Raw genomic sequence first — 757001 nt, forward strand, 5'->3', positions numbered from 1 at the left:
AACCTGGACTTGAGGGTTTGCGACGCCCGAAGAGGCCGGGCCGTGATCAAAACGTGCGAATTCCGAGATCTGTGTGTCTTTGGGTGACCCCCCTCGCCGAGCGGGTGACAAGATGGCACACTTTGGTAAAGAATGCATCGAATAGCTAATTCATCTGAGGGATCACCAACCGCCGGGGGATGGTCGCGAATGTTCGAAGGGGACGGCCCACAGGGCCTTGATGCGCTGCCGCGTATCGAGGACAGTGGCCGCGATGGTCGGCGACCGGAATCGGTAGACCTGACCGGGGGCGAACTGCGGACGAGAGCGCTGGTCTCGGTCATCCGCCGCCTGGCGTCGCCGGCGGCCGATCAGCTCGCGTTCCTCGAGCGTCTCGATGTCGGTGTCGACGAACTTCCCCTGCAATTCTCCGAGCTCACCACCTCGATGCCGTGGGGGCTCAGCGAGGCCTGTGGTCGCGATCTGGCGTCGCTCGATCGACTCCTCGCCGAGATCTCATCCCCGGAGAACTCCCACCTGGTCTCCTGCGATGCGCTCGAATCGGCGCCGGAGTGGGCGCGGGTGCGAGCCCTCGCCGAGAACTTCCTGGCCGATCTGGCGGTCACCTCGACCGCAGACCGCTCCTGATCAGCTGATCCGGCGCAGGTCGATCGGCATGCCGTCGGTCGGATAGGGCAGCGAGAACCAGCTGAGTTGTGCGGTCCTGTCCGCGGGAACGGTCCAGCGGAAGTTCAGCAGGTAGTGGTGCAGCACCGACCGCACCTCCAGATCTGAGAAGACCTGTCCGAGGCACCGATGGGCGCCACCGCCGAACGGGTTCCAGGCGAACTTGTGCACTTTGTCCTCTTGTCGCTCGTCCGAAAAACGTTCGGGATCGAACCGCTCCGGGTTGTCCCACAGTTCGGGCAGGTGGTGGTTGTGATGCAGTCCGAGTGCGACCGGGGTGTCCTTCGGGATGTGCCGGCCCGCGATGGTGGTATCGGCGCGGGCTCGCCGCACGATCACCGGGACCGGTGTGATCAGCCGTTGGCATTCCTTGATCACGAGCGTCGCCGAATACAGCTCGCCGAGTTGGTCCGGAGTGGGGGAGTCGGTCTGGAGCGCCAGCGATTCCTGACGACACCGTTCCTGCCATTCCGGGTGCTTTCCCAGTTCGAACAGGACAGTGCTCAACGTGCTGGTGGACGTGTCGTGGGCGGCCATCATCAGGAAGATCATGTGATTGATGACGTCGCGCTCCGACAACCGCTCGCCATCGGCCTCCACCCGGCACAACACGCTGAACACGTCGTCGCCCATGCCTTCTCGCCGGGCGGGCAGATACCGCTCGAAGAATGCCTCGAGTGTGGCCCGTCCGCGGACGCCCCGACGCCAGCGGGTGAAGGGGAGCGGGTAGCGCACGATCGAGGTCGCGGCCTGGACGCAACCGATGAACGATCGATTGACGCGGTCGATCTCACCGGGCGCCAGGCCCTCGGCGCCACCCATGAACAGTTCGGTCGCGATGTCGAGGGTGAGTTCCTTGAGTGCCGGATATGCCAGGTGGTCGTTCGACGCAGGCAAGGTGCGTACGTGTTCGGCGATCGTCGGCTGCATCAGTTCGGTGTAGGCCGCCAACCGCTCCCGCGTGAACGCCTTCGCCAGGATGCGTCGGTGGCTGCGGTGTTCGTCGCCGTCGAGCAACATCAGGCCGCGGTCGAAGAACGGGCCGATCAGGGTGCGCCAACCGGCCCCGTTGACCAGTGCGCCGTCCCGGTTGATCAGGGCTTCCCCGAGTGCGTCAGGGCCGAGTATCAGCGCCCATTTCTGGCCCAGGAACGGGAGCTCCGACACCGGACCGCCGGATCGGTACTGGTTGTCCATCAACTCCAGGGGCCGGCGGAAATAGGCAAAGGCGTGCCCGAAGAACGGCACGCTCCGACTGCCGGTGATGGGTGTGGCGCCGACCGGCGCGGGGGAGGTTTTGTGGGACATCTGGATCGCTTTCTATCTGACAGGCGTGCCTTCCTGATTACGTAGCGTGCATCACATCGAGGCGGGTGTCAACATGGTGCGGTGGCGGTCTCGGAGCGGAAGTACGGTGGCGCAAGCGCACATGAGCGGGTGAGCCGCCGGCGGAGGCAATTGCTCGATGCCGCGTTGGAGGTCGTTTCTTCCGTCGGGGCGGAACGGGCGACGATGACCGCGGTCTGCCGATCGGCGGGGTTGAGTGAGCGGTATTTCTACGAGAGCTTCAGCGGGCTCGACGCGTTGATGAGCGATCTGCTCGACGAGCTCGCTGCCGAGGTCCGCGCGGCGGTCCTGGACGCATTGGCCGACGACCCGGACGCCGCGCCTGAGCAACAGATCCGTTCGGCGATAAGCGCTTTCATCGCCATCATGACCGAGGATCAGCGCAAGGGGCGAGTGGTGCTCACCGAGTCGCTGGGCTTGGCCGCCACCCGCGAACACCGCCGCGCCATCGTCAACGAATTCGCCGGGCTGCTGGCGGCCAGGATTCCGGAGATCTTCGGTGACGACGCGGTCCCGGTGCAGGACCGTCGGCCGTTGGCACTTTTGCTGGTCGGCGGTATCGCGGAACTGACCGCCGAATGGGTCTCCGGCGGCCTGAATGCGTCACCGGACCGGATCGTCGAGGTGGTCACCCGCCAGCTGTCGCTCAACCGGGTCGGCTGAACCGGGCCGCACTGCAGCGATGTGCTGAGGAGTGATGCGTCGGTGCTGAGGCGCGACACCTCCATCGTCGGCAAATCGCGACTTTGCCGACGACAACTTTCGCGCGGGCTACATTCGAAGTGCGCCGGATTTTTCATCGGAGGTCTGGAGGTGCACCGATGGCCGACAGGTACTTCCACTGGAATCTGCAAGCGATGCCGGACCAGAGTGGGCGACGGGTGATCATCACGGGTGCGAGCAGCGGGCTCGGTGCGATCATGGCCCGGGAGTTCGCGAAACGCGGGGCCGATGTCGTCGTGGCGGTACGCGACGTCGCAAAAGGGTGTCGGGTGGTGGACAAGATCCGGACCGTGCGGTCCGACGCCCGGGTTCAGGTCGGGGAGATCGAGCTGACCGACCTGCAGTCGGTGCGCGCCTTCGCCGAACACATGGCCGCCCTGGACGAGCCGGTTGATGGCCTGATCCTCAATGCGGGAGTCGGCAATCAGCCGCACCTCCTCACCGCGGACGGTATCGAGAGCACCTTCGCGGCCGACGTGGTCGGACATTTCGAGTTGACCGGCAAGCTGATGCCGCTCCTCGAACGGGCAAGCTCGGGGCGGGTGGTCAGCGTGGGCTCCAACCTCTACCGCCGGGTCAAGATGGAGGTCGACTTCAGTGACCTGACCTTCGAGCATGATCATTCGCCCCACGGCGCCTACGTCAGGGCGAAGGTGGCAACGGTGTTGTTCGCTGTCGAACTCGAGAGGCGATTACGCGAAAGTGGTTCGTCGGTACGGAGTTTCGTCGGACATCCGGGTTTCACCAAGACTCCCATGCACAACACGGTGACCGGTGTACTGCCGCGAGCGGCGATGGCGGTGGCACATGCGACCGTGGCGCGCGAGCCGGAGGAAGGTGTGCTGCCGCTGCTCTTTGCCGCAACCAGTGAGCACGCCGAGACCGACAGGTTCATCGGCTGGCACCTGCGTCGGGGTGACAAGCGGATCTGGAGCGACGAGATCAGGGGCGTCGGTCTCGATCGTGAGTTGGCGCAACAGATGTGGGAGGCCATCGAAGCGGTGACCGCGGGCCCGGCTCAGGACGGATGACGTGCCGGGTGGGGGTCGATGCCGGACAGTGGACCTCAGGCGCGTAGCCCTTTGACGAGCACCTGCACGTAGTTGTTCAGCGAGTCGCGGCCGGCGGTCCGGACGGCGAACGTGGTGCCGCAGATCAGATGTTTGATGTCGGCGGCATCGAGCGCGGCCGAGATCGCGCCTTCTTGCACACCCCGCGCGAGAACCTGCGAAATCAGCTGTCCCAGTTCGCCGAACAACTCTTTGGTGTCCGGGCAGGTGGGGCTTTCGGACGCGAGCACCGCGGCCAGGCCGGGGTCGTCGAGCTGGAGTTCGATCGCGGATCCGATCAGTTCTTCCAAGGCGTGCAGCGTGTCGGGATCCTCGGCGATCTCGCGCGCGATCACGATCAGCTTGTCAAAGGAGTCGACGGCCAGGGCCTCGAGCAGCACCTGCCGGTTGGGGAAGTGCCGGTACGCCGTCCCGACCCCGACCCCGGCGTCTTTGGCAAGTGCGTTCATCGCCAGGGTGTCATCGCCGCATGCGAGGCAGTGACGGGCCGCGGCCAGCAACGCGTCGCGATTGCGCACCGCGTCGGCGCGGAGGCCTTCGCCCGGATGTGCGTGCTGGATGTCGTCCACAGGCCGAGTGTACCGGAGGAAAAATCCATTCGGATGATCTATCCACTTCTGCTAGGTTTGTCGAAGCGGATCAATTATCCGAATCAGTTCGGTCTCGATTCCACGACCAGGAGGAGAAGTGATGGGCCAGAAAACCACCTACTGGACGCTGGATCAGATGCCCGACCAAACCGGCAGGCGCATGATCGTCACGGGAGCCGGCAGCGGCCTGGGTGCGATCGTGGCCCGAGAGTTCGCCGCACGCGGTGCAGAGGTGGTGTTGGCGGTTCGTGACCTCGACAAAGGCGAACGGGTGGCAGACGCGATCCGCGTTGCACATCCGGAAGCGCGCTGCCGGGTCGACGAACTGGATCTGGCCGACCTGGCCTCAGTCGATGCGTTCGCTGCCCGGATGCTGGATGACGACATCCCGCTGGACGTTCTCGTCCTCAACGCGGGCATCGCGAACCAGCCGCATGTGGTCACCGCGGACGGCATCGAGAGCACCTTCGCCACCAACGTCGTCGGACATTTCGTTCTGACCGACCAACTGCTGCCACTGCTCGAACGCGGTGACGATGCCCGAGTGGTCAGCGTGGGTTCGAATCTCTATCGCCGCTTCCGGGCCGACCTGGACTTCGGGGACCTGACATTCGGCCACGACCACTCACCCAGCGGGGCGTATGTGCGCTCGAAGGTTGCGACGGTGCTCTTCGCCACCGAGCTCGAGCGTCGATTGCGAGGGATGGGATCGTCTGTCCGCAGTTTCATCGCACATCCCGGCGTGAGCACCACCCCCATGCACGACACGGCAACCGGCATCCTGCAGCGGACGGTCGTGGCGCTCGCCCACGCGACCATCTCCCGGGATGCCGACGAGGGCGCCCTCCCGATCCTGTACGCCGCGACAAGCGAAGACGCGCAGGTCGGTCGTTTCATCGGGTGGCACTCGCGCCGGTCGGACAAGCGGATCTGGAGCGACGAGTTCGTCGGGGCGGGCCTGGATGTATCGCTCGCGCAGCAACTCTGGACCCGTCTGTCGGCCGTCGGAATCGATGAGGACTCACGGTCGTTGTGGACCGTATGACCCACCCTGCGCTCTTCACGCCGATCACCCTCCGCGGACTGACGATCACCAACCGGGCATGGCTGGCGCCGATGTGTCAGTACAGCTGCTCTGCCGAGGACGGCCTGCCCACCGACTGGCACCTGGTTCATCTGGGCAGCCGCGCGACCGGTGGGTTCGGTCTCATCATGACCGAGGCATCGGCCGTGACCGCGGATGGCCGGATCAGTCCGCAGGACGCCGGGATGTGGAGTAATCGGCACACCACGGCATGGCGCCGGATCGTCGACTTCGTCCACGACCAGGGGTCGGTGATCGGGATGCAGCTTGCGCACGCCGGACGTAAGGCGTCCACGTACGCACCGTTCGCACAGGCCAGTGGATCGATCTCGATTGCCGACGGCGGATGGGTGACCAGCGCCCCATCGGCGATCGCGTTCGACGGATATGACACGCCGGAGTCGTTGAGCCACAACGGGATCGAGAACCTGGTCCAGGCGTTCGCCGCGGCCGCCCGCCGCGCCGACGAGGCCGGGTTCGACGTCATCGAACTCCATGCGGCCCACGGCTATCTGATCCACCAGTTCCTCTCACCGTTGTCCAATCACCGCGACGACGTGTACGGCGGCGACTTCGCCGGACGCACCCGTTTTCTGATCGAGGTCGTCGAGGCGGTGCGCGGGGTGTGGCCGTCGGACAAGCCGCTGTTCGTCCGGCTCTCGGCCACCGACTGGACCGAGGGCGGCTGGACACCCGAGGACAGTGCAGAGCTCGCGGGGATTCTCCAGACCCGGGGCGTCGACCTGATCGACACGTCGTCGGGCGGCAACGTAGCGGCGGAGATCCCGGTCGGCCCGGACTATCAGGTCCGGTTCGCCCGGATCATTCGTGAGCACTCGGGGTTGCCGACTGCCGCGGTCGGTCTGATCACCGAGCCCGGACAGGCCGAGAAGATTCTCACCTCCGAAGCCGCCGACGCGGTCCTGCTGGGTCGTGCCGCCTTGCGTGAGCCGGCCTGGCCGCTCCGCGCTGCGCACGAACTCGGACTCGACAAAGATCAGGCGCCGTATCCGCCCCAATACATCCGGGGCGCGTGGCGGTGAGCGAGGTTCTCGTGGCGGCCTGCGATCAGCAACAGCGGCCCTGCGGATTGTTGTCCTGCGCAGCGTAACGCGCACGCCAGTAGTCACCCTCGGTCAGCGGCGGGGCGTCTGGATGCCGCGAACGGTGGTGGGCGACGTAGCGCTGATAGTCGTTGTCGCCCATCACTGATCTCACATACCAGCGCACCGCCCGCAGGCCACGCCGTGTCATCGAGGCAGCGGTGCCGGTTTCTCCTTCCGATACTCGTCCCATTCGCGTTGCACCTCCTTTTCGGTCGGCGTTGCGATCATCCCGCTCGGTGCGAAGAACTTGCTCTGCACCGGTTCGTCCTCGGTGGTGGGCAGGCCGTGACTGCGAATCGCTTTGGTGGACACGAATATCGCCGCGATGACGACGATCAGGACGAGCACCGCGAAGACGATCGACAACGTGCCCTGGATGAACGTATTGCGGATCACGGCATCGATCTCGCCGGATGTCTTGGCGGTTTTGAAGGCGGTCAGGCCGGAATCCTTCGCCTCGACGAAGTCTTGGTGCTGTTGCCAATACCCGATGGCCGGGTTGTTCGAGAAGATCTTCTGCCACGACGCGGTCATGGTCACGATCAGGTCCCAGACCAGCGGAACCCCGGGTATCCACGCCCATTTGAACAGCCCGCGTTTGAGCACGATCACCAGCACCACGGTCAATGCGATCGCGGCCAGCAACTGGTTGGCGATGCCGAACAGGGGGAACAGGGTGTTGATGCCGCCGAGGGGGTCGGTAACCCCCATCAGCAGGATGGAACCCCACAGTCCCACCACGATCACGGTGCACAACCAGGCACCGGGCCGCCACGACGGGTCCTTGAAGCGCTTGCCGCCCTTCACATTGCTCAGGCCGTCCGAGAGCATGAACCGGGCGACGCGGGTCCCGGCGTCCACGGTCGTCAGGATGAACAACGCCTCGAACATGATTGCGAAGTGATACCAGAAGGACCGCAACGATTCTCCGCCGAACGCGCTCTGCATGGTGTCTGCCATGCCCATGGCCAGCGTCGGTGCGCCACCGGTTTTCGAGATGATCGACTCCTCGCCGACCGCTCTGGCCGCCTCTTCCAGTTGCGCTGCGGTGGCCGGGTCGCCGCGTAGGCCGGGCAGACCGTTGACGTATTCCGCCGCGGTCTCCGGGGTTCCGCCGGTGACGGCGGCGGGCGCGTTCATCGCGAAGTACAGATGCTGGTTCAGGATGCAGGCGGTGATCAAGGCCATGATCGCCACAAACGATTCGGTCAGCATGCCGCCATAGCCGATGATCCGGGCCTGGCTTTCCTTTTCGAGCAGCTTCGGTGTGGTCCCCGACGCGATCAGCGCGTGAAAGCCCGAGAGTGCGCCGCACGCAATGGTGATGAACAGGAATGGGAACAACGCTCCGGCGAAGGCCGGGCCCTGCCCGTTGCTCGCGAAGTCGCTGACCGCCGGTGCCTGCATCACCGGGCGGGCGATCACGATCCCCAGTGCCAGTAGCACGATCGTGCCGACCTTCATGAAGGTCGACAGGTAGTCGCGTGGTGCCAGCAGCAGCCAGACGGGCAGCACCGCGGCAGCGAAGCCGTAGATGATGATGCACCAGCTCAGGAACATGGGAGAAAGGCTGAACAAGTCACGGCCCCAGCCTGATTCACCGACCCAGCGTCCGGAGACGATCGCCATTATCAACAGGACGAAACCGATCAGCGACACCTCCGACACCTGGCCGGGCCGCAGGAAGCGCAGATACACGCCCATGAACAGCGCGATGGGGATGGTCATGGCGATCGAGAAGACGCCCCAGGGACTGTCGGCCAACGCGTTGACGACCACCAGTGCCAGCACCGCGATCAAGATGATCATGATCGCGAAAACAGCGATCAATGCCGCGAATCCACCGACGTCCCCGAGTTCGTCTCGGGCCATCTGGCCGAGGCTTCGGCCTCGTCGGCGGGTCGAGATCGACAACACCAGATAGTCCTGGACGCATCCGGCGAACACGGCGCCGATGATGATCCAGATGGTGCCCGGCAGGTATCCCATCTGTGACGCCAGCACCGGCCCCACCAGCGGCCCGGCCCCGGCGATGGCTGCGAAGTGGTGGCCGAACAACACCCGGCGATCGGTGGGCATGTAGTCCTGGGCGTTGTCGAGGACCTCGGCGGGGGTGGCGTGGTCGTCGCGCGGACGTACCACCTTCATCTCGATCAGCCGGGCGTAGAACCGATAGCCGATGATGTACGTGCAGATCGCGGCGATCACGAACCAGACCGCGTTGACGGACTCGCCACGCACGAACGCGATGATCGCCCACGCGCACGCGCCGATGATGGCGATCACCGCGAAGGTGAGCCGTTTTCCGATGGTCATCGGACTGCGATCGATGATCGCGACCGGTGGTAGATCCGGGTCGGTCCGAATGAGCTCGATGTGTGGATCCGGCCGGCGTTCCTGGGTGTCGGTCACCGTGACTCCTGGGTGCGTGTGGGCGGTAGGAGGCTGCTTTCCAATTGTGGCGCGCGCCACCCCATGACCCACCCGGTTCGGCGATCTTGGCAACCTCCGACTGACTGCCGGGGAGCGCGGAACCTCGTGTGCGTGCCTTCCGGCTTCGGTAGGTTCTCCCTCATGGAGCGAATGGCGCCGGTCGACGCCCAGATGTACTGGATGTCGGACAAGATCCCCAACGACCAGTTCCTGCTCTATGCCTTTGCCGGTGTGCCACGCCAGATCGAAGTCGCGATCGAGGGCGCCCTGGAACGGGCTCGGGCGGTGCCGGATCTGGGCCTGCGGATCGCGGACGTGGATTGCGCGCTCGACTATCCGTACTGGGTGCACCGCAGTGTCGACCGCGACCAGGTGGTGGTCCACACAGAGGGGTCCACCGAGTGGTCCGATTGCCTGCGGGTGGTGGCCACCCTGGCCGACGACCAGCTCGATGCGCGCGAGTACACCTGGCGGCTGCATCTGTTCGAGGGTGTCGAAGGGGTACCGGACTGTGGGCTCGCGGCCACCGTCGCTGTGCTGCAGGTGAGCCATGCGCTGGCCGACGGGCGCCGCTCATCTGACCTGGCCCGCAGGATCTTTGCGCCGGGCGAGCCGCAGGAGTCGTCGGCCGCCGAGGCCGATACGCCGTATTCGGCGCTGCATGCGGCGACGCTGGCAGCTTTCCGTTTTCCCCGGCAGATCGGAGTGCTGGGTTTACGGGCAATCGAGGCCACCCGCACCCATCGTCGATTGATCGACGACGTCGCCGCCGGGGTGGTGCCCGCGGCGGCGGAAGGCCGGCCGCCGCTGTCGACCAACACCCGGCCCGACGGCGCGCGGGCGGTCCGCACCCTGGTGCTGCGGCGCGACGACTTCCCTGGCCCGACGGTGACCATCAGTGCCCTCACCGCGATTTCGCTGGCGCTGTCCGATCACCTACGGTCGGTCGGGGAGGATCCGACCGCCCTCGGCGCCGAGGTGACGATGGAGAAGTTCGGTAAGCCGATGGCGCGTAACCACTTTCGTAATGTCGGTATCGGATTGTTCTCGGGGACAGCCGCCCTCGATGATCGGACCGCACGCATCGCACAGGCGCTGGGGGAGCGGCAGCTGCGCAACGGCCATCCGGCGCTGCGTGCCTCCGACGAGGCCTTCGCGGCGATACCGGCGCCCCTACTGCGCTGGGGCGTGGCGCAATTCGATCCGACTGAGGTACCGAGTACGGTCGACGGCAACACCGTGGTGTCGAGTGTGAACCGGGGCCTGGCCGACCTGCGGTTCGGGGCTCGGCCGGTCGCGTTCACCGCGGGGTATCCGGCACTCTCGCCGGTGATGAGTGTGACGCACGGTGTGCACGGCATCGGTGACACCGTGGCGATCAGTGTTCATGCTGCCGCGTCGGCGATGGACGACATAGACAGCTACCTCGACATGTTGCAGGCCTCGATCGCCTGGAACCAGATCGTCAGGGCTTCCGGTCGCTAGTGCTGCGAGCCACGCTCTTCATGGCCGTTCTTGCTGCGCACCAATCGCTTCGGCAACCGTCCGACGAGTTCTCCGAGCGGCGCGACCGCGTCGTTGAGAGCCCCGGCCGCAATATTGAGTTCGAGAACCGTCTCCTGCAGGCTCGCGATGCTCGGGGGCAGCTGGGCGAGCATCTCGACGAGTTCGGACAGTCGGTCGATGGGACCGCCCGGGACGATGGCCCGTTCCAGGGCGCCGCCCTCACCGACGAGTTGTTCCAGCAGGCCCTCTTCGACGGTCAGCCGGTCGAGGAAACCCTCGTCCTCGGAGATCCGGTCGAGTAGACCACCCTCTTTGGTGAGTTTGGCGAGCACCCCGTCCTCGGACAGCAGGCGATCCACCGGACCACCCCGGGACAGCAGTCGGTCGAGTGGGCCGCCGGTCTCGGTCATCTGATCGAGCACTCCATCGTCGGCCAGGACGCGTTCGACCAGGCCGTCCTCGGCCAGCAGTCGATCGAGGGGTCCGCCGCGCGAGAGAATTCGTCCGAGTGAGCGGTCTTCTTCGAGCAGTTCGCCGAGCTGGTTGAGCAGCTGCAGCGGACTGCGAAATGCGGGTGTCTCCCGCATGCCCATGGTGAGGGCGATCTCGTGGTGGGCGTTCTCGACGGCCATCCGGCTGAGCGCGACCGTGGCCTCGACGGCGCTGAGTGCGGCGCCCGCCACCGCAAACCCCAACCGCGTCGGGACCTCGATCACCAATCTGGCATCCATGACTTCACCCTAGGGGTTTGGCTCAACTCGCGGACACAATCACCGGGCTCAGTCGGCCTTGGCCGCCTTGGCCGCGGCTTTTGCCTGCTTCTTGAACTCGCGGACCTCCTGCAGGCTCACGTCGTCGACGACGTCGGCGACCGACCGGCGTTCGCCCTCGTTGCCGTAGTCACCGGCGGCCTCGCGCCAGCCCTTCGGTTCCACGCCCACCTGCTTCCCGAGCAGTGCCAGGAAGATCCGGGCTTTCATGTCGCCCCAACCGGGCAGTGATTTGAGACGTTTGAGCACCGTCTTGCCGTCCGGATCACCCTCGGTCCAGATGGCCGACGGGGTGCCGTCGTAGTTGTCGACGATGAAAACGGCAAGGTCATGGATGCGTTTGGCCATCGAACCGGGGAAACGGTGGATGGCCGGGGTCTGCGAGCACAGGGCCACGAACTCGTCCGGATCGGAGGCCGCGATCTTCTGGATATCGAAGCCGTCCATCCTTTCGGCGATCTTCTGGGGGCCCTTGAACGCCGCTTCCATCGGGAACTGCTGATCCAAGGTCATGCCGACAACCAGCGCGAAGTCGTCGACGGACAGGAGCTGGTCGGCTTCTGGCTCTTGCGCGATACAGATGTGGCGGGTCATTCGGACCTCCGGTCGCCGGGGAATTCACTGCCCACCCAGCTTATCGGCAGGGCGCGCAGCAGCGTCGCAGCGTCCCTGCGAACAGGGAAGGACTCTCTTTCTCTGCCGGCCTGTCGATGTGTCCGAATGGTGATCGATTGTCTTCTACCGACTTACGGACTCGACGGGTATCAGGGGCGTAACGTCAGCTGATGGTAAACGTCTCGGAGTAGACAGCCGCCGCCCGGAAGGTAGGTGTGATCCCTATGTCCACTGGTGCCGCCAAGAGGCCGTCCTCATCGGCAGTCGGAGAAGCCCACGTGGCCAAGGTCATCGGGGTCACCGTGGCCGCTGCGGTCGGTGGGTTCCTGTTCGGTTTCGACAGCTCGGTGGTCAACGGCGCCGTCAATTCCATCGGCGACCACTTCGAGCTGAACCACTTCATGCAGGGCTTCGCGGTCGCGATCGCCCTACTTGGATGTGCGCTCGGTGCCTGGTTCGCCGGCCGGCTGGCGGACATCTGGGGTCGCAAGAAGGTGATGCTGCTCGGCTCGGCGTTGTTCATCGCGTCAGCGATCGGAACAGGTCTGGCATGGTCATTGCCGGACCTGTTGGTCTGGCGTGTGATCGGCGGCCTCGGGATCGGCATCGCGTCGGTGATCGCCCCGGCCTACATCGCGGAGATCGCCCCGGCTCGCTACCGCGGTGCACTCGGGTCGTTGCAGCAGTTGGCGATCACGATGGGCATTTTTGTCGCGCTGCTCTCGGACGCGCTGATCGCCGACGGAGCCGGTGGTGCCTCGAACGACCTGTGGTTCGGTATCGAGGCCTGGCGATGGATGTTCATCGTCGGTGTGATCCCGGCCCTCGTCTACGGCCTGTTGGCACTGCTCATCCCGGAATCACCCCGTTATCTGGTGGGTAGCAATCTCGATGAAGAGGCCGCGCGCATCCTCACCGAGGTGACGGGGGAGCCGGACCCACTGTCCCGGGTCAAAGAGATCCGGTTGACCCTCAAACGCGAATCGACGGTGTCCATCAAGGACATTCGCGGTCCGTCCTTCGGCCTGCATCCACTGGTGTGGGTGGGTATCTGGATTGCCGTGTTGCAGCAGTTCGTCGGGATCAACGCGATCTTCTACTACTCGACAACGCTGTGGCAGTCGGTGGGATTCAGTGAGAGCGAGTCATTCCGGACGTCGGTGATCACCGCGGTGATCAACGTGGTGATGACCTTCGGGGCGATCATGTTCGTCGACCGGATCGGCAGACGGCAACTATTGCTGATCGGCTCTGTTGGCATGTTCATCGGACTGGTGCTGGCGTGTGTGGCATTCACGCAGCAGATCGGTACCGGCGACGACATCTCGCTGCCCGACCCATGGGGTGTGGTCGCCCTGATCGGTGCGAACCTGTTCGTGGTGGCGTTCGCGGCCACCTGGGGTCCGGTGATGTGGGTGATGCTCGGGGAGATGTTCCCCAACCGCATCCGGGGCGTGGCACTGGGTGTCTGCACGGGCGTCAACTGGCTTGCCAACTTCACCATCTCGCTGCTCTTCCCCGAACTCAACAGCATGCTGGGCCTGGCGTGGATCTACGGGTTCTTCGCCTTCTGTGCCCTCGTCTCCTGGTTCTACGTGCACTACAAGGTGCCCGAAACCAAGGGGATGGAGCTCGAGGACATGGATTCACTCGGAGAGGTGGAGGCAGCCATCAAACAACAGAAGAAGGCACATTAGCGCCGCCCGGGCGTGAGTTCATCTGGCGGCGTGGGCGCGTCGGCTGACACTGTCCAGGCCGTCCAGGAGCAACATCTGCGCCGCGAAGTATGTCGAGAGAACCAATGCCTCGCCGACCGCGCGGAGACCGTCCCTTTTGCGCAGCAGATACCGACGATTCATCAGGATCGCATCGGAGGCCATGAACGTGATACCGCCGGCTGCCAGTCGCCGTGTCGGGTCAGTGGAATCCCCGCCGGTGAGCACCGGATCGGCCGCCGTCGCCGCCATGGTTGCCAAGGTGGCGCCGTATGTTCCCAAGACCGGCAGCAGTCGGGGCGCGTTGAAAAGCAGCAGGGTGGTGACCTCGTTCATCAGCCCGAAGCGCGCGAGCAGTCGGCGTTTGTCCGGCCGGGCTCCGTGGCGGGTGAGCAGACCGAGGTAGGACAGATGTGCGAGCCCGAACATCGTTGCGCCGGTCTGGATCTGCCGATCCTTCTCGGGACCGGTGGCGAACTCTTCGCGGTACATGAAGTAATCGCCCGCAGCAGACGTGGCGATCGCGGCGGTCAGCAGTGCGTTGTCGACCCCGGACCGCTCCCGTGCACCCCGCGCCATCCCCACGGCGAGCGCGGCCAGGGCAGCGGGCTTGGCGACGGCCACACCGGGCCGCCACTGCGCGGCGCCGGCGGCCGAAACCGCCAGCGTCGCAGCGACGAACAGTTTGCGCTCCGGGCGCTCCCAGGCCGGTAGACGCATGTGATCGCTACCGGGCGAACAGTGACGTCACGAAGGCCGACGCGTCAGGCAACGCGGCCGCTGCTGTTCCTTGTCCGTCCACCGGGTAGGTGCGGATGGTTGTCGACTGGCTCGACGTCTCCACCCGGCCCAGGAACTCGAGGGTGTACGGCAGGATCACCTGGGTATCGAGCAGCCCCTGGCCGAAGAACACCGGTTTGACGTACCCGGTGTCGGGCACTCCGAGATAGGCCTCGACGATCGGACGCAGATTCGGGATCGAGTGCACCGGCCGGCTGAACAATGCGTTCAAACTCGTTGACGCCACGGCGCTTTGCAGCTCGGCCGAACACATGGTGACCGCTTTGTCGGCCAGCGATCTGCCCTCCGCGGTCAGGTACGAGTCGAGGTTGAGCTCGGGATGAGACCCACGGATACCGGCGATGGCGTACAGCACCTCGGCGGTCAGGTCGGAAGGCAGCGGCACCGGGATGAAGTCGGGACCGGCATTGAGGACGAGTTCCCCGAGGTTGGCCGGAACGCTGGTGACGGTGGCACCGCGGAAATCGAGGTCCGGACCCTGGATCTGCGCTGCGCTGCGGGCGGTGGCCAGCGCGGCGGTTGCGCCGCTGCCGTTCCCGTTCACCACCCACTGATCCGAGAGGTCCCCGGTGATGTCGTGGGCAGCCTTCACGGCATCAACGATGTTGTGTGCCTTGATGGTTGTCTGGAGGTCGGGGAGTGCGCCCTCGACGCCGAGTCCGGCGTAGTCGGAGGCGACGACCGCGTAGCCCTTCCGCAGCCATGGCGTGATGTCGTTCCAGTGGGCCGACGATTCGGTTTTGCCCGACCACGACGGCGCGCACTTGTCTGCCAATCCAACGGTGTCGTGGGCCCAGGCCACCACCGGCCAGCCACCCTCGGGTGCTTCACCGCGGGGGAGGTAGACAGCGGCACTGCTCAACTCGGTGCGGTCGGTGGCGGCGTTCGTCCAATAGGTGAAGCGGTCGGCTGATCCCGCGCCGGTCACCCAACGATCATCGGGCAGACCGATATTGGCAAACACTTTGCCTGCGGTTCCGCCCGTCGGAACCGGGTCCGCGGTTGCGATGCCGGTGCCGCCGAGGCCGCCGGCGACCACGGCGGCCAGTGCGGTGGCGGTCAGGCTGCGAATACCGATCCGGCGTAGTGCTTGCTTGTGAACACTCTTCATGACTACTACTCCTACCAAGGTCCGCGTACGCGGACTAAACCTGCGTGATCCCGATCATCGGGAGGAAGAAACAATTTCGGTCACCGTTCTCCACGGTGCCGAATACAGCGGAAAGCACTGTGCCATTGCCGGTCTCGACCGGTGCCAGTCGTGAACCCGGCAGGCTGAAGGCATCGACCAGCGGCGTCAGGATCTTCGTGAGTTCTGCACGCGCAGTTTCGGCCACGGGGTTGGTGCCGGGGATCTGTTCGAGGATCTTGTCGACGACGGTGGTGCCCACCGGGGCCATGTCCTTGAAGCCACCCTGCAGGGTGTTGACGTTGAACCAGGCGACCTGCATGCCGGTGCCCTTGCCGTCGGCGGTGATGCCGGACGGGAAGAAGCCGAACAGCGTTTCTCCGTCGCCGACGAGTTCTGGAGTGAAGCCGGGGAAGAGCGTTTTGACGAGGGCCGGGACCGACACCCCGGGGACGACATACGGGCCGGGCGCAGCCCCGCCGACGGCAGGCACGAGTCCGAACGGGTTGTCCGCGGTTGCCTCGACGCAGTTGAACGCAACGGTCGGGTTGATGAAGGACTGGATGCCCAATTTGCGCAGTGCCTCATCGGCTGCGGCCAGCGATCCGAGGAGGTCGGTGGCGTCGGCGGCCGGCGTCGCCGCGGGATCGGTCGCCGGGGTGGACTCGATCTGTGTCGTCCCGCCCAGGAGTGCCTTCGCGGCGGCCAGGGCGGCGGGATCACCCGCTGTCTTTCCGAGCGCGGCGATCGCGGCCTTCAACGCGTCGTCGCCCGGGATCTGCTTGGGTGCGGTCAGCGAGGCCGAGTCCGGGGCGACCGGTTCTGCGACGGCAACGGCAGGGGATAGCAGGGCGGCGGACGCGACGACCGCCAGTGCGGCGGCGCTGCGACGAATCAGCGTTGAGCTGGGCATGGATCTCCTTGGACAGACGCGGGGACGCACCTGTTACGTCTGTGACAGGTGTGACCAATGGTGCTCTTGTTACACAAGATCATGGCGCGGGAGCTCAGTGCAAGTTGCGAGTTCAACCTGTGATGCAACCGCGACCGTTCCGGTGTTCGGCTGTGCATCAACAGATCTGGGATTCCGGCGCAATGTGATGCGCAACAAAAAACAGGCGCCGACCCGAAGGTCGACGCCTGCTGTGGAGAGCCGGTGGTCAGACGACGGCCAGTCCGACCGTGGGGACGATCGTGCAGCTCACGGTCTTGTCCTCGGTCTTGGTGGTCACGTTGCCGTAGATTGCCGAAATGACGCGACCCTGACCGGTTTTCACGATCGTGGTGAAGGTGCCGGGTCCGTCGGCGGCGTTGATCTTGTCGTTGCGGCGCAGGTTCTGCTGGCCGGTCGCACCGGTGTCGATGTTGACCCAGGCCACGGTCAGCGGTGCGGCATCGTTGTTCAGTGCCGGTCCGGTGCCGAGGCTGGTGTAGACGTATCCGGCCTCGCCCTTCTTGGGGCCCGGGGCCGGAGCCTGCTGCGGTCCGGCGGTCACCAATGCCGAGCCGATGGAGTTGCCACCGGGGATACATCCCTGACCGATGGTCGGGTAGAGGAACTGCTGGATGACCGGTGCACCCGGGCCGGACGGGATGTCCGGGCCGCCGCCGCCGGAGCCGTCGAGGAAGCTGACGACCTTGTCCCAGATCGCGGCGAGTTCCGGCGGGAGCGCCGAATCTGCCGCGAGCACCTTGGCGTTGGAGAGCAGGCTGGCGTCGACCTTGCCGTCGGCTCCGGGGGTGGCGGCCGACCCGATGATCGCGGGCACGAACGCACCGAGGGACTGCAGGGTCGGCTGATCGATCTCGAGGTTGGCGGGAATGGGAGGGAACGCGGCTTCGTCGGCAGATGCGACAGCGGGCAGTGTCAGCGCTGCGGTGGCGGCGATGGCAACGGCCGTCACTGCGCGGCGGACATTCCGGCCTTTCGCGGCCTTGTGGAAGCGCCCGCGGTTACGGTCTGCCTGCTGATTCAAAAGCACTGTTCTTGGTGTCCCATCTCGCGTTGAGCCCGACTGATGACGGCTCGACATGTCTATCGCCGTGCTGACGGTAACCGTTTCAATCCCCTGCCGCCAGTAGCGGCAGTGCGGAGGCGCACGGTTCGCCGTCGCCCTGGAACCGTACCGTGTTACTAGAGTGAACAGTGTTTCTGGTGATGCAATTGTTATGTCACGTTGAGGCCACGAAGATAGGGGTGAGCCGGATCCGAAAGGTGCTGTTCGGGCGATCGACGTGATCGTCGCGCTCCGACTCCGGGCGGCCGCCCTGGGCCTGCTTAGATTCACGATGACGGAACGAACACGCGTTGTACGGAACCAACCGGCTGTTCTCACTGCCCGAACACCACCTGGAGGGTCGATGCTTCGACGATCACAGCTCGCCGCGGCACTCGTCGCGCTCTCGATCGGGGCCGGTGTTCTGACGGCCTGCGGCGATTCCGGCTCGTCGGACGACGTCGTCCTGCTCACCCACGATTCCTTCGCGCTGCCGGATGAATTGCTGGCGTCGTTCGAAGACGAGACCGGACTGACCCTCAAGGTGGTCAGGGAAGCGGACGCCGGTCAATTGTCGTCGTCGATCGCCCTCACCGCCGGTTCGCCCCGCGGCGACGTCGTCTACGGCATCGACAACACCTTCGCCTCCCGGGTTCTGGGCGCCGATGCCATCGAGCCCTATACGAGTCCGGACAACAACCTCGGCCCGCAGGAATATGCGCTCGGTGAACCCGATCGGCTGACCGCGATCGACCGCGGCGACGTGTGCGTGAACGTCGACACCGAATGGTTCACCGAACGCGATCTCGCACCGCCGGCGAACTTCGAAGAGCTGACCGACCCCCGGTACAAGGGGCTGACCGTGGTGATGGACCCGGCCACCTCGTCGCCCGGTACGGCATTTCTGCTCGCCACGATCGCCGCCTATCCGGGAGACGATGCGTGGGAAGGATATTGGGAGCGCCTACGCGCCAACGGCGTGAGTGTGGCCCCGGGGTGGACCGAGGCGTACAACCAGGAGTTCACCGCGGGTGAGGGTCAGGGCAGCAAGCCCATCGTGGTCTCGTACGCGTCGTCGCCGGCCTTCCTGCCGACCACCAAGGCCCTGTTGAACACGTGCTTCGCGCAGATCGAATACGCCGGGGTCCTGCGTGGAGCCGAGAACGTCGAAGGCGCCCAGCAGGTGGTCGACTTCCTGCTCAGTGAACCGGTGCAGGCCGCGCTGCCCGAATCGATGTATGTGTACCCGGTCCGCACCGGGACGCCACTGCCTGCCGACTGGGCGCAGTTCGCGCCGCAGCCCGAGTCCGCGGTGACGATGCCGCTGGAGGTCATCGCCGAGAACCGGGAAGCCTGGCAGCAGGAGTGGCGCACCGTCATGGGCCGCTGACCCCGGTGCCCACTCGCGCAACCATCCGGCGCCCACCCACCCGGTGGGGGTCCGGCACATCCCTGGTGGCCGCCGCGGGCGTAGTGCCGTTGCTGTTCGTCGGGGTGATGTTCGGCTGGCCGTTGGTGGCCCTGGCCGTCCGCGCGTTCGGGGATGGCTCCGGCATCGACGTGATCGCATTGCTCGACGACGCCAATGCCGCACATCTGTTGTGGTTCACCGTGGCCCAGGCCGCGGCCAGCACGGTGCTCACCCTGATCGTCGGCCTGCCGGTGGCGTGGGTCCTGGCCAACTTCGAACTGCGAGGTGCGCTGGCGCTTCGGGTGATCGTCACCATTCCCTTCGTGTTGCCCACCGTCGTGGTCGGTGTCGCGTTCACCGCGCTGCTCGGTGAGCGTGGCCCGCTGGGTTGGCTCGGCATCGGATCGTCGGTGTGGGCGATCTTGTTGGCGCACATGTTCTTCAACATCGCGGTTGTGGTGCGGACCGTCGGTTCGGTCTGGGGCCAACTCGACCCGCGTGCCGAACAGGCCGCCCGGACGCTGGGCGCGGACCGTTGGCACGTGCTGCGCACCGTCACCGCACCCGCCCTGGCCCCGGCGATCGCGTCGGCGGCGTCGGTGGTGTTCCTGTTCTGCGCCACCAGCTTCGGTGTGGTCCTCATCCTCGGCGGCGGCCGGTACGACACCATCGAGACCGAGATCTACCGGCAGGCGATCGGGTTCTTCAAACTGCCTGCCGCCGTGGCCCTGTCGATGATCCAGATCCTGGTGGTCGCGGTGGTGGTCGCCATCAGCGCGGTGCTGGGCCGCCGGGCTCGGGGAGCCGGGGCGCCCCGGCGACGCCGCCGACCGCAAGGAGCGCAGCGCGTGGTCGTCGGGGCCATCGTGGCGTTCGTACTGGTGATCTTGCTGGCCCCGCCGGCGGTCCTGGTCTGGCGATCGCTGCGGCCCACGGTCGGCGGAAGCTGGAACCTGGACGGCTATCGGGCGCTGGCGGAGCCGATCAACGGTGAAACCCCTTGGGAAACAATGCAATACTCGTTGGTCAGTGCATTCTGGGCGACCCTGATCGCACTGGTGCTCGGTCTGCTCGGCGCACTGGCCATCTCTCGCGCGCGCGGCGTGTTCGGCGGTGTCGCCACCGGGATCGCGATGCTCCCGCTGGGTGTGAGCGCGGTGACGGTCGGTCTGGGATACCTGGTGATCCTGACGTCGATGCCGCGTGAGGTCGCGACCTCCCCGGCTGTTGTCCCCGCCGTGCAGGCGCTGATCGCGACACCACTGGTGATTCGCATCCTCGTGCCGGCGATGGGCCTGGTCGACCCCCGGCTGCGTCAGGCGGTGGCCACGCTCGGCGCCGGCCCACTGCGGGTCTGGTGGACCGTCGACCTCCCGATCATCAAGCGAGCACTGTGCGCGGCGACCGGCTTCGCCTTTGTGATCGCGATCGGCGAGTTCGGTGCGACCAGCTTTGTGGCCCGGCCCGACACCACCACGGTGCCGGTGCTGATCGGCACGTCCCTCTCGCGCCCGGGAGCAGGTAACTTCGGCACTGCAATGGCCTGTTCGGTGATGATGCTGGTGGTGACCGCGGTGGTGGTGGCCCTGATCGAGGTGGTCCGGCGGGACGAGGGAGGTGAGTTCTAGATGCTCGAATTGTCCTCCATCACAGTCGGTTACGGGTCTGAGATGGTCCTGACCGATCTGGATCTGGCGATCGGGACGCAGGGAGCGACCATCACGGCGCTGCTCGGCCCGTCGGGATGTGGCAAGTCGACACTGATCCGCGCCATCGCGGGGCTCGAACCGCTGTCCGCGGGAACGATCACCTTCGACGGCGTCGACCTCGCCCCGAGCCCGACCCATCGCCGCGACTTCGGCGTGGTGTTCCAGGACGGTCAGCTGCTGCCCGGCCGCACCGTTGCCGACAATGTCGGATACGGGCTGCGGGTCCGGCGCTGGCGCAAGCCCGACATCACCCGTCGGGTGGCGGAACTGCTCGACCTGGTCGACCTGCCCGGTCTCGGCGACCGGAAGGTGACCGAGTTGTCCGGCGGCCAGCAACAGCGGGTCGCGCTGGCCCGGGCGCTGGCTCCACGACCGCGACTGCTGCTCCTGGACGAGCCGCTGTCCGCACTCGACCGGCAACTTCGTGATCGCCTGGCGCTGCAGATCGCGGAGATCATCGGCGCCACCGGCACTCCGACGATCGTGGTCACCCATGACCATTCCGAGGCCGCGATGATGGCCGACCGGATCGCGGTGATGGACCACGGCCGGATCGTCCAGGACGATCATCCCGAAAAGCTTTGGCGGGCACCGCGGACCGAGCGGATCGCGCAGTTCATCGGTTGCACGACCATCTGCGGAGCCGACATCTCCGCGGGTGTTCTGCACAGCCCACTCGGCCGGGTTTCCGTCGACCTGCCCGACGGTGGGGTTCGGATCGGACTGCGTCCGGAGGCGGTTGTGGCCACGCCGGTCGCAGACGGGTCGAGCGGTGTCGTCGGTACCGTCCGCCATGTCGCATCACTGCCCGAAGGTGCCCGGGTGCGGCTGGCGGTCGCCGGTATGGAGGTCGATGCGGTCGGTGATCGACGGCTCGGCGTCGGAGACGAGGCCTCGATCACGCTGGATCGCAGCCGGATCGCCATCATCTCCGATCCACCCGTCGAGTCGGCGAGGGCGAAGGGCGAGGGAGCGGTGGGCCGGGATGCGTGAGGTCGTGGCCGGTGCGGTCATCAGCGAAGGACGACTGCTGCTGGCTCAGCGCACGTATCCGGTGGAGGTGGCGGGACTGTGGGAACTGCCCGGCGGCAAGGTCGAGCCGGGGGAGACCAGGGCTCAGGCGCTCGGGCGTGAACTCGGCGAGGAGCTCGGGATCACGGTGGCGGTGGCCGACCAGATCGGACAGCCGGTACCGCTACGGCCGGATCTGGTGTTGGTTGCGATGGCCGCGGAATTGCTCACCGGCCGGCCGCATCCGCGCGAACACTCCGGAGTCCGCTGGGTGGATGCCGACGACCTCCGCCGGATGGCCGGCGCCGGGGAACTGGTGCCTGCCGATGCCGTGTGGCTCGACGACCTCACCGCGCTGCTCGCCAACCCGGCCCGAAGGTGATCTGAGTCTCAGGCGGCGCGCGACCGCACCTTCTTGAGGGCCTTGGTCAGCTCTTTGTTCGACATCCCGGCAGAGGAGTACTTCTGCATCTTGTGGATCACCACTGGGCAGCGAAGGCAACGGGTTGAACTGCGGCAACACTTTTTCTTCGGCTTCATGTCGCAGACGTCAGCCGCCTTCTTCTTGCCCATGTATCCGCCTTCCAACAGGTCTCGCACCTAGTGGAAAGTTAGGTTAGCAGCACCTTAATTTGCGGGTTACGGCGCATGTGACGCCGCTCTCATTGCCGGAGCACGTATCCTTGAGTGGTTTGAGCACCAGGCTCGACCGTTTTGACATGCCCACTTCACGTCCGGAGAACTTCAGTGACTTCTGCCCCCAATTTCCGCAACGTTGCGATCGTTGCGCACGTCGACCACGGGAAAACGACCCTGGTCGATGCGATGCTGCGGCAATCGGGAGTGTTCGAGGAACGCGCGGAACTCGTCGACCGGGTCATGGACTCGGGCGACCTCGAGCGCGAGAAGGGCATCACCATTCTCGCGAAGAACACCGCAGTGCACCGTCGCCAGCCCGACGGCACCGAGGTTGTCATCAACGTCATCGACACCCCCGGCCACGCCGACTTCGGTGGTGAGGTCGAGCGCGGCCTGTCGATGGTCGACGGCGTCGTGTTGCTGGTCGATGCCTCTGAAGGCCCGCTGCCGCAGACCCGTTTCGTGCTGCGCAAGGCGCTCGCCGCCTCGCTGCCCGTGATCCTCGTGGTCAACAAGACCGACCGCCCCGACGCCCGCATCGCCGAGGTCGTCGAAGAGAGCCACGACCTGCTGCTCGACCTGGCGTCGGATGTCGACGACGAGGCTGCTGCGGCCGCCGAGCTCGCCCTCGATCTGCCGGTCCTCTACGCCTCGGGTCGCGCGGGTGTCGCCAGCACCGTGGCCCCCGAGAACGGCCAGGTCCCGGACGCCGAGAACCTCGACGCCCTGTTCGACGTGCTGCTGTCGTACGTGCCCGCCCCCAAGGGTGACCTCGACGCACCGCTGCAGGCCCACGTCACCAACCTCGACGCCTCGGCGTTCCTCGGCCGCCTCGCGCTGGTCCGTCTCTACGCCGGCACCCTGAAGAAGGGCCAGACCGTGGCCTGGCTGCGTGAGGTCAACGGCGAGCCCGTCACCGAGCGCGCCAAGATCACCGAGCTCCTCGTCACGGTCGGTGTCGCGCGGACGCCCGCCGAGACCGCCGTCGCCGGCGACATCGTCGCCGTGGCCGGAATGCCGGACATCATGATCGGCGACACCCTCACCGACGTCGACCACCCGGTCGCGCTGCCGCGGATCACGGTCGACGAGCCGGCCATCTCGGTGACGATCGGCACCAACACCTCGCCGCTGGTCGGCCGCGTCAAGGGTCACAAGCTCACCTCGCGCATGGTCAAGGACCGCCTCGACAGCGAGCTGATCGGTAACGTCTCACTGCGCGTCCTCGACATCGGTCGCCCGGACGCCTGGGAGGTCCAGGGCCGTGGTGAGCTCGCGCTCGCCATCCTCGTCGAGCAGATGCGCCGCGAAGGCTTCGAGTTGACCGTCGGCAAGCCGCAGGTGGTCACCAAGCAGGTCGACGGCAAGCTGCACGAGCCGTTCGAGCACCTGACCATCGACGTCCCCGAGGAGTACCTCGGCGCGGTCACGCAGCTGCTGGCCGCTCGTAAGGGCCGCATGGGCGACATGGCCAACCACGGAAGTGGCTGGGTCCGCATGGAGTTCGTCGTTCCCTCGCGAGGTCTGATCGGTTTCCGTACCGACTTCCTCACCGAAACCCGCGGAACCGGCATCGCCAACGCCGTGTTCGAGGGCTACGGCCCGTGGGCAGGAGAGATCCGGGCGCGTCACACCGGTTCGCTGGTCTCCGACCGCGCGGGAACGGTCACCCCGTTCGCGATGATCCAGCTCGCCGACCGTGGAACGTTCTTCGTCGAGCCCGGCGCCGACACCTACGAGGGCATGGTCGTGGGCATCAACCCGCGGATGGAAGACCTCGACATCAACGTCACCAAGGAGAAGAAGCTGACCAATATGCGTCAGTCCTCCGCCGACGTGATGGAGACCCTGGCCAAGCCCATCAAGCTCGAGCTCGAAGCCGCGATGGAGTTCTGTACCGACGACGAGTGTGTCGAGGTCACCCCCGAGGTGGTCCGGGTGCGCAAGGTCAATCTCGACTCCAACACCCGCGCCCGCGAGCGCTCCAAGGCGAAGTCTCGTAACCAGGGTGTGAGCTAGAAGGGACGCAATCGGCGGTCGTCACCGACCGCCGATTGCCGACTGATCGTGACCGGCGGACAGAGGAATCGAGTTTTGGGTAGACGATGGACCACCGCGACTCCGATGGCCGCGGTCGTGCTGTCCTGCCTGCTGTTGCTGACAGCATGCGTCGCTGATCCACCGCCGGCGGTGCAGCAGACGAACTCGGTGCCGCCGGAGCCCGCCGAGCCCTCGGGCCGGGTGCTGTACGTGGCAACCGACTCGATCGGCAACGGTTTCAATCCACATCTGGCCGCCGACCAGTCCGCGGTCACCACTGCGGTGGCCGCGATGACGTTGCCGAGTTCGTTCCGGCCGACCGCCCAGGACGGCCGCGTCACGTGGCTGATGGACGAGGCGCTGCTGACCAGCGCCGAGGTCTCGGGCACCGACCCGTTCGCGGTGACCTACAAGATCCACGAGGACGCGCAGTGGTCGGACGGATTGCCGATCACCGCAGAGGATTTCGTCTATCTCTGGCAGCAGATGTCCCGGCAGCCCAACGTGACCGCCCCCGCGGGCTACCGCATGATCACCGACGTCCGCAGCTCGGCGGGCGGCAAAGAGGTCACCGCGACGTTCGCCGCGCCCTACCCGGCGTGGCGTGAGCTGTTCAACGACCTGCTGCCCTCGCACGTCCTCAAGGGGGCACCCGGGGGTTTCCAGACCGGCATGGACAGCGGATTCCCGGCTTCGGGCGGTCCGTTCACGATCAGCGGTATCGACCACAGTCGTGACGAGGTCCGGCTGATCCGCAACGACCGGTTCTGGCTGACCCCGGCAGGCGTCGATCGGGTCACCCTGCGCCGCGGGGGAACCACCAGCCAACTGGCAGATTCCATGCGATCCGGCGATACCCGGGTCGTGTCGGTCAGCGCAGGCGAGGCGCTCGGCGCCACCCTCGGCAGCATCGGTGGGGTCATGACCGGTCGCGTCGCGCAGTCCCGGACCCTGGGCATGACGGTCAACACCCGCACGGAATCGATGTCGAACATCGACCTGCGCCGGGCCGTTCTGGGAACCATCGACACCGCTCTGGTGACCTTTGCCGCCGCCGACGACACCGAGGTGCTCCCGGACACCAACTCCGTGTACGCCCCGTCCGATCCGGGCTACTACCCGGTGCCGCGTCCGGCTCTGACGCCCGAACAGATCGAAGGGTGGCTGGTCGCCGCCGGTTACCGGCGCGGTCCGGCGACACCGGCACCCGCTCCGCCCACGTCGTCCGGCGCGCCGAGCACCACTGCGGTCCCCACCACCACGACAACCCCCGTCGACGGGACGTCCACGACCGCGCCGAGCGATCTGCCGACGTTGCCCGCCGGCACACAGCCGGTCGATCAGGAGGACGGGCAGCCGCTGGTGATCCGGGTCGGTTCGGTCACCGGAGATCTCCGCACGGGTGCGGCGGCGGCCAACATCGTCGATCAGCTGAACCGCGCAGGTATCCGTGCCACCAGCGTGGCGATGTCGACCGCCGACCTGTACAGCTCGAGCCTGACCGGACGCGAGGTCGACCTGGTGGTCGGCTGGAGCCGGGCCGGGGAATCACCGGCCACCGCGCTCGCGTCGAACACCGAATGCCTGAGCACCGAAGAATCCACCGAGACGAGTGCATCACCGGACTCGGGTGAGCCGTCGGCGACATCGGCCCCGGAGCCGTCGGCGACGTCGTCACCGGCGCCGACGACATCGGAAACCGAAGAATCCGAACGCAGCGAACCGCGTTACACGAGCAACGTCTCGGGCCTGTGCGACCCCGAACTGCAGGAGATCGCGACCCGCGCCATCTCGGCGGAGGATCCGACCGAGGACCTGCGCATCGCGCAGCGCCTGCTCGACGATCGATCGGTGTATCTGCCGTTCTATCAGGACGTACTGACCAACGCCGTCTCCCCACTTGTCGCCGGCGTCCCGGTCACCGGTCCGGTGCAAACCGGCATCTACGGTGACTCCGCCCTCTGGCGCCAGCAGACCGGCAACTGAAAGCGAAGCCGAAATCCCATGAATCGTTTGTTGCTCGTTCATGCCCATCCGGATGACGAGACCATCACCACCGGCGGCACCATCGCCAAGTACCTCGATGCGGGCGCCGAGGTCACCGTTGTCACCTGCACGCTGGGTGAGGAAGGTGAGGTGATCGGCGACCGATGGAGTGGACTGGTCGCCGACGGCGGTGCCGACCAACTCGGCGGGTACCGGATCATGGAGCTGACCGATGCATTGGCCGAATTGAGCCCCGATCCGTTTGCACCGGTGGAGCCGATGTTCCTCGGTGGCGCCGGACGCTGGCGGGACTCCGGGATGTCGGGGGCGCCATCGAACCATCACGAGCGCGCCTTCATCGCGGCGGGCACCGAGGCGCCCACGCAGGTCCTGGCGGATCTGATCCGGGAGCTGCGCCCGCAGGTCGTCGTCGGATACGACCCGGTGGGCAGCTACGGCCATCCCGATCACATCGGTGTCCACGCCATCAGCCATGCCGCCGTCGAGCTCGCGGCGACCGGTGAACAGGGATGGTCGGTGTCGAAGCTCTACTGGACCGTCACCGAGAAGTCCGCACTCGAGGCAGGTCTCGCGGCGGCGGGCACCCGCATACCGAAGGGCTGGCGGATGCCGGCGCCGGGGGAGTTGCCCAGTCATCCGGATGCGGAGATCACCACCGCCATCGACGTCCGCGAGGTCTACGATCGCAAGGTGCGGGCGCTCAGTGCCCACGCAACGCAGGTGACCGTGTCCGCGTCGGGCACCGAATATGCGCTGTCGAACAACATCATCCAGCCGATATTTGCCGAGGAACACTTCATGCTGGTCGCCGGGGAACAGGGCCCCACCGATGAGTCCGGGCGGGAAACAGACCTCTTCGGTGGTCTGTGATGGCCTCGGCCGTGATGAGCTCAGCTCCGATGCGCTGGGCCCTGCTGGGTCTGCTGTGGGTCGACGGTTTCCTGGTCGGCGTCCTCGCCCTGGCGTTTCTGCCGCTGCACATCGGGTCGGTGCCGTTCCCGATCAGCGCGGTGCTGGCGGCGATCGCCAACTACATCCTGCTGTGGTGCAGCGCCACCCTCGTCGAGGGTGTCGCCCGCTTCGGTGCCCTGATCGCCTTCATGATCGCTTTTTTCGTCTTGGCGGCCGGAGGCCCCGGTGGTGACATCGTGGTGCCGCAGGACCTGACGGTCTTCCTGCTCCTCGGACTCGGTCTGGTGGTCCCGGTGTTCGCCGCGTTCGCCGGCCTGCTGCCCGACCCCGGGTCGGACGCCGCAATCGGTTCGAAGCAGGTGGTGAAGGGGTCGGGGGAATGATCCGTCCCCGATGACGCATTATCTAAGGGGTGACCTCCAAGATCCCCGAAGTTCTCGCTGCCACATCGGATCGGACGCTGCTGCCTGATCCGGCGATGCCGCCGCGCGTCACCGGAGCCACGCAGGCGCGTCCTGACAACGACGCGGTCCGGCAGGTACTGGCCCGGTTGCACGAGGATGTCGCCCTCGACGTCGAGGCGGCCGCGATCTTGCTCGCGGCCCGCGGGGACGAACTGGCCGAGCTCTGCGCGATCGCGGCGGGGATTCGGGACGCCGGACTGATCGCCGAAGGGCGCGAACGTCAGATCACCTACTCGCGCAAGGTATTCATCCCGCTCACGAGGCTGTGCCGGGACCGGTGCCACTACTGCACGTTCGTCACCGTGCCGGGCAAACTGGCCCGCGACGGCCACGGCATGTACCTGGAGATCGAGGAAGTACTCGAGATCGCCCGCAGTGGTGCCGAGATGGGTTGCAAAGAAGCGTTGTTCACGCTCGGCGACCGTCCGGAGGAGCGTTGGCCGGAAGCCCGGCAATGGCTCACCGAGCGTGGGTACACATCGACCTTGGATTATGTTCGGGCCGCGTCGATCCGGGTCCTGGAGGAGACCGGCCTGCTGCCGCATCTCAATCCCGGTGTGATGAGCGCCGACGAGATGGCGCTGCTGAAGCCGGTGGCCCCTTCGATGGGCATGATGCTCGAGACCACCGCGCGTCGGTTGTTCACCGACAAGGGCAATGCGCACTACGGCAGCCCCGACAAGGATCCCGAGGTCCGCAAGCAGGTGCTCGTCGACGCTGGTCGTCTTTCCGTCCCGTTCACCACGGGCATCCTGGTCGGCATCGGGGAGAACCTCACCGAACGGGCCGATTCGCTGATCGAATTGCACAAGGTGCAAAAGACTTTCGGCAATATCCAGGAAGTGATCGTCCAGAACTTCCGGGCCAAACCCGATACCGCGATGCGCGGGGTCGCCGATGCCGAGTTCGACGAGTTCCTGGCCGCGGTGGCCGTGGCCCGGATCATCCTGGGCCCTGCGATGCGGATTCAGGCCCCACCGAACCTGGTGTCGCCGGCCGAATGTGCTGCGCTGGTCGGCGCCGGCGTGGACGACTGGGGCGGGGTCTCGCCATTGACCCCCGACCACGTCAACCCCGAACGGCCCTGGCCGCACCTGGATTCACTGGCCACGATCACCGCCGAGACCGGCTACGTGCTGACCGAACGTGTTGCGGCCCAACCCAGATACGTGCTGGCCGGCGCCCCGTGGATCGATGAGCGGATCAGTCCTCACGTGTGGGCACTGGCCGACCCGGTGACCGGACTGGCTGCCGACGTACTCCCGATCGGCCGCCCCTGGAACGAATCGGGCGAGGGTCGGTACACCGCATGAGGATTCCGCTGCCGCCGGCCAAAGCGCTGTCCGACGACGACGTTGCGCGGATGCTCTATCAGGCCACCGGCGTGATCGATCTGCTCCTCGACGCGGTCGACAGTGACCCGCTCGGCATCAAAGGACGGACGTTCGAGGGTGCCGAGCGTCGGTCCGGCGGACCCGACGACGCGCTGGCCGCCAAGGTCATCGGCGCCATCGACGGACCCCTGGTGTGGGCGGCCGACACCACCGGGCTGCCGGGTACCGCGAAGTGGGCCGACTGGAAGCCTGAGCAACGTCGCGACTGGTGGATCGAGCGGGTCGGGGCCATCACCACCGTCGGAGTGGCATATCCGGGTGTCTTCGGTGCCCTGGTGAACCGTCTGCCGATCCAGACCGTGCTCGGATTCGGTCACCAGGCGATCCTGCTGTGTGCGGTGGCCCGTGCCTACGGCATCGACGACCGCTACCGGCAGACCGATCTGCTGGCCGAGGTGCTGTGCCGCCGGACCCTGAGTTCGCGGACGCTGCTCACCGGTGAGTCCGAAGACGGCGAGAGCAGCGCCGAAAACGACGCGCTGGTGAAACAGATGTGGACCGGCATCGGGAGATCGCGTGCGGTCCTGGGTGAGCTGGGGCGGCGGCCCTCGCCGAAACAGCCGTGGCGCATGCTGTCCGGGCTCCCGCTGGTCGGAGCCCTCGCCAGTTACATCGGGGAGACGGGCGCACTACGCCGGTCGGCCGATGCCGTTGTCCGAGAGGTTGTTTGACTGTCCTAGGCGGAGGTGCCGTCGATGCCGGCGGCGACCAGCGCATCGTAGCCGCCGATCACGTCGGTGGCGCGGTGCAGTCCGAGTAGTTGCAGCGACGCCGCGGCCAGACTCGAGGTGTAGCCCTGCGAACAGATCACGACCCACGGGACGTCGTGGTCGATCGCCTCCGGGATCCGCGCATCGGATGCCGGGTCGAGTCGCCACTCGAGGACGTTGCGCTCGATCACCAGTGCGCCGTCGAACTCACCTTCGGCGGCCCGCTGCGCCGCCGGCCGGATGTCGACGACCAGGGCGCCACCGGCCAGCGCGGCCGGCAGGTCTGATGCGCTGATCCGGTCGAGACCCGAACGGGCCTGGAGTAGAAGATCGTCGATGGTGGCCACGGTGCTCATGCTGCCCCACCGTCGGTGAGAACGGTCTTCGTCCGGCGAAGTGACTGTGCATCGGTCACCTCGTAGTAGGACATGGCCGTCAGAGGCGGGGAGTAGGCGTGGACGCTGAGGGTGGGTTCGCTGGTGACCGGGAGGTTCGGCTTGCGGACCACGTCGTGCACCCAGCCGAGCGGGAATGAGGCCTGATCGCCTTCGTCGAGTGTGCGGGCGCGGAGTTGGTTTCCGGTCCAACGGTATTCGGTCAGGGCGCCGGAGAGCACGGTCAGTGCGCCGAGGGAGCCGGCGTGGTCGTGCAGATCCGTCGACTCGTCCGGGGTCCAGCTGATCAGCCAGAGATCGACATCGTCGTCGTAGTGCAGACGTGTGGCCCACCGGTTCTCGCGATCCCAGCGGCTCGGCAAGAGATGGTCATAGGTGCCGTCGAGCACGTCGGAGGCACTCTGATCCGTCAGACGCAGCAGGTCAGCGGGTCGCAGCCGGGTCGGCAGATGATGGTTGGGTAATCCGGCAGCAGCCGGCCGGGACAGGGTGGAGGTCATGCGGTGGGTACTCCTGGACGTGGTTCGAATGAGGGGAAGAGGTTGCGGTCAGCAACAACACATTCGGTTCCACTGGAGATTCGGTGCCGCGGTCACGCCCACCACAGTGCCCTCGCGACCGTGCTCGGTCCAGATTTACGCGCTCTCTGATTTGAACCGCGCCGTCGACCGTGCCGAAATCACCGTCGAGTGTGCCGAAAACGCAGGGCAGAACTTGCCCGGCGGGCAACTTCGGCACGCTCGACGGCGATAAGGGCACGGTCGACGGGGTGGTGGTGGGGGTCGAGTTTTGACTTGAAATCGGTGTCCCGGATACTGGTGGGTGATAAGCGGGCAGCCGACGTCCATGAGGTCGGAGGGTATGCCCGCTTTTGAGCGCGTACAGCCCACGCGCACTGAACTGATGAGGAGGGGTTGTCGGTGACATACATCATCGCTGAGCCTTGCGTTGACGTCCTGGACAAGGCCTGCGTGGAGGAATGCCCCGTCGACTGCATCTACGAGGGCGAACGGATGCTCTACATCCAGCCCGATGAGTGCGTCGACTGCGGCGCCTGCGAACCGGTGTGTCCGGTCGAGGCGATCTTCTACGAAGACGATGTGCCCGACGAGTGGGAACCCTATGTGAACGCCAACGTCGACTTCTTCGATGATCTGGGTTCGCCGGGCGGTGCCAGCAAACTGGGCAAGGTCGCCTACGACTCGCCGTTCGTGAAGGCTCTGCCCCCGATGAACACCGAGGAATGACAGCCGCATGACGTCGATGCGTGGCCGGACCTCAGTGTCGTCGCGGTTGCCCGAGTTCCCCTGGGACACTCTCGCCGATGCCAAGGAGCGTGCCGCGAGGCATCCCGGCGGCATCGTCGACCTCTCGGTGGGTACCCCGGTCGATCCGGTGGCACCGCTGATTCGTGATGCGTTGTATGAGGCCTCGGATTTCCCGGGCTACCCGGTCACGATCGGTACGGCCACGCTCCGCACGGCGGCCTGTGCATCGTTGGCGCGTCGGCACGGCATCACCGGCCTCGACAACTCGATGATCCTGCCGGTGATCGGCACCAAAGAGGTCATCGCCGGACTGCCCGCCACCCTCGGGATCGGCGCCGGTGACGACGTCGTGATCCCGGAGATCGCTTATCCGACATACGAAGTCGGTGCGTTGCTGGCCGGTGCACGACCGGTTCGGGCCGATTCCCTGACCCAGCTCGGACCGAGCACTCCGGCGCTCATCTATCTGAACTCACCGTCCAACCCCACCGGTAAGGTGCTGCCCGTCGAGCATCTGCGCAAGGTGGTGCAGTGGGCACGTGACCGCGGCACGATCGTGGTTTCCGACGAGTGCTACCTGGGTCTGGCGTGGGATGAAGAGCCGGTGTCGATCCTCGATCCGAGGGTGACCGACGGCGATTTCACCGGGTTGCTGGCGGTTCATTCGTTGTCGAAGACCTCGAATCTGGCCAGCTATCGGGCCGGTTTCCTCGCCGGTGATCCGGCCCTGATCGGTGAACTGCTCGCGGTCCGCAAGCACGCCGGACTGATCGTTCCGTTCCCCGTGCAGGGCGCGATGACGGCGGCGCTGAGCGATGACACCCATACCGCGCAGCAGCGTGAGCGCTACCGGGCGCGACGCGAGGTCCTGCGTGGGGCAGTGGTGGCTGCCGGTCTGCGCATCGACGAATCGGCTGCCGGCCTGTACCTGTGGGCAACCCGTGATGAAGACAGTCGGGCCACCGTCGACTGGCTCGCCGACCGCGGCATCCTGGCGGCGCCGGGTGAGTTCTACGGTCCCCGCGGAACCCGCCATGTGCGGCTGGCGCTCACCGCGACCGACGAGCGGATCGCGGCGGCGGCCGAACGACTGTCCGCCTGACCCCGCCCTTCCCGAATCTGCGGCCACACCCACCTGAATTCACTGCGCCCACCGGCAATTGCCGGTGGGCGCAGCTGATTCAGGTGGGGGGCGATCAGTTGGCGTGCAGGATGGCGTTGAGCTCGATGCCGTCGCCCTTCCAGGGCACGACCTCGACGGCACCGGTGGTGCTGTTGCGGCGGAACAGCAGGTTGCTCTTGCCGGACAGGTCGCGGGCCTTGATGACCGTTCCGTCCGGACCGGTGACCTTGGTGCCTGCGGTGACGTAGAGGCCGGCCTCGATGACGCAGTCGTCGCCCAGGGCGATGCCGCAGCCGGAGTTGGCGCCGAGCAGGCAGCGCTTGCCCAGGGTGATGATCTCTTTGCCGCCACCGGACAGGGTGCCCATGGTGGAGGCGCCGCCACCGACGTCCGAGCCGTCGCCGACGATGACACCGGCCGAGATGCGGCCCTCGATCATCGACGCGCCCAGGGTGCCGGCGTTGAAGTTCACGAAGCCCTCATGCATGACGGTGGTGCCCTCGGCGAGATGGGCTCCGAGCCGGACACGGCCGGCATCGGCGATCCGAACTCCGCTCGGCACAACGTAATCGACCATGCGGGGGAACTTGTCGATGCCGTTCACGGTCACCTGGCCACGGGCCTTGAGCTTGGCGCGGGTCACCTCGAACCCCTCGACGGCGCACGGACCGAAGTTGGTCCACACGACATTCGACAGTTTCCCGAAGACACCGTCCATGTTGAGGCCGTGGGGGATGACCAGCCGGTGCGAGAGCAGGTGCAGACGCAGGTAGGCGTCGTGGGCGTCGGCCGGGGCGTCGGCGAGCACGATCGAGGTGCGGACGGCGACGGTCCGCACGCCACGGTCGGCGTCGGTGCCGACCAGCGAGATCAGTTCGGCGGGGGTCTCGTCGGCGGCGAGCTCGGTGGTCCCGGACGTGGCCTGCTCACCCAACTCGGGTGCGGGATACCAGGTGTCGAGTACTGCGCCCGAGTCGGTGATGGTGGCGATGCCGATTGCGGAGGCTCCAGATGCATTGGTCACCTGCAGAAGTTTACGCGTGGCAGTTTCACCAGGAACAATGCGCGGGTGACATCTACCGTGACCTACGCCGAGCGACGGTCGCGGAAGCGGAAATCTTGCCTGACGGCTGCATGGTTCTGCTCTGGACTCCCGACGGTTTGATCGTGGCGGACCCGGATATTTCGCCGGTGTGACTGCGCACATGTTCCGTGAGTTCCGGGCGGTGACGAACCGGTCACCCGCCGAGTTCGGGGATCAGCCGAGCGCGGCGTAGAAGTCGACGCCGTTGCCGTTCGGGTCGAGGACGCCGGCGTACCGCTGCCCCCAGAAGGCGTCGAACGGTTCGAGTTCGCCGACGTGACCGGCCGAGGTCAGCGCGGCGTATCGGGCGTCGACCTCCGCGGTTCCGGAGCATTCGAAGGCCAGGGAGATGCGCTGCCCACCGGCCGCAGCGGTCCAGCCGGGGTTGAACGTGGCCACGCTGGCCGCGGTGTCGAAGAGGATCCGGAAGCCGCCGGCGGCAGTGGTCTCGGCATGCGGGGCGTCATCGGCGTCATCGGGGAACTCGAGACCGCAGGCGCGATAGAACGCCAGTGTCGCGGCCATGTCGTCGACAACGATGGAGATGGCATTGAGGGTGGGCACGGGTGATGTGGAAGGCGTCATGGCGTCGATGCTATTTGCGACATGGACGATGATGATGAACATTTCGGACATCGGGGGGCTCGTGAGCGTCATCGGTCGGCGACTACGGTGTTCACCGTGACCACCACCGCTCTGGACCTGCATGCCGACCCGATCGACCTGACGGCAGCGCTCGTCGACATCGCCAGTGAGAGCCACGACGAGGTTGCGATCGCCGACGCCGTCGAGGCGGCGCTGCGAGCGCAGACCACCGGTTTCGAGATCGTGCGCCACGGCAACAATGTGCTGGCGCGAACCAACCGCGGTCTCGATCGGCGGGTGATCCTGGCGGGACATCTGGACACCGTGCCCATCGCCGACAACGTGCCGAGCCGGCGCGAACGCGACAGCCCCGAAGGCGATGTGCTCCATGGTTGCGGAACAGTCGACATGAAATCCGGCGACGCGGTTTTCTTGCATCTGGCGGCCACCCTCGACGAACCGACCGCCGATCTCACCCTGGTCTTCTACGACTGCGAGGAGATCGCGGCCAAGTACAACGGACTGGGGTTCATCGAACGCGATCTGCCCGACTGGCTGTCCGGCGATGTCGCGATCCTCGGTGAGCCGACGGCCGGCCAGATCGAGGCAGGCTGCCAGGGCACCTTGCGCGCCCGGCTGACCGCCGCGGGCACCCGAGCGCATTCGGCCCGTTCGTGGTTGGGGGACAACGCCATCCACAAACTCGGCGCGGTGTTGCAGACGATGGCCGACTACACCCCTCGCCGGGTCGACATCGACGGTTGCGAATATCGCGAGGGGCTGTCCGCGGTCCGCATCGACGGCGGCGTCGCCGGAAATGTGGTGCCCGACGCGGCGAGCGTGGACGTCAACTTCCGATTCGCACCGGACCGCTCGGTCGAACAGGCCACCGCGCACGTGCGTGAAGTCTTCGCCGCCGCAATCGATTCCGGTGAGGTCACGTTCGAGATCACCGACGCGGCAGGCGGTGCGCTGCCAGGTCTGTCGAACCCGGCTGCCGCGAAGCTGGTCGACGCGGCCGGTGGCCGGTTCCGGGCGAAGTACGGATGGACCGATGTCTCGAGGTTTTCCGCGCTGGGTATCCCGGCGGTCAATCTGGGCCCCGGCGACCCGAACCTCGCACACAAACGTGACGAGCGGGTGCCCACGGCGCAGATCACCGAGGTGACCGACATCCTGCGGCGGTACCTGCTCGGCTGAGGTCTCCTTGCCTCGGGCTTGCCTGTCGGACGCGATGCATTGCACATTGCTAGCGTCTTGGGCATGGCACCTCCCGAACGCGACACCCGGCTGAGTTATCGCGGCGCAGCGCGGATCCGCGAAGACCCACACACACTGACCCAGACCACCGACCAGCGTTTGCTCAGGTCAGCGGACTCGGCCAGGGATCCCTGGCGGGTGCTGCGGATCCAGTCCGAGTTCGTCGAGGGATTCGACAACATGTCGACCGTGCCGCCGGCCGTCACGGTGTTCGGGTCGGCGCGCACCGCGCGCGACACCCCGTACTACAATTTGGGCCGCGAACTCGGTGCCGCGCTGGCCGAGGCCGGATATCCGGTGATCACCGGCGGTGGTCCGGGATTGATGGAGGCGGTCAACCGGGGTGCCTGTGAGAGCGGTGGACAATCCATCGGCCTGGGCATCGAGCTCCCGTTCGAGCAGGTGCTGAACGAGTGGGTCGATCTCGGGGTCAACTTCCGGTACTTCTTCGTCCGCAAGACGATGTTCGTGAAGTACGCGAAGGCGTTCGTCTGCCTGCCGGGCGGTTTCGGCACCCTCGACGAGCTGTTCGAGGCGCTGACCCTGGTGCAGACGCGGAAGGTCACCCAGTTCCCGATCGTGTTGCTGGGCACCGAGTTCTGGGCGCCACTGCTCGACTGGATCAAGGGGACGCTGACCGAACAGGGGTTCGTGTCAGCGGCCGACGTCGAGCTGCTGCAGGTGACCGACTCCGTCGCCGAGGCAGTGGAGATCATCAAGCTCTCGCGGCAGCGCGAGCACGACGTGCAGAAGCAGGCCGGAAAACCGGAGGATCAGGCATGACCGCGATCTGCGTGTACTGCGCGTCGGGCCCGGTCGCCGATCATCATCTGGCGCTGGCCGCCGAACTGGGCACCGCACTCGGTGCCGGCGGGCACACCCTGGTCTCCGGTGGTGGCAACGTGTCGATGATGGGCGCGGTCGCCCACGCCACCCGCGCGGCCGGCGGCCACACCATCGGGATCATCCCAAAGGCGTTGGTGGCCAGGGAAGTAGCGGACATCGACGCCGACGAACTGGTGATCACCGACACGATGCGGCAGCGCAAGCAGCTGATGGAGGACAAGGCGGACGCCTTCATCACCCTGCCCGGCGGTATCGGCACGCTGGAAGAGTTGTTCGAGACCTGGACCGCCGGGTACCTCGGAATGCACAGCAAACCGGTGGTACTCCTCGACCCCGACGGGCACTACGCGCCGCTGCTCGACTGGCTGGAGACGATGATCGAACCGGGTTTTGTCTCGAGATCGGCGTTGGACCGGTTGGTGCAGACGAGCACGGTGACCGAAGCCCTCGCGGGGTGTGGGGTCTATCTGTGATTATCGGTAACCTTGCCAGTCGGGGGCTTTACCGTGATAGTTCATCGAGCCCCCGATAGGTTGGGCCAAGGGACAACTCACGAGCATCGGAGCTTATGTGGTCAGCGAGAACCGGACCAGTGTTGGACTACTCGACGTGGCCAGGGGGGCACTGGCGATGGTCCCGGATCTTCCGGGAGTCATCCGGCATGCGCCGGGACTGGTACTGCGGAGGCCGAAGGCGCAGGACACCATCGGGTCGGTCTTCAACAAGGTGGTCGCCAAGCATCCGCAGCGCCCCTTCATCCGGTTCGAAGGCGTGTCGATCACCTACGGCGAGGCAAACCGCCAGATCAACCGCTATGCCGACTTCTTCGCCCGTAAGGGTGTCGGCCCGGGCGATGTGGTCGGCGTGCTGGCCAAGAATCATCCGCAGACACTGCTGGTGATGCTCGCGACGGTGAAGCTCGGTGCCGTGGCCGGGATGCTCAACTACAACCAGCGCGGACAGGTCTTGTCCCACAGTGTGAGCATCCTCGACGCGGTGGTGCTGGTGGTCGACCCGGAGGCCGCCGAGGCCCTCGAATCCATCGACAAGACGGAACTGCCCTCCGTCACAGTCGACTTCGTCGAACTCGACGCGCAGGCCGAGGGTTTGAGCGAGAATAACCCCGAGATCACCGCGAAGCTGCCGGCATCGACCAAGGCCTTTTACATCTTCACCTCCGGCACAACAGGTTTGCCGAAGGCCAGCATCATGTCGCACTACCGCTGGATGACCAGCATGGACGGTATCGGCGGGATGGGCGTGCGTCTGCGGCACACCGACACCATGTATTCGCCGCTACCGCTCTATCACAACAATGCGCTGACCGTGGCGCTGTCCTCGGTGCTGGCCTCGGGTGCGTGTCTGGCCATCGGCAAGTCGTTCTCGGCCTCGCGGTTCTGGGACGACGTCGAAATCAACCGGGCCACCGCGTTCTGCTACATCGGAGAGTTGTGCCGCTACCTGCTGGCCCAACCGGAGCAGCCCACCGATGCCACCAACGGGATCAAGACGATCGTCGGCAACGGCATGCGGGCCGAGATCTGGGACGACTTCGCCGAGCGTTTCGGGATCGAGCGGGTTGTCGAGTTCTACGGCGCCTCCGAGCTGAACCTGGCGTTCATCAATGTCTTCAACATCGACCGGACAGCCGGGTTCTGCCCGCTGCCGTTCAAGATCGTCGAATACGACCACGAGACCGGCGAGCCCGCGCGGGATGCCAAGGGCCGGCTGAGGAGGGTTCCCAAAGGTGAAGCAGGCCTGCTGATCTCGGAGATCTCGTCCAAGGTGCCGTTCGACGGGTACACCGACTCGGATGCCTCGAACAAGAAGATCATCACCGATGCCTTCAAGTCCGGCGACCGCTGGTTCAACTCCGGTGACCTGGTCCGCGACCTCGGGATGAACCACATCGCCTTTGTCGACCGTCTCGGTGACACCTTCCGCTGGAAAGGCGAGAATGTGGCAACCACCCAGGTCGAGGCAGAGCTCGGTGGTGTCGAGTCGATCGAGCACGTGGTGGTCTACGGCGTCGAGGTACCCGGCGCCGACGGCAAGGCCGGCATGGCTGCGATCACCCTGCGCGAGGGCGCGGAGCTCGACCCCAAGGAGTTGGGCGGCTACCTGTACGAGCAGCTGCCCTCGTATGCGATTCCGCTGTTCCTGCGGGTCGTGCCGGAACTGGAACAGACGTCGACCTTCAAGAACCGCAAGGTCGAGCTACGCGATCAGGGATTCACCGACGTGGGCGATGACGATCTCTATGTTTTGACCGGACGTGGCGAAGGGTATGTCAAGTTCTACGATGACTATCCAAATGATGTCGCCGGAGCGAAAGTACCCAGAGGCTGACTTGGCACCCACTCTGTGTGGCCGACCGGTTGCCACGGATCGGGCGTTGGTGATGGCCATCGTCAACCGCACCCCGGACTCGTTCTATGACCGCGGTGTGAGTTTCTCGGACGAAGCCGCGAAATCGCGGGTGGACCAGGCGGTCGCCGAGGGAGCCGACATCGTCGACATCGGCGGCGTCAAGGCCGGTCCGGGCGACATCGTGGATGCCGCGGAAGAGATCCGGCGGGTGTTACCGATGATCGCCTGGATCCGCGAGCGACACCCGGGCCTCATCATCAGCGTCGATACGTGGCGGGCCGATGTGGCCCGCGAGGCGGTGGCCGTCGGCGCCGACCTGATCAACGACACGTGGGCCGGGGCCGACCCAGACCTGGTGTCGGTGGCCGCGGAGCTGTCGGTCGGCATCGTCTGCTCGCACACCGGTGGTGCGGTTCCACGCACCCGCCCGCACCGCGTGCGGTACCCCGATGTGGTGGCCGACGTCGTCGCCGAGGTGACCGGGGCGGCCGCTCGCGCACTCGCGGCCGGTGTGGATCGCGATTCGATCCTTATTGATCCGACCCACGATTTTGGGAAAAATACCCATCACGGGCTGGCTTTGTTACGCCACGTAAAAGTTCTCGTTAACACCGGTTGGCCGGTCCTGATGGCGCTCAGCAACAAGGATTTCGTAGGGGAGACTTTGGGGGTAGGCCTGGAAGATCGGTTGGAGGGGACTCTGGCCGCGACGGCACTCGCAGCCTCTTCGGGGGCCCGGGTCTTTCGCGTACACGAGGTAGCCGCCACACGAAGGGTGGTCGACATGGTGGCCGCGATTGTGGGCACCAGGCCACCTGCCCGAACAGTAAGGGGTTTGGCATGACCGCTGGGAAGCAAGTCACCGGAAGAACCGAACGTGCATGGGCGCCGATCGCATCGGCTCCGCAGGAGTCACCCGCGGCCCATTGGGCTGCGGATCACAGTTGGGACCGTCCTGACTGGACTGTCGAGGAGCTCGTCGCGGCCAAGAACGGCCGGACCGTGTCGGTGGTGTTGCCGGCATTGAACGAAGAAGACACCGTCGCGGACGTGATCGCCTCGATCCGTCCGCTTGTCGGCACCCTCGTCGACGAGCTGATCGTGCTCGACTCGGGGTCCACCGACGCCACCGCCGAGCGGGCCACCGCCGCCGGTGCCCGGGTGATCAGCCGAGAAGAGGCTGTCCCGGAGGTCGAGCCCGTCCGTGGCAAGGGTGAGGTCCTCTGGCGCTCGCTTGCCGCGACCACCGGCGACCTGATCGCATTTGTCGACTCCGACCTGATCGATCCCGATCCGATGTTCGTGCCCAAGTTGCTCGGACCACTGCTCATCAACCCCGAGATCCATCTGGTCAAGGGCTTCTACCGTCGTCCGCTGCGCACCGGACAGGGCGAGGACGCCAACGGCGGCGGCCGGGTCACCGAACTCGTCGCCCGACCGTTGCTGGCCTCGTTCAAGCCCGAACTCACCGCGGTTCTGCAGCCGCTGGGCGGGGAGTACGCCGGCACTCGCGAGCTGTTGTGTGCGGTGCCGTTCGCCCCGGGTTACGGCGTGGAGATCGGCCTGCTGGTCGACACGTACGACCGCTACGGCCTGGCCGGGATCGGCCAGGTCAACCTGGGCGTCCGGACCCACCGCAACCGTCCGTTGGTGGAGCTCGGGGTGATGAGCCGTCAGATCGTCGGCACCCTGATGGGCCGCTGCGGGATCGTCGATTCCGGGGTCGGACTCACCCAGTTCAAGATCCAGCCCGATGGCACGTTCCTGCCGAAAACGACCGAGGTTCATCTCACCGACCGGCCGGCGATGAACACGCTGCGCCCGCCGGTACCCGCGCGACGTCGCCGAGCCTCATAGCACCACCCCAAACGAGCCGGTAATACGAAGACGAGCCACATACATGTGGCTCGTCTTCGTATATCCGGCGCGTTTGGGGGCAGGGGCAGCTACCGTAGTTAGAACATGTTCTAGTTCTACGGGGAGTGGGTAGATGTCGGATTCGATGGTGGGTAAGTCAGTTCTGGTCACCGGTGGTGGCAGCGGGATCGGGGAGGGGATTGCGGCACTGCTCTGTGAGCGGGGCGCGCAGGTCACCATCGTCGGTCGCGGCGCCGAGCGACTCGAGAAGGTCGCCGCCGGACTCAACGCGGGCACCGGAAAGGGTGCCGTGTACGCGCACGCCGCGGACATCACCTCCGAGGAGCAGGTCGCAGGCGCGGTGGCCGCAGCGACGGAACGCACCGGCCGACTCGACGGCATCGTCGCCTGTGCCGGCGGCAGCGAGACCATCGGGCCGATCACCCAGATGGACACCGAGGCCTGGAAGCGGACCGTCGATCTCAATCTGAACGGCACGATGTTCACAATCAAACATGGTGCGCGCGAACTCGTTCGAGGTGGCGGCGGTTCCATCGTGGCGATCTCGTCGATCGCTGCGAGCAATACGCACCGGTGGTTCGGTGCCTACGGTGTCACCAAATCCGGGGTCGATCACCTGGTCGCCTTGGCGGCAGACGAATTGGGCGCGAGCAACGTTCGCGTCAACGGGATCCGTCCGGGATTGACGCGCACCGAACTCGTCGACCTCGTCGTGCAGGATCCCGCGCTCAGCGAGGACTATCGCGTCAGTACACCGCTGCAGCGCGTGGGCGAGGTCGAGGACGTCGCGGGTCTGGCACTGTTCCTGCTCGGCGCCGAATCGACCTGGATCACCGGGCAGGTCATCAATGTCGACGGTGGCCAGATGCTGCGCCGCGGGCCCGACTTCAGTTCGATGCTCGAACCACTGTTCGGCACTGAGGGTTTGCGCGGGGTAGTTGCCTCGGAAGATGCGGTGACGTCATGACCGCACACGAGGTTCTCGGAACCGAGGTGCAGATGCCGGTCCGGATTCGCCATGCGAGTTGTTTTGTGGCCGGTTTCACGGCGTCGGCCGCTGCGGCACAGGAGATGATCGCCGACACCGGACTGCGGGTGATGCAGGTCAGGCCGGGTAGGACGATGTGCATGCTGGTCTTCGTCGATTATGTGGACGGAGATCTCGGCCCTTACAACGAGTTTGGGGTGTGTGTGCTGCTCGAAGATCCCGACACGCCCGGGCGGTCGACCATTTTGGGAAATCTTCGCGCGCTGGCGACCGGGCAGGCCCGCGCCCTGGTGCATCGTCTGCCGGTCGATGGCGACTTCACGCTCGCCGCAGGCCGCGGGATCTGGGGTTTTCCGAAAACGTTGGCGGACTTCGACGTCGACCACTCGTCGGCAACGAAGCGGGGCGTCGTGAGCGAAGGCGGAAAATTGATTGTCGCGCTCACCGTTCGCCCGGGGATCAAGGTTCCCGATTCCGATGCGACTGCGGTGCTTCGGGCCTACTCGTATCTGGACGGGGTCACGCGCGAGACGCCCTGGGTCCTCAACCGGACCGCTGACACGCGAACCCGGCCCGGGGGAGCGAGCCTGCAGCTCGGATCACATCCGATCGCCGAGGAGCTACGTCGGCTTCGACTCGGCCGGTACGCGCTGATGACGTCGTCGGTCGGGCACATCGAGATGACCTTCGAGGATGCCCAGGTGCGCAGCGCCGGGTAACAGCACCTCAGCCGACCTGGAATAGTGGATGACGTGCTGACACTTCTGCTCTACCTGCTGATCATGGTCGCGGTGATCGGTGTGGTGTTCGCCGTGGTCTGGTTGGTCTTCGGTCGTTCGGAGGATCTTCCCCCGCTCGAGCGCGGAACCACCCTGACGCGTCTGCCCCGCGCCGGGATCACCGGTGAAGACGTGCGGTCACTGCGCTTCGCACAGGTGACCCGTGGCTACAAAGCAAGTGAGGTCGACTGGGCGCTCGAGAAACTCGCCCGCGAAATCGACGAGTTGCGGAATGCACTACACGATCTTCAAGCTCGTGAAGAGGCCGAAAGCCCTGCGCAACGGGAAGAATAACCGGTCGGCGGTCCGTAGTATGGAGCGCGACCACGCAGCACCGAAACGTGCGGTGTCAGCAAACGCTGGCATCGACCTAATAAGATCAGACTTCGACGCCGACTGAGGCAGCGAATCTGAAGGGAGCAGAGATGGCGGCGATGAAGCCACGGACCGGGGACGGTCCCCTTGAAGCAACCAAGGAGGGGCGAGGAATCGTTGTTCGCATCCCCATCGAGGGCGGTGGCCGACTGGTTGTCGAGCTGACCTCGGACGAGGCGGCAGCATTGGGTGAAGAATTGCGCGGGGTGACCGCCTGAGTACCACGCCGTAAGGGCAACTGAAGGAGACGATCGAACGCGTGCTGACCACTGTGGTCGATCTGTTGCGTTGCCCGGTGTGCCGAGGATCGCTGGAACTCGCCGACCGCACCCTGTGGTGCCCGGCGGGCCATGGCTTCGACCTCGCCCGGCAGGGGTACGTAACCCTGTTGGGCGGGGCCGGAAGCAACTTTCGTTCAGACACCGCCGACATGCTGGCCGCCCGAACCAGATTCCTCGAGCGCGGGTTCTTTGATCCGATCATGTCGGCCGTCTCACGGCAATGCCCTCCGGCGGCAACGATTCTCGATGTCGGTGCCGGGACCGGACACTATCTCGCGGCCGCCGTCGAAGCGTGTGGCGGACGCGGTGTGGGCCTTGACCTTTCCAAGATCGCCGCTCGACAGGTGAGTCGGTTGTCGGACTCCATCGGGGCCGTTGTGGCCGACGGATGGCAGCCGTTTCCGATCGCCGACGACGCCATCGACGTTGCGTTGTCCATCTTTTCGCCCCGCAACGTCTCCGAGTTCGCGCGGGTGCTACGTCCCGGCAGGACCCTGGTGGTCGTGTCCCCGACGCCGCGACACCTGGCCGAACTGGTGTCGGAGGTCGGGATGATCGGCGTCGACAAAGACAAGTCGGAACGCATCGGCAACAGCATGTCCGGGCACTTCGTCCGCACCGAACGAACGCTGGTGGAATACCCGATAGAGCTCACCCACGACGACGTGGCGGACGTCGTCCTCATGGGCCCCTCGGCATTTCACCTATCCAAGGCCGAGGTCGACGCGAAATCGGCCTCCCTGCCTGATCCGGTGACCGTCACCGCATCGGTGACCGTCGCGGTGTATCAGACCGGCTTGCAGACGGATTCGTAGATCCGCAACGTTTGCTCGGCGATGGAATCCCAGGAGAAGTCGGCAATCGCCCGAGCCCGACCCGCCGCACCCATCGACCGGGCCAGCTCCGGATCGGCAATGACCCGGTTGACCGCCTGGGCGAGGTCGTGTTCGAAGTCGCGGGTCCGGTTTTCGTCGTAGTGCACCAGAAGTCCGGTGATCTCGTCGCGCACGACCTCGGGAATGCCGCCGACGTCCGAGGCGACCACGGCCGTGCCGCAGGCCATCGCCTCCAGATTCACGATGCCCAGCGGTTCGTAAATCGACGGGCAGATAAAAACTGTTGCGGCGGAGAGTATTTCGCGGATCCGGTCGGTGGGTAGCATCTCCCGGATCCAGAACACCCCGGACCGCGTCTGGGAGAGCTGTTCCACCGCCGCGGCGATCTCGGCCCCGATCTCGGGGGTGTCGGGCGCTCCGGCGCACAATACGAGCTGCAGATCGGGGTCCATGTGATGGGCCGCCGCGATCAGATGGCGCACGCCCTTCTGTCGCGTGATCCGGCCCACGAACGCCGCGATCGGACGACGCGGGTCCACCCCCAATGCGGTCAGTGCGGCATCGGCTTCCGCCGGATCGACCGGGTGCCAGGTCTGGGTGTCGACGCCGTTGCGGACCACGTGCACCTTCTCCGGATCCAGGCGGGGATAGGCATCGCAGACATCGATGCGCATGCCGGAACTGACCGCGATCACCGCGTCGGCGTATTCGATGGCGTTCTTCTCCACCCAGCTCGACACCCGGTAGCCGCCACCGAGCTGTTCGGCCTTCCAGGGCCGCCGCGGTTCGAGTGAATGTGCGGTCAATACGTGCGGGATGCCGTGCAGTTGCGCGGCTAGGTGCCCGGCTAGGCCGGTGTACCAGGTGTGCGAGTGGGCGACCTGGGCGCCTTCGGCCGCCACTGCCATCCGCAGATCCGACGACAGCGTGGTGATGGCCGGATTGGCGCCGATCAATGCCGGATCGACGCCGTGGACCTCGGCACCGGGGCGCTCGGCACCCATGCAATGGACGTCGACGGTGGCCAGTGTGCGCATGTGCCGTACCAGTTCGGTGACGTGAACCCCGGCCCCGCCGTAAACCTCTGGCGGATATTCCCTGGTCATCATTGCCACGCGCATGACCTTGACGCTAGCCGGGTGTGGCGGGCTGTGCCAACGGGGGTCGAAAAGATCACAGCGTTCGGGCCGTCAGGTTAATCGGCTGGGGCCAAGCGATTTCGAAAGATCTGCACCCGTCTATGGCCGCGGACTCGGATGGCGGATAGGTTGAAGGAGTGATTTCACAGCGCCATGTCCTTGGGATCGTTCTTGCCGGCGGCGAGGGGAAACGACTCTTTCCCCTGACGATGGACCGCGCCAAGCCGGCCGTCCCATTCGGTGGCGGATACCGCCTGATCGACTTCGTGCTCAGCAACCTCGTCAACGCCGGCTACTCACGTCTGTGTGTGCTCACCCAGTACAAGTCCCATTCACTCGACCGGCACATCTCGCAGACGTGGCGGCCGTCGGGCTTCAACGGTGAATACATCACCCCGGTCCCGGCGCAGCAAAGGCTCGGCCCACGCTGGTACACCGGTAGCGCCGACGCGATCTTCCAGTCGCTTAACCTGGTCTACGACGAGCAGCCCGCCTACATCGTGGTCTTCGGCGCCGACCACGTCTACCGGATGGACCCGGAGCAGATGGTGGAGGCGCACATCGCCTCAGGCGCCGAATGCACGGTGGCCGGCATCCGCGTCCCGCGCAGCGAGGCCACCGCCTTCGGTTGCATCGATGCCGATGACAGCGGCAGGATCACCCAGTTCCTCGAGAAGCCCGCCGATCCGCCCGGCACCCCCGACGACCCCGATGCCACCTTCGCGTCGATGGGCAACTACGTCTTCACCGCAGATGCCCTCGTGCGGGCCATCACACTCGACGCCGACAACAGCGACTCCGACCACGACATGGGCGGCGACATCATCCCGGCGTTCGTCGAGCGGGGCGAGGCGTTCGTCTACGACTTCAAGGACAACCAGGTCCCCGGCGCCACCGACCGCGACCGCGGTTACTGGCGCGACGTCGGCACGTTGGACGCCTTCTACGACGCCCATATGGATCTGGTCTCGGTGCACCCGATCTTCAACCTGTACAACCGGCGCTGGCCCATCCACGGCTCGGCCGACTATCTCGTGGCGCCGGCGAAGTTCGTCAAAGGTGGACTCGCACAGGAATCGATGGTGGGGGCGGGCAGCATCATCTCCGCGGCCACCGTCCGCAACTCGGTGGTCAGTTCCAACGTGATCATCGAGGACGGTGCCACCGTCGAAGGCAGTGTGCTGATGCCCGGTGTCCGGGTCGGTAAAGGCGCAGTGGTCCGAAAGGCCATCTTGGACAAGAACGTTGTGGTCACCGACGGCGAGATCGTCGGCGTCGACGAACAACGCGACCGCGAACGTTTCGCGTTCAGCGCCGGCGGCGTGGTCGCGATCGGAAAAGGTATCCGGGTCTGAGCCGCGGGCCGCGGTCGAGCGGTCAGAACCGGTTGAGGGCTGCGGTGATCAGGTCCGGGATCGCCGGGTGTTCGGTGTTGTCGGGCAGCGCGTCGATCGGCCACCAGGCCAGATCGACCGACTCGTCGCTGCGAACGAACTCGGGCAGTGAGCCGTTCGGCAGGTCGTCGGCGACTGCGGCGAATCTCAGATCGAGGTGCCGGGTCGGGACGCCCAGTGAGCAGGTGATCGGGTGGGTGTGGACCTGGACCAGTTCGCCGGTGATCCGCAGGTCGGCGATACCGGATTCTTCTTGGGCCTCGCGGGTTGCCGCGTCGGCGATCGTGGTGTCGCTCTCCTCGCAGTGACCACCGAGCTGAATCCACTTGCCGACCCTGGGGTGCAGCGTCAGCAACACATGGGTGCGTGCCGAGTTGAAGACGATCGTCGATGCGGTGATGTGGCCGGCGGCCGATTCACGCAGACACCCGTTCGGGGCGGCGGCCAGAAAGGCCAGCATCGTGTGACGCAGTGAATCCTGGTGTGGATCAGGGGTTTGCCACCGGGTGAGCAGGTCGCTCGCCGACTCGTGCAGGCTGCTTGCGCTCACAGTTCGACCACCAGTGAGTCAATGCTCGCAGCCGGCCGGGGCCGGTCGGTCGGTTCGGCGGGATAGCCGATCGCCACCGCGCCCAACGGCTCCCAGTCCGCAGGCAGGTCGAGTTCGCTGCGGACGAGTTCGGGAGCGAAGATCGTCGACCCCACCCAGCAGCTACCCACCGATCGGGTGGCGAGCGCGACCAGCAGACCCTGGACCGCGGCGCCGCCGGCCACGGTGAACATGGTGCGTTCGGCGGCTGTCCGCTCCGCGTCGGGATAGTCGTGGCGGCCATCGCCGGTCAGCACGGGGATCACCATTTCGGGTGCGGTGTAGAGCAATTGGCCGCGGGCCACGCGTTTTCCGATCGACTCGTCGGTTTTTCCGTCGCCGGTCAGGTGTTCTCTCCAGCGGCGCGCCATCGCATCGAGCAGTGCGACGCGGCGAGCGTGCCCACGCAGCCAGATGAACCGCACCGGGTGACTGTGGTGCGGAGCCGGCGCGGTCAGTGCGTCGGCAAAAGCGGCCCGCATGATCTCTTCGGGAACCCGCTCGCCGGTGTAGCTGCGCACGGACCGTCGCATCAGCAATGCCTGTCGACGGCCGAGCTCGAGCGACTCGGCAGTGCCGAGCCAGAACAGGTCTTCCTCGCCGGGACGTACGAGATCTCTTGCCGTGGTGCCGTTTTCGCGAGGCTGCAGTCCGCGGACGACGGCCACCGGGATTTCTCCGAGCTTGCCCTTGACCAGGTCTGCGGCAGCGGCCAGTTCATCGGCGACCGCGATCTCGCTGACGATCAGTGGGTTGCCGTACTCGTCGACGGTCCCCTCGTAGGGGTGCGTCACTGCGATTCCTGCGGCCCCGATCGCGGCATCGGTCTGTCCGATGCGCCAAGCGCGTCCCATCGTGTCCGTGATCAACACAGCCACCTCTACGCCCAGACGTGCACGTAGGGACGCCCGCAGGGTCGCCGCACTGGCATCGGGATCGACCGGGAGCAACGCCAATTCGTCGCTGCCGACATTCGAGCCGTCGACACCGGAGGCGGCCTGGACGATGCCGAGTTTGTTCTCGGTGATCAGCGTGCGGTTCTTGCGCGCCACCACCCGGACGGCTTCGGAGTCGACCAAGGCCCGGCGGGCCGCATCGCGTTCGTCGGGATCGGTGGGGGCCGGGACCATCCGGCCCTCGATCTTGGAGATGATCTTGCTTGTGACGACGAGGATGTCGTCGTCGCGGATCCATCCGGCTGCGTCGGCGAGCGCCGCGGCGAGATCGTCACCGGGGTTGAACCGGGGCAGGCCCGGGATCGGGATGATCTCGATGCTGCCCGCAGCGGCATGGTCCTGCGGGGCGGGCGGCGCGGACTCGTTCGCCGATCCGGACTCACTCATAGGACACGCCCACCAGATCGCAGGCGTCGCGGACCATCTGGGCGGTGGCGGCGGGATCGGTCATCAACAGCGGCACCGAGGCGACCTTCACACCGGGGATGTCGGCGGTGTCGCCGGGCGCGATGAGCCAGCCGTCGAGTACGCCGTTGGCGCTGCGGGCACCGTAGTGCCTGCCGACGGCCTCGGCGGTCGTCTCCACGTCGATCACCGAGAGGCACTCATCGGCCATCCCGCGCAGCGGGCTGGTGCCGATGATGGGGGAGATGCCGACGACCGGCGCCGATGCGGTGCGCAGGGCCCCGCGGATACCGGGAACCGAGAGGATGGCACCGACGCTGACCACCGGATTCGACGGGGCGAACAGGATGATGTCGGCCTCGGCGATCGCCTCGAGCACCCCGGGGCCGGCTTTGGCGTCGTCTGAACCCACCTGTGCGAAACCGTGTGTCGGGATCTGGGCGCGGTGACGAACCCACCATTCCTGGAAGTGGATCGCCACCTTCTCCTCGGTCACCTCGGTTCCGATCGCGCTGGTGCGCGTGACCACCACATGGGTCTCGTGCCGGTCGTCGGTGGCGGGCAACAGCCGGACACCGGGATCCCACCGCCGGCTCAGCGCCGCGGTGATGTCGCTGAGCCGGTATCCGGCGTCGAGCATCTGGGTGCGGATCAGATGGGTGGCGAGGTCGCGGTCACCGAGTCCGAACCAGTCGGGGTCGGCGCCATAGGCGGCCAGTTCTTCTTTGGCATGCCAGGTCTCGCCGCGGCGGCCCCACCCGCGTTCGGTGTCGATGCCGTCACCGAGCGTGTACATACAGGTGTCGAGATCGGGGCAGATGCGTACGCCGTGCATCCAGGCGTCGTCGCCGACATTGACCACCGCCGTCACCTCGTGCTCGGCGGGCGGACGACCCTCCGCCAGGACGTCGGGGAACGACGTGTGTCCAAGGAGTTCGCGAACACCCTGCAAAAATCGGGCGCCACCGACGCCACCAACAAGAACGGTCACCTTCACAAGGGACCAGCCTAGTGCCGGGTGGGGCGGGCTCAGGTCCGGCCCACTATCGCACTCGCGTCATCGGCGGGGACACGTAGCATCGAGGGGTCGGTCACAACCGGCTGTGCGGTGTTCGAACTGTTCGAATCGCGGCGGGTGTCTTTTTGGTCATCAAGGCCGTGTCGAGACTCCGGAATCACCCGATGGGGTGGTAAAGCAAATTTGCCCTGCGGCTTGACCTGGACCCCCGAAACCGTGTCTAATCACATCAGTGTCATTCCCAGTTTTGACAACGAGAATTGTTGTGGGGCATGGGGATCGATCACTTGTTCGAATACGACTGACCACCTGCACAATTCGAAGTCCAGATGAGGAGGCGGGGCGATGGCTCTGGAACACATGGCTACCAACAGCCTTGAACCGCAAGTCGATTCGCAATTGAACGCACCCGAAGACCCTCAGAACGAACGCCCCAGACTCAGCTTGGTCACCACCGCCTTCGACGACCTGTTCGACCTCGTCGAGGATCAGTGGCAGGACCGGGCACTGTGTGCCCAGACCGATCCTGAAGCATTCTTCCCGGAAAAGGGAGGCTCGACCCGCGAGGCAAAGCGGATCTGCCAGGGATGTGAGGTACGCGCCGAATGTCTCGAGTATGCGCTGCACAAGGACGAGCGGTTCGGTATCTGGGGTGGCTTGTCGGAGCGCGAGCGTCGTCGCATCAAGCGCGGCATCGTCTGAGTCGGGAAAGTTCTCTCACCGCGCGTCGGTGATGTATCACAAGGTGACATCGGGGGATGGCCGCGCAGTTTGAACTGTTGCGGCGTAACGCTTTTCGACAAATACCTTTGGCAAGACCATTTGTACATCGCGACTTCGGGTCGCGGTTACGGCACTTGGCGACCCGTCTGCCCTATTGGGGCGGCGGGTCGATTGTGTCTTCGTCGACACCCAGGTGGGCGGCCACCTGCTGGACGAGTACCTCGTGGACCAGGTCCAACAGGTCTGCGCCCTTCTTGGCCCGACTCTCGAGCGGTCGCCGGAACAGCAGGATGCGGGCCTTGGTCGCCCGGCCGTCCGCGTCCATACCCGGCGGGATGAGGCGGGCCAGCGGGATCGGCCCGTCGGCGGTGACCTCGGCGGGCCACTGCACGGTGTCGGGATCCCGAGGGAGCATTCGCGGCACCTCGTCGACCGCGATGTCCAGGCCGGTGAGCCGATCGTGCCAACGGGCATCGATCTCGGCGAAGGCTTCCAGGACGACTGCGTCGAACGACTGCGACCGGCTGGTCCAGGCCGGCACGTGGACCGGGAGCAGGGATGATCGCAGGCCGCGGCCCCGACGATCGCGGACTCGGGGAACACCTCGAACCGATCGTCGACGCCGTGGTCGGACCAGCGGAGGACGAATGGGTGCCATAAGTCGCAAGTCTAAGCAGGTCTGTGCGGTGTGTCCTACTTCGACCCGCCGGTAGATAGGGATAATCTTCCACCCGTGAGGCTTCCACGTCAGTGTTCCAGGCCCGGCTGCGCCAACCCGGCGGTCGCAACGCTGACTTTCGTGTACGCAGATTCGACCGCCGTGGTCGGGCCGTTGGCGACGTCTGCAGAACCGCATTCGTGGGATCTGTGCGATACCCACGCAACCCGGATCACCGTTCCGCGGGGCTGGGAGATGCTGCGGAGTGCAGGCGGGTTCGCGGCACCCACGCGCGACGAGGACGATCTGACGGCGCTGGCCGAGGCCGTACGCGAAGCCACCGGCGGCGGCTCCCTGGTCTCGCATGTGACCTCGGTACCCAGCGCCGAGTCTGCGCCCCACCTGAGCAGGGCGCAGACCCAGGTCAGCGGTCCCGACCCGCTTCCGCGCCCGCGACCGGGTCGACGTGGACACCTTCGAGTGTTGCCTGATCCCGTGGACTGAATCCGACCGTCACCGGTTCGGCTACAGCGGGTTCGATGCTGCTCTCCGGGTCGCGCCCTTTGCGCTTGCTCCAGGCCTTTTCGCCGTAGTTGCAGATCACCATCACCAGCGCGGCCAGACCCCATCCCAGGATCAGATCGATCACGTAGTGCTCGGCCGAGTACACGAGAGTGAACGCCATCACCAGCGCATAGCCGGTGAAGATGGTCCGTCCGAGCGCTCTGGTCCGGCCCCACATGAACATGGCGAGCAACGCGGTGACCCCGGCGTGCAGCGACGGGATGGCGGCGACCTGGTTGGACTTGTCCTGGCCGACCTCGATCACGTCCCGCACCGGACCGATGTGCAGCACGTCCCAGCCGCGGCTGGAGATCCGCTCGATGTAGGGGGCGGCACCTTCGTGTTCGGGTGCCACCTGGCCGAGGATGTTGTCGGGCACGACCTGTTCGGGTGTGGTGATGCAGTGCGGGAAGGCCGGTCCGCCGACCAGTTCGGCCGAGGTGCACTTTGCGGCCGCCCACGGGGGAGCTGCGGGAACCAGGACGTAACCGATGAGTCCCAGGAAGAAGATCATGATGAGCCGCACCGCGAACCGACGCCACTGCACCCGGTCGCGGAGCCAGATGAACCCGAGGACGGCGTAGGGAACGATGAAATAGGACATGTACACAAAGCTCGTGAACACCTCCCACCACTGGGCGTCGGCCATCTTGAGTTGTTCCTGCAACCAGACGGTCGGCACCACGTGGAACATCCAGCGATCGGCGTCGACGGCGAAATGCCACTGGGTGGGCATGCCGAGGAACGCGGCCAGACCGCGCGTGGAGTCGTACACCGCGAGCAGGACGCCGAAGGGCAGCCAGTCACGGACCACCGACAGCACATTGCGTCGACCGATGGACATCGCGGCGAGGCCGAGTCCCAGCGCGACAAGGACGTAGGAACGGCCAAAGGACATGGTCCGGGTGGCCAGTAACACGAGCACGGTCAGTGCCCAGATCGTCACGGTCACACGCCGGATGAGCGTGAGGTTCAACCGCTCCGCACCGAGGCGGGCGACTTTGAACTCGGCGAACCGCAGCCGTGAGTACCAAGATGTAGGAGGGGCGTCGGTCTTCGGGGTCTGTAGATCGGTCATGATTAGGCGTTGACCCCGTTGTCTGCCGATCCGTTCGACGGCATGTTCTGATCGCCGTGGAACGGCCGGGCCGGCGCGTGTGTGCATGCAAGTTCGTGGTGCTTTACCGACAGAGAAGGAGCCAATCCGTGGATCGTCCCGCGCAACTCTTCAGCCAAGAGCTGGTGAGTGCCGTCATCAAGGCCTACGACGTACGAGGACTTGTCGGAGAGCAGATCGATGCCCCGTTCGTCCGCGCGGTGGGTGGTTCGTTCGCGCGTCTGATGAAGAGCGAGGGGCAGTCGGCGCTGGTGGTCGGACACGACATGCGGGAATCGTCTCCGGAGCTCGCCGCGGCGTTTGCCGACGGTGCCCTGGACGAGGGACTCGACGTGACCCTGATCGGGCTGGCCTCCACCGACCAGCTCTACTTCGCCTCCGGCGATCTCGACCGGCCGGGCGCGATGTTCACCGCAAGCCACAATCCGGCGAGTTACAACGGCATCAAGATGTGCCGGGCCGGTGCGAAACCGGTGGGCCAGGACAGCGGTCTGGCGACCATTTCGCGTGAGTTGGTCGAGGGACCCGCCACCACTGGCGATGCCGGCGCGCCCGTCGTCAGAGGGTCGCTGGACGAACGCGACGTGTTGGAGGACTATGCGGCGTTTCTGCACAAGCTCGTCGATCTTTCCGGTCTGCGGCACTTGACAGTCGCCGTCGATGCGGGCAATGGCATGGGTGGTCACACAGTTCCGGTGGTCCTGGGTGGTTCCGAGGGGTTCACCGTGCGTTCACTCTACTTCGAGCTCGATGGAACTTTCCCCAACCATGAGGCCAATCCGCTCGATCCCAAGAATCTGGTCGATCTGCAGGCTTATGTGAGGGAGACCGGAGCCGACATCGGCCTGGCCTTCGACGGCGACGCCGACCGCTGCTTTGTGGTCGACGAACTGGGAGATCCGGTGTCCCCGTCGGCAGTGACCGCATTGGTGGCCGAGCGCGAACTCGCGAAGCACCCGGGAGGCACTGTCATCCACAACCTGATCACCTCCCGGGCAGTCCCCGAACTCGTCCGGGAGCTGGGCGGTGAACCACTGGTGACCAGGGTCGGCCATTCGTTCATCAAGGCGCAGATGGCGGAGACCGGTGCGATTTTCGGCGGCGAGCATTCGGCCCACTACTACTTCCGCGATTTCTGGGGTGCTGATTCGGGCCTGCTCGCGGCCATGCACGTGCTCGCGGCTCTCGGAGCGTCGGATCAGCCGTTGTCGAAAATGATGGCGCGGTACGAGCGCTACGCCAGTTCCGGTGAGATCAACTCCACGGTCGACGATCAGGCCGCCCGCACCGCAGCGGTGCTGGCGGATTTCGCCGACGAGCTCACCGGTACGACGGAGATGGACGGTGTGACGGTCGATCTCGCCGACGGCTCCTGGTTCAACCTGAGGGCGTCGAACACCGAACCACTGCTGCGGCTCAATGTCGAGGCCGCGACCACCGAACGGGTGAATGCACTGACCGAACGAATCCTGGCGGTCGTTCGGGGCTGATGCACAAACCCGCCACGAGCCGAAAGTCCGTCTGCTGTCTCCGGCGTTCGACCGGATACCTGCAAGAAACTTTCGACTCGCGGCACTAGGCTGGACCCATGTTGACCGGAGCGCCTGAAATCGACGACGTCGCCGCGCTGCTGGACGCCGACATCGATGGCCTGCTGCCGGCGTCGGCGTTGGCCGGCGCCCAGTGCCGCGCGATGGCCGCGGCCGGGTCGGAAGGTGTACTCGAACCGCTCGAGCGGCTCCTGCCCCGTGCGGTGGTGGTGGTGTGCGGCGACGGCACGTCCGCGCAGGCCGTGGATCTGGTGATCGCACTGGCGGGCCCGCACATCGATGTCCCGTTGATCAAGTGCCGTGCCGTGCCGTCGTGGATCGGGCCCCTGGACGTGGTCGTGATCGCCGGTGACGACGCCGGGGATCCCCGACTGTCCGACGCGGCGACCAGGGCCGGGCGGCGCCGGGCCGAGGTCGTGGTCGCCGGACCGGTCGAGGGGCCGCTTCGGGAGGCTTTGGCCGGTCCAGTGGTGGATTTGTCGCCGCGCGTACATGTTCCCGCGCCGTATCGGTTCGCGCACTATGTGGCGGCGATGTTCGCGGTGCTCGACGGCTTGCGTGCGGTCCGGTTCGAAGGTCGGCATCCGGATCTGTCGGCGATGGCCGATGAGTTGGATACCGAAGCCGCCGGCAATCATCCCGGGCATGAGTTGTTCCACAACGCGGCCAAAGAATTGGCAGTTCGTGTTGCAGATCGTAGAACCGTGTGGACAGGGGATACGGAGGCCGGGATGGTGGTCGCGGTACATGCGTCCCGGACGGTTTTCGCTGGTGCCGGAGTGGTCAGTACCGCAACGGATCTGGGTGATGTCATGGCTGCGGGGGCATTGCTCGCGGGGTACGGTGACTCCATGCCGGCAGACTACGATCCCATATTTCACGACGCTGCGATCGACGGTCCGATACCGACAGAACCTGTTCGCGTGCAGTTGCTGACCACCCCGGATCGGGAGTGGCTGGTCCGTCGGCGCACCGCCGCGCTGGCCGATGTCGACATCCGGACGAGCGGTCCGGCAGAACAGCCAACCGCCGAGCCGACGGGCCGCGGTGGCGGTATGGAAGATCTTGTGCCGCTGATGATCCTCGCGTTGCGCGCCGACATGGCCGGCGCGTACCTGCGGCTGGTCGGCAGCCACTGATGCACCTGCTCGACGGTGTGGTCAGGCCTTACGCCTGGGGTTCACGAACAGCGCTGGCCGAATTGCGTGGGTTGCCGACGCCGAGCCCCCATCCCGAGGCCGAATTGTGGTTCGGTGCGCACCCGGCGGCCCCGGCACCGGTCGACAGTGGGGCGCAGGGGCAGACCCTGCTCGATGTGGTCGATGCCGATCCGCGGGGTCAGCTCGGTCAGGCGTGTGCGGACAGGTACCGGGGGCGTTTACCGTTCCTGGTGAAAATCCTTGCGGCAGAAGAGCCTTTGTCGTTGCAGGCGCATCCCAGTCTGGAGCAGGCCAAAGACGGGTTCGCGCGGGAGAACGCCCAGGGGATCGAGATCGGTGCCCCGCACCGCAATTATCGCGACGACAACCACAAGCCCGAGCTGGTCGTGGCCATCACCGAGTTCGAGGCGCTGGCCGGATTTCGTGATGTCACCGAAACCGTCGACCTACTGCGGGCACTGCAGGTGCCCGAGCTCGATACATACCTGGGAATGCTGGCCGGAGAACCCGATTCGCAGGGATTGCGCGCCCTGTTCACCACCTGGATCACGCTTCCGGAATCGGCGCTGACCACCCTGATCCCGGCGGTCCTCGACGGCGCCATCCGCTATCTGTCAGACGGGAACGGTCACTTCGCGGCCGAGGTCCGGACACTGCTGGAGATCGGTGAGAGCTACCCGGCCGACTCCGGTGTATTGGCGGTCCTGCTGCTCAATCGGATCTCACTGCGCCCGGGCGAGGGACTGTTCCTGCCGGCCGGCAATCTGCACGCCTACCTCGGCGGTACTGCCGTCGAAGTGATGGCCAACTCCGACAACGTGCTCCGCGGTGGATTGACGCCCAAGCACGTGGACGTGCCCGAATTGCTCCGGGTACTCGATTTCACGCCGGTGGCGGCGTCCGACGTCACGCCCACGCTCCGCACCCTCAATGCCGAATTGATCTATCAAACACCGATCTCGGAGTTCCGGTTGTCGATGGTGGAACTCGACGGCACCGGTATCCACAAACCGTCATCGATCCTGTTCGATGTGCCCGGGCCGCAGATCCTGCTGTGCACGTCCGGGGCCATCGAGTTGAGGGGTGCGGACGCCAGTTTGCTGGTCCCACAGGGCCATGCGGTGTGGCTTGCCGACTGTGATCCCGATGTGGTGGTGCATGCGGCCAGCGCGCGGAGCGTCTTCTTCCGCGCCCTCGTCCCCGGTCAGTAGGGCGCCGAAGCCCCTGTGACGACGGGCCGTCCCGGATCATCCTGGGCGCCGTTGGTCGAGGGCAGGCTGCTGCCGATGAAACCGATCTCATCGCCGGTGGCCACCATGGTGACCATGGCCGACCCCCCGGGGGTCGAGATCCAGATATCTTGCGGCGCAGCATGATTCTGGATAAGCCGGACGTCGGCTGCTTCCGTGCTGGTGCCGGGGGACGTCAGTGAGATGACCGTCGATGCATCAACGGTGGTCGGGGTGAGGCCGTCGAACAGTGCCACCGTGAAATGACCTGGGAACACTCGGCCCCCGGCCAGCGCCACCAGCCCGGGATCGCCCACCGCGGTGACGAACTGCTGCCAGTGCCCCGGGCGGTCGCTGTAGATCAGCACCCGGGCGCCGACACCGATGGCGCGCAACAGTACCTGCTGGGCCAGGTGCAACCCACCGGCGATGACGACGCGATGCGGACGGCCTCCGAGTAGATCGACCGCCACCGCACGTCCACTGTGGTCGGCTCCGATGAGTTGGCCGCACCCGGCCGCGGCGAGGAAGATCTGGGCCAGTTCGTCACCGGAGATGGTGTGCTCCCCGATCGGGGGCAGGCGATCGGCGGCGCCCACCGGCAGGCCGGCGGCCAGGGCAGCTCGCTGGCGACCGTGGAGGGGGAGCAGCCCGTCGATCCGGGGTGGGTCGGGGTTCAGGGTGTTGAATCTGACCAGCGTCCGCAGGGACGTGTCTCCGTCGGGTGTCGACCGGAACCGTGACGTGACGGTCGTCGACACCGACGGGACCGCCCATACCGCCGCAAGAGCGGACGCTAGATGATCGGGTGAGATCGCGAACGTCGACATCTGTAGCCGACCGGCCGACACCGACCTCCAGCTCTCGGACACCTCCGTGCTGCCGGCGCCGTGGGCGAGTTGTGTTGTGGCCGCGGTGATCTCTGCCGCGGTCAACGCGGTTGCGGACAGCCCGCGACCACCGATCCGGTTGGCCACCCGGCGGGTGGCGACCAGAGCGGTGCGCAGCGCACCCTCGGATCCGCCGCCACGACGGGCCACCGCCTCCGGGCACCGGGACGGATCGAGTCGAAGGACGACCAGAACCGATCGGTAAGCCGTCGCCGGCAGTGGGCCCAACGTGCGCAGATAGACCTGTGCCACCCGGCCGGTGCCGTGCGACCGGATGCCATGACTGATGACGTCGATCGATTCGAGCTCGATGTCGAACTGGCGAACGCTCTCGGCCAGGGCCGACAGCGGGATGCCGGGGATCCCGGTGCATCCGTGGGGATCGAGCAGTCCGATCGCGGGCGGTGGTGTGTCGATCCGGAGAACGGTGATCAGGGAGGTGCCGTCCCACCGTGCGCCGATGGGCGTCCCGTCGGGTATCGGGATGTCGAACGGCGCCTGATCCGGCTTCGACCCGTCCGGTTCGGAGCCGGGCAGCAGACGGCGACGCCAGAGCCCGAGCCGCAACGTCAACAGGCGTGCCACCGATGTCCGGCCGGGCAAGGCGACCAGCAGCGCCGACAACACAACGGCGCAGGTCAGCGCAATCCACCACAGCGCGCCGTTGTCATAGGACAGCACCAGCGCACCGGCGATCAACAACTCGATCGCGACCACAACAATCATGAATCCCCCCACCGCCATCGGCCCCGATCCAATGGTCGAACTCTGGGCGTACCCCGGCGCCCAATGCTGCTATACGCTACACGGCGGGAGGATGGGGGGGAATGTTTTGCCTGCTCAATTGACGACAAAAGCTCAGGTCAACGGCTATCGCTTTCTGCTGCGGCGGCTCGAACACGCGCTGATCCGGCGCGACGTGAGGATGTTGCACGACCCGATGCGGTCACAGGCCCGTTCGCTGCTGGTCGGTTTGGTGATCGCGTTGTTGGTACTGGCCGGATTCGGGGTCTACGGACTCATCAAACCGCAAGGCACCGTGGGTGATTCGAAGATCATCGTGAGCAAGAAGGCCGGCGCGATGTATGTCGTTGTCGACGGCACGTTGCATCCGGTTCTCAATCTCGCCTCCGCGCGCTTGATCAGCGACAGCGACGAATCGCCGAAGTCGATCGCCGAGAAGAAGCTCACCGGGTACCCGCGGGGTCCGTTGCTCGGGATCCCCGGTGCGCCGGTGGCGTTACCGGGCCCACGGTCGACCGACACCTCGCAATGGACCGTCTGCGACACCGTATCCGGTGATGATGTGGTCACCACCGTCGTGGCCGGCGAACCCGTACTCGGCGACCGGGTCCGGGAGGCGGGCGTGAGTGATGCGTCCCTGGCCATCGCCGGGGAGGAGACCTACCTCATCTTCGAGGGGAAGCGGGCGCGGGTCGATCTGGACAGCGTTCCGGTGCAGCGCGCCCTGGGCATCGACGGGGTGCCGGTACGGGCCGTGAGCCCCGGTCTGCTCAACGCGATCCCGGAGGTCGAACCCCTTGTCGTTCCGGCCATCTCGCAGGCAGGGGAGCCGTCGGCGCTGGGGTCGGAAACACCCGTCGGGTCGGTGTTCAAGGTGGCCGGGCTGTCCGGTGGGACGACCTATTACGTCGCCCTGCCGACGGGAGTCCAACAGATCGGAGAGGTCGCCGCGGAGGTGATCAGGCAGGCCGACACCGACGGCGGCGGCAGTGTCGCGACGATGGGCCCCGGTGCACTGACCGGTGTCGACACCATCGACGAATTGCCGGTGGGCGACTTCCCCACGGTGACACCGGTCCTGACCGATGTGGACGCGGACCCGGTGTTGTGCAGCACGTGGTCGCGGACGAAGGACGATCATCAGGCGGTCCGCGGTGCGCTGCTCGGATCGGCGTTGCCGCTCGGTTCGAAAGCGGCGCCGGTCGTGCTCGCCGGCGCCGACGGCCCCGGTCCCGGACTCGATGCGGTATTCGTCGAACCGGGACGTGGGCATTACATCCGGGTCACCGGCCCGGAGCCGGACAGCACCCGCGCCGAATCCCTGTTCTACGTGAGTGATTCGGGTGTTCGGTTCGGTATCCCGGACCACAAGGCCGCGGTCGCACTCGGGCTGGGGCAGAGTCCGGTACCGGCGCCCTGGACGGTCATCTCGCTGCTGGCCGCGGGCCCGACCCTCTCGCGGAGCAATGCGCTGGTCTCGCACGACGGGATGTCACCGGATCTCGCCGGGGCCAGGATCGGGCCGCCCGAGAACTGAGCGCCAACCCCGCGGCGCGGGCGTCAGGACTGCGGCGGTTTCAGTGATCGGACCAGTGACTCCCACTGATCTGCGATCTGTTCGAACGACATGTGCCGGTGGTTGTGCAGATGGTGGATCGCCGGCGGGTCGAGCGGTGCGAGCACCGCGATGCACATCAACTCGAGGTCGCCGGAAAAGCCCATGGCCTCGAGCAGCGTTCGGGTGTGGATGACCGACACCGTGCGGGTGGGATGCAGGAATCGTTGTGGTCCGGTGTCTTCGGCTTCGAGCAGGACGTCGAGGTGCGCGGCTGTCGTCGCCAGTCGAGCCCGCCCGTAGGCGATGAGTCGGTCGAGGGGGTCGATCTTGTCGCCGGGTGCGCCGGGCCCGAGCGGCGGCGGCCCACTCATGAACGCCTGCTGTAGCGCCGATTCCGAATGATCGAGCAGAGCGATCATCAGGCCCGACCGATTGCCGAAGCGGCGGAAGACGGTGCCTTTGCCGACCCCGGCCTCGCGGGCCACGGCGTCCATCGTGACCGCGGATGCGCCATGACGATCGATCAGGCGGGTCGCGGCCTCCAATAGGAGTTGACGATTGCGGGCGGCGTCCGCGCGTTCGGATTCGGCGGGTGCCACGAGGGACATCGGCATCGAGAGGGCAGGTGGGGGCGCTGTGGACGTGGTCAGGAGCGATAGCTCGGCGTCAGCTGTGCCGGTTCGCGACTGGCCTTCACTCGGAGCCGAGTGCGCAGGGGACTTGGACACAGCCATGACTGTAACGGTAGCCACATCGGGAATATGTTCGGACCGGGGTCCGGTTAAATGAGACAGACTTGGCAATTAGTGATGCGAAACAATAAGGAGTGACCTTGACCGGTACAGCTACGGGCACGAACGAGACGTCTGGCGCCACCGCGAAGATCCTGGTCCTGGTGGGGAGCCTGCGACGCGAGTCCACCAACCGGGTGCTCGCCGAGGTCGCGGCCGACAATGCCCCCCAGGGCGTTGAGGTTACGGTGTACAGCGGACTGGAGAAGTTGCCCTTCTACAACGAAGACCTCGACACCGATCAGGTCGACGAGTCCGTGACCGGGCTGCGTGCGGCGGTCACCGATGTGGACGCCCTTCTCATCGCGACGCCCGAATACAACGGCACCATTCCCGCCGTCCTCAAGAATGCGATCGACTGGCTCTCGCGTCCCTACGGCTCCGGCGCGATCAGCGGCAAGCCGGTGGGTGTGATCGGTGTGGCGATGGGTCAGTACGGCGGCAAGTGGTCGCACGACGACACCGCCCGCGCGGTCGGCATCGCCGGCGGCAAGGTGGTCGAGGACGTGGAACTGCACCTGTCGACCGGGAGCCTCGGTGGCAAGGCCATCGCCGACGCCCCCGAGGTCGTCGAGATCCTGCGCGCGGCTGTGGCCGTGCTGGTCGACCAGGCGGCGACCACCAACGCCTGAGGTTTTTTCGACCTGAACAAGAGCACACGCCCCGGTCGGTTGCACCCGTTGTAACAGGTGCCTCTGACCGGGGCGTGTGTTTTTGTGCGTGGGGCCGGCAGGCGTGACTCGTGTGGCTGGTGAGAGACACGCCCGACGCGCCGAGACACGCCGAAATTCAGGCTGGTGCAGATCCCGTGACCTGGGACTTTCATGAATGTCATTCGCAACGTCTTGTGTCGGTACCGTTTGTCAGACACTAGGTGTAGTGTTTGGAACACCGAACAGCACTACGGCGTTGGAACGAAAGCGCAACGAAGTTCTTCACCGCAGAGCCGCCGGGATAACTATCTGAAAGTCAAGTCGTACCGCTATCCGGTGCTGGTGTGGGTAGCAACCATCGGTTCCGTCACGAAGGAGTTCTGGGGAATTATGACCACTGCGACAACCGCCACGATCACCGTCTACACCAAGCCTGCTTGCGTTCAGTGCAACGCCACGTACAAGGCACTGGACAAGAACGGCCTCGACTACGACATCGTCGACATCACCGAGGACTCCGAGGCCCGCGACTACGTCATGGCGCTCGGTTACCTGCAGGCTCCGGTTGTCGTCACCGGCGACAGCCACTGGTCGGGATTCCGCCCGGACCGCATCAAGGCCCTGGTTGCAGCGGCTGCCTGATCTACCCGGACCCCGTCCGCGAAGGCGGTCCGAAGAGTTCTAGTTGGTTCAAGCGTCACCTGTCAGCAATTCGTGGAGGTCGGGACATGGGGAAGGTTCCCGAACATGCCGCCACGGCCGAGCTCGCTGTTGCTGAGTTCTCCGAGACCCCGCTGATCGTCTACTTCTCGAGCGTCTCGGAGAACACGCACCGATTTGTCGAAAAGCTCGGGATGCGGGCACGACGAATCCCATTGATCGATCACGACGGCACCTTCACCGTCGACGAGCCGTACATCCTGATCAGTCCCACCTATGGTGGGGGCAAGGCATCGGACGGCGCGGAGGTCGGCCAACCCGGGCGTAACTCCGGGTTCGTCCCGAAGCAGGTCATCAAGTTCCTCAACAACAAACACAATCGTTCGTTGATCCGCGGTGTCATCGCTGCGGGCAACACCAATTTCGGCGAAGAGTTCTGTTACGCCGGAGACATTATTTCCAACAAATGCCAGGTGCCCTATCTGTATCGGTTCGAACTGATGGGTGACGCGGACGATGTCGATCGCGTACGTGCCGGGCTCCACGAATTTGCGCAATCACAGGAGTTTTCACAGTGTCGCCAACCGCAACCCCAGTAACCGCAGCCCGCTCCGGCGCCTCGGCCAGTCAGTCGGGCGTCCACGCCGATCCGTCCGGACACGAGCCGGCGGAGATGGACTTCCACTCGCTCAACGCGATGCTGAACCTGTACGACGCCGACGGCAAGATCCAGTTCGAGAAGGACCGCGAAGCGGCCAACCAGTACTTCCTTCAGCACGTCAACCAGAACACCGTCTTCTTCCACAACCTGGACGAGAAGCTCGACTATCTGGTGAAGGAAAACTATTACGAGCCAGAGGTTCTCGAGAAGTACGACCGCGGGTTCGTGAAGGGTCTGTTCGACCACGCTTACAGCAAGAAGTTCCGGTTCCCGACCTTCCTGGGTGCGTTCAAGTACTACACCTCGTACACGCTCAAGACTTTTGACGGCAAGCGGTACCTCGAGCGCTTCGAGGATCGGGTCTCGATGGTCGCGCTCACGCTGGCCGACGGCGACACCATCCTGGCGCGGGCACTGGTCGACGAGATCATCGACGGACGGTTCCAGCCGGCCACCCCGACCTTCCTCAACTCGGGTAAGAAGCAGCGTGGCGAGCCGGTGTCCTGCTTCCTGCTGCGCATCGAGGACAACATGGAGTCGATCGGCCGTTCCATCAACTCCGCGCTGCAGCTGTCCAAGCGCGGCGGCGGTGTTGCCTTGCTGCTGACCAACATTCGTGAACACGGTGCACCGATCAAGAAGATCGAGAACCAGAGTTCCGGTGTCATCCCGATCATGAAGCTGCTCGAGGATTCGTTCAGCTACGCCAACCAGCTCGGTGCTCGTCAGGGTGCCGGCGCGGTGTACCTGCACGCTCACCACCCCGACATCTACCGCTTCCTCGACACCAAGCGTGAGAACGCGGACGAGAAGATCCGGATCAAGACACTCTCGCTGGGCGTGGTCATCCCGGACATCACGTTCGAGCTGGCCAAGAAGAACGACGACATGTACCTGTTCAGTCCGTACGACGTCGAGCGCATCTACGGAGTGCCGTTCGCCGACATCAACGTGACCGAGAAGTACCACGAGATGGTCGAGGATCGTCGGATCCGCAAGACCAAGATCAAGGCGCGCGAGTTCTTCCAGACCCTCGCCGAGCTGCAGTTCGAGTCGGGCTACCCGTACATCATGTTCGAGGACACGGTGAACAACGCCAACCCGATCGACGGCAAGATCACGCACTCCAACCTGTGCTCGGAGATCCTGCAGGTCTCGACCGCCTCGACGTTCAACGACGACCTCTCGTACGAGCACATCGGTAAAGACATCTCGTGCAACCTCGGTTCGCTCAACATTGCCAAGACGATGGATTCGCCGGATATCGCGCAGACCATCGAGACCGCGATCCGCGGACTGACCGCGGTGTCGGATCAGACCGCCATCACCTCGGTACCCTCGATTCAGAAGGGCAACGACGACTCGCATGCGATCGGTCTCGGGCAGATGAACCTGCACGGGTACCTGGCCCGTGAGCGCGTCTACTACGGCTCCGAAGAGGGCATCGACTTCACGAACATCTACTTCTACACGGTGCTGTTCTACGCATTGCGCGCCTCGAACCGGATCGCCAAGGAGCGCGGCAAGGCGTTCGGCGGCTTCGAGCGTTCGAAGTACGCGACCGGTGAGTTCTTCGACAAGTACACCGAGAAGGTGTGGGAGCCGGAGACCGCCAAGGTCCGAGAGTTGTTCGCGCAGTCCGGGATCACGATCCCGACGCAGGCCGACTGGGTCGAGTTGAAGGCGAGCGTGCAGGAGCACGGCATCTACAACCAGAACCTGCAGGCCGTCCCGCCGACCGGTTCGATCAGCTACATCAACCACTCGACGAGCTCGATCCACCCCGTTGCGGCGAAGATCGAGATCCGCAAAGAGGGCAAGATCGGCCGCGTCTACTACCCGGCGCCGTTCATGGACAACGACAACCTGGACTACTACCAGGATGCGTACGAGATCGGCTACGAGAAGATCATCGACACCTACGCCGCGGCGACGCAGCATGTCGACCAGGGTCTGAGCCTGACGCTGTTCTTCAAGGACACCGCCACCACCCGCGACGTGAACCGCGCGCAGATCTACGCATGGCGCAAGGGCATCAAGACGCTGTACTACATCCGGTTGCGGCAGATGGCCCTCGAAGGCACCGAGGTCGAGGGTTGTGTCTCATGCATGCTGTAAATATTTGTGACACAACACTTTCGGCTACTTCACTTTCGAACATCAGGGGAGCACGATGACGTCCACCCATACCCCCGCAGACGGCGCGCCCATCAAGTTGGTCAGCCGGGTCTCGGCGATCAACTGGAACCGGGTGCCCGACGAGAAGGATGCCGAGGTCTGGGATCGCCTGACCGGTAACTTCTGGCTGCCCGAGAAGGTGCCGGTGTCCAACGACATCCCGTCGTGGGGCACTCTCACTGAGCTGGAAAAGCAGCTCACCATGCGTGTGTTCACCGGCCTGACGCTCCTCGACACCATCCAGGGCACGGTCGGCGCCGTCAGCCTGATCCCCGATGCGAGCACCCCGCATGAAGAGGCGGTGCTGACGAACATCGCGTTCATGGAGTCGGTGCACGCCAAGAGTTACAGCTCGATCTTCTCCACGTTGTGCTCCACCAAGGAGATCGACGAGGCGTTCCGCTGGTCGGAGGAGAACGAACAGCTCCAGGCCAAGGCCCGGATCGTCATGGACTACTACCGAGGCGAAGACCCGCTCAAGCGGAAGATCGCCTCGACCCTGCTCGAGTCGTTCCTGTTCTACAGCGGCTTCTATCTGCCGATGTACTGGTCATCTCGGGCAAAGCTCACCAACACCGCGGACCTGATCCGGCTGATCATCCGCGACGAGGCCGTGCACGGTTACTACATCGGGTACAAGTACCAGCGGGCGCTGGAGACGGAGACACCCGAGCGCCGGCAGGAGCTCAAGGATTACACCTTCGAGCTGCTGTTCGAGCTCTACGACAACGAAATCGATTACACCGAAGCGCTCTACGACGACGTCGGCCTGACCGAAGACGTCAAGAAGTTCCTGCGGTACAACGCAAACAAGGCCCTGATGAACCTGGGCTATGAGGCGATGTTCCCGCGGGACGAGACCGACGTGAACCCGGCGATCCTCTCGGCACTCTCACCCAACGCCGACGAGAACCACGACTTCTTCTCGGGGTCGGGCAGCTCGTACGTCATCGGCAAGGCAGTCAACACCGAAGACGACGACTGGGACTTCTGAGAAGTCTGCATAACCTGAAGACAAACCAACCTTCGCACCGGCTCCGTCGGTGCGGAGGTTGGTCTTTCTCCGCCGAGCGGGCCGAAATCACCGCCGAGCGTGCCTTCGTTTCCATCGAGTGGGCCGACGATCAGTCGTATGGTGGGGATCGGAGGTGGTCACGATGGCGACCATGATGCGGCAACATCTGATGGCGGCACTCGGGAGTCTGCGGTACGAACCCACGACCAAGATGGTGACGGTGTCCTCGGCCGATCAGGGCGTCGCACGTACCGAGAAGGCCATCCTGGTCTGGGAACCGCATCGCATCGTCCCGTCGTACGCCGTCCCGGTCGCGGAGCTGCTCTTGCCGCTGGAAGACATCCACCCGTTCACCGTCGAGGTGACGCCCACCGGACTGCTCGATCCGAGCAACGATTTCGGGCAACACACCTGTGCAGGCCGCACGGCGGTCGTGCGTGGCGAGGCCGGTCCGGGTGAGGCGTTCTTACCCGACGGTCTCGACGGGTACGCCGTGCTCGACTTCCCCGCCTTCGATTGGTTCGAAGAAGACGAGCGGATATTCGGTCACCCCCGGGATCCCTTCTCCCGCATCGATATCCGGCACAGCGCCCGGGTGGTCCACGTGGTGTCAGGGGGCGACATCCTCGCCGAATCCGGACATCCGCTGATGCTGTTCGAGACGCACCTGCCGCCGCGGTTCTACCTCTCACCGGGGGATGTGCTGGCGGATCTGGTGCGCAGCGATACGTCGACCACCTGTGCGTACAAGGGGGAGGCCACCCACTGGTCGGTGCCAGACCTGGGTGACGCCGGTATCGACATCGCGTGGAGCTATGAGAATCCGCCCCCGGAGATGCATCAGATCACCGGGCGCATCTGCTTCTACCAGGAGAAGGTCGACTTCGTCGTCGATGGTGTCCGGAGTGAGCGGCCGCAGACGCCGTGGTCGCGGTGAGGCCACCCGCGACACCTCGGAGTGACCACTCCCAGGCGCGGCACCTGACCTGCCGTCGACCGTGCCGATATCACCGTCGAGCGTGCCCAACCGACCGCCGACCGTGCCAAAGCTGCTCTGCTCCATGCAGTTTCGGCACGGTCAACGGTGATATCGGCACGCTCGGCGGTTGGTTGGGCACGCTCGGCGGGTTGTCAGGCGGTGGCCGCGGCGCCGTCGATGGCGGAGACCACCAGGTTGCTCTTGGGCAACTCGGTGCCGGCGGTGACGGCCTCGGTCCACGCAGCAGTGCTGCCGACGGCGGCAAAGTTGGACTGCAGCAACACCATCAACGTGTTGTGCAGGTCTTCGGCGGACACCTTGCCCGCCTCGTTCGCGAGATTGATTGCACCGCTGGCATCGGAGAGAATCTCGGCGGCAAAGCCCAGGCCCTCGGCTTCCACGGCTGATGCCAGATCGCAATTGTTGGTCATGAACCCGACCAGGGTGACCGTGTCGATGCCGTTGTCCCGCAACCATGATGCGAGATCGGTTCCGGCAAAAACGCTGCCGAACTGCTTGTGGACCGCTTTCCGTGGCCCGCTGCCTGCCGCTTCGATGTCCGGGTGAAGCGACCAACCCGGTGTCCCTTCGACAAAGACCGGGGCGCCCGCAGGCATGTGGTGTTGAACGATGACCACCGGGATTTCGTGCGCGTCGGCGACCTCGATCGCGCCGAGGATGTTCGCAAGGCACTCCTCGCGCGGCGGGTACTGGACCTGCAGGGGTCCGTCGAAGTACTCCTGCTGGACGTCGACAACAACAAGGGCGCGGCGGGGTGAGGTCATGGTTACTCCTGAAATGGATCGCGGTGTCGGGGTGGACGCTTTTGATTGTTGCGCCGATCCGGTAGCACCTGTGAGTGGCATAGATGCATAATTTCGATGAGTTCAGGCCAACCTAGGGAGTGCACGTGCGGATCGCGATCTACGCTTTCGACGGCATCACGATGTTCCACCTCGCCGCACCGTTGATGGTGTTCGGCGAACTCGGACGTCTCGGACTGGCATCGGACTGGGAAACGAGACTGTGGTCCGACGAGGCCGGGTCGGTGCGGACGGCCGAGGGCTATTCGGTGGGGGACGTGGCGGATCCGAGTACGGTCGCCTGGGCCGACATCGTGATCATTCCGTCGTGGCCGCTGCCGTTGCAACCGCTCACCGACAGTTTTCGAGGCGAAGTGGTGCGGGCTCACGGGCGTGGCGCACTCGTCGCCGGGCTGTGTCTCGGGGCGTTCGCGATTGCCGATGCCGGTGTGCTCCAGGGGCGTTCGGCGGTGACGCACTGGGAGATGATGCCGGAGATGGCGCAGCGCAGCCCCGGTAGCCAAATCGACGCCTCGGTGCTCTACATCGATCACGGTGATGTGATGACGTCGGCGGGTACGGCGTCGTCGATCGATGCCTGCCTGCATCTGGTTCGCCGGTATCTCGGGTCGGCGGTCGCGACACGTGTCGCCCGCAGTCTGGTGGTCGCTCCGCACCGCGACGGCGGGCAGGCGCAATACATCGAGCGGCCCCTCGCGCGAGCCGCCGAGGACACGGCGATATCGGTTGTGCAGGAGTGGGCACTGGGACGACTCGACGAGACGCTGACCGTCGACCGTCTCGCCGAGCAGGCCCGGATGAGTAGGCGGAGTTTCGTGCGGCAGTTCCAGAAGGCGACCGGAACCACCCCCGCGCGCTGGGTGCTCGAGCAGCGACTCAACGAAGCCCGCGTGCTGCTCGAGACCACCGATTGGGGCATCGACGAGATCGCATCGGCGTGTGGATTCGGCAGCGGTGTCACTTTTCGGCAGAACTTCGGATCCGCCTACGCCACAACACCAACGGCCTACCGTCGGCAGTTCGCAAATATCGGTCGGTGATTCCGACGAGCCGACTCGGATTTGCACTCTCGCGGTTGTCCTGGACGGGTCTGTCGCCTTTCCGATATTGACCGCGTCTGGCTGCAATACTTGACTGTGACCGAAGGTACAGCGAGGTGCTGAGATGACGATTGCTCCGGTTTCCGTGGACCCACGCGTCGGCCGCGACTCCCGGGCGCGTGTTTCCCGGCGCGAACTGGGGCAGTGGGACCCTGCCAAACGCGGGCACGATGCACTGGCAACCATTTTGGCGCAGAGCGACATTCGCGCCCCGGATCTGCTGCCGATCCGGCACGGACGGATGAGTCACTCGCCATGGACCTACTACCGCGGCGCGGCGGCGGTGATGGCCGCTGATCTGGCTTCCGCACCGCACACCGGGATCATGGTCCAGATGTGCGGGGACGCCCATATTCTCAACTACGGGATGTGGATCTCGCCCGAGCGGCATCTGGTCTTCGACCTCCGCGACTTCGACGAGACCCTGCCGGGGCCGTTCGAATGGGATCTCAAGCGCTACCTGGCCAGTGTGATCGTGTTGGCCCGCGACAACGGGGTGACGGAATCGGTTGCCCAACAAGCAGTTCGACGAGCTTATCGGAGCTATCAGAAGAACATCAAACGCTATGCCGCGATGCCGCAGATCGACGTCTGGTACGACCGGATCGAGGTCCAGCAGTTACACCGGTATGCGAAAAAGGAGAACGAGGAGGCGCTCGATCAACTGATCGAGAGCCGGGCGCGCAAGCGCACCAGTCGGGGTGCATCGAAAAAGCTCCTCATGACGGTGGAAGGTCGGCGACGGATCACCGAAGATCCCCCGTACCGCACCCACCGCCTCGGCGACGCCGCCGAGGAGATTCTGCGGAGCGTGCTCGCCGAATATCACAAGTCGGTCCCGGACCACCTCGAAAGCCTCCTCGCCCGATATGACGCGGTCGACGCCGCGCGGCAGGTGGTCGGCGTCGGCAGCGTCGGTATGCGGGTGTTCTTGACACTGCTCGAAGAGCAGCGCACCGGGGATCCGTTGTTCCTCCAGATCAAACAAGCCGGACCGTCGGTATACGAGCAGTTCCTCGGCAAGAGCAGGTACGAGAATCACGGTGCCCGAGTTGTACAGGGGCAGCGTCTGATTCAGAGCGCGACCGACATGTTTGTGGGATGGACGTCGTTCCGCTATCCCGAGCTGAACTTGGATCTGGATTTCTACGTCCGGCAATACCGGGACGGCAAGGTCATCCCGAAAGGCGAAGGTGTTGCCCCGGTCCTACCGCGATTCGCCGCTGCCTGCGGACATGCTCTGGCGCGGGCACACGCCCGCAGCGGGGACGCGTCGGCGATAGCGAATTACCTCGGTGGCAGCAACAAGGCAGAGGACGCGCTCGTCGTCTTCGCCGGCGCCTACGCCGACCAGAATGCCGCCGACCATGCCCAGTTGGCCCGGGCGGTCGAGAACGGCGACATTGCGTCGGAGAAGGGTTGGCCGGACATCCCCTGAACGTGGGGTCGGCGTCAGCGGGTGACCTCGTCGAGTTTGCCGGTGGCGACATCGAAGACGAAGCCGCGCAACGAGGTTGTCTTGGTGATGAACGGCGAGTTCTCGATCCGGGCGAGTGACTGTTGGACGTCCTCGTCCAGGTCGGGGAAGGACTCGGCCGACCACGGTGGCTTGACACCGATCTCGTCCTGGATGCCCCGTTTGAACTCGTCGTCGGTGAAAGTCAGCATGCCGCAGTCGGTGTGGTGGATGAGGATGATCTCGGTGGTCCCGAGTAGGCGCTGGCTGATGGACAGGGAGCGGATCTCGTCATCGGTCACCACGCCGCCGGCGTTGCGGATGACGTGGGCTTCGCCGGCCCCGAGTCCGAGGATGCGGTAGACGTCGAGCCTGGCATCCATGCACGCGAGCACCGCGACATGGCGACTCGGTGGCAGCGGTAGTGGGCCGGTGAAGGTCTGCGCGTACGCGCGGTTGTTCTCCAGGTATTCGTCGGTGACGGTCATGCACTCATGCTGGTCGCCGGGCCGGTGGCGCACAAGGTTGCGGTCACCGTGATCGCAACTGCCTTCATGGCGCTGACCTGTGGAAACCACGTTCGCCGACGGGCCGGTGGGGGAGGCTCAGAGGGAGTCGCGGAGGTTGAGCAGGACGATGTTCGCGGCGCAGAGTCCGCCGGTGCCGAACCAGACCTGATCTTCGACGATCCGCGTGCGACCCCAGGCGGGCGCACCCATGTCGAGCCAGCGATCGGTCTCGAGGACCGACGTACCGCGGTCCTGTCCGTCGGGACCGTCGAAGCCGATGTAGACGATGTCGCCGTCGGCGATCTCGAAGTTCTTGTCGTCGAGGACCGTTGGCCCGGGTTCCCGCTGGCCCGGCGGACGCTGTGCACCGACGTCGGCCAGCACCCGCGCGGCGAACGTGTCGGTGCCCATGACGATCGTGGAATCCGCGGTGAACTGCACCAGGGACACCTGGGTGAATCGAGCGCCGTTGCGTTTCCCGATGGCGGCGGCGGTGTCGAGATATCCCTGGAGTCGCTCGTCCCCGGCCTCGGTCCGTCCGACCGCGGCCGCGACTGCGACGAACCGCTGTTTCCAGTCCGCGGCCGGATCGATGCTCACGTCGGGGACATCACCGAGTGCGACGGTCAGAGGGGAGTTCCCAAGGGTCAGCACAAGATCGGCGTCGGCGTCGGCGGCCTTGGTGGTATCGGGGTCTTCGGTGTCGCCGATGGTGGGCAGTGAATGCACCGCATCGCCCAGGTAAGTCGGCAGCGTGCCGCCAACGGTTGTCGTCGCGACCACACGGTCCTGGAGGCCGAGCGCGCACAGCGCGTCGAGCAGACTCGGATCGGCAACGAGGATCCGCAGCGGGTCGGGTGCGCCGGGGTCGAGCGGGGCAGTCGGCTGACACGTCGTGTTGGCGTCCCGGTCGGGGTTGACCAGATTGACCGCCGCCACGCGCGAGGTGGTCCGCTCGACCGACCCTTCGCCGCCGGGCACCGTCGAGTCGATACAGCCGGTCACGCCGAGGCCGACCAACGCTGCCAATGCCAACACCGCCATGCCGCGCCGAGGGCGGATCACATCGCTCACTGCCACTCTTTCGATGTTGTCTGGAGGGGGGGTCGAATTCCCGACCAAACTAGCACTGTCCCGGCTGACACCGGTTCCCCCTCGGTGCCTCGGATCGGGTGCGCCGAATTCGAATACGACACTTCGTAGGAGGCCCGCGCGGACCCTTCGCAAGGGAGGGTTTACGATCTTCACAGCGCACATTCATCGCCGTGCCCTCATGTCGTGAGCGGAAGTTTTCTCGCCGCGGCGGACCGGAGTGGCCACGCAGGTAGGAGGATCAGTGACCGCGGTAGACCAGCCCACCAAGCAGGTGGTTCCGGTGAGGCCTTACCCCGAGCGCACGGGGCCAAAGGGGTCGTTCATCTACAAGATGCTGACGACGACTGATCACAAGATGCTCGGCATCATGTATTTGGTTGTCTGTTTTGCCTTCTTCCTCATCGGTGGCCTGATGGCCCTGCTGATGCGAAGTGAGCTTTCCGCTCCGGGCTTGCAGTTCTTGTCGACAGAGCAGTTCAACCAGTTGTTCACGATGCACGGCACCGTGATGCTTCTGATGTATGCGACCCCGATCGTCATCGGCTTTGCCAATGTTGTTCTTCCGCTGCAGATCGGTGCTCCGGACGTTGCGTTCCCGCGATTGAATGCGTTCAGCTTCTGGCTGTTCCTGTTCGGATCGACGGTCGCCCTGATGGGCTTCGTCACTCCCGGTGGTGCAGCCGACTTCGGTTGGACGGCCTACACGCCGCTGACCGACGCGGTGCATTCGCCCGGCGCCGGCGCCGACCTGTGGATCCTCGGACTCGGTGTGTCCGGCCTGGGCACCATCCTCGGCGCGGTCAACATGATCACCACCGTGGTCTGCCTCCGCGCACCCGGTATGACCATGTTCCGCATGCCGATCTTCACCTGGAACATCCTGGTGACCAGCGTCCTGATCCTGCTGGCGTTCCCGCTGCTGACCGCAGCCCTGATGGGTCTGGAAGTCGACCGTCAGTTCGGTGCGAACCTGTACGACCCTGCCAACGGTGGTGTGATCCTCTGGCAGCATCTGTTCTGGTTCTTCGGGCATCCCGAGGTGTACATCATCGCGCTGCCGTTCTTCGGCATCGTCTCGGAGATCTTCCCGGTCTTCAGCCGTAAACCGATCTTCGGTTACAGCGGCCTGGTCTACGCCACGCTCTCGATCGCTGCACTGTCTGTCGCCGTGTGGGCTCACCACATGTACGCCACCGGCGCTGTGCTGTTGCCGTTCTTCTCGTTCATGACATTCCTCATCGCAGTGCCAACCGGTGTGAAGTTCTTCAACTGGATCGGCACGATGTGGAAGGGTCATATGACCTTTGAATCACCGATGCTGTTCTCGGTCGGCTTCATCATCACGTTCTTGTTCGGTGGTCTGACCGGTGTGCTGCTCGCCAGCCCGCCGCTCGACTTCCACCTCTCGGACAGCTACTTCGTGGTCGCACACTTCCACTACGTGCTCTTCGGAACGATCGTGTTCGCCACCTACGCCGGCATCTACTTCTGGTTCCCGAAGATGACCGGACGCATGCTGGACGAGCGACTGGGCAAGATCCACTTCTGGCTGACCATGATCGGCTTCCACATGACCTTCCTGGTCCAGCACTGGCTGGGCAACGAGGGCATGCCGCGCCGCTACGCCGACTATCTGAGTACGGACGGGTTCACCACACTCAACGTGATCTCGACGGTGGGTGCGTTCATCCTCGGTGCCTCGACCCTGCCGTTCCTGTGGAACGTCTTCCGTAGCTACCGCTATGGCGAGGTCGTCACGGTCGACGACCCGTGGGGATTCGGTAACTCGCTCGAATGGGCCACCAGTTGCCCGCCACCGCGCCACAACTTCACCGAGCTTCCCCGGATTCGTTCGGAGCGGCCTGCGTTCGAGCTGCATTACCCGCACATGATCGATCGCATGCGCGACGAGGCACATGTCGGACCCGGACACGGGAAGGCCAGCGACCACGCAGAGAAGGCGCGACGTGATCCACTGACGGTCGGAAGCCACGAATCTTCCACCGACGCGGATCCCAGCTGACCTAGGTTTTCAGCAACGAGAAAAGCCGGTCATCTCCTACGACAAGTAGGAGATGACCGGCTTCTGTCGTCGTTTGGGTTTACGATCAGATCCAGATCATGCCGAGCTCTTCAATCGTGGTCACTGATGGATGGTTTTTGGTGACGTCGTGACCGACCTTTGCAGGTAGGGGGATCCCGTGACCGCGGTAGACAAGCCCAAGACTCTGATTGCGCCGGTACGGCCTTACCCCCAGCGCACGGGGCTCAAAGGTTCGTTCATCTACAAGATGCTGACGACCACGGACCACAAACTGCTCGGCATCATGTATCTGGTCGCCTGTTTCGCGTTCTTCCTCATCGGCGGTCTGATGGCGCTGCTGATGCGCGCCGAGCTGACGGTGCCCGGTCTGCAGTTCCTCTCGACCGAGCAGTACAACCAGCTCTTCACGATGCATGGCACCGTCATGTTGCTGATGTACGCGACCCCGATCGTGATCGGCTTCGCCAACGTGGTGCTGCCGTTGCAGATCGGCGCGCCTGACGTCGCGTTCCCGCGGCTCAACGCGTTCAGCTTCTGGCTGTTCGTGTTCGGATCGACCGTCGCACTGGCGGGCTTCATCACCCCCGGTGGTGCAGCTGACTTCGGCTGGACCGCGTACACCCCGCTGACCGATTCGATTCACTCGCCCGGGCCGGGCGGAGACATGTGGATCCTGGGGCTGGGTGTTTCGGGGCTGGGCACCATCCTCGGCGCGGTCAACATGGTGACCACCGTGGCCTGCCTGCGTGCTCCGGGCATGACGATGTTCCGGATGCCGATCTTCACCTGGAACATATTGGTGACCAGCGTCCTGATCCTGATGGCGTTCCCGCTGCTGACCGCGGCGCTGATGGGTCTGTTCGTCGACCGACAATTCGATGCGAATCTGTACGACCCGGCCAATGGCGGGGTGATCTTGTGGCAGCACCTGTTCTGGTTCTTCGGGCATCCCGAGGTGTACATCATCGCGCTGCCGTTCTTCGGCATCGTCTCGGAGATCTTCCCGGTCTTCAGCCGCAAGCCGATCTTCGGGTACTCGACACTGATATATGCGACCCTCGCGATCGCGGCGCTCTCGGTGGCGGTGTGGGCGCACCACATGTACGCCACCGGCGCGGTGATGTTGCCGTTCTTCTCGTTCATGACATTTGTGATCGCGGTTCCCACGGGTGTGAAGTTCTTCAACTGGATCGGCACGATGTGGAAAGGTCACCTGACCTTCGAGACGCCGATGCTGTTCGCGGTCGGCTTCGTCATCACATTTCTGTTCGGTGGACTGACCGGTGTGATCCTGGCGAGCCCGCCGCTCGACTTCCACCTCACGGACAGCTACTTCGTGGTGGCGCATTTCCACTATGTGTTGTTCGGCACCATCGTGTTCGCGACGTATGCCGGTATCTACTTCTGGTTCCCGAAGATGACCGGCCGCCTGCTCGACGAGCGCCTGGGCAAGATCCATTTCTGGCTGACGTTCATCGGCTTCCACATGACGTTCCTGGTGCAGCACTGGCTGGGCGGTGAGGGCATGCCACGTCGCTACGCCGACTATCTGAGTTCGGACGGGTTCACCGAGCTCAACGTGGTCTCGACCATCGGCGCCTTCATCCTCGGTGTATCGGCGTTGCCGTTCTTGTGGAACGTGTTCCGCAGCTACCGCTACGGCGAGGTGGTCACGGTCGACGACCCGTGGGGATTCGGCAACTCGCTCGAATGGGCCACGACATGTCCGCCGCCGCGACACAACTTCACCGAGCTCCCACGCATCAGGTCGGAGCGGCCTGCATTCGAGTTGCACTACCCGCATATGGTTGAACGCATGCGCGACGAAGCCCATGTGGGTCACATCAGTGAGAAAGCCGAAGCAGCGAAGCACGGACCGCTCGAGGTCGGCAGCCACGAATCCTCCACAGAATCCGATCAGAACTGACGTGACCAGCAACATCAACCCCGGTGCCACCGTGCCCGCGGGTTCCGAAGGAACCACTGTCCTCATCACTGTCACCGGACACGACAAACCGGGCGTCAGCTCGGTGCTGTTCGGGGCCTTGTCGGCCCGGCAGGTGAGCATTCTCGACGTCGAACAGGTTGTGATCCGGGCGCGCCTGACGCTCGGTGTCCTGGTGAAATGCTTCGGCGACAGCGAAGAACTCCAAGAGGTCATCGAGCAGGCGATGGATTCGGTGGGGATCGACGTCACCGTCGAGGTCGGCGCCGACAACGCAACCCGCCGGCTCTCCACCCACGCCGTGGTCGTTCTCGGAAGTCCGGTCAGTGCAAAGGGTTTCAGTGCACTGGCCGGCGAGTTGGCCCGCCAGGGCGGCAACATCGACTCGATCCGCGGAATCGCCGACTACCCGGTCACCGGGCTCGAACTCCTGATCAGCGTCGACCGTGACAGCGTCGCCGCAGACGCCGCGCTCCGCAAGGGTCTGGCCGGTGTCGCCAGCCAGTACGGCATCGACGTGGCCGTCGAACGCGGTGGCCTGGCCAGGCGTGCAAAGCGGCTGATCGTCTTCGATGTCGACTCGACGCTGATCCAGGGCGAGGTCATCGAGATGCTCGCCGCCCGGGCCGGGCGTGAAGCCGAGGTCGCCGCGGTGACCGAGGCCGCCATGCGTGGTGAACTCGACTTCGCCGAGTCGTTGCATCAGCGGGTCGCGGCGCTCGAGGGGCTGGACGTGTCCGTCCTCGATGAGGTCGCGAACGAACTCGAACTGACGCCGGGCGCCCGCACCACCATTCGCACACTGCACCGGATGGGCTACCACTGTGGCGTGGTCTCGGGTGGATTCCGTCAGGTCATCGAGCCGTTGGCGCACGAACTCGAACTCGACTTCGTGAAGGCGAACACCCTCGACATCGCCGATGGCAAATTGACCGGCCGCGTGATCGGCGAGATCGTCGACCGGGCCGGGAAGGCCACGGCGTTGCGGGCCTTCGCCGACAGCGTGGGTGTGCCGATGGAGCAGACCATCGCCGTCGGCGACGGGGCCAACGACATCGACATGCTGACGGTCGCCGGATTGGGGATCGCGTTCAACGCCAAGCCGGCACTGAAGGAAGTTGCCGACGCGGCGCTGTCCCATCCGTTCCTCGATGCGGTGCTCTTCATCCTGGGTGTCACGCGCGATGAGATCGAGGCGGCTGACGCCGTCGACGGTGTCCTGCGTCGCGTTCCACTGAATTGACGATGGAACCCGAAGCGGCAGAGGATCCGGACGCCGCCCCGCGTCCGGACACTTTTGAGCAGCGCTACCAACGCCTGGTCGGATACGTCGGCGGACACAGCGATCCGGGCGACCCCGCGCAGGTGTTGGCGATGCAGATGGTGTTGCACATCCCGAAGTCGGAGCCGGTCGACCGGATCGACCTGCTCACCGCGGCCGCATCCGCGGTGGCGCTGCTGTGTCTCGATGAGCGCAGCGGGGCGGGTGGGCCGTGGGCGACGGCGATGGACAACTGGTGCGATGCCAGGATCCGGAAAATCGCCCGTCGTGCCCGCGGCGCGCATTGGGAAGCGGCTCAGGATGTCCCAGGAGTCACCGCCACGTGCGGGTCGGCGCAGGCCAGGGCGATCGTGCCGGGCCCGGTGGGGCAGACCGATCGCCGGATCGCACGACTGCAGATCGGCGGGACCGAGGTCGACGATCGCGGCGATGACACCCCGGCATCCGAGGTCGACGTCGACACTGCTGCCATCCGTCCGACGCTGTGGGTGAATCCGACGCTGGAGATGTCGCTGGGGAAACTGGCGGCGCAGGTCGGTCACGCGTCGATGCTGGCGGTGAAACTGATGGATCTCGGGCAAGCGGCGCAATGGTTTTCTGACGGGTGCCCGGTGCGGGTTCGGATGTCGTCGACATCGGGGTGGGAACGGCTGCTGTCCGCGGATGCGAACGGAATGGCGGTTGCGGTGCGCGATGCCGGGTTCACCGAGATCGCACCGGGTTCGGTGACCGTGATCGCGGAGACCGGCAGGATTTAGCGCGGGCCCATGTCCCCGGGGCTGATGTCCCGGGCCGGCGTCATCGTCTGGTTGCCAAGGGCCGCGAGCAGTTCGAGCTGTTCGAACGCGGTTGTGCTCGGTGCCGCCGAGCAGACGGCGATGCGCAGGTCACTGCCGGGGACGGTCAGGGTGTCGCAGTCGAGGGTGATCGGACCCAGGTCGGGGTGATGGATGGTCTTGACGTCCGAGAGGTGGACGCCGACGACATGAGACGTCCACAGCTCGTCGAATCTGATGCTGGCGCTGCGGATCTGGGAGATCAGTAGCGCCAGCGCCCGATCGTGGGGGTATCGACCCGTCGACGAGCGCAGGTCGGAGACCAGGGCTGTTTCGAAACGGTCCTGCTGAGGTGGCGTATGGGCGACCCGGCTGGGGAGGTTGGCAAAATGTCGCCAGGCGACGTTGCGTTCGACCCCTCGCCAGGACGACGGATCGCCGGTCAGTGCAGCCCACATGGGATTCCATGAGATGAGGTTCCACGCGGCGTCGTGGACGCTGAGTGGAGTATGCCGCAGTTGATCGAGCAGGCGCCCCACACTGGGCGGAATGTGTGCCGAGATCTGCCCAGCAGTCGGAGTGCTCTGACCGGCAAGGGTGTACAGGTGGTCACGTTCAAGGTTGCTCAGGCGTAGGGCGCGGGCGATCGCGGCAAGTACCTGGACCGAGGGGGTGGTGGCGCGGCCGCGCTCCAGTCGCACGATGTAGTCCACCGACAGACCGGCCAGCAATGCGAGTTCCTCGCGTCGCAATCCGGGCGCTCGCCGGACACCGCCGGACGGCAGGCCGACGTCAGCGGGGTTGGTGCGGTCACGCCAGTGGCGCAAGGCGTTGCCGAGTGTCGCGGTGTCGTTCACTGCACCAGTCTTCCGTAATGCGACGAAATCAGCCTGGTACTGGCGCACCCCCCGCTGATGAGGGCTCTGTCTGTCTCGGGATCTGCCCGGCAGGCTGGGGTCATGACAACTTTTGTGATCACCGGGGCGAACAAGGGCCTTGGCTTCGAAACTGCCCGCGGCCTGATCGATCTGGGCCACACCGTATTTCTCGGGGCGCGGGATCGGCAGCGGGGTTCGATCGCCGCGAAGACACTCGGTGCCCGGCCGTTGCTGATCGATATCACCGACGACTCGTCGGTGTCCGCTGCGGCGGATGCTGTGCGGGCCGAGGTCGGGCACATCGATGTGCTGATCAACAACGCCGGTATCGCCGGCCCGAACGCAGCGACCGGGGACATGACCGCGGCAGACCTTCGAGAAGTGTTCGACACCAACGTCTTCGGTGCTGTCCGCACCACCCGCGCGTTCCTGCCGCTGTTGCAGGCCTCGGAGGCGCCGGCCGTGGTCAATGTCAGCAGCAGTCTGGGCTCGCTGACCATCAACTCCGATCCTGCGGCGTACACGCACATCCTCGAAGCCTGGGCGCCGCTGCTGGCGTACAACTCGTCGAAAGCGGCATTGAACATGCTGACCATCCTGTATGCGCAGGCTTATCCGCAGCTCACCGTCGCCGCGGTCGATCCGGGTTTTACAGCCACCGATCTGAACGGCCACCAGGGTGCGCAGAGCGTCGAAGAAGGTGCGGCGGCGATCGTGGCCGCTGCAACAGCCGGACCGGCCGCCCGGACTGCCACTTTTGCCGGAACATCCGGACCGATCCCGTGGTGAGCGCTGGGCCCTGCGCTCTTCTGGCCGGCTTCTCGATATCGCAGGCTGCGGCATGCGCCGCGGTTGATTAGTCTCGGGCCATGACCGAACTCCCGGACTGGGCGGCGTCCCTCGACCTGGCACCTCACCCGGAAGGCGGTTTCTACCGTCAGACCTGGATCAGTGATCTGGCCATCCCGAAATCGGTGCTACCGCAGGGATATCCCGCAGGGCGGCCCGGCGCCACTGCCATCCTGTTCCTGCTCATGCCCGGACAACAATCGGCGTGGCATACCGTGCGCGGCGCCGAGATCTGGTTGCATCACCGCGGTGCTCCGGTCGCGCTTGGCCTGGGAGGGCTGGGCCCCGCGCCGGAGGGTGAACATACGGTGTATGTCGGATCCGATGTACTTGCCGGTCAACATCCCCAGTATGTGGTGATACCCGGTGAATGGCAGCGCGCTTCACCGCACGGCGACGAGGCGTCGCTGGTGAGTTGTATTGTGGTGCCCGGCTTCGACTTTGCTGATTTTGCGATGGTCGAACCCGATTCCGGGCAGAACTGATTTTCGTTTCATTTCCCGACACTCCAACCTGGGCGTCCGGTGATCCGGTGCCGTGCGGCACGATAGGGGGGTGCGTGAAACGGATCCAGACCTGCTGATCGACTTTGAAGATGTGGTGCTGCGACGTGAGGGAAACAACCTCGTCGGGCCCATCACCTGGAAGGTGGAGCTCGACGAACGGTGGGTGATCCTCGGACCCAACGGCGCGGGCAAGACCTCGCTGATGCGGATGGCCTCTGCCGAAACCCACCCGAGCAGCGGAAGTGCGTTCCTGCTCGGTGAGCCGGTCGGACGCACCGAGGTGCGGGAGCTGACCGCGCGGATCGGCGTCACGTCGGCCATGCTCGCCGATCGCATCCCCGCCGACGAGGTGGTCAGTGATCTGGTCGTCTCGGCCGGTTACGCGGTGCTGGGTCGCTGGAAAGAGGTCTACGACCAGGTCGATCGTGATCAGGCGCTGGAGATGCTCGAGTCGATGGGTGCCGAGCACCTGGCGAACCGGAAGTTCGGCACGCTGTCCGAAGGCGAACGCAAGCGGGTGCTGGTCGCGCGGGCGCTGATGATCAACCCCGAGCTGCTCCTGCTGGACGAACCGGCGGCCGGACTCGACCTCGGTGGTCGTGAAGAACTCGTGGCCCGCCTGGAGGTGCTGGCCGCCGACCCCGATGCCCCCGCGACCGTTCTGGTGACACACCACGTCGAAGAGATCCCCAACGGGTTCACCCACGCGATGCTGTTGAAGGAGGGCGTGGTGGTGGCCCAGGGATTGATGGAAGACGTGGTGACCTCGGCGAATCTGTCGGAGGCGTTCAGCCAGTCGATCGTCCTGTCCAAGTCGGGAGGCCGGTACTTCGCCAGGCGATCGCGCCGCGCGGGTGGACATCGAAGGCGCGCCGAATGAGTTTCACGATGGCGGAGAATCCCGAGTCGGTCCCGATCCGCGGTGCCGCAACGGTGGTGCTGATCCGCGAGAACCCGCAACCGCAGACACCGATCGACGTGTTCTTGATGCGCCGGGTGAAGGCGATGGACTTCGCCGGCGGCGTGACCGTGTTTCCCGGTGGCGGTGTCGATGCCCGTGACGCCGAAGCCGACCTCGCCTGGGTCGGTCCGGATGAGGACTGGTGGGCCGAGCAGTTCCACACCGATGCCGCCACCGCGCAATCCTTGGTGTGCGCAGTGGTCCGTGAGCTGTTCGAAGAGTGCGGCGTGTTGCTGGCCGCCGACGCCGACGGGACATTTCCCGACACCTCGGCGCTGAGCGCGGAGCGGGCGGCGCTGGTCGACAAGTCTTTGTCGTTTGCCCAGTTCCTCCGCGACCACCAGTTGCTGTTGCGGGCTGATCTGCTGCGTCCGATGGCGCACTGGATCACCCCGCTGGGGGAGCGGCGGCGCTACGACACCCGGTTCTTCCTCGCGGTGCTCCCACAGGGACAGCACGCCGACGGTGAGACCACCGAGGCGTCCGAGAGCGGCTGGAGCACACCGCAGGCCGCCCTGGCGGACTGGGAAGCGGGCAACACCTTGTTGCTGCCCCCGACCTGGGCGCAGCTACGCGACCTGACCGAATGTGGCAGCGTCGATGAGGCACTGACCCGTGAGCGCCGCATCGAGGCCATCGAGCCCACCCTCGTTTCCACCGGCGAACACGTCCGGATCGTGTTCGACGAAGAAGACGTCTACGGAGTCGAGCGCACGTTCCTGAAGTGACCCCCCGTCGACCGTGCCGATAACGCCGTTGACCGTGCCCTTATCGCCGTCGAGTGGGCCGAAAATGCGCCCGTTGTCGGTCAGTCGGTGTCCGGGTCCGGTGTGGGTTCGGCGCCCTCGCGTTCGTCGCGGTCGGCCCATTCCAGCAGGGTGTCCAAGCGGTAGGCCTTGTCGTCGATTTCGGCATGCAGGTCGCCGAGTTCGGCGAACCGGGCCGGGACGGTGGCAATCGTGAACTCCCGGGGGTCGACGTCGTCGATCTCGTCCCAGGCGATCGGTGTCGAGACGGTGGCCTCGGGATTGCCGCGCACCGAGTACGCGCCGGCGATGGTGTGATCGCGGGTGTTCTGGTTGTAATCGACGAAAACGGTTGTCGGGTCGCGGTCTTTGCGCCACCACGTGGTGGTGACCTCGTCGGGTGCGCGGCGCTCGACCTCACGGGCGAACGCGTGCGCTGCCCGCCGGACATCGGCGAAACCCCACTCGGGTTCGATGCGGACGTAGATATGCAGGCCCGAGCCGCCGGACGTCTTGGGGAAACCGCGCATCCCGAGGTCGTCGAGGACCTCGTGGGCGACGTGTGCGCTGCGGCGGACCCGGTCGAACGAACAGTCCGGCATCGGATCGAGGTCGATCCGCCACTCGTCGGGCTTCTCGGTGTCGAAGCGGCGGGAGTTCCATGGGTGGAACTCGACGGTTGACATCTGCACAGCCCAGATCACGCTGCCCAGTTCGGTCACACAGACCTCGTCTGCGGTCCGGCCGAAGCGGGGGAAGTAGATGTTGACGGTTTCGAGCCAGTCGGGGGCACCGGAGGGGATTCGTTTCTGGTGGACCTTCTGGCCGGCCACACCCTTCGGATACCGGTGCAGCATGCAGGGACGATCCCGCAACGCGCGGACGATGCCGTCGCCCACGGAAAGGTAATAGTGGACAAGGTCGAGCTTGGTTTCACCGCGGGCCGGAAAGTACACGCGCTGGGGACTCGAGACGCGGACGAGGCGTTGGCCGACCTGGACCTCGACCGGCTCGCCGTGCGAGCTTGTTGCCATTACCCGACAGTAGGGTATCGGCGGTCGACCCGGTAGCCTGCCAGGCATGCCTGAGTTCGTATCGCTGCAGACCTCTGAGGAATTTCCCGGGGTCGGAACCATCCTCCTGAATCGCCCGCCGATGAACGCGCTGAGCCGTCAGGTCCAGACCGAATTGGCGCAGGCCGCCCGCGAGGCGACCCTGCGCGACGACATCAAATCCGTGGTTGTCTACGGCGGACCCAAGGTCCTCGCGGCCGGTGCCGACATCAAAGAGATGAACGACATGGACTACGCCGAGATGCGGAAGGTGGCCGGCCGGCTGCAGAGCGACATCGGTTCGATCTCGACCATCCCGAAGCCCACGGTCGCGGCCATCACCGGCTACGCGCTCGGCGGCGGACTCGAAGTGGTGCTCGGCGCGGACCGCCGGATCGCCGGCGACAACGCGAAGCTCGGCGTACCCGAGGTCCTGCTCGGCCTGATCCCCGGCGGCGGTGGCACACAACGCCTGGCCCGTCTGATCGGACCGGCCAAGGCCAAGGACCTCGTCTTCACCGGACGTTTCGTCGGTGCCGCCGAGGCCCTCGAGATCGGTCTGGTCGACGAGGTCGTCGCACCCGACGAGGTCTACAACGCCGCCCTCAAATGGGCCTCGCAGTTCAGCGGTGCCGCCAGTGTTGCGATCGCGGCGGCCAAGGCCGCCATCGACGAGGGCCTGGACACCGACCTGACCACCGGCCTGAAGATCGAAGAGCACGTCTTCGCAGCGCTGTTCGCCACCGAGGACCGCAAGATCGGGATGGCCTCGTTCATCGAGAACGGGCCGGGCAAAGCCAAGTTCGTCGGCAAATAAACACTTCGGTAAACAAGCACATCGATGCGAAAGTAGTTGTAGAGCGTATGACTTCGTCTCCCAACGATCCCGCACCCAACCCGCACGCAACCGCGGACGAGGTGCAGGCGGCACTGCACGACAGCAAGCTCGCCCAGGTGCTCTACCACGACTGGGAAGCCGAGTCGTATGACGACAAATGGTCGATCAGCTACGACGAGCGCTGCATCGACTACGCCCGCGGCCGTTTCGACGCGGTGGCGGGCGACGAGCCGCTGCCGTACGAGCGCGCACTCGAATTGGGCTGTGGCACCGGATTCTTCCTGCTGAACCTGATGCAGGGTGGCATTGCCAAGAAGGGTTCTGTCACCGACCTGTCGCCGGGCATGGTCAAGGTGGCGCTGCGCAACGCCGAGAACCTGGGCCTGGACGTCGACGGGCGGGTCGCCGACGCCGAGACGATCCCGTACGAGGACAACACGTTTGATCTGGTGGTCGGGCACGCTGTGCTGCACCATATCCCGGACGTCGAGAAGTCTTTGCGCGAGGTCATCCGGGTGCTCAAGCCGGGCGGCCGGTTCATCTTCGCCGGTGAACCGTCGACCATCGGTGACTTCTACGCGCGCTGGCTGTCCCGCGCCACCTGGGCCGCGACCACCACCGTCACCAAGTTCGGTCCGCTGCAGAGCTGGCGCCGACCGCAGGCCGAGCTCGACGAATCGTCGCGGGCCGCAGCGCTCGAGGCGGTTGTCGACATCCACACCTTCGATCCGAGTGATCTCGAGGAGATGTCACGATCCGCCGGTGCGGTGAACGTCAAGACCGCTACCGAAGAGTTCGCAGCAGCAATGCTGGGATGGCCGGTGCGTACGTTCGAGGCAGCGGTCCCGCCCGGAAAGCTCGGTTGGGGTTGGGCACGGTTTGCTTTCGGCGGTTGGAAGAACCTCACCTGGCTGGACGAAAATGTCCTGCGGAAAGTGGTTCCGCCGAAGTTCTTCTACAACGTGATCATCACCGGCACCAAGCCCGAGTAGGGGCCGAAGTGGTGGGTTCTGGTCAAAGCGCTGTTCGCTCACCAGAACCCACCGACTACGGGCTCAGCAGGTGGCCAAGATCTGGGTCATCGCTTCCTTTTCGGCGGCGGTGACCCAGACGCCGTATTTGGCCTTCACGTCGATCTGGCGCGCAACATATGTGCACCGGTACGCCTTGTTCGGTGGCAGCCAAGTGGCCGCGTCGCCCGCGCCCTTGCGGGAATTGGTCGGTCCGTCGGTGGCCTGCAGGTTGATCGGGTCGTTGGCGAAGTCTGTTCGCTTGGGCTCGTCCCACTGTGCGGCACCCTTTTGCCAGGCATCCGACATCGCCACGACGTGGTCGATTTGCACTGCGGTCGAGGTCTTTTCGCCGCGGACGAAGTTGATGGTCTTGCCTGTGTACGGATCGGCGAGCACTCCGGTCAGGATCACACAATCGCGGGTGCCCGGTCTGGCGGTGACCTCGGTGAGGTCACGACGAAGCACGTCGTTGCGGGTGTCACATCCGTTGTGGCCGAAATCCACATTCACGTCGTCGGTCCACGATTGCCCGAACTCGTCACGGGCGTAACCGGTCTTCGGTGCCCGACCCTTGACCGCCAACGTCTCCAAACGGACACGGGCGGCGTCGAAGTCGCTCGATACCTGCGCGACGGCTTCTGTGGGGGTGGTCAGCTGCGGATTGGCTGAGGGTGGGGCTGATACGAGGGTGTCACCGGATATTTCCGAACAGGCGACTCCTCCGATCACAGCCGCGACCACAACTGCCAGGATTCCCGCGCCCCGAGATCTACTACTCACAATTTCCTCGAATACGACATCGTTACAGTTATACCCGTGGGCTACGACTTCTCGATCGACGACGTTGCATATCTGCGTTCCGACGCCGGGCGCAGTGCACTGGCGTTTGCTGATTCGCTTGTGCTGCAACCGGACACGATGCTCGGTGACATCGAGAAACTGGCCCGGAGGTACTCGCCACATCAGGCCGCGCTCGTCGAGACGGTCACGTTGCGGCGCAAGGCTGTTGGCAAACTCCGTGATCCAGGGACACTGCTGCTGACCGAGGACGCGTTGCAGCAGGCGACCGCCTATCCGGTGGCCGATCATCGGGCAGCCGAACTGGCAGCGCGCTATCCGGGAGCCACCGTCCACGATGTCACCTGTTCCATCGGTGCGGACCTGTCCGCATTGGCTCGCCAGGACGGCCTCGGCGACGTCATCGGCAGCGACCTCGACGAGGTGCGGCTGGCGATGGCGCAGAACAATGTCCCCGAGGCGAGCTTGTACCGGGCAGATGCCTTGGTGCTCAGCAGTGATGCCGACGTGGTCATCGCCGATCCGGCCCGGCGTAGCGGTGGCCGCCGCAGCTTCCGTTTCGAGGACACCGAGCCTCCTTTGCTCAGTGTTCTCGACGTCTATGCGGGCAAGCCACTGGTGGTGAAGTCGGCACCCGGGCTGGACTACGACCTGCTTCGGGAACGCCACGGATTCACCGGTGAGGTGCAAGTGGTTTCGCTCGACGGGGGCGTCCGCGAGGCCTGTCTGTGGTCCGAGCCGACCCCGGGTGTCACGCGCCGCGCCACCGTGATCCGCACGGATGGCAGCGGCTTCGAGATCACCGACGCCGCCGACGACAGCGCGGGTGTCGACGATGCCGGCACCTGGATCATGGATCCCGACGGTGCGGTGGTGCGTGCGGGCCTGGTGCGGCACTATGCCAAGGCGCATGATCTGTGGCAGCTCGATCCGAAGATCGCTTATCTCAGTGGTGACGAACTACCGGTCGGGGAGCGGGGCTGGCGGGTGCTGGAGCAGCTGACCTATTCCGAGAAGCAGCTCAAACGCCGGCTGGCCGAACTCGATTGCGGCGCAGTGGAGATCCTGGTGCGCGGCATCGACGTCGACCCCGACGCACTGCGAAAGAGGCTGAAGCTCAAGGGTTCACGAGCGCTGGCGGTGGTGATCACCCGCATCGGCCGTCGCGGCGTCATGTTCGTCTGCGAGGCCGGCGTCCGCCGCACGTGAGGATCCGGCAACAAACGAGCCACCTATACGAAGACGAGCCACAAATATGTGGCTCGTCTTCGTATAGGTGGCTCGTTTGCGGGGTGCGGGGGTCAGTTCTTGGGGGAGTCGAAGAAGAAGACCTCACCGAGATGGGTGGCCACGGCCACCTGCCCCGACGCGGAAACCGCGACACCGGTGGTGAAACCGACGGCGCCGGGGATCTCGAGCGTGCGTTTGGTGGCGCCGTCGACGGAGTTCAGCTCGGTCAGGGTGAGGTTGTCTTCACCGGGTTCCCGAACGACGGTCCACGCGGTTCCCGAGTTGGTCAGCGTTGCCAGGCTCGCCGATCGGAGGTCGGTGCGCTCCCACACCGGAACCGCCTTGTCGCCCTCGTCGCGGAACGCCCGGACCGGGGAGTTGAGCGGTCCGGTCGGGATGAACAGTCCATCCGGGGCCACCGTCATCGTGGCGAAGCCGAAACTGCCGATGTTGTAATCCCACTTCCGTTCACCGGTCGTGGCGTCCAGGGCGTAGACACTGCCGAGGCGATTGAACACGTACAGCGTGGAACGGTCGATCGACAGGGTCGGCGGCCCGATGACGCCACCGGGGATGTCGGTGTTCCAGGCTTCGCGGATCGAACGGCTGCCGTCGACCTCGCCGTAGTCGAAAGCCCGGACACCGGAGGCGATTTCGCCCTTCGGCCAGAAGTTGAGGTAGAAGCGGTCACGGTTGTCGTCGACGGCGGGTGGTGCCTGCACCGGGCAGGCCGGTCCGCCAGTGATGCAGTCGCCGAGCCCCTCCAGCGGTTTGGCGGGGTCGACGCCAGGCACCAGTGCGATCCCGGGGGCCTGCAGTTTTCCGGTCTGCGAGTCGAACAGCAGCACCTGTCCGAGGTGGCTGACCATCAGCACCGAACCGGGGCCCGCGAACTTGGCCGACACCGGGACCCCGACCACACCGAACTGCCACCTGGTGTCGCCGCTGCCGGTCAGGCCGACGAACGTCCCGGCCCGTCCGATGTAGATGTTCTCGTATTGATCGACGAGCATCGAATTCAGATCGACCCCGTCGCCGAGGAATTTGCAGAAGTTCTTGCGGCCGGCGCGCTGATCGAACTGGAAGGTGTTGCAGCCGCCGTCGGTGGTGGCCGTGACGTTGACATTCGAGCGTCCCGAGATCGTCAGGGGCGCGCTGATCTCGCCGCCGACCGGACGCGACCAGGACAACGCCAGGTCGCTGCGGACCTCGGGGTAGGCGAAGTTGGAGTTCTGCGCATTGCCGCCGTAGCTCGACCAGCCCGCGCTCGCCACGGACCGGACATCGTCGACGCCGTCCGAGCAGGAGCTCAGCAGGACGGCGAGGATCGGCACCAGCACCGCAGCCGCCCGCGCACCCGCCCGGCGCCCGGACCTCCGGATGGTCGAGCTCCGCTGCGTCTCCATCAACCTCATCGCGACTCTTGCGTCCCTTCGCCTTGATCGGGCCTGAGCCTATCGCGCGGGACCCACGACCCCGGGGAGCGGCGTCCCCCGTTAGTCTTCCTAGCCATGACGAGCATGTGGAATGCGCCACTGCGCCGCCGGTGGCGGGCAGGTCTGCGCGGCGGCGATGACGGTCAGGCCCGCTTCCTGACCCGGGATTCGCTGCGCTGGGTGGTGCAGAACAGGGCCTATACCCCGTGGTACCTGGTCCGGTACTTCCGGTTGCTCCGATTCAAGATGGCCAATCCGCACATCATCCTGCGGGGCATGGTGTTCCTCGGAAAGAACGTCGAGATCCATTCGACCCCCGAGCTCGCCCGGATGGAGATCGGCCGTTGGGTCCACATCGGCGACGGCAATTCCATCCGCTGCCACGAGGGTTCGCTGCGGATCGGTGACAAGGTCGTCTTCGGTCAGAACAACGTGGTCAACGCCTACCTCGACATCGAGATCGGCGCCTCCACGCTGGTTGCCGACTGGGTGTACATCTGCGACTTCGACCACAAGATGGATGACATCACCGTGGCGATCAAGGATCAGGGCATCGTCAAGGGCCCGGTGCGCGTCGGCCCGGACACCTGGATCGCGACCAAGGTCTCCGTGCTGCGCAACACGATCGTCGGACGCGGCTGCGTTCTGGGAGCCCACGCGGTGGTGAAGGGCACGATCCCGGACTTCTCCATCGCGGTCGGGTCGCCGGCCCGGGTGGTCAAGAACCGCAAAGACGATTGGGCCTCGAACGCACAGGAGCGCGCCGAACTCGAGCGCGCCCTGGCCGACATCGAACGCAAGAAGGCTGCCGCGCAGGCGGCCCGGAAACAGTAGTCGAAACAGGCGCCCCACGATCGGGGCGAACCCCCGTGTCAGTCGGCCGGCAGGTGCACGACCACCGGGACAGCCGGGTCGCGTTCGGGCAGTGGGCGTTCGACGATGTCGGGCCGGCCCAGCGGGCGCCGGATGCGACGTTTTGCACCGAGGTAGACCCCGGCGGTACGTTCGGCGACCTGGTTCCAGGCAAAGCCGTCGGTCACCCGGGCGCGGGCGGTGATCGCACGTTGCTGTGCGGCGGCCGGATCGCCGAGGACGCCTCGGATCGCGGCCGTCAGCCCCGCCACATCGGCGGGTGCGAAACTCAGCCCGGTCACACCGTCGGTGACGGCTTCGCCGAGTCCGCCCGCGGTCGAGGTGACCAGTGGGATGCCGGTGGCGGCCGCCTCGAGCGCGATCAGTCCGAACGGCTCGTATCGGCTGGGCAGGACGATCGCGTCGCAGTCGTGCATCAGCGTGGTCAGGCCGACGCGGTCGACGCTGCCGACCCATCGGATGGCCCGTGACACCCGGTGTTTGCGCGCGACCTCCTGGAGCCAGTCGAGTTGTGTGCCGTCGCCGGCAACGGTCAGTGTGGTGCCGGGGAACGTCCGGCGGATGCGGGCCAGGGCGGCAATCGCGTCCTGCAAACCCTTTTCGTATTCCAGGCGTCCGGCGTAGAGCAGGCTCGGCGGCCCACTGTGGGGGACGCGCTTCGCGAACGGCCAGGCCTCGACGTCGATGCCGTTGTTGATGGTGTGGATCTCGGCGAGTTCCGGCCCGAACAACCGGTTCACCTCGTCGTGCATCGACTGCGAGCAGGCGATCAGTGCATCGGATTCGGCGGCGAGCCACCATTCGACCGAGTGGACCTGCCGGTTCACCCGGCCACTGACCCAACCGCTGTGGCGGCCGGCCTCGGTGGCATGAATGGTGCTGACCAGCGGGACATCGAAGTGCTCGGCCAGCGCGATCGCCGGGTGGGCGACCAGCCAGTCGTGGGCGTGGACCACGTCGGGAATCCACGGGCCCTCGGCGGCAAGGTTTTTCGAGTCGCCCAGTTTGAGCCCGGCGCGCAGCAGGGAGTGCCCCATGGCCAGGGTCCAGGCCATCATGTCCTCGCCGAAGACGAAGTGCGGCGGGTCCTCGGCCACCGCGATCACCCGAACGCCCTCGTTCTCGGCGTCGGTGCCGGGGTGGGTGAGCCCGTCGCTGCCACCGGGCTGCCGCGACAGCACCACCACCTCGTGGCCGGCGCGGGCGAGTTCGACGGCGAGGTGATGCACGTGACGGCCCAGACCCCCGACCACCACGGGCGGGTATTCCCACGACACGATCAGAACCCTCATGCTGCCCCCGCCATCCGAATCTCGTGCACGCTCATGGTCATTCCCGCCCCGTGAAGTTCAATCGACGTGCATCGAGCCCGGGGAAGAGGTTGTCCGCCCGATTCCATTGCGAGGCCAGTTGTGCGGCAATCGATTCCCGCCCTCGGTCGGCGGCGTCGCAGATCTCCCGGGTGGCGTGGGCGTGGGTGTAGAGCCGATTGCGGGCGTAGTCGGCGGCGGTCTGTTTGGACACCATGAACGGCCAGTCCGACGAGAGGGTCATCAGCGTCTCGCGCAGGATCTGATCGCCGACCCGATCGCGCATGGGCTGCTGATCACGACGCTTCTGGACGGTGGTCAACGCCGCCGACACCACCTCGGCATTGATCCGGACCAGGTCTTCGACGACCGGACCGTTCCACACCCGCCAGTCCTTGCCCGACCCCCACGACGACTCGCTGAGCTCCGCCGGCGCACCGACATAGCCTTCGTCGCGCGCGGTTTTCAGTGTGCCGACGGTGATCCCGGCCTCCGGCAGGGCGCGCAGGACGGCCTCGAGCCATTGCGGTCCCTCGTGCCACCAGTGACCGAACAGTTCGGTGTCGAACGCGGCGACCACATGCGCCGGCCGGCCGATGCGGTCGCTCTCGCTGATCAGTCGTTCGCGGATACACATGACGAAGTCGTCGACGTGGCGACGCAGCGCGGCCTGTGCGCGGGCCGGTTCATAGGGCTTCTTGTCCGGGCCGGCGACCGTGCGGCGGGTGACCCGTGCCGGTTTGAGACCGAATTGGTGATCGTACGTATGGAAGTCGCGGTAGGCGCTGTTGCCGGGGTAGCCCGACTTCGGTGACCACACCCGATACGAGACCTGCAGGTCGCGGCCGAAGGCGACGACCTCACTCTCACCGACGGTGCGACCCAGGCTGGTCTCACCGTGCAGGGCCGGGCCGTCGACCATGAAGTGCCGGACCCCGGCGGCCTGATAATCCGACTCCATGCCCGGCGCGTAGGCGCATTCCGGTGCCCAGATCCCTTCTGGGCGAGTGCCGAACCGTAGTTGCGCATCGGACAGACCTTCGCGGAGTGAGAAGTCGCGCAGTCGGGGATCGAGGAGGGGCGCAAACGGATGGGCCAGCGGTCCGCCGAGCAATTCGATGGTGCCGGAGTCGACCATCGAGCGGATCAGTGCGGAACCGCCATGGCGCCAATGGGTTTCGAAATCGGCCAATGCGGCTGCAGCGCTGCGGTATTCGCGGTTGCCGAGCTCGTTGACCGATGCGGTGGGACGAGCTGCACTGCCGGTGTCGGCGCGGGAGATCGCTGCCTCGGCGCCACGGAGCTGCCAGTCGGCGAGCCACTCGTACATCGATGTCAGGCAATGCGGATCATCGAGCTGGGCGGCCAGGACCGGGGTGACACCCAGCGTCAGCTGGTCGGTGAAGCCCTCGGCGGCGAGCCGTCGGAGCGCGGCGAACACCGGCTGGTACGACGCGGCCCACGATTGATACAGCCACTCCTCGCCGACCGGCCACCGACCGTGATTGGCCAGCCAGGGCAGATGTGAATGCAGCACCAGGCTGAACATGCCCGGTACCGGACTCGCCTCGCGCAAGGCGTTGTGGCTCAAGGCTTCACCGCGATGAACAACAGGTCGAGGCTCGCATCGAGGTCGGTGTCGGTGATGTCGAAGTCACCGGTCCCGACCCCGGCGACGTCGTCGGTGAGCTCCGGCGGCCACGGCTGCCCGGACAGGGCGCGTTCGATCTGGGCGTCGATGAAGGAGCCGCCCCACTTGGCGTCGAGGGCGCGCATCCCGGCGCCGTGGAAGACCCCGAGTGTTTCGGTGACCGTGAAGCCGGCGTCTTCGAGGAGCTCGCGGAGCTCGGCGGGGTTCAGTTCGCGGGTGTGGAACGGATTGAGGGGGGTGTCGCGACCGGGGGAGAAGGTGATTCGGTTGGGGGTCGAGATCAGCAGTTCGCCGCCTCGGCGCAGGACCCGCAGGCACTCGGCGATGAAGGCGGGCTGATCCCAGAGGTGCTCGATGACCTGGAAGTTCACGACCGTGTCGACCGATTCGGCGGCGATGGGAAGGTCTATCAGATTGGCCTGGTGGATGGTCAGCTGCGGATAGCGGGCACGGGTGTGCTGTACCGCGGACAGGTCGTAGTCGACGCAGGTGACACCGGTGGCCACCGTCGAGATCAGGTCGGCGCCGTAGCCCTCGCCGGAACCGGCTTCGAGGACGTCTTTGCCGCCGCAACGTTGCAGTATGAATTCATAGGCCACCTCGTGACGGCGGAACCAGTAGTTCTCCTCGGCGATCCCGGGAACCGTTCGTTCGCCGGTCAGGGCAAGCGTGGGCGTCCCGGATCCACCCGTGTCGGGCTGGGTGACGGTGTCCTGCGATCCACGCGTGCGGTTGGCCATCTAGGGGAGCCTAGTGGTCGCGGTGTCGGAGCTGAAGGGCGACTTGGAACCCGAGTACAGATCTTCGCCGGGAATCGGCGGTGACCGTCGGAATGTGACGGAGGTCATTGTGACAGAATCGGGTGGTCAACGTCCTCTTGGTGCGCGCTAAGGTGGTACAGAACAAGGCGTACTTACCGACGGGTAAGTTGTCCAGAACCCTACGCAGGAGGTCGACGAAGACCCATGACAAATATTGTCGTTCTGATCAAGCAGGTCCCTGACACCTACTCCGAGCGCAAGCTCAGCGACGGCGATTACACGCTGGACCGCGAAGCTGCCGATGCCGTACTCGACGAGATCAACGAGAAGGCCGTCGAAGAGGCCCTCAAGATCAAAGAGGCCGGCGAGGGTGAGGTGACCGTGCTGGCTGTCGGTCCTGCCCGCACCACCGATGCCATTCGCAAGGCTCTGTCGATGGGCGCCGACAAGGCGATCCACGTCCTGGACGATGCGATGCACGGCAGCGATGCCATCCAGACCGCATGGGTTCTCGCTCGGGCACTGGGCACCGTCGAAGGCGTCGAACTGGTCATCGCGGGTAACGAGGCCACCGACGGTCGCGTCGGCGCAGTGCCGGCCATCATCGCCGAGTACCTCGAGCTCCCGCACCTGACCCACATGCGCAAGCTGGTCGTCGAGGGCGAGAAGATCTCGGGCGAGCGTGAGACCGACGATGGCATCTTCCATCTCGAGTCCTCGTTGCCGGCCATCGTGAGCGTCGGCGAGAAGATCAACGAGCCGCGCTTCCCGTCCTTCAAGGGCATCATGGCCGCGAAGAAGAAAGAGGTCCAGGTTCTTTCGCTGGCCGATATCGGCGTCGAGCCCGAAGAAGTCGGTCTGGCGAACGCCGGATCGACGGTCACCGCCTCGACCCCGAAGCCGCCGAAGACCGCGGGCGAGAAGGTCGTCGATGAGGGTGACGGTGGCACGAAGGTCGCCGAGTACCTGGTCGGCCAGAAGATCATCTGATCGCGCCGACCTCACACACCACCTCGACCCCTCCAAGGAGTAAAAACCATGGCTGAAGTACTTGTCCTCGCTGAGCTGGACGCCGAGGGTGCCCTGAAGAAGGTCACCTCTGAGCTCATCACCGCCGCCCGCGCGCTGGGCAGCCCGTCGGTGGTCGTCGCCGCGAAGCCGGGCACCGCCGACGCGATCGCCGACGCGCTGAAAGAGGCCGGCGCCGAAAAGATCTATGTCGCCGAGTCCGATTCGGTCGACGGCTATCTCATCACCCCCAAGGTCGACATCCTCGGCACCCTGGTGGAGCAGGCCGCACCGGCCGGCGTCATCGTGGCCGCCACGGTTGACGGCAAGGAGATCGCCGGTCGTCTGGCCGCCCGTCTCGGTTCGGGTGTGCTCGCCGACGTCATCGACGTGAAAGAGGGCGGCATCGGCGTCCACTCGATCTTCGGTGGCGCCTACACCGTCGACGCGCAGGCCGGCGGCGACGTCCCCGTGTTCTCCGTGCGTCCCGGTGGCGTCGAGGCAGCCCCGTCGCCCGGCGCCGGTGAGCGTGTCGACGTCGAGGTTCCCGAGGTGCCCGAGAACGCCGTCAAGATCACCAAGGTCGAGCCGAACGTCGGCGGCGACCGCCCCGAGCTGACCGAGGCCACCATCGTGGTCTCCGGTGGCCGTGGCGTCGGTAGTGCCGAGAAGTTCTCCGTCGTCGAAGAACTCGCCGATTCGCTGGGTGCCGCTGTCGGCGCTTCGCGTGCGGCGGTCGACTCCGGTTACTACCCGGGACAGTTCCAGGTCGGTCAGACCGGCAAGACCGTCTCGCCCCAGCTCTACGTGGCACTGGGCATCTCCGGCGCCATCCAGCACCGGGCCGGCATGCAGACCTCGAAGACGATCGTCGCCGTCAACAAGGACGAAGAGGCACCCATCTTCGAGATCGCCGACTTCGGCATCGTCGGCGACCTGTTCAACGTCGCCCCGCAGCTGACCGAGGCAGTCAAGGCGCGCAAGTGAGCGCATGGCGCCACCGCACCTCGTAACGAACAGACGACCCTCCACCTTCGGGTGGGGGGTCGTTTGCTGTGCGCTGCGGTTCGTGCCGACCGTCGGTGAGTTTCCCCACATCGACAGGGTCGATTCTGCGGGGCGGCGCCGCCACCTGCGGCGTCAGGCGCCGGTCACCGTGAAAAACACGGCGTTCATCGCGTCCTGGCGGGCCGGATCGGGCAGTCCGATGGCGAGGAGTCCGGGCGTGGAAATACCGAGGGCGCCGATGCGGTTATCCTTGATTGGTTATGTTCTCCGCTGATCGCACGCCCATCTACCTCGACCACGCCGCGTCGACCGTCATGGTCCCCGCCGCCGTCGTGGCGATGAACGAACTCTTGGGGATCGCGGGCAACGCGTCATCGCTGCACGGATCGGGCCGTCGGGCCCGGCGTCGCCTGGAGGAATCGCGGGAATCGATCGCGGCCTCACTGGGTGCGCGGCCCTCCGAGGTGATCTTCACCGGTGGTGGCACCGAGAGCGACAACCTCGCCATCAAAGGCATTTTCTGGGCGCGCAACAAGAATCCGGAAACCCCGCGCAAGCGAATCATCGCCTCGTCGATCGAACACCACGCGATCCTCGATCCGGTGCTCTGGCTCGCCGATTCCGAGGGCGCGGAGATCACCTGGCTCCCGGTTGATGCCCAGGGTCTGGTGGATCCGGCCGTCCTGCGCGCGGAACTGTCGTCCCATGCCGAACAGACCGCACTGGTCAGCGTGATGTGGGCCAACAACGAGATCGGTGCCATCGAGCCCATCGCGGAGCTGGCCGCCATCTGTCGCGAGTTCGGTGTGCCGATGCATTCCGACGCGATCCAGGCTGCCGGACATCTGCCCATCGACTTCGGTGCCAGTGGCCTGTCGGCGATGAGCGTCACCGGTCACAAGTTCGGTGGCCCACACGGAGTCGGTGCGCTGCTCCTGGGCCGCGACGTCGACTGTGTGCCGCTACTGCACGGTGGTGGGCACGAACGCGACGTCCGCTCCGGCACCCCCGACGTACCCGCTGCGGTGGGTATGGCTGTGGCGCTGGAGGTTTCGGTGCGAGAGCTCGACCTTACGATGCCCGCCGTGGCGGCGCTGCGTGATCGGCTGTTCGCGGTGCTCGCAGAGTCGGGCACCGGATGCGTCATCAATGGACCGGTCGGGCCGAGGCGACTTCCCGGAAATGTACATGTTTCTTTCCCCGGCTGTGAAGGTGATTCGCTGTTGATGTTGCTCGACGCCAACGGTATTGAATGTTCGACCGGTTCGGCCTGCACCGCCGGTGTGGCCCGGGCGAGCCACGTGCTGACCGCGATGGGTGTGTCCACCGCCGATGCCCGCAGCTCCCTGCGCTTCTCGCTGGCACCGTCGACGACGGCCGATGAGATCGAGGCGGTCGGTGCGGTGATCGGTGAGGTCGTCGCCCGCGCGCAGGCTGCCGGGATGGCGACCGCCATGGCGGGTGATCGCTGATGCGGGTACTTGCTGCGATGAGCGGTGGCGTCGACTCGGCAGTTGCCGCAGCCCGCGCCGTCGAGGCCGGCCACGAGGTCGTCGGGGTGCACCTGGCGTTGTCGACTGCGCCCGGTGCGTTGCGGACCGGTTCGCGCGGATGTTGTTCGCGTGAGGACGCCGCCGATGCGCGCCGCGCGGCCGATGTCCTCGGGATCCCGTTCTATGTCTGGGACTTCGCAGATCGGTTCAAGGACGACGTCATCGACGAGTTCGTTGCCGCCTATGCCGCCGGACAGACACCCAACCCCTGCTTGACCTGCAACGAGAAGATCAAGTTCTCCGCGTTGTCCGAGCGGGCCATCGCATTGGGTTTCGACGCGGTGGCCACCGGCCATTACGCACGGCTCGAGAACGGGCAGCTGCGGCGGGCCGTCGATGACGACAAAGATCAGTCCTACGTACTGGCAGTGCTGACCGCAGAACAGCTTTCGCATGCGATGTTCCCGGTGGGGGACACCCCGAAGGACCAGATCCGCGCCGAGGCCGCGGCCAAGAACCTGTCGGTGGCCGACAAGCCGGACTCACACGACATCTGCTTCATCCCCACCGGAGACACCCGGGCCTTCCTCGGCGCCACCATCGGCGTGCGGCCGGGCAAGGTGGTCGACGCCGATTCCGGCGCCGAACTCGCCGACCACGACGGCGTCCACGGATTCACGATCGGTCAGCGAAAAGGCCTCGGAATCGAGGCGCCCGCCACCGACGGCAAGCCCCGCTACGTCACCGAGATCGACCCGGATTCGGGCACCGTCACGGTCGGTTCCTCCGAACACCTCCAGGTGTGGAGCATCACCGCGGGCCGCGCGATCTGGACCTCCGGCGAGACGCCGACCGGGCCGTTCGAGGCGATGGTCCAGGTGCGGGCGCACGGCGGTCTGGCGCCGGCGACGGTCGAGGCGATCGACGACGGCACCGACGGTGTAGAGGGTCCGGGCATCCGGATCCGGCTGCACGCGCCATTGACCGGTGTGGCCCGGGGGCAGGCGGCGGTGGTCTATCTGCCGGACTCGGTCAACGGCGACCTGGTGGTCGGCAGTGGTCGCATCGTGGTGACCGGTTCGGTTCCCGGCGACCTGGTCAGCAGTTCGCACACGTGAGCACCCTGCCGGTCGGATCGGGCACGGGCGTCGGCTCGATGCCGGGTATCGATCCACGAGTTGCCGCCGAGATCAGTGTCGGCGAAACAGAGTTCGCATTCCTCCCGGAATTGCCTGCTCGCGGGTTGGGCGCCGACATGGTCGGCCGGGCCGCGGTCCTACTGGTGGACATGCCCATGGACGTCGCGCCTTCGGGCTATCGACTCTCGGGACGACCGTCGGGTCTGAGTCGCCGGGCCCGGGACTTCCTGGCCGCCGATCTCGATGCCTTCGAAGAAGCCTGGGAGCGAGCGGGTCTGACCGGTACCGACCGCACCGTCAAAGTGCAGGCGTGCGGACCGTTCACCCTGGCCGCATCGGTTGAACTCGCCGGTGGCCACAAGATCCTCCGCGACGAGGGAGCCTGGTCCGATCTCGTCGAATCGATGGCCGAAGGCCTGCGGGTCCATGCCAACGATGTCAGCAGGCGTACGGGCTCAAAGGTTGTCGTCCAGGTGGACGAGCCGCTCATCGGCCGGGTGATCGAGGGATCGATCAAGCCGCTGACCCGGTTCAACATCATCAACCCGATCCCGGTGCAGACCGTTGCCGAGCACTACGACAACTTCATCTCCGTGGTGGACCGACCGGTGATCATGCACGACTGCTCGTCCGGTGTGCAGTGGGATCTACTGGCCCGCAGCCGCTTTGCCGCGATCAGTGTTGACCTTGCGCAGATCCGGACCGCAGATCTCGACGGTATCGGGTTGTTGCTCGACGAAGGTCGCGAGGTGGTGCTGGGCGCAGTACCCGCCACCGCCCCGGGCAAGGAACTCGCGGCCGAGCAGGTGGCCGCCGACTGCGCCGAACTGATCGACCGAATCGGGTTGTCCCGCAAGGTGTTGGCCGAGCAGATCGTCATCAGTCCCGGATGTGGTCTGGCCGGGGCCGACGCGGACTGGGCGCAGGCTGCGCTCGCGTTGTGTGGCAAGGCCGCTGCCGGTCTGCACGCAGATCCCACATCTGTCTGAACCGCAGACCCCCGAACGATCGGGAACTTTCCCCGTCGACCGCGGCTCTGATCTACATGAGCAATCACAACGCCGGCGTGTGTGAGCACCCCACGCGCCTCGACCCACGCAGACGTAGATCAGGCCGTGCGCTTGCGCGCCCACAGCTGCCACCCGGCGGTCACGATCAGGGCGCCGACCAGCGATCCGATGATGCCGCTGAGGTGAAACTGGATCCCGTGGCCCGTGACCAGGCTGATCAGCAATCCGCCGACGAATGATCCGACCAGGCCGGCGATGATCGCCAGGGTCCAGTCGATGCCCCCGGATGGCCTACCGAGGATGAGCTGGGCTCCGGCGCCGATGAGCATGCCGAACAGGATGATTCCGATGAGAAGCATGTGCGGAGTATATGCAGTGCAGTGACGCAGATCTCACAATCGGCGTGCTTTGGTCCCTCGCATCCGGGTGGCACCCGACGCCCGTCTCAGCCCAGTTCGGCCGGTCGTTCCCCGTTGTCGAGGCGGGTGACGAGTTTCTTCGGGGCGATCATCCGATAACTGGCGTCGAGTAGTTCGGCCACCTCGGTCCAATTGGGCTTCTTCGACAGGTCGAGACCGAGCCATCCGTACGGACCCACATAGGCCGGATAGAAGAACCGGGGATCTTGTTCCAGCGCGTCACGTTCGGATTCGTCGGCCTTGAAGAGGATCGACGCATCGAACCTCGGCCCGCCTTTGACGCTTCCGCCGTACATGCCGAACATCTTTCCGCCCCGAAATGTGGGCCGGCCGTGGGCGACGACCTCGGTGGCGTCGGGAAACGCCAGGGCGACAGTGCGCAGCCGATTCAGAACCGGATCGTCGTCGGAGAACATGATCGGGTGCGGCATGGCGTCCAGCTTAGGACGGACGGATGTTCGGCTTTCGGGTTTCGGTTCGCCCGTGGTCGGATGGTGGAAACCATCACAGAGGAACCCTCGGTCGCAGTAGAGTAATCCTCATGCCGGATCTTCGCGGTACCGATGCACGCAGCCGTCTGCTGAAATCGGCGCGCAGGCGCTTTGCGGCCGATGGGGCGCTGCGTCCCTCTCTCGATGAGGTGCGACGGGAGGCCGAGGTCAGTGTCGGGGCGCTCTACCACCACTTTCCCGACAAGCAGGCGCTGGCGGCGGCGGTCTTCGCGCAGCTGATCGGCGAGTACCAAACCGGTTTCGTGCGGGTGCTCGTGATGGAACCCACCGCGGAGAGCGGGATCCGGGCCGGGGTGAGATATCACCTGCGGTGGGTCGTGGAGAACCGGACCGAAGCCGCGTTGCTGCTCGGTGATCGGCTCGAGAGCAAGGAATTGCACGACTCGAATCGGGAGTTCTTCCGGTCCGTCGGGGATTGGTGGCGTCCGCATCACGCGTATGGCCTCCTGCGTCCGATGGAGCCCGGGATCACGGCGGCCCTCTGGCTGGGGCCCGCGCAGGAATACAGCAGGCAATGGATTTCGGGCCGGGACCCGTCGATTGCCGACACCACCATCGAGACGTTCGCGTCGGCGGCATGGGCGGCGCTGCGGGAGGAGTGAAACGGTCATGGGTGCAAGTGATTCGCTGTACCGGAGGATTCTCGCCGAGGGCGACGACCCGGAGGCGCCGGTACGTGTTCAAGTCGAACGTCGCGACGACCGGGCAGTGGTCACACTCGACGAGCCCGATCGGCTCAATGTGTTGTCGGCCCCGTTGGTGCGTCAACTGCGCCGTGCCCTGACAGCTCTCGTCGACGATGTCGATGTGCGCACGGTGGTGCTGACCGGCGCCGACCCCGGGTTCAGCGCGGGCGGTGACCTCGAGATGATGAAGACCGCCGTCGACCATCTCGATGCTCCCGAGGGCGTCACCGACATCTGGCGATGGATTCGGCGTGAGTTCGGCGGCATCGCCCGGACCATCGCGGGGTCGGACACGATCTTCATCGCAGCGATCAACGGTCCGGCTGCCGGTGTCGGCCTGGCCTGGGCGCTCACCTGCGACATCGTGCTCGCCAGCGATCGTGCCGTCCTGGTGCCCGCGTTCGGACGGCTCGGCCTGATCCCGGAAGTCGGTACGAGCTGGGCGCTGACCCATCGACTCGGGTACCAGGGTGCCCTGGCGTTCCAGCTGCGCGGTGAGCACCTCGATGCCGAAGCAGCGCGAGCGCTCGGGTTGGTGCAGGAGGTGGTGGAACATGACCGACTCCTGGACTCGGCCGACGAATGGTGTTCCCGCGTAGCCCATCTACCGCCGCACATGGTCGCGATGACCAAGTCGTTGCTCCGCTCCTCGGCCGACGCCGGATGGAACGCATCGCTGACCAACGAGGAGTTCGCCGAGCCGAGTTGTTTCTCGACCGCCGCGTTCGCGGACAATGTCGCGAACATGCTCGGACGGTGAGCAGTCGCTTTTGGTTGAGCACCTGGACCTCTTTCGGACCAGGGACCACAGGTCGCAACGGAGCGTCGGTGGTCTGCACTATCTTTTGATGGTGACCGAAAGTGCAGATATCGAAGAGCCGACGCCCGCGGACCCCACCCCCTCGGAGGCGCGCGAGCAGTGGTCGCAACTGGCCGAAGAGGTACGTGAGCACCAGTTTCGCTACTACGTCAAAGATGCCCCGATCATCACCGACGGTGAGTTCGACGCCCTCCTCCACAAACTGCAGCACCTGGAGGAGCAGTACCCGGAGCTGGCGGTGGCCGACTCGCCGACCAAGCTCGTCGGTGGTGGATTCGCGACCGAGTTCAAGGCGGTCGACCACCTCGAACGGATGATGTCGCTCGACAACGTCTTCGATGCCGAGGAGATGCGCGCCTGGGTCGGACGCGTCGAGGCCGATGCCGGCATGGGTCTGGAGTACCTCTGCGAGCTGAAGATCGACGGTGTGGCGCTGAGCCTGGTCTACGAAAAGGGCGTGCTGGTGCGCGGCACCACCCGTGGCGACGGGCGGACCGGTGAGGACGTCACCCTGAACGCGAAAACCATCAACGACGTCCCGCATCGCCTGACCGAATCAGAAAAATACCCGATCCCGGACCTGCTCGAGGTCCGCGGCGAGGTGTTCTTCCGGGTGAAGGACTTCGAAGCCCTCAACGCGTCGCTGGTGGAGGCAGGCAAGGCTCCGTTCGCCAATCCACGGAACTCGGCGGCGGGTTCGCTCCGCCAGAAGAATCCGCAGATCACCGCACGCCGTCGGCTGGGCATGATCTGCCACGGGCTCGGCCGGGTCGAGGGAGCCACATTCAAGACCCTCCACGACGCGTATCTGGCGCTGGGCGAGTGGGGCCTGCCGGTGTCGAAACACACCACGAAACTTGTTGGCGCCGACGCGATCCTGGAGAAGATCGACTATTGGGGCGTGCATCGCCACGACGTCGAACACGAGATCGACGGCATCGTGGTCAAGGTCGACGACTTCGGATTGCAGCGTCGTCTCGGCTCCACCTCCCGCGCGCCGCGCTGGGCCATCGCCTACAAGTACCCGCCGGAAGAGGCGACCACCAAGCTGCTCGACATCCTGGTGAACGTCGGCCGGACGGGCCGGGTCACGCCGTTCGCGTCGATGACACCGGTACTGGTGGCCGGGTCGACCGTGGCGATGGCGACGCTGCACAACGCGTCCGAGGTCAAGCGCAAGGGTGTGCTGATCGGCGACACGGTGACCATCCGGAAGGCCGGGGACGTGATCCCCGAGGTCCTCGGGCCGGTGGTCGATCTGCGTGATGGCACCGAGCGTGAGTTCGTGATGCCCACCCATTGCCCCGAATGCGGGACCGAACTGGCACCGCAGAAAGAGGGCGACGCCGACATCCGGTGTCCGAACAGCCGCTCGTGCCCGGCGCAGTTGCGGGAGCGGCTGTTCCACCTCGCCGGTCGGGGAGCCTTCGACATCGAGGCACTGGGCTACGAGGCGGCCACTGCGCTGCTGAGCTCCGGTGTCTTGGAGAACGAAGGCGATCTGTTCGGCCTCACTGCCGACGACCTGCTCGAGACCGACCTGTTCACCACCAAGGGTGGGGCGTTGTCGGCCAACGGCAAGCGGCTGCTGGCGAACCTCGACGCGGCCAAGAAGGTCCCGTTGTGGCGGGTGTTGGTGGCGCTGTCGATCAGGCATGTGGGACCGAGTGCGGCACGTGCACTGGCCACCGAGTTCGGCACCCTCGAAGCGATCCAGGCGGCCTCGGTCGAGCAACTCGCCGGCGTCGAAGGTATGGGAAACACATTGGCGCAGAGCGTCGTCGACTGGTTTGCCGTCGACTGGCATCGGGAGATCGTCGACAAGTGGCGGTCCGCGGGTGTCCAGATGGAGGACGAGCGCGACGAGTCGATCCCACGCAATCTCGAGGGTCTGAGCATCGTGGTCACCGGCTCACTGCAGGACTTCTCCCGCGACGGCGCCAAAGAAGCGATCCTGGTCCGCGGCGGCAAGGCCTCGGGATCGGTGTCGAAGAAGACCGCGTTCGTGGTGATCGGCGACGCACCCGGCACGAAAGCGGCCAAGGCCGAACAACTCGGTGTCCCGATCCTCGACGAGGACGGATTCAAGAAACTGCTGACCGAAGGCCCGCCTGCGGCCGACGACACCGACACCGACACCGGCGCCGCCGGTGCCGACGAGGTCGGGACAGCCGACTCCGACTAGACGGCAAAACGCCCGCGCATCACCCATCTCGGGTGATGCGCGCGGCGCCGACGGCACCGATGCTGGTGGCCGGGCGCGTTGTGCGCGCGGTGGCATACCGACCGATTCGGGGGTTCGACATCGATATCCGCGGCTCGGTGTGTGATCGGCGACTGGCCGGCGCGTGGTGTCGGGGTGCGCGGTCATGAGCGATCACCAGGAGACCATCCATTCGGCGGTTCCGCTGGTCCTCGTCGGTTCGGTGTTCGTCTATTCGATCGTCTCGGCACGACTGGATCGGGCGCGGATCAGTGCGCCGATGGTGTTCGTGGCGATCGGGGTACTGATCGGGGCCTCGGGTCTCGGTCTCGTCCGGGTCGATCCGGGTGGCCATTGGTTGTTGACGGTCGCCGAGTTGACCCTTGCCCTGCTGCTGTTCTCGGACGCCTCCCACTTGCGGTTGCGCGATGTGGAAGGTGATTCGGGGCCGCCGACCCGGTTGTTGCTGATCGGGTTGCCGCTCACCCTGCTGGCCGGCACCCTGCTCGCATTCTGGATGTTCCCCGATCGCGGCTGGGTGGTGGCCGCCCTGATCGCCGCGCTGCTCGCGCCGACCGACGCCGCACTCGGTGCCGTGGTGGTCAGTGACACCCGGATCCCCGCCCGGATCCGCCGGATGCTGAACGTGGAAAGCGGACTGAACGACGGCATGGCCACGCCGGTGGTGATGGTCCTGATCACGGTGGTCGCCTCGGAGGCGGGCAAGCTCGGTTCACTCAACTGGGTCGTCGAGGCGGCCTGGGCGATGTCGGTGGCCGTGGTCGTCGCGGTTGTCGCCGGCGGGGGTGGTGGCCGAGTGCTGCGGTGGTGTCGCGGCCGGGGGTGGACCTCACCGTTGTCGGAGCAGGTGGCCGTCCTGACGATTGCGCTGCTCTGTTACCTGGCCGCCACGGAGATCGACGGCAACGGGTTCGTCGCGGCGTTCCTGGGCGGGATGTTCTTCGGGTTCGCGGTGCCGCCGTCACTGCGGGTGCGGTCCGAGTTCACCGAGACGATGGGTTTGCTCGCGTCCTACGTGGTGTGGGTGGCGTTCGGCGCCACCATGGTCGGCAGGGCCTTGGAGCACGCCACCGTGCGCACCGTGGTGGTGGCGGTCGGTGCGCTGACGGTGGCCCGGATGGTCCCGGTGGCCCTGGCGTTGGCCGGTGGCCGGTGGGGCCGGCAGACGATTCTGTTCGTCGGATGGTTCGGACCGCGGGGGCTGGCGACGGTGATCTTCGTGATGATCGCGGCGCAGGAACTGGGGACGACCGCGGTCTCCGATCATCTCGTCGAAGTCGCCTCGCTGACGGTGGTGCTGTCCATCCTCGCGCACGGACTCAGTGCATTCCCGTTGTCGGGGCGATACGGGCGCTGGGCGGCGTCCCTGCCCGACGACGCACCGGAACGGGTGGCAGTGACCTCGGTGTCGACTCGACGGGTGATGTTGCACCTCGCCCCGCACAATGCCCACCGCGGTTCACCCTCGGACCAACCGTGACGAACGGGTCGGCTGGGTCGGATTCACGACATGAATATTGTCATTTACTCGACATAAAGCATCTCAAATGTTGCCATGGAGGCGCGATGAAATAACAAAGACATTTCAGGATGGTGAAGCTCATGACATCTGCCCGGAGAGGATTCGTGGTTCTGGCCGCGACTCTCACCGCGTTTACTGCACTTCTGGCGTCTACGGCAATTGCACCGCCGGCCGCCGAGGCCGAACCCGGAGCCTCGTCCGATGCATTCCTCGCGGCTGATCCGATCGGCCGGTACATCGTGGTCCTCGGTGCGCGCATGGAACCGCGCGGGGCCCCGCCGCCGATCTTGCAGGAACGTCTTGACCGGGCGGCGGCGCTCGCTCGCACGCACCCGTTCAACCGGATCATCGTCACCGGCGGGAACACCTGGAGCCTGCCGATATCGGAGGCCACCTTCATGCATCTTCAGCTCGTCGAACGCGGAGTTGCGCCCTGGCAGGTCATCGACGAACACACCGCCATGAGTACCAACGAGAACGCGATCCGAGTTGTCGCGATGCTCAGAGGCCTCGGCGCCACCGGCGCGGTCATCGTGACCAACGGCTTTCATATGCCTCGCGCCATGCGAGCGTTCAGAACGCAAGTGGCAGAGCAGAATGCAAATATCTCGATCGAGCCCGCGTACGCGTGATGGGCGTCAGCTCTGCGAGAGCACCGTGGTGACGATCTTCGCCAGGTAGCCGATTCGCGCGATTTCGGACGGCCGGAAGTCCGGGCCGCCCGGTCGTCCGAGCAGCAGTGCCTTGCCGGGCGTGCCGATCGGGGCGGCGGCGAGCCGGATGTCCATGTCCCGCCACGACTGTGGGACCCAGGGGGCTTCCGGATTGAGTTCGGCGGTCTCGGCGATGGGCAGCCAGCCGGCATCGGTGAGCTGGGTTTCGGGAGCGCTGGAGCTGCCGAACAACTGGATCGCACCACCGCCACCGCCTGCGGTGATGATGGTCGCCCAGTCGACTCGGAGCACGCGGGGCGCGGAATCGACCAATACCTGCAGGCGGTCCCGGCCCGCCCCGGCGATGTCGTTGACCAATTCGAGTTCGCGATGTGTCTCGAGCAAGCCGGTATACGGCCGGATCGAGTCGACGCGAACCCCGTCGACCTTCTCCGCTGCGGTGATCAGGGTATCGGGCAGCGCACCGCGGGGGACCTCGACAACGATGTCGTCGACCGCGTAACCCTCGCCGCGCTCGACGACGTCGAGGGAGAGGATGTCGGCGCCGACCGAGCCGAGTGACACGGCCAGCAGACCGAGTGAGCCGGGACGATCTTGCAGGTAGACGCGCAGCAGATAGGACACGCCGGTCATTGTCCCATCGCAGTTGGTCCGGCGCTGTTCAGGCGGCCGACATGTGAGGTCGGTCGCCGCCCACCATCGACTTGAACCCGGCGCCGATGTTCGATCCGAGATGGCGCGAACGAACGGTCAACCCGAAACACTCGCCGATGGTGTTGGCGATCCGGTACCCCGGAATATCGTTAGAGGTGACAATGATCATGTGATGAACCTAACCGATATTGGTGCAGCAGACGAGATTTGAGAGTTCAGGCGCCGGCGGCGGGAGGGTGAGAGGACGTCCGTGCTGATCGTCGGTATGTGCCGACTACTCTGGCCAGAGGGTTCGGCGCACAGTTTCGTGGCCGACCCACCGACAAGAAAGGGTGCATCTGCGTGTCTGCCATCTCGCGTGATGAAGTAGCGCATCTGGCCCGGCTGTCCCGGCTGGCGCTGACCGACGACGAACTCGACCACTACGCTGGTCAGCTCGATTCGATCCTGTCGCACGTCGCGAACATCTCCGAGGTCGCCGCTGCCGACGTTCCCGGCACCGCGCATCCCGCGGACCTGGCCAATGTGCTGCGTCCGGATGTCGTCGTGCCCGGGCTCACCCCCGCGCAAGCCCTCTCCGGTGCGCCCGCAGTGGAGCAGCAGCGGTTTGCCGTCCCCCAGATCCTCGGAGAAGAGCAGTGAGCGCCCCCACCAGAGAGTCCGGTGTGATCACCGGACAGTCCGCTGCCGACCTCGCCGCGAAGATCCACGCCGGTGAGCTGTCCGCGGTCGAGGTCACCCAGGCCCATCTCGACCGGATCGAGGCGGTCGACGGTGAGCTCAATGCCTTCCTCCACGTCGGTGCCGAGCAGGCGCTGGCGACCGCGGCCGAGGTCGACAAGGCCGTCGCCGCGGGTCAGGCCCCGGCCTCCCCGCTGGCCGGTGTTCCGGTGGCGCTCAAGGACGTGTTCACCACGACCGACGCTCCGACGACCTGCGGTTCGAAGATGCTCGAAGGTTGGGTCCCGCCGTACGACGCCACCGTCACCGCCAAGTTGCGCGCGGCCGGTATCCCGATCCTGGGCAAGACCAACATGGACGAGTTCGCGATGGGCTCGTCCACGGAGAACTCTGCCTACGGTGTGACCCGGAATCCGTGGGACACCACCAAGATCCCCGGCGGTTCCGGTGGTGGCAGTGCCGCTGCGCTCGCATCGTTCCAGGCTCCGCTCGCCATCGGTACCGACACCGGTGGTTCGGTGCGGCAGCCGGCTTCGGTCACCGGCACCGTCGGCGTCAAACCGACATACGGCACGGTGTCGCGGTACGGGCTGGTCGCCTGCGCCTCCTCGCTCGATCAGGGCGGGCCCTGCGCCCGAACGGTTCTCGACACCGCACTGCTGCACCAGGTGATCGCCGGACACGACCCGCGTGACTCGACGTCGATCAACAAACCCATCGCCGACATGGTTGCCGCTGCCAAAGCCGGTGCCGCCGAAGATCTTTCGGGTGTGCGGATCGGTATCGTCACCGAACTCCAGGGTGACGGCTACCAGGCCGGTGTGCTCGAATCGTTCAACGCCGCGGTGACAACGCTGAAGGAGCGCGGCGCCGAGATCGTCGAGGTCTCCTGCCCGCACTTCAGCTATGCGCTGGGCGCGTACTACCTGATCCTGCCGTCGGAGGTGTCGAGCAACCTCGCTCGCTTCGACGCGATGCGTTACGGATTGCGGGTCGGCGACGACGGCTCCCACAGTGCCGACCAGGTGATGGCGATGACCCGCGACGCCGGATTCGGCGCAGAGGTCAAGCGCCGCATCATGATCGGCACCTACGCCCTGTCGTCGGGGTACTACGACGCGTACTACGGTCAGGCACAAAAGGTTCGGACCCTCATCGCCCGGGACTTCGCCAAGGCCTATGAATCGGTCGATGTACTGATCTCGCCGACCACCCCGACCACCGCGTTCGCGATCGGTGAGAAGGTCGACGATCCGCTGGCGATGTACCTGTTCGACCTGTGCACCCTGCCGGTCAACCTGGCGGGCAACTGCGCGATGTCGGTGCCGTCGGGCCTGTCGGCGGACGACGGACTACCCGTCGGTCTACAGATCATGGCGCCGTCGATGGCCGACGAACGTCTCTACCGTGTCGGTGCCGCCTACGAAGCCGCCCGAGGCCCCATCGTCTAACCCGATAATGTGCCCTTTTGGCGAACAAAACCCCAGGTGGGCGCCGCCAGAAGGGCACATCATCGGTGGCACGCAGGCGCTGGTAGGCCCTGTTCGGTGCCGTATTGGTGGCCGTAGCCGGCCGGGAACGACAGGGCTCCGATGAGGTCGGCGCTGGTCTGGATGAAACTTGCGACCGGGATCCATGGTGCCCGGGGCATGTCCGAGGCCAGGTGGGGCGGAAGCCGCGGTGGTTCCCAGAGCAGTCGCGGCGACCATCGGATGACGGGATCAGAACTGTTGCCCAGCACCGTGGTGTCGGGTGCGGTCACCGTCGTCGACCCTTCCGGCGCGCCGGCGAGAACCGTGTGGCAGATCGTGTCGGATGCGGTGTCGAGGAGTCGGCGCCGGGCGGCGTCGGCACCGATCGCGCCCAGGCTCTGACCGTAGAGGTAGATCGCCGGACGCTCATGGGCCGGAGATCGCTCGACGGATCGAACCACCGCCTCGGTCAGTGCCATCGCACTGTCCCGGGCCGGTTGTGGCGACGAGGCGAACGCCTGCCACGACGGAATATTGCTGTACTGCAACGCAATCAGGCCGACATCGCCGCCGAACCGGCTCTCGAATCCGCTGATCGCATCGGGGTCCACCCATCCTGAACCGGTGGGTATCGCAATCACCACCGCCTGCCGCCGCAAACCGCCGGACGCCTGCCAGCGCCGCACCGTCTCGGTCGCTCGAATCCCCACATCACGGTCGTCCAGCTCGCCATAGATCCGCAGCGACGAGGAGGTGGACTTCGCGCTGATGAATTCGTCCGCCCGGCTCTGGGTGGGACCGGCGGCGCCCGCGGGTGAGGGCATCACCGGCAGTATCGCCGCCGCGGCCAGTGCTGCAACGATCGCCCGCGTCCGGGGCCGGGCGTAACAGATGGCCGCAACCAGCGCCGACGGACCCAGGGTGCCGAGCATCCACCAGAGGTCGATCGGTGCCATGTCCAGGTGTTCACGTAACCCGTTCTGCCACCAGAGCATCTGGACGAACAATCCGGCGGCCAGGGCCGCGCAGATCCACCCGGTGCGAAACCTGGTCCGAACGTTGCCCGCCCACCGCAGTCCGGCGGCCCGGCCGATCAACGCCCCCAGTGTGCCGAAGCCGGCCAGGACCAGTCCGGCAACCAGCGCGCCGTGGGGCAGCGACGCCGGCGCAAGAGCCGGCGCGGCACCCATCATGGCTCCGATGCTGGTCAGCGGACGTGGCCAGGTAGGCGACTTCAGGTGCGGGGTCCTCATCGCAACCCCACCAACGCGGCGAGTGATTGGCCGCCGCGTACAACGGAGGTCAGCACGATGGATGACATCGGTTCCTTGCTCACGGGTGCGCCGGCATGCTGGCGCCAGGTGTTGAACGCCAAGCCGATTCGCGCCAGGTCTGCAGCCCAGTGGCAGGTCGGGTTGCTGCAGGAGTGGTGCATCGACTCGATCAGCATGCGGTCCAACGACGTTCGCGCCCAGGGGCCCAACGGCTGACCGTGGCGCTGCGCGTATCGCAGTAGGTCGTAGCCGAAATCGTGTGTCTTGCAGAGGTCCCCGAACTGCTCGGGCAGGGGGATGGGCGACGAGCATGCCCCGTCGGGGTTGCTGGGCAGGCCATCGGTCAGCTGCGGGTGATAGCCGAGCAGCGCCCGGAAATCGTCGGGCAGCACCTGCATCGCCTGCTGGGGGTCGGGCCCGGTGAGGGCGGCGACAACGCGTCCGGCGGCGCTGTCGCGTTCGGACATCTCGGTTGCCGGCATACCCGCCGGGGCGGAGGTGGCACCGGCTGCGGCGGGCCACATACCCACCGCGACCACTGTGCTGATCACCATGCCGGACAGGAAGATTCGACTTACGGCGGCTCGCATGGCATCAAGGTAGGAACCGCAGGCACCGGGGCACATCGGTCGACCGGGGTGTATGTGGCACATGTGTTCGGGTGAGTTGGACTGCGGACCCCGCCACTGCAGGGCTGCCCCGATCTCACTCTCAGGTATGAGGACCGACGAGGGTCCGGGCACTAGCGTTGGAGTGGTGAAACTGTGGACAGTGGCCACCGACTACGTCGCCGACGAGGTCAAGAAACTACCGATCACCGTGGATCCCGCGGTGGCGCGGTTCCTTGGGCACCGGATCAACATCTTTCTGACGCTCGTGGCCCTGATCATGTATTCGATCGCCTGGCCCACGCTGCCGCAAACCCACGACGTCACACCCGCAGTGATGCCGATCGTGGCGGCATTTGCCGCATTCCCGATCATGCTCGGATGGTTCAATCCGACGCTCGGCTGGGCGATTTCTGTGGTGTCGGCACAGCTCATCGGACTGACGATGGATACGGTCAGCGGCTGGAATCACACGATTCAGGTGGTACATCTGATCGAGATCTTGGTGCTGACCGTGCTGGCGTACCTGCGGGCTCCGTTGCGGTTGCTGCCGATCTTCTGGGGTGTGTCGTCATTTGTCATGTATCAGGCCACCCCATCGGAAGCCCGGGCCGGCTGGGTGGTCGGCCTCACTATCGCGGCCATCATCTGCGTCCTGATCCGGATCATCGTCCGATCGCGGGTTGCGTTGGCGCGGCAGACGGTGCTGAAGGACACCGAGAAGTCCAAGAATGCCGTGCTCTCCGAACGGACACGCATCGCCCGCGACCTCCACGACGTTGTCGCACACCGGATGTCGGTGGTGGTGGTGCAGGCACAGACTGCGAAGTATCGGGTGGACGGAGTCGGGGAGGAGGCAGCCGCCGAATTCGACGCCATCGCCGATGTCGCGCGCGAAGCCCTCGACGAGGTACGGATGATGTTGGGAGTGCTTCGGCTGGAAGATGATTCGCCGGGCGCCGAGGCATGTGCGCGCAATCCGAACCCCGGACTGGAACAGATCGACGGGATCGTCGCGGCCACCCGCGGTGCCGGCGTCGATGTCACCTATCAGCCGTTGTCGACCGGTGAGCAGGTCGGGGACACCTGCGCGCTGGTTGCGTACCGCATCGTTCAGGAATCACTGGCCAACACCACCAGATACGCCGTCGGCGCCCGGGTGACCGTCGAATTGTCGGTGGTCGACGACGATCTGAACATCACCGTCGCCAACACGGCGTCCACGGGAGCGCCGATCAACCTGGAGTCGTCCGGCGGGCTGGGGATTCCCGGGATGATCGAACGGGCAAAGGCGGTCGGTGGGGTGTTGTCGGCAGCGCCGCAGCCCGGTGGTGGGTTCGTGGTCCGTGCTGCTCTGCCGCTCCGAGCGGTCACTGCGCCGGAACTTCCCCGGTCGGACAACTCCTGAAAGTAGGGTTGGCCGGGTGTCCATCACGGTGTTCATCGCAGACGATCAAGCAATGGTGCGTCAGGGTTTTGGTGCGCTGCTGGCTGCGCAGCCCGACATCTCGGTGGTGGGGGACGCCCCTGACGGCCGGGCCGCGGTGACAGGTGTCCGGGCATTGCATCCCGACGTGGTGTTGATGGATGTCCGCATGCCGATCCTGGACGGGCTGGCCGCGGCCGAAGAACTACTCACCGGGCCACTACGGGTGCCGAGCAAGATTCTGATGCTCACCACCTTCGACATCGACGACTACGTGTATCAGGCGTTGCGGATAGGGGCTTCGGGTTTCATGCTCAAGGACGCCCCGGCCGAGGAGCTGGTGCGCGCGGTGCGGGTGGTTGCTGCCGGTGAGGCATTGCTCGCGCCGTCTGTGACGCGTCGTCTGATCGCGGAGGTGACCAGTCGACATCGGCCGCGCAGAGCCGAACCGGGGGCGTTGGCGGCCCTGACACCCCGCGAACGGGAGGTGCTCGAGCAGGTGGCCGAGGGCAAGTCGAATGCCGAGATCGCCGGAGCGCTGTTCGTCGCCGAACAGACCGTCAAGACCCACGTCAGCAATGTGCTCTCGAAGCTGCATCTGCGTGACCGGGCGCAGGCGGTCGTCTACGCCTTCGAGAACGGGGTGCGCTGACCTCGATCGATGGACGAGGTGACCCGTACCTCAGCCAGACTCGACGATCGGTTGCACAATTGAGGGTGGCGGGCATGCGCCCACCGAGATGGCGCGGGAACGACGACTGCCAGACGAGGAGCGGGACATCTGATGCGCATTGGAGTGCTTACCGGCGGCGGCGACTGCCCGGGATTGAACGCGGTCATCCGTGCGGTGGTCCGCACCAGCGAGGTCCGATACGGTTCGGCGGTTGTCGGGTTTCTCGACGGCTGGCGTGGACTACTCGAAGACCGGCGGATCCACCTCGCCGCCGACGACCGCAACGATCGTCTGCTGGCCAAGGGCGGCACCATGCTCGGCACCGCCCGTACCCACCCCGACAAGTTGCGCGCCGGACTCGATCAGATTCGGCAGACGTTGGACGACAACGGGATCGACGTCCTCATTCCCATCGGCGGCGAGGGCACACTGACCGCCGCGAGCTGGCTCTCCGACGAAGGTGTGCCGGTGGTGGGTGTCCCGAAGACCATCGACAACGACATCAATTGCACCGACGTCACATTCGGTTTCGACACCGCGCTGACCGTGGCCACCGACGCCATCGACCGTCTGCACAGCACGGCCGAATCGCACCAGCGGGTGATGCTCGTCGAGGTGATGGGCCGGCATGCCGGATGGATCGCGCTGCATTCCGGAATCGCCTCGGGTGCGCACATGATCCTCATCCCCGAACAGCCCTTTGACGTCGAAGAGGTCTGCCGCCTGGTGAAACGCCGGTTCCAACGCGGTGACTCGCACTTCATCTGCGTGGTCGCCGAAGGTGCCAAACCCCGAGAAGGGGGCTCATTCTCGATGATCAAGGGCGGGACCGACGAGTTCGGTCACGAACGCTTCACCGGCGTCGCGCAGCAGTTGGCCGTCGAGATCGAACGCCGGATCAGCAAAGAGGTCCGGACCACGGTCCTGGGCCACGTGCAGCGCGGCGGCAAACCGACCCCCTTCGATCGGGTCCTCGCGACGCGGTTCGGGGTCAACGCCTCCGACGCCGCGCACAACGGCGACACCGGACAGATGGTGAGCCTGCAGGGCCAGAACATCGGACTCGTACCGCTCGGCGACGCGGTCAAAGAACTCAAACTCGTCCCCCAGAACCGCTACGAGGACGCCGCAGCCTTCTTCGGCTGACCCTCCCTGCGCCACCCCGATGATGTGCCCTTTTGGCGGTGCTGACCTGGGCTTTTGCTCGCTAAAAGGGCACATCATCGGGGGTGGGCGGGGGCGTTCAGAGGCGGGGTTCGAAAAGACGGGCGGTGGCGTTGAAACGGACTGTGGGGGAGTCGAATTCGGTCGCGATCGTGCCGTCTTCGACCAGTTGATCGGCAGTCGCGGCCACCAGGTTTCCGTCGCGGCGGGCGAGCCAGACCGGCCCGACGATCCGCAGGGCGACCTCGACGTCGTGCGTTGACATCACCACCACGATGCCGGTCTCGGCGGCCAGTTTCCGTAGCACCAAGAGCAATTCGGTGCGGGCGGCGACATCGAGAAAGGAACTCGGCTCGTCGAGGATGAGTAGTTGCGGTTCCTGGGCCAGCGCGCGGGCGATCAGCACCCGCTGGCGTTGCCCGTCGGACAGTTCGCCGATTCGGCGGTCGGCAAACGCCGCGGCACCCATCCGGGCGAGCGCTTCGTCGACGATGGATGCGGCCGGTGATGATCGGCCCGGAATCCACGAGTGGTACGGCGTGCGCCCGAGGTCGACGAGTGCCCGGGCGGTCAGCAGGCCGCTGTCGTCGACGCGGTCGGTGAGCACCACCGCAACCTCGCGGGCCCGGGATGCCGGGCTCATCGTCAGCAGTTGGTGGTCGCCGAGTGTGGCCGTGCCGCCCAGAACCGGCTGCAGTCCGGCGAGGGTCCGCAGCAGCGTCGACTTACCGGTGCCGTTGGCGCCGATCACCGCGGTCACCACACCGGGTTCGGCGGTGATGTCGGCGGCCTGCAGGATCTGTTTGTCCTCGCCGCCGAACCGGTGTCTGCGATAGCCGACCCGCAGCTTCGTCAATTCGAGCGACGTCATCGCGTTGCCCCCGATCGCAGTGATCGGACCAGCACCAGGACCACGATCGGTGCGCCGAAGAATGCGGTCAGCACGTTGATCGGCAGGATGCCGTCGCGGCCCGGCATGGTGGTCAGCGCGGCGCAGATCAGGGCGATGACGATGCCCACCAGTGCGGCGACCGGTAGGACCACCCGGTGGTCGGACTTGCCGAGCGCGATCCGCGCGACGTGAGGCGCCGCGATACCGATGAAGGCGATCGGCCCGCAGTAGGCGGTGACCGACCCCGCCAGCAGCGCGGTGGCGACCACTGCGCCCACCCGGGTCAGGTTCATCCGGATGCCCATGGTCCGCGCGTAGGACTCGCCGAGCAGCAGCGCATTGAGCGCCGGGATCATGGCGATCGTCACGACGGCGCCGACGGCCACGACCGGGGCCAGGATCTGCAGGTCTTCCCACAACACACCGGAGAATGATCCGAGCCCCCACATCACGAACTCGCGAATGTCGCCGGGGCTGGCGTAGGCGAGCATGAACGACACGATCGAACTCACCACAGAACCCAGCATGACGCCGGTGATCAGCAGCCACGATGACGACGTGATCCATTGGGAGAGAATCACAACCACACCCATCACGGCGGCGGCGCCGAGTGCGGCGGCGACCGTCACCGAGGTCTGATGGTCGTCGGCGACGGTGAGGAACGCGCCACCGGCCCCGAGCGTCACCACCGCGACACCGAAACTCGCACCGGCCGAGACGCCCAGAATGTACGGCTCGGCAAGGGGATTGGCGAAGATTGCCTGCATCAGTAGACCGGCCAGGGCCATCGCCAGACCGGCCAGGATCGCGGTCACGATCCGTGGCATCCGGAACTCGTGCAACAGCGTCGTGTACTCGGCGGCGCCGGCGTCCCCGGTGAACAGATACTGAAAACAGTTGCCGATCGGGATGATCGTCGACCCGATCGACATCGCCGCGATCAACGCGGCAACCACCGCCAGCACCAGGCCGGCGATGGTCCAGGAGGTCCGGCTCAACTCAGCTGCTTGTAGAACGTGAAGGTGTGGTCGGGCGCCAGCTCCGGGTGTGCGATCGCGATCAGGTCGGCGAGTGTGAGATCCGGCCGGATGGCGCCGAGTTCGAAGTAGTTGTTGGCGCCGGCGTCGTTGACCTGTGCGGACGCCGACCACGCGTTGCCCTCGCGGTACGCGGCGAACTGCGCGATCCGCGGATCGGTGGCGATGGCGTCGGCCAGTGTCGCGGTGCTCTCACTGCTCAGGGCCAGCGGCGCGGTGCCGGCGCGCGAGTACACGGTGTCGATGTCTTCGGAGATGCTGCCGGTGGAGGGATTGTCGGCCCAGGCGTAGGTGATCCCGGCCGCCTTCATCAGCGTCGCTCCGTAGCTACCGCCGCCGGGGATGTACCAGGTGCCCTGATAGGGCAGACCGAGCACGGCGTCCACCGGAGCCACGCCCTCGACCTTTGCCTTGATGTCGTTGTAGCTGTCGGCGACCCGATCGAAGAAGTCGTTGGCCGCTTCTTCGGTATTGGTCAGTGCCGCAAACAGTTTGATCCACTCCGCGCGGCCCAGCGGATCGACCTCGAGCCAGTCGCTGTTGATCATCACCGGTACTCCGGCCTTTTCGATCTGTTCCAGCGAACGGTCGGTCGGATAGTCGGTGATCAGCAGTTGCGGCTTGGCAGTGACCACCATTTCGGGATCGATCTCACCGGTCGGTGCGTATTGCGGAAGTGAGGCAACAGCTTTGTTCTCGGCCTCGCCGTAGACATAGTCGCTGCTGGCGAAACCGGTCACCACGTCGAGTCGGTCGAGCTCGGCCAGCGCGGCGAGCTGTGTGGTCGATCCGAGGAACAGTTCGGTCGCCGGCGCGTCGACGACGGTGGCGCCGGTGAGGTCTCCGGTCAGTTCCGGGGTGGGCGCGCCGCACTTGGCGAACACGAACGTGTCCTGCTGCCCCGGGTTGGTCCCGTTGACCCTCGCGACGACGTAGGAGTTGCGGTAGTCCAGGTCGAAGTTGTCGGCGTAGTCGATCGACAACTTCTCCGGGTAGTAGTCGGTATCGGCGTCGAAGTCGACGATGCAATCGCGCTCGGCCCCGGCCTGTTCATCATCGCCACCACCGTCCGAGCAGGCGGTGAGCAGTGTCGCGACGAGGGCGGCGACACCGACAAGAGCCAGCGGCCCCCTGCGGTTACCTGCGCTGCGCGCAGACGATGAGGCGGATCGAAATGGTGATGGCACAGGCACGGCGTCTCCTCTGCGGGATATCGCGTCCCGCTCTCGATGGATATCTACCGTGCTGCGGTGTTCTGACTCATCACCTCTTCGGTGATCTCACAGTGGCGCGACCGTCCCGGATTGAAACCGGATTTCCCACTCGCACGGCGAACCGACTATAACCTGCAGGTTCGAGCCGGTTTAAACTACGTGTCATGACTGCTGTGACCACCGAACTGCTCGACTACGACGACGTCATCGCCGACTTCGACCCGGTGATGGGTATGGAGGTGCACGTCGAGCTGGGTACCGAGACCAAGATGTTCTGTGGCTGCCCCACAGCCTTCGGTGCCGAACCCAATACGCAGGTGTGCCCGGTGTGCATCGGTCTGCCGGGTGCACTGCCGGTCGTCAACGAAAAGGCCATCGAATCGGCCATCCGGATCGGCCTGGCGCTCAACTGCTCCATCCGGCCCTCGAGCACCTTCGCCCGGAAGAACTACTTCTACCCGGATCAGCCGAAGAACTACCAGATCTCGCAGTACGACGACCCGATCGCCTATGACGGCTACCTCGACGTCGTGCTCGACGACGGCACCACCTGGCGGGTCGAGATCGAGCGCGCCCACATGGAGGAAGACACCGGCAAGTCGCTGCACGTCGGCGGCACCGGACGCATCTCCGGCGCCAGCCACTCGCTGCTCGACTACAACCGGGCGGGCGTGCCGCTGATCGAGGTCGTGTCCAAGACCATCGAAGGTGCCGGTGCCCGGGCACCCGAGGTGGCCCGCGCCTATGTCACCGCCCTGCGTGATCTGCTCAAGTCGCTGGATGTCTCGGACGTCCGGATGGACCAGGGCTCGATGCGCTGCGACGCCAACCTCTCGCTGATGCCCAAGGGTGCCACCGAGTTCGGAACTCGCACCGAGACCAAGAACGTCAACTCGCTCAAGAGCGTCGAGGTGGCGGTGCGCTACGAGATGCGCCGTCAGGCCGCGCTGCTCAAGGCCGGCGTGGAGATCATCCAGGAGACCCGGCACTTCCAGGAAGGCGACGGGACGACGTCGGCCGGTCGCCGCAAGGAGACCGCCGAGGACTACCGCTACTTCCCGGAACCGGATCTGCCTCCGGTGCAACCGGATTCCGCCTGGATCGAGGAGATCCGGGCCACTTTGCCGGAGCTTCCGTGGTTGCGCCGGGCGCGGATCCAGGAAGAGTGGGGTGTCTCCGACGCGGTGATGCGTGACCTCGTCAATGTCGGTGCCGTGGACCTGATCATCGCGACCGTCGACGCCGGAGCGCCGGTCGACGCAGCCCGCAGCTGGTGGGTGTCGTTCCTGGCGCAGCAGGCCAACTCCCGTGGCACCGACCTGGCAGATCTGTCGATCAGCCCGGCGCAGGTCGCCACGATCATCAAGCTCGTCGAGGATGGCAAGCTGACCAACAAACTGGCCCAGCAGGTGATGACGGCGGTTCTCGAAGGTGAAGGTGAGCCCGAACAGATCGTCGCCGATCGTGGCCTCGAGGTCGTCCGGGACGATTCGGCGTTGCAGAAGGCGGTCGACGAGGCACTGGCCAACAACCCCGACATCGCCGACAAGATCCGCAGCGGCAAGGTCGCGGCGGCCGGAAAGATCGTCGGCGACGTGATGAAGGCCACCCGTGGCCAGGCCGACGCCGGCCGGGTCAAAGAACTGGTGCTCGCCGCCTGCCAGTAGATCTCTGACGGTCCAAGCGAGAACGGGCCCGGCCCGGGGCGACGAACTCCCCGGGCCGGGCCCTTTCAGATGGTGGCGTCTTCCTCACATATTGGTATCTGCCGCGCCGGCAGGCAGCGGGACGATCACGACGCGGTCGTCGGTCGGACCGGCCGTCCCGGTTTGCTTGTTCACCGTTCCGACCTGGAGCAGTCCGGCCGGGACCGCGGTGAGACGGCCGAGGGCCCCGTACTTCTTGTCCAGGAAGGTCGTCGGTGCCTCGATGCCCGGCTTCTCCTCGGTCGGTGCGTTCAAGAACTGCAGTGCCTGCGTTCTGGTCTGCGACACCACGATCATGCCGCCGACGGCGGCGCAGCCCGCGGTCTCCGGCTTGTCCGGCCACGTCCACAACGTCCGTCCGACACCGGTGGGACTGATGATCTGCAAGCGGTCCTCGGCGGGCGCGCGGTCGGAGAGATACAGCGCGCCGGTGACGACATCGGGGCACAGCGCCGGGTTGGCGCCGAGTCCGGAGGTCAGTACGCGTGGCTGTGTGGTGCCGCCCGATGACAGGTCGGTGACCGAGAGTAGTTTTCCGGCAAGCGAATTGGGGTCGGCTGCCGACTCCGGATCGCCCGCGTCACCGGTCGCGACCAGCAGTTCGGTGGGGCTCTTGAAGTAGATCGTGCCCATATTTCCGGTGGGACCCTTGGGGATACCGACCACGATCGGCTTGGGGATGTCGCCCTCGGCGATCCGGACGACCCGATTGTCGGTTGCCGTGGTGATGTAGGCGTAGACCAACTGGTCTTGCGCGTAGTCGGGGGAGGGCGCGAAGTCGAGCAGACCGCCATCGCCGGAGGCATCGACGTCCAACGACGCGATCTCCGTCGTCGGGCCACCGCGTTTGGTCCGCACGATCCTGCCGGTGACCCGCTCGGCGACCACGGTCGAGGTGGCATCGGCACTGGCCGCGAGGACCCCACTGGTGGCGTCGAGACACGTCGCGATGACCGCCGGGTCGGGGTCGGGACACGGGCCGGGATCGGCGCCCGGGTCGGTCGAGGGGACGCTGGGCTGGGTTTGGGAGGGCTGCTGCATCTGCGGGTTCTGATTTGCCGAGAAATCACCGGCCTCACGGTTGCGGTCCTGCTCGGCGAAACCGTCGTTGCAGCCGGTCACGACCAGGGCCGCCGCCGCGAGCGAGACCACGAGGCGGGCAAGCGCAGGCCGGTGGCGCAGAGTCATGGCGTCCACCCTACTGATTGCGCCCGAACCGGTTGACCGCGAACTGGTCGGCCGTGATGGGCCCGGTGAGCACATCCTTCCGGCGCACAACCCTTAAGGTCGTCTGTGTGACCGAACGAGATTCCGACGGCCAAGGGTCGAGCCCATACGACGAGCCGACCGAGCAGATCGAGTTGCCCCTGACCCGGGCACACGACCCTCGCAGGACGAAGGCCCAGGGGGATACCGGCGAGTACGGCTATGAGCCCTACCGCTCAGCCGGTTTCTCCGACAGTGAGGCCGAGCTCGAGGAAACCGAGCAGATCCCCACCATGCGCAAACGCCAGGCAAACGATCCCTTCCCGGCCGGTATCGCCGACCAGGACACAGATGTGGTGGTGGCCCCGTCGGCCGATGCGCCGTCGTCCAACGCGACAACACGCATCCCGGCCGCGGCGATCGACCGGGACGACTTCCACCGGGAACACGGCCCGCAGCCGCGCTACGACGACGATGACGACTTCGCCACCGGCGGTCCGGCCGAACCGGAACCGGTGGCGCCGCTGGTGACCGAGCTGCCGGCACGTCGCGGCACGCTCGATCTCGGGCTGCTGCTGCTGCGGCTCGGGGTCGGCCTGATCGCGATGGCGCACGGCAGCCAGAAGTTGTTCGGGTGGTGGAACGGACCACGTCTGTCCGGGTTCGAGGACTACCTGATCAACGCGCCGGACACCTCGATCGGCTTCAATTCCGACGCGGCCAAATACCTCGCGGTCCTCGGCGCACTGTCCGAGACCATCGGCGGCCTGATGCTGGTGCTGGGTCTGCTGACACCGGTCGCGGGGTCGGCGGTGCTGGGCGTGATGCTGGTGGCCTCGGCCTACAAGGCAACTCTTGCCGGTGGCGTCTGGTTCTTCGCCTCGGACCCCGACTACGCCGGTGGTGGCATCGAGTTCGAGTTGTTCCTCGCGCTGGCCGCTGCAGCGATCATCCTGACCGGTCCCGGCCGCATCTCCCTCGACTTCGGTCGAGGCTGGGCCACCCGGCCGTTCATCGGTTCGGTGGCGTGGTTGCTCATCGGCATCGCCGTCCCGATCGCCATCTGGTTCGTCTTCAACGGCACCAACCCGTTCGAGTCCCCGGGTAACCCCACCCCCTGACAGCCCGGTCTCAGACCCCCGACGACCGCAAACGAGCCACCTACACGAAGACGAGCCACAAATTTGTGGCTCGTCTTCGTATAGGTGGCTCGTTTGGTGAACCCAGGGGAAAGAAGTGGGGTAGTCGACTACTCCATTCGGGCCGGCGACGGTGGCCGAGACTGTCGGGGGATCGACGAACGGTGGAACAGATGACCACAGAAACCGAACTCTCCGACGCAACCGGCGACACTGTAGAGACGTTTCTCTCGCCGGGGGTGGCCGATCGACTGACCGCGTCGATCGTCGGCACCGGACCGCACGTATCCACGTATTCTCCGGCCACCGGGGAGCATCTGGCGACATTTGCGTTGTCCACTGCCTCAGACGTGGCGACCGCCTTCGCCAGTGCCCGGGCGGCGCAGAAGCGATGGGCACAGAGCTCGGCGCGGGATCGGGTCGCGCCGTTTTCGAGGCTGCATGACCTGGTGCTCGCGAACGCCGACCTCCTCGACATTGTCCAGGCCGAAACCGGCAAATCACGCCTGAGTGCATTCGAAGAAACCGGTGATGTGGCGGGAGTGAGCCTGTACTACGTACGCCACGCTCCCGGATTCCTGGCACCGCGCAAACGCGCCGGGGCCATCGCGGGTGCGACGCGGACCGTCGAACTCCACCAGCCCAAAGGCGTGGTCGGGATGATCGCGCCCTGGAACTATCCACTCGCGCTGTCGATCAGTGACGCGATGCCGGCATTGATCGCGGGCAATGCAGTGGTCCTCAAACCTGACACCCAGACGGCGCGGCAGCGCCCTGCGGGCCCGGGAACTGTTGATCGAATGTGGCCTCGACGGCGAGCTGTTGCAGATCGTGGTCGGCGACCCCGAGACGATCGGGCAGCCCATGATCGACGCCTGCGACCACATCATGTTCACCGGTTCGAGCGCTGCGGGCAGCCGGATCGCCGAAGCTGCCGGCCGTCGACTGATCGGTTGCACGCTCGAACTGGGCGGGAAGAACCCGATGCTCGTGTTGGCCGACGCGGACCTGGACAAAGCGGCCAGAGGTTCTGCGCGAGCGTGCTTTTCGACCGCCGGACAACTGTGCCTGTCCACGGAGCGGTTGTTTGTGTCCGCCGAGGTCTACGACGACTTCATCGCGAAATTGGTCGCCCGGACCGGCCAACTGGTACTCGGCAAAGGTCCGGGATTCGACTACGATGTCGGTTCCCTGATCTCCCAACGTCAACTCGACACCGTCGTCCGGCACGTGGCCGATGCAACAGAGCGGGGAGCGACCATCCTGGTCGGTGGGCATGCACGCCCTGATCTGGGTCCGTACTTCTACGAGCCGACCGTCCTCGAGGGAGTGACACTGGAGATGGAGGTTTATGCCGCGGAGACCTTCGGGCCCGTGGTGTCGGTGTACAAGGTGTCGGACGACGACGAGGCCATCCGACGGGCAAACGACTCGGACTACGGGCTCAATGCCAGTGTGTGGACCAGGGATGCGGAAAAGGGGCGCCGGATCGGCGCCGAAATCCACTGTGGGCTGGTCAATATCAACGAGGGGTACGCCTCGGCTCATGCGTCCAACGATGCCCCGATGGGCGGGATGAAGAAGTCGGGTCAGGGCCGACGACACGGTGAGGTCGGCCTTCTCGAGTTCACCGAACCGCAGACGATCGCCAGTCAGCACTTCATCGAATTCGACCGTCCGCCGCAGATGAGCCCTGAGCGATACATGGCCTTCATCACCCTGGTCTACCGCCTGATGAAGAGGCTGCACCTGAAGTGACCCACGGTCCCCATCGCAAACGAGCCACCTACACGAAGACGAGCCACAAATTTGTGGCTCGTCTTCGTATAGGTGGCTCGTTTGCGGTTTGTGGGGACGCCGCAGGGGGGTCAGTCGACCTTGCGGACCGCGCCTTTGTCGGCCGATGTCGCGAGTTTGGCGTAGGCGCGCAGTGCGGTGGTGACCCTGCGCTCGCGGACCTCACGGGGCTGCCACGGACGTTCGGAGGCGTCCATCTTGGCGCGACGCACGGCCAGGGTCTCGTCGTCGACGAGGACCTCGATCTTGCGGGTCTTGACGTCGATCAGGATCTGGTCGCCGTCCTCGATGAGTCCGATCACGCCACCGGAGGCGGCTTCGGGTGAGATGTGCCCGATCGACAGACCCGAGGATCCGCCGGAGAACCGACCGTCGGTGATCAGGGCGCACTTCTTGCCCATGCCGGTGCCCTTCATGAAGGCCGTCGGGTGGAGCATCTCCTGCATTCCCGGTCCACCGGCGGGACCTTCGTAGCGGACCACCAGGACGTCACCGGCCTGGATCGTCTTGCTCAGGATGGCCTGGACAGCGTCTTCCTGGGATTCGACCACACGCGCCGGGCCCTGGAAGTGCCAGAGGTCTTCGTCGATGCCCGCGGTTTTGAGGATGGCGCCGTCTTCGGCGAGGTTGCCCCGCAGCACGCAGAGTCCACCCTCGACGGTGTAGGCGTGGGCGAGATCACGGATACAACCGCCGGCCGCGTCGGTGTCGAGTGAACTCCACCGGTTGGCCGTCGAGAACGGAGTGGTGGTGCGCACGCCACCGGGGGCGGCATGGAACAGTTCGAAGGCTTCGTCGATGGCCTTGCCGCCGCGGATGTCCCAGTCGTCGAGGAAGGTTCCGATGGTGGGGGAGTGGACCGTGCTCGCGGTGTCATCGATGAGCCCGGCGCGGCGCAATTCGCCCAGGATGGCGGCGATTCCGCCGGCCCGGTGCACGTCTTCCATGTGGTAATCGGAGTTCGGGGAGACCTTCGACAGGCAGGGGACCTTACGGCTGATCTCGTCGATGACACTGAGATCGAAACCGTCGACCTCACCCTCCTGGGCGGCGGCCAGCACGTGCAGAACCGTGTTGGTGGATCCGCCCATGGCGACATCGAGGGCCATTGCGTTGCGGAATGCGGTGGGAGTGGCGATGTTTCGCGGCAGCACCGATTCGTCCTCTTCGTGGTAGTACCGCTTGGCGGCCTCCACGACGACGGTTCCGGCGCGGGTGAACAGGGCGTGCCGTGCCTCGTGTGTGGCCAGCGTCGAGCCATTGCCGGGCAGTGCCAGGCCCAAGGCCTCGGTCAGGCAGTTCATCGAGTTCGCGGTGAACATGCCCGAGCACGAACCGCAGGTCGGGCACGCGGCGAGTTCGACCTCGCGCAGTGCGTCGTCGTCCACGGCATCGTTGGCCGAGGCGGAGATCGAGGTGATCAGGTCGGACGACGGGTGAACCGTGTCTCCGACGACGACGGCCTTGCCTGCCTCCATCGGCCCGCCGGAGACGAACACGGTGGGGATGTTCAAACGCATCGCGGCGTTGAGCATGCCGGGAGTGATCTTGTCGCAGTTCGAGATACACACCAATGCGTCGGCGGTGTGCGCGTTGACCATGTATTCGACCGAATCGGCGATGATCTCGCGGCTCGGCAGGGAGTAGAGCATGCCGTCGTGGCCCATCGCGATCCCGTCGTCGACGGCGATCGTGTGGAATTCGCGGGGCACGCCACCGGCAGCGCGGACGGCCGCGGCGACGATCTCACCGACGTCCTTGAGGTGGACGTGGCCGGGGACGAACTGGGTATACGAATTGGCAATGGCGACAATCGGTTTACCGAAGTCGTCGTCGGTCATGCCGGTGGCGCGCCAGAGTGAGCGTGCGCCCGAGGCGTTGCGTCCGATGGTGGTTGTACGTGACCTCAACTGCGGCATGACTATTGGTTCCTCGCCTATCGACCAGCTCCGACCGGGGCTGCGGTACGGAGAGTTGCGCGGTTCACGCTACTCCGCTGCGCGGCACCGTTTCAAAACGGTGGTCAGGAGGCGTTTTCGTCCGAGCGGCTCTGGTCGGCGGCCGCAGAGTCCGACGCCGCGTACGGGTCCGGGATGCGGCCTCGACTGGCGGCGGACAGTCGGGGCAGGTCCCGGAAGCTGATCGCGGGCAGGGTCAACGTCGATTCGTCCTGCAGTACCGCTCGCACCGCGCCCCACCGCGGGAACTGCAGTCCGGTGATCTGATCCCACGTCGCGCTGTGCGCTCCGCGCAGTGTCCGCGTGATCAGTCCGTCCTCGGTGACGATCGTGCGCAGACGGTGTACCCACACGGCGACGACGACCGGTACCAGCAACGTCCAGCCGAGGTAGGTAAATGAAACCCCGGCCATCACGAGTGCGGAAACGCCCATCATGAAGACGGCGAAATAAGAGATGGGGTGGATGCGGAACTCCGCGGGCAACTCGATTGCTTCTGGCTCAGACACACCTCCATTGTTCCATCACTTGGGAGTGGCCTTCGACGGTCCGCTCCCACCACCGCATCGGTGGCTGCCGGCTGAGCACCTGATCTCATCATGTGGGATCGATCTGGCATGAGTTTGACTCCTCGAACCTGCAGTTCTAGCCTCGTTAATTGTGATGCAGAAACAGATTCTCGTACTCGGCCGGCGCGTCTCCGCCTGACCGGGTACACGAAGTACTCACAAAGCATCGACGCGCCACCCTCGCACAGCACCGCTGTCGGGGGTTTTTTGTTGTCCACCGACGTTGCCGCCCAAGAGTTGCAACGTCTGAGCAGAGGGAAAGTGCAGTGAGCGCACCAACAGCACGCACCCAGCCGGGGCCAGGCCCCCGCGGAACGGGATCGCGCAACACGGGCATCGGCGCACCGGCCGTACCGGCGTCGCAGCAGCGACGTACGGTCGCGCCTGAGCGTGTCAGTGGGGCGCAGGCAGTAGTGCGCTCGCTCGAGGAACTCGGCGTCACGTCGGTCTTCGGCATTCCCGGTGGGGCCGTGCTCCCCGTCTACGACCCGCTGTTCGACTCCAAGCAGGTCCGCCACATCCTCGTCCGCCACGAGCAGGGCGCAGGACACGCCGCCACCGGATATGCGCAGGCCACCGGCCGCGTCGGTGTCTGCATCGCGACCTCGGGTCCCGGCGCCACCAACCTGGTGACCCCGCTGGCCGACGCGCAGATGGACTCGGTTCCGGTGGTCGCCATCACCGGCCAGGTCGGCCGCTCGCTGATCGGTACCGACGCGTTCCAGGAAGCCGACATCTCCGGCATCACCATGCCGATCACGAAGCACAACTTCCTGGTCAGCAGTGGCACCGAGATCGCCAAGGTGATGGCCGAGGCCTTCTACATCGCCGAGAGCGGTCGTCCGGGCGCAGTCCTGGTCGACATCCCCAAGGACATCCTGCAGGCGCAGACCACGTTCTCGTGGCCGCCGCAGATCGACCTGCCCGGCTACCGTCCGGTCACCAAGCCGCACGGCAAGCAGGTTCGGGAGGCCGCGCGGATGATCGCCGCGGCCCAGGCGCCGGTGCTGTACGTCGGCGGCGGCGTCATCAAGGCAAACGCATCTGCCGAACTGCTCGAATTGGCAGAACTGACCGGCGTTCCCGTGGTCACCACCCTGATGGCCCGCGGCGCTTTCCCGGACAGCCACAAGCAGCACCTGGGAATGCCCGGAATGCACGGCACCGTCGCGGCGGTTGCCGGTTTGCAGCGCAGCGATCTGCTGATCACCCTCGGCGCTCGCTTCGATGACCGGGTCACCGGCATGCTCGACTCGTTTGCGCCGGACGCCAAGGTGATCCATGCCGACATCGATCCGGCGGAGATCGGCAAGAACCGTCATGCGGACGTCCCCATCGTGGGCGACTGCAAGTCGGTCATCACCGAACTGATCGAGGCGGTCCGCGACGAGCGTGCCACCACGACCGAGGCGCCGGATCTGAGCACCTGGTGGCGCTACCTCGACGGGGTTCGTCGCACGTACCCGCTGAGCTATGACCGGCCGTCGGACGGCTCGATGTCGCCCGAGTTCGTGATCTCGGCGATCGGCAAAACGGCCGGACCCGACGCGATCTACTGCGCCGGTGTCGGTCAGCACCAGATGTGGGCGGCACAGTTCATCTCGTACGAGAACCCGCGTACCTGGCTGAACTCGGGCGGTCTGGGCACCATGGGCTACGCCGTCCCGGCTGCGATGGGCGCAAAGCAGGGCATGCCCGACGCAGAGGTGTGGGCCATCGACGGTGACGGCTGCTTCCAGATGACCAATCAGGAACTGGCCACGTGTGCCATCGAAGGCATCCCCATCAAGGTGGCCGTGATCAACAACGGCAACCTGGGTATGGTCCGGCAGTGGCAGACCCTCTTCTATGAGGAGCGGTACTCGAACACGAACCTGTCGACCCACAATGCCGATCCGTCACAACGGATCCCGGACTTCGTCAAACTGGCGGACGCCCTCGGTTGTGTCGGACTTCGTTGTGAGCGTGAGGAAGACGTCGACGCCGTGCTGGCGCAGGCGCGTGCGATCAACGACCGGCCGGTTGTGATCGACTTCATCGTCGGCGCCGACGCGCAGGTGTGGCCGATGGTCGCTGCCGGCACCGGCAACGACCAGATCATGGCGGCCCGGGGCATTCGTCCACTGTTCGACGACGACGAGGCCGCATCCACCCATCCCGATGAGATCCACCAGGCGATGAACCGCAGCGTCGAGAAGGGCGAGCAGAAATGACCACCCACCACACGCTCAGCGTGCTTGTCGAAGACCGTCCCGGCGTACTGGCCCGGGTGGCGTCGCTGTTCTCGCGTCGCGGTTTCAACATCGAGTCGCTGGCCGTCGGTGCCACCGAACTCAAGGGTGTCTCGCGGATGACCATCATGGTCTCCGTCGAGGACTTCCCGCTCGAGCAGGTGACCAAGCAGCTCAACAAGCTGATCAACGTCATCAAGATCGTCGAGCAGGACCCCGGCACCTCGGTGGCCCGTGAGCTCCTGATGGTCAAGGTGCGCGCCGACGCATCGGCGCGCGGAGAGGTGATCGAAGTCGTGAACCTGTTCCGCGCCAAGGTGATCGACGTTTCACCCGACTCGATCACCGTCGAGGCGACCGGTACGCAGGACAAGCTCGACGCGCTGTTGAAAATGCTCGATCCGTACGGCATCAGGGAGATCGCCCAGTCGGGCATCGTCGCCCTTGGCCGTGGCCCCAAGAGCATGTCCGCGGCTCGCTGACACAATCTAGACAAACAGAACTGATCCCTGGCCAATGATGGCCGGGAGATTCACCGAAGAAGGGAAGTCAAGTGGCAGTCGAGATGTTCTACGACGACGATGCCGACCTGTCGATCATCCAGGGCCGCAAGGTTGCGGTCATCGGATACGGCAGCCAGGGTCACGCGCACTCATTGAGCCTGCGCGACTCGGGTGTTGAGGTCCGAATCGGCCTCAAAGAAGGCTCGAAGTCTCGTGCCAAGGCCGAGGAAGCCGGCCTGACCGTCGGTACGCCGGCCGAGGTCTCCGAGTGGGCCGACGTCATCATGGTGCTCGCACCGGATACCGCTCAGGCAAGCATCTTCACCAACGACATCGAGCCCAACCTCAAGGATGGCGACGCGCTGTTCTTCGGTCACGGCCTGAACATCCACTTCGACCTGATCAAGGCCCCGGAGTTCGTCACCGTCGGCATGGTTGCGCCGAAGGGCCCCGGCCACCTCGTGCGTCGTCAGTTCGTCGACGGCAAGGGTGTCCCCGCGCTCATCGCGGTCGATCAGGATCCCAAGGGTGAGGGACAGGCTCTGGCGCTGTCGTACGCCAAGGGCATCGGTGGCACCCGCGCGGGCGTCATCAAGACCACCTTCAAAGAAGAGACCGAAACGGACCTCTTCGGCGAGCAGGCCGTGCTCTGCGGCGGCACCGAAGAACTCGTCAAGGTGGGCTTCGAGGTGATGGTCGAGGCCGGTTACGCGCCCGAGATGGCGTACTTCGAGGTGCTTCACGAGCTCAAGCTCATCGTCGACCTCATGTACGAGGGTGGCATCGCCCGCATGAACTACTCGGTGTCCGACACCGCAGAGTTCGGTGGCTACGTCTCGGGCCCGCGGGTCATCGACGCCGGCACCAAGGAGCGCATGCAGGCCATCCTCAAGGACATCCAGGACGGCACCTTCGTCAAGCGCCTGGTCGCCAACGTCGAGGGCGGCAACAAGGAGCTCGAGGCGCTGCGCAAGCAGAACGCCGAGCACCCAATCGAGGTCACCGGCCAGAAGCTGCGCGACCTGATGAGCTGGGTTGATCGCCCGATCACCGAAACCGCCTGATATTCAAGCGAATTCATAGAGAGGCCCCGAACCGTCGGTTCGGGGCCTTTCTGTTGACGTGGGGGCGATTTGTCTGACCCGGACCAGTTGCGCCGGGGCCCGGGGAGTGGGTCAGTAGACCCGGAATCCGTTGACCCCGCGCAGGGGCAGGTCGTCGAGGATCGGCTTGATGTTGGTGCCCGTCTCGGGTCCGATGCAGCCGACGTAGTAGTACGCGTTCACCATGCCGACGAGGCGGTCGCCGACGACGACCGGGCTGCCGGAGTCGCCTTCGAGGACGCAGATCTGGCTGATGTGTTCGACGCCGTCGGCGAACCAGGTGATGCCGCAGGTGTTGCCGGTGGTGCGGCCTTCCTTGCACGCGATCTCCGGGAACTGCGGGGGCGTGGTCTGCACGCTGCGGATGGTCACGTTGCCGACCGTGCGGGTCGGGACGACCTTCTCCGGATCGAAGGCGATGATCGCGTAGTCGAGTCTGTGATTGGAGAATGTGATCCGGCCCAGGACGCCACGGTTCTGGAACTGCTCGGAGGCGACCCGTTGCCCACCTTCGCCGCAATGGCCCGCGGTCAATCCGTAGAGCGCACCGGTGTTGTCGGTGCCGATGGTGGTCAGCGTGCACGCCGACGCGCTGTTACCGCCCTTGAGGATCAGGATTCCCGAGCCTCCGCCCAAGGCCACTTTCGCCGGAGCGGCGACCGCTGCGCCGCCCCCTGTCACCAGAAGTGCAGCCGACGCCAGCGCCACCAGGGCAACCAGCAGTTTCTTCAGCATCAGGTTCCCCAATCATCGGCATGGTTCATCCCGGTTTGTCTCCCCCGAGGCCGTAAATGCCCTACAAGAAACATAGACGTATTCGATCTCTGGGGCGGCATTTCCCTGGTCATTCGGCGGACTGATCCGATTCGTGCAGGTCCGCGCCGGGTTCGTCCTTATACCCGGGGACGGAACGCTGTGGGAGGCAACTAAGCTGGTCGCTGGAGTTGCCACTTTCGCTGGCTCCCGGTATGCGCCGGGCGCTACCCGACCCCAGGAGAAATTACTGTGAGCCCCACCGGCCGCCCAGTCGTCTTGATCGCCGACAAATTGGCACAGTCCACGGTTGCTGCCCTCGGCGAAGATGTCGAGGTGCGCTGGGTCGACGGCCCCGACCGCCCGAAGTTGCTCGAGGCAGTCAAGGACGCCGACGCCATTCTCGTGCGTTCGGCCACCCAGGTCGATGCCGAGGTCCTTGCCGCCGGACCCAACCTGAAGATCATCGCCCGTGCCGGCGTGGGACTCGACAACGTCGATGTCGCAGCTGCCACCGAGCGGGGCGTGATGGTGGTCAACGCACCCACGTCCAACATCCACACCGCCGCCGAGCACGCCGTCAGCCTGTTGCTGTCCGCTGCCCGCCAGATCCCGGCCGCCGATGCCACCTTGCGCCGGCACGAGTGGAAGCGCTCGAAGTTCAACGGTGTCGAGATCTTCGGCAAGACCGTCGGTGTGGTCGGACTCGGCCGGATCGGGCAGCTGTTCGCACAGCGCCTGGCCGCCTTCGAGACCAACATCATCGCCTACGACCCCTATGTGTCCCCGGCTCGCGCCGCGCAGTTGGGTATCGAGCTGGTCACCCTGGACGAGCTTCTCGAGCGCGCCGACATGTTCTCGGTGCACCTGCCCAAGACCCCGGAGACCCTCGGCCTCATCGGTGCCGACGAACTCGCCCGGACCAAGAAGGGTGTCATCGTCGTCAATGCCGCCCGCGGTGGACTGATCGACGAGCAGGCCCTGGCCGATGCCATCAAGACCGGGCATGTGTTCGCCGCCGGCCTCGACGTCTACGCCACCGAGCCGTGCACCGACTCGCCGCTGTTCGAGCTGCCGCAGGTTGTCGTGACCCCGCACCTGGGGGCCTCCACCTCCGAGGCGCAGGACCGCGCAGGCACCGACGTCGCCAAGAGCGTGCGGCTGGCGCTGGCCGGACACTTCGTCCCCGACGCCGTGAACATCACCGGTGGTGCCGTGGACGACGAGGTCGCACCGTGGCTCGAACTCGTCCGCAAGCTCGGTGTCCTCGTCGGCGCCCTGTCGGGTCAGGTTCCGGCCAACCTCAGCGTCGACGTCCGCGGTGAGATCGCCGCGCGCAGCGTCGATGTCCTGGGACTGTCCGCGTTGCGTGGTCTGTTCTCCGCCGTCATCGAGGAGCCGGTCACATTCGTGAACGCTCCCGCGCTGGCCGCCGAGCGTGGCGTCACCTCTGAGGTGACCACCGCGTCGGAGAGCCCGAATCACCGCAATCTGGTGGATGTGCGTGCGGTGTTCGGCGACGGCACCGTGCTCAACGTCGGCGGCACCCTATCGGGTCCGGCCGAGGTCGAGAAGATCGTGAACATCAACGGGCGCAACTTCGACCTGCGTGCCGAGGGCCTGAATCTTGTTGTCTCCTATGGAGATCAGCCGGGTTCGTTGGGCAAGATCGGAACCCTGCTCGGTAATGCCGGCATCGACATCCAGGCCGCCGGTCTGTCGCAGGACGCCGAGGGCGAAGGCGCGACCATCTTGCTGCGCGTGAGCCAGTCGATCCCTGAGACCGTACTCACCGCCATCGGTGAGGCCGTCGGCGCGACCCTCATCAAGCAGGTCGACCTGTCATGAAACTCGCTGTCATTGCCGGCGACGGAATCGGACCTGAGGTCATCTCCGAAGCGCTGGCCGTTCTGGACCACGTCCTGCCGGGAGTCGAGACCACCGAGTTCGATCTCGGCGCCAATCGCTACCACCGCACCGGTGAACTGCTGACCGATGAGGACCTGACCGCGATTCGCGGCCACGACGCAATTCTGTTGGGCGCGATCGGCGATCCGTCGGTCACGCCGGGGATCCTCGAGCGTGGTCTGTTGCTGAACATGCGCTTTGCGCTCGATCATCACGTGAACCTGCGTCCGAGCAAGCTCTACCCCGGAGTCACGTCGCCGCTCGCAGGCAATCCCGACATCGACTTCGTGGTGGTCCGTGAAGGCACCGAGGGTCCGTACACGGGCAACGGTGGTGCCATCCGCGTCGGCACCCCGAACGAGGTCGCCACCGAGGTCAGCGTCAACACCCGGTTCGGCATCGAACGTGTTGTGCGCGACGCGTTCAAGCGCGCACAGGCCCGGCGTAAGCACCTGACGCTGATCCACAAGACAAACGTGCTCACGTTTGCCGGTTCGATGTGGAAGCGCACTGTCGATGAGGTCGCGGTGGAGTACCCCGAGGTCACCGTCGACTACAACCACATCGATGCGGCGACCATCTACATGGTCACCAACCCGGGTCGCTATGACGTCATCGTCACCGACAACCTGTTCGGCGACATCATCACCGACATCGCCGGCGCGGTCAGCGGTGGCATCGGCCTGGCGGCATCGGGCAACATCGACGCCACCGGTACCAACCCGTCGATGTTCGAACCGGTCCACGGCAGTGCCCCGGATATCGCCGGGAAGGGCATCGCCGATCCGACGGCCGCCATCTTGTCGGTGGAGCTCCTGCTGCGACACCTCGGCCACGACGCCGAGGCCGACCGGATCTCCCAGGCGGTCGCCGCCGACCTGGCCAGCCGCGGCGAACTGCCGGTCGACACCAAGGAGATCGGTACCCGGATCCGCGCAGCCCTCGGCTGATCCCGCCCACCCCGAACTCGCTCCGCTTCCCGGCGTTCGCTCCTGTTGCAACAACTGGAGCAGTCGCCGGAAGCGGAGCGAGTTTGCGTTGGGGGGTTATTCGGGTGTCGAGACCGACGGTGTGCGTTCCTCGTCGGGGGGAACCAATCCGATCGCGGCGGCGGGCGCTGCGGCCGCGAGCAGGAATGCGGCCGGATACCCGAACGCCGCGATGGCCATGCCGAACAGTGGCGTGGACGCGGCCATCCAGAGGTATTGACCGGTGTTCTGGACCGCCAGGGCGCGGCCGCTCCACTCCGGCCCCGAGAACTCGGCGATGGCGGTGAACGCCAAACCGTTGTCGGCCACCGTGATCACGCTCGCGATCACCATGATGGCAGCGGCAGCGGGACTGTTGCACCAGTCGGAGAACGCGAGCAGGCCCATCGATGCGGTGGCGCCGATCGAGATCAACCGGATCGGTTTGGTGCGTGTGCCCCAGACGTCGGACCATCGGCCGGCGCCGATGCGACCGGCGGCGCCCAGGAGCTGACTGATCGTCACCAGGACGCCCGCGGTCATCGGTGACCAATCGTGCGCAACGATCAGCCAGGCCGGCACAAAGGTCCACAGCATGCCCTGGGGGACGCACAGCAGAATGCTCACTCCGTGAATGCGCGGCAGGAACTGGCTACCGCGATACGGATTCGACGACATGGCGACGGAGGTGCCGGAGGTCGATGGCCGATTCGGGTCGGCGACCACAACCAGGACGAGCACGGCCGCGATGATCGTGACAATCAGAGGAATCACCAGTCCGGTTGTGACGCCGAACTTTTCGGACAGGACCGGGATGGTCAGGGCGCAGACACCGATGCCCAGTGGTTGCGCCGTCTGCCGGATACCCATTGCGGTGCCGCGTTTCTCGGGTGAGAACCATCCGACGACGATGCGGCCGCCGGCGCCGTTGGTTGCGGCCGAAGTGATACCGGCGACCAACAGTGCCAGGCCCAGGACGGACTTGGGCGCATCCCACATGTTGGCCAGGCAGGCCGCGGTCATGGCGACGACGGTGGAGGTCAGTGACAGCAGCAGGATGCGGCGTTCGCCGAACCGGTCGAGGGCGATACCCCAGGCGTAGGTCGACAACAGGAGTCCGAAGGTTGGGGCCGCGGCCAAGGTTGACGCCTCGGTCAGCGACATCCCTTCGGAGCGGTGCAGTTCCGGGATGAGAAATGCGACACCGCTGACGACGCAGGTGGTTGCCATCGCGGACAAGAGGGAGGCGCAGAGCATCGCCCAGCGGCGGGCATCGGTGGGCATTGCGCGACCTCCTCGCGATGGTCTCAGTATATGAAACCGAGCGTCCACATAGTAGAACCGCGACTTTGTTGTTGCCAACCGCGACTCCCGACAGTTGGGACGGTTCCGGTGCGATAGTCTGGCGGTCATGCGACTAGGTCGAATTGCCAGCCCTGATGGGGTTGCTTTTGTCAGTATCGAAGGCGACGGCGACGCCGCCACAGCTCGTGAGATTGCCGAACATCCCTTCGGCACGCCCACGTTCACCGGCCGCAGTTGGCCGCTCGCCGATACCCGCCTGCTGGCGCCGATCCTGGCGAGCAAGGTGATCTGTATCGGTAAAAACTATATGGCGCATGTGCAGGAAATGGCCGGAGACGAAGCGCAGCGGAGCTCGACCAGTTCGGTTGTGGAGGCACCGGAGAATCCGGTGATCTTCATCAAGCCGAACACCTCCATCATCGGACCCGGTGTGCCGATCCTGCGTCCGAAATCGTCGGACCGGGTGGACTTCGAGGGTGAACTCGCGATCGTGATCGGCCGACCGTGCCGCGATGTGAAGGCGGCTGCGGCGAAGGACGTCATCCTCGGCTACACGATCGGCAACGACGTGACCGCCCGCGATCAGCAGAAGGCCGATGGGCAGTGGACGCGCGGCAAGGGCCACGACACGTTCTGTCCGCTCGGCCCGTGGATCGAAACCGACATCGATCCCGCCGATCTCGAGATCCGCACCGAACTCAACGGTGAGGTCAAGCAGCGCAGTCGCACCAGTCTGATGCTGCACGACGTCGGGGACATCGTCGAGTGGATCAGCGCCGTGATGACCCTGTTGCCCGGCGACGTGATTCTCACCGGCACGCCCGAAGGCATCGGTCCGATGGTCGCCGGCGACACGGTCAGTGTGACCGTCGAAGGCCTCGGTACGTTGACCAACCCGGTCGCCGATCGGGGCTAGCAGATGCGTCCGCAGCCGAAAACAGCTCAGGTCAACGGAATCTCGCTCAGTTACGAGGACTCGGGAACGGGTCCGCTGGTAGTCATGGTGATGGGCAGTGGCAGCCCGGGCCGGGTCTGGAAAGCTCATCAGCAGCCGGCGCTGGTCAAGGCGGGTTACCGCGTCGTCACGTTCGACAATCGCGGCATCGCACCGTCGAGCGAATGCGCCGAAGGATTCACCATCGACGACATGGTGGCCGACACCGCCGCACTGATCGAGTTCCTCGGCGGTGGGCCGGCGGCCGTGATCGGCACCTCTCTCGGTGCGAAAGTGACCCAGGAACTGGCGTTGGCGCGTCCGGATCTCGTCCGGTGCGCGGTGATGATCGCGACATACGGTCGCAGTGGGCCACTGCAGCAATGGATTTCCGAGGGGGAGCGGGCGCTCTACGATCAGAAGATCACCCTGCCCTCCCACTTCCATGCGGCGATCACCGCCCACCTCAATCTTTCTCGGCACACACTCGACAACGACACCGCGGTGCGGGACTGGCTCGACGTGATCGAGTTCTCGGGCCAGACGGTGACCCCGGGCATGCGGGCACAGCTCGGCCTGCACGACGGCGAGAGCGATCGGCTGGCCGCGTATGCCGGGATCAGCCGTCCGTCGTTGGTGATCGGATTCGCCGACGACCGTACGTTGCCACCGCATCTGGCTCGTGAGGTCGCCGACGCGATACCCGGTGCGCGGTATGAAGAAGTGGCGAAGGCCGGGCATTACGGTTACCTCGAGCAACCAGGTGAGGTCAATGCACTCCTGGTCGAGTTCCTGGGGCAGCGCAGCGCCTGAGGGTGAGGGGTAACAGCGACGCTGTTACCCCCGCGTAATCTGGGCGTATGAGTCAATCGCAGGTCCGCGTCCGTTTTTGTCCATCTCCGACCGGCACCCCACATGTCGGGTTGGTGCGTACCGCGTTGTTCAACTACGCCTACGCCCGACACAACGGTGGTGCGTTCGTGTTCCGGATCGAGGACACCGATGCCGCGCGGGACAGCGAGGAATCGTATGCCGCGATCCTCGACGCGCTGCGCTGGCTGGGATTGAACTGGGATGAGGGCCCGGAGGTCGGTGGCCCGCATGAGCCCTATCGCCAGTCGCAACGCAAACCGCTGCATCTGGATGCGGTCGCCAAACTCCTCGACGCCGGTGAGGCGTACGAGGCGTTCTCGACTGCCGAGGAGGTCGAGGCGCGGCACAAGGCGGCCGGCCGCGATCCCAAGCTGGGCTACGACAACTTCGATCGCGATCTCACCGAGGAACAGAAGCAGGCCTACCGCGACGAGGGTCGGACCGCCGTCGTCCGCCTCAAGATGCCCGACCGCGACATCTCGTGGGACGACCTGGTTCGCGGAACCACCACCATTCCGGCTGGGACGGTGCCGGACTTCGCACTGACCCGTGGCAACGGAGATCCGTTGTACACCTTGGTCAATCCGGTCGACGACGCGCTGATGGACATCACCCACGTCCTGCGTGGTGAGGACCTGCTGTCGTCGACGCCGCGTCAGATCGCGCTGTACGAGGCTCTCATCCGCGTCGGAATCGCAAGCCGGACACCCGAATTCGGTCACCTCCCGTTTGTGATGGGGGAGGGCAACAAGAAGCTGTCGAAGCGCGATCCGCAGTCGAGTCTGTTCCACCACCGCGACCGCGGATTCATTCCGGAGGGCCTGCTGAACTACCTGGCACTGCTGGGCTGGGGCATCGCCGACGATCACGACATCTTCACCCTCGACGAGATGATCGCCGCATTCGACATCTCGAAGGTGAACTCGAACCCCGCGCGTTTCGACCAGAAGAAGGCCGACTCGATCAACGCCGAGCACATCCGCCGGCTTGCACCGGAGGACTTCGCGCAGCGGTTGCGCGACTTCCTCGTCCACCACGGTCAGTTGAGCGAACCGGTGGACGAGGCCCAGTGGGCCGTGGTCGCCGATCTGGTCCAGACCCGCATCCAGGTCCTCGGGGACGCCTGGGGGCTCATCGCATTCCTCTACGTGTCGGATGACGATTTCACGATCGACGAAGCGGCGGCCCGTAAGAACCTCGGAGCCGATGCGGCCCCCGTTCTGGACGCGACCATCGAATCGCTGTCGGCATTGCCTCAGTGGACGACTGAGGCCATCGAAAGCGCCCTCAAGGAAGCGTTGGTGGAACGGCTCGAGCTCAAACCGCGTAAGGCATTCGGTCCGGTTCGGGTCGCCGTGACGGGGTCGCACATCAGTCCGCCACTGTTCGAGTCGATGGAGCTCCTCGGCGCCGAGCGGAGCCTGGCCCGGCTGCGGGCAGCACGCGCGACAATCGCCTAAAAAAGTGCCTCTGACCTGGCGATTACAGGTTGAGGCAAATGGTTTGATAATCTCTTTCTCGTTGCTTTTCCAGCCGCCACAAGCGACTGGGAGAGCAGCGAATGGGGTATGGTGTAATTGGCAACACAGCGGTTTCTGGTACCGCCATTCTAGGTTCGAGTCCTGGTACCCCAGCGACAACAGAGTTAAAAAACTGTGTCAGTTCTGGCCCCGTCGTCTAGCGGCCTAGGACGCCGCCCTCTCAAGGCGGTAGCGCGGGTTCGAATCCCGTCGGGGCTACAACAAGATCAACCCTTCTCCTGCATTGCAGGGGGAGGGTTTTTCTCTGTCCGGACCTCGACCCCGGGGTTGGACACTCCGGGAGTCGACGGGCAGCATGGACCGATGACCAAGAAGACGACGAAGAACGAGTTGCTCGCCGATCTGGACCTCGAGATCGAGTCGGTGTCACCCGATATGCCGTCGCCCGAATCGCAGCCCGCCAGTGCCGCGCAGGGCCGGGAACGGCATCGCACACTGACCGAGTGGCGGGAACGGGTGGCGGCCGCAGCCGAGGGCGACCCGATCATCGAGGAGATCGCAGCGCAGCTCGACAGCTGACGCCCACCGACCGCCCGCGGACGACGAAGAGCAACGGCCCCCACATCCGATCGGATGTGGGGGCCGTTGCCCGTTCGGAACTTCAGGAACCGGTCTCGCTCACGAACCCTGCTCGCTCAGGAATGCCGCCGTGGTCCCGGCGAGCGGTACTTCGGGTAGTCCGAGCTTGCGGTGGTCCCAGCTGCGTACGCGGTCGGTCTTCACGCGGATCGCCACCCGCTTGTTCATCATCTGGTCGACGTACGGCCGCATCTCTTCGGTGTAGGGGCCGTTGTACCGTTCCCACACACTGATACCGCACATCAGGATGGAGTCCGGATCGTCGAGGATCTCGGCGGTCCCGTCGATCGACACACCGCGCAGCTCGTTGTACGTGAGACCGGCCTCGATCATCACGGTGCAGACCGGATTGCGGCGGATGTTCACGGCTTTCTGTGATTTCGCCTTTGTCTCGAACCAGATCTCGCCGTCGATGACGCCGTACCACATGGCCACCAGATGGGGACGTCCCGCGGCGGACACCGTTGCCATCGTGGCGGTGCGGTTGCGGACGATGAAGTCGTCGATCTCATCGTCGCTCATCACGATCTTGCTGCGCTCGTTCGTTCCCATCGGCTACCTTTCGCGTTTCCTGCCGGGAGCCGCGAAGGCCGGGCAGGTCACTGTCTTTCGGTGATGTGACTTTCGATACCCCACCCTAGAGCCGTTTGTTGATTGCCTCTGCCGCGGCCAACAGATCCGCCGCCCACCGTGAACCCGGACGTCGTCCCATCCGGTCGATCGGACCGGAGACGGAGATGGCCGCGATGACCTCGCCCGCGTTGTCGCGGACCGGGGCCGAGATGCTCGCCACACCCGGCTCGCGTTCCCCGATGCTCTGTGCCCATCCACGGCGGCGGACCTCGAGCAGTGTCCGTTCGCTGAAGCCGTTCTCACCCAGCAGGAGCCGGGCGGTGGCCGGGTCGGCCCAGGCGAGCAGGACCTTGGCCCCGGATCCGGCGTTCATCGGCAGGCGGGCACCGACCGGGACGGTGTCCCGGAGTCCGGAGGGCGGTTCGATGGCGGCGACGCAGATGCGGTCGGCGCCCTCTCGGCGATAGAGCTGCACACTTTCGCCGGTGATCTCCCGCAGTCGGGGCAGAATGAGTGCGGCGGCCTCGCGCACCGTGTCGGTCGCTCCGGCGGCGAGCTCACCGAGTGCCGGGCCCGGGCACCACAATCCGGAAGTGTTGCGCGCCAACAGGCGGTGGGTTTCGAGTCCGACGGCGAGGCGGTGCGCGGTCGCACGCGGCAATCCGGTCCGTATGCACAGCTGGTTCAGGTTGCACGGCCCCTCGGCGACGGCGTGCAGAACGGCGACGGATTTGTCCAGAACACCGATCCCACTGGCTACTGCCGATGCGGTATCATTTCTCACAGGTCGATACTATGCTCTCGCATACTGAGATGCCAGCCCATCTCATCGGAAGAAGAAACTTGGTGATCATGATGACCGAACGTCCAATGACCTTGGCCGAAAAGGTTTGGGAAGAACATGTTGTGGTGCGCGGCGAAGGAGAAGGTGTGGGCCGCAAGCCCGACCTGATCTACATCGATCTGCATCTCGTCCACGAGGTGACCAGTCCTCAGGCATTCGACGGCCTGCGACTGGCGGGTCGTCCGGTGCGACGCCCCGACCTGACGATCGCGACCGAAGACCACAACGTGCCCACGATGGACATCGACAAGGTGATCGCCGATCCCATCTCGCGTCTGCAGGTCGACACGTTGCGCAGGAATTGCGAAGAATTCGGAATCCGGTTGCATTCCATGGGGGATGCCAGTCAGGGCATCGTCCACATCATCGGGCCGGAACTCGGTCTGACGCTGCCGGGTATGACCGTCGTCTGTGGTGACAGTCATACCGCCACCCATGGTGCTTTCGGCTCTATCGCCATGGGCATCGGTACATCTGAGGTCGAACACGTGTTGGCGACCCAGACGCTTTCGCTGCGGCCGTTCAAGACGATGGCCATCAATGTGGACGGTGAATTGCCGCCCGGTGTCACTGCCAAAGACCTCATCTTGGCGGTCATCGCACAGATCGGAACCGGCGGCGGCCAGGGTTATGTGCTCGAATACCGCGGCCCGGCCATCGAGAAGCTGTCGATGGAGTCCCGAATGACCGTGTGCAACATGTCGATTGAAGCCGGTGCTCGCGCCGGACTTATTGCACCCGATGACATAACCTTCGAATACGTCAAGGGTCGCCCGCATGCACCGACCGGCGCCGACTGGGATGCCGCTGTGGAGAACTGGCGTCGGCTCCGCACCGACGAGGGCGCGGTCTTCGACGCAGAGGTTCATATCGACGCGAGCAAGCTGACTCCTTTTGTCACCTGGGGAACCAACCCGGGGCAGGGTCTGCCCCTGGGTGCTTCGGTGCCCGACCCGACCAAGATGGCCGATGCCGCAGAGGCAGAGGCGACCGAGAAGGCTCTGCGGTACATGGATTTGACGCCGGGCACGCCGCTGCGGGAGGTCGAGGTCGACACCGTGTTCGTCGGCTCGTGCACCAACGGGCGGATCGAGGATCTGCGTGCAGTTGCCGAGGTCCTGTCCGGTCGTCACGTGGCCGAGGGCATTCGGATGCTGATCGTGCCCGGGTCGGCGCGCGTGCGCCTACAGGCCGAAGCAGAGGGACTCGGCGACATCTTCGAGGCGGCCGGCGCGGAGTGGCGGCAGCCCGGTTGCTCGATGTGTTTGGGAATGAACCCCGATCAGCTCGCACCCGGCGGACGGTCCGCGTCGACCTCGAACCGCAATTTTGAAGGGCGGCAGGGCAAAGGAGGCCGAACTCACCTCGTCTCACCGGCAGTGGCTGCCGCCACTGCGATTCGAGGACGCCTCAGCGCCCCGACCGACCTGACCGATTCAGTTCCCGCGGTCTGAGCGCGGACGAGAAGGAGTATTGAACATGGAACCGATCAGCATCCACACCGGAATCGGCGTTCCGCTTCGCCAGGGCAACGTCGACACAGATCAGATCATCCCGGCGGAGTTCCTGAAGAGGGTGACTCGCACCGGATTTGAGGACGGCCTGTTCGCCGGCTGGCGCGCGGACCCGGGCTTCATCCTGAATGTGGAGCCGTACAACCACGGATCGGTCCTGGTGGCAGGCCCCGACTTCGGTACCGGATCGTCCCGCGAGCATGCGGTCTGGGCGTTATCGGACTTCGGTTTTCGGGTCGTGATCTCGTCCCGGTTCGCCGACATCTTCCGCGGCAATGCCGGAAAAGCCGGGTTGGTGGCCGCGCAGGTGGACCAGTCGGACGTCGAACTGATCTGGAAGCGCCTCGAGGAGCAGCCCGGGCTGGAACTGACGGTGAGCCTTGAAGATCAGACGGTCACGGCAGCGGACCTAGTGGTGCCCTTCGCAATTGATGAGTACACGCGGTGGCGTCTGATGGAGGGTCTGGACGACATCGGATTGACATTGCGGCAGGTGGAGGCCATTTCCGAGTATGAAAAGGCAAGGCCCGTATGGAAACCGAAGACCCTGCCGGAGCCCGTGTCGGGGCGCTGACGGAGGGTGCGGCTGTAACCTGTTAGACGGCTTACCTTTCGCCACGCCGGGCGAATTTGGCGTGGATCGTGGACCTTTTGCGATTTGACGTTTACCGTGTTCATTTAGATGGCCCAAAGTGGGTCAACAGTTTGCGGAGGTTGAATCCATGAACAAGGCAGAGCTCATCGAAGAACTAACAAAGAAGTTGGGGACCGATCGCCGTACGGCTACTGACGCCGTCGAGCACATCGTCGACACAATCGTGCGGGCGGTGAACAAAGGTGAGAGCGTGACGATCACCGGTTTCGGTGTCTTCGAAAAACGGCGTCGCGCCGCTCGGGTTGCTCGCAACCCGCGCACCGGCGAAACCGTCAAGGTCAAACCGACTTGGGTGCCGGCATTCCGCCCGGGCGCACAGTTCAAACTCGTTGTGTCCGGCAAGCAGAAGCTGAGCGCATCGGGCCCGGCCGTCAAGCGCGGCAGTGCAACTGTCGCAGCGCCGGCCAAGAAGACCGCAGCCAAGAAGGCGGCTCCGGCGAAGAAGGCCGCACCCGCCAAGAAGGCTGCTCCGGCCAAGAAGGCCGCACCTGCCAAGAAGGTTGCAGCCAAGAAGGCGGCTCCGGCCAAGAAGGCGGCTCCGGCGAAGAAGGCCGCACCCGCCAAGAAGGCTGCTCCGGCCAAGAAGGCCGCACCTGCCAAGAAGGTTGCAGCCAAGAAGGCGGCTCCGGCCAAGAAGGCCGCACCCGCCAAGAAGGCTCCAGCGAAGAAGGCTCCGGCCAAAAAGCGCTGACGTACACAAACTAAACCCCGGTGGACCTTCCCTCCACCGGGGTTTGTTTTGCGTTCAAGGCATTTCGGTTACCGACGGCTAACCCATCGGGCTGTCGACGTGGTAGGCGTCGACAAGTTTCCCGTTGTGCAGTGAGAGCACCCAGAAACTTCCCTTCCGGTTTCGCGATGCCGGGAGCTTCAGCTCGTCCTGTGCAGCCCACCATTTCAGTAGCGGGGGAATCACCTTGCCCTGACTGCACACGACGTGAGTACCGCTCGACTGGGCGATCTCTCGTATTCGCCTGCGCCCACTCTTCGGGTCATCGGCGAACGACTCTTCCGACAGCGACGGCTCGGCCTCGATGTGGATGTCGAGTTCGCCGGCCAGTGGTGCGACGGTCTGGACACATCGCACCCGGTCCGCTGAATGGACATCGGTGGGGCCGAACAACACCAGTTGTGACACCAGTGCCTGCGCCTGTGCCAGACCCACCTTGTCCAACGGACGTAACCGGTCGTCGCCCTTGTACCGGGACTTGCGGCCGGCCTTGGCGTGCCTGACCAGCAGAAGGACATCGAGCTTTGCCGGCAGGTTCTGAAAGGACTTCAGAACCTTCCTGTCCAGGTGGTAGGAGATCGTGGACTGTGCCGATTCCACTGAAAGCCAACGCAAGTCGTCAACCTCATCATTGGGCGTGAAATCACCGGAGACAACTTCTGCCGACCAGTAGTGAACGTGCTTGCGGCCGGGACCGCGAAGGTCGTAGCTGACCATCCGCACATGCCTGCCGAGTCGAACGCGGTAGCCCGTCTCCTCACCGATCTCACGGACCGCCGCGCTGAGGAACGTTTCCCCGGGTTCGACCTTGCCCTTGGGCAGGGTCCAGTCGTCGTAGCGGGGACGGTGGACGATCGCGACCTCGATCTCCCCGTCCGGATTCTCGCGCCATACAACGCCACCGGCCGCGTAGACGACCGCGCCGTTGCCGCTTGCCGACTTGCTCACTGGCTCAGGTCGGCCCGACGACGGTTGCGGCGCATCATCTGACGCTGATGATCGCGAACCTCTTCACCCGCTGCGGGTGAAGCCGTCCAGCTGCCATTCGGCCCGAGCACCCAACAGCGGGTGGTCGGGTCCATCGCAGAGGCGAAGATGTCGTCGAGTTCGCGGGTCAGTCTCGGGTCGCGAACCTGCGCCATCACCTCGACGCGTCGGTCGAGGTTGCGGTGCATCATGTCCGCGCTGCCGAACCAGAACTCGTTGATCGACTGGAAGTGGAACACTCGCGAATGCTCCAGGAACTGTCCGAGGATCGACCGCACCGTGATGTTCTCGCTGAGGCCGGGCACCCCGGGACGAAGAGCGCAGATACCGCGCACGACCACATCGACCGGGACACCGGCCTGTGATGCCCGGTACAGCGCATCGATGACCTGCTCGTCGACAAGCGCATTGGCCTTCAATCGGATTCGGACATCGGCGTGTCCGCTCAGCGCTCGCTCGATCTCGGCGCCGATGCGGTCGATGATCCCGGCCCGGACACCATGTGGTGCCACGAGGAGGTTGCGGTACTCGACCTTGCGCGAGTAGCCGGTGAGCGTGTTGAACAGGTCGGTCAGGTCCGCACCGATATCCGGCGCGGCGGTGAACAAACCGATGTCTTCGTAGAGCCGTGCGGTTTTGGGGTTGTAGTTGCCCGTTCCGATGTGGCAGTAGCGCCGGATCGTCGAGCCCTCACGCCGAACAACCAGGCAGGTCTTGCAGTGGGTCTTCAGTCCGACGAGCCCGTAGACCACGTGCACGCCGGCCTGCTCGAGCTGCCTGGCCCACTTGATGTTTGCGTGCTCGTCGAAGCGCGCCTTGATCTCGACCAACGCCACCACCTGTTTGCCCGCTGCCGCGGCGTCGATGAGGGCGTTGACGATAGGGGAGTCGCCGGAGGTTCGGTAGAGGGTCTGTTTGATGGCCAGGACATCGGGATCGGCGGCCGCCTGCTCGATGAACCGTTGCACGCTGGTGGAGAACGAGTCGTACGGGTGATGCACCAGGACATCTCCCTCGCGCAGCGTGGCGAAGATGCTCTTCGGCGTTTCACGTTCACCGAAGGCCGGGTGGGTGGCCGGGACGAACGGTGGGTCCTTGAGCGCGGGGCGATCGATCCCGGCGACCTGGAACAGGCTCGACAGGTCGAGCAACCCGGGCACCTCGATCACGTCGGCCGGATCGACATCGAGTTCGCGCAGCAGCAGTTCGAGCATGTGCTCGGTCATGTCGCCGGCGATCTCCAGCCGGACCGGTGAACCGAAGCGTCGGCGCGCGAGTTCGCGTTCGAGGGCCTGGAGCAGGTCTTCGTCGCGGTCTTCCTCGACCTCGAAGTCGGCATTACGCGTGATCCGGAAGGCATGGTGCTCAACGATCTCCATACCCGGGAACAGATGGTCGAGATGTGCCGAGATCAGATACTCCAGCGGAAGGAGGATCGATTTGGCCGGTGCGGTATCGGTTTTCGCATACAGGTGGCGGAACTGGGCCGGCATCAAATGGTCCACCCGGACAAAACGGTCGACGTTGTCGGGGACTTTGACGCGGGCGAAATGCTCGCCGCCCTTGCCGACGTCCTTCACCGTCACGGCCAGGTTCAGGCTCAGACCCGAGATGTAGGGGAACGGATGAGCGGGGTCGACGGCCAGTGGCGTGAGCACGGGGAAGACCACTTCATGGAAATACTCGCTCATCCGGCGCCGCTCGTCGTCCGAGAGCACTTCCCAGGTGACGATGTGAATGTTGTTGTCCGCCAGCGCCGGTTGTACCGAGTCGAGGAAGACCCGGGCATGCCGGTCGGCCAGCACCTGGGTGCGTTGGGCGATCAGCGCCAACTGTTCACGGGGCGACAGACCGTCGGCCGAACGAACCGACAATCCCGTCTCGTGGCGGCGTTTGAGCCCGGCGACCCGGACCATGAAGAACTCATCGAGATTGGAAGCGAAGATCGCCAGGAACTTGGCACGTTCGAGCAGCGGTAGCGATGTGTCCTCGGCCAGCGCCAGCACCCGGGCGTTGAAATCGAGCCAACTCAGTTCCCGGTTGAGATAACGATCTTCGGGAAGGTCGGCTGTGCTGGTCGGCAGAGCGGTCGCCGCCGGTGGTGCTGTCGGCATCGAGGGAGGGTTCGACGACTGGCGCGTCGTATCTGCTGTGCTCACGTGACCATCATGGCGCATCGGGCCGGACTGTGGAATCGCGAGTTTGTGATTGTTCACTCAGATGCAGGCGGGTCACGATCGCCGAGGTCGCCCGACCGAGACCGAACTGCGCGGCGGTGCGCAGATCGTCGATGGTGTCGACATCGATCCGCAGGTCCGGCCAGCGGTCGGAATCGTCGACGAGATCGACGGCGCCGTGGTCGGAATGACGCTGCGCGGAGTCCGCGCCGAAACGCAGGAAGTCGGTGGTGTGTGGGCCTTCTAGGTCGAGAAACAGTGCGGTGGTTCCGGTCCCGGCGTGATCGGGAATGTACGAGGAGGTCAGGGGCGCAGACTCGGCGATGGCCGCAATCAGGCTGGCCGGAGTCGCGGCGGGCAGATCGGCCTGCAGCACCAGGATTCGGCTGCCGGGCCATCGCGACAGTGCGTGGTCGATACCCATCGCGAACGCCCGGTTGAGGACGTCACCCCGGTCGACGACCGTTTCGGCGCCGAACGCGCCGGCGGTGGTGGCCACGGCCTGGTCGGGGGACACCACGACGACCCGGTCGAGCCCGGTGTCGGCCACTGCGGTGAGCGTGTCCTCGAGCATCGCGAGAACCAGGGCGCGGCGTCCATCGTGGTCGATGGCCGGAGCCAGCCGCGTTTTGGCGCCGCTGAGTTCTTTGACCGCAATGACGACTGCGATCGGCCGCGTTTCCATGGGGTCCATCATGGTCGCCGCCCTCACCGGGGTGAAAAGGTACCCCGCCTTGGCACCGACCTCTAGGCTTGGAGCGTCGCGGAGAGACCGCACACAGTCGAGGAGACGAAGTGGTGGGTGGCGTTATGCGGGCGGTCGTCATGGGCTCGGGTTCATGGGGCACGGCGATGGCCAAGGTCTTGGTGGAGGCCGGTACCGAGACGATCCTGTGGTCGCGCCGGCCGGAGTTGGCCGACGCGATCAATCAGACGCACACCAACCCCGACTACCTCCAGGACGTGACGCTGCCGCCGGAGCTGCGCGCCAGTGCCGATCTGGCAGAGGCGCTCGATGGTGCGGATCTGGTTGTGTGCGCGGTGCCGTCCCAATCGCTGCGCACGAGTATGCAGACCTGGCTACCGCATCTGAGTGATACGGCAACACTGATGTCCTTGGCCAAGGGCATCGAGACCGGCACCCTGCTGCGGATGAGTGAGGTCATCACCGAGGTGAGCGGGGCGTCCGCGGATCGGGTTGCCGTGTTGTCGGGACCGAACCTGGCCGGGGAGATCGCCATCGGACAGCCGGCGGCCACCGTCGTGGCATGCGCGGACGAGGTCCGCGCCCGCGAGATTCAAAAAGCCTGCAGCACCAAGTATTTTCGCCCGTACACCAACACCGACGTGGTCGGCTGTGAGGTCGGTGGGGCCGTCAAGAACGTCATCGCACTGGCCTGCGGCATGGCCTCGGGGGTCGGACTGGGCGACAACACCCGCGCCTCGATCATCACCAGGGGGCTGGCCGAGACCATTCGCCTCGGGGTCGCCCTGGGGGCGCGCCCGGAGACGTTGGCGGGTCTGGCCGGCATCGGTGACCTGGTGGCCACCTGCTCGTCACCGCTCTCGCGCAACCGGACCTTCGGCAGCCGCCTCGGCGAAGGCAAGACACTCGCCGAGGCGCAGGAGGCGACCCACGGTCAGGTCGCCGAAGGCGTCAAATCATGTTCGTCGGTACGTGCGCTCGCGCAGAAGCACGATGTCGACATGCCGTTGACCGACGCGGTCCACCAGGTGTGTCACGAGGGTCTGACCGTCACCGACGCCATCTATTCGCTGCTCGGCCGGCGCACCAAACCCGAGTGACTCCGTCACGCCAAACCCGAGTGACTCCGTCACGCCAAACCCGAGTGACTCCGTCACGCCAAACCCGAGTGACTCCGTCACGCCGAACTCGGAGTTGAAGGACTAGTTGCCGAGATCGATCGGGGCGGTGGGCAGGTATTCGTCGATCAACTGTGAAAACTGTTGAATCGGAGCATTTCCCACATTCTCGGGAAGCCAGATCGCCACGTAGGGGCGATGGTCGACGGCGTACCAGAGGAACCCTGGTGCCTCGGTGGTCGCCGACACCAGGAACCACTGCACCGGATCGACCACCTGCAGGCCCGAGGTGGGGGACAGTGACTCGGGTCGATCGACGCCGCAGCGCAGTTGGACCGGTCCGGGTACCTGTTCTCCCGGCGGCCAACTGACCATGCCGTCGTCGGACACCGTCTTCTTGCCGAATCCGTCGAATGTCTCCGGCAGCGCGGCGACGAGCGCCGCGCAGTCCGGTGAGGACTGCTCGGGTGCCGCCATCGACTTGAGAGGCGTATCGGCAGAGGTGTTGTCGTCGGTCTTGATGACCGCGTAGGTGATGAAGGCCACGATCACCATGACCGGGATCGTGATGATGGTGGCGATGACCGCCGGGTGCAGGCGACCTGCGCGGCTCGGGGCTGACTCGCTCACACCAGCCTCGGGGTGCCGGTCACGACAGGACATGTCAGGGTTCGGGTGATCCCATCGACCTGCTGGATCTTCGGGACCACCTCTTCGGTGAGGTGGGCCGCGTTGGCCGCGTCGACCCGCGCGATGACGTCGTACGGTCCGCTGACCTCCTCGGACGAGGCAACGCCGGCGATATCCGAGATCGCTGCTGCGGCCACCGCAGCCTTGCCGACCTCGGTCTGGATCAGTATGTAAGCCTGAACCACGGCGTTCCTTTCGTTCACGACGATGATCAGCGGAGCGGCTGACCCAAATAGACTGGCACATATTGTCACCGACAACGGCGCCGAGTCGCCAATCAAGCAGGCCGACATCCAAACGAAAGGCGCGGTGAGAACGCTGTCACCCGATCCGGTTCCCACGGTCAGTGAGGTCGGCGAGCAAGTGCTGATCGATCTGTTCACGACCCCCGACGACGACGCCAGAGGCGATCACATGGTCCTGGTCGGTCCCGGCGACGACGCCGCCGTGCTCGCCGGTGGCGGCCCGGTGGTCGTCAGCACCGACGCGCTTGTCGACGGTCGGCACTTCCGCATGGACTGGAGCAGTCCGGAGCAGATCGGGTTCAAGGCTGTGGTCGCGAACGCGGCGGACGTCATCTCGATGGGCGGCCGGGTCACCGGCTTTCTCGCATCGGTGACCTGTCCGAAAGACATTCCGGTCGCCACTCTGGTGGGCCTGCGCGACGGAATGCGCGAGGCTGCCCGGCGGTACGGCGCGAACGTCGTCGGCGGTGATCTGACGGCCGGCGATCAGCTGGTGCTCGCGGTGACCGCGATCGGGGCCATGGATGCCCGTACCCCGGTGCGGTTGTCGACGGCGCAGGTCGGTGACGTGGTCGCGGTGTCGGGACCGCTGGGGTCTTCTGCTGCCGGCATGGAGTTGTTGTCGGCCGGGATCGGCGATTTCACCGACTTGGTGCGCGCACACTGTGCGCCGGAACCGCACCTGGAACTCGGTGTCGCTGCTGCGGAGGCGGGCGTTCATTCGATGACCGACATCTCCGATGGCCTGATGCGGGAGCTCCACACGATGTCGCGGGCCGCCGGGCTGCGGATCGAGATCGATGCTGCGGCCATCCCGGTGGTGCCCGAATTGCCGGCTGCCGCAGCCCGGCTCGGCGTCGACATGAACCGCTGGACGACAACCGGTGGTGAAGATCATGAGTTGCTGGCCACCTTTGCTGCGGGGGAGCTTCCGGTCGGGTGGACGGCGATCGGTTCGGTGCACGCCGGCCCCGCCGAGCCCCCGGTCACCGTGCGTGGCATGGACGCGGTCGACCTCGAAGCGGGTTGGCATACGTTCTAAAGGGGTGCAGGTGCTGTTCGGCACTACCCGATACTGTGACGTTCATGGCTATTTACGCACTTGATGATCGGGAACCCGAACTGGGCGAAGGCGCCTACGTACACCCGGATGCCGTGGTGATCGGCGCGGTGACCCTCGCGGCCGGCGTGTCCGTGTGGCCGGGCGCTGTGTTGCGCGGTGACTACGGGACGATCCACATCGGTGAGAAGACGAACATCCAGGACGGCACCGTAATCCACTGCACACCCGTGCATCCGACGGTGATCGGTGCTGGTTGCGTGGTCGGGCACAACGCACACATCGAGGGTGCGACCATCGGCGATGGTTGCCTGATCGCATCCGGATCGGTGGTACTCAACGGTTCCCAGATCGGGGCCGGGTCGATCGTCGGCGCCGGCGCGGTGGTTGCATACGGCTTCGAACTCCCCGAACGCTCGATGGCACTGGGGGTCCCGGCGAAGATCCGTGAGGGTTACGTGGTCGCCGAGGGGCACATCGAGATGAGCGTAGAGAACTACGCGGCGAATGCTGCGTACTATCGCACCGCGCTGCGTCGGCTGGACTAGCCGGCAATGTCTGACGCACAACCACTTTCGGAACTGGTGGATCCGGGTTGGGCCAGTGCGCTCGCGCCGGTCGCCGACGACGTAGCCCGGATGGGAGATTTCCTGCGGGCCGAACTGGCTGCGGGCCGGACGTATCTGCCCGAGAGCGGAAATGTCCTGCGCGCCTTCACGAATCCTCTGGACCAGGTTCGTGTTCTGATCGTCGGGCAGGACCCCTACCCGACACCGGGCCACGCCGTCGGCCTGAGCTTTTCGGTGGCACCCGAGGTGAAACCGGTACCGCGGAGCCTGGGCAACATCTATACCGAATACACCGACGACCTCGGATTTCCGCGGCCGTCGAACGGCGATCTGACACCGTGGAGCAAGCAGGGGGTTCTGCTGCTCAACAGGGTGCTCACCGTGGCGCCGGGGTCGGCCGGGAGTCATCGCGGGAAGGGCTGGGAGGCGGTCACCGAGTGCGCCATCAAAGCGTTGGCGGCCCGAGATCAACCGCTGGTGGCCATCTTGTGGGGCAAGGATGCGGCGTCGTTGCAGGCGTGGCTACCGGGGGTCGCGACGATCGTCTCGCCGCACCCGTCGCCGCTCTCGGCCCGTCGGGGATTCTTCGGTTCCAAGCCGTTCTCGCGTGCCAATGCCGCATTGGTGGAGCAGGGCGGCGCCGAAATCGACTGGCGCCTACCTTGATCGGACACTGAACTCACAGCCGGGGAATACAAAAAAATGGCCACCCGCGAAAGCGGGTGGCCATTTTCAGGTTTGAATATGCGATCGACGACTCAGCGCTCGGCGTTCACGGCCGCGTAGTCCGGTTTGGTCTTGCCGACAAATGCGTTGACACCTTCGATGCCGTCCGGAAGGGCCGACAGCGCGGCGATCGACTCTGCCTCGGCGTCGAGCTGCTCGGTGAGCGAGCGGGTCGCCGATGCGTTCAGGAGCTTGCGCGTCGCGGTGAGCGTGCGCCACGGGCCGGCCGCGATCGAAGCTGCAGCAGCCTCGGCGGTGATCAGCACCTGATCGTCTTCGACCACTCGTGAGACCAGTCCGAGGTCGAGTGCCTCGGCGGAATCGATCGCGCGGTTGGTCAAGATGATCTCGCGTGCACGTGCGGCGCCGATGACCCGCGGCAGCGACCAGGTGAGGCCACCGTCGGGGGACAGTCCGATGCCGAGATACGCCGGACGGAGCTTTGTCGAGGTACCGGCGATGGCAACGTCACAGTGCGTGACGATGCTCATTCCGGCGCCCGCGGCCCAGCCGTGCACAGCCGCGACGACGGGTACGTTCGCAGCGGTCAGTGCCCGGATGAAGTCGTGGAAGTCTCCGGCCAGTCCGGCCAGGAACTCGGCACGATCGTCGGCAGCAGCGAAGTCGCGGACGTTGCCGCCCGCGCAAAAATTCGCTCCGGTGCCGACGAGCAGTACCGCGCCCGCCTTGATCTCGCCGCGTGCCAACTGACGCAGCGCAACAGCGCCACGATCGAAGTAGGCCCGGTCCAGCGAGTTACCGGCCTTGTCCGAGGCGATGGCGATGCGGAGCACACCATCGGTGAGTTGAACTGAGTCGAAATCGGTCGAGGACGACCGCAACTCGGTCACACTCAGCCCCGAACGACTTTGCCGGCCTTCAGGCAGGAGGTGCAAACGTTGATCCGCTTGCGGTTTCCGGGGGCGACCTGCGCACGCACGGACTGGATGTTGGGATTCCAGCGCCGGTTTGTACGCCGGTGTGAGTGCGAGACCGACTTACCGAAGCCGGGGCCCTTGGCGCATACGTCGCAGACGGCAGCCATCGTCGAACTCCTTCATGAGAAATTAGGTGGTCATCGGCCCAGAGGAGCCGACACGGGTGTCGACACCCAAAGGGCAACCCTGCAAGCTTAGCCGCCACGGGGTCTGTGATCCAAATGGTGGTCGAAGGCCTGACCAGAGATGGTCGTGAACGACGTGTCGGCCTCTCAGATTAGTCTGTGGGTCAGACCACAAGAAGGAGGTGCGGCACGTGGTGGATCAGGTCGGGGCACCGGCGATGGACCCGGGTGTATTGCGGGACTGGATCCACGGTGCCGTGACCAGTCTTGATCTGGTGCGCGCCGAGATCAATGACCTGAACGTCTTCCCGATCCCGGACTCCGACACCGGCAGCAACATGCTGCACACCATGAAGGTGGCCGCCGAGGCGGTGGACGCACTCGACGACAACGCGGACACTCCGGCGGTCGCCCGGGCCATGGCCGAGGGTGCCGTCGCCAAGGCCCGCGGCAACTCCGGGATCATCCTCTCGCAGGTCCTCGTCGGCCTGGCCGATGCGGCCGAGATCAATGCCGTCGAACGTCGCGTCTCCTTCAACAGTCTGTGGGTTGCCGGCCTGAGGCTGGGATCGCTCGCCGCGACGCGGGCCGTCAGCGAACCCCGTGAGGGTACGGTGCTGACGCTGCTGCGGCGGGCGGCCGAGAACGCCGCCGACCACGCGGCGTCTACCCCCGCCGACCTGGCCCGCGCCATCGCCGACGGTTGCGCCGAGGACCTCGACCTCACCCAGTCCCAGCTCGATGTCCTGGCCCAGGCCGGAGTGGTCGACGCCGGTGGCCGAGGGCTGCTGGTGATCTTCGACGAACTGGTCAAAGTGCTCACCGGTGTGTCCGCTCGCCGCCGGCGGTACCAGGGCGCACTGGTCGGAGGCGGGGATCGGATCGGGCACCGGATCGGCGAGTCGTGTGACAGCGACAACGAGATGGACTTCGAGGTGATGTACCTGCTGGGCGGTGCGGCCGCCGACAAGATCTCGACACTGCGCACCAATCTCGGTGAGATCGGCGATGCCGTGGTGATCGTCGGGGACAGCGCGGACGACGGTGTCGGCGAACGTTTTTCCGTCCACGTCCACACCTGTGAGCCAGGTGCCGTAATCGAGGCGGGCGTGGCCCTCGGTCGAGTGAGCGACATCAGGATCAGCTGCTTCCTCCTCGACGCCCACCGCGGACAAGACGACAAGGCCTCGCGTCCGCCCCGGCGCAATCGCGCTGTCGTTGCCGTTGTCACCGGTGACGAGGCCGCGGAGTTGTTCGAGCAGGAAGGCGCGGTGGTTGTTCGGGCCGATACCGGCGGCGAGGGCGAGTTGGATGCCGAGGTGCTGGCGAAGGCGATCATCGATGTCGACAGCGCACACGTGATCCTGATGGGTAACGGAGCCCTGCCGGCCCAGGACCTGGTCGCCGTGGCGGCGGCCGCGCGCTCGCGCGAACGTTCGGTGGTGATCCTGCCGGGTGGTTCGATGGTCCAGAGCCTGGCGGCGATGGCGGTTCACGACCCGGGGCAACTGCCCGACGACGATGCGTACGCGATGGCCGACGCCGCCGCGGCCACCCGGTTCGGTGCCGTGGTCACGGCCACCGAACGCACCCTGACGTTTGCCGGAACCTGTGAACCGGGTGATCACCTGGGACTCATCGGTGACGGTGTACTCGTCATCCATCGCGAGATCATCGGCGCTGCAGCGGGTTTGGTAGACCTGCTGCTGAGCACCGGTGGCGAGATGGTCAGTGTGCTGGCCGGGCGTAATCTTGATCCCGCGGTGCTCGAACAACTCGAGCATCACGTGAACACCGTGCACCCGGGGGTCGAGTTCGTGAGCTTTCCAGGTGGGCAGGTGGGCGAACTGCTTCAGGTGGGAGTCGAATAGCAGTGGTGGCATTGTCGGAGTCGCTCGATGTCGTGTTGGGAGCGAAGGCTGCCGATCTGCTGGCCGAGCAGATCAACGTGACCACCGTCGGCGAGTTGTTGCGGTACGTGCCGGATCGCTACGTCAAGCAAGGTGATCTGTCGGGGGAGCGCAAACCCGAGCCGGGCGAGCGGTTGACGGTGGTGGCCAGGGTCGAGGACAGCAAGACCATCCCGATCCGGAACTCGCGCCGCAAGATGACCAAACTTGTTGTGTTCGACGGCAATTTCCGCATCTCGGTGACGTTCTTCAACTCGCCCTGGATCGCGTCGAAGCTCCCCAAGGGCTCCCGCGTGATGATGGCCGGTGAGGTGAAGTACTTCAACAAGGAGCTGCAGCTCACGCACCCCAACTGGCTGAAGCTCCCCGAGGACGGTACGTCGATCGAAGCGGACGACGCGGTGGGTTCGGCCCTGATGCAGGGGATCGCGAAGGCGCTTGCGACCGACGCCGGCAGCGGTGAAAAGGTCGATGGCACAATAGATTTCTCCGAGTTCCTGCGCGATGTCATCCCGGTCTACCGGGCCACGGCCAAGCTGCAGGCCTGGACCATCTGGCAGTGTGTGCGCGCCGTACTGGGTTACCTCGACCCGATCGAGGATCCGTTGCCGGACGACGAACGCAAGGCCCGCGGACTGATCGGCGCCGACGAGGCGCTGCGCAAGATCCACATTCCCGAGGGACAGAACGACATCGATCAGGCGTCGGCGCGGCTGAAGTTCGATGAGGCGCTGGCGCTGCAACTGGCGTTGGCGCAACGCAGGTATGTCGATCGCGGCGCCCAGGGACCGTCCTGCCCGCATGTCGACGGTGGTCTCGAAGACCGATTCATGAAGCGCCTGCCGTTCACGCTCACCGAAGGCCAGAACGAGGTCATCGGCGAGATCACCGCGGATATGGCCCGGCCGGAAACGGACGGGCAGACGAAGGTCGCGCCGATGAGCCGGCTGCTGCAGGGTGAGGTCGGATCGGGTAAGACCCTGGTGGCGTTGCTGGCCATGCTGCGGGTCATCGACAACGGTTACCAGTGCGCGCTGCTTGCGCCCACCGAAGTGCTTGCTGCGCAGCACTTCCGGACGCTGGAGAACATGCTGGGCGGATTGGCCAAGGAGGGTGAACTCGAAGGAGAAGAGGGTGCCACCCGGATCGCTCTGATCACCGGGTCGATGAAAACCGCGGCCAAACGCACCGCGCTGCTCGAGACGGTCACCGGGCAGGTGGGCATCCTCATCGGGACGCACGCGTTGCTGCAGGAGCATGTCGATTTCTTCAACCTGGGCTTTGTTGTTGTCGATGAGCAGCACCGGTTCGGTGTGGAACAACGGGATACGCTCCGCTCGCGGGGACGCGACGACATCGTGCCGCACCTGCTGGTGATGACCGCGACCCCGATCCCGCGCACGGTCGCGATGACCGTCTTCGGTGATCTGGAGACGTCGACGCTGCGGGAACTGCCGCGCGGCCGTCAGCCGATCACCACCAGCGTGGTGCCCAAGGGCAACCCGAAATGGGTGCAGCGGGCCTGGGAACGGGTTGACGAGGAAGTGCAGGCCGGACGCCAGGTCTATGTGGTGTGCGCCCGGATCGGTGACGACGGCACGGCGGCCGGCCAGAAGTCGGCACAGAAATCGTCCGAGGCGGGTGGCGAACCGGCCATCGCAGCGGTCGACATGTTCAACACGCTGTCCACCGGGCCGCTGGGCAAACATCGGATCGAACTGCTGCACGGGCGGCTCCATGCCGATGACAAAGCCCAGGTGATGGCCGACTTCACGGCGGGCAATATCGACATCCTGGTCTCCACCACGGTGATCGAGGTCGGTGTCGATGTTCCCAATGCCACCACGATGGTGATCGTCGACGCCGAGCGGTTCGGCGTGAGCCAGTTGCATCAGCTGCGTGGTCGTGTCGGTCGAGGCGGGTTGCCGGGTCTGTGTCTGCTGATGACCGGAGCGGCAGATATGTCACCGGCGATGGAACGACTGCGGGCTGTTGCGGCGTCCAATGACGGGTTCGAATTGTCGCTCGTGGATCTGGCTCAGCGGAGGGAGGGTGATCTGCTTGGCTCGCTCCAGTCCGGTCAGACGTCCTCGCTCCGGTTCCTTTCGCTCCTCACCGACGCCGACCTCATCGACGACACGAGGGCGTTGGCCGACGAGGTCGTCAGCTCCGACCTCACCCTGGTCGAGCACAAACCGATGGCCGCACTTGTCGATTCGATCCTGGGCCCGGTTCGGCTCGCGTTTTTGGACAAGTCCTAGCGGAGGTCGGCTTCCGGTCCGGATATGGGCCGGGCTGATCGCTTTTGCTGTCTCGGCTGTGCTGGTGGCCGGCGTCGGTGTTGCGATCAACCGACCGCATGACATCTCACCTGACGCGCAGCGGCTGTTGGGTGAGTTGACGCTGATCCCGGCGCTGGCCGGGCGTCCGGATGCGCCGGACTACGACCGCAGCGCCTTCGGTACCGCGTGGACGGACAACACCGATGCTGTTGGTTCAGGCAACGGATGCGACACCCGTAACGACATCCTTGACCGCGACCTGCAGGACAAGACGTTTGCGGTGATGACCAGTTGTGGGCGGGCCGTGGCCACCGGCGAGTTCCGTAGTCCTTACAGCGGTCGGTGGGTGGTTTTCCGAAGGGGGCAGGGGACCGGAGCCAAAGTTCAGATCGACCACATCGTGCCGCTCTCGTTCGCCTGGGATATGGGTGCCCGGAATTGGAATTCGACAGTGCGACAACGCTTCGCGAACGATCCGGCCAACCTCGTCGCGGTCGACGGAGATGCCAATCAGGACAAGGGTGACAAACAGCCGTCGCGGTGGATGCCGGCGAACAAGTCGTTTCACTGCCAATACGCGGCGCAATTCGTGATGGTGATGCGGACGTACGGGCTCTATCTCGATACGTCGTCGGTACCGGTGCTGCGGTCGGCGCTGCGCCGTTGCTGACGTAAGTCCCTAGAACCAAGTCATATAGACCACGTATCCAACCGTCGCAAGGGCGCATCCGATGACTATTCCCAGCCCTGCGTTCCGCGCTCTTCCTCCCGTCGCTATTCCCACGAATCCCAAGGCAATTGCGACACTCAGCGGATCCCCGTCGAGCGTGCCGATATCCCCGTCGAGTGGGCCTTTATTACCGTCGATCGTGCCGAAAATGCCTGTGGTTACGTAGTTTTCGTGGTTTGTCGGTGGGTGTTGATAGAACTGTGTCATGGCATCGGGGGTGGCAGATCTGATCGACCGTATCGAGGGCATGGCCCTGGCTGCGGAAGAGATCGTTGCTGTCCGTGAGGTGTTGTCCGGCAGGCTTGTTGAGGTGTCGCTGGCGAACTTGTCCGACAAAGAGACTGTGGAACCGGCCCAAGTGGTGGAGTTGCAGACCCGCCGGGACGAGTTGGTGAAGGTACGGGTCGCCGTCGAGTTGCGGGAGCGGTCCGTGGCTGCGAAACAGGGATTGAAGCACAACAAGTTCCTGCGGCATCATCTGCGGATTTCCGCGGCCCAGGCCAGTGCCCGGTCCAGAGGGGCTGAACGCGTCGGCCACTGGCACGCCCCCACCGGTGAGGTGATCGCCCCGACCTATCCCCATACTGCCGCGGCAATGCGTGATGGGGCGATCGGGGTGGGCCTGCACCTGCATGCGCATCTGAACCCCGACGGGGAGTTCGACGACACCGACCGCGCCCAGAAACGGGAGTTGTCGGTGTCCAAGCAGGGCGTCGACCATATGGCCGGGATCAAAGGCACGTTGGATCCGGCGACCAAAGCACTGTGGGATGTGGTGGCGGCCAAGGGGATGAACAACCCGAACGATCCGGACTCACCGACGGGCACCGCCGACAAGGCGGAGAAAGAGGCCCTACGTGCGGCGGCCGAGCGCGATACCCGTACTCCTGGGCAGCGTAATCATGATGCGTTCAAGAAGTTGATGGAGATGGTGGTCGGGCAAGGCAAACTCGGTACCCACCGCGGGCTACCGGCATAGGTCATCGTGACGATGACGTTGGAGCAGCTCGAACAGGAAACCGGCCTGGCCACCACCGCATCCGGTGGGGTGTTGGCCGTCAAGGACGCCTTGAAACTGGCCGGGGTGAGCCGCAAGTTTCTGGCATTGCTCGACGACAAACACCGCCCGCTGTATCTGGGGCGGGAACAACGTTTGGCCACTGCAGATCAGCGTTTGGCGTTGATTGCCGCCGAGCGGGGTTGTTCACGGCCGGGCTGTGATGCCCCGGCCTCAGAATGCGCGGCCCAACGCCGCATAGCAAGCACCCCGATGATGTGGTCCTTTGGTGACCAAAAGCCCAGGTGGGCACCGCTAAAAGGGCACATCATCGGGGTGGGGAAGCGGATCAGACTCCGGTGGTCACAAACGGAACCGCTGCTTCGCCCGTGTACACGAGGAATGTGAAGGACTCCTGGAAATACAGGTTGACGCCGGTGGCGTCATGGGAGTCGTAGCCGATCGAAACATCTTGTCCGATGGTGAGATCGAAGTCGCCGCCACGGGTACTCAGCAGGAACGCAGAGTCGATCGCCGGTGCCCAGATGATGTCGCCGTCGATGACGCGCTGCAGATGCTGGATGATCGGGTAGCCATGGTTGGAGGTCTCGTTGACCTTCAGCCACACGTCGGCGCTCAGTGCGAGCGAGTACGGACCGCTCACCGACGACAGGCGAAGCCGGCTCAACGCCTGGCTGATTGCCTCGGGGTATTCGCGAACATCGCTGGGAAGCTGGATCGGATCGCCCGGGGCCTGGCTGCGGATGCCCGCGATGCCCGCAGCGGAATAGCCTTCGAAGATGGCGCGGTCCTCGGCCTGGGCAAGACTGCGCGCAGCCTCGATGACCGGATCCCAATCGGAATCCTGTGCGCCGCGGTCGACGTCGTCGACGGCCTGCCGGCTGACCGTGAACGGCACCTTCAATTCGATGATCGACTGCGATGTGCGGGCACTGGCCTCGATACCGGGGCGCGGTGCATCGATGGGAAGCCGACGTCCCGTGGTGACCGCGGCGAGTTCCAGCCCGTGCGGACCGTTGACATCCACGAGCCGGCGACCGGCGCTGTTGCGCTTGAAGGTTCGCGTCGCCTCCTCCTCGATCTCCTTCCAGGCCGCAGCCGAGATCGGTGCGAGTTCGCGGTGCAGGTTGTTCATTTTTCCTCCGTGGTCAGCTGCCGGCGCCGGGAGAGGTCGCCGATCCGAAGGGACCCCGAATCGGGGACCGTGTCGGTGGTGATCGTTTCGGGTTCGTTCGTTTCAGGTGTTTCGGACGCGCGGTCCGGGAGCGCCGGTGGATCGTCGAGAAAATCGATCGTGGGCGCGAAATAGCGACTGCCGGTGACAGCGGTGGAGAAGTCGAGGAGCCGGTCGTAATTGCCCTCCGGTTTGCCGATGAACATGTTGCGCAACATCTCGTCGGTGACCTCGGGACCGGCCGAGTAACCGAGGAAATACGTCCCGAACTCGTCCTGGCCGACCCTGCCGAACGGCATGTTGTCGCGCATGATCTGCACTTGCTCACCGGTCTCGTCCTCGATGACGGTCAGTGCGGTGTGTGAATTGGACGGTTTGGTGTCGTCGTCCATTTCGATGTTGTCCCACTTGGTACGTCCGAAGACCTGTTCCTGCTCATCGGTGCTCGTGGCGTTCCACGCAGTCATGTTGTGCAGATACTTCTGGATCAACACGTAACTTCCGCCGGCGAAGTCGGGGTCATCGTCGGCGTCGACGGTCACTGCCCGTTCGGCGGCCGGGCCGTCGGGATTCTCTGTCCCATCGACGAATCCGACCATCGAGCGCATGTCGAACAACCGGAATCCGTGGACCTCGTCGACGATCGTCACCGCGCCCTGCAGGGCAAAGGTGATCTGGGTGGCGATCTCGAAGCAGGCGTCCATGGTCCGGGCGCGGATGTGGAAGAGCAGGTCGCCTTCTGTTGCCGGTGCCGTGTGCACGGCGCCTTGCAGCGGGATGAAGGGCGCCAGGCCCGCCGGCCGGGGACCGGTGAAGAGCCGGTCCCAGGCATCGGAGCCGATGCCGACCACACAGAGCAGCCGAGAATCGGGGACTCGTGAGGCGACCGATCGGATGAGACCGGTGACCCCGGAAAGGAAATCCCAGACAGCCTCTTCGGCGCCCTCGTTGACGGTGGCCACCAGAAAGATTGCGGCCTCGGGCAGCCGCGCCAGGATGGGTTGCGGTGTGGGGCCTTCGGAACCGGTGATGATCGTTGCCTTCCGCCGCTGATGGGTATATCCGAATCACGTTAGCGTTACCCGGAGCCGTTGGGTGCGTTGACACCCCGCCGGACAATTGTGTGCAGACTTGCGCCGCGAACACATGAGTCGAATGTCCCGGTTCGGGACGGCGCGCAAAAATATCGTTAGAACTTGATGCACGATGTATTCAAGCCGCCGGCCGATGCGTAGAACGAAATACGTGAGACCACTTCAAAAACAGCGTCCCGGTACAGAATTCGATCCCGACCCACTCCAGCAGGTGGGTCTGTGACACTCACGTCGATCTTGCCGACCCTGCGCGCGAGCATCCCAGACCCGCTCAACGACTCTTTATGGCCCGACAACACAACCACCACCGTGACGGACGTTCTCGTCGACGGACTCTCGATGACACACCTCATCGAATTGTCGGGAACGCCCGCGGTGTATCCGAGCCGCACTCCGGGGCGAGGCGTGGTGATGATGCGGGTGACCGAAGCCCGCGACGTCGGTCCACGCCGGCGGATCATCGCCGTCGACTTCGACGCCGAACGAGTGCAGCTCATCTGGTCCGAGGCGCGCCTGATCGGGCGTATCTCCACCGCCCGAGTGGCGTCGACCGACATCGGTCCGAAGGGGCGAGACGCCGCGATCACCGCCCCACGCCCGGCGGACATCGTGCCCGGCGACGTGCTGGCCGCACCCTGCGTGATGCCTCTGCACCTGTGGCTGCCGAACCGGCCCGCCGAAGTTGCCGCAGCGGGGCGGGTGCATGGGGTCTTTTCGCCGACCACCTGACCGGCTAGGTTCGACGGTAACCGACCTCGGGAGGTGGCCGCCGATGACTACTCCACCGACATCCACGACGGTGAACGTGGACCGCGACGGCCCGGTCACCATGATCAGCATCAACCGGCCGCAGGTGCGTAACGCCGTCGACGCCGTGACCGCGCAAGCGCTGGCCGATGCATTCCGCGAGTTCGACGCCGATCCAGACGCGTCGGTGGCGGTCTTGCACGGCGAGGGCGGAACATTCTGCGCCGGTGCCGATCTCAAGGCCGTGGCGTCCGGCCGCAACATGAATCGGATAGCGGCCGAGGGCGACGGCCCGATGGGCCCGACTCGAATGCGATTGTCCAAGCCCGTGATCGCGGCCATCGCCGGGCACGCGGTGGCCGGCGGTCTGGAACTCGCGTTGTGGGCCGACCTCCGGGTCGCCGACGAGGACGCCGTCCTCGGAGTGTTCTGCCGCCGATGGGGTGTGCCACTCATCGACGGTGGCACCGTGCGGCTACCTCAATTGATCGGTACGTCGCGGGCGATGGACCTGATCCTGACCGGCCGGCCGGTGTCGGCGGGTGAGGCCGGACAGATGGGGCTGGTCAACCGGGTGGTGCCGGCCGGTGAAGCGGTGTCGGCAGCCCGGGAGCTCGCCCACGAACTGGCAGCGTTCCCGCAGACCTGCATGCGCCAGGACCGGCTCTCGGTCCTCGAACAAGAAGGGCTGTACGAAGAGGACGCCATCTTCAACGAGTACGTCCACGGCCTGACGTCGCTGTCGGCCGACACGGTGGCGGGCGCGACCCGTTTCGCCGGGGGAGAAGGCAGACACGGGACGTTCGACAACGGGTCGGGCAAACGGCACGGGCCCTCAGACGAGGATCGGGGCCGCTGAGGCGTCGGTCGGCGAGAACGTCGATCTCATCGCCACCTATTCTGGATGAATGAGTGCCACCACCACGACTCCGGCCGACATCGAACAGATCGTGCGCGCGCAGGCGACCGCCGCGAAAGCCGCATCTCGCGTGCTCGCGGGCCTGACGACCGATCAGAAGAACCGGGTTCTGCACGACGCCGCCGAGGCGTTGCTGACCCAGTCCGATGCGGTCCTGGCCGCCAACGCCGAGGACGTCGCCCGGGCCGAGGCCGCCGGGACCGAGGCCAGCCTGATCGACCGGCTGCGTTTGACGGCCGACCGGATCGAGGGCATCGCCACCGGACTGCGACAGGTGGCCGGACTGCCCGATCCGATCGGTGACGTGATCGCCGGCAAGACGTTGCCCAACGGGATGCAGCTCCGGCAGGTCCGGGTGCCGCTCGGCGTGGTCGGCATGGTCTACGAAGCCCGGCCGAACGTCACGGTCGACGCCTTCGGCATCGCACTGAAGTCGGGCAATGTGGCGCTGCTGCGTGGCTCGTCGTCGGCCGCGAGTTCCAACGCCGAACTCGTCCGGATCCTGCGCGAGACCCTCACCGCCGCGGGTCTGCCCGCCGACGCGGTGCAGTTGCTGCCGTCGGAGGACAGGTCGAGCGTCACCCATCTCATCCGGGCCCGCGGGCTCGTCGACGTGGTGATCCCCCGCGGCGGGGCCGGATTGATCAAGGCAGTGGTCGAGAACGCGACCGTACCGACCATCGAGACCGGAACCGGCAACTGCCACATCTACATCCACTCGGCGGCCGATCTCGACATGGCGGAAGACCTGGTCCTCAATTCCAAGACCCGTCGGCCCAGCGTCTGCAACACCGCCGAGACGCTCCTCATCGATCAGGCGATCGCCGCGACCGCGCTGCCGCGCCTGACCCAGGCACTGCAGAGCGCCGGGGTGGTCATCCACGGCGACGAAGCGGGCATGACCCCGGCCACCGAAACCGATTGGTCCGACGAGTACCTGACACTCGACATCGCGGTGAAGGTCGTCGCGGGTATCGACGAGGCCGTCGACCACATCGACCGGTACGGCACCAGCCACACCGAGGCGATCGTCACCGCGGATCTGGCCGCGGCCACCGAGTTCACCCAGCGCGTCGACGCCGCAGCTGTCATGGTGAATGCCTCCACCGCGTTCACCGATGGCGAGCAGTTCGGGTTCGGTGCCGAGATCGGCATCTCCACCCAGAAGTTGCACGCCCGTGGCCCGATGGGGCTCCCCGAACTGACGTCCACCAAGTGGATCGCCTGGGGCAACGGCCAGACCCGACCCCGCTAACCCCGAGCCGCCCGGTCCGGATCCAGCTGCCCGTCCAACCACATACCCAGGAGCAACAACGATGGCCGTAGAGCCCAGTTTCACCGACGTGCCCGGCGTACGCCAGACGCTTGCCGGCGTCGGGTATCTGGCCGACGAGGCAACCTCGACGTCGGTGTTCCTGGCAGACCGGCTGGGTAAACCTCTGCTCGTCGAAGGCCCCGCCGGTGTAGGCAAAACCGAGTTGGCGCGCGCGATCTCGCAGTCCACCGACGCCGATCTGGTGCGACTGCAGTGCTACGAGGGGATCGACGAGGCCCGCGCGCTCTACGAGTGGAACCACGCCAAGCAGATCTTGGCGATCCAGGCGACCGGTCAGCGTGGCTGGGACGAGACCAAGGCAGACATCTTCTCCGAGGAGTTCCTGCTGGCGCGTCCGCTGCTCAAGGCCATCACCGCGCCCGGACGGACCGTGTTGCTCATCGACGAGGTCGACAAGGCCGATGTCGACATCGAAGGCCTGCTCCTCGAGGTCCTCAGCGATTTCGCGATCACGATCCCCGAGATGGGCACGGTCACCGCCACCCGCCGCCCGATCGTGCTGTTGACGTCCAACGCCACCCGGGAATTGTCCGAGGCCCTCAAACGCCGCTGCCTGTACCTCTTCATCGACTTCCCCGACGCGGCGCGCGAGCGGGAGATCCTGGCCAGCCGGGTACCGCAGCTCGCCGAGTCGGTTGCAAAAGAACTCGTCCGCATCATCGGGGTCCTGCGCACCCTCGACATCCGCAAGAAGCCGTCGGTGGCCGAGACGATCGACTGGGCCCACACGCTGCTGGCTCTCGGTGTCGGTGAGAAGCCGGGGACCGACATCGACAACGCGTTGATCGCCCAGACCCTGGGGGTCGTCCTCAAGCACCGTCCGGACGTGGCCACGGCCCTCAAGGAACTGAAGCTGAGCTGAGCGCGCCGTGCCCACCCCCATTGCGACTGCCCCCTTCATCACCCAGCTGACCGGGTTCGTCGACGACCTCCGGGCTCGCGGGATCGTGGTCGGGCCGGCGAACCTGATCGATGCCGGGGAGGCGGCCACGGTCCTCGACCTCCTCGACCGGGAAAGCTTCCGCGAGGGGATGGCCTGCACGCTGCTCCACGACAACGGACACCGCCGGGTCTTCGACTCGGTCTTCGATCTGTGGTTCCCACTCGGCGCCGGTGACCGCAGTGGCGACCTGGACGCCGCGTTCGCCCGGGATGCCGACGGCAAGATCGACACCGAGGCCGTGCGGTCCCGTCTCGCCGAACTCCTGGCCGACGATTCGCCGGAGTCCGACGCGGAGTTGGCCCGGTTCGCGGCGATGGTCGTTGCGGAGATGGGCAAATATCAGGCGACCCGGGATTCGGCGTACTCCACGTATCAGGCGATGTCGACGATCGATCCGCAGACGCTGATCGCCCGGATCGCCGCGGCCATGGCCGTCGGCGGCGGCGGTACCGAGGTCGACGGTAGGGATCCGCTCTTCCGCAAGGCCGCCGCCGACCGGGTCCGGAAGTTCCGGACCCTGATCGACGGTGAGACCAAACGCCGGATGGCCGAACGCAACGGACGCGAACGGGTCTCGCAGTACGCGGTGCCGAACCTGCCAGAACGCATCAACTTCCTGTCCGCAGGCGCGGCCGAGATCGCCGAGGTCCGTCGCACGGTCGCACCCCTGGCACGACTGCTGGCATCACGCCTGGAGATCCGCAGGCGACGCGCACACCGCGGCGCCATCGACGTCCGCAAGACACTGCGCGCCTCGATGTCGACCGGGGGTGTGCCGATCGATCTGGTGCGCCGCAAGCCGCGTCCCGGCCGTCCCGAACTGGTTGTCCTCTGTGATGTATCGGGGTCGGTCGCCGGTTTCTCCCAGTTCACCCTTCAGCTCGTCTATGCGTTGCGGCAACAGTTTTCGAAGGTCCGGGTCTTCGCGTTCGTCGACACCGTGGACGAGGTGACCGAGTTCTTCGACGGTCCCGACCTCGACGTCGCCGACGCGATCGGGGACATGATCAAGAATGCCAAGCTGATCACCCGCGACGGTCACTCCGACTACGGCCACGCGTTCGCGGGCTTCGCCGAGGAGCATCTGGACGCCCTGACACGACGCGGCGCCCTGCTGATCCTGGGCGACGGGCGTAACAACTATCGCGACCCGAAGCTCGACGCGCTGACCAAGATGGTCGACCACACCAGGCACGCCTACTGGCTCAATCCGGAGGCCGGGGTCAACTGGGATTCGGGTGACTCGATTGCCGCCACCTACTCCGATGTGATTGACATGCACGAATGCCGAAACGCCTCACAGCTGGCAAAGGTGATCGCCAACCTGCTGCCCGTATGAGCTGATCAGTAGACTCAATCCTCATGCCCGAAACGACACCTGACTCCCGCGCCTCCACAGGGCGGAAGATCGGCGTCATGGGCGGCACCTTCGACCCCGTCCACAACGGCCACCTGGTCGCTGCGAGCGAGGTCGCGGACCGCTTTGGTCTCGATGAGGTCATCTTCGTCCCCACCGGCCGGCCCTGGCAGAAGTTCCAGGCCGACGCCGGGGTCAGCCCACCCGAAGACCGCTACCTGATGACCGTGATCGCAACCGCGTCAAACCCACGGTTCTCGGTGAGCAGGGTGGACCTCGACCGCGAAGGTGACACCTACACGGTCGACACGCTACGTGACCTGCGTCGCATGAACCCCGACGCGGAATTGTTCTTCATCACGGGTGCGGACGCGTTGGCATCGATCTTGTCTTGGCAGGACTGGGAAGTGTTGTTCGAGTTGTCGAGCTTTGTCGGGGTCTCCCGGCCCGGCTACGAACTCGGCGCAGCACATCTCGACAGGCATCTGCAGAAGCTTCCTCCCGATACCCTCCATCTGATGGAGATACCGGCATTGGCGATCTCGTCCACGGACTGCCGCGCCCGCGCGGCGGCCGGACGGCCGGTCTGGTACCTGGTACCGGACGGAGTGGTGCAGTACATCAGTAAGCGAAAGCTCTACCAATCGAAAGGCACTCTGTGACAGCGTCACCCGAAGCGGTCGCCATGGCCACCGTCGCCGCCCACGCGGCCGCCGACAAACTGGCCGCCAATGTGATCGTTCTCGATGTTTCCGAGCAGTTGGTCATCACCGACTGTTTCGTCATCGCATCGGCGGACAACGAACGACAGGTCAGCGCCATCGTTGACGAGGTCGAGGAAAAACTGCGCGAAGCCGGCCACAAGCCGGTCCGGCGTGAAGGCACCCGTGAAGGGCGCTGGACCCTGCTCGACTACATCGACGTGGTCATCCACGTTCTCCATGAAGAGGAGCGGGAGTTCTACGCTCTCGAACGTCTGTGGAAGGACTGCCCGGTCCTGGACATCCCCGGGCTCGAAACCCCCGTGATCGCGACCGGCGGTGACGACGAAGAGCCCGAGAGCCCTGACGATGAATGAGTTGTTGCGTCCGGACGGACACGACTCGAGCGTTGAACGGATGACGCCGGTCGTGCGCCGGCTCGTGCTGCTTCGGCACGGGCAGACCGACTACAACGCAACGAGCCGCATGCAGGGACAGCTCGACACCGATCTGTCCGAGCTGGGTGTGCACCAGGCTGCGGCGGCGGCGGAGGTGCTTGCCGCCAGGGAACCGCGGCTGATCATCTCCTCGGACCTGCGGCGGGCGCGGGACACCGCGGCCGCACTGGCCGAGCAGGTCGGCCTCGAGGTCGGGCTGGACCAGCGACTGCGCGAGACCCATCTCGGCGAGTGGCAGGGGCTGACCCATCATGAGGTCGATGCACTGCTGCCCGGGGCCCGCCGCATCTGGCGCGATGACGCCACCTGGACGCCACCCGGTGGCGAGAGTCGCGTCGACGTGGCCCGCCGAAGCATGCCGGTGGTAGAGGAACTCGTTGCCGGACTTGGTGATTGGGGCCGCGGTGACAACGCTGACTCACCCGTTGTCCTGGTGGCGCACGGTGGGGCGATCGCCGCCCTGACCGCAGGCCTGCTCGGACTTCCGATCAGCCACTGGCCGGTCTTCGGCGGACTGGCCAACACCAGTTGGGTACAGCTCAGCGGGCACGGCGAGGACGACGACACCACCTGGCGACTCGACGTGTGGAATGCGTCCGCCGAGGTCTCCGACCTGGCCGTCCAGTGAGTGCGATGTCATGAGCCAAGACCTCGTGCCGGCCGCTGATCCGCTCGGAACAGGGGGGCGGGGCAGTCTGCTGGTGCTCTCGGATTCACTGGCCTACTACGGACCCAAGGGCGGGCTGCCCGCCAACGATCCGCGGATCTGGCCGACCTTGGTCGCGGAGGAACTCGGGCTCGAGCTCGAACTGTTCGGGCGGATCGGCTGGACCAGCCGCGATGTCTGGTGGGCCCTGACCCAGGATCCGAACATCTGGGCTGCCGTCCCGCGCGCCAGCGCGGTGGTTTTTGCTTTCGGTGGGATGGACTCGCTGCCGTCGCCGCTGCCCACCGCACTGCGGGAACAGATCCGCTACGTGCGGCCACCGCGGTTGCGACAGTATGTCCGCGACACCTACGGATGGCTGCAGCCGCGGCTGGCCCGGACCGGCTGGCCGCTGGCACTGCCACCGGCGCTGACGGCCGACTATCTCGGCAAGATCCACGAGGCGCTGATCGCGATCCGGCCCGATTTGCCCGTGGTCGCCTGCCTGCCGTCGACGCACCGCAGTCCCTACTACGGCAACGTGCACAAGGGACGACCGCAGACGGTGGCCGCGATGACCGAGTGGGCCCGGGCCGCGCAGGTTCCACTCGTCGACCTGATGCCGCCGACCGCGGCACACTTCGACCGCGGCGAAGGCAATCCGGACGGTATTCACTGGGGCTTCGGTTGTCACCGTGAGGTCGCCGATCTGGTGCAGGCCGCGGTGTCCGGCGCCCTGACGACTTCCGGCCCGTCGACGACTAACGTGTCCCTGTGACCGTTGTCATCGTGACCGACTCCTCGGCGCGCCTGCCGGAGGCACTGCGCCGGCGGTACCGCATCAGACAGGTGCCGTTGCATGTCCTCTCGGGTGAGCTGGATCTGCGTGAGGACGTCGACGAGATCGGTCCGGACATCTACAACAACCCGCAGACGACCACCTCGGGTGTGACACCGGCAGACCTCGAGGCCGCGTACGCCCAGGCCGTGGACGAAAGCGACGGCGACGGAGTGGTCGCGGTCCACCTGTCCCGGCGGTTCAGCGGGACCTGGGGGTCGGCGCGCGTGGTCGCCGAGAAGTTCCAGGGCCACATCCGAGTGGTCGATTCACGGACCGTGGGGCTCGGAGTCGGGTTCTCGACTCTTGCCGCAGCACAGCATGCCGAGGCCGGTGCCGACATGGACCGCGTGTACGAGGCGGCGATCCGTGTCGGGTCGACCACGGAATGTCTGCTGTGTGTGCAGCAGTTGGAGAATCTGCGGTCGAGCGGACGCATCGGCGCCACCACCAGATTGTTTGCCTCGGCACTCGCGATCAAGCCGATCCTGCGCGTGGTCGACGGGACGTTGGCGCTCAAGGAAAAGCAGCGGACCACGTCCAAGGCCATCGCCAAGATCATCGATTCCGCCGTTGAGATAGCCGACCAGCGCCCGGTGACCCTTGGGGTACAGCATTGTGAGGCACCGGATCTCGCGAACCAGATCATCGAAGCGCTCCAGTCCAAGCTGACCATCACCTCGCTGGTGCAAGCCGACTTCGGTCCGGTCTTGTCTCGGCACGTGGGCAGTGGAGCCGTCGGTATCGCCGTGACAACCTCACTGGACCCGATCGATCTTTCCTGAGTCCACCGCACACGAGCCACTTATACGAGGACGAGCCACAAATTTGCGGCTCGTCGTCGTATAAGTGGCTCGTGTGGTGGTTGTCCACAGTTCGCTGCTGCGCCCACAGGATCGGCGTCGCGGCACCTCTGTGCCGGTGAACTGGCGGGCCGGTTTCCTACAGTTCGGCCATGAGAAGCAATCTCGATCGCTTGGCGGAACCGGGTTCACCGGAGCCGCCCGAACCACCGCAATCGTCATGGGCGCAGGCCGAACCGGTGCAATCAGAAGCGGCGCAATTCGGTGTCCCGGCCGAACCTGCTGCGCCTGACTGGTTGGGATCGGCGCAGTGGTTGCACGGCACCACGACGCACGAATCCGAACGTGTTCGTCCGGCTGCTGCCGCTGACCCCGATGATCCCGACGACGGATACCGTCCGCGGTGGGCAGAGGACGACCCTGAACCCGAGGGCCCATTGAAGCGTCGGTGGCGCTCCACTCCGGCGGCCGCCATCGCACTGGTGGCAGTGGGATTGTGCGCCACTGCCATAGCCCTGTACACAGCGTTCGCCAGTGGCGGTACGGGCCCGCAGGTGCCGGTGAACTTTCCGACCACCGCCGGGGCGGCCGCGCCGAGCACCGCAGTGAGTGCGGGTGGGCCGGTTCCGGAAAGCGCCTCACCTCCAGCCGAACTCGTCATCAGTGTGGTCGGTCTGGTGCACCGGCCCGGGCTTGTCCGCCTGCCGCCGCAGGCTCGGGTGGCCGATGCCATCAGCAGCGCCGGCGGCGCGAAGAACGGCGCGGATCTGTTGTCGCTGAACATGGCCCAGCCGCTTCGCGACGGTGATCAGATCCTGGTGGGTTTCGCCGATCCGGCCGGCGGGGTCCAGATGCGCAGTGCGGTGGTGCCGGTCGACGGCTCAGGGGGTGCGGGCGCCACGACAGCGGCGCCAACCGGTTCCGCGTCGGCCGCACCCGTATCCGGGGGACTGGTCAACATCAACACCGCAACCGACATCGAGTTGGACACCTTGCCCGGTGTGGGACCGGTGACCGCGGCGTCGATCATCGCCTGGCGGCAGGCCAACGGCAACTTCGCCTCCGTCGATCAGTTGGCGGAGGTCGACGGGATCGGGCCCGGTCGTCTGGAGAAGCTCCGGGACAAGGTCACGGTGTGACGGCTTTGGCAACGTCGACCGGTCACGGGCGCACCCGGCTTGACATGCGACTGGTGCCCGCGGCGGCCGCGAGTTGGTTCATTTCGACTCTGGGGGTACTCAGTTCGATCCCGGTCACCGCCGCAGCGGCCGGCACGGCGTCGCTGAGCACGGTCGTGATGATCGTCGCGATGATTCGTGGGTCGCGAATTGTCATGTTGCCGTTGCTGATCGGATTCGCCGGAACCCTGGCCGGGTTCGGGTGGGCGATGGTCCTGCGGCAGCATCACATCGCGTCGAATCCGTTGGCGGACCCCGGGCTGCGGGGGAGTAAGGCAACCGCCACGGTGCGGATCTCCGACGACCCGAAGATCATCGCGCGCACCGACCGGGTGGTGGTGGCGGTGACGGTGGTGGGCGTACGCGGTCGTTCGGTCCCGAACGTGGGAGCCACAGTCTTGGCCCCGGTCGACGGATGGCTCGAACTGATTCCGGGACAACAGGTATCTGCGGTGTTCACGGTGACCGACCCGCGAAGGCCGGATCTGACGGTGGCCACACTCACAACCTCCGGCGCACCGAAGAAAGTCCGTGGCCCACCGGCCCATCAGCGGTGGGCGGGCACGGTGCGAGCGCAGTTTCAGCAGGTGTCGTCGCAGGCGCTGGGCGAGCCGGAGTCGGGCTTGCTGCCGGGGTTGGTGCTGGGGGACACCTCGGCACTGAGCGACGATCTCAAAGACAGCTTCCGGGCCTGTGGACTGACCCATCTGACCGCGGTATCCGGCGCCAACTTCGCGATCATCATCGGGGCACTGCTCCTGGTGGTCCGCTGGCTCGGCGCCGGTCCTCGTCTTGCGGTAGCTCTGACCGCTGTCGCCATCGTGGTGTTCGTGATCCTGGTCCGGCCGAGCCCGAGCGTCGTCCGTGCGGCGGTGATGGGTGGTGTGGGGTTGTCGGCGCTGTTGATCCGTCGACGTTCACAGGCCATGCCGGCACTGTGTGCGGCGATCATGACACTGCTGATGATCTGGCCGGCGTTCGCGGTGCGGCCGGGGTTCGGTCTGTCGGTGATCGCCACTGCCGGGCTCATCGTCCTCGCGCCGGTTGTCGCGGAATGGCTTCGGGATCATCATGTTCCGTTCGGTGTCGCGGAGTTGCTCGCGGTGGCCGTGGTCGCACAGGTGGTGACCACGCCGGCCGTCCTGCTGATCAGCGGACAGATCAGCTTTGTTGCGATCGTGGCCAATCTCGCGGTGGCGCTGGTGGTGGCACCGATCACCGTGCTGGGAACCAGCGCGGCGGTGGTGGCGATGATGTGGTCACCAGTTGCGGTGGTCCTGGCCCGGTTCACCGGCCCGGAACTTTGGTGGATGGTGTGGGTGGCCGAACACCTCAGTCGCGTTCCGTTTGCCACGGTGAGCCTGTGGTGATCAACCCGAACAGCGCCGGGGGACGGGAAGGCAGGAGGTGTCGCGGTTGTCTGGCACGATGACCATGTGAACAGCGTGCATCTGATCCTCGGGGATGACGAATTCCTTGCCGAACGCGCGACGTCCGCGGTGATCGCCGAAGTCCGCGGCACCGTCGACAACCCCGAGGACATCCCGATCACGCGGCTGCGGGCCGGGGATGCGACGGCACCGGAACTCGCCGAGCTGCTCAGTCCTTCACTGTTCGCCGAAGACCGGATCATCATCCTGGACGCTGCCGGTGAGGCCGGCAAAGAACCGGCGAAGCTGGTCACCGAGGTAGGTGAGAATCCGCCGGAGGGAGTCACGCTCATCGTCTGCCATTCCGGGGGTGGACGCGCCAAGTCGATGGCGTTGGCGCTGCGCAAAGCCGGGGCCGAGGTCCACGAATGTGGCAAGCTGCCGCCGTGGGAGATGGGCACGTTTGTGCGCAGCGAGTTCCTCCGGCTCGGCGTGAAGGCCAACCGCAACGTCGTCGACAAACTGGTCGAGTCGGTGCGCGCCAACCTGCGGGACCTGGCGGCGGCATGTGCGCAGTTGGTCGCCGACACCGGCGGCAAGGTGACTGTCGACTCCGTGACGCGTTATTACTCGGGTCGTCCGGAGATCAAGGGCTTCGACGTCGCGGATCTGGCGGTCAGCGGCGACCGGGCCGGAGCGTTGGAGGCCTTGCAGTGGGCGCACCATCACGGCGTGGCCCACGTACTCGTGGCCGACGCGCTCGGTGAATCGATCCACGGCATCGCCCGGGTGTACGGGATGGGCAAGCCCAATCCGCAGGCCATCGCGTCCGAGTTGGGGATGACGCCGGGCCGGGCCAAGCGCGTCCAGGCGCAAGCCATCGGATGGGATGCACCGTCGATCGCGCGTGCAATGTCGGTGGTCGCCACGCTGAACGGCGAAGTGAAAGGTCAAGCTGCCGACGCCGATTTCAGTCTGCAGCGGGCCGTGGCCGCGATTGCTGATCTGCGACCGTCGCCGCGCCGCTAGCGCGTCCACGCCGCAGCCGCTCCACCACACACGGGCCTGCCATGTCAGTGCCTGTGAAGCACACGACTTTCGCATACAACAAACACCCCGGCGACTGCGTGGGAGCCGCCAGGGTGAGCGCGTCTAACGTGAAGTTATGGGGCCCGGTGACGGGCGGGGCAGATCAGAGCTTGTTCAGCGCCAATGCCATGGCCGACTTCTTGTTGGCGGCCTGGTTCGAGTGGATGACACCCTTGGTGGCAGCCTTGTCCAGCTTCTTGCCGGTGGCAACCAGGAGCTCGGAAGCCTTGTCCTTCTCGCCGGACGCAACGGCCTCGCGGAATGAACGGATCGCGGTACGCAGGGCCGACTTGGTCGACTGGTTACGCAGTCGTGCAGCTTCGTTGGTCTTGTTCCGCTTGATCTGAGACTTGATGTTTGCCACGCGTGTATTTTCCTTAGCTCAAAGATGGTCGTTTCGGTGTCAGCACCAGCGAGCCACATTACCAGCCGGGTCACTGTGACCCAAATTGCCGACCGGGCCGCAAGATGTGGTGCAGTCAATACCGCGTGGTGGTCAGCCGATATCGGTCACTTACGGCACCATGTGTCAGATGACGGCGGCAACAGCAGCAGGTTCGAAACGTGCGGGAGCACCTCGGGGAAACGGAACCAAGCCTTCGGCGGGGGACCCTCCAACAGGCAAGAAGTCCGCGAAAGTGACGGGTACAGGCGCGCCGCGCGACAAGGCCGCCAAGAAGTCGACCGCGGCCAAACCGGCGAACGGCGCGGTCGGGATCTTCGAGGGATACGAGGCCGGTCCGTACGGCGGTGCCTTCGACGAGATGTTCGACGGCTACGACACCGCCGAGGTCCGCGGCCCGTACAAGGGCATTCACAAGGCGCTCGGCAGCTATGACGGAGCCGATCTGGAGACCCGGGTCGAGGCGCTGGGCCGGGCATTCATCGACCAGGGCATCACGTTCTCGCACTCGGGTCAGGAGCGACCCTTCCCGCTCGACGTGGTTCCCCGGGTCATCTCGGCCGGCGAGTGGGCGAAACTCGAACGCGGGATCACCCAGCGCGTCAAGGCGCTGGAGATGTTCCTCGACGACATCTACGGCGACCAGGCCATCCTGCGTGACGGCGTGGTGCCGAAGCGGCTCATCACCTCCTGTGAACACTTTCACCGTCAGGCCGTGGGCATCCGGCCGCCCAACGGCGTGCGAATCCATGTCGCGGGAATCGACCTGATCCGCGACGAGCACGGCGACTTCCGAGTGCTCGAGGACAACCTGCGCTCACCCTCGGGGGTGTCGTATGTGATGGAGAACCGTCGCACGATGGCCCGGGTGTTCCCGGACCTGTTCGCTTCCCATCGGGTGCGCGCGGTCGGCGACTATGCGTCGCACCTGCTGCGGGCCCTGCGGGCGTCGGCGGCGTTCAACGAGGCCGATCCAAATGTTGTGGTCCTGACCCCCGGTGTGGCCAATTCGGCGTACTTCGAACACTCGTTGCTCGCTCGCCAGATGGGTGTCGAGCTCGTCGAAGGTCGAGACCTGTTCTGCCGCGACAACATTGTCTACATGCGCACCACTGAAGGTGAGCAGCGCGTGGATGTCATCTATCGTCGCATCGACGACGACTTCCTCGATCCCATGCAGTTCCGCCCCGATTCGATGCTCGGTGTGGCCGGGTTGTTGAATGCCGCGCGGGCCGGCAACGTCGTCATCTCCAGCGCCGTCGGCAACGGAGTGGGTGACGACAAGCTGACCTACACCTACGTCCCCGAGATCATCGAGTATTACCTGGGGGAGAAGCCGAGTCTGGGCAATGTCGACACATTGCGTTGCTGGCTCGAAGACGAGTGCGAAGAGGTCCTCGACCGGATCGATGAACTCGTGGTCAAACCTGTCGAGGGTTCAGGTGGTTACGGCATCGTGTTCGGACCGGACGCCACAGCGGAGGAATTGAACGTGTTGGCGCGCAAGGTTCGTCAGGATCCGCGCGGCTGGATCGCGCAGCCTGTTGTTCAGCTCTCGACCGTTCCCACCAAGATCGGGGGACAGTTGGCGCCCAGGCATGTGGATCTGCGTCCGTTCGCGGTGAACGACGGCGAATCGGTGTGGGTGCTGCCCGGTGGGTTGACCCGGGTTGCCTTGCCGGAGGGCTCACTGGTGGTCAACTCCAGCCAGGGCGGCGGGTCGAAGGACACCTGGGTGCTCGCCTCACGTACCTCGGCCGAAGAGCGGGAACTCGCCGGCGACGAATTGGTCAGCCGCTCGGGGGCAACGGCACAGAGCACACCCACCGAACAGGGCCCGGACATCGCATCGCAGCAGGAACAACAACAGCAGCAACAGCAACAACAACAACAGTTCGGTGGTGACCGCTGATGATGCTCGCTCGAAATGCCGAGTCGCTCTACTGGATCGGTCGCTACGTCGAACGCGCTGATGACATCGCCCGGATCCTTGACGTGGCAGTCCATCAGCTTCTCGAGGACACCACCGTCGACCCCGATGCCCGGTGTCGGCTGGTGCTCGAAGTCCTGGGTATGGAGTTGCCCCCGAAAAACGAGCCACTCGACGCGTGGTCGCTGACCGAGCGGGTCGCGTATTCGAAGACACTGCCCGGTTCGATCGTCGACAGTGTCGGGCACGCCCGTGAGAATGCCAGGGGCGCGCGAGAAGTCACCTCCAGTGAGATGTGGGAATGCCTGAACACCACGTACAACGGACTCGGTGACGCAGAACGGGTCGCCCGGAAGCTGGGCCCCTACGAGTTTCTCTCCTATGTGAAGAACCGCGCCGCGATGTTCGCCGGGCTGGCCGATGCGACCCTGAGTCACGACGACGGATATCGCTATCTACTGCTCGGGCGTTCCGTGGAGCGGGTCGACATGACCGTCCGAATGCTGTTGTCGCGAGCCGGAGACCGTTCGGGCTCACCGGCCTGGGTCACCGTATTGCGTTCGGCGGGTGCGCATGACACGTATCTGCGGACCTACCGCGGAGCGCTCGACGCGACCCGGGTCGTCGAGTTCATGCTGCTCGACCGACTGTTCCCGCGATCGGTGTTCCACGCCATCAGTCTCGCGGAGCAGCAGCTTCTCGAACTCGACAATCGGCCCAGCCGCGTCGGGGCCCGCGCCGAGGCGCAGCGACTTCTGGGCCGGGCGCGTAGCGGCCTGGAGTTCATGCAGCCGGGAATCTTGTTGCAGGACCTGCAACCTCGACTGAAGGAACTGCAGGAGACGTGCCGGGAAGTGAGTGAGGCCGTGACGGCGCAGTACTTCCACGTCTCGCCCTATGTCGCGTGGGCCGGGGTTTCGGCCAGCGATTCCGTTGATCGCTTCATCGAGGAGAGTGAACTGTGAGCTGGCGCCTGCGGGTTGTGCATTCGACGGGTTTTGCCTACAACGCCCCGGTCACGTCGTCCTACAACGAGGCTCGGCTCACGCCTCGAAGCGACACTCGGCAGAACGTGATCATCAACCGCGTCGAGACGATCCCGGCGACTCGTTCATACCGCTACACCGACTACTGGGGTACCGCGGTCACCGCGTTCGACCTGCACGCTCCGCACGAGGAGCTGGAGGTCTCGGGAATGTCGGTGGTCGAGACCGAATCCGACGAAATACCCTCCGAAGAAGAACAGCTCGGGTGGGAAGATCTGCACTCGTACAGCGTTGTCGACCGCTATGACGAGCTGCTCAGCAACACCGGCTACGTCCCGGGCAGTCGTCAGCTGGCGCAGATCGCAAAGCGATTGGCCAAGGGGTTGACTCCGCACGAAGCGGTACTCGCGGTGTGCCAGTGGGTCAATGCGGAGATGGAGTATGTGCCGGGCACCACCGGCGTGCACACCTCGGCCGTCGACGCCTGGAAGGAAAAGAAAGGCGTCTGCCAGGACTACGCGCACCTGTGTCTGGTGATGTTGCGCAGCCTGGGTATCCCGTCGCGCTACGTGTCCGGGTACCTGCATCCGAATCGGAAGGCGGCGATCAACCGCACCGTCGAAGGCCAGTCCCACGCCTGGATCGAGTCGTGGACCGGCCGATGGTGGGGCTACGACCCGACCAACGATGTGACGATCACCGAGCGTCACGTGTCGGTCGGTGTTGGTCGCGACTACTCCGACGTCACCCCGCTCAAGGGCATCTACACCGGCGCCGGCGCGAAAGACCTCGAAGTCAAGGTCGAGATCACCCGGTTGGCCTGATCGATATCAGTTCGTCGCCCTGAAAACTGTGCGATAGCGGGCGTCCGAGGGCATATTGCACTCGGCGCCTGCCCATCTGACAGTTTTCAGGGCCTTTGCTTTCAAAGGTGCGGTCAGTGCCAGCCGTATCGGCTGCGCAGGACCGCGGCCACCTGATCGAACTGCGCGCGGGGCACGATGGCGCCTTCGCGGCGGATCCCGTTCTCGGCGATGTCGAGGACGCGGTCGAGCCGGATGAAGCTCTCCCGGTGCTCCCTGTCCCAGGACCCGGTACCGATGCTGACCCAATCCCGGTCGTCGCGACGATGCTCCTGGCTCGAGAGCATCAGTCCGAGCAGGGTGTTGCCGTCGCGGCCGACGACCAGCACTGGCCGGTCCTTGCCCTGCGACGGATCGTCCTCGAATTCGACCCAGGTCCAAACGATTTCGCCGGGGTCGGCGTTGCCGTCGGCCGCGGGGGAGTACTCGAGCTTCCTGGCCCGCTGCTCGGTGGGGCGGGTGGGAGTCGGTCCGGTTCGAGCACCGGGCCGCGCTGCGGACCCTGTTGTGGACCGAGCTGCGGGCGAGGACTTCGTGCCCGACGACTTGGTCAGTTCGCGGAGCAGTCTCGGGCCGTGTTGCCGGACCAGCGACATCGCCAGTCGGCTGAATTTTCCTGCCATCGGTTCAGCCTATTGGCCGCCCTCGATCGCGAAGAACTCGAACATCGCATCGACGGCGAGCCGGGGTGAGCCCGAGCGGTCCGGCTTGAGGTCGTGCCCGACCTTCGGTAGGTCGATGAGCCGGGTGGGTGCCGGGATCAGATCGAGCGCGGCGGTGAGTTCGTCGGTCGTGGCAAAGGGATCACTCGCGCCGTGGACCACCATGACCGGCCGCGTGATCGATGGCAGGTGTTCCGTGCGCAGCCGGTCGGGTTTGCCCGGCGGATGCAGGGGATAGGACGTCAACACCAGTCCGTCGGCGACGGCCGGGTCGTCGGCCACGACCATCGAGGCCTGCCGTCCGCCGTAGGAGTGTCCACCGACGAGCAACGGTCCGGCCGATTCGCTCCGAAACGCGGTGCACGCGGCGACGATCCCGGCGCGGTCTGCGGCGGCGCCGGACGGGCTCGGTGGACCCTTGGGTCGCTTCTGCCGGTACGGGAGGTCGATGCGGGCCACCGCGACATCGCGTTCGCAGAGCAGTTCGGCCATCGCGCGCAGCATCGGCGAATTGTGGTTTCCGCCGGCTCCGTGCGCGAGAATCACCGCCGCGAGCGCGGTCCCGGAGGGGCGGTGCAGGGCCCCGACGACACCGTCGGAATCCCAGTCGATGACAGTCATGAGCTCACGCTAGCCGCTGCCGAGCGCACCGAATGCCGACCCGGCGGCCCGGCCATGAGAAACTGGAGGTCACACGTGTGCCCAAATGCCGACAGAGCTCGGTCGGGGCTCGACCAGCATCACCCGCGTCACCCAAGGAGTGAGTTCAATTCCCAGGCTTTCCGACACCACGTTCACTGATCCTTCCAAGATCAGGAACTTCTGCATCATCGCGCACATCGACCACGGCAAGTCGACGCTTGCCGACCGGATGTTGCAGGTCACCGGAGTTGTCGAAGGTCGCGACATGCGCGCGCAGTACCTCGACCGGATGGACATCGAGCGGGAACGCGGCATCACCATCAAGGCGCAGAACGTGCGGCTGCCGTGGAATGTCGACGGCACCGACTACGTGATGCACCTGATCGACACACCCGGCCACGTCGACTTCACCTATGAGGTCTCACGTGCGCTCGAGGCGTGTGAGGGTGCGGTGCTGTTGGTGGACGCCGCGCAGGGCATCGAGGCGCAGACGCTCGCCAACCTGTACCTGGCGCTCGACAAGGATCTGACCATCATCCCGGTGCTGAACAAGATCGACCTGCCCGCCGCCGACCCCGATCGGTATGCCGCGGAGATCGCGCACATCATCGGCTGCGAGCCCGGCGACGTGCTGCGGGTCTCGGGCAAGACCGGTGTCGGTGTCACCGAGTTGCTCGACGAAGTCGTGAAGCTGATCCCGGCCCCGGTCGGCGATCCGGACGCCCCGGCCCGCGCGATGATCTTCGACTCGGTCTACGACACCTACCGCGGTGTGGTGACTTATGTGCGTGTGGTCGACGGCAAGATCGTCCCCCGCGAGAAGATCAAGATGATGTCCACCGGGACCACCCACGAGCTCCTCGAGGTCGGCATCGTCTCGCCGGACCCGAAGCCCTCGAAGGGTCTTGGGGTCGGCGAGGTCGGCTACCTCATCACCGGTGTCAAGGATGTCCGTCAGTCGAAGGTCGGTGACACGATCACCCTGGCGCGCAACGGTGCCACCGAGCCGCTCACCGGCTATCGCGAACCCCGACCGATGGTCTACTCGGGGCTCTATCCGGTGGACGGGTCGGATTACCCGGTTCTGCGTGAAGCGCTGGACAAGCTGCAACTCAACGACGCCGCACTCACGTACGAGCCGGAGACCTCGGTGGCCCTGGGTTTCGGTTTCCGCTGTGGCTTCCTCGGACTGCTGCACATGGAGATCAGCCGGGAACGCCTCGAGCGCGAGTTCGGCCTGAACCTGATCTCCACCGCGCCCAACGTGGTCTACCGCGTCGAGATGGAAGACGGCACCGAGCACGTCGTGACCAACCCGTCCGACTGGCCAGACGGCAAGGCCCGCAACATCTACGAGCCGATCGTGAAGACCACGATCATCTCGCCCAGTGAGTTCATCGGTTCGATCATGGAGCTGTGCCAGTCACGGCGCGGTGAGCTCGGTGGCATGGACTATCTGTCGGAGACCCGTGTCGAACTCCGTTACACGCTGCCGATGGCGGAGATCATCTTCGACTTCTTCGATTTGCTCAAGTCGCGGACCCGCGGCTACGCCAGCCTTGACTACGAGGAGTCCGGCGAGCAGATTTCGCAGCTGGTCAAGGTCGACATCCTGTTGCAGGGCGAGGCGGTGGATGCGTTCAGTGCGATCGTCCACAAGGACGGTGCCGCGGCGTACGCCACGAAGATGACCACCAAGCTCAAAGAGCTGATCCCGCGTCAGCAGTTCGAGGTGCCGATCCAGGCTGCCATCGGGTCGAAGATCATTGCGCGCGAGAACATCCGGGCCATCCGCAAGGACGTGCTGGCCAAGTGCTACGGCGGTGACATCAGTCGTAAACGCAAGCTCCTCGAGAAGCAAAAAGAGGGCAAGAAACGGATGAAGACGATCGGTCGCGTCGAGGTGCCGCAGGAGGCATTTGTGGCAGCACTGTCGTCGGACGACCCAAGCGACAAGAAGGGCAAGTAGCGGGAGACTTCGGGCGCGCGACACTACGATCGGTCCATGGCATCGAATCCTGTCCTGGTCCCCAGTCCGCACCTGCATGGTCTGCCCGACTTCCCTTCGATCAGCGACGACGATTTTCTGCCTGCTTTCGAAGAGGCGATGGCCGAGCATCTGCGTGAGGTCGAGAAGATCGCCGGGCAGAAGGCCTCGCCGACGTTCGCCAACACCGTCGAAGCGCTCGAACGCAGTGGTCAGGCGCTGGCCAGGGCGGCCGGGATCTTCTACAACCTCACCGGTGCCGACACCAACCCGCAGCGCAACGCGATGTCCACGGAGCTCGCGCCGAAGCTGACGGCACACGCCAACACCATCGCGCTGAACCCGGGACTGTTCGCCCGGATCAACCAGCTGTTCGAGACCCGGACGAGTCTGGATCTGGACGAACCGTCGATGCGGTTGCTCGAGAAGCGTCATCGGGAGGCGATCCGGGCCGGCGCCGGACTCGACGTCGACCAGCAACCGCGGATGCGTGAGATCTCGGAGCGACTTTCCACCCTGACCACCGAGTTCGGGCAACGTGTTCTCGAGGGCAGCAACGAGGCAGCGGTGCTGGTCGACACCGAGGACGAGCTCGCGGGTCTGTCCGCTGGGCAGATCGCGGCGGCTCGTCGCGCAGCGAAGGACGCGGGCCATCCGTCGGGTTATCTGCTGGCCATCGAGTTGCCGACGAGCCAGTCCGCGGTTGCCTCCCTGGAGGATTCAGAAACCCGGCGCCGGGTGTTCGAGGCCTCGGTGACGCGGTGCGCCCTCGGGGGCCCCAACGACACCCGCGACATCGTCTTGGAGATCGTCAGGTTGCGCGCCGAACGCGCGAGGATGCTCGGCTACCGCGATCACGCGGAGTTCGTGATCGCCGAGGAGACCGCGCCCGGTCCGGAGGCTGTCGAAGACCTGTTGTCCGACCTGGTGGCCTCGGCCATGCGCGCCGGTGGACGTGAGCTGACCGAGCTATCCGCCGAGCACGGTACGGAGATCGGCGCCGCCGACCTCACCTACTTGCTGGCCAAAGCCGATCAGCAGCGGGCCGCGGTGCCGCTGGATACGTTCTCGGACTATCTCGAACTCGACTCGGTGCTGACGAAGGGTGTGTTCTACGCCGCCGGTCAGCTCTACGGGTTGTCGTTCCGGGAGCGCACGGATCTGCCCGTCTACCACCCCGATGTACGTGTGTGGGAGGTGCTCGACCGAGCCAATACGTCCATTGGATTGTTCCTCGGCGACTTCTACGCCCGGCCCAGCAAGCGCGGCGGGGCGTGGATGAACAACTTCGTCGACCAGAGTTACCTGCTCGACAAACGGCCGGTGGTGGTCAACGTCCTCAACCTCACCAGACCCGAAGAGGGACAGCCCGCTTTGCTGACGATGGATCAGTTGACAACGTTGTTCCATGAGTTCGGCCACGCCCTGCACGGGTTGCTGTCGGCGGTCAGGTATCCGTCGCAGTCGGGAACATCGGTGCCCCGGGACTTCGTGGAGTTCCCCTCCCAGGTGAACGAGATGTGGGCGCTGCACCCGAAGGTGCTCGACAACTACGCGACGCACCACAAGACCGGTGCGCCGATCCCACCGGAGCTGGCGGACGCGGCCCGCGCCAATGCCGACGTCGAATCCGTCCACGGCACGATCGAATACCTGGCGGCAGCCGTTCTCGACATGGCCTGGCATCGGGTCACGGTCGAGGATGAGATCACCGATGTGGAGACCTTCGAGAAGGCCGCATTGGTGAAGGCGGGTGCGTCGTCGGACCTGATCCCGCCGCGATACCGCAGTGCGTACTTCAACCACATCTTCGGTGGCGGGTACTCGGCTGGCTATTACTCCTACATCTGGTCCGAGGTGCTCGACGCCGAGACCGAGCAATGGTTCCTCGACGGCGGTGGGCTCTCCGCCGAACGCGGTGCCGGCTTCGTGGCGACCACGTTGTCCCGCGGCGACAGCACCGACCCGATCAAGGCGCATCAGGAACTCCTGGGCCGCCCGGCCGAGATCGATCCGCTCCTGCGTCGCCGAGGACTTCTCCCGACCTGACCCGCCGATCCGCCGACCGTGCCGAAATCACCGTCGAGCGTGCCGAAGTTGTTGGCAGTCTGGCGTTTTCGGCACGGTCAACGGCGATAAAGGCACGGTCGACGGTGATTTCGGCACGGTCGACGGAGGGTGGGCTGGTCAGTTGGCGGGGATGAAGGTGTTGTGGCCCTGGGCTTCTTCGGCCCGGATCACGTGCATCACGGCGTTGATCAACGCCAGATGGGTGAAGGCCTGCGGGAAGTTGCCCAGGTGCCGGCCGGTGTGTGGCTCGATCTCTTCGGCGTAGAGCTTGAGCGGGCTGGCGTAGTTCAGCAGACGCTCACACAGCGTCTTGGCCCGCGGCAGTTCACCGATCTCCACGAGCGCCGACACGAGCCAGAACGAGCAGATCGTGAACGAACCCTCTTCGCCGGACAGGCCGTCGTCGGTCTCTTCGACGCGATACCGGAGGACGAGTCCGTCCTCGCTGAGCTCGTCCGCGATCGCGATCACGGTGTTGCGCACACGGGGATCGTCGGAGGGCAGGAATCGCAACAGCGGGACCAACAGCAGCGAGGCGTCGAGGGCGTCGCTGCCGTAGCGCTGGGTGAAGATGCCGCGCTCGTTCACACCGAACTCGAGGATGTCGGCCTTGATCTCGTCGGCGATCTCATTCCAGGTCTTCGCGTAGGACTTCTCGCCGTGGATGGCCGCGAGTTTGGCACCACGGTCCAGGGCAATCCAGCACATCACCTTCGACGAGGTGAAATGCTGTGGTTCGCCGCGTACTTCCCAGATGCCGCGGTCGGGTTTGCGCCAGTGCTTGACCGCTTCCTCGACCTGAGCTTTCAGGACCGGCCACAACGTCTCGGACACCGTTTCGGTGGCCTTTGTGTTGAGGTACACCGAGTCGAGCATGGTGCCCCAGATGTCGTGCTGGCTCTGGTTGTAGGCACCGTTGCCGATGCGGACGGGCCGGGCACCGTCGTAGCCGGAGAGGTGATTGAGTTCGGCTTCCTCGAGTGTGCGTTCGCCGCCGACGCCGTACATCACCTGCAGCGGATGATGCTCACCGTTGGTGGTGCCGGAGACATCGGCGATGAAGGAGAAGAAATCGCTGGCCTCGCGGTCGAGTCCCAGGGTGTACAGACCCCACAGGGCAAAGGTCGAGTCGCGCACCCATGCGTAGCGGTAGTCCCAATTACGTTCCCCGTGAGGGGTTTCCGGCAACGAGGTGGTGGCCGCGGCCAGCAGTGCGCCGGTGGGCGAGTAGGTCAGGCCCTTGAGGGTCAGGGCGCTGCGCTGCAGGTAGTTGCGCCACGGGTGGTCTGGGAAGGTGCCGATGTTGATCCATTGCCGCCAGCTCTCGGAGGTCTCCCACATCATCTGGGCGGCCTCCTCCCAGTCCTGCGGAGGTGGCTGACTGCCCCAGCTCATGGCGACGAAGTGGTTGTCGCCTTCCACCATTCGGGTACGCGCACGGGCCTCGCGTCCCTCGAGCCCGAGTTTGAGGCTGGTGGTCAGTTTCAATGACGGCACGTCGTCTGCCACGACACCGGTCGCGGTGGCGATCGCCTCGCTGTACGCCGGCCCGGCGTACTCCCACTTGGTGCCGCCGCGGTGATAGTCGAAGGCGGGTTCGCAGCTCATCGCCAACTCCACGGTGCCGTTGACGCAACGGACCGTGCGGAGCAGGACGTGCTTGGCATCCCAGTCGGTCGGGGTACGTCGATGTGTCCGGGAGCGGGCCTCGTTGTCGTGCCACGGGCCCATCACCAGGGCGTCGCGGACGATGAGCCATCCGGTGTCGGTCTGCCAGGTCGTCTCGACCATCAGGCTGCCGGGCAGGTAACGGCGGTCGACCGGGACGTTCACACCGTAGGGCGCCAGTCTGAAGTGACCCGCGCTGCGGTCCAGGACGGCACCGAACACGCTGGGGGAGTCCGGGCGGGGGACACACATCCATTCCACCGAACCGTTGCGGGCGATCAGACAGTTGCACTCGCAATCGGACAGGAACGCGTAGTCGCCGATCGGGGGGAATGCATTCTGCGGCAGTCCGGGAGACGCGGTGGGCATGGGTGAGCTCAGCGCGGAATGCGTGGTCTTGTGGACCACGCCGGGAGGTCCGGCCGGGCCGGTGGCGGTGAGGCCAGAGGTGCTGCTGTCCTCGGATGTGGTTGTCATGGATCCATCATGGTGGCGGCGGAACTCCACTGCCACCGGGGCAGGGATTTCGCTCGGTGACGGGTATGGGCGTCCCAGGACCCCTGGTGATGGCCCCCGGCGACTTTTAATCACGGTGATCAAAAATAGAGGGGATAGGGTGGTCCGGTGGATTCATTGACCCGATGGTGGGATGGCGTCGAAGAGTGGCTGACGTCGTTGTCGTTCGTGCCGCAGATACTCGTCTGCGTGGCGATCGTCATCCCGCTCGCCGTTGGCATCGCGGTGTTGATGAATGTGCTGGTAGATGCATCGTTTCGGCTCTTTGACCGTCGCGATTCCGCTGACGTAGATGGAGGGGAACGGTAATGCCGCGCTCGAAGGTGACTATTGCATTGATCGCTCTGGTTGTTCTGGTTGTCGTCGCCTGGTTTCTTTTGCGCTGAGTTGTGGTGATCGGTCCGGCGAGGTGGTCGGATTCACATGCGGAATTCTGGTGCTAGTGTTCCGCCTATGTCTGCAGCCAGTGGTTACCGCGTGCGCCATACGTTGGCGCTTTTCGCGGTCGACTATCGCTGTGTTTTCGACGCTCACTGTCGTTGAACTCCGTCTTGTTCAGGCCCTGAGCCCACCGACTCGCTCTTCCATCACCTTCTGACCGTGAAACAAGGGGACACAACTATGCTTTTCCGATTCTCGCGCCATGCGCGGCCACGGGGGCGAAAGCGCCGGACAGACCTGTCCGTCGCCGGTTCGCTCACCGTTGCGGTCGTATCGGCGCTGGTGTTGTCGGGCTGCGGGGGCGGCTCGACGGACGAACCCGGAGGCCAGGACATCTCCAGCGGTTCGCGACATCTGAATCTCTATGCCTACGCGGTGCCGAAGATCGGCTTCGACGCGATCATCCCGGCGTTCCGGGATACGCCGGAAGGCGACGGCATCGGATTCTCGGCCTCCTACGGGGCGTCAGGCGACCAGTCGCGCAAGGTCGCCCGCCGGGTACCGGCTGATGTGGTCAACTTCTCGGTCGCGCCGGACATCACCCGACTGGTGAAAGCCGGTGTGGTGGACAAGGATTGGGCTGAGTTGTATCCCAACGGGAGCACCCCGTTCGGTTCGGTGGTGGCGTTGGTGGTCCGTGAGGGCAACCCCAAGAACATTCAGACCTGGGACGACCTGCTCAAGCCGGGCATCCAGGTCGTGACACCGAATCCGGGCAGTTCGGGTTCGGCGAAGTGGAATCTGCTGGCACCGTTCGCCGCCAAGAGCAACGGCGGCGTCGATGAGCAGGCCGGCCTCGACTACGTCGCGGAACTGGTCCGCGATCACACCCGGATCCAGCCGAAGTCCGGACGCGAGGCGACCACGGCCTTCGAGCAGGGCCAAGGCGATGTGCTGATCAGCTACGAGAACGAAGCGATCTTCCTCAAGAACCAGAACGCGACGGCCGAGCCCAGCCAACGGGTCGACTACGTGATCCCGTCCGAGACCTTCAAGATCGAGAACCCGGTCGCGGTGGTGAACTCCAGCGAGGAGAAGGATGCGGCCAACGCGTTCGTCAAGTATCTGTTCACCCCTGCGGCGCAACGGATCTGGGCAGAGAACGGATTCCGCCCGGTTGATGAGTCGGTGACCGAGGAGACCAGGTCGCTGTTCCCGGGTGACATCGCCAAACTCTGGACGATCAAGGAGTTGGGTGCGGTCCTCGGTGAGGGGACCGCCGCCAAGAACGACGGCAAGGATCTCAAGGGCTGGTCCGCGGTGGACAAGGCGCTGTTCGGTACATCCGGCGCGATCACCGAGATCTACAACGCCGGAGGCAAGGTATGACCAGCACTGAAGTAACAGCAGTGAAGCCGCCCCCGGCCGCCAGGCCCACCAAGCGCACCTGGGGCAGCGTCGGACCGCTCAGCGTCGGTGTTGCGATGCTGTGGCTCACGGTGATCGTGCTCCTGCCGCTCGCCGCCATCACCAGCGAGGCGTTCGACGACGGGTGGAGCGGCTTCTGGGACGCCTTCACCGCCGAAGGCGCTCTCGACACCCTCAAGATCACGGTTCTGGTCTCACTGGTCGTCGCCCTGATCAATGTGGTGATGGGCACGATCATCGCCTGGGTGCTGGTCCGCGACGAGTTCCCGGGCAAGCGCTTCGTCAACGCCCTGATCGATCTTCCGTTCGCCCTGCCGACGATCGTCGCGAGCCTCGTGCTGCTCTCGCTCTACGGCCCGAACAGTCCGATCGACATCGAACTCAACGCCACCAAGCCCGCGCTGGTCATCGCGCTGGCCTTCGTGACCCTCCCGTTCGTGGTGCGTCAGGTACAGCCGGTGCTGATCGAGATCGACAAAGAGGTCGAGGAGGCCGCCGCGTCGCTGGGCGCCAACAACTGGGTGATCTGGTGGAAGATCATCTTCCCGGCCCTGGCCCCGGCAGTCCTGTCCGGAGCCGGCCTCGCCTTCACCCGCGCCATCGGTGAGTTCGGATCCGTCGTCTTGATCGGCGGCAACATCCCGGGCGATACGCAGGTTGCGTCCCAGTACATCCAGCAGCAGATCGAGATCGACGCACCCGTCGACGCTGCGACGGTCTCGGTGATGTTGCTGCTGATCGCGTTCGTGGTGCTGCTGGTACTACGCGTTGCGGGTCGTCGGACCTCACGCCGTGAGGAGCTGAACTCATGAAACTGTCTGCCTTTCCTCGCATTTCGTTGCGCATCATCGCGCTGCTCTACCTCTTCTTCCTGCTGGTGATCCCGGTCGGGCTCATCTTCTGGCGGTCCTTTGAACACGGCCTCGGCCAGTTCTGGGACTGGATCACCACCCCGGCCGCGATCTCGGCGCTCCAGTTGAGTTTGCTGATCGTCGCGATTGTGGTGCCGCTCAACGTGATCTTCGGTGTGTTCACCGCACTGGCCCTGGTCCGCGGGCGTTTTCGCGGACGCGGCGTGATGGAAGCGATCGTCGACCTGCCGTTCGCCGTGTCTCCGATCGTTGTCGGTGTGGCCCTGATCCTGTTGTGGGGCTACGGCGGTTGGTTCGGCGGATTGGAGAGTCTGGGATTCCGGGTGATCTTCGGCCTGCCGGGCATGGTGCTCGCGACGCTGTTCGTGACGTTGCCGTTCGTGGTCCGTGAGGTCGAGCCGGTGCTGCGTGAGATCGGGACCGAGCAAGAAGAGGCCGCAGCCACACTCGGTGCCAGCGGATGGCAGACGTTCTGGCGGATCACCCTGCCGGCCATCCGGTGGGGCCTGTCGTACGGCATCGTGTTGACCATCGCCCGCGCATTGGGTGAGTACGGCGCCGTCATCATGGTCTCGTCCAACCTGCCGGGTGTTTCGCAGACACTGACATTGTTGGTGTCGTCGCGGTACACCGACGACTACAACGAGTACGGCGCCTACGCGGCCGCGACTCTGTTGATGATCATCGCGATCATCGTGTTGCTGCTGATGACCTTGGTCGGGCAGAGAACCGAAACCAATCGAATACCCCGCCGACGCGCGCGCGAAGAGGCCGACGCGGCCGCTGCCCCGGCTCCCACCAGCCCGATAGCCCAGGAGAGTGAACTGGTATGACCATCTCGGTGATTGACGCGAACAAGCGCTACGGAGATTTCGCCGCGCTCGACAACGTATCGATCGACATCCCGGTCGGCTCGCTGACCGCCCTGCTGGGACCGTCGGGGTCGGGTAAGTCGACCCTCCTGCGGGCGATCGCCGGTCTCGACCAGCTCGACTCGGGAACCGTGATCATCAACGGCGACGACGTCACCCGGGTGTCGCCGCAGAACCGCGACATCGGTTTCGTGTTCCAGCATTACGCCGCCTTCAAGCACATGACGGTGCGCGACAACGTGGCATTCGGGTTGAAGATCCGTAAGCGGCCGAAGGCCGAGGTCAACAAGAAGGTCGACGAGTTGCTCGAGGTTGTCGGGCTGGCGGGTTTCCAAACCCGCTATCCGGCTCAGCTCTCTGGTGGTCAGCGTCAGCGGATGGCGTTGGCCCGCGCACTTGCCGTCGACCCGAAGGTGTTGCTGCTCGACGAGCCCTTCGGTGCGCTCGACGCCAAGGTCCGAGAAGACCTGCGGGCCTGGCTTCGTCGTCTGCATGACGAGGTGCACGTGACCACCGTCCTGGTGACCCACGATCAGCAGGAAGCGCTCGACGTCGCCGACCGGATCGCAATACTCAACAAGGGTCGCATCGAGCAGATCGGTTCGCCGGCGGATCTCTACGATCGTCCGGAGAATCATTTCGTGATGTCGTTCCTCGGTTCGGTGGCCAAGCTCAACGGAGTTCTGGTGCGTCCCCACGACATCAGGGTTGGACGCACACCTGATCTGGCGTTGGAGACTGCCGACAAGGCGGCTGCGGAGACGGGCGTGCTCAAGGCCCGGGTCAAGCGTGTCGTGTACCTCGGCTTCGAGGTCCGGGTGGAGTTCGAGAACCTCGCCACCAGAGAGGATTTCCACGCCCAGATCACCCGCGGTGACGCGGCGGCGTTGGGCCTGAACGACGGCGATGAGGTGTACGTGCGGGCCACGTATGTGCCTGAGGCCGCGCTCGCCTGACCGCCACCGCAAACGAGCCAGAAATACAAAGACGAGCCACAAATTTGTGGCTCGTCTTCGTATTTCCGGCTCGTTTGCGGGTCGGGGAGCCGGCGGCGGTCGGGGTTGTCAGGTGGTCTGGAGGAACTCGGTGATGAGTTCGGCGGTGCGTTCGGGTTGATCGAGCATGATCAGGACGTAGGCGTCATCGATCTCGACGAGTCGCCCCTGCGGGAGCAGGTCGACGAGTCGGCGCCCGTGATCGCGCGGCATCACCTTGGTCTCCGGTGCCCACAGCACCAACGCGGGACCGGTGAACTGACGCAACTTCTCGGTGTTGGCGATCAGGGCGGCTTTGCCATAGTCGGTTCCGCGGCCGTAGGTGAGTACATCGCGGCGGACACCGGCCGAGGCGAGTCCCGGATCGGTCCACGCCGTGATGATGTCGTCGGGGATCGGCTTCTTGGCCATCAGTCCCAGCACCATCGGGGTTCTGCGGAGGATCCGGCTACGGAACTGAAGAAGCGCGAACTTGATTCCTCCCGGTACCGAGGCCGCCAGGACGGCCATCTTTCCCGGGAATCCGGGCGGGAAGTTGTCGAATGCCTCGGCGGGGCAGATCACCAGCCGGCTCACCCGCTGCCCGGTCTGCAGCTCGGGTAGGAACAGTGGCCCACCCCAGTCGCTGACCACCAGAGTTGCGTCCCGGAGATCGAGCGCGGACAGGAAGTCGGACAGGATGGCGACCATCCCGGGCATCTTGAGGTCTGCCTCGGGGCGCATCGGGTTCCGATGGCCGCCCAGTGGTAGCACCGGCAGCAGATACCGAAATGTCTTGGGCAACAGTGGTAATACCAGGTCCCACTGATGGTCGTTCATGAGCAGACCGTGGAGGAGCACCACCGGCGGCCCGTGGGGATCGCCGGCTTCCCGGTATTCGATGGTGCCGGCGGTCAGTTCGACGTTCTCCATCTGAATCTCCTCGAAGCCTACTAGAGCGTTCGTTCTAGAGCAGTTGTTCTAGTATGTGATGCAGGAGGTTGGATGGCAAGGGGTACCCGCGAGACAATTTTGACGGCCGCGATCGAACTCATGCGCGTCCACGGTTACGCGGCGCTGAGCATGAAACAGATCGTGGCGTCGTCGGGTGCTCCGATCGGTTCGATCTACCACCACTTTCCGGAGGGCAAGGCTCAGATCGCGCGAGAAGCGCTGGTCAATGCCGGTGTTGCATACGCGGCGGTCCTACCCATGGTGATGGCCGACCAATCCGAATTGGGTGCCGGGATCCGGGCGGCGTTCAGCCAAGCCGCCGATGACATGGAACTGACCGGTTACGCCAACATGTGTCCGGTCTCGACCGTTGCCGGAGAGGTCGCGAACGCCGACGAATCGTTGCGGATGGCGGCGGCGTCGGTCTTCGGTGATTGGATCATGCTCGGGCGCAGCTATTTTCAGAGTCGCGGCCTGGACAAAGATCTCGCCGAAGAAGTTGTCACCGCGATCGTGTGCTCGCTCGAGGGTGCGTTTGTGATGGCGCGGACGCTTCGCAGCAAGGCGCCGCTGCTCGCGGCCGGTCGGGCGCTGTCGGGGACGTACGAGGGCATCGCGCTCGGGCCCGTGCCCGCGATCAGACACTAGGGATGGGTTCAGATCCGGTGGTGCTCGATCTGCCGTTCCGCGGACGCTGGATGGCCCGCAACAGTCCTGCCCGCCGGATACCCAGTCACGGAACACATCTGTTCGGCACCACCTACGCCATCGATTTCATCGCGGTGGATGGGGCCGGACGACCGGCGCCACGGACGTGGCGGACCGCGCTGTCGGTCGAGCGTCCCGAGTTGTTCGTCGGATTCGGTCAACCGGTGTTGGCGCCCGGTGCCGGAACTGTGGTGATCGTCCACGACGGTGAGGTCGACCATGCCGCGCGCCGCTCACAGCTTGCGCTGTTGCCGTACGCGATCGGTCAGGCTGGTCGAGTTGGGCAGGGCTCCAATGCGATTGCCGGGAATCATGTGGTGATCGATCTGGGTTTCGGTGGTCCATATGTCTTACTGGCACATCTGCGTCGTGGATCGATTGCCGTGGCGGTGGGGGATGTCGTCGCGGCCGGCGATCACATTGCCGACTGCGGTAACTCCGGGAACAGCACCCAGCCGCACGTCCACATCCAGGTCACCGATTCACTGGATTGGCCCACGACCCGAGGTCTGCCGATGGCGTTCCGTCGGGCGGGCACAGGCGTTTTCATGCCGGGGGAGTCCCAGATCGTCCACGGCTAACCGCCAAACGAGCCACCTATACGAAGACGAGCCACAAATTTGTGGCTCGTCTTCGTATAGGTGGCTCGTTTGCGGGAGGGAGTCGGGTGGGCGCGCGTCAGGCGGAGACGGGAAGTGCGGCGCGGTAGCGGTCGCAGACGACGTCGATGAGAGCCGGGTGGGCTCCGAGTGGTCCGGCGATCTGGGCACCGGGGGCGAGGGCGTCGACGGCGGTGTCGACACGCTCGGTCAGCAGCCCGGCCGACAGGAAGTACGGGCTCACGACGATGCGCCGGGCACATTCGCGGCGGAGCCGTCCGATGGCTGAGCGCAGGTTGCGGTTGTCCTCGCCCAGCCGGGTGGCGAACACGAGTTGCACCAGCGGCGTGCCGATTTCGAGCGCCAACTCCGTGGCTCTGCGACGGACCGCGTCGTCGGCCGCGGCATCGCTGGATCCGACCGCGGTCATCAGGACACCGTCGGTGGGCCGCAGGCCGACCTGGTCGAGTCGCTGGATCAGGGCGGTGATGATCCGGGGGTCCCCGCCCAGGGTCGGCAACTGCCGAACCGTCAGGGTCGGATTCGCGGCGCAGGCCTGATCGACGAGCGCGGGCAGGTCGATCTTGCTGTGAAACGCCTCCGACAGCAGCAGCGGCGCCAATAAAACCTCACCGCGGCAGTCGGCCAGGACCTGCGACACCGTGGGGGTGTTCAGGTCGAGGTAGGCCAGTCGGACATCCACGTCGCGTAGGCGAGCGCGGACGGCTGCAGTGATCCGTTCCACGGTGGCCGCGAACCGGGGGTCGCGGCTACCGTGGGCGGCGAGAACCAGTGTTGTCACACAAGCTCTTTCAGGTGCAACGTCGACAGGGCGTCGCCCACCAGGCCGGCGCCGAGAGTGTTACCACCCTGCGGATCGATCAGCAGGAAGCTGCCGGTCTCGCGGTTGGTGTTGTAGTCGTCGGCGCTGACCGGCTGTGCGGTCTGCACCGAGATACGGCCGATCTGGTTCAGTTCCAGCGCATCCGGGGACTCCCGCAAGACCAGTTCCTGCTCGTCGAAGAGGACCTCGAGTCCGCCGACGATGGCCTGAGTGGTCCGGGCCCCGTGCTTGAGCAGCAGGCGGGCGCCGGGACGCAACGGCTTGTCACCGAGCCAGCAGACGGTTGCGCTGAACTGCGAGATCGGTTCGGGTGCATCGGCCACCGCGGCGATGACATCACCGCGGGACACGTCGACGTCCTCAGCGAGGATGAGAGTGATGCTGCGGCCGGTGTGTGCCGATTCGAGCGAACCGTCCGCGGTGTCGATCCGTTCGACCGTGGTGCGGGTACTTGAGGGCAGGATCACCACCTCGTCGCCGACGGTCACGCGGCCGGCGGCAACCTGGCCGGCGTAGCCACGGTAATCCGGGTATTCCGCTGTGCGCGGCCGGATCACGTACTGGACCGGGAACCGGAAGCCGACCGGCTTGCGGTCTTCACCGGCAGGTACCGATTCGAGGTGCTCGATCAGGGTGGGGCCGTTGTAGAACGGGGTCTTGTCCGACCGGATCGCCACGTTGTCGCCGTGCAGCGCGGACACCGGGATGGACACGACACGTTCGGCGCTCCAGCCGAGCGACGTCGTCATGTCGGTGAACTCGGTGCGGATCTCGTTGAAGACCTTCTCGGGATCGTCGACGAGGTCGATCTTGTTGACGGCCAACACCAGACGAGGCACGCCGAGCAGCGCCATCACCGCGGCGTGGCGACGGGTCTGCGAGATGACACCCTTACGGGCATCGACCAGCAGGATCACCAGGCCGGCGGTGGAGGCACCGGAAACCGTGTTGCGGGTGTACTGCACGTGTCCGGGGGTGTCGGCCAGGACGAACGACCGCGTCGGGGTGGCGAAGTAGCGGTAGGCCACATCGATGGTGATGCCCTGCTCGCGTTCGGCGCGCAGTCCGTCGACCAGCAGCGACAGGTCGGGCTGGTCGAGGCCGCGGTCCACCGAGGCGCGGGTGACGGCGTCGATCTGGTCGGCCAGAACCGATTTGGTGTCGTAGAGCAACCGGCCCACCAGGGTGGACTTGCCGTCGTCGACGCTGCCGGCCGTGGCCAGTCGGAGAAGATCGGGGGCGTGATTCATCAGAAATAACCTTCTCGTTTGCGGTCTTCCATGGCGGCCTCGGACACTCGGTCGTCGCCGCGGGTGGCACCGCGTTCGGTGAGTCGGGATGCGGCGACCTCGGCCAGCACGGCTTCGTTGTCGGCCGCATCGGAGAGGACCGCGCCGGTGGTGGAGCCGTCGCCCACGGTCCGGTAACGGACCGAAAGGGTCTGCAACTCTTCGCCTTCGGCGGGGCCGCCCCAGACACCGGGGGTCATCCACATGCCGTCGCGGGAGTAGACCTCACGCTGATGGGCGTAGTAGATCGACGGCAGGAGTACCTGCTCGCGGGCGATGTAGCGCCAGACGTCGAGCTCGGTCCAGTTGGACAGCGGGAACACGCGGACGTGCTCACCCGGCGCATGCTTGCCGTTGTAGAGGTTCCACAGTTCGGGGCGCTGACGCTTGGGGTCCCACTGGCCGAATGCGTTGCGCAGCGAGAAGATCCGCTCCTTGGCGCGGGAGCGTTCCTCGTCGCGCCGGGCGCCGCCGAAGACCGCGTCGAAACGGTTCTCGGTGATGCCGTCGAGCAGCGGGACCGTCTGCAGCGGGTTGCGGATGCCGTCGGGCCGCTCGGTGAGTCGGCCGTCGGCGAGGTAGTCCTCGACCTTGGCGACATGCAGCCGCAGGTTGTGGCGGGCCACCACGTCGTCGCGGAACGCCAAGACCTCGGGCAGGTTGTGCCCGGTGTCGACGTGCAACAGCGAGAACGGCAGCGGTGCCGGCCAGAACGCCTTCAGCGCAACGTGCAGCAGGACGGTGGAGTCCTTACCGCCGGAGAAGAGGATCACCGGGCGCTCGAACTCTCCGGCGACCTCACGGAAGATGTGGATCGCCTCGGACTCGAGGGCGTCGAGAGTGGTGAACTCGTCGGCGGTGTCGACGGGCAGGGTGTCTGCCGGTAGGGCGTTGGTGCTCTGTTGGATGGTCATGAGGCGTGCAACCCGCATTCTGTTTTGGCAAGGCCGGCCCAGCGGCCGCTTCGTGGATCGGCACCGGCAATCGGCTTGCTGGTGCAGGGCGCGCATCCGATCGACGGATAGCCCTCGTCGACGAGGGGATTGACGAGCACGCCATTGGCGTCGATGTAGTCCTGGAACTGCTCGTCGGTCCAGGCGGCCAGCGGATTGATCTTCACCAGACCGAAGGCGTCGTCGAACGAGATCAGCGGGGCATCGGCCCGGGTGGGGGATTCGACCCGGCGGATCCCGCTGACCCAGGCCCGGTAGCCGGACAGTTCGCGCTTGAGTGGGACCACCTTGCGCAACCGGCAGCATTCACCGGGGTTGGTGGCGAACAGGTTTCGGCCGACTGTCGCATCTTGCCCGGCCACACTCTGCTCGGCTTCGGCGGTGACGATCTCCACGCCGTAGACCTGCTCGACCGCGTCGCGGGTACCGATGGTCTCGGCGAAGTGGTAGCCGGTGTCGAGGAAGAGCACCTTGAGCTTGTTGCCGCCGAGTTGCTCCGAGCTGATAGCGCCCGTCGCGACATCGATCAGAACCGCGTCCTGCATGTTCGAGGCGACCAGGAAGTCGCTGCCGAATGTGTCGGCGGTCCACCGGAACAGATCCTGTGCGGACGCGTCCGGTCCGAGCTGTGCGGCGCCGGCCGTGGCCAGCTCACGCAATTGCGCTTCATCGCGAACTGCGGTACTCATCGCAAATCCTCCTCATCGGCGCGAATCGCCCACTGGGCGAAGCGTTCCCCTTCATTGCGTTCCTTGACGAAGTTGCGGACAACCCGCTCCATGTAGTCGCCGATGTCGGTCGAGAGCACCTTGTGCTGACGCAGCTTTCGGCCGAAGGCGGAATCCTGTCCGAGGCTGCCACCGAGGTGAACCTGGAAACCCTCGACGGTCTTGCCCTCGTCGTCCTCGACGAGCATGCCCTTGAAGCCGATGTCGGCGATCTGGGCGCGGGCGCAGGAGTTGGGGCAGCCGTTGATGTTGACCGTGATCGGCACGTCGAGCTGATCGTTGATGTCGGCCAGGCGCTGTTCGAGTTCGGGAACCAGGACCTGTGATCGCTTGCGGGTCTCGGTGAACGAGAGCTTGCAGAACTCGATGCCCGAGCAGGCCATCAGGTTGCGGCGCCACGGTGACGGACGGGCCTCGAGACCGTGCTTCGAGACCTCTTCGATGAGCTGCTCGACCTTGTCGTCCGGGACGTCGAGGACAACCAGCTTCTGGTACGGCGTGAACCGGACGCGGTCGGATCCGGCGCGCTGAGCGGCATCGGCGACAGCGGTCAGCTTCGTACCGGAGACGCGGCCGGCGATGGCGGCGAACCCGACGGAGTTCAGGCCGTTCTTGAGTCGCTGAACGCCGATGTGATCGCGCGGCGCGGTCAGTGGGGCGGGCGCCGGTCCGTCGATCAGCTTGCGGCCCAGGTACTCGTCTTCGAGGACCTGGCGGAACTTCTCGATGCCCCAGTCCTTGATCAGGAACTTCAGGCGGGCCTTGGTGCGAAGCCGGCGGTAACCGTAGTCGCGGAAGACCGAGACGACGGCCTCCCAGACATCGGGGACCTCGTCGAGCGGGATCCAGGCACCGACCCGCTGCGCGAGCATCGGGTTGGTCGAGAGGCCACCGCCGACCCAGAGGTCGAGTCCGGGGCCGTGCTCGGGATGGTTGACGCCGATGAACGCGACGTCGTTGATCTCGTGGGCGACGTCCTGCAGGCCGGAGATCGCGGTCTTGAACTTGCGGGGCAGGTTCGAGTACTTCGGGTCACCGATGTAGCGGCGGACGATCTCGTCGATCGCGGGAGTGGGGTCGAGGACCTCGTCGAGGGCCTCACCGGCCAGCGGCGATCCCAGGATGATGCGGGGGCAGTCGCCGCAGGCTTCGGTGGTCTTGAGTCCGACGGCCTCGAGGCGGCTGAAGATCTCCGGGACGTTGCGGATGTCGATCCAGTGGTACTGGACGTTCTCGCGGTCGGAGAGATCGGCGGTGTCGCGACCGAACTCGGTCGAGAGCTGACCGACGGTGCGCAGCTGCTCGGTGGTCAGGGCGCCCCCGTCGCACCGCACCCGGAGCATGAAGTGCTTGGCCTCGAGGATGTCGATGTTGTCGTCACCGGTCCAGGTGCCGTCGTAGCCCTCGGCGCGCTGGGTGTAGAGCCCCCACCAGCGCATCCGGCCACGCAGATCCTGCTTGTCGATGGAGTCGAAGCCCTGCTTGGAGTAGATGTTCTCGATCCGGGCCCGGACGTTGAGCGGGTTGTCGTCTTTCTTGACCTGCTCGTTGGGGTTCTGCGGTTCGCGGTAGCCGAGCGCCCACTGACCTTCTGCCCGGCGTTTGGGGGGACGCGCGCGGCGCTGCGGCGGCTTTCCGGGGGCGTCGGTCGTCGACGTCATGATGCTCCTGTCTGACGGATCCATCCAGGGCAGCGCTGGGCATGTGCCGACGGCACCCGAATGATCCTGCGAAATGAAGTGAGGGGGAGGCAGTGAGTGGCACGTATGAGAACCCGGTGCGATCCCGGGCTGCGGGTCGCGAAGCGGACGTGCTGGTTACATGCGACACAGCGCGCTGCATGCGCGCTTGAGATCAATGTGCCGCCGCATTGCGAGCCACACCCCTTGAGAAGTCACGTCGCCCATAGTGCCACGGCCCCCCTCGATGCGTCTACTTGGGCTTACTTCGACTCATCCTGAGTGGAAGTCGGCCGGTTGGATTATTTCGCCTTCAATTCAGAGACAACAACCTGCGCGGAGGAGTCATTCCGAGGTGGACGATTTCCCGTTGCGGATGTCGCGGCTCCATTTCACCGCCGCCAGGATCACCTTGATCCCCACCCCGACAACGATGAGATTGAGCACCATCTGGACGCTGACCACGGCACGGGAGGTATCGACGGCAGCGGTGATGTCACCGAAGCCCACGGTCGCGAAGACCGAGAGGGTGAAGTAGAGCGAACTCATCAAGGACAGCGGCTCGTTGAACTGGTCGGGGTTGTTGTCCGACAACATGAAGTAGCCGAGTGAAAAGGCCAGTAGGTAGATCGGCACGATGATCGCCAGGGCTTCGATGGCGTGCACGGCCGGGTAGGGCGATCTCAGTATCTTGCCGACCTGCCAGATCGCGGTCACTGTTGCGACGGCCAGGAAGCCGACGACGATTGCCAGAGCCGTCCAGTCGCTGAACCTGTCCCAGGGAAACACGAAGTAGGCGACGAGATAGACCACCACGGTGATCACCGATCGCACCAGCGCCCACACGAGCAGCGTTGTCGGCCATTCGGGTTTGGTGGCCTCGTGCGTACCGCCTTCACCAGTGGCCACCCCATGTGTGCCCGGCCCGCCTGTGTCCGACTCGTCTGTGGCTGGCATGGCATGACCCCTGTCGCGTGAAGTCGTCCTGAGTTTGTTGTGACCAGCGTGCCTGGGATGATCGATTTACGATGGAAAACTTTCTGATTCCGCAGTCCAGCAGCAACACGCCGCTGGGGCTCTACATCCACGTGCCGTTCTGTGCCACGCGGTGCGGGTACTGCGACTTCAACACCTATACGCCCGGCGAGCTGGGCAGTGCCTCGTCGCCGGACCAGTGGATGACCGCACTCGACGGGGAACTGGCGATGGCTGCCCGGCAGCTGACCCCGGTGCGGCCGGTCTCGACGATCTTCGTCGGTGGCGGTACGCCGTCGTTGCTCGGTGCCGAGGGGCTGGGGCAGGTGCTGACGTCGGTGCGGAAGTACTTCGACATCGCAGACGGCGCCGAGATCACCACCGAGTCCAATCCGGAGTCGACATCACCGGAGTTCTTTGCCGGCATCGTGGGAGCCGGCTTCAATCGGGTCTCACTCGGAATGCAATCCGCCGCAAGCCATGTGCTCGCCGTCCTCGACCGCACCCATACCCCCGGCCGGGCGGTGACCGCGGCGTTGGAAGCGCGCGCCGCCGGGATCGAGCACGTCAACCTCGACCTGATCTACGGCACGCCGGGTGAGCGCGATGAGGACCTGGCGCTGTCGTTGGACGCCGTCCTCGAGGCAGGCGTCGATCACGTCTCTGCCTACGCGCTCATCGTCGAGGACGGCACGGCACTGGCCCGGCGGATCCGGCGGGGAGATCTGCCCGCCCCCGACGATGATGTGCTGGCCGCTCGCTACGAGATGATCGACGCCCGGCTCACCGCGGCGGGGATGCGGTGGTACGAGGTGTCGAACTGGGCGCGACCCGATGTTCCCGGCGCCGAGTGCCGTCACAACCTCGGCTATTGGGACAGTGCGGACTGGTGGGGCGCCGGGCCCGGGGCCCATTCACACGTGGCCGGGGTCCGATGGTGGAACCACAAGCATCCGGCCAGGTACGCGGCCGCGGTGGCCGCCGGCGACCTGCCCGTGGCCGGAAGTGAAGAACTCACCACCGAGGATCGGCACACCGAAACGGTGATGCTGACCGTTCGGCGATCGAGCGGGCTGCCGTGGGACGAACTGGACGCCGGTGAGCAGGCGCGGGCCCGTCAGAGCATTGCCGATGGACTCACCGAATTGGTCGGCGATGACCTGGTTCTGACCAACCGTGGTCGGCTGCTGGCGGACGGCGTCGTCCGAAACCTTTTGGCGGGGTAGGCAGATCGTTCGTGCTGTCGATGTTCTCCGGGTTCGCCGACGCTGCCGAGAGGTGGTCGAGGTCGAGGAGCCGGGCATGGATGACGTTCCGGTTCCGCAGCGCCGACCGTACCGCCCGGTGTAATCCGTCCTCGAGGTAGATCTCGCCGTGCCATTGCACGGCGTGGGCGAACAGGTCGCCGTAGAAGGTCGAGTCCTCGGACAACAGCTTGTCCAGCGCGAGCACGGTGGTGACGGTGGTCAGCTGATCGAGCCGGAGCTGCCGCGGTGGGATCTTGGCCCAGTCGCGGATCGAGAGCTGATGGTCCGGATAAGGTTTGCCGTCGCGGACGCCCTTGAAAATCACCGGTTCACCGTAACCGGTATCTCTCGCCGTAGACTGGTCAAACGCCGTGAGGGCGACAACGTCCCTCACTGAACACGCAATCGCCATCGTGAGGGCTGGAGGTGACCGCTCGTGTCGAGCACAGACGACCGTCGTTTCGAAGTTCTACGCGCCATAGTTACCGACTACGTCGCCACGCAGGAACCGATCGGATCCAAGGCGCTGGTGGACCGCCACCACCTCGGGGTGTCGAGTGCCACCGTCCGAAACGACATGGCGGTACTCGAGGCCGAGGGTTACATCACGCAACCCCACACGAGTTCGGGGCGAGTGCCCACGGACAAGGGCTATCGGTTGTTCGTCGACCGGATCAGTGAGGTCAAACCGATCTCCAAGGTGGAGCGCCGCGCGATCCTGAGCTTCCTCGATTCCGGCGTCGACCTCGACGACGTGCTGCGGCGTTCGGTGCAGTTGCTGGCGCAGCTGACCCGTCAGGTCGCGGTGATCCAGTATCCGGTGCTCTCGTCGTCTGCGGTCCGCCATCTCGAGGTGGTCGCGCTGACACCGTCGCGGTTGTTGCTGGTGGTGATCACCGACACCGGGCGTGTGGAGCAGCGCATCGTCGATCTCGGTGAGGACCTGGGCGACCATGAGATCACCCAGCTGCGGGACATGTTCTCCGCGGCGCTGAACGGACAACGACTCGAGGTCGCCTCCCATGCGGTGGCCGAGCTCGCCAACCAGGCGCCCGACGGTCTTCGTCAGCCGTTCATCCGGGTTGCCACGGTGCTCGTGGAGACCCTGGTGGAACGGTCCGCCGACCGACTGGTGCTCGGTGGTACATCGAACCTGACCCGCGCCGCCGCCGACTTCGCCCCGATGGCAGGGGCGATGGGTTCGGTGCTCGAGGCACTGGAGGAGCAGGTGGTGGTTCTCAAGTTGCTGGCCGCCACCCAGAACACCGGAACGGTGACGGTTCAGATCGGCGAAGAGACCCGCGAGGAGAACCTGCGGGGTACGGCGGTGGTTTCGACCGGGTACGGTGCCTCGGGAACAGTCTTCGGTGGGCTGGGCGTGCTGGGCCCCACCCGGATGGACTATCCGGGAACCATTGCCTCGGTCGCAGCCGTTGCCAGATATGTCGGTGAGGTTCTCGCCGACCGATGATGTGCGATGAAGCACATCGACCAACGAACAGAGATTATCCGGACACCAACTGGGTGAACATCCGGAACTGAAGAGAGAACGGATAACGCATCGCCGTGGCACGTGATTACTACGGGATTCTGGGCGTCGAACGGGGCGCCACTGATCAGGAGATCAAGCGCGCGTACCGCAAATTGGCACGCGAGCTGCACCCCGACGTCAATCCCGACGAGTCCGCCCAAGCCCGATTCCAGGACATTTCGGCAGCCTATGAGGTGCTGACCGATCCGGAGAAGCGTCGCATCGTCGACGCCGGCGGAGACCCGCTGGCCTCGGCCGGTGCCGGTGGCTACGGCGGCTTCGGCAACGGAGGTTTCAGCGGCGGCCTCGGCGACGTGTTCGAGGCGTTCTTCGGCAACGCCGGTGGCGGGTCGGGACGCGGGCCACGCGGCCGGGTGCAGGCCGGGTCGGATGCACTGCTGCGGATGAAGCTCGACCTCGACGAGTGCGCGGCCGGTGTCAGCAAAGAGGTCAACGTCGACACCGCGGTGCTGTGTGACGTGTGCACCGGCTCGGGCACCAATGGTGACAGCAAGCCGGTCACCTGTGCGACCTGCCAGGGTGCCGGCGAGATCCAGTCGGTTCAGCGCTCGTTCCTCGGTCAGGTCATGACTTCGCGACCATGCCCGACCTGCAACGGTGCCGGCGAGACCATTCCGGATCCCTGCCACAAGTGTGGCGGCGACGGACGTGTCCGGGCCCGGCGCAAGCTGACGGTGAAGATCCCGGCCGGTGTCGGCGACGGTATGCGCGTGCGGCTGGTCGGCCAGGGCGAGGTCGGACCTGGTGGTGGACCTGCCGGTGACCTGTACGTCGAGGTCGTCGAGATTCCGCACAGTGTGTTCGTCCGCGACGGCGACGATCTGCACTGCACCGTGCGCGTGCCGATGGTCGATGCGGCCCTGGGAGGCGAAGTGGAGATCGACACGGTCCTGGGTGGCTCCACCAAGGTGATCATCGAACCGGGCACGCAGCCCGGTCAGGTCTCGAAGGTTCGCGGCCAGGGCATGCCCCATCTGCACACCGGCGTCCGCGGCGCACTGCACGTACATCTCGATGTCGTGGTGCCCACGCGCCTCGACGCGCAGCAGACCGCGAAACTCAAGGAATACCGGAAGCTCTCGGACAACGATCAGATCGAGCTCGTGAACAGCGAGTCGTCCAACACCGGCGGTCTGTTCTCACGCCTGCGCAACGCATTCGCCGGGCGCTGACACCGCCGCGATGAGCCCACCGCTGTTCTGGGTCGACCACGTGCCGGACGCCGGCAACGACGCCCGGCTCGACGGGGACGAAGGGCGGCATGCCGTCACCGTCACCAGAGTTGTTGTCGGCGAACGGATCATCCTCGGCGACGGCGCCGGTCGGACCGGCTTGTGCGAGGTGACCGCCACCGAGGGCAAGTCGGTTCTGTGTGCCCGGGTCCTCGAATCCGTTGCCACCCCGTCACCTGTTCCGCGGGTGACGGTGGTGCAGGCGCTACCCAAATCCGAACGGTCCGAACTCGCCGTCGACCTCGCCACCGAGGCCGGGGCCGACGCGATCGTGCCCTGGCAGAGTGCCCGGTGCGTCGCCAAGTGGGTCGGGCCGAAGGCGGACAAGGGCGTGGCCAAGTGGCGTTCGGCAGCAATGGCCGCCGCCAAGCAGAGTCGTCGCGCGCACATTCCGGACATCGCGCCGCTCGCGCGCACCAGCGACGTGCGAACGATGGCCTCCGACGTGGTCGTCCGCGGGGGAGTGGTTGCGGTACTCCATGAATCGGCGACCACCAGCCTGCGTTCGCTGGATCTCGATGTTCCGGAGATCATGCTCGTGGTGGGTCCCGAAGGCGGACTCGATGATTCCGAGATCGACGATCTGTCCGCCGTGGGCGCCACCGCGGTGATGCTCGGCCCCGAGGTATTGCGCACATCGAGTGCGGCCGCGGTCGCACTCGGTGCGATCGGCGCGCTCACCCCGCGGTGGGAGGTGCGTCCCCGGTGGTGACCGCCGTCAAACGTGTGAAAGTTGCTTACGGTGAACGTAATTCGCAGTTCGGTCACGTCTACCTGCCGAAGGTTGCGGGAGCCGGACCCGTTCCGGTGATCGTGCTCGTCCATGGTGGCTTCTGGAGCACCGAGTTTGCTCTGACCATCGAGACCGCGATCGCGCGGGACCTGGCCGCCCGGGGCGCAGTGGTCTGGAACATCGAGTATCGCCGCGTCGGCGAGGACGGCGGCGGCTGGCCCCGCACGGGCAACGACGTGGTCGCGGCGATCTCCGCCCTCGATGCGCCGGTCCGCTACGCACTGCCCGAGGAGATCTTGAGCCGGGTCGACTGGTCGAAGGTCAGCGTCATCGGGCACTCGGCGGGCGGGCAACTGGCCGTCTGGGCGACCGCGCGGCTCGGCGCCCGGACCGAGAAGTCGGCCATCTCCACGGTCATCGCCCAGGCCGCACCGCTGGACCTGCAGGCCCGCGAACGCACGTCCCGGCCGTCCCTGCGGGCGCTGATGGACGGGTCGATCACGGAGGTCCCGGACCGGTACGCCGACGCCTCACCGGTGGACCAGCCGGTCTTCTCGGCACACGTGGTGGCCATCCACGGAACCGAGGACACCGCCGTCCCGATCGAGGTCAGCCGCGAGTACGTACGTCGCGCCGGTGCGGCCGGCCAATCGGCCGAACTGATCGAAGTCGCAGGTGAGGGGCACGACGTGTTCGTCGATCCGCGGAGCCGGGGCCATCGCGAGACGGTCCGGGTACTCGGGATATGAGGGTCTTGGCAACGTCCGAAATATTGATGTGAGTCGCGGCGTTTCATGGACGTAGAATCAAAGGACCGACAAATCTGGCAGAGCAGGAGAAATACTTTTCGTGAGTGATGACAACAGCGCGACCCGGGCGCGAAGCGGCGCGGCCGGAAGCAAGGCGCCTGGCGCGGTGATCTCGACAATCGAAGTGTCGCCCGATGTCATCTTCGGACTGCTCGGTGCCGGTGACCAGAACCTCAAAGAACTCGAATCGCATCTCGCCGCCGACATCCATGTGCGGGGCAACGCCGTCACCCTGACCGGCATCTCCGCCGACATCGCGCTCGCCGAGCGGGTGCTCTCGGAGCTGGTGTCGGTGGTTCGCCGCGGCACCCAGCTGAACCCTGACCTGGTGCGGCACAGCGTGCGGATGCTGACCGACGGGTCCGGGCAGTCGCCCGCCGAGGTGCTCAGCCTCGACATCATCTCGCGGCGTGGCAAGACGATCCGCCCGAAGACCCTCAATCAGAAGCACTACGTCGACGCCATCGACAAGAACACGATCGTGTTCGGGATGGGGCCTGCCGGTACCGGCAAGACGTACCTGGCGATGGCCAAGGCCGTGCAGTCGTTGCAGAACAAAGAGGTCAGTCGGATCATCCTGACCCGGCCAGCGGTCGAGGCCGGGGAGCGGCTGGGATTCCTGCCCGGCACCCTGCACGAGAAGATCGACCCGTATCTGCGCCCGTTGCACGACGCGTTGCACGACATGATGGACCCCGAGGCCATTCCCAAGTTGATGGAAGCCGGCGTCATCGAGGTCGCGCCGCTGGCGTACATGCGTGGCCGCACCCTCAATGACGCGTTCATCATTCTCGACGAGGCCCAGAACACCACGGCCGAGCAGATGAAGATGTTCCTGACCCGCCTCGGATTCGGATCCAAGATCGTGGTGACCGGTGATACGACGCAGGTCGACCTCCCCAGCGGAGGTTCCGAGAGCGGATTGCGTGCCGCGGCCCGCATCCTCGAAGGCATCGACGACATCCACTTCTCGCAGCTGACCAGCGCCGACGTGGTCCGGCACCGCCTGGTCTCCGACATCGTCGACGCGTACGGACGCGCCGAGGCCGCCAACGAATTGCACGGAAACCGCGCCCAGCGCCGCGCCGGGAACGGACGACACCGATGAAGGACCCGGCTTTGAGTTTGCCAGCTGAGACGAGGAGACGGCGTTGAGTATCGAGGTGGCCAACGAGTCCGGTATCGAGGTACCGGAAGAAATGCTGATCGACGTTGCGACGTTCGCGCTCGGCCGCATGGACGTCCACCCGGCAGCGGAGCTGTCGATGGTGCTGGTGGACAACGAGACGATGGCAGAACTGCACATGCGGTGGATGGACCTGCCCGGTCCCACCGACGTGATGAGTTTTCCGATGGACGAACTCAGTCCGGGCGGACGTCCCGATACCGCCGGGCCCGGTCCGTCGATGCTCGGCGACATCGTGCTCTGCCCCGAGTTCGCTGCCGAGCAGGCCGCCACCGCGCGGCACTCCACCGACCACGAGTTGTCGGTGCTCACCGTGCACGGCGTGCTGCATCTCCTCGGGTTCGATCATGCCGAGCCGGAGGAAGAAAAAGTGATGTTCGGACTCCAGGGTCAGATCATCGAGGAGTGGTACGACGACCGCCGGTCGCGTGCGCGGGCCGCCCGCGTTGCCGAGCGCGACGCAAAGCTGTTGAACAACATCGGGTTCGGAGACGACAAACCGGCCGGGGAGAGCTGATCACCGGTGCTTTCTGACTTGTTGCCGCTACTCGCTGCGGTGGCGCTGGTGCCCATAGGCGGCCTTTTTGCCGCTGTCGACAATGCTCTGATGACGGTGTCCCCGGCCCGGGTGGACGACCTGGTGAAGGACGGCAGGCCCGGCGCGCTGCGGTTGCGGAACGTGCTGGCCGCCCGGCCGAAGTACATGGCGTTGACCGTGCTGCTGCGTATCACGGCCGAGACCGCCGCCACGGTGGCTGCGGCCGTTTTCGCGATGGACAAACTCGGAACCGCGTGGGGTGTGGTGGTCGCCATCGCAGGTATGGCGGTGATCAATTACGTGGTGGTCGGTGTCGGACCGCGGACCCTCGGCGCGCAGCACGCCTATTCGATCGCGGTCAACTCCGCGGCCGTGCTGCAGGCCATCGGTGTACTCCTGACCCCGCTGACCAGACTTCTCATCACGCTCGGTAACGCGATCACGCCCGGTAAGGGATTCCGTAACGGACCGTTCGCGACCGAGGTCGAATTGCGCGAAGTGGTCGACATGGCCGAACTCACCGGTGTGGTCGCCGCCGGGGAACGCAAGATGATCCAGTCGGTCTTCGACCTCGGTGACACCAGTGCTCGCGAGGTGATGGTCCCGCGCGGCGAGATGGTGTGGATCGAATCCACCAAATCGGCCGCGCAGGCGATTTCGTTGGCCGTGCGTTCGGGTCATTCCCGCCTGCCGGTCATCGGTGAGAACCCGGACGACGTACTCGGCGTGGTGTATCTCAAAGACCTTGTCCAGCGACTGCTTCCGCCGGCTCAGCCGTCCGCGGTCGAGGTCGGGGAGTTGATGCGTCCGCCGGAGTTCATCCCCGATTCCAAGCCCCTCGACAAGGTGCTCGCCGACATGCAGCGCAGCCACAATCACATGGCGGTACTCGTCGACGAATACGGCGGCGTCGCCGGTCTGCTGACCATCGAGGATGTGCTCGAAGAGATCGTCGGTGAGATCAACGACGAATACGACAGCGACGAGGTACCGCCCATCGAGCCGCTCGACGACGGCTCCGGCGGCTACCGGGTGTCGTCACGGCTGCCCGTCCAAGATCTCGCGGAACTACTCGATGTCGAGATCGATGAGGACGACGTCGAAACCGTCGGTGGTCTGTTCGGGCTCGTGCTCGGCCGGGTGCCGCTGCCCGGCGCAACTGTCGAATTGCACGGTCTGCGCTTGGTTGCCGAAGGCGGGCCCAACCGGCAAGGTCGCGTTCGCATCGTCTCGGTCGTGGTCCACAGGATCCCCGAGAAAGAGCTCGAAAAGAAGAAGAAGCGGAAGAAGAAGCGGGACACCGCACCTGATTCCGAGGAGTCCGGCGCGAACGAGGTCGAGCGCGACGACGATTCGACGGAGATCGCAGAAGATTCCGATCGGCACGAGGAGGCCTCATGACATCCGACGCGGTGGTGCCCGGTTCGCCGCTCGATGCCGAAGACGACAAGCTGCTGACCCTGGCCCGCGGAGCGATGGCCCGGACCGGGGCCACCTCCGGGGCCGCGGTCCGCGACGCCGACGGGCGAACCTACGCGGCCGGGCCGGTCGACCTTGCCGCACTACAACTCTCGGCATTGCAGGTGGCCGTCGCGATGGCGATCGCCAGCGGTGCAGAGGGACTCGAGGCGGGGCTGCTTGTCGGCGGTCCCGCGACCACCGGGGACCGTGCAGACACGGACCCGGGTTTGGCGGCGCTGACTGAGGTGAGCTCGTCGGCGTACGCGATCGTCGCGGATGCACAAGGCGGGAACCCGCGTCGATTGGATCAACAGTGATGGATCAGTCCGAAGACTTCCGTTCCGGCTTCGTGTGTTTTGTGGGCAGGCCCAACACCGGCAAGTCGACATTGACCAACGCCCTGGTGGGCGAGAAGATCGCGATCACCTCCAGCCGCCCACAGACCACCCGCCACACCATCCGCGGCATCGTCAATCGTGACGACACCCAGCTGATCCTGGTGGACACCCCCGGTCTGCACCGCCCGCGGACGCTGCTCGGCAAACGCCTCAACGATCTGGTGCGCGACACCTACTCCGAAGTCGACGCGATCGGCTTCTGCGTCCCGGCCGACGAGAAGATCGGACCCGGCGACCGGTGGATCGCACAGCAACTCAAGGAGATGGCTCCCAAGACGCCGGTGGTGGGTCTGGTCACCAAGATCGACAAGGTCAAGCCCGAACGCGTTGCGCAGCAACTGATGGCGCTCTCGGAGCTCCTCGGACCCGACAGCGAGATCGTTCCGATCTCGGCGACCAAGGGCAAACAACTCGACGTGCTCGTCGACGTCCTTCGTGGATTGATGCAGCCGGGTCCGGCGTTCTATCCCGACGGTGAACTCACCGACGAGCCGGAGACCGTCCTGATGGCCGAGTTCATCAGAGAGGCGGCGCTCGAGGGCGTCCACGACGAACTGCCGCACTCCCTGGCGGTGGTGATCGAGGAGATCATCGAACGTGAACGCCGCGACGACCAGATCCCGATGGTCGACGTGCACGCGATTCTCTACGTCGAGCGGGACAGCCAAAAAGGCATCATCATCGGCAAACAGGGTGCCCGGCTCAAAGACGTCGGCACGGTGGCCCGGAAGCAGATCGAGAAGCTGCTCGGCGCCAAGGTCTACCTCGATCTCCACGTGAAGGTGGCCAAGGACTGGCAGCGCGATCCCAAACAGTTGGGCCGCTTGGGCTTCTGACCGCATCGCCGATTCGCGGGCACGATCTGGTGCGGGCAGGGTTGAATTGGCGGTATGACGGAGCCCGGACAGCCGGAAGGCAAACACGAACTTCCGCCAGGGGTACTCGACCCCAGTCTTGCGGCGGAGTTGCGGTCGTGGAAGCTGTGGACCTTTCCGGTAGCTGTGGTGGTGCTGGTGATGGGCCTGCTGGGCTTCATGTACATGGCGCCGGTGGTCAATCCGGAAAAGTATCTCGACGATTTTCCGATCGTGGTGGTCGACGCCGACGCCGGGGCCCTGCAACCCGGAACCACCGATGACATGCAATATCTGGGCAAAGAGGTGATCGACGGCCTCAAGGCCGGGGTCGATGAGCAGTATCCGGGCAAGTTCGACCTGCAGGTGGTCGACCGCCAGACCGCGCTCGATCGGCTCGACAACGCGCAGGCCTACGGCGCGATACTCGTACCCGCCGACTTCAGTGCGGCCAGTTTTGCGTTTCTCGGTTCGGCGATCGGTGATACCGAGGTCCCACCGCCGGTGATCGAGGTGTTGACGAACCCGGGTGCGGGCGCGTTCACCGTCCAGATCGCCACGCTGTTCTTCGATCGGGCGATGGAACAGGTGAACACCCAGTTCGGCGACCGGCTCACGGCCGCGCTCGTCCAGCAGACCGAGGCCGCCGGCCTCAAGGTCACCGGCGCCGGTCTGACCGCCATCAGCAAGCCGATCGACATCAAGGCCTCGGAGGCAAACCCGTTGCCGGACTCTGCCGGCAGAGGGCTGACCGCCTTCTATCTGGGGTTGCTACTGATCCTGGCCGGGTTCACCGGATCGATGATCGTCCACACCATCGTCGACAGCCGGCTCGGCTTCGCGCCACTCGAGATCGGTCCGATCTATCTGATGCGCGCACGATTACCGTCCTCGCGGTTGGGGACGATGGTGATCAAGTGGTGGGCGATGTTCCTTGTCGCGATCGTCGTCTCGGGGCTCTACGTACTGATCTGCGAATGGGTGGGCATGTACACACCCAACAAGATGGCCCTGTGGATGTTCGGGGTCCTGGTGATCACCGGCATCGGCGTGGTCGCCAATGCGATCCTGGCGATCTTCGGCAACGCCGGCCTGATCGTCAACCTGATCTACTTCGTCATCCTCGGCATACCCTCCTCCGGAGGCACGGTGCCGTTGGAGGCGGTGCCCGGGTTCGTCCGCGATTTTGCCGTGATCGAGCCGTTGCACCAGGCGTTCATGGGATTGCGGTCGATCCTGTACTTCGATGCCAATGTCGACGCCGGCCTGTTCGACGCCGTGGTCATGTTCGTGATCTTCACCCTCGTCGGACTGATCATCGGGCCGATCGCCTGCATCTTGTATGACCGCAAGGGTCTGATCCGTCGTCCACCGGAGCCGGTCGACCACCCGGGCGTCCACGAAGCGGTGTGATCGGAAAATCCGGGGCAGGCATGTCGCGGTGCGCTTGGTCGGTGGTCAGTGGAAGACTGATCAGGTGAGGTTGTATCGCGATGAGGCCGTTGTCCTCCGCCAGCACAAGCTGGGGGAGGCCGACCGAATCATCACGTTGCTGACCAAGGAGCACGGGCTGGTCCGGGCGGTTGCCAAAGGGGTACGGCGCACCCGGTCGAAGTTCGGTGCCCGGCTCGAACCCTTTGCGCATGTCGATCTGCTGCTGCATCCGGGCCGCAACCTCGACATCGTCACCCAGGTCCACAGCCTCGATACCTTTGCCTCGGCCATCGTGTCCGATTACGGCCGGTACACCACGGCCTGCGCGGTCCTGGAGACAGCGGAACGTCTGGCCGGCGAAGAGCGGGCTCCGGCCGACCGCCTGCAACGGCTGACCGTGGGTGCCCTGCGGGCCATCGCGGACGGGCAGCGTCCCAAAGAGCTGATCCTCGACGCGTTCCTGCTGCGGGCGATGGATTTCGCCGGATGGATGCCGGCCCTGGAACATTGCGCGCGGTGCGGAGATCCGGGACCACACCGGGCTTTTCACGTCGCGGTGGGTGGCTCGGTGTGTGTGCACTGCCGACCGGCCGGATCGGCGACGCCCTCACCCGGCGTCCTGGATCTGATGGATGCGCTCTACCGTGGCCAATGGGAACACACCACCGAGGCGACCGAATCGACTCGGCGGCAGGTCAGCGGATTGACCGCGGCGCACCTGCAGTGGCATCTCGAACGTCAGCTGCGCACGTTGCCGCTGATCGAGCGCGAGGCCCCTCATCGCGGTCTGACGACCGCCGGTGCGAATGCCGACACCGGCAGGAAGGACACACGTGATCGCGCGACGGCGCAACACAACGCAGCAGGCTGAACCGGTAAAAGGGGTCCGGCCACCGGACCCACATCCCTCCGGAGCCCGTCCGCCGGCGATTCCCCCGCAGTTCGTGCCCAAGCACGTCGCCCTGGTGATGGACGGCAACGGGCGGTGGGCCACTGATCGGGGACTGCCCCGGACCGAGGGCCACAAGCGTGGCGAGGCCGTGCTGATGGACGCCGTCTGCGGTTGCATCGAGATGGGTGTCGGCTGGCTGTCGGCGTACGCGTTCTCCACCGAGAACTGGAGTCGCAGCCCGGACGAGGTGAAGTTCCTGATGGGCTTCAACCGCGACGTCATCCGTCGTCGCCGCGACGAGATGAACGAGATGGGTGTGCGGGTCCGGTGGGCCGGGCGTCGACCACGGTTGTGGCGCAGCGTCATCCGCGAACTCGAGACCGCCGAGGAACTCACCAAGGACAACACGGTGATGACGTTGACGATGTGCGTCAACTACGGCGGGCGGGCCGAGATCGCGGACGCGGCCAAAGAGATAGCTCGTCGTGCGGCCGCCGGGACGCTCGATCCGGAACGGATCACCGAGGCGTCGTTCGCCAAGTATCTCGACGAGCCGGACATGCCCGATGTGGATCTGTTCCTGCGCCCGTCGGGGGAGCAGCGGATCTCCAACTTCCTGCTCTGGCAATCTGCGTACGCCGAAATGGTGTACCAGCACAAGCTCTTTCCCGATTTCGACCGTCGCGACCTGTGGGATGCCTGTGTGGAGTACGCGAGCCGGGACCGGCGTTTCGGCGGAGTACCGGGGTCGACCGGTGCCTGAGAACACCGGGGAACCAGACCTCATCGAGCGGACCGCGCGGCTGCTGGCCCCGGAGATGTCGGTGCAGCGCGGCGAGGACGATTCGCTGACCGTCTACCACCAGGGGACCGTGGTCTCGATGAGGGCGCTCGCGCTGGCGCCAGGTCTGGATGTGCTGTCACTGACGCAGGTGCTGGCGTGGGATCTGCCGGTCACCGAACAGTTGCGCACCGATGTGGAAAAGGCCTCCGGTGCGTCCAACTTCGGCACCGTCAAGTTGGCGGTCCACGAGGTGACCGCGGATGTGCTGCTGCACTACACGTTTCCGGCCGGAACCCTGGGCGATGATGCGCTGCGCACCATGCTGCTGATGGTGCTCGGGACCGGCGCGGACGTCGGCGTCACCATCCGCGGCTGACTCCTCGGGCGGTGGCCGGGAAGTCAGCCGCAGCCCTGGCAGCGACCGAAGATCTCGACGGTGTGGCTGATGTCGGTGAAGCCGTGCTGGGCGGCGACGTCGGTGGCCCACTGCTCCACGCTGTCGGCCTGTATCTCCACGGTGTTGCCGCATTCCCGGCAGACGAGGTGATGGTGATGATGCGCCGACGAACAGAACCGATAGACCGACTCGCCGTTGTCGGTGCGCAGTACGTCGACCTGGCCGGCGTCGGCCAGTGCCTGCAGATTCCGGTAGACGGTGGTCAGTCCGATGGACTGGCCGGCGGCCTTGAGCTGGTCGTGCAGATATTGCGCCGAGCGGAACTCCTCGCTGCCCGAGAGGAGTTCGGCGATCGCACTGCGTTGACGCGTGGAGCGGACGCCGGTGACCGGACGCTGTTCGGTTCCCGAACTCATGAATCGCTCTCCTCGGTTGCGTGGGCGAGGGCATCGGTGACGATGTGCGCGAGATGGTCGTCGACCAGGGCGTAGACGACTTCGCGACCGGTCCGTTCGCCGTGGACCACACCCGCCGACTTGAGAACCCGCAGATGCTGGCTGATCAGCGGCTGGGGTACCGATAGAGCACCGACCAGTTCGTGGACGCACCGACCACCGCCGAGCAGTTGCAGCACGATGGCGATCCGGACCGGGGCGGACAGGGCCCGCAGCAATTCGCCGGCAGCGTCCAACGCCTTCTTGTCGTGGGCGGTCGGAGCCGTGGTTGCATGCTGACTTGTCACAGGGCACTTCCGTTGCTGCGGGGGGATATCGGGCGGCTGTTGGAAACCATTTTCATATGCGTGGGTGGCCATGTCAAACAATGACTTTCCGACGCGGTTCGTCCACCCGATGTGGCGGGCGTCAGGTGCCCCGCGCCGCCCGATAGGCTGGTCCCCGTGGCAGGCAAAACCAATCTCGTGGAAACCGTAGTCAACCTCTGTAAACGCCGGGGGTTGGTGTATCCGTGTGGAGAGATCTACGGCGGCACCAAATCGGCGTGGGACTACGGGCCCCTGGGTGTTGAACTCAAGGACAACATCAAGAAGCAGTGGTGGCGCAACATGGTCACCTCCCGCGACGACGTCGTCGGACTCGATTCGTCGGTGATCCTCCCGCGCAAGGTGTGGGAGGCGTCGGGCCACGTCGAGACGTTCAGTGATCCGCTCGTCGAGTCGCTGCACACGCACAAGCGTTACCGCGCCGATCACCTGATCGAGGCATACGAGAACAAGCACGGACATCTGCCGCCCAACGGCCTGGCCGACATCAACGATCCGGAGACCGGTCAGCCCGGTGCGTGGACCGAACCCCGCGCATTCTCCGGTCTGATGAAGACCTACCTCGGACCCGTCGACGACGAGGCCGGACTGCACTACCTGCGTCCCGAGACCGCTCAGGGCATCTTCATCAACTTCAAGAACGTGATGACGACGTCCCGGAAGAAGCCGCCGTTCGGCATCGGCCAGATCGGCAAGAGCTTCCGCAACGAGATCACGCCCGGAAACTTCATCTTCCGCACGCGCGAGTTCGAGCAGATGGAGATGGAGTTCTTCGTCAAGCCGGGCGAGGACGAGCAGTGGCACCAGTATTGGATCGACCACCGGATGAAGTGGTACACCGATCTCGGCATCGATCCGGAGAACCTCCGACTGTTCGACCACCCCAAAGAAAAGCTCTCGCACTATTCCAAGGGCACCGTCGACGTCGAATACCGATTCGGATTCGCCGGCGGGGAATGGGGCGAGCTCGAGGGCATCGCCAACCGCACCGACTTCGACCTCAGCACACACATCAAGCACTCCGGTGAGGACCTGTCGTTCTTCGATCAGGCCACCGGTGAGCGCTACACGCCGTACGTGATCGAGCCGGCCGCCGGCCTGACGCGTTCGCTGATGGCGTTCCTGTGTGACGCGTACACCGAAGAGCAGGTACCGAATGCCAAGGGCGGCACCGACACCCGCACCGTACTGAAGATCGACCGCCGGCTCGCGCCGGTCAAGGTCGCGGTGCTCCCGCTCTCGCGTAACGAGCAGCTCTCGCCCAAGGCGAAGGCACTGGCCGCAGAACTCCGCCAGAACTGGAACGTCGAGTTCGACGACGCCCAGGGCATCGGCAAGCGTTACCGCCGTCAGGACGAGATCGGTACGCCGTTCTGTGTCACGGTCGACTTCGACACGCTCGACGATCAGGCGGTCACCGTGCGTGAGCGCGACACCATGACGCAGGAACGCGTCGCCCTGGACAAGGTGGTCGACTACCTGGCAGTCCGGCTGATCGGCTGCTGAGACCGGCTTCGGCTGCCTATGATTCACAGGCGGTGACGAGGCCGGAGCAGGAGGTCGGAGCGGATATGAACAAGAAGATCCTCAGGACGCTGTCGGAAGAGGAATACCGGCTGGTCCGAACGACCAAGCGTAAGAACTTGGCGGAACTCGACGAAGACGCTCTGATCAAACTGCACACGCGTACCCAGCGGGCACGCAACAAGCACGTCAAGAACTACCGGCAGGCGGGCGCCGCCAAGGTCCAGAACAAGGGGAGCCGCGGCGCCGCCCGTCCTGCCAATACTCACCATGCCGCCCGCGCGGAGGTTTTCGAGAAGGCGTTGGCGCGGGTGAGCCGTCAGCTCGGTGTGGTGGCCAGGCAAAGCGCTGCGGACCTCAAGGATTCCCGTCTGGCAAAAGCCAAGGGCAAGGGCAACGGCAAGGGTAAGAGCAAAGACCCGGCGTTGGACCCCGCACTTGTCGGCGGCAAGGGCAAGGTCATCTCGGCGGGCAAAGACCGCGTCGATGCGACCCGTAAATCGCCCGGCCGCAAAAAACAAGAGGCGTCGTCGAAGGCCGCAGGTAAGCGCCGGCAGGTGAAGAAAGACAGTCGCTGACCGCCGTGTGTCACTTTCCCGCTCGGATTCCGGCCCCGGTGGCCGGTTGGGTGTGTGAACCCTCCGGTATCTGAGATACTGAAGGTTGGGCAAGCCGTTCGGCCCCACATGGGGTGGGGTCGGTATATGCGGCCAGAGAGTGGGTTAAACCGTGTCTGTGAGTGGAAAAATCGTTCATTTCGACGCCAACAAAGGCTTCGGGTTCTTGGCGCCTGATGCCGGCGGCTCGGATGTCTTCCTGCATATCAACGACATCGACATCGACGAGAATTCGCTTAAACCGGGCGCCGAGGTCGAGTTCGACATCGAAGAGACCGACCGTGGTTCCAAGGCGGTCAATCTCGTGGTGACCGGGGCTGCACCTGCCGGTGCCGCACCTGAGCGTCCGCGTCGCGAGGAGCGCCCGCGTCCGGATCGTCGCCATGACGACAGCCGTGGCGCCGGTCGTGACGATCGTCGTCGGCCTGCGCGCAGCGATTCCGCGACGCTCGATTCGGGCGCGTTCTCGGAGGAGATCACCGAGCTGCTGCTCGACGCCTCCGGAACCTTGACCGCGACCCAGATCCTGGCGATCCGGCAGCGTGTCACCGATTTCGCGATCGCTCGCGGCTGGGTGCTTGACTGACTTGTCGGCGGATACGACACCGCCACCGGTCCTGCGTGCCGACTACGGCGAATCCGACGTAGAGCGGCCGATTCCGGAGGGCTTGAAGGTAGCTGGGCTGACCGGCACCCGCAATGACTATCGCAGTGCGTTCGCCCGCGACCGCGCTCGCGTACTGCATTGTGCGGCGCTGCGCCGGTTGGCCGACAAGACCCAGGTCGTCGGTCCGCACGAGGGTGATACCCCGCGTACCCGTCTGACCCACTCACTGGAAGTGGGTCAGATCGGGCGGGGTATCGCCATCGGTATCGGTTGTGATCCGGACCTGGTCGAACTGGCCGGACTGGCGCACGACATCGGCCATCCGCCTTACGGTCACAACGGTGAACGGGCGCTGGACGAGGTCGCCAGCGTGTACGGCGGGTTCGAGGGCAACGCACAGAACCTGCGTATCCTCACCCGGCTCGAACCGAAACTCCTTGACGCGCAGGGCCGCAGCGTCGGACTGAACCTGACACGGGCGTCGCTCGACGCGACGTTGAAGTATCCGTGGACCCGCAAGAAGCCCGGCGGCAAGTTCGGTGCGTACGAGGACGACGCGGCCGCGCTCGCGTGGATCCGGAACGGTCGTACCGATACCAGGCAGTCGCTCGAATGCCAGGTGATGGACTGGTCCGACGATGTGGCGTACTCGGTGCACGACGTCGAAGACGGTGTGATGGCCGGGCGTATCGATCTGCGCAGCCTCGGTGACCCCACCGAGCAGCGTGACCTGGCGGCGGTGGGTCTCAAGGAATTTCCCGACCTGGAAGAAAACGTTCTCATCGAGGCCGCAGCGCGACTGTGGTCGATGGAGATCGTGCAGGATGTCGGCGCCTATGACGGCACCATGACCCGGTTGGTGGCGCTCAAACGCCTCACCAGTGAGCTCGTGGGCCGGTTCGCGTCGGCGGCCATCACCACCACCCGCCGCGAAGCGTCCGAGCGTGCGGTCTGCCGCTATCAGGCCGACCTCGTCGTGCCGCCGATCGTCGCCGCCGAGGTCGCGATGCTCAAGACGTTGGCGCTGCGCTTCATCTTCTCGGATCCGCGGCACCGGTCTCATCAGGCCCGCCAGCGTGACCGCATCCATCGGGTGGCGAACTGGCTCCTGCATGCCGCACCCGGCGGACTCGATCCGTTGCTGGTACCGGCCTGGAACGACGCGGCCGACGACGCCGCGCGGGTCCGGGTCGTCGTCGACCAGATCGCCTCGATGACCGAAGGTCGCCTCGAGCGGATGGACCGGCAGAACATGGGCGCCTCCGCGCACCTGGGCTAACCCGATGATGTGCCCTTTTTGCGAACGTTTTCCCAGGTGGACGCCGCCAAAACGGCACATCATCGGGGGTGGGCGGACGCGTGACGAGTTCCGCCTAGACTGATCTGCGTGGCAGGCCGAATTCCCGATCGTGACATCACGGCAATCCGTGAGAGTACGCACATCGAGGACATCGTCGGCGACTACGTCGCGCTGCGTAAGGCGGGCGCCGATTCATTGAAGGGGCTCTGCCCTTTCCACGACGAGAAGTCGCCGTCGTTCCATGTGCGTCCCAACCATGGACACTTCCACTGCTTCGGCTGTGGTGAGGGCGGCGACGTCTATTCGTTCCTGCAGAAGGTCGAACACGTCAGCTTCGTCGAGGCCGTGGAGCAGCTGGCCGACCGGATCGGCTACCAGATCAGCTACGAGGGCGGTGGCACCAGCGTCGCCCGCGACCGCGGTACCCGCGCCCGCCTGGTGGCAGCCAACGCGGCCGCGCAGAAGTTCTATGCCGAGCAGCTGAAGTCGCCCGAGGCGCAGAAGGCCCGCGACTATCTCACCGAACGGGCCTTCGACGGCGCCACGGCCCTGCAGTTCGGCTGCGGCTATGCACCCGCCGGCTGGGACACGATGACCAAGGCGCTGATGGCGCAGGGGTTCGAGTTCGCCGAACTCGAGGCGGCCGGTCTGTCCAAGCAAGGGCAGCGCGGACCGATCGACCGGTTCCACCGTCGCCTGCTGTGGCCCATCAAGAACCTGGGCGGCGACATCATCGGCTTCGGTGCCCGCAAGTTGTTCGACGACGACAACATGGGCAAATACATGAACACGCCAGAGACCATGCTGTACAAGAAGTCTCAGGTCTTGTTCGGTCTCGACCACGCCAAGAAGAACATCGCCAAGGGTCACCAGGCCGTGGTGGTCGAGGGATACACCGACGTCATGGCCATGCATCTGGCCGGCGTGACCACCGCGATCGCCTCGTGTGGAACCGCCTTCGGTGAAGATCATCTGGCGTTGTTGCGACGGCTGATGATGGACGACAGCTACTTCCGCGGTGAGGTGATCTACACCTTCGACGGCGACGACGCGGGGAAAGCCGCGGCATTGAAGGCATTTGAAGGCGAACAGAGCATCGCCGGGCAGACCTTCGTGGCGGTGGCACCCGATGGTATGGATCCGTGCGAGCTGCGCCAGAACCATGGCGACGCCGCAGTCCGGGACCTGATCGCCCGTCGCATCCCGATGTTCGAGTTCGCCGTCAAGGCGCTGCTGTGCACGTACGACCTCGACACCGCGGAGGGCCGCGTCCACGCGCTGCGGGAGGCGGTACCGGTCGTCGCCCGGATTCGCGATGTGGCGCTGCGCGACGAGTACGCCCGACAACTGGCCGGCTGGGTCGGCTGGGAAGAAGTACCCCAGGTGTTGCGCCGCGTGCGCGAGGAGGCGGTCAGGCAGGCCAAGGCCGCGCGCTCCGGCGTGAAGGACACCTCGAAGTCGCGGGACCGCAGGGTGCAGTCGGCCCCACCGGTACCAGGACCCGATACCGACTCGAAGAACCCGACGGTGGTGCGGCCGCGGCCGTCCGATCCGCAATTGTGGGCGCAGCGGGAAGCTCTCAAGTCGGCGCTGCAGTATCCGGCGATAGCCGGGACCGTCTTCGACTCGCTGCCCGAGGAGTGCTTCACCGAGCCCGCGTACGAGATCATCCGGACGGCGATCAAGGCAGCCGGTGGTACCGGTGCGTCCCATGGGGGAGCGCAGTGGGTCGAGACCATCGCCCAGTCCGTGGACGGCACGGTATTGGAGTCGTTGGTCACAGAACTTGCCGTCGAGGCGATGTCCGTGTCCGAGAACATGATCCCGAAATACATCGGAAGCGTGCTCGCGCGGCTCCAGGAAGTCTGGGTCGGCTCTCAGATCGCCGATCTGAAGTCGAAACTGCGCCGGATGTCACCGGGGGACGACCCGGACGCCTACAACGCCTTGTTCGGCGATCTGGTGGCCCTGGAGGCCTATCGACGGAGCCTGCTGGAGCTGGCCGTGGGACCGGACGAGAACACCGCCTAGTTCGGCGCGGTGTTCGTCGTTCTCAGTTGTTCCGGTATTCCTCGGGGCCGAGCACGGTTGTGTCCTCGTCGATGGTCCGCAATTCGGTCAGCTTCGGCTGCGTGCTGATCTTCTCGGAGAGCTTCTGCCTGCCGACGTCGACGGCCTTCTTGGTGGCCGGGGACTCGGCGATGGTGCGGTAAGCGCGGTTGATCTGCTCGTAGCGCTTCCGACCGGCCTTGGCCCCGAGGACGTAGCCGACGCCGAGTGCAGCGAGAAATCGAACCATAGGTGCTCAGTCCTCCGTGGTACGTGCGCAGCGGACGCGTTCGGTGCGTCCGCAGGGGGTTGGGTCTCCATCCTGCCTGATCGAGTCCGGGGTGGGGGAATCTGGCCGCGTGAAGCCGTCAGAAAAGGCCGCCACCAGCACGATTTGGTATGCGACCACCCCTATGCGCTAAAGTCTTTTTCGGCCCCAGGGCCAAGATATTCCCCCATAGCTCAATTGGCAGAGCATTCGACTGTTAATCGAAGGGTTACTGGTTCAAGTCCAGTTGGGGGAGCGCAAAGGTCCAGGTCACTCGGTTTCCGCCGAGAGATCTGGACCTTTTTTGCACCAGTGGTGCAAACGATGAGCCGAGTTTTGGCGTTCGCGATCATTGGCCATGGTTGAGGCACACTTCGACGCCGTCAGGTCCGTGCCTCGCGCCGAGGGGCGGGTTGCGCGAAGACGATGCCGACTCGGTAGCATCAGCGAGGTTTGTGGCGGTGTTTCGTCACACTTGGGGCGGTAGCTCAGTTGGTTAGAGCCGTGGACTCATAATCCATAGGTCGCGGGTTCGAGCCCCGCCCGCCCCACCAGTACCCACCGAACAACGATGGCAGGTACCGGCCGTGGCGTCCGGCGAACCCGTCGGACAACAGGCCCACCACATCCGGGCCCGCTTCCCCCGAATTGCCCGTGGCCGTCACGTTGGCCCCAGCTGAATGTGGGCCCCATACACCGAACGCGACAGCTCTGCCCTTGCCGCGGAGGATGGAGTTCATGGTGGACAACGTGGCAGGGGAGGACACATGGTCCACCGCCCGAAGAAGCGTCGCTATTCGGATTGTCCGATGTCACACTCCGGAGAGGGTGGATTGGGCAACGCCCGGCGCCTCGCAGGTGGAGTATTTACAACAAATTCGACGCCTGTGAGCAGATCAGTTTTGTGACAAAGGAGTTTGCTAATTCGCTGCGTGCCAGTCGATTTGATCCAAACGTCCGTAGATGTTAATTGAATGATGTTGTGCTGCAGGGCAATATGAAACAACGGCGGTCAATTATGTGAGGATAATAAGGGAAATCGCCGAGATCGGTATGTCATCACCGCGCCGAAAAGCTCGGCAATCATGAAGTGTGACCTGTGCAATATGCGGCCGTGACCGTGACTTCGCCGATGGTGCCGGCGGCAGAGGTCGCAGATCGTCGGTGGGGAGGAATTGGCCCCTGAAAATGCGCCTGCCCCGACCCTGTGGGGTCGGGGCAGGCGTGCTCCGGCTTGTCTGCGCAGATGATCCGTGCCCTATTTGAGGGTAAATGGAGCTTGGATCAGGCCATGGTCAGTGCGCTTCGTCGTAGGCTTCGATGATCGCGCCCGGGATTCGTCCGCGGTCGCTGATCTCGTAACCCTCTTCCTTGGCCCACTCCCGAATCGCTTGTGTGGGTGCCTTTTCGGCCTTTTCAGCCACCCGGCCGCCCTGGCGGGAGTTGTTGATCCGCCGCGAGGCGCTCAGGTATTTGGCGAGTGCGCGGCGGAATTGTTCGGCGTGCTTGGGGGACGTGTCGAACTCGTATTGTTTGCCGTCGAGTCCCCAGCGCACGGTCTCGAATTCCTCGAGAACCTTTCCGTCGAGGTCGTCGATGAACTCTACTACTTGCTTCTTGGCCACTTCTGGACTCTCCACTCATTGTTTTTTGCGCCCGACGAACACGAACTCGAGTCTGATGGGAAGTCAATCATAACAACTTGACCTGTGAAGAAGGCAAAAGATCGCAATAGCTGGTCCGCTGTGAAGACCATCCGCGATCCCGGACCGCACAACTTGGGCGGACAACGTCGGTGGTCGTGCATCCGGACAACTATCGAAAGGCGGAAGATCACCGCTGACTTGTCCGTATTGCGTGACCCGTGCCGCATCGAATCCGATCAAGAGATGTCGGTTGATCCCGCACATTCTTGAACAAGGCCGCGGGTTCGACCACGTCCATCTTCTCCGGGGAATAGCCGGTGAGTTCGGTCGTGTTGTCGACGACCCCGAAGAGCCGGCCCGCCATGTCATGACGCCCGCGTCGGAAAAGCGTGATGTGAGCATCGATTTGCCGATCAGCGCGGTCAGTTCCGGGCGGAGAATGCGGGCCCGGCCACCTGCTTGGCCTTCGATTGCGGCGTGCATTGTGGCGTGCCGCTTGTTGGTCCGAGGTCGGCCGCGGAGGATCTCGAATCGTTCGTCGAGCATGTCGATGATTTGACGGACCGGGATCGTAGCCGATTGGCCCGCGGCGAGCTCGAATCGCCAATGGCGTGTGATCGACTGCAGCGCAAATGGTTTCGATCGGCCAGTCATGGGACGTCGGCATCTTTGCATTCTCGGGCCACCTGGAGTGCGGCACGGGTTTTGCCCATGCCGCCCCACAGTGCGTCCGCACCGGCCTTTGCTCAGTCCTTGGTTGCCGCGCCGGGGCCGCCGGGTTCGTCTGTCCACAACCCGATGGATTCGAGATGACGGGTCAGCCGCTCGGCGCCGTCGGTGAACTGGCGCCGGGTCTGTGCGATCACCTCGTCGCGATCGCCCTTGCGATAGGCGTCGATCAGTTTCGCGTGGCTCTCACAGGCGACCGCGCCCCACTGCGGATCGTTGGCGTACAGGTCATGCGGTGTGTAGCGGGTGGCGTTGAGCAGGAACCAGGCCAGTTTGCCGCCGTCAGCGATGCGGTTGTGAACGCGATGGAACTCGAACTCGGCAGCGGTGACGTCCTCGGGCCGTCCGGATTCGACCGCGGTCCGCAGTTCGTTGTTGAGCTCGGTCAGCTCGTCGAGTTGGTCCGGGGTCACAGTTTTCGCGATCCGGACTGCAAGCTCCACGGCGAGAACACCCTGGAGCCAGAAGATGTCCTCGACGTCCTGGCGCGTCAGGTCGGCGACCACATATCCGCGATGCGGCGCCAGGTTGACCATCCCCTCACCGCGCAGGGTGAGCAGCGCCTCACGCACCGGGGTCACACTGACCTGCAGGTCGACGGCGGTTTCGTCCATCCGGATGAACTCGCCCGGGCGGATGGCGCCGGTCATGATGAGATGACGAAGATGACCGGCGACCTCCTCGGAGAGTTGAGGTCGCCGGCGCAGCGAGGATCGGGATGTGGTCGCCCGAGGTGTGGTCATCAGAGCAAGTTACAGACCGTAGGTCTTGCCGATGATGTCGCGTTGGATCTCATTGGTTCCGCCATACACGGTGGAAATGATCGCACCCCGCATCAAACGCTCCGCATCGAACTCCGTTGCGTACCCGTATCCACCCATCATCTGCATGCCGTCGATGGTCATCGCCTTGGAGACCTCGGTGGCCTTGAGCTTGGCCATCGACGCCTCGCGCGGCAGCATCTTCTTCGGATTCGCATCCGACTGTGCGGCCACACTGTAGACGAGCAGCTTGGTGCATTCGATCTCGGTGGCGTGGTCTGCCAGGCGGTGCCGCAGCGCCTGGAAGGTACCCACCGGGCGACCGAATTGCTTGCGCTCACTGACGAACTCGAGGGTACTGGCGAATGCACGTTCGGCGACGCCGAGTTGCATCGCGGCCAGGATGAGGCGTTCGGTGTTGAGTCCGCTCATGAGCTGGTTCCAGCCGTTGCCGACCTCACCGACCACCGCGCTGTCCGGCACGCGCACGTTGGTGAAGTAGAGGTCGTTGACCTCGCGGCCGCCGAGCGTGTCGATGCCGCTGATCTCCAGGCCTTCGGTACCCGCGGGAATGTGGAACTGGGTCAGGCCCTCGTGTTTCTTGCCGGTGCGATCCGTCCGGGCGACGAGCAGGATGCTCTTGGCGAAGTGTGCGTTGGAGCACCAGGTCTTCTGGCCGTTGATGACCCAGCCGCCATCGACCTTCTCGGCCCGGCAGGTGAGCGCGGCGACGTCGGAGCCCGCCTCGGGTTCGGACATCGAGATCGAGAGCGATTCGCCGGCAACAACATCGGCGAGAACTTCTTTTTTCATCGGCTCGTCGGCGAACTTCTGGTAGGCCGCAGCGGTGATCAGGGTCGGGCCGATGCCACCGATCGGGGCGTTGCCTCGCATTGCCTCCTCGAGCAGGATGCACATCTCCATGTTTCCGGCACCGGCGCCGCCGTACTCTTCGGGCACCAGGATTCCGGCCCATCCGAGGTCCGCCATCTTCTTGTAGAGCTCCACCGAGTGCAGCTCTGCGCCGCCGGCGGTCAGAGCGTCGCGCTGTTCGCGGGTGCCGGCCTCCCGGGCGCAGAAGTCTGCGACCGATTTGGCGAAATCGGCCTGTTCGGGCGTGAAAGTGGTCATGACGATGCTCCTGAAATAGGGTTCGACTCACGCTGAAAGTAACACATCACATATATGTGATGGAATACCTGCATTCCGGCGCGATGTGAGCGAGCGGTGGTGTGGTGCCGGTCGCAGGAGGGCTTACATTGGCGGCATGAGTCCGAAAGCGAAGGTTGATCGAAACGCCGAACCCGGTGACTCGCCCAAGCCTGAACCCGCGACGACCGCGGCTACCGGGGTCGATCGCGAGATCGCGGCGACCGACATCGATTCGGAGGTCCGGGCGGATCCGTCGCCGTTCGATTCGGAGGAGTTCCTCGAGACGAATCGTCGCAACCGCGAGAAGATGCGCGCTGTCGCCGAGGCAAAGCGGGCCAGGGAGGCGGCCCGCGAACAGCGGCGGTCCGCTCGGGGACGTGGCGCCGGGCCGACGTCGGGGAAGATCGGCGATGAGCCGGTCCGCCGGCGAGTGGGCTGGGCCGTCCCGGTGCTCTCGATCCTGTTGGTCGCCGCACTGGTCGCCACCGGGGTGCTGGCCCATCTGTATCGCGAGGCCGACAACCGGGCCGCCGGTGGTGATCGACTCGATGAATTGCGACCCGGCGCGGTCACGGCCGCGGGTGAGTATGCCGCCGCACTGCTGACCTACGACTCCGCGAACTTCGCCGAGCTCGATTCCCGGATCACCGATATTTCGACTCCGGCGTTCGCGAAGGACTTCATCGAGGGCTCGAGGCAGGCTCGCGAAGGCAGTGCCGGCGTGCAGGCGGTTGCGTCGGCGTCCGCCAAAGATGCTGCACTGCAATCGATTTCACCGACGACGGCGGTGGTGTTGGTGGCGATGGATCAGACGGTCAAGTCGCCACAGACAGATGCCCAACTGCCCGAGGGGATCCGATACGAGTCGATGGTCAAGGTGACGCTCGAACTGGTGGACGGCAAGTGGCTGATCAAGGACTTCGAGGTGGTCTGACGGACGATCCGGGCGGCGCTCAGGTGTGCGGGCGCAGGATCGTGGTCATCACGGCCTCGATCCGGCGTTTGGTGGCCGGGCGGGGGTCGTAACGCACCCAGTTACCGAGGTCGAGGACGGTGTTGAACGCGGCGTGCACCAGGTACCGGGCCTCAACGGGATTGAGGCCCGGCCGGACCTGGCCGACCAGTTGGGCCCACTCCTCGACGTTGCGACGCTGCTGATCGCGGAGTTCGACACGCTGCGGTTCGGGCACGCTGCCGATCTCGGACAGGTAGAGATTGAGCAGGTCGCTGTTCGCGAACGAGAGGTCCACGTATCTGCGGACCAGCTTGTCGACGGCTTCGTCCGGGGTTGCCGACTCGGCGAGGGCGTCGCTGATCCCCGCGGTGATGCGGTCACTGGCCCGCGCGAAGGCGGTCGAGAGCATGGCGACCTTGGTATCGAAGTGCCGGTACACGCCCGATTGGTTCATGCCGACCGCAGCGCCGATCTCCTCCATCGTCACGTCGTGGAATCCGCGGGCGCTCATCAACCGGATCGCCTCGGTCAACAAGGCCTCCCGCTTGGACGCCATCGGCAGGCCCACCGACACCGCCGGTCGTGTGGTCGAGGGGGCCGGATCATTCGGTGGCAGGTCGGTGCGGGCCACATTCATCGCGGCGTCGAGGATCACCGCCTCGATCCGCTTGCGAGGTAACGATGCCCGGTGCGTGGTGATCGATCCGATGACGCTGAGCACCGCGCCGCTGAGGTACTGCGCGTCGGTGCCGAGACGACCCGGCTGGGGTTCGCCGCCGGCCGACAGCTCCGGGTGTATCTGATCGAGAAGCGCAGCGAAGCGGGCGTGCAGCCGGCCGACCAGCCGGCCGAGGTCCCGGCGGTCTTCAGGATTGAGGTATCGCGCCTCCCACCGGTAGAGCGCCCCGCGCGATCGGTTTTCGATGGTGGTCCGGGTGAGTTCGGTGATGAGCAGATGCAACTCGCGTTCGGGCTCGCCGGGCAGGACCGGTACCTGCGCCATCGCACTGTCCAGGTCGGCGCCCAGAGTGCGGACGGTCTCGGAGAACAGCGCATATTTGTTGGGGAAGTGGCGGTACAGGGCCGGGCCGCTGATGCCCACCTTTCCGGCGATCTGATCGACACCCGTCGCGAAATAACCCTGTTCGCTGAAGGACTCGGCAGCCACCCGAACTATCTGTTCCCGACGGTCCTTCGGTCGCTGCCGAGTTCTCGGGGCGACGGCAGCGGGTGCGAGGGCGTCGTTGACGCGTCCGTTGGCGGAAGCCATTTATCCATGTTAGCGGCAGGTACAGACCTTCTGCAGCAGAGGGGGTGAGTCCCGCCGACCAGCGAGGAAGGGCGACGGGCCAACACTTGACGCGTCTGGCGAAGATCTGGCAAGTTAATGTGGATTCACGTGATCTACATCGCAATCGTGATTATTTGAGCTTAGGGTGGCGAGCATGCCAGGGGACAAGGGTCTGATCACGTCGGTCGACGACCGGGGTGTTGCGCGCGTTCTGATCAACCGGCCCACCCGGAAGAATTCGATCGATTCGGCGGCCAATCAGGAACTGATCGACGTGTTGGGGACGTGGGCGGACGACGCCTCGATCCGGGTCGTGGTCATCGGGGCGCCGGGCCAGGATTTCTGTACCGGTGCCGACCTCATCGAGATGGCGACGGCGCCGCCACCGGCCACTGAGGACGAGGCCCGCGCACGCGCCGAGCGGACGATCAATGCCGGTTCCGATGTCGTCCGGGCAGTCCGGGCGCTGCAGGTTCCGGTTGTCGCGGTGGTCGACGGAGCAGCAGTCGGTATCGGCGCTTCGATCGCGTTCGCCTCAGACCTGATCTACGCCTCCCAGAACGCGTACTTCTTGCTCGCCTTTGTCGACATCGGACTGATGCCGGATGGGGCGGCGACGGCAACAGTCGCCGCGGCGGTCGGTCGCGCCCGGGCCAACGAACTGGCACTGCTCGGTGAGCGGTTGCCGGCGGCCCAGGCGTTCGCCGACGGTTTGGTGACCGCGGTCCTGGCGCCAGAAGCGTTGTCGCCGAAGGTTGATCAGGTGGTCGACAAACTGCTGGCCGCCTCACCACGGGCGCTGACGTTGACCAAGAAGGCCATCGACGCGCAGACCATGACCGGCTTCGATCTGGCGTTGGAGCTCGAGACCGAGGGACAGACAGAGCTCTTGCAATCACCCGAGTTCGCGGCGCTCATCACCGCATTCGCGCGTGGCAAAAAGGCGAAACCGACAGCGGCATCTCAGTAGCAATCGAATCATCATCGTCGGGGGTCGATTTCGGCGAATGGTCACACGACAAGGAAGTGGAAAATGACGAGCACCACGTTGCCCCAATCGGACCATCTCGTCGAGGAACCATTCCGGTCCCGGCGCAACAACTGGAACACCCATGTCCGTCGCCATGCGGAGATGAAGCCCGACGCGGTCGCCTTGCGCTTCGCCGGGCAGGACACCTCGTGGAAGCAACTGAACGAGCGGTCCACCGCATTCGCCGCTGCATTGCACCGTCGCGGCGTCCGCTTCGGTGATCGTGTCCTGGTGCTCATGCTCAACCGCAGCGAATACGTCGAGGTGATCTTCGGGGCAAACCTGATCGGTGCGATCGCGGTGCCGGTCAACATCCGGATGACACCGCCCGAGATCGGGTTCCTGATCGCCGATTCCGGTGCCACCGTGGTCGTCACCGAGTCGCTGCTCGCTCCACTGGCGGATGCGGTCCGGAAGAGCACGCCCGGGGTGGGGCACCTGATCATCGTCGGACCCTCCGACGTGGAGAACGCTCTGGACTTCGAGACGCTCGTCGCCGAGGATTCATCCGACCTGCCGGCGATCGATGTGCCGGAGAACTCCACCGCGATGATCATGTACACCTCGGGGACAACGGGTAAACCCAAGGGCGCCATGCTTTCCCACGCAAACATGCAGGCGCAGGCGGTGACCTGTATCTCTGCGCTGCAGATCCGGACCGACGACATCGGCTCGTGCGTGGCGCCGATGTTCCACATCGCGGCGATGGGTGCGATGGCACCGCTGTTCTACATGGGTGTGCCCACGGTGATCCATCCGCTCGGTGCGTTCGACCCCGAGGCGTTGCTCGATGTGCTGGAGGCAGAACAGATCACCTCGATCTTCCTGGTGCCTGCGCAGTGGCAGGTGGTGTGTGCGGTACAGCAGGCCACGCCGCGCAACCTCAAACTCCGGGTCATCTCGTGGGGTGCGGCGCCGGCCTCGGACACCGTGTTGCGCGCGATGTCCGACACCTTCCCGGATGCGGTGAACGTCGCGGTGTTCGGGCAGACCGAGATGTCGCCGATCACCTGTGTGCTCGAAGGCAAGGATGCGTTACGCAAACTCGGTTCGGTCGGTCAGGTGATCCCTGCCGTGCAGGCGCGGGTGGTCGATGCGGAGATGAACGATGTCCCGGTGGGAGAGGTCGGCGAGATCGTCTACCGCGGACCGACGATGATGGAAGGCTACTGGCAGAACCCGCAGGGGACGGCGGATGCGTTTGCCGGTGGCTGGTTCCACTCCGGTGATCTGGTGCGAATGGACGAAGAGGGGTTCGTCTACGTCGTCGACCGTAAGAAAGACATGATCATCTCCGGCGGCGAGAACATCTACTGTGCCGAGGTCGAGAATGCGCTCTTTGCGCATCCGAAGATCCTCGAGGCCGCGGTGGTCGGCCGGGCCGATGATCGCTGGGGCGAGGTGCCGGTGGCGATCGTCGTCCTGAAGCCGGAGCAGACGCTCGAGTTCGATGAGCTGATCGAGTTCCTGAACGAACACCTCGCGCGATTCAAGCAGCCCAAGGAAATGATCATCATCGATGAGTTGCCGCGCAACGCATCCGGCAAGGTCGTCAAGCCGTCGCTTCGTAAGGAGTACGGCGGCAAGGATGCCGGACTGCACTGACACGTCGCCCAACTGGCGCTGGCGGCAAAACTGAAACACGTTACACTTTTCCCAAGACCGTGATTGCGGTCACTGTTCTGTTCGAAGTTGCTCTCCGGCCCTGGCTGGGTGCGGCGGCTTGTAGGCACCCGTGCGTGCCGCGATTGAGAGGGTTCGATGAAGACAAAAGGTGCATTGCTCAGGAACTTCAATGAGAAGTGGGCGATCGAAGAGATCGAGATCGGCGACCCGCGGCCCAGTGAGGTCAAGATCCGGATGGAAGCCGCGGGCATGTGCCACTCCGATCACCATCTGGTGACCGGAGGCATCCCGATGGGTGGGTTCCCCGTGCTCGGCGGGCACGAGGGTGCCGGTGTGATCGAGCAGGTCGGTGAGGGTGTCACCGATTTCGAGGTCGGCGACCACGTGGTGCTGTCCTTCATCCCGTCGTGTGGCAAATGTCCGTCGTGCCGATCGGGCCAGAGCAATCTGTGCGATTTCGGCGCAATGCTCCTCCAGGGCGAGGCGGTGTCGGATCATACGTTCCGAATCCAGACCGCCGCAGGGGAGAACGTCTACCCGATGACCCTGCTCGGCACCTTCTCGCCGTACATGGTGGTGCACGAGACATCCGTCGTGAAGATCGACCCGTCGATCCCGTTCGAGGTCGCCTGTCTCGTCGGTTGCGGTGTGCCGACCGGGTACGGATCGGCCACTCATAGCGCCAATGTGAAGCCGGGAGAAGACGTCGCGATCATCGGCTGTGGAGGTGTTGGTATCGCTGCGCTCCAGGGCGCAGTGATCTCAGGCGCCCGCAACGTCTTCGCCATCGACCCGGTGGAGTGGAAGCGCGAACAGGCCATGAAGTTCGGCGCGACCCACGCGTTCGCCAGCGTTGAAGAGGCCGCGATGACGATTGCCGAGGTGACTGCCGGAGGCATGGCCAAGAAGGTCATCGTCACCGTCGGTGAAGTGCACGGCAAGGATGTCGACCTGTGGATGGGCATCACGGCCAAGGCCGGCACCTGCGTGCTGACCGGTATGGGCAACATGATGGAGACCGAGGTGACGCTCAACCTCGCGATGCTGACCCTGCTCCAGAAGAATCTGCAGGGAAGCATCTTCGGTGGTGGTAGCCCGAAGATCGATATCCCGCAGCTGCTCTCGCTGTACAAGATGGGCAAGCTCAATCTCGATGACATGGTCACGCGCCAGTACCGCCTCGATCAGATCAATGAGGGTTACCAGGACATGCTGGACGGCAAGAACATTCGCGGCGTGATTCGTTTCACCGACGAGGACCGCACCGTCTGATCGCTCGGCTTTGAGATGGCCACGGGCCGGTGAGTGGCAACAACCACTCACCGGCCCGAGTCAGTTGCCGCGCACGCACCCGGCGTGATGGCATTGGCACCATGCTCAAACAACTCGACAGCTGGCCCGTGGATCACGTCTCGGCGGCGGTGGTGTCCGGTGGACAGGTGATCGAACAACACGGTGACACCACGCAGGTGTTCGCGCTCGCGTCGGTCACCAAACTGCTTGCGGCGCACGCGGCGCTGGTCGCGGTCGAGGAGGGGGCGGTCGAACTCGACCAGCCGGCCGGCCCGCCCGGCTCCACTGTGAGGCATCTGCTGGCGCACGCCTCGGGCCTGGACTTCGGCACCCGCGAAGTGGTTGCCGGGGTGGGGGAGCAGCGCATCTACTCGAGCGCCGGTTTCGAGGTGATGGCCGAGCTGATCGAAACCGAGGCCGACATCGCTTTCCCGGAATATCTCGAGCAGGCCGTCTGTGAACCCCTCGGGATGACCTCGACCGGCCTGGCGGGTTCGGCCGGTCACGGCGCGCGTTCCACGGTCGCGGACCTGGCCGCGTTCGCCGCGGAACTGCTCGCACCCGAGCTGGTCTCCGCGGATCTGTTCCGCGAGGCGACATCGGTGCAGTTCCCGGGCCTGGACGGATTCGTCCCGGGATACGGCAAGCACCGCCCCTGCGACTGGGGACTGGGTTACGAGCTGCGGTCGCACAAGAGCCCGCACTGGACGGGGAGCCGGAACAGCCCGGAGACCTTTGGTCACTTCGGTCAGTCGGGGACGTTCCTGTGGGTGGACCCGGCGCTGTCGGCGGCATGCGTGGTTCTCACCGATCGGGCCTTCGGTGCCTGGGCGAAACCGCTGTGGAGCGAGTTCAACGATTCCCTGGTGTCAGTTCTTTCCGATTGAAAACTATTTTCACTCAATACCCATGGGACACTAGCGCAACACGGGTCACATGAGGCACAATAAATAACAAGTGTGTGGTATCTACCGTGGTTTCGCCAGGCGTTGGGGAAGACGTTCCTCGTCGAAACCGGAGGTGGAAAGTGCGCAACCTTAATCAGTTTGCGGACGTAACGGCAGGTGTGGTTTTTATACATTCCGCACCGGTCGCGTTGTGCCCGCATGTCGAGTGGGCGCTCTCGTCGACTCTTGATGCCCGCGCGAATCTGAAGTGGTCGGCACAGGAAGCCAGCCCAGGTCTGCAGCGGGCCACCGTCGATTGGCAGGGACCGGTGGGTACCGGTGCGCGCCTGGCCAACGCTCTGCGCGAGTGGTCGGCCCTGCGTTTCGAGATCACCGAGAACGCCAGCGAGGGTGTGGACGGCGAACGGTTCTGCTTCGTCCCCGGACTCGGTCTGTGGCGGGGGTCGATGAGCGCCAACGGTGACGTGATCGTCGGTGAGTTGCAGTTGCGCTCACTGATGGCATCGCATGCCGACGGGATGGAACTCGCCGGTGCGCTCGATGCCGCGCTGGGCACGGCCTGGGATGAGGCGTTGGAGCCCTTCCGCATGGGTGGCGCGGGCGCCGAGGTCACCTGGTTGCACCAGCGCGTCGGCTGATCCGCACAACGCCGGCACACGACACCATCACGAAAGCGGGCCCGGACTTTTCAGTCCGGGCCCGCTTTCATGTGTCTTTGTCAGATCACCGCGTCAGATCACAAGGGGATGTTCTTGTGGCGTCCGCGGCGAGCCGGTGCCGAAGCGAGTGCCTCGGCGATGATGCTGCGGGTCTTGGCCGGGTCGATGATCTCGTCGACCACGCCGATCGACTGCGCACGGCCAACGCCACCGGCGATGGCTTCGTGCTCGACAGCCAGGCGATCGTGCAGTGCCTCGCGCTCGTCGTCGGGTGCGGCGGCCAGTGCCTTCTTGTGCAGGATGCCGACCGCGGCCTTGGCGCCCATCACGGCGACCTCGGAACCGGGCCACGCGAAGACTGCCGTGGCGCCCAGGGCCCGCGAGTTCATCGCGATGTAGGCGCCACCGTAGATCTTGCGGGTGACCAGGGTGACGCGAGGGACCGAGCATTCGGCGAACGCGTGCAGCAGCTTGGCGCCGCGACGCACAACGCCGTCCCATTCCTGGCCGACACCGGGCAGGTAGCCCGGGACGTCGGTCATCACGATCAGCGGAACGCCGAACGCGTCACAGAGACGGACGAACCGAGCGGCCTTCTCAGCACTCTCGGAGTTGAGGCAGCCACCCATACGCAGCGGGTTGTTGGCGATGACGCCGACACTGCGTCCGGAGAGCCTGCCGAAACCGATCGTGATGTTCGGTGCCCACTTTGCCTGCAGCTCTTCGAAACTCGAGATCTCGGTTTCGCCGTCCGCAGCCACGTCCGTGTCGAGCAGGGCCCGCACGATCGGATGGACGTCGTATGCACGACGGTTCGATTCGGGCATCAGGGCCCGCAGGTCGGTATCGCCGGCCTCGGCCTTCTGCCGACTGAAATGTCCCTGCTGACCGAAGGTTCCGATCAGGCGACGGGCACGCCAGTAGGCGTCGGGTTCGGAGTCTGCGGTGATGTGCGAGACGCCCGACTTCTTGCCGTGGGTGAGCGGCCCGCCGAGCGACTCCATGTCGACGACCTCGCCGGTGACGCTCTTGACGACGTCCGGGCCGGTGACGAACACGCGGCCGGCCGGCGCCATGATGACGACGTCGGTCAGTGCCGGGCCGTAGGCCGCGCCGCCGGCGGCGAAGCCGACGACGATCGAGATCTGCGGGATGTATCCGGACGCCCGGACCATCGCCTCGAACACCTGGCCGACGGCATGAAGGGCTTCGACGCCCTCGGCCAGTCGGGCACCACCGGAATGCCAGATCCCGACAACCGGGGCCTGCTCGGCGATGGCGGTATCGATGGAGTTGACGATGTGCTTGCAGCCCACCACCCCCATGGCCCCGCCCATTACGGTGCCGTCGGTGCAGTAGGCGACGGTGCGGACACCGTTCACCCGCCCGACGGCGGCCTGCACACCCGACTTGTCGCGGGGGTGCAGCAACGACATGGATGCTTCGTCGAAGAAATTGGTCAACCGCAGCAAGGGATCCCGAGGATCAATGGATTCCTCTTGCTGTGTGATCGGGGCCATGGTGGTCATGAGTCTCCTTAGATCTTCAGCGCCCGCCAGAGAACTGGCTCAGGGGCGGTGGGTTCAGTAGCGCCCAAAGGCGAGCGCAACGTTGTGCCCACCGAATCCGAACGAGTTGTTGATGGCGTAGTCGATCTGTCCGTAACGGGGCTCGCCGTGAACGACGTCGATGTCACACTCGGGATCCTGATTGTCGAGATTGAGCGTCGGAGGAATGACACCATCCTCAACGGCCTTGACCGTCAGGATCGACTCCAGCGCACCCACTGCGCCGATGGAATGCCCGAGGGCAGACTTCGGTGCGTACACCGCTGCGTGGTTGCCCACCGCGATGTTGATCGCCAGGGCCTCGGCGGTGTCACCGACCGACGTGGACGTGGCGTGCGCGTTCACGTGCGTGATGTCGGACTTGCCGAGTCCTGCGGTCTGGAGTGCGCGCGTCATCGCGCGAGCGGCGCCGGTGCCCTCCGGATCAGGTGCGACCAGGTGATACCCATCGGAGGTGATCCCGGCACCGAGTAGCCGCGCATGGATGTGCGCGCCCCGGGCGATGGCGTGATCTTCGCGTTCGATGACCATCATGGCCGCGGCCTCACCGAAGACGAAGCCGTCCCGGTCCTTGTCGAACGGACGAGACGCAGACGCCGGATCCTCATTGCGGGTGCTCATCGCACGCATCATCGCGAAGCTGGCGATGGGCACCGAGTCGATATGACCCTCCACGCCACCGGTGACGACCATGTCGGCGTCACCCATGACGATCTGACGCCAGGCGTGCGCGATCGCTTCGGAACCCGAGGAGCAGGCCGAGACGGGTGTGATCACACCGGCCTTGGCGCCGATCTCGAGTCCGACCACCGCGGCCGGGCCGTTGGGCATGGCCATCGGTACGGCGAGCGGGGAGACCTTGCGGTAGTTGCCGGTGGTGTGCATCGAGTTGTAGGCCTCGATGAGCGCGTCAGCGCCGCCCTGGCCGGTACCGATGACAACGCCGAGGCGCTCTTTGTCGACATCGGGTTCGCCGGCCTGGGCCCACAGACGCTTACCCATGACATAGGCGACCCGCTCGACGTAGGCCATGCGACGGGCCTGGACCCGTGAGACCTCCGTCGACGGATCCTTCACCAGACGCCCACCGAACCGGACGGGAAGCTCGTACTCCTCGACCCAGTCATCGGTGAGGGTTTTGATGCCACTCTCTCCGGCGAGAAGACCCTTCCACGTCGAATCGAGGTCTTCGCCGATGGAGGTGGTCGCGACCATGGAGGTCACAACCACGTTCGGGAAATTCCCGCCGAGGGTGGAGTAATCGCGAAGAGAGTTAGTCACAGTCTGTCACTCACCGGTGTTCTTGTCGGAGTCGAGCTTTGCGCGGATGGCGTCGGCGGCATCGGCGTTCTCGGCTTCGAGCTTCTGGATGTAGTTGACGGCGTCACCGACGGTGCGCAGTCCGGCGAGATCCTCATCGGGGATCTTGACGCCGTACTTGTCTTCGGTCTGCACTGCGATTTCGACCATCGACAGAGAATCGATATCGAGGTCGTCGACGAACGACTTCTCCACAGTCACCTCAGAGGGTTCAATGCCGGTGACCTCCTCGATGATCTCAGCGAGTCCGGCAATGATTTCTTCCTGGGCGGCGGCCACTGTGTGGCTCCCTTCATATTCGTGTTGCGAGTGTTTTTCCGGAGAACAGTGCTGATGCGCTGCTTTGGACGGATGTGGCGAGCAACTGTGCTCTCCTACATCTCCCGGGGACGACGGCACAGGCGTGCCGCCGTCGCTATCCAAGTTCGGTGATGCCCGCGAGGTCGTCGGGGGTCTTGAGCGCGAGGGTCGGTGTTCCCTTCAGCTCACGCTTCGCGATGCCGGCAAGTGTTCCGGCTGGGGGCAGCTCGATCAATCCGGTGGTGGAGAGCTCGCGCATGGTCTGCGAGCACAGGTCCCACCGCACGGGCCGGGTGACCTGAGCAACGAGTTTATCGAGTGCGTCACGGCCGTCCTTGACCGGTGCCCCGTCGGAGTTGGAGAGCAGCGGTCGGGTCGGCTGTGACGGCGTGATGCCGGCTGCGGCACGTGCCACGGCGTCCTGGGCCGGAGCCATGTACCGCGTGTGGAATGCGCCGGCGACGGCGAGCTTGCGGATACGGGCCTTCTCCGGCGGGTTGGCGATCAATTCATCGATCGCGTCTACGGCTCCGGCGGCCACGATCTGCCCGGCCGCGTTGCGGTTGGCGGGAACCAGGTCGAGTTCTTCGAGGCGGGCCAGCACGGTTGCCTCATCGCCACCGAGGACGGCGGCCATGGTGGTGGGCTCGAGGGCGCAGGCCTTGGCCATCTCGGCTCCGCGGATCGCGGCCAGTGACACGGCCTCATCGGCGGTCAGCACGCCGGCGATGGCGGCGGCGGCCAACTCTCCGACGGAATGGCCGGCGACCAGGGTGTCCGAGGGCAACGCAGAGCGCTTGCTGATCTCCTCGTAGGCGAGCAGTGCCGAGACCACAACCAGCGGCTGTGTGACTGCGGTGTCGGTGATCTCGTCGGCCGTGGCGGTGGTTCCGAGGCGTTCGATGTCAAGGCTCGTCAGCTTCGACCAGGACGCAACCTGGTCGCGTGCGCCGGGCAGCTCAAGCCAAGGCGTGAGCATTCCGACGGTCTGAGAGCCCTGTCCGGGCGCAAGCAAGGTGAGCACCTGATCAGAGAACACCCTATTCGCCCTCGATGAAGGTGCTGGACGCAATGAACCTTCGGCGACGCCTTTGTGGGAACTCCACAAAAGTGCACAACAGCGTGCCTGCATCGTCACCTCACCGATATCCGTTACATCGATGTGAATTGATGCACAACCGTAGTTTTTACTCGTTCGAACCTGTGGCTGGTGTGACTGTAGGGAAAATTGTGCGCATGTCGTGTCTGACCCGTGCCAATCTGCCCACAGTTGTTGCGACTCTCAGAACGTAAGCATCACGGGGGTTCATCGGATCGCGACCAGTAATGTCCGAAATTCTTTTTAGTCGATATCTCACAGTATTGGGATGAACGAATAGTTGACGCGCACACGACTCGACGGATCCTCCGGAATCGAGGTAGGCGTCAAGGGTGGCGGTCAGGGTGTCACCGCCCTTGGCGAGTGGCTTGACCAGAGCATCGCTCAATGTGGTCATCGCGGCCTGATCGCCGAGCAGTGCGCGTTCGGGCAGGAGCTCGAGGGAGTGAACGGGACGGGGCGCACTGGGCCAACCGGCCACCGCCTCGATGCCGGCCAGGGCGTCGATGGCACTGGCGTGGGCGGCCCCCAGGTTGGGCCTGGTGGGACCGATGACCACCGGGCCGTCGGCGAAAAGGAGGAGCAGATCGGTGATGAAAGGGTCGTCCAGCGGCACCGGGCCGCTGACGATCGCGACGAGGAGACTGCCCTGAACCACCGATAGTGCGGCGCGGCCGTGTTGACGTGCGGTGTTGTGCACGGCCAGGGGTACCGAGACGTTCCGCTCGGGTGGCGGCATCCCCACGACGACGGTGGCGGTGGCCTCGGTGTCCCAGTTGAGTGCCGCCGCCCGGGACAGCAGGGTCGGGCCGGTGTCACCGCGGACCACGGCGTCGACGACCAGCGCCTCGAGTCGAGAGTCCCAGGCGCCGCGGGATTCGGCGGCGGATGCATAGATCGAGGCGGCGGCGAACCCGATCTCACGGCCGTAGCGCAGGACGGCCTCGGTCAGGGCGCGGAGCTGGGCGTCGTTGCGGGCCAGAAGTGGCAGCCACTTCTCGAAGAACTCCATCGCCACGCGGACCATCTCGACGGTCTGCAGCAGGCTGATCCGGCGGGCGAGGTCCTGGGGGACCACCTGGAAGGCCTGCACCGTGAACTTGACGTTGCCCTCGGGATCCTGGAGCCATTCGACAAAGTTCACCACCGCGGTCTGGACCACGAGCTGGACACTGGCCCGTTGACCCGCCTCGAGATCCTCGAAATAGGGCAACTGTTCCTGCATCGAGTGAACGGCTTCGGTGGCCAGTCGTCCGCTGTACTGCTTCACCCGGCGGAGGAGGGTATCCGGCAGGGCGTCGTGAACATTCGCCGGTGCCGGGACGTGGGCGCCACGCGGGCCGAAGAGATCGCCTACGGGCTGATCACCCGTACGGGACTCAGTCATGGCTTCAATCTATGTCAGAGGCGCGCCCGATTGGGAAACATGACGACCGCAACCGCCGACCGCCCACCCGTCGGGTGACGGATGGGCGGTCGGTGGGGGGTGCGGAACGATCAGGCGCCGGGACCCGGATCGCTGGTCTGCTTCGGAGCAGCCAGTACATCTTCGATCTGATACTTCTCGGCAGCCTCGGCGGCAACCTTGATGTCGATATGGCCGTCGCGCGCCAGTGCCGAGAGGACACCGACCGCGATGGACTCACCATCGACGTTGAAGTAGCGGCGAGCGGCCGGTCGGGTGTCGGAGAATCCGAAACCGTCGGTTCCCAGGGTGAGGTACGTGCCCGGGACCCAGGCACGGATCAGTTCCGGCACACCCCGCATGTAGTCGGTCGCCGCAACGAACGGTCCGTCGGTATCGGCAAGGACCTCCGTGGCGAAGGGTTGCGGATGACTGCCGGCAGGTTCACGCAACGCTGCTTTCTCGTACTCGACCCCGTCCCGGGCCAGCTCGCCCCACGACGTCACCGAGTAGATGCTCGCCCCGACGTTCCACTCGTCGGCCAGCAACTGCTGTGCCTTCAGAGCGCTCGGCATCGTGACACCCGAGACCAGGATGTTGGCCGGGTACTGCTTGCCCTCGGGGGCATCGGCGAACTTGTAGATGCCCTTGAGAAGGCCTGCGATATCAAGGTTTTCGGGCTGCGCAGGCTGGGTGATCGGCTCGTTGTAGATGGTGATGTAGTAGAAGATGTTCTCGGGATCTTCGCCGTACATCCGCCGCAGGCCGTCGGAGATGATGTGTGCCAGCTCGTAACCGAACGCGGGGTCGTAGGCCACCGCGGCCGGGTTGGTCGAGGCCAGCACCAGTGAATGACCGTCGGCGTGCTGCAGACCCTCACCGGTCAGGGTGGTGCGACCGGCAGTGGCGCCGAGCACGAATCCGCGGGCCATCTGGTCCGCGGCGGCCCATAGGCCGTCGCCCGTGCGCTGGAACCCGAACATCGAATAGAAGATGTACAGCGGGATCATCGGCTCATCGTGGGTGGCATACGAGGTACCGACCGCGGTGAACGACGCCGTGGATCCGGCTTCGTTGATGCCCTCGTGCAGGATCTGGCCCTCGGGGCTCTCCTTGTAGGCGAGCATCAGCTCGGCGTCGACCGAGGTGTACAGCTGGCCGTTGCGGTTGTAGATCTTGAGCGTCGGGAACCAGGAGTCCATCCCGAACGTACGGGCCTCGTCCGGGATGATCGGCACGAGTCGCTTGCCGATCTCCTTGTCGCGCATCAGTTCCTTGAAGATGCGCACGATGGCCATCGTCGTGGCGACCTGCTGCTTGCCCGAACCCTTGGCCGCGAGTTTGATGGCGCCGCTGGTGTCGGGCTTGAGCACCTTGCTCTTGGTGCGCCGCGCAGGCAGGAACCCGCCCAGTTGCTTGCGGCGATCGAGCATGTACTGGATCTCGGGGGAGTCGGCCCCGGGGTGGTAGTACGGCGGCAGGTACGGGTCTTTTTCGAGCTCGGCATCGCTGATCGGGATGCGGGTGCTGTCCCGGAAGTCCTTGAGATCGTCGAGTGTCAGCTTCTTCATCTGGTGCGTGGCGTTGCGGCCCTCGAAGTGCTTGCCGAGCGTGTAGCCCTTGATCGTGTGGGCCAGGATGACCGTCGGCTGTCCCTTGTGGGCCAGTGCCGATGCGTACGCCGCATGCACCTTGCGGTAGTCGTGACCACCGCGCTTGAGGCGCCAGATCTCGGCGTCGCTCAGGTCTTTGACGAGCTCCTTGGTGCGCGGATCGCGCCCGAAGAAGTGCTCGCGCACGAATGCGCCGTCGTTGGCCTTGTAGGTCTGGTAGTCGCCGTCGGGGGTGCTGTTCATCAGATTGACCAGCGCACCGTCGCGGTCCTTCTGAAGCAGCGAGTCCCACTCGCGGCCCCAGATCACCTTGATGACGTTCCAGCCGGCACCGCGGAAGAACGACTCGAGTTCCTGGATGATCTTGCCGTTGCCACGGACCGGGCCGTCGAGACGCTGCAGGTTGCAGTTCACCACGAACGTCAGGTTGTCGAGACCCTCGGTGGCCGCGACATGCGCCAGGCCGCGCGACTCGGGTTCGTCCATCTCACCGTCGCCGAGGAATGCCCAGACGTGCTGATCCTCTGTGTTCTTGATACCCCGGTCGTTCAGGTAGTGGTTGAAGCGCGCCTGGTAGATGGCGTTCATGGGACCCAGGCCCATGGAAACCGTTGGGAATTGCCAGAAATCGGGCATCAAGCGTGGATGCGGGTACGACGGCAGGCCGCCGCCGGCGTGGGAATGCTCCTGGCGGAAGCCGTCCATGCGGGATTCGTCGATGCGGCCTTCGAGGAAGGCGCGGGCGTAGATACCGGGGGAGGCGTGGCCCTGGATGAAGATCTGGTCGCCGCCACCGGGGTGGTCCTGGCCGCGGAAGAAGTGGTTGAAGCCGACCTCGTACAGCGCCGCGGACGACGCGTAGGTGGAGATGTGCCCGCCGACGCCGACGCCGGGACGCTGGGCGCGGTGCACCATGACCGCGGCGTTCCACCGGATGAATGAGCGGAAGCGGCGCTCGACCTCTTCGTCGCCCGGGAACCAGGGTTCGTTCTCGGTCGGGATCGTATTGACGTAGTCGGTGGAGGTGAGCGCCGGAATCGACACCCGTTTCTCGCCGGCGCGTTCGAGCAGACGCAGCAGGAGATACCGTGCGCGGCCGGGCCCGGCGTGCTCGAGGAGACCATCGAATGAATCGAGCCATTCATCGGTCTCGGTCGGGTCGATGTCGGGCAGGTACGACGCGACACCTTCCCGGATCACCCGAACACGGGCCTGATTCTTTGGGGCGTTACTGCTGTCAGTCACTGCGTGCTCTTTCTCCTCGAGTCACTCGGCAGCGGTGGCCGCCGTCAACGGGATTGACCCGCCGGAACCGGGGTGTGGTTTCGACGTTGTCTTAATCGTGCCGCAACTGATGAGTAAAGGCACCGGTGCGCGGCAAAGTAACCCTACCCACGGGCGTTTCGTCGCCTTATTGCGCGCACGTCGGGCAGTATCTGGTCTGTGAGAGTTTGGGGTGTGGCCGTCTGTGCGGTTGTCGGGTTGGGCGTGACCGGGTGCGCGGCCACGATCGACGGCGCGAGTTCTGTCGACGGGCGCCAGGTGTCGGCGTACCGGAGTGAGCAGTCAGTGGCAGCGGCGCAGTCACGGGCCGCCGACTCGGCGCGGCGCGCGCAAGCCGCCAGAAATCTCACGCTGGAATTGTGCTCGCAGTTCACCACCACCGTGGTGACGATGCTCGGCAACTACAACGACTTCGTGACCAAACTCAATGAAGTGCAGTCGTATTCGGCGATCGGTGGCGCCGCACAGGTCGCGATCGATCAGCTCAACGCCGGTGAGCAGGTGATCAAGGCCAAATTGGTGCCTGACGTCGACGCTTCGTTGAGCCGACTTGTCAGCGCATTTTTCGTCCGGAACCAGGAGCTGGTGCGGGCGATAGAGGGCCAAAATCAGTCCGGCCTCAACGAACCGGCGGGGCAGTGGATCGAGGCGCGGAACAAGGTGGTGGACGTTTGCGGGGGGCTTTCCGATTGAAAAACCGGCATTCGGCTTGCAACTTGGGGGTTTACCCTGTTCGCTTGAGTGATCTAAGTGGGCACGAAACCGTGTTCACCCATTTTTTGACAGGAGGTCGTCGCGTTGGTTGCCGCTTCAGATGGTGATCGCGCCCAGAAGCTGGGAGTGACAGCGGGCATGATCGTGCAGGAGCTGGGGTGGGATGAGGACACCGACGACGACCTGCGCGGCCTCATCGAAGACACCATCGACGCTGAGATGGTCGATGAGGATTCGGACGAGGTCGTCGACATGGTCGTGCTGTGGTGGCGCGACGGTGACGGGGACCTGGTCGATACATTGATGGACGCCATCGGACCACTTGCCGATGACGGATTCGTCTGGGTGTTGTCGCCGAAAACCGGCAACGAGGGATACGTCGACCCCACCGAGGTCGCCGAGGCCGCCCCGACAGCAGGTCTCACCCAGACCAGCGCCGTGAGTTTCGGCGAATGGCTGGGATCGCGCTTGGTCCAACCGAAGACGCGGGTCGGCAAGAGAGCATGACTTCCTCTCTCGGTCGGGAGCTCCAGGTGGGAACCGAGGCTCCCGGCTTCAGCCTGCGTGACCAAAACAATCAAGTGGTCAGTCTCGCCGACTACCACGGCAAGAAGAACGTTCTGCTGGTGTTCTTTCCACTGGCGTTCACCGGAACCTGCGAGGGCGAACTGAGCATGGTCCGGGATCGGCTGCCCCTGTTCTCGAACGAGAATTCCGAGTTCGTCGCCGTATCGGTGGGTAGTTCACCCACGCACAAGGTGTGGTCGTCGGCTCAGGGGTACCTGTTCCCGATCCTGGCGGACTTCTGGCCGCACGGTGAGGTGTCGGAGGCCTATGGCGTCTTGAACCACGACAAGGGCTATCCGAACCGCGGAACGTTCGTCATCGACAAGAACGGGCTCATCACTTTTTCGGAGATGATGGATCCCGGTCAGGTCCGTGACCAGTCGCTTTGGGAGAAAGCTCTGGCCACGCTAAATTCTTGAGTGTGTCCGGCACCTTCGGGTGATCGGATGGGCGGCGAGTCCGAATGTTTTCTCTCGCCGTCGCGGCTGGCGAACTCGCCTTCGTTCAGCCGCCTTGCGCGTATAGCTCAGCGGTAGAGCTCTGGTCTTACACACCAGCGGTCGGGGGTTCAAATCCCTCTGCGCGCACCGACATCGAACAATGGACAGGCCTGCTCACAGTTCTCACACCCGCTCGCTCTGTAGCGCGAGCGAATGTGAGAAACGCGAGCGGAGTCAGCTTTCTTCTGTTTTCTGACCGAATCGGCCTTGCACGGTATCGAGGATCGACATCCCCTGTGCGACGACGTTGGTCGCGAGTTCGTTGACACCCTGTGCCCCGTTGAACACGGTCAGATTCGCGCCGGCCAAACCCTTGGACACCGCTTCGACGAGCTCGGGCAGCTGCTCGATCAGCAGCTGGTCGAGTGAGATGCGGTCGTTCTCGGCGGCGGCAGCGGCCTGGATCCTGATGGCGGCGGCCTCGGCCTCGGCCAGGATGCGCGTGCGCTGTGCCTCGGCCTCCGCGGGTTTGATCACCTCGGACAGAAGTTGGCGCTCGCGCAGCTCTGCCGTGGTCTGCGCCAATTTGGTCTGCTCCGTGGTGATCTCCTGGTTCACGCGGGCCTGGGCCAGTGGACCGGCCTGCGCGGCTTCGGCGTTGGCCTTGTCGGTCTGGGATTTGATCTCGGCCCGCTTGAGGGCGGTCTCGCGCTCGTAGTCCGCCTGTGCCCGTGCAGATTTCTGCTGGGCTTCCACAGCTTGCTGCTCGGCAGCTGCCTGGGCGACGGCGGCATCACGCTGCACCCGGGCGACCTCGGGCGCGGCGAGGGACTTGATGTAACCCGAACCGAGATCGTCGATCGACTGGATCTGGAAGGAGTCGACCTTCAGGCCGATCAGGGTCAGCTCACGCTTGGACGCATCGAGGACCTGCCGGGCGAGGGTGTCGCGTTCACGAATGATCTGCTCGACGGTCATGGACCCGACGATGGAGCGCAGGTGGCCCGAAAAGATCTGGCCGGTCAGCTGATTCATCTCGTTTGACTGTTCGGAGATGAATCGTTGTCCGGCATTGACAATGGACTCGGTGTCCGACCCCACCTTGTGCGCGATCACCGCGCGGACCTTGAGTTGGATGCCCTGCGTGGTCACACACGTCTCTTCGATGGCGGCCTCGTGCATCGCCAGGGACAGATAGCTGACGCGGCGGAAGAACGGCATCACCCACTTGCCATGGCCGATGATCACCAGGAATGGCGCATTCTCGTCGTGTGACTTTTTTCCGGAGATGATCATGGCTTCGTCGGGATCGGGCACGTGATAGCCGAGCATCAATCGTCCTGCTTTCAGTTGGTGGTGCTATTTCTGCCGGCGCGCAATCACTTCGGGGACGGAAACCATTTCTCGACAACCAGGCTTCCGTCATCGGTCCGGTCGATCACCAAGATGTCGTCGCCACGGGCGATGTCGACCGACGACGTCGCCACAAACGTTTGACTCGCGCCGCTCACGGTGAGGACCACCTCACCATATCCACCGGCCTCGATCGAAAGGTATGCGGTACCGAGCTTGCCGACCATCGGATCCACGGGAGCCGCGCCCCTTCAGCGGTTCTGGCGCAGTTTGTAGAGCTTGATCCCGTTGGCGATCTCCACAATGATCAGAAGATTTCTGGTGAGCGCGTAATTCTTTGCGGAATCGGTGGTGATCACCGGTCGAATATAGCCGGGGTGCGCACTTCATTCGAGGTGAATTGTGGGGGTGACCCTGACATCTGTGTTCAGCGAATTGGCGATGTAGCATCCGTGGTGGGCCTGTTCGACAAGGGCCAGAACCTGATCGGTGTCGGTGCCCGGCGCCACCCGGATGGTGGGTGAGAGATCGATGGTGTCGATGCGAGCCGGCGTGGAAGCGTCGCTCATTGCCCCGCAGGCATCGTCCTCGTAGCCCAGAACATCGATTCCGGCGCGAGCGGCAACGGCGAGGAATGACAGAAGTTGACATGAACTGGCCGCCAGCACAACGAGTTGTTCGGGATTCATCAACTGGTCGTTGCCCCGGAAATGCGGATCGGCACTCAGTCCGATCTCGTCGAGCGCCGGTGGCGTCACGCCCCGGTGGTGGCGCGAATACGCGCGATACCCGCCGCCGGTCGAACCTTCCCAGACGAGGTGTGAGAAATACGTGTGAGTCGCCATGAGACACCGCAACTTCTGCCCACCCCCAACAGGAGTGGTTGTGTTGTGGTCGTGGAGAACATCGTGAGAGGCCAGGGCGACCGGCTCGGGCTCTGGGAGAAGCGCACCGAGCGGCCGCTGGGATCCTGGAGGCCGAGTGGTCACATGCCGACGCGGGCATACAGTCGTTCGGTGAGGCGCTCTGGTGGTCGATCACCACTGTCACGAGTGGCGACTGCGGCGCACATAGACCTGCTCCGGAGCGAGGTCGCTGAACTCAAGGCAATGCTGACAGCAGCCGGGTCGGTGCCATTGCCGGGCGACAATGCTCCAGCCGACTCGACTTCTGATCAGGCATTGCGATAACGCTCGGCAGTCTTGATGTGGAAGTCTGCGACGATACGGCATTCCGTGCGTAGTTCCGCGGGAGAGATGATCGTGAAGTCGGCGTCGAATGCGTACAGCCACCGGGCAATCGACGTCAGCGACTTGCCGAAGAGCGCGACCTCGCAGCTGTTGGCATCACCACTCTCGACCTCACCCCAGGCGGAATCGACCATCTCCGCGACCTGTTGGAGGGGGCGGTGGATCCGCACCCGGGCAGTGGACTGCCGGTACACGGACCCGATGCTGGCGGCGATGAACGCGGCGGCACCACCTTCTGGAAGTTCGCGTGGGGTGAACCTGGGGCCGGTCGGGATCTTCGGGGTCAGGCGATCGACGCGGAAGGAACGCCAGTCGTCCCGACCGAGGTCCCAGGCGAGCAGGTACCAGCGTAATCCGCTGCGCACCAAACGATATGGCTCCACTTCGCGGCGGGTTTCGGCGCCGTCGCGGGCCCGGTAGTCGAACCGCAGGCGTTCGTGCCGGTGGCAGACCGCCGCCACATCGGACAGCACGGTCGCTTCGACCTGGGATACGGCCGCGTGCATCGGGGTGGCGTCGATCTGGAGGGAATCGAGCCGGTGACGCAGTCGGGACGGCATCACCTGCCGCAACTTCGACATCGCCCGCACCCCGGCTTCGTCGAGCCCGGTGACCGACGCCGTGGCACCGGCTCCGAGCCCGAGGGCCACCGCGAGGACCTCCTGATCGTCGAGGAGCAGCGGAGGCATCTCCGCGCCGGCGCCGAGTTGGTAGCCGCCGCCCACCCCGACCGTGCCGTCCACCGGATAGCCGAGTTCGCGGAGTCGGTCGATGTCGCGCCGGACCGTGCGGGTGGTGATGTTGAGCCGTTCGGCCAAGTCGGCGCCCGACCATTCTTTCCGGGTCTGCAACAGGCTCAGGAGGCGGAGCAGTCGCGCCGACGTGTCCAACATGCGTATCACTTTGCCAGAAAATGCGGACCGATTCTGTCCTCATTGCGTCATAGCTTCAAGTCAATGCAGTTCACGGGCAACTTCTGGAGGCACAAGATGACACTGGGTACCGACAAGGCCGCGCCGGCGATCGAGGTCGCGGCATTGACCAAGACATTCAAACAGGGAAAGAACACGGTCGAGGCGGTCAAGGGAATAGACCTGACCGTGGCGGAAGGGGAGTTGCTGGCGCTGCTCGGTCCGAACGGTGCCGGGAAGTCGACGACCCTGCGCATGATCACCACACTGCTGCGTCCGACCTCGGGCTCGGCCTGGGTCGCCGGGCAGAACATCGCCGACGACCCCGACGCGGTCCGGCGACAGATCGGTTATGTCGGTCAGGGCGACGGTGGTGGCAACAATCAGCGCGTCCGTGAGGAACTCGTGACCCAAGGACTGTGCTATGGCATCAAGAAATCCGAAAGTGTCTCCCGCGCCGACGAATTGATCACCGCACTCGACCTGACGGGCATGGAGAACCGGAAAGTCAGCACGCTCTCCGGTGGGCAGCGTCGCCGACTCGACATCGCACTGGGCATTGTTCATCGCCCTCCGGTGATCTTCCTCGACGAACCGACCACCGGGATGGATCCGCAGAGCCGGGCCAACCTGTGGACGCACATCGGGCGACTGCGCACCGACACCGGGGCGACCATCGTGCTGACCACGCACTATCTCGAAGAGGCTGACGCGATGGCCGAACGGGTGGTGGTCATCGACAAGGGCACGGTGATCGCGGACGATTCTGCGGCGGTGCTGAAAGACCGGCTGGCAGGGGACCGCATCGAGTTCACCCTCGACTCGAGCGCTGACGCGGACGAATTGGCCCGGCTGGCAACCGGATTCGATCGGGTCCGCGGCGTGGCGGTCGATGCTCTGACCGTCGGTCTCGAGGTGGAAGGTGCCGACGTGATGCTGCCGACATTGATCGCAGCGGCCACCGAGCGGGCGATCACCATACGCACGGCACAAGCGACCCGTCCGACCCTCGACGATGTCTTCCTCTCACTCACCGGGCGCAGCTTGCGCGAATCCGCAGCCGCCTGACCCACTGCATCCAAGGAGAACTCTGATGACAACAAACCTCATGCGAGACAGTTCGATCGTCCTGGTTCGTGAACTACGGCCCACCGTCCGTGACCCGTTCACGGTGATCTTCAGCCTCGTTCAGCCGCTGATCCTGCTGGCCCTGTTCGGACCGCTGTTGAAAGGTGTTCCGGGGGCGGCGGATTCGGGCAACGTCTGGAATTGGTTCATCCCGGGTGTTCTAGCGATGATCGCAATCTTCGGAACCTCGATGACCGGCGCGAACCTGCTGGACGAGATGCACAGCGGCAGTCACGAACGGATGCTCGTGACCCCGCTGAGTCGCAGTTCACTGCTACTGGGCCGCGCTTTGAAAGAGATGGTCCCGCTGGCGGCGCAGGCGGTTGTCATCCTGTTGATCGGATTGCCGCTGGGCTTCGACATCAACATCGGGGGAGCGGCCATCGGGATCGGAATCCTGGCCGTCTTCGGGGTCGGTCTGGGGTCGCTCTCGTACAGTCTGGCTCTGGCTGTCCGCGAACAGGATTGGGTGTTCTGGACCGTACAACAGACTTTGATGTTCCCGCTGCTGATCCTGTCGGGAACGATGCTGCCGCTCGATGATGCGCCCGGCTGGATGAGATTCCTGGTGAACATCAATCCGTTGCACTACGTCGTCGAAGCCGAAAGAGCGCTCTTTGTCGGCGACTTCGACTTCTCGGTGATCGGCGCCGGCGCATTGGCCGCGGCGTTGATGGCATGCGGTGGTCTGGCCGTGGGCATCCGGGCGATGGGCGCGGCGTCCCGAGCCTGACCCCGCCCCCCGAAACTGTGCCCTTTTGGCGAACAAAACCCCAGGTGGGGCCCGCCAAAAGGGCACAGTTTCGGGGTGGCTCGGGCCGGGGTGGGGAGGGGGCGGGTGCCTCAGGTCAGGATGTTCGCGGCCTTCGCGGCGCGGAGCCAGTCGGGGAATTCGGAGAGCAGTCGCTGATACAGCTCATCGTCGGAGACATTGTCGATATCGTCGAGCGCGAAGAAGCCGGCGTTGTCGACGACCCGGCCCTCCATCTCGTCGAGTTGTTCGAGGACGCCGTAGTTCGCCTTGCCGATGCCCACGAACTGCCAGAAGACAGGGGCACTCGACGCCGCTCGCATGAGGGCGCTGATCGGGCCCTTCTTGCGGAATCCGCCGTCGGTGAAGAACAGGACGAGTACCGGACACCCGGGTGTCACCGAACCCAGGATTTCGTTCATGATCGGCAGTTCTTCGTTGGTGGCGCCGATTTTGTCGTAGTCGAATCCGCCGTGCTTGCCGTAGATGTGGAGGTATTCGCCGGTCCACGACTCGACGTTGTCCACGCTGATGTCCGGTACCCGCAGGAAGGACTTGGCGTACATGTACGGCTCGAGTTGTCCGTCGTCGTCGATCTGGGTGGCCACGGCCAGCATGCGCTCGACGACCCGGTGGATCACCTTCTTGGAATACTGCTGGGCCATGCTTCCGGTCTTGTCGATGACGATGACAACCCGGGCCCGCACGCCGGCGGCGTTCTTGGACAGCAGCACCTTGTGCACTTCGCGCTTGCGCATGTCGAGACGCTGACGCTTTTCGAGCGAGAGTTTCTCTTCTCCCGCAACATTTCTCACGTCGATTTCGCTTGTCGGCGGTGCGGCCGGAGCCTCGTCGACGCTCACCCCGTGTTCACGGACGAGGTCGGCGAACCCGCGGTCCCATCCGGCGCTGACGTTGCGGACCTTCCATAGCCCGTTGCGGCGATAGATCTCGCCGAGTACGGCCGCCCGCTCGGTCGTGAGTCCGGCGGCCGGTAACTCCACCGCGACGCCGGCCCCACTGACAGCGACGGCGAGACCGGGAAGGGAGGCCAGCGCGGCGGTGCAACCCTCGTCGCAGGCGACCGCGATGGCAACGGTCTCGATGTCGGCGGGGATCCGCGCGAGGTCGATCGACAGTGTGGCGGTCCCGGACAGGACAACCGCACCTTCCGGGGAGCTCGGCTGATTGAAGAAGACGAAGTCGCCGTCGGTGCGGGTCTTGCGATCGCCGGCCAGTTGGAAGGCCATCACATCGACCATGCCGGGTTGGGCTCCGGAGACCTCAACCGTCACCGGGCCGGTGTTGATGGAGGTGTTGGCGCCACGCGTCAAGGAGACCATCGGCCCATTATCTACAGTGCCCGGCGGTTCTTGCGCGGGGGACGGCCAACCCTTCAGGCGGCGGGCAGGCCGGCGAGCGGTTGGGTTGTGCGGGCCATGCCGTAGTGAGCGCTCCACGGGTATTCGCCGGCGGCATCGGGCCACACCAACTGCCAGGCCGCCACCTCGCCGTAGACCGCCCGGGCGACCCGCAGGTCGCTGGTGGTCAATGCTTCGATCACCATGAGGTCGAGATCGTCGTCGATGAATCCGGAGAGACGTTCACCTGCAGCGAGTTTGCCGCCGGCCCGCGCGACCCGGTGGCCGACGGTGTTGAGGATCGACCCGGCGATGCCGGGATCGAGTCCGTAGACGATCAGCTCGGGATGACCGAGCGAGGTCAGCCCGGTGGTGTAGGCGTGCGACGGGAAGCCGGCTGCGGGATTGGCGCGAACCGCGGTGACGGTCCAGTACCGCTTGGCGATGGCTCGGTGGGCGAAGTCGACGGGATCGGACTGCAGACGCATCGTGTCCTCCTGTGGCGGTGCGATCTTCGGAGCCGATCGCGTATGCGGAGCACCCTAACGGGCGGCTCCGACAATCGGATCGGCGAAGCCATGGCCGGCCTCTGGGGGGACGGATAGAGTTCGCGGATGCGTGATGTGGCGGTGGTGGTCGGTGTCCTTGCGCTGATCAACGGGCTTGCCCACTTCACGTTCGACCATGCGATCACGTTGTTCGTCCCCCTCGGGGCACTCGGCCTGCTCGTCTACGCCCGGTGGCGGGGATACAGCTGGAATGAGCTGGGGCTGGCCCGCAGTCAACACCGCAGGGGGCTCAAATGGGCTGCGGCGATCCTGGTCCCGGTCGCGGTGATCGCGATCGGCGGCGCCCTGCTGCCGTGGACCCGGTCGCTGTACCTGTCAGACCACTACGACAACGTATCGGTGGCGCTGTGGGGTGCGTTCGTGATCATTCCGCTGCAGACGGTGATCCCCGAGGAACTCCTCTTCCGGGGTGTGCTCAATGCGGCCCTGGTCCGGGCCGCACCGGTGTGGGTGGTTTACGTCGCCGGTGCCGGATTGTTCGGTCTCTGGCACGTCTCGTCCTCCCTCGGGCTGACCGAGGGCAACGGCGGGCTGACCGATCTGCTCGGGGCAGGTGTGCTCGCACAGATCGCCGGCGTGGCCGGGGCCGTCATCGTGACCGGTACCTCCGGGTTGATCTTCATCTGGCTACGACTACGAAGCGACAGTCTGTTGGCGCCGATGGCTTTTCACTGGGCGGTCAACGGCACCGGTGCACTCGGTGCCGCACTCGCGTGGCAACTCGCCTGAAATCTGCGCAGAGCAACGGTGTGCCCGGCGGGACCCGGACGAAGTGCCGTCGGCGAATTACCCGGGAGGTAATCGACGTGCTTCTACGACTCGCCCACACTCGAATACAACCCGGCAGAAAAGACAGACAGGAGCCCCAGCCATGAGCGAGAGCTACGCGGTCGCCGTCCTCGACGACGTCTCCATGGGAGACGACATCACCGAATACCTGCGACGTATCGACGACACCCTGGCGCCGTTCGACGGCCGGTTCCTCATCCATGGCGCTCGGCCGAACGTCCGCGAGGGGACCTGGCCCGGCGACCTCATCGTCGTACGGTTCCCGAGCTCAGACGGCGCGCAACGCTGGTATGACTCCGATGCCTACCAGGTCATCGCCCCGCTCCGCACCAACAACTCGAAGGGCACGGTCGCACTGTTCGAAGGTGTCGACGCCGACCACCGGGCGACCGACATCCTGGCTGATCGACCTCAGCCCGGCTCGCCGTCCGCCGCGGCCTCGTCCGGATACCAGCGTGCATAGACGTCCGGATGGGCCCGGGTGCGGCTTTTCCAGGTGTTCTCGCCGTAGGTCGAATAGAGCGGATTGGCCGGGTCCTGCTCGACGCCTCGGGCCTTGGCCGCGAGTTCGGCGGGCAGATCGACCGTCGGTATCACCGCGTCGAGAGCCGGGCTGAAGAAGTAGGGGATCGATACGCGTTCACCCGCCCCCGGAGGCGTCAGAACCCGATGCCTGGTGGCCCGCAGATAGCCGTGGGTTGCCACTTCCAGCATCTCGCCGATATTGACGACAAACGCCCCGGGCAGGGGCGGCGCGTCGATCCAGTTCCCGTCCGACGTCTCCACCTGCAGGCCGGAGGACCCCTCCTCGATCAGCAGTAGCGTCAGCACACCGGAATCCTTGTGCGCACCGACACCCTGATCACCGGCCACCGTTGCGGCCGGACGGGCCGGGTAACGCACCAGCTTGATCAGGGTCGCCGGGGCATGGGCGAAGGCGTCGTCGAACAAGCCCGGATCGGCCGAAAGCCCCGCGGCCCAATGACGCAGCAGGCGAAGCGATACCTCGGAGAGTGCGGCATCGTAATCGGTGATCGCCGAGCGCAGCTCGGGTAGAGCCGCCGGCCACTGGTTGTGCCCCTGTAGGCGCAGGTAACCGGTTGCGTGATCGAGCGGGTCGCGATCGGGGCCGATATCGATCTGTTCGCGCCAATCGACCTCGCCGTTGGTGAACTCGCCACCGAGGCGGTTGTAGCCACGGAAGTGAGGACTGTTGATCATCGAGACCGCCGATTTGTCCTCGTCCGGGAGTGCGAAGAAGGCGCGGGCCGTGGACTGGACGCGGTGGATGAGTTGCGGATCCACCCCGTGGCCCACGAGGTAGAAGACACCGACCTCGTGGGTGACGGCACGGAGCTCATGCCGGCCGGCGGTGGTCTCGAGTTCGGCCAGATCGATCACGGGGAGCACACCGCCAACGGTAGCCCGTCCCGCGCCTGTCGCCACCGATGGATTCAGGCCGATCCGAGTACTTGTTGCAAGACGGATCGGCACATGGGGTTTCGTGGTGACCAAGATGGGGTAATTCGGCTCACAGCCCACATTCGTGTGGTCTCCGAGAGCAGTGTGGAACTGCATGACCAGCACCATGAGAGGTAGACAATGGCAGCCAGGGAACCAGAGGAATTCCGCGAGACGGAGGTCCCATCCGAAAATACCGACAGTGAAGTGTTGGCCCCCGCGACGCCCGGAGCAGAGGTCTTGGGTGTCGATACGGAAGACGAAGAGACACAAGCCGAATAGAACCGTGCCAAGACCCCGACTTCGAGTGAATCGAGGTCGGGGTCTTGTCGTATTCGCATCTCTCAATCGCGGCCTTGTCGAAATGCAATGTCCGAATACGTCCCGGGAATGGTGGGCTCGAGGGTACGGTTCAGTCACTGGCTTCACGAGAGCACAAGCCAGTCGTCGATATCCCTTGGTGACTTCGGAACCCTTGTTCCACACCACGATTGGCGAATACTCATCCCCGCGAACCGCTGCGAAGTTCGTTTGGACTCGTGGCACCGGATGCTGCCTTGCCCCGCTCACCCGACTCGAGAGGTCGACAGTGCCCCGAAACAGACGTATGCCCAGGATTGCCGCGTCATCGCTTTCCGTTGTGCTGATCCTATTGTTGGCCGCGTGCGGTGGAGGCAGTACCTCGAATGGCAATGGTGCGTCCGAAGGCGAAGGCACACCGGTGGCGGGAGGTTCCGCGCGGATATTGCAGAGCGGCGAACCACGCTCTCTCGATCCCGCGGCGTTGACGAATACCTGGTCACACCAACCGGTCCTGGGTAACGCGCTGTATGGCGCATTGATGGTCAACAATGGCGAATCGCTCGCGATCGAGTACAAGATGGCCACCGACTTCTCCAGCTCCGACGGAGGCGTCACGTTCAATCTCGCCTTGCGCCCGGGACTGACGTTCACCGACGACACACCGCTCGATGCCGCAGCGGTCAAGTTCAATTGGGATCGCCTGAAAGATCCGGCGCTGGGCTCGACGTCGATCCGACAGGCAACGCAGGTGGCCGCCACCGAGGTGATCGACCCGCAGAACCTCAAGGTGACCATGACGACCGCCAATCCGCATTTTGCTCAATCGCTGCTCAGCGGGTCGATGAACTGGATTGCTTCTCCCACCGCACTGGCCAAGGGGACGAAAGCTTTTGACGAAAATCCGGTCGGCGCAGGGCCGTTCGTGCTGTCCAACTGGGCTCGTCAGGATGCGATCGACCTGACCAAGAATCCGGGGTTCTGGGACGCGCCCAAACCGTATCTGGACCAGATCACCATCACCACCGTGCCCGACAGCAATCAGAGAATCAACGTGATGACCACCGGCGGAGCCGATCTCGCCTCCGAAACAAATTGGGCGAACATTCACAAGGCCGAAAAGGCGGGCCTGACCGGTCAGGTCGTCGCCACCAGCGGCGGCCAGATCGTGGGCATGAACTTCCGCCGGGCCCCGTTCAACGACATCCGCGCCCGCGAAGCCATTGCGCTCGCCGTGGACCGCGATGCACTGAACACCGTTGTCTACAACAACGAAGCAGAGGTCCCGGCAACGCTACTCGCCAAAGAGTCACCGTTCTTCAGCGATGTTCAGATTCGATCAGCCGACAAGGCGCGAGCGCAGGAACTGTTCGATGAGTTGGCCGCAGAAGGAAAACCGGTCTCCTTCACATTCCTTTCCTATCCCACCACCGAGAGCAAAGCGGTTGCCGAAGGTGTTCAGACGCAATTGAGTGCATTCGACAATGTCGACGTCGAGGTCGAGGTCGTGGACTATGCAGCGGCCACCGCGCGTGCCGGTCAGCGTGATTTCGACATGACGATCACCGCATCACTCTTCGAAGACCCGGACGCCGGCCTGTGGCCGTCATTCCATTCGACGTCGTCGGGCAACTTCCTGGGTGTCAACGATCCTGAGTTGGATCAGGCGCTGGATCTCGGTCGAACCGCGTCGACACCAGAGGAACGCACCCAAGCCTACGAAACCGTCCAGAAGCGTTTGGCAGAGATTTATCCCGGCGTCTGGTACGTCAGGGCCCTGCCCAGCGTCATCTTCGGGGCGAACGTCCACGGGGTCGATCTGTACACCCTGGGATCACCGCTACCCGAGGATATCTGGCTGAACTGACGGGTCGCGCAACACCTTTCCGGCCGCGGCGAACTCGCGAACCCTGGTGTTGTCCCAGATCTGCGCGGGCACGCCGCCGCCGAGGAGCGCGCGGGTCAGCGCAGGGGAGCGGCCGATCTCGGTGTCGCTGCCCGCGATCACGATGTTGCCGTAGCGGCGGCCCTTGAGCATGGCCGGATCGGCGATGATCACCATGTGTTCGAAGATGGTTCCCATGGTGGCGGCCTCGGCGCGCGCCAAGGTCAGATCGCGGGTGTCTCCGCAGTTCACGACATAGATGCCGCCGGGCGCCAACACCCGTCGCACCTGGTTGACGAACTCCAGCGTGGTCAGCTCCGGCGGCGTGACGACCCCGGAGAACACGTCGCGGATGATCAGATCCCGGGTTGTGTCGGTGAGCGACTCGGTGACCTCCCGCGCATCGCCCGCACGAAGTCGCAGAAGCGGCGCGCGGGGCAGGTTGAACCACTCGCGGACCAGTTCGGTCAGCCGCTTGTCGATGTCGACGGCGACCTGCCTCGCGTCGGGATAGGTGGCTGCGAGATAGCGCGCCATCGAACACGCGCCGGCGCCCAGATGCAGGGCGCGCAGCCGCTCGGTGGTGGGCCAATGGTCACCGATCAACTCGGCCATCCACTGCATGTACTCGAAATCGAGCATGGTCGGATCGGCCAGGTTGATATGCGAGCTCTGCGCACCGTTGACGGTGATCATCCAGCCGTCGGTCAGGTGATCGCGGACGAGCTCACACGTACCCGTGTCGATGGGGTAGATGCCCGGCTTCGGCCCGTCGTCCTCGCGGGCCGGCGTGGACCTGCGGGACTGGGTGTTCTTACGCGATTTGGCCATCGACGTCAGTACACGTCACGGAGATAACGCTTTTCGCGTTTGAGGGTGTTCACGAAATCCTCGGCGGCGTCGGCGTCGAGGCCGCCGTGTTCGGCGACCACATCATGCAGTGCGGCGTCGACGTCCTTGGCCATCTGCGATGCGTCGCCGCAGACGTAGAGGTGCGCTCCATCGCGGAGCCAGCGGAACAGTTCGTCACCGTTCTCACGCATCCGGTCCTGGACGTAGATCTTGTGCTCCTGGTCGCGGGAGAAGGCCAGGTCGAGGCGGGTGAGGATGCCGTCGCGCTGGAACTGGACGATCTCGTCCTCGTACATGAAATCGGTGGCCCGGTGATGATCACCGAAGAACAACCAGTTGCGGCCGCGCGCGCCGCGGGCCTTGCGTTCGTAGAGGAACGACCGGAAGGGTGCCACGCCGGTGCCGGGACCGATCATGATCACCGGAACCGAGTCGTCGGCCGGCAACCGAAACGACTTGTTCTTCGAGAGGAAGACTCCTGCGGTTCCGCCGGCCTTGATCCGGTCGGCCAGATACGTCGAGCACTGTCCGCGTCGGTCACGCTCGCCCGAACGGTGACGCACCGCGGCAACCGTCAGATGGACCATGCCGCGGTGGGTCAGCGGGCTCGACGAGATCGAATAGACGCGGTGGGCGAGGGGCCGCAGCAGGTCGATGAGTTCGGCGGCGGAGATCTGCAGGGTCGGCTCGAGGTCGAGGAGGTCGAGGACATCTTTGCCCCACAACCAACCCTCGAGCGCTTCGCGGTCTTCCGTCGAGAGGATGTGGACGAGTTCGGCGTCGCCGGAGTGATCGGCCATGTGGTTGATCAGCTCCCGCGTCGGCAGCGAGATCTCGTACTCGAAGGTGAGCAGGTCGCGAAGTGTCGACTCGCCGGCGCGCGTGGTGATCATCTCGTCGGGGTCGGCGCCGATGCGCTCGATCAGCGCGGCCACCAACGCCGGATCGTTGACCGGCTTGATGCCCAGCCCGTCGCCGGCCTCATAGTCGATGTCGCTGTCACCGAGGTCGAACACCACGTGACGGACGTCCTTGCGGGATTCAGATCCCCGCAGCGGACGGTTCGCGACGAGCGTCGCGCCGTACGGGTTCTTGCGGGTCCAGGGGGAGCGCTTCGGTTTGTCCGCCCGTGGCAGAGAAGGGGTTTCGGTGGTGGCGGTCACAGCGTGCAAAATCTCCGGTGCATCAGTTGTCGTATCCAGGTCACGTAACGCGATCAGGGCGCGGGCGAGGACGTCCTCGCGGGAGGCGACGATGGTCCCGGACGCCGATCCGGTGTCGTAGCCGGCAAGGAAGCCGGACAACCACAGCCGCTCATCTCCGGTGAACTGGGCGTCATCGGGCAGGTTGGACGTTTTCATGGCCTGATTGCTCTCCGAAGTCTGCGCGCGTGCGTGTACCTGCGTCGGGTACCGCTGCTCCATTGAAGCGGCACCAGACGGTGCTGAGGGTACCCTCAGCTGGTGGTGTCGGCCGATCGCATGGATCTGGATCACATGGACCTAGGATGTGGCCGGTGAGGTCATCGGGAGCGCACCGGACAGCAGGGTTGGCGATCGGCTATCTCCTCGATCGTAGGTTCGGCGATCCGCGGCGACTGCATCCGGTGGCCGGGATGGGGATCTCTGCGGGCAGACTAGAACGGCTCCTGTATTGCGATTCGCGGTCGGCCGGAGTGGCCTTCACCGCGGTCTGTGTGGGCACTGCGCTCGGTGCCGGGCTCATCGGTCGACGCGGCGGTGTGGTCGGTGTGGCGTTGGCCACGTGGGTTGCGCTGGGCGGATCGTCATTGGCGGACGTCGGCGACCGGTTGGCCGATGAGTTGGAAGCCGGTCACGTCGACGGAGCCCGCGGGCTCATCCCGAGTCTGTGCGGTCGTGATCCGAACAGCCTCGACGAATCCGGGATGGCGCGTGCGGCGGTGGAATCAGTGGCAGAGAACACATCTGATGCGGCGGTGGCGCCGCTGCTGTGGGGGTTCGTGGCGGGCGTTCCCGGGCTGCTGGCCTACCGGATGATCAACACCCTCGACGCGATGGTCGGCTACCGCAACGAGCGATACGAGAACTTCGGCTGGGCCAGTGCCCGGCTCGACGATGTTGCGAACTATCTGCCGGCACGTCTGACCGGGGCGCTGGTGATCGCCCTCGGGCCGAATCGGCGAGGCGCGGTGGCCGCGGTCCGGCGTGATGCCCGGGCTCATCCCAGTCCGAATGCGGGTGTGGTCGAGGCTGCGTTCGCAGGGGCGCTCGGGGTGTCGATCGGCGGACGGACCGTCTATCGCCACCGGATCGAGGATCGGCCGGTCCTCGGCCGGGGTCCGGCACCGGCCGCGCAGGACGTACGTCGGACAGCTCAGCTGTCCCGACGAGTTCAGGTCGGAGCGTTAGCGGCCGTAGCGGTCGGACAGCTTGTCGCTGCTGCCCTGATCGGCCTTCGGACCCGAACCGATCACCCCACCGCGAACCTCTGAACCGGCGCCCCCGGTCGACGACGCCGCCAGCGCTTCCCGGGTCTCGCGCCCGCGCTCGCGGGGCTTCTTCGGGATCGTCCCGTCCTTGGCGGCACGGCGTTGCTTGTATTCGGACCAGGCGAAGTAGCCCAATCCCAGCGGGGCCATCACGCCGAACGCGATCCATTGCAATCCGTACGACAGGTACGGACCCGAATCGAGCTGGGGCAGACCCATCACGCCGAGACCGCCGGGCTGACCCTCATCGAGCTGGAGGTATCCGTTGGTCAGTGGGAGATCGACGGCAGCACCCAGGACCGTGGGGTCGATCGAATACACCTGCAGGGCACCGGCTTCGACGCGTGGTTCTCGGCCGGGACTGGTGCCTTCGGCCGAACGGATCCGAGCCTCGACCGTGACCTCGCCGGTCGGTGGTGCCGCGATAGGTGGCAGCGACGTGCCCTGCAGCGGTGTCACATATCCACGATTGACGAGATAGGTGGCGCCGTCGGTGCTCTGCAGCGGTGTGAGCACCTCGTACGCCGGCTGCCCATCGATATGGCGGAGGCGGACGACAGCCTGCTGCTCGGGGAGATAGGTGCCGGTCACCAGGACCTTGCGCCATTCGGCGTCCTTGACAGGTTGCCCGTCGTCGTACAGATCTGCGATCGGCACCGGGTCCGTGGTCTCGGCCTTGCGGAGCAAATCGTTCTGGTGTTCATTGTCCGAGTTCTTGCCCAGTTGCCAGGGCGCGAGGAGCCAGAAGCACGCCACCGCGAAAGCGACCACAACGACAGCGAGCAGAAGCCAGCCGGGCCGAAGGAAACTACGGAGGATGCGCACCCCTATACGGTACCGAGCTGCTCGATGTGTCCCCCGACTCCCCATACACACGTGCGGCGAATCCTGCCGACCGACCTCGGCCTGGTTACTCTTGGCGAGGTTGGCGGGCGGACGGCCCGCCACGTGTTGGGGAGGCTCGAATGCGCGATCTGGTGTGTCGTAAATGTGGACAGAAGTTGTCCTTCGAGAACACGCTGTGCTTGAGCTGCAGTAGCCCGTTGGGGTTTCATCTGCCGTCGCGCACCATGTTCACGCTGGACGAGGAGGCGACCACCGAGATCGACGGCGACGTTCTCGTCCGGTGTGCCAACTTCGAACTGATCTCGTGCAACTGGTTGGTGCCCCCGGTCGAGCCGGGTGCAAGCAGCCCCGAAGGAGAGCCGGATCCGTCGGCGCTCTGTGAATCGTGCCGCCTGACGCGGACCCGTCCGGCCGACAAGGACGTCGATGCGATCGCGGCGTTCGGTACCGCCGAGACCAACAAGCGGCGCGTGATCCTCGAACTCAGTGAGTTGGGCCTGCCGATCGAAGGCCGGGACGTCGATCCGCAGACCGGGCTGGCCTTCGATCTGCTCTCGAGTGCCAAGACGAAGGTGATCACCGGTCATGCCGACGGGGTGATCACCCTGGACCTGGCCGAGGGCGACGACGTGCACCGAGAACAGTTGCGGGTGTCGATGGACGAGCCCTACCGGACCCTGATCGGGCACTTCCGCCACGAGATCGGGCACTACTACCAGATGGTGCTGGTCGGGACCGGTGAGCATCGGCCCCGGTTCGAAGAACTCTTCGGCAACCCCGACGACGACTATCAGGCGGCGCTCGACCGGCACTACAGCCAGGGTCCGCCCGATGACTGGAAACAGGATTACGTCTCGTCCTACGCGACGATGCATCCCGCCGAGGACTGGGCCGAGACGTTCGCGCATTATCTCCACATCCGCGACACCCTCGACACCGCCGCCGCGTTCGCGATGGCACCTGCCGGCGCAACGCTCGACAGCGTGCTGGTCGGGGATGTGGGGTTCGATCAGATCATCGACCTGTGGTTACCGCTGACCTGGGCGCTGAACCAGATCAACCGGTCGATGGGGCATCGGGATCTCTACCCGTTCGTGCTGCCGCCGAAGGTGCTCGAGAAGATGCGGTTCATCCATGGACTGATCGCCCCGGCAGCCCTCTGATCCGAAAGAACGCCGGAGATCTACACCCGCGTGCGCACCCAATCGAGAAGTCCGGGCATGGCGGCCTCGATCTGGGTGCGCACGGTCGTGAAGTCTTTGTCGCTGCCGTAGTACGGGTCGGCGATCTCGACGTCGTCGGCGTCGGGATCGAAACTGCGCAGCAGCCGGGTCCGGTCGCCGGCGCCCATCTTGTGCAGGGCTGCGTCGTGGCTGCTGTCCATTGCGATCAGCAGGTCGGCGTCCAGATGCTCGGGGCCCACTTTTGCAGCGGTGTGTTCGTCGTCGTATCCCGCAGCAGTCAGTTCGGTGCGCGCACGGGCGTCGGCGGGATCGCCGACGTGCCAGCCGCCGGTACCGGCGCTCGTCACGCGGACCTTGCCGTCCAGGCCGGAGTCTTCGAGTGCGCGCCGAAAGATGTTCTGCGCCATCGGTGACCGGCAGATGTTGCCGGTGCAGACAAACGTGACGTGTAGTGGTTCAGCCATGGATCAGCTTCCTCAACCGGTCCACCGAGTCCATCGTCCAGGCGGCGTCGGCGCCCTCGTCACCGACCGCGTACCCCCAGTCGACGAAGATCGCCGGGATCCCGTACTGCGCCGAACCGTGGACGTCGTGGGACCGGTCGCCGATCATGACGATCGGATGATCTGCGGCGTCGGCGATGCCGAGTTCGCTCAGGGCGTGTCCGATCACGTCGGACTTGCTGCGCCTGCTGCCGTCGCCGGAGGCCCCGGCGATGTACTTGAAATGCGAGGCGAGACCGAAATGTTCGAGGATCGCCCGGGCGGTGTCCTGGTTCTTGGAGGTCGCGACGGCCATCAGCCGACCGGACTGCGTCAGGTCGGCCAGCAGGTCGGCCATGCCGTCGAAGACCGAGTTCTCCAGCCATCCGGTCTCGACGTAACGCTGCCGATAGGCGGCCATGGCGGCCTCGACGTCGGCGTCGTCGAGGTCCATGCCGCGCAGGCTGTCGATCATCGGTGGTCCGGCGAGTCCGGCGACGAGCGCCGGGTCAGGTTCGGGTGCGCCGACCGCGGCGAGCGCGTGGCGGAAACTCTTCTCGATGCCCTCGAACGAATCGGTGATCGTGCCGTCGAGGTCGAACAGCAGAATGGTCGCCGGATCGGCCGGGTCCGGAAGGTCAGGCCTGTTGATCGAACTCACCACTCCATCCTGCCCGTAGGCTCGACAACTGTGAAATCGGACGAGCTGACCGACCTGGGGCGCCACGGCGACGCGGACGCCCAACCAGGCCTGATCGACTTCGCGGTCAATGTCCGCGGCAACACCCCACAGTTCGTTCTCGACGCACTGGCAGCGCGCCTCGGTGACCTGGCGGCCTATCCCGGCGCCGGCGATCAGCAGCGCGCCACCATGGCGATCGCGCGGCGTCATCACCGGGATCCGTCCGAGGTGTTGTTGCTCGCCGGTGCCGCCGAGGGTTTTGCTCTGCTGCCGGAGTTGGCCCCCCGCCGGGCAGCGCTGATCCAACCGTCGTTCACCGAACCCGAGCGGGCATTGCGTGCGGCAGGCATCGACATCGAGCAGGTGGTGCTGCCGCCGCCCTGGACATTGGACCCGCAGTCGGTGCCCGAGGATGCGGACCTGGTGGTCCTGGGCAATCCCACGAATCCGACGTCGGTGCTGCATCCCCGGCAGACGATCGAGGCATTGCGTCGGCCCGGCCGGGTCATCGTGGTCGACGAGGCATTCGCGGACGTGGTGCCGGGCGAGCCGCAGACGCTGTCGGGGTACCGCGGCGACGACATCCTTGTCCTGCGCAGCATCACGAAAACATTTGCGCTGGCGGGTCTGCGGGCCGGCTACTTCCTGGGATCGCCCGAGCTGCTCGAACGGCTGGGGCGCCGGCGACCACACTGGCCGCTGGGTACCTTGCAACTGGCGGCGCTGGAACTCTGTGCCGGCGAGCAGGCAGCCGACTACGCCCGCGCCGAAGCGCTTTCGGTTGTGGAGCAACGTGATTGGCTGATCGAGGCGTTGTCCACCGTGGGGGTGCGGGTGGTCGGCGAACCGGCGGCGTCCTTTGTGACGATCTCGGTGGCCGACGGGACCGCTCTGAAAGAGGCTCTGCGGGGACATGGTTACGCGGTCCGCAGCTGCGCCAACTTCGTCGGGATGGACGCGAACCATCTGCGGCTCGCGGTCCGGGACCGCGCAACCGTCGACGGATTGGTCGACACGATCAGAAAGGTGCTCTGATGACGGGTATGACCACTGTGGCCGATGTGATCGGGATCCTCGAACGCGCATATCCGACCCGGCTGGCGGAGAGCTGGGATTCGGTGGGCCTGGTCTGCGGTGACCCCGGCGACGCCGTCACCTCGGTACTCTGTTGTGTCGACGTCACCGATGCGGTGGTCGACCAGGCACTGGAATCCGGGGTGGATCTGATTGTGGCCCACCATCCTCTGCTCCTGCGTGGTGTCGACACCGTCGGTGCCCACACCCCGAAGGGGCGGATCGTGCACCGCCTGATCAGGGGCGGGTGCGCTCTCTATACCGCGCACACCAACGCCGATTCGGCCAACCCGGGTGTCTCTGATGCCCTGGGTGCGCTGCTCGGGCTCACCGACCTCCGGCCCCTCGACCCGAAACCTGCAGAGGCGATGGACAAGTGGTCCGTGTTCGTCCCGGCCGACGACGTGGCGTCCGTCCGGGAGGCGATGTTCGATGCCGGCGCCGGTGAGATCGGTGACTACAGCCACTGCTGCTGGAGCACGTCCGGCACCGGCCAGTTCCGGCCCGGCGCGGCTGCCGCCCCGGCGATCGGCGAGCGCGGCGAGGTGACGAGGGTGGCCGAGGAACGCGTCGAGATGGTGTCGGGTCGCCGCGTGCGCTCGGGTGTCCTGACCGCGCTGCGCAGCGCCCATCCTTATGAAGAGCCGGCCTTCGACCTCATCGAGTTGGTACCGGCCCGCGGCGACGAGGGCCTCGGACGCGTTGGTGAGCTGCCCGAATCGATGAGTCTGGCGGCGTTCACGGAACTGGTCGCGCGGGCCTTGCCGGCCTCGGCCGTGGGAATCCGCGCCGCCGGTGACCCGGAGGCGACCATCACGACCGTCGCGGTCTGTGGCGGTGCCGGTGATTCGATGCTGGCCACGGCCCGCGCGGTGGGCGCGGACGTCTACGTCACCGGCGACCTACGGCATCACCCGGTGGACGAACATCTGCGAGGTGGTGGTCCGGCGCTGATCGACGCCGGGCATTGGAGTACCGAGTTCCCCTGGTGCACGCAGGTCGCGGGTCTTCTCGCCGATGCCGCCCCCGGGCTCGGGACCGGCGTTTTCGCCACCCCGACAGATCCATGGACAATTCATCGGAGCGGCCACTGACACGCGTGACCGCGTACGGTTGCAAAAATGTCATCACCGGCGCCGGGCGGCGCCGCACGACTTGTTGATCCGGCCCGTTGGACCGGACAGTAGAGGAATGAAGGAACACTGGTGAAAGCAGATCCGGCCGACCAACGCTTGATGTTGGACATTGCCGATGTCGATGCGGAGTTGCATCGAGTCGAACACCGGCGGTCCACGTTGCCCGAGATCGCCGAACTGGCCCGACTCGAAGAGCAGCTGAACACCCAGCGGGACGAGGCCGTGCGGGCTCAGATCGCCGCCGAGGACCTGCTCCGCGAGGCCCGGCGACTCGACAACGAGATCACGTCGATGACGATGCGTGAGGAGAAGGACAACCAGCAGTTGGCCGCAGGCAACCTGCCGGCCAAGCAGCTGAGCGAATTGGAGCACGAGGTGACCGGATTGATCCGCCGCCGTGGACTGCTCGAAGACGAGATGCTCGAGGTGATGGAACAGCAGGAAGCCGTCGGCGCGGACGAACAGCGCGCATCGGCGATGACCAACCACACGCTGCGGCAGATCGAGGAGGCCACGGCCCGGCGCGACGCCGCCCTGGCGAAGATCGACGAAGATGCGGCCGCCATCGCCGAGAAGCGCGCCGCGCTGACCGCCAACGTCAACCCGGATCTGATGGCCATCTACGACAAGCAGGTGTCGTCGGGACGGGTGGGTGCCGGACTCCTGCGGGCCGCACGGTGCGGTGCCTGCCGGATGGAACTCGATCGGGGACTGCTCAGCCGGATCAACTCGACCCCCACCGACGAGGTCGTCCGATGCGACGAATGCGGCGCCATCCTGGTGCGCACGCACGAGTCGGGATTGGCTTCTTCGTGAGAGTTGTTGTCGAGGCCGACGGCGGTTCGCGGGGCAACCCCGGACCGGCGGGCTACGGCGCGGTCGTGTTCGACGCCGACCGGGCCGCGGTCCTGGCCGAACGCAAAGAGGCCCTCGGTATCGCGACCAACAACGTCGCCGAGTACCGCGGGCTGATCGCCGGTCTGACCGCGGCGCAGGAGGTGGGCGCCGACGAGGTGTCCGTCCGGATGGATTCAAAGCTGGTCGTCGAGCAGATGTCCGGCCGGTGGAAGATCAAGCATCCGGACATGATTCCGCTGGCCGCGCGGGCGAAGTCGCTGGCGTCGGGATTCTCGAACGTCGACTACACCTGGATTCCGCGGCATCAGAACTCACACGCCGATCGTCTGGCCAACGAGGCCATGGATGCCGCGGCCGCCGGTGAGGAGGTCGCCGCGGTGACCGGGCAACCGAGTAAGGAACCGCTCAAGCCCGCGCCGAGGGCGCCGGGCTGGAACGGTGCGATGGGCAATCCCACGCGAATGTTGTTGTTGCGGCACGGGCAGACCCCGTTGTCGGTGGAGCGGCGCTACTCCGGGCGCGGGAATCCGCAACTGACCGAATTGGGTCGCGATCAGGCGGCAAGGGCAGCCAAACGCCTGGCGGCCCGGGCGCAGACCGCCGCCGAACCGGACGGTATCTCGGCAGTGGTCTGTTCCCCGCTGGGGCGCGCCCGCGACACCGCCGAGGCCGCTGCGGCGGCGCTGGGTCTGTCGGTCGTCGTGCACGACGGGCTGATCGAAACCGATTTCGGCGACTGGGAAGGATTGACCTTCGCCGAGGCGGCGGCCCAGGATCCCGAGCTCCACAAGGCCTGGATCGGCGACACGAGCATCGCGCCTCCCGGCGGCGAGAGCTTCGACACCGCCACCATCCGAATCCTCAAGGCGCAGGCGGAGATCATCGATCAGTACGGCCCCGGCGAGGTGCTGGTGGTGTCCCACGTGACACCCATCAAGGTGCTCCTGCGGGAAGCGCTCGGTGTGGGGTCGTCGATTCTCTACCGGATGCACCTCGACCTGGCATCTCTGAGCATCGCCGAGTTCTATCCCGACGGTGGTGCGTCGGTGCGGTTGGTCAACGACACGAACCACCTGGGCGGGATCTGATCTCTCCCAGGTGGTTCGGGGCGCACTACCGGTGCGCGATCAACTCGCGCGGGATTGTTGCTGCGGGACGGCCGCGGCGCGGCGGCGGTCGACCTGCTCGAACCCCGGCCGCTTGCTGCCGATGAACGCGTAGAGCCACGATGCGATGGCGGCAAAGCGGTTGCGGAAGCCGATCAGGTAGAACAGGTGCACCGCCAGCCAGGTGATCCAGGCGAACATGCCCCGGAATCGGATCTTCTCGTTGATGGCGACCACGGCGCTGAACCGGCTGATCACCGACATGCTGCCCTTGTCGCGGTACTTGAACGGTGTGCCCGGCAGCTTCTTCCGGCTGATGACGTCGGCGGCGTGACGGGCTTCCTGCATGGCCACCGGGCTCTGGCCCGGGTAGCCGTTGAGGGAGGTCATGTCACCGATCGCGTAGACGTTGGCGTAGCCGCCCACGGTCAGGTCCTGATTGATGAGGATGCGTCCGGCGCGATCGGTCTGCGCTCCGGTTGCCTCCGCCAGCACTGCGGTGAACGGGCTGGCCTGCACACCGGCCGACCAGATGATCGTGTCGGCCGCGATCTTGCGGGTGGCCGCTCCGGAACCGATCTTGACGGTGACGCCCTCGGAATCCATATCGGTGACAAGCGAATTGAGCAACAGCTCCACGCCGCCGGCCTCGAGCGACTTCTTCGCGTACGCCGAGAGGGAGCCGCCGTAGACGGGCAGCGCGTCCCCGGCACCCTCGACGAGGTAGACCGATACGTCGTCACGCTTGTAGTAGCGGGTGGCCAGTTCCCGGATCTGACCGGCGACCTCGACACCGGTGGGCCCGGCGCCGACGATCACGAAGCTCAGCAGGCGGCGGCGAAGATCGTCGTCGGTGGTCTGGGCGGCCCGTTCGAAGTTCTGGCGGATCTGGGTGCGCAGCTTGGTCGCATCCTCGATGGTCTTGAGCGCGTAGGAGTACTGCGCGAACTCGTTGCGTCCGAAGTAGGACTGCGTGGCACCGGTGGCCGCGATCAGGTAGCGGAACCGAACCGTCTCGGTACCGCTCTCGTGGCGGAAATGCAGGACGCCGGCGTCGGGATCGACATCGGTGACCGTGCCCAGGCGGACCTCGATGTTGCGGTGCTTGCGCAGGATGCCGGCGATGTCGGGAGCGATCTCTTCGCTGGAGAGCACGCCGGTTGCGACCTGGTAGAGCAGGGGCTGGAAAAGGTGTTCGGGGGTGCTGGAGATCAACACGACGCGCAGTCCGGTTTTGGCCAGCCGCTGTGCGGCGGTCAGTCCACCGAATCCCGAACCCACGATGGCCACATCGGCCTCGAGTTGGGTGGGAACGCTGTGCGGTGTGGGCATGGGTTGGTGATCCTTTTATCTACTTGATGGCAACTACTTCCATGTATAGCGCAATTAACTGGGGTGAAAATCCCTAATCAGGCCTATATCCAACCTGTTCTGAAGATAGAACTTATCTGCATCCCTCATATAAGCTGGTCGCATGGAACTTCGCCAGCTGACGTACTTCGTGGCCGTCGCCGAGGAGTTGAGTTTCAGCCGGGCCGCCGCCCGCTGCTTCATCTCGCAATCGGCGATCAGCCACCAGGTCGCCCGACTCGAACACGAACTGGGCTCGAAATTGATCGCCCGGTCGACGCGGACGGTGCGCCTGACCGACCTCGGCGCCCAGGTGCTGCCACTGGCTCAGCAGATGATCCGACTCGAATCGATGATCACCGCGACCGCACGCGCACCCGGCGGACGGGTCCGGATGGCGGCCAACATGTCGTTCGCGCAGCAGTCCCTGGCCGCGATCGCCAAGCTGCGCACCGAGCACCTCGATGTCGAGATCGAGTTCATCATCAAGAGCTTCGATCAGCGGATCGACGCGGTCCTCGGCGGCGACGTCGACCTGGCCCTGATCCGCGGTGGCCTCGAGCGCCCGGGCCTGGCCATCGAACACCTGTGGGTCGACGACCTGGTGGTGGCGATGTCGCAGCGGCACCCACTGGCCGGAGCTGCCGAAGTCGGGCTGGAACAGCTCGGCAAGTACCCGTTGCTGCTGCCGTCGGCGCGTGATCAGGTGCTGTTGCACAACGTGATCCGGGAGGCGTTCGATCGCCACGGACTCGACCGTCCCCGCCAGGCGCCGCCACTGCCGGTGGATCACACCGCGACCATGGAGCTGCTCAACCACCCCGAGGAGTGGACGGTGCTCTACGAGCGCACACCGCTGGCCGGCATCGCCTTCACCCGGGATGCCGAACGCGCACTGCGGGTTCCGGTGTCCGCGGTGGTGCGCGCGCCGACCGGACAATCCGAGATCGTCAACGACCTGATCGCCGCGCTGAGGTCGGTGCGCGCGGATCTGGCCGGGGGAGACGGCGCCTCCGGCTAGGTGTTGGAGAGAGAATCGCCTCCGGCTAGGTGACCAGCCACAGTGCGAACACCGATGACAACAGGGTCAACGGGACGGTCACCAGGCCCACCTTGGTGAACTCGGCGACCTTCACCCGGTGGCCGCGGACGTTGACCAGGTTGCGCCACAGCAGGTTTGCCAGCGAGCCGAGGTAGGTCAGGCTGGGGCCGATGTTGACCCCGAGCAGCATCGCCAGGATCAGTGCCGCCGGGGCACCGCTGCCCAGTGCGGCGAGCATCAGCAAGGTGGCCGGGATGTTGTTGATCACGTTTGATGCGATGGCCGCGACCACGGCGACGATGAGCAGGTCGAGCAGTCCGGTCCCGTTCGGCAGGAGGTCCGCGAGCCACCCCCCGATCTCGCCGTCGGAGATCCCGGTCACCAAGACCGCCAGCGCACAGACGAACAACAGGAAGCCCGGTTGCGCCGACATCGCCAGCGCGCCGGGACCACAGGCACGTCCGCGCAATGCCAGGTACGCCATCGCGACCGCGCCGGCCACGGCGCACCACACCGGTTCGATGCCGACCAGTGAACTCACCCCGAACGCGATCAGGGTTGCGGTGAGAACGACGAGCGGGGCCCGTGGCGCCGGGCCGGGCTCGTCGAGCACATCCGGGCCGGGCGCGACCTCGAGGTCGCTGCGAAACCACCAGCAGAACAACGCGAACTCGACCGCAAGGGTGACCAGCCAGGGAAGCGCCATCAGCAGGGTGAACTCGATGAAGCCCAGACCCGTTGCGGCGAAGGCGAGCAGATTCGTCAGATTCGAGACCGGCATCAGGGTCGAGGCCGAATTGGCAAGGGTGACCGTGGCGTAACTGTGTGGACGGGCCGGTACCCGGAGCGCCGAGGTCATCGACAGCAGCACGGGTGTCAACAGCAACACGGTGGCGTCGAGACTGAGTGCGGCGGTGGTGATCGCGGCGGCGGCGAACACCAATCCGAAGAGCCGGCGCCCGGATCGGTGCCCGGCACCCTCGGCCGGGGACGCGCGGTGCGCGATCACCCGGGCCACCCATTCGAATACGCCCAGTACCGAACAGGCGTAGGAGATCACCAGCAGTGCCGCCAGGAACAGCACGGTGGACGACAACTCCCGCAACTCGTCCCAGGCCCGGTCGGGCTCCACGGCACCCACGACCATGGCGAGCGCGGCTGCCGGGACCGCGACCGCCGCCTCCGACAGGCCGCGCGGACGCCACACGGCCAGTCCCAGCGCTGCCACCATCAGAACCACCGCGACAACATCCACGGCGCAATGTTCCCCGACGTCCCGGCAGCGCACCAATCAGGCATCGTCCGGAAGGATGCGTGGATCCGGTCCCGGAGAACGTACAGTGATGATGCGAACGAGCCGGCTGGGCGGCCGCGGTCGCGGGGACAGTCGCTTGTGCGGCGAGCCCGAGATCGAGGAAAGTCCGGACTCCACAGAGCAGGGTGGTTGCCAACAGCAACCCGAGGTGACTCGCGGGACAGTGCCACAGAAAACAGACCGCCGGCGCAAGCCGGTGAGGGTGAAAAGGTGCGGTAAGAGCGCACCAGCATCACGGGTGACCGTGATGGCTCGGTAAACCCCACCCGGAGCAAGGTCGAAGGTTGCACCAGGTGACTGGTGTGGCTGCGCAGGTGTTCGAGGGCTGCTCGCCCGAGCCTGCGGGTGGACCGCTCGAGGTACCCGGCGACGGTGTGCCCAGATGGATGGCCGCTGCCGACCCTTGTGGTCGGTACAGGATCCGGCTTACAGGCCGGCTCGTTCGCCCCGCAACGTGGCCTCACACCGATTACCCCGGTGTGGAGGTCACTGCCCGCTAGTGTTGGTGCGGTGCAACGGATACTTCGCGCCGCCGACATAGATTTCGGTGCCATCCGCACCGACCTCGGTCTGTCCGAGGAGTTCGGTGCCGCCGCCCAGACCGAAGCGGAGACGGCGTCGGATCGCTACGCCGAGGATCGTGTCGACCGGACCGACCTGCCCCTGGTCACCATCGATCCGCCCGGCTCGGTGGATCTCGATCAAGCCGTCCACATCGTCCGCGACGGCACCGGTTTTGTGGTGAACTACGCGATCGCCGACGTCGCGGCGCTGGTTCGGCCCGGTGGTCCGCTCGACCTCGAGACCCGCAGACGAGGGCAGACGATCTACTTCCCGGACGGCAATGTGCCGCTGCATCCGCGGGCGTTGTCGGAAGACCGCGGATCGTTGCTGCCCGATCGGCTTCGTCCGGCCGCACTGTGGCGGATCGCCGTCGACGGACACGGACACCCGACCTCGGTCGACGTTCAACGCGCGCTGGTGCGGTCGGTGGCCCGGCTGGACTATGAAACCGTGCAGGCCGACGCCGACGCCGGGAGACTGCATCCGTCCATCGAGGCGCTCCCTGACTTCGGTGAGCTCCGGCAGCGTCTGGCGATCGAGCGGGGCGCGGTGGATCTGGGTCTGCCCGAACAGGACGTGCTGCACGACGGGGCGGCCGGATGGCAGCTGGTGGTGCAACCGCGGACCCGGGCCGACATGTGGAACTCACAGATCTCACTGCTCACGGGTATGTGCGCCGGGCAGATGATGCTGGACAACAAGGTCGGGTTGCTGCGGACGCTACCGGCGGCGACCGACGATGCGGTGAAGGTGTTCCGGGCCTCCGCCGCCGCGCTGGATGTGCCCTGGCCGGAGGGAGTTTCACCGGGTGCGTTCCTGGCCGGACTGGATCCGCAGTCCCCGCTGACCCTGGCGGTGATGTCGGATGCGACGACGTTGCTGCGGGGAAGTGACTACCTGCCGATGCTGGGTGTGATCCCGGACGATGCGGTGACAACGCATGGCGGTATCGCCGGGGTCTACGCCCACGTGACCGCACCACTGCGCCGGTTGGCGGACCGCTTCGCCACCGAGACCTGCCTGGCGCTGGCTGCCGGTGAACCGGTGCCCGACTGGGTGTGCAGCGCTCTGCCGATCCTGCCCGAGGTGATGAAGAGTTCGAGTTCGGTTGCCGGCAGAGCAGATCGGTCGAGTCTGGACATGGCCGAGGCGGTCCTGCTGGCCGACCGGGTCGGCGAGACGTTCACCGCCACCGTGTTGCACGCCGCACGCGGCAAGCGGCCCGCACAGATCTTCATCGCAGATCCCGCGGTGTTCGCCACGTGCGGTGGTGATCCGGCGGAGGGGCAGCAGGTGCAGGTCAAACTGATGGACGCCGATCCGCGCACACCTCAGGTGACGTTCATGCCGGTGTAGGCGGTCGGTGCGGGCTACACCGGCCGGTACGTCGCGAGGTCGCGTGCCGCGGCAGCCTCTTCCCGGGCGTCGAGGCGCCCGTACACGTATGCGTCGGCGACGGTGACGCCCGAACCCATCGCCAGGACCGCAATATGGCTGCGGCTGATGACCGCGTCGTGGAAGTCCCCGAGAGCACTCTGGGCCCGCTTGGCAATCTTGCCGAGTTTGCGGTACTTGTCGGTGCCGAGCCGCTCGCCGGAATCGATGGTGTACCGCAACTGTTTCGCGCGTTTGCGTACGGTGTGCAGCTGCTCGACCCAGTCGGCTGAACCCTTGGCCAGGGCGTCGGCCTTCTTCTGGGCCCTGCGGACACGTTTGGTGCTGTGGGCGACGGCCTTGTCGAAGATCTCGCGGGCCGGTGCCTCGGCGTCGTCACCGGGCTGCGGTTCTGCGATGGTCCGGTCGAGCTCATCGAGCAGATCGAAATACCGCTTGGAATGCAGGAAGTCGGTGGCGGCGGCCAGCGTGATGTGCTGTGTTTCGACCTGCCCATGGATCAGGGCCTGCAAGACATGAGAGGATGCCGCTTCGCCCTTGAGCAGGTGACGATTTCGCTCCAACTGGACTTCCGCATCACGGGCGTCGCCCAATATGCCTGCCAGATACTTCAATTCACCTTCGAGCTCCTCGACACCCGTGCCCCGCAGGACGTTCGGGAACGACTGCAGGACGCTGCGTGCCCGCCGCGTCGCGACCCGCATCTGGTGGACGGCGTCGGGAGCGTTGCACCGGACCTGTGGGTCATGGGCGATGAGGTGGTCGCGGTGGTCGGCGAGCTCGGCGACCACCAGTTCCAGCGCGGTGGCCTTCTTGCCCAGGGTGGACTTCTTCGGGTGGTGCCGATCGGAACCGTCATGGGTGGTCGGGGTGGTACCGATGGCGCGCGCGAGCTTGGACGCACTGGAGGCGGTGCGGGCACCGTTGGCGCGCAACACCTTGTCGGCGGCGTAGAGGAGGTCGGTATCGCCGGTCACCAACTCGAGTTCCCATTCGCGCCAGCTCTGGGCGACACCGCCGGGGAGCAGGGATTGCGCGGCGACCGAGTCCTCGCACAACACCGCGAGCACTGCCCCCTCACCGTCGTGGAGTTCGGTGATGCGGCGAATCGTCGAGACCGTTGCGATGGGTGCCAGGTGTCGGCCGCGGATGTGGACCTGGACGGGGTCGGTCAGTTCTGCCGGCACCGCGACCTCGGCGAACGGATCGGTCGCGGTCTGCAGCGGCACGTGCATCTCGCGTCGGCCCAGGGGAGTGCCGATGCCGGGCCGTTTGAGGTGCCAGCCCTCGTCGTGGCCCCCTTCTCGCCGTCGGAGGGTGATCTTGTTGCCCGCGAGATCGAGTGCGTCGGTGTCGTAGTAGGTCGCGTCCAGGTGTTCGATCACCGGTCCCGACAGCGACTGCACAGCAGGCAACACCGTGAGGTCGGGAACGGTCGCATTGGCGTCGAGGTCGTATTTGAGCTCGACTTCGGTTGTTTCCTGGGCGCTCACCGTGCGTCCTTCCCACTGCTCTGGTCACCGACTCCGGCAAAACGATCCGTCGCCTCGATCAGATGATGCCGGATTCCGGGTTCGAACGATGCGTGTCCGGCATCGGCGACGATGTTCAGCTGCGCGGTCGGCCAGGCGCGGTGCAGATCCCAGGCGCTTCGGGCCGGGCACACCACGTCGTAGCGGCCTTGCACGATCACGCCGGGGATGTCGGCGATCAGGTGCGCGTCGGCCAGTAGCTGACCGTCTTCGAGGAAACCACCGTTCATGAAGTAGTGGTTCTCGATACCGGCGAACGCGAGGGCATACCGGGCCGGATCGCTGTCTTTGTCGTCCTCGGCCTGGGGCAGGAGATGACTCGTGGTCTGTTCCCAGGTGGTCCAGGCGAGCGCGGCCTCGACCGCCTTCTCCTGGTCGTCGCCGGTCAGGAGCCGGTGATAGGCGGCCACGAGATCACCGTCGCGCTCGTCGGCGGGGATCGGTTCGAGGTATCCCTCCCACCGGTCGGGGAAGATGTTGGCCGCGCCCCCGTTGTAGTACCAGTCGATCTCGCTGCGGCGGAGCAGGAAGATCCCGCGCAGCACCAATTCGGTCACCCGATCGGGGTGGCGCTGGGCATAGGCCAGCCCGAGTGTCGACCCCCACGAGCCGCCGAACACCTGCCACTGCTCGATCCCGAACTCTTCGCGCAGTGATTCCATGTCGGCGATCAGGTGGTCGGTGGTGTTCACCGACAGGTCGCCGCCGTCCGCGATGTGCGGTGTCGACCGGCCGCAGCCGCGCTGATCGAACAGGATGATGCGATACGCGTCCGGGTTGAAGAACTGCCGTTGTGACGGGGTGGTTCCGCCACCGGGTCCACCGTGGACAAAGATCGCCGGCTTGCCCGTGGGATTACCGCTCTGTTCCCAATAGATCCGTTGTCCGTCACCGACATCGAGATGTCCGGTGGCGTAGGGCTCGATCGGAGGGTAGAAGTCGCGCATCCCCCCACTATGCCGGTTGAGGTCAGTACGCGTGCTCGGGGCCGGGGAACTGGCCGCGACGAACCTCGTCGGCGTACTGCTCTGCCGCGCGGCGCAATTCGCCGCCGACATCGGCGTACCGCTTGACGAACCTGGCGGTCTTGCCGTGGGTGAACCCGGCCATGTCCTGCCAGACGAGAACCTGGGCGTCGGTCTCGTTGCCTGCGCCGATACCCACCGTGGGGATGGTCAACTTGCGGGTGATCTGTCCGGCGAGGTCGGCGGGAACCATCTCCATGACAACGGCGAAGGCGCCGGCTTCCTGGACGGCGATCGCGTCGGCGATGAGCTGGTCGGCACCGTCGCCGCGGCCCTGCACGCGGAATCCGCCGAGCCCGTTGACGCTCTGCGGGGTGAATCCGATGTGCGCCATGACCGGGATGCCCGCTGCAACCAGCGTCGCGATCTGGTCGGCGACCCGTTCACCGCCTTCGAGCTTGACCGCGTGCGCGCCGCCTTCCTTGAAGAAGCGGATCGACGATTCGAGTGCCTGTTGCGAGCCGGCCTCGTAGCTACCGAACGGCAGGTCGGCGACGACCAACGCGTGCGGGGCGCCCTTCACGACACCGCGGACCAGCGGGAGCAGCTCATCGATGGTGACCGGGATGGTGGTGTCGTATCCGTACACCACATTGGCTGCCGAGTCGCCGACCAGCAGGACCGGGATCTGTGCGTCGTCGAAGATGCGCGCACTGGAGTAGTCGTATGCGGTGAGCATCGACCATTTGTCGCCCTCGGACTTCATCTGGGCCAGATGGTGCACGCGCGTCGCGCGGCGGCGTGGAGAAGAAGGATCAGCTGCGGCCGCAGAAGAGGAGGGCGCAGCGCCATATACCGAAGTGTCGGACATCATTGTCTCTTTCGTGCCTCGAGTCCTGCATCCGCAGGTACCCGGGTTGGTGGATGACCACACCAGTGTGGCACCGCGGGTCGGGCAGGGAAATGCCTGGTGGTGTGCAATTTGTCACAACAGTTCGGATATTTCGGTCCCGCTCGGGCCCGTCGGTGCGCCGATACCGGCGTGGCACGATGGAACCGGTGAAGACACGAGCACGGGGTGGCCGGGGAATCCTGTGCGGGGTGACCGCCATCGCGGCGGTGGCCCTGGTGGCCGGCGGTTGCAGTACCGAGCTCGAGGGTTCCGCCGAGTCGGCGACGTTCAGCTCGGGTGTCGCGCCGACGCCGGCGTTGGACCCCTTCTACGGGCAGCGACTCCATTGGGAACCCTGCGACGAATATGCCGATCAGGAGTCGTTCGGATATCCCGAGGACCGGACGGACTGCACCACCGTGACGGTCCCGGTCGACTACGACGATCCTGACGGGGATGCTGCGAAGATCGCGATACTGCGGGTACGTGCCGGCGGCGAGAAGGTCGGTTCGTTGCTGATGAATCCGGGCGGCCCGGGCGGATCGGGCGTGGACTTCCTGGCCGGGCAGGCCTCGGCTTTCTCCGACCTCGAACTCGCAGAGCGTTTCGACCTGATCGGTTTCGATCCCCGGGGCGTCGGGAAGTCGACCCCGCAGATCCGTTGCCTCACCGACTCCGAGCGGGACGAGCAGCGGGCGCAGACACTGGTCGACATGACCCCGGCCGGCATCGCGGAGCAGGAACGCGAAGCCAGGGAGACCGCCGAGAAATGCGAGCAGCGGATGGGTGTCGGGTACCTGGCACATGTCGGGACGGTCGACGTGGTCAAAGACCTCGATGTGCTGCGCGCGGTGCTCGGAGACGACAAGCTCAACTATCTCGGCTATTCCTACGGCACCCGGATCGGGGCCGCCTACGCCGAACAGTTCCCGTCCAGGGTTCGGGCGATGGTCAATGACGGCGCGGTCGATCCGGCGGCAGATCCGGTGGAGGACATCATCAAACAGATGGCCGGGTTCCAGTCCGCATTCGAGGCTTTCGCCGCAGACTGCGCAGAGCGTGGTGGTTGCCCGCTGGGCGACGACCCGGCTCAGGCAACGGCCCGTTTCCAGGAGCTCACCCGACCGCTGATCGATCGGCCCGCGACGACGGGTCTGGGTCGGCCCCTGTCGTACGACGACGCGATGACCGGCGTGATCCAGGCGCTGTACAGCGATGCGCTGTGGGATCCGCTGCGCGAGGGGCTGGACCAGCTGGCCGAGGGCAACGGCGACACCCTGCTCCGGCTCGCCGACCTCTATGAGGGGCGCGACGAGAACGGTCGCTACAACAACACGGCCGACGCGTTCACCGCGATCCGGTGCATCGACGACCCGCCGATCACCGACCAGGCCACGATCGATCGGCTCGACACGGAGGCGCGTCGGGCGGCGCCGTTCACCGACGACGGTCGGGGGACCGGTGTCGGTGCCCGGGATGTCTGTGCGTTCTGGCCGATCCCACCCACCAGCACACCGCATGAGCTGAACGTCGAGGGTCTGCCGACGACGGTTGTCATCTCCACGACAAACGACCCGGCGACGCCGTATGAAGCCGGTGTTGCCCTCGCGAAAGAGCTCGGCGCCAGACTCATCACGTTCGAGGGCGACCAGCACACGGCATCGCTCGAGGGGAAGGACTGTGTCGACGATGCGGTCACCGCGTACTTCGTTGATCTCACATTGCCGGATGAAGGCCTCATATGTTGAGAATTTTGGACGAAATCCCCAGGATATTCTGGTTGATGCGCGTCTGTAACATGCATTTAACAGGGCACTCCTAGGCTCGTTTGTCATGGATCGCCAAAAAGAATTCGTGCTCCGAACCCTCGAAGAGCGCGACATTCGCTTTGTCCGCCTCTGGTTCACCGACGTACTGGGCTACCTGAAGTCGGTTGCCATTGCGCCCGCTGAGCTAGAAGGTGCTTTTGCCGAGGGAATCGGCTTCGACGGATCGGCGATCGAGGGCTTTTCGCGGGTGTCCGAAGCCGACACCATCGCCAAGCCCGATCCCTCCACATTCCAGGTCCTGCCGTGGACCACCAGCGCCGGCCGGCCGCACTCCGCCCGCATGTTCTGCGACATCGTGATGCCCGACGGCGAGCCGTCGTGGGCCGATTCGCGGCATGTGTTGCGTCGCCAGCTGAACAAGGCAGCCGATCAGGGCTTCAGCTGCTACGTCCATCCCGAGATCGAGTTCTTCCTGCTGAAGAACCCGCCCGCGCTCGACGGCTCGGTCCCCATCCCCGCCGACAACGGTGGGTACTTCGACCAGGCCGTGCACGACTCGGCACCCAACTTTCGCCGCCACGCCATCGACGCCCTTGAATCCATGGGCATCTCGGTCGAGTTCTCGCACCACGAGGGAGCACCGGGCCAGCAGGAGATCGACCTGCGGTACGCGGACGCCCTGTCGATGGCCGACAACGTCATGACGTTCCGTTACGTCGTCAAAGAGGTCGCGATCTCGGAGAACGTGTGGGCCACGTTCATGCCCAAGCCGTTCAGTCAGCACGCCGGTTCGGCGATGCACACCCACATGAGCTTGTTCGAGGGCGACACGAACGCCTTCCACAACCCCGACGATCCGATGCAGCTGTCGACCACCGGCAAGCAGTTCATCGCCGGCATCCTGCACCACGCCGACGAGATCAGCGCGATCACCAACCAGTGGGTCAACAGCTACAAGCGACTCATCCACGGCGGCGAAGCGCCGACCGCTGCGAGCTGGGGAGCGGCCAACCGCTCGGCGCTCGTCCGGTTGCCGCTCTACACACCGAACAAAGCGTCGTCCCGGCGTATCGAGGTTCGTAGCCCCGACTCGGCCTGTAACCCGTACTTGACGTTTGCCGTCCTGCTGGCCGCCGGCCTCAAAGGCATCAAGGAAGGCTACGAGCTGCCGGACCACGCCGAGGACGACGTGTTCTCGCTGACTCCCGCCGAGCGCCGGGCCATGGGCTACAAGGAGTTGCCGGGGTCGTTGGCCGAAGCACTCACGAAGATGGAGAAGTCCGAACTGGTTGCCGAGGCCGTCGGCGAGCACGTCTTCGAGTACTTCCTGCGCAACAAATGGGCGGAGTGGACGAACTACCGCAGTCAGGTGACTCCATTTGAACTGCAGAACTATTTGTCGCTCTGACGCCGGTCGCGGGCTCCGGGTGGGCTCGTGGTGTGACCAGGGCCTCGCCCAGTACGGTTTACCTCTGTGACACCACCTGCGTCCAGATCACGAGTTCCCAGCGTCGGCCGGCTCGGTCTGCTCGAACCGACGGCCACCTCGGACCTGGCCGAACTCGGCTGGGGCGACGAAGCGAGCATCGACCTGCTGTGGGCGTTGTCGCGCGCACCGAGCGCCGACATCGCCCTGCGCGCCCTGGTGCGTCTGCACAGTGCGGTCGAGTCGGAGTGGGCCGAGATCGACCGACTCCTGCGCACCGACCGGTGTTTCCGCGGGCGGTTGTTCGCGGTTCTGGGTTCGTCCACCGCGCTCGGTGATCACCTGGTCTCAGAGCCGCAGACCTGGCGACTGCTGACGCGCCCGGACCTACCCGGTCCCGATGAGGTCAGGCAGTTGATGCTGGACGCGGTCGGCGCCGAGCCGGAGCCGGGCTACAACGGCCACGAAACCGGCGCCACCGACGGGAATCTCGTCTTCCGTGCGCAGCTCACCGGCCCCAAGGCCGTTCCCGCGCTTCGGTTGGCCTATCGCAACCTGTTGGTGCAGTTGGCTGCTCGCGACCTGGCACCGACTGTCGAGGACGAGCCGGTCATGCGGTTCCGTGATGTGGGCGCTTACCTTGCCGACCTCGCCGACGCGGCTCTGACCGCGGCACTCGCGGTGGGGGTTGCGGAAGTCTGCGGCGACAAGCCGATGACATCGCGGATCGCGGTTGTGGCGATGGGCAAATGTGGTGCGCGAGAGCTGAACTACGTCAGCGATGTCGATGTCATCTTCGTCAGCGAGCCCGCCGATGCCGAGTCGAGCCGGATCGCGGGGGAGATGATGCGGGTCGGTTCCCTGGCCTTCTTCGAGGTCGATGCCGCCCTCCGTCCCGAAGGCAAGGCCGGTGCGCTGACCCGGACCCTCGAATCGCATCTGACCTATTACCGACGCTGGGCGAAGACCTGGGAGTTCCAGGCCCTGCTCAAGGCCCGGCCGATGACCGGCGACATGGAGCTCGGGCGTGACTACGTCGACGCCGTCAGCCCCATGGTCTGGGAGGCGTCGGAACGCGAGGACTTCGTTGTCGACGTGCAGGCGATGCGCCGTCGGGTGGAAGCCCAGCTACCCGAAGAGCTGCGGGTGCGTGAGATCAAGCTCGGTCGGGGCGGGCTGCGGGACGTGGAGTTCGCGGTCCAGTTGCTCCAGATGGTGCACGGACGCGTGGACGAATCGCTTCGGGTCAAGAGCACTGTCGAGGCGCTGACCGTTCTTCGAGATGGTGGCTACGTCGGTCGTGATGACGGCGCCAATCTCATTGCGTCGTATGAGTTCTTGCGGTTGCTGGAGCATTGCCTGCAGTTGCAGCGTCTCAAGCGGACCCACACCTTGCCGGAGTTCGAGGACTACGAGGCGATGCGCTGGCTCGCCCGGGCCGCCCACATCCGGCCCGAAGGCGACCTCGACGCCGGCGGCACACTGCGCGAGGAGATTCGCCGGCAGTCCTATCGGGTGCGCAAGCTGCACGAGAAGCTCTTCTATCGTCCGTTGCTCGAAGCGGTCACCCGTTTCGAAAAGGACGAGTTGCGGCTGTCGACCAGTTCGGCGGTCCGCCGACTCGCCGCTCTGGGGTACGGCAAACCCGAGAACGCCCTCGGGCACCTCAAGGCACTGGTCTCCACGGCCGGCCGGAAGGGCCAGATCCAGGAATTGCTCCTGCCGACGCTGCTCGAATGGCTCAGCCGCACACCCGATCCCGATGCCGGCCTGTTGAACTACCGGCGGTTGTGCGACGCGGCCGCGGACCGGGACTGGTTCCTGCGGCTACTCCGCGACGAAGGGGTTGTCGCCGAGCGCCTGATGACGGTGCTCGGTACCTCGGTGTATGCCGCGGAGTTGCTGATGCGGACGCCCGATGTCATCCGGCTCTACGCGGACGGGGCCAGTGGTCCCAAGCTGACCGAGGTCGACTCCGAGGATGTGGTGGCCGGCATGATCGCCTCGGCGACCCGCCACCGCGACGTCAAGATGGCGATCTCGGTCGCCCGTTCCCATCGCCGCGGGGAGCTCGCCCGGATCGCCTCGGCGGACCTCCTCGGAATGTATGACGTCCCACAGGTCTGTCGGGCGCTGTCGCTGGTGTGGGCCGGTGTGCTCAATGCCGCACTGCAGGTTGTCGTGAAAGCCTCTGTGGCCGAGCGTGGTTCGCCCGCCCCCGCGCGTATCGCCGTAATCGGGATGGGGCGACTCGGCGGAGGCGAACTCGGTTACGGATCCGACGCCGATGTGCTGTTCGTCTGTGAACCCGAAGAGGGCGTCGACGACGCCGAGGCGGTGCGGTGGGCCAACAGTGTCGCGGACAAGGTGCGGTCACTGCTCGGCACGCCCAGCGCCGACCCGCCACTGGAGGTCGACACCGGTTTGCGGCCGGAGGGGCGCAACGGTCCGGTGGTCCGTACGCTCGCGGCCTACGCGGCCTACTACGAGCAGTGGGCACAGGCCTGGGAGGTCCAGGCACTGCTGCGGGCCCACCAGGTGGCCGGTGACGAACAACTCGGTATCGCTTTCCTGCACATGGCCGACAAGATCCGTTACCCGTCCGGTGGTGTCTCGTCCGACGCGGTGAAGGAGATCCGCCGGATCAAGGCCCGCGTCGACGCCGAGCGGCTGCCACGCGGTGCCGATCCCGCGACCCACACGAAGCTCGGACGCGGCGGCCTGGCCGACGTCGAATGGACGGTGCAGCTGCTCCAGTTGCGGCATGCGCACCGGATCCCGGCGTTGCACAACACGTCGACCCTGGAGTGTCTCGACGCGATCGGTGCTGCCGAATTGCTCTCCGAAGAAGACGTGACACTCCTCAAACAGGCCTGGCTCACCGCGACAAAGGCGCGTAATGCGTTGGTGCTCGTGCGCGGCAAGGCCGTCGACCAGCTTCCCGGACCGGGAAAAGCATTGCGTGCGGTCGCTTTTGCCGCAGGCTGGCATGACGACGACTCCGGGGTGTTCCTGGACAACTACTTGCGGGTCACGCGCCGGGCCAAAGCCGTGGTGCTGAAAGTCTTCGGCGGGTGAGGCGGACTTCGGAACGACTTGCCGAGCGTGGTCCGGTGTTCAAGGTTCTGTACCTGGTTGCCGTGCTCCTCGGCTGGGCGTTGCTCGGCGCCGTGGTCGCGGCGATCTGGCTGCACTTCTATCCGGGCAAGGGGCGCGTTTCCACGGCCTTCGCCAGTGCGGTGCCGTGGCTCCTGCTCGCCGGCATCCCGGCGACCATCATCCTGGCCGTGACCAGACGCTGGCTCACCACGGCGCTGACGGTGATCCTGCTCGGGGTCGGTATCTGGACGCAGGCGCCGCTGTTCGTCGCCTCGGACGCACCGTCCGGCGAGCGCACGGTGGTGGTTCAGTCCAACATCACGCTCGGTGCGGCCAACGTCTCGGAGCTGGTGGCAAAGGTGCGGGCCAGTAAGGCGCATCTGCTCACGGTCGAGGAATTGACACCCGAAGCGCTCGAACGGATCGAGAAGACCGATTTGCGGAGTCTGTTGCCGTACGAGTTCGTCGTCCCCGGCGAAGGCGGCGTGGGCACCGGGATCTTCAGCCGGTATCCATTGCGAAACACCGCGGAGCTCAGCGACTTCGGGCTCAACAATCTGCGAGCCGAGGTCGACCTGCCGGGGGCTGCCAACACCACGGTGTTCGCCGTGCATCCGATTCCGCCCTATCCGCACGAACCGTGGCGCTGGGTCGAGGAGATGAAGCGTCTACGCGGGATCATCGGGTCGACGACCACCGAACGGGTGATCGTCAGCGGTGACTTCAACGCGACCTGGGACCACAAGCAGTTCCGGGAGTTGTTGACCGACGGATTCGCCGACGCCACCGATCAATCCGGAGCCGGATGGAAGATGACCTACCCGGCCGACCGGAGCTATCCGGCCCTGATCGGGATCGACCACGTGATCTCCCGCGGATTCACTGCGGTGGAGCTGGACAGTTTTGGGATCGAAGGTGCCGACCATCGCGGCCTGGTGGTATCACTTATACCTAACTGAGGTTGACCTAACTCCGGGATGTTCAACCGGTCGGCTCGAAAGAGGGGACGCGATGACTGAAACACCTGTTGCAGCGGGGACGACGATGGATCGGCTCCGTGCCGCAACGGCCAGTGCGCACACGCGTGCCGAAGGCGCAGCGTTCATCGGAAACCTCATGGAGGGTGAGCTCGACGTCGACGCCTACCGGGCGATGGCGGCACAGCAGTACTTCATCTACGAGGCGCTGGAATCGGTGTGTGATCAGCTGGTCGACGATCCCATCGCCGGTGCGGTGATGGACGAACGACTGCGCCGACTGCCGCGGCTCGCCGCCGATCTCGACGCGCTCGGGATCTCGGTGCCCGACATCGAGATGTTGCCTTCGACGGCGCAGTACGTGGCCTGCATCCGGGACGCTGCCGCGGATCCGGTTGCCTTTCTGGCACATCACTACACGCGGTACCTGGGCGACCTCTCGGGCGGTCAGATCGTGCGGAGCCGGCTGAAGCTGCACTACGGGATGACCGACGAGGTGCTGAGCTTCTACAACTTCGACATCGACAAACTGAAGCGGTTCAAGGATGCCTACGCCGAGTCGATCGACCGGTTGGACCTCGATGAGGAATCGGTGACGCGACTTCTCGATGAGGCAGTGCGGGCCTTCGGTTTCAACGAGGCGTTGTTCGCCGAACTGGGTGTGCACACCGGCTGAAGCGCCGATGATTTCCCGCCGATGATTTTCTCCGGGTGTGGTTGTCGATATGAGGGAAGTTCATTCGACGTGGGTGTAGGAATCACTCAACCGTGATTGTCGAACCACTCAACAAGGAGAATCACCATGCGCACCCTGATCGTCACTGCTTTTGTCTCGCTGGACGGAGTCATGGAGGCCCCGGGCGGCGAAGCGGGCTACCGGAACGCCGGCTGGACCTTCAAGGACGTCGAGTTCGACCCGGCGGCCTACGAGATCAAGGGCGCTGAACAGCAGGAGACCACCGCCCTGTTGCTGGGCCGGACCTCGTACGAGGCGTTTGCGCCGGTATGGCCCACGATGGACGACTTCGCCGGGTACAACGCGATGCCCCGGTACGTGGTCTCCACCACGCTGGAATCGGACGATGAGCGCTGGCCGGCCACGATTCTGAGGTCGGTCGATGAGGTGGCCGCGCTCAAGGAAACCGAGGGCGGGCCGATTGCGGTGCACGGCAGCGCGACTCTCGGTCGCAGCCTCGCCGACGCCGGCCTGGTCGACCGGTACCACCTGCTGGTGTTCCCGCTGCTACTCGGCGCGGGCAAGCGTCTGTTCAGCGATGCCGACAAGGACGCGACCAAGCTGAAGCTCACCGATCACGAGGTGTATGGCAACGGCATCAGCAAGCAGGTTTTCGAGGTCTTGCACTGAGCATCCGCACTGAGGGGAACCGGATCACCGGCCGTCGACGAGGATCGCGAACAATGCGCGGATGTCCTCGCTGGTCGGTGTCGGGAGGCTGGCGTGGCCGTGGATGAACCCGATGCCCGCATAGACAAGTAGACCGGCGCGCAATCGCGCGTCCTCTTCGCTGAGGTTCAGTTCGATCAGTGCTTCGCGAACGAGGTCGAAGATCCGGCGATCGAGTTCACGGACAGACTTGGCAACCTCGTCGTTCCGGAGCGCCCATTCCCTGATCGCGGCCTCTACCGACCAGTTGCGTTCGACCAGCATGCCGGCCATCTGCTCGAGCCTTTGATCAGCGGGGATGTTTTCGATGTCGGCCAGGCCGCGCAGGGCCTCGACCTGAGTGGTCTTCCAGTGATCGGCGAGCGCGTTCATCAGTGCGTTGATGTCCTCGAAGTGCCAGTAGAAACTGCCCTTCGTCACGCGGAGTTCTTCGCAGAGGCGGCTGATCTTGACCTGACCCACACCTTCGCGGATGAGGAGATCAAGGGCGGCCGCGAGCCAGTCCTGCATCGAGAGCCGTGAGCTCGTATCCCGCTTCGGTCCGGTGGCCAATTACCGCGCCTGCCAATCGCATCCAGCAGAGATGTCGTGATTCGGGAGCATGAATTCGATCATACGGCGATAGTTCGGCGGGCGACTTCGCCCATACCATGCAGTAGGGTGGTGTGACGGCCGCCTCAATCGGGGCGGATCGGAGGTCGGGTGAATTTGAGCAAGCAGATCGATCGCCGTACCGCACTACGAGGTGCGGCAGTCGCGGCCGCAGCAGGCTTCGTTGCGACCCGCACAGGCGTTGCCGGTGCGGCGCCGCCGATTCCGGATCCGCCATTCGACAGCCCGCTTCTCTTTCATTCGCCGCCGATGCGCAAGTTTGTCGACGAGATGCCTCGACCTCCGGTGATCAGTGGCAGCGAATTGCACCTGACAGCCAGGACCACGCGCGCCAAGTTCCACGCCGATCTGCCCGCCTCGCCGGCTTTCGGGTTCAACGACATGCCGTATCTGGGCCCGACGATTGAGGCGCACGTTGATGAGCCGGGTGTCGTCACCCTCACAAATGCCATTGAGGGCCATCCTTTTGGCGTCGATCTGGATACATCGCTTCACGGTGTCGCCGAGTCGTGGCGAACGCGTCCGCCGACGAACCTTCATCTCCACGGAGGGGTCAGCGCACCCGACAGCGATGGACATCCGCAGCGAGTCTTGCTGCCGGGTGGCGGGACGGCAACTCACTTCTTCCCGCATCGACAGGAAGCCGGCCACCTCTGGTACCACGACCACGCGATGGGCATCACGCGTGCCAACGTGGCTGCGGGACTGGCCGGTATGTACTTTTTGCGAGACGGCTACGACACCGGCCGGGAGAACAACCCGCTGGGTCTTCCCGCCGGAGACCACGAGATGCCACTGATCCTGCAGGAGAAGCTGTTCGGCGCGGACGGGTTCCAGAGCCTTCGCTCGACTCTGTTTGTGCCGGAGGGTGGTTGGGAGGGTGGTGCGGTCGGCGACGTCGGTCTGGTCAATGGCAAGGCCTGGCCGCAATTGGAAGTCGATCGTGGGCTCTATCGCTTCCGGCTCATCAATGCCGCATCCTTCAGTGTGTGGAATCTGTTCTTCTCCAACAAGATGCAGTTCTGGGTGATCGGCAACGACCATGGGCTGTTGGGCGCTCCGGAACCTGTCCGCTCGATCAAAGTCGCCCCGGCCGAACGCTTTGACCTGTTGGTCGACTTCTCCGGAATGTCTGCTGGCGAAACCGTGGACCTCTGCAATGACGAGGCGCCGCCATTCCAGGCCAAGATCCTGGGCGCTGTGGCAATGCCCGTGTTCTGCCGCTTCAAGTCCACTGGCAGGGCGGGTTTCACCCAGCCGGTTCCGACGGAACTCCGTGGTGGGTATGGCCTGCCAGAGGCGTTGCCGCCGTTGGCAAAGCCGACATCGCAGCGCACTGTCACGGTCAGCCAGCCCTACGCGCTCCGAAATCCGCCTGCCATCATGTCGCTCAACAACCTTCGGTTCTCGGATCCGCAGATCGAGGCGCCGAAGCAGGGGACCACCGAGATCTGGAACATTGTGAACATCACCGATGATCCGCATCCGATCCATATCCACCTGGTGACGTTCCGCATTCTCGGCCGCACCCCGCTGCGGACCGTCGAATATCAGGCGGCACATCCGCAGCCGGCAATCGGCGTGAAGTGGACACCCGATCCGGCCGGCTTCCTCGCCGGCCCGATGGTGGTACCTGCGCGATGGGAAGCCGGCTGGAAAGACACCGTACGGGTCGATCCGGGAACCGTGACCAGGATCGTTGTCCGCTTCCCGACCGCCGAAGAACTCCAATTCGATCCCGATGCGACCTTCTCTTCCGACCCGACCGCTTTGCCGGTGAATCTCCCTGTCGCTGGGCCCCCCGTTGTGGATGATCCTGTTGCCGTGGAGGAAGGACCGGCCCTTCCTGCTCCGGCTCCTGCTCCGGCTGCGCCCTCGCATCATCAGCACTCCGATGAGCACGGCGGCACACCGGCGATGCTGCAAGGCTATGTCTGGCACTGCCACCTTCTCGATCACGAAGATCACGACATGATGCTCAGGTTCCGGACGGTCGAATAACCGTTGCAATTGCCTAGCGTCAGAACGTCGGCGGTGGTTCGTTCCTTCCTCGTCCTTCGCGGCGTTCCCGGTTGAGTTGCTCTGCCTGTTCGCGCTGGCGGCGGTTGGCGAGTCGTTCTTGTTGCCGGCGTGCATGTTTGGCAGCAGTGCGCGGCTGAGATCTTGGCGGTGATGTTGGCGGCGATGTTTTCGGTGAGCCGCGTTGGTTGTCGAAGACGATGAACCTCAGTGTCGGGAACAGGTCGTCGCCGGTCCAGCCCGGACCGTGATAGTGCCGGCGTTCGGGTGTGGTGAAGATCAGCCGGGTCCGTCCGGTCTTGGGGTCGGGGTACTGGTCGTCGAGCCAGTCGGAGTAGGTCTTGAGCAGGTGGTGAAAACGGCAGAGCGCCTTCATCTCTGAGGGATGGGTGCAGCCACCGGTATCGGGGTCGTTGTGGTTGTACTCGCAGGTGTGGTCCAGGTCCGCGCCCCAGGCCTTGTGCTCACAGCCGGGCCACATGCAGTAGACGTCGCGGATCCGGAGGAAACTGTCGAGCACAGCTGACGGCCGGTACTGGTCACCGGGTTGGGTGGCCGGCAGCGGAATCACCTGCGGGAACGGCGCCGCGACGATCGCGCTGTCGTTGCTGCCGGCGGGAAGGTTTTCGGCAGGTGGGTTCTGCGGTCCACGCATGTACACGGTCGGCCGCTTCGGCTTCGGCGTCTCCGGCTCGGGCTGCGCCGGAGCCGGCGCAGGTTTGTTGCCCATCGGCCGCTGCACCGTTTCCGGGCGAGCCGCGATATCACGAACATGATCGCCGGAGACGACACCGTGTCCGTCCATGAAGCCTGGATTCTCGGCGCGACCATCGACGGTGGCCTGATCAGCGATCACATGCAGCACGATCTTCACATCCACACCCGTAACCCACCTGTCCGGCAGGAACGGTGATGATCTCAGCGGTGCACGGATGCTTCGGATCATTCGGGCATTCACACATGAACTCGCGGCCCATCACCGTGGCGAACAACGCATCCGCCATCCGATCAGACTTGCGCCGCGGATCAGCCTTACAGGTGGCCATCGCCAGCTTTTCCAACCTGGCCATGATCAACGTCAATTCCTCAGCGGTGGAATGCGCATCCAAAACCGCCATGCCATGTTCAGTGTTGTTGGCCCACACCCCGCGATTGTTTTTCGCATCCTCCCGGTTCTTACGAACCAGATCCGGATCCCGGCGAAAGATGATCGCATCGACCATGTCCCGCATCCGGGACTTCGACCACGACCCCCGCCGACCCAGCGCCTCGGCGATCCCACGATCGATATCAGCCATATGGGCTGAGCCCTCGATCAACTCCGTGCGGGCGATGATGTCAGGAATATGGTGCGCGGCGATCCGGCCGGCCTTCAGCAACGCATTGACCGCAGGCAAGCGATCGCGCAACGCCACCCCACGATTGATCTGCAACTCCGCAGTCCGCTGCGTCAACCCCTGTGCGGCAGACAATCTCGCCGCACACTGCGCGAACGGATCAAGGGCGCGCATCTCCGCCTCAGACCCGGCAGTGGGCTCGACGAGATGTCGGTGCAGCATTGCCGCAGCGGCGTACCGCTCCCACTCCATCCGCGACTGCTGGGCCATCGCGAGCTCGGTGTTACGCAACAACTCATTGACACCCAGCGACTCGACAGGGCCGATTTCATCGTCCCCACCTGAGTCTTCGATCTCCCCCTCGAACATACATTTGATTCTAGACGGGGGGTATGACAGACGACGGAGTTTTGAATACGGGGGTTGGCGTGGAGGTCACCTCGGCGAGGTCGCTTGTAGCCGGAAGCCTGACGCTGGAGTCATTGCGGCGCGCCATAACTCAGGCGACGACCGTCAAGGTCGACTTCGGTAAAGCTCTGACTTCTTGTCGGAGTCGATCATCGGGTCCGACTCCACGTGGTGGATGTGTTCGTTGCCAGCGCTCAAGAACATACCCTGCGGTATGGTACGGTCACGAAATGTGATCTGGATCGCACATGCGATTGAGTTTCCCGATCACCAGTTGTGCCACGCCGAAACAGGAAGTGAGCCCAGGGTTGACGATCGGTGACAGTTTTCAGCGAATACCGTTCGAACCCGCCACGGATGGGCGGGTGGAGAGTCATTCGGGGCTGACCCGTCACTATCCGACATTGCCCGCCAATTTTGTGGCACCAGAAGGTCACTCGAAGCGGGTGGGTCTGATCATGGCTCATCCCGCGTCCAACTTCCTGACCCACTTTCTACTCCGCGGGTTTGCTGAGGCCGGCGTCCCGATCATGGGGATCAATACGCGCTACAGCACCAATGAGCCCGCCTTGATCATGGAACGGGCCGCTCTGGACCTCGGTTGTGGTGTGCGGTGGATGCGCGAAGAGCTGGGCTTCGAGAAAGTTGTCATCCTCGGATTCAGCGGCGGGGGATCGTTGGCTGCGTTCTACCAGGCCCAAGCGCTGGACAACGATGTCACGCAGACGCCTGCGGGCGATCCGGTCGACCTGTCCGGGCTCGTGCCCGCTGACGGTCTTGTCCTGATCGGAGCGCACCCGGGCCGGGCGCGGGTGCTGCGACACTGGATCGATGGTTCCGTGGTCGACGAGGCGAATCCCTTTGAGACAGACGAGCACCTGAATCTCTACAACCCGGCACGGACGGCTCCGCTGGATCCGGACTGGGTGGCGGAATACCGCGACGCACAGCTTCGCCGGATCCGCCGGATCGATGCGTGGGCACTCGACCAGCTCGCGGTGCTCGACCGGAATGGCGCTGCCGATCGGGCATTTGTTGTTCATCGCACCGTAGGCGACCCGCGATTTGTCGACCTTACGATCGATCCCAGCGACCGGGCGACCGGGAGTATGTACGGCGACCCCGCCTCAGCGAACATGGCGGCCGGTGGCTTGGCCCGGTTCAGCACCGTCCGATCATGGCTGAGCACTTGGAGTTTCGATCGCACCAACGCCGATGCGCTGCGCAACCTGAAGACTGTCACGACGCCGACCACGGTTGTGTGTCTGCGCGCCGATCAGGCTGCATTCGTCAGTGACTCGCGGGACATGTACGAGGCGTCGGCGGATCCGCAAGCGTCGCTGGTGGAGCTCGACAACCTCAACCATTACCTCGTCGATCAACCCGGTGGCCTGCCGATGATCGTCGAAGACCTCAAAGCCTGGCTCATCAAGCGTGAACTTGCAGAGGGGTTCGACGGAAAGGGGTTCGAATCATGACCATCGACGAAACCGTCACTGCAGCTGCTGTATCCGCCCTCGCCAACGGAAGGCATCCGACGGCGTTCCGCTACGAGGAGGGGATGAACTCGCCGGGTGTCCGGCGGGCGCAGGCGGTGGTACGCAGGCTCTTCCGGGCCGAGATGTTCCCGACGCAGCAACAGATCCACGACATCTGTGAGGACATGTTCACGGCGGATCCCGTCGCGGAACGTTTTGTCGACGAGGTGTTCTACGGAGAGATCGGACCCGCCCGCGGACGGGCGATGCTGCAACAGGCCTTGGCCGAGGGCATTTCGGCGGTCACTGATCCGCCGGAGTCGATGGTGGCCCTGTTCGACGAGTTCGAGCACGTGCCGGACTGGGTGGATCCTGAAATCGTCGAACGGGGTGCGGCGATCTGGCGGCGTTGGGGCACAATGCTGTTCAGTGTTGCCGGCGGGATAACTCTCGAGATGTACACCGAATCGTCGGTGGCGACCCCGCTGTCGCTGGCCGGTGGGTACGCCGGTGACAACGCGTTGCGCAGATTCCTCGAGACGGCTCGGTTCTGGATCGACGTCTCGGAACCGCACGCGTTGCTGACCCGCGGCAGCAAAGGCCGGGAGACGGCAATGCTGGTGCGGGTGATGCACGTGTCGGTGCGCCGGCGGGTGGCGGAACATCCGGAATGGGACACCGCGAAGTGGGGGATCCCGATCAGTCAGACCTACATGCTGCTGACCCTGCTCGGCGGCAGCGTGGCACCGGCTCTCGCCCTGCGGCTGGTCGGAATACAGACGCCGGCAAGAGAGATACGCGACCTGATCCACTTCCAGAAGTACATGGGTCACGTGCTCGGTGTGCGGACCAGATGGCACCCGGAGACCATTGCCGACTCGTTGCGACTCCTTCTGCTGGTCGCAGTGTCGCGCAGTGACGATGCGGGTGAGCACGGTGCCGAGCTCATCGAATCGTTCCCCAGAGCGTTCGCGCCGCGATATGGGCATACCGGAGTGAAGAAGCTCCGGGAGCAGTACAACGGCATGATCTATTCGGCGTATTCAGCAGTCTTCATGATGCCGTGGACGCGAAAGAAGTACGACATGCCCAGTGCGGTCCCTGGACTACTGTGGCTGGTCGCGCGGCTACCGGCGGTGACGGTCTACGAACTCCTGCGACGACTGATTCCCCCGTTGGCCCGGCACCACGAAAAGCTCATGCGCCGTCATCGGGAGAACTGGTATCGCGCACAGATGGACGGCCGGGAATCAGAGTTCGACGCCTCGGGGGCGCTGCGCCGATGACTGCGTCGAACATCAGGCCAGAACTGCAGTACCTGACCGGTTTCGGCAATGAGCACTGGTCCGAGGCGATACCCGGTGCGCTGGTCACCGGCCAGAACTCGCCACAACGCGCGCCGATGGGGCTGTACGCGGAACAGATCTCGGGCACCGCGTTCACCGAGCCCCGAACGATCAACCGGCGCACGTGGATGTACCGGATCATGCCGAGCGCAGCGCACCGCCCGTTCACCCGTGTCGACGACGGCAGAATGCGTAGTGCGCCGATCAGCGAACCTGCTGACCCGAACCGGCTGCGTTGGGATCCGTTGCCGGCGCCGACCGGGCCGGTCGATTTCCTCGATGGCATCCATACCGTCGCTGCCAACGGTGATGTGTTGACACGCAACGGAATCGCTGTGCATCTGTACTCGGCAACGACGTCGATGACCGACCGCTACTTCTCGAACGCCGACGGTGAACTGCTGATCGTGCCGCAATCCGGTGAACTGACGGTCCGCACCGAACTCGGGGTGCTCGGCGTCGGTCCGGGTGAGATCGTGGTCATCGGACGGGGCATCAAGTTCTCCGTCGACATCGCCGACGACCTGGTATCGGGGTACATCTGCGAGAACTACGGCGCCTACTTCGAACTGCCGGAGATGGGGCCGATCGGTGCCAATGGTCTGGCCCATGCGCGGCACTTCCATCATCCCGTTGCCGCTTTCGAGGACGTCGCGCGCAATGTGCAGTGGGTCAACAAGTTCGGTGGGCATCTGTGGGCCACCGACCTGGATCATTCGCCGCTGGACGTGGTGGCGTGGCACGGCAGCCACGGCGTCTACAAATATGACCTGTCGCAGTTCAACGTGATGGGGACGCTCGGCTGGGACCATCCCGACCCGTCGATCTTCACGGTCCTGACGTCGGTGTCAGAACGGCCCGGGCAGGCGAACGTCGATTTCGTGGCCTTCCCGCCGCGCTGGGTGGTGGGGGAGCACACGTTCCGGCCGCCGCACTTTCATCGCAACGTGATGACCGAGTTCATGGGGCTCATCCACGGCGTTCACGATTCGAAGGCAGAGGGCTTCGTCCCCGGTGGATCGAGTCTGCACAACATGTTCGCCGCGCACGGACCAGACCTGCAGACCTTCGAAGCCGGAAGCAATGCGGAACTCGCACCGCAAAAGTTCGACAACTCATTGGCTTTCATGTTCGAGACCCGGTGGCCGCTGGTCGTCACCGAGTTCGCCATGGCGGCCGCACATCGGCAGAACGACTACGACGGCGTCTGGTCCGGTCTGCGCCGCAACTTTCAACCATCGACAAGGGAGTCCTCATGACAGCTGCAGCAGTCCGGCCGAAATCACCCGTGCTCCCCGAGGCGGGGCTGCGGATCGGGGGACAGGTACGTCCGTCATCCGGTGGACAGACCTATCAATCCATCAATCCGGCCGATGAGTCACTGGTTGTCGAACTCCCGGCGGGCAATGCCGCTGATATCGACGAGGCCGTCGGTGTTGCCCGCGCACAGTTCGAAGAGGGGCCGTGGGCAACCATGCCCGCGCATGAGCGGGGCCGGGTGCTGACCCGGGTGGCGGACCTCATCGAGGCCGATGCAGAGAACATCTCGGCGCTGGAATCGATCGAGATGGGCAAGCTGTACGTGGATACGGTGAACGGGGACGTGCCGGCCGCGGCCGCCGTCTTCCGGCATTTCGCGGGGTGGGCCGACAAGATCGGCGGATCCACTGCGCAGCTGCCGGACATCGCCGGGCAGCACCGGTTCGGCTTCACCCTGCGACAGCCGGTGGGCGTGGTCGGTGCGATCACCCCCTGGAACAACCCGCTGGTCATCGCCGCGTGGAAGCTGGCTCCGGCCCTGGCCGCCGGGTGTACCGCGGTCGTCAAGCCCGCCGAGGACGCGTCGCTGTCGACCATTCGCCTGGCCGAATTGTTCAGCGAGGCAGGACTTCCGGATGGTGTACTCAACGTGGTCACCGGACTCGGTGACGAAGCCGGTGCTGCGCTCGCCGGACACGCCGGTATCGACAAGATCTCGTTCACCGGGTCGGCGCGGGTCGGCAAACAGATCCAGCCGCTGGCCGGTGACAAGTTCCGCAAGATGACATTGGAGCTCGGTGGGAAATCGCCGCAGCTCATCTTCGCGGACGCCGATCTGGACGCCTCGATGTTCTGGATCGCGATGGGCAACTTCTACCACCAGGGGCAGGTGTGCGCGGCCGGTACCCGGGTCCTGGTCCACGAGTCGATCGCCGACCAGGTCGTCGAGGGATTGACCGCAGCAGCGCGCGCTGCGGTGATCGGCGACCCGATGGACCCGTCGAGCACGATGGGAACGATCGTGAACGAAAAGCAACTCAACCGGGTGATGGGTTACATCGAGAAGGGTAAGCAGGAAGCGGAGCTGATCACCGGCGGCAACCGGATCGACGGTCCGGGCTTCTTCGTCGAACCGACCGTGTTCCGCGGTACCAACGACCTGACGATCGCCCGCGAGGAAATCTTCGGCCCGGTTGCCATGGTCATCACCTTCCGCGACACCGATGAGGCTGTGCGCCTTGCCAATGCAACCAAGTACGGGCTCAACGCGATGATCTACACCTCGAGCCTGTCCACCGCACACTCGGTGATCCCGCGGCTCCGGGTGGGCATGGTGTGGGTGAACGGCTGGGGCGTGCCGGAGCCGCAGCTTCCGTGGGGTGGTCGCGAGGCCAGCGGCTATGGCCGCGAACTCGGCCAGGCCGGTCTGCTGGCACATACCGAAGAAAAGACCGTCCACCTGGCGTTCTGATCCGGGTCAAAATCGGTCAGAAACACGATCAATACCAACAACGGAGTGAGATCATGGCAACCGTGGACATCGTCGAAGCCTGGAACGGCCCCGGCCGCAAGGACGGGGTGATCACCGACGCATCACCGAAAAACAATGCAGTACACCTCAGTTCAGGTGGCGAGGCATTCGAGCACTGGTATTTCGACGCCCAATTGGACGACGGTCACACCGTGGTCGCGTTCCTGAACAAGCGGCGGCCCGAGGACCCGCCCAAATGCCGGCCGTGGGTCGAGATCATCATCTACGCCCCGGACGGCACCCGGCAGGAGATCGCCAAGAAATACCCACGCGGGGAGTCGTTCTTCTCCGAAGAGAAGTGCGATGTGCGGATCGGCAAGAACACTGCGCGCGTGAGCTTCCCAGAAGATGGTGGGTTACCGAGCTACCACGTCTTCATCCAGGAAGAGGACGTGACGTTCGACCTCACCTTCACCAATGAGTTGCAGCCATGGATGCCGGGACGTGGTGAAACACATTTCGGTGCAAAGCATTCCTTCGGCTGGATGGTCGGCGCACCCCGGGCAAGCGTCACCGGAACCGTGAAGCTGGGTGCTACGACCATCGACGCGACCGGGCGCGGCTACGCCGACCACAACTGGGGCATCGGCGACATGAAACGGGTCATCGACTGCTGGCACTGGGGCCGGCTCTACGTCGACGACTACTCCCTGCTGTACGCATCGGTGAAGACCCAGGAGAAGTTCGGATCGCACGCGATCCAGCCACTGATGCTCGCGCACAACGATTCCATCGTCCTGAGCACAGGGGAGGTCGAGTTCACCACCGGGCCGGCTGCGTTCGACGAGGTGGCCAATCGCAGCTATCCCACCTGGATTTCGCTGGTGGTGCCCGGCAGTCTGGAACTTCGCCTCGATGTCCAGCGCGTACTACACGCCCACGACTTCCTGGACGACATCCCGGTGGTCGGCAGCAAACTGCTGCGCCCGCTCGCATATCGGCTGATCGGGCATCCGGGGTATTTCCGATTCCAATCGAGGTTCGACCTGACGATCATCGACGGAGACCAGACCCACCATCGCACCGGGACGACCCTCCACGAACTAGTCGCCCTGCGCTGACCACACCCGCGTTAGGGGTTTGGGGTCAGCCGGTGACGTCGAGGATCTTGATGGCGAAGATCAGGGTGTCGTCGCCCTCGATGCCGGCGCGCGGGTTCCCGGTGGCGCCGTAGCCGTCGTCGGGGGTCATCGCCACGGCGACGGTGGAGCCGACCTTCTGCCCGGCGATGGCCTTCTGGAAGCCCTTGACGACACCGGTCAGCGGGAACTCGACCGGTGCGCCGCGCTCATAGCTGCTGTCGAAGACGGTGCCGTCGCGGCCGTTGACGCCCATGTAGCAAACCGACACCTCGGCGGTCTCGGCGACAATGGCGCCGTTGCCCTCGGTCAGGGTCTGCACAGTGGTTGCGTCCACCGAGAATGGCTCGGTAACAGTCACTTCGGGGGCAGCGTCGTCTGTCGACCCGGTGACCTCCACCGAACCGGTGGTGCCGTCGAAGGTCCACTCCGACGCGACGTTGCCGGCCGCCGGTGCGGTGGGGCAGGACGTGGTGTTGTCGGACGAGCTGTCGTCGTCGGAACCGCAGGCGGTCAGCAGCAGTAGTGATGACGAGGCCACGAGGGCCATGGCGAGGCGCTTGGAGAACATGGGGTGAACTTAACAGCCCCGCCTGACGCTTCGGTCGGACGGTGGACAAGCCAACTCGCACCTGGTTACTGTTAAGGCAACCGCAAGGCTGACGGTATCGCTTTGTGAATCGAACCCTTCAGTGGAGGTGCACGGTGACGAGGGTTTCTGAGGCTCGGCAAGGCAGCGAGATTTCCTACGATCGCCCGGTTGACTGTGACAACCACTATTACGAGAAGATCGACGCCTTCACCCGTCATCTCGACCCGAAGTACAAGAGGCGGGGCATCGAGATCATCACGCGGGGCACCCACACCGAACTGCTCGCCGGTGGAAAGCTGTTCGAGTTCGTGCCCAACCCCACGTTTGATCCGGTGATCGTTCCGGGCTGCCTGGACGCGTTGTTCCGTGGTGAGATCCCGGAGGGGGTGGATCCTCGGAGTCTGTCGAAGGTCGAACCGCTCAATCCTGCGTATCAGGACCGGGACCTGCGGCTGGAGATGATCGAGAAGCAACAGATGTCGGGTGTGATTCTTCTGCCCACTCTGGCATGCGGTGTCGAGGAAGCGCTCAAGCACGACATACCGGCGACGATGGCGAGCATCACCGCCTTCAATCGCTGGCTGGACGAGGACTGGGGATATGCGTATCAGGGCCGGATCTTCGCGACGCCGATGCTGTCGTTCGCCGACCCCGATGGGGCGCTCGAAGAGATCGATCGCCTGATCGAGCGCGATGTCCGCATCGTCTCGGTGCGTCCGGCGCCGATACCGGCCGGTCACGGAACGTCCAAGGCGTTCGGTGATCCGCGATATGACAAGGTCTGGGCCAAACTCGCCGAAGCCGACATCCCGGTCGCGTTCCATCTCAGCGACAGTGGGTACACCGAGTTCCTGGGTGCGGCCTGGGGTGGACCACCGAAGTTTGCACCGTTTCGCTACAACGATCCACTGGCCTCGCTGGTGGTCTCGGATCGGGCGATCCACGACACGATCGCGAGCCTCGTCGTCGGTGGTGTGTTCACCCGGCATCCGACGCTGCGGGTGGCGAGCATCGAGAATGGTTCGGACTGGGTGCATGTGCTGCTCAAGCGCTTGCGCAAGCTCGCCAACCAGGCGCCGTGGCTGTTCACCGAGGATCCCGGGGACACCCTGCGCAGGCACCTGTGGGTCTCGCCGTACTACGAGGACGACGTTCCGAAACTCGTCGAGGTGATGGGGGCCGACCGGGTGATGTTCGGCTCGGACTGGCCCCATGGCGAGGGGCTGGAGACGCCCCTCGAGTTCATCCACGAACTCGAGGGCTTCAGTGAGGTCGAGGTCGACCAGATCATGCGAACCAACGTGCTCGATCTGATGGGCATCGACCACTGACCCGGCCGGCGGTTGCCGAAATCTCCTGAAACTCTTGCATTTTCGGCACGCTCGACGGTGATTTCGGCACGGTCGACGGAAGGGTTCCGCCGAGCGTGCCGAAATCACCGTTGACCGTGCCGAAATCGCACGTATCGCAGTTGGGCTTACCGTATGGTTGCGCCCATGAGCGGAACATTTGCCGGCAAAGTTGCGATTGTCACCGGCGGTGGGTCCGGAATCGGTGCCGCTCTGACCCGCGCTCTCGTTGCCGCCGGTGCTGACGTGACCTGTACCGACATCGATCCGGATGCGGCCCGCGCGGTGGCGACATCGGCGGTGGGCGACGGAACGGCGCGTGCCGAACGGTTGGACGTTACGGATGCCGACGCTGTCCGGGCGGTTGTCGACGACGTCGTCGAGCGCTGCGGCCGCCTGGATCTGATGTTCAACAATGCCGGGATCCTCTTCGGCGGTGACACCGAGCTACTGACTCTGGACCAGTGGAATGCCATCATCGACATCAACATCCGCGGTGTCGTGCATGGTGTTTCGGCTGCGTACCCGGTGATGATCCACCAGCGCAGCGGCCACATCATCAACACCGCCTCGATGGCGGGGCTGGCGGCGACCGGTCAGATCACCAGCTACGTGATGACCAAGCACGCAGTGGTCGGACTCTCACTCGCCCTGCGCACCGAGGCGGCCGCACATGGCATCGGAGTTCTGGCGATCTGTCCCGGTGCGGTGGAGACGCCGATCATCGAGAAGGGCGCGGTCGGCGACTTCGACGGACGCGACTTCTTCCGGCAGGGACAGGGAACCAAGAACTTTCACGATCCGGATCGACTCGCCCGCGATACATTGCGCGCCATCGAACGGAACCGCGCCCTGCTGGTGACACCGGCACGCTCACGGATGGCCTGGAGGTTCGCGCGACTCGCTCCGGGGCTGATGCAGAAGATGTCCATTCGTTTTGTGGCGCAGTCCCGCTCCGCGCACGGCAACAACAGCCTGCAGAAGTGACCACCGAAGGAAACGCCCATGAGCGCGACGCTGTCGATCCCGCGGTTCCCTTCCGACGTCACCAACACCTGGCTGTCGGGAGTATTGAGTGCCGGACGTGCGCCGGTGACGGTGGACGAGGTGACGGTCAGTCCGATCGGCACCGGACAGACCGCCGCGACGTACCGCATCAACGCGACGTACGGCTCCGGCCGCAGCGACCTGCCTGACAGCTTCGTGCTGAAACTTCCGGCTCAGGACGACGGCGTGCGCGACGGTCTGGTGCTGGGGTACGTCAGCGAATGTGCGTTCTACGAGACGGTGGCAGAACTGGTCAGGATTCCGATCCCGCAGTGCTACCACAACGACATCGCCGACGGCGGAAAGAACTTCGCCCTCCTGCTCGGTGATGAGGCGGACGCCGTACAAGGTGATCAAATCGGTGGTTGTGGGCAGGAACAGGCCTTGTCGGTCGCGCGGGCGCTCGCCGGACTCCATGGACCGACCTGGTGTGATCCGGCCTGGCACGACTTCGCCGGACTGGCCTTTGCAACGAAGGAGGCATCGGCGATCTCGGGGCTGAGTGACGTGGCAAAACTGAGTGCCGCGATGACCATCGACAAACTCGGCGACCGCTTGTCATCGGGCGACCGCGAGACCCTCACCGTCGCAATGGACCTGGTCACGCCGTGGCTGAGCGATTCGCCGGAGCGTTTTGCTCTCATGCACGGCGACTTCCGGCTGGACAACATGCTGTTCGGTTCGGGCGGCAAACTGACCGTGGTCGACTGGCAGACACTCGGTGTGGGCTTACCGGCCCGCGATCTGGCATATTTTGTCGGAACCAGCGTGGAGTCAGACCTGCGAGCGGTGATCGAAGAGAAAGTCGTCGAGACCTATCACCGGGCTCTGCTCGACTTCGGTATTGCCGAGTACTCATTCGAAACCTGTTGGCGTGATTACCGGTTCGGCATGTTGCAGACCTTGCTGATCACCTCACTGGGGTGCGCGTTCGCGACCGGCACCGACCGCGGAGAACGGCTGTTCGAGGTGATGCTGCAGCGTGGGTGCCAGGCGATCCGCGACCTGGGCAGTCTGGAACTCGTCGCGGCGACGGCCTGAACCCTATCCGGGGTTCGGTGACCCGGCGGCGGTGGCCAGCAGTTCACGGAGCTGCGGCGCCGGGACCTTGCCGGTGCCCCCCCGGGGGATGTCGTCGTCGGAATCGACCAGGAGCCAGACGCTGGGTACCTTGAACGAACTCAGTGCGGCGGCCGCAGCGGCCCGCAATTGTTCGACCGAGGTGGTGGCGGTGTCGCACACGACCGCGGCGCCGACCTGCTGTGTACCGTCGACCGGCACATCGGTCACGTACGCCGCCTGGACGCCCTCGATTCCGCGGAGGGCCTTCTCGACCTCGCCGGGATAGACCGAGGCGCCACTGACCTTGAACATGTCGTCGGATCGGCCGTGGTAGAACAGGAATCCGTCGTCATCGAGGTGGCCGAGGTCGCCGGTGGGGTAGAAGCCGTCGGGAGTGAAGATGTCGTCGCGGCCACGCCGGCAGATCCCGCGCAGGACATGTGGACCGCGGACCTGGATTTCTCCGGGCGATCCGGTTGGTACCGGGCCGGCCTCGGACATGATCCGAACCTCCATGCCGGCGAACGGTTTTCCGCAGCTGCCCCACGCCAATCGGGGCAGGTCGGTGTCCGCCGGGTATCCGCAGTAGGGACCGAAGGTCTCCGTCATGCCGAACAGACGGGCGCGGGCGCCGGGCGCCGCCCGTTGGCCGGCCGGTAGCAGGGCATCCAGACTGCCGACGACGAGCGAGGACAGGTCGGCCCCGACGGTCTGCTGATGACGCGCGAGTGCCTCGGCCTGATCGGGCCACCCACGGAACAGGGTGACCCGTTCACGTTCGAGCAGGCGCAGCGTGGCCCGGGGCCGGGGGATCTGCTCGGTCACCAGCGTTGCACCGGCTAGCAGTGTCGTCAGGACACCGCTCCCGACTCCGCCGACCCAGAAGAACGGCATCGGAACGTACAGGCGGGTGTCGGCGGTGATGCAGCGAGCGGCGAGTCCGGACGCCACCGCACCGAGCGCGCCGCCGTGGGAATGCAGAACGCCCTTGGGGATTCCGCTGCTCCCGGAGGTGAAGATGATCATCAGCGGATCGTCGGGATGCACGGAACCGGAAACCGCGTCGACCATCTGCCGCATCGCCGACACCGCCGTTGCCCGGGGTGGTCCGTCGTCGGACCAGACCCGACGAAGCGAGGGGAGTGCGGGGTGGTAGAGCACCTGATCGGTGAGATCGCCGGAGTCCAGTGACGCCTGTAGATCGTCGATATACCGATGTCCGCGGAACTCGCGCACGCTGATCAGGTACTCGACCGATGCGATATCGCACTGCGCCAGCAGTTCTCGCGATGACAGCAGGGTGCTCAACGGGACCAGCACTGCTCCGACCCGGGTGAGCGAGAGCGCGATCTGCACCCAGCGGGCACTGTTGGGCATGATCAGCCCGACGCGAGAACCCTTTCCCACCCCGGCCTCGATGAAGCCGGCGGCCAACTCCCGGGTCGTTGCGTCGAGTTCGCGGTAGGTGATCCGGACCTCGGGATCGATGACCGCCGGTTTGTCGGGGTGGTGGGCGGCGCCGGATTTCACCACCTGCTCGATGGTCGGTGCGGTGCCATGGCGGTCAGGCATGTGCACCGCCGACGTCGAAGTGGCGGCGGACGGCCCCGAGATCGGCCTTGCCGGAGGGGGTTCGGGGTATCTCGTCGACGACGGCGATCTCGGTGGGAATCTCGTAGCGGGCCAGGATTTTCTGGAGATACCCAGACAGTGCCTCGGCGTCGACAGATTCACCCGGACGCAGTTCGACCATGGCCACCGGGGTCTGGCCCAGGCGCGGGTCTTCGCGTCCGACCACGGCGGCGCCGGCGATCGCGGGATGACGCTCGAGCGCCGGCCTCACATCGTCGGGCATCACCTTGAATCCGCCGCGGATGATCGCCTGATCGGCCCGGCCCAGGATCCACACAAAACCGTCCGCGTCGATGCGACCGAGGTCGGTGGTACGAAGCCAGGGTGCGCAGGCGCCCATCTGCCCCGGTTTGACCTCGAGTACCCCGGATTCGTCGGGGCCGAGTGGGATCCCGTTGCCATCGACCACCCGCAGTTGTGCGCCCCCGGACGCTCGCCCCACGCTGCCTCGTTTGCTCTCCCAGTACCGCTGGTGGTCGGGCAGTGTCCAGCCGGCCACTCCGCCACCGAATTCGGTTGCTGCGTAGGAGGTCAGGACCGGGATACCGAATCTGTCGGTGAATGCCTCAGCGTCCTCGACCGACAGCGGCGCGGTACCCGAGGTGACCGCCCGAATGCTGCACAGGTCGTCGCGGGTCAGGTCGGAATGCAGGACCATCCGCAAGGCGGTGGGGACGAGGGAGACCGCGCGCGGCCGGTGGGTGCGAACGGCTTCGGACCAGCGGTCGAGATCAAAGCGGGGCAGCAGAACGAAGGACCGGCCCTCGCTGACACATTGGAGTACGCGGTAGATACCGCCGATGTGCACCAGCGGGGCATTGACGATGGCCACCCCGTTGCGCAGCTCGGTGGGCGACGACGACCAGGTCGGGTCGGCACCCATCACACTGCGCGCCAACATGTCATAGGTGATGTCCACCCGCTTCGGCGGACCGGTGGTGCCGCTGGTCAGCATGTGCACGGCAACATCGCCGGCGTCCCCGGGCGCTGAGGTGCTGATCCGACCGGCCTCGCGCAACACCGGTGGGCTGGTGAGGTCGGAGATGGTCGCGACGGTCGAATCCGGCGTCAGTGCAACCAGTGTGGTGATGTCATCGGCAGTCCCGATGATCAGCGGCAGGTCCAAGGCAGTGGTCTCGGCCCGCGTGCGGTCGTCCCCGCGGGATGGATTGATGACGACCACACTGCCCCCGGCCATCAATACGCCCAGGAGCGTGGCCACGTGTGCCGGTTGATTGCGAAGGAGGATCCCGACCCGGCCGGCGGCGCCCGAGCGATGGACCAGGGCGCCGACCCGTTCGGCGAGTGTGTTGAGGTCACCCCACGTCGACCACGTGCCGTCGTGTTCGATCGCACGGGCATCGGGCGCCAGGGCAAGGACATCGGTGATCCGCCGGCCCAATGGGTGCCGCGCCACGACGCCGGTCGGTTCGGTCATCAGCGAATCCTCGGTGTCTGCTTGGTCAATGGTCTGGCGGCGAGTTCTTCTTTACCGATCGGATTGCCCAGCCGGGTGTAGATCAGGCCCTGGTCCATGGCCGCTCGATACGGTTTGTCGAGCGATTCCCAGACGGCTTTCACCGTGCCCTGGGTCGCGGTGGGTGGTTTGGCCGCGATGGATGTGGCGATTGTGTGGGCTCGGCTCCAGAGTTCCTCTGCCGGGACCACTTCGGTGACCAACCGGATGTCCAGGGCCGTCTGCGCGCTGACCCGTTCGTCGTTGCCCATCAGCGCCATCCGCAGGGTGTCGGCCAGGCCGACCCGCCGCATCAGGCCGATGGGTTCGAGAGCCGACACCAGTCCGACCGAGACGTGCGAGTCGAAGAAAGTGGCATCGGAGGAGCAGATGACGACGTCGGCCTCGTTCACGAAGTACAGGGCCCCGGCGGTGCACATGCCCTGGACCGCACAGACCACCGGCTTCCACACCTTCTGCCATTTCGGGCTGAGCAACTCACCGGGGTCTTCGTGATTCCAGACGATGTCGGGTTGGTCGTACCCCGATTTCACGTCGAGGCCGGCACTGAACGCGCGGGTCCCGGCCGATCTCAGGACCACCGCGTTGACCCGGTCGTCGGCTTTGATCCGCTGCCAGATCTCGGCCATCTCATGGCACATCGTCCGGTTGAACGTGTTGAGTTGGTCGGGCCGGTCGAGGGTGATGGTGGCAACCCGGTCGGTCGGGTCGACCTCGAACAGAAGGGTGTCGAATGACCTGCTCATCGGCACTGCCAGTCAGGCGCGCGCTTTTCGGTGAAGGCGCGTGGCCCCTCCAGTGCATCCGCGGTTCTGGTGACCCGTTCGCGGAACGATTCGGCCAGCATCTCGGCCTCGTGGAGTGGCAGATCGAGACCCTTGATGATCGCCAGTCGGGTACCCCGAACCGCCAGCGGCGCATTCGAGTTCACCACTGCGGCGATCTCATGAGCCCGTTCGAGGAGCCGGTCGTGGTCGACGACCTCACTGATCATCCCGAGTTCGTAGGCCCGCTGCGCACTCATCCGCTCGTGTTTGCCCATCAGAGCCATCCTCAGGGCGACCGATCTGGGCAGCACCCGGGCCAGGCGGACCGTTTCACGGCCGGCGACGAGGCCGATACTGACGTGTGGGTCGAAGAAGGTCGCCTGATCGGAGGCGATCACGATGTCGCCGGTGGTGACCCAGTCGAGCCCGGCGCCACAACATAATCCGTTGACCGCGACCACTATCGGCTTGGCCATGGTGCGAAACGGTGGAGTGCCCTCCTGCGGTGCTTCCCACTGTTCGTAGGTCGACAGGTAGGGACGTTCATTGATGACCTTGCCGTCTCCGGGGATCTCCTTGACGTCGGCTCCGGTGCAGAATGCCCGGCCGGTCGCCGTGACGATGATCAGCCACACGTTGTCGTCGTTCTCGGCCTCGTCGTAGGCCGCGCGCAACTCGGTGATCATGTGGGGACTGAGCGCGTTGAGCGCTTCCGGGCGGTTCAGGGTCACAGTGGCCGTGTGACCGTCGACCTCGTATTTGATGCAGTCGAACGACATCGGACTCCCTTCGGTGGGGGACATGGTCATCGACCATCGAACTTCGGGGTCCGTCGCTCTGCGAATGCCGACAGTCCTTCTTTGAAATCGCTTGTTCTGCAAGCCAGTTCCAGGGCCGAGAGTTCGTGGTTCATCGTTTCGGTGAGTGATGCGCCCTGGCCGACATTGATCGACGCCTTGGCCAGGCCGATCGCGATGGTGGGTCCGCCGGCGAGGCGGTCGACCAGATCGGCGGAGATCTTGTCGATCTCGGTGGCGCCGACGGCCCGATGGATCATGCCCCACTCCTGCGCCTGGGCTCCGGACACCTTTTCCCCGAGGAGGAGCATTTCCTTGGCCCGGGCGATGCCGATCAGCCGCGGTAGCAGCCAGGTGGCACCGGAGTCGGGCGTGAAGCCCCTGGCCATGAACGGTTCCCAGAAGACGGCGTGTTCGTCGGCCACGGTGAAGTCGGCGGCCAGTGCCAGGCTGCAGCCCAGGCCGGTCGCCCAGCCCCGAACGCTGCAGACCACGGGAAGGTGCATGGTGGTGACCAATTCGATCACCCGGTGCGCGGTATGCGGTATCCGGCGGATGAGATTGCCTGCGCGGGGACGCTGTTCGGTCCTGTTCGTCGCCACCCAGTCCGATCCGGCACAGAAATCGCCGCCGGCACCACGGATGTGGACAACACGCAGTGAGTCATCGGTCGCGGCATCGGTCAACGTATCGACAAATGTGCCGATCATGGCGTGCGTCATGGCATTTCGCCGGGAGGGACGGTCGATCACGATGCGCAGGACGCCGCCTTCTGCAGAGACCGCCAGTTCGCCGGCGGCCGGATCCGGCGGGTTCACGTCGCCCATGGTGTAGTCCGCATCTCTCTGCTGTGCCGCCCCGACAGAAGCCGTCGGTCCGGGGTTCCGAATAAGCATACTGTTACACCTACGGTAGATGCTACGATTTGGTCTCGCCGCTTGTGAACATCACGCTGCGCCCGTGTGCGGGGACGCGGCCCGAGAGCCCGAGGTTGGAAAATGCCCAGACCCGTCATCGTTGGTGCAGCCAGGACAGCGATCGGCCGATCGTTCAAAGGTTCCCTCGTCAACACACCTGCCGAGACACTCGCCACCGCCGTCCTGCCCGAGGTGGTTCGCCGCGCGGGTATCGACCCCGCAGCGGTCGACGACGTGATCTTTGCCGAGTCCCACTACGGCGGTGGTGACCTGGCGCGATACGCCGCGGTCGCCGCCGGCATGGAATCCGTGCCCGGGCAAGCGGTGAACCGGCACTGCGCAGGCAGTCTCACCGCCATCGGCAATGCATCGGCGCAGGTCGGCTTCGGGATGGAGCGCGTGGTGGTCGCCGGTGGCGTGCAGTCGCTGTCGACGGGTCCGGCGATGAAGTGGCGGATCCCCGGTCCGGAGCCGGCGTTCAAGGAGGGCTGGATGCCCCCGAGTCACCCGGAAACGCCGGACGCACCGACTCTCGACATGTCGATCACGGTCGGCTGGAACACCGCGAAGTCGGTTGGCATCAGCCGCGCGGAAATGGATGCCTGGGCACTGCGCTCGCATCAGCGTGCGATCGCCGCGATCGACGCCGGAAAGTTTGTCGACGAGATCTACCCGCTGAAGATCGAACTCCCGGACGGCACCGTTGTCGACTTCAGCGTCGATGAACATCCCCGGCGAAACAGCAGTCTGGAGCGGTTGGCGGCGCTGCCCGTCCTCCATCCCGAGATCGAGGGCTTCTCGATCACCGCGGGCAACAGCAGCGGTGTCAACGACGCCGCGGCCGCCGTGGTCGTCGTGGACGAGGACCATGCGCGCGCAGAGCGTCTGGACGTCCTCGGCTCCGTAAAGGCCTGGGCTGCTTCAGCGGTCGCACCGCGCGATACCGGCCTGGGTGCGGTCGCGGTGATCGGGAAGGTGCTCGATCGCGCGGGTTTGTCGGCCGGGGACGTCGACCTGTGGGAGATCAACGAGGCGTTCTGCTCGGTGCCGATCGCCGCGGTGCGCGAGTACGGGCTCGATGAGGAACGGGTCAACTTCTCCGGAAGCGGCGCGAGCCTGGGCCATCCCATCGCCGCGTCCGGCGCACGAATGGTGACCACGCTGCTCTACGAACTCCGGCGTCGGGGCGGCGGTATCGGCGTCGCGGCCATGTGCGCCGGCGGTGGACAGGGCGGCGCCGTTGTCATCGAGGTCTGAGTTCTTCTATCGCGCTCTGAAATACACATATTCAACGAGGGGGAGTAAGGCATGTCAGACGAGGTCCTTGTCGAGCGCCGTGGGCGTGCGCTGGTCATCACCATCAACCGTCCGGACGCACGAAATGCGGTGAACCTGGCTGTCAGTCAGGGGCTGGCCGATGCGGTCGACGAGCTCGACAGCAGTCCGGAACTGTCTGTTGCGGTGCTGACCGGAGCGGGTGGAAACTTCTGCGCGGGTATGGATCTGAAGGCTTTTGCCGCCGGGGAAATGGTGTCGATCAAGGGTCGGGGGATGGGTTTCACCGAGAAGCCACCTGCCAAGCCGATCATCGCGGCCGTGGAGGGTTACGCACTGGCGGGTGGAACCGAACTCGTGTTGGCCACAGACCTGGTGGTGGCATCGAAGACGGCAAAGTTCGGTATCCCGGAGGTCAAGCGGGGTCTGGTGGCGGCGGGCGGCGGACTACTGCGGCTGCCTGATCGCATCCCCTACCAGAAAGCCCTGGAACTGGCGCTGACCGGCGACAGCTTCACCGCCGAGGAGGCCGCCGGCTACGGGTTCGTGAACGTCGTCGCCGAACCGGGTGAGGCACTGGACAAAGCACTGGAACTCGCCGAGAAGATCACCGCCAACGGACCGCTCGCGGTCGCCACCACCAAAGAGATCATCGTGAGGTCTCGTGGTTGGAGCGAACAAGAGTTGTGGGACAAGCAGATGGAGCTGATCATTCCGGTCTTCGGGTCCAAAGACGCACAGGAAGGCGCGGTCGCCTTCGCGGAGAAGCGCAAGCCCAACTGGACCGGCGAATAGTCATCCCACCTGCGTCAGCAAGGACGATGCAACAGCTCACTTCTAGGAGACAACCGTGTCATTTGAAGGTCAGTCAGTACTTGTCACCGGAGGCGCGGGAGGCCTCGGCGCGGCCACCGTCCGCAAACTCCACAGCGAGGGTGCCGCCGTTGTCATCGCCGATCTGGCCGACGACAAGGCGCTGGCTTTGGCAGAGGAACTGGGCAACAAGGTCGCCTACGTCCGCACCGATGTGCTCGACGACGACGCGGTGCTCGCCGCCATCGCCAAAGCCGAAGAGCTGGGTGACTTCCGGTCCGTGGTCATCGCGCACGGCGGCTTCGGGGTCCTGGAAAAGGTGGTCAACCGCGACGGCACCCCGCACACCAAAAAGGGTTTCACCGATACGATCGCGCTGTACCTGACCGGCACCTACAACGTGCTGCGGCTGGCGGCGGCCAACATCGCCACCCGGGAGCCCAAGGCCGACGGTGCCCGTGGCGCGATCGTGATGACCAGTTCGATCGCCGGGTATGAGGGCCAGATCGGACAATCCGCCTATGCCGCAGCAAAAGGCGGCGTGATCTCGTTGACGCTGACCGCCGCCCGAGACCTCAGCGCCGTGGGTATTCGGGTGAACAGCATCGCCCCCGGGACCATGCGGACCCCGCTGATGGAATTGCTAGGTGAAGAAGGGCTGGCGAAGTTCGCCGCGTCGGTGCCCTTCCCGAAGCGGCTGGGCCAACCCGACGAGTTCGCTGGGCTGGCGCACTATCTGTTGGAGAACACCTACATCAACGGCGAGGTCGTCCGCATCGACGGCGCCCAGCGATTCGGGCCGAAGTAGGCACGCCACAGCACCGGGATCGAGAATCATGGAGCTGGGATTGGGCGGTGCCACCGCAGTGGTGGCGGGCGGTAGCCGGGGCATGGGTCTGGCCGTCGCCCGCTGCCTTGCCGAAGAGGGTGCGCGGGTGGCCGTCCTGGCCCGGACGCCTTCCGACCTCGAGCGCGCCGTCGCCGAGCTCATCGCATCAGGTAGCCCGGATGCGGTCGGCGTGGTCGCAGATGTCCGCGATCAGGCGAGAGTGATCGAGGTCTTCGTCGAGCTGGGGCAGCGGTGGGATGGCCGACTCAACGTGCTGGTCAACGCTGCGGGCCCGAACGTCCAGGGCGACTTCGAGACACTGACTGACGAGCAGTGGCAAGCCGGTTTCGATGACGGGGTGATGGGGATGGTCCACACCGTCCGGGCGGCGCTCCCGCTTCTGCGACAAGCCGACTGGGCGCGGGTGGTGAACTTCTCGGCCGGTTCGACCCAGCGGCAGAGTGTACGGCTGCCGGCCTACACGGCGGCCAAAGCGATGGTGACCAGCATCTCCAAGAACCTGTCGCTGTACCTGGCACCGGACGAGATCATGGTCAACGTGATCTCGCCCGGCAGCGTGGCGTCGGATTCACTGATCGCGTGGGCGAAATCGGTGGGCGTCGACAGCGACGACCCCTATCAGCTGATGGCGGCGATCGACACACACTTCGGGCATCCGGCGCATCTGCCCCGGGCCGGACTTCCCGAGGAGATCGCCCGGGTTGCAACCTTTTTGGCCTCGCGCGCGAATTCCTACATGACCGGGGCAAACGTGAACGTCGACGGTGGCACCGATTTCACCTGACCGGCGTCAATCGACGATCGTGATGGCCTGACGGGGGCATTGACGCACAGCTTCTTTGACCAGCGCCAGTTTCTCGGGCGTGACCTCGGGGTCGAGGACGGTGAGCATGTCGTCGTCACCGAGTTCGAACACCTCCGGGAGCACGGCCATGCAGAAGCCGTTGCTCTCGCAGAGCCCGAAGTCGACCTGCACCCTCATCGGATCACCCGGACGGGTACGTTGCTCCATCCGGCCACGTTCTGCATGGTCACCCGCTTGCAGCGATCGGCGTCGACCGTGAACTTCGGCATGAAATCGAGCAGGCGATCGATCGCGATGGTGCTCTCCATCCGGGCGAGCGCGGCACCGAGGCAGCTGTGGATGCCGTAGCCGAAGGCGAGGTTTTGCGCCTCGCTGCGGTCGCGGTCGATGTCGAAGGTGTCGGGGTCGGTGAAGGCCTCGGGATCGCGATTCGCCGAGCCGCCGAGCAGGAACACCGGCTTGCCCGCCGGGATGGTCACACCGTGCAGTTCCACCTCTTTGAGGGAGTACCGCACGTTGTACTGTGCTGGGGCCTCATAGCGCAGCAGCTCTTCGATCGCCGCCGGGATCTTGCTGCGATCTTGCCGCAGCATCTCCCACTGCTCTGGATGCTGGGCGAAGAGTACGCCCACGTTGCCGATGAGCTTGGCGACGGTCTCGGCACCGGCACCGCCCAACAATGTTGTGAAGCTGGCGATTTCGATGTTGTCGAGGCCGGTCACGCTGCCGTCTTCCCGCTCGATCTCGGCGTTGACGAGCTTGGTGAGCATGTCGTCGCGGGGTTCGGCGCGGCGCTCCTGGGCGAGCCCGTAGTAGAGCATCGCCGTGTCGATGGCGCACTGCAGGCCGGCCTCCGACATCTCGACCTGGCCGGGATTGCGATGGAGCATCTCGTCGACCCACAGCCGGATCTGTTGCCGGCGATCGGCAGGCACACCGAGCATCCGGGTGATGACCTCCACCGGGAAATACACCGAGAAGTCCTGAACGAGATCGAATTCATTGGGATCGACCTCGCCGAGGAAGCGATCGACCTGTTCGGTGACCATCGGTGCCAGTGCGTTGATCGCCCGGGGCGTGAACACCTTGCTGAGCAGTCCGCGCATATGGCGGTGATCCGGGGGATCCATCACGATGATCGACTTGAACTTCTCGGCGCCGCCGACGCGGACCTGCGCGAGGTCCACCCCGCGTGCTGATGAGTAGGTGGCGAAATCGGTGAGGCCGTGTGCCACATCGGCATGCCTGCTGAGCGCGTAGAAGTCGTATTCTTCGCTGTAGTAGACCGGTGCTTCTTCACGCATCCGCCGGTACGTCTCATATGCACCGTCGAAGAACTCCTGCGAGAACGGATCGAATTCGAGTTTCGCCCCGAACGTGGTTCGCCCGGCTTCGAACTTGGTCATACTTCCTCCACCGCTGTGCCGCACCACATGCTCGCCGCGACCGCCCACTGTTGCCTTATACCGTAAGCCATACTATATCTGTTTCGCGTGCGAGCCAAGAAGCCTGCGTGTATTGCCCGGCTCGACCAATGAGTTTACTGTTGCCCTTACAGTCAATCGTACGATGACGGGTGTTGTGGGCGACATGAGCGGTGGAGAACAGCGCAGGGTGGTGGTTGTGGGAGCCGGATCGGGGATCGGCGCGGCCACCGCCGCCCACTTCCACTCACGAGGGGATCACGTTCTCGCCGTGGACCTCAAGCCAAACGCGACGCCGGCGTCAGAACATCTTCAGGTCGATCTGCGTGATCCGGCGGCGATCGCCGCGTTACTCGACGACATCGGTTCCGGTTGGGATCTGCTGGCGCACGTGGCCGGCGTACCCGGGACGGCTCCCGCCGACGACGTGTTGCTGGTCAACTATCTCGGGATGCGTTTGATGACCACCGGGATGCTGCCACTGCTGAACACCGGCGGCGCGGTGGTGGTGGTGGCATCGGTGGCGGCGCTGGGTTGGGAGCAGCGCGCCGCCGACCTCGCCGGACTACTCGATGCGACCGAGCCCGCGGCGGTCGTGGCCTGGCAGGCCACCCAGGATCCGGACTATCCGGTGTACAGCACCTCCAAACAGGCCGCGATCCTGTTCGCGAAACGGATTGCGGGCCCGGCGCTGTCGAAATACGGGGTGCGGATCAACATCGTCAGTCCGGGGCCGACCGAGACCCCGATCCTGACCGACTTCGAGGCGTCGATGGGCAAGGACGTGCTCGATACGGTGAAGGCCACCGTGGGCAGGCATGCCGACGTCGGCGACATAGTCCCGGTCATCGACTTCGTCGGCTCGCCCGCAGCCGGCTGGATCGTGGGACAGGACATCCACGTCGACGGCGGGTTCGTCTCATCGATGATGGCCGGGCCGCCGATCGTGCTGTAGCCGGCCGTCAGCGCCTGCCGGGACTCTTCAAAGTTTCAGCCAACCAACACAATCCAGGGGTTTCGATGACGATCGACAGTGCGCCGGTTTCGCCACATCCATATCATTCGCTCGACATCTCGGCCGAGAACTTCTGGAAAGCCGGGAACTTCCGTACGCGTGACGACGCGTTTGCGCAGCTCCGCGCCGAGGAGGGACTGAGCTGGCATGCCCCCGTGTCAGCGGTCTTTCCACACGAGGAGACCGGTTACTGGGCGCTGACCCGGCACTCGGACATCCGAGAGGTCAGCCAGAACAACGCCGTCTTCGGTTCCAGTCTGGGGGTGTCGCTGGATCCGATGCCGGCCGAGATCCAGCGCATGACAACCTATTTCCTGGCAATGGATCCACCGGATCACACGCGGCACCGAAAGCTGATCAGTTCGGCCTTCACGCCGCGACAGGTCAAGCGGATCGAGGATCAGATCCGGACCAATGCCCGGGTGGTGGTGGACGAGTTCCTGACGCAGCTGCGTTCCGGCGACGAGTTCGACTTCGTCTCGTCGTGCTCGACGAAGCTTCCGATGAAGACGATCTCCGACATGATCGGTATCGAGCCGGAGAGTCAGGAAGCCGTCGCGTACGCCGCCGAAAGCCTGTTCGGCGGAAGCGATGACGAGTACGCGTCCCTCGAGGAACGGGCGATGCATGTGATGGGTCAACTCGGGATCCTCCAAAATGCCGGCGTCGAACTCGCTGCGCGCCGACGCATCGATCCTCGTGAGGACCTGATGACCAACATCATCAACGCCGAGGTCGACGGTCACCGGGTCTCGGACACCGACATCGGTTCGTTCATGGTGCTGCTCGGTTCGGCGGGCAACGACACCACCAAACAGACAACAACCCACGTGTTCAAGGCGCTGACCGAAAACCCGGACCAAAAGGCCTGGCTGCTAGAAGATTTCGACGGTCGGATCAACACTGCCGTCGACGAGTTCGTCCGCTGGTCGACACCGGTCGTCTCGTTTGCGCGGCACGCCCTGGTCGACACCGAGCTGGGCGGCACACAGATCGCGGCCGGTGAAAAGTTGGGCCTGTTCTACTGCTCGGGTAACCGCGACGAATCAGTCTTCGACCGTCCACACGAGTTCGACATCACCCGCGACCCCAATCCCCACGTCGGCTTCGGCGGTGGAGGAGCACACTACTGCCTGGGAGCCCAACTCGCGAAAATGGAACTCCGGCACCTCTTCTACGAGCTGCTGACCCGGGTTCCCGAGGTCACGCTCGGGGACCCGGAGTACCTCCAGAGCACCTTCGTCCACGGCGTCAAACGGATGTCGGTCAGCCTCGCCTAGCGCCGCCCCACCCCAGACGAGCCGGAAATACGAAGACGAGCCACAAATTTGTGGCTCGTCTTCGTATTTCCGGCTCGTCTGCGGGGGAGAGGGTGGGAGGCTAGGTGGTCAGAATGGTGGCGCCTGCGGTGCCGGGGGCCCCGTAGAGCTGGGCGAAACCCACCGTCGGATTTCCGCCGACCTGGCGGTCGCCGGCCTCGCCGCGGAGTTGGCGGACCAGCTCGTGGATCTGGCGGATGCCCGATGCCCCGATCGGCTCACCGTTGGCGATGAGCCCGCCGTCGGTGTTGACCGGCATCGAACCGCTGATCTCGGTCAGCCCCTCGGCGAGCAACTTCTCCTGGTCTCCGTGGGCGCAGAAGCCCGCCTCGGCCATGTGGATGAGCTCGGCTCCGGCATCGGTGTCCTGCAGCTGGATCACGTCGACGTCTTCGGGGGAGACACCGGCCGCTTCGAACGCCGCTCGTGATGCGTAGACGGTCGGCGCCACATCCTCGTCCACGGGCCCATAGGTGGTGTTGACCTCGTAGGCACCGTAGCTGCGGGTCCGCAGTTCGACGGCCCTGACGAAGACCGGCTTGGTCTCGAAGCGATGGGCGATGTCGGCGTTGCACATGATCACCGCGGCGGCACCTTCGTCGGGTGCGCAGAACATGTAGTGCGTCAACGGATAGTTGAGCATCGGGGAACCCAGGATCTCTTCTTCGGAGATCGGCTTGCGGCGGAAGGCATTTGGATTCAGGGCACCGTTGCGGTAGTTCTTGGCGGCGACTCTCGCCAGCGTCTGCTGCGAGATGTTGTGATCGTGGAGATAGCGATTGGCCTTCATGCCGAAGAACTGGGTGGTCAGGTACTGCCCGTTCTCGGCGTACCACCTCGGCATACCCACCAATGTCGGGTCTTCGGTGAACGCACCGCGCGGATGCTTGTCCAGGCCGATCGCGATCCCGATGTCATGGCGGCCGACCCGGATGGTGTCGGCGCACAACTGGGTTGCGCTCGCGCCGGTGGCGCAGGCGTTGAACACGTTGGTGAAAGGTATGCCGGTGAGACCCAGCATCCCGACAATGTTGTCGGGATTGGCGACGGTCCAGCTGCCGCCGACACCGAACTGGATGTCTTTCCATTCCAGGCCGGCGTCTTTGAGCGCATAGCGGACGGCGTCGACGCCCATCTCCATGGCGGACTTGCCCTCGAACCGGCCGAACGGGTGCAGTCCGACCCCGATGATCGCGACCTCTGTCATCTTCAAACCTTTCTGGTGGTCGGTGAGCGCGGTGTCAGATGGACTGGAAGGCGAACGTCACGATCTCGTTGCCGTCGTCATCGGCCGTGAACGGGATCATCGTCAGTTCGACGTTCATCCCGAAATGCAGTTTGTCGATGTCACCTTCGGTCAGCCGGCCCTCGACCCGCACGACATCACCGAGCTGGACCAGGCCGACCGCGAACGGTGTGAAGGTCTTGATGGTCTCGCGTCCGGCGTAGGGAGGTCCCGGCAGAAACCCCTGGGTGGTCCACGCGACCAGGGTTCCGCGCCGCGGCAGAAGCGCCGTCGAGACCTGATCGCTGCTGCAGCGTGGGCAGAGTCTGTGTTCGGGAAATACGGTGGCCTCGCAGTCGCCACAACGACTTCCGATGAGCTGGGGATCGGTGCTCGGCCAGGTGGATGTCTCCGGTGCCAAGGCCTTCTGCATCAAGCACTCCGTTCGTGGGGTTTGCGGAAGAAGGGATACGGTCAGTCGCCGGTGGCCGCCTGTTGCCGGGCCCACCGATAGTCGGCCTTGCCCACCGGACTTCGCTGGATCTCGGACCGGAACAGGACGGCCTTGGGCAGCTTGTACCGGGCCAGGGATTTGCCGGCATGCTCGACGATCTCGTCCGAATGTGCGGTGGCACCGTCGATCAGCGACACCACCGCAACAACCTCCTCACCCCAGCGCTCACTGGGGCGACCGGCCACGACCACATCGCTCACGGCGGGATGGGAGGCGATGGCCATCTCGACCTCTTCGACGAAGACCTTCTCGCCGCCGGAGTTGATGGTCACCGAATCTCGGCCGAGCAGGGCAACGTTGCCATCGGAGAGCAGTCGCGCGCGGTCGCCGGGCAGTGAGTAGCGGATGCCCGCGACGGTGGGAAACGATCTGGCGGATTTGGCCTCATCACCCTTGTAGCCCAGCGGTACGTGGCCGCGCTGAGCCAGCCAGCCGATGCCGTCGTGTCCGGGCTCGAGGACCGCCTCGAGATCCTCCGAGAGGACATAGGTGTCCGGCCCGGGATTGAAAGTGCCCGTGGAAACCGCGTCGGCGGTGGACAAGTGGGTCATCTGTGCGCCCGTCTCCGACGAGCCGACACCGTCGATCACGATGGCATTGGGGAGGGCGTCGATCAGCCGTTGTTTGATGGTCGGGGTCAGGATCGCGCCCCCGTTCGCCACGGCGAACAGGGAGCTCAGGTCTGCGGAGGTCTCTTCCAGCGCGGTGAGCAGGGGCCGCGCCACGGCGTCGCCGACCAGCATCACCACCCCGGCCTTCTCTCGTTCGATCGCGGCCACGATGTCATGGGGGTCGAGATGGTCGACGACGGTGGGGAACACCAGGGACTGGCCCGTACTCAATGCCTGCATGGCGGCCCACTGGGCGGCGCCGTGCATCAGCGGTGGCAACACCACGATCTTGATCCCGGGGTTGTCGACCACGCGGGCGGCGATGTCGTCATAGGAATGCGCCAGCTCCCCGGTGGCGAGATTGCGTCCACCGAAAGCGGCCACGAAGATGTCGTGCTGACGCCACAGCACACCCTTGGGCATACCGGTGGTCCCGCCGGTGTAGAGAACGTAGAGGTCATCGGGCGATGGCTCGACGGGCGGTGATTCGGGGGAGCTGTCGGCGATGACGGTCTCGTAGTCCACCGCGCCGGGCAGCAGGCTGTTCCCGGAGCTGTCGGCGATCTGGATGAGCACCCGCAGGTGTGGGAGATCGGGCAGCACCGCGGCGAGTTGTGGTGCAAATGCGGCGTGATAGATCAGCGCGCTCGCGCCGGCGTCGGAAAGCAGGTATCGAAGCTCGTCGCTGACGTACCGGTAGTTCACATTGAACGGCGCGACCCGGGACCGGAAGGCGCCGAGCAGCGCCTCGATGTATTCGTTGCCGTTGTAGGCGTAGATGCCGAGCAGGTCCTGTCCGGTCTCGTGGCCGCCGAGCGAATCACGTTCGGTATGCGCACCGAGCCCACACGAATGTAGATAGGAGGCAAGGCGTTTGGAGCGATCCGCGACCTGGGCGTGGGTGTAATGATCGTCGCCCTGGGAGATGAAGACGCGGTCACCGATCGCGGCGGCGACGACGTCGGCAGCCGCTCCGACGGTGAACTCTGTGGTTGTCGGCTGGGCTCCGGTCTCCGTGTTGGACACTATTGCTCCTCGATGGCGGTTTCTCGACCACAGACGGTCGGATGTCCACTACTGTAAGGTATACCGGAATGCCTGCGGCTGTGTTTCGCGACAAGTAATCCGAAGGAGTGGGGGGCCATGGTGTCGGACGACCAGGTGACCTCGGGAGCGAGTGCCAGACCCAGCTACGGAGAGGTGCCCCTGGAGCAGACGGTCGCCGCCGCCGCGGCCATCCGCCGGCTGATCGAGGTGACGCTCTCCCTCGAGCACGAGCACCCCACGATTGACGCGATCGTCACCCAGTGCGAGCAGTGGGAACGCGAACTCGCACCGTCGGTACCCCCGAATCCGGCCCCGCGTTTCGGTGACGATCTCGGCGCGGATCGACGGATCTATCTCGACCACGCTTTTGACGTCGGTGCCTTCAATCCGTGTTTCCCGCAGTACGAGTTCGATCACCTCGACGCCGATACCGCATCGGGAACGGTCGAGTTCGGGTTGTCGTACGAGGGGCCACCGGGTCTGGTGCACGGGGGATTTCTGGGCGTCTTCTTCGACTGTGTTGTGCAGCAACAGAATTGTGCGGTACGACTGTCGGGCAAGACCCGCACTCTGGACATTTCTTACCGTCGGCCGACACCGGTGCTGACCCCGCTGCGGTTCGAGGTCGACCGGACACGCGAGGGTCGCGAACTCATCTCGACGGCGCGACTATTACTCGGCGAGACCGTGTTGTGCGGCGCACGGGTCACCGCGGTGGCGCTACCTCCGGAACAGTTGACCGGCTCACGCCACGGTAGACGCCGGATTTCGAACTGATGCGCAAGACCACACGCACGCCGTGCGAACCGATGAGGAGTTTGGCAGATGACATCGTCGACTGTTGGAAGTGACCGGGTCCTGTTCGACGTGGATCGCCAGACCCGGATCGCCACGATCACGCTGAACAATCCGCAGCGCCGGAACTCCTATGACGCGGCCATGCGCGATGATCTGGCCCGGTGCCTCGATGCGGTCGCCGATGACGACGACGTGACGGTCGCACTGTTGCGCGGCGCGGAAGGCGTGTTCAGCACCGGTGCCGACATGAACAACGCCTACGGCTGGTACGGCGAGGAGGAGGGTTCCGGGAACAGCGATGCGGCAGCGGCGAAGAATCGTCGGCCGAGTCAGCGTCGACGACTCAATGTGGACCGCAAGTCATTTGGCTTCTATCACGAGTTCCTCGGCTTCCCGAAGGTCACCGTCGGCGAGATCGGTGGGTACGCACTGGGCGGCGGATTCGAGATGGCGCTCATGTGCGACATCTCGGTCATCGCCCGGGATACCAAGATCGGGATGCCCGCAACCCGATTCCTGGGTCCGGCCCTGGGTAGCCTGCACATGTTCTTCCACCGTCTCGGTCCGGTGCTCGCGAGGCGGATGCTGTTGACCGGCGACATCATCGCGGCCGGGGAGGTGGAGCATCTGGGTGTCTTCACCGAGACCTGCGACCCGCAGTCGCTGACCGCTTCTGCGCGTTACTGGGCCCGCAAGGCGGCCAAGATGCCGGCCGACGGCGTGGTGATCGCCAAAGAGGCGTTTCGGATGGTGGAGCAGAGTCAGGCGTATCAGGGCGAGGAGGTGGCGAGTTACCTCTTCCACGCCTTCGGGACGAACCTGCAATTCGCGCCGGGGGAGTTCAACTTTGTCAAGACGCGGGCCGAACACGGCACCCGGGAAGCATTCCGGTTGCGCGACGAGCACTTTCGCGTCGAACGAGAGGACATCAAGAACCTCTGAGACCCGCGTCGGTGGTCAGGGCCCGGGTCAGGAACCTCACCTGATGCGCGAGCACCGACTCATGCCAGGGTTTGCCCGGGTATACGTCGAAGTGGTCGCAGGGATAGTGCCGAACCTGGGCGCGGGCCCGTACCGCGGTCTTGATCGCGGCATCGACCGACACGCAGCGGTCGAAGTCCGCGATCTGGAACAGGGTGTGGCAGTGGACCCGGCCGGCGAACCGATCGGGCCGGTGGCGGATGGCCTCGACCGCTATCGAGGCGCTCACCTCGTTTCGCCAGGTGGGGCCGGCTATGGACGTGTAGTCGTCGAGCGTGCCGGAGGTGTCCAGCAGTGCGCCCGACCCCGGCGTTCCGACCGCGGGCACCATGATCCTGGACCGGCCGAGTGCGCCGGCGGCCTTGTCTCGAAGCCCCTGTGTCAGAAGCTTTGTCACCCGAAGCGCCCGGTGATCGGGGCGACTGGCCACCAGGGGTGTGAGCGAGATCAGCCCGACGATGTCGCTGCGACCGGCCGCAACCTCCAGGATGGTGCCGCCCGCCAAGGAGACACCCCAGAGCACCATACGTTGGGGATCGACTTCGGGGAGCAACGCGGCCTGGCGGAGCGCGGCGCGGTAGTCCTGCACCTGCCCGGGCAGGGAGATGACCTGACGTGGCTGCCCGGCGCTGGCACCGAAACCCCGATAGTCGAATGCGATCACGTCGAGTCCGGCAGCGGCCAGACTCCGTGCGAAGGGTTCGAGCCCAGAGTCTTTGGTGCCCGCGAAGCCGTGCGCCATCACGGCAACGGGCCTACCGGTCGCGTCTGCGAGCCGGTTGTCGGCTGCGGGGAAGTGCCAGGCATCGATATCGACACCGCCGGAGGGGAAGACGAGGTGATTCTTCACTGCGTGACACCTGCCCGTCGGCGACCCCGCGGGAGTTCCTGCAATCGAGACGGGGAGGCGATGTTGTGGCCGGTGCAGCGTGACCCGGCGGATCCGGACCCAGTAGCGATGCCCATTCGATCTCATCTCAGCCGAAATGTTGTCGTATGCCTTGTCCATCAGGCCACTTCGTTGAGTTTGGTTCGTATCCGCCGTGTTCGCAGGCGGTTGGCTAACTCGCTTCAGGAGTCTTTCCGTTGCGGCGTTGCGATGCCGATGATTTCTTCGCTCCCGACGCAGTGGACTCGATCAGCCGGCTCGCATGATCGAGGATGCATTCGAGACCGAAGGCGAAGTTCTTGTCGTCGGGCGCGCCGATGCTGTGCCCGCGACCGACGCCTTCGGAGAGCAGAGGTGTCGTCTCGGGGGTGATGATCAGGTGTTCGTAGTAGGCGCGGGCCTCCGGGTCGGCAGCCTTCTGCTTCTGCTGCAGCCGCGCCAGGACAACCGAGCCGCGGACGTGGAGCTGGACTGCGGAATACGTGTCGAATGCGTCATCGAGGGACAGTCCGGCCTTGACCAGATTGGCGACGGCCATCTCGATCAGTTGGGCGCCGGGCTGTGCAGCCCGCGGACTCATCGACGCCCGGATCAGGATCAGATCGCAGAGGATCGGATTGGCGAGAAAGGTCTCCCGCATCTGGTACGCGTGTTCGCTGAGCGTCTCGCGCCACGGCCGGTTCTCCGGAAAAGGGGTTTCGACGGTGAACCGGTTGAATGCACGGTCGGTCATCGCGTTGAGCAGGTCATCCTTCTTGCGGAAGTACCAGTAGATGCTCGTGACCCCGACGCCGAGGTGTTTGCCGAGCAGCGGCATGCTCAAGTTGTCGATCGAGACCTCTTCGGCCAGTTCAAAGGCACCCTTGATGATGTCGTTGGGATCGATGGATCCACGCTCTCGCCGTTGCCGCTTCACTGGAGCGCTCTGCTTCGCCATTCGCAACCACTTCCGTCACCACTCGTCTGTCGACGAGCGCGTCCGCCGTCGTGCTTGATCGTCCCCGTAAACGTTACCGAAGACCGTGCAGTATCCACCGCTGTCATGCCTGTGAGCTGGGTCTCCGTCTGCCGGTGCGGTAGCCGGATCGGCGTATGCGCCGGGCGGCTCCCACGGCCTGCGCAAACCCTTGTGGAATGCACTACCGATAGGTATACAGTAATGGTGCCAGAGGGTCCTCGGAGCCGTTTTCCCAATCCAGGAGGTGCCGCCGTGTCCGAGGCGGATGTCGATCAGCCGGTTCTGTATTCAGAGACCGAAGCCGGGGTCGCCGTACTGACGCTGAATCGTCCCGATCGGATGAACGCGTGGGGCATCGACATGGCAAATGCCTTCTACGAGTGGGTCGATCGCGCCGAAGCAGCCCCGCATATCCGCGTCCTGGTCGTCACCGGCGGCGGTGGTGCGTTCTGCGCCGGTGCGCATCTGGGGTCGTCGGAGACCATCGGTGACTCGCTCGAGCGCGCCGGCGACGTCGACATCAGCAAGATCATCGGGGACCGGCCGGTGTCGTTCCTGACCGGTCTGCGCAAACCCGTGGTCGCGGCCATCGACGGCCCCTGCGTCGGCATCGGTCTGGTGCTGGCCCTGATGTGTGATGTCCGTTTCGCCACCACCGGCGCAAAATTCGCCGCACCGTTCGCCAAGCGGGGCCTGGTCGCCGAGAACGGCATCTCGTGGATCCTGCCGCGGCTGGTCGGTTGGGGTGTGGCCATGGATCTGCTGCTCAGCGGTCGCACCTTCTATGCCGATGAGGCAGCGGATCTCCATCTGATCAAAGAGGTCGTCGCCACCGAGGTGCTCATGGAGACGGTGCTCGAATACGCCGAAGGTATTGCGCTGCAATGTGCGCCGAGCTCGCTGGCGTACATCAAGGCGCAGGCGTACCGGGATTCGACCGGAGACGTGGACGAAGCCGGTTCGCGCGCCGGGGTGTTGATGGGTAAGTCGCTGACCCGGCCGGACTTCGCCGAAGGCATCTTGGCCTTCTTCGAAAAACGAAAGCCGAACTTCCCGCCGCTGCAGTGAGCGCTCCACTGCGCGGCAACGGCAGTTTCGAACAACACCCAAGTCCCCGCTCGCCGGATCGAAAGGACCGTCAATGCCGAAACTTCCGTACCAGGCGATTGATGTCGACAATCACTACTACGAGCCGCTCGACGCCTTTACGCGCCACCTGGACAAGAAGTTTCGCCGCCGGGGTGTGCAGTTCGCCGACAACGGACGGCACACCATGGCGATCATCGGTGACCGGGTGAACCGATTCATCCCCAACCCGTCCTTCGACCCGATCATCGTGCCGGGCTGCCTCGACCTGATGTTCCGGGGCCAGATCCCCGACGGGGTCGACCCGGCTTCCCTGATGCAGGTCGAGAGTATCGAGATGCGTCCGGAGTATCGCGACCGCAGTGCGCGGGTGGCAATCCTCGACGAGCAGGAGATCGAGACGATCTTGATGTTCCCCACGTTCGGGTGCGGTGTCGAGGAGGCATTGACCCACGACATACCCGCGACGATGGCATCCCTGCACGCATTCAATCTGTGGCTGGATGAGGATTGGGGCTTCGCCCGACCGGACAACCGGATCATCACGGCCCCGATCATCTCCTTCGCCGATCCGGAAGCTGCTGCCGCAGAGGTCGATTCAGTCATCGAAAAGGGTGCCCAGCTGGTCTGCGTCCGGCCTGCGCCGGTACCGGGGATCCCGAAGCCGCGGTCGCTGGGGGACCGTCTGCACGATCCGGTGTGGGCACGACTGGCCGAAGCCGGTGTGCCGGTGACCTTCCACCTCAGTGACAGCGGATACCTCAGCATCGCCGCGATGTGGGGTGGCAAGGCGAACTTCGAAGGATTCGGCACCACCGACCCGTTCGACAAGATCGTCGTCGACGACCGGGCGATCCACGACACCATCGCCTCGCTGATCGTCCACGGTGTGTTCGACCGTCATCCCACGCTTCGGGTGGCCAGCATCGAGAACGGTACGGACTGGATGCACCGGTTGGCCAAACGGCTGGCCAAGCTCGCCAACCAATTCCCCCGGTCGTTCCCCGTGGATCCGGTCGAGACGCTGCGCAACCACGTGTGGGCGGCCCCGTACTACGAAGAGGACATGACGGCACTGGCAGAGCTGATCGGCGTCGAACGCATTCTCTTCGGTTCGGATTGGCCGCACGGTGAGGGGTTGGAGACACCGGTGTCCTTTGTCGACGACCTGGCCGATTTCGGTGACGCGGATGTCCGGAAGATCATGCGCGACAACGCATTGGATCTACTGGGTCGTTCACCGGTGGTGGTCGGCGCGGGTCCGGGCGAGAAGGCCGGCCGATGAGGGAGTGGTCGATCGGGGATGTGCTCGACGAGGTGGCGTCTGCGGTACCGGACCGGGTGATGACGATCTGCGGCTCCCGGCGCAGCACTTTCGGCGAGTCCGCGGTCCGGACGCGCCGGCTGGCCAATTATCTGGCTGATCAGGGGCTCGGCGCCCACACCCCGCAATCCGAACACCCGCGCTGGGAATGCGGGCAGGACCGGGTCGCGCTGATCATGCGCAACGACCTCTACCCCGATGCCATGATCGGCTGTCTGAAGGCCCGCGTGGTCCCGGTGAACGTCAACTACAACTACACGGCCCGCGAGATCACTGAACTCCTCGAGTACGTTCGTCCGCGCGCGGTCATCTACCACCGCTCATTCGGACCGGAGTTCGCCGCGGCGCTGACCGGCGAGGGCATCGACCTCCTGATCGAGGTCGACGGCGGAAGCGATGCACCGAGGGTCGCGGGTGCGGTGTCCTTTGACGATGCGGTGGCACATGGTGATTCGGACCGGGAACTGCCATCGTCGCCCGATGACATGGTCATGCAATGCACCGGCGGAACAACCGGACGGCCCAAAGGGGTGATGTGGCGGCAGAGTGATCTCTATGTGTCGTCACTGGCCGGCAACGACTACGAGTCCGCCACCGACCTCCACAACATTGCACTGACCGGCGGGCAGGTCTGGTTCGCGGTGTCGCCGCTGGTGCATGCGGCAGGTATCTGGACGGCGTTCTCGGGGCTGCTGACCGGGCAGACCGTGGTGCTCTTCGACGACCGCGACCACTTTGATCCCCGCGCGGTCCTGGAAACGGCGGAGCGGGAGAAGGTCTCGCTCATGACGATGGTCGGGGACGCCTATGCGGCGCCGATCGCCGCAGAGCTGGGGCGCAAGAGCTACGACCTGTCATCGATGTACGCCATCGCCTCTGGCGGCGCGGCCACCAACCCGATCCACAAGACCGCACTGCTCGAAGCGCTGCCGCATGTGCTGGTGATCGACGGATACGGTTCATCGGAAACCGGCGGCCTGGGTTTCTACACGAGCCAGAAGGGCGCGCTGGGAGAGACTTTCGGCTTGCGGCCCGGCGGCGCCGTGGTGTCCGCCGATCGCAGCAGGCTCCTCGAGCCGGGCTCTGGCGAGATCGGCTGGACGGCTCGGGTCGGCCGGGTTCCGCTGGGCTACTTCCGGGATCGAGCCGCGACCGAGAGCACGTTCCCGGTGCTCGACGGGGTGCGGGTGTCGATTCCCGGTGACCGGGCGACGCTCGACGCCGACGGCACCGTCCGCCTCCTCGGACGGGATTCGCTGGTGGTCAACACCGGCGGTGAAAAGGTCTTCGTGGAAGAGGTCGAAGCCGTCCTGCGCCGGCAGTCGGGTGTCGCCGATGCGCTGGTGATCGGCCGGGCGAGCGACCGCTGGGGCCAGGAGGTGGTGGCGCTGGTGGCGCTCCAACCCGGTTCCGGGGAGACCACGGAGAGCTTACAGGCGCTGTGCAAGGGGGATCTGGCCGGTTTCAAGGCCCCCAAGGCGGTGATCTTCGTCGACCACGTGAAACGCCTCGGCAACGGAAAGCCCGATTACCGATGGGCGAAGGTCGCGGTGGAATCAGCCGGCGACACCGCCCGTCCCGCGACCTCGACACTGTAGAAACGGATTCGCCCAGATGCCAACAGAAGTAGCTGCCACACCGGCAATCGACTGCCTGGTCAACGTCCACTTCGGTGAGACCGCGCAGCAACCGGGCTGGATGCTGAAGGTTCGAGACGACTACTTCAAGGGGCCCAAGTCGACGTTCGAGCCGGTGGACATGGCCGAACTGCTCGACGAGATGGACGCCCACGGCGTCCGCAAGGCGATCCTGATGGACAACCTCGCAACCCCGTCGACCACGGCACGTAAGTTCGTCGAGGCCGAACCCGGCCGTTTCACGCTCGCGATGGGCGGTATCAACCTGCTGAAACCGATGCCGTCGCTCCGCGAGCTCAGTGCTGTGGTCCGGGACCTGCCGGTGACGTATGCGGTGGTGGGGCCGAGCTTTTGGGGCGATGGGATGTACCCGGCCAGTGACGCGGTCTACTACCCGCTCTACACCAGGTGCGTGGACCTGGACCTGCCGCTGTGTATCAACACCGGCATACCCGGGCCGCCGATACCCGGGGAAGTGCAGCATCCGATCCATCTCGATCGGGTGTGCGTCCGTTTTCCCGAACTGCGGCTGTGCATGATCCATGGGGCGGACCCGTGGTGGGATGTGGCGATCCGACTGTTGGTGAAGTACAGCAATCTGCGGTTGATGACGTCGGCCTGGTCGCCAAAGCGTCTGCCCGAGAGCCTCTTGCACTACATGCGCACGCGCGGTCGGGACAAGATCATCTTCGGTTCGGACTGGCCGGTGCTGCCGATGCGTCGCGTCCTGCCGGAGGCGGCAGCGCTCGATCTGCCTGTCGACGTACTCGAGAACTACCTCTACAACAACGCGCAGGATTTCTTCTTCGCCGGCCCGAAACAGGAGCAATGAACATGGACCGCTACGAATTGCGCAGGCTGGACTACACCCTCTCGCCGGACCAGCTCGACCTGCAGGCCGCGTACTCGAAGTTCTTCAACACCCATTGCTCCATCGACGTGGTGCGGGCCGCCGAACCGGACGGCTTCGACAGGAATCTCTGGGAACGCCTGTGCAGCACGGGTGCCACCTCGATGGCGGTGCCGGAGTCCACCGGTGGTGACGGCGCCACGCTGGTCGACCTCACCATCGTGGCCGAGGAAATCGGGAAGTCGATCGCACCGGTGCCCTGGATCGATCACGTCTGCTCGACCCGGTTGCTGGGGAGAATCGGTGCACTGAAGGATGATTCGCCGTTCGCTCAGGACGTTGTCGCCGGTCGGCAGTTGGCCACCCTGGACCCGCATGGCGACGAGGTGGAAGGGCCCCGCCTGGTGGCCGCCGCTTCGGTGGCCGATCACATCATCCTGCGTGACGGCGACAACATCGTCAGGTTGACCGCGGACACCCGCCCGGCCCGGGTGAACAACATCGGACATCTGCCGATGGCCTGGGTGGACCCGTCCGGCGCAGAGCATCGCACGGTTCTGGCCGGCGGCCCCGAGGCGATCGCCGAATACGAACTGGCCCTGGACGAATGGCGTGTGCTGACGGCGGCCGCGCTGGTCGGTCTGGTCGAGAAGACCATGCAGATCGCCGCCGAGTTCGCCAAGAACCGGTACACGATGGGTGTTCCGATCTCGACGCTGCAGGGCATTTCGCATCCGTTGGCCAATATGGCGATCGTGGTGGAGTCGGGTCGCAATCTGTCGCGGCGGGCGGCCTGGTTCCTCGACAACGAGCCGGAAGAACGCCGGGAACTGTCTGCGGCAGCGTTTGTGTACATGGCCGAGGAAGCCGCCCGTTCGGCGGCCGGCGCGGTCCACATCCAGGGCGGTCTAGGTGTCACCACCGAAGCGGCGGCCACCGGATACCTCGTGCGGGCCAGGGGATGGCCGCTGGCGGGCGGAGATCCGGCGGTCAGTGCGCGGCGGGTGGCTCAGATCATCGGTGCTCGCGAAAGCGCGCCGGACGCGGCTCGGACGCCGACGCCGGTGACGGTCTAGGAGGGGATGAGAAGGACATGGATTTCTCGAAGGTTGAACTGGCAGCGGCAGATCAGGCGTTTCTCGACGAGGTGCGCGGATTCTTGGGGACACACGTCACGGATGAGGTGATCCGCCGAGATCGCGAATCCGGTGACAACTTCGACGAGGCGGTGCACCTGGCGATGGGTGCGGCGGGCTATCTCGCGGCGGAGTTCCACAGCGAGGAGGAGGGCGGCTGGGGCCGGATCCAGCGACGGATCTGGCAACTGGAGAAACGGCGATTCCACGCCCCGTGGGTGACCTGGGGGACCACGGCGATCGTGGCGCGGTCGGTGCTGACGTTCGGCTCGCCGGAGCTCCGGGACGAGGTCCTGCCCGGTGTGTTCAGCGGGCACGTCCGGATGTGCCTGGGCTACACCGAGCCCGAAGGTGGCTCGGACATCGCGACCTCCAAGACCCGGGCCGTGCGTGACGGCGGACGCTGGATCATCAACGGGTCCAAGATGTTCACCACCGGCGCCCACAACTGCAAGTACGTCTTCCTGATCACCAACACCGATCCCGACGCCAAGAAGCACAAGAGCCTGACGATGTTCCTGGTGCCCCTGGATTCGCCGGGTATCGAGATCCAGGGCATCCGCACAGTCGACGGGGACCGCACCAACATCGTCTACTACAGCGACGTCGAGGTCGACGACCGGTATCGCCTCGGCGAGGTGAACGGCGGATGGGCCGTGCTGATGGGGCCGCTCAGCGTCGAGCACGGCGTGACAGAGCGCAAGCCCGACGGCCTGGACGACATCGCGATCATGATGCACCAGGGCCTGTACATGGCGACGACGGTCGACAAGGTCGCGGCCGCGGTGGCGCGTGAGACGCCGTCCGGCAAAAGAGCTCTCGATGACTCCTCGGTGGCCTACCGACTCGGTCGCAGTGCCGCGCGGATGGAGGCGTCACTCTCGGCGCCGAGCATGTTCGGGCGCGTCGCCATCGCCCAGGCGATGCGCGAGCTCGCGCCGGATCTGATGGACATCCTCGGCACCGCATCGACCCTGCCGATCGAGACGGACGGCGCCGCCGACGACGGTGCGTCGGAATACCTGTACCGCTGGGCGCCGCTGTGCGGCATCTATGGCGGCACCCTGGAGGTGTTCCGCAACATGATCGCTCAGCACGCTCTGGGGCTCGGGCGTCCCGACTACTCGCCGGCCAAAGCCAAAGCCAAAGCGGGGTAGTGGTCGGTCGGTCCGTCACCTGTGTGGCACAACCATTTTGACAACAAGGAGTGCGCAACCATGCCGTCGCGAAAAGTCAGCTTCCCGGTGTTCGATTCCGACAGTCACATGTACGAGACGCAGGAGGCGCTGACCAAGTTCCTCCCGGAGCATGCCAAGGGCACGATCCGCTACGTCGACATCGATGGGCGCACCAAGATCGTCGTCCGCGACACGATCAGCGAATTCATCCCCAACCCGACCTTCTCGGTGGTCGCCGCACCCGGCGCGCAGGAAGACTACTTCCGCAACGGCAATCCGGACGGCAAGAGTGCCCGCGAGATCATGGGTAAGGCGATGAAGTCGATCCCCGCGTTCCGCGAACCGGCGGCCCGGCTGGAGAAGATGGACGAACTGGGTGTCGACTACGCGTTGATGTTCCCGACGCTCGCGTCCCTGGTCGAGGAACGTCTCAAGGACGATCCGGAATTGACGCACGACGTGATCCACGCTCTCAACGAGTGGATGTTCGAGCAATGGTCGTTCAACTACGAGGACAGGATCTTTGCGACCCCGGTCATCACGCTCCCGATCGTGGACCGGGCCATCGAGGAGTTGCACTGGGCCATCGAACGCGGCGCCCGCACGGTGCTGGTGCGCCCGGCCCCGGTCCCGGGGTTCAAGGGTTCGCGCTCCTTCGGTTTCGAGGAGTTCGACCCGTTCTGGCAGGCCTGTGTCGATGCAGACATCCCGGTCTCGATGCATGCCTCGGACAGCGGCTACTCCGAGGTGCTCAACATCTGGGAACCCGCGTCGGAGTTCAAACCGTTCGCCCCGACCACCGGCTTCCGGACGGCGGCGATGGGCAGCCGTGCCATCGAGGATGCGATGACCGCGTTGATCTGTCACGGAACCCTGTCGCGGGTGCCGGATCTCAAGCTCCTGTTGATCGAGAACGGGGCCGACTGGCTGCCGACGTTGTTCCGCAACCTCGAGAACACATACAAGAAGCTGCCACAGTTGTTCTTGGAGAACCCGATCGAGGCCTTCAAACGTTGTGTGTACGTCAACCCGTTCTGGGAGGACAGCTATGCCGAGGTGGTCGATCTCCTCGGGGCCGATCATGTTCTCTTCGGCTCCGACTGGCCGCATCCGGAAGGACTCCGGGACCCGTTGAGTCTGATCGACAGCAAACTTGCCGGCCTGTCCGATGAGGACACCCGAAAGATCATGGGTGGCAACATGTCCAGGCTGCTCGGTATCGAGGCGAGGATTCGTTTCGATTGATCGCCCGGTCGCGGATCCGAAGGTCAGATGATCGCGCCGGATTCCTTTGCGGCGATGATCTGGTCCCAGTCCAAACCGAGTTCGAGAAGGATGGTCTCGGTGTGCTCACCGTATTCGGGGGCCCGGGCGCCGTCAGGGGCGATGTTGTTGAATTGGATTGGCGCACCGACGGTGTAAAAGTCGACACCGTCGTCGTCTGTTGCGGTCAGGAGGTAACCATTGGCGGCGACCTGGGGGTCGTCGAGCACTTCGCGCGGCGTGGCCAGGCTGGCCCAGACGCCGGGCTCGTCGGCGAGGACCTTGCACCATTCCGCCAGATCCCGTTCGGCGAAGGTCTTTCGCAGCTCGGCGGTGGCGACGTCTCTGTTGGCGATCAGGTTCGCGATGGGCGTGAACCGTTCGTCGGCCGCGAGTTCCGGGCGTCCGATCCGATCACAGAAACCGGCCCAGTAGCGGTCCGCCTGCAGGAACACCAGCTGCAGCCAGCGGTTGTCGCGGGTCTTGTACCGATTGACCACCGGATTGGGAGCCTCGCCCGGCGGGTAGGCGGGAATGCGATCGATCCCGTAGTGGTCGGCGGCGATGATGTCCGGGGCGACGGCCCACATGCCCTGTGCGAGTAGGGAACCGTCGACGATGTCGGGTTCACCGGTGCGCTCGCGGTGGAACAGTGCGGCGGCGATGCCACCGGCCAGCGTGCTGCCGCCCTGCAGATCGCCGAAGGCCGGACCCTGGGCGAACGGGAACTCGCTGCCGTCCGGTGTCAGTGCGTAGGCGACGCCGGCACGAGCGGTGTACCCGGAGGCATCGAAACCTCCCTTGTCGCGGTCGGGGCCACGTGACCCCTGGCCGCTGCCGCGGGCGATGATGAGTTTCGGGTTCAGTTCGCGAAGCGCGTCGACCGTGAGACCGGCGCGTTCGAGCGGACCCGGCAACCAGTTGGTCAGGAAGACATCCGCCCCGGCTATCAACTTCCCGAAGATCGCCTTGCCTTCAGTGGTTTTGACGTCCATGCCGATGCTGCGTTTACCCCGATTGCCGATCTCCATCATGAAGTTGACCTTGACTCGCGAGTCCTGAGGTTGCAGGCCACCGACGGTGAGCTGACGACAGGGGTCGCCCCCACGGGTGTCCTCGATCTTGATCACATCGGCGCCCCAATCACGCAGGATGACCCCCGCGCTCGGGACGTACGTCCATGAAGCCAGCTCGACCACGGTGACACCGCTCAGCAATGAGGACATCCGCACTCGCCTTTCCAACCGTTTGACGGACTGTTGTTCGAGCCTACTGTAAGAACTACAGTTAGTCAGCCCGGTTCCCGGACACCCTTTTTGCCCCTTCGGTGGGTCGTCTCCCACACCACCGGGCTGTTGAGCACACTGGCCACACTGAAGGCGGAGTACGCCGCCGGGCCCGAGCTGATCGATGCACCCGTCAGCGGATCGGCAGACGACATCCTCGCCGGATCGCTGACCGTCTTGCCGGCCGGGCCGGAAGCGGTGCGCGATCGCGTCCGGCCGGTGCCGGCCGCATACGCCGGCCCGATCGTCGACACCGGGGACGTGGGAAGTGCGCTGTCGCTCAAGCTCATCAACAATGTGCTGTGCGCCGCCAACGCGCAAATGGTCGCCTCGGCAATCCAGCTCGGCGAGAAGCTCGGCGTCGACGAGACACAGCTGCTCGAGGCGCTTGCCGTGTGCAGCGGTGCGAGTAAAGCGGCGTAATCGTTGCAGCTGATCGGTGGACTGCAGGGATTCACCGATCTGGCCGGCCGGTACATCGCGAAAGATGTGGCGGCCTGCTTCGCCTCGGCCGAGGAGTCCGATGTTGACCTCGGACTTCTGCGGACCGTGGTCGAGACCGGACCGATGAACATCACGGACCGCGGATCTTCTGGATATGCAACAGGTGCGGTGGTGGACCCGTCGCAGGCTGAGGTCTCGAGGCGCGGCGAGGTCTACCCTCACGAGGAGGTGCCGACCGCCTCGGTGGGCGGGACGTCGTAGAACTGTGTCGCCCACTTGCGCATCGCCCGAAATGGCGGCGCATCAACCCGGGACAGCGGTGGATGCTCGACATACTCCTGATGACGCCAGATGCTCAGATCTTCGAAAACCGTGACCAGGAACTGCTTTTCGACCTTCTCCTGGACGTCGTCGGGCGGGATGTCGGAGGGATCACCGGGATTGCGCGGCCACCAGATGGAATAGAACAGGTCGGAGTAGCCGTCCTCGACCGGTGTGCAGGCGAAAATCAGGCGATAGTTGGTGGCCCCCTCGAAAGCACTGATGGCAAAGCCCAGTCCCGAGAAGTGACTGTGGATGAACAGCGCCATCTTGTCGGGGTCGCCGCTGCGGACATCGGGCCAGCCGGTGAGGAATCTCCATTCGTTGTCGACGACTTACCAGTTCAATCCGACCGGGGTGACGGTGGCATTGTGGACGTACCGGAAATGCGCGCTGTCCGGCCCGTTTTCGGCAACGATCTGCGGGTGGACGGGTTCATGCTCTGACTTGCGGGCGAACTCGGGATACGGCCGGTAGTAGGCGTCTGCATCGGTTGGGAACTGCGGGAACTTCTCGAACAGGTCCGGCAGTTCCCACCTCGGTGGCTCGCCGTGGGGGTGGTGCCACATGAACACCAGACCGTATTGCTCCCGGACGGGAAAGGTGCGCAATGTCAGCAGTTTGTTGGGCCGGTCGGGTTCGTCCGGCCGGAACTTGTTGACCCCGTCCGGACCCCAGCGCCAGCCGTGAAAGGGACATTCGACGCAGTCGCCCACCACCTTTCCGCCATGCCCGAGGTGGGCACCGAGATGCCGGCAGCGGGCCGATGTCACGTGCATGTCCCCGGACTCACCGCGATAGGCGACAAGGTCTTCACCGAAGTACCTGAGCGGCTTGGCCTCGCCGGCCGGATACTCTTGCGACCATCCGATCACGAACCAGCCGGTGACCTTCCACGTGAACGGAACCTTCATCGGGGGTATACCTCTCAGGGGGTGATGGTTGTTCGCGTGACCGGTTGGGCCGCGGCCTGTCGTCCGCGCAGTGCGCGTTCGAGCGAGGTGAGCAGTGCGTTGCGCGTCTCGGTGGGATCGATCAGCTCGTCGAAACCGAGGTGTCCGGCCGACCGGTAGGACGCCTCGAGTTCCATTTCGCGAAGCACCGTACTCATGTCCTCCTCGGCGCCCGACGCCCGGCTCAATGCGGCGGCACTCATCGCGCCCATGGTTGCCCCGGGGAAGGCGAATGTGGCTGCCTGGCTGTCGAATCCGATCAGGGACATGACCATAGAGCCGAACCCGTAGGCCTTACGTAGGGTGACATGCAACTTGATGGTGGTCGCGCCGGTCTGGGCCGCGAACATCCGTGCCCCGCTGCGAAGGACACCGTTGCGCTCGGACTCGCTACCCGGGAGCATCCCGGGGTTGTCGGCCAGGAAGATCAGTGGAAGATGGAACGAATCGGCCACGTTGACGAAATGGGCGGCCTTGTCGGCGGCGTCGGAATTGATGGAACCGGCCATCACCTGAGGCTGGTTGGCCACGACCGCAACCGGATGGCCACCGAGATGTGCGAGCGCACAGATGATCGCCGGACCGAAGGTCGGCTGAACCTCGAAGTAGTCGGGGCGGTCGAAGACGACGTCGAGCACGTCGTGCATGTCGTAGACCCGCCGGCTGTCCCGCGCGATGACGTCGAGAAGTTCTGCGGTGGGCCGTTGTTCGTTGTCATCGTCGTCGCCCGCTGCCAACGATGGCGGATACGACCAGGCGCTCGACGGGAAATAGCTCAGATATCGGCGTAGGTCGTCGAGGGCGGCCTCGTCGTCGTCCGCGAGGTTGTGGATGACGCCGCTGGCGATCGCGGTCGCCGGTCCGCCGAGGTCTTCCTTGGAGATGGTCTCTCCGGTCGACTCCTTGACCACCGGGGGGCCTGCGGTGAAGATCGCGCCCTGTTCTGACATGACGGTGAAATCGGAGATGGGCGCGACCAGGGCGCCGTGCCCGGCCGACGACCCGAGGACCGCGGTGACCAGCGGGACCTGTCCGGAACACCGTGCCTGCGCCAACAGGTCGGTGGGGGTGCGGCCGTAGGCGTGGGCAGTGGCACGGAAACCGGCGCCTTCGAGCATCATGACGAGTGGGATCTTGTTGCGCACAGCCAGTTCGGCGATGCGGTAGCGCTTGGAGTTGCTGCCCGGTGCGATGGTGCCGGCCATGGTGGTGAAGTCTTCTGCGCCCACCATCACCGGACTCCCATTGACCAGACCCGAGCCGACCACGATGCCGTCGGACGCGATCTCGCCGCCGACCAGGGTACCGAACTCCTGGAAGCTACCCGGGTCAAGAAACCGTGTAATCCGTTGCCGGGCATCGAGTTTACCCTTCGCATGATGTTTGGCAACCCGGTCGGGTCCGCCCATCGCGTGCGCGTGCTGACGGCGGTCCTCGAGGTCGGAGAGCGTTTCCTTCCAGCCGCGTGCGTTTGTCATGAGCCTCGTTCCTCGTCAAAGTGCTGGGGCCGGGTGGAAAGTGCTGCTCCCCGTTTCGATGGACATACAGTATGGCTTTCAATTTAGCGCGGATCGGGGTGCTTGGAAAGTCGTTTCAGTCCCGGGAAAATGGGCTACCGTACGACTTACAGTCAGATGCCGTGATCGACGGGCGACGAGTATTGTCCGGCCTCAACAGAAGTGATGGGGGGTATTACGTATGACGGTTCCGAGTATCGACGACGCGGCCAGAATGCTGGCCGACCCATCGGCGTACACCGACGACGCGCGGTTGCACACCGCACTGACCCATCTGCGGGCCACGGCGCCGGTCTGCATGGTGACGGAGCCGAAGTACCGGCCCTTCTGGGCGATCACCAAACATGAAGACATCATTGCGATTTCGCGCAACAACGCCCTGTTCACCAACTTTCCGCGCCCGGTTCTGATCAAATCCATGCAAGAGGAGATGGACATCGCGAGCCAGGTGAAGACGTTGATCCACATGGACGATCCCGAACACAAGGTGGTGCGGGCGATCGCGGGGGACTGGTTCCGGCCCAAGGCGATGAAGGCGATGAAAGCCCGGGTCGCCGACCTGGCCACGATCTACGTCGACAAGATGCGTGCGATGGAGGGCGACTGCGACTTCGTCCAGGAGGTCGCGGTGAATTATCCGCTGTACGTGATCATGTCGCTGCTCGGCGTACCCGAGGCCGACTTCCCCCTGATGCTCAAGCTGACCCAGGAGTTGCTCGGCAGTGAGGAGCCGGAGTACCACCGCGGTGACACCCAGGAAGATCGCACCATGGCGCTGATGGAGATGTTCGAATACTTCAATGCCGTGACCGCCGCCCGCCGTGAGCATCCCACCGACGATCTGGCGTCGGCGATCGCCAACGCAACAATCGACGGTGAGCCGCTCGATGACATCGAGACGGTGTCGTACTACCTGATCATCGCCACCGCCGGCCACGACACCACCAGCGCGACCATCGCCGGTGGAATGCAGGCGCTCATCGAGAACCCGGCAGAGCGAGCGCGTCTGGTTACCGATCCCGGCTTGATGCCGTCGGCCGCCGAAGAGATGATCCGGTGGACCACGCCGGTCAAGGCCTTCATGCGGACCGCCGCGCAGGACACCGAGGTTCGCGGGGTGCCGATCGCGCAAGGGGAGTCGCTGCTGTTGTCTTATGTGTCGGGCAACCGGGACCAAGACGTCTTCGACGACCCGTTCCGGTTCGACGTCGGCCGCAGTCCCAACAACCATGTTGCGTTCGGCTACGGGGTCCACTTCTGTCTCGGGGCGGCGCTGGCCCGCATGGAGGTGAGCAGCTTCTATTCGGAGCTGCTGCCCAGGCTGCGGTCGGTGGAGCTGACCGGCGACCCCGAACTGATCGCCACCACCTTTGTCGGTGGCCTCAAGCACCTGCCGATCAGGGCGCAGGTGGTGTGACAAGACAAATCCGCCCGCCCGGCTGATGCCGGGCGGGCGGATTGTTGTCTTACTTCAGACACACGTCACATCGTCGGAGACGATCACACGTCACATCGTCGGAGACGATCACACGTCGTAGTAGAGCGAGAACTCGTACGGGTGCGGACGGATCTGGACGGGCTCGATCTCGTTCTCACGCTTGTAGCTGACCCAGGTCTCGATGAGATCCTCGGTGAACACGCCACCCTCGGTGAGGTAGTCGTGATCCTCTTCGAGGCGGTCGATGACGGCGCTGAGCGAGGTCGGGGCCTGCGGGATGCCCTTGGCCTCCTCCGGCGGGAGCTCGTAGAGGTCCTTGTCGACGGGCTCGTGCGGCTCGATCTTGTTCTTGATGCCGTCGAGGCCGGCCATCATCATGGCGGCGAACGCGAGGTACGGGTTGCCCGAGCTGTCGGGGCAACGGAACTCGAGGCGCTTGGCCTTCGGGTTGTTGCCCGTGATCGGGATACGCACACAGGCGCTGCGGTTGCGCTGGCTGTAGACCAGGTTGATCGGGGCCTCGTAACCCGGGACCAGACGCTTGTAGGAGTTCACCGTGGGGTTGGTGAACGCCAGCAGCGACGGTGCGTGGTGCAGGATGCCGCCGATGTAGTGGCGAGCCAGGTCGGACAGACCCGCGTAGCCGGCCTCGTCGTGGAAGAGCGGCTTTCCGTCTTTCCACAGGGACTGGTGGGCGTGCATGCCCGATCCGTTGTCGCCGAACAGCGGTTTCGGCATGAAGGTGACGGACTTGCCGTTCTGCCATGCGGTGTTCTTCACGATGTACTTGAACAGCTGAACGTCGTCAGCGGCCTGCAGCAGCGTGTTGAACTTGTAGTTGATCTCGGTCTGTCCGCCGGTGCCGACCTCGTGGTGACCGCGCTCGAGGATGAACCCGGCGTTGGTCAGGTTGGTCGAGATCTCATCGCGCAGGTCGACGTAGTGGTCATACGGCGCGACCGGGAAGTAGCCGCCCTTTTGGCGAACCTTGTAGCCGAGGTTCGGTGAGCCGTCCGGGTTCTGCTGCGACACGGTGTTCCACCAGCCCGACTCCGACTCCACGTTGTAGTGGGTGCCGTTGACCTCGGAGCTGAACGAAACCGAGTCGAAGATGTAGAACTCGGCCTCGGCACCGAAGAAGCAGGTGTCGGCGATGCCGGTGCTGACCAAGTAATCCTCGGCCTTGCGGGCGACGTTGCGCGGGTCGCGGCTGTAGGACTCACGGGTGAACGGGTCGTGCACGAAGAAGGTCACGTTCATCGTCTTCGCCTTGCGGAAAGGATCGATGCGCGCGCTCGTCGGGTCGGGGAGGAGCATCATGTCCGACTCGTCGATCGACTGGAAGCCGCGGACCGAAGATCCGTCGAATGCCAGACCGTCTTCGAAGACGCTCTCGTCGAAGGCCGTGGCCGGGATCGAGAAGTGCTGCATCGTTCCTGGGAGATCACAGAACCGGATGTCGACGTATTCGACGCCTTCGGACTTGATGCCCTCGAGCAGTTCTTCTTTTGTGTTGTACACCTGCGGGTGACTCCTTCACTCGTGCCAATTGCTGCCAGCACCCCAAATTGATGGATGTTGCAAGGCCTGGCGATTGTCCCTGTCCACTCTAGAGTGGCGGATCATCAACGCTGACCGTATTGACGTCAGGTTGCTAGCCAGATACTTCGGTGTTTCGCCCGTGTTACACGAGCCATTCCAGGGCGAAACGTGGTGTGAGATGGGCCGCATAATGCTTGGTGAGACTGTTCTCCCAGCACATCTATGATTGTGGCCATGGGACGTATTACCGGATCGTGGCTTTCTGGCCCGCAGGCAGCACTCGGAGACAATGTCGATGTAGGCGCCTACCGCGGCGAAAAGCTGGGTCTGGCCGAGTCCGGCCCGAACTCGCTGGCATCTTCCTGGCATCGCTGCCTGGGGTTGTTCGCAGACTGGGTGATGTCCGGTGGTGTGGCGATGATCTTCGTCCAAGACCTGCAGTCGCCGGTTCTCTCGAACGTGGTCTTGCTCGTCTGGTTCGTCGTCGGCGTCGGTTCGGTGACCGTATTCGGATTCACCCCGGGACAATTCCTCACCGGCATGCGCGTCGCCCGCGTCGACGGGGGAGCACGAGTCGGCTTCGTCCGTGCCCTGGTCCGGCAGATCCTGATCGTGTTCCTGGTCCCACCGCTGATCAACGACCACGACGGACGCGGCATGCACGACCGGGCAACCGGCACCGCGTTGATCCGCACCCGCTGAGCGGTTCGGCCTAACAAAAAAACCACCCGTCAAGACGGGTGGTTTTTTGTTGCCCGGATATCGGGGGCAGGAGATCAGCGACGACGCGCGGTGCGCTGGATGCTGCGCATCTTGGCGCCGGCGGGCATCGGACCCTTGGGCATGCCCGGACCGGGCTGCTTGCCACCGAGTGCGGCAAGGCGTGACTCGAGCGCGTCGATGCGCTTCTTGTCGATGTTCTTCGGCAGTTTGTTCAGGTGCTTCTCGAGGTTCTTGAGCGGAACCTGACCCTCATCGTTACCGACGGTGATGTCGTAGATCGGGGTGTCGCCGACGATGCGGGCGACTCGCTTCTTCTCCTGGGCCAGCAACGGCTTGGTACGACTCGGGGCACCCTCGGCGACCAGGATCACACCCGGTTTGCCGATCACGCGGTGGATGGCATCGAGGTGGGCGGTGCCGGTGACGGCCTGCTTGACCCGCCACTGCCCGCGCATGTTGTCCAGCGCCCAGGCCGCGGCACCGGCCTGACCGTCCGCCTTGCGGAAGACGGTCTTCTGTACCCGGCGTCCGAAGATGATGAACGCGATCAGCACGCCGAGCAGGATGCCCATCGGGAGGACGAAGACCAGACCGCCGACGAAGATGCCGATCAGAACCGCGATCACCGTCGCGCCGACGATCGCGCCGATCATCAGGGGCAGCAGCAGCTTGTCTTCTTTGCGCTGCATCTGGAACGCTTGCCACAGTTGTTTGCGGCGAGCTCGCGACGCTTCCTTACGGGCAGCCTTCGCAGCTGCCTTTGCTTCTTTTGTCGCCTTTGTTGCCTTCGCCATGCTCACCAGGATACTGGCCTGCGCCAGGCATCCGGTCAACCCGGTACCCCGGCAATCGGATGTCGGGGAAAACTGGTCGGCGGCCGGCGCCGATCAGACCTCAGCGGGCGAGACGGGCCATCAACGACGAGGCTTCCTGGCTGGCGCTTCCACCGTCGGTCAGATGTGACATCGCCTCGGGAAGTTCACGGCCGTGATGCTTCATCGCCTGGGCGTACAGCCGACCGGCCCGGTACGACGAGCGGACCAGCGGTCCGGCCATGACACCGGCATAACCGAGGTCTTCGGCGAACTTCGAATGCTCGACGAACTCCTCGGGCTTGACCCAGCGGTCCACCGGGTGATGCCGCGGCGACGGACGCAGGTACTGCGTGATGGTCAGGATGTCGCAGCCGGCCTCGTGTAGGTCGACCATCGCCTCGGTGACCTCTTCGGGGGTTTCGCCCATCCCGAGGATCAGGTTCGACTTGGTCACCAGACCGGCATCGCGGGCAGCGGTGATGACGTCGAGGCTGCGCTGGTACCGGAACGCCGGACGAATCCGCTTGAAGATTCGCGGGACCGTTTCGACGTTGTGCGCCAACACCTCTGGGCGTGAGGCGAAGACCTCGGCCAGCTGGTCGGGATCGGCGTTGAAGTCGGGGATGAGCAGCTCGACACCGGTGGTCGGGTTGAGTTGCTTGATGTACCGCACGGTTTCGGCGTAGAGCCAGGCCCCGCCGTCGGGCAGGTCGTCGCGGGCGACACCGGTCACCGTCGAGTAACGCAGACCCATGGTGGCCACGCTCTCGGCCACCCGCCGAGGCTCGTCGCGGTCGAGATCGGCGGGCTTGCCGGTGTCGATCTGGCAGAAGTCGCAGCGGCGGGTGCACTGCTCACCACCGATCAGGAAGGTGGCCTCGCGGTCTTCCCAGCACTCGTAGATGTTCGGGCATCCGGCCTCTTCACAGACCGTGTGCAGGCCCTCGCTCTTGACCAGGGACTTGAGTTCGGTGAACTCCGGACCCATCGTCGCGCGGGTCTTGATCCACGACGGTTTGCGCTCGATCGGCGTCTCGGAGTTGCGGGCCTCGAGGCGCAGGAGTTTGCGTCCGTTCGGGCCGACCGATGCCGAAGCGCTCGATTTGGCTGGTTTGTCGTGCGAAACAGTCACTGGACAGATCCTACGTGGGTTTGATTGTCACTCTGGGTGACGCTGGTTGTTGCAGTATGTGTGCTGACCGGCAACGTCCCGTCGAGGGCGTCGGCAATGGCCGCGGCGAGCAAGGGGCGAACCTCGTCGACCGTGACCGTGCGACCGAGTTCGTGGGACAGTGAACCGGCGCCGGCGTCGGGGATGCCGCAAGGGATGATCGAGCCGAAAGCGCGCAGGTCGGGATCGCAGTTCACGGCGATGCCGTGCAATGCCACCGCCCGAGCCACCCGGATGCCGATCGCGCCGATCTTGCGGTCGGGGCGGGAAGGTTTCTGATCGTCGTCCGGCTCATCGATCGCCCACACCCCGGAGCGGCCGTCGACGCGGAACGTCGGCAGGCCCAGGGTCTGACAGACATGGATCATGGCTTCTTCCAGTCGCCGGACGTAGTCGACGACGTCGACCGGACTGGCCAACGCGACGATCGGATAGGCGACCAGCTGGCCGGGACCATGCCAGGTGATCTTCCCGCCGCGGTCGACATCGATCACGGGAGAACCGTCGTTGGGACGATCGGCCTCTTCGGTACGCCGGCCCGCGGTGTAGACCGACGGATGTTCCAGCAGCAGCAGGACGTCGTGGTCGAGGATCCCGTCGGCACGTTCGTTCGCGAGCCGATGTTGCAGGTCGAAGGTCTCCTGGTAGTCGACGCGGCCGAGCCAGCGGACCTCGAGAGGTGCGTTGGACGCACGAGCACCGGGCATCAGGCGCCCTTGCCCACCGCGTAGGCGAGGGCGGAATCGATGGTGGGATGACGGAATTCGAAGCCGTTGTCGGTCAGCACCTTCGGTACAACGTTCTGACCATGCAACAACATTTCCTCGGCCATCTCACCTGCTGTTTTGGACAACACGAACGCCGGCACCGCAAAGGGGGTCGGACGACGCAACGCATGACCGAGGGCCTTGGTGAACTCGGCGTTCGTGACCGACCGGGGTGCGCACATGTTGACCGGACCGGCGATCGGCCGGGTCAGCAGGAACTCCAGCACCCGCACGGTGTCGACCAGACTGATCCAGGGCAGGTATTGCTCACCGCTACCCAATCGGCCACCCAGACCCAGACCGAACAAGCGCCGCAGTTTGCCGAGCATGCCGCCGGACGGGGACATCACCGGCGCCGTGCGGACCACTGTCACCCGGGTCGATGCCCCCGCCGACCGTGCCGAGAGAGCGGCGGCTTCCCAGTCGGTCGTCAGTTCGGCCAGGAACCCGGTACCGGCAGGATCGTCCTCGGTGACCGCCCGGGCCCCGGTGTTCCCGTAATGACCGGTTGCGCTCGAACTCACGAAGATGGGCACGCCGGCAATCCGGACTGCTTCGGCGAGCACCTGTGTCGGGATGATCCGACTGTCCCGGAGTTGCTGCTTGACGTGTCCGGACCATCGGCCGTCGGCGATACCGCGACCACAGAGATTGACCACCGCATCGACGCCCGCCAAGGCGCCGGGATCGATGCCGAACGAATCAGGCTCCCAGTGAATCTGATCCGCGGCAGTGGCGGGACGCCGAACCAGGCGGACGACCTGGTGGCCGGCCCCGGTGAGACTGTCCACCAGGGCCGAGCCGATCAGGCCGGAAGATCCCGCTATGGCGATCCGCATCGACTTCTTACAGTCCCAGCTCCGCCTCGAACGCAGCCTCTTCGAGGCGATGCTTCACGGTGCTCAGGAAGCGGCCGGCGTCGGCGCCGTCGATGAGGCGGTGATCGTAGGTGAGCGGCAGGAACGACATCGACCGCACCGCGATCGATTCCGAGCCGTCGGCACCGGTCATGACCACCGGGCGCTTGACGATGGCACCGGTACCGAGCATGGCCGCCTGCGGCGGAACCAGGATCGGGGTGTCGAAGAGCGCGCCCTGGCTACCGATGTTGGTGATGGTGAACGTGCCACCGGTCAGATCGTCGAGCTTGAGGTTGTTGCTCCGTGCCCGCGCAGCGATGTCGGCGATGGCCCGCGCCAGACCGGCGATCGACAGATCGTCGGCGTTGTGGATGACGGGGGAGAGCAGACCCTGCTCGGTGTCGACCGCGATGCCGAGGTGGACCTTGGAGTGGTACGTGATCTCCTTGGCCTCTTCGTTGATCGAGGCGTTGACGTTCGGATGCGCCTTGAGCGCCTCCACGACGGCCTTGGCGATGAACGGCAGGTAGGTCAGGTTGACACCCTCGCTGGCCTTGAAGCCGGCCTTCGCCGCTGCCCGCAGGGTGGCGATCTTCGTCATGTCGACCTCGAAGACCTGGGTGAGCTGTGCGCTCTCCTGCAGGGATTCGCGGGTCTTCTTGGCGGTGATCTGACGGATCCGGTTGATCTTCTGCGTGGTGCCGACCAGTTTGGCCAATTCCGGGCGCGGTGCTGCCGGTGCCGACTTTTCGGGTGCCGGCTTCGCCTGTGCAGCAGCCGGTTCCGGAGCGGCAGGGGCAGCCGGTGCCTTCGCGGCCTCGGCGGCGGCCAAGACGTCCTGCTTGCGGATGCGGCCACCGACGCCGGTGCCCTTGATGGCGCTCAGGTCGACGTTGTTCTCCGCCGCGAGCTTGCGGACGAGCGGGGTGACGTACGGGGTCGACTCCTGCTCGGCGGCGGGCTTGGCATCTTCCTTCGGTTCGGGCTTCTTCTCCGCAACCGGCTCTGCCTTGGGCTCCTCCTTCGGCTCCGCCTTGGGCTCTTCCTCGGGCTCGGGCTCGGGTGCGGCCTCGGGCTCCGGTTCGGGCTCGGACGGTGCGACGGTGGGCTTGGAGTCGGCAGAACCGACCACGGCCAGACGTCCGCCGACCTCGACGACATCGTCCTCGGAGGCGATGATCTCGAGCAACGTGCCGGCGACGGGAGACGGGATCTCGGTGTCGACCTTGTCGGTGGAGACCTCCAGCAGCGGTTCGTCGGCCGCGACGGAGTCACCGACTTCTTTGAGCCAGCGGGTGACGGTGCCCTCGGTCACGGACTCGCCCAATTCGGGCATCGTGACGTCGGTGCCGTCGGCGGATCCGGATCCGGATGCCGGTGCCGAGGCGGCCGGGGTCGCCGGTTCCTCGGGTTCGGGCTGCGCCTCGGGCTCAGGCTCGGCTTCGGGCTCCGGTGCGGACTCCTGCGCGGGGGCGCTGTCACCGGCGGATTCGCCGGCGTCGCCGATCTGGGCGAGCTCGCCACCGACCTCGACGACGTCATCTTCTTGCGCGACGATCTTGATCAGGACGCCGGATGTCGGTGCGGGGATCTCGGTGTCGACCTTGTCGGTCGACACCTCCAGCAACGGTTCGTCGGCCTCGACCGTGTCACCCTCCTGCTTGAGCCACCTGGTGACGGTGCCTTCGGTGACGCTTTCACCCAGGGCTGGCATTTGGACGGAGAAGGCCATCGTTGTCGACTCCTTGATTTCGAGAACCGGTGTGCGGTCTACGGTCTGGGCCAAACCACCAGTATTGGTGGCAGGCATGGAGGTGGTGATCAACCGGATGAGGCGAACCACCGTTCTAAACCCTACCTTTTGCCTCATCCTTCGGCAGCGATGTCCTCCAGTACGGCGAAGATGGTCCGCACTGGTACGCCGGTTCCGCCCTTACCGGTGTAACCCCACGGGCCGCCGGTGTTGAAGGCCGGTCCGGCGATGTCGATGTGGACCCACTGCACGTCCTTCGCCACGAACTCCCGCAGATAGATGCCCGCCGAGAGCATGCCGCCCCACCGATGGTTGGTGACGTTGGCCAGATCGGCCACCCGGGAATCGAGATCCGGACGAAGCTCTTCTGGAAAAGGCATCGGCCAACCGGACTCGCCTTCGGCCTGCGAGATCGATGCGACGCGGTCGCGGAACTCGTCGGTGCCCATGACCCCGGGGGTCCGGGTGCCCAGGGCGACCATCTGTGCGCCGGTCAGGGTGGCGGTGTCGATCAGGTAATCGGGCTCGTCCTCGCAGGCGCGGACGATGGCGTCGGCCAGGATCAACCGGCCCTCGGCGTCGGTGTTGATGACTTCCACGGTCTTGCCGCCGTACTGGGTCAGGACGTCACCGGGACGCTGTGCGGTGCTCGACGGCATGTTCTCGGCCATCGGGACCGTGGCGATGACGTTGACGCCGACATTGAGGTCGGCCGCCAGGATCATGGTCGCGATCACCGCTGCGGCGCCGCCCATGTCGGAGGTCATGTTCTCCATGCCCGCGGCGGGCTTGATCGAGATGCCGCCGGTGTCGAAGGTGATGCCCTTGCCGACAAGGGCCACGGTCTTGGCCTTCTTGCCGGCGCTGTGGCTCAGGCGGACCAGGCGCGGCGGGCGGGAGCTGCCCTTGCCGACGCCGATGATGCCGCCGTAACCGGCCTTGTCCAGCGCGGACTCGTCGAGGATCTCGACCTTGAGGCCGGCGGCCGAACCGAGGGCCTTGGCGCGGTCGGCGAACTCCTCGGGGAACAGGTGACTCGGCGGGGTGTTCACGAAGTCGCGGGCGATGGCAACCGCGCGGGCGATGGCCTCCGCGCGATCCAATTCGGCCTGGGTGCTCTTGTCCGCCGCGGGTACCAGCAGGCGAACCGCTGAGAGCGGGGCCTTCTCAGGTGGCGTCGAACGGAACTCGTCGAACCGGTAGGCGCCGAGGAAGAAGCCTTCGGCGGTGGCCGCGAGGTCGGCGGCAGGCAGACTGGTGACCGCGGTCCCCACCCCCTGCAGACTCCGGGCGGCCACACCCGCCTGGCGGCGAATGTGTTCGGCATCATCGAGCTTGTCGGGCGCGCCGAGTCCGACGGCCAGCACTGATGTGACGCCCAGGCCGGTCGGGGCGGGGAGCTTGGTCAGCTCACCGGCCGAACCCTTCGCGTCCACTGCGGCCAGTGCATCGTCGATCGTGGAGGCGGTGGCGTCGTCGAGCAGGCCCTCACCGATGACCAGACTCGGTGCCCCACCGTCTTCGTCGGCGGTGGTCAGTCCGATCACCAGGACGTCGTCGTCCTTGCCGATCCCGGTGGCCAGTGACAGTTGGGGACCCAGCTGACGTTTTGCGCTTGACTTGCTCACACTTCACTCCCACTCGTAGCCGTACCTGGTACTGGTGACCAAGCTTAGTGGTCGCATGCTGCTCGCTCACGCGGCGAGATAGCGTGGCCGCATGAGCGAAGGTGAATTGCTGGTCGGCCCCATCGAAGAATTGCATCGCGGACTCGGAGCGAGTTTTGCCGAGTTCGGTGGGTGGAACATGCCGGTGTCCTATGCGGGAACGGTTGCCGAACACACCGCGGTCCGCGAGGCGGTGGGCATCTTCGATGTGAGTCACCTGGGCAAGGCCTCGGTGACCGGGCCGGGTGCGGCCGAGTTCGTAAACCGTTGCCTGACCAACGACCTGACGAAGATCCATCCGGGCAAGGCGCAGTACACCCTGTGCGCCAACGACTCCGGTGGGGTGATCGACGACCTCATCGTCTACTGGGTCTCTGACGAGGACGTGTTCCTCGTTCCCAACGCCGCCAACACCTCGGCTGTGGTGGCAGCCCTGAAGGCCGTGGCCCCCGAGGGCGTCGAGGTCCTCGACCGGCACCGCGACTTCGGCGTCTTCGCGGTTCAGGGTCCGCAGTCGACCTCGGTGCTGTCGGGCCTGGGACTGCCGACCGACCTGGAGTACATGTCGTTCACCGACACCGAAATGGTTGTGGGGCAACAGCGTTATCCGGTCCGGGTCTGCCGGACCGGATACACCGGCGAGATCGGCTACGAGTTGTTGCCGGCGTGGGAAGACAGCGCGCCGGTGTTCACCGCGCTGTCCGCCGCGGTCATCGCCGCCGGGGGAGCGCCGGCCGGGCTCGGTGCACGTGACACGTTGCGCACCGAGATGGGCTACCCCCTGCACGGGCACGAGCTCTCCGTCGACATCAGCCCCGTCCAGGCCCGCTGCGGTTGGGCGGTCGGCTGGAACAAGCCCGAGTTCTTCGGTCGCGACGCCCTGCTCGCAGAGAAGGAAGCCGGTCCGGAGCGTCGGCTCTGGGGCCTGCGGGCGACCGGACGCGGGGTACCCAGGGCGGACCTCGCAGTCCTCGACGGCCCGGGTGGAAGCAAGATCGGCGTCACCACCTCCGGGACCTTTTCGCCGACCTTGAAGGTGGGAATCGCGCTGGCACTCATCGATTCGGCCGCGGGTGTGGCCAAGGGCGACACCGTGGTGATCGACGTCCGCGGCCGGGCGTTGGAATGCGAGGTCGTCCTGCCGCCCTTCGTGACGGCGGGCACCGGCTAGCCGCCATGTCGGGTTGGCCGGGATTGTCCGGTCCGCCGATTCGGGCAGTGTTCGAAACGGGTGCGGTCCCACCGGGGAAAATCGGCGCGGGGTCAGGCGATACGATTGGCGCATGACTTTGGAGTTCGCCCGGACCGAACACCCGCAGCCGCTCTCGGCGCAGCGCCGCGCGGAAATCCTGGCTGCACCGGGCTTCGGTAAGTACTTCACCGATCACATGGTGACCATCGACCACAGCGCCGAGCAGGGCTGGCACGATGCCAAGGTCGTTCCATACGGCCCTATCCAGCTCGATCCCTCGGCGATGGTGCTGCACTATGCGCAGGAGATCTTCGAAGGTCTCAAGGCCTACCGCCAGGCCGACGGCAGCATCTCCTCGTTCCGGCCGGACGCCAACGCTCTGCGCATGCAGCGGTCGGCGCGCCGACTGGCGATGCCGGAACTGCCCGTCGAGGACTTCATGGGTTCGCTACGTGCGCTCGTCGACGCCGACAACCTGTGGGTCCCGGAGGCCGGTGGGGAAGCGGCGCTTTATCTGCGTCCCTTCATGATTGCCACCGAGGCCGGTCTCGGCGTGCGGCCGGCGAGTGAATACCGGTACCTGCTCATCGCCTCGCCCGCCGGCGCATACTTCACGCGCGGAGTCCATCCGGTGAGCGTCTGGCTCTCGACCGAGTACGTGCGCGCCGCCCCCGGCGGCACCGGCGCGGCCAAGTTCGGTGGCAACTACGCCGCCTCGCTGCTCGCGCAGGCACAGGCCGCCGAAAAGGGTTGCGATCAGGTGGTCTGGCTCGACGCCATCGAGCGCCGATTCGTCGAAGAAATGGGTGGTATGAACCTGTTCTTCGTCTTCGGCTCCGGTGCCGACGCCAAACTCGTCACCCCGGAACTGTCCGGATCGCTGCTGCCGGGTATCACCCGTGAATCGCTCCTCCAACTCGCCGCGGACGCCGGTTTCGACGTCGTCGAACGCAAGATCAGCGTCGAAGAACTCCGTAAGGGTGTCGCCTCGGGCGAGATCACTGAGGTCTTTGCCTGCGGCACGGCCGCCGTCATCACCCCGGTGGGCCACGTCAAGGGCGAGGTCGACGACTACACCATCGGCGACGGTCAGCCCGGTGAGGTCACGATGGCGCTGCGCGACACGCTCACCGGTATCCAGCGCGGCACCTTCGCCGACATCCATGGGTGGATGGCCAAGCTCCACGGCTGAAGTATCGCCCGGTCGTCCCAGGAAAGCCCCGTCACACAGAAAGCCCCGTCACACAGAAAGCCCCGTCACTCGGAAAGCTCCGGAACTCAGGTGACCAGCAGTCCGCAGATGGCGATCAGTGCGCTCAGTTCGACGAGCGCGCCGAGTACGTCCCCATTGATGCCGGCGAACCTGCGGGAGCAGTGAAAGCTGAACCACCAGGCGAATACGACCACCGCCATCGCGGTGAACACACCTGGCAGCGGTAGCCCGGTGTCGACCGCATACCCGGCGGCAATCGCCCCGAGCGCCCAGAAGACGACCGTCAGCCGTTGTGTTCCCGCGGTCAGTGCGCCGAACTTGGATTCCTCGGTGGCGGACAGATTCACCCGGCAACCGATGACCGGGGCCACCCGACTGACAAACAGCACGAAAATGATTGCAGCCCAGTCATTCTGTTGAATCAGGGCACCGTAACCGGCCGCCTGCGCGCCCAGCACGACAACCAGTGTGGCCGCGCCGAAGGGGCCCGCGCTGCCACTGTGCATCACCTTGTGCACGCGCTCGGGAGAGCCGAAACAACCCAATCCGTCTGCGGTGTCCGACAATCCGTCGAGGTGCATGCCGCGGGTCAGGATTGCGATCGCACCGACGACGAGCAGACCCGCGAGCAACGGCGGCAACTCGGTCGCACCGAGGCCGACAGCGACCGCCGCGGTGATGACGCCGAGGACCGCGCCCACCAGCGGTGTCGAACCGATGACGGCACCGCCCAACGCGCGGTCGAAAGGACCCTTCGGTGTGGGCACCGGCAGGATCGTCAACCAGGACAGTGCCGTCTGCGGACCGCGGATTGCTGCTCGTAGATTCATCTGTGGTCAGGACGCCGCGTCCGGCGCACCACTGACCTGGGCCTCGGCGAACGTGGCCATGGACGCGAGCGTGTTCACGGCCGCCTGGACCAGCGGGAGCGCGGTGAGGGCGCCGGTGCCTTCACCCAGACGCATCGAAAGGTCCAGGAGCGGATCGAGATCGAGGTGCCGCAACGCGATCCGGTGAGCGGGCTCGGCCGATCGGTGTCCGGCCACCCACCACTCCCGGGCGCCGGGCGCCAGATCGTTGGCGACCAGTGCGGCCGCGGTGACCACCAGGCCGTCGAGGATGACCGGTGTCTTGCGCAGGGCGGCCTGCGCCAGGAACCCGGCCATCGCAGTGATTTCCGCACCGGAGACGGTGCGCAGCAGCTCGAGTGGGATCCGCGCATGGGGGCGTCCGCGTCGCATACCGTCCCGAACGGCCGCGGTCTTGCGGATCCAGCCGTCATCGTCGATACCCGTACCCCGTCCGACGACCACGACCGGCTCGGAATCGGTGAGCAGCCCGACCAGGACGGTGGCCGGGGTGGTGTTCCCGATCCCCATCTCTCCGGCGATGAGAAGGTCTGCGCCGGAATCGATCTCCTGATCCGCTATGGCGCGGCCGGCCGCAAGTGCGGCACGGGTCTGTTCGGTGGTCAGCGCATCTTCACGCGTGAGATCACCGCTGCTGCGACGCACCTTGAAACGGCTCATCGTTTCCGGTGTCTCCGCATTGACGGCCAGGTCCTCGACCCGGACACGGGCACCGTTCTGTCGTGCCAGCACATTGACGGCAGCCCCACCGGCACTGATGTTCGCAACCATCTGCGCCGTGACCTCGGGCGGGTAGGCCGAGACACCGGCCTGGGCGACGCCGTGGTCGCCCGCGAAGACCACCACCCTGGGTTCGGTGATCGGTCGAGGTGGGCACAGGCCTTGGCAGGACGCCACCCAGACGCCGAGTTCTTCGAGACGTCCGAGCGATCCGGCCGGCTTGGTCAGCTCGGCGTGACGTTCACGCGCGGCAATGGCGGCATTGCGGTCCGGCGCGGCGACGAAGTCGAATTGTTCCGGCTTCTCGAACTCGGTCACCGGTGCCGGATCGGCAACAGCCGCCGGATCGTCCACCGGCGTCGGATCTTCCACCTCGGTCGGGCCCGGTACGGCAAGCGGTGCCAGGACCGATGCGGCGAGTGGGGATGAAACCGATTCCGGGACGGCACCGTCGGTGGCCGCGCCACCGCGAAGTTCCAGGGTCTGGCCGGCAACGACCAGCACGACCCGGTCACAGACGGCGGCCACGGCCGTGTTGATGATGCCCAGCTGATCCTGGAAGAGTCGCCCGGCCGGAACCGGTGCCACCAGCGAGAGGCCGACCTCGGGGCTGATGATCACCAGGTCGCCGGTGAAATCGGCGACTGCCGCGGACAATTCGGCCGCCGTCGCCGACATGTCGAAGTTGTCGTCGTCCCAGCCGCCGACCGAGTCGATGTAGCGGCTCAGCCAACCACCGAGGTCGTCGACCAGGGTGGGCGTGGCTGTGTCGCGGCGCAGTTCGCCTGCCACGTCGCCGGATTCGACCGTGGTCCATCCGCTAGGGCGGCGGGTGCGGTGTGCTCCGATCCGGCGGGCCCAGTCCGGGTCTCCGGTCGCCGGATCCGCGGCGGTCGCCACGTACCTGACACCGTCACGAGGCAGCAGGCTCTCACCGAAAGCTGATTTGCCCGAGCGTATTCCACCAAGAACCAGGGTGCGCATCACCGATCAGACCGGGTCGCCCGGCTTGACCACGGGCCGCGGTGCGCGCATGAATCGCATCTGCATCGCACGGCTGAATCCGTACCAGGCGAGCTTGAAGCCGCCGTCGGTGGTGTTCGGGAAGCGTTCGCGCACGCGGTTGTTGATGATCCGTCCGAGCATCACACCGTCGATCACCAGGAAGATGACGAAGATGAGCATGAACAAAGTGGCGTAGACCGCCAGGGACGGGATGAACATCACGAGGATCAGCAGGATCGCGAACGGCATGAACAGCCCGGCGAAGTTGCGTCGCGAGTCGACGATGTTGCGGGCGTACCGACGGACCTCACCCTTGTCGCGGGGCATCAGGTAACGCTCGTCACCGTCCATCATCTTCTCGCGCTGGTCGGTGCGAGCCTTACGGCGTGCCTCGGACTGCGCGCGCTTCTCTTCTTTGGTCAGGCCGGCCGTCGAACCCTTGAGTTCCTTCTTGCGGGCCCGGGCCTCGGCGCGAGTCGTCGGGGCCGGAGCAACCGGGCCACGTCGCTTGCCCTCGGCGTCGCGGCGCTTGGGGGTGGGACGGCCCTTGCCCTCGGTGTATCGGCGATCGGCCGCAGCTTCTTCTGCCGTCTGCTCGACGGTCGCCGTCGTTGCGGTCGCGACCTCGGCGTCGTCGTCTTTTTTCCAGGGCAATTTCACCCCTCCAGATTATCCCGACGGCGCGTGCAGTGACTGCCGGGTCTCCGGACCCCGTCCATCAAGCGGGGTCAGCGCCTCTCGCGGATGTACTTCTGCGCACTGCCGCGGGACGGCCGCCTTCCTATACTTCGTCCATGAAGGCTCTGATCGCCCCGGATTCGTTCGGCGACACCTTGACCGCTGTTGCCGCCGCGGAGACGATCGCGGCGGGATGGGCGCAGGCCCGGCCGGACGACGAATTGATATTGGCGCCGCAGTCCGACGGCGGACCAGGATTTGTGTCGGTGCTGGCCGGCCGGTTCGGTGAGGTCCGGGAGGAGACCGTCGCCGGGCCGCTCGGCGCGCTGGTCTCGGCACACTGGCTGTTGCATCGTGAGACCGAGCACGTGACCGCCTACATCGAATGCGCACAGGCCTGCGGTCTGCATCAACTCGGTGGTCGGCCCTCGCCGCGCACCGCGATCGCCGCCGATACCTTCGGTGTGGGCCAACTCGTCGCCGCCGCGGTGGCCGCAGGTGCGGACAGGATCGTGGTGGGGCTGGGCGGCAGCGCCGGCACTGATGGCGGTCAGGGCCTGGTCGACGCACTCGGTGGGCTCGACGAGGCGGCGCACCTGCTGCGATCGGTGACCCTCGTGGCCGCCTCCGATGTGGAGAACCCGCTGCTCGGGCCGGATGGTGCGGCCACGGTTTTCGGTCCGCAGAAGGGCGCGGACCAGGACACCGTTGCCCTGCTGGAGGCGCGCATGACCGAATGGGCGCGCCGGCTCGGTGACCTTGCCGGTCGCGACATCAGCGCGCTGGACGGGGCCGGCGCGGCGGGGGGATTGGGCGCGGCACTGTTGGCACTGGGGGCCACCCGGGTCTCCGGTGCGACGGTGATCGCGGATGCGACCGGACAAGCCGACCTGATCAGCACCGTCGACCTGGTGATCACCGGTGAGGGCAAATGCGATGAACAGACACTCAAGGGCAAGGTCGTCGCGGCGCTGACCAGCGCGGCCCGCGAACACGGGATCCCGACGATCGTGCTGGCCGGACAGCTCGCGCTGACCCCGGCACAGATCGCCGAGGCCGGCATCGCCCGAGGCCACGCCATCGTCGAGGTCGCCGGATCGGTGCAGCGGGCGATGGATGACGCCCAGAACCAATTGGCCGAACTCGCTCGTCAGGTGGCCGCTTCGTGGTGACCGCCCCGGCGGTCACCTGGTGTGATAGGCAGGAATAGACCGGGCAGGAGTACGGTTGTAGCCGACGGAAGTTCGCATCCGAAACCCGGACCATTGTGGGTTCGCAGGCCGACGCCCCGCACACTGAGGAGATTTCATGACCGCATCGAACGAGACTGCTGTGCAGACCGAGACCGAGGCACCCGCGCACGGTGTGATTATGACGGAAGCTGCGTCGTCCAAGGCGAAGGCACTACGTGAGCAAGAAGGCCGCGAAGACCTGATGCTGCGCATCGCCGTCCAGCCCGGTGGCTGCGCAGGCCTGCGCTACCAGCTGTACTTCGATGACCGCAACCTCGACGGAGACCTCGTTGTCGAGTTCGACGGCGTCGGACTGGCCGTCGATCGCATGAGTGCCCCGTACGTCATGGGTGCCAGCATCGACTTCGTCGACACCATCGAGAAGCAGGGCTTCACGATCGACAACCCGAATGCGACGGGCAGCTGTGCCTGTGGCGATTCGTTCAACTGACGCCTGACCCTCTCACCGGGCCGCCAGATCCCGCAGTAAGCAAACGGCCGCATCCGAGTTCACCTCGGGTGCGGCCATTTTGTTGTTCCCGGGCCCCGGCTGTGTTCACCTGGAGAGAAGGTAGCGTTAAGCCATCATTCGTGAGTAAGAAAGGCACTCCTTCGTGGCCATTGCCATTTGTGGATCGATTGCGACCGACCATCTGATGCGCTTTCAGGGCAAGTTCTCTGAACAGCTGCTGCCAGAACACCTCAGTCACATCTCTCTGAGCTTCCTCGTCGAGGAGTTGGTGATCCGGCGCGGTGGTGTTGCCGGCAACATCGCCTACGCGATGGGTGTGCTCGGCGGTTCGCCGCTGCTGGTCGGCTCGGTCGGAAGCGACTTCGACGATTACCGGAAGTGGCTGGAGGGCAACGGCGTCGACACGCGTGGTGTCCGGGTGTCGGAGACTGCGCACACCGCGCGCTTCATGTGCACCACCGACGACGAGATGGCGCAGCTCGCAAGCTTTTACGCCGGTGCCATGAGCGAATCACGGGAGATCTCGCTGACCGCACTGGCATCCGAGCTGGGCACACCGGAGCTGGTCCTGATCGGCGCCGACGATCCCGAGGGCATGATCGTCCACAGCCGGCAATGCCGCGAACTTGGAATCCCGTTCGCCGCCGATCCGTCGCAGCAGCTGGCCCGGCTGGACGGCGAGCAGATCCGGGATCTGATCGAAGGTGCCACCTGTCTGTTCACCAACGAATACGAGTGGGGCCTGCTCCGGCAGAAGTCGGGCCTGAGTGAGGCCCAGGTCGCCGACATGGTCGGCGTGCGGGTCACCACGCTCGGTGGTGGGGGAGCGGAGATCATCGACGCCGACGGATCACGCGTCCACGTTCCGGTTGTCGCGGAAACCGCCAAGGTCGATCCGACCGGCGTCGGCGACGCGTTCCGCGCTGGGTTCCTGGTCGGCAACGCAGCCGGTCTGAGCCACGAACGCAGTGCGCAGCTGGGATCGATGGTCGCCGTGCTGGTGCTGGAGACCGTGGGCACCCAGGAATGGGTGTGGGACCGCGAGAGCGCGCTCGAGCGTTTGTCCGGTGCCTACGGGGCCGAGGCTGCTGCCGAGATCGGCGCGATCCTTCCCGCCTGATCAGCCCCAGACAACAAACACCCCGGGCAAACAAATCCGCCCGCCCCTTCTGCAGGGGCGGGCGGATTTGTTCTCACGATGTTCGCTAGAGCCGGACCGGGTACTGGTGATCTTCGATCTGGGGCACGATGGTGCCTTCGACGAAGATCCCGTGCCACACCATGAAGATGAGAACGGTCCACAGCCGACGACTGTTGTCGACCGCACCGGTGCGGTGCTCGGCCAACATCGCACGGATCGCGTCCTTGTTGAGGATGTGATCGGTCTGCGAGTTCTCGATCGTCTCCTGCGCCCAGTCGTACAGTTCCGTGCCGCGCATCCAATGTCGCACGGGCACCGGGAAACCCAGCTTCTTACGATGCAGGACGTGCGCCGGGACGATCTGCTCCAGAGCCTTGCGGAGTGCGTATTTGGTGGTGCCGTGCGAGATCTTCTCCTCGAAGGGCAGCGCCTCGGCGACCCGCATCACCTCGGGGTCGAGGAACGGCACCCGCAGTTCGAGTGAGTTCGCCATCGTCACCTTGTCGGCCTTGACGAGGATGTCGCCGCGCAGCCAGGTGAACAGATCCAGGTGCTGCATCCGGGCCACCGGATCCCAGCCGCGTGAGGTCGCGTAGATCGGGGCCGTCACGTCGGTGTGGGTCCACTCGGGACGGAAGTCCTTGAGCACGGCCCGGAGTCGGGCATCGTCGAAGCTGCGGGCGTTGCCGTAGTACCGCTCCTCGAGGGTCATCGACCCGCGATGCAGAAGACTCTTCCCGCGCTTGCCCTCTGGGATCCGATCCGACAAGCGGCCGGCAGCGGCCCGCAAACCGCGGGGCAGACGCTCGAACGGCTTGAGCGACAACGGCTCTTTGTAGATCGTGTAACCACCGAACAGCTCGTCGGCGCCTTCGCCGGACAGCACGACCTTGACGTGCTTGCGTGCTTCCTTCGCCACGAAGTACAGCGGGATGAGTGATGGGTCGGCCACCGGATCGTCCAGGTACCAGACGATTTCGGGTATCGCGGCGACGAACTCGGCCGGACTGACGACCTTCACGATGTGCTTTGCCCCGATGGCCGCGGCGGACTCCGCGGCCACGTCGACCTCCGAATAGCCTTCCCGCTCGAATCCGGTGGTGAAAGTGATCAGATCGGGGTTGTGCCGGATGGCCAGGGCGGCGATCGCCGTCGAGTCGATACCCCCGGACAGGAACGATCCGACGGTGACATCGGCACGCATGTGCTTGGCCACGGAATCGGAGAGCACCTCGGCGATCTCGTCGTAGCGGGCCTGTTCGTTGCCCTTGGTGAACGGGCGCACCGAGAATTGCGGCGTGAAGTAGCGGTAGACCTTGGGCATCTGGCCGGGCCGCAGGGTGGCGTAGCTGCCCGACTCGAGCCGCCGGATCCCGGCGTGCAGCGTCTCGGGCTCCGGGACGTACTGCAGGACGGTGTAGTGCTCGATCGCGCGGCTGTCGAGCGCATCAGAGACTCCGATCCGGTCGATCAACTCGAGCAGGCTCTTCTTCTCGCTGCCGAATATGGTTCCGCCCGAACCGGTCGCGATGAACAACGGCTTGATGCCGAACGGATCCCGAGCCAGGAACAGCGACTGAGTCTCGGTGTCCCAGATGGCAAAAGCGAACATTCCGCGCAAACGGGACACCGAATCGGGGCCCCAGTGGTGGAAGGCCGCGACAATCGCCTCGCTGTCGCCCTCGGTGCGGAACTCGACACCCTCGTCCTTGGCCAGCTGCGCCCGGATCTCGAGGTAGTTGTAGATCTCGCCGTTGAAGACGAGTGCATAACGTTCGGGGTTCTCGGGCGGACCCCATCGCAAGGGCTGGTGCGAATGCTCGATGTCGATGATCGAGAGCCGGTTGAAACCGAAGACCAGGTCGGAATCGTGCCAGGTGCCTGGTTCGTCAGGGCCTCGATGTCGCATGCAGTGCAACGCAGAGGCGACGAGATCAGCTGACTCGGCGGCCGATGCGTCGCTAGACAGCAGACCTAACAGACCACACACTAAATTGCCTCAATTCGTCCAGGGACGGCGTACAGATCACGCCCGAGTATGCCGCAATCGGCCGCACCGCCGCGTGCGCGGCCCGGGTTCGGCGTTCCGCTGACGGGACCCGGTGACACGAACCCAAACCCCGATACGAATGTGAGTCAGGGTTGGTCTACGCTGCGTAGTACACGAGTTACCAGTCGTGGTTAGCGTTGTGACTGTTTCCAGTCAGGGCAGGGTAGGAAGGCGTGAAATTGGCACACGGTGGGCAACCTCCGGCATCGACCAAGCGTCAGCACCGCGGACGTCGAATCAAGCAGATAAGCGCAGCCTTGTTCCTGGGCGTTGGCGCACTGATGCTGTCGAGCTGCAGCGCTGAAGAAGCGTTGCGATTCGGTTGGCCTAAGGGCATTACGCCCGAGGCCGAGGATATGCGGCATCTGTGGACGTGGTCGGTGATCGCGGCCCTCATCATGGGTATTTTGGTGTGGGGCCTGACGTTCTGGACCATTACGTTCCATCGTCGCAAGGCAGGACAAGACGAGTTCCCGCGGCAGACCGCGTACAACGTTCCTTTGGAGCTGACGTACACGGCGATCCCATTTGTGATCATCGCGGTCCTCTTTTACTTCACGATCATCGTGCAGAACAAGGTCGAGGCCAAGCAGCCCGATCCTGCCGTGGTGGTCGACGTGACCGCATTCCAGTGGAACTGGAAGTTCGGTTACCGGACCGTTCGTTTCGAGGACGGTCAGATCTACGACGGTGCCGAAACCGACGGGAATCCGTACGACCGTCAGGTCCCGGAGGGCGAGCACGAGGAAGAGTCGGGCGATCATCACGAGGTGCCGCTTCAGGCCCTCGAGAACGATGTCCGTTCCTACCTGAAGTACGACAAGATCGAGACGATCGGCACCTCGGACGAGATCCCGGTGCTGGTGCTCCCGACCGATCGCCGGATCGAGTTCGAGATCGCGGCAACCGATGTCGTCCACTCGTTCTGGGTCCCGGAGTTCCTCTTCAAGCGGGACGTCATGCCGTTCCCGAAGGAAAACCACTCGGACAACCGGTTCCAGGTCAGCGAGATCGACCGTGAGGGCGCATTCGTGGGTCGTTGTGCAGAAATGTGCGGCACCTATCACTCGATGATGAACTTCGAAGTTCGTGCGGTGAGCCCGGCGAAGTTCGACGAATACATCAAGTTCCGCGAAGCCAACCCCAGCGCGACCAATGCCGAGGCACTCGAAGCGATCGGTGAGGATCCATTGGCGATCAGCACCAAGCCCTTCGACACCAAGCGCGGCACGCAGACCGCGCCGAACTAAGTCACGGAGAAGCTACGAGATGCATATTGAAGCGCGGATCTTCGAGATCCTCACCGGGTTCTTTTTTGCGGTGGCAGTGGCGTACGGCTTGGCCACCGGTTTGACCAGTAAGAACGTGGAATGGGTTGGCGTCACCGGGTTGGTCATGACCGGCGGCCTGACACTGTTGGTGGGCACTTACTTCCGCTTCGTCGCTCGCCGGGTGGACATCCGCCCGGAGGACTACGAAGATGCCGAGGTATCGGACGGCGCAGGCGAGCTGGGCTTCTTCAGCGCCGGCAGCTGGTGGCCGATCATGATCGCCGCGGGCGCTGCACTCTTCGCCGTGGCACTGGCTTTCGGCCAGTTCTGGTTGGTTGCCTTCGCCGCCGTCTGCATCATCGGTGCAGTGTGCGGTCTGGTGCTCGAATACCACGTCGGGCCCGAAAAGCACTGACAACAACAAACAACACTCAGCTCCCGGGTTCGCAGCTTCAACTGCTGCACACCTGGGAGCTGAGTGCTTTCTGGCGTACGGCGATCCGCCAACTCCTCGACCGGGCCTTCGACGGCGACTTCACCGACACCGACTTCGATCACGCACTCGGGGGAGTCCACGCGATGATCACCGACGGCGACATGCTGATCGGTCACGCTGCGGTGGTCGCCCGCTCGATCGCCCACGACGGACGCGCATACCGCGTTGGATACGTCGAAGCGGTCGCAACCGACCCTGAGCGACAGCGGCAGGGCATCGGTGACCGCGTGATGAGCGCTGTGGAAGCGGTGATCGACGGTGCCTACGACTTCGGTGTCCTGGGTGCCAGCGACGCCGGTTTACGGCTGTACCGCGCACACGGTTGGCGTCCGTGGACGGGCGACCTGTCCGCGATGACGCCGGCCGGTCTGGTCAAGACCCCGGAGAGTTCCGTCCACGTCTACGGACGTTCTGCTCCCGTGTCCGGTGAGCTGACCTGTGATTGGCGCTCAGGCGAGCTCTGGTAACCCATCCGCCGAATTCGCGCCACCTACACGCATCTGCGCCGGTTGCAACCGGCGCGAACGCAGGCAACTGGCGCGAACTTAGGTGTGGGACGCTCGACGGGGGGCGCCAGGGTAGGGCGCGGGGTTGCCGCACATGTCTACGCATCCAAGGCCCCCGTGGAGCTTCTGCTTCTGTGTCGGTGAGTGGCCTCTGGTTCGGGCGTCCACCCAGTAAATCCGCTCCACCTACACGCATCTGCGCCGGTTGCAACCGGCGCGAACGCAGGCAACCGGCGCGAATTCAGCGGCTGAACATCGACACGCTCACCGAGGAGCGGGGTAGGGGAGCGGTGCGAGAAGTCGCCCACGCGATGACCACCGTCTGCACATACAAGAAGAGCCGGACCGCACATTGCGGTCCGGCTCTTCTTGTATGGCGATATCAGTCGACGAAGGGATCTCCGCCGCGCTCTTGCAGCGCGCGCAGGGCGTCCTTCTCGTCGTGATGGGCCTTCTTCTCCAGCTCGACGTTGCGAACCTGCTCTTCGGCGGGGTCGGCGACCAGCAGAGAACCGGTACCCGGTTCGCCGGCGGAGCCGAGCTTGTTCATCCGCTTCGGAAGTGCAGCACCCTCGTACGGCAACGGAATCGGATGTCCGTGCTCGTCGACAGGTCCCAGCGGCTGGTGCAGCTCGATGAACTCACCGTGCGGCAGTCGCATGATGATGCCCGTCTCGATGCCGTGCTCGAGCACCTCCCGGTCGCTGCGCTGCAGAGCCAGAGCCCAGCGGTACGCGATGTAGTAGGCGAGCGGCGGGACAACGATCAACCCGATCCGGCCCATCCACGTCGTCGCGTTCAGCGAGATGTCGAACTTGTAGGCGATGATGTCGTTCATACAAGAGACCGTGAGGATGATGTAGAACGAGAGCGCCATCGCACCCACCGCGGTCCGCACCGGCACGTCACGCGGCCGTTGCAGCAGGTTGTGGTGAGCGGTATCGCCGGTCAGCCTCTTCTCGATGAACGGATACGTGAACATGAGCCCGAACACGATCGTCAGTACAACGACGACCCAGAAGATGGCCGGGATCGTGTAGGCGTTCCCGAAGTAGATCTCCCACGCCGGCATCAGTCGGGCCAGACCATCGGTCCACATCATGTAGATGTCGGGCTGAGAACCTGCCGAGACGTGCGCCGGGTTGTACGGGCCGATCGCCCATACCGGGTTGATCTGGAACAGACCCGCGATGATCGCCAGGATGCCGAAGGTGACCGCGAAGAATGCGCCCGACTTGACTGCGAACACCGGCAGGATCCGGACGCCCACGACGTTGGTCTCGGTGCGGCCGGGGCCGGGGAACTGCGTGTGCTTCTGGTACCAGACCAGCGCCAGGTGAGCACCGATGAGCGCCAGGATGATTCCCGGGAACAACAGGATGTGCAGGACATACAGGCGCGGGATGATGATGTCGCCCGGGAACTGTCCACCGAACAGTGCCCAGTGGATCCAGGTGCCGACCACCGGGATGCCCAGGACGATGCCTGACATGGCGGCACGAACACCGGTACCCGAGAGCAGGTCGTCGGGGAGTGAGTATCCGAAGAAACCTTCGAACATCGCCAGCACGAGCAGGAAGCAACCGATGACCCAGTTCGCCTCACGTGGACGCCGGAAAGCGCCGGTGAAGAAGATGCGGGCCATGTGGATGATGATCGACGCCGCGAAGAGCAGCGCTGCCCAGTGGTGGATCTGCCGGACGAAGAGCCCGCCGCGGACCTCGAACGAGATGTCGAGGGTGGTGGCGTAGGCCTGAGTCATCATCACGCCGTTGAGCGGCTCGTAGGAACCGTTGTAAATGACCTCGGACATCGACGGATCGAAGAAGAACGTCAGGTAGACGCCCGAGATCAGCAGGATGATGAAGCTGTACAGCGCGATCTCACCGAGAAGGAACGACCAATGGGTGGGGAACACCTTGTTGATCTGGCGGCGTATGCCGGCCGCCATGTGATACCGGGAATCTGCTTCCTCGGCCTGCTGCACGATCTTGCTCATGGCTTGTCCTTCCCCTGGCCGCGTTCCCAGAACGCCGGGCCGACGGGCTCGATGAAGTCACCGGCAGCCACCATGAAGCCCTGCTCGTTGACCGAGATCGGCAGCTGCGCGAGAGCACGGGCGGCAGGACCGAAGATCGGTTTGGCGTATTCGAGAGCGTTGAACTGTGACTGGTGGCACGGGCACAAAATGCGGTTTGTTTGCTGCTCGAACAGTGAGGTCGGGCAGCCGAGATGCGAGCAGACCTTCGTGTAGGCGTAGTAGTCGCCGTAGTTGAAGCTCTCCTGGCCCTGACGCTTGATCGCTTTTTTGGCGTCGTTGGGACGCAAACGGATCAGCATGACCGGGTTGCTGACGCCACGCAGACCTTCGATCAGCTTGTGCCGCGACTCCTCGGTCTCTCCGGTTCCGTCGGAGACTCGCCACGGGAACACGGTTTCCATGCCGCCGGCGTCGAGATCCTCGGGACGAACCAGGACCACAGACATCGGGTTGCCGTTGTCGCGTCGCAGGAAGACCGTCTCGTTGGGGTCCTCAGGCGAGTTGTAGATCGGCGACCAGCCGGTGTTCCACAGCGGGGCATCCTTGCCGAGCGCCCACGGGTTCTTGATGAAGCCACCCAGCGTTGCGACCACGCCGGTCAGGGCGAACGCGCCCAGGCCGAACAGGCCGGCACGCTTGATCGCCTTGCGGCGGGGGAGGGTCGAGGTGGTCAGCGAATCGACGAACTCTGCGCCGATTGTGCGCTTGTCGACCTCGGAAGAACCACCGTCGTGGCGATCCTGAACCGAGATCTCCTCGGGGATGAACCGCTTGGTGAACTGCACCGCGCCGATACCGAGAGAGAGGATCGACAGACCGAAGGTGAAACCGATGAGCGGGGTGTTGAGGATGTACGCCCAGTAGTTGTCACCATCGGGCATCACGAATTCCCACTGGTTGAACAGGAAGATGATCAAACACGCGAGGGCCGATACCCCGGCGAGTGCGAACCAGAATGCGACAGTGCGCTCGGCCCGCTTCTCTGCCTTGGTACCCGGCACCGGGAAACGCTCGCGGCGGTGGATGATCTCCACGCCGTCGAGGTTGGTGCCGAGTTTGACCAACTCGTCCTTGCTCATTGCATCCAGCTCATCCGGGGTCGGATCTGGTTTGTGCTGGTCGGTCATCTACGTGATCCAATCCACATCGTGCCGGCGACAACTGCAACCGTGCCGACGAACCACATGAACATGCCTTCGGACACCGGGCCGAAGCCGCCGAGTCCGTAGCCGCCCGGGTCCTTCGACGTGGTGGCGTACTTGACGTAGCCGATGATGTCGCGCTTTTCGGTGTCCGTCAGCTGCCGGTCCGAGAACTTGGGCATGTTCTGAGGTCCGGTGAGCATGGCGGTATAGATTTCCTGCTCGTTCGGCGCGTCGAGGGCGGGCGCGAACTTGCCCGACGACAGCGCACCTCCACGGCCGGTGAAGTTATGGCATGAGGCGCAGTTCAAGCGGAAGAGCTCACTGCCGCGGCCGATGTTCTCGCCACGCAGTGCGCCCTGCTCGATGACCGGGTAGCCGTTTTCGAAGATGACGTTGCCGTCGGCGTCCTTGGCGTAGACGACCTGCGGGCCGCCACCGATGGACTGGATGTAGGCACCGAGCTGGTCGATCTGGGACTGGGTGAACTTGGCCGGCTTGCGGAGGATCTGGGCTTCGCCGCGGACCGCTGGCATACGGCCGGACGACACCTGGAAGTACACCGACGCATCGCCGACGCCCACCAGCGACGGACCACGCTCGGCAACGCCTTCGAGGTTCGCGCCGTGGCAGGTGATGCAGGAGGTCTCGTAGAGCTTCCTGCCGTCCTGGACCAATGCGGCAGTGGAATCGCTGTCGGCCTTGGCGACCTGGGCTTCAGGCGTGATGGCTGCGGCCAGTCCGCCGGCGACAACCAGACCTGCCAACAGAAGAAGAGCTCCGGAAGCGCGACGACGCAACTTGCGGCGCGACTTGGATTTCTTTGCGTCTGTGCGGCCGGTGCCCTCGCTGAGGGCACCTGTTTCCGAATCCCCGGGTGAGGTGGGTGGGGGAGATGAACTCATCTGTATCTCTCTGCTTAGCGGACTGACTTTGCCTGTACCAAAAGACTGTTTCGGCCGTTACCGAATGAAGTAGATGGTCGCGAAGAGTGCGATCCAGACGATGTCGACGAAGTGCCAGTAATACGAGACGACGATCGCGGCGGTGGCCTGTGCCGGCGTGAACTTGCTGAGCCGCGTACGGATCAACAAGATGACGAAGGCAACGAGGCCGCCGATCACGTGCAGGCCATGGAAGCCCGTCGTGATGTAGAAGACGGAACCATAGGCACTTGACGAGAGCGTCGTGCCCTCGTGGACCATGTGGTAGTACTCGTAGCCCTGTCCGGCGACGAAGAACGCGCCCATGATCAGGGTGATGGTGTACCACCGTCGGAGACCGAAGACGTCGCCCCGCTCGGCGGCGAAGACGCCGAGCTGACATGTCACCGAGGAGAGAATCAGAACGGCGGTCACGGGGATCGCCAGTGTCAGATTGAGCTCGGTGGGCTCCATCGGCCAATTGCCGTAGTTTCCGGCCCTTGCCACGAAATACATCGCGAACAATCCGGCAAAGAACATCAGCTCGCTCGAAAGCCACACAATGGTGCCAACGCTGACCATGTTCGGTCGGTTCAGCGAGTGCACGCGCTGGGTGATAGCTGATCCTGTGGGTGCTGCAGCGCTAGTCACCAGAGAAGTATGACGGTTCGTAGTAAGCCCTGACCACCCGGGTCCGCATTTTTTTCCACCTTGATGCGGCGGTGCTGGTAGTAGGGCTGAAACGGTTCCCTACGGCGTGTCCGTGGTGTGGTTTCAGGCCACCTGAGAGGCTGATGGGGTGGCACGTGATGTGAACGGCAATCCGATCGAGGTTTCCCGGTGGCGGCGCCTGACCGATCGGTTGGGAGTCGGTCGAAAGACCAACGGGGAGTTGTCGGTCGAAGAATCTTCTCTGGCGGTCACCGCCGAGAGTTTCGACGATGCGGAGGCGGCGTCGACCACCTTGTCGGCTTCTCTGTGGCGGGCCGAGGAGCAAGCCGTGCTGCGGCACCTCCTGGTGGTACCGCAGGACTCGGTGGAAGCGGTCATCGGACTTGCCGCACAGGACCACTATCAACGGGTGGTGGTCGACGTTCCGGAGACGGTCGACGTCGTCGCGGGTCAGGTCCTCCTGGCGTTGGCCCGGGTGCAGTTGATCGATGCGCTCCATGTGTCGCAGGAGCGCTCCCGCATGGCGGGACTCGCGCAGCGTCACGGGGGCACCGTCATTGCCTGGCAGGTGCTGCAGGCGCGTTAGGGCGGTTGTGATGCAGTGCCGGGAAGCAGCCTGCCTCTTTGTTGTGACTGCAGGTGCTGCAGGCGCGTTAGAGCGGGCATCCGCCGGGTGTCGTCGCGGTCGCGGATGCCTAGGTGGTCGCCCCGGTCGGGCAATGGATAGTCTTTTCGCGTGACCCACTCCGATGCGCAGGCCCGCAGCTGGCCTCAGGTACTTGGAGTCCTGGCCGACGGCCGGGACCTGACCACCGAGGGCGCCGGGTGGGCGATGAACGAGATCATGTCGGACAACGCGACACCCGCCCAGATTGCGGCATTCGGTGTGGCACTGAAGATCAAAGGACCGGTTGCCGCCGAGTTGCGTGGGCTCGCCGACGCGATGTTGAACCACTCGACAGTCGTGTCGACGTCCGTTCCCTGTGTCGACATCGTCGGTACCGGAGGCGACCGCTCGAACACGGTCAACATCTCGACGATGGCCGCGGTGGTGGTCGCGGCGGCCGGGGTTCCGGTGGTCAAGCACGGCAACCGGGCGGCCACCTCGAAGAGCGGCGGCGCCGATGTCCTGGAGGCGCTGGGCGTGAACATCGCGCTGACCGCCGACGGTGTGAGCCGTTGTGTTGCCGAGGCCGGCATCGGCTTCTGCTTCGCTCCGGTCTTCCATCCGGCGCTGCGCTTTGCCGCCGCACCCCGCAAGGAGATCGGTATCCCCACGGTCTTCAACGTGCTGGGGCCGCTGACCAATCCGGCGCGTCCGACGAGCGGGCTGGTCGGTTGTGCGTTCGTCGACCTGGCACCGGTGCTGGCGCAGACCTTCGTGGAGCGCGGCGATTCGGTTCTCGTCGTCCGCGGCGACGATGGTCTCGATGAGCTGACCACCACATCGACCTCCACGGTGTGGCAGGCGTTCGGCGGTTCGGTGCGCACGCAGACGGTGGATCCGACAACTCTCGGGCTGGCCCGGGTGGAGTTGTCGGCGCTGCAGGGTGGCGACGCCGAACACAACGCGACCGTCGCCCGGGAGACCTTCGCCGGTCGGCCGGGTCCGGTCCGGGATGCGGTGCTGCTCAACGCCGCCGGTGCGCTGACCGCCTACCGCCCGCAACCGGACCTCGATCTGCACGAGCAGTTGCGTGCCCACCTGGCGGTGGCTGCGGCAGCGATCGATTCGGGCGCTGCCGCAGCAGTTCTGGCCGAGTGGGTCCGGGTCAGCAACGCCTGACCCGAGCTGTCGGCCTCGATCACTCGCCGATGGAGAAGCCTGCGTCGACGTCGGCGCTGGAGTAGCTCTTGAACGCGATGTGGGTTGCGGTGTGCTTGACCCCGGGGAGTCGGCTGATCGACTCGGTCACCACGTCGGCGATCTTTTCATGGTCGCGGACCCGTAGCTTTGCGATCAGATCGACGTCGCCTGCGCACGAATAGACCTCGGTGACACCGGGGATGTCGGCGACGGCCTGGGCGGTTTCGGGGATCTGGTGGACGTCGGTCTGGATCAGGACGATCGCGGTAATCATGGTCTCAGAGTAGTGCCGGTTCAGTCGTGATCGATGTCGATGGTCCGATGTGCCGATCCGACGAGTTCGCGCCACTGGGCCCAGCGTCCGGCGCCGTGTCTGGGTAGGCTGAATCCGCTTGTGGCGCAGACGATTCGAACATCTGAACTGGTGAGCCACCGGAAGACCAGGGCGGTTTCTTCCGGCGGGGCACCGCAGAGCGGTCCGGTTTCGGGAATCACGGTCTCGGCGGATGCGGCGAGCAACTCGACGACCGGCATCGGGGGGACGCCGCGGGTCGCGACACCGGCGCTGGCCAGGCGTCCATGCCGGATGACGGCAAGGTCCCAGCCACCGCGCCCGTCGGGTGCGGCTGCGACGAGCTCGGAGATCCGGGCGAGCGCGGCCAGGCGCTGACAGCGTTCGAGGTGGGCGATGAGTTGATCGAGGCGGTCGCGCAGCCGGGCCGCGTTCTCGAACAATTCCGCCTCGGACAGGGCTGTCAGTCGATCGAGTGCGGCCAGGATGGGTGCATCGCTGCGGCCCGAGAACAGGTCGGCCACCGCCTGGGCCCGCGGGCGGTAGACGCCGGCATCGAGCGCTTCGGCGCTCGCACCGTGGCAGCCGCCGACGATCCGTCTGCCGTCCGGACCGACCTCGCAGCGGTGCACACCGGTGGCACGTAGCGGTGTGCGGCAGGTGCGCAGTTCACAGAGTTCGGCGATGAGGTCGGCGATGTCATATGCAACGGATCGGGACCGGACCGGGCCCAGGGCAGTCGTGGTGGGCGTGCGGCTCACCTTCAGCCGTGGGAACGGCTCGTCGGTGAGGCAGAGCCACCAACCACGATGGGGGAACTTGGACCGACGGTTGTATGGCGGGGCATGGGCGCCGAGCAGGCGCAGTTCGCGGACCCCGGCCTCGACGCGGTGTGCGCATTGCACGTGATCGACGCGGGTGGCCAGATCCACCATCTCCCGGATGCGGGTACGGGTCTCCGACCCGGTGAAGTAACTGCGAACCCGACGCCGTAGATCGACCGCCGTCCCGATATACAGGACTTCGTCCGACGGTCCGCGGAACAGGTAGACGCCGGGTTCGGACGGCAGGTGGTCCGACAGTGCTCTCTTGCTGCGGGTGGCCGCAGAAATTCCGGGGAGATAGTCGCGCAGTTCCCTATATGTATGGACGCCCTGGTTGCCCACCCGCTCGAACAGGCGATGCAGTACCTCCACCGTCGCGCGGGCATCGTCGAGCGCCCGGTGCGTCGGCTGCGTCTGCACGGCGAACAGGGCGGCGAGGGCGGAGAGTTTCACCGTGGGCGCCTCGTCGCGGGTCAGGACCCGTCGCGCGAGTTTCACTGTGCACAGAACCCGATGGAAGTCCCACGGGTGGCCGAGGTCGTTGGCGGCGGCGCGCAGGAAGCCGACATCGAAGCGTGCGTTGTGCGCGACGATCACCGCGTCCTGGGCGAACTCCAGGAATGCCGGCAATACCTGATCGATGGTCGGCGCCCGGTAGACCATCGCCTCGGTGATCCCGGTCAACCGGACGATGTGCGGGGGAATGCCGCGACGGGGGTCGACGAGTGTCGCGAAATCACCGAGCACTTCGCCGCCACGGATCTTGACCGCCCCGATCTCGGTGATGCGATCGTCGGTCGGGCTGCCGCCGGTGGTCTCGAGGTCGACCACGACAAACGTCGTCTCGCGGAGTGGCCGGTCGTCCGGATGCGCCAGGGTCGGGTCATCAAACGACATCTGGGCCCCGATGACCTCACTGACACCACTCACGCCACTCACGCGACGAACACTAGTTCGAGCCTCCGACAGCACTGCGTTGTCGGGGGTGGATGTTTGGGCCGCGGAAGGCCGGGTACAACATCCGAGATGTCTTGTCGGAGGGTGCCGCTAGCGTCTCGAGCGACGTAACAAAAGTCGGCCTCATCTCGTCTCCGGGTAAACCCTGAGGGCCCCGAGACCGAGATGAGAGGCCCAATGAGACGGAGATCACATTGCTCATCGAATGCAGCACCTGCCCGGGCCGTCCTGTCGAGTGTGACGGCTGCATGATGACCGTCTTCATGGGCCCCGTAGGGGTCCGGAGCAGCGAGGATGCGGAAGTTCGCTGTGATGAATTCGTTATTGATCACGAGGCCCGCATAGACGAGGCGGTCGCGATGTTCCGTGCCGCGGGCATGCTGGGCAAGTCTGAGACTCACGATCACCGCAGGCGTATTACCGCAGCTCAAGGGTACTTTTCGGACCAAAATCAGCCCCGTTTGTGGGCTGTGTGACGCAACACGCCGGACGGACCCTGTCGTCCTTCCGGTGGACATTCGCCATCACGGTTTCGTAACCTTTCTGAGACCTAACGAAAGTGTTCACTCCATCCGGAGGAATCGTCAGGTCGCCGCTTAATCACCAACACGGTGAACCGGGGAACCATCTGATGCAGACCACAAGTCCGCATTCGGGGTGAATCCCATCGAACCCTGAGGTCTCAACGACTTTGCGGGTTCACCGGGTAGGGCCATCTTCCGGCCCGAATCCGACAGCTAACTCGGTCAGCGGATAGGGAAGAAACAAGGAGATCTCGCTTCGTGGCGAAACATCGTTTGAACAAAGAAAGCCGTGGCGCCAAGAGTGCCCGCGGTGCACTCATTGCCGGTTCGATCACTCTCGGCACCCTGGGTATCGCCGCAGCGCCTGCCTTCGCCGCACCGGTGACCGTCCCCGGTGTCGGAACTTTCGACATCCCCGGTCTCACCCCGGAAATGATTCCGAATGAGCTGAAGCCGGAAAACCTCCTCCCCGGCGTCGCCGCTGCGCCCGCGCCTGTCAAGGCTGCCGGTCAGATCGCTGCGGACGCCGCAGTCAGCAAGATCGGTTCGCCGTACGTCTACGGCGCAGCCGGCCCCAGTGCTTTCGATTGCTCGGGTCTCGTCTACTGGTCGCACCAGCAGGCCGGTCAGACCATTCCCCGGGACAGCTACGGCCAGCTCGGCGGAGGCACCAGCGTCAGCGCTGCGAACGCCCTGCCCGGCGACGTCGTGATCTACAACGGTGGCGGCCATGCCGGCATCTACGTCGGCGGCGGTGAAGTCGTGCACTCCTCGACCGAGGGTGTGCCCGTCGCCCGGATGGCTCTCGACGGCATGTCGATCGTGGACATCCGCCGCTACTGAGCAACCAGAACTGAACAGCCATTGGGCGGGTCCGCAGAGTCTTGCGGTCCCGCCCGACGGCATCCGGCAGCCTTTACGGCGCTGGTGTCCGGCGATTCACATCGCCCGCCCATGCGCGCTGTGTAGCCTGGCCGGGTTGGTCAAATGCAGTGCAGGGGATAGGTCGTCGGGTGACCGCCATCGACCGGAATTGTGAACGTCGGTCAACAAGGAGTTGTCAGAGTCGTGGTGCGTGAGGGATATGCCGCCGTGATGCGGACTGTGGTCGCCGGTGTGGTCGTGGCGTTGGCCGTCGCCCTGGGGGCCGGTGCGCCGGCGGGTGCCGAACCTGCTCCGCAGAGCCCCGACGTGATGCTGGCCGACTACACCAAACTCGGGCGTGAAGCCGAACAGGCCACCGAGGCGATCCACACGGCGACCATCGAACTCGGCAAACAACGCGAGGCCGTCGCCGCTGCGACCAAGGATTCCGAGGCGGCCGTGGCCAATCTCGCCGCACTCGACAAGCAGGCCGCGGATCTGCAGGGCGCGGTCGATGCGCTCGTCACCGCGAGTTACAAAGGGGCCCGGGTCAATCGCCTCTACGCGGTGCTGGTGAGTGATTCGCCGCAGTCGCTTCTCGACCAGATGGCCGGCCTGGAGATGATCTCGCGCCAGACCGTAGCGGACGTGAAGATGTTCACCGCCGCGAAGTCGAACGCGGAGAAGGCGCAGAAGACCGCGGCCGACGCCAAACTCAAGGCCGAAGCCGCTGTTGCCACCGCCGAGAAGACCAGTGCCGACCTGCAGGCCCAGCAAAGTGAGCGCGTCTTCAAGGCGACCGAGATCCGGGCCATGTACCAGGCACTGACCGGCAAGCAACTCGCCGAACTCGCCGGTGCCAGTGTCGACTTCGACCCGAAGCTGCTGCCCGCCGGTACCGCTCCGGAGGTGGTCGCGGTTCGTGCAGCGATGACCCGGGTGGGGGATCCGTACGTCTGGGGCGCCACCGGTCCCGACCAATTCGACTGTTCCGGACTGATGGTCTGGGCCTACAAGCAGGCCGGAAAGACGTTGCCGCGGTCGAGCCAGGCCCAACTCGCCGGTGGAACCGAGGTCTCCCGCGACGACATGCGACCCGGTGACCTGATCATCTATTACCCCGACGCCACCCATGTGGGTATGTACGTCGGCAACGGGTACGTGATCCACGCGTCCACCTTTGGTGTGCCCGTGGCGGTTGTCCCGGTGGACAAGGGTGGCCCGTTCAACTCGGCCCGTCGGTACTGATCATCTCGGTGCGCAAGGGGCTCGACGCCCTCGCCCCCCGGACCCGGCGCGCAGTCTGGGCAGTACTCGCGGTGGTGCTCGTCGCCGTGGTCGCCATCGCGGCCATCGTCATAGCCCGTGACCCGTCCCAGGATTCGGCATCGGAGTCCGCCGCGCCCGCCGCGCGGCCTGCGAATCCGTATGAACAGGCGCGGACACTCGGCGTCACCCTCACCCTGCAGGCCTATACCGACGCGTTGCGGGCCGATGACCCCGACAAGGCGCTGGCGCAACTGGACCCGTCCGCTGATGCCGCTCTGCGCAGTCGGACCGAGCTCAGTGCTGGCGGCGTCCCGGATCTGCCGTTGACGACCTTCGAGTACCGGCTCGCGGACAGCCGCGACTTCGAACGCCGGGTGCCGAGTCAGATCCAGGACACCCTCGACGCTGCCGGCAGCGTCGATTCCTGGGTGGCACCGGTACAGCTGCGCTATGCGTACGCGGGTATCGACCCGAAAGTCGTGGTGGTCGACATCCCGATGGTCATGGCCCAGTACCCGGACGGATGGCGCATCGTCACCGAAGCAGCGCCACTGTTCGGCGAGGCACCGACTCCCGGCCAGGTCTGGCAGTTCCCGACTCCGGGTGCACAGAAGGTCGTGACGAGTCCTGGTGAGTCGCTGGTGCTCACCAATGGCGGTGACCGCCGATTCGCCGACGAGATTGCCGGTGAGCTTCCGGCCGCGGTGACCTCGGTGAGTCGGTTCTGGGGCACGAAATGGCCACAGAGCGTCGGCGTGATCGCCGCGGACACCGACGACGAGTTTCGTTCGATCACCGGAGCCGGTGGATCAGACGCGGAGGCCGCCGCCGCGGTGACCGTCTTCACCGAGATCGAGAGACCGGACGGGGCGGCGCCGACCGCCATCGGTCAGCGAGTGGTGTTCACTCCCCAAGCGGCACAACTCGATTCCGGTGAGCTGGGCGTGGTCCTGCGCCACGAGGTGTTCCATGTGGCGGCCCGGGCGGTCACCGCGGAGAATGCCGCCACGTGGGTCACCGAGGGGGTCGCGGAGTACGTCGGCCGTAGCGGCACCTATACGGAGCTCTCGCAGGCGGCACCGGCCCTGGCGCAGGAGATGACGACCTCGGGGCCACCGGCAGACCTGCCGAGCGATGCCGACTTCTCGCCGAGCAATCCCGACGCGGCCGTGTCGTATCAGTCGGCGTGGTCGGTGGCCGCCTTCGTCGCCGAGACGTTCGGACCGGACGAGCTCCGGAACTTCTACGTCGCCCTGGCCGGTGCGGATCAACCCGTCGACCCCGCGCTGGTGGTGGCCGCTCAGGACACCGCATCCACAGTGGTGCTGGGGATCTCCCGCGAAGAACTGGTGCGGCAATGGCGCGATTGGCTCTGGGCGCAGATACGGTGAGCTGATGCACCGGACCCTGTTGGTCACCAACGACTTTCCACCCCGGCAAGGGGGGATCCAGTCGTACCTGCAGAATCTGGTCGATCGGCTTCCGGCCGACGACATCATCGTCTACGCGCCGCGCTGGCGCGGGGACAGCCACGTCCGTTTCGATGCCCAGCAGCCGTATGAGGTGGTGCGGCACGGGACGACATTGATGTTGCCGACGCCCTTGGTCGCTCATCGGGCGGCCGAGTTGGTGCGTGCGCATCAGGTGGACACGGTGTGGTTCGGTGCGGCCGCGCCGTTGGCGACACTGGCAGGCGCGGTCCGGCGGGCCGGTGCCGACCGGGTGGTCGCCAGCACCCACGGCCATGAGGTGGGCTGGTCGATGCTGCCGGTGGCCCGCCAGACACTCGGCATGATCGGCCGCAACACCGACGTGATCACCTATGTGAGCAAGTACACCCGCGGCCGCTTCGCCGCCGCGTTCGGAGCGCACGCAGCGCTCGAACACCTACCGCCCGGCGTCGACGTCGACCGGTTCGCCCCCGATCCCGTTGCCCGCCAGGTCTTTCGGGAGCGGCTGGGGCTGGGCGATGCGCCGACCATCCTGTGTCTGTCGCGGCTCGTGCCGCGCAAGGGGCAGGACATGCTGATCCGGGCGCTGCCACAGGTCCGGGAGTCGATCGCGGGGGCAACCCTGGTGATCGTCGGTGGTGGACCCGACGCGAAACGCCTGCGCGAGCTCGCGGCCGACACGGGGATGACCGACCACGTCCTGTTCACCGGGTCGGTCCCGGCGGACGAGTTGGCGAGCTATCACAACATCGCCGATGTGTTCGCGATGCCGGCGCGCACGCGTGGTCGCGGATTGGACGTCGAAGGATTGGGCATCGTGTACCTGGAGGCGTCGGCGACCGGAGTGCCGGTGATCGCAGGTGATTCGGGTGGTGCACCCGAGACGGTGCTGCAGGGCGAGACCGGGCTCGTGGTCGACGGGCGGTCGGTGTCCCAGATCGCCGAGGCGCTGACAACTGTTCTGGGCAACCCGGAGCTGCGCGACTCGATGGGCCGTGCGGGTCGTGAATGGGTGTGTTCCCGCTGGCGGTGGGAACACATGGCCGGTCGTCTGCGGCATCTGCTGTGACCGCACGATCACCGCGCACACGGGTCAAGGCAGGGTTTGTCGTCGGGTCTGTAAGCCGATATGTGAAGCTAATGCGGTGACCAGTATTCAGGTTGCCGATCAGACATTCATCGCGGCGCCACCCGAAGCAGCAACAGCGGTGATAGCCGACCGCGCGAACTGGCGTCGCTGGTGGCCGGACCTGCGATTGACGGTTGTCGAGGATCGGGCACAGCAGGGTGTGCGGTTCAGTGTTGCGGGCCCGTTGGCCGGTACCAGCGAGCTCTGGCTCGAACCGGTGCTCGATGGCTTTGTGATGCACTACTTCCTGCATGCCGAACCGGTCGGTGAACTTCCCGCAGCGCCGCGGGCCCGCATGGACGCGGTGGCCGAGTTGAATCACCGGCGACGCGTTGCCGGGCGGGCGATGGCTTTCGAGGTCAAGGACCGGCTCGAGCGGGAGCGTCATGTCGGTGGCCCGACCGCGGCTGCGACGGTCGGAGCCGGCCCCATCGGGTCTGGACGCGCAGCCGAAGGCGGAGCCGGCCCCAACGGAAAGGCCGGCAGATGACCGACCGCACCGAGCAATCGATTGTCATCAATGCCGACGCCGGCGTCATCATGGCGGTGATCGCGGACTTCGAGAAGTACCCGCAGTGGGTGTCGGCGGCCCGTGAGGTCGAGGTCGTGAAGGCGGGAGCCGATGGTCGCGCCGAGCACGTACGGTTCGTTCTCGACGCCGGGGTCCTCAAGGACAGGTACGAGCTGAGTTACGACTGGTCCGCCAATGGGAACACGGTGACCTGGGATTTGATCACCAGCGAGCTGCAGACAGCCCAGCACGGGCGGTACTCGCTCGTTCAGCAGGCACCGGGGTCGACGAAGGTGACGTACGAGTTGACGGTGGACCTGGCGATCCCGATGATCGGGGCACTCAAGCGTCGTGCCGAGAAGGCCATCACCGACGCCGCGCTCAAGGAACTCAAGAAGAGGGTCGAAGGCTGATCGATCTAGCGCCCATCCACCTCGTCCTGGGACCGGGTGGTACCGGAACCTCCACCGTCGCCGCCGCCGGTGCGGTCGGTGAGCGGGGATCAGCCGGTGGCCGGTCCGAGGCGGGCCGGCGCGGCAAGACCCTGGTGGTGTCGCTGGACCGGTTTCATGTCGTCGCCGGCATCTTCGGGGTGTTTTCGGTTCCGGGACAAGTGATCCCGGCCTCTCGGCACGTCGACCTCCTGGAGCTCGACACCCTCGCGATGCTGGCCGATACGTGGGGCAAGATCCGGGATGCCCTGACCACCGGCGCGCTCACGGGCGCCGCGGTCCCCGGGTCGGGTGAGGTTCTGGCGGGCCTGGACCCCGAAGAGATCCTCGGCATGCCGGGGGTCGAATCCCTTCTCGCGTTGCGGCGTATCCGCGACGAGGCTGCCTCCGGGCAGTGGTCACGTGTGGTTGTCGACACCTCGGGTGCGACCGACCCGTTCGAACTGTTCCGGGTCCCGCAGATGGTGGCCGACACCATCGAGCGACTCTGGCCCCGCCATCGTCGGCTGGGTGCGGCCACCGACAGCACCCGGATCGCGCGTGTGGTCGCGATACTCGATGCCCTGATCCGGGATTGTTCCGACATCGATGACCTGTTGTTCGATTCCGCCGGTGTCAGCGCCCATCTGGTGGTCGGGGCCGACACCCACGGGGTGCTCGCCGCGCGACGCTACCAGGCCGTCTTACAGGTGATGGGTCTGCCACTGACCTCTGTTCTGGTCAACCGCCTGATGCCGGACACCGGCGACGCACAAACGTCATCGGATTGGTTCGCTCGTAAATCCGCCGAACAGCGTTCCTGCGTGGAACAGTTGCGGGAGATCGGTGGCGAGGCCGAATTGATGTGTCTGCCTTGGCTTTCCGAACCCATCGATTCGGTGGTCAGGATGCGTGAGCTTGGGGCGCAGCTGGAGTACCGGCCGATGAATCCGGTCGGCCCCCGTGCCGCCGATGTGGCGCGCGAGTCGGGGACCGGTCTGGATTCGGTGTATCGGATGCGGTGGCGGCAGTCTCTGCCCGACCCCTCCGGACTCCGGTTGGGCCGGAGCGGGGACGACCTGATGGTCACCGTCAGTGGCGTTCGGCAACGCGTCCGATTGCCCTCGGTGCTGCGCCGGTGCGTGGTTCTCGATGCCCATTGGGATGATGGGTTCATGACGGTGCGGTTCCGGCCCGATCCTGATCTGTGGCCGAGCCAGTCGTAGATACGTAAGAATGGCGGGCACCGCACAACTGTCGTGACCGATGCGTCGGTTCCAACCGAGAGAGGGCCGAGTGGACGAACAGCACGACGGCTCGTCAGGCGGGTCTCGATCCGGGGGCGACCCGGACGAGTGGCGGGTACTGCTTGTCGGGCTCCTCGAGAAAGTCGACGTCCTTGCCGCAGGTCTGCCCGGCGGCGACTCCGGTCCCCGTGCGCGTGGTGCGGCCGGTGACGGTCAGGGCGCGCCGAGCGACTTTTCGGCGCAGATCCGGACCACGCTGGAGGTCATCATCGAGGAGGCCGGTGAGCTGATCTGGGAGATGCTCGGTCAGTTGATCGCGATCCTGGAGGCCATTCAGCAGGCGCTCGAACAGGTGATGGGGTCGACGCCCGGTTCCGCGGCGGCCACGCCCACCGCTGAAGGCGGGTGGCGCGAGCATTCCTACGAACCGATCACGGTGCACTTCGACGCGCCGGACGATCCACCGACGGGCGGCGGGTGAGCGGCGGGGCGTCCGGTCCGATCCGCCACGGGGGCGCCGGCGGCGGTGAGTTGGCAATCGGGATCGACATCGGCGGCACGAGTATCAGGGCCGCGGTCGTCGATGAGCTCGGTCGGGTTCACGACACGGTCCGCGCACCGACCCCGGGCACCGAAGTGGCGCTGCAGTCGGCACTGGATCGAGCGGTCGCGGAACTGACGAGCCGCTGGAGCGTGACCGCGGTGGGCCTGGCGGTGGCGGGATTCCTGACCGCCGATCGCCAGACCATTCGGTTCTCGCCCCACCTGCCGTGGCGGGAGGCCAGGGTGGCCGAGGACATGAGCAAACGGGTCGGGTTGCCGGTCTTTCTGGAACACGACGCCAACTCGGCGGCGGTGGCCGAGTATCACTTCGGTGCGGGGCGGGGACGCAACACCGTGGTGGTCACGATCGGTACCGGCATCGGCGCAGGGTTCCTGATCGACGGTGAGATCTATCGGGGCAGCTTCGGCGTGGCACCCGAGTTGGGGCATCTGCGGGTGATGCCCGATGGCCGGCCGTGTTCGTGTGGCAAGTACGGGTGCTGGGAGAGGTATTGCAGCGGTACGGCCCTGGTCGACACCGTGGTCGAGATGATCGCCGACGCCGGTGACTGGAACAGTCAACTCGCCCGCGAGATCATGGAAGACCCGGGCTCATTGACCGGGCGCCGGATCGCGGCCGCAGCGCACGACGGCGACGCGCTGGCACTGGCGGCGTTCGCCGATTTCGCGCGCTGGCTGGGGCTGGGCCTGGCCATGGTCTGCGATGTATTCGATCCGGACCTGGTGGTGATCGCCGGCGGTGTGGGGTCCTCGGCCGGGTTGTATCTCGACGAGGCACGCGAGCACTATTCGGCATTGCTCACCGGTGCCGGACATCGCCGGATGGCACGGATCCGTGGCACGCAGCTGGGGGAGGCCGCCGGAATGATCGGCGCCGCCCAGGTGGCGCGCACCGAGACGGCCGCCATGACGCGTCCCACGTCGGGGTCTTGACGCGTCCCACGTCGGGGTCTTGACGCGTCCCGCATCGGGGTCTTGACGCGTCCCGCATCGGGGTCTTGACGCGTCCCGCATCGGGGCGGTGACGCTGCCCCGGCCGGGTGGGTAAAGTCTCCAGTCGTATTGGGTTTTCGGCAAACAGCGGCGGGGCGTTCGTGGCTCGTCAGAGAGTGGGAAGACATGTGGTACTGGGTCTTCAAATACATCCTGATGGGACCGTTCCTCCGGGTCATCGGGCGGCCGAAAGTCGAAGGCCTGGAAAATATTCCGACCAAGGGGCCGGCGATCCTGGCCAGCAATCATCTGGCCGTCGTCGACAGTTTCTACCTTCCGCTGATGGTTCCGCGCCGGATGTACTTCCTGGCCAAGAGCGAATACTTCACCGGCACGGGCGCCAAGGGCGCGTTCCAGCGCTGGTTCTTCAGCGCGTCGAGCCAGATTCCCATCGATCGCACCGGGGCCGATGCCGCGGCGGGCGCACTGTCGGCGGCCAAGCGCAAGCTCGACGCCGGTGACCTGATGGCGATGTACCCGGAGGGGACCCGGTCGCCCGACGGTCGCCTCTACAAGGGCAAGACGGGCCTGGCGCGGGTCGCGATGGCCTGTGGCGTGCCGGTGATCCCGGTGGCGATGATCGGTACCAGCGACCTCAATCCGCCCGGGACGACGGTCCCGCGTCCGGCGAGGATCACCGTGAAGATCGGCAAGCCGCTCGATTTCAGTCGTTACGAGGGCATGGAGGGCAACCGCTTCATCGAACGTGCCGTCACCGACGAGATCATGTACGAACTCATGCGTCTGGGCGGTCAGCAGTACGTCGATGTGTACGCCGCGTCCCTCAAGGACAAGCCGGCCGGTCCGCCCGCGTCCACCTTGCCGGCCGCCTGAGCCCGGCGGTGCGTTACTTCTACGACTGCGAGTTCATCGAGGACGGGCACACCATCGACCTCGTGTCGATCGGCATGGTGGCCGAAGACGGCCGTGAGTTCTACGCGGTGTCAACCGAATTCAACCCAGACAAGGCGGGCCCGTGGGTTCGGGCAAATGTGCTTCCCAAACTGCCGTCACCGGCGTCGAAGGCCTGGCGTGGACGGTCGCGGATCCGCAGCGACATCTTCGACTTCCTGACCGAGGGCGCGGGCACGATCGAGCTGTGGGCCTGGGTCGGTGCCTATGACCACGTGGCTCTCTGTCAGCTCTGGGGTCCGATGACCGCGTTGCCGCGGGAGATGCCGCGCTACACCCGCGAGTTGCGGCAGCACTGGGAGCTCAACGGCCGGCCGGAGATACCCGCTGCGCCCAAGGATGCGCACGACGCGCTCGCGGACGCGCGGCACAACCTCAACAAGTGGCTGGCCATCGAGGCATCGCTGGGTACACCGCGCGCGTGACCTCGCCGTCTGTGTCCTGAGCGCAGGGCATTAGGCTGTTGGGGTGGTGAATTGGACCGTAGATGTTCCGCTGAACGAACTTCCCGAGCTACCGCCGTTGCCCGGCGACCTGGCCGAGCGCTTTGCCGATGCGATCAGCAGACCGGCGTTGCAGCAGCCGAGCTGGCCCGAGGACAAGGCCCGCGCGATGCGGACCGTCCTGGAGAGCGTGCCCCCCATCTGCCTGCCGAACGAGGTCGAAGAGCTCAAGGCCCAGCTGGCCGAGGTGGCGCTGGGACGTGCGTTCCTGCTGCAGGGCGGTGACTGCGCCGAGACGTTCGCCGACAACACCGAACCGCACATCAAGGGCAACATCCGCACGCTGCTCCAGATGGCCGTGGTGCTGACGTACGGTGCCAGTCTGCCGGTGGTCAAGGTCGCGCGGATCGCCGGCCAATACGCCAAACCCCGTTCGTCCGACACCGATGCCCTGGGCCTGCTGTCGTACCGCGGCGACATGATCAACGGCTTCCCGCCCGATGAGGCGGTGCGTGAACACGACGCCTCCCGACTGGTCCGTGCGTACGCCAATGCCAGCGCCGCGATGAACCTGGTCCGGGCACTGTCCGGTGCCGGACATGCCGATCTGCATCGGGTGCACGACTGGAACCAGGAGTTCGTCCGGACCTCGCCTGCCGGTGCCCGCTATGAGGCACTGGCCTCCGAGATCGACCGTGGCCTCAAGTTCATGGATGCCTGCGGCGTGCGCGATTCGAATCTCGAATCGGCGAACATCTACGCCTCACACGAGGCTCTGGTGCTCGACTACGAGCGCGCTCTGCTGCGTCTGGCCGACGATCCGGCGGATCCCGAGGGCGGCAAACTGCTCTACGACCTCTCGGCACACTTCCTCTGGATCGGGGAGCGCACCCGTCAGCTCGACGGCGCGCACATCGCCTTTGCCGAGTTGCTGTCGAATCCGATCGGACTGAAGATCGGTCCGGGCACCACCCCCGAGCAGGCGGTCGAATACGTCGAGCGTCTCGACCCGCACAACGTGCCGGGCCGTCTGACCCTGGTTGCGCGGATGGGCAACTCCAAGGTCCGTGAGGTGCTGCCGGGAATCGTCGCCGCCGTCGAGGCCACCGGCCACAAGGTCATCTGGCAGTGCGATCCGATGCACGGCAACACCCATGAGGCGAGCACCGGATACAAGACCCGGCACTTCGACCGGATCGTCGACGAGGTCCAGGGATTCTTCGAGGTCCACCACGCGCTGGGCACGCACCCGGGTGGCATCCACATCGAACTGACCGGTGAAGACGTCACCGAATGCCTCGGTGGCGCCCAGGACATCTCCGATCTGGACCTGTCCGGACGTTACGAAACAGCCTGCGACCCAAGGCTCAACACCCAGCAGTCGCTGGAGCTGGCCTTCCTGGTCGCGGAGATGCTGCGCGGCTGAGCGGGCGGGGACGGGCTCCGGGATTCGACGTCGGTCAGGGGATCGATGTGATGTCGACGGTGGAGCCCGTCTTGACCCGGTTGCCGGCACCCGGGCTCTGATTCACCACAATCGATATGTTCGAACCGGTCAGCCCCCGGCTGTTCACGTCGAGTCCGGCTTCGGACAGTTTCTTCTTTGCCGTTCCGACGGTGTCCCCGGTGACGTCGGGTACCGACACCGCGTCGGAAATGAAGATCTTCACGACCGGGTTGCGGGGGTCCACGCGCGCACCGAACGAAGGGCTGGCCGTGGTGATGGTGCCCGCCTTCGCTGTTCCGTCGGTGGAGGTTCCGCCGTCCTCGGCGATCAGACCGGCGTCCTGCAGGGTCCGGCGGGCATCGGCCGGGGTCTGCCCGGACACGTCGGGCACCTTGATCGCGTCGGAGACCACGAGTGTCACCGTGCTACCGGGTTCTGCCATCGTTCCGGCCGCCGGTTCGGTGCCGATCACGTCGCCGCCGTCGACGTCCGGACTGAAACGGGTGGTGACCGAGCCGGGTTTGAGCTTGGCCCCCTTGATGAGCCGGGTCGCCTCGGCCTGATCCCGCCCGGATACGTCCGGAATCGAAACGGGTTCGGGGCCACGGCTTGTCGTGATCTGCACCGTACTGCCCACCGGGACGGTTGTTCCCGAGTTGGGGCTCAGCGACACCAGAGAACCCTTCGGGGCGCTCGCGCTGTACTGCTGCCGGGTCACCTCGGGCACCAGCGTGTGTTCGCGAAGCATCTTCTCGGCCTCGGGGAGCGAGGTGCCGGAACCGAGCTCCGGAACCTTCGGCTGTCCGACCGAATAGGCAAGTGTCACATCGGAGAACCGGCTGACCCGGGTTCCGGGTGCGGGCTCGACCGACATCACCTCGTCCACCGGGACCTCGTTGTGGAATATCGGGTCGTCCACCACGTCGAGGCCGGCGTCCTCGATGGCCTCGGTCGCGGCGACCCGGTCCATGCCGTTGGTGTCCGGCACCGTGGTGAATCGTCCCGAACCGAGCCACCAGCCGCCGACACCGAGCAGTGCGGCGATCAGCACGACGATGAGCATCCAGATCAACGTGGTGCGACGGGATTTGCGGCGACGTTCGGCGTAGTCGGCGGCGTGTGGGGCAAGCACCGCCGAGGTCGGATGGTTCTGCACCGGCTGACCCGGATCGGGCGGGGACTGCGCCGCAGCGGGCGCTCGGGTGTCGGGCGGCAACGTCTGCACGCGGGTCGGATTGCGGCCGGCCGGCGGTGCCGCGGCCGCCGACCGGATCGGGTCGGTCCGGTCGGGATCGGCGGGTGGGGCCATCTTGCGGTCGCGGAAGGCGACCATCGTGTCGCGTTCGGCGGATCGGGTCGGCGCAGGCACGGTGAACGGCGGCAGTTCCAGGTCGGCCGCGATCCCGTCGAGGACCTCACGCATGTGGATGCCGTCGCGGTACCGGTCCTGCGGGTCACGAGCGGTCGCGGTGAGAACGAACTCGTCGAACTCGGCCGGGACGCCGGCGATGAGTGAACTCGGCGGCGGAACGTCGTTGTTGAGTCGCTGGTAGGCCAGGCCGAGCGCGGTATCGCCGCTGAACGGGGTTTTGCCCGTGAGCATTTCGAAGACGAGGATGCCGGTCGAGTAGACATCCGATCGGGCATCGGCGGAGGCCGTCTCGACCTGTTCCGGGGACAGGTAGGCCGCCGTGCCGAGGATCACGCTGTTGGATGTGATGCCCGCCGCGGCGATCGCCCGGACCAGGCCGAAGTCGACGACCTTGACCTCGCCCTCGTCGGAGATCAAGACGTTCTCCGGCTTGACGTCGCGGTGGACGAGTCCGGCCCGGTGGGCCACGCCCAGCGCGCCGAGTACGGGTGCCGTCACGGCGTTGACGGCGTGCGGTGGCATCGGCCCACGCTCGCGCAGCAGTTCGCGGAGTGTGCCGCCTTCGACGAGTTCCATCACGAGAAAGGCGTAGTCACCGTCGGCGCCCTGGTCGTACACCGGGACCAGGCCGGGGTCTTTCAACCGGGCGACCGACCGGGCCTCGAACTCGAGTCGGGCGAGGAACTGCGGGTCGGCCGAGAACCGCGGGTCCATCACCTTGACGGCAACCGGCCGGTCCAGTCGCAGGTCCATGCCGAGATAGACGCTGGACATGCCACCGCGGGCGATGAGCGCATCGATTCGGTATCTGCGCTCCAGGAGCGCACCCAAAAGCACGTCGGAGGGAGCGTTCACCGTGTCGAAGCCTTTCGTGATGGTGGTGGGAAAGTCGGTGGAGAGGTCGAACCGAGTCCACATTAGCGATGTGGGATCGAGAATCGGTCACGGCGCGGTCGAGCCGAGCGGCCGGGTCTGTGATTCGACGGTTCGACCTCTTGCTCGGTACCCTCGTGACCGTGGGTTCCGTACCGCTTTCTCCTGACACTCTTCCTGATGACGTCGACGTCCTGTCCGTCTCCCAGGTTTCCTCCCGAATGGGCTTTTCCAACAGCAAAGTCCTCAACATGATCACCGCTCATGAGCTGCTCGCGGTTCGCCGCGACGGACAGGTCGCGGTCCCGGAGTTGTTCTTCGATGGCTCCGACATCGTCAAGCATCTGCCCGGACTGATCGAGGTCCTGCTCGACGGCGGCTTCAGCCGTGACGAGATCATGCGGTGGCTGTTCACCGTCCAAGAAGATCTGGGGATCACGCCGGCCGAGGCACTGCACGGGCACTCGGCCCGCGAGATGATCCGCCGCGCGCAGGCTGCAGCCTTCTGACGTAGTCACGTTCGTGCCTGCCGCCGAAAGCTGCGGGTGTGCGGGCGCGTCACCCCGGAGCCGCGAAGAGTGCGCTGACCCATGCCTCGATGCCGCCGCGTGCGGCGGCAGCCATCGCGGTCGGGTGTGCGGTGAAGCCGTGTGGCGATTGTGGGTAGATCCGGAGGTCGACGTCGTTGCCCGCGGCCGAAAGTCGGGCTCCCATCGCCAGGTTGTCCTCGAGCAGGATGTCTTGGTCGCCGACGACCAGCAGGGTCGGCGGAAGCCCGGTCAGGTCGGCGAAAATCGGGGAGATGTCCGGGATGGTCCGATCCGCGACATGGCCGACATATGCCTCGAGGAAGTACTCGTCCGCGATGAGCCGGCCGGCCGGTGTGGTTGCGCTCAGATCGTAGGTTCCGAATTGGAGTACGGCGCCGCATAATTCATCGCTGATGCCGCGGTCCCGCAGGCGTAGCACTGTTGTGGCGGTGAGTGTCGCGCCGGCGGACGCGCCCCCGATGACCAGTCTCGTCGTCCCGAATCGATCCTTGGCCCGGTCGAGCAACCACAGCGCTGCGGTTTCGCAGTCGTCCGGGGCCGCCGGCCACGGACATTCGGGAGCCAGTCGGTAGTCCACACTCACGACGACGGCACCGATCGAATCGGCGAGCTGACGGTTGCGGCCATCTGAGCGATCAGCCGAATCCATGTAGAACCCGCCCCCGTGGATATCGAGGTAGATGCCATTCGCCGCGGTGCCATGAGGGACGAAGACCCGGACCGGCACCTGCCGCCCGTCCGTTTCGGCCACGACGGTGACAGCGGCCGAGTCGGTCGCCGGGGGGTGCTCGCCGCGCCTTGCCCTGGTTTCGCGGAGTTCAGCGACGCTTTGCGGTCCACTCATCGGACCTTTCGCGGCATTGAACGCCCGGGCCTCCTCGACGTGCATTGCCAACGCGGTGTCGGTCAAACTCTCCAGATCGAAGCGCAAGGCCGAACCCTTCCCGTGCTGCCGGGAGCTGTCATCAGAACAAGGATTGGGATCGGGCGATCACGTACATCCAGGGCTCGTCGGCATCGACGTGATCGAGCAGTGCCGGTGTCCATCCGGTCCGCGCCAGAACGTCACGCAATTCCGATTCGCGCCAACAGGTGAGTTGTTGGGGCAGGCCGGATTTTGCCGTGCTCCGATCCGATCCGGTGCCCTTCTTGATCGTGAAGGCGAGCACTCCGTCCGGTGCAACCGCCGCGTTCGCCCGCCGCAGGACGTCTTCGAACTCGTCGGGACTCAGGTGCAGCAGGACGGAGGTGGCCAGGATTGCGTCGTAGGGGCCTCCGAACGCGTCCGTACGAATGTCGAGAACGTCGGCGTGGTGCCCGTCGGCGCGCATCATGTCGATGAAGATCGCCGCGGCGTCAGTGCGCCGCACCCGGAGGTACTTGTCCTCGAGATACATGGCGGCCCGGCCCGGCCCGCTGCCGAGTTCCAACAAGAAGCCGCCAGAGCCCACGGCAATGGCGACTTGGTCGAGAAACGCGGTCAGATGCTCGCCGAGCGGCGGTGTCTGTTCCACATACAGCTTGGTCGCTGCTTGGTAACTGGTCAACGTCACGTGGCCCTCTGACTTCATGTACACCTTCGTGTTTGCTGTGGTCACTTGATTGTTGCCCTTCGCGCCATTTGGGTGGGCTTGCTTGCCGTGTCGATCCGAGAGGCGTTGCATGACCGCCTCGGAGCGGGCATTGTCGGGCGATGTATACGTGAGGGGTTTTCGGCACTACTCGCACCTGAGGTACGTGATGCACTGCTGTGCGGGAACTTTCGGACGTGTGGCCGTGGCCCCATGCTACCGGAAGGAATCGCCGGTCGGCTCGAAGTGCGGACTCGGCGGGCGATCGGTTTCCGGGTGCGGCGCCACGCCCGCAGTGGCCGCCGTGGATGTTCATCTCACCGCGCACCGCTGCCGAAGTCCTTGCGGCCGAGTGACATTGTCATGAAGGTACTGTTCGGGTCGTTGGTCGGATAGGTGCCGAAGGAGCCGCACTCGCTGAATCCGGCTCGCAGGTACAGCGCCCGTGCGGGTGCGAAGAACTCCATGCTGCCGGTTTCGAGTGAGACCCGGCTGATTCCGCGGGCGGTCGCGTCGGCGAGCGCGTGATCGAGCAGCGCCCTGCCGATGCCGGAACCCCGGCGGCCCGGCGAGGTTCGCATGCTCTTGAGCTCCTCATGTCCCACCGAAACAGGGCCCAGCCCAACCGTTCCGACCAATTCTTCGTCGAGGTACGCGACCCAGAGCCGGAAACCCGGTGACGTCCTCATGGAAGCGATCGTCAGCGCGTGCTGGCTCTGCTCAGGTGCGGTGGGGGCGATGTCATCGAGATGTGCCCGAAGGAAAGCCTGCACGGCCGGATCGTCGAGGTCCGCCGGTTCGATTCTCACCATCTATCGCCCGGTCCGGCCGTCGATCTGTTCGTGAATGATGTCGAGGTGCCACGGGGTTTCGACGCCGCGGACGCCCTCAGATGGTCTAGAAAGCCCACCGGTACTTCCTTTTCGGATGAACCGGGTACGCGGGGGTGGGGTGTCTGTGGCCACATGGTCCTCTCCGTCGGCGAATGGGGTTGGACAACATTGTGCCCGGCCGGTCTGACATGTTCCGGCTGTTCTCAAACGCGCTGGTCGCGGAGTGGGGTCAGTGCCGCCGGGTGAGGGCTGCAGCGATGTGGGTCAGACGTTTGCGTCGGGGGACGGTGGCGCGCCGGGTGAGTACGCGATAGTCGTCGGCCTCGACCTCGTCGAGAATCGCCCGGTACATGGTGAGCGCCGCACGGATTCCGGGGCGGCTGGCCGGGGTCAGGTGACCGATGCCCGGCTCGGCACGGCGGTATTCGGCGCGGGTCATCGCGATCAGATGTGCCAGGGCCCGGCGTAGTTCGGGTGGGACCTGGCCGGTCCGGCGGCAACGGCGGAGCATCGATTCATCGACGCCGAACGCGGCGAGATCGTCGGTGGGGAGGTAGATCCGGCCCCGGTCGAGATCCTCGCCGAGATCACGGATGAAGTTCGTCAGCTGAAATGCATCTCCCAGCGAACGTGCCGATTCGGTGGCCTGCGACACCGGCCCCACCGTCCCCAGGATCGGCAGCATCTCGAGGCCGATCACACTGGCGGACCCGAACATGTAGTCCCGGAGTTGCTCCATGGTGCGGTAGCGGCTGACGTGAAGAGGACTCTCGGGCAGGTCCATTCGCATCGACCGCAGGAAGGCCTCGAAGTATCGGTGGTCGATCGAGTAGGTGGCCACGGTGTGTGCGACCGCGAGCACCTCGGGCCGCTGCGGCCGGTATGCCGGGTCGTTCAGGGCCGCGGAGAGGTCGGCGTCGATCTCATCGAGGCGGGTCAGCCGATCCGGCCCGGTGTCGTTGTCGACGATGTCGTCGACCATCCGGGCAAACCCGTACAACGCGTAGACGCCACTGCGCTTGTCTTTCGAAAGAATTTGGGTGCCGGCGTAATACGTGCGGCCGTGCACTTTGGTCAATTCTCGGCAGTGTTCGTAAGCGGCTCTGAGATCGTCGGTCATGACAGGTCTTCGGCGGCGCCGCCGGCCGGGACGGGTGCCGGTTTCCCACGGATCACCCGGCGCAATCGGAGCGGATCGACCCGCACAAATGACCACCCGGCCAATCCCGCCAAGACCAGCGCCAGCAGGACATCGGTGAGTTCGTACATGTAGATCTCGTCGGTGGGCCCGAAGACCTGCAACAGGAACACCGAGAACACGATGATCGCCACGATGGCCCGCCGGTCGATCGCGAAGGCAGCGGCCAGCACCAGCGCCCACGTGTAATACCAGGGCAGGGTCGACGGCTCGAGTAGCAGGACGGCGAACATCGCCCACGCCATGCCCTTGACCGCATCCCGTTCGGATCTGCGGAACCACAGCCACACGCCGACCAGCGTCAGCGCCAGGATCACCGACCCGACGGTGCGGACGACCTCGAGCACCGGCAGCAACGGCAACGCGGTGAACGGAGAAGCGGCCAGGGTGATCAGATGGGCCACCGCGGTGGGGATCGTCAGCCAGTTGATGATCTTGTCGGCCCAGGTCAATCCGAGCAGCCAACCGAATCCATGCCCGACGATCAGGGTCAGGCCGCCGAAGATCACGGCACTCAGGCCGATGATCCAGGCCAACACCCGGACCACATCGCCCACTCGCACCGGACGCTCGGCGCGGATGTGCGCCAGCCAGATCCACAGGACGAACGGGATCGCCACACCGGCGGTGATCTTGATCGCGGTGGCCACCGCCAGCACGCTCATCCCGGCGATGTGGCGCCCCTCGACCACCAGCGTGACCCCGGCGACCAGGACGCCGATCATCAACAGTTCGACGTGTGGGCCGCCGACCAGATGGATCAGGACCATCGGATTGAGGAGCACGATCCAGATGGCCATCGACGGATCGGTGCCGAACCGACGGGCGAGGCGGGGCAGTGCCCACAACGTCAGCAGCAGGCCGGGCAGCAGGACCAGTCGCATCACCAGGACACCGGCGACCGGACTGTCACCGGTCGCCTCCGTCACGGCGCGGGCGATGGCCATGAAGCCGGGACCGTAGGGCGCGGTGGTGGTCGCCCAGACCTGGGCCATCGAATCGACCAGCGGCCCCGGGTTGACGGCGGGACCGTCGGAGTAGGGATTGAAGCCGTCGCGCAGCAGCGCGCCCTGGGCGAGATAGGCGTAGACGTCACGGCTGTAGAGCGGGATGGCGATAAGCAGGGGAGCAGACCAGGCCATCGATGCCCAGCCGATGACCGCTGCGGGTGTGGCCCCGGTCTTCTGGGTGTGCAGGGTGCGGCCGATCCGGACCCAGGCGATCACCATCAACGCAACACCGAGCCAGAAGGCGATGGTGCTCAGGGTTCGTCCGTGGCCGTAGTACATCCACGACAAGTTCAGGGTCTGCAGCGAGGTGTTGTTGCGGGGGATGTCCCCGACACCGAAGCTGCCGACGGTGATCAGCACCGAACCGATGAATCCGAGGACCACGTGGTGCCCGACCTCGGTGGCGCAGAATGCGCGCAGCGTTCGGACCGAGAACCCTTGCCGCCACCGGCCGGTGGCGGTGACCGGCTCAGGGGTGGTGGCGGGTACGGACATCTCGATGATCCTAGTCACCGGTGATGGGGGCGGCGGCCGGCATCAGTACTGCCGGCGGGTCATCGCGGTCGCCAGGTCGATCAGGTCGGCCTTGGCAGCCGGGGTTGCGGTACTCGCGGTCAGGGTGGCCAGCGCACTGCTCACCAGATCCTTGATCTGCTGTTCCACCTCGGTGACGGCGCCACTCGCGGTGATGATGTCGAGCGTCTGTGCCAGTTCGTCGGCGGTCAGAGCACGCCCGACCCGTTCGCGGAGTACGTCCGCGGCCGCGTGGTCATGGGCGTCGAGGTGGCCCAGCGCGGCCGACAACAGTGCGGTCCGTTTGCCGGCGATGATGTCGTCGCCTGCCGGCTTGCCGGTGATCGAGGGATCGCCGAACACCCCGAGCAGATCATCGCGAAGCTGGAAGGCGATACCGATGTCGGTGCCGAACGACCGCAACGATGTGATCAGTCCGGGGTCGGCGCCACCGATCGCGGCGCCGAGATGCAACGGTCGTTCGACGGTATAGGCGGCGGTCTTGAACCGCATCACGCGATAGGCGGCCTCGGGGGTCTCGTCTCCGGAGGCCTCCGTGGCGATGTCGAGGAACTGACCGCCGAGGACCTCGGTGCGCATGCCGCGCCAGATCGTCGACACCGACCGGTGGGTCTCGGGGTCGAACCCGGCCTCGGCGATGAGGTCGTCGGCCCAGGCCAGTGCCAGGTCGCCGAGGAGGATCGCCACGCCTTCGCCGTAGTCGGCCGCGTCGCCGCGCCAGCCTGCCTCACGATGGCGGGCCTCGAACTCACGGTGGATCGTCGGGAACCCGCGGCGGGTGTCGGAGCGGTCGATGATGTCGTCGTGGATCAGCGCGCAGGCCTGCATCAACTCGAGGGCGGCGCAGACCGACAGCAACCGGTCGGGATCGGTGCGGGCCGGTCCGGCGGCCAGGTAGCCGGCCCAGGCAAATGTCGGTCGGACGCGTTTGCCGCCGCGGAGGACAAAAGCAGACATCGCATCCACCGCATCGCAGAACCCCGGACCGATGTCGGCTGCCGTGGATGCGCGGTCTGCAAAGACCCGCTGCAAGAGGTCGGTGGTCGCGGCGGGAACGTCGGTCACAGACTGGATTGCCACGTCAACCACCCTACGGTGGGATGTGGCGGCGGCAGGCAGGCGGTCATCCCCGGCCGTCACCTCTATACTTGCCGGGTGAGTTCGCAGATGACGCAATCGTCGATCGTGAAGCGGCTGGCCGAACCCCACTCGGGTCCGGTGCCGTTCTCGGTCGAGTTCATGCCGCCCCGAGACGAGCAGGCCGAGGCGCGCCTGTGGCGCACCGTGCGGGTTTTCGAGCGAATGAACCCGGCTTTTGTCTCGATGACCTACGGTGCCGGCGGCTCCACCCGTGATCGGACTCTGCGGATCACCGGGGAGATCGCGCGCGAGACCACGTTGCTCCCCGTCGCTCACCTGACTGCGGTGGGGCACAGCATCGAAGAGTTGCGGGCGATGGCCGGTGGCTACGCCGACCAGGGCATCACCAATATCCTTGCGCTCCGCGGCGACCCCCCGGGCGATCCGCTGGGCGAATGGGTCAAGCATCCCGACGGGCTGGAGTACGCCGAACAACTCGTGCGTCTGTTGCAGGATCTCGGCGACTTCAACATCGGTGTGGCGTCGTTCCCGGAAGGGCACCACCGGGCTCCCGATCTCGATCACGACACCAAGTACCTGGTGTCGAAATTGCGTGCCGGAGCCCAGTATTCGATCACGCAGATGTTCTTCGACGTCGATCACTACCTGCGACTGCGGGACCGCGTCAACGCCGCCGATCCGGAGCAGGGTGCCAAGCCGCTGATCCCGGGGATCATGCCGATCACCTCACTCGCCTCGGTGCGCCGCATGGTCGAACTCTCGGGTTCGGTGCTACCGCCGGCCGTCGAGAAGCGCTTGGCCGAGGCCGCCGGTGACGGACCCGAGGAGAACCGGGAATCGGTGCGTGCCGTGGGTATCGACCTGGCCACCGAAATGGCACAGCGCCTGATCGACGAGGGTGCGCCGTGCCTGCACTTCTGCAGTCTCAACTTCGCCAAGGCCACCAGCGAGGTGCTCGAGCGACTCGGGATGATCTCGATCGCCGCCTGAGACGTCCGTCGAGCGTGCCGAAATCACCGCCGAACGTGCCGAAACTGCATGTGCGCGGGCAACATTGGCACGGTCAACGGTGATTTCGGCACGGTCGACGGTCGGATGGGCACGCTCGGCGGAGGGTTGCCGATCAGTGTGAGGTGGGACTGCTGTCGGTTCCGCTGTGGCCCGAATCGCCGGCGTTCTGGCTTCCCACGGTCTGGCTTCCCACAGGCTGGTGGGTGGCGTCGCCGGGACGCTTCTGCGGTGCGCCCGGCCGTGGTGACTGGTCACGACTGACCCAGGCGAGCGCCACCACAACGACGGCAACGGCCAGCGCGATTCCGGCCATCAGGCCCGTCCAGCCGGCGAAGGCCGCGGTCCCGGGTTCGTCGTAGCGGGCTTCGGCGGTCATCGGGGTCGCCTTGCCGATCTCCGGCTTCCAGGAGACGGCGTCGTCACCGTCCTGCTGGCCGTTGGTGGCACTGATGGGTCCGGCGAACTGGACCGAGAACTCGACGTAGTCGCGCTCGGGCGTGAGCCCCTGCAAATCGGCCGTGCCGCGGAAGGTGACCGCGTCGCCGCGGCGCTGGGCCTGCAGGTCCAACGTCACCGGGGCATCGGGGTAGGCGTCGTCGACGAGTTCGCCGAGCTGGGCGAACTGGCCGAGGGTCGCCTCGGTGAACGTGGCGCGGGTACCGATGAGTCCGTCGCGCTTGAACTCGGTCGCGGTGACGACCGTCTCGAGTGACTGCGGCACCGTGATCTGCGGGCCCTTTTCCTGCCCGATGTCCTTCTCGGCGAGGACGATGGCGCCCCACAACCGGTCACCGTATTGGGCGGGCTCGTCAGAACAGGCGGCAAGTGCCGGACCCAAGAGCAGGGCCAGCACGAGCAACACCGCACTCAGGGGACCGCGACGGCGGCGGGGGCGGGTGATCTCAGGCACGCAGCTATCGTGCCATTAGCCGGACCAGTCCGTGAGGAGGGCCGCTGATCGCGTCCGGTTGATACCCGGGCGGCCGATACCTCAAGGACGTCGGCGCGACAATGCCACAGCTGCCGGCACGCCCAGGATGCCCATCCCGATCAGGCCGTACGGAACCGCCGCGGGAAGCGTCGGATCGTCGAGGAACACCAGAAACGCCAGGGCCGAGCCGAGCCAGGTCCAGGTGAACCAACCCACCGGGGCGAGCGAGATCAGCGGTGTCACCGTCTCCGATTGCCGGTCGACGAGTGAGAGCAGCACGAACATGACACACGCCACGCCCGCCCAGCCGGCGAAGTTGGTGATCGGGATCTGATCGATGCCGGGGAGCCCGGCGTCGTCGGTGGACCAGGTCCACAATCCGGCCCCGACCATCTGCGGGTCGAGATAGAGATCCCAACCGACCATCCCGATGGTCGCCAGCGCGATCCGGATCGGACGGCGGCGACTGACCAGCGCGCTGATCCACCACATGCTGTAACCGCCTGCGGTCCAGGCCAAACCGATGATCACCGGTACCTCGGCCACGGATGGCCCGATCCGATCGGTGGCGTAGGAGTAGGCGCCGAACGGAAAGCCGGTCGCGACACCGACGATTTCGGCGGTCCAACCGACACCGGCCGTGGCCGCGAAGACCGCGACCGCCCGTAGCGGTCCGAGCCGGAAGGTGGCGTGCGCGATCATCGCCGCGGCCGCGGCCACGACCACGACCACGGTGGCCCGGTCGCGCGCCACGCCGTCGACCAGGGGATAGATGATCTGTGCGGCGATTGAGCCGGCGAGCAGGATCGCCGAGGTCCACAGCAGTGGCGAACGCTGCGCGGTGAGTGTGGTCGTCATCCCCATCGACCGCGGGTGATCCGGGCCAACGGGGATCGCCGGTCGGACAGAACCGCGGTTGCCGCGATCCGGCCGCTGGCGCCGCTGACCCCACCGCCCGGATGGGTCGAGGCCCCGGCGAGCACCAGACCGGGCGCACCGGGAACCCGGTGCCGCGCCAGTTCGGGATGCGGACGCCAGATCAGCATCTGATCCAGCGACATCTCCACGTGCATGATGTTGCCGCCGGTCATCCCGATCTCGGATTCCAGGTCCGCGGGTGTCTGGACGTAGGTGTGTTCGATGGAGTCGGAGAAACCCGGTGCATGCCGGTCGAGCTCATCGATGATCTCCTGGCCCGCGGTGGCCGCGAGGTCGGACCAGCTGCGTCCACCGGAGAGCGTGTAGGGATGCCACTGGGCCCACAGACTGGTCTGGTGCCGATCGGGCGGTGCCAGGGTCGGGTCGATCGCGGAGAAACTCATCGCGATCAGCGCGGGGCGCCGCGGCAGGTCACCGGCGGTGGCGTCGGCGTGCGCCCGGGCCAGGTGTCCGCGGTCGGTCACCAGCAGACCGAGCCCGCCGTGGACCGAGGTGTCTGCGGGTAGCCCGGGATACTGCGGCAGCGCGGTGCCGCCGAGGCGGACCGCCATGCCGATGCCGCCACCGATGCGGATCTGTGAGCGCCACCGGTCGGTGGCGGTGCGGTCGAACCCACCGGCCTGCAACAGGTCCAGTGTGGTGAGGATGTGGCAGGCGCTGATCACCGAACGTGCACGATGTGAGCGGCCGTCGGCGGTACGGACCAGCCAGTGGTCGCCCTGTTTCTCGAGGGCGGTCGCGGCGGACGACAGTTCGAGTTCGCCGCCGTCGGCATGGAGTTTGCGGATGAGGGCCTCGGAGAGGGCCCCGCTGCCACCGACGGCCCGGCCCGGGGGAATGGTGTGCATCGCCGCGGCGAAGCCGACCATGGGTGCGGTCCCGGGTTCGTTCATGGGCGGACCCGACTGTGCCCCGAACCAGGCCAGCGCGGCCTTGAGGTGCTCGGATCCGAACCAGTTGTCCAGGAGCGCATTCCCGGACATCAAGAATTCCTGCGAGAGACCGAGTCCGGCCGCGGAGCCGTTGCCGGGGATGCGGGCGGGCAGGCCCCAGAACGCCTTGCCGAGCGCGAGCGGTGAGGGAGACGACGTGAACGCCGACATCATCGCGGCCGACCGCGGCGCCCAGACGGCGACGAATCGACGGTAGGCCTCGGCATCGGCGGCACCGCAGGCCGTCTCGATCGACGCGATGGTCTTCTCGAGATCGCGATGGAAGACGATCGGGGGAGCATCGTCGGTCGCGGGGCAGAAGGCCCACGGGTCGCAGTCGATGTACTGCAGCCCGTGATCGGCCAGCGACAGCTCGTCGAGGATGGGGGTGTGCCGGATCATCAGGTGGGCCGAGGACCCCCGGTCGACGCGATAGCCCGGAAACCGCTCGACGGTGGAGACGGCACCGCCGGCGACACTGTCGCGTTCGAGCACCTTGACCCGTTGGCCGGTGGCGGCCAGATAGGCGGCCGCCACGAGGCCGTTGTGTCCGGAGCCGATGACTAGCGTGTCGATCATGTGGTCCTATCGCATTGGTAGGGCGCGGCCGAGGACAGCAAACGGCCTGGGATCACCGGCGAAGGTGAAACCGCGCAGCACGTCGGCAAAACCCAACCGGCGGTACAGACGCCACGCCCGGTTGTTCTCCTCGTCTACCTCGGGTGTCGAGAGCAGCACCTGTGGTTCGGAGCGATCGGCAACCAGGCGTTGTAGCAATTGCTCGCCGATCCGCCTGCCCTGCGCAGACGGATGGACGTGCAGTTCGGTCAGCTCGAAGTAGTTGTCGGTGAGGGCGCTCACGCGCTCCCGGCTGCATCCGGCGCGGACCAGCCCGCTGCGTACCTGCTGATTCCACCACTGGTCGTGGGCGCCGCTGTATCCGTACGCGATACCGACCAGGGCTTCCCGTCCGGCCGGACCGGGGGAGTCGATCGCGGCGACGGCCTTCCACCCGGGCCGCCGGATGTGGTCGTGCCACAGGGGCGCCCGTTGCACTTCGGTGCCCGGTGGGTAGTTCATCGCGGTGACGTACACGTTCAAGGCCTCGGGCAGCCAGATCTGTGCATCGTGGGCCGAGAGTTCGGCGATCCGGATGGGCACAGAAGTTTCCGCCTTTTTTGCTTGAGGGTTGTCGGTGTCGTTAGGTATATTGAATCTGTCGAACGGGTGTTCGAGGCTTCAACCTCCGCAAAGGCGCAAGCCGCATCGTTACCCGCTTTACGACATGAGGGCGACTCGGTGGCCGACGAGGGAAGCGTAGGCCACCGGGCCGACCCCGTATAGACACCGGCAGTCGGCCGGATAAGAGGCAGCGGAGAAGGAGGACCGGGATGTCGACGATGGCACGGAATCCCGCGCGGGACTCTCGGCACCGTGGGGCGGCTTCGGCCACGCGGGTCACCAGGCTGCCCGAACCGACCCAGATCATCGCCTCCCGCGAGATGTTGGAGCGAGCCGAGTCGCGTCTGCGCGAATCGGATGTCGTCACCGACGCCGCCGAGGCGTTCAGTGCCCTGTATCAATCGGCATTGCGTGCGGCCGGTGCGGTCTTGGCCGTCTCGGAGCATCCCACCCGCCGCCGCGGGTCGCGCAGTGCCTGGGCCCGGCTGCCGCAGGCGATGCCCGAGCTCTCCGGGTGGGCCACCTACTTCGCCGGACACTCTCGCCTGCGGGCCGATACGGAAGCCGGCATCCGGTCGGTCACCGAAGAGCAGATCGCGGAGTTACGGCCGAAGGTGGATGAGTTCTTACACGTGGTCGAGAGGGAAATCCTGCGACTCGAGCGGGGCAAACCGTCGAATATGCCCGCCGGTGCTGCGTGAAGGCTCCGAAATTACTGCTAACGGACCAAATTTGACCAACTTGTGGCGGGGAATGGTGGTTGGAACTTCCAACACCTCGTATCATCAGAGTTGGGTCCACCCGAGTGGGTCCGGGCAACCGGAATTGTCTCCTCTGGAAGCTCTACCGAAACCATGTGCTGAAGGAGGGGGCGGGTGCCACTCTCAGAGCACGAGCAGCGCATGCTCGAACAGATCGAAAACGCTCTGTACGCCGAAGACCCCAAGTTTGCGTCGAACGTGCGGTCGCGTCGCTTTCGCGGGTCCACTGCGCGCCGTCGACTGCAAGCTGCCGTGTTGTTCCTCGTCGGACTCGTTCTCCTCGTCGGGGGAGTTGTCATCGAGGTTCAAATCGGTGGTTTCCCCATTGTCAGCCTCATCGGCTTCCTCGTGATGTTCGGTGCGGGGCTGATGGCGTTGTGGGGATCACGTAGCGGACCGGCTCCCGGAGGCTCTTCGGGATCGTCGCCGCGCGGTGGCTCGTCGGGCCGCGAGCAGCGACAGGGACGCAAATTTTCTGAGCGGATGGAAGAGCGGTTCAACCGCCGCTTCGAGCAGGAGTAGACGCCGCCAGGCGCCGTTGATCGTAGAAGGCCGTGCATCGCATCGCGATGCACGGCCTTTTCGTCTGTTTTGAGGGCAGCTCGCCCACTTTCCACCCAGGCCCCCACTTTCTCCCACCTCCGGCATTTCTGTGGTCGAAGCAGGCTGAAGCGGCCCTTTTGGCTCCAAAAGGCCTCCGAGACGGCCTGTGGACACCCTGACTCAGGATTTTTCCCCCACCTGTCTACACCACCTTTACCTGCGGTCTTGGTGGCCGAATGCCGAACTCCGGGCAACTTGGGGTGGAAAGTGGTGGATTGTGGGGTACAGTGGTGCTCGTTGGTGGAAGAGAACCGGATTTTTCCTACCAACCTTGGGGTTGGAGGTGACGACACATGGCCAGCGCTATGTTCTTCGGCACTTACACACCCAAGTTGGACGACAAAGGGCGGCTCACGCTGCCCGCGAAGTTCCGAGACGCACTTGCAGGAGGGGTGATGATCACAAAAGGTCAGGACCGCAGCCTCGCAGTGCACATGCGGGATGACTTCTACGAGCTGGCTCAACGAGTGATGAGCTCGCCCAAGAATGATCCTGCTGCCCGGGCTTTTCAACGTCAACTGAGCTCGGGAACCGATGAACAACGGCCAGACGGTCAGGGGCGGATAACCCTGTCCCCGGATCACCGTCGTTATGCGGGCCTGGCCAAAGAGTGTGTGGTCATCGGAAACATGAGCCACTTGGAGATCTGGGACGCGCAGACATGGCGCGATTACCAGGATGAGCACGAGGAGAACTTCTCGAGCGTGGGCTTCGACGTCCTGGACACGGCCTGAGGCCAGGGACCAGAAGAACACGTGGGTGAATCGAGGCCTTTGCCCGATCCGACCCTGACGCACTTCCCCAGCGCCAGGTTCGACAACCCGCCCCTGACGCACTTCCCCAGCGCCAGGTGCGGAGATCGGGCAGGGACCAGGATCCACCCACACACCTGCCGGCCAATTGGCGCACCCGGACCGCACGAGAGGTAGCACAGTGGATCTCGCCGATGGCCCCTTCGGGCACGTCCCGGTCATGGCCGAGCGGATGATCGAACTGCTTGCACCCGCGATCACGCGACAGAATCCAGATGGCTCCGGCGCGATCTACGTCGACGGCACTCTCGGTGCCGGTGGCCATACCGAGCTCATTGCGCAGCGATTTCCGGGTGTGTCGATCATCGGGATCGACCGCGACATCAATGCTCTGAACCTGGCCCGCGAGCGACTGGCGCCGTTCGGCGACCGGATCACGTTTGTCCACAAGCGGTACGACGAGGTCGATGACGCACTCGAACAGGCCGGTGTCAAGAAATTCGATGCCGCTCTCTATGACCTCGGCGTCTCGTCGATGCAACTCGATCAGCCCGACCGTGGGTTCGCCTATGCGGTTGATGCTCCGCTGGATATGCGGATGAACCCCGACGACCCGCTGACCGCGGCCGATGTTCTCAACACCTACGGGCACGGCGAATTGGCCCGTGTCCTATCGGAATACGGCGACGAGAGATTCGCGGGCAAGATCGCCTCTGCTGTGCTGCGTGAACGTGAGATCGAACCGTTCACCACCAGTGGCCGGCTCGTGGAACTGCTGTACCGGACCATCCCCGCGGCCACGCGACGTACCGGTGGACATCCGGCCAAACGTACATTCCAGGCCTTGCGGATCGAGGTCAACGGCGAGCTGACCTCCCTGAAGGCGGCTCTGCCCGCTGCGCTCTCTGCATTGAATGTGGGTGGGCGCCTGGCGATCATGTCGTACCAATCACTGGAGGACCGGATCGTCAAACGCGAGTTCGTCGAGCGGACCAAGTCGAAGACGCCTCCGGGACTCCCGGTCGACCTTCCTGGAACCGCACCGGATTTCGCGATGGTGACCAGGGGAGCGGAACAGGCTTCGGACGAAGAGATCGAACACAATCCGAGATCGGCATCCGTGCGGGTTCGGGTCATCGAGCGGATAGCGGGGGGTAAGAAGTGACGGTCACCGACGACAATCTCGCCACCGGGCGTCGCCGCGATGCCGACGCTTCGCGAGCCAGGGCGTCGGGTGCGAACAGGCAGCGCTCGGCCGCGGCCGAGAAGGCGCTGGAACGTCGACGCAAACGCCTTGGCACCGAGGGGCTCTCGTCGACATCACGGCATTGGCAACGTCCAGAAAGTTCGGCCGTGCCGGTGCAGAAACCGGCCTTGTGGGGACGCATGCGGAATGCGCCGGTCCAGGCGATGCGCCGGGTCCCGTTCGCGGTGGTGGTCGTCGGGATGCTGTTGGCCGGATTGGCACTGACGCTGTGGCTTTCGACCAAGTCGGCGCAGGATTCGTATCAACTCGGTGTCGAACGCGCGTACAACGAGCAGTTGTCCGACCGTCGTGACGCCCTCAAGAAGTCATACGAGTCTGGTGATTCGGCCCCCGAATTGTCGGAAAAGGCAACTGATCTGGGCATGATCCCGGCCACGGACGTGCCGCGGATGGTCGTCGGTCCCGACGGCCGGGAGTGGGTCGTAGGGGAGATCAAGCCCGCTGAGGGTGACAAGGCGCCGTCGATGAACAACGGTCCGAAGGCGACTGCGCCGAGGCCGACGGAGCGGGCCGCACCTGCCCCGACGCCACCTGGAGCCCAGGGTATTCCGATCCAGGGAACGCCGGTCACCCCGGGCGCCGACGCCGCCAACCCGTTGCCGACCGCGCCCGATGTGCCGGCCGTGGCCACTCCGGTCGAGCCACCGACGGCACCGGCCTACTCGAATGTTCTTCCATCCAATGGCGGCGCGCCGGGCGCAAATTCGCGCGAAGTCGGTTAGCGCAGCAGACAATTGACAACCATGAAGGTCTCATTTGCGATGACGGTCAGGGCGAATGGATCTGCTGACGCTCGGTGCCGCCGGTGATGCGGCCGAGGAATGCGGGCAACCCCCGCACCCGGCAGCGTCCGGTGGGCCGGGAGCGGGTCGGCCCCTCCCGGCGTCCACGGGGACGTCAGGGAACGGGGCCTGCCGGATATCGCGACGGCGACCACCCGGACAACGCACCCCGTGCCACCGCTGGACGCACCAGTTTTCCCGCCGGTGGTTCACACCACGGGAGCGACGACATGATCCGCACCGGTCGGCAGTTCCTGCGCCGGCACCGGGTGGCCACGGTGCTCATCTTCCTCGTGGTGGGAGCGGTCACGGTGAAGATGGCGATGCTGCAGATCGTCGACGGGCCGTCGTTGTCGGCCGAAGCGGCGAGTCAGCGTGCGGTCACCGAGGTGCTGCCCGCGAAACGTGGTGCCATCGAAGACCGTAACGGCAAGGCGATCGCATACACCGACGATGCGCGCGCACTGACCTTCCAGCCGGTCAAGGTGCGCAAGGAGATCGAAGAGGCGCATCAGAAGAATCCGGCACTGCCGGACCTCGACACCCGGATCGGCGAGATCGCGCGCGGGATCCGTGAGGAGCTCGGCAACGAGTTCGACGAGTCGTCGCTGCGTGAACTCCTGCGCGGTGACGAGACTTTCGTCTACCTGGCGCGCGCGGTCAGCCCGGAGTCCGCGAACAAGATCATCGACGAATTCCCTGAGGTCGGTTCGGAGCGGCAGGACGTTCGGCTGTACCCCGGTGGGGAGTTGGCCGCGAACATCGTCGGCGACGTCGACTTCGACGGAAACGGTCTGATCGGACTGGAATCGTCGATGGATTCAGTGCTTTCGGGTGCTGACGGGTCGCGCACCTATGACCGCGGCTCGGACGGAGCGGTCATCCCGGGTAGCTCTCGCAACCTGCATCCGGCCGTGGACGGCGCCACGGTGGAGCTGACCATCGACTCGGACATCCAGTGGTACGTCCAGAACCAGGTCCAGCTCGCCAAGGACCGCTCGGGAGCGGTGAACGCCTCGGCCGTGGTCATGGACGTCAAGACCGGCGAAGTTCTGGCAATGGCCAATGACAGCACCTTCAATCCTGCCAAACCCCTTGACGAGCAGGGTGATGCGCAGCTCGGTGATCTCCCGGTCACCTCGCCGTTCGAGCCCGGATCGGTCAACAAACTCGTCACCGCCGCGGCCGCGATCGAATACGGCGTCACCACCCCGGACGAAGTCCACCAGGTGCCGGGAACGATCACCATGTCCGATGCCACCGTGAAAGATGCCTGGGCGCATGACGTCGCGCCGTACACGACCACGGGCATCTTCGGTAAGTCCTCCAACGTCGGGACCCTGATGCTGGCCGAGAAGGTCGGCGAGGACCGATTCGCGGACATGCTCGCGCGTTTCGGCCTCGGACAGAGCACCGATGTCGGACTGCCCGGTGAGAGCGGTGGCGTCGTGCCCGACCGCACCCAGTGGTCCGGTGGCACCTTTGCCAACCTCCCGATCGGTCAGGGCCTGACGATGACCCTGCTGCAGATGACCGCCATGTACCAGGCGGTGGCCAACGACGGGGTGCGGATCCCGCCGCGGATCATCAGGGCGATCAACGGGGAGGGCCAGCCGGGTACGACCGAGCCACCTCCCGGGATCCGCGTGGTCAGTCCCGAGACCGCCAAGTCGGTGCGCGACATGTTCCGTTCGGTCGTGCAGAACGACCCGATGGGCGTCCAGAACGGCACCGGCGTGAAGGCCGACGTCCCGGGTTACCAGATCAGCGGCAAGACCGGTACAGCGCAGCAGGTGGATCCGAAGTGTGGTTGCTATTCCAACGAGGCGTACAACATCACGTTTGCCGGAATCGCGCCCGCCGACAAACCGCGATACGTGATCGGCATCATGCTGGACAACCCGAAACGGAGCAGTGATGGCACCGGTGGACAGAGCTCTGCGCCGCTGTTCCAGACCATCGCGTCCTGGATGCTGCAGCGCGAACAGGTACCACTGTCATCCGCCCCGACGCCGCCACTGGTCTTGCAAGCCGGGTGACCCCACGGCGGTATGTTGAGGCAATGTCTGCTCCCGATAGTTCGGTGCTGCGCCCTGCCCTGGTCACCCCGACCTCGGTCGAGGCTCTCGCGGCAACCGGCAACGCACAGATAGACCTGATCGGCGCGGCGACGGTACAGACCGCTGTGCGCGGTGTGACCCTGCGGGCTCAGGATGTCCGGCCCGGTGATCTATACGCGGCGCTACCGGGCAACCGATTCCATGGCGCGCAGTTCGCCGCGGATGCACTTGCAGCCGGTGCGTCGGCAGTGCTGACCGATCCTGCCGGCCGCGACATCGTCGCCGGTCTCGATGGATCCCACGACTGTGCGGTGCTGGTTCATCCGCAGCCACGGCAGGTCCTCGGTGACGTCAGTTCACAGATCTATGGCCACCCCTCCCGGCATCTGACACTGATCGGTATCACCGGCACCTCGGGCAAGACCACCACGAGCTACCTCACCGAGGCGGCGTTGATGGCGGACGGGCACTCGGTGGGCCTGATCGGCACCGTGGAGACCCGGATCGCCGGGATCCGGCAGCCCAGTGCATTGACGACGCCGGAAGCCCCACAGCTACAGGGACTGTTGGCCGCGATGCTCGAGCAGGGCGTGGATTCGGTGGTGATGGAGGTCTCGAGTCACGCGCTGTATCTCGGACGCGTGGACGGGAGCCGATTCGCGCTGGGTGCGTTCACCAACCTCTCGCAGGACCATCTCGATTTCCATCCGACCATGCGCGATTATTTCGACACCAAAGCGCTTCTGTTCAAGCCGGATTCGTCGGTGCATGCCGAGCAGTCGGTGATCTGCGTCGACGACGACTGGGGACGCGAGATGCTGCAGATCGCCGGACCCGGTGCGATCAGCGTCTCCACTTCGGGATCGGCGCAGGGCGTCGATTGGCACGCCGGTCCGTCCGATGTGGCGGCAGACGGCGCCCAGCACGTGACGGTGACCGGGCCGGACGGCCGGACATACGAGATGGTCGTGCCGATGCCGGGCCGATACAACGTCGCCAATGCGCTGACCGCCGTTGCGCTCGCCGCCGGTGCCGGTGTGCCGGTGGCGACGGCAATCGAGTCGATCGGTGGCGTTGCGGTGCCCGGACGCGTCGAGCGGGTGGTCCGCGGCCAATCGTTCCTGGCCGTTGTCGACTACGCCCACAAGCCCGCTGCGCTCGAGGCAGTCATCGGCACCCTTCGCGGTCAGAGCGAGGGCCGGATCGCCGTTGTCGTCGGAGCAGGCGGGGACCGCGACACCGGTAAGCGCCCGATCATGGGTGAGGTGGCCGCGCGCGGCGCCGAATTCGTTGTCGTCACCGACGACAATCCGCGCACCGAAGTCCCCGAAGAGATCAGGGCGCAAGTGGTCGCCGGAGCCGAGGCGGTACCGATGGCCGAACGCCCCACGGGTGCCGAGCCGGTCCGGGTGATCGGCGACCGAGCCGAGGCGATACGTGCCGCCGTCCGCTGGGTCAGGCCCGGCGACGTGGTGCTGGTGGCCGGCAAAGGTCACGAGGCAGGTCAAGAGATCAATGGCGTCAAACATCCTTTCGATGATCGAGTCATCCTGGCCCAGGCGATCGATGAGCTTGAAACGCAACACAATTCGACTGACACGGAGTCTTCACAGTGAGTAATACCGATAGTGGCCGGGCCGAGCAGGTGGACCGGGTCGACACCGGGGCGGTACGCGCTGCCCTGCGAGACTTGGCCGACGCGGTACACGCCGCGCCGCAGCGGCGCAGTTGGGCGGTGCTCGGTGAGATGGACATCCCGAAGGATCTCGATCCCGAAGACCGGCTTGCGATGACGCGCTGGGTGGTCTCGCACGACGAACTCGGGCGGCTGGCCGTGCGCCTGGACATCGGGCAGGTCATCTGTGTGGGAACGTCGCGGGCCGTCCACGGGCTCCACCAGGGGGCGGTCATGGAGGGCTCGTGGGGTTCGGAGGCGGTCCTGGTGTCAACGCCGCAGGAGGCGGCGGAGATACTGGACGCGCAATTCGGCGAGCACGACGTGGTGCTGGTGATGGGTGGGCGCGATCTCGGTCTCACCGAATACCTGACCGGCCGCGGCCACCGGACGCCGGGCGGCGATCCGGCATGAGTGCCTTCGATCACAGCGTTGATATTCGACAGATAGGGATGTTCAGGTGAGGCAGATCCTGATTGCGGGCGTGATCTCGCTGGCGGTGGCGATCTTGCTGACCCCGGTGTTGATCAAGGTCTTTTCGCGTCAAGGCTTCGGTCAAGAGATCCGCGTCGAGGGCCCGGCGAGCCACCAGACCAAGCGCGGCACCCCGTCGATGGGTGGCGTGGCCATCGTCGCGGCACTGTGGGCGGGCTACGGGGGATCGCATCTGTTCGGGTACATCTCGGACGGCAGTGGCCCGACGGCCTCGGGCATCCTGGTGCTGTCGCTGGCGACCACGCTGGCGCTCGTCGGCTTCCTCGACGACTTCATCAAGATCCGCAAGCAGCGCAACCTCGGGCTGAACAAGACCGCGAAGTCGGTGGGTCAGCTCATCGCTGCGTTGCTGTTCGGTGTGCTGGCACTGCAGTTCCGCAATGAAGCCGGTTACCAGCCGGCCAGCCCGAAGCTGTCCTACGTCCGCGAGATCGATGCCATCGCCATGGGCTCGGTGGTCTTCATCATCTTCGTGTGGCTGGTCGTCTCGGCCTGGTCCAACGCCGTCAACTTCACCGACGGTCTCGACGGCCTCGCCGCGGGCTCGATGGCAATGGTCCTCGGCTCCTATGTACTGATCACCTTCTGGCAATACCGCAACGCCTGCGTCGGTGGACCCAAGGCCGCCGAGCCGGGCTGCTACACGGTCCGTGATCCGCTCGACCTGGCGCTGATCGCCGTCGCCGGCGGTGGTGCCTGCCTGGGATTCCTGTGGTGGAATGCCGCCCCGGCAAAGATATTCATGGGAGACACCGGATCCCTGGCCCTCGGCGGACTGCTCGCCGGCCTGTCGATCACCACCAGCACCGAACTCCTGGCCGTCGTCGTCGGCGCCCTGTTCGTTGCCGAGATCATCTCGGTCGTCATCCAGATCGCGGTCTTCCGGACCACCGGTAGGCGGGTGTTCCGCATGGCGCCGTTCCATCACCACTTCGAACTGTCCGGGTGGGCAGAGACCACGGTGATCATCCGGTTCTGGCTGCTCACCGCCATCGCGTGTGCGCTGGGTCTGTCGCTGTTCTACAGCGAGTTCCTCAGTGCCAGTGGGGGATAGGCCAGTGGGGGATAGGCCGGTGAGGGTTGAACCGGTCGGGCCGCCGCCGTGGGGTGAGCGCGTCCTGGTCGCCGGCGCCGGGGTGGCCGGCGCGTCCGCGGCCCGGTTCCTGGTGAGCCGGGGTGTGGCGGTCACCGTCTGCGACAACCGGCCGGCGGCGCTCGAACCGCTGGTTGCCGCCGGTGCCACGGCGGTGTCCCCGGGCGCCCTGATGGCGACCTCCGATTGGACCGACGACTTCGATCTCGTCGTCGCGTCGCCGGGATTTCGGCCCGACAACCCGCTCGTGGTGGCCGCCGCGAAGGCTGGGCTACCGGTCTGGGGTGAGGTCGAATTGGCCTGGCAGGTCGACCGATCCGGCGTCACCGGGCCGCCACGACAATGGCTGGTGGTCACCGGCACCAACGGCAAGACGACCACCACCGGGATGGTCGAGTCGATCATGACCGCTGCCGGGGCCTCGGTGATGGCCTGCGGCAACATCGGCCTGCCGGTGCTCGATGCATTGGTCGCCGAGCCCCGCGTCGATGTGCTCGCCGTGGAACTGTCGTCCTTCCAGCTCTTCTGGGCGCCATCTGTGCGTCCGACCGCCGGTGTGGTGCTCAACATCGCCGAGGATCATCTCGACTGGCACGGCTCGATGGATGCCTACATCGAGGCCAAGGCGATCGCCCTGTCCGGGCCGATCGCGGTGGTCGGCCGCGACGACCCGGTGGCGCGAGACCTCACCGGTTCGGATCCGGACGGACGCACACTCGGCTTCCGCCTCGGCGCGCCGGAACCGGATGAACTGGGTGTGGTGGACGGCCGATTGGTCGACCGGGTCGACTGGGAGGCCGGTGCCGATTCCGCTCCGATCCCGTTGGCCGAGGCCGCGGTGTTGATCGACGCCGACAAGGTCCGGCCGCCGGGCCCGTCCGGGGTGCTCGATGCGCTCGCGGCCGCGGCGCTGTGCCGGGCGGTCGGGGCCGGCCCGCAGGCCGTCGCCGAAGGACTCGAATCGTTCACCGTCGCCGGGCATCGCAGCGCGCCGGTCGCCATCGTCGGGACGACCACGTTCATCGATGATTCGAAGGCGACGAACCCCCACGCCGCGCAGGCGTCGATCCTGGGTCATCGCCGGGTGGTCTGGGTTGCCGGGGGGTTGCTCAAGGGCGCTTCGGTCGACGAACTCATCATCGCCATCCGCGATCGGCTCGCCGGGGTGGTGATCATCGGAGCCGATCGCGACATCATCAGAGATGCAATGGCACGACACGCCCCTTTGGTCCCAACAGTCACACGAGTAACAGGAGAAGATGGGGCGATGAACATCGTCCCGGCTTCGACAGATCCGGCCTCCGCCGACGCGGTCATGGACAGTGCGGTGCGGGCCGCCTGGGATCTCTGCGTAGCCGATCCGGACACCCCCGATGCAGTGGTGCTGGCCCCGGCCGCGGCGTCGCTGGACATGTTCTCCGGTTACGGGGCCCGCGGCGACAGCTTCGCCGCGAGTGCCCGCGCCCTCCCGGGCGCGCAGGTGCTGGGGGCCTCCTGATGCGAAAGAACCGAATCGACGCCGACGGCGACAATGCTGATTCGGATACCGGACCCGGCGGTGTGGACGTCGAGGACGATGGTGACCTCGACGGTGTCGACGTCGGAGACGACTCCGCGAAGACAGCCTCTGAGTCGACCGGTCGCGCTCGTCGTCCGGCCGAGTCCACATCGGAGCGCCGGGTCATCACCCTGGGCGAGGGGATCGGTTCGATCCTCTCCAGGATTGCCGGTGTCCTGGGCCGGCCACTGGCGTCGTTCCATCTGGTGGTCACCCTCACCGTCCTGCTGACCGCCTTCGGGTTGGTGATGGTGCTCTCGGCCTCCTCGGTGGAGGGTTACTCCAAAACGGGCTCGTCGTACGGCATGTTCACCACCCAGCTGGTCTTCGCCGCGCTCGGTGTGCTGCTGTTCTACTTCGCCGTCCGGATGCCGGTGCGGATAATGCGGCGACTGGCCGCCCCCGCCATCATCATCACCACGATCATGCTGATGCTGGTCCTCGTGCCGGGGATCGGAACCCTCAGTCAGGGTGCTCGCCGGTGGTTCGTCGTCGGCGGGCTCTCGGTCCAGCCCTCCGAACTCGCCAAGGTCGCACTTTGTGTCTGGGGTGCGCACCTGCTGGCCTCACGTCGCCGCGACAACGCGCAACTGCGTGAGCTGCTGATCCCGCTGATCCCGGTGGCCGTGCTGATCTGTGGCCTGATCATCCTCGAGCCGAACCTCAGTACCACTGTCACCATCGCGATCATCATCGGTGCATTGCTCTGGTTCGCGGGCCTGCCGATGAAGGTCTTCGGGTTCTTCGCGCTCACCGGTGTGGTGCTGGCGGGCGTGTTCGCCATGTCGGCCGGCTATCGCAGCGCGCGGGTTCTCAGCTTCCTGGGGCAGGACAACGATCCGCAGGGTTCGGGCTATCAGGCCAGGCAGGCGCGGTACGCGCTGGCCAATGGTGGACCGTTCGGTGAGGGTCTCGGACAGAGCCGCGCCAAGTGGAACTACCTGCCCAACGCGCACAACGACTTCATCTTCGCGATCATCGGCGAAGAACTCGGGCTCGTCGGCGGCGTCATCGTGTTGCTGCTGTTCGGTCTGTTCGCCTTCGTCGGCCTGCGGATCGCGGCCCGCTCGGTGGACCCCTTCCTGCGATTGCTCACCGCAACCATCACGATCCTGATCACAGCGCAGGCGCTGATCAACATCAGTTACGTCGTCGGACTGCTGCCGGTGACGGGTATTCAGCTGCCGCTGCTGTCGGCCGGTGGCACCTCGACTCTGACGACGCTGGTCATGTTCGGGTTGCTGGCCAACGCGGCCCGGCACGAACCGGAGGCGGTCGCGGCACTGGCTTCTGGTGGCGACGGCAGGTTCGGCAGGATGCTCCGCCTACCCAACCCGGTTCCGTACGCTCAGACCCGTGCGGAGGTTCTGCGTGACCGCCTGGACCGGCGGCGGGTACAGCGCGCACCGAGTCCGGTGGGGCGGGCCCGTCGGGCCGCGGCCACCGAACCGGCGCGACGGCCGGTGCGGAAACAACAGCCCCCACGCAGCTATCCGCCGCGTGAGGACACCCGGCGCGTGCGGGTGCAGCGGCCCCAGGATTGGGGATATGACGGCACTGCAAGCCCGCCTCAGCGGAGGTCGCAGTCACTGCGTAACAATGACAGCTATGCCCATGATCGTCAGCCGCGAGATATCCGTCGCGGCAGCAATGCCTCTGCCCGACCGTACGGTGAGGACCGCCGGCGCCGCGATCCGCGACCGAGGCGGTGAGCGCACCGCCGGATGGAAATCTGGAACGGACGCACGTGGATGGGGCATGGGATCATGAGTGACTCGGCACGGCCGTTGTCGGTTGTGGTGGCAGGCGGTGGCACGGCCGGACACATCGAACCGGCCATGGCCGTCGCGGATGCGTTGATCGAGATCGATCCGACGATCACCGTCACCGCCCTGGGCACAGCGCGTGGACTCGAAACGACACTGGTGCCCGAGCGCGGTTATCGGCTCGAGCTGATCCCGCCTGTGCCCTTGCCCCGCAAGCCCAATGCCGATCTTGCGAAACTTCCACTGCGACTGCCGAAGTCGGTCGCCGCCACGCGTCGGATCCTCGACGAGGTGGAGGCCGACGTGGTCATCGGATTCGGTGGGTACGTGGCGTTACCCGCCTATCTCGCGGCCCGTCTGCGGAGCCGTCCGAGCGCGCGGATCCCGGTGCTCATCCACGAGGCCAACGCCCGTGCCGGTGTCGCGAACAAGGTCGGTGCGCGGTTGGCACAGCGGGTGCTGGCCGCGGTTCCCGGCTCCGGTCTGCAGGCCGAGGTTGTCGGAATCCCGGTGCGCGCGGCCATCTCTGATCTCGATCGTGGTGCGTTGCGCGCCGAGGCCCGAGCGTTCTTCGGACTCGATCCCGACGCCCCGACCCTGCTGGTCTTCGGTGGATCGCAAGGTGCGCAGAGCCTCAACACCGCAGTACGCGGTGCGGCACAGACATTGGCGGACAACGGTATCGGCGTCCTGCACGCCTACGGGAAGAAGAACACCATCGAGCCGTTCGACGCGACTCCGGCGTATGTCGGCCTGCCGTATGTCTCCCGGATGGACCTCGCCTACGCGGCCGCGGATCTGGCCATCTGCCGGGCCGGGGCGATGACCGTCGCCGAGGTCTCGGCGACCGGTCTGCCCGCGGTGTACGTCCCGCTTCCGCACGGCAACGGGGAGCAACGACTGAACGCCGCCCCGCTGGTCGAGGCCGGTGGGGGACTGATGGTCGACGACGCAGATCTGACGCCCGACTATGTGGCACAGACCATCCCGCCATTGCTGACCGATCCGCAACGGCTCGCGGCGATGGCGGCTGCGGCCGCCGGATCGGGTGCCAGGGGTGCCGCTCAGGCGGTTGCCGCGGCCGGCATCGAACTCGCACAGGCCCGGCGTGCGTTGGTGAGCCGATGAACGACTCGAACAACCCAAGCCCGAAACAGCCTCTGCCTGCGCAACTCTCGCGTGTGCACATGGTCGGGATCGGTGGCGCCGGGATGTCCGGGCTCGCCCGGATCCTGTTGGCGCGTGGGGGTCAGGTCTCGGGCAGTGACGCCAAGGAATCGCGCGGTGTCATCGATCTACGCACCCGGGGTGCGCAGATCCACATCGGCCATGACGGTGCGGCGCTCGACATGCTCGACGGGGGACCGACGGTGGTGGTCACCACTCTGGCCGCCATCCCCAAGGACAACCCCGAGCTGGTCGCTGCGCGCGAACGCGGGATCCCCATCCTGCTGCGGCCCGGGGTACTCGCGACCCTGATGGAAGGCCACCGCAACGTGCTGATCGCGGGCACACACGGCAAGACCTCCACCACGTCGATGACGGTGGTCGCGTTGCAGCACTGCGGCCTCAATCCGTCGTTCGCCATCGGTGGCCAGCTGAACGAATCGGGAACCAATGCCCACCACGGATCGGGCGAAGTGTTCGTGGCCGAGGCCGACGAGAGCGACGGGTCGCTCCTGGAATACACACCGAATGTGGCTGTGGTTACCAATGTCGAGTCCGATCACCTCGATTATTTCGGGACCGTGGCGGCCTATGTGCGAGTGTTCGACGACTTCGCCGATCGCATCGTCGACGGCGGCACCCTTGTGGTCTGCCTCGACGATCCGGGGTCGGCGGCGTTCGCCGGCCGGGTGACCGAACGGATGGCCGAGCGGGGCATTTCCATCCGCGGCTACGGCGAGGGTCTGCACCGCGACCTGGCGCCGGATACCCCGCTCGCGGCCGAGCTGTCGACCTGGCAGAGCCGTGCCGGCGGGGGCGTGGCACAGGTTCGGTTCACCGACCGCGACGGCGTCGTCGTCGAGCATGAGATGAAGCTGCCGGTGCCCGGTAAACACATGGCGCTCAACGCGATGGCCGCAGTGCTGGCCGGGGAAGCCGCCGGCGCGCCGCTCGCCGATGTGGTCAGGGGCGTCGAAGGTTTCACCGGTGTCCACCGCCGATTCCAGCTACGCGGCGCTGTCGGCGGGATCCGGGTGTTCGACGACTATGCCCATCACCCCACCGAGGTCCGGGCGGTGCTGACCGCGGCGCGCGACATGGTCGCGGCCGACGGTGGTCGTGTGATGGCCATCTTCCAGCCCCACCTGTACTCACGCACAGAGACATTCGCGACCGAGTTCGCCGCTGCACTCGACCTCGCCGATCAGGTCATCGTGCTCGATGTCTACGGAGCGCGCGAACAACCGATCCCGGGGATCAGCGGTGTGACGATCGCCGAACGGATCAGCAAACCCGTTGCCTTCCAGCCTGATGTCTCAGCGCTTCCGCGCCAGGTGGTCGAGCTGGCCCAGCCGCAAGACGTGATCCTCACCATCGGTGCCGGTGACGTGACCATGCAGGCCGGGGAGATCGTCAAGGCGTTGCGAGATGCCGGTCAGGTGAGCCGGGACGGCCGGCCGCCGCGGGGCGAACGGTGAACCGATCAGATGAGCCCGGACCAGGTCATCTCGGTCCGGACGAGCCCGACGCGGATGGACTCGTTGCCGGGGACCTCGGCGCGGACGAGTCCGGCGCAGCAAATTTCGGCGCCGACTTCGATGACGACGATTTCGATGACGACGGGCCCGGGGCGGCGGAGGTGGCCGCTCGGGACGACGACGACGGCGATTCGGGTGAATCTGACGAATCCGACACCGGGGGAGGGACGTCGAGGGCACGGCTGCGCCGGTTCACGCGCGGACGATTCACCCGCCGCCGGCGCAGTCGGCCCCCGATCAGCGGGATGCGGGTGCTGGTCGGCACGATCGGTGTCGTCGCGGTGGTCTTCGCGCTGTTCCTGGTTGCCTACTTCACGCCGCTGATGTCGGTGCGATCGGTCGACGTGTCCGGCAATTCCGCGGTGCCGGCGGAGGAGATCACCTCAGCGGCAGCGGTTCCCGGTGGCGAGCCGCTCCTGCAGGTGGATGCCGCGGCAGCCGCCCAGCGGGTCTCGATGATCCCGCGGATCGCCTCGGTTCGGGTCAAGCGCGAGTATCCGTCGACCATCAGTATCTCGGTGGTCGAACGCGTCGCGGTCGTCTTCACCGAGCGTGATGGACAGAAGTACTTGATGGACAAGCTGGGATTCGAGTTCGCGCAACAGGATCCGCCGCCCGGACTGGCGCAGCTGCGAACCCAGAATCCGGGTTCGGGTGACGCCTCGACGCGCGCGGCATTGACCGTGATGGCCGAGGTTCCTCCTTACGTGTCCGAACAAATCGCCGCGATCGAGGTCGGTTCCCCGGTGAATATCGTGTTGGTACTCAAGGACAACCGCACCGTGGTGTGGGGAGATGACCGTCGAAATGCGGAGAAGGCGGAGACCCTGCGCCATGTGCTGACGCAACCGGGAACCGAATACAATGTGTCCAGCCCGTCGAATCCGACGTTCAAATAGTCGATTTGGTGCAAATTCGCAGAGTTCTTTCCCGACACGCCGCGCCGGTTGCTGGCTCAGGTGTCCGAAGGTGCCTAGCGTTTCCATCAGCACACGACTACTTGACATAACTCTAAGCCTATGGTTTAGGTTGAGGGTTTTCGCGAAGCGGCCGTGCCGTAGAACCAAACTGGTTCGAAGAGACCAAAAGGAAGGCGAGCGCCATGACGCCCCCGCACAACTACCTTGCCGTGATCAAGGTCGTCGGTATTGGCGGCGGCGGAGTAAATGCCGTCAACCGCATGATCGAACAGGGACTCAAAGGTGTTGAGTTCATCGCGATCAACACCGACGCCCAGGCCCTGCTGATGAGCGACGCCGACGTCAAGCTCGATGTCGGCCGCGATTCCACCCGTGGTCTGGGCGCCGGTGCCGACCCCGAGGTGGGTCGCCGCGCAGCCGAAGACGCGAAGGACGAGATCGAGGAGCTCATCAAGGGCGCCGACATGGTCTTCGTGACCGCCGGTGAGGGTGGTGGCACCGGTACCGGTGGCGCGCCCGTCGTGGCGAGCATCGCCCGCAAACTCGGCGCGCTGACCGTCGGTGTGGTCACCCGACCCTTCTCGTTCGAGGGCAAGCGCCGCGGGGGACAGGCCGAGGTAGGCATCACCGCCCTGCGCGAATCCTGCGACACGCTCATCGTCATCCCCAACGACCGGTTGCTGCAGATGGGCGACGCCGCCGTCAGCCTGATGGATGCGTTCCGCAGCGCCGACGAGGTCCTCCTCAACGGCGTTCAGGGCATCACCGACCTGATCACCACCCCCGGATTGATCAACGTCGACTTCGCGGACGTCAAGGGCGTGATGAGCAACGCGGGCAGCGCGTTGATGGGCATCGGTTCGTCGCGTGGCGAGAACCGCGCCACCAAGGCTGCCGAATCGGCGATCAACTCCCCGCTGCTCGAGGCCTCGATGGAGGGCGCGCACGGTGTGCTGATCTCCATCGCAGGCGGCAGCGACCTGGGTCTGTTCGAGATCAACGAGGCGGCGACGCTGGTGCAGGAAGCCGCCCACATCGACGCCAACATCATCTTCGGCACCGTGATCGACGACAACCTGGGCGATGAGGTCCGTGTCACGGTGATCGCAGCCGGCTTCGACAGCGGTTCACCGGCGCGTAAGCCGGTCGAGTCGGCGGCCACCGTCGCAGCTCGCAGCGCCTCGGTCGGATCTGCCCGCGCGGGTGCATTGTCGAACGGCAGTGACCACGAACGTCGCGAGCCGCTGTTCGCCCAGGCCCCTGCCGGCGACCCCTTCTCCGATGATCGCGGCGGCCGCCCGACCTCGCGTCCCGCCCACGGGATGGACGAGGCGGACGACGAGGTGGACGTTCCACCGTTCATGAAGCGCTGAACGTGGCAGTGGGTTTTCGCGTCCGGCGGGTGACCACCTCGCGGGCCGGTGGCTTTTCGACCGGTCCCTATGCGTCCTTCAATCTCGGTGACCACGTGGGTGACGATCCGGATGCGGTGTCGCGCAATCGGGCCCGGCTCGGTGAAGAAATCGGCGTCGGTGCCTCGCGGGTGGTCTGGATGGAACAGATCCACAGCCGCAACGTTGTCACCGTCGACGGTCCGGTGTCCGAGCCGGTACCGGCCACCGATGCCCTGGTCACCACGACCAAAGACCTGGCGTTGGCGGTGCTGACGGCCGACTGTGTCCCGTTGCTGCTCAGTGACGAGGAGGCGGGTGTGATCGCGGCCGTCCACGCCGGACGGGTCGGTGCCCGCATCGGGATCGTGCCGCGGGTCCTCGCGGAGATGGAAGCGGCCGGCGCGGTCGTGAGCCGGATCGGTGCGTTCATGGGACCGGCGGCCAGTGGTCGCCGGTACGAGGTGCCCGCGCACATGCAGGCCGATGTCGAGGCCCACCTGCCCGGCAGCGCCACCACGACACTCAAGGGCACCCCGGGACTCGATCTGCGGGCCGGTATCCGGCGTCAGCTGCTCGAGGCCGGGATCAACGCGGTGGCGCAGGATCCGCGGTGCACGATCGAAGACGAGACACTGTTCAGTCACCGGCGTGGGGCGCCGACGGGACGGTTCGCCTCTGTCATCTGGATGGACAGCAGTGCCTGAGGGCTCTGACCTGTCGTCGAGGCGTGGCGAGGAACTCGCTGCGAATCTGGCTCGGGTCCGCAGTCGCGTCGACGCGGCCTGCCTCGCAGCGGGCCGGTCGGCGGCCGAGGTGCAATTGCTGCCCGTCACCAAGTTCTTTCCGGCCGATGACGTGCGCCTGCTCGTGGATGCCGGTGCCACCGAGTTCGGTGAATCGCGTGAGCCCGAGGCCGGTGACAAGGCTGCGGAGGTCCGGGCCACGACCGGTCGGAGCGATCTGCGCTTTCACATGATCGGACAGTTGCAGCGCAACAAGGCGAAGTCGGTGGCCCGGTGGGCGGACCGGGTGCATTCGGTCGACAGTCTCAAACTCGCCCAGGCGCTCGACCGCGCCGTGGGGACCGCCCGCGAGGACGGTTCGCGCCCGGGAGCGCTGGAGGTCCTCATCCAGGTCGGACTCGACGACGACGAGGCCAAGGGCCGCGGCGGCGTCCCCGCAGATGAACTGCCTGCGCTGGCCGACCACGTCGGCGAATCAGCGAATCTGGAGTTGCGCGGACTGATGGTGATTGCGCCACTTCGCGGTTCTGCGGAGCAGTGGCTGGAGCAGGCGGCCCGCATCCATCAGGAATTCGTCGCGCGATATCCGGCGGCAACCGAATTGTCGGCAGGTATGTCAGCCGATTTGGAGGTCGCTGTCAAGTACGGATCGACATGCGTGCGTGTCGGTACCGCGATCATGGGCCACCGGCCAGTAATCTCGCCCTAACGGTTAGTCACATGAGTAACACGAGCAACACGGCTAACAGAGATTGTCGAGTACAAGCTGCGGCTGAAAGAGGGAATGCGATGAGCACCATCCACAAGTTCAAGGCGTACTTCGGCATGGTTCCGCCCGGGGACTACGAAGACGACTACTTGGAGGACCCGGCACCCGCACGGGCTCGCCGTTATGAGCGCGACTACCGCGACGAGGACTACCGCGAGCCGTTCTACGGCGACGAGGTCGGTGCGGTCCGTCCGTTCCGCGCCGAGGAAGCCCGTCCGTACCGTGACGAGGTCGACGACCGCGACTACCGGGAGGCCGAGTTCGAGCGGGCCCCCGAATACGCCTACGCCGGTTCCCGTCGTCCCCAGTTCGAGTCGGTCGACCGCTACGCGGCACCGGCGCCGGCGCGTCCCACCGGACGCCTCGAGCCGCTCGGCAGCAGCCGTCCGGCGGCCACCCGTCCGACGACCGTCGGCGGCGGCACGAGCACTCGTGGGGCACTGGCTCTCGATTCGCGCGCCGAGTTGGACCGGGTCTTCGAAGAAGGCAACCCGCTCGGCAAGATCACCACGCTGCGGCCCAGCAGCTATGCCGAGGCCCGCACGATCGGCGAGCGTTTCCGCGACGGCAGTCCGGTCATCATGGACCTCGTGGACATGAGCAACGCCGATGCGAAGCGGCTGGTGGATTTCGCCGCCGGTCTGGCTTTCGCACTCCACGGCTCGTTCGACAAGGTGGCGACCAAGGTCTTCCTGTTGGCTCCCGCGGACATCGACGTCTCGGCCGAGGATCGCCGCAAGATCGCCGAGACCGGTTTCTACAACCACCAGTAGGACGGGCAACAGGCCGCCAGTGCTGGGGTTTTCCCAAACCGCCGCGAATTCGGGCAGAGTTATGGCGTGACGATCGCGCGAGAAATCATCTACTACATCCTTTTCATCTACTGGCTGCTGCTCCTGGGCCGCCTGGTGATCGAATTGGTACGTACCTTTGCCAGGGAATGGCGCCCGACCGGCGCCTCGGTTGTGGTCATCGAGGGTGTCTTCACATCCACCGATCCGCCGATCAAGACACTGCGGCGCATACTTCCGCCCATCCCGCTGGGCCCGGTCCGGTTGGACCTGTCTCTGATGATCACCATGATCCTGGTGTTGATAGCCATGACCGTCGTCGCCGGATAGTTCGGTCCCGGCGGGGGATCTGCTGCCCGATTCACCGTTCCGGCCCGGCCGTTTTGCGGTCGGTGGGGTGGGCGGGTCCGGGCAGACACTCCGCCTGAACAGGGCGATGACCCTCCGGATCACCTTGTCCCGGGTGTGACGCACTAGTATCGAGTAGGTTGATAACAAACGGGTCACGGATTCACGGCGCGCCGTTTTAAATGGTGCGTTTTGACCGCCGTTTGATTTCGACATGGCAACCATGGGGTGCAACGAACGGTTCTGGTGTGACAGGATGGACGCCAGTTACAGCCTGTGTGCATATCGTGAATAATATGAAGGACGCTCACGGTTCGGCGGACACGCTGAGCCAGCACCTGCCCGATAAGTAGAGACCGAAGTTCGACACAAGGTATAAGGGGACCGACCAATGCGGCTGACACCAGCTGATGTGCACAACGTCGCGTTCAGCAAACCGCCGATCGGCAAACGCGGCTACAACGAGGACGAGGTAGATCAGTTCCTCGACTTCGTCGAAGCCGAACTGGCGCGTCTGATCGAAGAGAACACTGACCTGAAACAACGGGTCGAAGAGCTCGAAGGCGAGGTTGCTGCGGCAAAGAACGCGCCGGCATCGACTCCAGAACCTGCAACGCAGGCATTTGCGGCGCAACCGGCGGCTCCGGCTGCCGAGCCCGCGGCTCCCGCGGCACCGCAGAGCGACGACCAGAGCGTTCGGGCTGCCCGAGTGCTGGGTCTGGCCCAAGAGACCGCTGATCGACTCACCAACAATGCTCGTAGTGAGTCCGAGTCGATGGTGGCCGACGCCCGCGCCCGCGCCGATGCGCTGGTCGGCGACGCCCGCGCAAAGTCCGAGGCGATGTTGAGCGACGCGCGTCAGCGGTCCGAGGCGATCCTCGCCGATTCGCAGACCCGCGCCGAGACGCAGACGCGTCAGGCACAGGAGAAGGCAGCTGCGCTGCAGGCGGACGCCGAGCGCAAGCACACCGAGATCATGGGCACCATCAACCAGCAGCGCACGGTGCTGGAAGGCCGGATCGAGCAGCTCAAGACCTTTGAGCGCGAGTACCGGACACGGCTCAAGACCTACCTGGAGTCGCAGCTCGAAGAGTTGCAGCAACGGGGCAGTGCGGCACCGGTGGACAATGCCCGCGGTGGTGACGCCTTCTCGTCCGATCCCGGCAACGGTGGTTTCACCAACACAGGCGGATTCTCCAAGCCGAGCAACTGACGCGACCGGGTAACCAGGACGCTTCACGTGTTGGTTTTGGCGCTGTCGGCCACCCTGGTGGGATTCGTCCTACTGGTGGCGGCTCTGCTCACGGGTGTTCTCTGGCTGGCGATCGCATGCGTGGTCGTCTGCGTCATAGGGGTCGGATTTCTCATCGGCGACCTACTCGGACTGGGGCGGAGTTCTTCTGCCCCAACTGATTCCGACGCGAACGACTCCGATCGCACCGCAGCCGATGACGACGGCAGTGATCTGAACAATGACGAGGTCGGCACCTCGGATCAGGAGCAGGCTGGGGATTGGTCCGCAACGGCGGAGCATGAGGAAGATCCCACAACCGGCGACTCGTCCGAGGGCCACACCCGCAACGGGGGCAACTTCGACGCGGCCTCCGAGGCGGAAACCGGCGAGATCCCGCGGATATCGAAGCATGATCGGCCGGACGATCCGCCGACCGAAGAATTCTTTCTGGACAAGCCACGTTAGACTTGAAGAACGCGTTGATCCGGCCATCACCGGGGAGCACCCGGAAGAACGGGACCGCGAGGTCCTCAGTAGAACCGGGCGGATTGAGGCCCGTCACAGCCTCGGCGGTTACCGGCAGCAGTGTGCCGGTCAATCGATGGAGTGGCGCCGATCCCAGGCGCAAGCGGGGTGGTACCGCGGCCGATGAACCCATCGGATCGTCCCCGTGCCGGCTAACACGCCAGAGCACGAGGAGACGGTAGTGAGTTCACAAGAATCGGCAACGCAGGACCAGACAACCGGACGGGTCTATCCGCTGGTTGATCTCACCGGCGGCACACGCAGCGGCGCGCCCTCTTTCCCCCAGGTCGAGGAGCGGGTGCTCGACTACTGGAAGTCCGACGACACCTTCCGGGCCTCGATCGAGAACCGGGCGGATGCGCCGGAGTTCGTCTTCTACGATGGCCCGCCCTTCGCCAACGGTCTGCCCCACTACGGTCATCTGCTGACCGGCTACGTCAAAGACCTCGTCCCGCGTTTCCAGACGATGCGAGGCAAGAAGGTCGACCGCCGGTTCGGCTGGGACACCCACGGTCTGCCCGCCGAGCTCGAAGCGGAGCGGCAGCTCGGCATCACCGACAAGGCCCAGATCGAGACCATGGGTGTGGCGAAGTTCAACGAGTACTGCCACTCCTCGGTGTTGCGGTACACCGACGAATGGCGTGAGTACGTCACCCGCCAGGCGCGCTGGGTCGACTTCGACAACGACTACAAGACCCTCGACATCGACTTCATGGAGTCGGTCATGTGGGCATTCAAGACACTTCACGACAAGGGCCTGGTCTACCAGGGCTATCGCGTGCTGCCGTACTCCTGGTACGAGCAGACGCCCCTGTCGAATCAGGAGAGCAAGCTCGACGACGCCTACCGGATGCGTCAGGATCCGGCGCTCACCGTGCGGATGACCTTGAACACCAAGGACTTCGGGCCGACGGAACTCGACGGTGTGAACGCTCTGATCTGGACCACGACACCGTGGACACTGCCCTCGAACCTGGCGATCGCCGTTCATCCCGACACCGAATACAGCCACGTCCGGGGCGAGGACGGACAGGAGTACCTGCTCGCCACCGCGCTGCTCGGCGGTTACGCGCGCGAGTTGGGCGCCGAGCCGGAGGTCCTGGGCACATACACCGGTTCGCAGCTCGAGAACATCCGCTATCAGCCGCCCTTCGACTTCTTCGTCGGCCACGAGGGTGCCCATCGAATCCTGCTGGGCGACTATGTCACCACCGAGAGTGGAACCGGAATCGTCCACCTGGCACCGGCTTTCGGTGAAGAGGACATGGAATTGGCCACGGCCAACGGGATCGAGGTCGTGCAGCCTCTGGACCCGGGCGGCCGCTTCACCTCGATGGTGCCGCCCTACGAGGGGCAGATGGTCTTCGATGCCAACCCGGTGATCATCAAAGACCTCAAGGCCGCAGGCAAGATCGTGCGCCACGAGACGATCGAACACTCGTACCCGCACTCGTGGCGGTCCGGAAAACCGTTGATCTACATGGCCGTTCCGTCCTGGTTTGTCGCCGTGACCACATTCCGTGACCGGATGGTGGAGCTGAACAAGCAGATCGAATGGTCGCCGGAACACATCCGGGACGGCCAGTTCGGCAAATGGCTCGAAGGTGCACGGGATTGGAACATCAGCCGAAACCGCTACTGGGGTGCGCCGATCCCGGTATGGATCTCCGATGACCCGGAGTACCCGCGCACCGATGTCTACGGCAGCCTCGACGAACTCGAACGTGACTTCGGTGTCCGCCCGGACAATCTGCACCGGCCGTTCATCGATGACCTGACCCGGCCCAACCCCGATGACCCGACCGGCAAGTCGACGATGCGCCGCGTGCCCGAGGTCCTGGACTGCTGGTTCGAATCCGGATCGATGCCGTTCGCGCAGGTGCACTACCCGTTCGAGAACACCGACTGGTTCGAGGGCACCGACACCGAACCGGGCCACAGCCCAGGCGATTTCATCGTCGAGTACAACGGTCAGACCCGCGGCTGGTTCTACAACCTGCACGTGCTCTCGACCGCACTGTTCGATCGTCCGGCATTCCGGACGGTTGCCGCGCACGGCATCGTGCTGGGTGACGACGGCCAGAAGATGTCGAAGTCCAAGCGGAACTACCCCGACGTCAACGAGGTGTTCGACCGTGATGGCAGCGATGCCATGCGGTGGTTCCTGATGGCCTCGCCGATCCTGCGGGGCGGCAACCTGGTCGTCACCGAGCGGGGGATCCGGGAAGGTGTCCGGCAGGCGTTGCTGCCGCTGTGGAATGCGTACAGCTTCTTGCAGCTGTATGCCGAGCGGCCCGCACAGTGGAGCACCGCCTCCACCAATGTGCTCGATCGGTACATCCTGGCGAAGGCTGCGGCGACCCGTGATGCGATGACTGAGCAGATGGAGACCTACGACGTCGCCGGTGCATGTGACGAGTTCCGAAACTTCTGTGAGGCCCTGACCAATTGGTATGTGCGCCGGTCGCGTTCGCGGTTCTGGGCCGGCCAGGATGAGGCTCCGGAGGCGTTCGACACCCTCTACACCGCACTGGAGGTGGCCTGCCGTCTGGCCGCGCCGTTGCTGCCGCTGACCACCGAGGCGATCTGGCGTGGGCTGACCGGCGAGCGGTCGGTGCACCTGACGGATTGGCCCGCTGACGACGAACTGCCTGCCGATCCGGAATTGGTCGCCGCGATGGACGACGTGCAGTCGGTCTGTTCGGTGGCGTCGAGCCTGCGCAAGGCCAACAAGCTGCGGGTGCGGCTTCCGTTGCCTGCGTTGACGATCGCCTCGCCCGATGCGCAGCGGCTGGCGCCGTACACCGATCTCATCGCCGATGAGATGAACGTGAAGTCGGTGAATCTGACCGAAGATGCGGACCAGTACGGGAAAGTGGAATTGTCCGTCAACGCCCGGGTGGCCGGGCCTCGACTGGGCAAGGATGTCCAGCGGGTCATCAAGGCCGTCAAGTCCGGGAATGTGAACATCACCGAGCGTGACGGCGCCGAGGTGGTCAGCGCCGACGGCATCGAACTGCTCGAAGGGGAGTTCAGCCGCAAACTTGTTGCGGTGAAACCGGAATCGACTGCCGAGCTGCCGTCCGGCAACGGACTCGTGGTCCTCGACACCACGGTCACCGAAGATCTCGAGGCCGAGGGCTGGGCCAAGGACCGGATCCGCGAACTACAGGAAACCCGACGCAGTGCCGGGCTGGATGTGTCGGACCGGATCAAGGTGGTCCTGGCGGTACCTGCCGAGCATCTGGAGTGGGCGCGGCGGCACGCCGACCTGATCGCCGGCGAGATCCTGGCCGTGGACCTGAGCGTGGTCGACGGACGCGACGAGCCCGCATCGGGGCCGTGGGTCGAACTCGGTGACGGCGTACAGGCGACGGTCACCAAGGCGGGCTAGGGAAGCGCGGGCCGGCTCGCAGCCAGTCCGATCCGATCGAGGAGCCCATCGATCTGCAGGGTGAACAGCGTCTGCATATCGGTGGGTGACTCGACGCCGAATTGCCCGAACACCTCCAGACTGGTCAGGCCGACAGTGGTGGCCCACAACGCAACTGCGCTGTGCAGGTGATCGTCGTCGAGTTCGAGGTCGAACTCCTCTCGGATGCCGTCGAAGACGGCGTCCACACCTGCCTGGTGCAACGACACCTGAGGGGTCATCCGACCTGATGCGGCGGCATCGGCGATGGCGCGCATCAGCAGTGCGGCAACACGTGTCCCCGGTTCGGTGGTCTTCTCCGCCGGTGCCTGATATCCGGGGACGGGACTGCCGTAGAGCAGTGCGTAGCGCGCGGGTTCGGCGACCGCCCAGTCATGGAACGCCAGGGCGCTGCGGCGGATCTGCTCTCTCGGATCGTCGGCCGGTGCGGTGTCGTGAGCGGTACCGACCGCGTCGGCGAGTTCGGTGTACGCGTCGACCACCAGCATGGTCAGGAGGTCGTCGCGGCTCGCGACGTAGCGGTACACCGCCGAGGACACCAGGTCGAGATCCCGGGCGATCGCCCGTAGCGACAGGGCCGCCGCGCCGTACGTCGCCAGATGCTCCCGGCCGACCTCGAGGATGCGCTGCGTCGTCTGCATCCGGGCCTGCGCACGCGGGGTCGGCTTTTTGTTCATGGTGTCATCCTGCCACAAACAAGAGCAGTGCTCTTGCAATTGGGTCGACGGTGGTGCACACTCGAGAACAAGCGAGAGCAGTGCTCTCTCAATCGAGTGAAGGAGCAGGTCATGACCGAAATCACGCACTACAACCGGCCCGGCAGGGGTGTGCATTTCTTCAACGGCATCGTCGCGTGGTTGGCGGACCGGGGAATCACACTCGCCGGGGCACGCACCTTGGAGGTGCGTGGCCGCGTCTCGGGCAATCTGCAACGTATCCCGGTCAACCCGCTGCGCATCGGGGGCCGCACCTATCTGATCGGTGCGCGGGGCGAGACGCAGTGGGCGCGCAATGTCCGTGCAGCCGGAACGTGCACGCTGCGCGGTGGCCGGACCGCCACCACGTATTCGGTCTCGGAAGTCGAGGTCGCCGACAAGCCGGCGCTGCTGCGCCCGTACCTGAAGCGCTGGGGGTGGGAGGTCGCCTCGTTGATGCCGGTCAAGATCGGCGCGGACTCCTCGCAGGAGGAACTGCTGGCCGCCGGAGGGATCATTCCGGTCTTTGAGTTGCGCGCCACTTCCTGACGCCCCGGGTCCATTCCGGTGTCGCCGCCGGGGCATACGATTGCCGATGTGCGACAACAGGGCGGGGGCAGCAGTTCCCGGTGGGTGATGCACATCGACATGGATGCATTTTTCGCCTCGGTCGAACAGCTCACCCGGCCGACGTTGCGCGGGCGACCGGTGATGGTCGGCGGTCTGGGCGGACGGGGAGTCGTTGCCGGTGCGAGCTACGAGGCTCGCGTATTCGGTGCGCGTTCGGCGATGCCGATGCATCAGGCGCGCAGGCTGGTCGGCGCCGGCGCGGTGGTGCTGCCGCCGCGGGGATCGGTGTACGGCGCGGTGAGCAGGCGGGTGTTCGGCTTGATGCGCGGGATGATCCCGGTGATCGAAACCCTCTCGTTTGACGAGGCATTCGCCGAGCCCGCCGAACTGGCCGGGGCCGATGCCGATGCCGCGGAAGAGTTCGCGCAGCGGTTGCGCAAGCGGATCGCCGACGAGGTGGGGCTGGCCGCATCGGTCGGTTTCGGCACCGGCAAACAGATCGCCAAGATCGCCTCCGGCATGGCCAAACCCGACGGTGTGGTGGTCGTCCGGCCCGACGAGCAGCGGGAGTTCCTGTCTCGGCTGTCGGTACGCAAACTGTGGGGGATCGGACCGGTCGCCGGAGAACGGCTGCAACGCTTGGGTATCGACACGATCGGAGACCTGGCGGCCATGTCGCCGATGGAGGTCTCGTCGGTACTGGGCGCCACGGTCGGTCCCGGGTTGCACCTGCTCGCACAGGGTATCGACGACCGGCCCGTCGCCGAACGGGCCTCGGCCAAACAGATCAGCGCCGAATCGACGTTCGCCGAGGACATCACGGATCTGGCAAAGCTACGCGGGGCAGTGGAACGGTCTGCGGCGTCCGCGCATCGCCGACTTCTCGCCGACGGGCGCGGATCCCGGACGGTGGTGGTCAAACTCAAGAAGTCCGACATGTCGGTACTCACCCGGTCGAGCACGCTGCCCGCGGCCACCACGGAGTTTCCGGTCCTCGCCGCCGCCGCCCAGCGTCTGGTGCTCGACCCGCAGGAGATCGGGCCGATCCGCCTGGTCGGCGTCGGATACTCCGGTCTGACGGCGGTGCAACAGTTTTCGATGTTCCCGGAGCTGGATGAATTCTCCGGGCCCGAGGCCGGCGAGGGTGATGCGTCGTCGGCGGAGCAGTCCTATCCCGGCGGCCGCACTCCGGACGCCGACCGGCTGCGCTGGACCACCGGCGACGACGTCCACCACCCGGAGCACGGATACGGCTGGGTCCAGGGCAGCGGCCATGGCCGGGTGACGATCCGGTTCGAAACCCGCGCCCGCGGACCGGGATTCGCCCGCACGTTCTCCCTCGACGATCCCGATCTGCAGAAAGCGGATCCGCTGCTCAGCCTCGACTGGCCGGAGGAGTACCTCCGCGAAGTCCCCGAGGAGGAGTAACCCGACCGGCCGCCGAGCGGGCCGAAAACACCGTCGAGCGGGCCGAAATCACCGTCGAGCGGGCCGAAATCACCGCCGACTGTGCCAAAACTGTTGAGGTAGTGGCCTGGTGCGTGCAACTTCGGCACGGTCAACGGTGATTTCGGCACGGTCGGCGGAGGGGTGGCGGCTCCGGTCGGCTCGGGTCTCAGTCGGGGGCGAAGAAGGCGGAGATTTCTTGTCGGCCACCGCCGCCGGCAAGGATCGCCTGCACCGCGACCCTTGTCTGCGAGGCGCGAAGCCACGGCGAGATCACCGCGCCGCATCTGATCAGATCGATTGCGCCACCGCCACCTCCGTAGAGTGGCACCACCTCACCGAGCGGGGCCCGCGAGCACACGACCACCGGTATGCCGCGGTCGATCACCCGGCCGGCCGCGGCCACGACATCGGGATGGGTATTGCCGGAACCGCTGGCCGACAGGACGATCGCGTCGGCACCGGCGTCGGCGGCCCACTCGAGGATCTGGGGATCGACGCCCGGATAGAGGGTCAGGATGTCCACCCGGACCCCGGCTATCGGAGCGGGTGGCAGCAGTCGTCGGGGCAGACCCGGATGAACCTGCCGGAACGGCATCGGGCTGCGGGTGTCGAACTTGGTTGCGCCACGTGCGGCGACCACCTCGCCGCCCATGGCGATCAGGACCCCGCGCCCGCGTAGGCCGGGGTCGAGGGCCAGTGCAACGGCCGCCTCGATGTTGGCCGGACCGTCGGCGTCGGGGGAGTCCGCGGGCAACTGCGCGCCGGTCACCACAACGGGTCTGGGGTCGCGATGCATCAGGTCGATGAGCATCGCGGTCTCTTCCATGGTGTCGGTGCCGTGCGTGACCACCACCCCGCGGACGTCGGGATCGCCGAGTTCGGATGCCACCGCCTGCCGGATCGCGTCCTGGTCTGCCGGGAGCAGTGCCCCGGAATCGACCTGCAGGATGTCGCGCACCCGCAGTTCGGTGGCGTCCGCGTCCGAGCGTGCGTCCGCGATGAGTTCGGCACCACCGACATCCGGACGCGCGCCGTCGGCGAAACGGCGACTGGCAATGGTCCCGCCGGTGGTGAGAATTGACACGACAGCCTGCGGGTACGCCATGATTGTCAGCTTCGACTCTGGCGGCCTCACGGGTCAAATCCGGATGCATTTGGCATAGTGGGTCGGGACCGATGCCGACTTGGCCCAAACGACCCGATTCACCTGTCACTTCCGGTGACCGGTTGTGAAATGAGAAGGACGGATTTTGAAGCTTCGTAAGTTCGTGACCGCCGGAGTCGCAGTATGCGCCTTCCTGTCCATTGCTGCCTGCTCCGACGACGACGGCGGCGGCGGATCGACCACCACCACGACCACGACGGTTGCCAGTTCTGAGTCGCCAGGCGGAGGCGGCCTGACCGATTCCAGCAAGCCGCCGACCGCAGCCGAGCTCAACACCATGCTCGAGACCGCGCTGAACCCGAACGTTCCGGCCACCGATAAGACCAAGCTGGTGCAGAACTCCGACAAGGACCCGGGCCTCTTCGACAAGCTGGTCGAAGCCGCTGAGGCGAACCCGGACCTGGAATACCAGATCGTGGCCCCCGTCCGTCCCGCAGGTAAGGACCAGGCGAAGGCCAACGTCAAGGTCAAGCTGCCCGATACCCCGGAGCAGCAGCTCGAGGCCTTGATCGTCTTCGACAACGGCACCTGGAAGCTGTCCTCGACCACGGTCTGCCTGCTCCTGTCGGCTGCCAACGAGACCAGCCCGATGTGCCCGGCCACCAGCTAGGACATCGTCCCACCTGAGTAATCGGTACCGATAACAGATCTGAACCGACACCGGCGCCGATCGCGAGTTCTTCGCGATCGGCGCCGGTGTTTCTGTCAGCTGGGGTCGTGCCGTGTTCGGTCCTACCGGCCCCAGGTCGAGTTGAAACCGAGGAGCTGACGGAACTGGGTTCCATCACCACCGACCAGTGTGCGGCCACCGGAGATGTTCATCTGACCGGAGACGGGCACACCCCGGGTCAGATCGAGGACAACGGTTCCGCCGCCGGTCATCGAATAGCTCTCGATGTTGAGGGTGCCTCCCTCGGGAAGCCGGAACACCGCGTTGTTCGGAGTCTCGTCGATGGTGAACTCGATCGTCAGCCGGTCGCCTTCACGGGCGGTCAGGGTCGCATTGATCGTCTGACGCACGCTGGCTCCGGCGTTCACGGTGCGGACGGCCTCCCACCGTGCCCCTATCCCGATGGGCTCGGTCGGCAGGGTGACGGAACGCTGGAAGGTGGACACGAGAGCTTCCTCCACCGCCTGACGCGCGTTGTCGTCGGCGTCCTCGTTCGGCAGGATCCGCAGTGAGATGGGCGCCATACCTGTGCCGATGCTCATGCCGGCGCGCGAACCGTCCTGGGCTTTGAGCGCTTGGTTCAGGGCGGTGTCCGGGGATCCGGCGGCACCGATCTGCAGGTCTATGTCGGTCGCATCGGTGCAGTTGACGCGGGCGGTCATCGGCAGGTCGACCGTGGTCGCCGACGACGCGGCACCCTCGCCGTCCGGGGACGCGAACGTCGACGTGGTCACCAGCTTGGCGGGCTGTGCGCTCGCCCGGTCGAACGCGCTCAGAGCCGCCGCGAGGGGCTGCTCACCTGCGGTTTCCAGGGTGACCTCCGCCGGCGGGACGGGAAGGAGCGCCGCGTCCGTGGCCCCGGCGGTGGTATCGGTGGCACAGCCCGTCGGTGCCGGAGGCTCGGTGTTCTTGTCGTCGGATCCACATCCCGCCAGGCCGATGGTCAGGACCAGGGCGGCGGCAAGGGATCCGACCGGCCGGGACAGACGAGGGGCACGGCGAAGGGGCAGAAATCGGACTCGGGTCGTGGACCGGAGCGGAGCAGGAGAGGACACGGCCGCCAGCGTATCGAGTCGCTCATGGATGATGGACAGGTGACAAGCGAGCCCACCCCCCGGTCAGCCGGCGATCCGACCGCTGACGTAGCCCCGCAACAGCAGGCCCGGCCCAAGGTCTGGGTGACGCTGGTGATCGTCGCGGTCGTGATCCTGATCGCCGACCTCGTGACCAAGATCATCGCGGTCGCGGTGATCGAACCCGGCGATCCGATCGAGATCATCGGTGAGACGGTCACCTTCAAACTGGTGCGCAACAGTGGTGCGGCCTTCTCGATGGCCACCGGATACACCTGGGTTCTGACGATCGTCGCGCTCGCCGTGGTGGTCGGGATCGTGCGGTACAGCAGCCGGCTCGGCTCTCTCTGGTGGGCTGTCGGCCTCGGGTTGGTCCTCGGTGGAGCCCTCGGCAACCTGATCGACCGCATGTTCCGGTCACCGGGCGTACTCCGCGGACACGTCGTGGACTTCGTGTCGGTCGGATGGTGGCCGGTGTTCAACGTCGCCGATTCGGCGGTGGTCTGTGGCGCCGTCCTCCTGGTGGGCCTGACCCTCTTCGGATTCGAGTTCGACGGAACCCGCGCCGGCGACCACCGCGACGACGACCCCCGTGACGACTCAGACAACTCGACAACAACAAAGGCAGTGAACGACAAAGTGAGCACCGAAGATCCGACAGAGAACGGCCGAGACGCATGACCAGGGAATCGCGGTCCATGCCGATCCCGGACGGCCTCGACGGGATGCGCGCAGATGCCGGCGTCGCCCGGATGCTCGGGCTGTCGCGGACAGTGGCGGCGACACTTGCCGACGACGGTGACATCAGTGTCGAGGGTTCGCCGGTGGGCAAGTCCCACAAGCTGGTCGGCGGCGAATGGCTCGAAGTGGTGTTGCCGGCACCGGCGCGGGTCCTGACGATCGAGGCGCAGCCGGTCGAGGGCATGGAGATCATCTACTCGGACGACGACATCGTGGTGGTCGACAAGCCGGTCGGGGTCGCGGCGCATGCGTCCGTCGGATGGACCGGACCGACGGTCATCGGTGGTCTGGCGGCCGCGGGATTCCGTATCTCGACTTCGGGAGCGCATGAACGTCAGGGCATCGTGCACCGTCTGGATGTGGGTACCTCGGGCGTGATGGTGGTCGCGACCTCCGAACGCGCGTACACCTCGCTCAAGCGGGCCTTCAAGCAGCGGACCGTCGACAAGCGCTATCACGCTGTGGTCCAGGGACATCCGGATCCGCGCAGTGGGACGATCGACGCCCCGATCGGCCGAAGTCGCGGCAACGACTGGAAGTTCACCGTCTCGGCGTCGGGCAAACACAGCATCACCCACTACGACACCGTCGAGATGTTCCGGTCGGCAAGCCTTCTCGATGTGCACCTGGAGACCGGCCGCACACACCAGATCCGCGTGCACTTCTCGGCCCTGCACCATCCCTGCTGCGGTGACCTGACGTACGGCGCCGATCCGGTACTCGCCGCCCGGCTCGGTCTGGAGCGGCAATGGTTGCACGCCCGGGCGTTGTCGTTCGCTCATCCGGCTGACGGTCGACTGGTGGAGTTCACGAGTCCGTATCCGGCGGATCTGCAGCATGCGCTGGACATACTCCGGGCCGGTTAGTCGTGGGTTCGGCCGTCCGTACCGCACTCGGCCTGGTGGCCGTGGTCGTGGTCCTGGTGGCCGGTCTCTATGTGGTCGGGGTGGCCAATCCGGTCCCGAAGCCGGTGGTGACCGATGACGTCCTGGGCCCCGACAACGGAGAAGAGGTCGCCGGTTATCTGACGCGGGCGCAGGAGTCGTTGTCCGGACCGGACACCGACCGGTGGGCGCTGATCTCGTTGTCCCAGGCCGATGCCCTCGACGAGGGCTGGGCGCTGGCCACGTCGTATCCGTCGATGTTGCTGTCGCAGAACATCTTCAACGTGCAGATCGACCGGGTTCAGACGCCGACGGTGCGGGCCGCGACCGGCAACACCGAGGATTCTTTCCACTGGTCGGAACAGATCGCGGCCGAGCAGGTGATCGTCCGCTCCACCGGCACCGACCGTGCCGAACAGGCCGGTGAGGTGGCCGCGGCGCGGCTGCGGGCCGGGTGCACGTGCCTGATCGGACTGGTGGTCCGTGGCCGGCTCGGGGTCCTGCAGCAGGTCGCCGGAGCTCCCGGCGTCCGGGCGGTCGAGGCGCTGCCCGAGGACGCGGGTGCGGGCATGTTCACGGTGATCCCGTTGCTGCCGTCGATGGTCGATGTCGTCGAACCGGTACCCGACGATGGACCCATTCCACCGGGCTAGCGGCGTTATATGGTGTGCCCTGGACGACGTGTGAGTTGTGGGGAGGGGACACCATGTTGCAGCCGGGGTCCTGGATCGCCGGTTACCGGGTGGAGCGTGCCCTCGGCAGCGGTGGCATGGGCGCGGTATATCTGGCCAAACATCCCGAACTGCCCCGGAGCGACGCCATCAAGGTGCTCGGCGAGCAGGTCGGGCAGGACGAGCAATTCCGTAAGAGGTTCTTGCGGGAGGCCGAGGTCGCGGCCGGGCTCGACCACCCCAATATCGTCACGATCTACAACCGGGGCCGCAGCGACGGCATGCTCTGGATTTCGATGCAGTACGTCGCGGGTACCGACTGCGCCCAGGAACTGTATCGGGCGCAGGAGAAAGCCGGTGCGCAGGTGGGTTTACCGCCGCAGCGGGTCGTCCGGATCGCCGGTGAGATCGCCCGCGGCCTCGACTACGCCCATCGCCGGGGACTGCTGCACCGTGACATCAAACCGGCCAACATCCTGCTCTCGGAGTATGAATCGAGTGGATTCGGCGACGGGATCGACCGCGGTTACGCCACCGACGCCGATGAGCAGCGGGTGTTGCTGACGGACTTCGGCGTGGCGAAGGCGGCCGACGAGAAAGAGTCGCTGACCGTGGTCGGGACGGTCCTGGCGACCTTGTCCTATGCCTCACCCGAGCAGCTCAAGGGCCTGCCGGTCGATGCCCGGACAGATCAGTATTCTTTGGCGGCCACCACATTTCACCTGATCGCCGGCCGGGTTCCGTTTCAGGGCGAGGGCACCGCGGATGTCATCGCCGGACATCTGAGCAAACCGGTGCCGCGGTTGTCGGAGCTGGTCCCCGGGGTGCCGCCGGCGGTTGATTCGGTCATCGCCAAGGCCATGGCCAAGGAGGCCGACGACAGGTTCGCCAACTGCAGACAGTTCACCGATGCGCTGCAATCGGCACTGCGACAGGGCGGCGTGTCCACCTACTCGCCGCCGGTCTCGGCCGGGCCATCGACACCGCAACCGCAGCAGCCGGCGGGGCAGGGTTTCGTCCCGCAGCGGTATCCGCAGGCGACGCCGCCCGCGCACCAGGTGCCGGTGCAGTACCCACACCGGGCACCGACGTCGCCGGCGGCAGGCGATTCCGATTCCAACGCGGTGATGATCGCCCTGCTGATCGGGTTGGTCGTGGTGGCCATGGCGATCGTCGTGGCGATCTTCCTGGTCGTATGACGGGTCACAGTGGGTTGTGTGACGGGGTCACAGTGGGCCACAACAGGCACATCCGTCACTTCCTGAAGAGGTGTCCGCCGCGCCTGTCCGGGCTCGTCGGTACCCCCGCCTAGACTGAAGGCCTTGCGCCCGCGACCCGCTCTCGGCGGCGGCGTCGGCGTGGTGTTCGAGAGTTCGAATTGAGAGGTAGCGCGTGTCGGATTCGTTTGTCCATCTGCACAACCACACTGAGTACTCGATGCTCGACGGGGCGGCCAAGGTCAAACCGATGATGACCGAGGCCACCCGGTTGGAGATGCCCGCGATCGGCATGACCGACCACGGAAACATGTTCGGCGGCAGTGAGTTCTACAACGTCGCCACCGACATGGGTATCAAGCCGATCATCGGTATCGAGGCGTACATCGCCCCGGAGTCGCGACACAACACCAAACGCGTCCTGTGGGGTAGCCGGGACCAGAAGGGCGACGACGTCTCGGGTAGCGGCGCCTACACCCACATGACGATGGTGGCCGAGAACGCCACCGGTCTGCGCAACCTGTTCAAGCTCTCGTCGAGGGCGTCGATCGAGGGACAACTCGGCAAGTGGTCCCGCATGGATGCCGAGATCATCGCCGAGCACGCCGAGGGCATCATCGCGACCACCGGCTGTCCGTCCGGTGAGGTCCAGACCCGACTGCGGCTCGGCCATGAGAAGGAGGCGCTCGAGGCCGCCGCCAAGTGGCAGGACATCTTCGGCAAAGAGAACTTCTTCCTGGAGCTGATGGAGCACGGCCTCGAGATCGAGGGCCGCGTCCGCGACGGACTGCTCGAGGTCGGTCGCAAACTGGGCATCCCGCCATTGGTCACCAACGACTGCCACTACGTCACCAAAGACCACGCCTCCAGCCACGAGGCGCTGCTGTGCGTACAGACCGGCAAGACGCTGTCCGATCCGACGCGGTTCAAGTTCGACGGCGACGGCTACTACCTCAAATCGGCCGCCGAGATGCGCGAGCTGTGGGATCAAGAGGTCCCCGGTGGCTGCGACAACACACTGCTCATCGCCGAGCGGGTACAGAGCTACGGCGAGGTCTTCGAGCACCGTGACCGGATGCCGATCTTCCCGGTGCCCGAAGGCCATACGCAGCCCAGCTTCTTGCGCCAAGAGGTCGAGCACGGTCTGCGGACTCGCCGGTTCCCGGGCCGTGAGGTCCCGCAGGAATACCTCGACCGGGCGAGCTATGAACTCGACGTCATCATCCAGATGGGTTTCCCGGCATACTTTCTCGTGGTCGGTGACCTCATCCGGCACGCCAACGAGGTCGGTATCCGCGTGGGTCCCGGTCGTGGTTCGGCGGCCGGTTCGCTGGTCGCGTGGGCTCTGGGCATCACCAACATCGATCCCATTCCGTACGGTCTGCTGTTCGAGCGATTCCTCAACCCGGAGCGCGTGTCGATGCCTGATATCGACATCGACTTCGACGATCGCCGCCGTGGTGACATGGTGCGGTATGCGACCGAACGGTGGGGCAGCGACAAGGTCGCCCAGGTCATCACCTTCGGAACCATCAAGACCAAGGCCGCGATCAAGGACTCGGCCCGCGTCCAGTTCGGCCAGCCCGGGTATGCGATCGCCGACCGCATCACCAAGGCGCTTCCGCCGCCGATCATGGCCAAGGACATCACGATCGCCGGTATCACCGATACCGGCCATGAGCGGTACAAAGAGGCCAGCGAGGTCCGCACGCTCATCGAGACGGACCCGGATGTCAAGAAGATCTACGACACCGCCCTGGGTCTCGAGGGCCTGATCCGTAACGCCGGCGTCCACGCCTGTGCGGTGATCATGTCGTCCGAGCCGCTGACCGAGGCGATCCCGGTGTGGAAGCGCGCGCAGGACGGCGCCATCATCACCGGCTGGGACTACCCGTCGTGTGAGGCGATCGGCCTGTTGAAGATGGACTTTTTGGGGTTGCGCAACCTCACGGTCATCGGCGACACGATCGACAACATCAAGCTCAACCGCGGCTTCGACCTCGACCTCGACTCGTTGCCGCTGGACGACCCGGAAACCTACGAACTGGTGGCGCGCGGCGACACGCTCGGCGTCTTCCAGCTCGACGGTGGACCCATGCGAGAGCTCCTCAAACGTATGCAGCCCACCGGGTTCGGCGACATCGTCGCCGTGCTGGCGCTGTACCGGCCCGGTCCGATGGGCATGAACGCCCACAACGATTACGCCGACCGCAAGAACAACAAGCAGCCGGTCAGCCCGATCCACCCGGAACTCGAAGAGCCGCTCAAGGAGATCCTGGGCGACACCTACGGCCTGATCGTCTACCAAGAGCAGATCATGCAGATCGCGCAGAAGGTCGCCGGATACTCGCTCGGACAGGCCGACCTGTTGCGCCGGGCCATGGGTAAGAAGAAGCTGTCCGTGCTCGAGGAGGCCTACGCGGGTTTCCGGCAGGGCATGCTGGACAACGGATTCTCCGAGGCCGCCATCAAGGCGCTGTGGGACACCATCCTGCCGTTCGCCGGATACGCGTTCAACAAGTCGCACGCGGCCGGCTACGGCCTGGTCTCGTTCTGGACCGCGTACCTCAAGGCCCATTACCCGGCCGAGTACATGGCCGGGCTGCTCACCTCGGTGGCCGACGACAAGGACAAGGCCGCCATCTATCTGGCCGACTGCCGACGCCTCGGGATCACGGTGTTGCCGCCGGATGTGAACGAGTCGCAGCAGAACTTCTCCGCTGTTGGTGAGGACATCCGGTTCGGCATGGCCGCGGTGCGCAACGTCGGCAGCGGCGTCGTCGCGTCGATCATCGAAGCGCGCGAAGAGAAGTCGAAGTTCACCAGCTTCTCGGACTACCTGGCGAAGATCAGCGTGACGGCCTGCAACAAGAAGGTCACCGAATCACTGATCAAGGCCGGGGCCTTCGATTCGCTCGGCCATCCGCGCAAGGGCTTGTTCCTGGTCCACGCCGACGCGGTCGATGCGGTTCTGGGAACCAAGAAGGCCGAGGCGATCGGACAGTTCGACCTGTTCGGCGATGCCGGTGGCGACGGCGGTGGTGGCGTCACCGACGATGCGTTCGCCGTGAAGGTCCCGGACGAGGAGTGGGATACCAAGCACAAACTCGCGCTGGAGCGAGAGATGTTGGGGCTCTACGTCTCCGGGCATCCGCTCAACGGCGTCGAGCACGTCATCTCGGCCCAGACGGACACCTCGATCAGCTCGCTGCTCGAAGGCAATGCGAAAGACGGTGCCCAGATCGTGATCGGCGGCATCATCTCGGCCGTCACCCGACGGGTCAACAAGAAGGGCGAGTCGTACGCCGTTGTCCAGATCGAGGACATGGTCGGTGGTGTCGAGGTCTACTTCTTCCCGCGGGCCTATCAGGCATTCGGCATGGACATCGCCGCCGATGCCGTGGTGTTGGTGAAGGCGCGCGTCAACCTGCGCGACGACAGCATGATGATCTCCGCGAATGACCTTGCCGTTCCTGATCTTTCGCATGTCGGAGTCGCCAAGCCGGTGTCGCTGATCATGCCGACGAGACTGTGCACCGCCGACCGGGTCAGTGCGCTCAAGCAGGTGCTGGTCCGTCATCCCGGAACGTCCGACGTCCACGTCCGGTTGACCAGCGGTTCCAAGGAGACCACTCTGAAACTTGACGATCAGCTGCGCGTCAACCCGACGTCGGCGCTGATGGGTGACCTCAAGGCGTTGCTCGGACCGTCCTGTTTGAGCGTGTAGATCCGCTGCCGGGTCGAGGAATGCCGGCCCGGCGGGGGAGATTGACCGAAGTTGTGCACGCGGTTCGTGCACATGAACACATATGGAGGATCGATGCCACTGCAGGGTGAATACGAGCCGAGTCCCACCGACTGGGCACGCAAGCAGGCCGAAGAGATCGTCGAGTCCGGCGGTACCAAGGGCACCGAGCTCAACGGTATGCCGGTCGTGGTGCTGACCACGGTGGGCAACAAGTCCGGCAAGCTCCGCAAATCGCCGCTGATGCGGGTGGAGCACGATGGCAAGTACGCGGTGGTCGCCTCGCTGGGCGGCGCACCGAAGAACCCGGTCTGGTACTACAACGTCGTTGCGCACCCGCAGGTCGAACTCCAGGACGGCCCCAAGGTGATGGACATGGTCGCCCGTGAGGTGTTCGGGGACGAGAAGGCGATCTGGTGGGAACGCGCCGTCGAGGCCTACCCGCCCTACGCCGACTACCAGAAGAAGACCGATCGCCAGATCCCGGTGTTCGTCCTCGAACCCGCGCAGTAAACCGGGCGGGTGTGGCGGCGGAAGCCTCGTTTCGGAGAAGTGAGACCATAGCTGGCGTGACTAGTGGATCTCCGACCGACAACATCATCGCCACACCGCTCGATGCCGCCGCGATCGACGCGGCGGCCGAGCGCATCCGTGACGTGGTTGTCGCCTCTCCGCTGCAGCTGTCCGAGCGTTTGTCCGCGCGCACCGGCGCAACGGTGTACCTCAAGCGGGAAGACCTGCAGTCGGTGCGCTCGTACAAGATTCGTGGCGCCTACAACGTCATGGCACAGCTCACGGGCGCCGAGCGGGACGCCGGAGTGGTCGCCGCCAGCGCGGGCAATCACGCCCAGGGTGTGGCCTACGCGGCCCGCAGCATGGGGATTCGGGCCCGGATCTACATACCGACCAATACACCCAAGCAAAAATGTGACCGGATTCGTTGGCACGGTGGCGAATTCGTTGAACTCATTGCCGTCGGAGACACTTACGACGCGGCGGCGGCCGCGGCGCTGACCGATGTCGCGGCCACCGGAGCCACCTGGATCCACGCGTTCGACGATCCGCGGACCGCGGCCGGACAGGGCACCATCGCCAAGGAGATCGTCGCCCAACTCGGCGTGATGCCCGATCTGGTGGTCGTGCCGGTCGGCGGCGGCGGCGCACTGGCCGGCATCACGACGTACCTGCGCGCACACAGCGACGAGGTCCGCATCGTCGGCGTCGAACCGACCGGGGCGATCTCACTGTCCGCGGCACTGGTCGACGGTGGTCCGGTCACCCTGAACAAGATCGATCCGTTTGTCGATGGCGCCGCCGTCCGGCGGATCGGCACCATCGGACATCAGGTCATGGTCGCCGCCGGTGCGACGGTCGCCTCGCATCCGGATCTGCCGCCGGCGAGCACGGTGCATCATGACATCGACAAGCTGCCCCTCGGCGGCTCACACATCACCCACGTCGACGAGGGTGCGATCTGCTCGGCGATGCTGGAGCTCTACCAGAACGAGGGCATCATCGCCGAACCCGCCGGCGCGTTGTCGGTGACCGCACTCGACGATCTGCCGATCGAACCGGGCTGGACCGTGGTCTGCCTTCTCTCCGGTGGCAACAACGACGTCTCGCGCTACGGCGAGGTCATCGAACGGTCCCTGGTTCATCGTGGCCTCAAGCATTACTTCCTGGTCGACTTCCCGCAGGAGCCCGGCGCCCTGCGGCGATTCCTCGACGAGGTCCTCGGTCCGGACGACGACATCACGCTGTTCGAGTACGTCAAACGCAACAACCGGGAGACCGGTGCCGCGTTGGTCGGTATCGAACTCGGATCGCCGGACGGTCTGGGCCCGCTGCTCGGCCGCATCGACAACTCCCGTCTGACGTGTGAGCGTCTCGAACCCGGATCACCGGCCTACCGCTACCTCACCTGACCCGAACCCACCACCCCAAACGAGCCGGTTGTACGAGGACGAGCCACAAATATGTGGCTCGTCCTCGTATAACCGGCTCGTTTGTGATGAGGGGGCCCCGGGGATCAGGCCCGGCGCAGAACGACGGCGTTGTGGCCGGCCATCGTGCCGTCCGCGGGCGGTTCCCACGCCAGCAACACGGTGCCGGTGAACGGCAGGGGGACGGGCTGCTCGGTGAGGGTGACGATCGTGGTGATGGCGCCACGATGCATCGCGAACCAGGTGCCGGCGGCGGCCCAGTCGGTGGTCACCGAGTCGAAGGTGTCCGCCGACAGGTCGGGTTCGCCACTGCGCAGCGCGATCAGGGAGCGATAGAAGCCGAGCACCCGGGCGTGCTCGCCGACGCCGAGCTCATCCCAGCGCAACTTTGAACGCTCAAAGGTCTGCGGGTCCTGCGGATCGGGAACCTCCTCGGCATCCCAGCCGTGTTCGGCGAACTCGGACTTGCGGCCGTTCGCGGTCGCCTCACCGAGTTCTGGCTCCGGATGCGAGGTGAAGAACTGGAATGGTGTGCTCGCCGCCCACTCCTCGCCCATGAACAGCATCGGGGTGAATGCGGAGGTGAGCACCAGCGCCGCCTTCACCGCGAGTTGTCCGGCGCTCAGATACTCGCCGGGCCGGTCGCCGATCGCGCGATTGCCGATCTGGTCGTGGTTGCAGGTGTAGACCACCAGCGAGGTGGCCTTGATCCGCGCGGGATCGATCGGCCGGCCGTGCCTGCGGCGCCGGAAGGACGAGTACGTCCCGGCATGGAAGAAGCCTTCCCGCAATACCTTCGACAGGCATTCGAGACTGCCGAAGTCGGCGTAATAGCCCTGACGTTCACCCGAGACGGCGGTGTGGATCGCGTGATGGACGTCGTCGCACCACTGCGCGGCCAGACCGTACCCGCCGAACTCGCGCGGGGTGATCAATCGGGGATCGTTGAGGTCGCTCTCGGCGATCAGCGACAGCGGCCTGCCCACCCGGGCCGAGAGTTCGTCGGTGCGGATCTGGAGTTCCTCGAGCAGGTGCAGGGCGGTCCGGTCGACGAGGGCATGGACCGCGTCGAGCCGTAGACCGTCGACATGGAACACCTCCATCCATCGCAATGCGGAGCCGAGGATGAACTCCCGGACCTCGTCGGAGTCGGCCTCGTCCAGGTTCACCGCCTGACCCCAGCTGTTCGCGCCGGACGTCATGTACGGGCCGAAGTTCGGCAGGTAATTGCCCGACGGGCCCAGGTGGTTGTAGACGGCGTCGATGATGACGCCGAGTCCGCGCCGATGGGCCGCATCCACGAACCGGACCAACGCGTCCGGGCCGCCGTAGGGTTCGTGAACCGCGTACCAGCCGACGCCGTCGTAACCCCAGTTGTGGGTGCCGTTGACGGCATTGACCGGCATCAGTTCGACGAACTCGACTCCCAGTGAGATCAGGTGATCGAGTCTGTCGATCGCCGCGTCCAGGGTTCCGGCGGGCGTGAATGTTCCGATGTGCAGTTCGTAGATGACCGCGCCGGCAACCGGCTTGCCCTCCCACCCGGAGTCGGTCCAGACCTGTTCGGCGACCTCGTGAACCTGACTGAGTCCGTGGACACCGTCCGGTTGTCGCGGCGAACGTGGATCGGGGAGCGGCTCGGTCGAGTCGTCGATCAGGTATCCGTAGCGGGCTCCGGGGGCCGCGCTGACGGGCGATTCCCACCAATCACCGGGGCGCGGCAGCATCTCGTGCGTCGTGCCGTCGACGATCACACGCATCTTCTGGGCGACAGGGGCCCACACAGGAAGAAATGTCACTCCTGAACCGTATGTCCTCTAGCCCGGGAGCGTCGCCTGTCCAGGCGCCCCAAATCGCTCCGGACCGCGGGCTAAGTTAACGAGTAATCGCACCGGGTATCGATTTTGACCGGGCGGTGGGCTGGTGTGACTTCGCACGCTGCCGGTGTTCAGGGGAATTCGGCGGAGTCCCGTATTGCATGAGTTGCTGTTTGAAACGGGCTTTTCCACCAGGCCGAGCGTGTTCGCTGGGCGGTTCGATATCCATGTGGCACTATGAGCGAACTCACACAATCCGGTTACGTGTGGCGGGGGCCGCAGACGAAGCCGAGGCGTAGCTCAACCATTCCGACGAAGGCAGGGTGTGACCACACAATCCGTGACGGCAGGCATCGGGGGAGCTGCCGCGGCGCGCAGGAGGACGGCACCGCTCACGCGGTGGTTCCGCGAGCACATCGTTGCCTCCTTCGAGACCTTCGGCCGGCAGATGACGCTCTTTCTCGAGGTCTTCAAGGTCCTCTTCGTCGACATCATCAAGCGTCGGTTCCCGTTCGGTGAGTTCATCCGCCAATGCGCGTTCATGGCAAACACTTCGGTGGTCCCCACCCTGCTGGTGGCCATCCCGGTCGGCGTGATCGTCTCCATTCAGGTCGGCAACATCGCCAACCAGATCGGCGCGACCTCGTTCTCGGGCGCGGCCACCGGCCTCGGGGTGATCCGGCAGGGCGCGCCGCTGGTGACCTCACTGCTGCTCGCCGGTGCCGTCGGTTCGGCCATCGCGGCCGATCTGGGTTCGCGGACCATTCGCGACGAGATCGACGCGATGAGGGTGATGGGCGTCAATCCGACCCAGCGACTCATCTCGCCGCGACTGCTCGCGACGATGGTCGTCAGCTTCCTGCTCTGTGGCTTCGTCTGTTTCATCGGGTTCGTCACCGGTTACGTGTTCAACGTCTACGCCCAAGGTGGGACGCCGGGTAGCTACACCGGCACATTCGCGTCGTTCGCCAGTCCCGCCGACCTCGCCTTCGCCATTCTCAAGGCGGTGATCTTCGGTGCCATCGTCGCGGTGGTCGCATGCGATCGCGGTCTCAACACCAAAGGTGGACCGTCCGGCGTCGCCAACTCGGTCAACGCCGCCGTCGTCAATTCGGTGATCCTGCTGTTCACCGTCAACGTGATCCTGACCCAGATCTTCGCCGTGCTCGTCCCGACGAGGGTGGTCTGAGATGGTTGCGTCCAAATACACGCCCCCGGCGCTGAAGCCGCTCGAGTGGGGCAAGAAGGCCTATTCGGGACCCCGCGACGTCCTGGTTCTGATCGGTCACCAGGTCACGTTCCTGGTGCGGTCGGTCGGTGCCGTCCCGATCGCGTTCAAGCACTACAGCAAAGAGATCTGGCGCCTGCTCTCCGACGTCACCTGGGGCAACGGCGCCATCGTGGTCGGCGGCGGAACGATCGGCGTGATCATCCTGCTGGGCATCATGGGCGGTGCCACGGTCGGCATCGAGGGCTACACCGCGCTGAATCTGCTCGGGATGTCCCCGGTGACCGGTGCCGTGTCGGCGTTCGCGACGACCCGCGAGCTGGGTCCGCTGCTCGCGGCCGTGGCGTTCACCGCGCAGTCGGGTTGTCGGTTCACCGCGCAACTGGGCTCGATGCGGATCAGTGAGGAGATCGACGCGCTCGAATCGATCGCGATCCGCCCGATGCCGTACCTCGTCACCACCCGGATGATCGCGGCCGTGATCTGCATCATCCCGCTCTACTCGGTCTCACTGGCCGCGAATTACATTGCCTGCCAGGTGATGTTCCAGTTGCAGAGTGGGCAGGGCAGCGGTGTCTACCTGTCGTACTTCTACCAGTTCATCCTCTCTCGCGACATGGTCTACTCGGTCATCAAGGTGGTCATCTTCGTCATGCTCACCACGTTCATCCAGTGCTACTACGGCTTCTTCGCCTCGGGTGGTCCCGAGGGTGTCGGGGTCGCCGCCGGACACGCGATCAGACTGTCGATCATCGTGCTGGTCTTCGCGAATCTCTTGCTGACCCTGGTCTTCTGGGGTCTGTCGCCCGGCATCCGGATCTCGGGGTGAAGTCATGTTCGTAGACACAACCGGGCGCAACCCGTCGGCCACCCAGTACCTGCTGCGTGGCCTCGCATTCGTGATCGTCGTGATCCTGATCCTGGCGGTGCTCGCGCTGCGGTATCAGGGCGCTTTCGACGAGAAGGTGGAGGTCACCGCCGGCCTCGAGGACATCGGGGACGGTCTGGTCACCCAGGCCGACGTGCGGTACAACGGGCTCATCGTCGGTGCGGTGACCGCGGTCGAGGTCACCGACACCAGTCTGTCGGACGTGAAGATCAACATCGTCCCCGAACAGGCGTCGGGCATTCCGGCGAACGTGACCGCCCGGACGGTCCCGAGCAACCTCTTCGGTGTGAACTCGGTCGAACTGATCCCGCCTGCCGACCCGAAGGGGCACCTGTCGAGCGGGAGCAAGATCACCGCCGACGAGTCCAAGGAGACCATCGCCCTGCAGTCGGTGCAGAACGAACTCCGCGAGTTGTTCACGGCCGTACCGCCGGAGGAGATCGGCCGCGTCCTGGCGACCATTGCCGAGGCACTGCGTGGTGGCGGCAACGTGTTCAGCGCATTCGTCGGCACACTCAACCAATACTGGAAACAGATCAACGCGCAGTTCCCTGATGGTGCGCCCCCGGGTTTCGACAACTTCAACGAGTCGATGCGGGGGATCGCGGAATCCACACCCGAACTCCTCGACGCGATGGGGCGTGCGGTGGTGCCGTCGCTGACGATCATCGAGCGCCGGCGTGAACTGGTGAGCACCCTGACCTCGGCACAGGGCATGATCGACGGCCTGCAGACGCTGTTCGCGGCCAACGGTGACGGCGGTATCCGGATCGTCAACGACCTCAACACCCTGACCGGTGCCATCGCAGTGGATGCCGACGCATTACCGCAGAGCCTGGCCGCGCTCAACGTACTCGCCGGCAAGGTCCTGACCGTGTTCACCGGCACCAATGGCAAGCCCATGCTCAACATCGGTGTCAGCTTCAGCCCGTTCCAGATGTACAAGCACCAGAACTGCCCGGTCTACAACGGCGGGGAATACGGGATGACCCGGGGGCCGGGCTGTACCGGACCCGGTACCGGTACCGGACCGACCAATTCGGGTCCGCTGGCGATCACCCCCGCCGGCTCCAGCACCCCGACGACACCCGGCGACACGACCCCCGCCTCCTCGCCGGGCGTGGTCACCACCGCGACCGACAACAAGACCCTGGAGGCCGCGCTGGAACGGAAGCCGTCCGCGGCCGAGACGTTGATGCTGGGGCCGCTGGTGCAGTCCGTCCGAGTTCAGGGAGGTGGGAGATGAGTTATCGCAAGCCGTTGATCGGGTTCTGTCTCTTCGCCGTCCTGGCCCTGGTGCTGACCTGGACCATCTGGTCGACACTGGAACGTTCGGTGTCGGGTGAGACGAACACGTACACCGCCCACTTCAACGACGTGGCAGGTCTGCACGAAGGTGACGACGTCCGAATGGCCGGTGTCCGGGTGGGCCGGGTCGCGTCGATCGAGCTCGACCGCAACCGCGCCGAGGTGGAGTTCGAGGTCCAGAACAACCAGTCGGTCTTCACCAACACCCGCGCGTCGATCAAGTATCAGAACCTCATCGGGCAGCGGTACCTCGGTTTGGAGCTGGTCGAGGATTCCGAACAGCAGCGGATGAAGCCGGGCTCGACGTTGTCGGAACCGTCGCAGGACTCGTTCGATGTATCCGCGTTGCTGGCCGGATTCCAGCCGGTGTTCGACACCCTGGAACCGGAGCAGGTCAACCAGCTCTCGGAGAGCCTGGTCCAGACCTTCCAGGGCAACGAGGTCTCGCTGAGCTACACGATTGCCCAGATCGGTGAGGTCGCCTCCGATTTCGCCAACCGCGACCAGGTGATCGCCGCCGTCATCACCAACCTCAGTGCGGTGATGGGTGACCTGAGCAAGCAGGGCGAACAGATGCAGGAGCTCGTGAGCAACCTGGCCGGTCTGATCGAGGGTCTCAATGCCAACTCGCCCGCGCTGGGCGCCGCCGTCGACAGCATCGGCAGCGCGACCGATCGTCTCGGTGGGCTGATCGGTCAGATCCGGCCCGACGTCGCGTCGATCGGCAGCGGTCTGCAGAGCACCACCAGCGAGCTGATCGGCATCGGCGCCAAGCTCGACCAGTTGGCCATCGACCTGCCGCTGTTCCTGGCGCATTTCCCGATGGTCATGGGGCAGGGCACATACCTGAACATCTATGCCTGCGATCTGGACGTGTCCATCGGCGGGGTGTTGTTCCCGCCGGGACTGATCAGTCAGATCGGCGGCAGCGAGCACTCGGTGGTGTGCCGATGAGCGTGTTCAATCGGGACCGGCTCCGAACGAGCTGGCGCAACAGCCGATTCATCTGGCTGGGTGTCCTGGGTGCGGTGGCGTTGCTGGTCGTCGTCGGGGCGACGTTTGTGTTGTCCGACTCGGGAATCGGTAAACGTGAGTACACGGCCGACTTCTCCCAGGCCGGCGGTATCCGGCCCGGTGACAAGGTCCGGGTGGCCGGCATCGATGTGGGTGAGGTGTCGTCGACCGAACTCGCCGGTGACCACGTCGAGATCGCCATGGAGGTCGAGAGAGACGTCGAGGTGATGGTGGACGGCTCGGCGGAGATCAAGCTCTCCACGCTGCTGGGACAGCGATTCATCGACCTGAAGGTCGGGGATTCGACCGAGGAGCTGAGCGGGTCGCGGATCCCCAACACCCAGGTGCCCTACGACCTGCAGAAGACCATCGAGCGCGGCACGCCGGTGCTCGCCGGTATCAACGCGGGCGAACTGGCCGACAGCGTCGACGCACTGAACAAGCAGTTGGCCGACGCACCCGGGGTCACCACGCAGACGCTGGATGCACTGACGCAGATGTCGCAGGTGATCACCGACCGCACCGACCAGATCAACCTGCTGATCCAGGACACCGAGACGGTCACCGACGTGATCAGCAGTAGCCAGTACCAGCTCTCGGTGATCGTCGGGCAGGGTCAACTGCTGGCCCAGAAGATCGCGACCAGGCAAGAAATGGTGGCACGCATGCTCGACGGCGTTGCCGAACTGTCGAACGAGATGGAGGCGCTGGCGGCGGAGAACAACAACGAGTTCGCGCCGCTGGTGATGAACCTGAACACCATCTCCGAGGGCATGGAGAAGAACCGGGACAACCTGCGGCATCTGCTCGAGGTGTTGCCGCTGACCGTGCGCGTCATCGCCAACACCACCGGTTCCGGTCCGTACGCGATGGGATATCTCCCGTGGGGTCTGTTCCCCGACAACTGGCTCTGCGCAGCAAATGTGGTGGCCGGATGCTGAATCGAATGGATTCCGCCGCCTCGGGGGCACACCTGCGCCGCACGATTGTCCTGATCGCGGTTTTGCTGACCACGGCGTTGGTGGGCTCTGGTTGCTCACTGATCCCGGAGCGGCTCAAACACGCCGCCGGGCAGTCGATCAAACTGACCGCCTACTTCGACAGCGTTGCCGGCCTATATGTCGACAACGACGTCTCGGTGCTCGGCATGCCGGTGGGCCGGGTCCTGGCGATCACCCCGCAGGGGGAACGCGTCAAGGTCGAGTTCACCGTCGACGACGACATCCCGATTCCCGTCGATGCCACCGCGGCGATCATCAACACCTCGTTGGTGACCACCCGGCACGTCGAGTTGTCGCCGCCGTATGTCGAGGGGCCCAGGCTCGAAGAGGGCGACACGCTGGCAGACGCGAAGTCGCCGGTCGAGATCGGCGCCCTGTTCGATACCGTCGACAATCTGGTGGAGGAGTTCCGATCCGACCCGGACGGCAACGGGCCACTCGGCGACATGCTGACCATCTCGGCCGGCATCTTCGGCGGCAACGGTGAGCGCATGAAAACCGCGATCGACGAGCTGGGCAAGTTCGCCCAGGTCGGTGTCGACAACGGTGACGCCCTGGTCGAGGTCATCAAGAACATGTCGGAGCTGACCACCGCACTGGTGGAGAACTACCCGAAGATGACCGCGTTCTCGGACTCGCTCACGGACGTGTCGCAGCTGCTGGGCGATCAGTCGGTCGGACTCCAGGCGACGCTCGACGCACTGAACCAGACCCTGAACAACACCGCGGTGTTCCTCGAGGCGAACACCAACACACTCGGTGGCGCGATGGGTCGGCTGGCCGGGTTGATCAGCAACCTGAGTGACTATTCGCGCCAGTTGGTCGACACCATCGATGTCGCGCCGTTGGCGTTCGAGAACCTGGCGAACTCGGTGTCGACGGAACAACGGGCCTGGCGTGCGCAGGTCCTGGTCGACAAGTCGCTGCTCGACAACGAGCTCCTCGGGACGTTCTGTGAGGCGATCAACCTGGACGCAGACGGTTGCCGGACCGGTAAGTTGACCGGCTTCGGACCGGACCTCGGTGTGTTCTCGGCGCTGGTGGAGTTGAACAAATGAGCACAGTGAAGTGGGCCGGAAAGAAGTTGCGCGCGAGTGTGATCGGGGCCGTGGCGGCAACGATGTTGCTCTCGGGATGTGGCGCGATTCCCAGCCTGACGATCGACCAGTTGCCGATGCCCGCACCCGGCGGTGTCGGTGACGGCTACGAGATCAACGGGTCGTTCGGCAACGCGCTCAACCTGCCGTCACGGGCCAAGGTGAAGCTGAACGGCAACGACGTCGGCCTGGTGGAGACGATCACCGCCAACAATTACCGGGCAGATGTCACGATGCGCGTCCGCAAGGACATCGAGTTGCCGGTCGGTACCGGAGCCCAACTCCGCCAGGCCACCCCGCTCGGCGACGTCTTCGTGGCGTTGCTGCCGCCGGAGCAGGCCACGTCGGCGGCGTTGATGGCGCCGGGCGACACCCTCACCGGCGAGATGACCGAGGCCGCCACCGTCGAGGACCTGCTGGTGACCGCGACCGCGTTCGTCGACGGTGGCGCCATCAAGAATCTGACCGAGATCATCAACGAACTGTCCGACGCGATCGGCGGCAAGTCGGAGGACCTGACCGGGGTGATCTCGGGATTGACCACCGGTGTGAGCCGTCTGGCCATGAACACCGAGGAGATCGACGCCTCGCTCGCGTCGTTGAACGCGGTGGCCACCGACCTGGCCGACGGCCGGACCGAGTTGCTGGCGTCGATCGACACGGTGGGCCCGGCACTGGATGTGGTCAACGGTCAGATCCCGTCGATCGTGACGACGATGAACAAGACCAAGGCCGTCACCGATGCGCTCAACGACTTCCTCGACAGCCAGAGTGCGAACACCGTCGAGTTGGCCAACAACCTCGCCGTGGATGTCGAGGCGTTCGGCCGCGCCGCCGGTGAGCTCGGTCCGCTGGCCGACAGGCTCCGGGTGCTGACCCCCAAATGGGTCGACGCCACACCCGGCAGCGCTGCCACCGTGTCCGCGAGGGTCTGGTACCTGTCGCCGGGATTCGGATTCGATTCCCGCAGCAGACTTCCCGAGATGGAGGACCTCACCAATGGTGTCAACAGTCTGGAACAGACGCTGACCAGGGTGCTGGCCCGCCTGACCGGTACGCGCGGATGTTGTGGGTGAGGGGCGAGCGATGACAGCCTGGTTGTACAAACACAAGATCTTGCTCTCCAACCTTGCCTTGGTGCTCGTGATGTTCGTCGGCATCGGTTACCTGAGCCTGGGCGTGCTGCGCTGGCGGCCACTCGACGACACCTACGAACTGACCGTCGAGTTCGCCAATTCCGGTGGCGTGCAGAGCACGTCCGATGTGACGTTGCGCGGGGCGCGTGTCGGTGCGGTCGATCAGATCCGGGCCACCCCGACCTCGGTCGAGGTGACGGTCGTGATCGACTCCGAGTACAAGATCAGCAAGGACTCGCATGTCGCCGCACTCGGTCTGTCCGCCGTCGGTGAGCAATACGTCGACTTCCAGCCGAGTACCGCCGACGGACCGTACTTTTCGAATGGTGACAAGATCTCGACCACACAGACGTCGTCGACCGTCGCGTTCCCGAAATTGCTCGAATCGTCACTGGACGTGGTCCGACAGATCGATGCGGAGAAACTGAGTGTCACCATCGACGAACTCGACATCGCACTCGACAGCGATGGGAAGAACCAACTGCGAGCGTTGTTCAACAGCGGCGGCGTGATCTTCGCCGACCTCTATCGGGTACTACCGGAAACGGTGACGCTGATCCAGAACACCGGAACGATCCTGGAGACGACGGCCGACATCCAGCCCGACCTGGGAACGCTGACAACCGGTATCGGTGATCTGATCGACGCCCTGGTCGCCTCGGACCAGGAGTTGCGTACCTTCCTCGGGCGGGCACCGGCGCAGCTGACCACCCTGAGCGGTTCCCTCAACCAGTTGACCGATCCGTTGTCGGGTGTACTGACGCAGTTCCTCGACATCGCGGAGCAGGGTGCGTTGCGTGCGCCGGCGCTGGTCAATCTGTTCCCGGCGATCCGCGACGGTGCGATCACCTCGCAGGCGATGTTCCACGACGGTGCCTGGTGGGCCTACGGGTCGATCTATCCACGACCGTACTGCGAGTACCCGGTGTTGCCGGAACCGCCGACCGAGATCCTCGAGGCCACGGTGCCGGTCAACCTGTACTGCGTGACCGAGGATGAGACACAACAGATCCGCGGGGCGTCCAACGCTCCACGGCCGCCCGGCGATGACACCGCCGGACCGCCCCCGAATTTCGATCCGAACGCGCGTACCGTCCCGTTGGGCTGAGCTACCGGAGCATTACGCGCCACCGTCCGACAATTGTTATGAGGTAGAAACGCCGTATGGCCGAGAACAGCAGACCCGAAACCGAAGGCGAGCCCACGGAGGGTGTCTCGATGGGCAAGAAGCCCACGGGGAAGCCGCGACGCAAAGCCGCAGGTCCGGAGGTCGACGCGCCGACAGTCGAAACCGCTGTACCGGGACCGGTCGCCGCTGAATCGAATACCAAGAGCGGCAAGCAGATCACCATCAGCCTTGCGGTCGTCGGAAAGGTTCTCGCCGGTGCGGTCGTTGTCGCACTGTTGGGTGCCGTGATCTTCTTCGGCGTCAACTGGAAGTCGGACAAGGCCGAGCTCGACGCAGCGGCGGACGCGAAGAAGGCGTCCGACTACTTCGTCACCCAACTGCTCGATTCGATGAACACCACCACCGCCGGTGAGTACGTCAACCGGATGTCGCCGTTGACCACCGGCGCGTTCCGCGACAACCTGCTCAACGAGCGGGAGAAGACCCAGACCGACATCGCCTCCATGCAACTCAAGATCACCCCCGAGATCTGGTCGTCGGGTGTGGTGTCGAACACGACCGACACGGCAACCACACTGGTGGTCGCCGAGATCACCGGCACCAGCAGCGTGGCGACCACCCCGGTCACCAACCTCGGTATGTTCCAGCTGACGATGGAGAAGCACGACGGTAAATGGCTGGTGTCCCAGATGGATCCGGGTCCGTCGAGCACCGGCATCGGTTCAGCCGACACCGGTACCGGCGCGGATCCCAACGTCACCGCACCCGCTCCGACCCCCGAGCCCGCTCCGGCGCCCGCCGGTTGATCCGTCGACCGTGCCCTAAACACCGTCGAGCGTGCCCTAAACACCGTCGAGCGTGCCAAAACTGCATGCGTGCGTGCATCTTTGGCACGCTCGACGGTCCGTTCGGCACGCTCGGCGGCGGGGGTTCGGGCTAGTCGTGGATGCGTTCGAGGATGCCGACGTCGGTTCCGAATCGTGAGAGGTGCACGGTTCCGGACATGTCGCTGCCGGTCAGGAGTTCTCGCCAGGTGCCCGGTGGCAGGTCGAGTGTGGTCTGCTCCCACCGCTCTTCGTCGAGCCGTGCGGTCCAGCGGCAGCCGGTCATGATCACCGAGATGTCCCCGTCGGGTGCGCTGCGACCGAACGCGATGACGTGTTCGGCCGCAGGACCATGCGCAGTCAGCGGGTGATGGTCGCCGTTCCCGAATACCTCGGGACGTCTGCGGCGCAGGTGTGCCGCGGTGCGCACGATCGCCACCTTGGGGTGATCGACCGACTGCGTGTAGTCGATCTGTCGCCGGTTGTCGGGATCGACCAGTGAATCGTCGAACCACTCGGTGCCCTGGTAGACGTCGGGGACTCCCGGCGTCAGCATGGCGAGCGCCTTTTGCAACAAGGCGTCGGATTCGACGTGTGATCGGACCTCGGCCAGCAGGTCGGTCAGATCCCTGGCGCAGGGGCCGTCGAATACGTTGTCGATCCACGCATGCACTGCCGACTCGAAGGCGTCATCGACCTCGGTCCACGTGGTGCCGACCCCGCCCTCGCGGATGGCCTTTGTCGCGTAGTCGTGGAAGCGGCGGCGCAGATCGTCCGTGATCACACCGTCGATCGGCCAGATGCCGAAGAGGTTCTGCCGCAGGAACAATCCGGTGACACCGTCCGGCGCCGGATTGCGTGCCTGCGACCGATCCACCAATTCCGTCCAGCGCGCGGGGACCTGGGACAGGACGCCGATACGCGCGCGGACGTCCTCGCTGCGTTTGGTGTCGTGGGTCGAGAGCGTGGTCAGGGCTCGGGGCCAGGCGCCGGCCCGTTCGACGTTGACGCGGTGAAAATCGTCGATCGAGTCGCTGAAGGTCCCCGGATCACCACCTACCTCCTGCAAACTCACCAGCCGGGCGGTTCGGTAGAAGAGGCAATCCTCGACACTCTTGGCGGTGACGGCACCGCAGAGCTGCGCCAGACGCGCCCTGGCCTCGGTGTCCCATTCGACGGCTGCGGCGATGAGGTCGAATGCCGGACCCAACGCGGGTAGTCGCTTCTTTTCCTCTGCCACCACCCGTTCCAGGGTTCCGGCGAGAACCGGGTAGTCGCTGCGGTACACCCCCAGGGAGGCGATGACCGCACCGATCGCCGACTCGATGTCCGCGGCGGCCGGTGCAGGTCCGTCGGCCACCGGATCGTCGGCCGCGTACGCCTCGAGGGTGCGCCGGAGTCGGGCGCGTTCGGCGGGGAAGGTGTCCGCCATGATCGACAACTTCAGATGCCGCTCGGTGGCCTCGATCCACCGGTGATCGCCGCGGTCGCCGGCGTAGCGCTGGTGGAGATCACCCAGTGGCTCTTCACCATTCGGGTCGACGAGTACGGCTCCGACGGTACGCAAGGTCTCGTATCCGGTGGTGCCGTCGACCGGAAGCGTCGGGTCGAGTGGTTCGCCTTTCGAGAGGATCTTCTCGACCAGCAGGATGCGGTCCGGCCCGAGGTCGTCGCGGAGGTTGCGCAGATAACCCTGCGGGTCTGCCAGGCCGTCCGGATGATCGACCCGGATCCCGTCGACCAGGTCCTCACTGATCAGCTGCCGGACCAGGGTATGGGTGGCCGCATACACAGCCGGGTCTTCCTGTCGCAATCCGGCGAGCCCGTTCACGGAGAAGAAACGGCGATACCCGATGACGCCGATGTTCCATGGCACCAACCGATATGACTGCTTCTCGTGCACCGCGCCGGCCGATTCAGGTGCCGGTGGGTCGTATGTCCCGGGAGCCAGGGGAAAGCGGTGCTCGTAGAACGCGAGTTCCGGCTCCGGACCAGAGGCGTCGATCTCCAGTGCGTCGAGGTCGTCGGGTGAACCGAGAACGGGCAGAGCAATTTTGCCGTCTGCACCGTTGTCCGGCGACCAGTCGATATCGAAGTACGTGGCGTACTCGGAGTCCGGGCCCAGCCGTAGGACGTCCCACCACCACGGGTTCTGGCGAGGGTCCTCGACGCCGGTGTGGTTGGGCACGATGTCGACGATCAACCCGATACCGCGTTCGGCGGCGGCGTGGCGCAACGTCCGAAGGCCGTCGATGCCGCCGAGTGTGGGGGAGACCTCCGGCGGCGGCACCCAGTCGTAGCCGTGCTCCGAACCCTCCTCGGCGGTCTGTACCGGCGAGAGGTAGAGATGGCTGATCCCCAGTGCCGCATAGTGATCGAGATGTTCGACGGCGTCGGCGAACGTGAAGCCACTGTTCAGCTGGAGGCGATAGGTGACGGTGGGTGGCAGGATCATCAGTGCACCTTGCGCAGGACCAGCAACGACCTTCCGGTGACCAGGACCGGGCTTCCGGCCTTGGCGATGACGGCGCTGTCACCGAGAGGATGTGCGGTGTCGAGGACGCCCTCCCACTCGTTGGCGTAGAAGGTCGTGGGGAGTTGGAACGCGATCGGCTCGTAGTGCGCGTTGAAGCACATCAGGAAGTCCTCGTCCTGCACCACGCGACCCCGGATGTCCTTTTCTGCGATGGCTGATCCGTTCAGGAACACCGCGAGCGACTTCCCGAAACCACTGTCCCAATCCTCTTCGGTCATCTCGTCGCCTGACGGTGTGAGCCAGGCGATGTCACGAGGTTCGTCGCCGGAGCGGATGGGACGTCCGGCGAAGAAACGCCGACGGCGGAACACCGGATGTTCTTTGCGGAGTTCGATGACCCTTGCCGTGAAATCGAGGAGCTCCGAATTGGTCTCTGCCAGCGCCCAATCCATCCAGGCGAGAGGGTTGTCCTGGCAGTAGACGTTGTTGTTGCCCTGTTGCGTCCGGCCGATCTCGTCGCCGTGGGCGATCATCGGGGTGCCCTGACTGAGCATCAGGGTGGCCAGGATGTTGCGCTGCTGTCGGCCCCTGAGGGTTTCGATGACCGGATCATCGGTCGGACCCTCGACGCCACAATTCCAGGACCGGTTGTGGCTTTCTCCGTCCCGGTTGTCCTCGCCGTTTGCCTCGTTGTGTTTCTCGTTGTATGACACCAGGTCTCGCAACGTGAATCCGTCGTGCGCGGTGACGAAGTTGATGCTGGCGCTCGGCCGGCGGCCGGTGGCCTCGTAGAGATCAGAGGATCCGGTGAGCCGGGAGGCGAACTCTCCCAGGGTCGCCGGCTCGCCACGCCAGTAGTCGCGGACGGTGTCGCGGTACTTGCCGTTCCATTCGGTCCACAGGGCGGGGAAGTTGCCGACCTGGTAGCCGCCTTCGCCGATATCCCACGGCTCGGCGATGAGTTTGACCTGACTGACCACCGGATCCTGTTGCACGAGATCAAAAAACGCCGACAACCTGTCCACGTCGTGCAGTTCTCGGGCCAGGGTGGAGGCGAGGTCGAAACGGAAACCGTCGACGTGCATCTCGAGGACCCAGTACCGCAGGGAGTCCATGATGAGCTGCAGGGTGTGCGGATGCCGGGCGTTGAGACTGTTGCCTGTCCCGGTGTAATCCATGTAGGCCCACGGTTCGTCGTCGACGATCCGGTAGTACGCGGCATTGTCGATGCCGCGGAAGGCGATGGTCGGGCCCATGTGATTGCCCTCGGCGGTGTGGTTGTAGACCACGTCGAGGATGACCTCGATACCCGCGTCGTGGAACGCCCGGACCATGGCCTTGAACTCGGGCACGGCGGCACCGGCCCGACGGTTCGACGCGTAGTCGGCATGTGGCGCCAGAAACCCGAAACTGTTGTAGCCCCAGTAGTTGCGCAAACCCTGATCGAGCAGCGTCTGATCCTGCAGGAACTGGTGTACCGGCATCAGTTCGATGGCCGTGACACCGAGCTTGGTCAGGTGGTCGATGATCGCCGGATGCGCCAGCCCCGCATACGTCCCGCGGAGTTGTTCCGGGACCTCCGGGTGCGTGGCGGTCATGCCCTTGACATGGGCCTCGTAGATGACGGTCTCGTAGTACGGCCGGTTGGGCGCGCGGTCGTTCTGCCAGTCGAAGAACGGATTGATCACGACCGAGGTCATGGTGTGGCCCAATGAATCCAGCCGTGGAGGATCTCCGAACAGTGGGTCGGGCTCCCCCGATTGCGGTTCCGGCTCGGGCGCGGTGTCCTCGGCTTCGGTGGCCGTGTCTGCCTCCGCGTCGCCATCGGCGAAGTCCTCGATGTCGGTCGAGGGCGCGGCCGCGGTGTCGGTGGCCGTACCTGCCTGGGTGTCGGCGGGATGGGTCTCGGCGTCGGATCCGTCGACCGCTGTGCCGTTTTCGTCCACCGCTGATTCCCCGGACGAGGATTCGAGGGCGGGGGGATCGAGTGAGATCGGATACGAGTACAGCGACGCGTCGCCGTCGAACTCTCCGTGAAACGACTTTCCATAGGGGTCGACCAGCAGCTTCGACGGGTCACATCGCAAGCCCTGACGGGGATCGTAGGGTCCGTGGACGCGGTAGCCGTAGCGCTGCCCGGGGGAGATCGTCGGCAGGTACGCGTGCCAGACGTAGCCGTCGACCTCCTCGAGTTCGATGCGTGTCTCCGTGCCGTCTTTGCTGATCAGGCACAACTCGACCTTGGTCGCGACCTCGGAGAACAGCGAGAAGTTGGTTCCGGTGCCGTCGAACGTGGCGCCGAGGGGGTAGGCCGTTCCCGGCCACACCATGAGGTCTTCGACCTCTTCGGTCAGGGCGGCACCGTTCTGGACCGGTGTTGCGGTGGGGGTGTCCGATTCTGGCGTACTCACCTCGGCGGCGACTTCTTCACCGGCGTCCTGCGTGAGCGCACCACCATCCGGCGTCGTCATCTGCACTCTCGTTTACTCATGCCCACGACCCTACTGGGATGCGGGCCGGGAGGCATTCGCAAGTAGAGCGCATCACGTCACCGCGATCTGCCGGTTACGTCCAGGGCAGGGCAGCCTGCATCTGACGTTGCAATTCCGGGATCAGGCTGCGGATGAAGGTGGCGCTGAGGTGGTGCCAGTCCTTGTAGACGGTGATGTTCCCCACGACGGCAGGACATGTCGTCTCATCGCACATTCCGTCGGTGAGGTCTATCGGATGCACGTTGGGGAACTGCTCCACGATGTCGAGCGTCGGGTCGGTGGGTGCGAAGGCCCACTCGCGGGACGTGCTGCACTCGTCGTTGGAGTTCTTCGACAGGCAGTCCGGGGTGTTGATGGCGCCGGCATCGTTGTGCGGCCAGGCACTGTCACGCATGCCCAGAACCGGGATTCCGGCCTCCGCGAACTGGCCGAAGATCGGCAGGTAGTCGTCGGGCACCCAGTCGCCGGGATCGTTGTCGCGGGGCCGCGTCGTGTTGGTGAACACCGCGTCGGGGCGGTCGGCGATGATCATCGGCAGCACCTTGTCGACCCATTCGCGGCACTGCGGGTAGGGGACTCCGGACTGCTTGGGTTCTGCTTCGGCGGTCAGCGGGCAGCCCATCTTCAGGTAGGTCCGGACCTTGAAGTGGTTCTGCTTGCCGAGGATGTCGAGCGCAGTGATCCACATCTCTGCATGCGAACCGCCCGCCAGGGCAATGGTGTTGGTGGCCTGCAGATCTCCGTACTCGCCGATGTGGACGTCGCCGTCCTCGAAGTCACTGATGTGACCGTTGAACGAGGTTGCGGGCAAGTCCATGACCACTGCCATCGGCGACGGTTGCGGATCCACGCGGGGCACGGCGACCCCGTCGAGGAATGCGGCGGCGCCGGGGTAGACGCGGGGATCGAGGTTGGTGGTGTCGACGGTCATGTGAGTGGCGTGATACTCCCAGGCCTTGAACCCGGCCGTCATCACGATGGCGCCGACCAGCAGGAGGCTGCCCGCGACCGTCGAATAGTTCAGCAGACGCCGGCGCCACGGGCTAACGGGCGTGGCGTGGGACGGCTGATGGTGCCGTGTCGGTGTTCCCTTGTGCGGCGGATTCTCTTTGTGGATCGACACCGACCGCGGTGCGCGCAGCGGTTCCTCGATGTAGCGCTTGGTCAGCCACGCCAAGGCGATCGAGAGCGCGATCAGGACGGTGCCCTCGAGGATTGTTGCGTCGTTCTTGTCGCGCCAGGTCAGGTAGAAGATGAGCAGCGGCCAGTGCCACAGGTACAGCGCGTACGAGATCGAGCCGAGCCAGACCATCTGCCGGGTGGCCAACGCGTTGCTGACCGCGGGCCGCTCGACCGACGACCCTCGTTTGACGGCGTTGTTACCGGACCAGATGATCGCCAGGGTGGAGAGCACCGGCACCAGGGCCCACGGTCCCGGGTACTGCTCGACACCGACGATCCACCAGCCGCAGCTGATGATCAGGCCGAGCGCGATGATGGCCACCAGGTTGCGGATGACGTCGGGGACCCGCCATTTCGGCATCCACACGGCGAGTAGCCCGCCGGCGAGCGGTTCCCAGGCCCGCGAAATGGTGTCGTAGTAGTTGAACTGCTGGTTCACGCCCATCCGCATGTGCGCCCAGTAGAACGACACCGCTGCGACGCCGAGGATCGCGACTCCGACGACCACGCGGATCACCGTCGGGTCGGCCAGCTTCTTGAACCCGGCCCGCACCAGAAGTTTGAGGGCGCCGGCAAGCGCCAGTGCGGTGAGCATCGTGACGATGAAGAACTGGCCCTGCACCGACATCGACCACAGGTGCTGCAACGGGCTGTTGGCCGAGCTGGCTGCGGTGTAGTCCTGGGAATTGAAGGCCAGGAACCAGTTCTGGTAGTAGAACAGGCTCGCGATGACCTCGCGCCCGGTGGCCAGCCACCGCGTCTCCGGGAGGATCAACAGCGTCCCGAGGCTGATGACGATCAGGATCGCGACCATGGCCGGCAGCAGGCGCCGGGCCAGGCGGGTGATCCGTTGGACCGGGTTGACGGTCTTGAAGAGCGTGGTCCGGTCGTCCTGGCTGACGATGGTGTGTCGCAGGAGCGAGCCGACGAAGAAATAGCCGGACAGGGTCAGGAAGACGTCCACGCCGCCGGAGACCCGGCCGAACCAGATGTGAAAGCAGGCCACCAGGACGATCGCGAGGCCACGGAGTCCGTCGAGGTCGGTGCGATAGATCGGCACCGTGTCGGCCGGAACCGTGGAGGTCCGCGTGTCAACGCTGGGCGTGGCAGTCAATGGTCTGGTGTCTCGTTTGTTCGGGGTCTGCCGCGCACTCGTTCGGATCGCAGCAATCCGTTGGATGTCCAGCCACGTAATGTACCTGCCTCAGATCAGAATCCCCGGCTCAGTTCCACCGCGCGCCCTCACTAGTGTGGGTCCGTGCCCCCGTTTCCTGACGCTTCGAACGAATCGGCTGCGCGTTGCGCGGCGGAGATCAGCAGGCTCGATTCCGAATTGATCTGGCATCCGTACGGCACCATGCCGCATCCGGCGCCGGCTCCGCGGGTGGTGCGCTCGGCCGAAGGCGTGCGGTTGACGTTTGCCGACGGGACCACGGTGGTCGACGGGATGAGCTCGTGGTGGGCAGCGATCCACGGCTATCGCAATCCGGTCCTCGACAACGCTGCGCGTACCCAGCTCGACTCGATGGCGCACGTGATGTTCGGCGGTCTCACCCATGAGCCGGCGGCCCGGCTCGCCGAGCTGCTGGTTCAGATCACCCCGGAACCATTGCGCACTGTGTTCTTCTCGGATTCGGGATCGGTGTCCGTCGAGGTCGCGGTGAAGATGGCCCTCCAGTATTGGCGGGCTCGGGGTACGGCCGGTCGAAACAGGCTCTTGACCTGGCGCGGCGGCTATCACGGTGACACGTTCACGCCGATGAGCGTCTGCGACCCCGAAGGCGGTATGCATTCGCTGTGGACCGACGTCCTGACCCGGCAGGTCTTTGCGCCGGCGCCGCCGGTGGAGTTCGAGTCGGACTACGTCGGCGAGTTCGAAGAACTGGTCATCGCGCACCGGGACGAGCTGGCCGCGGTCATCGTCGAACCGGTGGTGCAGGGCGCCGGCGGGATGCGTTTTCACGACCCGCGTTATCTCGTGGAGCTCCGCCGCATCTGCGACGAGCAGGGTGTGCTGCTCATCTTCGATGAGATCGCCACCGGATTCGGTCGGACCGGAGAGCTGTTCGCCGCCGACCACGTCGGCGTCTCGCCCGACATCATGTGCGTCGGCAAAGCGTTGACCGGCGGCTATGTGTCGATGGCAGCAACGCTGTGCACACGTGAGATTGCCGACACCATCTCGGGTTCGGCCGTCGGGGTGCTGGCACACGGCCCCACATTCATGGCCAATCCGTTGGCGTCGGCGATCGCGGTCGCCTCGACCGAACTGTTGCTCGCCTCGCCGTGGCGCGATCGGGTCGCCGGGATATCGGCGACTTTGGCAGGCGGCCTGGCGCCGCTGTCCGAGCTGCCGGGGGTGCGGGAGGTACGTGTCCTCGGGGCAATCGGGGTGGTGCAACTCGACGATCCGGTCGACATGGCCGTGGCGACGGACGCCGCTGTCGACGCCGGTGTCTGGCTGCGCCCGTTCCTCGACCTCGTCTACACGATGCCTCCGTATATCTGCACCGAATCGGACATCGATACCCTCGTGGGTGGCGTGGGCGCAGCGGTACGGGCCGCGGTGGCGGGCCATGCGACGACGTCGAGCCCTGTGAGAGGCTTCTCACAGTGAACCCGATGACGCCGAACGCCACCGATACCGAGACCGCGCTGGACTGGCTCGGTGAGGTCGCCGACGTCCGCGCCGCAGAGGGGCTGCATCGGACTCTGGTGCCACGCGGCACCGATGACGGGTTGCTGAACCTGGCGTCCAACGACTACCTCGGGTTGTCACGCCATCCCGATGTCATTGCGGCCGCCCACGAGGCACTCGACCTGTGGGGTGCCGGATCGACATCGTCGCGGTTGGTCACCGGGACCACCGAGATCCACGAATCGCTCGAGAACGACCTCGCGGACTTCCTCGGCTACGAGGCGGCGCTGGTGTTCTCGTCGGGTTATGTCGGCAACATCGCCGCTGTGTCGGCCCTGATGGGTCGCGGGGATCTGATCGTTTCGGACGGGGGCTCTCATGCCTCGCTGATCGACGGGTGCCGTCTGTCGCGGGCCCGGGTGGTGGTCGTCGACCGCGGCGACCATGCGGCGGTGCGACGCGAGTTGGAAGGACGTGGCGAACAGCGCGCGATGGTGGTCACCGACTCGGTGTACTCGATCGACGGAGCCATCGCCCCGGTCGCCGAGTTGTATGCCGCGGCCCGCGCCAATGGTGCGGTGCTGTTGGTGGATGAGGCGCATGCCTTCGGAGTTCGTGGCATCGGCGGTCGCGGGGTTCTGGACGAAGCCGGTCTGGCAGGCGCCCCCGACCTGGTCACCACGGCGGTTCTCTCGAAATCGCTTGGCTCGCAAGGTGGTGTGGTCCTCGGGTCGGCGATGGTCCGCGACCATCTCATCGACCGCGCCCGCACATTCATCTTCGACACCGGTTTGGCGCCTGCTGCGGCCGGTGCCGCGCAGGCCGCGTTGCGCGTTCTGCGTGCGCAGCCCGACCTGGCAACTCGGGTGCGCGCCAACGCCGCCCGGCTGGCGGGTCTGTGTGGTGGCACGGAATCGGAGGCGGCGGTGGTCTCGATCATCATCGGTGATCCGGCCCAGGCGTACGCGGCCGCGCAACGGTGCCGCGACCGCGGAGTGCTCGTCGGCTGCTTCCGTCCACCGTCGGTTCCGCCGGGTACGTCGCGGCTGCGCCTGACCGTCCGGGCAGATCTTTCCGACGATGACATCACCCGGGTGGCAGAGGTGGTCACAGCCGTTCTCGACGAGATCTGAGGGCGCACTGTGAGACTCGTGATCACCGGTACCTCGACCGAGGTCGGCAAGACAGTGGTGACCGCCGCGGTGGCGGCCGCGGCGATGGCGTCCGGGGCGACGGTCGCCGTCTGCAAGCCGGCGCAGACCGGGGTCGGGCCGGGGGAGCCCGGCGATGTCGACGAGGTGGTCCGGCTCGCGGGGGTCACCGCCACGTCCGAGCTCTACCGCTTCCGCGATCCGCTCGCGCCGTCTCGGGCGGCCGCACGTGAAGGTGCGCCGCCGGTGGAGTTGCAGTCGATCATCGACGGCGTCCGGGCTCTGGACGCGCATGATCTGACGCTGGTGGAAGGCGCCGGGGGAGTGCTGGTGAGGTTGGCGCCGGACATCACCCTGCTCGACGTCGCGGCCGGGATCGGGGCGCCGCTGCTGGTGGTCGCCGCGGCCGGGCTCGGCACGCTCAACCACACCGAACTCACCACGTCGGCGATCAAGGCCGCCGGACTCGAGTGCTCCGGCATCGTCATCGGCTCCTGGCCATCGCAGCCGGGCCTGGCCGAACGGTGCAACCTCGACGACCTGCCCGCGCTCACCGGTGTCCCGGTGGTCGGCCGGATTCCGGCAGGGGCCGGAAGCCTACCGCTCAGTAGTTTTACTTCGCAGGCATATGGGTGGTTTGATCCGGATTGGCTGGCGGGACTGTGACCCGCGACCACATGTCCGATTTGGGTGATGATGCACACTGAGGCACAACGTTCACGATGAAAAGGGGAGGCCACGTGACACAGGCGCCGGTACGTACAGACATACTCGACGTCGCGCGTGAGCAGGTGTTGGAACGCGGGGAAGGGCTCGACCAGGATCAGACACTGCAGGTGCTGCAGTTGTCCGACGATCGGTTGACCGACCTGCTGCAACTCGCTCATGAGGTGCGGATGAAGCATTGCGGTCCAGAGGTCGAGGTGGAAGGCATCATCTCCCTCAAAACCGGCGGCTGCCCCGAGGACTGCCATTTCTGTTCGCAGTCAGGGCTGTTCGCCTCGCCGGTGCGCAGTGCCTGGATCGACATCCCGGCGCTGGTCGAAGCGGCCAAGCAGACCGCCAAGTCCGGTGCCACCGAGTTCTGCATCGTCGCCGCCGTGCGCGGACCCGACAAGCGCCTGATGGCCCAGGTGGCCGCCGGCATCGAGGCCATCCGCGCCGAGGTCGACATCCAGATCGCCTGCAGCCTGGGCATGTTGACCCAGGAGCAGGTCGATGAGCTCAAGGCGATGGGGGTCCATCGTTACAACCACAACCTGGAGACCGCGCGGTCGCATTTCCCGAACGTGGTCACCACCCACAGCTGGGAAGAGCGTTTCGGCACGCTCAAGATGATCCGTGAGGCCGGGATGGAGATGTGCTGCGGCGGCATCCTGGGAATGGGTGAAAGCCTGGAGCAGCGCGCCGAGTTCGCCGCCGATCTGGCCGCACTCGATCCCGACGAGGTTCCGCTGAACTTCTTGAACCCGCGTCCCGGTACCCCGTTCGGCGACCTCGACGTGTTGCCGGCGGCCGAGGCGCTCAAGGCTGTTGCCGCGTTCCGGTTGGCGCTGCCGCGCACCATCCTGCGGTTCGCGGGCGGACGTGAGATCACCCTCGGTGATCTGGGTGCCAAACAGGGCATCCTGGGTGGGATCAACGCGGTCATCGTGGGTAACTACCTGACCACCCTGGGCCGTCCTGCCGAAACCGATCTGGATCTGCTCGACGAGCTGCAGATGCCGATCAAGGCACTCAACGACTCGATTTGATCAGCGATCAGACGATGAGTGACATCCCGACCCCGCTGGCCGTCCCGATGGTCTATGGCGTGTACACCGGGGTGAAGCTCGATGTGCAGGACCCCGATTCGATTCCGCGGGCGGCCCAGCTCGGGTTGGAGCCACCCCGCTACTGCGGACAGTGTGGCCGACGGATGGTTGTCCAGGTTCGCCCGGACGGCTGGTCGGCCCGCTGTTCGCGGCACGGTACCGTCGATTCGGTGGAGCTGTATAAACGTTGACCGACAGGGTTCGGTCTGCAGGTTTTGTTTCGGCGGGTGTGGTGCTCGTCGGGGTTCTGTGGGGTCTGATCTGGGGTTTTCTGACCCCGGGCATCGAAGGCCGGGTGGTCGCGCCGGATCGCGCCGTCGCCTCGGGTGACGGCACCGCCGAGTTCTCGGCCATCGGCCTGTTCTTCTCGGTGGCCCTGATCGCCGGTGTGGTCCTGGCGGTGCTCTTCTGGATGCCGCCGCGATTTCGGGGTCCGGCCGGTGTCACCGGTTTGGCGTTCGGGACGATCGCGTCCGGTGTGGTCGCGGTGTGGGTCGGCGACCTGGTGGCGCGTCTGCGTTTCCCGGGGCGCGACGGGGTGGCCATCGGCGACGGGTTCACGCAGGCACCGAGCCTGCGGATCACCGGTGCCTACCTGGACTTCGGGAGCGGGATCGGATTCTCCTGGGCCTTGTTGGTCGTCGCGCCGATGGCTGCAATGCTGACCTACGTGGTGTTCGTGGTGATGAATCGGTCCGGTGATCTGGGATTCCCGGACGAGGTGGTCCCGGTCCAGACGCCGCCCGCCCGGGTCGGATGAACCGGGCGGATAGGTGACCCGCCGCACTCGCACCAGCTGAGCAGCAGCACAATTGTCGGGTGACCTCAGCAACGGTGCTCAGTCCCCGCCGGAAGACCGCAATTCTGGTCACCTGCTGTCTGAGCTTGTTGATCGTGTCGATGGACGCGACCATCGTCAACGTGGCGATCCCGTCGATCCGTGCGGATTTCGATGCCAGTGCCTCGCAGCTGCAATGGGTGATCGACGTCTACACCCTGGTGTTGGCCAGTCTGCTGCTCCTGTCCGGCACGATGGCCGACAAGTTCGGTCGTCGCCGTGTGTTCCAGATCGGCCTGGCAACCTTTGCGCTCGGTTCACTGCTCTGCAGTCTCGCGTCCAGTATCGAGGTGCTGATCGCGGCCCGCTTCGTCCAGGCCATCGGTGGCTCGATGCTCAACCCGGTTGCGATGTCGATCATCACCAACACCTTCCCCGGGCGGGTGGAGCGGGCCCGCGCTGTCGGCGTGTGGGGTGCGGTGGTGGGCATCTCGATGGCGCTGGGGCCGATCGTCGGCGGGACCGCGATCAACCTGTTCAGCTGGGAAGCGGTCTTCTGGATCAACCTGCCGATCTGCGTCATCGCAGTCGTCGCAACCGCACTTGTTGTGCCCGAGTCGAAGTCGCAGCATGTGCGCAGTCTCGACCCGGTGGGTCAGACACTGGCGGTGGTGTTCATGGCAGGTTTGGTCTTCGGCCTGATCGAGGGTCCCTCGATGGGCTGGACCGATCCGGTGACGATCGGGATCTTTGCGATCACCGTTGGGGCGTTCGGGGCGTTCTGCCGGTACGAACTGCGGCACCACGACCCGTTCATCGACCTGCGATTCTTCCGCAGCATCCCGTTCTCGGCCGCCACGGTGACCGGTATCTGTGCGTTCGCGGCCTTTGGGGCCTTCTTGTTCGTGGTGTCGATCTACCTGCAGAGCATTCGCGGCTACAGCCCGATCGAGACCGGGCTGATGTTCCTGCCGCTGGCCGCCGGAACACTGCTCTTCTCGCCGCTGTCCGGACGACTCGTCGGGCGCTACGGCACCCGGCCCTCGCTGGTCGTGGCCGGGACGCTCCTCGCGATTGCGTCGATGCTGTTGTCCACCGTCGACGACGTCACCCCGAACTGGCAGCTGCTCATCATTTTCGGGATCTTCGGTATCGGTTTCGGAATGGTCAATGCGCCGATCACCACCGGTGCGGTCAGTGGCATGCCGCGGGACCGGGCCGGGGCCGCTTCGGCGATCGCATCCACGAGTCGGCAGATCGGCGTCAGTATCGGTGTGGCGTTGTCGGGTGCGATGGCGGGTTCGGTGATCGCGGCCGACCCGGGAACGTCGTCGGCTTCGGACATGGCGCCGCTCTGGTGGGTTGCTGCCGGCCTCGGTGTGGTCATCCTGCTGGGCGGGATCTACTCGACCACGAAGAAGTCGTTGGCGACCGCATCGAAGGTCGCCGACCTGTTCGCCGAAGCGGGGGAGAAGCCGTTGACCCGCACGGTCGGAAACTGACCCGACGCGGCAACCGTTGACCGTGCCGAAATCACCGTTGACCGTGCCGAAGTTGCTTGTGGTCCAGCATTTTCGGCACGCTCGGCGGTGTTTTCGGCACGCTCGGCGGGGGGTTATGGGGGCGGGCGCAGGGTTGCGAACTCGTCGGTGATGCGGAGTTGTTTGTCGGCAAATCGGTACAGGGCCGGCGGTCGTCCACCCGAGGGGCCGGTTCGGCCGACGGTTCCGGTCGCGGTGATCACGCCGCGCCGCGAGAGGATGCGCAGCAGATTGGTCGAGTCCACCGGATAACCGAGCGCCGCGCAGTAGATGTCGCTCAGGGCTGACATCGAGAACTCGGCGGGGGCGAGGGCGAACGCGATATTGGTGTACGACAGCTTGGCGGCCAGTCTGGAGCGCGCTCTTTCGACGATCCTGGAGTGATCAAAACTGATCTCCGGCAGGTCTGAGACCGGGTGCCAGCGGGTGTCGGGCGGCAGGTTCGGCTGCGAATCCGACGGCACCATGCCCAGGTAGGACGACGCGATCACCCGAGGGCCGGGGATGCGATCGGGTTCGGAGAACACCGACAGCTGCTCGAGGTGGGCCACCTGGCGAAGGTCGACCTTCTCGGCGAGTTGCCGCAAAGCCGACGACTTGAGGTCCTCGTTGTCCTGCAAACTGCCGCCCGGCAACGACCACGAACCGGCCTGTGGATCAAAAGCGCGCTGCCACAACAACACCGAGAGGACCGGCGGCTCGCCGACCTGGTGTTCGCGAACCTGGAACACGGCACAGAGGACTTCGTGGAAGACACTCGGCGACGGCATGGCTGCGAGTGTAGTGGGTGGGCGCGCGGGCGCCGGACCAGGCGCGAGGAGGCCATCGCGGGCCGGAGTGTGAGGGCGCGCACATGCCGGGTGCTAGGATCAGACGAGGTTTTCGATCTACAGTCGAAAACCTCTCAGCCCATAGCCCAGGCCGGCCATCGACGACCGGCGCCACGAACAGGAGGTGGTTGTCATGACAACCACGTCACTCACTCTCGGATCGACCGAACCCCTGTACACGGGGGTCGAGCCGACTCCGGAATGGTTCGCCGAGATCAAGAGTCTCGCCAAGAAGCGCAACGCCACGTTGCTGGCGCACAACTACCAGCTGCCGGCCATCCAGGACGTCGCAGATCACGTAGGAGATTCGCTCGCTCTGTCGCGGATCGCGGCAGAAGCCGAAACCGACGAGATCATCTTCTGTGGTGTGCACTTCATGGCCGAGACCGCCAAGATCCTGAGCCCGGACAAACGGGTGCTCATCCCGGACGAGCGGGCGGGCTGTTCGCTGGCCGACTCGATCACCGCCGATGACCTGCGGGCCTGGAAGGCCGAATACCCCGATGCGGTGGTCGTCTCATACGTCAACACCACCGCCGAGGTGAAGGGCCTGACCGACATCTGCTGCACCTCGTCCAACGCGGTGGACGTGGTCGCCTCGATCGATCCCGACCGGGAAGTCCTGTTCCTGCCGGACCAGTTCCTCGGCGCTCACGTCAAGCGCGAGACGGGTCGCGAGAACATGCAGATCTGGGCGGGCGAATGCCACGTTCACGCCGGCATCAACGGCGACGAACTGACCGCCAAGTCGCGGTCGCATCCCGACGCCGAACTGTTCGTCCACCCCGAATGCGGTTGCGCCACTTCCGCTCTGTACCTCGCCGGCGAGGGCTTTGTGCCTGCTGACAAGGTGAAGATCCTCTCCACCGGCGGCATGCTCGACGCCGCGCGGGCGACCGGGGCCAAGCAGGTGCTGGTGGCCACCGAGGTCGGCATGCTGCACCAGTTGCGCAAGGCTGCACCGGATGTCGACTTCCAGGCGGTCAACGACCGTGCGTCGTGCCCGTACATGAAGATGATCACGCCTGCGGCGTTGCTGCGCTGCCTGCGTGAGGGCAAAGACGAGGTCCATGTGGCCCCCGATGTGGCCGAGAAGGCGCGTCGCAGCGTTCAGCGGATGATCGAGATCGGCAACCCGGGGTCGGGGGAGTGACCGGCAATCCGGCCGGTACCGCCGAGGTCAAGGCGCTGATCGCCACCGCGCTCGATGAAGATCTGCGTTACGGACCCGATATCACCACGGCTGCAACGGTTCCCGAGGGAGCGGTGGCAACCGCGGTGCTCTCGAGCCGCCGGCCCGGTGTGCTCGCGGGTCTCGATGTGGCGCTGCAGGTGTTCGATGAGGTCATCGGCGCCGGTGACTACGAGGTCCTCGACCGTCTCGACGACGGCGCACAGCTCGAGGCCGGTTCTGCGGTCGCCACATTGCGTGGGCCGGTCGCCGGATTGCTGGTGGCCGAACGTACCGCGTTGAACCTGCTGTGCCATCTGTCCGGGATCGCCACCGCCACTGCGGTGTGGGTGTCCGGGGTCGAGGGAACGAACACCAAGGTCCGCGATTCGCGAAAGACGCTGCCGGGCATGCGGTCTCTGCAGAAGTACGCGGTGCGCTGCGGTGGTGGACAAAACCATCGGATGGGTCTCGGTGACGAGGCTCTGATCAAGGACAATCACGTGGCGGCCGCCGGGTCGGTCACCGCGGCACTCAACGCAGTACGTGCCGCAGCACCGGACATCGTCTGCGAGGTCGAGGTCGACAGCCTCGAGCAACTCGACGAAGCGCTGGCGCTGAACGCCGAACTCGTTCTGCTGGACAACTTTCCGCTCTGGCAAACCCAGATGGCCGTGCAGCGGCGCAACACCAGGTCGCCGTCCACCAAACTCGAGAGCTCTGGTGGACTGACCATCGACGTCGCCGAGGCGTACGCCCGCACCGGTGTCGACTACCTCGCCGTCGGCGGACTCACCCATTCGGTGACCGCCCTCGACATCGGGTTCGACTGGATCGGCGACTGACCGTCGACAAACCCGCGTGGGCGGGGACTGTGGTGCACGTCGCATTCGTTAGCCGAGGACATATGCGTATGTACGCTTGAATACGCGGTTCAACACCGTGATCCCCACATTCTCGGAGGTATATTTTGCCGACCATCAACGCCTACGCCGCTCCGTCCGCGAAGGGTGCGCTGGTCCCGATGACGATCGAGACCCGTGACGTGGGCCCGGCCGACGTGCGGATCGCCATCGCTTTCGCCGGTATCTGCCACTCCGACATCCACACGGTGCGCGACGAATGGGGACAGGCGCAGTATCCGGTGGTACCCGGTCACGAGATCGCGGGCACCGTCGCCGAGATCGGCTCGGAAGTGACGAAGTACAAGGTCGGCGATCATGTCGGCGTCGGTTGTTTCGTCGATTCCTGCCGCGAGTGCGAGCCCTGCTTGCAGGGAGAGGAGCAATACTGCGACAAGGGCATGATCGGCACCTATAACGCTGTCGGCCGCGACGGAAAGGTCACCACCGGCGGCTACGCCCAGGAGGTCGTGGTCGACGAGAACTATGTCCTACGCATTCCCGAGGGGCTGCCGCTGGACGTCGCGGCGCCGCTGCTGTGCGCAGGTATCACCACGTACTCACCGCTGCGTCATTGGAACGCCGGACCCGGCACGCGGGTCGCGATCATCGGACTCGGCGGCCTGGGCCACATGGGTGTGAAGATCGCCCATGCCATGGGTGCTGAGGTCAGCGTCATCTCGCAGTCGCTGAAGAAGATGGAAGACGGACTCCGGTTCGGTGCGCGGAACTACTACGCGACCGACAATCCCGCCACCTTCACCGAACTCCGTGGGAAGTTCGATCTGATCCTGAATACGGTCTCTGCCAACTTCGACATCAACAAGTACCTGTCGATGCTTGCTGTCGGCGGCACTTTGGTCGAGCTGGGCCTGCCCGAGAACCCGATTTCGGTCGGGGCCATGTCGTTGGTGTCCAAGAGGCGTTCGCTGGCCGGGTCACTGATCGGCGGGATCGCCGAGACCCAGGAGATGCTTGATTTCTGCGCCGAGCACAACCTGGGTGCCGAGATCGAGGTGATCAATGCCTCACAGATCAATGAGGCTTATGAGCGGGTGGTGGCCTCGGACGTGCGGTACCGGTTTGTGATCGACACCGCAACACTCTGACCGCACGCGAGGCCTCAACGATCCTGACGGTCGGGGACCAGTGCCCCGAGCAGGAAGTTGACGATCGAGATGACGATCGAGCCACCGACCGCGGTCCAGAATCCGTCGACGCTCAGACCGAAGTCGGTGGTCTCCGTGACCCAGGCCGTCAGCAGCAGCATCAATGCGTTGATGACCAGGGTGAACAGGCCCAACGTGAGGATCAGCAGGGGCAGTGACAGCAACTGCACAAACGGCTTGATCGCGGTGTTGACGATCGTGAAGACCAGTGCGATGAACAGCACCACCAGGATCTGAGCACCGGTGTCGCGGCCGTCGGTGGCGATCGAGATCCCGTTGATGAGAGCTGCCGCGATCCAGATGGCGACAGCGTTGATGAGGAGGCGCGCGGCGAAGACCATGATCAGATCCTAGGGGCGCTGGTAAAAACTGCTGGCCGGAACGCATATCCTTAGAAGTAAGTCCGCAGCGGCCAATCCAGGGGCGTCTGCGGATCGCCAACGATTCGTCAGGAGTTCGTGCTCATGCTTGCCCGCACCGACCTTCGCGGTGCTGATGCCACCACCGCTCAACTACGCCGGACCCTTCCGCGCGGCGCCACCGACGTCGACACGGTCTTGGGCCAGGTCAAGCCTGTGATCGACGCGATCCGCGAGCATGGTGCCTCCGCGGCGCTCGATTACGGCAAGAAGTTCGACGGGGTGGCACCGGAGACCGTACGGGTCCCCGGCGAGCAGATCGAGAAGGCCCTGGCCGAGATCGATCCCGACGTGCGCGCCGCGCTGACCGAAGCGATCGACCGGGCCCGACGGGTCCACGCCGATCAGCGTCGTACCGACGTGAGCACCGAGGTCAGCGCCGGCGGAACCGTCACCGAACGCTGGATCCCCGTCGGCCGGGTCGGGCTGTATGTGCCCGGTGGCAACGCGGTCTACCCGTCGAGCGTGGTCATGAACGTGGTGCCCGCCCAGGTCGCCGGAGTTGATTCCCTGGTGGTCTCGTCGCCGCCGCAGGCACAGTTCGACGGTCTTCCGCACCCGACGATCCTGGCGGCGTGCGCGTTGCTCGGTGTCACCGAGGTCTGGGCGGTGGGTGGCGCACAGGCCGTCGCGCTGCTGACCTACGGCGGCACCGATACCGACGGCGCCGACCTCGACCCGGTCGACCTGATCACCGGTCCGGGCAACATCTACGTCACGGCGGCAAAACGGCTGTGCCGCAGCGTCGTCGGCATCGACTCCGAGGCCGGGCCCACCGAGATCGCGATCCTGGCCGACAGCTCGGCCAGTCCGGTCAACGTGGCCGCCGACATGATCAGCCAGGCCGAACACGACGTGATGGCCGCATCTGTCCTGGTCACCGACAGCCCCGAGCTCGCCGACGCCGTCGATGCCGAGATCGAGGTCCAGGTGTCCCGGACCAAGCACGCCGACCGCGTCCGCGAAGCCCTGGCCGGCCCGCAGTCGGGAATCATCTTGGTCGACAACATCGATCAGGGTCTACAGGTGGTCAACGCCTACGCCGCCGAACACCTCGAGATCCAGACCAGGGATGCCGCTGCGGTGGCTGCCCGGGTCCGCAGTGCCGGTGCCATTTTCGTCGGCGACTACTCGCCGGTGAGCCTGGGCGATTACTGCGCCGGTTCCAATCACGTTCTGCCCACCTCGGGTTCGGCGCGATTCAGCTCCGGTCTGTCGGTTCAGACGTTCCTGCGCGGCGTCCACGTCATCGACTACGACGAGGCCGCGCTCAAGGAGGTCTCCGGGCACGTACAGACATTGGCGAAGGCGGAGGACCTGCCCGCGCACGGTGAAGCCGTCCGGCTGCGGTTCGCCGGTTCGGAGGACCTTCGGTGACTTCATCGACCCCCACCTCCTCGACCAGAAGGATCGGGCTTGAGGACCTGCCGCTGCGCGAGACACTGAAGGGCCAGTCGCCTTACGGCGCACCGCAGCTCGACGTGCCGTACCGCCTCAACACCAACGAGAACCCGCACCCGCCGTCGCAGGCATTGATCGACGACGTCGCGGCGTCGGTGCGCGAGGCCGCCGCGCAGCTGCACCGGTATCCCGACCGGGACGCGGTTGCCCTGCGCACCGATCTCGCCTCCTACCTGAGTTCGGCGACAGGCGTCGCGCTCGGTGCCGAAAACCTCTGGGCAGCAAACGGTTCCAACGAGATTCTGCAACAGTTGTTGCAGGCCTTCGGTGGTCCGGGCCGTAGTGCGATGGGATTTGTGCCGTCGTACTCGATGCACCCGATCATCTCCACCGGCACCGACACCACCTGGATCGAGGGCAAGCGCAACGCCGACTTCTCCTTCGACCTCGACGGCGCACTCTCGGCCATCGCCGAGCGCCGGCCCGATGTGGTCTTCCTGACCTCACCCAACAATCCGACCGGCGGATCAATCCCACTCGACGACGTGCGCGCCGTCGCGGCGGCGGCCCCCGGCATCGTCATCGTGGACGAGGCCTACGGGGAGTTCTCCGCGGCGCCGAGTGCGGCCGAACTGATCGAGGAGTTCCCCGCCAAGGTTGTCGTCAGCCGGACGATGAGCAAGGCGTTCGCCTTCGCGGGCGGTCGTCTGGGCTACCTCGCCGCCGATCCGGCCGTGATCGATGCGTTGTTGCTGGTACGACTGCCATATCACCTGTCGGTGGTCACCCAGGCCGCCGCCCGCGCGGCATTGCGGCATGCCGACGACACACTTGCCGGGGTCGCCGCGATCGTCGCCGAACGGGGGCGGGTCACCGCAGAACTGACCCGGCTGGGCTACTCGGTGGTCGACTCCGACGCCAACTTCATCCTGTTCGGCCCGTTCATCGACGCCACTGCGAGCTGGCAGAACTACCTCGACGGTGGCGTGTTGATCCGGGACATGAAGATCGAAGGCCATCTACGTGCCACCATCGGATTGCCCGCCGAAAACGACGCGCTGCTGGCCCGCAGCGCCGAGTTGGCCCGCACTGACCTAATAGGCCAGACAGACTTGATCGGAGAGCAGAAATGAACACACAGCCGCGCGTGGCCCGCATCGAGCGGACCACCCGGGAGTCCTCGATCGTCGTGGAGATCAATCTCGACGGCACCGGGCGCACCGACATCTCCACCGGCGTGGCGTTCTACGACCACATGCTCACCGCATTCGGTGCGCACGGCAGTTTCGACCTCATGGTGGCGGCCAAGGGCGATGTCGAGATCGAGGCCCACCACACCGTCGAGGACACCGCGATCGTGCTCGGTCAGGCCATCGCAAAGGCTCTCGGTGACAAGAAGGGCATCCGCCGTTTCGGCGACGCCTGGATCCCGATGGACGAGACCCTGGCCCAGGCCATCGTCGATGTCTCCGGTCGTCCGTACTGCGTGTTCACCGGCGAACCCGAGCACATGCTGACCACCACCATCGGCGGCAACCCCGGTGTGCCGTACCACACGGTGATCAACAAGCACGTCTTCGAGACGCTGGCGATGAACGCACAGATCGCGCTGCACGTGCGCACGATCTACGGCCGCGATCCGCACCACATCACCGAGGCCCAGTTCAAGGCCGTCGCGCGCGCACTGCGGGCGGCGACCGAATCCGATCCACGTGTCAGTGGTGTGCCGTCGACGAAGGGAGCCCTATGAGTGAGAGCAACGGAGATCGCACAGTCGCGATCCTGGACTACGGCTCGGGCAACCTGCGTTCGGCGCAGCGCGCCCTGGAGCGGACCGGTGCACAGGTCACGGTCACGTCCGACCCGGCTGTGGCATTGGAGGCCGACGGTCTCGTGGTGCCCGGCGTCGGCGCCTTCGCGACCTGCATGGAAGGTTTGCGGGCAGTCAAGGGTGACCGCATCATCGACGACCGGCTGGCCGGTGGACGCCCGGTGTTGGGCATCTGTGTCGGCATGCAGATCCTGTTCGAGCGCGGCGTCGAGTTCGGTGTCGAAGCGCAGGGCTGCGGACAGTGGCCGGGCACGGTCACTCAGCTCCAGGCCGAGGTGCTGCCGCATATGGGCTGGAACACCGTTGAGGCAGAACCTGATTCGGTGCTCTTTGCGGGCATGCCCGAAGACGAGCGTTTCTACTTCGTGCATTCGTATGCCGCGCAGAGCTGGGAGTTGCCTGCGGATGCACTGTTCAAGGCGCCCAAGTTGACCTGGGCCACCCACGGCGGACGGTTCCTCGCCGCGGTGGAGAACGGCCCGTTGTGTGCCACCCAGTTCCATCCGGAGAAGTCCGGTGATGCCGGAGCCCGGCTGCTCAACAACTGGGTCGGGTCATTGACGTGACCGTCGCGACAAGCCCTGCGCCACAATGGTGACTGCACCGCGGTTCTCGTTTGCCCGGCTGGCTCTGGCCACCGTGGGTGCCGGAGTCGTGGTGCTGGCCGTGTCGGCGGTGATCGTGATCGGACTGGCGCAGGTATCGCCGGTCGCCGCACTGATCGTTGCGCTTCTGGCGCTGATACTGGCAATTGTCGCAATGGGTATTGTTGCCAACCGGATGGTCGACCGCGTGGCCCGCGCGATGCGCGAAGAAGCAGACCAATCAGAAATCGAAGGAGATTGATCCCCAGCATGAGTGCACGACTTGAACTGCTCCCGGCGGTCGATGTGGCCGACGGCCAGGCAGTACGGCTGGTGCAGGGTGCCGCCGGCAGCGAGACCTCTTACGGTTCGCCTCGCGACGCGGCCCTGACCTGGCAGCGCGACGGCGCGGAGTGGGTGCATCTGGTCGATCTCGACGCGGCTTTCGGTCGCGGCAGCAACCGTGAACTGCTGGCCGAGGTGATCGGCGAACTCGACGTGAAGGTGGAGCTGTCGGGCGGAATCCGCAACGACGAATCCCTCAAGGCTGCGCTGGCAACCGGTTGTGCCCGGGTCAATCTCGGCACCGCCGCACTCGAAGACCCGCAGTGGTGCTCGCGTGCCATCGCCGAGTACGGCGACCGCATCGCGGTCGGCCTCGACGTTCAGCTGGTCGACGGGTCGTACCGTTTGCGGGGCCGCGGCTGGGTCTCTGACGGTGGCGATCTGTGGGACGTTCTAGAGCGCCTCGAGCGTGATGGCTGCAGCCGGTACGTGGTGACCGATGTGACCAAGGACGGCACCCTCACCGGACCCAACCTGGAACTGCTGCGCGAGGTCACCACCAAGACGAATGCGCCGGTGGTTGCCTCCGGTGGTGTCTCCGCCCTTGATGATCTTGTTGCGATCGCCGGACTGGTGGGCACGGGCGTCGAAGGAGCGATCGTCGGCAAGGCGCTCTACGCCGGACGCTTCACGCTGGTCGAGGCGCTTGCGGCGGTCGCGTCCGCGTCATGAGTTCGGCGCCCGGAGGGACCCTTCCACCCGATCTCGATCCGCAGCGGCTGCTGGCCGACGCTGCCGCGATCCTCGATCAGAGCACCGACCGGTTCCTGTCGGGTGTCGGTGCGCCCAGCGCGGTGTCCAAGGGCCACAACGACTTCGCCACCGAGTTCGATCTCGAGCTGGAACGCACGATCTCCGCGGAGTTGGAGCAGCGCACCCAGATCGCCGTCCACGGCGAGGAATTCGGTGGGCCGGAGCTGACCGAGGGCACGGTGTGGGTGGTCGATCCCATCGACGGCACCTACAACTACTCGGCCGGACTGCCGATCGCCGGCATGTTGCTGGCGCTGGTCCACGACGGCCTGCCGGTGCTCGGGTTGACGTGGCTTCCGTTGTCCGGGCTGAACTACCAGGGTTTCGTCGACGGTGAGTTGCTCTGCAACGGCGTCCCCGTGCCGCCGATGCCCGAGCAGAAGCTCAGTGAGGCGATGCTGGCGTTCGGTGCCTTCAACATCAACGGACGCGGCCGCTATCCGGGCGCGTACCGGGTCGAGATGCTCGCTGAATTGAGCCGCCGGACAGCGCGTCTGCGATTGTTCGGCAGTACCGGATTCGACCTTGCGCTCACCGCGGGCGGACAACTCGGTGGCGCGATCAGCTTTGGGCACCACGCCTGGGACAACGCAGGCGGTGCCGCACTGGTCCTGGCGGCCGGCGGTCAGATCAGCGACATCGAAGGCCGGCCATGGTCGGTCACATCGCCGTCGATCGTGGCGGCCAACGCCGGGGTCCACGACGAGCTGATCGATCTGATCGGCCGGCTGGGTGATCCCCGGGCCTTTGAACCTCCGAAGGAGAAGTACACATGACGGTCGCGGTTCGGGTCATCCCATGCCTGGATGTCGACGCCGGCCGGGTGGTCAAGGGCGTCAACTTCCAGAACCTGCGTGATGCCGGAGATCCGGTGGAACTCGCCGCTGCCTACGACAAGGCCGGTGCCGACGAACTCACCTTCCTCGACGTGACCGCGTCGAGCGGCAATCGCGGCACGATGTTGGACGTGGTCAAGCGCACCGCCGATCAGGTCTTCATCCCGCTGACCGTCGGTGGTGGCATTCGTACCGTCGCCGACGTCGACCGCCTGCTCCGCGCCGGCGCCGACAAGGTCAGCGTCAACACCGCGGCCATCGCCAATCCCGACGTGCTCGGTGAGATGAGCCGGCATTTCGGGTCGCAGTGCATCGTGCTCTCGGTCGATGCCCGCACCGTGCCGGAAGGTCAGCCCCCGACGCCGTCGGGATGGGAGGTGACCACGCACGGTGGTCGCGAGGGCACCGGTATCGACGCCGTGGAGTGGGCACTGCGTGGTCAAGACCTCGGGGTGGGGGAGATCCTGCTCAACTCGATGGATGCCGACGGCACGAAGAATGGCTTCGATCTGAAGATGATCACCGCGGTGCGCGCTGCGGTGCAGGTGCCGGTCATCGCCAGCGGCGGCGCCGGCGCGGTGGAACATTTCCCGCCCGCGGTGCGTTGCGGAGCAGATGCAGTGCTCGCGGCCTCGGTCTTCCACTTCGGTGAGCTGACCATCGGAGAGGTCAAGGACGCGCTGCGGGCCGAGGACATCCCCGTCCGTTGAGACGGGTTTTCGCCGGTTCGCACTGCACCAACAGTTTTCGTCAACGGGAGTGACAACAATGCCGCTGGACACCGGGATCGCCGAGCAGCTCAAACGCAATGCCGACGGGCTGATCTGTGCCGTGGTGCAGGAAGCCGGTACCGGGCAGGTGCTGATGGTTGCCTGGATGGACGACGACGCCCTGGCCCGCACCCTCGAAACCGGTGAGGCCACCTACTTCTCGCGGTCGCGGGGCAAACAGTGGATCAAGGGTGAGACCAGTGGCCACACCCAGAAGGTGGTCGAGCTGCGCCTGGACTGCGACGGAGACACCGTCCTGATGACGGTCGAGCAAACCGGCGCGGCCTGCCACACCGGCGACCACACCTGCTTCGACGCCAACGTGCTGTACACCGCACCTGACTGATCACCCCTCCGTCGAGCGTGCCGATATCACCGTCGAGCGTGCCGAAAATGCCTGTGGTTGACTAGTTTTCGTGGCTTGTCGGTGGGTGTTGACAGAACTGTGTCATGGCATCGGGGGTGGCGGATCTGATCGACCGTATCGAGGGCATGGCCCTGGATGCGGAAGAGATCGTTGCTGTCCGTGAGGTGTTGTCCGGCAGGCTTGTTGAGGTGTCGCTGGCGAACTTGTCCGACAAAGAGACTGTGGAACTGGCCCAGGTCGTGGAGTTGCAGACCCGCCGGGACGAGTTGGTGAAGGTACGGGTCGCGGTGGAGTTGCGGGAGCGGTCGGTCGCTGCGAAACAGGGGTTGAAGCACAACAAGTTCCTGCGGCATCATCTGCGGATTTCCGCCCCCACCGGTGAGGTGATCGCCCCGACCTATCCCCATACTGCCGCGGCAATGCGTGATGGTGCGATCGGGGTGGGCCTGCACCTGCATGCGCATCTGAACCCGGACGGGGAGTTCGACGACACCGACCGCGCCCAGAAACGGGAGTTGTCGGTCTCCAAGCAGGGCGCCGATCATATGGCCGGGTTCAAAGGCACGTTGGATCCGGCGACCAAGGCGTTGTGGGATGTGGTCGCGGCGAAGTGGGCGGCCAAGGGGATGAACAACCCGAACGATCCGGACTCACCGACCGGCACCGCCGACAAGGCGGACAAAGAGGCCCTACGCGCGGCGGCCGAGCGCGATACCCGCACGGCTGGGCAGCGTAATCATGATGCGTTCAAGAAGTTGATGGAGATGGTGGTCGGGCAAGGCAAACTCGGCACCCACCGCGGGCTACCGGCGCAGGTCATCGTGACGATGACGTTGGAGCAGCTCGAACAAGAAACCGGCCTGGCCACCACCGCATCCGGTGGGGTGTTGGCCGTCAAGGACGCCTTGAAACTGGCCGGGGTGAGCCGCAAGTTTCTGGCATTGCTCGACGACAAACACCGCCCGCTGTATCTGGGTCGGGAACAACGCCTGGCCACTGCAGATCAGCGTTTGGCGTTGATTGCCGCCGAGCGGGGCTGTTCACGGCCAGGCTGTGATGCCCCGGCCTCAGAATGCGCGGTCCACCACATCCGGGAGTGGGCCAAAGGCGGACGTACCGATATCACCGTGTTGACCCTGGTCTGCGGACCTGATCATGCCCAGGTCACCGACGGCGATACCGGATGGATCACCGAAATCATCACCGAGGGCAGCGGCCCGCCGGGCTGGCAGGGCCGGGTTGGGTGGCGTCACCGCGGAACCTTGGAACCTTTGCAGCCCAACAACACTCATTTCCCGGACAAATACTTCACCAACCCGGAAATGTGGAACCCCGACAGCGACGCCGACGCCGACTGGTTCCTGCAACACGCACGGGCAGTCTTGGAGGAAGAGACCGTCGAGGCACAGGTATTCGCCGTCGACTTCGGCTGGAAGAAGGTGACCTACCACGCTGCCTGACAGGTGTCACCGCTCGCGCCACGAGGACGATCTGTCGCACCGACCATCTCCGATGACGGCCCGGTTCGTGCACTCCGGTAACCGTGCACCGCGCGTGGCAGAGTTGTTCTTATGCCACTCATCCAGATCTCCCAGACACCCGGACTCAGTGACCGGGTCAAGCGTGAAACCATCGCCGCGGTGACCGAGGCCTACGCCCGTGCGACCGGGAAAAACCCCGATTCGGTGTGGGTGACGATCACCGAGATTCCGCGGTCGCACTGGGGTGTGGGTGGGGAGCCGCTCGGTCAGTAGCGAGAGACTGGGACAATCGGAGACGATGGCAAACAAGACCACCGCCGCAGCCACTGCAGGCGACTTCACAGACACCACAACGCTGGCCCAGTTCCTGGAGCTCGCGGCCGACCATCGGGTTGTGCCGGTGACCCGCAAGGTCCTGGCCGATTCGGAGACCCCGCTGGGTGCGTACCGGAAACTCGCCGGTGACCGGCCCGGGACCTTCCTGCTCGAGTCCGCCGAGAACGGCCGCTCCTGGTCCCGATGGTCGTTCATCGGCGCCGGCTCGCCCGCTGCGCTCACCTCGGTTGATGGTCAGGCGCAGTGGTGGGGGACCCGGCCTGCCGGCGCACCGTCGGGAGGCGACCCACTCGTCGCACTCGCCGAGTCGTTACGGATCCTGGCCACCGATCGGCTGCCGGACCTGCCGCCGCTGACCGGTGGTTTCGTGGGCTTTCTGGCCTATGACGCGGTCCGCCGCCTCGAACGATTGCCCGACACCACGGTGAACGATCTCCAATTGCCGGAGATGCTGATGCTGCTCGCGGCCGACATCGCCGCCGTCGACCACCACGAGGGCACCATCACCCTGATCGCCAACGCGGTGAACTGGGACGGCAGTGCCGATCGAGCCGACGAGGCGTACGCCGATGCGGTGGCCCGCCTCGACACGATGACGGCCGCCCTGGCCGCGCCCGCTCCGTCCACCGTCTCGACGTATCACCCCGCGGAACCGGACTTCACCGCTCAGCGCACCCGCGAGGAGTACGGGACGATCGTCACCAGCCTGGTCTCGGAGATCGAGGCCGGTGAGGCGTTCCAAGTGGTGCCGTCGATGCGATTCGAGATGCAGACCGACGCTGATCCCATCGATGTCTACCGCGTGCTGCGGACCACCAACCCGAGCCCGTACATGTACCTGCTGCGGGTTCCGGGTAACGGTGGACCGGACTTCACGATCGTCGGATCGAGTCCTGAAGCGCTTGTCACCGTGAAAGATTCGGTGGCCACCACCCATCCGATCGCGGGCACCCGCTGGCGTGGGGAGACCGAGGCGGACGACCTGCTCCTCGAAAAGGATCTCCTCGCCGACGAGAAGGAGAACTCCGAGCACCTGATGCTCGTGGACCTCGGGCGTAATGATCTCGGCCGGGTGTGTGAGCCGGGCACGGTGAAGGTGTCGGACTACCGGCACATCGAGCGCTACAGCCACGTCATGCACCTGGTGTCCACGGTCTCGGGGCAACTACAGGACGGCAAGACCGCCCTCGACGCGGTGAATGCCTGCTTCCCGGCCGGCACCCTGACCGGTGCGCCCAAGGTGCGGGCGATGGAATTGATCGACGAACACGAGAAGACGCGGCGCGGCCTTTACGGCGGCATCGTGGGTTATCTCGACTTCGCGGGCGACGCCGACACCGCCATCGCGATCCGTACCGCGGTCCTCAAAGAGGGACGTGCGTACGTGCAGGCCGGCGGCGGGGTGGTAGCCGACAGCGAGGCCGACTACGAGTACAACGAGGCCAGCAACAAAGCGCGTGCGGTCCTCAAGGCGATCGCGGCGGCCGAGACGATGACACCGATCGCGGGTACCGATGATGAGTGAGAGCAGGTCCGAAGACCAGGCCGCGACGGCCGGTCGGGGAGCGAGTGGTCGTGGCCGGCGACTGGCGGTCATCACCGTCCTGCTCGGGCTCGGTGCCCTGGCCTTCTGGGCGGCCTCCCGGATGACCTGGGCCGAACTGATCGCTGCCGACGGCATGGCGCCGCCGCGGACATTCACGGTCAAGGGCTCGGACTGGACCCCGCTGTTGACCCCGCTGGCGATCGTGTTGCTGGCCGGCATCGCGGCCGCGGCATCACTGCGCGGCTGGGCCCTGCGGATCACCGCGTTCGTCGTCGCGGCAGTCGCGATCATCGGGATCCTGCCCGCGTTGACGTTGCTCACCGGAGACGACCACGTCAGCTACGCGGTCGACGTGATCGAACTGCCGTCGCGGTACGAGGCACTCGAGGCCGACACCAACACCTTGCCGGGGCTGCTCGTGATCGCCGGAGCGCTTGCCGCTGTGCTGGGCGCTGTGGCGATGCTGCAGACCGCCTCTCGCGATGCGCCGATGTCGTCGAAGTACAAGTCGCCTGCGGCGCGTCGTGCCGAGCTCGAAGAAGAGGTCTTCGCCAAGCGCGATGCCGAACGGAAAGCAGCTGAAAGCGGCCGCGAGGACGCCGGGGCCCCGGCCCCAGGAAAGACGGGTTCGACACCGGGGGACGGCAATGAACGGATGCTGTGGGATGCCCTCGACACCGGGGACGATCCGACGATAGACCCGTCGGATCGCGAAAAGTGACGGTTCTCACTTCGGTTGGCGGTACCCCGAATCCGGCGCCTACCGGGGCGCGGCTACCCTTTGCTTACTGAAACACGAGCTGCTGGGGTCTCGCGCTACCGACAACATCCTCGTCAGTGGCGTGAGAAAGGGGTTGATCATGAGCAAGCAAACCGTCCTTGATTCGATATTGGCCGGGGTGAGGGCCGATGTGGCAGCACGCGAGTCTGTGATCGACTTCGCAGCCATCAAGGCGGCCTCCGCAGTGGCACCGGAGCCCATCGACGCAACCGCCGCGTTGCGTGAGCCCGGTATCGGTGTCATCGCCGAGGTCAAGCGCGCCAGCCCGTCGAAAGGCGACCTGGCCGACATCCTCGATCCGGCCGCGCTCGCGCAGGCCTACGAGGCCGGTGGCGCACGGATCATCAGCGTGCTCACCGAGGAGCGCCGGTTCCGCGGCTCGCTCGCGGATCTCGATGCCGTGCGCGCAGCAGTTCAGATCCCGGTCCTGCGCAAAGACTTCATCGTGGGCCCATATCAGATCCATGAGGCCCGTGCCCATGGCGCGGACGTCATCCTGCTGATCGTCGCCGCCCTGGAGCAGAACGTGCTCAGCGCACTACTCGACCGCACGGAGTCCCTGGGGATGACCGCTCTGGTCGAGGTGCACACCGAGGAAGAAGCAGATCGAGCGCTGCAGGCCGGGGCATCCGTCGTCGGCATCAACGCGCGCAATCTCAAGACCCTCGAAGTCGACCGCGACAGCTTCGCCCGGATTGCACCCGGATTGCCTTCCAAGGTCATCCGGATCGCTGAGTCCGGGGTTCGCGGAACTGCCGATCTGCTGGCGTACGCCGGCGCCGGCGCCGACGCGGTCCTGGTCGGAGAAGGCTTGGTCACCGCTGGTGACCCTCGTGCAGCCGTCTCGGAACTGGTGACCGCCGGAACCCACCCGTCCTGCCCCAAACCAGTCCGTTAGGCCCCTGCCTCCACCATGACCTCGCCGTCTGCCGCATCAGCTTCCTTCTATTCCGAACTCCCACAGGCCAGTGCCGGTCTGGTCAACAGGACATCGGTCGAACCCGATCGCGGTGGACACTTCGGTGTCTACGGCGGACGTCACGTACCCGAAGCCCTGATGGCCGTGATCGAAGAGGTCACGGTGAACTGGGAGAAGGTTCGTACCGACGACGAGTTCCTGCGTGAACTCGATCGGCTCCAGCGTGACTACAGCGGACGCCCGTCACCGCTGTACGAGGCCAAACGCCTTTCCGAGTACGCCGGTGGCGCACGGATCTTCCTCAAGCGAGAAGATCTGAACCACACCGGATCTCACAAGATCAACAACGTTCTGGGCCAGGCGCTGCTCGCCAAGAAGATGGGCAAGAAGCGCATCATCGCCGAGACCGGGGCCGGTCAGCACGGTGTGGCAACAGCCACCGCGTGTGCCATGTTCGGTCTCGAATGCATCGTCTACATGGGCCGGGTCGACACCGAACGCCAGGCACTCAACGTCGCGCGGATGCGTCTGCTCGGCGCCTCCGTTGTCGCCGTCGATACCGGTTCGTCGACGCTGAAAGACGCGATCAACGAGGCCATGCGCGACTGGGTCACCAACGCCCACAACACCTATTACTGCTTCGGCACCGCCGCCGGTCCGCACCCGTTCCCGGTGATGGTCCGCGATCTTCAGCGGGTGGTCGGTCTCGAGGCCCGTGAGCAGATCCTGCGCTCGGCCGGCCGACTGCCCGACGCGGTGGTCGCCTGTATCGGTGGCGGCTCCAACGCGATCGGCATCTTCCATCCGTTCATCGATGACAAAGACGTGCGACTGGTCGGCTACGAGGCCGCCGGTGACGGTGTCGAAACCGGGCGCCATGCCGCGACGTTCACCGGTGGAACACCGGGTGCGTTCCAGGGTGCCTACTCGTACCTGCTGCAGGACGAAGACGGCCAGACCACCGAATCCCATTCCATCTCAGCCGGTCTCGACTATCCCGGTGTCGGACCCGAGCATGCGTACCTCAAGGACATCGGTCGCGCCGAGTACCGGCCGGCCACCGACAGCGAAGCCATGGACGCACTTGCGCTGCTGAGCCGGAAAGAGGGCATCATCCCGGCGATCGAGTCGGCGCACGCGCTTGCCGGTGCGCTCCAACTCGGTGTCGAGCTGGGTCAGGGCGCGATCATCATCGTCAACCTCTCCGGGCGCGGCGACAAAGACGTTGACACCGCGGCCAAATGGTTCGGACTCCTAGACGAGGATGCAGACAATGCCTGAGGCCGAATCCCGGCTCGGACCACTGTTCGACCGTTGCCGTTCCGAAGAGCGCAGCGCGCTGATCGGGTACCTGCCCGTCGGTTACCCGGACCTGCCCGGGTCGCTGGCATCGATGCGGTCGATGGTCGAATCCGGTTGCGACATCATCGAGGTCGGGGTTCCGTACTCCGACCCGGTCATGGACGGCCCGACGATCCAGGACGCCGCCGAACAGGCGCTGCGCGCGGGGATTCGAGTGCGTGACGTGTTCACCGCGGTCGAGGCCATCGCCGACGCCGGCGGCAGTGCTGTGGTGATGACGTACTGGAATCCCGTGCTGCAGTACGGGATCGACCGCTTCGCCCGCGATCTGGCCGGTGCAGGCGGCCTGGGACTGATCACACCGAACCTCATCCCGGAGGAGGCCGACGACTGGATGGCGGCCTCCACCGAACACAAGCTCGACCGGATCTTCCTGGTCGCTCCGTCGTCCACGGAAGAGCGGCTGGCGATGACCCTCGAGGCGAGCAGTGGATTCATCTACGCCGCATCGACGATGGGGGTGACCGGCGCCCGCGACAACGTGTCGTCGATGGCTCCGGAGCTGTGTGCGCGGATCCGTACGCACTCGGACATCCCGATCGGTGTGGGTCTCGGCGTCCGTAGCAAGGCGCAGGCGGCGGAGATCGCGGAGTACGCCGATGGCGTCATCGTGGGCTCGGCACTGGTCTCGGCCGTCGCGGAGGGTGATGCCGCCCTACGCGGCCTGACCGCCGAACTGGCCGAGGGCGTGCGGGCTCGCTCCGGGGTTCGTTCGTGAACCGCGAGGTACTCGCTTACATCCCCAGTCCCTCGCAAGGGGTCTGGGATCTGGGGCCCTTCCCGGTCCGGGCGTACGCGCTCTGCATCATCGTCGGCATCATCGTGGCGATCTACTGGGGCAACAAGCGCTGGATGGCCCGCGGTGGCCGCGACGGTGAAGTCCTCGACGTGGCGATCTGGGCGGTGCCGTTCGGCCTCATCGGTGGCCGCATCTACCACGTGGCAACCGACTGGAAGACCTACTTCGGCGACGGACCCAAAGACCCGATCGACGCCCTGAAGATCTGGGACGGCGGTCTGGGCATTTGGGGTGCTGTCGCCTTCGGTGCGCTCGGCGCCTGGATCGGCGCCCGCCGGGCCGGTATCAAGTTGCCGCCCTTCGGTGATGCGGTCGCGGCCCCGATTCTGCTGGCACAGGCCATCGGCCGCCTCGGCAATTATTTCAACCAGGAACTCTACGGCGATGAGACCGACCTGCCGTGGGGCCTGAAGATCTACGATCGCGTCGACTCCTCCGGTTTCGTCAGTCCGGGTCTGGTCGACGGCAAGTCCAACGGCGTCGTCTACGCGATCGTGCAACCCACGTTCCTGTACGAGATGCTGTGGAACATCCTGATCGTGATCGCGCTGGTCGTCATCGACCGGCGGTTCCGGATCGGTCACGGTCGACTCTTCGCGCTGTATGTCGCCGGATACTGTGTCGGCCGGTTTGTGATCGAGACGATGCGCACCGATGCCGCCTCACTGATCTGGGGTGTGCGGGTCAACCTGTTCACCTCTGCCGTGGTGTTCGTCTGTGCGGCGATCTATGTGGTGATCGCTCCCAAGGGCCGCGAAACCCCGGTGGAGATCTATCACCCTGGCGCCGGACCCGATGCGGAGTCCGGACCGAGCGAGGATCCGGTCGACGGCTATGTCGAAGACGACCCGGAAGACGCGCAGTCGGGGGACCGGATGGACTCTGCCGACAAGGAACGTAAATCCAAGCCGGACACCGAAAGCGAGACCGGCGATCGTCAGGCCTGACGACAGGTGTGAATCGGCCGTCCTCCAGCACAACTGCTAGCATAGGCAGTCGCACCAACGTCAATTCTCAGGTGCGTGTTCATGCCACGGGCCAGTGACGTCCTGAGGATTGTTTGCTGGTTCCCTCGGACCCCCGAGGGCTAGGCGTGGAGGTTGGATTTGCTGTTCTCTCAGCTCCCCGAAGCCCAGGGTTTATACGACCCTGACTCAGAAGTCGACTCGTGCGGTGTTGCAATGGTCGCCGATATCCATGGGCGTCGAACCCACGAAATCGTCTCAGACGGCTTACTCGCGCTGGAGAACCTCGACCACCGCGGCGCTGCCGGAGCCGAGACCAACAGCGGCGACGGTGCCGGGATCCTGATCCAGGTGCCGCACGCATTCCTGCGCCACGTGGTCGACTTCGTCCTACCGCCCGCCGATCCGATCGCCGGCAACACTTTCGCCGTCGGCAACTGCTTCCTGCCCATCGAACCGGAGGCCCGGGCCCGCGCGGTGGCCCGGGTGGAGGCGATTGCCGCCGAAGAGAACATCACCGTCCTGGGCTGGCGGGAATCCCCGGTCGAGGTCGACGCGGCCGACATCGGCGGTACCGCACGCGCCTGCATGCCGTACATGAGCCAGTTGTTCGTCTGCGCTCCGCTGCGCGCCGACGGCACCGCGCCGGCCGGACTGGATCTCGACCGCATGGTCTACCCACTGCGCAAGCGTGCCGAACGGGTCACCCCGGAGATCGAGGCAGAGGGCAGCGGGCTGTACTTCGCGTCGCTGTCGAGCCGGACCATCGTCTACAAGGGCATGCTCACCACCAAGCAGCTGCCGCTCTTCTATCCGGACCTCCGTGACGAGCGCGTCTGCAGCGCCATCGCGATCGTGCACTCACGTTTCTCGACCAACACGTTCCCGTCCTGGCCGCTGGCGCATCCCTTCCGTTTCGTCGCCCACAACGGCGAGATCAACACCGTGCGCGGCAACCGGAATCGGATGCGGGCACGGGAGGCCATGCTTGCCACCGATCTGATCCCCGGCGACCTGACCCGTCTCTTCCCGATCTGCAGCCCCGACGCCTCGGATTCGGCATCCCTCGACGAGGTGCTCGAACTGCTGCATCTCGGCGGTCGTAGCGTTCCGCACTGCGTGATGATGATGGTCCCCGAGGCCTGGGAGAACGTCACCGACATGGACCCCAAGCGCCGGGCGTTCCTGCAGTTCCACGCCTCGCTGATGGAGGCGTGGGACGGCCCCGCGTGCGTCACCTTCACCGACGGCACGCTGGTGGGTGCCGTGCTGGATCGCAACGGTCTGCGCCCTGGCCGGTGGTGTCAGACGGCCGGCGGCAAGGTGGTGCTGGCCTCGGAGGCCGGCGTGCTCGACATCCCGAACGACGAGATCGTTGCCAAGGGACGGCTCGAGCCCGGCAAGATGTTCCTGATCGACACGGCTGCCGGACGGCTGATCCCCGACTCAGAGGTCAAGGGGCAGTTGATCGGCGAGAAACCCTATGAGGAATGGCTGCACGCCGGCCTACTGGAGCTCGCGCGCCTGCCCGAACGGCCACGGTTCGTCCCGAGCCACGAATCGGTGGTCCGCCGCCAGGTGACATTCGGGTACACCGAAGAAGAGTTGCGGGTGCTGATCACGCCGATGGCCGCCTCGGGATACGAGGCGCTCGGGTCGATGGGCACCGACACCCCGATAGCGGTGCTCTCGCAACGGTCGCGTCTGCTCTACGACTACTTCGTGGAACTCTTTGCGCAGGTGACCAATCCGCCGCTTGATGCCATCCGCGAAGAGATCGTCACCTCGATGGCCCGGGTGATGGGACCGGAGCAGAACGTGCTCGACCCCACCGCGGCCTCCTGTCGGCAGATCCTGTTGCCGTGGCCCGTTCTGAACAACGACGAGCTCGCCAAGATCGTGCACATCAACGACGAGGGCAACCACCGTGGCCTGTCGGCAAAGGTGCTGCGCGCGCACTACCCGGTGGCCGAGGGTGGCCGGGGCCTCGAACGGGCGCTGGCGGATCTGCGGGCCCGCGCCAGTGAGGCCATCGCGGCCGGATATTCCACGCTGGTGATCAGTGACCGCGAGACCACGCGGGAGAATGCGCCGATACCGTCGCTGCTGGCGACCTCCGCGGTCCATCACCACCTGGTGCGGACCAAGGAGCGGACCCGGGTGGCGCTGGTCGTCGAGACCGGCGACGCGCGCGAGGTCCACCACGTCGCCTTGCTCATCGGCTTCGGCGCCGCCGCGGTCAATCCGTATCTCGCGTTCGAGACGATCGAAGACCTTGTCGCAGAAGGTGAACTGACCGGCGTCACCCCGTCCCAGGCAGTGCGCAATTATCTGCAGGGCCTGGGCAAGGGGGTGCTCAAGGTGATGAGCAAGATGGGCATCTCGACTGTCGGTTCCTACACTGCCGCACAGTGTTTCGAAGCCGTCGGCCTCGCGGGCGATCTGGTGCAGGAATACTTCACCCGGACCAAGACGCGGATCGGCGGCATCGGTCTCGACGAGATCGCCGAAGAGGTCCGGATCCGTCATCACCGGGCCTACCCACCGAACGAGACAGAGCAGGCCTATCGCCGGCTCGAGGTCGGTGGCGAATACCAGTACCGGCGTGAAGGCGAACTCCACCTCTTCAGCCCGGAAACGGTGTTCCTGCTGCAACATGCGGCCAAGTCCGGCAAGACCGAGGTCTACCGGAAGTACACCGACGAGGTGAACCGGCTCTCCCGTGAGGGTGGCACCCTGCGTGGCCTGTTCGAGTTCGATTCCGACCGCGAACCGGTTCTGCTCGACGAGGTGGAACCGATCGAAGAGATCATGAAGCGGTTCAACACCGGTGCGATGAGCTACGGCTCGATCTCGGCCGAGGCCCACGAGACGATCGCGATCGCGATGAACACCATCGGCGGACGGTCGAACTCCGGTGAGGGTGGCGAGGACACCGACCGGCTCTATGACCCGATGCGTCGCAGCGCGGTCAAGCAGGTCGCCTCGGGGCGGTTCGGTGTCACCAGTGACTATCTGATCAACGCCACCGACATCCAGATCAAGATGGCCCAGGGCGCGAAACCCGGTGAGGGCGGGCAGCTTCCGGCGTACAAGGTGTATCCGTGGATCGCCAAGACCCGGCATTCGACGCCGGGTGTCGCGTTGATCTCGCCACCGCCGCATCACGACATCTATTCGATCGAGGATCTGGCCCAGCTGATCCACGACCTGAAGAACGCCAATTCGCAGGCGCGGATCCACGTCAAGCTGGTCAGTGCCATGGGAGTCGGCACAGTGGCCACCGGTGTCTCCAAGGCGCATGCCGATGTGGTGCTGATCTCGGGCCACGACGGTGGTACCGGTGCCTCGCCGCTGACATCGCTCAAACATGCCGGGACGCCGTGGGAGATCGGTCTGGCCGACGCCCAGCAAACCCTCATGCTCAACGGGTTGCGCGACCGCATCACCGTGCAGTGTGACGGTGCGCTGCGGACCGGCCGTGACGTGATGGTGGCCGCGCTCCTCGGCGCCGAGGAGTACGGATTCTCCACTGCGCCACTGATTGTCGCGGGTTGCATCATGATGCGCGTGTGTCACCTCGATACCTGTCCGGTGGGCGTGGCGACCCAGAATCCGAAGTTGCGCGCACGGTTCACCGGTCAGGCCGAGCACATCATCAACTTCTTCGAGTTCGTCGCCGAGGACGTCCGCGAGCATCTGGCGATGCTCGGTTTCCGTACCCTCGACGAGGCGATCGGCCATGCCGAGGCGCTGCACACCGCACCTGGTGTGGCGCACTGGAAGTCGAAGGGGCTCGATCTGTCGGCGATCTTCGCCGTGCCGGAGACGACCTCCCCGAAACGGCGGACGCGGGGTCAGGAACACGCGCTCGACAAGGCGCTGGACCAAACGCTCATCCAACTGGCCGAGGGTGCCCTCGAGGACGCCCACCGGGTGACCCTGGAGCTTCCGGTCCGCAATGTCAACCGAACCGTCGGCACGCTGCTCGGTTCAGAGGTGACCCGACGCTACGGGGCGGCCGGACTGGCGGAGGACACCATCACGGTGGCACTGTTCGGCTCAGCCGGCCAGTCGCTCGGTGCGTTCCTGCCGCCGGGCGTGACGCTGCTCCTGACCGGTGATGCGAACGACTACGTCGGAAAGGGCCTGTGCGGCGGCAAGATTGTCGTCCGGCCCGATCCGGACGCCCTGTTCATCGCCGAAGATCAGGTGATCGCGGGCAACACCATTCTCTACGGTGCCACCAGCGGGGACGTGTACCTGCGGGGCCGCGTGGGGGAGCGCTTCTCGGTCCGCAACTCGGGCGCCACCGCGGTGGTCGAAGGTGTGGGTGACCATGCCTGCGAGTACATGACCGGTGGCCGCGTGGTGATCATCGGGCCCACCGGCCGCAATCTGGCGGCCGGTATGTCCGGTGGCATCGCCTATGTCTACCAATTGGATCCGTCCAAGGTGAACACCGCGATGGTCGACCTGCAGAGCCCGGATCCCGACGACCTGCTCTTCTTGCACGAACGCATCACCACGCACGTCGAACTGACCGGTTCGTCCGTCGGGGCCTCGATGCTCGCCGACTGGCCCCGGCGCAGCCGAAAGTTCACCAAGGTGATGCCCACCGACTACCAACGCGTCCTCGACGCGGCCCGGATGGCGGAAGCCGAAGGCCGAGACGTGGATTCGGCGATCATGGAGGCAGCTCGTGGCTGATCCGCGCGGATTTCTCGAGGTCGACAAGGCCGAGACGCCAACCCGGCCGGTATACGAGCGGGTCAATGACTGGCGTGAGGTATACGCCGACAGCGACCCACTCATCGAGATCGAAAATGTCTCCGAACAGGCACGTCGGTGTATGGACTGCGGGATCCCGTTCTGCCACTCCGGGAGTGCTGGATGCCCACTGGCCAACCTCATACCGGAGTGGAACGATCTCGTGCGCAGAGGGCGGTGGGATGCGGCCAGTGATCGGTTGCACGCCACCAACAACTTCCCGGAGTTCACCGGGAAGGTCTGTCCGGCACCGTGTGAATCGGCATGTGTGCTGTCGATCTCTCATGCGACCACCGGTGGCAGCGTCACCATCAAGCGTATCGAGAAGACGATCGCCCAAGAAGCCTGGCGGGAGGGTTTCGTCCGGGCGCAGCCGGCGAAGATCACCTCGGGTAAGTCGGTCGCGGTGGTCGGGTCGGGGCCGGCCGGATTGGCCGCGGCCCAGCAGCTCACCCGGGCCGGACATGCGGTGACCGTCTACGAACGCGATGACCGCCTCGGTGGTCTGCTGCGGTACGGCATCCCCGAATACAAGTTGCAGAAGTCCGACGTCGAGCGCCGTCTGGCACAGATGCGGGATGAGGGCACCGAGTTCGTCGTCAACTGCAATGTGGGCGTCGACGTGACCGTCCCCGAGCTACGGGAGCGCCACGACGCCGTCGTGCTGGCCGTGGGTGCGCTCAAGGCCCGCGACAACACCGCGGTGCCCGGACGTGGGCTCGGTGGCGTACACCTGGCGATGGAGCACCTGGTGCCCGCCAACAAGGAGTGTGAGGGCGACGGTCCCTCGCCGATCTCGGCGCAGGGCAAGCACGTCGTGATCATCGGCGGCGGCGACACGGGTGCGGACTGCCTCGGCACGGCCCACCGACAGGGCGCGGCCTCGGTGACCCAGCTCGACTACAACCCGGAACTGCCCGAAGAGCGGGACGAGGACCTGTCCCCGTGGCCGACGTGGCCGTTGATCCTGCGTAGCTCGTCGGCACACGTCGAAGGTGGGGAGCGGCGGTACCAGGTGGCCGTACAGCGGTTCATCGGCGACGAGAACGGCAATGTGGCCGCGATGGTCCTGGCCGAGGTCACCGTCGAACGCGACCAGGACGGCCGCCGCACCATCGTCCCGGTCGGTGACGAGTTCGAATTGCCCTGCGAATTGGCGCTCTTCGCAATCGGCTTCGAAGGTGTCGAGGACATGCAGTTGCTGAGCGATCTCGAACTCGCGCCCAACCGCCGGGGCGCGCTGGGTTGCGGCAGTGACTGGCAGACCGACGCCCCCGGGGTGTTCGTCTGTGGCGATGCGCACCGCGGGGCCTCACTGGTGGTGTGGGCGATCGCCGAAGGTCGTGCGGCCGCCCGCGGTGTCGACGAGTTCCTGATGGGTGAATCCGATCTGCCGTCGCCGGTGCACCCGGCAGCCCTGCCCTTGTCGGTCCGGTGATCGCCGGATCAGTGTCCCGGTGACCGGGCTGCGGAGTTGACAGCGCGGGTGAACGGTGTGGACGCTGAGGCGTTTTGCCCGAAAACAGGCGTGTGCAGAAAACAACTCGTGACGTTCTGGTGGCTCACGTAGAGCTGTTCGACCGTGCGGTCTAGGCTTGTAGGAGTGAATCGTCGTACCAAAATCGTATGCACCCTCGGACCCGCAACCGACACCGATGAACGCGTTCAGGAGTTGGTGGAAAGCGGCATGGATGTCGCGCGACTGAACTTCAGTCACGGCAAACATGAAGACCATCTGGCGATGTACGAACGAGTACGGCGGGCCTCCGACGCCACTGGGCGTGCGGTCGGCATCCTCGCCGATCTGCAGGGTCCCAAGATCCGCCTCGGCACGTTCGCCGACGGCCCGGTGCTATGGCCTGCGGGCAAAGAGGTCCGGATCACCGTCGAGGACTGCGCCGGAACCGCGGAGCGGGTCTCGACCACCTACAAACAACTCGCGGCCGATGCACAGCCCGGTGACCGTCTGCTGGTCGACGACGGCAAGGTCGGCCTGACGGTTCTGAATGTCGAGGGCAACGACGTCATCTGCACCGTCACCGAGGGCGGACCGGTCAGCAACAACAAGGGTGTCTCCCTGCCGGGTATGAACGTCTCGGTCCCGGCGATGTCGGAAAAGGACGTGGCCGACCTCGAGTTCGCCCTGGCCCTGGGTGTCGACCTGATCGCGCTGTCGTTCGTGCGGTCGCCTGCCGACATCGAGCTGGTGCACGAGATCATGGATCGCGTCGGCCGCCGCGTCCCGGTCATCGCGAAGCTCGAGAAGCCCGAGGCCATCGACAATCTCGAAGCGGTCATCCTGGCATTCGATGCGGTGATGGTGGCCCGTGGCGACCTCGGTGTCGAACTGCCGCTCGAAGAGGTCCCGCTGGTGCAGAAGCGGGCCATCCAGATGGCCCGCGAGAACGCCAAGCCGGTGATCGTCGCCACCCAGATGCTCGAATCGATGATCGAGAACTCGCGTCCGACGCGCGCCGAGGCCTCCGACGTGGCCAACGCCGTGCTCGACGGCGCCGACGCCGTGATGCTGTCGGGAGAGACCTCGGTGGGCAAGTACGTGATAGAGACGGTCCAGACGATGGCGCGCATCGTCTCGGCGGTCGAGAACAGCCCCCGCACGGTTCCGCCGCTGTCCCACGTACCGCGGACCAAGCGGGGGATCATCTCCTATGCCGCCCGTGACATCGGTGAGCGTCTGGACGCCAAGGCCCTCGTCGCCTTCACGCAGTCCGGAGACACCGTCCGTCGGCTGGCCCGGCTGCATACGAAACTCCCGGTGATGGCATTCACGCCGCTGCCCGAGGTTCGCAGCCAGCTCTCGATGAGTTGGGGCACAGAAACCTTCATCGTTCCCGCATGCGACTCGACCGACGCGATGATCCGCCAGGTGGACAAGGCCCTCCTGGAGATCGGCCGGCTCAAGGTAGGCGATCAGGTTGTCATCGTGGCCGGTGCCCCTCCCGGCACCGTCGGCAACACCAATCTGATCCACGTCCACCGGATCGGCGAAGACGACCACTGACCCGGGTGACCGGGCGGGGCATCCTCTACAGTCTGAGCCTGTGAGTGATGCCCCGGGTACGTCGTCGGATCTGTCCAAACTGCTGTCGCTGTTCGATCTCGAGGAACCCGAGCCGGATCTGTACATCGGTGTGCATCCGACTCAGGTCGGTGCCCGGACCTTCGGCGGACAGCTCCTGAGCCAGGGTGTGATCGCCGCCGGCCGGAGTGTGCCGCGGCCGACACCGGTCCACGCGCTGCACGCGCATTTCATCCGCGGTGGTGATGTCACCAAACCGCTGGAGTATCACGTGACCCGTCTGCGCGACGGCAAGCCGTTCGCCAACCGGTTGGTGAGCGCGATGCAGGAGGGTGAAGAGATCTTCTCGATGCTCGTCGCCTTCCAGGACAACAAAGCTGGGCTCGAGCATTCGGTGCAGATCCCCGAGGTCGAGTACCCGGAGGATCTGCCGGCGCTCGGCGAGCACTTCAAGGGTTATGAGGACCGCGTCGCGACGTTCGTGAACGCGATGCATCCCATCGACATCCGCTTCGCCAACGACCCGAGCTGGAAGGCCCGCGAAACCGGGGAACGCCTCGAGCACAACCGGGTGTGGATGAAGACCGACGGCCGGATGCCCGATGACCCGCTGCTCCATATCGCGGCGATGTGTTACGCCTCCGACACCACGGTGCTGGACTCGATCATCACCACCCACGGATTGTCGTGGGGTATCGACCGGTTGTTCGCGGCGACCGTGAACCATTCGATGTGGTTCCACCGCGAGTTCCGCTTCGACGACTGGATGCTGTACGCCACCGAGTCACCCGTCGCCGCCGGATCCCGTGGGCTCGGAACCGGCCGCTTCTTCACCCGGGACGGTGTGCTGGCGACGACCGTCGTCCAAGAAGCGCTGATCAAGTACTTCCCGCCCCGCAACTGATCGACACGGACCCCACACCGCCACCGAACCGGCACCTCGATCACCGATCAGGCAGACTCGGTGCCATGCAGCCTGTGCAATCGGAGCCCCGGTATTGGCTGGATCCGGGGAGTGATCTGGAGCCGCGCAGCTGGCAGCGGCGCACCCGCGGGCCGGTCATCGTCATCAGCACGATCGCGGGCCTGCTCTTCGCGGTTCTCGGGATCGGTGCGGTCGTGATCGGTTCGCAGTCGCGAGATTTCACCGCCGAGGGTGCGGTGGTCCTCACCGCCGACCAGTACGAGGTGTCCGCGGACGACATCTGTGGTGGCACCGGTGAGTTCGAGGACATCAGAGCCGGTGCCCGGGTACGGATCCTGGACGCCGACCTGACCATCCTCGACCAGTCCTCGCTGACCACGCCGCAGTTGTCGGCCGATTACTGCCGGTTCGAATTCTCGGTCGCCGGCATCCCCGAGGACCGCGACCGCTACGTCGTCGAGATCGGCGACACCTTTCGGTACGAGACCACTGAAGACGAACTCGAACGCGGGCTCATCTTCGAACCGTGAGTCGGGCCGGTCTCAGACCTGGCGGTCCTTGAACACCGGGGTCTCCCGCTTCATACCGGCTTTACGGGCGATCGCGTGGTTCACCCCGCGCAGCAGTCGGAGCTGCAGGACCTGCTCGACGGGGAACGAGAAGCGCGGTGAACGTGACCAGGTCTTCTCGAACAGGCGCTTGGTCGAGGTCACCGAGTCCGGCGAACGGGCGGCGATCTTCTCGATCAGATCCATGGCGGCGGCGTGCGGATCGTCGGCCACACCGGTGACGAGCCCGATCTCCTTGGCCTCGGCGGCCGAGAGCATCTCGCCGGTCATGGTCAGACGTTTGGCGATGTCGATGCCGGTGAGCTGCGACAGCGATGCCGATGCCGACATGTCCGGGATCAGCCCCCACTTGGCCTCGAGAACGGAGAAGTCGGCATCCGGGGAGGCGAACCGGAAATCGGCTCCGAGTGCGATCTGCAGTCCACCGCCGTAGCAATGGCCGTGCACCACGGCGATCACCGGTACCGGAACCCGGCGCCACTGCCACGCCGGATTCTGAAATCCATTGGAACCCAACAGAATATTGGGTACGAACGTGCGGTAGATGCTCTTTTCCTTGCCGGCCAGGCTGGCGAAGTCGAGGCCGGCGCTGAACGACTTGCCGGCGCCGCTGATGACGACCGCACGCAGAGTCTTGTCCTGTGCGGCCATCTTGGCGGCCTTGGTCAGTCCGGCGAGCAGGGTGAGGGTCAGGCCGTTGTGCTTGTCGGGACGATTGAGTTGCACATGGGCGACGGGTCCGAAGGCGGTTTGTTCGACCCGGTAGGTGACCGAACCGTCCGCGGCGGGGCTCGTCGCCGGGTCGGCAGCGATGGTCAGAGGTGTCGGTCCGGACGTGGCGTCTGGAGTGGACATGACGTGCTCCTTCAGGTCTGCGGTGCGGCGGTCTGCCAGGTCTGCGGTGCGGGGGGTCTGCGCTGTCGGTTCATGCCTGTGGTGACTGCGGGCAGCGCCCACGCGTCCTATGTTACCCACGGGTAACCGCGGTCGGTGCGCACGCGGCCGACTTTGTGTCGGTAACCCGAAACCGGCGCCGTCGAGGAGTCGGCGGGGCTAGGTTTTCAGTACAGACATGTCCGACATCGCATCGCTGTATGCGGTGCAGGGTCAGCTGTCCGGTCGACCGGACCGTCAAGGAGTTCAGATGAGCGAGAACACCACAGACACCGTCTTCCAGCACGAGTCGGGGGTCGCTGTCCGCACCACAGTCGAAGCATTCCAGGAAACGGCCAAGATACACCCCGATCGGGTGGCGCTGCGCACCCCGGGAGGTATCCAGGAGATCACCTGGCGGGAATATGCCGAGCGGGTCGAAGCGATAGCGCTGGGACTGGCGCGATTGGGCGTCGGACGTGGTGACACCGTCGGCCTGATGCTGGCCAACCGGCCGGAATTCCACCTCGTCGATACCGCGATAACGCATCTGGGGGCAGTTCCGTTCTCCGTGTACAACACCAGTGCGCCAGAACAACTCTCATACCTGTTCGCCGATTCCGAGACCCGGATCGTGGTCACCGAACGGGCATTCCTGCTGGTCGTCAAACAGTCCGGCGCGAAACTCGACCACATCATCACCGTCGACGGGCCGGCCCAGGGGGCACTGGAACTACGGGAGGTCGAAGCGCGGCCCGACGAAACCTTCGATTTCCAGGCTTCCTGGCGCGCAACCGAACCCGATGATCTGGTCACGTTGATCTACACCTCGGGGACAACCGGTCCGCCCAAAGGGGTTGAGATCACCCATCGCAACGTGATCGCGGCTGCCGCGTCGGTGACCGAGGACGTCGATGCGGGATTCGACGACCGGATCATCTCGTACCTGCCCGCGGCGCACATCGCCGACCGTGTGTCGACGCACGGATCAAATCTGTTGCGCGGCGTACAGATAACGTCGGTGGCCGACCCGCGCGAGTTCGCCTCGGCTCTCCCGGATGTGCGTCCGACCATCTTCTTCGGTGTGCCGCGGGTGTGGCAGAAGATCAAGGCCGGGATCGAGGGCAAGATCGCCGAGGAGACCAGCCCGGTCAAGTCGAAACTGGCGGCGTGGGCACTGGATGTGGCAGCCCGCGCGGCCAAGGCCGATCTTGCCGGTGAGCCGCGCGGCAAGGCGCTCGATGTGCAATATCAACTCGCGGACCGGCTGGTGCTGTCCAAGGTACGGTCGGCACTCGGACTCGATGAGATCAAGGTCGCCATGTCGGGAGCGGCCTCGATACCGGTCGAGGTCATCGAATTCTTTCTCGGACTGGGCATACCGGTCACCGAGGTCTGGGGTTTGAGTGAGACCACCGGGGCGGCCACCAAAACCTCGGTCGACAATCTGAAGGTGGGGTCGGTGGGCAGGCCCGTCGGCGGGGTGGAGCTCAAGATCGCCGAGGACGGCGAGGTGCTCGTTCGGGCCCCGATCGTGATGCGGGGTTATCGCAACAATCCGGAGAAGACCGCTGAATCCATCGATGCCGACGGCTGGTTCGCGACCGGCGACGTGGGCACGATCGATGGCGACGGGAACCTGACCATCGTCGACCGCAAGAAAGAACTGATCATCAACGAGGCCGGCAAGAACATGTCGCCCAGTTCCATCGAGAACGCGGTGAAGGCCTTCTCCTCATTGGTGAGTCAGGTGGTTGCGGTCGGCGACAACAAGCCCTATGTCACCGCGCTGGTGGCACTCGATCCCGACGTGGCCGCATCACGGGCAAAGTCTCTGGGGGTCCCGGACGCACGGATCGCGGACCTGGCCAACCATCCGGCGATCATCGACGAGGTGACCGCGGCGGTCAAAACCGGCAACGCCAAGCTGTCTCGGGTCGAACAGGTCAAGCGGTTCGCGGTCGTACCGACTGCATGGGATCCCGGCGGTGACGAGCTGACCCCGACGATGAAGTTGCGGCGCAAGCCGATTGCTGATAAATATGCCGAAACCATCGTCGACCTGTATGCCGGTGAGCCGGGTCGGGGCGTCGTCGATCTGGCCGATTCCTGACCACGCGGGGCGCCCGCTCCGCACATCGGATCGGTGGTCGGGAGATGATGGACCGGTGATCGAAGCAGTGGTGTTTGACATGGACGGTGTGCTGATCGACTCCGAGCCGATCTGGGAGCAGGTCCGGCGGGGTGTGGTCGCCGAGTACGGCGGGACGTGGCTTCCGGAGGCGCAGACGGCGTTGATGGGTATGAGTACCCCGGAATGGGCCGCGTACCTCAGTGACGACCTCGGGGTGGGGAAGCCGCCGGACGAGGTGGCGCAGATCGTCATCGACCAGATGGTTGCCCGATACGAGGGGCACCTGCCGGTGCTGCCGGGTGCCGATGAGGCGGTTCGCCGATGCGCCGACCGGTGGCGACTGGGCCTGGCGAGTTCATCTCCACGCAGGTTGATCGATGCGGTCCTGCACACCGCTGGATGGACGGACCTCTTCGCGGTGACGGTCTCCACGGAAGAGCTCGATCGGGGCAAGCCGGCACCGGATGTCTATCTGCATGCGGTGACCGCGCTCGGGGCTGATCCGGCGGCTTGCGCCGCCATCGAGGACTCGTCGAACGGGATGCGTTCGGCGACCGCGGCCGGACTGGTGCTGATCGCCGCTCCTCGCCCGGAATATCCGCCCGCCGACGATGCTCTCGAGCCGGCCGCATTGGTGATCGGCGGGATCGGCGAACTCGACGTCGACGCGGTGGCGGCGTTGGGCTGATTACCTCGGTGTGATGGGTGGCATCGTCGACCAGGGGAAATTGATCCACTTGTCGGTGTGGCGCCAGGTGTAGTCGGCGTGGATGACCGATGCCGGCTTCTCGTAGAGCACCGCTGTGCGGACCTCGGACGCGTGGTCGCGACAGAAGCCGTGGACCAGTTCGAGTGTCTTTCCGCTGTCGGCGACGTCGTCGACCACCAGAACACTGAGCCCGTCGAGTTCGGTGGCATCGAGGATCGGTGGCAGGATCACCGGACTGTCCAGCGTGGTGCCCACACCCGTGTAGAACTCGACGTTCATCGTGAACAGTGCTTTGCAATCGAGGGTGTAGGCCAGTGCTCCGGCCGGGAGCAGCCCGCCGCGCGCAATCCCCAGTACGACCTCGGGGACGAACCCGGAGTCGGCAACCATCTGGGCCAGTTCGCGGCTCGCCTGCCCGAACAGTTCCCATGTCAAGACTTCTCGATCCGTCATCGAGCCATCGTTGCACGCCCGGCCCTTTTCGTGATCTGTCGGGCCCGGTTTTGAAATCGGCCACGCGTGCTTCCGGCGCCGACCACGTCCACCTGGACCAGAGGCCATCCGAAGTGGCAGTGTGCCCGGGCGAAAAGGCTTAGTGGCGCAGCGAATTGATGTCGAAGAGCTTGCCGAGGGCGACGAGTTCGGTGGTCAGGACCAGCGCGGTCGAGCACACTGCGAGCAGGGAGATCAGTACGAACAGTTGCATGACCGCGGCATCGGCCGGGGACGCGCCGCCGAGCACCATGCCGACGAACGCGCCGGGAATCGTCACCAGCCCGACGGTTCGGGTCTGGTCGATGGCCGGCACCAGCGCGGTGGCCGCCGCGGTGCGGCAGATCTCCATCCGCGCGTCGTACGTGGAGAACCCCAGGGACAGTGCGGCTTCGACTTCGCCGTGACGAGACTTCAATTCGTCGGCGGCCCGGCGCCCGGTCAGCGACGTGGTGTTCATCGCGCCACCGATCATGATGCCGGCACTGGGGATCACGGCCAACCCGGATGCCGGCAGTACCCCCACCAGGACCAGCGCGCCGACCACAACGATCGTCATCACTGCCACCGGCAGCAGGGTCCGCCAGATCTCGCGAAGGGTGGGACGGTGACCGGTGACCCGGCCGGCCGCGGTCCACGACGCGATGATCGCCATCAGGAGAACGAATCCGGCCGATGCCCACAGATTGCGCACCAGAAACCCCAGGATCAATGCCAGGATGCCCAGCTGAACCGTTGCGCGCACCGACGCCCTGGCGATTGCCCATTGCAGGCGGGTACGTCCCGCGTAGGCGACGATCATGGCGGTGACGGCCAGCAACCCGATCGCAACCATGAGCATGGGCCCGATGCGAACGACCGTTTCCGACATCAGACCTCCTGGACTTTCGACGGGATACGCCGGCGCCCGGGCCGGTCAGCGCGTTGTATCCGACCGTAGCCCCTCGTGATCCCGATGCGTCCGAGCCCCTTCGGCCGGGCCGAACTCCTCGTGAAGGTCCTATGACACTTGGCATCGGGGGCTCGACCGCAGACACTGGATGGACGAGGCTGGATACACACGCGCGAGTCACACATTGTGCTCGTCTGAAAGGTGCTGTCATGTCGCAGGTTCAGCGAATCATCGTCGGTGTCGACGGATCGGAGCATTCTCTCGAGGCGGTGCGCTGGGCCGCTTTTGACGCCGCACTTCGGGGCTTGCCTTTGACCATCGTCACGGTGATGCGGGAACGACTGCCCAGCTTGGCCGATGCGATCAATCTGAGATCTGACCGTTCGGAGATTCTCCGACGCAAGACCGAGCAGACCCTCGAAACGGCGGCTGCGGCGGCGCGGCAGGCTGCCGGTGCCGCTGATCTCGAGGTCAACACCGCGATCGAGGTGGGCGAGACCGCGGACGTGATGCGAAAACTCGGCGAGCAGCAGGTGATGCTCGTGGTCGGCTCCCGTGGGCTCGGCGAGTTCGCCGGCGGACTCATCGGATCGGTCAGTACCGAGGTCGTCACCCACGCGCGGTGCCCGATCACCGTCGTGAAGTCGGGTGACCACACCGCGCTGCCGTCGATGTTGCCGGTGGTGGTCGGAGTCGACGGCACCGACCACAGTGAGCCGGCGCTGGCCCACGCACTGACCGAGGCATCGATTCGCGGCGTCGAATTGGTTGCGGTTCATGCCCTGATCGATTTTGATCCCGCTCATGCCGGCTCGGGTGGATTGGCCGACCCGAAGCTGCCCACCGACCCCGTCGACGATGTGGTGCTCGCCGAGAGCCTGGCCGGGTGGCAGGAGCAGTTCCCGGATGTGCGGATCCGTCGGGAAACCGTGCGGGACCGACCGGTACGTCATCTGGTGCGTGAAGCCGATCAGGCGCAGTTGATCGTGATGGGAAGCCGTGGCGGTCGGGGATTGCCGACGATGCTCTTCGGTTCCACCAGTCAGGCCGTGCTCCACACAGTGCAGACGCCGGTCATGATCGTGCCCACGGCTCGATGAATGCGTTGCCGCCGGGCGGCATAGGAGGTCGATCTAGTCCTGGTGCAGCGCCGGTCGCAGCACGGCTGCGCCGGCGAATCGTCCGGCCTTGAGGTCTCGTAGCGCGGTGGGCGCCTGGTCGAGTGGGTATTCGGTTGTCTCGATCTGCAGTTCGTATTCGTCGGCGAAGTTGAGGAATTCGCGGGCGTCCGCCCGAGTGTTCGCTTCGACGCTGTGAATGTTCTTCTCGTGGAAGAGATGTCGCTGATAGTTGAGGGCGGGTGTGTCGCTCATATGGATGCCGGCCAGTGCCAGGGTTCCGCCTCGGTCGAGCGCCTCGAGCGCAGTGGGAACCATGTCGCCGACGGGAGCGAACACGATTGCGGCGTCGAGTGGTTCCGGTGGCTGGTCATAGGCGCCCTGGGCCGAGGCGGCTCCGAGTTCGAGAGCGAGGTCGCGTGCCTCCTGGCCACGGGTCATCACGTGCAGGGTCGCGCCCAGGTGCAATGCGACCTGCGCCACCAGGTGCGCGCTGCCGCCGAAACCGTATAGACCCAGACGTCCACCCGGTGGCAGTGTGGCCCGTTTCAATGCCCGGAAGCCGATGATCCCGGCACATAGCAGCGGGGCCAGTTGGGTCGCGGTGTAACCCGTGGGTAGCGCAAGGGCGTAGTCGGCGGGGGCCACCACGTACTCGGCATAACCGCCGTCGCGGTCCCACCCGGTGTACAGCGAACTCAGACAGAGATTTTCAGAACCTCGGCGACAGTAGTTGCATATCCCGCACGTGTATCGCAGCCATGGGACTCCGACCAGCTGGCCGACTCGGAAGTCGGTGGCGGTGTCGGGGGCGATCTCCACGACCCGTCCGACGATCTCGTGACCGGGGACGACGCCGGGCCGATGCACCGGTAGGTCTCCTTCGGTGACATGGAGATCGGTTCGGCAGACCCCACAGGCCTCGACCGAGAGGAGGATTTCACCGGTGATCGGGGTCGGCCGGGGCTCGTCCACCCATTCGATCGGTGAATCGTCGACAGGGCCCGGGGTTCTGACTCGCCACGCGCGCATCTGGTCTACCTCCGGCCCCGAAGGGCTTGTCGGTGGGGGAGCTACAGCTTGTCTGCGATCGTACGCGCGGCGATGTGCTGATACGACTGTGCCGCCCGGACCTCGGGAGGATCCGGGCGGCACAGCCTGCGGAGGTATATGAACAGACTTATTCGTCGCCGGTCATCACACTGGCCCACCAGTTGTCCAGAGGACTGGGATCAGGCCACACGACCGTCTGTTCGGTTGGATTCAAGTCGTCTCCTCTCAGTTGAACAGGTTTGCTTCACGACCCCCCGGAAGTTCGGGAACGCGGACTGCCCAGCGCGAGAGAGTGTCTCAGCCGGAGGACCTGGCCTCGATGGACTGTTGGGAATCCGAATGACCGATCTCGATACGGCGGGGCTTGGCCTTTTCGGCGACCGGGATCGTGAGCGAGAGGACGCCGTTGTCATAGTGTGCGGTGATGCCGGCCGCGTCGATACCGTCACCCAGAGACAGTTGGCGGCGGTAACTTCCGAAGAATCGTTCGTTCGTCAACCACTGGGTACCGTCCCCGGAACTGGCCGACCGCTGCGCCGAAAGGGTCAACACCCCGTTGTCGACGCTGACGTCGATTGATCCCGGGTCGACACCGGGAAGGTCGGCGGTCAACAGGTAATGGTCATCGATCTTGCAGAGATCCATCGGCATGAATCGTGGTGTGCGAGGCGAACCTGCCTGAGTTCCCAACAGCCCACGGGTCAATGCATCGAGATCGTTGAAAGGATCAAATCGGAGCACAGCAACCCACCTCCTACATCATCGCGGCCCGCCTCCCTGGCGGGCGTCCAAATCACTGTGCTCTTCATATTTAGCACTCGGCCCGCCAGAGTGACAAGACCCAATTTCGGCGAGTTATGTACCCGCGCACCAGGTTCGGTCCGAAGGTTTCGAAATCACCGCCGCTGGGCATCCTTCGAAACGCCGGCGGGACGCCGACGAGAAGGCACTGTTCGTCAGGAGTCAGTCGAGGAGAGTCATGAAGCCAGCTGATCTGGCCGCGCTCCCGATCAGGGTGGGCGCCGCGGCCCGCGGTGCACGGCTGTTCCACCCGCGCGGCGTGCTCGCCACGGGCACATTGGTCAGGCGTACCGATGACGATGTCGGACTTCCCCTGACGACCGGGGATGTGCTGGCTCGCATTTCGAAGGGCGTCGGAACCCCGGGTGCCCTTCCCGACGTACTCGGCTTGGCATTCCGCATGGAACCCCGTGAGGGCGACCAGTTGCCCTGGGACGTGCTTCTGGCCAGCGCCCTCGGGCGTACCGGTTGGTCGACACTCGTTCCGTTTCCGGCGCGTTCGCTGGACACCGCCGTCTTGACGACGTTGCAGCCGCTGGACCACAAGTCGGGCAGCTGGTGGCTGCGGGCGCGCGTGCAGTCGCCGGCGCCGAAACCGGAATCGGGTATGTCCCTCGACCAATATGCGGATCGGATAAACCGAGATGGCCTGGTCTTCGACATCGAACAGGCCCGATTCCGGAGCCGGTTCACGCCGCTGGCGCAGCTGACCCTGACTGCCACGGTGGACCCGGCGGCTCATCCCGATATCGGCTTCGATCCCACGGTGAACACCACGCACGGCGTGCGCCTCGGGCCCGGCTGGCTGCGGCGGCTCCGAGAAGTGGCCTATCGGCAGAGCCGGGAAGGGCGCCGGGGTCAGGACGACTGAGTGTTTTCGGGTTTGCCGTCGCCACCGGCATCGCCGTGGGTGGCGCGCAAGTGCCTTCCGCGCTCGACGAACTTCGCGTCGGTCTCGGCGTTCTTGTCGGACACGGTGGTGTCGCGGGGCGGAAGCTGGATGGATTCCTCGGCCGCCAGTCCGGCCTGCAACTGCCTGCCACGCTCGAGTTCGGCGTCGACCTCGGCTCCGAACAGCAAGGCCAGGTTGGTGATCCACAGCCACAGCAGGAAGACGATCACTCCGGCGAGTGCGCCGTAGGTCTTGTTGTAGCTGCTGAAGTTCGACACGTAGAGGGCGAAGAGCACTGAGGCGACGATCCAGGTGAGGATGGCGACCCCGGCTCCCACACTGATCCACCGGAACTTCGGCTGTTTCACGTTCGGCGTGGCGTAGTAGAGGATCGCCACCGTCAGGACGACGAACACCAGGACCACGGGCCAGCGGGCGATGTTCCAGATCGTCAACGCGGTGTCACCGAGCCCGATGGTGTCCCCGATCGCGGAAGCAACCGGACCGCTGATCGCGAGCATCAGACCAACAGCTGCCGCCATGAGCAACGCCACGAGCGTCACCAGCAAGATCCACGGCCGCAGCTTCCAGATCGGTCGTCCTTCTTCGACCTCGTACATGCGATTCATCGCCCGGCCGAACGCGCCGACATAGCCCGACGCCGACCACAGGGCACCGAGTAGACCGATGACCAACGCGAAGCCGGCGGAGGGGGCGTTGACGAGCTGCTCCACCGGACCCCGCAGCGTGTCGACCGCTGACGAGGGCCCGAGGTCATCGACCATCTGCAGGACGGAGTCGACCGTCTTCTGGCCCTGCCCGAAGATGCCGAGGAGTGAGACCATGGCCAGGAGCGCTGGGAACAGCGACAGAACCGCGTAATAGGTCAGTGCTGCCGCGAGGTCCGTGCACTGGTCCTTCGAGAACTCGCGGATCACCTTCCGCAGAACAAAGAGGAACGACGGTTTTGTCAGATCCGTCGGCGAATCCGGTTTGCGCGGATCGTCGGGATCAGGTGTCGAGGTTGCGAACGGTTCGCGATCGCGTGTGTTGGCCATGCCCACAGATACCCGCGCCGGGGGCTGATGAAACCGCGGACCCTCAGAGCAGATCGAGCTCGGTCAAGGCGGTGAACGCTTCGTCGGCGGTGAGCCACAGCGCCGTGATGGTGTTGCTTGGTCCCGGAGCTGTGGCGGGGTTCTGCAGATTCAACCCGTTGGTGAACGTCAGCACGTTGTAGCCGATGTCGGCAGCACGCAGCATCGGATCAGTCGCGACGCCTGCGCCGACGATACGGTCGAGACCTTCGCCGACGAAGTAGAACCGGAACAGGGGACCGAGGTCGGCGGCCGGTCCGTATGCCGCTGTGGTGTCGTTGACGATCGAGTCGCCGTGGATGGCGATCGTGTCGACGATGGTGAAGTAGTCGCGGGCCTGTGCCGGCGTGGAGCGTGCATCGGCAACGGCGTAGGCGAGATCCACCGTCAGGTGAGCGTTGTAACCGACCATCGCGGTTCGCGCGGGTGAGGCGGAACAGTCGCGGGTGAGGTCGAAGTAGTGCTGCCATTGGGGCGGCGCGACCGCGCCGGTGAACTCCGCGTGCAGGGCGTCGAGGAACCGGTTGAGCAATGCCAGGCTGATCACCGGTGCCCATCGGGGATGGTCGAAGGCGTTCTGGCTGTGCTGTAGCGGGGTGACGGCATCACGTTCGACGCTGTACAGCCCCACCGCGAACAGGCCCCGACGATCACCGCGCTCGGTCAGGATCTCGGTGATCGACCGGAGGTCGGCGATTGCGCCGTCCAACCGGGCCAGGGGCGTGGCCTCGTTCTGATCTGCGGTGTCGGACAGCTCCGTGATCCGGCGGATATCGTTGTCCGACAACGATTGTCCGCACGCAGTGCTCGGCGAGGCGGACGCGACGCCCGCTCCGAGTGGCATGATCGATGTCGCGACTGCAACCACAAGAGTGCTGATGGCAACGCCGAACCGTCGTGTCATGGGCTGCGCTTACCCATCTGAGATGTGGCTCAAACGTGGTGCGGTGAACGACATGAGGCGTGTCGTACCCCTGCTTTAGACTCAAATGTATGTTCGAGGGGGAGATCGAAGATGCAGGTGGAGACGACGAAATCGGTCCTGTCGAGTCGCTGGGTGTCAACGAGTTGTTGCGTAACACCGAGCTCGCGATGGTCCAGCAGTCGCGGATGGAGTGGGAACGGTACGCCGCTGCGGCGATGCTGCACCGACATCTCGTTGAGCCCACTGCCGGGACCGAGGCAGAGATGCGGGCGTTGGATCCATTCGCGCAGTGTGCGGCGAGATTATCTGCGGCACAAGGGTTGACGCAGCGGACCGCGGAGTTGCAGATCAACCGCGGGGTGGCGTTGCGCGATCGCCTGCCGGCGGTGAATGAATTGTTGAAAGCCGGCCGCATCGCTGCGCATCATATTCCTGACATCATCGCCCGGACCGAGTTGATCGAGGGCTCAGCCCACATGGCCGATATCGATCGTGGGATCGCTGAAGCGCTGGGTCGGCGGGGGTCGTGGTCGAAGTCCCGGATGCGGGACATGGTCGATGCCATCATCTTCCGTCGGGATCCGGATCTGGTTCGGAAGAACCGGGAGGATGCGAAAAACAATCGTGGGGTGTGGGCCAACAACACCGAACACGGCATGGCGGTCCTGGACGCCCATTCCACGGCCGAGGAATTGACGTTGATCATGGCGCGGCTGGAGAAGCTGGCGATGGCCACGTGTAAGGCTGATCCGCGGAGAAAATCTGATCGGATGGCTGATGCGTTGTTCGCCACGGTGATGGGCCGTGAGTTCATGTGTGAATGCCCGAATGATCCGAAGCATCCCTGCACCGCTGAGATCGTCACCGTTCCTGCCGGACAGGTGGTTACGGGTGTGGATGTGAAGATCGTCCTGCATGTGATCGCTGATCAGGCCACCGTCGATGGTCGCGCCGAGAATCCAGGCTTCATGGACGGACACGGTGTCATATCCGGCGATCATGTTCGTGACATTGCGGACCGCCCGGAAACGGTACAGCGGCCGATGGGCAACAAACCTGCACCCGCTATCGTGCAGCCCGAGCCTCAGCCCGAACCAGCGCAATCGGAACCCGAGCCGCTCGAGCCGGAGACGCCGAAGCCGAAGCGGCCGACCGTGTACATGCGTGGACCGCAGAACCCACCAGCCGGAAGCGTCGGCAATGGCAGCGCGATCGTCGCGGCGCCGTTCCCTCAGGTGATTCCGCTGCCGGCGACCCAACCCGGTGACCAGTACCGGCCCTCGGTCGTCCTGGACACCTACCTCCGGATCCGGGATGTCTATTGCATGTGGCCCGGCTGCGAGCACAAGGCCTGGGGTGCTGATCTGGACCACACCTGCGAGTACAACCACAACGACCCCGAGGCCGGTGGCTGCACCCATCCCTCAGAGATGAAGACGCTGTGCCGGTTTCACCACCTGCTCAAGACGTACAGCGACTGGCTCGATGACCAGTACCCCGACCCTCGGACGGGAAGGCCCCGGCTGATCTTCACCACACCCGAGCGCCGCAACTATCACGGCCCGGGCTGGACCGGCGACGATCTCTTTCCGACGTTGAGGTTGATCGTCTTCGACAACCAACGCGGCTCACCGAAAACATCGCCGTCAACGTCACCGCCAAGATCGCAGCCGCGCACCGCTGCCAAACACGCACGCCGACAGAACGAACGATTCGCCAACCGCCGGCAGCGCGAACTGGCAGAGCAACTCAACCGGGAACGCTGCGAAGAGCGAGGAAGGAACGAACCACCGCCGACCTACTAGGCGACGAGGGTCCGGTTTGGTCGAATCGCGATTTCGGCGTTCTATAACGCGTTACAGTTCTGCCCAGAGCTCGTACGGCCGTCCCATTCCTCGGCCGTTCGATTTCTTGCCGACCCCGAATAGCCCTGGTCAGCTGCGGTTTATCTCTGAAGGGACCTCACTTGAAAACCACACGGTCACGACGGCGCAACGTTCGCAACGTTGCCCTCTACGGCGCAGCCTCCCTACTTTTGCTGGGGTTGGTCACGGCCTGCAGCGACTCGTCATCCGGATCGACTGACGCGGATGCGGCGGCCGTTTCACTGCCGTCGAATGTGCCGGAGGGCGAGCCGATCAAACTCGGATTCATCGCGCCGGAAGGCGGCACCGTCAATCTGCCCATGGTTCGTGAGGGTGGTGAGGCCGCCGCGGAGTACCTGAACAACAACGGTGGCGGTATCGGCGGACACAAGGTCGATCTGGTCGTCTGCGAACAGGCAGAGGAGCCGGCGTCGGCGACCAAGTGCGCCAACGAGATGGTCGAGCAGAAGGTTGCCGCAGTCGTCACGCCGCTCGGTGCACAGGGGGCCGTGATGTTGCCGATCATCACCGGCGCGGGCATTCCGTACGTGGCGCAGGCCCCGGTCTCGCAGGTGGAGATGGTTTCGCCCGGTTCCTTCATGCTCTCGGGCGGGATCATCGCGGTGATGACCGGTCAGGCAACCGTCGCCGCCCAGGAAGGCGTGAAGAAATTCACCGTCTTCGTCGGCGACAGCGGCGACGCGGCTGCATCGGTGAAGGCCCTCGGCGATCCACTGTTCGGTCGGGCAGGAATCGAGTTGGACGTCGTCACGATCCCGACCGGAACCGCCGACCCCACACCGCAGATCACCGCCGGCCTGCAGAACAAGCCCGACGCCGTCACCATCCTCGGCGACTCGTCGCAGTGCATCACCGGGCTCAAAGCCCTGCAGACCGCGGCACCGACGCTGCAGAAGTACCTGATTGCCACCTGTGTCGACCAGGAGGTGACCGAAAGTGTTGGTTTGCAGACGATCACCGGGGCAAAGGCCTTCACCACCGTCAACCTGAGTTCAGATGATCCGTCGGTCACGCTCTACAAGGACGTGATGGCGAAGTACGCCCCTGAGACCGATCCCGCCGGCATCGGTTACACCGGTTACCAGGTGGTCATGTCGATGGCAGAGGTCGGCAAGTCGCTCACCGGACCGGTCACCGCCGAGCAGTTCACGGCAGCACTGGCATCGGCACAGAATCTTCCGTTCCCTGCGGCACCGGGTTTGACCTTCACCTGCGATGGGAAGGCGTTCCCGCCGCTTCGGGCGCTGTGCAGCAAGGGAATTCTCGTCAGCGACGTCACCGCTGAGGGGACATTCGAAAACACCGTCGCAGTCAACACCGGCTAGATCTAGCGGATCGGGGGTCGCGTCTGGTTCTGCGGCCCCCGATCGAGGACATCTGATGACACAGCACTTCTCGTTCCTCCTTCTCGGCCTGGGTAACGGGGCGGTTTTCGCCGCTCTGGGGCTCGCGCTCGTCATGACGTTCAAGAGTTCCGGAGTGGTCAATTTCGCCACCGGCGCGGTGGCCCTCTATGCGGCGTACACCTACGCCTTCCTGCGAAAGGGTGAGCTGCTCAACCCGATTCCGGGTCTGCCGGCAAGGATCGATCTCGGCGGTGAGTGGAGTCTGCTTCCCGCGATGGCGTTGTCGGTGGTCATCTCGGCGATTCTGGGAGTCATCCTCTACCTCATCGTGTTTCGTCAGATGCGCGCCGCGCCGGCGCTGGCAGAAGCGGTCGCGTCCATCGGCCTGATGCTGGTGATCCAGGCGTTGATCGCCCTACGCGTGGGTACCAATACACCGACCGTGGGTCCCATCTTCGAGCTCGACACACTGTCGATCGGCGACAACGTGGTCCCGACCGACCGCCTGTGGCTGGCCGTGGTGGTTGTGTCCTTGGCGGTCTGCGCCGGGCTTGTCCTGCGCTACACCAGGTTTGGACTGGAGACCGAGGCGGCGGCCGAGTCGGAGAAGGGGGCGCTGGTCACCGGACTGTCTCCGGACCGGATCGCGGTGAGCAACTGGGCCCTGTCATCGGCGGTCGCTGCGATCGGTGGTGTGGTCATCGCGCCGATCGTCCCGCTCAATCCGGTTGCCTATTCGATGTTCATCGTTCCGGCGCTCGCCGCGGCACTGGTGGGCAATTTCTCGAGTGTGGCACTGACCGTGGGCGCCGGGCTGGTGATCGGGATGGTGCAATCCGAGGCGACCAATCTCCAGGCGACGATCGACTGGTTCCCTCAGGCCGGCGTGGCCGAAGCCGTTCCGTTGCTGCTGATCCTGGTGTTCCTTCTGGTCCGCGGGCAGCCGCTACCGGGTCGGGGTGCGGTGACTCGGCAGGATCTCGGACGGTCGCCCCGTCCGCGGCGCCTGCTGCTGGGCACGGCCGCCGGTCTGGGGGCCGGCGTGATCGCGCTGCTGCTGACCTCGGGGAGCATCCGGCTGGCGGTGGTCTGTTCGATGATCTTCGGCATCATCGCGCTGTCCCAGGTGGTGATCACCGGGTATGCCGGACAGGTCTCGCTGGCGCAGCTCACCCTTGCCGGCGTCGGCGCATACAGCCTGACCCGGTTCACCACCGACCTCGACATCCCGTTTCCCATCGCCCCGATCCTCGCGGCGCTGGTCGCGATGGGCATCGGAATCGCAGTGGGGCTTCCGGCGCTCCGGGTCCGCGGCCTGCCGTTGATGGTGGCGACCCTTGCCCTTGCGGTCTTTCTCGAGGCCTTCTGGTTTCGCAATCCGACCTTCAACGGCGGTATGCAGGGCGCTGCGATCAAACCACCCACACTGTTCGGCATCGACCTCGGGATCGGGGCCGGTGAAGGCTATCCGCGGTTCGCATTCGGACTGGTCTGCCTGGTCTTCCTCGTCCTGGTTGCGCTCGGCGTCGCGAGTCTGCGGCGCAGTGGGCTCGGTGCCTCGATGCTGGCCGTCCGTGCGAATGAACGGTCGGCAGCCGCTGCGGGAATCAACGTCGGGATGACGAAGCTCCTTGCGTTCGCGGTCGCATCCTTTGTGGCCGGACTCGGTGGAGCGCTTCTGGGTTATCAGCAGACGCTGGCCACTGCGGGCAGCTTCGACGTGTTTGCCGGTATCGGTCTGTTCGCTGTCTTCTACGTGGCCGGCGTGACCTCGGTGTCGGGTGCTCTGCTCGCCGGGATCCTGGCGCCCGGTGGCCTCATGTTCTACATCTCGGACCGCTATCTGAGCTTCGGCGAGTACTACATGCTCACGAGCGGCATCTTGCTGGTGGTCGTCGTGGTGACCACACCCGACGGGCTTGCCGGGTACCTGCATCGGATCCGGATCCCTGGTTTGGCAGAGCGGGTTCCGCGGCTGCCTGCAGATGATCCCTCGTCGTCGCAGGACAAGGAGAGTGCCCTGGCACCTTCCACCCGGATCGGTGACGAGGTGGTTCTGGCGGTCGAGGGGGTGAGTGTCCAATACGGTCCGGTGCGCGCCGTCGACGACGTCGGCTTCGAACTCAGGTCTGGTGAAATCGTCGGCCTGATCGGACCAAACGGTGCCGGAAAGACCACGCTCATCGATGCCATCAGCGGATTCGCCGCTTCGCGCGGTCGAGTCACCTTGAAAGGCAATCAGATCGAACGCCTCGCGCCGCACCGCCGAAGCCGCCTCGGACTGAGTCGCACATTCCAGGACCTGGAACTCTACGACGAACTATCGGTTGCGGAGAACGTGACGGTCGGCGCGGTCCGCGGTGACGGTGACACGTCGGAGACCGTGGGCGCGGTTCTGCGGTTGCTGCAGATCGAACACCTGGCCGACGTTGCGGCGGCGGATCTCTCACAAGGCCGGCGGCAGTTGGTGTCGGTGGCCCGGGTGCTCGCCGGTCGTCCGGCCGTCGCACTGCTGGACGAGCCGGCAGCGGGGCTCGACACCACCGAGAGCAGATGGCTCGGTGAGCGTTTGCAGGCGGCTCGTGCGATGGGAGCGACGATGCTGCTTGTCGATCACGACATGGAATTGGTGCTGAGCATCTGCGATCGCGTCATCGTGCTCGACCTCGGCAAGGTCATCGCCACCGGGACGCCCGACGAGATCAGGGCTGACGATGCGGTGATTCGCGCCTACCTCGGCTCTCCGGCCGGGGAAACCGACGAATCGGTGGAGGCCCAGGGCTCGACCGCAACCGATGAGGTGTCAACATGAGCGTCCTGTCCTGTCTCGGTCTGAATGCCGGCTACGTCAGGTCGAGCCCGTGCGTGCGTGAGCTGGATCTGGTGCTGTCGGAAGGGGAGATCGTTGCTCTTCTCGGACCGAACGGTGCGGGCAAGACGACGTTGCTGATGACGTTGGCCGGGTTGTTGCCCAGACTCGGCGGCTCGGTGACGTTGGCGGACGAAGAGCTCGGGTCCGGCAATCCGCGTGCCGCGGTGCGCCGGGGAATGGTTTTGGTGCCCGATGATCGCGCGTTGTTCAAGAAGTTGTCGGTTGAGAAGAACCTGCGGCTTGCCATCCGGGAGCGGGGCCGACCGGCGAGAGCCGCCATCGATGAAGTCCTGCAATTCTTTCCGGCCCTCGAACCTCGTTTGAACCTCGCGGCAGGTCAGCTCTCGGGCGGTGAGCAGCAAATGCTCGCGATCGGCCGGGCGCTGGTGCAGCGCCCCAGGGTCCTTCTCATCGACGAGCTGAGTATGGGGTTGGCGCCCGTTGTCGTCGATTCGATACTGGCCGTCCTGCGGGACGTCGCGTCGACCCAGCGGACTGCGGTGATGCTGGTCGAACAGCATGTGCGTCTTGCACTCGGGATAGCTGATCGAGCTGTTGTCCTGGTCCATGGTCGGGTGAACCTGGAGGACGACGCCGCCGTGCTGTCACAAGATGTGGGCAGAATAGAACGGGCCTACCTCGGACAATCGCCCGCGCGGTGACTTCGGCATTCGGTGTTTGGCGCGCATCGGGGCGGGGCACTTCTCGAGTATCGGCGTCACGTCACCGTCCACCAGCCCGAGGAGATCTCACATGTCCACAGATGCAATCGTCATCCTCAAAGAGGACCACAAGGCGATCAAAAAGCTGTTCAACGACTTCCGGAATGCCGGTCCGAATGCGGCCAAGACCAAGGCCGACATTGTCTCCAAGATCATCGAGGCGCTGACGGTTCACACCTACATCGAGAACGAGGGGATGTATCCGGCGGTGCGCAAAGCGGTTCCTGATGTCGAGGACGACATCTTGGAATCGTACGAGGAGCATCATGTGGCGGATCTGTTGGTGATGGAACTGGCCGGCATGACCCCTTCAGACGAGCGATTCGACGCCAAGACGACGGTCCTCATCGAGATCGTGGAACACCACATCGAGGAAGAGGAAGACGAATGGTTTCCGGAGGTCCGAAAGGCCCTTGGACGCAAAGAATTGCAGGAGATCGGCGAGCAACTCCTCGAATTGAAGGAGAAGGCTCCTCATTCGCCTGCCCAGCCGTCCGCGCTGAAGAAGACCATCGACGCCGTGATCAAATGATGTCGTGAGCGGCCGAGCCGGCGAAAACCTTGTCAAGGACGCTCATGTCACCGGGACGTGTTTCGGCACCCCGTTGTCCATGGTGATGAGGCCGAGTTCTACGAACGCATCCAGCCAGCCCTGCATGGGCCACCAACCCCACCGGTCGTAGAAGACGGCGCCGTTGGTCAGTATGTCGTCGAGATGTTCGACCGGGGGATCGGAGACGGGGTGGTGTTGGTGCAGCGCATGGGCTCCGCCGACCCAGCACAGCGGGATCCCTTCGCGTGCAGCCAGTTGTCCGAAGTCGGTGTCCTCTGCTCCGTACCCGGCATAGCCGGTGAAGAACCCGCCGATGCGTTGCCAGGTTGCCGGGGTCACGGCGAACGACAGCGACCAGAAGAGGGTGTGATCGTCGGTCTCGATCAGTGCGCCCGGCTCGGGATCGGGGCGGGCGGGGTGGGGGCTCACGCGGGAGTCGAGTCGATCGAGACGGTAGCCTTCTGGTCCGGCCGGCGGCAGATATGTGACCGGCCCGCAGAACAGTGCACCGGTGGGGCGTCGCGTTGCCGCGGCGATGTAGTGCTCGATCATGGTGTCGACGGGCAGGCAGTCGACGTCGAGGAATATCAGGAGGTCGGCGCCGAGCGCCAGCGCGGTGGCAGCGCCCATATTGCGCGCGGCGGCGACCGGGAGGCGATGATCGGGGTCGTCGACCTGCTCGAGGTGAATCGAGTCATGTTCGGCGACAACGGCTGCCGCCGAGGGGTCGTTCATCGCCACCACCACATGGATGTCCGGCTTCACACCGCTGCGATCGAGTGCGGCGAGCTGCCGGCGTAGATGGCGTTCGCGTCCTGACACGGGAGTGATGATCGCGGTTCTCACCCGGCGCTCACCCCGTCGCCGGCACGATCGGCCACGCTGTCAATGATGTGGGCGGCTCGCCGCGCGGCGCCGCGAGTCTGCCAACGTTGCCATCTCCGAGAATCCAAACCCCTTGCCTCCGTCAGTATTTCGGACCATTCATGCGGCTCTGGCCATGATGATCTCACGAGGCCGAGTCCGTGACGTTCGATGACACCGGCGGTGGCGTCCTGCTCTCCGAACGGACGCGGCTGCGGAACGATCACTGCCGGACGACTCGCAGCGGCGATGTCGGCGATGGAGTTCTGCCCGGCGCCGGAGATCACCACCGCGGCCTCGGACAGCTGTGCCCAGGGGTTGGCGATCCATGGCGTTCCGGTGACGCCCAACGCCTGCCAACGGTGGTCGGGGTTGCGCTGTTCCCATCTCGCGACCGTGTCGATCGTCAGGTCCGAGCCACCGGCTCCGCTGAGTACCAGCGCCAGGGGACGGTCATCGGTACGCGTTTCCGGAACCGGGCAACCGTCGAATCGACTCACCCCACCGACGAAGGTGGTCTTGTGCGCATGTGGCTTCAGCCATTCGGGGACGTACAGATCTCCTGGCCAGGCGGCGATGATGTGGTCGGCAAGCCCGTACACGAGTTCATGGGGTGGGTCGGTTCGTTCCCCGGGCATGGCGATGACGATGACCGGTATGCCGAAAAGCCTTGCAAGAGTGGCAACCTCCACTGACACGTCCACAACGATGGCCGCCGGTCGACGGTCGCGTATCCAGTCGGCGAGCGTATGCATGCGCTCGGCCAAACCCCGATCGTGTAGGGGTGCCCAGTGCAGGCGTCCCCCTGCGCTCGGCCTGATCGGCGAGGGGTCGGTGTCATCCCGGGGTAGCTGCACGACATCGGTGAAGACGGGATCCGCCGGGAAAGGCATAGAGGTCAGCGCCGTGACCTCGTGTGTGATGTGTGCGGCGATGGCCCCGGCCCGGGTCAGATGGCCCCGACCATGGTGATGGATGTAGTAACCGATCATGCCGGCTGCTTCGCTTTGTCTTCGAGACCTCGGTCGGCCGCGATCATGCTTCGGTACCGGTTGATGTATGCGGTCACCATCCCATCGGCCGAGCAGTGGCGCCGGGCATGCTCCCGGACCTGGTCGCGACAGAGCCCGGTGGCCGCGGGAATGGATTCGGCCATCGCGATGACATCGTCCGAGGGAACCAACGCGCCGCAGTCCGCCGAATTCAGGATCTCGGGGACACCGCCCCTGGCAAATGCGACCACCGGTGTCCCGCAGGCCAACGACTCGGCGACGACGAGTCCATACGGTTCGTCCCACCGCGGTGTCACCAATGCAGCGGCGCTTCTACCGATCAGCTCCGCGAGTGCAGGCTGCGTCAGGTGGCCGGCGTATCGGATCGATCCGCCGAGTCGTGGCTCGATCAGGTCCCGGAAGTAACTCTCGTCTGAGATGGGCCCGGCCAGCACGAGCGGCATATGCGCTCGGCGGGCGGCCTCGATGGCAAGATGCGGGCCCTTCTCGGGCGTGATCCGGCCGAACCAGATCAGCTCGTCACCCCCGGGACCCATGGGCCAGGTGTCGAGGTCGACGCCGTTCCTGATGACGTCGACATCCCTGATGATGGGACGCCACGCGCCTGCCGTGTGATCACTGACCGCGACGAACTGGCCACCCTCCCCTCCGGTGGTGACGATCGCCGACTCCAGCCACGGCGTCGGCGGGGTATGCAGTGTCGACAGCATCGGGGTGCTCAACATCGGCGCCATGGCGATCGGGAGATAGTGCAGGCAATGATTGTGAATGACGTCGAAATGGCGGTCCCGGGCAAGTTCGATCATGAGATTCAGGTACGCGTGATGATCGGCCATGAAATAGGCGGAAGGCATCGACGGGTCAGAACGTGCAGATGGACTCAGATGCAGTTCTCGAACCCGTAGTTGTTCGGTCGGTGCCTCCCGATCGGAGCCCGGAGCGGCGAAGAGTGCCACGTCGTGGCCTCGGCTTGTCAGCGCTCGGGCCAGATGCCAGACATGGGCCTCGAGACCGCCGGCGAAAGGCTGACTGATCGGGAATCGGTTCGAGGCGATCAACGCGATCCGCAACGAGGATGAGCTCATGCCAGGACAGCTTTGTACAGGGCCGAGTGGGCATCGGCCACTTCGGTTCGTTGTGTCTGTCGACTGCTCCACGTCGCGCGGGGCATGGGCGTCCCGTCGATCCAGCGGGCATGGAGATTCTCGACCGCGGCGCGAAGAGTGTCTGCGTCGAAAACGTGCTCGTCGAAACCGAAGACCTCACATGGCTGCTGCTGGTCATAGAACCCGCAGCTGGGCGCGATGACGGCGGTTCCGAGATCATGGCAGGCCTCGAGCCAGCCGGAGTGGGTACCGAATCGGTACGGCAGTACCGACACCGTCAATGACTGGAGATAGTCCCACAATTCGTCATCAGAGAAGTACTGGTGGACGTGGACGTCGACGCCCTGCCGTTCGCCGTGGTCGAGTATCCGGCGGCCCATCTCCGGCGCGTACCAGTGGTTGTCGGGGTCGAAGATCTCGTCGTGGACGTTGATCTGCAATCGCGCCTTCGGCAGGTCACGTACTGTCTCGGCCAACACGTCCAGGACGGGCAATGGATCCATGTTGGCGCGCAGACTTTTTGCGTGAAGCCCGACGACGAACTCCTCCGACGGATCTCGGGGAGCCGCGATCCGCGGACCGTCGAGCACGTGTGGGTGGGGAAGCACAGTGGCCTCGCGGTTCCAGCGCTTCGAAATATGCTCGGCGGCACCGGGGGTCAGGGTGATCAACGCGTCGGCAGCGTTGATCAGGACATCCTGCTGTGCAATGTGCGCGTCAGGCTGGGGATGGTGGGGGTTGCGGAGATCGTGAACGGTGTAGACCAACGGGATCTCGTGCGTCTTCAACTCGTTTATGAGCGATTCGAGGGCCATGGGGTCGATGGCATCGAAACCGAAGTGAATATGGAACACGTCGAATCCCTTGTGGTTACGCGTAATCCATCCCGGATCGAGCATGAGAGGCGGCCACCAGCCGCCGGGAACCTTCCGTCCGTCGGCCGGAACGGGATCGGGTAGACGCTCGACGTCGCCCTCGGCGTTCAGGTGGGACAAATGCCGAACATAGACATGCGAGGACGGCACCGACGCGACACGCAACAACTCAAGACTCCTAGCATGGTCTTCTTGTCGGGGGTGTGGGCCCACAAGATCATCGAAAATGCGGCGTCAGCGCCGCTGACGCTGTATACCCAGATTTCACATTTGTAAGCCTGGCCTGGTCAGGTCAGGTCGGCGACTCGGGGCTCACGTGATCGTCGGGGTCCGGCGCGACTGTGGGTGTCAGCTCAGGTGATGTGGTTGTGGATGCGTTTTGTGATCCCAATCGGATCCGGTCGCCTGCTGACTGCCGGTGTGGGACTCGACGCGGCCTTGGCCCGCCGGTACCAGCGATACGATGATCGATTTCGACGTCGGACAGTTGCTCTTGAGCGCAGTGGAGTCCAGTGGTACGAGAGGGTTGGTCTCCGGGTAGTACGCCGCCGCACTGCCCCGCGGGGTGGCGTACTCCACGATCCGAAAAGAGGGTGCGCAGCGCAGCTGGTCGTCGTCTTCCCAGCGGGTGACGATGTCGACGATGTCCCCGTCGCGATAGCCGAGGGCGGAGATGTCCTCGCGATGCGCGAAGATCACCCGTCGACCGCCCTCGATACCTCGGTACCGGTCACTGAAACCGTAGATGGTCGTGTTGAACTGGTCGTGGCTACGCAGCGTCTGCAGGATCAGATGATTGGCGGGAACCTGCAGAACGTCGATCGGGGACACCGCGAACTCTCCACGGCCCGAGTCTGTCTCGAACGTGCGGGAGTCCCGGGGCGGGTGGGGGAGGATGAACCCGCCCGGCCTGCGGACGTTGACCTCGTATCCCTCACATCCGGGGACCACCCGGGAGATGTGGGCCCGGATGTTGCGGTAGTCATCGCGCATCGCGGCCCAGTCGATGCCGTGCCGATCACCGAGGGTGGCTTCGGCGATCCCGGTGAGGATGGCGACCTCGGACCGCAGGTGTGGACTGGCCGGGGTCAGCGGACCCCGTGACGAATGCACCGAACAGGTCGAGTCCTCGACCGAGATGTACTGGGGGCCACTGGCCTGGATGTCCTGCTCGGTCCGGCCCAGGGTGGGCAGGATGAGAGCGGTGTGTCCGCAGACGAGGTGGGAGCGGTTGATCTTCGTGGAGATCTGGACGGTCATCCGGGCATTGCGCAGTGCCTCGGCGGTGACATCGCTGTCGGGAGTCGCCTGAGCGAAGTTGCCGCCGAGGCCGAGGAAGAAGTGGACTTTGCCGTCCCGCATCGCCCGGATGGAGTCGACGGTGTCCAGTCCGTGCTCGCGCGGCGGGTCGAAGCCGAACTCTCGCGAAAGTGCGTCGAGAAAATGCTCCGGTACGCGTTCCCAGATACCCATCGTCCGGTCGCCCTGGACGTTGGAATGTCCGCGGACCGGAAACAGGCCTGCGCCGGGCTTGCCGATGTTGCCCTGTGCGAAGGCAACATTGGTGAGTTCCTTGATGGTCGCGACCGCGTTGCGATGCTGGGTCAGGCCCATCGCCCAGCAGAACACGGTGGCCTTCGAGTCACGCAGGAGTTCGGCGGCACCGGTGATCTGTTCCCGGGACAGTCCGGTGGTGGCGGTGACCACATCCCAGTCCACGTTTCGGACGTGATCGCGCCAGGCGTCGAATCCGGCGGTGTGCTCGTCGATGAACTCATGGTCGAGGGCATCCCATTCGACGAGCAGCGAGCCGAAGGCCTGGAACAGGGCGAGGTCGCCGTTCAGCGCGATGGGCAGATGCATGTCGGTCAGGTCGGTACCGGGTCCCACGACGCCGCGGGGTGTCTGGGGGTTCTTGAAGTTGACCGATCCGGCCTCACGGAGGGGATTGATGGACAGGATCTTGGCCCCGTTCTGCTTGGCCTTCTCGAGCGCCGAGAGCATCCGGGGATGGTTGGTGCCGGGATTCTGCCCGGCGATGACGATCAGTTCGGCCTGGTAGACGTCGTCGAGGGTGACGCTCGCCTTACCGATGCCGATGGATTCCTGCAGGGCGATCGACGTGGACTCGTGGCACATGTTCGAGCAGTCGGGCATGTTGTTGGTGCCGAAGGCGCGGGCGAACAGCTGGTACACAAAGGCCGATTCGTTCGACGCCCGCCCCGATGTGTAGAACGTGGCCTCGTCCGGTGTGGCCAGTCCGTTCAACTCCTCGGCGATGAGTGCGAACGCGTCGTCCCAGTCGATGGGTTCGTAGTGCGTTCCGCCGGGCCGTTTGACCATCGGGTGGGTGATCCGGCCCTGCTGCCCGAGCCAATGCTCGGTGCGACCGTTCAGATCATCGATGCTGTGTTCGGCGAAGAAGGCCGGCGTCGCGCGAGTGGTCGTGCCTTCTTCCGCCACGGCCTTCGCACCGTTCTCACAGAACTCGGCAGTGTGCCGGTGTCCCGGATCGGGGTCGGGCCAGGCGCAACTCATGCAGTCGAAGCCCTCGGTCTGATTCAGCTTCAGCAGGGTCTTCGCAGTCCGGACGGGCCCCATGTGGCCGAGCGCGCGCTTCATGGACACGGCGACCGCGGTCGGCCCGGCCGCGTGGGTTTTGGGCTTTTCGATGTCGAGGTTTGCCAGGTCGCGTTCGTTTTCGCGCGTGTTCTCTTCAGACATGAAAACCCTCTCCACCGACGACTCGTGCGTACCGCAGTCCGGGTACCCCGGCGGGATCGCTTTCAAGCCTGTCCGCAGATCGCGGGCTACAGGTTGCGGGCGATGACCGCCTCGGTGACGCGATCGTCGATAGACGTCACCGGGGACTCCTTCGTCACCCAATTGTCCCCGCCGAAGTAGGTCTGGAAGATCTTTTCCGCCGTACGCGTGCCGATCGCCTGGGTCGTCAGGGTTGGATTGGGGCCACCGAGGGAATTGGCCAACGCCGAGTTGTCGGCGATGTAGAGACGTTTGACCCATCGGGCCTGGGCATCGGAGGCGAGCACCGACGTGTTGGGGTCCTCGCCCATGCGCATGCTCGACTGTGAATGCAGGATGAGCGGGGGCCAATCGCACCGGTGGACTGTGTGGGCGCCTGCGGCCCGCATGAGTTCCACCGCCTTCTCGGTGCAGTACTTCCTGTTCCGTTTGGTCCGGGCCGACCGGTTGCGATGTTGCATGGTGACGCGCGGCGCCAGGCCGTTCTCGTCCGGGGGGAGGATGCCGGGTACCGAGACGGTGTTGCCGGGCTCGACGTCGTCGTCAGTGATGACCAGCGCGGCAAGCGTTCTGTTGGCGTCGCCCAAGGTGGTGAGCAGATCGCGGCCGACCAGGCGGCCATAGGTGTCGGCGCCCGCGGAATCGACCACACTGCCGGCGCGACCGTGGCCTTGGATGCCCGAGTCGCTGAAGTTCATCGCGTACGCCTGCAGGGCCGGCGGTAGGCAGATCTGTTCGATGCCGCCATAGCCCGGGAAGTCCACACGGGCGTTGGATCCTGCGCCTTTCGTCTGGCCGGTGTATTCGTCGAATACACCGAAGACACAGTCCATGTGGTGGTCGGTGATCCCCCGACCCACCCAACCGTTCGGGTTGGGGAGCAGGGACTGCAGCCACAGTCGCGGAGACTCGACACAGCCTGCGGCCAGAACGACCACCTTCGCGGTCTCCTCGTGGATCGACCCGTCCACGGTCCGGAACTGGACGCCATGAGCGGTGGTCTCACCGTTCACGTCGTGGGTCAGGATCCTGGTCACGAACGCATCTGTGATGAGCCTGGCTGCCTTGCCCCCACGGGACCACGCGTCGGCGGTGAGCATCATCGGAATGTATGAATTGTCGGTGGAGCGACGGGCTTTGAGGTTGCGAGGCGCACCTTTGGGGAGGTAACAACCCTCGTAACAGTGGCCGCACATGGTGCATCCCTGTGCTTCGGGGTAGCGCAGCCGGTTCGGGTCGCGGGTGCGTCCCGCCGTGCCACCGGGCTGCAGGATCGCGTTCTGCTGGGCCCGGTGCGCCGGTCCGGTGGTGTCGAGTGCGGTCTGGTGCGGCAGGCCCATGGCGGCGGCCCCGCGCAGGAAGACCTCTTCTTTGGCACCCATCGGGGCGGTCTGGATCGGAAGTGTTGCCTCACACCACTCGTAGTAGGGCCGGAGCTCTTCGTAGCCGAAAGGGAACAGGTGCGCCGTGTCGTACATGTTCCGGTCGGCCCCGGTGTAGTCGTTGAACACGCCGGGTGCCGATCGGGGGCAGTTGCCGAAATAGTGCAGGGTGGTGCCGCCGGCGCCGCTGACCTGCCAGACGAACGAACTCTGCGGCAGGTCTCGCAACCAGGGTCCCTTGGATCGGTCGCCGGGACCCTCGCGCAGGAAGCCGGTGATCGGATTGTTGGCGTCGTCTTCGAAGTGTGTCCACTGATTCTCCGGATCGGCATGCCGTGGACCGGCTTCCAGGACGAGCACATCCAGACCCCGGGCAGCGAGTTCCTTCGCCACCACGGGCCCGCCGCCCCCGGCACCTATCACAATGATGTCTGTCATCGATTCCCCCTCATACAGATCCGTCAATCGATGGCTGTGACCCCTTGGTAATAACCGCGGAACTCGTCCCAGCCGTCACTCACGCCCTCGTACTTGCTCAGCTCCCAGCCGACCGGGCGTCCGGTCAGTCGCTTGTTGCCGGCATCGAAGGCGGAGACCTCCGAATAGGCCGCGAACGCTGCGAGAGTGGGTATTGCATTGACCGCGAACTTGATCGGCAAACCTGGTAACAGCGGGTTGGTGTCCAGCATCTCGAAGACCTGGGCCTTTTCCCGGTGCGAGAGGTTCGCGAACGGAGCGGCGAATTGGCCACGCGCCGAACCCGGATTGAGTGTCACCGCGAAGATGTTGATCAGTGCGGCTATCGCAGCGGCACCCGGAAGTGTGATCCCGAAAGCCGGCCCGAGGACGGGGACCGGGACCGCCCGGTCGAGCGTCTTCTCCAGCGATTCGGGAATGCCCGGGGACACCCCGCCCGGCCGATCTGTCGCCATACCCTGCGCGCGAGAGTAGGGGTCATTGCCCGGGACGATGAAGGAAAGGATGCCATTGATCGTATCCCGCACGGGTGGAAGGGAATTGGCGTAGACCCGCATTTTTGACATGGCGCCGGGGAGGGTGACTGCGGCGGTCAGGCTCACGCCGACCGCACCGGCCCTGGTGAAGAACTGGCGACGACTCAGCACGCTTGGCTCCTGTCGAGGAGGGGAATCACAGCGCCGACCCTGGACTGTGGGTTGGAACACATTAACAAGGTTGGTCCCGTTCGGCAGCGATTAGACGACCTTCGGTGAACCGGCTAGTTCTGACCGTGTGCTCCGGCGCGGGACAACAGTCGACCCAGTGCGAGCGATGCCGTCTGGACGGCGGGAGCCAGGAGTTCGGGTTTGAACCGCTCTTTGGGCACGGACACCGACAACGATGCGATCGGTTCGTCGCGGATCAGCACGGTGGCCGCGACACAGCAGCTGCCTTCCGCCGCTTCTTCGCGTTCGAGCGCGACACCTCGCGCGCGGATAGCGGCCAGCTCGCGGTCGAGTGTCCGCGGATCGGTGATCGAGTTCGCGGTGTAGCGCCGCAACGGCCGCGAGAGCACCTCCGCCTGGAACTCCGCGGATTCGAATGCCAGGAGCGCCTTACCCACCGCGGTGCAGGTGAGGGGCAGCCTGCCGCCGACTTGTGAGGGCAGGGGTTGGGCGGTGTGTCCGTGCAGCTTCTCGATGTAGACCACGTCGTACTGATCGCGGACGGCGAGGTGGATGGTCTGCTCGGTGACCGCGAACAGATCCTGCATGAAGGGCATGGCCGCCACCCGGAGCCGGTGTTTGACCGAGACCCGCTCACCGAGCTCGAACAGCGTCATACCCAGTTCGAACTTGTTACCGGTGCGCTGGATCCAACCCAGGTCGGCCAGCTCGACCAGTAACCGATGGGTGGTCGAGCGGGGGATACCGGTGCGCGTGCAGACTTCGGCGAGCGTGAGCGCGGTCCCGCCGGGGAACGAATCGAGCAGAAGCGCCGACTTTTCGAGCTGCGACATATTTCCATCCCGTGACATGGGATGAATCCTAGTCAGTGGTTCGGTTGAGCAATAGGTTCGTCCACATGACAACGCAAGTGAACGTGATCGAGGCTGCGGCCGAGCGGCTGGCCACCGCGACTCGTACGGGTACACCGTGCGAGCCGGTGCGCGACCTGATCGGAAGCGACGACATCGAAGCGGCCTATCGGGTCCAGACCTTGAACATCGAGGCACTGGTGGCCTCGGGTCGCCGTATCGTCGGACGTAAGACCGGACTGACTTCGCCGGCGGTGCAGAAGCAACTCGGTGTCGACCAGCCCGATTTCGGGGTGTTGCTCGACGACATGGACTGCACCGGTGACGCCGAGATCGATTCGAACCGTCTGCTGCAGCCCAAGGTCGAGGCGGAGATCGCCTTTGTGCTGTCCCGGGACATCACCGCACCGATCACCGAAGCCGAAGCGCCGCAGTATGTCTCGGACGTCTATGCCTCGTTCGAGATCGTCGACAGCCGTATCGCCGGGTGGGACATCAGGCTCGCCGACACCGTGGCCGACAACGCCTCGTCGGGACTGTATGTCCTGGGCGATCGGTGTGACCGGAACAATGTGCCGGACCTGGCCGCCGTCGAGATGACCATGTCCGAGAACGGAGTACAGGTCTCACAGGGCAAGGGTTCGGATTGCCTGGGAAGTCCATGGAATGCCCTCGCCTGGCTGGCGAACACCGCGATCGAATACGGCACCGTGCTCTACGCGGGGGACGTTGTCCTCTCCGGCGCCCTGGGACCGATGGTCCCGGCAGTGCCCGGTTCCACCTACGTCACGACAATTTCCGGCATCGGCAGCGCAACCGCAGTTTTCAGTGCCTGACCAACCCATCCGAAAGCAGAACACAATGAGCACAATCAAGGCCGCGATCATCGGATCGGGCAACATCGGGACCGATCTGGTCATCAAACTCAAGCGGGTGGCCAAGAATGTCGAGATCGCGGTCCTGGTCGGCATCGACCCGGAATCCGACGGACTCGCTCGCGCCAAGCGGATGGGCATCAGCACCGTCCACACCGGCGTACAGGGCCTCATCGACCACCCGGACTTCGACGACATCGAGATCATCTTCGACTCGACGTCCGCCAAGGCGCACGTCGCCAACGAAGAAGCGTTGCGCCCGTACGGAAAACGTCTCATCGACCTCACCCCGGCCGCGATCGGTCCCTACGTGGTGCCCGCGGTCAACCTCGAAGAGCACCTGGATGCACCGGACGTGAACATGGTCACCTGCGGTGGGCAGGCCACGATTCCGATCGTGGCGGCTGTGTCCGCTGTGACCAAGGTTCACTACGCCGAGATCGTGGCCTCGATCGCCTCGAAGTCGGCCGGACCCGGAACCCGGGCGAATATCGACGAGTTCACCGAAACCACCTCTGAGGCAATCAAAATGGTCGGCGGCGCCGCCTACGGCAAGGCGATCATCGTGCTGAATCCGGCCGACCCGCCGCTGATCATGCGTGACACCGTGCTCACGCTGGTGACCAACCCCGATCAGGACGCGATCCGTCAATCGGTGCTCGACATGGTTGCGAAGGTGTCGGCCTACGTCCCCGGATACCGCCTCAAGCAGGAGGTCCAGTTCACCCAGCTCGATGACGCGGAGTCCGTCGCCACCCTGACCGGTGGCGTCGATGTCGGCCCGGGTCTGTGGAAGGTGTCGGTGTTCCTCGAGGTCGAGGGTGCTGCTCACTACCTGCCGGCTTACGCAGGCAACCTCGACATCATGACCTCGGCGGCACTGCAGGTGGCCGAACGCATCGCCGAAACGAAACTCAACGACTCAACAGTGGAGATGGCCCGATGACAACTGACAACAGAGCTTCCGTGGTCGATGGCGCGGCCCTGTACATCCAGGACGTGACCCTGCGGGACGGCATGCACGCCAGTCGGCACCGCATCTCACCCGAAAACGTGGCCCGGATCGCCGGCGCTCTCGATCGGGCGGGTGTCGACGCGATCGAGGTCGCCCACGGCGACGGGCTCGCCGGGCACAGCCTGACCTATGGCGCAGGCAGCAACACCGACTGGGAGTGGATCGAAGCCGCGGCATCGGTTGTTCACCGGGCCAAGCTGACGACGTTGCTGCTGCCCGGTGTCGGTACCGTTGTCGAACTCGAACGTGCGTTCAACCTCGGCGTGACGTCGGTTCGGGTCGCGACCCATTGCACCGAAGCCGATGTGGCGGCTCAGCACATCGCCAAGGCGCGTGAACTCGGGATGGATGTGTCCGGATTCTTGATGATGTCGCATCTCTCCGAGCCGGCCGCGTTGGCGCAGCAGGCGAAGCTGATGGAATCGTATGGTGCGCACTGTGTCTACGTCACCGACTCCGGTGGCCGGTTGACGATGGATGGTGTTCGGCAGCGGGTCCGTGCATACCGGGATGTGCTCGATGAGAACACCCAGATCGGTATTCACGCGCACCAGAACCTCTCGCTGTCGGTGGCCAATTCGGTTGTGGCAGTTGAAGAAGGCGTGACCCGCGTCGACGCGTCGCTCGCCGGACACGGTGCCGGAGCAGGCAACTGCCCGATCGAGCCCTTCATCGCTGTCGCGGACATCGAGGGCTGGAAGCACGGTTGCGACCTGTTCGGGTTGCAGGACGCTGCCGACGACATCGTCCGCCCGTTGCAGGACCGGCCGGTGCAGGTCGACCGCGAGACACTCACACTCGGCTACGCCGGCGTGTACTCGAGCTTCTTGCGTCATGCCGAAGCCGCGGCGAAACAATACGGACTCGACACTCGCGCGGTGCTGCTCGAAGTCGGCGCCCGCGGACTCGTCGGTGGTCAGGAAGACCTGATCACCGACATCGCACTGGATCTGGTGGCCGGCAAGAAGTAGGCCGGCCCTCGCTCCGGGGGCCTCTCGAAACCAACCCAGGCGTCCTGTGTGTGCACAAATGCACGCACGGGGCGCCTGGGTTCTTTTGTGCCATCAGAAGTCCCGGTCGCGCACGAACATGCCTGCCAGTTCTCGCATCGGCAAACGGTTCAAATAGCGGTCCTAACAGACCGGGACCAGAATTCGGACATATGTAAACATGGCGTCGGCCGGGGAGCATGGTTGTGTAAATCCCCATTGGCCGAGTGGGGATGGAGCCGAAATGTCCAATTTTGACCGGTATTCGAATTCTATTGCGGCCCAGCCAGATTCCTGTTGTTCGGGCCATGGTCTGTGCTGATATCCAATTCGTCTTCGGGTGCGGTCGGCCGGTGCGCATCACCGACGCGGCAATTCTTCGAAAGTCTTGAGGGTTGGTTGTACTTGGAATAGTGTCCGAAGTACTGCACTCCGAGGTCAGCGCTTTTTCAGGATGCGGGCCGTAACAGCAGGAAGGTCGTCGAGGCCATGAATCTGACTCCACGCGAGATGGACAAACTCGTTATCTACCAGGTTGCAGAACTCGCGCGTAGGCGACGCGACCGCGGCACCAAGCTGAATCTGAGCGAGGCGCAGGCCATGGTCTCGGAAGCGATCCTGGAAGCGGCCCGCGACGGCAAATCGGTTGCCGAGTGCATGGAACTGGGCAAGCACGTGGTGTCGGAGGCCGACTGCATGCCCGGTGTGCGGGCGCGGCTATCCCTGCTGCAGGTCGAGGCGACGTTTGTGGACGGCAGCAAACTGGTTTCGTGCCACGACCCCGTGGGCGCTTAACCATGCCGGCCGTGCGACAGGACGCAGTGGTCACCGTTCTGGTCGGCGGCCACGAGAGCGCGCACGGCGCCGATCTGATTCCACTGCTCGATGTGTTGCCCGGCGCGGTGATCACCCCGTCGGGGCGTCCGCTACACGACGCGGTGACCGAACTCCTGGCAGACGATGCCGGTCCCGTGATGGTCCTGCCGATGACCTGGGGTCGGGATCCGGTCATGGTGGCAGAGACCGCGAAGACTCTCCGGTGGTGCGCCGCCGAGGGCGATGTAGGTCGGATCGCGCTGTGTGCGGAGTTCGGGACGGCCGATCACCTGATCGCATGGCTCCGTCGAGCCGCCGCGGATACGGCACGGCAGCGACCGGGCGCGGGCTTGATCATCGCCGCGCCGGCGTCGAATCCGTTTGATGATGCCGAGTTGCACCGCATCGCCCATCTCGTGCGCACGCATGGCACCGGAATCCACGTCGAGGTGGCCTGCGTCGGGGAAAACGACGAGCTGACCCGCGCCATCGATCGGTCGCGGTTGCTCGGTACCGAGGAGGTGGTTGTCGTCCCGGCGGGCTTTGCCAGAACCGCGCCTGCCGGGCTGCCCTCCGACCACGCGAGCTTCTTCGGGCCGTTGCTCTCCGAGCAGGCGCTTCTCGATGTCGTCCGGCGACGGGTGGCCGCCGCGCGGCACGAGCTCAGTCACGGACGAGACGGGATCGCCGCCGGCCTGGTCGCCGATCACGGCCATGGTTATGCCCACTCGCACGGGTTCGAGGACGACGGATCCGGGCATCACGCACATCAGCATCCGCACCCGCACGAGACGCCGGGCAGCGGCAGTCCGTTTGACGACGAGGTCCTGACCTCGCCGCACTGAGTCATCATCGGCGACGCAGATCGCGGCGCCCACATAAATAGTGGAGGGATCAACCCCATGCTGGGCAGCCCCAAGTATCACCACCAGGACGAAGACATCGAGATCAATGCCGGCCACCAGAGTGTCACCATCCCGGTGAGCAACACCGGCGATCGCGCGGTGCAGATCGGTTCGCATTTCCACTTCTTCGAGGTCAACCGTGCGTTGCTGTTCGAGCGCGAAAAGGCCTACGGGATGCATCTCGACATCCCGGCCGGTACCGGCGTGCGGATCGAGCCGGGCGACACCCGGGATGTGACGCTCACGTCCTACTCCGGGTCGCGCCGGGTCGTGGGTTTCAACGGACTCGTCAACGGCAGCCTCGACGCGAAGCAGACGCGGCTCGACGCGCTTGCGCGGCTGGCCGAGGGTGAATTCAAGAACGGCGTACCGAAATCGGGCAATGCGTCCGAGAAAAAGGGGAAAAGCTGATGGCCATCATCTCGCGCAAGCAGTACACCGATCTCTTCGGCCCGACAACCGGAGACCGGGTACATCTGGCCGACTCGAACCTGGTCATCGAAATCGAAAAGGACTACAGCGAAGGCTATTACGGCGACGAGGTCGTGTACGGCGGTGGTAAGACCGCCCGCGACGGCATGGCCGCCGACCCCGCGGCGACCGGCCCACAGGGTGTGCTGGATCTGGTGATCACGAATGCGATCATCCTCGACCCGATCCTCGGCGTCGTCAAAGGTGACATCGGCGTCAAGGACGGAAAGATCGCCGGGATCGGCAAATCCGGTAACCCGCACCTGCAGAGCGGTGTCGACCCGCGTCTCGTGGTCGGCCCCGGAACTGAATTGCTCGCAGGTGAGCACTGCATCGCGACCGCCGGTGCCATCGACACCCACGTGCACTACATCTCGCCGCAGCAGGCGGACGCCGCGCTGTCGAACGGCATCACCACCCTGTTCGGAGGTGGCACCGGGCCCACTGATGGAACCAACGGCGTCACCACCACACCCGGTATCTGGAATCTTCACCGTCTGCTCGAGGCAGCAGAGGATGTCGGTGTGAACATGGGTATCCACGGTAAGGGCAACGGGTCGCTGCCGGAGGCGCTCATCGAGCAGATCAAGGCCGGCGCGTCATCGCTGAAGGTTCATGAGGACTTCGGAGCGACTCCGGCCGTGATCCGAAATGCCTTGTCCGTGGCCGATGACTACGACATCCAGGTCTCGATCCACACCGACAGCCTCAACGAGGCGGGCTTTGTCGAGGACACGATCTCGGCGATCGACGGACGGACGATCCACACGTACCACACCGAGGGCGCCGGCGGCGGCCACGCGCCGGACCTGATGAAGATCGCCAGTCACCCCAATGTCCTTCCGTCGTCGACCAATCCGACGCTGCCGTACACCGTCAACTCGGTCGACGAGCTGCTCGACATGGTGATGGTCTGCCATCACCTCTCGCATGACATCCCCGAAGATGTCGCGTTCGCCGACTCGCGGGTACGCGCCGAGACGATCTCGGCCGAGACGGTGCTCCACGACGAAGGTGTCCTGTCGATGTTCTCCTCCGACTCCCAGGCGATGGGACGTATAGGTGAATCGGTGACTCGCGCGTTCCAGACCGCCCACCACAACAAGGACAAGCGTGGGCCACTTCCCGAGGACTCCGACGGCCACGACAATTTCCGGGTCCTGCGTTATCTGGCGAAGGTGACCATCAATCCTGCCATCACGCAGGGGGTTTCGGACTACATCGGTTCGCTCGAGGCCGGCAAGATCGCCGACATCGTGTTGTGGAATGTCGACTCCTTCGCGGTGAAGCCGCGGCTTGTCATCAAGGGCGGCTTCATCAACTGGGCGGTCATGGGCGATCCGAATGCCTCGCTGCCCACCCCCCAGCCGGTGCTCTACCGCCCGATGTGGGGCGGATACGGCAAGGCGCGTCAGAGCACGCGGGTCAGTTTCATGTCGCAGGCGGCCATCGACCTCGGGGTGCCGGAGAAACTCGGGCTCGAAAGTCAGGTGTTGCCCGTGAAGCGTTGTCGTGGAATCGGCAAGGCGCACATGGTCCACAATGACAAGACGCCGCTGATCGACGTTGACCCCGAGACGTACAAGGTGACGTTCGACGGAAAGCCCGCCCACATCGACCCGGCACAGACCTTGCCGATGAGCCAGCTCTTCTTCCTTGCCTGAGGAAATCGATATGACGTCGACCGATGTGGGCGATCTGCTGGTCAGCCTACAACTCTCGGACTCCGCGTTCCCCAGCGGTTTCTACACGATGTCGCACGGCCTGGAGGGTTTCGCGCAGGCTCACGCGGTCGACAAGGACGGCGTCGAAGGGCTCTTGCGGGGGCTGCTGCTCCATTCCGTCGGTCCGGGTGATGCCACGGCACTCGCCCGCGCACACGAGGCGGCCCGTGAAAACGACTGGGACCGTGTGTACCTCGTGGATGAGATGTTGTTCGCCGCCAAGCTCAACGCGGAGATGCGCAGGGCATCGGTGCGCAGCGGTCACCAACTGACGGACGTCGCCCTCACGGCAATCGGGGGAGCAGAGCTCGAAGAGTGGAAACGGGCCATCGCATCCAAGCGGACCCCGGGGTGCCAGCCGATCGCGACCGCAGTGGCCTATGCCGCAGCCGGGGTGAGTACCGAAAGGGCCGTTGCGTCGGACATGTTCGCGTTCTCGGTGAGCTTTCTCGGTGCGGCGCTGCGACTCCGGCTCACCGACCATCTGCAGATGCAGGTCGGGTTGCGCGCGATCGGTCCGGTGATCGCGCAGGCCGCAGCCGAGGCGATGGGCCGCGAGCTCGAGGACATGGGGGGATGCGTACCGATGGCAGATGCCATGTCTGCCCAGCATGAGCGCGCGGACGCACGGCTCTTCGCGAGCTGAGATGCCGACATGCTTCCCCGATACCAATGAGAGAAAAGATGAGGTGATCGAATGAGCGGCAGTGTTTTGCGAATCGGGATCGGTGGGCCGGTGGGTTCGGGCAAGACGGCGCTTGCCGAAGCCCTTGTGCCGCGGCTCATTGCCGCGGGCCGGCAGCCGGCGGTCATCACAAACGACATCTATACGCAAGAGGACGCCCAGCACGTGCGCCGTGAGCTCGCCGGGGTCCTGGACCCCGAACGTGTGGTCGGTGTCGAGACCGGTGCATGTCCGCACACCGCTGTGCGCGATGACCCCACCATGAACCTCGCCGCGGGTGCCGAGATGCTCGAGCGCTTCCCGGAGGTCGACACCCTGGTGTATGAGTCGGGCGGGGACAATCTGACGCTCACGTACTCGCCCTTGCTCGCGGATGTCTTCGTCTTCGTGCTCGATACGTCCGAAGGGGAGAAGATGCCGCGCAAACGGGGCCCGGGTATCACCGAGTCGGACATCCTCGTGATCAACAAAGTCGACATCGCGCAATACGTCCGGACGAACATCGAGGTGATGGAGTCCGATGCGTGGCGGGTGCGTGACGGCAAGCCCGTGGTCCTGACCAATTCGCTGACGGGGGAGGGCGTCGATGAGTTGCAGGATCACATCCTCGCGCTCTGGAATGCCCGTCCCGCTGCGATGTCCCGGTGAGCGCGGAGACAGTCCGGGCGGCCGACACCGACCCGCCCCCTGGCACCGGACGGACCGCCGGAATCTCCGTCGTCCCACCCGCGGGCGCGCAGCCGGCACGGTACGGCGGGCATCGGCTCGACCCCAAGTACTACCAACCGGACCGCGTTCCGCGTGAGATCGCACTTCTTGCCGGGGTACCGGACACATTGCCGACCGGGAGTCCGGGCAAGGTCGGTTTGTTGGAGTTGGAATTCGGCCGGAACGAACGCGGCACGGAACTTGTCGGGCATTACCAGAAGTCGCCCCTGCAGATCATGCGGCCGCTGTACTACGACCTCGCCCGGCCCGACATGCCCTACACCTACCTCATGTCCACCGGGGCCGGGGTCATGCAGGGCGACCGGCTCCGGACCGATCTCGTCTTCGGTGACGACACGTCGGCCTATCTGACTACTGCTGCATACACGAAAGTCCTACGGATGGAGCATGACTACGCGGTCGCACAGATGAACCTGGATGTGGGTGCCGACGCGTACGTCGAGCTTCTTCCCGATCCCGTCATCGCGTTCGAGGGTGCCCGCCTGTATCAGCGCACCCGGGTGACGTTGGCACCGACGGCCACCCTCATCGCCGGTGAGACGCTCATCGCCGGACGTCTGGCGCGCGACGAGCGACATCGGTACACCGCGCTCGCATCCGACTTCGAGGTCCGTCGTCCGGGCGGGGCCATGGTCGCGCTTGACCGGGTGCGACTGACCCCGGTCGACGAGGACACGGGCGGTCTGGCGGTCCTGGCCGACCACGACGTGCTCTCGATGCTCTACGTGTTCACTCCGCGCGCAACGGTTTCCGAGATCAGTAACCTCCTGCACGACGTCCTGTCACCGTCGGCCGAGGAGGGTGTCGTCTTCGGGGTCAGCGCACTCCCCGGGGACACCGGCGTGTGGGTGCGGATGCTGGGGGACGACACGCGGGCCATCCTGCGCGCCAACACGATCGCCTGGAGTTCCCTACGTCTGCTGCTCACCGGGAGAGAGGCGCCGACAATCCGAAAATCGTGACAGTGCGATGAAGGCCGGGGGCGTCCCGTCACACGACCCGACCGAAGAACCAGGGAGATGACATGTCGACGAGCAGTACAACAGCAGCGGCACCACCGAACAGATGGGTTGAGGCGTCGGCGACGTTGCCCCGTGGCGTGTCAGAGATCTTCTTCCAGAGCAACATCTGGTGTGGCCTGCTGATCCTTCTCGGGTTCCTGGTCGCCGATTGGCAGATGGCCGTGCTCGTCGTCATCGGTACGGTGTGTAACACCGTCGCCGGAGCCCTGATGAGGGTGGGTGCCGACAACGTCCGGATGGGGATGCAGGGTTTCAACGGGGCGCTGATCGGCGCTGCGGTCTACACCGCGTTGGGTGATCAGGGCTGGTCCTATCTGGTGACCGCGATCGCCGGCATCGTGTGTGCGCCCGTCACCTGGGTCGTGGTGTGGATCTTTGCGTCAAAACCCCTTGCCCGCTTCAACCTGCCCTCGACGACGGCGCCCTTCTGCGCCACCGCCGGCGTCATGTTCGTCGTCACCAAGAGCATCCACGAGAAGGCCGCGCCCCACCATGTCGCCGACGGTACGGGTGATTCGATATTGCGGTCGCTGCTGACGAACGTTTCCGAAGTCGTTCTGGTCAACAGTGTCTGGAGCGGGGCGCTCATCCTGCTGGGACTCTTCGTCGCGTCCTGGAAGGTCGGGCTCGCCGCGGTGATGGGCAGCGTGATCGGTACGTTGTCCGCGATGGCGCTCGGCGAGACCTCCAGCACCATCGCAGAGGGGCTCGCCGGTTATTCCGGTGTGCTGACCGCGATTGCACTGGCGGTCACGTTCTTGCAGAGCACCGTGATCTCGTGGGTGTATGCCGCAGTGGGAACGGTGGTGACGGCGGTGGTCACGCTGCTCATGACCGAACACTACGGCGGTCCGCACTACACCTGGCCCTACATCCTGACCACCTGGGTGCTACTGGTGATCGCAGCGTTCATACCCGCGATGCGCCGCACCTGAACGTTGCTGCCCGAACGCTATAGCGAAGCACCCCAGCGATATCCGGCGAACGCCAGCGCCACACACACCACCAGCACGCCGAGACCGTACGCGAGGGTGAGGCCGTAACGCTTGTCGCGGACGAGCTGCACCGTCTCGTAGCTTGCCGTGCTGAATGTTGTGTAACCGCCGAGGAATCCCGTCCCGATCACTGCTCCCACATCCGTCGAGGCAATCCTGCTCGCGATCAGGCCGGTGAGGAAGCCGAGGACGAGCGAGCCGGTCATGTTGATGATCGCGGTGGGCCACGGGAACTTCGAGTTGATCTTGGAGTGGAGGAATCCGTCGAAGACGTACCGCGTCACCGCACCCACGCCGCCGGCAAAAGCCAGCAACAGGAACAGCCAGAAAGTCATGACCGCTGCTCCCCGTCTGCGCCGCGTGCTTCATGAAGCCTCGCACCCGCGGCGATGCCTGCGATGGTCGCGGCCGCGCCGATGAGGACGGTGCCGAGCGCATAGACCACTGCCATACCCCACCGCGTGTGGTCGATCAACACGGCGGTGTCCGTCGCCAGCGAGCTGTATGTGGTGAAACCGCCGCAGAATCCGGTGCCGAGCAACAGTTTGAGCTGTGAGGTCCGCGCCGGGCCGGGATCAGTGCGTGTGAGCGCCTCATAGAGATAACCGAGTAGGAAGGCGCCCACCACGTTCACCACCGTGATCACGGCCGGGACACCGTCGAGGTCGGGAACGCCCAGCGAAAGGCCCTCGCGAGCGCCTGCTCCGATGGCGCCGCCGACGAGGACCAGGGCGATGTTTGGTCCCTGCAGGTACGCGGGTCGTGTCGGCGCCGTCATCGAGTGTTCTCCTCATCCGCGCCGGCCGGCAATACGGCGATCTCCAGGACGAGCAACGGGGTGTCCATTGGTTCAGGCTAGCGATGTGAGTACTGTCATCGGGCTGGACTGGGTGAATTGACGCCGGACTTGATCGGGCATAACGGTCATTTCGCGCTCGCCGGTGAAAGTCCAGTGCTGACGTGATGGTGGGCCGGAGATAGTTCATTCCTGGGACCCGAGGGAATCGACCGGATTGTGGTGGAACACTTTCCAAGCGGTACCGGTGATCGCGCCGAAACCGAGAAGGCTGGTGACGCCGACGATGAACCCGTAAGAAGTGGGCGAGAGGCTGGGAAAGGATATGCCCGGCAGTGCGATTGCGATTCCAACCAGCGGTGGGTACGCGATGATCGTCCCGGCGACCACCGCGACCCCGACGGCAACCAGCGCTTCCCAGCGAACCATCCCGCGGACCTGCCCTGTTTGTGCGCCGATCATGCGAAACAGGGCGAACTCGCGGCGGCGCTCGGAGGTCATCAGCACCAGTGTGTTGACGACCGCGATGGACAGGAACCCGAGAAGTATCGACAGCGCAACAACATTCACCGTGTCTTGTGATCGCTGCTCCTGCCGGTCCGCGACGCCGAAACCGTTGCTGTCGTTGACCGTGAGTCCGCCGATCGATTCGATGGCAGAGCGGGTCTCGTCGATCCGCTCTGCTGCGACCGAAACCGCTATGTGGCCGACGAGTCCGGTGGTGGTGTGTTCGCGGACCTGCTGATCGGGGAGCGCGATGTCACCGAAACCCAATCCGCGGACGTAGGTGGCGATGATGGTGGGCGTGATGATCGTGCCTTCCCCCAACCTCAGTGCCACGGTGTCGCCGACTTCGGCGTCCATGGTCGCTGCGGCGTCCTCGCTGAGTGCGACTGTCCCGGTTTGCAGTTCGGTCAGTGCGCCGCGCTGGACATCGAGATCGAGGGTGGTGGCTGCCTGCTCTGGATCGATGCCCAGGACGGTGTAGACCGCGGTGGTCGGTGCTTCGGCTCTGGTGGGGGTGTAGAAGGCCTGGCTGCGGGTGACCGGATTGGCAGCTTCGACGGAGTCGATCGATGCGATCGTGCTGATCAGTGTCGGCTCGACACCTCCCGACCCGGTGACCACCAGGTCTGCCTTCATTCCTTGTTCGACCTGTTGAGCAGCCGCTGCGGTCATCGTGCTCTGGCTTCCCAGTTGGACCGACCCGAAAGCGATGACCAAAGCCAGGGGCGTGATCGCTGTTGCGAGCCGACGTCCGTGGGCATCGAGATTGATGGCGGCGAGCATCGCGGCGGCAGAGCGGCTGCGGCGCATGGGGCCACCGATGAGGCGCAGTGCCTCGGAGGCCAGTGTCGGTCCGAGAACTGCCAACGCGATGATGAACAGCAGCACCGAGACGCCGGCACCGGCAAGCGCATCCGGTCCGGGGACAACAACCGGTGAGAACGCGGTCACCACACCACCGAGGCCGATGAGGAGGCCACAGATGGTGCGGGCCCGGCTGATCGCGTCGGGTTCGGCTGCCGACTCGCGGAGGGCCTCGATCGCGTCGAGCCGGGCCGGACGACGTGCCGAGATCGCGGCGGCGAGTCGGGCAGTGATCACGGTGGTGGCGATGGCGGCCAGGGCGGGAAGTGGGCTGATGGCCAGGCCGAAGTCGGCGGGGAGTATTCCCGCCCCGGCAAACTGCTTGCGAATCACCTGGGCGAGCAGGTATCCGGGGATGACGCCCAACACCGCCGCGGTGCCGGCGATGACCCACACCTCGGATCCGATGAGCTTGTGAATCTGCCGTGGTGCGGCGCCCATGGATCGCAATAGGGCGAAGTCGCGGCGGCGTTGCGAAATGGACAGCGACACAGTGCTCGAGACCACGAACACGGCGATCATCAGTGTCACGCCGGCAAGCGCAGCGGTCAGAACCACCAGTTCGCCGCGAGCTGCCCCGACATCAAGGAATTCGGCGTCGGCGCGGTCATCGTCGATGTAGGTGGTGACATCGAGATCGTCGAGTTCGGCGTGAACCTGCGAGGCCAGCGCCGACGAGCTGACTCCGTCATGACCGAGAACGCCGATCACGGCCACCGAACCCGGATGCGGCCAGAGCTGCTGCGCACGTGCGTCTTCCAAAAATACTGTCGCCGGACGGGTCGCGGTTTCGGGGGTTGGTGCGGCGGCGACACCCACCACGGTGTAGTCGCTCCCGATTCCACCGTGGCGCAGGGTAACACGGTCGCCGAGGGTCGAAGGGTCAGTTGTCACCACCTCGCTCGGACCGGTCGGTGGATGTCCCGCCGTCAGGCTGAACGGTGCCAGGGCGGCCGAGGACCATCCGTGGGCATCGAACTGTCGTCCGCTGTCGTCGGAGAGCGGGACACTGACATCACCGACCGCCGAACGGACGTCAGGCAGGCTCTTCAGCTCATCGACGGCGGAGGAGGGCAGTAGGGCGCGCTCGATGTAGGGCTGGTCGAAGTCTTCCTTGGTGTCGAGTGTCTGTGGTGCTCCCACCACAACGTCGGTTCCGGCGAATCGATGGGGTGTCGCGCCGCCGCGAATACCTGATTCGAACAAGACTCCGAGGGCACAGACGAGCAACGTGGCGCTGAACACCGTGACGAACACGGCCACAAACCCGTTGCGGTGGCGGCGGAGGTTGGCGCGGGCGAGGATGCCCAGGTTGGTCTTCGCCATGGTCACCACTGCCCGAGGTCGGTCAGTGTCTGGGCGATGGCACTTGCTGTGGGTGCTTGCAATTGACCCGCGAAGCGTCCCTCGGCGAGAAACAACACCCGGTCGGCGTGGGCGGCGGACACCGGATCGTGGGTCACCATCACCACCGTCTGCCCGTGTTCCGTGCCGGCGCCGCGCAGGAGTGTGAGGATCTGCTGACCGGTACGGCCGTCGAGGGCGCCGGTCGGTTCGTCGGCGAACAGCACCCGGGGGCGGCTGACCAGTGCCCGCGCGATGGCGACGCGCTGCTGCTGGCCGCCGGACAGTTCTGCCGGGCGACGACGTTGCATGCCGGCGAGTCCCACCGACTCCAGGACGTGTTCGAGATGTGTGCGGTCGGCGGTACGTCCGGCCAACAGCAGGGGCAGCGTCACATTCTGTTCCACCGTCAGCGCCGACATGAGGTTGTAGGCCTGGAACACGAATCCGACGTGGTCGCGTCGAAACGTGGTCAGTTTGCGCGGCTTCAGTGCGCTGATCTCGGTGTCGCCCAGCCACACTGTGCCGCGGGTGGGTTGGTCGAGACCCGCGGCACAGTGCAAGAAAGTGCTCTTGCCCGAACCGGAAGGGCCCATGATCGCGGTGAAACCACCCGCGGGCAGGGTGAGGTTCACCGCGTTCAGCGCGGTCACCTGATCGCGGCCGGATCCGTAGGTCTTGGTGACATCATCGAGCCGGATCGCCGGCTGCGGTGTCGCGGCGACCGGTGGATGTAGCGGGGCGTAAGAGGTCATGACAGCAACGTTATGAATCGGTGGCGGCTTGAACCATCCCGCTGTCTACCGGTCGATGGTGTACTGGGCTATACCGTCATCGGCCGCGCCGTACGGCATCCTGGAGCGATGAGGCGAACCGAACGGGCGGCACATTGGTTGCGGGCATCTCGCTATTTGATGGTCGAAGGTGTGTCGGCGGTTGTGTCGTTGGCGCTGGTGATTGCCGGACTGTTCGTCGTTTCCCTGATGATCCTAATCGTCGGGTGGCTGGTGGCGCCGTTCTATTTGCGCCTGGTGCGGCTCTGGGTGGACAGGGCGCGGCTGCGCACGGGGCGGTACGCGGGAACTGTGATCCCAGAGCGGTATCCGCCCATGGTTGAGGCCGCCGGATTCGGCGATGTGCGGAAGATGCTGTGGGCGCCTTCCACGCGACGCGACCTTGCGTGGTTGGTCCTGCATGCTTTTGGGGCCTTTGTCGCCGGGGTGGTTGCCGTGGCTTTGCCGCTGGCGGCGCTGGACTCGCTGTCGTCTCCTTTCTACTGGTGGGCCATGCCCGCCGATTCTCCGGCGGGCAGTCCGTTCCCGGTTACGTCGTGGTGGCTGGCGGCCGCGATGCTGTTGGCCGGGGTCGCGTACGCAGTGCTGGCCTGGTGGCTGAATCCGATTATGGCCCGTGGGGTCGCGGCGGTGACGACATCGCTGTTGGCGCCCGGACGTGAAACCGAACTGTCCGAACGGGTTTCGGCTCTGACCGCCAGTCGCGCCGCGGCCCTCGACGCGCACTCGGCCGAGTTGCGGCGCATCGAGCGGGACCTGCACGACGGTGCGCAGAACAAGCTCGTCGGGGTTGTCATGATGTTGGGGTTGGCCGAGCGGTCCCTGCGGGTGGACCCGCAGCAAGCGCTTCCGCAACTACACCGGGCGCAGGATGCCGCGTCGGACGCCTTGTCGGAGTTGAGAACACTCGTCCATGACATCTATCCGCCGATCCTTGATGAGCTGGGCCTTGACGGCGCAGTGGCTGCGCTGGCCGGACGATGCTCGGTGACCTGCGTGCTCGACGCCCGGAACTTGCACCGCGCGCCCGCTGCGGTCGAGGCCGCCGCCTATTTTGTTGTGGCCGAGGCGTTGACGAACGTGGTCAAACACAGCGGTGCCGACACCGTGCATCTGACCATCAGCACCCGCAGCGGTGGGGCGGGCAACGTCCTGGTCATCGAAGTACTCGACGATGGCAGCGGCGGGGCCGACGAGGCGGTGGGCAGCGGATTGCGGGGTATCCGTCGTCGCGTGGCAGCATTCGAGGGAACCATGACGCTCGACAGCCCGCCGGGCGGCCCGACGAAACTGGAAGTGGAGCTGCCATGCGGATTCTGATCGCAGAAGACGACGCTCTGCTGCGCGAGGGACTTGCGCTCTTGCTGCGTAGTGTCGGCATCGAGGTGACCGCCGCGGTCGCCGATGCCGAACAGTTCTTGGACGCGTTCGACGCCGACCCGCCTGACGGCGCGGTGCTGGATGTGCGGATGCCACCCACCTTCACCAACGAGGGGCTGAAGGCCGCGATCGAGGCGCGTCGGCGGGTCCCGAACTTCCCGGTCCTCGTACTCTCTGCCTATGTGGAGGACCGCTACGCCGGAGAACTGCTCTCCGGCAGTGCGTCCGGTGTGGGGTATCTGCTCAAGGAGCGGGTCGGCAAGGTGGAGGAGTTCGTCGACGCGCTCCACCGGGTGGTGGCCGGCGGCACGGTGATGGACCCAGAGGTGATCTCGCAGTTGATGAGTCGGCGCCGCGCCGACGACCCCATCCGGTCGCTGACGCCTCGTGAATCCGAAGTGCTCCAACTGATGGCCGAAGGCGTCGGGAACGCCGAGATCGCCCGCAGACTCTTTGTCACCGACACCGCGGTGAGCAAACACATCGGCAACATCTTTTCCAAGCTGGGTCTGACGGCATCGGATACCGGACATCGGCGCGTGCTCGCGGTACTCGCACATCTGCGGTCGTAGGACTCGGCGGTGGTGAGAGCGGTTGGTGTCGTAGGCTTGCGGTTGTGGGAATTTCTGACGCGGACCTGACGTATCTGCGGCGTTGTGTCGATTTGGCGCGGGAGGCCTTGGCTGACGGCGATGAACCTTTTGGCTCGGTGCTTGTCGACAATGCCGGGGGAGTGCTCTTCGAAGACCGCAATAGGGTCAAGGGCGGCAACAACACTCGGCATCCCGAACTCGCGATCGCGTTGTGGGCGGTCGACAACATGGAGCCGGCGCAGCGCGCGAGCGCCACCGTCTACACCTCTGGCGAGCACTGCCCGATGTGTGCTGCTGCCCATGCCTGGGTGGGACTGGGCCGCATCGTCTACGCGGTGTCGTCGGCCCAATTGTCGTCGTGGTTGCAGGAGTGGGGTGCCTCATCGTCACCGGTGGCGGGTCTACCCATCAACACCGTCGCGCCGAAGCTACCGGTCGACGGTCCGGTCTCCGAGTTCGAAGAAGAAATGAAAGCGTTGTACTCGAACAAGTTCCGCGCTGTGTCCTGAGGATGTTCCCGATTGTCAACTAATGGTTGACGAATGGCACCAGGACCCACTCAGATGACCAACACCGTGCCGTCGGCGACATGCGCATTCATCAGCGGTGCGTCGTTGTTATTGAATGCCTCCCGTACGTCGTTGACGATCTGACGAATGCGTTGAGATCGGCGGGGTTCGGCGGGTCGTTCTCGGTCTCCGGGTGCATGTGTCGAACCCTAGGACTTCAACCGACACTGAAGTCAAGTGTTGAAGAAGGATTGGTCGTCAGGTTGGGGTGCCGCGACATCTCAGGTTGTTGTGACGAAACCGGATTCGTAGGCCACGATGACGGCTTGCGTCCGGTCGCGGACCCCGAGCTTTGCCAGCACCGCGCTGACGTGCGATTTGACGGTCTCGGCCCCGACAAACATATGCGTGGCGATTTCCGCGTTCGACAGACCGCGCGTCATCAACCGCAGCACGGTCGACTCCCTTTCGGTGAGACCGGCCTCCTCGAGTTGATCGCGGGCAGAAGTGTTTCCGTGGCCTGCGGCCAGTGTCCGGACAGTGGCGGGGTAGAGCAGCGAATCACCCTCGGCGACAGCGCGTACGGCGTTGACGATCTCGGCAGGGCGGGCTCGCTTGAGCAGGAATCCGTCCGCGCCCGCCCGCAGCGCCCGGTAGACGTACTCGTCGTTCTCGAATGTTGTGACGATCAGGATCTTCGGCGGTGTCGGTACCGATCGAAGGATCGCGCGCGTCGTGTCGATCCCGTCCATCAGTGGCATCCGCACATCCATGGCGATCACCGTTGGCCGCAGTTTCCGCAGCAGCGGGATGACGGCGGCTCCATCAGCGGCTTCGCCGACGACCTCGATATCCACTTGCGCGTCGAGGATTGCCCGCAAACCGGCACGGGCGAGCGGTTCGTCGTCGACAAGCAGCACAGTTATCGGCACCCGTGATCACCGGGTTCCGATGAGGGGAAGTGTCACGCGTACCTCCCAGCGGTCGTCGATGGGCCCGGTGAAGGCGTGGCCACCAAGCAGTTCCGCACGTTCATGGATACCACGCAACCCGCTGCCGGGCCGGGTGGAACGAGCGTCGACGGGGCGTGCGTTGGTGATCTTGAGTTCTAGCTGTGTGTCCTCGACTCGCACGCCGACCAGGACCGGTCCGGGACCGGCGTGCCGCAATACGTTGGTCAGCGATTCCTGGAGGATGCGGTAGCCCTCCCTGGACAGCGGTCCCGGCACGCGATCGAGCGAACCGGTGACCGATGCCTCGACGTCGGCGCCAGCGGATCGTGCGGACTTCACCAGACTTTCTGAATCGGCGAGGGTGGGACGCTGAGCCGGCCCTCCGGAATCACGGAGGACCACTAGGACTCGGTCGAGGTCATCGAGCGCGGCGCGTCCGGTTTCTTCGATGGCGCGCAGCGCGCGAGCGGTGAACTCTGGATCATCGGCCGTGCGGGCGGCCCCGGCCTGCAACACCGCCGCGGTCAGGGCATGCCCGATTGAATCGTGCAGTTCGCGGGCCAGTCGGTTGTGTTCGAGGAGCAGATCGGTGCGTTCCTCCAGTGCTTTCAGCCGTTCCGCGGGCGAGGGCCCCAGCAGCCGGCGGGCCAGGCTGGTGGCCAGTTCTCCGAGGCCGATGACCGTTGCCAGGATCACCGCCAGGGGCAGTGGGATCAGCAACGCGTACAGCCAGTGTGGTTGTTCGATCCGAAGAATGGTTTCGGCACTGGGCGGCGCTCCGGCGGCGGCGCCGATCAGATCCGCGCACAGAAATATCATTGGGACACAAATGGCGAGCAGCGCGGCGCTGAGCGCCAGACGCGCCTCGAGCCAGAGCACTGTGCGCCAGCGGTCCGACCACCGTGCCGACGGCGCGGCGCTGATGGACGGCTCAGCACCATCGGCTCCCTCGCCGGGGGTGAGGAACAGGCGCGCCTGGACGCCCTCCGCCAGGCGCATTCCCGGAATCAAACCCACCGGAACGACAAAGAGCGCGAGCATGTACGGCCGGTCGAAGTCGATGAAGAGCCAAACCGCAGCAAATGCCAGTGGCACGCACAGGTGAAGGCCCCGGGTGTAGGTGACCGGGCGGATCACCAACCGGCTGATCGCGCGGAGCATGACCTCATGGTGCCAGTAGCCGCGGTCGAATTGTCTCCCCGAAACGGGGGAGGCCGGTCCCGCCCGCGGGGGGAGACCGCGAGGGCGGCCTCGACGAGGCTGAAAGTCATGACCACCATCGAAGTTCACGAGCTCACGAAGGTATACGGATCGACCCCGGTGGTCGACCGTGTGACATTCACGGTGCGACCCGGTGTGGTGACCGGTTTCCTCGGTCCCAACGGCGCAGGCAAATCCACCACCATGCGAATGATTCTCGGCCTCAACAGGCCGACGTCCGGCACCGCGACGATCGGAGGCGCACCTTTCGCCGCGGCAGACAAGCCCTTGGCGCTCGTGGGAGCGCTTCTCGATGACTCTTCTGCCCACCCGAAACGCACCGCGCGCAATCATCTACTGGCGCTTGCTGCGAGCAACCAGCTACCCACTGCCCGCGTCGAAGCTGTACTTGAAGAGGTGGGCCTGACTGCGGACGCGGGGCGACGCGTCTCGGGTTTCTCGCTCGGCATGCGTCAGCGTCTCGGGGTCGCCGCGGCGCTGCTCGGCGACCCGCGAGTGCTGATCCTCGACGAACCGTCGAATGGCCTGGATCCGGAGGGGATCATCTGGATTCGCGAGGCGCTGCAGCGGCTGGCTCGCGAGGGGCGAACCATTCTGGTTTCCAGCCATCTGATGAGTGAGACTGCCGCCTTCGCTGATCATCTGCTGGTAGTCGGCAAAGGCCGGCTCTTGGCCGACACCGGTGTCGACGATTTCGTTCGCGCGCATGCCGAACCGCAGGTGCGCCTACGTACCCCGGTAGGCCTGTATCCACAGGAGGCGTTCGCTCGTTCCGGTTTCACGACCGTCGAAGTCGAGGGGGGTCTCTGGATGATTCGCGGTGCCCGGATCGAGGACGTCGGACCGCTACTGGTGGAGGCGGGCATACCTGTGCTCGAACTGGCCGAAGAACACGCGTCTCTCGAACAGGCCTACCTGGCTCTGACCGCGGACGCGGCCACTCACATATCCGGCACGACCACCCAGGAGGCAAAGCCATGACGTATGCGCCCGTGCTTCACTCGGAATGGATCAAGACCCGGACCCTGCCGTCACTCGGAGGGGCACTTGCACTGCTCTTCGTCGTCACCGTCGGATTCTCGCTGCTCGGCAGCGTAACCTTCGGACGAGACGAAGCGGCTGAACCAGATTTCGACCCACTGATCACCTCGTTCTTCGGCATCAACTTCGGTCAGGCCGTCGCGATCACCTTCGGCGCCCTCGTCGCGGCCGCGCAATACAAGAACAACGGGACGAGGATCTGGTTCGTCGCCGTGCCCCGCCGCAGTGTGATGTACCTGTCCAGTGTGGTTGTCGTTGCGGGACTGACCTTCCTGGTCGGCCTTGCGACGGCCGTGGCCTGCTTCTTCGGTGGACAAGGACTTCTCGGAGACGGCCGAATGGAATGGACCGACCCCGCTGGGCTTCGCGCGATGATGGGGTGCGCCATCTACCTTACCCTGATGGCGCTGTTCGCTTTCGGGGTAGCGAACCTATTGCGCAGCACCGCAGCGACATTGGGAATCCTCATCCCGGTTGTACTGTTGCTGTCCTTCATGCTCGGCAATGTCACCAGCAGTGCCGGCGTCGCCGATTATCTGCCCGACCGAGCGGGGCGTCAGGTTCTCGTCGAGAATCCGATCGGTTCCCCGGGGCCCTGGTTGGGTCTGCTGGTGACCGCAGTTTGGGCTGCTGCGGCTCTCGGATCGGGCTGGTGGGCCATGCGTCGCCGTGACGCCTGAGTCTGACACCGAATGACGAGAACGCGGTCACGGACTCGAACCGAGTGCGTGACCGCGTTCTCGGTGCGGTGTGCGAACCGGAGCGTTCCCGACATTCGCGATGTTGGCACTAAATGTTGCTGGTGCAGGCGCGAAGTGCCTCAGCGGTCAGGGTGTTCACCGGGCAAGTCAGAGATGTCCAACCGGGCTCACCGCTGTACTGGTCGCTTGTTCGGTCGATGAAGATATCGACAGTCAGAGTTTCTTCGGCGACGCGATAGTAGGTCGTGATGGGGTCGCCCTCCGTGGTGATTATCGTGACGCTGAATTCGCCGCCGCCGTCAACTCGACCGCTCATCAGGCAGTCGATGGCACTTCGGGGATATAGCTCTTCAAATGTGAAGTCGGGCCCGTCAGCCCACGTCTGTCCGCAGTCTGACAGTGGCAAACGGTCAACGAATGCTGCCGGTGGCGGTTCTGAAGTCGGTGAAGGCTCGTTCGGCGGTACTGAACAGGCGATGGTCAGCGCCGCGATACTGAAGACGAGCGAGATACCGCAGACAAACCACATGGCCGTTGACCGGACGCCTGGTTTGGAAGTGTTCATGGAGCCCTGTTCTCAGATGGGGTGGTGATCGAACCGCCGCGGGCAACTGACATCATCGCTCCTCGGCCATGTGTGTGCCCAGAACGTGAGTCAATCGCTCGATCAGTTGAGCCGGTGCGTCTTCCGGCAGTAGGTGCCCGGCGTCGTCGAACCAAGTCAGTCCCTGGTTGGGGATTCGCTCCTCGATCCAATGCCCGTATTCCGCAGGCAGGATCTGGTCATCGCGGCCCCACAGTAACGTGACCGGGATGTCGACGGCGCCGAGCAGGTGTTCGTAGTCAGCGGTGTCGTCCTGGCTCAGTTGACGGTATTGCCGGTAGTAGGCGGCTTGTCCGTCGGGGCCGCGCCATGGCTCCAGATATGTTTCGAGGACACCCGGGCGATAACCCTGACGCGTCCCGTTGCGCAGGTGCGCGGCCACCAGTGCCTCGTGGGCGTACGCCGGGAGTTGTTCGAAGACATCGTGGTGTTCGCGGATCAGCGCGAAAAGCCCGCGCTCCCACGTGCCTCCGGTTACGGCATCGAAGAGGATCAGATCAGAGTAGGAGGCCTGTTCGAGAAGTAATGCCCGTAGCGCAATCGCGCCGCCGATGTCGCAGGCAACGACGCTGGGGCGGTGCAGATTCCACCGCCGTAGCAATTCTGCGAAGTTGCGGCCCTGCGCGGCGAGGGTGAGGTCCTGGCCCTCGTGTTTGTCGGATCGGCCGTAGCCGAGGTGATCGAAAACGTACACCTCTCGACCATGTCGGGCGAGTGCAACCGCCACGTCACGCCACAGGTATGACGAGTACGGCGTGCCATGGACGAGCACAATCGGTGGGCCTTCTCCGACGGTGTCCCAGCGCACCACACCGTCCGCGAGCTCAGTGGATCTGGTCAATTCCCAGGTCATCGGGTTCCTCCTGATCGTTGCTCTCGCCGAGTACCAGCCCGACCTTTCACTTAAACGCGCCCTGCCCGGGATCTCGACTCACGCGACGATGGTGTTCTGCCGTCGCCAGATCAGCCACCGATCTGCTCGCCGGACGAACACGTAGAGAGCATTCATCTCCGGCGGATCACCATCCTGCGCGTTCTTCGGCGTGGCCCACGCGTTCTTGCGGGCCGTGATGACATCGGGGGACAAGGCCACGACGTCGGTGAGTTCGTAATAGGCGGTGGCGTCCTTCAGGAAGCCGGCGGCCAGGCCCGCTTCGGTCGACTCCGTGATGGCCGGGCGTCCGGAGAGCACCGTGCCACGGGCGTTCACCACCACGGCGTCATCGGCGATATGCGCATTCATCAACGCTGCGTCGTTGTTGTTGAAACCTTCCTGTACGTCGTTGACAATCGCGTGAATTTCTTTGAGGGCAGTTGCGTTCGGTTGAGGCATGTGGCCAACCTAGAACCTCAACTGAAGTTGAAGTCAATGTCGCCGAGGTGATCGCCATACCGCCCGCCACCTTCGTTGTTGTGGACCGCCCGTTGCCGTGGCACCGTTGAGGGTTGATCAGGAACGAGGTTATGGCATGGAGCAGGACCCGCCGTCATTGTTCGAGGTGGACGATACCTCCCGACCGCTCGCCGACAGGCTCAGGCCGAGGTCGCTCGAAGGCGTTGTCGGCCAAGACCATCTCCTCGCGCCGGACGCGCCGATCGGGCGGATGGTCGCCCAGCAGCGGCTGGTCTCGCTCATCCTGTGGGGTCCGCCAGGATGTGGCAAGACAACAATTGCCCGGCTCTTGGCGGAGCAGACAGACCTGGTGTTCGAGCCGTTGTCGGCAACGTTCTCCGGTGTCGCGGATCTGCGCAAGGTGTTCCTGGCGGCACAAAAGCGGCGAGAGGTCGGACAGGGAACGCTGCTGTTCGTCGACGAGATCCACCGATTCAACCGGGCCCAGCAGGACAGCTTTCTGCCGTATGTCGAGGACGGCACCATCGTGCTGGTCGGCGCGACGACCGAGAACCCCAGTTTCGAACTGAACGGCGCGCTCCTGTCGCGATGCCAGGTCTTTGTTCTCAGGCGACTCGATGAGCAATCTCTCGAGGCGCTCGTCAGTCGCGCCGAGCAGCTCGTCGGCAGAGCGCTACCGGTCGACGCCGCGGCCCGCACCGCACTGCTTGCGTTGGCCGACGGTGACGGCCGCTACCTGCTCAACATGTGCGAACAACTACTCGCACTCCCGGATGCGGCGCAGCCCCTGGACACCGCCGCGTTGGCCGCAGTGGTGCAAAAGCGGGCTCCGCTGTATGACAAGTCGCAGGAGGGTCACTACAACCTGATTTCGGCCCTGCACAAGTCGATGCGTGGTTCCGATCCCGACGCCGCGTTGTACTGGTTCGCCCGCATGCTCGACGGCGGTGAAGACCCGCTCTACATCGCCCGACGTCTTGTCCGGTTCGCGAACGAAGACATCGGCATCGCCGATCCGCAGGCGGTCCACCAGGCGCTGGCGGCATGGGATGTGTACGAACGCTTGGGTTCTCCGGAGGGAGAACTCGCGATCGCGCAGGCTGTGGTCTATTTGGCGACCGCACCGAAGTCCATCGCCGTCTACCGGGGTTTCGGTTCAGCCACCAAGGCGGCGAAGCAGACGGGTTCTCTCGCCCCGCCTCTCAACATCCTCAACGCGCCGACCAAGCTGATGAAGAATCTCGGCTACGGCAAGGAATACGAGTACGACCCCGACGCCGCCGACGGATTCTCCGGCGCGAACTACTTTCCGGACGGGATGGACCGGAAAACGTTCTATGCACCCACAGATCACGGTTACGAGCGGCACATCCGGGAACGTCTGAACCGATTGGCCCAACTGCGCGAGCGCCGGCAGTCATCAGGCGGGTCCGGCGACGACGCGTAGGTCTGTGGCGGAGAAACTCTCCACAGTGGCTCGGTCAATTGGTCAAGTACCGCAAAAGGTTTGGAATGACCGACCGAAATCCCCGGGAGCGGGGGTGGCGTAGTCGGACCACTCGTCGCGGCGGTCGAACGGATGTGTGACGACGTCCAAGAGCTTCTCGAACGGCCCAAGGTCGCCGTCGGTGGCCGCGCGCAGAGCGGCATCGAGGTGATGGTTGCGCGGGATGTACAGCGGATTGACGCGATCCATCGTGTCCGCGGTGTCGGCCGTGTCGCGGCCTTGTTCCGTCAACGCGGCGCGCCAGCGTTCCAGCCATGGCCCGGTCTGCTCGCGCGGCACGAGATTGTCGAGAGCCGAAGGGTTTCCGCGTAGTTCGTCGGCGAGCGCGCGGAAGGTCCCCGTCCAGTCGGTGCCGTGTTGGTTCATCAGTGCCGGCAGGTCGTCGATCAGTGCTTGGTCGACTGGTGCATCGGCCAAGCCGAGCTTTGCTGCCATGCCCGCCGCGAAGTGACCGTGGTAGCGCTCGTCGAAGGTGTCGAGAACCGCCGACACCGCGGAGATCGCGTCATCCGGCGTGGAATCGACCAGAGTCAGCAATGTTTCGGCCAAACGTGCCAGATTCCACTTCAGGACAGCGGGCTGGTTGCCGAACGCGTAGCGGCCACCGTGGTCGATCGAACTGAACACTGCGGCCGGGTCGAACGCATCGATGAAGGCACAGGGTCCGTAGTCGATGGTTTCTCCCGAAATGGTCGTGTTGTCCGTGTTCATCACCCCGTGGACGAAACCGACGAGCATCCATTGCGCCACCAATGATGCCTGTGCCTCGACCACCGCCTCGAAGAACTTCAGATAACGACCGCTGGACGGCAATTCGGTCAGGTCCGGGTAATGGCGGGCGATGGCGTAGTCGGCGAGTTGCTGCACGATCTCGCCGCGGCGGACCGCATACTCGAAGGTGCCCACCCGCAGGTGACTCGCCGCGACGCGGGCGAGCACCGCGCCGGGTTCGGCACCGGTTCGCCGAACGTGCTGACCCGTTGCGACCACCGCGAGCGCGCGCGTGGTGGGGACACCGAGCGCGTACATGGCTTCGCTGACCAGATATTCGCGCAACATCGGACCGACAACGGCAAACCCGTCGCCGCCCCGGGAGAACGGCGTCGGCCCTGAGCCTTTGAGATGCACATCCACTCGATGACCGTCACTGCTCGTCAACTCGCCGAGCAACAGGGCCCGACCGTCCCCGAGCAGCGGTGTGTATCCGCCGAATTGATGGCCGGCATAGGCCATCGCCACCGGCTTGGCTCCGGCAGGCGATGTTGATCCGGACAACACGCCGACCCCGTCTTCACTGCGCAGAGCCGCCACATCCAACCCCAGCGACGCCGCGAGTTGCTCGTTCAGGACGAGCAACGTGGGATCAGGGGCCGCGGCGCCCTGCCACGGCACGGCCAGGTCGCCCACCTCGTCGGCAAAGGTGTTCTCGAGGCCGGCCAACACTGTGTTCGTGCCTGTTGCGGAATTCGGGATTGCAGCCATGATTCGAGGGTAACCACCGCGCGGCAAGCAGGGGAGAGCAGGACGAAAGGCCGTGGTCACCGGGATCTCTATCTGTCGCTCCCACGGCTTCGACCTCTTAGACTGCATAGTGACGTGGCCGTCGCCCGTCGCCACGCCTGGGCACACATTTCGGTTCTGCATTCACCTGAACACCAGTCGAAAAGGGAAGACGATGAGCCAATACAACGGTAAGACAGCCTTGGTCACCGGCGGAGCACGCGGTATCGGTGAGGCCACCGTCCGCGCCTTGAGCGCCGTGGGAATGAACGTCGTCGTCACTGACGTCCTCGACGACGAGGGCGCGGCGGTCGCCGCATCCATCGGACCCACCGCCTGCTACGAACACCTCGATGTCACCGATGCAGAGAACTGGCGTGATGTCCTGACTCGGAGTGCAGAGCGCTTCGGCACGCTCCATGCGCTGGTGAACAATGCCGGGATCGTGGATTTCGGGAACATCGAGGAGTTCGAACCGGACCGCTTCAGGCGGATCCTCGACATCAACCTCGTCGGCCCGTACCTCGGAATGCACTACGCGGCACCCTTTTTGCGCAAGGGTGGCGGTGGTGTCATCGTGAATGTCTCGTCGACCGCCGGACTCATGGGGTATCAGAATCTGGCCGGTTACGTTGCCAGCAAATGGGGTCTGCGCGGCATGACCAAATCTGCCGCACTCGATCTCAGCGACGGCGGAATCCGGGTCTGCTCAGTACATCCCGGACCCATCGCCACCCCGATGGTCGACGGCATGGACGAGTCGACGGCCGCAGGACAGCCCATACCCCGGTTCGGCCTACCTGCCGAGGTGGCCGCGATGATCCGATTCGTGATCACCGAGGCCACCTACTCCACCGGTTCGGAGTTCATCGTCGACGGAGGTGCCGCGATGGGCAGCGCTCCGACAGTCGATGCAGATGTCACCGCGGTGGAAGTCGTCGCCGGCTGACCACTGACGCCCCGGCCGGGATCAGTGGAGTGTGTCCAGGAACTCCGCGACGGAATGGGCAACAACGGTCGCCGCTCTGTCGTTGAGATGGATCTGGTCGGTCAAGAGCACCAGGCCGTTTCGCGCGGACACCGCATCCCACGAACGCCGTAGGAGTCGGTGGCTCAGGGTGGCCCTGATGATCGGACCGGTCTTTCCTTCGTATGGCGGCGGATTGTGGTCTTCGGGCAACAGTTCGACGAGGCGTCGGTGTATCGGCAGGCATGTCAGGCCACGGGCGCTCGCCATCTCGTGGATCGCCGCGTTGTAGGTGTCGACATGTTTGTTGATCGCGCTGGCACGATCCTCCCCGAGTATCGGTATCTCCAGCACGGCTATTCGTGCGTCGGTTTCCGAGGTGAGGCGTCCGAGGATCGCATCGACGCACTCGCGGTACCAATCGAGTGTCGGAGCCTGAGGGATTCCCGCCCGGGGTGTACTTCTGGCGATCGGTCCTGTTCACGCGGCCAACAGTAGAGGTCGCGGCGTTTTCAGGGGCAGGTGAGCGCTCAGCGGCGCCGGACCCCCTCGATGGTGCACAATTTGGCATCGCGATCATCGCAGGGCGCGGCCGACTCCTGAGCCGCCGTCGACCGCTGAACAGTTGGGTGAGTGTGTGAACAAGAGGTACGCCATCATCGGCGCCGGTCCCAGTGGGCTCGCGGCGGCGCGGGCGCTGCAATCGGCCGGGATCGCGTTCACCGGCTTTGAAGCCGCCTCCGGGGTGGGCGGGTTGTGGGACATCGACAACCCGCGAAGCACCGTTTACGAGTCGGCACACCTGATCTCCTCGCGAACCACCACCGAGTTCACCGAGTTCCCGATGGAGTGCGATGTCGACTATCCGGGCCACCGTGTGTTGCAGCGCTACTTCGAGGACTACGCGCACACCTTCGGTCTCGCCGATTCCTATGAGTTCGACACCTGGGTCGAACGCGCCGAACCGGCCGACGGCCGGTGGGCGGTGACGGTCACCGGACCCGACGGCGGGCGAACCGAACTCTTCGATGGCGTCATCGCGGCCAACGGCACCTTGGCCGAACCGAATGTGCCGAAGTTTCCGGGCACATTCACCGGTGAGGTCATGCACACGAGCCAGTACAAACGCGGTTCGCAGCTGTCCGGCAAGCGGGTGCTGGTGATCGGTGCGGGCAACTCCGGTTGCGACATAACCGTCGACGCAGTGCATCACGCGGCTGCCGTCGACATGAGTGTGCGGCGCGGTTACTACTTCGTGCCGCGGTACCTGTTCGGCCGTCCGTCGGACACCCTCAACCAGGGCAAGCCGATGCCCCGCCCGATCAAACAGTTCATCGACGCGCGGCTCCTGAAGCTGTTCACCGGCGATCCGGTGAAGTTCGGTTTTCCCGAGCCGGATTACAAGATCTACGAGTCCCATCCGGTGGTGAACACACAGATCCTGCAGCATCTCGGCCAGGGCGACCTGGGTATTCGTGCCGACGTCGACCGGTTCGACGGCAGCACAGTGCATTTCCGTGACGGCCGCAGCGCCGACTATGACCTGGTCCTGCTGGCCACCGGCTACCGGCTCGACTACCCGTTTGTCGACCGCAGCGAGCTCAATTGGACCGGGGATGCCCCGGAACTGTTCCTCAACATCTTCCCGCCGGCAGTGTCCGGCCTGTTCGTGATGGGCATGGTCGAGGCGTCCGGGCTGGGCTGGCAGGGACGGTACGAGCAGGCCGAGCTGATCGCGGCCTATCTCCACGCGGTTGAACACGATCCGGGCAGCGCCGAGGCTTTCAGGCGCCGCGTCCGCGAGCAGGAATGGCCCGATCTCACTGCGGGCTACCGGTATCTCGGACTGGCCCGGATGGCCTATTACGTCAACAAGGACGCGTACCGCAGTGCGGTGCGGGAAGCCACCGCGAATCTCGCAGCGGGCCTGGGGGACAGGCGATGACCGCCCTGGCCGCCGAGATCGACGAGGTCACCGTCAACTTCTCGCAGGGTTCGCTGACGTTGCTGAGCGTGGTGCTGGCATTCATCATGCTCGGCATCGCGCTGGATACCGCACCGAAGGATTTCCGGGTCGTCGCCACTCATCCTCGACCGTTTGTGATCGCGATCGCCGCCCAATTGCTGGTGCTGCCGGCGATCACGTTTGTGCTCACGCTGATCTTGCCGGTGACCGCGTCGATGGCATTGGGCATGTTGTTGGTGGCCTGCTGCCCACCGGGCAACATCTCTCAAGTCCTCACCCATCGCGCCGGAGGCAATGTGGCGCTGTCGGTGTCGATGACGGCGGTCAGCAACCTGATCTACATCGCCGCGATGCCGCTGAGCATTTCGTTCTGGGGGTCACTGCACCCCGAGGCCAGTGACCTGCTGACCGACGTGCATCTCGAGCCGGCAAAGATGCTGGTCGAGATCGCGCTGGTGATCGGAGTGCCCTTTGCGGTGGGACTGACCCTGCGCGCCGCCTATCCGCGGATCGCGGATCGGGTGCAACCTTTCGTGAAATGGGTTGGCCTGCTGGCCTTGGTCGGTTTCATCGTGGCCGCACTGCTCGGCAACTGGAATGTCTTCGTCGCACATCTGGGCATCATCCTCGTCGTCGTGGCGATCCATGATGCGGTGGCGCTGGCCATCGGCTGGAGTACCGCCGCGGTCGGTGGGTTGGGAACCCGTGAGCGCAAGGCGATGACGTTCGAGGTGGGGATCCGCAACGCCGGTCTCGGTCTGGGCCTGGTGATGACCTTCTTCGACGGTCTGGGCGGCATGGCCGTGGTGGCCGGATGGTGGGGCGTGTGGGACATCATCGCGGGTCTGATCCTGGCGACGCTGTGGGGACGACACACTCGGCGTAAAACCGGTTCGGACAAGGGGGATGCCACCGGACGGTCCGCAAGGGAACAGCGGAGCCGGGGACTCTCGGTCGACGGTGACCCAACTGATCGGGGGGTGTCGTGATGACGCGTGTTCTGGTGACCGGTGGAGCCGGCTTTCTCGGATCGGTGGTGGTGCGTGAGCTGGCGGCCCGCGATGACGTCGAGTTGGTGGTCGCCGGCGACCTTCGGATCCCGGACCATCCACGGCCCGGCGTGCTCGACGTCCTCTGCGATGTCACCGACGCCGCGACGATCGAACCGCTCTTGCGTGAACACGAGATCGACGTCGTGGTCCATCTCGCTGCCATCGTCAATCCGGGCCGGGACACCGAGCTCGAGTACCGCGTGGATGTGATCGGCAGCCAAAACGTGGTGCGCGCCTGCCAGGCGGCGGGGGTTCGGCGCATCGTGGTGTCGAGTTCGGGGGCGGCATACGGCTATCACGCGGACAGTCCGGCCTGGATCAGTGAGGACACGCCGGTGCGCGGCAACGACGAGTTCCCGTATTCCAAGCACAAACGGATCGTCGAGGAGATGTTGGCGCAGTCCCGCGTCTCCCACCCCGAACTCGAACAGGTCGTGTTCCGGATCGGCACCATCCTGGGTCCCGACGTCGCCAACCAGATCACGTCACTGTGGGATGGGAAACGCATTCTGGCCGTGCGGGGTTCGGATTCACCGTTCGTCTTCGTCTGGGTCGACGACGTGGCCGGCGCGATGGTCCGGGCAGCCACCGATGGCCCGGCCGGTATCTACAACGTTGCCGGTGACGGTGCGCTGACCGTTGCGCAGATCGCCGCGCGACTCGGCAAGCCGCGGTTGACCCTTCCGGCGCCGGTGCTGGCGGCCGGTCTCTGGGTCGCTCGCGCACTGCGCCTGACCCCGCACGGGCCGGCCCAGGTCCGCTTTCTTCGCTATCGCCCGGTGTTGGCCAACGACAGATTGAAAGGCGTATTCGGATACACCCCGGCCCATACGTCCGCACAGTGCTTCGAGGCGTACCTGGCGTCCCATCCGGGTGTGGAGCGCGCCCATTAGCCGATCGTCGATCCTCCTTGTACACGGACCGGGGGTGATCCGGTGGGAGCAACGAAAAGTAATGTCATTCTCACGGGGGGATTCTCGGAAAGTCTTGGAGGCTGACGGATATGGCTGGCGTGCGCACACTTCGACACGTGGCGGGAGTGGTCGCTGGACTCATTCCCCTGTGGCTGGTCACGGTGACACCTCCGACGGCCATGGCGCTGGGCTCGTCGGAATCACCATCTTGCACGACGACCGCTGCCGCCCAACACGGATGGGGCGCCGCGGAGCACGCCGACGACTTCGACAGCGCCGCATCGCTGGACCGGTGGGCCCTCTACGACGGCCCGGGCCACGACAACAACGGGCGGCGTACCCCCGATGCGGTCAGTGTGTCCGGCGGAAGTCTGGTGATCACCGCCGACACCGCCGGGAATTCCGGTGGGCTGGCACCGAAGTGGGGCGGCCGTAAATACGGGCGCTGGGAAATCTGTGCGCGGTCGACGATCGCCGGTCCGGCGTGGACTGCAGCGGCACTCCTGTGGCCCGATGCGGAGGATTGGCCGGCGGGCGGCGAAGTCGACTTCATGGAGATCTCAGACGGGACGCGGCAGACGGCCAGCTACTTCCTGCACTACGGTCCTCAAAACGGGCTCGAGCAGCATCACACGATCGTGAACTCGTCGCAGTGGCACAGTTGGGCCGTCGAGTGGACGCCACAACACATCAAGGTTTTCCTGGACGGAAGGAACTGGGCCACCAGCTCCGATGTCGACCGGCTCCCGCCGCGGCCGATGCACCTGACACTGCAACTCGACAACTTCGGCGGTATCACGTTCCCGGCGGGGCAGATGTTCGTCGAGCGGGTCGCCGAGTACGGAATCTAGCTCAGCTTGTCTGGCCACTAGTCCTGTACAGCAACAGCTTTCGCGTGTTGGACGTCTCTTGGCGGAAATGTTGCAGTCAGTGGATCAGAGTGCTAAAACGGATCTTGCAGAGACTGGTCGCCCGCCAGGGTGGCGGCCCGCGAGTGATCGAGGAGGTGCCTATCGAGTCAGCTGATGGAGTCCTCGGTCCCCACCTGATCACGGGTTGGCGACCTTTCGAGACAACTACTCATACTGAGTCGCCGAGAGGCGACTGACCCGTTACCGCAGGTGGTGTCGCCCAGTTGAATTTCTAGGCGGCACCACCTTGGACTGTCACCACACGAACAATGGCTGATGTGAGTGGTGCTGAACTGCCTGCCGGTGTGGTGGATGGAGAGAGTGAGAGGAGCATGACGGCTTCATTCCGTGAGCCGACCGGTGTGACGCGGCTCAAAGGCACTCCCAACTTGTGGTTTACAGACCCGATCGCGCGGTGGCGTCCTACCGAAACGTCCGGTACAGAGGATGTGACCCGGTGGGCTTACGATGACGACGACCGCATCTGGATGACGACGGTCTCGACGCATTCCTCAGCCGAACCCGATGCCGATCCAATCGAGCGCCGACTGTACCCCGGACTGCTACTGGAGAACTCCGTGCAAGCGGTCCGAGACTCGAGTGATCATGATCCATTCCCGTGGGACGTGGCGGACGTGATAGCCAATCCTGGTCCGCCAGAAGATTATTTGCCGATACTCGGCCGCGGCCGAATGGTCGTCAACGGGCGCCTGTATCTGGGCACGACCGTCCAGGTCGATAGCAGCATCTTCGTCGCGAGTGTGGTCGACGGACTCTGGGTTGGGGCATTGCAGCCGCGCGGCCGCCACCACCCGAAGTTGAATCTCGAGCTTCCCACGGCGTGAGAAGCGTCCACCCGAAAGGAGAGAAACATGAGCCACGACCCCTCGTCGTTGCCCTGGACATCGCCAGTGCTGCACGCTGATACTCGTCTGCGCGATGAGGAGCCCGGCCCAGGGTGGATGGGATGGTTGACCGTGGTGGCGGTCCTCGCCGGGCTGGCCTCGCTGCTGATATTCGGTATACCGAACTGACCACGGCGTTCCGGATCGAGCTGACTATCGGGCGGTGGAATGGCGGCTCAGCCACGTTGCTGCCCCGATAAGACCGACCAGGAAGCCGGCTACCGGCATCAGCGGGACGAGGTAGTCGTATTGCGCGGATGGCCAGTGACCCGGTGAATTGCTGGACTTGAATTCGTGGGCTACCTGGTAGACGACCGCGGTCAGCGCCGCACCGGCGAACGTGCATACCCCGACGGCGGACGCTGCGTCGAAAACGCGCTGCTGTGGGTGGGGGACTCGTCGCCGAAGGGTCGCGAGACCGAACGCAATCACGGCACCGACGAAGCCGAAGAACACAACGATCTTGACGACGATTCCTGGATCAACGGCGAGCGTTGCATATTCGGCGTCGGAACCGCCGAGAGCGACGAAGTACTGCTCGGGTGCGCCGGGCGGGAACATGAAGTACCAGGCTGTCATGGCGGCCACGCCGGTGAGTGCTCCTGCCGCTGCGCCGCCTGCTGCCGACTGCCACCAACCCATCGCTGAATGATGTCACGTCCCTGGCATCGCGCAGTTCTATCGGCCGCCGTTCATTCTCTGCGGCACAACGCTCAGTGTTCGACCAGCCACCAGGTCAGCGTTCGGCCCGCCGACGACCAGGGGGCCAATGGCGTCGGTGCCGTCTGTTTCGACCACGCCCTCCTGACCAGCGATTTCTTGATCATGCAGGCGCGCTGTCTTTGCTGCGAATCAGTGGCCCTGTGCACCAACAGCTTTCGTGTGCGGCGTGTCCCGTGGGGGGATTGTTGCAGTCAATGGGTCAGGGTGCTAAAACGGTTCTTGTAAGTGACTGGTCGCCCGCCAGGGTGGCGGCCCGTGAGTGATATAGGAGGTGGCTTATCGAGTTCGAACCTTCGAATATTGCCAGTTCCATCGAACCCGTATCCAGCTGACGAGCGAGCGTTGACCCGCGTTACCTATGGTCATTGTCATCGAGCTCGTGTCCGAGGCTGTGGTGTTCCCGACCTTGCTGTTTGAACGATGTCGAGGAGGTGCCTATCGAGTTAGCTGATGGATTCCGTGGTCCCCACCCGATTCGTGGGTTGGAGACCTTGGAGACAACCACCGCAGAGTCGCCGAGAGGCGGCTGACCCTTGACCGCAGGTGGTGTCGCCCAGTGACTTTCCTGGGCGGCACCACCTTTGACAGCTACGACAAACGATTATTGCTGCGTCTAGGCCTCGACGAGCCGACGCCTGGCCGGATCGCCACCTCGTACCGAAGCGAAACCAAATACGCCGACATCGGGAGCGACAGCTCAATCGGGGGCGCGTTTGAGTGGTGGAGGCGCGAAGCGCCGTGTGATATCCCTCACGCAAAAAGTCTGATCATCCCTGGCCTTGCATCGTTGTTCACAAAACAAGCGATGGGTGATACCGAAAACTCTGTATCAACGTCAATTGCCGGTGCGCCAGCTGGGTACGATTGTCACAGATGAGCATTCAGATGCAAGTACTCGGCGCCGCGTTACGGCTCAAGAGGCTGTCGCGGACCGGTATTGCCGAGCAGGCTCGCCGGCACATCGACCGGCCCAAAGTCCCCGCGGAGCCGCCCGCCGCGATGTACGCCACGCATTCGGTGACGCGTCGGTGGCACGAGAACTTTCCGAGTTACTGCGTCACCGCACGCGATGTCACCTCGACCACCTCTGTGCTCTATCTCTACGGTGGGGGATATGTCAACGAGATCAGCACGCAGCATTGGCTCCTGATCCGACGCCTGGCCGACGCCGGGATGCGTGTCGAGGTACCGATCTACGGGCTGGCACCACGCTTCAACCATCACGACGCGCTTCCTTTCCTCCTGTCGGTGTACGAGCGGTGGACGACGGAGCATCCAGACACACCCCGGGCCTTGATCGGCGACTCCGCCGGCGGAGGACTGGCTTTGCTACTGGCACAGACTGTCCGGGATCGTGGCCTGTCCCCGATGAGCCGGTTGATCCTCATCTCTCCGTGGCTGGATCTGTCTCTGAGTAATCCCGATATCGCCGGCCTGGAGCGTCACGACCCGTGGCTGAACAGGATCTCGCTCGACATGGCTGCCCGGGCCTGGGTTCCCGACAGAGAACTCACCCACCCTTCGGTGAGTCCGCTCTACGGAGAGCTGGGAGGACTGGCACCGACCGAAGTGCACATCGGCACCCGCGACATGCTCTACCCCGACGCGTTACGATTTCATGCGCGGGCCACGGCCGCCGGGTCGGTGGTCGAACTGAACACCTGCCACGCGGGTCTGCACATCTATCCGTTGACGCCGACTCCCGAAGGTCGGGCGGCCACGCGTGCCATCATCGATTCCCTCCGAGCCGCATGATCGGCTTTCGGCGTAGCCACACGTAATCCGGGTTCGGTCGCACCGGACGTCCGCGCAGGCGGTTCAGCAGTGGCGACTGGTCCACCCGGCCCGCGGATATCTCGAGTTGCCGAATGACCCAGGCGCGCCAGGGCCGTACCGCAATCTGGTAGGCGCCGAGGTAGTCCGTGATCTCGTTGCTGAATGCGGTCTTGAATTGACCCACCCCGTGGCGCGGATGGGAGTCGTCGGCGATGGTCGCCGACGACGGTGTCCCATCGAGGTCGTACCGCTCGCATCCCTGCTCGCGGGCCCAGCGCATGATCTCCCATTGCAGGGCGTACGACGCTCGGCTTCCCCCCAACCCGCAGAAGTTGGGGTCACCTGGACGCTTCCGAACCGAGCCCGCGCCGAGATAGAGCGCGTTCGTGCCGAACGTTGCGACGAATGCGCCGACGACGACCTCACCGTCGTGCCGGGCAAGGAACAGTTGACCGTGACCGGAGGCCTCGTACCGTTGGAACAGGGCGGTCGAAGTCGCCAGATCAGGGATGGCGAACCGGCCTCCGCTGGTCGCGTCGAGCATCTCGTAGAGCACCCGACAATTGGCGTCGGTGGCCGGAACGCGATCCACGGTCGCACCCTCCTGGATTGCCCGCCGGATCGATTTGCGGGCCCGCTTCTTGAAACGGGCTTGAACATCCGCTTCAGAACCTCGCAAATCCACGATGACGGTGCTGTCGTCGAGCCAGGTCGGTACACGTGCAAACCCCTGTGCGCGAAGCAGTTTCTCATCGTCCGGGTTCGCTTTCAGTTGAGAACGGACCCGCACCGCGGTGATTCCGTTCCGCGCCCCGAATGCTGCCACTGCACGGGAGGCGCGAATCAGCTCGTGAACGTCGGCGACGGGGGGTCCCAACAACACCCACAGTGAGCCGGCGAACGGCACGTCCACCCGGAAGGCGGTCACCGCGAAGCGGTCAACCACCAGATAGACCGGCGTTGCGCCCTGCAGGACCATGCCATCGATGTTGGCGCTGCTGCGGTAGACGGTGCCCTCGTCCGGGCTCTGCAGGATCAGTTCGTCCCACCTACGGATCTCGTCCTCGGTGGCGAAACGCACCTCCGTTGACTCGCCGATTCGGGGTTCACGCACGGGGGGAGTCCGTCGCACGACCGTCACCGGGTCCACCTTTCCGAGCTGTCGGCAAACGTGGCCCCGTAACGGCGCGCGAGCATTTCGGCCTTGGGCGGGTGCACGTTCACCCGGGTGAGGTCGCCGTCGTAGTGCGCCAGTACGCGGGGATCCATGACCTTGCGCCACAATGGCGGGAATACAGCCAAAAGCACCATCAAGGCGTAGCCGGCAGGGAACTGCGGGGCATCGCTGCAACTGCGCAGGGTTTGGTACCGACGACCGGCGCGCGCGTGGTGGTCCGAGTGCCGCTGCAAGTTCAGCAAGACCAGGTTGCTGACCACATGATCGCCGTTCCAGCTGTGCTCAGGACGCACTTTCCCCAGCCTGCCGTCCGGGCCCGGCGCCCGCAGCAACCCGTAGTGCTCAATGTAATTCACCGCTTCGAGAACCAGCATGCCGATGAACGCCTGCAGTAAGAACCACGGCGCCACGGTCCAACCGAACACGACGACCACGGCGATGAGGAGGGTCAGGCTCACCGACCACGACTGCAGAATGTTGTTGCGCCAGTCCCAGAAACGGCGCCCTTGCCGGTTTAGTCGCGCCGCCTCCAGCTGTACTCCCGAGGTCAGGCCCCCGACCAGCGCACGTGGATAGAACTGCCACAAAGACTCGCCGAATCGCGCGCTCGCCGGGTCCATGGGCGTAGCGACCCGAACGTGGTGGCCGGCGTTGTGTTCCACGTAGAAGTGGCCGTAAAACGACGGTGCCAGCGCGATCTTCGCGAGACCCTGCTCGAGCTTCTCGTGTTTGTGGCCCAGCTCGTGCGCGACGTTTATCCCGATCGCTGCGCTCATTCCGAGTGTGATCGAAAGGCCCACACGCTCACCGGTTGTCATGGGCGCATATGCCAGGCACCAAAAGCCGAAGAACAACCCGGCGTACTGAAGTGGGACGAAAACGTACGTACACCGTCGGTAATACTTGTCCGCCGACAGCGCCCGCACAGCATTATCCGGCGGGCCATCGTGATCCGGCCCCCACAGCAAGTCGAGAAGCGGGACGACGACCAGCAGCAGGTAACCACCAAATCCCCAGAGCACACCGGACACACTGTGTGCGAGCAACCAGGCGAGGAAAGGACCCGCGGGCACAACGAGGCACAGCGGCCATAGGTAACGCTTCGAGTCCTTCCAGGGAGGAACATCCCTCACATCTGGGCCTTCGCCGTCACTGTTGTGCCGAGCGTGCGACAGCACAGAGTCGCCTCGGCTGCTGCGATCGTCACACGCATCCATCCCCGCGGATTCCTTCCGTGGCGCTGTAAAACTGACATGCGGCAACAACTCGATTTCCCAATATCAGGTATCGAGTGTGCCCGCGGGGGTCATGTTTTTCAGTCCGACTGAACCAGTTCACAAATGTATGTTCTCAATAGCCGTCGGTAACGTTACTCGGCGCTTGAGAGTTATTTCCAGTGAAAGATCGGAAGCCGGGGTATTCGGTTGTTACATTTTGCTTTTTGCGCAGCTATCGAGTAATGGAGTGAAGCGAAAAACATCAGACCATTAATAATGGCGCGGTGGCATTGGTGCAGAGTTGTGAGGGAGCGCGGTTTCAGCGTGCCGACGAGATGCTGTCGAGCCGATCTAGTTCAGGTGCAGTCAAAGTCAGGTCGGTAGATGCGAGCAGCGCATCGAGTTGTTCCGGGATGCGGGCACTGGCGATGGGTGCGACGATCGTCGGTTGCTGCCGCGTCCACGCGAGGGCAACGGTCGCGATGGCGACGTCGTGGGCCTGTGCGATGGTGTCGAGTTCGTCGACCACCGCGAGCCCGGCGGCGCTGAAGAATCGGCCGGCCAATGGCCCGCGATCGGTTCCCTCGAGGTCTGCTTCGGTTCGGTACTTGCCGGTGAGAAATCCACTGGCCAATGCCCAATAGGGAAATACGGCGAGGTCGAACTTCTCGGCGAGAGGCCTCATGCCTGCCTCGAAGCCCTCACGTGCCAGCAAACTGTAGTTGGGCTGCAGGGCAATGGGCTTGGTGAATCCGTTGTCCTCGCACACCGTCAGCCACTCGGCCACGCGCTCGGCGGAGTAATTCGAGATCCCGACATGGCGGACCTTTCCCGACTTGACCAGGGCATCAAACGCGGCGATCGTTTCGACCAGCGGTGTTTTCGGATCGTCGTAGTGCGCGAAGTAGAGGTCGATGTAGTCGGTGTTCAGGCGGGTCAGTGAGGCCTCCGCGGCCCGGGCCACGTTGTCTGGAGCCAGACCAAAGGCGTCCTCTCGCAGCCCGACTTTGGTCGCAAGTACAACGTCGTCACGCCGTTGCCGTTTCTGGAACCACTGGCCGAGGATTGTTTCCGAGTCACCGTCTGGCTTACCTGGCCGTGTGTAGCTGTCTGACGTGTCGATGAAATTGCCGCCTGCTGCAACGTAGCCGTCGAGCACCGAGAAGGAGGTTGCGGGGTCGCTGGTCCAGCCGAAGGTGTTGCCACCCAGGGTCAGTGGGTAGACATCGAGATCCGAGGTGCCGATACGCGTCATGTGTGTGTTCTCCGTTATTTGATGTGGTCGATCTGCGCGGGCATGGAGCGGGCTGCATCCAACGACTTACCGAGCTGTGCAGAGAATGGCACGCCGGCCTGCATCGCCGATCGAATGGGGTTCCGGCCTGGTAAGCGCCAAGAATTATGTTCTGAAATTTCAGAATATCATTGCCGCCAGTCGGGACATCGCGCCACACATTTGCAGCCTCGATCAAGCTGTTACCCGTCGTCGCGCGTTCCGGGGCCGGGTATTCGGGTAGCGCGCTACCCGTGACCGGGGACGGCGGCCCGAACACGATTGAGGACGCGCGTACCGCTCACGGGCGTCGCGGAAATCGAAGACGAGAGGAATGATCATGGCCAAGAAGTACAAGGTGACTTCAGGAGACACGTTGTCGGCATTGGCAAAGCGCTTCTATCGCGATGCCGGCCTGTTCGAGGTGATCGCGATCGCGAACAGCCTGCCCGATCCGGATGTCATCAGGATCGGCCAAATCCTGATGATCCCGGGACTGACCAAGAAGTACAAAGTGGTTGCCGGTGACACGCTCTCGGCATTGGCGGACACGTTCTACGGAGACAGCTCGATGTCCGAGCTGATCGCGGCAGCGAATCACATCTCCGATCGGGACTTCATCGAGGTCGGTCAAATACTCCGGATGCCGGATCTCGACCTCTGAACCGACGAGTTGCGTTCAGCTGCGAGGTGCCCGCGGTCTTCGCCGGCGGCTCTGTTCGAGGACGGTGCCCGTCAATGCGCCTCTCGGCGATAGGCCGCTCGTAGCGGCGGAGGGTAGGACCCGGGGCAATGAACCGGGCACCGTCGATTCCTTCAACTGCCGCCCCAGCACGGTTATTCCAACCGGACATGTATCGCATTTGGTGTCCTGCGTCACGGGCAGTCGAGTGCCGGCAGCCGGGCGACTGTGGTTTGCGTCCCTTCGACCCGGGGTATCGCTCGCTGATGAAACGGCTGGTTCCATCGCATACACGCTGCGTGAGCGTCTGTGGACCGGTCGACTTCAGACAGCGGACCGCACCTGCACGGGTGAGCGCGCGATGAGCCGATACGCCGGGCGTTCGGTCCCGGGTCCGGACGGCAGTGAAGGGATCACCGTGTCCGCCGTGGCCCGGTTTCTCGGTGCTGAACTGGTTGGCCGGCCGGGGGATGGTCGTGTGGTGGTTCGGGACGTCGGTGACGACTCGCGCACGCTGTCTCCGGGTGATGCCTATGTCGCCTTCAGTGGAGACCGATGGCATGGGCTGGAGTTCGAATTCGAAGCCCGGGCCGCCGGCGCGGTGGTGGTCATCAGCGATCGTCCCTCGGCGGTGCTGCCGAGTGTGATCGTGGAGGATCCGCGAGCGGTCGTCGGGCCGCTGTGTGCATGGTTTCATCACACCCGCACTGCCGACCTTCGAGTATTCGGAGTCACGGGTACCAACGGAAAGACCAGCACCGCACACTTTCTGGACGTCGGGCTCGAGGCCGCCGGAGAAACGGTCGGTTTGATCTCGGGCGCCCGGATCAGGGGACCCGGCTGCGATCTGGTCCCCGAACGCACGACACCCGAAGCGACGACACTGCACCGCACCCTGGCTCACTTTCGCCGGGAGGGAGTCACCGCCTGCGCGATGGAGATCTCTTCTCACGCCATCGATCAGCGTCGAATCGACGGCATCCGGTACCGGGCGATGGCCTTCACCAACCTGGGCCGTGACCACCTCGATTACCACGGCACGATGGAGAACTATTACGGCACCAAAGCGAGCATGTTCACTCCCGAGCGCACGGACCTCGCGGTGGTGAACGTCGATGATTCCTACGGTGCCCGCTTGGCGACCTCCGCAGCCACCGAGGTCTGGACGTGCGCGACCGGTGACCGCGCCGCTGACGTGTACGCCGACGGGATCATCTCGACCGCAACGGGTTCTGATTTCATGGCGTGGACGCCATATGGGAGGGCTCCGGTTCGGTTGCAGGCGTTGGGGCCGCATCAGGTCGGCAATGCGCTGGTCGCTCTGACCATGCTGATCGCAGAGGGCGTGGACATTGACGTTGCGGTGGAAGGCATCTCGTCGCTGCATGCGATACCCGGGCGGTGTGAGCCCGTCCACGCCGGCCAATCCTTCACCGCCATCGTCGATTACATGCACAACACTGCCGGACAACAAGCGCTGCTGCCGTATTTGAGGTCGCTGGCCACCGGTCGTCTCATCGTGGTGGCCGGCGCCACCGGGGGCCGCGATCGCGGCAAGCGGCGGCCGTTGGGCCGGTACGCCGCAAGCCAGGCCGACCTGCTCATCGTCACCGACGAAAGCCCGGAAGATGAAGACCCCGCAACCATCAGATCAGAGGTCCTGGCCGGTGCCCGCCAAGCCCATCATGCTCGCGTGGTCGAAGAACCCGACCGACGAACGGCCCTCGATCTGGCGGTGGCGGCCGCGGGGCCGGGCGATGTGCTGGTGGTGGCCGGCCGCGGGAGCGACACCATTCAACGGTTCGGCGCGAACACCGCCTATTTCGATGACCATGCGCAGCTCCACCACGCCATCGCCGGGAAGCGGTGATCCTCGAAAGATGGCTGTTTCGCACCGCTGTTTGGAGGAGAATGTCGAGAGGAACTCGGTAGCTCTACCACGATCGTGATCATCCGATAGCCACGTTCGAGCATGGGACCAGCGATGATCGTTGAAGTCATGTCGATGTTCGATGTTGCGTCGGGCGGCGAACCGCCCGGCCTGCTGCCCGCTCGTCAGCAGATGGCGGTCTCGCTGGGTTGGCACATCATTCTGGCCTGCTTCGGTGTGGCGTTTCCGTCCATGATCTACGTGGTTCACAGACGTGGCCTGGTGCGTGATGACCCGGTGGCCCTGGGCCTGGCCAAACGGTGGGCGAAGGTATCAGCGGTCCTGTTCGCCATCGGTGCGGTCTCCGGCACTGTTCTCAGTTTCGAGATGGGGTTGCTGTGGCCCGGCCTCATGGGTCGGTTCGGTGACGTTCTGGGGTTGCCATTCGCTTTCGAGGGACTCTCGTTTTTTGTGGAGGCGATCTTCCTGGGCATCTACCTCTATGGCTGGGATCGGATGCCACCACGCCGGCATTTGGCGATGCTCATCCCGATGGCGATAGCGGGCGTTGTCGGGACGTTCTGTGTTGTCTCGGTCAACGCATGGATGAACAATCCCACCGGTTTCCGGATCGTCGACGGAGTGGTCACCGACGTCAACCCGTGGCGCGCGATGTTCAATGACGGTGTTTGGCTGCAGTTCCTGCACATGTGGGTGGGCGCGTTCATGCTGGTCGGCCTGGTGGTGGCCGGTGTGTACGCCGCGGGGATGTTGCGCGGACGTACCGATCGGCACCACCGTCTGGGTTTCACGATCCCGTTCACCTTCGCGTCGGTTGCTGCGATCGCACAACCGTTCATCGGCCATTTCCTGGGTATGCGCGTCAACGACAGTCAACCGGCGAAACTTGCCGCATTCGAACTGTCGCCCACGCCCGAAGGACCCGCGCCGCTGCGCCTGGGCGGGTTGTGGATCGATGGGGAAGTGCGCTGGGCGTTGGCGATCCCGCGCCTCGGCTCGATCATCGCGCGCAATTCACTGGACGCTCCCGTCCCTGGGCTCGACCAGGTACCACCCGATGACCTGCCACCGGTCAATATCACGCACCTGGCGTTCCAGGCGATGGTTGGCATCGGAACGCTTTTGGCGCTCTCCGTGGTGCTCTACTGGCTGTTTCGCTGGCGAAAGAGCGACCTCCTCGACAACCGCTGGTTCCTGCGCTTCGCGGTGGTAGCCGGTCCGCTGTCCATCATTGCGCTCGAGTGCGGCTGGATAGCCACAGAGGTCGGTCGCCAACCGTGGACGGTATGGCAGATCCTCCGCACCACCGACGCCGCGAGTAGGAGTAGTGGGTTGTGGTGGAGTTACGGCGGAGTTCTGGTGATCTATCTCGGGATGACAATCGGCGCGTTCGTCGTCTTGCGATCGATGGCCAGACGTTGGCGGGCAGGTGAAAACGATCTGCCCAGCCCATACGGACCCGCAGTTCTGTCCGGAAGCGAAGGTGCGGACGACCCGGGCGAGGCCAAGGAAACAGTGCCGTGACACTCGCCGATGTGGTCGCTGTCGCGCTTTTCGTCGGAGTGATCGCCTACGCGCTCTTTGGTGGCGCCGACTTCGGTTCCGGCTTCTACGATCTCACCGCCGGCGGCAGTCGTGGCGGTAGCCAGTTGAGGACGTTGATCGACCACAGCATCGGACCGGTCTGGGAGGCTAACCATGTCTGGCTGATTTATGTGCTGGTGATCTGGTGGACCGCATTTCCAGCCGCGTTCGCGGATACGATGACAACACTGTTCATCCCGCTTGCTCTGGCTTTGGCGGGGATCGTGCTGCGTGGGGCGGCGTTTGCGTTCCGAAAATATGCGGAAACCCTGGCGCAGGCGCGATTGTTCGGCGCCATCTTTGCGGGCTCATCGCTGATCACCCCGTTCTTCCTCGGCGCCGTCGCCGGCAGTCTCGCCTCGGGTCGCGTACCTGCCGGTGGCTACGGGGACCGGATCAGTTCATGGGTCAATCCGACCTCGCTGATCGGCGGGGTCCTGGCCGTTACAACGTGCGCATTTCTCGCCGGTGTGTTTCTCACCGCGGACGCCGCCCGGGCTGGAATCGACGACCTCGCCGAGCAACTTCGTGCTCGGACCCTTGTGGTCGGTGTGGTCACGGGTGTGGTCGTCTTTGCCGGCCTCTATCCCATCCTGGAGGACGCGCCCACCCTCAGCGACGGACTACTCGGTGCCGCAGCACCCTTGTTGGTGTTGGCGGCCGTCGCCGGCTTGGCAACGGTGTATCTGCTCTATCGACGGAGATATTCGCTGGCCAGGCTCCCAGCTGCGTTGGCTGTCGGGTCGGTGGTCGCAGGCTGGGGTGTCGGACAATATCCGTGGATGCTCGTCGATGAGATCACCATCGACGAAGCTGCCGGTGCCGATGCCACGTTGGTCGGGCTCCTCATCGTTGTTGCGCTGGCCGCAGTCATCGTCGTACCCGCTCTCGCTTACCTGTTGTGGTTGACGCAGACACAACGTTGGACCGAACCCGAAGGCTGACACGCCGCGCGGAAGAACGGGGAGGTGGCTCTGGGCCGCGCGCCGGCGGGTTTCCTTCAACGTGGGGCTGGGTAGGAATCAGGTACGTGAAAACGCACGTGATGCCGCTCGTCCCGGTAATTCGATGCTGGAAGGTAGGGAGAGAAATTGGCTGAGAAGGACCGTGCAACACAAAGTACTGACTTGGAAAAAACGGTGGACGACCTGGAAGAAAAGCACGTCAGCGCCCCGGATCCAGAACAGAAGATAGACCCCTCATCTGCGACCCATGAGGGCACCGACGATATCGCCGACGATCGCGCCGGCAACAGCGAACCCCCGGACTGACTGCGTCCGTCGGCGGCCGATCCGGCTTGGGCTATCGCGGCCGTGCCAATACTCGATGCGCCGCAGCCTTGGCGACATCAGGTAGGACGGAATCGACGGCGGCCATGGTCTTCGACAGCAGCGAACTTGCCACGATCTTCCGCTGTCCGTCCTTGAGTGCCCGATATCCGGCTTGGGCAACCGCGGCGGGATCGTCTTTGTTGCTGCGCCCCAACAGGGTGTCGTCCAACCCGGCCCGATGGAAGAAGTTGGTCTCGGTCGGCCCGGGCATCAGGGCTGTGACCGTCACATTCGTGTCGCTGAGCTCGCTGTGGACGGCTTCGGCGAACGACTGGATGAACGACTTCGACGCGTTGTAGACGGCCTGGTAGGGCCCGGGCATCGTGGCGGAGATCGATGAGGTGATCAACAGTTCGCCTTCGTCGCGTTCGACAAAATCGTCGAGGATCAGTTTGGCGAGGTGCACCGTGGAACGGACATTGAGGTCGATGACCGACAGGAGGTCGTCGAGCTGGGCGTCGGTGAAGCTCTGACTGTGCCCGATGCCGGCGTTCAGCGCGGCAGCGGCAAGTGGTCTGCCGATCCCCTTGACGGTGCTGAACAGCTCGACGACCCCGTCTTCGGTTCGGAGATCGGCGATCACCGGCGTCACCTGGGTCGCGTCGGTTGTGAGTTGGTCGGCGGCGGTCTCGATCTTCGTGGTGTCGGACGTGATGATGAGGTCATAGCCGTCAGCAGCGAACAGTCGGGCGAGTTCGTAACCGATCCCGCTCGACGCGCCGGTGATCAGGGCCAGGGGCTTCGTGGAGCTGGTCGGCGTCATCGCGCTGCCTCCATCCGGGTCACGATGTCGGGCATACGGGACCTCCCTCGTGCTCAGGTGCAGGTGGGTTCAACCGACATACCCATAGGCGGCGAGCAGGAAACCTCTGCCCAGCCGGGACCGGCGCGAGGCACTGTGGACGCCGGACCTCCGGTGATGGCAGCTCACGTGTGACTGGTGAAGTGCGGTCTGTTGAGTTCCTTCTCGGGGGTGCGGCCCAACGCCCTCGCCGCGAATCGGCCGATGCCCAGCACCGCCCACGCCGTCACCTCATAAACAAGGAACAGCAAGTAGGACAGGGTGATGGCGACGACGGGCGTCAGCAATACCGGTAGCGCGACGACGGAGACCACCAGCACCAGCGGAGCATCGCGCCACCAACCTTCCAGCCCGCCGGTGCGGAACTGGGTGATCGAACCCCACCGCACGCCTGCCCACATCACCCAGCGATGCAGGAACGGGACGCCGTCCTCGCGCATCACGCGGCGGAATATTCCGTCGGCATCGCGCCAGGGAAAATCGGTCTTTCGTGCGCGCTCCGCCAGATGATCATGCAGAATCGCCGCCTGCGTGTAGCGACCGTAACGCGGCAAGAACCAGGCGAAAACTCTTGGTACGGAGGCAAAATCAGTCTGAAATCCGGATTCGACGCAGAAGTGCTCGCCGCGTCCACCCGTGTACTCGATGGCGCCGACCGTCTTCCAGAATTTCCAGGGATCTGAGTCGGTGATCAGCTCTCGCTCCTGGGCGGTCAGCTGACGGACCGTGATCGGCGTCGCCGGGGTCGAGGCCATGGTTCCACTGTGGCACCGTCCTTTTGTCGGCGCGGCGATTCGGTCTGATCCCGGACTCGACAAGTCTCGGTGATCGGGAACGCGGTCACGATCGGGTGCCGTCCAGTTCTACTGTCTGCGGGTGACGATCCGAAGCCAGACCTTTCCGCACCTCCTCGCACCAGGCACCATCGGCCCGATGACGGTTCCGAACCGGGTGGTTCTCCCGGCGATGGACATGAACCTGTGCGACGACGGGGAGATCGAACAGGGCGACATCGACCACTTCGTGGCCCGGGCAGCCGGCGGAACCGGGCTGATCATCACCGGCTGCTGCGCTGTTGCCTACCCGGTCGGGTGCGCGAGCACCAAGGAGCCGGGTCTGTCCGAGGATCGGTTCATTCCGGGACTCAAAGCACTGGCCGACGCCATCCATGCGACCGGCAGCAAGTTGTGTGTGCAGATGACGCACCACGGCAAGGTGGCACGAATCGACACGATCGACGAACGGCCGCTCCTGGTGGCCTCGACGCCGGATGCTCCGCGGGACATGTCCGCGTTGGCGGACAACACGCCCGAAGAGCTGAAGAAGATGGCTGCCGTATCCGGCGGCAAGCAGGCCACTTATCACGAGGCCACCCAGGACGACATCGACTGGCTGGTGCGCTGCTTCGCGGAGGCAGCGGGCCGGGTGCAGGCGGCCGGCGGTGACGCTGTCGAGATCCACTGCGCGCACGGCTACGTCCTCGGTGGGTTCTTGAGCCGCGCCGACAACAAGCGTACCGACGGCTACGGAGGGTCCCTCGAGAACCGGGCACGGTTGGCGTGCGAGGTCATTCGGGCGGTCAAGGCAGAGGTCGGGGACTCGCTGGCGATCATCGTTCGAGTTGCCGGACGAGAATTCGGTGAGGACGACGGTCTGACCACCGAGGAGGCCTCGCAGGCTTCTGCGTTGTTCGAAGCGGCAGGCGCCGACGCCATCCATGTCACCGGCTGGGGCCGTAACCCGTTCTCCAACTTCACCGATGGGCCGCTGCCGGACAAGGTGGGCGCCTACACGGACCTGGCGGGTGAGGTGAAAAAGGCCGTGTCGGTTCCGGTGATCGCCGTGGGTCGCGTGCTTCCCGAGGTCGGCGAGAAAGCGCTGGCGGACGGTAAGGCCGATTTCGCTGCGATGGGCCGACAGTTGCTGGCCGACCCGGATCTGGTGTCCAAGCTGAAGGCCGGTCTGCCCGAGCGTATCCGTCCCTGCATCAATTGTTATGTCTGCGTTCAGGAAAACTTCTGGGACGGCACGCCACTGTGTGCGGTCAACCCGGCACTGGGCAACGAGACCTTGCTCCCGTTCGTGCGAACGGCCACATCCAAGCATGTGGTTGTCGTCGGAGCGGGTCCGGGCGGCCTCGAGGTCGCCCGCGTGGCCACTGAACGTGGACACCGGGTCACGTTGCTGGACAAGTCCGATCGTCTCGGCGGAACCCTGTGGTTCTCGAGCCTGACGACGCCGGACAACCAGCGCCTGCTGAGGTGGCTGAAGGTGGAGGTAGAGCGCCTCGGCGTCGATATCCGTTTGAAGACCGAGGCCACGGTGGCGTCAATCCAGGCACTCGATCCGGACGTCGTTGTCCTGGCCACCGGCGCTGTCCGTGACCGACCCGGGGTCCCCGGCGGCGATCTGCCACACGTACATACCGGGGATACCCTGCGTGCGTTGATGACCGGGTCCGGTGACGTCTCCCAGGTGCCGTGGTTCCTGCGGACCATGGGCCGGCTGGGCAAACTTTCTGGCATCACCAAGAGCCCCGCGGCGATCAGGACCGTCACCCGCAAGATCCTGCCGATGGGCCGGGACGTCGTGGTGATCGGCGGTTCCCTGGTCGGACTGGAACTTTCGGAGTTCCTCGCCGACCGGGGCCGGAACGTCACGCTGCTCGAAGAAGGGGCACAACTGGGCGTACCGATGGCGATGCCCCGGCGTTGGACCGCTGTTCGGCACGCGAACGAAATGGGCGTGACGATCCACCGCAACGCCTCGGTACAGCGGATCACGAAGGCGTACGTCGAGTTCCGCGTCGGTGACAAGACGATGACGGCACCGGCCGACATGGTTGTCGTGGCTTCGGGCGTCTCGGCGAAGGCGCCACTTGCCGACGCACTGGTCGGTTCGGTACCTGACGTGCACGTCGTCGGTGACGCGATGAGTGTCGACTACATCGAGGGCGCGATGCACACCGCATGGAAGGTCGCGACAGCCCTGTAACCCCGATGATGTGCCCTTCTGGCGGCGCCCACCTGGGCTTTTGTTCGCCAGAAGGGCACATTTTCGGAGTCATGTCTGCGCTGAGCCTTCGTACTCCAGCTGCTCGATCAGGCCCGACTTGGAGAACGACGTGATCTCGAGATACTGCTCAGCACTGCGCGCGGCCTGCTTGTTCCAGTCCACGTTCAGACTGTCCACGGCGTAGGTCGACTGTCGTCGTCTTTGCAGCCGTGGTGGTCTTCGAGTCGTCCTCACCTCCGCCACCGACGATGCCCACGATAATCAGCAACACCACGACTCCAGCAACAATCCAGGGCCACTTCTTTGCCTTCTTCGGCGCAGACGGCGGTGGTATCAGGTAGCCGGGCTGTGAATACTCCGGCGGCGGTGGGGGCGGAGCGGGTGGCACGGACATGGCTATTCCTTCATTGAGGTTGATCGTCTCGTGTTCGAGTACGAAAGTGACCCCGCCGGCGGCACCTTGATCGGGCCGCGGCCGAAACGAGCTTGTTGCTGTGGTTTTCAGACACCGGTCAGGAGAGGTGGTGTTGACACTCTCATCGGCCTTCGATGATGCCGACAGCTTCCGTCGTGTACGAGTGAAGTTTCGTGCCGATATCCTCCGAATAGACCACAAGCGCCGAGCGCGGACCGTCTGGACTGGGACTTCTTCGGTGGTTTCTTCGGATGTGTCTGCAATCATGTGGCCATGGCACTTTTCAAGCAAGACGATCCCGAAACTGCAGCCCAAAAGGCTCGCATAAAAGCACAACGCAACGCCGATAGGCAGGCGCATGAAGCCAAAGAGGCGCAGCAGCGAAAGGATGACGCGTTCAAAGCATCTCCGCAGGGACAGGCGCGAAGCGCCTATGCGCGAGGCGATTCCCTATTCCAGCTGTCTTTGGACATCACCGACATCACCGGAACTATCGCAACAATGGCGGCGCCAGTCAGCCCTGCCGGCGCCTACAGCAGTCGGCAAGACTATTCTCCGACTGATTCGCTGAATGCGATCCACAGCGAGGGATGGAACCTGCACTCGTTTTCCACGACATTTGTGCAGACCGCAGAGGTCTCGCGAGACAAGTTCCTCTCCTCAGGTCAGCAAACCGCGATCAGCGGAAAGATTGTCGGGACGTACGTTTTCGCCCGAGTTGTTGCGCCGAGCAACTGACCTTCCGGCAGCGCTGTTACTGCCCATAGGTGTACCGCAGGTTGCGTTGATCGACGTGCCGATGCGCTGACACATGGGCCGGAACCGGCGGTCGTCGGGTGCTGGCGGCTCGACGAGCAGCGTCCACCGCAGGTTCGTCCCGCCGGCGCCGGCGGGCAAGTCGAATGCAATCTGTGCATCCGGGGCCGCTTGGGCCACAGGGATGACCAGACCACACGTGCGGGCCGGTCGGCTTCGAGCACGACGAGTGGTATCTCGTGCGTCAGGAGGTGCAGACACGATCGACACGGTTGACGGTATGGGTCGACGGGGTCGTGACCTTCGTGTTTCCGTTCATCCAGGTTCGCAGCAAATTGTTTCGCTGTAAGGGATCTAAGAAAATAACCGTCCTGCAACAGCGTCTTCGGCTTGGCACGCGATGATGCGCGGAATCGCCAGGTTCCGCCTACCTGCGGGCGCGCTGCTCGGATCCATCGCCCGGAGCGCATCGGGTTATCGATTCCGTCGCGTTGTTTCGAGTCTCGCAATTTCGCGACCGATGATTAATCGCACGCGTAGTGTCGACTCGGATCGCAAATGGTCGCCTTTCAGCAACGAGCCGAGGCCAATTTGCGTGCCGCGAAAGACCGAGGACCGGATCGGCGTCACGATCGGAGGTCGCGATGCGTTCAGACCCTGCGAGGTCGTGGCCGTCGCTGACTTCTGACCCTGGCCACGGTCTCTCATTCGCACGGTCGGTAGATCGCGGGATTCGCCCCGCTCCGAGGGGCTTTCGTTGTCATCGCACCCGTAACCCCGCTAGTTCTGATATCGCCCGAACGATTCAGTCCTATTCGCATCTTCTCGCGCACACCAGAGGTCCCCACGAACGCTGATCGACAACAGGCACACGGAGGTATGTCCGATGACATCGACGACGCTGGCCGAGGCGGCAAACATCAACAGCGGCGACACCGCGTGGGTGCTGGTGTGTGCGGCTCTCGTGCTGTTCATGACACCGGGCCTTGCTTTCTTCTATGCCGGCATGGTCAGTCGACGCAACACCTTGGTGATGCTGCAGCAGAACATGGTGGCGCTCGGTGTCATCACTCTGACCTGGTTCCTCTTCGGCTACACGCTGGCGTTCGGTAACGATCGGGCCAACGGGTTCATCGCCGACTTCAGCTTCGTCGCACTCAAGGACATCGCCGAGGCACCCGACCCGGACCTGCACGTGGTGACCACGACCGTCGCGATTCCGACCCTGGCGTTCTTTGCCTATCAGATGATGTTCGCGATCATCACTCCCATTCTGGCCACGGGTGCGGTCGCCAGTCGGCTCAAGCCCCTCGGCTGGATCGTGTTCATCGGCATCTGGTCGGTCATCGTGTATGCCCCGGTCGCCCACTGGTTGTGGGCGCCGGCGGGTTGGCTGACAAAGCGCGGGGCCCAGGACTGGGCCGGTGGCATAGTCGTTCACTCATCGGCGGGCGCGGCCGCACTGGCGTTGCTGCTCGTTCTCGGACGGCGAAAGGTGTGGCCAGACAGGGCGCCCTTGCCCCACTCGATCCCACTCGTCATCGTCGGCGCGGGCATCCTCTGGTTCGGCTGGTTCGGATTCAATGCCGGAGATGGATTGCAGGCCAACGGAGTTGCGGCTCAGGCGTTGGTCAACACGCAGGTGGCGGCGGCAGCTGCGATGGTGGTGTGGCTGGTGATGGAGCGATTCCGTGAGGGTCACGCAACTGTGCTCGGCGGAGTGACCGGTGCGGTGGGAGGCCTGGCAACCATCACGCCCGCAGCCGGTTACGTCAATACCTGGTCGGCTGCCGTCATCGGAGTGCTCGCCGGCATCATCTGTCATTTCGCACTCGGACTCAAGAAACTGATCCGCGTGGACGACGCACTCGACGTACTCGCAGTCCACTTCATCGGCGGCATCCTGGGCACTCTGCTCGTCGGGTTCTTCGGTGAGAAAGCGATCAATGCAATCGGTCGCGACGGCGTCTTCCACGGCGGCGGGTGGGGGCTTCTGGGTGAACAGGTGCTCGCCCTTGCCTCGGTCATCGCCTTCGCGTTTGTCCTCAGTCTCGTGATCGCACTTGCCGTCGACAAGACCATCGGACTGCGTGCCAACCCCGACGACGAAGAACATCTAGATGCCACCCAGCAGGGAATGTCGGCGTACACGGAGGATCCGGTCCTTCCGATCCCGACCGGTGACGCTGCCGCCCGACCGATCCCGGCGCCACCGGCCGCCGTTGCCGGCGAGGGGCTCTATCTCGTGACCGCAGTCATCACTTCGGCCGGTACCGAAGGGGTGGAGCAGGAGGTACTCGCCGCCGGGGCACGTCGAGCCGTGGTCTCGGAGGTGTTCGTCACCACGGCGGGCCCGGTCGATCACATGGTTCGGGGGCAATCCCGCCGGGTGACGATGACGCCGCGCGTCCGGGTCGAGATCTTGACACCCGCTCAGTCGCTCACCGAGGTACAGAAGTCGTTGTCGGACCTCGGTGACGGTCTCGTCGAGATGCTCGTTCTGCCGGTCTCAGATGTGCAGGGACCCGTACCTCGATGAGCAACTGATCCGGAACCGAAATTTTGTTGCGGTGACAGCGAATTCCGCAGTGGGGGAGAGATGGTCGTGGATCTGACCAAAAGAAGTTGCTTGTCCGCCATCTCGGTGGTGGTGCTCGTCGTCGCGGGTTTGCTCGTGGCGGTTCCGGGGAGCGGTGGCGCCGCGCCGCCCGCCTGGCGGTACACGATGGTGGCGTTCAGCAACACCAGCGACCGCGACTTGGACGTGTACGAATCCGGGGATGCCACCGACTTCGCACCCGTCCGAAGGTCAGCGTTTCGGCCCCCGTCCGGGGTGGTGCGTGACCCGAGCATCTTCCGGCACACCGACGGGTTGTACTACCTCACCTACACCACGATCGACGGCGCAAATATCGGTTTCGCGCGCAGCAGTGACCGCATCAACTGGACGTTCATGGCGTCCTATCCGGTCCCGTTTTGCTGCGCCCTCCTGCCGGGTACCGGAGCCGGTACCGGTCCTCCGAGCCCGCCGGGCTCCTCGGGGTCGGCCGGGTTCGAGGACGGGCCGTCGTTGTCGCCGTTCACCACGAAGGCCTGGGCTCCCGAATGGTTCGTGGACGGCGACCGGGTCAACGTCATCTTGTCGATGTCGACGGGTGGAGGGTTCGTGCCGTATCTGATGACGGCTCTGGAGCCGTCGCTCAGGTTGTGGGGCCTGCCAACCCCGATCGCGGGGATCGGGGCCGACCACGTCGACACCACCGTGGTGAAGGTGGGATCGAGCTATCACGCATTCACCAAGAACGAGACGAAGAAGGTCGTCGAACATGCAGTCGCGCCGGCGCTGGCGGGCCCGTATTCATTCGTTCGGCCCGGCGCGTGGGGCTCACGGGTGGAGGGCCCGGCCGTTGTCCGATTACCGGACGGCAACTGGCGGATCTACCTCGACGCCTATGCCGAAGGAAAGTACGTCTACTCCGACAGCGCCGATGGGCTGCAAACCTGGTCGGCGCTCAAAGAGCTTCCGGGCCTTTCCGGGGATGTACGCCATGCCGGTGTGATCAGAGAGCCGACGTGACGAGCCGTCGCCGTGATCAGCCGACGCTGACGCCGCGGTTGTCCAGCCAGACCTGGGGATCGACCTTGGTGCCGTCTTTTTCCCAGACCTCGTAATGCAGGTGCGGGCCGGTAGAATGCCCGCGATTGCCGACGGTGCCGATCTGCTCGCCGGCCCGGACCTGCTGGCCGGGCGTTACGTAGCTTTCGTCGACATGCCCGAAGACGCCGATGGTGCCGTCGTCTTGCTGGACCCGGATCCACTGTCCGAAGCCGTCTGCGGGTCCGGACTCGAGAACTGTCCCATCAGTGACCGCATAAACCGGCGTGCCGATGTCGTTGGCGATGTCCAGGCCGTAGTGGGTGGTGCCCCACCGAGCGCCGTAACCCGAGGTCACGGTACCCGTGGTCGGTGTCGAGGTGGCTCCGATGCCCGGGGTGGACAGGTGGGGCAACAGATCGCGCACGATGTCGTCGATGGGTGCCGGCAGCGCCACATCCGAGGGCAGCGCGGCCAGGGTTGCGGAAACCTCGGGCAGCGCGGCAATCGCCTCGAGGTTGATCGGGGAGGCCGGAGCCTCTGCGGCGGCGGCCTGGGAGGCTCCACCGACGCTCAGTCCGATGGCGCCGGCCACAGCCAGCGCTCCAGCTGTTGCGCTCACCGGTCCGACGGTGGTTCTGGGGGCCCGATGCTGACCACCTCGGCCGTTGTGCGACGCGGAGTCCACAAGCAGCATGGTCGCGGGCAGAGAGGAGGCCTGGGCATTCAGTCGGTGGCGGGGCACAAATATGTCCGTTTCGTAAGAGGTAACTTTTTGGTATCAGCGAGGACACGGAAAGGTTACTGGTGCCACCGGCGGTTGTCCAAAGCGGGGGTGCGAGAGGTGGGTGCCGCGAGTGCTGGGACAGCGGGTTTGTGGTCACGGCAATACGCCCCGTCCCGAACGATTCGGGACGGGGCGCGCTACCGATAGTGATCAGGAAGTAACCGCGGCTGCCAGCCGACCAAGCGTGTCGGTCAGCTGATCCTTGGTGACGAGCGGGAACTTCACCTGTTCGAGCAACTTCTTATCGGTGACCTTCGACCAATCGTAGGTATGGCGAACCAGTGTCTCGTTGGGTCCCTGAGACTCCAATTCCCACAGCCACTCCCACCCGGGAGGTTCCGTTCCTGCCGGCGCGGTCTTCCAGGCCAGCAGCTTGTCCTTCGCGTAACCGGACACGTGGTTGTCGGTTTTGTACTCACCGCCCATGTGATCGCCCTGCATGTTCATCGTGAACACGTCGCCGACCTTCTGGATCCGGTCGGCGTGTTCGACCCCGCGGATGAATCCGGAACCGTCGAGTTCCTGGTGTCGTTCGGGATTGGAGAGGACGTCGAAAACCGCGTCGACGGGCGCGTCGATGGTGCGTTCGACTGTGATCTTTGTGTTGTCACTCATCCCTCCACCCTGCCCAAAATTTGTCGTCTTGGCAACGTTGCTCCGCGCTGCCGAGGTGAATTGCCTTGTCACGCGCCGTTTATCAAGTAGAGGTGGGACGCCATGGCTGCACGATGAAGTGGTCCTGTGCGGCGAAATATGCTGCAAACCCGATATTTTGGGTGCTATGGACAAGAGCATCAGGCCGAGCGGCGACGCACCCACGTCGCTGCCGTGTGCAACACCACGCCGAATGCGAGGAGGATCCCACCGAACAACCACACCTGACCGCTCTGCTGGGTGAGAAGTAGCACGCACGAGGCCACCCCTAGTATCGGTATGACCGTCGGGACGCGAAAATGTTTGTGCTCCACTCGATCACGGCGGAGCACCAGGACGGCGATGTTCGTCGAGATGAAGACGAAGAGCAGCAGCAACACCACGGTCTCGGCCAAGGTCGACAGGTCGCCGGTGAGGGTGAGCAGCATGGCCACCAGCGTCGTCGCGGCGATCGCCGCCCATGGGGTGCGGCGGTTGGGCAAAACCTTTCCCAACATGCTGGGTAACAGCTTGTTCTCGGCCATCCCGAAGGCCAGGCGGCTCGCCATGATCATCGTGAGCAGCGCGCCGTTGGCGACCGCGATGAGCGCGATGAGGCTGAAAACCCAGTCGGGGATGTTGACCCCTGACTCTCTGACCACCGCGAGTAGGGGTCCGGAAGACGCCGACAAGTCGTTGGGCGACAGTGCGATCGAACTCGCGAGCCCGACCAGAACGTACACAAGTCCTGCCGTGGCCAGCGATCCGAACAGAGCCAGGGGATATACCCGGCTCGGGTTGCGGATCTCTTCGGCGACATTGGCAGAGGTCTCGAACCCGACGAACGAGTAGTAGGCGATGATGGCACCGCTGAGGACGGCCAGAGCGGGGGTTGACCCGTCCGGGAACTCGCCGACCCTGGATACGTCACCTTTGCCGCCGCCGAGCATGATCGCGACCACGATGATCACGATCAGCAGACCGCTGAGTTCGACGATCGTCATCACGACGTTGCTCTTCACCGACTCGCTGATACCCCGGGCATTGAGGCAGGCCACCAGCGCGAGGAACACCATGGCTGCAGGGACCGCCGGCACGTCGATGAACGTGCCCAAATACTCACCAGAGAAGGCCAGGGCGAGTCCGGCTGCGCTGGTGACCCCGGCAGCCAACATGCAGTACCCGACGAGGAACGACACGATCGGCCGTTTGAATGCCCGCGCGGCAAAAATCGCCGCGCCGCCGGCCTGCGGATATTTGGTGACCAATTCCGCGTAGGAGCCGGCGGTGAGCAGTGCGAGCAGGAGTGCGACCACGAGCGGCGCCCAGAGCGCGCCGCCCACCTCGTCGGAAAGCACCCCCATCAGCGCATAGATGCCCGCACCGAGCACGTCGCCCAAGATGAACAGAAAGAGCAGCGGACCGGTTATCTTCCGCTTCAGTTTTGAGCCGGGCTCATCGCCTGTTGCTTGTGTTCCCGAATCGGCTTCGGCCGTCATTCACATCTCCTGGTTGCAGGCCCGAAAGCACTGCTGGTCACTCCCGGAGAGGATCGTCTGTGCTTTCAGGTGTTCTTCGCCGGTAGACATAGCCAGTTGGCCGAGAATGGAAACCTCTGCCCGTGCCGCCGCCGGGAGCGCCGCGGTCCCGAATTCAGGTCGATGCGGTCAACTGTCGGCGGATGCGGACGGTCACGGTGCGCAGAAGGCGCGCCGAGCCGCGGCGGCGAGGGCGGCTTTTCGTCGTTCGTGGACCGCCGTCGGTTCGTCTGTGTCGGCGACATGAACGATCGCGGCCTGGGCCCAGGTCGCGGCGAGAGAGATGGTCATTGCCCACATGTCTTGTGGCGCGATGTCTTTGACCAACAAGCCGCGCTCTTGTGCGTCCGCGAGTGCCGCGAGGTTGTCTCGATCGTGGTCACCTCGGTGGCCGAACAGGGCACCGGTCGGAGTGCGCTCCAATCGTGCCCACGTCAGCAAGCGGACCAGGTCTGGGTCACCGAGGTACATGTCGTACAGCGCTGTCACATAGCCGGGGAGATCGGTTGCGTCGAAGGGGACGGTGGAAACGTCGACGTCGACCCGATGGTCGAAAACTGCGTCGAACAATTGCTCTTTACTGCCGAAATAGCTATAAATCTGGGCTTTGTTGATCGAAGCACCTGCTGCGATCCGGTCCACCCGTGCTCCCGCAATACCGTAGTGCGCGAACTCGGTCGTTCCTGCCGCGAGTATCCGCACTTTTGTGGCCGCTGCGTCTCCCATCTGCCCAGCGTATCGGCAAACCAACCGGTTGGTTGCATTTTATCCGGCGTCGTCTACAGTAAGTATCCAACTAGTTGGTTGGAAATGAAGGCCGAAGGAGTCGAATGAGACCGACAACCGGATATCGAGCACTTTCCGCAGGATCGTCACTGGAACGGTGGGACTTCGAGCGGCGCGAACTACGTGCACGTGACGTGGCGGTGCAGGTCACGCACTGCGGGGTGTGCCACAGCGATCTGCACGCGATGAATGATCCGGCAGGCAGTTTCCCCGTCACGCCCGGCCACGAGTTCGTTGGTGTGGTGACCGCGGTTGGCGATGCCGTCACCGGGTTCGCGATAGGCGACCCCGTGGCGGTCGGCAACATCGTCGATTCCTGCGGTCGGTGCGATATGTGCGGGGTAGGTCAAGAGAACTTCTGTCGCGAGTTTCCGACACTTACCTACGGCGGACGTGATCGCCTCGACGGAACGACCACACTCGGAGCATATTCGAGTGAATACGTCGTCGACCATCACTTCGTCTACCACCGCCCGCCCGGTCTCGATCCCGCTGCTGTCGCGCCGCTGATGTGTGCGGGGATCACGGTGTGGGAACCGTTGCGGCGCTGGGACGTCGGGCCAGGAGTACGCGTGGGCGTCGCTGGAATCGGCGGTCTCGGTCACCTCGCTGTGAAGTTCGCGCACGCACTCGGCGCCGAGGTGACGGTGTTCACGACGTCGGCAGAGAAAGCTGATCAGGCCAAGGCGCTGGGTGCGGATTCCACAGTCCTGTCCACCGACCAGAGCGCCATGGAGGCACAACTCGGGACGCTCGACCTGATTATCGACTGCATACCCGTCGCGCACGAACTTGCTCCCTACCTGAGATGCCTCGCCCTGGATGGAACGCTGTGCTCGGTTGGTTTCCTGGGACCCATCTCAGTAGACACGCTCGAACTTCTCGGAGGCCGCAAGTCGCTGAGTTCGGCCGGCAGCGGGGGACACCGGTATACCCAGGACATGCTCGACTTTTGCGGTGAGCACGACATCACCGCCGACGTCGAGGTGATGCCATCGGCCGCGGTGCAGATCGCTCTCGAACGCCTCGCAAGTGGCGACGTTCGGTATCGCTTCGTACTCGACATGAGCGACCTGCGCTGAGACCGCGGACGTCAGAAGTGCCGAAATGCACTCAACAACCGGCATTTTGATGCGTCCAGGGTGACCGCCGGCGTCACGCGTTGCTGACGTGCTGCGCTCGGGCCAGATTGAGCACGAGCTCTTCGCGGGTCTGCCCTGTGTCGTGAAAGTTCCACATCGGTGTTCCGGGTGCAGAGCGCCAGGATTCGCGCAGTGGGCTGTTGTCAACAGTGTCGAAGCCGAACTCGTCGTACAGCCGCGTGACGAGCTCAACGGCTTCGGGGTAGTCGCTGGAGACGGCCAACGCCATGCGGTCGGGGGCACCGGTGGGGCGTGCGAACTTCAGCAGGCTCGGTGCTTGGATGTGGGTGAAGGCCTTCGCGACCTTCGATGTGGGCAGCTGTTCTTGCCGCAGCTCGTGAATCGTCTTCTGACCGGAATCGATGACGGGGAAGTGGCCGTCGCGCCAGGCCATGTAGTTGTTCGTGTCCAGCACAATCTTTCCGGCGAGTTCATCGACGGGCATGTTGTTGACCAGCGTCAGCGGCACGGCGACGACGGCGAAATCGCCTGCCGCTGCGGCCTCGTCCGCGCGTGCGGCACGGGCCGCTGGTCCCAGATCGGCGATAAGATCTGTAAGCGTCTCCGGTCCACGCGAGTTGGCGATGACAACCGTGTAGCCGTGAGCGATTGCGGCGCGGGCGATCTGGCTTCCGACTTCTCCTGCGCCGATTATCCCGATGGTCGTCACAGCTGGCTCGTTACAGTGTGTTCCGCACCCGAGGCGGGCAGCCCGGCCGAAGCCAGTAGTGAAAGCTTCTCCGCAGCAGGGGAACCGGCGTCCGGGTGATACACGACCAGCATGAGGTCCTCGGTTCCGCTGATGGCGAGCCGTTCACGGTTGAGTGTCATCTCACCGACCTGGGGATGATCGATTCGGACGGGCACCCCACGCTGTCCCCGGACTTCGTGCCGGGCCCAGAGCCGGCGGAACCTCGGGCTCGCCAGCGACAGCTCGCCGGTGAGCTCGATGAACCGAGTGTCATCGACGTCGTTGCCGACGGCCTGCCGCAGGTTCGCGATGAAGCACTCTGTGACGGATTCCCATTCCGGGTGCAGGGCCTGCTCTGCGGGGTCGAGGAACATGTCTCGCAGCTGATTTCCTCCCACGGTAAGGCCGGGCGAAAGGGCTTGCGCGAGGCTGTTCGAGGCGACGATGTCGAAGTACCGATCCTCGATGAACGCGGGCTGCACCAGTGAATGCAGCAGTTTGAGTACACCGGCCGGCGGCGTCACCGAACGCTTGCGGCGCTTGCGGCGGCGCGGTACCTCCGCCACCAGCGTCATCAGGTGGGCCAGATGCTCGTCGTCGAGTTGCAGTACGCGTGCGATCGACTCGAGCACTTGTAGTGAGGGGTTGCGGTCGCGTCCTCGTTCCAGTCGCAGGTAGTAGTCGGCGCTGATGCCGGCAAGCATGGCGACTTCCTCCCGCCGCAGCCCTGGCACGCGTCGTACACCGCCGTCGGGAATGCCTGCCTGCTGGGGCGTCACCAATTCACGTCGGGCACGCAGGTACGCGCCGAGAGCATTTGTTGTTTCACTCATACGGATCAGCATAGGTCGGTGAGACACAGTCAGCGGGGGTCCTGCGACACCCTGGGCACGACGGGACTCTGGTCGAAGGACCTGTCCGCGCATAACTTTCGAGGAGTCAGTTCGGGCGGCTTGCCCGGCCTTGCTTCGCCCAGAAAGGAATCCAATGTCTTTTGACTCCCGCGAGTTCTACACGAGCTATATCGAGGCGCTCAACGCTCATCGGTTCGACCGTATGCACGAGTTCGTTCACGATCACGTGACGTTGCAGAGCGAATCGGGCTCCCGAGACGCTCTCGTCGCCGACCTGAACGGAATAGTTGGAGCTGTTCCTGACTTCCACTGGGAGGTAAGAGAACTCGTTGCCTATGGCGACCGGCTGGCTGCACGTCTGAACAACACGGGCACTCCTGTGAAGGAATGGCTCGGCGTCGCACCCACCGGAAAGTCCATCGAACTCGCCGAGTTCGCGATCTACACAATCCGCGACGGGAAGTTTCTGCACATGTCGGCGCTGCACGATGCCGGCGCTCTGCGCACCCAGCTCGCCGCCTGACCACACCACGCAACTGATATCGAAAAGGGAAAACATGACCGTCACTTTGATTACCGGCGCCAACAAGGGCATTGGGTTCGAAACCTTGATGTTCTGGTGAACAATGCGGGCATCCTGGAGACCGAGCTCGACGGATCTGCGGCACTACGAGCGTTCGACACGAACGCGGTCGGCATCGTGCGAGTGACCGAGGCGGCCCTGCCGCTACTTCGCAGGTCGTCCAACCCCACCGTGGTCACCGTATCCAGCAGCGCTGGATCGTTCTGGGCGGTGAACAACCCTGAGCGGGCGGAGTTCAACCTGCCTCTCGCGCTTTACTCGGCGTCCAAATCTGCCGCGACCATGCTGACAGTGCAATACGCCAAGTGGCAACCGGTCATCAAGTTCAATGCCGTCGAGCCGGGACCCACCGCAACGGACTTGACCGCCGCCTTCGGGATCGGGCGGCCGGCTGACGAGAGCGCAAGGGTTGTCGTGCGTTGGGCGAGACTCGGACCGGAAGGCCCTACCGGGACGTCCCAGGACGAGGCGGGCACATTGCCCTGGTAAGCCTCACGAGGAGTACATCAACTGGTAGGGCCTCGAGTACCTGCGATAGCTGTGTCAGTGAGCGGTGCGGGGCCGATCGTCCGTCGACGGGAAGCGTCCGGCTGGTTACCCCGCGCGTAGAGCGCGGTGCGGGCCCGGTCAGTCGAGGATCGCTGTGGCCTCGACTTCCACGAGTACGTCGGGTTCGAAGAGGTAGTCGACTCCGATCAATGAGGCGGGTGGCATCGGAAGTGGCAGTCCGATGTCAGCAGCGACGCGTCCGATGCCGGCCATGAGCTGGGTGATCTTTTCCGGCGTCCAGTCGGTGACATAGAACGTCAGTCTGAGTACATCGGCGAACGTGGCACCTGCGCCGGCCAGTCCGGTCGAAGTGTTGCGCAGAGCCTGCGCGACCTGTCCGGCCAGGTCGTCTGGGGCCACGGGTGTTCCATTGGCCAAGCGCGCAATCTGACCACTGACGTGCACGTGGCGCGACCCCGTACCCACCGCGACGTGGTGGTAGGGGGTGGGTTGCGTCATGCCTTCGGGGGTGGAGTAGTTGACGGACAAGCAATCCCGACCGTCACTCAGAAGTCGCTCACCGCAACATTGCGCAAGCTCGAGCGGAACGGAATCATCGAAAGGAACCTACTCAGTTCGCGCCCGGTCGCAGTTGAGTACCGGATTACCCCGCTGGGAAAGACGCTCCGGCCACCGGTCGACGTGATCCTTCAATGGGCTGCTGCGCACATGCCTGACATCGACCGAGCTCGCTCGAAGTTCGACACTGCCGAGGAGGGCAATTCGTAACGTGCGGTAACCGTTTCGCAGGAGCGGTTATCGACTTCGTGAGCGCGGCAGGTCCCTATCGGGTGGGTTGTGGGGGTGAGGGTAAGCGCTCATACCTCGGCGACGGTGCCGCAGATGCCACATTCCTCGAACTGACGACGCTTCCAGCGTGCGATCGGAACGAAGAACAGCGTGAATTGTTTGAATTGCCTCATGCGTGTCCACTGCGTGGTGTTGTGGCAGTGCGGGCACGTTCGGTTTTGACCCGGGCCGAGGTGTTGCCGCTTGATGCCGTAACCGAAGATGAAGAACACAAAGCCAGCATAGAGGTTCCGTCGGGGCCGGCATGTTGCCTGTCACAGTTCAGCCGACCGGCCGCCGCGGCGATGGCTTCCGGGGTTGGTTAATCGTTGATAGCAACGGGAGTTGGCCGTTCGGCTGGATTCGTTCGGCGGCGGATCTCGATGGTGGCCGCGATGGTGGTGGTCACGGCGACAACGTAGACGGGGAACAGCCAGTCGATAATGCGCCACGAGTCCAGGGTCAGCAACGCGATCCCTCCATTGAGTCCGGCGAGTACGTAGTAGTCCGACCTCTCGGTGTGAGGTGACCTCCAACTCTTCACGATGGTCGGCAGTGCGGCGACGGAATCTGCGACCACGACCATGACGAGCGCCATCGTGGCGTTGTCCAGTAGGAGCCATGCAGCGATGGCGGCGACCGAGATCGCGCCGCAGACCACGTCTGACGTCGTGATGCGCCAGTAGCTTTCCCGGTTGACAAATGACGAGGCAAAGACGAATGCCGGTCCCAGGCCGACGGACAGGGTGAGGACTGAGGAAAGTCCGACCCCTTCGTCGATCTGCGCGAGGAAAGCGATGACGGGCATCGCAGCCCAGAGGAACCACGAGACCCTGTTCGGACTGGCCGAGCCGCTCAGCACCGCGCGGATGTAGAAGGAACAGCCGACCAGGCTCAGCAGCGCGCCGAACAGGACGAAGTGGGGGTCAATCATCGTTGAACTCGTTTTTCGTTGGGAGGCGAAACGCGGAATCGCCGTCGCTTCGCCGGGCTTTTCGGATGTGGATCAGTCCGTTGCTGTCAGCGAGTTGAGCGCCTCGGCGGCACACGTTGCGAGTAGGCGTAGTTGCGTTCGCGGCGGGTATGTCTCGGTGTCCAAGATGGCCGTCAAAGCGAGTCCATTGACTGTGGCGGACAGCGACTTCGCAATATCTTCGACGTCGTTTTCGGTGGCGTCGGAACGCAGGTCCTGAACCAGGCCGGTGATGCGTGTGACCCATTGCCGGTGGTGGTTGATGTGGATCTCTTTGAGTTGTGGCTCCGCCAGGGCAGTTGCGGCGAAGCCTGCCCACACGCGGACCTCGTCGACGCGGTCGTGATCGAGTGGCAGCACGGCTGACAGCACGTCCACGAGCACGTCGATGCTCGGCTCGCGGCCTGCCTGGATTGCATCGGCGCGTGTGACGACGCGGCTGTACATCGTTCGGCAGGCGTGAACCAGAACTTCTGTGCGCGAACCGAAGTGGTGCATGATCAAGCCGGTGGTGCAGTCTGCGCGGATAGCTACCGCGCGTAGCGACACGTTCTCCAGACCACAGTCAGCCGCCACGGCCCAGACAGCGGCGGATATCCGGTCGACCACCGCTTGTGTTGGCCCGTCGGTCATGGGCGCTCCCGTCCGTCGATACGTAACATGCGTTATGCACAGACCGTAACACGCGTTACGTCACCGGCCGAGTTGGCAACATTGCCTCTATTCAGGTCTGGTGAAGATGCCCGTTTGTGCCCTGACCACTGATCCACCCGATGAGGGGTCGGCAGATGCCGCCGCGACGAGTGGTAGCGTGGACCGTTCGCCGGGGCTGAGCAGGACTGCGCTGACCGAACGCCCGGACTTCGCCTACTCGGTCACTTCGACACCTGCACAACATGATTGGACCAGCGAATGACGTCCCTACCGGTCGCCGAACTTCACCTCCACCTCGAGGGAACCCTCGAGCCCGAGACGGTCTTCAGGCTCGCCGAACGAAACAAGATCGCGCTGCCTTACGCCGACGTCGATGAGCTCCGGAGCCAGTTCGAGTTCGCGGATCTGCAGGAATTTCTCGATCTGTACTACGCGAACATGTCGACGTTGCGGACAGCGGCCGATTTCGCCGAGATGACCAATGCCTACCTGGCGCGGGCGGCGCTCGCCGGGGTTCGCCATGCGGAGGTGTTCCTCGACCCCCAGGCCCACCTGGTTCGGGGAGTTGCACTCGAAGAGGTGATGGAGGGAGTCGACTCGGCGCTCAGTACCTCCTTCGAGAATCACGGTGTCAGCAGCGGCCTGATCGTCTCGATGCTGCGCGACCACAGTGCCGAGTCGGCCATGACCGTCCTCGATGACGTGCTTGCGCTCGGAACCCCGATGCTCGGAATCGGACTCGACTCGGCGGAGGTCGGGCACCCGCCGTCGAAGTTCGTCGAGGTGTACGCGAAGGCGCGTGCCGAAGGTTTGCACCTCGTCGCGCATGCGGGCGAAGAAGGCCCGCCGGCATATATCTGGGAGGCATTGGACCTGCTCGGTGTCGAACGCATCGACCACGGAATCAGGTGTCTCGAGGACGAGACGCTCGTCCGACGCCTGACGCAGGACCGTGTTCCGTTGACCGCGTGCCCGCTGTCGAATGTCAGCCTGAAGGTGATTGACCAGCTCTCGGATCATCCGTTGCGGACGATGCTCCGCAAGGGCCTCAATGTGTCCGTCAACTCCGACGATCCCGCCTACTTCGGCGGATACGTCGACGACAACCTGAACGGCGTCCGCGACGCGCTGGGACTCAATGCTGAAGAACTCGTGACACTGGCGACGAACTCGGTCACTGGTTCGTTCGCGACCGACGCCCGCAAAGCCGAACTCCTGAAGGAAATTTCGGTTGCGGCGCAGACCCTCTGAGCGCGGCTACGTCGCCGGTGTACTAACCGACCATGTCGAGGACGCAGCGTGCCGGGTCGGTAGGGGCGAACACCCGGACCTGCCCGGGCCCAGCGTTGTGGGCATTGGTCACGACGTGGGCGCCTGCAGTGGAGAAGAACGTGACCGCGGACAGGTCGACGACGATGTCCATGGTCTGGACTGCGGCGTGGTCGAGGGCGTCCTGTAGCTGGGGAGCGGTCAACATGTCGACTTCTCCGCGCACGATGATGACCGCCACGCCGCTAGAAAATGAGATGGACTCGACAATCCATAGTGGGCCACGATCTTCGCCGTCAAAAACAAGAGAATTGTCAGATGTGGGGGTCATTGTTGCCCAGCCCTCGTGTTGGGGGACCAGTTGGTCCCGCGTCCCGCTCCTGGGCCTCGTGCAGGGAGCTACACAGCGGGACGCACTAACGATGACTCCGCCAGTCTAACCCAAGTTCGAAAAATAGTTCGATAAGGCAGGTAACTGCGATTTGCGTTTACGCCTCAACCTTGGGCTGCGAAAAACTCTGTCTCAGAATCGATTATGTCGACAAGTCTCGTGGGACGGTTGGACGGGAAGGGATCAGGAGCTAGCGGGCGGTGTATTCGTTGGTGCAGTCCGAGTAGCTCATCCAACCGTTGGGGGCGGTGTTGTTGACCGAGGCGACGACCGTGATGCGGCCCTTGTCGACATCCTGGATCGGCAGTGTGATCTGGGTGTAGCCGCGGTCCACCGAGCTGATGGACTCCCCGCTGCCGTTGAATCCGGTGTCCAGGTTCGCCCAGATCACAATCGCTCTTTGTTCGTAGGGCGTACGGGTGTTGGAGAGGGTATGGAACTTGAAAGTGGTCTTCCCGGGGCCGGCCGGCGTGGTCGTGACCACTGATCGCTCGGCGCGGGTCGGCTCCGCCGGATCGGGGTAGGTGATCGTGCACAAAGGGCGCGGCACCGGTAGGGCGTTGGCGCTACCTGCCATGAGCGAGGTGCAGGCCGCGGCTGCGGCAAGGGTCGTGGCCAGAAGGGGCTTGGTGTGGGTGAATCGACGCGCCATCGGAATCTCCTTCGCGTGCGGTCGGTTCCGTGCCGGCCGCAGTGTGGGCTGAGTGGTCGCCACGTCATTGTGACGTGCCTCATACGTCGGAACTCGTGCACGCTGTGTTACAACGCGAAATGTGCTGCTGAAGCAGGCTGTGGAATCGGTGGTCCACGGATTCGCGGGAGCAGTCTCCAATAAGTAACCGGCGCTTTCCTTTTGCGATCGGCAACTGGTGCTGGCCATGATCGAATTAGCCACTACTCTGACGGTCCCACCGGGAGTGTGGTGTCCATCGAACCGTGTCTGTTTGTTTGGTTTGCTCCGTGAAACTATGGCGGTTTGTCTGGGGTAGAGGTGAGGGGAAGCCGGTGGGGTCGTATCTGATGATCGCCGAATGGAAGATTGTCTACGAGGGGGAGCGATGCCGTATCTGGGTTTGATTGTGTTGGTGGTGATGATCGCGGCGTTGGTCGACATCATCGGGAGCGAGGCCGGGGTGCGTGGCTTGCCGCGGTGGGGGTGGTTGCTGTTGGTGATCGTGATGCCGCTGGTGGGTTCGATCGTGTGGTTTGTGGCCGGACGGCCGGTTGCGGGCGGGGCTTACGGTCGGCCGCGTGGCTCGGGCCGTGCCACCGCTTTGGGATTTCCCGAGTATGACGAGCCGGGTCGCTTTGAACCGCAAGACCCTGCCGCCGATGCCGAGTTCTTGCGGCAGGTGCGTGAACGGGCCGAGGCGCAGCGTCGACAGGGTGAACTGGAGCGGCGGCGGCGTCAACAGGAGGGCGAGAAGTGAGCTGTGGGCTGGGAGGCGAAGGATAGGTCGCACTCACCGCTCGGTGCTTGGCCGCAGGACTTGCGCGGGGGTCCGATTTCGTGGCAATATCTGCACCGGTTGAACACAAGCCGCCCTCACCCGCCGGCCGTGTTCCGAACACCGGCCAGCGTTCCGCCCGGTGTTTTTAGGGGTTATCCGATGCCTGTGCCGCATATTTCCGTTCCCGAGACCACTGCACATTCGTGCAATCCATCCTTCTCTGTATCCGCCGTCAGTCACGACGGATCAGCGGTGGTGACTGTGTCCGGAGACCTGGACCAACTCACTGTCGAGCAGTTGAATCTTGCGACGGCGAGGGTCCTCCGTGAACTCTCCGGTGTTCTGGTCATCGACCTGACGCCCACCACGTTTCTGTGCACCGCGGCGATGGCGTCCTTGCTGTCGGTGCATGAGCGGGTGAAGGAGATGGGTGCCGAACTCGTCGTCGTCGCGCAGGGTCCGGTGACCGCCCGCCCGCTACAGCTGACAGGTCTGGCGGACACCATCAAGATCGTCGCCTCCGTTGACAGTGTCTTCCCCCGCAGGGGTGGTTCGTGTGCCGGGACCGCGCCGGTCAGCCGTACCGCCGCACCGTCGCTCGCCGGAGTGGGTCGATGACGGCGTCGCCGGCGGACTCGCCGTCGACAACGACCGGGTTCTCTGAAACCAGTTCGCCTACAACCGAATCGAACTCATCTGCAGCCGGCCCGGACGCGGGTTCGCCGGAGCCGAGTCTGCTGGAGCGATGGTGGACACGGGCGATGGAACACGGCGAGCCGGGCCGGTAGCAACTCACGACCTATCCGCCGCGCGGGAGATCGAAGTCGTAGCGCGAGGTCGGCACCACGTCGAGGTTCCGATCGGCACCGAAACGGGCAATGCTGTTGAGCATCAGGGTCATTCGATGATCAAGTTCGTCCTGGTCACCACCGCTGCCGTAGAACGCGTGGATATCGCTGACGGCCGCCATCGGGAAGAGCTCTTCGACGATCCCGTCCACGCGGGGAGTGACGTCGAGGAGCGCCCGAGTGACGACGTTCTGGACGTAACCGAAGGTGGCCTGGGTGTCGATCGCCACCTGTGTGTGGTGTCCGAGCCAGCGCTCGAGCCACTCGTGGTGATCGAGCTCGGCGGGGCGCCGGAGGAACGCGATGTTCGACAACGCGTCGATCCGCGATCCGTCGGCGGGTAGCAGCGGGTCAAGCGGCGTGCGGTCCCGGACCTCCCAGGCCGCGATTGCCCCGTCGATGTCCTCAACGATGGCGGCGAGCAACTGGTCGGGGTCTGGGGCCCAGAATGTCACCACGGCTTGGATCGGGGGATCGAGTTCGTCGATGCGCATGGCTGGTGACACCGGCTCGTCGCTGATGTTGACCTGCACACGAGTCGCACCCGACGCGGCACACCGATCGACGAGGTCAGTGGTACTCGCCCGCGATAATCCACCACTTCGGATCGCCACGATAACCTTCGATGAAGTCACGGCGCGTGACGATACCGGTCAGAAGCGCCGTCGGTCCGCGGTTCGTGAGAAGCCGGCCCCTTCGATGGCCAGGCACCGAAGAGCTGTGTGATCGCAACGTTCGGCCGCTGACTATGGCAAGGACGCCTGTACAGACGTCCTTGCCATAGGTGAGTCAGCGTTGTTGGTCGGCAACCTTGCCGGTGGCCTGCTGTGCGTGATCCTGTACGTCCTGAACAGACGAGGTGCTCTCGTCCTTGACTGTGGAGGCGGCGTCTGTCGCGGTGTCTTTCACCGCAGCCGCTGCCTGCTGAGCGGGTTCCTGCAGGTTCTGGGCGGTCTGCTTGGCGATGTCGGTCACCTCATCGGTCAACGGTTGCGCCTTTTCCTGTAGCGCCGCCGCTGCCTGCTGCTCGCGGTCACTGGCAGGAATGAGCGCGGACACCAGCAGACCAGCGCCGAACGCGATCAGGCCGGCGGCCAGGGGATTGCCCTGGGTCTGCGCTTTGACTGCGCTCGGCGCCGACTGCACCGCACCGCCCGCGGACTGCGCGGTATCCGATATGGATCCCATCGCCGAACTCGTTGCCTGCGAGGTGCTCCCTGCAGTGTCGGAGGCCGAACCCATGACGCGCTCGCGGACGCTGCCGAGTGTTCCGGTGACCCGGCCGACTTTGCGTTTGGCCATGGTTGTCGGATTCGCCTCGTAGGCCAGGGTGTTGACGTCGGAACTCAACGTGGCCCGGGTCTGTTCGATGTCGGCGCGGATCTGGTTGGGATCGGAACTGCTGGTCATGACTCCTCCTGAGGATGCGGCGCGAGGGCGCCGGGAATTTGGGTGACGGTCTCGGCGGTTTGCGGTAAACCTTTGGCTTTGCGTAGTGCGGAGCGACCGAGAACAGTGAGAACGGCGCCGATGACGGCCCATACGAGCACCACGATCAGCGCGGACCAGCCGTGTCCGATAGCGGTGCCCACGCTCCACCACAGGGCCACCGACAGGAACAGCAACACGAAGTAACCGGCGACGGCGGCTCCGACGAGCATCCCTGACCCGGTGCCGACACGGCGTGCAGTCTGGGTGGCCTCGGCCTTGGCGAGGGCGAGCTCTTGACGGACCAGGACCGAGAGGTCTTCGCTGACATTGGATAACAACTCTCCCAGCGATGGAGGGTCACTTTCACTGTGGGCATGAGCGCTGGGAGGAGGTGGGACGGTCATCGCGCCGCACCCGGCGCCGGGGGAGTGGGACGTCCCGGTTGCGGTGCCGACGAGGGCGGCGTCGGGTACGGCGAATCGAGTGGCCCGCCGCCGCCTGCGCGATCGGCGGCGTGCTGCCCGGTCGGGTACCCCGCCGGGGGTGCCAGGGGAGCGGTCGGCGCGACATCAGCGCGTGGAGGTGCTGAGACTGTGCGAGAGCTGGGGCCAGAGTTGTTGTCGTTGCTGGTGTTCGCGGCGGTGATTCCGCGCCCAAGGCGTCCGGCGATCAACCCGGCGCCGGCGGCCAGAGCCAGAAATGTTCCGGGCTTGCGGCGCGCGAATCGGGTGACCTCATCGAGGATTTGGCCGGGTTCGCGGTCCTCGAGCCAGGATGCAACAGTATGTGCGTGCTGAGAGGCTTGACGGGTCAAATCGGTTGCAATACCGGGATTTTCGGACTTGTCAGCCATCGAACTGAACTCATTCGACAAGGCCTGCAGGCCGCCGGCGACACGTTGCTGCTGATGGGCAGCCTGGGTGGTCAGTTCGTCACGGGTCTGACCCAGCAGGTCCTGGGCCTGGTTCTTGACCTCACCGGCCACCTGCTGTGCTTGATCGCCGGCGACGTTGGCGACGTGTTTGCCCGCGTCGGCGGCAGTATCGGCGACCGCGCCGGCTTGCTGCTTGGCGACGTCGGCCGTTGAGGTTGTGCCTGCGTCCGGCGACCCGGAGGCCGGTGGGGCCGCATATTCGGGGATGGGTGCTCCACTGGAAGATGTCATGAGAAGGCTCGCATTCGTACTCGACGATGGCGGAAAGCAGGCCAGTGGCTTCGACCTTCCCGGCGAGTACCCCCAATCCGCCGAAACCAAGCACGACCACACGCGCTCAAACCATTTGACGCATGTCGGCAGTCCCCTTCGCTCACCAGGTGAGCGCAGTTGCCCATCCGGAGGTCTCCAGTGACTCTCGCGGCACCCGCCGAGCGATCAATCCGGCCAGTACGACCGCTTCCGGAGGGGTCAAATACGACGGATTTGCCATGATCGGCGCCCGGAACTGTTCACAATTCCTCAGCGTCGGCGTTGCCGCCATCACCGCCCTCGGCACATATGAGTCTTGATCGAGTCGAATCGCCTGAAACTCAACGTGCAGAGCAGATCCCGGGTCCGCCGGTTCGTCGGCGACACCGTCGCTCGTCACGCGTCCGAACTCATAGATGCCCGGATTCTTTTTCCCGGTGATCCACAGCGCGATGAGATCACCGCGACGAACGAGTGCCGGGCGCCGGGTCCGGGCACTGAGGCACCACGTCGTCTCGATGACGGAGGCCGGCATGCTGCGTGCCATGCCGAGTTCGGTGCCGACGTAGCCGGAGTTGGTTGCGCCATTGCCTTTGACGATCCAACACCCGAGGTCATCGCGATCCATACCCATGTATCTCCCGGTTCCTTCACCCCTGTGCTTCTGCTCCAGTACCCAACCCGGCGTAAACCATGCCGAAGAGAGGTCATTGACGTTGCCCGTGGCCAGGGTCAGTCTGATGGGATGGCGGTGCTGGAGGCCGACTACCTGGTGGTCGGTGCGGGCGCGATGGGGATGGCCTTTGTCGACGCCCTCATCGACAGCGCCGACGTCTCCGTGGTCATGATCGATCGGCGGCACGGAGTCGGTGGTCACTGGCTCGATGCCTATCCGTTCGTCCGACTCCACCAGGCCTCTGCTCTCTACGGGGTGGCCTCGACGCCATTGGGAGGTGGACGGATCCAGCAGCGCGGGCCCGAGGCTGGTCTGCACGAGCGGGCCACCGCGCCGGAGATCTGCGCCTACTACGAACGCATCCTGCGTGACCGCTTGCTCGCTTCCGGCAAGGTGTCGTTCCATTCGAACTGCGACTACCTCGGCGGCGGCCGGTTTGTGTCCCTGATCTCCGGGCGTCAACACGAGGTGCGGGTGCGTCGCAGCGTGGTCGATGCCCGCTATCTCGCCCCGGACATCCCCTCCTTGACGCCGCCGCCGTTCGAGGTGGCCGACGGTGCGCACGTCATACCCGTCAATGATCTGGTCGGCCTCGGTCGTGCCACATCGCAGTATGTGATCGTCGGTGCGGGCAAGACCTCGACTGACGCCTGCGTGTGGCTGATCGACAACGGGGTCGACCCGGACGCGATCTGCTGGGTGCGGCCGCGCGATCCGTGGATGCTGAACCGTGCCGTCATCCAACCTGAACCGGTGATGTTCATCGGTGCCGCGGCCGACACCGTGCAGGCCGCATCCGAGTCCACCTCTGCCGATGAGATGTTCTGCCGCCTCGAGGACTCCGGCGTCATGCTGCGGATCGACCGTTCGGTGACGCCCACGATGGCAAGGACTCCGACGATCGCGCAGTGGGAACTCGACCGGTTGCGCATGATCGAGAATGTCGTACGCCGGGGACACCTACGCGCTGTCGCGACCGGGCGCCTCACGTTCGACAAGGGAGTGGCTGCTGATGATGCGGTGGCCGTCGACCCCGACGCGGTGATCGTCCACTGTGCTGCCCGGGGGCTACGTACTGCGCCGCAGGTGCCCATCTGGGGGAACCGGACGATGACGCTGCAACCGGTACGTGCCGGGTTTCCGTTGTTCGGCGCGGCGCTGACGGGCCATGTCGAGGCGACCGTGGCTGTCGGAGTGGACGCCGAGACCGCAAATGCTGTGAAGAACGCGGTCTGCCCGTCGTCGACCTATCCCGACGGTCTTGCCGAGTGGGCGTGGATGCAGGTCACCGGTGGCCGCGCCGCTGCGGCATTCAACGCCAAACCTGACATCAAGGCTTGGGCTGATCAGGTCGCGCTGAACCCTTCGCGTACGCCACCGGACCTGATGGAGTCCGATGAACTCGCGGCTGCGGTCGAGCGATTGACGAAGTACGCGCCGCTGGGGATGAGCCGGCTGACCGAGTTCGCCGGGATGCCCGCGTAACCGGACAGTCGCTCAGCTCTCCGTGAATGGACCCCGCTGACGACGATGTCTTTCCAAACATTCTGGGCAACGCGGCGATTCGGGTAGTCGACTACTCGTGTCAGGGGTCGGTCGGGTGGCGAGAATTGTGCCATGGGAGTCGAGTTCGGCGGGTATGCCGATCCTGCTGCCGCCGGCTCCCGTAGGGCTGTAGTACTGGAGGTCGATGATGGACTGGCAGGCATTCTTCGTACTCCTGGCCGTTGGATTGCTCTATTTGGTCATAGTCTGGCTCACCTACAGCTGGATGATCGCTGCCCCGAGGCGGTGGTTGCTGAAGTCGCAGATCGCGCGATTGCGAGCTGGGATCGAGATTGCCATGCACACCGGCCTGGACACCGACAAACAGCTGGGGGCATTACTCAAAGCGGAATTGGCGGGTCTGAACGAGTCGGTGAGATTGAGCCAGCCGCCGAGGGACCAGAAAGACCAGACATGCAAAAAGGCCCATAAGAAAGCTCTGGTGAGGCGTTCGTTCCGCGCCGTCAATCTCAACGAGTTGATGGCCGCCCAGCAGACACTGAACGGTCTGAGCCGACTCCGGTCGTACCTCGTCCCTGACGACGACTTGGCATCGTTCGCGGAAACCATCTTTCTCCGACTCTCGGAATCCGACAAAATGAGCGAAAAGGCGCTAAGAGACCGGTTCAAAAGCGATTCCATCACGCCGAATGCCCGGCGAATCATCATGGCGCGCGCCGACGAACTCTGTCATGCCCGCGAGGACGCTGCGCTGCGCGCAGACTTCGACCGGCAGCGGGCCTCGCTGTGGTTGGCGCTCGTTGGACTTTGGGGCGTGATCGCCGTCGGTTCGATGCTCGGGCATGTCGAGACGCTGCTCTTGGGCGCTATCGGCGGGTTCCTTGCGCCGCTCATCGACGCTCGCCTGAGCAACGCCACTCAGACGACGTGGGGAGTCCGGGTACTCAGCCCTGTCGGTGGTGCATTGACAGCGGTCGGAGGCCTTCTCATGGTGACGTTCCTCGCGAGTGAAGACATCGGCCTGCTCGGCCAGGTCTTCCGGGATGCGTGGAACGACCCGACAACTCCAGTGGCGCTGGCGTTGGCGCTGCTGTTCGGCTTCTCCGGAAAGATGTTCTCGAACATGGCGATCACCGCCGGTTCGCAGATCGCGGGGTCTCGCCCAGCTGACGAATCAAAGCTGGTATCCGGTTCTGACCTGCGAATATGATTCGCGCAGTACGCCATACATGATGCGCGGCCCCGAGGCTCGACACACAACCGCAGGGGAGGGACCACATGGCGCACTGGAATGCAAAAGCCGCGGCTGCGTTGCACGCAGTCGAGCGGGGTGTGCGCAAAGGGAAGGTCAAGTCGACGCCGTTCGGGGAGACGAACGGAAGCGCGCCGTTCAACGCCTCGGGTGTTGTGCAAGTCGGTCCGGGCCGGTTCGTCTTCGTCGACAACCACGACCCGTCTGCGCTGTTCGAACTGGCGCTGGATGTCAGAAGCTCAGGAGTGGAACGGATTTCGCGCCGGCCGTTGGTCGACTTGAGTGAGGGGCAGCTGGGTGATCCAGAGGGGCTGGCCCGCATTGACCGCGACGGTGAGGTCTACATCGTTGCCGCGTCCTCTCTCTGTGTTGTGGACACCAAAGGGTCAGGGCGACAACATGTCAACGACGGGTTGGTGCGCGTTCGCTACACATCAAACGGTGACCTTCAGGCCGAAGCGATGCTCGGATTCCGTGACTGGTTGCTGCACCATGTGCCGTTCCTCCGGCCGGCCGGCCGGAGAAACCCCGACAAGGACGGGCTGAACATCGAAGGCCTTGGCTGGGACCCGCGTACGCCGGGGCTGCTGTTCGGCCTGCGGGAGCCGGCGGATCGCGGAAGTATCACGGTGATTCGGGTCCCGATCGACGCTGGCGTTGCCCCATGGAACACCGGGTCGCTCGCGACGCCGTCGATCGAGCACATCCGCATACCGGGAGCGACCGGGAAGCATGGCGTCCGCGACATCTCCTACGACGCACAGACCGGCGACTTCCTGATGATGCTCGGGCGGTCGACCAGCGACGGCAAGGAACCGTTTCAGCTCGGCACGTGGAAGGGCGGTCACGACGACATCGAGCTTCTCGATGTCAACTTCCATCGGTCGATGAAACCAGAAGGCGTCGTGGCATTCTCGAGCGGTGGCGAGAGGAAACTCCTGATCGTCGACGACAAAGGTGGCTACGCGATCATCGACTATCCCGTTAGCGATCAGTAGAAGTAGAGGTTGGAACCAGGAAGTTCCTGGTGCACCCTGGCCCTGCCGCCCGGAGTGAGGTCGAGCCCAAACTTCGCCATCTCGTTGGTCCGCACGCTGACGAGATTGAAATATCCGGTATAGGCGAACCGGCCCGGCGGATTGGCCGGGTCGGTGACCGGGACAGGCACGGGCGCAATCGTGAACTCTTCAGCGTGGTCCCCATTGCTGGGCGCACAGGTGTAGAGATACTTGTGCCCCTGCGGCGTGACCTGGGTGGCGCCGGCGTGCAGGACGCGGTTGTACGCCTGATTGGTCAGCGACTTTGCGGTTCCGAGGTCATCGAGGGCCCACAGATCGGCTTTGTCGTTGTCGGCTTTCATCGGTTGGTGGTAGACCTCGAAGTTGACCGGAGCGGGAATGCCTGGCGGAATGGACTCGGTATTACTCGCATGGAGACACTCCCCGGAATCGTGCTTGAGGACATGAACAGGATTTGCCGGGCCGGGAAGGCCCGTCGCGATGAACCCCGCCGACTCGGCCAGCCGTAGTTGCTGCCGCACGGACTCGATTTTGGCGACAGCATCGGGTACGCCGAATCCGACGACCAGTCTCTCCATCTGATCAATCAGGGGTTTGAGGACCGTCTGCTGATGCTCGCGGCTGAACAACGTGTCCCGATACAGCCGAATCTGGTCGAACAATTGCTTGCGGCGCGCGTCGTCATTGCGCACCAGTTGCGCGATCAAGCCATCACGGCCCAGCTTGAAGGGTTTGTTCGGCTGCAGAATCTGGTCGATGCCCCACGGGATCATCTTGAATTTGACGTTGCCCACGCCCGGAACGGCGACGGCTGCCAGGTCGTTGTAGATGTAAGTGTTGTTGGTGTTGTCGGCATAGCCGTCCCAATGCTTGAAGAGGAACTCCATCGCGTAGACCTTGAGGAATTGGTCCATGTCGAGCACCTTGTCCGCGCCCGCGAGGCCACCGGCTTTGACCTGAGCAACCGCAAACGTCAAGTCGGCTTTGTCCTCGAATGCGGAGAGGGATTCGACTCCGATGAGTTTCAGCCGCTCCTCGACGAAATCGTCATGATGCTCGAGCTCGTACAGGTTGCCTTTCAGATTGCCCTTGAAGTTCCGCTCGATGTAGCGCTTCATGATTGGTTCGGCGTTGACGTAGACGCCTGGGCCGTTGACGCCACCTACACCTTGGCCGACCAACGTTCCGTTGACGAACACCTTCGCGTAGTTGCATCGCGAATTGGGCAGCCCGGCCATGTCCAGCATCCGGTAGCCCAGTGTCTGCTTGATGTAAGACTTGTCTTGAATTGAGTTGTTGAGCGTCACGTAGCGCGACCCGATCAGGGCCTCGATCGCTTTGGCATCGCCGAACTTGCCGAAATCGACATGGAGGCAAGGCTTGTTGTTGTCTATGGAGCCGCAGAATGATTTCTTCTTGATGCCCACGTTGGTGGCCGTGGTCTTGGCGGGGAACTTCGTTCCGGATATCTCGACCGATGTCGCCTTCTGCCAGGTGTACCTGCTGCCACCGGTCCAGTCGAAGTTGCACCGGCCGCCGGCCGGCTCCTCGTTGCGCACGGCGTCCCACTTTGCCGGAGGCATGGTGATCTTGACCGTGATCACGTTGTCGAGTGCATAAAAGGTATCAAGTGCTTGTTGCTGCACACTGCTCATCGCCGTACCTCCATTGCTGCCATGCATTGCTACCGACAGTCTGTGCCGGGCGCAATGGGATGCGCACGAGTAGTCCGCTACCTGTTCGCACGAACCGGGAGAGTGACCGTGCTGGGGGCCTCCGAAAGATGGGCAAGGGTGACGCCCGGCGCCTCGGAGAGATTCTCCGCTTAAGCTGGGGGCGACGCCAGGAACTTCTTGCGTTGTTGTCGGAAGGTTCGATATGACTGAGGCGAAGACTGCGGCGCGGCGACCCCGCGCCGACGGTGAGAGAAATCGCGCCCATATCTTGGCGATCGCCGAGAAGGTGTTCTCGGAGGAGGGGATCTCGGGTTCGATCAATGAGATCGCCAAGCGCGCCGGTGTCGGTGCGGGCACCTTGTATCGACACTTTCCGTCTCGGGATGCGTTGCTTGCCGAGTTGCTTCGCAGTCGTGACGAGGAACTGGCGGCTCGTCGGGATGCTATCGAGGCTGATGAATCGGATCCTGCGACAGCTCTTCAGAAATGGCTCGACGCGGTGTTCCAGTGGTCTTCCGCTTTCGAAGGCCTGTCGAATCCCTTGCGCGAGGCGCTCACCCACAAGACCTCGCCCTTGGCCATGACCTGTGAAGGATTTGTCACCACCACGGATCATTTCCTGGGCGCAGCGCAGCGTGATGGTGCCGCGCGCATCGGCGTACGTGGCCGCGAGTTGTTCCTCGCCGTCCTTGCGATGTCATGGGTCAGTGGCGCTGCCATAGCGGACGAGTCTTCGTCCGCCGCGTTGCGGGCACTGATTCGGTCAGGATGGGATCGGTCCGGTGACGCGCGGCAGTGAGCGGGTAGGAATAATCGCCCGACCTGAGGCTTGCTAAGCGGAGAGCCTGTCCGTAACGTGGTTTCGGAGAGGTTCTCCGGATAGCGAGGTCGAACGATGGACAAGCCACAGATACTCCTGGCCATGCAGTTGGTGGGCGGGTACGGCAGTGAACCGGGCGCGTGGCGGTTGCCGGGAGTGGACTTGAACAGTCACGCCGACATGGACGCCTACGTTCGCTTCGCACGTACCGCAGAACGCGGCAAGATCCAGTTGCTGTTTTTCGCTGATACGCCGGCTTTGGACATCGATCTTGCGCGGCAACCTTCGAACTACGTGCTCGATCCGATCGTGGCGATGACAGCGATTGCGCGGGAAACCTCGCGCATCGGGTTGGTGGCGACCAGCTCGACGACCTTCACCGAACCGTTCAACCTGGCCCGGCAATACAAGGCGCTCGACGTGATCAGCCGTGGCCGCGTGGGCTGGAACGCAGTCACGACCTCGAGTCCGGAGGCCGCAGCCAACTTCGGTGCCGCGGTTCCCCCGCGGCAACAAAAGTACGAACGGGCTCACGAGGTGATCCAAATCGTCGAATCCTTGTGGGGCAGTTGGCAGCAAGACGCATTCATCGGTGATGTCGAGCGCGGTGTTTTCGCCGACCCCGACAAGGTGGGTCCGGTGAATCTGCGGGGCAAATATGTGGCTGCGCGAGGCCCTTTGGCCATCCCGCCGTCTGAACAGGGGCAGCCGGTGATCTTTCAGGCCGGTGGCGGGCGGGAGGGGATGGAGTTGGCCGGGATGTACGCCGACGGTGTCTACGCCAATCCGTACACCATCGAGAGCGCGCGTGCCCAACGGCAGGCGCTGCGCGCGTGCGCGGTCGCTGCCGGCCGTGAGGCAAGCGATGTAAAGATGTTTGCCGGCTTCATGCCGACTGTGGCCGATTCGAAGGCGGAGGCACTTGCGCGGCGTCGTCGTCTGGATGAATCGATCGACCTTGAACAACGCGTCGGGTATCTGGGAGCGATGTTGGGACTTCGGTTGAGCTACGACGATATTGATCGACCGGTTTCCGGTGCCAACTTGGCTCGTGCCGTGGCCAACCCCGGCGATCCTCGATCGGAACGGGCGCTCGAGGTGGTTCGAGAAGGGTGGTCGCTGCGGGATGTCCTGGCGCACGGCGTGATCGACTATCACCCTGTTGTCGCAGGGACGCCCGAGGATATCGCCGATCACATGCAGGAATGGTTTGAAGCCGGGGCGTGCGACGGCTTCTCGATCGCCGTAGACGGTCTTCACGACGGCGTGGGAGCTTTCGTTGATCGGGTTGTGCCGATCCTGCAGGAACGTGGAGTTTTCCACCTCGACTACGACGGTCCGACCTTGCGCGACAACCTCAAGGCCGCACCACGCTATGGGCGCGACACCCGCGTATCTTCCTGACCTACAAGAGAGCTGAGCACACATCATGACAACACTGGGAATCATCGGTAGCGGAAACATCGGCAGCGCAGTCGCACGGTTGGCGGTCGCCGCCGAAATCAACGTTGTGATCGCCAATTCGCGTGGACCCGGGACGCTTTCGGACCTCGTCGAGGAACTGGGACCTCGCGCCACCGCCGGCACCATCGAGGAGGCTGCTGATGCTGGGGATTTTGTGCTGCTAAGCATCCCGGTAGCCGCTTACCGCGTCCTGCCCGAGGGGTTGTTGAGCGGGAAAACGGTACTTGACACCGGAAACTACTATCCGTCCCGGGATGGCAGGATCGCCGAGCTGGACTCGGGACAGGTCAACCAGTTTCAGTGGAACCAGAAGCATCTGCCCGGGGCGAAATTGGTGAAGGCATTCAGCAACATTCTCGCGCACCACATTCCGCAGCTGGCGCGTCCCTCTGGTGCGCCGGACCGGAGCGCTCTTCCCATCGCCGGCGATGACCCTGACGCCGTCGCCCTCGTCGCGGGTCTCATCGACCGCCTGGGTTTTGACACCCTCGATGTTGGATCAGTGGCGGAAACATGGCGTTTCGAGCCCGAAGCGGCCGGCTACACGCAGGTCTATCTTGCAGATCCGAACGTACCGTTCGAGGATTTCATGACCGCGGCCGCGGCACCGGTCTCGAAGGAAGCGCTGCGCGCAGTACTCGACACCGCAACACCGGTAGACGTCGCCAATCGCATGTTCTGAGAGAGGTTCACGTGACGGCTCGGTGGCGTCACGATCTCTATTCCTCCAAATAGTTCGACATCAACCCAGATAGGAAGTTCTCAATGAAGATTGGCATTATCGGTGTGGGTCACATCGGAAAGACGTTGGCACAGAAGCTCAGTTCGGCGGGCCATGATGTGAAAGTCGCGAATTCGAGGGGGCCTGAGACCATCGACGCGGAGGTCCTGACCACGGGTGCTCGTGCCGTCACCGCTTCCGATGCCGTAACGGGGGTCGACGTCCTCATCTTGTCGATCCCTCTCCACCGGCTACCCGAGATCGCATCGCTGGTCACCGACCTGCCGACCGACGCGATCGTCATCGACACATCCAACTATTACCCTCTACGAGACGCCGTCATCGATGCGATCGAGGCGGGGCAGATTGAAAGCCTCTGGGTTGCAGAGGTATTAGGACGTCCAATCGTGAAGGCTTGGAATGCGATCGGATCCGATTCTCTAGCCAGCAAAGGCACTCCGGCGGGAAGCCCCGACCGCATTGCGATACCGGTGGCCGGAAACGAACGAGCTCATCGCGAACTCGGTATCGCTCTGGTCGAGGACACCGGCTTCGACGGTTTCGACGCGGGAACATTGGCGGAATCATGGCGGCAGCAGCCAGGTGCACCGTGCTACTGCACCGACCTCACCCGCGAACAGATGCAAGAGGCACTCGATCGCGCGGAGGCCTCTCGGTTGCCGCGACGGCGTGATCTCGCGGTCGAGGCCATTATGGAAAGAGTTGGGGGCTCGGAGACGAATCCGTCGGCAGATTTCGGCGTGCGGCTCGGTCGGGCGCTGTTCATGTGACCCGAAGCGGGATCAGACCAACGCTCCCGCCGAGCGGAAGGCCGCACCCGGATGCGTGTCGGGCAGCAGTTTGTTGCCCTCGCCGAACAGATGCTCGCGCAGCGTCGTGCCGGGTAGTTCGTCCTTGAGGAGGCCGCGACGTCGGAGTTCCGGCATGACTTCTCCGAAGAATGCGTCATGGTTGCCGTCCGGCTCCGGCTGAACCAGGAAGCCGTCCGCATCGGTTTCGGCGATCATGGCCTCGGCTTGGTCGACCACCTGCTCGGCGGTGCCGAGGAACGGTTTGCCCATCACGCCGTTGGCGCGGAACTCCGCGAGGACCTCGCGCACCGTCGGTGCGTCCGGTCCCAGGAAACGTTCGATGTTGGTGCGGCCGTTGTCACCGTTGGCGGCGGTCTCCGGGATCGGCTTGTCGAGATCGAAGGACAACAGGTCGATGCCGGTGAAGTACGCGTAGAGGGTCGCGGCGTGCTCCAGTGTGATCGAGGCGATCTGCTCCTGATGCTGACGGGTCGCCTCCTCCAGACTGTCCGCGACCCGGAAGGTACCGGCGATCAGACACTTGACGGCATCGCGTCCACGTCCGTTCTCCTCGGCGAGCCGGCGGATGTCGGAGATCTGTTGTGCCAGAGCTTTCGACTCCGCGGCAAGGAAGACCGCCTCGGCGTACTTCGCGGCCAGCGCGCGGCCCGGCGCGGACGCACCCGCTTGAAAGAGTGTGGGCGTCACCTGGGGACCGGGCGGCGTCACGAGCACTCCGTCGCTGCTGAAATGGGGTCCACGGTGATGGATCTCGTGCACCTTCGACGGATCCGCCCACGTTTGTGTCTGGCTGTCGTGGCGGTACGCGTCGTGCTCCCAGCAACCCTCCCAGAACTTGAGGGACAACTCGACGTGGTCGGCAGCCTTACGGTATCGCTCGTCGTGTGCCATCAGGGGCTCACCGAAGAGCAGTGCCGAACCGGCCTGCGCCGAGCCGGTGACGATGTTCCAGCCCACCCGGCCCTTGCTGAAATGATCGAGCGCGCGGTATTGCCGCGTGACGATGGGAGGCGATTCGACCTGCGTTGACACCGTCGTGACCAGGCCGAGGTTCTCGGTGACGGCGGCGAGAGCCGAGATCATCACCTGCGGATCGATGGACGAGAACTGCACATTGCGTTCGATCGCAGTGGGGATGATCGCACCGTTCATCGTCGGGTACCCGTAGGAGTCCGCGAGGAACAGGAAGTCGACCCCGGCTGCCTCGCACTTCTTGGCGAGATCCAACCAGTATTCGAGATCGGTGAAACCCAAGTCGGATTCATGTCCGGGGATCTTCCAGGCACCCCGCGCACCACTGGTCTGGAACATCCCGATCGCTAGTTTCTTGCTCATGCTTCTTCTTTCGTTGATTGGTGAGACGGGTGATGAAAGTGATGTCGTATCAGGCGAATTCAACGGCCGAGCGGCGGTATGATGCCCCCGGGTGATCCACCGGCAGGTGCGGCGACGTGCCTCCGAGCCGTTGACGCAAGGTGGTGGGCGGAGCATCGGTGACCACCAACCCACGTGCGGCCAGCTCAGGCAGCACGAGATCGATGAAGCTGTCGAAAGTGCCGGTGTGATCAGCCTGAACCAGGAACCCGTCGGCGCCGGTTGTCGCGATCACCTCTTCCGCGGCGTCGGCCACCTCGACCGGGTCGCCGATCAGGGGGCTGCCCATCACGTTGTTTCGCTGGAACTCTTCGAGGATCTCGCGAACTGTCGGTGCCTCGGGTCCCAGGAACCGCTCGACGTTGGTGCGCCCGGTCTGCGTGGTCGCGGCGCTCGGGTCGAGCTGTTTGTCGGGGTCCATCGTGGTCAGGTCCAGGCCGGTGAAGAATGAATAGGCGACCGCGGCGTCGCGAAGTGTTCGGGTCGACACCTGACGTCGACGGATCTCCAGCGCATCGGCACGGGTGGGTCCCACGATGAACGTGCCGGCGACCAGACATTTGACCGAGTCCGGATCTCGGCCGTATGTCTCTGCGCGCCTGCGGATGTCGGCAATCTGCTCGGTCATCGTGGGTACCTCGGCGGCGAGGAACACGGCTTCGGCGTACCGTGCCGCGAGATCCCGGCCGGCGCTCGAGGAGCCGGCCTGGAATAGCGTGGGCGTGCGCTGCGGTCCGGGTGGCATCGTGAGGATGCCTTTCGCCTGGAAATGGGGTCCGTGGTGTTCGATCTCCCGCACCCTGTCCGGGTCCGCGTACACGCCGGTCTCACGGTCTGCGAGCAACCCCCCGTCGTCCCAGCACCCCTCCCAGAGCTTCAGGCACAGGTCGACGTGATCGGCGGCGATCTCGTAGCGCTTGTCGTGGTCGGTCAACGGAATCCCGAACAGTCGTGCCGAGGCGTTCTGCCCAGCACCGGTCACGATGTTCCAGCCGATGCGTCCCCGCGTGAGGTGGTCGAGTGTTGCCATCTTGCGCGCCACCATCGGCGGCTTCTCCACCTGGGTCGACAGGGTGGTCACCAGACCGAGCCGTTCGGTGACCGCCGCGAGGGCACCGAGGAGCACCGTCGGGTCACCCTTGGGGAACTGGATTCCCCCGCGAAGCGCGTCCGCGGGTATGCCGTCACCGAGAACCGGATAGCCGTAGTCGTCGGCGAAGAACAGAAAGTCCACGCCCGCCGCCTCACAGCGTCGTGCCATCGTCAGCCAGTGGTCGAGGTCGACGAAGTCGGTCGATCTGTTCTCCGGGAGCCGCCACGGTCCGGTCAGTCCGGAGTGCTGGAACATCCCGATCTTCCACAGTTTCACCATGTCGAGGCACTCCATCCACTCTTTTTGAACTGAACAGTTCAAACTGTAGGTGGCTGGTGTTTCGCCGGGATTACCCCCGATTACACGTACGAGAACCTCAGTGCCTTCGGGCTGCCGCCAAGCCCTTCGGCTCGTTGCTCATCGCTCCTCGCACCTCAGTGGGCGAGGGGTGGGCGCTGCTTTTTCGGATCAGTGCGGTGCCGATGAGGACACGACCGCACGCACACCCTCCTGATAGGGCAGACGGAGCTGCGCGTGTGGGACTCCGGAGAGCAACAGCACCTGCAGCCCACGCCACAGAGCCACCACCTGGATCGCTCCGGTGCGCGCGTCCCTGTGACCGAAACCCTCGGCCTCGAGCAGCTTGCTGACTTCCGACACCCATTGCTGCCCAGCGCGTTCGGTGAACCCCTGCCACTTGCCCGGCTCTCGCATCGCGACTCCGAAACGCTGGAAGTACAGACGCAGGAACTCCAGATTGTCGGGGTGCGACAGATCGTCCCACGCACGGACCAGTCGGTCGTAGAGGTCACCCGGCTCGTTCAGCCGGACGAACAAATCACGTAGGCGTGGAAAACGATCGAACGCTTTCAGCGACGCCTCGTCGAGCAACGCCTCGCGGGAACCGAAGTAGTAGAGGAGCATCCGATTGTTCGAACCGACCTCACGCGCGATCGCACTGAGGCTGACATCAATCATCCCGCGCTCGAGAATCAGGTCGATCACTAGATTGAGCAACCGCTCGCGCTCATTGCCTGTCGCCATGCCGCCATCCTAAGGTCACTCGGAAAATGCGAACGCACCATTCACAGAGATCACTGTGAATGGTGCGTCGCCACGTCGTCAGCGCTGCGAGAACGGCGGCGCTACGACGCCAACCACGAGTCGATTCTCGCCTTCGCCTGCGACTTCACCTCATCCGGGGCCAGTGTGGTCTCGATCGACGTCCATGCGCACGCCGCGAGCTGTTCGTCGGACAACCCGATCGTGTCCCGGCACAGTTGGTATTCCGCCAAGATGTTGGGGCCGAACAGGATCGGATCATCGGCGTTGATCGAGCAGCGCACCCCCTGTTCGAGCAGGTAAGTGATCGGATGCGACGCAATGTCTTCGACGACATCGAGAAGGACATTCGATGTCGGGCACATGTCGAGTGGGATGCCGCGTTCGGCCAACTCTGCCACCAGATCCGAATCCTCCACACACCGGACGCCGTGCAGAATGCGGTCGGCACCCAGGACGTCGATCGCGTCCCGTACCGATTCGGCGCCGACCAGTTCACCGGCATGCGGTGTCACCTGCAGATCCGCGTCCTTGGCGATCTCGAACGCGTGGCGGAACCTCGATCCGGGGTGGCCCCGTTCGTCGGCGGCCAGGCCCAGCGATACGACCCCCGCCCCGGCGAACCCGGCTGCCGCCTCGGCGACCACGAATGCACGATCGGCGCCTGTCGTGCGGTCGATTGTGGGCATGAGTCCGTACGCCACACCGTGCTTCTGCGAGGCCTGCCGCGCGAGGTCGATCATCGCGCCCAGTGCGGCCGGTACCGAACCATAGACATCGGTGTACCGGTCCGGGCTGACACTGAGTTCGAGGTAGGCAACGCCTTCCGCCGCCTGGTCCTCGAAGATCTGGTCCACCAGCAAAGCGAGGTGGTCGGGATGACGCAATGTCGCCATCAGCCCTTTGTACATGGCGGAGAACGCCGAGAAGCCCTTGAACCCGCCGGTTTCGGGCAACTCGATTCCGACACGTGCGCTCAGGTCGGCGAGCGTCTCAGGACGGATGCCGGCCTCCATGTGCAGGTGCAGGTGTCCTTTGGGGAGTGCGCGCAGGTCGCGTCGGCCGGAAGCGGTTCCCGGGGCATCGATTTTTGTGCTTGTCATTGCAGGTCCTTCTACGTCAGAGTGGCGGGTAATTGGAGACTGGCGTGTTATTGGAGACTGTCGTGGGCGGCCTGCAGATAACTCATGTCGACGTACTCCTCAGGCGCTGGGAATTCCTCGTAGCCGGCCGTTCTCATCCACGAGTACATCTCCTTGTTCATGAGATCGATGTCCATCCAGAAGAGCGGACTCCCGGTGTCACCCACAAGCAGACCCTGCTGCACCTCGTTCTCCCGGATCTGCTGGGTCAGATCCAGACCGAGGTCGACTCCGTACTTCTCCACCGCGAGGTGCGCCCCGACAGCGTGGTCCTTCTCGTTCTCCTGCCACCCGCGAATCGATGCGCGCAGGAACTTGGTGACGAGATCCCCGTTCTGCTCGACGTACTCCGACTCGCCGAACATGACCCCGGCATAGGTTCTCAGACCCAGCTCGGAGTACATCGTGACGACGTAGTCACTCGGCTTCATCCCGTACTGTTCTTCCAGCGTGATCGGCTGATTCGTCACGTACGCGGTGTAGGCGACGCCCTGTTTCTCCACGAGCGGGGCGATGTCGAATCCCACGGGAACGAACTCGTAGTCGGGCTGTTCGCCGGCGACCTTGAAGGCCGCGTCGTAGCTGATCTGCGTACCCTCCTGCCCCAGTAGCTTTTTGCCGCGCATGTCGGCGACGGTCCGGACCGGGTCGCTGCTGAGCGACACGACGGCGCCGGGGGAATCCTGGAACTGGGCTCCAAAGGCCGTCCACTTGTCGCCGCTGGCGAAGGTCTGCAACCAGGAGGGCATGTTGGGCACGATGCCGATCTGTGCTTCGCCGGACGCCACGGACTGTGCGGGCGTCGGCGCGTTGGGGCCGCCGCCGATCCAGTTGACCTTCAGACCTTCCTCGGCGAAGTAACCCTTGTCGTCGGCGAGCCAGAAGCCTGCCCACTCAACGTTCTTGATCCAGCCGAGGGACACGTTCACAGTGGTGAGGGGTGAGCCGTCCGGTCCGACCTCGGTGCCGCCGTCATCGGCCGAGCAGGCTGCGACCGATGTGAGGCAGGCGGCCAACAGTGTGGTGATCGCAACCCGCATCCGACTTCGTCGAATTGTTCTGGTGAGCATAGCTTCTCCTTCTCGAGCCGGTCGTCCGTGCGTTACGGTGAACTGCTACGAACGGCAGGCAGCGGTGGCAGGGCGCCATTACGGTCGCCCTGAGGTGTTCGGGTACAGCGTGATTCGTCGTGGTCAGGTGACTCGGTCGTTGACGCGACGCTCCATACCCCGCGCCACGCCGAACACGAGAACCGACACCACCGTGGCAACCAGGGCGGTTCCCCACGCCCGGTCCATGTCCTGGTAACTGCGTGATTCGCTGAACAGTGCGCCCAGACCGTGTGCTCCCATGAGGAACTCGGCCAACATCGCCGCCAGCACGGCCATCGGCGCCGTGATCCGGAGGGAGACCATCAGATTGGGCACCGCGTTCAGCAGACCGAGCCGGCTGAGGACCTGAAACTTGCTCGCCCCCAACACCTGGAAGAGGTCGCGGCCACTGTCCGGGATGGCGCGCAGGCCTGAGAGAGTCAGAACGAATGCGGGAAAGAAGCTGATCAGTGCAGTACAGGTGAGGACGGCGACGTCACCGTAACCAACCACGCGGGCGATGATCGGGATCATCGCCGTGATCGGAACCGATCGGATGATCAGGGCGGTCGGCGTCAGCACGCCCGAGGCTGCTGCCGACCACCACACCAGTACGGCGCCGACGGTGCCGATGAGGGTGCCCCCGGCCAGCCCGCCCACGGACATCCCCATCGTGTACAGGCTCGGCCCGAGGTAGTGGCCGAATCCGGCCACCACATCGGTGATCACATGCCACGGTCGTGGGGCGACGGTGGCGGTGTAGCCGCTGGCGACCACCCAGATGTCCCACGCAACGAGGGTCAGGGCGACCGGCCACAGATGGACGAGCCCCATGCCGATGAATCGGACGCGCCTCATGTGAATCTCCTAGTTGCGATACGCTGCAGCCCCATACACGCGAGGTATGCCACCAGCGACATCACTGTCGCCGCGGCGGCCGCTGCCCAGAGCAGCGGCATCTGAAAGTTCTGCATCGCGCTGACGATGATCAATCCCAAACCCCTGGGCGCGCCGAACCATTCGCCGATCGTGGCGCCGAGGACCGCCGCGGGTGCGGCCAGCGTGAGACCGTCGAACAGGGCCGGCACAGCGTGGGGCAGCTCGAGCAGGAGTAGCCGCCGTCGTTTTCTCGTACCCAGGACCGTGAACACATCCTGGTGAGTGGATCCCACTGCGGCCAGTCCCGAGGTCATCGCCACGAACATCACGAAGCCGACGCTCAGCGCCGCCACGACCGCGGGCGTGTCTGTGCGGCCCACGGTGGTGATCAGCAACGGAGCCAAGGCGATCATCGGTATCGCATGCACGATCGCGGCCATGCGGTCGAAACCAGGGCGCAGTGGTGGTACCACCAGGGCGACGGCTGCGGCGAGGATCGCAATGATCGCTCCGGCCGCAAAGCCCTTTACGGCAGATGAGAGGGTTACCAACGTATTCCGCTGGACCAGGCTCCATCCGGTCGGGGTCGACAGGTAGTCGAAGACGTCGGTGAGGGGTGGCCATGCCCGTCCGGCGATGCCGAACCGTCCCACGAGCTCGATCAGGAGGAGAAGGCCGATACATCCGGAGACCGAGAACACAAAGTTCTTGTGGGAAGCGCTCACGCCGCGGCGCTTTCGTCATGATCGAGCATGGCGGTGAGCGTGTCGACGATGTGGTGGAACTCCGTGGTACGCGTGATCGACGCGTCGCGGGGACGCTCGAAGTCGACCTTGTGGATGGCCTGAATGGTGCCGGGACGCTTGCTCATCACGACGACGCGGTCGGCAAGCATGACCGCCTCGTCCACATCATGCGTGATGAGAAGGGTGGTGATCCGTTCCTCGGCCCAGATACGCGAGAGCTCGGAGTTCATCCGTCGGCGAGTGACGGCGTCGAGTGCACCGAAGGGCTCGTCGAGCAACAGCAGGTCCGGGTTCAATGCAAGGGCTCGGGCGATCGACACCCGCTGCCGCATGCCACCGGACAGTTGCTTGGGGCGCGCCTTCTCGAATCCGGCGAGTCCGACCAACTCGATGAGCGAATCCACCCGTGCCTGATCGACTTTCCGTCCCGCGACCCGGTAGGGGAGAGCAATGTTGGCGCGCACCGACGACCACGGAAGAAGTGCGTGCTCCTGGAAGGCCACGCCGAGACGGTGTTGTCGCGCCAGCACTTTCGGATCGTCGCCGAAGATCTCGACGCTGCCCGCGGTGGGCATGTCGAGCCCGGACAGCAACCGCAGCAGCGTCGACTTGCCACACCCTGACGGGCCAATCACCGCCACGAACTCGCCTTTGGCAATGCTGAGATCGACTGATGCGACGGCGTCGATCTTTTTGCCGCGGCCGATGGTGAAGGACTTCTCGACACCCTTGATCGAGACCGCAGTCTCGTCATCATCCAGGAGTCCGCGGGCTTCGAGGGCGAGGGCAGCAGACATGTGTGGGTTCCATTCTGAGCGGGGGAATCCTGACCGCACTCGGGTTACGGCGCTGGAAACCGAAGTCGTTAGGATGTCGTTGAACTAACCAGTTCAAAAGCTACGAGCAGCCAGTTTCGTCCGCGTTACGCATCGGTGCTGACCGTGTAAAGCCACTTCGAGTCGAGCGCGAGTCTCCGGGAATACCAGCGCCATCAGAGCCGATCGAATTTTGCTCAGGGCCAACGCAAGTGGCACCTATCAAAATGACAGAACGACGCGACGACTTCTGTTCCTCGCGTCGCCCGTGGGTACATTGCCTAGCCTGTCAGCGTCGGCCGTCGTGGTTGAGGGCGTGTCGGTCACGTACTCACCGTGCGGCGCAAGTTGGTGAGTGGATGCGGACGCCAGCAAGGTGCACTGGGAGGTCAAAGTCGACTACCAGGTTTGGAGGAGCTCGACTACGCTGCGACAATCATGATTCCGGGTTACGCCGATTATCGGCGGCCACCGCCTGCGGCGGTGTCGGAGGCATTGAACAAAGCGGCGCGGCGAGGGGCCAGGATTGCGTCCATCTGTACCGGAGCGTTCGCACTGCCTGCTGCTGGTCTGCTGGAGTTGGCTGCGCGTGTCAACCAAGTCAGGAACTTCTCGAGAAAAGACCGATCACACCATTGAGCAGGTTGCCAGCCGCTGTGGCCTTGGCAGCGCCGCGCCAACACCCTACGTGCGCGCTTCCGAGATGCGGTGGGTACCACGCCCAACGCGTACCGAAGGGCATTCAGCCAGTCCGGTGCCGCGTGGGAACCGAGGCAATAGTGATCAAGTCGATGATTCCTTAGCGGGCGAAACGGATATACAAGACGTGCCGGGAACCCGGCCCGGCTGTTCGAGAGGGAAGTAAGTACTGATGACAACCGAAGACCATCGCGACGCGCCGGTGGATGGGCGGACACGACACTACGGCGAGTTCTACGGTGTCTCCGAGGCTCCGGTGACCGACGACAGGAAGTTGCTGGTCGTCTGGGGAAATTGCCAGGCCGAAGCGTTGCGGATCGTGGTGTCCAGCTCCCCGGACCTTCCGTTCCGTACCGTTCGCGTCCCACCTGTCCACGAACTCGAGTCCTCCGACATCGCCCGGGTCGAGCACCTCGTCCGTCGTGCCGCGGTCATCGTCTCCCAACCGGTGCGTGCCGGGTACCGGGGATTGCCGATCGGCGGACCGGACCTGGCCGACATGGCGCCGGCGGCGTCCGTCATCGTGTGGCCGGTCATTCGCTATGGCGGGTTGTACCCGTTCCAGGTCATCGCCAGACATCCCGCGCAACCGTCCGCGGTGCCCGCTGCAGTTCCGTATCACGATCTCAGAACGGTCCTCGCGGTGAGGGACGGCCGCAGCCGCTTTGATGAATGGGACGTCGACGTCGCGCCCGATCGCATCCGGGAGGCAGCGCAATGGAGTGTGGACCAGCTCGCGGTCCGCGAGCGCCGGCACTGTGACATCGGGGTCTCCGACATCCTGCTCGGAGTCGGATCCGACGCCGCCCACACCATCAACCATCCCGGAAACCGGGTACTGCTCGCCCTCGGCGGCCGGATCCTCGACGCACTCGGGGCGTCGGCGCCGGTGCCACCGTCACGCGACTTGCTCGGCAACATTCGAGCGCCGTTACAACGACGGGTGATCGACGCGCTCGGTATCGAGGCATCCCCGCGGACGTCGTGGGAGGTCGACGGTGCTGTGATGACCGAAGAAGATGTTCATGATCGTCAGATGCGCTGGTACGCCGACCATCCCGAGTTCATCGATGCCGTCCTGGACCGTTACGTCGAACTCATCGAAATCTTGGGACTGTCATGACCGGACCAATAGGACATCTCATCGTCGGACCCCGGTCGCACGGTGTGGTGCGGTATGCGCAATCGGTTTTCGATGCGGTGATCGCGGAGGGCGGCGATCATCGGCTCGCGCGTATGCGCACATTCTGTGCCGGCGTTCCATCGGATCTGGCCGAGTGCGCGCTCGTGCACGTGCACGTCACCGACCGCCTGTTCGGACGTACGCCCTTACGGGCACGTGACAACCTGCTTGCACTGATCGCGGGGCTTCGCCGGCCGGTCTCGGTGACGTTGCACGATCTACCCCAGCCCTCGGACGGAAGAGCGATGCAGGCACGCATCGAGTTCTTCCGCGCGGTGGCCCGATCCTCGACGGGTGTGATCGTGTCGAGCCGGCACGAGGCGTCGCTCTTCGCCGAGTACGTCGACGCCTCGATCGACCTGGAGGTGGTACCGCTGATGTTCGATACCATCGGTGTCGAAAAGCCCTTGGAGTCAGCCGAATTGACTGTGGGTGTGTTGGGCTACCTGTATCCCGGGAAGGGGCATCTCGAGACACTCCGGGCGATGTCCGGTCTTGATCCGTCGATCGGTTTCGTGGCGCTCGGCACCCCGTCCCCCGGCCACGAGGATCTCGCCGACGACCTTGCCAAGCTCGCCGCGGATATGGGGAGACGGTGCGAGATCACCGGTTATCTGACCGACGACGAACTCCGTCGGGCATCGGCCGAAGTCACGGTTCCCGTCGCCTACCACCGGCACATGTCGGCATCTGGTTCGATCAACGCCTGGATTTCCGCCGGACGCAGGCCGTTGGTCCCGCAAACCGCGTATTCCGAGGAACTCGCTGCGCGTTCACCGGGCGTGCTGACGATGCACGCAAACAACGACGATGCACTGCGGGCCGCCATCGAGAATGCGTGCGTGCATCCAGCGGATACCTGGATCGATTCGGCGGTGGCGCCGTCGCCCTCGGCTGCCGACGTCGGCCGAACCCACGAGCGGTTGTTGCGGCGGTGGAGTGCATGACGGTCATCAGTCTCGGCGATGGTCGGATGATCGTGCCCGACAACCGCTGGGACCTTGTCAGCGGCGCCGCGTCGAGGCCGTTGGTGAGTGTCGTGATCCCGTACTACAACCAGCCCCACCAACTCGCGCTGGTGCTCGAGGCGTTGACGGCCCAGACCTACCCGCCGGATCGTCTGGAGGTGGTGGTCGCCGACGACGGTTCGGAATGCGCGCCGGACGTGAGTGCTTGGACATCCCGGCTGAACATCACCGTGGTGATGCAGGAAGACAAAGGCTTTCGGGCGGCGGCTGCGCGCAATCTGGGAGTCGCGGCGTCGAATGGCTCGGTTCTGTGTTTTCTCGACGCAGACACGGTTCCGACACCCGACTACATTCGCCACGCGGTCAGGTTGCCGGCGGCGGCGCCCGACACCCTTGTTGTCGGGCGGCGCAAACATGCAGATCTGAGTCAAGTGGCTCCGGACTCGGTGGTCGAGTGGCTGTCCGAACGACGGCATCTCGAACTGTCGCATGGCGGCGAACCCGGATGGCTGGTGGACGCGTACGACCGCACATCCAACCTGCTGACTCCGGGCTGGGACAGCTACAAATACATGATCAGCGCGGTGATGACCTGCAGCCGTGAGTTATTCGATGACGTGGGAGGCTTCGATCCCTCGTTTGTCCAGTACGGGGGAGAGGACTGGGAGCTCGCGAATCGGGCCTTCATGATGGGCGCGCTGTCCGCTCACGAACCTGACGCGATCGCGTGGCACGATGGTCCTGACTGGGCCGCCCGTTCGGTGCCCGAACGGATCTCGGAGAAGAACGCTGAAGCTCTTGCACTCGCCCCGCTCATCACCGATCCGGCGGCCAGGACCGCCGGACTGTTGTATTCGATCCCGGACATCGTGGTGCTGGTATCGACGGAGGGCCACACCGCGGCATCGCTGATGCAAACCATCGCCGGCGCGCTGCGCGGGGTGGATGGTGCTGTCTGGCTTGTCGGCGCACGCGCCGACGCACTGCTTGCCCAACTGGGAGTGCACGATTCACGAATCCGGATCGGTAGCCCGGACGCATCGACGTTGTCGCGGTGCAGGTTTGTCGTCGAGGTCGCCGGGCCCGTTGTCTTTTCTGACGGTTCACTTGCGCTACTCACAGCCCAGGTTGCGCCGGGGGAGGGCGGCCAGGTGACGGTGGATTTCGATGGGTCACCCTCGGCGACGGTGACGCTCTCGTCGTCGCGCGCAAGGCACCGGGTCCGACGGTGGTCGGCGCACACCGACTTGGGCGCCGACGAGCTCCTCAGCCAGCTGTTCGGGGTCCGGACCCTGCACCACGACCGTGTCGAGATCGCCGTCTCCGGCAGCGAACCGTCGTTGTCCTGGTGACTGTTGAGCCGGCGGCCACCGGCACGGCGCGCTCCGCGGAGCGCGGTTATGCGACCATCGGGCGGCCGCGTTGTGTAGTGCGCAACTCCCAGGCCGCGTAGAGGACTTCGGTTGTGTAGCCGAGGTCGAGCTGTCCGCCGCCAACGGGTTCGACGGCATCGGGTGCGATTGTGCTGTCAGGTAGCCATCCACTGGGAGTCTGTGTGGCAGGGGCGGTCTCGATCAGCGAGCCATCCGTGCGCTGAAATGTGAACAGCTGATGCCCGCGCGAAGTGATCCCGAATTCACCGTTGTGTAGCGCCCGATGATGGGAGGAGCACAACAGGACCAAGTTGTCCGCATCGGTGGTCCCGCCGTCCCGCCAGAACCGAACGTGATGAGCGTGTAGATGCCGGGTACGGCCGCAGCCTGGGTATCGGCAACCGCGATCCCGCTCGTACAACGCCCGAAGCAATGCCCGCGTGGGCAGGCGGCGTTTACGGCCCCACGTCATCGCCACACCCCGATTGCCCTTGGGGTGCCGGACGGTACGCGTTGATCCACCGCACGCAGCCTCGTCGACATCGGATTCGGACAACGCCGGACCACCGTCGAGATGCGGACTTGTCTCGGAGTTCTCGGTGTCGGTGTGGACCACAATTTCGGCACCGGGAGCGAACTCGGGCATGTCGATCATGGTCGCGGCGGCGTCGGCCATCGCGACGACTGCGTCGGCGATGTTCGCGGGCACGTGTCGCCACAGATCGGCTTTCACCGATGCGGTATCAGTGGTGCCTGTGTTCGTGATCTCTGTCGGCAGATCGGGATCGACGCTGGTGCGGGTGCGCTCGTACTCGCTGCGCACCACACCGGCGAGAAACCTCGCACCATCGACCGGTCTGAACCGCATGGACACTGACAAGGTCCCGTCGTCGTTCCACCGCCACTGCGCAGTGGAATCGGCTCGGTCCGTTTCGCTTTCGCTACTTCCGCGATCGATGTGTTTGATCGCCCGGACGAGTCGTTCGACTTGTGCCGCCGTCGCCGACAAGGCCACGGTCAGCAACTCCTCCTCGCGATCGACCGTGGCCACGCGAGTCAATGCGCGGACCTTCGAATACGACAGCCGCCCATCGCCGAACGCGGTGTGCAACTGCGGTAGCTCGGTGAGTGCATGCGCAATCCGCAGGTGGTCTTGGGCGGCACGCAGCGACAACCCTGTCCGCCACGAGAGCCAATGCGCGCACGAGCGGATCCCATCGCCGGACCACACGCCGCGGTTGTCGAATTCGACCAGCACGTCGAGGAACTGCGCAGTTAACGCCGCAATCTGACTGGCATACCCTACGACCCGTTCGGTGAGTTGAACATCCGACAGCCCTGCGGGACTGACCTTGTCGAAGATGGTCGACGGCCCCTCCACCAACCGGAACCGCTTTGACTCAATCGTGTTGACCGACACTTCTACCCCCGATGACCCGTGACTCGATTTGGTCGTGACGGTATCGGAGACCACCGACAATTCGGCTCTGGTGCGCTCCGCGGAGCGCGATCGAGGCGCGCGCTCAGGTACGGCTTGTGCCTGTCGATGGCTAGTCGACTAGCACTACTTCGGGTGATGCCGGCGAGACGGCGACGACTTGCTGGTCCATCCCGGACAGCCCCTGCTCTTCAGCGAGCTCGCTACACTCGAACAGGGCCTCGTCAGCACCCTGAACGATGGGGCGAGTGCGTCGAGCTTTCAAGCTGGCTAAGACGTCGTCAGGCTCGATTGCGCTGATCAGCGTGATGCAGTACGCGTTCTGTATCCAGGCTTCTTCGGTGACTCACCTGTAGTGCTCGAAAGGCGCCATACCTATCTGTACTCCATTGGCGGTGTGGAGGTGCCTCTGTGTCAAGGCGTCAGTCGTCGAATCGGACGCTTAGAACAGATAGCCCTGACTGAACCGGACCAGACTGTGTCGGGGGATGCGACGCTCAGTATGCGTGCTCAAGGTTCGTTGATCGGACTCCAGAACTCGACAGGTTCGGCGGCTATCGGTGAGATTGGCATGTTCCATGAGGAACTTACGGTCACCGGCGACCCGTGTTGAGGTCGTCTTTGACAGCTCGAACGCTAAAGCCGCTCAACGCGTCGTCGCGGATCTGCTCGACGTCTCTGACCCACTTGCTAACGACATACTCAACACCTGTGGGAGTGTGTTGTAATTGTCGCCGGTGACCCCACGCCCGACGGCGTCGTCTGTCGGTTCTCCTAGTGCGTGGGGATGCATGTGAGCCTCGATATTGAGGAAGCGATCCTCGAACAGTTCGTTTTTGGGTCGATGGCCGTCACGCAGGTCGATGGCATGCGTCGTTTGGTGCCCTTTCGCCGCGATGCTTTCGATCACTTCGTCTATCGGGCAACCCGATTCGCGGTCGGGGAGGGTACCTGGGACACGTTTGTCCTGGGTACCCAGCGGTATCTGAAGATTGTCGATGGCTGCCCAGGCGAGGTGCCGCCGCTCATCCCGCCCGACGTTGCCGAAGTAGTCGCCACGATTCTTTCGCAGTTCCGAAGGCGAGAGCCCGGCTAGCCGATCTTGGAGGGGCACCAAGAAGCTACTGGGTTTCACGAGTTGCTCGGTGAGGAACTGATGTTCGCGCTCGGTGATGATCACGGTGATGGAGTGAAAGCGGCCGGCACAAGGGCATTCAGCAAAATGATGTCGGCGCGAATCGGCGACGGATTTGTGCACCCGGTCGTCGGGGGCTATCTGTGGAGTGACCTTCCCGCGGCTCGGCAACCGGGGCCTGCCGGCGGCCGGCACATGAGAGTTCTGCCGCAAGTTGCCGCGTTCGTCGAGCAGTGGAGAACAACTGCGGCTGATCGACCACGTTGCGAGCGGCTCATCCTTGATCGGGCCCACGCCCGGGGCTGGCGAAGGATCGACCCTCCGGGCCGCGGCGATCCTTCGGCTGGGTGGTACGTGTATGCACCCAGGGACGATCAGTGAGTCCGCTGTTTCAGTGCCGGTGCCGGTCTTCCATGATCTCGAGGGTGCGGCGATTACTCGTCGCGTGATCGCTGCGAAACTGGCCGATGGGTATCGCCATGATCGAGTCGGCACCGAGTTCAGTCACGCCCAGCAGGTCGACAAGCGCTGCACGAGCAATGCTTTCGCTGTCGGCCGCAGCGATAGCGGAGAGGACATCTTGAGGTCTGGCTTGCGCGGCTACAACTGCTCTCATGAACTCGATGCGCTCGTCCTGATTCGTCTCGCCGCTTGGGCGTCGGTCACGAGGCGAGCGGACTTGGTGAACCAGTCCATCCCACACGAACAATGAGTCAGGAAGAACGTCTGGCTCGGCGAGATTGTCGACCTGGAGAAGAACCGCCCCGTCGCCGTTCGCTACACGCACCAGCAGTCCCGTGGCATCGTCGAAGGCCATGATGATTGCTTTCCCCTTGGGCGTCAGCAATCGGACTGACCAGGCGGCGCGCCCTCCGACATCGATGGCGCTCGCAGTGCCATCTGCGGTCATTCCGGCGCTCATGTTGTGCAGCAGTGAACTGGGACCCAACAGATCGAGCGGGGTGAACTGAGCACCCAGAATCGGCAGTTGGATATCGCCGTCGAGCTGCTGCATCTGATCGTCGACGCGTACGACCGCGGTCGAGTTTGCCGCGAGGTATACCGGCTGGCCATCGTGTTCGATACGCCATTTCCCGCCCGGCGCATGATGAAAGTCGAAACGCATCATTTCTGGGGATGACGTGCTGATCTCCAGTGTTCCGGTGATGCAAACAGATTCAGCGGCTGCATTGCGGCCGGCAAGCTCTACCCACGACGGTGCCCTCATAGGTGCAGGGTAGAGAACCACCGCATGACATCGTCGAGATTGCCGAGGGTTTGGTTGCTGCCCCGGAGGGGGCTTGATCGCCGACTAGAGCGTGCGCGGTCGTCGGTCTGCACATTCCACTAGTAGCTGACCCGACGGCTGCGCGTCCTGGCGAGGAGCGGCCAATCGGCGCCTGGCAATCGCGGTCACCGACTCTCAGGTAGGTGTCATCGCTCCCATGTGCGTTGCCATCCCACACTGGCGGTCCCGCTCGCTGGGCTTCCGGCGAAACAATCCCAAGCGGGAACACCTACCCGACTGGATCACGCCGAAGGTCTGGATCCTTAGCTGGTGAAGGATGGCGAACGGGGAGACGCGTCGGGGCGAACAATCAGCTAAGGAGGGGCGCCGAAAGGTCTGCCGCCGAACGCCCTAATGGGTCAGCGGGTAGGCTCACGCGATGCGGCGTATCGGAACCACCTTTGCCGCAGCAGGACTCGTAACAATCACAGCTAGTTTAAAAGACCCTGACTTCCAAGCGAACCTCTGGAACGGCCAACCCAGCGAACGAGCCGAACAACCTTCAGCCGCCGGGGCTGTTCGCAACTGATCCGAACACGGCCGCATCACCTTCACTGCTCGGTCTGGCGCTTTGCCCGCGTTGATGGCCTGTATTCCGTCGGGCTGATGCGCGCGGCAGAGCGTCATGACAGTGTGCCGATCGGAGTTTGGCGGCCTTTGTCGTCCCACACGGCGGCCCCGTCGACGAGGTTCGGTGTCATAAAGCCGCCGCTGTCGCCCCAGGGCCACGCAACGTGCGCGCGGGCGACCTGGTCTTGAACGACATAAGCAATGCACGTGAGGATGTTCTCCTCAGTGTCGTCGACCTGTGCGCCACTTCCGTCAATACCGAGGCCGTTGGGCCCACGACCAACTGCCGTGACGGCGCTCAGGAGGAACACGTATCCGGTATCCGCGTCGTATTCCGCGACCCAGTCGATCCGCTCAATGGAGCCACCGTACTGACGCACGTGCAGGTCGCGGCCAAGCCGATGTAGCGCACTGGTCCACGCATGTGGCAGATCTGAGGCCACCAGGTCGACTCCGTGCTGTTCGGTCCACGTGGCCGCCAGTACCCGCTCATCGCGATCCCGAGACATTGTTCAAGAGTGCCATTCTGGCAGTGCGAATAGGCGGATTGGCTGTCCATGCATGTCTTTCGATGCAACAGTCGTTCCCGTTGTGTTTCGTCACTGCTGGGTCGGGCCCCACGTTGACACTTCCTTCGGAGCTCAGACCAAATTGTTGCGGTGCTTCAACACGGGCTCGATGACGGGGTGGTCGCAGCTCGGACCCTCGCCGACGCTCGTTCGTAGCAGGACTTCAGAAGAAGTGATTGCCGATTGGCAACACCGTCACGAGTATTGCGATGCCGTCCTTACAGCGCCAGTGTCCGGAAAGCGCTGCGGTGGAAGACGATCGGTTCTACGCCCGATTCGGCGTGGTCGCTGTAGACCGCGTTGACCCGCATCACCACGATGGTGTGGTCGCCGGCCAGGACCTCCTGATCCACCGTCACATCCATCCAGATCCCGCAGCCCGCCACGAACAGTGCTCCACCGTCGTGGGTTTCGGTTTCGATCCCGGCGAACCGGTCGCCGTTCTTGGCCGCGAGCACGCGGGCCGCGGAATCGTGCGCGGTACTGAGCACACTGATACCGAGGTGTTGCAGTCCCGCAAGCTTAGGCCACGTGGACGAGGTGTTCTGCACGCAGAAGGAGACCAGCGGCGGATCGAGCGAAACGGGAACAAAGGTGCTGGCCGCCATGCCGATCCGTTCTGCGCCGGTGTCCGCGCAGATGGCGATAACTCCGGCGGGGATGTGCCCAAAGGTGCGACGCAGGGCGGTGCCGTCGAGAGGTTCGTTCGTCATGGTGCATCCGTTCGGACAGTCGAAAGCAGAACCGATGCCCAGCGACCGGCGTAGTCGGCGATGCGGGTATCGGTGGTGTAGGTGGAATCGATGAGATACAGACCCGGCGCGGGGCAGGTTGCGCCGAGCTCCACGAGAACTGGCTTGAGCAGCAGATCTGGGGCCATCGCGTGAGCCGGTCCGGCGCCGAGCATCAGGGGAACCGCGGTGACGTCACGCAAGCCGTCGCCGGTGGCGAACTGATCGAGGAACAGTTTGAGGATGCCCGTATAGGTGGCCTTGAATGTCGGACTCGCGAAGACTACGAGGTCTGACGATGCCACCGTCTCCACGGCCGCCGCCACCTGGGCGTCGCCCCATCCGAGTAGCCCGGGACCGAGGTCGACCACGTCGATTACGTGGTCGGGCTCGGTGCCGGTGAGCGCCTGCGCGAGCCGCGAGGCCGCGTCGAGGGTACGCGAGCCGGCTTTCGGGTTGCCGGCGAGAACTGTTGTCGTCATGGGTTCACCTTTTTCGTGAGGAAAGACGTCAAGGGGCGTCGTGGGTATCAAGTTGCCGATCGGGAGGTGGTCCGGCGGCGGACCGCACCGGAGAGCGCGACGGCCACGATCAGGGCGCCACCGTAGAACAGCTGCTGGACGAAGCTGGCCGCACCGAGCATCTGCAGACCGACCACCCCGGCGACCAGGAAGTACACCGCGAGGAGCGTGCCGAACGGATTGAAGCGGCCGGGGATGATTGCGGTTGCACCGAGGAACGCGGCCGCGAACGACGGCAGCATGAACGACTGTCCCGACGACGGGTCGGCCCCACCGAGCATGCCGGCGTAGACGATCCCGGCCAGGGCGGCGACGAGCGAGGACATGACCAGCGAGCCGCCCCGGATGCGGTCGACGTGCAATCCGCTCAGGCGGGCCACCTCGGCGCCGCGGCCGACGAACAGCAGTCGCCGTCCGATCGGCGTGTACGCGAAGACCAGGGCCATGATCACGACCAGCACCAATGCGTAATAGAACTGCAGCGACACCCCGAAGATGCGGGTGCCGACGGTGGCGTCGATGAGCGCGGACTCGACACCGGTCACCGAGGTGGAGTTCGACATCCATTGCACCACACCGAGAACCACCGTCCCGCTGCCGAGGGTCGCGATGAAGGAGTCGATGCGCAGGCCCACCACGAGGACGGCGTTGATCATCCCGACCACCAGGGTGACCAGGACCGCCACCGCGATCGCCGCGAGCAGCGACCATCCGTGCTGGACGTTGAGCACGGCGATGGTCATCGCGGACAACGACATCGTCGACACGGCGGACAAGTCGAACTCACCGGCGGTGAGCGGGATGATCAGACCGAGGGCGAGGATGAGCAGCACGGCCTGGGATCCGAGGATGTTCTGCAGGTTGCTCGTGGTCGGGTAGACCTCGGGTCGGAGCAGGCTGAACACGATGACGACGGCGACGAGTGCGAGCACCAGGGCGTACTTCTCGAAGATCGGCCCGGCGACGAGGCGACGGGTCGGGCGGGGTGGTTCCTGGGCCGCAGTGGCGGTGGTGGACTTGGTATCGACGGTGACGGACATCAGATCGGCGCTTCCTCTCGGGTGGAACCGAGGACACTGTCGGAGATGTGGTGTTTGGCCAGCAGTTCACCGGACAGTTCGGTGGCGATGCGGCCACGTGACATGACGATCACGCGGTCGCACAGCACGGACAGTTGTTCGTAATCGGAACTCGCGATGATGATTCCCGCTCCGCTGCGGGCAGTTTCGCGGAGAATCTCGAAAATGCGGGCACGGGCACCGATGTCCACACCCTGCGTCGGCTCCGCCAGGAGCACCAGCTTCGGATCGGTCTGCAACCACTTGGCGATCAATGCCTTCTGCTGGTTGCCGCCCGACAGGGACCCGTAGGCGGCGCGCGGGTCGCGGGGGCGGACGTCGTACTGCTCGGCGATCCGGGCGGCGAGCGCATCGAGCGCTCGGGGCCGCACCAGCTTGCCGAGCACCGGAAGTGTCACATTCTCGGCGACGGTGAGTTCGGGCGCACTGCCGTCGACCTTCCGATTCGGTGGCACATAGACGATCTCGGCCTCCAGGGCGTCGATCGGTGTCACCGAGTTCAGTGTCAGGGTTCGCGCACCGACGCTCAGGCTTCCTTCCCGGGCGAGCCCGGCGCCGTAGAGCGCCGGCAGGACATCGTCGTACCCTGACCCCGCGATCCCGGTGATGCCGACGATCTCACCGGGGTGCACATCGACATCGAGGCTCTCGATGGCGCCGCTCGAGAGCCCGACAACCCGGGCCAGCGGCGGGTCGCTGCGGTCGGTGACCGTACGGGGTTCACGACGTTCGGCGGCCTCGAGTGTCCGGCCGACGATCAGGTCGATGAGCGAGGCCGCGGTCAGATCGGCTGTGCGATGGGTGCCCTGGGACACCCCGTCGCGCAGCACGGTCACCCGATCGGTGTGCTCGAGGACCTCGTCGAGATCGTGTGAGACGAACAGGACCGCGGCCTTGCTGTCGGCGACGATCTCCCGGACCACCGAGAACAGCAGGTCGGTGCCCTCGCGGGGGAGGAAGACCGTCGGTTCATCGAGGACCAGCAGCGTGCGGCCGTCGCCGAGTTCGTCGACGGCACGCAGGATCGCCAGCAGTGCCCGGTCAGTGGCACCCAGCGACGACACCAGCGCATCCGGATCGATGTGCAATCCGTACCTGGCGAACAACTCTCGGGCGATCGTCTTTTCGCGACGCCACGAGATCCAGGGCTTGGACGCCGCGATGGTCGAACCGACGCGCAGGTTCTCGACCACCGAGAGGTCGGGAACGAGCGCGAGATCCTGATGGACAAAACTGATGCCGATGTCCCGGAACCCGCCGGACGCGATCGGCAGGGTGACGTCGCGTCCGCGCACCTGGAGCGCGGCACCTGGGTCCGGGGTGTGAAATCCCGCGAGCACCTTGATCAGCGTGCTCTTGCCCGACCCGTTCTCACCGAGCAGCCCGTGGACCTCACCGGCGTGCACCGTGAGACCGACGTTGGTCAGGACGGTGTTCTCGCCGAAGGTCTTTGACAGCCCGACGATGTTGACGATGGGGTCAGGGCTGGACACTGCTCCCCCAGAGTGCCTCGTATCCGGTGACATACGCGGTGCCGTAGCCCTTGTCGGGTTGCGGCGGGGTGCCGGTCTCGTCGATGTTCTCTTCGGTGATCAGCTTGAGGGGGGTCTGCTCGGCGCCGTTGGGGACCGGAGGCAATCCGAGGAGCAGGCGCCCGGCCTGATCCATGGTCGCCCAGGCCAGCCACGGGATCGATTCGCCCACGTTCATGGTGACGATGCCGTCGTCCTGCTGGATCTTGAGCACCGCCGGGGTGCCGTTGACCGACGAGATCTGCACCTGGCCTGCCTTGCCCGCGGCCTTGATCCCGGCCTGGGCGTACAGCGACATCGAATCGTAGATGGGGAGCACGAAGTTGATCGACGGGTCAGCCGACAGTGCGGTCTGGATCTCCGGCTGGATCTTGGTCGCCCACTCGGCGACCGGCACGTTGACGACCTTGTATTTGCAGTTCGGGCAATACTTTTCGATCTCGTCCTTCATGGCGGCGACCTCGGCCTTGGCAGGCGGGACCTCGTCGGAGGTGATGATGACGGCGTTGCCCTTGCCGTCGGTCCGGTCGATCATCCAGTCGACGGTGAGGCGATTGGCCTCGGCGAGAGGGGCGTCGGTGTAACCGTCGATGAGTCCGTCGAGCGTGGCGGGGATCGATTCACCGCGAAGTGTGGTGTGCGTCAACATGACCGGGATGCCCGCGGCGTCGGCTTTCTGCAGGGCGGGCTTGATGAGTGAACCATCGATACCCTGCGAGAGGATGATCAGGTCTGCCTTCTGGTTGACCGCCTGCTCGACCCCGGTCGCCCACTGGGCGGGCTTGCCCTGGTTGACGTATTCGATCCAGGTGGCCCCGTACCTCTCGGCCACTTTCCTCGACTCGTCGTCGACCGCGACGTTGTACGGGTTTTCGCTGTTGGTGGGGATCGTGAAGATCGTCTTGCCCGCGATGTCCTTCATCGGGAAGGGATCGGCCTCGAGCGTGAAGGCCGGATCTTCCGTGTACTTGGCGAGCTGGGACTGGGCGTATTCGATGCCGGCGGTGGCATCGCCGCCGGACCCACCGCCGGAACCGGAACTGCTACACGCCGAGAAGCCGAGTGCAGCGGCGAGACCGATCGCGGCGATCGAGACGCCGCGGGACAACGATGGTGCCATGAAATCTCCTGATGGGAAGACAGATCGACCGAGGGGGTGCGACCGGGGCGACGTTGCCGGAGTCGGCGAAATGCATTGTGACTTCGAATGCATTGACTGCGAATGTATCGGACCGTGTATTTCCAGAGGCATCATTCTTGGTTCGTTCGTGTTAACTAACCCGCTTGGTGGTGCCGGAGATGTGACGCAGGTAATCCTGGGCCCGGGTCAGTGGCCAGACCTCGGCCATCTTCTGCTGCATGTCGAACAGGTTGGACTCGTGGATTTCCGGATCGCGGTCGCCGACAGCATCTTCCACGACGATGGGGATGAAACCGTGTTGCATGGTGTCGAGCGTGGTCGCCCGGACGCATCCGCTGGTGGAGAGCCCGGCGATGAGTACGGTGTCCACACCCAGTGAGGTGAGGTAGGAATTCAGCGAGGTGCCGAAGAAGGCACTCGCGTACTTCTTCGTCACCAGGAGTTCGCCGTCGGCCGGGGTGAGCCCGTCGATCGGTTCCCCGAAAGGACTGCCCTCGCAGAACGCGGCAAGCGTTCCCGTCTTGCGGAAGAACACCCCGGCGTCGGCGCCGTCGGCGCGCAGACGCACCTCGGTGAACACGACCGGGATTTCGGCGGCGCGGGCCGATGCGAGCAGTGTCCGCATGGCCTCGACGTTCTCTTCCACACCGGCATAGAGGGGACAGTCGGGATCGATGTAGGCGCGGGCGGCATCGACGACCAGCAGGGCCGGGCGGGCACCTGGTTGGAGTTCTTGCCCGAAGCCGACGCGGGCGTAGTCGGTTGCCTGGACCGAGCGGCCCGCACGGTGGGAAGAGGTTGAGGTCATGCGGATTCCTTCATGGCAGTGGGGGATTGGGCGGGGAACCCGGTCGGTGGGGCGAGGACCGGTGGACGCGGTGCGGCGAGGCAGACGACGATCCCGACCACGGCGAGTGCGGTCAGCATCAGCCCGGCGGTGCGCAGATCGTCGACATACCCGCTCAGTTCGTCGCGTGATGCAGCGGCACCGATGCCGGTCGGCACGATCGCCAGCACGAGTGCGGTACTGAGCAGGTTGCCGACGTTCTGCATCGTCGACCGCATGCCGTTGGCGATCCCGCGCCGCTGCGTCGGCACGGTCAGCATCAGCGCACTCGTACTCGGGGTCATGAACAGGCCGATGCCGCACCCGACGACGAACAGGAAGGCCGAGGTGACCGCCAGGGGCGCGCCGTCGACGGTCAGTGTCAGCGTCATACCCAGCAACCCAATCGCGTTGAGCGCCATGCCGATCGCAGTGAGTGTGCGGGGCGCGATGCGGGCGACGAGGGCGCCGGCGATCAGCGCCGCGACCACCGTGCCGACTGCGACCGGGGTGACCAGCAGGCCCGCGACGAAGGGCGATGTCCCGTCGACTGCCTGCTCGAACAGCGAGATGATCAACGGGACGGAGTAGGTGGCGGCCGCGGTCAGCAGACAGGCAACGAGTACGAGACCGATTCCGCGGGTGCGGAAGAGCCGGACGTCGATCAGGGGATGGGTGCGACGGATCTGCACCGTCACGAAAACGACCGCCGTCGTGGCGGCCACACCGCCGCACAACCAGGGGAGCCAGGGCGACGTGGTCAGTCCGGGGGTCAGGGCGAGCACGATGACGGTGAGCAACACGGTCGACAACACCGCGCCGGTCAGGTCGAACGGTTCACGGCGACCAGTACTGGTCGCTGTGCGGGGGATGACCGCGATCGAGGCCGCCGCGGCGACCACGCCGATCGCCAGTGCAACCACGAACAGCCCCCGCCAGCCGATGAGCGCCGTTGCGGCGCCACCGATCACCGGACCGATCACCTGAGCGAGCGCGGCGACCGTGGCATTCCAGCCCAACGCGCGGCCGAGCAGGTGCCGGGGGAAGGTATCGGTGAGCAGCGCGGTGTTGTTGGTGATCACCGAGGCGGCCCCGACACCCTGCAGAACCCTCGCGGCGATCAGCCAACCCGCGGTGGGGGACGCGATGCACAACCCGGTGGCGACGGTGAACACCACCAGACCGGCCAGATAGAGCGGCCGGCGACCGACGATGTCGGCGAGTCGACCGAAGACCAGGATTAGCGCCGTCGTGACCACCATGTAGCCGACCAGGATCCAGGTCGCCTGGGCCGGTGACGCGTCGAGATCGGTGGCCAGCGTCGGCAGGGCGACGGTGAGCCCACTCATGCTGACGAAGACCGCGACGACACCGACGCTGGTGGCGGCGAAGACCCGCCAGGGGTGGGGATGCTGCGCCGGGACCGTGTCATCCATGAGACCGGCTATCCATGAGCCCGTCGATCGTGGTGACCGGTGAGCTGCTGAAGTGCCTGGGCGAGGCCGATGACGAGCCCGTCGGCCCAGGGACGGCCGACGATCTGGACACCGACCGGCATCCCGTCGACGAATCCGGCTGGGATCATCACCGCCGGAAGTCCGAGGTGATCGAACAGGGCAGTGTTGCGGCCGACGATCGACTGCATGGGGTGCCGGACGCCGTCGACCTCGACGGTGACATCGGACAGCCGCGGAGCGGTCGCGCCGACGCCGGGGGTGACGATCATGTCGACCCCGGCGTCGTCGAAGGCCCGCAGTGTGGCGCGCAGGGCTCCCGCCCGGCGTCGCAGGGCCCGGAGGTAATCGACCGCCGACGGTACGGTGCCGCGGGCGATCCGTATCTGCGTGCCGATGTCGAACCGAGCGAAACGGTCCAGTGCGCCTTCCTGATTCGATGCGAGCTCGGCGGTGAGCACGATTGTGAAGTCGTCGTGGAGCAGGGGCGCGTCGGGGATGTCCACAGGGACGACCTGTACGCCGTGCCGACCGAGGACGGCCAGAGTGTCCTGCCACACCGCGAGGACCGCGGCATCGCACAGTTCGGTGAACCAGCCGGTGGGGACGCCGATTCGGAGCCCGTCGAGGCGCAGTTCGCCCGAACCCACGACGGGAAGGCTCGCCCGGACGTCCTCGGTGCGCGCGGCGGGGGCCGCGCCGGGATCGAGGTCGTCCGGTCCGGCCAGCACGCCGAGCACCGCGCCGAGGTCGGCGGCGGAACGAGCCATCGGCCCGACGTGGTCGAGTGTCCACGACAACGAGGCGACACCGGTGCGTGGGATGAGCCCATAGGTGGGTTTGATGCCCGAGAGGTTGCACAGGGCGCTGGGGACCCGAATCGATCCGCCGGTGTCGGTGCCGAGGGCGAGCGGGATCAGTTCGGCGGCAAGGGCACCCGCCGAACCCGTCGATGAACCGCCGGTCCAGCGGGCCCGATCCCACGGGTTGGTGACCGGGCCGTAGCGCACGTTGTGCGGTGCACCGCAGGCGAATTCGGTGGTTGCCGTGATCAGCGCGGGGATGGCGCCGGCGTCGCGCAATCGGGCGAGAACGGTCGCATCACCGGTCGCGATGCGATCGCCGGTGACGTGCGAGCCGGCGGTGACCGGTGAGCCCGCGACGTCGATGATGTCCTTGACCCCGAAGAAGATGCCTTCGAGGGGTCGCGGTGTCCCGGCCCGCCATCGGCGGTCCGATTCGGCAGCTGCCGCGGCGACGGTCCCGACGACGGTGAGGATTGCCCCACCGGACAGCTCGGGGTCGGTCCACCGCGCGCGCAGGGCGGCGAGCACCTCGCTCGGCGACGTGACACCGCCGCGGTAGGCGGCGAGCAGATCCAGGACGCCGAGCGCGTGCAGCGCCCGGTCGGTGCGCGGCACATACGTCGGTACCGAGAAGGTCTGGGCCGGAACCGATGTCGCCGCCATCAGAAAGGCGAAGTCGGCGGGCTCGGTGCCTAGGGTGTCCGGTGCGGACGGGAGGGGCACCGATCGTGAGGATGCGATCGGCCCGCTCATGTCGGTGTGGGCCTGCGGGAGTAGATCGTCGAGGGCCAGGGCGGCGGGGGCGGTGAGGTCGGGGTAGTCGGTGCTGGTCACCGCACCGCCTCGACTGCGGCCAGTGTTGTCGCGACCGTGGCGGACCGGGACAGTGGGGCGGACCGGGACAGCGGGGCCGGCCGAACCGTGCCGTCGGCGAGCCGGGCGAGCAGGTTGATCACGTCGGGACGGCGGTCCCGGCGAAGCGGGAAGGCGGCGCGTACCGATGCGACGAGATCGAGATCGAGTGAGAAGCGCAGGGTCACACCGTTTTGGTGGGCGGGGGCCTGGGCGACGATCTTGCCGTCCGGGGCGACGATGCAGGAGAGTCCGAAGTAGTCGACGGTGACGCCGTTGAGTGTTTCCGGACCGGCGCGGTTCGCGGCGATGATCCACATCTGGGATTCGAGGGCACGCGTCTGCAATTCGGCGAGGAACAGGTCTTCTCGGCTGCCGAGCGACGACACGATCGCGAGCATCACCTCGGCGCCGAGACCGCGTGCCACAGCCCAGTTCTCGGGGAAACTGCGGTCGTAACAGATCACGCAGCCGAAGCGGGTCCCGAGTAGGTCGGCGGTGGCCGGGGAGGAGCCGGGGGCGAAATGATACTTCTCATCGATGTCGACACCGCTGACCTTGTTCGCCGGTAACGAGAGCTTGCGGTAGGCCGGGACGTGCCCGCCGTCGGGGGTGTCCCACGCGGTGATGCCGCCGTCCGGGTCGATGAGCACCACTGAGTTGTGCGTGATGTCGTCGGCGGTGCGCTCATAGGTACCGAAGGCGATCGCACATCCGAGTTCGCGCGCAATGTCGCCGAACAACTCGGTCGCCGGTCCGGGCAACGTCTGCGCCCACGCGGTCCGGTCGACGTCGTGGCTGGTGCAGAAGTAGGGCGTGGTGATCAGTTCGGGCAGAACCACCAAATCCGGTGTGGCGCCGCGGTCATCGGGTAGCGCAGCTTCACGCACGCGGGCTGCGAGTCGGGTCAGGTTGGCCGGGATGTCGTCGGTGAGTTCACCGATCTGGACGATCGCGACGTCGAGTGTGCGTGAATGCAAAGGGGGCCTCCGTCGGGCGGGTGAAGGGTGGACGGCCGGGGCCGCCCACCCACCATCGGGGGGATCAGGCAGCTGCGGACCGGAATGATTCGCGGCACTTCATGAGCGGCTGAATCCGGGTTCCGAAGTTCTCGACGCCCGCGACGAAATCGTCGAAGGTGAGCATGATGCCCTTTATCCCCTCGACTTCGGCGACCTCGTCGAGCATCTTCGCCACGGTCTCGTAGGAGCCGACGAGCGTACCCATGTTGAAGTTCACCGCACCTTCGGGAAGGGAGATGGTCTTGGCGGTCGAGGAGTCGTCGGCGTCCGCGTCAGTGGCCGATTGATCGGCCATGTAACCGAGCGCGGCGAGGTCGGCGTTGTCGTGGTAGTCCTGCCATTTCGCCTGTGCCGCTTCATCGGTTTCGTCGGCGATGATCATGAACAGGGCCATCGCGCCCACGTCGCGGCCGGTGGCGGCGGCAGCGGCGACGAGGGTGGAGGTGGCCTCGGACAGGGCTGTCGGGGTGTTGATGCCGGAGCCCATGATGAAGTTGAAATCGGCCATCTCGGCGGCGAACGCCATCCCGGTCTTCGACTGCCCGGCGGCCACGATGGGAACCGCGCCGCCGGTCGGGCGTGGAGACAGGACACAATTGTCCATGGTGTAGTGCTTGCCGGTGAAGCTGGAGACGCCGTCGGCCCACAGCTCGCGCATGATCTGCACGTACTCAGCCGCCTGTTCGTAGCGATATCCGAAATATTCTTGTCCCGGCCACATCCCCATCTGGGTGTACTCGTTAGGTGCCCACCCGGTGACGATGTTGACGCCGAAGCGGCCCGGTGCGATCGAGTCGATCGTCGAGGCCATGCGGGCGACCATGGCCGGTGGGAGGGTGAGGATCGGGGTGGAGGCGAACAGCTTGATTTTCTCGGTGACCGCGGCGAGTCCGGCCATGAGGGTGAAGGACTCGAGGTTGTGATCCCAGAACTCTGTCTCGCCGCCGAAACCCTTCAACTTGATCATCGACAGGACGAAATCGAGTCCGTGATGTTCGGCATTCTGCACGATCGTCTTGTTGAGTTCGAAGGACGGCATGTACTGCGGTGCGCTCTTGGAGATGAGCCACCCGTTGTTGCCGATGGGAATGAAGACACCGATATCCATGTCACTCCTGATGCTGCGGGATTGGTCGGGAGGAATCTGGTCAACGCATCGTCGGGTCAGCCGTGACTTCGAATGTATGCAGGGGTTCTTTCGGTCCTGTGGCGCCTTGGTAACGGGTGTGTTGCTCGGCTCAGTGAATCCGGGGACAGGGTCCGGCGCTGCCGCGCTGAACCCACTCGACCCCGAATTCGCGGTGGACCGGGGTGCCGGCGGCTCCGTCGATACGCGCGAGCAACAGTTCGGCGGCGGCGAGCGCCATGTCCTCGAGGGGCTGGCGGACGGTGGTCAGATCGAGGATCGACCATCCCGCGATGTCGAGGTCGTTGTAGCCGACGATCGAGACGTCCTCGGGGACACGGAGTCCGAGGCGTTTGGTGGCGTCGAGGGTGCCGAAGGCGACGAAGTCGGTGACGCAGAAGATCGCGGTCGGGCGGTCCTCACGGCCGAACAGTTCCAGTCCGCCGGCGAGGCCGGTGGTTGCATCGACGGCGCCGCGATGGACCAGTCCCTCGTCCAGCGGAAATCCGTGCTGCGCCAGGGCTTCTCGGAACCCACCTTCGCGGAGCTTGACGCTCGCGTTCTTCACCGGTCCCGAGATCAGGCCGATCCGGCGATGACCCATCTCGATGAGATGGTCGGCGACGAGTCGTCCACCGCCGACGTTGTCCGAGGTCACCCGGTCCACGCGCCCCGCCTCACCGCCGTCGACGTCGCGGCTGAGGATCACCAGCGGGATCTTCGAGTCGATCAGCTCCGGCACAATGGGTGAATCGAGACGCGCGGAGATGAACACGACGCCGTCCACGAGTCCGCCTCGCAGCGCGAGGATGTCCTTCTCCAGCGTTCCCTCGGTGCGGTCGCTCATGAGCAGTACGCGGTAGTCATCCAGCGCGAATCGGTCCTGCAGCGTGTTCACCAGTGTGGGGTGCGAGGGATTGCGCAGGTCGCCGCTGACGACGGCAATTGACATCGAACGCCGTGTGATGAGACTGCGTGCTGTGACGTGCGGAACGTAACCCATCTCCTTCGCCAGTGCCTGGATCGCGTAGCGCGTCTCGTTGATCACGCGCGGGTCGTCACGTAAGGCCCGCGAGACCGTCGACTGGGACACTCCGGCACGACGGGCGACGTCGTAGCTGGTGACCGGCTTGTTCCGCACGGTCCGATTGTAGGGATAAGGCCGCGCTGCCCAATGCACCCACACCCATCACCCGGTGGAGTGGTTGCGGCGAACCTCGGTTTTCGGCACACGGGCAACTTTGCCTGTGAGAAATCAGTTCAGTGGCGTGATGGGCGCGGAAGGGGGGAGCGGTACTCGCGTTTGTGGCGTTGAACCAGCACGGGCGGTTTTGGTGCTGCCGCGTACCCTCTGCGTACCGGGGTCAGTATCGCTCGACTCGACCGGCAGCCGATGGTGCAGATTACGGCAGGTTGAATCCGGGTCATGAGGAAGGCCGAGCGCGCAAGTTACTGCGGGTCGGCGAGTATCTGTTCGACCAGGATGTCGGCGTGGCCCGCGTGCCGTGCCAGCTCTTCGATCATGTGAAGTCCTATCCAATGGAATGTCACCTCGCCGCGTCGGTAGTGAACGAATCGGTCGGCCGGATTACGTCCTTGCGCGATGTGTCGGGATCGTTCAGCAACAGCTTCAAACTCCGCGATGACGTCTGCGAGCGTCTGGTCGGGACCGACTATCCAGCCGCGGTCGTCGCCCGCTGCATACCCGTCGCACTCGGCCTCGGCAAGGCCGGCGACGGTGCGTTGAAACCAGACCCTTTCCGCAGCGGCACAATGTTTGACAAGTGCAATCGGGGTGGTCAGAGAAGGCACCAAGCGAGACCGACTCTGAGCATCCGTCAAGCGGGCCACAGAGCAAATCAGGGCCGTACGGTTCGCGTCAAGGACAGCGGCAAGCTCTTCGTCGATCATCGTCAAATGCTACGACCTTGAGTCGGCAGCATGGGACGCTGGAACATTGCCTGGGATGATCTCCATGGAAGTGCGACACCGATATTCGAGGTGCGTTCCGTCGCTGGTGACGAAATGCGTTGCGTCACCACAATGATAGATATTGCGTCGGCTGGCCGAAGGGAGCGGCTGCTTCGCGTGGGGAAGGTCGACCAGACCGGCCGATCAGCGCTGGGTGATGCGGTCGACGAGTAGATCGATGATTGCCCGTTGCTCGGCTTTGTCGCCGGGATGTGTGAGTAGACCTTCGACCACGAATGCGATGATGTGGCTAGCCGGTTGCGCATCATCGGGCGGGAGATCGGCGCGGGTGAGTGCGTCGGCCATCGCGTGGAAGTTGCTGTGCCATCGATCTATTACGGGCGAGGCGGCGCGCCGCGAATGGACGGTGTCGACAAGGTTGCGCATTGCGGACAACTCGTCGACCACGAACATGATCTTGTCCGCCAGTGGACGCTGCGCCATCGGTTGGTAGCGCGCCAATGCCTCGATGAGCAGTTCTTCCAGGACGGCCACCAGTAGGTGGTCCTTGTCGTGGAAGTACCAGTAGACGGTGTTCGCGGTGACTCCGGCATCGGCGGCGATCTTGCTCAGTGCAGTGTCGTCGTAGCCGTTGTCGACAAAGAGTCGGCAAGCGGAGGTGACGATCTCGTCCCGCTTTTCTGCCCGTGCTCGTGGACGACGATTGGCGGGCATGACACCAACTTTACTTGATCAACGTTCAAGAAGACGCTATCTTCCTTGACTACCAATCAAGAAAACAGGGGGCGACCGTGTCGAGCGGCAACCAGTACACCCAGGCTGAAGAGTTCTTCTCGAGCGACGGGGTCAGGTGCGCCGCGACGGTGTATCGACCGAGCGCACCGCTGGGCCCGGTGCCGGTGGTCGTCATGGCTCATGGCTTCGCCGCGACGCGGGGGATTCGGTTACCGGCCTACGCGGAACATTTTGTGACCGCTGGGTACGCCGTGGTCTTGTTCGACTATCGCTATTTCGGCGACAGCGAGGGTGAGCCACGCCAATTGCTTGATGTCCGATCGCAACTCGACGACTGGCGGGCCGCCATCAGATTTGCCCGTTCTCTGCAGTTCGTCGATGCCGAACGTGTCGTTGCCTGGGGCACATCGTTTGCCGGAGGTCATGTGTTGACGTTGGCCGGCCATGGTGAGCGATTGGCGGCGGTCATCGCTCAGGTTCCCCACGTCAGTGGGCCGGCGGCGGTGCGCGCCACGGGTCTGCGGCAAGTGCTGCGACTGGCGCCGGTAGGTCTGGCCGACCTCGTCGGATCCTTCCTTCGGCGACCGCCTCGATACGTCGCGGCGGTCGGGCCCGAAAACGCGGTGGCAGCCCTCGCTGCCCCGGGCGCGATGGCCGCGTTTGAGCGGCTGATTGCAGAATCGAGCATTCGGCGTGGGGATTACCCGGAGACCGTGGCCGCGCGGATCCTGGTGAAGATCGGGCTTTACTCGCCGGCGCGAACTGCCCGAAAGATCAGCTGCCCGGTGCTGATCCAGGTAGCGACCTTGGACAACATCGCGCCGGCTGCGGCTGCGGTGAAAGTTGCCCGGGCCATCCCCGAGTCGACGCTGTTGCGCTATGAATGCGGCCACTTCGATCCCTACGTCGATCCCACCTTCCCCGGCGTGGTCACCGACCAACTCAAGTTTCTGGTTGAGACCGTGCCCGTCAGGTCTCGGCAGGCGTGAGGGCGATAGGTGTTGCCGACCTGCCGACTTGGGCCTGCATCGCCATCGGCGGACCGTCTCCTTACCGCCACCGATCTGCGTATCAACTCGGGAGTCGATTGGCCTCGCGGCGATCACCCCAGGCTGCATTGGCGATGACGTCGGCGAACACGGTGGCGGGTGCTCCGTTGAGCGCCTCGTTGAGGTGGCCGGGCAAGCTGAACGGTGGCGCTTTCATCGGGTTGTGCGGGTGGGCCTGGATATCGCGGGCTATTGCGTCCCCGAGTGCGTGCCCCAGACCGTGACGGGGCCAGGCGGTATTGACGCGTTCGATGAAGACCGGTGAGTGGTTTTCCATACCCATGCCGTCGACGTCGAAGGAGATCCCCGCGCCCGAGATCGCCTGCACGGTGCCGAAGCGGTGTCCCAGGCCAAGGCTGCTGTGGAGTGCGATGGATTGCCAGATCGTGGTGATGACCTGATCGTCAACGACACCGTGTTCGCGTAAGAACCGTGCCGCGGCGTCGGCGCCTTCGATCTCGAATCGTTGATCACCGCTTCCGTAGTCGGTGAGGCCGAGATCGTGCAGGAGACATGCAAGGTAGAGCGTTTCATCGTCGTAATCGACGCCGCTCCGCAAACCCCACGCTGTGGCGATCTCACGTCCGAATATATAGCTCCGGACGCAGTGGTTGGAGAGGGGCGCAGGAGAGGTGGTATTCACCAAATTGAGTGCTGATGAACAGATTTCGGAATCCGGAAGGTTCCATTCGGTTGGTTCAAGAGCATCGGTGAGAGGGGTGGATGAATCGGTCATGAGTGGGGTCCTTCGCTGTCAGTGGAGAAGGCGATGTCTTTTTGGGCGTCCAGGGCCTCTAGCCGGCCGCGCAGCGCGTCGCCGATCATCGCGTACGCGTCTGATCCCAGTGCCAGTCGGGACGGTGGGGACTTTTGATCGGTGGCAGCAATGATGGCTGACGCCACCTTGCGTGGATCGCCGCGCTGCGCTGATACCGGTACGGAGCCGGCCCGAAGCACCGTGTCGTTGTAGGACGGGTCGGCGGCCGCCACCGCAGCCGAGGTGCCCGAGAACGACGTCTTCGACATTCCGGGCTCGACCAGGATGGTTCGAATCCCAAACCCGGCCACCTCGGCCCCGAAAGACTCGAAAAACCCTTCCACCCCCCACTTGGACGCGTGATAGAGCGACATTCCGGGGTAGGCGGTCTGGCCACCCAGACTCGACAATTGCACGAATGTTCCGCCGCCCTGGGCACGTAGATGTGGAGTCACCGCCCGTGCCAGCTGGATCGGTGCCACCAAGTTGGTGGCCAACTGTCGATCGATCTCGGCGTCGTCGAGCTCCTCCGCGGCGCCGAACAGGCCGTAACCGGCGTTGGAGACCACGACGTCGATGCGGCCCATTGCTGCAAACGCAACCTCGACGGCGGTCCGCAACGCGGGGGTGTCGATGACGTCGAGAACGCTGACCCGGAGTCGATCGGGATATTGAGAGCATAACTCCTGCAATGCTTCCGGGCGACGTACCGTGGCCGTAACCCGATCACCGCGATCCAAAAGAAGCTCAGTCAACGCCCGGCCGAACCCAGACGAGGTTCCGGTGATGAACCAACTTTTTGAGGTCACTGACGTCCTTCCATTCTGGTGTATGACCGTTTGACTGTGCGCCGAGTGCGCACCGTTCGCCAGTGGCCGGAAAGACAGTGGTCGTAACATTAGGGCCATGAATGTTCATCAGGTGACCGTGTTGGCACTTGAGTCGGTGCTGCCCATCGATCTCGGAATTCCGACGCAGATCTTCAACCCACGCCCAGATACGCCCTACGCCTTGAGTATTTGCGGCATTGCACCAGGGTCCGTCCGGACGAGCGCAGGTTTCACGCTCGGTGTGACGGCGGGTCTGGAGGAACTCGATCACGCTGCGACAATCATGATTCCGGGTTACGCCGATTATCGGCGGCCACCGCCTGCGACGGTGTCGGAGGCATTGAACAAAGCGGCACGGCGAGGGGCCAGGATTGCGTCCATCTGTACCGGAGCGTTCGCACTGGCTGCTGCTGGTCTACTGGATGGTCGCACGGTCACCACACACTGGGCCAGCGCTGATGAGTTGGAGGAGCTGTTTCCCGGGATTATTGTCGAGCGCGAGGTGCTCTACATCGATGACACTCCGATACTCACCTCGGCGGGTGTCACCGCGGGGATTGATTTGTGTATGCATATGGTGCGCAACGATCTTGGTGCGCATGTCGCCAACAACATCGCCCGCGAACTCGTCGCAGCGCCGCATCGCGACGGAGGCCAGTCTCAATACATCACCAGACCGCTTCCTGACCCGAGTGCGACAACTCTGGCCGCAACCAGGGAATGGGCGGCAAGTCGTCTCCGCGAACCGCTGACTCTCGACAGTCTGGCTCAGCATGCCGGGGTCTCAAGTCGGACCCTGACCCGCCTGTGGCGCGCGGAGACCGGAGTCAGTCCACACCGGTGGCTGTTGGCTGCGCGTGTTAACCTTGCCAGGGAACTTCTCGAGAAGACCGATCACACCGTTGAGCAGGTCGCCAGCCGTTGTGGCCTTGGCAGCGCTACCAACCTACGCGCGCGCTTCCGAGATGCGGTGGGTACCACGCCCACTGCGTACCGAAGGGCATTCAGCCAGTCCTGATGCCGGCCGAACCCACGAGCGGTTTGTTGCGGCGCCTCGTCGAGGCCGTTGTGAGTGTCAGGATCCCGTACTACAACCAGATCCGGTGGCCAGGACCGCCGGACGTGCTAGTCGACCAGCACTACTTCGGGTGATGCGGGCGAGACGGCTGCGGCACTTGCCGACTGGTGCCCCCGGTCAGACTCGAACTGACACTGGACGGGTTTGAACCTGCGGAAGTGGTGTTTGCAGATGTGGCATTGTTGGTGGCTTGTGAATGATGCAGTGGCGGATCGGTATTCGTGTTCGTCCGTTGGCGAGGGTGGGTGGTTTCGGTGCTCATCGCACGGCGGACTGTCGCGCCGCAGCGAGAGCACCGCCGGTGTTCTGACTCTTCGGCGACGGTGTCAGTGGTGGGGTTGCGATGTGCTGACCAGGGGGCCTCCTGCGGCTCTCCAGTCGATGAGTCCTCTGCTGATGTTCTTGGCGTCGAAGCCCCACTCCATGAGTGAGTTGGCTGCATCGGCCGATCGCAGTTGTGAATCCTCGAGGGGCAGATGTCGGGCCCCGGGTAATGCGGGTGCGGTTCCATTCGAACGGGCGTCGCACATCGATGATGAGCGCGCCCTTCGCAGAGAGGTCGATCGCATCGGCTGCCGACACTGCCGGCGGTGACGAAGGTAGTGACGAAATCCCGTCGCTAGGAGTCCTTTACGTCTTGGGGCGCATCGGCGTGTTTAGTCGGCACGGTGGTGTGGCGGTGTTCTTGTGCGACATTGCGCATTGTCAGGGGTCCGCTGGCGACGGGTATGAGCGCGTGAATGCGTGTACGGGTGCTCAGTCCACGCCCCAGGAACGCGACCGCGGCGACGGCGAGATAGCACGCCCCGTGGACCGGTCCCAGCGCTGCTGCCAGCTCACTATTGTGGACGGTCGCAAGATTACCGAGTAGCGCCGCCACGGTGAGGGTTTCGATGAGTGAGAGAACGGCGAGGGTGCGTAGGAGGCCGTTCACGGTCAGCTCGCGCCCGGTCGGATGATCATCAGTACGACGACCGCCACCCACAGCAGATTGAACACGCCTGTGAACATCCCGATTCGGCGCAGGCGCTGTCCGGCGTCGGGGGTGCTGAGGGCCTCGCGTTGTAGCGGGGCGATCTGTAGCGCCAGCAACCCGCCCGCGACCGCGGTGAGGATCATGGCCGCAATCACCCAGGTGTCGGTAGTGCGCCCCTGAACGGCGGCGAGTATCAGTCCGATGGCCGGCACGATCAGGGCGAGGGTGCCGTAGACGCGGGTGATCCGGTACAGCACCCGCGCGATGTCAGCGCTGCCGTCATCCGATGACGTGCCGAAGGACGCAGTGACCGGGGCATAGCGCGGGAACATGCTGGTTACCACCGCAACCGGTCCGACGAACAGAATGCCCGCCACGATGTGAACGGACAGCAGAATGTCTTCCATAACCTTCAGTCTACCTGAAGGTGACAGGTCAGCGAAGGGCGTCCAAAGCCCGGATCATGTGCACGCGCAGTGCGTCGGTGAGTTCTGGGTGCTGTGAGGTGAAATCGGCGTCCACCGCTGCGACGACGTCCACTGTTGTAGTGAGCAGCGTGGTTCCCCGGTCGGTGATCTGTCCGTCGTTTACGTTGCGTCGACCGGAAGCTGGAGTTCCCGTCCCGTCGGACTGCCTTGAATGCGTTCGACGTGCTCGTTGGTTGAGTCGCATCCTGTCGTGGTTCGCCGAATGGTGATCGTTGCTCGACATGCGCCAGGGGATTGGTCGGCTGGTGTTGGTGTACTTGGCTGGCGTCTCGGTGTGGCGGACCTGTCGCCGGCTGATTCGGAGGCGGGTCTGGTGACCAGTGTCCGCCGTGTGGGCGAACCTTGGTTTTCGGCGCATGGGCAACTTTGCCCGTGGGAAATCCGTTCAGTGGCGTCATGGGCGAGGAGGGGGTCGATCCGTGCTGAGTGGCGTCGGCAGTTGGGTTAGGGCGGTCAAGGTTTGACGCTCACCAGATCGGTTGCAGCGGAGGCGAGTTCCTGGCCGTATCCGGCCCACGATGTGTGGTCGCCCCGAGGTATGGCCGCTCGCTGAATCGTAAATCCCGGCCGCCTCGGAAGCGTTGCTTGCTGAGACTCCTGCGTACCCGCACCATATCGTCACATTTAGTAGGTCTAATCACCGGTGTGACCTACGGTTTGTGCCCCCGGTCGGACTCGAACTGACACGGGACGGGTTTTGAACTTGCGGTAGTGGATGTTTGTATATCGGACGCGTTGTTGAAGGGTTGCGAATCAACCAGTGGCGGAGGATGATTCGCGTTTAACGCGCTAGATGGATTTGGACGATTTCGGGTTACTGCCTACCCTCTGCGTACCGGGACAGCATCGCTCGACAGGAAGGGTGGCCGATGGTGCGGTTGCGTCAAGTAAACCCAAAGGCGCTGTCGGACCGGTTTCTCGCTGTCTCATGCTGGTTAACGTCAATTCTTCTCTCGACCTTCGCTTATAAGCCCTATGTGGTCAAGCATTCATCGCCCAGGTTTGGTGAGCATGGTGAATGGCACCTGTTCTAGAAGTTGGGTTTGTTGAGCGCTGGGACCGCCACCGGCTCTCGATCGGCACCTTAGCGCCACGCTGCAGGATCGGCGTGGTCATGCAGCCATCTTTCCTAGGTCTCCCGAAATACGCTGCGCTGCAATTGTTATGTCTGATTTAAGATTGTGTTACATATACCTTCCGTTCCGGTTATGGGTGGGTGTGGTCGGCGGCAAGGCCGCAATGGGGGCTTCCAACAGCGCACTGTGAGAACGCTTGGACCGGCGTACCTAAGATTCCCGCGAGGAGCTCAGGGTTGCGATTGTGTCCTGAATTTAACGGGCTACCGGCTACTCCCGTCGGTAATCGAAGCTCTTCGAGATGCGCGATGTTTCACTTCGGGATACCTTGATTCCCGTCACTAAACGAACCCATTGGAAGGCGTTGACTTGCCTGACCGCAATCTGACCGCGAACATCCCACAGCTAGCGCTGAGACCGCAGGCGATGGGTCTCCCGCAACGACCAGCCCTTGCCCCGTTACGCCGTCGGCGCTTGAATCCGCCTAGCTCCAGTCCAGCGCGATCCACGAGGAGCTCACATGTCACAGCGCAATGAAATGGGCGCTATCGAAACGCGTGGAGTCGACTTCATTCCGAACGAAGAGCGAGACGGCTCGCCGTGGAATCTCTTCTGGGTAGGCATCGGCGCGCAGTTGTCATTCACCGTGATCGTGTTCGGCTGGCTCCCCATCACCTACGGGCTAGGGTGGTGGAGTAGCGTCACCGCCATCACCACCGGGTTGATTCTGGGCAGCGTAATCTATGCTCCTTTCGCACTTTTCGGACCACGTACCGGGACCAACAGCGCCGTTAGTAGTGGCGCTCACTTCGGGGTCGTTGGCCGTTTGATCGGCTCTATCTTGGCAATGATCACGGCAGTTGGGTTCTTTGCGATCAGCATCTGGACCGGCGGTGACGCACTGGTGGCCGGTGCACACAGCTTGCTCGGCACTCCCATCAACGACGCGATGTCCGTCGCCGGCTATGCCATCACCGGCCTGATAACCATTGTGATCGCCGTGTATGGCTACGCAACCGTCGTCGCCGCGCAGAAATTCATCATTCCATTCGTGGGCGGCTTGATGCTGCTGGGGTTCATCGCCCTAGCCGGAGACTTCGACCCCAACTATGCCGGTGGCGACTACATACTCGGAGGATATTGGCCTACCTGGTTGCTGGCAGTAGGAACGTCGCTGTCGCTTCCAATCTCCTACGCGCCCTTTGCCAATGACTATTCGAGGTATGTCCGTCGCGAAAAAGGGGGTGCCAAGCTGGTGTGGCTCAGCTTCGCGGGCATGATGATCGGCTGTCTGCTGGCATGCCTTTTCGGCGCCTACGTCGCAAGCATCTTCGGACCCGGTGAGAGTTCGCTTGTGAACGGCCTTATTGGGATCTCTCCCGGCTGGTACGTCATCGCGGCAGTGGTTCTGGGCCTACTCGGCGGCTTCGGGCAAGGCTCACTGTGTCTGTACGGAACCGGACTTGACACGTCATCGCTATTCCCCCGTCTCGCACGTGTCCCAGCCACGGTGATGATCAGCGCCGTGTCATTCGTGCTGGTATTCCTCGGCCGTTTCGTCTGGAACGCAGTCGATTCCGTCTCGGCGTTTGTGATCATCCTCGTCGTCATCTTGACGCCGTGGGTTGTGATCAATCTCGTCGGCTACGTCCGTCGCCGGGGCCAATACAACGCTGAGGATCTGCAGATCTACAACACCGGCGGGTCGGGTGGTGCGTACTGGTTTACCGCTGGTTGGAACTTCCGTGCGGTCGGAGCTTTCGTCCCTTCGGTTGTCGTCGGGTTGATGTTCGTCAACACCACACTGTTCAAAGGGCCCTGGGCCGATGCAGCAGGAGGAATCGACTTGAGCCTGGTCTCAGGAGCCGTGTTGTCGCTGTTTCTCTACGTCTTACTGACAACAATATTCCCGGAGAACATCTCGCTATCCTCTGCAACCGCCGAAACCCCCTCGGGCTCTGACGCCTTCGCGCACGACCCAGACCATGAGGTCCACACCACTATTGCGCTCAAACCCTCAATTAACCAGGAGACAGCATGACTGGCACGATCGAAACCGGGAACGTCGACAACGCGGTGGGGGTGCCTCGGTACGCGGAGACCTTCTCCGAGGCACTGCCTGACGACGACAAAATTGCAGCCGTGCGCGCCGAACTCGAGGAGGCGGGGGTCCAGTATGTGATCTCCTGTTGGATTGATGTGTTCGGAATGCCGAAGACCAAACCCGTTCCGATGAGCGACTTTGAGGCACTCTGCAAGGGGAAAGGGCCCCAATTCGCGGTCCATTCGGTCTCGTTCGTACCCGACCTGACACCCGCCGATTCTGATCAGGTCATGGTTCCCGACCTTGACGCGGTGTACATCTGTCCGTGGGACACGACCACGGCGGTCATTTTCGCCGACCTGTTCTGGGAAGATAAGCCGTACAACAACTGTCCACGGCAGACGTTGAAGCGCGCTATCCACAAGGCGGCTGAAGGCGGACACGTCGGATACGCCGGGATCGAACCCGAGTTCATCGCCATGCGCTGGGACGCGAATGGCCAGCCAGTGAAGGCATTCGACAACGACCCACAGCAGGTCGGGGGTTTGCGTTCGCGCCGGCAGGCGTTCGGCTACGACGTCGAACACACGATGGATTCCATGCCTTTCCTGAAGGACTTGATGGATATGCTGGCCACTTTGGACTGGGGGCTCCACGACGTGGTCGCTGAAGGGGCATACTCACAATTCGAGCTGGACTTCCACTACACCCACCTGCTGGAAATGGCGGACAGGTTCGTCTTCTTGCGCCTCGCGCTCAAGGAGATCGCCAAACGCCATGGCATGTTCATCACCTTCATGCCGAAACCGACAACTGCAGACTGGCGTTCGGGCGCCCACATCAACTTCTCGTTGCGATCGCTCGACGATCCAGCCGGGAATTTATTCGTCGACGACCAGGGGAACTGGAGTGACGAGTCCCGATTTGCGGTGGGAGGCCTACTCGCTCACGCGGAAGCCCTGACAGCGATCACGTGCCCTACCGTCAATTCCTACAATGGCCTGGTTCCTCGTGTGGGCGGCTTCGAGGGCGGCACGGTGACCTGGGCGCCGACCAACATCACCTACGGCCACAACAATCGCTCAGTGCAATTCCGGCTGCCGCAGAACCGATTCTGCATCGAGAACCGGGCAGCAGATATGTGCATGAACGTTTATCTATCGCTCGCTTGCACCCTCGCCGCGGCAGTTGATGGGATCACCCGAAAGACAGACCCGGGCGGCCCTACGGACCGCGACCTCTACTCAACGTCGGCAGAGGAGATCGACGCAGCCGGAATCCGTCGGCTTCCGCGAAATCTGTTGGAATCGATCAGTTTTTTGGAGCGAGACCCTCTGATCGCCGACGTTCTGGGGCCGACCATGCTCCGGTCCTACCTCGCCTACAAGAACGACGAGTGGGAGCGGTACCACCAAGCCGTCACCGACTGGGAAGTCAAGGAATACCTGCGGCTCTACTGACGACTCTGCGCGGTCGGGCGGGTGTATCGACCCGTCCGACCGCGACTTGCGTGAGCCGGCCCTCGAAACGACGGAGACGATGTGCCCTTCCCAGATTTTCAGACTTTCGAACTCGGTGACGTCGAACTGCTTTCCGGTGAGACACTTCGAGATACTCGCCTCGCCTACAACACGTACGGTCAACTCAACACAGCGAAAGACAATGTCGTGGTCCTGCCCACCTTCTTCACCGGAACGCACCAGAGAAACGAGGGATTCTTCGGCGACGGCAGGGCCATCGACCCTGCGAAACATTTCATAGTCTCGATCAACATGTTCGGCAACGGACTTTCAACCTCGCCCAGCTGTGCTGCCGACGGGCAGGGCGGGCCACGGTTCCCCGGGGTCACGCTCTACGACAATGTGCGTTGCCAACATCGACTTCTGGTCGAACACCTCGGCGTCAGTCGGATTGCACTCGTGGCAGGCTGGTCCATGGCCGGTTGCCAAGCCTACCAATGGGCATCACAATATCCCGACCTCGTCGAGGCGATCGTCCCGTTTTGCGCGTCCGCGAGAACATCTCCACATAACTTCGTTTTTCTCGAGGGCATCAAGGCGGCCCTGCAGGCCGACCGAGACTGGGCCGCCGGACATTACACATCACCCCCGGTCAAGGGATTGAGAGCATTTGCCCGCGTCTATGCCGGCTGGGCTTACTCGCGGACCTTTTTTCGCGACAAGCTTTACCAGAGGCTAGGTTTTCAGAGTATTGAGGAGTTGTTGGTCCGATGGGAGGAGGACCACGTCCAGAATTGGGACGCTAACGACCTCGTGGCGAAGCTATGGAGCTGGCAGCGGTTCGACATCAGTGCGAACCCCGTTTATGGAGGCGATTTTGCGGCAGCATTGCGCGCAATATCTGCGCGCGCCATCATCATCCCTTGTACGCAGGACCTCTATTTCACCCCCGAGGACAACAGACTGGAGGCACAAGATATGCCTCGCGCCGAGCTTCGACCCTATGACTCACCGCTCGGACACTGCGTGGCCAACCCAGGAAACGACGCACGATTCGAACAGTTCCTCGATAGCGCAATCTGCGACGCATTGAGGCATTGACCACGTCGATATCACCTTTACGCGTCTGGTCGATCGCCTCGACGTGTAGTCGGCAGAACGCGGTGGATAAAAAACAGTTGGCTGAGCAGCTCCCGGACCGAGTTCATTCCGTTCTTGGACTATGACGTGGAGGTGCGGCGAATCATCAGCTCTTCCAATACTATTGGGTCGATCAATGCGCTCTATCGGCGGGCGATTCGGGCTCGAGGGCATTTCGCGGCCGAGCAGGCCGCGCTCAAGTGCCTGTACTTGGTCACCCGTTCGCTCGACCCCACAGGCCGCGGTAAGGCACGATGGGCAGTGAGGTGGAAGCCAGCGCTCAACGCGTTCGCGATTACCTGCGTAGGCGTATCACCCCGACCGGTAACTAGCAGATGCCATGGTCGGATCCACCTTCAATCTGACAGACCCTCGGATACATAGTCTTCGGATGTAGAGCGCCCACCCATTTGTCTCTGAGACGGTGTTCACAAAGACATGGTGGTCGAGCTGGATTCGAGGACCCGCATATATTGCTCCATCAATAATTACGGGCGCGGCAAGCATCCGCGCAGCATCGACGGACGTCTGCGTCGCGTTGGCAGCGGACTCGATCTCAGGGGTATTGGCGCACCGGGAAAACTCGAGGCGGCGCAGTCTGAAACATCATCCCCAGCGACGCTCACAATCTACGGCTCCGGCCCAATTAGCGATCCATCGACGCCACCACACCTGGTGAAGTCACCCCGGATCATGTTGACAGGGGAATGAGGCCATACCAGGTCTGGCGACCGCAGCCCTCGGTTTCAAGGACCAACTAAAAGCCTTCCAGCACGTAAAACCGACTTGGTCGAGTGCTAAGGTGCCGAAACCTGGCTCCGATAAAACTTCTCAGCTGCGTTGATACTCAGGGCAGACTGGGAGATCACCGCCTCCGCGTCGATGGCTTCGCCAAACTTCGGGTCTGTGAAAGTCTCGATCAGTGCCTTGTTGGCAGGGTTGTTTGCGGCGTCTTTATTGATGACCAGTTGCATCCAATACTCGGGGTAGGCGGGAGCCTGTATCAGCCGCTGATCGCCACTGGCACCTGCGCTGGCAAAGGATGTCTGCCATCCGAAATGCGAGTTCGACATCATCGAGCGTTCGCGGAAGCTGGGCCAGACCGACCTTGCCGGCGGAATTGCTGGGGGTTGGCGGTGATCGACTTGATGGACTGTTCAACGTCAGGGACGTTGGGATCAAGGGTGATCAGTTTCTGGTCGGCGAGCACACGCAGCGCCTGCCCCTCGTTGGCGGCATCGTCAGGAATCGCGATCTCGGTGCCGTCGGGGAGTGCTGTGAGCGAGTCGTGCTTCTTCGAGTACGCAGCGAACTTGAAGGCGTAGACCGGCGCTATGGGGGCGAGATGCAAGCCGTTGTTCCGATCTGACTCCTCAGCCCAGAACTTGTGTTGGATGCCAGATCTACTGTCTCAAACATGAAGAACTCCCCTCAAATACCTGGCAGAGGGTGCGAAAATCGCACTGCGGCAGTGTGACCCGCTGCAGTCGAGGACGCTAGCAGCAGGAATCCGCCCTGCAACTACTTTCGCGCACGCAAAACCGAAATATGTGACCGGCTACAAGAATGTGCATCCAGGGGCAGCCAGGCCTGTTTCGCTATCGGTGAACTGCTGTGGCCGATCCTTTTGTGCAGCAACGAAAAGACACGCTACCTACCGCGCGGGGGATGCGGGAATGGGAACACTGGCCTGGCAGTCCTCTGTCGGACGGATGACTCGCTGGCCGATGGCCCAAGGACAGCGCGGCGGCACCTCGATGGCCCGGCCCAAGTGCGCGGTTCGACACTTGTCACCGGCGAACCAGCGAAAACTCGACATGGTCGAAAACGTGGCTACGCTCATTCCGTCGTCTGATCTTCTCGACCAAATCGATGTGATCGTCACGTCCGATGTCACGGTCACTTCCGGCGATCGTAGCTATGACGCAACAGAGTTGTTCTTAAGGGGGCTCCGCCGCTGAGATTGCTGTGCAAACGGTATCCGGCGATTATCCGGATGTGGGACAACGCCTGGCAAGAGTTCATTCCGTTTCTGGACTATGACACCGAGATGCTACGAGTCTTGTTCTATACCAAACTTATTGAGCGCTTATGCATGTCCCCGGGATGCTTCACAGCGTTGTCTCGACGACATACCGCATGGCGAATCGCCCCTTCCGCACCTCGATATCGCGCCGTGCGACAAGGTCGGCGGTGTCGCGCGCCATCCGATACCCGACCTCGGTGCTGCCGGGCACAACGGTGATCTCCGCGTCCGAGGCATCGTGGAGGCACAGTTGATCACGAAGACCCGCCTCCGCGACCGCGAGCGCGGCTTCGACGTCGATCTCCCCGGTATCGTCGGTCGGCCGTGCATCGACCGCGTCCGTGATCGGCACGGTGGTGTCGGTGAGCGAGCAGACCGTGCCGGCCGCATCGACGACCACACTGACTAGCCCGTCGCCGCCGACAACCACCGGTGACGAGTTGTAAAGCTGTCGATAGTGCGCGGTGAAGTCGGCGACGGCAGGCTCGGTGATCTCGCCGTCGTAGCTCGTGCCGGCGTGGAATGTCGCAGTGATGCGCTCGAGGGTCAGGTCGCCGTCGATACTGCGCACCGCTTCGTCGGCGTTCGCCCTGATCACGTCGATGTCGACCGGCTTTGCCGTCCGATCGGGTTCGGCGAGAAATACCTCGTAGTCGCCGCCGTCGAGGAGCACCAAACGTGGCTCGAACTCGATCGCCCCCTGTTCCGCCAGGGGACTGGTCGCCTCGACGAGGAACGGCCGTACACCGAAGCGTTCGGCGAGCCTCGCAGCGGTCTCCTGATCCGCGCGCCGCCGGGCCAGCCGAAGCAGCTTCGGGGGATGTGGGAGGGGGATGTCGAGGTTGATCACAATCGGCGTGGGGCCGGCCCAGCGCCACCAGTACCAGTTGTCGGACACCGCGCTGCCGTCGAAGAATCGTTCGTTCCAGAGCCGATTCTGCGCTTCCTCGGCGGTCGCCCCGCACGCGGTGGACGCTGGGCGATGGTCACGCGACAACGCCAGCCCGGCGTCCTGCCAGGCCTGGCTGAACGACTTGCCCTTGTTCCATTCGCGGAAGAAGCCGGCCCCGAGTCCGTCGAAGTCCCATGTCAGGGAATCGAATCCGAAGATCATCCGGGCGCCCCTGTTGGACTCTTGCCATGTACGCCATGGATTTTCGGCACCGTGCATGAGCAGGCTCTCGCAACCGTGCAGAAAGAGATAGCGTAGACGCTGGTCGCCGAAGCTCATGCGTGTCGAATCCGCCGTCAGCAGGTTGTCCCAGGTGCGCCCGGTCTCGGTGACGTACACACCGTCGAAGGTCCCGCTGTGGGCGTAGTTGTAGAACACGCGGACCGAGTCCATTCCGAGGCTGCCCTGCCAGTTGTCGTACTCGTGGTTGTATCGCCACTCCCGGACGTCGTCATCCTTGGCGTGAAAGTTGATGGCGTTGAACTTGGCGACGTAGTCCAGGAACCCCTTGACGTCGGAGTGTGGGGTCGAGAGCGCGGTGTTGCCAGATGGATAGACCTGGACCGACGCACCGGCGTACATATTGTCGGACATGTAATAACCTTTCGATCTGCGAGCGTATGGAGCTGTGGGTGAGATTCGATTGTTTGTCACGCGGAGTTGCGGGACACGCGTAGTGGAGTACTCGAATCGACTCGCCGCGACGCCGGGTTCATCGTGACCATTGCGGGACAGAGCCCCGACGCCGTGAATTCCACACCGGCTACGACGTTATGAGTGCCAGCACAGTGCCGGTGATCGTCGATCACGCCGCCTATCGTTCGTACCTTCCTCCGGCACTCGGGGACAGGGTGCGGTGGCAACTGTTTTGGAACGACCCTTTTGCTCGATGGTGGTCACAGCTTCGACCGCAGTGGTCACTGACCGCCCAGCTCACCGATACCGACACGGTGGCTCACATCGGTCCGGAACTTCCTGAGGGCACCGCGATGCAATCGGGGATCGGAAGTCTTGGCGACCTGGTGGTTCTACGAGCTTGCCTCGCCACCGGCCGCCCTCCACACCTATCGGCCACGTCAAGGCGGAACGGGGTTTGCAGACGAGCAACTGCGCCAGGAGCTACTACTGGTCGACCTGGCAGTGGAACAGTGACACACGGGTGGCCCTACTTCAACGATGAATGCCGACAGCATCAGACATCTTCTACTGCAGTAAAATCCAGGTGGCTGGTACATGTGCAGAATTCGACGCCTGCGATATCTTCACGAATGAGTGGTAGGTCGTACCTTCGGACCGCGTGGCTAAGGCGTGCTCTGGCATATGGGGCTGGGTGCGGTGAGTAGTGGGCAGATGACTGCTTTGCTGATCTACAGCTTTCGTCGAAGACCAGGAGCACCTGGGCCCGGTATGCCGGGGGAGGGAACCTCACCAGTTGACTCGGGACTTCCCCCACTCCAGTTGACTCGTGGGGTTGAGCGGTTCAAGCCGCGGTGGTAGGTCGCGTCGGTGGTGCTCCCATCGTTCATCCTTCGTCGGCGAGTCGGTATGGATTCCGCTCAGGCAAACTCGGCTGCGGTTATCAATTGCGTAGCCGCAGACAGCCACGCTGTGCGCCGTCGTGGCATGTCTGGGGCGGCAAGCGCATCGGCGAGTTCGGTGACCGCCTTGGCAGTGGTGGGCATGCCGATGCCGTGCAGGGTTTGCGCGGTCTGTTGAGTCATCGTCTGCGCATGCGGTCGCGGGTGCGACAGGCCCTGGTGCGCCAGATCCGCGACCACCGTGATTGCGGCGTTGATAGTGTCCACCAGGCGATCCGGCGACGGGTTTGGTGCCCGACGAAGGGTAGTAGGTCCTGACGGTTGGACGAGCTGGGGAACCACGATCGCCGTATCTGTCGCGATGGCGAGGGGTTCGATGGTGAGTTTCCCGTCACGAAGGCGGGCGTGGCCGGACACGGCAGTGGCGGACCCCAGCGTTTCTGCGATGACGCTGAGAGCGCTAGGGGCTTCAGCTCGATACTCCGACTGGACTATTGCCCGGTTTCCGAAACGGTCGTGGACCTCCACCAGCAAGGTCTGAGCGCCGGGTAGGTAGTCGGTGGCAAGCACTTTCGCGATCTCGAAGACGAAAGTCGCGTCGGTCTCCACGCGATTGCGAGCGAAGTAGGGCATTCGCTCCCGCAGGTCGGCATGAACTGTGGCGTAATCGCTCTTGTACACACGGGGCCCCAAGAGCGACCAATCCGTCGCGCCCAGCGGCAAGAGCGACGCGCGACCGATTCCGCGGTTGGCAAAGCGAATCTGGTTGCTTGCGAGTCGAACCGCCGATTCGGTGACCACGTTGGCTGCGGCCAGTGACTGGATCGTTGTTTTTAGGACGCGCTCGCCACCGATGTGCGCGGGACAGTCGCCGTCCCAAGCTCGCCGCCACATCGACACCGTGAGGGAGCTGCGATCAAAAAAGTACACGTCCACCGCCGTTGTGTCACCGCGCCGTGTCACGTGGGCACCCAGGGCGGTGAGAGTGGCCCGACCGATGGCGGTCTCGCCGGGAACGCCGACTCCGGATGCGCTGCGCGAAATCAGGGGTTGGGGGGAGGCACTCAAATGCACCCGAGCATTGACCTCGACGAGCAACTCGGTGACTCGCCGACGTGAGTGGAGACTGTGGCGCGCCCGATAGGCGCCCAGTTGCTCGATCAACTCCGCGGTCGCTGTACTCAACCACATAGCGCTACCGCCGGTCACCGTGCTCGCGATCCGATCCAGCGAGGCGAGTAGAACCGGGGTCAGGTGTGCGGTTCCTTCGGTCAATACAGTGCTGACAATCTGGCCTGCAGAAGCGATCTCCTCGGCGTCGGGGTGCAATGCTCCACCAACATGAACGATGTTGGTGCCCTTCTGGTCTGCCTCTCGCACCGCCCAGACGGCCAGCACTATGCTCACTCCCGCAGCGTGGTCGACAGCGGATGTATGTGCGTGCTCCAAACGGTGCGGGACAAGAAAGCGCACAGTCGATTGGGCCAGGTCGACCCGTACCGTCTCGTCGTATGAGTTGCTCCGGTGCACAGTGGCCGCGTACCCGACCGATCGGGTTCGCCGGGCGTGGTTGAAACTACGCGTGCCGACATGTTCCTTGAGTTGGTGGTCGCTGAATTCACCTGGCGTCCAGTTGGTGTCAGGATCGGTGACGTCGTCTCGGGAGAACTTTGCCCGATACGCCAGCACGAGGGCGACCCGGTGTCGACAAAGAGCAGCGGAACCGCACGAGCACGACGCTTCTCCCGGGGCGGCGCTGCTTGCCAGCTCAGCAATCGGGCCGCTGGGAAAGGTGGTGGTTACGCGATCTGTCGAAATATCGAGTTGTACCGTTCCGTTTTCAACCTCACGCAAGGCACGTTTGACGAGGCCGCGACTGGTCAGGATCGAAAGGACCTCCGGTGTCATGGCGAGCAGATCCTGCCTGGGACTCATCGGATGCACTCAGCCACGAACTCTGCGAGGCCGCCGGGCGTCATGGCACCGACATGAACGCCGAGCTGGGTGAGCTGCATCCCGATGTCACGGTCGAAATCCGGCTCCGCATTCTCATCGAGCGCGGCGAGGGCAAGGACGCGCACACCGTCGTCGGTGAGACGTTGCACGCTTCGAACGAACCGCGGAGCGTCGCCTTCGTAGAGGTCTGAAATGATCGCCACAATGGTGCGTCGCGGATTGGTGACGAGTTCAGCGGCATAGTTCACAGCGCGTGCACCGTCGTTCCCGCCGCCGAGTTGGACACCCATCAATAGGTCGACGGGGTCTACCACCTCCGATGTCAGGTCGACCACGTTCGTGTCATAGGCGATCAAATGGGTCCGCACGCCGGGCACATTCCAGAAGCAGGCAGCGGTGATGGCCGAGTGGATCACCGAGTCGATCATCGAGCCCGACTGATCGACCAAGAGGATAAGCTGCCACTGTTCGGCATGGCGGCGGGTTCGGGAACTGAAATATGCTCTCGCGATGGCCAGTTGACGTCTTTCCGGTGACCAGTGCTGCAGGTTTGCGCGAATCGTCGCGGTGAAGTCGAAGTTTCTGGACTGAGGGAGCAGGCTGCGCCGGCGGCTGCGAGCGCCGTGGAAACTCCGACGGATGTCGACCGACAGTTTGTTGACAAGGTCCTCAACCACTGAGCTCACGAGCTTGCGTGCCATGTCGAGAACGCCTGGATCCATCAGGTGTTTGGTGCGCAACACCGCCCGCAGAAGCGTTGCGCTGGGCGCGATCCGTTCCAGAGCGACGGGATCGGTAACCACTTCGGTGATGTCGTACTTTTCCACGGCATCGCGTTGGAGACGCTCGACCGTTTCCTTTGGGAACAGCCGGTGGATGTCATCGAGCCAGGTCACCGCCGACACTGGGGTGACACCGTCACCCGAGGGTCGGCGCGTGGGGTCCGATTGGTTGGGACTTCGCTCCGGCATCTCCACCGAGTTTCCAGGCCGGACCCCATGCTCGGCCAGGGTCTGATCGCGGGAATAGAGCCACGACAGCGCGCGGTCTTGTTCGCCGGCTGTGCCGGTCGCATCACCGAGCTCCGCGGACGATGCGTCGCCCAGGATCAGACGCCACCGGTCGTGGTTCATCGCAATCCGATCTGCTCGAGCATTGCCGTGACCCGCGCATCGAGTGCAGATCCGACCGACGACGCGGGTGCAGATGCCTCGGGACGGTGTTCTCGCGTGATGCGGCGGGCGATGGCTTCGCGTTCGCGCGGCGGGAAATGCTCGAACGCCTCGCGCAATGATGGAAGAGCGATGGCGAAGCCTGTGTCGGAGAAGCCCGATACCAGATCGTCGACAACCGTGAGGACCAGTGATCCGGACTCTGAATCAAGAAAGGTCTCGCGGGCAACGGTGACCAGCCCGATCATCCAGTCTCCAATCTGTTCCGGCGCGATGCTTCGCGCAGCGTTTGCTGTTAGCTCGAACCGCTGGGCGCGCCAACAACTTCCGAGCGCAGCGCCGCGAAGGCCGACGGGGGCGGATCGATCCGAGGCCATCATCGTCAACGCCGGCACATGGTCCTGCGTCACGACAGGGCTCGCGTGTTGTATCGCATCGGCAACGGCGGCGATGGCCTGAACATGACCCGGGTCCGGCGTGCCGTGCGCACGTAGTGTGGCGGCCAGGTTGACGGTTCGGATGGCCGCTGCGTCGATGACACGGCCGAGTAGTGGACTTTGCCTGGTGCCGTGGATGTCGTCGTGGCGCCACAGGTCCAGCGCGAGCGTCAGAAGGGTGCCCATGGCACCCATTTCAACCGATGCGCCGACTGCGCGAATGCTGTTGCGTACTGAAGATTCCAAGACGGTGTCGAGTCCACTGCGTACGACATCAAGCAGAGTGACGGTGATTGTGTCGACGGACGTGGGGGTTGCGTTGAAACGCGCGTTCAAAGCTGCGCCTGCTGCCTCGCGCAGCGTCGGGCCGAATGCGCTGGCTTCGGCGAGAGCCGCACGACGGGAGGGTGTCTCGCTGATGGTCCAGCGTTCTTGCGTCGTCGTGGCGCATGCTTGCCCGGGGGCAGCGTCCCAGAAGAAGCCAGGTATGGCCAGGGCACGTAGTTGGTGCAGGGCGTGGCTGCGTTCGCGGTCGAGTGCGTCGAGCAGATTCAGGTGTGTGTCGCCGGGCCGTAGTTCGAGGGCTGCGAGAACAGAATCGACGTGATGGACCAGTCCGGGTAGCGGGGCGTCAGGATGGAGATGTCCGACAGTATCGCCGTGCAGGATAGCGAGGCAGGCGGTGACCACCGGGTGGTCGGACTCGTTTGAAGCAGTGCGGGTGTCGGTGTTCCACGGCAGTTCGCGAGGAATGCTTTCGGAGATCAGCGTGCCGGCCGCGGCGTCGAGCAGGTCCACCCGGCCGGGTGACTCCCGGCCGCGTAGTCGAGCCAGTCCCTGGGCTTGCAAACGAAAGTTTCGGAAATCGGTCGTGGACACCCGGTGCCCGCGGCTGCGTAGGCCGGTCGCCATTGCTGTGAACGCCCGCTCGAACGCGCCAGCGGCCCCGTGAGTCCAAAGCTGCCGGTACCACCATGGTGTCGGCGATGTCATTCGTGCGAAAGAGTAAGGAACGAGGTGGATTCCGGTCTCAGAGCCGGGTGGGGGTATTGGAACCGCCGGCCAGGCCGCGTCGGTGGTGGTGTCTTCCGCCAGGAGTGTGACGACGGCCGGGCGGCGGGAACCTGCGCAGACCACGATGACGGGGCGACCGGGGGCTCGGCTGACCGCGGCGCGGATCCAGGACACGAGATACCGGTCGGCCGCGTTCGGTTCGGTGTCTCCGACAGCGTCGAAGAACGTCTCGATCCGGTGGCCGAGTTGGGTGCTCGAGTCTGTATCACAGTGCGATTCGACGAGGTGATCCCACAACCCGTCGAACGTGCCGATGCCGAGCGCACGCTGTAACGCGGCTTCACCCACGCCACTCGTCGGTGTTGCCCCGTCGGGGTGCCAAGGCGGTAGGCCGATGAAATGAATGTGCGAGCCCGTAGCAGCGGCGGTGCGTACCGCAATGACTTCCGGCGAGAACTCGGCCAGTGGTCGCCATGAGGTGTGGGTGCTGCCACTCGATCGCAGATGCGAGAACAGGGCGATCGGAAAGGTGTGGTCGAGGAGTAGCTCAGGGTGGCGGGACCCGAAATCCGCTGGCATATCGAGCAAGACGTAGGCAGGTGTTTGTCGCTTGATCGTTGCGTCGACCACGTGTGCGCATGCCGGACTCAGGGGGCGGACCCCGATCACGGTGACCGTCACGGGTCGGGAAGCAGGGAACTAGCCGCGCGCAGTTCGGTCCACCGAGGATGTGATCGTCTGATCCGATCGTTCTCGATGTAGCGGCGGAGCCGGACGAGATCTTCGGTGTTGTCCTTGGCTGCGACGCCGGCCAGGGATTCGACGAGGTCGGCGACTCCGCCGGGCTGACCGCGCAGGAACCAGCCCCGGACCCCGGTGGCGTGGGCGACAGAGACTGCTTCGGCAGTACTCATGACGGCAGACACTCGATCGATGGAGGCGCCCTCGGAGGTGTAGCCGGTCCTCAAGTCTCGAAACAGTGTTACGAGGAGGTCGATGATGTCCGGATCTTGTGCTACCGGTACTCCGGATGCCACCAGCAACGCATCGGACTCACCACGAACCAAAGCGATCTCGGTGTCCAGATCGGAGATTGGGTGCACAGTTTCGAAGTTGAATCGGCGTTTGAGCGCGGCGCTCATCTCGTTGACGCCACGATCTCGGGTGTTCGCGGTAGCGATGATGTTGAAACCTTCGCGCGCGAACACCATTGCGTCATCACCGGTGAGCTCGGGTACGGCGAGAACACGCTCGGAGAGCAGGGACAGCAGTGTGTCTTGCACCTCGAGGGGGCAGCGTGTGATTTCCTCGAATCGTACGATGTTGCCGCCGGCCATCGCTCGGTAGATCGGGGCCGGTACCAGCGATCGCGTAGACGGGCCTTCGGCCACGAGGAGTGCGTAGTTCCAGGAGTATCGGATTTGATCTTCAGTGGTCGCCGCTCCTCCTTGGATGGTCAGGGTGGAGTCACCGGTTATGGCGGCCGCGAGTAGCTCTGAGAGCAGCGATTTGGCTGTCCCCGGCTCGCCGACGAGCATCAGTCCACGCGTGGTGGCCAAAGTGACCAGGCTTCGTTCGACCAGCGACGGGTTGCCCACATATTTCGCGCTGATGCCCCGCGCCGGGTCACCCATCACGAAGGTCCGCGCGGCGGGCAACGTCATCTGCCAGCCGGGTGGGCGAGGGCCGGCGTCCTCGGATCGCAGGGTTTCCAGTTCATCGGCGTAGCGGACTTCTGCCGGGGGGCGTTGGATCTTGTTGTTCACCTGGCGAACCCCGACAAGTCTGCCAACAGCTCGGATACCGTTGCCGCGTCGATGTCAGCGAGCGTTCCCCCGCGCAGTTCGACCGAGACGAGTTTTTGATCCGGGTATCCGTCGTATGGACTGCCCACACCTAAGCCGGGGTCGAGACCGAGGAGCACCGAGACCGAATCGCTCAGTGTGTACAGCAGGCCTTGGCCCCAGCTTGCCGGGTTCTCCCATACGGGTTCCCAGCCGCGATACGTCAGGCGCAGTGCCTGACTCGGTGTGGCGGTGACGCCTGTGAACCTCGTGAGTCCCGAACCGTTGATGTCCTGGGCCTGTGGAACGTGGACTTCACGTCCGAGTTGGGCGAATGGCTGCAGGATTTCGTAATCGGCGAAGACCGATGACCAAGCGCCGATGGTGTCCGGTATATGAGCAGGGTGTACCAGGCCGATGGTGTCGCTGTCGACGCTGACCTCGTTGTCATCGGCGTCGGCGTAGGTGTTGTCCTCAGCTATCCGGAAGACCGTGACGGGCTCTCCGGCCTCGGTGAAGGATGCCCACAGCAGCCGACGGCACACGTGAATCAACAACGGATGGCCCAATAGCAGTTCCTCGAACTCGGTGCGTGTCCATCGACGACCGATGACCATAGCTCGGTTGAGACGCTTGATCTGCTCGGCAGCAACGCCTTTCGCTTCACGCTTGAGCGCGGTGAACCTGGCCTTCGACTCTTCGGCGAGCGCATGATCGTCGCCGACGGAGGGTTTGGGCAGGCTCTTCGTTCTTTTGCCTGCGGGATCGGTGACGTATGGGATGAGCGACTCGTCGAAACCCACGGTGAACTCTCGCGTGCCGTAGCTCAACGTCATGGTTCCGGACGCGGTCAGGCCCAGATCCGGGACGATCCGATCGCCGAGTTGGTCGTGACTGAGTCCCAGACTGTCGGCCAGTTCGTCCACCCGGCGGGCGGCACCGGTCTTGAGTGATTTGAACTTCATGCGCCTGGCTATGTCGTTCAACTCGGTCAGTGCTCTGCTGGTACCGATCGCGGCCAGCGCATCGAGACCCAACTGCGCTCGCGCGGTGCCATTTTCGCCGGGCCATTTACGAATGAGAGGTGCCAGGTCAGTGACGGTGGCGTCATCACCTAGCCATCCGAGCGCGAGAATCGCCCAGTTGTCCTTCGACGGTGCATCCGCGCCCCACCATCGGTCGAAGACTTCCCATGCGAGGGCTGCGAGTGAGCGTCGATCGCAGAACTCGGCGGCAACCGCTAGTCCGGGGTACGGGTTGTCGACTTTCGAGATTGCGCACATGGTGAGCACATGCTCGACGGCCGGTGCGGGCAGGCGGGCAGTGCGGTCACGCGTCAGCACCGGGGGCAAAGTGTTTGCCTCGACCCACGCGGGTGTGCGTGGAATCCGTTTGGGGAGGATGTCGAGTGGATCTTGGCTCAGGATCTTCCGGAGAGCGTCGGTGGCCTCGGTGCCGTAACTTTCTGCCATACGCACGATGTCGTCGATGTTGTGCCTGCGGGACAACCCCAGCAGTGCTGCAACCGCGTGGTCACGTGTTTGGGACGAAGAACCCAGTGCGTCAGGAACGAGGAGGACTACGGCGTCGTCAGCGTGGCGGACCAACCAGTCGAGGGCCGGTGTGCGCAAGTTCTTCCGCGTTGCGAATGCGGACGCATGCAAGCGGGCAACCTCAAGATTAACCACGGGCAACAGATACGGGGCCACGGCGCCGGGGCGAGCCTGTGCAAGTCTGAGCAGGAGCGGCACTGCATCCAGACCGTAGCGTGTGAGAACCCGAATCGGGGACTTGAGGTTCTCTCCGTTCCACCGCTGCAGAAGCGGGCGAGCGATGTCGTCGGGTGCCAGCAGGAAGATCGCCATAGCTCCGTAGTCGGTCACCGACTCCGGCTCTGTCCGGGGGATCCAGCGTTTGTACTCATCCCAGGTGGTGTAACTGTGCTCGTGGGGACTGTTCTGGAGCTTCTCGAGTTCGCCCGGCAGCCAGTCCACCCTGGAGATCGTCGGCGGCTTCAACCCGTTCACGACCGGCTGTGCGGGCCGGGCTTTCTTGTTGGTCCACGGAGGATCGACCAGTACTCGGGGAAGTCCCTGAGCCAACGGAACATTCCGTTCCAACGCATCGATCCGGTGGCGGGCCGCAGGCGATAAAGCGTCGTAGACCTCATGGCTGATGTCTGGATGGGTCAACACGTGGCGGTCGAACATCGCCGGACTCAGATCGAATAGCAGACGAAAGGCGCGGTGCGGGTATTTGGACATCGCCTCGGTGAGGGCGGGCCGAAATCCTCTGGTCTCGGCACACTTCACCAGCGCGGTGAAGGCCGAGTCACTTGGTACCTGGACGAGCAGTTCGACGATCTTCTGGCGACGTGCATTCCTCTCATCCTCTCGGTAGATGTTCGGTGACTCGAACTCGGTTTCGAGGAGTGGCACGATATCGTTGCCGAGTCCGTCGTAGACGGCGGCGACTCGCGGCGGGTCGCAGAACCAGTTTTGCGACAAGTGGCCGGCCGACAGGACATGGTTGGCGTGTTCGAGCCGGGACACCGAGACCAGCAGTGCTTCGCTCCAACGCCAGGTCAAGAGTTCCTTGTCGTCGAAGACCGGGGCAGCCCACTGGGTTTCGGTCGGGAACAAGAAGGTGGCAACAGCTCGGCGCGTCGCATTCGTTCGTATACCCGACGCTACTTCAACGGCTGCTGCGTAGTGCTCGCTCGACGCCACCGCCAGCAGTTCACGAAGCCTCGTCAGAACTTCCTGCCACGCTCCTTGGAAGTTGAGCTCTTCCAGCCGCCCATCGCGCACCAACGCGTGTCGTGTGGTGTGTGTCGGCATCCGTCCGACATCGTCCATAGTCTCGCCCAGATCCGATCTCACGATCGTCCATGTCACATGTGCCTGCGACATGGAAGCCATGAACAGATCGACGGGCACCTGTACCTCGATGGCGCGTAGGTCAGAAGCCTCGAGGACCGCCTCGACAGCGAATGACAGGCCCCCCGCGATAATCCACTCGTCCACGATGGTCTCGGTGTCGGGCTTCGCCTCCCAAGACCATCGGGTCAGGAGGCGAAAAAGCGCAGCACCTCCACGTGGAGTTCGATCACCGGTGACATACCTCCGTGCTGACGCAATGAACTCGCTAACCTCGGGGGAGTCCTGCAATTCCCACTGCGACCAGCCGCGTTCGTCCTTCATCAGTTCGAGCCAACTCTGGCCTGGCCGATCGACCGGTCGCACGTGCGCGGTCAAACCCCCACGACGCGGGTAACGCATTGGCAACCACTCTTGCGGAGCAACAAACTTCGATTCGTCGGCGACCGCCATACTCACGCGAAACCTCCCCTTCTTTCACCTGATCAATACCGACCCTAACGAGAAGGGTGTGCAGGCGCTCGACAATATGAATGCGTTGAGTGATACGCAGTGTTCAGGGCGCAATAAGGCAACCAGGGCCGACCGGAGTGGCGGGTTTGACCTCGATGACTTCCACTGGTCCACCCGCTGACGTTTGGTACGCCATGATGGCATGCTGCCCGGGGGTCGTTGGAGTCCACACGGAAAAGGCGTGATCGAATACCACGGGATTCACGAAATACGGGTCGACGGTATCCCAAATCATGTCAGACGGAAAGAATTCTGCTGCCTGGTTGTAGTCAACGAAGGAAACGCCGGCGTCACTAGGAGACCCGGGTGAGTTCGCTGTCTTTGCCACCACCAAGTACGCACAGCCACTGCCATATCCAGCGGTGGGGAAACTGATTCCGGGCACCACCGTGACATCGACGACGTCAGCTCCGGCCGACGGGCAAAAAGCTGCGGCGGCCGCCAGTGCGGCTCCTGCGATAGAGATGACACGAGTTGTTCGGAATGGCTTCATGCCTGTGAGTCGATAACACGTCGTTGTTCGTTACTCACCTGAACTGACTTGACGGAAAGCGTACTCGTCTCATTGGACCCAACAGTTTTCCAGGTAGGTCCGGCATTACTATAAAACTGTGTACGGCCGCGTCCTCTGAGGGGATGAAATATTTGCATTGTTGCATCCATAAATTGCTGCGCGCGGCGCCAACCGGCATCAAGTGGGAAGCCACTTCTTAAGGAATCTGCGCTTGCGGAAAGACTTGCCGGTGTTGGCGAGGCCAAAGCGCTTCTTTCGCAATTGGGGACTTCAGATTAGAGGCGTGTTCGATGCTGATGATGAAACGCATCGCGAGTAAGTGAACCGGCAAGGTAAGCCACATGCAGTGAGGCCAATTGTTCCCAATGACCGCTGCTGGCGAAAAGGTCTGCTGCACAGTTGGATCGGCTACTGCCAGTAGTTGCTTTCGGCGCAGATCGGCTCGGGTCGACCTTTCCTAAGCGTCAAAGGGACCCGGCGCTGAGGAGGTGGGCGGACATGATCGAAGCCGGCGGTAGGAGCTCGCCGAGCTCCTCGAGGTGTCTGGCCAGGTCCGCAGCGGACATTCTCAGCCAATCACTTCACCGCTTTGCGGCTGACCGGTGTAATTGGCTGGCGGAATTAGATGGACCGACCACTGTGAATTGAGGATCCGTGCACGGCCCGCGATCGACCGTACCTCCACCCGTGCCCGTTGTTACTCCTTATTGGTTAGGCCAGAACCCTTTTCCCTTGTGGGCACTGGCGGCCGGGGCGCGAAACCGCGGGCCCATACCTCGCGTACCGCGACGGCGACTAGCACCACACCCAGGGTTTGGGAAGTGCCGAGATGAAGGGTGTCGAGGACACCGGGAGTACCTAACAACAACAGCCCAAATGCCACACACGGTGCCGCAATCGTTACAGTCCCCCGCAATACTTGACGTGCCGATACTGCCTCAATAAAAGCAGCGATGAGCACCACAGCAATCGCAATCACAGACCATAGCTCAAGCTCGGTCCATGGGTCGTCGTACGACGACGAGCCCGTGAAGTTCGCGATGGCCACCGGCGACGTCGGGATCGGGCGGTAGGCCGCCCAATTCCCCGACCACCCGGAGAAAGAGGTGGCGCCGAGATGGCTACTGGCACCGGTCCACGTGATACCGCCCGCGAAAAGAGTCACCACTACGAAAACCCACCACGCACCATGGCCAACGATACGGGTGAGCGCGAACACGCGATGGCGGGTCATGGCTTAGTCTTACCGGAACCTCGTGATTTTCACCATGATAGCGAGGCATGGTTCGATGCAGAGTCGCCGCGATAGCGGATAGTCTGTACGCGATGTACATCCTGGATGTTGAGCGAAAAGTCCTCGCGCGGTTCTCGAACTTTGTGGCTCCCGAGGATGCTGAGGCTCTGCGTCGGCGTACGCCGATCTGGCGGGACCGGTTCGATAACTTCATTTTTGAAGCCACCCTTTGGGCGGTGGATGAGGGCGCCGCGAACTCGTTCTCGTACGCTTGCGAGCATTTCAAGGCAGCGCACCAGGAAGATGCGGCCGCCGTTGGTGAGCCAGTGCCACCTGTTCCGCCAACCGTCACCGAACACGTCGACCGCATCGTCTCGCGGTGGCGGCCTGGTCAGCACGTCCCAGGGGCTATAGACCTACCCGCAGAGGAGGCCCAGCTTCGCGATGAGCTGTATCTGAGCCTCGGTGGCGACCGTGGTGACGGGCTGGCGGCAGCGGGTAGTCGCCTGTGCAGCCGCATGTGGTCGGCACGTATCGCAGACGGCTTCGTTCACCCCGCGATCGGCGGACACATCTGGAACAGCAACGCAGGTAGCTTCGGCGGCGACGTTGCCGAATCCGGCGGCCCGCTCATCGCCGCGATCTACGCTGTCGCTGATATGACGGGACGGTGGCAGAGAGAACCGGAAAACCGTCCCGACATCGACCGCGAGATCACTGGCCTCGCACATACTTTGGGTTGGAAGCCTTAGCAGCCGATAGCGCCTCGTCGAGGGTCTCGTGCGTTGGCATACCGTCTGTCGCACAATGCATCTACTCGTCCTAGTGGACTGGTAACGAGACGTGTTGAAGTGAGACGAGTAGACCCCGCCCAGGCTAAGCGGGCCAACGGTGAGGTTGTTTCCATGTGTGGACGCCGAGACCTCGTCCTACAATCAGGGGCATGGGGGAGTTGCCGTTGCAGGTGAGTGCGATCGTCTTCGACTGTGATGGCCTCCTGCTCGATACGGAGACATGCTGGTCGCGCGCCGAGGCGTCGTTGTTCGCCGATTACGGGTACGGGTTCGGGCCTGCGGAGAAGGACCTCCTGATCGGGCGAACGCTAGAGGCTGCGTGCGCGAACATGGCTGACTACATCGGGCGACCAGGTACTGGCCCCGAGTTGCAGGCGGCCCTGTTGCCACGGGTAGAGCAAGAGCTCGCTGCCGGAGTCGAACCTATGCCCGGTGCCGTCGAGCTGTTAATCCTTCTGGCTGGCAGGGTGCCGCTCGGGGTGGCGACCAACAGTCAACGGGGCATGCTCGATGCGTCGCTCGCCGCAGCATCGATTGCCAACTTTTTCGCGGTCTCTGTGGCCGCCGACGAGGTCGCACTACCCAAGCCGAATCCGGAACTGTACCTTCGAGCGTTTGAGCAGCTGTCGGCCTCACCACAGACTGGCGTCGCACTCGAGGACTCGTCGACCGGCGTCGCAGCAGCGCGAAACGCCGGTGCTTACCTGATTACCGTTCCATCTCAGCAAGGAAAGAACCTCGACGGAGATCTCGTTGCTTCCGCACTCGATGACCCTCGTATCGTCGAGTGGGCGCTGACCGTCGACGCGATCTGACCGCGCGGGCCGGTGACTCCATTTTCCGGGCGGTGGCCGTTGGCTGAAGTGGCCGCGGAGATCGTTGCCTGAGGCTGCCGGCGTGGATATGAACGCCGGGCGCGTTCGGCGGATTAATTCACGAAATATCTAGTGAGACGAGTCCTTTCATCTGCTTGAACTCGCCCTACTTAACTGGTAACGGGACGTGTTGAAGTAGGACGAGTTGTCGCGGTCGGTACCCTCGTCAAGGTGAGTCGGTCGATTGAGCCACGCTGGAACCACAACATCCACTATCACCGGATTGTGCTTGACGCGATACCTGATTATGCGGTCTCCGCACTCGATGTCGGAACGGGTGACGGCCTCCTCGCCCGGGACCTGGCCCACCGCGTACCTGACGTCACTGGTATCGACCTCGACCGAGACGTCGTGGATTCTGCTCGCGCGGAGTTCAACGGAATCGACTTTCTCATAGGCGATGTCATGACCTACGAGTTCCGCAAGCAGTTCGACGTCGTGGGTTCAGTGGCCACGGTGCATCACCTGGACAGCTTGCCAGCTGCTCTATGTCGTCTCGCTGACCTCACCGCACCCGGCGGGGTCTTGGTGGTAATCGGGCTATCGCGATCGACGCGATTGGGCGACTTCGTTATGGATGCTGTTGGCGTGATCCAGCACCAGTGGCTGTCTTGGCGTCGCGGGCTGTGGGAGCACTCCGCACCGACAGTGTGGCCGCCGCCGCACTCGTATGCACAGGTTCATCGGGTGGCCGTCGCTGAGCTCCCAGGTGTCTCATGGAAAAGGCTTCCGCTGTTCAGATACGCGCTGGTCTGGCACAGACCCAGACTGAGTGCCGGCGAACGAAACACTCAGTGAGCCGGGACCATTCGTCTCCTTGAACTCGTCCTATTTCCGCACCGACAATAGATATTACGTCGCCTCGGAATTGGAGAACTCGCATCCCGTCAGCGCTGCCTTGAATCCGTTCGCCTCCGGTTTCGGATGTGCTTGTTGCCTCAGTCGCATTCTGTGGCGGTTCGCCGAATGGTGATCGTTGCTCCGCTTACGCTAGGGGATCGGGCGGCTGGTGTCGGATGTGCGTGGTTGCTTTCTTGGTCTCACGGACCTGTCGAGGGTTGATTTGGAGGCGGGTCGGGTGACCAGTGTTCGTCATGTGACGGACCTCGGCTTTTCGGCGCACAGGCAACTTTGCCCGTGAGAAATCCGTTCAGTGGCGTGATGGGCGCGGAGCGGGGCTCGATCCGTGCTGAGTGGCGTCGGCAGTCGGGGCACGGCGCTCAAGGTTTGCCGCTCACCAGATCGGGTGCGGCGGCGGCAATTTCCCACTTGTGTCTGGCCCAGAGGCATATTCGCCCCGAGGTTATGGCCGCTCGCTGAATCGCAGATCTGGCCGCCGAGGCAGGGTTGATTGCTGAATCTCCTGCGTACCCACTGCGTACCGGGGTGCACAGCCTTTACTTTAGCCATCCTAAGCACTGCTGGACCTGCGATTTTGGGTCCCCAGTCAGACTCACTCAGAACGGGCGTTCGTCAGATCTCCCGCATATCCACTGCATACCGGGTCTGTTAGCAGGCCTATGCACCGCTTGTGACCTGCGGTTTTGTGCCCCCGGTCAGACTCGAACTGACACTGGACGGGTTTTGAACCTGCGGTCGTGGATGTTTGCAGATTGCTGGCGTTGTTGAGGTTTAATGGATCATTCAGTGGGGGAGCAATATTCGCGTTTGTCCCATTGGGCGAGTGTGGGTGATTTCGGTGCTGCTGCGTACTCTCTGCGTACCGGGGAACTGTAATGCTCGATTGGGGCGGCGGCCGATAGCGTAGATTACGTCGGGTTACCGCTTGAGGTGGATCGGGTGTGTCTACGTGGGGGTCGACGCGCGTGGCGGTTCCGATGTCAGGATTTGCCTAGCCCAGCTCGGCGCAGCAATGACGGGCCTACGGCGGCTAGGACCGCAGTGCCGCCAGCGAGTAGGACTCCGATTCCGGCGGCTCGACGGGGGAGACCGTTGCGGGCGGCTGCTACGACTACTGCCGCATCTACGAGGTCCATCGCGATACCGGCCTGTAGTACTGCTTGCCTAACGGTCTGGTCAGGGTGGAGGGCTGCAGCGCCAATGACGATCTCGCGAACGCCGAATGCTTTGATCCAGATGCCGCGGTCTGGTCCCGGGTAGTCGACCCCGAGGGCGCGGTGAACGCGTGTTGGTGCCGGTACTGTCGTCGCACCCCATACGATGCGGCCGACGCCGATCGCGGTGGGTACTGTCCGTTCTGCGTATCTTGTCTGGTTCACGGTCTTCGTTCTTTCACTGTCCAGTTCGGAGCCATAGAAGGTTGTGCCGGGGCCGGGCCTTCCCGTCAAGTCGAACCGCAGCTCTACGTCACTGACCCGAATCATCCGCGTCTGGTCCAGCCTCGGCTCGACCGTAAACCCACCGACAAGAAAGCGGCGCAGCGCCTGCTCGACCAGTTCGCCACGTCCGGCACCAACCGGCTCGTTTGATCCTCACGCGGAGACGGCGGGAAACCTCAGGCGACGAACGCTCGGGCGTCGTCAGGGGGAGGAGGTCGTCAGGGAAAGACTCAGCTTCTGCAGAAGGCAGCTGCGACTTCGGGCGGAAGTCCGTTGAGAAGATCCTGCGCAGGCACGGCGAGGACCGGATCGTCGGCGAGCCAGCTCGCTGCCGGGCAATCGGTCAGGAGAAAGCCCGTCTCCGGGGCGGCAGGACCTCCATCGGTGAACGCACCCAGAACGTGCTCCGAAAGCTGCGCCGCAGATCCGTAAGTCGAGGCGCCCACCGAGAAGTCCGGCCCGAACGACGCGGAAGCGTTGAACGAACGATCGTCGCTCCAGCCCCACTTCGTTCCGACAACCCCCGCCAACAGTGCGGTTCCGAAGTTCTGCGCGTAGCCGTCGGCGGCCGTGTCGTAAGCCGATGACATCGCGGCGAGTACCGGCGAATTCGGGTCGGTGCGTTTCTTCGTTTCGAGATAGGTCACCATGTCGTGCGTCGAGGTGGTCCCGTTCCCCCAGTACCCGGCCACGTGCGTATCCGTGAGACCGAACTCGTCGGCGATCGTCGAGATCGCCTGCGGGTACTTCGCGTGCAGACGATTGGCGATCCCGTCGTTCGACGCCCGGATCATCTCTGTGGCGTCGGCGTGGTCGGCGGGATCGCCGTACCGGAAGACGTATTCCGCGAGATACAACTTGACGATCGACACACCCGCACGGGATTCGTGCTCGTTGACCGTTCCCGCGCGGAATCCGGTGGGCGAATGCGCGAACGAGATCTGGGTGCTGCTCGGCGCCACAATGGCCCCGTTGTCGTCGAGAACCGGTGCCGGTGCCGCCGCAGCGGTCTGGACGCCGGATGCAGCGAGCGCGGTCAGAGCGGCGACGGTCAGGGCCTGTGCAAGGGAGCGCATGAAAGCGATCGTAGTGCCTCATGAAGCTTCAGCGGGTGGGACACGGCATCAACCATCACGGCCCAGCCGTCCTCGACCTGGTCACTGGAAGAGCCTGTGGTCATGAGACCGACGAGCCGGCGCCCACCTGCGAGCAGATGGCGCAGATCTTGCTCGTCGACGGTGGGGTAGCCAACGCCGCCACGGTGTGTCCAGTCTGCGGCATTCGTGCTCCCAAGATTGTGATCGACCCGTCTGCATGTTGATCCCGATGACTTCATCGACATCTCCCAGAGTGCTTCACGCTCAGTGGTCAGCTATCTGTCTCCCAGTGAAGGACGAACCGCCACTCTCTCAACCAGTAAGCCTGACCTGTGTCCAACAAGGAATGGGCCTCCGTCGGCCCACACATCATCAATCCAGCGGAGAGGGGCTGTTAGCTCTGTACCCATCCATCGTCGTGGCGTTGCCATAGCGCCGGTTCGTCGTCGATGACGGTGACATTTCTGTTGAGCCACCAGGTGGCATCGGGATTCCAGCCGGCGAGGACGGTGGCGCCGACAATGCTGCCCAAGGGGATTGCGATGCCGGGTGTGGTGAGGTATCCGTGCAAGGTGAGATGGACACCGTCGAAGTCATTGGCTACGGCTACCCAGTCCGGGATGTGCCAGTGGCGATGTTCGCCTGTCGTGCGAAACCAGTCGTGGCGTCTGGATTCAGGGACGGCCAGGGGATAGGTGTCGACCAGATGGGCCCAGTCCGTAGGGCTTGTGATTTCGTACACCCGCGGATTGTTGCGTGCGTGCACTGCCCAGACGCGCGCTTCTCCGCACCCCATGGAGTCTTCTCGGAGCATCAGCTCCAATGAGCCGAGCCATTCGCGTGTCCGGCTGGTTGATAGTGCGCTGCTCGGGAGCGGTGTCGACCACCATTCACCGCTGACATTGACGTCTGGGTGTTCGGTTCTGCGGGTTGTGAATGCTGCTTCCCAGTCCACAGTGTGTTCGCGCCAACGGTCGAGTCCAGTCGAGTCAGGGCGGTACGGCATGGTCGATTCGGGCCACTGATCGCCCGAGCATCGGTGAACTACGAAAGCCTGGGAGTTGAGGTCGACGGGGGCGGCCCACCACGCCGCATGCGGGGATGCCAGGACCGTGATGGCTACTGGGTGTAAGGCGGCTGTGACTTCTGGCCGGGCGAAGATCACCTCTTTGTCGTCCGGTTCTTGCCAGTAGCGAGCGCAGTCCGCGGCGAGCTCCAGAGCCTCGAGTAACTCGTACTCAGATAGTGCGGGGATTGCTTGAAGATCAACCCCCTCAATGACTTCGCCGGCATCCTCGGCAGTGCGGGGCCTGCGTCCGCCGGCCACGCGCTTATCGGAGCTGCACAGGTATGCGATATTCGCGCAGAAGAAACGTCCTCGCGGCGAGGCGAGAACATGCACGACTGGAGTCATTGCGCAACTCTGCGGCAGATGGACATTCCGATGTCCGGTGAGGGCGTCAGAGATTATTCCTGGTGGCGCTGGCTGATTGCTGGCGCAGCGATGATCGGCAAACGCCCACCGTGCCCACCGTTGTGGTCGAAGTAGCGACGAAAACGTGGTTATACGCTGCAGGCGTGTCGGTGCTGAGAGCAATGTGGTGGGGAATGGCCCTGGCAGCGGTGGTGTTCACTGCCTGGTCTTCGACGTCTCCGATATCTGAAGTGTCGCTGTCGTGTTCGAAGACCGGCGACCTGGGACTCGCCGGCGACCAAGCGTCGTTTCAATGCGATGATTCGATCGTCCACGTGCTGGGTGTGTGGCCGCTGGTCCAACTTGGGCTGTTGCTGGCGGTGCCACCGGTTGTGGCGGCTCTTGCGATGCGACGCTGGGTCTCGTGGCTCGTGGTCGCAACATTCTTCGTCTTGACGTTCGTGGCTATAGCGAACTGGGCGTCATTCTGGATCCTTCTCGGGTTTGCTGTCCCGATGGCGCTCGTTGGTATGGTCGTCGCCACCGTGCAGGGGGTTTCCTCACCCAGAGTGCACTCGAAACCTAGTCTGGCGCAATAGCTTGAGCTATCCTGCCGCGCAGTCGACTACGGCGTCGGCACGTCAGTTCCGTTCTGTTGCAGTCACTTCGACGTTCTCTGGCCACGCCATGGTGGTGCCGAGCTGGACAATTCTCTCGAGTTCTCCTGAACTCGTGAGCCAGATGGTTCCGTGGTCGTCGTGCGTCAGCTCGGGTTGGGATGTGAGGACAGCCGCGGTGTGTACCGGTTGTAGGGTGGCGCGGTCGAGGATGGTCAAGAGCCAGAACTGTCCTCGGCTGCGGTCGTAGACGGTGGGACCATCCAGTGGCCACCACGAGCGACTGGTTGTGTCCGGCGGGTGGCCGATGGTCCAGATGTGATCGCCGAGGGCGCCGGCTCGGAAAAAGCGGCGCGAGATGTGCCGTGCGGCGCCGGCGGTCAGGTCAGGTGTGATGTCGGTGAACGTGTCCTCGCACGCGATCGTCAGTGGATTGCCGAGCAGGCACAGGTCGGACGCGTAGGCGTCCTTCGCGGTTGGTAGTGGCGGGCCGATCTGGCATGTGCCGGTCAGGGCGATCCGGACCAGTTGATAGCGCTGGGAGTTAGTGGTTTTGGTGTGGCGAAGGAGAACGGCGAAGGTGTCTGCGTCGGCGACGGCGGCGATTGGTGAACCTTGCGGGGTGTCGATGACTTCGATCGGGTCGCCGTCGGGTGTGTGGATGAGCCATGGCTGTGTGGTGGTGCAGGCGAGGAACGCCTCACCGTGTACGGCGCCGACAGTGGCCGGGGCTGTGCTGACCTGGCGGCCGGTCTCGGCGTTGGCATCAACCCGGTAAGTGCCATCGAGTCCGCTGATCCAGCAGCCGGTGGGTGTGGCCCAGATCGACCGGTGCGATGCCACGGCCGCGGGAAACAGATGAGTTGCGAGAACGCCGTTGCCGCTCAGACGAATGACTGTGGGAAGTGCCCGGTCCAGAACCCACACCTGGGTGCCGTTGGCCGAGATATCGCCGGCAAGCAGGCTCGGCCGAAGCGGCAGCGGGGGAACGTCATCGAGTTCGAGCGTGACCAGGACCCCGATCTCGGCGCGGGACAGCGCGGGTGGGTCGTCGTTGAACATACGCTCGTCGGAGAAGAAGCGTGGGGAGCGGTCCACCGTTCGGTAGTCGCGGCGTTCGGGTACCGGTGCCCACCGCTCGCGGGTGTCCACCCGTTCCCAGTACATGCTGATGACCTGGATGCTGGTCACGCGGCCGCGAACCCATCCGGTGGCGTCGATCCCCATCACCCCCATGAAACGCCCGGTCACCTCGACTCGCCCGGTCAACGGGCGTGAACCGCGCCAGGTGGCCGTCCACCCATCCCCACGCAGTAGCCCACTCCATTGCCAACCGTCGCGCCGTTGCATCGGTGGTCGTGGTGACGGTTCGAGCGTGCCTTGGACTGTGACCGCATCGGGCGCGGTAGCCGCGGTCTCGGTGAACAGCAGCGGGAACGACGTCACCGCCCCGACCTCGGGTGGATCGATTTGACCGTCTTCGATCGCGAGCTCATCGACCAACACGATCAATGTGCGCCGATCGGTCGTACCTTGAAATACGTTGGTGCTCATCGGGTATGCCCCGAGCGGAGGTTGGTGCGATGGAATCGGTGATCGCGGCGGCGACGTCGACCCGCTCTGGGCGGCTCGGACACCCGGCGGACAACCGGTACAACTGGCCTCGGTCACTCACCCACACCGTGGAGGATTGCGCGGTGACTGAGCGGGCATTGTCGACTCGCCAGCTGGCTTGCACTGTCAGGGTCGAGGGTTCGACGATCGAGAGTATCGGTATGCGGGGTAGTGCGCTGGCGGGATCGGTTGGTTCGGGTAGTGGCCACCAGGGTGTGATGGGGTCTGCGCTGGAGCGGTAGGTGAGAATCCAGGCGAGGTCACCGAGCGCGCCGCCGTCGACATGTCTTTTGGGTTGGTGGGTGGCTGGGCCGAGGGTGAGGTCGTGAGTGACGGTGGCGACGGCGCCGCCGTGGAACAGGCGCAGCGGGGTGCCGGCAAGAAATGGTCGCCGGCCGCGGCGGGTCGGCGTTGGGAGATTTGGTCCGCGACGGACCTGCCCGGACCGCGTGATCTGCACGAGTTGTAGTTGTCGCTTCCGAGGGGTGGCGGTGCTGAGTACGACGACGAAGTCGTCTGTCTCGCGGTTGATGCCGGCGCAGTAGAGTTCGCCGTCGGGGAGGTCGAGTGGTTGCGCAGGGAGGTCGGGCGTGTGCAATGCCCAGTGGTTGTTGCCGTCATGCGCCAGGAGTGTCTCACCGCTGACCGCTGGGGGGAAGGTAGCTCCTTGGGCGGTCCTGTAAGCGCCCGCCCCGGTGGTGATGCGATACAAGCCGTCTACGCCAGCCACCCAACATCCGGTGGGCGTCGCCGCGACCCAACGGCTCTGCGAGGCGTGCGCCGGCAGGACGTACTCGACGGCGTCGTTGCTGGTGGTGTCGAGACGGCCGACGATGGGGAGTTCGGTGTCGAGCACCCAGACTGCGTCATCGTCGACGGCCGAGAGGTGGCCGGGAATGATCTTTGGGCGCACCGTCTCTGGCGGTACATTGTCGAGATCGAGATCGATCAGGGTTGCGGTGTCTCGGTAGCAGGTGCCGTCGTTGTCGATAGTGGGGGCGCCGTCGTGGAATTGCGGCGCAGCATCGACATCGCGGTACCGGGAGGGTGTGTCGGCGATGGGCTCCCAGGTGCCGTTGTCGCCGGTGCAGTAGGCCTCGGAGATGATCCGGACACGGGTGATGCGTCCGCGGACGTGTCCTGGGTCGACATACAACGACGAGGAGAAATAGCCGGTCAACTCGACCGGACCAGTCAATGGTCGCCGACCGCGCCAGCTGGCGGCCCAACCATCACCGCGAAGAAGACCTCGCCACAACCACCAAGATCCGCCGGTACGGTCATCGCGGTATTCGTACGGTTGATTGTCTGCGAGTTCGAGCACGCCGCGCACCGTCACGAGTTCGGCGTCGCGCAGATTGTCGCTGGTAAACGGTTGGCCGGGCTCGGAGAAGGACAGTGGGAAGTCGGTGATCGCGCCGACGTGCGGTGGTGCCAGTGCTCCGTCACCGAGAGACGCCTCGACGACGCGGACCAGCAAACTACGAGGGCGCCTCATGTGCCTTTCTGCAGTCTCGACATGTCAGCACAGTAGCAAAGACAGCGCGACATGGGGCCGCGTACCGGGAGGTCTCGCCAGACGGCCTCTGGTTGGCCGTCGACAGCAGCGTCGATGGCGCGCCGTGAACGGCGGGCGTATGGCCTGAAATTGTTGTGTTGCAGTAACTCCCACGCAGATGGCCCGAGTAGGTGTGCCGTTCTTGACGCGATGGTCAAATCGATTCGGCGAGGTTTCCTGACTCGACGTATGGTGACCAGAATGGTGCTCGTACAACGATGGGGGACAATGTGTTTCGACCCTGACCGAAGGGCAGCTCGTTGGTCAGGTACTCGATGAGGTCGGACCCGTAGATGATGTCCGTTTGGTGCACCGAGAAGACCGGTGATCCGGTCGGGGAGGGTGACGCGGGGGTGAAACGGTGCTGGTAGATGGGAATCAGGGTCGGCCACGCCGCGAGTTCTCGATGCACGGTGGTGGCGACGTCGGAGGGCCTGGCGGGTAGCTCACCCCACGAGGACGGCCAGAACGGCAGACTCTGATTGAGTGCGTCGAAGATGAAGCCCTCAACGACACTGTCAAGCCAGGTGCTCAGTTCAAGGTCGCTGCTATCACGCCAGTTGGGCCAACCGTCGCCCAGCGGCAACGCTGTGGCGAGCAGACTGCGACGATCGGGGTTGAAGTGAAAGCCGAAGCGTCGGTAGATCGAATCGAACTCTGCGTCGGTGAGACCGGGGTCAAGGGTGACCTGCGCATCGTGCAGCAGAGCTGCTGCCGTCTGGCCCGGATCTTCCATTCGGAAAGGTTAGTCCAACGCGTACCGGTTGTGCAGCAAGCGTCGGCGCGGCGATGGTGGTGGGTCGACCCTCTCCGATTAGGCCGGGACGGGCCCCGACCGGCGTTGTTCGGGGAAGACTGAGTCGCGGATGATCCGGGCCACGCAGTCGGCTGACGAGGGCTGGTCGAGTTCCCAGTCTGATCGTCAGCCGATAGCTTGGTTGCTATGGGGCCTTTGAATGAGGAATCTGGGCGCGTGCAGGCTCTACGCGAGCTTCGGACGCGTAGTTCTGGATCGTTGCTGGTGCGGACTGACTTCTCCGATGACCAGGCGTGGATCGACATCCATCGTCGCGCGGCTGCTTCGGTCCTGGTCACTGGAGGCGATGAGTTCCAGGCCGACGTGCACATCATTGACGACCCGCAGTTCGAAGGTTTGGAGGCCGCGGAACTGGCTGCTGCCGGCGGCGATTGGAGCCTGGGTCACGTGGCCTTCTTGGTCGACGGGCCCGCTTTGACGCGGCCTTACCCAGTCGTGGCCGTCGAACTGAAAACAGGACAAACTTTGCGAGTCCTGCTTAACTCCCTGTGGGTTATCGAAAACAACTTGGCAGGGGGGAAACCCTTGTCTCAGTACGCCGAGAGCGCCATCGATGGCATCTACCATTGGCCCGCGGGCGGCATCTCCTTGGCACCGGACCCTTCTACGCCGGGGCAAAGCATTGACGGCTACTTCGACCCTCGCCGCTTTCCGGAGGACGATCCTAAACGTGCGCATAAGGCTCGGCACCGTCACGTTGCGCGGCTGGCCGAAGAAGTGTCCAGGCGAAGACTCGATGGGGCGCGCGTGGTCGAGGGGTTCGTAGGGTGGTTGTCCTCTCAAGGATGGACGGTCCGCACGGAGGTGAACTTCGTCGACGTCGTTGCCGAGAAGGATGGGCGCACGCTCTACGCCGAAGCCAAAGGCACCACCACTGCACCTGGCCTGGACGTCAATACAGCCATCGGACAACTAGTTACCCGGATGCCGACCGATTTCGATGAGCGTGCGTCGTTCGCGCTGGTCGTTCGTGACGAGCCTGGATCAGTCAAAGCGGCAGTGCAGGCACCCCAGCGGGTTCTCGATCTGTTGAGGATTTCGCTGTACGCGGTCGACGAGGACGGTGGAGTGCGGCAGCTGGCAGGCCGTGTATGAGTCTTGATGCACGAAATATGCAGTGAGACGAATGCTTTCAGCTGTTTTAACTCGTCCTAGGCAACCGGTAACGAGACGTGTAGAAGCGAGACGAGTGAACCACCAAAAGGGGCAACGTTCAGTAGAGGGTTTCGACTAACGTTGAAGTCTGAAACACCCGCTGCGCGTAGCTTGCGGGCCGGCGCCCGCCATAGATTGGAACGCTGTGAGTGCGAGTCCGACCGCTGAGGAATATCGCTGGCTCACCTCCGCAGCTCAATCACGCTGGTTTGAAATCGGATACTGCTTCACCTATCTGTCCGACAGTGTCCCTGCGGAGGTTCTAGATGCACTCGAGGCAGAAGGACGTTCAACCATTACAGGTCTAGACGATCTTCATGTACGTGCGGGTGATGCGTGGGATGAGCGAGGTGGCGGTCCCTTTGGGCAGACGTTAGTTGCCGCCACGGCGGTGGGGGCCGGGACCCTACTGGTAGAGAGCAACGGCTTCATCGGTGTAACGGAGGCGCTTATGAAGCCGTTGTCCCGAGGTCGCGAAATCGTTGCCAACTACTACGCGGTTGGCGGCCGATATCAATTTCTCTGGTGGATTGACGGGCAGCTCAAGTTGGGTTTCGACCCGCTCGGGCCTGGGATCAACAGGTTTGGTGCCGACCCCGATGCTCACGTCGAGGAAATGCGCGCAGCTGGGCTCGACGTCGATATGGGTCGGGATGTAACCGAAGTGCCGATTAACGAAGCTACTTTCGCTTTCGCTGAACGGATCACGCACGTGCGTATCACTCCGGCATTGTTGGGCGAAGCTTCGTGCGAACTTGGGCTGGTTCAGAACGCACACTGAGGTGCGGGTTGCCTTGATAGGCACCAGGTAGACCAGTTACGGGCAACGCGCAGATTCGAACGAAATAGCCTACAGCACAATCACTTTCACCCGTTTGGGCTCGACCTGATCCCATAAGGTAATAGATATCGTGTCAAGTAGAGCTTGACCGAAGTGTCTTCTAGTACTTGACGCATCCCGAGCGCTACCCGGATTCCCGATGGGTGGCAACGACTCACCTCGTCGATCTCATCGACACCCACAAACACGCCTACAGCGTCAGCGGCGCCGAGCTGGCCCGCCGCATCGGTGTCTCACGTTAAAACTTGAATCTCTGGCGCACTCACGGCGTGCGCGGACTGCCGGCCCGCACAACCCTCGACAGCATCGCCGCCGTCACCGGTCAGACGTACCGTGCAGTCCTCGAGGCCGCTCTGCGGGATGCGGGTTACCTCGATGATCTGCGCTAAGACCATAAACAGGCCACGCGGGCAACATCTATCAGGTGTTGTCGGGGTCGAATGCGACAACCGGACCACCGCCGAAAACGAGGACACGATGACCACTGACGGTAGCGATGATCAGCCGGCGACGTGGGCCGAATACACAGCCCGACAGCCTTCTGTCGCCGAACTAGACCGCTGGGCAGACAACCTGATCAACCGTGCCGGCCTCGTGAAACGCTTCGGGTGGGACGATTTCCGCCACACCTGGTCCAGCGGCGAAGTGACAGGAACGGCACTACTTCTGGGCGACCTGGATCTTTTGATGGCCATGAATGACACCGAACAATCCGCGCTCGACACGTGGGCGGCGAACCTCTGGGGAATCGACGGCGGACAACTCGACGCCGACAACGGCCTCGAACGCACCCGCGCCTGGTTCTACGCACTGCGGCAACGGCTCACCGAGTAACCTACCGAAAAGGGCGTCGCCTTCGCCCTGGTCGGCGACGCCGCCAGTATCCTCAGGTACTGGGGACTTTGACGCCCGAGTTGATGCTCAGGGACAGGTACCCGAGCCATTGGGCGCCAGACAACACATGCGTGAACACACCCGGTGCCGGCAGTGCTGGTCATTGATGACTTCGCGATGCGTGAGCACACCGCCACCGGATCGGACGATCTCTACGAATTGGTCTCAGACCCGGCGATTGCCGGGCAAACCGCTGATCTTGACCGGCAACCGCGCCCAGGTGCAGCGCGTTTCCGACAGGCTTGCTGAGTGTCCAGGATAGTCCGCGTTGGGGTTTCCGGACCGGACTCTGGTGGTCATTGCGAATAATTATGTTGCAAATAGATGGTTTTTGAGATCGTATTGGAAAGATTCCATGATACCCGACGTAAAATGGTCCCAACGATCGCAGGAGACTCCATCGTGAAGAAAATTATGCTCAGAACTGCGCTAACGTCTGTTGCGGCAGTGACATTGGGCCTGGCCACGACTGGAACTGCGTCCGCAGCTACGTTCACAGATCAGACGAATTATTTTGATCTATCTGTCACAGTGGCCGCCACGTCACTTAATGAGATAGCGATGACGGTCGCATATACACCGAAACCAGGTCGACCTCTCCCCATCGTTGTCAATGCGAATTGTGAGTTCACCGGGACCGCTATCTTAAATTTCCCCTTCGGCCCCAGTAGTTTCACGGCTAGCGTGCAGACGGACAACGCCACGACGGGATATGGACCGGTTGGCACTGTTGCACAGAGGCTGCAGTCAAACCAATTTTATTTAGTCGAGTGGCAATGCGCAATGGATGCTGTCTCAGTCCTCCCGGGTGCGGGCGACCCGACTGAGCAGAATCCGAATCTGGATCTTTATTACGTACAGGATGCCGATACCCAGGGGTCAACAACGGTGTTGACAGGCACAGCTAACCTTCAAGCGCCGACGCCGGGTCCATCAACTGGATGGCACGGGAGCTTCGGCAGTAGCTGACCGGAGAGCTATACCGGTTCAGCATCGAACGCGACGCGCGCTGAAATACCGACCCAGCAGGGTGGCGGAATGAACTCCCATGCGCGCCGCCTGCGATCGAGATAGCCGCGGTGCAGATATAACGCCAGCCAGTGCAATAGAGCTGCCGCGGCACCAGGCCCTCCCGAACCCGCGTCGCTCCCGCACAAACACCTAGACCAAGACAACGTCTGGGACCAACACTCCTCGAGGCCGGCCACCCCACCAGGTGGCCGGCCTTCTTTGTTTGTCCGCTGCGCGAGCACCTGTGTGGTGTCTGATCGGCGCAGAGTTGCTAGGTCACGCTCGCGCTGAATGGGTCGTAGTCGAGGTCGTACGGATATGGGGTGGGCCACATATCGATTCGGATCTGTTGCCCGAGTTCTTGTGGAGTTGGCGCGTTGTCCAGATCGATGATCGGTCCCGGTTGGCGCGTGAACGATTCCTTGATGCCTCTGGTAGTGACTTTTACGCCGTACGTGCCTTCCGAGATATCTAAATCCTGCAATGACGGCTCGATCCCAACGCTCATCGAATACCCAGCGAACAGAACAAACGGGGGTCCGTGGAACGTGACGACGGCTTCCTCCGATTGTTCCCAAGCCTCATCATCGTCCAGCGCAAACGTGGGCCGCTCTAAATGACCGACAAGCCGAACCGCAGCCCACTGCCCGCTCGCCCCGGCAGTGATTTCGAGGTGTCCATCGACTGCTGTGCGAATGAGACCAGGATCCGGCCCGTAGCCAGGGTTCGCGCCAACAGCGGTCAGAGTGATCACACCGTGATCGATGAGCACGCGGCCATACCTGTCCAGCGCTGACAATCGTTCATTGTCTTGGTGTTCCGGGAACCAAGGCTGGGGATCCACGGTCAATGACGAACCAGGTGAGGCATTAGATCTGGTGTACGTCACGCCGCGTCCGGTCGCTACGTCGTCGGTGTCGTCGTCATCGTTCGATAGGCCGGTTTCGATCGTGAACGTCTCTGTCATCAGGTGCAGGAAATCGGGCGCATCGTCGCTGAACGTTGCACATGCGTAGTGGAGTGCTTCGACCGCGGCCTTGAGTGGGTCCGGGTCAGTGGCGGCGATCAGTGCCCACACCGCCAGGTGCGGTGCCGAGACAATACGTGCGGTCACCGAGTTGTAGGGATTGCGGCGGGGTTCACTGCCGCCCATAACATTCGTGATCGCGACCGGAGATGTGCCAGATGCCACCTGGGACACATCGGGTTGGACATAGTCGTCAACCCAAGCCGACAGGACGTCGGCAGTCGGTGGCTGTTCACCGTTCAGTATCTGCCTCGGCGCAGCGGTGATAAATGGTTCGTCGTCAATACCGACCCGAGTGATGGCCTGACGCGCGCACCATAGCGCGAGGTCGCGCTGTTCCTGCGCCGATCGCGTGGCCAGAGCCGACAGAAGGCCCGGGGCCCACTTCTCCAGTCGGCCGACGCCCTCGAAATTGCTCACTCTGTCCGGAGCGGGCGATGACGCCCCCGGTCGATCGGCATGGCTTGCTGCAGGATCATCAGTCATGAGATACGCAGACGTCCTAGCCGTCGCTCACGTCGCGGACAGTGCGTGAATCTGGTTCTTGAATAGCGCTATTCGTAACCGGGTCCTCTGCAGGCCATATATCGATACGGAACTGCTGGATGAGTTCGCTCGGCGGTTTCTCGGTCTCTGATTCCATCGGAGCGTTGTCATAGATGAACTTCTCCTGAGAGTCCAACAGTCCCTTGGCCCGAACATGGAACGTGTACGTGCCCTCTTCGAGATCAAGACCATCCTGAAGAGCCCAGTCGATATCGGCACCACCACGAACGAGGGAATCTCCCACCATGAAAAACGGCGGGGCCGTGAAGGTAACCGTCACCGTGCCATCACTTTCCCAGGCCATATCGTCGTCGATCTGATCAGCCGCGGGTTCTCGGTCGTGAATGACGAGACGGACAGCCGCCATCGTTCCGTTGCTGACAACTCCGATCGCGAGATAGTTCTCGGTCGCGGCCACCAGCCCATCGTCAAGTTCGGGCCAGTCCACGTACTCACCATTGAGAATCGAAATTTGGGAATGGTCGATACGAATTCTGCCGTATGCCTCGGTCGGCCGGCCTTCGTCGGTGTTCATCACAGGACCCCACCCATCTCGTTCGCTACCGCTACCGTCACACCAATCTAGAGGCTGCGCGGTCACCCCTCCGGCTATTCGAAACACAACCGCTTCCACGGAAGCCTTAGGAATGCACCTAGCGCCGCCAGGCGGCGCTCGTCCAACGTAAAGGCAAGGGCGTTGAGAGCCCGATAGTTCCTGACTAAGTACGCCGCTGAACTCTAGGCGGTATGTTCGGCCAGGCCGGTAGGGTCGCCGGTATGAGTGCTCGGGCGATCCTGTCGTTGATGTTCGCTGTTGCGGTGCTGTGCGGGTGCACCAGCACATCTAAGAACGAGGACGACAGTTCGCCTGCGCAGTCGCCGGCGGCGAGCATGAGGCGCTGATCTATTCCGCTGTGGTCCGTCAACTCATCACCGTCGACCACACGTTCGGTGACGTGGTCTCGCGAGCTGCTTCGCCATTTCAGGCTGTGTACATCCTGGACGGTACGTCGTGAACAAGATCGGTGCACAGTGGCAGATCACGGACACCACTGGGCTGCAAAGTATCTCGTAACCGCCGCGGGGCGGTCGGAACGAGCACTAGCAGCAGCCGCTCTATTTTTGCAGACATGGCCGCGCCAGCGGACACATAGAAGGGCCGGCCACCTGGGTGTGGTGGCGAGCCATCCGGTCGTGTGGCTCCAGCTCGTCGACGCTGGGGGATCTCAATGCGGGAAGCAACTCGCCGCCAGTGCGTGCTGCCACACAAAGCTGCCTTACTTGAGGCACGCCTGTCAGCTGTCCGATTGGGCCTATGAGACCGAGCGCAGCTATGAGGTGCGGAGGTGGCTACGGTTCCTTCGTGGGATGAATTGATCGAGATGAACCGTGCGACCGCGCGTAGGACGATTCACCCAAGGTCAAGCCGTGTCCACAGGGGACTGCCCCCGGTTTGGTTGACATCTGACCTGTGAGGTTTTTCTCGCGGTGAAAGGATGTTCGTCATGCCAAAGCCGTATCCGAAGGAGTTCCGCGCCGACGTGATCGCTGTCGCTCGCAAGGGGTGAAGCACCGATCCGTCAGGTAGCCGCTGACTTCGGAATCTCGGAAACCTGTCTGCAACGGTGGCTCAGGATCGCCGACCGCGAAGACGGGATCGACCGCAGCGCGCTGCCGGCCGCGTCCGCAGTACCTGACGAGTCCGCCGAGCTGCGAGAAGCCCGCAAACGGGGGTGTCAGATGTTCTGTGTAAGTCCGTTGCTCATCAGTGAGAGGAAGATGTATGAGCATGGCGATAGAGGATCAAGAGGAGCTGAGCCTGAGTCAGGCTGGATGCCGATGCCCGCGCTGCATCATGACCGGTGATCGAAATGGGTTGTGTCGCTTAGATTGGTGTCGAAAATGGCTATACGTCTTCAGTCTTCGGCGTCGTCGAGGCGCTCTCGTTGTCGGACGCCGTAGGCCGCTTTTCTGACGGCGTCATCGTCTTCGAGTCCGGAGCCCAAGGCTCCGCCGATGGTTGCGATCGAGGCCAGTAGCCAGGACAACGTGAGGTAGTCGCCGATATCGACCGGATGCCTGAGAGTTTGGGAAAGGAGGCTCGGCGGAAGGGTGATGGAGGCCGTGAACAACATCAGGCAGAACAGGGCAATGTGAAATGCCACGACGCCGATGACCAGCGTCACGACGGTCGCGATGTTGTACAGGATCGAACGCTCGCGTTCGTCGGGGTTGTCGGGGCGCTCCCAGAGCTCGTGATCGATGATCAGCCAAAGAATCATCGCGGTGACGGACAAGATCGTTGCCGCACTCATGCGCCACGGTCCCATCAGGTCGGCGAATTGCCAGATGGTGCTGGTGGCCAACGCAATAGCGCCCGTGGCGAAAGCTCCGGCCATCGCCTTCGACAGCCCGTTGGCCAACCGCCAGGGCCGATTGGCCCGGACCATACCTGCGAGCAGACGGAACCGTCGCAGTCCTCGCGGTGCGAAGTAGCGAACACCGGTTCCGGCCGGCGCTGAGGATATTCGACGCAGCGCGTGCGGGGGTGACAGGTCAGGTTCATCGAATAGTTGCGCGACAACGAGTTCGGTGAGGATACTGACGCGTCGTTCGATGTTGATCCCGCCCAGCCCGACGATCGAAACGAGCGCAAATCGGTGGTCGGGGCTCACTTCGCCGACGATGGGCAGCGTGCCCTCGCGCCGCGGCAGATCTGTGAGATAAACAACGACATCGTCTTTTTCAGCGGCTGGGTCTACGGCGTCGATGACGTCTGCCAGCGCGGCTTGTTCATCTGCGAAGTAGGGTTTGGATCGAACAGTTGTCGTCCACAGACGCGGTCGCTCGTCGCGGCCACGCAGTCGTTGTGGGAGACGTTCAGCCATTCGGGTGGCCAGCTTGGTGGGTTCACCTGGGTCTGCGATGAGTAATATCGAGGCTGGCTCACCACCACTTTCATGACTGTTTCGTGACGATATGTCCGAGTCCATGGTGATCGCATACCCGATGACCGTAGGTTCAAACCAAGAGGCGGAGCATCCCGATCGTAGCGAGCCATTGCCGAGCGTCGTCTTCATTGTCCACGATCATCCCGCGGCTTTGGATGCGTGCGAGCTGCCCGTCGATGGAGAGGAACGGTTTCATCGGTGTGGTCACACTCTGAATATAAGTCCGGCCCGCTCCCGGAACCGGGGCGGGCCGAACGATTGAATCCATAGTACGAGGATGGCTGACATCGCCGCAAACTGGCACGTCAGGTAGCCCTAGTGGTCCGACCGGGTGACCATCCTCTGACATGACATATGTGTACTTGCGCTCGGAGTTGCCACCGCAGGGTCCCGGGTCACGCTACGGATAGATGGTGAACTCATCCACGCCTCTGATGGTCGACGTTTACTCAAGACCTTGCCTAACCCGCTGAGCATCAACGAGATTCGCAAGTTGACTGGTGTTCGAGCAGCAGCGACGCCAATGCCTTTGCCTCCACCGGCGGGGCCTCAGAGTGTGCAGCACAAAGTGCCCAAGAGTGGCCGGATCACGGTTGCGGGTCAGCGTATCCGGGTCAGCCCAACGCATGCGGGAACGATTGTGACGATCGTCGTTGACGATCACCATCTCCGTGTTCTTGATGGTCTCAAAGAGCTTTCCCCTGCACGCCCGTACCAATAGCAAACCGGTCTGGAACTTCAATGCCCACAGGCCCCACCGGCGGTAGAGATGTCTCGGGTACGAAACGTCAAACATGTGCTGAAGCCACACACGTCACATGAAGACAATCTCCCGAGGTAGCAGCGAGACCTTCACTACGGCTGCGTCACCTGCGCCGGTGCTGATCCAACTCACGTTGAGTCCCAACGTCCCATGTTTGGCTGAAATGGTTACCCACATACTCGACAAGCTTCTGTTCACGTTCGGGGACTGGAGCACCCTTGCTATGCGGTGAATCCTGCAACCGCAAGCATCCGTTCGGATTAACTAGTAAATCCGTTATTCCAGTGTGCTGCAACAATTCAGGGTGAGGATGAGGGCGTCGGCTCTGACTGCTATAAGTATGTGACGCTCCGAATCCGTTCGGTGAAATGTGCTGGTAGCAGGCACCTAACTCGGTCGCCCAGTTTCTCGAAAGGTCACTTTCTGTGTCAGACACACCACGCGGCGCCTCAACCGCCGGGCAGCCCGCCGATCTCGACAATTCGCGACTACATAGGGGTGATCCCCACTCTGGCTGCATCGCTTCTATCGTGCTCGCCGCAGGAATCGTGAAGAACCGTGCGAGGTGAGCACCAGATGCCCTTGCCCACCGATGATTACGAGGATGAGGACTTCGAAAATGAGTACATCGAGGATGACCTCGAGTCCGGCCGTCGAACAAACACATGCGCAATCATTGCGCTGTTCAGCGCGCTGATTGGACTCGCTCTTCCCGCCATCATCTTCAGCGTGATCGCACTGGTCGAAGTGCCGCGTCGGGACCACGAGACCGGCGAAGGTTTGGCGTTCGCAGCCTTTTTCCTCGGCATGCTCGAGGTGCTCGCCATGGGTTTCCTGTTCATTGGCTTCGTCGTCTACTAGCCCACGCCTGCTGATCCGATCAGAGACCCTTAGCGACTACTTACCTTGAGAAGTTCGACTCGTCTACGTCGTGTGTGAAATGTGGCTGTAAATTGCAGCCTGCGTGTTTCGACTCGACGCTGTCGAGATTTGGCGCCGACGTGTACTTGATCGCCGACGTGTACTTGATAGAGCCCTTGACTTGAATGGAGCGAGTTGTATGGCCAGCGACATTGGTTGCCCGGTAGAAGTCGAAGAGATCGAACCTACAGAGCTAGATTCAATCGACTTCACCTCTGGCGAACAGCAATACGTCTTGCTCGCCGATGACATAACTATGCCGTCGATCTTCGAGCACTCGACAGACTCCACTGGCGCCCGTGCGTGGATCCACACGGTCAACGACACGATCAAACTCAGCGTTGCGCCCGAAACCGAACCCATCGCCACCTGGGACGAGGATCAAGGTTGGATCCCCACCGCGACCGCACCGCCGGCGCGAGGCGACAACGTCGACACGAGCGGACCGGAGCCGGTCGATCTGGCGTACGACCTGCTGAGTCTTGGCTGGGAAGTCACGGCCCGAATCGAGACGCAATGCGCGACGGTGCGAGCAAAACCGCGGTTCGCGAAGACTGCTGGCATTACGACGAGGGCGTGGGAGGCACTCCGCGTCTTGCCTGGTTCGCAACTCGTCTACGTCTGGAGACGGCAAGTGGCCGGCGATGACTGGGCACTCGACGAATCTGAATCCGAATCATCGGGAATCGACCAATCGCGAGTGCTCGTCGACGAAGGCGACGCCTTCCTTTTGGCGCTGACGATCGCGCCGGATTGGCTCATGCCCCCGGAAGTGAACGACGAACCCGGGTGGCACAGCACGGGAGCAGCGGTAGCCGAAACGGAGCTCCCGAGGGACTCGTATGCTCCACTGTCTGAGCCTGATGCCGAAGAGATCGCGAAACGTAAAGCGGCACTGTCTGAATGGACAACTAAGGAAGAGATGGATGGTCCCTTCAGCGACCGCATCGCCGTCAAAGCCTTTCTCGCGTCGCGCAGCCCTGTCGGCCACTATGTTCTTGGTTTCCAAGACGGTGGTTGCTACGTCGGGGAAACGTCCAACTTCAACACACGCTTTGCCCAACACCAAAAGGCCTACCCAGGCCGCATCGAAGCGTTCTATCTCCGGTGCGATGAGAGTGCCGCCACGCTACCGCCCCGGAGTAAGCAACGAAAGCGTCGACTGCTTGGGGTGGAGCGCCAAATGATTCACGACGCACAAAAGAACAAGTTGTCCGCAAGCAATTTTCGAGAGATGGCCAACCCTCTGCACCCGTGGACCGGGTTCCTGGATCTACTGGATAAACCTGAGCAAATTGCGGACTGGTTCGTTCACCCGGACACAGCGAACCAGAATGACGTAACACCTTTCAAGCCTCTGAGTGTCCACGATTTTGGTGGCGCAGTGGACAAGATTCGGCAGTATCGAAACGACCCCGACTCTGAGCAAGTCAATCGAATCATCGAGGCGTACCTCCGCAGATGCGTGCCGTTTCCCGCGCGTACAGAGCTCGACAGCTGGGCGATCAGTTGCCTGCCGGCGGCTAAACGGGGCAAGGAGGGACCGTACAAGTGGTCTGTGATCGCATGTCTGTCGATCTCGAAGACGGAGGCACTGACGATTCTGCGTGAAGACTGGTCGCAGAAGGCAGTAGGTTTCATCGCCGTCAATGAAATAGAGGCTGGGCTCGCAAACGACGGCGGCATGATCCGGCTGGTGCGTCAGCACCCTGGCGTGAGCCTAAATATCGCCACCCATCGCGAGTTCGGGCCCGGCACGATAAACCTGCACGCGGCAAGTCTCGACAGTCTCGAGCAACTCCTCAACGACACGACGATCACTCGAGCGGCATCGACTACCGCACTACGACTGTGCAGGCTTGGTCCGTCGATCCATCGTGCCGTTCACAACCCATTCCTCGTTGACGACGCGTTGCGTACTGGGCGAACCTGGTCACGGTGAGGATGTAGTCGCCGGACTTGGATGTTGGTGGCGGCGTCCTAGCTACGCTCCGGAGGGTCTAACGTCTTCCAGTCCCTGAGCCCGCTAAATCTTACGGCTCAAGTCCGCATAGCGCGAACCATCACCCATTCAGCAACATTGCCGCGTGAACGGGGAGGGCGCTCCCGAAACGACGTTTCGCCCGGTATTCTGGCACTGCTGGGTTGAACCTGACGTCGTCAGGCTTGGCGCTTCTCCTGCTGATCGTGCTCGCGACGCTGTTCGAAATCTGTTCGCACGGTTCCGTCCTCGACGGAATTCGTAACACAGGAAGGACGGTGGTCACTATGGCCCGTAACGTTGCTGGAAGCTTGTTCACCTCATCTGCGCGCGTGCTCTCGTCGGTTACTGCCGGCGTCGCGGCCACGATCGCAGCGCCAGGTTGAGCCCAGCACCCACCTCAACGCCGTGGCTGGCAGGGTGGATACCTTACGTCTCGCCCGGGAACTAGAGTTCCCGTCCCGTTGGGGCTGCCTCGAAGACGTTCGACGTCGGTTGCAGATGTGCTCGTTGCCTCAGCTGTCCGTGGTGGCTCGACGAATCGTGATTGTCGCTCGGCGTGCGCCAGAGTACGAGCGGCTGGTCGCGGGTGTACTTGGTTGCTTTCTCGGTCTCACGGACCTGTCGAGGGCTGATTTGGAGGCGGGTCGGGTGACCAGTGTCTGTCATGTCGCCGACCTCGGCTTTTCGGCACACGGGCACTTTGCCCGTGAGAAATCCGTTCAGTGGCGTGATGGGCGCGGAGGGGGCTCGATTCGTGCTGAGTGGCGTAGGTAGTCGGGTCACGGCGCTCAAGGTGTGTCGCTCACCAGATCGGTTACGGCGGCGGCCATTTCCCAGCTGCGTCCGGCCGAGGAGGTGTATTCGCCCCGATGTATGGCCGCTCGCTGAATCGCAAATCTGGCCGCCGAGGCAGGGCTGGCTGCTGAATCTCCTGCGTACCCACTGCGTACCGGCTGCGCAGCCTTTACTTTAGCCATCCTAATCACTGCTGTGACCTGCGGCTTTGTGTCCGTGGTTAAGGCTCACTCAGAACGGGCGTTCGTCAGATTCCTGCATATTCACTGCATACCGGGTCTGTTAGCAGTCCTATGCACCGCTTGTGACCTGCGGTTTTGTGCCCCCGGTCAGACTCGAACTGACACTGGACGGGTTTTGAACCTGCGGTCGTGGATGTTTGCAGATCGTTGGCGCTGTGGGCCGTTTACGAATGATTCAGTGGGGGAGCGTGTTTCGTGTTTGTTCTGTTGGATGAGTGTGGGCGGTTTCGGTGCTGCTGCGTACCCTCTGCGTACCGGGTTGCATTTCAACGAGGCCGTATCGGGCGTGAGGGCGGCGCCCAGGCAGGTGCAGGCTTGCGGGGTGCAACGCCTGGACACGGCAGAAGGGCGAATTATCAGAGGCCACCCCACCTTGCCAGCGGTGCGCCGGTTGCAGCTCACCGATAGTTGGGCAACGTGGTTCCAGTAATCGCGATTTCTGCGACAATGGCCGCCATGGATGACAGGCGGACCAATCGCGACGAACAGCCAGAGGACCAGCATGTCTATGAATCCAGGTGGGAGACTAATGAAGGTGACTGGAACTTCATCTACATACCGCCCGTCGGGACCCCGGCGCCGCAAGTGAACACAGGTCCACCCTCGCCGACAGGCTCGATTTCGACCCAAGCATCCATTGCCCAGACTGACCCTGACGTGCCGCCTTCTCAGTCGCATTCGCCTTCACGAGTTCAAGTCGAGGTAGCTGAATATCTTCAGCGTTACGTTTATGCCTTGGTAGATCCCCGGGATGGGATTCCGTTCTACATCGGTAAGGGTACGAGCAGTCGCGTGCTACAGCACGGATTTGACGCCGCTCGCTGGGCAGAGAGCGACGACCCCGATGACATCGCGAGCGCAAAGATAGCTCGCATCAACGAGATACGAGATCTCGGCGACGAAATGGATGTCTGGATACTCCGGTCCGGGATGACCTCCAGGGAATACAGCGCTGTGGAGGCAACCATCATCGATCTACTGCGTACCTTTCCGATAGTCCCACTAGAGAGCACCGTGCCGCGCATCCCACTGCATGGTGGCACTGCATTGACCAACAAAGTTCGTGGCGCGGGTGCCGAACGCGGCATCACCCGCCTTAACGACATCATTCGAGATATGAGCGCAACCCCGCTGCAGACGAAGGTGCCGTTGCTTCTGATCACGCTCGGCCCGTGGCAGGACGGCGTCGAGGAACTTCCTGGTGGTGGGACCCGCGCCGGCCATGGATTCAAACCCGAATGGACTGACCGCAACCAGCTCACCAACGATATCGAGCTGCTGGGCGAATCAGTGTGCTGCTGGTGGAAAATCAACCCCGCGACGGTTGACCAGCAGGGGATCGGGCACATCGTCGCTCTGTATCACGGGGTCACACGTGCGCTTTTCGAAATCGCTCCCGCCAGCGCGAAGACAGTCAATGCGGTGACCTACAAGGGTAAGCCAGCTAAGCGCTCTGGTTTCGTTGTGACGCCCGTCCTTGGCGGCCCGCTGTGGGACGAAGTTATAGGACCGCATGGCCGCAGCGTGGCCAAGAAGCCTGGAGAACAAGCCCAGTTCCGCTACTGGCCATACTCATAACCTCTGAGAGTCGTTACGCGAGCGCTCGAGGTGCGTGCCTATCTGACATAAGGGCCCCTTATCGGACGGAACCGCACCGACCGGATGAAGGCGGTCGGTCGTCGGGTTTTGTGACGATCAACCACACCGAGGACGGGCGTTAGCCCCAGAAGATGTGGGTCGGGTCCTGATCGAGTTCGCCGAGCAGGGGCTCGAGGTGCGCCGAGGGCGCGAGTGGTTCATAGGCGTGGAAACGCAGGTTGCGGTCCCGCCAGTACAGGCTCCAGGTTGCGGTGGTACGGGTGTAGCGCAGCCGGGCGATGGGCAGGCTGGTCCATTCAGGCCCGAAATCCTCACGCCACGGTGCGCGGCGCTCGACGATGGTCAGATGCCGGGGGGTGACCTCGCATTCCATACGGACCTGGTGGCGGGCTTCTTTGGTTGCCTCGGCCACGGGGCGAATATACCGAGCAAGCGGTGTGGGAGGAGATCTTGTGCCGGGTCGCCGATTGGGGGCAGCCCCGCATTCCCACTGCCGTATGCCGTTCGGGGAGCAATTCAGATTGCCCAACAAACCCAGAACGGCATCGATCGCTGGGTGTACAGATGTGCGATGGGGAGTTTCCGCGAGTACCCGTGAGTCAAGAAGAATCTAGGATGCACAATGCGTACTGCGCTAGCTTGATCAGGGCGGTGGGAGGGCGAACAGCGTCCTTACGGGTCGACCGAATTGGAAACCGGTATTAATCTGCCGGACAGCTTATTTGAAGGTCCGAGGTGTTCAGGTGAATCTATGGGAGGCAGACTCCGACGTGCTGACTTGGCGATTCGCTTTGCTGGGCGACGACGCTCCGAACGATGTGCCCGATTACTGGGTTGAAGCTTTTGCGGCAGTGGGACGGGACCTGCACCAGCGGCGTTACGGCAGGAGGATTGGGCTTGACCGTCTGACCTGGGAGATGCGGCTCAACAGTGAGTACTGGGTTCTCATCGGCATCCATGCAGCTACCGGCGCCGACATTGGCGGCTGCATGATCGGGCAGGGGTTCACCCTCGCCACATCGCGGGCCCAAGCAACAGTGTGGGTGGCTGAAACGGTCCAGGATGATCTGAGCGGCTACGAGTTCGTTCAGTGGCCGTCGGATGGTTGGCGGATGTTGGCCCCCCGGCTCCGCAACACTGCAGCAGTCTGGGTCGATCCATCCACAGACGAGGTCGTGGCCCACATCGGCTCACTGGACGCGGCTGAGACGTGAGCGCTGTGGCAGACCTGACATAACTTTCGGCTATCGGGGGAGTGAGGCCAGCTTGTAGCCGCGGATGAGTGTTTTCGGATCGAGGACGGCGATCTAAAAAAGCGCCGTCGCCATGGGTTACAGTGCGGCGCATGACTATTGCTTAATGTCCCCAATAATGGGGACACCCATTCTCGACGATAGGGATTCTCGGGTTAACGCTGCTAAGATTGACTAAGCATTCAGGTGTGGGTGGTTTTAGCTATTGCACACTGTGGTTGGGGTTCCTGGATTTGTAGGGAAGAACATGGGCACAAAGCGCGTTTTGGTGCTTCTAACAGTTGGCTTTCTGGTAAGCGGGTGCGCCTCGTCGAGTCAAGGTGAGCCGCCGCGGCAGCCGGCATCACCGGCGGCGTCCCCGTCGGCGTCGGGTGAGTGGGCTCGCATAGACCCAGACGCGCTGACTGTCTCGAAAGTGCTTTCAGGGGATACGTTGCGTGTGACTGTCGACGGTGACGACGTTGAGGTTGCGATCATCGGTATAAAGGCGCCCCGCGTCGATGCGGTCGATGCGGTCGAGCAGTGTCTCGGGAGGCTGTCGACTGCGCATCTTCGGGACAAGGAGGCAGGCGGCGGAGTTCGCCTCTTCTTCGACCCAAGTCAATCGCGGACGGACGACAAAGGCAGGCGGTTTGCACACGTGCGGCTCCTGGCCACGGGCTCGCAGGCCGGGGCGGAACAGTTGCGCGCAGGCTACGCCGAAACGATTCATCGCGGCGACTACCACAAACAGGAACTCAACTACGTCAGCGACGAAAACGAAGCGAAACAGAGCCACGTAGGGATGTGGGACGAGCGCCTATGCAGATCCCCCGGCTGACCTGGGGGCACGCCACAGGGATCTCGACAGCAAATTGAGTGCGCAGTGCGATTACGTCGCCAGCCCGCGAAACCTGTTGATATGCAATATGGTTCGCGTGCCGACAAGAGATATCACGTCGCCTCGGAATTAGAGAACTCACATCCCGTCAGCGCCGCCTTGAATCCGTTCGCCTCCGGTTTCGTATGTGCTTGTTGCCTCAGTCGCATTCTGTCGCGGTTCGCCGAATGGTGATCGGTGCTCCGCTTACGCTAGGGGATCGGGCGGCTGGCGTCGGCTGTGCGTGATTACCTTCTTGGTCTCTCGGACCTGTCGAGGGCTGATTTGGAGGCGGGTCGGGTGACCAGTGTTCGTCATGTGACGGACCTCGGCTTTCGGCACACGGGCAACTTTGCCCGTGAGAAATCCGTTCAGTGGCGTGATGGGCGCGGAAGGGGGCCCGATTCGTGCTGAGTGGCGTCGGCAGTCGGGTCACGGCGATCAAGGTTCGCCCGCTCACCAGATCGGTTACGGGGGAGGCGCTTTCCCGGCTGTGTCCGGCCCAGGAGGTGTATTCGTCCCGAGGTATGGCCGCTCGCTGGATCGCAGATCTGGCCGCCGAGGCAGGGTTGACTGCTGAATCTCCTGCGTACCCACTGCGTACCGGCTGCACAGCCTTTACTTTAGCCAGTCTAAGCGCTGCTGTGGCCTGCGGCTTTGTGCCCTCACTCAGAACGGGCGTTCGTCAGATCTCCTGCATACCCACTGCATACCGGGTCTGTTAGCAGTCCTATGCACCGCTTGTGACCTGCGGTTTTGTGCCCCCGGTCAGACTCGAACTGACACTGGACGGGTTTTGAACCTGCGGTCGTGGATGTTTGCAGATCGTTGGCGCTGTTGATGGTTTGCGAATGATGCAGTAAGGCAGCGGTATTCGTGTTTGTTCCGTTGGATGAGTGTGGGCGGTTCCGGTGCTGCTGCGTACCCTCTGCGTACCGGGCAATGTCGCTCGACAGGAACAAACGCCGATAGTGCAGATTGGGTCAATGCAGTCAGATCAGCGAGTTCAGGTAATCGACCAAATCTGTTCCTGACTACACAGGCGCGCCACGCGGTTCTCGCCGGCAGCGATGCCACGTTCGGGAAGCTGGTCGGCGATAAACCGGTAACCGAACGCGGGATCGTCGGCATGGATGTCGCGGGCGGCATTAATCAGATGCGCATTGTCCCAGTCACGATGGGACACTCGGCATTTACGCCATCTCTAGAACGTTGGGTGGAGAATCCAAGCACGGCAGGTCACTGTGGCGGGAATTCCGTCGCCAGCAAGGTCGAGGACCAGCGGGTGCATCATTTTGGTTGATGTTTGGGATAGGTAGCCCATAGCCCGGCGCATTGCCTCCGCTTCCTGCTCAAGCAGTTTGATCCGTTTGCGGGCTTCCCGCAGCTCTGCCGACTCGTCACATACAGTGGAGGCAGCTGGCGGAGCGCTGCGGTCGATTCCGTCGTCGCGGTCGGCGATCCTGAGCCAGCGCTGCAGACAGGTTTCCGAGATCCCGAAATCAGTGGCAACCTGACGGATCGGTGCTTCACCCTTGCGGGCGACAGCGATCACTTCGGCGCGGAACTCCTTCGGATACGGATTTGGCATGACGAACATCCTTTCACCGCCAGAAGAAATCTCACAGGTCAGATGTCAAGCAAAGCGGGGGCAGTCCCAGCGGGGGTCAATGGGCCGTCAGTTGTTGGCCGCCGCTGCCCCGGATGTTTTGGTCGTGACCGAAGGACGCCGGGGAGTGTTGCCCGATGGTGGCATGTTGTCGCTGGCGGCGACGATTGGGGAACCTCACTACACGACCGTTGTTACAAGCTTCAGTAGCTATTGAACCATCGTCCACGTCCCGCAGCCTTCGGATGTAAAGCCTGAATCAGACTCGTAGATCGTCACCGTAAGCGACGGTGCAATAGACACGAAGTTGTTGTCCAAGATCTCACCCTGTGCATCTGAGCGCTCCCAGTAGCAGTCTGCCACCCGGCCAGCGATCGTGTAGGTACCGGGCTGCGCTTGACCTGGATCGTATCCCACAAGCTTCTTGCCATCGTAAAGTGTTGGTGGCCCTGTAGGAGTTTTGGTGGTCGGGGTAGTAATAACTCGCCCGTACTTGACCTGCTCCATTGCCGGGGAAAAGATCGGCTCGAAACGTGGGCATAAGATTTGCACTGCAGACTCGAGCACATATTCAGTGAATATATGCCTCGGATAGTACGGATCAGCATCCTTACTAATCGAGCTTGCTGTGACCACGTCCAGCGCCTGCTTGTAGGCGGCAATCGGATCGTTAGGATTGGCCTCGAAGGAAGCGCATACCTTACGGCCTGCCTCTATCATCTCGGCATCATTGTCGTAGGTCTGTCCATAGCGATCCGACTCGACAAGGAATGCTGTGTCCTCGGGACTGTGACCAGAATGCGCCCGTTTGGTTGTTGTTGTTACTGTCGACACCGAACTCGCCGACTCGATCGTTGGACGGCGTGGCTCATCGTCACCCGCGCATGCCGCCAGTGCTGGCAGCAGTGCCGCAAACAACCCTACCAGCGCAAACCGAAATCCATTCGTCCCGACCACGCTGTTCTCCTAAGATCTGTCGACTGAGAATCGGACATTAGCATCCAGCGGGGCCTTCACCTGTTCGGACGACAAAAGATCGCCACGTCCGAGACTGGCACATCACCAGCTACGGAAGAAGCCTTGCGTGAGTGGCGGTGCCACGGTACCCAGTCGTTGTTATCCACACCCGTGTCAGTGACCATTCAGTCCCCGCTGGTGGCCAGGTGAAGTTCGTTTCCGCACGCTGCAACAGTCCTCCGACAGCATTCCTTTGGCACTGTCCGACATGAGCAATTGGCGTGTCCCTGTAGATGAGTCCACGCGATGTGTTCAGCACGTTTTGGCCGTGGGTTACTGGAGCTGGATGGGTTGGGTCGAGGCCCTGAATCACCCCAGGTTTGATGCCGTTTCCTTCTGAGTTAGGAAGGATGAGTGTTAGGCCAAAGAAGATTGATCCGGAGGTCCGCGAGCGGGCGATGCGGTTGCTGCAGACCCATGGTGGTGAGTACGCGTCGTTGACCGCCGCGGCCGCGGCCGTTGCCAAGCAGGTCGGTGTCGGTAAGGAGACGGTCCGCCGGTGGGCGGTATAGGCTCAGATCGATACCGGGACCCGACCGGGGGTGACGTCGGAGGAATCGGCCGAGATCAAAAAGCTCAAGGCCGAGAATCGGCAACTGCGTGAGGATGTCGCGGTCTTGAAGGCTGCAACGACTTTCTTCGCGGGGGAACTCGACCCCCGCAATCGATGATCATCGCATTCATTGACGCGATGCGCGCTAAAGGTGTTGCAGTCGAGTCGATCTGCCGGATCCTGCGCGAGCAGGGTTGTCAGGTCGCTGCACGCACCTACCGGGCCTGGCGTGCGCGACGGCCCGCTGCGCGCACCGTGACCGATGCCCAGGCCGTCGACGCGGTCCGCGATGTCGCCTGGCGTACCGATCATCAGGGCCGGCGCCGGCTCACCCCGGAGGGGCTCTACGGGCGCGTGAAGATGCGTGCCCATCTCGGCCGCGCCAGCATGCCACGGGTGTCGTACGGGGCGGTGGACCGTCCCATGAAAGTGCTGCACCTCAATGGAATTCGTCGATCAAAAAGGCATCCGAACGACCATTCCATCGGCCGATGGTATCCGGGCTGGAGACTTGCTGAACCGCAAGTTCCGTGCCGAGGAACCCAACCAGGTCTGGGTCACCGACTTCACTTACGTCAGAACGTGGGCCGGCTGGGTGTATGTCGTGTTCATCATCGACGTGTTCTCCCGCAAAATCGTGGCCTGGCATGCCGCAACGAGCAAGGACGTCAGTTTGGTGACCATCCCGCTGCGGATGGCGCTGTGGCAACGCCAGCATGACGGCCATCCGGTCAAAGATGATGAGCTGATTCAGCATTCGGATGCCGGATCGCAGTACACGTCGACTCGTCTGACGCAGAAATTGTCGCTGGAACATATTTCTGCATCCATTGGGTCGGTGGGAGATGCCTACGACAACGCGCTGATCGAATCTGCGAACGGGCTGTACAAAACCGAATGCATTCGCACGACGATCTTCCATCAAGGGCCCTACAGGACAATCGCCGACGTCGAGTACGCCACGGCGGCGTGGGTCGACTGGTACAACTGCAGCAGGCTGCATTCGAGTATCGGCCTGGTTCCACCCAACGAGTACGAGTCCAGTTACTACGCTGGACTCATCATCGAGCAAGCCCCCACATTGGAGGCGGCACAAAACCTGGGGTGATTCATTGATGTGTTCCCCACTTTTCGGCCGTGGGTTACTGGAGTTGGAGGGTGTGGGACGAGGCCCAGAGGGCTTCGTACTGGTCGGGGCTGATGTTACCGATGTAGCTGTGAACACGGGCGGTGTTGTAGAAGGTGTCGATCCAATTGGCCATCGCCACCACCAGTTCGAACGTTGTTGCCCATCGCCTGGTGTTGAGCAATTCGGCCTGCATCCGCCCCCAGAACGCCTCGATCACCGCATTGTCGAAACAGTCGCCTACCGACCCGAACGACGGTGTCAATCCTGACCGCGTGGATTCTCACCCCAGCTCCATGAGGTGAATTGCGTTCCGTGATCAGAGTGCAAAACAGTTGCACCACAGAGCGATCGCTCCTGAACGGCTACGTTCACCGCGTTGTTCACCAACGAGGTATCGGCGATCGTAGAGAAGGACCGCCCAACGATCTTTCGAGAGAAGCAGTCCCTGAACGTAACTAGTACCTTCGGCCGTCGTTGGGAGCTGACGCTATGCGTGTTCAGCCACCGTCTTGTCGACACTTTGGGCCCGAATTGTCGACCTGATCGCCAGCAAGCGAATCAAGGGCCGGTCTAGATGCCAGGTCGAGTTTGATGTATGTGGCCTTCGTGATCGATGCCTATTCTCGTCGGATCCTCGGTGTCGGGTGGTTTCTAGGGCTGGTCGCAACACTTCTCTAGATTCTGGAGGTGTGTTGACATTGTCTCGTCGTGTGAAGAAGGGGCCGGGGCGTCGTCCGCAGTCGGCCAAGCGTCGCCGGTTCATGGAACTGCGTGCCCGCGGGTGGAGCGTCGTGGCTGCTGCCCGAGAAGTCGGCGTATCTAGGACCGCCGGAAACAACTGGTCGCGCGGGCACAAGACCTACCGCGGCGGCAAGGCTGTCGGATTCGTGCCGGCGCTGGACCGGTTGATGGTCCGCGAAGTCAGCCCTCGTTTCTTGTCGCAAGATGAGCGAATAGAGATCGCCGACCTTCGCAGGGCTGGGCACAGCATTCGGCACATCGCCACGGTCTTGGGACGGGCGCCGTCCACGATCTCGCGCGAATTACGCCGCAATGCAGCGTCTTCGGCCAAATATCAACCGTTCGAGGCTCATCGCCGGGCAACACCCGCGGCGCGAGCGTCGACACCCGAGGCGATTGGCCACCAATGAGCAACTGGGGCTGATCGTGGCTGACCTGCTTGCCCAGCGATGGAGTCCTGCGCAGATCAGCCGCCATCTGCGGGTCCGGTTCCCGCTGCGTACCGGACGTGATCATCGACGGGCCCACTCGAATATGCACAAACGTCGGCCGAGGTTTCAGCAGCCGATGTTGAGCGTGCACCAGCGCCCATTTGATCCGAAAGACCGCTCGGAGGCGGGACATTGGGAGGGCGACCTCATCGTCGGCAAAGATCAGGGGTCGGCCATCGGCACCCTGGTGGAACGGCAATCAAGGATGGTGCGGCTTTTGCACCTTCCGTGCCGACAAGGCGAAGCTCTACATGAGTCGCTGCGAGCACGGATGGCAGACCTGCCACCGACGGTGTTCCGGTCCATCACCTGGGACCAAGGAACCGAGATGGCTCGGCACATCGAAATATCGAAAAGCCTTGGCGTTCAGGTCTATTTCTGCGACTCACACTCGCCGTGGCAGCGGGGAAGCAACGAGAACACGAACGGTCTGCTGCGCGACTACTTTCCCAAAGGAACGGACTTAAGGATTCACTCTGTCGATCATCTACGGGCGGTTGAAGATGAGCTCAATAGCCGGCCGCGGTTTGTCCTCGACGGTTGCACGCCGGCCGAGCGATTCGCTGTCCTGTTAGCCTCAGGAAATCAGTCGGTGTTGCGACGTTGACTAGAACCCGCCCCGGATTTACCTGCTTAATTTTGGACCGGAGCCGACACCCAGTGGAACCCGTTTCACAAGCGGGCAGTTTCGATCAGCACAACTGGGCACTTTCGATGAGCCTCGTCACGACGTGGACTCATCTAGCGGGGACATGCCAGACGAGGCGGAGGATGTGACGTCCCAGTAGAAGCGCTCCGAGTTATTCGCAATCACCTTTCACATGGCACAAAGAACTACGACGTCGATGATCTTCGCGAGGTCGCAAGAGTGATGCACCCACTGGTTCGGGCAGAGTTCCTCCTACTACTTGGCGGCAATTCTGACCCGAAGTCGCTCGACTGGTGGCTGCGGTAGTTAGCGCAGTGCCGCAGTGCGCCACTTTCACTGCCGCCGCTGCACCTGCCGTTCGCCCCACGAGCCGACAGGCGCCAATCCACCTCGCCTGCACCCTGTTCGCCGATCGTGAGCTATGTTGCAGCGAATAAGATGTGCTTACCCGAGCCCTACCCTATTGTTGGTCGCTGGGAGTCTTCGGCCGCGAGATCTCAATGGCGTCCGCCAACGCTCGTAGGCGCAACGCAGCTGACCGTACATCTCCGAGTACATACGTTGAGAACTTCAAGTCATCATGCCGATGCACGACACGGATTGCGCCGACTGCGGTGCTTGTGACGGAGGAGAGTGCCTCCAATACCTCGTCGATGGTTGGCCGGAGATCTGTCCTTCGTCCGTCGCGTGATATGTCTCGGGCAGTTATTGCGTCTCCCGTGTCCGCCGCTTCTTCGACAAGCTGCGAGACCACGAACGAAACGACGGACAACTTCCGGCGTCGCTGTTCAATTACACGATCAAGCTCGTCGAGTCCGTTCGGAACCTTGAATAGAAGTCCCGTCGTCTCTGGGCCCAGCCCGAGCTCGGCGGCAGCCTCGACGATGCTCCCAAGCCGCGGGGCATCAACGAGCGCCCATTTCCGCGTGGCTGCCATGTTCTTGATGGTGTCGCCGGAAAATGCGGGGCCCACCACGGCGGCGAAACTTGCTTGGTGCTGGTTCTTGTGGGTTTCCAACGCGACATCGCTGATGTCTGTGTGCGTGACGTGGCCGTTCGATCGCGACTTGGCTTCGACGATCGCGACCACTTCAGTGTCCGCATCATCTCGCCATCGAACAACAATGTCAGTGTCGCCCGCTCCGCTGACGGTATCTGCGTGGAATCCTAGTGCTCGAAACGCATCGCGGGTTGCGTTCTCGAAGGCTTTACCCGAACCTCGATTGAGTGCCTGTGGTGATTGCGAGAGCATCACCAGTTCGTCTGTGTGCGAGGTCAGCGCTGCACGTGTTTGCGAGGTCAGCAGAGCACGCTCGGTCTGGGGCTGTGTATCTGAGTGGTCTTGGTCTCGATCACCAGGTGAAGGTGTCGCTGCGAGAGGAAGTTCAGCGACAAGGGCGACCCCGGACGGGGTGGTTCGGAGGCTCCCGTACCGGGGCTGCTCAATGAGGCCCGTGTCTTCGAGTAACGATGCAATCCACCGGCTCTTGTCTGTGGTGAGACCAAATTTTGCGGCTTCGCGGTACATGTCGGCACGAGTGATATCTGGTTCGACGGTCCGGAGCATTTCACCGACAAACCGCATGCGTGCATGAAGGATTCGGACGAAGTTGACGTCATCTCCCGACTCGATCCATGCTCTGGCGGGTGTCGTAGCCTGGTATATACCGAGCCCAATTTCGTGCAGAAGCCCCGCAGCACGAAGGAAGGGCATCATCGAATCGACACTGCTGCGCCGAAGCGAAAACGTTTCAGCGATGAATCCCAGAAGTTCCTCGCGATCAATCGGATCGATGGCAGCGTTAACGATGGTCCTCAGGTTCTCCACTTTATTGGGGCTTGAAGCTGGGCTTGGTACCCAGATGTTGTAGGTGCTCCGGGACTCGTGGCTGCGCTCGACCGTCGACAGTTCGTGGAGCAGGCTCTGGATCTCGTCTGGTGCTTCAGCAATCGGTTCAGCGTCAGTGGGACGAGTTGCAATGGCCAGCGGACTTACGATGGTACATAGCGAGAGCACGGTCTCGCCGATTGGAGTGATCTTCCATCGTCGGCCTCCGCTTGGTTCGATCAGGCTGAGCGCCTCAAGCCAGTCCGCTCGGTCACGAGTGCCCCCGAGGCTCTTCCACACCGTCTCGTACCGATCCCGAAGTCGGCTGTGGAGATCCTCGATCGTGGAGGGCGTTTCGGCGATTAAGGATAGCAACTCCGCCAATAGGCGATAGCGCCCCAACATTATTGAGCCAAGTCTTTCCGGCACTGGGTCTGAACGAAAGGCCTCGCCAGCGGAAGTCAACCGCATTTCTCCGTCGTCGGTCCGCGCAAGCCCAGCACTCTTTAGGAATCTGCCGTATACGCGCCAGGTAGTCGGCTCTACGAGTGGGGGCGCGCCCTTGCGTGGTTCTTGGCTGAAGACAGAAGCAGGAATGTCAGGCCGGGCTTCCATATCAACCGGTGTGCTTGCACCGATTTGCTCCACGAGCTCGCGAACCAGCGGAAACCAGGCTCGCTTCCCTCCGCGTAGGGCGGGAAATGAAGACGCCTGCCTGCGCCATAGCGCCCGCTGCTCAGCCAGTAAATTCGGGGGAAGTGTCGCAGTACCACCACCGGTGGAAGAAGTCATGGATGGAGTTTAGACCGCGGTCTAGATTCTTGGAGGGGTTGTGGCAAGAATTGTATCGGTAGTTAATAGCACCTGTACTCCATGCGAGATCGTGCGCGCCTGCCCCCTCGGGCGTGTTGGAACTTATCGGTTCTCAAAGCGCGCGCTGCTGGATTACCGGTCATTCAAGGTGCTTCGACATGTTGTGGCGTGGGTGTGGACGGTCTTGGTGCTTGCGGGTTCGCCGGCAGTTTGTCCGCAGAATCTCCATTACCTGCCACTGACGGAGGCGAGTCCTAAATTTTTTCGCGACTGAATGAGCAGGATTCCTGCGCTGTTGGGCGTCCAAACAATATTGATTTGGCCACCCAGAACGGTCGTTCACCAGAACTTCTGCATACCCACTGCATGCCGGGGTCCGTTAGCAGTCCTATGCACCTGTGACCTGAGGATTTGTGCCCCCGGTCAGACTCGAACTGACACTATACGGGTTTTGAACCTGCGGTCGTGGATGTTTGCTGATCGTTGGCGCTGTTGATGGTTTACGAATGATGCAGTGGGGGAGCGGTATTCGTGTTTGCGGTGTTGGGCCAGTGTAGGTGATTTCGTTGTTGCTGCGTACCCTCTGCGTACCGGGGGCAATATCCCTCGACAGTACCTACTGGTGGCGAGACGTGGCATTTTCAATGAGCGCCGTCCGTTATGACGATGGTCAAAACGCACGACTAAAGCCGCAGGAGGACGCTCAGCGGTTTTGGTTTCGAATCGGCAATCCTCCACGAGAAGCTGTGTATCAATCGGCAGAAAGCGCGACTCGAGGGACATCGCGTGGGGTTCCGTAACCTTGAGCGCTACATCTTGACCGGCAGCCACACCGACCCGGCCGGAATTACGTGGCCGCTGACAGTACCGGCAAGGTGTCATCTCAATCTCAATGACACTTGTCCGCCTTGCGTATGATGTCGCGCTCGGTGGTCAGCTTCTGAGTCTCGGCCAGTAATCGCAGGTTCTCCGCGCGTAGACGAGCCAACTTATTCGCAGGCGTCGGCTGGTGGTCAGCGGCAGCGTCCTTGGACCTTGACGAGGAGGTCTCCCCGCGAGTGGAGGCCTCCCCTCAAGTGTCAGCGACGGGGTGGTTTCTATCGGATCTCGGTGGAGACTGGGTCAAGTTGGAGAAGACAGGTTCTCTCCGCGAATTCTTTCACGACTGCGGTGACACGAAGGGTGTCGTTGACCCCCAGGGTATCGGGGATGTCCGGTCCGGTGAGCCGTAGATCAGACACGATGTTGACGTCCCGGAACTGGAAATTCGGCCCGCGGCCGTCGCTTTCGTCGAAATCTCTGGCACCAATCAGGATGTCGTGGCGTGTTTTGTAACTGCCATGGTTGTTCATCGCAGCGATGTGACCGTCGAACTGAATGATCCGGCCTGCATATTCGGTAGCCCAATCGGCGACTGGTTGGCCGCAGTTGTCTGTATCGTGCAGGATCCGGGCGAGATCCTCGTTGTTTTCGATGGTGAGTATCTCAGCGGTTTTAGGGGCCGCAGGTTCCGCTTCCGGTTCGGGGGAAGGCTGCGGGGAGGTTTGCTCGGTGCTCGCGGCTGCCGCGGCGTCGGTCGTGGACGCGTCGCTGTCGCCTTCCAGCAGCGCCCCGACGGTGATGATGCCCGCCAGGATGACAGCGGCACCGCCGGCTGCGGCCCACAATCGCCAGGGGGTCTTTGGCTTTGGTCGACGGAAGGTCATGGTGGTTCGCAGGCGGCCCTGCTGTTGGGTGACCAGTTCCCAGCCTTCCTGCTGCTTGCTTGTGATCGTTTTCGCCTCGGTGCCCCGGATCGCCTTGATCTCAGTGACCTCGTACCGTGTTTCCTCGCCGGTCATGTCTCTGCCCGTCCTTCGATAGGGGTGTTGTGGGTGAACCCCGTACCAAGGGCAGGGAAGCCATGTGCACGGTGGGCTGGGATGTACTTATTCCCAACGTGGTTGACGTTGCCGGAAGATTATCACCGGGGGAGGGAAGCCAAAAATATTGGACAACAGGGGCGAAGGAGGCGATGAGAGGGCGTTCTGTGCGGGGCCCGCGCGGCCGGAGCAGACGGGCCAATAAGGAACGGGCGCTTGCTGTTTGCGATCGGAAACTCACGTCGGCCACGGTCGGATCGCCGCTACCCGGACGAGTCCCCCCCGGGGTGCGCGGGCTCGCGCGTGTCCATCGAATCATGTCTATTCGTTTCGCTTAGCCCGTGAAACTATGGCGGTTTGTCCGGGGCGAGGTGAGGGGAATCCGGTGGGGTCGTATCTGATGCTGATCGGTACTCCTGCCATGCCGTCTGCGGTGGTGATCGCCGCGGTGATTGTGCTGGTGTTGGCCGCAGCCTTGATTGATGTTGTGCCGCGACGACGTGGGGGGTCCGGTTGTTGCCACGCTCGGGTTGGTTCCTGGTGGTGGTACTCATTCCGCTGGTCGGCCCGGTGGCGTGGTTTATCTGTGGTCGTCCCCGCAGGCGGGGGTGGCCGCAGTGCGCGGCGCTCGACCACCGCGAACGGGGCGCGATTCCCGGAGTATGACCGGCCGGGCCGGTTTGTGCCGCAGGACCCGGTGGCTGATGCGGAGTTCTTGCAGCGGTGCCGTGAGCGGGCGGAGCTCCAGCGTCGTGAGGCTGATGCCGAGCGTCGGCGTCGGCAGTCCTGACAAGGGCGGATCATCTGATCGCCGAAGGAATTTTGTCAATGAGGGGGAGCGATGCCGTATTTGGGTGTGATTGTGCTGGTGGTGATGATCGCGGCGTTGGTCGACATCATCGGGAGTGAGGCCGGGGTGCGCGGCTTGCCGCGGTGGGGTGGTTGCTGTTGGTGATCGTGCTGCCACTGGTGGGTTCGATCGTGTGGTTTGTGGCCGGACGGCCGGTTGCGGGCGGGGCTTATGGTCGGCCGCGTGGCTCGGGCCGTGCGACAGCTTTGGGGTTTCCCGAGTATGACGAGCCGGGTCGCTTTGAACCGCAAGACCCTGCTGCCGATGCCGAGTTTTTGCGGCAGGTGCGTGAACGGGCCGAGGAGCAGCGTCGACAGGGGGAACTGGAGCGGCGGCGGCAACAGGACGGCGAGCAGTGACCCGTGTGCTGGGATGGGGAGATCGCACTGGTCAATGAGGCTTTCAGTAGTGGAATTGGCTGGCGTTCAACACTGGTGGCGGTGAGCGGTTATGAGATTCTTTCGCCACGCATGTCGACCGACTGACGACGGGGCCGCGATTCGTACGAACTGGCGGGTGCAGACTAAGACGGCGCGCGTGCGCAGGGTGTGGTTCTGGCTTGGCTGCGGAGCCGTTGTTATCGTTCTTCTGGTGGCCGGGACGATCGTCGTGTCACGGGTGTTGCACCCCGACCCGTGCGATACCGCTATGCCCCACGCGAGGAAATTGGGACTGGTTCTTTCCGACGACGACCAGGTGCTCTCGTGTGAATGGTATCCACACTTCCTGGATTCCTCGGGAAAAATCATGGTGCGCACCGTATCCCGGGCTACGCGCGATGCCTTGTTAACGCGGTCCGGCGTCACCGAGGAGCTCGACCGATCCATGGTGAGCATCAACGACGGCCCATTCCAGGAACAGGTGCGCCGGCCGAACCTCGAGCGCAGCAGGCAGGTGTTCACAGCTAGCGAACCCGACGGCGCCCAGCTGAGCATCAGTTACGACGAGACCGTGGACGCTGGGCTCCTGCTCACGGTGGGGGTGCTGGTCTGACCTACGGCATTAACCCACGTTCCTCGAGGCCCTAGGGGGAGCGGCCATCGACCGCCTCGCGTGGCCACGTTCAGACCCACTTTGAAGCTACTGGACTGGAACGGGAGTTCCCTGACATAACTGCCGGTTATCGGGTGCGACCCTATCTAAAACTGGCCAACGTCAGGAATTTACCCGAACACTCTCGGCCCGGCCCCGCACGGGGCCGGTCCGAGTATCATCTCGACTCGCATGTCATAGGTGGCGGAAATACTGTGCGCACTCGTCGTGGCTTGCCAGGATCGGATACAACACACTTAGAAGGAAGTCCCGTTGGCGAAAACAGTGTTTTACAGCTTTCATTACGAGCGCGACGTCAAGCGCGTTCAACTAGTCCGGAATATCGACGCGCTTGAGGGGCAAACCCTGCTGAACTCCCAGGACTGGGAGACTGTCCGCGGCCGCGGAGACCAGGCAATCGAGAACTGGATCGACGAACAGATGCGCTACAAGCGCGCCGTCATCGTGCTGATCGGCAGGGAAACCGCAGAACGCCCGTGGGTCAACTACGAAATTAACAAGGCCTGGACTGATCGCCGACCGCTACTGGGCGTTCGGATCCACAGTCTCTCATCGATGGGGGAGATCGACCTCATGGGCAAAGACCCTTTTGAAGCCGCTGGATTGGGATTTGCGCGCATCCCAATCTTCGACCCGACTCGCCGGGATTGGCAACAGAAAGTGGACACACAAGCTACATACGCAGCGCTCCGCGCCAACCTCGCCTCGTGGTCAGACCAGGGTGTCAAAAGGCTATGACACTCTACACAGAGAGCTTCTTCGTAAGCCAGTCCGGGGGAGTGACCGCCTCGGCTGCAACGGCAAAGCTCGGCAGATCAATTAAGGCAGCTACCGGACCGTTCGATGTGTTCCTGAGCCACAGCATGCTCGACTCTCGTGTCATCCTCGGCGTGCGGGAGTGGCTGATCTCGAAAGAACTCAGCGTTTACGTCGATTGGATCGATGACCCCGAACTCGATCGCGCCCTGGTATCACCCGCCACCGCAGCTAGGCTGCGCACGCAGATGCAGAGCTCGCGGGCCCTAATCTACGCAACATCGCGGGCTGCTCGAGCCTCCCGGTGGATGCCCTGGGAGCTGGGATACTTCGACGGAATTAAGGGCAGCGGGCAAATCTCGATCCTGCCCATTGAGAGCGCATCCCGTGGCAATTTCGTTGGTGAGGAGTATGTAGGCCTCTACAAGCAGATTGAGCGGATACAGCGATCGGATGGTAGTTCGAGGCCGTCTGTGACGGATCTGAACGGCCAGGCCACCTCCTTGAAATCGTTCGTTCACTCCCAGCACCCTGGTCGTAGATGACCGGGCCCATCCAGCCGGGCGGCGTGGACCGCAGCGATCACCATAAGCACATGGAGTTTGTGCAAGCTGTCATCACCCGGCTGGCGAACAACTCGTTTCTGATGAAGGGTTGGGCTCTGACTCTGTCTTCAGCAATACTGGGCTTCGCTGTCACACAGCAACATGCTGGCCTGGCGGCGGCGGCCATCGTCCCGGCGGCGGCGTTCTGGGCACTCGATACGTACTACCTACGGCAAGAACGCGCGTTCCGTGCAATGTATCGGGACGTAGCGGCACAGACGGTGCGGGACTTCAAGATTGAGCCCGCGCCTTACGCGCGATTGCAGCCACGGGTTCGGACTGGGCTGTCGGTCAGCCTCAGCGTTTTTTACCTAACAATCATCATTCTGGCCGGACTGGTCGCACTGATCTTGACCGGAATGACCCACGACCCTCAGGGGGAGACGCCGCCACACAGAACTCAAACCTCGGCACCACCGGCACCCGAGACAATTCCTGCTGGCCGCTGATTACGAGCCCGCAAGAACTCGGATGTTCATGCTCTCCCCGGGGCACAGTTCATCGGGTGCTACCGCAGCGCAGAGCGCAGAGTTTCTGCCGCGGAGTCAAGAACCGCCGGCGGCCACTGCTCGTCGGTGGGCCACAGCGCCGGCATCCGATCACCAGATGTGCGTGGCACCACGTGCACATGTAGGTGAAAGACTGACTGTCCGGCTACTTTTCCGTTGGACTGGATAATGTTGAGTCCCTCGACGTTCATCGTCTCTGCCGCTGCACCCGCTACCCGACGGGTGGCATCTGAGAGGGCATAGCCGGTGGATGCGTCGAGACCCCAAATATCACGCACATGGATACGCGGAACAATTAATGTGTGACCCAGGACGGCCGGAACGTCCGGGAGAAACGCGACGACTGAGTCAGTCCGCATGACTTCGCGTGCCGGGGCACGCTGATCAGCTATGGCGCAAAAGGGGCAGTCGACCAAACTCAATTCGCCGCCACCCTCAGGCACTTCACCATGGTTCACGCCTGTCACGTTACCTGCGGTAGCAACCGCAGACCTCGAAGGACGACAACGCGAGATCGCACTGACGCCACCAACGCGCTGGGATTAATCATGACGGATGGCGTTGCAATCCATCGTCCGCTAGGCGCAGAGGTCTAGCTGCCGTGCTATCTGCATTCACCACCACACCCGAGGACTGTTGGTGCGGCATTTGGGAAGGTCAAGGCTTTCGTGGCATCGACCAGGATGGACTACTGACGAGGCTCATCGATAACGGGTCAGATTTCAGCCGCCGTTGACAACGGCGACTCCTACCGCATGACACACCGAACGGAGGTGCCACCCACCTAGAACATCCCGCACAGGGTGGGGACTTTTACCTGGCCACCAGCGGGGACATCAAACTGGCCGTTGACACAGCTCGGCATCCTGCTCGCCCACTGTCGTCGTTCCCCGAGCGGTGACGACGATAGTGCCCCTTGGCGTGGTGGACTTCGGATCAGGTTGAGCGTTAGCGCGTGATCAACGAGTCATGATGAATGCTAGGTGATTTGGTGTTGCTTCACCAGAGATTCAGTCGTGGTGGCGGTCGCTGCAGCGCGTTCCTTGTCGGCGATGACCTTTCTGAGTTCGTCCATGCTGACATCAGAGACGTAGCGTCGGGTGACCTGCCATTCGTCGTGCGCCTCGATGACCACCGCGGTCGCCAGGCGCAGGAAAGCGGCCGGGTTGGGAAAGATCTCGACGACGTCAGCTCGGCGCTTGATCTCCTTGTTCAGCCGTTCAATCGGGTTGTTCGACCAGATCTTCTGCCAGTGCGCTTTGGGGAACGCGGTGAACGCCAGGACGTCGGCTTTGGCCTCACGCATCATCTCCGAGACCTTCGGGAACGAGGGTGCGAGGGTGTCGGCGACCTGATCCCACTGGGCATGGATGGCGTCGGGTTCGGTGTGAGCGAAGATCGTTTTCACCGCCGCCATGACTGGCGGGATCTGTTTCGCGGCGACTTTGCCGTGCAGGTTACGCATGAAATGGACTCGGCATCGCTGCCACGCCGCACCAGTGAATTGTTGTACGACAGCTGCTTTCAAACCGGCGTGGGCATCGGAGATGACCAGATGCACCCCATTGAGCCCGCGGGCTTTGAGGCCGGTGAGGAACTCGCGCCAGAACTCGAACGATTCGCTGTCGCCGACGGCGGTACCCAAGACTTCGCGGGTGCCGTCGATCGAGACCCCGGTCGCCACGACCATCGCATGCGAGACCACGTGGGCGCCGACACACGGACTTTGCAGAAGGTGGCATCGAGGAAAATGTAGGGAAAAGTGGTGTGCGTCAACGTGCGTTCCCGAAACCGGGCGATCTCACCATCGAGTTGCCCGCAGATCCTCGAAACCTCCGATTTTGAGATCCCGGAGTCCACACCGAGGGCGGCGACCAGATCGTCGACGTTGCGAGTCGAGACGCCGTGGACGTAGGCCTCCATGATCACCGCATGTAGGGCTTTGTCGATCCGCCGCCGGCGCTCGAGCAGCGACGGGAAGAAGGATCCTGACCGCAGCTTGGGAATCTGCACCTCCACATCACCTGAGGTTGTCGACACGGTCTTTGGTCGGTGACCGTTGCGCTGGGTGCTTCGGCGTTCGGTGCGCTGGTAGCGGGCGGCACCGATCTTCTCGGTGGCTTCGGCCTCGATTAGCGCTTGTAGGCCGGCGCGGATCAATTCGGCGAACACGGACGCCGAATCGGCACTGGTGAGTGCATCGAGCTGGGCGAGCAAGGCAGAATGGTCGTGGGTCATCGCGTAGATCGCTTTCTCTGAGTCACTGTGGCGGTAACTCATTGATCACTACGCGATGGCCCACCCTGATCAGGTCAGCGACACACGTTTCTGCTGGTGCCGGCCTTATCTAAAGTCCACCACTCCGAGGGACTTATCCGTGACGACAGGCGTGTCCTTCTCGATCCAATTCCGCAACGAGCCTGATTGATGTCGAGCAGAGCTCGCGGTACCTCGTCGCGTCGGGTTGTCGCGTGGAGGAGCGCCAAACGTTGATTCCGCTTCAGGTCACCGGTGTGGCGGCGCCAGTGGCTGGGTCAACGTAGGCGGCTGCTGTCTGGCCTGGTCCCACTGTGGAGAGGATGACCCTGCCGTCTGGCAGGGTCGCAATGTCTGTGAAGGGATGCACCGTCCCAACGGAGGCGCCTCGGTCGATGCGTGTCACGGTGGTGGTGGTCCAGTTCGATTGGCGAGTCAAGGTAAGTTGTCGCGGCAGTCCGTCGCCGCCGATCGCGGTTACGACGATGGTGTCTGGCCGTGGGTTGTGTACTGCGATCGTTGTTTGGGCGTGCATAGTGTCGGTGTCGCGGCCGAGCGCTGCCACGGCACTCCATCCGGCGCGGGTTTGATTCAGCTGCAGAGTCCAGCGGTGCAGTCGTAGGTCGGCGCCCAGGGCAACAGTGATCAGCGTGTGGTTTGTGGCGATCAATGCGAGGTCGGCGGCGGGCAGCACCGCGTCGTTGCTGATTTCGATGGACGTCGCGGGCGGCCAGGCTAATCCCGACATCGAGCGTATGTAGGTGAGCCTGCGCATGCGGTTTACGGTCACAACGTGCAGTGCGCCGTCGGCTGGTGTCCCTACCAGCCGCCCGAACGGGTGCAGCAAGAGCTGTCCCGCCATTCGAGCTGGTGTTCCCCATGGCCCACGCGCTTGGCGGCGGGCTGTCCACAGTTCGTCGCCATCGCCAGCCCAGACCACGTGAACATCCATGGGCGTGGGCGCTGCGGCTGCTGCAGCATGTGGCAGCCGCACTGCGACCGCAGGGTGGGCGAATAGCGGCTGCACGGGCGACCATTGGCGTGCGTCCCAACGTGTGGACCCGAGTTGCCCGGTGGCTGAGATGACCATGAATTCGACTGTGGCTGCGCCGGTCACTGGGTACGCGGGGCCAGAAGGGTGGATATGCCAATCGTGCTCGACTGGGGGCTCGACCGGTCGGCTGGCTGGCACTGGCAACCGTAACGTAAGCCGACCGCGGCGGGGTTGGATTTGTCGGCCTGTGGCGTCGAAAGCGGGGTCGGTATCGTCGATTCGCGCGACCCAGGCGGCAGGACCGCTCCCAGCGACAGATACCCGTGGCGTTGCGTTTGGGTCGGTGGGGTCACGGACGATCGCGGAGTTCCAGTCCCATTTGCGCACCGGAGTGAGGTTGGCGATCGCGGTCGCCGGCAAGTCCACGTTGTTGTTGCCTTGCCATTGACGCCATACGGGCCAGCAGCCCCACCCTTGGCCGGTTAAACCTGGCGCTGGCAGGACGTGGAAGGCTCTGATCGTGGCGTCGTTGTTGTTGGGGTCTAGGCCGATTCGTCGATCGGCTCGGGTTGGGGCTCGCATGGGGGGTGGAGTAATTCTGTTTACGTTGTTGCCATAGTCGACCTCCCAGATCCACAGTTCGGGGTGGCGCGCGAGTAGTTGAGCGGCGATACGTTGGTGTGCATAGAGGCCGGGCCGATATGCAGGACCATCTGTTCCCGTTGTCGATAGCGCGTTGAAAAAGGCGGCGTAGTACTCGAATTCATGCGCCTCGAACTGCACGTCGCTGGGGTCTTCGTTGTCGAACCAGATAATCGAGCCGGGGGCTAGCCCGGCGGTGGCTGCGAGTGTTTTGGCGGTTGCCGCGTGCTGTGTGCCGCGGGCGGCCACCATGTCTCGTTTCCATCGAGCTATTTCGGTGGGGCCGAAGATCCGTTGCTCGACGGGTGGACCTCCGCCTGGGGGCCGTCGACGTACCTTGAGGACATAGGTTTCGCGGCTATCTCCGAGAAAGATGGCACCGATTCCCCATCCTTGACCACGTAATGTCGCGATGTTGCCCAGCCAGTGCCGGATTGGGGCGAACTGAAGGTATGCGCCGGCGACCCGAAATGTTGACTCGCGCAGCAGAAGTCCGAGCCATTGCGGACCGGGGGCACGCGGACTTTCGGGCATGATGTCTTTGTCGAGTCCGGCGTACACCTGGGGCCGGGTGGCGATGGTGGCGCCCGCAGCTGGGTGTGGTCGTGGCGGCGTGGGCCGGGCCGGTCGCGGGCCCGGTTGACCGGCCTGTGCGGGGGCAGTTGGCTGGTGGGGATGTGCGGGCCGCCGGGGGCGGGTGGGATGCACCATGGTTCAGGGTACTTCAGCCCAGCTGCCGTCAGCATTCTTTTGCCAGGCCGGCAGCTCTTTCTTCTCGCGCAACAGAATCAGAGTTGTCGGTACCCGGACTTCCCAGGGATCTCCCACGGGTACCTCCGTGCCCGGCGCATTCTGACGCTCCTTGATCTCATCGACGATATTCAGATAGTCCGCGCTGGTCACCAACGGTGGATCCCCGCCCTGCCAGATCTGCCCGGTCTCCAAGAAGTGCTGGACCGCGAGCTCGAATCCCGGCCGGACCGACACCACCACCCGAGCAGCACCCGCTTTCATGAACGCTCCGAATTCCAAATCGGGATCACCTAACATCGATACCTCGACCCACCGGCTCTTTTGGCCCCAGTAGTACGGGTAATACACGTACATCATCTGTTGCCACTCGAAGGCTTGCTCGAAGAACCGGATATAGGGGCCTTCGAGAGCTGCCTCGTTGAGATCGATCTGCGGTAACCCGAGCCCACCCCAGGTGATCGCGCCGAAGCTGTCGAAATGCTGGGCGGTGAACATTGAAATGACCGCCCTCTTGAGCTCTTCGCGTTGGACCTCGAGATTGAGCGCGGGGTTTCGGGGCCGAGCCTGCTCCACCGCCTCCGCTTGGGCCTTGGCGGCCTCGACTCGATCCTCATACTCCTTCAGCTGCTTGAGGTAGCCGGCGAGGATTGCCTGGTGGGTCCGGATCTGCCAGCGTTTGAGCGCCTCAGCGGTCCGGTTGCATGTGATCTCCATACTGACCGCAACGATGTTGACCCTGAAGGTGATCAGCGTGGCGGTAATCGAGCGTTCCTGGTTGTCCAGAGCCCCTTCCCGCCAGGCAGTGGAGGAGCCGAAATGAGTCCACTGTTTGGTGCCTATGCTCACCACTACGCGGTAATTGGTCTCCCAGTATGTGCTCGAAATCTGTACCCTGCCATGAACTGCGGTGTATCCGTCGGGCAGCGGAATCTCCGCCGTCTTAACGACGCTGCCACGGCTAGAGTCGTCGTCGATGCCTTCGAACACCTTCGACACCGTGATCGTGGGGGCAGGAGGTGCCTCGATTCCATCTGCCCGGTAGCGGTGAGCATAGGTGGCGTAATTGCCCACGTTGATTTGCTCTGCGTTGAGGTTGAAGGGCAGTGGCTTCGGAATTTCTTCGCCCGCGGCGGGTCGGTTTTGCAGCGTGTAGTTCACCAGGGCCGCGGGTTCGGGCACGACCACGTCGAATAGCACTCGGCTCCCGTAATTGAAGACCTGCGCCTCGTAGACCTTGTCGACCCATTGATACTGCCCGACAACATGTTCATCGCCGCGGACGTTGTCCCACTCGTGGACGTTCTCCTCTTCGAACGTTTCGACAGTACGAACTGTGACCTGTTTGCGCACTCGCTCCGTAATCTTGCTGGCGGCGCGGGCGGTGACGTCCTTACTGTAATTCTCGGCGGTCTTATGAGCTTCTTCCTTCGAGTTGGACATGCCCAGGTCGGTGGTCACCTTGAACTCAACCATCGGCCCGTACGAGCCCGACAGCGAGGCGCCGATCTTGAGGCTGTCGTCTTCCTTCTGCACCTTCGATGACTCGCGTTGCATCTGGAATCGTTCGGTGGACTGCTGGTCGCGTTCCTCTTCGGTGGTCGTCTCGCGCTCATCCACCACCGTTTCCTCGGTGGTGTGCACTCGCTTAGTGGAGGTCGACTTGTGCTCGCTCTTCAAGACGTTGTCGATGTGCGACAACTCGTGCGCTTCATAGCGTTTCAGGTGCTGCTTGACTACGAGAAGATCGCCTAAACCGACGGAAGTGACCTTGCCATGAGTGGCTGGCACACCGGGCGTCCCCTCTCCGCGAACCTCTTCACGTCGCGCCGACCTTGTCGTCGTCGAGGCGTATACGCCGCCTCCGACCACCAGAACTTTCGTACGGGGTGCCAGCTGCTCGTCGATCACCGCGTCGCGGGCGCCGATCTGGCGCAGCTCGTCGTCGAGACGTCGCATTGCCACGGCGATCGATGTCCGATCAGGCCCAGTCACGAGCTGGTTAAACATGACACGGGCGGCTTCACTGAGCTCGTTCCCGACGGTGCGGGAGAACTCGACTGCCGGCGGTCGAATACTCGCTACCGCTTCAGGCATTCCGGCCCGGCCCGGGGCGCTCGCCTCGACGCTCGCAGCCCTATGCTGCTCGTCGTCAGCTTCGCTCACATGCACCAAGCGTTCGGCAGGCACCGCAGCCAGTTCTGCGATCGTCGACTCAACAGCCGCGCGCCGCTGCTCAAGCCGCGATCGTTCAGCGACGAGTTCTCGGTGCCAGGTGTCCTGTGCGGGACGGGCACCGGCATCTTCTTGTCGCGCGTTCACCTGTCTGGGTCGTGTCGTGAGTCCTTCGAGCACGATGACACGGCGAAGAAAATCCGACGGAGGGGACGCGTTTTCTGCCGCCAGATGCTCGGCATAGGCAACAGTGCGGACCACCGCGGCCGACCCGGCAGCTGCCGAGTCGGCGCGCCCTCCGAACTTCGCGGCGGCCAGCTGGTCGATGCTGGCGGTGACAAAACGTTGGAACCGCTCGTCGACGATCAGATCGACGGGCTCCGCCCCTAAACGGGCGGCAATGGCCGCACTCGCCTCAGCGGCCGTGGTGATCACTCCTGCCGCGACGTCTTGGCTGAACCCGAGGGCCGCCTTTCGGAGTGCTATCTCTTCGTCGGAAAAGGCAGGAGCCTCTGCAGCGATCTCTCGCGCGGCCCCGCGAAGCGCACCCGAGGGCTGAGTTGCGGTTAAGGCACGAGCCAGAGTGATACGAACACCCTCTGATGGCGTAGCAACTATTGCATCCTGCTCCGGTTGCAGAGATTCGACAGGTCTTACCAACAGCAGCCTGAACAAGGTCTCCATTGGTACCTCCGCGGCTATATCACGGGATGCAAGCAGAGAGCTCGACAGCGAGGCTCAACTGGATTGATAATCGGGTCGCAAAAGCAGATCTATCGTAGCAATGCGCACTGTCGGGCGAGACGTATTCTCGCTGACGGTACAGAGGAGGTCGACAGTGGAGTGGACACGCCTAGGCCGGTCCGGCATGCAGATTATTGGCGTCGACCCGACCGATCCCTCTCGCCTCGACGTCCGCATCCAACTCGATGCCGATCCTCCACCAGAGTGGGCTGACTTCTTCGCAAACCCGCAGCGAGTCCGCCTGGATTCGGCGCTGCCTGCACCCCAGCTGAGTGGGCGCGAGATCAGACTGCGCCCGAGGGACACCGAACTCGAGGCGTGTGTCGGCCAGGTCGATGCCCGCCTCGGTGCAGCAAACATCGCATACAGAGACCGATTCGCCTCAAGCCTACGCGGGCAACCGCGTGAAGACGATGCTGCCAACCGGCGCGACGCGCGGCTTGAGACGGCTCGGATTCGCGCCGCGCAGCTCTAGATTTACCTGGCCATCAGGTTGGTTGCAGTCGGCTGATCGGTGGGAGTCCTCCGAGTGCGCTGTGGCGTCGTCGAGTGTTGTAGTACTCGAGCCAGGGTGCAAGCGCATCGGCACGTTGGATGTTGCTGGTGAAGACCTGACGGTAGGCCCACTCGGTTTGCAGGGTCGGGTTGAGGCGTTCGACCTTGCCGTTCTGCCACGGACAGTGCGGTCTGATGAACTTCTGCTTGATCCCGTGTTCGGCGCAGACTGCGCGTAGGGACCATCGGTAGGCCCAGGCGTCGTCGGTCATCAACCGCTCGATTTTCGTGATGCCGTGGTCCGCGAAGTAGTCGACCGCACGAGTCAGGAAACCCGAACAGGTGGAGCCCTTTTCGTCCAGAGAGGATCTCTGAGTAGGCGAGTCGGGAGTGGTCATCGACGAGCGAGTGGACGTAGTCGAAACCGGTCCGGGTGCTGCGGTCGCGGGCTGTCGATCCGCTGGCTCGTCCGTGTGCGCCATCCGCCACCGTCGGGGATTCTGCCGAGCTTTTTGACGTCCAAGTGCACCAGTTCGCCGGGCCGCTCACGTTCGTAGCGCACGGCGGTGGTTTTCGACGAGCGGATCACCTGACCGGTAACCGGGTCGAAGTCCGCCAGGTGTGGCACCTGGTGGCGCCGTAGGACTCGGGAGACTGTGCGGGCCGGCCTCGACGGTGCACGCCGTGTTGGTCCGATGCCGGCTCAACCGGCTTTCGCATGTCGATATCCGCACCGGAGAGGTGATCCGCCGCTACGAACACCCCCACCCCGGGTCGATGCTCCACGTCGACGTCAAGAAACTCGGCAACATCCCCGTCGGCGGCGGCTGGCGTTTCGTCGGCCGCCCCAAGGGGCGCAAGAACCGCCAGGCCACACCGGGACCCGCCGCAGCAAACACCGCAACGAACTACTCGGACATGCCTTCGTGCACACCGTCATCGACGATCATTCCCGCGTCGCCTACGCCGAGATCCACGACGACGAAACCGCCGTCACCGCAGCTGGCGTCCTCCAACGTGCCGTCGGCTGGTGCGCAGTCCGGCGTCACGGTCGAACGAGTCCTCTCCGACAAGGCTGCTACCGCTCTGCGTTGTGGAAACAAACCTGCACCGACCTCGGAATCACGGCGAAGTACACGCGCCCTTACCGGCCGCAGACAAACGGAAAGATCGAACGATTCCACCGCACGATGGCCGCCGAATGGGCATTCACCCGGCACTACCCGTCAGAACAAACCCGGCGAGCGGCGTTGCCTGGGTGGCTACACAGCTACAATCACCACCGGCAACACTCCGCCATCGGCAGGAACTGAGGCTGCCCCCTCGGAGTGGACACCCTGACATTGGTTCGCAGAAGAACCAGGAGGGATGTTCACATGGGACGTCAGTCTCAGTACACGGAAGAGTTCCGCCGGGACGCGGTTGCGTTGTATCGCGCGGCCGGTGGTGCCCGCACCTACGCGGCGGTGGCTGCGGACTTGGGTATCAGCGGCGAGACCTTGCGGACCTGGGTCCGCAAGGACAACGCCGTTGGTCGAGGTGCGGCGGACCGTGGAGCCGGCGGCGGCGAACCCCCAGCCGAGGAGTTGGCGCGCCTGCGGGCGGAGAACGCCCGGCTGCGCAGTGCGGAGAAGGAATGGCAGTTCGAACGGGAGATCCTGCGCCGGGCAGCGGCTTATTTTGCGCAGGAGATGAAGTGAAGACCTGCCGCTGGGACTTCATCTCCACCCACCGCAGCGAGTTCGGTGTGCAGCGGCTGTGCCGGGTCCTCGGCGCGTCCCGGTCCGGCTACTACCGGCATCTGGCCACCGCCGATACGCGCACCGAGCGTGCCGCAGAGGAGGCCGCGACCGTGGCGCAGATCCGCCGGATCCATACCGACTCGCGGCCGGGGCCTTCTTCGATGTCGTAGGGGATCGTGCGTCCCAGTCGTTGCGCGGCTGCGGTGAAGGTTTCCGCTTCGGTATCCCACCCGTAGCCATCGAGCCACTCGACGGGGTCGGTGACTGTCGACTTGAATCCGTACCCCGAGTTCTCTGCGGCGGCGGCCATCTCGCGGGTCTGCGCTTCGATGAGCGCGCCGGCGCCGAAGTGCACCGCGAGCAACTCGCTGCCTGGCGCACTCTGAGCGGTCACAGTTTGAATCAGTTGGGCCACAGTCTCATCCGAGAAGTAGAAAAGGACGCCTTCGATGATCCAGGCGGTCGGAGTCTTTGGGTCGAAGCCAGCGGTGGTCAGCTCACTGAGCCAGTCACCTTCGAGGTCCCCACCTCGCGGACGCCAATCAACGTCGACTGCAACCCTGTGTTCAACGAAGAGTCGCTCTTTGTACGAAATGACCTCAAGCTGGTCAATTTCGAATATGACAGTTCCGCTGGGCAATTCGAGACGTGCGGCACGGGTATCGAGTCCTGATCCAAGGATTGCGACTTGCCGAATGCCGCGGGCGATCGCAGTTACGAGTGCCCCATCGAGGAAGTGAGTCCGGACGACGTTCGATTCGAAGAGCCTCTGTCCCGTCACTTGGGCGAGCTGCAACGACGACATGTCCAACCCGGAGTACTCGACGAGTAGTGCCGCGTACGGATCTGAGATCAAGCGTTCGGTTCGCTCGGTCTCCAACGCGCGCATCTTCGCCGTGAGAATTGCTGTTGCCGAAATGTTACTGACCTGGAAGCCTTCCATGTCACCTCGCTCAAGCTCGCGGCAATTACTAGCGGATGCTAGCGACAGGTTGCAAGACGGCTTAAGACCCGGACTCTGCGGACTGGGCCTCGGCCGTGCGGTTTTGCTATAGCACAGGGAGGGTTTCTACGCGTCCTCCAAGTGCTCCGGCGACTGCTTCGCACACTGGAATCGTCTCGCAGTTGACGAGCCAATTGCCGCCTTCAACGAAGCCATACTCTCCGAGTGTCTCTCCTATGTCGCGGTACAAACCAATCTGGCTTTGCTTGTTGATGTCAGAGCTGAAGAGCATCAGTATCAGGCCACGTGATGAGCCGCTTTCCATCGCAACGTCGCAATCGCCGGAACTTGCTGCGTTTATGCTTCGGGTGTTCCGCTCAAAGTTGGTGCACACGACGCCGTTCTGTACGTCGGTGTAGAGCTGCTCTATGGATTCGTACAGCTGCAACCCTGTACGCGGGTACTCGGCTGTTGCCGTGGCCAGGTCCGCTGTTTCGGTCGATCCAGTCGTCGAAGTGTCGTTATTGCTACATCCCGCGAGGCTGGCTAGCGCGATTGATACAGCAAGTGTGGCGATGATCCGGCGCACCGAGACGCTCCGTTCGTAAGGTCCGTTTGATTGCACGAATAGTACCGTGCCAAATACGCCGCTGAACTGCCAATACGCGTCTCGAACTCTCGCCGACGGTGCATGAGACGTGTGGGCTGGATCGGCTCATGCCTGCCGAGTGGAACCGTCCGTTGATCCGAGACTACAAGCATTCGGGACGCGACCGCGCGCCGCGCCACGCTCTAGGAGCCCGCTGAATAATCGGCGCGTCTCACCGGTGTGCGCCCCTGAACTGGGACAATATGGTTATGCAGGGTGTCGAGCGGACCGATCGGGAGCTTTTGGACGCGCAGGCGTTGGTCGGGCACCTGGTGCCCGAAGGCAGTATGTTCGGATTCCTCGCTACCCATCGTCGAGATGTATTCGCTGATGGGGAGTTTGAGGATTTGTTTCCCTCGGGCGGAGACGCCCCTCGATCCCCGCATCGGTGATGGCCTCAATTTTAGTGCTACAAACGCTGCACGATCTATCTGATCGAGAGACCGCCGAAGCGGCCCGGTGCGATCTGCGGTGGAAAGTCGCGACGGGAATGGCGTTGGACCACAAAGGGTTCGATCCGTCCATGCTGGTGTTCTGGCGCAAAAGGCTGGCCAAGTCCGATCGCCCGCAGCGGATCAACGAGGCAGTCCGCAAGGTGGTGGACGCCACTAGAGTCGTACGTGGCCGCAACAAACGGGCCATGGATTCGACGATCCTGGCCGATGCGGTCGCGACCCAGGACACCATCACCCAACTGGTCTCGGCGATCCGGCGGGTCGGGCGGTTGGTACCGGGCGGGAGCGAGGCGATCGCGGCGGTGTGCACCGCACATGACTACAACCTGCCGGTAAACCGGCCATCGACTGGGACGAGCCTGGCGCGAAAGACATGCTGGTCAGCGCGCTGGTCAACGACGCGAACGCGCTGCTCGAAGTGTTCGCTGGCATCGACGACGAGAAGGGGTGGGACGAGTCTGCGCGGGCTGCGTCGGCGTTGCTGGACAAGACGTCGAACCAGCAGAGGGCTCTGATGGTGCTGACGGGCGCTGGCGCGTCGCCCGCAAAGTCGCCCCGATCGGGTGATCTCTACGATCAACCCCGACGCCCGTTATACCCGCAAGTCGCCCGAGGCACGCCGCGACGGATATCGGGCCCATGTGGTGGCCGAACCAGAGACCGGAATCATTACCGACGAAGCGCTGACCAAGGCTTCCGGGACCGACAACTCTGATCCGGGCGTGGCGGGCTCATTCCTCGACTCAGACGCCGATAGACCCTTCTTCGAGGAGCTCGGTGTCCGTGGGTGGTATGGCGATTCCGCTTACGGCACAGGCGATCTGTGTAGCAAGATCAATGATGCCAGTGATCAAGCCGTGATCAAACCCAAACTGCGGGTTAGGTGCTGTAATCCCTTCTCCATCCAAGTTGAGGGCTTCCCCGTTTATTGCACCTCGTACACTTGCCCAGATGCCCGGACGAGGTCGTTAGCGTTTTGGAGTTGCTGCAGCGCGCGCATCGATACCGCCCAGGACCGGCGGTGTCAACCGGACGGTACGTTTCTTCTGGTTGAAGCAGTGTCTTTGCGGCGGCGAGGTTCGGAGCTGTTAAGGCGGCGCTTATTCCTCGAAGTGTTAGGACGAAGAAGCTAAACTGCGTATCACTCTGAACTTTGTGTTGCAAATAGCCCGCAACGTGGCGGCGCCTGGGTCGCATGTCGCGAACTATTTTTTGAACCTCCTGTTGGGAGAATGTGCTTTTATGAGCTATCGCATTCCGTAACTTTCCGAAGTCCTTTAAGGTGGCCCTCTCTGGCTGCCGATCTAGCCTCAGGAATGGGTTTCCATCGGCGTACACACGCTTGCTAACCTTCTGGACTTCGGTGTCGTAGGGCATCCAATTGATGTAACTTTTCCCACCGAACAAGACTTGATGTGCAATCTCGCGACTAGCGAACGTGACATGCGGAACGCAGTCTTCGATACCGCTAACCCCGGTTACGGTTGAGAAGAAGAGGTCTTCCAGTAAGATCTCGAAATCGGTGTGCAATGACAAAAGTGACGAGGTAAATAGGGCATCTGTACTACGCTGACTCAGCCTGTTTTGGCGGAACAGACGCAAACCCTCGTTGGTCAAGCTCTCCGCGCGTTTCGCCCTCCGGTCAAAAGCGTCGAAAGCCTGCTTGGCTGTCAGCTCGGCTGCCATTCGGCTCTACTTCAGCGCGAGTAGATAACGCAGCCTTAACTCGCGGCTAGCTAGATCGGAGGAGGCCCCGCGAACGGCCTTTGATACTTCAGGCGGAATGCGCCCATTTTCAAACTGCCACGCCAGGTGCTGTGCTTTCTGCGCCAAAGCGGATGGCGGCAGTCTGATTTCGCTCGGAAACTTCAGACCTCCCTCGTCGGGAAGAATGGGCCCGGCGTTCTGGGCGTAGTACGAGGCGGCAAAGAACGTGTACAGCCATGACTGGGTATTTAAGTTTCTGGCTCGCTCTTCGCTGATTCGGCGGTACAAGTTATCGAGGTCGTCAAAAGCTCGGTTTATTCTTCTCTCCACCTCTGTGGCATAGTCGTACTCATCATCGAAACGTCGATAAGTGTCGTCAATGTGCTTTTTCGATTTGCTCTGCATCCCAAATAGCGTCATCATCATTAGCTCACTCATAAGCTCTACATCACGCATCTGCGCTATCGCTCTTGGGTTAAATATCTTCCAGTCAATCCATCGCTCTAGCTGTCCATAGGAAAGCCTATAAGCGGAACTCTTGAAACTGCCGTGGAATTCTGCGTTGCGTAGTTCCTGGTCGTTGAGTTTTTCGCCTGTGCTGTTGAGGCGCGCGAATAGTTGGAGCAAATGCTGATTGGACAGCGTTGAAGGAAGTACATGCACCGACAATTCGGTCCCAAGAATTTGATCTTGGGCCGAATTGGGCAAATCGCGAAATGTGTGCCGCGCGTATTCTGCATTGTGCGCGCGAAGTATTGAAAAATCATCGCGTTCGGTGAAATCGGCCAATGAATCGGGGGCGACGTAAGCCAGAATCGTGCGTAGTCTCTGTTGGCCGTCGACCACGAGCCTCATGTTGCGAAGTGAGTCGCGATCCTGCTTATTCTGCAAATAGATAATCGGTATGGGGTATCCGCGCAGTACGGTGTCGATCAAAAAACTTTTTGCTTTTGGTGTCCAAACGTCACCCCGCTGAAAATACGGTCGGAGGTCAAGCGTGCCCTGCCTCTGCCACTCGACGAAGTCCGTGACGGTATAGATCGTCTTGGTGACTGCTAAGGGGGTGTCCATCTTGTTCGGCACCGTCAGATCCTACCCAACACACACTGGATGCTTGGTCATCTGCCAACGCCCGGAGTGTGTGGGGAGTGGGCACGCCCAGGGGTGGCTACCACGAGCCCGACTGAAGGCGCTCTACCTGGGGTGATGGTGGAGCCGATGACGGGAATCGAACCCGCGTATGCAGCTTGGGAAGTTGTGTGTCGCTTTGGGAGTTCTATGTGGGTGGCAGGATGGGGTCGCAGAGGGTGGCATCGATCGAGCGAAGGGTCGTTAGGGCTTCAATGTGCCGGACAGACGCCATCTGCGCCTCCGCGCCTGGTTGCCTCTTCCTGAGCGTCAAGCCAACGCTCGATCTCGCTACGGCGGTAGAGGACTCGGGATCCGGCGCGGAATGAGGCGGGACCTTGATCCGCGTGGCGCCAATACCGCAATGTCGCGGCCGGCAGAAACGGCCACTGCTCGCTGACCTGGTTCGTTGTTAGAAATTCCTCTGACATCGCGCTCCTCCTGGCGGTAGTGGTTCGCTGATTCGACAGTGCATGACGAGTCTGTAGTGAATCAATTCGAGCGTGGCACTTGTTGGTGATGCTGTCAAGCATTACGGTGGCAAATATGAATCAAGATGAGGTTGGTGGGGGTGGCCGAACTTTCGCTGCATCGATGCGCCAAGGCCGACAGGCGCTAGGTCTGAGTCAGCGGGCCCTGTCGCAGAAGCTGACGGAACTGGGCGTCTCGATCGACCAGGCCGGCATCACACGTATGGAGAGCGGTCAGCGCGAGCCGCGGCTATCGGAAGCCGTGGTGATCGCGGAGTACCTGCAGTTCGACATTTTGCAGGTCGAGATCGACCAGCCGAACGTCAGCTACTACGGCGCGATGCAGCAAGCGACCCAGCGGTACTTCGACGCTCGCTCCGCGGTGGCGGACTATCTGCATGCGGCGAAAAATGCAGCCACGCAATACAAGTTGTGGGAACTACGCGATCCGTCGTCGGACGACGACGGCGAGTTCCTCGCGCACACGGCCACGTTGCCAGGTTCTGAGAAGGCCTACGACGCGAAGCCGGTTGACTTCAAAGACCTGGACTGGGACTGGAGCGTCCCGTATCTGACCAACCTGCTGCGTGGCCTGGCGCCGGAATCCGCCCTAGCGAAGGATCCTGGCGACAGTAGCGGCGCCGTGTGAAGACGTTGTAGGCGTGAGGATTGCCAGTGAGCGACGAAACTCTGGAGGGTGCAGCGGCGAGTGATCGAGTTGGTAGACGTTCGCGTGCCGGGCAACGCCGAGGCCGACGAGCGGGTGTGGCGGATCTGTGGCTTACGAAGGACAAGAAGACCCGAACGTCAAGATATGGCCGCGGCATGCGTTGGCGCGCTGTGTATGTCGATCCATCCGGCGCCGAGTACACGAGGGCCTTTCGAACGAAGGCTGACGCTCAGGGCTGGCTTGATAGCAACACAGCCGCCATGGTCGCCGGGACGTGGGTTGAACCAGGGAAGAGCAAGGAACGGTTCGAGACCGTCGCTGAACGATGGATGCTGAGTAAGGCCGGGCTGAAGCCGAAAACGTTTGCGGGCTATCGAAGCTTGCTTGACACCGTGGTGCTACCTCGGTGGGAAGATGAGCGACTGGTCGACATCGATTTCGCGTCCATCCAAACCTGGGTCAGTAGCCTCAGCGGCGTGGGCGGAAGCTTGAGATTCGTCGACAGGGGATTGTCTCCATCGAGGGTGATTCAGGCGCACCAAACACTCTCAGCCGTACTGAAATACGCGGTCAAGAGTGGCTTGCTGATGAGAAATCCGGCCGACGACGTCGAACTCCCTCGTCGAGGGGAAGCCGAGCATGTCTATCTCAATCACCTACAACTGCTTCAGCTGGCGGAGGAGTGTCGGCAGTTCAAGTCGCTGGTGTTGGTCCTCGGATACTGCGGTCTGAGGTTCGGCGAGGCGATAGCGCTTCGGGTCGGTGACGTCGACCTCGACAAGGGAAGAATCCGAGTCCGACGGTCGGCGACGCATGTAAGCGGACAAGGCTACGTGGAAGGTATGACCAAGAATCATTCTTCTCGAACCGTCCCGGTTCCGACGGTGGCCCTCGAGCCCCTGCGCGAGCACATCGGCAAGCGATCGGCCGGCAGTCTGGTGTGGCCGCCGACCAGCTCGACCACGTGGTTGACCATCGGCGCATTGCGGTGGGTCTTCGACCCCGCGGTGACGCGGTGTGTCGAGTCTTCGCCCGGGTTTCCAACGATCACTCCGCATCAGCTTCGCCACACCTGTGCGTCGCTGGCGATCAGTGCGGGCGCGAACGTGAAGGTGCTGCAGACGCTGCTTGGCCATAAGACGGCGACGATGACACTGGATCGTTACGGACACCTGATGCCGGACGATCTGGACGAAATTTCCAAGGCAATGGACGCTGCTGCTGAATCTGCTGCGTACCGTCTGCGTACCGGGATTGAATCGAGCGATCGTGAAGAGCAGTGAAACTACCTCTGACCTGCGCGAATGTGGTGCCCCCGGTCAGACTCGAACTGACACTGGACGGGTTTTGAATCCGTTGCCTCTGCCAATTGGGCTACGGGGGCTCGTCGCAGAAGTCACTTTAGAGGACAGGCCTCACGCCAACCAAACCGGTACTGTTGCGTCACATCGTCGCGGGGGCAGTAGCGTGTATTGCTGCTGGTCCGCGCTGGTGGCCAGGCGATTTTTCAATGTGGAGGTGGACTGATGGCGACAACGGACGCGATTGCAGCCAAGGGCGGGGAGCCGGTTGCCTCGACGTGTCGGGTTCTGGTTGCCGAGGATGACTCCTTGATCCGGATGGATCTGATCGAGATGCTCCGGGAAGAGGGGTACGACGTCGTGGGGGAGGCGCCGAACGGTCAGGTCGCAGTCGACCTCACCGAGGAACTCCGCCCCGATCTGGTGATCATGGATGTGAAGATGCCGGTGCGGGACGGCATCGACGCCGCAGCGGAGATCGCGAGCAAGCGGTTGGCCGCCGTGGTGATGCTGACGGCGTTCAGCCAGCGGGAGTTCGTCGAGAAGGCGCGTGATGCCGGGGCGATGGCGTACCTGGTCAAGCCGTTCACGAAGGCCGACCTGGTGCCGGCCATCGAGGTGGCGGTCAGTCGCTACAACGAGCTCCATGTGTTGGAGCGTGACGTCGCAGACCTGACCGAGCGGCTCGAGATCCGCAAATTGGTGGAGCGGGCGAAGGGCATTTTGATGCAGTCACACGCCTTCACCGAGCCCGAGGCGTTCAAGTGGATCCAGCGGGCGGCGATGGATCGCCGGACAACCATGAAGGCTGTCGCCGAAGTGGTCATCGAAACTCTGGGAACGAAGCCGAGCTGATCTCGTAGAGAACGACTTTCGCGATCGTGAAGTCAGATTGAACCAGCCGAGGTCTCGAATTGATCACGGCAGGCTCTCAGAGGCTGTAGTTTCACGAACGTTACTCGCGGGCAACACGTTGGCGCTAGCTTTACCCCAGCAAGCGTCGGTCGTATGCGTCGTCGATGGCGCGCCGCGCTTTGTGGATGTACCGCGAGGAGAATATTGATGGCTCATAGATATCTCTTGAGGGGAACGGTGGCGCTGGCTGTAACAGCCATGGCGCTGGCCGGATGTAGTAGCGACGATGACTCGTCGGAAGAGGCGTCGCCGAGCGGATCGGAGACCACGACCACCACTGATTGTGGCGACAACGTCCCCCAGGCCACACCTGGCCCGGTGAGCACCGCCCCCTTGAAGATCGGCACGTTGCTTCCCGCGACGGGCTCCCTGGCATTCCTCGGCCCGCCTGAGTTCGCGGGCGTGGCACTTGCCATCCAAGACATCAACGCCGCCGGCGGTGTCCTCGACAAGCCCGTCGAAGAGGTCAACGGCGATTCCGGTGACACCACCACCGACACCGCAAGCGCCACCGTCGACCGCCAGCTCGCGGCCGGCACCCAGGTGATCGTCGGTGCGGCGTCATCGTCTGTGTCGCTGAAGGTGATCGACAAGGTCGCCAGCGCCGGCGCGGTGATGTTCTCGCCGGCCAACACGTCGGACGAGTTCACCTGCTACGCCGACAAGGGCATGTACTTCCGTACGGCCCCCGCCGACACCCTGCAGGCCCAGGCCCTGGCCCAGGTCATCGCCGAAGGTGGCGTGCAGCGCGTCTCGATCCTGGCGATGAACGACCCGTACGGCACCGGCCTGGCCTCCAACACGGTCGCTGACCTGGAAGCTGCCGGCATTCCGTCCGACCAGATCCAGAAGATCATCTACGACCCCAATGCCCAGTCGTTCAACGCTGAGGTCGACCAGGTGAAGAACTTCAATCCCGATGGCATCGCCATCATCGGATTCGAGGAAAGCGCCAAGATCCTTACCCGCATGAACGAGGTGGGCATCGGACCGAAGGACAAACTGGTCTTCGGTGTCGACGGCAACATGGGTAACGCACTGGGTGAGTCGGTGGGCGCCGGAATCCTCGCGGGGATGAAGGGCACCACACCGCTGACCGAGGTCGGCCCGGACTTCGAAGGCCGCCTGCTGGCCGTCGATCCCGGCCTGATCGACTTCAACTACGCGGGTGAAAGCTATGACGCAGTGGTGATCTCGGCCCTGGCGGCGGAAATCGCCAAGTCGACCAACGGTCAGTCGATCGCTTCGGAGATCAACAACGTGACCAAGGACGGCACCAAGTGCACGACTTACGAAGAGTGCCTGGCACTCGTCCAGGCCGGCACCGACATCGACTACGACGGTGTCACAGGTGAATTGGCATTCGTCACCGCCGGTGAACCGTCGATCGGTTCGTACGGTGTCCTCGAGTTCGACGCCGACAATAAGCTGATCACCCCGGTCGCCGACTTCAAGGTGGTGTCCGACACCTGATCGCGGGTAGCGGCAGAGAAATAACCCAATAGGAAAGGGGCCCAGGTCGAAAGACCTGGGCCCCTTTCTTTGTCGCTGTCTAGAGTGGTTACTTCTTCTCGGAGCTGCCGGCCAGGGTCCCGAGGTACAGCTCGATGATCTTGGGATCATTGGCGAGATTGGTGCCGGTGTCGGTGTAGGCATTGCGACCCTGATCGAGCACATAGCCTCGGTCGCAGATCTGCAGGCAGCGACGGGCATTCTGCTCCACCAGGACCACGGATACCCCCGTGGCGTTGATCTTCTTGATCCGGATGAACACCTCGTCCTGGAACATCGGTGACAGCCCCGCCGACGGCTCGTCGAGCAGCAGCACCGACGGCTCCATCATCAGTGCGCGGCCCATGGCCACCATCTGACGTTCGCCGCCGGACAACGCACCGGCCTTGACCTTGCGCCGTTCGGAGAGAAGGGGGAACAACTCCGAGACGAAGTCGAACCGCTCGTTGAACTTCTTGGGCCGCAGATAGATTCCCATCTCGAGGTTTTCCTCGATGGTCAGCGCCGAGAACACATTCAAGGTCTGCGGTACGTAGCCGACGCCCTTGGTCACCAGCACGTGCGCCTTGGCGGACGTGATGTCGTCGCCGCGCAGGGTCACCGATCCGACGCGCACGGGGATGAGACCGAACAGCGACTTGAGGAGGGTGGATTTGCCGGCGCCGTTGGGGCCGATGATGCCGACGATCTCACCGTCGTCGAGATAGAAGTTGCAGCCTTCCAGGATGTTGATGCCCGGCAGATAACCCGCGGTGATGTCATCGGCCCGGAGCAGCGCATTCTCGGCGTCCCTGCGATGTGCCTCGGGCGTCGCGGCGAGCTCTGCGTGGGTCAACGTCCGTTCCGGCGGGGTCTCACCGGGTTTCGACATGTCCGGCCCGTTCATGGTGTGTCCTTTCGGTCCGGGTCGTCAGCTTTTTTCTCGAGCTTTTTCTCGGGTTCGGTGATGACCGGTTCGGACAGGTCGCCGCCGGCCTGCAGGGTTTCCTCGATGGCCGCCTGGACTTCTTCGGCCAGCACCGCGGTCTCACCGACAGGGTTGCCCTCGTCGTCGAACTCCAGTGCCTGATCGTGATGGCCACCGAGGTAGGCGTCCACCACCGCCGAATTGTCGCCCAGACGTCCGGGGAGCGACTCCGCGATCACCTTGCCCTGCGCCATCACCACCACCCAGTCGCTGATCTCACGGATCACGTCCATGTCGTGTTCGACGAAGACCACGCTCATGCCCTCGTCGCGCAGTGACTTGATGTGTTCGAGCAGGCTCTGGGTCAGGGCCGGATTGACGCCGGCCATCGGCTCGTCGAGCATGATGACCTCAGGATTGGTCATCAGCGCGCGGGCCATCTCCAGCAACTTGCGCTGGCCGCCGGACAACGAGCCGGCGTAGTCGTCGGCCTTTGCGTCCAGCTTGAATCGCTTGAGCAATTCGTATGCGCGCTCGGTGGTTTCGGTTTCCTGCTTGCGCCACAACCACGGTGCCAGCGCGGCGAACATGTGCTCGCCCGTTTGGTGGCGGGCGCCGAGACGGACGTTGTCGAGTACCGACAATTTCGAGAGCGCCTTGGTCAGCTGGAAGGTGCGGACCATGCCGTTGCGAGCAACCCGGTGCGGCACAACGTTTCCCATTTCCCGGCCGTTGAGCGCCCAGGTACCGGTATCGGGTTTGTCGAAACCGGTGATCAGATTGAAGAACGTGGTCTTGCCGGCACCGTTGGGGCCGATCAGACCGGTGATGCAACCCCGCTGGATCTCCAGATGTTCGACGTCGACGGCCTTGAGGCCACCGAAGGTGCGGGTGATCCCGTCGACGGTGATGATCGGGTCGGGTTTGGCCGAGCCGGGCTCGGGCGTGACCGACTCGAAGATCGCGGCGCGTTCGGCGGCCGAGAACCTCTTGAGTTCGGCGAGGGTGGCCGGAGCGGCGTCTGCGGTCAGGGTGGTCGACTCGCCTGCGGGCACATCACCGGCAGGGTCGGGCTTCAGATGGCGTCCATCAGGCATCGAGTTGCACCTCCCGCTTGTTACCCAGTATTCCCTGCGGTCTGAAGACCATCATCAGCGCAATGGCCAATCCCAACAAGACGTAGCGGATGGCACCGACCTGTTGCTGGCTCAGATCGAACCAGGCGTCCGGACCGGTGGTGACCTGGCGGAGCAGGGCATCGGGGATGGCGAGCAGGAACCAGAACAACATCGCACCGACCACCGGACCGAATACCGTTGCAGCGCCACCGAGGATCAGGGCGCCGTAGGCGAAGAACGTCTGCGCGGTGGAGTAGAAGTCGGGGTTGATCGATTGCGTTTGAATCGCGTTGTAGACACCCGCGATACCGCCGATGCATCCGCCGAGGATGAGCGCCTGCATCTTGTAGAGATAGGCGTTCTTGCCGAGCGAACGGGCGGCGTCCTCGTCCTCGCGGACCGCTTTGAGTACGCGGCCCCACGGGCTGCGGACGAGCAGCCACACCAGCAGGCAGAGCAGCAACACGATGGACCAGCCGACCACCATCGCCCACAGGTCGGTGCCCTGGAACTTGACCCCGAGGAACGAATACTGCTTGCCGTTCTCGAACGGGCTGTACTCGAAGAACCCGCCGGCATAACCGAAGATGCCGTTGGTGGAGTGGGTCAGGTCGTCAGCGGCGGTGGAGCGGAAGATCAGTCGCAGGATCTCCGATGCGGCGATGGTGACGATCGCCAGATAGTCCGCTCGCAGGCGCAGGGTGGGGAAGCCCAGGACCAGGGCCAGGACGCCGGCGGCGATGATGCCCACGAGCGCACCGATCCACAGCGGCTGATCATAGTTCTCGGCCATGATGCCGACGCCGTAGGCGCCGAGGAGGGCAAAGCCGATCTGACCGAAGTTGAGCAGTCCGGCGTAACCGAAGTGCAGGTTGAGGCCGATGGCCAAGAGCGCGTAGAAGATCGCCGATGGGCCGACCAATTGGGCAACCGAGATCTGAAGTGCCGAAATGATATCCATGTGTCAGCCGATCCTCGCTTTGGACCCGAGAATGCCCTGGGGTCGGATGGTGAGAATGACGATGAGGACCAACAGACCTCCGATGTATTTGAGGTCCGGGTCGATCCAATACGTCGAGAGCTGCACCAGCAGACCGACGATCACACAGCCCAGGAGCGCACCGTAGGCCGTGCCGAGGCCGCCGAGGGTGATGCCCGCAAACATGAGCAGCAACAGCTTGAATCCCATCTCCCATTGGACACGTCCACCGAGTTCGGACATCGCGAAGAGCACACCGCCGAGCGTTGCCAGAGCGCCGGCCAGCGACCACACGAACAGGATCACGCGGTCGACGTTGATACCGGAGGAGGCAGCGAGATCCTTGTTGTCGGCGACGGCTCGCATTGCCTTGCCGATCCGGGTCTTCTGCAACATGACCGCCACCAGGAGCAGGACGACGAGGCTGATGATGATGCACCACAGGTTGACCGGGGTGATCGCGAAAGCACCTGACCCGATCTGTTTCTGCACCTGGTAGTCGTCGAGCGGTTCGGCGCGGTCGGAGAAGAAGATCAGGATGAGGTACCGCATGATCAACGCCAGACCGATCGAGACCACCAGCATCGCGATCAGACCGGAACGTCGTCGACGCAGTGGTCTCCAGATGCCGAGCTCGTTGAGCATGCCGATCCCGATGCCGACGATGATCGCGAGGATGGTCGCCGGGATGAGGTGGATCTCCATCTTGACGTTGAAGAACCAGGCGACCACGGCTCCGAGGGTGACCAGCTCGCCGTGGGCGAAGTTGGTCAGGCCGGTGGTGCCGAAGATCAGGCTCAATCCCACCCCACAGATGGCGATGATCAGGCCGAACCGCAGACCGTCGATCGTGAGCCGGGTGAGTTCTTCGGCCGCGGAGATCTCGGTACTGGTCCGTTCTTCACCGAACAGGAAGATCACCGGTCGCGGAGAGCCTTGGGTGACGGTGACCGGCACAGTGTCCTTCTGGACCTCGACGCCACTCGGGATCGTGGTCTTCTCGATGACGACCGTGTAGGTACCCGGCGGCACGAACACTTCCCAGACGCCGGTTGCGGCGGAGACGGTGGACTCGACGGTCACACCGGACTGGTCTTTCGCATCGACTTGGACTCCGGCAACAGGTTCAGAACCGTTGCGCAGGGTGCCGAACACGCGCACGGTGTCATCGTCGGCGGGAGCCTCTGGAGCGGCCGAGGCCAGGCCGGAGCCCATCAGCCCGGCGAACATGAGTGAGATCAGCAGAGCAAGTAATGCTCCTGCACCCCATCTGGCTCCAAAGACCCTTACCCGTTGAGCAGGATGGGGCATCACGCGTGTGTCCTCCCGAAAAATGGTCAGCGCCCGGCCATGGCCGGGCGGCGGAAAGTCATCCTTGCGGACTCTATAGCCAGCGGTCGCGCTCGGCAGGCTTTAGAAGTTTCCTCGCCGTTACTGTTGAGTAACCGAGTTCGTGACCTCGACTAATGATGAAAAATTGGGAGTTTCTGGCCCGTAAGGCAAGGCCTGTCAGGGCCGCTCCATACACTTGGACCCGTGAGTCCTGCCCAAACCAGTCAGCCCGGCCGTGCAACGGCGAAGTCCCCAACCCAATCGGGTGATCGCCCGACCTTGATGTTGCTCGACGGTCATTCACTGGCGTTCCGCGCGTTCTTCGCGTTGCCGGCAGAGAACTTCAAAACCGCTTCGGGTCAGACCACCAACGCGGTATACGGATTCACCTCGATGCTCATCAACCTGTTGCGCGATGAGGCGCCGTCGCACATCGCGGCCGCATTCGACGTCTCCCGGCAGACGTTTCGTGCCGAGGTGTTCCCCGCCTACAAGGCGCAGCGCAGCTCTGCCCCCGACGAATTCCGTGGCCAGGTCGATCTGACCAAAGATGTCCTGGGCGCCATGGGGATTCCGGTCTTCGCGCAGGAGGGCTACGAAGCCGACGACATCATCGCCACCCTGACCACGCGGGCCGAGGCACTCGGGTACCGCGTGCTGGTGGTCACCGGCGACCGCGACGCGCTCCAACTCGTCAGCGACAACGTCACCGTGCTCTACCCCAAGCGCGGTGTCTCCGAGCTGACCCGTTTCACGCCGGAAGAGGTCGAGGCCAAGTACGGCCTCACGCCGGCCCAGTACCCGGACTTCGCGGCATTGCGCGGCGACCCGTCCGACAACCTGCCCGGCATCCCCGGGGTGGGGGAGAAGACGGCCACCAAGTGGATCCGTGAGTACGGCTCGCTCTCGTCACTGGTCGACAACGCGGACAAGATCAAAGGCAAAGTCGGCGAATCGTTTCGGACGCACCTGGCCAATGTTCAGATGAACCGCCAACTGACCGAACTCGTCCGCGACATGGACCTGCCCTTCGGGCCGGACGACCTGGTGCTCGCACCGTGGGATCGCGACAAGATCCATCAGCTCTTCGACGACCTCGAGTTCCGCGTCCTGCGTGACCGGCTGTTCACCACGCTGTCGTCGGCCGAGCCGGAAGCCGAATCCGGCTTCGACCTGCGCGGCACCGTGCTGGGTGCCGGTCAGGTCTCCGCCTGGCTGAACGCGCACGCCGCTCCCGGGGGCGCCCGCGCCGGACTGACCGTGCTCGGGCCGCGTCAGGTCTACGGCTCGGACGTCACCGGCATCGCGATCGCGGCCGCCGACGGGGAATCGGCCTACTTCGACCCCGCAGAAATCGGTCCCGACGACGAGAAGGCCGTCGCCGAGTGGCTGGCGGATGCCAACGTGCCCAAGGCGATTCACGAGGCGAAGTGGGCGTTCCACGCGCTGCGTGGCCGCGACTGGCAGCTCGGCGGTGTCACCAGTGACACCTCGCTGGCCGCCTACCTGGTGCGTCCGGGGCAACGCTCGTTCAACCTCGACGACCTCGCGCTGCGTTACCTCAAGCGTGAGCTCGTCGCCGATGCGGTGGCCGACGACGGGCAGATGTCTCTGCTCGACGAGGACTCCGGCGCGCAGGCCGCCGCCGACCAGGCGATGCTCCAGGCCCAGGCGGTGGCGGAGCTGGCCGATCGGTTCGACGAAGAACTGGCGAAGATCGATTCGGGTTCGTTGCTCACCGACATGGAGCTGCCGCTGCTGTTCGTGCTGGCCGAGCTCGAGGCCGCCGGAATCGCCGTCGACACCGCACATCTCGAAGAACTGGAGTCGGGTTTTGCTGCGCGGGTGCGGCAATCGGCCGATCTGGCCTATGAGGTGATCGGGAAGCAGATCAATCTGGGGTCGCCGAAGCAGCTGCAGGTCGTGCTGTTCGACGAGCTGGAGATGCCGAAGACGAAGAAGACCAAGACCGGGTACACGACCGACGCCGACGCGCTGGCCGGACTGTTCGAGAAGACCGGTCACCCGTTCCTCGAGCACCTGCTGGCCCACCGCGATGCCACCCGTCTCAAGGTCACCGTCGACGGCCTGCTCAAGACGGTTGCCGACGACGGCCGGATCCACACCACCTTCAACCAGACCGTGGCCGCGACCGGCCGGTTGTCGTCCACCGATCCGAACCTGCAGAACATCCCGGTGCGTACCGACGCCGGTCGCCAGATCCGCCAGGGCTTCGTGGTCGGCGCCGGGTACGAGAGTCTGATGACCGCCGACTACAGCCAGATCGAGATGCGGATCATGGCGCACCTGTCCGGTGACGCAGGCCTGATCGAGGCCTTCAACACGGGGGAGGACCTGCACAGCTTCGTCGGGTCGCGGGCGTTCGGTGTGCCGATCGAGGAGGTCACGCCCGACATGCGGCGGCGGGTCAAGGCGATGAGCTACGGCCTGGCCTACGGACTGAGTGCATTCGGTCTCTCGCAGCAGCTCAAGATCAGCACCGGCGAGGCCAAGGACCAGATGGAGGCGTACTTCACGCGCTTCGGTGGTGTGCGGGACTACCTGCGGGAAACGGTCGAAGAGGCCAGGCGCAACGAATACACATCCACCCTGTTCGGCCGTCGGCGGTACCTGCCCGACCTCAACAGCGACAACCGCCAGCGTCGCGATGTGGCCGAGCGTGCCGCGCTGAACGCGCCGATCCAGGGCACCGCCGCCGACATCATCAAGGTCGCGATGATCGACGTGCAGAAGGCGCTCGCGGAGCAGGGTCTGACCTCGCGGATGCTGCTGCAGGTCCACGACGAACTCGTCTTCGAGGTCGCCGCCGGTGAGCAGGACCGTCTCGAGGAGCTGGTCCGGGCCAAGATGGGTGGTGCGATCGAGCTGTCAGTACCGCTCGATGTGTCGATCGGTTACGGCCGTTCGTGGGATGACGCCGCGCACTAGGTGCAAACTATTTCTGCGGGCCTGTCGATCCGGTTGATGCTCGTTCGACGAAGGGTTGAGGGCAACCGAACCTCGAAATTCCCTACCGAATGAGGAGAAGGCAATGCGAATCATGATGATCATGCGCGACACGCAGGAAGCGATCGACGCGAGCAAAGAGGTCCCCTTCGACGAGATCATCGCGGCGATGGGGGCGTACAACGAAAAGCTGATCAAGGCCGGGGTGTTGCTGGCCGGTGAAGGTCTGACGGATCCCTCGGAGGGCCTGGTGGTCGACTTCGCCTCGGATCCGCCGGTGGTGACCGACGGACCATACGCCGAGGCCAAAGAGCTGTTCAGCGGCTTCTGGATCATCGAGGTCTCGAGTAAGGAAGAGGCCGCGCAGTGGGCCTCGCAGTGTCCGCTGGGGCCGGGTAGCAAGCTCGAGTTGCGCCGGGTGCACGGGCCCGAGGACTTCCCGCAGGACAACGAGTGGATCCAGAAGGAAGAGCGGTGGCGCGAAGAACTGGACCAGAAGTCCAGCTGAGCTGACGCCGGTGAGCCGGTCCGACGCCATCGGCCGCACCGTCGACGCGGTGTGGCGGATGGAGGCCGCGAAGATCGTCGCGACCCTGAGCCGCATGGTCGGCGACATCGGGTCGGCAGAAGACCTGGCGCAGGAAGCGCTGGTCGAAGCGCTGGCGAAGTGGCCGGAGTCAGGTGTCCCGCGCAATCCGGGCGCCTGGCTCACCACCGTTGCAAAACGCCGTGCCGTGGACGGATGGCGGCGGCAGGAGCGGTTGGATGCGAAATATGCCGCAATCGCCCGGGACCTGGACACCCGACCCGACGCCGAGCTGGGCTGGGACCCCGACAGCATCGACGACGACGTCCTGCGGTTGATCTTCGTCTCGGCCCACCCGGTCGTGGCCAGGGAAGGTCAGATCGCACTCACCCTGCGGGTCGTCGGCGGTCTGACGCCCACCGAGATCGCGCAGGCGTTCCTGACCTCGACCGCCACCATCCAGCAACGCATCGTGCGCGCGAAGAAGACACTCAAGGCGGCGAAGGTCCCGTTCGAGGTGCCACCCCGCGAGGACTACCCGAAACGGCTGTCGGCGGTGCTCAGCGTCATCTACCTGGTGTTCAACGAGGGGTATTCGGCGTCGTCCGGCGACCGGCTGATCCGGTCGGAACTGTGCACGGAGGCGCTGCGGCTCGGCCGGGTCCTGGCGGAACTGGTGCCCGGCGAGCCGGAGGTCCATTCGCTGGTGGCCCTGATGGAGTTCCAGGCGTCGCGCTTCGGTGCGCGGATCGCCGCCGACGGGACCCCGATCTTGCTGTCGGACCAGGATCGCAATACATGGGATCGGGCCCAGATAGCCCGTGGCACTGCAGCACTCGAGCGTGCCGACGCCTGCGGGCGGGGCCGCGGACCCTACGGTCTGCAGGCTGCGCTGGCCCAATGTCATGCCACCGCCGCGACCGCACAGGACACCGACTGGCATCGCATCGTTCTGCTGTACGAGGCGCTGGGAAGGTTGGCGCCGTCGCCGGTGGTCGACCTGAACCGGGCGGTGGCGGTGTCGATGGAGTCCGGGCCCGGTCCGGCTCTACAGATCGTCGACGACCTGGTCGCCGACGGTGCGCTGGCCCGGTCGCATCTGTTGCCGGCGGTGCGCGGTGAACTCCTGGCGCGTCTGGAGCGGTATCCCGAAGCGAGGGCGGAGCTGAACAAGGCTGCGGCGATGGCCGGAAACCGAAGGGAGAGCGAAGTTCTGCGAGCCAGGGCCGACTCGATGTCCGACACGTTCGGTCAAAACCGTTGACTGAATCGGTCCTGCCAGTACTGTGGTGCGTATCACAAAGGTCTTGGAGGGCAAGCCATGGCAATTGCCGAAATGAACGAACTCCATCGCAGCATCGGCGCGCTGCGGCATCACATCGTCACGCTGAAACTGCACTACGGGGATGTCGATGCCGTCCGGCGGATGACCAACGATCTGGATCGCTTGGAAATCGACCTGCACGATTTCGAACAATCCCCGCCACCCGTGCGCCGGTCGCCGGTGGGCAAGGACGACGTGGTTTATGTGCCGGACAGCAAATCAGACGAGTCCGCGTGGCTCGGCGCGCAAGACGAAGGGCTGGGCTTCCATTCGCGTGAGCGTACGAAGTGAGCGCCCCCGCGGCTGAGCGGGAGACATCCGGGGTTACTTCTCCCGGGCGGGCGCGCATCCTGGCGCGAACCCTCCGAGTGGATCGATGGTGGGTCCCGCCGCTGCTGACAGTCATCGGTCTGTCGGCGTTCGTCATCTACGCGACGATTCGATCATTTGTCCGCAGCGCCTATTGGGCTGCGGACTACCACTATCTCTCCCCGTTTTATTCGCCGTGTCTGAGCGAGTCGTGTGTCCCGGGAGCAAGTCACTTCGGGACCCCGTTCCCCGAGCTGCCGATGTGGATTCCGCTCGGTTTCGTCGTGCTGCCTTTCCTGCTCGGCTTCCGGCTGACGTGTTACTACTACCGCAAGGCCTACTACCGCTCGTTCTGGCTCTCGCCACCGGCGTGTGCGGTGGCCGAGCCGCACAACCGCTACACCGGGGAGACCCGTTTTCCGCTGATCGTCCAGAACGCCCACCGCTACTTCTTCTATGTGGCACTGATCGTTTCGCTGATCAACACCTACGATGCGGTCACCGCGTTCCACGGTGAGGGGGGTGGTTTCGGCTTCGGCCTGGGCAACATCATCCTGCTGGGCAACGTCATCCTGCTGTGGACGTACACGGTGTCGTGTCATTCGTGTCGGCACGTGACCGGCGGCCGTCTCAAGCACTTCTCGGCGCATCCGATCCGGTATTGGATCTGGACGCAGGTGTCGAAGCTCAACACCCGTCACATGCAGTACGCCTGGATCACGCTGGGCACGCTGGTCCTCACCGACTTCTACGTCATGCTCGTCGCCAGTGGCACCATCTCCGACCTTCGCTTTGTGAACTGACCTCTTCTCGCGCGCAACGGCTGTTGCGCAATCGACTTCACGCTAGGGAGCCGTTGCCAGATGACCGAAACCGAACGCCATGAATACGATGTCGTCGTGATCGGTGCCGGGGGCGCCGGCCTGCGGGCGGTCATCGAGGCCCGGGAAAAGGGCTACTCCGTCGCGGTGGTCTGCAAGTCGTTGTTCGGTAAGGCGCACACGGTCATGGCCGAAGGTGGTTGTGCCGCGTCGATGGGTAACGCCAACTCGAAGGACAACTGGCAGACGCACTTCAAGGACACGATGCGCGGCGGCAAGTTCCTCAACAACTGGCGGATGGCGGAACTGCACGCCAAGGAGGCGCCCGATCGGGTCTGGGAGCTGGAAACCTATGGCGCCCTGTTCGATCGGACTGCCGATGGACGAATTGCCCAGCGCAACTTCGGTGGTCACACCTACCCGAGGCTGGCGCATGTCGGTGACCGGACGGGCCTCGAACTGATCCGGACGATGCAACAGAAGATCGTCTCGCTGCAACAAGAGGACTACGCGGCCACCGGCGACTATGAGGCGCGGATCAAGGTGTTCGCCGAATGCACCATCACCGAACTGCTCAAGGACGGCGATGCCATCGCGGGCGCGTTCGGATACTGGCGGGAGTCCGGCCGGTTCGTGCTCTTCGAGGCCCCCGCGGTGGTGCTCGCGACCGGCGGCATCGGCAAGTCGTTCAAGGTGACGTCCAATTCGTGGGAGTACACCGGCGACGGACATGCACTGGCGCTGCGGGCCGGGGCCAGCCTGATCAACATGGAGTTCGTTCAGTTCCATCCGACCGGGATGGTCTGGCCGCCGAGCGTCAAGGGCATCCTGGTGACCGAAGGTGTTCGCGGCGACGGTGGCGTACTGAAGAACACCGACGGCAAGCGGTTCATGTTCGACTACATCCCACCGGTGTTCAAGGGGCAGTACGCCGAGACGGAAGACGAGGCCGACAAGTGGCTCGCCGACAACGACAGTGCGCGCCGCACACCCGATCTGCTGCCGCGTGACGAGGTCGCCCGCGCCATCAACGAAGAGGTGAAGGCCGGGCGCGGCACCGAACACGGCGGCGTCTACCTCGACATCGCCTCGCGGATGCCCGCCGACGAGATCATCCGCCGGCTGCCGTCGATGCATCACCAGTTCAAGGAACTCGCCGATGTCGACATCACGGCCGAACCCATGGAGGTGGGCCCGACCTGCCACTACGTGATGGGTGGCATCGAGGTCGATCCGGATACCGGGGCCGCGCGCGTCCCGGGCCTGTTCGCGGCCGGTGAATGCTCGGGCGGTATGCATGGCTCGAATCGTCTGGGCGGCAACTCCCTTTCCGACCTGCTGGTGTTCGGACGCCGGGCCGGGCTCGGTGCGGCATCGTATGTCGGATCGCTGCAGAGCCGTCCCGCAGTCTCTGCCGCAGATATCGATCGGGCCGCGGCGTTCGCACTGGCCCCGTTCGACCCGCCTGTCGAGGGCAAGCCCGAGAATCCCTACACGCTGCACACCGATCTGCAGCAGTCCATGAACGACCTCGTCGGCATCATCCGGAAAGAGGAGGAGGTGCAGGAGGCGATCAGGGTTCTCGAGGACATCCGTCGGCGGATGCCCGGCATGCAGGTCGAAGGCCATCGGCAGTTCAATCCGGGCTGGCATCTGGCCGTTGATCTGCGGAACATGCTGCTCGTCTCCGAATGCGTCGCCAAAGCGGCTCTGCTCCGCACCGAGAGCCGCGGTGGCCACACCCGCGACGACCATCCCGCGATGGACCCGACCTGGCGTAACACGCTGTTGGTCTGCACAGCCGACCCCGGCGACGATTCGCCGGTCCCGGAGGTGACGGTGGTCAAAGAAGAGCAGACCCCGATGCGCCCGGAGTTGCTGGAGCTGTTCGATTTCGACGAGATCGAGAAGTACTACACATCCGGTGAGATCGCCGGTCATCCCAACGCCGGGGGCAGCGAGGAGAACTGACATGGGCTATGACGCGAAGTTCCGGGTGTGGCGAGGTGATGCCGAGGACGGTGAGCTGCGCGACTACACCGTGCTGGCCAACGACGGTGAGGTGGTGCTCGACATCATCCACCGCCTACAGGCGACCCAGACCCCGGATCTGGCGGTGCGCTGGAACTGCAAGGCCGGTAAGTGTGGGTCGTGCTCGGCGGAGGTCAACGGTCGCCCCAAGTTGCTCTGCATGACCCGGATGTCGACCTTCACCGAAGACGAGGTCATCACCGTCACTCCGATGCGGACGTTCCCCGTGGTCCGCGACCTGGTCACCGATGTGTCCTTCAACTATGAGAAGGCCCGCGAGATCCCGGCGTTCACCCCACCGGAAGGACTGAAAGCGGGGGAGTACCGGATGAAGCAGGTCGATGTGCAGCGATCCCAGGAGTTCCGCAAGTGCATCGAGTGCTTCCTCTGCCAGGACGTCTGCCATGTGATCCGGGATCACGACGACAACAAGCAGAGCTATGCCGGCCCTCGTCACCTGATGCGGATCGCCGAACTCGACATGCATCCGCTCGATGTCGCCGAGCGGAGGGAGTCGGCGCAGTCCGAGCACGGCCTGGGGCTGTGCAACATCACCAAATGCTGCGGCGAGGTGTGTCCCGAAAACATCAAGATCACCGACAACGCACTGATCCCGCTCAAAGAGCGTGTCGTCGATCGTCAGTACGACCCGCTGGTGTGGTTGGGGAACAAGCTCTTTCGCAGGTAGTCGACCCGAAGGTGTAACAATTCTCCTCGCCGGGTACTCGCTCGCTCGACAAACCAATCGCGTGAACAGCCCGTAGGGTTGGACACGGAACATTGCCGAGCGAAGCAACCGAGGTGTGCATGCCCCTGGAGAACCAGTCGGACTCATCGCGACCGCCAGTCGACCTGTCGGAGGCTGAGCACACAGCCGACGGACACCTGGTCGAGGCACAGTCCGATGACTTCGATCACGCGAAGCCGCTGCGTGTGGACAATGAGTGGTTCAAGAAGGCCGTATTTTACGAGGTACTCGTACGGGCCTTCAACGACTCGAACAACGACGGGGTCGGAGACCTACGCGGTTTGACCGAGAAGCTCGACTACCTGGCCTGGCTGGGTGTCGATTGCCTGTGGTTACCGCCGTTCTACGATTCACCGCTGCGCGACGGCGGGTATGACATCCGTGATTTCCGGACCGTCTTACCCGAGTTCGGCACGGTGGACGACTTTGTCGAGTTGCTCGATCAAGCGCACCGTCGCGGTATCCGGATCATTACCGACCTGGTGATGAACCATACGTCGGACAGCCATCTGTGGTTCCAGGAATCACGTTCCGATCCGGACGGTCCCTACGGCGACTACTACGTCTGGGCCGACGACGATTCGGGCTATCCGAATGCCCGCATCATCTTCGTCGACACCGAGATCTCCAACTGGACGTGGGATCCGGTTCGCGGGCAATACTATTGGCACCGTTTCTTCTCCCACCAGCCCGACCTCAACTACGACAATCCCGAAGTCGCCGAAGCGATGATCGACGTGCTGCGGTTCTGGCTCGATCTCGGTATCGACGGGTTCCGGCTCGACGCCGTGCCGTACCTGTACGAGCGGGAACAGACCAACTGCGAAAACCTCAACGAGACACACCAGTTCCTCAAAAGGTGCCGCAAGGTCGTCGACGATGAATACCCCGGACGCGTCCTGCTGGCCGAGGCGAATCAGTGGCCGGCGGATGTGGTCGAGTACTTCGGTGAGCCCGAGGTCGGCGACGAATGCCACATGGCATTCCACTTTCCCTTGATGCCACGCATTTTCATGGCCGTCCGGAGGCAGAACCGGTTTCCGATCTCGGAGATCCTCGAACAGACGCCGCCCATTCCGAAGTCGGCCCAATGGGCGATCTTTCTGCGCAACCACGATGAGCTGACGCTGGAGATGGTCACCGACGAAGAGCGTGACTACATGTACGCCGAGTACGCCAAAGACCCAAGAATGAAGGCCAACATCGGGATCCGGCGCAGGCTTGCGCCACTGCTCGACAACGATCGAAACCAGTTGGAACTGTTCACCGCGTTGCTGCTGAGCCTGCCCGGATCCCCGATGCTCTACTACGGGGACGAAATCGGCATGGGCGACAACATCTGGCTCGGTGACCGCGATTCGGTGCGTACCCCCATGCAATGGACACCCGACCGCAACGCCGGCTTCTCGCGCACCGACCCGGCGAGGATGTATCTGCCGGTCATCATGGATCCGACCTATGGGTTCCAGGCGCTGAACGTCGAGGCGCAGATGAACTCGACCAACACCCTGCTGCACTGGACCCGACGCATGATCGAAGTGCGCAAACAACATCCGGCCTTCGGCCTGGGGACATTCACCGAACTCGGCAACAGCAATCCGTCGGTTCTCACCTACCTGCGGGAGCTGGCGCCGTCGGCCGAAGAGCGTCGACCCAGTGACGTCATCCTCTGTGTCAACAACCTCTCGCGCTTCCCGCAAGCGGTGATCATGGACCTGTCGATGTTCGACGGCCGGATTCCGGTGGAACTGACGGGGTCCATCCCGTTCCCCAAGATCGATTCCGCGTCGTACATGGTGACGCTGCCAGGCCACGGATTCTACTGGTTTGCGTTGCAGCCCGACCCGGCTGATGCCGGTGTCGCACAGGGGTATCCACTCAGCAGCGAAGCAGAGGCGGCGGTCCAACCATGACTGTGAAATTGCCCGACGATCAGGAAATTGCCGAGGGTCTGGCCCGGTGGCTCCCGCAGCAGCGGTGGTTCTCGGCGAAAAACCGTGAGATATCGGGGGTCCGGGTGAACACGCGGGTCCCGTTGGCGGCGGACGACGGGTACGCGGCCGAACAGGTCCTCGTGTCCGTCGGGTTCGATTCCGGTCCCGATCTGCGCTACCAAATACCCCTCGGATACCGAACCCACCTGTCGGAACCGTTGCTGGCATGGGCGGTGACCGATCCGCTTTCGGGTTCGGCGACCGCCTACGACGGCCTGCAGGATCCGGAGCTGGCCGGTCGCCTCCTGACGGCATTGGCTGCCAACGAGACCATCGGCGGACTGCGCTTCGAGACCTTGCCCGGTGGCGTCATCGACTCGGAGGCGCCCGGTCGGGTGATGAGTGCCGAGCAGTCCAACACGTCGGTGGTGTTCGGTGAATCCCTGTTGTTCAAAGTGTTTCGACAGTTGGATATCGGGATCAATCCCGATGTGGAACTGCACCGCGCCCTCAGTGAGGTCGGGTGCAAGCATGTGGCCGAGCTCCGCGGCTGGATCGAAACAGACATCGACGGTGGTCCGACGACGTTGGCCATGGCACAGGAGTTCATCGACAACGCCGCCGACGGTTGGAGCATGGCGCTGATCAGTGTGCGTGACCTGTTCACCGAGGCCGACCTACATGCGGCCGAGCTGGGAAGCGATTTCGCCGGCGACGCCGAGCGACTCGGGGCCGCGCTGGCACACGTGCACGCGGACCTGGCCCGGGGCCTGGGAGTGAGTGAGCGAAACGGCAACGGCTCGGTGATCGGAGACATGCGAGCGAGACTCGTTGCCGCGGCCGAATCGGTTCCGCAACTCGAGGAACTGCGAGAACCGGTGTCGGCGGTTTTCGACGAGGCCGCGGACGCGGGCCCGACACTCGTGCAGCGCATCCACGGCGATCTCCATCTCGGTCAGGTTCTGCGGACACCGTTGACCTGGTTGGTGATCGACTTCGAAGGGGAACCGCTCAAATCGGTGGCCGAGCGTCGGCTACCCGACAGCCCGCTGCGCGACGTGGCGGGCATGCTTCGATCGTTCGACTATGCCGGCCACCACCTGATCGGCGAGGGATCGCCGGCGCGCACCGGACAACTCGAGTTCCGCGCACGGGAATGGGTGGAACGTAATTCGGCGGCGTTCTGTGACGGATATGCCGCCGTGACCGGTGAGGATCCACGAACGCACTCCGCACTACTTCGGGCGTACGAGCTCGACAAGGCCGTCTATGAAGCGGTGTACGAGGCCCGACACCGCCCGGCCTGGTTGCCATTGCCCTTGAACGCGATCGAGCGGCTCGTCTCCGTGTGATGGTGCCACCGACGGTCGTGATTCTTCACAAGAGCTGAAACTCTTCGCGGGTTTCGCCATTCCAGCGGCGCAGGCCGGCGACGCGCGCGGTGAACATCTCCGGGTCGTCGCCGATGGCCCTCACGATGTGTCCGAGCTGACCCGGCAGCAGTCGGCGGGCGAGCGTGATGTGCGGTGTCCAGCCGCCCGGCTGGATACGCGGCAATGCCCGTCCGCCGATGTGTGGCCGGGTGGTGGCGAATACCTGGGCGTGCAGACTCAGGAGGCGTTCGGAGGCGACCACCAGTCGGGCCGCGGTACCCCGGCGACCCCAGAACAGTAGTAGGGCTCCGACATTGACGGACATCCCGACAACGTCGGGGATCCCCCGGAGCCCCTCGTCCACCGCGGCGTCGATCGAGTCCGCCGCCACCAGGGTGACGTGCGGCCGGTTGGACGTCGACCGGATGTTGCCCTGGCTCGGCAATCCGGCCTCCGCGATCTTCTGCCACTGCTGCCCGATTATCGCGTTGGTCGCCTCATCGAAGATGAGCTCGATCGAGTGCGCCATTCAGCGTCGGCTCCACTGCTTCTGGTCGTGCACGGTGACGGCGGGAACGTCGCCGCGGTAGACCTCGACCTCGACCCGGACGAGTTGTCCGGTGGATCCCTGTGACAACCGGGAGGTGCCGACGTCGCGGGTCAGGACATTCGGGTTGCCGTGGACACAACCGGCGATGTCGGGGGAGCTGTAGTCGAACCACGCCCCGGTGGACAGCTGCGCGATGTTGGGTGCGACCCGGTCGTCGATGACCGCCCCGGCCAGCATCTGAGCGGTCTGGCTGCGGACCAGGACGAGATCGCCGTCGCAGATCGACCGCGTCGCGGCGTCAGTGGGATGGAGGCGGATCGGCTCGCGGCCCTGGACTTTCGACGCGACGCTGTAGTCACCATGATCGAGTTGGCTGTGCAGTCGCGTCTTCGGATTGTTCGCGATCAGGCACAGGGGGTACGCGCCGGAACCGAGTCCCTCGGCCTCGGGCGGGGCAAGCCAGGCCGGGTGGGGCGGGCAGTCGTCGTAGCCGAACCCCTCGATGGTGTCCGAGTAGATCTCGATCCGGCCGCTGGGAGTGGGCAGCGGGTGTGCGGCCGGGTCGCAGCGAAACTCTTGGTAGAGCGAGTGTTCGGTGTCCGCGCCGGACAGCTCGAGTCGGCCCTTCTCCCAGAATTCGGCGAAGTCCTCGGTCGGGGTGTGGTGCGCCGGCGTGGCCCGACGCCAGTCCTCGTACATCTTCTCGAGCCAGCCCCGCTCATCGAGATTCTCGGTGAAGGCATCGAAGACGCCGAGACGTTTGCTGAGCTGTGCCAGGATGTCGAAGTCGCTCAACGACTCACCGACCGGCGCGGACACCTGTCGCATGGCGATCATGGACTGGTCGTACCGTCCGCAGCCGATGTCGTTGCGTTCGAGGGTGGTGGTCACCGGCAACACGATGTCGGCGTGGCGGGCAGTTGCCGTCCAGAACGGCTCGTGCACTATGACGGTCTCCGGTTGCGCGAAAGCGCGCCGGAGCCGGACCAGATCCTGGTGGTGATGGAACGGGTTGCCGCCGGCCCAATAGACCAACTTGGTGTCGGGATAGACCTTGGTCTGACCGTTGAACTCGTAACTCTCGCCGGGGTGGAGAAGCATGTCGGCAATGCGGGCGACCGGGATGAACTCATCCACCGGATTGGCGCCCTGGAAGAACGTCGGCAGTGAATAGGGGAGCTTGGCCGCACCCATGCCACCGGTCGAACCGTAACCGTGGCCGAAACCGCCTCCGGGAAGGCCGATCTGACCGAGGAATGCGGCCAGCGCGATGGAGGCCCACAGGGGCTGCTCGCCGTAGGTGGCTCTCTGCAAGGACCAGGACGTGGTCACCATCGTCCGCTTGGCTGCCATCCGCCGAGCCAGGCCGCTGATCGAATCCGGATCCATGCCGCAGATCTCTGCGGCCCACCGCGGGTCTTTCACGACACCATCGGGGGCGCCGCGCAGATAGTCGGCGAACCGTTCGAAGCCTACGCAGTAGCGGTCGAGAAAGTCGCGGTCGCAGAGGTTTTCGTCGAGGAGGACCCAGCACAGTGCCAGCATCAGCGCGGTGTCACTGGCCGGGGTGGTGACGATCCACTCGTCTTGCGCCGTCAGCGCCAGGTCGTCGGACAGCGGGCCGATCAACACGAATTGCGCACCGTTGTCGTGGGCGGCATCGATCGCACTGCGGACGATGTGTCTGCTGATGCCGCCGCCGTTGATCTGGAAGTTCTTGGCGGGGATGCCACCGAAGCAGACAAAGAGCTCGGTGTGCTTGCTCATCACCTGCCACGTGGTGGGGTTGTACAGCGGCTCTTCGCTCCCGACGATGTGGGGGAGCAGCACACTCGATGCACCGTGGCTGTAGCTGTGCACTGATCGGGTGTAGCCGCCGATGCAGTTGAGAAAACGGTGTATCTGACTCTGCGCGTGGTGAAACCGGCCCGCGCTGGCCCATCCGTAGGAACCGCCGAAGATCGCGGGATTGCCGTACGTGCCGCGGACGCGTGCCAACTCGCCGGCCGCCAGGTCGAGTGCATGATCCCACGTCACCTCGACGAAATCGTCGTCACCGCGGGTGTTGTCGGCGCCGGGTCCGTTGCTGAGCCATCGGCGGCGGACGTACGGATGCAGGATCCGGGCGCCGGTGTCGAATGATGCAGGGATGTTGGCCAGGAGCGGTGAGGGATCGGGGTCGGCGGGATCCGGCTCGACATTCAGCACGTCGCCGTCGACAGAAGCGGTGAAGACACCCCAGTGTGAGCTGTTGACCTTTGCCGACCGGTCAACCCCTGCCGATCGTTCGACGTTTGCTTCCTCAGGCATGTCCCACAGTGTTGCAGCTGTGCCGTCCGGAGGCATCGTTCAGCAGGTGGGCGTCTGTGTCGTACCGGTGAATCTGGCCGTGGTCCACGCCCGCAGATCCTTCATCATCTGAGAATCCCGGTCCAGCACGCTCATGTGGGTGCGGTCCGAATACGCCTGGAACTCGAAGCTCGCCCCGGCAGCGCACTGCTGCTCGACCCATTTCTCGGTGATGTCGAAGGGGATCACCTCGTCGGCGGTGCCCTGGCCGATGAACACCGGCTGGGTGGGGATCGTCGGAATGTTCTGCCGCAGGCGATCACCCATCGCACCGGACGACGGATCGGCGAGCGTCACCGATTGTGTTGCCGGCAGCGAGGTCACCACCGAGGCCATCAGCGAAGGGTCGGTGATGCAGCGGTCGCCCGCGGCCCGGACGTTGGCCCACGCACCGGGCCGGATATAGGCGCGTGGATCGATGTCGGGGTAGGTGCGGGCGTAGGAACGTGTGACATAGGCCGTCAGCAGGGCGCCACCGAGCATTCCCTGCATTCTCTGGGCCATGGCCACCAGATCGGTCGCCGGCGACAGCGATGCGACGCCGCGGATGTTGACGTCCGGAGCATAGTCAGGGGCCAGCATCCCGGTCCACAGCGCCGCGTGACCGCCCTGGGAATGGCCCCAGACCACAGTCTTTTCGGACACCTCGACCTCATCGAACTGACGCACTGCCCGGATCGAGTCCAGCGCGGAGTAGGCCTGGCCGTTGCCGATCAGATACGGCGCGACGCCTTCGGTGCCCATCCCGGCATAGTCGGTCGAGACGATGACCCGGCCGGCTTTCAGGACGGGCCACAGGGGCGGCATCCCGTCAAACGCGTTGGTCGCCAACGAGGGTGCGCACGGCCGCGCGACGCCGGTGGTGCCGTGAGTCCAGGCGATGACCGGGCGCGGTCCACCGGGCCGGTCGATCGCGGCGAGCACCGAAGCGGAGGCGACCGCGGGCCTGCCGTGTGAATCGGTGGTGCTGTAGAGGATCAGCCAGGCCTCCGCGCCGTCGGGAAGGTCGGCGGGAGTGAATGGCATCGACCTGATCAACGTGCCCGCCGGCCCCGGTATCGGGTCGGGCGTCGCATAGAACGGGTCGTGGCGGCTCACGTGTGCTGCGATGCTCACCGCAACCAGGACCAGACTCAGTGCCAACGCGATCGATCGGCCACCCAGGCGCAGGAACTGTCGGGGCGTCGACCGCGGCGGAGTCACACTGTGCCCGTTCTGATCCGGCGGCGGTGTGCGGTGGCGGAACACCGCGACCAGCGACGTGAGTCCAAACCAGACGACGTAGGCGCCGAACACGACGGCCACCACAAAAACGGTGACGTCGGGCCAGGACAGTGCCACCACGCCGAGCGTCACCGTCGCCAGTGCGCCGATGACACCTGCTGCGGTGTCGATGCCACCGCCGGCTGTCGAGGTCCTGACCGCATCGAAGCCGTGGACGATGCCGGCCACGACCAGCGCCACCCCCACGATCAGCGACAGGTGCTCGGTGGTCAGGAGGGGCCAGATCAAGATCACCAGGCCGACCAGCAGCCAGGCCACCCCGAGTAGGCGGCGAAAAACCGGATGATCGCCGGGCGTGGCGATCGTCGAGATCCCGACGAGGAGTGCGTTGATCCCGGCGAGGATCGTCAGCACCTCCACCGACGCGAACGGCTGGAGTCCCAGGATCACCCCGAGAACCACGCAGCCGACGGCGATCACTGCCACGAACGGGCGGGGCAGCGACCTGATCACCCTGGCGACGGCCGGCATCAATCAACCTTGTCAGACGCCGGGCCGTCCGGGCCTGCTTCAGCCGAGGTCATGGCTTTGTGCAACAGAAGATGGCCGTGCCCGGAAAATGTTGCCCGCGAAGCGGACTCCACTGGCCCCACTCCCGGTCGAACCCCTCCGGCCACTCAGGCTCGATGAGATCGTCCAGGATCAGGCCGGCCGCCCGGATCTCCCGGATCCGATCTCCGACGGTGCGGTGATGTTCGACGTACGACACCGTCCCGTCGTCCTCGGTCTCCACATACGGAGTGCGGTCGAAGTAGGACAGGATCACCGTCAGTCCGGCCGGTCCGGGATCGTCCGGAAACATCCACCGCATCGGATGGTTGACCGAGAAGACCCATCGGCCGCCGGGCTTGAGCACCCGGGCCACCTCGGCCATCACCCCCGCCGAGTCCGCGACGAAGGGCACCGCCCCGAACGCCGAGCAGACCACGTCGAACACCTCGTCGCGGAAGGGGAGTTGTTCGGCGCCGGCCTGGACCAGCGGCGGCTGCGGACCGCCGCGGGCCATCGCCATCTGACCGCGGCGCAGCATCTCCCGGGACAGGTCCAGGCCCACCGCATGGGCGCCTTGCGCGGTGAGCCACCGACTGCACGGCGCCGACCCGCAGCCGATCTCGAGAACGGCCTTTCCGGTGACGTCGCCGAGGAGGTGAACGTCGGATTCGCGGAGTCCCTCGGGACACCAGACGAAGTCGCCCGCCTCGCTGCCCGCTCCGAGGAATTCGCCGTGGCTGATGTGATATTCGTCGGCGTCGGCGTCCCACCAGCGGCGATTCGCCGCAGCGCTCGTCCGAGAGTCCACGGAGCCGCGGATCAGCGGGTGCGAACCGCCGGTATTTGCCCAGGCCACCGGGCCTGGCGTATCGTCAACCACGCGCGTGCCTGAGCTCGTGTGGTTCTACATGCCGATCACTTCGCAGTGATCCGTGTCGTTCCAGCAATATCTGCATTATCTGTCCCTACAACCCAACCTGTCCGGAGCCATCTAACATATGCCGTCCACGACCATTACCTCGCCGCAAGTAGCCATTAACGATATTGGCTCGGCTGAGGATTTTCTTGCTGCCATCGATGCAACTATCAAGTACTTCAACGATGGCGACATCGTCGAGGGCACCATCGTCAAGGTTGACCGCGACGAAGTGCTGCTCGACATCGGTTACAAAACCGAGGGAGTGATCCCGTCCCGCGAATTGTCCATCAAGCACGACGTCGACCCCAGCGAGGTCGTCAGCGTCGGTGACGTGGTGGAAGCACTGGTCCTCACCAAAGAGGACAAAGAGGGTCGGTTGATCCTGTCCAAGAAGCGCGCTCAGTACGAGCGGGCGTGGGGCACCATCGAAGAGCTCAAGGAAAAGGACGAGGCCGTCAAGGGCACCGTCATCGAGGTCGTCAAGGGCGGCCTGATCCTGGACATCGGTCTGCGTGGATTCCTCCCCGCATCGCTGGTGGAGATGCGTCGCGTGCGCGATCTGCAGCCGTACATCGGCAAGGAGATCGAAGCCAAGATCATCGAGCTGGACAAGAACCGGAACAATGTCGTCCTCTCGCGCCGTGCATGGCTCGAGCAGACCCAGTCCGAGGTCCGCAGCGAGTTCCTGCACCAGCTGCAGAAGGGCCAGGTCCGCAAGGGCGTCGTGTCCTCGATCGTCAACTTCGGCGCATTCGTCGATCTCGGCGGAGTCGACGGTCTGGTTCACGTCTCCGAGCTGTCTTGGAAGCACATCGATCACCCGTCCGAGGTTGTCGCCGTCGGCGACGAGGTCACCGTCGAGGTTCTCGACGTCGATCTGGACCGCGAGCGCGTGTCGCTGTCGCTCAAGGCCACCCAGGAAGATCCGTGGCGCCAGTTCGCTCGCACCCACGCCATCGGCCAGATCGTGCCCGGCAAGGTCACCAAGCTGGTTCCGTTCGGTGCATTCGTGCGGGTCGAAGAGGGAATCGAAGGCCTCGTCCACATCTCGGAGCTGGCCGAGCGCCACGTCGAGGTGCCGGATCAGGTTGTCGCCGTCGGTGACGACGCGATGGTCAAGGTCATCGACATCGACCTCGAGCGTCGCCGGATCTCGCTGAGCCTCAAGCAGGCCAACGAGGACTACACCGAAGAGTTCGACCCCTCGAAGTACGGCATGGCCGACAGCTACGACGAGCAGGGCAACTACATCTTCCCCGAAGGCTTCGATTCCGAGACCAACGAATGGCTCGACGGATTCGACAAGCAGCGGGAAGCGTGGGAGTCGCGCTACGCCGAGGCAGAACGTCGCCACAAGATGCACACCACCCAGATGGAGAAGTTCGCCGCTGCCGCCGAGGCCGCTGCCAACGCTCCGACGGATTACTCGTCGGATTCGGCTGACAAGGGTGGTGACGACGCTGCCACCGCATCGTCCTCGTCGTCTTCGTCGTCCGCTCCGAAGAGCGGTGGCTCGCTGGCCAGCGACGAGCAGCTCGCTGCTCTGCGCGAAAAGCTTTCGGGCAACGCCTGATAGAGCACCAACCCCAAACCGCCCCCGGCCTTTCGGTCGGGGGCGGTTTGTTTGGGTTCAGGGGTTTAGGGGTTCAGGGGTTCAGCCGCCGCCGGTGTCTTCCGCCGCATCCTCGATGTCCTCGCCGGTGTCGTCGGCAGATCCGGCGTACACGTAGGGCACGAGCGACTTGGCGACCATGGCCGCCGGCGGGAGCCCGTCGGCGGTGGGGGCCAGGTTGCCCCAGACCACCATCGTCACGTCGTTGACCGGGTCGTAGCCCATGAACGAGTTGTATCCGGGCATCTCGCCGATGTGCCCGATCAGTGGTCCCATCTGGGCGATGCCGTAGCCGTATCCCGAGCTCTCGGGGTCGTCGGGATCGGCGGGTTGGATGCTGTCCATCCGCAGCTGCTGCGTTTTTGCATCGAGCAACCGGCCGCTGCCCAGGGCCTTCACCCAGATCGCCAGGTCGTTGGCGCTGGAGACGCCCTGCCCCGCGGCCCACGTCCATGAGGGGTTGTCGTTGGTCGTCACCCTCGGCTGGACCGTGCCCGCCTCGATCGCCGCCAGGCGTTCGGGCGGAAGGGATTCCTTGCCCTCACCCAGGGTCTCGACGTTCCCGCTGTAGGAGTATCCGCTGACGTACGGGACCGGGAGCGCGGTGTCGGTGTTGGCAGGAAACGACGTGCCCGTCATGCCGAGTTGGGAGAAGAACCGATCCTCGAAGATCTGGGCGATCGGTTTGCCGTCGAGTGCCTCGGCGATCAGTCCGAGCAGGACGGTGTTCGTGTTCGAGTAGTGATATTCGGCGCCGGGAGCGGAATACGGCGGGTTCTCGAACGCAAGAGCAAGTAGCTCTTCCGGCGTCCAGACCCGTTGGGTGTCCTCGTCGAGAGCCGTGTTCAGTTCGAGTGTCTGGGTGTAGTTGTAGAGCCCGCTCCGCATGTCGAGAAGGTGGCCGATGGTGATGTTCTCCCCGTTCGGGACATCCGGCCGGTATTTGCCGACCGGGTCGTCGACCGAGATCGTGCCCTCCTGGACCATCTGCATGATGGCGGTGCCGGTCCAGGTCTTCGTATTCGAGCCGACCCGAATCCTGGTGTCGACGGTGGGTTCGTCGTCGGATTCGATTCCGAGGGTGCCCCATGCGTTGGTGTAGTCACCCGTAGGTGTTCGGATGAGCACCAGCATCCCGACTTCATGGAACCCGGTGGCGAGGTCGTCGACCACTTGGTCCATGGCGGCGGTGTCGAGCGGCAACAGTGCGCTGGTCGACGCCGAATCGCTCGTCGTCGGTGACGTGTCGACATCCGACGAGCAGGCAGCGCCCACCAGTGCGACGGTGAGCATCAGGGTGACCGCGGTGGTACGTCGCTGCAGACGGGATGGTTGATGTACGTCCCTGGTGTTCAACGGGTTCGGGGGGAACATTCTGCTCGCTTCCGATGGGTCGATCACGCCGCGGGGAGCGATCCATCTGGGAGGCAGTGGCGTTCGGACGAGCTTCGGGAGACCAGATGGGCGGCTCGGTAATCCAGCACGCGCCGATCCCGCGAGGCGGGACGCTCCGTGTGGGGGTAGTGCGACGGTACCGCTCGAGTGCGTAGGCGGGACGCGGTTACGCCAAGAAGCCGAGCCATGCACCTATTCCTTTTTGACAATGATTGTCATTAAGGCGGACCATGTGGGCGTGAAAAATACTCGTGCCGTCCAACTGATCACCGCCCTCTGTGCCGGAAGCCTGCTTGTCGCCTGTGGCGCCGACGGTGACAACACCACCTCACCCTCTGCCGGGGCCTCCGCCGAGAAAGCCGCTGCCGGTTCTGAACCCGTCGAGCAGACCTCGGCCACCAAGCGGCTGGCATTCACCCATGATGAAGGCATCGTGATCGTCGACGCGGACGATCTGGACCCGGTCGGTGAGGTTGCAACACAGGGATTCATCCGGCTGAACCCGGCCGGGGACGGACGCCACGTGTTCGTCTCGCGCCCCGGGGGATTCGGCGTCCTCGACATGGGCACCTGGACACGTCAGCACGGCGATCACCGCCACCACTACACGGCGCAACCGGCGATGACCGCGCTGGCGTTCGGCGGGGAAGAGCCGGGACATGTTGTGCCACACGATGATCGGACCACGCTGTTCTCAGATGGTACCGGTGGCATCGATGTGGTCGCACCGGCCGAACTGTCTCGGGGCAAGGCTCAGGCGGAACGACATCAGGTCCCGGCGCATCACGGTGTCGCCGTGGCGCGCGCCGACGGCACCCTGGTGACCACCGTCGGTACCGAGGAATCCCGCAGTGGCGTCCAGGTTCTCGGCCCCGACAACGCGGTACTGGCGAGCAACGATCGATGTCCCGGCGTCCACGGTGAGGCCATCGCCGCCGACGGTGTGCTCGCATTCGGATGTCAGGACGGCCTTCTGGTGGTGCAGGGCAACACAATCGAGAAGATCACCAGCCCGCACACCTACGGGCGGATCGGTAATCAAGCAGGCACCGAAACGTCACCGGTGGTGCTCGGGGACTACAAGGTGGACGCCGAGGCCGAGCTCGAACGCCCGACCCGGATCAGTTTGACCAACACGCAGACCGCCGAACTCAGACTCGTCGAGTTGGGTACCAGCTACAGCTTCCGGTCACTGGGGCGCGGACCGAACGGTGAAGCGCTGGTCCTGGGCACCGATGGCGATATCCACGTGATCGATCCTGTCTCGGGCACCACGATCAAGCGGATCGAGGTCATCGCGGACTGGGCCGAGCCGGTCGAGTGGCAGGCTCCGCGCCCGACCCTGCTTGTGATGGAGTCGACCGCCTACGTCACCGATCCGGCGAACAACAAGATCGTCGCGGTGGATCTCGGCACCGGCGACATCACCGCCGAGAATGAGTTCGCCGCGGCCCCGAACGAGCTGACCGGAGTCACCGGATAAGCCGATGGTGGGTGGATGCGGGAAGACGGCGGGCCGGTCTGCAACACTGGGTCGGTGATTCGAGTAGGCCTGACCGGCGGTATCGGCGCCGGAAAATCCACGGTGGCACGCACACTGACAGAGCGCGGCGCGTATCTCATCGACGCCGACGTCATCGCCCGGGAGGTCGTGGCGCCCGGGTCCGAGGGTCTGGCGAAGCTGGTCGAGGCGTTCGGAGCGGACATCCTGCTCGCCGACGGCGCCCTCGATCGGCCGGCGCTGGCGGCCAAGGCCTTTGTCGATGAGGAACAGCGCAAGATTCTCAACGGCATCACGCATCCGTTGGTCGGTGCCCGGGCCGCGGAACTGCTCGACGCGGCCCCGGCGGACGCGATCGTGCTGCAGGACATCCCGTTGCTGGTGGAGAATCGGACCGCGCCGTTCTTCCATCTGGTCGTCATCGTGCACGCCGACGAAGACGTCCGGCTGGCGCGGCTGACCGAACAGCGCGGCATGCCCGAAGAGGATGCGCGGGCACGGATCCGGTCGCAGGCGACCGTCGAGGAACGGCGGGCCGTCGCAGATGTCTGGCTCGACAACAGCGGCACCCCGGACGACCTCGCGGCGCTGGCGGCCACGCTCTGGGACGAGCGGCTCGTGCCGTACGAACGCGGCGTCCGCACCCGGGTCTGCGCGCCGCAACCGACGACGGAGGTCGCCTACCGGGAGCAATGGCCGGTCGATGCCACCCGGCTGGCCAATCGGCTCAGGGTGCTCGGTGCCGAGAAGATCGCCGACATACAACACGTGGGCCCCACCTCCGTGGTCGGATCCGCGGCCGTCGACGTCATCGACCTCGACATCTCGCCGGCCGCCGGGGTCTCGGCCGCAGATCTGATCGATCCGCTCTCGGACGGTGGTTTCCCGGTGAGCAGTCCCGGAGTGCATGCCAACGCCGACCCCGGGCGTGCGGTGACGATCAGGCTGGTGTGACGGTCAACTCGGTGTCACGTACACCATGACCTGAGGGTTCACCGCCCGGCCGGGGTCACTGCCAGACCAGTGTGGCGCCCTGGCCGGCGAGCCAGGCCTCGACGTCGTTGCCGTGCGCGGCTGCGCCGGTCATCGTGCGGGTGGCGATGCGGACCGCGGCCTCGGCGTGTTCGCGGGGGAGCATCCCCGCGGCGTGGGCGTCGAACAGTTCATCGACGTCCTCGAGTTCCAGGTATTCGGGGCGCTCGATCAGGTCGAGGTACCAATCCTCGGAATGCCAGCACCCTTGGGCGTCGGGGCGGGTGAACTCGCCGATGTCGAGGTAGAGGCGTTGGTCACGTTCGAACCCGGGCCGGAAGTGGAATATCGTGGCCCGGAGTCCGAAGTCGGGGAGCAGCCAGGACTGTATCCGGCTGAACTTGCGATGATCGGCCGGCCGGTCCATGTACAGGCCGAACTCGGTGGCCCGGTAGACATCCACCTGGCGGATGAACCCTTTGGGGTCGGTGTTCGTGCTCCCGGGCACGTCGAAGATCTCGTGTTTGGGCGGATGAATCGCGTCCATCGCGTCAACCTAGCCCAGTGCGATGTTCACTGTCGGCGTACGCGCCGTGTCGGAGGTCGCGTTTACTCTGATGACATGGCCTTTGCAGCAGAACATCCGATCGTTGCGCACTCGGAATTCCGCCCGGTCGGCGAGATCGAACGTTCGGGAGCCACCTTCGAGGTGGTCAGCGATCACTCACCGGCCGGTGACCAGCCGGCGGCGATCAAGGAGCTCGAGCAGCGCCTGACCAGGGGTGAAAAGGACATCGTGTTGCTCGGCGCCACCGGTACCGGTAAATCGGCGACCACCGCGTGGCTGATCGAGAAGGTCCAGCGGCCGACACTGGTGATGGCCCCCAACAAGACCCTCGCCGCGCAGCTGGCCAACGAGTTACGAGACATGTTGCCCAACAACGCCGTCGAGTATTTCGTCTCGTACTACGACTACTACCAGCCCGAGGCGTACATCGCGCAGACGGACACCTACATCGAGAAGGACTCGTCGATCAACGACGACGTCGAGAGGCTTCGTCACTCGGCGACGTCCAACCTGCTCTCGCGCCGTGACGTGGTCGTGGTGGCCTCTGTGTCGTGCATCTACGGTCTCGGTACACCGCAGTCCTACCTCGATCGCTCGGTACAACTCGAGGTCGGCCAGGAAGTCGACCGCGACGCCCTGCTGCGACTGCTCGTGGACGTCCAGTACAGCCGCAACGACGTCAGCTTCACCCGCGGCAGTTTCCGGGTGCGGGGTGACACCGTCGAGATCATCCCCTCTTACGAGGAACTGGCGATCCGCATCGAATTCTTCGGTGACGAGATCGAGGCGCTGTACTACCTCCATCCGCTCACCGGTGACGTGGTCCGGGAGGTCAAGGAGTTGCGGATCTTCCCGGCCACGCATTACGTGGCCGGTCCGGACCGGATGGAGCGCGCCATCGCCTCCATCGAGGCCGAACTCGAAGAACGGCTCGCCGAACTCGAGGGCAAGGGCAAACTGCTCGAGGCCCAGCGGCTGCGGATGCGAACCAACTACGACGTTGAGATGATGCGCCAGGTCGGTTTCTGCTCCGGCATCGAGAACTATTCACGGCATATCGACGGCCGCGGACCGGGTACGGCGCCCGCCACGCTGATCGACTACTTCCCCGAAGACTTCTTGATGGTCATCGACGAATCGCATGTCACGGTGCCGCAGATCGGCGCCATGTACGAGGGCGACATGTCGCGTAAGCGCAACCTGGTGGATTTCGGGTTCCGGTTGCCTTCGGCCGTCGACAACCGTCCGCTGACCTGGAGTGAGTTCACCGAGCGGATCGGTCAGACGGTCTACCTGTCGGCCACACCCGGCCCGTATGAGCTCGGGCAGTCGAACGGGGAGTTCGTCGAGCAGGTCATCCGGCCGACCGGTCTGGTCGACCCACACGTGGTGGTCAAACCCACCAAGGGGCAGATCGACGACCTGATCCACGAGATCCGGGAACGCACCAAGAAGGACGAGCGGGTACTGGTCACCACGCTGACCAAGAAGATGTCGGAAGACCTCACCGACTATCTGCTCGAGATGGGTATCCGGGTGCGGTATCTGCACTCGGAGGTCGACACGCTGCGCCGCGTCGAACTCCTGCGGCAGCTGCGGCTCGGTGACTACGACGTCCTGGTCGGAATCAACCTTCTGCGTGAGGGTTTGGACCTACCCGAGGTGTCGCTGGTCGCGATTCTCGACGCCGACAAAGAAGGATTCCTGCGCAGTACCACCAGCCTCATCCAGACGATCGGGCGGGCGGCCCGAAACGTCTCCGGTGAAGTGCACATGTACGCCGACAAGATCACCGACTCGATGCGCAATGCCATCGACGAGACAGACCGTCGCCGCGAGAAGCAGATCGCCTACAACAAGAAGATGGGTGTCGATCCAAAACCGTTGCGTAAGAAGATCGCCGACATTCTCGACCAGGTGTACGAGGAGGCCGAGGACTCGATCGCCATCGGTGGTTCCGGCCGCAACTCCAGTCGGGGCCGGCGCGCGCAGGGCGAACCGGGCCGGGCGTCGTCCTCGTCGGGTGTTCTCGAGGGCCGGGACGTGTCCGCGATGCCGCGTGCGGAACTGGCAGACCTCATCGCCGCGCTCACCGATCAGATGATGAACGCAGCGCGCGATCTGCAGTTCGAGCTCGCCGGTCGACTACGCGACGAAATAGCCGATCTCAAGAAAGAATTGCGCGGTATGGACGCCGCCGGCATCTCCTAGCCGAACCGCCGGCCCGCAGATACATGTGACGCGAGTGACAGTAAGTGTTGTCGCAGGTCAGCGGGCCCGGCGGTGTGCGCTTCGCCGGATACCCAATTGTGTCCCGTAGGTGTCGATATACCCTTCTCGGAAGGCAACGCCGTGGAGCGATTTCCTATGCAGGCACGTTTATTGGAGGAATGAATGAGCGCATACCAGACCGTCGTAGTGGGAACCGATGGATCTGAATCGTCGATGAAGGCAGTGGAACGAGCGGGGGCGATCAGTGGGGACGGGGCACAGTTGATCATCGCCTGTGCGTACTTCCCGACCGACGACAAAGACTTCTCTGCGGCATCCGATGTGCTCAAAGACGAGGCATACCAGGTACATGGGTCTGCGCCGACCGAAGAAATCCTTCGGACGGCCAAGGAGCGGGCGACCGCGGCCGGTGGCGTCAATATCGCCACCCGACCCGTCGTCGGCTCGCCGGTGGACGCGCTCTTGAATCTGGTGGTCGTCTCCAAGGCCGACCTGCTGGTGGTCGGCAACAAGGGCCTGAACTCGATCGCCGGGCGGTTGCTGGGATCAGTCCCGGCGGACGTCGCCCGCAAGTCGCGGTGCGACGTCCTGATCGTTCACACGGTCTGAGCGGCCTGCTGCAGAGGCTCGGGCAACTCGGCGCTGTGCACAATTGCCAACTGCTGGGTTGCCCGGGTGAGCGCGACGTACAGGTCTCCCCATCCACGTGATGACTGACGCACGATCATCGACGGTTCGATCACGATCGTGCGGTCGAATTCCAAGCCCTTGCACTGTGCCACGGTGAGCACGGACAGCTCTCCGGTGTCCTCGAGATTCTCGGTGGCACTGCGGATCTCGTCCACCAGATCATCCGGGGCGATGATCGCGGCGATACCGTCGAGAGGTTCGGTGGCGAGCCGGCCGGCGACCGCACCGAGCTTGTCGGATGACGTGTGTTCGAAGACCGGTGGCCGTCCGCTCGACCTGATCGAGGTGGGCGCCGACATCTCGCTGTCGATCTGTTCGAGGATCGGGGCGGCAACTGCCATGATCTCGGCGGGCGTGCGATAGTTGACCGTCAGGTCGAACTTGCGCCACCGCTGGGCCACATATGGGGTCAGGACCTCACCCCACGAGTTGGTCCCGGCCGGATCACCGGTCTGAGCGGTGTCCCCGATGACGGTCATCCAGCGATTCGGGATGCGGCGCATGATCATTCGCCACGCCATCGCCGACAGCTCCTGGGCCTCGTCGACGATCACATGACCGAACGTCCAGGTCCGGTCGTTGTAGGCGCGTTCGGCCGTGGTCAGGGCGACCCGATTGGTCTGGCGTGCGGCGAGTTGTTCGGCATCGATCAGGTCATACGCCATCAGGATTTCCGGGTCGAGTTCGTCCTCGAGATCCTGGGGTGCCGAACCGGTCAGGATGTCGAGTGCGTCCTGGGCATCCGAGAGCTTCTGCCGCCACTGGGCGCGTTCGCGTTCTTCATCGTCGTTGTTGTCGATGCCGATGATCTCGGCCAGTTCGTCGAGCAGCGGTGCATCGGCGGCACTGAAACCGCCACGCTCGGTCCGCAGGAGCGCGTCACGGTCGGCTTGCGACCAGCCGGGTGTGGCGGACTTGATCCGTTCGGGTGAGGTCAGCAGGTCGGTCAGGACCTCCTGCGGGGAGAGTTGCGGCCAGAAATGGGCCAGCGTCGCAGTGATATCCGGGTCTTCGCGCATCTCGTCGCGGATATCGGCGATGTCGGTGCCGCTCAACAACTGCGAACCGTCGACCACACTGGATCCGATGCGTTCGGCATGTTGCTGGGCCAGGGCATCGAACGCCGACCGCAGGAAGACCGATCGGGCGTGGTTGTGCGGTCGTCTCGATGACCGGGCCCGGCCGCGGGCGCGCTGGATCACCTTGCTGGTGATCGCGACGTCATAGCCCTCGAACTTGCGGATGATGGGCGACGTCGGCAGTTCCTGGCGGTCGCGGACCGCTTGCTTCAACACCTCCACGATGGACAGGTCGCCCTTGCGGGTCGATGCCACCGGGTTGTCGGTGACGGTGGCCCGAACCCCCGGATAGAGGTCGCCGATGGTCGAGAGCAGCACACCGCTCTCACCGAGCGACGGGAGCACCTGGCCGATGTACTTCAGGAAGGTCGTGTTCGGCCCGATGATGAGAACACCACTGCGAGCGAGGGTTTCGCGATAGGTGTACAGCAGGTAGGCGGCGCGGTGCAGGGCAACCGCGGTCTTACCGGTACCCGGTCCACCCTGGACCACCAGCACGCCGCGGTGCGGGGACCGGATGATGACGTCCTGCTCGCGCTGGATCGTTTCGACGATGTCGTTCATGTGCCCGGTGCGGGCGGCATTGAGTGCGGTGATCAGTGCCGTCTCGTTGACCACGTCACCGTGCCCGGTGCTGTCGGCGTCGGCGATCTCGGTGACGTCGAGGCGTTCGGTGTTGATCGCGGTGATCTTGCGATTGCGGGTACGGACGTGGCTGCGGACCTGGACGTCCTCCGGTGAGGCCGGGGTCGCGAGGTAGAACGGGCGGCTCAGCGGTGCCCGCCAGTCGAGCAGGAGCGTGCTGTCCTGATCGTCGTCGTCGAGGATGCCGATGCGACCGATCCGGCGGACCTCGCCGCTCTCGAGGTCGAGGCGGCCGAAGTAGAGGTTGTGTTCGGCAGCATCGAATTTCGTCAGGTCGTCGTTGTAGAGACGTTCATAGGATTCGCGTTCGGAACGCGCCTGCGGGGTACCGCCGGTGTCGCGCAGAGCAGATGCCAACCGCGTCTGGGTATTGCGGCGCATCCGGTCCAGACGACCGTATACGCGATCCAGATGGTGTTGTTCGGCCTCGAACACAGTCCTCCTCGGTTTGCTGCAGCACCGTGCCGAATCGGGTATTCGACCGCGCCATGGGCGCACAAAAATAGTGCCAAAGAATAACGCGGTGGGCCGGGTAAACGTTCCCGGCCCACCACGTGACCTGAGTATTGAGGCCTGCTAACAGCTGCGGTCCTCGTCGTTGATCAGGCGTCGAGGTCGGAGGCCACCAACTGCGCGATCTTGTCGAGGGTCGCCTGGTCTTCGCAGGTCACGGTGACCTCGGTGCCGACCGTGGCACCGAGCGTCATGATCAGCAGCGCCGAACCGGCGTCCACCGGCTCACCGCCGGCCACCGACAGGGTCACCGGGACGTCGGCGGCGGCCACTGCCTCGGCGATCGTCGCCGCGGGACGGGCATGCAGGCCGATGGACGATCCGACGGCAACGGTGGTACTTGGCATGATTTCTCCTTGGTTTACTTGTTGATTGCTGATCAGGGGGTGATGAGGGTCAGGCCGCGCTGAGGACCTTGGCCTCGTCGGGTGCGGACTTGCGCGGACGGATGAACTGTTTCGCGGCGACAACGCAGATCGCCGAGACGACGGTGCCCGCGGCGAGTGCGACGAAGAACCAGACGATCCCACCGATCGCGAACGAGACGAAGATGCCACCGTGCGGCGCGCTCAGCGTGACGTCGAAGGCCATGATCAACCCACCGGTCACGGCGCCACCGGCCATCATCGACGGGATCACCCGCAACGGGTCCGCCGCGGCAAATGGGATGGCGCCCTCGGAGATGAACGAGGCGCCCAGTAGCCAGGCGGCCTTGCCGTTCTCCCGTTCGGCCTCGGTGAAGAGCCCGGGCCGGACGGTCGAGGCCAGTGCCATCGCCAGCGGCGGCACCATCCCGGCGGCCATGACCGCGGCCATGATCCGCAGCGAGGCGTCGTCGGTGACCGAGAGTCCCGCCACGGCGAACGCGTACGCCGCTTTGTTGACCGGTCCACCGAGGTCGAAGCACATCATCAGTCCGAGGATGACACCGAGCAGGATCGCAGACGAACCGGACAGGCTGTTGAGCCAATCGGTCAGTCCCTCGGTGATCGAGGCCAGCGGTTTGCCGAGCACGATGAACATCAACAGACCGACCACCAGTGAGGCGAACAGCGGGATGATCACCACCGGCATCAGGCCGCGTGCCCATTGCGGAACGGGTATCCGGCCGATGTAGAGGGCGGCGAAACCGGCGATCAGTCCCCCGACCAGACCGCCGATGAACCCGGCTCCGACGAATACGGCCACCGCACCTGCGGTGAAACCGGGAGCCAGGCCCGGCCGGTCGGCGATCGCGAAAGCGATGTAACCGGCCAGCGCGGGCACCAGGAAGCTGAAGGCCAGGGAGCCGATCTGGTAGAGGACCGCGCCGATGTAGGTCATCAGGCCGCCCTCGGGCAGTGACGTCAGCGAGTTGTCGAGCGTGATGTCGGCGGCGGTGTCGGAGATCTCGTACCCGGCGAACAGGAAGCCGAGTGCGATGAGGAGTCCACCGGCCGCGACGAACGGGATCATGTAGCTCACGCCGGTCAGCAGGATCTGACGTACTCGGGTGCCCCAGCCGACGTCGCCGCCACCTCCACCCGAATGTTCGGCGTCCGCGGTCGCGGACCCGGCGACTCTGGCCGCGCCGGGATCATCGGCGGCGCGCAACGCCTCGGAGATCATCGTGTCCGGCTCGTTGATGGCCCGTTTGACACCCGATGCGACCACCGGTTTACCGGCAAATCGTTCTCTGGCCTTCACCCCGACATCCGTGGCGAAGATCACCGCGTCGGCGGACGCGATCGCCTCGGACGACAGGGGAGTGCTGCCGCTCGACCCCTGGGTCTCGACGAGCACCTCGACGCCGGCGCGCTTGCCGGCCGCCGTCAGCGAGTCGGCGGCCATGTAGGTGTGCGCGATTCCGGTGGGGCAGGCGGTGACCGCGACGATGGTGCGCTCGGCCCCGCCCGGACCGGTGGCCCCGGTGGGTGAGGCGGGCGACTTCTCGGTGCCCGGGGTCTGTGTGCCGGTGTTGTCCGGGGCAGGCGCCGGTGGCGCGGTCGCCGGAGAGGCTGCGGGAGTCGGTGCCGGGGCGGGATGCAGGACGCTCTCGACCAGTGCGACCACGTCGTCCGGACCGGCGGCCGACCGCAGCGATGACACGAACTCCGGCCGGACCAGGGCGCGGGCCAGCGCGGTGAGGAGTTTCATGTGTTCGGAACCGGCCCCGGCGGGTGCGGCGATGAGGAACACCAGATCGGCCGGCCCGTCGGGGGCACCGAAGTCGACCTTGGGGTCGAGTCGGGCGAATCCGAGGGACGCCGTGACGACGGATTCGTCCCGGCAATGCGGGATCGCGATCCCACCGGGAAGTCCGGTGGCCGACTGCGACTCCCGCGCCAGCGCGGCGTCGCGCAGGCTGCCGACGTCGGTCGTGCGCCCGGCGGCGGCGAGCTTTTCGGCCAGGGCCTCGATGACCGCCTCTTTGGTGGTGCCGAGTCCGGCATCGAGGGTGATCAGTTCGGGGGTGATGATTGCCGGCGTGGGGCCGGTGTGGACTGTCGGGTTCGACATGGCTGATTCCTAGGTTGGAGATGCGCGATCGGCAGGGTGCGCGGCGCTGGTTTTCGGATCGGGTGCAGCCATCAGGAGCTGCCGAGGATCGAGGTCAGCGCGGTGACGGTCACCGCGTCCGGGTTGATGTGGCTGGGACTCGGGAGTGCCGTGCCCGGTAGGGCGGCAGCGGCACTGCCGTACGCGACCGCCATGGCGAGGCGGTCAGCTGGTCCGGCGTTTTCCAGATCAGCGAGTAGATATCCGGCCAGCGAGGAATCGCCGGCACCGACCGTGCTGAGCGGCGCGATCGGAGGTGTGGTGGCGTGCCAGGCGCCGGTCGCGGTGACCAGGACGGCGCCCGCGGCACCCAGGGTGGCCAGCACGGTCTGTGGGCCACCGCGCTCGATGAGCGATCGCGCGGCGCGGGCGGTGGGGTAGGGATCGCCCTCTTCGGCGGCGCGCTCGAGTTCGAGACCGTCCGTCCCGACGATCTGGCCCAGTTCTTCGGCGTTGGGCTTGATCAGATCGGGTGCGGCCGTGGGGAATTCGGCCGCGAGTGCGCGTAGCGGTCCATCGGAGGTGTCGACGGCGATCCGGACCGGGGCGCTTCCGGTCGAACGGAGCGTCGCCACCAGTTCGGCGTACCAGCGGTCGGGGACCCCCGGTGGCAGTGAACCCGACAACACCACCCAGTCGGCCGACGTCGAGAGATCGCGCAGGCAGGACGCCAGGGCATCGAGGTGCTCGGGCAGCAGTGCGGCGCCGGGTTCATTGATCTTGGTCGTGGTGCCGTCCGGTTCGGTCACGGCCAGATTCACGCGAGCCGCACCGGAATGTGCGACTGCGCGGTGCTCGATACCGGCTTCGGTCAATGCCACAAGGAGTGGTTCGTTCTGGTTCCCGGGTAGGACTGCGACGGCGCGTTGTCCGGCGGAGGTGATGACCCGGGCGACGTTGACGCCCTTGCCGCCCGGGTGCGAGGTCACGGTGGTGGCCCGGTGAACGGCACCACGACGCAGTGGTTCGGCCAGCGTCACGGTCCGGTCGATGCTGGGGTTCGCGGTCAGGGTGATGATCATGCCGTCACCACGTCGATGCCGGCGTCGGTGAACTCGGCGCGGGCGGTATCCGGGATGTCGGTGTCGGTGATGAGCACGTCGACCCGGTCGATCGGGGCGAAGCTGATCAGGTCCTCACGACCGACCTTCGACGAGTCGGCGACAACGACGACCTGATGCGCGGATTCGACCATGGCCCGCTTGACCGCCGCCTCGTCGCTGTCCGGTGTGGACAGGCCGTGGCGCACGCTGATTCCGTTGGTCCCGACCACCGCGACGTCGATTCGCATCGTCGACAGGGTGCGCAGGGCATCGTGGCCGACCACGGCCTGCGTGATGCCGCGGACGCGTCCGCCGAGCAGGTGCAACCGCAGGCCGCCGAGCCCGCTGACCCGCATGGCAACCGGCAGTGAGTTGGTGACGACAACCAGATCCTGGTCGGTGGGCAGGTATGCGGCCAACCGGGCCGCGGTGGTCCCGGCGTCGATCAGCACGCTGCCACCGGCCGGCGGTAGATGGTCGAGGGCGGCCTTGCCGATGCGTTCCTTCTCGGCTGCATGGCTGTTCTCGCGCTCGGTGGTGCCGAGCTCGATGGCGGTCAGGGCCGAGGCCGGGACAGCGCCCCCGTGAACCCGCCGGATCAGTCCGAGCCGCTCCAGTGCGGCCAGGTCGCGGCGGACCGTCTCGGTGGTCACCGCGTACAGCTCGGCGAGGTCGGCGACTGACATCCGACCGTTCTGGGTGATGACCGATGCCATCGCCTGTTGCCGTTCCTCTGGGTACATCCCGTCCTCCGGTGTGTCCCGCCGCGATGTGCGAGCATGTGGTTTGAAATGTTGCTTTATGTTGTTTTATGCCCGACTGTATTGCCTTGTCAAGAGTTTTCCGTAATCTAGATCACATCGCTACGTTGGAGATGTCCAGTCACATGACGTGTACTGGGTTGCCAGAGGAGGTCGGATGAAGATGTCAGCGCAGGTGGGGAGTCCGCGGCGGGTTCTGCGGGGTACCCCGGTCGTGCCCGGGGTCGTCCTGGGGCCGGCCGTGGTCCCCGGGCCCCGCGTGGAACCGGTTGTCGACACCGATCCGGTGCCCGAAGCGGAACGGGACGCAGAGCTCAAGGCGTTCGCCGGTGCGACCACGGCGGTGGCGAAGCGTCTGGCCGACCGCGCCGGGAAGGCGACCGGGTCGGCCTCGGAGGTGCTTGCGGCCAACGCTGCGATGGCGACTGACCGGGGATGGTTGGGCGCGGCCGAGAATCTCATCACCGGTGGCAGTTCGGCCGCCGCCGCAGCTGTTGCCGCCACCGCCCAATTCGTCGACATGTTCACCAAGATCGGCGGGCTGATGGCCGAGCGGGTGACCGATCTCAACGACATCCGCGATCGGGTGCTGGCCGAGTTGCTGGGTCTGCCCGAACCTGGTGTCCCGGTGCCGGCGGTCCCGTCGGTGCTCCTGGCCGAAGACCTTGCCCCGGCCGACACCGCAGGACTCGATCCGACGTTGATCGTCGGCCTGGCGACCTCACTGGGCGGACCGACCAGTCACACCGCGATCATCGCCCGCCAGCTCGGGATCCCCTGTGTGGTGGCGGTGTCCGGACTCGAGTCCGTCGCCGCCGGAACGCCGGTGCTGATCGACGGAAGTGCCGGTGAGCTGACCGTGTCACCGGATCGGGAGGCCGCGGCGCAGGCCGTTGCGGCCTACCGGTTGGTGGCCGAGCGCACCGCGTCGTGGACCGGTCCCGGCGCGACGTCCGATGGTCATCGGGTCGATGTGCTCGCGAACGTCCAGGACGGCGCGGGCGCGCGGGTGGCGGCCGCGAGCGCGGCCGGGGGAGTCGGTCTGTTCCGGACCGAGCTCTGCTTCCTGGACCGCGAACACGAACCCACGGTCGACGAGCAGGCGGCGATCTACCGCGAGGTGATCGCGGCGTTTCCCGACTCCAAGGTGGTACTGCGAACCCTCGATGCGGGTTCGGACAAGCCCCTGCGGTTCGCTGCGCACCCGAATGAGGCGAATCCGGCGCTGGGGGTGCGCGGTATCCGAATGGCTTTGCGGGACAACGGATTACTCGAGCGTCAGCTCGACGGTGTGGCGGCCGCGGCGGAGGGCCTACGGGCGCCCTGGGTGATGGCCCCGATGATCGCCACGCCGGCCGAGGCGAAGTGGTTCGCCGAGAAAGTGCGTGAACGCGGGCTCGTGCCGGGCGTGATGATCGAGGTGCCCGCCGCCGCGTTGATGGCCGAACGGGTACTCGAGCACGTCGACTTCCTGTCGATCGGAACCAACGACCTGGCCCAGTACACGATGGCCGCCGACCGGATGTCGGGCGATCTCGCCGGGCTGACCGATCCCTGGCAGCCGGCTGTGTTGTCGCTGGTCGCCCGGACGGCGGCGGCCGGTGCAGCGGCGGGCAAACCGGTGGGCGTCTGTGGTGAGGCGGCGGCCGATCCACTGCTGGCCTGTGTCCTGGTCGGGCTGGGTGTGACGTCGCTCTCGGCAGCGGTCTCCGCGGTGTCCGGGGTCGGCGCGAAGCTCGGCACGGTCAGCCTCGACGACTGCCGTCGTGCAGCGGCAGCGGTCTCGCAGACGTCAGATCCGGCGGGCGCGCGGGCCGCGGCACGCGCGGTGTTGGGCTGAGGCCCGCGCACCCACCGGATCAGAGAGATCTAGAGCGCTTTTTCTGCCTTCTTCTGCGCCTTCTTGGCCTGCTCACGCGCCAGGGCCGCGAGTCGGGCGCGCTCGTCGGCGGCGCGCTCGACCAACTCGGGCGCCTTGTCGCGCACCGTGTTCAGGTAGTGCTCGGCGTAGCCGTTGGTCGAGGCCCATGCCTTGGCTGCCGAATCCGCGAGCTCCGCGCTGCGCTCGGCAGCCAGATCTTTGGCGGCCGAGCGGTTCTTGGCCGCCTTCTTCGCGAGCTTGGACTGTTCCTTCGCAGCGAGTTTGGCGAACTTCGCCTGCTTCTTGCCGGCCTCTTTACCGAGCTTGGCCTGCTTCTTGGCAGCAGCCTTCGAAAGCGTGGCCGCCCGTTCGGACGCCACCACGGTCAGATGTTCGCCCTTCTTCGAGGCGACATCGGCGAGTTCGGCGGCCCGGTCGGCAGCGATGGCTGCCAGAACAGCTCCTCGCTTGGCCGCGACATCGGAGAACTCGGACCCACGTTCGACCGCCACATCAGCGATGATCGAGGCCTTCTCCGAGGCCTTGTGTGCCAGTTCGGCGGCGCGTACGGAGGCCACGTCGGCGAACTTGCCACCTCGATCTGCGGCGACCTCGGCCAGCTCCCCGGTGCGTTCGGACACCAATCCGGCCAGGTGTGAGGCCTTGTCCGTCAGTACCTCTGTGGTCGCCGAACCGGACGAACCGGTGGGCAGTGCCGATGCCACCTTCTCGCCCGCGACGGCAGCGGCCTTCCGTCCACGCCAGGCGAGTGATGGTTTGCCTTCGGTGTCGACGGTCGCGAGCAACAGTCCGCCGAGCAGGCCGACGTTCTGGATGAAGTGGGCCTGCTGTTCCGCCCGCTCATGCGGGTCGGTCTCGTTCCAGAAGTCGTGTCCGGCCAGTGTGGTCGGGACGACAACGCTCGCCAGCGACAGTGCCGCCAGTCGAGGAAACTTTCCGGTGGCCAGGGCCAGACCGCCGACGATGTGGATGGCGCCGTTCACACGGACGACCACCTGCGGGTCGGAGGGGATGAAATCTGCGGCGGTGGGTGGCAGCGCACCCTTCGCCTTGTCGATGTAGGGCTGCGCGGTCTCGGCCAGGGATTCCGGGCGTCGGATCACCTCGACCCCGGTGGCGATGAACGCTGCTGCGAGCATGGGACGGGCAATTCGGCGAATCAGCATGAAGGGCCTCCTCAAAGACACTGTTCTAAGTCGAAACTGCTTGTCGAACTTCTCGGCTACTGGACTCTTGGAGCCTATAGACGTTCCGTGGGTACCCCGCCGGGCGAACTTCTACCAGCCTCGCTCGCGCCACTCGTCCAGATGGGGACGCTCGGCACCGAGAGTGGTGTCGAGTCCGTGCCCGGGGTACACGATCGTGCTGTCGTCGAATCGGTCGAACAGCTTGGTCTTGACGTCGCTGATCAGCGACTCGAAGTCTTCCGGGGTCTGCGACTTGCCCACGCCGCCGGGGAACAGGCAGTCACCGGTGAACAGGTGGGTGACGTCGTCGTCGAAGAACAGGGCGATCGAACCGTCGGTGTGGCCCTTGACATGGATGGTGCCCAGCTTCAGGTTGCCGACCTCGATGATGTCGCCCTCGTCGACGAGCCGATCGGTGGGAACCTGGATCGGTGGGGCATCGATCCGGCCCGCGGCGGTGGGCAATCCGGTCGCCTTGACCACCTCTTCGAGTGCGATCCAGTGGTCGGGATGCCAGTGGGTGGTGAAGATCGATTCGATGTTGCCGTGTGCCTTGATCAGGTCGATCAGGACCTCGGCGTCGTTGGCGGCGTCGATCAGCAGACCCTTGCCGGTTTCCCGGCAGGTGACGACGTAGACGTTGTTGTCCATCGGACCGACGGACAGTTTGAGGATCGTCGCATTCGGTGTGGTCTTGCGTTGTGGCACATCCGAATTGCTGAAGTCGCCGGTGTAGGTGTCGGAAATCGGGGCCGCTGCGCTCATGGGGTCAACCCTAACCGTCCGGATGAGGGTTTGTCGGTGTCCTGTCCGGGGAGCATGTGGCCGACGGTGTCGCCACGCAGGGCAGGGGCATTCGTGGCGGGTCGGGCCGCCGAGCGTGTTGAACCGGACCGGAGGCGCATAATTGAGCCCGTTGGCCGGACTCGGCAGGAGTGTGGATTGTGACGGTGCGGCCTTGAAGACGATCGATCGCAGCGAACTGGCGCTGGCCGCGGCGTTGACCGCGGTCGCCGGATACCTGGATGCGATCGCGTTCATCCACCTCGGGGGCTACTTCATCTCGTTCATGAGCGGCAACACCACACAGATGTCGACGTCGTTCGTCGAGGACATGACCAGTGCGGGGCTGCGTTGTCTGCTGATCATCGGATTGTTCGTCATCGGTGTCATCGCCGGCTCGGTCGTCCGTAGGCTCATCGCCGATGCCCACGGGCGGATCGCGGTGTTGTGCTCGGTGACAACACTTCTCGCGGTCTCCGCAGTGACCGCCGCCACATGGTCGGGATATGCGTCCTTGATGGTCGTGGCGGTGGCGATGGGCGCGCTCAACTCGGTGTTCGAGAAAGGTGGGGAGGTCTCGGTGGGCCTGACCTACATGACCGGGACCCTGGTGAAGGCGGCACAGCGGTTGGTCGACGCGGCGTTCGGCGGCCCGCGATGGGTCTGGGCGCGGCATTTCCTGCTGTGGTCGTCGATGGCCGTCGGCGCGTTCGCCGGTGCCGGCGCCTACCGCGGAATAGGTATGTCGGCGGTCTGGTTGCCCTTTGTGATCGTTGCCTTGCTCACACTCTGGGTGGTGCGTGTTTTCGCAGGTCAGAAGGTTTGAGGCCGCGGCGCCGCCAGCGCGGGTGGCCGGTGCCGTTTGTTGCCACCGGTATCTTGTCAGTAGGTGCCTCTAGCATTGCCGGGTACGCCCCTGGCGCACGCCCACCAGCTGATCAGTGACGGTTGGCATAGTACAAATTGACCCCGAAAAGGACCACAGTGGTTGATCGACTCATCGTGCGCGGAGCCCGCGAACACAATCTTCGCGGCGTCGACGTGGATCTCCCGCGCGACAGTTTGATCGTTTTCACCGGACTCTCGGGCTCCGGCAAGTCGAGCCTGGCGTTCGACACGATCTTCGCCGAGGGCCAGCGCCGATACGTCGAATCGCTCTCCGCATACGCCCGGCAGTTCCTCGGCCAGATGGACAAGCCCGACGTCGACTTCATCGAAGGCCTGTCGCCGGCCGTGTCGATCGACCAGAAGTCGACCAACCGCAACCCGCGGTCGACGGTCGGCACCATCACCGAGGTCTACGACTACCTCCGTCTGCTGTACGCGCGCGCAGGCAAGGCACATTGCCCCGAGTGTGGTGCGGCCATCGAGAAGCAGACCCCGCAGCAGATCGTCGATCAGGTGCTCGCGATGGACGAGGGCATCCGGTTCCAGGTGCTGGCCCCGGTGGTGCGGACCCGCAAGGGTGAGTTCGTCGACCTGTTCGGCACCTTGCAGACGCAGGGCTTCTCCCGGGCCCGGATCGACGGTGTGGTTCATCCGCTGGCCGATCCGCCGAAGCTCAAGAAGCAGGAGAAGCACGACATCGAGGTGGTGGTCGACCGGCTGTCGGTGAAGGCCTCCGCGAAGCAGCGCCTGACCGACTCGGTGGAGACCGCGCTCGGATTGGCCGACGGTGTGATCGTCCTCGACTTCGTCGATCTCGAAGAAGACGATCCGGATCGTGAGCGCCGGTTCTCCGAGCGGATGGCCTGCCCGAACGGGCACCCCATCGCCATCGACGATCTCGAGCCCCGCTCGTTCTCGTTCAACTCGCCCTACGGCGCCTGCCCCGATTGCGACGGCCTCGGAATCCGCAAGGAGGTCGACGAGGAACTCGTTGTCCCGGATTCCGATCTGACGCTCGCCGAGGGTGCCGTCGCACCATGGGCCGGTGGCCACAACGCCGACTACTTCCTGAGGTTGTTGTCCGGACTCGGCGACGCCATGGGTTTCGACACCGACACCCCCTGGAAGAAGTTGCCGGTCAAGGCACGCCGGGCGATCCTCAACGGCAGTGACCACCAGGTGCACGTGAAGTTCCGGAACCGGTACGGCCGTACCCGTTCGTATTACACCGAGTTCGAAGGTGTGATGTCGTTCCTGCACCGCCGCATGGAACAGACCGAGTCCGAGCAGATGAAAGACCGGTACGAGGGCTACATGCGGGACATCCCGTGTCCCACCTGTAAGGGTGCCCGTCTACGTCCTGAGATCCTGGCCGTCACCCTCGACCACCAGCGGTTCGGGGAGAAGTCGATCGCGGAGGTCTGTGCCCTGTCGGTGGCCGAATGCGCCGACTACCTCTCCGACCTCAAGCTCGGGAAGCGCGAGGAGGCCATCGCCGGCCAGGTTCTCAAAGAGGTGCAGTCACGCATCCGCTTCCTGCTCGACGTCGGACTGGAGTACCTGTCGCTCTCGCGGGCGGCGGGCTCGTTGTCCGGCGGCGAGGCGCAGCGCATCCGACTGGCGACCCAGATCGGTTCCGGCCTGGCCGGTGTTCTCTACGTCCTCGACGAACCGTCGATCGGCCTGCATCAGCGCGACAACCGCCGGCTCATCGACACCCTGACCCGCTTGCGCGACCTGGGCAACACCCTGATCGTGGTCGAGCACGACGAGGACACCATCCGGTCGGCGGACTGGATCGTCGACATCGGTCCGCACGCCGGTGAACACGGCGGCCGGGTCGTCCACAGTGGCAGTTACAAAGACCTGCTGAAGAACGAGGAGTCCATCACCGGCGCCTACCTGTCGGGGCGCTCGCGGCTGGAGGTCCCGGAGACCCGGCGACCGATCGACCGCAAACGGCAGCTGACCGTTGTCGGGGCGCGGGAACACAACCTCAAGGACATCGATGTGGTGTTCCCGCTGGGCGTTCTCACCGCGGTCACCGGGGTCTCGGGTTCGGGCAAGTCCACACTTGTCAACGACATCCTGGCAACGGTGATGGCCAACAAGCTCAACGGTGCGCGTCAGGTCCCCGGCCGGCACACCCGGATCAACGGGATGGACAACCTCGACAAGCTGGTCCGTGTCGACCAGTCACCGATCGGCCGTACCCCGCGATCCAATCCGGCCACCTACACCGGTGTGTTCGACAAGATCCGCACCCTGTTCGCCGCGACCACCGAAGCCAAGGTCCGCGGCTATCAGCCGGGACGGTTCTCGTTCAACGTCAAGGGTGGACGCTGTGAGGCCTGTTCGGGCGAGGGCACGATCAAGATCGAGATGAACTTCCTGCCCGACGTCTACGTGCCGTGCGAGGTCTGCCACGGGGCGCGGTACAACCGCGAAACGCTCGAGGTCCACTACAAGGGCAAGACCGTCTCCGAGGTACTCGACATGCCCATCGAGGTGGCTGCGGAGTTCTTCGAGCCGATCACCTCGATCCACCGCTACCTCAAGACCCTCAACGACGTCGGGCTCGGCTATGTCCGGCTCGGGCAGCCGGCGACAACCCTGTCCGGCGGTGAGGCGCAGCGCGTGAAGCTGGCCGCAGAACTGCAGAAACGGTCGACCGGTCGCACCGCCTACATCCTCGACGAGCCCACCACGGGTCTGCACTTCGAAGACATCCGCAAGTTGATCCACGTGATCAACGGCCTTGTCGACAAGGGCAATTCAGTGATTGTCATCGAGCACAACCTCGACGTCATCAAGACCGCCGACTGGGTCATCGACATGGGACCCGAGGGGGGTTCGGGTGGCGGCACGGTCGTCGTCGAAGGAACCCCTGAGGATGTCGCGGCCGAACCGCTCAGTCACACGGGTAAGTTTCTCGCGGAGATCCTGAAGCCAACCAGTGCAGCGGCGCCGACGCCTGCACGTAAAGCGGCCCCGCGGAAGGCCGCGGCCAAGCAGACTGGACGTAAGAAAGCGGTCACCGCAGGCTGAGTGCGGAACGACTGATCGGGTCAGGCGGGGGGTTCTCGCCGGCCGACGACAACACCAAGGAGATCCAATGGTCGACATGAAGCCCCGTAGCCGCACCGTCACCGATGGGATCAGTGCGGCTCCGAGTCGCGGGATGCTTCGTGCGGTCGGGATGGGTGATGAGGACTGGGACAAGCCCCAGATCGGCATCGGTAGTTCGTGGAACGAGATCACTCCCTGCAACCTCTCGCTCGACCGACTGGCTCAGGCCAGTAAGGAGGGCGTGCACGCCGGTGGCGGATACCCGCTGGAGTTCGGCACCATCTCGGTCTCCGACGGCATCTCGATGGGCCACGAGGGCATGCATTTCTCGCTGGTCTCGCGTGAGGTGATCGCCGACTCGGTCGAGACCGTGATGTCGGCCGAACGCCTCGACGGCTCGGTCCTGCTGGCCGGTTGCGACAAGTCGTTGCCGGGCATGTTGATGGCCGCGGCCCGCCTCGACCTGGCCTCGGTGTTCCTTTATGCCGGCACCATCGCGCCGGGCTGGGTCAAGCTTGCCGATGGCAGCGAGCGCGACGTCACCCTGATCGACGCCTTCGAGGCGGTCGGGGCCTGTCGGGCCGGCAAGATGTCCGAGGAAGACCTCGGGCGTATCGAGCGGGCCATCTGCCCGGGTGAGGGTGCCTGCGGTGGCATGTACACCGCCAACACCATGGCGTCGATCGCCGAGGCGCTCGGGATGAGCCTGCCGGGTTCGGCAGCGCCCCCGGCCGCAGATCGTCGTCGGGACGCCTTCGCCCATCGCTCGGGTGAGGCCGTCGTCAACCTGCTGCGTCTGGGGATCACGACCCGCGACATCATCACCAAGCCCGCCATGGAGAACGCGATCACCGTCACGATGGCCCTCGGTGGATCGACCAACGCGGTGTTGCATCTGCTGGCCATCGCCAATGAGGCCGAGGTCGATCTGAACCTCGACGACTTCAACCGCATCGGTGACCGCACACCCCATCTGGGCGACCTCAAGCCGTTCGGCCGGTACGTGATGAACGACTTCGACCGTCACGGCGGCATCCCGGTCATCATGAAGGCCCTGCTGGACGCCGACCTGCTCAACGGTGACGCACTCACCGTCACGGGCAAGACCATGGCGGAGAATCTGGACGCGATGGAGATCGGCCCGCTCGACGGGAAAGTCATTCGCGCACTGGACAATCCGATTCACAAGACCGGTGGCATCACCGTTCTGCGCGGCTCACTGGCCCCGGAGGGCGCGGTGGTCAAGTCGGCCGGCTTCGACGCCGACACCTTCGAGGGTCCGGCGCGGGTCTTCGAACGCGAACAAAGTGCGTTGGCAGCTCTGGCCGATGGCGTGATCCAGGCGGGCGATGTGGTGGTGATCCGGTACGAGGGCCCCAAGGGCGGACCGGGAATGCGGGAGATGCTGGCGATCACCGGTGCGATCAAGGGCGCCGGCCTGGGTAAAGATGTGTTGTTGCTCACCGATGGTCGGTTCTCCGGTGGCACCACCGGACTCTGCATCGGGCACATCGCGCCGGAGGCATCCGACGGGGGACCGGTCGCCTTCATCCGGGACGGTGACCGTATCCGGGTCGACATCGCCGGCCGCACCCTCGACCTCCTCGTCGACGACGACGAGATCGAGTCACGCAAGCAGGACTGGCAGCCGCTTGACCACAAATATCAGCGGGGTGTGCTCTCCAAATACGCCAAGCTCGTCCGTTCGGCCTCGGTCGGCGCCGTCACCCACTGACGAACCCCCTGCCGCACCCCGATGATGTGCCCTTTTGGCGAGTAAAAGCCCAGGTGGGCACCGCCAAAAGTTGCTCCTATGTCAAGCGGCGGCGGTCTGAATGGCTCGTGGTTGGGGCGCAGTGTCGGTGATCAGGCGTTGATAGACGGTGCGGACCAGGCGGCGTCGGAGTGCTCGGAGGGCTGCGGTGGTGGAGTCGCCGGCGGCGCGGCGTTTGCGGTAGTAGGTGTAGCCGTCGCTGTCTTCGAGTCGGGTTTGGGTCAGGGCGATGCGGTGCAGGGCGGTGGTGAGTTGTCGGTTGCCGCAGCGCGGTAGCCGGACGCGGCCGGCGGTGTTGCCGGACCAGACCGGGATGGGGGCGGTGCCGGCGTAGTTGGCGTAGGCGTCGGCCGAGTGGAAGCGGGCGATGCCGGCGGTTTCGCCGACGATTTTGGCTGCGGTGAGTTCCCCGCAGCCGGGTAGCTGTAGTAGCGAGGGAACCAGTTCGCGGACTCGTTTGCCGATCTCGGTGGCCGTGGTGTTGATCCGGGTGGTCAGGGAGATGATCTCGTCGAGTTCTTCGCGGGCGATGTCGGCCAGCAGTCCGGTCTCGGTGGCCAGCTGTGCGGCGAGGATCTGTTGGTGTTTGTGCATGCTCAGCGAGCGTGGTTTGGGGGCGTAGGCGGGGTTGATTTCATGGACTCGCCACAGCAGTCGGTTGATTGTTGAGGTGCGTTGTGCGACAAACACTTCGCGTCGATCGACTAGTAGACGTATCTCGCGGGATCGGGGGTCGGCGCCGGCGGCGGGCAGGTTCGGTTCGCGCAGCACTGCCCGCGCGACGGCCAGAGCGTCGATGGGATCTGATTTGCCGCGGGTACGTGCCGAGGCACGGGTGTGGGCCATCATTTTGGTGGGTACCCGCACGGCGGTCTGGCCGGCGGTGAGTAGGTCGCGTTCGAGGCGGGTCGACATCTGTCGGCAGTCTTCGATGCCCCAGAGCAGGTCGGTACCGAACTGGGTGTGGGCCCATCGCATCGCGGCATGATGGCCGGCGGTGGTGGCCGGGGCGGTGAGTTGGCCTAGCTTTTTGCCGACGGGATCGACGGCAACAAATGTGTGTGAGCTCTTGTGTACATCGACTCCAACTACAACCATGGTGGTTGCCTCCTGATTTCAGAAACAGGGACCAGGGACGGTTGGGCCGGTCGGTGGGCAATCCTCAGTTGGGGGCGTTGCCACGCTCCTATCAAGCCACATCGGCCGGTCCTTCCCACCTGGTGTTGGCATAACTTTTGCAAGACCAGACATGCGCATCAATGCGATGCCGGCAGGCACATCAAGAGCCAAACACCAGGTGACCAGGACCCAACCACCGCTCAGGCGGCAACACAAGAGTCACACTGAGGGCACATCATCGGG

General features: G+C 64.5%; 679 protein-coding genes, 6 tRNA genes, 1 other RNA gene, 22 pseudogenes and 1 riboswitch. Of the genes and pseudogenes, 417 read left to right on the forward strand and 291 right to left on the reverse strand.

Going from position 1 to position 757001, the window contains the following annotated elements; genetic code table 11:
• The first annotated feature begins 189 nt into the window (after positions 1-189).
• Positions 190-627 carry a hypothetical protein gene (locus AC51GT_RS00805; protein WP_496327567.1) on the forward strand — a complete coding sequence of 146 codons (438 nt, stop codon included), beginning with the start codon at positions 190-192 and terminating at the stop codon, positions 625-627.
• Here the strand turns inward: AC51GT_RS00805 and AC51GT_RS00810 are convergent, their stop codons facing one another.
• Positions 628-1974 carry a cytochrome P450 gene (locus AC51GT_RS00810; RefSeq protein WP_496327568.1) on the reverse strand — a complete coding sequence of 449 codons (1347 nt, stop codon included), beginning with the start codon at positions 1972-1974 and terminating at the stop codon, positions 628-630. It abuts the gene before it with no gap.
• 81 nt (positions 1975-2055) lie between these two features.
• On the opposite strand from AC51GT_RS00810, the gene AC51GT_RS00815 reads away from it, so the two are divergent.
• A complete protein-coding gene (locus AC51GT_RS00815) occupies positions 2056-2676 on the forward strand; it encodes a TetR/AcrR family transcriptional regulator (RefSeq protein WP_496323493.1) in 621 nt (206 codons plus the stop codon).
• 158 nt (positions 2677-2834) lie between these two features.
• Complete coding sequence (locus AC51GT_RS00820; RefSeq protein ID WP_496327569.1) at positions 2835-3767, forward strand: SDR family NAD(P)-dependent oxidoreductase; 933 nt, start codon at positions 2835-2837, stop codon at positions 3765-3767.
• A 35-nt stretch (positions 3768-3802) separates the two neighbouring features.
• On the opposite strand, the gene AC51GT_RS00825 is transcribed toward AC51GT_RS00820, so the two are convergent.
• Entirely contained in the window at positions 3803-4375 is a 573-nt protein-coding gene (locus tag AC51GT_RS00825; protein WP_496323495.1) for a TetR/AcrR family transcriptional regulator, read from the reverse strand.
• Positions 4376-4496: 121 nt separating this feature from the next.
• Here AC51GT_RS00825 and AC51GT_RS00830 point away from each other — a divergent pair, with 121 nt between their 5' ends.
• Together AC51GT_RS00830 and AC51GT_RS00835 are read left to right on the forward strand one after the other, a co-directional pair.
• The gene (locus tag AC51GT_RS00830; protein ID WP_496323496.1) at positions 4497-5441 is read left to right on the forward strand and encodes an SDR family NAD(P)-dependent oxidoreductase; all 945 of its coding nucleotides are present in this window, start codon (positions 4497-4499) and stop codon (positions 5439-5441) included.
• A complete protein-coding gene (locus tag AC51GT_RS00835) occupies positions 5438-6523 on the forward strand; it encodes an NADH:flavin oxidoreductase/NADH oxidase (RefSeq protein ID WP_496323497.1) in 1086 nt (361 codons plus the stop codon). The genes AC51GT_RS00830 and AC51GT_RS00835 overlap by 4 nt, the downstream gene beginning before the upstream one ends.
• Before the next feature lie 25 nt (positions 6524-6548).
• Here the strand turns inward: AC51GT_RS00835 and AC51GT_RS00840 are convergent, their stop codons facing one another.
• Both AC51GT_RS00840 and AC51GT_RS00845 read right to left on the reverse strand, forming a co-directional pair.
• The gene (locus tag AC51GT_RS00840) at positions 6549-6734 is read right to left on the reverse strand and encodes a YbdD/YjiX family protein (RefSeq protein WP_496323498.1); all 186 of its coding nucleotides are present in this window, start codon (positions 6732-6734) and stop codon (positions 6549-6551) included.
• Entirely contained in the window at positions 6731-8998 is a 2268-nt protein-coding gene (locus AC51GT_RS00845; RefSeq protein ID WP_496327570.1) for a carbon starvation CstA family protein, read from the reverse strand. The genes AC51GT_RS00840 and AC51GT_RS00845 overlap by 4 nt, the downstream gene beginning before the upstream one ends.
• A 162-nt stretch (positions 8999-9160) precedes the next feature.
• On the opposite strand from AC51GT_RS00845, the gene AC51GT_RS00850 reads away from it, so the two are divergent.
• Positions 9161-10504 carry a wax ester/triacylglycerol synthase domain-containing protein gene (locus AC51GT_RS00850; RefSeq protein WP_496327571.1) on the forward strand — a complete coding sequence of 448 codons (1344 nt, stop codon included), beginning with the start codon at positions 9161-9163 and terminating at the stop codon, positions 10502-10504.
• Here the strand turns inward: AC51GT_RS00850 and AC51GT_RS00855 are convergent.
• The gene (locus AC51GT_RS00855; protein ID WP_496323510.1) at positions 10501-11256 is read right to left on the reverse strand and encodes a hypothetical protein; all 756 of its coding nucleotides are present in this window, start codon (positions 11254-11256) and stop codon (positions 10501-10503) included. The two genes, AC51GT_RS00850 and AC51GT_RS00855, sit on opposite strands and share 4 nt — an antisense overlap.
• Before the next feature lie 48 nt (positions 11257-11304).
• The gene (locus AC51GT_RS00860) at positions 11305-11889 is read right to left on the reverse strand and encodes an HhH-GPD-type base excision DNA repair protein (RefSeq protein WP_496323511.1); all 585 of its coding nucleotides are present in this window, start codon (positions 11887-11889) and stop codon (positions 11305-11307) included.
• Between the two features lie 245 nt (positions 11890-12134).
• On the opposite strand from AC51GT_RS00860, the gene AC51GT_RS00865 reads away from it, so the two are divergent.
• A complete protein-coding gene (locus AC51GT_RS00865) occupies positions 12135-13607 on the forward strand; it encodes a sugar porter family MFS transporter (protein ID WP_496327572.1) in 1473 nt (490 codons plus the stop codon).
• 18 nt (positions 13608-13625) lie between these two features.
• Here AC51GT_RS00865 and AC51GT_RS00870 read toward each other — a convergent pair whose 3' ends face one another.
• From AC51GT_RS00870 to AC51GT_RS00885, 4 genes are all read right to left on the reverse strand, one after another.
• Entirely contained in the window at positions 13626-14345 is a 720-nt protein-coding gene (locus AC51GT_RS00870) for a lysoplasmalogenase family protein (protein WP_496327573.1), read from the reverse strand.
• A gap of 7 nt (positions 14346-14352) precedes the next feature.
• On the reverse strand, positions 14353-15537 hold the full coding sequence (locus tag AC51GT_RS00875) for a lipase family protein (RefSeq protein ID WP_496323514.1): 1185 nt from the start codon (positions 15535-15537) through the stop codon (positions 14353-14355).
• A gap of 34 nt (positions 15538-15571) precedes the next feature.
• Positions 15572-16468 (reverse strand): hypothetical protein, encoded by an 897-nt coding sequence (locus AC51GT_RS00880; RefSeq protein ID WP_496323515.1) that lies wholly within the window; start codon positions 16466-16468, stop codon positions 15572-15574.
• Between the two features lie 247 nt (positions 16469-16715).
• Positions 16716-17537: an Rv1157c family protein gene (locus AC51GT_RS00885; RefSeq protein ID WP_496323516.1), complete on the reverse strand. Its 822-nt coding sequence runs from the start codon at positions 17535-17537 to the stop codon at positions 16716-16718.
• 379 nt (positions 17538-17916) lie between these two features.
• Here AC51GT_RS00885 and AC51GT_RS00890 point away from each other — a divergent pair, with 379 nt between their 5' ends.
• From AC51GT_RS00890 to AC51GT_RS00905, 4 genes are read left to right on the forward strand one after another with little or no spacing between them, the layout of a single operon-like run.
• Positions 17917-18942, forward strand: a complete 1026-nt coding sequence (locus AC51GT_RS00890; protein WP_496327574.1) for a thiamine ABC transporter substrate-binding protein — start codon at positions 17917-17919, stop codon at positions 18940-18942.
• 5 nt (positions 18943-18947) lie between these two features.
• Positions 18948-20591 carry an ABC transporter permease gene (locus AC51GT_RS00895; RefSeq protein ID WP_496327575.1) on the forward strand — a complete coding sequence of 548 codons (1644 nt, stop codon included), beginning with the start codon at positions 18948-18950 and terminating at the stop codon, positions 20589-20591.
• Complete coding sequence (locus AC51GT_RS00900) at positions 20592-21665, forward strand: ABC transporter ATP-binding protein (protein ID WP_496327576.1); 1074 nt, start codon at positions 20592-20594, stop codon at positions 21663-21665. It begins immediately after the preceding gene.
• Positions 21658-22065 carry a (deoxy)nucleoside triphosphate pyrophosphohydrolase gene (locus AC51GT_RS00905; RefSeq protein ID WP_496327577.1) on the forward strand — a complete coding sequence of 136 codons (408 nt, stop codon included), beginning with the start codon at positions 21658-21660 and terminating at the stop codon, positions 22063-22065. Before AC51GT_RS00900 ends, AC51GT_RS00905 begins: the two co-directional genes overlap by 8 nt.
• Before the next feature lie 8 nt (positions 22066-22073).
• On the opposite strand, the gene AC51GT_RS00910 is transcribed toward AC51GT_RS00905, so the two are convergent.
• Positions 22074-22256: a hypothetical protein gene (locus AC51GT_RS00910; protein WP_496324087.1), complete on the reverse strand. Its 183-nt coding sequence runs from the start codon at positions 22254-22256 to the stop codon at positions 22074-22076.
• Positions 22257-22430: 174 nt separating this feature from the next.
• On the opposite strand from AC51GT_RS00910, the gene typA reads away from it, so the two are divergent.
• From typA to AC51GT_RS00940, 6 genes and pseudogenes are all read left to right on the forward strand, one after another.
• Positions 22431-24341 (forward strand): translational GTPase TypA, encoded by a 1911-nt coding sequence (gene typA / locus AC51GT_RS00915; RefSeq protein WP_496323521.1) that lies wholly within the window; start codon positions 22431-22433, stop codon positions 24339-24341.
• Positions 24342-24446: 105 nt separating this feature from the next.
• Entirely contained in the window at positions 24447-26348 is a 1902-nt protein-coding gene (locus AC51GT_RS00920; protein ID WP_496327990.1) for an ABC transporter family substrate-binding protein, read from the forward strand.
• Positions 26349-26366: 18 nt separating this feature from the next.
• Positions 26367-27239 (forward strand): N-acetyl-1-D-myo-inositol-2-amino-2-deoxy-alpha-D-glucopyranoside deacetylase, encoded by an 873-nt coding sequence (gene mshB, locus AC51GT_RS00925; RefSeq protein ID WP_496323522.1) that lies wholly within the window; start codon positions 26367-26369, stop codon positions 27237-27239.
• A 14-nt stretch (positions 27240-27253) separates the two neighbouring features.
• Positions 27254-27664 (forward strand): hypothetical protein, encoded by a 411-nt coding sequence (locus AC51GT_RS00930; RefSeq protein ID WP_496327578.1) that lies wholly within the window; start codon positions 27254-27256, stop codon positions 27662-27664.
• 95 nt (positions 27665-27759) lie between these two features.
• Positions 27760-29040, forward strand: a pseudogene (gene cofG, locus AC51GT_RS00935) (7,8-didemethyl-8-hydroxy-5-deazariboflavin synthase CofG); the annotation flags it as partial.
• A gap of 14 nt (positions 29041-29054) precedes the next feature.
• A complete protein-coding gene (locus AC51GT_RS00940; protein ID WP_496323524.1) occupies positions 29055-29810 on the forward strand; it encodes a hypothetical protein in 756 nt (251 codons plus the stop codon).
• 5 nt (positions 29811-29815) lie between these two features.
• Here AC51GT_RS00940 and AC51GT_RS00945 read toward each other — a convergent pair whose 3' ends face one another.
• Both AC51GT_RS00945 and AC51GT_RS00950 read right to left on the reverse strand, forming a co-directional pair.
• Positions 29816-30205, reverse strand: a complete 390-nt coding sequence (locus AC51GT_RS00945; RefSeq protein WP_496327579.1) for a rhodanese-like domain-containing protein — start codon at positions 30203-30205, stop codon at positions 29816-29818.
• A complete protein-coding gene (locus tag AC51GT_RS00950; RefSeq protein WP_496323526.1) occupies positions 30202-30744 on the reverse strand; it encodes a cysteine dioxygenase in 543 nt (180 codons plus the stop codon). The genes AC51GT_RS00945 and AC51GT_RS00950 overlap by 4 nt, the downstream gene beginning before the upstream one ends.
• 420 nt (positions 30745-31164) lie before the next feature.
• Between AC51GT_RS00950 and fdxA the strand changes: the two genes are divergently transcribed.
• Both fdxA and dapC read left to right on the forward strand, forming a co-directional pair.
• Positions 31165-31491, forward strand: coding sequence for a ferredoxin (fdxA, locus tag AC51GT_RS00955; RefSeq protein WP_331887121.1), 327 nt, complete (start codon positions 31165-31167; stop codon positions 31489-31491).
• A gap of 7 nt (positions 31492-31498) precedes the next feature.
• The gene (gene dapC / locus AC51GT_RS00960; protein ID WP_496327580.1) at positions 31499-32614 is read left to right on the forward strand and encodes a succinyldiaminopimelate transaminase; all 1116 of its coding nucleotides are present in this window, start codon (positions 31499-31501) and stop codon (positions 32612-32614) included.
• 94 nt (positions 32615-32708) lie between these two features.
• Here the strand turns inward: dapC and dapD are convergent, their stop codons facing one another.
• Both dapD and AC51GT_RS00970 read right to left on the reverse strand, forming a co-directional pair.
• Positions 32709-33659, reverse strand: coding sequence for a 2,3,4,5-tetrahydropyridine-2,6-dicarboxylate N-succinyltransferase (gene dapD, locus AC51GT_RS00965; protein WP_496327581.1), 951 nt, complete (start codon positions 33657-33659; stop codon positions 32709-32711).
• A 234-nt stretch (positions 33660-33893) separates the two neighbouring features.
• Positions 33894-34304, reverse strand: coding sequence for a VOC family protein (locus AC51GT_RS00970; protein WP_496327582.1), 411 nt, complete (start codon positions 34302-34304; stop codon positions 33894-33896).
• 87 nt (positions 34305-34391) lie between these two features.
• Here AC51GT_RS00970 and dapE point away from each other — a divergent pair, with 87 nt between their 5' ends.
• The 11 genes from dapE to AC51GT_RS01025 all read left to right on the forward strand — a co-directional run bounded on the left by dapE (position 34392) and on the right by AC51GT_RS01025 (position 43896).
• Positions 34392-35504 carry a succinyl-diaminopimelate desuccinylase gene (dapE, locus tag AC51GT_RS00975; RefSeq protein WP_496324089.1) on the forward strand — a complete coding sequence of 371 codons (1113 nt, stop codon included), beginning with the start codon at positions 34392-34394 and terminating at the stop codon, positions 35502-35504.
• A 63-nt stretch (positions 35505-35567) separates the two neighbouring features.
• Positions 35568-36347 carry an LOG family protein gene (locus tag AC51GT_RS00980; protein ID WP_496323530.1) on the forward strand — a complete coding sequence of 260 codons (780 nt, stop codon included), beginning with the start codon at positions 35568-35570 and terminating at the stop codon, positions 36345-36347.
• The gene (locus AC51GT_RS00985; protein ID WP_496323531.1) at positions 36344-36883 is read left to right on the forward strand and encodes an LOG family protein; all 540 of its coding nucleotides are present in this window, start codon (positions 36344-36346) and stop codon (positions 36881-36883) included. The genes AC51GT_RS00980 and AC51GT_RS00985 overlap by 4 nt, the downstream gene beginning before the upstream one ends.
• A 157-nt stretch (positions 36884-37040) precedes the next feature.
• Positions 37041-38759 (forward strand): long-chain-acyl-CoA synthetase, encoded by a 1719-nt coding sequence (locus tag AC51GT_RS00990; protein WP_496327991.1) that lies wholly within the window; start codon positions 37041-37043, stop codon positions 38757-38759.
• Positions 38713-39624 carry a dihydropteroate synthase gene (gene folP, locus AC51GT_RS00995; RefSeq protein WP_496323532.1) on the forward strand — a complete coding sequence of 304 codons (912 nt, stop codon included), beginning with the start codon at positions 38713-38715 and terminating at the stop codon, positions 39622-39624. Before AC51GT_RS00990 ends, folP begins: the two co-directional genes overlap by 47 nt.
• Positions 39621-40637 carry a glucosyl-3-phosphoglycerate synthase gene (locus AC51GT_RS01000; protein WP_496323533.1) on the forward strand — a complete coding sequence of 339 codons (1017 nt, stop codon included), beginning with the start codon at positions 39621-39623 and terminating at the stop codon, positions 40635-40637. The genes folP and AC51GT_RS01000 overlap by 4 nt, the downstream gene beginning before the upstream one ends.
• A gap of 133 nt (positions 40638-40770) precedes the next feature.
• Positions 40771-41625, forward strand: a complete 855-nt coding sequence (locus tag AC51GT_RS01005) for an SDR family oxidoreductase (RefSeq protein ID WP_496323534.1) — start codon at positions 40771-40773, stop codon at positions 41623-41625.
• Positions 41622-42365: an acetoacetate decarboxylase family protein gene (locus tag AC51GT_RS01010; RefSeq protein ID WP_496323535.1), complete on the forward strand. Its 744-nt coding sequence runs from the start codon at positions 41622-41624 to the stop codon at positions 42363-42365. Before AC51GT_RS01005 ends, AC51GT_RS01010 begins: the two co-directional genes overlap by 4 nt.
• Before the next feature lie 33 nt (positions 42366-42398).
• Positions 42399-42719: a DivIVA domain-containing protein gene (locus AC51GT_RS01015; protein ID WP_496327583.1), complete on the forward strand. Its 321-nt coding sequence runs from the start codon at positions 42399-42401 to the stop codon at positions 42717-42719.
• Between the two features lie 131 nt (positions 42720-42850).
• Positions 42851-43018, forward strand: a complete 168-nt coding sequence (locus AC51GT_RS01020) for a DUF3117 domain-containing protein (protein ID WP_023963302.1) — start codon at positions 42851-42853, stop codon at positions 43016-43018.
• A gap of 41 nt (positions 43019-43059) precedes the next feature.
• Positions 43060-43896: a putative RNA methyltransferase gene (locus AC51GT_RS01025; RefSeq protein WP_496327584.1), complete on the forward strand. Its 837-nt coding sequence runs from the start codon at positions 43060-43062 to the stop codon at positions 43894-43896.
• Here the strand turns inward: AC51GT_RS01025 and glgA are convergent.
• A complete protein-coding gene (gene glgA, locus AC51GT_RS01030) occupies positions 43869-45038 on the reverse strand; it encodes a glycogen synthase (protein ID WP_496323538.1) in 1170 nt (389 codons plus the stop codon). The two genes, AC51GT_RS01025 and glgA, sit on opposite strands and share 28 nt — an antisense overlap.
• A 155-nt stretch (positions 45039-45193) precedes the next feature.
• Here glgA and glgC point away from each other — a divergent pair, with 155 nt between their 5' ends.
• Positions 45194-46411 (forward strand): glucose-1-phosphate adenylyltransferase, encoded by a 1218-nt coding sequence (glgC, locus tag AC51GT_RS01035; protein WP_496323539.1) that lies wholly within the window; start codon positions 45194-45196, stop codon positions 46409-46411.
• Positions 46412-46433: 22 nt separating this feature from the next.
• Here the strand turns inward: glgC and AC51GT_RS01040 are convergent, their stop codons facing one another.
• The 3 genes from AC51GT_RS01040 to cofD are packed head-to-tail and all read right to left on the reverse strand — an operon-like array spanning position 46434 to position 49397.
• Positions 46434-47000, reverse strand: a complete 567-nt coding sequence (locus tag AC51GT_RS01040) for an NUDIX hydrolase (protein WP_496323540.1) — start codon at positions 46998-47000, stop codon at positions 46434-46436.
• On the reverse strand, positions 46997-48382 hold the full coding sequence (locus AC51GT_RS01045; RefSeq protein WP_496327585.1) for a coenzyme F420-0:L-glutamate ligase: 1386 nt from the start codon (positions 48380-48382) through the stop codon (positions 46997-46999). Before AC51GT_RS01045 ends, AC51GT_RS01040 begins: the two co-directional genes overlap by 4 nt.
• Positions 48375-49397: a 2-phospho-L-lactate transferase gene (gene cofD, locus AC51GT_RS01050; RefSeq protein ID WP_496323542.1), complete on the reverse strand. Its 1023-nt coding sequence runs from the start codon at positions 49395-49397 to the stop codon at positions 48375-48377. Before cofD ends, AC51GT_RS01045 begins: the two co-directional genes overlap by 8 nt.
• 465 nt (positions 49398-49862) lie before the next feature.
• On the opposite strand from cofD, the gene AC51GT_RS01055 reads away from it, so the two are divergent.
• Positions 49863-50120, forward strand: coding sequence for a WhiB family transcriptional regulator (locus tag AC51GT_RS01055; RefSeq protein WP_496323543.1), 258 nt, complete (start codon positions 49863-49865; stop codon positions 50118-50120).
• Between the two features lie 172 nt (positions 50121-50292).
• On the opposite strand, the gene AC51GT_RS01060 is transcribed toward AC51GT_RS01055, so the two are convergent.
• Positions 50293-50799 carry a metallopeptidase family protein gene (locus AC51GT_RS01060; protein ID WP_495515234.1) on the reverse strand — a complete coding sequence of 169 codons (507 nt, stop codon included), beginning with the start codon at positions 50797-50799 and terminating at the stop codon, positions 50293-50295.
• 75 nt (positions 50800-50874) lie between these two features.
• Between AC51GT_RS01060 and AC51GT_RS01065 the strand changes: the two genes are divergently transcribed.
• Positions 50875-51303: a DUF3499 domain-containing protein gene (locus AC51GT_RS01065; protein WP_496323544.1), complete on the forward strand. Its 429-nt coding sequence runs from the start codon at positions 50875-50877 to the stop codon at positions 51301-51303.
• Here the strand turns inward: AC51GT_RS01065 and AC51GT_RS01070 are convergent.
• Positions 51224-52441, reverse strand: a complete 1218-nt coding sequence (locus AC51GT_RS01070) for a phosphatase PAP2 family protein (RefSeq protein ID WP_496327586.1) — start codon at positions 52439-52441, stop codon at positions 51224-51226. The two genes, AC51GT_RS01065 and AC51GT_RS01070, sit on opposite strands and share 80 nt — an antisense overlap.
• Positions 52442-52569: 128 nt before the next feature.
• Between AC51GT_RS01070 and AC51GT_RS01075 the strand changes: the two genes are divergently transcribed.
• The 3 genes from AC51GT_RS01075 (at position 52570) to manA (ending at position 56401) form a co-directional block, all read left to right on the forward strand.
• The gene (locus AC51GT_RS01075; protein WP_496323546.1) at positions 52570-53970 is read left to right on the forward strand and encodes a phosphomannomutase/phosphoglucomutase; all 1401 of its coding nucleotides are present in this window, start codon (positions 52570-52572) and stop codon (positions 53968-53970) included.
• A 98-nt stretch (positions 53971-54068) separates the two neighbouring features.
• Positions 54069-55169, forward strand: coding sequence for a hypothetical protein (locus AC51GT_RS01080; protein WP_496327587.1), 1101 nt, complete (start codon positions 54069-54071; stop codon positions 55167-55169).
• Complete coding sequence (gene manA / locus AC51GT_RS01085) at positions 55169-56401, forward strand: mannose-6-phosphate isomerase, class I (RefSeq protein WP_496327588.1); 1233 nt, start codon at positions 55169-55171, stop codon at positions 56399-56401. Before AC51GT_RS01080 ends, manA begins: the two co-directional genes overlap by 1 nt.
• Here manA and eccE read toward each other — a convergent pair.
• Positions 56395-58053, reverse strand: a complete 1659-nt coding sequence (gene eccE, locus AC51GT_RS01090) for a type VII secretion protein EccE (protein ID WP_496327589.1) — start codon at positions 58051-58053, stop codon at positions 56395-56397. The two genes, manA and eccE, sit on opposite strands and share 7 nt — an antisense overlap.
• An 88-nt stretch (positions 58054-58141) precedes the next feature.
• On the opposite strand from eccE, the gene eccB reads away from it, so the two are divergent.
• On the forward strand, positions 58142-59590 hold the full coding sequence (eccB, locus tag AC51GT_RS01095) for a type VII secretion protein EccB (protein WP_496327992.1): 1449 nt from the start codon (positions 58142-58144) through the stop codon (positions 59588-59590).
• Between the two features lie 23 nt (positions 59591-59613).
• Here eccB and AC51GT_RS01100 read toward each other — a convergent pair whose 3' ends face one another.
• Positions 59614-60225, reverse strand: coding sequence for a TetR/AcrR family transcriptional regulator (locus AC51GT_RS01100; RefSeq protein WP_496324092.1), 612 nt, complete (start codon positions 60223-60225; stop codon positions 59614-59616).
• Positions 60226-60437: 212 nt separating this feature from the next.
• On the opposite strand from AC51GT_RS01100, the gene AC51GT_RS01105 reads away from it, so the two are divergent.
• From AC51GT_RS01105 to AC51GT_RS01130, 6 genes are all read left to right on the forward strand, one after another.
• Positions 60438-61034: an NADPH-dependent FMN reductase gene (locus AC51GT_RS01105; RefSeq protein WP_496327590.1), complete on the forward strand. Its 597-nt coding sequence runs from the start codon at positions 60438-60440 to the stop codon at positions 61032-61034.
• 411 nt (positions 61035-61445) lie between these two features.
• Positions 61446-61697 (forward strand): glutaredoxin-like protein NrdH, encoded by a 252-nt coding sequence (gene nrdH / locus AC51GT_RS01110; RefSeq protein WP_495515245.1) that lies wholly within the window; start codon positions 61446-61448, stop codon positions 61695-61697.
• An 86-nt stretch (positions 61698-61783) separates the two neighbouring features.
• Entirely contained in the window at positions 61784-62314 is a 531-nt protein-coding gene (nrdI, locus tag AC51GT_RS01115; protein WP_496323551.1) for a class Ib ribonucleoside-diphosphate reductase assembly flavoprotein NrdI, read from the forward strand.
• Positions 62290-64494, forward strand: coding sequence for a class 1b ribonucleoside-diphosphate reductase subunit alpha (nrdE, locus tag AC51GT_RS01120; RefSeq protein ID WP_496323552.1), 2205 nt, complete (start codon positions 62290-62292; stop codon positions 64492-64494). Before nrdI ends, nrdE begins: the two co-directional genes overlap by 25 nt.
• Before the next feature lie 55 nt (positions 64495-64549).
• Positions 64550-65548, forward strand: a complete 999-nt coding sequence (gene nrdF / locus AC51GT_RS01125) for a class 1b ribonucleoside-diphosphate reductase subunit beta (RefSeq protein ID WP_496323553.1) — start codon at positions 64550-64552, stop codon at positions 65546-65548.
• A gap of 163 nt (positions 65549-65711) precedes the next feature.
• Positions 65712-66506, forward strand: a complete 795-nt coding sequence (locus tag AC51GT_RS01130; protein ID WP_496327591.1) for a DUF427 domain-containing protein — start codon at positions 65712-65714, stop codon at positions 66504-66506.
• Between the two features lie 194 nt (positions 66507-66700).
• Here the strand turns inward: AC51GT_RS01130 and AC51GT_RS01135 are convergent, their stop codons facing one another.
• Positions 66701-67333 carry an isochorismatase family protein gene (locus AC51GT_RS01135; RefSeq protein ID WP_496327592.1) on the reverse strand — a complete coding sequence of 211 codons (633 nt, stop codon included), beginning with the start codon at positions 67331-67333 and terminating at the stop codon, positions 66701-66703.
• 125 nt (positions 67334-67458) lie between these two features.
• Between AC51GT_RS01135 and AC51GT_RS01140 the strand changes: the two genes are divergently transcribed.
• Both AC51GT_RS01140 and AC51GT_RS01145 read left to right on the forward strand, forming a co-directional pair.
• Complete coding sequence (locus AC51GT_RS01140) at positions 67459-68412, forward strand: GlxA family transcriptional regulator (RefSeq protein ID WP_496327593.1); 954 nt, start codon at positions 67459-67461, stop codon at positions 68410-68412.
• Positions 68413-68536: 124 nt separating this feature from the next.
• Positions 68537-69910: a DUF2252 domain-containing protein gene (locus AC51GT_RS01145; protein WP_496323557.1), complete on the forward strand. Its 1374-nt coding sequence runs from the start codon at positions 68537-68539 to the stop codon at positions 69908-69910.
• A gap of 14 nt (positions 69911-69924) precedes the next feature.
• On the opposite strand, the gene AC51GT_RS01150 is transcribed toward AC51GT_RS01145, so the two are convergent.
• Both AC51GT_RS01150 and AC51GT_RS01155 read right to left on the reverse strand, forming a co-directional pair.
• Entirely contained in the window at positions 69925-70416 is a 492-nt protein-coding gene (locus AC51GT_RS01150; protein ID WP_496323558.1) for a beta-class carbonic anhydrase, read from the reverse strand.
• A 117-nt stretch (positions 70417-70533) separates the two neighbouring features.
• Positions 70534-71511 (reverse strand): TroA family protein, encoded by a 978-nt coding sequence (locus AC51GT_RS01155; RefSeq protein ID WP_496323559.1) that lies wholly within the window; start codon positions 71509-71511, stop codon positions 70534-70536.
• Positions 71512-71773: 262 nt separating this feature from the next.
• On the opposite strand from AC51GT_RS01155, the gene ctaD (AC51GT_RS01160) reads away from it, so the two are divergent.
• From ctaD (AC51GT_RS01160) to AC51GT_RS01175, 4 genes are all read left to right on the forward strand, one after another.
• Positions 71774-73555, forward strand: coding sequence for an aa3-type cytochrome oxidase subunit I (gene ctaD / locus AC51GT_RS01160; RefSeq protein WP_496323560.1), 1782 nt, complete (start codon positions 71774-71776; stop codon positions 73553-73555).
• Between the two features lie 178 nt (positions 73556-73733).
• Complete coding sequence (gene ctaD / locus AC51GT_RS01165) at positions 73734-75503, forward strand: aa3-type cytochrome oxidase subunit I (RefSeq protein ID WP_496323561.1); 1770 nt, start codon at positions 73734-73736, stop codon at positions 75501-75503.
• Between the two features lies 1 nt (position 75504).
• The gene (serB, locus tag AC51GT_RS01170; RefSeq protein WP_496327594.1) at positions 75505-76764 is read left to right on the forward strand and encodes a phosphoserine phosphatase SerB; all 1260 of its coding nucleotides are present in this window, start codon (positions 75505-75507) and stop codon (positions 76762-76764) included.
• 2 nt (positions 76765-76766) lie between these two features.
• Positions 76767-77561, forward strand: coding sequence for an aminoacyl-tRNA hydrolase (locus tag AC51GT_RS01175; RefSeq protein WP_496327595.1), 795 nt, complete (start codon positions 76767-76769; stop codon positions 77559-77561).
• Here the strand turns inward: AC51GT_RS01175 and AC51GT_RS01180 are convergent.
• The gene (locus AC51GT_RS01180; RefSeq protein WP_496327596.1) at positions 77558-78436 is read right to left on the reverse strand and encodes a helix-turn-helix domain-containing protein; all 879 of its coding nucleotides are present in this window, start codon (positions 78434-78436) and stop codon (positions 77558-77560) included. The two genes, AC51GT_RS01175 and AC51GT_RS01180, sit on opposite strands and share 4 nt — an antisense overlap.
• Positions 78437-78538: 102 nt before the next feature.
• On the opposite strand from AC51GT_RS01180, the gene AC51GT_RS01185 reads away from it, so the two are divergent.
• The 4 genes from AC51GT_RS01185 (at position 78539) to AC51GT_RS01200 (ending at position 81501) form a co-directional block, all read left to right on the forward strand.
• Positions 78539-79246 carry an SDR family NAD(P)-dependent oxidoreductase gene (locus AC51GT_RS01185; RefSeq protein ID WP_496327597.1) on the forward strand — a complete coding sequence of 236 codons (708 nt, stop codon included), beginning with the start codon at positions 78539-78541 and terminating at the stop codon, positions 79244-79246.
• 80 nt (positions 79247-79326) lie between these two features.
• Positions 79327-79791: a cupin domain-containing protein gene (locus AC51GT_RS01190; RefSeq protein WP_496327598.1), complete on the forward strand. Its 465-nt coding sequence runs from the start codon at positions 79327-79329 to the stop codon at positions 79789-79791.
• 70 nt (positions 79792-79861) lie between these two features.
• Positions 79862-80692 (forward strand): ABC transporter ATP-binding protein, encoded by an 831-nt coding sequence (locus AC51GT_RS01195; protein WP_496323567.1) that lies wholly within the window; start codon positions 79862-79864, stop codon positions 80690-80692.
• Positions 80689-81501 (forward strand): NUDIX hydrolase, encoded by an 813-nt coding sequence (locus AC51GT_RS01200; RefSeq protein WP_496327599.1) that lies wholly within the window; start codon positions 80689-80691, stop codon positions 81499-81501. Before AC51GT_RS01195 ends, AC51GT_RS01200 begins: the two co-directional genes overlap by 4 nt.
• Positions 81502-81581: 80 nt before the next feature.
• Here AC51GT_RS01200 and ligD read toward each other — a convergent pair whose 3' ends face one another.
• Positions 81582-82553, reverse strand: coding sequence for a non-homologous end-joining DNA ligase (gene ligD / locus AC51GT_RS01205; protein WP_496323569.1), 972 nt, complete (start codon positions 82551-82553; stop codon positions 81582-81584).
• Positions 82554-82599: 46 nt separating this feature from the next.
• Between ligD and AC51GT_RS01210 the strand changes: the two genes are divergently transcribed.
• Positions 82600-83388, forward strand: coding sequence for an enoyl-CoA hydratase/isomerase family protein (locus tag AC51GT_RS01210; RefSeq protein ID WP_496323570.1), 789 nt, complete (start codon positions 82600-82602; stop codon positions 83386-83388).
• A gap of 47 nt (positions 83389-83435) precedes the next feature.
• Positions 83436-84401, forward strand: a complete 966-nt coding sequence (locus tag AC51GT_RS01215) for a class I SAM-dependent methyltransferase (RefSeq protein WP_496323571.1) — start codon at positions 83436-83438, stop codon at positions 84399-84401.
• A gap of 63 nt (positions 84402-84464) precedes the next feature.
• Here AC51GT_RS01215 and AC51GT_RS01220 read toward each other — a convergent pair whose 3' ends face one another.
• Complete coding sequence (locus AC51GT_RS01220; RefSeq protein ID WP_496327600.1) at positions 84465-85202, reverse strand: HNH endonuclease family protein; 738 nt, start codon at positions 85200-85202, stop codon at positions 84465-84467.
• A 36-nt stretch (positions 85203-85238) separates the two neighbouring features.
• On the opposite strand from AC51GT_RS01220, the gene AC51GT_RS01225 reads away from it, so the two are divergent.
• On the forward strand, positions 85239-86429 hold the full coding sequence (locus AC51GT_RS01225) for a class I SAM-dependent methyltransferase (protein WP_496327601.1): 1191 nt from the start codon (positions 85239-85241) through the stop codon (positions 86427-86429).
• 92 nt (positions 86430-86521) lie between these two features.
• On the opposite strand, the gene AC51GT_RS01230 is transcribed toward AC51GT_RS01225, so the two are convergent.
• Entirely contained in the window at positions 86522-87865 is a 1344-nt protein-coding gene (locus tag AC51GT_RS01230; protein ID WP_496327602.1) for an outer membrane protein assembly factor BamB family protein, read from the reverse strand.
• A 96-nt stretch (positions 87866-87961) separates the two neighbouring features.
• Between AC51GT_RS01230 and AC51GT_RS01235 the strand changes: the two genes are divergently transcribed.
• Positions 87962-88720, forward strand: coding sequence for an acyltransferase (locus AC51GT_RS01235; RefSeq protein WP_496327603.1), 759 nt, complete (start codon positions 87962-87964; stop codon positions 88718-88720).
• A gap of 38 nt (positions 88721-88758) precedes the next feature.
• On the opposite strand, the gene AC51GT_RS01240 is transcribed toward AC51GT_RS01235, so the two are convergent.
• The 3 genes from AC51GT_RS01240 to AC51GT_RS01250 are packed head-to-tail and all read right to left on the reverse strand — an operon-like array spanning position 88759 to position 92460.
• A complete protein-coding gene (locus AC51GT_RS01240) occupies positions 88759-90051 on the reverse strand; it encodes a glycosyltransferase family 4 protein (RefSeq protein ID WP_496327604.1) in 1293 nt (430 codons plus the stop codon).
• Positions 90052-90088: 37 nt separating this feature from the next.
• Positions 90089-91618, reverse strand: a complete 1530-nt coding sequence (locus AC51GT_RS01245; RefSeq protein ID WP_496327993.1) for a 1,4-alpha-glucan branching protein domain-containing protein — start codon at positions 91616-91618, stop codon at positions 90089-90091.
• Between the two features lie 38 nt (positions 91619-91656).
• The gene (locus tag AC51GT_RS01250) at positions 91657-92460 is read right to left on the reverse strand and encodes a class I SAM-dependent methyltransferase (protein WP_496323577.1); all 804 of its coding nucleotides are present in this window, start codon (positions 92458-92460) and stop codon (positions 91657-91659) included.
• Between the two features lie 225 nt (positions 92461-92685).
• Here AC51GT_RS01250 and AC51GT_RS01255 point away from each other — a divergent pair, with 225 nt between their 5' ends.
• The 5 genes from AC51GT_RS01255 to AC51GT_RS01275 all read left to right on the forward strand — a co-directional run bounded on the left by AC51GT_RS01255 (position 92686) and on the right by AC51GT_RS01275 (position 98118).
• Complete coding sequence (locus AC51GT_RS01255) at positions 92686-93471, forward strand: electron transfer flavoprotein subunit beta/FixA family protein (RefSeq protein ID WP_496327605.1); 786 nt, start codon at positions 92686-92688, stop codon at positions 93469-93471.
• Between the two features lie 48 nt (positions 93472-93519).
• On the forward strand, positions 93520-94476 hold the full coding sequence (locus tag AC51GT_RS01260; RefSeq protein WP_496327606.1) for an electron transfer flavoprotein subunit alpha/FixB family protein: 957 nt from the start codon (positions 93520-93522) through the stop codon (positions 94474-94476).
• 281 nt (positions 94477-94757) lie between these two features.
• A complete protein-coding gene (locus tag AC51GT_RS01265) occupies positions 94758-95969 on the forward strand; it encodes a cysteine desulfurase family protein (RefSeq protein ID WP_496327607.1) in 1212 nt (403 codons plus the stop codon).
• Positions 95969-97108 (forward strand): tRNA 2-thiouridine(34) synthase MnmA, encoded by a 1140-nt coding sequence (mnmA, locus tag AC51GT_RS01270; RefSeq protein ID WP_496327608.1) that lies wholly within the window; start codon positions 95969-95971, stop codon positions 97106-97108. Before AC51GT_RS01265 ends, mnmA begins: the two co-directional genes overlap by 1 nt.
• Entirely contained in the window at positions 97105-98118 is a 1014-nt protein-coding gene (locus AC51GT_RS01275; protein WP_496327609.1) for a uroporphyrinogen decarboxylase/cobalamine-independent methonine synthase family protein, read from the forward strand. Before mnmA ends, AC51GT_RS01275 begins: the two co-directional genes overlap by 4 nt.
• Positions 98119-98237: 119 nt before the next feature.
• Here the strand turns inward: AC51GT_RS01275 and AC51GT_RS01280 are convergent, their stop codons facing one another.
• Positions 98238-98498 carry a GlsB/YeaQ/YmgE family stress response membrane protein gene (locus tag AC51GT_RS01280; protein ID WP_496327610.1) on the reverse strand — a complete coding sequence of 87 codons (261 nt, stop codon included), beginning with the start codon at positions 98496-98498 and terminating at the stop codon, positions 98238-98240.
• A gap of 86 nt (positions 98499-98584) precedes the next feature.
• Positions 98585-98989: an MmcQ/YjbR family DNA-binding protein gene (locus tag AC51GT_RS01285; protein WP_496327611.1), complete on the reverse strand. Its 405-nt coding sequence runs from the start codon at positions 98987-98989 to the stop codon at positions 98585-98587.
• Positions 98990-99099: 110 nt separating this feature from the next.
• Between AC51GT_RS01285 and AC51GT_RS01290 the strand changes: the two genes are divergently transcribed.
• The 5 genes from AC51GT_RS01290 (at position 99100) to AC51GT_RS01310 (ending at position 104954) form a co-directional block, all read left to right on the forward strand.
• The gene (locus AC51GT_RS01290) at positions 99100-99672 is read left to right on the forward strand and encodes a TetR/AcrR family transcriptional regulator (RefSeq protein ID WP_496323585.1); all 573 of its coding nucleotides are present in this window, start codon (positions 99100-99102) and stop codon (positions 99670-99672) included.
• A gap of 7 nt (positions 99673-99679) precedes the next feature.
• Positions 99680-100516: an enoyl-CoA hydratase/isomerase family protein gene (locus AC51GT_RS01295; RefSeq protein WP_496327612.1), complete on the forward strand. Its 837-nt coding sequence runs from the start codon at positions 99680-99682 to the stop codon at positions 100514-100516.
• Positions 100517-100604: 88 nt separating this feature from the next.
• The gene (gene ligA, locus AC51GT_RS01300; RefSeq protein ID WP_496327613.1) at positions 100605-102761 is read left to right on the forward strand and encodes an NAD-dependent DNA ligase LigA; all 2157 of its coding nucleotides are present in this window, start codon (positions 100605-100607) and stop codon (positions 102759-102761) included.
• 184 nt (positions 102762-102945) lie between these two features.
• Complete coding sequence (locus tag AC51GT_RS01305) at positions 102946-104280, forward strand: cation:proton antiporter (RefSeq protein ID WP_496323588.1); 1335 nt, start codon at positions 102946-102948, stop codon at positions 104278-104280.
• A 122-nt stretch (positions 104281-104402) separates the two neighbouring features.
• Positions 104403-104954: a YdcF family protein gene (locus tag AC51GT_RS01310; RefSeq protein ID WP_496323589.1), complete on the forward strand. Its 552-nt coding sequence runs from the start codon at positions 104403-104405 to the stop codon at positions 104952-104954.
• 6 nt (positions 104955-104960) lie between these two features.
• Here the strand turns inward: AC51GT_RS01310 and AC51GT_RS01315 are convergent, their stop codons facing one another.
• Positions 104961-105629, reverse strand: a complete 669-nt coding sequence (locus AC51GT_RS01315) for an ACT domain-containing protein (protein ID WP_496323590.1) — start codon at positions 105627-105629, stop codon at positions 104961-104963.
• Positions 105630-105681: 52 nt separating this feature from the next.
• Positions 105682-105819: pseudogene (locus AC51GT_RS01320) on the reverse strand (heavy metal-binding domain-containing protein); the annotation flags it as partial.
• A gap of 173 nt (positions 105820-105992) precedes the next feature.
• On the opposite strand from AC51GT_RS01320, the gene gatC reads away from it, so the two are divergent.
• On the forward strand, positions 105993-106292 hold the full coding sequence (gene gatC, locus AC51GT_RS01325; protein WP_496323591.1) for an Asp-tRNA(Asn)/Glu-tRNA(Gln) amidotransferase subunit GatC: 300 nt from the start codon (positions 105993-105995) through the stop codon (positions 106290-106292).
• Positions 106289-107782, forward strand: coding sequence for an Asp-tRNA(Asn)/Glu-tRNA(Gln) amidotransferase subunit GatA (gene gatA, locus AC51GT_RS01330; RefSeq protein ID WP_496323592.1), 1494 nt, complete (start codon positions 106289-106291; stop codon positions 107780-107782). Before gatC ends, gatA begins: the two co-directional genes overlap by 4 nt.
• 59 nt (positions 107783-107841) lie before the next feature.
• On the opposite strand, the gene AC51GT_RS01335 is transcribed toward gatA, so the two are convergent.
• Both AC51GT_RS01335 and AC51GT_RS01340 read right to left on the reverse strand, forming a co-directional pair.
• On the reverse strand, positions 107842-109056 hold the full coding sequence (locus tag AC51GT_RS01335) for an alpha/beta-hydrolase family protein (RefSeq protein WP_496327614.1): 1215 nt from the start codon (positions 109054-109056) through the stop codon (positions 107842-107844).
• Positions 109053-109667 carry a hypothetical protein gene (locus tag AC51GT_RS01340; RefSeq protein ID WP_496327615.1) on the reverse strand — a complete coding sequence of 205 codons (615 nt, stop codon included), beginning with the start codon at positions 109665-109667 and terminating at the stop codon, positions 109053-109055. The genes AC51GT_RS01335 and AC51GT_RS01340 overlap by 4 nt, the downstream gene beginning before the upstream one ends.
• A 166-nt stretch (positions 109668-109833) precedes the next feature.
• Here AC51GT_RS01340 and AC51GT_RS01345 point away from each other — a divergent pair, with 166 nt between their 5' ends.
• The 3 genes from AC51GT_RS01345 (at position 109834) to AC51GT_RS01355 (ending at position 112930) form a co-directional block, all read left to right on the forward strand.
• Positions 109834-111093, forward strand: coding sequence for a sensor histidine kinase (locus AC51GT_RS01345; RefSeq protein WP_496327616.1), 1260 nt, complete (start codon positions 109834-109836; stop codon positions 111091-111093).
• 16 nt (positions 111094-111109) lie between these two features.
• Entirely contained in the window at positions 111110-111763 is a 654-nt protein-coding gene (locus AC51GT_RS01350) for a LuxR C-terminal-related transcriptional regulator (protein ID WP_496323596.1), read from the forward strand.
• Positions 111764-111895: 132 nt separating this feature from the next.
• Positions 111896-112930, forward strand: a complete 1035-nt coding sequence (locus tag AC51GT_RS01355) for an ATP-dependent 6-phosphofructokinase (protein WP_496323597.1) — start codon at positions 111896-111898, stop codon at positions 112928-112930.
• A 97-nt stretch (positions 112931-113027) separates the two neighbouring features.
• Here the strand turns inward: AC51GT_RS01355 and AC51GT_RS01360 are convergent, their stop codons facing one another.
• The 3 genes from AC51GT_RS01360 to AC51GT_RS01370 are packed head-to-tail and all read right to left on the reverse strand — an operon-like array spanning position 113028 to position 116070.
• Positions 113028-113819, reverse strand: coding sequence for an ABC transporter ATP-binding protein (locus AC51GT_RS01360; RefSeq protein WP_496327617.1), 792 nt, complete (start codon positions 113817-113819; stop codon positions 113028-113030).
• Positions 113816-114838, reverse strand: coding sequence for a FecCD family ABC transporter permease (locus AC51GT_RS01365; protein ID WP_496327618.1), 1023 nt, complete (start codon positions 114836-114838; stop codon positions 113816-113818). The genes AC51GT_RS01360 and AC51GT_RS01365 overlap by 4 nt, the downstream gene beginning before the upstream one ends.
• On the reverse strand, positions 114835-116070 hold the full coding sequence (locus tag AC51GT_RS01370; protein ID WP_496327619.1) for an ABC transporter substrate-binding protein: 1236 nt from the start codon (positions 116068-116070) through the stop codon (positions 114835-114837). The genes AC51GT_RS01365 and AC51GT_RS01370 overlap by 4 nt, the downstream gene beginning before the upstream one ends.
• Positions 116071-116255: 185 nt before the next feature.
• On the opposite strand from AC51GT_RS01370, the gene gatB reads away from it, so the two are divergent.
• Complete coding sequence (gene gatB / locus AC51GT_RS01375; protein WP_496323601.1) at positions 116256-117758, forward strand: Asp-tRNA(Asn)/Glu-tRNA(Gln) amidotransferase subunit GatB; 1503 nt, start codon at positions 116256-116258, stop codon at positions 117756-117758.
• A gap of 84 nt (positions 117759-117842) precedes the next feature.
• Here gatB and AC51GT_RS01380 read toward each other — a convergent pair whose 3' ends face one another.
• Positions 117843-118985, reverse strand: coding sequence for a PQQ-dependent sugar dehydrogenase (locus tag AC51GT_RS01380; protein ID WP_496327620.1), 1143 nt, complete (start codon positions 118983-118985; stop codon positions 117843-117845).
• A 107-nt stretch (positions 118986-119092) separates the two neighbouring features.
• On the opposite strand from AC51GT_RS01380, the gene AC51GT_RS01385 reads away from it, so the two are divergent.
• From AC51GT_RS01385 to AC51GT_RS01395, 3 genes and pseudogenes are all read left to right on the forward strand, one after another.
• Positions 119093-120124 (forward strand): DoxX family membrane protein, encoded by a 1032-nt coding sequence (locus AC51GT_RS01385; protein ID WP_496327621.1) that lies wholly within the window; start codon positions 119093-119095, stop codon positions 120122-120124.
• Positions 120125-120315: 191 nt separating this feature from the next.
• A pseudogene (locus tag AC51GT_RS01390) lies at positions 120316-120846 on the forward strand (aldehyde dehydrogenase family protein); the annotation flags it as partial.
• A 25-nt stretch (positions 120847-120871) separates the two neighbouring features.
• Entirely contained in the window at positions 120872-121900 is a 1029-nt protein-coding gene (locus AC51GT_RS01395; RefSeq protein ID WP_496327622.1) for an aldehyde dehydrogenase family protein, read from the forward strand.
• Between the two features lie 110 nt (positions 121901-122010).
• Here the strand turns inward: AC51GT_RS01395 and ilvD (AC51GT_RS01400) are convergent, their stop codons facing one another.
• Both ilvD (AC51GT_RS01400) and AC51GT_RS01405 read right to left on the reverse strand, forming a co-directional pair.
• Positions 122011-123858, reverse strand: a complete 1848-nt coding sequence (gene ilvD, locus AC51GT_RS01400) for a dihydroxy-acid dehydratase (protein WP_496323604.1) — start codon at positions 123856-123858, stop codon at positions 122011-122013.
• Positions 123859-123962: 104 nt separating this feature from the next.
• Positions 123963-124406: a PH domain-containing protein gene (locus AC51GT_RS01405; RefSeq protein ID WP_496327623.1), complete on the reverse strand. Its 444-nt coding sequence runs from the start codon at positions 124404-124406 to the stop codon at positions 123963-123965.
• A 326-nt stretch (positions 124407-124732) separates the two neighbouring features.
• Between AC51GT_RS01405 and AC51GT_RS01410 the strand changes: the two genes are divergently transcribed.
• From AC51GT_RS01410 to ilvC, 3 genes are all read left to right on the forward strand, one after another.
• Positions 124733-126679, forward strand: coding sequence for an acetolactate synthase large subunit (locus AC51GT_RS01410; protein ID WP_496327624.1), 1947 nt, complete (start codon positions 124733-124735; stop codon positions 126677-126679).
• Positions 126676-127179 (forward strand): acetolactate synthase small subunit, encoded by a 504-nt coding sequence (ilvN, locus tag AC51GT_RS01415; RefSeq protein WP_496323607.1) that lies wholly within the window; start codon positions 126676-126678, stop codon positions 127177-127179. The genes AC51GT_RS01410 and ilvN overlap by 4 nt, the downstream gene beginning before the upstream one ends.
• Before the next feature lie 83 nt (positions 127180-127262).
• A complete protein-coding gene (ilvC, locus tag AC51GT_RS01420) occupies positions 127263-128264 on the forward strand; it encodes a ketol-acid reductoisomerase (RefSeq protein ID WP_496324094.1) in 1002 nt (333 codons plus the stop codon).
• Positions 128265-128375: 111 nt separating this feature from the next.
• On the opposite strand, the gene AC51GT_RS01425 is transcribed toward ilvC, so the two are convergent.
• Positions 128376-129038 carry a chymotrypsin family serine protease gene (locus AC51GT_RS01425; RefSeq protein ID WP_496327625.1) on the reverse strand — a complete coding sequence of 221 codons (663 nt, stop codon included), beginning with the start codon at positions 129036-129038 and terminating at the stop codon, positions 128376-128378.
• Positions 129039-129308: 270 nt separating this feature from the next.
• Between AC51GT_RS01425 and serA the strand changes: the two genes are divergently transcribed.
• Together serA and AC51GT_RS01435 are read left to right on the forward strand one after the other, a co-directional pair.
• On the forward strand, positions 129309-130904 hold the full coding sequence (gene serA, locus AC51GT_RS01430; RefSeq protein ID WP_496323609.1) for a phosphoglycerate dehydrogenase: 1596 nt from the start codon (positions 129309-129311) through the stop codon (positions 130902-130904).
• Positions 130901-131914, forward strand: coding sequence for a 3-isopropylmalate dehydrogenase (locus tag AC51GT_RS01435; protein ID WP_496323610.1), 1014 nt, complete (start codon positions 130901-130903; stop codon positions 131912-131914). Before serA ends, AC51GT_RS01435 begins: the two co-directional genes overlap by 4 nt.
• A 96-nt stretch (positions 131915-132010) precedes the next feature.
• Here the strand turns inward: AC51GT_RS01435 and AC51GT_RS01440 are convergent, their stop codons facing one another.
• Positions 132011-133216 (reverse strand): MFS transporter, encoded by a 1206-nt coding sequence (locus tag AC51GT_RS01440; RefSeq protein ID WP_496327626.1) that lies wholly within the window; start codon positions 133214-133216, stop codon positions 132011-132013.
• 127 nt (positions 133217-133343) lie between these two features.
• Here AC51GT_RS01440 and AC51GT_RS01445 point away from each other — a divergent pair, with 127 nt between their 5' ends.
• From AC51GT_RS01445 to AC51GT_RS01470, 6 genes are all read left to right on the forward strand, one after another.
• Complete coding sequence (locus tag AC51GT_RS01445; RefSeq protein ID WP_496323612.1) at positions 133344-134153, forward strand: fumarylacetoacetate hydrolase family protein; 810 nt, start codon at positions 133344-133346, stop codon at positions 134151-134153.
• A 3-nt stretch (positions 134154-134156) separates the two neighbouring features.
• The gene (locus tag AC51GT_RS01450) at positions 134157-134984 is read left to right on the forward strand and encodes an alpha/beta fold hydrolase (protein ID WP_496323613.1); all 828 of its coding nucleotides are present in this window, start codon (positions 134157-134159) and stop codon (positions 134982-134984) included.
• A gap of 47 nt (positions 134985-135031) precedes the next feature.
• Entirely contained in the window at positions 135032-136504 is a 1473-nt protein-coding gene (gltX, locus tag AC51GT_RS01455; protein ID WP_496327627.1) for a glutamate--tRNA ligase, read from the forward strand.
• A 102-nt stretch (positions 136505-136606) separates the two neighbouring features.
• Positions 136607-136678, forward strand: a tRNA-Gln gene (locus AC51GT_RS01460).
• A 32-nt stretch (positions 136679-136710) separates the two neighbouring features.
• Positions 136711-136783 (forward strand) — tRNA-Glu (locus AC51GT_RS01465).
• Positions 136784-136888: 105 nt separating this feature from the next.
• On the forward strand, positions 136889-137104 hold the full coding sequence (locus AC51GT_RS01470; protein WP_496327628.1) for a hypothetical protein: 216 nt from the start codon (positions 136889-136891) through the stop codon (positions 137102-137104).
• Between the two features lie 99 nt (positions 137105-137203).
• On the opposite strand, the gene AC51GT_RS01475 is transcribed toward AC51GT_RS01470, so the two are convergent.
• Both AC51GT_RS01475 and AC51GT_RS01480 read right to left on the reverse strand, forming a co-directional pair.
• Positions 137204-137716 (reverse strand): pyridoxamine 5'-phosphate oxidase family protein, encoded by a 513-nt coding sequence (locus AC51GT_RS01475; RefSeq protein ID WP_496327629.1) that lies wholly within the window; start codon positions 137714-137716, stop codon positions 137204-137206.
• An 85-nt stretch (positions 137717-137801) separates the two neighbouring features.
• Positions 137802-138521, reverse strand: a complete 720-nt coding sequence (locus AC51GT_RS01480; RefSeq protein ID WP_496323617.1) for an IclR family transcriptional regulator — start codon at positions 138519-138521, stop codon at positions 137802-137804.
• Positions 138522-138592: 71 nt separating this feature from the next.
• Between AC51GT_RS01480 and leuC the strand changes: the two genes are divergently transcribed.
• The 3 genes from leuC to AC51GT_RS01495 all read left to right on the forward strand — a co-directional run bounded on the left by leuC (position 138593) and on the right by AC51GT_RS01495 (position 141441).
• On the forward strand, positions 138593-140035 hold the full coding sequence (gene leuC, locus AC51GT_RS01485) for a 3-isopropylmalate dehydratase large subunit (protein ID WP_496323618.1): 1443 nt from the start codon (positions 138593-138595) through the stop codon (positions 140033-140035).
• A gap of 25 nt (positions 140036-140060) precedes the next feature.
• A complete protein-coding gene (gene leuD, locus AC51GT_RS01490; RefSeq protein WP_496327630.1) occupies positions 140061-140669 on the forward strand; it encodes a 3-isopropylmalate dehydratase small subunit in 609 nt (202 codons plus the stop codon).
• Positions 140670-140817: 148 nt separating this feature from the next.
• Entirely contained in the window at positions 140818-141441 is a 624-nt protein-coding gene (locus AC51GT_RS01495; protein WP_496323620.1) for an HU family DNA-binding protein, read from the forward strand.
• A gap of 78 nt (positions 141442-141519) precedes the next feature.
• Here AC51GT_RS01495 and AC51GT_RS01500 read toward each other — a convergent pair whose 3' ends face one another.
• Genes AC51GT_RS01500 through cofC form a run of 3 tightly spaced genes read right to left on the reverse strand, consistent with a single transcriptional unit; the run spans position 141520 to position 145329 of the window.
• Positions 141520-142428 carry an NUDIX hydrolase gene (locus AC51GT_RS01500; protein WP_496323621.1) on the reverse strand — a complete coding sequence of 303 codons (909 nt, stop codon included), beginning with the start codon at positions 142426-142428 and terminating at the stop codon, positions 141520-141522.
• Positions 142425-144626: an RNA degradosome polyphosphate kinase gene (locus AC51GT_RS01505; protein ID WP_496327631.1), complete on the reverse strand. Its 2202-nt coding sequence runs from the start codon at positions 144624-144626 to the stop codon at positions 142425-142427. Before AC51GT_RS01505 ends, AC51GT_RS01500 begins: the two co-directional genes overlap by 4 nt.
• A 7-nt stretch (positions 144627-144633) precedes the next feature.
• Positions 144634-145329 carry a 2-phospho-L-lactate guanylyltransferase gene (gene cofC, locus AC51GT_RS01510; RefSeq protein ID WP_496327632.1) on the reverse strand — a complete coding sequence of 232 codons (696 nt, stop codon included), beginning with the start codon at positions 145327-145329 and terminating at the stop codon, positions 144634-144636.
• Positions 145330-145454: 125 nt separating this feature from the next.
• Between cofC and AC51GT_RS01515 the strand changes: the two genes are divergently transcribed.
• A complete protein-coding gene (locus AC51GT_RS01515; protein ID WP_496324095.1) occupies positions 145455-146450 on the forward strand; it encodes an NAD(P)H-dependent glycerol-3-phosphate dehydrogenase in 996 nt (331 codons plus the stop codon).
• 102 nt (positions 146451-146552) lie between these two features.
• On the opposite strand, the gene AC51GT_RS01520 is transcribed toward AC51GT_RS01515, so the two are convergent.
• The gene (locus AC51GT_RS01520; protein ID WP_496323624.1) at positions 146553-147098 is read right to left on the reverse strand and encodes a DUF3515 domain-containing protein; all 546 of its coding nucleotides are present in this window, start codon (positions 147096-147098) and stop codon (positions 146553-146555) included.
• Positions 147095-147343 carry an Lrp/AsnC ligand binding domain-containing protein gene (locus tag AC51GT_RS01525; protein WP_496327633.1) on the reverse strand — a complete coding sequence of 83 codons (249 nt, stop codon included), beginning with the start codon at positions 147341-147343 and terminating at the stop codon, positions 147095-147097. Before AC51GT_RS01525 ends, AC51GT_RS01520 begins: the two co-directional genes overlap by 4 nt.
• A gap of 124 nt (positions 147344-147467) precedes the next feature.
• On the opposite strand from AC51GT_RS01525, the gene AC51GT_RS01530 reads away from it, so the two are divergent.
• Genes AC51GT_RS01530 through AC51GT_RS01540 form a run of 3 tightly spaced genes read left to right on the forward strand, consistent with a single transcriptional unit; the run spans position 147468 to position 149698 of the window.
• Positions 147468-148445 carry a thiamine-phosphate kinase gene (locus AC51GT_RS01530; protein WP_496327634.1) on the forward strand — a complete coding sequence of 326 codons (978 nt, stop codon included), beginning with the start codon at positions 147468-147470 and terminating at the stop codon, positions 148443-148445.
• A gap of 44 nt (positions 148446-148489) precedes the next feature.
• A complete protein-coding gene (locus AC51GT_RS01535; protein ID WP_496323627.1) occupies positions 148490-149011 on the forward strand; it encodes a gamma carbonic anhydrase family protein in 522 nt (173 codons plus the stop codon).
• A 6-nt stretch (positions 149012-149017) separates the two neighbouring features.
• Entirely contained in the window at positions 149018-149698 is a 681-nt protein-coding gene (locus AC51GT_RS01540; protein WP_496323628.1) for a uracil-DNA glycosylase, read from the forward strand.
• A 92-nt stretch (positions 149699-149790) separates the two neighbouring features.
• Here AC51GT_RS01540 and AC51GT_RS01545 read toward each other — a convergent pair whose 3' ends face one another.
• Complete coding sequence (locus AC51GT_RS01545; protein WP_496327635.1) at positions 149791-150609, reverse strand: enoyl-CoA hydratase/isomerase family protein; 819 nt, start codon at positions 150607-150609, stop codon at positions 149791-149793.
• 2 nt (positions 150610-150611) lie between these two features.
• The gene (gene rpmB / locus AC51GT_RS01550; protein WP_036517975.1) at positions 150612-150803 is read right to left on the reverse strand and encodes a 50S ribosomal protein L28; all 192 of its coding nucleotides are present in this window, start codon (positions 150801-150803) and stop codon (positions 150612-150614) included.
• A gap of 236 nt (positions 150804-151039) precedes the next feature.
• Between rpmB and AC51GT_RS01555 the strand changes: the two genes are divergently transcribed.
• From AC51GT_RS01555 to AC51GT_RS01570, 4 genes and pseudogenes are all read left to right on the forward strand, one after another.
• Positions 151040-152692: a DAK2 domain-containing protein gene (locus AC51GT_RS01555; protein ID WP_496327994.1), complete on the forward strand. Its 1653-nt coding sequence runs from the start codon at positions 151040-151042 to the stop codon at positions 152690-152692.
• Positions 152689-154992, forward strand: a complete 2304-nt coding sequence (gene recG, locus AC51GT_RS01560; RefSeq protein ID WP_496324097.1) for an ATP-dependent DNA helicase RecG — start codon at positions 152689-152691, stop codon at positions 154990-154992. The genes AC51GT_RS01555 and recG overlap by 4 nt, the downstream gene beginning before the upstream one ends.
• A 64-nt stretch (positions 154993-155056) precedes the next feature.
• The gene (locus tag AC51GT_RS01565) at positions 155057-155683 is read left to right on the forward strand and encodes an HNH endonuclease family protein (RefSeq protein ID WP_496327636.1); all 627 of its coding nucleotides are present in this window, start codon (positions 155057-155059) and stop codon (positions 155681-155683) included.
• A gap of 307 nt (positions 155684-155990) precedes the next feature.
• Positions 155991-157148 (forward strand): annotated as a pseudogene (locus tag AC51GT_RS01570) (DUF222 domain-containing protein).
• Here the strand turns inward: AC51GT_RS01570 and AC51GT_RS01575 are convergent.
• Both AC51GT_RS01575 and AC51GT_RS01580 read right to left on the reverse strand, forming a co-directional pair.
• Positions 157090-157896 (reverse strand): family 1 encapsulin nanocompartment shell protein, encoded by an 807-nt coding sequence (locus AC51GT_RS01575; protein WP_496323633.1) that lies wholly within the window; start codon positions 157894-157896, stop codon positions 157090-157092. The pseudogene AC51GT_RS01570 and the gene AC51GT_RS01575 sit on opposite strands and share 59 nt — an antisense overlap.
• Complete coding sequence (locus AC51GT_RS01580; protein ID WP_496324098.1) at positions 157893-158930, reverse strand: Dyp-type peroxidase; 1038 nt, start codon at positions 158928-158930, stop codon at positions 157893-157895. Before AC51GT_RS01580 ends, AC51GT_RS01575 begins: the two co-directional genes overlap by 4 nt.
• A gap of 318 nt (positions 158931-159248) precedes the next feature.
• Between AC51GT_RS01580 and AC51GT_RS01585 the strand changes: the two genes are divergently transcribed.
• From AC51GT_RS01585 to holA, 13 genes are all read left to right on the forward strand, one after another.
• The gene (locus AC51GT_RS01585; protein ID WP_496323634.1) at positions 159249-159758 is read left to right on the forward strand and encodes an urease accessory protein UreE; all 510 of its coding nucleotides are present in this window, start codon (positions 159249-159251) and stop codon (positions 159756-159758) included.
• Between the two features lie 43 nt (positions 159759-159801).
• Entirely contained in the window at positions 159802-160635 is an 834-nt protein-coding gene (locus tag AC51GT_RS01590; RefSeq protein WP_496327637.1) for a crotonase/enoyl-CoA hydratase family protein, read from the forward strand.
• Between the two features lie 49 nt (positions 160636-160684).
• Entirely contained in the window at positions 160685-161950 is a 1266-nt protein-coding gene (locus tag AC51GT_RS01595; RefSeq protein ID WP_496327638.1) for a glutamate-5-semialdehyde dehydrogenase, read from the forward strand.
• A gap of 61 nt (positions 161951-162011) precedes the next feature.
• Positions 162012-162893 carry an AAA family ATPase gene (locus AC51GT_RS01600; protein WP_496327639.1) on the forward strand — a complete coding sequence of 294 codons (882 nt, stop codon included), beginning with the start codon at positions 162012-162014 and terminating at the stop codon, positions 162891-162893.
• Between the two features lie 7 nt (positions 162894-162900).
• A complete protein-coding gene (locus AC51GT_RS01605; RefSeq protein ID WP_496327640.1) occupies positions 162901-164313 on the forward strand; it encodes a vWA domain-containing protein in 1413 nt (470 codons plus the stop codon).
• 23 nt (positions 164314-164336) lie between these two features.
• The gene (gene nadD / locus AC51GT_RS01610; RefSeq protein WP_496323639.1) at positions 164337-164993 is read left to right on the forward strand and encodes a nicotinate-nucleotide adenylyltransferase; all 657 of its coding nucleotides are present in this window, start codon (positions 164337-164339) and stop codon (positions 164991-164993) included.
• Positions 164990-165409 carry a ribosome silencing factor gene (rsfS, locus tag AC51GT_RS01615; protein WP_496323640.1) on the forward strand — a complete coding sequence of 140 codons (420 nt, stop codon included), beginning with the start codon at positions 164990-164992 and terminating at the stop codon, positions 165407-165409. The genes nadD and rsfS overlap by 4 nt, the downstream gene beginning before the upstream one ends.
• Entirely contained in the window at positions 165402-166118 is a 717-nt protein-coding gene (locus tag AC51GT_RS01620) for a histidine phosphatase family protein (RefSeq protein WP_496327641.1), read from the forward strand. Before rsfS ends, AC51GT_RS01620 begins: the two co-directional genes overlap by 8 nt.
• Positions 166119-166128: 10 nt before the next feature.
• Positions 166129-166914 carry a diglucosylglycerate octanoyltransferase gene (gene octT, locus AC51GT_RS01625; RefSeq protein ID WP_496327642.1) on the forward strand — a complete coding sequence of 262 codons (786 nt, stop codon included), beginning with the start codon at positions 166129-166131 and terminating at the stop codon, positions 166912-166914.
• The gene (locus AC51GT_RS01630) at positions 166911-167759 is read left to right on the forward strand and encodes a DegV family protein (protein ID WP_496327643.1); all 849 of its coding nucleotides are present in this window, start codon (positions 166911-166913) and stop codon (positions 167757-167759) included. Before octT ends, AC51GT_RS01630 begins: the two co-directional genes overlap by 4 nt.
• Before the next feature lie 170 nt (positions 167760-167929).
• Positions 167930-168916, forward strand: a complete 987-nt coding sequence (locus tag AC51GT_RS01635) for a ComEA family DNA-binding protein (protein ID WP_496327644.1) — start codon at positions 167930-167932, stop codon at positions 168914-168916.
• Complete coding sequence (locus tag AC51GT_RS01640; protein WP_496327645.1) at positions 168913-170325, forward strand: ComEC/Rec2 family competence protein; 1413 nt, start codon at positions 168913-168915, stop codon at positions 170323-170325. Before AC51GT_RS01635 ends, AC51GT_RS01640 begins: the two co-directional genes overlap by 4 nt.
• 66 nt (positions 170326-170391) lie before the next feature.
• Positions 170392-171354, forward strand: coding sequence for a DNA polymerase III subunit delta (holA, locus tag AC51GT_RS01645; protein ID WP_496327646.1), 963 nt, complete (start codon positions 170392-170394; stop codon positions 171352-171354).
• Positions 171355-171517: 163 nt separating this feature from the next.
• On the opposite strand, the gene rpsT is transcribed toward holA, so the two are convergent.
• Positions 171518-171778 carry a 30S ribosomal protein S20 gene (rpsT, locus tag AC51GT_RS01650; RefSeq protein WP_020105577.1) on the reverse strand — a complete coding sequence of 87 codons (261 nt, stop codon included), beginning with the start codon at positions 171776-171778 and terminating at the stop codon, positions 171518-171520.
• A 169-nt stretch (positions 171779-171947) separates the two neighbouring features.
• Here rpsT and AC51GT_RS01655 point away from each other — a divergent pair, with 169 nt between their 5' ends.
• Genes AC51GT_RS01655 through AC51GT_RS01665 form a run of 3 tightly spaced genes read left to right on the forward strand, consistent with a single transcriptional unit; the run spans position 171948 to position 175557 of the window.
• Positions 171948-173729: a circularly permuted type 2 ATP-grasp protein gene (locus AC51GT_RS01655; RefSeq protein ID WP_496327647.1), complete on the forward strand. Its 1782-nt coding sequence runs from the start codon at positions 171948-171950 to the stop codon at positions 173727-173729.
• A gap of 2 nt (positions 173730-173731) precedes the next feature.
• The gene (locus AC51GT_RS01660) at positions 173732-174712 is read left to right on the forward strand and encodes an alpha-E domain-containing protein (protein ID WP_496324099.1); all 981 of its coding nucleotides are present in this window, start codon (positions 173732-173734) and stop codon (positions 174710-174712) included.
• Entirely contained in the window at positions 174709-175557 is an 849-nt protein-coding gene (locus tag AC51GT_RS01665) for a transglutaminase family protein (protein ID WP_496323649.1), read from the forward strand. The genes AC51GT_RS01660 and AC51GT_RS01665 overlap by 4 nt, the downstream gene beginning before the upstream one ends.
• A 113-nt stretch (positions 175558-175670) precedes the next feature.
• On the opposite strand, the gene AC51GT_RS01670 is transcribed toward AC51GT_RS01665, so the two are convergent.
• Positions 175671-176219: a type II toxin-antitoxin system PemK/MazF family toxin gene (locus AC51GT_RS01670; protein WP_496327648.1), complete on the reverse strand. Its 549-nt coding sequence runs from the start codon at positions 176217-176219 to the stop codon at positions 175671-175673.
• Positions 176220-176228: 9 nt separating this feature from the next.
• Positions 176229-176879, reverse strand: coding sequence for an alpha/beta hydrolase family protein (locus tag AC51GT_RS01675; protein WP_496327649.1), 651 nt, complete (start codon positions 176877-176879; stop codon positions 176229-176231).
• Positions 176880-176964: 85 nt separating this feature from the next.
• Here AC51GT_RS01675 and lepA point away from each other — a divergent pair, with 85 nt between their 5' ends.
• Together lepA and AC51GT_RS01685 are read left to right on the forward strand one after the other, a co-directional pair.
• A complete protein-coding gene (gene lepA, locus AC51GT_RS01680; RefSeq protein ID WP_496323652.1) occupies positions 176965-178869 on the forward strand; it encodes a translation elongation factor 4 in 1905 nt (634 codons plus the stop codon).
• 36 nt (positions 178870-178905) lie between these two features.
• A complete protein-coding gene (locus AC51GT_RS01685; RefSeq protein WP_496327650.1) occupies positions 178906-180936 on the forward strand; it encodes a M3 family metallopeptidase in 2031 nt (676 codons plus the stop codon).
• Between the two features lie 138 nt (positions 180937-181074).
• Here AC51GT_RS01685 and AC51GT_RS01690 read toward each other — a convergent pair whose 3' ends face one another.
• On the reverse strand, positions 181075-183102 hold the full coding sequence (locus AC51GT_RS01690) for a glycoside hydrolase family 15 protein (protein WP_496323654.1): 2028 nt from the start codon (positions 183100-183102) through the stop codon (positions 181075-181077).
• Between the two features lie 147 nt (positions 183103-183249).
• Here AC51GT_RS01690 and AC51GT_RS01695 point away from each other — a divergent pair, with 147 nt between their 5' ends.
• The 6 genes from AC51GT_RS01695 (at position 183250) to AC51GT_RS01720 (ending at position 187650) form a co-directional block, all read left to right on the forward strand.
• The gene (locus tag AC51GT_RS01695; RefSeq protein ID WP_496323655.1) at positions 183250-183450 is read left to right on the forward strand and encodes a hypothetical protein; all 201 of its coding nucleotides are present in this window, start codon (positions 183250-183252) and stop codon (positions 183448-183450) included.
• A 144-nt stretch (positions 183451-183594) separates the two neighbouring features.
• The gene (locus AC51GT_RS01700) at positions 183595-183684 is read left to right on the forward strand and encodes an Ms4533A family Cys-rich leader peptide (protein ID WP_496323656.1); all 90 of its coding nucleotides are present in this window, start codon (positions 183595-183597) and stop codon (positions 183682-183684) included.
• Positions 183685-183762: 78 nt separating this feature from the next.
• A complete protein-coding gene (locus AC51GT_RS01705; protein ID WP_496327651.1) occupies positions 183763-184911 on the forward strand; it encodes a sulfate ABC transporter substrate-binding protein in 1149 nt (382 codons plus the stop codon).
• Entirely contained in the window at positions 184908-185762 is an 855-nt protein-coding gene (gene cysT, locus AC51GT_RS01710) for a sulfate ABC transporter permease subunit CysT (RefSeq protein ID WP_496323658.1), read from the forward strand. The genes AC51GT_RS01705 and cysT overlap by 4 nt, the downstream gene beginning before the upstream one ends.
• Positions 185759-186655, forward strand: a complete 897-nt coding sequence (gene cysW, locus AC51GT_RS01715) for a sulfate ABC transporter permease subunit CysW (RefSeq protein WP_496323659.1) — start codon at positions 185759-185761, stop codon at positions 186653-186655. The genes cysT and cysW overlap by 4 nt, the downstream gene beginning before the upstream one ends.
• Positions 186652-187650 (forward strand): sulfate/molybdate ABC transporter ATP-binding protein, encoded by a 999-nt coding sequence (locus AC51GT_RS01720; RefSeq protein WP_496323660.1) that lies wholly within the window; start codon positions 186652-186654, stop codon positions 187648-187650. Before cysW ends, AC51GT_RS01720 begins: the two co-directional genes overlap by 4 nt.
• Before the next feature lie 108 nt (positions 187651-187758).
• Here AC51GT_RS01720 and AC51GT_RS01725 read toward each other — a convergent pair whose 3' ends face one another.
• Entirely contained in the window at positions 187759-188601 is an 843-nt protein-coding gene (locus AC51GT_RS01725) for an alpha/beta fold hydrolase (RefSeq protein WP_496327652.1), read from the reverse strand.
• A gap of 72 nt (positions 188602-188673) precedes the next feature.
• Here AC51GT_RS01725 and AC51GT_RS01730 point away from each other — a divergent pair, with 72 nt between their 5' ends.
• Both AC51GT_RS01730 and AC51GT_RS01735 read left to right on the forward strand, forming a co-directional pair.
• Positions 188674-189270: a TetR/AcrR family transcriptional regulator gene (locus tag AC51GT_RS01730; protein WP_496323661.1), complete on the forward strand. Its 597-nt coding sequence runs from the start codon at positions 188674-188676 to the stop codon at positions 189268-189270.
• Between the two features lie 2 nt (positions 189271-189272).
• Positions 189273-189911 (forward strand): peptidoglycan DD-metalloendopeptidase family protein, encoded by a 639-nt coding sequence (locus AC51GT_RS01735; RefSeq protein ID WP_496327653.1) that lies wholly within the window; start codon positions 189273-189275, stop codon positions 189909-189911.
• 97 nt (positions 189912-190008) lie between these two features.
• On the opposite strand, the gene AC51GT_RS01740 is transcribed toward AC51GT_RS01735, so the two are convergent.
• The 6 genes from AC51GT_RS01740 to AC51GT_RS01765 form a co-directional block, all read right to left on the reverse strand.
• Entirely contained in the window at positions 190009-190731 is a 723-nt protein-coding gene (locus AC51GT_RS01740; protein ID WP_496327654.1) for a sirohydrochlorin chelatase, read from the reverse strand.
• Complete coding sequence (locus AC51GT_RS01745) at positions 190728-192023, reverse strand: sulfate adenylyltransferase subunit 1 (RefSeq protein WP_496327655.1); 1296 nt, start codon at positions 192021-192023, stop codon at positions 190728-190730. The genes AC51GT_RS01740 and AC51GT_RS01745 overlap by 4 nt, the downstream gene beginning before the upstream one ends.
• On the reverse strand, positions 192023-192976 hold the full coding sequence (gene cysD / locus AC51GT_RS01750) for a sulfate adenylyltransferase subunit CysD (RefSeq protein ID WP_496323665.1): 954 nt from the start codon (positions 192974-192976) through the stop codon (positions 192023-192025). Before cysD ends, AC51GT_RS01745 begins: the two co-directional genes overlap by 1 nt.
• Positions 192973-193704 carry a phosphoadenylyl-sulfate reductase gene (locus AC51GT_RS01755; protein WP_496323666.1) on the reverse strand — a complete coding sequence of 244 codons (732 nt, stop codon included), beginning with the start codon at positions 193702-193704 and terminating at the stop codon, positions 192973-192975. Before AC51GT_RS01755 ends, cysD begins: the two co-directional genes overlap by 4 nt.
• Positions 193701-195404, reverse strand: coding sequence for a nitrite/sulfite reductase (locus tag AC51GT_RS01760; protein WP_496323667.1), 1704 nt, complete (start codon positions 195402-195404; stop codon positions 193701-193703). Before AC51GT_RS01760 ends, AC51GT_RS01755 begins: the two co-directional genes overlap by 4 nt.
• Positions 195405-195767: 363 nt before the next feature.
• The gene (locus tag AC51GT_RS01765) at positions 195768-196379 is read right to left on the reverse strand and encodes an ion channel (RefSeq protein ID WP_496327656.1); all 612 of its coding nucleotides are present in this window, start codon (positions 196377-196379) and stop codon (positions 195768-195770) included.
• A 71-nt stretch (positions 196380-196450) separates the two neighbouring features.
• Between AC51GT_RS01765 and hemW the strand changes: the two genes are divergently transcribed.
• Positions 196451-197623, forward strand: a complete 1173-nt coding sequence (gene hemW, locus AC51GT_RS01770; RefSeq protein ID WP_496327657.1) for a radical SAM family heme chaperone HemW — start codon at positions 196451-196453, stop codon at positions 197621-197623.
• Here hemW and AC51GT_RS01775 read toward each other — a convergent pair.
• Complete coding sequence (locus AC51GT_RS01775; RefSeq protein WP_496323670.1) at positions 197535-197969, reverse strand: type II toxin-antitoxin system VapB family antitoxin; 435 nt, start codon at positions 197967-197969, stop codon at positions 197535-197537. The two genes, hemW and AC51GT_RS01775, sit on opposite strands and share 89 nt — an antisense overlap.
• A gap of 111 nt (positions 197970-198080) precedes the next feature.
• Between AC51GT_RS01775 and hrcA the strand changes: the two genes are divergently transcribed.
• The 13 genes from hrcA (at position 198081) to AC51GT_RS01840 (ending at position 209893) form a co-directional block, all read left to right on the forward strand.
• On the forward strand, positions 198081-199115 hold the full coding sequence (gene hrcA / locus AC51GT_RS01780) for a heat-inducible transcriptional repressor HrcA (RefSeq protein ID WP_496323671.1): 1035 nt from the start codon (positions 198081-198083) through the stop codon (positions 199113-199115).
• A gap of 95 nt (positions 199116-199210) precedes the next feature.
• A complete protein-coding gene (gene dnaJ, locus AC51GT_RS01785; protein ID WP_496327658.1) occupies positions 199211-200368 on the forward strand; it encodes a molecular chaperone DnaJ in 1158 nt (385 codons plus the stop codon).
• A 10-nt stretch (positions 200369-200378) separates the two neighbouring features.
• The gene (locus tag AC51GT_RS01790; protein WP_496327659.1) at positions 200379-201140 is read left to right on the forward strand and encodes a 16S rRNA (uracil(1498)-N(3))-methyltransferase; all 762 of its coding nucleotides are present in this window, start codon (positions 200379-200381) and stop codon (positions 201138-201140) included.
• A complete protein-coding gene (locus tag AC51GT_RS01795; protein ID WP_496327660.1) occupies positions 201134-201910 on the forward strand; it encodes an alpha/beta hydrolase family protein in 777 nt (258 codons plus the stop codon). The genes AC51GT_RS01790 and AC51GT_RS01795 overlap by 7 nt, the downstream gene beginning before the upstream one ends.
• Positions 201911-202010: 100 nt before the next feature.
• On the forward strand, positions 202011-203078 hold the full coding sequence (locus AC51GT_RS01800) for a PhoH family protein (protein ID WP_496327661.1): 1068 nt from the start codon (positions 202011-202013) through the stop codon (positions 203076-203078).
• Between the two features lie 43 nt (positions 203079-203121).
• Positions 203122-203673, forward strand: a complete 552-nt coding sequence (ybeY, locus tag AC51GT_RS01805; RefSeq protein WP_496323676.1) for an rRNA maturation RNase YbeY — start codon at positions 203122-203124, stop codon at positions 203671-203673.
• A 6-nt stretch (positions 203674-203679) separates the two neighbouring features.
• Positions 203680-205095 carry a hemolysin family protein gene (locus tag AC51GT_RS01810; protein ID WP_496327662.1) on the forward strand — a complete coding sequence of 472 codons (1416 nt, stop codon included), beginning with the start codon at positions 203680-203682 and terminating at the stop codon, positions 205093-205095.
• Positions 205092-205472 carry a cytidine deaminase-like protein gene (locus tag AC51GT_RS01815; RefSeq protein WP_496327663.1) on the forward strand — a complete coding sequence of 127 codons (381 nt, stop codon included), beginning with the start codon at positions 205092-205094 and terminating at the stop codon, positions 205470-205472. The genes AC51GT_RS01810 and AC51GT_RS01815 overlap by 4 nt, the downstream gene beginning before the upstream one ends.
• Positions 205472-206389 (forward strand): GTPase Era, encoded by a 918-nt coding sequence (gene era, locus AC51GT_RS01820; protein WP_496323679.1) that lies wholly within the window; start codon positions 205472-205474, stop codon positions 206387-206389. Before AC51GT_RS01815 ends, era begins: the two co-directional genes overlap by 1 nt.
• Before the next feature lie 54 nt (positions 206390-206443).
• Positions 206444-207820, forward strand: coding sequence for a YhgE/Pip domain-containing protein (locus tag AC51GT_RS01825; protein ID WP_496323680.1), 1377 nt, complete (start codon positions 206444-206446; stop codon positions 207818-207820).
• A 64-nt stretch (positions 207821-207884) separates the two neighbouring features.
• Positions 207885-208712: a DNA repair protein RecO gene (recO, locus tag AC51GT_RS01830; RefSeq protein ID WP_496323681.1), complete on the forward strand. Its 828-nt coding sequence runs from the start codon at positions 207885-207887 to the stop codon at positions 208710-208712.
• On the forward strand, positions 208648-209496 hold the full coding sequence (locus tag AC51GT_RS01835; RefSeq protein ID WP_496323682.1) for an isoprenyl transferase: 849 nt from the start codon (positions 208648-208650) through the stop codon (positions 209494-209496). Before recO ends, AC51GT_RS01835 begins: the two co-directional genes overlap by 65 nt.
• Entirely contained in the window at positions 209489-209893 is a 405-nt protein-coding gene (locus AC51GT_RS01840; protein WP_496323683.1) for a hypothetical protein, read from the forward strand. The genes AC51GT_RS01835 and AC51GT_RS01840 overlap by 8 nt, the downstream gene beginning before the upstream one ends.
• A gap of 23 nt (positions 209894-209916) precedes the next feature.
• Here AC51GT_RS01840 and AC51GT_RS01845 read toward each other — a convergent pair whose 3' ends face one another.
• Both AC51GT_RS01845 and AC51GT_RS01850 read right to left on the reverse strand, forming a co-directional pair.
• Positions 209917-210330 carry a Fur family transcriptional regulator gene (locus tag AC51GT_RS01845; RefSeq protein WP_496323684.1) on the reverse strand — a complete coding sequence of 138 codons (414 nt, stop codon included), beginning with the start codon at positions 210328-210330 and terminating at the stop codon, positions 209917-209919.
• Positions 210327-210656, reverse strand: coding sequence for an ArsR/SmtB family transcription factor (locus AC51GT_RS01850; RefSeq protein WP_496327664.1), 330 nt, complete (start codon positions 210654-210656; stop codon positions 210327-210329). The genes AC51GT_RS01845 and AC51GT_RS01850 overlap by 4 nt, the downstream gene beginning before the upstream one ends.
• Positions 210657-210812: 156 nt before the next feature.
• Between AC51GT_RS01850 and AC51GT_RS01855 the strand changes: the two genes are divergently transcribed.
• From AC51GT_RS01855 to dnaG, 5 genes are all read left to right on the forward strand, one after another.
• Entirely contained in the window at positions 210813-212201 is a 1389-nt protein-coding gene (locus AC51GT_RS01855; RefSeq protein ID WP_496323686.1) for a glycine--tRNA ligase, read from the forward strand.
• Between the two features lie 65 nt (positions 212202-212266).
• Entirely contained in the window at positions 212267-212797 is a 531-nt protein-coding gene (locus tag AC51GT_RS01860) for a hypothetical protein (RefSeq protein WP_496323687.1), read from the forward strand.
• A 151-nt stretch (positions 212798-212948) separates the two neighbouring features.
• Positions 212949-213422, forward strand: a complete 474-nt coding sequence (locus AC51GT_RS01865) for a cold-shock protein (protein WP_496323688.1) — start codon at positions 212949-212951, stop codon at positions 213420-213422.
• The gene (locus AC51GT_RS01870; protein ID WP_496327665.1) at positions 213415-214722 is read left to right on the forward strand and encodes a deoxyguanosinetriphosphate triphosphohydrolase; all 1308 of its coding nucleotides are present in this window, start codon (positions 213415-213417) and stop codon (positions 214720-214722) included. Before AC51GT_RS01865 ends, AC51GT_RS01870 begins: the two co-directional genes overlap by 8 nt.
• 108 nt (positions 214723-214830) lie before the next feature.
• Positions 214831-216774 carry a DNA primase gene (gene dnaG, locus AC51GT_RS01875; RefSeq protein ID WP_496327666.1) on the forward strand — a complete coding sequence of 648 codons (1944 nt, stop codon included), beginning with the start codon at positions 214831-214833 and terminating at the stop codon, positions 216772-216774.
• 22 nt (positions 216775-216796) lie between these two features.
• Here the strand turns inward: dnaG and AC51GT_RS01880 are convergent, their stop codons facing one another.
• A complete protein-coding gene (locus tag AC51GT_RS01880; RefSeq protein ID WP_496323690.1) occupies positions 216797-217042 on the reverse strand; it encodes a hypothetical protein in 246 nt (81 codons plus the stop codon).
• A 201-nt stretch (positions 217043-217243) separates the two neighbouring features.
• Here AC51GT_RS01880 and AC51GT_RS01885 point away from each other — a divergent pair.
• Both AC51GT_RS01885 and AC51GT_RS01890 read left to right on the forward strand, forming a co-directional pair.
• Positions 217244-217316: transfer RNA gene (locus AC51GT_RS01885), tRNA-Asn, on the forward strand.
• A 221-nt stretch (positions 217317-217537) separates the two neighbouring features.
• Positions 217538-217614 (forward strand) — tRNA-Ile (locus tag AC51GT_RS01890).
• A 741-nt stretch (positions 217615-218355) separates the two neighbouring features.
• Here AC51GT_RS01890 and AC51GT_RS01895 read toward each other — a convergent pair.
• From AC51GT_RS01895 to AC51GT_RS01905, 3 genes are all read right to left on the reverse strand, one after another.
• Positions 218356-218685 (reverse strand): histone-like nucleoid-structuring protein Lsr2, encoded by a 330-nt coding sequence (locus AC51GT_RS01895; RefSeq protein WP_496323691.1) that lies wholly within the window; start codon positions 218683-218685, stop codon positions 218356-218358.
• Between the two features lie 767 nt (positions 218686-219452).
• The gene (locus tag AC51GT_RS01900) at positions 219453-220178 is read right to left on the reverse strand and encodes a GntR family transcriptional regulator (protein ID WP_496323692.1); all 726 of its coding nucleotides are present in this window, start codon (positions 220176-220178) and stop codon (positions 219453-219455) included.
• Between the two features lie 9 nt (positions 220179-220187).
• Positions 220188-221327, reverse strand: coding sequence for an acyl-CoA dehydrogenase family protein (locus AC51GT_RS01905; RefSeq protein WP_496327667.1), 1140 nt, complete (start codon positions 221325-221327; stop codon positions 220188-220190).
• Between the two features lie 136 nt (positions 221328-221463).
• Between AC51GT_RS01905 and AC51GT_RS01910 the strand changes: the two genes are divergently transcribed.
• A complete protein-coding gene (locus AC51GT_RS01910) occupies positions 221464-222282 on the forward strand; it encodes a hypothetical protein (protein ID WP_496327668.1) in 819 nt (272 codons plus the stop codon).
• Positions 222283-222301: 19 nt separating this feature from the next.
• Here the strand turns inward: AC51GT_RS01910 and AC51GT_RS01915 are convergent, their stop codons facing one another.
• Positions 222302-223573 carry a TetR/AcrR family transcriptional regulator gene (locus tag AC51GT_RS01915; protein ID WP_496327669.1) on the reverse strand — a complete coding sequence of 424 codons (1272 nt, stop codon included), beginning with the start codon at positions 223571-223573 and terminating at the stop codon, positions 222302-222304.
• A 175-nt stretch (positions 223574-223748) separates the two neighbouring features.
• On the opposite strand from AC51GT_RS01915, the gene AC51GT_RS01920 reads away from it, so the two are divergent.
• The 5 genes from AC51GT_RS01920 (at position 223749) to AC51GT_RS01940 (ending at position 229089) form a co-directional block, all read left to right on the forward strand.
• Positions 223749-224564 (forward strand): enoyl-CoA hydratase-related protein, encoded by an 816-nt coding sequence (locus tag AC51GT_RS01920; RefSeq protein ID WP_496327670.1) that lies wholly within the window; start codon positions 223749-223751, stop codon positions 224562-224564.
• A 63-nt stretch (positions 224565-224627) separates the two neighbouring features.
• Positions 224628-226229 carry a fatty-acid--CoA ligase FadD5 gene (gene fadD5 / locus AC51GT_RS01925; protein ID WP_496327671.1) on the forward strand — a complete coding sequence of 534 codons (1602 nt, stop codon included), beginning with the start codon at positions 224628-224630 and terminating at the stop codon, positions 226227-226229.
• Positions 226230-226385: 156 nt separating this feature from the next.
• Positions 226386-227522 (forward strand): NDMA-dependent alcohol dehydrogenase, encoded by a 1137-nt coding sequence (locus tag AC51GT_RS01930; RefSeq protein WP_496323698.1) that lies wholly within the window; start codon positions 226386-226388, stop codon positions 227520-227522.
• A 101-nt stretch (positions 227523-227623) separates the two neighbouring features.
• On the forward strand, positions 227624-228430 hold the full coding sequence (locus tag AC51GT_RS01935) for a serine hydrolase domain-containing protein (protein WP_496327672.1): 807 nt from the start codon (positions 227624-227626) through the stop codon (positions 228428-228430).
• 140 nt (positions 228431-228570) lie between these two features.
• The gene (locus AC51GT_RS01940) at positions 228571-229089 is read left to right on the forward strand and encodes a DUF3145 domain-containing protein (RefSeq protein ID WP_496323700.1); all 519 of its coding nucleotides are present in this window, start codon (positions 228571-228573) and stop codon (positions 229087-229089) included.
• Positions 229090-229187: 98 nt separating this feature from the next.
• Here AC51GT_RS01940 and AC51GT_RS01945 read toward each other — a convergent pair whose 3' ends face one another.
• The 6 genes from AC51GT_RS01945 to aceE form a co-directional block, all read right to left on the reverse strand.
• The gene (locus tag AC51GT_RS01945; RefSeq protein WP_495515402.1) at positions 229188-230639 is read right to left on the reverse strand and encodes a carboxyl transferase domain-containing protein; all 1452 of its coding nucleotides are present in this window, start codon (positions 230637-230639) and stop codon (positions 229188-229190) included.
• Between the two features lie 54 nt (positions 230640-230693).
• Positions 230694-231959, reverse strand: coding sequence for a KasA/KasB family beta-ketoacyl-ACP synthase (locus AC51GT_RS01950; RefSeq protein ID WP_496327673.1), 1266 nt, complete (start codon positions 231957-231959; stop codon positions 230694-230696).
• A 6-nt stretch (positions 231960-231965) separates the two neighbouring features.
• Positions 231966-232277 (reverse strand): meromycolate extension acyl carrier protein AcpM, encoded by a 312-nt coding sequence (acpM, locus tag AC51GT_RS01955; RefSeq protein WP_496323702.1) that lies wholly within the window; start codon positions 232275-232277, stop codon positions 231966-231968.
• 136 nt (positions 232278-232413) lie between these two features.
• Complete coding sequence (locus AC51GT_RS01960; RefSeq protein WP_496324101.1) at positions 232414-233322, reverse strand: ACP S-malonyltransferase; 909 nt, start codon at positions 233320-233322, stop codon at positions 232414-232416.
• Between the two features lie 163 nt (positions 233323-233485).
• On the reverse strand, positions 233486-234784 hold the full coding sequence (locus AC51GT_RS01965; RefSeq protein ID WP_496323703.1) for a PucR family transcriptional regulator: 1299 nt from the start codon (positions 234782-234784) through the stop codon (positions 233486-233488).
• 110 nt (positions 234785-234894) lie between these two features.
• On the reverse strand, positions 234895-237660 hold the full coding sequence (aceE, locus tag AC51GT_RS01970) for a pyruvate dehydrogenase (acetyl-transferring), homodimeric type (RefSeq protein ID WP_496323704.1): 2766 nt from the start codon (positions 237658-237660) through the stop codon (positions 234895-234897).
• Between the two features lie 198 nt (positions 237661-237858).
• On the opposite strand from aceE, the gene AC51GT_RS01975 reads away from it, so the two are divergent.
• The 4 genes from AC51GT_RS01975 (at position 237859) to AC51GT_RS01990 (ending at position 239567) form a co-directional block, all read left to right on the forward strand.
• Positions 237859-238392: an Rv2240c family protein gene (locus tag AC51GT_RS01975; RefSeq protein ID WP_496323705.1), complete on the forward strand. Its 534-nt coding sequence runs from the start codon at positions 237859-237861 to the stop codon at positions 238390-238392.
• Positions 238393-238497: 105 nt separating this feature from the next.
• Positions 238498-238920, forward strand: coding sequence for a DUF3052 domain-containing protein (locus tag AC51GT_RS01980; RefSeq protein WP_496323706.1), 423 nt, complete (start codon positions 238498-238500; stop codon positions 238918-238920).
• Positions 238917-239399, forward strand: coding sequence for a peroxiredoxin (locus AC51GT_RS01985; RefSeq protein ID WP_496327674.1), 483 nt, complete (start codon positions 238917-238919; stop codon positions 239397-239399). Before AC51GT_RS01980 ends, AC51GT_RS01985 begins: the two co-directional genes overlap by 4 nt.
• A 96-nt stretch (positions 239400-239495) precedes the next feature.
• Positions 239496-239567, forward strand: a tRNA-Val gene (locus tag AC51GT_RS01990).
• An 87-nt stretch (positions 239568-239654) separates the two neighbouring features.
• Here AC51GT_RS01990 and AC51GT_RS01995 read toward each other — a convergent pair.
• The 4 genes from AC51GT_RS01995 to AC51GT_RS02010 all read right to left on the reverse strand — a co-directional run bounded on the left by AC51GT_RS01995 (position 239655) and on the right by AC51GT_RS02010 (position 242916).
• Entirely contained in the window at positions 239655-240752 is a 1098-nt protein-coding gene (locus tag AC51GT_RS01995; RefSeq protein ID WP_496323708.1) for a flotillin family protein, read from the reverse strand.
• 47 nt (positions 240753-240799) lie between these two features.
• Positions 240800-241000 (reverse strand): NfeD C-terminal domain-containing protein, encoded by a 201-nt coding sequence (locus tag AC51GT_RS02000; protein WP_496324102.1) that lies wholly within the window; start codon positions 240998-241000, stop codon positions 240800-240802.
• Between the two features lie 159 nt (positions 241001-241159).
• Complete coding sequence (locus AC51GT_RS02005; RefSeq protein WP_496327675.1) at positions 241160-241618, reverse strand: OsmC family protein; 459 nt, start codon at positions 241616-241618, stop codon at positions 241160-241162.
• A gap of 329 nt (positions 241619-241947) precedes the next feature.
• Positions 241948-242916, reverse strand: coding sequence for a helix-turn-helix transcriptional regulator (locus tag AC51GT_RS02010; RefSeq protein WP_496323710.1), 969 nt, complete (start codon positions 242914-242916; stop codon positions 241948-241950).
• Between the two features lie 96 nt (positions 242917-243012).
• On the opposite strand from AC51GT_RS02010, the gene AC51GT_RS02015 reads away from it, so the two are divergent.
• Both AC51GT_RS02015 and AC51GT_RS02020 read left to right on the forward strand, forming a co-directional pair.
• Positions 243013-244002, forward strand: coding sequence for an ABC transporter ATP-binding protein (locus tag AC51GT_RS02015; RefSeq protein WP_496327676.1), 990 nt, complete (start codon positions 243013-243015; stop codon positions 244000-244002).
• A 25-nt stretch (positions 244003-244027) separates the two neighbouring features.
• Positions 244028-244795: an ABC transporter permease gene (locus AC51GT_RS02020; protein WP_496327677.1), complete on the forward strand. Its 768-nt coding sequence runs from the start codon at positions 244028-244030 to the stop codon at positions 244793-244795.
• A 110-nt stretch (positions 244796-244905) separates the two neighbouring features.
• Here AC51GT_RS02020 and AC51GT_RS02025 read toward each other — a convergent pair whose 3' ends face one another.
• Both AC51GT_RS02025 and AC51GT_RS02030 read right to left on the reverse strand, forming a co-directional pair.
• A complete protein-coding gene (locus AC51GT_RS02025; RefSeq protein ID WP_496327678.1) occupies positions 244906-246156 on the reverse strand; it encodes a vWA domain-containing protein in 1251 nt (416 codons plus the stop codon).
• 53 nt (positions 246157-246209) lie between these two features.
• Complete coding sequence (locus tag AC51GT_RS02030; protein ID WP_496327679.1) at positions 246210-246662, reverse strand: DUF4262 domain-containing protein; 453 nt, start codon at positions 246660-246662, stop codon at positions 246210-246212.
• Positions 246663-246788: 126 nt separating this feature from the next.
• On the opposite strand from AC51GT_RS02030, the gene AC51GT_RS02035 reads away from it, so the two are divergent.
• On the forward strand, positions 246789-247472 hold the full coding sequence (locus tag AC51GT_RS02035; protein ID WP_496327680.1) for a CPBP family intramembrane glutamic endopeptidase: 684 nt from the start codon (positions 246789-246791) through the stop codon (positions 247470-247472).
• Positions 247473-247614: 142 nt separating this feature from the next.
• The gene (locus tag AC51GT_RS02040) at positions 247615-247995 is read left to right on the forward strand and encodes a DUF1330 domain-containing protein (RefSeq protein WP_496327681.1); all 381 of its coding nucleotides are present in this window, start codon (positions 247615-247617) and stop codon (positions 247993-247995) included.
• Here AC51GT_RS02040 and AC51GT_RS02045 read toward each other — a convergent pair.
• The gene (locus tag AC51GT_RS02045; RefSeq protein ID WP_496327682.1) at positions 247944-248942 is read right to left on the reverse strand and encodes an isopenicillin N synthase family dioxygenase; all 999 of its coding nucleotides are present in this window, start codon (positions 248940-248942) and stop codon (positions 247944-247946) included. The genes AC51GT_RS02040 and AC51GT_RS02045 overlap by 52 nt on opposite strands.
• Before the next feature lie 772 nt (positions 248943-249714).
• Here AC51GT_RS02045 and AC51GT_RS02050 point away from each other — a divergent pair.
• A complete protein-coding gene (locus tag AC51GT_RS02050; RefSeq protein WP_496327683.1) occupies positions 249715-251160 on the forward strand; it encodes an ABC transporter substrate-binding protein in 1446 nt (481 codons plus the stop codon).
• Here the strand turns inward: AC51GT_RS02050 and AC51GT_RS02055 are convergent.
• Positions 251134-252009: a spermidine synthase gene (locus tag AC51GT_RS02055; RefSeq protein WP_496327684.1), complete on the reverse strand. Its 876-nt coding sequence runs from the start codon at positions 252007-252009 to the stop codon at positions 251134-251136. The genes AC51GT_RS02050 and AC51GT_RS02055 overlap by 27 nt on opposite strands.
• A gap of 5 nt (positions 252010-252014) precedes the next feature.
• Positions 252015-253391 (reverse strand): sulfite reductase subunit alpha, encoded by a 1377-nt coding sequence (locus AC51GT_RS02060; protein ID WP_496327685.1) that lies wholly within the window; start codon positions 253389-253391, stop codon positions 252015-252017.
• 146 nt (positions 253392-253537) lie between these two features.
• On the opposite strand from AC51GT_RS02060, the gene AC51GT_RS02065 reads away from it, so the two are divergent.
• Positions 253538-254503 (forward strand): cobalamin biosynthesis protein, encoded by a 966-nt coding sequence (locus AC51GT_RS02065; RefSeq protein ID WP_496327686.1) that lies wholly within the window; start codon positions 253538-253540, stop codon positions 254501-254503.
• On the opposite strand, the gene AC51GT_RS02070 is transcribed toward AC51GT_RS02065, so the two are convergent.
• Entirely contained in the window at positions 254417-255325 is a 909-nt protein-coding gene (locus AC51GT_RS02070; RefSeq protein ID WP_496327687.1) for an SURF1 family cytochrome oxidase biogenesis protein, read from the reverse strand. The genes AC51GT_RS02065 and AC51GT_RS02070 overlap by 87 nt on opposite strands.
• A 140-nt stretch (positions 255326-255465) precedes the next feature.
• Between AC51GT_RS02070 and AC51GT_RS02075 the strand changes: the two genes are divergently transcribed.
• Positions 255466-256509, forward strand: coding sequence for a zinc-binding metallopeptidase family protein (locus tag AC51GT_RS02075; RefSeq protein WP_496323723.1), 1044 nt, complete (start codon positions 255466-255468; stop codon positions 256507-256509).
• Between the two features lie 20 nt (positions 256510-256529).
• Here AC51GT_RS02075 and AC51GT_RS02080 read toward each other — a convergent pair whose 3' ends face one another.
• Entirely contained in the window at positions 256530-256994 is a 465-nt protein-coding gene (locus tag AC51GT_RS02080) for a low molecular weight protein-tyrosine-phosphatase (protein WP_496327688.1), read from the reverse strand.
• Positions 256987-257673 carry an HAD hydrolase-like protein gene (locus AC51GT_RS02085; RefSeq protein ID WP_496327689.1) on the reverse strand — a complete coding sequence of 229 codons (687 nt, stop codon included), beginning with the start codon at positions 257671-257673 and terminating at the stop codon, positions 256987-256989. The genes AC51GT_RS02080 and AC51GT_RS02085 overlap by 8 nt, the downstream gene beginning before the upstream one ends.
• 30 nt (positions 257674-257703) lie before the next feature.
• On the opposite strand from AC51GT_RS02085, the gene cobC reads away from it, so the two are divergent.
• The 4 genes from cobC to AC51GT_RS02105 all read left to right on the forward strand — a co-directional run bounded on the left by cobC (position 257704) and on the right by AC51GT_RS02105 (position 261850).
• Positions 257704-258729, forward strand: coding sequence for an Rv2231c family histidinol phosphate aminotransferase CobC (gene cobC / locus AC51GT_RS02090; protein WP_496327690.1), 1026 nt, complete (start codon positions 257704-257706; stop codon positions 258727-258729).
• An 8-nt stretch (positions 258730-258737) separates the two neighbouring features.
• On the forward strand, positions 258738-259862 hold the full coding sequence (locus tag AC51GT_RS02095; protein ID WP_496327995.1) for a Nif3-like dinuclear metal center hexameric protein: 1125 nt from the start codon (positions 258738-258740) through the stop codon (positions 259860-259862).
• Between the two features lie 111 nt (positions 259863-259973).
• A complete protein-coding gene (locus AC51GT_RS02100) occupies positions 259974-260720 on the forward strand; it encodes a zinc ribbon domain-containing protein (RefSeq protein WP_496323727.1) in 747 nt (248 codons plus the stop codon).
• On the forward strand, positions 260669-261850 hold the full coding sequence (locus AC51GT_RS02105) for a bifunctional RNase H/acid phosphatase (protein WP_496327691.1): 1182 nt from the start codon (positions 260669-260671) through the stop codon (positions 261848-261850). Before AC51GT_RS02100 ends, AC51GT_RS02105 begins: the two co-directional genes overlap by 52 nt.
• A 39-nt stretch (positions 261851-261889) precedes the next feature.
• Here the strand turns inward: AC51GT_RS02105 and AC51GT_RS02110 are convergent, their stop codons facing one another.
• Complete coding sequence (locus AC51GT_RS02110; protein WP_496323729.1) at positions 261890-263200, reverse strand: NAD(P)/FAD-dependent oxidoreductase; 1311 nt, start codon at positions 263198-263200, stop codon at positions 261890-261892.
• Positions 263201-263342: 142 nt separating this feature from the next.
• Here AC51GT_RS02110 and AC51GT_RS02115 point away from each other — a divergent pair, with 142 nt between their 5' ends.
• Complete coding sequence (locus AC51GT_RS02115) at positions 263343-264239, forward strand: LysR family transcriptional regulator (RefSeq protein WP_496327692.1); 897 nt, start codon at positions 263343-263345, stop codon at positions 264237-264239.
• Positions 264240-264264: 25 nt separating this feature from the next.
• On the opposite strand, the gene AC51GT_RS02120 is transcribed toward AC51GT_RS02115, so the two are convergent.
• The gene (locus tag AC51GT_RS02120) at positions 264265-265515 is read right to left on the reverse strand and encodes an SLC13 family permease (protein WP_496327693.1); all 1251 of its coding nucleotides are present in this window, start codon (positions 265513-265515) and stop codon (positions 264265-264267) included.
• A 98-nt stretch (positions 265516-265613) separates the two neighbouring features.
• On the opposite strand from AC51GT_RS02120, the gene rnpB reads away from it, so the two are divergent.
• Together rnpB and AC51GT_RS02130 are read left to right on the forward strand one after the other, a co-directional pair.
• Positions 265614-266020, forward strand: an RNA gene (gene rnpB, locus AC51GT_RS02125) — RNase P RNA component class A.
• Positions 266021-266085: 65 nt separating this feature from the next.
• Positions 266086-267495: an RNB domain-containing ribonuclease gene (locus AC51GT_RS02130; protein ID WP_496323732.1), complete on the forward strand. Its 1410-nt coding sequence runs from the start codon at positions 266086-266088 to the stop codon at positions 267493-267495.
• Positions 267496-267509: 14 nt separating this feature from the next.
• Here AC51GT_RS02130 and AC51GT_RS02135 read toward each other — a convergent pair whose 3' ends face one another.
• Genes AC51GT_RS02135 through panB form a run of 3 tightly spaced genes read right to left on the reverse strand, consistent with a single transcriptional unit; the run spans position 267510 to position 270902 of the window.
• Positions 267510-269027 (reverse strand): CYTH and CHAD domain-containing protein, encoded by a 1518-nt coding sequence (locus AC51GT_RS02135; RefSeq protein ID WP_496327694.1) that lies wholly within the window; start codon positions 269025-269027, stop codon positions 267510-267512.
• Positions 269024-270013 carry a prolyl aminopeptidase gene (pip, locus tag AC51GT_RS02140; protein ID WP_496327695.1) on the reverse strand — a complete coding sequence of 330 codons (990 nt, stop codon included), beginning with the start codon at positions 270011-270013 and terminating at the stop codon, positions 269024-269026. The genes AC51GT_RS02135 and pip overlap by 4 nt, the downstream gene beginning before the upstream one ends.
• 22 nt (positions 270014-270035) lie before the next feature.
• Positions 270036-270902 (reverse strand): 3-methyl-2-oxobutanoate hydroxymethyltransferase, encoded by an 867-nt coding sequence (gene panB / locus AC51GT_RS02145; RefSeq protein ID WP_496327696.1) that lies wholly within the window; start codon positions 270900-270902, stop codon positions 270036-270038.
• Positions 270903-271090: 188 nt separating this feature from the next.
• On the opposite strand from panB, the gene AC51GT_RS02150 reads away from it, so the two are divergent.
• From AC51GT_RS02150 to AC51GT_RS02175, 6 genes are all read left to right on the forward strand, one after another.
• Positions 271091-272671: an alpha/beta hydrolase gene (locus AC51GT_RS02150; protein ID WP_496327697.1), complete on the forward strand. Its 1581-nt coding sequence runs from the start codon at positions 271091-271093 to the stop codon at positions 272669-272671.
• An 85-nt stretch (positions 272672-272756) separates the two neighbouring features.
• Positions 272757-274100 (forward strand): glutamine synthetase family protein, encoded by a 1344-nt coding sequence (locus AC51GT_RS02155; RefSeq protein WP_496323737.1) that lies wholly within the window; start codon positions 272757-272759, stop codon positions 274098-274100.
• A 66-nt stretch (positions 274101-274166) separates the two neighbouring features.
• Positions 274167-277196: a bifunctional [glutamine synthetase] adenylyltransferase/[glutamine synthetase]-adenylyl-L-tyrosine phosphorylase gene (locus tag AC51GT_RS02160; protein ID WP_496327698.1), complete on the forward strand. Its 3030-nt coding sequence runs from the start codon at positions 274167-274169 to the stop codon at positions 277194-277196.
• Positions 277193-278176 carry an endonuclease/exonuclease/phosphatase family protein gene (locus AC51GT_RS02165; RefSeq protein ID WP_496327699.1) on the forward strand — a complete coding sequence of 328 codons (984 nt, stop codon included), beginning with the start codon at positions 277193-277195 and terminating at the stop codon, positions 278174-278176. Before AC51GT_RS02160 ends, AC51GT_RS02165 begins: the two co-directional genes overlap by 4 nt.
• A 52-nt stretch (positions 278177-278228) precedes the next feature.
• Positions 278229-278870: a biliverdin-producing heme oxygenase gene (locus AC51GT_RS02170; RefSeq protein WP_496327700.1), complete on the forward strand. Its 642-nt coding sequence runs from the start codon at positions 278229-278231 to the stop codon at positions 278868-278870.
• Between the two features lie 126 nt (positions 278871-278996).
• Positions 278997-279560 (forward strand): dihydrofolate reductase family protein, encoded by a 564-nt coding sequence (locus AC51GT_RS02175; protein ID WP_496327701.1) that lies wholly within the window; start codon positions 278997-278999, stop codon positions 279558-279560.
• 24 nt (positions 279561-279584) lie between these two features.
• Here AC51GT_RS02175 and AC51GT_RS02180 read toward each other — a convergent pair whose 3' ends face one another.
• Positions 279585-280151, reverse strand: a complete 567-nt coding sequence (locus tag AC51GT_RS02180; RefSeq protein ID WP_496327702.1) for a TetR/AcrR family transcriptional regulator — start codon at positions 280149-280151, stop codon at positions 279585-279587.
• 156 nt (positions 280152-280307) lie between these two features.
• Between AC51GT_RS02180 and AC51GT_RS02185 the strand changes: the two genes are divergently transcribed.
• Positions 280308-282212, forward strand: a complete 1905-nt coding sequence (locus AC51GT_RS02185) for a multicopper oxidase family protein (RefSeq protein ID WP_496327996.1) — start codon at positions 280308-280310, stop codon at positions 282210-282212.
• Positions 282213-282231: 19 nt separating this feature from the next.
• Here the strand turns inward: AC51GT_RS02185 and AC51GT_RS02190 are convergent, their stop codons facing one another.
• Both AC51GT_RS02190 and AC51GT_RS02195 read right to left on the reverse strand, forming a co-directional pair.
• Positions 282232-283110, reverse strand: coding sequence for an HNH endonuclease signature motif containing protein (locus AC51GT_RS02190; protein WP_496327703.1), 879 nt, complete (start codon positions 283108-283110; stop codon positions 282232-282234).
• Complete coding sequence (locus AC51GT_RS02195) at positions 283076-283936, reverse strand: DUF222 domain-containing protein (RefSeq protein ID WP_496327704.1); 861 nt, start codon at positions 283934-283936, stop codon at positions 283076-283078. The genes AC51GT_RS02190 and AC51GT_RS02195 overlap by 35 nt, the downstream gene beginning before the upstream one ends.
• Positions 283937-284340: 404 nt before the next feature.
• On the opposite strand from AC51GT_RS02195, the gene AC51GT_RS02200 reads away from it, so the two are divergent.
• From AC51GT_RS02200 to AC51GT_RS02220, 5 genes are read left to right on the forward strand one after another with little or no spacing between them, the layout of a single operon-like run.
• Complete coding sequence (locus AC51GT_RS02200) at positions 284341-285453, forward strand: alpha/beta hydrolase (protein ID WP_496327705.1); 1113 nt, start codon at positions 284341-284343, stop codon at positions 285451-285453.
• On the forward strand, positions 285450-286739 hold the full coding sequence (locus AC51GT_RS02205) for an oxygenase MpaB family protein (RefSeq protein WP_496327706.1): 1290 nt from the start codon (positions 285450-285452) through the stop codon (positions 286737-286739). The genes AC51GT_RS02200 and AC51GT_RS02205 overlap by 4 nt, the downstream gene beginning before the upstream one ends.
• Positions 286736-288058: a homogentisate 1,2-dioxygenase gene (gene hmgA / locus AC51GT_RS02210; RefSeq protein WP_496327707.1), complete on the forward strand. Its 1323-nt coding sequence runs from the start codon at positions 286736-286738 to the stop codon at positions 288056-288058. The genes AC51GT_RS02205 and hmgA overlap by 4 nt, the downstream gene beginning before the upstream one ends.
• Positions 288055-289530, forward strand: coding sequence for an aldehyde dehydrogenase family protein (locus AC51GT_RS02215; RefSeq protein WP_496327708.1), 1476 nt, complete (start codon positions 288055-288057; stop codon positions 289528-289530). Before hmgA ends, AC51GT_RS02215 begins: the two co-directional genes overlap by 4 nt.
• Positions 289531-289583: 53 nt before the next feature.
• A complete protein-coding gene (locus tag AC51GT_RS02220) occupies positions 289584-290651 on the forward strand; it encodes a lipocalin-like domain-containing protein (protein WP_496327709.1) in 1068 nt (355 codons plus the stop codon).
• Positions 290652-290676: 25 nt separating this feature from the next.
• Here the strand turns inward: AC51GT_RS02220 and AC51GT_RS02225 are convergent, their stop codons facing one another.
• Positions 290677-291240, reverse strand: a complete 564-nt coding sequence (locus AC51GT_RS02225) for an FKBP-type peptidyl-prolyl cis-trans isomerase (protein WP_496327710.1) — start codon at positions 291238-291240, stop codon at positions 290677-290679.
• A gap of 134 nt (positions 291241-291374) precedes the next feature.
• Here AC51GT_RS02225 and AC51GT_RS02230 point away from each other — a divergent pair, with 134 nt between their 5' ends.
• From AC51GT_RS02230 to AC51GT_RS02240, 3 genes are all read left to right on the forward strand, one after another.
• Positions 291375-292592 carry an amidohydrolase family protein gene (locus tag AC51GT_RS02230; protein WP_496327711.1) on the forward strand — a complete coding sequence of 406 codons (1218 nt, stop codon included), beginning with the start codon at positions 291375-291377 and terminating at the stop codon, positions 292590-292592.
• A gap of 165 nt (positions 292593-292757) precedes the next feature.
• Complete coding sequence (locus tag AC51GT_RS02235) at positions 292758-293597, forward strand: SDR family NAD(P)-dependent oxidoreductase (RefSeq protein ID WP_496327712.1); 840 nt, start codon at positions 292758-292760, stop codon at positions 293595-293597.
• Between the two features lie 18 nt (positions 293598-293615).
• A complete protein-coding gene (locus AC51GT_RS02240) occupies positions 293616-294698 on the forward strand; it encodes a phosphotransferase family protein (protein WP_496327713.1) in 1083 nt (360 codons plus the stop codon).
• 3 nt (positions 294699-294701) lie between these two features.
• On the opposite strand, the gene AC51GT_RS02245 is transcribed toward AC51GT_RS02240, so the two are convergent.
• Genes AC51GT_RS02245 through AC51GT_RS02265 form a run of 5 tightly spaced genes read right to left on the reverse strand, consistent with a single transcriptional unit; the run spans position 294702 to position 300219 of the window.
• Entirely contained in the window at positions 294702-296291 is a 1590-nt protein-coding gene (locus AC51GT_RS02245) for a class I adenylate-forming enzyme family protein (RefSeq protein WP_496327714.1), read from the reverse strand.
• Positions 296284-297789, reverse strand: coding sequence for a class I adenylate-forming enzyme family protein (locus tag AC51GT_RS02250; RefSeq protein ID WP_496327715.1), 1506 nt, complete (start codon positions 297787-297789; stop codon positions 296284-296286). The genes AC51GT_RS02245 and AC51GT_RS02250 overlap by 8 nt, the downstream gene beginning before the upstream one ends.
• Entirely contained in the window at positions 297789-298574 is a 786-nt protein-coding gene (locus AC51GT_RS02255) for an enoyl-CoA hydratase/isomerase family protein (RefSeq protein WP_496327716.1), read from the reverse strand. The genes AC51GT_RS02250 and AC51GT_RS02255 overlap by 1 nt, the downstream gene beginning before the upstream one ends.
• Positions 298571-299374: an enoyl-CoA hydratase/isomerase family protein gene (locus AC51GT_RS02260; protein WP_496327997.1), complete on the reverse strand. Its 804-nt coding sequence runs from the start codon at positions 299372-299374 to the stop codon at positions 298571-298573. The genes AC51GT_RS02255 and AC51GT_RS02260 overlap by 4 nt, the downstream gene beginning before the upstream one ends.
• A gap of 26 nt (positions 299375-299400) precedes the next feature.
• Positions 299401-300219: an enoyl-CoA hydratase-related protein gene (locus tag AC51GT_RS02265; protein WP_496327998.1), complete on the reverse strand. Its 819-nt coding sequence runs from the start codon at positions 300217-300219 to the stop codon at positions 299401-299403.
• Between the two features lie 171 nt (positions 300220-300390).
• Here AC51GT_RS02265 and AC51GT_RS02270 point away from each other — a divergent pair, with 171 nt between their 5' ends.
• From AC51GT_RS02270 to AC51GT_RS02285, 4 genes are read left to right on the forward strand one after another with little or no spacing between them, the layout of a single operon-like run.
• Complete coding sequence (locus AC51GT_RS02270) at positions 300391-301566, forward strand: thiolase family protein (RefSeq protein ID WP_496327717.1); 1176 nt, start codon at positions 300391-300393, stop codon at positions 301564-301566.
• 51 nt (positions 301567-301617) lie between these two features.
• A complete protein-coding gene (locus AC51GT_RS02275; RefSeq protein WP_496327718.1) occupies positions 301618-302379 on the forward strand; it encodes a crotonase/enoyl-CoA hydratase family protein in 762 nt (253 codons plus the stop codon).
• 55 nt (positions 302380-302434) lie between these two features.
• On the forward strand, positions 302435-303205 hold the full coding sequence (locus tag AC51GT_RS02280) for an SDR family oxidoreductase (protein WP_496327719.1): 771 nt from the start codon (positions 302435-302437) through the stop codon (positions 303203-303205).
• A gap of 28 nt (positions 303206-303233) precedes the next feature.
• Positions 303234-304031 carry an SDR family NAD(P)-dependent oxidoreductase gene (locus AC51GT_RS02285; RefSeq protein ID WP_496327720.1) on the forward strand — a complete coding sequence of 266 codons (798 nt, stop codon included), beginning with the start codon at positions 303234-303236 and terminating at the stop codon, positions 304029-304031.
• Between the two features lie 6 nt (positions 304032-304037).
• Here AC51GT_RS02285 and AC51GT_RS02290 read toward each other — a convergent pair whose 3' ends face one another.
• Positions 304038-304229 (reverse strand): ferredoxin, encoded by a 192-nt coding sequence (locus AC51GT_RS02290; protein ID WP_496327721.1) that lies wholly within the window; start codon positions 304227-304229, stop codon positions 304038-304040.
• Positions 304226-305458 carry a cytochrome P450 gene (locus AC51GT_RS02295; protein ID WP_496323762.1) on the reverse strand — a complete coding sequence of 411 codons (1233 nt, stop codon included), beginning with the start codon at positions 305456-305458 and terminating at the stop codon, positions 304226-304228. Before AC51GT_RS02295 ends, AC51GT_RS02290 begins: the two co-directional genes overlap by 4 nt.
• Before the next feature lie 163 nt (positions 305459-305621).
• Between AC51GT_RS02295 and AC51GT_RS02300 the strand changes: the two genes are divergently transcribed.
• Both AC51GT_RS02300 and AC51GT_RS02305 read left to right on the forward strand, forming a co-directional pair.
• Positions 305622-306431 (forward strand): SDR family oxidoreductase, encoded by an 810-nt coding sequence (locus AC51GT_RS02300; RefSeq protein ID WP_496327722.1) that lies wholly within the window; start codon positions 305622-305624, stop codon positions 306429-306431.
• Positions 306432-306496: 65 nt separating this feature from the next.
• Complete coding sequence (locus tag AC51GT_RS02305) at positions 306497-307771, forward strand: cytochrome P450 (protein WP_496327723.1); 1275 nt, start codon at positions 306497-306499, stop codon at positions 307769-307771.
• A 100-nt stretch (positions 307772-307871) separates the two neighbouring features.
• On the opposite strand, the gene AC51GT_RS02310 is transcribed toward AC51GT_RS02305, so the two are convergent.
• Genes AC51GT_RS02310 through AC51GT_RS02320 form a run of 3 tightly spaced genes read right to left on the reverse strand, consistent with a single transcriptional unit; the run spans position 307872 to position 311186 of the window.
• Positions 307872-309017 (reverse strand): thiolase family protein, encoded by a 1146-nt coding sequence (locus tag AC51GT_RS02310; RefSeq protein ID WP_496327724.1) that lies wholly within the window; start codon positions 309015-309017, stop codon positions 307872-307874.
• Positions 309018-309051: 34 nt separating this feature from the next.
• On the reverse strand, positions 309052-309468 hold the full coding sequence (locus tag AC51GT_RS02315) for a Zn-ribbon domain-containing OB-fold protein (RefSeq protein ID WP_496327725.1): 417 nt from the start codon (positions 309466-309468) through the stop codon (positions 309052-309054).
• A 41-nt stretch (positions 309469-309509) separates the two neighbouring features.
• On the reverse strand, positions 309510-311186 hold the full coding sequence (locus tag AC51GT_RS02320; RefSeq protein ID WP_496327726.1) for an acyl-CoA synthetase: 1677 nt from the start codon (positions 311184-311186) through the stop codon (positions 309510-309512).
• A 117-nt stretch (positions 311187-311303) separates the two neighbouring features.
• Between AC51GT_RS02320 and AC51GT_RS02325 the strand changes: the two genes are divergently transcribed.
• Together AC51GT_RS02325 and AC51GT_RS02330 are read left to right on the forward strand one after the other, a co-directional pair.
• A complete protein-coding gene (locus tag AC51GT_RS02325; protein ID WP_496327727.1) occupies positions 311304-311984 on the forward strand; it encodes a PaaI family thioesterase in 681 nt (226 codons plus the stop codon).
• Positions 311985-312032: 48 nt separating this feature from the next.
• Entirely contained in the window at positions 312033-312947 is a 915-nt protein-coding gene (locus tag AC51GT_RS02330) for an enoyl-CoA hydratase/isomerase family protein (protein ID WP_496327728.1), read from the forward strand.
• On the opposite strand, the gene AC51GT_RS02335 is transcribed toward AC51GT_RS02330, so the two are convergent.
• Together AC51GT_RS02335 and AC51GT_RS02340 are read right to left on the reverse strand one after the other, a co-directional pair.
• On the reverse strand, positions 312934-313836 hold the full coding sequence (locus AC51GT_RS02335; protein WP_496327729.1) for an alpha/beta hydrolase: 903 nt from the start codon (positions 313834-313836) through the stop codon (positions 312934-312936). The genes AC51GT_RS02330 and AC51GT_RS02335 overlap by 14 nt on opposite strands.
• 211 nt (positions 313837-314047) lie before the next feature.
• Entirely contained in the window at positions 314048-314812 is a 765-nt protein-coding gene (locus AC51GT_RS02340; protein ID WP_496323771.1) for a TetR/AcrR family transcriptional regulator, read from the reverse strand.
• Positions 314813-315034: 222 nt separating this feature from the next.
• Here AC51GT_RS02340 and AC51GT_RS02345 point away from each other — a divergent pair, with 222 nt between their 5' ends.
• The 7 genes from AC51GT_RS02345 to AC51GT_RS02375 all read left to right on the forward strand — a co-directional run bounded on the left by AC51GT_RS02345 (position 315035) and on the right by AC51GT_RS02375 (position 323289).
• On the forward strand, positions 315035-315901 hold the full coding sequence (locus AC51GT_RS02345; RefSeq protein WP_496327730.1) for an enoyl-CoA hydratase: 867 nt from the start codon (positions 315035-315037) through the stop codon (positions 315899-315901).
• A 73-nt stretch (positions 315902-315974) separates the two neighbouring features.
• Positions 315975-317204 carry an amidohydrolase family protein gene (locus AC51GT_RS02350; protein ID WP_496327731.1) on the forward strand — a complete coding sequence of 410 codons (1230 nt, stop codon included), beginning with the start codon at positions 315975-315977 and terminating at the stop codon, positions 317202-317204.
• A complete protein-coding gene (locus tag AC51GT_RS02355) occupies positions 317201-318841 on the forward strand; it encodes an acyl-CoA synthetase (RefSeq protein WP_496327732.1) in 1641 nt (546 codons plus the stop codon). The genes AC51GT_RS02350 and AC51GT_RS02355 overlap by 4 nt, the downstream gene beginning before the upstream one ends.
• A 16-nt stretch (positions 318842-318857) precedes the next feature.
• Positions 318858-319712, forward strand: a complete 855-nt coding sequence (locus AC51GT_RS02360) for an amidohydrolase family protein (RefSeq protein WP_496327733.1) — start codon at positions 318858-318860, stop codon at positions 319710-319712.
• 2 nt (positions 319713-319714) lie between these two features.
• Positions 319715-320806 (forward strand): acyl-CoA dehydrogenase family protein, encoded by a 1092-nt coding sequence (locus AC51GT_RS02365; RefSeq protein ID WP_496327734.1) that lies wholly within the window; start codon positions 319715-319717, stop codon positions 320804-320806.
• Positions 320807-320823: 17 nt separating this feature from the next.
• A complete protein-coding gene (locus AC51GT_RS02370; RefSeq protein ID WP_496327735.1) occupies positions 320824-322023 on the forward strand; it encodes an acyl-CoA dehydrogenase family protein in 1200 nt (399 codons plus the stop codon).
• A gap of 60 nt (positions 322024-322083) precedes the next feature.
• Entirely contained in the window at positions 322084-323289 is a 1206-nt protein-coding gene (locus AC51GT_RS02375) for an amidohydrolase family protein (protein ID WP_496327736.1), read from the forward strand.
• 23 nt (positions 323290-323312) lie between these two features.
• On the opposite strand, the gene AC51GT_RS02380 is transcribed toward AC51GT_RS02375, so the two are convergent.
• The gene (locus AC51GT_RS02380) at positions 323313-324533 is read right to left on the reverse strand and encodes a CaiB/BaiF CoA transferase family protein (protein WP_496327737.1); all 1221 of its coding nucleotides are present in this window, start codon (positions 324531-324533) and stop codon (positions 323313-323315) included.
• 129 nt (positions 324534-324662) lie between these two features.
• On the opposite strand from AC51GT_RS02380, the gene AC51GT_RS02385 reads away from it, so the two are divergent.
• Positions 324663-325016, forward strand: a complete 354-nt coding sequence (locus AC51GT_RS02385; RefSeq protein ID WP_496327738.1) for an NAD(P)-binding domain-containing protein — start codon at positions 324663-324665, stop codon at positions 325014-325016.
• Positions 325017-325019: 3 nt separating this feature from the next.
• The gene (locus AC51GT_RS02390; protein WP_496327739.1) at positions 325020-325298 is read left to right on the forward strand and encodes a hypothetical protein; all 279 of its coding nucleotides are present in this window, start codon (positions 325020-325022) and stop codon (positions 325296-325298) included.
• Here the strand turns inward: AC51GT_RS02390 and AC51GT_RS02395 are convergent.
• Both AC51GT_RS02395 and AC51GT_RS02400 read right to left on the reverse strand, forming a co-directional pair.
• A pseudogene (locus tag AC51GT_RS02395) lies at positions 325256-326272 on the reverse strand (aromatic ring-hydroxylating oxygenase subunit alpha). The gene AC51GT_RS02390 and the pseudogene AC51GT_RS02395 sit on opposite strands and share 43 nt — an antisense overlap.
• Positions 326273-326286: 14 nt before the next feature.
• Positions 326287-327789, reverse strand: coding sequence for an acyl-CoA carboxylase subunit beta (locus AC51GT_RS02400; RefSeq protein WP_496327740.1), 1503 nt, complete (start codon positions 327787-327789; stop codon positions 326287-326289).
• A 220-nt stretch (positions 327790-328009) separates the two neighbouring features.
• Here AC51GT_RS02400 and AC51GT_RS02405 point away from each other — a divergent pair, with 220 nt between their 5' ends.
• Positions 328010-329245, forward strand: coding sequence for a cytochrome P450 (locus tag AC51GT_RS02405; protein WP_496327741.1), 1236 nt, complete (start codon positions 328010-328012; stop codon positions 329243-329245).
• A gap of 108 nt (positions 329246-329353) precedes the next feature.
• Here the strand turns inward: AC51GT_RS02405 and glnA are convergent, their stop codons facing one another.
• Positions 329354-330787, reverse strand: coding sequence for a type I glutamate--ammonia ligase (glnA, locus tag AC51GT_RS02410; protein ID WP_496323785.1), 1434 nt, complete (start codon positions 330785-330787; stop codon positions 329354-329356).
• Between the two features lie 255 nt (positions 330788-331042).
• Between glnA and AC51GT_RS02415 the strand changes: the two genes are divergently transcribed.
• The gene (locus tag AC51GT_RS02415) at positions 331043-331510 is read left to right on the forward strand and encodes an RDD family protein (protein ID WP_496323786.1); all 468 of its coding nucleotides are present in this window, start codon (positions 331043-331045) and stop codon (positions 331508-331510) included.
• Positions 331511-331584: 74 nt separating this feature from the next.
• On the opposite strand, the gene AC51GT_RS02420 is transcribed toward AC51GT_RS02415, so the two are convergent.
• The 6 genes from AC51GT_RS02420 to AC51GT_RS02445 all read right to left on the reverse strand — a co-directional run bounded on the left by AC51GT_RS02420 (position 331585) and on the right by AC51GT_RS02445 (position 338525).
• Positions 331585-332325: a DUF4191 domain-containing protein gene (locus AC51GT_RS02420; protein ID WP_496323787.1), complete on the reverse strand. Its 741-nt coding sequence runs from the start codon at positions 332323-332325 to the stop codon at positions 331585-331587.
• A gap of 100 nt (positions 332326-332425) precedes the next feature.
• Positions 332426-333478: a lipoyl synthase gene (gene lipA, locus AC51GT_RS02425; RefSeq protein ID WP_496323788.1), complete on the reverse strand. Its 1053-nt coding sequence runs from the start codon at positions 333476-333478 to the stop codon at positions 332426-332428.
• The gene (lipB, locus tag AC51GT_RS02430) at positions 333475-334224 is read right to left on the reverse strand and encodes a lipoyl(octanoyl) transferase LipB (protein WP_496327742.1); all 750 of its coding nucleotides are present in this window, start codon (positions 334222-334224) and stop codon (positions 333475-333477) included. Before lipB ends, lipA begins: the two co-directional genes overlap by 4 nt.
• Positions 334224-335123, reverse strand: coding sequence for a TIGR01777 family oxidoreductase (locus AC51GT_RS02435; protein ID WP_496327743.1), 900 nt, complete (start codon positions 335121-335123; stop codon positions 334224-334226). The genes lipB and AC51GT_RS02435 overlap by 1 nt, the downstream gene beginning before the upstream one ends.
• Positions 335124-335130: 7 nt before the next feature.
• Positions 335131-336876: a 2-oxoglutarate dehydrogenase, E2 component, dihydrolipoamide succinyltransferase gene (gene sucB / locus AC51GT_RS02440; protein ID WP_496324105.1), complete on the reverse strand. Its 1746-nt coding sequence runs from the start codon at positions 336874-336876 to the stop codon at positions 335131-335133.
• Between the two features lie 134 nt (positions 336877-337010).
• Positions 337011-338525, reverse strand: coding sequence for a leucyl aminopeptidase (locus AC51GT_RS02445; protein WP_496327744.1), 1515 nt, complete (start codon positions 338523-338525; stop codon positions 337011-337013).
• A gap of 91 nt (positions 338526-338616) precedes the next feature.
• Between AC51GT_RS02445 and gcvT the strand changes: the two genes are divergently transcribed.
• Both gcvT and AC51GT_RS02455 read left to right on the forward strand, forming a co-directional pair.
• Positions 338617-339735, forward strand: a complete 1119-nt coding sequence (gene gcvT / locus AC51GT_RS02450; protein WP_496327745.1) for a glycine cleavage system aminomethyltransferase GcvT — start codon at positions 338617-338619, stop codon at positions 339733-339735.
• A 112-nt stretch (positions 339736-339847) separates the two neighbouring features.
• A complete protein-coding gene (locus tag AC51GT_RS02455; RefSeq protein ID WP_496323793.1) occupies positions 339848-340948 on the forward strand; it encodes a branched-chain amino acid aminotransferase in 1101 nt (366 codons plus the stop codon).
• A gap of 86 nt (positions 340949-341034) precedes the next feature.
• On the opposite strand, the gene AC51GT_RS02460 is transcribed toward AC51GT_RS02455, so the two are convergent.
• The 3 genes from AC51GT_RS02460 to AC51GT_RS02470 are packed head-to-tail and all read right to left on the reverse strand — an operon-like array spanning position 341035 to position 344223.
• The gene (locus AC51GT_RS02460) at positions 341035-341799 is read right to left on the reverse strand and encodes an adenosylcobinamide-GDP ribazoletransferase (RefSeq protein WP_496323794.1); all 765 of its coding nucleotides are present in this window, start codon (positions 341797-341799) and stop codon (positions 341035-341037) included.
• A gap of 6 nt (positions 341800-341805) precedes the next feature.
• A complete protein-coding gene (cobT, locus tag AC51GT_RS02465) occupies positions 341806-343542 on the reverse strand; it encodes a nicotinate-nucleotide--dimethylbenzimidazole phosphoribosyltransferase (protein ID WP_496327746.1) in 1737 nt (578 codons plus the stop codon).
• A 6-nt stretch (positions 343543-343548) separates the two neighbouring features.
• Entirely contained in the window at positions 343549-344223 is a 675-nt protein-coding gene (locus AC51GT_RS02470) for a DUF3043 domain-containing protein (protein ID WP_496327747.1), read from the reverse strand.
• 134 nt (positions 344224-344357) lie between these two features.
• Here AC51GT_RS02470 and AC51GT_RS02475 point away from each other — a divergent pair, with 134 nt between their 5' ends.
• The 3 genes from AC51GT_RS02475 (at position 344358) to AC51GT_RS02485 (ending at position 347065) form a co-directional block, all read left to right on the forward strand.
• Positions 344358-345413, forward strand: a complete 1056-nt coding sequence (locus AC51GT_RS02475) for a glycerate kinase family protein (RefSeq protein WP_496327748.1) — start codon at positions 344358-344360, stop codon at positions 345411-345413.
• Positions 345414-345549: 136 nt separating this feature from the next.
• The gene (locus AC51GT_RS02480; protein ID WP_496323798.1) at positions 345550-345924 is read left to right on the forward strand and encodes a HesB/IscA family protein; all 375 of its coding nucleotides are present in this window, start codon (positions 345550-345552) and stop codon (positions 345922-345924) included.
• 163 nt (positions 345925-346087) lie between these two features.
• Positions 346088-347065 (forward strand): carbohydrate kinase family protein, encoded by a 978-nt coding sequence (locus tag AC51GT_RS02485; protein WP_496327749.1) that lies wholly within the window; start codon positions 346088-346090, stop codon positions 347063-347065.
• 85 nt (positions 347066-347150) lie between these two features.
• Here the strand turns inward: AC51GT_RS02485 and asnB are convergent, their stop codons facing one another.
• The gene (gene asnB, locus AC51GT_RS02490) at positions 347151-349076 is read right to left on the reverse strand and encodes an asparagine synthase (glutamine-hydrolyzing) (RefSeq protein ID WP_496323800.1); all 1926 of its coding nucleotides are present in this window, start codon (positions 349074-349076) and stop codon (positions 347151-347153) included.
• 239 nt (positions 349077-349315) lie between these two features.
• Between asnB and ctaC the strand changes: the two genes are divergently transcribed.
• Genes ctaC through AC51GT_RS02505 form a run of 3 tightly spaced genes read left to right on the forward strand, consistent with a single transcriptional unit; the run spans position 349316 to position 351370 of the window.
• Positions 349316-350386, forward strand: a complete 1071-nt coding sequence (gene ctaC, locus AC51GT_RS02495; RefSeq protein ID WP_496324106.1) for an aa3-type cytochrome oxidase subunit II — start codon at positions 349316-349318, stop codon at positions 350384-350386.
• 19 nt (positions 350387-350405) lie between these two features.
• The gene (locus AC51GT_RS02500; RefSeq protein WP_496323801.1) at positions 350406-350822 is read left to right on the forward strand and encodes a cytochrome c oxidase subunit 4; all 417 of its coding nucleotides are present in this window, start codon (positions 350406-350408) and stop codon (positions 350820-350822) included.
• Positions 350777-351370, forward strand: a complete 594-nt coding sequence (locus AC51GT_RS02505; protein ID WP_496327750.1) for a GNAT family N-acetyltransferase — start codon at positions 350777-350779, stop codon at positions 351368-351370. Before AC51GT_RS02500 ends, AC51GT_RS02505 begins: the two co-directional genes overlap by 46 nt.
• Before the next feature lie 421 nt (positions 351371-351791).
• Here the strand turns inward: AC51GT_RS02505 and qcrB are convergent, their stop codons facing one another.
• From qcrB to ctaE, 4 genes are read right to left on the reverse strand one after another with little or no spacing between them, the layout of a single operon-like run.
• Positions 351792-353408 carry a cytochrome bc1 complex cytochrome b subunit gene (qcrB, locus tag AC51GT_RS02510; RefSeq protein WP_496323803.1) on the reverse strand — a complete coding sequence of 539 codons (1617 nt, stop codon included), beginning with the start codon at positions 353406-353408 and terminating at the stop codon, positions 351792-351794.
• The gene (gene qcrA / locus AC51GT_RS02515; protein WP_496323804.1) at positions 353405-354577 is read right to left on the reverse strand and encodes a cytochrome bc1 complex Rieske iron-sulfur subunit; all 1173 of its coding nucleotides are present in this window, start codon (positions 354575-354577) and stop codon (positions 353405-353407) included. Before qcrA ends, qcrB begins: the two co-directional genes overlap by 4 nt.
• Positions 354574-355497 (reverse strand): cytochrome bc1 complex diheme cytochrome c subunit, encoded by a 924-nt coding sequence (qcrC, locus tag AC51GT_RS02520; RefSeq protein ID WP_496323805.1) that lies wholly within the window; start codon positions 355495-355497, stop codon positions 354574-354576. The genes qcrA and qcrC overlap by 4 nt, the downstream gene beginning before the upstream one ends.
• A 57-nt stretch (positions 355498-355554) precedes the next feature.
• Positions 355555-356166: an aa3-type cytochrome oxidase subunit III gene (gene ctaE, locus AC51GT_RS02525; RefSeq protein ID WP_496323806.1), complete on the reverse strand. Its 612-nt coding sequence runs from the start codon at positions 356164-356166 to the stop codon at positions 355555-355557.
• A 148-nt stretch (positions 356167-356314) separates the two neighbouring features.
• Here ctaE and AC51GT_RS02530 point away from each other — a divergent pair, with 148 nt between their 5' ends.
• Positions 356315-356773 carry a hypothetical protein gene (locus AC51GT_RS02530; protein WP_496327751.1) on the forward strand — a complete coding sequence of 153 codons (459 nt, stop codon included), beginning with the start codon at positions 356315-356317 and terminating at the stop codon, positions 356771-356773.
• Between the two features lie 150 nt (positions 356774-356923).
• Positions 356924-357973: an anthranilate phosphoribosyltransferase gene (gene trpD, locus AC51GT_RS02535; protein WP_496323808.1), complete on the forward strand. Its 1050-nt coding sequence runs from the start codon at positions 356924-356926 to the stop codon at positions 357971-357973.
• 19 nt (positions 357974-357992) lie between these two features.
• Here trpD and AC51GT_RS02540 read toward each other — a convergent pair whose 3' ends face one another.
• Positions 357993-358268, reverse strand: a complete 276-nt coding sequence (locus AC51GT_RS02540) for an Lrp/AsnC family transcriptional regulator (RefSeq protein ID WP_482142033.1) — start codon at positions 358266-358268, stop codon at positions 357993-357995.
• Between the two features lie 20 nt (positions 358269-358288).
• Positions 358289-360007: a DEDD exonuclease domain-containing protein gene (locus AC51GT_RS02545; protein WP_496327999.1), complete on the reverse strand. Its 1719-nt coding sequence runs from the start codon at positions 360005-360007 to the stop codon at positions 358289-358291.
• A gap of 643 nt (positions 360008-360650) precedes the next feature.
• A riboswitch (cyclic di-AMP (ydaO/yuaA leader) is annotated at positions 360651-360834 on the forward strand.
• A 15-nt stretch (positions 360835-360849) separates the two neighbouring features.
• On the opposite strand from AC51GT_RS02545, the gene AC51GT_RS02550 reads away from it, so the two are divergent.
• From AC51GT_RS02550 to AC51GT_RS02605, 12 genes are all read left to right on the forward strand, one after another.
• Positions 360850-361434 carry a C40 family peptidase gene (locus AC51GT_RS02550; RefSeq protein WP_496323809.1) on the forward strand — a complete coding sequence of 195 codons (585 nt, stop codon included), beginning with the start codon at positions 360850-360852 and terminating at the stop codon, positions 361432-361434.
• A gap of 252 nt (positions 361435-361686) precedes the next feature.
• Positions 361687-362703, forward strand: coding sequence for a C40 family peptidase (locus AC51GT_RS02555; protein ID WP_496328000.1), 1017 nt, complete (start codon positions 361687-361689; stop codon positions 362701-362703).
• An 8-nt stretch (positions 362704-362711) separates the two neighbouring features.
• On the forward strand, positions 362712-364115 hold the full coding sequence (locus AC51GT_RS02560; protein WP_496327752.1) for a hypothetical protein: 1404 nt from the start codon (positions 362712-362714) through the stop codon (positions 364113-364115).
• A gap of 4 nt (positions 364116-364119) precedes the next feature.
• The gene (locus tag AC51GT_RS02565; RefSeq protein WP_496327753.1) at positions 364120-365244 is read left to right on the forward strand and encodes a glycosyltransferase family 4 protein; all 1125 of its coding nucleotides are present in this window, start codon (positions 364120-364122) and stop codon (positions 365242-365244) included.
• A gap of 76 nt (positions 365245-365320) precedes the next feature.
• Complete coding sequence (locus AC51GT_RS02570) at positions 365321-365794, forward strand: hypothetical protein (RefSeq protein WP_496327754.1); 474 nt, start codon at positions 365321-365323, stop codon at positions 365792-365794.
• Positions 365791-366228, forward strand: a complete 438-nt coding sequence (locus AC51GT_RS02575; protein ID WP_496327755.1) for an SRPBCC family protein — start codon at positions 365791-365793, stop codon at positions 366226-366228. The genes AC51GT_RS02570 and AC51GT_RS02575 overlap by 4 nt, the downstream gene beginning before the upstream one ends.
• A gap of 26 nt (positions 366229-366254) precedes the next feature.
• Positions 366255-367472 (forward strand): ArsA family ATPase, encoded by a 1218-nt coding sequence (locus AC51GT_RS02580; protein ID WP_496328001.1) that lies wholly within the window; start codon positions 366255-366257, stop codon positions 367470-367472.
• 70 nt (positions 367473-367542) lie between these two features.
• Positions 367543-367974, forward strand: coding sequence for a hypothetical protein (locus AC51GT_RS02585; protein ID WP_496327756.1), 432 nt, complete (start codon positions 367543-367545; stop codon positions 367972-367974).
• The gene (locus AC51GT_RS02590; protein WP_496323814.1) at positions 367971-368990 is read left to right on the forward strand and encodes an ROK family protein; all 1020 of its coding nucleotides are present in this window, start codon (positions 367971-367973) and stop codon (positions 368988-368990) included. Before AC51GT_RS02585 ends, AC51GT_RS02590 begins: the two co-directional genes overlap by 4 nt.
• 186 nt (positions 368991-369176) lie before the next feature.
• Positions 369177-369884, forward strand: coding sequence for a lysophospholipid acyltransferase family protein (locus AC51GT_RS02595; protein ID WP_496323815.1), 708 nt, complete (start codon positions 369177-369179; stop codon positions 369882-369884).
• Between the two features lie 8 nt (positions 369885-369892).
• Positions 369893-370387, forward strand: a complete 495-nt coding sequence (locus AC51GT_RS02600; protein WP_496323816.1) for a polyadenylate-specific 3'-exoribonuclease AS — start codon at positions 369893-369895, stop codon at positions 370385-370387.
• 43 nt (positions 370388-370430) lie between these two features.
• A complete protein-coding gene (locus AC51GT_RS02605) occupies positions 370431-371831 on the forward strand; it encodes a class II 3-deoxy-7-phosphoheptulonate synthase (protein ID WP_496323817.1) in 1401 nt (466 codons plus the stop codon).
• 34 nt (positions 371832-371865) lie between these two features.
• On the opposite strand, the gene pknB is transcribed toward AC51GT_RS02605, so the two are convergent.
• The gene (gene pknB / locus AC51GT_RS02610; RefSeq protein WP_496327757.1) at positions 371866-374079 is read right to left on the reverse strand and encodes a Stk1 family PASTA domain-containing Ser/Thr kinase; all 2214 of its coding nucleotides are present in this window, start codon (positions 374077-374079) and stop codon (positions 371866-371868) included.
• 161 nt (positions 374080-374240) lie between these two features.
• Between pknB and AC51GT_RS02615 the strand changes: the two genes are divergently transcribed.
• Positions 374241-374606: an Rv2175c family DNA-binding protein gene (locus AC51GT_RS02615; RefSeq protein WP_496327758.1), complete on the forward strand. Its 366-nt coding sequence runs from the start codon at positions 374241-374243 to the stop codon at positions 374604-374606.
• A gap of 49 nt (positions 374607-374655) precedes the next feature.
• Here AC51GT_RS02615 and AC51GT_RS02620 read toward each other — a convergent pair whose 3' ends face one another.
• From AC51GT_RS02620 to AC51GT_RS02645, 6 genes are all read right to left on the reverse strand, one after another.
• Positions 374656-375579 (reverse strand): alpha/beta hydrolase, encoded by a 924-nt coding sequence (locus tag AC51GT_RS02620; RefSeq protein WP_496327759.1) that lies wholly within the window; start codon positions 375577-375579, stop codon positions 374656-374658.
• A 34-nt stretch (positions 375580-375613) separates the two neighbouring features.
• Positions 375614-376219: a class I SAM-dependent DNA methyltransferase gene (locus tag AC51GT_RS02625; protein ID WP_496323821.1), complete on the reverse strand. Its 606-nt coding sequence runs from the start codon at positions 376217-376219 to the stop codon at positions 375614-375616.
• 317 nt (positions 376220-376536) lie between these two features.
• Complete coding sequence (locus AC51GT_RS02630) at positions 376537-377031, reverse strand: GNAT family N-acetyltransferase (RefSeq protein WP_496323822.1); 495 nt, start codon at positions 377029-377031, stop codon at positions 376537-376539.
• Positions 377032-377281: 250 nt separating this feature from the next.
• Entirely contained in the window at positions 377282-378172 is an 891-nt protein-coding gene (locus AC51GT_RS02635) for a phytoene/squalene synthase family protein (RefSeq protein ID WP_496327760.1), read from the reverse strand.
• Entirely contained in the window at positions 378169-379755 is a 1587-nt protein-coding gene (locus AC51GT_RS02640; protein ID WP_496327761.1) for an alpha-(1->6)-mannopyranosyltransferase A, read from the reverse strand. The genes AC51GT_RS02635 and AC51GT_RS02640 overlap by 4 nt, the downstream gene beginning before the upstream one ends.
• A 42-nt stretch (positions 379756-379797) precedes the next feature.
• Positions 379798-380883 (reverse strand): polyprenyl synthetase family protein, encoded by a 1086-nt coding sequence (locus tag AC51GT_RS02645; protein ID WP_496327762.1) that lies wholly within the window; start codon positions 380881-380883, stop codon positions 379798-379800.
• Between the two features lie 78 nt (positions 380884-380961).
• Between AC51GT_RS02645 and AC51GT_RS02650 the strand changes: the two genes are divergently transcribed.
• On the forward strand, positions 380962-381885 hold the full coding sequence (locus AC51GT_RS02650; RefSeq protein ID WP_496324110.1) for a methylenetetrahydrofolate reductase: 924 nt from the start codon (positions 380962-380964) through the stop codon (positions 381883-381885).
• Positions 381886-382018: 133 nt separating this feature from the next.
• Here AC51GT_RS02650 and AC51GT_RS02655 read toward each other — a convergent pair whose 3' ends face one another.
• From AC51GT_RS02655 to AC51GT_RS02670, 4 genes are all read right to left on the reverse strand, one after another.
• A complete protein-coding gene (locus AC51GT_RS02655; protein WP_496327763.1) occupies positions 382019-382816 on the reverse strand; it encodes an LppM family (lipo)protein in 798 nt (265 codons plus the stop codon).
• A gap of 81 nt (positions 382817-382897) precedes the next feature.
• Complete coding sequence (locus tag AC51GT_RS02660; protein ID WP_496327764.1) at positions 382898-383695, reverse strand: carotenoid biosynthesis protein; 798 nt, start codon at positions 383693-383695, stop codon at positions 382898-382900.
• Complete coding sequence (locus tag AC51GT_RS02665; protein ID WP_496323828.1) at positions 383692-385287, reverse strand: phytoene desaturase family protein; 1596 nt, start codon at positions 385285-385287, stop codon at positions 383692-383694. The genes AC51GT_RS02660 and AC51GT_RS02665 overlap by 4 nt, the downstream gene beginning before the upstream one ends.
• A 6-nt stretch (positions 385288-385293) precedes the next feature.
• The gene (locus AC51GT_RS02670) at positions 385294-385869 is read right to left on the reverse strand and encodes a GNAT family N-acetyltransferase (RefSeq protein WP_496323829.1); all 576 of its coding nucleotides are present in this window, start codon (positions 385867-385869) and stop codon (positions 385294-385296) included.
• Between the two features lie 230 nt (positions 385870-386099).
• Between AC51GT_RS02670 and AC51GT_RS02675 the strand changes: the two genes are divergently transcribed.
• From AC51GT_RS02675 to ileS, 22 genes are all read left to right on the forward strand, one after another.
• Positions 386100-386591 carry an SAV_6107 family HEPN domain-containing protein gene (locus AC51GT_RS02675; RefSeq protein ID WP_496323830.1) on the forward strand — a complete coding sequence of 164 codons (492 nt, stop codon included), beginning with the start codon at positions 386100-386102 and terminating at the stop codon, positions 386589-386591.
• 174 nt (positions 386592-386765) lie between these two features.
• A complete protein-coding gene (locus AC51GT_RS02680; RefSeq protein ID WP_496323831.1) occupies positions 386766-387173 on the forward strand; it encodes an SCO2097 family morphological protein in 408 nt (135 codons plus the stop codon).
• Positions 387174-387559: 386 nt separating this feature from the next.
• Positions 387560-387988: a division/cell wall cluster transcriptional repressor MraZ gene (gene mraZ, locus AC51GT_RS02685; protein WP_495516068.1), complete on the forward strand. Its 429-nt coding sequence runs from the start codon at positions 387560-387562 to the stop codon at positions 387986-387988.
• A 199-nt stretch (positions 387989-388187) separates the two neighbouring features.
• Complete coding sequence (rsmH, locus tag AC51GT_RS02690; protein WP_496323832.1) at positions 388188-389171, forward strand: 16S rRNA (cytosine(1402)-N(4))-methyltransferase RsmH; 984 nt, start codon at positions 388188-388190, stop codon at positions 389169-389171.
• Positions 389168-389995, forward strand: a complete 828-nt coding sequence (ftsL, locus tag AC51GT_RS02695; RefSeq protein WP_496323833.1) for a cell division protein FtsL — start codon at positions 389168-389170, stop codon at positions 389993-389995. Before rsmH ends, ftsL begins: the two co-directional genes overlap by 4 nt.
• A gap of 86 nt (positions 389996-390081) precedes the next feature.
• Positions 390082-392094 (forward strand): peptidoglycan D,D-transpeptidase FtsI family protein, encoded by a 2013-nt coding sequence (locus AC51GT_RS02700; protein WP_496324111.1) that lies wholly within the window; start codon positions 390082-390084, stop codon positions 392092-392094.
• A 23-nt stretch (positions 392095-392117) separates the two neighbouring features.
• Positions 392118-393731: a UDP-N-acetylmuramoyl-L-alanyl-D-glutamate--2,6-diaminopimelate ligase gene (locus tag AC51GT_RS02705; RefSeq protein ID WP_496327765.1), complete on the forward strand. Its 1614-nt coding sequence runs from the start codon at positions 392118-392120 to the stop codon at positions 393729-393731.
• Positions 393728-394204 carry a glutamate ligase domain-containing protein gene (locus AC51GT_RS02710; RefSeq protein WP_496323835.1) on the forward strand — a complete coding sequence of 159 codons (477 nt, stop codon included), beginning with the start codon at positions 393728-393730 and terminating at the stop codon, positions 394202-394204. Before AC51GT_RS02705 ends, AC51GT_RS02710 begins: the two co-directional genes overlap by 4 nt.
• Positions 394205-394250: 46 nt before the next feature.
• Positions 394251-395339 (forward strand): phospho-N-acetylmuramoyl-pentapeptide-transferase, encoded by a 1089-nt coding sequence (mraY, locus tag AC51GT_RS02715; protein ID WP_496323836.1) that lies wholly within the window; start codon positions 394251-394253, stop codon positions 395337-395339.
• A gap of 19 nt (positions 395340-395358) precedes the next feature.
• On the forward strand, positions 395359-396876 hold the full coding sequence (gene murD / locus AC51GT_RS02720; protein WP_496327766.1) for a UDP-N-acetylmuramoyl-L-alanine--D-glutamate ligase: 1518 nt from the start codon (positions 395359-395361) through the stop codon (positions 396874-396876).
• Positions 396876-398648: a putative lipid II flippase FtsW gene (gene ftsW / locus AC51GT_RS02725; protein ID WP_496327767.1), complete on the forward strand. Its 1773-nt coding sequence runs from the start codon at positions 396876-396878 to the stop codon at positions 398646-398648. Before murD ends, ftsW begins: the two co-directional genes overlap by 1 nt.
• 54 nt (positions 398649-398702) lie before the next feature.
• A complete protein-coding gene (gene murG / locus AC51GT_RS02730) occupies positions 398703-399830 on the forward strand; it encodes an undecaprenyldiphospho-muramoylpentapeptide beta-N-acetylglucosaminyltransferase (RefSeq protein WP_496323839.1) in 1128 nt (375 codons plus the stop codon).
• Positions 399827-401347 (forward strand): UDP-N-acetylmuramate--L-alanine ligase, encoded by a 1521-nt coding sequence (gene murC, locus AC51GT_RS02735; protein WP_496327768.1) that lies wholly within the window; start codon positions 399827-399829, stop codon positions 401345-401347. Before murG ends, murC begins: the two co-directional genes overlap by 4 nt.
• On the forward strand, positions 401344-402306 hold the full coding sequence (locus AC51GT_RS02740) for a cell division protein FtsQ/DivIB (protein ID WP_496327769.1): 963 nt from the start codon (positions 401344-401346) through the stop codon (positions 402304-402306). The genes murC and AC51GT_RS02740 overlap by 4 nt, the downstream gene beginning before the upstream one ends.
• A 203-nt stretch (positions 402307-402509) precedes the next feature.
• Positions 402510-403700, forward strand: coding sequence for a cell division protein FtsZ (gene ftsZ / locus AC51GT_RS02745; RefSeq protein WP_496323842.1), 1191 nt, complete (start codon positions 402510-402512; stop codon positions 403698-403700).
• Between the two features lie 8 nt (positions 403701-403708).
• On the forward strand, positions 403709-404425 hold the full coding sequence (pgeF, locus tag AC51GT_RS02750; RefSeq protein WP_496324112.1) for a peptidoglycan editing factor PgeF: 717 nt from the start codon (positions 403709-403711) through the stop codon (positions 404423-404425).
• A complete protein-coding gene (locus tag AC51GT_RS02755) occupies positions 404418-405173 on the forward strand; it encodes a YggS family pyridoxal phosphate-dependent enzyme (RefSeq protein WP_496327770.1) in 756 nt (251 codons plus the stop codon). Before pgeF ends, AC51GT_RS02755 begins: the two co-directional genes overlap by 8 nt.
• An 80-nt stretch (positions 405174-405253) precedes the next feature.
• Entirely contained in the window at positions 405254-406006 is a 753-nt protein-coding gene (locus AC51GT_RS02760; protein ID WP_496327771.1) for a cell division protein SepF, read from the forward strand.
• 66 nt (positions 406007-406072) lie between these two features.
• Positions 406073-406354, forward strand: coding sequence for a YggT family protein (locus AC51GT_RS02765; RefSeq protein ID WP_496323845.1), 282 nt, complete (start codon positions 406073-406075; stop codon positions 406352-406354).
• 409 nt (positions 406355-406763) lie between these two features.
• Entirely contained in the window at positions 406764-407585 is an 822-nt protein-coding gene (wag31, locus tag AC51GT_RS02770; protein WP_496323846.1) for a DivIVA-like cell division protein Wag31, read from the forward strand.
• Between the two features lie 27 nt (positions 407586-407612).
• Positions 407613-408071: a hypothetical protein gene (locus tag AC51GT_RS02775; RefSeq protein ID WP_496327772.1), complete on the forward strand. Its 459-nt coding sequence runs from the start codon at positions 407613-407615 to the stop codon at positions 408069-408071.
• Positions 408072-408312: 241 nt separating this feature from the next.
• The gene (gene ileS / locus AC51GT_RS02780) at positions 408313-411525 is read left to right on the forward strand and encodes an isoleucine--tRNA ligase (RefSeq protein ID WP_496327773.1); all 3213 of its coding nucleotides are present in this window, start codon (positions 408313-408315) and stop codon (positions 411523-411525) included.
• Here the strand turns inward: ileS and AC51GT_RS02785 are convergent.
• Complete coding sequence (locus AC51GT_RS02785; RefSeq protein ID WP_496327774.1) at positions 411522-412241, reverse strand: TetR/AcrR family transcriptional regulator; 720 nt, start codon at positions 412239-412241, stop codon at positions 411522-411524. The two genes, ileS and AC51GT_RS02785, sit on opposite strands and share 4 nt — an antisense overlap.
• Positions 412242-412352: 111 nt before the next feature.
• On the opposite strand from AC51GT_RS02785, the gene AC51GT_RS02790 reads away from it, so the two are divergent.
• Entirely contained in the window at positions 412353-412808 is a 456-nt protein-coding gene (locus tag AC51GT_RS02790) for a nitroreductase/quinone reductase family protein (RefSeq protein WP_496327775.1), read from the forward strand.
• Positions 412809-412895: 87 nt separating this feature from the next.
• Positions 412896-414257 carry a DNA polymerase IV gene (locus tag AC51GT_RS02795; protein WP_496328002.1) on the forward strand — a complete coding sequence of 454 codons (1362 nt, stop codon included), beginning with the start codon at positions 412896-412898 and terminating at the stop codon, positions 414255-414257.
• Between the two features lie 187 nt (positions 414258-414444).
• Here AC51GT_RS02795 and AC51GT_RS02800 read toward each other — a convergent pair whose 3' ends face one another.
• Positions 414445-415383, reverse strand: a complete 939-nt coding sequence (locus AC51GT_RS02800) for an asparaginase (protein WP_496327776.1) — start codon at positions 415381-415383, stop codon at positions 414445-414447.
• A gap of 145 nt (positions 415384-415528) precedes the next feature.
• Between AC51GT_RS02800 and AC51GT_RS02805 the strand changes: the two genes are divergently transcribed.
• The gene (locus AC51GT_RS02805) at positions 415529-416053 is read left to right on the forward strand and encodes a WKL family lipoprotein (RefSeq protein ID WP_496323852.1); all 525 of its coding nucleotides are present in this window, start codon (positions 415529-415531) and stop codon (positions 416051-416053) included.
• 122 nt (positions 416054-416175) lie between these two features.
• On the opposite strand, the gene AC51GT_RS02810 is transcribed toward AC51GT_RS02805, so the two are convergent.
• Positions 416176-417168 carry a hypothetical protein gene (locus AC51GT_RS02810; RefSeq protein ID WP_496327777.1) on the reverse strand — a complete coding sequence of 331 codons (993 nt, stop codon included), beginning with the start codon at positions 417166-417168 and terminating at the stop codon, positions 416176-416178.
• 24 nt (positions 417169-417192) lie between these two features.
• Between AC51GT_RS02810 and lspA the strand changes: the two genes are divergently transcribed.
• The 7 genes from lspA to ilvA all read left to right on the forward strand — a co-directional run bounded on the left by lspA (position 417193) and on the right by ilvA (position 426369).
• Positions 417193-417867 (forward strand): signal peptidase II, encoded by a 675-nt coding sequence (gene lspA / locus AC51GT_RS02815; RefSeq protein WP_496327778.1) that lies wholly within the window; start codon positions 417193-417195, stop codon positions 417865-417867.
• A 17-nt stretch (positions 417868-417884) separates the two neighbouring features.
• Positions 417885-418793, forward strand: a complete 909-nt coding sequence (locus AC51GT_RS02820) for an RluA family pseudouridine synthase (protein ID WP_496323855.1) — start codon at positions 417885-417887, stop codon at positions 418791-418793.
• 2 nt (positions 418794-418795) lie between these two features.
• On the forward strand, positions 418796-419464 hold the full coding sequence (locus tag AC51GT_RS02825; RefSeq protein ID WP_496327779.1) for a hypothetical protein: 669 nt from the start codon (positions 418796-418798) through the stop codon (positions 419462-419464).
• 53 nt (positions 419465-419517) lie between these two features.
• A complete protein-coding gene (locus AC51GT_RS02830) occupies positions 419518-420681 on the forward strand; it encodes a serine/threonine-protein kinase (RefSeq protein ID WP_496323857.1) in 1164 nt (387 codons plus the stop codon).
• A 193-nt stretch (positions 420682-420874) separates the two neighbouring features.
• Positions 420875-424426 (forward strand): DNA polymerase III subunit alpha, encoded by a 3552-nt coding sequence (gene dnaE / locus AC51GT_RS02835; protein WP_496323858.1) that lies wholly within the window; start codon positions 420875-420877, stop codon positions 424424-424426.
• Between the two features lie 93 nt (positions 424427-424519).
• Complete coding sequence (locus AC51GT_RS02840; RefSeq protein ID WP_496324114.1) at positions 424520-424957, forward strand: nitroreductase family deazaflavin-dependent oxidoreductase; 438 nt, start codon at positions 424520-424522, stop codon at positions 424955-424957.
• Positions 424958-425013: 56 nt separating this feature from the next.
• Positions 425014-426369: a threonine ammonia-lyase IlvA gene (ilvA, locus tag AC51GT_RS02845; RefSeq protein WP_496327780.1), complete on the forward strand. Its 1356-nt coding sequence runs from the start codon at positions 425014-425016 to the stop codon at positions 426367-426369.
• A 104-nt stretch (positions 426370-426473) separates the two neighbouring features.
• Here ilvA and treZ read toward each other — a convergent pair whose 3' ends face one another.
• Positions 426474-428186, reverse strand: a complete 1713-nt coding sequence (gene treZ / locus AC51GT_RS02850) for a malto-oligosyltrehalose trehalohydrolase (protein ID WP_496327781.1) — start codon at positions 428184-428186, stop codon at positions 426474-426476.
• A gap of 466 nt (positions 428187-428652) precedes the next feature.
• On the opposite strand from treZ, the gene AC51GT_RS02855 reads away from it, so the two are divergent.
• From AC51GT_RS02855 to AC51GT_RS02895, 9 genes are read left to right on the forward strand one after another with little or no spacing between them, the layout of a single operon-like run.
• Positions 428653-429393, forward strand: coding sequence for an MlaE family ABC transporter permease (locus tag AC51GT_RS02855; RefSeq protein ID WP_496324115.1), 741 nt, complete (start codon positions 428653-428655; stop codon positions 429391-429393).
• Position 429394: 1 nt separating this feature from the next.
• Positions 429395-430261, forward strand: a complete 867-nt coding sequence (locus AC51GT_RS02860; RefSeq protein WP_496327782.1) for an ABC transporter permease — start codon at positions 429395-429397, stop codon at positions 430259-430261.
• A gap of 4 nt (positions 430262-430265) precedes the next feature.
• On the forward strand, positions 430266-431567 hold the full coding sequence (locus tag AC51GT_RS02865; RefSeq protein ID WP_496327783.1) for an MlaD family protein: 1302 nt from the start codon (positions 430266-430268) through the stop codon (positions 431565-431567).
• Complete coding sequence (locus AC51GT_RS02870; protein WP_496327784.1) at positions 431564-432583, forward strand: MCE family protein; 1020 nt, start codon at positions 431564-431566, stop codon at positions 432581-432583. Before AC51GT_RS02865 ends, AC51GT_RS02870 begins: the two co-directional genes overlap by 4 nt.
• The gene (locus tag AC51GT_RS02875; protein ID WP_496323864.1) at positions 432580-433584 is read left to right on the forward strand and encodes an MCE family protein; all 1005 of its coding nucleotides are present in this window, start codon (positions 432580-432582) and stop codon (positions 433582-433584) included. The genes AC51GT_RS02870 and AC51GT_RS02875 overlap by 4 nt, the downstream gene beginning before the upstream one ends.
• Complete coding sequence (locus tag AC51GT_RS02880) at positions 433578-434702, forward strand: MCE family protein (protein ID WP_496327785.1); 1125 nt, start codon at positions 433578-433580, stop codon at positions 434700-434702. Before AC51GT_RS02875 ends, AC51GT_RS02880 begins: the two co-directional genes overlap by 7 nt.
• Positions 434699-435817, forward strand: coding sequence for an MlaD family protein (locus AC51GT_RS02885; protein WP_496327786.1), 1119 nt, complete (start codon positions 434699-434701; stop codon positions 435815-435817). Before AC51GT_RS02880 ends, AC51GT_RS02885 begins: the two co-directional genes overlap by 4 nt.
• A gap of 10 nt (positions 435818-435827) precedes the next feature.
• Entirely contained in the window at positions 435828-436985 is a 1158-nt protein-coding gene (locus AC51GT_RS02890) for an MlaD family protein (protein ID WP_496323867.1), read from the forward strand.
• A gap of 56 nt (positions 436986-437041) precedes the next feature.
• Positions 437042-437812 (forward strand): hypothetical protein, encoded by a 771-nt coding sequence (locus AC51GT_RS02895; RefSeq protein ID WP_496327787.1) that lies wholly within the window; start codon positions 437042-437044, stop codon positions 437810-437812.
• A 130-nt stretch (positions 437813-437942) separates the two neighbouring features.
• Here AC51GT_RS02895 and treY read toward each other — a convergent pair whose 3' ends face one another.
• The 3 genes from treY to AC51GT_RS02910 form a co-directional block, all read right to left on the reverse strand.
• Complete coding sequence (treY, locus tag AC51GT_RS02900; RefSeq protein WP_496327788.1) at positions 437943-440285, reverse strand: malto-oligosyltrehalose synthase; 2343 nt, start codon at positions 440283-440285, stop codon at positions 437943-437945.
• Positions 440285-442777, reverse strand: a complete 2493-nt coding sequence (gene glgX, locus AC51GT_RS02905; RefSeq protein WP_496327789.1) for a glycogen debranching protein GlgX — start codon at positions 442775-442777, stop codon at positions 440285-440287. Before glgX ends, treY begins: the two co-directional genes overlap by 1 nt.
• Before the next feature lie 94 nt (positions 442778-442871).
• The gene (locus AC51GT_RS02910; protein WP_496327790.1) at positions 442872-445094 is read right to left on the reverse strand and encodes an acyltransferase family protein; all 2223 of its coding nucleotides are present in this window, start codon (positions 445092-445094) and stop codon (positions 442872-442874) included.
• A 144-nt stretch (positions 445095-445238) separates the two neighbouring features.
• Between AC51GT_RS02910 and AC51GT_RS02915 the strand changes: the two genes are divergently transcribed.
• From AC51GT_RS02915 to AC51GT_RS02945, 7 genes are all read left to right on the forward strand, one after another.
• Positions 445239-446597, forward strand: a complete 1359-nt coding sequence (locus tag AC51GT_RS02915) for an adenosylmethionine--8-amino-7-oxononanoate transaminase (protein WP_496327791.1) — start codon at positions 445239-445241, stop codon at positions 446595-446597.
• A 5-nt stretch (positions 446598-446602) separates the two neighbouring features.
• On the forward strand, positions 446603-447751 hold the full coding sequence (locus tag AC51GT_RS02920) for an 8-amino-7-oxononanoate synthase (protein WP_496327792.1): 1149 nt from the start codon (positions 446603-446605) through the stop codon (positions 447749-447751).
• A gap of 18 nt (positions 447752-447769) precedes the next feature.
• Positions 447770-448435 carry a dethiobiotin synthase gene (gene bioD / locus AC51GT_RS02925; RefSeq protein WP_496327793.1) on the forward strand — a complete coding sequence of 222 codons (666 nt, stop codon included), beginning with the start codon at positions 447770-447772 and terminating at the stop codon, positions 448433-448435.
• 74 nt (positions 448436-448509) lie between these two features.
• Positions 448510-449523, forward strand: a complete 1014-nt coding sequence (gene bioB / locus AC51GT_RS02930) for a biotin synthase BioB (RefSeq protein ID WP_496327794.1) — start codon at positions 448510-448512, stop codon at positions 449521-449523.
• 14 nt (positions 449524-449537) lie between these two features.
• Positions 449538-449774, forward strand: coding sequence for a biotin synthase auxiliary protein BsaP (bsaP, locus tag AC51GT_RS02935; protein ID WP_496323876.1), 237 nt, complete (start codon positions 449538-449540; stop codon positions 449772-449774).
• Positions 449771-450343, forward strand: a complete 573-nt coding sequence (locus AC51GT_RS02940) for a DUF2567 domain-containing protein (protein WP_496327795.1) — start codon at positions 449771-449773, stop codon at positions 450341-450343. Before bsaP ends, AC51GT_RS02940 begins: the two co-directional genes overlap by 4 nt.
• Before the next feature lie 59 nt (positions 450344-450402).
• Positions 450403-451863: a DHA2 family efflux MFS transporter permease subunit gene (locus AC51GT_RS02945; RefSeq protein WP_496327796.1), complete on the forward strand. Its 1461-nt coding sequence runs from the start codon at positions 450403-450405 to the stop codon at positions 451861-451863.
• Positions 451864-451976: 113 nt separating this feature from the next.
• Here the strand turns inward: AC51GT_RS02945 and AC51GT_RS02950 are convergent, their stop codons facing one another.
• Positions 451977-452672, reverse strand: a complete 696-nt coding sequence (locus AC51GT_RS02950) for an NUDIX hydrolase (RefSeq protein WP_496323879.1) — start codon at positions 452670-452672, stop codon at positions 451977-451979.
• A gap of 193 nt (positions 452673-452865) precedes the next feature.
• Between AC51GT_RS02950 and nadA the strand changes: the two genes are divergently transcribed.
• The 3 genes from nadA to AC51GT_RS02965 all read left to right on the forward strand — a co-directional run bounded on the left by nadA (position 452866) and on the right by AC51GT_RS02965 (position 455914).
• Positions 452866-453885 (forward strand): quinolinate synthase NadA, encoded by a 1020-nt coding sequence (gene nadA / locus AC51GT_RS02955; RefSeq protein WP_496327797.1) that lies wholly within the window; start codon positions 452866-452868, stop codon positions 453883-453885.
• Positions 453882-454748, forward strand: coding sequence for a carboxylating nicotinate-nucleotide diphosphorylase (gene nadC / locus AC51GT_RS02960; protein ID WP_496327798.1), 867 nt, complete (start codon positions 453882-453884; stop codon positions 454746-454748). Before nadA ends, nadC begins: the two co-directional genes overlap by 4 nt.
• Before the next feature lie 125 nt (positions 454749-454873).
• A complete protein-coding gene (locus AC51GT_RS02965; RefSeq protein ID WP_496327799.1) occupies positions 454874-455914 on the forward strand; it encodes an NAD(P)-dependent alcohol dehydrogenase in 1041 nt (346 codons plus the stop codon).
• Between the two features lie 14 nt (positions 455915-455928).
• Here the strand turns inward: AC51GT_RS02965 and AC51GT_RS02970 are convergent, their stop codons facing one another.
• On the reverse strand, positions 455929-456315 hold the full coding sequence (locus AC51GT_RS02970; protein ID WP_496323883.1) for a phage holin family protein: 387 nt from the start codon (positions 456313-456315) through the stop codon (positions 455929-455931).
• Positions 456316-456438: 123 nt separating this feature from the next.
• On the opposite strand from AC51GT_RS02970, the gene hisD reads away from it, so the two are divergent.
• The 22 genes and pseudogenes from hisD (at position 456439) to AC51GT_RS03080 (ending at position 480734) form a co-directional block, all read left to right on the forward strand.
• On the forward strand, positions 456439-457770 hold the full coding sequence (gene hisD, locus AC51GT_RS02975; protein WP_496323884.1) for a histidinol dehydrogenase: 1332 nt from the start codon (positions 456439-456441) through the stop codon (positions 457768-457770).
• The gene (locus AC51GT_RS02980; protein ID WP_496327800.1) at positions 457767-458927 is read left to right on the forward strand and encodes a histidinol-phosphate transaminase; all 1161 of its coding nucleotides are present in this window, start codon (positions 457767-457769) and stop codon (positions 458925-458927) included. The genes hisD and AC51GT_RS02980 overlap by 4 nt, the downstream gene beginning before the upstream one ends.
• Entirely contained in the window at positions 458924-459544 is a 621-nt protein-coding gene (hisB, locus tag AC51GT_RS02985) for an imidazoleglycerol-phosphate dehydratase HisB (protein ID WP_496323886.1), read from the forward strand. Before AC51GT_RS02980 ends, hisB begins: the two co-directional genes overlap by 4 nt.
• Positions 459541-460191 (forward strand): imidazole glycerol phosphate synthase subunit HisH, encoded by a 651-nt coding sequence (hisH, locus tag AC51GT_RS02990; RefSeq protein WP_496327801.1) that lies wholly within the window; start codon positions 459541-459543, stop codon positions 460189-460191. Before hisB ends, hisH begins: the two co-directional genes overlap by 4 nt.
• A gap of 25 nt (positions 460192-460216) precedes the next feature.
• Positions 460217-460471 (forward strand): hypothetical protein, encoded by a 255-nt coding sequence (locus AC51GT_RS02995; RefSeq protein ID WP_496323888.1) that lies wholly within the window; start codon positions 460217-460219, stop codon positions 460469-460471.
• Between the two features lie 8 nt (positions 460472-460479).
• Entirely contained in the window at positions 460480-461226 is a 747-nt protein-coding gene (gene priA, locus AC51GT_RS03000) for a bifunctional 1-(5-phosphoribosyl)-5-((5-phosphoribosylamino)methylideneamino)imidazole-4-carboxamide isomerase/phosphoribosylanthranilate isomerase PriA (protein ID WP_496323889.1), read from the forward strand.
• Complete coding sequence (locus AC51GT_RS03005) at positions 461223-462083, forward strand: inositol monophosphatase family protein (protein ID WP_496323890.1); 861 nt, start codon at positions 461223-461225, stop codon at positions 462081-462083. Before priA ends, AC51GT_RS03005 begins: the two co-directional genes overlap by 4 nt.
• Positions 462080-462853: an imidazole glycerol phosphate synthase subunit HisF gene (gene hisF, locus AC51GT_RS03010; protein WP_496327802.1), complete on the forward strand. Its 774-nt coding sequence runs from the start codon at positions 462080-462082 to the stop codon at positions 462851-462853. Before AC51GT_RS03005 ends, hisF begins: the two co-directional genes overlap by 4 nt.
• A gap of 58 nt (positions 462854-462911) precedes the next feature.
• The gene (gene hisI, locus AC51GT_RS03015; RefSeq protein WP_496327803.1) at positions 462912-463259 is read left to right on the forward strand and encodes a phosphoribosyl-AMP cyclohydrolase; all 348 of its coding nucleotides are present in this window, start codon (positions 462912-462914) and stop codon (positions 463257-463259) included.
• A 104-nt stretch (positions 463260-463363) separates the two neighbouring features.
• Positions 463364-464740 (forward strand): HNH endonuclease signature motif containing protein, encoded by a 1377-nt coding sequence (locus AC51GT_RS03020; RefSeq protein WP_496327804.1) that lies wholly within the window; start codon positions 463364-463366, stop codon positions 464738-464740.
• 111 nt (positions 464741-464851) lie between these two features.
• On the forward strand, positions 464852-465034 hold the full coding sequence (locus AC51GT_RS03025; protein WP_496323895.1) for a tautomerase family protein: 183 nt from the start codon (positions 464852-464854) through the stop codon (positions 465032-465034).
• Between the two features lie 25 nt (positions 465035-465059).
• Positions 465060-466622 carry an anthranilate synthase component I gene (locus AC51GT_RS03030; RefSeq protein WP_496323896.1) on the forward strand — a complete coding sequence of 521 codons (1563 nt, stop codon included), beginning with the start codon at positions 465060-465062 and terminating at the stop codon, positions 466620-466622.
• Positions 466615-467364, forward strand: a complete 750-nt coding sequence (locus tag AC51GT_RS03035; protein ID WP_496323897.1) for a TIGR02234 family membrane protein — start codon at positions 466615-466617, stop codon at positions 467362-467364. The genes AC51GT_RS03030 and AC51GT_RS03035 overlap by 8 nt, the downstream gene beginning before the upstream one ends.
• Before the next feature lie 139 nt (positions 467365-467503).
• On the forward strand, positions 467504-468322 hold the full coding sequence (gene trpC / locus AC51GT_RS03040) for an indole-3-glycerol phosphate synthase TrpC (protein ID WP_496323898.1): 819 nt from the start codon (positions 467504-467506) through the stop codon (positions 468320-468322).
• A 15-nt stretch (positions 468323-468337) separates the two neighbouring features.
• The gene (gene trpB, locus AC51GT_RS03045) at positions 468338-469624 is read left to right on the forward strand and encodes a tryptophan synthase subunit beta (protein ID WP_496323899.1); all 1287 of its coding nucleotides are present in this window, start codon (positions 468338-468340) and stop codon (positions 469622-469624) included.
• A complete protein-coding gene (gene trpA, locus AC51GT_RS03050) occupies positions 469617-470423 on the forward strand; it encodes a tryptophan synthase subunit alpha (RefSeq protein WP_496327805.1) in 807 nt (268 codons plus the stop codon). The genes trpB and trpA overlap by 8 nt, the downstream gene beginning before the upstream one ends.
• Positions 470420-471349: pseudogene (lgt, locus tag AC51GT_RS03055) on the forward strand (prolipoprotein diacylglyceryl transferase); the annotation flags it as partial. The gene trpA and the pseudogene lgt, both read left to right, overlap by 4 nt.
• Before the next feature lie 261 nt (positions 471350-471610).
• Complete coding sequence (gltB, locus tag AC51GT_RS03060; protein WP_496328003.1) at positions 471611-476179, forward strand: glutamate synthase large subunit; 4569 nt, start codon at positions 471611-471613, stop codon at positions 476177-476179.
• Positions 476172-477677 carry a glutamate synthase subunit beta gene (locus tag AC51GT_RS03065; protein ID WP_496327806.1) on the forward strand — a complete coding sequence of 502 codons (1506 nt, stop codon included), beginning with the start codon at positions 476172-476174 and terminating at the stop codon, positions 477675-477677. The genes gltB and AC51GT_RS03065 overlap by 8 nt, the downstream gene beginning before the upstream one ends.
• Positions 477678-477842: 165 nt before the next feature.
• A complete protein-coding gene (gene pyk, locus AC51GT_RS03070; protein ID WP_496323902.1) occupies positions 477843-479261 on the forward strand; it encodes a pyruvate kinase in 1419 nt (472 codons plus the stop codon).
• Positions 479262-479301: 40 nt separating this feature from the next.
• Positions 479302-480183, forward strand: coding sequence for an acyl-CoA thioesterase (locus tag AC51GT_RS03075; RefSeq protein WP_496323903.1), 882 nt, complete (start codon positions 479302-479304; stop codon positions 480181-480183).
• 65 nt (positions 480184-480248) lie between these two features.
• Positions 480249-480734 carry a hypothetical protein gene (locus AC51GT_RS03080; protein ID WP_496327807.1) on the forward strand — a complete coding sequence of 162 codons (486 nt, stop codon included), beginning with the start codon at positions 480249-480251 and terminating at the stop codon, positions 480732-480734.
• 12 nt (positions 480735-480746) lie between these two features.
• On the opposite strand, the gene AC51GT_RS03085 is transcribed toward AC51GT_RS03080, so the two are convergent.
• On the reverse strand, positions 480747-481628 hold the full coding sequence (locus AC51GT_RS03085; RefSeq protein ID WP_496327808.1) for a crotonase/enoyl-CoA hydratase family protein: 882 nt from the start codon (positions 481626-481628) through the stop codon (positions 480747-480749).
• Between the two features lie 289 nt (positions 481629-481917).
• On the opposite strand from AC51GT_RS03085, the gene AC51GT_RS03090 reads away from it, so the two are divergent.
• Both AC51GT_RS03090 and AC51GT_RS03095 read left to right on the forward strand, forming a co-directional pair.
• Positions 481918-483759: an AMP-dependent synthetase/ligase gene (locus AC51GT_RS03090; RefSeq protein WP_496327809.1), complete on the forward strand. Its 1842-nt coding sequence runs from the start codon at positions 481918-481920 to the stop codon at positions 483757-483759.
• 55 nt (positions 483760-483814) lie between these two features.
• Positions 483815-484468: an HAD family hydrolase gene (locus AC51GT_RS03095; RefSeq protein WP_496323907.1), complete on the forward strand. Its 654-nt coding sequence runs from the start codon at positions 483815-483817 to the stop codon at positions 484466-484468.
• Here the strand turns inward: AC51GT_RS03095 and AC51GT_RS03100 are convergent, their stop codons facing one another.
• Positions 484469-484942 (reverse strand): phosphoribosyltransferase, encoded by a 474-nt coding sequence (locus tag AC51GT_RS03100; RefSeq protein ID WP_496323908.1) that lies wholly within the window; start codon positions 484940-484942, stop codon positions 484469-484471.
• 139 nt (positions 484943-485081) lie between these two features.
• On the reverse strand, positions 485082-485852 hold the full coding sequence (locus AC51GT_RS03105; protein ID WP_496327810.1) for an ABC transporter permease: 771 nt from the start codon (positions 485850-485852) through the stop codon (positions 485082-485084).
• A 230-nt stretch (positions 485853-486082) separates the two neighbouring features.
• On the opposite strand from AC51GT_RS03105, the gene AC51GT_RS03110 reads away from it, so the two are divergent.
• The gene (locus AC51GT_RS03110) at positions 486083-486973 is read left to right on the forward strand and encodes a universal stress protein (RefSeq protein WP_496327811.1); all 891 of its coding nucleotides are present in this window, start codon (positions 486083-486085) and stop codon (positions 486971-486973) included.
• 33 nt (positions 486974-487006) lie between these two features.
• Here the strand turns inward: AC51GT_RS03110 and AC51GT_RS03115 are convergent, their stop codons facing one another.
• A complete protein-coding gene (locus tag AC51GT_RS03115) occupies positions 487007-488023 on the reverse strand; it encodes a zinc-binding alcohol dehydrogenase family protein (RefSeq protein WP_496327812.1) in 1017 nt (338 codons plus the stop codon).
• A 318-nt stretch (positions 488024-488341) separates the two neighbouring features.
• The gene (locus AC51GT_RS03120) at positions 488342-488785 is read right to left on the reverse strand and encodes an Hsp20/alpha crystallin family protein (RefSeq protein WP_496323912.1); all 444 of its coding nucleotides are present in this window, start codon (positions 488783-488785) and stop codon (positions 488342-488344) included.
• A gap of 238 nt (positions 488786-489023) precedes the next feature.
• Here AC51GT_RS03120 and AC51GT_RS03125 point away from each other — a divergent pair, with 238 nt between their 5' ends.
• Entirely contained in the window at positions 489024-489716 is a 693-nt protein-coding gene (locus AC51GT_RS03125; RefSeq protein ID WP_496327813.1) for a phosphodiesterase, read from the forward strand.
• Here AC51GT_RS03125 and AC51GT_RS03130 read toward each other — a convergent pair.
• On the reverse strand, positions 489704-490795 hold the full coding sequence (locus AC51GT_RS03130; protein ID WP_496327814.1) for a YihY/virulence factor BrkB family protein: 1092 nt from the start codon (positions 490793-490795) through the stop codon (positions 489704-489706). The genes AC51GT_RS03125 and AC51GT_RS03130 overlap by 13 nt on opposite strands.
• Positions 490796-490838: 43 nt before the next feature.
• On the reverse strand, positions 490839-491621 hold the full coding sequence (locus AC51GT_RS03135) for a DUF5995 family protein (protein ID WP_496327815.1): 783 nt from the start codon (positions 491619-491621) through the stop codon (positions 490839-490841).
• A 206-nt stretch (positions 491622-491827) separates the two neighbouring features.
• On the opposite strand from AC51GT_RS03135, the gene AC51GT_RS03140 reads away from it, so the two are divergent.
• The 5 genes from AC51GT_RS03140 to AC51GT_RS03160 all read left to right on the forward strand — a co-directional run bounded on the left by AC51GT_RS03140 (position 491828) and on the right by AC51GT_RS03160 (position 499117).
• Positions 491828-493564 carry an HNH endonuclease signature motif containing protein gene (locus AC51GT_RS03140; RefSeq protein ID WP_496327816.1) on the forward strand — a complete coding sequence of 579 codons (1737 nt, stop codon included), beginning with the start codon at positions 491828-491830 and terminating at the stop codon, positions 493562-493564.
• Between the two features lie 161 nt (positions 493565-493725).
• Positions 493726-494970: an ABC transporter substrate-binding protein gene (locus tag AC51GT_RS03145; RefSeq protein ID WP_496327817.1), complete on the forward strand. Its 1245-nt coding sequence runs from the start codon at positions 493726-493728 to the stop codon at positions 494968-494970.
• Between the two features lie 55 nt (positions 494971-495025).
• On the forward strand, positions 495026-497803 hold the full coding sequence (locus AC51GT_RS03150) for an ABC transporter permease subunit (RefSeq protein WP_496327818.1): 2778 nt from the start codon (positions 495026-495028) through the stop codon (positions 497801-497803).
• Positions 497800-498525 carry an ABC transporter ATP-binding protein gene (locus AC51GT_RS03155; protein ID WP_496327819.1) on the forward strand — a complete coding sequence of 242 codons (726 nt, stop codon included), beginning with the start codon at positions 497800-497802 and terminating at the stop codon, positions 498523-498525. Before AC51GT_RS03150 ends, AC51GT_RS03155 begins: the two co-directional genes overlap by 4 nt.
• Before the next feature lie 91 nt (positions 498526-498616).
• Positions 498617-499117, forward strand: coding sequence for a hemerythrin domain-containing protein (locus AC51GT_RS03160; RefSeq protein ID WP_496323920.1), 501 nt, complete (start codon positions 498617-498619; stop codon positions 499115-499117).
• A gap of 42 nt (positions 499118-499159) precedes the next feature.
• On the opposite strand, the gene AC51GT_RS03165 is transcribed toward AC51GT_RS03160, so the two are convergent.
• The 8 genes from AC51GT_RS03165 to AC51GT_RS03200 form a co-directional block, all read right to left on the reverse strand.
• Positions 499160-499984: a glycosyltransferase family 2 protein gene (locus AC51GT_RS03165; RefSeq protein ID WP_496327820.1), complete on the reverse strand. Its 825-nt coding sequence runs from the start codon at positions 499982-499984 to the stop codon at positions 499160-499162.
• Positions 499981-500994 (reverse strand): glycosyltransferase, encoded by a 1014-nt coding sequence (locus AC51GT_RS03170; RefSeq protein ID WP_496327821.1) that lies wholly within the window; start codon positions 500992-500994, stop codon positions 499981-499983. Before AC51GT_RS03170 ends, AC51GT_RS03165 begins: the two co-directional genes overlap by 4 nt.
• A complete protein-coding gene (locus tag AC51GT_RS03175) occupies positions 500991-502100 on the reverse strand; it encodes a glycosyltransferase family 4 protein (RefSeq protein WP_496327822.1) in 1110 nt (369 codons plus the stop codon). Before AC51GT_RS03175 ends, AC51GT_RS03170 begins: the two co-directional genes overlap by 4 nt.
• Positions 502097-503164: a glycosyltransferase family protein gene (locus AC51GT_RS03180; RefSeq protein WP_496327823.1), complete on the reverse strand. Its 1068-nt coding sequence runs from the start codon at positions 503162-503164 to the stop codon at positions 502097-502099. Before AC51GT_RS03180 ends, AC51GT_RS03175 begins: the two co-directional genes overlap by 4 nt.
• A 180-nt stretch (positions 503165-503344) precedes the next feature.
• Entirely contained in the window at positions 503345-505720 is a 2376-nt protein-coding gene (locus tag AC51GT_RS03185) for an FdhF/YdeP family oxidoreductase (RefSeq protein ID WP_496327824.1), read from the reverse strand.
• A gap of 86 nt (positions 505721-505806) precedes the next feature.
• Positions 505807-507579, reverse strand: coding sequence for a GMC family oxidoreductase N-terminal domain-containing protein (locus tag AC51GT_RS03190; protein ID WP_496327825.1), 1773 nt, complete (start codon positions 507577-507579; stop codon positions 505807-505809).
• Positions 507580-507602: 23 nt separating this feature from the next.
• The gene (locus AC51GT_RS03195; protein ID WP_496323927.1) at positions 507603-508265 is read right to left on the reverse strand and encodes a hypothetical protein; all 663 of its coding nucleotides are present in this window, start codon (positions 508263-508265) and stop codon (positions 507603-507605) included.
• 113 nt (positions 508266-508378) lie between these two features.
• Positions 508379-509137, reverse strand: a complete 759-nt coding sequence (locus AC51GT_RS03200) for an IclR family transcriptional regulator (RefSeq protein WP_496323928.1) — start codon at positions 509135-509137, stop codon at positions 508379-508381.
• Between the two features lie 47 nt (positions 509138-509184).
• Between AC51GT_RS03200 and AC51GT_RS03205 the strand changes: the two genes are divergently transcribed.
• The 11 genes from AC51GT_RS03205 to AC51GT_RS03255 all read left to right on the forward strand — a co-directional run bounded on the left by AC51GT_RS03205 (position 509185) and on the right by AC51GT_RS03255 (position 519303).
• Positions 509185-509973, forward strand: coding sequence for a 2-keto-4-pentenoate hydratase (locus tag AC51GT_RS03205; RefSeq protein ID WP_496323929.1), 789 nt, complete (start codon positions 509185-509187; stop codon positions 509971-509973).
• A gap of 25 nt (positions 509974-509998) precedes the next feature.
• Entirely contained in the window at positions 509999-510958 is a 960-nt protein-coding gene (locus AC51GT_RS03210) for an acetaldehyde dehydrogenase (acetylating) (RefSeq protein ID WP_496327826.1), read from the forward strand.
• Positions 510955-511998, forward strand: coding sequence for a 4-hydroxy-2-oxovalerate aldolase (gene dmpG / locus AC51GT_RS03215; protein WP_496323931.1), 1044 nt, complete (start codon positions 510955-510957; stop codon positions 511996-511998). Before AC51GT_RS03210 ends, dmpG begins: the two co-directional genes overlap by 4 nt.
• Before the next feature lie 507 nt (positions 511999-512505).
• Positions 512506-512811 carry an urease subunit gamma gene (ureA, locus tag AC51GT_RS03220; protein WP_496323932.1) on the forward strand — a complete coding sequence of 102 codons (306 nt, stop codon included), beginning with the start codon at positions 512506-512508 and terminating at the stop codon, positions 512809-512811.
• An 11-nt stretch (positions 512812-512822) separates the two neighbouring features.
• Positions 512823-513677, forward strand: coding sequence for a sirohydrochlorin chelatase (locus AC51GT_RS03225; RefSeq protein WP_496327827.1), 855 nt, complete (start codon positions 512823-512825; stop codon positions 513675-513677).
• Between the two features lie 57 nt (positions 513678-513734).
• The gene (locus AC51GT_RS03230) at positions 513735-514148 is read left to right on the forward strand and encodes an urease subunit beta (RefSeq protein WP_496327828.1); all 414 of its coding nucleotides are present in this window, start codon (positions 513735-513737) and stop codon (positions 514146-514148) included.
• Positions 514148-515872, forward strand: coding sequence for an urease subunit alpha (ureC, locus tag AC51GT_RS03235; RefSeq protein WP_496323935.1), 1725 nt, complete (start codon positions 514148-514150; stop codon positions 515870-515872). The genes AC51GT_RS03230 and ureC overlap by 1 nt, the downstream gene beginning before the upstream one ends.
• A gap of 10 nt (positions 515873-515882) precedes the next feature.
• Entirely contained in the window at positions 515883-516578 is a 696-nt protein-coding gene (locus AC51GT_RS03240; protein WP_496327829.1) for an urease accessory protein UreF, read from the forward strand.
• Between the two features lie 51 nt (positions 516579-516629).
• Positions 516630-517265: an urease accessory protein UreG gene (ureG, locus tag AC51GT_RS03245; protein ID WP_496323937.1), complete on the forward strand. Its 636-nt coding sequence runs from the start codon at positions 516630-516632 to the stop codon at positions 517263-517265.
• Positions 517262-518308: an urease accessory protein UreD gene (locus tag AC51GT_RS03250; protein ID WP_496327830.1), complete on the forward strand. Its 1047-nt coding sequence runs from the start codon at positions 517262-517264 to the stop codon at positions 518306-518308. Before ureG ends, AC51GT_RS03250 begins: the two co-directional genes overlap by 4 nt.
• A 62-nt stretch (positions 518309-518370) precedes the next feature.
• Positions 518371-519303, forward strand: coding sequence for an urea transporter (locus AC51GT_RS03255; protein WP_496327831.1), 933 nt, complete (start codon positions 518371-518373; stop codon positions 519301-519303).
• A gap of 17 nt (positions 519304-519320) precedes the next feature.
• On the opposite strand, the gene crcB is transcribed toward AC51GT_RS03255, so the two are convergent.
• From crcB to AC51GT_RS03275, 4 genes are all read right to left on the reverse strand, one after another.
• Positions 519321-519698 (reverse strand): fluoride efflux transporter CrcB, encoded by a 378-nt coding sequence (crcB, locus tag AC51GT_RS03260; RefSeq protein WP_496323940.1) that lies wholly within the window; start codon positions 519696-519698, stop codon positions 519321-519323.
• A complete protein-coding gene (locus tag AC51GT_RS03265) occupies positions 519695-520141 on the reverse strand; it encodes a fluoride efflux transporter FluC (protein WP_496327832.1) in 447 nt (148 codons plus the stop codon). Before AC51GT_RS03265 ends, crcB begins: the two co-directional genes overlap by 4 nt.
• Before the next feature lie 204 nt (positions 520142-520345).
• The gene (locus AC51GT_RS03270) at positions 520346-522856 is read right to left on the reverse strand and encodes an FtsX-like permease family protein (protein WP_496327833.1); all 2511 of its coding nucleotides are present in this window, start codon (positions 522854-522856) and stop codon (positions 520346-520348) included.
• A gap of 2 nt (positions 522857-522858) precedes the next feature.
• Positions 522859-523629, reverse strand: a complete 771-nt coding sequence (locus AC51GT_RS03275; RefSeq protein WP_496323943.1) for an ABC transporter ATP-binding protein — start codon at positions 523627-523629, stop codon at positions 522859-522861.
• 108 nt (positions 523630-523737) lie between these two features.
• Here AC51GT_RS03275 and AC51GT_RS03280 point away from each other — a divergent pair, with 108 nt between their 5' ends.
• The 3 genes from AC51GT_RS03280 to AC51GT_RS03290 are packed head-to-tail and all read left to right on the forward strand — an operon-like array spanning position 523738 to position 526150.
• Positions 523738-524988, forward strand: coding sequence for a sensor histidine kinase (locus AC51GT_RS03280; protein WP_496327834.1), 1251 nt, complete (start codon positions 523738-523740; stop codon positions 524986-524988).
• Complete coding sequence (locus AC51GT_RS03285) at positions 524976-525620, forward strand: LuxR C-terminal-related transcriptional regulator (RefSeq protein ID WP_496327835.1); 645 nt, start codon at positions 524976-524978, stop codon at positions 525618-525620. Before AC51GT_RS03280 ends, AC51GT_RS03285 begins: the two co-directional genes overlap by 13 nt.
• 44 nt (positions 525621-525664) lie before the next feature.
• On the forward strand, positions 525665-526150 hold the full coding sequence (locus tag AC51GT_RS03290; RefSeq protein WP_496327836.1) for a nucleoside deaminase: 486 nt from the start codon (positions 525665-525667) through the stop codon (positions 526148-526150).
• 281 nt (positions 526151-526431) lie between these two features.
• Here AC51GT_RS03290 and AC51GT_RS03295 read toward each other — a convergent pair whose 3' ends face one another.
• Both AC51GT_RS03295 and AC51GT_RS03300 read right to left on the reverse strand, forming a co-directional pair.
• On the reverse strand, positions 526432-527082 hold the full coding sequence (locus AC51GT_RS03295; protein WP_496327837.1) for a response regulator transcription factor: 651 nt from the start codon (positions 527080-527082) through the stop codon (positions 526432-526434).
• 6 nt (positions 527083-527088) lie between these two features.
• Positions 527089-528264, reverse strand: a complete 1176-nt coding sequence (locus AC51GT_RS03300; RefSeq protein ID WP_496327838.1) for a sensor histidine kinase — start codon at positions 528262-528264, stop codon at positions 527089-527091.
• A gap of 108 nt (positions 528265-528372) precedes the next feature.
• Between AC51GT_RS03300 and AC51GT_RS03305 the strand changes: the two genes are divergently transcribed.
• Complete coding sequence (locus AC51GT_RS03305; RefSeq protein WP_496327839.1) at positions 528373-529305, forward strand: ABC transporter ATP-binding protein; 933 nt, start codon at positions 528373-528375, stop codon at positions 529303-529305.
• Positions 529302-530045: an ABC-2 transporter permease family protein gene (locus AC51GT_RS03310; RefSeq protein WP_496323951.1), complete on the forward strand. Its 744-nt coding sequence runs from the start codon at positions 529302-529304 to the stop codon at positions 530043-530045. Before AC51GT_RS03305 ends, AC51GT_RS03310 begins: the two co-directional genes overlap by 4 nt.
• Positions 530046-530154: 109 nt before the next feature.
• On the opposite strand, the gene AC51GT_RS03315 is transcribed toward AC51GT_RS03310, so the two are convergent.
• The 3 genes from AC51GT_RS03315 to AC51GT_RS03325 form a co-directional block, all read right to left on the reverse strand.
• Positions 530155-530631 carry a hypothetical protein gene (locus AC51GT_RS03315; protein ID WP_496327840.1) on the reverse strand — a complete coding sequence of 159 codons (477 nt, stop codon included), beginning with the start codon at positions 530629-530631 and terminating at the stop codon, positions 530155-530157.
• A gap of 52 nt (positions 530632-530683) precedes the next feature.
• Complete coding sequence (locus tag AC51GT_RS03320; RefSeq protein ID WP_496327841.1) at positions 530684-531523, reverse strand: alpha/beta fold hydrolase; 840 nt, start codon at positions 531521-531523, stop codon at positions 530684-530686.
• Between the two features lie 78 nt (positions 531524-531601).
• Positions 531602-532003, reverse strand: a complete 402-nt coding sequence (locus AC51GT_RS03325) for a YybH family protein (RefSeq protein WP_496327842.1) — start codon at positions 532001-532003, stop codon at positions 531602-531604.
• 136 nt (positions 532004-532139) lie between these two features.
• Between AC51GT_RS03325 and AC51GT_RS03330 the strand changes: the two genes are divergently transcribed.
• Positions 532140-533471, forward strand: a complete 1332-nt coding sequence (locus AC51GT_RS03330) for a replication-associated recombination protein A (RefSeq protein ID WP_496327843.1) — start codon at positions 532140-532142, stop codon at positions 533469-533471.
• Positions 533472-533513: 42 nt separating this feature from the next.
• Here AC51GT_RS03330 and AC51GT_RS03335 read toward each other — a convergent pair whose 3' ends face one another.
• Positions 533514-535013, reverse strand: coding sequence for a protein adenylyltransferase SelO (locus tag AC51GT_RS03335; RefSeq protein WP_496327844.1), 1500 nt, complete (start codon positions 535011-535013; stop codon positions 533514-533516).
• A gap of 193 nt (positions 535014-535206) precedes the next feature.
• On the opposite strand from AC51GT_RS03335, the gene AC51GT_RS03340 reads away from it, so the two are divergent.
• Complete coding sequence (locus AC51GT_RS03340; protein ID WP_496327845.1) at positions 535207-535980, forward strand: SDR family oxidoreductase; 774 nt, start codon at positions 535207-535209, stop codon at positions 535978-535980.
• Between the two features lie 21 nt (positions 535981-536001).
• On the opposite strand, the gene AC51GT_RS03345 is transcribed toward AC51GT_RS03340, so the two are convergent.
• Positions 536002-536352, reverse strand: a complete 351-nt coding sequence (locus tag AC51GT_RS03345; RefSeq protein WP_496323958.1) for a hypothetical protein — start codon at positions 536350-536352, stop codon at positions 536002-536004.
• A gap of 283 nt (positions 536353-536635) precedes the next feature.
• Between AC51GT_RS03345 and AC51GT_RS03350 the strand changes: the two genes are divergently transcribed.
• The 6 genes from AC51GT_RS03350 to AC51GT_RS03375 all read left to right on the forward strand — a co-directional run bounded on the left by AC51GT_RS03350 (position 536636) and on the right by AC51GT_RS03375 (position 541875).
• Positions 536636-537943, forward strand: a complete 1308-nt coding sequence (locus AC51GT_RS03350; protein ID WP_496327846.1) for a flavin-containing monooxygenase — start codon at positions 536636-536638, stop codon at positions 537941-537943.
• The gene (locus AC51GT_RS03355) at positions 537940-538953 is read left to right on the forward strand and encodes a bile acid:sodium symporter family protein (RefSeq protein ID WP_496327847.1); all 1014 of its coding nucleotides are present in this window, start codon (positions 537940-537942) and stop codon (positions 538951-538953) included. Before AC51GT_RS03350 ends, AC51GT_RS03355 begins: the two co-directional genes overlap by 4 nt.
• Positions 538953-539909 (forward strand): SDR family oxidoreductase, encoded by a 957-nt coding sequence (locus AC51GT_RS03360; RefSeq protein ID WP_496327848.1) that lies wholly within the window; start codon positions 538953-538955, stop codon positions 539907-539909. Before AC51GT_RS03355 ends, AC51GT_RS03360 begins: the two co-directional genes overlap by 1 nt.
• 137 nt (positions 539910-540046) lie before the next feature.
• A complete protein-coding gene (locus AC51GT_RS03365) occupies positions 540047-540781 on the forward strand; it encodes a glycoside hydrolase family 16 protein (RefSeq protein ID WP_496323962.1) in 735 nt (244 codons plus the stop codon).
• Positions 540782-541110: 329 nt separating this feature from the next.
• The gene (locus AC51GT_RS03370; protein WP_496327849.1) at positions 541111-541686 is read left to right on the forward strand and encodes a hypothetical protein; all 576 of its coding nucleotides are present in this window, start codon (positions 541111-541113) and stop codon (positions 541684-541686) included.
• Between the two features lie 27 nt (positions 541687-541713).
• Positions 541714-541875 carry a hypothetical protein gene (locus AC51GT_RS03375; protein ID WP_496323964.1) on the forward strand — a complete coding sequence of 54 codons (162 nt, stop codon included), beginning with the start codon at positions 541714-541716 and terminating at the stop codon, positions 541873-541875.
• Positions 541876-541899: 24 nt separating this feature from the next.
• Here AC51GT_RS03375 and AC51GT_RS03380 read toward each other — a convergent pair whose 3' ends face one another.
• Positions 541900-542388 (reverse strand): hypothetical protein, encoded by a 489-nt coding sequence (locus AC51GT_RS03380; protein WP_496327850.1) that lies wholly within the window; start codon positions 542386-542388, stop codon positions 541900-541902.
• 954 nt (positions 542389-543342) lie between these two features.
• Between AC51GT_RS03380 and AC51GT_RS03385 the strand changes: the two genes are divergently transcribed.
• Entirely contained in the window at positions 543343-544224 is an 882-nt protein-coding gene (locus AC51GT_RS03385; protein ID WP_496327851.1) for an alpha/beta hydrolase fold domain-containing protein, read from the forward strand.
• Here the strand turns inward: AC51GT_RS03385 and AC51GT_RS03390 are convergent.
• The 3 genes from AC51GT_RS03390 to AC51GT_RS03400 form a co-directional block, all read right to left on the reverse strand.
• Complete coding sequence (locus AC51GT_RS03390; RefSeq protein ID WP_496327852.1) at positions 544199-545359, reverse strand: lipid II:glycine glycyltransferase FemX; 1161 nt, start codon at positions 545357-545359, stop codon at positions 544199-544201. The genes AC51GT_RS03385 and AC51GT_RS03390 overlap by 26 nt on opposite strands.
• A 23-nt stretch (positions 545360-545382) precedes the next feature.
• Positions 545383-546555, reverse strand: coding sequence for an alkane 1-monooxygenase (locus tag AC51GT_RS03395; RefSeq protein WP_496327853.1), 1173 nt, complete (start codon positions 546553-546555; stop codon positions 545383-545385).
• 403 nt (positions 546556-546958) lie between these two features.
• Positions 546959-547894 carry an aldo/keto reductase gene (locus tag AC51GT_RS03400; RefSeq protein WP_496323969.1) on the reverse strand — a complete coding sequence of 312 codons (936 nt, stop codon included), beginning with the start codon at positions 547892-547894 and terminating at the stop codon, positions 546959-546961.
• Positions 547895-548252: 358 nt separating this feature from the next.
• Between AC51GT_RS03400 and AC51GT_RS03405 the strand changes: the two genes are divergently transcribed.
• The 5 genes from AC51GT_RS03405 (at position 548253) to AC51GT_RS03425 (ending at position 553340) form a co-directional block, all read left to right on the forward strand.
• Positions 548253-548576 (forward strand): LysM peptidoglycan-binding domain-containing protein, encoded by a 324-nt coding sequence (locus AC51GT_RS03405; RefSeq protein WP_496327854.1) that lies wholly within the window; start codon positions 548253-548255, stop codon positions 548574-548576.
• A gap of 379 nt (positions 548577-548955) precedes the next feature.
• Positions 548956-550464: a Mur ligase family protein gene (locus tag AC51GT_RS03410; protein ID WP_496323971.1), complete on the forward strand. Its 1509-nt coding sequence runs from the start codon at positions 548956-548958 to the stop codon at positions 550462-550464.
• A gap of 114 nt (positions 550465-550578) precedes the next feature.
• A complete protein-coding gene (locus AC51GT_RS03415; protein ID WP_496327855.1) occupies positions 550579-552009 on the forward strand; it encodes a cytochrome ubiquinol oxidase subunit I in 1431 nt (476 codons plus the stop codon).
• A complete protein-coding gene (locus AC51GT_RS03420) occupies positions 552006-553013 on the forward strand; it encodes a cytochrome d ubiquinol oxidase subunit II (protein WP_496323973.1) in 1008 nt (335 codons plus the stop codon). Before AC51GT_RS03415 ends, AC51GT_RS03420 begins: the two co-directional genes overlap by 4 nt.
• A gap of 147 nt (positions 553014-553160) precedes the next feature.
• Positions 553161-553340, forward strand: a complete 180-nt coding sequence (locus AC51GT_RS03425) for a hypothetical protein (protein WP_496323974.1) — start codon at positions 553161-553163, stop codon at positions 553338-553340.
• A 31-nt stretch (positions 553341-553371) separates the two neighbouring features.
• Here AC51GT_RS03425 and AC51GT_RS03430 read toward each other — a convergent pair whose 3' ends face one another.
• Entirely contained in the window at positions 553372-554163 is a 792-nt protein-coding gene (locus AC51GT_RS03430) for an SDR family NAD(P)-dependent oxidoreductase (protein ID WP_496327856.1), read from the reverse strand.
• 164 nt (positions 554164-554327) lie between these two features.
• A complete protein-coding gene (locus AC51GT_RS03435; protein WP_496327857.1) occupies positions 554328-554957 on the reverse strand; it encodes a DUF1353 domain-containing protein in 630 nt (209 codons plus the stop codon).
• 121 nt (positions 554958-555078) lie between these two features.
• Between AC51GT_RS03435 and AC51GT_RS03440 the strand changes: the two genes are divergently transcribed.
• The gene (locus AC51GT_RS03440) at positions 555079-557196 is read left to right on the forward strand and encodes an oxidoreductase (protein ID WP_496327858.1); all 2118 of its coding nucleotides are present in this window, start codon (positions 555079-555081) and stop codon (positions 557194-557196) included.
• A 69-nt stretch (positions 557197-557265) separates the two neighbouring features.
• Here AC51GT_RS03440 and AC51GT_RS03445 read toward each other — a convergent pair whose 3' ends face one another.
• On the reverse strand, positions 557266-557379 hold the full coding sequence (locus tag AC51GT_RS03445; protein ID WP_496327859.1) for an Ltp family lipoprotein: 114 nt from the start codon (positions 557377-557379) through the stop codon (positions 557266-557268).
• A gap of 526 nt (positions 557380-557905) precedes the next feature.
• On the opposite strand from AC51GT_RS03445, the gene AC51GT_RS03450 reads away from it, so the two are divergent.
• The 3 genes from AC51GT_RS03450 (at position 557906) to AC51GT_RS03460 (ending at position 561965) form a co-directional block, all read left to right on the forward strand.
• Entirely contained in the window at positions 557906-558370 is a 465-nt protein-coding gene (locus AC51GT_RS03450; RefSeq protein WP_496327860.1) for a hypothetical protein, read from the forward strand.
• 904 nt (positions 558371-559274) lie between these two features.
• Positions 559275-560927: an ammonium transporter gene (locus tag AC51GT_RS03455; protein ID WP_496323980.1), complete on the forward strand. Its 1653-nt coding sequence runs from the start codon at positions 559275-559277 to the stop codon at positions 560925-560927.
• Between the two features lie 60 nt (positions 560928-560987).
• Complete coding sequence (locus AC51GT_RS03460; RefSeq protein WP_496327861.1) at positions 560988-561965, forward strand: glycoside hydrolase family protein; 978 nt, start codon at positions 560988-560990, stop codon at positions 561963-561965.
• 16 nt (positions 561966-561981) lie between these two features.
• Here AC51GT_RS03460 and AC51GT_RS03465 read toward each other — a convergent pair whose 3' ends face one another.
• The 4 genes from AC51GT_RS03465 to AC51GT_RS03480 all read right to left on the reverse strand — a co-directional run bounded on the left by AC51GT_RS03465 (position 561982) and on the right by AC51GT_RS03480 (position 565667).
• Positions 561982-562728 carry a M23 family metallopeptidase gene (locus AC51GT_RS03465; RefSeq protein ID WP_496323982.1) on the reverse strand — a complete coding sequence of 249 codons (747 nt, stop codon included), beginning with the start codon at positions 562726-562728 and terminating at the stop codon, positions 561982-561984.
• A 192-nt stretch (positions 562729-562920) separates the two neighbouring features.
• A complete protein-coding gene (locus tag AC51GT_RS03470; RefSeq protein WP_496327862.1) occupies positions 562921-563385 on the reverse strand; it encodes an SRPBCC family protein in 465 nt (154 codons plus the stop codon).
• 179 nt (positions 563386-563564) lie between these two features.
• On the reverse strand, positions 563565-564902 hold the full coding sequence (locus AC51GT_RS03475; RefSeq protein ID WP_496323984.1) for an APC family permease: 1338 nt from the start codon (positions 564900-564902) through the stop codon (positions 563565-563567).
• A gap of 192 nt (positions 564903-565094) precedes the next feature.
• Positions 565095-565667 (reverse strand): TetR/AcrR family transcriptional regulator, encoded by a 573-nt coding sequence (locus AC51GT_RS03480; RefSeq protein ID WP_496323985.1) that lies wholly within the window; start codon positions 565665-565667, stop codon positions 565095-565097.
• A gap of 104 nt (positions 565668-565771) precedes the next feature.
• On the opposite strand from AC51GT_RS03480, the gene AC51GT_RS03485 reads away from it, so the two are divergent.
• Positions 565772-566809 (forward strand): NAD(P)-dependent alcohol dehydrogenase, encoded by a 1038-nt coding sequence (locus AC51GT_RS03485; protein ID WP_496327863.1) that lies wholly within the window; start codon positions 565772-565774, stop codon positions 566807-566809.
• 73 nt (positions 566810-566882) lie between these two features.
• Here the strand turns inward: AC51GT_RS03485 and AC51GT_RS03490 are convergent, their stop codons facing one another.
• On the reverse strand, positions 566883-567539 hold the full coding sequence (locus AC51GT_RS03490) for an NADPH-dependent F420 reductase (protein ID WP_496327864.1): 657 nt from the start codon (positions 567537-567539) through the stop codon (positions 566883-566885).
• Positions 567536-568393: a helix-turn-helix domain-containing protein gene (locus AC51GT_RS03495; RefSeq protein WP_496327865.1), complete on the reverse strand. Its 858-nt coding sequence runs from the start codon at positions 568391-568393 to the stop codon at positions 567536-567538. Before AC51GT_RS03495 ends, AC51GT_RS03490 begins: the two co-directional genes overlap by 4 nt.
• A gap of 154 nt (positions 568394-568547) precedes the next feature.
• On the opposite strand from AC51GT_RS03495, the gene AC51GT_RS03500 reads away from it, so the two are divergent.
• Both AC51GT_RS03500 and AC51GT_RS03505 read left to right on the forward strand, forming a co-directional pair.
• Entirely contained in the window at positions 568548-568937 is a 390-nt protein-coding gene (locus AC51GT_RS03500; protein WP_496327866.1) for an ester cyclase, read from the forward strand.
• 96 nt (positions 568938-569033) lie between these two features.
• Positions 569034-569486 carry an SDR family NAD(P)-dependent oxidoreductase gene (locus tag AC51GT_RS03505; protein WP_496327867.1) on the forward strand — a complete coding sequence of 151 codons (453 nt, stop codon included), beginning with the start codon at positions 569034-569036 and terminating at the stop codon, positions 569484-569486.
• A gap of 138 nt (positions 569487-569624) precedes the next feature.
• Here the strand turns inward: AC51GT_RS03505 and AC51GT_RS03510 are convergent, their stop codons facing one another.
• On the reverse strand, positions 569625-570035 hold the full coding sequence (locus AC51GT_RS03510; protein ID WP_496327868.1) for a RidA family protein: 411 nt from the start codon (positions 570033-570035) through the stop codon (positions 569625-569627).
• Here AC51GT_RS03510 and AC51GT_RS03515 point away from each other — a divergent pair.
• A pseudogene (locus tag AC51GT_RS03515) lies at positions 570033-570275 on the forward strand (winged helix-turn-helix transcriptional regulator); the annotation flags it as partial. The gene AC51GT_RS03510 and the pseudogene AC51GT_RS03515 overlap by 3 nt on opposite strands.
• A gap of 89 nt (positions 570276-570364) precedes the next feature.
• Here AC51GT_RS03515 and AC51GT_RS03520 read toward each other — a convergent pair.
• From AC51GT_RS03520 to AC51GT_RS03530, 3 genes are all read right to left on the reverse strand, one after another.
• A complete protein-coding gene (locus AC51GT_RS03520; RefSeq protein ID WP_496327869.1) occupies positions 570365-570568 on the reverse strand; it encodes a zinc-ribbon domain-containing protein in 204 nt (67 codons plus the stop codon).
• Between the two features lie 89 nt (positions 570569-570657).
• Positions 570658-571269 (reverse strand): hypothetical protein, encoded by a 612-nt coding sequence (locus tag AC51GT_RS03525; protein ID WP_496327870.1) that lies wholly within the window; start codon positions 571267-571269, stop codon positions 570658-570660.
• Between the two features lie 72 nt (positions 571270-571341).
• A complete protein-coding gene (locus AC51GT_RS03530) occupies positions 571342-571941 on the reverse strand; it encodes a TetR/AcrR family transcriptional regulator (protein ID WP_496327871.1) in 600 nt (199 codons plus the stop codon).
• A 279-nt stretch (positions 571942-572220) separates the two neighbouring features.
• On the opposite strand from AC51GT_RS03530, the gene AC51GT_RS03535 reads away from it, so the two are divergent.
• Positions 572221-573213: an adenosine deaminase gene (locus AC51GT_RS03535; protein WP_496327872.1), complete on the forward strand. Its 993-nt coding sequence runs from the start codon at positions 572221-572223 to the stop codon at positions 573211-573213.
• Between the two features lie 22 nt (positions 573214-573235).
• On the opposite strand, the gene AC51GT_RS03540 is transcribed toward AC51GT_RS03535, so the two are convergent.
• Together AC51GT_RS03540 and AC51GT_RS03545 are read right to left on the reverse strand one after the other, a co-directional pair.
• Complete coding sequence (locus AC51GT_RS03540; protein ID WP_496323995.1) at positions 573236-573472, reverse strand: STAS domain-containing protein; 237 nt, start codon at positions 573470-573472, stop codon at positions 573236-573238.
• Between the two features lie 340 nt (positions 573473-573812).
• Positions 573813-574274: a hypothetical protein gene (locus AC51GT_RS03545; protein ID WP_496327873.1), complete on the reverse strand. Its 462-nt coding sequence runs from the start codon at positions 574272-574274 to the stop codon at positions 573813-573815.
• 406 nt (positions 574275-574680) lie between these two features.
• Between AC51GT_RS03545 and AC51GT_RS03550 the strand changes: the two genes are divergently transcribed.
• On the forward strand, positions 574681-575052 hold the full coding sequence (locus AC51GT_RS03550; RefSeq protein ID WP_496323997.1) for a PLD nuclease N-terminal domain-containing protein: 372 nt from the start codon (positions 574681-574683) through the stop codon (positions 575050-575052).
• A gap of 180 nt (positions 575053-575232) precedes the next feature.
• Positions 575233-575691 (forward strand): STAS domain-containing protein, encoded by a 459-nt coding sequence (locus AC51GT_RS03555; RefSeq protein WP_496323998.1) that lies wholly within the window; start codon positions 575233-575235, stop codon positions 575689-575691.
• A gap of 181 nt (positions 575692-575872) precedes the next feature.
• Here the strand turns inward: AC51GT_RS03555 and AC51GT_RS03560 are convergent, their stop codons facing one another.
• From AC51GT_RS03560 to AC51GT_RS03580, 5 genes are all read right to left on the reverse strand, one after another.
• Complete coding sequence (locus tag AC51GT_RS03560) at positions 575873-576538, reverse strand: hypothetical protein (protein WP_496328004.1); 666 nt, start codon at positions 576536-576538, stop codon at positions 575873-575875.
• Positions 576539-576710: 172 nt separating this feature from the next.
• Positions 576711-577331: a DUF3618 domain-containing protein gene (locus tag AC51GT_RS03565; protein WP_496327874.1), complete on the reverse strand. Its 621-nt coding sequence runs from the start codon at positions 577329-577331 to the stop codon at positions 576711-576713.
• The gene (locus AC51GT_RS03570) at positions 577328-577690 is read right to left on the reverse strand and encodes a phage holin family protein (RefSeq protein ID WP_496324000.1); all 363 of its coding nucleotides are present in this window, start codon (positions 577688-577690) and stop codon (positions 577328-577330) included. The genes AC51GT_RS03565 and AC51GT_RS03570 overlap by 4 nt, the downstream gene beginning before the upstream one ends.
• A 62-nt stretch (positions 577691-577752) precedes the next feature.
• Positions 577753-578517, reverse strand: coding sequence for a hypothetical protein (locus AC51GT_RS03575; protein ID WP_496327875.1), 765 nt, complete (start codon positions 578515-578517; stop codon positions 577753-577755).
• Positions 578518-578659: 142 nt separating this feature from the next.
• Positions 578660-579172: a hypothetical protein gene (locus AC51GT_RS03580; protein ID WP_496327876.1), complete on the reverse strand. Its 513-nt coding sequence runs from the start codon at positions 579170-579172 to the stop codon at positions 578660-578662.
• A gap of 111 nt (positions 579173-579283) precedes the next feature.
• Here AC51GT_RS03580 and AC51GT_RS03585 point away from each other — a divergent pair, with 111 nt between their 5' ends.
• The 3 genes from AC51GT_RS03585 to AC51GT_RS03595 all read left to right on the forward strand — a co-directional run bounded on the left by AC51GT_RS03585 (position 579284) and on the right by AC51GT_RS03595 (position 582970).
• Positions 579284-580699, forward strand: a complete 1416-nt coding sequence (locus tag AC51GT_RS03585; RefSeq protein ID WP_496327877.1) for a pyridine nucleotide-disulfide oxidoreductase — start codon at positions 579284-579286, stop codon at positions 580697-580699.
• A gap of 208 nt (positions 580700-580907) precedes the next feature.
• On the forward strand, positions 580908-581930 hold the full coding sequence (locus AC51GT_RS03590; RefSeq protein ID WP_496327878.1) for a hypothetical protein: 1023 nt from the start codon (positions 580908-580910) through the stop codon (positions 581928-581930).
• A 68-nt stretch (positions 581931-581998) separates the two neighbouring features.
• Positions 581999-582970 (forward strand): hypothetical protein, encoded by a 972-nt coding sequence (locus tag AC51GT_RS03595; protein ID WP_496327879.1) that lies wholly within the window; start codon positions 581999-582001, stop codon positions 582968-582970.
• Here the strand turns inward: AC51GT_RS03595 and AC51GT_RS03600 are convergent.
• On the reverse strand, positions 582964-584418 hold the full coding sequence (locus AC51GT_RS03600) for a CotH kinase family protein (protein WP_496327880.1): 1455 nt from the start codon (positions 584416-584418) through the stop codon (positions 582964-582966). The genes AC51GT_RS03595 and AC51GT_RS03600 overlap by 7 nt on opposite strands.
• Between AC51GT_RS03600 and AC51GT_RS03605 the strand changes: the two genes are divergently transcribed.
• The 5 genes from AC51GT_RS03605 to AC51GT_RS03625 all read left to right on the forward strand — a co-directional run bounded on the left by AC51GT_RS03605 (position 584411) and on the right by AC51GT_RS03625 (position 588463).
• Positions 584411-584611 (forward strand): hypothetical protein, encoded by a 201-nt coding sequence (locus tag AC51GT_RS03605; protein ID WP_496327881.1) that lies wholly within the window; start codon positions 584411-584413, stop codon positions 584609-584611. The genes AC51GT_RS03600 and AC51GT_RS03605 overlap by 8 nt on opposite strands.
• Positions 584612-584935: 324 nt before the next feature.
• Positions 584936-585466, forward strand: coding sequence for a TetR/AcrR family transcriptional regulator (locus tag AC51GT_RS03610; RefSeq protein WP_496327882.1), 531 nt, complete (start codon positions 584936-584938; stop codon positions 585464-585466).
• A gap of 96 nt (positions 585467-585562) precedes the next feature.
• A complete protein-coding gene (locus AC51GT_RS03615) occupies positions 585563-586891 on the forward strand; it encodes an NtaA/DmoA family FMN-dependent monooxygenase (protein WP_496327883.1) in 1329 nt (442 codons plus the stop codon).
• Between the two features lie 25 nt (positions 586892-586916).
• Positions 586917-587633: an NADPH-dependent F420 reductase gene (locus AC51GT_RS03620; protein ID WP_496324010.1), complete on the forward strand. Its 717-nt coding sequence runs from the start codon at positions 586917-586919 to the stop codon at positions 587631-587633.
• Positions 587634-587716: 83 nt separating this feature from the next.
• Entirely contained in the window at positions 587717-588463 is a 747-nt protein-coding gene (locus tag AC51GT_RS03625; RefSeq protein ID WP_496327884.1) for an NADPH-dependent F420 reductase, read from the forward strand.
• A gap of 12 nt (positions 588464-588475) precedes the next feature.
• On the opposite strand, the gene AC51GT_RS03630 is transcribed toward AC51GT_RS03625, so the two are convergent.
• From AC51GT_RS03630 to AC51GT_RS03665, 8 genes are all read right to left on the reverse strand, one after another.
• The gene (locus AC51GT_RS03630) at positions 588476-589840 is read right to left on the reverse strand and encodes an NtaA/DmoA family FMN-dependent monooxygenase (protein WP_496327885.1); all 1365 of its coding nucleotides are present in this window, start codon (positions 589838-589840) and stop codon (positions 588476-588478) included.
• A gap of 49 nt (positions 589841-589889) precedes the next feature.
• Positions 589890-591251 (reverse strand): NtaA/DmoA family FMN-dependent monooxygenase, encoded by a 1362-nt coding sequence (locus tag AC51GT_RS03635; protein WP_496324013.1) that lies wholly within the window; start codon positions 591249-591251, stop codon positions 589890-589892.
• A gap of 189 nt (positions 591252-591440) precedes the next feature.
• On the reverse strand, positions 591441-592016 hold the full coding sequence (locus tag AC51GT_RS03640) for a TetR/AcrR family transcriptional regulator (RefSeq protein WP_496327886.1): 576 nt from the start codon (positions 592014-592016) through the stop codon (positions 591441-591443).
• A gap of 101 nt (positions 592017-592117) precedes the next feature.
• Positions 592118-593137: an adenosine deaminase gene (gene add / locus AC51GT_RS03645; protein ID WP_496327887.1), complete on the reverse strand. Its 1020-nt coding sequence runs from the start codon at positions 593135-593137 to the stop codon at positions 592118-592120.
• A 47-nt stretch (positions 593138-593184) separates the two neighbouring features.
• Positions 593185-594246: an ABC transporter substrate-binding protein gene (locus tag AC51GT_RS03650; RefSeq protein ID WP_496327888.1), complete on the reverse strand. Its 1062-nt coding sequence runs from the start codon at positions 594244-594246 to the stop codon at positions 593185-593187.
• Positions 594247-594369: 123 nt separating this feature from the next.
• Positions 594370-595125 (reverse strand): ABC transporter permease, encoded by a 756-nt coding sequence (locus tag AC51GT_RS03655; protein WP_496327889.1) that lies wholly within the window; start codon positions 595123-595125, stop codon positions 594370-594372.
• Complete coding sequence (locus AC51GT_RS03660) at positions 595122-595871, reverse strand: ABC transporter permease (RefSeq protein WP_496327890.1); 750 nt, start codon at positions 595869-595871, stop codon at positions 595122-595124. Before AC51GT_RS03660 ends, AC51GT_RS03655 begins: the two co-directional genes overlap by 4 nt.
• Entirely contained in the window at positions 595868-596689 is an 822-nt protein-coding gene (locus tag AC51GT_RS03665) for an ABC transporter ATP-binding protein (protein WP_496327891.1), read from the reverse strand. Before AC51GT_RS03665 ends, AC51GT_RS03660 begins: the two co-directional genes overlap by 4 nt.
• A gap of 889 nt (positions 596690-597578) precedes the next feature.
• On the opposite strand from AC51GT_RS03665, the gene AC51GT_RS03670 reads away from it, so the two are divergent.
• The 3 genes from AC51GT_RS03670 to AC51GT_RS03680 are packed head-to-tail and all read left to right on the forward strand — an operon-like array spanning position 597579 to position 600909.
• Positions 597579-598529, forward strand: a complete 951-nt coding sequence (locus AC51GT_RS03670) for a WcbI family polysaccharide biosynthesis putative acetyltransferase (RefSeq protein WP_496327892.1) — start codon at positions 597579-597581, stop codon at positions 598527-598529.
• Positions 598526-599536, forward strand: coding sequence for a glycosyltransferase family protein (locus AC51GT_RS03675; RefSeq protein ID WP_496327893.1), 1011 nt, complete (start codon positions 598526-598528; stop codon positions 599534-599536). The genes AC51GT_RS03670 and AC51GT_RS03675 overlap by 4 nt, the downstream gene beginning before the upstream one ends.
• Complete coding sequence (locus AC51GT_RS03680) at positions 599533-600909, forward strand: glycosyltransferase (protein WP_496327894.1); 1377 nt, start codon at positions 599533-599535, stop codon at positions 600907-600909. Before AC51GT_RS03675 ends, AC51GT_RS03680 begins: the two co-directional genes overlap by 4 nt.
• 46 nt (positions 600910-600955) lie before the next feature.
• Here AC51GT_RS03680 and AC51GT_RS03685 read toward each other — a convergent pair whose 3' ends face one another.
• The 18 genes from AC51GT_RS03685 to AC51GT_RS03770 form a co-directional block, all read right to left on the reverse strand.
• Positions 600956-602311 carry an HNH endonuclease gene (locus AC51GT_RS03685; RefSeq protein ID WP_496327895.1) on the reverse strand — a complete coding sequence of 452 codons (1356 nt, stop codon included), beginning with the start codon at positions 602309-602311 and terminating at the stop codon, positions 600956-600958.
• Positions 602312-602480: 169 nt separating this feature from the next.
• On the reverse strand, positions 602481-602696 hold the full coding sequence (locus AC51GT_RS03690) for a DUF6461 domain-containing protein (protein ID WP_496328005.1): 216 nt from the start codon (positions 602694-602696) through the stop codon (positions 602481-602483).
• Positions 602697-603014: 318 nt separating this feature from the next.
• Positions 603015-603797 carry a hypothetical protein gene (locus tag AC51GT_RS03695; RefSeq protein ID WP_496327896.1) on the reverse strand — a complete coding sequence of 261 codons (783 nt, stop codon included), beginning with the start codon at positions 603795-603797 and terminating at the stop codon, positions 603015-603017.
• A 97-nt stretch (positions 603798-603894) separates the two neighbouring features.
• A complete protein-coding gene (locus AC51GT_RS03700) occupies positions 603895-604731 on the reverse strand; it encodes a hypothetical protein (RefSeq protein ID WP_496327897.1) in 837 nt (278 codons plus the stop codon).
• 683 nt (positions 604732-605414) lie between these two features.
• Positions 605415-605870: a hypothetical protein gene (locus AC51GT_RS03705; RefSeq protein WP_496327898.1), complete on the reverse strand. Its 456-nt coding sequence runs from the start codon at positions 605868-605870 to the stop codon at positions 605415-605417.
• 278 nt (positions 605871-606148) lie between these two features.
• Complete coding sequence (locus AC51GT_RS03710) at positions 606149-606643, reverse strand: flavin reductase family protein (protein ID WP_496327899.1); 495 nt, start codon at positions 606641-606643, stop codon at positions 606149-606151.
• Positions 606640-607143: an NADPH-dependent FMN reductase gene (locus AC51GT_RS03715; RefSeq protein ID WP_496327900.1), complete on the reverse strand. Its 504-nt coding sequence runs from the start codon at positions 607141-607143 to the stop codon at positions 606640-606642. The genes AC51GT_RS03710 and AC51GT_RS03715 overlap by 4 nt, the downstream gene beginning before the upstream one ends.
• Before the next feature lie 47 nt (positions 607144-607190).
• On the reverse strand, positions 607191-608222 hold the full coding sequence (locus AC51GT_RS03720) for an ABC transporter permease (protein ID WP_496327901.1): 1032 nt from the start codon (positions 608220-608222) through the stop codon (positions 607191-607193).
• Positions 608222-609754 carry a sugar ABC transporter ATP-binding protein gene (locus AC51GT_RS03725; RefSeq protein ID WP_496327902.1) on the reverse strand — a complete coding sequence of 511 codons (1533 nt, stop codon included), beginning with the start codon at positions 609752-609754 and terminating at the stop codon, positions 608222-608224. The genes AC51GT_RS03720 and AC51GT_RS03725 overlap by 1 nt, the downstream gene beginning before the upstream one ends.
• The gene (locus AC51GT_RS03730) at positions 609741-610913 is read right to left on the reverse strand and encodes a sugar ABC transporter substrate-binding protein (protein ID WP_496324032.1); all 1173 of its coding nucleotides are present in this window, start codon (positions 610911-610913) and stop codon (positions 609741-609743) included. The genes AC51GT_RS03725 and AC51GT_RS03730 overlap by 14 nt, the downstream gene beginning before the upstream one ends.
• Positions 610914-611064: 151 nt before the next feature.
• The gene (locus tag AC51GT_RS03735) at positions 611065-611742 is read right to left on the reverse strand and encodes an isochorismatase family protein (protein WP_496324033.1); all 678 of its coding nucleotides are present in this window, start codon (positions 611740-611742) and stop codon (positions 611065-611067) included.
• A complete protein-coding gene (locus AC51GT_RS03740; protein WP_496327903.1) occupies positions 611739-613196 on the reverse strand; it encodes an MFS transporter in 1458 nt (485 codons plus the stop codon). The genes AC51GT_RS03735 and AC51GT_RS03740 overlap by 4 nt, the downstream gene beginning before the upstream one ends.
• Before the next feature lie 8 nt (positions 613197-613204).
• Entirely contained in the window at positions 613205-614854 is a 1650-nt protein-coding gene (locus tag AC51GT_RS03745) for an amidase (RefSeq protein ID WP_496327904.1), read from the reverse strand.
• The gene (locus AC51GT_RS03750) at positions 614851-615852 is read right to left on the reverse strand and encodes a carbon-nitrogen hydrolase family protein (protein WP_496327905.1); all 1002 of its coding nucleotides are present in this window, start codon (positions 615850-615852) and stop codon (positions 614851-614853) included. Before AC51GT_RS03750 ends, AC51GT_RS03745 begins: the two co-directional genes overlap by 4 nt.
• A gap of 64 nt (positions 615853-615916) precedes the next feature.
• Entirely contained in the window at positions 615917-617002 is a 1086-nt protein-coding gene (rutA, locus tag AC51GT_RS03755; protein WP_496324037.1) for a pyrimidine utilization protein A, read from the reverse strand.
• A gap of 130 nt (positions 617003-617132) precedes the next feature.
• The gene (locus AC51GT_RS03760) at positions 617133-618161 is read right to left on the reverse strand and encodes a LacI family DNA-binding transcriptional regulator (protein WP_496327906.1); all 1029 of its coding nucleotides are present in this window, start codon (positions 618159-618161) and stop codon (positions 617133-617135) included.
• 308 nt (positions 618162-618469) lie between these two features.
• Positions 618470-618931 (reverse strand): DinB family protein, encoded by a 462-nt coding sequence (locus AC51GT_RS03765; protein WP_496327907.1) that lies wholly within the window; start codon positions 618929-618931, stop codon positions 618470-618472.
• A 204-nt stretch (positions 618932-619135) separates the two neighbouring features.
• Complete coding sequence (locus tag AC51GT_RS03770) at positions 619136-619666, reverse strand: TetR/AcrR family transcriptional regulator (RefSeq protein WP_496327908.1); 531 nt, start codon at positions 619664-619666, stop codon at positions 619136-619138.
• Between the two features lie 77 nt (positions 619667-619743).
• Here AC51GT_RS03770 and AC51GT_RS03775 point away from each other — a divergent pair, with 77 nt between their 5' ends.
• Positions 619744-620676: an alpha/beta hydrolase gene (locus tag AC51GT_RS03775; protein WP_496327909.1), complete on the forward strand. Its 933-nt coding sequence runs from the start codon at positions 619744-619746 to the stop codon at positions 620674-620676.
• An 82-nt stretch (positions 620677-620758) separates the two neighbouring features.
• Here the strand turns inward: AC51GT_RS03775 and AC51GT_RS03780 are convergent, their stop codons facing one another.
• Together AC51GT_RS03780 and AC51GT_RS03785 are read right to left on the reverse strand one after the other, a co-directional pair.
• Positions 620759-621379, reverse strand: coding sequence for an HD domain-containing protein (locus AC51GT_RS03780; RefSeq protein ID WP_496327910.1), 621 nt, complete (start codon positions 621377-621379; stop codon positions 620759-620761).
• Between the two features lie 89 nt (positions 621380-621468).
• Positions 621469-622302, reverse strand: a complete 834-nt coding sequence (locus tag AC51GT_RS03785) for an SDR family oxidoreductase (protein WP_496327911.1) — start codon at positions 622300-622302, stop codon at positions 621469-621471.
• Positions 622303-622399: 97 nt separating this feature from the next.
• Here AC51GT_RS03785 and AC51GT_RS03790 point away from each other — a divergent pair, with 97 nt between their 5' ends.
• Positions 622400-623341 (forward strand): GlxA family transcriptional regulator, encoded by a 942-nt coding sequence (locus AC51GT_RS03790; RefSeq protein WP_496327912.1) that lies wholly within the window; start codon positions 622400-622402, stop codon positions 623339-623341.
• 386 nt (positions 623342-623727) lie between these two features.
• On the opposite strand, the pseudogene AC51GT_RS03795 reads toward AC51GT_RS03790, so the two are convergent.
• The 3 genes and pseudogenes from AC51GT_RS03795 to AC51GT_RS03805 all read right to left on the reverse strand — a co-directional run.
• Positions 623728-624009: pseudogene (locus AC51GT_RS03795) on the reverse strand (rhodanese-like domain-containing protein); the annotation flags it as partial.
• Between the two features lie 11 nt (positions 624010-624020).
• Positions 624021-624335 carry a hypothetical protein gene (locus AC51GT_RS03800; protein ID WP_496327913.1) on the reverse strand — a complete coding sequence of 105 codons (315 nt, stop codon included), beginning with the start codon at positions 624333-624335 and terminating at the stop codon, positions 624021-624023.
• A 2-nt stretch (positions 624336-624337) separates the two neighbouring features.
• Complete coding sequence (locus AC51GT_RS03805) at positions 624338-624784, reverse strand: hypothetical protein (RefSeq protein ID WP_496327914.1); 447 nt, start codon at positions 624782-624784, stop codon at positions 624338-624340.
• Positions 624785-626461: 1677 nt separating this feature from the next.
• On the opposite strand from AC51GT_RS03805, the gene AC51GT_RS03810 reads away from it, so the two are divergent.
• The 4 genes and pseudogenes from AC51GT_RS03810 to AC51GT_RS03825 form a co-directional block, all read left to right on the forward strand.
• Positions 626462-627982 (forward strand): purine-cytosine permease family protein, encoded by a 1521-nt coding sequence (locus AC51GT_RS03810; RefSeq protein ID WP_496327915.1) that lies wholly within the window; start codon positions 626462-626464, stop codon positions 627980-627982.
• The gene (locus AC51GT_RS03815; RefSeq protein WP_496327916.1) at positions 627979-629445 is read left to right on the forward strand and encodes a glutamine synthetase family protein; all 1467 of its coding nucleotides are present in this window, start codon (positions 627979-627981) and stop codon (positions 629443-629445) included. The genes AC51GT_RS03810 and AC51GT_RS03815 overlap by 4 nt, the downstream gene beginning before the upstream one ends.
• Positions 629446-629526: 81 nt before the next feature.
• Complete coding sequence (locus AC51GT_RS03820) at positions 629527-630546, forward strand: alpha/beta fold hydrolase (RefSeq protein ID WP_496327917.1); 1020 nt, start codon at positions 629527-629529, stop codon at positions 630544-630546.
• 99 nt (positions 630547-630645) lie between these two features.
• Positions 630646-630969 (forward strand): annotated as a pseudogene (locus AC51GT_RS03825) (transposase); the annotation flags it as partial.
• Between the two features lie 413 nt (positions 630970-631382).
• Here the strand turns inward: AC51GT_RS03825 and AC51GT_RS03830 are convergent.
• Positions 631383-631661: a hypothetical protein gene (locus AC51GT_RS03830; RefSeq protein ID WP_496327918.1), complete on the reverse strand. Its 279-nt coding sequence runs from the start codon at positions 631659-631661 to the stop codon at positions 631383-631385.
• Entirely contained in the window at positions 631658-631981 is a 324-nt protein-coding gene (locus AC51GT_RS03835) for a MetQ/NlpA family ABC transporter substrate-binding protein (protein ID WP_496328006.1), read from the reverse strand. The genes AC51GT_RS03830 and AC51GT_RS03835 overlap by 4 nt, the downstream gene beginning before the upstream one ends.
• A gap of 280 nt (positions 631982-632261) precedes the next feature.
• On the opposite strand from AC51GT_RS03835, the gene AC51GT_RS03840 reads away from it, so the two are divergent.
• A complete protein-coding gene (locus tag AC51GT_RS03840; protein WP_496327919.1) occupies positions 632262-632546 on the forward strand; it encodes a hypothetical protein in 285 nt (94 codons plus the stop codon).
• 14 nt (positions 632547-632560) lie between these two features.
• Positions 632561-632677, forward strand: a pseudogene (locus tag AC51GT_RS03845) (transposase); the annotation flags it as partial.
• Between the two features lie 19 nt (positions 632678-632696).
• On the opposite strand, the gene AC51GT_RS03850 reads toward AC51GT_RS03845, so the two are convergent.
• From AC51GT_RS03850 to AC51GT_RS03885, 8 genes and pseudogenes are all read right to left on the reverse strand, one after another.
• Entirely contained in the window at positions 632697-634157 is a 1461-nt protein-coding gene (locus AC51GT_RS03850) for a DUF6345 domain-containing protein (protein WP_496327920.1), read from the reverse strand.
• A 962-nt stretch (positions 634158-635119) separates the two neighbouring features.
• Positions 635120-636508, reverse strand: a complete 1389-nt coding sequence (locus AC51GT_RS03855; protein WP_496328007.1) for a YehQ family protein — start codon at positions 636506-636508, stop codon at positions 635120-635122.
• A gap of 276 nt (positions 636509-636784) precedes the next feature.
• Positions 636785-637036, reverse strand: a pseudogene (locus tag AC51GT_RS03860) (SWIM zinc finger family protein); the annotation flags it as partial.
• Complete coding sequence (locus AC51GT_RS03865; RefSeq protein ID WP_496327921.1) at positions 637033-637953, reverse strand: VWA domain-containing protein; 921 nt, start codon at positions 637951-637953, stop codon at positions 637033-637035. The gene AC51GT_RS03865 and the pseudogene AC51GT_RS03860, both read right to left, overlap by 4 nt.
• Before the next feature lie 233 nt (positions 637954-638186).
• Complete coding sequence (locus AC51GT_RS03870) at positions 638187-640361, reverse strand: DUF5682 family protein (RefSeq protein WP_496327922.1); 2175 nt, start codon at positions 640359-640361, stop codon at positions 638187-638189.
• Positions 640358-641446: an ATP-binding protein gene (locus AC51GT_RS03875; RefSeq protein ID WP_496327923.1), complete on the reverse strand. Its 1089-nt coding sequence runs from the start codon at positions 641444-641446 to the stop codon at positions 640358-640360. Before AC51GT_RS03875 ends, AC51GT_RS03870 begins: the two co-directional genes overlap by 4 nt.
• The gene (locus AC51GT_RS03880) at positions 641443-644796 is read right to left on the reverse strand and encodes a DUF4132 domain-containing protein (RefSeq protein ID WP_496328008.1); all 3354 of its coding nucleotides are present in this window, start codon (positions 644794-644796) and stop codon (positions 641443-641445) included. Before AC51GT_RS03880 ends, AC51GT_RS03875 begins: the two co-directional genes overlap by 4 nt.
• A gap of 103 nt (positions 644797-644899) precedes the next feature.
• Positions 644900-645349 carry a hypothetical protein gene (locus AC51GT_RS03885; protein ID WP_496327924.1) on the reverse strand — a complete coding sequence of 150 codons (450 nt, stop codon included), beginning with the start codon at positions 645347-645349 and terminating at the stop codon, positions 644900-644902.
• Between the two features lie 1347 nt (positions 645350-646696).
• On the opposite strand from AC51GT_RS03885, the gene AC51GT_RS03890 reads away from it, so the two are divergent.
• The 3 genes from AC51GT_RS03890 (at position 646697) to AC51GT_RS03900 (ending at position 649071) form a co-directional block, all read left to right on the forward strand.
• Positions 646697-647356 carry a hypothetical protein gene (locus AC51GT_RS03890; protein WP_496327925.1) on the forward strand — a complete coding sequence of 220 codons (660 nt, stop codon included), beginning with the start codon at positions 646697-646699 and terminating at the stop codon, positions 647354-647356.
• Between the two features lie 191 nt (positions 647357-647547).
• Entirely contained in the window at positions 647548-648213 is a 666-nt protein-coding gene (locus tag AC51GT_RS03895; RefSeq protein WP_496327926.1) for an HAD family hydrolase, read from the forward strand.
• Between the two features lie 231 nt (positions 648214-648444).
• Entirely contained in the window at positions 648445-649071 is a 627-nt protein-coding gene (locus AC51GT_RS03900; protein WP_496327927.1) for a class I SAM-dependent methyltransferase, read from the forward strand.
• Between the two features lie 1732 nt (positions 649072-650803).
• On the opposite strand, the gene AC51GT_RS03905 is transcribed toward AC51GT_RS03900, so the two are convergent.
• Positions 650804-651649: a hypothetical protein gene (locus tag AC51GT_RS03905; RefSeq protein WP_496327928.1), complete on the reverse strand. Its 846-nt coding sequence runs from the start codon at positions 651647-651649 to the stop codon at positions 650804-650806.
• Between the two features lie 415 nt (positions 651650-652064).
• Complete coding sequence (locus tag AC51GT_RS03910) at positions 652065-653084, reverse strand: hypothetical protein (RefSeq protein ID WP_496327929.1); 1020 nt, start codon at positions 653082-653084, stop codon at positions 652065-652067.
• Positions 653085-653146: 62 nt separating this feature from the next.
• Here AC51GT_RS03910 and AC51GT_RS03915 point away from each other — a divergent pair, with 62 nt between their 5' ends.
• The gene (locus AC51GT_RS03915; RefSeq protein ID WP_496327930.1) at positions 653147-653683 is read left to right on the forward strand and encodes an ABC transporter permease; all 537 of its coding nucleotides are present in this window, start codon (positions 653147-653149) and stop codon (positions 653681-653683) included.
• A 42-nt stretch (positions 653684-653725) separates the two neighbouring features.
• Here the strand turns inward: AC51GT_RS03915 and AC51GT_RS03920 are convergent, their stop codons facing one another.
• The 3 genes from AC51GT_RS03920 to AC51GT_RS03930 all read right to left on the reverse strand — a co-directional run bounded on the left by AC51GT_RS03920 (position 653726) and on the right by AC51GT_RS03930 (position 657609).
• Complete coding sequence (locus AC51GT_RS03920) at positions 653726-655255, reverse strand: hypothetical protein (protein ID WP_496327931.1); 1530 nt, start codon at positions 655253-655255, stop codon at positions 653726-653728.
• Entirely contained in the window at positions 655194-656813 is a 1620-nt protein-coding gene (locus AC51GT_RS03925) for a hypothetical protein (protein WP_496327932.1), read from the reverse strand. The genes AC51GT_RS03920 and AC51GT_RS03925 overlap by 62 nt, the downstream gene beginning before the upstream one ends.
• Before the next feature lie 214 nt (positions 656814-657027).
• Positions 657028-657609 carry a hypothetical protein gene (locus AC51GT_RS03930; RefSeq protein WP_496327933.1) on the reverse strand — a complete coding sequence of 194 codons (582 nt, stop codon included), beginning with the start codon at positions 657607-657609 and terminating at the stop codon, positions 657028-657030.
• A 207-nt stretch (positions 657610-657816) separates the two neighbouring features.
• Between AC51GT_RS03930 and AC51GT_RS03935 the strand changes: the two are divergent.
• The 5 genes and pseudogenes from AC51GT_RS03935 to AC51GT_RS03955 all read left to right on the forward strand — a co-directional run.
• Positions 657817-658197: pseudogene (locus AC51GT_RS03935) on the forward strand (DUF6924 domain-containing protein); the annotation flags it as partial.
• Between the two features lie 210 nt (positions 658198-658407).
• A complete protein-coding gene (locus AC51GT_RS03940; RefSeq protein WP_496328009.1) occupies positions 658408-658785 on the forward strand; it encodes a hypothetical protein in 378 nt (125 codons plus the stop codon).
• Positions 658786-658990: 205 nt separating this feature from the next.
• On the forward strand, positions 658991-659626 hold the full coding sequence (locus AC51GT_RS03945; protein ID WP_496327934.1) for a DUF6461 domain-containing protein: 636 nt from the start codon (positions 658991-658993) through the stop codon (positions 659624-659626).
• A gap of 537 nt (positions 659627-660163) precedes the next feature.
• Positions 660164-660520, forward strand: coding sequence for a hypothetical protein (locus AC51GT_RS03950; RefSeq protein WP_496327935.1), 357 nt, complete (start codon positions 660164-660166; stop codon positions 660518-660520).
• A gap of 121 nt (positions 660521-660641) precedes the next feature.
• Positions 660642-660797, forward strand: a pseudogene (locus tag AC51GT_RS03955) (ATP-binding protein); the annotation flags it as partial.
• A gap of 1065 nt (positions 660798-661862) precedes the next feature.
• Here AC51GT_RS03955 and AC51GT_RS03960 read toward each other — a convergent pair.
• Positions 661863-663104 carry a hypothetical protein gene (locus AC51GT_RS03960; protein WP_496327936.1) on the reverse strand — a complete coding sequence of 414 codons (1242 nt, stop codon included), beginning with the start codon at positions 663102-663104 and terminating at the stop codon, positions 661863-661865.
• Positions 663105-663120: 16 nt separating this feature from the next.
• Complete coding sequence (locus AC51GT_RS03965; RefSeq protein ID WP_496327937.1) at positions 663121-663699, reverse strand: hypothetical protein; 579 nt, start codon at positions 663697-663699, stop codon at positions 663121-663123.
• Positions 663700-664669: 970 nt separating this feature from the next.
• Between AC51GT_RS03965 and AC51GT_RS03970 the strand changes: the two are divergent.
• Positions 664670-664895: pseudogene (locus tag AC51GT_RS03970) on the forward strand (transposase); the annotation flags it as partial.
• Positions 664896-665080: 185 nt separating this feature from the next.
• Here AC51GT_RS03970 and AC51GT_RS03975 read toward each other — a convergent pair.
• Both AC51GT_RS03975 and AC51GT_RS03980 read right to left on the reverse strand, forming a co-directional pair.
• Positions 665081-666157 carry a hypothetical protein gene (locus AC51GT_RS03975; RefSeq protein WP_496327938.1) on the reverse strand — a complete coding sequence of 359 codons (1077 nt, stop codon included), beginning with the start codon at positions 666155-666157 and terminating at the stop codon, positions 665081-665083.
• Between the two features lie 28 nt (positions 666158-666185).
• Complete coding sequence (locus AC51GT_RS03980; protein WP_496327939.1) at positions 666186-666323, reverse strand: hypothetical protein; 138 nt, start codon at positions 666321-666323, stop codon at positions 666186-666188.
• Between the two features lie 1131 nt (positions 666324-667454).
• Between AC51GT_RS03980 and AC51GT_RS03985 the strand changes: the two genes are divergently transcribed.
• The 3 genes from AC51GT_RS03985 to AC51GT_RS03995 all read left to right on the forward strand — a co-directional run bounded on the left by AC51GT_RS03985 (position 667455) and on the right by AC51GT_RS03995 (position 672398).
• Complete coding sequence (locus AC51GT_RS03985; RefSeq protein WP_496327940.1) at positions 667455-667739, forward strand: DUF4190 domain-containing protein; 285 nt, start codon at positions 667455-667457, stop codon at positions 667737-667739.
• Positions 667740-667938: 199 nt separating this feature from the next.
• Positions 667939-669741 carry a GIY-YIG nuclease family protein gene (locus AC51GT_RS03990; protein ID WP_496327941.1) on the forward strand — a complete coding sequence of 601 codons (1803 nt, stop codon included), beginning with the start codon at positions 667939-667941 and terminating at the stop codon, positions 669739-669741.
• 1535 nt (positions 669742-671276) lie between these two features.
• Positions 671277-672398, forward strand: coding sequence for an LEM-3-like GIY-YIG domain-containing protein (locus AC51GT_RS03995; RefSeq protein WP_496327942.1), 1122 nt, complete (start codon positions 671277-671279; stop codon positions 672396-672398).
• A 139-nt stretch (positions 672399-672537) separates the two neighbouring features.
• Here the strand turns inward: AC51GT_RS03995 and AC51GT_RS04000 are convergent, their stop codons facing one another.
• On the reverse strand, positions 672538-672951 hold the full coding sequence (locus AC51GT_RS04000) for a DUF3024 domain-containing protein (protein WP_496327943.1): 414 nt from the start codon (positions 672949-672951) through the stop codon (positions 672538-672540).
• 211 nt (positions 672952-673162) lie between these two features.
• Between AC51GT_RS04000 and AC51GT_RS04005 the strand changes: the two genes are divergently transcribed.
• Both AC51GT_RS04005 and AC51GT_RS04010 read left to right on the forward strand, forming a co-directional pair.
• Complete coding sequence (locus AC51GT_RS04005) at positions 673163-673633, forward strand: hypothetical protein (RefSeq protein ID WP_496327944.1); 471 nt, start codon at positions 673163-673165, stop codon at positions 673631-673633.
• A 478-nt stretch (positions 673634-674111) separates the two neighbouring features.
• The gene (locus AC51GT_RS04010; RefSeq protein ID WP_496327945.1) at positions 674112-674492 is read left to right on the forward strand and encodes a thermonuclease family protein; all 381 of its coding nucleotides are present in this window, start codon (positions 674112-674114) and stop codon (positions 674490-674492) included.
• A 1051-nt stretch (positions 674493-675543) separates the two neighbouring features.
• On the opposite strand, the pseudogene AC51GT_RS04015 reads toward AC51GT_RS04010, so the two are convergent.
• Both AC51GT_RS04015 and AC51GT_RS04020 read right to left on the reverse strand, forming a co-directional pair.
• Positions 675544-676122 (reverse strand): annotated as a pseudogene (locus AC51GT_RS04015) (IS3 family transposase); the annotation flags it as partial.
• Between the two features lie 228 nt (positions 676123-676350).
• Positions 676351-677097, reverse strand: coding sequence for a DUF732 domain-containing protein (locus AC51GT_RS04020; protein WP_496327946.1), 747 nt, complete (start codon positions 677095-677097; stop codon positions 676351-676353).
• Between the two features lie 410 nt (positions 677098-677507).
• Between AC51GT_RS04020 and AC51GT_RS04025 the strand changes: the two are divergent.
• Positions 677508-678818: pseudogene (locus tag AC51GT_RS04025) on the forward strand (IS3 family transposase).
• A 34-nt stretch (positions 678819-678852) separates the two neighbouring features.
• Here the strand turns inward: AC51GT_RS04025 and AC51GT_RS04030 are convergent.
• On the reverse strand, positions 678853-679101 hold the full coding sequence (locus AC51GT_RS04030; RefSeq protein ID WP_496327947.1) for an integrase core domain-containing protein: 249 nt from the start codon (positions 679099-679101) through the stop codon (positions 678853-678855).
• The gene (locus AC51GT_RS04035; RefSeq protein ID WP_496327948.1) at positions 679098-679358 is read right to left on the reverse strand and encodes a DDE-type integrase/transposase/recombinase; all 261 of its coding nucleotides are present in this window, start codon (positions 679356-679358) and stop codon (positions 679098-679100) included. The genes AC51GT_RS04030 and AC51GT_RS04035 overlap by 4 nt, the downstream gene beginning before the upstream one ends.
• 242 nt (positions 679359-679600) lie before the next feature.
• Here AC51GT_RS04035 and AC51GT_RS04040 point away from each other — a divergent pair.
• A pseudogene (locus AC51GT_RS04040) lies at positions 679601-680678 on the forward strand (IS30 family transposase).
• Between the two features lie 502 nt (positions 680679-681180).
• Here the strand turns inward: AC51GT_RS04040 and AC51GT_RS04045 are convergent.
• Positions 681181-683340 carry a restriction endonuclease gene (locus AC51GT_RS04045; protein WP_496327949.1) on the reverse strand — a complete coding sequence of 720 codons (2160 nt, stop codon included), beginning with the start codon at positions 683338-683340 and terminating at the stop codon, positions 681181-681183.
• A gap of 1118 nt (positions 683341-684458) precedes the next feature.
• Positions 684459-685202: a DUF4839 domain-containing protein gene (locus AC51GT_RS04050; protein WP_496327950.1), complete on the reverse strand. Its 744-nt coding sequence runs from the start codon at positions 685200-685202 to the stop codon at positions 684459-684461.
• A 607-nt stretch (positions 685203-685809) separates the two neighbouring features.
• Here AC51GT_RS04050 and AC51GT_RS04055 point away from each other — a divergent pair.
• From AC51GT_RS04055 to AC51GT_RS04080, 6 genes are all read left to right on the forward strand, one after another.
• On the forward strand, positions 685810-686013 hold the full coding sequence (locus AC51GT_RS04055) for a hypothetical protein (RefSeq protein WP_496328013.1): 204 nt from the start codon (positions 685810-685812) through the stop codon (positions 686011-686013).
• A 161-nt stretch (positions 686014-686174) separates the two neighbouring features.
• Positions 686175-686432, forward strand: coding sequence for a hypothetical protein (locus tag AC51GT_RS04060; protein ID WP_496328010.1), 258 nt, complete (start codon positions 686175-686177; stop codon positions 686430-686432).
• Positions 686433-686589: 157 nt separating this feature from the next.
• Positions 686590-687066 carry a hypothetical protein gene (locus AC51GT_RS04065; RefSeq protein ID WP_496327951.1) on the forward strand — a complete coding sequence of 159 codons (477 nt, stop codon included), beginning with the start codon at positions 686590-686592 and terminating at the stop codon, positions 687064-687066.
• A gap of 312 nt (positions 687067-687378) precedes the next feature.
• Positions 687379-687864: a TIR domain-containing protein gene (locus AC51GT_RS04070; RefSeq protein WP_496327952.1), complete on the forward strand. Its 486-nt coding sequence runs from the start codon at positions 687379-687381 to the stop codon at positions 687862-687864.
• Positions 687861-688427 (forward strand): hypothetical protein, encoded by a 567-nt coding sequence (locus AC51GT_RS04075; RefSeq protein WP_496327953.1) that lies wholly within the window; start codon positions 687861-687863, stop codon positions 688425-688427. The genes AC51GT_RS04070 and AC51GT_RS04075 overlap by 4 nt, the downstream gene beginning before the upstream one ends.
• Positions 688424-688936, forward strand: a complete 513-nt coding sequence (locus tag AC51GT_RS04080; protein ID WP_496327954.1) for a hypothetical protein — start codon at positions 688424-688426, stop codon at positions 688934-688936. Before AC51GT_RS04075 ends, AC51GT_RS04080 begins: the two co-directional genes overlap by 4 nt.
• 59 nt (positions 688937-688995) lie before the next feature.
• On the opposite strand, the gene AC51GT_RS04085 is transcribed toward AC51GT_RS04080, so the two are convergent.
• From AC51GT_RS04085 to AC51GT_RS04105, 5 genes and pseudogenes are all read right to left on the reverse strand, one after another.
• Complete coding sequence (locus AC51GT_RS04085; RefSeq protein ID WP_496327955.1) at positions 688996-689463, reverse strand: HIT family protein; 468 nt, start codon at positions 689461-689463, stop codon at positions 688996-688998.
• A 512-nt stretch (positions 689464-689975) separates the two neighbouring features.
• Positions 689976-691234, reverse strand: a pseudogene (locus AC51GT_RS04090) (IS256 family transposase).
• Positions 691235-691496: 262 nt separating this feature from the next.
• A complete protein-coding gene (locus tag AC51GT_RS04095; protein ID WP_496327956.1) occupies positions 691497-693422 on the reverse strand; it encodes a glycoside hydrolase domain-containing protein in 1926 nt (641 codons plus the stop codon).
• 180 nt (positions 693423-693602) lie between these two features.
• Positions 693603-696497 carry a hypothetical protein gene (locus tag AC51GT_RS04100; protein WP_496327957.1) on the reverse strand — a complete coding sequence of 965 codons (2895 nt, stop codon included), beginning with the start codon at positions 696495-696497 and terminating at the stop codon, positions 693603-693605.
• 548 nt (positions 696498-697045) lie between these two features.
• Positions 697046-697716, reverse strand: a pseudogene (locus AC51GT_RS04105) (integrase core domain-containing protein); the annotation flags it as partial.
• Here AC51GT_RS04105 and AC51GT_RS04110 point away from each other — a divergent pair.
• Both AC51GT_RS04110 and AC51GT_RS04115 read left to right on the forward strand, forming a co-directional pair.
• Positions 697701-698365: pseudogene (locus tag AC51GT_RS04110) on the forward strand (integrase core domain-containing protein); the annotation flags it as partial. The pseudogenes AC51GT_RS04105 and AC51GT_RS04110 overlap by 16 nt on opposite strands.
• 63 nt (positions 698366-698428) lie before the next feature.
• Positions 698429-698940, forward strand: a pseudogene (locus tag AC51GT_RS04115) (transposase); the annotation flags it as partial.
• On the opposite strand, the gene AC51GT_RS04120 reads toward AC51GT_RS04115, so the two are convergent.
• Positions 698844-699737, reverse strand: coding sequence for an SAM-dependent methyltransferase (locus tag AC51GT_RS04120; RefSeq protein WP_496327958.1), 894 nt, complete (start codon positions 699735-699737; stop codon positions 698844-698846). The pseudogene AC51GT_RS04115 and the gene AC51GT_RS04120 sit on opposite strands and share 97 nt — an antisense overlap.
• Positions 699738-699843: 106 nt before the next feature.
• On the reverse strand, positions 699844-700362 hold the full coding sequence (locus tag AC51GT_RS04125) for a hypothetical protein (protein WP_496327959.1): 519 nt from the start codon (positions 700360-700362) through the stop codon (positions 699844-699846).
• A gap of 394 nt (positions 700363-700756) precedes the next feature.
• Between AC51GT_RS04125 and AC51GT_RS04130 the strand changes: the two are divergent.
• Positions 700757-701356 (forward strand): annotated as a pseudogene (locus AC51GT_RS04130) (transposase); the annotation flags it as partial.
• Positions 701357-702533: 1177 nt separating this feature from the next.
• On the opposite strand, the gene AC51GT_RS04135 reads toward AC51GT_RS04130, so the two are convergent.
• Complete coding sequence (locus AC51GT_RS04135; protein WP_496327960.1) at positions 702534-703631, reverse strand: GmrSD restriction endonuclease domain-containing protein; 1098 nt, start codon at positions 703629-703631, stop codon at positions 702534-702536.
• A gap of 591 nt (positions 703632-704222) precedes the next feature.
• Here AC51GT_RS04135 and AC51GT_RS04140 point away from each other — a divergent pair.
• Complete coding sequence (locus AC51GT_RS04140; RefSeq protein WP_496327961.1) at positions 704223-704795, forward strand: helix-turn-helix domain-containing protein; 573 nt, start codon at positions 704223-704225, stop codon at positions 704793-704795.
• Positions 704796-704911: 116 nt separating this feature from the next.
• Complete coding sequence (locus AC51GT_RS04145; RefSeq protein WP_496327962.1) at positions 704912-706099, forward strand: tyrosine-type recombinase/integrase; 1188 nt, start codon at positions 704912-704914, stop codon at positions 706097-706099.
• A 24-nt stretch (positions 706100-706123) separates the two neighbouring features.
• Here the strand turns inward: AC51GT_RS04145 and AC51GT_RS04150 are convergent.
• A tRNA-Leu gene (locus AC51GT_RS04150) sits at positions 706124-706200 on the reverse strand.
• 142 nt (positions 706201-706342) lie between these two features.
• Here AC51GT_RS04150 and AC51GT_RS04155 point away from each other — a divergent pair.
• The gene (locus AC51GT_RS04155; protein ID WP_496327963.1) at positions 706343-706972 is read left to right on the forward strand and encodes an ANTAR domain-containing response regulator; all 630 of its coding nucleotides are present in this window, start codon (positions 706343-706345) and stop codon (positions 706970-706972) included.
• Between the two features lie 207 nt (positions 706973-707179).
• A complete protein-coding gene (locus tag AC51GT_RS04160; RefSeq protein WP_496327254.1) occupies positions 707180-708505 on the forward strand; it encodes an ABC transporter substrate-binding protein in 1326 nt (441 codons plus the stop codon).
• Between the two features lie 88 nt (positions 708506-708593).
• On the opposite strand, the gene AC51GT_RS04165 is transcribed toward AC51GT_RS04160, so the two are convergent.
• Genes AC51GT_RS04165 through AC51GT_RS04180 form a run of 4 tightly spaced genes read right to left on the reverse strand, consistent with a single transcriptional unit; the run spans position 708594 to position 712778 of the window.
• Positions 708594-709430: an ABC transporter ATP-binding protein gene (locus tag AC51GT_RS04165; protein WP_496327964.1), complete on the reverse strand. Its 837-nt coding sequence runs from the start codon at positions 709428-709430 to the stop codon at positions 708594-708596.
• Positions 709427-710548: an ABC transporter ATP-binding protein gene (locus AC51GT_RS04170; RefSeq protein WP_496327252.1), complete on the reverse strand. Its 1122-nt coding sequence runs from the start codon at positions 710546-710548 to the stop codon at positions 709427-709429. The genes AC51GT_RS04165 and AC51GT_RS04170 overlap by 4 nt, the downstream gene beginning before the upstream one ends.
• Positions 710541-711530, reverse strand: coding sequence for a branched-chain amino acid ABC transporter permease (locus tag AC51GT_RS04175; protein WP_496327251.1), 990 nt, complete (start codon positions 711528-711530; stop codon positions 710541-710543). Before AC51GT_RS04175 ends, AC51GT_RS04170 begins: the two co-directional genes overlap by 8 nt.
• Before the next feature lie 3 nt (positions 711531-711533).
• Positions 711534-712778, reverse strand: a complete 1245-nt coding sequence (locus AC51GT_RS04180; RefSeq protein ID WP_496327250.1) for a branched-chain amino acid ABC transporter permease — start codon at positions 712776-712778, stop codon at positions 711534-711536.
• A 306-nt stretch (positions 712779-713084) separates the two neighbouring features.
• Here AC51GT_RS04180 and polA point away from each other — a divergent pair, with 306 nt between their 5' ends.
• The 9 genes from polA (at position 713085) to AC51GT_RS04225 (ending at position 724892) form a co-directional block, all read left to right on the forward strand.
• Positions 713085-715829 (forward strand): DNA polymerase I, encoded by a 2745-nt coding sequence (gene polA / locus AC51GT_RS04185; RefSeq protein WP_496327965.1) that lies wholly within the window; start codon positions 713085-713087, stop codon positions 715827-715829.
• Between the two features lie 103 nt (positions 715830-715932).
• A complete protein-coding gene (locus tag AC51GT_RS04190) occupies positions 715933-716355 on the forward strand; it encodes a YciI family protein (RefSeq protein WP_496327248.1) in 423 nt (140 codons plus the stop codon).
• A gap of 58 nt (positions 716356-716413) precedes the next feature.
• A complete protein-coding gene (locus tag AC51GT_RS04195) occupies positions 716414-717637 on the forward strand; it encodes an RNA polymerase sigma factor (protein WP_496328011.1) in 1224 nt (407 codons plus the stop codon).
• A gap of 57 nt (positions 717638-717694) precedes the next feature.
• The gene (locus AC51GT_RS04200; protein ID WP_495515870.1) at positions 717695-717988 is read left to right on the forward strand and encodes an Rv0250c family protein; all 294 of its coding nucleotides are present in this window, start codon (positions 717695-717697) and stop codon (positions 717986-717988) included.
• Positions 717985-718809, forward strand: a complete 825-nt coding sequence (gene sdhC / locus AC51GT_RS04205; RefSeq protein WP_496327966.1) for a succinate dehydrogenase subunit SdhC — start codon at positions 717985-717987, stop codon at positions 718807-718809. Before AC51GT_RS04200 ends, sdhC begins: the two co-directional genes overlap by 4 nt.
• A 60-nt stretch (positions 718810-718869) precedes the next feature.
• Positions 718870-720798, forward strand: a complete 1929-nt coding sequence (locus tag AC51GT_RS04210) for a fumarate reductase/succinate dehydrogenase flavoprotein subunit (RefSeq protein ID WP_496327246.1) — start codon at positions 718870-718872, stop codon at positions 720796-720798.
• 1 nt (position 720799) lies between these two features.
• A complete protein-coding gene (locus AC51GT_RS04215) occupies positions 720800-721546 on the forward strand; it encodes a succinate dehydrogenase/fumarate reductase iron-sulfur subunit (RefSeq protein ID WP_496327967.1) in 747 nt (248 codons plus the stop codon).
• A gap of 119 nt (positions 721547-721665) precedes the next feature.
• Positions 721666-723519 (forward strand): maltose alpha-D-glucosyltransferase, encoded by a 1854-nt coding sequence (treS, locus tag AC51GT_RS04220; protein ID WP_496327968.1) that lies wholly within the window; start codon positions 721666-721668, stop codon positions 723517-723519.
• Positions 723516-724892, forward strand: coding sequence for a maltokinase N-terminal cap-like domain-containing protein (locus AC51GT_RS04225; protein ID WP_496327969.1), 1377 nt, complete (start codon positions 723516-723518; stop codon positions 724890-724892). Before treS ends, AC51GT_RS04225 begins: the two co-directional genes overlap by 4 nt.
• A gap of 25 nt (positions 724893-724917) precedes the next feature.
• Here the strand turns inward: AC51GT_RS04225 and AC51GT_RS04230 are convergent, their stop codons facing one another.
• The 4 genes from AC51GT_RS04230 to AC51GT_RS04245 are packed head-to-tail and all read right to left on the reverse strand — an operon-like array spanning position 724918 to position 730444.
• Positions 724918-725442, reverse strand: coding sequence for a 2'-5' RNA ligase family protein (locus AC51GT_RS04230; RefSeq protein WP_496327970.1), 525 nt, complete (start codon positions 725440-725442; stop codon positions 724918-724920).
• Positions 725443-727773 carry a molybdopterin-dependent oxidoreductase gene (locus AC51GT_RS04235; RefSeq protein WP_496327971.1) on the reverse strand — a complete coding sequence of 777 codons (2331 nt, stop codon included), beginning with the start codon at positions 727771-727773 and terminating at the stop codon, positions 725443-725445.
• 39 nt (positions 727774-727812) lie between these two features.
• Positions 727813-729567, reverse strand: coding sequence for a lipase family protein (locus AC51GT_RS04240; protein ID WP_496327972.1), 1755 nt, complete (start codon positions 729565-729567; stop codon positions 727813-727815).
• A gap of 49 nt (positions 729568-729616) precedes the next feature.
• The gene (locus AC51GT_RS04245; RefSeq protein ID WP_496327973.1) at positions 729617-730444 is read right to left on the reverse strand and encodes a class I SAM-dependent methyltransferase; all 828 of its coding nucleotides are present in this window, start codon (positions 730442-730444) and stop codon (positions 729617-729619) included.
• A 142-nt stretch (positions 730445-730586) separates the two neighbouring features.
• Here AC51GT_RS04245 and rpsA point away from each other — a divergent pair, with 142 nt between their 5' ends.
• A complete protein-coding gene (gene rpsA / locus AC51GT_RS04250; RefSeq protein WP_496327238.1) occupies positions 730587-732080 on the forward strand; it encodes a 30S ribosomal protein S1 in 1494 nt (497 codons plus the stop codon).
• 81 nt (positions 732081-732161) lie between these two features.
• Here the strand turns inward: rpsA and AC51GT_RS04255 are convergent, their stop codons facing one another.
• On the reverse strand, positions 732162-733493 hold the full coding sequence (locus tag AC51GT_RS04255) for a serine hydrolase domain-containing protein (RefSeq protein WP_496327974.1): 1332 nt from the start codon (positions 733491-733493) through the stop codon (positions 732162-732164).
• A gap of 229 nt (positions 733494-733722) precedes the next feature.
• Between AC51GT_RS04255 and aztD the strand changes: the two genes are divergently transcribed.
• The gene (gene aztD, locus AC51GT_RS04260) at positions 733723-734997 is read left to right on the forward strand and encodes a zinc metallochaperone AztD (RefSeq protein ID WP_496327975.1); all 1275 of its coding nucleotides are present in this window, start codon (positions 733723-733725) and stop codon (positions 734995-734997) included.
• 54 nt (positions 734998-735051) lie between these two features.
• The gene (gene coaE, locus AC51GT_RS04265; RefSeq protein WP_496327976.1) at positions 735052-735969 is read left to right on the forward strand and encodes a dephospho-CoA kinase; all 918 of its coding nucleotides are present in this window, start codon (positions 735052-735054) and stop codon (positions 735967-735969) included.
• Between the two features lie 55 nt (positions 735970-736024).
• Here the strand turns inward: coaE and AC51GT_RS04270 are convergent, their stop codons facing one another.
• Positions 736025-736534, reverse strand: a complete 510-nt coding sequence (locus AC51GT_RS04270; protein ID WP_496327234.1) for a ribonuclease FAU-1 family protein — start codon at positions 736532-736534, stop codon at positions 736025-736027.
• A 75-nt stretch (positions 736535-736609) separates the two neighbouring features.
• On the opposite strand from AC51GT_RS04270, the gene uvrB reads away from it, so the two are divergent.
• Together uvrB and AC51GT_RS04280 are read left to right on the forward strand one after the other, a co-directional pair.
• Positions 736610-738766 (forward strand): excinuclease ABC subunit UvrB, encoded by a 2157-nt coding sequence (uvrB, locus tag AC51GT_RS04275; protein WP_496327977.1) that lies wholly within the window; start codon positions 736610-736612, stop codon positions 738764-738766.
• A gap of 183 nt (positions 738767-738949) precedes the next feature.
• Positions 738950-739396: a universal stress protein gene (locus AC51GT_RS04280; protein WP_496327232.1), complete on the forward strand. Its 447-nt coding sequence runs from the start codon at positions 738950-738952 to the stop codon at positions 739394-739396.
• Here the strand turns inward: AC51GT_RS04280 and AC51GT_RS04285 are convergent.
• The 5 genes from AC51GT_RS04285 to AC51GT_RS04305 form a co-directional block, all read right to left on the reverse strand.
• Positions 739384-741636 (reverse strand): HelD family protein, encoded by a 2253-nt coding sequence (locus tag AC51GT_RS04285; protein WP_496327978.1) that lies wholly within the window; start codon positions 741634-741636, stop codon positions 739384-739386. The genes AC51GT_RS04280 and AC51GT_RS04285 overlap by 13 nt on opposite strands.
• A gap of 167 nt (positions 741637-741803) precedes the next feature.
• Positions 741804-742061: an HPr family phosphocarrier protein gene (locus AC51GT_RS04290; RefSeq protein ID WP_496327230.1), complete on the reverse strand. Its 258-nt coding sequence runs from the start codon at positions 742059-742061 to the stop codon at positions 741804-741806.
• Positions 742062-742110: 49 nt separating this feature from the next.
• The gene (locus AC51GT_RS04295) at positions 742111-744213 is read right to left on the reverse strand and encodes a PTS fructose transporter subunit IIABC (RefSeq protein WP_496327229.1); all 2103 of its coding nucleotides are present in this window, start codon (positions 744211-744213) and stop codon (positions 742111-742113) included.
• A 71-nt stretch (positions 744214-744284) separates the two neighbouring features.
• Positions 744285-745274: a 1-phosphofructokinase family hexose kinase gene (locus AC51GT_RS04300; protein WP_496327979.1), complete on the reverse strand. Its 990-nt coding sequence runs from the start codon at positions 745272-745274 to the stop codon at positions 744285-744287.
• On the reverse strand, positions 745271-746038 hold the full coding sequence (locus tag AC51GT_RS04305; RefSeq protein ID WP_496327227.1) for a DeoR/GlpR family DNA-binding transcription regulator: 768 nt from the start codon (positions 746036-746038) through the stop codon (positions 745271-745273). Before AC51GT_RS04305 ends, AC51GT_RS04300 begins: the two co-directional genes overlap by 4 nt.
• 175 nt (positions 746039-746213) lie before the next feature.
• Here AC51GT_RS04305 and AC51GT_RS04310 point away from each other — a divergent pair, with 175 nt between their 5' ends.
• Positions 746214-747896, forward strand: a complete 1683-nt coding sequence (locus AC51GT_RS04310) for a phosphoenolpyruvate--protein phosphotransferase (RefSeq protein WP_496327980.1) — start codon at positions 746214-746216, stop codon at positions 747894-747896.
• 29 nt (positions 747897-747925) lie between these two features.
• Here AC51GT_RS04310 and AC51GT_RS04315 read toward each other — a convergent pair whose 3' ends face one another.
• Both AC51GT_RS04315 and AC51GT_RS04320 read right to left on the reverse strand, forming a co-directional pair.
• A complete protein-coding gene (locus tag AC51GT_RS04315) occupies positions 747926-749104 on the reverse strand; it encodes a DoxX family protein (RefSeq protein ID WP_496327225.1) in 1179 nt (392 codons plus the stop codon).
• Positions 749105-749215: 111 nt separating this feature from the next.
• Entirely contained in the window at positions 749216-749890 is a 675-nt protein-coding gene (locus tag AC51GT_RS04320) for an MBL fold metallo-hydrolase (RefSeq protein ID WP_496327224.1), read from the reverse strand.
• A 217-nt stretch (positions 749891-750107) separates the two neighbouring features.
• Between AC51GT_RS04320 and AC51GT_RS04325 the strand changes: the two genes are divergently transcribed.
• The 3 genes from AC51GT_RS04325 (at position 750108) to ilvD (AC51GT_RS04335) (ending at position 755600) form a co-directional block, all read left to right on the forward strand.
• On the forward strand, positions 750108-750734 hold the full coding sequence (locus AC51GT_RS04325; RefSeq protein WP_496328012.1) for a YoaK family protein: 627 nt from the start codon (positions 750108-750110) through the stop codon (positions 750732-750734).
• Between the two features lie 158 nt (positions 750735-750892).
• A complete protein-coding gene (gene uvrA / locus AC51GT_RS04330; RefSeq protein WP_496327981.1) occupies positions 750893-753844 on the forward strand; it encodes an excinuclease ABC subunit UvrA in 2952 nt (983 codons plus the stop codon).
• 67 nt (positions 753845-753911) lie between these two features.
• Entirely contained in the window at positions 753912-755600 is a 1689-nt protein-coding gene (gene ilvD, locus AC51GT_RS04335; protein ID WP_496327982.1) for a dihydroxy-acid dehydratase, read from the forward strand.
• Positions 755601-755681: 81 nt separating this feature from the next.
• On the opposite strand, the gene AC51GT_RS04340 is transcribed toward ilvD (AC51GT_RS04335), so the two are convergent.
• The gene (locus tag AC51GT_RS04340; protein WP_496323328.1) at positions 755682-756737 is read right to left on the reverse strand and encodes an IS110 family RNA-guided transposase; all 1056 of its coding nucleotides are present in this window, start codon (positions 756735-756737) and stop codon (positions 755682-755684) included.
• Positions 756738-757001: the final 264 nt, after the last annotated feature.

The organism is Williamsia sp. z34 (assembly GCF_059553395.1).

Coding starts and splice junctions, on each gene's coding strand:
- AC51GT_RS00805 (WP_496327567.1), top strand. CDS start 190: ATGTTCGAAGGGGACGGCCCACAGGGCCTTGATGCGCTGCCGCGTATC.
- AC51GT_RS00810 (WP_496327568.1), bottom strand. CDS start 1,974: ATGTCCCACAAAACCTCCCCCGCGCCGGTCGGCGCCACACCCATCACC.
- AC51GT_RS00820 (WP_496327569.1), top strand. CDS start 2,835: ATGGCCGACAGGTACTTCCACTGGAATCTGCAAGCGATGCCGGACCAG.
- AC51GT_RS00830 (WP_496323496.1), top strand. CDS start 4,497: ATGGGCCAGAAAACCACCTACTGGACGCTGGATCAGATGCCCGACCAA.
- AC51GT_RS00835 (WP_496323497.1), top strand. CDS start 5,438: ATGACCCACCCTGCGCTCTTCACGCCGATCACCCTCCGCGGACTGACG.
- AC51GT_RS00840 (WP_496323498.1), bottom strand. CDS start 6,734: ATGACACGGCGTGGCCTGCGGGCGGTGCGCTGGTATGTGAGATCAGTG.
- AC51GT_RS00850 (WP_496327571.1), top strand. CDS start 9,161: ATGGAGCGAATGGCGCCGGTCGACGCCCAGATGTACTGGATGTCGGAC.
- AC51GT_RS00855 (WP_496323510.1), bottom strand. CDS start 11,256: ATGGATGCCAGATTGGTGATCGAGGTCCCGACGCGGTTGGGGTTTGCG.
- AC51GT_RS00860 (WP_496323511.1), bottom strand. CDS start 11,889: ATGACCCGCCACATCTGTATCGCGCAAGAGCCAGAAGCCGACCAGCTC.
- AC51GT_RS00865 (WP_496327572.1), top strand. CDS start 12,135: ATGTCCACTGGTGCCGCCAAGAGGCCGTCCTCATCGGCAGTCGGAGAA.
- AC51GT_RS00870 (WP_496327573.1), bottom strand. CDS start 14,345: ATGCGTCTACCGGCCTGGGAGCGCCCGGAGCGCAAACTGTTCGTCGCT.
- AC51GT_RS00875 (WP_496323514.1), bottom strand. CDS start 15,537: ATGAAGAGTGTTCACAAGCAAGCACTACGCCGGATCGGTATTCGCAGC.
- AC51GT_RS00880 (WP_496323515.1), bottom strand. CDS start 16,468: ATGCCCAGCTCAACGCTGATTCGTCGCAGCGCCGCCGCACTGGCGGTC.
- AC51GT_RS00890 (WP_496327574.1), top strand. CDS start 17,917: ATGCTTCGACGATCACAGCTCGCCGCGGCACTCGTCGCGCTCTCGATC.
- AC51GT_RS00900 (WP_496327576.1), top strand. CDS start 20,592: ATGCTCGAATTGTCCTCCATCACAGTCGGTTACGGGTCTGAGATGGTC.
- AC51GT_RS00905 (WP_496327577.1), top strand. CDS start 21,658: ATGCGTGAGGTCGTGGCCGGTGCGGTCATCAGCGAAGGACGACTGCTG.
- AC51GT_RS00910 (WP_496324087.1), bottom strand. CDS start 22,256: ATGGGCAAGAAGAAGGCGGCTGACGTCTGCGACATGAAGCCGAAGAAA.
- AC51GT_RS00920 (WP_496327990.1), top strand. CDS start 24,447: ATGGCCGCGGTCGTGCTGTCCTGCCTGCTGTTGCTGACAGCATGCGTC.
- mshB (WP_496323522.1), top strand. CDS start 26,367: ATGAATCGTTTGTTGCTCGTTCATGCCCATCCGGATGACGAGACCATC.
- AC51GT_RS00930 (WP_496327578.1), top strand. CDS start 27,254: ATGAGCTCAGCTCCGATGCGCTGGGCCCTGCTGGGTCTGCTGTGGGTC.
- AC51GT_RS00940 (WP_496323524.1), top strand. CDS start 29,055: ATGAGGATTCCGCTGCCGCCGGCCAAAGCGCTGTCCGACGACGACGTT.
- AC51GT_RS00945 (WP_496327579.1), bottom strand. CDS start 30,205: ATGAGCACCGTGGCCACCATCGACGATCTTCTACTCCAGGCCCGTTCG.
- AC51GT_RS00950 (WP_496323526.1), bottom strand. CDS start 30,744: ATGACCTCCACCCTGTCCCGGCCGGCTGCTGCCGGATTACCCAACCAT.
- dapC (WP_496327580.1), top strand. CDS start 31,499: ATGACGTCGATGCGTGGCCGGACCTCAGTGTCGTCGCGGTTGCCCGAG.
- AC51GT_RS00970 (WP_496327582.1), bottom strand. CDS start 34,304: ATGACGCCTTCCACATCACCCGTGCCCACCCTCAATGCCATCTCCATC.
- AC51GT_RS00980 (WP_496323530.1), top strand. CDS start 35,568: ATGGCACCTCCCGAACGCGACACCCGGCTGAGTTATCGCGGCGCAGCG.
- AC51GT_RS00985 (WP_496323531.1), top strand. CDS start 36,344: ATGACCGCGATCTGCGTGTACTGCGCGTCGGGCCCGGTCGCCGATCAT.
- AC51GT_RS00990 (WP_496327991.1), top strand. CDS start 37,041: ATGGTCCCGGATCTTCCGGGAGTCATCCGGCATGCGCCGGGACTGGTA.
- folP (WP_496323532.1), top strand. CDS start 38,713: ATGACTATCCAAATGATGTCGCCGGAGCGAAAGTACCCAGAGGCTGAC.
- AC51GT_RS01000 (WP_496323533.1), top strand. CDS start 39,621: ATGACCGCTGGGAAGCAAGTCACCGGAAGAACCGAACGTGCATGGGCG.
- AC51GT_RS01005 (WP_496323534.1), top strand. CDS start 40,771: ATGTCGGATTCGATGGTGGGTAAGTCAGTTCTGGTCACCGGTGGTGGC.
- AC51GT_RS01010 (WP_496323535.1), top strand. CDS start 41,622: ATGACCGCACACGAGGTTCTCGGAACCGAGGTGCAGATGCCGGTCCGG.
- AC51GT_RS01020 (WP_023963302.1), top strand. CDS start 42,851: ATGGCGGCGATGAAGCCACGGACCGGGGACGGTCCCCTTGAAGCAACC.
- glgA (WP_496323538.1), bottom strand. CDS start 45,038: ATGCGCGTGGCAATGATGACCAGGGAATATCCGCCAGAGGTTTACGGC.
- AC51GT_RS01045 (WP_496327585.1), bottom strand. CDS start 48,382: ATGAGTGAGTCCGGATCGGCGAACGAGTCCGCGCCGCCCGCCCCGCAG.
- AC51GT_RS01060 (WP_495515234.1), bottom strand. CDS start 50,799: ATGGCACCCATTCGTCCTCCGCTGGTCCGACCACGGCGTCGACGATCG.
- AC51GT_RS01070 (WP_496327586.1), bottom strand. CDS start 52,441: ATGACCGATCTACAGACCCCGAAGACCGACGCCCCTCCTACATCTTGG.
- AC51GT_RS01080 (WP_496327587.1), top strand. CDS start 54,069: ATGTTGACCGGAGCGCCTGAAATCGACGACGTCGCCGCGCTGCTGGAC.
- manA (WP_496327588.1), top strand. CDS start 55,169: ATGCACCTGCTCGACGGTGTGGTCAGGCCTTACGCCTGGGGTTCACGA.
- eccE (WP_496327589.1), bottom strand. CDS start 58,053: ATGGCGGTGGGGGGATTCATGATTGTTGTGGTCGCGATCGAGTTGTTG.
- AC51GT_RS01100 (WP_496324092.1), bottom strand. CDS start 60,225: ATGCCGATGTCCCTCGTGGCACCCGCCGAATCCGAACGCGCGGACGCC.
- nrdH (WP_495515245.1), top strand. CDS start 61,446: ATGACCACTGCGACAACCGCCACGATCACCGTCTACACCAAGCCTGCT.
- nrdI (WP_496323551.1), top strand. CDS start 61,784: ATGGGGAAGGTTCCCGAACATGCCGCCACGGCCGAGCTCGCTGTTGCT.
- nrdF (WP_496323553.1), top strand. CDS start 64,550: ATGACGTCCACCCATACCCCCGCAGACGGCGCGCCCATCAAGTTGGTC.
- AC51GT_RS01130 (WP_496327591.1), top strand. CDS start 65,712: ATGGCGACCATGATGCGGCAACATCTGATGGCGGCACTCGGGAGTCTG.
- AC51GT_RS01135 (WP_496327592.1), bottom strand. CDS start 67,333: ATGACCTCACCCCGCCGCGCCCTTGTTGTTGTCGACGTCCAGCAGGAG.
- AC51GT_RS01145 (WP_496323557.1), top strand. CDS start 68,537: ATGACGATTGCTCCGGTTTCCGTGGACCCACGCGTCGGCCGCGACTCC.
- AC51GT_RS01150 (WP_496323558.1), bottom strand. CDS start 70,416: ATGACCGTCACCGACGAATACCTGGAGAACAACCGCGCGTACGCGCAG.
- AC51GT_RS01175 (WP_496327595.1), top strand. CDS start 76,767: ATGGAACCCGAAGCGGCAGAGGATCCGGACGCCGCCCCGCGTCCGGAC.
- AC51GT_RS01185 (WP_496327597.1), top strand. CDS start 78,539: ATGACAACTTTTGTGATCACCGGGGCGAACAAGGGCCTTGGCTTCGAA.
- AC51GT_RS01190 (WP_496327598.1), top strand. CDS start 79,327: ATGACCGAACTCCCGGACTGGGCGGCGTCCCTCGACCTGGCACCTCAC.
- AC51GT_RS01200 (WP_496327599.1), top strand. CDS start 80,689: ATGAGTTTCACGATGGCGGAGAATCCCGAGTCGGTCCCGATCCGCGGT.
- ligD (WP_496323569.1), bottom strand. CDS start 82,553: ATGGCAACAAGCTCGCACGGCGAGCCGGTCGAGGTCCAGGTCGGCCAA.
- AC51GT_RS01210 (WP_496323570.1), top strand. CDS start 82,600: ATGCCTGAGTTCGTATCGCTGCAGACCTCTGAGGAATTTCCCGGGGTC.
- AC51GT_RS01215 (WP_496323571.1), top strand. CDS start 83,436: ATGACTTCGTCTCCCAACGATCCCGCACCCAACCCGCACGCAACCGCG.
- AC51GT_RS01230 (WP_496327602.1), bottom strand. CDS start 87,865: ATGAGGTTGATGGAGACGCAGCGGAGCTCGACCATCCGGAGGTCCGGG.
- AC51GT_RS01235 (WP_496327603.1), top strand. CDS start 87,962: ATGACGAGCATGTGGAATGCGCCACTGCGCCGCCGGTGGCGGGCAGGT.
- AC51GT_RS01240 (WP_496327604.1), bottom strand. CDS start 90,051: ATGAGGGTTCTGATCGTGTCGTGGGAATACCCGCCCGTGGTGGTCGGG.
- AC51GT_RS01245 (WP_496327993.1), bottom strand. CDS start 91,618: ATGTTCAGCCTGGTGCTGCATTCACATCTGCCCTGGCTGGCCAATCAC.
- AC51GT_RS01250 (WP_496323577.1), bottom strand. CDS start 92,460: ATGGCCAACCGCACGCGTGGATCGCAGGACACCGTCACCCAGCCCGAC.
- AC51GT_RS01255 (WP_496327605.1), top strand. CDS start 92,686: ATGACAAATATTGTCGTTCTGATCAAGCAGGTCCCTGACACCTACTCC.
- AC51GT_RS01260 (WP_496327606.1), top strand. CDS start 93,520: ATGGCTGAAGTACTTGTCCTCGCTGAGCTGGACGCCGAGGGTGCCCTG.
- AC51GT_RS01265 (WP_496327607.1), top strand. CDS start 94,758: ATGTTCTCCGCTGATCGCACGCCCATCTACCTCGACCACGCCGCGTCG.
- mnmA (WP_496327608.1), top strand. CDS start 95,969: ATGCGGGTACTTGCTGCGATGAGCGGTGGCGTCGACTCGGCAGTTGCC.
- AC51GT_RS01280 (WP_496327610.1), bottom strand. CDS start 98,498: ATGCTTCTCATCGGAATCATCCTGTTCGGCATGCTCATCGGCGCCGGA.
- AC51GT_RS01285 (WP_496327611.1), bottom strand. CDS start 98,989: ATGCCGCACCCGATCATGTTCTCCGACGACGATCCGGTTCTGAATCGG.
- AC51GT_RS01290 (WP_496323585.1), top strand. CDS start 99,100: ATGCCGGATCTTCGCGGTACCGATGCACGCAGCCGTCTGCTGAAATCG.
- AC51GT_RS01295 (WP_496327612.1), top strand. CDS start 99,680: ATGGGTGCAAGTGATTCGCTGTACCGGAGGATTCTCGCCGAGGGCGAC.
- ligA (WP_496327613.1), top strand. CDS start 100,605: ATGGTGACCGAAAGTGCAGATATCGAAGAGCCGACGCCCGCGGACCCC.
- AC51GT_RS01305 (WP_496323588.1), top strand. CDS start 102,946: ATGAGCGATCACCAGGAGACCATCCATTCGGCGGTTCCGCTGGTCCTC.
- AC51GT_RS01310 (WP_496323589.1), top strand. CDS start 104,403: ATGACATCTGCCCGGAGAGGATTCGTGGTTCTGGCCGCGACTCTCACC.
- AC51GT_RS01315 (WP_496323590.1), bottom strand. CDS start 105,629: ATGACCGGCGTGTCCTATCTGCTGCGCGTCTACCTGCAAGATCGTCCC.
- AC51GT_RS01335 (WP_496327614.1), bottom strand. CDS start 109,056: ATGAGGACCCCGCACCTGAAGTCGCCTACCTGGCCACGTCCGCTGACC.
- AC51GT_RS01340 (WP_496327615.1), bottom strand. CDS start 109,667: ATGCGAGCCGCCGTAAGTCGAATCTTCCTGTCCGGCATGGTGATCAGC.
- AC51GT_RS01355 (WP_496323597.1), top strand. CDS start 111,896: ATGCGCATTGGAGTGCTTACCGGCGGCGGCGACTGCCCGGGATTGAAC.
- AC51GT_RS01360 (WP_496327617.1), bottom strand. CDS start 113,819: ATGACGTCGCTCGAATTGACGAAGCTGCGGGTCGGCTATCGCAGACAC.
- gatB (WP_496323601.1), top strand. CDS start 116,256: ATGACTGCTGTGACCACCGAACTGCTCGACTACGACGACGTCATCGCC.
- AC51GT_RS01380 (WP_496327620.1), bottom strand. CDS start 118,985: ATGACTCTGCGCCACCGGCCTGCGCTTGCCCGCCTCGTGGTCTCGCTC.
- AC51GT_RS01395 (WP_496327622.1), top strand. CDS start 120,872: ATGCAGTGGTCCTCAAACCTGACACCCAGACGGCGCGGCAGCGCCCTG.
- ilvD (WP_496323604.1), bottom strand. CDS start 123,858: ATGCCGCAGTTGAGGTCACGTACAACCACCATCGGACGCAACGCCTCG.
- ilvN (WP_496323607.1), top strand. CDS start 126,676: ATGACCACCCACCACACGCTCAGCGTGCTTGTCGAAGACCGTCCCGGC.
- ilvC (WP_496324094.1), top strand. CDS start 127,263: ATGTTCTACGACGACGATGCCGACCTGTCGATCATCCAGGGCCGCAAG.
- AC51GT_RS01425 (WP_496327625.1), bottom strand. CDS start 129,038: ATGCTGAAGAAACTGCTGGTTGCCCTGGTGGCGCTGGCGTCGGCTGCA.
- AC51GT_RS01435 (WP_496323610.1), top strand. CDS start 130,901: ATGAAACTCGCTGTCATTGCCGGCGACGGAATCGGACCTGAGGTCATC.
- AC51GT_RS01440 (WP_496327626.1), bottom strand. CDS start 133,216: ATGCCCACCGATGCCCGCCGCTGGGCGATGCTCTGCGCCTCCCTCTTG.
- AC51GT_RS01445 (WP_496323612.1), top strand. CDS start 133,344: ATGCGACTAGGTCGAATTGCCAGCCCTGATGGGGTTGCTTTTGTCAGT.
- AC51GT_RS01450 (WP_496323613.1), top strand. CDS start 134,157: ATGCGTCCGCAGCCGAAAACAGCTCAGGTCAACGGAATCTCGCTCAGT.
- gltX (WP_496327627.1), top strand. CDS start 135,032: ATGAGTCAATCGCAGGTCCGCGTCCGTTTTTGTCCATCTCCGACCGGC.
- AC51GT_RS01470 (WP_496327628.1), top strand. CDS start 136,889: ATGACCAAGAAGACGACGAAGAACGAGTTGCTCGCCGATCTGGACCTC.
- AC51GT_RS01475 (WP_496327629.1), bottom strand. CDS start 137,716: ATGGGAACGAACGAGCGCAGCAAGATCGTGATGAGCGACGATGAGATC.
- leuC (WP_496323618.1), top strand. CDS start 138,593: ATGACCGAACGTCCAATGACCTTGGCCGAAAAGGTTTGGGAAGAACAT.
- leuD (WP_496327630.1), top strand. CDS start 140,061: ATGGAACCGATCAGCATCCACACCGGAATCGGCGTTCCGCTTCGCCAG.
- AC51GT_RS01495 (WP_496323620.1), top strand. CDS start 140,818: ATGAACAAGGCAGAGCTCATCGAAGAACTAACAAAGAAGTTGGGGACC.
- cofC (WP_496327632.1), bottom strand. CDS start 145,329: ATGGAAACGCGGCCGATCGCAGTCGTCATTGCGGTCAAAGAACTCAGC.
- AC51GT_RS01515 (WP_496324095.1), top strand. CDS start 145,455: ATGCGGGCGGTCGTCATGGGCTCGGGTTCATGGGGCACGGCGATGGCC.
- AC51GT_RS01535 (WP_496323627.1), top strand. CDS start 148,490: ATGGCTATTTACGCACTTGATGATCGGGAACCCGAACTGGGCGAAGGC.
- AC51GT_RS01540 (WP_496323628.1), top strand. CDS start 149,018: ATGTCTGACGCACAACCACTTTCGGAACTGGTGGATCCGGGTTGGGCC.
- rpmB (WP_036517975.1), bottom strand. CDS start 150,803: ATGGCTGCCGTCTGCGACGTATGCGCCAAGGGCCCCGGCTTCGGTAAG.
- AC51GT_RS01555 (WP_496327994.1), top strand. CDS start 151,040: ATGGACCCGGGTGTATTGCGGGACTGGATCCACGGTGCCGTGACCAGT.
- AC51GT_RS01575 (WP_496323633.1), bottom strand. CDS start 157,896: ATGAACAACCTGCACCGCGAACTCGCACCGATCTCGGCTGCGGCCTGG.
- AC51GT_RS01590 (WP_496327637.1), top strand. CDS start 159,802: ATGACTACTCCACCGACATCCACGACGGTGAACGTGGACCGCGACGGC.
- AC51GT_RS01595 (WP_496327638.1), top strand. CDS start 160,685: ATGAGTGCCACCACCACGACTCCGGCCGACATCGAACAGATCGTGCGC.
- AC51GT_RS01600 (WP_496327639.1), top strand. CDS start 162,012: ATGGCCGTAGAGCCCAGTTTCACCGACGTGCCCGGCGTACGCCAGACG.
- nadD (WP_496323639.1), top strand. CDS start 164,337: ATGCCCGAAACGACACCTGACTCCCGCGCCTCCACAGGGCGGAAGATC.
- AC51GT_RS01620 (WP_496327641.1), top strand. CDS start 165,402: ATGAATGAGTTGTTGCGTCCGGACGGACACGACTCGAGCGTTGAACGG.
- octT (WP_496327642.1), top strand. CDS start 166,129: ATGAGCCAAGACCTCGTGCCGGCCGCTGATCCGCTCGGAACAGGGGGG.
- AC51GT_RS01635 (WP_496327644.1), top strand. CDS start 167,930: ATGAGAAGCAATCTCGATCGCTTGGCGGAACCGGGTTCACCGGAGCCG.
- AC51GT_RS01655 (WP_496327647.1), top strand. CDS start 171,948: ATGACGGCGGCAACAGCAGCAGGTTCGAAACGTGCGGGAGCACCTCGG.
- AC51GT_RS01660 (WP_496324099.1), top strand. CDS start 173,732: ATGCTCGCTCGAAATGCCGAGTCGCTCTACTGGATCGGTCGCTACGTC.
- AC51GT_RS01670 (WP_496327648.1), bottom strand. CDS start 176,219: ATGGCAGGAAAATTCAGCCGACTGGCGATGTCGCTGGTCCGGCAACAC.
- AC51GT_RS01675 (WP_496327649.1), bottom strand. CDS start 176,879: ATGACTGTCATCGACTGGGATTCCGACGGTGTCGTCGGGGCCCTGCAC.
- lepA (WP_496323652.1), top strand. CDS start 176,965: ATGCCGACAGAGCTCGGTCGGGGCTCGACCAGCATCACCCGCGTCACC.
- AC51GT_RS01685 (WP_496327650.1), top strand. CDS start 178,906: ATGGCATCGAATCCTGTCCTGGTCCCCAGTCCGCACCTGCATGGTCTG.
- AC51GT_RS01690 (WP_496323654.1), bottom strand. CDS start 183,102: ATGACAACCACATCCGAGGACAGCAGCACCTCTGGCCTCACCGCCACC.
- AC51GT_RS01700 (WP_496323656.1), top strand. CDS start 183,595: ATGTCTGCAGCCAGTGGTTACCGCGTGCGCCATACGTTGGCGCTTTTC.
- AC51GT_RS01705 (WP_496327651.1), top strand. CDS start 183,763: ATGCTTTTCCGATTCTCGCGCCATGCGCGGCCACGGGGGCGAAAGCGC.
- cysT (WP_496323658.1), top strand. CDS start 184,908: ATGACCAGCACTGAAGTAACAGCAGTGAAGCCGCCCCCGGCCGCCAGG.
- cysW (WP_496323659.1), top strand. CDS start 185,759: ATGAAACTGTCTGCCTTTCCTCGCATTTCGTTGCGCATCATCGCGCTG.
- AC51GT_RS01720 (WP_496323660.1), top strand. CDS start 186,652: ATGACCATCTCGGTGATTGACGCGAACAAGCGCTACGGAGATTTCGCC.
- AC51GT_RS01725 (WP_496327652.1), bottom strand. CDS start 188,601: ATGGAGAACGTCGAACTGACCGCCGGCACCATCGAATACCGGGAAGCC.
- AC51GT_RS01730 (WP_496323661.1), top strand. CDS start 188,674: ATGGCAAGGGGTACCCGCGAGACAATTTTGACGGCCGCGATCGAACTC.
- AC51GT_RS01735 (WP_496327653.1), top strand. CDS start 189,273: ATGGGTTCAGATCCGGTGGTGCTCGATCTGCCGTTCCGCGGACGCTGG.
- AC51GT_RS01745 (WP_496327655.1), bottom strand. CDS start 192,023: ATGAATCACGCCCCCGATCTTCTCCGACTGGCCACGGCCGGCAGCGTC.
- cysD (WP_496323665.1), bottom strand. CDS start 192,976: ATGACCATCCAACAGAGCACCAACGCCCTACCGGCAGACACCCTGCCC.
- AC51GT_RS01755 (WP_496323666.1), bottom strand. CDS start 193,704: ATGAGTACCGCAGTTCGCGATGAAGCGCAATTGCGTGAGCTGGCCACG.
- AC51GT_RS01760 (WP_496323667.1), bottom strand. CDS start 195,404: ATGACGTCGACGACCGACGCCCCCGGAAAGCCGCCGCAGCGCCGCGCG.
- AC51GT_RS01765 (WP_496327656.1), bottom strand. CDS start 196,379: ATGCCAGCCACAGACGAGTCGGACACAGGCGGGCCGGGCACACATGGG.
- hemW (WP_496327657.1), top strand. CDS start 196,451: ATGGAAAACTTTCTGATTCCGCAGTCCAGCAGCAACACGCCGCTGGGG.
- AC51GT_RS01790 (WP_496327659.1), top strand. CDS start 200,379: ATGAGCCCACCGCTGTTCTGGGTCGACCACGTGCCGGACGCCGGCAAC.
- AC51GT_RS01815 (WP_496327663.1), top strand. CDS start 205,092: ATGACATCCGACGCGGTGGTGCCCGGTTCGCCGCTCGATGCCGAAGAC.
- era (WP_496323679.1), top strand. CDS start 205,472: ATGGATCAGTCCGAAGACTTCCGTTCCGGCTTCGTGTGTTTTGTGGGC.
- AC51GT_RS01825 (WP_496323680.1), top strand. CDS start 206,444: ATGACGGAGCCCGGACAGCCGGAAGGCAAACACGAACTTCCGCCAGGG.
- AC51GT_RS01835 (WP_496323682.1), top strand. CDS start 208,648: ATGCCGACACCGGCAGGAAGGACACACGTGATCGCGCGACGGCGCAAC.
- AC51GT_RS01845 (WP_496323684.1), bottom strand. CDS start 210,330: ATGAGTTCGGGAACCGAACAGCGTCCGGTCACCGGCGTCCGCTCCACG.
- AC51GT_RS01860 (WP_496323687.1), top strand. CDS start 212,267: ATGAACAAGAAGATCCTCAGGACGCTGTCGGAAGAGGAATACCGGCTG.
- AC51GT_RS01880 (WP_496323690.1), bottom strand. CDS start 217,042: ATGGTTCGATTTCTCGCTGCACTCGGCGTCGGCTACGTCCTCGGGGCC.
- AC51GT_RS01900 (WP_496323692.1), bottom strand. CDS start 220,178: ATGACCACACCTCGGGCGACCACATCCCGATCCTCGCTGCGCCGGCGA.
- AC51GT_RS01905 (WP_496327667.1), bottom strand. CDS start 221,327: ATGACCACTTTCACGCCCGAACAGGCCGATTTCGCCAAATCGGTCGCA.
- AC51GT_RS01910 (WP_496327668.1), top strand. CDS start 221,464: ATGAGTCCGAAAGCGAAGGTTGATCGAAACGCCGAACCCGGTGACTCG.
- AC51GT_RS01915 (WP_496327669.1), bottom strand. CDS start 223,573: ATGGCTTCCGCCAACGGACGCGTCAACGACGCCCTCGCACCCGCTGCC.
- AC51GT_RS01920 (WP_496327670.1), top strand. CDS start 223,749: ATGCCAGGGGACAAGGGTCTGATCACGTCGGTCGACGACCGGGGTGTT.
- fadD5 (WP_496327671.1), top strand. CDS start 224,628: ATGACGAGCACCACGTTGCCCCAATCGGACCATCTCGTCGAGGAACCA.
- AC51GT_RS01930 (WP_496323698.1), top strand. CDS start 226,386: ATGAAGACAAAAGGTGCATTGCTCAGGAACTTCAATGAGAAGTGGGCG.
- AC51GT_RS01935 (WP_496327672.1), top strand. CDS start 227,624: ATGCTCAAACAACTCGACAGCTGGCCCGTGGATCACGTCTCGGCGGCG.
- AC51GT_RS01945 (WP_495515402.1), bottom strand. CDS start 230,639: ATGACCACCATGGCCCCGATCACACAGCAAGAGGAATCCATTGATCCT.
- AC51GT_RS01965 (WP_496323703.1), bottom strand. CDS start 234,784: ATGACTGAGTCCCGTACGGGTGATCAGCCCGTAGGCGATCTCTTCGGC.
- AC51GT_RS01985 (WP_496327674.1), top strand. CDS start 238,917: ATGACTTCCTCTCTCGGTCGGGAGCTCCAGGTGGGAACCGAGGCTCCC.
- AC51GT_RS01995 (WP_496323708.1), bottom strand. CDS start 240,752: ATGCTCGGCTATCACGTGCCCGATCCCGACGAAGCCATGATCATCTCC.
- AC51GT_RS02000 (WP_496324102.1), bottom strand. CDS start 241,000: ATGGTCGGCAAGCTCGGTACCGCATACCTTTCGATCGAGGCCGGTGGA.
- AC51GT_RS02005 (WP_496327675.1), bottom strand. CDS start 241,618: ATGGCGACTCACACGTATTTCTCACACCTCGTCTGGGAAGGTTCGACC.
- AC51GT_RS02010 (WP_496323710.1), bottom strand. CDS start 242,916: ATGTTGGACACGTCGGCGCGACTGCTCCGCCTCCTGAGCCTGTTGCAG.
- AC51GT_RS02015 (WP_496327676.1), top strand. CDS start 243,013: ATGACACTGGGTACCGACAAGGCCGCGCCGGCGATCGAGGTCGCGGCA.
- AC51GT_RS02020 (WP_496327677.1), top strand. CDS start 244,028: ATGACAACAAACCTCATGCGAGACAGTTCGATCGTCCTGGTTCGTGAA.
- AC51GT_RS02025 (WP_496327678.1), bottom strand. CDS start 246,156: ATGGTCTCCTTGACGCGTGGCGCCAACACCTCCATCAACACCGGCCCG.
- AC51GT_RS02030 (WP_496327679.1), bottom strand. CDS start 246,662: ATGCGTCTGCAGTCCGATCCCGTCGACTTCGCCCACCGAGCCATCGCC.
- AC51GT_RS02035 (WP_496327680.1), top strand. CDS start 246,789: ATGCGTGATGTGGCGGTGGTGGTCGGTGTCCTTGCGCTGATCAACGGG.
- AC51GT_RS02040 (WP_496327681.1), top strand. CDS start 247,615: ATGAGCGAGAGCTACGCGGTCGCCGTCCTCGACGACGTCTCCATGGGA.
- AC51GT_RS02055 (WP_496327684.1), bottom strand. CDS start 252,009: ATGGCCAAATCGCGTAAGAACACCCAGTCCCGCAGGTCCACGCCGGCC.
- AC51GT_RS02060 (WP_496327685.1), bottom strand. CDS start 253,391: ATGAAAACGTCCAACCTGCCCGATGACGCCCAGTTCACCGGAGATGAG.
- AC51GT_RS02065 (WP_496327686.1), top strand. CDS start 253,538: ATGTGGCCGGTGAGGTCATCGGGAGCGCACCGGACAGCAGGGTTGGCG.
- AC51GT_RS02075 (WP_496323723.1), top strand. CDS start 255,466: ATGCGCGATCTGGTGTGTCGTAAATGTGGACAGAAGTTGTCCTTCGAG.
- AC51GT_RS02080 (WP_496327688.1), bottom strand. CDS start 256,994: ATGGCTGAACCACTACACGTCACGTTTGTCTGCACCGGCAACATCTGC.
- AC51GT_RS02095 (WP_496327995.1), top strand. CDS start 258,738: ATGACCACTGTGGCCGATGTGATCGGGATCCTCGAACGCGCATATCCG.
- AC51GT_RS02105 (WP_496327691.1), top strand. CDS start 260,669: ATGCGGCGCCATCCTGGTGCGCACGCACGAGTCGGGATTGGCTTCTTC.
- AC51GT_RS02110 (WP_496323729.1), bottom strand. CDS start 263,200: ATGCCCACACCGCACAGCGTTCCCACCCAACTCGAGGCCGATGTGGCC.
- AC51GT_RS02115 (WP_496327692.1), top strand. CDS start 263,343: ATGGAACTTCGCCAGCTGACGTACTTCGTGGCCGTCGCCGAGGAGTTG.
- pip (WP_496327695.1), bottom strand. CDS start 270,013: ATGCGCGACTTCTACCCTCCGATCGAGCCCTACGCCACCGGACATCTC.
- panB (WP_496327696.1), bottom strand. CDS start 270,902: ATGTCCGACACTTCGGTATATGGCGCTGCGCCCTCCTCTTCTGCGGCC.
- AC51GT_RS02155 (WP_496323737.1), top strand. CDS start 272,757: ATGGATCGCCAAAAAGAATTCGTGCTCCGAACCCTCGAAGAGCGCGAC.
- AC51GT_RS02170 (WP_496327700.1), top strand. CDS start 278,229: ATGACTGAAACACCTGTTGCAGCGGGGACGACGATGGATCGGCTCCGT.
- AC51GT_RS02175 (WP_496327701.1), top strand. CDS start 278,997: ATGCGCACCCTGATCGTCACTGCTTTTGTCTCGCTGGACGGAGTCATG.
- AC51GT_RS02195 (WP_496327704.1), bottom strand. CDS start 283,936: ATGTTCGAGGGGGAGATCGAAGACTCAGGTGGGGACGATGAAATCGGC.
- AC51GT_RS02205 (WP_496327706.1), top strand. CDS start 285,450: ATGACCATCGACGAAACCGTCACTGCAGCTGCTGTATCCGCCCTCGCC.
- hmgA (WP_496327707.1), top strand. CDS start 286,736: ATGACTGCGTCGAACATCAGGCCAGAACTGCAGTACCTGACCGGTTTC.
- AC51GT_RS02215 (WP_496327708.1), top strand. CDS start 288,055: ATGACAGCTGCAGCAGTCCGGCCGAAATCACCCGTGCTCCCCGAGGCG.
- AC51GT_RS02220 (WP_496327709.1), top strand. CDS start 289,584: ATGGCAACCGTGGACATCGTCGAAGCCTGGAACGGCCCCGGCCGCAAG.
- AC51GT_RS02225 (WP_496327710.1), bottom strand. CDS start 291,240: ATGTTCTCCAAGCGCCTCGCCATGGCCCTCGTGGCCTCGTCATCACTA.
- AC51GT_RS02235 (WP_496327712.1), top strand. CDS start 292,758: ATGAGCGGAACATTTGCCGGCAAAGTTGCGATTGTCACCGGCGGTGGG.
- AC51GT_RS02240 (WP_496327713.1), top strand. CDS start 293,616: ATGAGCGCGACGCTGTCGATCCCGCGGTTCCCTTCCGACGTCACCAAC.
- AC51GT_RS02245 (WP_496327714.1), bottom strand. CDS start 296,291: ATGCCTGACCGCCATGGCACCGCACCGACCATCGAGCAGGTGGTGAAA.
- AC51GT_RS02250 (WP_496327715.1), bottom strand. CDS start 297,789: ATGACCGAACCGACCGGCGTCGTGGCGCGGCACCCATTGGGCCGGCGG.
- AC51GT_RS02255 (WP_496327716.1), bottom strand. CDS start 298,574: ATGAGCAGGTCATTCGACACCCTTCTGTTCGAGGTCGACCCGACCGAC.
- AC51GT_RS02260 (WP_496327997.1), bottom strand. CDS start 299,374: ATGTCGTTCGACTGCATCAAATACGAGGTCGACGGTCACACGGCCACT.
- AC51GT_RS02265 (WP_496327998.1), bottom strand. CDS start 300,219: ATGGGCGACGTGAACCCGCCGGATCCGGCCGCCGGCGAACTGGCGGTC.
- AC51GT_RS02270 (WP_496327717.1), top strand. CDS start 300,391: ATGCCCAGACCCGTCATCGTTGGTGCAGCCAGGACAGCGATCGGCCGA.
- AC51GT_RS02275 (WP_496327718.1), top strand. CDS start 301,618: ATGTCAGACGAGGTCCTTGTCGAGCGCCGTGGGCGTGCGCTGGTCATC.
- AC51GT_RS02285 (WP_496327720.1), top strand. CDS start 303,234: ATGGAGCTGGGATTGGGCGGTGCCACCGCAGTGGTGGCGGGCGGTAGC.
- AC51GT_RS02290 (WP_496327721.1), bottom strand. CDS start 304,229: ATGAGGGTGCAGGTCGACTTCGGGCTCTGCGAGAGCAACGGCTTCTGC.
- AC51GT_RS02295 (WP_496323762.1), bottom strand. CDS start 305,458: ATGACCAAGTTCGAAGCCGGGCGAACCACGTTCGGGGCGAAACTCGAA.
- AC51GT_RS02300 (WP_496327722.1), top strand. CDS start 305,622: ATGACGGGTGTTGTGGGCGACATGAGCGGTGGAGAACAGCGCAGGGTG.
- AC51GT_RS02305 (WP_496327723.1), top strand. CDS start 306,497: ATGACGATCGACAGTGCGCCGGTTTCGCCACATCCATATCATTCGCTC.
- AC51GT_RS02310 (WP_496327724.1), bottom strand. CDS start 309,017: ATGACAGAGGTCGCGATCATCGGGGTCGGACTGCACCCGTTCGGCCGG.
- AC51GT_RS02315 (WP_496327725.1), bottom strand. CDS start 309,468: ATGCAGAAGGCCTTGGCACCGGAGACATCCACCTGGCCGAGCACCGAT.
- AC51GT_RS02325 (WP_496327727.1), top strand. CDS start 311,304: ATGGTGTCGGACGACCAGGTGACCTCGGGAGCGAGTGCCAGACCCAGC.
- AC51GT_RS02330 (WP_496327728.1), top strand. CDS start 312,033: ATGACATCGTCGACTGTTGGAAGTGACCGGGTCCTGTTCGACGTGGAT.
- AC51GT_RS02340 (WP_496323771.1), bottom strand. CDS start 314,812: ATGGCGAAGCAGAGCGCTCCAGTGAAGCGGCAACGGCGAGAGCGTGGA.
- AC51GT_RS02345 (WP_496327730.1), top strand. CDS start 315,035: ATGGTGCCAGAGGGTCCTCGGAGCCGTTTTCCCAATCCAGGAGGTGCC.
- AC51GT_RS02350 (WP_496327731.1), top strand. CDS start 315,975: ATGCCGAAACTTCCGTACCAGGCGATTGATGTCGACAATCACTACTAC.
- AC51GT_RS02355 (WP_496327732.1), top strand. CDS start 317,201: ATGAGGGAGTGGTCGATCGGGGATGTGCTCGACGAGGTGGCGTCTGCG.
- AC51GT_RS02360 (WP_496327733.1), top strand. CDS start 318,858: ATGCCAACAGAAGTAGCTGCCACACCGGCAATCGACTGCCTGGTCAAC.
- AC51GT_RS02365 (WP_496327734.1), top strand. CDS start 319,715: ATGGACCGCTACGAATTGCGCAGGCTGGACTACACCCTCTCGCCGGAC.
- AC51GT_RS02370 (WP_496327735.1), top strand. CDS start 320,824: ATGGATTTCTCGAAGGTTGAACTGGCAGCGGCAGATCAGGCGTTTCTC.
- AC51GT_RS02375 (WP_496327736.1), top strand. CDS start 322,084: ATGCCGTCGCGAAAAGTCAGCTTCCCGGTGTTCGATTCCGACAGTCAC.
- AC51GT_RS02380 (WP_496327737.1), bottom strand. CDS start 324,533: ATGTCCTCATTGCTGAGCGGTGTCACCGTGGTCGAGCTGGCTTCATGG.
- AC51GT_RS02400 (WP_496327740.1), bottom strand. CDS start 327,789: ATGACAAACGCACGCGGCTGGAAGGAAACGCTCTCCGACCTCGAGGAC.
- AC51GT_RS02405 (WP_496327741.1), top strand. CDS start 328,010: ATGACGGTTCCGAGTATCGACGACGCGGCCAGAATGCTGGCCGACCCA.
- AC51GT_RS02415 (WP_496323786.1), top strand. CDS start 331,043: ATGGGACGTATTACCGGATCGTGGCTTTCTGGCCCGCAGGCAGCACTC.
- AC51GT_RS02420 (WP_496323787.1), bottom strand. CDS start 332,325: ATGGCGAAGGCAACAAAGGCGACAAAAGAAGCAAAGGCAGCTGCGAAG.
- lipB (WP_496327742.1), bottom strand. CDS start 334,224: ATGCCCGGTGCTCGTGCGTCCAACGCACCTCTCGAGGTCCGCTGGCTC.
- AC51GT_RS02435 (WP_496327743.1), bottom strand. CDS start 335,123: ATGCGGATCGCCATAGCGGGATCTTCCGGCCTGATCGGCTCGGCCCTG.
- sucB (WP_496324105.1), bottom strand. CDS start 336,876: ATGGCCTTCTCCGTCCAAATGCCAGCCCTGGGTGAAAGCGTCACCGAA.
- gcvT (WP_496327745.1), top strand. CDS start 338,617: ATGAGCGAAGGTGAATTGCTGGTCGGCCCCATCGAAGAATTGCATCGC.
- AC51GT_RS02455 (WP_496323793.1), top strand. CDS start 339,848: ATGACTTTGGAGTTCGCCCGGACCGAACACCCGCAGCCGCTCTCGGCG.
- AC51GT_RS02460 (WP_496323794.1), bottom strand. CDS start 341,799: ATGAATCTACGAGCAGCAATCCGCGGTCCGCAGACGGCACTGTCCTGG.
- cobT (WP_496327746.1), bottom strand. CDS start 343,542: ATGCGCACCCTGGTTCTTGGTGGAATACGCTCGGGCAAATCAGCTTTC.
- AC51GT_RS02475 (WP_496327748.1), top strand. CDS start 344,358: ATGAAGGCTCTGATCGCCCCGGATTCGTTCGGCGACACCTTGACCGCT.
- AC51GT_RS02480 (WP_496323798.1), top strand. CDS start 345,550: ATGACCGCATCGAACGAGACTGCTGTGCAGACCGAGACCGAGGCACCC.
- AC51GT_RS02500 (WP_496323801.1), top strand. CDS start 350,406: ATGCATATTGAAGCGCGGATCTTCGAGATCCTCACCGGGTTCTTTTTT.
- qcrB (WP_496323803.1), bottom strand. CDS start 353,408: ATGAGCAAGATCGTGCAGCAGGCCGAGGAAGCAGATTCCCGGTATCAC.
- qcrA (WP_496323804.1), bottom strand. CDS start 354,577: ATGACCGACCAGCACAAACCAGATCCGACCCCGGATGAGCTGGATGCA.
- qcrC (WP_496323805.1), bottom strand. CDS start 355,497: ATGAGTTCATCTCCCCCACCCACCTCACCCGGGGATTCGGAAACAGGT.
- AC51GT_RS02540 (WP_482142033.1), bottom strand. CDS start 358,268: ATGATTACCGCGATCGTCCTGATCCAGACCGACGTCCACCAGATCCCC.
- AC51GT_RS02545 (WP_496327999.1), bottom strand. CDS start 360,007: ATGTCGTTTGATGACCCGACCCTGGCGCATCCGGACGACCGGCCACTC.
- AC51GT_RS02555 (WP_496328000.1), top strand. CDS start 361,687: ATGCGGACTGTGGTCGCCGGTGTGGTCGTGGCGTTGGCCGTCGCCCTG.
- AC51GT_RS02565 (WP_496327753.1), top strand. CDS start 364,120: ATGCACCGGACCCTGTTGGTCACCAACGACTTTCCACCCCGGCAAGGG.
- AC51GT_RS02575 (WP_496327755.1), top strand. CDS start 365,791: ATGACCGACCGCACCGAGCAATCGATTGTCATCAATGCCGACGCCGGC.
- AC51GT_RS02595 (WP_496323815.1), top strand. CDS start 369,177: ATGTGGTACTGGGTCTTCAAATACATCCTGATGGGACCGTTCCTCCGG.
- AC51GT_RS02625 (WP_496323821.1), bottom strand. CDS start 376,219: ATGAAGTCAGAGGGCCACGTGACGTTGACCAGTTACCAAGCAGCGACC.
- AC51GT_RS02630 (WP_496323822.1), bottom strand. CDS start 377,031: ATGGTGAGAATCGAACCGGCGGACCTCGACGATCCGGCCGTGCAGGCT.
- AC51GT_RS02635 (WP_496327760.1), bottom strand. CDS start 378,172: ATGACCGACGATCTCAGAGCCGCTTACGAACACTGCCGAGAATTGACC.
- AC51GT_RS02640 (WP_496327761.1), bottom strand. CDS start 379,755: ATGTCCGTACCCGCCACCACCCCTGAGCCGGTCACCGCCACCGGCCGG.
- AC51GT_RS02650 (WP_496324110.1), top strand. CDS start 380,962: ATGACGCAATCGTCGATCGTGAAGCGGCTGGCCGAACCCCACTCGGGT.
- AC51GT_RS02660 (WP_496327764.1), bottom strand. CDS start 383,695: ATGACGACCACACTCACCGCGCAGCGTTCGCCACTGCTGTGGACCTCG.
- AC51GT_RS02665 (WP_496323828.1), bottom strand. CDS start 385,287: ATGATCGACACGCTAGTCATCGGCTCCGGACACAACGGCCTCGTGGCG.
- AC51GT_RS02675 (WP_496323830.1), top strand. CDS start 386,100: ATGTCGACGATGGCACGGAATCCCGCGCGGGACTCTCGGCACCGTGGG.
- mraZ (WP_495516068.1), top strand. CDS start 387,560: ATGTTCTTCGGCACTTACACACCCAAGTTGGACGACAAAGGGCGGCTC.
- AC51GT_RS02700 (WP_496324111.1), top strand. CDS start 390,082: ATGCGGCCGAGGAATGCGGGCAACCCCCGCACCCGGCAGCGTCCGGTG.
- AC51GT_RS02705 (WP_496327765.1), top strand. CDS start 392,118: ATGTCTGCTCCCGATAGTTCGGTGCTGCGCCCTGCCCTGGTCACCCCG.
- ftsW (WP_496327767.1), top strand. CDS start 396,876: ATGCGAAAGAACCGAATCGACGCCGACGGCGACAATGCTGATTCGGAT.
- murG (WP_496323839.1), top strand. CDS start 398,703: ATGAGTGACTCGGCACGGCCGTTGTCGGTTGTGGTGGCAGGCGGTGGC.
- murC (WP_496327768.1), top strand. CDS start 399,827: ATGAACGACTCGAACAACCCAAGCCCGAAACAGCCTCTGCCTGCGCAA.
- ftsZ (WP_496323842.1), top strand. CDS start 402,510: ATGACGCCCCCGCACAACTACCTTGCCGTGATCAAGGTCGTCGGTATT.
- AC51GT_RS02760 (WP_496327771.1), top strand. CDS start 405,254: ATGAGCACCATCCACAAGTTCAAGGCGTACTTCGGCATGGTTCCGCCC.
- wag31 (WP_496323846.1), top strand. CDS start 406,764: ATGCGGCTGACACCAGCTGATGTGCACAACGTCGCGTTCAGCAAACCG.
- AC51GT_RS02785 (WP_496327774.1), bottom strand. CDS start 412,241: ATGAACAAAAAGCCGACCCCGCGTGCGCAGGCCCGGATGCAGACGACG.
- AC51GT_RS02790 (WP_496327775.1), top strand. CDS start 412,353: ATGACCGAAATCACGCACTACAACCGGCCCGGCAGGGGTGTGCATTTC.
- AC51GT_RS02795 (WP_496328002.1), top strand. CDS start 412,896: ATGCACATCGACATGGATGCATTTTTCGCCTCGGTCGAACAGCTCACC.
- AC51GT_RS02800 (WP_496327776.1), bottom strand. CDS start 415,383: ATGGCGTACCCGCAGGCTGTCGTGTCAATTCTCACCACCGGCGGGACC.
- lspA (WP_496327778.1), top strand. CDS start 417,193: ATGGATGATGGACAGGTGACAAGCGAGCCCACCCCCCGGTCAGCCGGC.
- AC51GT_RS02820 (WP_496323855.1), top strand. CDS start 417,885: ATGCCGATCCCGGACGGCCTCGACGGGATGCGCGCAGATGCCGGCGTC.
- AC51GT_RS02830 (WP_496323857.1), top strand. CDS start 419,518: ATGTTGCAGCCGGGGTCCTGGATCGCCGGTTACCGGGTGGAGCGTGCC.
- AC51GT_RS02840 (WP_496324114.1), top strand. CDS start 424,520: ATGCCACTGCAGGGTGAATACGAGCCGAGTCCCACCGACTGGGCACGC.
- AC51GT_RS02855 (WP_496324115.1), top strand. CDS start 428,653: ATGACGCTCTTTCTCGAGGTCTTCAAGGTCCTCTTCGTCGACATCATC.
- AC51GT_RS02860 (WP_496327782.1), top strand. CDS start 429,395: ATGGTTGCGTCCAAATACACGCCCCCGGCGCTGAAGCCGCTCGAGTGG.
- AC51GT_RS02865 (WP_496327783.1), top strand. CDS start 430,266: ATGTTCGTAGACACAACCGGGCGCAACCCGTCGGCCACCCAGTACCTG.
- AC51GT_RS02870 (WP_496327784.1), top strand. CDS start 431,564: ATGAGTTATCGCAAGCCGTTGATCGGGTTCTGTCTCTTCGCCGTCCTG.
- AC51GT_RS02875 (WP_496323864.1), top strand. CDS start 432,580: ATGAGCGTGTTCAATCGGGACCGGCTCCGAACGAGCTGGCGCAACAGC.
- AC51GT_RS02880 (WP_496327785.1), top strand. CDS start 433,578: ATGCTGAATCGAATGGATTCCGCCGCCTCGGGGGCACACCTGCGCCGC.
- AC51GT_RS02885 (WP_496327786.1), top strand. CDS start 434,699: ATGAGCACAGTGAAGTGGGCCGGAAAGAAGTTGCGCGCGAGTGTGATC.
- AC51GT_RS02890 (WP_496323867.1), top strand. CDS start 435,828: ATGACAGCCTGGTTGTACAAACACAAGATCTTGCTCTCCAACCTTGCC.
- AC51GT_RS02895 (WP_496327787.1), top strand. CDS start 437,042: ATGGCCGAGAACAGCAGACCCGAAACCGAAGGCGAGCCCACGGAGGGT.
- treY (WP_496327788.1), bottom strand. CDS start 440,285: ATGATCCTGCCACCCACCGTCACCTATCGCCTCCAGCTGAACAGTGGC.
- glgX (WP_496327789.1), bottom strand. CDS start 442,777: ATGACGACGCCGGATGGTGGTGCGCTCACGCAGGACGCCGGTGAAGAA.
- AC51GT_RS02920 (WP_496327792.1), top strand. CDS start 446,603: ATGACGCCGAACGCCACCGATACCGAGACCGCGCTGGACTGGCTCGGT.
- bsaP (WP_496323876.1), top strand. CDS start 449,538: ATGAGTGACATCCCGACCCCGCTGGCCGTCCCGATGGTCTATGGCGTG.
- AC51GT_RS02950 (WP_496323879.1), bottom strand. CDS start 452,672: ATGCCGTCGCCGAGTGTCTTCCACGAAGTCCTCTGTGCCGTGTTCCAG.
- nadA (WP_496327797.1), top strand. CDS start 452,866: ATGACAACCACGTCACTCACTCTCGGATCGACCGAACCCCTGTACACG.
- AC51GT_RS02970 (WP_496323883.1), bottom strand. CDS start 456,315: ATGGTCTTCGCCGCGCGCCTCCTCATCAACGCTGTCGCCATCTGGATC.
- hisD (WP_496323884.1), top strand. CDS start 456,439: ATGCTTGCCCGCACCGACCTTCGCGGTGCTGATGCCACCACCGCTCAA.
- hisB (WP_496323886.1), top strand. CDS start 458,924: ATGAACACACAGCCGCGCGTGGCCCGCATCGAGCGGACCACCCGGGAG.
- hisH (WP_496327801.1), top strand. CDS start 459,541: ATGAGTGAGAGCAACGGAGATCGCACAGTCGCGATCCTGGACTACGGC.
- AC51GT_RS02995 (WP_496323888.1), top strand. CDS start 460,217: ATGGTGACTGCACCGCGGTTCTCGTTTGCCCGGCTGGCTCTGGCCACC.
- priA (WP_496323889.1), top strand. CDS start 460,480: ATGAGTGCACGACTTGAACTGCTCCCGGCGGTCGATGTGGCCGACGGC.
- AC51GT_RS03005 (WP_496323890.1), top strand. CDS start 461,223: ATGAGTTCGGCGCCCGGAGGGACCCTTCCACCCGATCTCGATCCGCAG.
- hisF (WP_496327802.1), top strand. CDS start 462,080: ATGACGGTCGCGGTTCGGGTCATCCCATGCCTGGATGTCGACGCCGGC.
- hisI (WP_496327803.1), top strand. CDS start 462,912: ATGCCGCTGGACACCGGGATCGCCGAGCAGCTCAAACGCAATGCCGAC.
- AC51GT_RS03020 (WP_496327804.1), top strand. CDS start 463,364: ATGGCATCGGGGGTGGCGGATCTGATCGACCGTATCGAGGGCATGGCC.
- AC51GT_RS03025 (WP_496323895.1), top strand. CDS start 464,852: ATGCCACTCATCCAGATCTCCCAGACACCCGGACTCAGTGACCGGGTC.
- AC51GT_RS03030 (WP_496323896.1), top strand. CDS start 465,060: ATGGCAAACAAGACCACCGCCGCAGCCACTGCAGGCGACTTCACAGAC.
- AC51GT_RS03035 (WP_496323897.1), top strand. CDS start 466,615: ATGAGTGAGAGCAGGTCCGAAGACCAGGCCGCGACGGCCGGTCGGGGA.
- trpC (WP_496323898.1), top strand. CDS start 467,504: ATGAGCAAGCAAACCGTCCTTGATTCGATATTGGCCGGGGTGAGGGCC.
- trpB (WP_496323899.1), top strand. CDS start 468,338: ATGACCTCGCCGTCTGCCGCATCAGCTTCCTTCTATTCCGAACTCCCA.
- trpA (WP_496327805.1), top strand. CDS start 469,617: ATGCCTGAGGCCGAATCCCGGCTCGGACCACTGTTCGACCGTTGCCGT.
- AC51GT_RS03080 (WP_496327807.1), top strand. CDS start 480,249: ATGCAGCCTGTGCAATCGGAGCCCCGGTATTGGCTGGATCCGGGGAGT.
- AC51GT_RS03085 (WP_496327808.1), bottom strand. CDS start 481,628: ATGTCCACTCCAGACGCCACGTCCGGACCGACACCTCTGACCATCGCT.
- AC51GT_RS03090 (WP_496327809.1), top strand. CDS start 481,918: ATGAGCGAGAACACCACAGACACCGTCTTCCAGCACGAGTCGGGGGTC.
- AC51GT_RS03100 (WP_496323908.1), bottom strand. CDS start 484,942: ATGACGGATCGAGAAGTCTTGACATGGGAACTGTTCGGGCAGGCGAGC.
- AC51GT_RS03105 (WP_496327810.1), bottom strand. CDS start 485,852: ATGTCGGAAACGGTCGTTCGCATCGGGCCCATGCTCATGGTTGCGATC.
- AC51GT_RS03110 (WP_496327811.1), top strand. CDS start 486,083: ATGTCGCAGGTTCAGCGAATCATCGTCGGTGTCGACGGATCGGAGCAT.
- AC51GT_RS03115 (WP_496327812.1), bottom strand. CDS start 488,023: ATGCGCGCGTGGCGAGTCAGAACCCCGGGCCCTGTCGACGATTCACCG.
- AC51GT_RS03125 (WP_496327813.1), top strand. CDS start 489,024: ATGAAGCCAGCTGATCTGGCCGCGCTCCCGATCAGGGTGGGCGCCGCG.
- AC51GT_RS03130 (WP_496327814.1), bottom strand. CDS start 490,795: ATGGCCAACACACGCGATCGCGAACCGTTCGCAACCTCGACACCTGAT.
- AC51GT_RS03140 (WP_496327816.1), top strand. CDS start 491,828: ATGTTCGAGGGGGAGATCGAAGATGCAGGTGGAGACGACGAAATCGGT.
- AC51GT_RS03150 (WP_496327818.1), top strand. CDS start 495,026: ATGACACAGCACTTCTCGTTCCTCCTTCTCGGCCTGGGTAACGGGGCG.
- AC51GT_RS03155 (WP_496327819.1), top strand. CDS start 497,800: ATGAGCGTCCTGTCCTGTCTCGGTCTGAATGCCGGCTACGTCAGGTCG.
- AC51GT_RS03160 (WP_496323920.1), top strand. CDS start 498,617: ATGTCCACAGATGCAATCGTCATCCTCAAAGAGGACCACAAGGCGATC.
- AC51GT_RS03170 (WP_496327821.1), bottom strand. CDS start 500,994: ATGATCGGTTACTACATCCATCACCATGGTCGGGGCCATCTGACCCGG.
- AC51GT_RS03175 (WP_496327822.1), bottom strand. CDS start 502,100: ATGAGCTCATCCTCGTTGCGGATCGCGTTGATCGCCTCGAACCGATTC.
- AC51GT_RS03185 (WP_496327824.1), bottom strand. CDS start 505,720: ATGTCTGAAGAGAACACGCGCGAAAACGAACGCGACCTGGCAAACCTC.
- AC51GT_RS03190 (WP_496327825.1), bottom strand. CDS start 507,579: ATGACAGACATCATTGTGATAGGTGCCGGGGGCGGCGGGCCCGTGGTG.
- AC51GT_RS03200 (WP_496323928.1), bottom strand. CDS start 509,137: ATGTCACGGGATGGAAATATGTCGCAGCTCGAAAAGTCGGCGCTTCTG.
- AC51GT_RS03205 (WP_496323929.1), top strand. CDS start 509,185: ATGACAACGCAAGTGAACGTGATCGAGGCTGCGGCCGAGCGGCTGGCC.
- AC51GT_RS03210 (WP_496327826.1), top strand. CDS start 509,999: ATGAGCACAATCAAGGCCGCGATCATCGGATCGGGCAACATCGGGACC.
- dmpG (WP_496323931.1), top strand. CDS start 510,955: ATGACAACTGACAACAGAGCTTCCGTGGTCGATGGCGCGGCCCTGTAC.
- ureA (WP_496323932.1), top strand. CDS start 512,506: ATGAATCTGACTCCACGCGAGATGGACAAACTCGTTATCTACCAGGTT.
- AC51GT_RS03230 (WP_496327828.1), top strand. CDS start 513,735: ATGCTGGGCAGCCCCAAGTATCACCACCAGGACGAAGACATCGAGATC.
- ureC (WP_496323935.1), top strand. CDS start 514,148: ATGGCCATCATCTCGCGCAAGCAGTACACCGATCTCTTCGGCCCGACA.
- AC51GT_RS03240 (WP_496327829.1), top strand. CDS start 515,883: ATGACGTCGACCGATGTGGGCGATCTGCTGGTCAGCCTACAACTCTCG.
- ureG (WP_496323937.1), top strand. CDS start 516,630: ATGAGCGGCAGTGTTTTGCGAATCGGGATCGGTGGGCCGGTGGGTTCG.
- AC51GT_RS03255 (WP_496327831.1), top strand. CDS start 518,371: ATGTCGACGAGCAGTACAACAGCAGCGGCACCACCGAACAGATGGGTT.
- crcB (WP_496323940.1), bottom strand. CDS start 519,698: ATGACTTTCTGGCTGTTCCTGTTGCTGGCTTTTGCCGGCGGCGTGGGT.
- AC51GT_RS03265 (WP_496327832.1), bottom strand. CDS start 520,141: ATGACGGCGCCGACACGACCCGCGTACCTGCAGGGACCAAACATCGCC.
- AC51GT_RS03270 (WP_496327833.1), bottom strand. CDS start 522,856: ATGGCGAAGACCAACCTGGGCATCCTCGCCCGCGCCAACCTCCGCCGC.
- AC51GT_RS03275 (WP_496323943.1), bottom strand. CDS start 523,629: ATGACCTCTTACGCCCCGCTACATCCACCGGTCGCCGCGACACCGCAG.
- AC51GT_RS03280 (WP_496327834.1), top strand. CDS start 523,738: ATGAGGCGAACCGAACGGGCGGCACATTGGTTGCGGGCATCTCGCTAT.
- AC51GT_RS03285 (WP_496327835.1), top strand. CDS start 524,976: ATGCGGATTCTGATCGCAGAAGACGACGCTCTGCTGCGCGAGGGACTT.
- AC51GT_RS03300 (WP_496327838.1), bottom strand. CDS start 528,264: ATGCTCCGCGCGATCAGCCGGTTGGTGATCCGCCCGGTCACCTACACC.
- AC51GT_RS03305 (WP_496327839.1), top strand. CDS start 528,373: ATGACCACCATCGAAGTTCACGAGCTCACGAAGGTATACGGATCGACC.
- AC51GT_RS03310 (WP_496323951.1), top strand. CDS start 529,302: ATGACGTATGCGCCCGTGCTTCACTCGGAATGGATCAAGACCCGGACC.
- AC51GT_RS03315 (WP_496327840.1), bottom strand. CDS start 530,631: ATGAACACTTCCAAACCAGGCGTCCGGTCAACGGCCATGTGGTTTGTC.
- AC51GT_RS03320 (WP_496327841.1), bottom strand. CDS start 531,523: ATGACCTGGGAATTGACCAGATCCACTGAGCTCGCGGACGGTGTGGTG.
- AC51GT_RS03325 (WP_496327842.1), bottom strand. CDS start 532,003: ATGCCTCAACCGAACGCAACTGCCCTCAAAGAAATTCACGCGATTGTC.
- AC51GT_RS03330 (WP_496327843.1), top strand. CDS start 532,140: ATGGAGCAGGACCCGCCGTCATTGTTCGAGGTGGACGATACCTCCCGA.
- AC51GT_RS03335 (WP_496327844.1), bottom strand. CDS start 535,013: ATGGCTGCAATCCCGAATTCCGCAACAGGCACGAACACAGTGTTGGCC.
- AC51GT_RS03340 (WP_496327845.1), top strand. CDS start 535,207: ATGAGCCAATACAACGGTAAGACAGCCTTGGTCACCGGCGGAGCACGC.
- AC51GT_RS03355 (WP_496327847.1), top strand. CDS start 537,940: ATGACCGCCCTGGCCGCCGAGATCGACGAGGTCACCGTCAACTTCTCG.
- AC51GT_RS03360 (WP_496327848.1), top strand. CDS start 538,953: ATGACGCGTGTTCTGGTGACCGGTGGAGCCGGCTTTCTCGGATCGGTG.
- AC51GT_RS03370 (WP_496327849.1), top strand. CDS start 541,111: ATGGCTGATGTGAGTGGTGCTGAACTGCCTGCCGGTGTGGTGGATGGA.
- AC51GT_RS03375 (WP_496323964.1), top strand. CDS start 541,714: ATGAGCCACGACCCCTCGTCGTTGCCCTGGACATCGCCAGTGCTGCAC.
- AC51GT_RS03380 (WP_496327850.1), bottom strand. CDS start 542,388: ATGGGTTGGTGGCAGTCGGCAGCAGGCGGCGCAGCGGCAGGAGCACTC.
- AC51GT_RS03385 (WP_496327851.1), top strand. CDS start 543,343: ATGAGCATTCAGATGCAAGTACTCGGCGCCGCGTTACGGCTCAAGAGG.
- AC51GT_RS03400 (WP_496323969.1), bottom strand. CDS start 547,894: ATGACGCGTATCGGCACCTCGGATCTCGATGTCTACCCACTGACCCTG.
- AC51GT_RS03405 (WP_496327854.1), top strand. CDS start 548,253: ATGGCCAAGAAGTACAAGGTGACTTCAGGAGACACGTTGTCGGCATTG.
- AC51GT_RS03410 (WP_496323971.1), top strand. CDS start 548,956: ATGAGCCGATACGCCGGGCGTTCGGTCCCGGGTCCGGACGGCAGTGAA.
- AC51GT_RS03415 (WP_496327855.1), top strand. CDS start 550,579: ATGATCGTTGAAGTCATGTCGATGTTCGATGTTGCGTCGGGCGGCGAA.
- AC51GT_RS03430 (WP_496327856.1), bottom strand. CDS start 554,163: ATGACGCCGACCAGCTCCACGAAGCCCCTGGCCCTGATCACCGGCGCG.
- AC51GT_RS03435 (WP_496327857.1), bottom strand. CDS start 554,957: ATGGCCTCGACCCCGGCGACGCCGATCACGGTCCGTCAGCTGACCGCC.
- AC51GT_RS03450 (WP_496327860.1), top strand. CDS start 557,906: ATGGCACTTTTCAAGCAAGACGATCCCGAAACTGCAGCCCAAAAGGCT.
- AC51GT_RS03455 (WP_496323980.1), top strand. CDS start 559,275: ATGACATCGACGACGCTGGCCGAGGCGGCAAACATCAACAGCGGCGAC.
- AC51GT_RS03460 (WP_496327861.1), top strand. CDS start 560,988: ATGGTCGTGGATCTGACCAAAAGAAGTTGCTTGTCCGCCATCTCGGTG.
- AC51GT_RS03470 (WP_496327862.1), bottom strand. CDS start 563,385: ATGAGTGACAACACAAAGATCACAGTCGAACGCACCATCGACGCGCCC.
- AC51GT_RS03475 (WP_496323984.1), bottom strand. CDS start 564,902: ATGACGGCCGAAGCCGATTCGGGAACACAAGCAACAGGCGATGAGCCC.
- AC51GT_RS03480 (WP_496323985.1), bottom strand. CDS start 565,667: ATGGGAGACGCAGCGGCCACAAAAGTGCGGATACTCGCGGCAGGAACG.
- AC51GT_RS03485 (WP_496327863.1), top strand. CDS start 565,772: ATGAGACCGACAACCGGATATCGAGCACTTTCCGCAGGATCGTCACTG.
- AC51GT_RS03495 (WP_496327865.1), bottom strand. CDS start 568,393: ATGAGTGAAACAACAAATGCTCTCGGCGCGTACCTGCGTGCCCGACGT.
- AC51GT_RS03500 (WP_496327866.1), top strand. CDS start 568,548: ATGTCTTTTGACTCCCGCGAGTTCTACACGAGCTATATCGAGGCGCTC.
- AC51GT_RS03525 (WP_496327870.1), bottom strand. CDS start 571,269: ATGATTGACCCCCACTTCGTCCTGTTCGGCGCGCTGCTGAGCCTGGTC.
- AC51GT_RS03530 (WP_496327871.1), bottom strand. CDS start 571,941: ATGACCGACGGGCCAACACAAGCGGTGGTCGACCGGATATCCGCCGCT.
- AC51GT_RS03535 (WP_496327872.1), top strand. CDS start 572,221: ATGACGTCCCTACCGGTCGCCGAACTTCACCTCCACCTCGAGGGAACC.
- AC51GT_RS03545 (WP_496327873.1), bottom strand. CDS start 574,274: ATGGCGCGTCGATTCACCCACACCAAGCCCCTTCTGGCCACGACCCTT.
- AC51GT_RS03550 (WP_496323997.1), top strand. CDS start 574,681: ATGCCGTATCTGGGTTTGATTGTGTTGGTGGTGATGATCGCGGCGTTG.
- AC51GT_RS03555 (WP_496323998.1), top strand. CDS start 575,233: ATGCCTGTGCCGCATATTTCCGTTCCCGAGACCACTGCACATTCGTGC.
- AC51GT_RS03565 (WP_496327874.1), bottom strand. CDS start 577,331: ATGACCAGCAGTTCCGATCCCAACCAGATCCGCGCCGACATCGAACAG.
- AC51GT_RS03575 (WP_496327875.1), bottom strand. CDS start 578,517: ATGACATCTTCCAGTGGAGCACCCATCCCCGAATATGCGGCCCCACCG.
- AC51GT_RS03580 (WP_496327876.1), bottom strand. CDS start 579,172: ATGGGTATGGATCGCGATGACCTCGGGTGTTGGATCGTCAAAGGCAAT.
- AC51GT_RS03585 (WP_496327877.1), top strand. CDS start 579,284: ATGGCGGTGCTGGAGGCCGACTACCTGGTGGTCGGTGCGGGCGCGATG.
- AC51GT_RS03590 (WP_496327878.1), top strand. CDS start 580,908: ATGGACTGGCAGGCATTCTTCGTACTCCTGGCCGTTGGATTGCTCTAT.
- AC51GT_RS03595 (WP_496327879.1), top strand. CDS start 581,999: ATGGCGCACTGGAATGCAAAAGCCGCGGCTGCGTTGCACGCAGTCGAG.
- AC51GT_RS03605 (WP_496327881.1), top strand. CDS start 584,411: ATGCCCACGTTGGTGGCCGTGGTCTTGGCGGGGAACTTCGTTCCGGAT.
- AC51GT_RS03615 (WP_496327883.1), top strand. CDS start 585,563: ATGGACAAGCCACAGATACTCCTGGCCATGCAGTTGGTGGGCGGGTAC.
- AC51GT_RS03620 (WP_496324010.1), top strand. CDS start 586,917: ATGACAACACTGGGAATCATCGGTAGCGGAAACATCGGCAGCGCAGTC.
- AC51GT_RS03625 (WP_496327884.1), top strand. CDS start 587,717: ATGAAGATTGGCATTATCGGTGTGGGTCACATCGGAAAGACGTTGGCA.
- AC51GT_RS03630 (WP_496327885.1), bottom strand. CDS start 589,840: ATGAGCAAGAAACTAGCGATCGGGATGTTCCAGACCAGTGGTGCGCGG.
- AC51GT_RS03635 (WP_496324013.1), bottom strand. CDS start 591,251: ATGGTGAAACTGTGGAAGATCGGGATGTTCCAGCACTCCGGACTGACC.
- AC51GT_RS03640 (WP_496327886.1), bottom strand. CDS start 592,016: ATGGCGACAGGCAATGAGCGCGAGCGGTTGCTCAATCTAGTGATCGAC.
- add (WP_496327887.1), bottom strand. CDS start 593,137: ATGACAAGCACAAAAATCGATGCCCCGGGAACCGCTTCCGGCCGACGC.
- AC51GT_RS03650 (WP_496327888.1), bottom strand. CDS start 594,246: ATGCTCACCAGAACAATTCGACGAAGTCGGATGCGGGTTGCGATCACC.
- AC51GT_RS03655 (WP_496327889.1), bottom strand. CDS start 595,125: ATGAGGCGCGTCCGATTCATCGGCATGGGGCTCGTCCATCTGTGGCCG.
- AC51GT_RS03665 (WP_496327891.1), bottom strand. CDS start 596,689: ATGTCTGCTGCCCTCGCCCTCGAAGCCCGCGGACTCCTGGATGATGAC.
- AC51GT_RS03670 (WP_496327892.1), top strand. CDS start 597,579: ATGACAACCGAAGACCATCGCGACGCGCCGGTGGATGGGCGGACACGA.
- AC51GT_RS03675 (WP_496327893.1), top strand. CDS start 598,526: ATGACCGGACCAATAGGACATCTCATCGTCGGACCCCGGTCGCACGGT.
- AC51GT_RS03680 (WP_496327894.1), top strand. CDS start 599,533: ATGACGGTCATCAGTCTCGGCGATGGTCGGATGATCGTGCCCGACAAC.
- AC51GT_RS03700 (WP_496327897.1), bottom strand. CDS start 604,731: ATGAGGGCACCGTCGTGGGTAGAGCTTGCCGGCCGCAATGCAGCCGCT.
- AC51GT_RS03705 (WP_496327898.1), bottom strand. CDS start 605,870: ATGTCTCGGGATCGCGATGAGCGGGTACTGGCGGCCACGTGGACCGAA.
- AC51GT_RS03710 (WP_496327899.1), bottom strand. CDS start 606,643: ATGACGAACGAACCTCTCGACGGCACCGCCCTGCGTCGCACCTTTGGG.
- AC51GT_RS03715 (WP_496327900.1), bottom strand. CDS start 607,143: ATGACGACAACAGTTCTCGCCGGCAACCCGAAAGCCGGCTCGCGTACC.
- AC51GT_RS03720 (WP_496327901.1), bottom strand. CDS start 608,222: ATGTCCGTCACCGTCGATACCAAGTCCACCACCGCCACTGCGGCCCAG.
- AC51GT_RS03730 (WP_496324032.1), bottom strand. CDS start 610,913: ATGGCACCATCGTTGTCCCGCGGCGTCTCGATCGCCGCGATCGGTCTC.
- AC51GT_RS03735 (WP_496324033.1), bottom strand. CDS start 611,742: ATGACCTCAACCTCTTCCCACCGTGCGGGCCGCTCGGTCCAGGCAACC.
- AC51GT_RS03740 (WP_496327903.1), bottom strand. CDS start 613,196: ATGGATGACACGGTCCCGGCGCAGCATCCCCACCCCTGGCGGGTCTTC.
- rutA (WP_496324037.1), bottom strand. CDS start 617,002: ATGGATATCGGTGTCTTCATTCCCATCGGCAACAACGGGTGGCTCATC.
- AC51GT_RS03765 (WP_496327907.1), bottom strand. CDS start 618,931: ATGATCGACGAAGAGCTTGCCGCTGTCCTTGACGCGAACCGTACGGCC.
- AC51GT_RS03770 (WP_496327908.1), bottom strand. CDS start 619,666: ATGCCCGCCAATCGTCGTCCACGAGCACGGGCAGAAAAGCGGGACGAG.
- AC51GT_RS03790 (WP_496327912.1), top strand. CDS start 622,400: ATGAATGTTCATCAGGTGACCGTGTTGGCACTTGAGTCGGTGCTGCCC.
- AC51GT_RS03805 (WP_496327914.1), bottom strand. CDS start 624,784: ATGGAAGACATTCTGCTGTCCGTTCACATCGTGGCGGGCATTCTGTTC.
- AC51GT_RS03810 (WP_496327915.1), top strand. CDS start 626,462: ATGTCACAGCGCAATGAAATGGGCGCTATCGAAACGCGTGGAGTCGAC.
- AC51GT_RS03815 (WP_496327916.1), top strand. CDS start 627,979: ATGACTGGCACGATCGAAACCGGGAACGTCGACAACGCGGTGGGGGTG.
- AC51GT_RS03830 (WP_496327918.1), bottom strand. CDS start 631,661: ATGATGTCGAACTCGCATTTCGGATGGCAGACATCCTTTGCCAGCGCA.
- AC51GT_RS03840 (WP_496327919.1), top strand. CDS start 632,262: ATGGGAACACTGGCCTGGCAGTCCTCTGTCGGACGGATGACTCGCTGG.
- AC51GT_RS03850 (WP_496327920.1), bottom strand. CDS start 634,157: ATGTCCGACAATATGTACGCCGGTGCGTCGGTCCAGGTCTATCCATCT.
- AC51GT_RS03880 (WP_496328008.1), bottom strand. CDS start 644,796: ATGGCGGTCGCCGACGAATCGAAGTTTGTTGCTCCGCAAGAGTGGTTG.
- AC51GT_RS03885 (WP_496327924.1), bottom strand. CDS start 645,349: ATGAAGCCATTCCGAACAACTCGTGTCATCTCTATCGCAGGAGCCGCA.
- AC51GT_RS03890 (WP_496327925.1), top strand. CDS start 646,697: ATGTACATCCTGGATGTTGAGCGAAAAGTCCTCGCGCGGTTCTCGAAC.
- AC51GT_RS03895 (WP_496327926.1), top strand. CDS start 647,548: ATGGGGGAGTTGCCGTTGCAGGTGAGTGCGATCGTCTTCGACTGTGAT.
- AC51GT_RS03905 (WP_496327928.1), bottom strand. CDS start 651,649: ATGCGCTCCCTTGCACAGGCCCTGACCGTCGCCGCTCTGACCGCGCTC.
- AC51GT_RS03910 (WP_496327929.1), bottom strand. CDS start 653,084: ATGACTCCAGTCGTGCATGTTCTCGCCTCGCCGCGAGGACGTTTCTTC.
- AC51GT_RS03920 (WP_496327931.1), bottom strand. CDS start 655,255: ATGAGCACCAACGTATTTCAAGGTACGACCGATCGGCGCACATTGATC.
- AC51GT_RS03925 (WP_496327932.1), bottom strand. CDS start 656,813: ATGAGGCGCCCTCGTAGTTTGCTGGTCCGCGTCGTCGAGGCGTCTCTC.
- AC51GT_RS03930 (WP_496327933.1), bottom strand. CDS start 657,609: ATGGAAGATCCGGGCCAGACGGCAGCAGCTCTGCTGCACGATGCGCAG.
- AC51GT_RS03950 (WP_496327935.1), top strand. CDS start 660,164: ATGACCACTGACGGTAGCGATGATCAGCCGGCGACGTGGGCCGAATAC.
- AC51GT_RS03960 (WP_496327936.1), bottom strand. CDS start 663,104: ATGACTGATGATCCTGCAGCAAGCCATGCCGATCGACCGGGGGCGTCA.
- AC51GT_RS03965 (WP_496327937.1), bottom strand. CDS start 663,699: ATGAACACCGACGAAGGCCGGCCGACCGAGGCATACGGCAGAATTCGT.
- AC51GT_RS03975 (WP_496327938.1), bottom strand. CDS start 666,157: ATGGACTCGGACATATCGTCACGAAACAGTCATGAAAGTGGTGGTGAG.
- AC51GT_RS03985 (WP_496327940.1), top strand. CDS start 667,455: ATGCCCTTGCCCACCGATGATTACGAGGATGAGGACTTCGAAAATGAG.
- AC51GT_RS03990 (WP_496327941.1), top strand. CDS start 667,939: ATGGCCAGCGACATTGGTTGCCCGGTAGAAGTCGAAGAGATCGAACCT.
- AC51GT_RS03995 (WP_496327942.1), top strand. CDS start 671,277: ATGGATGACAGGCGGACCAATCGCGACGAACAGCCAGAGGACCAGCAT.
- AC51GT_RS04045 (WP_496327949.1), bottom strand. CDS start 683,340: ATGACTTCTTCCACCGGTGGTGGTACTGCGACACTTCCCCCGAATTTA.
- AC51GT_RS04050 (WP_496327950.1), bottom strand. CDS start 685,202: ATGACCGGCGAGGAAACACGGTACGAGGTCACTGAGATCAAGGCGATC.
- AC51GT_RS04075 (WP_496327953.1), top strand. CDS start 687,861: ATGACACTCTACACAGAGAGCTTCTTCGTAAGCCAGTCCGGGGGAGTG.
- AC51GT_RS04080 (WP_496327954.1), top strand. CDS start 688,424: ATGACCGGGCCCATCCAGCCGGGCGGCGTGGACCGCAGCGATCACCAT.
- AC51GT_RS04095 (WP_496327956.1), bottom strand. CDS start 693,422: ATGCCCGAAAGTCCGCGTGCCCCCGGTCCGCAATGGCTCGGACTTCTG.
- AC51GT_RS04100 (WP_496327957.1), bottom strand. CDS start 696,497: ATGGAGACCTTGTTCAGGCTGCTGTTGGTAAGACCTGTCGAATCTCTG.
- AC51GT_RS04120 (WP_496327958.1), bottom strand. CDS start 699,737: ATGGAAGGCTTCCAGGTCAGTAACATTTCGGCAACAGCAATTCTCACG.
- AC51GT_RS04140 (WP_496327961.1), top strand. CDS start 704,223: ATGAATCAAGATGAGGTTGGTGGGGGTGGCCGAACTTTCGCTGCATCG.
- AC51GT_RS04155 (WP_496327963.1), top strand. CDS start 706,343: ATGGCGACAACGGACGCGATTGCAGCCAAGGGCGGGGAGCCGGTTGCC.
- AC51GT_RS04160 (WP_496327254.1), top strand. CDS start 707,180: ATGGCTCATAGATATCTCTTGAGGGGAACGGTGGCGCTGGCTGTAACA.
- AC51GT_RS04165 (WP_496327964.1), bottom strand. CDS start 709,430: ATGAACGGGCCGGACATGTCGAAACCCGGTGAGACCCCGCCGGAACGG.
- AC51GT_RS04170 (WP_496327252.1), bottom strand. CDS start 710,548: ATGCCTGATGGACGCCATCTGAAGCCCGACCCTGCCGGTGATGTGCCC.
- AC51GT_RS04175 (WP_496327251.1), bottom strand. CDS start 711,530: ATGGATATCATTTCGGCACTTCAGATCTCGGTTGCCCAATTGGTCGGC.
- AC51GT_RS04180 (WP_496327250.1), bottom strand. CDS start 712,778: ATGTTCGCCGGGCTGATGGGCTCCGGCCTGGCCTCGGCCGCTCCAGAG.
- AC51GT_RS04190 (WP_496327248.1), top strand. CDS start 715,933: ATGCGAATCATGATGATCATGCGCGACACGCAGGAAGCGATCGACGCG.
- AC51GT_RS04195 (WP_496328011.1), top strand. CDS start 716,414: ATGGAGGCCGCGAAGATCGTCGCGACCCTGAGCCGCATGGTCGGCGAC.
- AC51GT_RS04200 (WP_495515870.1), top strand. CDS start 717,695: ATGGCAATTGCCGAAATGAACGAACTCCATCGCAGCATCGGCGCGCTG.
- AC51GT_RS04210 (WP_496327246.1), top strand. CDS start 718,870: ATGACCGAAACCGAACGCCATGAATACGATGTCGTCGTGATCGGTGCC.
- AC51GT_RS04215 (WP_496327967.1), top strand. CDS start 720,800: ATGGGCTATGACGCGAAGTTCCGGGTGTGGCGAGGTGATGCCGAGGAC.
- treS (WP_496327968.1), top strand. CDS start 721,666: ATGCCCCTGGAGAACCAGTCGGACTCATCGCGACCGCCAGTCGACCTG.
- AC51GT_RS04225 (WP_496327969.1), top strand. CDS start 723,516: ATGACTGTGAAATTGCCCGACGATCAGGAAATTGCCGAGGGTCTGGCC.
- AC51GT_RS04230 (WP_496327970.1), bottom strand. CDS start 725,442: ATGGCGCACTCGATCGAGCTCATCTTCGATGAGGCGACCAACGCGATA.
- AC51GT_RS04235 (WP_496327971.1), bottom strand. CDS start 727,773: ATGCCTGAGGAAGCAAACGTCGAACGATCGGCAGGGGTTGACCGGTCG.
- AC51GT_RS04240 (WP_496327972.1), bottom strand. CDS start 729,567: ATGCCGGCCGTCGCCAGGGTGATCAGGTCGCTGCCCCGCCCGTTCGTG.
- rpsA (WP_496327238.1), top strand. CDS start 730,587: ATGCCGTCCACGACCATTACCTCGCCGCAAGTAGCCATTAACGATATT.
- AC51GT_RS04255 (WP_496327974.1), bottom strand. CDS start 733,493: ATGTTCCCCCCGAACCCGTTGAACACCAGGGACGTACATCAACCATCC.
- aztD (WP_496327975.1), top strand. CDS start 733,723: ATGATTGTCATTAAGGCGGACCATGTGGGCGTGAAAAATACTCGTGCC.
- AC51GT_RS04270 (WP_496327234.1), bottom strand. CDS start 736,534: ATGGACGCGATTCATCCGCCCAAACACGAGATCTTCGACGTGCCCGGG.
- uvrB (WP_496327977.1), top strand. CDS start 736,610: ATGGCCTTTGCAGCAGAACATCCGATCGTTGCGCACTCGGAATTCCGC.
- AC51GT_RS04280 (WP_496327232.1), top strand. CDS start 738,950: ATGAGCGCATACCAGACCGTCGTAGTGGGAACCGATGGATCTGAATCG.
- AC51GT_RS04290 (WP_496327230.1), bottom strand. CDS start 742,061: ATGCCAAGTACCACCGTTGCCGTCGGATCGTCCATCGGCCTGCATGCC.
- AC51GT_RS04295 (WP_496327229.1), bottom strand. CDS start 744,213: ATGTCGAACCCGACAGTCCACACCGGCCCCACGCCGGCAATCATCACC.
- AC51GT_RS04300 (WP_496327979.1), bottom strand. CDS start 745,274: ATGATCATCACCCTGACCGCGAACCCCAGCATCGACCGGACCGTGACG.
- AC51GT_RS04305 (WP_496327227.1), bottom strand. CDS start 746,038: ATGTACCCAGAGGAACGGCAACAGGCGATGGCATCGGTCATCACCCAG.
- AC51GT_RS04310 (WP_496327980.1), top strand. CDS start 746,214: ATGAAGATGTCAGCGCAGGTGGGGAGTCCGCGGCGGGTTCTGCGGGGT.
- AC51GT_RS04315 (WP_496327225.1), bottom strand. CDS start 749,104: ATGCTGATTCGCCGAATTGCCCGTCCCATGCTCGCAGCAGCGTTCATC.
- AC51GT_RS04320 (WP_496327224.1), bottom strand. CDS start 749,890: ATGAGCGCAGCGGCCCCGATTTCCGACACCTACACCGGCGACTTCAGC.
- ilvD (WP_496327982.1), top strand. CDS start 753,912: ATGGTCGACATGAAGCCCCGTAGCCGCACCGTCACCGATGGGATCAGT.
- AC51GT_RS04340 (WP_496323328.1), bottom strand. CDS start 756,737: ATGGTTGTAGTTGGAGTCGATGTACACAAGAGCTCACACACATTTGTT.